The sequence below is a fragment of the Chloracidobacterium sp. D genome, from assembly GCF_018304685.1.
Classification (GTDB): domain Bacteria; phylum Acidobacteriota; class Blastocatellia; order Chloracidobacteriales; family Chloracidobacteriaceae; genus Chloracidobacterium; species Chloracidobacterium thermophilum.
Window position 1 is genome coordinate 393,358 of sequence record NZ_CP072634.1, and the last position, 922,746, is coordinate 1,316,103.

A 922,746-nucleotide genomic window follows, 5' to 3' on the forward strand; every position below is an offset into this window, starting at 1 on the left:
AAGGAAATGGACATTCTGGATGTGTGGCTCGATTCGGGCGTGAGCTGGCAGACGATGGAGCGCGCCGGACTGGCAACGCCGGATGAACCGGCCTCGGATGTCTATATCGAAGGTTCTGACCAGTATCGCGGGTGGTTCAACTCATCGCTTGTCGTCAGTCTGGGACTGCGCGGCCATGCGCCCTACCGGACGGTCATCACCCACGGGTATGTCCTCGACAAAGACCGCGAGAAAATGTCGAAAAGCCTGGGGAATGTCATCGAGCCACAGGCATTGATTGAAACCGGCGGGGCTGACCTGCTGCGCCTCTGGACAGCGAGCGTGGACTACACCGACGACGTGCCCATTTCCGAAGAAATCCTGGCGCGCATCGGGGATGCCTACCGCAAGCTGCGCAATACGCTGTGCTATCTCGTCAACAACCTTTCGGACTTTGACCCGGCACAGGATGCCGTGCCGTTTGACGAACTGTTCGAGATTGACCGGTGGGCGCTCGTAGAAACGAATGAACTCGTCCGCCGCGTACGGACAGCCTACGAGCAGTATTCCTTTCAGTCGGCCTACACGGCGCTACTCAACTTCAGTACGACACAGCTTTCGAGCATCTACTTCGATGTCCTCAAGGACCGGCTCTACACCTACGCGCCGAAGTCCTACGAGCGGCGGGCTGCCCAGACGGCGCTCTATGACATTGCCAGCGCCATGATTCGCCTGTTGGCACCCATTCTGGCATTTACGGCCGACGAAGCCTGGGAGAAGCTGACGCGCCAGCCGGCTGGTTCGGTGCATCTGGCTGAGTTTCCGGCCTACGAGCCAGCGCGGGCTGATGCGGCGTTACAGGCGCGTTGGGAGACGTTGCTGGAAGTGCGTTCGGCCGTGCTCAAGGAACTCGAAAAGCAGCGGGCGGCCGGATACATCGGCTCGTCGCTCGAAGCCCAGGTGTGGCTGCGGGCCGGAGGGCCGCTTGCAGCAACGCTGGCTGACTACGGCGCGGAGGCGCTGTCTTACCTGTTCATTGTCTCGCAGGTGACGCTCGAATCTGCCGGAAACAAAGACCTGGTGGTACAGGTGGAGCGGGCGCGGGGCCGCAAATGCGAACGGTGCTGGCACTATGAAACGACTGTCGGCGAAGACCCGGACTTTCCTACCATTTGTCACCGGTGCGTCCGCAACGTGCGGGCCGGTTGGTATCCGGCGGCATAAACGCTGGATGTTTTTGGCCGGCCCGGCAGCCGGGCCGGCCGGGTATTGCCGAACGTGTATTCCCGAAAAAGTGGTCACGATTGTCGGATGCCGCCTTCGGTCAGGGCGCGGGGATCGAGCAGGCGGTCGAGTTCTTCGGCCGAAAGACTGGTCATCTCCAGAGCGACTTCCTTGACCGTACGGTCTTCGGCGTAGGCGCGTTTGGCAATCTTGGCACCGAGTTCGTAGCCAATCACCGGGTTGAGGGCTGTGACCAGAATCGGGTTGCGGCCGACCTGGGCGCTGAGGCGCTCTTCGTTGACGGTGAAGTTGGCAATGGCCTTGTCCGCCAGCAGCCGCACCGCATTGGCCATCGTGGTCAGGCTTTGCAGGATGTTGTAGGCAATGACCGGCAGCATGACGTTGAGCTGGAAGTTGCCGGACTGCCCGGCAATGGTGATGGTCGTGTCGTTACCGATGACCTGGGCGCAAACCATAGCCATGGCTTCCGGGATGACCGGGTTGACCTTGCCGGGCATGATGCTGGAGCCGGGTTGAAGGTCCTGAAGCCGGATTTCGGCGAGTCCCGCCTGCGGGCCACTGTTCATCCAGCGCAGATCGTTGGCGATTTTCATCAGGCTTACGGCCACGGTTTTGACCTGCCCGCTGAGTTCGACAATGGCATCCTGGGAGCTGAGCGATTCAAAGAAGCTGTCGTTGGGTTGGAAAGGCAGTCCGGTCCGTTCGGCCAGCCGGGCCGCAAAGCGGGCGGCAAATTCGGGATGGGCATTGATGCCGGTGCCGACCGCTGTACCGCCCTGGGCAAGCTTGGTGAGGCGTGGCAGGGCGCTTTCAATCCGCTCGATGCCGTGGGCGATTTGCCAGGCCCAGCCGGTGAGTTCCTGGGCGAGGGTGATCGGCATGGCATCCATCAGATGGGTACGCCCGGTTTTGACCACATGGGCGACACTGGCGGCCTTGGTCTGGATGGTGCTGTGCAGGTGGCGCAGGGCGGGCAGCAGGTCGTGCGTCGTAGCCAGACAGGCGCTGACGTGGATGGCCGTTGGAATGGCATCGTTGCTGCTTTGCCCCATGTTGACGTGGTCATTGGGATGGACGCGCACGCCGAGACGTTCGCTGGCCAGCGAGGCAATGACCTCATTGGCGTTCATGTTCGTGCTCGTCCCCGAACCGGTTTGAAAGATGTCCAGGGGAAAGTGCGCGTCGTGTTGTCCGGTGGCGACTTCTAGGGCGGCTTGGGCAATGGCTTCCGCCAGATTGGGTGCCAGCAACCCCAGTTCCTGATTGACCGTGGCGGCCGCCCATTTCACAAGGGCGAGGGCTTCAATGAAACGCCGTGGGAAACGAAGGTCGCTGATGGGAAAGTTTTCCACGGCGCGCTGGGTTTGGGCCCCATACCGGGCAGTGGCCGGGACGCGCACCTCCCCCATACTGTCGCGTTCGATACGAAATTGCTCGTCGGTCACAGAAAGACTCCTTGCCATGAAAGTTAGCTAACGCACAGAATGGAGTATGCGCGTTGGTCGTCATCGCTTTCAATGCGGGTTGTACACCAACCGGTGCCTGATGGGCGTGAGGTACAAACCTGCAACCTCTGTCTGGATGGAGGCTATCTGAAAATATGGCCGGAAAATGAGAAAGCCTACCGTGACGGTAGGCTGGCGGGTCAGCAGGGCTGGTGAAGTGGTAGCGGCGTCCGGGATCGAACCGGAGACCTACGGGTTATGAATCCGTCGCTCTAACCAGCTGAGCTACGCCGCCACAAGATTTTTATAACCTGGCTGGTTGACGATAACCAGGCGCAAGGTGAAGGTGAGGCAAAAATTGGCCGAAGCCGCGACGAATTGCAAGTCCGGGCTGCTCCACTGAGGCTGCTGTAGGGTGACTTGACATCGGAGGCAATCGGTTCCTAGCTTGTCCTGAACGGACACAGGTCAAAAGCAGTCATCGTAGGTATCGCCCATTAGCGTGGATCATTCAGGGATGACACTCGCAACCCTTCCATCGGGGGTGGAAGTCCTTGGGCGCCGGGTGAAGCGCCTGCCCTCCAATGCTATGCCCGAACGAATTCTGATTGCATCAGACGACAATCTGCTCGGTGCGATGGCCGGCGCGCTGCTGACCAGTAATGGTTATGAAGTTGACCTGGTGGATACCGGAGAGGCCGCGCAACAGCGGCTGGAGGCCGGGCCTTTCGATGCGCTCATTATGGATGTCGCTTTGCGCCAGCCAGGCTGTCTTGAGCTGGCCCGGTGGGTGCGGGGGCAAGTCGCGCTCCGCAACCTGCCCATCATCCTGCTCAGCCCGGCAGCAACACGCGATGACGACGTGCCCTCGGCGCTGCACGCTGGCGTGGACGAGGTTTTGGCCGTCCCGTTCCGCCACCAGGAACTCATTCTCAAGTTGCGCCGCATGCTGGAACGACAACGCTGGGCGGTCGAACGTCAGCGGCTGGTTGCCAATCTGGCCGCGGTAGCTGATGGCATTGAATACTGCATCCGTCCGACAGGTGAACAACCTCTGCCCAATTTTTCAGATGCGGCCGACCTTGCCGAACAGGCCAAGTGGCAGGAAATGATGACCTCGCTCAATGCGGCCATCGACGCCCTGCAAAACACCTCGAATGGCGAGGAAACCGGGATTTTACGGCGTGCCCTGGAACAGCTCTCAGCCGCACTGAAACGGGCCGGGCGCTACGTTCAGGTGCGCTCCCAGGCGCAGGCCCTGCGGGATGCCAACGAAAAGCTGCGCGAACTGGAGCGCCTGCGGGCAGAGTTTACCAATGCCATCGTGCACGACATCCGGTCGCCGTTGGGGACGATTATCTCCACGATGGAACTCATCGAGCAGCAGTTGGACGAGCCGCGCCCCAAGAAGTCTGACATCCTGCCTCTCGTCACGGGTGCCCGCACCATTGCCACAAAGCTCATCTCCTTGGTGTCGGAACTCCTGGATTTCTCAAAACTCGAAGCCGGCAAGATGATGCTGGTGCTGGAACGGCTCGAAGTGGCGAAGATCATCGAGCAGGTGGGCGAGGAATTCGAGCCCGCCACCCGGCGTAAGTCCATCAAGTTCAGTTACGGTTGTGAGGATCACCTGCCGACGATTATTGGCGATGCCGGCAAACTGCACCGGGCGCTGTCGAACCTGATGTCCAATGCTGTCAAGTTCACTCCCGATGGCGGTCAAATCTGGCTTGAAGCGCGACTGATGGAAGGCACCCAGGTGGATGCCGGTGTTCCTTACGTGGTCTTCAGTGTCGTGGATTCCGGCGAAGGTATCCCGGCTGAGGATTTGCCTTACGTCTTTGACCCTTACTACCAGGCCGCAAGTCGCAACAAGGACCTTGGAACGGGCCTGGGGCTAGCCATTGTCAAACGCATTGCGGCGGCACACGGAGGCAACGTGGCTGTCCGCAGTCAGGTTGGAGTCGGGACGGCTTTCTCCATCACACTTCCTCTCGTACCACCCAGCGCCACACAAGCCGCTCTGCCTCCATCGAACTCGACGGCGACCCCAGAGTCGGTCACCGACCTGTCCGACATACTCGCCACCCCGGCTGAAAACCCGGCACCTACGCCGTCCCCCTCAAACTGACCGACCTGCATTCAGGCGTGACTTGCTCCTGGGATGCCGTCACGTGGCTGATATAAAGAGCAAGACATGGCTTCATTGGAAACCGTCGGCTTGGTGGTCAAGCCGCATCTGAAGGACATTACGGCATACCTGGCAAACCTGGCGGCGTGGCTTGGCGCGCGTGGGTGCCGGGTCCTTGGCGAGCCGTCGGCGGCGCACCTGCTTCCACCGACTGTCACCGTCGTGTCTTCAGAAACCCTGGCGGCGCAGTCCAATCTGGTCATTGTCATCGGCGGGGATGGGACGATGATTTACGCCGCACGCTTGCTGGGATCGCGGGATGTTCCGGTACTGGGCGTCAACTACGGCTACCTGGGCTACCTGACCGAATACACCCCGGAGACGGTCTATACGGCCCTGGAACGTGTTTTTGCGGGCACCTTCCGCACGGATGTCCGCATGAAGCTGGAAGCTACAGTTGAACGTCTGGGTGTGCCGCGCCTGACGGCGCAGGCCGTCAATGACTGTGTCATCACAAAGAGCATGCTGGCCCGGCTCGTGCCGATTGAGTGCCGGATCGGGGGGCAGTTCGTCTCCATTTTCCACGCTGATGGTCTCATCATCGCCACCCCAACCGGCTCGACGGCCTATTCCCTGTCGGCCGGGGGGCCGATTGTTCACCCGGCGATGCAGGCTATTGTCCTGACGCCGATCTGTCCGCACACACTGACCAACCGGCCGCTGGTGGTGCCGGATACGAGTGAAATCGAGTTGCGTCTGACGACCGAACGCGGCCTCTTCAACGTCGAGGATGTCTTCCTGACCTTTGATGGGCAGACCGGATGCGCCGTCGAACCGGAAGACCGCGTGGTGATTCGCAAGAGCGCCTCGGTGCTGACGCTCATCGAGCCGGAAGGCAAGGACTACTTCCAGCTCCTGCGCGATAAACTCAAGTGGGGCAACGGGTAACGGTTCATCGTTGAAACCCGGCTTGATTTTTCCCGGCGCCCGTGAAAACTAACCGGGAGCAAACAAGCCTGGTTCACCCTTGATTTTGCGTCCCATTGATTCACTGCCCGTTGATTCGGTGGGGCGCTGCCTGCTGCGACGATGTCGCTTCCTGATTGGTTTCCCCGCTCATCGTCAGCAATTGACCCAGCGGCAGACCTCTGTCCGGTCTGCCAGGGGACCGGGTTTGAGTATGACCCGATAAAGCGCCGCTCGCGCCGGTGTTTCCGCTGTCGCGGCGGGTCTGAAAGCCTTCTGGAGCGGGCGCGGATTCCGGCGCGCTACCGCGAAAGCAGCTTTGACAACTTCCGGGTCAATCCCGATGACGAGCGCCAGAAGTCACTCGTGACGGCTGTGCTTGCCTGCCGGCGCTATGTCAAGGATTACCCGGTCGAACGTGGGCTGGGTCTGCTCTTTCTCGGTCCCTGTGGTGTTGGCAAAACGCATCTGGCCGTGGCCACGGCCAATGCCCTGATGCGCCTCAAGCGCGTGCCGTGCCTGTTTTACGACTTCCGCGACCTGCTCAAAGCTGTCCAGGAAACCTACAACCCGCTGACCCAGACGACGGAATTATCGGTGCTGCGTCCGGTCTATGACGTGGACGTGCTCATTCTGGATGAACTGGGGGCCGGCAAGGCCACGGAGTGGGTGCGCGACACCATCACGCACATTCTCAATACGCGCTACAACGAGCAGAAAACGACGATCATCACCTCCAACTACCTGGACCAGCCAAGCGACCGCTACGACGAAACGCTTGAAGAGCGCATCGGCGTCCGGCTGCGCTCCCGTCTGTACGAGATGTGCAAAACCATCCAGATGTTTGGGGAAGACTACCGCCAGACCTACCTCAACAAACGTCTGTTGATGCAGTCGTAGCCTGCTGGACAAAAGCCGCCACACTGCTGCTAGCCGTTGCAGAACCACTCCCGAAGCGCATCCCGATCCTCGGTTTGCGGAAGATCGGGAGGCAGGCTGCGCAACACCGCTGGTCCATAGCGTTTGGTGCGTATCCGTGGGTCGAGCAGGCAGAGAATGCCCCGGTCGGTACGGCTGCGGATCAGGCGTCCAAACCCCTGTTTCAGCGCCAGGATGGCCTGGGGGAGGCTGTAGGACTGAAAGGCATTCCCGCCGCTTTCCCCGCTCTGGTTCTCGATGCGCTGACACCGGGCGGCCACCAGCGGGTCGGACGGAACGGGGAAGGGCAGGCGATCCACAATCACACAGGAGAGCGCTGGCCCCACCACATCCACGCCCTGCCAAAAACTGGCAGCGCCAAAGAGCACCGCGCCGGGTTCGGCCTGAAACGTTTTGATGAGGCTTGATCGGGGTTGATCGCCCTGTATCAGGCAGGGAAATGGCACCTTTTCTCTGACCCGCTCGTAAAGCTGCCGCATGTGCCGCAGGCTCGTGCACAGGACAAACGCGCGTCCCTGGGTGATGTCAAGCAGGGCGATGATTTCGTTCACAGCGGCTTCGGTGAAGTCAGGGTGATTCGGGTCAGGCATGTCAGGTGGCAGATAAAGCCGGGCCTGCTGCTCGTAGTCAAACGGCGAGTCAATGAGCAGTTCGTCGCTTTCGTCGAGTCCAAGCCGTGAGCGGATGAATGCAAAAGAGCCGTCGGCCGTCAGTGTGGCCGACGTCAGCACGACGCTTTCCACCTGGTGAAACAGTTGCTCGCGCAGCAGCGCCGCAATGTCAATCGGTGTGGCTTGCAGGGAAAACCGGCGGGGTGAAGGGCGTTCCCACCAGTACACGTAGTTGGCGTCCTGGGCTTGAACGATACGGAGCAGCCGCTCGCACAACTGACGCGCGCGCGGCTCCAGGCGCAGCAGGGCCGGGTCCGTATTGATCCCGAAGTTATCCACCTTCTGGTAGGCAGCCTGCCCGAGGGCTTCGGCGAGCTGATCGAGCGCCGCGGCCAGCGCCGTGTAGCCGGAAGCTTCTGTGGCCAAATCCGAAGCTTGCAGCATTCCGCGTGCATCACTTCCGCTGCCGGCCCTGTTTCTGTTGCCTGCCCGGGATGCCGGGCGGCAGACCTCCTGGGCAAACTTCCAGAAATGGGCGGCGCGCTCCACAACTGCCTGGTAGGCCTGACGCACCGCACGGGCCCGCTCGGCATCGGGGATGAAGGTTTGCGCAATGTCGCGCAGCAGTTCGGCAAACTGCTCGTTGCTGATCTGAAGGCTGAAGTAGCTGGCGGCGGTATCCTCGATTTCGTGGGCTTCGTCAAAGATGACCCGGGTGTAGTCCGGCAGAAAGGCCCCGTAATCGCTGCGCCGCGCGGCCAGGTCGGCAAAAAACAGATGGTGGTTGACGATGACAATGTCGGCTTCGCGGGCCTGTTGGCGGGCGCGGGTGATGAAACATTCGGCGTAGTGGGGACACCCCTGCCCCAGGCAACGTTCCGTCCGTGCATCAAGTTCGGCCCAGATGGGCAGGTGTTCCGGCAGGCTGGACAACTCGGCGCGGTCGCCAGTGGTCGTCGTGTGAGACCACTGGCGGATGACCTCCAGATGGCGCACATCATCAAGTCCGGGCAGGCGTCCTTGTTCCTCGAAACGCGCGAGCCGATACAGGCACAGGTAGTTGTTTCTTCCCTTGAGCAGTACGACCCGCAGTTGACGCCCCAGCGCCCGTTCCAGGCGCGGGATGTCGTGATGCAGGATTTGCTCCTGAAGGTTTTTCGTCGCCGTCGAGACGATGACGACCTCATCGCACAGGATGGCCGGGACGAGATAGCCCAGCGTCTTGCCGGTGCCCGTGCCGGCCTCAACACACAGGTGTCCGCCACGCTGCAGGGCATCCAGAACGGCACGCGCCATCTCCAACTGGCCGGGGCGAAACTCAAAGCCGGGCTGCGTGGTGGCCAACAGTCCGCCGGGACCGAGCACGGCTTCCAGCGGCAGCCTGTCCATTGACTGGGCGCAAACCAGGGCGTCACAGGAACTTTTGTCGAGCAGCATGGCAGTCTATGCTCCGTAAAAATGTGTCGGGTGGAAAGAACGTGGGCAGCCGGCTTGAGCTACTACATCTTGTGACATACTATCAAACCAGTCAAAAAATCCACAACCGGTTGTGGAGGTTTGTATGTCGGCTCACCTGTCGTTGACCACGGCACTGCTGGAACTTCCAGCCTATCTGCGTGGCATTGGCGTCACGACGGCCGGAAAACTGGCGGCCGAGTTGGGAAGCGCCATTGGCAAGGTGTCGCCGGCCGAAGTCACAGTGGAAGACCTGCTGCTGTACCTGCCGTTTCGCTACGAAGACCGCTCGCACCTGCCACAAATCTGCGATCTGCGGCCGGGCCAATCCGCTTCGGTTCTCGTCGAAGTCAGCCTGGCGTCAAGTTACCCGATTCGGACCAGACAGGGTAAGCAACTCACCCTGTTCGAGGTCATCGGGTGGGACAGCACCGGGCGCATTCGCGCCTGCTGGTGGAATCAACCCTATCTGCGGCAGGTTTTCCAGCCGGGCCGGCGGGTGGTGCTTTACGGCGAATGGGAATTCTCAAGCCGGGCGCGGTGCTACCAGGTGGAAAACCCTGACTACGAAGTGCTCAACGACGAAACCGACGACGACGTGCCGGAGACAATTCACGTCGGCCGGTGCGTGCCTGTTTACCGAAAACTGGGAACCTTTCGCACCCGTGCGCTCCGATCGCTCATCTTTCGCCTGCTCCAGGCTTTGCACGACATACCGGATGAGGGCTTACCGGATGAATTGCGTCATGGCAGCAGGGAGTTGCCGCCCCTGCCGACCAAACTGGCAGCCCTGTGGGAAGTGCATTTCCCGAAAGCGACAGAGCATCTGGAGTCGATCCAAGCGCGTCGTTCGCTGGCGCATGCCCGCCTGGCCCTTGAAGAATTTTTCCTGCTGACCCTGGCGCTGGCCAATCGTCGCCGCCAACGCGAGCAGGCCGGAGAAAAGGCCGGGATGCGTGTGACCGATGCTATCCGGGAACGCGCACGCCAAACCCTGCCCTTTCGTCTGACCAACGCCCAGAAGCGCGTCATTCGGGAAATTGTCAGTGACCTGACCGGAACACGTCCGATGTCGCGGCTGTTGCAGGGGGATGTCGGGTCGGGCAAAACCGTCGTGGCCCTGCAGGCGATGATTGTGGCCGTGGAAAACGGCTGGCAGGTGGCGCTCATGGCGCCGACTGAAATTCTGGTTGAGCAACACTGGCGTTCCATGACGCGCTGGCTTTCAGGCACACCCTACCGCCTTGCCGCCCTTACCGGACGCCTCAAGCCAAGCGAAAAGAAAGCCATCCGACAGGCGTTGGCCAACCATGAAGTGGACATTGTCATTGGCACACAGGCGCTGATCCAGAATGACACTGCATTTGCACGCCTGGGACTGGTCATCATTGACGAACAGCACCGCTTTGGCGTGCTTCAGCGCGAACAGTTGCTGGCCCGGGGCGTCTCCCCGGATGTACTGGTGATGACCGCCACGCCCATTCCGCGCAGCCTGGCCATGGCGCTCTATGGCGACCTCGATGTGTCTGTCATTGATGAACTTCCGCCCGGACGAAAACCGGTGGTCACGGCCGTGCGCACCAACGAGCGGCGCGACCGCGTGTATGACTTCATCCGCCAGGAATGCGCTGCCGGACGACAGGCGTATATTGTCTATCCGCTGGTCGAAGAATCGGAAAAACTCGATGTCGCGGCAGCCACTGCCGCCGCTGCCCAGCTCCAACAGGAGGTCTTTCCGACGTTGGTTGTCGGACTGCTTCACGGGCGGATGAAGTCCGAAGAAAAAGATGCCGTGATGCAGAAGTTTGTCGCAGGTGAAATTCACGTTCTCGTCACGACGACGGTCGTCGAAGTCGGCATTGATGTACCGAACGCCTCAGTCATGGTCATCGAACACCCGGAACGGTTTGGACTGGCGCAGCTTCATCAACTGCGGGGGCGGGTCGGGCGTGGTGCGGCCAAATCGTACTGCGTTCTGATGGCGCCGGATGGCATCTCGCCGGAAGCTCTGGAACGGCTGAACTTTTTTGCCCAGACGCCGGATGGTTTCGCCATTGCCGAAAAAGACCTCGCCTGGCGCGGGCCCGGCGAAATGCTGGGTTTGCGTCAATCGGGTTTGCCGGTGTTTCGGGTGGGTGATCTCATCCGCGATGCCGACTGGTTGACACTTGCCCGTGAGGCTGCCTGGCGGGTCTGGCGCGAGCAGCCCAACGCACCCCAGACCCAACACTGGCTGGCCCGGGCGCAACGCATGTTTCCCATGGCGATGGGCGGTGTCCACTGATGCTACCCATTTATTTCTGATGCGCCATAACGCACCCAAATCAAAGGAAGGAAAACCGACTTGCTCATCCTGCACAAACTCCACGGACTGGGAAACGACTTTCTCGTTTTCCCGCTTGGCCAGCCGGCCGCGGATACTTTTTTGAAGCATCTGGAAGTTTTTGTGCCAAAGCTGTGTCACCGACACCAGGGAATCGGCGCGGATGGTGTCATCGGTATTGAAGCCCTGACTTCGGATGATGCCGATTATCGCATGGTGCTCTGGAATGCCGACGGATCGCGGGCGGAAATGTCCGGTAACGGACTGCGTTGCGTTGCAGCTTGCATCCGGCGCGTCACGAACTGGGAGAAGCGCGAGTTGCGCGTCATGACCGATATTGGCGTGCGCGTTGTCCGCTTTCTCGCTGCCGAAGGACTTGAAACCCGCTGTGCCATTCAGATGGGAATGCCGGTGTTTGACCCCGGGCGAATTCCTTTCCGGGCAGAGCCGGGACTTCATCCGCCGTTGGTGGATGTCGCTTTGGATGTGGGGGAAGAGACGGTGCGGGCCACGGTTCTGTCCATGGGCAATCCGCACTGCACGTTGTTGGTTTCCAGCCTCGATACCGCGCCGGTTGAGTTGCTGGGTCCACAGCTTGAACGGCATCCGGCCTTTCCAAACCGGACGAACGTCGAGTTCGTGCAGGTGCTTGACCGGCACACGTTGGAAGCCCGTTTCTGGGAACGGGGCGTCGGGCGCACGGCTGCCTCGGGAACCGGAGCTTGTGCAGCGGCGGTTGCGGCGATGCTGAAACACCTGGTCGAGCGGCAGGTGACGGTGGCGACAGAACAGGGCAGCCTCGAAGTCGCCTGGGATGCGTCCAGTGGAGAAGTCACGCTGACCGGAAGCGCACATTACATCGGACAGGTCGCCTGGGCGCTGCCTGATCTCGATGCGTCAGCCGATGCGTAAACGAACCTGGCAGGTCCGGCAGGCTGTTCGGTACACTGGAAGAAAAGTGAGAAAGTGTACGTTTGAAGCCATGACGTTCAACGTTGCCATTGTTGGTGCGGGGCCGGCCGGCTCGATGCTGGCTCACAACCTGGCGCAGGCTGGTGCGCGGGTGCGGTTGTACGATGCCCACGGCGGCCCGTGGGAAAAACCCTGCGGCGGCGGCCTGACGGCCAAGGCACTGCGCCAGTTTGGTTTTCTGACCGGGCAGGCAGACCGTTTTCCGCGTCAGGACATTCAGGAAATTGAGATTATTTCGGCTGGCGGACGGAGTGTGACCTTTCCATTGGGCGATGCCCCTTTTCAGATTTTTTCGCGCCGGAACCTGAATGGACTTCTATTGGCGCGGGCCACGGAAGCTGGGGCGGATTTCATTCCGCTGCGGGTGACAAACCTGCGCCGGGAAGTGCATACGTGGCAGGTTGAATCCGGCCGCGACCGCTGGAAGGCGGATTTTGTCGTGGGAGCGGATGGTTGTACGAGCTTTGTACGGCGCGTACTCGGACGGCGGCTGCCCGACGCCGACCAGGCCATGTGTTGTGGGTATTACGTCCCGGCAGCCGGTGTCCCGCGCGCGGTGGTGGCCTTTCCACGCCATTTTACCGGTTACGTCTGGGCTTTTCCGCGCCCTGACCACATTTCCTACGGCATCATCAATCAGTGTGGCGAGTATCCACTGCCGAAGCTCTGGGAGGAACTCGATGCCTTTGTCCGCTGGCATCGGCAGGGCGAGTTGCCGCGCGAACGGGTCCGGTATGCGGCGCGGGTGCCGATGTTGCGGCGCGCGTCATGGAAGACGAATCGGGTGGTTGGCGATGGCTGGGCACTCGTGGGGGATGCGGCCGGCTTTGTGGACCCGATTACGGGCGAGGGTATTTTCTATGCGCTGCATTCGGCGGAGTTGCTTGGGCAATCCCTCATTGCCGGGGAGGCTATGAGTTATGAGCAGCGGTGGCGGAAGGCGTTTGAAGCTGACCTGACGGAGGCTTCACGTCGGCTGCCGAAGTTTTACCGTGGCTCGATGCTGGGCGCGTCCGTCATTGACCGGGTGCTTCAGCTTTCGACGCTGCACGGCGGCGTTGTCAGCATCATGCAGCAGGCGCTGGCGGGTGACGTGGATTATGTCACCTTGAAGGGGCGTGTGCTGCGCAGTTTCGTGGCGCCTTCGGCCTGGCGCGCCCCGAAGCTGACCCTGCACACGGTGGATTATCCACGGGCGGCCTGAAGCACCTTTCCGGCACAAAGTGGTCAACGCCCGTCACGGTATCCCGGCGTTGGGGCTTGCACCGTCCAGTCTCTTTCCGTTGGCGGTGAGTCGCTGTTTCCAGAAGCCGGCACCGTTGGATTCAGAAAAACCGACAACAAGGGGCTATCTCAAAGGCCAAAATGGAAAAAGCAAACCGGATTGAGTAGAGAGCGGAGCAAGGATTCAAACCCGCTTTTCGAGACAAAGAATGTCGGGGATTATGGAGATGTGGTGCACTTGTCTGCACTGGAGGCATAGCCCCTTGCTCAAGTCAAGTATTGCCAAATGTGGAGATGAAAAATATGCAGAGGCAGTGGGTTGTACAAATCCAAAGGTCATGATGGGCAAGCCTGTCATTACAGGAACACGCATCACCGTCGAACTCATCCTGGAGAAACTGGCAGCGGGTGAAACCATAGGGCAGATTCTTGAGGCGCATCCGCAATTGACTCGCGAAGCCGTTTTGGCAGCGTTGGTATTTGCCAGAGATGCACTGCGCGCCGATGTGGTATATCCCCTTGGCTGAACGCCCGCATGAACTTTTTGGCTGACGAAAGTGTTGACCGCCTCGTTGTCGAACACCTGCGGCAGGAGGGGCGTCGGGTTTTGTACATTGCCGAGTTGGGCCAGGGATGCCCGATGAGGCTGTCCTGAACCTGGCGAATCAGGAAAACAGCATTGTTATTGACCGCAGACAAGGATTTCGGTGAGATGGTATTTCGTCAGGGACTTAACATCCACGGGGTGGTGCTGATTCGTCTGGCCGGCTGACACCTGTTCGCAAAGCGGAGGTAGTCGCTTGGCAGTCAGGGAGCATCTGCCGGAACTTTCACATTCGTTTACGGTCATCACGCCAGGGACATTGCGCATTCGTCGTGTCGGCAAATAGCTCCATGGTCAAGTTCAATAGCTGCGAACCTTGGGATACTTGACCAATTCCACAGTTTTCCGTTCTGACGTCGGGAAAAGCAGGAAAAGCGAAAAACGGCAGCCGAAAGCGCAGGGCAAGGGGCGGGTGGGTATAGGCGGCGTGGACTCACCCAAAACAGCAAGACCCCGTTGGGCGCTCCCAAGGGGGTCTTGCACAGTGTACGGCCCGCCAGAATTCTGCGGCTTGAAAAAGGTGGCTCCTCAGGTAGGACTCGAACCTACAACCCTTCGGTTAACAGCCGAATGCTCTGCCATTGAGCTACTGAGGAACGGAAGTCAGTCTTGTAGCGACCTCATCGCGGCTTGTCAATGCTTTTGTTCATTCCTCGCCAAAGAGCGGGGTCTGGGCGGTTGCGCTGCGGAAACGGTGTGCTACGCCAAGGTGGGCATAGGCCGCGCCCGTAACGACCCGGCCGCGGGGCGTCCGGTTGAGAAAGCCAATCTGGAGCAGATACGGCTCGTAGATTTCCTCGATGGCATCCTTTTCTTCGTTGATGGCGGCTGAAATCGTCCCCAGTCCGACGGGGCCGCCATCAAACTTCTCGATGATGGTCAACAGCAGCTTGCGGTCAACTTCGTCCAGCCCAAACCGGTCCACTTCCAGGCGGTCCAGCGCCTCGGCCGCCACATCCGCCGTGATGCACCCATCGTAAATAACTTCGGCAATGTCCCGAACCCGCCGCAGCAGGCGGTTGGCAATCCGGGGTGTGCCACGCGCCCGGCGGGCGATTTCCGCTGCGCCGGCTTCGTCAATCGGCGTCTCCAGAATCCGGGCCGAACGCAGCACAATCTGCTGTAACTGCTCCGGCGTGTAAAAATCGAGGTGGAAGTTGATGCCGAAACGCCCCCGCAGCGGAGCTGTAATGAGACCGGCGCGGGTGGTCGCGCCGATGAGCGTAAAGCGTGGCAAATCCAGCTTGATGGAGCGCGCGGACGGTCCCTGTCCAATGACGATGTCGAGCTGAAAATCCTCCATGGCCGGGTAGAGAATTTCCTCGATGGCCGGCGACAGGCGGTGGATTTCGTCAATAAACAGCACATCGCCTTCCTGAAGGTTGGTCAGCAGCGCCGCCAGGTCGCCCGATTTTTCAATGACGGGGCCGGCCGTGGATTTGATTTCGACCCCCATCTCATGGGCCACGATCATCGCCAGAGTCGTTTTGCCCAGCCCCGGTGGGCCGCACAGCAGCAGGTGATCAAGCGGCTCGCCCCGCTGGCGGGCCGCCTGCAGAAAGACCGCCAGGTTGTCCGTGGCGCGGTTCTGTCCAATGTAGTCGCGCAGCCGGCGCGGACGCAGTGAAGACTCGAGGTTTCGTTCTTCACCGTCCGTTTCACCCGCAACAAGGCGCCGCATGGAAGTTCGGTCAGCAGACGACATGACTTGGCGTGTCCATCACTGTCCTCTCATCATCCCTGGCGGCTGGCCTGGCGGCTAGTTCTTGAAGCTGTTTGTGGGGCGCAATGGCGATGGCATCAGCCGGCGCGCATTCTCCGCCAAGCTCCGTGACTGTGGGACTTCGGCAATGGCGCGTTTGACAACCGCTTCCTCCCGGATAATGACTTCCTGCGCCGTGTCGAAGCCGTAGGCTGCGGTCAGAATTTCGCGCCGGAGTTGCTGCCGCAAAAAGGCGTCATTGCCTACAAGGGCCGTTGGCGCGATGCCAAATTCCTGGAGACGCGGCTGGGCAAAGGCTTTGAAGGCCGCCAGAAGCTGGTCGGTGATGGGGTAGTCGCTGTCCTGGAGCGTGTGGTTGTAGTCCACGTCACGCGGCACACGGTACTGGGCAAAACCTTCAACCTGCCCGTTCGCCAGCAGGCGGCCGAACAAAAAGGTCAGGCTCGTGAGCTGTCCCTGGGCAAGCGTGTAGGTTTCGCCTTTGACCTCGACATCCGGCGTGATGCCCAAACCGCCGTAAACAGTACGCTTGCCGTCAGTGAGGTATTTCGTCAGCCCATCCTTGCCCGTGGCTTCCGTGCGTGAGCGGCGGCGCTGATAGTCGTAGAGCGAAACATTGTCGTAGCGCCGCTGGATGAGGCGGCCCGTTGGGGTGTAATACTTGGCCGAAGTCAGGGTAAGGCCGTACCCGTCCGGCAGGCGGTAGGGCGTCTGGACCAGGCCCTTGCCAAAGGTGGTCTCGCCAACAAGCAGTGCGCGGTCGTGATCCTGAAGCGCACCAGCCAGGATTTCTGCGGCGCTGGCACTGCCACCGTTGATGAGTACCACCAGGGGAATGTCCTCTGGAGTGGGGTTGTTGGAAGTCAGGGCATTTTCGTAGGTCAGGCCGCGCGGCGTTCTTCCCCGAATGCTGACGATTTTCTGACCACGGGCGAGAAACAGCTCCGCAATGGCACGGGCGGCGTCCACAAGTCCGCCAGGGTTGTCGCGCTGGTCAAAGACAATAGCCTTGGCACCCCGTGCCTTGAGTTGGCGGACGGCAGCCGCGACTTCCTCCCCACTGGCCTGCGCGAAGCCACGGCGGAAGGCCAGATAGCCGACTTCCGGGGTCAGCATGAAGACGTTCGATACCGAAGGTTGCCCTACGGAGTCGCGGACGATGCGCACCGTGATCGGTGATGGCTCGCCGGGGCGGTTGACCGTAACCGTAACGGCCGTGCTGCGCAGCCCCCGGAGCCGTGAGCGTACCTTGGAGACATCCCAACCTTCAGTGGATTCGCCATCCACGGCAATGATTTCATCTCCATAGCGCAGCCCCGCCCGGTAGGCTGGCGTGTCGGCAATCGGCGACCAGATATAGACCTTGTTGCCGTGCTGCGTGATGAGCGAGCCGATGCCAGAGTAGTTGGCCTGCTGCTGGCTGCGGAACTCATTGAATTCTTCGCGGGTGAAGAAGTTGGAGTGTGGGTCGAGCGTCCGCAGCATGCCGGTGGCGGCTGCATCGCAGAGCCGCTCGTGGTCAATCGGCCCGGCATAGTGTTCCTCGGCCAGCGTCAGGGCTTCGACGTAGGCCGTAGTCACGGCCTTGCCTTTCCACACATCGCCGGGTTCCGGGCCAAGTCCAAACTCGACTTCCTGGGCCTGGACGAGGCCGCGTCCGCTTCCCCCGACAAGCACCGGGAATCCGGTGAGACACGTGACACAAACCAAACTCATGACACCGGCAGCCAACCGCGATGGGGTGCGAGGAACAGACTTCATAGGCATATCTGGGGTGGGTGAAGTTGAGAAGACACGACCCGCGCGCCAGCGGCAAGTCGTCAGGCAAACCGCCGCTCATTGTTGGACGTTACTCGCCACGGGTCAAGCCCTGGCTGGAAGTTGCTGACCCGAACGGTCATTGAAAAGCCTGCCCTACGCGCTATAGTCAAACCTTATCCGTGCTGCCAAGGGTAGGTCGTTCGTCTTATGCAAGCTTGCGTCATCACGCTTGGGTGTCAGATGAATGAGTATGACACCCATGCCATTCAGTCCCAGTTGGCCGGGGTGGGCTACTCGTTCGTGGACAACATTCACGAGGCTGACCTGGTGCTGCTCAACACCTGCGCCGTACGCGGCAAGCCGGTCGAGAAAGCCCGCTCCCTGCTCGGTGCACTGCGCAAGGAGAAAAAGCGCCGACCGGTGACGGTGGCACTGATGGGATGTCTGGCTCAGTTGCCCGAAGGACAGGCAATGGGGGCCAAATTCGGCGTGGACATTATGCTCGGACCCGGCGCCCTGACCGATCTCATCCCTGCACTTCGCCAGGGCAGGTTTCAAAGCTTTGCCTTCCGGGATGAACTGCGTGATTACGCGCCGCCGCCGCCAAAAGGCGCCCTTTCCGCCCACGTGGCCATCACACGCGGCTGCAACCACAAGTGCACCTACTGTATCGTCCCGACCACCCGCGGCCCGGAAGTGTCGCGGCCGGCAGCGGATATTCTGCGGGAAGTCGAAGCCCTGCGGGATGCCGGCGTGGTGGAAGTCAGCCTGCTGGGGCAGAATGTCAACAGCTACGGGCTGGAGCCGGGGCTGGGGCCGCACCGCAAGCTGCTGCCGGGCTTTCCTTCCTTTGCCGAGTTGCTGCGGATGGTCGGGCAGATTGGCATCCCACGGGTGCGTTTCATCACGAGCCATCCCATCAACTTTACGGACGACATCATTGCCGCCATTGCGGAGACGCCCGCGGTGTGCCAGTACATTCACCTGCCGGTACAGGCTGGCTCAAACCGGACCCTGCGCCGGATGGCGCGGGAGTACACGCGCGAGTATTACCTCGAACGCATTGCGGCAATCCGGTCGCAGTTGCCGGAAGCCACGCTTTCGACCGACATCATCTGCGGTTTTCCAGGCGAAACGGAAGCCGATTTTGAAGAAACCCTGACCCTCTATGATGCGGTGCAGTTCGACATGGCGTTTATGTTCGTTTACTCCGAACGGGAGGGAACGCCGGCCGCCAGGCACTTCGATGACATTCCGCACGCGGTCAAGGTGGCGCGGCTGATGCGACTCATCGAGCGCCAGAAGCACTGGAGCCTCATCAACTACCGGCGATGGGTGGGGCATCAGGTCGAGGTGCTCGTCAAAGGCCCGGCCCACGATGGGGATTTGATGCAGGGCCACACCCGTGGGAACCATACCGTTCTCGTGCCCCGGACAGTTGCCCCCAGGCCCGGTCTCTACACCGTCAACATCGCACACGCCACACCGCACCTGCTCTATGCCGAAGGCGCCGCGTTGCCGGAAAATCGCCCGGTCGCCACGGCGGCATGACACCCACGGGGCGACGAACAGGGAAGGCGTGTCTTGGCAGGCCGTAGGACAGGACGATGACCGAGGACGCACGCCGGCAGTGGCAGGCCGACATCATCCGGGCGCTTGGCGACGGCACGTTGCCAAAGCTCTATGAACAGATGGTGCTCAGCCAACGCACGCGACGCTTCGACTTGTTTCGCACGCCGTGTCGCCAGCCACCGGTCGTGCAGATTCAGCACACACTGCTGGGTATTGAGCTGAAGGTCGGACGGCGACGGTTGGGCTGCCCGGATTTGGCCACCGCCCGCTACCTGGCCGTGTTTGCCAGGCTGGGCGTGACTTCTGTTGCCGTGCCGTACGACATTTCACAGCTTCCACGGGTGGCCGACGCCTTTGAGACGGCCTGGCAGCGGATGTGTCTGGTTATCGAACAGCATCTGCAAGCCGTACCGGTACGGGCGCGGCGGCGCGCCCGGCAACAGTTTTTGGAGGAGGTCCGGCAAGCCGTTGAGGCATTAGGGGCCGGGGCGGTGCGCCCGACGTTCGTTCAGACCACACGCCAGCGCCCGCCGGCCGGCCGGTTGGAGTCATGACCGCCGTACCTTTCCAGACTTCCGCCTGGTGGAGTCGTTGGCACCAGTCAGTTGTCTTCCCATCACCACGGCGCACTGTTGTCCTGCTCATCAGTCTGGCGGTGGCGGTCTATCTCAACACCCTGGGCAATGCTTTTGCCTACGACGATGTTCCCACCATCGTCAACAATCCAAGTGTTCACCGAATGGATTGGTCGGCATTGTGGCGGCGCGGTTACTGGAGCCATGTCACTGGCGGCGGCGGCAACTATCGCCCTCTCACCGTCAGCACGTTTGCTGTGGAGTACCAGTTGTGGGGGGAACGTCCGGCCGGGTATCACCTGGTCAACATCCTGCTGCATGCTGCCAATGTCGCCTGGTTGTTTTACCTGTTGAGGCGCTACCGGGTTGCCGCTGGCTTGGCCAGCCTGGCGGCCGCGCTGTTTGCCGTGCACCCCGTCCACACCGAAGCCGTGGCGAATATCGTCGGGCGGGCTGAGTTGCTGGGCATGTTTTTTGGCGGATTGATGTGGTGGGCCTGGTTGCAGGGGCGTAAGGGGGGCCTCAAAGGATGGGGTTGGCGGGTGGTGTCTGCCGTGGCCTATCTGGCCGCAGTGTTTTCCAAGGAAAACATGATCGTGCTGCCGGCGGCACTATTCGCCGGTGAGTGGCTTGCCGGAAGGTTCCGTCGCGTGGGTGTTCGGCAAGCAGCCTGGCCGTTTATCGTCTTTCTGGTTGTACTGATACCGTATTTCTGGCTGCGGACGCTGGCCGGTGAAGGGGTTGAGCAGCAGGTTGAAATAGGCCATGTGCCGCTGACCGGGCGAAGCCTGTGGGAGCGGTGCATCATCATGGCCGGGGTCGGTGTGACCTGGTATCGCCTTGTGTTGATTGGTTATCCCTTACAGGCATTTTACAGCATTCGGGAGTTTGACCTGACCCCAAACCTTCAGTGGCGCGTCATTGTGGGATTTGCTATCACGGCCAGCCTGCTTGGTCTGGCGCTGGCATATCGCCGCCGCGCCCCCCTTGTGACGTTTGCCGTTGTGTTCTGGTTTATCACTTTGTCTGTCACGAGCAATGTCGTGTTGCCAATTGGAGCACTGCTTGCCGAGCGGTGGCTGTATCTTCCTTCCGTTGCCGCCGTACTGTTGGTGTCCATAGCGGCGTTGTGGGGTGTTCGCGCTGGCGGTGCCCTGCGGCTGGGGACGCTGGTTGGTATGACCAGCCTGCTCGTGTTCTACAGTGTTGTCACCGTGTGGCGAAACCCTGACTGGCGAAACAGCGTCACGATTTTTGAAAGCCTGGTGGCTACGGCGCCGAACAACCCTTCGGGCTACATGATACTTGGCCACGAACTTATGACGATCGATCCGGTGCGCGCACGCCAGCTTCTGGAAGCGGCCCTTGAACTGGACCCGGTCTTTCTGTCGCCGCAGGGCAGTCTGGCTGAGCTTGATTTGCGGGAAGGCAAGGCTACCGTAGCCCGTGACCGTCTGGCGGCGCTGCTGGCGCAGGAGCCGCCCAACCTGCCGACGCCAGCCGGGGAATGGGCGGAGTGGCACGCCCTGTATGCCAAAGCCCTTGCTTTGACCGGAGACCTTCCCCTGGCGCTCGAGCATGCCCGGATTGCTTCGCGCCAGTCACCAACCTCGTTGAAGGTGCTGTTTGAAACCAGTCAGGTCTTTTTGCAGGCCGGGCAGATTGAGGCGGCGCTGGCGGGTTTTCGTCAGCTCACCCTTCACGACCGCGATCACGGGCGGGCTTACAGTAACTTCGCCACGGTGCTGATCGAGCTGGAACGCTACGCCGAAGCCGAAGCTGTGTTGCTGGAGGGGTTGCAGCTAGTACCTGATAGTGAAGCTCTGCGGGCAAGGCTGGAATTTGTCCGTCAACGACGCGCTCAGGAAAAGCTCCCTTCGACGACCCGATCATCACCAAAGCATTCGGTCTTGAACACATCACCGTGAAGACATCGCTTTCACCACGCCAGATGGGTATCGCTGTGGTTGCGCTGGCCCTGCTGGTGTACGCCAACACGCTGGCCAACGGCTTTGCCTATGATGACATCAGCATCGTCCAGACCAATCCCTACATTACCGACTGGCGGCAGATACCGTGGCTGTTCACCAAGGGGTACTGGAGCCATAAATCCGGTGGCGTTGGTAACTATCGTCCCCTCACCATCGTCACCTTCACGGTGGAGTATGCCCTCTGGGGGCTGGCACCCCTGGGGTATCACCTGACCAACGTGCTGCTGCATGCAGCCAATGTTGCACTGCTGTTTGGCCTGCTCCGCTGTTACCGCGTCGCACCGGGCATTGCCGGCGTGGCGGCGCTGGTGTTTGCCGTACACCCGGTTCACACCGAGGCCGTGGCCAATGTCGTCGGGCGCAGCGAACTGTTAGGGATGTTGTTTGGCGGGCTGATGTGGTGGGCGTGGGTGGCAGCGCGGCGGGCAAAACGTCACCGGATCAAGGTTTGGGTCTGGCGCGGCGCAGCAGCCGTGGCTTATCTCGCGGCGTTGCTCTCCAAGGAAAACATGGTGACGTTGCCGGCGGCCCTGTGGTTGGCTGAAGTCCTGGCCGCGCGGCGGCGCTGTTTTCTCCGCGGTGCGCTGACCGCACGCCTGCGCTCTTTGTGGAAGGTGACAGCCTCTTTCTGGGTGCTGGCTGCGGCCCTCATCCCGTACTTCTGGTTGCGTTCCCTGGCTGGTGAAGGCACTGCCCAGATGCCAGGAGTTGGAGTGGTAACACTGGCTGGTTACACGCTTTGGCAGCGAGCCATCATCATGCTGGAGGTTGGGTTGATCTGGTACCGCCTGCTGCTGGTCGGCTACCCGCTGCGTCCGCAGTACGACGGCACGAATATCCCGGTCATTCCCGACTGGAACGAATGGAAGTTGCTGGGACTGCTGCTCCACGCCGGATTGGTGGCCGCCCTGTGGCTCACCTGGCGACGGGTCCCTCTCGTGGCCTTTGCCATTGGGTTCTGGTTCATCACCTTGTCTGTTGTGAGCAATGTGCCAATTCCGCTGGGCATGCTGGTTGGGGAACGCTGGCTGTATGTCCCGTCAGTTGGCTATGCCATTGCCCTTGGTTATGCTGTGTGGCTGGTTTGGAGCCATGCCCTCTGGCTGGAAGCCCGGCTCAAAGCCCGGATGGGGGCATCCCGGCACTGGCATCTGCGGGCTGAAGTCACGCGGCTGTGTCTCCTTCTGGTTGTGGCCAGCCTGGTGGGAAGTTACGTGTATCGCACGGCGCAGCGCAATCTTGACTGGCGCGACAACTACACATTGTTCAGCCGCTTCATCGAAACCGATCCACAGCACCCGATTGGTTACGTCAACGTTGGAGATGCCCTCGTTCGCTACCAGCCACAGCAGGCACGGGCCTTCTACGAGCAGGCATTGCGGGTGGAACCGCGTTCCATTTCGGCCAACATCATGCTGACGACCCTCGACATCGAGGACAACGCTTTCGAGCCCGCGCGGGCGCGTCTGGAGCGCATGCTTGTCAGGGAGCCACCGTATCTGGTGCTTCCCTCTGGTGAATGGGGGCTGATCCACGCCCTGTATGCGCACGTTCTGGCGGCACTCGGAGAACGGGAGGCGGCTTTGTCAGAAGCCCAAACCGCATTGCGCTATGCACCGGAAGGGCCTCAGCCGCTCTTCGTCGTTGGGGAAACCCTGCTGACAATTGGTGAGCGGGATGCCGCCATAGAGGTCTATCGTCGTCTGGTACGGTTGTTGCCGTTGGCACCCGTCCCCCATGCACAGCTCGGTATCCTGCTGCTCGAAACTGGCGATGCCAAGGCTGCCGAACGCGAACTGCGCCTTGCTGCCGAGCTTGCACCTGACAAACCTTTTATCAGGGCGTGGCTGGAGAAAGCCAGGCAGCAGGCCGCCTCACAGCCCTGACCTCCATTGCCCACCCGGTCGGCAGCCGTCTTGAAAAGACGAAAGCCCTGCACGGCGGCAGGGCTTGGAATGGATGCGGGGACGGGATTTGAACCCGTGACCTTTGGGTTATGAGCCCAACGAGCTACCGGACTGCTCCACCCCGCGGCAAGTCGTTGCCTGGTTGTGTCAGAAGGCCAACCAAGGCAGTCGCTATTCGTAGCTGTTTCCCGGTTGCGTTGTCAAGCTTTTTGAGGTGCTTGCACTCTGGAAAGCAGACAGCGCCTGAAGGACATCCTCTGCGACCTGTTCCGGCGGCGCGGTTCCTACCGGTACGCGGATGTCAGCCTGGGCATAGTCCGCCCGGCGCTGTTCATAGCGCAACCGGGCTTCATCCACAGAGGTCCACAGAGGGCGGCGGCCGTCCGGCACCACGCGCGTGGCCAGGATGTCAAACGGAACATCGAGCCAGACACTGCATCCGGTCTGGCGAATGTAGTTCCGGTTTTCAGGCCGCGTGAACGTTCCGCCCCCAAGGGCAACGATATTCCAGAGCAGGTCATCCTGACGCAGTGCAGCGCACACCTGAACAAGCGCCGCGTGCTCCCGCTGACGAAAACCGGTTTCTCCCTCCGTCTGGAACAGTTCCGGGATGGAGCGGCCGGCTGCCTGGGCAATCCGCTCGTCCAGGTCAATGAAGCGTCCACCGAGGCGGGCGGCCAGGTGCTGCCCAACGGTCGTCTTCCCAGACCCCATGAAACCAACCAGAAAGATGATGCCGGTTATGTCTGACGCCTGCTGTGTACGCTCCATGTGGCTGCGATCTCCACCCAATGCCGTTGCGGAAAACCTTGTCGTCCAGGCCGGTCAAAAGTAACATGGGCGCTTGTCGGACTGGCAGCCGGTGCGGCTGCCAGCTTGGGCGAGTTGGCGCAATTGTCTCGGGTTGATGAGAAAATCCATCCCACCGTTTGAGGCTCCCTGATCTCTGGTTTCTGGCGGTTCCTGTCTGTCGCACAGCCATGAAAATCGGTAACACGGTGTCGAATCTGCTGGTGGTTTCCCTGACTGGGGCAGGGAAGGGGCGTTCCCTTGTGCTGGATAAGGAAGCCGTCACGATTGGCGTCGGGGATGGATGTGATGTCGTCCTGGATGTTCCGGGTGCGGAGACCGCCGGGGCCGTGGCTGCCATCCGGCGCCAGGCACAGCGGTTGGAGCTGTTCGTGCATGACGCCGACCATTATTCATTTCGCATCAATGACGAACTGCACACCCCGGTGGATGGAACGCCCATTGCGCTGACCGATGGGGATGTCGTTGCTGTTGAGCCACGCCAGGTCGCTGCCGGCTGTGAGCCGGAGAAAGTCCTGCTCAAAGTCGTAGCCAAACCTCAGTCGGACGTGCCACCAGCCGCAGGGGTTCTTCAGTTTCCTGAAGTTGATGCTGGCGGGCAGCTCCATCCGCGAACCGCGACGCGCTTTCTCAAGGAACTGGTTTTTGCCCTCTACGCGGAGATGCCAGCCTGGGTACGGGCCGTGGCACTGTTGCTGACCGTGTTGATTCCGCTGTCGGTGATGTCGGCAACGGTGATCGTTTTCGTTTTCCTGTGGAACTACGCCAAGCTGACGGAAGACCTGCGGAGCAAAAACCGCGATTCAGGCATCCAGATTGACGTGCTGATGGAGGAGAACGAAAAGCTCAAAAACCGCCTCAAGGACTACGAGGAAGCCATCAACTTTGCACCCAAGATCGCGGCCAGCTACCGAGGTGGGGTCTGCCTCATCGTCGGAACCTATACCTACCGGGATGCCCAGCAGCGTCCCCTGCGCTACATTGACCACAGCTTTGATGACAGCCGGGCGCTCTCTGCCGATGGCAAACTCAACGTAAGCTTTGAAGGCACCGGCAACGAATTTTTCGAGGAGTTCAGTGGCACGGGATTTGTCGTCGCGGAAGGCGTTATCCTCACCAACCGGCATATTGCCCAGCCGTGGTGGACTGATCCTACCGACAAACTCATCACCCAACTCGGTGGAAAGCCTTACATCAAGGAAATTCAAGCCTACTTTCCCGAGCACAAGACACCCTTTGCCCTCAAACCAGTTGGCTTTTCACAGGAAAGCGATGTCGCCCTGTGCACCTTCAATCCGGGTGATGCCAGGATACCCATCCTGCCCATCGAGGGCTTTGAGAAAGATGAAACGAAGCCCCTGCCCGACATCACCGGCCAGGCCATCCTGCTGATGGGGTTTCCCAATGGCGTTGATGTGCTCGTGGCCCAACTCACGGATGGGCAGCTCAAACGCGATCTCGAACGGCGCTTCAGGGTATCTGAAAAGGCCATCCTGCTGGCCCAACGCGGTGAACTCGTCCCTCTCGTCACCCAGGGACACGTGACCCGGCTGGTTGCAGGACGCATCGTGCACGATGCCGCCACGCAGGAAGGTGGCTCCGGCAGCCCGATTTTCAACAGCACCGGCAAGGTCATTGGCATCAATGCCCAAGTCACGGTGGATGAAGGCGGCGGGCAGGTTCCCGGCAACAATCTGGCCGTACCGATTCGAGCCGCTTTCAAACTTCTGCGCGAAACGGGGAAGCCACTTGGTTGAAGCATCACGAGTCCAGCCGACACCCCGCTACCGGGTGCGCGCCCTGCTTTTCGATCTCGATGGCACCCTGGTGGACTCCCGCCGTGACTTGGCTACGGCACTCGATCTCACGCTGTGCGACCTGGGATTGCCGCCCCTTGGCGTCGAAGTGACGACGCACCTGGTTGGCGATGGAGCGCGCCGGCTCATCGAGCGCGGGCTAGCTGCCGCCGGTGCCGGGCCGGTGCTTTCGGACGCCTTTGTCAGCGCGGCCCTGGAACGCTTCAAAACACACTACGCCCGGCACCTGCTGGCGACGACCCGCGCCTACCCACAGGTCGGCCCGGTTCTCGAATACTTTGCGGCGTTGCCCAAGGCCGTGGTCACGAACAAGCCGGCCGGCTTCTCAGAAACGATCCTGCAGGGACTGGGGCTGCGGACGCATTTCGTAGCGGTCATCGGTGGCGATACGCTGCCGGAACGCAAGCCATATCCAGCACCGGTTCAGGCCGGACTCGCGGCCTGTGGGTGTATCAACCCGGCGGAAGCTGTCATGATTGGTGACAGCCCAAACGATATTCGTGCCGGACGCGCCGCCGGGACGCTTACCTGTGGTGTCACTTATGGCTTTCGTGCCTCGTCCGAACTGACTGAAGCCGATATACTCATTGACGACCTGACCCGCCTCACCGGGTTGTTGCAGCCGATTGCCGTCGGGAGGAGGACGTTACCATGACCCGTTACCGTCTGCTGGCCGTGGACCTGGACGGCACGCTGCTTGGCCCGGACAGCAAGCTGACCCCACGGACGCGCCGGGCCATGGAACGCGCCATTCAGGAATACGCAGTGGCTGTGGTCATTGCAACCGGGCGCCGCTTTCACTCGGCCCGCCCCATCGCCCGCGATGCCGGTCTCACCACGCCACTCGTGACACACAATGGCGCGCTCGTCAAAGACATCGAGACGGCAGCCGTTCACCACTACCAGCCGCTTGATGTGACCGTCGCGCGCGAACTCCTGGCGATCGGCAAAGCCTTTGGTGCTGACACCATTGCCCTGGATGACCCGGAAGGCGACGGGCGTATCCTGACCGATGGTGTTTCGGAGCGAAACACTGCGCTGCGCTACTACCTGGAAATCAACCGCCAGTATGTCCATCAGGTGGACGACCTGCGGGTGTTTGTGCAGGAACCCGTCACCCAGGTGATGTTTTGCGGTCCCTGTGCCGCAATGCAGTCCCTCGCGCAAGTGCTGGAACGCGACATGGCGACGGAAGCCCGGCTGTTGGTGACGACCTATCCGCACAACGACATGACAATTCTCGACCTTATGCATCCGTCCTGCTCAAAAGCCACCGGCATTGCCTATGTCGCTTCCCAGCTCGGCATTGCACGCGAAGAGATTCTTGCTGTCGGAGACAACTACAACGACCTCGACATGCTGCGCTATGCCGGGCGGGGGATTCTCATGGGCAATGCCGAACCGGAACTCAAAGCCATGGGATTTGAGCTGACGGCACCCAACACCGAAGACGGTGTGGCACAGGTCATCGAAACCTACATCTTCGGACAGCCCACGTCGCTGCCCAGTGAATGAATGGGCAGAGGTTTCCCAGAGTAGCCACGGGGCCATTGTCCCGACACGGTTTGTACCGTATGCGCATTCACATCCCACCACGGACACTCATCGCGCTGGCCGGCGCGTCGGGTTCAGGAAAGACGACCTTTGCCCGGCGGTGGTTTGCGCCAACCGAGGTGCTTTCCTCGGATGTGTTCAGGTCGCTGGTGGCGGACGACGAACGGGATCAGTCGGCGACGGGAGATGCCTTCGACGCCTTGTACTTTATTGCTGCCCGCCGATTGGCGCGGGGGAAACTGACTGTCGTGGACGCCACCCATGCGTATCCGTTCACACGAATGCGGCTGCGGGAATTTGCCCTGGCCCAGGGCGTCGAAGTGGTGTTGATCGTCTTTGACCTGCCGCTTGAAATCTGCCTGGCCGGCAACGCGGCGCGTCCGCACCGCCAGGTGCCACCGGAAGTCGTGGCGCAACAGCACGCGGCGTTGCGCCAGGCGCGTCCAGCCCTGGACGCGGAGGGTTTTTCCTCCGTCATCACCCTGGAAACCCCGGAGGCCGTGTCGTCTGTGGTGGTTGTCCGTCAACCACTCACTGTCGGGGAAGCCGCAGAGAGAAACGTTACACTGGGGGATGCCAAGGGCTGGTAGGCGCTGGTGCCGGTCTGTGATAGCGTGAGCTGGTCTGATTCAACGAGCGGAGAAACCAAGGTATGAAAACCGTGAAGTGTGTGCCAATGCTGTTGCTTGCGGCTGGGCTGCTGACTGCGGCCTGTGGCGATGCACCGCGCCCGGTATCCTCGAATGCACCGGCGCCAGCGGCAGGTGGTTATGGAGCTGGCACCCCGGCGCCGACGCCACCGGCCGGGCAGCCCCCAGCTTCGGTGCCGAATGCTGCGCCCAAGTATGGCGATCCGGTGACGGACGAAAACTTCATCAAGTTACTCAAACCGGAAACCCTGGCTCTGGTTGAAAAGGTTCGCAAGTGCCAGAAGGACTATGATGCAGCGCCACAGAACGCCGCCCTCAAGCGCCAGCTTGTCGCGGCCAAGGTCGAATATGGAAATGCCCTGCGCGATCTTGGACAAGCCGGGCCGCGCATTTACTATCCGGCGGCGCTGCGGATGTACCGGCAGGTGCTGGCTCTGGACCCCGACAACAAAGAGGCGCTGGAAAAGAAAAAAGAGATCGAACTCATCTACCAGAGTATGGGGCGGCCTATCCCGGACTAGGGCCTGAGACCGGGGCACCGGAGATTTGGGCGGCGCGTTGCCGCTTGTCCAGCACTTGGATATAGTTTTCGGGCGTGGTTCATAGTTGGTGTGATTTTCCCGCCCGCAAGACACCAGCGACGAGCCGTGAGCCTGTACCAGAAAGCCCGTGAAAGGCAAAAAGAGGTTGGGGGAATGAGCGCTGCTTCGACAACAACATCGCCTGTCCACACTGAGCCGGACACCCTGCAGGCTGCCCAGCAGCGTTGGGAAGCCACGACGTTGGCCAGGACGCTGGCCAGGATGCCGGAGAGCCGTTCGGACTTCACAACGGTTTCACTGCGTCCGATTCAGCGGCTTTACACGCCCAATGACCTCCCGGATTTTGACTACGTCCGCGACCTTGGCTTTCCCGGAGAGTTTCCCTACACGCGGGGGATTCATGCCACCGGCTACCGGGGCAAGTTGTGGACGATGCGCCAGTTTGCCGGATTTGGCTCGCCGGAGGATACGAATCAACGGTTCCGGTATCTGCTGGAGCAGGGGCAAACCGGATTGTCAGTGGCGTTCGACCTGCCGACGTTGATGGGGTACGACGCCGACAGCCCCTTTTCGCTGGGCGAAGTCGGCAAGTGTGGGGTCTCGGTGTCCAGCCTGGCCGATATGGAAACCCTGTTTGCCGGGATTCCACTCGAAAAGGTGACGACCTCGATGACCATCAATGCCCCCGCCTCGGTCATCTTTGCCATGTTCATCGTCACGGCCGAGAAGCAGGGGGCGGATTTACGCAAGGTTTCCGGTACGCTCCAAAACGACATTCTCAAGGAATACATTGCCCAGAAAGAATGGATTTATCCACCCCGTCCGGCGATGCGGCTGGTGACGGACAGTATTGCCTTCTGCGTCGAGCACATGCCGAAGTTCAATCCCGTGTCCGTTTCGGGCTATCACATTCGGGAAGCCGGCGCGACGGCCGCGCAGGAACTGGCCTTTACCCTGCGGGACGGCATTGAGTACGTCCAGGCTTGCATCGAAGCTGGTCTCAACGTGGATGACTTTGCCCCCCGGCTTTCGTTTTTCTTCAACGCCCACAACGATTTCTTTGAGGAAATTGCCAAGTACCGCGCAGCGCGGCGGCTCTGGGCGCGCATCATGCGTGAACGTTTCGGGGCGCAGCAGGAACGTTCCTGGATGCTCCGCTTCCACGCGCAGACGGCCGGCTGCACGCTGACGGCCCAGCAGCCGTACAACAACGTCGTGCGGGTGGCCATTCAGGCCCTGGCGGCCGTTCTGGGCGGCACGCAGTCGCTGCACACCAACTCGCTCGATGAAACCCTGGCGCTTCCCTCGGAGCAGGCGGCGACCATTGCCCTCCGTACGCAGCAGATCATTGCGCATGAAACCGGTGTCACCAATACCATTGACCCCCTCGGAGGGAGCTACTTCGTCGAAAAGCTGACCAACGACCTGGAAGCTGAAGCCCTCGATTACATCCGCCGGATTGACGCCATGGGCGGCATGGTGGCGGCCATCGAGGCCGGTTTTCCCCAGAAGGAAATTCAGGAAGCGTCGTACCAGTATCAGAAAGTCGTGGACAGCCGTGAAAAAATCATTGTCGGGGTCAATGGCTTTACCCAGTCGGAGACCCAGGAAGTGCCGCTGCTGCTGATTGATGAGCGTGCCGAGCAGGCCCAGCGTGAACGGCTGGCGGCGCTCCGGGCGCAACGTGACAACGCCGCGGTCAAACACGCTCTGCAGGCGTTGGCCGCGGGGGCGCGCACCAGCGCCAACACGATGCCGCTCATCATCGAAGCCGTGCGCGCCTATGCCACTTTGGGCGAAATCTGTGACTGTTTGCGCCCGGTCTTTGGTGAGTATCAGGAACCTGCATTTTAGTCCCATCCTTTGACACCTTGAGAAGACTCTGGCTATGGCACACATTCTTGTAATTGACGATGAGCCGGACGTGCGTTTGGCAACCGTGATGGCACTCAAGCACGGCGGACACACCACGGTTGAAGCTGATGGGGGGCTTCCTGCCATGCGCTTGTTGCAGCAGCAGGGGCCCTTTGACCTCATCGTGTGTGATGTGATGATGCCCGGAATGACCGGCCACGAAGTGTGCCAGCTCGTGCGTCTCAATCAGGCGACGAAAAACATTCCCTTCATTTTCCTGAGCGCCAAGCGGGACACCGAAGAGCGTCTGGAAGGCATTGGTCTCGGCGCCGATGATTATCTGGGCAAACCATTTGCGCTGGAAGAACTCCTGATTCGCGTCAACAGTGTCCTGGCCCGGCATCAGGCACTGGCTACCGGACGGGCAACGCCAGACCCGCTCCAGCAAGTTACCCTCGCCCAGTGTATCGATCTGGTGGTACGGCACAAACTGAGCGGCAAGTTGAACGTTCTGCTCAAAAGCGACCTGGGTGATAAGTCTCCCGTTTCGGGCGCCATTTTCTTCGAGGGAGGGCATGCCGTGCATGCCAGGCTCGAAGACCGTTTGGGCGAAGCTGCGGTACGGGAAATTCTGGCCTCGCCGCTTCTGATGTACTCATTTGAAGCGTATGAAGTGGCCGATCAGATTACGATGGCCATGGACATTACGCGGCTGATCAAGCGACACGGGTAAGCTCAAAGCAGCCGGGGAACGCTGCCGGCGCAGGTTGCAGGCACCTGACGGATGTAGTTGTGTGGCTTTCTTTGTCGGCACATCTTTCCCCGCCATTATGTCACCTGACGGGTTGGTTTCTCTATGGAGCGGACTTCTCCAACCACGGTTCCGCCAGCGGTTGTGCCTCGGCAGGCGTCGTCAGGGGAGCTGCCGTCCACGCCACCAACCCTCGATGAAATCGAGCGTGAACTCAATGAGCGTCTGAGCAAGCTTGGGTTGCCAGCCTTGGTGGCAAGCCACGTGGCGGCCCGTGAAACGGCTCCGCTGCGCGGGGAAGCCGGCCGCACCACGCAGGTTCTCAACCTGAGCGAGTTGCGGACGGCGCTGCGCCAGCAGGTGCGGATTGCGGAAATCAAGGACCAGATTGCTGTCGTCATTGCCGATTGGCACCGGGAGCAGTTCCGCACCGGTGAGATTCGCATTGCCGAGTTCGAGGTTCGGGCGGCTGACATCCTGCTTCCGTATTGCCGTGAGTTCATTCCCAACTTTCCGCCTGCCATGCGGCCGGTCGAACTGGCCGTGGACCTCAATCTGGAAACCATTCTTCGCACGACACTGCCGCGCGGACAAAACCAGGAGTTAACCCACGAGGTCATCGAACGCTGTGCGGTGCAGGTGCTCCAGTCCCTGCTCCGGCATCCGCTCATTCCACAGACGGCGGCCGACCGGGCTGAAGTCAGCCTTCAGACGACGGTTCTCAAGGACAAAAACGGCACGGCTGTGTACTCGCCGTCGGATGCGGCCTACCTCAAGCGCCTGATCGAGGAGCAGAACCTGCTGGATCGGGAAGGTGAGATTGGTTTGCTGGCCATGCTCATCAGCGCCCGCAAGTGGCAGAAAATCACGGATGACACGCTGTTTGCCGCTGCTGTGGAATACACCCTCGAAGCTCTGGCCAAACGCCGTGGTATCCCTACCATCCAGGTACGCAATCAGGGACCCGATCATCCCGTGGCCTACATCCTGGGTGAGTACATCCAGCATCACCTGTCTGAGTCCCTCGAAGGCCAGATTCACTTCGTCGAAAACTTTCTGACGGTGACGGCCAGGGCCCTTGCTGAGGACGGCCCCCGGTTCGTGGATGCCGTTTACCAGACTTACCTGCCCTTACTCCAGGAGGTTTTCTTCAACCTGCTTCCAGAAGTGCTCCATCGCTTTCTCCACAGTTTCGAGCGGGAGTTTCTGGGATCGTCCCTGACGTTGCGCAGCAAGCTTTTTTTGCTCAAGCGCGTCGGGGATTTCTGCGAACTGACCTTTTACTGTCACGATGCGGTACGCAAGTTTGCCACTCCGACCGGCGACATCTACGCCGTCGAGCGGCTGAACGAAGGCACAGCCCACTTTGCCCGGCGCAACGGGCTGCCGCTGGCCGAGGGCATGGATGTCTTCAATCAGCGCAACACCTTGGCTGAGTTACTCATCAGCGCCATCAAGCACCGGCGCTCCCTGTTTCCGGCCGCAGATGATACGGCAGAACGCCGGCTTCATTCTGAAAACCTGCTGACCGGGGACCTGCTCAACTGCCTCAACTACCTGCGGCGGGCTTTTGACTGTGACTATGCCCGGGCGCGGGAGAACAACTATGAGCACTACCTTCAGTGGCGAGGCTTGGTGCTTGAATGGAGCCGCACCTATGTCCGGCTTCTCACCGGACGGACGCCCAACGATGTCGAGCAGTATCACCTGGACGGGCTGGCCGCCTGGCACATCGAACAGGAGCTTTCCTTTACCAAGGTCAGTTTTCCCCTGCTGCTCTACACCGACCGGGAAGCCGGACTGTCCACTATGCGTCAGCCCCAGGACATTCTGAAAGAAGCGTTCCTGCGGTTCTGGCGGGCCTTTCACATCAGCGTCCTGACCCGTGCCCAGGAGCGTGCTGACCTCGAAGAACAAATCTTTTCAGGCGAGCCTTCGTCCCGGCATACCGCACGGGTGTCGGTGGATGATCTTGGCAAACGGGCCTTCCTGGCGCGCAGCGACCTGCCCATGGCGACCTACACTTTTGAGCGTCTGGCGCAGCACGTCACGCCCCAGACCCACGATGTGGCGGTGCTCACCCAATCCATTGAAATGGCGCTCGAACTCGGAAGCCAGGCGTACACCTACGAGGAGATGGTAGCTGCACGAACCTGCCTGCGGCGCATCCAGCGCCGACTCGATGACCTGCTTGTGTTGGGCGAGACCGAACGCGCCGAGTATCGCTCCCGGCTGCCAGCCCTGATTCGTGATCTCGAACGCCGGGAACCCATCCGTCTGGCCTCGTATCTGGTGGCGCTGAACGATCTGGAAAGTCTCGACCTGACGGACGAGCGGATTCTGACCGAGTGGAAAGCCCTGGAGACGACCATTCAGCGTCTCAAGCAGATTTCAGTGGCATTGCTCATGCTGCGTTCCCGTGCGGAACTCCGGGCATTAGCCCAGACGTTCGGTGAGTGGTATGCCGCCCTGCCGGAAGACACTGAACCGCCCGAACGCCGTACTTATGCCCAGCGGTGGCAGGACATCCAGGAGTTGGCCCGGCTGAGTTGGCCGGCGTGGCTCCTCCGCCGCTGGTTTCTGCATCTGGTCTGGACGCTCCAGTGTGTGAGCTCCGTAGCGGACTGGCATCCGCCGGAGACCTACCTGCTCGAAGACTTTCTGGGACTCGATACTCCACCCATACGTCTGCGCGACCAGGAACTGGTGCTTGCAACCTACCCGCTGCCAAAACTGACGCAGTTGGTCACGCAGCTCCAGGAAACCCTGACCGAACGCCTTGCCTCCGCTGGCGGCACCTACTACACCGACGAAGAGCGGGTCCTGCTCGAACGGCGGCTGCAACGCCTTGAGCGCCTGACCCACCGTCCCCCCTGGAAGGCTGCCCTGACCCGTTGGACTTACATCGTTCTGCGGGCGCTGGTGGCGCCTTTACGCCGCGCGCCATCCCCTGCGAAGGAAAGCCATCCGCAACGCTCATGAAGACGCTCCTGAAACGGCTGGGCTTTTCTGAAGCAACGCCTTCCGAAACGAGCCGTCAAAGCCTCGGTCAGCAGGGTGAACGCCTGGCGGCACACTTTTTGACCCGGTGCGGTATGCAGATCGTGGCTTACAACGTGCGAGTGCCGGTTGGACGAACCCGGACCGGTGCGCGCGTCTATGGCGAACTGGACATCGTGGCCTTCGATGGGCCAACGCTGGTGTTTGTCGAGGTCAAGACCCGGACAACAACCGACTTCACCACGCCGGAAAGCGCCATCACGCCCCGCAAGCAAGCCCGGCTGGCGCGTGCTGCCCGACGTTACCGCACCCTCATTGGCCCGTTTGACGCGCCATACCGCTTCGACGTGGTGAGCATTGTTGCTGCGCCGGGTGCACAACCGACCATCCGACTTTTCAGGGACTTTTTCCGGCCATGAGCGAACGTCCAGGTCTTGTCGTCCTGATTTCCGGGCGTGGGTCGAATTTGCGGGCCCTGGCCGAAGCTATCCGGCAGGGGCGTCTCCGGGCTACGTTGGCGGCCGTCATCAGCAACCGCGCAGATGCCCCAGGGCTGAATTTTGCCACGGAGCAGGGAATCCCAACGCATGTGGTCTCGCACGTCGGGTTGTCGCGCGCTGAGCACTCAGCCGCTTTGCTTGAGGTCATCCGTCCCTATAACCCCCGGTTCATCTGTCTGGCCGGCTTTATGCGGTTGTTAGCTCCGTCGTTTATCCAGGCTTTCCTACACCGCGTTGTCAACATTCACCCGTCGTTGCTCCCGGCTTTTCCCGGTTTGGACGCCCAACGTCAGGCGCTTGACTATGGTGTGAAAGTCTCCGGCTGTACCGTCCACCTCGTGGACGAGGAACTCGACCACGGCCCCATCGTCATGCAGTCGGCCGTGCCGGTCCTCGATGACGATACGCCGGAAACCCTGGCCACGCGCATCCTGGCCGCCGAGCACAAAACCTATCCGGCGGCTATTGAGCGATTGCTGTACGAACCCTGGACACTGGAAGGACGCCGTGTTGTCTTTCAGTCGGCACAGGGTCAGTCGTCCCAGGGAATATAGGCTTCGTAGTACGGGATTTGACGCGGCGGAATCCGGCGGGCAAACAGCCAGACCAGTGTCAAACCGGTCACAAAGCCGCCGATATGCGCCCACCAGGCTGTGCCGCCGCTCTGCGCCGTTTCAACGCTCAGCGTGGCAATGCCGGAAGCCAGGTTTTGCAGAATCCAGATACCGAGAAACACCCAGGCCGGGACTTCAAAGGTGTAGAGCAGGATGAAAATCGGCACCAGAACCAACACACGCGCATGTGGGTAGAGGCAGATGTAAGCACCCAGTACGCCGGCAATGGCGCCGCTTGCGCCGAGGCTTGGAATGTGACTGGTCGGGTCGGAGACAATGTGCGCCCCGGAGGCCGTAAGACCACACAGCAGGTAAAACACCAGGTACTTGACGTGTCCCATGCGGTCTTCGACGTTGTCGCCGAAAATCCACAGGTAGAGCATATTCCCCAAAAAATGAAGCCAGCCCCCGTGCAAAAACATCGAGGTGAACAGGGGAACGATGAGATCAGAAAGCTCGATGCGTCCCTGATTGTAGGGGCTGAAGTAGAGAAAGTATTCGTAGGGCTGGACGGCAAACTGGTAAAAGAACCGCTGAAGTTGCCGTTCGGTCAGCAGCAGCTCAAAGGCAAACGCCCCGGCATTCGCCACAATGATGCCAAGGGTGACAAATGGGAAGCGGCTCGATGGCACGTCATCGTGAATCGGAATCATCGGGCGTGCTTCTCCCTGCGTTCTGTCAGTGTGACACCGTTTGGGAAAACCTTATGGAAAGCCATAACATTCTGCTTCACGGACTGGCCCGTCCGCGGGCGAACTATCCCCATGCGCGGCGGGTCGGGAATTTCATTTTTGTCTCCGGGCTGTCGTCGCGGCAGCCGGACGACTCAATTGCCGGCATAACCCGTACGCCTGACGGGCGCATCATACGTGACATCGCCCGGCAAACCGAAGCTGTCATTGAAAACCTGCGGCTTGTCCTGCAGGCGGCCGGAGCTGACTTGGCGCAGGTGGTGGATGTGACCGTGTTTCTGGTGGACATGGCCGACTACGCGGCGTTCAACGCCGTGTATGACCGCTACTTTACGGCTGAAACCGGCCCGACCAGAACGACCGTGGCCGTACGCGAGCTGCCGCATCCGGATTTGCTCATCGAAATAAAAGCCGTGGCCTCTGTGCCTGCGCCCTAGTGCCGGTGCGGTTGGGCTATGAAGTCAGGTCGGAGACGAGGCGTGCCAGCCAGGGTTGCCGGTGATGCTCCCGGACGGCTGCTCCAATCCGCTTCATCCACTGGAGTTCTTCTTCTGACATCGGGCCGCGGTCAAGGGCGGTAAAGGCGGCTTCGAGTTCCTGGGCGTCTTTCGGCCCGGCCAGACAGACATCGACATTTGGGTTGGTTAGTACAAAACGGTAACAGTCAGCCGCAGTCGGCGTCGGTTCGCCCTTTGGTGTCAGGCGCGCATCGAGCAGCGAGCCCCAGCGCGTGGCGGTGTAAGCCACCACACCTACCCGGCGCTGGCTGAGGTAGGGAAAGACTTCGGTTTCAGCGCCGGGATGCGCGGCGTTGTACCGCACCATGATGGCATCGAACACCGGCTCACCGATGAAGGCTTTGAACATCTGCCGCTCGTGGCAGGAGATCATAATCGAACGTACCCGGCCGGACTCTTTGAGCCGCAGGGCGGCGTCGCGGATGCGGGGCGGCGGCATGTCATTCCACCAGCCCAGAAGCAGAACGTCGGCATAGTCGGTGTCGAGTTCCCGCAGGGCGGATTCGAGCGCAGGCTTCATCAGAAAACCGACGCGGGTGTACGTCTGCACGACGATGACGAGCCGTTCCCGGTCGCGCGCTGCCAGACGGCGGATGGCCTTGCCAAAGTCAGGACGCTGGATGGAACCCCAGTAGAGGTAGTTGATGCCGCGTTCGTAGGCGGCTTCGACTTCACGCGCGCCAATGCCGTAGCTCGAACCAAGCCCAATCCGGCTGACCTGCAAGCCGGTGTTGCCAAGCGGGACTCTTTCCAAAGCGGACACCATCGTTTTGGTCGGATGTCGGTAATCCGTAAAGCCGAGGACAAGAGAGGGTTGGAAAAATAGTGGGACTTGCAGGACTCGAACCTGCAACCAACGGATTATGAGTCCGCCCACGGGGGCGTTGAACAGTATTCATGCCGCCCCCGGAAAGTCAACAAAAATCAACATTACCCCTTGCTTTCCAGCGGTTTGCGGGTGATACTGGTGTTGAACCGGATTGAACGGTTTTGAGCAAAAGTGGCTACATAGTGGCTACATAGTGGCTACACGGCCGACACTCGGACTGGGGGCAAAAATGATCCGATGGGGGTATCTGCAATGACACGCGCACGACTGACGGCGGGCAGGGTGCAGTCCTTTACCTGCCCCGAAGGAAAAGAACAGGCTTTCCTGCGCGACAGCGAAGTACCCGGACTGGCGCTGCGCGTGACCGCGGCCGGAAACCGCGCTTACGTCTTCGAGGGAAAGCTGAACCGGCGCACCCTCCGGCTAACCATCGGCAGCCCGGCGCACTGGACTATCGAAGCCGCCCGCGCGCGGGCAAGGGAACTGGCATCGCTGGTTGACCGGGGCGTTGACCCAAGAACGGAGCTGGAAAAGCAGCGTCAGGAAGCCGAAGCCGCCCGTGTCCGGCAACAAGTGTCCGAAACCCGCGCGCTGGAAGTCTGGCACGCCTATTGCCACAGCCGGCGCGCCGTGTGGGGCGAACGCCACTACCTTGACCATCTTCGTATGGCTGCTCCGGGGGGCGAACCCCGGAAAAAGGGCGAAGGCGTCACCCAACCGGGGCCGCTTTACGCGCTGCTCAATCAACCGCTGGCACGTCTCACCCCCGAAGCCGTCGAAGCGTGGGCCACCCGGAACGCCCATCGCCCAACGCAAGCCCGTCTCGGATTGCGCCTGCTCAAGGCTTTCCTGAACTGGTGCCGCACCCACCCCGACTTCGCCCAGGTGCTACCCGCCGAAAACCCGGCCCACAGCCGCAAGGCGCGCGAAACCCTGGGGACGCCCAAAGCCAAAGACGACTGCCTGCAACGGGAGCAGCTTCAGCCGTGGTTCGAGAAGGTACGCCAGCAACATCCGACGGTAGCCGCGTACCTGCAAGCCCTGCTGCTGACAGGCGCCCGCTCCGGTGAACTGCTCGAACTGACGTGGGACGACGTGGATTTCCAATGGCGGACGCTTACCATCCGGGACAAGGTGGAAGGGGAGCGGACGATTCCGTTGACCCCGTACGTTGCCCGTCTGCTGGCGGCACTCCCACGACGGAACCAATGGGTGTTCGCATCGGACAGAACCGATGCGCCCATCAACCGTCCAAGTCACGCCATGGAGCGCGTCTGCCGGCTGGCAGGCATCCCACACGTCACCCTGCACGGACTGCGCCGTTCGTTCGGGACGCTTTCCGAATGGGTGGAAGCCCCCGTGGGTGTCGTAGCTCAACTTATGGGCCACCGTCCAAGCGCCACAGCCGAACGCCACTATCGCGCCCGCCCGATTGACCTGCTGCGAAAGTGGCACACCGGAATCGAAGGCTGGATTCTCGAACAGGCCGGCATCGAACAGCCGCCGGCGGAAGCGAACCCGGCAAAACTCCGGGCGGTGAAGTAAACTCCGACCGTCGCACCTAGCCGGCGGCTGATCACCCCGGCGAACAGCGGGAACCCTTCGCCCGCCGGTGCGACACCCCATCGAAGGGCTGCACTGGAAGGGAGTGCGTATGAAATACCCAAAATGGGTTCCGGCTGGAGTCGTGCAGGTGTCCAGCGCTGTTATTCAGGAGCTGGACAGGGAGTTGGCTGACCTTGATGCGAAGCTCAAGACAGGCAGAGCAGCGAGCAGACGCAGGCAATTGATTGAGGAACGGGAGCGCGTCGAGCGCCTGGCGACCGACATCCAAATGAAGGAGGCCTACACGCTACTGGGCCCTCTCGATGACGAGACGTGGCGACAGCTTTTTTACGGGGTACTGGGTGCGCGCGCCGGGCTTTCCGAGTTTCGCCAGGCAGAAGATGGTGAGCTGGAAGTCGCTAAAGGTGAGCTTCGCAAGCGAATGGATGATGCCCGGCGTCTGGGCCGGAGAATCGCCGGAACCGCCAGAAAACTGTCCAGGCAAATCGAGGAGCTTAGATCGCTCGGATTTCTTGGCGTGCCCTGGGAGCTGGTTGAAGCCAGAACCTTGTTCGAGCGGGCGGACGTTTCCTGCCCCTACAGCGCCCCGGAATGGGAGCGCCTGCGCCCACGTCTGCTGGGAAATGCGTCTGACCTGAATGACGAACTGCGCCCTGCCTGGGAAAACGCACCCTGCGTAACTGACCTGCTCCACACCATCGCCAAAGCCGCCGAAGCGTTTGAGCCGCGCCCCCGCAAAGCCGCAGCCGCCCTGCGCGCGCGGAAAGCAAATCCGGTGACAGAACTCATCCGGTCTATCGCAGAGATGCTGACGATATATATCGGGATAGAGCTGACGCCCCGCGTCAAGAGGGCAATCGCCATCATTGTGACTGTGGACATCAACGACCCCGATACCATCGTCACCTACGATGACGTGCGTAAGGCCTGCACGAAACGCAAGTCTGGCAGGGTAGTAGAGCTATTCAGACCGCTTCACTGGACAACCAGCCCCATACCGCCTTCGCCCGAAGGTTCGTAGCCCCGAAGTGGAAGATTCAAAGGCTTTTTTTAGTGCCTGAATCTTCCACGACAGATTCGGGCTGATACGGCATCCTGCCCCCGTTCAATCCGCTGCTACGGGGTGAGATATGCCGCAACCAAACGCAAACGCACTCGAAAGCGAAACACGCCCGGCTGTTACGACCAACGAAGCCGCGCGGCTGCTTTGCAGACGCCCGCAAACGCTGCGGCGATGGGCGTGCTACGAAGACGGGCCAATTCGTCCGATTCGGGTTCACACCCGTCTGCTGTGGCCCGTGGATGAAATCCGACGACTACTCGAAGGCAAACCAGACAGCCAGACGCCCGGCGCGGCGTAGGGCAGGGCATCAACCCTTCGGGCGCGTATTGGCGTGCCCGGAAAGTTTCAGCCCGGACGGGAGCGCAACCGTGCCGGGCCGATGGAGAAAAACCACTATGACGGAAAATAGCATCATCCGCTTCGGCTGCGAAGCGACGGCGTACAGCCGGAAACTCGAAACCCTGTTCGCTTCTGACCTGATGCGCAAGCCGCGCCCGCACGACTGGCTGGTTCGCGGCTTCCTGGAACACGACACGCTGGTTCTTCTGTTTGGCGATCCGGCAGTCGGAAAGTCACTGCTGGCGCTGGACTGGGCCGCTTCGGTTGCCACGGGCAGGGACTGGTGCGGAAACCGGGTGGAGCGGGGGCTGGTTTTCTACCTGGCGGGCGAAGGGCACCACGGTCTGTCGCGCCGGTTGAAAGCCTGGGGGATAGCGACGGGGATGGAGTGTCTCTGGGGCGAAGAACTCTGGGGCATGCCGCTGGTTGTCTCCCGGCACAGCGTTGGGTTGCCCAGCGAAACGCGGATGGCCATCGAAGCCATTGACAAAGCCGCCGACCGGGGCGGAAAGCCACGGCTGATCATCATTGACACCCTGGCGCGCTGCATTGACGGCAACGAGAATTCCGCCAGCGATATGGGCGGTTTCATCGCGGCCTGTGACGAGATGCGCCTTCGCTACGGGTGCGCGGTGCTGATTCTGCATCACTCCGGCCACGAAAACAAAAACCGCGCCCGCGCGCATTCGTCGCTGACCTGTGCCGTGGATGCCGCCTACCACATGCACGGGCTGAACAGCGGAATAAGGCGGCTTGACTGCACCAAGTCCAAAGACTTCGAGCCGCCAGCCGCGCGCCACTTCATCATTCACAAAACCCTGCTCCCACCGGAGTGGTGGGACGGTAACGCTCCCACCACAGTGCCGGTACTGGTGGAGTGCGACGAGTCCGGCAAGGCGATAAACGAACCGCCACCCTTCTGAACGGGATTGCGCGAAATCAGTGACCAAAAGTTACAGCCCGGTACGGATACGCGCCGTATCGGGCCGCTAATGGAGGAAAAAATGTTTGAGTTGAATACTACACAGGATTCTCTGCACGGACAACCCCAACCCGTTCAGGCAGGGCCTTTGCCGGATGACGGGCCGCGGAAAAAGACGCGCGGACGGCGTGTGGCGCGGGCGGGAGCGTCCAGTCTCAACGGGGCGCCCACGACGGAACTGCTGCGCCACGACGGGCCGCGCAAGACAGAAACCGGCAGGGCGCGGAAAAGCGGGCGCGCCCCGAAAGCCCCGGTAACCGCACCGGCAGGACTGCCGCCGGAAAACCCTGCGCCGGAAAAGCCTGGCAAGCCGGCTAAAAAAGCCGCGCCAAAACACACCGGCAAGCGCGCCGGCAAATCACCCCGGAAAGCCACGCCAGAACACACCAGCAAGCGCACCGGCAAGGCGCCCCGGAAAGCCGCGCCAGACGACTCCGGCAAGGCGGCGGACACAGCCGCGCCGGACAGCAAGCCGGATAAAAAATCTGTGCCGTGGAGTCACGAAGACCCGCTGGGCTTCGCGCTGCACCTTATCCGTGAAACGCTGGGCGGCGCCCCGGAGAAGCTGTACGAGACAGGGAAAACCCCGATTCGCTTCAAGACGACCGGAAGTAGTCTATCCGGGTGGGCCCGTGTCACGCGGGTGAAGTACGGGAGGGGGAAGGAATCGTACTTCATCGAGTTTGGCGACTGGCGTACCGGTGAGCGCCACGAATGGCACTCCCGGGAACCGTCCACGTCCGGGGAGAAGGAAGCTTTCGACCGGGAACTACGCCAGATCAGGGAGGCGCAGCAACGGGAAGAACAGGCAAGGCACCTGGTAGCAAAGGGCAAGGCGGAGCGTCTGTGGCGGCGGTCAAGGGCTGCTACCACCGACAACCCCTACCTGCAACGCAAAAACGTTCAGCCATACAGTGCGCGCACCGGATGGGGCGGACTCTCCGACGTGCTGTTCGTTCCGCTACGCGATGCCGAGTGGCAAATATGGAACCTTCAGCTTATCCAGCCGGACGGCGGAAAGCGGTTTCTCAAGGGCGGGCGCGTCTCCGGGCTGTTTCATCCGTTCGGCACGCGCGAGGATTTTGAGCGCGGCAAGGCTATCCTTGTCTGCGAGGGATGGGCAACGGGCGCAACGCTGCACGAGGCTACCGGGTTACCGGTTGCGGCGGCGATGAATTGCGGCAACCTGCTGCCGGCGGCGCGCGCCCTGCGGGAGAAGTTCCCAGGGCAAAAACTGGTTTTCTGCGCTGACGATGATTGGAAGACCGCCGGCAACCCCGGGGTCACCAAAGCCGAAAAGGCAGCCTGCTCTGTCGGGGCGGTGGTTGTCGTTCCGCTTTGGTCAGTGGAGCGCGGCGAAAAGGACACCGACTTCAATGACCTGGCGCTGGTGGAAGGTCTGGACGCTGTGCGCCGGCAGGTTGATGTCGAGAGCATCCTGTCGCAACCCGTCCGGCCAGGACTGGACGAACGCCCGTGCTACTGGCTGCTCGAAGAGCCGGCGGTCATTGGCGAACAGGAATACAAGGCAGGCGTCTATCACTGTGGCATCGAAACGGAAACCTGGCTGTGCAGCCCGATACGACCGGTGGCACGCACCATCAAGTGGCCCGACGGTGACCAAGGCGTAAGGCTGAACGTTTACGACGGGAACGCTTGGCACGAAGTGGTGCTACCACGCGAAACGCTGGCTTCCACGCGGGACTATCGCAAAATCCTGCTAGCCAAGGGCGCCATATTGGAAACCCACAGTAAGGACGCTAGGGCGTGGCTGGAGGAATACCTGCAACAGCCCTCAGCCCGGCGGGAATACACCACAGAGCGTACCGGCTGGCACGACAAACAGTACGTGCTGCCGGACACAACGATGGGGGAGGGCACAACCATATCGTTCACCGGACTGCGCCCCACGGACGAGCCGTTGACCGCCGGGGGGCTTGCGGACTGGCAGAAGTCGGTTGCAGCGCTGGCAGTGGGCAACCCCCTGCTGGCGTTTTCAATCTCGCTAGCCTTTGCCGGGCCGCTGCTTCGGTGGGTTGGGCACAACGCCGTGCTGGTGCAGCTTGTGGGGCGTAGCACAACCGGCAAGACAACCTGCCTGCTGGCGGCAAACTCGGTTGTCGGGCCGCAAGCGCTGGTGACGACCTGGCGCGCCACAGCCAACGGGCTGGAACAGCGGGCGCTGGTGCACTGTGACGGCTTTCTGGCGCTGGACGAAATCGGACAGGTGGACGCGAAGGTACTCGACCACGCGGTGTACACACTGGCTAATGGCGCAGCCAAGCAACGCGCCACGGTGTACGAGCACGGCGTGGGGGCGGCGCCAACGCAACGCTGGCGGGTGGCGGCGCTTTCGACCGGCGAAAAGACGATGGAAACCCTGCTGGCGATGGACAAGGACAAACGCAGCGTCAACGCCGGGCAGGTTGTGCGGTTTATTGAAATCCCGGCAGAAGAACGGTACGGCGCGTTTACGGAGCTGCACGGCTACAAGTCGGGCGAAACCCTTGCTGATACCCTGCGCCAGGCTGTCCGTCGGTACTACGGCACGCCTATCCGGGCATTCCTGGAACGGCTTGTTTGCGATGATATAAGCAAGCTGGACTCGGAACTAAGCGAGTGCGTTGCCCGTCTGCGCAGGGCGGTTGAAAGCGACGGCGTGCCGGTGGGGGCACAAGCCAGCCGCGTGCTGGCTTCAGTGGCGTTGGTTGGTCTGGCCGGCGAAATGGCAACCCGGTATGGCATCACTGGCTGGCAGCGGGGGACGGCATTTGACGCGGCGCGTTACTGTTTCCGGCTGTGGGCACAGAGCCGTCCGACACAGACCGACTTCGAGCAGGTGGACATACTGCGCCGGCTGCGCGACTTCATTGACAAGCATGGCGATTCGAGGTTCAGCGAATGCAGCGGGGATGCAGTCGTGTATGACCGGGCAGGTTACTACCGCGATACAGATCGCGATACAGATGGCGAGGATACAGATGGCGAGGATACAGATGGCGGGCGGGAATACCTGTTCACTCGCCAAGGCCTCAAGGACGCGGTGCGTGGATTTGGCCTCGAACTCGCCAGAAAGACGCTGACAGACTTGAATGTGCTGAAAACAAGCGGCGGGCGGGATACCGTGACCGTACGCCTGGGCAAGAGATACAAGCGTCTTTTCTGCATACCAGACAAGGCGCTGGATGAAGCGCTGGAAAAGCTAGGGGGTGACGAATGAAAGTCATTGGCACAGGCATTCTGTTTGATTTCTTTCGGGATGACGCAAACCATACAGCCGCAACGCAGAATGCGTCTGGCGGCATTACAGGGCAAAGTACACAGCCCGGCGAAGCGGATGCGCGGCAATCCAGCGCGCCAGAACCAACGCAAACGCGCCATGACGCGCCGGACGGCCCAACCTGCACAGCCATGACGCAAGACGCGCCTTGCGGCATTACAGCGCAAAGTACACTGCCTGGCAAAGCGGACGCCGGCGCATTCCCGGCGGGTGAATCGTCACCGGCGGCGAAGTCACGCTTCGAGCCGTTCGAGCCGGACGTGGAAGGAAGCATCGCCAACCTGCTACGCCAGGCGTCCGGCAAGGCGTCCAGCAGGGCGTCCGGCACGTCACCGTCAACCCCGGCGCACGCCTGCCAGCCCGCCAGCCCAACCCGGACGGACACTTCGGGCGCATCCAGACGGGCGCAGACGCACGCTGAACCGGCGGTTGACACTTTACCTTCAGACGCGCCACAGAATGCGCCCAAAGGCACTACAATGCAAAGTACACAGCCTGACAAAGCAGCCAGCCAGCCGGATGACGCGGCGCGGTTGCAGGCGCGGATTGACGGCTGCCTGGCGATGGAAACCGACCCGGCGCTACGGATGTTTCTCGAACAGCTACGCCGGGACAGCCACAAGTACCCGGTGGAGTCTGTGCGTCAGGAACTCGAAGCCTACCTGCAACCCGGCACTCCCGGAGACTTCCTGAACCGGCTGGCGGCGCTGCACATGAGTTGGGCGCTGGACGACGTTGCCAGTGACCCGGACGGCAAGCGGCTGGTACGGGGGGACACCGGGGGGCGGAAGGCGATACTCGAACGCATCGAAGCCGCTTTCAGGGCAGAGACGGAACCTGTCGCACGCTGCTACTTGGCGAAGCTGGCGCGCAAAGCCGTCAGCAACCCGCCGGGAGCAGGCGAAGGGCTGGAAGGCTATATTGACGCACGTACCAGCCCGACGTGGCTGTGGCTGGCAGCCGTGTTCGTTGCCGGCAACCCCGAAGCCGCCTTCCAATGGCGGTTGCAGGAAGCGCGCCGAAGCACAGCCAGTGCGTGGCTGCTTGGCTACCTGGACAAGCTCGAACAGGAAGCGCGTGAAAGCCTGCCTATGGCCGTCTCGAAGCTGGAAGCCTTTATCGAGATTCTGGCGCTGCTGGACAACCCAACCCACACCACCCCGGCGCAGAACGCGCCAGAGACGATTACAGACGGCGCACAGCCGTGCGCTGTGGCATAACCGACTGACGAGGTAACAAGCTATGCCAAGACTATCGCGTGACACATGGGCGCAGATTCGTGCGGAACGGGAAGCCGGATTGAGCTTCGGGCTGCTGGCATCCCGGTACGGCATTGACAAGGCAGCCATTGTCCGGCGCGCCAAAGCCGAAGGTTGGGGCGATGGGACGGACGCGGCGGAACTGGTGCGGCGCAAAGCCATGGAGCAAGTCACCGGCACAGCCATCACCGACCCGGAAAAAAGGGCGGCGGCGATTGACACGGCGGCGGAACTGGCGGCGGACGTTATCCGGCGTCATCAGGCGGAAGCCGAACAGGTGCGGGAACTGCTCTGGCGCGGGCTGGAAGCTCACCGGGCGGCGGAGACGCTGGACGAAAAGCGGCTGGCCTTCGAGACGCTCAAGGCGGCAAAGATTTCCAGCGAGACGTTGACCAACCTGCAACGGATGGAGCGCGTCAGTTACGGGCTGGATGACGCCACGGGCAAGACGGAAATCGTCATCGAACGGAGCTACGGGGTGATGGAGCCGGGCGCAAACGGCGCGGGCGAAGTGCCCTGATAACCCCGGCAGGCAGGCAGTCCGGCCCGGACTTTTCCACCCGGCCCATCCCGGAGCACCCAAAACCTACAGCCGGCAGCAATGCCGGTTTTTGTTTTGCCCTCTGTGTCCAGTGTGTCCACTTGTGTCCAAACCGCTGGACACACCCAAACCATTGACTGCCAACGGCTTACCTGTGGTGTGTCCAAAAATCCAGAAAATTAGAAATATAGCCTTATAAGCGAAGCGTGCAGTGTAAGCGGGAGGTGCAATGGGGCATGTCTGGCGTAATGCTGAAAAGGAATTGTGTCAGTGATGTGCATGCATCATGCGTATATATACCCCCCCTATGCGCGAAATTCGTGGACACATGGACACAGCCCGCATAAGCCCTTGCCCGTGTGCAGTTTAGCCGTGTCCAGGAGACTGGACACACGCGGTCACGCGGTGGACACAGCCTGTTATCCGCACGCCGGATTGACGCCGGGCACGGGCGTTTGCCAGTCTGTAAGGCAACATAAGGGCGCGGGCGGCCCGAAAACGCCGGGAGGACGACGATGGCTACTGTGGTTTACCGACCTGTTTACGAATGCACGACTGACCTGCCCGAAGCCTTCGCCTGGGAAGAGGAAGTGACCGTGCCCCACGAGTCATGGGGCGGGCGCACCATCCAGGTGCCGGTTAGCTGGCGCGAAGTGGAACTGGACGGCTTCGAGGCGGTAGTCGGTTTGCGCTACCTGGACGAGCTGGACTGGGACGGCACGGCGCCGTTCGTGCAGGTGATTGAAGTGGACGGCTACGAGGATTTCTTCGGCGCCAATGACCCACGGGTGCGCGTGCTGAATGAAGATGTGCGGAGCGTCCGGTGTCTGACTCGTGCCGAAGCCCTGGCACTCGAAGCCGAAACCGCGTGACCCCGGCACTCCGACCCTGACCCCACAGCCGGCAGCGATGCCGGCTTTTCTTTTGCGCCGTTTTTCTTTTGCGCCGTGCCGAAGCCCTGGTGCGCCGGCTACAGGGCGGAAATCACCCCTGACGGACGGACGGAAACCCGCCCGATTTCCCAAAACCGGCTACATAGTGGCTACATCGTTTGGCTGCGACTGCGTTTGCTGCCTTTGAGTGCCCCGTAAGCTATTGATTTTATTGGTGGGACTTGCAGGACTCGAACCTGCAACCAACGGATTATGAGTCCGCTGCTCTGACCGTTGAGCTAAAGTCCCACACCAGGGCAAAATCGTAACCCGTGCCGCCAACCCCGGCAAGTCATTCACTTCCCGCCGGTCACCAGTGCAAACATCACCGAACCGAGCAGCCCCAGCAGCCACAAACTGCCGGGAATGATGGCCATCTGCAGCGGTGTTTTCTTGTAGGCAACTGCCGCCAGCCCGATGGCCATCAGCCCGATGAACCACAGGGAAAAGACATCCACCCAACGCACTGCCGCGAGCATCCAGCCCGGCAAGGATTCAGGAAGCAGCGGTGCCGGATTGCTGATGACGAAACTACCCCGCGCCTTGAGAATCTGTTCAACATCCGGCGGACGCAGGAGGATGATGAGGATGTTGAGCACGTACTGGACGCTCTCCGTGGCATAGGTGGCGTAAGCGGTGACGGAGAGCACCTGCCGGAACGTGGCCTGCCCGCGCACAAGCAGCATGCCCAAGTAGTACACTCCCGCCAGCGCCAAGGTCGCCAGGACGCTAACACCTATCCCGATGACCGGAGCAAAACGCTGAAGCCCGGCGCTGAATTCAATGTCCTGCTCAAACTGGCGCTGTTCAGCATCGGAAAGATCAGGCCACCGCTTGCCCTGACTTTCGAGCTGGCGCTCAATGGCCCGGCGGGCAACTTCTTTGGGATCAACCTTGACCCAAACACTGAAAAACACCGAAAACCCGGCTGTCAGCAGCGCCATGACCAGCATCGGGGCCAGAAACTCAGGCTGGCGGCGCAGCGCTGCAAACACAGCGCCAGGCGTGAAAAACATGCCCTTCAGCCGTTGCCAGACCGTGGTGGAAACCGGTTGTGCCTCTGCGCCGGGAGAAAGTTCATTGGCATCCTGCATGCTCGGACGTGCTCCTTTGGACGTGCGTTTTGTTTCGCAAGCCACGGCGTGCGACAAGTGGCTTCTGCCAGAGTGTTGTTCCCCCATCCACCGACGACACCATGACCAAACGCATTCTCTGTTGGTTTCGGCGCGACCTGCGCCTGGACGATAACACGGCTTTGCTGGCGGCTTACGCTGCGGCGGAAGAAGTTGTTCCGGTGTTCATTTTTGATGACGCCATCCTGTCCCGTCCTGACACTGGCGCCGTGCGCGTGGCGTTTTTGCTGGAAAGCCTCCGCAACCTGGATGAAAACCTGCGCGCGCGCGGCAGCCGATTGCTTCTCCGCCGTGGCCGGCCGGAGCATGTGCTGGCGCAGCTCGTCACGGAAACGGCCGCCAGCGCCGTTTATTTCAACCGTGATGTGGAACCATTCGCCCTGGCGCGGGATGCCCGTGTGCGGGCGCATCTGGAAGGACGGTGCGCCGTCGAAGGCTTCGACGATGGCGGACTCACCGCACCGGAGGCCGTCAGAACCAAGGCCGGAACACCCTACACGGTCTTTACACCCTACAGGCAGGCGGTTCTGGCGCAGCCTATCCCACGTCCCCGCCTGGCGCCGGCGATGCTCAGGACGCCGGCCGATGTGCCAAGCGACCCCTGGCCATCGCTGAAAGACCTTGGTTTTGCTACCTCAGTCAGTCCACCGCCGGGCGGAGAAACCTCAGCTCAAGCACGGTTACAGGGCTTCATACAAAACGGGCTGGCCCGCTATGCCACCGAACGCGATGTTCTTTCCGCTGATGGCACATCCCGACTATCGCCCTATCTGCGGTTTGGCTGTCTGTCACCACGCCGCGCCTACTGGGCGGCGCGGGAAGCTGTCCCGGAAGGCTCGCCCGGCATGGAAAGCTGGATTGCCGAACTCATCTGGCGCGACTTTTACCGCCAGATTCTGTTTCATTTTCCTTACGTGGAAACTGGTGCGTTCCGGCGCGCCTACGATGACCTGGCTTGGGAAAACAATGCGTCCTGGTTTGACCTCTGGTGTCAGGGCAAGACCGGTTTTCCAATCGTGGATGCCGCCATGCGCCAACTGCTTACAACCGGCTGGATGCACAATCGGGCGCGCATGATTGTGGCGTCCTTTCTGACCAAAGACCTGCTCATTGACTGGCGATGGGGCGAGCGGCACTTTATGAAACATCTCGTGGATGGCGATCTGGCGGCCAACAACGGCGGCTGGCAGTGGGCGGCTTCAACTGGCACCGATGCCCAGCCGTACTTCCGCATTTTCAATCCGACCGCCCAAGGGAAAAAATTTGACCCCACTGGGGCCTATGTTCGGCAGTATGTGCCGGAACTGCGCGCCGTGCCAGACCGCTGGATTCACGAGCCTTCCCGGATGCCACCAGACGTACAGCGGGCTTTTCGCTGCGTTATCGGCGTGGACTACCCGGCGCCACTGGTTGACCACGGCCGCCAGCGCGCCAAGGCACTGACCATGTTCGGACGCTTCACCAGCCCGGAAAAAAGGCCGGGCAGGTGAGGACGTGGGCGGCGACACCTGCCCGGCCGTTCTGCCCGGATTCGGAAAAACCTAGAAGTTCAACCGGAAGCCGGCCTGCACCAGCCGTGGTGGCCCGGGCAGGATGCCCCGCACCCGGTCGGCAATGTAGAGCCGGTCGGTAAGGTTTTTCGCCGTGATGAAGAAGGTTGTCCGCCACTGCTCGACCCGGTAGTTGGCCGTGGCATTCCAGATGGTGTAAGCCGGAAGCAAGCCAAGCTGTCCGTTGGCAAACACGGCCGGGTTCACCGGTGAGGTCGGGCGCAGGTTGAGGTCATCGCCAAACTGTTCCCCGACGTGGACGGCTTCCATCTGCACGTCAAAGCCTTTGGGATGGGCATACCCGAAAGCGCCGGTGAACATGTGGCGGGGTGTGTAGGGAATCCGGTTTCCCGTCACCAGCACATTGCCAAAGCCCGAAACACTGCTGAAGCGGCGCCCCTCGAAACGGGCATCGCCGACAAACGTGTAGTTGATCCGTGCAAAGACGTTGTGTGCCGACTTGAACAGCAGTCCGCTATCAATCCGGCCAAAAAGTTCCAACCCCTGGTGAAGCGTCCTGCCGCCGTTGGTCAGTGTCGCGCCAACGCCGCCGGCCAGACTGGCCGGCACAATCTGGTTCGAGAAGTCCATGCGGAAGTAGGAAGCGTCGAGGCGGATACCCTGCACCGGAACGCTGCGGATGCCAACTTCCGTGTTCCAGCTCAGCTCCGGGTCGAGATCAACGACGCCGCCCGTGTTGGAGATGATGTCTTCCGTGCGCGGCGGGGCAAATCCCCGGTGAATGCCGGCAAAAATGGTCGCCCGCTGCTGGATGTTGTACGAGGCGCCAATGCCCGGCACCACCTGCGTCAGGACGACTTCACCCCGTGCGCCCAGCCCGTTGTTGGCCAGACGGTTGGCCCGCACAAAGGAAACCCGCTCCACCCGCACACCGGGCGTCACGGTCAGGTTGCCGAAGATGAAGCGATTCTGGATGTAGCCGGAAAAGGCATCGTTGCCGCGAAAGTTGTTTTCGACCGTGACGCCGGTACGCGCCGTTGGCGTCGAGCCGTTGATTTGCCGCCGCTCCTGGTTCTCGCGGTGATAGCGAAAGCCGGTGTCCAGCTCATTGCGCAGCCGCCCGAATCCAAAGCTGGCGCGCACCTGTGGCGTGACGCCGAAGGTGTAGTAGCTACGTACCCGCCCTTCGTTGCCGCACGTCGTAAAGAGATCGATCATGCCACGGCAGCCGCCAACGCCAATGCGATTGGGGCGCTGGGCCGAGTTGCTTGACTGCCGCCACCAGGCCCGGTCGAACGTCGAGCCGTAGAGGCTCGTCGTCAGCAGGATGTTCTGGTTGACGACAAAGCTGTGCACGGCAGCGGCCCCGAACCGTCTGAAATCCGTGGCATCGTTGCGAAACGGATTCTGGCGTGGATTGGCCTGGTATTCGTCAAGGCGCAGTCCCGAATAGGTCACACGCGAGTCTTCATCGTAGTAGTTGGCCTTGAACGTCAAGACCTGCCGCGCGCCGAAGGTGGAAACCGACTTGAAGTTGAAGTCATAGATGCCGCTGCGCGTGTTGTCCCGCGCCCCTTCACCCTGCTTGCGCATGAAATCAAGAAGAAAGCCCGTGTTTCCGAGTTTCCACCCGTAGGTGATGAGTCCGTTGAAGTAGTCACGGTTGCCGCCCACGAGCAGGAGCGACCCACTCGGCGTATCTGGCGGATTAGGTGTGATGTAGTTGATGACGCCGCCAACCGTAACCGGGCCGTAGAGAATCTGTCCCGATCCTTTGACCACTTCAATGGTTTCAAAGCGTTCGATAGGCGGATGGTAGTAGGAGGCATTGTCGCCGTAGGGCGCAAAGGCCAGCGGCAGCCCGTCTTCAAGCAGCAGTACCTTCGTCGAGCGCGTCGGATTGAGGCCACGGATGCCGATGTTGGGGCGGAGGCCGAAGCCTTCCTCGTCCCGGACGTGGATGCCGGGCAGCTTGCGCAGCGCCTCGTTGGCGTTGAAGACCCGGCTGAGCTGCAAGGTACGCTCGTCGAGAATGTCCACCGTGCCGGGGATACGGTTGAGGGATTCGCTCGTCCCGACGATGCTGTTGATGCTGACGATGATGTTTTCCGCCAGCGGCGAAATATCAAGCGAAACGGTGACGGAAGTGACTTCACTGCCGCTGACTTTGACGATTTTCGTACCTGCCTGGTACTGCTCGCCTGTGACGGTGATTTCGTAGTCACCGGGCGTCAACTGGTCAAACCGGAATTCGCCGTTGGCATCGGTTTGAGCCGTCTGGACGATGCCGGCGGTCAGCCCCCGCAGCCGCACGGTAGCGCCTGCCACAGGCGCATCGGCTACTGTCACGGCGCGCCCGGCAATGGCCGGCTGCGTCGTTGTCGAGGTTGTCGGGGGCGTTTGAGCCGCCGTGAAGCCGATGGAAGTCAGGATGATTGAACTGATCAGGGAAAGCTGGAGCAGGAAGTACCGGCGGACGCCCGACTGCCAGGGGCGTGCCGGCCGGATACATAGGGCGAAGTGGTTCATTGTGCCATTCCTCAAACATTGGTTGTGCTGCTACGCCAAGGGCCGGAGCAGCGTCTGGTCCTTATGGTGTGCTCCAATGTAGATAAAATGATAATCATTTTCAATAAAAAAGAAGCCAACACCGGGACGTGCCTGTTCCCGGTGCATCGCAGGCCTGCGCGGGGACAGGTTAGACGCGCATGAGTTCTTCTTCCTTGGCTTTGGCCAGGTCGTTGAGCTTCTGGGTGAAGGCGTCGGTCTGTTTCTGGATTTGTTCCAGGGCGACTTTGTGCTCGTCTTCCGAGATGAGTTTTTCCTTGAGCAGCTTTTTGACCTCTTCGTTGGCATCCCGGCGGATGTTGCGTAGTCCCGCCCGGTGTTCTTCCGCCGTATCGCGGACGGTGCGTGCCAACTGTTTCCGGCGTTCTTCCGTCAGCGGTGGAATCGGGAGGCGGATGATCTTGCCATCGTTGGATGGGGTGATACCAAGGTCAGAGGACTGAATGGCGCGCTCAATGGCGCCCAGCAGGGAGGTGTCCCAGGGTTGAATAGTGATGAGAGCGGCTTCCGGGGCGCTGATGTTGGCAAGCTGGTTGAGCGGCATCACCGTGCCGTATGACTCGACTTGGATGCCATCGAGCAGATTCACCGAGGCGCGTCCAGTTCGAATCGAGCTGAACCGCCGGCGGGCATCTTCGAGTGTGGTTTCCATGCGCGCTGTCGCTTCTTTCAAGATGTCTTGAATGGTCATGCCGATTCCTCGTTCCAAATCACGAATGTTACCTGACAGAAGCCCGTGTGCATTGCCTGCGTGGGAAACCTGCTGTTGAGGGCTGGACCGTCAGGGCTTTTACGGGCAGTGTCCCACAGTCTGTGGCTACCTATGAAGCACAGGCCGCTGCCGTCGGCGGTGTGGCACTGACCAGGGTACCGATAGACTCGCCGGTGACGACGCGGTAGATGTTGCCCTTGGTCAGCAGGTCGAAAACGATGATGGGCAGGTGGTTGTCCTTACACAGCGCAATGGCGGAAGCGTCCATGACGTTGAGGCTCTGTTCCAGCACCTGCTGGTACGTCACATGGCTGTACCGGCGTGCCGTGGCGTCCTTCGTCGGGTCGGCCGTATAGACGCCATCCACCTTGGTGGCTTTCAGCAGGACATCCGCCTTGATTTCACAGGCGCGGAGCGCCGCTGTGCTGTCCGTGGTGAAGAAGGGACTGCCAGTGCCGGCAGCAAAAATGACAACCCGTCCCTTTTCGAGGTGGCGCACGGCACGCCGTGGGATAAAGGGTTCCGCCACCTGCCGCATCTCGATGGCTGAAACAACCCGTGTGGCAACGCCGAGCTGTTCGATGGCGTTTTGCAGCGCCAGACTGTTGATGACCGTGGCGAGCATCCCCATGTAATCGGCTGAAGCGCGGTCCATCCCGGCAGCGCTGGCCTCAGCCCCACGAACAATGTTCCCACCCCCAACGACCAATGCGAGTTGGACTCCGAGTTGGTGGACATCGCGCACCTGCTCGGCAACTTCCTGAACAGTGAGCGGATCAATACCAAACCCGCGTCGCCCTTCAAGAAACTCTCCACTCAGTTTGAGCAGGACACGTTTGTAAACCGGCGTCGGTGTTCCTGGCGCGGGAGAGGATACGGCTGGCGTAGGGTTCATACTGGCTCCAAAAGGCGGTTCTATTGAGATTGTCGGGAAAAGCACCTGGCCGCAAACATCCAGCGGCACGGATCATGGGTGGGCAGGGGAATACCGGGCATACAAGCAAAACGCCCCATCCGGGATGGGGCGTCGGGGGTCATTGTTTGGCCATCATTGCGGCCACTTCACTGGCGAAGTCGTCGGATTTCTTTTCGATACCTTCGCCCAGCTTGAAGCGTACAAAGCGGCGAATGCGGATGTTTTCACCTGTTTTGGCGATGAGTTGTTTGAGCAGTTCCCCGATGGTAATGCTCTGATCCTTGACGAAGGGCTGTTCGAGCAGGCAGGTCTCCGCGCGAAACTTTCCAAGCCGGCTTTCAATGATGTTTTCGATAATGTGGGCTGGCTTATTTGCCGTCTTGGGGTCAGCGGCGACCTGTGCCCGTGCTATTTCACGCTCTTTTTCAAGCACTTCCGCCGGAATTTCCTCGGCTGAAACATACTCGGCGTTGAGCGCGCAGATTTGCAGGGCAATGTCGCGCACGAACTCCTTGAAGTCTTCGCTGCGGGCAACGAAATCCGTTTCACAGTTGACTTCGACCAAAACACCAATGCGGCCGCCGGTGTGGATGTAAGCTTCAACCAAGCCTTCGGCCGCTACCCGTGATTCCTTCTTGCCTGCAATGTGCTTGTTGCGTTCACGCAAAATGGTGATGGCTTTTTCTTCATTACCCTGGGCTTCTTCCAGGGCTTTTTTGCATTCCATCATGCCGGCTCCGGTTTTTTCCCGGAGAGCTTTGACTGCTGCTGCGCTCACATCTGCCATGAATGCTTCCCCTCAACAGAAATGTCGGTGGCAACCATCCGCTAGACCGTCAGTCGCCCACCGGATGACTTCAGGCTGGCACCGCTTCAGCCGCCGATACGACAGAAGTCGGCGTGGTGGTTGTTGTCCCGCCAGGAGCCGGGGCATCGGCACCGCCCATCTCGACCTTGCCGCCGTCTCCCTTTTCGATTCCCATGGTGCGACCTTCGATGACCGCATCGGCGATTTTGGCACTGATGAGGCGCACCGAGCGCAATGCATCGTCGTTGCCTGGGATGACATAGTCAACCCCAAGCGGGGAACAGTTTGTATCCACCAGGGCGACGACTGGAATTCCCAGGCGGTTGGCTTCAGCGATGGCGATTTCTTCTTTCTTGGTGTCAATGACGAAAAGTGCCTTGGGCAGGCGGTTCATTGTGCGGATACCCGAAAAGTTTCGTTCGAGCCTGGCATACTCTTTCTCGATGCGCAGGATTTCCTTTTTGGTCAGGGACTGGTAGTGCCCATCTGTACGCATCACTTCCAGCTCACGCATGCGCTTCATCGAACGCTGGATGGTCTGGAAGTTGGTCAGCAGACCGCCCAGCCACCGCTGGTTGACATACGGCATGCCGCACCGGGTGGCTTCCTCCGCGATGGCGTCCTGCGCCTGGCGTTTCGTCCCAACGAAAAGTACTGTCCCGCCCTCAGCCGCCGTTTGCGCGATAAACCGGACAGCCTCGCGCAGCAAACGCTGGGTCTTCTGGAGATCGATGATGTAAATGCCATTGCGTTCACCGAAGATGTACTCCTTCATCTTCGGATTCCACCGCCGTACCTGATGCCCGAAGTGAACTCCAGCTTCGAGCAATTCCTTCATAGTGACTGCAACTGCCACTCACGACCGCCTTTCTTACAAGCCTCTGGCTTGTTGTGGATGGTTTGTGTACTCGCCACACACGCCTCCGGCTGACCTTGAGGCAGCCATCGGAACACACCCGCTGCGTGGCAATGAAATATCCCTATCAGTTGTCGGGGCCGACGCAACCGGCCACAGACTGGCTGTAGCTTACCGCTTCAGCTTACCGCTTCGAGAACTGGAAGCGCTTGCGCGCACCTTTTTGCCCGTACTTCTTGCGTTCTTTCATGCGAGGGTCGCGCGTCAGAAAGCCGGCTTTCTTCAGGCGGCGGCGCAACTCGACATTGAAATGGAGCAGCGCCCGCGCAATCCCGTGCCGAATGGCGCCGGCCTGGCCAGACAGACCGCCGCCGGAAACGCTGACCAGGACATCGAACTTGCCCAGCGTCTCCGTAACCTGAAGCGGTTGGCGGATAAGCATCCGCAGGGTTTCACTTGGAAAGTAACCTTCAAAGGTGCGTTTGTTAACTGTGATATTCCCGTCACCGGGACGCAGATAGACCCGCGCCGTAGCGGTTTTGCGGCGACCTGTCCCGTAGTATTGAATGAGCATCCCCACGCTTGACTTACCTCATCAATTTCAAATCACAATCGTCGTTGACCTTCCATCCTTCTGCTTTCTGCCTGCTTTCTGCACGACCGCCTTCGGTCACACCGGAAAGTTGCCCAACAGGGCTCACCTCTTGGCGCGCAGGGTATCGAGCACCAGCGGTTCCGGGCGCTGTGCCTGGTGTGGATGGTTCGGACCGGCGTAGATGCGGAGCTTTTTGGCCATCTGGCGGCCGAGCTTCGTCTTCGGCAGCATCCCGACAATGGCGTGCTGCAAAATCCGGGTCGGAAACCTGGCCAGCAGGTCTTTGGCTCTGATTTCCCGCAAGCCGCCGGGGTAGCCAGTGTGCCGCCGGTAAAGTTTCTGATTCCACTTATCACCCCGGAAAACAACCTTCTCGGCGTTGATGACAATCACACCATCGCCCATGTCCATAAAGGTCGTGTACCGCGGATGGTGCTTGCCCATCAGAATTGGAGCAATCTGCGATGCCAACCGTCCGACGGTCAGCCCTGTGGCATCCACGAGAAACCACTTGCGCGCCGGTTCGGGCAACGGGCCCTTGGGCACGAAGGTCTGCCCGGTGTACGCCTTGTGTGGGCGGCGACGGACAGCCGTTTTCGGCGAATTGCCCGCCGTGGGGGTGGACTCAGCGGATGCTGCCGCCTGCGTTGTCTCGGATGTCGGTTCACTCATGACAGCTTGAATGTGCTCCTCACAGCAACCTCATACCCTTTGTCATCCAGTTTGGCATCTGCGCAGGTGACTGACTGGGCAGCACGCACAGCCGTCCCTTGGGACGCTCCACTACCGGAAGCAAAGCGAACGACTAGACTACGCAACTCCCGGCTGAGCTGTCAAGGGCGGACGTTCCTGAACAGACGAACCCGGAGCAAACGGACAATGTGCCGGGAACGGTGTGGCAGACTGCCAAGCCCCCCTGCCTAGGAAGTCTCCCCGCTGACCCGCTTGTGCCTGTCCAGCAGGGAAGCCCCGACACCCAGCGCCAGCAGACCCAGAACAACGCTCAGGCTGACCAGCGGCGGCAGGTGAAACCAGTCAAAGGCCAGCGCCAGCATCTTGATGCCGATGAAAAGAAGAATGACAAACACAGCTTTGTCGAGGTGAACAAGCATGCGCTTGGCTGCCGCCACCAAAAAATACATCGAGCGCAAACCAAGCACGGCAAAGATATTGCTTGTATAGACCAGAAACGGGTCCTGCGTGACCGCAAAAATCGCCGGTACGCTGTCGAAGGCAAACATGATGTCCGAGGCCTCAATCACCAGCAGGCACAGAAAGGCCGGAGTCAGCGCATGGTAGTGCCGCCCCTGCCCATCTGTGACCCTGGTCAGCAAGCGACCACGGTCGAGTTGTGTCGCAATCCGGTTGGGAAAAAACTGGCGCAGAAAGCGGACAGCCCAGTGGTTGGTGTAGTCCGTTTCCTCTTCGGTCGTGTCCTTCTGCCCGGCGCGAAAGAGGGCATACACCGACCACAGAATGACCAGGCCGAAACCAAAAAAGACCACGCGCTGGAGTTCGATATGCCAGCCGAAGATGGTCAGCGCCCCCAGCGCCCGCGCACCAAACAGCAGGCCAACGCCCAGTCCGATGAAAATGGCACGGAAAATCAGCGCACCAATGATGCCCCAGTACAGAATCCGGTGGTGCAGATACTCTGGAATGGCAAAGGCGGAAAAAATCGCCAGAAAGACGAAGAGGTTATCTACGGCCAGGGATTTTTCGAGGGCATAAGCCGTCAGAAACAGGATGGCGTCGTCCGTGCCACGAATCGAGGCTACATAGCCGGCAAAAGCCAGCGAGACCGCCACCCAGATGCCCGACCAGGTGGCTGCTTTGAGCATTGAAACCGGCCGGTCCGTTTTGCCGGAAGCCAGATCAACCCAGAGAAAGCCGATAACAAGCGTAATGAAAACAACAAAATGAACCGGATGGGTGGTGGCCGCCGACGCCAGGTGGGGCTGCATTGAAGGTCAGCTTTCATTACTTGTTGGGCTGGTCACGCAGGCCGATGATGGCATTTCTGGAAAACTCAATTTTGACCGACGGCGCGACGAGCAGGTGCAGAGTGTTTTCTTTCTCGTTGATGCCGGCCACGGTTCCGTAAATCCCGCCTTCGGTAACAACCCGGTCGCCGTTCTTGAGGTTGTTGCGCATGGTTTCGAGTTCTTTCTGGCGTTTCTGCTGGGGACGGATCACCAGAAAGTAAAAAATGGCGACCATCGCCAGAATCGGAACAAGCTGGATGAGAAAACTTCCTCCACCACCCTGTGCCAGGACGATGTTCATGTTGAAAGAGACTCCTCGGATGAAAGCTGCCGACGGTGGAAGTCAGCCCGGAAGCGGCTGAACTCGGCCCGTTCCAGAGCGTGCCGAATCTGCCGCATCAGGTCAAGATAGTGATGCACGTTGTGATAGGTTGCCAAGATGGAGGCGAGAATTTCTCCCGTCCGCAGCAGGTGCGCCAGATAGGCCCGCGAGTACCGCCGGCAGACCGCACAGGTGCAGTCCGGGTCAAGCGGTTGCTCATCACGGACGTAGCGCGCATTGCGCAGGTTGAGCCGGCCGGTCGTGGTGAACACCGTGCCGTTGCGCGCGTGGCGTGTGGGCATGACGCAGTCGAACATGTCCACCCCGCGCGCCACGGATTCAACCAGGTCGGCTGGCGTCCCTACGCCCATCAGGTAGCGGGGCTTGTCCGCCGGCAGGCGCGGCGCGATGAACTCCGTCGTGTCGTACATCAGGTGTTTTTCCTCGCCAACGCTGAGGCCGCCGATGGCGTAGCCCTCAAAGCCAATCTCCAGCAGTCCCTCCAGGGAACGGGCGCGCAGTTCCGGGTACACGCTGCCCTGCACAATGCCAAACAGCGACTGGCGCTCCCGGTCGGCGTGGGTGTCGAAGTACGTCCGGCACCGCCGCGCCCAGCGTTCGGTCAGTTCAAGCGAGTGCCGCACCTGTTCAGGCGAAGCCGGATAGGGCGGGCACTCATCGAAGGCCATGACGATGTCGGAGCCAAGCGCGATCTGAACCTCCATGGAGACTTCCGGCGACAACAGCAACCGTGTGCCGTCAAGGTGGGACCGAAAGGTGACGCCTTCCTCGCTGATGGTACGCAACTCACCCAGCGAGAACACCTGATAGCCGCCGCTGTCGGTGAGGATCGAGCGCGGCCAGCTCATAAAGCGGTGCAGACCGCCCAGTTCCCGGATGACCTCGTGCCCGGGGCGCAAAAACAGGTGATAGGTGTTGGCCAGAATGATGCGCGCATCCAGGGCTTCGAGCATGTCTTGGGTGAGCGCCTTGACGGTGGCTGCCGTCCCGACGGGCATAAACACCGGCGTTTCAATGACGCTGCGGGTCGTCGTAATCCGCCCCCGCCGCGCTGCCGTCCCGGCATCACTGGCCAGTAGCTCAAAGCGCAGACTCATCGCGCTTTCATGATGTTGCCGGCAATGCGGGCGGCAATGTCGCGTGGCACAAACCGCGTCGCCTGCGACAGCAGGCTGTTGGCCAGGCCCGAAACGACGGAACTGCTTCGCCGGCGGATGCCGGCAAAGGCGGCTTCAACGACTTCTTCCGGCGTTTGGGCGCGGCGGAGCATGTCGCGGGCCGTGCCTTCGGCGACCTGCGCCGTGTCGAAAAACTCCGTTGCCGTGGCCCCCGGACACAGCGCCATGACGAGCACGCCCTGGTCCCGGCATTCCTCGTGCAACGCCTCGGAAAAGCTCAGCACATAGGCCTTCGTGGCCGCATAAGCGCCCAGATAGGGCACTGCCTGGAAGGCGGCCGTCGAGGCCACGTTGACAACAACGCCCTGCCGGCGCGCCAGCATTCCCGGCAGGTAGCGATGGGTCAGCTCGGTCAGGGTGACAATGTTGAGCTGAAGCATCTCCAGGTTGCGCTTGAGGTCGGTTTCCACAAACCGCCCTCCAATGCCAAAGCCGGCGTTGTTGATGAGACCATCCACCTGGAGGTTCAGCCGTTCGGTTTCCTCAAAGACTTCCCCGGCTGCTTCCGGCAGGCTGAGGTCTTTGGCCAGCACATCCACGGTGATGCTGTGCTGCTTGGCCAACTCGGCGGCCAGGCGCTGGAGCTTGTCTTCCCGCCGCGCCACCAGCATCAGGTTGGCTTTTTCCCGCGCAAAGCGCCGGGCAAAGGCTTCTCCTATCCCAACTGAGGCGCCGGTAATGAGTACCGTTTTGCCCGCCCACGTTTCCATGTTGAATATCCTTCCAGCAAGTCAGAGTCTCCCGGTTTGAGCCTGTGCGATATGCCTGCTCGCGGGTCGCTTGTCAAAGAGGAATGCCTGCTTTCGGGACCGTCGCTGCTGCCCCGTCAGTGGGCCGCAGGACCGGCCGGCTCGGCAAGCACCTGACGGAAGTAGGCAATCGTCCGGTCAAGGCCGACATCAAGCGGGATGTGCGGCGCCCAGTTCAGGCGTTCACCGGCCAGGGTGATGTCGGGACACCGGCGCTGCGGATCGTTTTCCGGCAGCGGGCGATGCACGATGGGCGACGCCGAACCCGTCTTGGCCAGCACCTTCTGTGCCAGTTCAGCAACTGTGAACTCATCCGGGTTGCCGAGGTTGACCGGTCCCGTAAATGCTTCGGCCTGCATCATACGGACAATGCCTTCCACGAGATCATCCACGTAGCAGAAGGAACGGGTCTGCGAGCCGTCGCCATAGACGGTCAGAGGTTCCTCCCGCAGCGCCTGGCAGATGAAGTTGCTGACCACGCGCCCGTCGTTTTCGAGCATGTTCGGGCCGTAGGTGTTGAAAATCCGCACGATCCGCACATCCACGTGGTGCTGGCGGTGGTAGTCCATCGTCAGCGTTTCGGCGACGCGCTTGCCTTCGTCGTAGCAGCTTCGCGGCCCAATGGGATTGACGTTGCCCCAGTAGTCCTCACGCTGCGGATGCACGAGCGGATCGCCATAGACTTCCGAAGTTGAGGCGAGCAGAAAACGCGCGCCAACCCGTTTGGCCAGCCCCAGCATGTTGAGCGTCCCCAGAACACTGGTTTTGACGGTCTGAATGGCATTCGCCTGATAGTGGACGGGCGAAGCCGGGCAGGCGAGATGGTAGATTTGCGTGACTTCAAGCCGGATTGGCTCGATGACATCGTGGCGTATCAGCTCAAAGCGCGGGTGGGAAAGATGCGGCCGGATATTGGCGCGTTGGCCCGTGTAGAAGTTGTCAAGACAGATGACTTCGTGACCTTCATCCAAAAGTCGTTTGCAGAGATGTGTGCCGATGAAGCCGGCCCCGCCAGTGACAAGAATTCGCTCGGTCATAAGTGGTGTAGTCTAAAGTATTCATTGGTAAAGGATTTGGTGCGGGGTCTCAGGGAGTGTCCAGTCCGGGAAGGGGGTGTTGGCTGATGTCGGAGATGTTGGTCAACGCCCTGGAATCCGGCTGGTGGGCGCTGATCTGCATCGTTTCCAGAAGGTGATTCAGAATGGAAAGTACTGTGTAGTGGGACGCCGGTATGCTGTCGAGCAGCTCGCGTACCGTCGGCTCTCCGGCATGCAGGCGATACCAGATGTCATAGGCGATGGGCAGCAGGTTCTCGTCGCCTTCCCAGCGCAGGTCGTCGTCCAGAGGGCGATACCGCTGGTTGGCCGGAAACTGGCGCCGCAGCGCCCCGATCTCATCCTGCATGCGGACGGCTTCCATCAGCATCGTCATGCCGGGCAGAAGAATGTCACATGTGGCGCCTTCCGCCACTTCCCGCTCACCGCCTTTGAACTCGAATGTGCCTTCCGTCGGTGGCGGCTGAAAGAGCTGGAAAAAGGCTTCGCTGCCGGTCAGATGGCCCATGACGGAACGGCACAGGTGTCCATTGTCAAAGTAGATTTCGGCCAGGGTGATGCCCAGCGGGTCGTCCACGCGCAGCGTGCCGGTCATGCCGGAGCTGATGATGGTCTGGATGACCGTCGGCAGGTCGAAAAACTTGAGGTTTCCGCCCAACTGGCGCTGGCGTTCCTTGCGCATGTTGCGCACAGTGGATTCGAGCCGCTGGGCAAAGGTAAAGCACAGCCGCAGTGCGAGTTCCGGGAAGCCGGCCACAACCGAGTGAAAGTTGTCACGCGAGATGCGGAAAATTTCACCGCCGCCGGGCATGCGCGCTGCCGAAGCACGATTGGAGCGGGTGAACATGGCGACTTCGCCGATCACGTCCCCGGCTGCCACGTAGGCCACCGGCGTCAGCTCTGCCGAGCCTTCCATTGCCGGACGGCGAATCTCCACGACCCCTGATTTGATGACATACAGGTAATCGGCCGGGTCGCCAATGTGGAAAACATCCTCGCCGGGTTCAAAAACAACGACCTGCCCGCGCAGGAACAGCGCCTGCAACGTCAGGTCGGAAAGCGTCGAAAACAATTCGCATTCCCGCAAGAACGAAAATTCCGGCGGTGACGAACGTGGTTCTGGAGAAGACATAGGCGCGTCGCAACCCGGAATCAGACGGAATGGCTCGGTACGGCCTATTGTGCACGATGCCGCCCGTGGCGAACAGTGCCACAGCGGCCTGCCCGTTCCAGGTGGCGCATTTTGAGGTCAATACCCCACCTGGAGGGCAGAACCCAAAGCGTGAAATCAGGACGACCGGCGCAGTTCCTGCTTGACCGCATCGGTGATGCCGGCCGCCGACAGGCGCGGCAGGTAGATGTATCGCCCGCCAAACAGCTCTGCGAGCTGTCTGGCTTCGCCACGTGAGACAAAGCGGTTTTGAGTGTCGAAGACCACGAGGCGGATGTTACTGGCGGCATATACCCGCGCCAGGTCTTCCAGTTCACGCCGGATAGCATCGGCGCGGGAAAGGTTCCCGTCCGGTTCGGGCGTCCGGGCCGGGACGTTGCCGCGTCCGTCGCCGATGACAATGACAAGCGCCTCGGTGTAGGCCCCGGTGCGCCGGACTTCCTCGATGAGCGCCTGTGCCCGCCGGAGTGCATCGTTGAGCGGCGTGGCTCCGCCGGTCGGCAGGGTTTCGAGCTGGCGCTTGGCCGCTTCGACGCTTTGTGTCGGAGCCAGCAGCACCCGGCTTTCGTTGCCATAGCAGCCAATGAGGGCAACTTTGTCCCGGTTGACGTAGGACTGGCGCAGCAGTTCGACGACAGCCCCTTTGGCCTGTCCCATACGGTTGGCAGCCATGCTCCCGGAAGCATCCACGATGAAGACGATGAGTGCGCCGGTGCGCTGGCGGAGTTTCTTGAGCCGGACGTCGTCTTTTTTGAGCAGTATCCGGTCGGGTGTCTGTCCGTTGGCGAGCAGCTTCTGGCGGCGGGCCGGCTGGTGCGGTGCGGCCTGACGCAGCGTGGCTTCAATGGCGACGCGCCCCCGCGAGGGTTCGCCCGGCACGGAGCGGACGTGCCGCCCGGATTGAAAGTTGTCGCGCTCGGAGCGTTTCCCGTAGCGCCCCAGCCGCGCCTTTTTGGCAAAAAAGTCGAAGTCGGCGTCGAGGGCCGCTTCTTCGGCGTCGAAAACCAGCGCCAGGTCTTCGAGTTCCTCCGGCGGTGAGGGCGGTTCCGGCTCGTCTTCCGAGCTTTCCGAAGGCGGTGGCGGCGGCGGTGGTGGTTCGGGTTCGCTTTCGGGACGCTGTGTGGCGCGCGGCAGCAGGACGAAAAACTCGGCTGTCCGGCAGTCGTCTTCATTGACCGCGGTCCGTCCTTCGAGTGCGGCATTGGCCCGGGCCGCCAGCGTGGCAAAGTATTCTGCCCGCTGCCCGACGGTGCCCAGCGCCGCCGCACGCGCGCAGAGCCAGTGCAGGGTTTCATCGCCCAGCGTGACCTGCGGCAACCGCTGCCGTGCATCAGTCAGGAGATTCCGAAGCAGCGTGGTTTCTTCGGCGTAAAGCATCTGCAGGGCTTCCGGGTCACGCTCGAAGGCCGCCACGGTTTCGATGACTTTCTGCCGGGTTTCGAGGTCAGACTGGCGCGAGGCGGCCACGATGAGGCCCAGCCGGTCGAGGATGTGCCAGCGTACGGGGCCGTCACCCGGATTGAAGGCCGCAATCAGCCCGAAGTCCGCGGGCAAGGTCAGCGAGACGCCTTCCCGTTCGACGCGCAGGCAGCCTTCGTCGAGGCAGGTCAGCAGGGCGTTTTCCACCTGGGTCGGCAGCAGATTGAGGTTGTCGGCAAAGACGTAGCCGCCGTGGGCTTGCGCCAGAATACCCGGCGCGAAGCGTCGCCGGCCGCCGGCGAGCGTGGCTTCGAGGTCGAGGCCGCCAAAAAGGCGGTCTTCACTGATGTTGCCGGGCAGGATGACGAACGGCGGGCGCCGGCCGTCCACGTCGGGGACAATCTGGGCAAAACCGCGCGCCAGAACCGACTTGGCACTGCCGGCCGGAGCGGCAAAGGCGACGCCGCGCAGCCGGGGTTCAATGGCCAGCAGCAGCAGCGCGCGCTTGACCGGAGCATGGCCGACGACAGCGACAAAGGGCAGCGTGACGAGCTGAAGGGAAGGGCTGGTTTGGGCGTAAGACATCATGGTGCAGTGTCAGGGGCCGGAACGGATGTGACTGCGTAAGAGGATGGCAGGCGGCCGGGCGGATGGTGCAGCTACGGATTCAACTTACACCAAAAGGCTGCCCGGCCAAGGCTTCGGCGGCTGGGCCGTGACGGGTTTGGTGACTTGAGTCTGCGGCCGGCGGTTTCTAAGATGGCATCACTATGGCTGACCGTACTTTTACCCGCCGTGATCTCCGCCCGGAACGCAAACCGGCGTGGCTGAAAATCCGCCTGGATGCCCGTGACAGGTTTCAGGAAGTCGCCCACATGGTGGACGATCTTTCCCTCAATACCGTGTGTCAGGAAGCGCGCTGCCCGAACATCTGGGAGTGTTTCTCCAACCGGACGGCGACCTTCATGCTCATGGGCGACATCTGCACGCGGCACTGTGGCTTCTGCGCCGTGACAAAGGGTGCGCCCCGGCTGCTCGATCCCGCTGAGCCGCGCCACGTCGCCGAAGCCGTCCGCAAGCTGGGCCTGCGCCACGCGGTCATCACTTCGGTGAACCGCGATGACCTGCCCGATGGCGGCGCGCACCATTTTGCGGCGACGATCCGGGAAGTCCGGCGTCACAACCCCGGCTGCCGTGTGGAAGTGCTCATCCCGGACTTCTGCGGCAACTGGGAAGCCCTCGATGTGGTGATGGAAGCGCGTCCCGATGTGCTCAACCACAACACGGAAACGGTCAAGGCGTTGTACCGGCGGGTGCGTCCCGATGCCATTTATGCCCGCTCGATGGAGTTGCTGCGCCGGGCGGCCGCCTGGCGTTCAGCAGACTATCCCGTGCTGACGAAGTCCGGCGTCATGCTGGGTCTGGGCGAGACACGGGATGAACTGCTGGAAACGATGCGCGATCTGCGTGAGAACGACTGCGATATTCTGACGTTGGGGCAGTATCTGCGGCCAAGTCTCCGTCACCTGCCGGTCGAGAAGTTTTACCACCCGGATGAATTTGCCGAACTCAGGCAGATTGGGCTGGCGATGGGGTTCCGGCATGTCGAAGCCGGCCCGCTGGTGCGCAGTTCTTACCACGCGCACGAACAGGTTGCGGAAGTGAATGCCCCTGTGCTGGCAGCCCCGCCGACACTCGTGCCGTTGACGCGCCGCCGGTCAACGGCATCAGCACCGGACCTGCCGGGAAACACCCTTCCCGGTGCCCTTCCTCGTGAAAGAACGACCTAGCCACAGGGCCTAGCCAAAGAGCCGGGGCACGATGTCGCCGGCCCGGCCGCGCAGCGAGAGCGTCATGTGGGGCGTCAGGTCGGTGCTCTCCGGGTTGACCTCGATAACGGCTGCGCCGGCATCGCGCGCGGCAAAGGGAATGAGTGCCGCCGGATAAACCACGCCGGACGTGCCGATGACGAGGCAGACATCACACCGGGAAGCTGCAATTTCAGCTTCCTCAAACGCGCCGGCCGGAAGCATCTCACCAAAGAGAACAACGTCGGGGCGCAGCGGCTCGTCGTGGTCGCCACGGGGCGGCAGCGTCGGCAGCGGCGTTTCGGGCAGCGGATAGCGTTTGCCCGTACGCAACCCGCGTCCCCGCCAGATGTTGCCGTGCAGCTCGATGATGCGTTGGCTGCCGGCCTTCTGATGCAGGCCGTCCACGTTTTGCGTGACCACCAGAAAATCCTCAAACCGCGTTTCCGCCTGGGCAACGGCGATGTGCGCGGGGTTGGGAACGACGGTTTTGAGCAGCGTCCGCCGGTAGTCAAACCACTCCCAGGCCGTGGTGAGGTCCTGTTCGAGCAGTCCGATGGAAGACGCAACGGCGGCCGGCATCCCCTTCCAGGTCGCATCTTTGCCACGAAAGGTCGGCACGCCGGATTCGGCCGAAATGCCGGCTCCCGTGAACACTACAACGCGCCTGGCGGCGGCAAGGTACTGACGGGCTTGCTGGAGCTGGTCGTCGGTCATACGGGCAAGTGGTTGGTTAGAGGGTTTCGGCCGAAGTGGGCGTCGGAACGGAAGCCGTCTTGCGGCGGAAAAGGCTGGCCAGTTTCCCAGCCGGTCCCTGCCCGGCGTAGATGATGGCCAGGATGAGTAACGTCCATTGCGAGTAGTTATAGACGAGAAAAATGAGCAGTCCCAGGGAAAGCAGTACGATCTGCGGATGCCGGGCGTATGGCCCCAGGTCCTTGAAGCTGTTGAACCGCAACGTGCTGACCATAAGCAGCGCCAGCGTAATCGCCAGCACGAACAGCCCCAGGGCCCATTCCGTCGGGGTGATGAGGAATTCCTGCCCGAAGAGGCGGTAGTAGGTTTCCTGATACACAACCGGCAGCGGCGTGAAGTGCACAATGGCGGCGAGCAGCCCAGCCGCCGCCGGGGTGGGAAGACCGACAAAGAAGCGTTTGGCGGTTTTGGGGTCGCCGGGGATGGGTTTGGTCGCCTGGACGTTGAAGCGCGCCAGACGCAGCGCACAGCAGATGAGGTGAATAAAGGCCGCCCCCCACGCCAGCTTCTGAAACGCCGGAATGCCGGAAAAGCCCCAGGTGTAGAGCAGAACCGCCGGAGCAATACCAAAACTGAGCACGTCGGCCAGGCTGTCGAGCTGGACGCCAAACTCACTCGTGGCATGCATCAGGCGCGCAATGCGTCCGTCGAGAAAGTCGCACAGCACCGACCAGCCAATGCACAGCGCCGCAATGTCGAAGTGCCGCGTGGCCATTTCCGGGTCGTTGAGCGCCACGTACTTGTAGCCCTTCAGGCTTTCGACCACGGCATAAAAGCCCATGTAGATGTTGATGCAGGTGATGAAGCTCGGCAGGACATACACGCCTTTGCGCAGGCGGCGGCGGGTGAGACGATGTTTGGCTTCAGCTTCACGGTTCATGGCGACAAGGCGTTGGCGCCGGCAAAGGCGTTGGCGCCAGCAAAGGCGTTGGCGCTAGTCCAGTGGGCGAATCCGTCCGATGATGGTGGTGCCGCCCTTGACCCGCTGCCCCTGGCGCACCTGGAGTTCAACTTCGGCCGGGACGATGAGATCAGTCCGTGAACTGAACTTGATGAGACCAATCCGCTCGCCACAGGCAACCTGATCGCCGACGCCTTTCCACAAAACGCACCGGCGGGCAATGAGTCCGGCGATTTGTTTGAGGGTGACGGTGATGTGCGTTCCTTCCAGCACGACGATGAACTGCTCGTTGATGAGTGCCGCATCTTCCCGCAGGGCGCTTTTGAACTGTCCGGGCCGGTGCAGGACATCCCGGATGATGCCGGCGATGGGCGCCCGGTTGATGTGCACGTCCAGCGGCGAGAGAAAAATGCTCACCAGCCACGGTGAAGCCGGGTCGCCGGGCGTCACCGGAGCCAGGCGGGTGATGCGCCCGTCGGCCGGCGAGACGACAATATCGCTGCCGGGCGGAATCTGGCGCTCCGGGTCACGAAAAAAGTAGGCCACGAAGGCGGCCACAAGGCCAACCACGGCTACGAGTCCCCACGCCGGAGGCCACCAGAGCGCCGCCGGGGCAAGCAGCGCCGCGGCCAGACCGCACCAGAGCAGGTAGGGATAGGCTTCCTTGGCCATTGCTCAACGTTCGTTGCGGGTGGCGCGGGAAGTCGTGGCTTTGGCCGGCTCGACCTTCACGTTGTAGAACGCCTGGAGGCCGGGATAACTGGCACTGGCCCCAAGCTGTTCTTCGATCCGCAGCAGACGGTTGTACTTCGCCAGGCGGTCGCTCCGGCTGGCCGAACCGGTTTTGATCTGTCCTGTGTTGAGCGCCACGGCGAGGTCGGCAATGAAGGCGTCTTCGGTTTCTCCCGACCGGTGCGAAATGATGGCCGTGTAGCCATGGTTTCGCGCCAGTTCGACGGTATCCATGGTTTCGGTCAGCGTGCCAATCTGGTTGACCTTGATGAGAATCGAGTTGCCAACGTGCTGCTCAATGCCTTTGCGCAGATACGTCACGTTTGTCACGAAAAGGTCATCACCTACCAGTTGTACCCGGTCGCCCAGGGCTTTCGTCAGCAACGCCCAGCCGGTCCAGTCGTTTTCGGCCAGTCCGTCTTCGATGGAGATAATGGGATATTTTCGTACCCAGTCAGCCCAGTATTCCACCATGGCTTCGGGGGTGTGCTTGGACTTGTCGGATTTTTTGAAGATGTAGTGGCCGCCCTCGAAAAATTCGCTGGCCGCGGGGTCAAGCGCCACGGCCACCTGTACGCCGGGTTTGTAGCCGGCCTGGGTGATGGCTTCGAGCACGAGTTCAATGGCTTCCTCGTTGGAACGGAGGTTGGGCGCAAAGCCGCCTTCGTCACCGACGGCCGTGTTGTAGTTGCGTTTGCGGAGCACGCCCTTGAGGGTGTGGAAAATCTCGGCGCCCCAGCGGAGGGCTTCGGCAAAGGTGGCCGCACCGCAGGGGGCAATCATGAACTCCTGGAAGTCCACGTTGTTGTCGGCGTGCGCGCCGCCGTTGAGGATGTTCATCAGCGGGACGGGGAGCGTCCGGGCGTGGGTGCCGCCAAGGTAGCGGTACAGTGGCAATCCGACGGCCTGGGCGGCAGCGCGGGCCGTGGCCAGCGACACAGCCAGCATGGCATTGGCGCCGAGCTTGCGTTTGTTGGGGGTGCCGTCGAGCGCGAGCAGGTCCCGGTCGAGTCCCTGCTGGTCGAGGGGGTCGCGGCCCACGAGACGTTTGGCAATCGTGGTATTGACGTTGGTCACGGCCTTTTGGACGCCCTTGCCGAGGTAGCGGCGCTTATCGCCGTCGCGGAGTTCAAGGGCTTCGTTCTCGCCGGTTGAAGCCCCGGAGGGAACGGCGGCCGTTCCCACGAGTCCGTTGGAAAGCACGACATCGGCTTCGACGGTCGGATTGCCGCGTGAGTCAAGGATTTCGCGGGCGTGGATGCGTTCGATGGTGAGTCCCATGGGGGTGATGCCTCGTCAGTGCAAGGGAATGCGGAACGTCGTGGCTTGAAAAAGGCGTAAAAATGAAGCCAGGCTTTCGAGTTTCCCCGCACACTCCGCAAACTCACTACCGTTGCTGTATCTCTACCCTGGCGGGGTTCGTGAGCCCTTGGACGCGCGGGACCCGAAAGCCTGATATGCGCCTGCCGTGTGACAAGCCCAACGACTATAGGCCGCAAAAGCCGGGGTGTCAATTCACTGGCCGGGAAACAGGAAATGGCACGCGCGTCTGGAGTGGGCGTTATTGACGGGCAGGGTTCTGGTCATTTGACTCAAGCAGGGCTTTCCAAGCAGCCGGTTTGAGTTACAATGCCCGGCTTATGCTCAGGCTCTGATTCCGTCGGCTCTATTGCTCAATCCGCATGCGTTTTTTGTTCTGTCTCATTGCATTTGTGTGTTTTTCTCTGCTGCCTGTCTCCGTGGATGCCCAGTGCAACATGCGCGTGATGGAGACGCGCGAACTCGTCCTGAGCGCCGATCTCATTGCGCGGGTGCGGGTGCGCTCCACCAAAAACATTCGCAATCCGATGTATGGACAGTTGGCGACGCTTGAAATCGTCGAGGTCATTTATGGCGATCCGCGCCGTCAGGAAGTGCGGGTATGGGCGATGAGCACCACCTACTGCGCCCGCGATGTGTATGCGCCCCAGCAGGAAATGCTGGTCTTTCTGGCCCGTGATCAAACCCTGTTTCATACGGTCAACTGGCAGTATGGGCAGTTTCTGATAAACGGGGATACAGTCGAGAACTGGCGCGGACGCTCCGGTGAGGTAGCGGACGGGGGGGCAGCGACCGTGGCAACCGGGGCATCCGAGGCACGGCGAGGGGAGGTCCCGCGTGGGCAGCCGCGGCCCTTTGCGGAAGTCAAACAGGAAATTCTGACCCTGCTGGAGGAAGCCCGGCAGAACGGCAAGGCCCGCCGCCCGTGAGGGTGCTCGGCTGGTTGCCTGGGGAGTGCGGGCGTCCCGCCCGCACCTTTCCGGGAGCATGGGACTCTTGCCCGCGCGAATCTCCGACGGAGGGCATTGAACCGTCGCTGACGCGACGGGGTGTGTAGGGATGCCGCGATCCGTGGGTTGAAACCCACGGCTAAAATCAACTGTCGCTACGCGACGGGGCTGGGAGCGCGGGCGTCCCGCCCGCACCTTCCCGGAAACATGGGCATCCTGCCCGCACGAAATCTCCGACGGAGGGCATTGAACCGTCGCTGACGCGACGGTGAATGGGTGGATGCTGCGATCCGTGGGTTGAAACCCACGGCTAAAATCAACTGTCGCTACGCGACGGGGCTGGGAGCGCAGGCGTCCCGCCCGCACCTTCCAAAAACACAGGCATCTTGCACGTACGAATCCCCGATGGATGGCATTCAGCCGTCGCTGACGCGACGGTGAATGGGTGGATGCTGCGATCCGTGGGTGAAACCCACGGCTAAGTTCAGGCGTCGCTACGCGACAGACAAATTTCATCTACTGGGGATGCGGACGGGCAAAATCTCCTGTTCGATGGAAACCCCAACCCATTGGCATCCTCCCCAATTGCCCGCCAAAAACAAAGTGCGGGCGGGACGCCCGCGCTCCCAGGGGCCGTCGAGTCAGCGACGCCTGATTTTAGCCGTGGGTTTCAACCCACGGGTCACAGGTGTCCCACACCCCCCCGTCGCGTGGCGACGGTTGAATGTCACCCCAACAACACAGGTGACCCGCCTGCACATTTTGGCTTGTTGTACGCCGCACAGGCGAAACATGCCCGGGCCGAACCGAAAGCATGCGGGCGGGACGCCCGCGCTCCCAGCCCCGTCGCGTCAGCGACGCCTGATTTTAGCCGTGGGTTTCAACCCACGGGTCACAGGCGTCCCACACCCCCCGTCGCGTGGCGACGGTTGAATGTCACCCCAACAACACAGGTGACCCGCCTGCACATTTTGGCTTGTTGTACGCCGCACAGGCGAAACATGCCCAGGCCGAACCGAAAGCATGCGGGCGGGACGCCCGCGCTCCCAGGCTTTCAGGTCTTCCCGCTAATCCGGTCGTACAGCCGCCTGGCGTGGTTGCGCGCAATGAGCGACAACCGCAGGTCATTGGCCAGACCCGCCAGCAGGTCAGCCAGGGCTGCCGGCTCGGCGATGCGCCTGGCATTGAGGTCGGCTTCCAGGTCACGCAGCAGTTTGGGCATGTCAAGCGGTTGATAGCGCCGTGCCACTTCAATCTGACTGACCCGCTGGTGCTGCGTGACGATTCCCCGAAAGAACTGCCCCAACTCAAGCAAAGCCGGATGAGGCGTGTAGGTAAAAGCCACCGTAACCGGTTGGCCGTTGACCACCAGCGACAGCTTGCTCAACCCCAGGTTGGAATGTTTTTCCGAAGGCGGAGCGGACGGCAGGGACGCCACCTGTTCCGCCAGCCGTCGAAGACGCGCCAGCGATTCAGGGCGCAGCGTCACCGGAGCGCGGGTCGGCGCCGGTATGTCCTTTTCGACATATTCGAGCGTGCCGCGTCCCTCCGCATCGAGAACGATGACAATCCGCGTCACAAGGAAGTTGGGCTGCTCAAACTCGTAGCGGTAGGTTTCACCCTGTGCCCCTGCGGCGGGCGGACACCACCCAGGTGCCCACCCCAGCAGCAGCCCAACCGACAGCGCCAGATTAAGTGCCAACCTGAGCCAACGTCGTCCCGGGTTCACAGCTTGCCTTCGGCGTACATCTGACGGAGTACCTTCTTGTCAAACTTACCCACCGACGTTTTGGGGATGCTCTCCACAAAGCGAAACTCATCGGGAACCCAGAACTTGGCACAGTGCGCCAACACCAGTTCGTGGAGTTCCTCCGGTGTTGGACGGTCATCAGGGTTGCGCGGGACGACCAATGCCAGCGGCCGTTCGCTCCACTTTTCATTCGGGATGGCAATGACCGCTGCTTCCAGTACCTTCGGATGCGACATGATGACGTTTTCCAGCGCCACGCTCGAAATCCATTCGCCGCCGCTTTTGATGAGGTCCTTCGTCCGGTCGGTGATGGTCAGCAGCCCTTTGGGATCAATGGTGGCCACGTCGCCGGTACGAAACCAGCCGTCGGGTGTGAACTGCGCCGCGACCGAGTCGTCGTTGTAGTACGCACCCACGACCCAGGGGCCGCGCACCTGGATTTCGCCCACCGACTTGCCATCCCAAGGCATTTCACGGCCATCATCGCCCACGATGCGCATTTCGACGCCGGGCGGGGCGTAGCCCTGGTGGGTTTTGATGGCGATTTTCTCGTCAATGGAAAGGTCTGTGCGATGACTGAGCGTGCCGGTGGAGGTGCCCATCGGCGACATCTCGGTCATACCCCAAGCGTGAACGACCGGTATGCCCAGTTCTTTCTCGTAGGCTTCGATCCAAGTCTTGGGAAACGCCGCGCCGCCCACGATGAGCGCCCGCAGACTGGAAACATCGAAGCCATGCGCCTTGATAGCCTGATACATCCCAATCCAGAGCGTCGGGACGCCGGCTGCCACGGTGACTTTTTCATCCTGGATGAGTTGCGCCAGGGTTTCCGGCTTGAGGTGCGGGCCCGGCAACACGAACTTGAAGCCAAGCGAAGCACTCAGATAAGGCAGCGCCCAGGCGTTGGCGTGAAACATCGGGACAACCGCAATGACGGTGTCCGTCCCTCTGAGTGAGAGGGCGTCTCCGCCCCCAGCCGCAATCGTGTGGATGAACTGCGACCGGTGGCTGTAGAGAACGCCCTTTGGTTTCCCCGTCGTGCCGCTGGTGTAGCACAGCCCGGCCGCCGCCCGTTCGTCCAGCCGGGGAAAGTCGAATGTGTCCGGCTCGCCCTCAAGCAGCTCTTCGTAGTGCCGGACGTTGGGCAGCTTGGTCGTAAAGTCCGGCGGGGCATTGATGATGACAAAGTGCTGGACGCTCGTCAGGTGCGGTTGAATGGCTTCCAGCAGCGGGACGAGGCTGGCATCCACGAAAATGATGCGGTCGGCCGCGTGATTGATGACGTAGGTCAGTTGGTCGGGTGCCAGGCGCAGGTTGAGCGTGTGCATCACCGCCCCGTAGCAGGGAACGGCAAAGTACAGCTCAAGGTGCTGGTAGTGATTCCAGGCCAGGGAGCCAATCCGGTCGCCCTGTTCGACGCCCAGCCTGGCCAGCGCATGCGCCAGACGGCAAACCCGCCGGTAGGCGTCGCCGTACGTGTAGCGGTGCAGTGAGCCGTCGGGGCGTTTGGTGACTATTTCGACATCGTGGTGATACCGCCGGGCACGTTCGAGAAAATGTGTCATGGTCAGGGGATAGTCCATCATCAAACCCTGTAACATAGGCAACCTTGCGCTCCTTGCGTGGAATGATTCGTTTTGTACAATCTTTGCCGCCGAAACCCTTCTGCACGAAGCCACGGTGGGATGAAATGCAGCGCCCTCCGTTTGTCATTCATCGAAAGGCTGGTCTGGCAACCTACAGCCGTCTTGTTAGTGATTCATGTATGTGGTGGTGTCTGGATGCTTGATGCCGCAGACCATCGGAAAGGGATGATACTCATGTCAAGCCGGGATTTGAAGTCACAGCCGGAAGGTGTGGCCGCCGTGGGACAGCGCAGGAAACAGCCTCGACGCAGCCGGATGACGCGCAGCATGGCCATGCTCATGGTCGGTCTGGTGCTGATGAGCGCCTTGGGCGTGCCGGTCTGGGCCGACAACCGCAACCGTTCTGCCGGACCCAACCCGTACGACAAGTTCCGGCGGCTCGACGACCGGGCGCGCGCCCGTGGGGCCATGTCTCTCCGGGATGAGTTGGCGTTTGCGGAAATGGCCCATCAGGAAATCTCGAAACAGTACCGTTTTGTGACTGACCCGGTTATCGTCAACTATGTCAACCAGGTCGGACGACGGGTGGCGGAAGTTTCCGGGCGACCAGACCTGCCCTACCAGTTCTATGTCGTGGAAAACGACCAGATTAACGCTTTCACACCCGGCGGCGGGCGCATTTACATCCACACAGGACTCATCAAACAGGCGACGACCGAAGGGCAACTGGCCGCCGTTCTGGCCCACGAAGTCGGCCACAACGTTGGCTATCACCTGAGCGCCACACTCCGCCGGACGCAAACGACAGGTCTTATTATCGGCATTGCTGGAATTTTGTTGGGTAACGGCGCGATCGGTCAGCTTGGGCAACTGGCCGTGACCCTCATCGCCGGTGGCAAGCTGTTTCAGCGGTCACGCGATCAGGAGCGCGAAGCCGATTTCCTTGGGCTGTACGACATGTACCACGCCGGCTACAACACCGAGGAAATGAACAACATGTTCCGCCTGCTCGGTTCGCTGATGCAGAGCAGTCCCGGCCTGTTTGACAAAATCTTTGCCTCCCACCCGCCGCCAGCGGAACGCCTCCAGAATACCCGGCGTGAAATTGCGCAGTACCTGGCAGGATCGGATCAGCGCGGGGTACGGACGACCCAGGCCTTCGTTGACGTTCAGCGTCGCCTGGGCGTAACCGGAAGGGCAGTTCCGCCGACACCGGAGGATGAAGTGTGGTCGGCATCACGGGATACAGGTTCAGACCCGACAGCCTCTGAGCCGCCCCGCAGCCGGGAAGTCTCCTACGAAGACGCGGAAGAAATTTTCCACCGCGCCGATCTTCAGGGTGCCCATCCGCTGCGCGCCGTACGTGGAGACATGCTCGGCAGCGATGCCATCGGCAACGATACCGTGATTGCTTACGAGCAGGACGGGCGCGTCGGCGCGCTGGTGGACGTCAGCGGGCGGGTCTATCCGCTGTTCATCGAAGACCGTGGGCAACGAACCAACGTGCTGCCGCTTGCGCCAAGAGAGGTCGCAGCCGTCGGCATCATCCCGGTCAGTAGCCGGCAGCGGGCGCAGGTTGTCATCGTCAGCCAGCGGGGACTTCGCTATGTTTGGGAGTGGACCGGCCGTGGCTTCCGCTACCTTGGCAGTCAGTGAGTCCAGGTGGCTGTACCGTCAGCCCGGCGGTCAGGGTGAATTGTGTCAGAGGATGTAAGCCATGCCGCAACATCTTGAGCAGCCGGAGAAAACACCATCGCCCCAGAGCCAGCCGGCCGACGATGCTTTTCACGAGGAGTTTGAGCTGTTTCACCGCCACCTGGTCAAGCATCGGCTCAAGCGGACGGCCCAGCGGGACCTCATCCTGCGGACGTTTCTGGAAACCGAGGCGCACCTGAGCGTCGAGGAACTCTACGACCTCGTCAAACAGCGCGACAAAACCGTTGGCTTCACGACGGTCTATCGAACCCTGCGCCTGCTTGTCGAAGCCAAACTGGCCCGTGAAGTCAACTTCAACGATGGGCGCGCACGCTACGAACACGAGTACAAGCACGATCACCACGACCATCTGATCTGTACGGAGTGTGACGCGCTCATCGAGTTTTTCAGCCCGGAGATTGAACGCCTGCAAGAGGAAATCGCCAAGCAGTACGGCTTTGTCATTGCCGACCACAGTCATCGGGTGTTTGGGATGTGTGAGGCGTACTACACCAACCGCGACGACTACCCCCCCTATTGCCGCAAGCGTCCGGGTGCAGTTCAGGAAGGGAAGATGCGTCAGGCCGGGTCTGCCACACCGTCTGGCCACAACTGACACCGCATGTTTGTATCTTATGCGCCGGGTTACTTCGTGGACATCGGTGATGCCCACGTGTTTCCGATGGTCAAGTTTCCACTGGTGCACGCCCGGCTGACCGCAGAAGGCACGCTGTCACCAGAGGATGTGGTCGCTCCGGCCCCCGCCCGCGAGGAAGACATCCTGCTGGCCCACACCCGTGATTACTGGACGCGCCTAGCCGCCGGTCAGTTGACACCACGCGAACTGCGCCGTCTGGGGCTGCCGTGGTCGGAAGGACTGGTGATGCGCGCGCGGCTGGCGGCCCAGGGGACACTCAATGCCGCCCGCCACGCCCTGGCAGAGGGCGTCGCCGGCAACCTTGCCGGGGGCACGCACCATGCCTTCCCCGATCATGGCGAGGGCTTCTGTGTCCTCAACGACATTGCGATTGCTGTCCGGGTGCTCCAGCGCGAGGGTGATGTCGGCCGGGTGGCGCTCATTGACTGCGATGTTCACCAGGGAAATGCCAACGCCGTCATTTTCGCCGGCGAGTCGGATGTCTTCACCTTTTCGATGCACGGACGGAACAACTATCCGCTGCGGAAACCGCCGGGTTCGCTTGACCTGGAGCTGCCGGATGGCATGACGGATGCGGCCTATCTGGAGATTCTGCGCGAGTATGTGCCGCGCATTCTGGCGGCGTTTCGCCCTGACCTGGTGTTTTACCTGGCCGGGGTGGACCCCTATGTCCACGACCGTTTCGGTCGGCTGGCGCTGACACTGGAGGGTCTCAGGCGCCGGGACGAGTTTGTACTGCGCACCTGCCGGCAGGCCGGCATTCCAGTCACCATCACGCTTTCAGGCGGCTATGCCCGTGACCGCCAGGATACGGTCGAAGCCCACTGCAACACCTACCGCGCAGCCCGCGAGGTCTTCGGGTGAAGAAAACTGTTCAGTGAAGCCGGGCTTCAATCGGCGCGTAGGGCCTGAATGGGATCGAGCCGGGCCGCCTTGCTGGCTGGATAAATCCCAAAAAACAGTCCGACACTCCCCGACACAACCAGCGCCAGCGCCACGGCCCAAAGCGGTAGCGCGACCGGCAACCCGGAGAAGTGCGACACGATCAGCATCACCAGGTAGGCCAGCACCAGCCCGATGATGCCGCCAATCAGCGACAGCAGGGCCGATTCCGCCAGAAACTGGCGCAGGATGTCGCGCCGGCGCGCCCCCAGGCTTTTGCGGATGCCGATTTCACGGGTTCGCTCGGTGACGGAAACCAGCATGATGTTCATGATGACGATGCCGCCGACGACAAGGGAAATACCCGTGATGGGCAGCACCACGGCGCTGACCGTGGCAAGCAGGGTCGTGAAGATGCCCTGCGTGGCCGGATCGCTTGTGATGCTGAAGTCGTCTTCTTCACGGGGTGAAAGATGGTGTCGCGTCCGCAGAATGGCGCGAATTTCATCTTCGACGAGTTCCGTCGGCACCCCCCGGCGCGGACGGACGTACAGGGTCAGCGAGCGCCGTTCACCATAGACTTTGTGAAACGTGGTGAGCGGAATCTGCACGTAGTTGTCCTGCGACTGACCAAGAAACGTGCCGAGCGGCTTGGCAACGCCGATGACCTCATAGGGATCACGCCCCAGCTTGACGGTCTTGCCAATGGCGTCGCCCCGGGGAAAAAGCTCTTTGGCCACGTCGGCGCCAAGCACGCACACAGCGCGGCGGTTTTCTTCATCGAAAGGACTGATGACGCGCCCCTGGGCAAGTTCAACGGTGGACAGGTCATTGAAGTTGGCCGTGACACCCTGGATGCCCACCAGTGTAACCACCGTGTTGCCATAGCGGACATCCGCTGCCGAGCCGTCCTGCGCCGCGACTTCATCGGCCAGGGTCAGTTGCTCGCGCAGCGCCCGCAGGTCTTCCGTCGTCAGATCAGGATTGCGCTGAAGGGCGCGCAGGAATTTCTCGAAGTCTGCAAAGCCCTGAAAGGCAGCCTTTTCGACGGTGAGCGCCCCGGTGCCATAGACGGCCACTTTTTCGTTGACGTACTCGCTGAAGCCCTCGATGACGGTTGCCACGGCCGTGACGCTGGCCACCCCGATGATGATGCCCAGCAGGGTGAGAAAGGAACGCAGCTTGTGCGCCCAGATGGCATCCAGGGCCAGACGAAAGACCTCATACCAGCTCATAGTCCACCGACTCTAACAGAGCCGGGCCGCTGTCCGGTAGGGAAACAGCCCCACGACAGCCATCTCGCGCCGAGCGGGACGGCTGTCAGGGGGCTGGCAAAAGGAAACGGTGGCTCACCGCCACCGGTCACTGCACAAAGGCCGGCGCCCGCAGCGACGGCTTGAGGTTGCACACGATGCCTTTGGGCCTGGTTGAAGCGCCGGTGTCCGACGGACGCGGCCGCCGGGGCGGCGGGTTCGTCGCCCGGGCTTTCCGGGGTTGCCCGTTTGGGGGGACAATCTCCACTTCGAGCGTGTTTTCGCCGTAGCTGACGACGGGTGCCTTGAATTTCATCCCTCCGGCTTCAAAGGTCTGGTTGTTGAAGAAGTTGTAGAGATCGAGCAGCTCCAGCGTCGTTTCAACCGTCATGCGGTCGCCCACGCCGCCGACGCCGAGTGTCACGTAGGCATTCTGCGCCTGCAGGGCCTTGATGATGGCCTGCGTCTGCTGGGGCGAGGTTTTGCCATAGACGGTCAGGGCGATGTTGTTCCTGAGCTGCTTCTGATCGTAGATGACATCGCTATCTGCGAAAATGGACTGGTACAGTTGCCCGACAGCGCGCGTCATCAGGATGGGGGCTGCTTCGTCCAGGGCTTTGCCGAAGGCCACCATCGCGGAATTGGCGCTGCCACGGCTCGTAATCACGCCTTCGCCCAGAATGCGGTTGTCGTTGGGGCGCATGACCGTGTAGATGAAGTTTGCGTCGCAGATATAACCGCCGATGCTGGCCGGGCGGTTGTCCGTTTCTGGGTCCACATAGATGAGGTAGTCCGCCCCATACTGAAGTGCCTGCTTGGCGAGCACCCGCAGCCCGTTGGGCGATTGCTTGATTTGCACCGAGGTAATCTCCGTCACCCCCTCGAACGCCACCGATTGCAGCCCCGCCTGGCGCATCTGCTCATAGACGAGGGCGCGCAGCGTCTTGGCCGCTTTCGGGTCATCAAAGCGGCTGGAGGGCAGGAACATCACGCGCGGCGGGCGCTCGCCAAAGCTGAGCACCTTGTTTTGAACCAGAGCCGACACCATGGCCGGCAGGTTGACATCACCTTCAACGGTCAGAATGATCTTGGTCTCATCGTCGTTGAAGCGCGTGTTGGTAATTTTGAAATCGGTCAGGAACGCATCCGGTGGATCGAGGGCAATGTCAATTTCCTCGGCCAGGCTTTCGATAATGGCGCGGGAGAACTTGGCTTCAAGGAAGTCCGCCAGGAATTGTTTCCGGGCTTTTGACTTGGCGCGCGCTTCCGAAGCCGCACGAGTGGCCGGGTTGTAGTCAAAAGTGTAACGTTTTTTGAGCGTTTCGGCCTGAGCCGGGAGCGTTGCGGCAAGCAGCGCCACGCAGGCAGCCGTGAAGAGATGCAAACCGAATCGTCGTATGGGTTTCACTGGGACCTCCTTGAAGCCCGATATGTCCAGCACAACATCCCCGGTGGGTAGTCCCGGGCCGGGGGGATGACCAGACTATTGACTACGGCTTGTTGCGGCGGGGTGGCGGGGCTGTCACCCGTGCGACCTGCCGTACGGTCATGTCGGTTTGGATGCGTCCGAGGTTGGGTGTCGGATCGGCCACCTTTGAATTCGGATCGAAGGTCTGAACCACATCGCAGTAGGTGACTTTCTCACTGACCTTCGCGGCGCGCAGCGTGGCCACGCGGTTCGTGATGCGTTCCAGAATGGTTCCGTCCGCGTCCCGGATGGGTTCCCCTTCGAGGATGACATCAAACTGAATCCCTTCCTGAACGCCATCGGCTGCTCCACTGCGGATGATGACCTGCCCATCCCGCACCATGGCCACTGTGGTTTCAAACGGCACTTCCAGGCTGACGACTTCGGCGAAGCGCTGCGCAAAGGTCTTAATCATCTTGGTGAAGGATTCCTGTCCGGGTGCATCGGCCGTATTGCCGCCAAAACTGCCCACCCGCGTCGAGGTGGTGGCATCGCTGGCGTCGTAGTTTTCTGACTTGATGACCGAGCCGGTCTCGGCACTGATAAGCTGTATGTTGACCTTGGTGGTCATCTTCTTTTCGCGGCGTCCAAAACCGCCGATACTGACGCCACCTTCCTTCACATCAATCGAAACGCACTTGGCGACGATGATGTACTGCGCCGAGCCAAGTCGCCCAACTTTGATGGCGTTGTTGGGATCGGCCAGATCGGAGTTGGCGAGCTTTTGTTCTGCAATGATGGAGTTGAGGGAGTCGCGGGACAGGATGTCGAACCGGCCGCCAGCGAGCGCCGTCTCCAGTTCGGCCACCATGATGTCCTTGGTCCAGCCGCGCTGGTTGTCCTGCGGAATAATGGCCACCCTGATTTTGCCTTTCTTCGGCTGGTTGCTCCGCATGTCACTTGCCGGGGAGTCGCTGGTCTGGCGTTGCGCAAAGACCTGCGTCCCCCCAACGACGGCGAGCAGGCAGCCGCCGACGACGAATGCCAGGAAAAACTTGTGATACTTCATAGTGGGTCGTGTCGTCTCCAGTAAAAATGGCTGTGGCGTGTGTCTTCCAGATGAAGCTGGAAAGTAGCACAAAGCGTTGTGTAATGTGAGAAAACCTACATCCGATGTTCTGGTTGCCAGGCGGGGGCCGCGCTGGTGGGTTCAGTCCTGTCTGGTCGGGTGCTTTCATGACGTTGCATGAATACCGGCGATTGATTGATGAAACCGATGCCCAGTTGCTGGCGTTGCTGAATCGGCGCGCCGAACTGGTCATTGCCATTGCGCACCTCAAACACGCGCAGGGGCTGCCGGTACACATCCCAGCGCGCGAAATGGAAGTGTTGACGCAGGTCATCGCCAGCAATACCGGGCCGCTTGATGACCAGGCGGTACGGCGGCTTTTTGAGTCCATCATTGCCGAGTCACGCCGGCTTGAACATCGGGTTCTGGGAACACCGGAAGACACGCCGGCGGCTTCTCACGAGGGCCGGTAGGCTTGAAAGCCAACAGGCTGAAAGCCAGCAGGCTGCCTGCGTCACCGCGTTGCGTACGCTCGGCAAGATGTCAGCCACTTTTCAGTCGTTGCCCGGCCGGTGCTGTGCTAAAAAGGAATGCTGCCTGCCGGTCAGCCGAAACAATGACCTGCCAACCGCACGGCAGCCTGGAAAGGCATGCGGGAAATGGCTGACAATGGCGCGGAACCCTAGTTGAGAGTGGACAACCTCGATGACCGAAACCCCTCGGCGGTTGGCCAAACCTCCAAAGGCCTATCGCAATCACGAATTTCTCGAAAGCCGCGCGGCGCGCATCATTCGTATCCAGAGTGAATACCTCGAACCGGCCGTCCGGTTGCAGCAGCACCAGGTACGCGACACCATCGTGTTTTTCGGCTCGGCCCGCATTCACCCCCATCCTGAAGGCAAGTACCCACCGGAGTACGAACCGGAGGAAACCAACGGAGAGCACACGGACCCGGCGCTGTCCCATTTCTATGATGACGCGGTGGACCTGTCCCGGATGCTCACGACCTGGGCCATGAGTCTGCCAACGACGCAGCGCCGGTTTCTGGTCTGCTCCGGCGGCGGTCCGGGGATTATGGAAGCCGCCAATCGTGGCGCTGCCATTGCCGGCGGCAAGTCGGTCGGGTTCAACATCAGCCTTCCCTTCGAGCAGTATCCGAATCCCTACATTTCGCCTGAACTGTGCTTTGAGTTTCACTACTTCTTCATGAGGAAGTTCTGGCTGGTCTATCCGGCCAAGGCACTGGTCATCTTTCCGGGTGGGTTCGGAACGCTCGATGAGTTGCTCGAAGTCCTGACGCTCCTTCAGACGCGCAAGCTCAACCGCCGGATGCCGATTGTCATTTATGGCGAAGCTTACTGGCGTGAGGTGCTCAACTTTGAAGCGCTGGTCAGATGGGGCATGATTTCGTCTGCCGACCTGAATTTCTTTCGCTACGCCAACAGCCCGGAAGAGGCTTTTGTCTATCTGCGGGACTGTCTGCTGGAGATTTACGGCCAGCCGGAAGAAGGTCCGGCCTTTAGTGACTGACACTTCTGGGGGTAAGCGAGGCAGAAACAGGCTTCCATGTCGTCTGCGCCAGCACTTTTGGCCACCAAGTCCACGACCGTCCGTTTTGGTGGACTGGTTGCTGTCAAAGACCTTGACCTGACGGTTGCACCCGGCCAGGTCTTTGGCCTCATCGGCCCGAACGGGGCCGGTAAAACGACGATTTTCAACGTCCTGACCGGCGTCTATCGGCCGACTTCAGGCGATGTACAGTTTGAAGGCCAGAGCATCGTCGGGTTGCCGCCCCACGCCATTGCGCGGCGCGGGCTGGCCCGGACGTTTCAGAACATCCGCCTTTTTGGTGAACTGTCGGTTCTGGAAAACGTCATGACCGCCTGCCACAGCCAGAGTCGGTCGGGTGTGCTGGCCACCATCCTGCGTACGCGCCGCCAGCAGGCCGAAGAACGCGAACAACGCGAGTTCGCTCTGGAACTTCTGGAGCGTTTTGGGCTGGCCGCCCAGCAGCATGCCCCGGCGAAAAGTCTTTCCTATGGCAACCAGCGGCGGCTCGAAATTGCCCGCGCCCTGGCCACCCGCCCCAAGGCCCTGCTGCTGGATGAGCCGGCAGCCGGTATGAACCCCCAGGAATCCCTCGCCCTGATGCGTCAGATTCGTCAACTCCGCGAGGATTTCAAGCTGACGGTCGTTCTGGTTGAGCACAACATGCGGGTGGTGATGGGGGCTTGTGAGCGGATTCACGTCGTCGAGCAGGGGCAGACCATTGCGGTGGGCACGCCGGATGAGATCAAACAGGACGCCCGGGTGATTGCTGCTTACCTTGGCCGGGCCTGAGGCAATGATGTTTGTTACAGGTGATACCTACGGGCAGGAGCCGGGCGGGCAGGAGCTGGGAGCATCCGTTGGGGAACAAGGAGGGGCTGAAGCTTTACAACTGCCACGGAACCAGATTCTGTGTGGGGACAGTCTGGTTTTGCTGTCATCGCTGCCGTCCGGCACAGTGGATTTGGTGTTGACCTCGCCGCCTTACTTTCGCCAGCGGGATTACGGCGGCGGCATTGGCAACGAAACCAGCCTGAAGGACTATCTGGAAGTCCTGCTGAACATTTTTGGGCACTGTGTGCGTCTGCTCAAGCCAACAGGCAGCCTTGTCATCAACATCGGTGACAAGTACGCCCACCGTGGGCTGATGCTGATTCCATATCGCTTCGCCGTGGCTGCGATGGAGCGTTTTCCGGTACGCCTCGTGAATGCCATCACCTGGGTCAAGCGTAATCCCACACCACGTCATTTTCGGCGGCGGCTTGTCTCCAGCACCGAACCGTTTTTTCACTTTGTCATTTCGGATGCCTACCAGTATTTCCCGGAGAGTTTTCTGTGCCAGACAAAGCCACCCGACGCCACCCGCCGGGGAAAGCGGATCGGACAGCGGTATTTTCGCCTCATCGAGTCCTCGACGCTGACTCCTGACCAGAAAGCACAGGCGCGCCTGGCGCTGGAAAATGCGATTGCCGAGGTGCGGCGCGGTGAGATTCAGGACTTCCGCATGAAAATCCGTGGCATCCATTCCGTGCCTTTTGGGGGGCGGGAAGGCGGGCGAAACATTCATCTGGAACGCGATGGCTTCACCGTCATTCGCATGCATGGTGCGCGACTCAAACGCGATGTCATTGAAACGCCGGTCGAATCGCTCAAGGGTTGTCCCCACCGGGCTGTCTTTCCAGAGGCGGTCGTAACGGAGTTCATCCGGCTGTTGACGCGCCCCGGGGATGTCGTCCTCGATCCCTTTCTTGGTTCGGGAACGACAGCGGTTGCCGCCAAGAGGCTGAACCGCCACTACCTGGGAGTGGACATCAATCCTGACTACTGCGACTATGCACGTCGGCGGTTAGCCGGCGTGGCCTTGCAGACCTCGCTGCTCGATGTGACCTTGCCGTAGCGCCCATCAAAGCGCCACACAGAAGCCCTGTTTTGGAAAGAGGCAACGATGTCGGTTGCGCCCAATCACCACCCGCCGGCTGATGGAACGTCGCTGCTGACCGTGGAAAACCTCGGTGTGGCTTATGGGTCCATCGAGGCGCTGCACGATGTGTCGCTGACGGTGGGCAGGGGGGAAATCGTGACCCTCATCGGCGCCAACGGGGCCGGCAAAACGACGACGCTGAAAACCATCGTCGGACTGCTCAAGCCGAAGCGGGGCCGGGTTGTGTTCAATGGCGAAAGCATCACGGCACGTCCCACGCACGAGATTGTTGCACGCGGCATTGCCCTCGCCCCCGAAGGGCGGGGCATTTTCCCCGACCTGACGGTGCTCGAAAATCTCGAACTCGGCGCTTACCGCCAGCCGGACCGGAAGCAGTTTCGCCGCGACCTCGACCACGTGTGTACGCTGTTTCCGCGCGTCAGAGAGCGGCTCCGGCAGCGGGCCGGAACGCTTTCCGGGGGCGAGCAGCAGATGGTGGCCATTGGAAGGGCGCTGATGAGCCGTCCGACGCTGCTGCTTCTGGATGAGCCGTCGCTGGGGCTGGCGCCACTCGTCACACAGGCGATTTTTGACGCGCTTGGGGAACTCAACCGCGAGGGGTTGACGATCCTGCTCGTCGAACAGAACGCACACCTGGCGCTGAGCTGTTCCAGTCGCGGGTATGTGCTGGAAACCGGGCGTGTCCTGCTGACCGGCAGCGCCGCTGAACTTCTGCAGGACGCCCGTGTACGGGAAGCCTATCTGGGGCAATGAAAAAGTTCATCCGACGGCTTATCGAGAAGGCTGGATACACGGTTTTCAAGACCGCGTACGCGCCCAAACAAATGGATGTCATCCTCGACATCCGGCGGCTTGTCCCGCTGTCATCGGTACAGGTCATTTTTGATGTCGGGGCCAATGTCGGCGAAACCGTTTGCTGGCTTCGGGGGGCATTTCCACACGCTCACATCGTGGCCTTTGAGCCGGTCAAGGCTACCTTCAATGAGCTTGAGCGTCGGGTTGGCCACCTTCCGAACGTGACACTTTTGAATGTTGCTTTGGGGGAGCAGCCCAAAGTTGAAGTCATGCACCTGCAAAGGTATTCAGGGCATAACTCACTCAATCCAGCACTCAACCAGCCTTCACCAACTGGTCAATCTGAGGAAGTTCAGGTTGAGACAGCACAAAACATCGCCAAGAAGCTAGCTCTTCCGCGAATTGATTTCTTCAAGATTGATACCCAAAACTATGAGATTCCGGTTCTGGCCGGAGCGGTGGATTATCTGCCGACGACGACGTTTATTTATGCTGAAATGGGCTTTGAGAAAGCTGGAGAAGCTACTAACTTTTTTGCCTTGCATGAGTTTCTAAGCCGTCATGGTTTCGCCTTCTTTGGCCTTTACGAACTGTCTCATCATGAAGATGGACGGCTGTATTATGCCAACGCCCTGTTCATCAACCCTGCCCGACTTCGCGCGCCGGTGGGTGGCGCGGCGACGGCCTGAGTCCGATGTTTGTCGCTTGCGGGGGGGCACGTATGGCATCCTCTGCAACAGTCCATTTGCGTCAACTGATGTGGTGCATTCTGTTTCCGTGCACGCTTGCGTGCATCCTGAACCCTGGAGGTAACGATGCGAAACAACGTCCGACTGGCGTCCGTTTGGGGGCTGGCGCTGCTTGCCAGTCTGATCCTCTGGCTTCCATCCACCGGTTTGGCGCAGGCAGGTACGCCAAATGAGCCGACACTGGTGGTCTATGGTGGTCTCAACCCACCAGCGCATATTGCGCAAATCACCTACACCCATCCGCAAACCAAAGTTTCCAGCACATTCGACATCCCGCTGCTGACGACACGTGAGCACCACCGCCACGAGATCAGGCTTTCAGCCGACAGGGATTGGCTGCGTCACCTCACCGTGCACCTTCAATGGATTGAACGCCCCCAGATGGTCGAGCGTCTGGATGTGGCGTTGCTGCTGGACATACAGGGCCGGCAGGTCAAGATTCCGCTCAAGTCTGACGATGGATTTCAGACGTTCCATGTGGATGAACGGCACTACAATGGTATGAGCAGCCCCGGACTGGGGGGCGGCCGCCTGTCTTCGCCAGCAACGGCCCGGGTCGCCATTATGTCCGTCGCTTTCCAGGATGGACGGCAATGGGCGCCTACGTTGGGCTACTACCAAGTGCGGCAACTGCCGGATGGCAAACGCGCCATCGAGGCTGATGATAAACAAGGGGGGGCAGAATCCCCTGAGCGATGAATTTTGCGGCTGTGCCAGGCTGTTGGAAAGCTGGCGTGAGGGCTGTCTGGGCGTAAACGATTGAAGTGGAACTGGCGGTTGCTCAACCGCCCGGCTTGTTTTCTGGCTGGTTTTGGAGCAGGCGTCGCAGCCGCTCAATCTCGGCAGCCAGAGCTGCTGCCTGTGCTTCGGCCGCTTCAGCACGTTTTCGTTCAGATTCCGCCTGAGCCTGAGCAGCTTCGGCACGGGTTCTTGCAGTCTCAGCTTCCGCCTGGGCGGCTTCAGCGCGTTTTCGTTCGGCTTCGGCCTCAGCTTGGGCGGCTTCAGCACGTTTTCGTTCGGCCTCCGCTTCTGCTTGGGCACGTTCCGCCTCAGCTTGAGCGCGTTCGGCTTCCGCTTGAGCGCGTTCGGCTTCCGCCTGGGCGCGTTCGGCTTCCGCCTGGGCGCGTGCCGCTTCCGCCTGCGCCGCTTCCGCTGCCGTCGGAATCAACCGTCCCTCGGCATCGTACAGCCGCAACCACCGACTCCGCGCCCCGTGATACTCGCCTTCCCACTCCCCCACCCACGCCCCAAACACCCGACTCCACAGCCACCCACGCTCATCCGCCACCAGCGCCTCGTACCCATCACGCCCCAGCACCCACCCCAGCAACTCCGGCTCTCCACCCTGCGTCGGGTCTGGCCCGTAACAAAAATACTCCCGCGTCCGAAACACCCGCTCGTACAACGCCTTCTTCGCCCCCAAGTCCACACTCCGCGTCGAGGGCGACAGCAACTCCACAATCACGTCCGGCAACCGCCCGCCCTCCCGCCACGCCACCCAGCACGGTCGCACGTACGACCCGTCCACGTCCTTCACCACGAAAAAGTCCGGCCCCTTGTAGTCCTGCCGCTGTACCTGCTGAAGGCTGTAATAGACAAACATATTGCCACCGGCATAAAAGTCCGTCCGCCCACGCCAAAGCTGGTGAACACAGTCATCGAGCAGGTTGATTTGCAGCCGATGCCAGAGATTCTCCAAGGGTATCCCGTCCTCACAGGGCAGTTCCCGGGTGAAGTCTTCCGTGAAGTCCAACGCCTGCCCCACGGCTTCCACAGGTCCAGCTGCTACAGATACGGCTTCCACGGGTGATGTCATTGGTTGTCCCTCCCGCCTGATGTCAGCGATGCAGCCACCGGGTGATTGTTCCAGCCTGAAATCCACGCTAGGGCTGCGATGGTTTTTCGGGTTGGTTCGACAACAGCGCCTGCACCCGTGCCAGTTCCGCCTCCAGCGCCGCCGCCCGCGCTTCAGCCGCTTCCGCGCGTCTCCGTTCAGCTTCGGCCTCGGCCCGGGCACGTTCTGCCTCCGCCTGGGCGCGTGCCGCTTCCGCCTGCGCCGCTTCCGCTGCCGTCGGAATCAACCGTCCCTCGGCATCGTACAGCCGCAACCACCGACTCCGCGCCCCGTGATACTCGCCTTCCCACTCCCCCACCCACGCCCCAAACACCCGACTCCACAACCACCCACGCTCATCCGCCACCAGCGCCTCGTACCCATCACGCCCCAGCACCCACCCCAGCAACTCCGGCTCTCCACCCTGCGTCGGGTCTGGCCCGTAACAAAAATACTCCCGCGTCCGAAACACCCGCTCGTACAACGCCTTCTTCGCCCCCAAGTCCACACTCCGCGTCGAGGGCGACAGCAACTCCACAATCACGTCCGGCAACCGCCCGCCCTCCCGCCACGCCACCCAGCACGGTCGCACGTACGACCCGTCCACGTCCTTCACCACGAAAAAGTCCGGCCCCTTGTAGTCCTGCCGCTGCACCTGCTGAAGGCTGTAATAGACAAACATATTGCCACCAGCATAAAAGTCCGTCCGCCCACGCCAAAGCTGGTGAACACAGTCGTCAAGCAGGTTGATTTGCAGCCGATGCCAGAGATTCTCCAAGGGTATCCCGTCCTCACAGGGCAACTCCTGCGTGAAGTCTTCCGTGAAGTCCAACGCCTGCCCCACGGCTTCCACAGGTCCAGCTGCTACAGATACGGCTTCCACGGGTGATGTCATTGGTTGTCCCTCCCGCCTGATGTCAGCGATGCAGCCACCGGGTGATTGTTCCAGCCTGAAATCCACGCTAGGGCTGCGATGGTTTTTCGGGTTGGTTCGACAACAGCGCCTGCACCCGTGCCAGTTCCGCCTCCAGCGCCGCTGCCCGCGCTTCAGCCGCTTCCGCACGTCTCCGTTCGGCTTCGGCTTCCGTCGGAATCAACCGTCCCTCGGCATCATACAGCCGCAGCCACCGACTCCGCGCCCCGTGATACTCGCCTTCCCACTCCCCCACCCACGCCCCAAACACCCGACTCCACAGCCACCCACGCTCATCCGCCACCAGCGCCTCGTACCCATCACGCCCCAGCACCCACCCCAGCAACTCCGGCTCTCCACCCTGTGTCGGGTCCGGCCCGTAACAAAAATACTCCCGCGTCCGAAACACCCGCTCGTACAACGCCTTCTTCGCCCCCAAGTCCACACTCCGCGTCGAGGGCGACAGCAACTCCACAATCACGTCCGGCAACCGCCCGCCCTCCCGCCACGCCACCCAGCACGGTCGCACGTACGACCCGTCCACGTCCTTCACCACGAAAAAGTCCGGCCCCTTGTAGTCCTGCCGCTGCACCTGCTGAAGGCTGTAATAGACAAACATATTGCCACCAGCATAAAAGTCCGTCCGCCCACGCCAAAGCTGGTGAACACAGTCGTCAAGCAGGTTGATTTGCAGCCGATGCCAGAGATTCTCCAAGGGTATCCCGTCCTCACAGGGCAACTCCTGCGTGAAGTCTTCCGTGAAGTCCAACGCCTGCCCCACGGCTTCCACAGGTCCAGCTGCTACAGATACGGCTTCCACGGGTGATGTCATTGGTTGTCCCTCCCGCCTGATGTCAGCGATGCAGCCACCGGGTGATTGTTCCAGCCTGAAATCCACGCTAGGGCTGCGATGGTTTTTCGGGTTGGTTCGACAACAGCGCCTGCACCCGTGCCAGTTCCGCCTCCAGCGCCGCCGCCCGCGCCTCGGCCGCTTCCGCGCGTCTCCGTTCAGCTTCCGTCTCAGCTTGGGCGGCTTCGGCGCGTTTTCGTTCGGCTTCAGCTTCCGTTGGAATCAACCGCCCCTCGGCATCATACAGCCGCAACCACCGACTCCGCGCCCCGTGATACTCGCCTTCCCACTCCCCCACCCACGCCCCAAACACCCGACTCCACAGCCACCCACGCTCATCCGCCACCAGCGCCTCGTACCCATCACGCCCCAGCACCCACCCCAGCAACTCCGGCTCTCCACCCTGCGTCGGGTCTGGCCCGTAACAAAAATACTCCCGCGTCCGAAACACCCGCTCGTACAGCGCCTTCTTCGCCCCCAAATCCACTCCCCGCGTCGAGGGCGACAGCAACTCCACAATCACGTCCGGCAACCGCCCGCCTTCCCGCCACGCCACCCAGCACGGTCGCACGTACGACCCGTCCACGTCCTTCACCACGAAAAAGTCCGGCCCCTTGTAGTCCTGCCGCTGCACCTGCTGAAGGCTGTAATAGACAAACATATTGCCACCAGCATAAAAGTCCGTCCGCCCACGCCAAAGCTGGTGAACACAGTCGTCAAGCAGGTTGATTTGCAGCCGATGCCAGAGATTCTCCAAGGGTATCCCGTCCTCACAGGGCAACTCCTGCGTGAAGTCTTCCGTGAAGTCCAACGCCCGCCCCACGGCTTCCACAGGTCCAGCTTCCACAGGTGATGTCATAACCTACCCTCCGCCACGGCAACCCGGTCCGGCCGGGCAGAACCAAGTTGCCATGTGATCCGTCAGAAACCGCCGGTGGCTGTGAGTGCGCGGCTGCGGCAATTACAAGCGGGGCTTACAATCGTCCCTGAGCTGCGGCAATAAACGTCTGGGCGTTTTCCACCGGCGTTGGCGGCAGGATACCATGCCCCAGGTTCATGATATGACCCGGCGCATCCTTGGCTTTGGCACGGATGTCTTCGACGCCACGCAGGATACCCTCGCGCGGCCCAAGCAGGCGGCAGGGATCGAGATTCCCCTGCAGCGCGACCCGTCCCTGAGTACGCCGTACCGCCTCGGCCAGGTCAGTTCGCCAGTCAATGCTGAGCACCTCGGCACCTGAAGCGGCCATGCCTTCGAGCAGGTGGGCGCTGCCGTTGACGTAGAGTATGCGCGGCACAGCCGACCCGACCTGCTCAAAGACCCGCTGAATGTAGGGCAGGGCAAAGGTGGCAAAATCTTCCGGCGACAGTTCGCCCGCCCACGAGTCAAAGAGTTGCAGGGCGTCAATTCCAGCTTCAATCTGGGCTTTCAGATAGAGTGCCTGCGTGTCGGCCAGCTTTTCCATAAGCCGGTGAAAGACCGCCGGCTCGCTGTACATCAGGCTCTTGATAATGTGGTAGTTCTTCGAGCTGCCCCCCTCGATCATGTAGGCCGCCAGCGTCCAGGGCGCGCCAGCAAACCCAAGCAGCGGAACGGCATCGGCAATCTCGCGCTTGAGCGTCCGAATGATGTCATAGACAAACGGCATTGTTTCGACCGGGTCAGGGACGCGCAGGGCTTCCACGTCAGCGGCCGAGCGCACCGGGTGCGGCATTTTGGGCCCAGTTTTTTCCGTCAAATGCACTTCCAGCCCCATTGCCTCAACCGGAATGAGGATGTCGGAAAACATGATGACGGCATCCACTCCCAGAATGCGGAGCGGTTGCAGGGAAACTTCGACGGCCAGATCAACGGTCTTGCACAGGGTCAGAAACGGCAGGTCCTTGCGTACGGCGCGGTACTCCGGCAGGTAGCGTCCGGCCTGGCGCATCATCCAGACAGGCGTACGTTCAACGGGCTGGCAGCGCGCAGCGCGAACCAACAGGTCATTTTTGAGAGGCATGGGCGTGAGACTCGCAGGTGGCAAAAGAGTTGTCGCCGCGCAGGGACGACCTTGAAGGCAATCTACATTGCCCGTCCGATGAAAGTCATTGTCGAATTGGCCTGCCCAGGCATGCTACGAATGGCTCACTGCGCCCGAAACCGGCCGTGCTGCCGACGGAAGCCACCCCAAAGGATACCCAACACCATGCCTGCGGTTGACACCAACCACACCAAAACCATTGAGCTGGTCTATCAACTCCTGTGCGACGACGTGCGGCTCGAAGTCGGCAACAAACTGAGCTTCATGGGAGTGTTCCAGGAAATTCACGTGCCGGAAGTGCCCTTTGGTCTCCCACGCATGGCCGTCTGCAATCACTGGCGTGGCACCGGGGATTATCTGGCCGAAGTGCGCATCATCTATCCGGGACGCCGCCAGGCGCTGGCCGCTTCGACGCCCTCCCGGTTGTCTCTTCCGGTAACTGGTGGGTTCAACACCAACATCACCTTTTTCTTCAATCTGCACTTTACGCAACCCGGCGATTACATCGTGCAGACCCTGCTTGACTCCAACCTCTTCTGTGAAACCATCCTGCCGGTGAGTTGCGCGAAGTCGCCAGACGATGGTTACGCCAATCCACTGCTCAACTAAGCCACCCGCGCCTGTCTTTGACGCCACGCTCCGGCGCGAGGTCCGTGTCGCCAGCGTCCCGTTTGCACAGAGGAGTGGGCTGTGCTACAGACCGGGACGTACCTTGTAACGCCTTATTTGTCAGGGAACACCTGTGATCCGATCAGTCAGCGCCTACTTCCCGACACGCCCCCGGATTCGCAGTACAACCGTGCTGGCCGTCCGACGCGATGGAAAGGTCGTCATGGCGGCCGATGGCCAGGTGACCATGGGAGCCAACGTGGTCAAAGGCAACGCCCGCAAGATTCGTCGGCTGTACAATGACAAGATTCTGGCCGGATTTGCCGGCGCCACGGCCGATGCGTTTTCACTCTTTACGCGCTTCGAGGCCAAACTTGACCAGTACCACGGCCAGCTCCAGCGGGCGGCCGTCGAGCTGGCCAAGGACTGGCGCACCGACCGCATGCTGCGCCACCTGGAAGCCCTGCTCCTGGTGGCCGATGAGAAAGCCACCCTGCTGCTTTCCGGCACCGGCGACATCATCGAGCCGGATACCGACTGCATGGCCATTGGTTCGGGGGGGCCGTACGCGGAAGCGGCAGCGCGCGCCCTGCTGCGGCACACGGACTTTCCGGCCCGGCGGGTGGCCGAAGAAGCCATGCAGATTGCCGCCCGGATATGTATCTACACCAACGACACGATTGTGTATGAAGAACTGTGACCTGACCGCTTCGGCCGGGTAACGGGGCAAGCCATGGCCCGCGAGCACGACTTCATCGAGCGCCGGCGCGCAAGCTGGCAACGGCTGGAAAGTCTCCTCTCCACAGTGCAGAAGGGCGGTCTGCATCGCCTGCAGCGGGAGGAAGTCCGGGAGTTCGGGCGGCTTTACCAGCGGGCGGCGGCCGATCTGGCCATTGCCCGGCAGGAAGTTCGTGATGCCCAGCTCGTCAACTATCTCAATCACCTGGCCGTGCGGGCGCACGGGGCGATCTACCGCACCGAAAGCGGAAGCTGGCGCAAGCTCTGGCACTTTTACCGCTACGACGCACCGGCGCTCTTCCGCGCCTACCGGGGCTACGTGCTGGCGGCCTTTCTGGTCTTTGCCGGCTTTGCCCTCGGCGGCGGTCTGTTTGTGTGCTACGACGAAGCCTTTGCGTCCGTGATCGGGCTGTCCGGTGCGCTGGAGCAAATCAAACGCGGGCAGGACTGGACGGCGAATATCAACGGTGAAAACCAGCTTGTGGCTTCGCTCATTATGACCAACAACCTGCAGGTGGCCCTGGGTGCGTTTGCCTTCGGCATCTTTGCCGGACTGGGCACGTTCTACATTCTGGCGTTCAACGGTCTCCACATCGGCGGCATTCTGGCGCTGTCCGTGAAATACAGCTTTACGCCACTGCTGGTCTTCGTCTGCGCCCATGGCGTTTTCGAGCTGATGGCCATTTTCATTGCCGGGGGGGCCGGCTTTCTGATGGGAGGGGCGCTGATTGCACCCGGCGACCGAACACGCGGCGAGGCGCTGCTGGAGCGCGGCATCGCCGCGATCAAGCTCCTTTCCCTGTGCTTTCCGCTGCTCGTTGTGGCCGGTCTCATCGAGGGCTTTCTCTCGCCGGCCAATGTGCCCGGCGTCTTCAAATTTTCGGTAGCCCTGCTTTGCGCGGCTTTCCTGGTCATCTATCTTGCTGTACCGGCATCGCGCCCGCTGCCCCCGGACGTGGCGTAAGTGGCTCCCCCAAGTCGCGTGGGCTGGATTGAATTATCCTGTGCAGGTTGAAAGCTATGAAACCCATTCTCGAAGACATTGATGTTGAGCAGACGACGGCGCTGCTTTCTGAAATCATGGAGTGCGAACTGGCCGGCGTCGTGTGCTACACCCACTTTGCCCTCATGGTGACCGGGCCCAACCGGATTCCCATCGTAAACTTCTTCAAGCAGCAGGCGACAGAATCGCTGGCTCACGCCCAGCAGGTGGGTGAAATCCTGACCGGCCTGGACGGGCATCCCAGCCTGCGGATTGCCGCCATCGAGGAAACCCACCGCCACAGCGTCCGCGACATTCTCGAAGAAAGCCTGGCGCACGAACGCCGCGCGCTCGACCTGTACAAAAAGCTCCTGGCGCTGGTGGCTGACCGGAGTGTGTACATTGAGGAATTTGCCCGGACAATGATTGGGCAGGAAGAACTGCACTGCATCGAACTCAAGAAGATGCTGCGCGATTATGGTCAGTGACGGTGATGGTGGCCAACCCTTCCGTTGTCTGACGGCGGCCGTGGAAAGCCTGCACCACAAGTGCTACGACCTGTCTGACCTCGTGGCCCGGCGGGCTGAGTGGCGGCGGCGCGGGCAACGTGTCGTCTTCACGAATGGCTGCTTTGATCTGCTGCACCCCGGCCATGTGACCTACCTGCATCAGGCGCGCGCGCTGGGCGACGTTCTCATCGTTGCCCTCAACAGCGACCGCTCCGTCCGGGAACTCAAAGGTCCCGCGCGTCCCATTCTGACGGCTGCCGAACGCTGTCAGGTCATGGCGGCGCTCGCCGCCGTGGACGCGGTGACGGTGTTTGACGCCCCAACCCCGCTCCCGGTCATCGAACAACTCATACCGGATGTGCTTGTCAAGGGCGGCGACTGGCCCATCGAGCAGATCGTCGGCCGGGAAATCGTCGAAGCCCACGGAGGCGCTGTGTACTCCCTGCCGTTCGTCCCCGGCGTTTCCACGACGGACATCATTGACCGTATTCTTTCGCGTCAGGGCGTTCTCGTCAGGCCCCGACCGTAGTCAACCGCTGCTGTGTTCACCGCGACGCCCCAACTCGCTTTACCTGCACCGTTCAGCGACCTGGCACTTACCCCCGAAGGCAGCGAACTCCTGCGTCAGCTTCGCCAGACGCAACCGGTCAGTGTCGTCTCCGGTGTGACGGGAAGCGCCCGCGCGCTCATCCCGGCGCTGCTCCATGCCGTGACCGGACAGCCGGTGGTGTTTGTCGTCCCGACGCCCCAGGATGTTGAGCTGCTCGAAGCCGATGTGCGCTACTTCGTCCGCCTCACGCAACGGCTGACCGCCGGGTCCCCAGACGGAGTGCAGGTGTTTCCGGTGGTGGAAGGCGGACCCTACTGCGCCACGTCGCCGCATCCCGATGTCCTTGAAGCCCGCGCCCTGTGTCTGAACCGGCTGCTGCAGGGCGAAAGCCGGGTCACGCTCGTTCCGGCGCGGGCGCTGGCGGAACGACTCGCGCCGCCACGGGCGTTGACGGTGGGGCGGGTGACGCTCGAAGTCGGTGAAGAATATCCCCTCGATGACCTGCTCAAGCTGTTGAGCGGAACCGGGTATGTACGCCGTGAGCCGGTAATGGCGCTGGGTGAGTTCAGCCTGCGGGGCGGCATTCTGGACATTTACTCGCCGGCCCAGGACAACCCCGTACGGCTGGAGTTCTGGGGCGACACGCTGGAGTCCATCCGCGAGTTTGACATCGAAAGCCAGCGTTCCATTGCCCGCCGGACGAGTTGCCAGGTGCTTCCCCTGCGCGAGTTTGCGACCCTGCCGGAGGGGTTGCGCGCCTGGGCCGCCCGCGCCCGTGAACACTGGGCCGAGGCACGCTTTGCCGACGAACTGCGCCCACGGCTGGCACTGGCCGAGCGTGGGGAACTGTTCGATGGCTGGGAGTCGCTCCTGCCGCTGGCGCATCCGCTGACCGGCAGCCTGTTTGACTACCTTGGCGCGGCGCGGTTCGTCATCGAAGAACCGGCGGCCGTTGAGCAATCCCTGGAAAAGTATGCCCGGCAACTCCACGACCAGTTCACGGCGGCCAACGACGCCGGTGAACTGGTGCTGGCGCCCGATTATTTCCTGCTCAGTGCAGAGGCGCTGCGGACGGCACTGGCCAGGTATCCCCGGTGCGAACTGCGCGCGCTGGGCATCACGGCCGACCGCGTGGACGCCGGTTTCATAGGTGAGCTGACACCCCGTGGATCTTCGGACAACAGCGCGGCGGCCGGTGCGCCGTGGTTTCTGTTCCCGCCGCCGGAAGACGCTGCTGAACTGACGCTCGCCACGCCGCCGATGCGCCGTTTCCACGGCCGGATGTCACAACTCGTCACCGAACTGCGCGAACTGCGCCAGCGCGGAGTCACGACCCTGTTTGTCATGCCTTCGTCCGGGGTGGCCGAGCGGGTCCGCGACATGCTGCGCGAATACGACATTGCCGTTGGCTGTTATCCCGACCTGCCGACGCTGTGCCAGGCATTGACGGAAACCCAGCGCGCAAGCTGCTTTGTCACGGTGGGAAGCCTGCTCAACGGCTTCCGTTTTCCGGCCGCGCAACTGGCCTTTGTCGTCGAGCGGGAGCTGTTTGATGAAGCGCCGTCAGTTGAGGAAGTCCGGCTGACGCCGGCCGGCAGCTCCAAGCGCAAGGTTTCGGTGAGCAGTTTCCTCTCCGATTTCCGCGACCTCAAGGTGGGGGATTTCGTCGTTCACGTCAACCACGGCATCGGACGTTTTCTGGGCTTGCAGCAGGTGCAGGTGGACCATCGGACGCCGCCCTGCGAAGTCATGGTGCTCGAATACGCCGACCAGCAGCGGCTTTCCGTTCCGGTTGAGCGGCTCGATCTGGTGCAGAAGTTTTCCAGCGCGGAAACCAGTACGCCCCGGCTCGACAAGCTGGGCGGCAGTGCGTGGGCCAAGACCAAGGCGCGGGCCAAACGCGCCATGCGCGATATGACCGAGGAGTTGCTCCGGCTCTACGCCGAGCGGCAACTCGTGCAGGGCGTGCCCTGTGCTCCCGATACACCGTGGCAGCAGGAGTTCGAGGATGCCTTTCCCTACGAACTCACCCGTGACCAAGCTACTGCCCTGGCCGACATCAAGCGCGACCTCGAATCGCCCGTGCCCATGGACCGTCTGCTCTGTGGCGATGTGGGCTTCGGCAAAACCGAAGTCGCCATGCGGGCGGCTTTCAAGGTCGTGATGGAAAACCGGCAGGTGGCCGTCCTGTCGCCAACGACTGTCCTGGCCTTTCAGCACACCAAAACCTTCCGTGAGCGGTTTGCGTCTTTTCCGGTCACGATTGAAATGGTGTCGCGTTTTCGGACGGCCAAAGAGATTGCCGATGTGCTGGCGCGCACGGCGCGCGGTGAGGTGGACATCCTCATCGGCACGCACCGGCTGCTCTCAAAGGATGTGACGTTCAAACACCTGGGGCTGGTCATCATTGACGAAGAACAGCGGTTTGGCGTGGCGCACAAGGAAAAGCTCAAGCAGTTGCGGCGGAAGGTGGACGTGTTGACGCTTTCGGCCACGCCCATCCCGCGCACGCTCAATCTGGCCCTTGCCGGGCTGCGCGATATGTCCGTCATCGAAACACCTCCCCGCGACCGCCTGCCGATTCATACCGTCGTGGCGCAGTTTTCCGAAAATGTCATCCGCAGCGCCATCGAGACCGAACTGGCGCGCGGCGGACAGGTGTTTTTTGTCCACAACCGGGTCGAGAGCATTTTCACCATCGCCGAGCTGATTCAGCGTCTGGCGCCAGCGGCGCGGATTGGCGTCGGACACGGGCAGATGGGTGAAAAGGAACTCGAAGCCGTCATGATGCGCTTCGTCAATCACGAACTGGATGTGCTGGTTTCGACGACCATCATCGAAAACGGTATTGACATCCCGCTGGCCAACACGATTGTCATCAACCACGCCGACCAGTATGGCCTGGCGCAACTCTATCAGTTGCGCGGCCGGGTCGGACGCTCCAACCGCCGGGCCTTTGCCTACCTGCTCATTCCGCCGGAGACAGAACTTTCCAGTGTCGCCCGCCAGCGGCTGGCGGCCATCCGGGAGTTTTCCGACCTTGGCTCAGGCTTCCGCATTGCCGCCCTCGATTTGGAGCTGCGCGGCGCAGGGAATCTGCTCGGTGGGCAGCAGTCGGGCCACCTCGACAGCATTGGGTTCGATCTCTATTGCCGGTTGCTGGACGAAACCGTGCGCGAACTCCGTGGGATGCCCATCGAGGAAGACATCCAGACCGCTATCAACCTGCGGATGGACATTCGGATACCGGAGACCTACATCGCCGATGTCGGACAGCGGTTGCGCACCTACAAACGGATTTCCTCGGCGGCGGATGATGCGGCGCTGGAGGCGCTGGGGCAGGAACTCGATGACCGCTACGGCCCGCGCCCGCCGCAGGTTATCGCCCTGTTCGAGTACGCACGGCTGCGGCATCGCGCTTCGGCGCTGGGTATCTTGTCGCTGGACTGGGATGGCAGTACGCTCAGTGTCAGGTTCGCCGACAAGCCACACATTGACGTTGCCGCTCTGACCCGGCTGGTGGCGGAAGTTCCCGGAGCACGGCTGACGGGCGGGCAGATGCTCCGGTTGCCGTTGGCCGCCGCTGAACCTGCGGACGTGTTTGCGGTCATCCACAGGTGGCTGGAACGTCTCACACCGGAAGCGGCACAAGGTTAGCCGGATGGACGAGGGGACAGGGAAGACAGCCAAGGCCGGCAGATGGAATTTCGACGCCAGCCCGACCGCTTATGGTGAAAGGCATCGCTTCGTGACGAGACGTGTATGAAAGTTCTGGTGCTTGGCGGCGGCGGACGCGAATCCGCCATGGTGTGGAAAATCCTCCAGGCGGCGCGGGTGGAGAAAGTCTATTGCGTGCCGGGCAATGCCGGCATCGCCCGCATGGCTGAATGTCTTGACCTCGACCTGAAGAAGCCCGACAAGCTGGCCGCGGTGGCCAAAGACCTGGGTATTCATCTGACCGTCTGCGGGCCGGAACAGCCGTTGGTGATGGGCGTCGCCGATGCCTTCACGCGCCTGGGACTGCGGTTTGTCGGCCCGTCGCGCGCCGCCGCCTGCCTGGAAGGGAGCAAGGTTTTTGCCAAGGAGTTCATGTCCCGCCACCACATCCCGACGGCCACCTTTGCCGTCTGTGAGACGGTGGAAGAGGCCGAGGACATTTTCGATTCCAACCTGCTCGATGGTTTTCCGGTCGTGGTCAAGGCGGATGGGCTGGCGGCTGGCAAAGGCGTTTTCATCGCACCTGACCGGGAGCAGGCACTGGAGGTTATCCGGGGGCTGCTGGTTGAGCGCAGGCTGGGCGAGGCTGGACGGCGCATCGTTCTCGAAGAATGCCTGTCCGGGGTGGAAACGTCTTTCCTCGTGTTTACAGATGGCAAAGCCATGGTGCCGCTTGTGCCAGCGCGCGATTACAAGCGCCTTGGCGACGGCGACACCGGCCCCAACACCGGCGGGATGGGCGCTTATTCCAGCCCGGATATGCTGGAGCCGGGCCTGCAACGGAAAATCCTGCGCCACATCGTGCAGCCCACCCTGACGGGGCTACAGTCGGAGGGAACGACCTTCAAGGGGGTTCTCTACGTCGGGTTGATGCTGACCGAACAGGGACCCAAGGTGCTCGAATACAACGTGCGGTTGGGCGACCCGGAAGCCCAGGTCATCCTGCCGCGTCTGAAGACCCCGTTCATTGACGTGCTGACCGCCATTGCCGATGGCACCCTCGAAGGTCTCGAACTCAACTGGTCCGATGAATCGGCAGTCTGTGTCGTGTTGGCTGCGGACGGCTACCCGGAAGCGCCGGTTTCCGGGCATCCGATCACAGGTCTCGAAAAAGCTGAACTCCACCCCGGCGTGCTGCTCTTTCATGCCGGAACCAAACGCGATGAAGCGGGGCAGCTTGTCACCAGCGGTGGACGGGTGATTGGCGTCACGGCCCTTGGCGACACGCTGGCGCAGGCCCGGCAGCGCGCCTACGCTGCCGCCGCCGAGATTGAGTTTGCCGGCAAGCAGTACCGAAAGGACATTGCCAGCCCCCTGCCAACACCCTGAAACGCCTGCCTGGGGGTGAAACTAGCGCCCCAGGTGGCGGCGGAAGAAGTCCGGCAGCCGCACCTGGTGTTCCTCCACGGCGGCGCGGTAACAGCGTCCGTGCGTGGCCCCTTCCACAAGCCAGAGGTCTTTTTCCTTGGCATTGACCAGCGCCTCGAAAATGGCCTGCGAGTGATGGGGACGCACGAAGTCGTCGGCCAGTCCGTGCACAAGCTGCACCGGACAGGTGATCTTGCCGGCGATGGCCAGCGGATTGACATCCGAGACCGAAAAGTTGCCCCGGTAGTTGGCGATGAGTTCAGCCACCCAGGTGGTGGGCACTACTGCCGTGGAGGGCATGCGCAGCACGTCGGCGACATACTCGCGTGAAATTTTTTGCAGCGATGAAAACGGGCTTTCGGCCCAGACAGCGGCAATGCGCGGGTCCCGCGCCGCCGTCTGAAGGGCAATGGCAGCGCCCATGGAAATCCCGACCAGTCCGAAGTGCTGGTCTCGCAGGCGGAACTTTTTGGAAATGTGGTCGAGCGCCGCGCTGACATCGCGCACCTCGTGGTAGCCATAGGTGACAAAGCGCCCGCCGCTGTGTCCGTGGGCGCGGCCGTCGAATAGGAACACGTTGAAACCGGCGTCGTAGAGGATGACACCAAACCGGATGAGGCTCGTCCGGTTGCCGGTCACGCCGTGCAGACCGACCACGGTGGGCCGCCACCAACCACGGTCGAGAAACCAGCCGGTGAGTTTCGTGCCATCGTAGGACGTAAACTGCGTTTCGCGGTAGGGAATCCGCCGTGCCCAGAGATAATCGCGCAGCCGCATGCTTTCCAGGTGGCGGCGGCGTTTGGGGCGCGGGGAAACCAGCAGGATGGAAAGCGGAATGGCAATGACCACGGAAGCGGCAAGATAGCCAGCCGTGACCCCGGCCGCAACCAGTCCAAGCCGCTTCAGCCAGTGTCCCCAGGAAGAGGTGGCCGCGCGCGACGTTGCCAGTGATGTTGGTGAGGAAGAAGCAACGGGATGCGTTGACGCCATCTGCGACAGTCGTCAGGGCCCGTGGAACTTGCCGTCGGGGCCCGGGAAGAAATGGGAGCCGGGCCGCGCACGGCCTGTCTTTGTATTGTGGAGGCCGGATGGGATAGAAAACAAGCCGTCGGCTGCGGAAGCCCGGCAGAGGCGTCCAGACCGGACAGGCCTTTGTGCCTCCTTCACGAAAACTTCGGAACTTTCCTTCCGGGGGGCGTGCTATAGTGGTGAACCTGACTCGGTTGGATTGTCGTTGCTGACGATTGGAAAGTGCATGCCTGAGTTTACCTGCCGCCTGGGGACGCCCAGCGGCGACATTGTGACCCGGATCGTTGAAGCCAACGGGATTGAAGAACTGCGAACCCGCCTGCAAAACGAGGGTTTTCGCATCTTCGCCATCGAGCGTCCGGTCCGGCGGGCGCTGTCCCGGTCCCTCTTTGGGGGTGTCAAGGTCAAGTCCCAGGAATTTCTCCTCTACAACCAGCAGTTGGCCACGCTGCTCCGCGCCGGACTGCCGCTGCTTCAGGTACTGAACATTCTGATTCGCCGTCAACCGCCGGGCGCATTTCGTACGGTGCTGGAGGATGTCGAGCGGCGCATTACCCGTGGTGCCCTGCTTTCGGAGGCGTACGGTGAGCATCCCGACGTGTTTCCCCGTCTGCTGACGGCTTCGGTGCTTGCCGGGGAACGTTCCGGGGAGCTGGACGCGGTGCTGGAGCGGTACGTGACGTATGCCAAGGCGACCGCCGAAGTACGGCGCAAGCTCATCAAGACGCTGACCTACCCGGCCGTGCTCACCGTGGCTTCCGTGGCTCTGGTGGCCCTGCTGACCACCTATGTCATTCCCAAGTTTGCTACGTTGTATGAGTCGTCCCAGAGCCAGTTGCCGCTGGTGACGGTCTATGTTGTGGCGGTGTCGAAGGCGGTTGAAAACAACCTGTCGTGGGTCGGGCCGTTGCTTCTGACGGTGGCGCTGGGTTTTTTCTTCTGGCGACGTACAGACCACGGACGTGAGGTGCTGGATGGTCTGCTGCTCAGGTTGCCCATCATCGGTGACATCATCCGACAGTCCACGACCGTCCGGTTCTGCCGCAGCGCCGCCACGCTGCTCAACGGCGGATTGCCGCTGCTCGAATCGCTTGACATTGCTTCTGAGGTGATTGGCAACCGGCGCATTGCCAGGACGATGCCGGATGTCGTACGTGGGATTCAGGAAGGGAAGACCCTCGTCGAGGTGCTGGAGCAGGCGGGATGGCTCCCCCCGCTGGCCACGGACATGATTGGCGTAGGCGAACAATCCGGCGCACTTGTGACGATGCTCGATGAAGTGGCCCAGTTTTATGAAGCCGAACTCGATGTGAAAATCGCTTCGCTCACGGCGCTCGTCGAGCCGGTAGTGCTGACCTTTATGGGTGCCATTGTGCTCATCGTCGTCATGGCGCTTTACCTGCCTATCCTGAATTTTGCAACGGGAGGTGCGGTGGCACGCTGACGGCAGTTGCCGACACCTGAACGGACATGTCTTTGGATTCCACCCCCGATCTGCCCTCGATGCTTCCCTCGGCGGAAGAAGCCGACCGTGAACTGGCGGCGGCGCGCGAACTGGCGCGGCGCTACCGGCTCGAATTCGTGGATTTGACCACGGCCGAACTGGATTACGACCTCATCCACAGCCATCCGGTGGAGTTGATGACCCGGTACAAGTTCGTCCCCCTGCGCCGGGAAAACGGACGGCTGCTGGCGGCCATGGCTGATCCGACCAACCTCGATGCGTTGGATGAGCTGTCGGCCCAGTTGAAGGTGCGTATCAAACCGGCCGTCGCCACCCGGTCGGCCATTGAAACCGCCCTGCGCCGTGGGGATTCCGCCCAGCGCGTCCTGCAGGACGCCACGGAGTCGTTCCGCATCAAGTTGGTCAAGGAAACCGACCAGGGCGAGCAGGACCTCGATCTCGACCGCCTGGCGGATGAAACCGCCCCTGTCATCAAGCTCGTGGACACCATCGTGCTGACGGCGCTCGAACGGCGGGTTTCTGACATCCACATCGAGGCCTACGAGTCGGAAGTGCACGTCAAGTACCGCATTGACGGGGCACTCTATCCGGCGATGAATCCCATAGATGCGAGTTATCACCAGATGCTCATTTCGCGCATCAAGGTCATGTCGGACCTTGACATTGCCGAGCGCCGGACACCCCAGGACGGACGCTTCCGGGTGCGCGTCAAGGGGCGGACGATTGACTTTCGCGTCTCCATCATTCCGGCCGCCTTTGGTGAAAACTGCGTCATCCGTATTCTGGACAAACAGCAGATCAACGAAGCCTTCCGCGAACTGACACTCAACGTGGTGGGATTTGACCCCCACGACCTGGCGCGCTTCCGGCGGTTCATCAAGGAACCCTACGGTATGGTGCTTGTCACCGGGCCGACGGGTTCCGGGAAAACGACGACGCTTTACGCCGCGCTCAACGAAATTGCCAATCCCGAAGACAAGATCATCACCATCGAGGATCCGATTGAGTACCAACTGCGCGGCATCATGCAGATTCCGGTCAACGAGAAGAAAGGACTTACCTTTGCCCGTGGTTTGCGCGCCATCCTGCGGCATGACCCGGACAAGGTCATGGTCGGTGAAATCCGTGATACCGAAACCGCCCAGATTGCCATCAATGCCGCGTTGACCGGCCACCTGGTTTTCACCACGGTGCACGCCAACAATGTTATTGACGTTATCGGCCGATTCGTCAACATGGGGGTTGAAGTCTATAACTTCGTCAGTTCCCTCAACTGCGTTCTGGCGCAGCGTCTGATCCGGCAGCTTTGCCCCTATTGCAAGCGGCAATATCAGCCAACAGACTGGGAACTCGAAGAAGCAGGCCTCAATCCAAGCAAGTTTCGGGATCAGGTTTTTTACGAGGCCGTGGGCTGCCCGGAATGCAACGGAACCGGCTACCGGGGACGCACGGCCATTCACGAAATGCTGGACTTGACCGATCGCATCCGCGAACTCATCCTCGACCGGCGCCCCGGCTCGGAGATTCGCCGCGCCGCGCGGGAAGAAGGGCTGGGTTCGCTGCGTGAATCGGCGCTGAAAAAGGTGTTTGCCGGAATTTCGACGTTGCGCGAAATCAACCGCGTGACGTTCGTCGAATAAAGCTGGTCTTCGCTTGATGTTTCCGCCTCGTACCGATTAGGGGGTGCTTATGTTTCAACTACGGCTGACATTTCGTTTCGCATCCGGCTGGCGTCGGGTGATGGCACTGGGACTGTCAACGGCGTTGGTCATCGTCACGCTGTCACCGGTTGCCTGGGCCGGCAACGGCCGGAAGTACTTCAAGGAAGGTCTCAAGTACGAGGCGGTCAAGCAGTGGGACAAAGCCGCTGAACTCTTTGCCCAGGCGCTCCAGGAAGACCCACGCAACATTGAATACCAGCTTCACCTGCAACGGGCCCTGTTCAACGCCTCAATGTTGTGCGCCATCCGCGCCCGGCAAATGGAAGAGCAGGGGGATTACGAAGGTGCGTATCACGCCTACCGTGAGGCCTACCGCTACGACCAGACCAACGAAGTCGCCCTCGCCAAGATGAAGGAAATGCTCAAGAAACAGGGCATCGAGGCGACCTTGCAGGGCGAGCCATCACCTTACCAGCGCACGGCGGCCGAAGCCAATGAAGCCGAGGCGCGCAAGGCTGCCGAAGCAGCGGCGCGCCAACGCTATGTGGGGCGTTGGCAGGGCTTCATCAACCAGCCGATTGAAACCATCATCCGCACGCTGTGCGACAAAATGCGCCTCAACGTCGTGTTTGAAAGCACGACCCTTCAACAACTGGCCAACACGCGCTACACGCTCGACATCAAGCAGGACATGACGGCCGGCAAGGCGCTGGAGCTGGTTCTCGATGCCAACGGCTTTCAGTACTTTCGGGTGGACACCCGGACGATCCTCATCGTCAAGCGGGGGCTGGGGCAGTTCCAGAACGGCGGCTCGCTGGCGCAGAAGTACGAGGATTCGCTCATCAAGCCGTTCTACATCAAAAACGCCAAGCTCGAAGACGTCAAGCAGATGCTGACGCTGCTCGGCCCGGCCATGGCGCAGCAGGTGGTAAGCGTTCCGCAATCGAACATGCTGCTGGTCCGCTCATCGAGCGAGAACCTGAAAATCATCGAGCGGATGATCAACACCGTGGACCGCCCCCAAGCGGAAGTCGTCATGGATGTCAACATCTATGAAGTGACTCACCAGGAAGCGCTCCAGTTGGGGAACCAGTTCGCCACAACGCCGCCAGCGATCACGACGTCCGACGGTGGCACAACCCTGGCCCTGACGCCACCCAGCGCCACCAACCTGGGCGGCATCGGGCAGGGGCCGCTGCTGCGTCCTGCCTCGCCGGCCGGAATCTTCTCCAATACGCTGGGTTTCGGGCTGGGGCTGCCGCCTTCGACCATCACCGCGCTGCAAAGTCGTGGGCTGGGGCGGCTCATCTCACAGGTTCAGGTGCGGGCTTTCGAGGACAAGGAAGGCAAGGTCAACATCGGCCAGTCCATCCCGATTCAAATCGGCAATCCCTTCCCCACCGTTCCGGGCAACGGACAGCCGCCGGGACAAATCTTCTTCCCCGGCTTCAACCAGGTGCAGTACCGCGATGTCGGTTTGAACATTGCGGTCAAACCGCACATTACCGACGACATCGTGCAGATGGACATCTCCATCGAGACCTCCACGGCTCCGCCCAACACCGGGCCGCAGAATCTCACCCCGACGATTTCCCAGCGGAAGGTCAGTGGTGTGGCGCGTGTCCGGGACGGCTACACGGCTTTGGCCGCGAGTGTGATGCGCGAGGATGACACTGACAGCCGGACGGGGCTGCCCATCGTCAGCTTTATTCCGGTCATCGGGCGTCTGTTTTCCACACCCTCACGAAACAAGCAGGCCACTCACATTGTCATCACGATCACGCCACACATCGTACGCGGAGGCGCGGTTACGGAAGAAGAACTCAAAACCGCCTTCGGTCCGCTCGATGTCTCCGTTGGCGTTGGCGGGCTGAGCTATGGCCGGTATCTCACCATTGACGAGATCGTGGCTGAGGCCGACCGCGAGGAGATGCGTGAAGCCAACCAGCTTCGGGAAACGCCGGTTACGGTGCAACCAACGGACAAGCCCGTGGGTACCCCGGCCGCTGCGCCGCCGGTAAGCAGCAGTGGTGAAAACGGACGCTTTACCATCACCACGGCGAGTACGACGGCACCACCTCCGACTATGCCAGCCGCACCGGTGGTGATCGATCCCATTCCGATGACGGCCACGAAGGGCGGAGGCCTTGGGGCGACCATCCAGCCCTTGCCCGTAACTGAGCCGTCGGCAGCCGGGGGCATGGCACCCAACGGCATGGCAACCAATGCGGCCTTCAATCCAAGCGATCCGAACACTCAGACGCCAACCCGGCCGACTCCAGGACCTGCCACGCCGGTGCGCGCCATGCTGATGGTGTCGCCCAGTCTGCGCCCGGTGGTGGGACAGGTGGTTTCCGTGGCGGTCATTCTCAACAGCGACGGCACGAACATTTCGGCCGCATCGGTCTTTTTGCACTACAACCAAGCGGTTCTCAAACTCGTTGGTATTCGGGACGGCGGATTGCTGTCACCCGGCAGCTTCCAGACTGGGGACAACGGCGGGCAGGCTTTTGCCACGGCGCTGGTTTCAGCGGGCGTCAACACAGGCCGCCCAGCCATGGGGGCAGTAGCCATTTTCGACTTCCAGGTGATTGCGCCGGGCAACGCCGATGTCCGCCTTGATGTGCTTGACCTGCGCGGCCTGACCAACGAACTTATCCCGGCCATTCCCAGCCCGGCACCGCCGGTCATTGCCGGTGGTATGCCGAACGGCAAGCAGTGAGATGTCGCCAGGAAGGTGAAACCGGTGAAGAACGGATGGATTTCTCTCCACGTGAAGGATGGGCAGCCGCCGGGATGGCCCTGCACCAACCAGGCTGCTGCTTTCCGGCCGGCTCCGTCCGGGATAAGGCGCTGGATGGGGAGCGGCCGTGCGGCACAGCGTGGCTCGTCCCTGCTGGAGATGATCATCACTCTGGCGATTCTGGCCATCCTGACCAGCGCCGCCCTGCCTCTGGCGCGCACGGCTGCCCGAAGCCGACAGGAGACCGAACTGCGGCGAGCGCTCCGTGAAATCCGCTTCGCCATTGACCGCTACAAGGAGTTCAATGACCAGACCGGTGGGCAACGTATTCCGGTCGAGCTGCGTACACCGAGCGGCTACCCCAAAAACCTGGAAGTGCTCTATGAAGGGTTCGTCCCGGTCGGCAACGTGGATGGCAGGAAAATCTTTTTCCTGCGGCGGCTTCCGATTGATCCGATGACAGGCAAAGCCGACTGGCAAACCCGCAGTTCACAGGATGACCCGGATTTTGCACTTTCCCTGGGGGATGATGTGTTTGATGTCCGGTCGCGTTCGACGGCTACGGCCCTGGATGGAACACGCTATGACGAGTGGTAAGGAGGAAGCTGGTTTGAAAGGAACCTGTACAGAGGGTGCTTCGGGACACCTGTGGGCAAGGCGTGACCGGGGTTTCACCATACTGGAACTGGTCATCGTCATGACCATCATGTCCATCCTGCTGACGGTGAGCATTCCCATCTACCGCACTCTTCTGGTACGGGCGCGGGAGACGGTTCTGCGCGAAAATCTTTTCAAGCTGCGCGATGCCATCAACCGCTACACCTACGACAAAAACCGCGCGCCGCAAACCCTGAGCGATCTCGCAAGTGCCAAGTATCTGCGCGAAATCCCGGTTGACCCCATCACCCAGAGCCGTGATACCTGGGTGGTGCGTCTGGAAGATGAGCCGGTCGTCCCTTCAGCGCCACGGGGCATTGTGGATGTCTTCAGCGGCGCAGAGGGCATTGGCACGGATGGCGTCCCTTACAACGAATGGTGAAGCCGCGCGTCGTCGGGCGCGTGTGTTCCGGCTACTTTCCCAACCTCCCTGGAATAACTCCATGAGTATCTTTGAACGCTTCTGGCGGCGGCTTGTGTTTCCGTCTCCCTCACGCGCCCTGTGTGCACTGACCGCCGAAGGCGTCGTCATGTTTGACCGGCGCACCCGGCAGTCACACTTTCAGCCCTGGGTGGACCAGGCTTTCCAACCGGCCTTTGATACGGAAAACGTCCGCCAGGCCAGGGCGTTTGCCTCCACGTTGATTCAGGGGACGCACGCGCTGGGGTTGGCTGGGGAGCGCCGGTGGTCGGTGCTGCTGCCGGGAGCCACCGCCCGTGCCTATGTCGTAACTATCGAGACGACCATTCCTCCGCAGGATGTGCCGGATGTCCTCGTGTGGAAAGCTGAGCGGTTGACCGGGCTGCCACAGGAAGACATCTGGATGGCCACGGCCGAATTGGGACCGGGTGTGACCGCAAGTGGCGCTGCCGGGAGGCGGTTTTTGCTGGCGGCCATGAGCCGGCGCGTGGCGCTTGGCCTACAGTCCGCTCTGGAACAGTTGAACTGGCAGCCCGGTCTGCTACTGCCCCGGCTCGTCGGGGAAGCGCTGTGGGTGCAGCATGTTGCGGTGCAGCCTGATCAGATGCTCATCAGCGTGGAGGATGATACTTTGGCCGTTATGCTGCTTCAGCGGGGCGTCCCGCTGTCCATCCGCACGTTGCCGCTGGCCGGCGAGTTGCCCGCCGAGCAGTTGCTCCGGGTGCTGCTCTTCTTCCGTGAACACGCCGTTGAGTCCGGGCTTGGCTCGGCCGAACAGGAAATCCGGTTTGAGGTTTTGCCGGTCAACGTCCCGCTCGAAAGCGCTGAAATCAGTCAGTGCATCCGTGAGACCTTTGGTGAGCCACTACGAGTCATTGCACCACAGCAGCTTGGGTTTGATTCTTCGGCAGAGTTTTCCCGGCTGGCCGGCGTCACCGGTCTGGCTTTGGCCACGGCTTGAGGTTGTTGTCTGTGGAGGTGCGCCATGGCTGTGACCCTTGCCGGGACCACACCGGAAACCGTTGTTGAGGCGCTGGCCGGGACGCCGCTGCTGCGGCGTTTGACGGCGTATCTGACAACGACGGCTGATGCCATCACCCGCGAGCACCTGGCCATCACAGAAATTCCTGCCCCACCTTTTCACGAAGCGGCCCGGGCAGCTTTTGTCGCCGACCGCCTGCGCGACAGCGGACTGTCTTCCGTCTGGCAGGATACCGAAGGCAATGTCTATGGCTGGCTGCCGGGGGCAGAAAAGACGCTGACCCGCGCGCCCATCGTGCTTGCCGCCCATCTTGACACGGTGTTTCCGCCCGGAACGAATGTGAACGTCCGGGTGCAGGGAACGCGCCTCTGTGCGCCGGGCATTGCCGACAATGCCTGTGGTGTGGCCGGACTGCTTGCGCTGGCGCGTGCCTTTGTCACCCAGTCCATCCCGTTCTCCGGCCCGGTGTGTTTCATAGGCACCGTCGGGGAGGAAGGCAATGGCAATCTGCGTGGCGCGCGCGCCGTCGTGGAGCAGTTTCCCCACATGCGAAGTTTCATCGCCCTGGACGGGCCCGGACTGGAGCACATCACCTGCCGCGCCATTGGCTCGCGGCGGTTCTGTGTGACCTTTCATGGCCCGGGTGGTCACTCATGGGCCGATTTTGGCACGGTGAACCCGGTTCACGCGCTGGGCGAGTTCATCAGCCGGGTGCGGCGGTTGCCCCTTCGCCGGGGCGTAGCCTGTACGGTGGCCATTGCCGGCGGCGGCAGCGCCATCAATGCCATTCCGACCATGGCCCAGGGGGAAGTGGACTGCCGGGCGCACCGGATGGCTGACCTGGATGCGCTCGAACATGCGCTCCGGTTGGCGGCTGTTGAAGCTCAGCAGTCCGAAATACAGCAGGCAACCCGGCAGCGTCGCCTGTCAGTGGCGGTGCAGCGTCTGGGCGAGCGTCCGGCGGGAGAAACCCCTTCCACCTCGCCACTGGTGCGGTGCGCCATCGCTGCCACCCGTGCCTGTGGCCGGCGTCCGGTTCTGGAGAGTGGCTCGACGGATGCCAATGTGCCCATGGCTCTGGGAATTCCTGCGATTGCCATTGGAGCCGGTGGTGAGTATGGCGGCTGTCATACCTTGGAGGAATGGTATGACCCGGTTGGGCGTCCGCAGGCGTTGGTACGGGCCGCTCTGCTGGTGTTGGCCCTGGATCAGTTGATGGTGGAGTTGCCGGAGCCGGAGGCCCGGCCGCTGGCGGCATCACACGCTGTTTCGTCCCTGCCCGAGCCCGAATGATATGTCACGCTACTGGCTGCTCAAATCCGAGCCTGGCGTCTTTTCGATTGACGACCTGCAGGCGGCACCGAATCAGACGACAAGCTGGGAAGGGGTACGCAACTACCAGGCCCGGAACTTCCTGCGCGATGGGATGCAGGTTGGCGACCGGGCTTTTTTCTATCACAGCAATGCCACCCCGCCGGGCATTGTCGGTGTTGTCGAAATCGTACGGGCCGGGTATCCCGACCACACAGCTTTTGACCCGGCGAGCCGTTACTACGACCCGAAAAGTGACCTGGCACACCCTACGTGGTTTATGGTGGATGTCCGGCTGGTGCAAAAATTTCCCCGCATCATCTCCCTTGATGAACTCAAACGCACACCCGGTCTGGAGAACATGCTTGTCATTCGGCGCGGGATGCGGCTTTCCGTGCAGCCGGTGACAGAAGCCGAATGGCAGATTGTGCTTGGCTTGGTTGGAAGCGCTGACCGTCCGGTGTGAAGTTGGCTGTGTTCAGCAAGCCCGACCAATCCGGTCTTGTCGCCTGAGCGTCGGCTTTCCATAATCCGCCCTGGCTGGAAACACTCTCACTGAAGGAGCCTGACCTGCCGTGCCTGTCGTTGAATCTGCTGCTGCCTGTCGTTTTGGCGGTGAACATGCCCAAACCCTTGAGCAGCTCTACAAACTCATTGAACGCCTGTGGAAGGAACACCGGACTTCGCCCACCCGCGCCGGAGATGAACTGGTCTATGCGTTTGGAAATCTCGACTGTGTGGTGGTGATCAACCAGGATGTACTCGGCGCCCTGGTTGAAGTGAAGACAAAGCTGGGCAATGTGGACTGCCAAGCCAACGACCAGGGGGAAATTGTCGCCACGCTCAACACCGATCCCAAGGAAGGCGGCCGGGAAGATGGCGACGTTGCCAAAATTCTGAGCTTTGCCGTGCGGGCGCTGGATGACTACTACTACAAGCGCCGCGTGGCGTGACGCCCGTCGCCGTGGGCGCTTCGGACGCGGGTCATCGGGAGCCGCCCTACCGCCACTTTCTTGTTGCTGGCGGACTGGTAGTGCTGGACCAGTTCAGCAAGCTGTGGGTGTACTGGGCGCTGCGTCCAACGGATGCCGTCATCCGCGTTGTACCTGGGTTTTTCCACCTGCGTTATGCCGAAAACCCCGGCATTGCGTTCAGCCTGCTGGACAGTGGTACGCCGGCCATGCGGCTGACGCTGCTTGTGATTGCTGCCTGTGCAGGCGTGGGCGTCGGGCTGTACCTCTGGTGGACGCCAGCCGACCGCCAGCTGCTGCGCTGGACGCTGACCTGCCTGCTGGGCGGCATTCTGGGCAATGCCCTGGACCGCATCGTGCATGGTGCGGTCATTGATTTTCTCGATTTCCACTGGGGAGCGTGGCACTTTCCCACCTTCAACCTGGCGGATAGCTGCATCACCGTCGGGGCCGTCATGCTGGCGCTGGACACCTTCAGTGAACTGTGGCGTCCGGCGCGGACCGAGACCTGACGAATCCATGCCAACCTGCGAGGCGGACATCGTTATTGTTGGCGCGGGTGCTGCCGGATTGATGGCCGGCATCTGGGCAGGCCGGACGGCTGGGCCGCGGGCGCGCATCGTGGCGCTGGATGGTGCGCCACGCCTGGGGGCAAAAATACTCGTTTCCGGTGGCGGGCGCTGCAACGTGACCCACGAACAGGTGACGGCTGACGATTTTGCCGGCTCCGGGCCGACCTTCATTCACCCTGTGCTGCGGCAGTTTGATGTACCTGCCACAGTTGCGTTCTTCAATGAACTGGGCGTCGTGCTCAAGCGGGAAGCCACCGGCAAGCTCTTTCCCGTCACTGACCGCGCACGGACGGTCCTCGATGCCCTGCTCGCGGCAGCCGCAGCGGCCGGGGTTGAGTGTCGCCATCCCTGCCGGGTTGAAGTCGTGCAACCGACCGCACAGGGGTTTCTGGTTGGCGGCCCTTGGGGGACAGTGGCGGCCCGGCAGGTCATTCTCGCCACGGGCGGCAGGAGTCTGCCCAAGTCGGGTTCGGATGGCTCCGGCTATCACCTGGCAACGGCACTGGGGCACACCATCACGCCGACGTTTCCGGCGCTCGTCCCACTGTTGCTTCCGCCGAACCATCCCCTGTGTGACCGGCGTGGCATCAGTACGCCGGCCACCCTGTCCGTCAAAGTGGGCCGCAAGACGCTGGCAGCCGTCACGGGGTCGCTGCTGTGTACGCATTTTGGGCTGTCCGGCCCGGCGACGCTTGACATCAGTCGGCATTGGCTGGCGGCGCGGCAGAAAGGGCTGGCGGCGCAGCTTGTCATCAACTGGTTGCCGGAACTGCCGCCGGGCAGGTTTGAACAGCAGTTGCTGTCGCTGGGGCGGACGACCCTCCTGCGGTTTTTGAGTGAGTATCTGCCGGAGCGTCTGGCGCAGCTTCTGCTCGAACTGGCTGCCGTTCCCCTCACCCGTACCGGAGCACAACTGACCCGTACCGAACGGCAGGCGCTGATCACCACCGTTCTGCAGTGGGCGGCACCGGTCACTGGCGACCGGGGATTTACTTATGCGGAAACGACGGCTGGCGGCGTGCCACTTCGGGAACTCGATGTCAGCCGCATGGCCTCGCGGCGCTGTCCGGGGCTGTACTGTTGCGGGGAAATCTGCGACGTGGACGGCCGCATCGGGGGCTTCAACTTTCAGTGGGCGTGGTCAAGCGGCTACGTGGCCGGCGTTGCGGCAGCCCGCGCCCTTCGCACTGCGTCGGACAGCTTGCGCCAGGCTTAGGAAGGTCAGGAAAAAAGCCGGCGTGCCACCTGCTGAATGAGCGGCGGGATGCCTTCGCCGGTCACGGCTGAGACCGGAAAGCAGGGAATGCCAAGCTGTTGGCAGTGCTGTTGGAGCGCGGCTGTCCGGGCTGGATCGGCAATGTCCTGTTTGGTGGCGACGACCAGGCGCGGCCGGGCGGCGAGTTCCGGGTCATAGCGCACCAGCTCGTTTTCGATGGCGTTGTAGGCCGTCACCGGGTCCTGGGCCGCCATTGGCGACACATCCACAAGGTGCAGCAGCAGCCGCGTCCGCTCGATGTGCCGGAGAAATTGCAGGCCGAGTCCACGCCCTGCGTGGGCCCCTTCGATGATGCCGGGAATGTCGGCAATGACAAAGCTCCGGTAATCTTCCAGTCCGACGACACCCAGGTTGGGCACGAGGGTGGTGAACGGGTAGTCGGCAATTTTTGGCCGCGCCGCCGAAACCGCTGCAATGAAGGTGGACTTGCCGGCGTTGGGGTAGCCCACCAGTCCCACGTCGGCCAGCAGCTTGAGTTCGAGCCGCAGGGTGCGGCGTTCACCCGGTTGGCCCGGTTCGTGCTGCCGTGGGGCGCGGTTGACCGAACTGGCAAAGCGGGCATTGCCGCGTCCGCCGCGTCCGCCCCGGGCCACGGCCACCATCTGACCGTCCGTGGTCAAATCGGCCAGGCATTCTCCGGTGTCGGCGTCATAGACCAGTGTGCCTACCGGGACATCCACGATGCAGTCGGCGCCGTTCCGCCCGTGACGGTTGCTGCCCTCACCGTGGCCGCCGCGTTCGGCGGCATAGCGCGGGTTGTAGCGAAAGGCGAGCAGCGTGTTGGTGTGGTGGCTGGCCCGCAGATAGACCGTGCCACCGTCGCCGCCATCACCGCCGGAAGGCCCACCACGTGGCACGAACTTCTCACGGCGAAAGGCCATACAGCCATTACCGCCGTTGCCGCCAGCGACATAGATGATGGCTTCGTCAACAAACATGGAACAAAGCACAAAGCCCAAGGCTGGTCAGAAACCTTGGGCTTGCCGTTGGGTGCTGTTGCCGGGAGCATCACCGACGCCAACACTTCTGGGCGCCGGCGTTGGGAGTCAGTCCTTCTCAGGCCGTGGTGGGTGTTTCGGTCGTGGCCGGTGGTGTTTCCAGCGGAATGACCTCGATGTAGCGCCCAAGCTGTCCGCGGTCGCGGAAACGCAGGTGTCCGGCCGTCAGCGCAAAGAGCGTGTGGTCACGCCCCAGACCGACATTGCGCCCCGGCTTGAAGCGGGTGCCGCGCTGCCGAACCAGAATTTCACCGGCCTTGACGAACTGATTGCCAAAACGCTTGACGCCGAGGCGCTTCGCGTGCGAGTCGCGCCCGTTGCGGGAACTTCCAACGCCTTTTTTATGAGCCATGGCTGGTATGACCTCGTAGATGAAATGGGATCGGACAGGAGGCAGAAACGAACTACGCGGCGGCTTCGATTTTCTGTACCAGCAGCGCCGTAAAGTTCTGGCGATGCCCACGCTTGCGCCGGTACTGCTTCCGACGTTTGAACTTGAAGACAATGATTTTCCGGGCGCGCCCATGCCCGATGACCGAAGCCGTGACACGGGCACCGGGCAGGTGTGGCGTCCCGACCTTGAATTCCGAACCGGTGTGCAGTGCAAGCACATCGAGTTGCACCGTCTGCCCCGGCTCGGCTTTCAGGCTCGGCACCTGAATGACATCCCCTTCGGCAACCCGAAACTGTTTTCCACCTGTGGCAATGATGGCATAAGACATGGCGTATCTCCTGCTTCCCCGTGACAATCGCCGGCTGACGCCGATAGGCGGCACTTAAGGGCAAAGCCGGAAGTCTAGTGACCGGCGGCTGAACCTGTCAAGTTTCTGGTTTGCCAGGTCAATGCTGCGGCCGTCTGCGGGGCAAAAGGTCATTGTGGAAGGTCTTGTTAGGTTGGGACGGGACTGCTTATGCTGCGGCCCACCCTGTTGCCCATACATTGCCATTCAAAGTCCAACCTTCAGAGAGACTTATGTACTGGAAGCCACACCGCTTGTCCTTTGTCCTGCGGGTCGGCATCTTTTCCCTTCTGGGACTGGTTGCTGTCTCCGGTCTGCCTTCGGCGTTCCTGTCTGACACGAAATGGGGAAGTCCGGTTGCCGCCAAAGCGAACCAGGACCCGCTCCGGGAGACCCTTGATTTCGTTGCCCAGGCTACGCGCCGGGAGACACAGGGACTTCCCTGCCGCCAGCTCAAAAACGGTGCCCTGATGATGGAACTTGGCGACGGCTTCCAGCACGTCGCCCTGGCGCGTACCGAAGCCGACGGTCGGATTTCCGTGCGCTGTGTGGGCAGCGTCACCGAAGCGGAAGCCTTCCTGCGTGGCGGCGATGAAGCTGCTGGCGGGCAGGATGATCAGCACACTGGCCAGAACGACCACCCTGCCGGGCGTGACCTCGTGCTGCCGCCGCTCCGTAAGCCGGCTGGCGTGGTGACGAGTCTGGCAACCCGGTCTGAAGTCCGCATCGAGAACCCACAGGGTTCGACCATCATCATTCGGAACGTGAATGAACCTGGCGTCGGCTTCAACGATCCGACGCCCGCCACTCCGGTCGGCGGCAACCCGGGGACGACCCTTGGCCAGCAGCGCCTGAACGTCTTTCAGCGCGCGGCTGAAATCTGGGGCGCGACGCTGCGCAGCAACGTGCCGATTGTTGTTGAAGGCCGGTTCACGTCGTTGGGCAGCGGGGTGCTTGGCTCGGCTGGAACGACATCCATCTTCCGTGGCTTCCCGAATGCGCCGTTTGGGGATACGTGGTATCACTACGCCCTGGCCAACGCGCTGGCCGGGGAGGACCTGTCGGTGCAGAACCCGCCGCGCGCGCAGATCAACACCAACTTCAGCACGAACTTCAACTTTTACCTTGGACTGGACAACAACGCGCCGCCCGACCAGGTTGACCTGCTCACGGTCGTCCTGCACGAATTCGCCCACGGTTTGGGCTTCAGCACCTTTGTCAATACTGCCAACGGACGCAATGCCGGCGCGGATGATACCAACCCGGATGGCGGCTTCACCGATTGCTATGCCCGCCTTCTCCGGGATGAAAATCTCAACCTCAACTGGAACCAGATGACGGCCGCACAGCGGCAGGCATCGGCCACCAACACCGGAAACCTGACCTGGACTGGCCCCACGACCCAGAGCGTGCTGCCAGTTGCGCTAGAGCCATCGCCGGTGCTGCGGATCGAGCGTGAGCCGCCAGTGTTCATTGCCGTCAACCAGGCCACGTTTGGCGGCCCTATCACTCTGGGCGGATTGACGCGCCCACTCGTGGCGGCCCAGCCGCCGCTGGCCTGTGGGCCGCTGTCGAATCCGGGCACGGTCAACACCAACTTTGCTCTGGTGGACCGGGGCGAGTGTCCCTTTGTGGACAAGGCCGCCAACGCTCAGCAGGCCGGGGCGCAGGGGCTGATCATTGCCAACAACACGACGGGGGGCTTCATCCCCGGCGGAACCGCCCCAGACATCACTATCCCGGTTGTCGGAATTTCGCAGGCAGACGGCACAACCCTGCGCAACTTCCTGTCCAGCGGGAGTGTCACGGCCACACTGCGCCTTGACCCCACCCGCCCTGTCGGAACGACCAACGGACGGATTCGCATGTTTGCTCCCAATCCACGGCAGGCGGGTTCGTCGGTGTCGCACTGGGACAACACTGTACGCCCACGGCTGCTGATGGAGCCAGCGATTAACCCGCGCCTGCCGCGTACCCAAGACCTGACGCTCAACCTCTTCCGCGACTTGGGTTGGACGGTCAACCCCATCTTTTCCACATCGGGACTCCAGGTGCCGTCTGACGGTGCAACGCCACAAGTTGCCATCAATGCCGTCGGGCCGTGGAGCGTAGCGGGTTTGCCCAGTTGGATCACAGGCTTTCCCACGGCTGGCAACCTGTTGACCAACATCAGTTTCCAGGTCGCACCAAATCCCGGCTCACAACGCACGGCGACGCTGACCCTCGATCCCGGTGGGAATGCCTTGACGATTGTGCAGAACGGCGCTGCCGATACCGCACCGGGTTTTACCAGTCCCAACACCGTGACGTTCACCTTGGGGCAGGCGTCAAGTTTCCTCATCACCGCGAGCGGCAGCCCGGCTCCCACCATTACCCTTGTGAGCGGAAACCTGCCGGCCGGAGTGCGGTTCATTGGCGGCGTTGGTGTCGCCACACTGGTGGGTACGCCGGGAGCTGGCACTGCAGGCACCTACAATCTCGTGGTTCGGGCTGCCAACAGTCTGGGTGCTGTCACCCAAGGTCTGCTCCTGACCGTTGGCCAGGGACTGTGTACCTTTACAGTCTCACCAACCGTACTCAGCGTCGGTGGGGAAGCTGTTGACAATGTGACGCTGACGGTAACGACGGGCCCAAGCTGTGCCTGGGAAGCGCGGGTGCGCAGCACGGATGCACCGTGGATCAAGCTTATTTCAGCGCAGCTCGCCAACGGGACTGTTGTGACACCCCGTATGGTGGATGAACTGGGACAGGTGGATCGGCGGCTGGTGATTTCCGGTATCGGCAACGCTACGTTGACCATTGGTGTCGGGCGCAATCCACGCTCCACGCCCCGTACGGGAACGTTTTTCGTGGCCGGGCAGGTGGTGACGGTGACGCAGGCTGGCGGCACTGGTGGCGCACCGTTGGGCGCAGCGATGGCGATGTTCCGTCCGTCGAACGGATACGTGTACCTGAAGAACCGGCTGATTTCGGACTTTGCTGACCAGGACTTTTTCTACGGGACGGCCGGGGATGTACCGATTGCCGGGGATTGGGACGGCGATGGCATTGACACGCCGGGTATTTACCGGAATGTCAACGGGGTGATGACATTTTTCCTCATCAACAACAACACGGGCGGATTTGCGGACGTGTCGTTTGCGTTCGGGCAGCCGGGGGATATTCCGATTGCCGGCGATTGGGATGGCAATGGGACGGTGACGTGTGGGGTGTACCGTCCGGTCAATCAGACGTTCTTCCTGCGGAATACGAATACGGCCGGGAATGCGGACTTGGCGGTGGTGATCACGGGGGCGCAGGCGACAGACCGGCCGGTGGTTGGGCGGTGGGTGGCTGGCAGCCCGGTGACGGGAGTGGGGCTGTACCGACCAAGCAACGGGCAGTTTTTGCTGAAGAATGCAAACGTAAGCGGCCCGGCGGATGCGACGTTTGTGATGGCAACGACGGGGACGGTGGTGGCGCCGGTGGCTGGGGATTGGACGCGGCAGGGATTTGCGACGGTGGGTGTAGTGGTCAGCCTTGGGGGGACGATTCAGTTCCAGTTGCGGACCTCGAACACGGCTGGGCCGCCAGAGCTACGGGTGAACTATGGTGTGCCGGGGGATGTGCCGCTCATCGGTAACTGGGACGGGCAGCCCAAGCTGCCGCCGGTCTCTGTCCCGTAGTCGGGAAACCGAAGCCTAAAAATGGAGGCGGGGTACACCGTGTGTACCCCGCCTTTTTGTCTGCTGGAGAATGTCAGGTCAGGTTACGGCTTACGACCAAAGGGAAGGCTTCTCGGTCCTGGCCCGGGCATCGAAATGGGCTGACGGGAGGGTGGACTGGCAACCGGCAAAGACGGGGAAGACAGATCAATGCCGAAGTCCCCGCTGTGGTGGAGAGTATTGTAGAGGGCTTCGATTTGTTCACGAAGGTTGTTCAGATCCTGCTCTGACGGTTGTGGTGTTGTCGGCTGCGGTCTTGCCTGGCCGAATGTCATGTCCGGTCTGATCGGCGGCTGCATGGGGGACTGGAGATACTGCGTCGCCTGTGGCCTGTTGGCAGGCACAGGCACCATCGCCGGTGTCACCACAGGCTGATATGGACTGGTCACCGTGTACATACCGCCTGAAACCTCTGACCGGCTCGGCGCGGTGGGTACACCTGATGGCAGGGTATAGGCTGCTCCTGCCGGTGGCACGGCCGCCGGTCTGGGGGTTGGGGCTGCATAAGGCAGTGGCGGGGCGGGTTGTCCTTCGCGCGCGGCCCGCCGGACGAGTTCCTGATAACGCTTGGCATCTTCCATACCCTGCAGGACGCCAATCGGCAGGTCAGCGGGGTTGTTGTCGGTGGTCTGGGGGGCAGGGGAAGCACTGCGGGTGGAAGCTTTCTGACGTACCTGTGGCTTTGGGTTCTGGGCCAGCGCGGTGTCAGGTGCAAGGGCAACGAGGAGACCAAACGCCAAGCCGGCGGTCGTGTACTTCGGGTTCATGGCGGTCCTTCCTTTCATCTCAGCCTTTGTCTCGGGGATTTATCCAATCAGGTGTGGGAGCGACTACTCAACTCAGGTGTGGGAGCGACTACTCAACGGTACGCGCCGGGCGTTTCGGCGATGTTTCAAGGTTTGTTTCAGGTCCTGAAAATGGAGTCCGCCCCGCCCGCCGGGTGGCTTTGGTTGTGTTGGTTTGGATGGTGCCGGCTATTGCGGTGGGCTGGGCTTGGTTGTCTTTCTGACTTGCGGCCAGGTGCGGATGATGGTTTTTCCTCCAGCCGGTAGCGCCGGTGGTGCCGGCTTGGCGTCTTGCGCGCCGTTCCCACTTTGGCTTTCAGGCTGTGGTGTTGTCATCTGCTGTTCCACCGGTGGGGTGGTGGGTGGCGGTGGGGTTTCTTCTTCAGGTGGTGGCGCCGGCTGGGAAACCGTTTGGGGCGGTGTGGGTGGTGGTGTGGCGGGCGTTTCCGGGCTGGTTTCTTCCGGCGGCGGCCACGGGAGTCCCTTCTTGCGGGCCTCAGCTTCTGCGCGTCGGCGCGCGGCTTCCTCACGCCGGTATTGTTCCTGAAGCCGTCTGGCTTCGGCCAGATTGTCCTGCACGCCCAGCGGAAGGTCAGCCGGGTTGGTTACAGGAGATGTGTTTTCCTCAGTCGTTGGTTTGGCTTTGACGCGCTTTTTGGCGGCTTTGGGCGTCGCCGGTTTGGGAGAAGTGGCCCCTTCCTGTGCCGGCACAAGCAGGGGTGAACAAACAAGGCAGGCAATGAACAAACTGCCTGTCCAGAAGCGTTGGCGGTATGGTGCAGACATGAAAAGCCGGAACTCCTTCCATCAGGCCGTCAGGCAGGGTGGATACTCTTGTGGGTCAGCAGGGCATCCGCCCGGCCGGGTTGGTATCGTGCGGAAGGTCGTTCGGCTTCGTCAAGTGATGCACGGTTAAGTCGTGCCCCTTGTCCTACCTGTCCGGGAACTTTGAAAAGCGCCGCGTCCCGCTGTTTTTTGGCCTCAGGTCAGGTATGGAGTTCGGCCAGCAATTCGGCGGCACCTTGCGCCAGTACCCGTTCGGCCAGTTCCCGGCCGATGTCTTCCGCAAAGCGGGCGTCGCCGGTGAGTTCATCCTGAACCAGGCGCGTCCCATCCACGCGGGCCACAAGACCACGCAGGCGGAGCCGGCCTTCGTCGTCCACGACGGCGTGGGCGGCGATGGGCACCTGGCAGCCACCCCCCAGCCCATGCAGAAAAGCCCGTTCAGCTTCACAGGCGTGCCAGGTGCGATGATGGGCCAGAACCTCAATGGCTGCCTGGGTCGTGCTATCACCTTCCCGAATCTCAATGCCCAGTGCCCCCTGGCCGACGGCCGGCAGCATGATGTCGGTTGGAATCCGCTGGGCAATGCGCGCCTCGAAGCCCAGTCGGCTCAAGCCGGCTGCGGCCAGGATGATGGCGTCGTAGCGCCCCTCGTCAACTCGCTGCAAGCGGGTGCCGACGTTGCCACGGAGGTCAGCCAGTTGCAGATCGGGACGCCGGGCCAGAAGCTGCGCCTGGCGGCGGAGACTGCTCGTACCGATGATCGCCCGGGGCGGCAGGTCATCGAGTGACTGGATACCTTCCCGCGCCACAAGCGCATCCCGTACATCCTCCCGCTGGGTCACACAGCCCAGCTTGAGCCCTTCCGGCAGGCGCGTCGGCAGGTCCTTCAGGCTGTGAACGGCCAGGTCCACAACCCCGGCCAGCAGGGCTTCCTCGATCTCTTTCGTAAAGACACCTTTGCCGCCAATCTTCGAGAGCGGGGCATCAAGGATGGCATCCCCCGTCGTTTTGATGATTTGAATGGCTACGCGACGGGTCGGAACCGCCTGTTCGAGCTGTTTTTTGACCCACTCGGCTTGCCAGAGCGCCAAGGCGCTGCCGCGTGAACCAATGACAAGGTCGGCATCGGGGCGGGCGGTAGGAACAGAGAGCGTCATAGTCAGGTCTGGACAGTAAGGTGACAAATCTACCGCCAGCCTATATCGTCCGACGGCGTTTCACGACAAAAAATGGCGTTGTGGCCGGCGGTCCTTCAGCTTTTGCGAAAGGCGAAGAAGTTGTTGAGACCCAACTGGAAGCGCCGGTGTGTGATGAGTTCAAAGCCGGCCTGCCGAAAAATGTCCGGCGTTTGCGATACATCGAAGCCGTGGTGCGCCTCGGTTTCCATGCCATCCAGAAGGCGCAGGGCGATCATGGCGTCCAGGATGCGGTCAACGAGCGGGTGGGGCACGGTGATGAGCAGCTTGCCGTTTGGACGCAGGGCGTTGGCGCAGGCGGTGGCAAAGTCCACGAGCTTATCGTTGGGGATGTGTTCGAGTACCGCCAGCAGGGTGATGGCATCGAAGGGTTCGCCCGGCGGCAGGTCGTCCGGGAAATAGCCGCGCACCAGTTGGATGCGGTCTGTGGCCAGACGTGGATCGGCTTCCGGGTCAATGCCGACGTACTGCCGGAAACCTGTGACTTGGCGGGCAAGGGCACCATCAAAGGCCCCAATGTCCAGAATGCGATCCGTAGGCGCAAGATAGGGGCGCACAACGGCAATACGCCACCGTTGGAGGTAACGGTCAAGCGGCTTCATGCTCTGGAAGTTCCGTCAGGGGCGTCGCCGGAGCCATCCGCCGGATGCGCAGCCCCAGAATGCTCAGGAACAGGCTGGCCAGGATGGTTTCGCAGCCGAGCATCAGGCAGAGCACCGAAGGAATGACCATCCGCAGCGTCCGGCTGGCATCGAGTGGGCCGTAGGCCGCTTCGTTCCAGGAAACAACCGCGGCGATGGAGCCGGCCAGTCCGCCAACGACGAGCAGGCTGCCGATGATGAGGCCGGTTTCGAGGGTGATGTACTGGAACAGTCTGGTCAGCCGTGGGTCTTCGGGGAGAAGTCCCTCGTTGATGGCAAAGACCTTGGCCAGCAGGGCAAAGGTGATGCACTGAAAACCAATCAGCACCGCCAGCGCAGCATAGAGCAGCGTGTGCACGTCCAGAACGACACCGGCCAGGCGCTGCGGCCCCGGCAGAAGCCAGGTTCCCACACCCAGCCCGACCAGCATCAGGAACAGTCCCGGATAGAGAAAAAGCCAGCGTGGGCTGTACAGCAGCATGAAGCGCAGATGCCGCCAGCCGTCCCGCCACGGACGCAGATGCGGCGGACGCGACCGCCCATCGGGCGAAAGCGTGGTGGGCACTTCGGCAATCCGCAGCCCCAGAAGGGTGGCCTTGATGACCATTTCCGAAGCAAACTCCATGCCCGTGGTGCGCAAGTCCATGCGCTTGAAAGCTTCAAGTGAGTAACCGCGCAGGCCGCAGTGGAAATCACCCGCCGGGCATCGGAACAGCAGCCGGCCGATGCCGGTCAGGACAGGGTTGCCGATGTAGCGGTTTTTCCACGGCATGGCTCCGGGCTGAATGCCGCCGCGAAAGCGATTGCCCATCACCAGGTCGTAGCCCTCGCGGAGTTTTTCGAGAAAGGGCATCAGGTTCGAGAAGTCGTAACTGTCGTCGGAGTCGCCCATGATGACGTAGCGCCCACGGGCGGCCAGCGTGGCGCCGTACAGCGCTGCACCGTAGCCCCGCGTAGGGACCTGAACCACCCGCGCGCCAAGGCGGTGGGCAATGGCTTGCGAACCATCGGTCGAACCGTTGTCGCCAATGACGACCTCACCGGTAACGCCATGGCGGTTGAGAAAGTCAAAGGCTTTGCGAATGCAGGTTTCCAGGGTTTCAGCCTCATTGAGGCAGGGCATGACGATGGTCAGCTCAATGGAAGCTTCAGAAGAAGCAGCAGACATGCGACATCAGCCAGAGGAAGTGCGGAATCACTGGGAAGGTGGTGCTGTGACGTGGGTCTGTTCGCGCGGCGGGTCAGTGCCGTCCGGGCGCACACCGACCTTGCCACGATTGATGAACGTCCAGATGAGCGCCACCAACGAGAGCACCACGAGCACCCCTGTAGCCACAAAGCGATACATCTGGAGTCCATCTTCGGAAGCCGGGTTATTGGCCGCCTTGGTCTCCAGGTGTGAGCTGTCCGGCAGGTGCGCCACACCATTGGGACTGGAAGCTGCCGCCGGGGCTTCGGCCGGGGTTGGTGTGACAGCCGTGAGTTGGCGTGTCAGTCCCAGTCCACTCGTAATAGACAGTTCAGCCGGCGTCGGTTCCTGCACGGAACCACCTTCCGAGGTCAGCTCCATGGTCGGCGCAGTGTCCAGCTCATCCTCGGTCGGTTCGTCACCCAACCCCAAGCTTTCTTCGGTTGGGTAAGGCAGGTTGTGATCACGGTCAATCGGGGTGATGATGTCATCCCCGGCAACCTCGCCGCGCCGTGGAAAACCTTCACCTGTGAAACGCAGAAGCATGACGGTGATGTTGTCTTCGCCGCCGCGTTCGTTGGCCAGATTCACCATGTGCTGGCAGGCCAGACGCAGGTCGCCGTTGGTGGCACTCAGGATGTGCTGCATGTCTTCGCCGTTGATCTTGCCGGAGAGACCGTCGCTGCACAGCAGCAGCACATCGTCGCGGCAGACCCGGATGCTATCTACCGTCACTGCGACGCTGGGCGTGGCCCCCAGCGCCTGGAGAATGACGTTTTTGTAGGGGTGGGTTTCCGCTTCTTCAGGGGTGATATGCCCGGACTGGATGAGTTGTTCGACGAGGGATTGATCCGTCGTCACCTGCTTGACGAGTCCGTGCCGAAACAGGTAGGCGCGTGAGTCGCCGACTTGCGCCAGGTAGAGCACGGTACCATCCAGTCCCGCCCCGGTGAAGGTCGCTCCCATCCCGGCATATTCCGGGCTGCGCTGGCTCTGGTGGTTGATGAACAGATTGGCGCGCTCAATGGCAAACCGGAGACGCTCGTGAAACTTGAAGTGACTGAATTCGGGGGCTTTCTGAAGCCGCATCATGCTGTCGCAGACCTGCGTCACAGCCAGGTGACTGGCCACTTCGCCTGCCAGCGCCCCGCCCATACCATCGGAAACGGCAAGCAGCACGCCCTGGTCAGCAGGGTGCAGCTCGATGAGCAATGGATGGTCCGGGAGTTGGTTTTCAGCCGTCCAGCTCTGCCCGTTGCTGAGGTTGACAATCAGGAAGTTGTCTTCATTGTGCGGGCGGACCACGCCAACGTCAGTCAGCGCATACACTTCAATTTTTCTCACACCGTTGACGGTTGTCGCAGTGGTCATAGCATCGTGATGTGGTGAGGATTGGTCGTTCCCATGGTGGGCCATTGCTGTCAGGAATTCATATCAGGCCATAACGCCGTGGTGATGATCGTTTCTGATGATAACCCCTTGTGCGTATGGTGCTGCGAGAATACGGTGCCGCCAACACGAGGGCAACGCTGCAAACAACGTATGACCGCGTGGGATACGGACCATTCAAGGAGTCCATCACCCGCGCGCGTCGCCGACAACCGCAATCTGTCAGTCCTTGGCTGTGTTCATCACAAGAATAGATGCGTCAGTATAAGTCAACCCAGGCAGGGCGACTAGGGGGTAAATCTACCTTGTGACAGAGACCGGCGCTACCTCACAGCGAGGCCAGCGCCTGATCCAGATCGGCGAGCAAATCCGCGATGTCTTCGATGCCAACCGAAAGCCGGACAAGTCCTTCCGTGATGCCCAACCGCTGCCGCTCCACCAGTGGTACGCTGGCATGGGTCATCGTCGCCGGATGACAGGCCAGGCTTTCGACGCCGCCAAGCGATTCCGCCAGCGCAAACACCTTCAGGCTTTCCAGCACCCGCCGGGCAGCCTCCAGGTCTCCGACATCAAAGGCCAGCATCCCACCGAAACCTGTCATCTGCCGCGCGGCCAGCGCATGCTGGGGGTGTTCCGGCAGTCCGGGGTAATACACCCGCGCCACACGCGGATGTTCGCGCAGAAACCGGGCAACGGCGCGTCCATTGGCGTCATGGGCCTGCATGCGTACGACCAGCGTTTTGATGCCGCGCATCGTCAGCCACGCATCCATCGGGGAAAGAATCGCTCCGGCGGCATTCTGGACGAACGCCAGACGTTCGGCCACTGCTGGTTCTGTGACGACGACGACTCCGCCCACGCTGTCGCTGTGGCCGTTGAGGTACTTCGTCGTTGAGTGCACGACGATATTGGCCCCCAGCGTCAGCGGCCGCTGGAAGTAGGGCGACATAAACGTGTTGTCCACGACGACGTGAATCCCCTGCGGCCGTACCGCCTGCGCAATGGCAGCAATGTCACACAGGCGCATGACGGGATTGGTCGGCGTTTCCAGAAACACCATCCGCGTCGTCGGGCGCAGCGCCGCCAGCACCTGCGCCGTATCGCTGGCATCCACGTAATCAAACGCCAGCCCGAAGTCCGTCAGCACCCGCTCAAACAGGCGGTACGTCCCGCCGTAGGTGTTGTCGGACACCACGACGTGATCGCCGGCCTTGAGGCAGGCCGTCATGACGGCGTGAATGGCCGCCATCCCCGAAGCAAAGGCAAAGCCCGCCACGCCGCCTTCCAGCACAGCCACATTGGCTTCCAGCGCCGCACGGGTCGGATTGTGTGTGCGGGCGTACTCATATCCTTTGTGCCGCCCCAGCCCTTCCTGGACGTAGGTCGAAGTCTGATAGATCGGCACGGCAACAGCGCCGGTTGCCGGTTCCGGCGGTTGACCGGCATGGATGACGTCAGTCGCAAATCCCATGGGGTGCGTTCTCCCGCCGCCGCGCCCGGCCGGCCGGCGGCTGCTGTGAGTGCAGAAAGTTCTACCGCAGTTTACGCCGGTTCGCTACCGGCTGGTCATACCGCCTCTCCCCGGCAGTGGCGTCACGTTCCGCGTTCTTCCGCCGGGCCGCCGGTTCATGACCCTTCCAGAGAGGATTCCGAAGGTTGTCGGGCCTTTTCAAGCAGCATCTGGGGAATACCGTCTTCAATGGGGTACACCCGGTGACAGCGTGGACACTGGACGCCCGTCCGGTCAGCCAGCAGCACCACCTGAACCCGGCACACCACGCAGCAAATCAACTCAATGGCGGGCAGGGCGGCGTCGGTGTGACCGGTAGCAGTTTCCATGACAGGACTTTCAGCGGCGGCGCGTCCGGCTCAGGGTTTCGGCCAACCGGCAAAGCCAGGCCGAAGCCTCATCATACCCGGCAAACCGGCGCTCATCTTCCTGAAATGCCGGTGTGTGAACGCACCGGCGGCCATTGACGTGCGTGACGCCATGCCTGATGTGCAGCATTTCGTGGTAGAGCACATACTCGACGACAAACTGCGGCACGCGCGCGTCATCCAGCGTCCGGCTGATGACGATGGTGTGGTGGGCCGCGTCGTAGTGGCCAAAGGTCCGGCGCGTCCGCCGCTGGCTCCACGTCAGCGCCGGACGCCGAAGCTGGCCGTCGAAATACTGCTGGTTGAGCCGGTGAAACAGCTTTTCGAGATCGTAGTGCTTCCCGCGCGCGCCGGAAATCAGCTTGAACCCGCGCTCGCGCCGCCGCTGCTCGGCCAGCCGCGTCACCGGCTTCGAGCGCACATACTCCCGGAACACCTCCGTGCAGCGGCCGGGAACGGGCTTCCGGTACAGGCGCGCCAGCAGAATGCCGGCCACGGCTTCGATAACCGTCTTTGGCGCGTGGATGAGAATGTCTGACAGCCGGACGTACATCACACCCTCCCGCAGGCGAATGGTGTTGTTGATGCCTACATAAGGGTAAAACGTCACCTGAATGGCGCGCGGCTGTCTGGCCCGGGGCGCGATAAATTGCTGCCAGCGGGCAAATATCTGGATGAGTTCGGCTTCTGAAAGTGTGCGGAGTGGTTGTGCCGGATGAGCCATAGGACCAGGTGTAAACCCCGACGATAGTCTGCCCGGGTTGTCAGCGTCAACGTACCCACTTTGATCTGCAAACCAACCCGGGCCGGTGCGCGGGGGCCGGCATCAGACACGCGAAAGGCAGAAAAAAAAACAGAAAACACCGTTTTGACTCCAGCCACCCCTTCCGGCAAAATGCCCGAAGGCCGTAACATCGCCTGTTGCCTTGGATTGACATGATGACCTACTCCGAGCCTGACCTGCCGCTGCCTTCCGGCGAGAGCCTTCCCGCTCCCGTTCCTTCAGGGCCTTCCGCGCCGCCGGACACCGGCTTTCCGCTCAAGTCGCTGCTGCTGGCCGTGGGTGGTGTCCTGATGCTGGTGGTGGTCGTTTTCGGGGGCTTGCTCTACTATGCCTTCCAACCCCAGAGAACCACGATGACTGTCGTCGGGCTGGAATGGGAGCGGACGATCCAACTCGAACAGCGGCAGCCGCCAGCCCCCGGAGAAACAGACGAGCGGTGGGTGGCAGTCCGTGAGCTGACCGAAGCCGACGCCACGCCCAACCCACGCTGGCCGGCGTTGCCGCCGGGTCCCGATTACCGCGCCGGCAAGCGCACGGAACGGTATCTTGTGCGTGTCCGGTCATCCAAAAGCCCGAAGGTGTATGAACATCCCGTGCCGGCGGAACTCTTTACCCGGTTTCGCGTGGGCGCTCCATGTGAAGTCATCATCCGGCGCGGCATCGTCGAAGCCGTCACACCGCCGCCGGCGTCCCCCTGAGTGACAGGATGCCCTCTGTTGCTACGTCAACCCCGACGCCCAGAATGCGCCGGTTGTTTTTCAGACTTGTGGAAGTTTGGGGCCATCCAAACCGCATGGCGGCGCTGGGATCGCTTCACGTCGCTGTCTGGGAAGACCCCGGCGGACTGGCCACGGCTTTCAACACGCTGGGCCTGTCTGACCAGGCGCAGACTCCAGATGGCACACCCTTTGAGCTGCACTGGATGATCAAGCGTCCACTCCCGCCTGCCGGACAAACTGAGGCCGCGGCCTTTCTGGCGCAGTTGGCAACTGCGGCCAGCCAGCCACAGACGGCCTTCGACTGGCAGACGCGCGTGGAAGTCCCGACCGGCGTTCCCGGTTTTACGCACTGCCGGGAAGTCTGGCTGCACCCGGCCCTGACTGATGACGACCCGGACACCCTCGATGACCCCCAGGGGCCCGTCAAGGTGCTCTACGTCATTCCACTTACCGAATACGAAAGTTTCATTTTGCGGCGGGAAGGCGCTTCAGCCCTGCGCGAATACGCCAGCGCCAACGGTATTGACCTGCTTGAGCCACGCTGAAGACGCCGATGCGTCCTGACTGTCCAGTCTCACCTACCACCCACTGAGGTTTCCCTATGTCGAACCTACCCCCCACCTCATCGGAATTCGCTTATGAAACAGCTTATGCTGAGGCTCTGGAAGCCGCACTCGCCGGTCAGCCGGCGCTGCCGTCCTTTTTTGAGTCCTGGGAAGCCGATGCCTGGCCGCCGGCGGCTGACCTCATCCGGCTTCACACCCGGCTTCTTCAGGGGCGGGATGATGTGGCCCAGGAGCGCGCCGCATCGTTTCTGGCCGAGGTTCTGGCGCAGTACGACGCGCGGTATGCCGCCCTCCGGGAAGACTTTGCCTCCCTGGAGCGGCTGACCAGCGTCGGAACATGGAAGTACGATGTCCAGCGTCAATACCTGTCATGGTCAGACCGGGCGCTGGCCGAACTGGAGATGTCGCGGGAAGAGACTGTGACAGACATAAACCTGGGTATCGCACACTTCGTTCACCCGGATGACCGGGAACGGGTTGCTGCTGCTTATGCCCGTACCGTGGCGGAAGGGGCGGAACTCTTCCAGGAGTTCCGCTTGCTGCATCCCACGCAGGGGGTGCGCCATCGGCAGTGCCGTGGCGAAGCGCGTCGCGATGCCGCCGGGCAGGTGACGCAGGTGTTCATGGTTTCACGGGATGTGACCGAGGATGTGGCCTACCGGGAACACATCCGGTTGCTTGAAGCCGTTCTGGACAACATCCACGATGCCGTGCTTGTGACCGAAGCCGAGCCGATTGATCCGCCCGGGCCGCGGATTCTCTACGTCAACCGGGCGTTTGAGCAGATGACGGGCTACACGGCGCTCGAAGCCATTGGGCAGACGCCACGCATGCTCCAGGGGCCGGAAACCTCGGCGGAAGCCCGCGCCCGGATTCGGCAGGCGCTGCAAAACTGGCAGCCCATCACGATTGAACTCATCAACTACCGCAAGGATGGGCACCCGTTCTGGTCCGAGCTGGCGATTGTGCCGATTGCCGATGAGACCGGCTACTACACCCACTGGGTGGCCGTCCAGCGCGATGTGACCGAGCGCCGCCGCATCGAAGCCCAGCAGCGCCAACGCTCCCGGCTCGAATCCGTGGGGCAGTTGTCGGCCGGGATTGCCCATAACTTCAACAATCTGCTCGCCATCATCCAGGGGTACGGCGAAATGATCCGCCGGGATGTCGCTCATTCCCCGCAACTTCTGCGCCGCCTGGAAAGCATCCTGCGCGCCGTCAGGCGCGGAAGCGAACTCGTTCAGGAACTCATGGTGTTTTCACGCCAGCGCGACGGGCAGCCCCAGATACTCGACGTATGCCGCGCCGCCCAGGAAGTGCTCGATATGGCCCGTCGCCTGCTTCCCGCCGAAATCGAGGTGGATGATCTGTCTCTGGCGTCGCTGACCGGCGAAAGTCTCCTGGCCCATCTCGACGCCAGCCGCTTCTCGCAGGCGCTGCTCAATCTCATCCTCAATGCGCGCGACGCCATGCCGACCGGTGGGCACCTGACCGTCACCGTCGGGCAGCAGACCGTCACCAACGCACTCACGCAGTTGACGGCGCGTGTCGTCTATGCCCACCCGCCGGAGCCGGGCGACTATGTGTTCGTGAAGGTGAGCGATACAGGTGTGGGGATGGATGCCGAGACCCAGCAGCGCATCTTCGAGCCGTTTTTCACGACGAAAGAGGTGGGTCGGGGCACCGGCCTGGGGCTGGCAACCGTCTATGGCTTTGTGGGTGAAAGCCGCGGCTTCATCACGGTGGATTCAGCTCCCCGGGAGGGCACGACCATCGGGCTGTTCTTTCCACTCGTGCAAGGCACGCCGGCGGCTGAAGAAGCTTCGGGTGAGGTGAAGCTGCTCTCGGCGGTGCTCCCTGCAGATGCCACGGCGCTGATCGTTGAGGATGAAGCCGAACTGGGTGCGTTCCTGTCCGAAACGCTCTCGGACATGGGCTTCAAAACGGTTCACCACGTGCAGGACGGCGCGGAAGCCATTCCACTGACCAAACGCCTGGGTTCACCGCTGGCGCTGGTTGTCACTGACCGGTCGCTGCCGCACGTGACAGGGCCACAGATCATAGCGGAGTTGGCAAACCGTGGCCTGTGTGAACGGTTCCTGCTCATCAGCGGGCTGCCGGGGCAGGAAGACCTGCCGGAACTGCCGCCCGGCGTACGGCTTGGGCGGCTTCAGAAGCCCTTTTCTGTGAAGCAGCTCTATCGGGCGGTGCAGGGGTTGTTCCGGCCGACAGGTGCGCCTTCCTAAACCACAAGCCGCAGACCGTCATAGGCCAGCCGGACACCCGGCGGCAGACGGGCGTCCAGTTCGGCGTGGCGGATGTCGTGCGCCATGTGCGTGAGGTAGGCGCGTTTGGGTTGCAGCCGGGCAATGTAGGCCAGCGCCGCATCGAGGTGCAGATGGGTGGGGTGCGGCTTGTAGCGTACGCAGTCGAGCACCAGCACTTCCAGCCCCAGCAGTTGTTCACAGGCGGCATCGGGAAGGGCATTGCAGTCAGTAATGTAGGCGAAGTTTTCGAGGCGGAAGCCGAGCGTCGTCATGTCGCCGTGAGGCAGTGCCACTGGTGTGACATGTAGGCCGCAGAGGGTGAAATCGCCGCCGATGATGTGAGGCACCAGCCGCGGACGGCTCGAAGGCCCAGCCGGGCCAAAGGCGTAGCTGAACATGCGGTACAGGTTGTGCCACGTTTCGGCGCTGGCAAAGCATGGGATAGCGCCCTGGCGGTAGTTGAGGGCGCGCAGGTCGTCCATCCCGAACACGTGGTCGGCATGGGCGTGGGTGATGAGGACGGCATCGAGCGACTTCAACCCGGCGCGCAGCGCCTGCTGGCGGAAATCAATCGAAGGGTCAATGAGTATTTGCGCTCCCTGATGGCGGACAAGTAGTGAGACGCGCAACCGGCGGTCGCGTGGATCGTCCGAGGTGCAGGTGGGGCAGTCGCAGCCAATCATCGGGATGCCGACGGACGTGCCAGTGCCAAGAAATTCGATTTCCATCGTTTTGCGGATACTTCAGTGTGTGCATCGGATGGGGGCGCGCCGGTCAACAATACTCTCCGGAAGGGACGGAAAAAACTGGTTGAAAAGAAACTGGCGGCCGGAAAACCGGCCGCCAGCGGGTTTTCGTGTGTCAGGCGTCGTCACTCGACGACAGGGCTTTGGGTGCGGGTTTGGCCGTCGCCGCCGGAGCGTACCGGGGCGGCCGGGCGCAGTCCGCCGCCGGGCGCGGGACTGATCCCCGGTCCGGCATCGCCGCCGTAGCCCCCACGCAGGATTGAGCCGCCGTAGTCAGGCGTCATGCCACCGCGCATCATCCCACCGCGCATGGGGAGGTCATAGCCGGGCTTGCCGAAGCCGCCGTCATCGAAGGTGGGACGCGCCACCGGCGAGGGCAGTTCCCGGCGCGGCAGGGCCGGCAGGTAGTCATCATCCCCCAAGTTGGCTGCCGGTTGCAGTGACGGTGTAAGCGGTGGACGCGGTGTTGGCGTAAGCGGTGGACGCGGTGTTGGCGTAAGTGGGGGGCGCGGTGTTGGCGTAAGTGGTGGGCGCGGTGTTGGTGAGGATGTCTCCCCCAGAGAACCATCACCGGGTGCCGTTGGCTCGATAGGTGTCTCGCCCGGTGCGGCCGGCTTTCCAGCCGGCTGTCCGGCAACCGTACCGGGACCATTCATCGGCGCAGTGGGCGGCGCTGGATTGAAGAGTGTGGGGCGGTACATATCCCACGGCAGCCCCCAGTTCGTGCCGTAGGCAAAGCCGTAGGGTGAGTTCCAGTAACCGTAAAACGGAAAGAACGTGTAGCCACCCAGCCGGGCATCAAAGAGCCAGAGACCGAAGAAGGGCGCAAAACCGAAGCCATACGCGCCATTCTGCCGCCAGCCGTTGAACGCCGCCAGTACGTCCCGGTCGCGCAGGCGGGCGTTGGCATCCCGCAGGGTCTTGGCGCGGTTGCGGCTCCATTCATCGAAGGCATCACGGTCTTTTTTGTCGAGCTTGGCCGTTGTCACCGCCGTGGCATCGAGGGTGACAAGCTGCTTGTCCTTGACCGGCAGCGAGCGTCCGGCCTGCTCGACGGTAATCCGGCCCTTGGTCACGGCCACCGTCGGTGCGCCTTCCCGTGGGACGGTCACGCGGTACAGACCGTTCCGCACGACATTCACCGTGCCGTTCGGCGTGAGGATACGCAGCAGAAGTTCCGTGCCATCGGTCCCGGTGACTTCAAACAGGGCGCTCCCGGAGATGACTTCCACCGCCAGTGCGTCGAGGTTGGGGTTGGTCATGACGATTTCCCCGTCGCCGTCGAGGCGCAGGTAGGAGCCGGGATTGAGCAGGATTTCAGCCCGCCCTTCCGAACTCGTGCGCAGGCGATCACCGGTTTTGAGACGGTCGCCAAGGCTGACGCCGCGCCAGGTGTCCGGGGTTTTGGCCCGGCTGCTTGTGACCGTGCCTTCGATGAAGTTGATCGTGCCGGCCTTGGCCGAAACGATGAACTGTTCCGGCAGGCTCACCGTGTTGGCGCCGCGGATGGGGACTTCCGTCGTTGGCACCGGGGGGGTCGTTTGGGCGCTGACGGCGGTTGCGCTGAACGTCCAGGCACCAGCCAATAACGTCAGTGTGAGAATAGATCGCTGCATACCCAGAAACCTCCGTGGGGGGGGATGGTTGCGTCTTCCGGAAACGATGGCGTTTTCCAGCGTAGGCGTTGTAAGCGATATTCCGACGCGGTTGCGGAACATTGGATGCGGTGTTACACACTGTGGCACAAGAAGCCGGACACATTCAAGCCGCGCCGGCTGGAATGGCTTCCGCCCGGCGCGCTGCTCTCTCTTCCCAGCTATCGGGCAAGCAGTCCGCCGTCCACGACGAGATTGATGCCTGTCACCCAGCCGGCCTCTCCGGAGGCCAGATACAGAGCGGCGTAGGCGACATCTTCCGGGCGGCCCAGGCGGCCCAGGGGATAGCCGGCCTCAAACTCGCGCCGGCGGGCAGCCGGGTCGGGCGCGTCATCAATAAGCTGCCGGTTGCCTTCGGTCGGGACGAAGCCGGGTGAGATGCAGTTGACGCGGATGCCGTCGCGCCCGTAGCGCACGGCGAGGGATTTCGTCAGCGTCACCAGCGCGCCTTTCGAGGCGGCAAAGGCCGGCGAGGCGCCCGCCCCGCCCTTGACGCCCAACAGGCCGGCAATGTTGATGATGCAGCCCTGCCGCTGTGCCTGGAAGTGCGGTATGGCGTGGCGGGCATAGAGAAAAGCGCCCCGGACGTTGACATCGAAGGTCATCTGCCAGTCATCATCCGTGGTGGCTTCGAGGCTGACCCGGCGGTTGACGCCGGCGTTGTTGACGACCACATCCAGCCGCCCGTAGCGGTCGAGCGTTGCTTCCAGACTGCGCCTGACATCGGCTTCCTGCGTGACATCCGCCTGGATGTGAATCGCCTGCCCGCCCATCAGCGTCAGGTGGGCAACGGCTTCCTGCCCGGCCGACAGTCGCCGCGACACAATCGCCACGCGCGCGCCGACTTCGGCAAACAGTTCGGCGATGGCACGTCCGATGCCACTGGAACCGCCGGTGATGAGGGCTACCTTGCCGTCGAGCCGGAACATGGGCTACGGACGCGAACCGATCAGCCCGTCGAGGGGACTGCTGGCGCTGGCGTAGAGGCGGCGCGGCATCCGTCCGGCCAGATAGGCCATGCGCCCGGCTTCAATGGCGTGTTTCATGGCAGCAGCCATCAGCGGCGGATTCTGGGCCGTGGCAACGGCGGTATTCAGCAGTACGCCGTCCATGCCCATTTCCATGGCAATGGCAACATCGGACGCTGTGCCAACGCCGGCATCCACGATAATCGGTACATCGGTGATCATTTCCCGCAGGATGCGCAGCGTCGTGAAGTTCTGAATGCCAAGGCCCGAACCAATCGGGGCCGCCAACGGCATGATGGCGGCGGCGCCGGCGTCTATGAGTCGCCGTGCTGCCACGAGGTCATCGTTGAAGTAGGGCAGTACGATGAAGCCTTCCTTCGCCAGGACGCGGGTGGCTTCGATCAGTCCGGCATTGTCGGGAAAGAGGGTTTTTTCGTCCCCGATGACTTCCAGCTTGATCCACGGGGTGTCCAGGATTTCACGGGCAAGCCGGGCCGTGCGGATGGCTTCCTCGGCGGTGTAGCATGCGGCCGTGTTCGGCAGGATGAGCATGCGGTCGAGGTCGAGGTAGTCCATCAGCGAGCCGGCCGAACGGTCGGCCAGGTTGACGCGCCGGACAGCCACCGTGACAACTTCCGCCCCCGACGCGCGGTGTGCGGCGCGCATGGTCTCCAAATCAGGATACTTGCCGGTGCCGATCATGAGCCGTGAACGAAAGGTACGGCCGGCAATCACCAGGTTGTCTGTCATAGGTTTGTCCCTAGTGTGGGCAGGGTGGGGTACCAAAAGCTCCCGCGGGCGGGACGCCCGCGCTCCCAGGTAACGCGCTCCCAAGTAAGCGGGCAGGATGCCCGCACTCCCAAGTAAGAATGCCCGCGCTCCCGGGGTTATCCGCCTCCGACGAAGTGGACAATCTCAATCCGGTCGCCCTCTTCCACCGGAATGTCCGCCCACCTGGGCCGCGGTGCCAGTTCACCGTTGCGTTCAATGGCAATCCGCCGGGCATCCGTGAAACCAAGCCGGGCGACCAATTCGGCCAGGGTCGCCGGTTCCGAAAGCGTTTGATGTTCTCCGTTGATGGTGACGGTCATGGGTGCAAAGAGCAGCAAAGAAAAACGGTTTCGGCGACACCAAACATTACGCCGAAACCGCTGTGGTTTTCAAACCGGTCACATCACCCAACCACCCAGGTGACGATGGCTTGGGCTATGACTGTGGCCCCGTCGGGCTGCCTTCCTCTTTCTTTTTGACTGGCGGCTTGCGCTTGGGAAGTCCCATTTTCTCGCGGGTTTCATTGTTGAGCGTGCCGGTCACTTTGAGACCGTTCTGCTCCTGATACTTGCGCAGCGCCTCGGTGGTTTCGGGGTTCTTGTAGCCGGTGATCTCGCCTTGGTACAGGCCAGCGTCCTTGAGCATCTGCTGGGCCTTGCCGTAATCAGTGTTGGGATTGTTGGCGCGGGGTTTTTTCTTCTTTGGCTTGGCGCTTTCTTCAGCCGCCGGGGCTTCCTGGGCCGCGGTGAAGGTCGGGCTGCCAAAGCCGGTCAGGATGAAAGCGGTCAACAGAGCCAGAAGCAGGGATTTGCGTAACATCGAAGAATCCTCCTTGGGGTGTAGAAATCCAGATGAAGTGTCCTGACAGTTGAAACCGTCAGGGGTTGAAAGGTTGATAGGCTGGTTCGGGTGGCGGGTCCACACTCGGCAACGCCACGAGAATCATCCCGGTCTGGCGGCGCGTCACCGTCGCGCGCAGGCGGTAGCGAAAGCGCCGACAGCGACGTGCATGGGCTGGAAGCGGGTCGGCGTCGAGCGTGAAGCCCGCCGCATTGGCTTCAAAACGCAGGCTGTAGCCGTACCAGCCATCGCCAATGACCTCACTGGCGGCAACCCCGTCCAACCGACGCTCAAAACCATCCAGCAGACCCAGGTGGTCAATAAGCTGTTCCCATGTGCCGAACCGCCCGTGCATGGCATGGTGCGCCGTTTGGGCCGTGACCATCGTCTGGATGTTTTTGACCGCCCGCTGTTCAGCCACGACCACCACTACCCACCGGTAGGCCAGAACGGACAGCGCCAGCAGGATGCCAAGGATGGCCACAGCCACGAGCAGTTCAACGGCACTGGCCCCACGCGCCCGAACCCGGCCGCGGGCACCACCAAGTCCCGTGCAAAAAATACGGCGCTGCCCACGCTGCACCGGCACCCACCTGAAACCCTGGATGGAAATGTTTGTTGGGGCGCAATGGTAACGAAGGGGAAATACCGGAAACAAGCCTGAATCCTGCTGGTGAGAGGTACTTTCGGGCTGTGGCGCAGCCGCCGGTCTTTTCAGTCCCGCCCAACCAATGGGGGCAGCGGCGGAAGGAAGAAGATGAGGCGGCGCTGGCGCAGGTCGAAGGCAATACGGAAGGGGCGCAGGGCGTCACGCCCAAGGAGAAGGGGCGTTGCAGGGTCTGTGCCGTGCAGCAGGTCGGTTGGGATGCGTTCCAGGTACAATGGCTCCAGCCGGACACTCACCGGTGACACCCGCGTGACTTGGAGTGTGCGACCTGTGATGTCCCGCAGGCGGCGCGCGGCGACCGGAACCTCCGGCTGGATGCCAAAGGCCGCCGCTTTGGAAGCCGGAATAGCCAGCCCAAAACCCGAACCCGTGTCAATCAGGGCCGGTTCCCGGCCGTTGAGCGCCACGAAAGGACGCTTTCCGCCCGCTTCGGGCAACCAGCGCACGACCGTTCCTCCCAGGGTCTGCTGGGGTATTAGTGGGGCCAGTGTCCGGTTGGGAAAGTCGAGTTCGTAGCCAGTGTCTCCAAAAACTTCGGTTGGATCGAGAATGCCATCCACATCGGGCGGCAGCGTCTCCACAACGACCAGGCGCCCGACGCGGGGCAGCCGGTTGTTGCGCTGTCCAAGCGCCAGCGTTTGGGCTGTCACCAGACGGTGGATGTGCCCTGCGCCCGCACCCGTGCCTTGGAGCCGCAACGTGCGGCCGGTTTCGCGTACGCCAGCGCGTGCCGCCGTACGGGGCGACAGCAGGGTAAGTCCGGCGCCGGTGTCCAGCACAAACGTAAACGGCCCGGCGTCGTTGACCCAGGCCGTCACACACAGGCCGCGCCGGTCTTCCTGCCAGATGACCGGCGCGGGCCGATACGTGGTATTTCGTTTTGGTATGGCTGCCAGGGGCAGACTTGCCTGGGTCAGGATGACTAACCAGGCGCACCACAGAGGCTGTAAACGGATGAAGAACGTCAGCCGTGACATTCTTTACCTCCTTGGTTTTCATCCACGTCGTATCCTGCCCGTCCCCGGCCATGTATCAGTTGCGGGGACGAAGACCGTAGATGTACAGCGCTGTGCCGCCGCCCCCGGCCAGAGCCCCGGCGGCAGCGCCGCGCTTGCCCCCGGCTATCGCGCCCACTCCGGCACCGAGACCGGTACCGCCGGCAATCGTCACGACGTCCCGCCCGTTGCGCTGCCACCAGGACGGCTGCCGCCGGGCCGCCGGGGCGTTGTCATAGTTGTAATAGGCGCGCTGGCTGTTGACCGGCGCACGCCCCGTCCGTCGGTTGCCATTCTGGCGTACCTGTCTGACCGGTGGGTTGTCCTCCACGGCCGTCGGGGCCGGTTGCGCTGGTGTCGCGGCTGGCGCTTCCTCTGGAACGAGGCGATAGGTCTGCCCCTGAATCTGCACCCTACCTTCGGCTGGCAGTAACGGCTGGGCAACCGGCGTCTGCACCGGGAGGACCAGCGGCGCGGATGCCGGCGCTGGTCCAGAAACGGGCGGAAAGCCGGAACGGGTCAACAGCGCACCCGCGCCGCCGCCTGCCAGAAACATAGCCAAAGCCCCGGCCGTGAGCTTGAGTGTATGGGGATGTTTCAGCCAATTGAAGTCCATGGAGAGTCCTCCGTCGTCGGTCAAAAGATGCTTGGGGCGTCAACCTCGACAACTGGAAGGACAAACACCGTGCCACGCCAGCACGTCAGACCGGAAGCAAGGCACCGGGAAGCTGTGAAAACCGGGCTGGAAAATACTTTGTTCCGTCGTTTTTCCGGTTTTTTCAGTCTTGCCCGTTTGTTGCCTACATTCAGCCTGTCCACAGCAGGGATTGCAGGGCCCGTGTCTGGCCGTGGTGAGGTACACGATTTCGTGTATGACACCGAGGCACGTACTCCAGTTGGTGCAGATGAACAAGGGCAGGGAAAGACTCCGGTCGGGGGACTTCACTTGGCAATGTCGCGGTGCCGGACGCGCACGGGAAAACGCAGCTTGCGGACTTCTTTCGCCAGTGCCTCGGCCATCATCACCGACCGGTGTTTGCCACCCGTGCAGCCGATGGCAATCGTGAGGTAACTGCGTCCGTCGCGCGCATAGCGCGGGACGACAAAGGCCAGCAGTTCCGCAAAGCGGTTGCGGGTTTCAACCACTTCTTCGTCAGCGAGCAGGAAATCGGTAACGGGCGCGTCCCTGCCGGTCAGGGGGCGCAGTTCGGGAACGTAGTGGGGGTTTTTGAGAAAGCGTACATCGAGCACCAGATCGGCTTCCGTCGGGATGCCGTGTTTGAAACCAAAGCTCAGCAGCAGGACGCGCATGCGGGCCGTCTGCCCGGCACCGAGGGCTTCTCCGAGCTGGCGGCGGAGGTCGTAAATGGTCAGCCCGGAGGTGTCAATGATGCGGTCGGCGAGTTCGCGGACCGGTGCCAGCAGCGTCCGTTCGGCCTGGATGGCGGCGCGGAGTCCGCGCGTGTGGCGGTTCGCCGTATCCAGCGGATGCGGGCGGCGGGTTTCGCTGTAGCGGCGCATGAGCACGTCGTCAGTGGCTTCAAAAAACAGCAGCCGGACGTGGCTGACGAGTTCACGCAGCCGCGTGTAGGCCGCCGGAAAGGCGGCGACAAAAGCCGGTTCCCGCGCATCCACCACGACGGCCGCGCGGGACAGTCCGCCTTCCGAACGGCGGCACAGTTCGGCAAAGGTCGGCAGCAGCGCCACCGGCAGGTTGTCCACACCAAAGTAGCCCAGGTCTTCCAAGGCATTGAGCGCCGACTGTTTGCCGGAACCGCTTAGTCCGGTGATGACCACAAAGTTTGGCGGCGCAGGCGGGGGAGACTTGGGGCGACGCGGCATCACGAATCCAAAATGGCCGGCCGGGCGGGGAATCAGCGTGCTGGCCACATCCTGTGTCGTGCCAGCCACATTGGGCAAGGTGCCGCCAACAAAAACGTTCGGGATGCCTCTGAAAGGCATCCCGAACGGCGTGACTGGCAGTGTTACGTTGGGTTTCAGTTCAGTTGGCGTCCATAGCGGACGATTTCCCGTCCTTTTTCAAGCTGTTCGCGGTCCCAGACCATGCCGGCCCGGTTGTAGCTGGCCAGCTCAAACTCCTGAGTCAGCTCGATGCAGTCGGTCGGGCAGGCTTCCACGCACAGGTCGCAGAACATGCAGCGCGACGTGTCATAGACATAGGTGGCGAGAACTTTCTTCTTCTTCGGCTTGCCGTCTTCCATGACCACGCGGTTGACAGCGCCGACATTGATGCAGTTTTCCGGGCAGGCCAGGGCGCACAGGTTACACGCAATGCACAGCGTGTCGCCGGTGGCCGGGTCGAGGTTCAGACGTGGCGCGCCACGAAACCGCTCGCTGACCTTGGGACGCTCTTCTGGGTAAAACTCCGTGTAAGCGCCGCGCAGCGGGTCACCGCCGGTGCCACGGGGTTCGGTCAGTACCTTTTTGGTGTACTTGAAGGTAAGCGCAAAGCCCTTGAGCAAATCCAGCATGAAGAAACGCTCCAGGGTCTGCTTCCAGTTGCGTCTGGTGGGCGCGGTTGTCGTCATAAGTGTTTTTCCTCTTGGGAATTGCAAGTGCCGGGCCGGCGTGGAGGTTGAACCGCGTGAAAGCGTGGTATAGCCTTCCGGGACTGCTGGTGGGGGTATCGCCGGCATTTTTGCCAACGATTTGACTTGTGCCAGCATCATTGAAAGCGTTTGAAAGCTTTCAAACTGTTTGCAGGCACACATTTCAAGGGAGGTACCCGGTAATGCATGGATGGCTAAGAACGGTTGTGGCCGGGTTGCTTGTGGGAACGCCGCTGCTGGTCGGCAGCGTTTCAACCCCGGCAGCCGTGGCCAAAATTGACCGCAAGGTACGCGAACGGCTCGACCGTTCAGCAGAGATACTGACCGAAATCATGCGCGCGCCTGACCAGGGCCTGTCGCCGGATTTTCTGCGCCAGTGTGAAGGGTTGGTGTTCATTCCGGGCGTCAAGAAAGGTGCCCTGATCGTGGGTGGACAGTTTGGCCGGGGCGTCATGGTCGTGCGCCAACCCAACCGGCAGTGGGGTCCGCCCGGCTTTGTCACGCTGGGCGGCGGCAGCTTCGGCCTGCAAATCGGCGGTCAGAGCACGGATGTCATCCTGCTGGTGATGAACCGTCGCGGGATTGAAAAACTGGCTTCCAACAAGTTCAAACTCGGCGCGGATGCCTCGGTGGCGGCTGGCCCTGTGGGGCGTGACCTCAAAGCGGGGACGGACATCCAGATGCAGGCCGAGATTCTCAGCTACTCGCGTTCACAGGGCGTCTTTGCGGGGTTGTCACTGGAAGGCGCGACCCTGCAGGTGGATGATGAGGCCAACAAAGCCATTTACGGGCGCACCGTGGCCAGCCGGGAAGTCGTCGAAGGCACGCTGCCGCGCCCGAAAGAGGCCACCCGGCTGTATGCCGCCCTCCGGCGGTACGCCGGTTGACCGGGATGTTTCGCTTTCGGAAACAAGCTCAATCATGCCTTTGTCGTTGTCACCCGTTTACCTTGACAATGCCGCCACGACCCGCGTGCTGCCGGAAGTTGTGGCGGCCTTTTTGCCGTATCTGACCGAACAGTACGGCAATGCCTCATCGGTGCACGCCTTTGGGCAGCGGGCCCGGTCGGCCGTTGAACGCGCCCGCCGGCAGGTGGCCGCACTCATTGGCAGCGAACCCGCTGAAATCACCTTTCTCAGCGGCGGAACGGAAGCCAACAACCTGGCCATCCGGGGTGTGGTTGAGTCCTATGGTGATGCCGTTCGCCGCAACCACATCGTCACCACGTCCTTTGAGCATCCGTCCGTGCTGGCTCCCTGTCAGGCGCTCGAAGCGGCCGGCTTTCGGGTAACATACCTGCCGGTTGGCACGGCCGGGCGCGTGACGGTGGACGACGTAGCCCAGGCGCTGACTGACGACACCTGCCTGGTGACGGTCATGCTGGCCAACAACGAGGTCGGCACACTACAGCCCCTAGCCGACATCGGGGCGCTGGTCGCGGAACGTCGCCAGCGTGGACAAGCCATTTTTCTGCATACGGATGCTGTGCAGGCCGTCGGCAAAATTCCCGTCAACGTACGTGACCTGAAAGTGGACCTGCTCTCGCTCTCCGGCCACAAACTGCATGCGCCCAAAGGCATCGGCGCGCTGTACGTTGCCAGGCACGTACGGTTGGCGGCGCAGCAGCTTGGAGGCCAACAGGAACGCGGCCGCCGGGCCGGAACGGAAGCCGTTGCCCACATCGTGGCGCTGGGCTGTGCGGCGGAGCTGGCCGCCAAACGGCTTGACCAGATGGAAGCCGTCCGTGCGCTGCGCGATGAACTCGAACATGGGCTGCACGCGCGCCTGCCCCGGCTGGTCATCAATGGTGCTGCGTCACCACGTTTGCCCAACCTGACCAACCTTGCATTTGACGGCCTTGATGCCAATCGGCTCGTCATCGCCCTTGACCTTGCCGGCATTGCCGTTTCAACGGGTTCGGCCTGCTCCTCCGGCACGACCGAGCCGAGCCATGTCCTGCGCGCCATGGGGTTGCCGCCGGAGCGGGTGCGTGGCTCCATCCGCGTTAGCCTGAGCCAGGAAACGACGGCGGCTGACATCGCCCGGGTGCTGGAAGTGCTGCCCCAGACGGTGGAGCGTCTGTCCCGTCAGTCCGTCGCTGCCTGAAAACATGTCAAGTGAAGGCTTCCCACGCGCCACAGCCTATCTTCAGTGCATGGAGACAAACTGCCAGGCCACCTACGACGCCGGCGAGCGAATCTACACCTGCGAGCAGTGCGGTGGTTTGCTCGATGTGCAGTACGAATGGCAACGCGCCCGGTTGTTCGATGTACTGGAGACCTTCGATGCCCGGCGTGCGTCTTTTCATCCACACGACACCAGCGGCGTCTGGCGTTTTCGTGAACTGCTGCCCTTTGTGACTTCGCCGGCGCAGATCGTCACTCTGGGCGAAGGCAACACCCCAGTGTGGGATGCGCCACGCAGCGCCGGCTATGCCGGTCTCAAACGGCTGGCGGTGAAGCACCAGGGTATCAACCCGACCGGTTCCTTCAAGGACAACGGCATGACGACCGGCATGGCGCAGGCCCGCCGGCTGGGCGCGCGGGCCGTGGCCTGTGCCAGTACCGGCAACACTTCGGCTTCGCTGGCCGCCTATGCTGCGCGCGCCGGTGTTCACGGAATTGTCTTCATCCCCGGCGGGCGCATTGCCTACGGTAAACTGGCGCAAAGTCTCGATTACGGTGCGGTGACGCTCCAGATTGAAGGCAACTTCGACGATGCCATGCGGCTGGTTCGGGAACTGGCCCGTACCACGCCGCTGTATCTGCTCAACTCGGTCAATCCATTCCGGCTTGAAGGGCAAAAGACCATTGCCTTCGAGCTGTTGCAGCAGCGCCGGTGGCGCGTACCCGACTGGGTTGTGGTGCCCGGCGGCAATCTCGGCAATGTCTCGGCGCTGGGCAAGGGCTTCAAAGAACTGCATAACTTGGGGCTGATCGCACGGCTTCCCCGGTTGGCCGTCGTTCAGGCGGAAGGGGCAGCGCCGCTGGCGCAGTGGTACGCCGCCGGCCAGACCGGCAATCTTGCGCCTGTGGCGCGGCCCAAGACCCTGGCCACGGCGATTCAGATTGGTAATCCCGTGTCGTGGCTGAAAGCCGTTCGCGCCCTGGAGTGGACAAACGGTGTGTGTGCCGTGGTTTCCGAACAGGAAATTGCCGACGCCAAAGCTATGCTGGGGCGCGACGGCATCGGCTGTGAACCGGCCAGCGCCGCCACCGTGGCTGGACTCCGGCGACTGGTCAGCGAAAGGGTTGTTGACCCGGATGCCGACGTGGTGGCGATTCTGACCGGCAACGCCCTCAAGGACCCGGACTTCACGGTGCAGTACCACACCGGGCAGCTCTACACCGACGCCGAACGTGAAACGCACCTTACCCACGCCGAAGGGAAGCTTGTCCCGACCTTTGCCAACACGCCACGGCAGGTTCCGGCGGATGCCACCGTTCTGCGGCAGGTCATCCTCGACCTTCTGGAAACACCGCCGGCCTGATTGGGGCGTATGCGGCAGGGGGTGCTTTTCCAAAGGCATGGCAGACGACACTGGCTGATCTGGCTGCTTATGGCCGGTTGGCTGCTTGCCGGTGTCGTTCCTGTCCTTTCCCAGGAAGACGATCCTGAGACCCTGCCGGAAAAAAGCCCCAACTGGACAGAACGCACCGGCGCACGCGCGGCCTTTGTCGCCGATGCCGGTCTGGCGGCGCTGCGGGTGACGCCCGGCCCCAGCGGCGATCTCAAACAGCGCCTGCGCGTCGGGCGGCGCGTCTATGTGCTTGGCGGACGCCGGGTGGTTGAAGACCGTGTATATGTGTTCGTCGCCGTGACCCGGCGCACACGAGGCTGGATGGACCGGCGGGCGCTGGTACGTCCGGCCCAGCCGGGAGATGATGCCAGGCTGCTGGCGCTCATCCGGGCTGAAACCGGCGGCTACGAACGCCTGCGGCTGTGCCGGCTGTTTGAAAACCTGTTCCGCCGGTCGCCCCAGTTGCCAACGGTGCTGTTGCTGCTTGGAGAAACGGCCGAGGCCGAGGCCCCGCTGATATACCGGCGCGCCGAACGCCGGGTGTCACAGCGGGCCGCCGCTGGGAATGCCGATGTCAGGGCGTACTTTGATGACGAGCCAGCGCTGGATCGGTACAACCGGCTGGGGGTGAAGTTCCGCTATGATGCGGTGCGGAAGGCGTATCGCTACGACGGCGCGGCCTACCGGCGGCTGGTACAACAGTACCCACGCGCGCCGGAAGCCGAAATAGCGCGCCAGCGGTTGGCCGGCTTCTGAGGTGGTTGTGTCAGCCTACGGACAGGTGCACGGTGCGCCGCTTCCGCCCCGGCGGTCGGCCGCGGCTTCTGCCTGGGCGCGGGTGTCGAATTCGCCGAGCAGGCAGACCTGTCCACGGGCGCGCTGCATCTGCTCCGGGGTGCGCGTGTCCACTTCGAGTTTCCCATTGGCGCAGTAGAGACGGTACTTTACATCCGCGTTGACAACGCCAAGAGCCAGGCAGCCTGCCAGTCCCAACGCCAAACCTGCGAGCAGAGCTGAACGTACGGTCAGCATGGCAAGTTTTTCTCCCTATCCAAAGCAACGTATCCTGTCCAAGGCAGCATATTGGAGCGCTTCCGGTACGGAACTTTTGGTGTGCGTTGCACATCAAAGGTTGCTTGCGCCATAGTGCCGGATGGTTGCTGGTGGTCGCAACATCTGACTGAGGTTTGATTTCACGCGATGCTCAAACTGACGGAAGGTCAACTGCGCCGTCTGGCCGAAACCTTGGACACGCTGCACTTGCGTGGCGTTCTGGGGGGAAACGTGCCGGCCTCCCGCAGCCGGACAGCGCTCATTGGTCAGGTCGTCGAACAGGCCCGGCAGCATGCGGCAACGGCGCACCGGCTCTACGAAGCCACCCGGCTGACACCGGAGCAGGTGCGGGAGTGGTTGGCCGAAGCCGCCCCGGACCTGCCGCCGGAAGCCTACACGCGCCTGATGCAGCTTCTGACGGCTTCGCTGGAGCCGGGTGAGCTGATTCCGGCCCAGCAGGTCGTGAGCCTGCTGACGATTGGGTTGCCAACGGTTCTGGAAGAACTGCGTGAGATTGAGTACCGCCGGCCGCGCCCGGGCCTGACCTATCACGAATTTCAGGTTGCCCGTCACCGCCGGGCGGCCCTTCAGAAGCTGCTCGAAGGTATCGGAACGCCGGAGCCGCAGCCGTTCGTGCCCGATCCCTTTCAGTTGGCGGCGGTTGCTTTTGTGACCGAGGAAGACAAGGATGTGCTCGTGGCTGCGCCGACCGGTTCGGGCAAAACCTGGATTGCCGAGCAGGCTATCCGGTGCTTCCTCGAACGGGGTGGCACAGCGTGGTACACCTCTCCGCTCAAGGCGCTTTCCAACGACAAGTTCCGTGAGTTTGGGCGGAAGTTTGGCCCCGACGCCGTGGGTCTCATTACGGGCGACCGCCGGGTGAACCCCGATGCGCCACTCAAAATTGCCACGACCGAGATTTACCGCAACGGCCTCTATGACGCGATGACGCGGGACGGCGTTTTTGGCGCGCCGGATTTGGTCGTTTTTGACGAAGTTCACTACCTTGGCGACCGCCACCGGGGCGTTGTGTGGGAAGAGTCCATTATCTACACGCCCGCTTCGACGCGCCTGCTGATGTTGTCGGCCACGGTTGGCAATGCCAGGGAACTGGCGGAATGGGTGACATGGACGCGCGGTGTTGAATGCCGGCTGGTGGCGCATCCGCAGCGGCCCGTGCCGCTGCGGACGGCCTTCATTCACCCGGATGGACGCCTTCAGCCGCTTTTCGAGGAAGGCAGTCCCGGACGCTTGCAGGCTGATGTCGAAGCCCTGTACATCAAAGCCAAGCAGCAGGAAGCGGCTGAGCAGGCGCGCCGGCGCCGTCCGCCTTTTCACCGCCGCCGGCGCTAACCTGGGAGCGCGGGCGTCCCGCCCGCTTCTTTCACTGGCGCACACCCGGGGTAGCGGGCATCCCGCCCGCTACCCCGCCCGCTTGGGAATGGGAACAAGCGGCGCCTACCGCTTCCGGTCGTCTCCGGCATACTTGACGCCGAGTTTGGTGAGAAACTCCTTGGGCGCGATGCTGCCGATGAGGGCGAACACGTAGTCGTTGGGAATCCGCGCGATTTCGGACTTGTCCCGGATACTTTCGATAATGACTTCCCGATCGGTAATCTCACGGATGCCGGCGCCAAAGTAGGCTTTGATACGGCCGGCATCCATGCCGTAGTACACCCACATTTTGTTTTCGAGCGTCAGGTCTTTCGGGAAATCTGACCGGATGACGAGCGTGACGTGATTCGCTTCGGCCTCCGGCGGGAACTTGATCGTGCCATCGGGTTGGCGTTGGCCGGTCAGGTCCACGGCGGCTTCGACGGCCGAGTTGCCCGCGCCGACGACGACAATGTGTTTCCCTTTGAAGGCGCTGGGGTCCTGCAGGCGGTACAGCACCCGGCCTTCGACCTCGCCGGGGCAGCCCAGTTTGCGCGGCTCGCCGGCATTGCCAATCGCCAGCACGACCTTGCGCGCGCGATACCCCTGCGCATGTTTGGTGGTTCTGACGACAAAGACTTCGCCCTCGCGCACAATTTCCTTGCAGCCTTCATATTCCCGGATGACCAGACCAAGCTTCTCGACGGTTTCATCCCACCACGCGAGCATGTTTTCCTTGATGTCACCCGGCCCTTCGAGGCGGATTGCGCCGAGCGGCGGGTCGGAAGGGTTGAAGGGGTTGAAGGCGACGTACTTGCCGGCCGGATACTTGTCGGCGATGGTTGCGTATCGCCGGCCCTGTTCGATGGCGACGTAGCGCAGGCCCAGTTCGGCGGCCCGCGCCACAGCGGAAATCCCGCCCGGCCCGATCCCGATGATGGCCACGTCGTACTCGGCCCCGGCGACCGGCCCCTCAGCCTTGAGTTTCTCGGCAATGCGCTCGATGGCGAGCCGTCCTTCCTTGATGGCATTCCGAATGAGCGGTACGCCGGATACGTCCCCGACGAGATAGATGCCCGGCACGGTTTCGGTTTCAAAGCCTTCGTTGGCACCTTTGCGCAGGGGCTTGGGTGCTTCCCGGATGTTTTGCCGCGTGTTGATGAGAACACAGGACTGCGGCACGGTCGGACAGGCCTGCTGGCAGCCGGTGTCTTCCATGCACTGTTCAAGGTTGACGACGATGGCGTGGTGCTCCTGATCGTCAAAGCCCAACACATCCTGGGGGCAGGCCAGAATGCAGGCGTGGCAGCCGATGCAGGTTTCATAGTTGATAACCGGATGGGGAATCGGGTGTTCCCGTGCCGAGGCGCGCGCGCGCTCGACTTGGGCTGGCGATTCCCACCGTTCGGCGTAGCGTGTGTCGGTAAACTTGCGGTGCCGGTTGGCCAGATCGAGGGCGTTGCCTTTGAGCGTTGCCTGTTCCCGCCGTTTGCGCAGCGTGTCGAAGGTCAGGAACCCGATGCCGGTCAGTGGGATGAGGCTGAAAAACAGCAGCCAGTTGCCAAGGGTGAAGCCGCCGAACCTGGCCGCCAGACTCGTCCACTGCCAGTCCTTTCCGCCACGATATACCCGGTCTTTGGTGAACACGACCGGTTCGGGACCGCTTCCGGCCGGACGGCGGGCCGCCGTCAGCGTTTGCGACTGGGGGTGCTGGGCGTGGCAGGAGTTGCAGTCAATGCCGAGGCGCAGGGCGTCGGTGTCGAGTTCCCTGAGCGATGCGGTTTGGACGTATGCCTGCCCGTGGCATACGGCACATTTGTCGCGGTTGATGACCTTGACCTCGGCCGCGCCTTTGGCAAACGAACCGTCATGGCACTCGCTGCACTTCCAGGCGCTCGTGGCCGGCGCAACAGCAGCGTGAATGAGATGAAACTTAGTCGAAGGATCGAGCGGCGTCCGACTGTCGGCAAAGAGTTTGTCCCACTTCGGATTCATCGGATGCTGCCACGACCACACGCCGTTTTCGACCGGATAGCCGAATGAGCCACGGTGCGGTTCGCGCAGGGGCGTGCCGTCCTTCAGGCTGACGGCCTTGGGATGGGTTGGCCCGTCGCGGTGGCAATCAATGCACATGCTGCGCGAAACGATGCCGGGGCGAAAATCCGCGCCTTTGTGTTCGGTGTGGCAGTCCACGCACTGCATCCCGGCTTCTTCGTGTTTGGCAATGACGGTCGTGTTGAAATGGTTGGTTTCGTGGCAGTCCACGCACTTGTTCTGCATGGAAGAGGTGACGGCATGGCAGGAATTGCACTTGTTTTCCACCGGTGCGTTGGCCACGAGCTTCAGCTCCAGCCGCTGCTGGATGGGGGCCGGCAACCGGTCAGCCGGAAGGGCATGCGGATTTGACGTGTCGCCCGGCAGGTAGGCCGCTTCCCAGACGAAAAAGGCCGCCAGGCAGAGCACGGTTGCCACCGCGCCAAAGACATACAGGTAGCCCCGCGGCCACGGACGGATCAGATCGTTGGTGGGAATCCAGTTGAACCGTTTTTTCCCCAAGTGCAGGTTGTGCTTTTTGAGTTCTTCGGGGAGTTCGCGGGGTTCGAGCGGAGACCGCTCATCCAGCTTCTGCTCGCCCTTGATGGCCGCCTTGCGCCGCTCCCAGAAGACGTTCATCGCCTGCTGGAAACGCTTCTGTTCCTGTTCCGGCAGCGCGAGGATGGAGGTCAGCAGACCGGTCATGCCGCGCTGGAGGCGGGCTGCCTGAAGCAGGCCGGTCGCCGTTTGTGGTGGGGGCGTCTGTTCCGGTGCTTCTGGCGTTGTGGCGGCTGGCGGCGTTTCCAGACGTTGCGTTTTACCGGTCAGGTTTTGCGTCACACCGCGTTGCTGAAGGTAGCCGGTCAGCTTTGGCAGCAGCGCCGTCTTACCTTGGGCAGTGGCCTGGAGGGGATCGCCGAGCAGGCGTGTGCTGCGTTCAGACGCGGCATAGGTGTCCACCTGGCGGTCCACGTCGAGCGTCAGGGTGCCCTCTGCAAGTGTCAGCCGGAGAACAAAAATGCCAATGCGGATGACATCGTCGGGCTGGAGTTCGACGGTTTCGACCAGAGCGCCGTTGACCTGGGTGCCGTTCGTGCTGGAAAGGTTCGTCAGCCACCAGCGCCCTTCGACTTCCCGGATGCCGGCATGAATCCGCGACACCGTGGGATGGTTGAGCACCAGGTCGCAGTCGGTCTGGGAGCCGATGACCAGTCCTTCCAGTTCGAGGACGAGATCGCCTTTATCGAGAAGGTCTTTCCGCTGAATGAGGAAGCGACTGAGTTTCGCCATGGTGGTTTCCAGGTTCAGTGAAGAAAGGTTGCTGGTCGCGCCGGGTGGGGGAAGCCGTCATACGACGTTTCAGGTCGCGCGCCTTAGCGCCACAGGTAGTACACCACCTGAAAAATATGGACGACCATCAGGGCAAGCATGACGGAAGTCGAAATGACGTGGGGTGGCAGCCACAACTTCAGCGCCCGGTGAATGTAAAGCAGCGCATCAATCCGCCGGATGGTGGCCAGGGCGTCGAGGATTTGTCCCAGAACCGCCTGCTCCGTCGGCGTCGTCTGGCTGGCGATGGCCTTGGCAAAGCGTTGCCGCACGTGTTTTAGCAGATCGTCGAGGGATTCCCGGTGCAGGTACTGCCGAAAGAGAAAGCCCAGTGAAAGCAGCGCCGCCACAGCCTGGTCGCGCGCGACCAGGAACGTCTGGGCAAATTGCGCCCTGCGCCCTTCCTTTTCGGCCTGTTCCTGGACCGTTACGGTCAGGTCGGCAATTTCCTGGTACAGCTCCTCCCGCCGCCGCAGCAGGTCTTCGGCCAGAAGCGGCTCACCTTCGATTTTGGTCAGCAGCCGGGGGCCAAGCTGATACAGCAGGATGCCGATAAGTCCAGTCAGGATGACCAGATCAAAGGAGATCATCAGCGCCGCTGTGACGGCCCCACCCAGATTCGTTCCGCCGTGAAGCAGCAGGACAATGCCGGCGATGACACCGGCATAGGTGTGCGACAGCATCCAGACCTTGAGCGCTCCGCCCCGTCGCCGCCACATCTGCCGGCGGACGGGATAGAGCATGACGATGATGATGCCGGCCAGTCCGACCAGTCCGGTGATCCAGCGGAAGTTGAACCAGTCCGACCTGAAGAGCGGTGTTCCCAGCCCATACTGGACGATGCCGGCCATGGTCGCCCCGCACAGCAGCACCGTCACCACAATACCCACCAGGTGCGCCAGCCACTTGGCCCGGTCGGCATGTCCAAACGCATTGCCAACGATCATCGCACCCGAATGACGCAGGGCCGGGCCGTGAATCCGGGCGATTTCGTTGAAGTAGGCGGTGGGCTTTACCCGTTTGAGCGCCCCGGTCGGACAGTTTTCCTCGCAGTTGTACTTGTGGGTGGCATAGACCGGCTTGCCGCCGGCGTCCTTCGGATTCAGGGGCGTGTTGTTGCACAGGTTGCACTTGATGGCGACCAGCTCTTCGCCCTGAGTTACCGGCTGGGGTTTGGGATCAAAGCGCAGTCCGAAGGCCGCCAACGGATCAAAGGATGCTTCTGGCGTCGTCTCTCCCCTGGCTGCTCCTCCTTTGCCGTTGCGGGACGCCCCGTTTTTGGACGGCGCCGCCTTGGCCGGCAGCTTGGCCGCGGAAGCTTTGAGTTCGCTCCGGGGGATGAGGGAAATGGCATTGTAGGGGCACTGGGTCGCGCAATCGCTGCAACCAATGCACAGACTGGGGATGATGTCCACCTGTCCCCCCTCGAAGCGTGCAATGGCCCCAGTTGGGCAACCGGTCAGGCACTCCGGGTCCTTGCAGTGCAGGCACACGGCCGGCATGAGCAGGGATTGGTCAAGGGTGGTGTGCGTCGGCGTCCGGGGGCGCAGGATGTGAATGCCGGTTCGCTTGAGCCGGGCATGTCCGTGAATCTGATGGCAGGCCAGCGAGCAGTTGCCACAGCGGATGCACAGGTCCATGTCCATCAGCAGCAGGTTGTTGGCATCCGCCAGCCCACGGTCAAGGAGGCGTTCCTGAGCTGTCTTGACGGCCGGGTTGAAGACCAAGGCTTGCGTCGGCTGGAGGGGTGTGCCGATGTCTCCGGCAGCCCCCAGCGCTGCCCGCAGCGCCTCCAGCAGGGCCGGGTCGCGGTGGAGAGCTTCGACCGGGATTTCCAGCAGTTCGGTCCGGCTCATCGCCACGGCCCGGTAGGGAAACCGCGCCTCACGGACGGTCAGAGCATTGAAACCAAGGATGTAGCCCGGTCCCAGGTAATCTGTGACTTCTCCGTTCTGCGCCTGCCCGATGCGTTTGACCCAGCCATCCCGGATGAGCAGCAGCTTGCGGATGACTTCGCCTGCACTGGCCAGGACATGGCCCCGGGCAACCAACTGAAAATCCGCAATTTCGGCGACTTTTTTCCGCAGTTCGTCGGGAATCTGAAGCTGATTGGCAACGGCTGCGCGTCCGTTGTTGCGATAGGTGATGTCCAGCGCCGCTCCAAACTTCCTGAGCTTGCGCAGGACGCGCAGCGCCGGCCGTTGGACTTCCAGCACCCGCGCGCCGCGCTGCCGGTGGGCAATGACCGTGGCGCTGCGTGGCATCCCGGCCAGTACACCCATTTCACCGAAGGGTTTGCCCGGCTCAAAAACAGCCACCGGCTCGGCCACCCCGGCCACGAAGACTTCGACGGCCCCGGCCACGACGATGAAGAATGTGTTGGTGTCCCAGTCGCCCTGGCGTACGATCTCCAGTCCCGGTGGATAGTCATACATCCGTATGTAGGGCCCCACCTTCTTGCCGGGGCCGTAGTTGCGCCCGTAGATGGCAACTTCCAAATCCACGCCAAACTTGTAGCCATGGCCGGGTTCGTATTCGACCAGTTCTTCAATGGCTGAAATCCCCCGGATGGCTTCGAGGATGGCATGCCGGTTGGCGATCTCCTGACGTTTCATCGCGGTGGCTGTCACGGTGGCCGTCGCCGCAGCGCTCATGGGGTGCTGTTCTCCGGATAAGGCGCCTGCTCACGACCGGCTGGGTGGTGATGATGGGCGCGGCAAGGTGTTTGGTGCCAGGTTGGGAGGTGGCCTGGGCTGTGGGATGAAGATAGCCGATTTGTGAACAAAACAACACTTCAGGGCCGACCTCCCAAAAGGGGTGAGCTGCCCGGCCGCCTGACGCTTGGCAGATGACCGCGTGGGCGTGACATATTGGCGTCACAACCCTTGTGCAATCTGGCTGACGCACCACGCGCTGGAAGTGGCGCGCCAGACTCAAACGCCAGGGAACAGACGATTTTTTTGCGAGGCATCTTCAATCCATGAGTTTTTCCCGAATGTTGGTGGCGGCTCTGGTGCTGGCGGGCACGGTGCTGCCATGGGTCGGGGGGCTGGGCACGGCTTCCTGTGCGGCTGCCCAGAACCGCGCGAATGCCCCCGGCTACCGGCTCGTCGTGGGGATTGTCGTCGATCAGTTGCGGGCGGATTACCTGGAGCGTTTCGACGATCTGTTTGGTGAAAAGGGTTTCAGACGGCTCAAGACCAAAGGCGCGTACTTTGCCAATGCGCACTACGGGCATGCCTGTACCTACACCGGGCCGGGTCATGCCGTGATCCTGACCGGTTCCACGGCCGCCATAACCGGCATCATTGGCAACAAGTGGTATGACCGCCAAAGCGGCAAGGTCATCGAGAGCATCACGGACGAAACGACCACTGGCGTCCCTGAAGGCAAAGGGGCTTCACCGCGTCGGTTGCTGGTTTCCACTCTGGCGGACGAACTCAAAGCGGCAACGGGCGGGCAGGCCAAGTCTATCGGTATATCGCTCAAAAACCGGGGTGCGATTCTCCCGGTCGGACGTACCGCCGACGCTGCCTACTGGTTTGACGACAAGCGTGGACAGATGCAGACCAGCACTTACTACATGAAGGAACTCCCGGCGTGGGTGGCGGCCTTCAATGCCCGGCGGATTCCCGATCAGTGGTTTGGCAAAACCTGGGAGAAGTTGCTGCCGGAAGCGGTCTATGCCCGCTGTACGGCGGATGATGTGCCTTACGAAGGGCGCTTTGCCGGTGGCGGGCCGGCTTTCCCGCACCAGGTCGGCCGCGGCGACAAACCCAATGCCCGGTTCTATGACGACTTCACCATGACGCCTTGGGCCAATGACTTTCTGGTGGAGTTTGCCACTGCGGCCATTGAAAACGAACGGCTCGGCGCTGACGACATCCCCGATGTCCTGACCATCAGCTTTTCGGCCAATGACCTTGTTGGGCATGCCTTTGGGCCGAACAGCCACGAGGTGCTCGACATCACGGTCCGCACTGATCAGACCCTTGCCCGGCTGCTCGATGTGATTGACGCCAAGGTGGGCCTCGACCGGACGCTGGTGTTCCTGACGGCTGACCACGGCGTGTCGCCGGTGCCGGAATATGCCCAACAGCAACGTCTGAACAGCCGCCGGATTCCCTTCGAGCAGGTGGCAGTGGCGATGAAACGCGCTTTGGACGCAAAATTCGGCGCCGGGCAGTGGTTTGCCGGTTTTTCTGCCGAGTCGGTGTACTTCGATCTGGCGACCATCGCGGAGAAAAAGCTCGAACGTGCCGAGGTGGAGCGGGTGGCGGCCGAAGCGGCCCTGACCGTCGAGGGCATTGCCGCCGCCTTTACCCGCACTCAACTTCTATCCGGCGGCCTGCCGCGCACGACTCTGGCCGAGCGCGTCCAGATGGCCTTTCACCCACAGCGCAGCGGGGATGTCTTTCTCGTGCCCGAGCCGTTTTGCTTCTTTGGCAGCGAGGAGTACACCACGGCGACAACCCACGGCACACCTTATGCTTACGACACGCACGTACCGGTCATGCTCATGGGGCGCGGTATTCGCCCCGGCACGTATTGGGCAGAGACCAGTCCTTCGGACATTGCCCCCACCCTGGCGGCCCTGCTGGGGATTACGCCGCCAAATGGCACGGTGGGGCGGCCGCTCCAGGAGGCGCTATCCCGTTAGGTTGCTCAGGCAGCCGTGGCGTTTCTCCAGCCCAAAGGCTGTGGCGTGCTGTACAGGCGTCATTGGCCGGGTTGCGACCTGTGCTATGCTTTCCTTTGGCCACGGTTGCACCACTCACCTCTCTGCGTTGCCAGGGAAACACCTGATGACGTGTGGTTTTCCGGTCATCATTGTCACCGAGGGCATGAACCGTGAAACGTTCGCTCAGGCTATGTTACTCGCTCATTCTCAGCGCCCTGCTTATTCTGCTGGCTCCACTGCGTGAACATCAGGCCCATCCCCAGGGGATGCCGACCATTTCGGCTGCAGATGAACTGATGCACCGGGCGGCGCTGCTGGCCCAGTCGTTGTATGGACGCCCTCCGGCAGCGCGTGAGGAAAGTGAATACCTGGCCCTGGTGAATGTGTACACCCGCGCCATCGCGCTGGATACCAATGCGGCGGCCGGGGATGCAGCGCTCGTGGCCCGGGCGGAGCTGTTCCGCGAAATGGCGCAGTTGTTCAACAAACCGCGCTATCTCTATGCCGCACTGGACAGCTATGACGCTGTGCTGCGCCGCTATCCCGATGGGCCGTTCATTGTCCGCGCCCTGGTCGGGGTGGCGCGGATTCACGAGCGCGATCTGAAAACGCCCGAAGCGGCGATGCAGGCCTACGGCGAAATCATCCGCCGCTTTCCACAGTCGGTCAGCGCCCGCGAGGCTCTGGCCTGTGTGGCGCGGCTTCAGTCCACGGCCGGACAGCGGACGCCCCGCGATGTCGCCGAAGCCTATTCCGAAGATGATGCCGCTGGAGTGACGACCATCAGCCAAGTGCGTCATTTTTCGGGGCCGGACTACGCGCGGGTCATCCTCGACCTGAGCATTGGCACAGCTTACGAGCGGCGGGTTGAAGGGACATCGCTGGTGATTCGACTGCCGTCGGCCCGGCTGTCACCGCTGGTGACGCCGGTGCAGAGCTTGGCTCCGGCCAGCGGAATGCTGCGGCAGGTCCGGCTCACCAGCCGGGAGGGTGGTGTTGAAGTGCGCATCGAGTGCACGCGCCTGCGCGACTTTGCCATCTTTGCCCTCGACAACCCGGCCCGGCTCGTGGCCGATGTGCGCGGCGCGCAACCGATTGCCGAGGAACCAACGCTGCTGGCGGAGTCGCCCATCCCTTCGTCGGGGGCCGTGCCGGGGTCACTCGTCCGTGCCCTGGGCCTCAAGGTCAAGCGCATCATCATCGATCCGGGGCACGGCGGCTCGGACACCGGCGCCATTGGCCGGGACGGTATCTACGAAAAGGATGTCGCCCTCGACATTGCCCTGCGCCTGCGTGCGGCCATTCAGCGGGAACTCAAGGATGTCGAAGTCCTGTTGACGCGCGATACCGACCGGTATGTGCCGCTGGAAGAACGGACGGCGATGGCCAATGCCCGGCAGGCGGACCTGTTTATTTCGATTCATCTCAACTCCAGCCCGACGCCGTTGGCCAGCGGTGTGGAAACCTACTTCCTGAGTCTGGATGCCACGAAGGAGGAACTTGAGGTTGCCACCCGCGAAAATGCGACGACCTCGCGCAGCGCCGGTGAGTTGCAGGGGCTGCTTCAACGCATCATCACAGACACGCGGGTGGCGGAGTCGCGTACCTTTGCCCAGAGCATTCAGAGCAGTCTGGTGGCGGGTCTGGGTCGTATCAGCCCGACAGCCGGCTTCAATCGCGGCGTCAAAAAGGCGCCGTTCGTCGTGCTGCTGGGGGCTAACATGCCGAGTGTGTTGACGGAAGTTTCCTTCCTGAGCCATCCCAAGGACGGCGAGGCACTGCGCACAATTGAGTTTCGGCAGAGCATTGCCGAGTCGCTGTGTGATGGCATCAAGCGGTACATTGAAACTCTGAAGCGTCCGGGCATGGTCGCGGCCGAGTAGCGCCGGGCGGGATTCCACATGCCCGTGCGAAGCGTTTTGTCACGCCACTGAAGCCGTGCCGGTTGGCTGGAGTGTGCACCCTAAGTCCGCTTGAAGCCACGTTCAATCAGCGACATATCGAACCGCAGGATGACCGGCCGGCCATGCGGGCAGTTGGTCGGCTGCGCGCATTGGAACAGTTCATCCACGAGCCAGGTCATCTTTTCCGGCGTCAGGTTCATGTTGACCTTGATGGCCGCCCGGCAGGCCAGGCTGGCTGCCAGCTCGCGCAGGAAATGCTCGCGGGAGACAGTCTGCTGCTCGGACACCAAGGCATCCAGCAACTCGGTCAGCAGGGTTTTGGCGTCCTCTGCACTCAGGTCGGCCGGTACGCCCTGCACCGCCACCGTGCGCCCGGCCAGGCGGGTGGTCCGAAATCCGGCAGCTTCCAGCTCACTTTCCAGCGCGTCAAACACCGTCGCCTGGGCCGGTGACAAATCCACAACCAGTGGCGTCAGCAGCATTTGCACCAGTACGTCGCGTGCCAGCAGGGCGCGTACCCGCTGCTCGAACAAAATCCGCTCGTGGGCTACGTGCTGGTCAATAAGCAGCAGTCCATCGGCGTCGGCCGCCACAATGTAACTGTCGTGAATCTGTCCCAGGATGCGCACATCCGTCCGCCGTCCGTCCGGTGGATGCAGTTCAGCCGTGGGCCGGGTCGGGTGCGCCTGCCGGACTGTGCCAGCGCAGCGCGTCCGGGGACGGCCGCCCAGAATGCTGTGCAGGCGGGCGGTGGCTTCATCCAGTGGCTCCGGCGTCGGCAGTGTGGGCGCGGATGGCGTCGCAGAAGCGAAACCTGCGCCGGGATGGGGTGTCGCCGTGAAAAAGGGCGGCGGTTGGCGCTCATTCCGGCCCGCAGTTGCCGGAACGGTCACGGGTGGCGGTGGCGCCAAGGCCTGAAGCGCCGCCTGAACCGCCGGTGCTGACGGCTTGCGTGTCTCCGTGGGGGGGGAGGTGGCAGCAGGGGAGATGGGCGGGTGCGCCGGAGGCGTCGCCGCCGTCGTGGGGAAAGGCGCGAACTGGGGCGACCGTCCAAGCGCCTGCTGTACGGCCGTGACGATGCTCTCCAGCACATGTTGCGGTGTGCGGAAGCGCACTTCGGTCTTTTGGGGATGGACGTTGACATCCACCATGTCGGGCGGCACTTCCACAAACAGCATCGCAGCCGGAAACACGCCCGGCGGCAGGATGTTCCGGTAGGCCTCTGACAGCGCCCGACCGATGAGCTTGTCCCGTACGAAACGGCGGTTGACGAAAAGGTACTGTCCGTCCCGGCTTGTCCGCTGGACGTGGGGACGCGAGACAAAGCCTCCGACGGTAATCCCACCCTGGGCAAATTCGACGGGCACCAGACTGTCAAGCAGGTTCGCGCCGAAAAGCTGGTAGGCGCGGGCGCGCAGATCGGTTGTGGCCGTCACGGCCAGCACCTGCCGTCCGTTGTGTTGCAGGGTGAAGCCGCACTGCGGATGCGCCAGCGCATAGTGGGTGACGAGATTCGTGATGTGGAAGGCTTCCGTCGCTTCGGTTTTGAGAAACTTGCGCCGGGCCGGGAGGTTGAAAAACAGGTCGCGCACAAGGATTTCCGTGCCGCCGGGGGCAGCGACTTCGCGGACGTGCCGCAGCTTCCCGCCTTCGAGACAGACTTCCGTGCCGGAGGTAGCGCCGTGCAGTTTGGTCGTGAGCGTGACGCGCGCCACCGAGGCGATGGCTGCCAAGGCTTCACCCCGGAAACCGAAGGTTTGAATCGCCATGAGTTCTTCAGCCGTACGGATTTTGCTCGTGGCGTGACGTTCAAAGGCCAGGATGGCATCGTCCTGCGTCATCCCTTCGCCATCGTCCCGAATCCGAAGGCTTTCCTTGCCACCACGTTCAACAGCAAGGTCAATCTGGCGGGCCTGGGCATCAAGGGCATTTTCGAGGCACTCCTTGACAATTGAAGCCGGACGCTCGACGACTTCCCCGGCGGCAATCCGGTTGGCGACGACATCCGGCAGAATGCGAATCTTGGACATAGGTTCTGGCTATCCGTGGGTAAGGTGAGTGCCGCCGTCGGCTTCACATCAGGTCAATGGGGTCAATTTCGATGAAGACGTGGCGGCGCTCCGTGTCGGTCAGCGCCGGCAGCATGTGCCCCAGCGCGTGACGTATCTGCATGCGCTGGCGGCCCTTGAGCAGGATTTGAAACCGGTACTCGCCGCGCAGCCGGGCAAGCGGCGCCGGGGTCGGACCCAGAACGCGCAGCGGTGTATCCGCCGGTGCGGCTTGGGGGATAGCCGCACGCAACAACTCTGCCGCTTTTTCCCCCAGCGCCTGACCTTCAAGTTCCCGTTCGTGACGGATGATGACCGTGGCCAGGACACAGAAGGGCGGGTAGTACGCCGCCTGGCGCTGGATGAGTTCCTGTTCAAAAAACGCCTGATAGTCCTGCCGGCAGCCGGCCACCAGGGCATAGTGTTCGGGGCGGTAGGTCTGCACGATGACCCGTCCGGGGCGGTCGCCGCGGCCGGCGCGGCCGGCAACCTGGGCGATGAGTTGAAAGGTGCGTTCCGGGGCGCGGAAGTCCGGCATCATCAGCCCGGCATCCACCGAGACGACGCCGACCAGCGTGACATTGGGAAAATCATGCCCTTTGGCAATCATCTGCGTCCCGACGAGAATGTTGAGGCTGCCGGAGGCGAAGTCGTTGAAGATACGCTCAAAAGCGCCGCGTCGCCGCGTCGTATCGCGGTCAAGGCGCGCAATGGCAAGCGTGGGAAACAGCTCGCGCAGGCGGGCTTCGAGCTGCTCCGTTCCTTCGCCGACGTAAGCAATGCCTTCGCCCTGGCACTCCGGGCAGCGGCCGGGCGGTGGCGTCGTATAGCCACAGTAGTGGCAGGCCAGGTAATGGTCGGTGCGGTGGTAGGTCAGTGTGACCGAGCAGTGGGGGCAGGTGATGACGAAGCCGCACGCCCGGCACAGCCAGCAACTGGCGAAACCGCGCCGGTTCAGCAGCACCATGACCTGTTCGCCCTGGCTACAGGTTTCGGCAATGGCCGTCTGGAGTTCATCCGAGATGAAGCGCGGCTCCCGGTGGCGCTTGAAGACTTCCCGCATGTCCACCAGGGTCACTTCCGGCAGGCTCCGGTTGCCGATGCGCTGCGGCAGTTCCAGCCGGGTGTACTTCCCGACCACGGTATGCTGGAACGTCTCGATGGCCGGCGTGGCGCTGCCCAGAATGACCGGACAGTTGAGCCGGCTGGCGCGCACAATGGCGATGTCGCGTCCGTGGTAGTGCGGCATGCTCTCGGACTGCTTGTAGGACGTGTCGTGTTCTTCGTCCACGACGATGAGGCGCAGGTTGACCAGTGGCGCAAAGACGGCCGAGCGGGTGCCGATGACCACCCGGGCGTCGCCTGACCGGATGCGCTCCCACTCGTCCACCCGTTCACCCGGCGACAGCGAGGAATGGAGCAGCGCCACCAGCGAGCCGAAACGCTGGATGAGCCGGCGCGCCAGCAGTGGGGTCAGCCCAATTTCCGGTACGAGCATCAGCGCCGAGCCGCCACGTTGCAGGACGGCGCTGATGGCGGCCAGATAGACTTCCGTTTTGCCGGAACCCGTGACGCCGTGGAGCAGAAAGGTGCGGAAGTGTCCGCTGTCGTGGGCGGCCAGAACCGCATCACAGGCCTGGCGTTGTTCCGGCGTGAGTTCGGGGGCCGGTTCCGCCGGCAGGGGCGCCAGATGGGCCAGCGGGTTGCGCCGAATGGTCTCCGGGGCGATTTCGACCAGCCCTTTTTTGGCCATCTGACGGAGTACCGCCGGGCTGACCTCGGCCTCAGCGACCAGCTCGGACACCAGCGCCGTCGGCGTTTCGTCCAGGTACGCCAGAACGCGCGCCTGTGCCGGCGACAGTGGGCGTTCCGGTTGGTCGGCAGGGCGTTCTATCCGTCGCACGACCAGCCGCCGTTTGAGTCGGACCGTCGCTTCGCCGGTGCGGGTCGTGATGCTGACCAGTCCCAGGTGTTCCAGTTCACGCGCAACCTGCCGTGGGTTTTTCCCGAAGCGGTCAGGAGGCAGATCATCGAGCCGAACCGCCCCACCGACTTCCACCAGCCACGCCAGCAGGCGTCCGTTCCGGGTGCGGGGCGAAACGGAACCGGCCTGCACGGCCCGGCGTCCGTCTTCGGTGAGTTCAATCCAGTCTTCGAGGCGAACATCGAGACCGGGCGGCAGGGCCACCTTGAGGGTCTCGCCCCACGGTGCGTAGTAGTAGTCAGCGACCCACTGGGTGAGCTTCAGAATCTCATCGTTGATGACCGGTGTTTCGTCAATCCAGTCGGCAATGTCCTTGACGGCGGAGGGCTGCCCCGCCGGTTTGGCCGCCAGCGCCGCCGGGAGTTGCTCGTGGATGGCGACGACATACCCGATCAGGGTCTGGCGTCCAAAGGGAACGACAACCCGGCAGCCCGGCCCGGCCATGGCGTGGTACGCCGCCGGGATGCGGTAGGTGTAGGTTTGGGTCACGGCCGCCGGTACTGCCACTTCGGCGTAGAGTTCAGGGGGAGCAGGGAACGTTTCCGGCATGACACACAGGCACTCCCCGGCAGCTCAGGGCGCGGCGGGGAACAGTCTGGGGGACAGGGGCGCCTACACGACGACAACCAGTGGGACAATGGTCGGTTTCTGTCCCGTGACGCGAATGATATGGCGTTTGAGCGCCAGGCGCAGGTGTTCCTGGAAGTGTTCCTTGCCGCCGTTGATGCGCTCGGCTGGAGGCAGGGCTTCGACGGCAGCCAGCACCACATCGCGCAGTTCGGCAATTTCTTCCTCGTCGCCATCTACGCCCAGATAACCGCGCGTGGTGATTTCCGGCGGCCCGAGCAGCATTCCGGTGGATTCCTCCACGGCGACGCCGGCAATGACGACGCCTTCGTAGGCCATGCGTTTCCGGTCGCGGAGCAGGGTTTCATCGAGTTCAAGCGAGCAGGTGTCGTCAATATACACCCGGTTGATTGTAATCTTGTCGCCCAGCCGGGCCGTTTCGCCGTCGAGCACCACGACATCGCCGCTTTCGACGAGCAGGACGCGGTCGGGGCTGTAGCCCAGCGTCTGACAGGCAAAGAGCTTGTGCCGGTACAGTTGCCGGTATTCGCCGTGAATGGGAATGAAATACTTTGGGCGCACGGCTTCGAGCATCAGGCGCAGGTCTTCCTGGGCCCCGTGTCCCGACACGTGGATGCGCGCCTGGGTGGCATCAATAACCTGGACTTCATTGCGGTAGCAGCGGTTGATGAGCCGTGAGATGGCCTTTTCATTGCCCGGAATCTGGCGGGCCGAAAGCACGACTGTGTCGCCGGCTTCCATCCAGGCCTGCCGGTGGCTGCGGTCGGCAATCCGCCACATTGCCCCCATCGGTTCACCCTGGCAGCCCGAAGCCAGCACCACGGTTTCGCCTGGCTCATAGTGCTTGAAGTCCTTGGCGCTGACCAGAAGATCGGCCGTGTCGAGAAAGCCGGTGCGTTCGGCAATCTCGATGTTGCGCTCCATGGCCCGGCCGACCGCGACCACCTGCCGTCCGAACTGCCGGGCGAGGTCGAAGACGATCTGAATGCGGTGAATGCTTGAAGCAAAGCAACTGACGAAGATGCGTCCGGTGGCGCGGTCGAAAATTTCCTCCAGCGCCGGGATAACAACCCTTTCGGAGGGCATCTGCCCTGGACGCTCGATGTTGGTTGAGTCGGACAGCAGCGCGAGCACACCACGGCGTCCGACGGCGCGCAGGCGTTCGACATCAATGGCGTCGCCGCAGACAGGCGTGGCGTCAAACTTGAAGTCCCCGGAGTGCACCACCGTGCCAATCGGCGTGGTGATGGCCAGCGCGCAGCAATCCACCGTGGAGTGGGAAACCCGGATGTATTCGACGGAAAACGCACCGACCTCGACGGTCTCACCGGCGCGTACCGGGTGCAGTTGGGTCGTGGCCAGCAGGTGATGTTCTTCAAGGCGCGGCTCGACGATGCTGAGGGTGTAGGGCGTGCCGTACACCGGCACATTGACCTTTTTGAGCAGGAACGGCAGTGAGCCGATATGGTCTTCGTGGCTGTGGGTGAGCAGAACGGCCCGCACCTGTTCCCGGTGACGTTCGAGAAAGGTGAAGTCCGGGGTCATCGAGTCCACACCAAAGTGCCCGACTTCGGAAAACATCAAACCGGCGTCAATCACGATGATGTCTGCGCCGTAGCGCAGCACCATGCAGTTCATGCCGAACTCGCCGAGTCCGCCCAAGGGGATGATTTCCAGTGTGGTATCGTGTGCATTCATGCCGCCTGCCTTGCGCCGGCCGGAGGGTGGCCGGCAATGAGTGGTTGGTGAACCGGGAGAAGTTCCCAGTCATAGTAGCGAAGTTTGCCGTCGGCGGCGATGTGTGACAGCTTTGTTTCTGCCATCCCGCCTGCTCCCGCTTTGGCGTTGCCCATGAACCTGACGGGAAAAATCGGTTTGGTCATTGTCGTGGGGTTGCTGCTGGTGGCGTTGGTTGGACCGTTCTTCATTCCGCTGGAGCGGGTGACGTTTCAGGACCTGGAACGCAGTTTTGACCCGCCCTCGTGGCAACATCCGATGGGGCTGGACGAAAACGGCCGCGACATCCTGGCGCGGGTTGTCTATGGGGCGCGAATTTCGCTGTCCGTTGGGGTGACGGTGGTGGTCATTTCAGCCACGGTTGGTCTGCTTCTGGGGTTGCTGTCCGGCTACGCCGGGGGCTGGGTGGACCGCTTCATTTCCGGTTTCTGGTTCAACGTGTTTCTGGCCTTTCCGGGCATTCTGCTGGCCATTGCCACCGTGGCCTTTCTCGGCGCCAGCCTGGCGAACCTCATTTTTGCGCTGTGTGTGATTGGCTGGGTAGGGTATGCCCGGCTTATCCGGGCGCAGGTGCTCAAAGTCCGGGAGTACGACTTCGTGACCGCGGCCCGGGCGCTGGGCGCCAGCGACCTGCGGATTCTGTTCCGGCACATTCTGCCGAATGCTGTGCAGCCGTTGATTGTGCAGGCGAGCCTGGGGATGGCCGGGGCCATTTTGGCTGAGGCCAGTCTGAGTTTTCTGGGGTTGGGGATTCCGCCGCCGATGCCAAGCTGGGGGGCGATGCTGAGTGATGCCCGGACACACTTCGCTTCAGGGTGGCACCTGACTGTTTTTCCAGCCGCCATGATCACCCTGACGGTACTCGGCTTCAACCTGCTGGGAGATGGATTGCGGGAGTGGCTCGATCCCAGGCAGCGCCCCCGGTGAGCATGGGCGCGCGGCTGGTTGCTTCCATTCCCGGTATTGCCTAGCATCAGGGCCACAAACCGCTTGCCTTCTGAGTTTGTTGCCAACCCGCATTTGTTTTCCGGCAGACCGCCTGTTGCAGAGGTCGCACCGTTGGGTTCAGGGAGGAACTTGTCCGTATGTCTGCGCCAAACCAACTGGGACACATTCAGCAAAGTTTCAATCAGGTCTTGCAGATGATGTTGTCGGTCTCCGACAAGGTGAGCGACCTCATCTTTTCACCGGGGCGTCCGCCGCAGGTCGAACTTGTCGGACAACTGCGTGCGGTCAAGATTCAGGGGTTGGAGCAACTCACGCCGCAGCATACCCACGCCTTTGCACAGGTGTTGCTCGCCAACAATCCGGCCAACCTCGAAAAGCTTGAAAAGTTCGGTTCGGTGGATTTGTCCTACAGTGTGCCGGGGCACTCGCGTTTCCGCGTCAATGTCTTCAGGCAGCGGGGCACGGAAGCCATTGTCATGCGGGTGATTCCGAATCGGATTCCGACGCTTGAAGAATTGGGGTTGCCGCCCCAGCTCCGCCAGATTGCCGACCTCAAAAACGGCATCGTGCTGGTGACGGGGCCGACCGGAAGCGGCAAGTCCTCCACACTGGCGGCCATCATCAACCTGATCAACGAGACGAAGTACTACCACATCGTCACCATTGAAGACCCTATTGAGTTCATTCACCCGCACAAAAACTCCACAATTCACCAGCGCGAGCTGCACAGCGACACGCCGGATTTTGCCTTGGCGCTGCGGGCTGCCCTGCGGCAGGCGCCCAAGGTCATTCTTGTCGGTGAAATGCGTGACCGCGAAACCATCGAAATTGCGATGGAAGCCTCTGAGACAGGGCACCTGGTGCTCTCGACGCTGCACACGATTGACGCGGCCAAAACCGTGGATCGCATCATCGGCGTTTTCCCGAAAAGTGAAGAGCACATTGTGCGGACGCGCCTGGCGCAGTCGTTTCGCTACATCATTTCCCAGCGGCTCATCCCACGCGCCGACCAGCGGGGGCGGGTGGCGGCCATCGAAATCCTGCGTTCGACAATGCGGACCCGCGAATACATCGAAAAAGGCGAAACCGCCGGGAAAACCCTCGTGGATGCCATGCGCGACGGGGAAATCGAAGGCATGCAGCATTTTGACGGGGTGATCGAAAAGCTCATCCGCCAGAATGTCATCACCAAAGAGGACGGTCTGGCCTACGCCACCAATCCGGGCAACCTCATGTTGCAGTTGAGCGACATGGGGCGTCCGTCGCCGCAGGATGTCATGCCGCCGACCACTGGCGGCCACCGTATACCCAGTGAGTCTGCCAAGCCCTCACCTGCACCGGGGGTACGTCCCGGCTCAATGCTGGATATGCTTGAACGCTGATGGCGTGTGCCACGTCCCCCTGTCCTTGTCCCCAGCCGGACAGAAAGGCTTTTTTCTGGCAGGGCCCTCTGCCGCGCGGCGGCCCGTTGCGTCATGGGTTATCAGTCGGTTAGTGTTTCTGCCTGAACCATTTCCGGGCTGGAGGAAATTTCGCCATGGACGCGGCTTCCAAGGCATCTGCTGAGGCATCGCCTCGCACCTTCGAGGCGTTCTTCCCACACTATCTCGCCATGCACAGCCATCCCATGACGCGCATGTTCCACTTCATTGGGACGATTTTGCAGGTACCTATCCTGCTGGCCTGTGCCCTGACCGGCTGGTGGTGGGGGCTGCTCGCCATTCCGGTCGTATCTTATGGTCTCGCCTGGTTTTCCCATTTTGTCTTTGAGCGAAACCGGCCCGCGACGTGGACCAACCCGTGGTACTCCCTGCTCGGCGATTACAAAATGGTGGGCATGATGCTGCGGGGGCAGTTGTGGCGCTGACGCGCGTCACACGCCAGTCTATTGCCGGCCGGTAGTCGCTGGGGCGCTGGCCGGACGCTGTTGATGCTTCCTTTCCTTCGGCTGAAGCGACGGGTGCGCCATGCTGACTTCCGTCTGGGGAACGGCGCTGCTGCATCTGCTGATTGCCACCGGCCATGGCTTTCTTGGGGCGTGGCTGGCGGTGCGGATGGTGTTTCGTCCCCGCCGGGCGTGGCGACTGTTCGGCTGGCGGATTCCCTTCACGCCGGGCATGATCCCGGCAGAACGTGAGGCCTTTCTCAAACGCTTCGCCAATGTCATTGCTGAGCGGGTGCTGACGGTCGAAACCATTGCCGATGAAATCATGGCGTTGGGAATCGAGGGGGAAGTGGGCGCGGCATCCCTCCGGCACTATGCGGAGCAAACTTCCAGCGAGGAATTCCTGCGCCATCTGGCGCAGCGCATTGTCGCGTTGCTGGCCGATGAACGTAACGCTGCCGGTATCGGACGCCGGCTGACCGAAGGGTTTGCCAATGTCGTCATTGAGGAAGTCGGGCACACATACGGTCTGGTCGGGCGTCTGATTGCCCACCGGCTTGTGGAACTGGGGATGCTCAAGCGCATCCTCACCCTGGCGCTCGAAGACATCGCCGTGCTTCTGAGTCAGAACGAGCCGGCACGGACCGCCATGGTGGAAACCATCACCACTGTGGGCAGCCACCTGTTTGCCTCGGAGGCGGTCAACCTGCACGTGATGGCTTCGGATGTCACGCCGATTACCGAGTTTGTGCAGTCGCTTGGCCGCCGGCTTGACATTGAGACCCTGTTGCGGACCCAGCTCGAACGTCTGACCGACCAGATGATTGAGGAACTCATCTACCGCGCAGCCGGCCGGGAGTTACGCATGATTGTCCGCTTCGGGGCGCTGGTCGGTCTGGGTGTGGGAATTCTTCAGGCCGGGCTTTTTCTGTTGACGGAATCCTGAGAACGATGCGGGAACGGCCGGGTGGTTTACTCCGGGGGGGTGGAGGCGTCTGCGCTTTGGGAAGTCGCCGTCGGCCGGGTGCTCAGCCGTTCCTGAATGAACGCCAGCATCTTCTGGAGCACTTCTTCCGGTGAAAGTGACGACGTATCGAGCCAGATGGCATCGTCGGCGCGGCGTAGCGGGGCAATGGCCCGGTTGTAATCCCGGCGGTCACGTTCGAGCACGTCCAGGCGGGTCTGTTCGCGGGTGCAGTCCACACCGCGTGCGCGCTGCTCGGCATAGCGGCGTTCGGTGCGTGTTTCCACGCTGGCATCGAGAAAAAACTTCACGTCGGCATCGGGAAACACGTGGGTGCCGATGTCGCGTCCGTCCATGACGACCGTCCCTTCAGCGCCCATGCGCCGCTGCTGAGCCACGAGCGCCGACCGGACGCCGGCGATAGCCGACACAATTGAGGCATAGCGGCTGACGACGGGCAGCCGGATGTCCTCGGAGACATCCTCGTTGTCAGCAAAAACCTGCAGGTGAAACGGATCGCCGGCCAGTGTAATCGCTGTGGTGCGGGCAATTTCGGACAACCGGGCTTCCTGTTCGGGGTTCAGGGGTTCGGGTGGGTCGCTGGGATGAATCACTCCCAGCCGGAAGCCCTTGAGAGCGACAGTGCGGTACATGGCACCCGTGTCGATGTAGAGCGCGCCAAGCTGCGCCGCCAGAAGCTTCCCGATGGTGCTTTTGCCGGCGCCGGCCGGACCATCAATGGCAATGACGATGTGTTGAGCGGGCGGTGTGACTTCCTTCATAGGTGTCAGGGCCGCTGTGGGCTGCCGCGCAGATGCTGCGGGCGGTCTGGAGTATGTGACCTTCAGAACACGGCTTCTCCGGCCAGATCGGCGATGACCAAGGGATAGACGACATCCAGAAACTGCTGGACGATATAGCCGGAGGCGCCCCAGATTGGGTCACGGTCGGCATGATGGAAAAAATACACATTGCGGAGACGGTGATTGACGATGAACTGCCGCACTTCACGGGCTTCAGTCCGCGCAATGACAGGTAGTGGAACTTCGATGAGGGCTTCGGTTTCACGGTCATCAAGGCGGAACTCCATAGGGTAGGGAATGACGCCCACCACTGGAGTAATCCGAAAACCGGTATGCGTGGCAAAGGTTTCGAGCAAACCAAGCACCAGCACCTGCTCTGCCGGCAGACCGATTTCTTCCTGGGCTTCGCGCAGCGCCGTCATCACGGGGGAGATGTCCTGGGGGTCGCGCCGTCCGCCCGGAAAGGCTACTTCCCCACGGTGGCGACGCAGGTGGGAGGCCCGCTTGGTCAACAGCAGGTGGGGGATACCCTGCTTGAAAAACAATGGAACCAGTACCGCCGCCTGCACGTCATCACCGCCGGTCGGCTGATAGCCGGCATCCCACGGTTGCAGCACTTGCGCCGCCTGCCGCGTAAACTCGATGCTGACCGTGTAACGTTGTAAGTCAGCCCCACCCTGGCTGCTGACGGACCAACCTGATTGGAGATGGATACCCATGCGGATGTTATACGTACTCGTGCTGCTTGGCGTTTGGTTCACCACGGCGGAGGGACAAACCCCGCGTCGCCGTGCCCTGCCGCCGTCCCCGGTTCCAGTGACGACCACGCTCCCTGACCGGATGCCAGCCGAGCCGTCGGCCGGGGTGTCGGGTGCCCCGGACGCCGAGCCGCCCGATCCCATCGTGCGAGAACTCCAGGCCCTGGTCAAGGCAGTCGTGGCGCTCAAGGCGCAAACCAGGGTGCAGGCCGCCAATGTCCTGCTGGATACCCTGCTCAAACGCCAGACCACGCTCGAAGGCCAGATCGAAACCATTCAGTCTGAGTATGACCGGGTACGCGCTGAGCGGGCGGCCAACCTGGCACGGTTGCAAGACCTGGCGGCGGAAGTGTCGCGTATGGCTTATGTGTCCCAGGCAGAGGCCGAGGCGCGCGTGCGGGCCGATGTGGCCAGTCGGGATGCCGCCTTTCAGACCCGCCTGACGAGTCTGGAGGCCCGTTTCAACGAAAAGCGCGCTGAACTGGTGCAGGTCAATGCCGAAATCGAGTTGCTCAAGGGCCGCCTCCGGGGCTTCATTGACGAGCCGGCTGAGACTGGCCAGCCCTGATACCGCAACCAGTTTTCCGGCAGGAACCTGCTGAAAGGGATAGCCACCTTCCGAGTGGCTTCGATAAAGTCTGCGGCACCAAGGAAAGCTCTCTGCGCTTGCATTCGTTGACGCTTTCAGCGAATGGGCCACACTACCTTTACTCAGGAGTCCTGCAATCTATGCCTTTCGACCTGCCAGAACTACCTTACGCCAAGGATGCCCTTGCACCGCATATTTCGGCGACGACATTCGAGTTCCACCACGGCAAACACCACAAGGCCTATGTGGACAACACGAACAAACTCATCGAAGGCACGCCCCATGCCGACAAATCACTGGAAGAAATCATCCAGGCCGCCCATACCGATGGCAATGCAGCCCTGTTCAACAACGCTGCCCAAGTCTGGAACCACACCTTTTTCTGGAATTCGATGAAGCCGAACGGCGGCGGCGCACCGACGGGTGAGCTGGCCGACCGCATCAATCATGCCTTCGGCGGACTTGAGCAATTCAAGGAGGCTTTCAAGCAGGCCGGCGTGACGCAGTTTGGCAGCGGTTGGGCCTGGCTCGTCCTTGACCAGGGCGACCTGAAAATCATCAAAACCGCCAACGCCGACCTGCCACTCGTCCACGGACAGACGGCGCTGCTGACCTGTGATGTCTGGGAACATGCCTACTACCTTGACTATCAGAACCGCCGCCCGGACTTTCTCCAGGCGTATCTGGACCACCTGATCAACTGGGATTTTGCGGCGGCCAATCTGGCTCAGGCGGCCTGACGCCAGCCTGACTTCAGCCGCGTCAGTGTCAAAGGGCAGCCGGGAGAACCTCTCCTGGCTGCCCTCGACTGTTTCCAACGCGGCTTGGGATGGGCCGGTTAGTCGAGCACTTTCACATCGGTCTGGAAGCGCCGGTAGTTGGTGTAGCGAATCTCCAGCCGGATACGGATGGACTGGTTCGGAAACTCCAGCGTGTCATCGGCATAGACGTAGGTTGGAAACCAGAACCTGCCATCAATGTTTTCGCGGTAGCTCTCGAAGCGCGGGAACTTGTTGTTTCGGTCTTCGGGCAGCGTCCGCCCGGCCGTTTTGACCACCATGAGGTCCTGGGTGTCCACCCAGACGCGGCCGGCGAAAAACCGCTTCCCGCCCTGCTCGAATTTGGGGACGCGCTTGGGGCGAACGTCAAAAACATAGGTGTCGAGTTCGTCGAGCCGCTCGCGCGTCACGTACTCGATGTTGTAAAGCGGGGCGTTTTCCCTGGTGATTGCAAAAGGCTTCGTTGTTCCGAAGTCTTCCAGATCGGCCGGAGTGATCTGTAGTCCCTGCAGGGTCGAAGGCGGAAAGCGTTTGACTTCTTCGCGGCGCTGTCCGCTTTCGGTGAAGGAAACCTCAGAAAGCCGGTAAAACTCACCTGTCGGCCGGTCATCGAACCCAATGGTTTGCATGCGCACTTCCTGGCGATAAATGTAGTTGGCGAACTCCCGCAGCAGCAGGGATTCGTTCTCGGTGAAACGTTCGATGACCTGGGCGATGTCAAGGGGGCTGCCCCGACGCACGTTAGGGGGCGTGCTGCGACCAGCATTGGGGGACGGGAACTCCTGCTCCGCTGAACCGGTCGGCGGCTGGGTCACGGTGCGTGGGCGGCCGCCGCTTTGTGCCGGGGCTGTAACAATTCCCAAACTGCCCCACCCAAACAGGGCAATGACCAGAAACACCATACACTGTTTGGAAAGTGTCCGACGAACATGGTGGAGTGTCATGTCGGTATCCTTTCAGTATCCTTGTCATCAAAAACTCAATGCTACGCCATAGCGACGACGCGCTGGAATCCGTTGGAAGCATAGCAGGCAGAGACCGTTTCCTGGACTTTGGCTGGGTCGTGTATGCTTAACCGCCGCTTGACACGCAGAGCAAGACACCACAGCCTTCATCCAGGCCGCACAAAGCGGATGCCACTGAGTTGCTATGAAAAACCTTATTCTTTCGGCTATCCCGTTTTTTCTGCTCACCATCATCCTGGAAGCTGTCTGGGACAAAATCAAGGGAACGGGCTTCGTCACCTGGAAAGACAGCCTGACCAACATCGCAATTGGCACTGGAAGCCTGCTGGGCAAATTCATTCCCACCGCGGCAATTTACTGGTTCTGCTGGTACATTTCACCGTTCAGAATCGAACCCGCCTGGTGGTCATGGGCCGTGGTGCTGCTGCTCGATGACTTCTTCTACTACTGGTTTCACCGGATCAGCCACGAGAGCCGGTTCTTCTGGAACATGCACGTTGTCCACCATTCGAGCGATCACTACAACCTGAGTGTGGCCGTCCGCCAGAGCTGGTTTGGGGGATTGGTGGCGTGGGTTTTCTACGTGCCTATTGCATTGCTCGGTTTCCCGCCGGAGATGATGCTGACGGCGCATGCCATCAATCTGCTGTATCAGTATTGGATTCACACGCAATTCATCGGGCGTCTGGGTTGGCTCGAATGGATTTTCAACTGTCCGACACACCATCGCGTTCACCACGGCGTCAACGAACCTTACCTGGACAAGAACTACGGCGGGATTCTCATCATCTGGGACCGGCTCTTTGGCACCTTTGCTGAAGAAACCGAGCCGGTACGCTATGGCATCATCAAGCCCCTGCGCAGTTACAACCCGCTGTGGGCCAATCTTCATGCCTGGAAGGAAATGTTTGACGCGATGCGTACCCGCCCGACATGGCGCGAAAAATGGCAGTGTGTCTGGGGCGCACCGGCAATGCATCCATCCCAAACCCCGGTCTGGCAGCCGGAGACAAGGGCGGCTGCGCAGGTCTGAACTTGCATCGCCAGGGCAGGTTGGGGCAAGGTGTCGGGGCGCTGCCTGTCACGCTGTGCCGGTGTGTTTTCGTCCCCTCTGATGGTGCGGCGCAACCTGGAGGGTATCCCGCGTGGGATGCCACCCTTGGGAGGTGGCAAGACGATGGCCTGCTTTCAAGACCCACAGAAACGCTTTTCGCCGGTAGAAGTGGTTGAACGGTTGCTCATTCTGTACCACTGCGGCGACACACCGCCGTCCCTCTATCTGGCCTCGGACTTCGATCTGGCGCTGTATCTCGACGGTCTGGGCTTTGATGCCTACAGCCGCGAGCGTCTCGTCGGGCAGCACCGGGCAATAGACTTCAATCGCTTTTCGATGAACGTCCTGCCGAGTGGTGATCGGGGACACAGCCACCTGACGGCGCACTGAATGGCTTGTAAGCGGCAGTCCTGCCGGTAGCACCTTACAAACTCTACCTGGTTGCCGCTGGCAAGGTGTCCATGTTTGCTCTCCGCCTTGAGCTAACGCCTTGTGGACCTATGGTTTGAGCTTCGATAGGGATTACTTTATTACAATTGTTACTTCATCGTCGAGAATTGTTACTTCGAATTCAGTTCCATTTTTTGTAGCTTTTATTACTGTAAAAGGAGATGACTCTTCGACCTGATAGGAGAAACCTTTTTCTTCAAACTTCTCTTTGTAGTAAGAGACCACATCTTCTTTTGGGCAGGTCGTTTTGATGGTTATTTCTCCCTCCGAACCAAATTCTGCTTCTACTTCAGTATCTGAGTCACGACAAACAAGCCAAGCACGTTTTGAAGGAATTTCCACTGTTTTGGATTGCGCTCCTGAATCTGAAATTCTCATTTTTGTTCTTCCAGGAAGTGATATTTCTACCTCTGTACTAGGAAATAACTCTACTTCTGCACCAGAAGGCAATTTTATTTTCCTCGGAAACCCATATTTCGATATCATAGGTATCGAAGGAATGATCCCTATCACCAGAAAGCAGGCAAGGGTTACAATGTACATCTTCCAAAATTTCTGCTGATCCTGGTTTTCGGGTTTTCTGAAGTACATAATTAGTCCCTCCAAAGTCTCCAAAGTTTCCTGGCTGTCTTTATGCGCCCTGCCAATGTCCCTTCTGCTTGATATGATACATCAGCTTGATCCGAAATGTCATAAACATTCGCTCCAAGAAGCAAGTCATACAACTGTCTGCGTTCAGAATCAAAAACCAACCAGCCGCAGAATATTGCCTGAAGAATGTGGCAGAGACAGCCTCCGCCGGCGAAAAGTGACCCACAAATCAACATCCTCATCAATTCGCGGATTACAGCTCTCCCATAACCAAGGAAAGATTTACTCTCTCTATCAAGAACGACTGTTCCCATCAAAAACTTACCCGGTGTTCTACCATAAGTACACGTTGAGTAAACATTCAGTCCGAAGTTAATAAGCAAACCAATAGCCATAAGAATGTAAGGAGACCGTGTTATAGCTTCTTCTAAAGGAAGACCTTCTAATCTGGCTGCACTTGCTTGTACGTAAAACAGCAGGAAACCCGGAAAAGCGAATAATCCATAAGAAAATTGGTCTAACCAGAAGCCGAAAGCTCTTTGAGCAAGAGTAGGTAGCGTGTATTGCTCCGCTTGAGGATTTTGATAAGTAACTGGTTGATAGAGAGATGGAGGAGATGAAGATGGAGGAAATGATGTTTCCTTTTGTGATGGAGGCCTTTTTCTTTGTTCCTCGAAAGCTTCCCGAAGAGCTGGTACTTCTTTTGCTATTCTCCAGCCCAAGCCCTGCCGGAAAATCATGTCTTCTGGCAGGACCCTGCCTTCGATAATCCACTGCTTCAGCTCATCAATGTTTGTTTCGTATTCATATCCCTGAATTTTGACCAGCCACTTGTTCATATCTTCCCCTCTCTGCAACTCACACGCACAGGCGCAGCAACTTGACTTCTTGACAGGCGATACGGAGGGCGCGTTACTGCGATGTGAAATCCGCTTGTAGCGATTGTGAAAGCGGAGCGGCAGTGCCAACTAACCGTGGGCAGGGGAATCCCAAGGGCCACAGGCTGAACCACGGAGTGCGCCGCAAGTCTTATGCAGAGAAGGCAGATTGGCTTGTAATAGCAGACAGTGAAAGAAGGACGGGCCTACGTCCGCTGACGCGCAAGCATGGCGGCAGGCGCGGTGGTGTCGCCATCAGACAGCTCGCGGTCAAGGGCTTCGAGGCACTGGCGGGCAGCCGCCCGGTGCTGAGGTTTGCCTTGGGTGGCGCGGCGCGTAAGCCCATCGTACAGCTCATCAATTTGGTCATCCGAAACCTGGTCTTCCGAAGCCACCGACAGGCTCGCTGCCATCAGGTCGGCAATGCGCCGCTGGTCTTCGGAAGGGAAATGGCTGAGACACTCCAGAAAGCCATCGAGGTCGGAGGTGATGAGGTCGGCGTAGAACGTTCCCAGCAGCTCTGCCGATTCGCCAACGCACCGCCGCACGGCTGCCAGCAGGGGCTGCCGCAGGGTTGTGTCGCCGCGACGGCAGAGCGAAATGACATACTCGATCGCGTCGTCATCTTCGGTCGGATCGGCCAGCCGCGCCTCAAACGCCTGCAACACAATTCCGCGATTGTGAGCGTAGTTTTCCTCCAGCGCTGCCAGCAGATAGGCAACGGCTACCGCCCGCTTGCCGGTGGCGCGCTGCTGTTCCGCCAGAAGCGCCTGCCGAACCGCCGCCCGGTCGTAGTATTCCAGCTCTTCCGCATCCGCGTAGTCGTCCGCCAAGAGTTCACTGAGCAGCGGGTCAGTGACGGCTTCCTTGGCGGCAACGGTGTCAGGTGTCAGGTGTGGTGCCTGTGGAAACCTTGTGTGCGACCGCGACACGAGCCAGACCGATACTCCGGCAGCAAGCGCGAGGCTGCCAAGCAAAGCACCAACGGCCAGACGTTTAGGCAAGTCACGCATAACCGATTTGAGACGGAAAAACGCAGACGCCGGAATCAAACTCCAGATGTGGACGGCGACACAAGCATCGCTTGGGAAAGCCGCTGCGCCGTGGCTTCATCCACCAGGTGCGCCACCAGTTCAAGGGCAAACTCAAAGGCCGTGCCGGGACTGCGACTCGTCACCGTCCGGCCGTCCACTACGACCCGCTGCTCAACATACTCGCCGCCGGCTGCCTGCAACGGTTCGCGTACGCTGGGATGCGACGTGAAGCGCTTGCCGCGCAGAACGCCGAAGAAAGCCAACGCCAGCGGCGCGGCACAAATGGCCGCCACCCAGCCATCCTGCTCCGCCGTACGCTGGACGAGCCGCGCCACCCGCGCATCATCCCGCAGGTTGGTCGCGCCCGGCAGCCCGCCGGGGAGAACGACAGCGTCGAAGTGGTCTTCTGCTATGGCGTCCAGGGTCGTCTCGGCCACCAGGGGGATGTCATGCGAGCCGGTGACGGTCGGATGGTCAGTCAGGGAAGCCGTCACCACGGTGATCCCGGCCCGGCGCAGGACATCCACGACGATGACCGCTTCCATTTCCTCAAAGCCTACCGCGAGGGGAACCAGAACTTTCGGCATACGCTGCGAGCTTGGGCGTGAGTTTAGGTCGTGAATGATTTCTCAAGCGTTGTTGGAGAGCGTTATGCTGGCTGCAAAGCCAGCCCATCGTCAAGCCGTTTTCAGTGAAGTGCTGCACCGTATGCAACCATCAAAGCCAAAACCCATATCCGCCAACTCGGTCAATGACGACCTGGCAGCCCAGCGCCGCCGGATGCAGACGGTCATCCGGCGTTTGCGCCGCGCTTATCCCGATGCCCGTTGCTCGCTCAACTACCGCACGCCGCTGGAACTGCTTGTCGCCACGATTCTCTCCGCCCAGTGTACGGATGAGCGGGTCAACCTCGTCACCAGGGAACTGTTCCAGAAATACCGTACGGCGGCGGATTATGCCCAGGCTGACCTGGAAACCCTGCAGGAAGACATTCGCTCAACCGGCTTTTACCGCAACAAAGCCAAGGCGTTGCAGGGCATGGGGCAGCGGCTTGTCGAGCGCTTCGGCGGGGAAGTGCCGCGTACCATGGAAGACCTGCTGACGCTGCCCGGTGTGGCCCGCAAAACGGCCAACGTCGTTTTGGGCAATGCCTTCGGGCAAGCGCCGGGCGTGGTGGTGGATACGCATGTCACCCGGCTGGCAAGGCGCCTGGGGTTTTCCGCCGCGCCGACGCCCGAAAAAATTGAGCGCGATCTGATGGCCATCGTGCCGCGACAGCACTACGTCATGCTGCCGCACTGGTTCATTTTTCACGGGCGCGCCGTCTGCCGCGCGCGGAATCCGCAGTGTCAGTCCTGTATCTTGGCCGATCTTTGTCCCTCAGCCGGACAGGTCTGAACTGTTTGGCCCTTATCGCTGCTCCCGTTGCCGCTGCCGCCAGTACACGAGTCCTCCGCCAAGGATGAGCAGCAGCGCCTCGCCAGGGATGATGACCGGCTGTTCCTGCACGACGATGTTGGCCGGCGGACGAATCGTGGTCTGCGTCGTGGCCGGAACGATGACCGGGTTGGTCTGAAACACCCGCTGGTCACGCTCGGTGTGAAAATACGTCGTCAGAAAAGTGTCTTCAGCCGGCTGAAATTCCGGTTGGGTGGGTGCAAGAACCCGCTTGGTCCAGTCGGCTGCCGGGATGCGGTCGGCAAAGGGGACGGCCGCTGGCTCAAACAAAAGCGTTCCATCGGCGCGAACCTCGGTGCGTTCCCTAGTCACAATGAACGCCTTGAAGTTGCGGTGCTTTGGTACATCTTCCAAGGCAGGAAATGGGGCCGGGCAGGTAAGCGGAACGACCGGTTGCTCGGTTGTGAAGGACACCACGAAGGGTTGAATCGAGGCTTGCTCATCATACCCAAGAGCAGTGTCTGCTGGGTCTGTTCGGGCTGTAACAATCACCCAGGTGGCCTTTTGGTCAAGGTGAGGTTTAGCCCACGCTAAAAATGACTCCGACAACTGAAGCGGTTTTTCCGGCGTGGGCGGCTTGGTTGGGTCAAAGGGAGTTTCTTCAGGGCGGCGCGCCACAGCCTTCTGGAGCGCTTTGGTCAATTCTTCTTTCGTGGCGCGGGGTAGGGTCTCTATGCTGGCTTCGGCGACGCGCCGGGCTACCACGATCTGCCCTAGTTGCGGTCTGGGAAGTGCGCTGGGTTTGACGACCGGCTTGGGTTTGAACCACTCCCACAACCAAAAGGCCAGCTTCCAGCGCCGGCGCGTCTCGATGAGCGTTGGAGCAAGATATTCGCTCAGGCGAAGGAAAATCTGTGGCCCGGCCGCTGCCAACTGAACTTCACCCGGAAAGGGCATCGCCCAAGCAAAGGCTTCTCCGCGAAAGCGGATGGCCGGCTCAAATACGACGGTTTCGCGCTTGGCAGCCGCATCGTAGTAGATGAGCAGCCGGTCCTCCGCATAGTTGAAAGGTACGTTATCACGGGTCACGATGCCGGCTGCTCTCACCGGCCCCGAAGCAATGCCAGCGCCGAGCCAGAGGCATCCGATCCCAATGGCAACACCGGCCACGATCCGCCAGACAGACAAGTATGTGTTCATGATTTCGTTCCAACCGGAGACGAACGTGCAATTCGATAAAGGCCAATACCCAGCAGCAGAAACACCGCGACGGCCCAGGCGTCGGCAAAGACACCTTGTTTGAGCGCCGGGAAGTGTTCGGCCGCGTTGAGCTTGGTCAGAAATCCGCCAGCGACAACCGTCAGGGCGGCCAGCAGCAGGCCTCCAATCGAGCCGCCGGCGATGAGTCCCGAACTGAACAGAACGCCACTCCCGGCTTCCGCTTCCGCTTCAGAAACCGCGCCGCCTGTCTGACGGTCAACCAGCCAGCGGATGAAGCCGCCGACGAAAATTGCCGCCGAAGTCGAAAACTGCAGGTACAGTCCGACCGCAAACGGCAACGCCGCCACGCCGCACAACTCCATGGTGATGGAAATAAACATGCCTAGCAGCACCAGTCCCCACGGGAGTTTCTGGGTCAGAATGCCGTCAATGATGAGCTTCATGAGGCTGGCTTTGGGGGCGGAGTAGGGCAGGTCGCGCCGGTCAAGCCGGTAGTGGGCCTGTCCCTGCTCGTCCACGAGATATTCCACGACCACTTCCGACGACTTGGCCACCTGCACGACACGGTAGGTCTGGTCATCGAGGCCGCGCAGGGTCCGGCCGGTGTCTGTGCCCTGTATGGGCCCGGTCGTTTCAACGAGCTGTCTGGTTTCAATCCCGCCCACGCCCGGATCAATGACGAACCGAATCTGTCCGGCGTCGTTGATGAGGTAGCGTCCGGGAAGCAGTCCCGCCGCCGGTTCGGTCACGTTGTGAATGCGGTAGGTTTTTCCGGCGAGCGTCACCGTGCGGTTCTCGGTCGCTGCCGCCGTGTAGCCCGGCGCTTCCTTGGGGAAGTAAATCGTGTTCGAGTCGTTCAGAAACGAAAGCACCCAGCCGATGGCCAGCGCTGAGGTGGTCACACCGATGACCAGTCCGATTTGCTGCTGCCGTGGCGTAGCCCCAACCAGAAAGCCCGTTTTCAAATCCTGCGACGTTGCCCCGCCAATGGCCGCTGCAATACACACCACCGCGCCGACCGAGAGCGCCACGACCCGCGCTTCGATCCCGACTTTCCCAATCGCCAGAAAGATAAGGCAGGTCAGCAGGATTGTGGCGACCGTCATGCCGGAAATCGGATTCGAGGAAGAGCCGATTTCGCCCGTAATCCGGGACGACACAGTGACGAAGAAAAAGCCAAAGGCGATGATCATCGCCGCTGCCAGCAGGCTGAACCCAAGCTCGCCCGCCGTGAAGTAAATGACGGTGCTGAGAATGATCCACAGCAGCCCGGCGCCGCCCAGAACGAAGTTCATCGGCAGGTCGTTTTCGGTCCGCACTACGGCCGTCGCGGCGGCGGCCTTGAAGCCCCCCACGCCGGCGCGGAAGGCGGACAGGATCATCGGCAGGGAGCGTACCAGGCTGATGATGCCGCCGGTGGCGACTGCGCCGGCCCCGATGTAAAGCACGAAGTTGGTCCGCACATCGCTGGGCGACATGTCCCGGATGAGCTTTGCTGCCGGGAACAGTGGTTCACTAAGGCCGCTGCCGAAAAAGACAATCGTCGGGATGAGCACCAGATACGACAACGCACCGCCGGCCAGCATAATCCCGGCCACCCGCGGCCCGATGATGTAGCCGACGCCCATCAGTTCCGGCGACACTTCGGCGCTGAGCGTCGCGCCGGGCAGCGCCTTGCCCAGCGCCTTTTCGGGATATTCTTTCCACAGGTGCAGCCCGGACATCAGGAACTTGTACAGCAGCGCCAGCCCGAAGCCTCCAAAGACGAGCCTGGCCTGGCTACCGCCCTTTTCGCCGACGATGAGCACTTCGGCGCAGGCCGTGCCTTCGGGATAGGTCAGCTTGCCGTGTTCCTTGACGATAAGCGCCCGCCGGAGGGGAATCATCAGCAGGACGCCCAACCAACCGCCGGTCAGGGCCGTCAGGGTCGTGCGCGACAGATCGAGCGCATAGCCCATCAGCAACAGCGCCGGCACGGTAAAGACGACGCCCGCCGCGACCGATTCGCCGGCCGAGCCAATCGTCTGCGTCATGTTGTTTTCGAGAATGGAACTTTTGCCCAGCGCCCGGAAAATCGTGATGGAAAGGACGGCAATCGGAATCGAGGCCGATACCGTCAGACCGACCTTGAGCGCCAGATAAACGGAAGACGCCCCGAAGACGATCCCCAGAATGACGCCGACGAGGACGCTGCGCAGGGTAAATTCCGGCAGGACGGCTTCGCTGGCCACGAAGGGCTGGAAGTGCGTCGCCGCCGGTGACTCAACTTGGGTGGACATGGGTGAGTTTGGCTCCAGTTCGGGCAGGGGGTTCAGGTCTTCTTGCGTTGGAAGGCCTCGCCGGGAAGCCAGTCGGGCATCGCCGGGTCATCGGCAACGGTGGCCACGATGAGCAGGGCAAACTGCGCATGCTGGGCCGCCCCCCGAAAGTCCCAGTCTTCCTGAATGGTGTCCGTGGGTTGGTGGTAGTCGCGGCGCACGTAGGTGTCAAACCGCTGTTTGCCCCAGCCTTCCGGTTTGCCTTCGACTTCGACGCCAAAGTTGAGCGACAGACACGGTACACCGGCCTTGGCAAAGCAGAAGTGGTCAGAGCGGAAAAATGAGCCGTTCTGGGGGAACGGGTCCGGCTTCATCACCAGCCCCTCCAGTTTGGCCAGCGCGTCAATGGTTTTGCCAAGCGTCGAACGCTCCGCCCCCAGCGGAACGAAATCGCGGGTGCGCCCAAAGACATTGACTTCGTCGAGGTTGATGTTGGCTGCCGTTTTTTCGAGGGGAATGAGGGGGTGTTCGCAGTAATACTGCGCCCCCAGCAGGCCCTGTTCTTCGGCCGTGACCGACAAAAACAGCACTGATCGGCGCGGACGCCAGTCTGATTTCCCCAACGCCTCGGCCATCGCCAGCAGAGCTGCCACGCCCGAAGCATTGTCCAGCGCGCCACGGTAAATCAGCCGTTGCCCGGAAGCCGGGTCTTCCTTGACGCCAAAGTGGTCGTAGTGCGCCGTGACGACAACACATTCATCGCGCAACTTCTCGTCACGCCCTGGCAGCCACCCGACGACATTCGGTGACTCAAGTGTGGACACTTCACTTTTCAGGTGCAGCGAAAGGGTCGTGTCGAGCGGCACCGGGCGGAAGTCCCGCCGTTCGGCCTGCTCGATGAGCGTGGCCAGCCGCTTGCCGCCGAGCTGGGCAATCCGCACGGCCGCATCATCGGTAATCCACGATTTCAAGGCCACGACCGGCGGGGAGTTGGCATCCCGGACGAGTTCCGACCGCGTGCCGGTGTTGGAGCTTTGGACCACCTGCCACGGATAGGTGGCGCTCTCGGTCGTGTGAATGAGCAGCACCCCGCGCGCGCCCTGGCGGGCGGCTTCCTCGTACTTGTACGTCCAACGCCCGTAGTAGGTCAGCGTCCGCCCCTGAAAAATGGACGGGTTGTGCAGTCCCGGATCGTTGACCAGCAGCATGACGATCTTGCCGCGCACGTCCACGTCCTTGTAGTCGTTCCAGTCATATTCCGGTGCGACGATGCCGTAGCCGGCAAAGACAACCGGAACATCATCGAACCGGACTTCAGGCAGGCACTCACCGGATTGCGCCGTGAACTCCGTCCCATACGCCAGTTCGACGGTTGCCCCGGACGCTGCGCGAAAGGTCATCGTGGTTGGGATGGCGCGCAGATTGACAATAGGCACGTTCTGGAAATACGAGCCGCCAAGCGGCTCCAGCCCGTAGGTCTGGAACTGGGCGGCGATGTACTTCGCCGTAAGGAGTCCGCCGCGCGTGCCAGGGGCGCGGCCTTCAAACAGATCATCGGAAAGCAGTTCAGTGTGGGCGCGCAAGGTGGCCGGTTGAATCCGGGCCAAAATGGCGCGGACTTCGGCCGGGACGGAGACGGTTTCCGTTGCCCTGACCGGCATGCCAATCTGGATGACCAGCCACAGCAGCCACCAGCCCGCAACGCCCAGGCGCAGCGTTTTCATTACGGTCTGTCCTCGTGGAAACCAAAAGGTTGCCGATATTTGACGAACATCAAACGGTAGCGGCATTCTCATGCCAACGCCGGTGGAATTTCAACGGCAAAAACACGTTCTGCCAGACTCATCCCGCTGAAAAAACACCTGATGCCCGGGCGGTTGCTTTCACGGACGGTTGGCTCGCAAGATTTTGGGGGGCAGCATGCAGCCTGGTGACACGCTGGGGCCATACACTCTTGTCCGCCTGCTCGGACGGGGCGCTTTTGGGCAGGTCTGGCTGGCGGAACGGCGTACGGCGCTGGCCGTGACGCGCGTGGCCCTCAAAATCCCACTGGCGGACGATGTGGACCTCGATGCCATCCGCAAGGAGGCGTCCATCTGGGCCCAGGCCAGCGGCCATCCCAACGTGCTGCCCATCATTGAGGCCGACATTTACGACGGCCAGGTGGTCATCGTCAGCGAGTACGCCCCGGACGGTTCGCTGGTGGACTGGCTGGTGCGGAAGGGCGGTGTCGTCAGCCTGCCGGAAGCCGCCAAAATGGTGGATGGGATTCTCGCCGGGCTGGAGCACCTGCATGCGCGCCAGATCGTTCACCGCGACCTGAAACCGGCCAACGTGCTGCTGCAAGGGGAAACGCCCCGGCTGGTGGACTTTGGCATTGCGCGGGTCGTGCGTGCCACCTCCCACACGGGACACATTGCCGGCACACCGGCTTACATGCCGCCGGAGGCCTTCGACGGCGTACGTACCGAGCAGGGCGATCTGTGGGCTGCCGGCGTGGTTTTCCAGCAGCTCATCACCGGCAGGTTGCCGTTTCCACAGGCCGACCTGCCCTCTCTGATGGCGGCTATTCTCACCCGCGAGCCGGCACCGCTTCCGGCTGATTTTCCGCCTGCTGTGCGGTCATTTCTGGCGACGGCGCTGTGCAAGGACCCGGCGCACCGTTTTGCCACAGCCACGGCGATGCGGCGGGCGTTGGCGCAGGCCGTTGCGGCGTCAGCCCCGGTCGGGGCCTGGGGGGCGTCCCCGGCGACAGCGCCGGCGCGTCCGGCCACCGACAGCCGGGCAGCCGCTGTCACCGTACCGGCGGCATCCGTTCCGGCGCCGGTTTCGACGCCGGCCGGGGCTGCTCCGTCTGCAATCCCGGCCACCCCGACCGCCGATACGCTGCCGCTGCCGCCGGACCGCGCTGCCGGCCTCGGCCCGGCAGCTTCCGCTGCCTTGGGAAGCCACAACAAAAACCGTCTGGACAGCGAGACCCCCGGCACAGAGAGCCGGGGCAACCAGGGCCGGGAAAGCCAGGGCCGGGAAAGCCAGGGTTGGTGGTGGATTGCGGCTGGTGTTGCCGTAACCCTGCTGCTGGGGGCGACATTGTTTCTGGCCCTGCTGGTCTATTTTCAGGGCCAGGCTTTCCGCTCCCAGGCACAGCCGGCTCCTGTGCCGCCGGTTGTGGAACCGGCACCATCCCCGGCGCTCCCCACAAGGTCAGATACTCCGGCATTGGATACCCCGGCTGAACCTGCTGCCGAGCCACCCGCGCCGCCAACCTCCCTCGAACCGGGTTCGGAAGGGTTTTACGTCATTGCGTTCTCAGCCAAAACGGCCCAGGCTGCTGAAGCCAGGAAACAGGCCTATCTCAAGGCCGGTTTGCAGCCTTTTGTCGTCAAAACGGACGAGTGGACAAACTTCGAGCCGGGCTTTTACATCGTGGCGCTGGGGATTTACGCCACGGAAGCTGAGGCGAAGGCTGTCGCGTCACTGGCAAAGGAAAAGGGAATCAGTGCCTATACCAAAGCCTCCGGTCCGCCCCGCCAGCCCGAGGCTGCCGGCCCGGACGCCCCGAACCCGGATGACATACCGGGGGATTTCCCGGAGGCTTCGCTGCGCGATCTCACCGATGATGACCTGCGCGACCTGACTGCAGAAGAGCTGCGTCTGATGCGCAACGAGATACTGGCGCGGCATGGCTATCGTTTTTCCGACCCGGAGTTGGCTGCGCACTTTGGCGCGCAGCCGTGGTACCATCCGACCGACGGCAATGCCGAAGACAAGCTGACCGCCGTTGAGCGCCGCAATATCGAGCGGATTCGGCAGGCTGAAAAACAGGCCAGAGCGGCTGAACGAACCCCCAGGGATTGAAATCCTGAGAAGTTGGAGCCAGCGTGTACGCCCAGGGGCGTCGCATCCACCCCGACCGCCTATTGAGACGACCCGGGCAAAGGGCTATCGTCAATCATCTCACCTGCGATGTGGCCGTTGCTCCGACCGGCCACGAACTGTCGCGCTGCTGCCCGGCGCCGACTGCTACCGAGCGAGGTATCTGGCCGTGGACAAGGAATTCGCTGCTCTCGAAGAAGCTCTCGAACGTATCTGGGAAATCGCCCGTGGGTTTGGTCTCGACCCGTTTCCGGTGAACTTTGAGATCGTACCGGCAACGGTGATGTACGAGATTGGCTCGTATGCACTGCCGGGCCGTTTCTCCCACTGGACGTTCGGCAAGGCTTACCATCGGATGAAAACGATGTACGACTTCGGGCTGTCGCGCATTTATGAAGTCGTCATCAACACGAACCCGGCCTATGGCTTCCTGCTTGAAACCAACTCACCGCTCCAGAACAAGCTCGTGATGGCGCATGTGCTGGGGCATGTCGATTTCTTCAAGCACAACGCCTACTTTGCCCACACCAACCGGCGGATGGTGGATGAAGTCAACCTGCATGCGGCGCGTATTGAGGAGTATGAGTTCAAGTACGGCCGCAAGACCGTCGAGGCTTTTCTGGATGCCGTGCTCTCCATCGAGGAGCACATAGACCCCAACTTTTTCATTCGCAAGGAACGTGACCTGCCCCCGCCGCCGGAGAAAAAAAGCACCAGCGGCCGGGAAAATCCCTTTGAGGACATCCTGCGGTTGGGCGAGAAGCCGGCCGGCGAGACGGCACCGCCGCCGAAACGCAAGCCGGGCGAGCTGGTCTATCCCGAAAAAGACCTCGTCTGGTTCATTGCCAACTATTCCCCTGTGCTCGAAGAATGGCAGCGCGACGTGATGATGATGATTCACGACGAAATGCTCTATTTCGTGCCGCAGATGCAGACGAAAATCATGAACGAAGGCTGGGCCAGTTATTGGCATGCCCGCATCATGCGCGAACTGTGCGAGGGCACAGATGAATTCGTTGAGTTTGCCGAACTGCACGCTTCGGTCGTCTCACCCCACAAGGGGCAGCTCAATCCCTACTATCTGGGCTACAAAATCTTTGAAGACATCGAGCGCCGCTGGGACAACCCGACGGCCGAGGAACGGGAAGCCTACGGCCGTCCCGGTGGGCAGGGGCGCGAAAAAATCTTCGAGGTGCGGGAAGTGGAAAGTGACGTGTCCTTCCTGCGTAACTACCTGACGGAAGAGCTGGTCGAAGAACTCGATCTTTATGTCTATGAACTCGTGGATGACGAGGAGTGGACGATCACGGAAAAACGCTGGGAGCGCGTCCGTGACCAGTTGGTGGCCAATATGACCAACTTCGGCTTCCCGTACATCGAAGTTACGGATGGGGATTACAACCGAAACCGCGAGTTGTACCTGACCCATCGGTTTGAGGGGGTGGAACTGGACCTCAAATACGCGCGCAAGGTGCTGGAATACATCTACACCCTGTGGGGGCGGCCGGTGCACCTGGAAACCCGCGCGGACAATGAGCCACTCGTCCTGCACTATGACGGAAGCAGCCACGACGAAGACTAGTGCGCTGCCCTGGCTTGTATTGGACGTGCCTTGTCCACCACACTTCAGGCCCTGATTGAAACCAAGGGAGGGATACCACTGTGCGTGGTGAATACCAGACACTTCGTATGCTGGCCTGTGCTGGCAAGATCACTGAGGAGATGATCGCCGTCGCCGAGGACGAGCGGCTCGACCCGGAATTCATCCGGCAGGGGCTGGCCGACGGCACCATCGTCATCCCTAAAAACATTCGTCACCACTTTCGTCCAATCGGCATTGGCAAGGGACTCCGCACGAAGGTCAATGCCAACATTGGCGCGTCGGGCTACCACCAACTGCTCGAAGAGGAAATCGCCAAGCTGCACGCCGCCGTGCAGTACGGGGCCGACAGCGTCATGGACCTCTCGACCGGGACGGATTTGGACCTGATCCGTGAAACGCTCATCCGGGAAAGCCCGCTCATGCTGGGCACGGTGCCCATTTACCAGGTCGCTGCAGAGGGTTCGATTCTGAAAATGGACCCGGAAGAGTTGTTTGCCGTCATCGAGAAGCAGGCGCAGCAGGGCGTGGATTACATGACCGTCCACTGCGGGGTGACGAAGGAAACAGTCCGAAAACTGCGCCAGCACCAGCGCATCGAGGGAATTGTCAGCCGGGGCGGGGCACTGCTGGCGGCCTACATTGAAGCCACCGGCAATGAAAATCCGCTCTATGAACAGTTTGACCGCCTGTGCGACATCTTTGCCCGCTACGACGTGACCTTTTCGCTGGGCGACGGTCTGCGTCCGGGTGCGACAAGTGATGCCAGCGACCGGGGACAGTTGGCCGAGTTGCTGGTTTTGGGCGAACTTGTGGCGCGCGCGCGGGAGAAGGGTTGCCAAGTGATGGTGGAAGGCCCGGGCCACGTGCCGCTCGACCAGATCGTGGCCAACGTACAGCTTCAGAAGCGCGTCTGTGACGGAGCGCCGTTTTATGTGCTGGGGCCGCTGACCTGCGATGTTGCGCCCGGTTACGACCACATCACGGGCGCTATCGGCGGTGCGATTGCTGCCGCTGCCGGCACGGACATGCTGTGCTACGTCACTCCGGCCGAGCACCTGCGGCTGCCCGACCGGCAGGATGTCATTGAAGGCGTGATCGCAACGCGCATTGCCGCTCACTCCGGGGATTTGGTGAAGGGCGTCAAGGGGGCCAAGGCCTGGAACGATCAGATGTCCCGCTACCGCAAGCAGCTCGACTGGGACGGCATGTTCCGGTTGGCGATGGATCCCGAAAAGGCGCGGCGCTACAAGGAAGAATCCGAAGCCGCCAATGCCAAGGTCTGCTCGATGTGTGGCAGCCTCTGCTCCATCAACATGGACAACGCGGCCATCGGGAAGTTTTCCGGGCAGAAGCCGGATACCTCAGAGAAGTTTCTGACCCCGCGCCCGGCAGCCGCCGTGGCCGGTAGGGACTGAAGGATGTCGGGCTGGGCCAAACACAGAGAGACTTGACAGCCAGTGGCATCCCGCCTACTCTGGACGTTCTCCGACGCGGGGAGCGGTGATGGGCGGTTAGCTCAGTGGTAGAGCATCGGTCTTACAAACCGGGGGTCACTGGTTCGAGCCCAGTACCGCCCACCACGTCGCAGCGCGGACAGGCGCGGTGGGACGTGAGCGGGGGAGAACAATTTGCGGAGTTGTAGCTCAGTTGGTTAGAGCGCCGGCCTGTCACGTCGGAGGTCGCGGGTTCGAGCCCCGTCAGCTCCGCCACACATTTCAAGGGAACAAAGCCGTGCTTCGTCGTTGCTGAAGGACGGCTTTTCCTTTTGGCCAGAACCCTTTGAACCGCCCCTGTAAAGCGGCCTCGTCGCCGGTCAGCCTGTCAAGCCCATGCCGTTCAGCCACATTGACGAAACCGGACGCCTCACGATGGTGGATGTCGGAGAAAAGCCAATCACCGACCGGACGGCGACGGCTTCGGGTGTGGTGTTGATGCGGCCGGAAACCGTGGCGGCCATTCGCGCCCGGACGACACCCAAGGGCGATCCGCTCGAAGCTGCCCGCCTGGCGGGCATCCTGGCGGCCAAACAAACCGACCGGCTGATTCCCCTGTGCCATACGCTGCCGCTGGCCTATGTCAACGTCGAACTGACGCTGGCTGCGGACCACATCCTCATCACCGCGACGGCCCGGGCGCGAGCCAGCACGGGCGTCGAGATGGAGGCCCTGACCGCCGTCAGTGTGGCGGCACTTACCCTGTTTGACATGTGCAAGGCCATTGACCGTACGATGCGGATTACGGACATTCAGGTGCGGTCAAAAACGGGCGGCGCGTCGGACTGGCCGGCGTCGGAGACGCCGACCTCGGACGTGCCACCATCACCGGGCCTGACTTCCTCCGGGGCGGAAACGTAAGCGATGCCGGTCAAGAAGCGGAATCTGACCAATCCCCACCTGCCGCAGCTCGAAAAGGCCCTGGCCCAGGTTTACGGCTGGGCTCCGAACGAGACCCTGCGGGCGGCACTGCAAGCCGTGGTGACGGACAAGGCGCGCCGGCTGCTCTTTGACGAGATGACCTACTGCCGCGTGGCCGCGCAGTCGCCCGGTGAACTCCATTCGGTTGCGGAGGAAATTGCACTGGGTGAAACCAGTTTCTTCCGCGAGCCGGAGCAGTTTCGGGCTTTGTGGCGCATGGTGCTGCCTGAACTCATCGAGAAGCGCGCCGACACGAAACGCCTGCGATTGTGGAGCGCCGGCTGCTCGACGGGTGAAGAGCCGTTTTCGCTGGCGATGATTCTGGAAGACCTGCTTGGGGAAGCATCCGACTGGCGCATCGAAATCCTGGCCGTAGACCTGCGCAGCAAAGCCCTGCTGCATGCCAGCCAGGGGCGTTACCATCCACTCCAGTTGCGGAATCTTGACCCGGCACTACGTGACCGGTTTTTCCACGGCAGCCAGTCCCCGGATGCACCGCCGGGCGAGCTTGACCGCCGGTTGCGCCGCAACATCCGCCTGCGCCATGCCAACCTGTACGACCCGCACCTGTGGCAACACCTGCCGGGGCCGTTCGATGTCATTGTGTGCAGCAATGTGTTGACGCACATGCACTACACGGCCGTACAGCAGACGACGGCCCGCATCCAGCAGGCGCTGGCTCCGGGCGGCTATCTGCTGGTTGGGAGTGTCGAGGTCGGACTGGTCAACCAGGCGCGGCTGCGTCCCTCACAGGCGTTGCCACGTGGCTTTTTCCACCGTCCTGAGTAACAGAATGAGTAACAGAAAATGGGCGGCCATGGTCGGCCGGGTCGTGCAGGACGCAACCCAGTTGCGCTACAACGTCCGGCTATGATGAACCGTCGCCATTTTTTGTCTCTGTGTTGTCTGACGGCCGGCTGGTGTTCCACGGTGTGGGGGCAGCGGCGTCCAGGTCCGCCGCCGGTTCTGGGGCGCGCCAACTCGGCCCAGCGGGTCTTTGCACGGCTGCTTCAGCTTGAAGATGAGCGGTACTACCACGCCGAGGAGTTCGTGGATTTCCTTGGCTCGTCCAACGCCCGCGTGCGGCGGCGCGCCTGCCTGGCGCTTGGTCGCATCGGCGATCCCCGGTCATACACCCTGCTGCTGGAACGGCTCTACGATGACGGCAACCCACGGGTGCGCGCCATGGCTGCCTTCGCCCTGGGCGAACTGGAAACGACTGAACCGCTGGAAGACCTGCGCCGGATGCTGGTGCGGGAAACGGAAATGCTGCCGGTGCGGGCGCGCTGTGCAGAAGCTCTGGGCAAAATCGCCGCCGCCAATGCCAAAACCCTTGACGCAGACACCCTTCAGGGGCTGTTGGCCGCCGTGTTGAAGTCCCTGCCGCAGCCAACGGAAGACATCCCGCCCGGCAGCGAACGTGAGCTGTTCACCACACTGTGCCTGACGGCCGTGATGCGGATGCGCCAGGCGGCAGGCCTGCCGCCACTGCTCAGGTGGCTGGCGTCGCCAAATGCGAACGTTCGTTTCCACGCGGCCAACGCTTTGGCGCGGTTGAGCGATCTGCCGGAAGCGGAAAAGACCCTGACCCGCGAACGTGAGAAGCTCGTGGCAGCCTTCCGGGATGAAGGGGAGACCGTGGTGCAAGTGGCTCTGGCGCGGGTGTTGGGGGCTATTGGCGACGCAGAAGCAATGGCGGCGCTGCTCCCCCGTCTGGCTGCGGCAGAAGCCGCCGTGCGGATTGCCGTCATCCGGGCTTTGTCAAACGCACGCCAACCGGAAGAAGTCGTCCCGCCGTTGCTGGACCGGCTGCGTGCCGGGCTGTCCCGCTACGCCGCAGTGGAAGCGGATGAGCGCCCAACATGGGATGGTCTGCCGGAGCTTTTGACGCTGGCTGAAGCCCTGGGCCGCCTGAAAGCCACCGAAGCGCAACCGTGGCTGGAACGGCTGCGGATGCTGCCGACGGGCAGGCTGGGGGCCAACCCGGAAGTCGAAATTGCCCTGGCGCGGCTGGGCACGGCGGCCTTTCTGGGGGCTGACCCTGAAAAGCCGCTGCTTCCGCCGGACGACGACTGGCGGGCGCAGGCGCATTACTTTGCCGGTCTGGCCGCGCTGCCGCCGGAAGAGCCGCGCCGCCGCCGCGTGGTCGAAGATTTTCTGGCGCGAACCGGCCTTGATGCCCGTGCGCGCACGGCGCTGCTGGCGGCCGTGCCGAAAACGCCGGCGTGGGCCACCGTCTGGGAGCAGGAACTGCGTCACCCGGATGTCATGGTGCGGGCGGCGGCCGCCGCCGCATTGGAAGTGTTGCCACCGACCGACCAGGGGCGAAAGGCGCTCATTGCCGCCCTGACTACGGCGCGGGAGGACACGCAAAACGATGCCCGGCTGGCCATCCTCAAGGCCTTGGCAGCCGACCCGCATCCCGACACAGAAGCTGCCTTTGATCTGGCCCTGCGTGACCCGGACTGGCTGGTACGCAGGCAGGCCGGTGAAATACTCCGGCGGCGGCTTCCGTCCACCCTGAGCGAGGAAGCGCGCGCGCAGGCAGGCGAGATGCTCGACAGCCGGATTGGGATTTGCCGCACGAACCGTCCGGCAGCCTTTTATGGCCGGCTGGTGCGGCAGTATGCGCGGCATCCGCGCGCCGTCATCACCACGACCAAAGGCGAACTGACCCTGGAATTGTTTTCCGAGGATGCGCCTCTGACGGTTGAGAACTTCATCGCCCTGGCCGAACGTGGTTTCTTCGACGACCTGACCTTTCACCGGGTCGTTCCCAACTTTGTCGTCCAGGGCGGCGATCCACGCGGCGATGGCGATGGCGGCCCCGGCTACCAGATTCGCTGTGAAATCAACGAACGGCCCTACCTGCGGGGCAGTGTCGGCATGGCACTTTCGGGCAAGGATACGGGCGGAAGCCAGTGGTTCATCTGTCACCTGCCGCAGCCGCACCTGGACGGCGGCTACACCTGTTTCGGGCAGGTCGTCGAAGGCTTGGAGACCTTGGACCGGCTGGTGCGCCAGGACCGCATTCTGGGCATTCGTCTGGTGAAGGATTAGCAGGCAGGGAAGCAGTGGAGCCGACTGCCGGACTTGAACCGGCGACCTACTGATTACGAATCAGTTGCTCTACCAACTGAGCTAAGTCGGCCCATTTCCTGTGGCAGGGCGGAATAGTACCACGTCTGTCAAGATGCCGGGGAAAGTGAGGTTGGCGCGTCCGCGTTGTCCTCATCCCGCCCGGTGGTTAGACTGGACAAACCAACTGGAAAGGCAGGGTGCGCCGTATGGAAACAAAGCCTACCATCGAAACCGTCCTGGGAACGATGAACGAGCAGACGGCTTTGCTTCAGGAACTGGTGACGGAAGTCACGAGGAACCTGCTGCCGGAAGTTGCGGCTGTGAAAGCAGCGCAGCAGAGGTTGATGACAGAAGTCCTCACGCAGAAGTCTGAACAATCAGCGATGAAAGCCATGCTTCAGGAAATAGACACGCGCACCCGCCGCATCGATCACCGCATCACGGTCCTTGCCCAAGACATGCTCGACCTGCGCGCCACCATGCAGCGGATTGATGCCGATCTGCTTTCCCTGAAAGCCGTTGGATAGCACGTGTGCTGTTGCCAGCAGAAGACAAGTACCGTTCAGAAGCTGGAAATCCGGTGGGCCTACGGACGTTTGGCGCGGGCGCGACGTACCTCATCGGGGCTGGGCGGCGTGCCATTCCAGACGGCCAGCACTTTTCCCTGCCGCAGCAGAACGATGCGCGGGGTGTCGCCATCCGCCAGCAGACGCTTGAAGTCCTCTTTGGAAATCTCACCCAGCTCGAACTTGGCCCCGAACCGCTGAATGAAAAACTTGCGACGCCATTCCTCATTGGAGCAGAGCGCCACGAACAGCGGAAAATCCTTCACGCCCACATAGGCATTGAGCTGCGGGACGCTTTCCTGGCAGTGGCTGCACTCCGTGTCAATGAGCGCCACGAGACGTTCGCCCGTCGCCACATTGACCGTGGTCCCGGAGACCTTGACCCGCGACCAGTCGCTGCCGCCAAGCGGGAAGCCAAAAGCCAGCGGCGTGAGCAGACCAAACAACGCACAGAGCAGGACGCCCAGACCGCGCCAGCGGCGTGGCTGCAAGGCCGTCACTGTGGCCTGCGGTTTCCACACCAGCCATCCCGAAACCACGGTCACCAGCAGCATCAGACTATCCTCCAGCAGGGCTTCCTTTGGGCTGCGTTTGACCTGTGAGCCAAAACAGCCACAGTCCTCGACCGGAATGCCGGCGAGGATGACCCACCCCAGCGCGCCCATGAAGATGAGCGTCAGGCATCCGGCCCCCACCAGCGCCCAGCGCAGGCGGTAGCCGAGAATCAGCGCCGCGCCCAGCGCGCACTCGGCCACAAGCAAGCCCCAGGCAATGGCCGTTTGCATGGCTTTTCCCGGCACAAGTTGGAAACCAGCCACCTGCCGCACGAAATCAAAGGGTTCGAGCGCCTTGATGACGCCGGCGGCCAGCCACACCAGCCCCAGCAGGGCGGCCAGCCCCCAGCCAAGATAAAACCGCCACGGCAGGGAAGCGGCTTCTGAGCGTTGGGAAGCCGCCTCGGCGACGTTGCTCATGAGCGAATCTGAAAGCGTCCGCCCGGACGGACGTCAGTCGGTCGGGGCGGCGTAATCCGTTTGACCACGAAGGTATGCGTCGGCTTTTCGCCAGGGACGGGCAGCTTCGCCTGATCACAGGGAAACAGCGTCGGGTTGGCATAGAACCAATCCGCCGCCTTATAGTTGGCAATGCTGTGCGGGTCAATGAGCTGTGGGTCGAACTGAAACAAACGCGCCAGCTTGATGACAAACGACGCCAGCCCCTCGCGGAAGTCCCAGTGACCAATGCAGATTTTGCCGTCCGGCCACACGTGCGGATGAAAAATGGGGGTCATGCCGTGCATCATCACGGTCGGCTTCTCGAAAGGATGGTTGGGCGACAGCAGAATCCGAATCTGGTGCTCGTCGCGGGTTGTGTTGGGGCCGATGTAGCTGCGAATCCGAAGCGTTACGATGTAGTCCGTGGCCGGGACGTTGAGGTTTTGCCAGTGGATGTATTCGCCCCGGATGGTACGCATTTCCTCATAGTCCGCCGCCAGGCGAGCGCGCCGGACATCATCAGGCGTGGCCATGAAAACCGTCATCCCCCATTTCCCTGGAATCGTTTCACCGGTAGAGTAGGCCCATTGTAGCCCGGCTTGGGGCAATCGAAAAACAAACGGTGCATTCCCCCGGGCCCGTCGCCATTCTTCACCATGGAAAATCCCATTGCCTTTCAGGGTTCGGAAAAAGCCAGGCGCATCCAGGCGATGTTTGCCGGCATTGCGCCGACCTACGACCAGCTCAACCACTGGCTTTCACTCAACATTGACAAACGCTGGCGACGCGCGGCCGTCCGGGAAGTGCAGGACGTGCTGACGCGGCCCGGCGCCCGCGCCCTTGATGTCTGCTGTGGGACAGCCGATCTGGCGCTGGAACTGGGCCGGCTGGCCCCCACGGTCGGCGTGGATTTCTGTCAGCCGATGCTGCTCCGGGGCATGGAGAAAGTCCGGCAGAGTGGCCGTCCGGTGCATCTGCTCGCTGGCGACGCCCTGGCGCTTCCCTTTGCCGATGCCAGTTTCGATGTCGCCACGGTCGCCTTTGGAATTCGCAACGTCGTGGACCTGGACGGGGCGCTGGCCGAGCTGTACCGCGTCCTGAAGCCGGGCGGCAAGGTGGCCATTCTGGAGTTTTCCCACCCGGTCGTGCCCGGCCTCAAACCGCTGTTCGGCTTCTACTTCACGCAGATTCTGCCACGCATTGGCAATGCCGTCTCACGGTCAGGCTATGCCTACTCGTATCTGCCGGCGTCGGTACAGCACTTTCCCGACCAGCCCACCCTTGCGGCCCGGATGGAGCAGGCCGGGTTTCAGCAGGTGAAGTGGCGCAACCTGTCGGGCGGCATTGCCGCCCTGCACACCGGCGTCAGGCCGGCCGTGACCAATCCGGTGAGCGCTGATCCCGTCAGCACCGGCGTTGACGCTGACCGTTGATACCAACGGTCAGCGCGTATGACCGGCGCTGGAAGTCTAGTGCCGGAAATGGCGCATGCCGGTAAAGACCATAGCCAGTCCATGCTCATCGGCGGCGGCGATGACTTCTTCATCCCGAATCGAGCCACCGGGCTGAATGACCGCCCGCGCACCGTGGCGCGCCGCTTCATCGAGACCGTCCCGGAAGGGGAAAAAGGCATCCGACGCGACGACCGCACCGGACAGCGGCAGACGGGCCTTCATCGCGCCCAGCCTGACGGCGTCAATGCGGCTCATCTGTCCGGCCCCGACGCCAAGCAACTGGCCCTGCCGGGCATAGACAATGGCGTTCGACTTGACGTGCTTGCAGACCGTCCACGCAAAGAGCAGGTCGCGCCATTCGTCCTCGGAGGGCGACCGGCGGGTGACGACGCGCATCTCGTCCGGCGTCGCCAGCCGATCATCCAGCGATTGCACAAGCAGGCCGCCGGAGATCGTACGGAAGTCCGCTGCCGGGCGGGCTTCGTCGGCAACCACCAGCAGGCGCAGGTTTTTCTTGGCCGCCAGCACCTTTTGCGCCGCGTCATCGAAGCCGGGCGCAATGATGACCTCCAGGAAGATTTCGGACAGTTCGGTAGCCGTGCCCGCGTCAACCGTCCGGTTGAACGCCACGATGCCGCCAAAGGCCGCGACCGGATCGGTTTCCCGCGCCAGACGGAAGGCTTCGAGCGGAACGGCCCCCAGCCCGACGCCACATGGGTTGGTGTGCTTGACGATGACGCAGGCCGCCGCATCCCGGAATTCGCCGACCAGTCCCCAGGCGGCATCGGCATCGAGCAGGTTGTTGAACGACAATTCCTTGCCCTGTAGCTGGCGGGCCGCAGCCAAACCGCCGGCAGGATGCTCCGCCGGCACGTAGAGTGCTGCTGACTGGTGCGGGTTTTCACCATACCGCAGCGCCTGTTGCCGGTGCAGGACGAGCGACAGGCGGGGGGGAAAGGCGTCAGGAGGCTGAAGCTGAACCTGCCCCGTCGCTTCCTCGAACTGTGTCCGGTTGGCCAGAAAGTCGGCAATCATCCGGTCATAGCGTGCCGTGTGGGCAAAGGCCTTGCAGGCCAGACGGTAGCGTGTCGCGGCGGAGATGCTTCCGGTGTGGGTCAGTTCCGCCGCCAGTGCGGCATAGTCGGCCGGGTCGGTGACGACAACGACATGCTGGAAATTTTTGGCTGCGGCCCGGATGAGGGTCGGCCCGCCGATGTCAATGTTTTCCAGGGCTTCAGCAAAGGTGACTTCCGGGCGCGCAATGGTGTCGGCAAAGGGATAGAGGTTGACGACGACGAAATCAAAGCGGCTGATGTCGTGCAGGGCGAGTTGTTCAAGATGTTCCGGCAGGTCGCGCCGTGCCAGAATTCCGGCGTGAATGCGTGGATGCAGGGTTTTGACGCGCCCATCGAGCATTTCTGGAAAACCCGTGACCGAGGCCACATCCAGGACGGAAATACCGGCCTCGAGAAGGGTTTGCGCTGTCCCGCCGGTTGAGACGAGTTCGAGGCCGTGGGCGTGCAGGGTGCGTGCAAAGTCAACCAGTCCCTGCTTGTCAGACACACTCAGCAGGGCGCGTGGGGGAAGGGGTAAGGTCATAGGCGTTTACAGAGTCTGGCGGATTGCCGAAGATGATGTCCCAAACGGGATCATGTCTGCGCACGATAACAAAACCCGTTTCTCTTGTCTTTCGCCCGGAATTCGGCCTAAAAGCCTGGCATCCACTGCTTTTGGTCTGGTTCTGGCAATGTTTGTTTCGATGGTCGAACTCCACGACAGCCTGCCGCTCTGGTTTTGGGCCATCTGGGCTTTTGTCGTCGGAAGCTGCATCGGCAGCTTTCTCAACGTGGTGATCTACCGCCTGCCACGCGGCGGCTCGGTCAACTCACCGCCCCGGTCCTACTGCCCAAGCTGCAACGCAACCATTGCCTGGTACGACAACCTGCCCATTCTCAGTTTTCTGCTGCTCCGGGGGAAGTGCCGTGCCTGTGGGGTGCGTATTTCCTGGCAGTACCCGCTGGTGGAACTGGCAACCGGACTGCTCTTCCTCACCGCACTGCTGGTTTTTGGTCCGACGTTGCAATGTGTCTTCAACTGCGCCTTCGCAGCGGCGCTGGTGGCGCTCATCGTGACGGATTTCAACGAACAAATCCTGCCCGATGCCATTACCCTGCCCGGTACGGCCCTGGCGCTGGCGGCGCGGCTGCTGGACCACAATCTGGTCGGGCTGCCCTGGATGAACCTGTTTTTTGAAGGACTGACCGGATGGCCGCTCCCGATGACCGGGCTGGCCGGCTCACTGGTCAACGCGCTGCTGGGAATGGCCATTGGTGCCGGTGCGCTCTGGATGCTGGGCGTCGGTTACTTTCGCCTGCGCGCCTTTCCCATTCGGACACCCGACGATCTGGCAGACTTTCTCAAGCGCCGCTGCGTGGTCGGCACCCTGGCCCGCCTCAAGCTGCGCCACGCAAACGGCAAACGCGGCGTTGTTTATGTGCTCGGCGGGGATTTCAGCGAACTGTCGCCGGAGGAACTGGCCGCGGCTGAGTTTGCCTCGTCCAATACCGGTACGCCGGAACTCAGCATGACGGCACTTGACGGAGCCTGCGTCGAGCCGGGAGAACGGGGCGTCCGCATCACAAGTATCCCGGATGCCCTCGAAAACACCGTGGATGGCCGGCTCGAACCCGGTGATACCATTGTCTCCGGCAACCTGGAAGGCATGGGGCTGGGCGACGTGAAGATGATGCTGTTTGTCGGGGCGTTTCTGGGCGGAGGGCTGACCTTTTTCGTACTGCTCATGGCCTCGCTGCTGGGGGTTTTGGTATCCCTGCCACGTCTGCTGCTGCGCGGGTCATCCGCCCTTCAGCATGCGCTGCCGTTTGGCGTCATGCTGGGGTTGGCGGCGCTGGTGGCGCTCTTTTTCGGAGAAAAGGGGCTGACAACCTATCTTGACTTCCTTTCCAGCTTCATATCCTGAATGCTTTATGCCTGACGCATCCACCCTCAATGCTTCCACCCTTCAGTCCGTCATGGCCGATGCCCACCGGCGACTGGCTGCCACCTTTGGCGAACGCTTCCCGGAATGGACGCTGCCGGACTTTGAACTTCCGACATCCATACCACCCCGCCGGCAGTGGCAGGCGGTCAATGATTACTGGCTGGCCCGCAGGCAGGGTGTGCTGGCGCTCAAACTCAAGGAACTGGGCGCGTTGCCGGCTGACCAGCGGCCGGTGCAGGGAGCCGCACTCAACCGCTTCAAGGCCGAAGTCGAAGCCGTCCTGTCCGACCTTGAAGCTCAAGTACGGGCTTTCGAGGAAGCTGAAACCATCCGGCGCGAAGCCGTGGATGTCACCCTGCCGGGGCTGGTACGCCGGCGCGGGCGCGCCCATCCGCTGACGCAAATCCGGGAACGCATTGAGGACATCTTTGTGGCCATGGGCTACGCCGTCGAAGACGGCCCGGAAGTGGACACGGTGTTTTACAACTTCGACGCCCTCAACATTCCACCAGACCACCCGGCGCGCGATCTGACCGATACGTTTTACCTTGACGACGAACTGGCGCTGCGGTCACAGACCTCAAACGTACAAATCCACGCCATGCAGCGGCGCAAGCCCCCTTTACGGATCATCGCACCGGGGCGCGTCTTTCGTCGCGATGAGCCGGACGCCACCCACAACCCGATGTTTTTTCAGGTGGAAGGTCTCAACGTCGCGCCCGGCATCACCATGGGCGACCTCAAGGGCACGCTTCAGGTGTTTCTCACCCGGCTGTTTGAACGTCCGGTGACACTGCGTTTCCGGCCGAGCTACTTCCCCTTCGTCGAACCGGGCGCGGAGACCGACTTTCAGTGTCCGTTCTGCGGCGGCTCCGGCTGCCGCATCTGCAAGCATACCGGCTGGATTGAACTCGGCGGCTCCGGGATGGTGCATCCCAACGTCCTGCGCGCCTGTGGGATTGACCCGACGGAATTCTCCGGCTTTGCCTTCGGCTTCGGCATTGACCGCATGGCTGCGCTGCTCTACGGCATTGATGACATCCGGCTGTACTTTGAAAACGACCTGCGGTTTTTGAGCCAGTTCTGACCGCACCCCTTCCCGCGCCGTACCGTGAACCCATGAAATGCCTGCTGTTCCTGCTGCTCACTGGAAGTCTGGGCCTCTTCGGCGGCCCGGCGCAAACATCGGCACAAACATCGGCACAGGCCCCGGCGTCGGCACCAACGCCTGACCGCCAGCAGCTTCGGGTCTGGCAGGGGCGCTATCCGCACCACGATGTCAGGGGGCCGCGCGGCCGGATGCAGAAAATCAGCTTTTTCAAGCTGCCGGCGTTACGCAAGCCGCTCGCCGAGATGCTGGGGGAGGACTTTCTCGATGGCGTCGAACAGGGGAATTACCTTGAAGAACCCATTGAGCTGTTCGGGGATTATCTCCTCGTCCGGCTGTATCCCAACCTGCGCCGGATAGAGGACGAACACCGGCTCATCATCGTCGTGCCACTGGAAGGAACGGCGCTCCATGCCGTGTATTACCAGGAAGTCGTCGGTGCGGATGGCCAGCGGGACATCCAGACCGATTGGCGGCATAGCTTCGGTACATCACTGGACGACCTGCCGGAATCGCTCAAGACAAGGTTGGCGACGATAATGGGCCTTCCGTGAACGATGCGTATGAAGGCAACCCGGACGCCTGTGCTGACAGAACGTATCCTGTGCCATCCAGAGTCCCCGGAACCGGAGGCCATTGCCCGCGCCGCCGCCCTCCTGCGTCAGGGCGAACTGGTGGCCTTTCCGACGGAGACCGTCTATGGCCTTGGTGCACTGGCTTTTGATGCCGATGCCGTGGCCAAAGTCTTTGCGGCCAAGGGACGGCCGTCAAACAACCCCCTCATCGTCCACATCGCCGGGCGCGACTGGCTGGAGTGGGTCGCCGTTGCCATTCCACCGGTGGCCCACCGGCTGGTGGAGACGTTCTTCCCCGGACCGCTGACGCTCATCCTGCACAAACACGAACGCATCCCACCAGTGGTCACGGCCGGCGGGGCGACAGTCGGCGTCCGCTGGCCGGCACATCCTGTGGCCCAGGCGCTCATTCGCGCCGTCGGCGCACCGCTGGCCGCGCCGAGCGCCAACCGTTTCACGGAAGTTTCTCCGACCACAGCCGACCACGTGCTCAAAAGCCTGGACGGCCGCATTGCCGCCGTGCTCGATGGCGGCCCCTGCCCGGTCGGCATTGAGTCGGCCGTACTCGATGTCACCACCACACCTCCCACGCTCTGGCGGGCAGGCATTCTGTCCCAGGCAGAGCTGGAAGCTGTTGCCGGACAGCCCTTCCAGCGGCCCCAACCGGGGGCCGTCGTGGCGAGTCCGGGCCAGTTTCCGCGTCACTACGCCCCACGGGCGCACGTTGAGCTTGTCCTGCCAGGTGACGTGCCGAACATCGAACACCGCCTTGCCCGGTGGTTGGCGCATGGGCAGCGTCCAGCGGCACTGGTCATCTCAGAGGTCACACCACCGGCGGGCGCCCGACTGCTCCGCCTGCCGGCGCAGCCGGAAGCCTATGCCCACCGGCTCTACGCGGCGCTGCACGAACTGGATGCCCAGGGGGTGGAGGTCATCGTCATCGAGCAGGTTCCGGCTGACCCGGCCTGGGATGGGCTGCGTGACCGCCTGCACCGGGCTGCCGGCAAGCCGTAGCCCCCTTGTGCCTGTGGGCCTCCCGTAACTTCACCACACAGAACGGTTCGGACGGTGGTATCATCCGCCCTGAACACATCCTTTGGCGCCGGCTGCACTGCCTGCATGGACATCTTTCACGATTGGCAATCGCCTGCCCTGCGTACGCCGACGGTACTCACCATGGGCGTTTTCGACGGGCTTCACTTGGGCCATCAGACCATCATCCGCCGGGTGGTCGAGCGCGCGGCGGCCCTTGACTGCATTCCGACCGTCGTCACCTTCGATCCTCATCCGCGCGCCGTTCTGCATCCTGACGCTGCGCCGCCGCTGCTTCAGACGCTTGGCCAACGACTCGAAGCCCTTCGCATTCTGGGTATCCGGCAAACCCTTGTCCTGCGCTTCGACCCGGCGCTGGCAGCCCTGACCGCCGCCGAGTTTGCGCAGCGCATTCTGTTTGGGGCGCTGGGCGCACGGGAAATCTATCTTGGCGAAGATTTTGCCTTCGGGCGCGGCCGGCAGGGCAACATCGCCACGCTCCGTTGCCTGGGTGCGGACTACGGCTGCGCTGCGTATGAAGTCGAAGCCGTGCTGCTGCGGGGCAAGCGGGTCAGCTCCACGCGCCTGCGCGAAGCCATCCAGTCGGGGCGCATCAACCTGGCGCGGCGGATGCTGCTGCGGCCCTACGGCGTCGAAGGAGAAGTTGTGACCGGCCGACGGCTGGGGCGGACGCTGGATTTCCCCACCGCCAACATCGCGGTCATCAACCGCGTGCTCCCGGCCGATGGCGTCTATGTGACGGCCACTCTCATTGGCGGCGTCTGGCGGCGCAGCGTGACCAACATCGGCTACCGCCCGACAGTCAGCGATGACCGTCTGCGCGTCGTCGAAACGCACATCCTGGATTTTGGCGGTGATCTCTATGGCACATCCCTCCGCACCCGGTTTCTGCATCGGCTGCGTGCGGAACGGAAGTTCGCCAGTCTGGAAGAGCTGCGCGCTCAGATTGCGTACGACGTGGCCCGCACCCGGCGCTACTTCCGGCATCCGGGCGTCCGCCGCTCGCTGGCCGTCGAATGACCGGCCTCACCGGCCGGTCTGGCGTTTGGCTAGCGCTTGGCCAGCACGAACTGATCGAGCCGTTCAACCATCCAGCTCTGTCCCACCCGCCGCAGAAAGATCAGTCCCGTCCCGGTTTGTTCTTCCTTCGTGGCGGAGACGACCACCACCCGTACGTCGAGCAGGACGCGGCGGGCGTCGAGACGTTCCATGCGCAGGCCCTGGGTCGTCCAGGCGTCAGGCTTGGAAACCACGATGCCCAGCACGAACCTGGACGTGTCGGGGCGGATGAAACAGGCTTCGAGCGCCTTGGACGTACCCGTACGGATGGCTTTGTCCATCGTGGCCAGGAAGGCCCGGAGTTCCTCGTCGGGCGGGGAGGCCTGTCCGGCGGCCGTTTCACTGGCCAGCAGTCCCCGCCGGGCCTGCTCATCCAGCGCCGGGCCGGATTCCATCTCAAACGCGGCTTTGTAGGCGGCGCGCGCCTGCTCGTAGGCCTGGCGGGCCATGGCCAGATCGGCTTCGGTCAGCAGCGCCAGCGCCAGCGGATACCGGGAAGGAAGCGCCGCGCGGCGAATGGCGGCCACCTGCTCCGCTGCCGCATCGGGCTTACCCTGGGTGATGAGTGTCCGGGCCAGGTAGGCGCGGGCCAGGGCCAAGTCCGGCTCGCGGGCCAGAGCCTCGCGCAGCAGTCCTTCCGCTTCGGCCTGACGCTGCGCTTCGGTTTCACCGGCTTTCAGACGACGGGTGAGCGTGGCTTCGGCATCGAGCAGTAGCCCGAAGGCGTAGCGTCGTTCCGGGCGGGCATCGTTGTCGAACTGCCTGGAGTTGCGGTCGTAGCCAAAGCGCACCTGGGGATAGAGCTTTTCGGGGTCGAGTTCGACGCTGGTGATGGTGGCCGGGGTCTCAAACACGGCCGTGGCATAGCCTTTGGAAGGCAGTTCCACCGTTGTGGTCAGCCGTTCTCCCTTGTCAGTGATGGCCACGACAGGCAGGCTGGCATCGCCCGTGCCCAGATTGCGCAGGGCGCAAGTCCAGCCCGGGCCGTCCTCGCGCCTGACCGGAACACCGATGATGAAATCCGGCTCGCTGAGTTCCTCGAACCACTGCCGGAAGAAGTTGGCGCGGCGCTCATCGGGCGGCGTTCCGACAAGGCGGTTGCGGAACGCTTCGTAGGTGGCAGTGCCCCCCGGATCGGCGACGGTCTCCCGGATGGCCGTCAACAGCGTGTCACGCCCGACGAGGCGTTCCAGCAGGCGGAAAACGAGCGCACCCCTGTTTGGCATGCTGGCGTAGTAATCCGGGAAAGCCGGATGCTGGAGCACCGGAATCAGATCAATGCCCCGCTCGAAACCCTGCTGGGAGACCCGGATGGCAGCCAGGCGGCCGTAGGCAAAGCTCCGACGCAACCAGAAATCCCGCCCGGCGGCCGGCCCGTAGTGCTGTTCGATGTAGCGTCCTGTCAGATATGCCGGCAGCGCGTCCGCCAGGATGCCCCACCCACGCCCCCGCAGCCGGACTTTGCCGCCGAGCCAGGTCTGGGCCAGGCTCGCCGTCAGCCATTCCACCATTTCGGCATCCAGTGTCGGACGGCGCAGGGCCGCCGCTTCGATGAGCACCGCACCCGGTGCGGCATACCGGATGGCGCGGTCGGTGTCGAAATCCCGTCCACGCAGTTCCGGGCTGCGCCGGTCAGCAACCACGCGGCGGGGCGTTGTCAGCAGGTGGAACTCACGCACCGGGGCCGCACCCCACAACTTCTGGTAAAAGGCCAGAATCCGCTCGACTTCCTCGGCCAGCCGCTGCGCCTGACGCTGGGTTTCGGCCGGTAGTCCCTGGGCGCTGCGGACGTGAATCGTCACAGATTCACCGTTATCTGCAGCAACGCGGCGGCTGACCGGCGGGCCGAAGGGCTGCACCACCAGCCAGGGTTCACCCGCCAAATCTGAAGTGAAGACGATGGCATCATCAGTTTCCCGGCGCGTCCCACTGGACCAGACTTCGCCATCGGGCGACCGGGCGACGGTCAGGACGTAGGGGGCAGTGTCCAGGCCGTGGCTGCTCTGGGGCAGGTGAATGAAGGGCGTCCAGCCGGACTCCGGCAGAAGCAGCGTATCGCCGGGAGTGATGGCAGCATAGCTGGTGCTTTCGCGGTAGGTCAGCGTGTAGGCCAGCCGGGCGGTGACTTTCCCTCCCGGCGCCAGGGGCGGGGAGAGTTCCGCCACGTACGTGGCAATGGCCGCATCGCCGCCGGGCTGTTTCTTTTCGTCCGTGGAAAAAGCCCGTTCATTGACCGTGAACGCCGTCACTTTGGCCGCTTTCGTCAGCCGCAGGGTGAGCGTCCGCGCTTCGGCCTGCCGGGCAATGTTGGTCAGTTCAAGCGTGGCCGTGACATCGGCGCTGTATTCGGCCGGGCGAAGCGTTACGCTAATGGTTGAGCGAACGAGGCCGAAGTCAGCAAACTCCTGGGCCGGTACGGCCACGGGTGTCAGCCACAGGCACATGGTCCACAGAAGCCAGTGCCGGAAAAAACGGTGAACTTGGTGCATGGTCGGGATGGATTCTGTCAGGAACAACGGGAAGTTTCAGTCGCTACGCGACTTGCAGGCTGGACGCCCAAGGCTGAACCGACTATGGTTGCCGGGCCAGGGAAGCCTTTTCTAACACTGAATGCTGAACGCTGCACAGCCTTGTTCGGCTCAAAATGATTTCACTGTCCAGGATGTACTGCGTATGGCCTGGTTTCGACGCAAGCGCAATATCACCGAAGAAACACTGCCTTCCGACCGCAAGGTGCGAACCGAAGGTTTGTTTGTCAAATGTCCGGCCTGTGGGACGACGCTGTTCAAGAAGGACCTTGAAGCCAGCCTGTACGTCTGCACCAACTGTCGGCATCACATGAAATGGCCGACCCGGTTGCGCCTGGCGCATCTGTTTGATGAAGGCCGGTACGAAACCTTCGACGACAACATCGTTTCCACCGACATCCTGGGGTTCTTCGATACCAAGTCCTATGCCGAGCGAATTGAACAGGCCCGCAGGAGTACCGGCTTCAACGATGCCATCGTCTGCGCCGAGGGTACGCTTGGTGGGCGTCCCATCATCGGCTGCGTCATGGTGATGGAGTTCATCGGCGGCAGCATGGGGTCAGTTGTCGGTGAAAAGGTGACACGCGCCATCGAGCGGGCGATTGCCCGGAAAAAGCCGCTCATCATCGTTTCGGCTTCCGGCGGGGCGCGCATGATGGAAGGCACCTACAGCCTGATGCAGCTTGCCAAGATTTGCGGCGCGCTGGCCCGTCTGGATGCGGCGCGTGTGCCGTATATTTCCGTCCTGACCGACCCGACAACCGGCGGCGTCACGGCCAGTTTTGCCATGCTGGGCGACATCAACGTGGCCGAACCGGGGGCGCTCATCGGGTTTGCCGGGCCACGGGTCATTGAGCAAACCATTCGTCAAAAGCTGCCGGCCGGATTCCAGCGGTCGGAATTTCTGCTGGCTCACGGTATGCTCGATGCCGTTGTGGACCGGCGTGAGATGCGGAAGTTTCTGATGGATGCCCTGGCTTTTATGGCCGGCTGAGTCTTTTCCGTTCTGAAAACGGCTGCCGTTTTGCTGGAAGTCGAGACCCCTTGTCCATGGACTTTGAGGCTGCTACCCGATACCTGCAGGCGTTGGGCAATGAAGTCGCCACAATGAAGCTTGGCCTGGAAGCCATGCAGGCACTTCTGGCCAAACTGGGACAGCCGGAGCAGAAGTTCTGCGCCATTCACGTCGCCGGCACAAACGGCAAAGGCTCCACCTGTGCGTTTCTGGCCAGCATCTTCCAGCAGGCGGGCTTGCGTACCGGGTTGTACACGTCGCCTCACCTGATGAGTCCCGTCGAGCGCATCCGGCTCAATGGGCAGGCTATCCCGGAAGCCGCTTTTGCAGAGGTCATGACGCAGGTTCATGACGCGGTTGAGTCATTGTTGGAACAGGGGCGTCTGGCTGCGCGTCCGACGTTTTTTGAGCATCTCACAGCCGCGGCCTTTACCTACCTGGCCGCCCGGCAGGCCGAGGTCGTCGTGGCCGAAGTCGGCCTGGGCGGCCGGCTGGATGCCACCAACGTCCTGCACCCAGCGGCGGCAGTCATCACCAACATCGGTGAAGACCACCGGGAATGGCTGGGGCCCACGCTGTCCCACATCGCCCGTGAAAAGGCCGGGATCATCAAGCCCGGCGTGCCGGTGTACCTGGCGGACACCCAGCCAGAGGAAGCGCGCCGGGTGTTGGCGCACTCGGCCCTGGCGCAGCAGGTTGAACCGCAGTGGGTGGCTCCCTTCGAGACCGTACATCTGGATGCCACGGGCTGCCCTTCTGTCCGCTTTGACCAGCGCTTTCCCAGCCTGGAAGGCGGAGTGTGCCGGTTGTCGCTGCGCGGCAGGCATCAGACGCAAAACGCGGCTCTGGCGGCCGTGGTTGCCCAGGCTGAACTGCGCCGCCGGGGTGTAGCCGAAAGCGACATCGGCCGGGCGATTGTGGCCGGACTGGAAACCACCCACTGGCCCGGACGTTTACAGTGGCTGGAGACAACTCCGCCGGTACTGCTTGACGGCGCGCACAACCCACAGGGAGCGCAGGCGCTGGCGCACTTTCTGGAAAGCATTGGCGGGCGGCGTCCCCGAACCGCCATCTTTGCCACCATGCGCGACAAACCGGCCGCCGATCTGCTGTCGGCACTGGCGTCGGGTGTGGATCGTCTGATTCTGACGGAGGTCAAAAACCAGCCCCGGACGATGCCGCGTGAGAGTCTCGAAGTCATTGCCCTGGGCTACTGGCTGCCGTCGGGTATCATCCAGGCGCCGGATGTCGCCATGGCGCTGGCCCGGGCCCGCGAACTGACGCCACCTGAAGGGCTGATTCTCGTCTGCGGCTCCATTTACCTCATCGGCGAGGCACTCCAGGCGCTGCAAGTGCCGGTTTTGTGACGCAGCCACTGTGACGCACCCATGACGCCAATCTTTTTCGTAACCGGAACTGACACGGGTGTGGGCAAAACCGCTGTCACCTGTGCCCTGGTGCGGACATTGATCCAGTCCGGCTGTCGCGCGCGCGCCGTCAAGCCGATTGAGTCCGGCTGCGCCATGGACGCTGCTGGTGAACTCCAGCCGGCGGATGCGCTGGCCCATCGCCGGGCGGCCGGACTGGAGCACCTGCCTCTGGAACGCTTCATCCGCTATCGGTTGGCGGAACCGCTTGCCCCGGCCGTGGCGGCAGAACGGGCCGGCGTCACCATTGAACTGGAAGCCTGTCTTGAACTTGTGCAGGCCGCTGCCGCTGAAACGGATGTGTTGCTCGTGGAAGGGGCGGGCGGACTGCTCGTGCCGCTGGCGGGAACAGCCAGCACAGGCTACCAGACCGTCGCCGATTTCATCGCCCGGCTGGGTTGTCCGACGCTGGTGGTGGCGCGGGCGCGGCTGGGCACGCTCAACCACGTCCTGCTCACCTGGAACGAACTGCACCGCCGTGGACTCCCTGGTGTGGGCGTCATTCTCAACGACACGGACGCCGAAGCCGGTCTGGAGCGGGAAGACAACGCGCGCGTGCTGCGAGCATTTGGCGTCCCGGTACTGGCCGAACTACCATACGGCATGACGCACCTCGAACCGTACCAGCTTGAACCCTACCTGTCGGACGCCCGGCGTTACCTCACCGGCAACCCACCGCCCTGATTGGAGTCTTGCCATGACCGACGCGCGCACGCTCTATCCGCCCATCGAACCCTATGAAACCGGGATGCTGCCGGTTTCCGAACGGCACACGTTGTACTACGAAGTCAGCGGCAATCCCCAGGGGAAGCCGGTGGTCTTTCTCCACGGCGGGCCCGGCGGCGGCACCTCCCCTGACCACCGGCGGTACTTCGACCCGGAGCGTTACCGCATCGTCCTGTTTGACCAGCGCGGTGCCGGGAAAAGCACGCCCTACGCCTGTCTGGAAGAGAACACGACGTGGGATTTGGTTGCCGACATCGAGCGTTTGCGCCAACACCTGGACATCCGAAAGTGGGTCGTGTTTGGCGGCTCCTGGGGCAGTACCCTGGCGCTGGCTTACGCAGAAACCCATCCCGACCGCGTCCGGGCGCTGGTGCTGCGGGGAATTTTTCTGTGCCGCAAAAAGGAGATTGACTGGTTTTACCAGGAAGGGGCGAATGCCATTTTCCCGGACGCCTGGGAGCCGTACCGCGATCTCATTCCCCCGGATGAACGCCACGACATGGTGGCCGCTTACTACCGCCGGTTGACGAGCGATGATGAGCAAGTGCGGCTGGCGGCTGCCCGCGCCTGGAGTGTCTGGGAAGGCAGTACCTCAAAACTGCTCCCGGACCCGGAACTCATCAAGGATTTCGACGAGCGTGCGCTGGCCATTGCCCGCATTGAGTGCCACTACTTCATCAACCGGATTTTCATGGAGTCCGAGCATTACCTGCTCGAACACGTCCATCGCATTCGCCACATTCCGACGGTCATCGTGCAGGGGCGTTACGATGTGGTGTGTCCGGTGATGACCGCCTGGGAGCTGCACAAGGCGTTTCCTGAAGCCGATTTTCAAATCATTCCGAACGCCGGGCATTCCGCCTCGGAGCCGGGGACGACGGCGGCGCTGGTTGCGGCGATGGACCGTTTCGCCCTGCTGCCCGACTAGGAAACCCATAGCCCTGAAGGCGTATGACCGCCCATATTCTGAAGTGCGGTCCGGCAGTCTTGTGTCTGTTGGTGTTTCCGTTCTGGATAACCGGCGGCGGCAGGTCGTCGGCTGCTCACACCAGACCGTCGTCCAGAGTGCGACTGCCGGAAACCCTGCGCATCGGCATCCTGACGCTGTTTCAGCCGCAGGAAGTCACTCTGGCGGCAGGTTCCCGGCCTGCCACTCTGCATCTCGATGAACGTCCCGTGGCACTCCCGCCCGGCCGCCTCTGCCGGGTGGCGAAGGATGCCGGCGGCCTCGCTCTCTGGCAGGGTGAGCGACGGTTGGCCATCGGGACACATCTGGCCGTGGCCGCGGAGGATGTGACCGTGGAAGTGACAGGACGCAGAACCCGCCTGCGCCGGCATTTTTGTGGAACGCTCACGGTGACGCCCGGCGAAAAACATCTCCAACTCGTCGTGACCCAGCCGCCGGAAGCCGTTGTTGCGGCAGTGGTGAGCGCCGAGCTTTCGCCGGAAGCGCCGTCGGAAGCGGCCAGGGCGCTGGCGGTCGTCGTCCGCAGCTATCTGGTCAACCACGTTGGACGGCATGCCGGTCAGGGGTTCGATTTCTGTGACTCGACGCACTGCCAGTTGTTTTTCGGCGAGCAATGGGCGCGACGGGAAGCCGGACGCGAAACCGGCGGCGCCCTTTCGGGACTGGGAAAGCAGGCGGCTGCCGACACCCAGGGAGAAGTCCTGTGGGAAGCCGACGGCGGGCTGAGCGACGCCTACTATACGGCCTGCTGTGGCGGGCGTACGACGACGCCGGCCGTGGCTTTTGGTATGGGCCAGGACTCCACAACCGCCACGGGCGTCCGTTGCCGGTGGTGCCGGGAGGCACGTTTTTTCGCCTGGATGCGCCGGGTTGACCGACGGACGCTGGCCCGCGCCCTCCTGCCGGAGCTGGCAGCAACGGAAAGCTGGAACATCGCCGTTGCCGGGCGCACGCCGGATGGCTTTGTGACCAGCCTTGTCGTCCAGGCCGGTTCACGGCAAATCACCCTGCCCAACTATCGGTTCCGGCACCTGGTGGGGCAACGGCTGGGGTGGAACCTTGTCCTTTCCAACCGGTACGCCATTGAGCCGCATGGGGAATGGCTGGTGCTGCGCGGTCAGGGATTCGGCCATCAGGTCGGGTTGTGTCTGGCCGGGGCCATTGCCCAGGCCCAGGCCGGACGGCACTACCGGGACATTCTCCGCCACTACTTCCCGAAATCCGCCTGCCACAACGCACTGCAAACTGACTTCTGACGGCATCGGTTCCAATGAGGATTGCCCGCGCCGGCCCGGCAGGCTGTTTTCAGGCGGCTATCTGGCGTAGGGCTGCGAGCAGTTCGGTGCGGCTGCGCTTGAAAATGGGCAGCGTTTCGACGTGGCGGTAGCGGATGATGCCCTGCTTGTCAATGATGAACACAGCCCGGTTGGCGATGGGAAGCAGACCGCCCAGCATCAGGACACCATACGCCTTGCACAGTTGATTTCCGGGGTCTTCGAGCAGCGGGAAGGGGAAGGAATACTTTTCGGCGAACTTTTTGTGCGCCGTCAGGTCGTTGGTGCTGACGCCAAGAATCACCGCATCGAGTTGCCGGAAGGCTTCCCAGCCGTCGCGGTAGTCGCACAGTTGCGCCGTGCAGGTCGGGGTGTCGTCGCCGGGATAGAACACGAGCACGACGTGGTTTTTGCCCCGGAACTGGGACAGGGAATAGGTTTGGCCGTCACTGGCAGCCAGGGAAAAATCCGGCGCCGGGTCTCCTACGTTGGGCATGGTCGTTTCCTGAACTACCTGTTCTCAGACTGGTGAAACATCAGAAAGCTGAAACGGGGGCAAGCGGTCAGTCCGCTGCCACAGGCCACCCGGTTTCGACATTCATGGCTTCCCATTCGCCACGGTGCGCTTCCCAGAAGGGCTGGGCGTCGTCGAAGACTTTGACGTGGCGAAGCAGCGTCCCACGCGCAAACAGCCCCTCGCCCATTTCGACGATCCGCTGGTCATGGGGGGCTGTGGCGTCAATCAGCGCCGTCTGCTCCCGCAGCGAAGCCTGAAGGCGCTCCCGGTCGGCCGGTTCGGCCAGCGGCCGCGCCAACCGGAAAGCGCCTTTGGGCGCCTGCTTGAGGCTGGCGAAACTCACCCCGGCGTAGCCTGGCACTTCCAGGGCGATGTCATTGAGCAGGGCGCTGGCGGAACCTTTGGAAGGCATCGGGCAGCCCATGGCTTTGGCCAGCGCCTGGACAATCAGCCAGTCCGGGCGGCGGTTGCCGTCGCCTTCAAGCAGACGTGCCACCCGCTGCACCTGTCCGGCATGATTCGTAAACGTGCCATCCTGTTCGGCATAGCTCATGGCCGGGAACACAACGTGCGCCAGTTTGGCCGTTTCCGTCAGGAACAGTTCACTCACGATGAGGCATTCCAGCCGGGCAAGCGCGGCGCGCCAGTGGTCGCCAAGGTTCGAGATGGGATCGGCTCCGGCGAGATAGGCCGCGCGAATGCTCTGTCCAAAGTCGGCTTCCAGATGCGCCGCGTTGACCGACAGCCCCATGTCGAACGTGCCTGCCGAGTTGTTGTCCTCCGCCAGCGCCAGCAGATGAACCGTCGCGTCAGGTTTCGTGAGAAGACGAACCTGCGCCAGGGCGCGAAGCGCCGCACCACGCACTTCCGGCCCGACGATGACCACGAGCCGGTCGGCCGTTGTGATGGCCTCGCGGAGCGTGCGCAGGTCATCCACCGCAACGCCCGCCAGCAGAGCCATCGCTTCCAGGCTGGCTTCCTCGAAGAGCGCGCGCACGATGGCGCTTTCACCGTCGGGACGCACATGCAGGAAGACCTCGGCCTGCCGCCGCGCGATGCGTGTTGCCCGCTGGTTGATCACCAGAAGGCGCGCGCCGTGCTTCCGCCGGGCATAGCGCATGGCAAAGCCGGTCAGTGGGCTGTATTCCGTCGGGTCGCCACCGATTTGGACAATGGTCGTGGCCTGCTTGATGTCCTCGTGCGTGGCCAGCGGGGCCGAGAGATGGGCATAAAAATCGCCGAGTTCGACGTTGCGGAAGTGGGCCAGGTGCGGCGTGTCGAGCGTCCGGCCGAAGCGGGCCAGGGCAAAGTTGGCTTCATTCGTCAGCCGGGAGGAACCCACTATGGCTACAGCATTTCCGCCGTGCTGTTTGTGGATGCCAGAAAGAAGCCGGGCCGCCGTCGCCAGAGCCTCGTCCCAGGTGGCCGGCTTGAGGTCGTTGCCCTGCCGAATCAGGGGCGTCGTCAGCCGTGCCGGATTGGAGATGTAGGCGCTGCCGTACCGGCCCCGGATGCACAGAAACTCGCCGTTGATGCCGGTCAGGTCTTTGGAAGCCGCGCGGACGTACTGTTTGCCCCGGACGCCCAGTTCAAGCTGGCAGCCATCGGCACAAAACGAGCAGGTTGTCTGTTGTTCGCGCATATCCCACGGACGGGCTTTGAAGCGCGAGTCCACGGAAAGCAGCGCGCCAACCGGGCAGACTTCAACGCAGTTGCCGCACTGTTCGCAGTGCAGGTCCTGCCCGTAAAAACCGATGACTTCATTGGTGCCGCGAAAGATTTTGGTCAGGGCGTGCACGTCCATCCAGTCTTCGCACACGCGCACGCAGCGGTAGCACTTCACGCACCGCTGTTCGTCATAGGCAATGAAGGGCGAGAGCCGGCGTTCTTCCTTGTTGTTTTTGGGAACTTCATAGTGGGCATAAACGGCCCCGTACTGAAAGGCCATATCCTGCAACTCGCACTGTCCGCCTTTGTCACACACCGGGCAGTCGAGCGGGTGGTTGCCCAAGATGAAGTCCAGCATGCCTTTGCGGGCTTCAACGATTTCATCGGAACTCGCCGTGACCACCATGCCGTCGGTAATCGTGACGGTACAGGCGGTAGCCAGCTTGGGCACCTTTTCGATGCGCACCAGACACATCCGGCAGGCCGCCTGGGAGGTCAGATCGGGGTAGTAGCAGAAGTTGGGAATGGCAATGCCCTGTGCCGTGCAGAACTCCAGAAGGAGCATGCCCTTCGGGGCCTGGTAGGTCTTGCCGTCTATCGTAAGCGTGACGAGTTCCATGGGTGGCGTGGCTTGGGAAGGCTGGTCAGGTTGGGTTTCACGGGCGCAAAGTGTTGGTTATAGTACCGTCGTGTTTTCAACACTGACAAGCCAGCCTGCCCATTCCGCGGTGAACCGACTGGCGTTACATCCACTACTGAACGGCTCTTCTGTTCAAAGGTCATCCACAGACCAACGTGGGGCCGGGCTGGCGCATCTTGGGTGATGCTGTGATGCCCGCTGCGGCATCGTTGACACGAATCGGCTTACACGAAAGGAAATCCTGCCATGAAACGTCACTTGACCCGAAGCCTGGTCACACCTCTTGGCCTCGTCGCCCTCTGTGGTGCGATGTGGCCCGCGCTCCCTTCCCAGCAACCCTCCGTTGCCGGGATCGTTTTTGCCCAGCGTTTTCAGGACATCACCCTGCCCCCTGGAACCATCATCCGGGTGCAGATGGACCGGACGATTTCCTCCCGTACGGCGCGGGTGGGAGACACCTTCACGGCCACCGTGTTTGAACCTGTAATTGTCGGGGGGCAGTTGGCCATTCCGCAGGGCACACAGGTGCAGGGACGGGTCACGGCGGTCCAGCCGGCTGAGCGGCGGAGCCGTTCTGGAACGATTGCCGTCGAGTTTGACCGCATTATTTTTGCCAACGGCGTATCGCGTGACATGCGCGCTTCGCTGACCAGTCTGGATGCCAGAGAGCGTGAGCAGATTGACAGCGAAGGAAGGGCCCGGGGCGGCAGCTCCACCAAGCGCAATGTCATTTTCGTGGGTGGTGGCGCGGGGGCCGGCGCGGCTATCGGCGCAATTGCCGGCGGTGGCAAGGGAGCTGCCATTGGCGCTGGTATCGGGGCCGCGGCCGGTGTCCTTGGCGCGTTGCTTTCCAAGGGGCAGGAAGCCCAGGTGCAGAGTGGATACCGTTTCGGCGTCGAACTTGAACAACCGCTGCGGGTGCCCAGCGACATGAGCACCGGCGGCAACACGGGCAGCGGCGGCAACTGGGATGACTACGGTTACGATGCGGCCCGAGGTGAGTACACTGCTCCCGACATCGTGCGCCGGGCACAGACCGAACTGCGCCGGCAGGGCTTCTACGATGGCGACATTACCGGCAACCTGGGACAGCTCACCCGGCAGGCCATCGGCAATTTTCAACGCCAGCAGGGCCTGACGGTGAACCGTCGCCTGGACCGCGAGACGGCGCGCGCACTGGGTGTCGTTTCCGGTGGCGGCTTCTCCACCGGGAGCGACCCGTCTGGCGGGAGTGACCCGAACGAAGACTTCGGCTATGGCTATGACCCGAATGCCGGAGAGTACACCGCCAGCGATATTGTGCGCCGGGCGCAGACCGAACTGCGCCGGGAACGGCTCTACAACGGACGCATTACCGGCCGCCTCGATGCCGAGACGCGCGATGCCATCCAGCGTTTTCAGGAAGAGCGCGGACTGCCGACAACCGGCCGTCTGGACCGGGAAACCGCTCTGGAGATGGGGATTGTCTATTAGTCCGGTACTGGATTGGATGCGTTCGTCCGCCGGGCGGGCGATGAACCGGTGAGAGTGACAGCGGCGCAGCCGGGAAGCCAACCGTGCTTTCCGGCTGTGCTTTTTTATGTGAACCGGCGGACCGTACGGTGACCCAGAAAGCGCCGAATCTCATCCACAGCCGTGTTGAGCAGACCCTCCCGGCTGAGCAACGACTTGACGTACTGCGGCGCCAGCGCTTCCTGCATCGGCTCAAAGCCATGTTCGATGAGGCTCCAACCGGGACGCAGTTTCGCCGCCATGCCTTCGAGCAGGGAAAGGCTCCGAAAGACATAGACCAGTTCGGCCGGGAGGTTGAGTCCCAGTTCACGGGCTGTCCGCTCGATGGCCAGACCCACGCCCAGCATGCGGTTTTGGGCATCGAGTCCGCGGCGGTGAAGCTGGATGATTTCCTCGATGAAGGCATGAATGCGCCGGCGGTTGGTGCCCGGCGCAACGATGCCGGTTTCATACAGGCCATCCACAAGGCGTTCCCGGTCGCCGTGCAAGCCGGCCGCCACGGCATCCAGAATGGCCGCACGCATCTCGCGCGAGAGGCGGCACACCATGCCGTAGTCGAGAAGAATCAACTGCCCGCCATCGCCGACAAGAATGTTTCCGGGATGGGGGTCGGCGTGATAGACGCCGGCCACGAAGATCATTTCGGCGTAGAGCCTGACCAGCCGGGCAATGAGATCGTCAAAGTCGAAACCAGCCGCCTGAAGCCGCTCCACGTCGGTGAACTTCACGCCGGGGCAGTATTCCATGACGATGACCTGCGGACCCGACACTTCCGGGTACACGAGCGGAACGGTGACATCTTCCCGGCGGGCAAGAATGCGCGCCATGGTTTCGATGTTCTCCATCTCGGTCGTCAGGTCGAGTTCCTGCGCCATGCCCTTTGAGCCTTCAGCAATGGCTGTGGAGAGCATGCGGGTCAGTGAGTTGGAAAAATGCCGGTCGAGCTGCCGGATGACATAGCCGGCGATTTTGAGGTCAACGGCCATCTGCGCCGGGATGTCCGGGCGAACAAACTTGACGGCTACATCCTGTCCCTGCCAGACCGCGTAGTGAACCTGCGCCAGCGACGCAGCGGCCAGGGCTTCGTCGTCAAAGCGGTCAAACACGGCTTCCAACCGGGTGCCGTAAATGGCTTCGAGCGTCCGCCGGGCGGCTTTGCCCGACAGGGGGGTAATGCCGTCCTGGAGCTTGGAAATTTCTTCGATATACACTGCCGGAACGAGGTCCGGGCGGGTACTGACAAGCTGCCCCAGTTTGATGAAGGCCGTGCCCAGCGTTTCAATGTGTTGCTTGATGGTCTGCGCCCGCTGGCGATGGGTTTCCTCCGAGACCTGCCGGGGCGGCCCAAAAGCAATGTACCGCCGCCGGTCACGTACAAAGGCCAGGGTGGTCGGCAGGGTAAGCCGCAGCATGGTGGTCGCCCGCCGGGCAAGCCGCGCCTGCTGCGCAAGCGAGGAAAAACGCGATGAAGGACGATGTGACATAGACGACAAACCAAGGCGACGAAACCGGCGTCAACGGTGAAGCCAACTATTCCTATCGTCCATTACCCGTCGGCAAAGTGAAAGTCATATCTTCAAGCGGGCACCCGGCCGCCCGGCAGCGTTCCGCCTGAAGCCGGGGATAGGCGTCCGTGAGATAATCGCCGGGACCCAGACCAAGCTGCGCCACCAGCCGCTCCAGTGTGGTTTCGTCGCCTTCGAGTTCCAGAAACCACCCGATGGGGGTTTCGTCGAACATCGCCCACAGGGTCAGTCCAGTGGGGTGCGTAAGGCGGTAGGTCGTGCGGAACTTCTGGTAGCGAAAGACTTTTTCAAAACCGAGGCGTTCGAGCAGCCGCATGAGCGCGCGGCCATCGGATACCGTGAGTTCGATTTCCTCCCGTACCTTTGCCTGCCGGCCCTGTTCCTGCTGGCCCTTTGCCTCGTTGCCAGCAGTCCCGGCCGGCGGCCCCTTGTGCGTCAGGGTCGCCTGGGGCAGGTCATCCCGCAGCCGTACCCGAAGTGCCTGGCGGCTGGCCAGCAGCGACCGCGTCGGGGTGTCGAACAGCCAGTTGTCTTCAAAATGGCGTGGTGTGACAAGTTCAAGCGTACATCCGGCGGCGATCAGACGTTGGTACAGCTCATCGAACGTTTCTCCGGCCAACTTGATCTCAGCTTCGACGTGGGACATGGCAGCCGTGAGCGCACAAAGCTTGGGGAAAGGTTCAGGGAAACTCTTGAAGGCGTGTCGCGGAGCGCCAGAGGGGAACAGAGTTGCTGCGACCGGCGACTATTGGTTGTCGGTGGCTCATTTTGGGCAATTATGTTGCTGAAACCCGTCCTGACGTTAGAAAGTATGGGTTGCAGCCAAAAAACTCAATCCATCCGGTCGCTTTTGCGTCTTTGCCGGTCATTGTCTGCCCTATCGGGTTTCCAGAGTCATTCGTCGAGGTGAAAACCAGTGATGTCGGAATCCAGCTATAACCAGCTTGAAGCCACGCCCAACAGCCCTCCGATGGGGGGCGTTGTCAAATTTGAAAGTGAAGGTTTTTCCTTCGTTCATCCGGCATCCTGGCAGGCAACGCAGGTTCGAGGGTTTCAGTACAGTGTTGGCGATCCCAACGGCACCACTGGCCTGTTCCGGCTCACAACTGTGCACTTCCCCGATGTGCCTGAGGAGGGGACTTTAGCCGCGGCCCTCAATGATCTGCTGGAGGAACTGCCGGACGTTGTTCAGGGGGACAAATTCACGACCGGCTTTTACACCGGGCTGACCGCCCAACTGGAAGTCGTCTGGCGCGGGACGCCTTATCTGTTCTGGGCCGTGGTCATCAGCCAGACGGACGCTGCCCGGCAGGCTGTGAAGCGGGGCGTGCTCATCATGGCTGTTCCAGTCGCCGAGGTCGAGGCCGGGGAACGCGATGCGCGTCTCATTCTGGACAGCTTTGCCGTGGGTGGGCAGGCGGTCACCGACATGCGGATTTCCATGAGCCGGGTCGAGTCGGTGACATTTGAACCGAGCGCCCTGATTGAAACCCGGCGTTTGCCCGCTGAGCCGGATGCTACGCCGGATGCGACGACCCCAGACGTGGTGACCCTGGAAGACCTGCCTTCCCACCCGGTTGAGCCGGCCGGGCGGCCGGATTGGCACGTCAGTGTCAGTACCCTGACGGCCAGTGAAGGTGGTTATGCCGATGGGCCGCTGACCGTGGCCAAGTTTCTGCGTCCCAATGGAATTGCCTGTGATCCCCAAGGAAACCTGTATGTGGCTGACTTCGGTGGGCACCGCATCCGCCAGATTTCTGTTGATGGCCTGGTGCGGACGCTGGCCGGGAGTGGCCAGCCCGGCAACCGGGACGATCTGGGGCTGCTGGCCGAATTCAACGGCCCACGCGGCATTGCCTACGCGGCCGGGTATCTCTATGTCGCCGACCTCAACAATGCTTCGGTGCGCCGTCTGACCCTGGACGGAGCCGTGACCACGTTGGCCGGGGACGGTGTGGAAGGCACCCGGGATGGCGTCGGCAAACAGGCCCGTTTCAAGGCTCCCCGCGCTGTTGCCGTGGACGCTTCGGGAACGGTGTATGTGGCTGACGACACACGGGTGCGTCGCATCAGCCCAGGCGGCATGGTGGTCACGATTGCCGGTGGCGAGCCGGGGTGCGTGGACGGTCCGGCGGAAGCGGCCCGTTTCGATACCCTCAGCGGTCTGGCGCTTGACCGGGTGGGCAACCTGTATCTGGCCGATGCCGGTAATCGCCGGTTGCGCAAACTGAGTCGGGATGGGCAGGTCAGCACCCTGCCGGTAGGGCCGGATGACAAGGTCGAGGTGCCGATTCTGCATCCGGTGGCCGTGACGGTCGGGCCCGACGGCACGCTGTACGTTCTCGACGTGGCTGATTTTTCGCTCAAGGCCGTGCTGCCGGGCGGGCAGGTCATCCGCCTTGCCGGTGGGCAGCAGGGGATTGCCGATGGCGACGGCACCACGGCCCGCTTCTGGATGCCCACGGCGCTGACGTTTCTTGACTACCGGCTGTACGTCACCGACCGCGAGCAGCATGCCATCTGTCTTGTCCGTCTCCAGAACCGGGAAGAAACCAGCGTCATCGAGCCATCGGCTTCTGCAGGCAGTCCACCGCCATCCGTCCTGCCGCCAGCGCTGGAAGACCAGAAGCTCACCAAACCTTCCCCAGCAGTGAGCGCTACCCCGCCCCAGCCGGCTCCCCCGGCATCTGGTGTGGTGTCTGGTTCTCGCGGCGTGGCTCCCTTCGGCAGGCAAACCGGGTTGGGAACGACGGACATGACTGAGTTGGTCGTGACGGTGACAGCCGGTGACAGCACACCCGGTTTCCTTGACGGAGTTGGAACCTCCGCCCGACTCAACCATCCGGTAGGTCTTGCTCTGGATGCCCAAGGGGTTCTCTACATTGCTGACCATTTCAACCATGCCATCCGCAAGCTGCTGCCGGATGGCCGTCTGGTGACGCTGGCCGGTGGCGGCCAACGTGGTTTTCAGGATGGATATGGACCGGAGGCCCAGTTCAACGGGCCGCTTGGCCTGGCCGTCGGGCGGGACGGAGAACTCTATGTGGCCGACCACCTGAACATGCGCATTCGGAAAGTGACCCCCGATGGCTATGTTTCCACCCTGGCCGGAACGGGAATCTCCAAGATCGAAGACGGTTCCGTAGCAACCGCCAGCTTTGAGGGGCCCAAAGGTGTCGCCGTGGACATGCACGGTGTCGTCTATGTCACTGATGGCGTGACCGTCCGCACAATTACGCCCGACGGAGAGGTGCGGACCCTGGCCGGGCAGGTGCGCGGCTTCCGGGATGGTATCGGGACCCGGGCCATGTTCGGCTGGGCCTATGCCATTGCCGTGGATGTCTCCGGTCTCTGTTTCGTGACGGATGCTGCCAATCATGCCGTCCGCTGTATCTTCCCGGATGGCACGGTCAAGACGGTATTTGGCGGCGGGGAAGCCCGGCAGTTGAACTTTCCCAACGGTCTTGCCGTGGACGTGTTTGGCCATCTCTACGTGGCGGATACCAACAACCACCGCATTCTGCGGCTGACGCCCAACGGCAACGGCTACACGGCTTCCCTGGTCTGTGGGGTGCGGCGCGGCCGCCAGACCGGTCCCGCGCTGGAAGCCGAACTTGACTCGCCACGCGGGATTGTCGTCGGTTTTCACAACAATCTCTACGTTGCAGATTCCAACGCCAATCGCATCCTGTGGGTGGGCCCGGCGCATTCGCTGGCTTCTGCGACGCCAACGACAAACAGCCCATTCGCGCCCGTCGTCCTGCCGGCTGCGGAAGGCGGACTGGAAGACATCGAGACGGTCAGCGACAACCTTCCACCCCTTGAGGCCCTGCATGCTTCCAGTTCGCTTCCGTCCGAGGTCACAGACCTGGCGGAACAGATGGAGCGCCACGAACAGGACACCCCGGCCCATCGGGAGAACCTGTCCGGCCAGGTCGCGGTGACACCAGTACCGGCCCCAGCACCGGCCCTGGTTCAGCCAGAGGCGGTGCCCGCCGTCCCGCCGCCTGGACGCCCACGGCACGTCGCCGCCACAGTTCTGGGATGGGGCATCGAGCTTTCCGGCAACAACCTGATCCGAACCGAACCAGACGGTTCACTGCTGCTGGATACAACCTACAGTGCGGAAAACAGCGCCTTCTTTTACCTGCCCTGGGAAGTCACGTCCGAACAGAAGGTCGTCATCGAAGTACGCATGCAGCTTGTGGCTTACATCGGCGAGCGCGATGCAACCGGATGTGCCGTCTGGTTCGAGAATGACCGCTACGCCGATGCCCTCCTCATCCAACCGGATGGCATCCGGCTGCTGCGGGTGCCTGAACTGGCCTATGCTTGCAACCCCAGTGCAGGCATCAACACCTACACCATTGTTCTGCACGGTTCGGATGTGCGGATTGGCGTCAACGGTGTCGCCCGCATTCACGGGGAAGGCCGGTTCTGGAGGCGTCCGGCGGCGCAGTCCGGTCGTGCCCCGCGCCGCTGGTTAGCCTTTGGGGATGGCTCCTCGACCGCCGGCAGCATCTCCCGGTGGCAGTGTGTGACCTATCAGGTCCTGCCGCCCGACACAGACACCCTGCCGCTCTAGTGCAAGGGATTTGAAAACCATTTTCGATTTGGGATAGACTGGTGACAGCTTTCACCCAAGGAGCTGTGGCCGTGGTCATCTGCCGCCGTAAACGCAAGGACAAGTGCTGTAAAAAGTTCAAAAAGTGTGGCAAGCACTGCAAGGGCTGCCCGCGTCTGTAGGCGGCTTTGTCTGGCTGCCAGCTTTGTCTGCTGCCAGCGCAGCTTCCCGCTAACGCCCTACGTCGCGCCCCGCGCCGGAAAATCGGGATAAAAAAACCGGGTACAGGAAAGCCTGTACCCGGTTGGCATGCGAGACGTGCTTGGGTCGGCTGACTAGAACCGCACCTTCAGGCTGAACTGCATGATGCGGGGTCCGCCCACCGTATTGGTGATCTTGCCAAAATCGCCCGAATCCTGGAGGTCGTTACCCGGCAAGGCGAAGTTCACGTTGTTGAAGACATTGAAAATGTCCCAGCGGAACTCGATCCCGACGCGCTCCGTGACCAAGGTGTTCTTCGCCAGACTGAAGTCCACCCGTTTCTGAAACGCTCCCCGCAGGACGTTGCGCCCCAGGTTTCCGTAACCGCCAAGGGGTGAGGCCAGAGCAGCCAGGTTGAAGAACTGCTCGGTTGGCTCAGGCCCACGCCGCCGCAGGTCGCTGATGGTTGCACCGGGCGCGAGGTTGGGACGCCCAAAGCCCGGACGGAACAAGCCCCCGGAACCAAGCCGCAGGCTGGTGAAGTTGGCCCCGTTGGTGCCAACGGAGGAGATTTCCGGTTCGGAGGAAAAGATGCTGAAGGGTGCGCCGGACTGCACCTGGATGAACGTCGAAAAGGCCCAGCCCTTGACGAACCGGTTGTTTGAGCCAAAGGTCGGGAAGTCATAGACGACGGTCGTGCTGAAGCGGTGCGTCCGGTCGAAGTCTGACGGCCCGCGATTGGCGCGCAGATTGCGCGGGTCGCCCTGTGCGACGAAACCGACGTTGGGGGCATCCGGCCGCGCGTTCCCGGCCGTGCTGCCAGGGTCAGCCGACATGTTGTCAATGGATTTCGACCACGTGTAGGCTGCAAAGTAGTTCAGTCCGCCGTACGACTCGTTGAAGCCCAGCCGCTGCTGCGTGGTCAACTGCAACGAGTGGTAGATCGAGCTGGCCGATGAGGTCAGCAAAATGGCTTCGGGGATGTTCAGCCCCAAGTAAAAACCGCGGGCCTCGAACGGCAGCACCGAGCCGGCGGCATTGGCCACGTTGAGGTCCATGGTGCGCCGTGGATCGCCCACGGGGAACGCCACGTTGGGAAAACCAAAGGCGCGTCCCATACCACGCTCCCGCGCCGTCGCCCCCGGATTGAGGGGGCCATTGGGGCTGCCAGCGGCAACGTAAGCCCGGTTGAAACGCTCATAAATCAGGTCCGGCGTGCTCGGGTCATTCATATCGAACACCGTGTTGAGAATGAGCGCCTGCAACAGCTTCGTACCTTTGGTGCCGATGTAGCGGGCTTCCACGATCCAGTTCTTGCGCAGTTCATACTGCACACCGAGATTCCACTGCTGGATGTAGGGCGTGCGCAGCCGGCGGTCAACAGCGCGGAATTCAAAGGTCTCGGCGACGTTGCCGAAGAAGGGCTGGCCCGTCGCCGGGTCAATCGGGTTGAGTGAGCCGTCCGCCTGGCGCGTGACACCCGTGCCATCCCGAATCTGGTACGTGCCGTTGACTCCGGCTGTGCGCACCACGCGCAGACCGGGAATGCCCTGTGCCGGGATACCGGTCAGGAACTGGAAGAAGGGACGATTGGGGTCCTGCTGTGAAAAGGCCGTGGTGAACGGCACGTTGCCGGGCGGCGCCGTGACCTCGATTTCCCGCAGGTAGGGATAGTTACTGAACACCGTGTTGATGAAGGCCGCAGACGGACGGTCATAGAAGAACCCGTAGCCGCCGCGCACCACGAACCGTCCGCTGTCAAAGGGCGTCCAGGCAAAACCGATGCGTGGGGCGAAGTTGTTGCGGTCATCGTTGATGGTGCTGCGGTTGTTGGCGCGCACCGAGCGGTCAATGGACGTGTCAATGGCCGCAAACCCGGTTGGCTTGGCGTTCGAGGGAACGACAAAGCCGGTGATGATGTTGTTCGGGTCGGTCACCAGGTCGGGGTAGAAGTTGCCAAAGCGCCCCCGCTTTTCACTCGGTGTTCCGAAGTATTCGTACCGCACGCCGTAGTTGAGGGTGAAGTTGTTGGTAAGGCGCCAGTCGGCAGCGGCAAACAGGCTCACGTCGAAGAAGCGGAAGTTCTTCTGGGTAAACCCGTACTGCGTGTCGGCTTCCGTGACGCGCCCGGCCAGAAACTGGGTGAAGTTTTCGAGTTTCTCGAATTCGACTCCCTGTTCTTCGGGCAGGTCGGTGTCAAAGAAGTGGCGCTTGAACTCAGCGCCGAAGCGGAAGGTCTGGTCGCCTTTGACCCAGGTCAGGGTATTGAAAAGCGAATAGGTGTTCTGGAGCCGCTTGTTGAAGGCATCGTTCGGCCCGTTGATGGAGAAGTTGGAAGCGCGTGTCACGATGCGGGGCAGCCGGAAGCTGTTCGTCCCGGAGTCGAAGATGGAAGCCGGGTTGAAGACCTGAAGGCTTGGTGCATTGAAGGTGCGCGCAATTTCATCGGGCTGCACCAGCAGGGGGGTGTCCAGGGCGCGGGAGTTGCGCAGCCGGAAGTAGCCAAAACGGAACTCGTTGATGAGCGTGGGCGAAAACGTGTGGACATCCGAAATGGCCACGGAGTAGTTCTGGTCGGCCCGGCGGATGGTTGCCGGCGAAGCAAGGTTCGTGGGGGCCGTAAACGGATCGAAGCCGGGGAAGTCCGCAAAGAAAAACACCCCGCTCAACCGGTTGTTGTTGGCAATCTGCCAGTCTATGCGGGAGTTGACCTGATCCTGGGTAAAGTTTGCCGGCTGGACGATCCGTTCCTGAAGCATGGGGTTGCCACGGGTGCCGCCAGCAGGCCCGGTATTGACGTTGCGCGTCGTGCCCGTGGCGCTGTTCGTGAACGTTACCGTGACATTGTTGCCCGTGACGTTGGTCGGCAATCCGGGCAGTCCACTGCCGCTGTCCGTTCCTATGAGACGGGCATTGGGGCCGGGGGTTGGGATGAGAAAGCCGCCCGTGACCGGATTGCGCCGGTTGAGCAGGTTGAGCGCCACCGGACTGATTTCCGACGGCAACAGATTCAAGCCCGGATTGAGCTGGTTGACAGCGGCGGCAATCCGGGCAGCCGACCGGTCACTTCCCACCAGCGCCAGAAACTGCGGCAGGACGGTAATGCTGCTGGCCGTCGGGACGAAAGCCGTGCTGGCCTGCGTCCGCTGGTAACCTCCAAAAAAGAAAAGCCGATCCTTGCGAATCGGTCCGCCAATGGCAAAACCACCTTCATTGCGCCGCGCGCGGGGGCGCTCAATGCCATCCCGGTTGAAGAAGAAGTCGTTGGCGTTGAAGATTTCGTTCTGGATGTAATGATAGCCGACACCGTGAAACTCATTCGTGCCACTCTTGGTGACGAGCTGGAAGTTACCGCCCCCGGAACGCCCGGTTGAGGCGTCATAGAGGCTCGTCTGGAGCTTGACTTCCGAGAGGGTTTCCGGCGCCGGTGAGATGTTGCCATCCAGCGAGCCTTCATTGCTGGTGATGTTCGTGGCATCAATGCCATTGAACTGCAAGCTGGTGCTTGTCGTGCGCGTGCCGTTGACGGCCGGTGAGACGTTGCCGTTGCCGTTGATGGAAACGGGCGGAAGATCGGCCGCGACGCCTGCTTCCGTCGAGAGCAGGTGGGTGAAGCTGCGCGTCGAGGTGGGCACTTTCGTCAGTTGCTCGGCGTTGATCTGGCGAAAGGTCGCGGCGGTGGTCGTCACCACCTGCAACGGGACATCCTCAGTGATGGTAATGGTTTCGCTGATGGCGCCGGTTTCGAGTTTGACATCAATCGTCCGCGGCACAGCCGCTTCGACTTCCACGCCCCGGCGGTCAAGTTCCCGGAATCCATCCCGGCGGTAACTGATCTGATAGATGCCGGTCGGAAGCACGGGGATAAGCCACCGGCCGTTGTTGTCGGTCTGTACGGTGCGCTCCACACCGGCGTCTGATTTGACCGTGACAGTGACACCCGGTAGCGCCGCGCCACTGGCATCCTGGACGACACCACCCAGACTGCCGGTGGCGCCCACCTGGGCCAGTGCCATATCCCATGCGCCCAGCGCCATGACCACCATGCCAATGGTGAGACACAGCACGCGCGATAGCCTGCGAGGCAGGTACTGCCTGAACATAGTCCATCCTCCTCAAGAGCCTTGTTGAGGCCGTTAGAAAAAAGCCACGCCAGCGTGGCCCATCATTGTGCGTGGGATGGACGCTAGAGAGCCGAAGTAACATTCCTTTGAACAACAGTGTTACGTGCTGTTTCAAACCGGTTACATTTCTGTAAACTCACAGGAAGTCCTCCGCGAGGGCAGGACCTCCGTGGTCGCTGCCTTGTGCCAGCGCAGCTACCAGACGGCAAGGAAGGTTTCAGACGCGAGGATTTGGCGCTGCCGAAGTCCGTAGAGGTTTAGCGGGGCGGGGCCAGCAGCAGGCGCTGCGCGGCCTGGGCGTCGGGATCGTCCGGGTTGAGGTCGAGCGCCTGGCGAATATGCACGGCGGCCCGGGTGCGATCGCCCTGGGTGAGCAGAATCCGGCCGAGCAACACGTGGGCGGCCGTGAGTTTGGGATTCCAAAACACGGCGGCCTTGAGCGCCTGGACCGCGGCCGGCAGATCGCCGCGCCGCTCATGGACGCGCCCCAGCAGCAGATGGGCTTCGCTGTGGTCGGGCGCGAGCTGAATGACCTGCGCCAGTTTTTCAAGCGCGGTGTCAGACCGGTTTTCAAGGAAGGCCGCCTGGGCATCACGCATGAGTTCTGAGGTTCGCTGCAGGACGGAAGTGCCCAGAAAAGCCTGCTGACGGCTCTGCTCCTCGCCCCGCGCGTAACGGTGGAAGGCTTCGCGGTTGAACCGGGTTTTGACAAAGGGCAGCCACGGCGGCTTGCCGGCGGTTTCCCACCTGGCGAAATCCGGCGCATGGCGCTTGGCGGCGTCAAGGGCGGCCGTGGCCTCCGCCGTACGTCCCAGTTTGGCATAGACCTTGGAGAGCACATACCAGGCCCGGCCGTCGGTTGCCGTACGCCTGGTGAGCGTCTCCAGCGGCGTCACCGCTTCGGCCGGACGCCCATCCCGCCACAGGGCATAGCCGTAGTTGAACAGGGCTTCGTCATCGAGCGGCACGGTGTCGGCCGCCAGCTTCGTCAGACGGGCCGCTTCGGCAAAATCGCCCTTCTGCATGTAGGCCACGCCGGCGTTGACGTAGGTTTCAAACAGCGGCATCGGGGTCAGCAGCGCCGTATGTGTTTTGATGGCGGCATCGGTCTGGTTGGTCAGCAGTTGACAGACGCCCAAGTAAAACCCGGCTTCCAGCCCACGTGGGTCAGTCGCCCGGACGCGCTCGAACCATGTTGCGGCTTCACCGTAGCGCCCGGCCCGATAGTGCAGCAGTCCCAGCTCGAAGTATGCCTGGGGAAAGGTGAGTTGGGCGTTGCGGGTCGCATCCTCGATGGCCCGAGTGAGCAGGCGGGCCCGGTCCGCCGGGTCTTCGGTGACGAGCGCCTTGATGTAGATTTCATACGCGGTCGGAGCGATGCGCGTTGCCCTGGCAATGAGCCGGTCACGTGAAAACGGCAGCGCCGGATTGCGCTGATAAAGCAGTTCCCAGGCGAGTTTGCCCTGAACCACCTGCAAATCCGCCACCGGCGCACTCAACACATGTTCGCTGCCGACAAGCTTGCCTTCGCGCAGGGAAATCATCTGCGCCCGTACCGTCAGGGTGCTGTCTTTGCCCTCGCCCGTCACGGTGTAGGTGCCGCGCACAAGCAAATCGGCACCCACCGCTTCACCGAGCTTGATTTCCGTGGCGCGGGTCAGCAGCGCCGTCCGCGACAGTCCCAGCTTTTCGTAAGCCAGGTGACATTCATCGAGCGGAACGGCAATCAACCCCGGCGAATCCAGCAGCTCAGCCATGGCGACCGTAAAGCTTTCCCGAATCCAGTTGTACTCCGGGCGCGCCGTTGTATGCTCGAAGGGAAGCGTGAGAACGACCTCTGTCGCCGTGACCATCTGACCGGGAAGGCTCAAACCAGACCAGAGCCAAAACCAGATCAGCCCTGCCCACGACCATTGGAACAGCCGGCGTCGCTTTGTCGGCGTCCTTGGCCCTGTATCCCGTTTCCGTTGTCCAACTCCCATAGCTCCATCAAGGTTGAATGGCTTGTTTCCACTGCCGCATTCTGTCCCCTGACACTTTCCCTGCCGGCCTGTGGCGTGTCCGGTGGGTGTGGCTGGCCGCCATCGTCAAGCGTAACACGTTCACGCCGGTCTCCCCGAAGTTGATGCGAAAATTTTTCTTGACAACAAGTGACTAAGATTTTTATATTACCGACAGGCTAAGAAATCAGCCGGTTCGCCGTCAGGCGACACCCAAAGAGTTGAGGTTCAGTTATGCGTCACGACCAGTTCACCCTCCGCGCCCAGGAAGCCATTGCGGCTGCCGTCAATCTCACCCAGGAACGACAGCACCCACAGGTCGAACCGGAACACCTGCTCGTGGCCCTCCTTGAGCAGTCCGACGGCATCACCAAGCCGATTCTTGAGAAGATTGGGGCTTCGGTGCCGCGCGTGCTCAGGGATGCCGAGGAAGCCTTGGGCAAAATGGCGAAAGTGACGGGTGGGGAGCGGTATCTCTCCGGGCGACTCTCCACGCTGTTTGTCAATGCCCGCAAGGAAGCTGACAAGTTGCAGGATGCCTATGTCAGTACGGAGCACCTGCTGCTCGCCATGGCCGAAGACAAGGAAAGCCAGGCCGGGCGCATTCTCCGGCAGCACGGCGTCACCCGTGATCACATTCTGAAAGTGGTTACGGAGTTACGCGGCAATGAGCGCATCGTGGATCAGGACCCGGAATCAAAGTACCAGTCGCTGCAAAAGTACGGGCGCGATCTGACGGAACTGGCGCGCGCCGGCAAGCTCGACCCGGTCATCGGGCGGGACGATGAAATCCGCCGGGTCATCCAGGTGCTTTCCCGGCGTACCAAGAACAACCCGGTGCTCATCGGCGAGCCGGGGGTTGGTAAAACGGCCATCGTCGAAGGGCTGGCCATGCGGATTGTCTCCGGGGATGTACCGGAGTCGCTCAAGAACAAGCGGCTGATGACGCTTGACCTGGGGGCGATGCTGGCCGGGGCCAAGTACCGTGGGGAGTTTGAGGACCGCCTCAAGGCTGTACTCAAGGAAGTGGTACGCTCCAACGGTGAAATCATCCTGTTCATTGACGAACTCCACACGCTGGTGGGCGCCGGGGCTGCCGGTGACGGTGCGCTCGATGCCTCGAACATGCTCAAACCGGCGCTGGCGCGTGGCGAGTTGCACTGCGTAGGGGCGACGACGCTCAACGAGTACAAGAAGCACATTGAAAAGGATGCAGCGCTGGAGCGGCGCTTCCAGCCGGTGTATGTGGCCGAGCCAAGCGTGGAGGACACGATTGCCATTCTCCGGGGCCTGAAGGAGCGCTATGAGGTTCACCATGGCGTCCGCATCAAGGATGCGGCCATCGTGGCGGCGGCGACGCTCTCGAACCGGTACATTGCCGACCGGTTTCTGCCGGACAAGGCCATTGACCTGATTGACGAAGCCGCGTCGCGGCTGCGGATCGAGATTGACAGCCTGCCGACAGAGATTGACGAAATCGAGCGCGACATCATGCAGCGCGAAATTGAGCGCCAGGCATTGCAGCGCGAAGACGATCCGGCTTCCCGCGAGCGGCGGGCCAAAATCGAACAGGAAATCGCCGAGTTGCGCGAGCGGAGTGCGGCGCTCAAGGCGCGCTGGACAAACGAAAAGGCCATCATCGAGGCCATTCGCGCCGACAAGGAGAAACTGGAGGAACTCAAGCTCGAAGCCGAACGCTACGAGCGGCTGGGGGACTACGCCAAGGTGGCCGAAATCCGCTACGGACAGATGAATGAAGTCCGGCAGCGTATTGAAGCCAACCGGGCCAAGCTCGTCGAACTGCAATCGTCCGGGGCCATGCTCAAGGAAGAGGTGGATGAAGCCGACATTGCCCTGGTGATTGCGAAGTGGACAGGCATCCCGGTGGCCAAGATGCTCGAAAGCGAGGTCCAGAAGCTCATCCACATGGAGGAGCGGATGGGGCAGCGGGTGATTGGTCAGACCCAGGCCCTGCAGGCGGTGGCCAATGCCGTCCGCCGGGCGCGGGCTGGATTGCAGGACCCGAATCGCCCGATTGGTTCATTCATCTTCCTTGGCCCAACCGGGGTCGGTAAAACCGAAACGGCCCGGGCGCTGGCGGAGTTTCTCTTTGACGATGAGCAGGCCATGGTGCGCCTCGATATGTCGGAGTACATGGAGAAGCACACCGTGGCCCGGCTCATCGGCGCGCCGCCGGGCTACGTGGGCTATGACGAAGGTGGGCAGTTGACCGAGGCCATCCGGCGGCGTCCATACGCGGTCATCCTGCTGGATGAAATCGAAAAGGCGCACCCGGATGTGTTCAACGTCCTGCTTCAGGTGCTCGATGATGGCCGCCTGACGGACGGCAAAGGCCGGACGGTGGATTTCAAAAACACGGTCATCATCATGACTTCAAACATCGGGAGTGGCGAAATTCTCGACTGGGGCGGCGACCCGGAACAGGATGCCGAGGTGCGGCAGCAGGTGATGGGTCTGCTGCGCCGGGTGTTCAAACCGGAGTTTCTCAACCGGGTGGATGAGATTGTCATCTTCCATCCGCTGGGTCGCCGGCACTTGTACCGCATCATCGAGGTTCAGCTCGGCCGGTTGCAGGCGATGCTCGCCGAACGGCAGATCACACTGGAACTCACCGATGCGGCGAAGGAATTGCTGGCCAGCGAAGGTTTTGACCCAACCTATGGCGCGCGTCCGCTCAAGCGCGCGCTTCAGAATCTGATCCAAAACCCGCTGGCCCTGAAGTTACTCGACGGGACTATCCGCGATGGACAGACCGTCCGGGTAGATGTCAACGAAATGGGCGATGCGTTCACCTTCACCCCGGTCGCCAGCGCGGCAGCGGCCGAGACCACGGCCGGGGCAGTAAACGCCTAGCCCAACTCAGGTCAACGCAATGATGCTTTGGAGGTTATAAAGCCATGACACTGCAACGTTTTGATCCTTTCCGTGACATCATGAACCTGCGCAATCAGATGGATGCCCTCTTCAACGAAATCGGGATGGGGCTGTTGCCACGGACGGCCGGACAGACGGAAGCTGCCGCCACCTGGTCTCCAGCGGTGGACATCTATGAGACGGACAAGGAAATCGTCCTCAAGGCTGAACTGCCCGACATCAAGCAGGAAGACATCCGCGTCAGTGTGGACAACAACCGGTTGTCCATCACAGGCGAGCGGAAGTTTGAGTCGGAGGTCAAGCGTGAAAACTACCACCGCATTGAGCGGTCGTATGGCACGTTTGCCCGTACCTTCACCTTGCCGCCGACGGTGGATCAGGACAACATCCGGGCGGAGTACAAACAGGGTGTGCTGACCGTTTCCCTGCCGAAACGGGAAGTGGCCCAGGGCAAGAACATCGCCATTCAGGTCAACTGACGGCTGGCTTGCCGCCGTTGGATTGAAACCGGTGGCGTGGTAGCGTCTTGTGCTACGGTGAGCCGCTGCTGCGGCTCACCGTTTGTAGGATAGGAGAAGGGGAAGAAGATTCCACACCAAGGAGCGAAGAGTCAGGCATGAGTGACGAACCACGCGAAACCGCTGGTGCAGAGACGCCGGTTGTGAACGTGACGGACAAGCGCCGTCTGTACAAGGACACAATGGAGACTGCCGCCGACGTGGCTTCATCCGTGGAATCCTCGCTGGACGCTGCATCCAAGGAAACCGCCAGGGAGGTGCCGGGCGAGCCGTCCGGGGCCGAAGTGCCGACCGTGGAGCAGCTTCAGACGCAGCTCCAGGAACGTGAGATGCAACTCCGGGAACGTGATGCCCAACTGGCGCGTTTGCGGGAGCAAGTCATTGAATTTGAAGCGAAGACTCAGGAAGAATTGCGTGAGACCCGCCGCCGTCTGGAACGGACCGTCGAGCAGCGGGTGCTGCGCGCGCGACAAGCCCTGCTGGAAGACTGGCTGGTGGTTTTTGACAACCTTGACCTGATGGTGGCTGGGGCAGAGAAAGCCACCAAAGAGGATTTGCTGACCGGGATTGTGGCCATGCAGCGGCTGCTTAGCCAGGCCTTGCAGCGGCACGACATCGAGCGGATTGACGCCGTGGGGCAGCCATTCGACCCCCAGCTTCACGAGGCGGTTGAAACCCTGACTGTCGCGCCCGAACAGGACGGGCGGGTTGTCGCCCAAACCCGTCCGGGCTACCGTTTGGGAACGCATCTGATTCGTCCGGCGCTGGTTTCGGTTGGGCGCGCTGAAGTCTCCGCGGCTGTCCTTTCGGAAACGGACATTCCGGCGAACATTTAGGAAAAGAACCGTTCGCTACAGCGGCTGCCTATGGTATTCTTGGCGAGGTAGTTCACCTGCTCCCCGGATGGCATCTTCCAGTGTCTCCAACCGGGTGTTCTCGACTGGAGACGCACCTCACAATCACGACTCACATCATCCTCACCGAGGCACGCTATGATTGACTTTGGCGATTTTGCAGACCGGTTTTCAGAAAGCGGACAGCGCGTCATGCGCCGCGCCTATGAGGAATCGAAGAACCGCGAGCACAATTTTCTGGCGCCAGAACACATTTTTCTGGCCCTGACGGAGGTTGAGCGTCCCCTGATTAACGAAATCATGCAGAGCCTCAACCTCGACCCGCAGGCCATTCGCAATGCCTTGGATGGGCGGCTCTCCATTCAGCGGCAGTTTGTGGGCAAGCGGATGAAGCTCCACGATGCCACGCGCGACATCCTCAACAAGGCCATGCGTCGGGCGCGGCAGAATGGGCGGCAAACAATTGACTCAACCGACCTGCTCATTTCGCTGTTCCAGGATGAAGATGGTGTGACGGCATCTGTGCTCCGGCAGTTTGGGGCCGACCCACAGGAGGTTGTCGAACGAGTTGGCATGCGGCTCAAGTTCCGTGAGGAGCGTGAAGCCCGCATCAACCGCAAGTTTGAACTGCCACCCTACATCAAGCACTTTGGGACGAGCCTCAACAAGCTGGCCCGCGAAGGCAAGTTGCCGCCGGTCATCGGCCGGGAGCGGGAAATCCAGCAGATGATCGAAATTCTCTGCCATCGGGAGCGTGCCAACTCACCCATTCTGATCGGTGAGCCGGGGGTCGGGAAAACGGCGGTCGTCGAAGGCTTGGCCCAGATGATCGAGCTTGAACCGGAACGTGTGCCGCGCCGTCTGCGCAACGCCCATATCGTCTCGATGCAAATTTCAAACGTTGTCGCCGGCACCATGCTGCGCGGCATGTTTGAAGAGCGCATCCAGGGCGTCATCAATGAAGTCAAGGAGCGGGAAAACCTCATCCTGTTCATTGATGAAGTCCACACCATCATCGGAGCTGGCTCGGCGATGGGGGCGGCTGCTGATGCGGCCAACATGTTCAAGTCGGCGCTGGGGCGCGGTGAACTGCGCATCATCGGCGCAACAACGACAACCGAATACAAGGAGTACATCGCCGAGGATGAAGCTCTAGCGCGCCGTTTCCGAACGGTGTTCATTGCCGAACCGAGCATCGAGGACACGCGCAAGATTCTGCAGGGCATACGTCCGCGGCTGGAGCAGAACTACTCAGTACAGATTTCGGACGAAGCGCTTGAAACCGCCCTTGAAATGGCTCCGCGCTACATCCGCAGCCTCCACATGCCGGACAAGGTCATTGGCTGGCTGGATACCGCCTCAGTCAAGGTGGAAATCAACCAGCCGGAAGACCCGGTGGTGCTCAAGCAGCACGTCATTGATGTCATTGCGCAGGAATCGCGCATTCCGCACGACATGATCTTCCGCGAAACGACCGAACGCTTTGCCAACATGGAAGCTGAGTTGGCCAAGCGCGTCATCGGTCAACGCGAAGCCGTGGAGAGCGTCGCGCGCCGGCTCCGCCTCAACAAGGGGCCGCTCAAGGAAAACTTCTACAAGCCGGATGGCGTGCTGTTGTTCCTCGGCCCGACGGGTGTCGGTAAGACGGAACTGGCCAAAGCTGTTGCCGAGTTTATGTTCGGCGACGAGCACAAGATGATTCGGATTGACATGTCGGAGTACCAGGATGGCGTTGTGGCCGTCGAGAAACTCATCGGCATGCCGCGCGGGATCGTCGGCTCGGAGCGGGGCGGTATCCTGACCGAACGCCTGCGCGACAACCCTTACACCGTCCTGCTGCTTGACGAAATCGAAAAGGCCTCGCCTTACCTGCTCAACCTGTTCCTCCAGGCTTTTGATGAAGGCTGGCTGACGGATGGCCGCGGCAAGAAGGTCTATCTGTCCGATGCCATCATCATCATGACGTCGAACCTGGGCAGCGAAAACTTCAAGAAGTATATGAAGCCGCTCGGGTTTGGCACAAAGTCGCTCGGCGACCTGAAGGAAATCAAAAACGAAGTGCTCAAAGCCGCCGAAACCCGTTTCTCGCCGGAGTTTCGGAACCGCATTGACGAAATCGTGGTCTTCTCGCCGCTGACGCAGGACGAGGTGCGGCAGATTGCCGTCCTCTACCTCAACAAGATTGAGCGGCAGATGGCGAAGTTTGGCAAGTCGCTGCGTGTCACCGACGCCGCCATTGACCAACTCGTGCAGCAGGGCTTCAGCCCAGCATACGGGGCGCGTTTCCTCAAGCGGACCATTGACGAGAAGGTCAAGCTGCCCATCACCCTCCAGTGGAACGCTGTCAATGCTTTCACCGTGGATGCACGCGATGGGCAGGTCGTCGTGACGGAAGAGCGTACGGAAACCAGCCCGGCGCCTTTTTCAGTCAACTAGCCATTCTGGAACGACCGGGGGATATGAACCAAACCCGGAAGAACCAAAAGGGGATGCCATCCGGCATCCCCTCTCCTGTGCCCGGGAGCCGTCTTCGCTGCCGGTTCCTGGTCGGGCCGGCGCAGCGGCTAACGAAGGATTTCCTTCAGTATCATCGTGGCCAGGGTAATGTCCTCTTCGGTCAGGACAAGGGGCGGCAGCAGGCGGATGACATTGACGCCCGCATTGAGAACAAGCAGCCCCCGCTCCTGGGCGGCTGCGATGTAGGGAGCGGCTGGCTCTGTCAACTCGATGCCAATCATATAGCCGCGTCCACGCACTTCCCGGATGCGGTGGCTGGGAATGGCGCGCAGCCGCTCAAAGAACAGCCCACTGAGCCGTTCAACCTGAGCTGGCAGGTTCGTTTCCTTCAGAACGCGCACTGTGGCACGGGCAGCGGCACAGGCCAGCGGCCCGCCGCCAAAGGTCGTGCCGTGCTGTCCCGGAGACAGTTTGGCGACGCGCTCGCCAAGAGCAACAGCACCCATCGGAAAGCCGCTGGCGATGCCCTTGGCCATGGTGAGGATGTCCGGCTCGATTCCGACGGCCTCGCAGGCAAAAAACGTCCCGGTGCGTCCAAAGCCGGATTGGACTTCATCCAGAATGAGCAGCGCGCCACGTTCGCGGCAAAGCTGCTGCGCCCGGTGCAGAAACGCGGTCGTTCCCGGACGGACGCCGCCTTCACCCTGAACGACTTCCAGGATGACCGCGCCGATCTCATCCGTGATGGCGGCATCGAGGGCGGCTTCATCGTTGTAGGGGATATAGGTGAAACCGGGGAGCAGCGGCTCGAACGGCTCACGGTACTTTGGCTCCCACGTGGCCGTCAGGGCCCCGGCCGTCCGTCCGTGAAAGCCCCGCTGGGCGGCAACCACGCCGTGGCGGCCCGTGGTCAGCCGGGCAAACTTGAGGGCGGCTTCATTGGCTTCCGCCCCAGAGTTGCAGAAAAACACGCGCGTCAGGCCATACGGCAGGATGGTCATCAGGTCGGCATAGAGTTGGGCGCGCTGGTCATTGCCGAATGAGCCGGAACAGGCAATGAGGGTTGCCGCCTGCTGGCTGATGGCTTCCACTACCGCCGGATGACAGTGTCCAAGGCTGGCGACGCCATACGCAGCCGTGCAGTCCAGGTAGCGCCGTCCGTCGCTATCCCAGACGTAAGCCCCTGCCCCACGGACGAGCGTGATGCCGCGCGAGACATACAACCCCAACCCATACCGGGCTTCGAGCACCGCCGGTGTGATTGGAGTCGTCTCGGCTGTATCTGTGGAGAGTCGAAGTGCCGTGGGGTTAGCCATCAGTGTTCCGGCGCCCATTGTTGTTGGCAAGGTGTTTTTTGATGAGCAGTTCTGCCAGGTCGGGCACCACTTCCCAGGCAATTTCGCGCACAACGTGGTCGGAAATTTCAGCCACCACACGCCGAACGATCTCATCCACAACCGCCGGGGGCAGGGTGAATGTTGACCAGTCCACAGTTTGTGCCGCCGTCGGTGTGGCAGGTGTTGGTTCAGCAACCAAGGCAGCCGCCGGGGCCGTGGCAGGTGCGGTCTCAACCGGAGGTTCAGGCTGCACTTCGCCGGAGTAGGCCGCGGCTGGTGGCGCTTCTGCTGATGGCGCTTCTTCGGATACTTCAATGGGAGCTGCTACCACAGCCGGCGATGGGGCCATCGTGTCCGTCAGGGTACCAGGCGGGAGGGTTGGCAGGGCGGCTGCCTCGGCCACGGCCGGTTCGTCCACTGGCGTTGCGATGCCGGGTCCGACGGCTTCTGTCTCGACAGGTGGTGTGACAGAAAAGGCGGACTCTTGGAGTGAGGCGGCCTCCGGTGGTGTTGGCACAAAGGCCGGTAGGTCAGAAGCCTCCGGGGTTACTTCGTCTGTTGCCGGAGGAGCCGTTGCTTCCAGGGCTGGAGCCTCCGTCCGGCTGGTGGCCACCACTTCTGTTGTCACTCCGGCTGCCGGCATGTCCGCTTCCGTTGGAGCGGATGTTATTTCCTCTGCGACGGGAAGTGCCTCGCTGACTGCCGGCGATGGCTGGCGCATGGCCACCAGTTCATCAGGGAGCAAGTCCGTCCCGTGAACAGGAGGTTCTTCTTCCACAGCGACTTCAAACACCGGGGACTGTGGCGGCGCGGTTGTCGGCAGCGTGGAGAATGAGACCAAGTTGCTCTCCGGCGGAACATCCAGCCGTTCTGCTGAAGGCGGTGGCGGCACTGGAGCACCAAGCAGCGTCGGAGAAGGCTCTCCCTCACCCACGACTGGGGCTGATTCCACTGCTGTCGGAGACGAAACCAGTCCGGTCAGAAAGTCTGGTGGTGGCACCGGCTCATTCAACAGGTTGCTCGTGGGCTGGGTCGTCAGTGAGTCCGTCAGCGAAGGCAGGGACGAGGTTTCCGTCTGTGGCTGGAAGGCTGTGGTGATAGGCGGCTCTGCCGGTGTCGGTTGCTCCCACGGTTGGGCGACTTGTGTCGGTGGCGTGATGACCGGTTCAAAGGATGGCAGCGGTGGCTCATCCGGCAAAGCTGCGGCCGCCGGTGTCTCCGCAGGAACGGTAACGGACGGTGTAGGCTCTGGAGCAACAACTGCTGCTGGCTCTGCAGGTGGAGCCGCAGCCGTCAGTACGTCCGCAGGGGGCACCGGCGATGGAGTGAATGGGGCAACAGCAAATGGGGTTGCGGCTTCATCCGGCGCTGAAGGCGCAGCGGATGTTGTCACCTGCGGTTCCGGCACAGCCGCCGGAGCGACAACAGGCGGCACGGCGTCGTCCAGCTCCAGAGGGGAATCCAACTCTGCCGCTGGGGGAGCTGGGGTCACGACCGGCGGAGACGGGACCGCTGGCGTGAACAGCTCAGGCAGTTCGGTTGGATCAAGTTTGGCCGTTGTCGTGCCGATGTTTGGCGGCGGCAGTGAAGAAAAGGTCGGACGGGGAATCGGCGTCGAAAGCGTCTTGGGCGGTTCCGGGTAGGTCAGTACAGGTGGCGCCTGTTCGGGCGGCGGCAGGTCAAGGATGAAATCCGTCGCGTCCGTGGGTGACGGAGCCGAAGGTGGCGGCGCATCGAGCGGCAGGAGCGGCTCAAGATCAGGCAGCCGCCCGTCGTCCATCTTTGGAGGTGGGGTGATTGAAGCCAGCATCGAAGGCGTGACTTTGATGGTCGGCGGTACTTCGGCAGACGGATCCAGACTGCCCGGATGAAACTTGGGGGGCGCAGCAGCACCCACCCCAGAAGGTTCTTTTGCCGTGGCCGGCGGAGGCACAGAGCCGAGCACCTGGGTCTGTCCGACCGGCTGGGTGGCGGTTGGCGGCGGCGTGGCCGCCGGTTTCGGCGGGAATCGCTCCAGTGTCGTCCGAATCAGCGAAACAAACTCCTGCTCTGCAATCGGCTTGACGATATGCCCATCGGCTCTGACGCGCTTGGCTTCTTTCTCGTCATAGGGTTCAAACTTGCCAGTCAGGAGCAGTACCGGGATGTGCTTGAAATCTGGATGCTGCTTGACGTATTCGCAGACTTCATAGCCGGTGCGGCCGGGCATGAACACATCCGCCAGAATGAGATCGGGACGTATCGTGGAAAGTCTTGAAACGGCTAACTCGCCGTTACTCATCGCAACGACGTCAATGTTGCATTTTTCAAGGTACAGCCCGAACATCTTCTGAATGCTCAGGCTGTCATCCGCAAGCAAGACCTTACGACGCATTGGCCGTTTTCTCCCCTCTGACGGCGAGACTGGTATCCGCTTTGAATACGAAGCAGAAAGCAAAGGAAAGCTAACACCCTTGTCGAAGCCTGTCAAAACCTTCACCACGCTGCCACAGCCGTCCAGACAGTTACCGAAAAGGTCATCCAGCCGCCTTCCGCTGCGGGCCAGAACCGTTCGGGCCAAAACCATTCGGGACGCCATCCACGGCGACATGACCTTTTCGGCCGATGAAGTACGTCTGCTCGATACCCAAGCCATGCAGCGCCTGCGGGGTATCAAACAGCTTGGACTAAGCCATCTGGTCTATCCGTCGGCGGTGCATACCCGCTTCGAGCACTCCCTGGGTGCCTGTCACCTGGCTGGAAAAATCATTGAAAATCTCGAACAAAAGGGCGTTTACCGTTTCACCGAAGATGAGCGGCGGCGCATTCGGACAGTGGCTTTGCTGCACGACATCACACATGTGCCCTTTGGCCATACCTTTGAGGATGAGCGACGGATTGCGCCCCGCCATGACGCTGACATCCAGCGCCTCAACACCATGCTGTCCGGCGATCTGGGCGAGGAGCTGGAGCGGCAGGGACTGCTGACCGCAGTCCGGTCCCAGCTTCTGGGCGAAATGCCCCCGGTGCGGGACGACTACTTCATCCGCGACATCTTTGCCGGCACCATCTGCGCCGACCTGCTGGATTATCTCCGCCGGGATGCACGCTTCTGTGGGCTGACCGTGGACTACGACGACCGCCTGCTGGCGCTGTTCACCCGGTTGGGCGGGCGCCTGGCCCTTGACCTGCAACGCCACGGCCTGTTTCGGCACGACGCCCTTTCAGAAGTCGTCCACGTGCTGCGCATGCGCTACCTGCTGACCGAACGGGTGTACTTTCACCACGCAAAAATTGCGGCCGGCGCCATGCTTTCCAAGGCTCTGGAAATGGCCATCGCCGCCGGGCAGTTTGCGTACACCGAACTGTTCGGGTTACGTGATGACGCTTTCCTGTATGTGCTGCGGGAACGCACCGTCGGCCTGCCGGAAGTCCAGCGGCTGCTGTCAGGCCTGGCAACGCGCCAGCTTTACAAACCTGTTTTCTGGACAAACCGGGACGGACTGACGGAAAGCGAACTCGACCGGCTCAAGCGCCAGTTCTATGACAACGCCGAGGGCGCCCGGGAGCAGATGGAAGCCGCCCTGTGCGACGACCTGGGCCTGCCCGCCGGCAGCGTGATTGTCTATTGCCCCTCGCCCGACATGGCGCTCAAGGAGGCCCACGTCACGGTGCAGTTGTCGGAACACGAATCCGCCCAGCTTTCATCGCTGGCGCATCCTGAGATTGAAACCCTGCTGCTGCGCCATCGGCAGCTCTGGCGACTGGTGGTGCTGGCGCCCCCGGATTTGGGACGCCATGCCGCCAAACGGCGCCGCGCCCTGACACGCCACTGCGAAGCCCGCCTTGGCTTGCCAGACCGAAGCGGCGACACCCTCTGGAGCCGGCTGTTTTTTCAGCCAATGCCGGGAAATAGCTGCCTGCCGTAACCTTGTTCAGGGCCGATGGCTGCGTTGACAATCCGCCGGGCTGTCCTATAATCCTGCGCTTTTGCGTTTCCCTGCGAAAGCTTCTGAACGTGCTTCCGAAAGGCGGTTTGAACCTATGCCGAATCCGAAACGACGCCACTCCTCGTCGCGGCGTGGTAAGCGCCGTGCGCATGATGCCCTGCCGCAACTGACCATTGTACGCTGCCCGAACTGTGGCGCACCCCGCCTGCCGCACCGGGTGTGCGGCGAGTGCGGCTACTACCGCGGCCGTCAGGTCATCACGATTCGTCAAAAAGGTACTGAAGAATAACTGAACCGGCGGTTGCCTGCTGCAACCGGCCTTAGTTGCGACGGGACAGCGATGCTGCAAATTGCTCTCGATGCCATGGGGGGCGACCATGCCCCGGCACCGGAAATCGAAGGGGCGCTGCTGGCAGCCCGCCAGCTCGGCGTCAAGGTGCTGCTGGTTGGCCAGCCGGACCGGCTGTATCCGGCCCTTCGGGGAGCTGGCTGGACAACCGAACCCATTGAAATTCTGCCGGCCCGTGAGGTCGTCGCCATGGATGAAACCGCCCGGCAGTCCATCCGTACCAAGCGTGACTCGTCCCTGCGCGTCGGGATTGAGGCGCTCCGGCAGGGATTGGCGGTCGGTTTCGTCAGTGCCGGAAACACCGGCGCCATCGTGGCGGCGGCCACCCTGTGGCTGGGCACCATACCCGGTATTGCGCGTCCGGCGCTGGCCACGGTTCTGCCGACCTTATCCGGGCGCGGCACGCTGTTGCTCGACATCGGCGCCAACGCGGATTGCAAACCCGCCATGCTCGACCAGTTTGCTGTCATGGGCGCGGCCTACGTCGAGCAGATTCTCGGTGTTGAACGACCACGGGTGGGACTGCTTTCCATTGGAGAGGAAAGCGTCAAGGGCAATGCGCTGACGCGCGAAGCCCACGCCCTGCTGTGCCAGCATGCGCCCCAGCGTAACTTCACCTTCGTGGGGAATGTTGAAGGGAGGGACATTTACACGGGGGCAGTGGATGTCATTGTCTGTGACGGTTTTACGGGGAATATCGTCCTCAAGACGAGCGAAGGGCTGGCAACGGCCCTGCTGACCATGCTTCAGGAAGCGTGGCGTCAATCAACGCCCCCTTCGCGGGATACCGTGGCCGGCCTGCAGCAGGTGCGCACCCGGTTCGACTATGCAGAGTACGGCGGAGCACTTCTGCTGGGCGTGCCGCAGCCGGTCATCGTGGCCCACGGCCGCTCCACCGGGCGCGCCATCTACAATGCCATCCGGGTGGCACAGGAAGCGCACCTGCGTCGCCTGAGCCACCAGATTGCTGCTGACCCGGCAGTGGTGGCGATGTTGCACCATCCACACCGCAACGGTGTGGTCCAAGACCTCTCTGGACTGGCATGACTTCTTCCACAGCACGCTTGACAGTTGGTGATCCGGCACCCCCGTTTGCCTTGCCCGACGCCACGGGGCAGACGGTCAGACTCGCGGATTTCGCCGGGCAGCGGGTAGTGCTGTACTTCTACCCGCGTGACAACACCCCCGGCTGCACCAAGGAAGCCTGCGCCTTCAACGCCGTCCGCGACGAGCTTTCCACGCACAAAGCCCAGGTCATTGGCATCAGCCCGGACAGCGTCACTTCGCACGAAAAGTTTGCGGCGAAGTTTGGTCTGACGTTTCCCTTGCTGTCTGATCCCGAACACGTCGTGGCTGAACAGTATGGCGTCTGGCAGGAAAAGAAAAACTACGGCAGGACGTACTTTGGCATTGTCCGCACCACGTTCATCATTGACGAGCAGGGACGGATTGCCCGTATCTTCCCCAACGTCAAGGTTGAAGGCCACGCGGCACAGGTGTTACAGGCGCTGGCCGAAATGGATCAGAAGGCAAAGCCGGAGTGAACAGGATGCGGCACCGGAGCGACATCGGGCTGGCCTGCCTGGTTTGGGTTCTGGTTTGCGGCTGCGTTTGGGACTGGCCGACGATACCCGTCAGAGCGCAGGGCATTCCGCTTCCCACGACTGCGCCGGCTGGTGAACCGACGGCCGCCACGCGCCGGTTTGCCGACCCGGAGGCCGGTTTTGAACTCGAACTCCTGCCCGGCTGGCGTTCCGAACATACCGTTGAGAACGACGGGCGACGGGTTCTGGAAATCATTTACCGCGACCGCAGCCAGTCGCTGCTCCGGGTCCGACGCGAAGCCGTACCGCCGGACTGCGCCGATGAGCCGCATCGCTGTCTGGCCGAGCGCGAGGCAACGGATTCACTTCAGTTCCGGCCCGACTTCCAGTTGAAAAAGCGCGAGCGATTCTCCACAGCCATTGCCCGTGGGACGCTCCTGACCTTCACGTTTCGTCGGGTGGGAAAGCCCATGACCGGCCGCTACTACTACCTTCAGACGGACGACCAGACGGTATGGGTGCTGCGTTTTGAGGGGGAGACCCGCTTTCATGACACGCTGCGTTACCAGACCGACCGTCTGGCCTACTCGTTTCGTCCCCTGCCGTGAGGCGGCGGCCGGCTGAAAGGTTCTGGTTTTTTGCCGAAGCTGATGCCTGACGTTCCGCCCGGCCCTTCGTTTCTGCTGAGAACCCTGCGCGCCCGGTTGTCGGCAGCCCGTGGGGTGGTGTCGCTGACCGATCTGGGGCGCGAGTTGCTCCGGGCGCCACGGGCCGCACCGGAACTCGTGCGGCGGGTGCTGTTGCCGGTGCTGGCCCAGTTGCCGGAGGCTGTGCTGGAAGGGGACGACGGTCTGCGCTGGCAACCGCTGCCGACCGCGGCCCCGGAAGCGACGGCGTCCCTGCTGGAATGCCGGTTTGCCGTCGTGGATGTGGAGACGACCGGACGCCGCGCCGAGCAGGAGCGCGTTACCGAAGTGGCCTGTGTCACGATTGAGCGCGGCCGGATCACCGGGAGCTTTACAAGTCTGGTCAATCCCGGTATGCCCATCCCGCCGCCGATTACAGCCCTGACCGGTATCAGCGACGAACTGGTGGCCACGGCACCACCCTTTGCAGCCATTGCCACGGAACTGCGGCAACACCTGAGCCAGGCAGTTTTCGTTGCACACCATGCCAGTTTCGACCGCAAATTTCTGACGGCCGAACTCAGGCGCGCCGATGAAACCTTTGTGTGGACGGCGCCCACGTTGTGTACGGTACAACTGGCGCGCTATCTCGTTCCCGGTCTGGACAACTACCGGCTCGATACCGTCACCGCTCATTTTCGGATTTCCAATCCGGCCCGGCACCGCGCATCGGGAGACGCCCTTGCGACGGCCCAGCTTTTCCTGCGATTGTTGGAACGGCTGATTGAACAGGACATCGTAGCGGTTGACGCTGTGACTGCCCTTCTGGCAAAGCAAAAGCGAACAACCAGACGGCGGCCATTGCCCGGCGAGGACAGACACCATGAATGACACGCGCGACAACTGTGAGCATCTGGAAATGACCGATGACCTGGCCGTACGTGAGGCGGCCCGCTACTTTCAGGCGGCTTATCAGCGCCAGATGGAAGGCAACCTCGACGAGGCCATCCGGCTCTACGAACGTTCGATTGCGCTGCATCCGACGGCCGAAGCCCATACGTTTCTGGGCTGGACGTACAGTTTTCTGGGCGATCTGGATCGCGCCATCGCCGAGTGTTTGCGGGCCATTGAACTCGACCCGGATTTTGGTAATCCCTACAACGACATCGGGGCCTATCTCATTGAGCGCGGCGATCCGCTGTCATCTGCGCTGTGGCTCAAACGGGCTATGAAGGCCAAGCGGTATGAGTGCTACTTCTATCCGCACTTCAACTACGGGCGGGTGCTCGAATGGCAGGGGCGCTGGCTTGACGCCATGCGGGAATACACAACGGCGCTGTCCTACAACCCGGATTACACGCCGGCCAGGAAAGCCATTCGCCAGCTTCAGAGTCGGCTCAACTGACCACCGCACGGGATAGCCGTTGCACGTGGGTTGTACACTTTTTTGACGCGCCACCCTGCCGCGTTTTCTGCTTTGTCGCACGCCGCGCGTCAATCTGGCGGGCAAGGTTTGCAGAGGTAAGCTCCGGGTCGCTTGCCTGATGACCATGCTGGTTTCGTTTTTCCTCTCGTTTCTCAAGCGCATGGCGGTTGTCCTGCCGGTAATGTGGGCCGTGGTGACGCTGGTGTTTCTGCTCATCCACCTCGTGCCGGGCGATCCCGTGGTGATGTACCTTGGGGACAGCGCCCGGCCTGAAGACATCCAGGCGCTGCGTCACAAGCACGGCCTCGACCTGCCGCTGTGGCAACAGTACGTCCGGCTCTGGCTCGGCGCGCCGACCAAGGATGGACTGGACAAGCACCGGGGCCTGCTGCGTGGCGACCTGGGGGAGACCTTCGGCGGCAAAAACGTCGTGAAGGAACTGCTGAACCGCTATCCGACAACGCTCAAACTGGCAGGAGCCGCCATGCTGGTGGCCGTTGTTGTTGCCATTCCGCTGGGGATTGCGGCCGCTGTCGCGCGAGGGCGTTGGCTGGATACGGTCATCTCCGTGGTGTCGCTGGCGGGGATTGCGCTGCCCAACTTCGTGATCGGGCCGCTGGCCATTCTCATTTTCGCAGTGTATCTGGACTGGCTGCCGGTTTCCGGGAGCGAACGGTTGGAACATTTCATCCTGCCGGCGACGACGTTGGGCCTCGCCATGGCAGCGATTCTGACGCGCCTGGTGCGTTCCAGCGTCCTTGAGGAACTGGGCGAAGATTATGTCCGCACGGCGCGCGCCAAGGGGCTGCCCGAACGGGTCGTGTTGTTCAAACACGTCCTCAAAAACAGTCTTATTCCGGTTGTCACCATCATCGGATTGCAGTTCGGTATCATTCTGACAGGGGCAATTGTCACCGAAACCATCTTTGCGATGCCGGGTGTCGGTGATCTTACGGTACGGGCCATCAACGAACGCGAATACAACCAGGTGCAGGCCAATCTGCTGGCCATTGCGCTGACGTATGTGGCGGTCAATACGCTGACGGACCTGCTGTACCGGCTCCTTGACCCGCGCATTGCTCTGGATCGCTGATGTTTTTGAAAGGAGCCAGTCCACCGTGGAAGATGAAACCCCATCCCGTCTGCGTAGCGGCCAGGCACGGCGTCCGGCTTCGGGCGACACCCGCCCGGCGAATCGTCCCAGTCCGATGCCAACTCCTCCGCGTCCTGACCCAGGTGAGGAAATGTCTGCCCCGCCGCCCGAGTTGGAGACGCCCATGGCGAGCCGTCTGCGCAGCCTGCGGGAGTCCCGTCCCCCGGAGTCATTCCAGGAACCAGCGCCGATCCCGGAGTTCAACCAACCTTTCGATGTTCCCAAGCCGACGCTGTGGGAACGCATCAAACGTTTTTTTGGTGGTCAGTAGTCAGCATTTCAAGTCCGATGGGAGTCACAGCATGGGTAAACTCGATGGAAAAGTGGCGGTTGTCACCGGCGCCGCCAGTGGAATTGGCGAGGCCACAGCGCGTCTGTTTTACGCCGAAGGGGCTTCGGTCGTCCTGAGCGACATCCAGGATGAACGTGGTGCCGCCATTGCGGCCGAACTCGGTGAACGGGCCGCCTACTGCCGGGCGGATGTCACCCAGGAATCGGACATCGCGGCACTGGTGGATTTTGCCGTTGCCCGGTTTGGCGCGCTCGACGTGATGTACAACAACGCCGGGGCGCAGGGCGTTTCAGCGCCTATTGCCGAAACGCCGGCTGAGGGGTTTGACGCGACGGTTGCCCTGCTGCTGCGCAGCGTCTTTCTGGGAATGAAGCATGCGGCGCGGGTGATGCTTCCCCGGCACACCGGAAACATCATCAGCACGGCCAGCATTGCCGGGCTGCGCACCGGAAATGCACCGCATATTTACAGCGCCTGCAAAGCGGCGGTTATTCACCTGACACGCTCCGTAGCCATGGAACTGGGCGAGCAGGGGATTCGGGTCAACTGTGTCTGTCCGGGTTTTATTGCAACTGGCATTTTTGGCAGCGCCTTTGGTCTTCCGCCGGATGCAGCGCGCGCGCTGGCGCCGCTGATGGCACCGATGCAGGTTCAGGCGCAGCCACTGCGCCATGCGGGACAGCCGGTGGATGTGGCGCAGGCGGTCCTGTGGCTGGCCAGCGACGATGCCCGCTTTGTCAACGGGCATGCGCTCGTTGTGGATGGCGGTCTCATCGCCGGCCGGTCGTGGACGGAATACCAGCACATGCGTGAATCGCTGACGAAGGGCATTCAGGCCGCCCTGGGGCAGGGCGGTTCGTGAACCGCCCCTACCGGCGAACCGCCCCTACACAATCAACAGCCACCCATTTGTTCCGCGTAATCGTATTGCCGGGATTCAGTCCTCAGTAGAGCGGCACCGTCGGGTCAACCTCGTGCGACCAGGCATCAATGCCGCCGATGAGGTTGACCAGACGGGTGAAGCCCTTGCTGCGCAGGTAGGCGCAGGCGTGCAGGCTGCGGATGCCGTGATGACAATAGATGACGTATTCCTGGGCGGGATCAAGCTCCGCAGCCCACACCGGCAGTTGGCTCATCGGGCACAGGCGGCTGCCCGGAATGCGGTTGAACGCATATTCCCAGTCCTCGCGCACGTCAAGAAGCTGTATGGGGTCGCCTGCCGCAAGACGCCGGGCCAGTTCAGGCGCCGTGATCTGCTGGATGTCTGTCATTCCCTATCCGTCCGTGCGTGGGTCAGGGCATCAGCCAGCCCAGAAGGCCATGAATCGTCGTTTGCCGTCCCAAATCAGCAATGGACTCCGTGAGCGGAATGTTTTTGGGGCAGGCTTTGACACAGTTCTGCGCGTTGCCGCAGTCGGTAATGCCGCCATCGCCCATGATGGCTTCCAGCCGCTCATCCCGGTTGAGCTTTCCAGTGGGATGCAGGTTCATCAGTCGAACCTGATTGAGCACCGAAGGCCCGACGAAAGAAGACCGTTCGTTGTACTGCGGACACACTTCCATGCACACCGCACACGACATGCACGTGGAGAGCTTGTAGCGAATCTCCGTGGTTTTCTGGTCGAGCCGGGGGCCGGGACCCATCGGGTACGTGCCGTCAATGGGAATCCATGCCTTGACCTTCTTGAGGTCCTCGAAAAGCCGTGAGCGGTCAACCTGAAGGTCCCGAATAACCGGAAACTTGGTCAGCGGTTCGAGCGTGATGGGGCCGTCTTCGAGCTTGTCCACCAACGTGCTGCACGACTGACGTGCCTTGCCGTTGATGACCATCGAGCACGAACCACAAACGTGTTCAAGACAGGAACACTCCCACACCACCGGCGTGGTCGCCTGGCCGGAAGCCGTGACGGGATTTTTCTGGATTTCCATCAGGCAACTGATGATGTTCATGTTCGGGCGGTAGGGAAGCGCAAACTCCTCCCACCGGGCGGGCTTGCCGGGTGCATCCTGGCGTTTGATTTTGAGAACAATCTTTTCACGGGTCATCGAGCCATCTCCATTCCGGGGGGCGGCATCAGGTTATCTCTTTGGACGTGCCAGCGGCACAGCCTTGAATGTCACGGCCCTTCGGCTCTCTTCAGGCTCCGGGCCGTGACTCGTTACTGAAAGATTTCCACGTAAAACTGCTTCCATTTGCGTTCGGCATGCCGCAGAAACGCGCGGTTGGCACGCAGCCTGGCATCCGGTGTCTTTTCTCCGCCGACTGAACCCTCCGGCAGCGCGATGCGGGTCGTGCCGCGCATGGCATATTTCTGGTTGACCTCGTACATGATGAGCTTGAGCGTCGCCGGACTGACATCACTGCGGCAGGCGGTTTTGTACATCACCCAGGCTTCCGCAAAGCCATCGTTGTCGAGGTCCGTCACTTCGGTTGCCGCCGTGAGGAATTCCGCCGTGATGTCGAGCGGACAGTTACGGACGAAATCCCTCACCTGCCAGACCAGTGAGAACTGACCGTTGACGTTGACGAAGCGGTGGGCATACAGCTCGGCGTCCTGACCGGCATCGAAGTCCTGACGCCGTCTTTGGCCCGGGGTCTCAAACGGGCCGGTCTCCGTCAGAATCAGATAGTTTTCGCCATCGAGGTCATTCCAGCGGAAGCCCTGTTTGAAGCGGCCTTTGACCAGTCCACGGGCGGCCGCCGGCAGGCTGTCCAGCGGAAACGCCTGAAGCGGCTCACGTGGGACCATTCCCGACGCAGCCTTGAACGGGGAAGTCACGCCCACCGGAAGCAGCAGAAGCCAACTGCCCATCGTGCCCGTGACCAGCAGCCGGCCAAGCCACGGGCGCGGACGGGCGCTAAGCCGCTTTCTTCTTTGAGTAGTCACGCTTGCGCGGCTTGATGAGACTGATGTCAACATCTTCATAGGTCAGTTGCGGTCCTTCCGGGGTCCAGGTGGCAATCGTCGTTTTCAGAAACCGCTCGTCATCCCGTTCGGGGAAGTCGGGTTTGTAGTGTGCGCCACGGGATTCATCCCGGTTGAGCGCGCCCAGTGTGATAACACGCGCCAGGTGAAGCATGTTTTCCAACTGGCGGGCGTGTGGAATAGCCTGCGTTGCCCAGTAGTTTTGCTCGTTGAGGTTGATGCGCTCGTAGCGTTCGAGCAGTTCCTGGATTTTTTCGTCCGTGTACCGCAGGCGGTCGTTGTACCGGATGACGGTGACGTTCTCGGTCATCAGGCGTCCCAGTTCTTCGTGCAGCACCCGTGGGTTTTCCGTGCCCCGCTTCGTTTTGAGCGCTTCATTGATTGCCGCCTGCCGGGCGCGCTCACGCTCGAAAATGGGGTCTTGCAGGTCTTTGGTGGAGTTGTTCTTGGCAAAGTTGACGGCGGCCGGCCCGGCGATGATGCCGGCATAGACGCAGGACAGCAGGCTGTTGGCCCCAAGCCGGTTGGCCCCGTGAATGGAGTAGTCGCACTCCCCGACGGCAAAGAGACCGGCAATGTTGGTTTGCTGCTCATAGTCCACCCACAAACCGCCCATGGTGTAGTGCATGCCGGGGAAGACGCGCATGGGGGTTTCACGCGGGTCCTCGCCGACAAACATCTCGTAGATTTCCAGAATGCCACCCAGCCTGCGGTCGAGCTGTTCGCGTGGAATGTGCGTCAGATCGAGATAGACCTGAAACTTGCCGCCGACACCATAGCCGTCGAGACAGACCTGGAAAATTTCACGGGTGGCAATGTCGCGCGGAACAAGGTTGCCGTATTCGGGGTATTTTTCTTCGAGGAAGTACCACCGCTCCGAAGGCGGAATGTCTTTCGGCGCACGCTGGTCCTTCGGCGTACGTGGCACCCAGACCCGCCCGCCTTCACCGCGCGCGCTTTCTGACATCAGGCGGAGTTTGTCTTCGCCCGGAATGGCCGTGGGGTGAACCTGGATGAACTCGCCGTTGGCATATTTGACGCCCTGCCGGTAGAGTGCCCCCTGCGCGCTCCCGGTGCAGATGACAGAGTTGGTGGACTTGCCAAAAATGGCTCCAATCCCGCCCGTCGCCATGACGACAGCCGCGCCGGCAAAGGCCTTCACTTCCAGCGATTGCAGGTTCATGGCCGTAATGCCATAGCAGCGCCCGTTTTCGATGACACCTGAGAGAAACTCCCAGCCTTCGTATTTGCGGACCTTGCCGGCGGCTTCGTAGCGCCGTACCTGTTCGTCGAGCGCATAGAGAAGCTGCTGACCTGTGGTTGCGCCAGCGAACGCCGTACGGTGGTATTTCGTGCCGCCGAAGCGCCGGAAGTCAATCAGCCCTTCGGGCGTCCGGGAGAAGGGAACGCCCATGCGGTCAAACATGTAGATGATGTCCGGCGCCATGTCGCACATCGCCTTGACCGGCGGTTGGTCGGCAAGGAAATCGCCACCGTAAATCGTGTCGTCGAAGTGCTCGTAGGTTGAATCCCCCTCCCCTTTCGTGTTGACCGCGCCGTTGATGCCACCCTGGGCGCACACCGAATGGGACCGTTTGACGGGGACGAGAGAAAAAAGATCAACGGTGTAACCGAGTTCGCAGGCTTTGATGGTTGTCATCAGCCCGGCCAGTCCACCGCCCACGACAATGATGCTTGGTTTGTTGCTCATGAGTGCTCTGATTTCGTGAAAAGTCGGGTCTTATGGAACAAAGGCAAACGCCGCCCGAACGCCAATGGCGAACACAGCTACGCCGAAAACGGCACAGGCATAGGAAAACGCCTGCTGTGACCGCGTGCTGACGGTGATGCCCCACACGATGGCAAACGTCCACAAACCATTGGCCAGATGAAACGCCGCCGAGAAGATGCCCAGCACGTAAAAGGCCATGATCAGCGGCTGCGCCAACCAGTACTGCACAATGGTGAATGCCTGGTCGGGATGGTGCGCTACGGCCAGCCCCAGACCGCCGACGCCAAAGCGCATCGTCAGAACGTGCGCCGTGATGAACAGCAGCAGAATGATGCCAGTGACGCGCTGCAGGAGATAGTTCCAGTTGCGCGCATAGCCGTAGCTCAGCACGTTGCTCTTCGCCGTGTAGGCAATATAGACGCCGTAAATCGCATGAAAGGCAATCGGCAGCCCAATCAGAAACAGTTCGGCGAGGGGCAACAACGGTCCGGGCAGCATGTCCTGAATCCCTTTAACCGCTTCATTGAAAGCTGCCGGACCGGCAACAGCGTGAAAGTTGGTGTAGAGATGTTCCAGCAGGAAAGCCCCAATCGGAATCACACCACTCAGCGAGTGCAGCCGACGGGCAAGAAAGTGATGACTCAGGGTGACGCTCATGAGACCTCAGAAAACCGGGTGACGTACGTGTTTCCCAAACGCTCCCACCTGACGGACACACAACGGGAATCAGGACGACTTGGGGCATCGGGCGACGACGAATCTCGGCCGCGCATGATGCTGAGGGGAATCCGTTTCTGAATCCGACATGCGCCGGCCGGCGGAGGAAGACTACCAAGGATTATAGGCCGGGCCCCGCCGATTGCAATGTGCTTTTGTGTGTGAGCGTACGTTTTGCCGGGCAGCTTTTCCGCCTTCCTGCCGGATGCAGCGCCGGAAACAGGCTGCCCGTGTGACCTGCCCGCCGAGTCTGCAACCGGACCTGCGCCGGATTGTTTGCCACAGCAGCCGGCGGTATTTCAGACACCTGCTGTCTGGGCCGCGTCGGGCTGGGAAGGCGTCTCAGTGCGTGGCTGTGCCAGCTTTTGTCGAATCAACTGGTGCAGCCGGTCAAAGTCTATCGGCTTGATCAGGTAATCCGACTCACCCAGCGGGAGTCCTTCTTCCCGGACATACTCGATGTTGGACTGGGCCGAGATGATAATCATCGGTACGTCGCGCAGCTCGCGGTAGTGTTCCTTCTCGCCGATGAGCGTCATCACAGCCGGGCCGCTGATGTGCGGCATCATGATGTCAATAATGACCAGATCGGGTTTGGAGCGTTTGAGGGCGCGCAGGCCGGCCAGACCGTCGGCGGCCGTTTCGACTTCGTACCCTTCAGCCGTAAGCTCGTCGCGTAGCAGGTCGAGAACATCCTGATTGTCATCTATGACAAGGATGCGCGGTGGGGTGTTCGGCAATCGTCCCATGTGCAACCGGCGGGGACGGGAAAGTAGGCCGGCCTGAAACCGGCAGATGCAGACTTGCAACTCCACTTTCCACGATCTGACAGCAATTGTCCACCTTGAGCTGTCAGCCGGCTCGCGGCGGCTGACAGGCAGTGGGCGTCTGTCGGCGGCAGGGCACAGGTGCGGTGGACGGAGGGCGTTACGGCGTCGGGGAGGAACGGTCGGGGTGCGCCAGGAGCTGCTGTACGATGCGCTGCACAGCCTCCGGGCTGGCCGGTTTGGCCAGGTAGGCGTCGCAGCCTGCCGCCCGGAAACGGGCTTCATCTTCTGTCATGGCATGTGCGGTCAAGGCAATAACCGGGACGCGCGCCAACGCCGGTTGCGCCTTGATGCGGCGCGTGGCTTCCAGCCCGTCCAGGTTGGGCAGGGAAATGTCCATGACAATGACATCGGGTTGAAACTGCGCCGCCGCTTCCACCGCACTGAGACCATCGCCTACAGCACAGACCTCGTAACCTTCAGCTTCCAGCTCCAGGGTGAGGATTTCCCGGCTGTCGGCGTTGTCTTCCACTACGAGAATGCGCGTCATGACAGCACGTTTTCCACGGAGTTGGCGACACCCTGACCCGTCTGGCGGCGAAGCTGTGTCTCCTGTTCGATTTTCTGAAGGTTGTTGAGCAGCCACGTCCGGTCGAGCGGCTTGGGATGGTAGCCGATGACCATCGGAAACTCGAAGGCGGTCTGGGCCATTCGCCGGTCGGCCTGGCTGACAACAATGACCGGGATGTGCTTGAGCAGAGGGTCCTCAGCCAGCCGTTCGAGGTAGGTCAGCCCGCTGATTCCGGGCAAAATCAGGTCAAGGACAACGACACGTGGACGTAGCACGGCTGTGAGTTCGAGACCTTCGGTGACGTTGCGTGCGCTGATGACCGTGTAACTGGTCAGGTCAAGCATGGTTTTCAACTGTTGCGCCAGGTCTGGCTCGTCATCAATGCATAGAATGATGCGGTTGTCCGGGGCAGGACAGGGCAGGGCAATCGGTTTTTCGCTGGCCTCCATCTTCTCGTGCTCACGCAGACGAAGGGGAAGCCGCACGCGAAACACCGAACCCTTGCCCACTTCGCTTTCGACTTCAATCGTGCCGTCCAGCAGCAGCACATTTTTCCTGGCAATGGAGAGGCCGAGTCCGGTGCCGCCGTACTTGCGCGTGGCCGAGCCATCCACCTGGCGGAATTCCTCAAAGATGTGCGGCAGGTCCTTCTCGGCAATGCCAATTCCCGTGTCCCGCACCTCAATGGTGAAGGTTTCCGCTGCCGGGTCCACGTCGAGAACCACAGTGACGCTGCCCTGTTCGGTGAATTTGAGCGCATTGGAGACCAGATTCGTGACGATCTGGCGCAGCCGGGCTGGGTCCGTCAGGGCTGAGGGCACCTGGGGCGGCGACATGAAGCTCAGGGTCAGGCTTTTGGCCCGGGCCAACGCTTCGAGCGGCGTAATGGTTTCGGACAAAAACTTCACGAGGTCCACTTCACTGACCTGGATTTCCATCTTGCCGGCGGCAATTTTCGAGAAATCCAGGAAGGTGTTGATGAGTTCGAGCAGGTTCGTCGAATTCTCGGCAATGCGGGTCAACGCCCGCATCTGGGCCTCGGAAAGCGGGCCGTAGCGACCGCGCTGGAGCAGCGAGGTGTAGCCAATGATGGCGTTGAGTGGCGTCCGCAGTTCGTGCGACATGTTTGCCACAAACTCGGACTTGAGCCGGTTGCTCTCCATTACGGCCAGATTGGCGCGGCGCAGGTCTTCGTTGATTTTGCGCAACTGGCGCTGGTTTTCATACAGCTCGGAGTTGGCCAGCAGGAGTTCCTGGTTGGCGCTCATCAGGTCAATGGAGCGTTCCTCGACCTTTTCTTCGAGCGTTTGGGCGAAGGATTCCAGCTCAGCGACGTAGTGCTGGAGGGTCTCGCGCGTCCGTACGAAAGCGCGCGCCAGGGCGCCGAGTTCGTCGTTGGCCGTGGTCGGGATGGGATAGGTGTAGTCGCGCCGCGCCATGGCGCGTACGCCCTCCAGAAGCTGACCGAGCGGCTGCGTGACGAAGTACCGGAGAATGAGCGAGAAAAAGGCAATGATGAACAGACCCGTCAGCGTCACTTCCAGAAACAGCAGCTTGAAGTGGTCAATGATGAGCATGTTCATCCGGTCGGCGCGGGTGTGGACGGCCACCAACCCCACCACTGGGCTTTCCGGCCCGGCGCGCAGCGGGGCATAGGCGGAAATCCATGCGCCCTGCTGGTCGGTGTAAACATCCGTTGCCAGTGGTTCCTGGCGCCGGATGACCTGCCAGGCTTCCGGGCGCAGTTCGTGGGCCGGCGGGCGGTCTGTAAAAACCGGCATCCACGTCTCGTTCCAGCGATAAAACAGGTCAATCGGCTGTTCCAGTTCGTTGGCGCGCTGAAGATCGCGCAGCCGTGACCGTAAGGCTTCCAGGACCGGAGGAGCGGCGTCCTGCTCCCACGGGATGAGGGACACATCAAGCACCACCGCAACTGTGGCAGCGATGTGTTGTAGTTGGCGGCTTTGCTCCGCAATCTTGTCGCGCCGCAGGTTGCGGTAAAACAGATAGTCCACGCCAAAGATGAGCGGCGCGGCGCACAGCAGCGTGGTGAGCAGGATTTTGTAGTGCAGGCGTCCGTGCAGGGGCGGCTCTTCGCCTGCCTGCCCGGCCGTTGATTCCGTCGTCACTGGAACTTCGCTCATGTGCGCTCCCCGGAGCGGTTTTGTGCCAAGGCTCAAGTCAGTCGTTCACGTCCATCGAGATATGGACGCAGCGCCGGCGGAATGATCACCGAGCCGTCAGCCTGCTGGTGGTTTTCGAGCAGCGCCAGCCACGTCCGCCCAACGGCCAGCCCGGAGCCATTGAGCGTGTGGACAAACTCCGGCTTCACGCCGGGTTCGCGCCGGAAGCGGATGTCGGCGCGGCGTGCCTGAAACGCTTCAAAGTTGCTACACGAAGAAATTTCCCGGTAGGTCTGCTGGCTGGGCAGCCAGACTTCCAGATCGTAGGTTTTGGCCGCCGCAAAGCCCAGATCGCCGGTGGCCAGCACGACCTTGCGGTAGGGCAGTTCCAAACGCTGCAACACCGCTTCTGCGTTGGCCGTCAGGCGTTCGAGTTCCGCGTAGCTGTCCTCGGGTTTGACAAAGGCCACGAGTTCGACCTTGTCAAACTGGTGCTGGCGGATAAGCCCACGGGTGTCGCGGCCATAACTGCCGGCTTCGCTGCGAAAGCAGGGCGTGTAAGCAACATACCGGATGGGCAGTTGCGCGCCGTCGAGCACTTCACCCCGGTGCAGATTGGTGACCGGGACTTCAGCCGTGGGAATCAGGTACAGACCACGCTCATCGGTCAGCTTGAACAGGTCCGGCTCGAATTTGGGAAGCTGTCCCGTGCCAAACAGGGCCTCGCCATTGACGATGAACGGTGGGAGCACTTCCGTGTAGCCGTGCTCGGTCAGGTGCAGGTCGAGCATGAAGCTGATGAGCGCCCGTTCCAGTTTGGCTCCCAGCCCCTTGAGGACGGCAAAGCGCGCGCCTGACACCTTGGCAGCGCGTTCCAGGTCCAGAATACCGAGCGCCGTGCCAAGTTCGACGTGGTCTTTGGGCGGGAAATCGAAGTGGCGCGGTTCACCCCAGCGCGCGACTTCCTGGTTGGCCGATTCATCGCCGACCGGGACGGACTCGTGGGGCACGTTCGGAATGATGCGCACGAGTTCCTGCAGGCGCTGTTCAACACTTTCCCGTTCGGCTTCGAGGGCTTCAATGCTGGCCTTGAGTTCCCGCATTTCAGCACGTTTGGCTTCCGCTTCGTCCTGCTGCCCGGCCTTGAGCAGCGCGCCAATCTGGGGACTGACCCGGTTGAGCGCAGCTCTGCGCTGTTCGACTTCCGCAATCAGCCGCCGGCGCGTGGCGTCAAGTTCGGTGAAGCTGTCAAGCGTGAGATCGGTGCGGCGGTTGAGCAGGGCGCGACGAACGAGGTCGAGGTGCTGGCGGATGAAATCAAGGGCAAGCATGGCTGTGAAATGGGCTGCGGAAAGAAAACCGGGTTCACCGGCCGGAAATACGGTTTCAGACCGTCGGGACACCGCCCGGAACAGAGGGCCCTGCCTAGAAGACAACCGTTTCCTGGTATTCGCCGAAGACGCGGCGCAGGCGGTCGGAAATTTCGCCTACGGTGGCGTACCGTTCAACAGCATCGAGAATGTAGGGCATCAGGTTGTCTGTCCCACGGGCGGCGGCTTCAAGGGCGTCGAGGGCAGCCGTGCAGGCAGCTGTGTCGCGCCGTGCCCGCAGACTGCGTACCCGTTCAACCTGCGCGCGTTCGATTTCGGGATCAATGCGCTGAATGGGAATGGGGTGCTCTTCAGCGACCTGAAAGCGGTTGACGCCGACGACAATGGCTTCGTTCCGCTCCACGGCGCGCTGGTACTCGAAGGCCACCTGCTGGATTTCGCGTTGCGGGAAGCCCTGCTCAATGGCTGCGAGCATGCCGCCCAGCGTGTCAATCTTTTCGATGTAGGCCGTCGCCTGTCGTTCGAGTTCATCGGTCAGGGCTTCGATGAAGTAGGACCCGCCGAGTGGGTCAGCTACGTCGGCGACGCCGGACTCGTAGGCGAGCACCTGCTGGGTACGCAGAGCAATCCGGGCGGATTCTTCCGTCGGCAGTCCCAAGGCCTCGTCTTTGCCGTTCGTGTGCAGCGACTGCGTGCCGCCCATCACTGCCGCCAGCGCCTGCACCGTCGTGCGAATGACGTTGACTTCAGGCTGCTGGGCCGTGAGCGTGCTGCCGGCCGTTTGCGTGTGGAAGCGCAACTGCCACGCCTTGGGCTGGGTGGCTTTGAACCGCTCACGCATGATCCGGGCCCACATGCGCCGGGCGGCGCGGAACTTGGCGACTTCTTCAAACAGGTTGTTGTGCGCGTTGAAGAAAAACGACAGGCGCGGGCCAAAGGTATCCACGTCGAGACCAGCGGCAATGGCGGCTTCGACGTAGGCAATGCCGTCGGCCAGCGTGAAGGCAATTTCCTGGGCGGCCGTCGCCCCGGCTTCCCGGATGTGGTAGCCCGAAATCGAAATGGTGTTCCAGTTGGGCACCTCGCGGGCGCAGTAGGCAAACAGGTCGGTGATGAGCCGCAGGGAGGGGCGGGGCGGATAGATGTACGTCCCGCGCGCAATGTATTCCTTGAGAATGTCGTTCTGGACCGTGCCGTTGAGTTTGTCGGGTGTGACGCCCTGGCGCTTGGCGACAGCAATGTAGAGGGCAAGCAGGATGGGGGCCGTGGCGTTGATCGTCATCGAGGTCGAGACCTGATCGAGCGGAATGCCGTCAAACAGCACGGCCATGTCTTCGAGAGAATCAATGGCGACGCCGACCTTGCCCACTTCTCCCAGGGCGAGGGGGGAGTCGGAGTCCAGCCCAATCTGGGTCGGCAGGTCAAAGGCCACGCTGAGACCAGTCGTGCCCTGCGACAGCAGGTAGCGGTAGCGGGCGTTGGATTCCGCTGCGGTGGCAAAGCCGGCGTACTGCCGCATCGTCCACAGCTTGGCGCGGTACATCGTCGCGTGAATGCCGCGCGTAAAGGGATACTCGCCGGGCTTTTCGTCGGTGGGGGGCGGAGCGTCGGCAGGCAGGTAGTAGGGCTTCAGCTCGATACCCGATGAGGTCCGCCGTCTGGTCTCAGCTTTTTTGGATGACATAGGGCTATGTATTTACAGGGCGTATGCAGGGAAACGTCCGTCGGGGGTTGCACCGGCCACACACGACGGCGCGTGACAAGATGATAGTGTGTTGTCGGCGTGTTTGCTACATTGTCATCCCACACTGCCACCCTTGATTTCCCTGATCAGGTCGTACTTCCGGGGCTGACACTGTGAGCTTTGCGTATGCCGTCGCGCTTTGCCCGAACGCCCTTTGGGCTGCCCTACAAACTGCTGATATGGGGACTCGGCCTGGCTTTCTGGTCGCTGGTCATCGTCGTCGAACTGAAAGTGCTGGGGGCCTTATGGGTTGATCTGTTCGGACTCTTTCGCCAGCGCGAGGGGCTGGCCGCAGCCGTATTTCTGCTGCTTCTGATGGTGTGTACCTTTCTGCGCCGCCGGTCGGACGCCTACGCCCACCTGCTGGCTGAAGACGGATTGGTCGTGTTGTTCGTGCTGGTTTTTCCAACGGAACTGACCATCACGCTGCTTGGCCTTGCCGGTGTACTGGAATCCATCAGTCAGCACGCCGAACGCTTGCAGCGACGACTCCCGATGGGCGACTGGTCGATCGTTTTGGGCGAGATCATCTTTCAGGGAGGTGTCGCCGCCTTCGTCGGGCTGACCGGAAGCACCGTTGAGCAGGCCGGCCATTTCACCGAATGGCACCTGGCGCCCCGGTTTGGCCTCCGGGAACTGGTGATGATACCGCTCATCTACCTTTCCATCTTTGCCATGCGGGTGAGCGTGTCATTTCTGACCATGTGGACGCGGGGCATCTCGCTGGCACTGTTTCTCCAGGACGTGCGCGCGACCCAGTCGGTCATCACGTTTCTCGCTGAATTCGCCACCGTGGTGCTGTCCATCATGATTGCCGTGGTCTATGCCCGGCTGGACTTTCTGCCCGTGGTGGCGCTGGGCACGGTGCTGGTGGCACTGGTGGCGCTGCTGAGCAAACAGGCCGAGGCTATGGCCCGCCAGCAGCGGACAATTGCCGAGATGAAGATTCTTGTCGGGGTCGGGCGCGCCCTGAGCAACCCGGCGCAAACCCGCCGGGAACTGCTCAAAGCGTTGTATCAGGAAGGGCGCGACCTGTTCCGCGCCGACTCGCTGGCGGTGTATCTGTTTCCCGAAGATGGCCACCAGCCACAGATACTCGAATGGCAGGCAGTGACAAAGGCCCGCCCAAAGTCGGAGCGCCGGGGAACCATGCTGGATTTTCAGCAGAGCGGCAACTGGACGGCGAACAGTTCCACCGGGGAACAGGTGGCGCTCGTGCCCGAAAGGGACGCCTTGGGGTTGGCCGAATGGTGCGTGCAGCACAAGCAGGCGCTACGGCTTCAGGACATCGAGCGCGAGGCAGCGCTGTACAACTACCGGTGGCTGACCGAACGCCTGCCCTATCGCTCCTGGATGGGCGTGCCACTGGAGGCCGAAAAAAAAGTGCTGGGTGTCATCAGCGTGGCCAGTCAACAGCCGCAGGCTTTTTCCGAACAGGACGAAGAAATGCTCCGCGCCCTGGGACAGCAACTGGTCGGGGCGCTCGAAAAGGCCCGGCTCTATGAACTGGCCACCATAGACGGGCTGACCGGGTTGCTCAATGCCCGTGCTGTCCGGGCCAGACTGGCTGAGGTCTTTGCCAAAACCCTGGCTGATAATGGTCAGATGGGTGTCCTGATGTTTGACATTGACTTTTTCAAAAAGGTCAACGACACCTACGGCCACGAAGTCGGCAACGAGGTGTTGCAATACCTGTCCAAGCTGGTCAGAAGCAAACTGCGGGATACCGACATTGCCGGACGCTACGGCGGTGAGGAATTCATCGTGATTTTGCCACAGACGCCGGTCAAAGGAGCGCTCGATGTCGCCGAACGCCTCCGCCGGCATATTGCCGCCCGTCCCGTTCCGACGACCGCCGGAGAACTGCCCATCACGGCCAGCTTTGGGGTGGCCTACCTTCCCATGCCGGGAGTGACAACGCCCGACAAACTCGTGGAGGTGGCCGACCAGGCACTCTATGCCTCGAAGCGCAATGGGCGCAACCAGGTCACGCTGGCATCAGCGCCGGGGGTGTCGGAGTCTGAAACTTCTGCCCCGGCGTAGCTCCGGCGTCACCCGGGCCGTTGCTGTAAGCCCAACTTTTTATTCGGGAGAAATCTATGTCGGAGTTCAGCCAGCCGCAGTTGACCGTGCTGTTTGATACCGGGCAGATACAGGCGCGGATTCGGGAACTGGGCGCGGCCATCACCCGCGACTACGCCGGGCAGGCGCCGCTGCTTGTCGTGGTGCTCAAGGGGGCCGTGCCGTTTGGGGCCGATTTGGTACGCGCCATTGACCTGCCCGTCACGCTCGATTTCATTGCTGTGTCCAGCTACGGCATGGCGACCAAGTCATCGGGCGAAGTGCGCCTGCTCAAGGACCTCGACACCAGTCTGCGGGGGCAGCCGGTCATCATCGTGGAAGACATCGTGGATACGGGGCTGACCCTGTCCTACCTGCTCGACATGTTCCGCCGCCGCGAAGCGGCCTCGGTGCGGGTGGCGGCCCTGCTCGACAAACCCGAACGTCGCCAGCGGGAAGTGGAAGTATCCTATGTTGGGTTCACCATCCCCAACGAGTTTGTCGTTGGCTTTGGACTGGATTACGCCGAACGGTACCGCAACCTGCCGTACGTGGCCATTCTCGATCCAGCGGCTGTAACCGAAGGCTGAAAGGGCGGGCGGTGTTGCCGGTGATCAGGTGGCCAGGCGGATGTCGGTGGCGATGAACTGGACGCTGGCTCGGCCCTGCCACACGTTAATGTCCGGCCGGCCGAGCACTTCGACTTTTGCCTGCCGGGGGAGCTGTTCGGCATATTCCCGCCGCTGCCACCACAGCACTTCGGCCCGGTGCGGCCCGTCGCCAAGGATGAGCTTGAGGTGCTGATCCTTGAGGATGCGCTGTTCCAGGATTTGACCGCGCAGGATAAGCCGTGGGTGTGGGTTGCCGATGCCGTGGGGTTCGAGTTTGGCAAGGCTTTCGACCAGCGGAAGGGTCAGTTCGCCCAGCGGCAGTTCGCCATCGGCGACGTACACGCGGGTCAGGGCGTCCGGCGGCAGCACCTGTCGGGCATAGGCATTGATGCGCTGCTGCAACTCCGGCAGCCGTTCTACCGGAAGGCAGAAACCGGCGGCGGCGGGGTGTCCTCCGTAGCGGAGAAAAAGCCCATCCTGGCCAATGGCCTGAAGCGCCTCGATGAGATTGAACTGGGGGATGCTGCGCCCGGAGCCGTGGGCGATACCGTCCCGGATGCTACAGACCAGCGCTGGATGGTGATGGGTTTCCACGACCTTCGAGGCTGCAATCCCGACCACGCCCTGATGCCAGCCGTCGGTATGGTTGCCGGCCAGGACATAAACCGGATCATCCTGCGGTTGACTGGCAATCCGGGCTTCGAGCTGTTCCACCAATTGCCGTTGAATGGTCTGGCGTTCGGTATTCCAGGCGTCAATCTGTTGCGCCCGCTGCCGGGCCTCATCCACTGTGAGACTGTCAAACAACTGGATGACACCCACGGTCGTGCCTTCGATGCGCCCGGCGGCATTGATGCGCGGCCCCAAGCGGAAGCCAAGGTCGCCAGCCCCGATGGGACGTTCCTTGAGACCTGCCACTTCGATGAGCGCCGACAGTCCAGGATTTTTCGAGCCGCTGTTGAGACCGCGCAGCCCTTCCGCCACGATGGCCCGGTTGGCCGGGCTGGAGAGAGGAACGAGATCGGCATAGGTACCGATGGCGACGAGCTTGGTCAGGGAGCGGAGAAAAGCTTTTCCATTAGGGCGCTCACCGAGCAGGGCACGGGCCATCTGCCAGGCCAGCCCGCAGGCGGCAAGGTCTTTTTCCGGGTAGGCGTCGCCGACCTGTTTCGGACACACGACGACGGCATCTGCCGGAACCTGGCTGCCCAGCGCCGTATGGTGGTCAATGCACACGCCGACGATGCCGTGTGCGCGTGCCATTGCCCATTCGCGGTGGGCAGTAATGCCAATATCCACGGACACAAGCACCTGAATGCCATCAGCCGCCGCCTGCTCAATAATGCCGGGGTTGAGTCCGTAGCCTTCCTGTTCCCGGTCGGGAACGTAATAGGAAACGAAATCATCGGTCTGGACGCCGAGTTGCTGCAGCACGCTGCGGAGGGTGACCAGCCCGGTCGTGCCGTCGCAGTCATAGTCTCCCACAATGCGGATGCGCTCCCGGCGTTCCACGGCCCGCCCGATGATGTGCAGGGCTTCTGTGAGGTTGCGCATCGGGCGCGGGTCGGGCACGTGGGTCAAATCCGGCGCGAGAAAGGCCGCTGCCTGTTCGGGAGTCGTCAGTCCGCGGTTGATGAGACAGGTGGCGACGAGCGGATGAACGTCCAGCGCCTGCGTCAGGCACTTCACGGCGTCAACCGGTGGGGTGGCTTGTTTCCAGAGGGCGCCGCTAAGGGAGCGGCGAGGCGCATGAACGGACATGGGGGACCAGTACCGGGATGGAATGGGGCACCGTTACGCGGAGACGCGGCGGCGCAAAGATGACAGGCGTAGCTTACCACGTGACGCGCGCCCGATATCAATATCGCCAGGACCAGTCGGCAGGTCAAAGGTGGACATTCGTTGGCACCTGGCTGGCTGCGTGTCTGCGCACGCGATTGCCGAACGGGCAAATACCGGCGGGAGGCATGGCTGGGGGGCTTCTCCAGCCCGGTTTCCATTCAGTGGAGGTGTCGTCAGGCGGGCGGCGGGTTGGCCGTTTTTGTTTCACATGTTACGCTTGCCGACTTTGAACAACACTCAGCCCGATTTTCAACGATGGTTTTTGGCTGCATGCATCTGGACGGTTGGCGATTGGCTTCGGGCATCGGCCTGGCGCTGGATGGTGTGGCGCGTATCCAAAACCGCGCATTTGTGGAGGGGTAGGCTTTGAACAACGGCAACTTTCTTTTTTCCTCTGAATCCGTGACGGAAGGGCATCCCGACAAAATGGCCGACCAGATTTCGGATGCCATTCTCGATGAGGTGCTCCGCCGCGATCCCCAGGGGCGGGTGGCTTGTGAAACCTTGCTGGCGACGGGACTGGTGGTGATCGCTGGTGAAATCACCACGACCGCGCACGTGGACTTCCCGAAGGTAGCGCGGGAGGTCGTCCGGCGGATTGGTTACGACAATGCCGAGTATGGCTTCGATGCCAAGACCTGTTCGGTCATTTCCACCATCAATGCGCAGTCACCGGACATTGCCATGGGCGTGGATACCGGCGGGGCCGGCGACCAGGGGTTGATGTTCGGCTTTGCCTGCACAGAAACGCCCGAACTCATGCCGCTGCCGATTCAACTGGCGCACCGGCTGACAAAGCGCCTGGCGCAGGTGCGCCGTGACGGTACACTGGAGTACCTGCGGCCGGATGGCAAAGCCCAGGTGTCGGTCGAGTACCGGGACGGCAAACCACACCGTGTCGCGGCTGTGGTCGTTTCAACTCAGCACGCCGAATCGGTCAAGTCCGATGAACTCCGGCGGGACATTGAGCGCCATGTCATCCGCCACGTCATCACCAACGGCATGCTCGACGCCGATACCAGGCTGCACATCAATCCCACCGGGCGGTTTGTCATTGGCGGTCCTATGGGCGATACAGGGCTGACCGGGCGCAAAATCATCGTGGATACCTATGGCGGCTATGCCCCGCACGGCGGCGGCGCGTTTTCGGGCAAGGACCCGACGAAGGTGGACCGGTCGGCGGCCTACATGGCGCGCTACATCGCCAAGAACGTCGTGGCGGCCGGACTGGCTGACCGCTGCCAGGTGCAGTTGGCCTATGCCATCGGCGTTGCCGAGCCGGTCTCGATTTATGTCGAAACCTTCGGCACCGGAAAGATTCGCCCGGAAACCATTGTTGAACTCATCCGCGCGCACTTTTCCCTGACGCCCCGTGGCATCATTGAAACCCTCGATCTGCGCCGTCCCATTTACTCTCCAACGGCGGCTTACGGTCACTTCGGCCGCAATGAAGAGAGTTTCACCTGGGAGCGGACCGACAAAGCCGAGGTGCTGCGCAAGGAAGCCGGACTGTGAGTTGCCTGCCCGTGAGTGGTCTGCAAGTCGTTGGCGGCCGGGCCCGGCTCCGTGGGGGGCCGGCTGTGAAGGGGCTGCCAGGGTTTTTTCCTTATTCCAATCCGAGGACATCATCGAATGAGTACCAGTGTCGCACAAGTCAAACACTATGACGTGGCCGATTTGGCGCTGGCGCCTCTGGGGCGCAAGCGTATTGAATGGGCCGACCGTGAAATGCCCGTCTTGCGGCTGATTCGGGAGCGGTTTGCCAAGGAGCGCCCACTTGAAGGGTTGCGGCTGGTTGCCTGCTGCCACGTGACGACGGAAACCGCCAATCTGGCCCGGACCCTTCAGGCGGGCGGGGCTGAAGCCGTTTTGATTGCCTCCAATCCGCTTTCAACGCAGGACGATGTGGCGGCCTCGCTGGTGGCCGACTTCGGCATCCCGGTATTTGCCCGCAAGGGGGAATCCACCGACGACTACCGCAAGCACGTGCTGCTGGCGCTTGACACCAACCCCCATCTCATCATTGATGATGGCGGGGATGTCGTCTCGACACTGGTCAAAGAGCGAAGCGATCTGGTGCCCAACGTTCTGGGCAGTACCGAAGAAACGACCACCGGGATTCAGCGTCTCAAGGCCATGCAGGCCAGCGGCGTTCTGCCGTTTCCGGTCATTGCCGTCAACGACGCCCAGACCAAGCACATGTTCGACAACCGCTACGGCACGGGGCAATCCACGCTCGATGGCGTAATCCGTGCCACGAACCTGCTTATGGCCGGGCGGACTCTGGTTGTCGTCGGTTATGGCTGGTGCGGCAAGGGCGTGGCCATGCGCGGGCGCGGGTTGGGCGCCAACGTCATTGTGTGTGAAGTCAATCCTATCCGGGCGATTGAAGCCGTCATGGATGGCTTTCGGGTCATGCCCATTGCCGAAGCCGCTACGCAGGGGGATGTGTTCATCACTGTCACCGGCAACCGCCATGTCATTGACCGCCAGCACTTTGCCGTCATGAAAGACGGGGCAATCGTCTGCAACTCCGGCCACTTCGACCTGGAACTGAACCTGGTTGCCCTCAGGGAAATGGCGCGTGAGGTACGTGATGTGCGCCCGTTCGTACAGGAATACGAGCTGGCCGAGACCGGCCGCCGCGTCATCGTTCTGGGCGAGGGACGGCTCATCAACCTTGCCGCCGCCGAAGGCCATCCGGCAAGCGTGATGGATATGAGCTTTGCCAATCAGGCGCTGTCCGCCGAATATCTCAAAAAGCACGCGGGAAGCCTCGAAAAAACCATTCACCGCCTGCCCGAAGAGGTGGACCTGGAGATTGCCTCCCTCAAGCTTGAAGCCATGGGCGTCCGCATTGATACGCTTACGGCCGAGATGGTCGAATACATCAACAGTTGGGAACACGGCACGTAAGCCGGCGTAAGCCGACGCCTGCCGGGGCCGCCGTCCCTTCTTCCGGTTCAGGAGGGGACGGCGGCCGTTTCTGTTGGTGGTGATGTGACTCGCGGTGGCACCGGGCGGTGGGTGGTGGGACGTGGCGCTACGCCGGTAGTGCTTTCGAGCCGCGCGCCGAGCAGTTCGAGGTCATAGCCTTCCCGGCGTACCCGCATGTCGAAATACAGCAGGCAGTAGGCAATGGTCGCCATGGGCAGGGTCAGCAGCTTGCCAAGCTGGTCGGCCACATTGAAGGCCAGGATGAACCACGTCGGCGTACGGGTCAGGTCCTCGAAATCGCCATTGAGAATGACATAGATGAGAAACGGAATGCCGATAGCCGAGATGGCGGATGAGGCAATGGCTAAGTCAAAGAGCGTAATCTGGACAACCCGCCAGATGGTCCCCCGGGCCAGTTGCAGGGCGCGAACGATGCTGTCCCACGTCGAACGGCCCTCAATCATGACCACGCTGGGGATGAGCGCAACCTGCGCCACAGCGGCACAATACGCGACAAAGCCCAAGGCAATCAGGACAAACAGCAAGAGGGTGAAAAGTCCGCCGGCGAGAACGGACGGGAGATACCTAAACAGCAGGAGTACCACGGCCAGGGCTATCCAGACGACGAATATCCCAACGAAGAACAGGCCCGAGATCACCATTCCAAACAGGATATACCCGATAAGTTGCGTCAGAATGAGCGGCCACAGGCGGCCGCCTACCATGCGCCAGGTGCGCCAGAAGCCAATTGGCACGTCGAGCATGACGAAATCGGCCACTGTCCGGGTCAGCCCGCCGGTAATGAGCATCAGCAGCAGTGGGCTGATCAGGTAGGTCAGGGAGTAACCAAGGGTCATTCCCAGGATCATGACAGGCAGTGTGGCGGCCGATTCCCGCAGCCCGGTGAAGGTGTAGGCGAGCAGGAGCGTTCCGGTGCAACTGGTCACGACCGGGATGGCCGCAAGCGCCAGCAGGGGTGCAAAGTTGTGCCGGTAGATGTGAACCGCACGGTCAATGAGATCGCCGGTGGAGAGAGGCTCAAGATCGGCGAGTTGGTGCAGGCTCGGCAGTTCGGACGACCGACCGGGAGACGGCGTACCCATTATCGTTCCGCCTTTTTCTTCATCCGCACCTGATTCCCACGGGCGTTGTACTCGACCTCATCCATGATGTGGTAGATGAGCATGACGCCGCGCCCGCAGGTACGCATCAGGCAACTCGGATCGGTGGGGTCAGGCAGGGCATTGAGGTCGAAGCCGTCACCTTCGTCGGTAATGGTGAAGGTAACTTCGTCGTTCGCAAACTCGACGACCACGTGAACCTGCTTGGTCGGGTCCTCGTGGTTGCCATGCTTGATGGCGTTGGCAATGGCTTCGTCCAGCGCGAGGATGATGTTGGAGTTCGGTTCGGCAATGCCGCGGGCTTCGAGCAGGCTCATCAACTCATGCAACAGCTCGTGCATGCGCGGGATGACACTGGGAATGACGAACTCCAGGCGGTCAAGCTGCGGGGCCGGGGTGGCGGTCCGGTCGGCAGAGTGTCCTCCCATGGGGCCAGGCAAGTCCTTCGGTCTGGAATCGAGGTGGCATGCTTGGACAGGCTAGCACAGCTTGCCGCACCGCGCCTATGCCAAGCATCACACAGGCTGGGCCTGTTCGGCCAGGGCCGGCACCCGGCGCTCATTCCGGGTGTCTGTGGCGATGCGTCCGTCGCGGATGGTCAGAACCCGGTGGGCATGGGCGGCAATGTCGGGTTCGTGTGTCACCACGATAATGGTGTTGCCGCGTTCGTGCAGGACATCGAGCAGCGCCATGATTTCCCGGCTCGTGGCCGAGTCGAGGTTGCCGGTTGGCTCATCCGCCAGAATGATGGAGGGATTGTTGACCAGGGCCCGCGCAATGGCGACCCGTTGCCGTTGTCCGCCGGAGAGTTCATTGGGACGGTGGTGCATACGGTGCGCCAAGTCAACCTGTTCAAGCGCCCGCTTGGCGCGTTGCAGCCGTTCCGCCGCCGGCACGCCGCTGTAGATGAGTGGCAGTTCGACATTGTGCAGAGCCGTGGCGCGTGGCAGCAGGTTGAAGGTCTGGAAGACGAACCCGATTTCCTGATTGCGCACCCGGGCCAGTTCATCATCGTTCATGGCCGAAACGAGTTTGCCGTTGAGCCAGTACTCGCCCTTGGTCGGCGTGTCGAGGCAGCCGATGATGTTCATCAGGGTGGTTTTGCCTGACCCGGACGGCCCGATAATGGCAATGTACTCGTTACGCTGAATGGTAAAACTCACTCCGTGCAGCGCGTGGATGATCTCATCGCCCATCCGGTAGGTTTTCCACACGTCTTTGGTCTCGATGAGCGCGGCCGACGGTGTTACGGATTGCGGGCGCAGGGCCGTGGCCGGTGCGGCTTCAAGCGACACAGTGGTACTTTCCATGAGGTTTCCGCTTTATCCTTTGCCTTGGTTGGTCGTTTCCGCCTTGGCGTCGCGGGTGATGGACGTTCCCGGCCGGAGCGTGCGAAGCAGGCGGTAGGGGCCGGTCACGACCAACTGCCCTTCCGACAGGCCCTCGACAACTTCGATGTCCGTTTCACCCAGAATACCCGTCGTGACGGGCACAAACCTCGCCTTGCCGCCTTCCTCGACGAAAACACCGGAAACCTCGTTGCGCTTGGCCGGCTTTTTGTCACCTTCACCGCTGGCGGGAGGCGGCGTTGGAGCGGGGGGCGTCGTCTGAGACATCTCGGATGGGTCGCGGCTGACCAGGGCTTGCAGCGGAACGACGAGAACGTTGTGTCGGGTGTCCGTGGTGATGACGGCCGTGGCCGACATGCCGGGACGGAGCCGCGCCCGGTCTTTTTCAGACGGTTCAAGGCGGATTTTGACCTTGAAGTTCTTGGCCTCTTGGGAAGTCGTGTTGGCCGCAATCGTCTGCCCAGAGCGGGTCACGGCGCTTTGCCCGACTTCGGCCACCCGGCCGGGAATCTCGGTGTCGCCCAAAGAGTCCACCTTGACCTTGGCCGGCTGTCCAATCCGAACGTTGGCAATGTCGGTTTCGTCCACCTGGACTTCGACGTTGATTTCCGACATGTCGGCAATCGTCATCAGGGGCGTGGTATTGAAGTTGGCAACGGCAAATTCGCCAACCCGCACAGGCAGGCTCGACACCACGCCATCAATGGGCGATTTGCGAACGGTCTGGTCGAGGAAATACTGCGCGTTTGTCAACTGCGCCTGGGCAGCTTTGACGCGCTGCCAGGCCGACTTGCTGGATTCTTCAGCCCGCTGAACGGCAATTTCGGCGTCCTTGACAACCTGCCGGAGGCGTTCGATCTGAACGAGCTGGGCGTCGTAGGCGGCCTTGGCGACCTCGTAGTTGGCCTGCGCCGTGTCAAACTCGGCGCGTGACACCACGCCTGCCTCAAGCAACTCGGTGGTGCGCTGCAACTGAACCTTCTGCAAGTCGAGCTGGGCTTTGAGCCGGTTGAGATCAGTTTCGGCCGCAATGAGCTGTGCCTTGTTCTGGGTGACGAGATTGCGGGCGCTCAGAACCTGGGTCTCAGTGGCGCGGGCATCCTGCTCGGCTGCGCGATAGTTGGCCTCGGCGCTCTGCTGCGAGGTCAACTGCTGGGTGGGGTCCACCTTGACCAGGGGTTGCCCTTTGCGAACCAGATCGCCCTCTTTGACAAAAATATCCGTCACGCGCCCCGGAACTTCGGCCGTGAGGTTGTACAGCGCCACCGGACGCACCTCGCCGGAAGCCGAGACTTTGGCCTCAAGCAGCTCGCGCCGTTTGACCGGCTCGATTTGGACGCTCAGTGCGTCAGTCCGCCGCGTCAGGAGGCTGGCCGCGACGATGCCGGCGATGAGCAGAGTCACGCCGCCAACGATGAAAAGTTTTTTGGTTCGACTCAGCGCCATAAATGTGGGAGCCTCAGACCCCTGCCAGATTGAAGAAGATGTTGGCTGTGCGCCAGGCTGGAAAGTAACGCGGATGTTTACGCCACAGGGGTACGGAGGGTTTCATAAATGTGCCATCGGGCAGATATGGGGCAGAAGTCAGGTCGAAATGCTGCGCCGGGGCAGTTTTTTTAAACCGCCTTGGGCATGATAATCCGTCGGACAGACAGGCTGTGTGTGGCGGCATACTTTGATGCCGGTGACTTCATTCCGGGCAGGCGCACATGACAGTTCTTTACACAGCCCAGTGGGTGCTTCCGGTGGCCACACCACCAGTTCAGGATGGGGCCGTTGCCGTCGCCGATGGGCGCATCGTGGCCGTGGGGCCCGAAGCCGAAGTGCGTGCCCGCCTGGCGCGCCTGGGGACGCTCGAAACCGTGGCCCTGGGGCGCGCGGCCCTGTGCCCCGGTTTTGTCAATGTCCACAGCCACCTGGAGTTGACGGCGCTCCGCGGCCGCCTGGAAGACCTGTCGTTTTTCGACTGGATTCGGACCCTGACCCGTCTGCGCGGTGAGCAGATGGCGGTTGCAGATTTGGAAGTCTCGGCGCAGTGGGGCGTTGTCGAAGCGGCCCGGGCCGGCATCACGACCCTGGCCGATACGGAAACTTCCGGCGCGGGTTTTCGCGCCCTGTGCCAGGGCGGACTGCGCGGCATTGCCTATCAGGAAGTCTTCGGCCCTGATCCGATGCAGGCCAAAAAAAGTCTCACCGGCCTCAAGCGGCGGCTGGAAGCCCTGCGCCCGGCGGAAACCGACCTGGTGCGGCTTGGCATCTCTCCCCACGCCGTCTATTCCGTGTCGTCCCTGCTGTTCCGGCTCGTCATCGAATACGCCGAACGGCAGGCGCTTCCGGTGGCGATTCACTGTGCCGAATCCCAGGCCGAAGATGATTTTCTGCGGAGCGGACAGGGGCCCTTCGCGCAGTTGCTGCGGGAGCGCGGCATTGCCTGGACGCCGCCCCGGGTGTCAACCATCCGGTATCTCAGCGACCTGAACGTGCTGCGGGTCAAGCCACTGCTCATTCACGCCGTACGTGCCACGGAAGAGGACATCGGCCTGCTGACCTTCCACGGTGCCAGCGTGGCTCACTGCCCAAAATCCAATGCCAAGTTCGGGCACGGCATTGCTCCGGTCAGCCGGATGCGCCAGCGGGGGGTGCGCGTCGGGTTGGGCACGGACAGCGTGGCCTCGAACAATGTCTGCGACCTGCTCGACGAAGGGCGTTTTGCCCAGCTCCTCGGCCGCGCTACCCATGGCGACGGTCAACTGCTGCCGGCAGCCGCCCTGCTCCAGTGGATGACGCTGGACGGTGCGTGCGCCCTTGGGCTGGATGACCGCATCGGCACGCTCGAAGTCGGCAAAGAGGCCGACCTTGTGGGGATTTCCCTCGCCAGCCCCCATCTCGAACCGGTGTATGACCCGGTGGCGGCGCTTGTGACGGCGGCCACCGGACGGGATGTGGTGCTGACGGTCGTCCGGGGGCGGGTGATTTACGACGGTCAGCGGGTGCTGACCCTGGACGAAGAACCGCTCCGCGAGCGCCTGCGGGAGCTTGCCCGGCGGCTGGGTACGGTTCACGGGACGTGAGGGGCATTACCGGAAGATGTCAGGCCGGTGATGTTGGGCCGGTGATGTCCGGGAACACCGGGTTTTGGTATAGTGCGCCCTTTTACAACACCACAGTTCGGCTGCCAGCCTGCGGAGACACGAAAGGATACCGGCCGATGAACAGCATGACCGGCTTTGGCCGCGCCAGCCTTACCACCGATGAGTTCTCCCTGACGGTCGAGCTGCGGACGGTCAACAACCGGTTTCTCGATATTCAGGTGCGGTTGCCCTCCGAGTTGGCGGCGGCTGAAGTGCCGTTGCGCAAGCTTATCCAGGCGCGGTTGCAACGGGGGCGGGTTGAAGTCACAGTGAGTCTGGTTCAGCAGCGCCCGGTGACGTTTCAAGTCAACCTGCCGCTCGTGCAGGGCTATGTGGCGGCGCTCCGGCAGGCGCAGGCGGCAACCGGCGTGTCCGGGGACTTTGACCTCAGTCTGATTGCACGGCTGCCCGGTGCGATCCAGCCGGTCACGGAGACCGATGCCGCCTTTGCCGCGCGCCTTGCGGAAGGGTTGCTGACCGCAGCCGGACAGGCCCTCGACGCCCTGACAGCGATGCGCCGGACGGAAGGCGCGGCCCTGGCGCAGGAGATTGCCGCCCGACTGGAACAGATTGCCGCGCGCATTCCCGAAATCGAAGCGGCGGCGGCGCTGGTGTTCGAGAACCAGCGCGCCCGGCTGGAGCGCCGGATGCAGGCCCTGCTCCGTGACCTCGGCAGCCTGGATGAGGCGCGCCTGGCGCAGGAAGCCGCCTATGCCGCAGAACGCTGTGACATTACAGAAGAAGTCGCCCGTTTGCAGAGCCACGTGGCGCAGATGCGTGACCTGCTCATCAGTGAAGCGCCCGGAGTTGGCAAGGCAATGGATTTTCTCTTACAGGAAATGAACCGCGAAGTGAATACGATGCTGTCCAAAACCAGTGACACCACGGTTCACGACGTGGCGCTTTTTATCAAGACCGAAGTCGAGAAAATCAAGGAGCAAGCCCAGAATGTCGAGTGACCAGCCGCATCCTCTTCGCCGCGGCATGCTGGTGGTGGTTTCCTCGCCGTCAGGGGGAGGGAAATCCACGCTCCTGAGTCGTCTGCTGAAGTCAGTGGACAATCTCTACTATTCGGTTTCCTACACCACACGCCCGCCACGTCCCGGCGAACGGCACGGCGAGCACTACTACTTTGTCTCGCCGGACGACTTCGAGCGCATGCGCGAGCACGGGGAGTTCCTGGAATCAGCACTGGTGCACGGTCACTTTTACGGTACGCACCGGAAGTTCGTCGAAACGCGCCTGGAACAGGGCCACGATCTCATTCTCGACATTGATGTGCAGGGCGCGGAAAGCGTGGCCAACATCATGCCGGAAGCGACCCGGATTTTCATCATGCCACCCAGTTATGAGGTGCTGCGCCAGCGGCTCTGCGCCCGTGGGAGTGACCACCCACAGACGATTGCCCGGCGGCTGCGCAATGCCACGCAGGAAGTACGGCGTTTTCGGGAGTTTCACTATGTTATCGTCAATGATGACCTGGAACGCGCGCTCCACTCGCTCATCTGCATCATTACGGCGGAGCGTGAGCGCTGGCGCCTGTCAGAAAAATGGCTCGAAGCCATTGTGGACACGTTTGATGCTGAATCTTTGCCACTGGAAGGAGAGACACCCAAGTTATGACGACGCCGACAACGACCAGTGAAAAGGAAACCAAGGAAGGCCGCATCTACCGCTTTCCCGACAGCAAGTACCGCCTGATTCTGGTGGCGGCGGCACGCAGCAAGCAGCTTCAAAAGGGACATGAGCCACGGCTGCGCTCCACCAGCCACAAGCCAACTCGCATTGCGCTGGAAGAAGTCAGCCGGGGTTTGGTGCCCTTTGAGGTCCTTCCGCCGCGCGAGTCCAAAATTCCTCACCATGAGGATGGCATTATCAGCGTCTGAAGCCGATGACCTGTCTTACGCCGTGGCCGCAACTGGTGACAGAAGACCGGGTGGCGGTTCCGGCGTACTCCCCCCAAGCCGATGTCGGTACATCTACCCCCGGATGACGACCGGAACTTTTCCGTGGTGGAGCGTCCTTACTTCGCCGAACTTCTGTGAATGAACGTCCACCGGTTGGTCAACTCCGAAGCGTGACCACGGCGCCGATGGAGAGTTTGCCCGGACCAACCGGCGGTACTGCCAAATCTATGCGAATGATAGCAAGCCGCACCGAAGACGCCTGGCATGGGCTGCGTCAGCCGGGCGCTTACGAGTGGTGGTATTTCGATGCCCTGTCTGAGGACCGCGAGTATGGGCTGGTGGCGATCTGGTTCTGTGGCATTCCTTTTTCGCCCGACTACAACGCCCACTTCGAGGCTTACGAACGTGGGCGCGCCCTGCCGCCCGACCCGTGTGATTACGCGGCCTTTTCCTTTGCACTCTATCACCGTGGGCGGCCGATTGCCTACGCGCTCGTCGAGTACGACACGTTTACGGCCTCGACAACCCGGCCGATGGTCTGCACCGGGCGCAACCTGTTGACCTACGACCCGGCAACGGCGACCTATCACCTGAATGTGGATGTGGATTTGACCGAAGTCACCACGCCCATTCCGGTCGCCATCGGCCGCCGGCTGACCGGGACGTTCCGCTTTCGCAATCTGAATGAACACTGGCTTTCCCCGGAGGTGGTGGCTTCCAGCCGGGGACTGATGGAGCAGGCGCTGGGGACGCACACCTGGAATCTGGTCGCTCCGGTCTGTGCAACGCAGGGTGCGCTGGAAATCACCGGAGCGGACGGGCGGTGTGAGCGGCGCGTGGCTTTTGTTGGGCGTGGCTACCACGACCACAACTATGATCCCGTTCCGATGTCGCGCGCCATCAACCGCTGGCACTGGGGACGCTGCTGGCGCGGCGACCGCATGCTGATTTACTACCGCAACGAACCGCTGCCCGGACAGCCCGGCGCATTTTCCTTCGGAGCCGTTTTTGACGGCGAGCGCCCGGAACTCGTCACCGACGCCATCGAGGTGACGTTCGAGGCCCAGCGGCGCAACTGGCTGGGGCTGAAGTATCCGCATCGCCTGCACGTGACGCTCCCAGCGACCGGCGAAACCTGGACCATTCGCCAGCAGCACATGGTGGATTCCGGGCCCTTTTACATCCGCTTTCTCAGCGGAGCGGGCCCGGATGACGATGCCCATGGCGTTTCAGAAACGCTCGATGGCCGGCGGCTGCGGTGGCGACTGTTTCGCCCGATGATCAACACCCGCATCCAGCGGCCGCCCAGCCGCGCCAACCTGCTTCCGGCGCCAGTTGTGCGGTTGGGGCGCACGGCGCTTACCTGGCTGGTTTCCTGAGCCTGTCCCGGCCGGGGCGCTGTTGCCGGTTGTGGGTTCCTGAGCGCGGAACACGACCTCGCCGCCGATGATGGTCATCAGGCAGCGTGCCCGGAGGATGTCCGTTTCCGGGATGGTGAGCAGGTCAGCGGAAAGAACGGTGAAGTCCGCGCGCTTGCCGACGGCTATCGTGCCGGCAAGGTCTTCTTCAAAGGCCGCATAAGCTGGCCAGAGGGTCAGCATTTTCAACGCTTCCAGGCGGCTGACCGCCTGCTCTGGATGCCATCCCGCACCGGAAAACCCGGTCAGGTCTTTCCGTGTCACAGCCGCATAAAACTCGATGAGGGGTTCACCGCGTTCAACAGGTGCATCCGAGCCACCGGCAATGATGGCTTTGCCATCGAGCAGCGCCCGCCAGGCATAGGCTCCGGCGAGGCGTTCCAGTCCCAGCCGGCGCGGGGCAAAGTGCAGGTCACTGATGGCGTGCGAGGGCTGCATGGACGCAATGACGCCGAGTTGGGCAAAGCGTGGGATGTCGGAAGGATGCAGAATCTGGGCATGCTCGATGCGCCAGCGCGGATCGCGCACCCGGCGCTGGGCTGGCGGCACTTCGGCGAACACCTGTTCGTAAATGTCCAGCACCTGACGGTTGGCCCGATCACCAATGGCATGCGTCTGGATTTGAATGCCGGCGCGCAGCGCCTGCCGGCACAGGGCGCGCAGTTCGTCCGGTGGAGTGAGAAACAGACCTGTGGTGTCGGCGTCGGCGTAGGGGGCCAGCAGGGCCGCGCCACGTGACCCCAGCGCGCCGTCCATGTACGCCTTGATTGTCCGCATGGTGAAGCGTCCGTTGGCTTCGCCGATGATCGGGCCGCGCCGGAGCAGAGCGGCAACTTCCGCCGGACGGTTGGCCGCCGCGTTGTACACCCGCAGCTTGATAGCACCCGTGCGGCAGAGGCGGCGCAGCAGGTTCGTTTCCAGAAGGGAGCTGCCGGCGTTGTGAATGGTGCACCAGCCGAGCGACAGCTCGCGCTGCGCGCCGGCCATGGCCGCGCGCGCGTAGTCTTCGGGCGACAGGCGGGGCAGCAGCCGCCGGACGAGGTCCTGGGCGCGATCAATAAGCATCCCGGTTGGTTGGCCGGTTGTCGCGTCCCGCAGGATGTCGCCGCCGGGTGGGTTGGGCGTCTGTGCGTCAATCCCGGCCTGCCTGAGCGCCAGGGTGTTGACCACGCTGGCATGCCCGTCCGCCCGTACCAGAAACACCGGATGCTCCGGCGCGATGGCATCGAGTTCCGCAGCGGTCGGGAAGGTGGGCGGCGTCCAGAAGGTCTCAATCCAGCCGCGCCCGACGATCCATTCACCCTTGGGCGTCTGGGCAACGCGGGCGGCAACGGCGGCCAGAAAGGCGGCGCGGGTGTTGGTTCCTTCCAGATTCAGGGTCAGTTCGCGTTCGCCGATGCCAAACAGGTGGCAGTGGGCATCGGTGAAGCCGGGGTACATCACGGCTCCGGCCAGGTCCACAAGGCGCGTTCTGGGGCCACGGTAGGTAATGGCTTCGGCCGTGGACCCGACGAAAACGATACGCCCGCGCCGGACGGCAACGGCCTCGGCCCGGGGTTGCCGATCATCGAGGGTGTGCACGGTGCCGTTGATGAACAGGACATCGGCCGGCGGCGTCCGCCCCGGCGCGGCGGCGGACAATCCCAGCAGTATCCCCAGCAGCATCCCTGGCAGCCACCATCCGGTCGTCCGGTCGGTCGTCCAGCCGTACGTCATCCAGTGCGTCATCCAGTGCGTCATACGCAGCATTTCACTCCGGTGTGTTTTTATCCGTCATCCGGTCTGGCGGAGGGGAACGTCATCACCCGCCAGTTGAGAAAGGCCCAGGCGCTTGCCAGCGCCAGTCCCAGCCCGGCCAGACCGAACGCGGCAGTGACCCGCCACCAGTGCGCCAGGCTGCCGGCCAGCAGTCCCCCAATGGCCATTCCGCCCCGGAAACAGACCATGTAGAGGCTCACGGCCCGCCCCCGCATGTCATCCGCGACAACCTGCTGAAAACAGGTCGTCACCAGCGCGTAGGTGGCCACCAGAAGCGCCCCGCCAATGAACAGCCACAGACAGGCCAGCCAGAACCAGCCCGTGGCCGCCAGCAGCAGCATGCAGAGACCGAGCGCCGCCTGCGTCGCCAGAATCAACGGCAGGGACTGCGCTTTTTTGGCGACGGTGGCGACCACGATGGCGCCCGTCACTGCGCCCAGCCCTGAACAGGCTGCCAGCCGTGAAAACAGCACTTCATCCCCGTGCCAGATGATCCGGGTGTATTGCGGAAGCAGGGTTGGAACGGCAACGCCCAGGCTGGTCGTCAGGGTGGCCAGAAAGCACAGCCGTCGCCGCACTCTGTCGCCGAAGACATAGCGCATGCCGGTCGCAATTTCCTGCCGCCACGAGGGGCCGGGTGTCGCCGGTATCTGTTGTGGCGGGCAAATGGTGGCAAGGGCAGCCATCACGGCCAGAAACGACAGGGCGTTCAGGGCGAAACAGGTCGCCGCGCCAAAGCGCGCCAGGACCAATCCGGCAACCATCGGCCCGACAACCCGCGCCAGATTGAACTGGATGGCATTGCCGGCAATGGCCTGCGCGACAAACGGTTGCGGCACCAGGTTGGGAAGCAGCGCCAGATAGGCCGGCCCGCTCAGCGCCTGCGCCGTTCCGGTCAAAAAGGACAGCGCCAGGATCGCATATACGAGGGGCAGCCCCGTGGCAACGTGCAGCCCAACGAGCAGCGCCAGCGTCAGCGCGCTGGACATTTGCACCGCCTGGGAAAACAGGAGTAGCTTGCGGCGGTCGAATCGGTCAGCCACGGCGCCGCCCACCAGCGACAATCCCAGCATTGGTGCCATGCCCAGAAAGGCGTCGAGACCGAGATAAAATGGGCTGCCGGTAAGATCGAGGATGAGCCAGGCCTGGGCAACCTGCTGCACCCAGCTTCCGATGCTGGAAGTAAAAGCGCCGGCCCACTGAAGGCGGTAATCGCGGAAGGCAAAGGCGTGCAGCGCCTGGGGCAGCCAGGCTGGTATTCCGCTGGACGCGGGTGGACGGGTAGTTTGGTGCGGGTCTGAAAGTGAAGGTGTCGGGACGAGCGGCGGCGCTGCCGGTGGAAAACTTGGCATACTTCTATCGTGTGTCGGAGAGTCCCTTTCAGGCAAGAGCCGCGACAGGTGCCGTCCCGGCAGGGATGAAGACGACCGGACAACGCCGGATGGGTTTGCCTGGAGGGGACAGCGTGCGGCATGAACGACGCACAGCCTTTCGGAAAGGTCGTTGAATAAAGGGTTATGGAGTATCCGCTTGCGACACACCACGCGACACTTGGTGCCGTGCTGCGCCCTGAAGGTGACGGGTCCGTGCCGGCGCACTATGGCCGGTTGGCGGCCGAATATACGGCGCTGGTCAAGCACGCCGGGATCGTTGACCTCAGCGCGCGCGGCTGCTTTGCCGTTGGAGGCCGTGACCGGACAACGTTCATCAACGGCTGGGTCAGCCAGCATGTCAAGCCGCTCGTGCCGGGCACCGGGGTCACTGCTCTTTTTCTGACGCCCCAGGGACGGGTCATCGCGGATGTCACGCTGGACTGCCTGCCCGATGAGTTCTGGCTGACGACCGAGCCGGCTGCATCTGCCATCGTTCACAAAAAGTTGTCCCCGCTGGTGCGCGCCGGTGATTTCCGCTTGACTGACCTGCGCGCCACCCATGCTCTGCTTGGTCTCGTCGGGCCGGCTGCTCCGGCGCTGATCGAGTCGTTGACCGGCGCGCCGCTTGCCACTTGGCGCACCAGCCTGACGGTTGAAAAAGTCGGCGGTGGCACAGAATCCCTCCCGGTTTTTGCGCACGAGCGGCTGTGTATTGGCAATGCCGGCGTGCTGGTTGTGCAGCGTCCCCGCTACGGACAGCCGGCCTTTGATCTGTTCGTTCTCCACGAGGCAGCCGTGGAGGTCTGGACGCACCTGACCGGGGCCGGGGCTACGCCGGTCGGCTGGGATGCTCTGGAAGTGTGCCGCATCGAGCACGGCACCGGCCGTTTTGGGCAGGACTTTGACGAAACCACTCTCGCGCCCGAAGCCGGGCTGGGGCATGCCATCAGCTACACCAAGGGCTGCTATGTCGGGCAGGAAACCGTGGCCAAAATCCACTGGCGCGGCCATGACCAGACCGCGCGGCGGCTGACACCGCTGCGCATCGCCAGCGACACCGGTACGGACACCGCGCTGCCGGGGAAAGGCACGCCCATCCTTGCCGATGGAAAGGAAGTTGGACAGTTGACCAGCGTCGTCCGCCATCCCGTGACTCAGGAAGTGCTGGCGCTGGGGTATCTCCGTTCGGCGGTACTGGCACAACCCACGGCGCTTGTGGTGGATGGCCGTCCGGTTCACATCCGGGAAGGAGCGGCGGCGTGACCCAGCCTTCAGACGTGCCACCGATGGCGAGCAACCCGTCCGAAAGCGCATCTGCCCCGGCGCTCGACTGGGCGACGGCGGAAGATGCCTATCATCTGGTCAATGCGTTGCTGTTGCAGGTAACAGCGGCCAACGATCTCATCGTGTTGCTGGCCACCCTGCTTGGGGAAGCATCTCTCAAGCGCGTCGTGGAAACCCACCAGTGGGTGCAGTACCAGGCCAGCCGTCGGCACATGGAGTCCCTGCAAGCTGACCTGGAACGTTTTGCCGCCACGATGCGACGGCTGGCGGCAGCACAGCCCGACCGCCCTGCCGACTGCCCGGAAGAAGAAACCGGCGCGCCGCCCCACGATGCCACGTGAGGTGTCCGCGCCGGAAAATCCGCACCGGAAAAGCTGTGGGGTCAGACCAGAGCCGCTGTGGTTTCCCGAATGACGGGCTGGTAGAGCGTGTCGCGTTCGACCGGTTCAAAACCGGCGTCCCGAATAAGGGAAACGACTTCTTCACGGGTCGTCATGCAGCGGTCGCGTCCATCGGCTGAGTAGGTTGCCACCAGCGGGCCGCCGCCGGACACCGTGCCGTCGAGGTCATCCGCTCCGAAATGGAGCGCCATCTGCGCCGTCTGGCGTCCGAGCATGACCCAGTACGCTTTGATATGGTCAAAGTTGTCGAGCATCAGCCGGGAGACGGCAATGGTTTTGAGACTGTCCACGACGGTCGGCCCCGGCAGGTGAGCCAGTTCCGTATGTTCAGGATAAAACGCCAACGGGATGAAGCACTGAAAACCGCCGGTTTCATCCTGCAAATCGCGCAGCCGCAGCATGTGGTCCACGCGGTCGGCGTAGCTTTCAATGTGGCCGTAGAGCATGGTGGCGTTGGAGCGGATGCCTTTGCGGTGTACGGTCCGTGCCATGTCGAGCCACCGCTGGCTGTCGCACTTGTGACGGCAGATTTTTTCCCGTACGTGCTCGGCAAATATCTCCGCCCCACCGCCTGGGCAGGAATCCAGCCCGGCTTCGCGCAACCGCTCGATGACTTCTTCATCCGACAGCCGCGTGATGCGCTTGAAATGGTCAAGTTCGACCATGGTGAAGGCTTTGAGGTGAACGTTGGGGAAGGCGCTTTTCAGCCCGCGCAGCAAGTCAAGGTAGTAGTCGAACTTAAGCGTCGGATGCAGTCCACCGACAATGTGGACTTCCGTGATTCCGGCCTCATAGTAGGGACGGACTTCAGCAATGGCCTGCTCGATGGTGTAGGTGTAGGCCCCTTCCTGTCCGGGCTTGCGGTAAAACGAACAAAACGTGCAGTCCCAGTAGCAGACGTTCGTTGGGTTGAGGTGATGGTTGACGTTGTAGTAGGCCACATTGCCATGTCGTGCGCGGCGAACGGTGTGGGCCAGGTGGCCGAGCAGCGCAACCGACCGGGTTTCAAACAAGGCCACCCCGTCGTCGAAGGAAAGCCGCTCACCGGCTTGTACTTTCTCGGCAATGCGGAGAATGGGGTCACTGGTCATAAGTACAGGTCGAACGTGTGAAATGCACCAGACGGGGGTATGGCGATAGGGCATCTTAGCGACCGCCACCGGGTGCGGCAACGCGCCGTGGCGGGTACATTGACGCATCGAAAAACCCTGTGTTAACTTGCCTGCATATTCTTCCAGTCGCTACAGCCTCATCCACGACAGTTTTCTGTCACCTGTTTTGCTGAACCACCGTTGCTTATGCTGACCGGCTTCAATACCGACATCACCTACAACGGTGTTGTGTATCACGTACAGACCGAGGACAAAGGGCCGGCCAACCCGCTGATTCTGTCCCTTGTGTATGTTGGAGGGCAGATTCTGGCGTCGAAGCGCACCTACTACGTGAAGGAACTGGAAGAGGGGGTCACGCCGGCCGAGTTGCAGAAAAAGCTGGAGAAGCAGCACAAGGCCATCTTGGCGCTCATTGCGCGTGGGCGTGTGGAAGAGCTGATCAACAAGCGGGAGACCGCGGCCAACCGGTCTCCGGTAGAACCGCCGCCGCTGCCGCCGGCACCGCCGGCCCTTCCACCCCATCCTTCGGCTACGGAATCCCTTTCGCCTGCGTTGACCAAATCATTTTCTGAACGACCTCCGGCGCCAGTCACCGGCAGCCTTCCCCCGCCGCCGCCCCCGCCACCACCGATTCCGGGATTGACGCGGGTTACTTCGGCGCTCGATAGCGTGCTGGCCGGCATAAGTGACCCGCTGCACCGTGCGCCTTCCACACCGCCGCCCCCACCACACCCGGCCCCTTCATCCTCCGGTCCGGCGGTAACGACGATGCTCGGCAATCTCCTGCCGCCGCTTGGTCAACCGGGAGCTTCTTCTGATTGGTCGCCTTCGACGACCGGCGGAACGCCAAAGGCTTCGATTGACCTCAACAGCATGGTCAATCAGTACGTGGCCAGCAACCTGCAATCCGAAAAGCCAGTCATCACCCTGCTTGGCAACCCGGCGTTTTATGCTGGAGAGACGGTTGTTATCCAGGTGCATGTCACCCGTGGCGTCAACGGTCCTCCCATCCCCAATGCACCGGTCATCGTCAAGGTCTTCGGTACGCATGACCGTCCGCACCGCAGCTCAGCGTCAACGGGGCAGGATGGGACAGCGGTTTTGACCCTGACCCTGCCCAACATCCACGCTGGAACGGCGGCAGTGGTCATCAGCGTGATGACCGAGTCCGGCGAAGCCGAAGTCAAACACCTGATCCGGCGTCGCAAAATCGGCTGAACCCCTGCGTTCTTCTCTGTTTTCCTGCCCCCCCCCCGGCATTTTGACCGTCCCTTACAGGTTTTGTTGCCATGGCTTTGCCTGCTACTTTCGGTGAACTCAAAAACAGCCCGTGGGGTGATCCCGCCCGGTGGCGTCGCTCGGTCAAGGACGAAATGCGCGCCAACCTCATCGCCAAGCTTGAACGTGGCGAAAAAGTCTTCCCCGGCATTGTAGGGTATGAAGATACTGTTGAGCCTCATCTGATCAACGCCATCCTGTCACGCCACAATCTGATCCTGCTGGGACGGCGAGGGCAGGCGAAAAGTCGCATTTTGCGTTCCCTGACCAGCCTGCTCGATGAGGTCATGCCCATCGTGGCCGGCTCGGAGATCAACGACAACCCCTTTGCGCCCATCAGCGCCTACGCGCAGCGCGTCCTGGACGAACAGGGGGATGCGACGCCCATTGCCTGGCGGACACGCGCGGAACGGTACATCGAGAAACTGGCCACGCCGGACGTGACCATCGCCGACATCATCGGGGACATTGACCCCATCAAGGCGGCAAAGAGCGGCAACCTGCTCAGCGACGAGACCACCATGCACTTTGGTCTTCTGCCCCGGGCCAACCGCGCCATCTTTGCCATCAACGAGCTGCCTGACCTGGCCGGTAAAATCCAGGTCGGGCTGTTCAACATCATGCAGGAAGGGGACGTGCAGATTAAGGGCTTTCCCGTCCGGCTCAAGCTGGATGTTGCCCTGGTGTTTTCGGCCAACCCTGAAGACTACACGGCGCGCGGCAAAATCATCACGCCGCTCAAAGACCGGATTGGTTCGGAAATCCTGACCCACTACCCACAGACCGTTGAGGAAGGCGTGCGGATCACGGCGCAGGAAGCCTGGACCGACCGCCCCTCCCGCGCACCGATCCACATCCCGAAGTTCATCCGGGAAATTGTTGAAACCATTGCGTTTGTTGCCCGTGAGGACCAGCGGATTGACCGGCGGTCGGGCGTCAGCCAGCGATTGCCCATCTCGTTGCTCGAAAATGTCGTCAGCAGCGCCGAGCGGCGGACGTTGCGCCACCACGAAACCATCATCGTGCCGCGCATTTCGGACATCTACGCTTCACTGCCGGCGATCACCGGCAAAATCGAACTGGAGTACGAAGGCGAACAGGTCGGCGCGGAACGCATTGCCCGTGAACTCATCCGAACTGCCTGCGGACGGGTTTATGACAACTACCTGGCGCTGGCCGAAACCGGGCGCATCGTCGAGTGGTTCAATCAGGGCCATAGCCTGAAGGTGTCTGAGGCAGATTCTTCAGCGGCGATACTGGAAAAGATGCGCGCTATTCGGACACTTATCGAAGTTGCCGAAATGGGCGGCTACGCCGAAGGCCGCACGCCGGCGCACCTGGTTTCGGCTGCCGAGCTGATTCTGGAAGGGCTGCACGCCCAGCGCAAAGTCAGCCGTTCGGAAGAACGTGGCTACGGCAAGGCGGCTCCGGCGGACCGGCGGCGCGGTCGGCGTGGCGACGACGAGGATGACTTCAGCAACTGGGGTGGTTTTGGAAGCCTCAACTAGCAAGTCCCTTGTGTGGAAGCCGCCGAATGCCTTTGCAGAAGGCGTCAGCGCCATTCGCCCTTGGCTTCCGATGCCAATGCCGCCAGCCACTCCTCGTAAGGTATCGGGTAGAAACAAACTTCATCGCCGGGTTGCAAGCGCGCTGGCTGCGGCGCAAAAGGGTCAAACATCCGTACCGGCGTCCGTCCGATGAGTTGCCAGCCGCCGGGTGATGTCGTCGGGTAAATGCCGGTTTGACGCCCGGCGATGCCGACGCTGCCGGCTGGCACATGTGGGCGCGGCGTCGGACGGCGCGGTGTGGCAATCCGCTCATCCACAAGTCCCAGGTAGGCAAAACCTGGCAGGAAGCCCAGCATAAAAACACGATAGACCGGGGCGGTGTGGCGGGCGATGACTTCTTCAACGCACAGACCGTGCTGCTGTGCCACGAAAGGCAAATCGGGTCCACAACGAAGGTCATAGCACACGGGCAATGTGATTCGCCGCCGGGAAAAGCCGTCCGCCGGGGGCAGATCACGGAGTAATCCCTCGATGTGGCTGATGACGGCCGCCTGGGCGCTGGGAAACGTCGGGTAGGCGCGGGCTACCCGGTCGGGCGCGTAAAACACGCCGAGCGAAGCATAGGCCGGGACGGTTTCCCGAAGTCCGGCAAAGGGTTGGGCCGCCAGCGCCTGATCGAGCCGGCATACCTGTTCGTGCAGTGCCGGTGAAATGGACTGTCCGAACTCAACCGTCAGCGCATCGTCGGCAATGGGAAACAGGCGCATCCTGGTCAGCAGTGGGCTGGGCAACGATGTTTACCCATTGGCCGGATACCCGTTGGTCGGAGCTGCGATGCGTACGCCGTCGGCTTCAAGGGCGCGCCGGATGGCCCGCGCAAAATCGAGCGCGTGCGGGCCGTCACCGTGCAGACAGAGCGTGCCTGCCCGCAGTGCCACGACGTGATTCTGCGCGGCAATGACGGACTGCTGATGAACGATGCGCCGGGCCTGGGCCACGGCTTCGTCCACGTCCGCGATGAGCGCGTCCGTCCGGGAGCGCGGCACAAGCGTTCCTTCCAGGGTGTAGCGCCGGTCGGCAAAGGCTTCCCCAACCGCCCGCAGTCCGATCTTTTCGGCTTCCGCCACCAGGCAGCTCCCGGCCAGTCCGTACAGGATGAGTCCGGGATTGATGCACCGTACGGCCCGGGCAATGGCCGCGGCACAGTCAGCATCGCGCGCGGCGCGGTTGTACAGTGCGCCGTGGGGCTTGACGTGGTGCAGGCAGCCGCCCAGTGCGGTACACATCCCCTGAACGGCCGCGACCTGATAGAGCACGCAGTCGAAGACTTCTTCGGGAGTGAGCGCCATGTCACGGCGTCCAAAGCCGAGCAGGTCAGGATAGCTTGGATGCGCCCCGATAGCGACGCCCTGCGCCAGCGCCCGCTGAATACTTGCCCGCAGCGTGTGTGGATCGCCAGCGTGGAAGCCGCAAGCCAGATTGACGGATGAGATATAGGGCAGAATGGCTTCATCCGCGCCCATAGACCAGGCACCGAAGCTTTCGCCCAGGTCGGCATTCAGATCAATCGTTACCATGTCTGGCTTGGTGACAGGTTCAGTGCCGGGCCCTTACCGGTCGTTGGGCCTGCGATCTTCCTTTTTCCGGTCGTCTTTGTCGTCCTTGCGGTCGTCGTCCTTCGGCTTTTTGTCAATGTAGCGCGGCTCTTTTTTCTTGTCGTCTTTCCTGTCGTCGGCTTTGTCCTTCTTGTCCCTGTCGTCCCGGTTCTGAATGCCGGCCGCAAGACGCAGCGCCGCCGTGCTGTCCGCCAGAACGACGTGGGAAACGGGTATGGGGGAAGGGCCCTCGTGAGAAAGTGCAGCGAGGCCCAAAAAACAACTCACCACAACGAACAGCCTGACAATGCTACGCCTGCGGAATGTCATGATGTCCTCAACGGGCGACACTTTACCGGAGTGGGATGCCAGGCAACGTTCGGCCGGTTGCATAAGCGCCCTGGCTTTTGGTGAACTGTCACCGTATGCATACCGCCGATAAAGTGTGTTCTCTAACAGAACTCGCGGCGCGCGTCACGGCCTGGCGGCGCGAGGGCAAGCGGATTGTGCTGGCGAACGGGTGTTTTGACCTGCTGCACGTCGGTCACGTGCGGTATCTGCAGGCGGCGCGGGAACAGGGCGATGTGCTGGTTGTCGGCGTCAACGGCGATGCCGCTGTGCGTGAACTCAAAGGACCCGGACGGCCGGTGATGCCTGATGTCGAGCGGGCTGAAATCCTGGCCGCGCTGGCCTGCGTGGATGCCGTGGTGATCTTTCACGAGCGCACGGTGGAAACCCTGCTGTGGACGCTGCGCCCGGAAGTTCACGCCAAAGGGACGGACTACCGCCCGGAGACCGTCCCCGAACGCGACATTGTCCGGGCGTATGGCGGGCAGGTGGTGATTGTTGGTGATCCCAAAGATCACTCGACAAGCAACCTGCTCCAGCAGCTCCGTGCCAGACCGCTGCCTGATCGGTCGTAAGCACGTCGTGTCCCGGCTGCAACGTCCGGTGCAGGTTTTCAGGCTGTCCCGCCGGCCGGCGCGGCGTCCACATCGTCCGGCGTCGGCCCCTGGGCTGCGACAAAGTACGCCACGAGCCGCCCCACCGTCAGCCCCTGCACGAGAATCGAGAAGACCACCACCACGTAGGTGGCGGCCACGATGATGTCCCGCGCCGGAGAAGGGGGCAGCGCCAGCGCCAGGGCAATCGAAATTCCGCCGCGCAAACCGCTCCAGGTGAGAATGCGAATCGTGCCCGGCGGAAGCCACTGCCGCAACCGCAGCGTCGTAATTGTCAGTCCGACCCCGGCCGCCCGTCCGACCAGAGAGGCCACTGTTGCCAGCAGTCCGATGACGAAGTAGGAGGGCTGAAGGGCAATGACGATGAGTTCGAGGCCAATCAGGAAAAACAGCACGGCGTTGAGAATTTCGTCAATCAGTTCCCAGAAGACATCGAGACGCAAGCGCGTTTCTTCGGACATGGCCTGGATGCGCGCCCGATTGCCGATGAACAGACCGGCCACGACCACGGCAATCGGCGCCGACAGGTGAAGCGTCTCGGCCAAGGCATAAGTGCCCGTCACCAGCGCCAGGGTGATCAGCACCTCGACCTGGTAGGCATCCACGGTCTTGAGCATCAGGTAAGCGGCCCAGGCCAGGACAAAGCCCAGCACCGCGCCCCCAATGGCTTCCTGGACAAAGAGTTTGGCGACGCCAGCGGCACTCAGGGATTCCGGCCGCCGGTACACTTCCAGCAGGGTGAGAAACACCACAACGCCAACACCGTCGTTGAAAAGCGATTCTCCCGCAATCTTGGTTTCAAGCTGTTTCGGGGCGCCCACCCGTTTGACAATGCCCAGCACGGCAATGGGGTCGGTAGGCGCAATCAATGCTCCAAACAGCAACGCTTCCAGGTAGGTGAGCGGCAACCCCAGAAACCCGGTGGCATAGTAAAACAGTGTCCCGGTGACGAACGTCGAGAGCACAACGCCCACGGTTGAGAGAATTCCAACCGGATACTTGGCCAGCCGGAGGTCTTCGACGTGAACGTGCAGCGCGCCGGCAAAAAGCAGAAACCCCAGCATGCCGTGCAACAGCACGTCGCCGAAGTCAATCGAACTGACAAACTGGGCAAAGCTCCGCAACGGGATGAGACCCATTTCACCCAGGATGACCAGCACGACCGAAATGAGCAGGGAAATAGCCATCAGCCCAATCGTTGCCGGCAGGCGAATCCAGCGGATGTTGACATAGGCTGCCAGGGCTGCCAGCGTGAGCAGGATGGCTATCGTGTGGTAGGCAGACATCGGTATTGTTCCTGTGGTGAGATGTTCAGCACTCTGGCTTTGGGCGGAACATATTGGTTCAGGTCGGCAAAGGCTGTGCCGAAAGCCACACGGTTTACAGGTGCGTATGGCATCAAGCCATGCCAAAATCGAGGCGAGGTTGGCTATGGCTCCAGTTTTGACTATTGGGTTGGCATCAGAGGTAAGCATCACATGACTGACCGTGTATTGCATCCGCCGGTTTCGCTCGAAGCCACGAATGGCAGGCATCAGGGGGAACTCCATCAGGCTGAGCGTCTGTCCGCCAAATCTTCGGGCCGGCTGCGCCGTCTGGCGCGTGAAGCCCTGCGTTTTCTGCCCAACCTGCTCAAGCTGGCCTACCGTCTGGCACGTGACCCGCGCGTTCCACAGGCGGACAAGATCATTCTGGCGGCCACGATTGCCTACGTGCTCACCCCGCTCGATGTGTTTCCCGATTTCATCCCGTTCTTCGGGCAGATTGACGACAGCTACCTGCTCGCGGTCGCCCTGCTGCGCCTGCTCAGCCGGACGCCTGGCGAGGTTTTGGCGGAACACTGGGAAGGCCCCGGCGACATTCGCCCCCTGCTCAACCGGATCATCGTGCTGACGACTTTTTTCCTGCCCAAGCGGGTGCGGCGGGTGGTCGTGGCGCAGGTCGAGCCGTTGACGCAACCCTGAGTTGGCTGATTTCCGCAGTCTATGCTGCGGCCGTACTGACTGAAGTCAGAGCAGCCGCTCATGCCAGAACTGCCACCCAGCCGTGGATGGGGCTGGGGGCGGGAAATCAGCCGTGACAGGCTGAACATTCAAATCACAACCCAATCGAAAGAAAACAAGGACGGTTCGGAGTGGAGACTGCCGGGCCTTGACGGCAAACGTGTTATTTTGTACCTTTGTTTTGAAAATCGTTTTCATTTTCTTGAAAGGCTGTTTCACTCCATGGCGTTCTCCCCGGCACTGGACATCCGCATCTATGTCACGGAGTGGGGTGATGTCCGCATCGAGACCCCGCACTGGCGACATACCCTGCCCCCGGCTGATTTTGTGCGTTGGCTCCGGTCTGCCCGGTCAGACCGTCCGCGCGCTGTGAACCCGGCCCGGCTGCCGAACGGTCTGCGGCGTGAATCCGGGCGTTGACCGGATGCTGCTGTTTCCGGTCATCGTGTTTTGGGGTTGGTGACGACGGCGCTGCCCCTCTCCTCTCACCAGCCGTTTTTCCGGCGGCTGCTTGCGTACGGTTGGTACGCGGAAAGGTTTTCTGCCATGACACCATTTGAGCATCTGACCAGCGCCGCTTTGGCGTGTTCGCATCAGCGGGCATTTGTCGGGGGCGTCGTCCAGCACCCACAAACCGGGAAGTTCCAGCTCTGGTTTTTGCCGACCGGACGGGACATCGAGCCACTGCGGGCTTACGAGTCACAGGCGCAGGCGGCCGCCAGCTATCACGCTTTGCGGCGCGCGTTTTCGAGCGGAAATCCAACCCGTCTGGCTGAAGCCTTTGCGGCTGTGTCGGCCACCGGTGAAGCCCCGGCGTCATTTCCGCCTGATTTTCTGGAACGCCTGCGCCTTGGCGTGCAGAAAGCGCTTGCGGCGCGTGGGATCACCGTCTGTTTTGCGCCGTAGCCGGTGGGCGTGGATTGCGGGCGGTGACATGGATGACGACGGCCATCACCGCGACGCCGGCCGGCAGAAGCAGTGTCACCGCCGCACAAGTGGCTGATTGCGCTGGAAAAACGGATTCCAGACCTGCCCGGATATGCGTCGGGATTGGCTATTCAACAATTTCGCTGTTTTGTTTAATAGCCGGCCGTTGTATTCAACGATCCTTGAATACATCTCACATCCATGAAGACGGCAGGCCTGTGCAACGCGGACTGACAGGGTACTACAAGACACTTTCCGTGGCTGGGGAGACGGTTCGTGCTTTCGTCCCCCATCCCCTGCCACCGCGCCCTTCCCTGGAATTTGACAGCCGGCGGCAACGTCTCCTGGAAGAGGCCACCTTGTCTTTGGGCCGGCTGGACAGTGTAACCCTGCTCCTGCCGGAGCCTGATCTCTTTCTCTATGCCTATGTTCGTCGTGAAGCCGTGCTTTCTTCCCAGATTGAAGGCACCCAGTCATCTTTGGCGCAGTTACTTCTCTTTGAGCTGGAAGAAGCGCCGGGTGTTCCGCTGGATGATGTGACAGAGGTTTCCAACTATGTTGCGGCGTTGGATCACGGACTCAACCGTCTCAAGGGGGGATTCCCGCTCTGTAACCGCCTGCTTCGGGAGATGCACCGCATCCTGCTTTCGCGTGGGCGGGGAAGTGGGCAGTCTCCGGGGGAGTTTCGGCGCACGCAAAACTGGATCGGGGGGACTCGTCCCGGCAATGCGCACTTTGTGCCGCCGCCGCCCGATGTCCTGGAAGATTGCCTGTCTGATTTTGAGCGATTTCTCCATGACGAGACGTTGCCGTATCCAACGCTGGTGAGGGCTGCCCTGGCACACGTCCAATTTGAAACAATTCATCCGTTCCTTGACGGCAACGGACGTATCGGCCGGTTGCTGATTGCCTTTGTTCTGCATCACGAAGGGGTTTTACAGCGCCCTTTGCTCTACCTGAGCCTGTATTTCAAACAGCATCGCCGCGAGTATTACCGGCTGCTCGATGTCGTACGTTTCGAGGGAGACTGGGAAGCGTGGTTGGATTTCTTTCTGGAAGGGGTCATCCAGACGGCACGAAATGCCGTTACCACGGCCCAGCGCCTGGTGATGCTGTTCAAGGAAGACACCCAAAAAATCCAGATGTCCAAACTCGGCGTCAACAGTGCGCTGCGGGTGTTCAATGCCTTGTGCGCCCGGCCGGTGCTGTCCTTGCCGGAGTTGGTGCGCCGGACCGGGCTGACATTTCCCACCGCCGCCAAGGGCGTGGATGTCCTCATCCGCCTGAACATCGTGCGGGAACTCACCGGACGTAAGCGAAACCGCATCTTTGCCTATGACTCTTACGTGGCCCTTCTCAATGAAGGCACTGAGCCGGTATGAAGCGGGGTGGGGGTTGTGGTGAGAAGGTGATACGTCTCCCGATGACAGCCGCATAGTCTCACTCTGGCCGGAGGCCGGGAAAACACCCGTGCCAATCCAGGCCGTGGACTGTCGCCTTTGGAAGCTGCGCGGGATCAGCGTGGGTTTGGCGCCGGAGCCGGTGGGTGCTGGTTGCGGGCGGTGATCTGGTTGATGACGACAGCCATCACCGCGACACCGGCCAGCAGCAGCAGCGTCACCGCCGCGCCAAACGGCTGGTTGCGCTGGAAAAACTGATTCCAGATCACATTGCCAAGCAGAATGCTTTTGGCGCCGCCAAGCAGATCGGCGACGACAAAGTTGCCCAGGCTCGGAATGAACACGAGGGCGCTGCCGGCAATCAGCCCCGGCCGGGACAGGGGAACGATGACCTTCCAGAACGTCACCCACGGCGTTGCACCCAGGTCGGCCGCCGCATCGAGAAGCTGCCGGTCGAGTTTGTCGAGGCTGGCGACCAGCGGAATGATCATAAAGGGCAGTTCACCGGCGACGAGTCCGATGAACACCGCCAGGTCGTTGTAAAGCAGCGGAAGCGGCTCGCGGATGAGACCCAACCCAAGCAGCGCCGTGTTGATAATGCCCTCGGTACGCAACAGATGTGTCCAAGCGAAGGTGCGTACCACAAGGCTCGTCCACAGCGGAATGACCGTCATGGTCAGGAGCAGCGGTTTCCAGCGCGGCCTGACCTGGAAGGCCAGGAAAAGCGCCACGGGATAACTGAGGACGATACAGACCAGCGTGACAACGACAGCCATCCAGAGCGAGCGCCAGTAAATGGCCAGGTACATCGGCTCCAGGGCCTGCCGGAAGTTGGACAGCGTCCACGTCCAGGCAATGTTGCCGTAGGTTGTGCGGCTGGCGAAGGACTGCCTGGCGACGATGACAAGTGGCAGGAAACCCAGGAAAAACAGCCAGATCGTGGCCGGCGCCAACAGTCCGGCCCGCCATGCGAAACGTTGCACCGTTGGCCTCGCTGACCTCCCGCAAACCCATGCAAAATCAGGTGACAACGCAACCTAATCCTTTTGCCGGCGTTTGAAAAGCACAGCCGGGTAAGCCCGTCAAGGGTGTACCGTTGGCTGGCTATCTGCTGTTTTGGTGTTTGGGTGGGCACTGGATGGTGTCGTGGCCGGCCTTTCTTACCAGAGCGTGGCTTGGTGCAGAGAGTCTTGCTGTTCTATAGTGATTTACCTGACATTACTATTTCTTTATGGCAAGCTGCCTTCAGAACAAGCTGCCTTCAGAACAAGCTGCCTTCCCTTGTAGGTTAGGTAGCCTTCAATCCAGGAGATCAGCTTGTTCGTTGACCAATACTTGTTTCAAAGGAGAACCTTGCCGATGCAATCTGCAATGCGATTTGGATTGCTGCTTGTTATGAGCGTGTGGCTTTGTTCGGTCTCAGGGTTGGCAAGCACAGGCCCATCAGAATTGCCCAACCCATCAGAGCCATCAAAATCAGAGCCATCAAAAAAGACACCTGGCAAGTCGTTGGAGGCCAGGGTTGGAGGCTAGGGGAGGATACAACGCCGACCCTTTGAGCATAAATTGCCACATCGAATACTGGAGTGCTGAACAATCTGGCAACTGCATAAGTTTCTTTGCCATCGTGAACTGTGGCACCTTTTTTGCGCCAGAAATTAGTATCTGTTCAGCCTCAGTCTGTTTTGGCAACCCGGGGTCTGTCACATTGATTTGTTCTTGATAGGGAGGTGTTCTGAAGATGAGACACATCAAAACTGGACTGTTTTTGTTGGCGGCAGGCTTTTTTCTCATTGGCACCGGCGGTACGGCACTGGGGCAGCGCCGGGCTGTTGAACACCGTATGGAGATTCAGGTGACGAACCAGACGATTAATGTTGGGGAGCGGCTCACCATCCGAATTGACGGTGTCCAGCCGAATGACATCATTAACCTTGCCCCCAAGGAACAGACTACAGCCCAGGTTGCAGCCGGCATCATGGTGCCAGCGCCAGGACGTGTCACGACGCTGGGCATTGGCTCTACCTCACCGTTGCCCGATGGCGCTCTGTCCGTAACGCCATCTGAAGTACGCATCACGCGGGCCACGAACTGGACGGGCAACCTGTTCTTCCATGTTGATGTGCCGATGCAGACCCAGGTGACTTTGGTTATCAATGACCAGCCATTGCTCAACGCCAGGCTGTCCGCACCGGTTGCCTTCTGGCGGGAAGCCTTTCACCCAGGCTTCTCCATCGCCCCGGAGACCTTTGTGCGTGCTACCTTGCCAAACATTGACCGGGAAGAGCGGATTCGCCCGGAGGAGGAAGCCTATCGCGTGCCGCCCTCCAAGGTGCAGGTGCTCAAGCGGGTACTGCCGTCTTCCGACACGGCACGGGAGTTGCTGGTAGCTTTCCGCGTGAATGAGCAGGGGCAGGTGTTTGCCGCACACGTACTGACCCACGATCCCCAGGCTGCGGCGTATGCCGAAAACTTCAAGCAGTGGGTGTTTGCGCCGTACGTCGTGGATGGCAAGCCCGTGCCTTTCCTGACGGTGATGAAAGTTTCGTTCTGATTCCCGGCGGAGAGGCAAGCCGGGTTGCATGAAATCAGGCCGAGGCTGCCCTGTGGAAGGGTAGCTTCGGTCTGGCTGTTTTTGGCAGGGCTTGCCGTAAAGCCAGCGGCTTGAACCGGTAACGCATCCGGCGCGTCCCTGAACGTTTGGTGGATGAGATACGGACGGGTGTTATACTCGTTTCCCATAAACCCAGCTTGATGCCAGTCTGTGGTTGCCAGAAGCTTCACGTCCGTACAATTGCCGCAGGCGGGTCTCTGGGTGACTTCCATACCGCCGGGCTTGCTCCGCCGGTGAGCAGGCTGCCAGGGTCCGGGCTGTGAACTACATTGGCAGCAAATTTTCCCTTCTTCCTTTTCTGGAAAGGCATATAACGGAATTCTCCAAGCCGGATTCGGGTTGGACATTTTTCGATATATTTTCGGGAACAGGCGTTGTCGGAAGGCACTTCAAAAAGCTTGGATTCCATATCGTCGCCAATGACATTCAGTATTACAGCTACTGTCTCAACCGGGCATACATAGGCATCAACTGCCAGCCAGGGTTCATTGGCATTGTGGAGCATCTGCCACAGCCGGCTGGTCTTTCGCAGTATGACGCCGTTGATGTCGTTCTGGATTATCTGAACCGGCTGACGGGAGTTGAAGGCTTCATGTACCGGAATTACTGTCCGGGCGGTACGGCCGGAAAAGATTTTCCCCGTCAATACTTCACAGACGAAAATGGAAAACTCTGTGACGCCATTCGCCTTCAAACAGAAGACTGGCATCGGGATGCTTTCATTTCAGACGATGAGTATTTCTATCTGCTGGCCAGCCTGATTGAAGCCATGGACAAGGTTGCCAACACGGCTTCGGTCTATGGCGCGTTTCTCAAGCACGTGAAGCCAAGCGCACGCAAGCCGCTCCGGCTGGAAAGGCTTGAAATCATACCCGATAACAGGTTGCATCGAGTGTACAATTGCGACGGAGGACAACTGGCAGGCAAGGTGCAATGTGACATTCTCTACATTGATCCTCCCTACAACCAGCGCCAATACTGCACGAACTACCATGTTCTGGAAACCATCGCAAAATATGACCATCCACAGCTTTATGGCATTACGGGACTGAGGGACTACCGTCACCAGAAATCAGATTTCTGCAATTCTGCAAAGGCTCTTCAATCGCTTGAAAGGCTGATTCGGGAAACAAGTGCAAAATATGTCTTTCTGAGCTACAACAGCGAAGGTCTCATGCGTGAAGATGAGATTATCAGGATGATGAGCCAATACGGGGTAGTGGACTTGAGAAAAGAGGATTACCGCCGGTTCAGAGCCGATATAGACCGGGAAAACCGCAAATACCGGGCAGACAGTGTTACCGAGTACCTGTTTTGCCTGAAAAAGGCCAGGTAACGAAATCAACCGGGCCGGCTTTTTTGAAAGAGGACGGCACTGCACAGGGAACGTCTGAATGATCAAGTACATCGGCTCCAAACGAACCCTCATCCCGCTCATTCTGGAAACCGTCCGCCGGGCAACAAGGGCCCGAACGGTTCTTGACCCGTTTTCCGGTACGGCCCGCGTCGGGCATGCGCTCAAGGCGGCCGGCTATCGTGTGCTCTCCAACGACCACAATGCCTACGCCGCCGTCCTGGCACGCTGCTACGTTCAGGCCGATGCCGAGGATGTCCTCGAAGACGCCCGCAAACTCGTCCGCGAGTTCAATGCCCTCAAGGGCACGCCGGGCTATTTCACCGAGACGTTCTGCATCCGGTCCCGCTTTTTCCAGCCCAAAAACGGCGAACGGATTGACGCCATCCGCGAAGCCATTGCCGCCAAGAGTCTCGACCCGGAACTGGAAGCCGTCATGCTCGTCTCCCTGATGGAAGCGGCCGACCGCGTGGATTCCACAACCGGCGTGCAGATGGCCTATCTCAAAAGCTGGGCGCCGCGCGCGTACAACGACCTCGAACTGCGCGTCCCCAACGTGCTTCCGCGCGCCCGGTACGGCAAGGGGCAGGCCACCTGTCTTGATGCCCTCGATGCCGTCCGTCGCTTTGCGGCTGATGTGGCCTACCTTGACCCGCCCTACAACCAGCATTCCTATCTGGGGAACTACCACATCTGGGAGTCGCTCGTGCGGTGGGACAAACCCGAAGTCTATGGCGTCGCATGCAAGCGCGTGGACGTACGCCAGCGCCGCAGTGTCTTCAACGCCCGTTCCCGGTTTACGGCTGCCCTGCACACCCTGCTGACCGCCGTGCAGGCACCGATCATCATCGTGTCGTTCAACGATGAAGGTTACGTGACGCGCCAGGACATGGAAGCCATGCTGCGGTCGCTGTGGAACGGCGCCGGGCAGGTCACGACCATCGAGAAGGATTTCAAGCGGTATGTCGGGGCGCAGATTGGCATTTATAACCCACGTGGGGAAAAGGTGGGTGTGGTCAGCCATCTGCGGAACCGGGAATTTCTCTACGTGGCATCCCGCGAAGACCTTGCGCCGGCGCTGATGTCTGTCACGGCTGCACAGCATCGGCAGGGCTGGCTGTTCGGTGAACCCTAGATAAAGTTTCGCCCTGAAAAGCCAGACCTTTCCTGTTGCGGCAAGCGGCTTATCCGGTATGCGAACCACGGCCGGCCGACGTGCACCTTCCGATCTGACCGCTGACCTCCATGCCCTGACGGCGCACCTCGCGGCACTTGCGCCAACGGGTGGCCCCCTGCGCGTGCAGGTCATCACTCCACATGGTTCCAGTCGTAGCGACTACCACGTGGAATGTGCGGTCAACTATGGAAAGCTGACGGTGACCTACTGGGGGCCAAACGGCTCGGCCTGCTGGCGGGTCGAACGCTACGCACGGCACGGCACGGCGCTCCGGCTCGATGTCTCCCGGCGGGTCGGAGCCGAGCACGGACAGCTCATCATCACCTCTCCAGACGAAGCCCCGCCGGATACCTTTCCCACGCCTGATCCGTCCCGGTGGAAAGTCTGTGTCCGAACGTGGCTCAGCCACAACCTTCCAGCCGGTGCGCGCATCACCAGCCTGCGCCAGTGGCGGCATCCGTCGCCGGTGGCAGGCTGGCAGGCGCAGTCTGGTAATGCTACCTGGCTGGTGTTCACGACGACCGATCCAACGGCCCTGCGCCAGCTTCTGGGAAATGCCATGCAGGCGCTCGACACGCTGCCGGCCACAACGTATCTCTGGCTGTTGCTGCCGCCAGACAGCCGGGTGGAGTTGTTGCCGTTTCTGTCCCTGCTGCACGTGCCGCAGGTGAGGCTCTACGAAGCCGCGCCCGACTGGTCAGCCGTGCATCCGGTTGCCCCCGATCATCAGTTGCCGCTTATCACCGAACCCATCCGGCTGTGGCGGTACAAGCCTCCCACGCCATCCGAACTTGATGACCTGCGCCAGTGGTTTGGGGATGCCCTGGATGTCCACTGCGAAGTCGTCCCGGCCGGAGCCAACGCCCTGTCCGTCCGGTGGTACGGGCTGGAATGCGCCCGGTTGCAACGCCGTGTCGTGGCCGAAGAAAAGGCAGCCGGGCGTACAACGCCGGCCCTGCGTTTTGGGTTGATGACGCTGGGCCAGCCAAGCCGTCCGTTGACCGCCCGGAACCGGGCTGATTTCCACGCACTGCTGGATAGTCTTGGCCGCTACCGGACGCCCGCCACGCGGGAGGTCGGGCATCCGCTCTACCGCGCCCATCCGGAACGCTGGCTGGACGTGGCTGTGCGCCGTCAACTGCACCTCATTGACGAGGCTCTGGACCCGGCGCACGTCCGGGTGCAGGCACCGCACTTCAGCCGCGATACGCTGGGGCTGGCTGATTTCGTCACGCTGACCCACACCGGCCGGCTGGCCGTGGTGGAACTCAAAGCCGACGCCGATGCCGACTTCATCTGGCAGGGGCTGACCTACTGGCTGCGGGCTGTCCATCACTGGCGGCAGGGGGATTTCTTGCGCCGGGGCTACTTTGCCGGCGCACAGCCGGACCGCTGCGCCCTGCCTCACCTGTACCTGCTGGCGCCGACGCTGCGGTTTCATCCCACCGTCCGCACGGTTGCCCGGCGGCTGCGCGCCGACCTGCCGGTGACGCTGGTGGGCGTCACCGAGCGGTGGCGGCAGTCTCTGCGGGTCGTTTTTCGGGAGTGCTTCGGTGACTTCTGACAGCCCCGAAAGTGAAAAAGCCGCCGGAAGCGGCGGCGGGTGGTGTCTCGTACGGGAGTCGAACCCGTGTTACCGCCGTGAAAGGGCGGTGTCCTAGGCCACTAGACGAACGAGACGCAAATGCTTTGAAAAGAACATCCAAAAGGGCCGTCTCAAAAAACGAATGCGCAATTGGCCATGACCGGGGATGGGCTGTCAAGCCCGCCAACTTCTTCTGAAGCCGGCTTTCCGGCGCTGTGTCCGCCCATCCATACCGGAACGGGCAGGTGTGGCGTCCAGCCGGAACCGGACGGACAGCCGGGGTGCAGCCGGGAGCCTTGCCCCTGGCGCTGTAGTTTCAGCGCAAGCTGTTGCATAGCATGGCGGAGATCAACGTCAATGTTCCGGCGTACGTCTTCAAGGGTCAGCTTGACGGTGACATCGGGCGTGACGCCCTGCCCTTCGAGCCGTACGCCGCGCACCGTGCGGTAGTCGCGGATGCTGATCTGCACTTTGCCGCCATCCGGGAGTGGTTCCTGGATGCTGGCCAGTACGGCCCCGGCCGTCCGCCGTCCGATGACCGTGCCGCGCCCAGTTTCCTGAACGGCCGCGGCGAAAATTTCGGCGGCGCTGGCCGAGTGTTCATCAATCAACACGAGTACCGGCCCGGTATAGGCCTGCCGGTTGCCGCTGACGCGCATCCGCAGCGGCTTCTGGTTACGCTGGATGAAATCGCCAAAAACCACATCCTGGCGGTAAATGAGCCGCAGACAGTCGGCGAGCACATCGAGCAGTCCGCCGGTATTTTCGCGCAGGTCAAAGATCAGACCGGCAGCCTGTGGATTGGACGTGATGTGCTCTTCCAGCCAGTCGGCCGTCTTCGGTGCAAACTCGGTGAACCGCAGGTAGAGGACGCCATCAGGAAGGTACTGCACCCGTTGTTCCGGCGTCGTGGCGAAGGGACGGCAGATGACTTCAACCCGCTTGGGATGGTCATTTGAGTCAATGAGCTTGAGCTTGACGGACTGACCGATCTGGAAGCGTTGTCCCGGCTTGAAGCCGGTGAAGGGCTGCCCGTCCATTTCGGCTATGATCCAGCCCGGACGAATGCCGGCTTCGTGAGCGGCCGAACCGCCGAGCGTGTGCGTGATCACCCATTGCCCTTCGAGCTTGCGCAACTGGATGCCAAGACCAACCCGTGCGCCCTGCTTTTCTTCCCGTACGCGGCTGGGCGGCAGGGCGAAGGTATGTTGGTCGTCGAGTGTGGCCAGAAGCTGATTGATCGCACGGTAGAGGGTGGATTCATCCTTGGCCGCCAGTGCCTGTCGCCGGAATTGCTGGGTCAAATCCCGCCAGTTCGCACCGTGCAGCCGGGGGTCGTAGTACCGGCGCTCAATCAGCCGGCACACGGTGTCGAAAACCCGTGCATTCTGCTGGGCGCTGACCGTCGTTTCCCGGCTCGTTGCCCGGCTTGTCGCCAGAACCGGCGGATAGACCGGCCACGGGAAACTGCCGGCCAGCAGCAGCCCCAGCGCCACACCAAGGAATGTTCGCCAGAGGCGTTGGCTGCACCTGCCTTGGCTTGATGGAAAACGATGCTGCATAGTCAAGCCCCGGATAACAGACCGTTGAGGGAGACAGATGAAACTAAGGCCGATCATCTGGTTTTGGCAACGGAAAGCTGGAAAAGCATCGCCGGGCTGTGGTTGCATAAAGGGTTGTGCAGGTTGACCCGGAAAAATCATGAAGGCCAAACCCCGGCATGCGACGCTTGACCAACAAAGGGGAAGTTCAGACGCGATATGATGGAAACCGACGAGTCAAAGTTTGAAAGCATGCGGCGTGAAAACCGGTTGTCGTGCCACCTGCCCGCCGTCGTCGAAGGGCGTGACAAGAATGGTCTCAAACGGGATACCACTGCCCGGTGTGTTTCGATCAGTCGGCGTGGCGCCTGTGTCATCACTCCGCTGGAAGTCACGGTTGGCGAGAAACTCACCCTGGCGCTGCCGAGCGTCAATGCCGAGCGCAAGGAAATGATGGTCGTCGCGTGGATTCGGGAATTTGAGGGCCAGCGGCACGTCGGTCTGGGACCGATTGACGAGGATACCTTCGTCATTTTCAGCGATGCCGCCGTAACGGGCGGGGCCGCCGGTGAAGCTTCGGCAGCCGGTTAGGAGCAGCCGGCTGCCATGCTGAAGCGCCTCATTCAGTCCTGGGAACTCCGGCTGTCAAAGGTGGACCGCCACCGGCGTGCTTCACCTTTTGCCTGGGGACTCGACCACCTCACCAGCCACAGCGAGCACCTGCCGGCGCCCCTGCCGGTGGCCGATTTTCCCCATCCGCCGGACTTTCTGCGCGAGTACGTCCGGCAGACCCTCGCTGCCGCAGAACGTTTTTTCACGCCGCCGCCCCTTGCACAGTGGCATCTCCATGACGGGTGGCTGACCTTTCCCAGCTCAATCCAGACCCCGGACGAACCCAACAACCTGGCGTGGGCGCGTTACTTTCCGGTTCGGGAACGGCCGGGCGCAACAACCCGCCCGCCGGTTGTGCTGGTGCTTCCCCAGTGGAATGCCGACTATGCCAGCCATGTTTCGGTCTGCCAGGGGCTGAATGCCTTTGGCATTGCGTCCGTCCGGTTGAGTCTGCCCTACCACGGTAGCCGGCGGCCCGTGCATCAGGTACGCGCTGATTACATGGTCAGTCCCAACCTGGGGCGTACCCTCCAGGCCGTCCGGCAGGCCGTTCACGAAGTGCGGCTCGTGCTCGACTGGCTCGAAGGGCAGGGCTACCACCGCTTCGGCATCATCGGGACGAGTATCGGTTCCTGTGTGGCGTTTCTGGCCTATGCCTTTGACCCGCGTTTGCAGGTTGCGGCGTTCAACCACGTGTCGAGCTACTTTGCCGATGTGGTCTGGACCGGCATTTCCACCAGCCACGTCCGGGCCGGGCTGGAACAGCACGTCACCCGCCACGACTTGCGCGAGTACTGGCTGCCGATCAGCCCTTTTCCCTACATCGAGCGGCTGGGCCGCCCGGAAAACCGGAGCAAAAAGACCCTGCTCATCGCGGCGCGCTACGACCTGACGTTCCTGCCACACCTGACCCGCCATGCCCTGAGCGAGTTTGAGCGCCACCGCGCGCCGTACACTTCGGCCTGGATGTACTGCGGCCACTACACCACCGGCGAAACGCCGTTCAAGTTCCACGACGGCTACCTGATGATCAACCACATGCGCAAGCATCTGAATCCGGGCGGCCATGTCGTGCGGCAGGCCCTGAAAAGCCAGCTTCCGGCAGTGCTGCGGCCACGCTCGCGGGTGCTTCGTCCGCCCGCGTAAGCCCCTGGTTGGTCTGCGCCTGTTACATCCCTGAAAAAACGCCGTAACACCCATCATGCTTGCTTGGCGCATCTTCCCGGCCGAGGTGCGCCTATGTGGTTTCAGTCCCTGTTGGTCGTCGGGCTGGCGCTGATGACGGTGACGGCCCCCTATTGCGCTCCGGCAGGGCGCGGTTTCCCGGTCATCCGCGTGGACGGCTCCAGCACCGTCTATCCACTGGCCGAAGCCGTCGCCGAGGAGTTCCAGCGGAACTACCCGGGCGTGCGCGTGACCATCGGCGTCTCCGGCACAGGCGGCGGCATGAAAAAGTTTTGCCGTGGAGAAACTGACCTGGCCACGGCTTCGCGCCCCATCGCCGCGTCTGAACGTGAAGCATGTCGCCAGGCCGGGCTGGCCTATTACGAACTGCCTATCGCCATGGATGCCATCGTTGTCGTCACGCATCCCGGCAACGTCCAAGTGTCGGCCATGACGCTCGATGAGTTACGGCGCATCTGGACCCCTGAAGCCCAGGGACGCATCCGCCGCTGGTCGCAGGTCAACCCGGCGTGGGGCGACCGCCCGCTCAACCTGTACGGCGCCGGAACCGACTCCGGGACGTTCGATTACTTCACCGAAGTCGTCAACGGCAAGGCGCGGGCCAGTCGCGGCGACTACATGGCGTCGGAAGACGACAACGTGCTCGTGCAGGGCATTGCCGGCGATCCCAACGCGCTGGGGTACTTTGGCTTTGACATCTACTACGAAAACCGCGACCGGCTGCGTCCCGTCCCGATAGCGCGGGCTGCCGGTCAACCGCCCGTGACGCCGACCGTCGAGACAATCCTCTCCGGGGCGTATGCGCCGCTGGCGCGGCCGCTGTTCATCTACGTCAACGCGCGCGCCATGGAGCGCCCGGAAGTTGCCGACTTTGTTCACTTCTGGCTCGAACACGGTGCGGCGCTGGCGGACGAGGTGCACTGTGTGCCGCTGCCGCCGGAAGCCTACGCTGCCGTCCGTCAGCATCTGGCCAACGGGCGCGTCGGCAGCGTCTTCACCAATCGCCCGGCGGTGGCGGTTTCCATTCAGGATTTGCTGACCTGGCCGGCCGCGTTGTAGGCGGCAGCAGTGCTGAAACCGATATGCAAAAGCGACAGGGAAGCTGGCGACACTGGTGGGAAAGCGGCATCGAGTGGCTGCTGGCTGGCGCGGCCCTCGTGGCCGTGCTGACGACACTGGGCATCGCCGCTGTGCTGATTGGCGAGTCGCTGCCGTTTTTCAGGGTGGTTTCCTGGCGCAGCTTTCTCACCGACACGCAATGGACGCCGCTCTTTGCCGAGCCGCGCTTTGGCATTGGCGTTCTGCTGTCGGGCACCATCACCAGTTCCGCCGTGGCGCTGGCTGTTGCCATTCCCTGTGGCACGTGGCTGGCCCTGTATCTGTCGGAATTTGCCACGGGACGCTTCCGGGAAAGCGTCAAGCCCATCCTTGAACTGCTGGCTGGCGTGCCGACGGTGGTGTTCGGGTACTTTGCGCTCTACACCGTCACTCCGCTGCTGCAAAAGCTGTGGCCGGCGCTGCCTGGCTTCAATCTGCTCTCGGCCGGGCTGGTCATGGGCGTGATGATCGTGCCCTATGTGGCCTCGCTCAGCGAAGACGCCCTGCGGGCCGTCCCGATGAGCCTGCGCGAAGGCGCTTACGCTCTGGGGGCGACACGCCTGCAAGCCGCCTGGCAGGTGGTGCTGCCGGCGGCGTTTTCGGGCGTGGCGGCGTCGTACGTTCTGGGTGTCTCCCGCGCCATCGGCGAAACGATGATCGTGGCGATTGCGGCCGGACAGCAGCCGCGCCTGACGTTCAACCCACTCGAACCGGCGGCAACGGTCACAACCTATATCGTCCAGGTCTCCAAGGGCGATGTGCCCTACGGCAGCCTGGGATACCGGACAATTTTTGCAGCGGCGCTGGTGTTGTTCATCCTGACGCTGGTGTTCAACCTGGCGGCGGACTGGGTCCGCCGCCGGCAGCGTGTTCAGGGGTGTGTCCTATGACGAACCCGGCAACGATTGGCCGCCTGGGGGACCGCGCCGCGGCGCGCATCCGGTGGGCCAGGCAGCTCGAACGGGGCTTTGTGCTGGCGGCCTGGGCGTTGCTGGGCCTGCTGGCGGTGGTGTTTCTGTCCCTGTTTGCCGGTGTGCTCCAGACGGGGTGGGAGCGTTTGCAGCCGGATTTCTTTCTGACCTTTGCTTCCCGCCGGGCGGCACAGGCCGGGATTCTGGCCGCCTGGGTCGGGACGCTGGTGGTCATGGCGGTGACGGCAGCCGTGGCCCTTCCGCTTGGCGTGGCGGCCGGGGTCTATCTCGAAGAGTACGCCCGCCCGGGCCGCCTCACCACGCTGATTGAAGTCAACATTGTCAATCTGGCCGGTGTGCCTTCGATTGTCTATGGCTTGCTGGCGCTGGGGCTTTTCGTCCGCCTGCTGGGTCTGGGCGCGAGCATCCTGACGGCTGGCCTGACCTTGGGGCTGCTCATCCTGCCCATTGTTGTCGTGGCCACGCGCGAGGCCATCCGCACGGTGCCCCAGTCCATCCGGGAAGCGTCCTACGCCGTCGGCGCAACCCGCTGGCAGACGGTGTGGCAGCACGTCCTGCCGGCGGCGCTTCCCGGCATTCTGACCGGCATCATCATTGGCCTGGCGCGGGCCATCGGCGAAACCGCCCCGCTGGTGACGATTGGGGCCGTGACCTTCATTGCCTTTCTGCCACCCGCGCCCTTCTCGCCTGAAGCGCCGTTTCTGTCGTTTGACTGGCTGTGGGCGCCGTTTACGGCGCTGCCGATTGTGACCTTTGACTGGACTTCCCGCCCCAATCCGGCTTTTCGCCCCAATGCGGCGGCGGCGGCGCTGGTGCTGACCTTTCTGACAGCGGTGATGAATGCCACGGCGGTCTGGCTGCGCTATCGGCTGCGCCAGCGGCAACTCTGGTAGCGTGGGAGGTTTTCCGACCTATGAACAACAGCGTCCAGAGACAGCCGGCCAACAGCCATGAACCATCCCACGTTCTCAAGGCCGAAACCCGCAACCTGAGCTTCTTCTACGGAGACAAGGCCGCCCTGCGGGAAGTCAACCTGCCGGTGCACGCCCGGCGCGCAACGGCCATCATCGGGCCTTCAGGGTGTGGCAAAAGTACCCTGCTGCGCTGCTTCAACCGGATGCACGATCTCTATCCGGGACATCGCTATCAGGGCGAAATCCGCCTCTATCCTGACGACATCAACCTGCTCGCCCCGGAAACCGATCCCATTCTGGTGCGGTCGCGCATCGGCATGGTCTTCCAGAAGCCGAATCCCTTTCCGAAGTCGGTCTTTGAAAATGTCGCCTACGGGCTGCGCCTGCGCGGCATCCGCCAGACCGCCGAACTGGAAGCACGGGTTGAACGGGCCCTGCGGGATGCCGCCCTGTGGGATGAAGTCAAGGATCGGTTGAAGGACTCCGCCTACGCGCTTTCCGGCGGGCAGCAGCAACGCCTGTGTATCGCCCGCGCCCTGGCCGTTGAGCCGGAACTGTTGCTGTTCGATGAACCGACTTCCGCCCTGGACCCGCTGGCCACGGCCAGCATCGAGGAACTGCTGCGCAACCTCAAGGTGCACGTCACCACGCTTATCGTCACCCACAACCTGCAGCAGGCGGCGCGGGTGGCCGAGTTCACCGCCTTTATGTATCTGGGTGAACTGGTCGAGTTCGGACCCACCGAAGTGCTTTTCAACGCACCATCCCAAAAACAAACCGAGGATTACCTCGCCGGACGGTTCGGCTAGGCAACGGCTTTTTTCACTGTGCCGTCAGATGCCATTATCTCTGCTCCGATGTATCAGGCCGGCAGCAACTTGCCGCCCGGACGCGGAACGGACTACGGTCACAGACCCGACACCAGTCCGGGGACACGCCGGACGGGTTTGGAAGGTTGCCTATGTCGTACGTACGTTGTGTCTGGCTGTTGTTGCTCCTCGTCGGTTGGGCAATGGGTGAGCCGGTGGCCGGTCAAACCCGCCGCCGAACGTCTCCGCCGGTGACATCGCCGGCCCCTGCGCCAGCCAAGCCGTCCCCCATTCGCGGACTCGTGGAGCAGACCCAGCGCGGTGTGCTGACGCTGATTCGTTTCAGCAACGGGTTGCGTCTGGTCTGTGGTGAACGGTACAGCACGGAACTGGTGGCCGTTGCGGCGCGGCTTGGTTTTGGTGACGCTGACGAACCGGAGACTGCATCCGGTGTGGCGTGGGTTGTCGCGCATGGGCTGCTGGCAGAAGCCGATGCAGCCGAACTGGCCGCCATTGGCGCTACGGTTGAAACCGTCGTCGAGGCACACGGGGCCACCCTGACCATCACCGCGCCAGCAAAGCATCTGGCAACTGCGGCCGGCGTGCTGCTGCGCGCTCTGGCACGTCTGGAGTTTTCCGAAGGGCAGCTTCAGAAAGGGCAGGTACAGGCCGCGCGCCATCATCTGGAAAGTCGCCTGCATAGCGGCCATCTGTCCCGGTCGGCCTGGCTGGTGCTGGCTGCCGGACGCCAATCGGGTGTCCCCGACACGGAAGCCCACTTCAAAGCCATCAGCCTGGAAACGGCCCGCGCATTTCATACGGCGCACATGTCGCCCCGCCGGACGGTGCTGGCTGTGACCGGCAACCTCAATCTGGCTGAGATGTTGCGCGTCGTCGCCGAGGTCAATGCCGGCTGGAAGCCGGACGCAGCCGCCGCCACACCCCGGACGCTGACCGGCCGGCAGTACCGCGCCGACCGCGGCCCGCAAAACCTCACCTGGGTTCACCTGGGCTACGTCCTGCCGGCTCTGCGGGATGAGGAGCGCGCAGCGTTGGACATTATCCGCGCGGCTCTGGCGCTTGGCGTGCGGTCCCGGCTTCAGGATGCCTTGATTGCAAACCGCCAGATTGCTTCTGAAATCCAGACGCACCTCGAAGCCACGCCGCAGGGCGCAACCTTCTGCGTAGGTCTCAACGTGCAGCCGGAGCGTCTTGACCGGGCCGAGGCGCTGACGCTTGAAGCCATCGAGCGTTTGCGCCGGGAACGCCTCTCAGACGGCGAGCTTCAGCGGGCGCGGGCGCAGCTTGAACTCGAACGCGCCTTGGACGGCGACCGCCTTGGCGACTGGGCGCAGCAGCTCGCCCGGGTTGAATCCACTTCCGGGTTGGTGGCCTGGCTGGATGACCTCGACCGCATCGGTGAACTTGACGCCGAGCAGGTGCGTGCCGTCGCCGCCAGGCATCTTGTCGCCTCCCGGCTGGTCGTCCACGAGTACGAAGCCGTCACCGCACCGCTGCGTACGTTTACGCCGGAAAAGTTTTTCGAGACCGTCGGGCTGCTCGTGCCGGGAACGCTGGCGGCGGACATCCTGGCCGGTGAGACAACCGATGCCTTGGAAACAGTGGTCGTGCCCAGCAAGGCTCCGCCAAAGGCGAAGGAAAGCGGGTTGCCTGTCATCCTGCCCGCCGAACCGGTACGTGAATATGCGACCCTGCGCGGCCCGCGCGTGCTCGTGCGTCCTGATCCAGCCAATCCGCTGGTGTCCATCGGGCTGTATTTTCAGGGTGGGCGCTTCATTGAAGATGAGCGGACTGCCGGGATAACTGAACTCATGCTGCGCGTCATGCGGCGCTACACGGCAAAACAGATGCCGGACGGCATCCTGGATGAACTGGAGCGCCTTGGCGGCCGCTTGCACGTTGTCAACGAGCGCGATTTCTTTGGCTTTGAGCTGTGTGTGCTGGCGCGTCATGCCGAAGCCGCCCTGCGCCGGCTGGTGTCCATCGTCGAGCGGCCGGCTTTTGAGGCGGCTGGCGTCAAGACCGAGCGGGAACGGCTGCTGGCCGAGCAGAAAGCGGCCCGTCCTCTGGAGTTGGCCGTCTGGCTGGCCAGAAAGAGTCTGCTGCCGTCGCACCCCTATGGTTTCCCGGCACTGGGCGTCAACGGCACGGTACGCAGCTTTGATGAGAGCGCCGTGCAGCGGTGGTATGCCACAACTATACAGCGCCAGTTGCCGATTCTGGTCATCGTCGGCGGCACACAAGGCTCGGCGCTGGTGACGCGCGATATCACCGAGGGCTTTACGCGCCGCGAAACCGACACGTCCCTCAAGGCGCGCGTCGCGCAACCGGCGGCGTCTCCCATCGTCCAGGAAGTCACCACCGGAACGCGCGACATCGTGGCCTGCGCACTGGCGACACCGGGCGGACGGGAGGCCGACCACCGGTGGAACGTGTTGGCGGCCTGGCTGAACGACCACCTGAAGGCCAACGGTTCGGACCGGGAAGTGTTCTGGGTGCAGTTCAGCCCGGCGTTGCAGCTTGGTGAACTGCTGGTCATCGGGGAAGGTGAGCCGGAGGATGCGCCCGGAGTGACGGAGCGCATGGCACGCGCCCTGCGCGATCTTGCCAAACAGCCGCCGTCGGCCGATGCCTGGCGGCGTACGGTGCAGGAAGTGGCAACCCGTACAGCGGAGACGACGGATACCGTCCGGGGAAGAACCCGGGCCTATGCAACGGCAGTCTATCTGGGAAGTGCCGCTTCCGAGGTGGACACGGCTGCCGCTGGCATTCGCCAACTGCCCCTGCCGGAGGCTGAAACCTGGCAGGGCCTCACCATTGAGGCTGCCGGGCGCGGCCTTGTGCGCGGAACGCGGCTGGCGCGCCCAAAGTAAGCCCTAGTTCCACCGGGCTAATTCCCGCTTGGCTTCATTGATATGGGCTTCGAGGATGCGGTGCTGGGCCTCGGACATAGTGTTTTGTTTTTGTTCTTCAAGCCAAATCACAGCCTCGCTCCAGCGTTCGAGCTGGAAGCACAGCAGCCCGATGTCGCGCCGGATGTAGGGGTCCTCCGGGCAGACGATAAACTGCATGCGGCGCGCACGTAAGGCCGTTGTCCAGTCTTTGGCTTCAAGGCTGATGCGGTAGATGTTGTTGAGCATCCGCAGGAAAATATCGGCCGGTTGGGCCACTTGCAGGTGTTCGGCGCACAGTTGTTCCTGCGGCCCGCACATCTGCTGAAGCAACTGCTGCAAGCCGTCGCTGTCCAGCCACTGGCACTGGTGGAAGGGATCGAGATACCCGACGCCATCGGGCCCGCTGTAGCGCACGAGAAAGTGCCCCGGAAAGTTGATGCCTTCGCACCGCAGACCAAACCGGGCAGCCAGTTCGATGAAAACGACGGAAAGGGTAATGGGAATCCCCACCCGGCGGGTCAGCACGTCTTCAAGAAAGCTGTTGCGCCGGTCATCGTAGTTTTCCGTATTGCCACGAAAACCAAGCGCCACGAAGCCTTCGGCCACGGCTTCGATGGTAAGCGGTTCGGGCTGTCCGGTTTCGTCTGCCCACTTCCACAGGGCATCGGCCAGGGCATCGAGTTGCTTCGGAATGGTCATGATGTCCCGCTCCGGGGCCGCCACCCACGTCACGGCGGCAGCGGCCCAGGCAAGCGCTGGCTGGTGGTTATTCACGTGCCACACGATGGAAAGTTCTTCCAGCCGCTGCCTGAAGCGGCGTTCAGTAACCAGAGACATCATAGCTTGGAAGTATCTGGGGCAGATTCAGCAGGGGCAAACGAATCGCAGCCCGGACTTTCGGCATTGGCATCCCCGGCAGATGCTGGCAGGCAGCGTAGCACGCCCGTTTCATCAAGGTAAAACGTCTGGTCGCCGGTGCGGTCTGGTCCCGTTCGGACGGCTGGAAAGGCTGTCAGCGAGAAACCGGCTGGCTTGCCGTCTCCGGCCGGGCGCAGCACAATCGGGCCCAGCACATACCCACGGTAGGGCAGGCGGGTCATCAGTTCGACCTCTTCGCTGAAAGGACGGCTGCCGTCGGCGCGTTTGGCCAGCGTCGGAAGGCTGTCGGAGTAGTTGCCCTGGCCAGCACCACGCGCATATTCCATCTGGGCTTCGTAGATGGCCCGCAGCACCTCACGCACGCCCTGTTCGTTGGCCCGGCGCTCATCGGCGGCCGAACTGGCTCCCCAGCCAGCACCGGCAATGCCGACGAGATAGGGCAGGGACACGTTCACCACATTGGTTATCATCCGCCCTTCACGTCCGATGTGGGTAAAGACGGGAAATGGCGTCAGTCCTTCAAGAAATACCTGGTAGCGTTTGGGGGTTTCGTTGCGCAGTTCGGTCAGGGCCTGGGCCAACAGCCCTTGGGAAACATACGCACTGCCCATGGCGTCAGCCGGACGCGCCCCGAAGCCGACATTGAAATCTTCGCGGCGGCCCAGGGTTTGCCCGCGCCGGTAGGTGTCAATCACCCATTTCACGTCACTGGTACGGCCGGCGACGAGCACGTTGGCAACCACCGACACGGCAAAGGCGTTTTCTTCATCCTCATTGCTGCCCTCGAACAGCCAGATGGTTTCGCCTTCGTAAGTCTTCACACGGGGGTCGAAAACGGGTCGCCACGTCGTTCCTTCTGGCGGCTTGGCAATGGCCTGCCAGGCCTTTCGGTCGGCAGCCTTGCGCGCTGCCGCCGAGAAAATTTTGGCAAACGCATCCCGCAGCGCCTGGGGATTATTGCTGACAGCAAAGGTGGCCACCCGGAAGTTGTCTGTGAACGGTAGGGCAGTGCCGGTATTGACAACCTCTCTGACTTGCAGACCGCCTACAGCCAAGGTGATTTCGCCAGTCAGGGCGGCAGCGATTTCCTGGCGGAAGTTGACACCAAACTTGCGTTCCGCCACCTGAATGTCAGTTTCGTACCGGGCGTTGAACGTCCCGGCCATCTGGCGCAGGGTGTCATAGACGCGCGTCGGGTTGACGCTCAGGGTGGCAAAAATCTGGGTGTCATCCGGCAGGAAATCAGCCGCGCGTCCGCTCACGCGAGGGCCATCGGCAAAGGCCGGAAAAAGACCCTCGCTGGCGCGGTCGAGTCCAACGACGATGCGCTGCGTGACCCGTCCATCTTTCACACTGTAGGCAAAGCCGGTGCCATCCACCGCACCGATGCCGGACTTTGTGACGAGCTGGTTGATTTTAGCCACAAATTCCGCTTCGGCACGGGCCTGCTCACGGGAAGCCCGGTTGCCCGACGGAGAGGGCTTCAACAGTTCAGCAAACAGGTCGCGGACATACGTGCCAATGGTGGACGTGTTGATATAGACCATCCCGTTCCGGTTGTCCGTCAGTTGTTTCTGAACGTCCTCGAAGCCTCTGGCTTTACCGAGTGGGCTGAAGGTGGGCTGGGCCATCTGGGTCAGCCAGCGCGTCATCGCCGGGCGGAAACCGACGGCAATGACCTGTCCGCTGTGCGCCATAACCAGCGACTCGGTGGCTTTGGTGGCGGGAAAGGTGGTCGTGCGGAAGCGTCCGGCACGTCCCGGAAGGGGCTTGACCCGTCTGGTATTCGTCACAAACGTTGGCAACCACTGCTCCCCAAGCTGCACAAAGCGCGCGGCGGCAGCATTGTCGGGCGCAATGAGCACCACGACGAATTCGACTTCAGGTATGGGAAACAGGCCGCCAAGGGTCTTTTTCTGGTTCGGTGCCAGCATGAGTCCGACGCCGACACGGGTGGCCGCGAGGGTGGCTTTGTCAGGAAAGCCGACGGCGGTCAGGGCTTCGTCATAGCGTGTCAGGTCAATGGGCAAGGGGGAGTCGGACGCCGCCAGAAATTGCTTGAGGCTCTCCACGGCGAGGACTTCGTCTATGGCATTTGGCAGGCGCTCAAACTCGGCGTAAAGCAGCACGTCGGCGGGAAAATACTCCGCCAGCGGGCGTGGCGTCGTGGTTTCAGTTGTGGCAGTCGGGCCGGCGGGAGGCGTTGTTGTTGCCGGCGCTTTCCGTGCCGGCTGCCGCCGGGTGCGTTGGGCTTCCGCCAGATTCCAGTTTGAAAGGATGAGTGTCAGAAGAAGCCCGCCGGCAAGCAGAGAACTCCAGTGAGTGCAGGCTTGCCGGAAGCGATGCGTCCACGGAAAAACGTGGCACGGTGAAAAGTTCATAAAGGAAGCTCCTCAAAAAGGGCAACACCGGGATGGATGTGATGAATGACACATTGCCTTGATACTGTGTGGCGTGGCACGTCGCAAGGCCGGGTGCGAAGACAGGCTCAGGGGCGGGAAGATGTGGGCAGCGCTGCAAGCTGCCGGGCGCGCTGGGTGAGGGTTTCGAGGTCGGGTTGGTTGCCGGTGGAAGGTGAAAACAGGCCACTCCCGACCGTGACCACCGACGCTCCAGCCTGGAGGTATTCCGCCACACCGGTCAGGTCAATGCCTCCGGCTGCCAGCAGGTGCAGGTTGGGAACGGCGCGACGCAGTTGCCCCACATAGACGGCCCCGCCGAAGGAAGCCACGGGAAACACGCGCACGAGTTGCAGCCCCCGCTCAGCCAACCGGGCCACTTCGCGCGGAGTGGCACCGCCGGGAATGACCAGCACGTGATGTTTCCGGCAAAAATCCATCACCGGCGGGTTGTCGTAGGGCAGGGTCGCAAACTGGACATTCGCCTTGATGGCGCGGTCGGCAACCTCGACGGTTGGGACATCCCCGATACCTATTATGACTTCATCGGCGAACTGATGCCGGATGTCGCCAATGACCCGCATCGCGCCGGGGGTGTTGTAGGGAACCTCGATGATACGGATGCCGCCGGCAATGACGGCGCGGGCTGACTGCACCGCCATTTCGGCCGTCGCCGCCCGCAGGCTCGCTACGATGCGATGGGTGAAAAACTGCTGAAGCAGGTCATGGGCGGTCATAATCAGCCCCGCAGGATGACACGCGCCGGTGCGCCGTCGCTGTCCATGAGCTTCAAGGGAAGACAGATAAGCTCATAATCCCCGGCATCCACAGCGCGTAAGTCCAGTCCTTCCAGAATGACCACCCCGTTGGAAAGCAGCTCGATGTGGGTGGCAAAGGTAGTGCTGCCGTATTCCTCGACGGAAAGGTAGTCAATGCCGACCAGCTTGATGCCATCGGCCACCAGCTTGGCGGCGGCCTCCGGCGTGATGAACACGTAGTCGGGGTTGAAAGTTTCCTGCTGCCAGAGCTGGGAGTTGCGGGTTTTGAACAGCACCCGGATGTGTTCGCCCAAATCCAGGCGCGAGAGGGTGTCAACGTCTATTTTCCGCGCGGTGACTTCCACCACCCGCGCCCGCCCGACCATGATGTTGAGCGGAATTTCATGCAGCTTGCGTCCGGTTTCGATGAAGTGAAAGGGGGCATCCACATGGGTTCCTGTGTGCGTGCCCATCCCGCAGTAGCAGACATTGGCCGGATCACCCTTGGAAAGTTGCGCCCGGGGTTCAAGCACCACGGGTGGGTCGCCAGGATAGACTGGCATCCGTGGGTGAACCGGAACGGTCACATCGTAAATCTGCATAGTCCTGGTTCCTTCCTTGACAGCAGCCGATGCTAATGGCGTTGACCAAGGGCTGTCAAACGGCGCGGTTCCGCGACAAATCCGGGAAAAAGCGGCTTCACTGCGTGAAATACCACTGCAACAGCCGGTTTGCACGCCTGGGGCAGACTGCCCGCAAGCCGGCCCGGTCGGGTTGGTGCGGGGCCCGCATTTCCGAACGTCGGCCGGTTGGTGCCCATTGCGTCGCATCGGGTCTCTCGTCACAATCGTGCAACGCAAGGATGTTTCGAGTCAGGGCAGCGGCTGAGGGCGTACTCGTTGGGAAACCAGGTGGGTGTTTCAGCCCGCCCCACGCTTGTGGCCAGCTACAGGGTCCGGGTTCGGCTTCCCCGGCTGGCCCCGTAGCCTGTGGCGTGAGATGGCACTGCTGTCCTGTCCGGCTCGTCGTTCCGCTTAGGGAGGTGACTATGCGTTTGTTCCGACTGGGCTGCCTGATGTTCGGGGTTGCCCTTGGTGTGGCCTGTGGCGGCAATGCGTCTGAGCCGCCGAAAACCGAAGACAAAGCAGCCAAACCCGCCAAGCCGGCTCCAAAGCCCTGTGATCCCAAAGACCTTATCCCCGTCAAGCCAGAGACTGTCCCAGAAACTCTCGAAGTGCAGCATATTCTCATTGCCTACAAAGGGAGTGGTGCGGCGAAAAACCCACAGATCAAAGTGACCCGCTCAAAGGAGGAAGCCCGCAAGCTCTGGGAAAAGGTTTTCGAGGAAGCCCGCAACTGTGCCGACTTCAACAAGCTGGTCATCCAGTACAGCGATGACCCCTACAAGATGAACGACAGCAAATACAACGCCTTTCCCGGCTTCTACGAAATCACGCCGAAGGGCGTTTTCGATGAGAACTTCAAGAAGTGCGCCCAGGGGTTGAGTCCGGGCAACATTGACAAGGTCGAAAGCTACTACGGGTTTCACATCATCCGGCGGAAGGCGTAAGCGGCGCTATGGCCCATGAAACGACGGCCTCGGCCGCGACCTCGACAATTCGCTTCGCCTGCATCTGTGACCGGGGACTGCAACGCACATCCAATCAGGACCGGGCCCTGGCCGAAGTCAGCGCCCGGCTTTTTGTCGTGTGCGATGGCGTCGGCGGGAATACCGGCGGCGAAATTGCGAGCCAGACCGCCATCGAGACCGTCCGTGACACCTTCATTGCGCCCGATGAGCGTCCGCCCCTCGTGCGCCTGGAACGCGCCATTCACTACGCCAACCGGGACATCTTCGAGATGGCACGCCATGACCTCGACCTGGCCGGAATGGCGACGACGCTGGTGGCGCTGCACCTCGATGGCGAAACCGCATGTGTGGCGCATGCCGGCGACAGTCGGCTGTATTACTTTGCCGACGGCAAGCTGACCCAGGTGACCATAGACCACACGCCGCTCCACGATGCCGTCCGCCGGGGTGAACTTTCACCGGCCGAGGCCGAGCAGCTTCCCAAGGCCAACGAAGTGAGTCGGGCGCTGGGCGTTCTGCCCGAAGTCGAGGTCGAGACCCAGACCTTCCCGCTAGCTGTCGGGTCACGTTTCCTGCTCTGTACGGACGGTGTAACCCGCCACATCACCAACGATGAACTGGAGCGGCTCATGACTGTCTTCGTGGACAATCCCGACGGGCTGTGTGACGAAATTCACCGGTATTGCTACGAGCGTGGAGCCGAAGACAACTTTACGGCGCTGGTGGTGTGCGTCGATCCGCCGCCGCCAGCTTCAGACCAAGGGCTTGCTTCCCCTCCATCGCTTCAGGAGCGCCTTGTGCGCACCAGGGAAATGAGCCTTGCCCCAAGTTTTCCAGCCGACCGGACAACCGGCGAGCACCACCCTCTGCGCGAACTCGTCGAGGCCCGCCGCGCCCGTTCCCGGCGTGAGTGGATACTGCACACGCTCGTGGTGCTCGTGCTCATGGCGCTGTCCTTTGTCGCCGGCTGGTGGTTGGGGACACAACGGATCACGCCCGAAGTCGCCCCAGCACCGGCTCCGGCGCGCCTACCCCGCTGACCGGCTGCGGACGGGTGCCCACTGCCGGGCGGCCGGAAGCCATGGCTGTCCGGCGTCGCTGCTGCGGATGATGCCGGAGGCGTCAACGTAAAAGGCCCGCCGTCCCGTCAGCCCCGCAAGACGCGGCGTTGCCAGAACAAAGAAATCGGCCGGCCCGAACGCGGTTGCTTCGGTCACATACAGGGCAAAAACGTAATCCTGGTCAACGAAAGGGGCTTCCAGTTCACGTTCCTGCTGCTGAAGCTCGGCCAGGGAGGCAAAACGCCCGCCGGAAGCCATCCGAAAGGCCAGTTGCGCCGCGACGAGACGTTCCAGATAGTCCATCACCTGGGCTTCATTGCGGGTCACACGGTCATCCGCGCTGAGGCTTCCAGCCGGAAGGGTGCGTCCCGGCGACACCCAGACGGGAGCCGTTCGCGCTTCCGGCAGCCGGCGCAGAGGCAACCGCCGGGCCGCAACGGCCGTTGACGATACCTTGCCCGCGGCCGTTGCGCGTGGGGCCGGGCGAGGCGTGGGGCCGGTCGGAGAAGCTGGACGCACCGCAGCGGTTGGCGATGCGGCTGGTGTTGCCGGCAGTGTCGCCGTTTCCGGTGGGCCGGAAGGCGGAACCAGTCCCGGAGCCGGGCCGGGCGCGGTACTTTCCCTGACCGTGGCGGAAGCCGTCGGGCTGGGGAGCACTGGCGTTGGTTGGGCCAACGTTGGGCGGGAAGGTGGAGCTGAAGCCGTTGTCGTCGGCAGGAGGGCTGGTGCCGTGGAAGGTGCTTCATTGGCGGCTACCGTCGGCGCTGGTGTTGCTGATGCCGGCGGCAGAGGGGCCGGTGGCAGCGGGACGGTCAGAGACGGGGGCAGTTCGGGCCCCGGCAGTGGCGCAACGTCGGCAATTGCCGGAAGCGTTCGGGACGGACCGGGCAGAATCACCCGTGGCAGCCGCAGCCGGTCGAGCGCCGCAACGGCCGCCTGCCGGACTTCCGGGGCAACGTCCTCCCGGGCCAGTCCGCGCAGGGTCTCGGCCAACGCCGGAGGTGTTCCCCGTGGCTCCGTGAGCCGCGAAAGCCACTCCACGCGCACGGCCGGGTCGGGTTCGGCGGCCAGCCGTTGGGCAGTTGCCTCAGCAAAACGCGCCGGATCGGTACGCGCCAGCGCTGCCAGCGCCGCACGCCGTACTTCCGGGTCACTGTCAGCCAGAGCTTCCAGGAACGTACCGGTAGCGGCCGGTGGAACGGTCACAACCATCAGCCCCAGCAGGGCCCCGCGCCGCCGCAGGGCGTCGGGCGACGCAACCAGTCCTTGAAGCCGGAGTGGGCTTTCCGGCAGGGCGTTGAAAAATCCGACAATGGCTATGCGCCGGTTCAGTACGTCGTCAAAGGCCATCCTTCCGACGGCTTCGACGACACCTACAAAGGCTTCTTCCGAGCCAAGCCGGGCGAGGGCAAAGGCGGCAGTGCTTCGCAGGGCAGCGTCATCGGACTGAAACGCCGTCAGCAGCGCTGGCAGCGCCTGACTGCCGCCAATGCGGGGCAGAGCCACAACGGCGCTGGCCCGGACGGCCGGGTTGGCATCCCCCAGTGCTGTCTGGATGGCCGGGAGCGTACGGGCGTCACCGATTTTGGCCAGCGATTCAACGGCGCGGCGGCGCAGAAGGGCATCGTCTGCCGCCAGCGTTTGCACCAGAGCCTCGGTGGCGCGGTCGTCCTTGAAGTTGCCGAGTGCCTGCACCGCCAGCGTGCGCACAAGGGCATCGCCGTCCCGCAGGCTGTCCACGATGGCGTCAAGCGTACGCGGGACAGCCAGTGCACCAAGGGCATCCACGGCCCGGGCGCGCACCCGTGCGTCTTCATCCCGCAGGGCGTCCACGAGAGCATCGGCCGCCGTCTCATCGCCAATTTTTCCCAGGGCAAACGCTGCGTTCTGGCGCACGGCCGCTTCCCGGTCGCGCAGGGCTTCGAGCAGGGGCGGAACAGCCTGCCGGTCGCGGAGGCGCCCCAGCGCCTCGGCAGCGCTGGCGCGGACGGTGCGCTCCTTGTCCAGCAGCAGTTCGCTGACGGCCGGAATAGCGCGCGGATCACCCAGCATGCCGAGTGCCATGGCGGCGCGGCTGCGGACATACAGGTTGCTATCGCCAAGCATACGCAGCAGCGGTTCGACGGCCTCACGGCGGCCCAGCGCCCCCAGCGCTTCGGTGGCACTCGTCCGCACTTCCGGCTCTGCGTCGGACAGACAGTTGACCAACTCCGGCAGGGATTGAGCATCGCCCAGTTTGCCCAGCGCCTGTGCGGCGGCACTGCGTACAAGGGGTTCGGCGTCCTGCAGCCGCTGGCGCAGCCGTGGAATGGCCGCGGGACGCCCCAGCCGGGCCAGAGCTAAGGCGGCTGCCGCCCGCACATCCGGGCTGATGTCATCAAGCGCTGCTGTCAGCGCTGGCAGTCCCAGTTCGCTTTTGAGATTGCCGAGAGCTTCCGCTGCCGCGCTGCGCACGAGAAAGTCACGGTCCCCGCGCAGGGCTTCCACCAGCGGCGTCACCTGACGCTCATCGCCGGAGCGTCCGAGTTCTTCAACGGCCCGGCGGCGGGCTTCGCGGTCCTGGAGATCGGTAAACGTCCGGCGGCCATCCTGAGCTGTCACCGGGCAAGGGGATGCCCAACGTTCACCCATCACCATCCCTGCCAGGAGCAGAACGGCGGCTACCCACCACCGCCGACCAGACCCGATATGCGACATGGCTTTGGTCTCCTTGTCTGTGCAGTACGTCCGTCAGAGATTTCCATCCAGTGTCAGTTTGCCGTAGCGCCGCGCAATGGCGCGCGCCCGCCGGGCCTGACGCCACCGTTCAACCGGCGTCGGGAGCAGCAGGCGCGCCAGCATTTTCCCACGCGCCTGCCAGTCGGGAGCGCCTGACCAACTCGCCCACGCCAGCGCCGCGGCCCGCCAGCGCGCGCCGGCCCGGGCAAAAGCTTCGGCGTACGTCCAGGTGAGTTCGGCTGTAGCACGGCGGCGTTCAGTTTCGGACAGCTCCAGCCAGTCGGCCGTGCGGGCCTGAGCGGCACGGGTTTCAGCCAGCATAAACTCCACGTTCCGGCTCGTGTTGTAACCGTGGTGACGCCAGGCGGCACGGATGTCCTTATCCAGGGCAAAGGCTCCGACCCGGCACAGCCGGAGGTAGAGTTCATAATCTTCCAGGCGGGCCCGTTCGTTCCAGCCAAACCGGGTCAGGGCGCTGGTCCGGTACAGCACCGTGGCACTGACCGGAGCGCCGCCACGCAGAAGCATGGCGCGGGCGTCGCCATCCGTATAGCGCGCCCACCAGCGGGTGTCATCCACGATGTCGTTATCGGCGTTGACAATCAGGGCATGGCCGTAGGCCAGAACGGCCGTCGGGCGCGCTTCCAGCATCGTCACGCGCGTGGCGAGAAAATCGGGCAGCCAGAGATCATCCGAGCCAAGGTAGGCAAAATACGGCGCATCGCAGCAGGCAAGGGCTTCGTTGAGGGTGGCGCACAGCCCCCGGTTGGTTTCGTGGATGATGAGTTCACACGGGAACGGGCAATCGTCCAGCGTTCGGGCAATGACGTGGGGTGAGTCATCCGGTGAGCCGTCGTCAATGACCAGCAGTTTTGTCGGGGGGTGGGTCTGCCGGAAAATTGAGCGCAGGGTTTGGGCCACGAAACGGGCGTGGCGATAGGAAGGAACAGCCACGAAGACCGGAGCAGCGGCCACCGCACACCTCACGCAGCCAGCACTGCGTCGTAAAAATCGCGCAACCGGGCAAGATACGCTTCAAAACTATAGTGCCGACAGGCATGGGCTTGTCCACGTGCGGCCAGTGTCCGGCGGTAGTCGGCATCATCCAGTACGTGGTTCAGCACCCGCGCACAATCGGCAGCATCCCCGGCACGAAAAAGGGCGGCGGCCGTGCCATCGGCGGTAACTTCCCGCAGCGCCGGAATGTCCGAGGCGACACACGGCAGCCCGGCGAGCATGGCTTCAACCAGCGCCAGCCCGAAGGTATCGCTGCACGATGACAGAATGAACACATCGAGTTGAGGCAGGGCCTCGGCGGCCGGACGACTGCCGCAAAAGTCCACCCGGTCAAGGATGCCGGCGCGCGCGCACAATGCCCGTGCCGCCGCCTCGCGGCGCGCATCCTGCGCCGCGCCCACCAGAAGACACCGGGCCGTCGGATGACGGGCGAACACCTCCGGCAGCGCCCGGCACAGCGTGGCGTGGTCTTTGACCGGCGTGAAGTTGGCAATCATCCCCAGAGTGGGGCCCAGAGTGGGGCCGTCAGGTTGGAAAACCGTGGGCTGTCTCCGGCCTGCGCCCGGGTCAGGGACGCCATTGGGCACTACGGCGACGTGTCGGGCCTGCGTCAGGCGCAGCCGTCCCTGTGCCAGATGCCACCGCTGGGCCGCATGCGACACAACTGATACGGCATCGAGACGGGGCAGCAGGAAGTTCAGCGCCTGGAGGTTCCTGGTGTCATATTCGAGGTTGTGCAGCGTCAGGACGAGCTTGACCGGCAGGCCGCGCCGCGCCCACCACGCATGGAGGGCCTCGACGGCCTGGTTGGCATGAATCAGGGTGATGCCCTCGACCCGGATGAGTTCGCGCAACCAGCCAGCCAGAAACGGGTCGAACGGTGCACGCCGTTTGCGGAAAAAGGCGTGCGGCAGTGCGTGAAAGTCGGCGGCCGCCGTGCCGTCGCCAAATCCGGCCAGGCAGGCGCTGATCCCAACGTCCGCAGCCCGCCGGCAGGTGGACAGCACCAGCGTTTCGACACCGCCACGGTTGAGGGAGTCGAGCAGATAAAGAACCCGCAAGTGTTTCAAGGAAAGCGGAAAGGACTGGCGCCGGATGCGCCTAGGCCACCACATTGTTGCCAGCCGATGGTGGCGGCGACGGCGGCGGACTGATGAACGGCTGCATCAGTTGCTCCCAACTCTGCCGGACGGGTTCCATAATCGCCCGAAACGCAGGGTTTTCGCGCAGCCGTGCCCAGTCGGGATTGGAAATGAACCACGGGTAGTTTTCGTTGCCCAGGGCGATGGCCCGGCGCAGCCAGTACAGCGCATCTTCGTCATCACCCAGCGCCGCGTAGAGTGTCGCCAGCCAGTAGGCGGCATCGCCATCGGCATTGGCAATTTCACGGACGGCATCGTTGATGAGCGCCCGCGCCCGGTCGGGTTGCCCCTCGATGACAAAGCCCAGCCCGTAGATGGGACGGAAGCCATGGAGGTCGGGATTGCGCTCGAACAACTCCCGGAACGTGCGCGCCGATTCCTCATGCCGCCCCTGGTAGTAGAGCACCTGTCCCAGCACCATTGTGGCAAAGGGATGGTTGGGTTCGATAAACAGCGCCGCTTCGAGATGTTCCAGCGCCTCTTCGTAGTGCCCCTGGTAGAGGGCAATGCGGGCGCGGTTGTACGACACTCGTACGACATCCGTTGGGTCAAGCCGCAGACAGGCTTCGTATTCGGCCAGAGCCGGCCCGTACAGCCCATCCCAGCGGTGCAGGTAGGCCGCCGTGTTGTGTGCCGCCGGGTCGTTGGGCGCAATGGCCAGCATGCGCCGCACCTGCTCGCGGGCGCGTACCTTCTCGCCCTTGAGCAGGTAGTAATAGACCATGTTGATCTGTGGTTCGATGAGCGAGTCATCGAGCGCCAACGCCTGCCGGAAGCGTTCTGCCGCACGCTCGAAATACAGCGCCCCGCCAATGCCTTTCAGCACATATTCGACATAACACAGGCCCATGCCGGAGTGGGCCAGGGCGAAGTTGGGGTCGCAGGCCAGCGCGTTTTCAAACATTTCGGTCGCGGCGCTGAAGTCATCCTTGAGCATCGTCTGGCGGAAACGCTGCAACTGATTGCGTCCACGCAGGTAGTACTCAAAGGCTTCGGCATTGCGGGTCGTCGGCTTGGCAATGCGCTCCTGCTCGGTCTGGCTGATGCGGACACGCAGTTCTTCACAGATTTTCTGCGCCAGGGTGTCCTGCAGCGTGATGATGTCCTGGGCGTCGAGGTCAATTTTGTCGCTCCAGAGGATTTCTCCCGTGTGAACGTCAATCAACTGCGGCGTGACGCGCATGCGCTGTCCCGACTTGACGTAGGCGCTGGTCATCACGGCGTCCACCTGGAGTTCGTTGCCGACGTAGATCGGGTCGAGGTCACGCCCCTGGTACTTCGCCATGTAGCTTGACGGACGCACGACGATGGATTTGAGTCCGGCCAACTCGGTGATGACGCTGTCGGCAAGGGAAAAGCTGTAAAAATCCGTCTGGGGGTCGCCGCTCAGGTTGCGGAAGGGAAGAATGGCAATCGAACGTTTGTCGGATGTACGCCACGAACTGGGCATCGAGTCCCGGAGCGCCTGCCCTTTGTCGGCAATGTCGTCGGGTTTTTTCTCGGCGGGCGGTGGCTCGGCGGGTTGGGGCGCGCCGGTGGGGCGGCTGGGCAAGGCGGAGGGTGGAGTATTCGTCTGACTGATGGGTGTCCGGTCAGGCGTGCCGCGCAGCCGGCTGATGAGCCGTCCCACGACGCCACCGGTGAGCCAGTTGCTGCGCTCGTGGCGCGGGGTAACCATAGGCAGCAGGGAATCGTCGGTCAGTGGTTGCCCGGTCTGCATCTGGACGGCGCGCAGGAGCTGTTTGAGGTCCGCCTGGAACTCGCGCATCGTCTGGTAGCGGGCCGCCACATCCTTGGCCGTCGCCTTTTCGAGAATGCTTTGCAGCCGCTCAGGCACAGCCGGATTGATGGACGACAGCGGCGGAAGCGGCTCATGCATGATGGCATGCATGACATCCACCGTGCTTTTGCCCTGAAACGGGAGGCGGCCGGCTGCCATTTCGTAGATGACGATGCCCAGTGAAAAGATATCCGAACGGGCATCAATCGTGCCGCCACGGGCCTGCTCCGGCGACATGTAACCGGCCGTGCCAAAGGGAACACCGGCCTGGGTCAACTCCATGACGGACTCGTCGCCAATGTTCTTGGCCGTGGCTTTCGCCAGGCCAAAATCGAGAATCTTGGCCTGCCCGCGCTCATTGACGATGACATTGGTGGCTTTGACATCCCGGTGAATGACACCCCGCTCATGCGCTGCGGCCAGCGCATCGGCCAGTTGGACAGCAATGGAGAGGGTGCTTTCCATATCCAGCGGTCGCCCCCGTACCATCTGCTTGAGGCGTTTGCCTTCGAGGTACTGCATGACGATGAAATGCAGCCCACGGTCCTCGTTGATTTCATAGACCGTGCAGATGTTCGGGTGGTCGAGCGCCGAGGCGAGTTGGGCTTCGCGGAGAAACCGCTTGCGGGTTTTTTCATCCGCCACCAGCTCAGCCGGCAGAATCTTGATGGCCACGATGCGCCGCAACCGGGTGTCTTCTGCCTGGTAAACTTCACCCTGCCCGCCTTCACCGATTTTTTTGAGCAGCTTGTAGTGGAGTAGGTACGTACCAATCATACGTCCACCGTCATGTAGCAACGCGGATACTGGAGATTCAGATTGGCGCACAGCATCTGCGCACCATCAGATGTAAGGAGATATGTCACTTCCGGTTGGCTTTTGCCCGTTGGCAGACCCGATACTAGATAATTCACCAGGGCTTTTCCACCAGAAAACGATGTGGCCGGACGCCGTGATGGTGCGGCCGGGGCGTTGCCGCCACGGTCAGGCGTGATCAAAAGCCGAACCATGCCCAGCCACTACGCCCGGTGGCTGCGCCCGACCGCCCGCTGCGGGACGGGCAGCGGATACTTGCCGGTATAGCAGGCGGTGCAGAACCGGAGTCCTTCATCTGCGCCACAGGCCGCCAGCAACCCCTCGTGGCTCAGGTAGCCCAGGCTGTCGGCATTGATGTATTGCCGGATGGCTTCCGTGGACTGGTTGGCGGCAATCAGTTCGGCGGCCGAGGGCGTATCCACACCGTAGTAGCAGGGGGAAATGGTCGGCGGACAGCTTATCCGCAGGTGGACTTCCCGCGCCCCGGCCTGGCGGAGCATCTCGACGATCTTCCGGCTGGTCGTGCCGCGTACCAGCGAGTCATCCACCAGAACAACGCGCCGCCCTTCAATCAGATCGCGCACGGGATTGAGTTTGACCTTGACGCCAAAGTTGCGGATGGACTGCGTTGGCTCGATAAAGGTGCGGCCAATGTAGTGGTTGCGCACCAGCCCGAACCGGAAGTTGATGCCCGACTGCGCCGCATAGCCAATCGCGGCGGCTACACCGGAGTCCGGGACCGGAACGACGATGTCGGCTTCAACGGGCTGTTCCCGGGCCAGTTGCTTGCCCATCTTGTGGCGGCTTTTGTTGACGCTGCGCCCGTAGATGCGGCTATCCGGGCGCGCAAAATACACGTGCTCGAAAATGCAGAAGGCCGGCGTCTGGGGCGGCAGCGGGTACTCGGTCCGCAGGCCCTCCCGGTTGACGGTCAGAATTTCACCCGGTGCAATGTCGCGGACGTAAGTCGCACCGATGAGGTCAAAGGCACAGGTTTCCGAGGCCACCACCGTCGCCCCATCCAGTTCACCCAGACAGAGCGGGCGGAAACCACGTGGGTCGCGCACAACAAACAGACTGTCCGGTGTGAGAATAAGAATCGAGTATGCGCCTTCAAGCTCCCGGAAAACGTCGGCAATGGCCTGCTGAAGGTGTGGCTGGCGCGACCGGGCCAGTTTGTGCAGGACGACTTCGGTATCGCTGGTTGAGGAAAAAATCGCACCTTCCCGCTCCAGTTCGGCACGCATGGTTTCCGCAAAGGGGAAGTTGCCGTTGTGACAGATCGCCAGTTCACCCCGGTGGCATTTGATGGAGAACGGCTGGGCTTCGTTGAGGCTGACTTCTCCGGCGGTTGAGTACCGTACGTGGCCGATGGCGCAGTGGCCGGGCAGTTTGTCCAGGACGGACTCGGTGAAGATTTCGTTGACTTCACCCATGCCGCGCACGGCATGCAGGCGCTGGCCATCACTGGTCACAATGCCGACGGATTCCTGCCCACGGTGTTGCAGGGAATACAGTCCCAGATAGGTGAGCCGGGCCGCTTCGGGATGCCCCCAGATGCCAAACACCCCACATTCTTCACGCAGCTTGTCCTGATACCAATCGTGCACCGCCAGACTCCATCGGTTTCATTCGCGCCTGAACCAGCGTCACCGGCGACCGTTGCTCCGTCCACAGGGTCAGACGCCGCTCAGGGAATGAAGTAAAAAAGCCAACTGATGACCAGCCCGACGCCGACAAAAGCGCCGAATGTTTTGAGGCCATACAGACATCGCTCACGGGTGGTTTCGGCTTCGTTGGTGATGGCGGCCAGGACAGTGGAGGTGAGCGCCGCGAAGGTTGTCATGATGAGAAAGTGCATGGTTTCAAGTCCCGCGCTGGTCAGCACGCATCAGGCCTTGCGCCCTTTGGCAATGTCAAACACATCGAACATCACCAGGTAGTTGAGCAGTCCGGCGACGACAAGAAAATACGTGCCGTATTCGTAGGTTGCGGCTTTAAACTCAAAGCTGACGCCAAAGCCAAGCCCCCGCAGGATTGGCTGAAGGACACCGATACCCATCTGGCCGATGAGGCAAACCTTCGACAGGACATCCCGCAGTCCAAGCAGTTCGTCCGGGTCGAAGGGGGAGTAGAGGTGTCCGCGCATCCACAGTCCCAGCACGACCATCGTGTAGATGCTGCCGCCGATGAGCACTGCGCGCCCGTAGCGGCCCAGCAGGCCGTGCCCCAGTCCGGGCACGAGCCAGGCTGCCAGGCAGACCACGACCTGTCGCGGCAGGGAAACCGGGGCCAGGGCGGCGACCGGCGGCTGCTTCGGATCAAGGGGCGGAGCGTCAGAAGTTGGCGTCATGGTATGGGGCGAGGCTCTCAGTCGGCGGCTCTGGAGGTCGTTCCAAGCTCCGACTGCAACGAAGATAACACGCGGTTCGCAACGCTGTCCTGAGTGCCGATGACAGTGCACCCGGAGGCGTATTTGTGTCCGCCGCCACCGAAACGTTCCGCAATTTTCGACACATCCACGTTGCCTTTGGAGCGCAGGCTGATGCGGAACTGCCCCGGATGAATTTCCTTGAAGAACACGGCGGCTTCGACATCCCGGATGGAAAGCGGGTGATTGACAATACCTTCGAGGTCATCTTCGGTGGCCTCGGCGGCTTCCATCATCTCACGGGTCATCGTCACCCAAGCCACCCGCCCGCTTTCATCCCGTTGCAGCGTGGACAGGACACTGCCCAGCAGTTTGATTTTGCCGAAGGAGTGGGACTCGTACAGGGCCCGGGCCACATGTGCCGGACGCGCCCCGCGCCGTACCAACTCGGAGGCAATTTTGAAGGTGCGTTCGGTGGTGTTGGCGTAGTGGAATGAGCCGGTGTCCGACAGCAACGCTGCATAGACACACTCCGCAATCGGTTGGTTGATGTTGATCCCCAGGGCCTTGCAGAGGTTGTAGATCATTTCGCCCACAGCGGCGGCTGTGGCGTCAATCCAGTTGATGTGCCCGAACAGGGCAGTCGTGGTGTGGTGGTCAATGTTGACAATGAACTGCTTTTCGAGTCCCGGCAGACCCGGACGGTCCAGATCGCTGCATTCGATGACAAATGCCGCGTCGTATTGTTCGTCAATTGCCGGGCGAACCTGCACTTCCCCTGCGCCGGGTAACTCCTGATAGGCCGGTGGAATCGGGTCGCGCATCACCACGACGACATCTTTGTGCAATGCACGTAGCCCCCAGTAAAGTGCCAGTGAGGAACCGGTGCTGTCACCGTCGGGACGGGCATGGCCGGTGATCAGAAAGCGGTGCTTCGACTCGATGAGTTCGACCACCTGACTGAGCATAGGGCTTCAACTCCGTACATAGGGAATCCAACCAAGACAACCTGCGTCAGAGCGCACCCGCATCGGTCAGGGGCTGGGGGCATCAGCCGCCTCCAGACGGGGACGCTCTTCGTCCAGAATGGCCTCAATCCGGGACGCGGAAAGCAGGGTTTTGTCGAGTACGAAATGCAGGGTCGGCACCCGGTGCAGTCCCAAGTGCTGCCCCAGGGCCTGCCGGATGAAGTCCGTGGCCTCGTTCAGGACACGGACCGTCAGCGCCAGGTTGCTTTCCCGTCCGCCGTCGCCACTGACATAGACCCGCGCGGCCGTCCCAGCGGCATTGAGGGCCACGTGGTGCACCACGACCGGGTCCACGCGCTCATCGTCCAGCTCAAAGCGCACAATCTCGTTGATTTCCAGACGGAAAGCTTCGCACAGGCGTTCGCGGCGGTGGTTTCCCGGTCTCGAACGGTGGCTCGCACGGCGTCGCATCGTTGGGGGCCTGACTCCTTGGGCTTAGAGTTCCGCAGCGTATTTTTCGAGCGTGTAGCACTCGATAATGTCGCCTTCCTTGATGTCCGAAAAATGGTCAAGTCCGATCCCGCATTCAAATCCGGCCTTGACTTCGGAGACATCGTCCTTGAACCGGCGCAGCGAGGCAATCTCGCCTTCATAAACCACGACCGAATCCCGGACCAGACGCACTTTGGCAGCGCGTTTGACCACCCCCTCCAGCACCGCGCAGCCGGCGATGTTGCCCACTTTGGGAACCTTCACCACTTTGCGCACTTCCGCCCGCCCAAGCTCGATTTCCTTGGTGAGCGGATCGAGCATGCCGATCATGGCCTTGCGCACTTCTTCTTCGACCTTGTAGATGACGCTGTGCAGGCGGATGTCCACCCGCTCCTGTTTGGCCAGTTCAGCCACGCGCGGGGCCGGGCGGACGTTGAAGCCGATAATGATGCAGACGTGCGACATGTCGTTCGAGGCTGCGGCCAGCATCACATCCGATTCTGTGATCGCACCCACATCGGCCCGAATGACACGGATGCTGACTTTCTCGTTGGAGAGCTTGTGGAGAATTTCACGCAGGGCTTCCACCGATCCCTGCACATCGGCCTTGAGAATGACGAGCAGTTCCTTGAGCTGTCCGCTCTTCATTTGCTGGTACATGTCTTCCAGCCCGCGCGCCGCACTGCTCATCAACTGCGCCATGCGGGCTTTGGACTGCCGGTAGTTGGCCAGTTCCTGAGCGCGGGCGGCATCATCCACCACCTGAAACAGATCGCCGGCTTTGGGGACGCCCTCCAGGCCGAGCACTTCAACCGGAACTGAAGGCCCGGCTTCCGTCAGTGACCGCCCGCGATCATCAATCAGGGCACGGACGCGCCCGAAGTGCAGGCCGACAATGAACGGATCGCCCACTTTGAGCGTCCCCTGTTGAACCAGCACCGAGGCGACGGGGCCACGCCCTTTGTCAAGGCGCGCTTCGAGAACGACGCCCGAGGCCAGCCGTTTGGTGGGGGCCTTGAGGTCGAGAAGGTCGCTTGTGAGCAGGATCATTTCGAGCAGGGTATCGAGGTTGCGCCGGTGCTTGGCGGAAATCTCGACCATGACGGTGTCGCCGCCCCACTCTTCACAGATGAGACCGATGTCGGACAGTTCCTTTTTGACGCGCTCGACGTTGGCCTGGGGTTTGTCAATCTTGTTGATGGCCACAACAATGGGCACTTTGGCAGCCCGGGCGTGATCAATGGCTTCGATGGTCTGCGGCATCACGCCATCATCGGCGGCCACGACAATGACGGCAACATCCGCGCCTTTGGCTCCGCGTGCCCGCATCATCGTGAAGGCTTCGTGACCGGGCGTGTCCAGAAAGACGATGCGGCGCAGTTTTTCCCGATTGTCCGGGTCGGGAACCTCGACGCTGTACGCCCCAATGTGCTGGGTAATCCCACCGGCTTCACCGGCCGCCACTCGTGTGTTGCGGATGGCATCGAGAAGGCTGGTCTTGCCGTGGTCAACGTGACCCATCACCGCCACGACCGGCGCGCGCGGCTCGATGTCATCCAAAGCATCGGTCTCAATGGCCAGGGTATCCTGCTGGTCATTGATGATTTCTTCGAGGCTGCGTACCGTGACCTCATAACCAAACTCACGGGCGACTTCGCGCATAGCCTCTTCGGAAAGAGGCTGGTTGATAGTCGCCAGGATACCTTTGGCAAGCAGCGCGGCCATGATGTCCTTGGGCTTGACCTCTATCTTCTCGGCCAACTCCTTGACGGTGGTTCCCTCAACGACGGTAATCGGTTTGAATTCCGTAAAGACAGGCTTGGGTTTGGCCACAACGGCGGGCGCGCGTTCGGGACGCACAAGTTTCTTTTCAAACTCACGTTTGCGGAGTGTCTCCGTGTGCTCTTTGAAGTTGCGCCGTCCACGTCCGTCCCGGGAGCGGTCCGGTGATGCGGGTGGAACATACGTACGTGTCACCGTTGATGGCGTTTCCACGGAGGAGACCCCGCGATTTAGAGAGGAGTGCAGCGGGCGCTCTTCGCGGGAGTCCGAGCGCGTCTCCGGCGGGCGAGCCTGTCCCCCGCTTTTCTGTGGGTAGGCAGACGGCTCTACAACCGGTGGACGGGCTGGCGAAGGTGTCCGCGTCGTTGGAACCGTAAATTGCCGAATCACGGGCTGGGTTGGGGCTGCGGGCGTGACTGGCGTGGCTGCCTTCGCGGCTGTGCCACCGCCATTGACCGGCTGCGCCGTGGGTGGCGATGAAGGCACAGGAATAGGTCTGATGCTCGTGGTGGGTTGCGCCTCTATGGCTTTCAGTTCTGCAGTCTGGGATGTCGCTGGTGGTGTTGCATCGGTGGTCGTTTCCGCCGCTGGAACTGGTTTCACGGATGGAGTGGAAAGGGTGACGACGCGCAACGTGGATTCTGAAGCCTTTGCCGGCGAGACCGCCGATGAGGTTCCTGCTGAGACCGTCGGTGCTGTTTCGTGCGCCTGTTTCTCCGCCAGCAAGTCGGTTTCGGGCGTTTTCTTGACGAGCCGAACACTGGTAGCACTTGTGACCGGTTGGGAGAGAGCTGGAGCAGCCGGCTCGGTGGTTGGCACTGAAGAGGATAAAACATTGGGCAGAATGGTTCCTGGCGGTAACTTGCGGAGCTTTGGGGCCGGCGGAGGCGTGTTGGCCGTGGAGGCACGGTTGGGGTTGTAGCGTTCACGTATCCGGTTGGCAACCGCCTGATCAATGCTGCTGGACGGGACATAGCCGCCACTGACGCCAATCCGCTGAAGGTCTTCGATGATCCGCTTGCTGTCCACCTTGAGTTCCTTGGCGAGCTCGTAAATCCTGATTTTCGTCGTCATGCGCGTTCCCTACCCTCCCTTTCCAACACTGGTTCCAGTCCGCCGGCCGCGGAGACTCAGGCGCCCGGCTGAGGCTCCGGCTCACCCTCTGGCGCGATGGCGTCTGTCGCCGGATGGCCCGGCGCCGCTGCGGCCGGAGCTGCTTCCGTGTCCGTTGCGGTTGGTGCGTCAGCCGTGCCCCCGGACTGGAGCGACACCTCGGCCGTGTCCTCCGGTGTCGCTTCCGCCCCGGCTGCAAGCTCCGGTGCGGCTTCTTCTGCCGCCGTTTCCGATGCGGCTTCTTCGTTTGTCCCTGTGGCTGGCAGGAGTTGTCGGGCCTGCTCAATCAGTGCCACGGCTTCATCGAAGCTGATGTCCAGGATGCTGGCCACATCGTTGACATTGGCATCGGCCAGCTCTTCAAGGGTGGCAATGCCAGCTTTCTTCAGATACTGGGCATAGGCCGGATTGAGAGCCGCCAAATCGGTCAGCGGAACATCCGGCCGCGAAAGCAGGGACTGGAACTGGCTGGCCACTTCGCGTTTCATTTCGGCATCGCTGCGGATGTCAATGTTCCACCCCACGAGTTTGGAGGCCAGCCGGACGTTCTGCCCCCGTTTGCCGATGGCCAGACTGAGCTGCGATTCCTCAACAATGACTTCAAGGCGCTGGTTGGTGAAATCGGTAATCTGGACACGGCTCACCTTGGCCGGAGAGAGGGCGTTGGCGGCAAACACCACCGGGTCCTCCGACCACGGAATGATGTCAATTTTTTCACCGCGCAGCTCCCGGATGACGGCCTGTACGCGCGAACCCTTCATCCCGACACAGGCGCCCACCGGGTCCACATCCGGGTCATTCGAGGCCACGCCCACCTTTGCCCGCTCGCCCGGTTCCCGTGCCGCCGCCTTGATGGTCACAGTTCCGTCGTAGATTTCAGGGACTTCCATCTCAAACAGCCGCTTGAGCAGTTCGGGACTGGTGCGCGAAACGTGAACCTGCGGACCCTTGGCATCTTTCGTCACCTGGGTGATGACGACCCGTACCCGGTCGTTCTGGCTGAAGTTTTCCGCCGGCGACTGTTCGGAGCGGGGCAGCAGGGCCTCCGTGCGCCCGATGTCAAGGATGATGTTGCCCCGCTCAAAGCGTTTGACGACGCCGTGGACAATCTCCCCCACACGCCCGATGTATTCGTTGTAGATGTTTTCGCGTTCGGCTTCCCGCACCTTCTGGATGATGATTTGTTTGGCGGTTTGCGCGGCGATGCGGCCGAGTTCCTCGAAGCGGTCCTGCCGTGGCTCGTAAAGCACATCGCCAATTTCTGCCGAGGCGTCAGCCTGAAGGGCTTCTTCAAGGGAGACTTCCGTTTCCGGGCAGACGACGACATCAGTCACACGCTTGGCGGCGTAGAGTTCCATGCGGTGGCTTTCCTCGCTGTAAATAGCCACGAGGTTTTCATTCGACTTGAAGTGCCGCCGCGCCGCGGCCGTCACTGCATCCTGCAGGGCCTCGATGATGATGCGTGGGTCAATGTTTTTGTCCCGGCTGATAGCCTGAATCTGCTCTGACAGTATGGACATAGCTTGCTTGCCTCCGTCTGGACACCACTACGGTCTGGTATCCGCCGCATCTTTTTCGCGCTCCCGTTCACGTGCGGCACGTTTTGCTTCCGCCACGCGAAAGAGGTCTTCTGCCGTGACTTCGAGTTGGGCCTGGGCAATATCGGAAAACGCAATGGGGGTTTCCACACCAGCCTCGTTGCGCAGGATGATGACCGGCCCTTCCTCAGTGCGGACGGCAGCAATCCGTCCGCGAAACTGCCGCCTGCCGTTGAGCGCCACCGTTGTCCGCAGTCGCACGCGATGGCCGGTGAACCGTTGGTAGTCGGCCAGCCGGTACAGCCCACGTTCGACGCCTGGCGAGGAAACTTCCAGGGTGTAAGCGGTTGGCACGGCATCCACCGCGTCGAGATGGTCGCCGATACGCCGACTCAATGCCGCACAGTGGTCAAGGGTAATGCCGTTGGGATGGTCCACCACGACGCGCAAAAGATGCCGGCGTCCGAGCTTTTTCATCTCACAAACGACCAACTCGAACCCACCCTGCGTCACAAGGCGTTCGATGGTTTCGGCAATGTCCAAGCCCTGGTCCCTCGGTGCTGAAGTCGTGAGGACGACCGAATCCAGCCGCCGTCTCACCGTCCTGTGCCGTCGGGCGTGTAGAAGGCGTCCCTTGTCATGCTTCGCCTGTCTGTGCGCCCAAAATAAGTCGTTCAGTATAAACAACTGCAATAAAAGGGCAAGGGCTGGCGCCCCGAATGCGGAAGGAAACGCTGTCCGGTTTCAGTCGCCCGGCCCCGGAACGGTGAGTCTATCACGCAGCCGGCGCGTCCGGGCTTCGTCCCCGATGATGACAAACCGCAGGTTGCCCATGTACTTCCGGGCCGCCGCCCGCACCTGCTCCGGCGTGACGGCCTGCAGCCGGTCCAGTGAGGTGAAGTTCTGTCGCCACCCGCCGCCCACCAGTTCGTACAGCGCCAGGGCCGCCACCTGTCCGCTGTTGGTTTCTTCAGCCAGATAGGTCGTGGTGAGAAATTGCGCCACGGTAGCGCGCAACTCGGCCGGCTCGACAAGTTCCGTTTTGAGCCGTTCGATTTCCTTCAGCATCACTTCCACCGCCTGCGGGGCGGACACCGAAGAGACATAGATGCCGCCCAGGTTGGCCCCCTGGGCCGTCAGAAAGGCCGTCGGCGCATAGGAGAGGTTCCGCTTGACGCGCACTTCTTCAAAAATCCGGTCCCGCAGAACGGCCGCTGCCAGGCGCAGCGCCGGAAAGTCCGGCGCGGTGAGGGGCGGGGCCGCATAGACGCCCTGCACGTAGTCGGTCGGCATGGAACGGTTGACGATGGTCACATCCGCTTCTGCCCAGGACAGGGGCGGCAGCGGTTTCGGAGGCGTTCCGGCCGGCAGCCCGACAAACAGCCGGGTGGCCTCGGTGGCAATGCGCTCAGGCGCAACATCGCCCACGACGACGAGCAGCATCCGTTTCGTCGTCAGAAGCCGGGCATAATGGGCGCGCACATCCGCCACGCTGAGACGTGCCAGGGCTTCCGGCGTCCCGGTTGGCGTCGCCGCGTAGGGATGCTGGCGGTACACGGCTTTGGCCTGGGTTTTCTGCAACAGGGCATCGGGATCGTCTTCATCATCGAGCAGGGAAGCCAGCAGCCGCTCGCGCGTCAGCGCGACATCCTCTGCCTCGAAACGCGGATGGCGGACGACATCGGCAAAGAGTTTCCAGCTCTGCTCAAAGGTCTGGCGGGTGCTGGCCAGGGTGAGCGCCGAGTAATCGTACGTCACAAGGTAGCTCAGACTACAGCCCAGGCGCGCCGTTTCCCGGCGCAGAAGGGCGCGGGGGAAACGGCGGCTCGCCTCGGTGGCCGTTGCCAGCGTCAGTGCCTCAATACCGGCTTGCACTGGCGTGATGTTGCTGGCACCACCGGCAAAGAACAGTCCGACCGCCACGGTCTGACTGCCCGGACGCCGCTTGATGAGGGTTTTGACGCCAGCAATAGTCTGCTCCGTGACGAAATCCTGCGGCCGGAGGCGGGGCGCGGTGTCCTGCGGCTGGGCCGGCACTGTCCAGTTGCCGGCCAATCCGCCGGCAACGACAAACGCCAGCGCCAGCACCAGTTGCCACCTGACCCGAGGCTTGTCATAAAGCCCGGTGTCGGGATGTGTCCCGGATGTCATGTGGCGTGGCTGTGGCGTGGCGTTGTGCCACGGCTTTATCCAGCCCGATAGGATGTTCATGCCTACCTCTCGAAATCGGCTTCCCGTCAACACGGGACGGTACGGACAAAGCTACAACCCAACCGCCAGTGCCGCCAACCGTGATGCCTGTACCTTTTGACCGCCCGGTTCTGTTCCGTCTGCGCTCAATCGGCGACACGGTGCTGATGACGCCGGTATTGAGTGCCCTGAAGGCGTGGCGGCCGGACCTGCCCATTGCCGTGGTGACGGAACCGCTTTCGGCGCCGCTGCTCGAACCGCATCCACTGGTGGATGAACTGCTTGTGATACCGCGCGCCCGGCGCGGCATCGCCGGCCTGGAGATGCGCCTTGGGGTCATTCGGCGGCTGCGGGCTGGGAACTTCGACATGGGTTTCAACCTGCACGGCGGCACAACCGCCGCCTGGCTGATGCGGCTGGCCGGTATCCCCCGGCGGGTTGGCTACGCACTGCCCAACACGCGCTGGCTGCTGACGCACGTGGCCCCTGCCCCAACCGAAATCTGGCAGAAGGCCACGATTCACTGCGTCGAGCAGCAGCTCGGCCTGCTGAAGCTCGTCGGTGTGCCCGTGCCGTCGCCGCTTCCGCGGACGAAGCTCTACTGCGCGCCCCAGGCCCGCGCGGCCGTTACGGCCAGGCTGCGCCGGGCCGGTGTTTCCGGCCCCTACGCCGTCATTCACCCGGCGGCGGCTTTTCAGAGCAAGCAGTGGGCGGCAACGCATTTCGCCGACATTGTGAACTATCTGGCACAGCGTGGGTTGCAGCCGGTCATTGTGGTTGGGCCGGGAGAGGAGCCGGTGGCCGAAGCCGTCCGCCGTGCCCTGCCGGCGGCCCACCGGGCGCTGTTTTTCACGGACCTGCCGCTTTCCGAAACCATGGCGCTCATTGCCGGTTGTGCCTTTTTCGTGGGCAACGACAGCGGCCCGGCCCACATTGCGGCTGCTTTTGAGCGCCCGCTCGTGGTCATTTTCGGTTCGTCGAATGAAACCGTCTGGTCGCCGTGGACGAACGTCCCGCACCGGGTGGTGCGTCACCGGTTGCCATGTGTCCCGTGCGCCGGGCCGGTCTGTCATGCCTTCCCGGAACCGGAATGTATCCGCCGGGTGACGGTGGCCGAGGTCACCTCCGCCATTGACGCTGTCTTTCCGGCTTAGTCTGCGCTTTGGCCGTTCTGCCGGACTGCCCTTGTCCTGCTCAGACGGGAATCAGGCTGACGACTGACCTCACGCAGAGCCGCGGAGAGGAACCCTTCATTCCCCATTCCCCATTTTCCATTCCCCATTCCTGTGGCGCACGTGCACGTGCAGTCCCGCATCAGACCGTGCTACAACAGTCTGTCTCACCGTTTTCCAGGGTTGTTGGTTTCCATTGCTGCTGTTTTGGAAATGCTGCGTGTGTTTTGTCGCCAGGTGGCATGGTTGGCGCTGGTGGCGCTTCTCGGCGCGTATCTGTCAGGACCGCTGTCCGCGCCGGGGCAGGTGACGCGCCCCCGGCGGGTCGGTATCCCCGCCGGGTCCGCTGCCGGCATCGCCGAGCCGGAAATCCGCATTGCGCTGACCACGAACGCCGACTTCGCCACCGTAACCTGTGAAGGGCCCATGACCTGTTCCACCGGGGAGCCGTCTGATGACGTGCTGCCCATCACGGCCGGAAAGGCCACGGTGCAGCTCGAAGTCGGGACCCGCCCTGCGCCGGGCAGCGGGTCGGAGCGTTACCGCGTTGAAGTCGCGTCGTTCCGGTCCCGGGAAGCGGCCACCGCGGCGGTTGTCCGGTTACGTGAGCAGGTCGCCGGGCCGGTAACGACGCGCTACGACGCGCGTGAGCAGGCGTATGTCGTCGTTGTCGGGGACTGTGCCGCGCCGGAAGACGCCGAGGCGCTCATGGTGAGTGTGGTCAACGCCGGGTTTCGCCGTCCGGTCATCACCCGCGACGCGGCTTCGGGCGCTTCTCTTCCGCGCCTGGGTGTGACGGCCGAAGGCGGAAGCTCCCTGCTGCGCGGCGCACAACGCTGCACCTTCACGGCTCTGGAGGAAGAACGCGCGCCGCTCAGATTTTCGGGCCAGTCCTACCGGGGACGCATCGAGGTCTTTCTCAACCGGCGCGGACGCCTGACCGTCGTCAACGTCGTGCCGCTGGAAGCCTACCTGCGCGGCGTCGTTCCCAATGAACTGTCGCCGACGGTGTTTTCCAACCTCGAAGCCCTCAAGGCCCAGGCGATTGCTGCCCGCACCTATGCCCTGAAAAATCGCGGCAAGTATGCCGCCGAAGGCTATGACCTGCTGCCGACGGCGGCTTCGCAGGTCTATCGTGGGCAGGGTTCGGAGCATCCGCTGTCAGACCGCGCGGTGCTGGAAACACGCGGCATCGTGGCCACCTACCACGGCGAACTGATAGATGCCCTCTACACTTCCACTTCCGGCGGGCGTACGGAAAGCTCCGAGTACGTCTTTGGCGCGCCGCAGCCGTACCTGAAAAGCGTACTGGTTGCTCCTCTTCCCCAGGTGCGGGCCGGGCGGTGGATCGTTTCCAGCCAGAGTGTCGAGCACTGGCAGGACCCGGAGGTGCGGCTGCTGGCACGGGACTGGGCCCTGCTGCGCGTGCTCGGTTTCACCCTGCCGGAACGGCCCGGCGCGGCATACTTCACCTCTCCGGCAACGGCGCGCGAAGTGACGCTCTGGCTCAACCGGGCGGCGCGACTGGCGACGGCCGGGCAGAGTGAGCGTCCCACGGGGACGGTGCTACGGCTGGAGGGCTTTGTGCCGGCGTTGCTGGCGGCGCTCTATGGCGCGGAGTCGCCCGCCCGTCTGGTCACGCCGGAAGATGCCCGCTACTGGCTGGGCACGGAAGCCGAACGTTTCCCGCCAGAGGTACGGCCGGCGCTGGCCTACCTGGTACGTGAAGACATCCTGCGCCCGACGGCGCTGCTGAATGCCGGGCGGCCGCTGACCCGTGGCATCGCCCTCGGTCTGCTGGCCCGGTCACTGCTGGCGCGGGGCATCCCGGCGCTCCAGAGCGGCACGGCGCGACCCTACGACGGCACGGCGCTGACGGTACGCCTGGGCAAGGGAAAGGATGAGCAGCGCTGGACGGTCGCGCCGGACGCCTACCTGTTCCGTACCTTTGGCGGGGAATGCCTGCCAGTCGAGCGGGTCGAAATCATCGGCGGCGAGACCGTGTGCCTGTATGCCGATCAGGATGGTCGGGTGCGCTATCTCGAAGTTTCGCCGGTGCGCAACGGTGCCACCGGCGACCGGACTTCGCCGTTTTCGTGGTGGGAAGTACGGCTTTCCCCGGCTGAACTTCAGGTGCAGCTTTCCAAAGCTGGCGTCAATGTGGGCGACATCCGGGAGCTGAAGCCGCTGGCGCGTGGCGATTCGGGGCGGGTGGCGCGTCTCCAGGTCGTCGGCGCAGCCGGGACCAGCACCCTGACCGGTCTCAGGATACGTTCGGCGCTTGGCGTCCGGGAAAATCTCTTCGTCATCCTGCACGAACGGGATGCTGACGGGCGGCTGACAGGCGTCCGGTTCATCGGACGCGGCTGGGGGCATGGCGTCGGGATGTGTCAGGTCGGAGCTTACGGGCTGGCGGTGGAAGGCTACACCCACGAGCAGATTCTGAAGCATTTTTACACGGGGATTGCCCTGACGCGTCTCTATCCCTGAATGGGCCCTGAACGGGTGGAGAAGTGACCCAATGGAAACCTGGCTTGGCTGGCCGGTTTGGAAACTGCTCGGTGTGGGCGTGCTGGTCATCGGTCTGGCGCGGCGGTGGCCGACGGGGCCCGTCGTGCTGGGCGCGGGATGTCTGACGGCCTGGCTGGCCGGGATGCCGCTGGTGGGCCATCAGACGCAGCCGGGCATGCTGGATACCCTGGGCAAGGCTTTTGTTGAAAACCGCGTCATCACGCTCTACCTGTTGACGCTGCCGGCGGTCGGTCTGGCCGAACGCCTGGGGCTGCACACGACCATGGGGCGTCTGATGGGACGGCTGACGGGCGTTTCCCTGGCGCGGCTGCTCATCGGTTTTCAGATGGCGCGGGTGGCGATGGGTGCGTTGGGGCTGCGCCTGCAGGGGCACGTCACCTTCGGGCGGCCGATTGTCGCGCCGATGGCCACGGCCGTACTGCCGTCGCCGGCCGGTGAAGGGACGGCCAAGGCGGCGGTCGCGGCAGCCGAAAACTACGGCAACTTTTTCGGCCAGAACCTGTTTCCGGCCTCGGCTGGCTGTCTGCTCGTGGCCGGGGTGATGAAGGGCGCCGGGTATCCGGTGGATGTCGTCCGTCTGGCACTGTACGCGATTCCCATTGTGGCGGTGTCGCTTGGCGTGGCGGCCGTGCAGTTCGTATGGCTGGAGCGGCAGCTTGGGCAACGACCTGACGAGACGGCTGACCACGCCACTGCGCCGCAGGATACCCGCCATGGCTGAGGGGACATCCATTCTGGCCCGGCTGGTGGGTCATCCGGCCACCCTGGAAACGGCCTTTGCGCTTATCGGTGCGCTGCTGTGGGGCTACGCCGTACAGATTGCCTGTGACTGTCGCCGCGCCCGGCGGATGCTGGCGGCAGCCTACTGGTTCACGCTGGGGTTGCTGTTTGGGTTTGGCGCGTGGCTTCCGCACTGGGTGGCCGGGCTGCTCGTCGTCGGGCTGGTGGTGGTTGAGGCGGTGGGCGGCGTGCGTACGCAGGCGACGCCCGCACCGTCCGGTGAACCTTCTGCACCGGGCTGGCGTGCCCTGTGGCCGGTACTGACGATTCCCACGGTCACGTTCGTGCTGGCCGGCCTGACGGCGCTGGCCGGCGGCGAAGTCGGGCGGGGCGCGGTGGTCGGGCTGGCGCTGGGGGGCCTCGTTGCCGTCGGCGTGGCGCTTGTCGTTGGACGTTTTTCGTGGCCGACGGCGCTGGCCGCCGGACGGCAGTTGACCGAGGACATCGGTCCGCTGCATCTGTTGCCCCAACTGCTGGCATCCCTTGGATTGCTCTTTACGGCGGCCGGCGTGGGAACGCTGCTGGCCGACGGGGTGCAGCGGATCGTGCCGCCGGGCAGCCTGCCAGGGGCAGCCGTCGCCTATTTTCTCGGCATGACGCTCTTTACGGCGCTGGTTGGCAATTCCTTTGCGGCGTTTTCTGTCATCACAACCGGCATCGGTGTCCCGCTGGTCGTCGCACCGTTTGGGCTGGACCCGGCACTGGTGGCCATACTGGGGCTGACGGCCGGCAGTTGCGGCACGCTCTGCACGCCCATGGCGGCCAACTTCAACCTGCTGCCGGTCGGACTCTACGGTCTGCCGGACAACTACGCCGTCATTCGCTGGCAGTGGCGCGTGGCGGCTGTGCTGTGGCCGTCCCATCTCATCGTTCTGGGACTGTTCTGGCTGTGTCGGTAAGGGCGACGGCGGTTGCCAGTTGTCTGAGCCGTTGACGTTGCGTAGCTGCGGCGCGCTCGGCTTCCACAATTGTCGTTGGCTGGAAGCGGACGGGTTGACCGGGCCGGCGCTGAACGAAGTCCGGCAGGTCAGCCGTGATGATGTGCGCCACACGCGGATAGCCGCCGATGGTCTGGGCGTCGGCCAGCAACACCACCGGGCGGCCATCGGGTGGGAGCTGGATGCTCCCGCAGGCAACGGCCGAAGATACCAGTTCCACAGGGTACGCCAGACGCAGGCAGACGCCTTCCAGCCGCGTCGCCATGCGGTTGGAGTCCGCGCCAATCGTCATGGCTTCATCAAACAGCGCCGCCTGACTGTCCGGGTCAAGGGCGTGGAATTCCGCGCCGGGCAGGACGCGAAGCGGCCGGGTGTCGTCGGTGACGTACTCCGGCCGGACCCGATGCGCCAGCGCCAGTCCCGCCGCCGGTGTTGGAAGACCGGGAGACAGCGGAATTTCATCTCCGGCCCGCAGCGGTCGTCCAAGGAGGCCGTCCAGTCCGGCAAAGGGGTTCATGCTGGCGCTGCCCAGCCAGCGGGGAGTAGCCAAGCCACCGGCAACGGCCAGGTAGGCCCAGCGTCCACGGCGGGGTTGGCGAAAGGCAAGTTCCTGTCCGGGCTGGACGACATGACGCTGCCAGTTGGCGAGTGGTCGTCCGTCAAGTGTCGGGGCAAAGTCCGCGCCGCCAATGGCCATGACCGTCGCCTGCTCAAAACGCAGGCGCGGCCCCGGAAAGTGCATTTCCAGCAGGGCCGCTTCCAATGGGTTTCCCAGCAGGATGTTGAGCAGGGAAGCTGCCAGTCCGTCGAGTGCGCCGCTGCGCCCGATGCCCCAGCGTCGTTGCCCACTCCGCCCGGCATCCTGAACCGTGGTGTACAGCCCGGCTTCCAGAACGCGGATACCCATGGCGAAGTTGGAAGTTGGCGGAAATGCCGCGCCCAACGTGCGTCGTCAACCTGTGCCGCCGGCCCGTCTCAGGTGGCGGCTTCCGGGTGAACGGCCTGCAAAGCGGCCAGCAGCGCGTCGTTTTCTTCCGGCGTGCCGATGTTGAACCGGACGTATTCGCCAAGCAGCGGATACCGGCTGACATCCCGGATGAGCACGCCCCGGGCCAGCAGGGCTTCAAACAGGTGCTTGGGTGGAACGTGGGGCGTATGCAGCAGGTGGAAATTCGCCTGACTCGGCAGCAGCCGGAAACGGTCAAAGGACGCCATCGCCGCGCTGACACGCGCCCGTTCGTGGATGATGCGCTCGACGAGCGGCCGCAGCTCGTCAGCATACATTTCGACGGCCACCTGCGCTGCCGCCAGCGAAAAGAAGTTGACGTTGTAGGGCAGTTTGGCTTTGCCCAGTTCAGTCGCCAGTTCGGGCGCCATCAGCCCGTAGCCAATCCGCAGCCCGGCCATGGCCATGGCCTTGGAAAACGTCCGCAGCACAACCAGCCGGGGAAAATCAGACAGCAGCGGGACGAAGTTCTGCTGACAGAACTCATGGTAGGCCTCGTCCACGACGACGAAGCCATCAAAGTCCGTCAGGAAGGCGCGCAGCGCCGGCTCGTCAACGGTGACGCCGGTCGGATTGTTGGGCGAGCAGAGGATCACGGCCACGGCGCGCGTCCGGTGGGCAGCTTCCAGCATGGCCGGGATGTCGTAGCTGAAGTCGGCGCGTGGCGGGACATTGACCACCGTGCCGCCCAGAACTTCAACCATCAGACGGTAAACGGTGAACGTCGGCTCACTGAGGACGACCGGCGTTCCGGGGGCAACGAGAATCGTCAGCAGCGCCTGGATGATTTCATTGGAGCCATTGCCGACCACGACGCCATCTGCCTGCCAGCCAGCGAACCGGGCCAGTGCTGTTTGCAGTTCGGTGGGAACAAAGTCGGGATACCGCGCCCAGTCCCGCCCGGCAACCCGGCGGAGGGTTTCCGCCACGATGGCCGGGGGGATGCCAAACGGGTTTTCGTTCTGGTTGAGCTTGATGGGCACGCGGTGCGGCGTCAGGGTGTAGGCCTGAAGTCGCCGCACCGAGGGTTTGATGAGGTCGTCGAACGTCCGCATAGGCGTTTCAGCCACCGCAGACCTGCGCCAGCCGGGCGGCAAACGCATCCATAGCCGCGCGCGAGGTGTTTTCCGTGGCGCAAACGAGCAACTCGTGCGTACGCTCCGGGAAATAGCGCGACAACGGCAACCCGGCCAGGATGTCGTCTTCCAGCAGCGTTTCCACGAGTTGCGCGGCTGGCAGGGGCGTTCGGATGACGAATTCGTTGAAGACCGGCGCACAGTAGGTCAGGGTGACGCCGGGCACGGCCGTGAGAACACCTTTCAGATAGGCGGCCTTCTGAAGGTTGCGCTGGGCCAGTTCCTGCAGACCGCGCCGGCCGACCGTTGCCAGAAAGATGCTGGCGACGAGCGCGCACAGACCTTCGTTGCTGCAAATGTTCGAGGTGGCTTTTTCGCGCCGGATGTGCTGCTCGCGGGTGGCGAGAGTGATGACGAAACCCCGGCGGCCTTCGGCATCATAGGCCTGACCGATCAGGCGGCCCGGCATCTGGCGGGCGAAGCGTTCGTGGGTGGCGAAAAAGCCCAGGTGCGGCCCCCCAAAGGCCGGTGGCACGCCGAAAGACTGTCCTTCGCCCACGACGATGTCCGCGCCGACCGTGCCGGGCGCGACGAGCAGCCCCAACGACATGGCTTCCGCCACCGTGACAACCGTCAGCGCCTTGTGTTTCTGGGCCGCTGCTGCCAGTGGCGCGGGGTCTTCAATACAGCCGAAAAAGTTGGGCGACTGCACGGCAACACAGGCCGTAGCATCATTGACGAGCGCCTCGACGGGCAGCGTCGTTCCGGCTTCGGAGAGCGGCGCCAGGACGAGTTCGATCCCCGCCCGCCGGGCGTAGGTCTCACACACCGCCCGGTATTCCGGGTGGATACCTTCCGACAGCACGACCCGGTAGCGGTTCGTCAGGCGCGCCGCCATCAGCAACGCTTCAGCCAGCGCCGTGGCCCCGTCGTACATCGAGGCGTTGGAGACTTCCATCCCGGTCAGTTGGCAGATGAACGTCTGGTACTCGAAGATGGCCTGGAGCGTGCCCTGGTTGATTTCCGGCTGATACGGCGTGTAGCTCGTGTAGAACTCCGACCGCGACACCAGGGTGTCAATGATGAGAGGGCGTACGTGGTCATAGACCCCGGCGCCCAGAAAGGAATGCTGTGGCAGGCGATTCTGCCCGGCCAGGGATTCCATCAGTTGCATCAGCTCCGCTTCACTGGCCATCGGCGGCAGGTTCAGCGGGCGCTGAAGGCGGAGGTCTTCGGGAATGCCCCGGAACAGTTCGGCAATGCTGGAGACGCCTATCGAGGCCAGCATGTCCGCCTGCTCCTCGGGCGTCGCATTCGGGATGTAGCGCATGGTTTTGAACCGCTTTTGGGGCAGCCTGGGGATCAGCCCCGACTTGCGCCAACCGACCGGAGTGGGTTCGTCCGGTCTGATCGGCGAAGGTCATTTTTCGTTGATAAAGTCTTCGTATTCGGCGGCGCTCAGCAGGGCATCCACTTCGCTGGGGTTGGAGAGCCTGATGACAATCATCCAGCCTTCGTCGTAGGGTGAGGTGTTGACCAGTTCGGGCGCATCGGCCAGTTTGGTGTTGACTTCGATGACTTCACCGGAAACCGGGGAAAACAGCTCGCTGACGGCCTTGACCGACTCAACCGAGCCAAAGGGTTCATTGGCTTTGACCGTCGTGCCGACCTTTGGCAAATCCACATACACGACATCACCCAGCGAGTCCTGGGCGTAGAAGGTGATGCCCACGCGCCCGGTGTCGCCCGTGATCCGAATCCACTCGTGGTCTTTGGTGTACTGCAAATCGTCAGGATAGTTCGCCATGAAAATCCTCGCCAAAGTATGTGGTGCGCCTCGCTATCCGGGACGCTTGTAGAAAGGGGTTGGGACAATGCGGCAGGGAACTTCGCGCCCGCGCACAATGGCAAACACTTGCGTCCCCACTGCCGTCTTGTCAATTGGAAGATACGCCAGTCCGATGTTTTTCCTGAGAAAGGGCGACGGGCTGCCCGAAGTGACGCGCCCGACTTCCTGCCCGTCGGCCACCAGCGGGTAGCCGTCGCGTACCGGCACGCGGTCTTCCACCTCGAAGCCGACCAGCTTGCGGGTCAGTCCGGCTGCCTGTTGCCGCAGCAGGGCGTCACGGCCGAGAAAGTCGCCCTTGGAGAGTTTGCATATCCATCCCAGGTCGGCTTCCAGCGGCGTGGTCGTGTCGTCAATTTCGTGACCGTAGAGGGCCATTCTGGCTTCGAGCCGCAGAGTGTTGCGGGCGCCAAGTCCGCAAGGTGCCGTACCGGCTTCGATCAGCGCCTTCCACAGCCGCTCCGCATCGGCCGGCGCACAGTAGATTTCGACGCCATCTTCGCCCGTGTAGCCGGTGCGCGCCACGAGTGCCGTGATGCCGGCGATGACGACATCGCGCCGGAACCGGTAGTAGCCCAGACCGGTGATGTCCTCCACCGTGAGGCTTTGCACCAGCGCCACGGCGCGGGGGCCCTGGACGGCCAGTTGGGCGTATTCGTGGCTGACATCGCGAATGTCAACCTCGAAGCCTGCTGCGTGCCCGCGCAGCCATTTCGCGTCTTTGGCCGTGTTGGCCGCATTGACGCAGAGAAAGTAGCTGTCTTCCGCCAGGCGGTGCACCAGAATGTCATCCACAAAACCGCCACGTTCGTTGAGCAGGCCGGAGTACTGAACCTGTCCGTCCACAAGGCGCGCCGCGTCATTGCAGGTCACATGCTGCACGAAGCGCAGGGCATCGCGTCCCTGGATGAGAATCTCCCCCATGTGACTGACATCGAAGAGTCCCACCGCTGTACGTACGGCCAGGTGCTCGGCCACCAGCCCGCCATATTCGACCGGCATCGTCCAGCCGGCAAACGGCACCATTTTGGCCCCCAGCGCGCGATGTACGGCATCAAGTGGTGACTGGCGGAGTTCGGCGGACATGCGTGAAAAAGCCTTGAAAACCGGAAGGAGGCTGACGCTGCAAGGGCGGGGACGCTACCACCGCCATGGTGGAGGGTCAAGACGGCCCGGCCGCTGCTGATAACGCCCTGGCTGCCGGCCGGGCCCTTGCCAGTCTGCCCGGTGCGGCCTACGATACCTGACGGCTGATTGAGCCAGTCGCCATCTTTTGCAGTTTATGGAGGATGACTGCCATTCGCACGCGACCTGTCCTATCGCCTCATTCCACGTCCTGACGCCCGGTAGTTTCCTCACGACCACCGTGGCGTCGGCCAACGATGTTCGCCAGGAGGAAACTCACCATGACTGACAAGCCCATTCTTGATCCGTCTGTCGCCGATTCATCACAAGCGCCCCTTTCACCTGCCACCAGGTCGGCGCAACATCCGGTCCGGCGTGACCGATCCTCTCCCCCAACCTTCCAACCCAACATGTTCGAGGACGACCTGGTATCGGCGCTGGCCGTGGCGAGGGAAAACGTCCGCGCCCGCCAGGTCTTCGATTGGGAGCGCGTCCGCCGGCAATGCGCCGTCCAGTTCTAGCCTGGCCTTCAGCCGGGCCGGCCATCGCCCGGTGTGGTTCATTGCACCGGGTTCGGCCCTCATCGGTGGGCTGACCCTGGCGTGGGTTTATGCCCACGGTTGGACAAATCTGTATGGCGACGGCCAGGCCCACCTGGCCATTGCCCGCAAGCTGGTGGATGTCCCACCGGGAACGACCTGGTGGGAACGCTACATGCAACTGGGCAGCCCGTGGCTTCCGCTGCCGCATGTGCTGGCTGCACCGCTGGCACTTTCCGATACCCTCTGGCGCACCGGGCTGGCCGGCAGCCTCATTTCCTGTCTCGCCTTTGTGGCTGCGGCGACCGTGGTGTTTCAGCTTACGGCAGCGCTCACCCGGTCGCTGCCGGCCGCGCTGGTGGCGTGGCTGGCTTTTGCGCTCAACCCTTCGCTGCTCTACATCCAGACCACACCGCTGACCGAGCCGCTGTTTCTCGCCACCTGGCTGGGCAGCGCATGGTGGATGCACGACTGGACGCCACGTGGTCGGCGTGATCGTCTTGTCCTGGCGGCGCTCTGTACCCTGGGGGCGCTTCTGACCCGCTATGAGGGCTGGATTCTGCTGCCAGCCGGTACGCTCTGGGTGCTCTGGTCTTCCCCCCGCCGTGGATGGGCGCGCCTGGCTGATGTGGGGCTATGGACGGGCATCGTGGGCGCGGGCGTGGGGTACTGGCTCTGGCACAACTGGGCCATCTACGGGCGGCCGCTGGAGTTTCTCGAAGGGACCTACTCGGCGCGGGGCTACTTTGCGCGCCACCGGGATGAGCTGAGTTACCTGAGCTTCGTGGTCGGACAGCCGCTTTATGCGGGCCTTGTGTTGGCGGTAACTGTCGTCATCTGCGCCACGCCGGCCACGACGCTGCTCGGGCTGCTGGGGCTGGCCGGACAGGCTGTGACGGCCTTTCGCACCCGTCGGCTTGATATGCCAACGCTGGCGGTTCTGGGGTGGCTCTGGCTGCCGCCGCTCTTTACCGGCTACAGCCTGTATTCAGGCAACATCCAGATTTATCCGCTGTTTTTGAACAACCGCTATGGCCTGGTGGCACTGCCGGCGCTGGCCGTTGGTATCGGGTTGGGTGTGGCCTGCCTGCAGGCCCGCTTCCCAAAGCAGCCGGTCTGGGTGGCCGTTGGTGTAGGGCTGGTGTGTGTCGGGCAATCCCTGTGGTGGCTGCGGGATGGCGTCTATCAGCTCGCCGTCTTTCAGGAAGCCTACCGGGTGCAGTTTACGTCGCTGGGGCGTGAACGCCGGGCGCTGGCGCAGTTTCTCCGGTCGCAGCCGGCCTTTCGGTCCCTTCTAGTGCAACCGTCCGGCGGCTGCGTTGCGCTGTTTGCCGGTGAACTGTCGTCTGTCATTGCCCAGGGCGGATTGTCTTACGCCCACATCCTGCACGAGGGGCGTGCGGAGTGGCACAGCCTGGAAAAATCCATTCCCTCCACGGTGACATGGCTGGTGGTTGGGCGCGGGGATGAGCTGGAGCGAAAGCTTCAGCAGCAGCCAGCCGGGTACGAAGACTTCACCCCGGTATGGGTTTCGGAGCAGGGCACCTTCCGCGTCCTGTGCCGAAACCGGCCCGCGCCGTAGGTATCAACGGCGATGGCCGGTTTCCAGAAGGCTATTCGGATTTCCGGCGCAAAAAGGTTGGTGCGTCAAGGTCCGCTTCGGCAGCGGGTGCGGTTGGTTTGGAGCCGGGCGCCACACGCCCAAACGAAGGCACCGAAACCACGTTACTGGCCACCACGGTTGACGCCGTTGGCTCGTTGGCTGCCTGGGCGGTCTGGTCGAAGCCGGTCGCAATGACCGTAATCTTCATTGCATCCTGCATTCGTTCGTCAATGACCGCGCCAAAGATGATGTTGGCTTCCGGGTGCGCCGCTTTCTGGATGATGGAGGTGGCTTCATTGACTTCGTGAAGAGTGAGGTTGCTGCCGCCGGTGATATTGACGAGTACGCCATGGGCGCCTTCGATGGAGGCTTCTTCGAGCAACGGGCTGGCAATAGCAGCGTTGGTAGCCTGGATGGCACGATTTTCGCCGGAGGCCTGTCCCGTGCCCATCAGGGCAATGCCGGAGCCGCGCATGATGGTGCGTACATCGGCAAAGTCGAGGTTAATCATGCCCGGCACCGTGATGAGGTCAGAAATACCCTGCACGGCCTGCCGCAGCACGTCATCCGCCATGCGGAAGGAATCCGCCAGGGAAGTATTGCGATCAACGGTCGTCAACAGGCGGTCATTAGGAATGGTGATGATGGTGTCCACACACTCGTGGAGTTCGCGGATGCCTTTTTCGGCGTTCTGCATCCGGCGGCGGCCTTCAAACCCGAAGGGCTTGGTGACGACGGCCACGGTCAGAATCTCCAGTTCGCTGGCCAGTCCGGCCACAATGGGCGCGGCGCCGGTGCCCGTGCCGCCACCCATGCCGGCCGTGATGAACACCATATCCGCACCTTCGAGTGCATCAATGATTTTTTCCGTATCTTCAAGCGCGGCATCCCGTCCCACCTGTGGGTCAGCTCCGGCACCCAGTCCACGTGTCCGCTTGCTGCCAATCTGAATCTTGACCGGGGCTTTCGACATGCTGAGGGCTTGCAGATCGGTATTGACCACCAAAAAGGAAATCCCTTCAATACCGGACTCAATCATCCGGTTGACGGCATTCCCGCCGCCCCCTCCAACACCAATGACCTTGATGTTTGCGCCTTTTGAGATGGTATTTTCCACGAATTCAAACCTCACTGGGGGTGGACTCGATGACCGCTTGTTCTCTGCTCCCATGGGATAATTGCCTCCTGCCCGTAACCTGGATCGGGAACCGTCTTCCTGGTAAAGAAAATACTATATTCAGCGCGCCGAATTCGGCGAAGAAAAGAAACTTTTTATCCCTGCCAGCCAGTGGCGCCAACTTGTTTCCCGCTGCCGCAAATAGTGATTGGCACGTGGTCGAATGCTTGAAAGAATAAGCCCGATGGCTGTTGACCACTCAGCACGGCGCAGTTCCTCGTTGAGACCGTCCAAACCCATTGGCACGCCGATCCGAACCGGAAGGTCAAGCATCCGTTCGGCCAGTTCAGGAATACCGGACAAGAGACTGCCGCCGCCTGTCAAGACCAATCCGCTGGACAACTTTTTCTCAAAACCTGCCTTCTGAAGATTCTCCTGAATTTCCTTGAAAATCTCCTCTGCCCGTGGCTGAAGCATTTCGCAGAGCACCTGCCGCGAAAGCATCCGCGACCGCCCGCCAGAAGCAGTAACTTCAAGCTGTTCCTGTCGCTCGTTGGGGTGCAGAAGCGAAGAGAAAACGCATCCAAAAGTCTGTTTGATGCGTTCAGCTTCGGGAACCGGTGAACGAAGCCCAACCGCAATGTCGTTGGTGAAATGCGTGCCCCCGATACCGAACATCGCCGTGTGGCGCACCGCCCCGCGTTGGAAGACCGCAAGGCTGGTGATTTCACCACCAATATCAACGATGGCCGTACCATATTCACGTTCTTCTTCGGTGAGGGTGGCTGTCGCAGCCGCAAGGGAACCAAGGGTGAGGTCTTCGACAATGATACCCAGCCGGTTGGCGCTTGTCACGATGTTTTGCGATGCCGTGACCGGCGAAGTCACGATATGTACGGAAACTTCGAGCCGCATCCCCAACATACCGAGGGGATCGCCAATTCCATCCTGTTCGTCCACCACAAACTCCTGGGGCAGGACCTCGACGATACCCCGGTCTGAGGGCAGGTTGACGGCACTGGCCTGTTCGATAACCCGCTGGATGTCCGTGCCTGTAATCTGCCGGTTGCGGCTGGACACCGCCACCACGCCATGCCCGTTGAGACCGCGCACATGTAGTCCTGACAGGCTGGCATGAACCGAAGCAATTTCAAAGCCGGCCATTTTTTCGGCTTCCGTCAGGCACTGGCGAATGGTCTCTTCAGCCTGCTCGATGCTGACCACAACCCCCTTGCGGATGCCCTTCGAGGGAACATCGCCATAGCCGGCCACCGTCCAGCGCGCCCGATCCGGCACTGGTGTGGCAATAACCAGGCGGGTACGGGTCGAGCCAAGGTCAAGGCTGGCAAGGTAGGGGGTGGCGCGCGCCATGTGGGTGCTACCTCCGCGATGCCGAACCCGTTGGGCGGGGTGTGGATTTGGGGGCGGCTTTCGGGGGGGTTGATGCCTTGCTGCCAGCCGTCGCGCGCGGGGGGGGCGCGGGCAGGCGTTCGTCAAACTCCAGATTGACCTGTCGGGCGCTCACCATGTTCACTGTCTTGAGATAGGGCGCTTTCTCGAAGATACGCGGATCAGAAAAGCGCATGCGTTCAAGAATCGAGGTGTCACGGCGCTGAAGCGCGTCCACGATTTCGCAGGCATGGAGCAGCCGTTCCCGAAAGTCCTCCCGACCCAGTCCGACAACAATGCGGCTGTTGCGAAGCTGAACGCGCACGTCCTGAAGATGGGACAGATCAATGGATTCAATGCGTTCGGAAAGTCGTGGTTCGGCCGCGTCGAGCGCCCAGGTGAGGTTACGGTACAGTTGCAGCCGCTCGCGGTTTTCACGGCGTCCGGCCGCATCGCGGTCTGACGCAAAGCCAACGGCCAGGGTCGGTGGCTCGCCATCCGTTTCAGGGTCATAAACCGTGATGACCACGCCTTCTTCATCGAGCCAGACGAGACCACTCCGCTCCGCCATCTGCGCAAGGACGAACGGTTTGCGTTCCTCGACCACGACTCGCAGGGTGTCCGGCAGAATGCGTACGATCCGGGCCTGCCGCACCCGGGGCAGGCTTTCCAGGTTCTGGCGCAGCGTCGGGAGCGAGACCGTCAGCAGGGAGCCGGTGGACTGCTGGCGGACGAGGCGTTCGACGTCCTCCGCAACCGGCGGCTGACAGCCGACGACTTCCACCTGACGCAGCAGAAACAGGGATGACCGCGTCATGGCCAGCCCAAGACTGCTCAGTCCGACCAGCAGTACAACCCAGAGGATGCCGGTCCGCCAGGCATAAAGTTGCTCCCATACCGCTCCCTGCCGCGTGCGCGGGATACGGATGGCCGCTGCCTCGCGTGTTTGTTCACGGCGGGAGGGTAGCGCCTGGCGGGTTGTGCGTTTGTGAGCAACCGACACGTTAGAACTCCCGAAAAACTCCCGACGGACTTCAATCCGGGAACGGCCCTACTCCCAGACTTCGACTTCCATATCAAGTTCAATGCCACGTGCTTCGCGTACACGTGACCGAATCCGCTCAATGAGGGCGAAGACATCGGCTGCCCGTGCTGACCCATTCGTGACAATGAAGTTGGCGTGAAGGGGGGAAATGGTTGCCCCGCCGATGGTTTCGCCTTTCATGCCAAGTTCATCAATGATGCGCCCGGTAGCCAGCCCCGGCCCCGGATTTTTGAAAATGCAACCGGCGCTGTTGTCCCTGACCGGTTGCGTCGCTGCCCGGTGGCGACGGTACTCCGCAATTTCGGCCCGGCTGGCCTCCGGGTTGCCGGGCCGGAGTTGAAGTGTCGTCCCCAGAATCAGGTCCCGTTCGGTAAATGGAGAGTGACGGTAGGCAAAATCCAGCGTCTCGCGTGGCAGCGTCACGATGCGCCCGTCGCGGGCGACATCCACCGAGACGATGACATCGGCAATTTCATAGCCATGCGAACCGGCGTTCATCTTCACGGCACCGCCAACGCTGCCGGGAATCGGCGCCAGCCCTTCAATCCCGGACAATCCCCGGTCGGCGCACTGGTTGACGAGCCGAGGCAGGCTGTAACCGGCCGGCACTTTGACCTGACAGCCCTCAAACCTCACGGGCGTTTTGAGTTGCCGCAGACTGATGGCAACGCGGTCGAGTGGCCCATCCGCCACCAGGAGATTTGTGCCGTAGCCCAGCGGACTCCAGCGCAAACCGTGTTCTTCCAGCCTGGCCACCAGGGCGGCCGCTTTTTCCGGCGTGTCGGGAAAGGCCACACAGGCGATTTCCCCACCCGTGCGCAGTGAAGTCAGGTGGCGCATCGGCTGGTGAAAGCGGGCTGCGACATCGAGTTCGGCACAGATTTCCTCAACAGACTTGGGCATCCTGCAAAAACCTTTCACCAAGCTGCCAGACATTGCCTGCCCCCACGGTCAACAGCACATCGCCGGGACGAAGTTGCGCCGCAACGGCTGGCAGGGCCGCATCGAGCGCGCCAACAGCCTGCACGGCCGGATGTCCCGCCGCCTGTACGGCTGCTGCCAGCGCCGCCGCTGTCACCCCGGGCAGGGGTGTTTCGCCCGCCGGGTAAATATCCACGATACAAACCACATCCGCCTCCCGCAGCACCGTTACGAACTCAGCAAACAGATGCTGTGTCCGCGTGTAGCGGTGCGGCTGAAACACCAGAACGATCCGGCGTCCGGCGCTGCGCGCTGCATCAAGTACGGCGGCAATCTCAACCGGGTGGTGGCCGTAATCGTCAATGACGAGAACATTATTCCTTTCCCCACGAATTTGGAACCGTCTGGAAACATTTTCAAACATTTCCAGACCCGTTTGTACATCTTTGAAGTCTAAACCAAGTTCCAGTCCAGCGGCGATAGCCGCCAGTGCGTTGTGGATGGCGTGCCGGCCCGGTACGCGCAGCCGGACCGGGCCCAGACAAGCCGGCCCGCGCCAGACCGTAAAGCGCCAGCCGAAGGGCTTTTGGGGAACAATGTCTGCCGCCCGAATCTGGGCTTCCGCCGCCTGGATGCCGTACAGCGTACAGCGCCGGGTCAGCCGGGGCAGCAGCGCCTGCACGCCGGCATCGTCAGCGCAGGCAATGACCACGCCTGTTTCAGGTACGCCCTCGGCAAACCATACGAAATGGTCGAGGATAGCGTCGAAATCACGGTAAAAATCGAGATGGTCGCGGTCCACATTGGTGATGATCGCCAGGGTGCGCGGCAGCTTGAGAAACGAGCCATCGCTTTCGTCGGCTTCGGCGACAAAGTGCGGCCCCGTCCCGACCATCGCCCCACTGCCGAGATCGGCAAAGGCCGCGCCAATGACGGCGGTTGGGTCCTGTCCGGCCGCGCGCAGTATCGTGGCAACCATGGCACTGGTCGTCGTCTTACCGTGCGCACCAGCGACAGCCACGGCCACCTTGCCTGCCACGAGTTCGGCCAGCATCTCCGCCCGGTGTACGATGGGGATGCCCCGGGCCTGGGCTGCCAGCCGCTCCGGGTTGTCGGCTTTGACGGCGGTGGAGACGACCACCCGCTGGGCATTGCCAAGTTGCTCCGGAGCGTGCCCGATGAAAACCTGCGCGCCCAGCGCCTGCAGGCGGGCGGTTGTCGCCGAAGCCGCCAAATCCGACCCGGAAATCTGCCAGCCGCGCCGGAGGGCAACTTCGGCAATGCTGCTCATACCGCTGCCCCCAATGCCGATGAAGTGCAAGTGCTCAGCCATGACTACCTCATCCTGGGCGATGCAGAATCTGGAACGCAACATCTACGGCGCGTTCGGCTGCCTGCGGTCGCGCCAGCGCCCGGCTGGCGGCTTCCATCCGGGCCAGCCGCGCCGGGTCAGCCAGCAGCTCCAGAATCGTCCGGGCCAGTTTTTCGCCTGTCAGTTCGGCCTGTACGATCATCTCTCCGGCGCCGGCGCGGACAAACGCCTCGGCATTCCGGCGCTGGTGATCGTCGGCGGCCTGGGGGAAGGGAATAAAGATGGCCGCGCGCCCGGCAGCGGCCACCTCGGCGATGGTGGCGGCTCCGGCGCGGCAGACAAGCACATCGGCGGCGGCCATGGCTTCGGCCATGGCGTGGATAAAAGGCTGTACTTCGGCCTGCACACCGGCTGCCGCATAGGCGGCACGTACCATTTCGACATCGCGCTCGCCCGTCTGGTGGACAATCCGCAAACCGGGATGCGTTGCCAGCCGGGGCGCGGCTTCCGCCATGGCGCGGTTGATGGCCTGCGCCCCCTGGCTGCCGCCAAACACCAGCACGTGCTGGCGCGGAGCCTCGGCCGGGCGGGGCGGAATCTGCTCAAACTCGGCGCGTACCGGCGTCCCGGTCAGGACGGCCCTGGCCCCGAAGTACGCGGCGGTTTCCTGGTAAGACACGGCGGCGGCGGTGACGAAGCGGGCGAGTATCCGGTTGGTGAGACCGGGCAGGACATTGACTTCAACGGCCAGGGTCGGGACACCCCGCATGATCGCCGCCAGCATCGCCAGCCCGGAGGCATAGCCGCCGACTCCGACGGCAATATCCGGCTTGAAACGCCCGATGAGTTGCCAGGCTTTCCAGAAGCCGACAGGCAATACGGCCAGACTCTGGAAACGGCGCTGCCAGGAAACGTTGTTGAGTGCACCGGAGGGAATGAACGTCAGCTCGAAACCAGCCGCCGGGACAAGTTTCTTTTCCAGCCCGCGTTCTGTCCCCACAAAATGGACTTCCGTGGTGGCATCACGTTGCCGGAACGCCTGGGCAATGGCAATGCCGGGGAAAATGTGTCCGCCGGTGCCGCCGGCCGCCATCAGGACACGCACGCTGCACGCCTCTTGTCTCTCAAAAATTCGCCCTGGCTGTGGCCGGGTACGGCTTTCGATCCGTTTGCCAACCGTGGCCGTTTGCCAACCGTGGACGCGGTTTCACGTGCGCCGCGACACACTCAGCAGCCAGCCGACCGCCAGCAGACTCATCATCATCGAACTGCCGCCGTAGCTGATGAAGGGTAACGGAATCCCCTTGGCCGGTACCAGACTCAACACGACGCTCAGATTGAACAGCGCCTGCCCCACGAGCAGAACGGTGACCCCGGTTGCCAGGAGCTTGCCAAAGTCGTCCGGGGCCAGAAAGGCCGCACGCAGACCGCGAAAGGCCAGAATGCCGAACAGTCCGACGACCATGAGGCTGCCAATGAGACCGACTTCTTCGGCAATAACTGAAAAGATGAAGTCCGTATGCGCTTCCGGCAGGTAAAACAGCTTTTGGCGGCTCTGGGCAAAGCCGACGCCCGACACGCCGCCACTGCCGACGGCCATCAACGACTGCACAATCTGGAAACCTTCTTCCCTGGGAGCTTTCCAGGGGTCAAGAAAGGCCAGCAGCCGGGCGCGCCGGTATGGCTCTCTGAGCAGGGCATAGAGCAGCAGCGGCGAGCAGAGCAGTCCCGCGAGCGCCGGATAGCGGAGCGGCACGCCGGCCACGACGAGCATCGCTGTCGCCGTCCCGCCCATCATCAGAATCGTTCCCAGGTCCCGCCCCAGAAAAACGAGTCCCATCAGCAGTCCCACGACGAGGCCGACCGGGAGCAGTCCCTGTCGCGGATCACGGCGCGCCGGCGCGTCTTTCCGGCTGAGGAAATAGGCCAGAAAGAGCACCATTGCGAGCTTGGCCAGTTCAGAAGGCTGAAACATCAGCCCCGGCAGACGAATGAAGCGATGCGTGCCCCGGACCGGGGGCAGCAGCAGGACGAGCACCAGCAGGGAAACCGTGACGCCCAGCAGCCCATACACCACCCACGGCCGTTCCAAGCGTGCGTAGCCAAGCCACAGGCTGCCGAGCAGCAGCCCGGTTCCCAGCAGGGCGGCCAGCCCCTGGCGCAGGACGAAGTGAAATTGCGTCCGGTAGGTTTCATGCGCCAGGGCCGCCGAGGCGCTATAGACCATGACCAGGCCAAACATCACCAGCGCAATCGTCGTGACGAGCAGCCATGGGTCCACAAACGTCACCAGGTTGCGCGAAACAGGCACCACGGTGGGAATGGTCAATCTGGGCTGCATGACGCCTCACGCTGCACATTCGAAATCAACCCCTTGACTGTTGCCTTGAAAACCCGTCCCCGGTGCTCGAAGTTATCAAACATATCGAAACTGGCACAGGCCGGCGCAAGCAGAACCACATCGCCGGGCCGGGCACGCCGGGCCAGACTGTGAACCGCATCTTCCAGACTGGCATGGCGCGTGATGGGCTGCGGCAGCCGTCCGGCAAAGGTGGCGGCAATTTTTTCGGCGGCCGCGCCGATGAGCGCCACCGAAACCGCCCGTGGTGCCAGGGCGTCCACGAGCGGAGCAAAGTCGCTGTTTTTGTCCAGGCCGCCAAGAATGACGTGCAGCCCGGACGGAAAAGCCTCGATGGACACCTGGGCCGCTGCCACATTCGTGGCCTTGGAGTCGTTGAAGTACCGGACGCCGCCAACTTCCGCCACAAACTCCAGCCGGTGTTCCAGCCCGCGAAAGTCCCGGATGGTTGTCCGGGCGGTTTCCGGCGCGACGCCAGCGGCAAGGGCGACAGCCAGGCTGGCCAGGATGTTTTCCATATTGTGCCGGCCCGGCAGAGGCAGGTCGGCGCGGTGAAGCAGCACCCGTTCGGCCTGCCGGGTACGGCACACCAGATCGTTTCCACGCAGAAAAAGCCCTTCTTCCAGTTCCCGCTGGGCTGAAAAGAGCGTCACCGGCGCACCCTGGGTCGCAAGCTGCGCCTGGGCACGGGGGGTCGTCGGGTCGTCGGCATTGAGTACGGCCAAGGTTTCACCGTCAAACCGGCGAAACATGTTGAGTTTGGCGGCCACGTAGTTTTCAAACGTGCCGTGGCGGTCAAGATGATCGGGGGTGATGTTGAGCAGGACGCCAATGTGCGGGCGAAAGGTGACGACGGTTTCAAGCTGGAAACTGCTGCATTCGAGTACCGTCCAGCCGTCGTCGCGTGAGGTCTCCACCAGCGAGACGGCCGCCACACCGATGTTGCCGCCAACCTGGGTCGGCAGCCTGCCGTCCGCGAGCAGGTGCCCGATGAGCGTCGTCGTCGTGCTTTTGCCGTTGCTGCCCGTAATGGCGACGATGCGCCCGCGCAGGTGGCGGAAGGCCAGTTCGATTTCGCCAATGATGGGCACACCGGCTTCCCGCGCCGGCTGAAGCGCCGCCAGCGTCGGAGGGACACCAGGGCTGAGCACAATTTCATCGGCGGCACGCAGGGTTTCCGGGCGATGTGCTCCGGCTTCAATGGCAATGCCTTCCGATGGGAGTTGGATGACTTCCGGCGGCAGCTTTTCAGCCGGGCGCTGGTCGGTGAGGGTCACTTGCGCGCCGCGCGCCGCCAGAAACCGCGCCGCGCCGATGCCACTGATGCCAGCGCCGACCACGACGAGGTGACGGCCGGCATAGCTCTGGTTGTTCGTGTTGTCGAAGGCAGGCATCGTTACCGTAGCTTGAGCGTCGCCAGGGCGACGAGGGCAAAGAAAATCTGCACGATGAGAAAGCGGAAGACGATTTTGGATTCCTTCCAGCCGGTAAGTTCAAAGTGGTGGTGCAGCGGCGACATCTTGAAAATCCGCTTGCCGATGCCGGTCTGCGGGTCCTTCGTCAGCTTGTAGTAACTCACCTGCAGGATGACGGAAAGCGTTTCGATGACAAACACGCCGCCCAGAATGACCAGCAGCAGTTCCTGTTTGATGACGATGGCCACGCAGCCCATGCAGCCGCCAATGGCCAGGCTGCCGACATCACCCATAAACACTTCCGCCGGCGGCGCGTTGAACCAGAGAAACCCCAGGCTTGCGCCGGCCAGTGCCGCGCAAAACACAGTGACTTCAAGCGCCGGCGGACTGGGCGGCAGGTTGAGGTAGAGTGCCAGTTCGGTCAGACCTGTGACATAGCACAGCAGGGTGAGCGTCAGCGCGACGACGAACGTCGTGCTGATGGCGAGGCCGTCGAGGCCATCCGTCAGGTTGACGGCGTTCGAGCTGCCCGTCATCACCAGCAGCATAAACGGCAGATAGAGCCAGGCTGTCAGGTCGGGCTGGAAATCCTTGAAAAACGGCACACTGAGGTAGGTGGCATAGTTGCCGAAACCGATGAGAACGCCCCCGATGACCAGAGCCGTTGTCACCTGTCCGAGGAGTTTCCAGCGTCCCTGCAGGCCGAGGTTCTGCCGCCTGGCGATTTTCAGGTAGTCGTCCAGAAAGCCAATCGCCCCGTGCGCCAGCAGGGCAAACAGGACCACCCAGACGTACAGGTTGCTCAGATCGGCCCACAGGAGCGTTCCGGCAACAATGCCCGTGATGATGAGCACACCGCCCATGGTCGGCGTTCCTTTCTTGGCCTGGTGCGCCTTGACGCCTTCTTCCCGGATTTCCTGCCCGTACTTGAGGCGGCGCAGCCAGGCAATCATCGGCGCGCCGAGCAGAAGGCAGATGAGTGTGGCCGTCATTGCCGCCAGCAGGGCGCGAAAGGACGGATAGCCGAAAACGCGGAACGGGCCAAAAACCTGGTACTTCAGGTGCAGGACTTCATAGAGCAGGTAGTAGAGCATCGCGCGTGCCTAAGCCGGCAGGGCCTCCAGACAGGTTTCCAACCGTACCCCCCGTGAACCCTTGATGAGAATGACATCCCCGGCTTGGACGTGGCTGGCCAGCCAGCGGCCGGCTTCGGCTGCGGTTTCGACGAAATCCGTGAGCATCCCGTGGTTCTGTTCGGCCTGGGCGGCCGCCACCAGATCGCGGGCATGGCCGGCGACGCCCAGCAGGATGTCCACCCTGGCATGAGCGAGCGCGCGCCCGCAGGCGATGTGCATCTCCCTGGATTGCTCGCCGAGTTCGAGCATTTCGCCGGCGACAACAATCCGCCGCCGGGCGTCGGGCACCTGTTCCAGCAGCCGCACGGCTTCCTGCAGGGCGACGGGGTTGGAGTTGTAGCTGTCATCCACGACGGTAAATCCGCCGGCGTAGCGCCGGACGACGCCGCGATGGGGTCCCGGCTGCGCCAGCCGGAGCTGGGCGGCGATGGCGTCCGGGCTGACACCGAAGTGGGTCGCCACGGCCGCCGCTGCCAGCGCATTGCTGATGTGGTGTTCGCCGACCAGCGGAAGTTCAACGGCTGCCTGTCCTTTCAGCGTGGAAAGCGTAAACGTCGTACCCAGCAGCCCACGGGAGGTGACATCGAGTGCTGTGACGTGGGAGGCTTCATTCCGCCCGAAGTACATCACCTGCGCCCCGCTGTGTTCCTGCCGCCGCGCCAGAACGATGGCCGCCATGCGGGCTACGCGCGGATCGTCGGCATTCAGAATGGCCGTGCCCGTCGGCTTCAGCCCGTGGACGATTTCCGCCTTGGCTGCGGCAATGCCTTCCAGCCCGTCGGGAAAGTTCTCGATGTGAACCGGGGCGACATTGAGGACAACACTGACATCCGGGGGCGCAATCTCGCACAGCCGCGCGATTTCGCCTTTTTCGTTCATGCCCATTTCGAGCACGGCCACGTCGTAGTCCGCCATGCGCCGCCCGTCCGAAAGCATCTGGAAGACGGCCAGAGGCAGGCCGTATTCGTTGTTGAGGTTGCCCACCGAGGCGTAGATGCGTCCGTAAGGCGCAAGTGTCAGCGCCGTGAGGTCTTTGGCGGTCGTTTTGCCCATGCTGCCGGTGATGCCGACGATGGGGCGTCCCCACCGGTGCAGCAGCGCCCGGGCCAGTTCCTGCATGGCGCGGAGCGTGTCCGGCACGAGCAGACAGCGGGCGGCGGCGGCTGGTTCCAGTTCCGGCAGTGGGCGATGAATAACGGCCGCACACGCGCCACGCGCCAGGACTTCCGGCACAAACGCATGGGCGTCGAAACGTTTTCCGTGAATGGCAAAAAACAGGTCGCCGGGGCGAATGGTGCGTGAGTCAATCGAAAAGCCAACCGGCGTGATGGCGCGCAGCCCTTCAGGGCAGGCAATTCCCAGCAGGTCGGCAAGGTCGGCAAGCGTCACAGCAGGTACTCCGCAGGGATGAGGGTTTGGTTGTGGCCGCGCACTTTACTCCATTGGCGTTCCTTTGTCCGACCGAAGCCGACGGAGTGCCTGGCGGGCTTCTTCGCGGTCATCGAAGTGAATGGTCAGGTGATTGAGAATCTGGTACGTCTCGTGTCCCTTGCCAGCAATGACGACGACATCGCCGGGTTGCGCCGTTTGAATGGCAAAGGCAATGGCCTGGCGTCGGTCAAGTATCCGGTGATAGGGCTTGCCGACGGCGCGCAAGCCGACTTCGGCGTCGTCCAGGATGCGCTCCGGGGCTTCCCGCCGTGGATTGTCCGACGTCAGGATGGTGAGGTCGCTGCCCTGGGCCGCCGCTTCGGCCATCAGCGGACGTTTGGTGCGGTCACGGTCGCCGCCGCAGCCAAACACGGTGATGACCCGTCCCCGGCGGAGGCGGGCCAGTTCGCGGGCGGTGGCTGTAACGTTGGCCAGGGCATCAGGGGTGTGGGCATAGTCCACGGCTACCAGCAGATGGTCGTCACTGCCTTCGACCACTTCAAACCGCCCGGGCACGACCGTGTTGGCCACCCCGGCCAGGATGGCGTCGGTCGGAACATCGAGCGCCAGCGCCGTGGCCGTGGCGGCCAGAATGTTGTAGGCGTGAGGCGTGCCCACGAGGTGCGTGGCCAGATCGAGCATTCCGCGGGGCGTGTGGAGCGACAGCGCCATGCCGCGCGTGTGAACATCAAGCCGGGCGAGGCGGACTTCAGCACCGGGGTCGTGGACGGCGTAGGTCACAATCCGGGCGCGGCCGTTGATGGCCGTGATGATGTCGGGCGTACGGGCGTCGTCGGTGTTGAGAACGGCAATTCCGGGAACTTCTCCGTTACGCCCGTCAAAGAGCCGCAACTTGGCGTCGAAGTACCGCTCCATTGTGCCGTGGTAGTCCAGGTGATCCTGGGTCAGGTTGGTGAAAATGGCAGCAGCAAACCGCATGTCGGCGACGCGCCACCGGTCAAGCCCGATTGAGGACACCTCGATAGCGGCATGGCGGCAACCGCTGTCCCAGGCGCGTCGCAGGAAGGCCTGCACTTCCGGGGCTTCCGGCGTGGTCAGACGCGAGGGGCGGCGATCATCATCCATGCGCTGTTCAATGGTGCCGAGCAGCGCGGCGTGTCCGTAGGCGGCGCGGAAGATTTCGTAGAGCAGGTAGGTGGTGGTCGTCTTGCCGTTGGTGCCGGTGACGCCGATAACGTGCATGTGATGGCTGGGATGCCCGTGGAGCAGCGCCGCCACTTGGCCAAGGGCACGCCGGGCATCGGCCACCTGAATCCACGCGGCCGGAAAATCTGGTGGAGCCGGGCGTTCCGAGAGAATGGCCTGGGCGCCACGCGAGAGGGCTTCCGGGATGAAGTCGTGGCCGTCGGCCCGGATGCCGGGGAGGGCAGCAAAAATACTGCCCGGCTGACAGGCTCCAGCCAGGCAGGTGATGTCACGTACCTCAAAGCTTTCGCCGCTGACGCAACCGGCAACGGCGGCTGCCACGGCGTGCAAGGCAGGCATGGGCGATAAACTCCAGCGGCGGCAGAATGTCTGCCGTCAGGTCAATCTTGCATGGGGGCGTGATGTCCGGCGCGGTCACTGCGGAAGCCCCAGCCACTCGGCAAGCTGTTTGGCATGGTGCTCGATGTTGCGGAACATCTCGAACTGCTGGGGGTTCATGGGCCCGTACTCACCGCGATGCAGCAGTTCGGCAAAGCCGAGAACCATCTGAAGTGAAGTGCGCATGGCGGTCAACTGTTCGGGTGTAACCTGCAGGGCCGAGGCCGGGGCTGGCGGGGGCGTGAGGTCTTCCATCATCTGGGCAAATTCGGCGCGCAGGCGTGTTTCGTCCCGGATGGCAATGACACGCCCGCCCGGCCATGGGTCTTGGGCAGGCAACTCCAGGACCACGAACGAAGCCATCATGGACTGCCCATCGGGAAGCATCACGTTTGTTGAAAACTGCTGGGCTTCAGTTGTGACGCTCAGGTGTTCCCAGAGGGGGGCGTTGTCGCTGCCAAGCTGCTGGCTGATGTCAAGCAGTGACCGCCCCAGCAGGTTCTGCCGTGGTGCGCCGAGCAGGTATTCGGCCATCGGGTTCACCTGCTGAAGGATGCCTTGGGCGTCGAGCACCATCAGGGCTTCATCGAGGTTTTCAATCAGCCAGTCCGACCAGCTTGCCGGTCGGGCGTCTGGCACGCTGGCTGCAACTGGTTCTACTGTCCCGGCAGCGGAAACCGGCGCTGCTACGCTCGTCGAGGGCATCACCGGCGTGTCAGCGGGAGGAAATCCCCAGTTGTTGACCGGGGCCAGCGGCGCTTCCATGGGCACTCCCTGGGAAAAACCTCCGGCTGCTGAAGGAAACTCCATTGGCGGCGGTGGCACGTAGGTGCTTTCTGTCAGGAAAGCTTCCACCGGCTGGGTGATAGCCGGCGGCACGGTCATTGACGCTACCGAGGCCGGCGGCGGGCCTGTATCCATCCCGTCGCCTTGGGATGGAAAATCTGTGGATGAAAAATCCGCCACAGAAGGCGCAGCGGGTGCTTCCGCAGGTGTCCAGCTCAGGTCAACCCTGCCGGAGACCTCGAAGGGAGCGACGGCCGGGGCAACTGGCGGAGCAGTGAGAAGTGCATCGGTCGGAACACTTGCCGGGGCAACGTTGGGTGCTGGCACATCCGGTGGCAGGTCCAAAACGGGAACATCCACTGCAGGAGGGACAGCAGGGGCCTTTTCGTCCAGCGATACGTCGAACCAGTCACCATCAATGGGCGTGGTTGTATCCAGGGGCGGCGTTTTCTGTCCTGTGTCTGCCGTTGCCGGGGATGAAGCCGCCGCGGATGAAGCCGCCGCTCCGGGAGGGAGCGTTGACGTCAGACCATCACCGTAGCTGTTGGCCGTTCCGGGTGGCGGTGTTTTGGGTGGAGTTGGTGGTGAAGGCTCGCGGTGTCCGCCAGTGAATTGACCGAGCAGGGACTGGACAACACTCCCGGAGGTCCGCACTGGAGGAGGCGGATGGTCGGCCGCGACAACCGTGGGCGAGACCTCAACCGGAATGACAGGTTCCGTTTCCGGCCGGTCTTTGGGCGCTGCCGATGCGTCGGCAGCCTTGTTGCCGCGAATCGCATTGAGGAGCTTGCTGAAGTCCATCGAGTCCTCCGTCGCTGGTGCGCCGGCGGGGTTTGGAAACTTTCAAGGGGGGTGACACCCGCCCTGGTGTGCGAAGACTAACTTGGTAGCAATGCTGCGTGTGTTATCGTCTGGAACGGTTATTTCATTTGTTTTACAACAGCATACCCGTCACCCAGGCCCACCGCCGGGCGACGATATTGGACATCCGTCGGTAAGGACAGAAAAACAATAGCCAAGTCTGAAGCCGTCACGAGTATAAATAACCGGTATTCACCCTACAAGTCTTGGCCTGTGATTTGTCCAGTCACCACGTGATGCATCAAGACAAAGCTGCAATATCCATGGATTTTTCGGAGTGATGGCGATGAATGTCAGGGAAAAACTCGAAGCGGAGCTACGGCAACTCGAACAGGAACTGAAGATTGACCTTCCACGCGAACTCCAACGGGCAGCCGCTTATGGTGATCTGCGCGAAAACGGGGAGTACCAGGCGGCGCGCGAGCGGGTCCGGCTGGTTGGGGCGCGGGTCGCGGAATTGCACCAGCGGCTGGCGGCGCTGGCTGCCATCAATCTCGATTCGTTGCCCCGGGACCGGGCGGCGTATGGTTCCACGCTGCGGGTGCTTGACCTCGATAAGGATATCGAAGTGACCTATCGCCTGGTTATGCCCGAGGAAGCTGATGTTTCAAAGGGACTGATTTCGACTTCCTCCCCCCTTGGACGTGGGTTTATGGGCAAGCAGCCCGGTGATGAAGTCGAAGTGCAAACGCCGCAGGGCCTGCGCCACTTTGAAATTCTGAGTCTGCGCACCATCCACGATGATGACTCCGCCACTTGAGGCGACCTGCGGCCAGGACGGTTTCCCACGTGGCGAGTAGCGAGTGGCGAGTGGCGAGTGGCGAGTAGGTTAAGTCTGCTGTGGCTGGGACGGTTGCCCATCCTGCCGGCGGTTGACAGTCCCGGAACTGACGCCTAGACTGCCCGGCATCGAAGACTTGGCTTATGACGAACCGAACGATGCAATGGGCCGTGGGGCCCGGGCGGTCGCGGTGCAATCGGCCTGCGTTGTGGCTGATGTCTCCTTTGTTCCTGCTGGCAGCTCTCTGCCTGGCGGATGCTCCAGCGCCGGCCCAGGGAACAGCCCCATACCCGCGAACGCACACGAATGATGACTTTCGCGTGCCACGCACGCCTCCCGTGTCGCTAGCCCCGCCGAAGCCGGCTGTAACCAATGTACCGGCCTCTCCGTCGCCTGCTCCGTCTGGCAATGTACTGGCTGGTGAAACGGCGACACAGCCGGGTAAAACAGCCAAGGAAGCTGAGTCCACAACAAGCGATGCGGTTCAGGAAACGCCCCTGTCTCAACTTGTGGCGCGGCGGGATGCCAATGGCACGTGGATTTTGGTGAGCCGCGCTCTACCCCCGACAGAGCCAGAAAAACTTGCTCCGGCCGCCCCGATTTCGACCGGTAAGCCGCAACTCGATGCCGTCATTATGGAAATGGCTACCAAGTACGGCGTCGATCCGCGCCTGATTGTCGAGGTCATCCGCCAGGAGTCGGGTTTCAACCCCTACGCCGTTTCGCCGGCCGGGGCCAAAGGGCTGATGCAGTTGATTGACGGGACGGCCGCCCGGATGGGAACGCGCAATGTCTTTGACGTGCGCCAGAACATTGAGGGCGGGGTCAAGTATCTCCGCCTGCTGCTGGACATGTTCAACGGCGATGTCGCGCTGGCGCTGGCCGGGTACAATGCCGGCGAACACCGTGTGATTCGCAGTGGCTACCAAGTGCCCAACATTGCTGAAACGCGCCACTATGTCAAAACCATCCTGGCGCGTTATGGCAAGTCTTCCCATCGGGTTGCCAAGCCCAACGCCGCGCCAGTTCCTGATGAACCACCACCGCCGCCCTTGCGCGTTTTTGTTCAGGACGGTGTTATTCTGCTGACCAACCGCTAGCCGTCTGCCAGCGACCAACTGTTGGCCAAATCCTGGCTGGTGATGGTGAGTCCGCAAGTCCCTGTCACAGGGGCACGGCCACCGTTTTGAGAATCTCTTCGAGCGCCGACCGGGCATCATCGGTTTCGCGCCCCCCACCGGCATACCGTGGGCTGACGATGACGCGGTGGGAAAGCACCGGAATGGCGAGCCGTTTGATGTCATCCGGCAGGCAGTAGTCGCGTCCGTCAAAGAGTGCCTGCGCCTGCGCGGCACGAAACAGCGCCAGGCTGCCCCGTGGGCTGACCCCCATTTCCAGCAGTTCCGATGTGCGGGTGGCATTGACGATGCGCAGCAGGTAGTCCACCAGGGCATCGTCCATCCGTACCGTACGGGCACGTTCCTGCAACGCCAGCATATCCGCCGCCGACAGCACTGGTTTCATCTCCAGCAGGGGATCGCGACGGGCCTTGCCGAGCAGGATTTGCCGTTCGTCTTCGGCTGAGGGATACCCCATGCTGAGACGCATGGTGAACCGGTCGAGCTGGGACTCCGGCAGGGGATAGGTTCCGTGGTGTTCGACGGGATTCTGTGTCGCCAGAACGATAAATGGCTTGGGCAGTTCAAATGTCTGGTTTTCAATCGTCACCCGCCCTTCGGCCATGGCTTCGAGCAGGCAGCTCTGGGTTTTGGGCGTGGTGCGATTGATTTCGTCGGCCAGAACGACGTTGGCAAAGATAGGCCCCGGACGGAACTCGAACCGGCCGGAAACCTGGTCATAGACGCTCAACCCAAGAACGTCACTGGGAAGCAGATCGCTGGTGAACTGGATGCGTTGAAAGGAACAGTCCAGGGCGCGGGAAAGGGTACGTGCCAACGTGGTTTTGCCGACGCCGGGCACATCCTCAATGAGCAGGTGTCCATCGGCGACGAGCGTGACCAGCGCCAAGCGGACGACCTCGTGCTTGCCCCGTACGACGGTCTCAATGGCCGATTCCAGCGCCTGCAACTGTCCGGCTACATCCGACAGGCTCGACACCACGGGAGAAGAAGATGGCGTCACCGTTCAGTACTCACTTTCTTGCTGACGAGATATTCCTGCTGGTGTGTGACCTGAATGTACGTCATACCATGCCGCTGGCCAGTCTCGCAGCACACAGTTACCGTCTGGCGTTGTCGTAAGGGGCATCCGGCGTGCGGCCGCGGGAAGGTTCTGGACCGGAAGGTTGTGGGGGACGAGCTGGCGGAGACATCCGGGAAAGTCTTCACCTGGAGGTCTTCACCTGGAGGGAAGAGAACTATGGCGACGTTTAAAATCCGTGATGGACAACTGGCGTTGGAGTTTTCCCCGCTGGAGAAGCTGGGCGGTTTGCGTTCCGGCGCTACCGTCGGACTCAAGGACATCCAAGCGGTTGAGAAAGTGGATGATCCGTGGGACATCCTCGATGGCCTGCGCTTTGGCACCGGCATCCCGTGGGTCATTGTGCTGGGGACGATGCTCCGGCAGGGCGGCAACGATGTGGTGGCTGTGTACCGCCGGGACCCGGCGGTTGTCGTCACCTTGCGGCCTGGCGCGCCCTACCAGCGCCTCATTGCCACCGTGCCACAGCCGGAGCAGGTTGTGGCTACCCTCCAGGCCGCTCTGGAAAACGAATGCAGGAAAACCTGACAAGAAAGCCTGAACTGGTGCGCTACTTTATGCTGCGCGACTGGTTGGGGTAACGACTTGGGTTGTGAGGCGTTGGTTTGCTGAACTTCCACTTCCGCCTGCCCACACTGAAAGTGATTGGTGAAAGCACCGCTTGGGCACTCACCGTCTGTCTGCAAACATCTCTGTCAGCACCCCTGGCACCTCCCGTCCTGTCTCACGGGGCATCACTCCAAGTTGCCTGACCAAGCGTGCCTTGTCCACCGTCCGCAACTGATCCAAAACCACCTGTCCTTCTTTCCCCCCAAACCGGCACTTCACTCGCGTGGGGTACTCCCGCCCCTTCGTCCACGAAGCATACTGGTTGTGGATGCCAGTGGTGGCAACCCGAAGCTTGCTACACCGGGCAACATACTGGGCCGGCTGTGGTGAGCAGCCCGGCTGTCTGTCTGTGTGATCCGGTGATGCCGTCAAGCCAATATGGCTGGGGGCAATGGTGGCTCTGTTGCTCAGCCGCCTTGAGACCGCTTCGGGCACTTTTGGCGCTGATTCCGTGGCGCTAAGCTTGAGCACGTCGGGCAACGTCCGCAGTTCGTTGCGCAGCACGGCCCCCAAGGCTGGCGTCACGCCATGGAACTTCTGCTTCAAAGTCTGGCTATCGTGACCACTGTGGTTCTGGTGGCTTCGCTGGCCGTCCTTGGGCGCGGCAACCGGGCCATCCGCTTTCTGGCCGATGCCGTTGGGCCGGAGGTCCGTCCCCTGGCCACTGTCAGCATCATTGTCGCGGCCCGCAATGAAGCCGACACCATCGAGCCGGCGCTGCGGTCGTTGCTGGCCCAGGATCATCCAGAGCTGGAGATCATTGTGGTCAACGACCGTTCCACCGATGCCACTGGTGAGGTTCTGGCCCGCCTTCAGCGTGAGTTTCCGGTGCTCAAAACCGTGACTGTCACCACGCTGCCCCCCGGCTGGCTGGGAAAAAATCACGCCCACTGGGTCGGAGCGCAGGCAGCCACCGGCGATTTCCTGCTCTTTACCGATGCCGACATCATCATGCACCCCAGCGCCGTGCGCCGTGCTGTGGCCTTTGCCCTTGCCGAAGGCCTTGACCACGTCGCCGTCGGGCCCGAGGTCCCCCTGCCTGGCTTCTGGCTGACGGCCTTTCTCGGCACCTTCACCATGTGTTTCTCGATGTTCGTGCGTCCGTGGCGGGCGCGTGACCCGCGCAGTACGGTCTTTGTCGGCATTGGCGCGTTCAATCTCGTCCGCCGCACGGCCTACGAGCGCGCTGGGAAGCACGCTGCCATTCGGATGCGGCCCGATGACGACATGAAACTTGGCAAAATCATCAAGCTGGCCGGCGGACGACAGGAACTGGTGGCCGGAAAGGGACTGCTGTCCGTCACCTGGTATCACTCCCTGGGAGAACTCATCCGGGGGCTTGAAAAGAACACTTTTGCCGGGATGGATTACAACCTGGCGCTGGCTGTCGCCGGGCCGCTCACGCTGTTTCTGCTGTTTGTCTGGCCCTGCCTGGCGCTGCTGGTGACAAGTGGCTGGGTGTGGCAGGTCAATCTGCTCAACGTCGGACTGGGGCTGGCGCTCTATGCCGACAACTCGCTGCGGTACGGCGTCCGGTGGCGGCACGTCCCGCTCTTCCCGCTGACCGTCCTGCTGATGATGTTCATCGTGTGGAATGCCACACTGCGAACCCTGCTGGGACGCGGTATCACCTGGCGCGGCACGTACTATTCCCTCGCTGAACTCAAGGCAAATCGCGTCTAGGCGGCCTGTCTGAGTGAGGCGTTGCCGGGTGAAGGTGTCAGTAGAATGTTCTCAAGTCCATCCCGGCATAAAGATGCGCCACCTGCTCGGCGTAGCCGTTGAACAGCAGGGTCGGTCGTCGGGTGAACTCACCAATGCGCCGTTCGGTCGCCTGGCTCCACCGGGGATGACTCACCGCCGGATTGACATTGGCATAAAAGCCGTACTCATGGGGTGCGGCTTCTCGCCAGGTCGTGCGTGGCATGCGGGTCGTCAGCACAATGCGCACCACCGACTTGATGCTCTTGAAGCCATACTTCCACGGCACAACCAACCGCAGTGGCGCACCGTTCTGGTTGGGCAGGGTTTTGCCGTACAAGCCCACAGCAAGCAGCGTCAGCGGATGCAGGGCTTCATCCAGCCGCAGCCCTTCGCGGTAGGGCCAATCAAGCAGTTGCCCGCGTTGCATGGGAAACTGTTTGGGATCGTGCAGGGTCTCGAACGCCACAAACTGCGCCTTGCCCAGTGGCTCGACCAGCTTGAGCAGGGAAGCCAGCGGAAAGCCCACCCAGGGAATAACCATGGACCAGCCTTCGACACAGCGAAGCCGGTACACCCGGTCTTCAAGCGGAAAGCGGCGCAGAAGATCGTCTATGTCGAAGGTCTGGGGACGCTGGACATCGCCTTCAACCGTCACTGTCCACGGGCGTGTCACCAGCGCACGGGCTTCATAGGCCACGTCATGCTTGGCGGTCGAAAACTCATAGAAGTTGTTGTAGTGCGTGATGTCGTCGTAGTCCGTTGGCGGTTCATCAGTCGTCAGGGAAGCGTCGCTGGCAGAGACCGTGGCTAGTGGCCGCGGGCCAGGGCCGGGCGGCGGACGGCGCGCAGCCCTGGCAAAGAGATGGTAAATCCCGGCCGTGGCTACAAGCGAACCGCCGGCTATCAGACCGCGCAACACTTCCCGCCGTCGGAGATACAGCCACTCGGGTGTGATTTCTGAGCTTTTGATGTCAGCCGGTCGCTTGATGAGCATAACTTGGGCAGGAAACCCCTTTATTTCTCAATGCCAAGCTGCGTGAGCAGAAACGTGTAGTAAAACGCTGTTTCGCGCAAGGCATCGTAGCGACCGGACGCACCACCGTGGCCGGCGCCCATGTTGGTTTTGAGCAGGAGGAGATTGTTGTCCTTTTTGAGCGTCCGCAGCTTGGCGACGTATTTGGCCGGCTCCCAGTAGGCCACCTGACTGTCGTTGAGCGCCGTGATGACGAGCATAGCCGGATAGTTTCCGGGCCGGAGGTTGTCGTAGGGCGAATACGAGCGCATGTAGTCGTAAGCCGCCTTTTCGTTCGGGTTGCCCCACTCGATGTATTCCCCGGTCGTCAGCGGCAGGGTCGGATCAAGCATGGTGTTCATCACGTCCACAAAGGGCACCTGTGAAATGACCACGCGGAACAGGTCGGGACGCATGTTGACAACCGCTCCCATAAGCAGTCCTCCGGCGCTGCCGCCCTGAATCGCCAGGTGCGCTGGCGAGGTGTATTTCTCCCGGATGAGAAACTCAGCGCAGGCAATGAAATCGGTGAAGGTGTTTTTCTTCTGCATCATCTTGCCCTGCTCATGCCACTCTTCACCCATTTCGCCGCCGCCGCGAATGTGAGCAACAGCAAAGATCATTCCCCGGTTGAGCAGGGACAGCCGGTTGGAGGAAAAGCCATCGGGAATCGAGATGCCATAGCTCCCGTAGCCATACAGTAGCGTAGGATTTTTGCCGGTTCGCCGCAGGCCTTTCCGGTAGGTGACGGTGAGCGGAATCTTTGTTCCGTCCGACGCCGTCGCAAACAGGCGCTTGGTGACGTACTGCGTCTTGTCGTAGCCGCCAACGACTTCATTCTGCTTGAGCAGGGTTTGCTGGCGTGTGGCGAGGTCATACTCATAGACCGAGCGCGGTGTGATGGGCGACTCATAGGCATAGCGGAATTTGGTCGTTTCAAACTCAGCGTTGGTTGCGCCACCAACGGCGTAAGCCGGTTCAGGAAAGGCAATGAGGTGTGATTTGCCCTGCTCCAGATCAAACACGGTGAATTTCTGAAGACCGTCTTCCCGTGTGGTGACAACGGCATGGCGGACAAACAGGTCAATGGATTCGATCTTGACCTTGGGATTGTGCGGGACGAATTCACGCCAGTTGGATTTGGACGGATCGCTGACGGGCGCGCGTACGATGCGGAAGTTTTTGCCGCCATCCTGTGTCAGAATGAACCACTCACCGTTGCGGTGCTCAGCAAAGTAGCGTATGCCTTCGGTACGGGGAAAAAGCACCTGAAAGGTTCCCTGTGGCTGGTCACTGGGCAGGTAACGGACTTCGCTTGTCGTCGAACTGATGGAAAGCAGCGTGAGATATTTCCGGTCACGGGTACGGTCAAGTCCCAGGTTGTACAGTTCATCAGTTTCTTCAAGGATTTCTTCGGTTTTACCGCCCAGTGTGTGCCGGAAAAGCTTGTTGGAACGCTTGGTCACCGGGTCTTCAACAACCAGAAACAGAGTTTGGTTGTCGGCCGCCCATTCAACGCTTGTGACCCGCTCGGCAGTGTCCGGCAGGTGCTCGCCGGTGGTCAAATCCTTGATGTGGAGCTTGTACTGGCGATAGCCTGTGTCGTCTGTGGTGTAGGCCAGCCGTCGGCCGTCGTCGCTGACGGCAAATGCCCCCAACGCCATGAAGGATTTACCTTCGGCAAGCTGATTGAGATCAATCAGTATTTCTTCCGGGGCATCGAGTGAGCCTTTTTTGCGGCAATAAATGGGATACTGTTTGCCCTGTTCGGTGCGGTAGTAGTAGAAAAAGTTGCGGTATAAATAGGGAACGCTGAGATCGGTTTCTTTGATACGCGCCAGCATTTCCCGGTACAGCTTGTCCTCAAATGCCTTGTGTGGCGCCATGGCGCTTTCCGTGTAGGCATTTTCGGCTTCGAGGTAAGCAATCACTTCCGGGTTCTGGCGTTTGTCGTCGCGCAGCCAGAAGTAGTCATCCACGCGCCGGTCGCCATGCAACTCGAAAACGCGCGGTTCTTTTTTGGCAATGGGTGGTGTCGGACGGGTTGTTTGTGCCATGACTGCAAGTGAGGCCGTGACCACCACGGCAATAAGCTGAGAGGTGAAGAACTTGTGGGCAAGGTAACGCACGGCGTCGAACCTTTCTGGAAAGAACGGTCTGGGCAGTGAAAAGCGGCCGACCGGGGCCGCCACATGCGGTCATGGAAAATCACACCCGGATGTCCCGTGCAAGTCAGACCGGCTGCCGTTGACACCCGCCGGTGGCTTTACGATAGTAGCCAGCAGGTCAAACCAATTGCACTCCGGTGGTCACGACTCAGTATCAAGGTGGTGGTTTGAAGAAACTGACGCTTCCTGACGAGGGTCTCGAAGTTCTGTTCGGGCCCTATGACGAAAACATCCGGTATCTTGAATCGCTGTTGAACGTCCGCATTGGGGCGCGCGGGAGCGAAGTGACCATTGAAGGTGAGGTTTCCGACATAGCCGTGGTCGAGTCCATTCTGACCGACTTTGCCGAACTGGTCATTGAAGGTGCTGCCCCGTCAAGCCAGGAACTGCGTCAGGCTTTCAAGCAGATTGCCGACGACCGGACTTCCTCCCTCAAGAGCTTCTTTTCCAAGACCTATCGTTTCAACCCGACCGGGCGAAAAATGGTTTCGGCGCGGACGCCGACGCAGCGCCGCTACCTGGAGGCCCTGCAAGCCCACGAACTCGTGTTTGGCATCGGCCCGGCCGGGACGGGAAAAACCTTTCTCGCCGTCGCCATGGGGCTGCATTACCTGTGGCAGAAGAAGGTTTCACGGATCATCCTGACGCGCCCCGCGGTCGAAGCCGGCGAAAAGCTGGGCTTCCTGCCGGGTGATTTACAGGACAAGGTTGACCCCTACCTGCGCCCGCTCTACGACGCGCTCTTTGATCTGGCCGATGCCGATAAAGTCACCCGCATGCTGGAAAAGCGTATCATCGAAGTTGCGCCGCTGGCCTTTATGCGTGGGCGAACCTTGTCTGAAGCCTTCATCATTCTCGACGAGGCGCAAAACACGACCTCCGAGCAGATGAAGATGTTTTTGACGCGCATCGGTTTTGGCTCGCGGGTGGTGGTGACGGGCGATGCCACGCAGATTGACCTGCCGCCCGGCAAGTTGTCGGGCCTTGTCGAAGCAATGACCGTGTTGCGCGACATCCGCGAGATTGCCATTGTCGAGTTCACGAACCGGGATGTCGTGCGGCACCGGCTGGTGCAGCTCATTGTGCAGGCTTACGACCGCGCCCGCCAGAGCGCCTGATGTGCTTCCCGGCAAAGCCCTGCCGGTGAAACACGTTCAGGGGGCGTGGGCATCGGGTTGCGGCTGCGCCTGAAATGGCAGCGCCGCCCGATGCGGGAGCGCCGTCAGACGCTGCCATACGGCCTGCGCCGCGCGCGCCGAAGCGCCAACTTCACCCAGTCGCGCCCGAATGGCGGCATAGACGGCCTGCAAACGTTCCCGTTCCGCCGTCTGGTGCAGCAGGTCGTGCAGCCGCCGGGCAATGTTTTCGCCAGTAACCTGTTCCTGAAGCAACTCCGGCACAGCAGCTTCGCCCACCACATAGTTGACAAGGCCGACGTAAGGCAGCGGGGCAAAGCGTCGCAGATACATTGCCGTCAAGGGCGCGACCTTGCCGACGATGACCATCGGAACGCCAGCCAGTGCCGTCTCCAGCGTGGCGGTGCCCGAAGCGACAACGGCCGCATCCGCCACGGCGAGTGTTTCATAGAAGGCATCCGGGATGAGCCGGACCGGAAGCCCGACTTTCCGCAGCCAGGGCGTAAAATCAGCATCCGCAAGCGACGGCGCACGTGGAATCACAAAGCGCAGCGATGCGTCATGACGCGCCAGCTTTTCGGCGGCGTCGAGCATCGGAGACAGATAGTGCCGCAGTTCCGACCGGCGACTGCCCGGCAGCAGGGCAATGACGCAGCTATCGTTTCCAAGTCCGAAACGTTCCCGGAGAGACCGTTTTTCGTCCGGTGAGAAACGCGGCACACGGTCGAGCAGCGGATGTCCAACAAAGGTCACATTCATGCCATGGCGGGCATAGAAGGCAACCTCGAATGGAAACAGCACGAGCATGTCCGTCACGAGCTGTTTGAGCTGTGAGACCCGTCCGCTGCGCCAGGCCCAGACCTGCGGGCTGATGTACCAGATGACCGGAATCTGCCGTCGCCTGAGTTGACGCGCCAGACGCAGGTTGAAATCGGGAAAGTCAACCAGAATGGCTGCATCGGGGCGGTCGCGGTCAAGGCCGGCCACGAGTTCCCGGAAGGTGCGCCAGATGGTCGGCAGATGACGTACCACTTCGACAATGCCAATGACGCTGACGGCTTCCATGCGGATGAGCGGCGCAACGCCGGCCGCTGCCAGACGTTCGCCCCCCATCCCATGAAACCGTGGCGCGGCCACACCGTTCTGCTCCGCCAGAAGGCGTATCTCGTGAACGAGTTCCGCCGCGTGAGCATCGCCGGAAGCTTCTCCAGCAACAACCAGAATGCTGTGCGTCATTGTTGCGTCAGCCAACAACGGGCTGCGTCATGGTTCATCCGAGACCTTGACGACGAGTTTGCCGATGTTGGAGCCGTCAAAGAGTTTCTGCACGGCCCTGGGTGCCTGTTCGAGACCGTCAACAACATCGAGCCGGTACTTGAGGCGTCCCTGGGCAATCCATTCGAGAAGCTGCGGGATGGCTTCCTGTGCGCGCGGCAGGTAATCGAGCACGATGAAGCCTTCAATCCGCAGCCGCTTGCTGATGACAAGCAGGAAGTTCGCCGGCCCGGCAGGTGGTTTCTCACTGGTGTACTGCGAAATCGCGCCGCAGGCGACGACGCGCCCGAAGTTGTTCATCCGCACCAGCGCTGCGTCGAGAATTGCGCCGCCTACGTTGTCAAAGTACACGTCAATACCCTTGGGACAGTACCGCGTCAGCGCCGCTGCGACATCTTCATGCTTGTAGTCAATGGCTGCGTCAAAACCCAGGTCTTCGACAATCCAGCGGCATTTTTCCGGCCCGCCGGCAATGCCCACGACGTGGCAGCCTTTGATGTTTCCAATCTGGCCGACCAGCGAGCCGACAGCTCCGGCCGCCGCCGACACCACAAGGGTTTCGCCCTCTCTGGGGCGGCCGATGTCGAGCAGTCCGAAGTAGGCCGTCAGTCCAATGGCGCCCAGAACGCCGTGATAGAGCAGCAGGGAGTGGCCGGGGATTTTGGCAATCGGCGTCAAACCCTGTCCGTTGCCGACGTAATAGAGCTGCCAGCCAAGCAGTCCCTGAACAAAGGTGCCCACCGGAAAGCCCGCGTGCCGTGAGGCTTCAACCACACCGACGGCCACGCCGCGCATGACATCTCCCAGCGGCACGGCCGGAAGGTAGGAATCCTGCGCCGCCCAGATGCGGTTCGTCGGGTCGAGCGAGAGATAGATGTTGCGGACAAGTACCTGCCCATCCGCAAGGTCGGGAACGGGTTCTTCATGCCAGGTGAAATCGCTATCCTTGAAGTTGCCCACCGGACGGGCAGCCAGTCGCCACTGGCGGTTGATGTATTCGGCCATGTGCCGGAAGATTCCTTTCATTGCAGGGTGTCGCTGATGGTGCGCCCAGGCGCGCACGGCGCAAGCATGCTGGATTTTGAAGCCACTGCAAACCTCGTATGTCGGCGGCAACGACGTTACACACCAGCGACGCTTTCGTCCTCCGTACCTACCCGTATGGCGAAGCGCACAAAGTGGTCGTGCTGTTTACCCGCAGCGGCGGGCTGGTGCGCGCCGTGGCCTACGGGGCCCAGGGCAAGCGCCAGAAGTACGGCGCGGCGCTGGAGCTGTTTTCCGAGGTGAGTGTGGTGTACCGCGAGCGCCAGGGACAGGAACTTGTGTCGCTTGTGGCCTGCGATGTCAAGCGCCTGCACTTCGCGGCAACGTCCGATCCGGTTCTGATGGCGATGCTGGCCTACTGGGCCGAACTCACCAGTGAGCTGTTTCCGGCACATCAGGCCAACGACCCTGTATATCGCCTGCTCGCCGCAGCGTGCGATCTGGCCGACCGCCACGCGCAGACGCCACGGCCGGAAACGCCTGATGCCCTGATGGTCTATGTTGAAACCTGGCTCCTGCGGCTGGCCGGTTTTCTGCCGGACTGGAAACACTGCGCCCGGTGTGGTGTGGATTTGCTGTCCACGCCGGCCGCGCGCTTGTCCGCTGACGGCACGCCGGGCTGCACAACCTGTCTCGCGTATGGGCGGGACATCAGCCTGCCGGCGCGCCGGGCTTATGCCGCGATGCAGCGTCAGTCGCCGGGTGATTTCTGGCATCATGCGCCAGCCGCCGATACACTGGCCGAACTGGCCGCGCTCAACGGACAACTGGTATGTCTGGCGTTGGAGCGCCCTCCAAAGAGCCGGGCCGTCTGGCAGCAGCTTCGGGACGGGATGGCGTCTGTCACCTGAACCGCCTGGAGCAAAGACGGCCGGCGGTCAAGGAAATCACAACGATGCGTCTCCCTTTGACGGTGATATGGCTTCTCTGGTTGGTGGCAGGCGGGGTGTGTCCTCTGTTTCCGGCGGCACACGCCCAGGTGCGCGGCTATGATGCGCCAGGTCTGGTTGGGCTTCAGCTTCAGCTCCGGCGGCTTCCGACAACCGCCAGCGTCCTGCACATTGGCGCGCATCCCGATGACGAGGATTCAGCGCTCATCGCCCGTCTCGCGCGGGGGGATGGCGCGCGGGTGGGCTACCTTTCGCTGACCCGTGGCGAAGGCGGGCAGAACATCCTGGGACCGGAGCAGGGCGAGGCGCTCGGTGTGATACGTACCGAAGAACTGCTCCAGGCGCGCGCCCTCGATGGCGGCGAACAGTTTTTTACCCGCGCCTTTGACTTCGGCTTCAGCAAGACCCGCGAGGAAACCGAGGCGAAGTGGAATGCCATGCACGGCCCCGATGCCATTTTGCAGGACGTGGTCAAAGTCATCCGCCGGTTCAAGCCGCTGGTCATTGTCTCGCGCTGGGGCGGGACGCCCCGTGACGGCCACGGCCATCACCAGTACTGCGGCTATCTCACGCGGCTGGCCTTTGCCAAAGCCGGCGATCCCGACTGGCATCCCGAACTCGGCCCGGCCTGGCAGGTGCAAAAACTCTATGTCAGTGCCGACGTTGCGCCGCCGGACAATCCCCATCCGCCGCTCAAAATTCCCACCGGTATCTATGACCCGGTACTCGGACGAACCTACTTTCAGGTGGCCATGCATGGGCGCAGCCAGCACAAGTCACAGGAAATGGGGGCGCTGGAGCCGGAAGGCGAGCAGTTTTCCCAGGTGAAGCTCGTCGAAAGCCGCGTGCCAACGGACCCAGCCAACGAAAAGAGCCTGTTTGATGGTCTGGACACCAGCCTGTGCAGCCTGGTGGAGGCGTCGGCCCCGGAGGAAGCCCGGCAGTTGCTCGCTGACATCCAGACGATGGTGGATCGTCTGGCGGCAGGCTGTGTCACGCCGACGGAAGCCTATCAGGTTCTGACCGAAGCCTACGCAAAGCTGATGCGGTGTCGGCGGTTGCTTGACGGCGCGCCACCGGAAAGTATGGAGCCGGTCGGCGTTGGCGAAAGATATGGGCCGGGTAAAGCGCCCCCGCCGCCGTCATCGGCGCTTGATGTCAAGTGGGAGCAGTTGGGGCGGGCCTTTCTACTGGCCGCCGGGTTTCAACCGGCGGCCTGGGCTGATGTTGAAACTGTGACCGAAGGCGACACACTCAATATCGTGTTCACCCCCTGGCAGATGGACGCGCCCCGTTTCGAGATGGGCAACTTCATCATGTCTCTCCATGTGGAGACGAAGACCTTGGGGGAGAAACGTTTTCCAGAGGGCTACCCGGCGTCAGTCCGCTTGAAGATAACGCCCCACCCTGACTGGCCGGTACGCCCGGGCCGGTCGGTGTTGGACATTTTCGGGTATGGGCGCATCTTTGGGCGGCCCTGTCAGTTTGGTGTCCCGCTCAGGTATCGCTACGCTGATCCGGTGCGCGGTGAAGTGCAACGGGAGGTGGAACTTGTACCGCCGCTTTCGGTCAGCCTGAGCGATACCCTGCTGGTTGTTCCGAAGACTGACGAACGGGAGGACGAACAAGAAGCAGCGCCGCAGCGTATCGTGGCAACCGTCACCAACCATGCCCAGACGGAACGCAGCGGCAGCGTCAAACTCGATGTTCCCCGTGGCTGGCGCGTCACACCTTCCGAAGTTGCCTTCACGCTGCCGCCAAAGGGAAAGCAACCGTTCGTCTTCGAGGTGGCTGTTCCGCCGATGACACGGGCCGGGCGTTACACCATACCGGCCGCTGCAATGAGCAACGGCCGGCGGTATGACCGCACCATGCAGGTCATCGCCTATCCGCACATTCCAACCCGCCGTCTCTATCCGCCCGCCCAGTTGACCGTTCTGGTCAGCGACATCCGGGTTGCCCCAGTCAAGGTGGGGTACGTCATGGGCAGCGGGGACCTGGTGCCGCAGGCCATCCGGCGGATGGGATTGCCGGTGACGCTTCTGGATGAGGACACGCTGGCCACGGGCGACTTGCAGGCTTTTGATGTCATCGTGGTGGGAATTCGCGCGTCACAAACCCGCCCGGACTTTGCCGCCGAGCACGCCCGTTTGCTGGAGTACGTCCGGCAGGGCGGGACGCTCATCGTGCAGTACCAGCGCCCGGACTACGTGGCGCGGGGGCTTCCGCCCTTTCCGGCAACCATGGGGCGGCGCACCACGGACGAAACCGCTCCGGTCACGGTGTTGCAGCCGGACCATCCAGTATTCAACGTTCCCAACCGGATCACGGCGCAGGACTGGGAGGGCTGGGTGCAGGAGCGGTCACTGTACGACTGGGCCACCTGGGATGACCGCTACACGGCGCTGCTGGAAAGCCACGATGCCGGAGAAGCGCCCAACGCCGGCGGGCTGGTCATCACGCGGCTGGGGCGCGGACACTACATCTACACCGGCTATGCATGGTTCCGGCAGTTACCGGCCGGAGTGGCAGGGGCCTATCGCATCTTTGCCAACATGTTGAGTTTGCCCGCCAGCCGCACGGCAGAGCTTCCCCATCAGCGCCAGCGTCCGGCCAGAGGCAGGTCGCCGGGAAGGCCGAGCTGAACCGTGAAATCGGCGAAACCGGGCGTGTTTGAGTTGCGCAGGAAAAACGTTCCCTAGCGATAGACGCCGAAGGTGTCAAAGCCCTGCCCCGTCCAGTCGCCGGCAACGGGCAGGTCGCCGGCCAGACCGTAGAAGAAGGCCACGTCGGCAAAGCCGCTGGTGTTGGTGTTGCGCAGGTAGGCAAAGCCGTCCGACGGCCGGAAGCAGCCAACGGTTGTGAACAGATCGCCGTTCCAGTCACCAACCACAGGCAGGTCGTTCGGGTTGCCGTAGTTGATGATGTAGTCGGCAGGGCCGGCGTCGTTGGTGTCGCGCAGCAGGAAGACGCCGTTCCGGTACACCCCAATCGTGTCGCGTCCATCGCCGTTCCAGTCGCCGGCCACGGGTCGGTCTCCCGGTGCGCCAAAGTCGAACACCACGTCGGCGACACCGGGGCCGTTGGTGTTTTTGAGAAAGAACCGTCCCTGCCGGAAAATCCCGATGGATTGCACGCCGTCGCCATCCCAGTCGCCAACTACAGGGATGTCGCCGGTCTGTCCGTAAAAGAAGTTCATGTCCGCAAAGCCCGAAGTATTGTCGAACTTGAGGTACACGTTGCCGTTGCCAGGGCGGTACACCCCAATCGTTCGGGGATTGGGGCGGGGCGGCGTGGCCTGTTGCACGGCGTTGTTGACGCTGGCCCGGACCTGTTCTGTGAGCTGAAAGACCTGACTGAGCGGTGTTTGGGCAAAGAAGACGCCCAACGCCCCGGTGCGGTAGTCAATCCACGGCAGCGTGCCAAGCGCGCCGCCGTCGCTGACGTTGATGCCAACGCCATTGCTGTCGAGCGTATTGAGCCACCATCCGAAGCCATAGCGGGTGTCTGGCTGTCCGTAGCCCTGGTAGGGCGAGGAAACAATGCGCGCGCCCTGCGTCTGATCGCGGCGCATTTCCAGACAGGCTGCGGCCGACAGGACGCGCTGCCCCTCGAAGATGCCGTTGGCATAGAGCATGGTGAGAAAGTTCATGTAGTCATCAAGAGTTGACCACATGCCGCCGGCCACGCGCGGATTGGCCGTGAAGTCTCCCGATTCCGTAAAGGCTGTGCGCGTCATGCGGCACGGTGTAAGGATGTTCTGCCGCACGAAGGTGTCAAACGGTGTGCCGGTCACCACCTCGACCACGCGCCCGACCACATGCATCGAGACGCCGCCGTAGAAAAACTCTGTACCCGGTTGGGCGCGCAGCGGTGTGTTTTCCTGCGCAATGATGGCTACGGCCTGTTCCAGCGTGATGGTTGGGTTGTCGAGGGCAGCGGAAGCGCCGCGCATCCCCGAAGTGTGCGCCATACACTGCCGAATGGTGGGATTTGCCCGCTGGGTTGAGCCGGCAACGGGCATGTCGCGGAAAGCGGGCAGGTATGCGCCAACCGGGTCATCGAGCCGGATCAAGCCCCGACCCACGCAGACCATCACGGCCGCCATGGAAATCAGTTTGGTTGAGGAAGCCAGAAAGACCCGTGATTCGGTGGTGAAGGGGACGCCGAAGGCGAGGCGTCCGTAGGCTTCCCGGAAGATCAGGCGATTACGGTGGCGAAGGCTCAGGGACAGCCCCGGCGGCTGATTGGCCGCGACGGCCGCCTGGAGTTGGCTGCGGACACCGCTCAGGTCATAGCCACTGGCGGAGGTGACCACGGAAGCTGTGGCTGTCGTCCGTGGAAACATGAATCCACCCGGACACAGGCTGACCAGGAGGCAACCCAGCACCAACCAGTACGTCGCCGTCCGCGTTCGCACCCGTGCGCCTCGCCGGACGCTGGCTGATATTTCACACCTTTGACCCACGTGATGTTTCTCCTTTGATTTTGGTCGTGTGATTTGGTCGTGTTGGATGCCGGTCATGGGATGTTTGACACAAGATGGTCATAAAAGTCTGAAAATTTCCCACGTCCCGCCGCTGTGCTGCCTGTGAAGGTAGGGAGCAACGTGCTTGGAACTTGTACCCAAGGCTGCTAGACTGCGGCACAGCTTGAGCAGGTCTGCCAAATCAAAGGCAAATGGCGTGGAGTTGTTCAGGCTTGGCTCAGGACATTTTACTGGCGGAGGCACCCGGCACATGTGGGAAAGGTTGAAGCGCCTGTTCCGTTCGATTTTTGGGGGGATAATTGACGCTGCTGAAGACCCCGAACTCATTCTCCAGCAGGTCATCCGTGACATGCGCGACCAGGTTCCGAAGCTGAACGAAAGTGTCGCGCAGGTGATGTCCAATGAAAAGCTGCTCGAACGGGAGGTCGCCACGCTGGAGCGCGAAATCACCGAACTCGACAGCAAGATTAAGGCTGCGATCAAGATGGGGCGCGACGACATTGCCACCACTTACATTGCCTCCATGCAGGAAAAGCAAAACTCGCTGGCCCGCGCCAAGGAACAGCTCGTGGTGGCCAAGAAAGCTTCGCAGCAGGCCATCCGCTTCCGCGATGACTACCTGCTCAAGATGAAGCGCAAGCAGGATGAGGCGATGCAACTCATCAGCGAGAGCAAGCGCGCACGGATGCAGGAGCAGCTTGCTGCCACGATGGCGTCCTTCCAGGTGGGGGACGCGGCTGGTTCGTTTGATGAAATGCGCGAGAAAATCAACCGCCGCGCCGCAGCCGCCGAAGCCAGGATGGAGCTGTCCATGTCGGGTGTGGACAGCCAGATGGCACAGCTCGAACGTGAAGTCTATAACGTTCAGGCCCAGGATGCCCTCATCGCCTACAAGCGCCAGATAGGCCTCATCCCCGATGAACCCACGGCGCTGTCGGAATCCTTTGGTACGGAACGGACACTCGGCCCGGCCCAAAAGAAAGCCCTTGAGTAACCTCACCTGAACCGCACGATGTCTGACCGCCCACCACAGTGCCTGTGGTGAGCGGTTTTGATGTTCGGGTGGTCGGTTCAGCCGCTGGTTTTTGACGGAAGGCGAAAGGTGGCCACGACCGGTGCGTGGTCAGAGGGACGTTCCCGGCCGCGCTCGGCGCGGTCAATGCTGGCTGACAGACAGGCATCCGCCAGAACCGGCGTTGCCCAGATGTGGTCAATGCGCCAGCCCCGGTTGCGCGCAAACCCACCCGTACGGTAGTCCCACCAGCTATACAGCCCCGGCTCGTCGGGATGCTGCTCGCGGACGCTGTCGCGCAGTCCCCACTGCCGCCAGCGCGCCAGAAAGGCATGCTCCCGCGAATGGAACATCACTGTCTCGCGGTTGCTTTCCGGGTCGTAGAGATCAATGTCGGCCGGCGCGATGTTGTAATCACCACAGAGCAGAAACGGTATCTCCGGCGTCAGATGGCTTGTCAGAAAGTGCGTGAGCCGCTCCAGAAAGGACAGCTTGTAGGCAAACTTCGGCGAGGTGACCGCTTCGCCGTTGGGTACGTACACCGAGGCCACAGTGACACCGCAGATCGTGGCGAGCAGAAACCGCCGCTGGTCATCGGGCGCATCGTCGGGTAAGCCATAGCGAACCTGCTGCTGTGGCTCAAAGGAGAGAATAGCCACGCCGTTGTAACCTTTCTGTCCGTACACGCTGGCTACGTAGCCAAGTTGCTCAAAAGCCTCAAATGGAAAATCAGCGTCAGGGACTTTGGTTTCCTGCAGACACAGTATGTCCGGTTCGTGGCGTTCGAGCCAGTCCAGCACGTGGGGCAGGCGGACGCGAATGGAGTTGACGTTCCACGTGGCAACGGTCAGTGTTTTGGGCATGGCATGATTTCGGCAGTTCGGGACTCATGCCAACCGGCATCACGCACGCCAGCCTGGGGGATGTAGCTTGGGTCCTGGGGGAGCGTGGCTTTGCCGGTCAGGCTTTTTGCTTATGGCTTATCAGGTCATCGCCCGCAAGTGGCGACCTCAGCAGTTTGAAGATGTCGTGGGGCAGGCGGCCATTACGCGCGCCCTCAGCAATGCCCTGCGGACGGGACGGCTCCACCACGCCTATCTGTTTGCCGGGCCGCGCGGCGTCGGCAAAACCACCTGCGCCCGACTCTTTGCCCGGGCGCTCAACTGCGCCGAAGGCCCGACGCCCACCCCCTGCGGCGTGTGTCCGTCCTGCCAGGAAACCCTGACCGGCAACTCGCTCGATGTTCTCGAAATTGACGCCGCTTCCCATACCGGCGTGGACAACATCCGCGAGGTCATCATTGCCACGGTCGGAAACCGTCCGGCGCGCGACCGCTACAAGGTCTTCATCATTGATGAAGTCCACATGCTTTCGACGAGTTCCTTCAACGCCCTGCTGAAGACTCTGGAAGAGCCGCCGCCGCACGTGGTCTTCATCATGGCGACGACAGAACTGCACAAGCTGCCGGAGACCATTCTCTCCCGCTGTCAGGTCTATGAGTTTCGGACGGTTGGCGTTGACGTCATTGCCGACCGGCTCCGGCAGATTGCCGAGGCGGAGCAGGTGCCGATTTCACGCGCGGCGCTGGTACAGATTGCCCAGGCCGGGCGTGGCAGCCTGCGCGATGCGCAGTCGGCCCTTGAGCAGGTATTGGCCTTTGCCGGCACGTCCACCGAGATTGATGAAGCCGCCGTGCGCGACGCCCTTGGTCTCATCGGCATCGGTTGGCTGTCAGAAGTCGTGGAAGCCCTGCACAGGTCGGATGCCGCTGCTGTTTTGATGGAAGTGGAGCGGCTGGTTCGGACGGGCCATGACCTGCGGCAGTTCCTGCGGGAGTTGATGACCTATCTGCGCCACCTGCTGGTGGCACAGTTGGTCGGCGCTGACCGGGAGTTGCTGCCGGTCGCCGACAGTGAAGTGGCTATTATCAAAAAGCAGAGCCGGTACTTCACGGTTGCCGAACTGATCCGGCTGTTTTCGCTGGTGGCTGACCTGGAAATGCAGGTTCGGGCGGCAGAAGACCCGCGCCCACTCGTGGAAGTCGGTCTCGTCAAACTGACCCAGCTTGGACACCTCAAGCCGCTGGAGGACATTCTGGCGCGGCTCGATGCGCTTCTGGCCGAAGGCCCACGTCCACTTCCCGTATCTTCACCGGGTGGCCCCACTGCCGGAAAGCGGCCGGCCACACCGGTCAAACCAACGCCGCCGCCATCGGCAACACGCCCGGAACGCCCCACGCGCGCGGAATCCGGGTCGCCTGACCGTCCGCCGCTGCGCCTTGCGCCACCGCCAGAGCCACCCCCGGAACCGCCACCGGATGTCACCCTGCTGGCGGCAGCCCCACCGGCGGATGACAGCTTCGACCCGACCAACGCGACCGAAGTTCTGGCCAGAATCAGGCAGCGGGCTGAACAGGAAAAACCCTTTTTAGCCACACAACTTGAAAAAGTTCAGTCCGCGCGGTGGGACGGCAAGCGATTCGAATTGACCTTCGGCCCTGAAGCCAGATCGCAGGAGGCATCTGTCCGGGAAGCACGGGCTTTCCTGCAGGAAGTCCTGCAGGCGCTGACCGGCAGACAGGTGAGCCTTGTCACCCGCCTGGAAGGCCGTCAGCCGCCTGCTGCCTCAGAGCCAGAACCGGACCGCCGGGAAAAGCTGTTGCGGGCTGAGGTTGAACGTCACCCGGCGGTCAAAAACCTGCAACGGTTGTTTGGCGCAGAACTGTTTGACATCGACCCGCCGGAGTAGCGCCTGCGTCAGGGAGTAGTATCTGGCGTACGGTTGTGAAGATGGCATCCAGCATAGGTTCGGTGAGCCGACCCGTCAGCGTGTTCTGTTGGCTTGGGTGGTAAGAACCAAGCAGTGTGAGTCCAGGTGCGAGGTCATAACGCGCGCCATGTGCAAAACGCGGTTTTGGCCTGGGAAGCACTTTTCCCTGCTGACGCAGCGCCTTCAGGGTCTGTTCAAAGGCAAACTGCCCAAGGGCGACAATGACGCGCACTTCAGGGAGCAATTCCATTTCGCGGACGAGAAACGGCAGACAGGTCTCAGCTTCTTCGGGAAGCGGCCGGTTGCCCGGAGGCGCGCAGCGGACAGCCGCGCAGATGTAAGCGTTGATGAGTTGCAGCCCATCTTCGCGGTGGGTTGACGTCGGCTGATTGGCAAAACCGGCGCGGTGGAGGGCCCGAAACAGCCAGTCGCCACTCCGGTCGCCGGTGAAGAGGCGCCCAGTACGGTTGCCGCCGTGCGCCGCCGGCGCCAGCCCGACAATGAGCAACCGGGCCTGTGGATCGCCAAAGCCAGGGATGGGCCTGCCCCAGTAGGTTTCCGTCTCAAAGCGGCGGACTTTGTGTCGTGCCACCTGTTCCCGCCAGGCCACCAAACGGGAACAGCTCCGGCAGGTAGTGATGTCCTGGCGGAGCTGTTCGAGGGCAGGGACAGAGGCCTTGCAGGAAAGCGCAGCCGGTTCAGACAGCGGTGAGCCACTCATGGCGGTCTTCACGCTCCCCGTGGATGATGCCGAAGTAGGCATCCTGGAGTTGTTTGGTGATGGGGCCGCGCTTGCCTTCGCCGATTTTGATCTTGTCGAGCGTGCGCACCGGAGTGATTTCACAGGCTGTGCCGGTGAGAAACACCTCGTCGGCAATGTAGAGTTCTTCGCGGAGAATGCTGCGCTCCACGACTGGAATGCCCAGGTCTTCACAAAGACGCATTATGGCATCGCGGGTGATGCCAGGCAGCACAGCGCGTCCAATCGGAGGGGTAATGACGGTCCCATCCCGCACCATGAAGACGTTTTCCCCGCTCCCTTCACTGACATAGCCGGCAGCGTCAAGGGCAATCCCTTCGGCATAGCCGTTGACAATGGCTTCCATCTTGATGAGTTGGGAGTTCATGTAGTTGGCACCGGCTTTGGCCGTGGTGGGAAGTGTATTGGGGGACATGCGCGCCCAGGAAGAAGTACATACATCCACCCCGGCTTCAAGTGCGTCGCTGCCGAGGTAGCGTCCCCAGGGAAAACAGATGATGTAGGTTTCCACCGGCGCCGGGAACGGGTTGACGCCAAATGCCCCATAGCCGCGAAACACGATGGGGCGTACGTAGCAGTGCTGGAGCTTGTTGACCCGTACGGTTTCGATACAGGCCGTGAAGATTTGCTCCATCGTAAAGGGAATCGTCATGCGATAGATGTGGCAGGAGTCGAACAGACGGCGCACATGCTCACGCAGGCGGACGAGCCGTGGACCACGTGGGGTTTGATAGCAGCGGATGCCCTCGAATACCGAGGAGCCGTAATGAATGACGTGCGACATGACATGAATGCGCGCGTCCTCCCACGGGAGCAGTTTGCCGTTGTGCCAGATTTTTTCAGACGTTTCGAGTGCCATGGCCGGTTCCTCCAAGCGACGCAAGGCCGAGCCGGCCGTACCCTGGTTGGCTACGTCCTGAAACCGACTCGCCCAGCGCCCTGAGCAGACTTACAGGATTTTTTTGCCGAGCGCAGAGAGCAGGAGTTCCGCGCCCAGTTCGCCGGTCCGATTATGCGCATCGAGAACGGCATTGATTTCGACCATTTCGACCGAGAGCATTTTGCCTGAATCGTGAATTTTCTCCATTGCCAGGTGACTTTCACGATAGGTGCCCCCGCCGGGAACGGGCGTGCCGACGCCAGGCGCATAATAAGGGTCAACGAAGTCCATGTCGAATGTCGCGTGAAAACCAACCGTGTGGCGTGTAACCCAGGCGATGGCTTCATCCATGATGGCGCTCATGCCACGTTCATCGAGATCGCGCATTGTGTAGATGCGCAGGCCCAATTGACGCGCGAGTTGACGCTCACCTTCATCAATCTGACGCACACCGATAATGACGCAGTCTTCAGGGTGTATTTTCGGAGCAAAACCGCCAATGTGCGTCAAAACTTCGGGGCCGTAGCCCAGCAGAACGGCCAGCGGCATGCCGTGGATGTTGCCGGAAGGGGATGACTCCGGCGTGTTGATGTCGGCATGGGCGTCAATCCAGATGATGCCGATGCGTTGGCCCCGGCGGCGGTAGTAACCGGCCACCCCGGCCACACTTCCAATGGCAATCGAATGGTCGCCGCCAAGGACAATGGGCACCGCGCCGCGTTCCAGAATCCCTTCGACACAATCGGCAAGAAGGGCATTCGATTTGGCCACTTCGGCAAGATACTTGTGTTTGGCGTCGGCAGGTGTGGCACGGCGCATTTCGGCCAGTGCGACCGGGATGTTGCCAACGTCTTCCACGTCGTAGCCCAGTTCGGCGAGTTTGGCGCTGAGGCCGGCAATGCGTACGACGGACGGCCCCATATCCACGCCGCGCCGGTCGGCGCCCAAGTCCATGGGCACGCCGACAATGGTCACTTTGCGGGGAGCAGGAGAAAGGGGTTTTTCCATGGGGAATCTCCAGCAAGCCTTGGTCAGGGGCGAACAGAAGGTTGCCTGACGAAGAGCAAAGAAGTGCTTCAGGCCGATTTGACCTTGCGGAAGCGCCAGCGGTGGAGCCACCCGGCGAGGCGTGTCCGCAGACGACGCCAGAACGTGGTCAGATCATGCCGGACGCCATTACTTTCGATGCGCAGGACGCGCCCAACGACGTTGGAAACCGGAACGGAGACATCGAGACCCTCAGCCGCATCTCCACGGGTTACAACATAGGTCGTGGCATGGCGTTGCTCGAAACGCAGAATGCGATGCACGACGGCTGTTTGGCTGCTTGTGCAAAGCAGAACAATGTCTCCGACACCGAGCTGAGTGGTTGGCACCTGCTCAACGGTCAGCCAGTCACCATCAGAGATGGTGGGGCGCATGGTGCTGCCATTGACACGAAAGCGATAGACGCCATCGCGCATCAGTTCCGCCCGCGCCGTCCGTAAAATGTCGGGCGATTCCAGGGTGTGTTCCCGAATGGAAGACGTTTTGGTTTTACCGGTCGTCCGCATGTGCTACGCCCCGCCGGGAGATGAGTTGAAGAGGCTTTTCAGGGTTGCAGCGCCTCCATATTAGTGTGAGCCAGACTGGCATTTCAATCGTGTCCGTTGGATTTTGGGTGTCCGGCTTGTCGCCCCGTACCACACTGGCCGTCTCCTATGGACGACGGTACGCCGCCGGAACCACCGTGACGAGATTCCCACCACGGGTGGTCACCTGGGCCAGGGCGTCACGCAGAACGGACACGAATTTATCAAACGGCATGCCCTCAAAGAGCGGCAGGTCGCTTGTGACCGCCACACTCAGCGTTAGAACCCGGTGGGGCGAGGAAGCGTGCGGAATCCCTTTTTGCTGGATGGCTGCACACAGATGTTCGGCCCGCTCCCGTCCCTGCTCAGCATCCGCATCGGGGATAAGTACCAAAAAGCCTTCACCAGGGTCATAGGCCGCCATGCCGCCTACTGGTGCGAGTTGGGCATCGAAAAGCCCGGCGACGACTTCCAGACATGGCTGGCGAAAAGCGGCCGGATAGGACGCAAAGAAGTCGAGCTGTGCCAGACACAGCGTGAGCGGATAACCCTGGCGTGCCGCGCGGTTCCACTCGCGTCCGTGCAGTTTCTGAAATTGCGCCAGTGTCAGGAGATCGCTCAGCCGTCCGGCACCCGACGGCTCGGCGGCCCGGCTGCCTGTCAGGAGATTCGCCAGCCCGCCTGGCACTTCAAACGACAGCGGTATCGCCGGTGGCAGAGGGGCTGCCACCGGAAGCGGCTGTGGTGTGGCCGGCAGAAGGGCGGCATTGGGATCGAGCGAGATTGCTTCCGCCTGCAGTTCGGCAGCTTTGTCCGCATCACCCCGCGCCTGATACATCTGCGCCAGCACCATGGCTTCGCGTGCGGCATCAGTTTTTCGTCTGGCCTCGGCATACAGGTCCTTGAGCTGGAGGCGCGTTTCCAGAACATCCGGCTGGGCGGCCACCATCCGTTCAACCAGTGTCAGCCGCGCCTGCATCAGTTCCGGGTTCTGCACCAGGAGACTGTCGAGCAGGGCGATGCTGTATTCGCCCGATGTCGTCTCGGTGCGTTCCACCGACGGCGTTGTTCCGGCCGGTGAGGTTGCCCCGGCCGTCATGCGGTCGTAGTAGCCGGCAGCCGAGGGAGACTCAAAACCTTCCGGGAAACTCATCGCCGCTGCGGGGGCCGGATCATCCGCCTTGTGACCGGCCAGGGCTTTGAGCCGCTGCCGCGCCTTGCGGCTGGGTTGATGCCGGATGGCCTGTTCAAGGGCGCGGATGGCATCGGCCTCACGTCCGGCATCGAGATAGGCCTGGGAAAGCAGGTCAAGGGTGCTGGCCAGCTTCCGCTTCCCGCCGGACTGCTCATACACCTGGGCCAGGCACTCAATAGTCGGAATGTGGTTGGGATGGTGTTCAAGAATACTGCGCAGAATGGCCGTTGCACGTTTTTTCTGTCCGCGGTCGAGAATCAGGTTGAGGAGGCTGCGGACGATGTGAACGGCACGGTCAAACGCCTCGCGTTGGACGCAGGCTTCAGCCACTTCCAGGCAGTGCTCGAAGCGACTCTGGTCAATGGCAAACAGGCGGTCGAAGGTGGCTTCGGCCGCGTCGAGTTCTCCCCCTTGCAGGTAAGCCCGCCCCAGCACCACAGCAAGTTCGAGGTTATTTGGCGTCTGGCTGATCTGCTGGCGAATGCGCTCGCAGCCGAGCAGCGCCTGTCCGGCGGCAATGCACGTTTCAGCATAGCCCCCCAGCGCGCTGGTGCTGTCGGGGCGGATGGAGAGGGCGCGGTCATACGCGCCGAGCGAGCCTTCCCAGTCCTGCTGCCGCCGCAGGGCAGCTCCGGCCGCCAGGAATTGCTCGAAAGCATCCGTGCGTTGGCCGCTGCGCAGGTGGACTTCCGCCAGTTCGCGCTTGACCTGCCCATCGCCCGGATCGAGCTTGGCCAACTCCCGTAGCGCCGAGATGAGCGTTTCCCGGGTGCCATTCCGGCGGGCAGCCTCGGCCGCGTTCCGGTAGTCCTGTTTGGCGTCCGCCACCATGCCCTGTTTCCGGTGCAGGTTGCCCAGCGCCAGGCTGTATTCCGGCTGGTCCGGCTGCAACCGGATGATCTTCTTGTACAGTGCAATGGCCTGGGGCAGTTGCTGCTGCCGGACGTAGTGTTCGGCCACCATGGCAAAGCGCCCGGCAGCTTCCTGTGTCCGGTTGACCCGCTGGTAGATGTCGCCCAGGATGTTGGCAATGGTGACATCCCTGGGGTCTGTCCGCGCCACCAGCTCATAGTCCTTGATGGCGGCTTCGAGCTTGCCCTGCTGGGCATGTTTTTCTGCCTGCCGGAGGGTTTTTTCACGGTCAAAACTGCGGGAAAAAAGTGCCATGGCGGTTTCCGAAGTGGGTAGTCAGTGGTGGCTGAGGGGCCTGAGAAGCCGCACGACTTCCTGTGCGGTTGGGCGTGACGAAGGGACTTTGTGCAGCATGCGCATGGTGACAGCTTCGAGGATGGGCGGCACATCGGGTGCCAGACTGGCCAGCGGTGGCGGTCCACTCTGCAGGTGCGCCGTCATCAATGCCGCCACATTGCCATTTTGTGCCGTAAAGGGCGGTCGCCCGGCCAGGATTTCGTAGGTGACAATGCCCAGACTGTAGATGTCGGCCCGTCCATCGTAGGGGAGAAAACTCAGGCGCTCCGGCGGCATGTACTTGGGTGTCCCGACGATGAGGCCACGGGTCGCTTCCGGGTGCGCGCCATCTTCGGGGGACATGAGCTTGGCCAGGCCGAAGTCGAGCAGTTTGACGACCTCGCCCGTCGGCGGGCGGTGCAGGAAGATGTTGTCCGGTTTGATGTCGCGGTGAACGATGTGCATGGCGTGGGCTTCGGCCAGAACCGATGCCACCGGGAGGATGATGTCCAGACACCGCTGGGGGGAGAGCCGCCCCAGCCGTTTGAGTTCCTGCCCCAGCGTTATGCCCTGCAGGAGTTCCATCACCAGGTAGGCAAGGCCGTTTGAGGAAATGCCGAAGTCAATGACGTTGACGGCATTGGGGTGCTGGACACGACAGGCTGAAATGCCCTCGCGCTTGAACCGTTCGAGTTCTTCGGGCGTGACACTGATGCCCTGGGGCTGGAGGATTTTGACGGCGACGGTCGTGTTCAGCGCGAGGTGTGTGGCCTCATACACGGCACCATAACCACCGGCGCCGATTTTGCGTTCGAGGCGGTAGCGCCCGTCGAGCACCGTGCCTGGCAGGGCTTCCGTGTAGGCAGAAAAAATCGTCTGGGCGCGCACCTGCGAATGCAGGAGAGCTTCCTGCGCGCGGATAAGGGCCTGGTTTTTTTCAAGCAGTTCCCGGTTTTTGGCTTCCAGTTCGTGCTGAATGCGCAGCAGGCGGCTCTGGGTGGTGTCCCCGATGCCGGTCATTTTGACCGCCTGTTTGAGCAAAGCACGGTACTTTCTGACCAGTTCTGAAAACTCCCGTTGCCACTCTGCCACGTTGGGCAGACCTTCCGTAGCAATTCGCTCGGCCGTGGACAGAACGGCGAATTCCGCAGCAAAGACTTCTTCAGCAGCCGTTTTGGGTTTTGGTTCAGCCATGCGGCCATCAGGACGGGATCGCTACGAATTTGAAGGGAATCGAGAAGTCTTCGGCGAATTCTTCTCCGTGTTCTCTCATGTCGTCGTCGTCTTCATAGTAGTGCCAGTTCAGGGTGACGGTCCGCCCGGCTTTGACGGCATGTTCAACCATTTCCAGAATGGTGATGATGCACTTCGAGGAGCTGGTGTTGAAATAGTCCAGACGAAAGTTGAGTGTAATGGGCGTGAAAGACTCGATCAGGTAGAGCGACAGCCAGTCCAGAACCGGTTGGTAGAAGTGCATCGCGTTTTCTGGATACGAATCGCCCTCCATATTGAGAATGCCTGTGGCGGCGTCAAAGGCGATGCGGGGTGTTGCTTTGGTTTTCTCGATGTACAGGGTTTGCATAGTTGCCAACCTCGCAGGCGGTTGAGGGGTAAAGCCGCTACAGGCCAACCGACGCTGGTGTGAAACAGACCAAAGGGCACGTCAACGGTTGTTGACTGTGGTTCACACAATAAACGAAGTCACTGTTGACTGCAAAAGAGGAGCAGGACTGAAGCTGGCTACGTCTTGGGAGTGCCATTTCCGGGGAGGTTGGACCGAACCTGTTACCGGGATGGTGCCGAACAGACCGGCCAGCGGGCATAGAAATCAGGCAGTTCCGGCAGATGGAGTTGCTGTCCCAATTCGGCAATGCGTTCCTGGCAGGTGATCTGTGAGCCTTCGGAAGGCAGGTGCAACCGGGAGTCAGATTGCACGGTGGTGTGGGCTGTGTCGCGGGCACGGCGTCCCCCACGGCGGGCCTGCCAGTGGACGTACAGCCGGATGGCGTTCCAGGCAATGAAGATGTTGGGACCGGGCAGCAGACCGAGCAGCAGTGTGAGAGGCAAAAGTGCAGTATTGACCCAGATGCCCCGCTGGTGGACGGCGAGGCGTGCCTCCAGCCAGCTCGTCCAGTGGGCGCGCACGGTGTCATCATCCAGTTCTCCGTCGTGGATGATTTCGACGGTATCCGCATGGGCTAACGCCCGCAGCAGACCTTCGGCCGGGTGCGTCCACTGTTCAAGCCAGAGCCAGATACGCCGGATGCCGCGCCAGAAGCGGTTGGGTGGTGTGTGCAGCAGGTGCGCAGCTTCTTCCCGAAGACGATACGCGCGGCGCACAAGCCGCTGCGTCAAGCCTTCCGGCGGAGAGCTGTCTTCGGCCGGGAAGGCTTCGGGCGGTGCGTAGAACACCCAGCCGCGTACCGGGCAGCGGAGGGCATAGACTCGGACGGTGTGCAGGGTCTTCACAGCAAGCAGGACTTCTGTGGCAGGACGGGTCAGGTTGTGGCAAGGCGGTTGCGCCAGACCTGGGCAAGCTGCCACACGTCATGAAAGCTGGTGTACAGTGGCGCAACGGCCATCCGCAGGATGTCCGGTTCGCGGACGTCCACAATCAGGCCTTGTTCCTGAAACCACGCTGCCAGCGGGCGTGCTTCCGGTACACGCCAGGAAAGCTGTCCGCCACGGGCAGCCGGATCGCGTGGGGTGATGAGCTGAAGGGGAAGCCCATCCAGCAGCGCCAGCGCGTAGGCCGTCAGCCGGACCGCTTTCGCCCGCAATCGCGCCATCCGGGCGCGGTGAAACAGGTCGAGGGAAGCGCGCAGGGCCGCCAGCGACAGAATCGGCAGGTTGCTGAGTTGCCAGCCGGCTGCACCGGCGGCCAGTTCGTAGGTGTCAGGCATCAGGAAGCGGGTGTCGGCGCGGTGTCCCCACCAGCCGACAAAACGCGGCAGGTCAAAACGTTGGGCATGGCGCGCATGAACGAAATAGCCCCCGACGGCGCCGGGGCTGGCGTTGACGTATTTGTAGTGGCACCACACGGCACAATCCACGTCCCAGTCGTGCAGCGCCAGGGGAACGTTGCCAATGGCATGCGCGGCATCTATGCACACGACACAGCCCTTGGCCCGGGCCTGGGCAACAAGTGGCGCCAGCTCGAAAAACTGTCCTGTGGCATAGTTGACTGCCCCCAGCAGCAGGAGCGCCACCTGGTCGCCTTCGCGCTCCAACTGCTCCAGCATGTCTTCAGTGCGCAACAGGTCTTCGCCCGGACGGGGACGCATTTCCACTACGGCTTCACGCGGGTCAAAACCGTGAAAAGCCGCCTGGCTGAGCGCGGCATACCGGTCGGACGGAAAGGCGCGCGCTTCCATCAGGATTTTGAAGCGTTCCCGCGTCGGGCGGTAAAACGAGGCCAGCAGCAGATGCAGGTTGACCGTCAGACCATTGGCCAGCGCGACTTCATCAGGCTGTGCACCGACCAGTTCCGCCACCAGCGGACGGAGATCGGCGTCATAGTCGGCCCACGGGTGCGGCGGGGTGAAATGCCCGGCGACGCCCAGCGACGCCCACCGGTCAAGTTCCGTCAGGACGGCCTGCCGCGCAGCCACCGGTTGCAGCCCCAGCGAGTGACCGCAGAAGTAAAGCTGCAGCTTGCCCGTTGCTGGATTGACCGGAAAGTGAAAGTGCGTGCGAAAGTCGGCGAGTTCATCGGCGCGGTCGAGTTCCCGCGCAAAGGTTTCATCGGGACGAAAATTGAGAAACATAGAGTGTTCCGTCGGTTGACCCACGGGGCGGCAGGGTGTGGCCGCTGCCGGCGGGTGTCACATTTCGCACCGGTGACGTACCGGGCAGGTGCAGGGCCTATGTCAACGACATTTGGTGAACTCGTCAAGGAAGGCGCTCGCCTCCTGGCGGCCGGTGGGGTGGATGAGCCTTACCGCACAGCCGGCCGCCTGGTGCGGGAGTTGCTGAACGTGGATGCCGTCACACTTGCGGCCCACCCAGAGCATACGGTTTCCGACACAGACGCCGAGCTGGTACGCCGGGCCTTCCACCGTCGGGCCGACGGCGAGCCGCTTCAGTACATCACGGGCTGGCAGAACTTCTACGGACGCGACTTTCAGGTAACGCGCGATGTGCTGATCCCACGCCCGGAAACCGAACTGCTGGTGGAGGTGAGCCTGGAGCACATCCGCACCCGTCCGCAGCCGGTGTGGCGGCTGCTGGATTTGGGGACCGGTTCGGGCTGTCTGGCCGTGACCCTGGCGGCGGAAATCCCGACGGCGCAGGTTGTGGCCGTGGATATTTCGCCGGCGGCACTGGCTGTGGCTGCCGCCAATGCCCGGCGCCATGGCGTTGCGGAGCGCGTCCGGTTGGTCGAGAGCCACTGGCTGGACGCCGTGCCCACTACGCCGCCGTTTGATCTCGTGGTGTCGAATCCACCCTACGTGGCGCAAACGGACTGGCCAGCGCTCCAGCGGGAAGTTCGTGACCACGAGCCGTACGTGGCCCTGGTTGGCGGAGAGCAGGGAACCGAAGTCTATGCCCACCTTCTGGCCGCCCTGCCGCCCTATCTGGTGGCCGGCGGGAAGTTTGCCTGTGAGGTTGGGTTTGAGCAGGCGGCACGGGTTTGTGCCATGGGCGAAGCTGCCGGCTGGCGGGTGGAGCGCGTCATCCACGACCTGCAAGGTATCGCGCGCACCGTGGTCTTTACGTTTCCGCAGGTTTTCAGCGACAATCACCGGACTTGGCTCGGCCAGGGAAATGAAGGCTGAACCCGGAGGTGCGCTGTCATGGAAACCAAGCCGACGATTGAAACCGTTCTTGAACGTCTCTCCGCCATGGAGTCCCGAAGCGCTGCCAGGGAGTCCCAAATCATAGGCCGTCTCGAAGCACTCGAAACGCAGGTGTCGGGGTTTGGGGTGCGTCTCGAAGCCCTTGAAGCCCGGGTGTCGGGAGTTGAATCGCGTCTTGATGCCTTGGAAACACAGTTGAAGGAAGGCTTTCAGAAGGTCAACGACGGACTGGAGATAATGAAGTACAAGCTGGAAATCATGACGCAGGACATTATGGATGTGCGCGCTGCCATGCGAAAACTTGATCGCCGCATACCAGGAGGGCTTGAACCCTCAGTTGCCTGAACCGCCCCACTGTCAGCCGCCACCGTTACATGGGTGGGAACGGTGAACAGGGAAATCAAATCTGAACCTGGAGGTGTGCTGCCATGGAAACCAAGCCGACGATTGAAACCATTCTTGAACGTCTCTCCGCCATGGAGTCCCGAAGCGCTGCCAGGGAGTCCCAAATCATAAGCCGTCTCGAAGCACTCGAAACCCAGGTGTCGTCGTTTGGTACGCGTCTCGAAGCACTCGAAACCCAGGTGTCGTCGTTTGGTACGCGTCTCGAAACACTCGAAACCCAGGTATCGTCTTTGGGGGGGCGTCTCGAAGCACTTGAAACCCAGGTATCGTCTTTTGGGGGGCGTCTCGAAACACTCGAAACCCAGGTGTCGTCGTTTGGTGCGCGTCTTGATGCCCTGGAAACACAGGTGACGGAAGGCTTTCAGAAGGTCAACAAAACACTGGAGCACATGAAGCACAAGGTGGAAATCATGACGCAGGACATTATGGACATGCGCGCCAGCCTGCGTGCACTTGATCAACGCATACCCAGAGCGATTGAACCCTCGGTCGCCTGAAATACCCCACCGTCAGCCGCCACCGTTACGTGGGTGGGGACGGTGAACAAGGAAATGAAGTCTGAACCCGGAGGTGCGCTGCCATGGAAACCAAGCCGACAATTGAAACTGTCCTTGAACGTCTCTCCGCCATGGAGTCCCGAATCACAAGCCGTCTCGATGCTTTGGAAGCACAGGTGACGGAAGGTTTCCAGAAGGTCAATGCCGAACTGAAGCTCATCAACCGCAAGCTGGAAATCATGACGCAGGACATCATGGACATGCGCGCCCGGGTACGGGATGTCGAACACCGCATGGATGATGTCGAAAACGAAGTCCGGGCGAAGGCAAGCTAGGCTTTTGGCCGGCCTGTATGCACTCCAGAAACCAGTCCTTGGCAACAGGGAATCCAGCAGTGACGTGCAGCGCGTCAGCGCGTCACTTCAATGACACGCACCTTCGGATAGGCGTCCGGGAAATCCACCTGGCGCACAACGTGAAAGCCCGGCACGGCCAGCGCGTCAAACTTCTCTGAACGATAATCGAGAATGACCCACGCACGCCGTACCCCTTCTTCCCGCATCAGGCGTTCAAGCTGATTGTGCCCCACAGGTTCACCGGTCGGTGTCATCTGCGCCGGGTAGGTCATCCCTTCCAGTCCATAACGCGGCGCGTAGTAAGCCAGGCAGACATCCATGGCGTCGGGATCAATGACCACCCGCTCTCCGGGCCGGGACTCGCGGCGGATGAACTCCAGCGCCGGACGCAGATCGCTGTCCCGCGCTGTCGTGCCGTAGTGAATCCGCGTACCCTGCCAGAACAGCGTCCCGACACACAGGCCAATCAATGCCAGACGCCACCCGGCAGCACGTATCTGATACAGCCCGACGGCCGTGAAAAACCAGAAAGCGGGCGTCGTGAAAATCAGGTAGCGGGCCAGCTCCATGCTGCCCTTCCGCAGCGACAACCCACTGGCAAGCAGCAGGGGCAGAACCAGAAACAGCACCGGCAGGGCCGCCCGTATGTCCGCGCGCGCCAGCTTCAGGTTGTGCCACAACCCGATGCCCATCAGAGCTGTCAGAAACAGGATGAAGACAATGTTGAACGTCAGCGGTTGCCAGAAAAAGCTTCCCGGCAGGTTCACGTGTTCCACGATGAGCCGCGTGAACCAGTCCCGGATGTGATCGAGATAGATGGCATAGCCCAACGTGGTTTCCTGGAAGTAGCCCACAACCTGCCAGCCGGCGTCAGCCAGCGTGAGCGGTTTGCGCCAGGTTTGACCGCGCTGCATCTGCGCTACGATGACTTCAACCCACGGGGCATACAGCAGCGCCATGACGCCTTGGGCGATAAACCAGCGCCGCGTCTGACGGCGGGTGGCCGCGCGCGTCGGGCCAAAGGCCGTCAGCACGAAGTGTGCGTTGACCGCAAGGACAGCCAGCACGGCAAAGTAGTGGCAGTACATCGCCGCCAGCGCCGCCCACAGGTACACCGCCAGCCCGCGCTCCACACCGCTTTCACGCCACATGGCGTAGCCGCGCAGTGCCACCAGCACCAGCGTCATGACCAGCGGGTACATCCGGGCTTCCTGGGCAAAGAATATCTGGTGCGCGGAAACGGCCATCAGCAGCGTGGTGGCCAGCGCCACCGAACCGCTGTAGCGGGGCGCGATCAGGCGGAAAACAGACACCAGCGCGGCCAGGCTGGCGACAACGGAAAGCGACCGGACGGCCGCTGCACTGTCGCCAAAGAGGTTCATCCAGATTTTCAGCAGGATGTAAAACAGCGGCGGATGCACGTCCGCGGCGGCACACCGGGCAATCCCGGTCAGCGACCGCCGGGCGACATCAAGGGAATACAGCTCATCGAGCCAGAGGTTCTGCTGCCCGATGTGCCAGCCGCGCAGCACGAGCGCCAGCGGCAGCACTCCACACCAGAACAACCAGCCAGACCAGTCCCGCACCGTTGTGGAAGGGTTTGCGTCGGCAGATGAACCGGCGGGGGAAGTGACCAGCGCCGTCACAGCGACTCAGACGAAATTCGGGTTGTTGTTCGGATGGCGCAGCGTCCAGAGCACCTTGTTGATGGGATGACACCGGCAAATCGGCTGGCATTCATCCACGTTGATGGACGCCATGACCTGCTTGCGCCGTTCGCCTTCCCAGATTTCCCTGAAGCTCTGGGTGCTGAGATCGCCCAGACAGAATTCCTCCTGCCCACGGGTCTGGGAGCAGTAATACACCTTCTTGTTGGCCTCGATGACCGGAAAAAACGTGGCATAGCACTTCCGGTAGGCGCTGCGTTCGAGGTCGGGCGCAAGGACGCCTGCAAACTGATCTTCCTTGACGAAGACGCGGAACGTCTCCGTCTCGTACATCTGCCGGGCGGCGCGCGCGCGATACAGGGCGTCGAGATAAAAATCGCGGTCGTAAAACTCGCTCGAGGACTTGGGATGCAAAATGACCGGCTTGATCTGGAAGTAGTCAATGCCGGTTTCCCTGACGCGCCGCGTGGCTTCCTCAACTTCGGCAAGGTTGGTCGGTTCGACGGAAATTTGCGCGCCAATCTGAACTTTTGACCCCTGGCGGCGCTTCTCTTCAGCCAGGTTTGCCAGATTGCCCAGCACCTTCTCGAAATCGTTGACCTTGTGAATCTTCTCACGGGTTTCGGGTGTGCCGGCGTTGAGCGAAATGCGAATCCAGGTGCAGTGCCGGGCCACAACCTTCGCCTTTTCAGGCGTCAGCAGACCACCATGCGTGATGATGGCCGAGTCCACGCCCTTGTGCGCCGTGTATTCGACAAACTCCATGAGGTTCGGATTGACGAACGGCTCGCCGCTGCCCGAAAAAATCATGCTTTTCGTGCCCAGCGTGACCAGCTCGTCGAGCAGCGTCCGGTAGAAGGACAGCGGCATGATGCTCGCATCCGGGTTCGCCTTTTTGGACTTGTCATCGCCCTTGTGCGAGCCAAAGTACCCCCCGTGCATGCACCACGTGCAGAAGTGGTTGCAGATGGTTGAAGGGCTGAGTTCCATCGTAATCGGATAGACGTTCTTGCCCTGCCACCAGTCGTACATCACATCCATGTGCGTGAAGAGCTTGAGCGGGGAAAACACATCTGTCTTGAGATCGGGCTGGTGCATGGTCAGTTGCGTTCCTTGCCGTGAGGAAAAACTTTCAGAAACAAACAAAAGATGCGTACGAATCCGTACGCATCTTTCGGAGAAGTCGGTGTGGCGTCAAGCCGTTGGCGTGTGAGGCTGCCGTAGTGGTTGCCGCCGTCAGCCCCGGCGGGCGAGAACGCCGATGAACTTGGCCGGCTGAAGGGTGTAGCCGGGGAAGACCGGCTGCGCCTGTGCAAGCCCCAGATGCCGCACAACCACTTCGGCCAGCACGGTGCGAAAGTCCGTGGTCACGGGAAGATCGCGCCCGTCGGCAAGATTGGCCGGCGCCAGTTTCGGTACGTCTCCGTAAACCCGCCCGCCGTGCACGGTGCCGCCGACCACAAACATGCACGAAGCCCGTCCGTGGTCGGTGCCACCGGCGCCGTTCTGGCGCACGGTACGCCCGAACTCGGTCATCGTCAGCACGAGGGTGTTGTGCATCTGCTCTGCGCCCAAGTCCTGTACGAAAGCAGCAATGGCGCTGCCAAAATCGCGCAGCAGACGGTTGAGTTGCCCGGCGGGTTGTCCGGGAGCGCCCTGGTTGGCATGCGTGTCCCAGCCCCCGCAGTCTGTAAAGGCGACTTCGAGGCCGACATTGGCCTTGATGAGTTGCGCAATCTGGCGCAGCGACCGGCCGAGCGGTGAGTTCGGGTAGGTTGCGCCATGTTCGGGCTGGAAACGCGACGGGTTGGCACGCTTGAGAAACCGGATGGCTTCAAGGGTGTCCTGCCCGGTATGGCGCAGCGCATCGGCCGCAGCCTGGGCGTACATCTCCTCGAAACCGGATGTCACTTTGCCGGTAGCGCCTCCGGCGCGCAGCTCGAAGGCTTGCAGGTCATCGAGGGCAATGACGTCGGCTTTCCCCTGCAGGGTGCGTGGCGTCAGTTGGGTGAAGGATACTGCCCGGAATGGCGATGCCTTCTGGAGCGGTACGGCTTGCAGGTAGCGGTTGAGCCAGCCATCGGGCGTGCCTTTGCGGCCCGGCGTGGCCGATTCCATGTAGTCCTGCGCGTCGAAGTGCGAGCGGGTGCTGTCGGGCGAGCCGACGCCGTGGACAACGGCCAGTGTCCCGGACTGAAACAGGGGCAGCAGCGGGGCCAGATGGGGACTGAGACCAAACCGCCCATCCAGGTCGAGGGCCGCGGCCGGATCGCCTGGTTTGGGTGGGGCTACGGCCAGAAGCGGGCGCGACTGGCGGTAATGCTCGTCGCCATACGGCATGACCGCGCTCAAACCGTCCATTGCGCCGCGCTGGAAGATGACTACCAGCCGTTGGCGCGGTTGGGCAACCTGGGCTTCGGCTGCACGGGCATACCGCTGAAACAGATACCCGAAAGCGGATGGCGTCAGCGCCAAAGCCCCCAATCCGCTTGCGCCAAAGCGGACGAACTGCCGACGGGAAATGTGGTGCGACATAGGCTTACCCTCCTTTGGAAACTAGCGGCGCTGGAACTCCGGTGAACCCAGAATGAGGCCGGTCAGTTGTGCGGTGAGGGGAAGTGGCGTGTCCGCCTGGGCAAAGGCTTCAAGCGCCAGATCATAGCGGCGCATCGCCGGGTTCACGCCCGGCGCGAAGGCCTTTCCGGGCGTGCGCCGCGGCCGTGGCATGGCCGGCATCATGGACGCATCATCGTTCTCCGCATCTCCATCTTCTTCTAACACCGGTTCGTTGTCCGGTGTGGTCGGCGTGCGGACTTTGAGACGGGTGCGGTCGCCGATGATGTCTTCAAGCGCCCGGTACGTCGTTTCGGAGACACTGCCGCCAACATAGCGGGCCAGAAGGGTCTCGATGAGCGCCCGGCCGTCATCACCGGAAGCTGTAGGCGGAAGCTTGACGCCGGGCAGGTTGCCGCTGGCGAGCACCAGGGCAAAGTTGAGGCGGTTGAGCAGGGCCCCGGTGTTGACCCAGGCTTCGGCAACATCCTTGTAGCCCGTCGGCGGCTGGCAGCCGTAAAGCGGCATGCCCATCCGTGCCAGCGCCCCGGTCAACACCTGGGCATCTGTGATTTCGGCTCCGGCGGCGCGCAGCGTGCTGGCGACGAATTCCAGCGGCGTCTTGACCTTCGCCTGGTAAACCGCCGGATCGAAGAACTCCGGCGACTCAAAAATGGTTTGCAGGCAGGCGCGGATGTCTCCCTGCGTCCGCTCAAACGTAGCGGCCACCCTGGCGACAAGGCCGGCCGGCGGCTCATCGGCGACAAACCGGCGGCACAGTTTCGTGGCGATGAACCTGGCGGTTGAAGGATGCCGCGCCAGCAGCGTCAGTACCATGTCGCCGTCCCGTTTGCCGCCGCCGGCTGGAATTTTGACGCCCAGCACAACCTTTTCACCCTGATCGTGCGCCCAGTCGCGGTAAATGAACGAGCCGGGCGGCACATCGGCTGCGCCGGGCATGCCAGGGCGGGCAAAACGGTCACGGCGCTGCCCGCCGAAGGGCTGGTGGATACTCCAGCCTGTGAAGCACCGGGCCACTTCCTGAACATCCTTCTGGGTGTAGCCGCCGTCCACGCCGAGCGTGTGCAGTTCCAGCAGTTCGCGGGCGTAGTTTTCGTTGATGTCGGGCTGTCGCCGTTGTGCCGCACCCGGGTTGGGGGGAGTTGCCGGTTTGGAGCCAGCTTGCGCTGGCGGCGGGAAAGGTCTCTGCATGCCACCACGGTTGAAGATGCCGCCCGGCCCAAGTCTTCCCCGGCCGAAGCCTCCCCGGCCTAATGGCCACTGTCCCGGTTGCCCGTTGCCGGGACGCACGCCGCCAAGGGGACGCCGTTCCCGGCCGGGCAGCTTCAAATCCGGCGTGACCGACTGCCAGTTGTCCAGGTAGAACAGCATTGCCGGGCTGTGGGCCGTGGCGCGCAGCAGGTCTTCAAACCGCCCCAGGGCATGGGGGCGGATGGCATCGCGTTCGTATTCGCTGAGGAAGACGCGCACAAGGTTCTTGCCGGCAAAAACGTTGAAGTGATTGAACCAGAAATCCGTCATGACCTCCTGCAACTGCCGTTCGCTATAGACAGCACGCAGCAGTTTGGCCTGCTGGAGGTCGCTGACCATCCGGCGCGGGTTGCGTTTTTCGTCCCCGAAGACTTCGCGGTAGCGTTCCATCATCTGGCGACGTTCCTCCGGCGGCAGCTTGGCGAGGGCTTCTCCGGGGTTTTCAGGGAGGTTGCCGCCCTGACGGCGGAGAATCTCCTGTCGCATCTGACGCGCCTCGGCTTCCAGCCGGACCAGCTCGGCCGTCGGTGTTTCCAGCATCGGCAGACGCTTCAGCCGGGCTTCCACGGCGCTGTCGTCAATCGTTTCGGGATGAAGCTGCTGGGCAATGTACTGCCGCAGCCCCAGACGGCGGACGCGCTCAACATCGCCGGGCCGTGGGCCGTAGCCCAGACGGTTGAGAACGTGGAGAATCCGTTGGTCTTCGGTCAGCGCCGGGGGGTGAGTGGTTTCGGTCAAGCGGGGCGCGGCCGACAGGGGCATCAGCGGTGACAGGAGCAGCATACCGGCCAGAGGCAGACTCAAAGCACGGGAGAAGCAGGGCATAATCGTCATTCGTCCTTGCCTGGAAAATTCGTCTGGAAAATTCTGGAAGCCAGTGGCGTCCACCACGGGCAGCCTCGCTGTGCTATGAGTCCGGTCTGCCGGGAAAAGTTTGGCAAACAGGCCCTGCCGGAGCGCGTCCGGCGCGTGCCGATTGTTCATGCCTATCCGGTCTGTGGTAGTTACGCATCTTTGCGCGCAAGGCGCAGGTATTCCTTTCTGCGAGGCTTTCCATGACTGAAAAGAACAAGACTTCCATACCCAGCCCGGCCCCGATTGCCGAACCGGCGGGCAAGCTGGGGGTGCTGCTGGTTGGGTTGGGTGCGGTCAGCACAACGTTCATTGCCGGCGTCGAAGCCGTCCGTCGGGGCAAGGCGCTGCCGATTGGCTCACTGACCCAGATGGCCTGCATCCGGCTGGGCAAGCGCACCGAAAATCGCAACCCACGCATCAGGGATTTTGTCCCGCTGGCGACCCTCGATGATCTTGTCTTTGGCGCCTGGGACATCTTTCCCGACTCGGCCTACGAGGCGGCACTGCATGCCGGGGTTCTGGAACATTCGCTCATCGAAGACCTCAAGCCGTTTCTTTCCAAAATCAAGCCCATGCCAGCCGCTTTTGACCGCAGCTACGTCAAGCGGCTGGACGGGCGGAATGTCAAGCCAGCAGCCAACAAGTACGAACTGGCCGAACAGCTCATCGCCGACATCGAGAACTTCAGAAAAAAGCACCACTGCACGCGCCTGGTCATGATCTGGTGCGCTTCGACCGAGGTCTATCTGGAGCCGGCGCCGAAGCACCACGGCACGCTCAAAGCCTTCGAGGCGGCAATGAAAGCCAACCACAAGAGCATTGCGCCTTCGATGCTCTATGCCTACGCCGCACTCAAATGTGGCGTCCCCTTTGCCAACGGCGCTCCAAATCTGACCGTGGACATCCCGGCGCTCATTGAACTGGCGCAGATGAACCACGTGCCCATCTGTGGCAAGGATTTCAAAACCGGGCAGACGTTTATGAAAACGCTCATTGCGCCGGGGCTGAAATCCCGCATGCTGGGGCTGCAAGGCTGGTATTCCACCAACATCCTGGGCAACCGGGATGGGGAAGTGCTCGACGATCCGGAGTCTTTCAAAACCAAGGAAGAGTCAAAGCTGTCCGTGCTGGAATACATCCTGCAACCGGAGCTGTACCCGGAGCTGTACCGGGATTTTTCGCACGTCGTACGCATCAACTACTACCCGCCACGTGGCGACAACAAGGAAGGCTGGGACAACATTGACATCGTGGGCTGGCTTGGCTACCCGATGCAGATCAAGATCAACTTCCTGTGCCGGGATTCGATTCTGGCCGCGCCCCTGGTGCTGGATTTGGCGCTGTTCCTGGATTTGGCCCAGCGCGCCGGCATGCGCGGGATTCAGGAATGGCTGAGCTTCTACTTCAAAAGCCCGATGGTCGCGCCGCAGCTTTATCCCGAACACGACATCTTCATTCAACTGATGAAGCTGAAAAACACGCTGCGCCACCTGCGCGGCGAAGACCTCATCACCCACCTGGGGCTTGAGTATTACGACTGACGGGAGCCGCCGCGTGGAGATGGCTTCTGCCGCAAAGCCCAAGACCGGCCGGCCGGCGGCGTGGTGGGCGGGCGTCAGTCCGTGGCTGGCCGCCGTGGGGAGCGCCGGCCTCCTGACGCTGGCCTTTCCGCCGTTCGGCTTCTGGCCGCTGGCTTTCGTGGCGCTGGTGCTGCTGCTCTGGGCCGTGACTTCGGCGGAGCGGCTGGTGACGGCCGGACTGCTCGGCTGGCTGTTCGGGGCGTTGTTTTACTACGGGTCAAGCTGGTGGGCGACGCACTCGCTCATCGTCTATGGGGGAATGTCCACGCCTGTTGCCTACGTGCTGATCGGCGTGGCGGCCGTTCTCGTCGCCATACCGACGGCACTGTTCGCGTTGGGGGTTCACCTGACGACGCTGCGGGAGCCGTCGCCGGGATGGTGGTGCATCCCGGCGTGGTGGTGTGTGTGCGAGTGGCTGCGCGGTGAGGTACTTGCGTTCGGGTGGAATTCGCTGGCCAATGCCGTGGCGCTGGAGCCGTGGCTGGCGCGCGCGGCCCGGCTGGGCGGACATTACCTGGTCGGGGCCATGGTGACGGCCTTTGCCGCCGGCGTTGTCTATGCCCTGCGGCAGTGGCCGCACCGCCCGGTACGCGCGCTCCGGGGGCTGGCGGCCGGAACGCTGGCGCTGCTGCTGCCGTCGCTGGCGGCATTGACCGGCGCGTTGCGGCCGCCCGAATCTGACAGGGAAGCTGCGGTGGCGGTCATTGCCGTCCAGCCCTGCGCACCCATGCTCACGAAGGTGATGTCAGCCTACGAGCAGGCCGAAGCCCGGCAAATGCAGCTTGCTTTGGAAGGGCTGCGCGCCGCGTCAGACAGCGCGCGCCGAATGGTCATCTTTCCAGAGTCGCAGATTGCCCTCGATGCCGACCGGCCCGGCGCTGAGCAGTCCCTGCGGCCGCTTCTGGCACAGGGGGCCTGGGTGTTGACCAATGCCACCCGGCGGGTTGGAGATGGTTTTGCGAATACTGCGCTGCTCTACGCGCCGGATGGCAGCACGGCGGAATACCAGAAGGTGCATCTCATGCCGTTCGGCGAGTATGTCCCGCTGGGCCGGTACCTTCCGGTGGAGTTGCCGACGTTGGCCGTGGAAGCGCGTCCCGGAAAGCGCATTGTGACCCTGCCCGTTACCGATGACCTGCGGCTTGGCGTGGGCATCTGTTTTGAGTCGGCTTTTCCGTCCTTGCACCGTGCCTTCCGGCAACAGGGAGCGACGGTACTCGTCAACCTGGCCAACGATGGCTGGTTCGGCCGGACGCCGGGCAGCGAACAACACCTGCGGCATCTCGTCTATCGCGCCATTGAAACCGGCTGCCCTGTTGTTCGCGTCACCAACGATGGCATCAGCGCCCTGATTGACGCCGGAGGGCAGGTGCGCGATGTCATCCCACAGGGACAACCCGACGTGCGCGTGTGGCTGGTGTTCCCGGCCGCCAGCGGGATGACACCATACGTTGTCGTGGGCGACCTCTTTGCCTGGAGTTGTCTGGCAGCCGTCGTCGGCAGGCTGCTGTGGCGGCTCTGGACGCGGATTCGGTTCTACACGGAAGCCATTACGGATTTGGTCGCGGGAGAATAAACTGCCGGCCTGCCGCCGAACGGTGTAGCATCCGGTGTCGTGTTGGGGGACGACCCAAGCCATGAGCATGCACTTTTTCAACTCACTGACGCGCCAACGGGAGCCATTTGTCCCGCTCGAAGGGCGGCGGGTACGGATGTACGCCTGTGGGCCGACCGTCTATAACTTCGCCCACATCGGCAACTTCCGCACGTTTGTCTTCGTGGACATCCTGCGGCGGCATCTGAAGTGGCGCGGTTATGAACTGCTCCACGTCATGAACCTGACCGACGTGGACGACAAAATCATCCGCGACGCCCGCGCGGCCGGACTGCCGCTGCGTGAGTTCACTGAGCGGTACGTGACGCATTTCTGGGAAGATGCCGACGCGCTGGACATCGAGCGGCCGGAAGTCACACCCCGCGCCACCGATCACATCCCCGAAATGGTGGCCCTCATCGGGCGTCTCATCCACTGCGGCTGCGCCTATCACAGCGACGGCTCGACCTACTTCCGCATTGCCTCGTTCCCCCGGTACGGCGTGCTGTCCGGGAACAAACTGGCCGGAAACATCGCCGGCGGAAGCGCCCGGGTTGAAGCTGATGAGTACGAGAAAGACGACGTACGGGATTTCGTGCTGTGGAAGCGTACTCAGCCGGATGAACCCACGTGGGATTCACCGCTGGGTCCCGGCCGTCCCGGCTGGCATATCGAGTGCTCGGCCATGGCGATGAAGTATCTGGGGGAGTCGTTTGACATTCACTGCGGCGGCGTGGACCTCATCTTTCCCCACCACGAGAACGAAATTGCCCAGTCGGAGGCGGCGACTGGGAAGCCTTTTGCCCGGTATTGGCTGCATGCCGAACACCTGCTGGTGGATGGGCGCAAGATGTCCAAGCGGGAAGGCAACTACTACACGCTGCGCGATCTGCTTGACCGGGGCTACCGTGCGCGTGCGGTGCGGTATGTCCTGGCGGCCGTGCCGTATCGCAAGCCCCTGAACTTCACGCTGGAAGGGGTGGAAGCCGCCGAGCGGCGGCTCAAACGGCTGAACGAGACCGTACGGCGGTTGCGCGAGGCTGTTCCAACGACGACCAACCAGGTGGATGAAACGGCAAAAGTCGTAGCTGACATCCGCCAGAGCTTCGGTGCAGCCATGGATGACGATCTCAACACGGCGGAAGCGCTGGCAGCCGTGGCGCAGCTTGAAACGACCGTCAACATTGCCCTGAGTCGTGGGGAACTGACCGAAGCGGCAAAGGCGGCGGCATTGGCCGGCTTTGAAGATGTGCAGGCCGTGTTGGGAATTCTCGACCCGGCACAGCCGGAGTTGCTGCCGGCTGACATTGAAGCCCTGATTGCCGAACGTCTCGCGGCACGCAAGGCCAAAAACTTTGCCCGTGCGGATGAAATCCGGGCGCAACTCGCCGCCCAGGGCATCATTCTGGAGGATGGAAAAGACGGAACGCGCTGGCGCCGGGCGTGAGAATTTGGGAGTATAAAGCAAAATAAGCATCTTGTAGTTGTGCAAAGCCACTTGGCTGAACCAGTGAAAATGCAAGTCAGGTATTACCGCTACATATCGGATCAATTAGGTGAAGGGCGAATTTTAGTAAAAAACGTTGAGGCCTTTCTTGCCGTCAATCCACAAGCACAGATTAGCACAAACGTGACGGCTCCCTTATTCAGGGTATCACTCAATCAACGCCAAGTAGGACTCAAACCACGTGGTGTTGAACTCGTTGAGTTCGATCCATCCAGTGGCAGTATTATAAGTCGGCTATTTGTTCCAGTCACGACTCCATCTGACTTTGAAAATATCCAGGTCAGTCAGAGTTATCTTATCAATGGCAAAGGCTATGGGGTTCATCGAAAGCGTTACGAAGTCATTGGACGCTAGCATATTTTCTACCCCGTGCTTGGTTGGTAAATGGAAGAATAAGCGAATAGGTACACTTGTCGAAATATCAATCAGGCTGTGCTCCACTAACTGACACAGTATTGCTTGTGAAGCCCGATCTTACCACCTGTCTTGAGGGGAAACGAAGTAGAGTCCCTCCGGGGCCGTGCGCACCTCGCGGTCGGCTTCGAGTTCCCGGATGATCTTCCAGAACGTTTTGGGAGCGATGCCAAAGCGTTGCTGGATGTATTCATCACCGGCCTGGCTGCGCGTGATGGGAAGAAAACCTGCCTGCCGCAGGGCTTCAAACACAGCGCCGCGACGGCGCGCGGCCTCCACCGACAGTTGGGACATGGAAACCACCTGTCTGTTCGTCAAAACGACTTGCCCTGTCGGGCGCAGAGCGTAGGTTAACAACCAAACGGCATTGCCGATTCAACCACAGGGGAGCCGCCATGACCACCAACCATGCCAACTCGTTGCTGACGGCCGGTGTGCAGCGTTATGTGTTGTCCAACGGACTGACGGTGCTGCTCAAGGCCGTGCCGGCCAATCCCATCGTTTCCACGATGATTTGGTACCGCGTCGGTTCACGCAACGAGCCGGCCGGAAAAACCGGGATGTCGCACTTTCTGGAACACATGATGTTCAAGGGGACGCAGCGGCTCGGCAAAGGCGAGATTGACCATCTGACGCTGGTCAACGGCGGACGTAACAATGCGTTCACCTGGATGGATTTCACGGCTTACTACTTCACCTTTGCGGCTGACCGCTGGGAAGTCGCGCTCGACATCGAAGCCGACCGCGCATGCAACACAACCTTCGATCCGGCGGAGTTCGAGGCTGAAAAGCAGGTGGTGCTTGAAGAGCTTCAGATGTATTTGGACAGCCCGTTTGACGCGCTGGAGATGGAGGTCTGGGCGACGGCTTTTCGGCAGCATCCCTACCACGTGCCGACCATTGGCTGGCGCGAGGATGTCGAACATCTCACGGTGGATGACCTGCGGCACTACTACGAAAGCTATTACTGCCCGAACAACGCCACGCTGGTCATTGTCGGGGACATCCGCCCGGAAGCGGCTCTGCGCCGGATTGAGGATACCTTCGGGGCGCTTCCGGCGCGTCCGTTGCCGCCGCCGCCCCATGCCACAGAGCCACCCCAGCGGGGTGAAAAACGGGTCATCGTCAAAAAGCCGACGCCGCTGCCCCGGCTGACCATAGGCTACCACGTCCCGGAAGTTGCCCATCCCGACTCGTATGCCCTGCACGTCGCGTCCATGCTGTTGTCTTACGGGCGCACCTCGCGGCTCTATCAGCGCCTGCAGGAGAAAGATGAGTCCGTGACATTTGCCACGGCGCACTATGCCGAGCACATGGACCCGTCACTGTTGACGATAGCGGCGGAAGTCAAACCCAACCACACGCCGGAAGAAGTCGAGGCGGCGATTACCGAGGAAGTCGAGCGGCTTATCCATGAACCCCCGACCGATCTGGAGCTGGCCAAGGCCAAGCGGCAGACCGAGGCGCAGTTCATTCTTGGCAACGAGGAAATCCTCAACCAGGCCATGCTCCTCGGCGAATATGAAACCATCGCCTGTGGGGCAAAGATTCCCGAAGAAGCCCGTGGGTATCACTACCTTGACGCTTACCTGAACCACGTCCGGCAGGTTTCACCGGCTGACATTCAACGCACGGCGGCGCTGTATCTGCACCGCGACAATCGCACGGTAGGATGGCTGATCAATCCCTGATGAGCAGTGAGCGGTACTTTGATTGGCAGGGCTGGCACTGTTTCTATCAGGCGGCCGGTGAGCCGGGAGCGCCGCCGGTGGTGCTGATTCACGGGCACGCCACGTCGCACTTCACCTGGCGGCATCAGGTGGCGGCGCTTCAGAAGGATTTTCAGGTCTTTGCTCCCGATTTGCTCGGATTTGGGCGCTCGGCCAAGCCGCGCGACGTGGCGTACAACGTGGAAGTCTGGACGGCGCAGATCACGGATTTCATCCGGTCAGTGATTCAGCGTCCGGTTCTGCTGGTGGGGAACTCTCTGGGCGGACTCATTGCTGCGCATATTGCCGACCGCCACCCGGCGCTGGTTTCAAAGCTGGTGCTCATTGCTTCAGCCGGGGCGTCAAGCTACTGGCAAAGCTCGCTGGTCAACTTTCCGTTCCTGCTGATGCGGACGCCCGTCATCGGACGGACGCTGTTTGACACTTTGGTGCAACAGCGGTTTGTCGAGTGGAACATTCGCCATCGGCTCTACGCCAACCCGGCGGCTGTGACCCCGGAGGTCATCGCCCACTACCGGGAATGTTTCTTTGCACCGGACAACCGCGAAATCGTGTTTGAAGTCACCAAGCAGTTCTATGACTTTGTGATGGACGACGCCATGGCCCGGCGGATTGCCCACCCGACCCTGTTGCTGTGGGGTGAACGGGATACCTTCGTGCCGCCCATTCGTGGGCGACAACTTGTACGGGTGATGCCCCGCGCCCGGCTGGAGGTGCTGCCCCAGGCATCGCACTGCCCGCACGAAGACCAGCCGGAGCAGGTCAATGCCCTTCTGCAGGCATTTCACCGGGAAGCCGACCCGGTGGCATCCGGCGGCGGAAATGGGGTGCGCCAAACTCAGCCGGATTGATTTCAGTGCCAATCCCAAGGCACCCCGGAACGAAATGCCGGAACAGAGACCATGAAAAAAACGGGCGACCGAAACAGGTCACCCGTCAGAAAGTGGTAGCTGGAAAGTCGTGGTCGGGAGTTGCTACTAGATGCCGCGAATCTGGGACGGCGGCTGGGTCAGCAATGTCATGATTTGAACTGTGCGAAGGGCGCTTCCGGCAACCCGGGTGTAGGGATACCGAACCTGCACAATGACCCGCTTGACCAGGTCGGTATTGCTTTCCGGCGGACAGTTACTGTCGTTGCGAAGATCGTAGCTGTTGTCGTATTCCTTGTCGAAACAGGCCGAGGTTGTAAAAGCCGTGCGTACCAGCACCCGCATCGTGAAGGATTCATAGCGTGGATCAATGCCGCTGCTGATTTCATCCGGGTCAGGTGCTGTACCCCGGATCATGTCCCGGCCGGGACTGCGGTAAACAGGCCGAAACTCTGGGGGAAAAATACCGTTAACGTCCGGGCGGTTGCTGAGCCGGATGAAGGTGTTTTGATTGCGGTTGCCCGGCTCTGGAATCCCCCCAATGGCATTCATCTCACGCATCATGATGATCTGGTTGAGTGTTTCTTCCGCGAGATTGCGTGCCAGGAGCAATTTGTTGGCATTGAGGGAGTTGGTCAGTGCGATGGACATAAACGCCAGCGCCCCAAACATCCCGACAAACAGAACCATCAGCGCTATGATGAGTTCGACGAGTGTCACTCCCGACTGCGCCCGCTGAAGTTGAATCCGTCGAACGGTGCGTGTGACGTGTCCCATGTGCATCCTCATGGACGGCCTCCGCTGAAACGTCAAGTTCGTCTGCTGCAACCAAGAGGCAAGTCTGATGCCACGCGGGTGGATAGTGCTAACTGTACTGACTGTGGAAATTTAGCCTTCGGAAAAGGTTTTGGGAGGCATAGCTGCTCTTCAAAACTGTTACAGAAGGTGACATTTCCTGAAGCCAATGGCCCGGCTTAGCCCTTCTCCGTGGCCGCCGGCAGGGCTTTGATGACCACTACGGTCAGGTCATCCCCCAGTGGGGCCGGACTGGCAAAGGTCCGGGCAGCATCGTAGATGGCGCGGGCCAATTCCTGGGCCGGCGCTTCCCGCTGGCGCTGGACGGTCTCAATCAATCTGGCCAGTCCGAATTCCTCCCCGTCCTGTCCGGCTTCGGTCAGCCCATCCGTGTAGAGAACAATGATGTCACCCGGCTGCAGGGTGCAGTAGCACTCGATGTACTTCCGGTCCTCGAACAGTCCCAGCACCGTGTTGCCGCAGGAAAGTTCCTCGTAGCTGCCATCGGCATGGAGGAGCAGCGCTGGATTGTGGCCGGCGTCTCCATAGCTGAACCGCCGGCTTGCCGGATCGAGCACTCCGTAAATCGCCGTGACGTACTGGGAGCTGTCGAGGCTTTCCCAGAGCAGGTAGTTGACCTTGCGCAGAATGACCCGGATGGAGAAGTCGTTGCGCACCTGGGCGCGCAGACAGGCCCGAAACGTGGCCATGATGAGCGCTGCCGGGATGCCCTTGCCGGAGACATCGGCAATGGCAATGCCGAGTTGGTGATTCGGAAATGGGATGAAGTCGTAATAGTCCCCACCTACGGCTTCGTTGGGAACGGTCAGCCCGGCAATGTCAAAGCCTTCCACGGTCGGCGCGCGGTCCGGCAGCAGGCTTCGTTGCACCTGGCGTGCAATGGCCAGTTCGCTTTCCAGACGGCGTTTTTCCAACCGTTCCTGGTGCAGAATGGCTTTCTCGATGGAAATAGCCGCGGCCGAGGCAAACAGGGTCAGTACTTCCAGGTCGGCTGCCTTGTAGGCATCCAGGGTGCGGCTTTCGAGATTGAGCGCCCCGATGATACGGTTGTTGGCAATGATGGGGACAACAATTTCCGACATTGTCAGCGGGTCGGAACTGATGTAGCGCTGGTCGTTGCGGACATCAGGAATCACAATCGCCCCACCCGACTGTACCACCCAGCCGACGAAGCCTTCCCCAAGGCGCAGCAGGCGTTCCATGGAAGCCTCATCGTAGCCACGATAGACCGTGGCCCGGATGCGGCGGTCGCGGCCGTTGGTTTCCAGCACGTAAATGGCGGCGGAATCGTAGGGTACGAACGACTTGACCGAATCAATGATGAGCGACAGGGTCTCATCCAGATCGAGTGACCGGCTGATGGTACGGGTGATGTCCAGCAGCAGCCGGAATTTGGTCTCGAAAGACAGGGCTTCCGGCGAAGTTGCCGAGGCCGTCGCCGAAGGCGCTGGGTCTGAGTCCGTGGAGAGTGCAGGCATAAACGAGTCCTTCCGCTGCCATGACCTTATCGCTTTCGGCGTCGCTGCGCCATGTTTTCACGGTGCCAGCACCTTGCTGATGCCCACGCCGGGCATCCCGGCGCTGCCGTCCACCCACCTTGGGAGAGTTTCCGGCAGGAAAACAGGTTGCCGACTTGAAAGACTGGTTTTGTAGCTTGAGAATCATTCTGAAACTGTTTTGCAACAGTTCTGTCTTATACCCGGCTTCAAGGGTAACTGTACGATGCGCATCCTGCTCGTCGAAGATGATATGGATTATGCCGTTGTGGTGCAGGGCTATCTCCGGCGCATCACGGCGGAAGTCACGGTTCAGCACGTCACCTCACTGGCAGCCGCCACTGCCCTGGCCGTGGCGGAGCACTTCGATGTCGGCGTGCTTGACCTCAACCTGCCGGACTCCCAGGGAACAGCCACAGTCACGGCGCTGGCGACCGCCGCCCCGCATCTGCCACTCGTCGTCCTGACCGGCGAAATAGCCAGCGACACCGACCTGCAGGCCCTTGAAGCCGGGGCACAGGAATACCTTGCCAAAAACGAGCTGGGCGTGGTTCCGCTCCGGCGTGCCATTCGCTATGCGCGGGAACGGCATCGGCTGACCCGAGCACTGGCGCAGGCCAACCAGCTCAACCGTCTTGTACTTGACCACATGCCGACCAACATCAAGCTTCTTGATGCGGAAGGCCGCGTGCAGTTCATCAATCCGGCCGGGCTGGCCGCCTTGGGCCTGAGCGACCCCAGTGCCGTCCTGGGACACCCATGGTTGCAGCTTTGGGCCCCGTCAGCCGAACCAGCCATCCGTGCGCTGCTGGAGCAGGCCCGTGCCGGGCAGCCTTCCACCACGGAAGCCTTTTTGGCGCGTGCCGGCGCTGCGCAGCATTGTGCGCCGCGCTGGTGGCATATCACGGTGCTACCACTGCCGCCGAACAATGCGTCATCTGCCCGTTATCTGGTTGTGACCCAGGATTTCACTGCGCGCCACTTCCACGAAAAACACCTCTATCAGGCGCAGCAGACGGCGCTGCTCAAGCACATTGCGGCCGGGGTTGCCCATAACTTCAACAACCTGCTCACCGTCGTTCAGGGCTACAGTGAAATGATGCTGCGTACCCTGCCGGAAGAAGACGCGCGGCAGCGCCGCCGGGCCACGGACATTCGCCAGGCTGCCATTCGGGGCAGGCAACTTGTCGAGCACTTGCTGGCCTACAGTCATTTTGCCGAGCTGTCACCCAGGATCATTGACCTCAATGCGTTTCTGGAGCAGGAAGTAAAACTTTTGGAAAGTACGCTCAACCCCCTTGCGAGCCTTGGTTTTGAGCCATCGCCGGAGCCGCTTCAGGTGTATGCCGATCCGTGGTTGCTGTCCTCGACCCTGCTGACCTTTGTGCTCAATGCCAATGAGGCCATGCCGGAGGGTGGAACCGTGACGCTATCCGTCAGCCGGGTGACTTTGGATGCCACGTTTCTGAACCAACCGGCCGCTGACCGGCTGGTGGGTGATGTCGAAGCCGTGTTGTCCACCGGTTCGCCAGTGCCGTTGGTCAGAATCTCGGTCCGGGATACCGGCCCCGGCATGGATGCCGCAACCCTGGCCAACATTTTCACGCCGTTTTTCACGACGAAACCGGCGGACAAAGGAACCGGCCTGGGGCTGGCCACCGCTGCCGCTCAGGTGGAGCGGATGGGTGGATTCATCGGCGTGACTTCGCAACCCGGCACTGGGGCGCAGTTTGATGTGTACCTGCCTCTCGCTCCAGCCCAACCGGTGCCTTGAATGCCCATCTTGTGGGCAACCATAGCTGACGGTTGCCCACAAGGGCCCAAGGGAGAAGAAAAATCTCAGGGACGTGGCGCGGCAGCGCGGATAGCCGGTTCGACCATACTTTCAAACTTGGCAAAGTTTTTGACGAACATCTCGGCCAGCCGTTTTTCCTGGGCATCGAACGCCGCTTTGTCTTCCCATGTGTTGCGGGGATTGAGGATGCTGTCGGGAACACCGGGACAGGTCACCGGAACCTCGAAGCCAAAGACCGGGTTTTTGATGTATTCGACCTGATCGAGATGGCCATCCAGCGCCGCGTGCAGGATGGCGCGGGTGTAGGGCAGGCTCATCCGCTGTCCGACGCCGTAGGGGCCACCCGTCCAGCCGGTATTCATCAGCCAGATGTTGACTTTGTGCTGGGTAATTTTTTCACCCAGCATCCGGGCATAGGCGCTTGGATGCAGCGGCAGAAACGGCGCGCCAAAGCAGGCGCTGAACGTGGCAACCGGTTCAGTGATACCCATTTCCGTGCCGGCCACCTTGGCGGTGTAGCCCGAAATGTAGTGATACATTGCCTGTTCCCGTGTCAGGCGGGCAATCGGCGGCAGGATGCCAAAGGCGTCACAGGTCAGCATGACAATATGACGCGGAATGCCGCCCAGACCATCGCGCGTCATGTTGGCAATCTGCGTGACCGGATAAGCACCGCGCGTATTTTCGGTGATGCTGGCATCATCGAGGTCGAGAATGCGCGAATGCTCGTCGAGAACGACATTTTCCAGAACCGTCCCGAAGTGGCGCGTCGCCGCAAAAATTTCCGGTTCGGTCACGGGGGAGAGGCGAATCATCTTGGCGTAGCAGCCACCTTCGATGTTGAACACCCCGTTGTCACTCCAGCCGTGTTCGTCGTCCCCGATGAGCGTGCGGGTCGAATCGGCCGAGAGCGTGGTTTTGCCGGTGCCGGAAAGTCCAAAGAAGATGGCAGTATCGTCTTTGCTCTTGCCGTAGTTGGCCGAGCAGTGCATCGAAAGCACACCCCGCTGCGGCAGGACATAGTTCATCAGGGTGAAGATGGACTTTTTGATTTCTCCGGCGTAGTGCGTCCCGCCGATAAGCACAAGCTTGCGGGCAAAATCCAGAACGACAAACGTTGGAGATTTTGTCCCGTCAATCTCAGGGATGGCGAGAAAGCTGGGGACGTGAATGACCGTAAATTCCGGGACATGCTGCGCCAGCTTCTGCGCGTCATATTCACGCAGAAACAGTGTCCGCGCAAAAAGGGCGTGCCAGGCCGTTTCGGTCACAACCCGGATCGGCACGCGGTAACGTGGGTCAGCACCGGCATAACAATCCTGCACAAACACATCCCGGTTTTGCAGGTAGGCCGATACCCGCAGGTAGAGTGCGTCAAACACGGACTGCGGAATCGCCGCGTTGTTTTCCCACCAGACACGGGCTTCTGACTCCTCGTTGCGGACAATGTACTTGTCCTTGGCTGAGCGTCCCGTGTGCCGTCCGGTGCGCACGACGAGCGCCCCATCGTGGGCGAGCAACCCTTCGCCGCGCTTGATGGCCTCTTCGTAAAGCACCTCCGTCGCCGAATTCCAGTAGATGGCCTTCTGGTTGGTCAGCCCATGATGCTCCAACCCATAGTGACTCTTACCACGCCCAATGATTTCGACCGTACTCATAGCTGACTCCAAGGCCGGGACAAAACCGGCCAGGAAAAAGAAAAAACCAGCCTGGGGACCGTGCTGGATGCTTGCGTGCTAACGCTAACACACTCACTTTTTGGGGTGAAAGTACCCCATCTGCAGGTGCTGTGAGGGATGGCTCCACCGGCTTTCACATGGTTTTTCCCCAGCGTGCTATCGTTACGGAAAACCGTCCGAAACTGCCGCCGCGTTCTGCTGTCTTCGTCTGGGGGCGCTTTGAGGTCTGGAAACTATGCCTGGTGGAAGTCTGCTGCTTTTGCTCGACGACATTGCATCCACTCTTGACGACATTTCGGTGATGACCAAGGTCGCAGCCAAGAAAACGGCGGGTGTTGTGGGTGACGACCTGGCGCTCAATGCCCAGCAACTGACGGGGGTGCGTACCGACCGTGAGTTGTCCGTAGTGTGGGCGGTGGCCAAAGGCTCTGCCATCAACAAGGTGATCCTTGTTCCCAGCGCCCTGGCCATCAGTGCCTTTCTGCCATGGCTGGTCATTCCGCTGCTGGTGATTGGTGGCGCTTTCCTGTGTTTTGAAGGCGTCGAAAAACTGGTTCACAAATTGCTGCACCCGGAAGAAAACCAGGACGCAGCCGAAACTACGCCTCACGATGGTGCATCTGCTGATGCCACATCGGGCAACGAACGGGAAAAGATCAGAGGTGCGGTCCGAACGGATTTCATCCTGTCGGCCGAGATCATCGTGATTGCGCTTGGGGCAGTGGCAGCAAAGCCGTTCCCTACCCAGCTTGGTGTGTTGACGGCCGTGGCCGTGCTCATGACGGTTGGCGTCTATGGGTTGGTGGCCGGGATTGTCAAGCTGGATGATGTGGGGCTTTATCTCAGCCAGCGCCCGACTGTGCTGCTGCGGTGGCTGGGGCGCGGGCTGGTGGGATTGGCCCCCTATCTGATGAGGTTTCTTTCGATTGCCGGGACGGCCGCGATGTTTCTGGTCGGCGGCGGCATTCTGGTTCACGGTGTGCCGGTAGTTCACCACTGGGTCGAGGAACTGGAACACCTGATGGCAGCCATCCCGACGGTGGGGCGCGCCCTGTCCTGGTTTGTCGGCCCGGTGGGCGATGGCGTGTTTGGCGTCCTCGTCGGTGCTGGCGTTCTGCTGCTGGTTTTGGTGTTCAAACAACTTGCCGGACGGTTCCGAATGCGTCCTGCGTCCTGAAGGCTATCCTGGATAGGGGAAACACCAGCATGAAACCTGGATGGGTGACGGTCGTGCTGCTGACCGGCATGATGTTGCCGGTGCAGGCGGCCGTGAATGCCAAGCTCCGTACTTTCGTCGTCAATCCCATTTACAGCGCGCTCATCAGCTTTGGGGTCGGAACGAGTCTGCTCGTTGTACTGGCCTCCGCTATGGCCTGGGCAGGCTGGGCCGGGCATCTGCGGGGTGCGGTCTCCGCTCCGTGGTGGGCCTGGGTGGGGGGGGCGCTGGGGGCGGTCTTTGTCACCATGGCCATTCTGGCTGTGCCGCGTATCGGCGCGGCCGGCTACTCGGTAGCCATTATCACGGGACAACTCATCGGGGCGCTGATCCTTGACCACTACGGTTGGTTGGGGCTGGCACAGCAGCCCCTGACCTGGTCACGCCTGCTTGGTGCCGTCTTGTTGCTGGTGGCCGTGTGGCTTATCCAGCGTTAGCCGTCGCACAAGGCTAGTCGCGGGGTGGCACATCCGGCGGACGCCGGTCGCGGGGACGGGTAGCGTCGGGCAGCGGCGGCGGCCCGGTCACTGGCGGCAGTTCCGGTGGGGGAAGCTGGATGTCAGGTTCGACCACCACGCCCGGAGTGCCCATCGCGGCGGCGTTAGTCTGCGTGCAATCCTTCTTTGGGGCTGTCCCGGCCAGAAACCATTCCTCGATGGTTTCACCCTGGCAGGCTGGAGAAGGAAGCAGCCCGGTTTGCAAATCCACGGTCACTTTTTCCACGCCTTCGGCATCAGGGAAGGCATCACCGGTCAGGTCAGGGCGGAACTTGAGGACGGCGCGCAGAAAACTGACGAAAATCGGCAGCGCTGAATTCCCTCCGGTGATGCCGAGTTGGCGGTTGTCGTCATATCCGACATAGACCACGCAGACCATGTGTGGTGTAAAGCCGGCAAACCAGCCATCGCGGCTCGTACCGGTTTTGCCGGCCAGAGCCTTGGTCAGTCCGTTGGCTTTGGTGGCCGTGCCACGTTCGATGGGGCCGCGCAGCAGGTGCGTCATGACGGCGGCGACGGCCGGAGAGATGACCGGCGTTGTCTGCGGCTCCACCTTTTCCACGAGGTTGCCTTTGCCATCGGCGATGAAGGTCAGGGCGCGGGGTTCGACCCGTGCGCCACGGTTGGGGAAAGCGGTGTAGGCGCGGGCCACTTCAAGCGGTGTTGCCTCTTTTGTGCCCAGCGCCAGACTCGGATACGCCTCCGGGCGCGGCAGCCCGAACCGTTCGGCCGTACGCGCCACCCGGTCATAGCCCACGGCCTCGGCGACGCTGACCGTAACGACGTTGAGCGATTTGGACAGCGCCGTGCGCACGGTGACGTATTGGTTGCTGTAGGCCTGCCCGAAATTGTCAGGGCTGTAGGTCTGCCCCTTGCCGTAGGTGAAGGTGCGCTTCTCATCCTTGAACAGGGATGATGGAGTGACGACTTCTTCCGCAATGGCCGTCGTATAGACGAAGGGTTTGAACACCGATCCCGGCTGACGGCGGGCGTCCGTGACGCGGTTGAGCTGGGATTGCGAATAGTCCCGGCCGCCCACCATGGCCAGAATGTCTCCGGTGTGGGCGTCGAGGGCGATGAGTGCGGCGTCCAGCCCTGGCGCCGGCTTTTTGACGAGATTTGCCAGCCCCTTCTGGACGGCTTCGACCGCGGCCTGCTGCAGGTTGATGTCCAGCGTGGTGTAAATGCGGGCGGCCGGGTCAGAGAGCACCCGGTCGAGTTTTCGCTCGGCAAGCACGCTTTGCAGGTAATCCAGATAGTAGGGGGCATCGGCGTTGCTGCTGGCGCGCCGGGGCGCAACGCCAAGCGGGACAGCCTTGGCTTTTTCATACTCGGCCGGGGTGATGAAGCCGACTTCGAGCATGTCGCCCAGCACCTTGTTGCGGCGTTCGAGGGCGCGTTCCGGGTGTTTGAAGGGCGAGTAATAGCCCGGACCGCGGATGATGCCGGCCAGAAAAGCAGCCTCCGGCAGGCTGAGCTGAATGATGTCCTTGCCAAAGTAAAACCGCGCTGCTTCACCAAAGCCGTTAATGGAATAGCTGCCATCCTGCCCCAGGTAAATCTCGTTGCAGTACATCTGGAAAATCTGTGGCTTGGTCAGGCGCGTTTCAAGGATGATGGCAATGTAGGCTTCCTTGAGTTTGCGGCTCAGCGTGCGCTCCGGCGTCAGGAAAAAGTTTTTGACAAGCTGCTGGGTGATGGTTGAGCCGCCCTGCAAGCCGCCGTCCCGATCTGTGAAGTTCCGGTAGATGGCGCGGGCCAGTCCGCGCAGGTCAATGCCCCGGTGGTCGAAAAACCGCCGGTCCTCGACGGCGACTACGGCCTGGACGAGTACCTTGGGCAGGTCATTGAACTCGACGATCTTGCGCTTTTCCCGTTCCCTGTTGAGCGCCGTCAGCAGCGGCGGTTCCAGCAGGCATTCGGTGAGCGGTTGCTGGTTGGGGAGTTCGACGATGTTGACCGGCGTGTTACCGTTGAACCGGATGCGGACGGAAGGGAATTTCTGTCCGGCCAGCGGCGCATCGGTGCTGGGGAGAATGTCGAGCCGGTTGCCATCGAGCAGGTAGCGTCCGCGCGTGGTGTCACCTGCCTGGGACTGGGCAACGTAACCGGCCCGGTTCAGGTATTCCAAGATTTGCGCCTTGCCGAACGGGCCACCTTTGATGATACGCGCCGGAGCCGCATAGATACCACTGGACCGGACAAAGGACTCCCCCCGCAGCTTCTGGTCAATCATCGTCGAGAACACGACGTAGTAATAGGTCAGGATGATGACGACCGGGAGCAGGGCCAGCGCCAGAAAAAAAACACGCCGTGGCGTAATGAGCCGTTGCCACCAGTGTTTGGTGCGAAAAACCCGCGGGTCGTTCTTGAAAGCTGGGTGATTTCCGGTCATGAGGCCATCGTACGGTGTTTTCTGAACTCACCACCCCCTTGCCAGAACTTTACGCTTGTTGTCAGGAGTTTTTTTCATGGATTTCACTGGGAAAGTCATCCTCATCACGGGTGGCAGCCGCGGCATCGGACGGGCTGCGGCGTTGAAGTTTGCCCGGCACGGTGCCGATGTGGCGCTGGCCGCGCGGACGGCGGCTGAGCTTGAAGCGGTAGCCGGAGAGATTCGCGCCCTGGGGCGGCGCGTTGTCGCCGTGCCAACCGATACCACCAACCGCGAGCAGGTGACCGCTTTTGTGGCAGCCACCATAAGCCAGCTTGGCCGCATTGATGTGGTTGTCAATGCCGCCGGGATAGGGATTCTCAAGCCGTTTCTGGAGTTGACCGAAGCCGATCTGGACCGGATGCTGGCTGTCAACGTCCGGGGCGTTTTCAACGTAACACAGGTGGCGGCACTGGAGATGACGAAAACCGGTGGCGGGATCGTCATCAACATTCCAGGGATCCTGGGGCGGGCAGCGATGATGCAGGCTGCCGGATACTGCGCCTCAAAGTTTGCCGTCACCGGTATGACCCGCGCCATGGCGCTCGACTTGAAGCGCAACGGCATCCGCTTTACGCTGCTACACTTTGGCGGTGTGGATTCACCTTTTTGGGATACCATCGCCATGCGCGTCCAGCGGGACAGGATGTTGTCGGTCGAAGAAGCCGCCAACGCCATTCTCTTTGCCGCCTCGCACACCGGCAACGGCGTGCTGAACGAACTGGTGCTCCAACCGGAAAGCCATCAGATGTGAGTTGCCATCAACCCCCGGCAGGGAAGCCATGGCTTCTCTGCCGTCTTTGGGTGTAGGGTATGGAAATCGTCACGCGCATTGCCCGAATGCGCCATTTGGCGCCGCGCCTCAAGCAGGACCGGAAAAAACTGGCGCTGGTGCCAACGATGAGCGCCCTCCACGAAGGCCATCTCAGTCTTATCCGCCGGGCGCAGATTCTGGCTGATGCGGTGGTCGTTTCGATTTTTTTCAATCCGATTCACTTTCAGACCGGAGAGGAGTTTGATGTTCCGGCCCGTGACCTGGCGCGTGATGCCGAGCTGATGGCCAAGCGCGGGGTGGATGTTTTGTTTGCGCCGAGTGTGGACGAAATTTACCCGGAGGACATGCTGACCTATGTCACGACAGACACCCTGGATTGCCGGCTGTGTGGGGCCCAACAGCCTAACTACTTTCGCGGTGTGACGACCATTGTCAACAAGCTCATCAACATCGTACGGCCGGACTACACGCTGGTGGGGCAGAAGGATGCCCAGCAGTCCATCATCATCCGCCGGATGGTACGTGACCTGTCCATGGACACTGAAGTGGTCATCTGCCCGACCCACCGTGAGCCGGATGGACTGGTGACCTCTTCCCGGAATGCACTGCTCAGTGTACCGGAACGGCAGGCGGCCACGGCGCTCTACCGTGGATTGCAGCAGGCGCAGAAATTGGTTGAGCGAAATGGCGTCCGGGATGCGGAAACCCTGATCGGTGCGGTCCGGCAGGTGCTTGACTCAGAACCGCTAGTGCGCCCGGAATACATTGCCCTCGTGGATATGGAAAATCTGGCCCCGCTGACAGCGATTGCAGAAGGTGAGGAGTGCCTGCTTGCCCTGGCGGCATACGTCGGGCAGGTGCGCCTTACGGATAACATCATTCTCGTGGGGAGTACGGAATAACCTGGGTGCAATGGCTTTCTTGCCGTGAACTTTTTGAGAATGTTACTATGCTGCCGGTTGGCTGGCTTCGTGGCAGACCGGTAGCTATGGGCAGCTTGCCCTGAACGGCGACTTGGAGGCACAAAGCACCCGGAGCATGCTTGGGGTATGGTTTGGGGTGGTACGGGTAACTCGTCATGTTCTGCCCAAAGTGCGGTACTGAAAACCGTCCAAATGCGCGTTTCTGTAAAAGCTGCGGGCACGCTTTCGCCGGGGGCGGAGCCGGTGACTCAGCGCCGCTGACTGGCCCCTCGTCCATCGAGCACACCTTTGTCCTGCGCTCGGTCGGTCCTGATGATCCGGGACGGACGAATGTTTCTCTGCCGTCTCTGGAAATGCCGCTGGAGTCAGCGCCGCCACCCAGTCAGGCGCCGGACAATGGCCATCACGAGGATGGGTTCATTCTGGGAGACATTTCTTCGCCCAACCTGCGGCTGGATACCCCGCCGCCGGGAGCGACCGCCGGACTGGAATCCCTCCCGGACCTGTTTGCGACCGGGACTTCCACTTCACAGTTTCCACCCACCCTTATCCCTCCACCCCCGCCGCTCCCTCCACCCCCGCCGCCGACTTCATCCCCACTACCGCCACCGGCAGGTGGTTTTTCGGTGCCTGATCCGTTGGCGACCAAAACCGGCACGCCGGCGGCTTCACCAGCACCCCCAACACTCGTCCCCCCGCCGCTGGCAAGCAGTTTTCCCGCGTCTGGTTCGTTGACAAATCGAACCGGGACACCGGCTGGTGGGACACCAGTGGTCACGCCGCCAACCCCGCCGTTAAACCCGTCGCCACCTGGCGGCGTGCCGCTCCCGCCGGATGTGGCGGCGACCCCCTTCCGTCCGGTGGAACCGCCTCTTGGTGCCCCGCGCCCAATGGGGCGGCAAGCAACAGAGTTGCCGTCAATGCCACTCAAGCCACCGGCCGACCTCTTTGCCCAGGCCGCTCCGGCTGCGGCGCCCCCGCGTCGGGCTGGCTTCCCGCTCTGGCTGGCCATTGGGTTGTCGGTCGTAGTCCTTGTGGCTTTGGTTGGGGTTGTGGCGGCTATCGCTTACTTTCGATGGGTTGCGCCATCTGCGCCTGTGACCTCGGAAACGCCGGCAGATACCCTGCCGACCAGATCGAAACCATCCACCCCATCTGAGTCACCGGTGGCACCCCCCAAGCCAGTCATTCCCGAAAACATGGTTGCCATTCCGGGCGGGGAGTATCTGATTGGACGCAACAGTGGCGATTTTCTCGATCCCTATGAAAAACCGCAGCATACGGTGACATTGCGGCCGTTCTATATTGACCGGACCGAAGTCACCAACGCTGACTACCAGAAATTCATCGAGGCAACGGGGCATCCGGCACCAGCTTCCTGGGTTGGGGGGCGGTTTGAAGACGGCAAGGAGTTGTTCCCGGTCACTGGTGTCACCCTGTCTGATGCCGAAGCCTATGCCCGCTGGGCCGGTAAGCGCCTGCCCACCGAAGAGGAATGGGAGGCGGCTGCCCATGGGCGTACGCCAACGGTTTTCCCCTGGGGTGACACCTTTGATCCCAGCCGCGCCAACGTCAAAGCGAGTGGTCTTGGTGTGCCAGTACGGGTCGGAACGTATCCGGCCGGTGCCAGTCCCTTTGGGGTGCTTGACATGACGGGCAATGTCTGGGAGTGGACGGCTTCAGAAGCCCAACTCTATCCCGGAAGCACCGAGAAACCACCGAGCTGGGACAAGCCGCTCAATCCCGGCGCACGGTTGCAAATCATTCGGGGTGGAGCGTTTACAGAAGATACCAAGCGGTGCACCGTGACCTACCGCAACTGGGTTCCCTCGGACTTCAAGTCCCGTGAACTTGGTTTCCGGTGTGTTCAGGATCAGCCATCACCGTGACCAGCTGTGAAATGCCGTAAAGACGTTCGATTTTCATCCCGCACCACGCTTTGACTTGCCACTATGTTCACTGCCAGGGGCTGTGTTCCCGGTTCCTTCGCCAGGTGGTTTGTGTGTTCACAAGCGTCTCTGCCAGCGGCCGGTTTGGTCTGGGCCTTTGTCATGCTGGGCAATGTCGTTTTCCTGGACATCCGCAGTGTCGCCCAGATTGGGCGCGCGGATGACCCACCCGCTGCTGCGACCAACCCGCCGGCATCTGGAACAGCACCGGGCAAGCGCCCGTCTCCACCACGTCGCCCAGCCATCATCAAAACCCCGACGGGTGTTGTCATGCCGCTCGGCCGACCGGCGGAGTTTTACTTCGAGGAAGGCAACGAGCTGTTCAACAAGGGAGACTTCGTCTCGGCCCGGATGTTCTTCGAGCAGGGTGGGAAAGTGGCGCGTCCCAAAAGCGACCTGGTGGAAGTCCTGCAGCGCCGCCGGGATGTATCCGCCCACATGGCCGTCGGCAGGCAGTTCGAGCGGGAGTCACAACTTGTCGAGGCCCTGGCCGAGTACGACAAAGCCCTGGCTCTTGAGCCGGTCAACCCGGTGGCCAAAAGACATGCCGGGCAAGTGCTTCAGATGCTGGGCAAGGCGGCGATGCTGACCAAAAACTGGCAGGCGGCGATTGGTTATCTCCGCCGCGCCCAGGAGCTTGACCCTGATGCGTCCACACAGGCCGCACTGGTTACGGCTCTGCTGCGGTTGGCTATGGAGCAGTCCGATCCAACTGAAGCACTGCGCACCTACCGGCAGGTGCTGGAGATAGCGCCCGGCAATGAAGATGCCCGTCTGGGACTGCGCCGCATGGAGGCACGGCTCCGTACCCGGCAGGCCGAAGCCGCCTTCCAGGCCGGACGCTATAACGAAGCCCGGAGTGAATACGAAGCCGCGCTTGAACTCGACCCTGAACATGCGCCGGCAGCGGCTGGCAAAACCAGGGTGGAAGCCTATCTGGCCCGCCAGTCGGCAGATGAAGCCTATCGCCGCCGGGACTTCCGCACGGCGTATGCCGACTACCAGAAATTTCAAGCCGTCGTCCCGGATGACCCGCAGGTGACAGAGCGGTTACGGGAACTCTCCCTGCGGCTGGAGCCGCCCCTGCCGCTGCGTGGCTCACTGATTTACAAGCTCAACACGGCCAGCCCCTTTCGGATTCGCCTGCATCGCGATCAGGTGGAAAGCGCCCTGCTCGACAGTGAGAACCCCATCAAGCCGGACATCAAGCTCGAAGGCCGCCTCCCGGCGCGGGATGCCGTCTTCCGGCTGGGCAAGTCTTCCGCCAATGTCACGGTCCGTATCGCCGTGATGCCGGTTGCCGGCAATGATTACACCGCCGAGCTGATTGCCACGCCCAAAAATCCGCGTTCGGAAGATGTCATCGTCGTGGCCGAATGGCAGCTTCCCCTGAAAGGTGGGGTTCAGTGGAAAAGGCAGCTCGAACCCGGCGCCTACCGGGTCTATTGGCAGGGACCCTTCTTTGAGGTTTTTGACCCAACCGGCGTCTGTATTGAATCCAGCCGGCAGTCACCCCTGCCGCGCCAGCCTGTCACAGTCAAGGTCAAGCCAATCAAGGGGGTCACGGTGCAGGTTGTCGAGCAACCCAATCCCGGAAACGACTTTACCTTCGCCCTCAACCTGGCTGTCACCAGCCCGACCCTGCTGCTGCTTGACCTGAGCTGGGATGTGGGCAAAAAGTAAAAAAAAACGCGCTCTTGCGGTTGAAAAAAATGACAGCCATACCCGAAGTTGAAGGCAGACCCCGCACGGACACTCCCTAGAAGCTTGGGTATGGCTGTTTTCCTGACAAAGAAACGAGGCAACTTTCATACCAGAGCTGCAACGCCCAAAACGGACGGCGTCGCCCTTGGTTTCTGGTGCTGGATTGACAATTCTTTTTAGTCGTTGGTTGCCAATTTTTGTCATCCTGCCTCTGTTTTGACAGGAAATGGTGACGTTTTTCGTGTCTGACACCCTGCTGTTGCTGGTCTCACTCTTTGGTTCGACGCTCCGCCTTTCGACGCCGCTCATTCTGGCTGCCCTGGGGGGGCTGTATGCCGAACGAAGTGGGGTCATCAACATGGCGCTGGAAGGCATTATGCTGGCCGGTGCATTTACTGCCGCCACCGTGACGGCGCTGACTGGCAGCCCGTGGCTGGGGCTGTTGTCCGGCCTGGCGGCCGGGCTGCTCGTGGCGGCACTCCATGCGTTCTGCTGCATTACCTGTCGCGCTGATCAGGTCGTCACCGGCACGGCCATCAACATTCTCATGCTGGGCGTCCCGCCGTTGATTTCGGGAGCCTTGTTCGAGTCCACAGGTTCGACGCCCAACCTGGCCCAGAACCAAACGCTCCCCACCCTGCCCATTGTGGCCGCCCTGATCGCAGTACCGGTGACGATGTTTATCCTGTTCAAGACGCCCTTTGGCTTGCGGTTGCGCGCCGTTGGTGAAGTGCCGGAAGCTGCGGCTACGGCCGGCGTCAGCGTCACGTGGCTGCGCTGGCAGGGCGTCCTGCTTTCAGGGCTGCTGGCCGGGTTGGGCGGAGTCTATCTCTCGATTGGGCAGAACTCGCTCTACACGCGCAACATGACCGCCGGGCGTGGCTACATTGCGCTGGCGGCGTTGATTTTCGGCAACTGGCTGCCATGGCGTGTCCTGCTGGCCTGTCTGCTGTTTGGCTTTATGGACGCCGTGCAGATTCGCCTGCAGGGAACATCGTCCATTCCCACGCAGTTCATTCAGATCATCCCGTACATTTTCACCATGGTGGTGCTGGCCGGCTTCATCGGGAAAGCAACGCCACCCCGGGCGTTAGGCACGCCCTACATCAAAGGACGCCGGTGAACCCGCCAGGTGGGCGATGCGCTCCCGGAGCCGTTCGAGCGGGAATTGCCCAACACCCTTGCCCGTCTCAATGGATTCCCGGACAGCCGCCAGCAGGGCGCGGTTGATGGGCGTCGGAACACCATACCGTTCCCCAAGCCGCACAATCTCGCCATTGAGGTATTCGACTTCGGTTTCGGGACGGCGAAAGTGCAAATCCTGCCACATGGACGGATAGCCGCGCTGTTCCGGCGGTACGTCGGCAAACTCGGCCTGACGCGCGGCAAAGGCTTCGACCTGCGCGCGAATATCGAAACGACCGGTCACATCAGCCGGGGAAATGCCGGCCGCAGCCAGCACACGCAGCCCTTCTTCCATAACGGCGCGCATCATGGACAGCATCTCCGGCGTCGCAAAGGCTTTCTGCCAGTAGCAGTCCGTGACGGCCAGCAGCGCGTTGTTGAGGTTCCCGATGAGCTTGCCCCACTTGACGGCCATGGCGTCGGGATGCTCGCGGGTGGGCAGCCCGGCGGCCGTAAAGTCTGCCGCCACCTGGGCCGTCAGGGCATCTGTCCCTTTTGGAAAACGTCCGACGGCGAGAAAGTCCATGATGGTCAGCACGACGCGGCCGGGTTCCGGCAGGACGGCGTTGAACAGCACCAGGACGGGATACACCTGCGTGACGTATTCGGCGACAATGGCTTCGTTGGCAATGCCGTTTTGCAGGCACAACACCGGTGTTGTGGGCGGAACCTGCCGGGCGATGTCGGCCATGGCAGCGGCGGTCTGGGTTGCCTTGACGCCAAGGAGAATGGCATCGCCTTCTCCCGGTGCAGCTTCAGCGAGATGGGAAACGGCCGGGATGTCGAGCGTCAGGGTTTCCGTTGGCGTTTCCAGGCGCAGCCCCCGCGCCCGGATGGCTTCCACGTGGGCTGGACGGCCGACCAGACAGGCGGCATATCCGGCGCGGTGGAGCAGCCCGCCGACAACGCTGCCGACGGCTCCGGCCCCATAGACAATGTACCGTCGAATCGTCATGCACGTAGTTCTTCGGGCAGAAACAGCACGAGGCTCTGCGACACGAGCAGGCTGGTCAGAAAAAAGAAAATAACTTCTTCCAGCGGCACGACGCCCACGTGGATGCCCAGAATCTGATTGGCGTCAAACAGCCAGATGCCTTCGGCAATGGCCAGCGCATCGGCTACGACGAAGTACAGCCCAATGGCCACGACCGGCAAAAACACCGCCCGCGCATTGCGCACCAGGATGCGCCAGCCAATCGCCCACTGGAGGATGACCACCGGCAGCATCCAGCCGAGCAGATGGAACAGGTAGTTGGTTTTCATGCGGCTTTCCCCGTGGCGGTTGAGCTGGAGCGCGGACGCAGCAGCGCCACCGTCAACAGCCCGACGCTGATGGTTTGCAGCAGGAAAAAGCCATATTCCTCGATGGGCAGCCGCCAGATGCGAAACAGAATCTTGTCTTCCGGGAAGTCCCATATCCCCAGTTTGACGGCATGGTTGTCCCACGGGGTGGTGAAGACAAAGACAATGACACAGACAAGACCAAGCCAGCGGGCATGGACACGGGAAAACCTGCCCCGCGCCAGCCAGGCCGTCACCAGCAGCAGGGGAAGGCTGAAGTAAAGGTGAAACTGCAAGTACGTCATGAAAGCCAGCGTTGTGTTGTGAATCGGGGGCGATGACAGCTTATCGAAGTGACAGGCTAGGCAAAAGTCTATGTGTTTGTTTACGTCGGACATGCGGACCTTCCCAACCAAGGTGCAGGCGGGCGGGTGAGCGTCCAGTGGCGGTCGCTGGTCTGGGCAAGGGTGACGCCGGTCAGTCCAGCCGTCCGGGCCGCGGCTGCAATTTCATCGAGCGTCAGCGCCGCCCCCAGCGAATCGCGGAAAAGCTTTTGCTGCCGGGGTGATTCGTTCCCGGCGTACTGCCTCACCAGAGCGTCGGCAGCTTCCGGGGTGTCCGGCCGCAGGAGGTCCCGGATGAGCAGCGCTGCCCCCGGTTTGGCCACCCGCGCCATTTCACGCAGGACCGTGACTGGCTCCGGGATGTGGTGCACGATGCTGTTGGAAATCACGGCGTCGAAGGTCGCCGCCGGAAAGGGCAGGTTTTTGGCGTCAGCCAGATGCAGGCTGATGCGGGCTTCGAGCCGGGCTGCCCGGAGATGGGCCGCCGCCAGTTTGAGCATTTCCGCCGACAGGTCCACGGCGGCAATCCCCACATCCGGCAGGCGTTCGGCAATGAGAATGGGAATGCGCGCCGTACCCGTGCCCACGTCCAGCACGTAGCCAGCCCGAATGCCAAGCGCCACGACGGCATCCGCAAACGCCGTGTTGACTTCGGTGAAGTCCATGGCGTCGTAGTCTTGGGCTTCTTCCGCTGTGTCCATGACTTCGGGTTCAAGAATCCGCTCCATCATCACCTGTTTCGTGGTTGGTTTGCTGCCACAAGGTTGGTCAATGGCGATGTTGTTTCGTCAGGCCAACTGCGCGCGCAGGGCATCGGGCGTTGTAACCGGGGCCTGGCAGGTAAAGTTCTGGCAGACGTAAGCCGTGGGTTGGCCGTTGTGCATCGTCCGCTGCGCCACCAGCGGAACATACCGCGCATGATCGCTCTCCTCCGGGTTGACCAGAGCCACAACGCGGTGCGGACGGAAGGCTTCCTCGACAACCCGGCGAAGCTCGCGCGTCTCCGCTGCGTCCGGCGGCCCGACGATGACGATTTCCCGGACACTGGCCAGATAGAAGTCGAGCGCCCCCAGCAGTTGCCCGAATCCAGAGGGCATCTTGGCCATGGAACTGGACAGTGTTTGCAGGATGTGTTCGGCCCGCTCGCGGTAGCGTTGCTCGCCGGTCAACAGCGCCAGGCGCAGCAGAACATCCACCGCCACCGAATTGCCCGACGGCGTAGCATTGTCGAAGACATCCTTGACGCGCGTGATGAGCTGTTCGTGCCGGTCGCCGGTAAAGAAAAAGCCCCCGCCCTGCGGATCGTCGAATTGCGCCAGCATGGCCTCAGTCAGTTCGCGCGCCGCACAGAAGTATTTGACGTTTCCGGTGGCTTCATACAGCGCCAGAAGCCCCTCGGCATAGCAGGCGTAGTCTTCCTGGTAGCCCGGAAACTTGTTTTGTCCGTCCTTGTGTGACCGGTACAGGATGCCGTCCACATACATCGTGCCCAGAACGAACATCGCATTGCGTTCCGCCACGGCACGGTAGTCATCCCGTTCCAGGACGGCTGCCGCCCGCGCAAAGCTGTAGAGCATCAGTCCATTCCACGCGGCCAGACATTTTTCATCGCGCGCCGGTTTGACCCGCTGTTCACGGGCTTCAAACAGGATGCGTTTGGCACGCGCCAGGACGGTTTCCAGGTGTTCCGGCGTCACTTCTTTGAGGCGGGCAACGGTTTCAGGTGGCAGGGGCGTGCTGAGTACGGTTTTGCCTGTCCCCTCGAAATTCCCTTCCTCGGTGACATCAAAATAACGGCGCACCAGGTCAGCATCGGCTTCATCGAGCAGGGCATTGATTTCCTCCGGCGTCCAGACGAAAAACCTGCCTTCTTCACCTTCGCTGTCGGCATCCTGAGTGGCGTAAAAGCCGCCCGTTGGCGCGGTCATTTCACGCACCACGTAGTCGAGTGTTTCTTCGACGATCTGGCGGTAGCGTGGTTTTCCGGTTGCCTGCCAGGCTTCGAGGTACGTCCGTGCCAGCAGGGCGTTGTCGTACAGCATTTTCTCAAAGTGCGGGACAAGCCACTGGTCGTCCGTCGAGTAGCGATGAAAGCCGCCGCCCAGGTGGTCATACATCCCGCCGCTGGCCATCTTGTCGAGGGAGAGTTCGACCATTTCGAGCGCGTGGAGTTCGCCCGTCAGTCGCCAGTAACGGAGCAGGAAGGAGAGCAGCATCGAGTTGGGAAACTTGGGCGCGCCACCGAAGCCGCCGTGAACGTGGTCAAAGCGCGTGGACAGGCGGCGGTAAGCGTCTGTGAGAATTTCCGGTGACAGTGTCCGTGCGCCGTCCAGCGGTTCGTGCATCCGTCGGAGTTCGGCTGTGATTTCAGCGATGCTCTGCCGCACGTCCTGGCGGCGCTGGCGGTAGGCGTCAGCCACTGAGCGGAGAATACGCGGAAAGCCCGGCATCCGCCCGCGGTCTTCGGGCGGGAAGTAGGTTCCGCCGTAGAACGGTTCGCCGTCCGGCGTCAGAAATACCGTCAGCGGCCAGCCACCCCGCCCGGTCATGAGCTGGACGGCGTTCATATAGACCGTATCCAGGTCGGGGCGTTCTTCGCGGTCCACTTTGATATTGATGAACAGCTCGTTCATCAGGGCCGCAATGGACGGATTTTCAAAGCACTCGTGCTCCATGACGTGGCACCAGTGGCAGGCCGAATAGCCGATGCTCAACAGGATGGGCTTGTCTTCAGCTTTGGCCCGGGCCAGGGCTTCCGGCCCCCACGGATACCAATCCACCGGGTTGTGGGCATGCTGCAAAAGATACGGACTCGTTTCGCTGATGAGCCGATTGACAAACTGCGGACTGGGTTGTGCCGACATGATGACGGGATGATTCCTTTGCTGATAATCGTGGCCAATACACCAAGCTAAGCTTTCTTCTGTCGGGCGTTCAATGGCTGTACCAGAACGGACGCTTGGGAAGCCGCGCCGGCAGACGCTGACCGACGGGCAGCCGGCCGGAGTTCGTCCATCCAGAAGACCAACTGACCGGCGAAGGCGGTGCCGACCGGCCGTGGCACTGAGGCCGGGAGATCAGGCCGGGGACGGCGGAGAGGTTTCGCCCCCGGAAGCCAGGGGGGGACCTGAAGGCAGGGCCGGTGGCGGCGGTTTGAAATACGTCCGGTAGGCCAGACGGGCAACGTTCCAGATTTTTTCCCATCCGATGCGGACTTCCTCGCCGCGCAGCAGCTTGCCGAGCACCTGGTCGCGGACGTGGGCCGTGGCGCGCTTGAGCAGAAATTCCTTGGCGTGAGGGCGTGCGACCTCGAAAAGGCGAAAGTTGGGGTCGAGACTCTGTCCCATGCCTTCGAGCGTCATCAACGCCCGTACCACGAAGGTGAAGTTGCCGGGAATGCGGAAGGGATAGGCGTAGAGCGTACTCGAAACGGTCGCATTGAGTTCGGAAAAGGTCAGTTGGGACAGTTTTTTGCCTTTGTACTGCGCCAGAATGCCCCGGGTTGCTTCCTGGAAGGCAACCGGGTCGTAGCCGGGTTGCAGAAAGCCCAGTGCAATGGCATCGCCGACCAGGCCCATCAAATCGCGGTCAGTGATGTGAAAGAAGGCGTCGAGCAGGCCCATCCGCATCTCATCCGTGATGCGTCCGACCATGCCAAAGTCGAAGAATGCCAGCCGCCCGTCGGCCATGATGCGCAGGTTGCCCGGATGCGGATCAGCGTGAAAGAAGCCATCTTCGAGCAACTGCTTGAGATACGTGCGCACGAGCAGGGTCATCTTCTGCATCGGGTCAAAGCCGGCCGCCCGCAGCCGTTCGGCGTCGGTCGGTTTGACACCGGCAATGTATTCCATCGTGATGACGTGGCGGCTCGACAACTCCGGGTAGATGCGGGGGAGATAGACTTCCTGCTGCCAGTTGGCAAAGTTGCGCCGGAACTGGGCGGCGTTTTCCATTTCGCGCTCGTAGTCCATTTCTTCGCCGAGCATGGTCTCAAACTCGGCAACGATGCCGCTCCAGTCGGCGCCTTTGACGCCGGCCAGCCAGGTTGGTCGGCGTTCCAGGTAGGCAGCCACAACGCGCAGAATCTGGAAATCGAGCCGGACGATGTCCGCCAGGTTGGGGCGCTGAATCTTGACCACAACCTCCGTGCCATCCGGCAGTTGGGCGCGGTGTACCTGCCCCAGGCTGGCGGCCGCCAGTGGACGCGGCTCGATGCGCCGAAACAGGGCCTGGGGCGGCTGTCCAAGCTCTTCCGTAATCCGCTGCCAGGCGATCTCGGTTGGAAAAGGCGGTACTTCGTCCTGAAGAACGGTCAGCGCCTGGGCGTAGGTCAACGGGAGCAGGTCGGTGCGCGTGGAAAGCATCTGGCCGATCTTGATAAAGGTCGGCCCCAACGCGATGAAGGCCGCGCACAGGCGTTCGGCCTGACCGGCGTGAAAGGCAGCTTCCGTGGCCTGGGCGGGCGTGGAACGGTGCAGCAGACGCCGGAGTCCACGTTTCCACCAGACAGCAGGCGTTTCTCCGGTTGCGGTGAGGGAGCGGATAACGTAGGGCAGCAGGAGCCACAGACCCAACCGCAGGATGCGCAGCAACCGCCGCCGGGCACGCCAGTCGAGCTGGCGCAGGGCCGCCCAGAAAAAGCGGACAGTGCTCCAGAGCGATTCCCGTTCAGGCGAGGTGTCGGTTGGCTGGGACATCAGTCGTCGGCATCCATCAGAGCAAGCCGGTTCATCTGGGCAGCAGGGACGGCAGCCCCGTGCATCCGTGCAACCTATGCGGCTTGACTGTGGCGAGCGAAGGCAGATGCGTCAAGTTTTCTCCACGCCAGACCGGGAGCCGGGCGCTGCTGCATAGGTCAGTCAGGTTGAACGACACGCAGCAAATCCGCCCGCATCTGCTCTGCCAGGTTTGTGGTGAGGTCAAGTCCCTCACGCTTGACGGCCACCGTGCCATCTTTGCGGAGCAGGACAAAGCTGGGAATCACGGAGAGATTGAGGCGCTGGAACAGCAGAGTACCGCGTGGGTCCCGCGCGACAGGGTAGGTCAGGTGCAACTGGTCGCGCCAGGTTTTCAGGTCGGCGTCGCTGATGAAATCCCGGTCGCGAGGCTGGGTGCTGTTGGTAAGGACGAGGCAGAGCGTCACCTGGGGATGGTTGTCGGCAATGGTGTTCATCTGGCGCAGGAGCAGTCGCATCAGGGGCGACCCATGGGCAGTGAAGCACAGAAGAACAGCCTTGCCCCGCAACTGTTCCGCGTCGAGGGGCGAACCATCGGGAGTCGGCAGGAGAAACTCAACCGGATCGCCCTGTTTCTGAACCTTCTGCACCACCGTCGGATTCTTTTCCTGCGGAAGGGCCCCCGGGTCCGTGCCAGAGTGGCCGGCGAGGTTATGAGCCGGAACCGGCTGAACCACGGGACCGGCCCACAGGAGCAGCGTCAAGACCCACGACCGGCCGGCAGGGAAGGATTTGGTAGGCAACATGATCTTTCTGCGGCTTCGATAAGGATACACCCGAATACCACCGATGAAGGCCCATCCGGGAAGGTTGCGTCAGGCACTCGGCCGGCGTTGAAGACCTCGACAGCAGGAGGCGTTTGGGTACGTACCGAATAACTATGTTACATTCCAAACGGCCCGGTAAGCGATAGGGAGGTTCACAAACATTTTATGGTCACGGTGCTCGCGGCGCTTTGGTGGGGCGCCAGTCTGCTGGCGAGTGAGACGCTCGTCATGCTGGCGGCATTTCTGGTCGTACTGGGGACGACGGTCGTCATTCACGAGTTTGGTCACTTTGCTGCCGCCAAGTGGCTTGGCATGAAGGTCGAGATTTTTTCCGTCGGTTTTGGAAAGCGCCTGTTCGGCTTTCGGTGGAAAGAAACCGACTACCGGCTTTCGCTGCTGCCGCTCGGTGGTTACGTCAAGATTACCGGCATGGACCCGGAGGAAGAAGCCGCCCGGCAACAGCATCCTGACGCCTACCTGATGCGCCCGAAATGGCATCAGTTTTTGGTTCTGGTGGCCGGGCCGGCCATGAACATCCTCCTGGCACTGGCCATTCCCTTTGTCATCGGGCTGTTTTTCTTCAAGGCACCGGCCTATCTCAGCCAGCCGGCAGTGGTTGGCGCCGTGCCGATTGGCTCTTCGGCAGAAGAAGCCGGCATCCAGCCCGGTGATCGCATCGTCAGGTTTGCCGGTATCGAGTCTCCGACCTGGAGCAAGGTGCGCGATTACACGGCCATCAATGACGGCAAGCCCGTTCCGGTGACTATTGAGCGTAACGGACAACGGCTGGAGTTGACCATTATCCCGAAAGCCCGGCAGCAGGCCGGGAACATCGTTGGTGACGCTGGACTCCTGCCACAGGACATCCCGGCAGCACTGCCGGTCGTGGCCGCCGTGCAGCCCGGCTCGCCGGCGGCGCAGGCCGGGTTGCAACCGCAGGACAAGCTGCTGGCACTCGACGGACGCCCCATTCCGAACTTTGACTGGTTCAAGCAGTCGCTCCAGGCGTATGAAAACCGCCAGGTGGTGCTGACGGTCGAACGCAAAGGCGAAACCCTCACCCTCACGCTGACACCCAAGCGCATTGACGGGGAAATCCGCATCGGATTCGTACCTGTCCCGCCGCCGCCGCTGCCACTGACACGCGAGCGGAAGTCCCTTCTGGGGGCAGCCCAGCATGCCGTCAACGAAAATATCCGCTTCATTGTGCTGACCGGTGAAGCTTTCCGGCAGATTTTCCGTGGGGAACGGAAAGTCTCCGACACGCTTTCGGGTCCCATCGGGATTGCCAAGGCTTCCGGCGATGCCGTGAAGTTCGGCGGACTGGAAGGACTCTTCTTCATCATGGGACTGCTCAGCCTCAACCTGGGGATTTTCAATCTGCTACCCATTCCCGTCCTGGATGGGGGGCACATTTTCCTGCTGGTGCTCGATGTCATGGCGGGCTGGGTTGGCTGGCGGCTCACCGATGACCTCAAGCAGCGTTTCAATCAGGCCGGTTTTGCCGTGCTGATGCTGCTGATGGTGTTTGTGATGTTCAACGATGTCACCCGTTTCTGGTGGAAGCCCGGCGCTGCCGAGCCGCCGCCACCGCCTCCACCGGCGGTTGAAAAGCCATCCCCGGAGAAGGCTCCTCCACGCTGAGTCCGGGGGGCATCTGCCAGCCAGGCTTGGCGAGGAGGAATGTCAACCAGCCTTCAAGTCCGCAGCTTGACGCCTGGCAGTCAAGGCCGTTACGCTTGCTGACTTTCATTGTGGTTCGGGGTGGCAACCGCTGACGGCCGTATTTTCAGAGAAAGGAAGTGATTGGGATGAAGCGCACATATCAGCCGAATAACCGGAAACGGGCCAAGACGCATGGCTTTCGGGAACGCATGAAAACCAAGGGTGGGCGCAACGTCCTCAAGCGGCGTCGGGCAAAAGGGCGCAAGCGTTTGACGGTGAAGCACTACGGTTTCTGACGCAGCGGCGGCCCCGGATGTGACCGATGTTGAACGGCCTGTCGCCCCCGTTTCCTGTCGGTTTACAAAACAGGCGCGCTTACGGACACCCCGCGAGTTTCAGCGGGTGTATCGCCAGGGCAGGCAGTTGCACTCATCACTGTTCACCATTTTCGTGGCTCCCAACCGGCTCGGCCGAACGCGCTTGGGCATCACGGCCAGTCGGAAGGTGTCGAAGTCGGCCGTAGTGCGCAATCGGTGCCGGCGCCGGCTGCGGGAAGTGTTCCGCCGCCAGCAGGCGACGTTGCCGGTGGGCTGGGATATTGTGGTGAATGTCAAGTTTCAACTGACGACGGCAAGCTATGCGCTCATCGAACAGGAGTTTACCCGCTTGATGGAAAAGCTCTCCAAACTGGCAGCCGGTAGCCCGGCAGAGCCGACGGGTGAGGTGAGTGACTGACCCCGTGGCGCCGGCCAGGCTTCGGGAAGTGGGTGACTGTCGCCGGCAGCAGGTTGAAACGCCTATGTTGAAGCAAGCGGTCTTGGCGCTGATTCGTCTGTATCAGCTTTTGATAGCTCCTCTCATGCCCCCGGTGTGTCGGTTTCAGCCCACCTGCTCGCACTACACCGCCGAAGCCATTACGCGGTACGGTCTGTGGCATGGGGGCTGGTTGGGCGTTTGTCGGCTGGCGCGGTGTCAGCCTTTCTGTCGTGGTGGGTACGATCCGGTCCCTGAGTTGACCACGCGGGCCATCGCGCAGGTGTCGCCGCGCACGAAAGGTAGTTCAGGCTGATGGAAAAGTCTCGCGTTGCACTCGCCTTTGCGCTGTCATTGGCGGTGATGTTGGTCTGGCAGTATTTTTTTGCGCCGCCACTTCCGCCTCCCGGCGACGCGGCGGCTCCTCCGGCGGCCGGGCGTCCGGCGGCGTCCGAAGTGCCGGTGACCACCAGCCAAGCCTCCCCGGCCGCACCTTCCGACCTGACCCCCGCCGATGCCCCGGCCCGGGACATCACCGTTGAGACGCCCCTGTGGCGCGCCACCTTTTCCAACCGGGGTGGGGTCCTGACCCGGTTCGTGCTCAAGGCGTTGCCCAACGGGCGTGCGCTCCGCGCAAGCGATGGCAAATCGGAACTGGAAGTGCTGACCACGACTTCCCGCCGGGGCGACCCCGGTGCGCCGACGACCGAACTCGGTGCCGCCTTTGAGCTGATTGCTGCCGGGCAGGACGAGTTGACGGCATTCCTGAACCAGAGTCGCTACCAGGTCGAAGGCGCTGTTGCTGAAGAACTGTCCGTGGGTGAAGGCGAGACGGCCACTCTGACCTTCGGCCTCAGCACGGCCCAGGGCTATCAGATCGTCAAGCAGTACGTCATTCGGGGCGGACGTTATGACTTCGACTTTCTGGCCGATGTGAAAAAGGATGGCGCACCGGTGCCGGTCATGTTTCGTCTGGGGCCGAATTTTGGCGACCAGGTGTTTGCCGAGTATGACGGCTACACGCACACGCCACCCCACGCCGTGACGGTCATCGGCGGAAATGCCACCTTCACGCCCTTTACTTCAGTGGATGTAACTCCGCCTGGCGCGGCCAAACCCGCCTACCTGGCCAAGCCCGGTACGGCTTGGTGCGCACTGACCGATCACTACTTTGCCTTCACGGCCATTCCGCCGCAGCCCGGCACGGTACAGCTCAGCCGACGGGATGCCGTGACGCGCTTTCAGGGGCGCGATGTCAAGCGGGAATACGTCTTTCTGGATGTGCCGACGGTCAATGCGGCGGCCAACATCATTTACATTGGCCCGAAGGATCGGACGTACTTGGCTTCGGTGAGCCGGCTGCTCAAAACGGAGCGCAACCTCGATGTGGACTTACGCGAACTCAACGACTACGGCTGGCTGGCCTTTTTCGTACGGCCACTCATTCCGGCGCTCGACTGGCTGCTCCGGTTTTTCTATGCGCAAACCCAGAACTATGGCTGGGCTATTGTGCTGCTGACCTTTGTCGTCAACATGCTGCTGTTTCCGCTGCGCTGGAAAACGGCCGTATCCTTTCGCAAGGCGGCCGTCCATGCCCCGCGTCACAGGGAGTTGGCCGAACGGCTCAAGCAGTTGCAGGCGCAGAAAGTCAAAATGGATGACCCGCGCATGCTGGAGTTACAGCGCGAGCAGATTCAGCTTATGAAGGAAAGCCTGCCTATCATGGGCTGCCTGCCGATTCTGTTGCAGTTGCCGATTTTTGTCGCCATTTACGTCTATCTTCAGCTTTCGATTGACCTGCGCCAGGCACCGTTCATCGGCTGGCTCACGGATTTGTCTATGCCTGACCCGTGGCATGTGCTGCCGGTGGTGCTGTGTGTGACCCAGATTGGGCAGAGTTACCTGATGCCGCAGCCGCCGGGGCCTGAAGACCCGGCGCTGGCGATGCAGCGCAAGATCATTGTCTGGGTGATGCCGATTCTGTTTGCGGCGCTGTTTTTCTGGAGTGCGCCCAGCGGGTTGGTGGTGTACTGGATGGCCGGGAATATCATCGGCATTACGCAACAGCTCATCATCAACCGCATGCTGCCGCCGCTGCCTGTTGCCGGCACGTCCCCAGGGAGTGCGGCCGATACGTCCGCTGCTGATGGAAAGGATAAAAAGAAGAAATTCAACCCCCGTCCAGCCTAGCCCCCTCTGATGGCTGCACCTTACCGGCGGTGTCACTGGGGGGCGTAAGGTTGGATAGATGTCCTGCCCATGTCCGATGCACTTTTGTCTGAACTGACTCCCGTTCGGGATGACGACAGCCTGACGCCGCTCCTGCACGATTTTCTGGCCAAGGTCATCCGCTACAGCGCCTGGCGAATGACGTTCACGATCAGCGAGCAGGGCGGGGTCTGGCAGGTGAATTTTGTCGGTGAAGATGCCGGCCTGTTGCTGGCCCGTGGGGGGGAAGTTCTCCAGGCGCTGGAGCACCTGCTGGAGCGCGTTGTGAATCATCACGCGCCGGGGCGGTGGGCGGTGCGTCTTGATGCCAACGGCTACCGCGCCAACCGTGAGCGGGAACTGGCGCTGATGGCACGGACGGCGGCTGCGCAGGTCAAAAAGTATCGTCAGCCTTTCACCTTCAGTGCCTTGAATGCCGCCGAGCGCCGGATTATTCACCTGACGCTGGCGACAGAACCCGGAGTGCGAACAGAAAGCATCGGTCATGGAGACGACCGCAAAGTGGTTGTCCATCCGGTATAACCACGGCTGACCCGAGGACAACCTTTCGTGAAAACGGGTGCCGTGCATTGGAAATTTCTCATCCTGCTGTGGTTGGGCGTGCTGCTAAACGGCGGCTGTCTGACTTCGCGTGTGTCCCTGCCACGGCTGCTGCCGCTCCATCCGCCGGTTGCTGCTGAAGAGCTGGTGGGGCGCATTGCCTGTCTTCAACAGGTACAGGCGGTGCGGACAGCCGTCCAGTTGCAGTTTGTGGACTATCGGGATTCGACACGCGGCGTCGGCAAAGCCTATCCTTCGGCCAGCGGGGCGCTGGTGCTGCGGCGTCCACAGTTCATTCGCTTACAGGTGCAGGCGTCGTTGCTTGGCTCGCTGGCGGATATGGCCTCGGATGGGCAGCAGTTTACCGTAGCCGTGTTTTATCCTGCCGACCGGCAGGCTTTCATTCGCGGGTCCAATGCCAAGACCTACAAGCTACCGGCTGCGGAGCAGAAGCCGGCGCCGGATGTGAGCGCGTTTGCCAGCCTGCGACCGCAGCACCTCTCTGTGCCCTTGCTGCCGCCACCCATCCCGCCGGCCTCCCCGGACATCAGTTGGTCGGTGTTTGAGACGCGCCGGGATGAAAGCCTGATGACGGATGCGCGACCGGAGTGGGTGACACGCACGTACTATCTCCTTTATGTTGCCCAGCGCGATCTGTCGGGGCAGTGGCATCCGCGCTTTGCCTATTGGTTTGACCGGACGCAACCGGGGACGCCCCTGACACGGCTCGAAGTCTTTGAAGAAAACGGAGACCTCAGCACCATTTCGGATTTTGGCGGATATACTACGAATGGCGGAACGCCCAAGCTGCTCCCGGAGTGGGTACGGATTTTGCGCCCGGCGGAAGGCTATGCCCTGCGGGTGATGTTTCAGTCGCCGGAAATCAACCCGCCGTCTCTGCCGGAGGACGTTTTCACCCTGACCAATGACCGCAACCTGAAAGTCGTGGACCTCGATGCCCAGCCCTAGCCCCCTGCCCGGTATAACTCCTGCTCCGACTGACACGGCGGCCGCTCCGGTTCTCGTTGCGGTGCAGTCAGTGACCATGGTCTATAAAGTGGGACGGATTGCCGTGCGGGCCTTGGACAATGTGAGTTTTACCGTCCGGCCCGGGGAATTTGTGTCCATCATTGGGCAATCGGGTTCGGGAAAGTCCACCCTGCTGCACATTCTGGGCGGGCTGCTCAAGCCGACGAGTGGTTCGGTCATCCTGGACGGACAGGACCTGGCGGCCGTCAGCGATCAGGAACGAACGGCCATCCGCCGGCAGAAGATTGGCATCGTGTTTCAGCGTTTCAACCTGTTTCCGACCCTTTCCGCCGAGGGCAACCTGCGCCTGGCCGAGCAGATTCGCGGGGTCAACGGGCAGGACCCGACTCATCGCCGCGAGTTGCTCCGGCTGCTCAACCTCGAACAGCGCCTGCACCACAAACCGCTGGAGCTGTCCGGGGGCGAACAGCAGCGGGTGGCCGTGGCGCGGGCCCTCATCAATCGTCCCAAGTTGCTGTTGGCGGATGAGCCGACCGGCAACCTCGACAGCGAAAACTCCCGCATCGTGCTTGACATGCTGCGGCAGCTCAACCAGGAACTGCACCAGACGGTCATCATGATTACCCACAACCCGGAAGCGGCGGCCATCGGCACGCGCATCATTTCGATGCGGGATGGGAAAATCATCGCCGACCAGCCCAATAACCCCCGATGAACCGGCTCTTTCGCGGCATCAAAGCGGCGGTCCTGTGGAACTATGAGCGCGGCTCGTGGCAGTACGACGTGCTGTGCTGCCTCATTCTGGCCTTCATTTTCCTGATTCCATCGAGCTGGTTTGATGAGCGTCCCGTGACGCGCCGCCAGGCGGCCGCCCGGCTGGGCAACATTGGAAACCCGGAGTTCATCAGCATGGCGGAACTCGGTCAGTTCCCGCCCACGACGACCTTGCAGTTCGCGCTCGAACAGGTGGGCACGGCCCGCTACGGGCGTCCCGTACGGGTACAACACTTCGAGTATGTCAACGATGTGTCCGGGCGCCAGATTGCCGGGTATCACGTCTGGTTTGAGTGAGCACCGGACACAGCCGCATCAATTTCGGCAACATCTCCCGGTTTAGGCGTGAGTCCGGCGACGGATATGCGATAGCATGGGCGTTTGTCATCCTTCAGCCAAGGTGGAGCAGGGCATCATTATGAGAGAGCGACGGCGACAATGGATCGTGAGCGGGCTGCTGTCCCTGATGGGTCTCATGTGTGCAGGGCTTCCGGGCAGCGCGCGGCCCGGTGGTGTGGACCTTCAGACGGTCATCAGGAATTTACAGGCGGCGAGTCAGCGACTCAGTGGCTTGCGCGCCACGGTGGTGCACCAGCGGGTCAACTCACAACTTGGCGTCCGCGAGCCACAGCAGGTGGGCACGCTGCGCTTCAGCACGAAAGGCAATGTCCGGCGGCTGCGGATTGATTACACCGAGCCGCAGTCGAAGACGGTCGTCGTCAACGGCAATGAGGCCATTCTGATTGAACCGGCGCTCAATCAGGCTTTCGTCAGCACGACCAACGAGATTGCCAAGAAAACGGCCTCGACCAGCCTGCTGACCGTCCTGACCGATGCACAGCAGCTTTCCAACAACTTCGAGGTATCACTTGAAGGCGACGAAAACCTTGATGGGCAGCCCACGACGAAGCTGCTCCTGCGTCCAAAGGGCATAAGCCAGTACACGCGCCTCGAAGTCTGGGTGTCGCACCAGCACTGGCTGCCTGTCAAACAGGTGCTGCATACCCGGAGCGACTACACCACGATCCTGCTGAGCAACATCCGCTTGCAGTCCATCCCGGAATCCAGCTTCAAGGTGGACTACAGCAAATACAAAGTCATCCGGGGCTAGGGGGACGCTTGGTGGTCAGAGCCGTCCACGCATTTTGACCTCAAGGTAGCGGTTGACCAGGGCGACCGAGAGTTGTCCGGTCGGTACGTCCAGCGCCAGTCCGCCGAGTTCGACAATGCGATTCAGAGCCTGTTCGCGTTGGGTGAGGAGTTCTTCGGCCACCGACTGGGCATAGACCTCATCGAGGGACGCCGGTGGCGGTTTGACGAAGGCGCGCAGGTCGCGGTCGCCGATGGTGACAATGAGCGGCAGGTGGCGCGGAATGAGCGCCGCCGTATGCGCCAGCAGGTCGGCCGACGCATCGGCATCCACAACATCGGTCAGCAGGACAACCAGCGACCGCTTCCGGCAGTGACGCCCCAGATAGGCAAAGGCCCGCGCATAGGACGGTTCAATCATCTGCGGCTGTACGTCGTGCAGGTGCTCCAGAATGACCCCCAGTTGGCTGGCGCCAGGCCGCGGCGGCAGGAAATCTTCCACCCGGCGGGTGAAGGTCAGCAGCCCGACCTGGTCGCCGCCGGCCACGGCGACGTAAGCCAGCGCCAGCGCTGCATTGACGGCATAATCGAGTTTGGTCAGATCGCCGAGGCGGGCGGTCATCAGGCGGCCGCAGTCCAGCATCAGCAGGATGCTCTGGCTGCGCTCAATCTGATACTGCCGCGTGACCAGCTTGCCCCGCCGGGCCGAAGCCGCCCACGCCACATGGCGCAGTTCGTCGCCGGTGACAAACTCGCGCAACGACTCAAATTCCCGTCCCTGCCCACGCAACCGCTGCCGGCGCTCGCCCTGGCGACCCAGGCGATAGGCTTCGATGACCTGCCGCTGTGCGGCGCGAAAGTCGGGGTACACTTTGACCGATTCCACAGCCGGAACGGATGTCTGCCGCCAGACAAGGCCCCACGGACTGCGCAGCCGCACCGCGATGTTGCCAAATTCGAAGCACCCGCGTGCCGGTGCGAGCAGTTCATAGTGCAGCGTCGCCGTTCCGCGTGGGGGAACTGTAAACTGTCCCTCCCGTCTCGGCGTCTGCATCTGGGGAGGAGGCTCATCCTTGACCCACAGCGTCAGTGGAACCGGGCGGTGGTTCTGGACTTCAATGGTGACGCCATTGCCACTGCCAATGGCAAAGCGTTCCGCACACCGGCGGCGCAGGGTGAAGCTGCCTCGAAGAGGGGTCCGGGCTGCGTCGAGCAGGGCCGCAGCGAGCAGGACGACGTCGAACGCCATCCCGGCCCACAGGAAAGACGGGTTGCTCCAACCCAGTGAAAAGAGACCCAATCCCCCGGCAAAGGCCATGAGAAACCGGGCCGTGAAGACGATGTTCATGGTGCTGTGCAACACCGGAGTAGGTGTTTTTTCCACGCGCAAAACCATAGTATCCCGCCGGTACAGACACAACCGCCAGGTGGTCAGTCAGTCGTTACCTCGGCCGGTGGTGACTTTGAGGACAGGTGTGAAAAAGCTGGCGTGGCCCGGTCATCCATAGCGTACGAAGCTCTCCGGCGGAGGCTCCTGCTGCTTTCCAGGTGGTTTTTGCTGTTGTATGCCGTGCTGGCACCCCACTCGATTGCCGGCGCGCAGGGCAGCGCCCTGGTGTTGGCCCTGCTGTGGGGGCTGGAACGGTGGTTGGCGGCTGGTGACACCTCGCTTCTGGCGCCGGCGTCCCGGCGACAGGAGGCCGCGCAGCGATGGTGGCCGCTGGCGTTTTTTTGGGCCCTATGTACCGTGTCGGCGCTGATGTCCTACGAGCCACGGTGGAGTCTGGATGGGCTGCGCAGCGTGGCCTTTATGGCCACCTGTGGCATTGTGGCGTTCTGGGTGCAATCCCGCGCCCAGGCATGGTGTCTGGCGTGGACGCTGCTGCTTTCAGCCCAGGTCGGGTGGCTTTACACCGGGTATCAACTGCTGGTGGGGAATGGTGTGCGTCTGGTCGAACTCAGCCCTGACTCACCTCTGCATCCGTACTTTCAGCCTGGCGATGTCGTGCTGCGTGTGGATGGTGAAGTCGTCCGTACCCCGGAGGACATCACCCGCCTTGTTCTCCAGAAACCATTGCCTTCCAGCCAACCCGTGAGCGTGACCGGACGGCGCGTTGAGATACCACTTACGGCGCAGCTTGACCGGGCGGCACTTCAGACCCGTCTGGTGTTGTTGGGGTCGGCCGGGCTGGGCATTCGCGCCAGTGCGCCGGCGCGGGACTTTCGCGCCAGCGGTTTCTTTTCGCACTACGTCACCTATGCCGAGGTGCTTCAGATTCTTGTTTCCTTGGCGCTTGGCATGGCCTGGTGCACTGTCGGACGCCAGCGCCGGTGGCTCTGGGGGTTGGCGCTGGGACTTATGCTGGCCCTGGGGCTGACGCTGTCCCGCGGCCCGACGGGCGGCCTCATTGTCAGCGTCGGCGTGATGCTGTATCTGCTGTGGCGGGAGGGCACAGTCAGTACGCCACGGGTGGTGATAGGGCTGGTAATTGCCGGCATCCTGCTGTCCAGTGCGTTGGCCTATGCCTACGCCATGCGCCACATGTCCGTAGTGGATGCCCGTGAAGGCAGTCTGTTCTGGCGGTTGGTGGTCTGGCAGGAAGGCATCGGGCTGGTGGCAAAACACCCCTGGTTTGGTATTGGGCGCTACAGCGACAAGCTGCACGCGGCAGAATGGGGACTGTACGCCCATGGCGATTTGCCGCCCGGCCACTTTCACAACACCTACCTGCAGGTGGCGGTGTGGTACGGGCTGCCGGCGCTGGCGGCCTATCTCTGGTTGCTGCTGACTTATGTCGGGCAACTGCTGCGGCGGCGGCGCGATGGCATTGCCTTGGGCGCGCTGGGCGCACTCACCGGCTTTGCGGCGAGCGGCATCGCCCACTTCAACCTGGGGGATGGTGAAGTGGCCATGGTGCTGTGGTTTGTGATAGGGATAGCGTTGGGGATGCCGGTCACAGCGGAGCCGGACTCTAGCTTGCCGTATAGTACGCGATAGTGTGTAATAATGCTCATTGAAAGCACTATAAGCACAGGCAAGGCGGCAAAACTCCCTGGTGTCTCGGTCAAGACGTTGCAGCGTTGGGAACGCGAAGGAAGGCTAATTCCGGTGGCCCGAACGGACAGCAACCGCCGCCTCTACACTGAGACGCAGGTCCGTGAGTTCATCGGTTTGCGGCAGGCCAACCATGCGCCAACAAAGCTTGTCGCCTCCTGTCGGGTATCGAGTGCGGCGCAGAAGCCGGACCTGGCGAATCAGCGCAAAGTGCTGGAAGCGTTCGTGGTGGCGAAGGGATTGGCGGGGGTCGAGTTTATCGGGGAAGTGGGCAGCGGGCTGGACTTCAGGCGCAAGCGGTTTCTGGCCCTTATGGACGAGAGCGGGCGACGGGAAGTCAAGATGCTGATCCTCGCTCACCGGGACCGCCTCACCCGTTTCGGCTTTGAGTGGTTCGAACATTACGCCCAAACCCATGGCTGCGAAGTGCTGGTACTCAACCAGGAACGGCTGTCTCCCGAACAGGAAATGGTGCAAGACTTAATGACCATCGTGCACTGTTTTTCGTCTCGGCTATACGGTTTGAGGAACTATCGAAAGAAGTTGGATGAAGCGCTGAAACAGGATGCGAATGACGTCAAAAAGGCCCAACAATGCAACTGACCCACAAGATCGCTCTTTGTCCGACTCCTGAGCAGGTGGACTACTTCAAGCGCGCCTGCGGCACGGCGCGGCGTGTTTGGAACTGGGCGCTCAATGAGTGGAACAGGCAATACGCAGCAGGCGGCAGGCCAAACGCTATGGCGCTCAAAAAACAGTTCAACGCCATCAAGTACACCGACCCGCAGTGGCTCGATGAGAACGGTCGGCCTTGGTTGCAAGACATTCACCGGGATGCCCACGCCCAGCCGTTCAGGAATCTCGCCAAAGCCTGGGAACGGTTCTTCGCCGACCTCAAGGGGGGCAAAGAAGCGCACGAGCCACGGCTCAAGAAAAAGGGCCGTTGCCGCGACAGCTTTTATGTTGCCAACGACAAGTTCACCCTGGAAGGCAGGACGATCCGTCTGCCCAAGATCGGCGAAGTCGCCATGACCGAGGAACTGCGATTCAAAGGAAAGATACTGGGCGCGACGGTCTCGCGCACGGCGGATCGTTGGTTTGTGGCCATACAGGTCGAGGTGCCTGATGCGCAATTCTATCGGCGTCGCACGTCGCACGAGGTCAACGGCAGCGACCTGGGCATCAAGGCTGCCGCAACGGTCTCCAGCGGTGAAGTCATCGAGGCGCCAAAGCCGCTCAAAGCAGCGCTGCGCCGTCTGGAAAACCGTAGCCGACGTCTCAGCCGCAAGCTGGAAGCCGCCAGGAAGGCAGCAGGATTTGAACGCCATGCCCGCCTGCCTAAAGGAACGCGCCTGCCGGTCTCGAACAACCGGCAGAAGTCCGCTGCGATATTGGCAAGGCTCTATGCCCGCATGGCCAATATCCGAGCGGATTTCACCCACAAGCTCACGACTCGACTCTGCCGCGAAAACCAAGCGTTAGTGATCGAGGATTTAAACGTCAAGGGGATGCTGGAGAACGAGAAACTCGCCCGCGCCATCTCTGACGTGGGTTTTGGGATGTTGCGCTCGCAGTTGGAATACAAGGCCCGGCGCTACGGTACTCAGCTTACCATCGCTGATCGCTGGTATCCAAGTAGCCGACTGTGCTCCATCTGTGGCTGGAAGAACGAGGCGCTGACATTGAGAGATCGAACATGGGTGTGTGCTCAATGTGGTGCGCACCATGACCGTGACCTCAATGCGGCGCTGAACCTGAAACGGCTGGCAACCGAAACTGCCCTACCCGTGGCGAGTCCGTCCAGCAATGGCGGCGCTGCGGCGGGGACCGTCCCCGCCGTAGTCGGGAAAGTCACGCCTGTCAGATACGACGGTGGTCAACAGGACACGTCGGGGCAGGAAGAGAACCGTGCGCACTTTTGCGCACATTCTTGATAGCAGATGGCAACCGATCATCCGCTGTCCGGGCACAGGGGAGTTTCATCCGGGGAGCATTTTTCGTAGCATGCCGTGCCTATGGCCCCAGGGGCCGCATAACACAAAAACGCTTTTTGAACGGTAGGAGCCAGGCGTGAAAATTCATTCGTGGTGGTTGTTGGCCGGCTGTGGTTTGGGCGTCGGCGCGGCGCTGCTTCCGCTGCCGGGAATGGTCGCTGACTGGCAGGTCGCGGCCCAGGAAGCGGTGGTGATTGATGAAACCCTGGCCAGCGTCAACAAGGAACTCATCACCCGCTCAATGCTGCGCCGGGCCGAGAATGCCCTGCGGCGTGATCTTCAGGAACAGTTCCCCAACGATCCGGCCAAGCAGGAAGAAATCTTCGCCCGTTTGCAGCCACGGCTGCTTGTCAGCCTGATTGATGAACGCCTGATTGCGCAGCGCGCCGAGGAAATGGGACTGCTGCCCGAAATCGAGGCCCAAGTCAACGCGACGATCCTTGAACTGTGCAAGCAGAACAACTTGGAAAACCTCGATGCCTGCCGCGCGGCTATGGAACGGCAGGGCCTGACGATGGAGGACATTCGGATGAGCTATCGCGGGCAGTTCCTGCGCCAGGCTGTCTATGGGCAGGATGTCTACAGCGTCCTCATCGAGCAGGTGACGAACCGCGAAGCCGAGGAATACTACCGCACCCATCCGGCTGATTTCACCGAGCCGGGAGAAATCGAGATCAGCGAAATCTACATTGGCTTCACGCCGGAGACTCAGGCGGCTGCCGAGGCGCGGGCGCGGCAGGCCCAGGCCGAACTCAGAGCCGGCCAGCCCTTTGCCGAAGTCGCACGGAAGTTTTCCGACGAAAAACGGGCGTCGCGCGCCAATGGCGGCAAGCTGCCGCCCTACAAGGATGACCAGTTGGCCGAGGCCTTCCGGGCCGAACTCGACAAACTCAAGCCCGGTGAGGTGACGCCCATTCTGAAGCTGGAAAAGGCCTACCAGATTCTCCGGCTCGATGCCCGCCGTCCGCCTTCGGTCAAGCCCTTTGCCGAAGTGCGCGATCTGGTCAAACGTCTGATGGCACAGCAGCGCGCCGACGCCAAAATCAGGGAATACATGCGCGGCTTGCGGGCCAAGGCACTCATTCGCCTGGCCGAGCCGTACCGGAACGTTCTCATCGAAGCCGAAAAGGCCGAAGAAGCCGAGGCGGACGAGGGCGGGAAGAAAAACGGCTAGTTTGTCTTTCTGCCAAAACAGACATCTCCCGTTTACTCTGTTGAGAGCAGTGGGGAGACCGTCTCCTTCGCGCATAAGCATTGGCTGTCAAAGTACGTTTGAGTACATTGTTGAGTACCTGTGGCAGGCGGCATAGATTGGAAACATGTCCTCCCTACCTTTGTCATCAAGTGAGCCGCCTATGCCGACCGCGCTCGATCCGCCACCGTCCACGCTGGATAACGCCGCCATGAACAAAAGACTTGGGGATTACCTCAAAGCCTACGGCGCGCCATTGCCATCCCAGGAAGCCCTTGACCTCTTTCTGGGGATGGCGCGCATTGTCCATGGCATGCACGAACAGTTTGCCTTCTATGGTCAGGAGTTGCGGTTTGACAACGTGATCCTGAGCGCGGAGCAGCCGCCACGTGTCCTTGATTGCGGTGTTCCTCAATCCCGGCTGTCCGCCAAGTCACCTACGCCGGAGGATGTCGCCCAAGGTATCCGCCGGGATATTCACCAATTGGGCATGATGCTGTACCAGATGGTGACGGGCCAGCCGGTGCCGGAGCGGCACGCCACGCACAACTTTCGTACGGATTTCGACGAGACCTCTGACCTGCTGCCAGTGCCGGACCCGCGGACGGTCAACCCGGCGGTCTCCGTGGAAATTGCCCGTCTGGTCGCCAAAGCCACGGCCCGCGACGCGCAAAGCCGGGCAAAAAGTATCGGGGAGTTGTTGGCTCTGCTGGAGCCGTCACCGGATGCGACACCGGAGGAGACAGCAAAGGTGCAATCGGCCTCACTCGTGCCGGCCGCATCCGCGCCGGCTGAGCCTGGACAGGCGTCTGAGGCAAGCCCGCCGGTGCGCCGGGAGGCCAGAGTGACCCTCGCCAAGCGGTCTCTGCCGGTAGTTTCCGAACGCACGGGCTTTGTCGTCAATGAAGCCGCCGTCAAGCGGGATACTCCGGCTGTGACGCCAGCGCCGCCGGCCACGCTGGTGGAAGGGCTTGCCCAGGCCTTTGCGGATTTGAGCGGGACAGGAGAGCGTCCAACCGGCAGGGGCTTCAAGTTCTTCGTGGCTGGCATGAGTTGCCTGTTGCTGCTGGTCGTGAGCCTGATCACGTACCGGATCGTCGAGAAGTTCTTTCTGGGTGGCGGGACTGGCGTGGCAACGCGCCCCACGGTGGAAGCCCTGCGGAGTAAGAGCGAAACGTCCAACCGTCCGATCTTTACTCCAACGCCTGCGCCGGATGATACCCGCGCCCTGCTGCCGGCACTTGTGGCCGTCAAAGGGGGATCGTTTGAGATGGGCAGCCGTGATGGGCAGCCGGATGAGCAGCCGGTGCACCGGGTGACACTCTCCGACTTTGAGATTGGCAAGTATGAAGTCACGAACGCCCAGTACAAGGCGTTCTGTGACGCCACCGGCCGTCCCTATCCCGAAGAACCGAACTTTGCCCGGCTGCGCAACTACTTTCTGGACTATCCCCATCATCCGGTGGTGCGGGTGAGTTGGGATGATGCCAACGCCTACTGCGTCTGGCTGAGTGAACGGACGGGAGACCTCTACCGCTTACCGACGGAAGCTGAATGGGAATATGTTGCCCGCAACAGCCCGATTGGCTGGGACAGCTACCATAGTGGCGGCGCACCGCATGAGGTCGGAACCAGCCCCCCCAACGAACTGGGGATTTATGACCTGATGGGCAATGTGTGGGAATGGTGCGCCGACTGGTACGGCCCCTATCCAGCCGAACCGCAGACGAATCCGAAAGGTTCACCGCGTGGCACGCATAAGGTGCTGCGGGGGTGTTCGTGGTATTTTAGCACCGTGCCGTGCCGTCCGACTTCGCGGTTTCGGTTCGACCCGACGTTGAATTACTGGTTCAACGGGGGCTTTCGTGTTGTCCGGGCCAAGCACTGAGCCTTCAGACATCGAACAGAAGGCACTGGAAGCGGCTGCGAACGTCGGGCTGGGGCAGTATCAATCAATCTTCGCTGAAGGGTTTTATGGGACTCTTTGACCACGTCCGAAGTGCACGGGAGCAGGTGTCGAATATCCAGGATACTTCGGCACTGGTGGCTTCGATTGAGCAGTGCGAACGCATCCTGCAGGCTGATCCCAAGCACCTTCCGACCTTGCTGGAGCTGGGACGGCTCTACCAGGAACACGGCCAGACCCAAAAAGCCTGCGATGTGTTTTGTCGGGCCGGTGAAATTGCTGTTGAGCGCAACGATACGGAGCAGGCGCTGGTCAGCTACCGCAAGGCCGAACGGCTGGCAGCAGGCGATCTGCGGGTTGAGCTGTGGCACAAGCTGTTTTATCTCAGCTACAAGCTGCGTCGCATGGAGGAGGCTTTCGAGCGGGCCAAGCAGATCGTCGAAACCCTTGTGGAACGTGGCAACACGAAGCGGGCTGCCAACTTTGTCTCCGCCATGCCGGACTTGGGAGCCAAGGATGCCGAATACCGGCAAATCCTCGAAGCCATGGCCGGGGTTGTGCCGCGCCAGACGGGTGCAACTGGAACGGCTGTTGGCACCTGGCGGCGGGCAACCTCCGGCCAACGGAGCGCTGATGAGTACTTTCCGGGACAGACCATCCTGATTGTGGATGACGAGCCGGAGTTGCTGGAAATCCTCGAATCATCCCTGCGGACGCTTGGCGCACGCATCATCACGGCCGCAAACGGTCACATAGCCTGCGAAAAGGTCAAGAAGTACGCGCCTTCGCTCATCATCAGTGACCTCGCCATGCCGGGCATGGATGGCAGCCAGTTCTTTGAGTGGGTGAAGTCACAACCCGAACACGCGCGGGTGCCCTTTATCTGCCTGTCTTCGATTGGCTCAGAGGCAGAACGTGTCGCCGCCTTTGAGATGGGCGTCGAGGACTACTGGACCAAACCCTTTCATCCGACGGAAATCCGCTACCGCGTCAAGCATCTGCTGCGGCGTCTGCGGCGGCCCGTGGATTTTCAGGGCAAGCTGTCCCAGGTCAACCTCGCTGAAATCATCCAGATTCTGGAGTCCGGCCGCCGTACGGGATTGCTGACCATCGAATCCGGTGCAGAGCAGGCGTACCTGTACTTCCGGGATGGCTTCATCCTCAATGCCGAGTGTGGAAACCTCGCCGGGGAGCGGGCGGTGTTTCATCTGGTGGGCTGGACCAGCGGTGATTTTGCCTTCTGCACCATGCCGATGATGCGTGAAAAGGTCATTCAACTGAGTCCACAGCAGTTGTTGATGGAAGCCTTCCGGCGCTTTGATGAAGCCGAGCGCGTGTTGTCGTCCCTGCCAAACCAGCATGAAGTGTTCGTCTGTCGGCCGGGATTTGAAAAGGCCCCGGAAGTGGCCGAACAGTTGGCGCAGGGGGGCGAATTCGTTGCCAACCTGGAGACCATTCGGCAGCTTTTCGACGGCACCCGCACGTTGGAAGCCTGTTGTCAAGTGTTGCGTGATGACCTGGAAACGCTGCTTCTCGTGCGTGAACTCATTGACCGCAAGTTACTCGTGCCACGCTCAGGGTAAGGGTAGCTCGTGGCTGCCAGATTGTGGCACGATGGGGCCCGATTGTTCCAAAGCCATATCTTTGCGCATCGTCTATTCTGTTTTTCAGTCTGTTGATGACCGTGGCGACGCTTTCCCCGGCGTTGTACCAAGGTGACATTCGAGGTTGCCATGGGACTGTTTGATCGGATTCTGAATGCCCGCGCACAAGTGACCAACCTGCTTGACAATGCCAAGCTCAACAGCGCCATCGAGCGTCACGAGCGTGAACTCGAACGCGACCCCGACAACCTGGGTGCTTTGCAGGAGCTGGGGTTGCTGTATCAGGAGCGCGGTGAGCCGCAAAAAGCCTGTGAGGTGATGCTGCGGGCGGCGACAATTTATTTTGATCGTCTGGATTTCGAGCAGGGAATGCTTCTGTGCCGCAAGGCGGAGCGGCTGGCTTCCGGGGAAACCCGGCTCGATGTCTGGCGCAAGCTGTTCGAGATCAACCATCGCCTGCGTCGGTATGACGACGCCTTCGGACGCGCCAAACAGATTGTCGAACACCTGATGGAGCTGGGCGAAACAGCGCGCGCGGCGGACTTTGTCAACCTGATGCCAGACCTGGGGCCGAAAGACATTCTCTACCGCCGGGAACTCAAGCTGCTGGCCGGTCTCGAAGCCGACAACGTCGCCACGGTCGGACAGGTGTCGAGTACGTGGCAGCGCAAGCAGGCGACGGTACGCGACCCGGATGAATACTTCCCCGAACTGTCGGTGCTCATCGTGGATGACGAGCCGGGGATTTTGAACGTCCTGGAAACCAGTCTGCGCTCCCTCGGCCCGCAAATCCTCATGGCATCAAACGGGCGGGTGGCCTGTGAGATGGTCAAGGCCCACCAGCCAGCGCTCATCATCAGCGACCTCAACATGCCGGAAATGGACGGCAGCCAGTTTTTTGAGTGGCTTCGCTCGCAGCCGGACTGCGCGCATATTCCTTTCGTCTGCCTGTCTTCAGCCGACAGCGAAGCCGAGCGCCTGGCCGCTTTTGACATGGGGGTGGAGGATTACTGGTCCAAACCCTTCCGTCCCATGGAAATTCGCCACCGCGTCAAACGTCTGCTCAAGCGGGTACGACCGCCCGTGGATTTGCAGGGCAAGCTGGCCCAGGTCAGTCTGGCCGAAGTCATCCAGATGCTTGAAGCCGGCCGCCGGACGGGGCTTCTGCTCCTGACGCGCCAGCAGGAAGAAGCCAGGGTCTATTTTCGGGATGGGTTCATTCTGGACATCGAATACGGCGCAGCCCGCGCTGAACGGGCCTTTTTCCGGCTGGTGGGCTGGACGACCGGAAGCTTCACCTTCCGCTCGCTGCCTATCAACCGTGAACCGGTCATCAAGCTCAACCCACAGCAGTTGCTGATGGAAGCCTTCCGGCGCTTTGATGAAGTCGAGCACCTCATTGCCGAGCTTCCCAACCGCGACCAGACCTTCATCTGCGGCGATGGTTTTGAGCGCGCGCCGGAAGTTGCCGAGCAGATTGCCCAGGAAGGCGAATTTGCCGCCAACATTGAGCGCGTGCGGCAGTTGTTTGACGGTTCACGGACGCTTGATCAGTGCTGCGACGAGCTGCGGGATGACCTCGAAACGCTGCTTCTCGTGCAGGAACTCATCAACCAGAAGCTGCTTGTTCCGGGACAGGTCATCGAGCTGTGAGTATCCAAAGACAACTGCGGCGGGCTTACGCAAACGTTCACCGGTTGCTTTGGATGTAGCCGGCGTCAGCCCAATTTTTTGAGCAGTTCCCGGGCCTCACGTTTGTACCCTTCATCCTCGCGCTCGTGGTGGCGGGAAAGTGGCGCGTCCAGAATCCACTGCAGGTGATGTTTGGCCTTCGCCTTGTTGCCGAGTGACAGGTAGCATTCGGCAATGTAGAGGTGATTGAGATAGAACTTGGGGCCAAATTCGAGCGCGGCTTCAAAACACTCGATGGCTTTGCGTTTGTCGCCAATCGAGACGGGCCAGCCGGGCACCTTGTCGTAGATGCGCCCCAGCACCCGCCACGGGCCGCCGTAAAAGTAGGATTCGTCAATTTCGATGACCCGTTCCGCGCATCGCTGAATCGGCTTGATGAGTGAGAGACTTTTCAGAATGCCTTTTTCGTTGCCGTACAAGCCGTAGTTGACGGCCAGCCAGAAGTTGCCCTCCAGGGAGTTTTCATTGATTCGGACGGCTTCCTCGCCGTATTCCACGCCTCGTTCAAACAAGGCCAGCTTGTCTTTGGGGGCCGCCATTTCACCGCGCCAGTACTGGATTTCAGCCAGCAGCCCATAAGCCCAGTCGCACTGCCGGTCTTTTTCCAGCAGAGACACCAGCGCGTCTTCCGCCTGGTCGAGGTTGTCAGCGGCCAGTTCCCGCTCATTGATGAGTTTGCGAACTTTGGTGAAAACGGCTTTGTGCTTCATGGGCAACTCCGCACTGGACGCGAGGCAGGTTTTCAAAAAGTATAGGCCAACTATAGCGAAGTTGTGTCGCTTCAGACACGCCTTCGTTGTGACCAATCGCTGCCAACCAGGAAAAGGCCAACGTATGGTTGCTCTGAATGTCGTTCATGCTGCGTGTCCGCATGATTGCCCGGACACCTGCGCCATTGCCGTCACCACAGAAGGCACAGGTGCGGCGCGCCGCGCCATCAAGGTCGAAGGCGATGCCCGCCACGCCGATACGGCCGGTTTTCTGTGCGCCAAGGTGTCAAAGTACTTGGAGCGCGTCTATGACCCGCGACGGGTGCTGCACCCGTTTCGCCGCTGTGGGAAAAAGGGCGAGGGCCGGTTTACCCGCATCACCTGGGACGAGGCCATTGCCGAAATCACCGGACGGTGGAAAGACCTGATGGCAACCTGTGGGCCGCAGTGCATTCTGCCCTACAGCTACGCCGGAACAATGGGACTGGTACAGGGACAGGGCATGGACCGGCGCTTTTTCCACCGCATGGGGGCCTCCCTGCTGGCGCGTACCATCTGCGCCACGGCCGGCGCGGCCGGCTACAAGGCGACGATTGGTGCGAGTATCGGGATGGAAGCCCGGCACTTCGCCGAGTCGAAGTTCATTCTCATCTGGGGAAGCAATCCGGTCACATCGAACGTCCATCTGTGGCGCTATGTGCTCGAAGCCAAAAAGCGCGGAGCGCGGGTCGTCACCATTGATCCCTACCGGACACGCACGGCGGCGGCTTCGGATGAACATCTGGCCATCATCCCCGGTACGGATGCGGCACTGGCGCTGGCGATGATGCGCGTCATCGTGGATGAGCAGTTGTATGACGCCGACTACGTGGCCCGCTACACATTGGGCTTCGAGGCGCTGTGCGAGCGGTTGCAGGCATACACGCCCGCTGCCGTCGCACCGATGGTTGGTCTTGATGAAGCCACCATCGTCAGACTGGCGCGGGCCTATGCCCGGACGCAGCCCAGCGCCATTCGGATCAACTATGGCTTGCAGCGGCATGCCGGCGGGGGCATGGCCGTCCGCACCATTGCCTGTCTTCCGGCGCTGGTCGGGGCGTGGCGACATCCGGCCGGTGGCATTCTGCTTTCAACTTCGGGGACGTTTCCGCTCAACTACACGGCGCTGGAGCGCCCGGACTGGATTCCGCCCGGGACGCGCACCATCAACATGACGCGCCTTGGCGAAGCCCTGACGAATCGGGATGAAGCCGGCCGCCCGGCCGGGTTTGATCCGCCGGTGATGGCGCTTTACGTCTATAACTCAAATCCGGCAGCCATTGCGCCCGATCAGAATCAGGTCCTTGCCGGACTGCGCCGGGAAGACCTGTTTACCGTCGTGCACGAACAGTTTTTCACCGACACGACTGACTATGCCGACATTGTGCTGCCGGCGACGACCCAGCTCGAACACATGGATGTGGTCAAACCGTATGGGCATCTGTCGCTGATGTTCAACGAGCCGGCCATTCCGCCACTGGGTGAGGCGAAATCAAACTCCGATGTCTTTCGTCTGTTGGCGCAAGCCATGGGCTACACCGAGCCGGAGTTACAGGAAAGCGACGAGCAACTCATCCGGGCCGTGCTGGATGTTCGTCACCCGTGGATGGAAGGCATCACCTTTGAGCGGCTGCGTACGGAAGGCTACGTGCGACTCAATCTGCCCAGCCCGTTTGCGCCCTTTGCCGAAGGTGGTTTTCCAACGCCTTCGGGAAAATGCGAGTTCTACTCTGAAAGCCTCGCACGCCAGGGGATGGACCCGCTGCCGGCCTATGTGCCGCCACGGGAAAACGTGCACAGCAATCCGCCGCTGGCAGCGCGCTATCCGCTGGCGCTCATTTCACCGCCGGCGCATAACTTTCTCAATTCGACCTTCGTCAATCAGGATTCGCTCCGCCGCGTCGAAAAGGAACCCATCGTCGAGCTGCATCCGTCCGACGCCGAGCCACGGGGTATCAGCGACGGGCAGATGGTCCGGGTGTTCAACGACCGGGGGGCCTTTTGTGTCCGTGCGCGGGTTTCCGGGCGAATCCGGCCGGGTGTGGCCTATGCTCCCGGCATCTGGTGGGCCAAGTTCAGTCCCGACGGCCGCAACGTGAATGCCACCACCGGGCAGGCGCTGACCGACCTTGGCGGCGGCGCTACGTTTTATGATGTTCTCGTGGAAGTTGAACCGCTTGACGCTCAGGGGCGAACCTTGAGCTGAACGTTGCGGGGCGGAAATACGCTTCCCTATCCCGGCTTTTGAAACCGGTCTGAGGAAACTAGTCCGCGATTACCGTAAGTTGCCAGAGGTGGATGAGGGCATCCGCTCCGCCGGAGGCCAGATGCTGTCCGTCCGGCGCAAACGCCAGGGACTGTGCTGCGCCATCGTGGGCCTCGACGGTGACAAGATTGGTGAAGTCCTGGGTGGCCCAAAGCTTGATGACACCATTCCAGTCACTGGAGGCGAGCCACCGGCCATCGGGCGAAAGCGCCAGCGCCCGGATGGCTTCGAGATGGGCTTCGACCGTCTGGAGCGGGCCGGTTTCAGTGGTGTGCCAGAGACACAACTGCCCGTCCCGGCCGCCGGAAATCAAGCGGCCGTCGGGCAAATAGACCAGTGACGTTGGCGCATGGCCGGACAGCCGCAGCATGGCTTGTTCGGTTTTGGAAATCAGGTCCCAGAAGTGAATGGCGTCATCGGCACCGCCGGAAGCCAACGTATGTCCGTCCGGGGAGAGCGCCAGAGCGTCAATGGTTTTGATGTGGCCAAGAAAAGAGGCAATCTGGCGTTGCCGCAGGGCGTCCCAGATTTTCACTTCCGTGTCAAACGCCGTGATGAGCCAACGGCCGTCAGAGGCAAACAGCAGGGCGCGCACGGCTGTCCGGTGCCCGAAGGAAGCAATCTCAGTGGCATCGCGCAGCGTCCAGAGCCGGGCTGTGCCGTCGGCCCCGCCGCTGGCCAGGCGGAGTCCATCCGGGGCAATGGCTACGGCATTGACCGAGTATTCGTGACCGCTGAAGAGTCCGATTTCACGGTTGGTCCGCAGGTCCCACAGGCGAACGCTCCCATCGCCGCTGGCCGAGGCCAGCCAGTCGCCGCTGCCGTGGTAGGACAGACTCTTGACGATGTGCTCATGCCCGGTCAGGGTGGCGACCAGTTTTAGCTCGACTGGCTTCATCTGCGACAGATCGAGGGTCGGAAACGTAGCCGAAATCTTGGCAATGTTGAGTGCCGCGGCCGTTTCCTCAGCTTCGCGCAGCGCCTGTTCAAATTCCTGGTAGAGCCGGAGCGCTGTTGGCTGCCGCTGTTCGCGTACCTTGGACAGGGCCCGGAGTACAACGCGCTCGATTTCTTCGGGAATGTCCGGGCGCAGACGCCGCATCAGCGGCGGCGGGTCAACCGCATGCTGGATGATGACGGCCGATGGCGTCGGCGCATCGAAGGGGACGTGGCCGACCAGCAGTTCGTACAGCGTGACGCCGAGTGAGTAAATGTCCGATGTCCGGTCGAGTTCTTCGCCCCGGCACTGTTCCGGCGACATGTAGTGTGGTGTACCCATCACCAGTCCCGGCTCGGTGAGGTTGGAAACCGTAGTCCCGGGCCGTTCCTTGAGCTTGGCAATGCCGAAGTCCACGACCTTGACGATTTCTTCGCCGGTTTCGGGCTTGCTGAGCAGGATGATGTTGTCCGGCTTGATGTCCCGGTGGACGACGCCGGCTTCGTGCGCTGCATGGATAGCCTGGCAGACGGGCCGCAGGATGGACACAATCCGCTGGGGCGACAGCCGTTCGTGGCGTTCCAGTTCTTCGCGCAGGGAATGCCCGGTCAGCAACTCCATGGCGAGGTAGGCCTGGCCGGTCGGCAGGATGCCAAAGTCATACACACTGATGACGTTGGGGTGGTTGAGCCGCGCCGCCGCCCGCGCTTCCTGGCGGAAACGCTCCAGAGTTTCGTGGTTGGAAACGAAATCAGGCAGCACGATTTTCAGGGCAATCGTGCGGTCGAGTTCCAGGTGCGTCGCCCGATAGACCGATCCCATCCCGCCCTGACCGATGAGGGCGTCGAGACGATACTTGCCGCTGATGATGCGTGCTCCGGGGAAGGCTTCGGCCAGAAACGCTCCATCTTTTGTGCAGCGCAACTCGGTGTCGTCGTAACACTGCTTGCAAAGCGGACAGTATCGCATGGTGCTATCCGAAGAAGGGATCAGACCGTGAACGCAACATAGGCAGGCTGCCGGGCCGGTGTCCAGCATTGTCTTTGGGCAATGATATTGATGCACAGCCGGGTTGGATTCAACACCGGTCGCAGTCGGAGCCTGCCCGGATGGTCGTTCAGTCCGGGTGCAGGGTGTCGTCTTCGGCCGTGATGGCGGTTTCGGGGTTCACAGCCTCTTCTTCCTGCGCGGCCAGCTCAAGCTGAATGAAGCGCAGCTTGACGGCCGCCACATTGAGCGCCTCACAGGCTGCCTCAAACAGTTCAGCACCGGCCCGCCCGGTGAGCATGTCCTGCACAAGCTGCGTGGCTTCCTGCAACTGCGCATGGGCTTCGACCATGAGTTGTCGGTGTGCGGGGCTAAGGGACATCTTCCACCGGCATCAGGGGGTCTTCGGCCAAAAGCTCCTCGGAAAGCCGCTCGTAGAGTGTTGCCGGCGCTGTGACGCTTTTCGTTTCCGGGACGGCCAGCACGCGCACGACAAGCCGCCGGCGGCGCAGGTGCAGCGTCAACGTGTCGCCGGGCCTGACCAGCCGTGAGCTTTTTGCCGAAAGGCCATTGACGAGCACGGCCCCTGCTTCACACAAATGCTGCGCCACAGTACGCCGTGGCACGAGCCGGCTGACTTTGAGGAACGAGTCAAGGCGCATGGGCGGTGGCTTCCCGTCAGTGGTGTTTCCAGTTGGGTTTCCGTTTTTCCCGGAACGCCAGCAGCCCTTCCTGCACGTCGCTATAGCTCATCAACTGGTTGAGATACTGGTCTTCGACGGCCTGCATGGCCGCTTCGATGTCGTGAAAATACGCCGTGTGCAGCGCACGCCGGGCGGATTCCAGCACCGGCGCACTCCAGCCGCGCAGAACGGCCAGCAGTTCTTCGGTTTTGACAGCGAGTTGCTCCGGCGGCACGACGTAATCCACCAGTCCCACGCGCTGGGCCTCCGCGGCGTCAAGCACTTCCGACAGCAATACCATCCGCAGGGTGCGGTGCCAGCCAATGATGCGCGGCAGGAGCACGCTGGACGTGGCGGGATATAGCCCAAACCGGATTTCCGGTTGCCCAAAGGTTGCCGTCGCCACCGCGATAACCAGGTCACAGTACGCCACAAGTTCACAGCCCATGCCGAAAGCCTGCCCCCGTACGACGCCGACCACTGGCTTGGACAGCGTCCGCAGGTTGCGGTAGATGGTGTGAAATTCCTGAAGCGTCTGGTAAGCCGTGGAAGGCTTGTGGTCTTCGACCGAAATGCCGGTCGAAAAGGCGGTGCACTCCGGTTCGGTGGTGATGACGATGGCGTGAAAGCTGTTGGCTGGCTTTCGCGCCAGCGCATCGAGAAGCTGGTTGATTTCGCGCATCATCGCCAGGGTCAGGATGTTGAGCGGCGGGGAAGTGAGCGTCAGGAAGGCAATGTGGTTTTCGATAGCAAGGCGTGCAAGAGGCATGGCAGTCACCGTGACATCAAGCGTTTTTGTGCGCCGGCCAGCAGGCGTTCGACCGTGACGATGGCGCGGGTGTGTTCGCCTTCGCCGATTTTACCGGCCGGGTCAAAGGCTTCGACGCGAAACCGATGAAATTTTCCGTCGTTTCCAAGATAGGTTGCCGTGGCCGTGACGGTCGCGCCAACCGGTGTCGGAGCCAGATGGCGTACGTTGACTTCCACGCCGACGGAAAGTTCACCCGCCGCCTGGATACGCTCCAGCATCCGCCCACGGGCAAGTTCCATCAGGGCAATCATCCGAATGGTGGCGAACACGTCAATGTAAGCATCCTGGTAGCGTTCATCCTTCCACTCGGCTGACAGGCCGTGCGCGGTATCGTGTTTGGTGACGACATAGGTGACGGTTTCGGTCTGTCCGACGGCAAGCATTGGCAACTCCCTGCACCGGGCGGTTTTGGGCTACTTCCAGTAACTCCGGTCAAGACTGCGGTACTGAATGGCTTCGGCCACGTGGTGCGCGGCGATGTTGGTTGCGCCTTCAAGGTCGGCGATGGTCCGGCTGACTTTCAGAATGCGGTCATACGCCCGCGCCGAAAGCCCCAAGCGTGCCATAGCCGTCTCCAGCATCTGCCGGCCGGCACTGTCGAGCCGACAGTAGCGCCGGATAGCCTGCGGCGTCATGTGCGCATTGCAAAACATGGCTGGCTTTGTCTTGTCGCGTGTTCTGAAGCGTTCGAGCTGGCGTTCGCGCGCCCGCACCACCCGCGCCCGGATGGCGGCTGAGTCTTCGCCGGGCGCATCCGTGGCCAGTTCCCGGAAATGAACGGCTGGAACGTCCACGTGAATGTCAATCCGGTCCAGCAGCGGGCCGGAGATTTTGGCGACATACCGCTGAATCTGGGCCGGCGTGCACTGGCATTCGCGGGTGGGGTCGTTGAAAAAACCACATGGGCAGGGATTCATCGCCGCCGCCAGCATGAAGCGCGCCGGAAAGGTCAGCGACATTGCCGCCCGTGAAATCGTCACCTTGCCGTCTTCAAGCGGCTGGCGCAGCACTTCGAGCGCATTGCGGTCGAATTCGGGGAGTTCATCGAGAAACAGGACACCGTGGTGCGCCAGACTGACTTCCCCTGGACGCGGAGCCGCTCCGCCGCCGATGAGTCCGGCATCCGAAACGGTGACGTGGGGATTCCGAAAAGGACGCTCGCACACCAGACCCTGCCGCTGGGTCAACCCGGCGACGCTGTGAATGCGTGTCACGTCAAGGGCTTCCTCGAAGGTCAACGGCGGCAGGATGGTTGGAATCCGGCGGGCGAGCATCGTCTTGCCCGAACCCGGCGGCCCGATCATCAGGATGTTGTGCCCGCCAGCGCAGGCTACCTCGATGGCGCGGCGCACGTGCAGTTGCCCACGAATGTCCCGGAAGTCCGCGTGGCCGTCGGTGGTTGCCGCCAGCATGGCCGAGACATCCACGGTGAACGGCGGCGGCAGCGGATCGCTTTCCAGCAGGGTCAGCACATCCGCCAGGGAATCCACCGGATAGGTGGCCAGACCGCTGACCACGGCCGTTTCGGGAGCGTTGTCGCGGGGGACTACCATGTACCGCAGACCGCTTTCCCGTGCCTTGAGCGCCATGGAGAGCGCACCTTTGACAGGGCGCACCTGGCCGTCCAGGGACAGTTCGCCGACAAACAGCGTCTCTGCCACATACCGGCCGCGCCACCCGCCGGCTGCCCCAAGAACGCCAACCGCAATCGGCAGGTCAAACCCGGAGCCTTCCTTGCGCAGGTCGGCCGGGGCGAGATTGACGGTCATCCGCTGGTTGGGAAACAGATACCCGCAGTTGGCAATGGCGGCGCGAATCCGCTCGCGGCTTTCCCGGACAGCCGCATCCGGCAGACCAACCATGGTCACAGTGGGCTGGCTGTCGCCCATGTGCGGCGTGAGGTGGACTTCGACTTGTACGAGGTGTGCGTCAATGCCAAAGACGGCCGCACCGAACGTTTTGAACAGCGCCATGGGTGCAACGGATATGACCAGACTGCGAGACCTTGAAACTAGGTTTTCCACGGCCGACACGCAAGCCAAAAACTGCTGTTGTCAGCCGGTTGCACTTGGCAGCCCGACTTGATTGAATCGCGGCTGTCTGGTGTATCCCACCCGGGTGCTGCTCACCCTGCACCGTGTGTCCGTCAAGTGTTTCCTGATGCTGCCTGCACTTCTTTCCGACAGCCTGCGCCGGGCAACGTCCGGGGCAAAGTGGGCCTTGCTGCTGACGCTGGTCAACCTGGGGCTATCCGTACTGGCGCTGCTCCCGGTCATTCTCTGGCTCAATGCGGTCAACAGCGCCTCGTTGTTTGCCGAACGTCTGCTGAAGGATACCCTCGACATTGAGTGGCTGCTCGTGGCGCTCCGCATCGGGAAAAGCGCCTTTCCCATCCGTCTGGCGATTACTTCAGGACTTGCCCTGCTCATCGGCTATCTCGTCGCCACGTTTCTGTCCGGTGGAATCATCGCCACGTTCGCGCCACGCGAAGCACCGCGCGCGTTCTGGGCGGACTGCCGCCGGTATGTGCTGCCGTTGTTGGCGGCCGGGCTGCTCACGGGGCTGCTGCTCGCCATAGCCGGCGGTGTGCTGGTGCTGTCCTGGGGGCCGCTGTACAGCCTCGTGACCGAAAACCAGACGACGCCGTGGCGCGCTGACCTCATGCAGTGGCTTGGCCTTGGCACCGGGCTGGCGATGTTCTGGAGCATTCATCTGGTGATGGACTACCTCAAGCTGGCGCTGGTGGTGCATGCGCCGCAGCGGTCGTGGAAGGGCCGCCTACGGGCATGGTGGGGGCTGTTTGTCCACTGTCCGGGTACGACCATTGGGTTGTATCTTGCGACGACGCTCTTGTGGCTGCTCGTCATCGGCAGCCTGCTGTGGCTGATGGGGCAGGTGACGCCGGTGACCTGGTTTTCCGCGGCCCTGCTGGTGCTGCTCAGCCAGATGCTGGTGTTTGCCCGGCACTGGGTGCGGCTGGTGTTCATCGCGGGCGGGTGCCGTTTGCTGGAAACCGTGCCGTAAGGTGTGGAATGAAACGGGCCGGATGCCGGTTCCTGTGGCGGTGGAGTTGGGCTTGTCTGACCGTTGCCGTTGGCTGCTTTTCCAGACCACTGCCCGCACCGCAGCCAGCGTCAGACGTGGGAAAGGGTGTCGTCATGAAGCGTTACCTGGCTCTGGGGGATTCCTACACGATTGGGGAGGGGGTGGCTGAACCGGAACGTTTTCCCGAACAGCTTTGCGCCGCCCTGCGCCAGCGCGGGCAGAACTGGGACGCGCCACACATCATTGCGCGTACCGGTTGGACGACGGATGAACTGGCAGAAGCCATCGCTGCCCATCCGCCGGCGGGACGCTTCGATCTGGTGACGCTGCTCATCGGCGTCAATGACCAGTACCGGCGGCAGACACCGGAAGCATACCGTCCCCGGTTTCGTGCGTTGCTTCAGCAGGCCATCGCCTTTGCCGGCGGACAGCCCCGGCAGGTCATCGTCCTTTCCATTCCTGACTGGTGTGTGACGCCGTTTGCCGCCGAACAACACCGGCAGGGTGAAGGCCCCGTCATTGACCGGTTCAACGCCGTCAACCGCGAGGAGACGCTTGCCGCCGGGGCACACTACGTGGATGTCACAGATATTTCGCGCCAGGCGGCGCAGGAAACCTCCCTGCTGGCGGCTGACGGACTACATCCTTCGGGCAAAATGTATGCTCTGTGGGTGGCGGCCATCCTGTCATCCGTTGTGCTGGAGTAGCTTCCGTCCTGCCGGAGTAGCCTCGGCGGCGTGATTCCCGATACACTTTCCGCACCACAACGACTTTGATCTTCTTCCCGGAGCCAGCCCATGCGTACCATTCGAGACCTTGACCTGCACCAGCGGCGTGTCTTCATTCGTGTAGATTTTAACGTTCCCGTCAAAGACGGTCAGGTAACGGACGACACGCGCATCCGCGCTGCCGTGCCCACGATTCAACTGGCGCGTGAAAAAGGCGCCAAAGTCATTCTGGCTTCGCATCTGGGACGCCCCAAAGGCGCGCCGGAAGCGAAATACAGCCTTCAGCCGGTTGTCAGCGTGCTGAGCGAACACCTGGGTGTGCCAGTACGGTTTGCCCCGGACTGCGTCGGCCCGGAAGTCGAAAAGCTGGTGGCCGAACTCCAGCCGGGAGAGGTGCTGCTGCTTGAAAATCTCCGTTTTCACGCTGGCGAAGAAAAAAACGACGAAGCCTTTGCCCGTCAGTTGGCAGTGCTCGCCGAAGTCTATGTCAACGACGCCTTCGGTACGGCGCACCGGGCGCATGCCTCAACGGCTGGAATGGCGGCTTTCATCCCGGAGCGGGGCGTCGGGCTGCTGATGGAGCGGGAGCTGGAATACCTTGGCAAGGCGCTGCATGCGCCGGAGCATCCTTACGTGGCCATTCTCGGCGGCGCGAAGGTGTCGGACAAAATCGAGGTCATTGACAAAATGCTGGATGTGGCCGACGCCGTGCTGATTGGCGGCGCAATGGCTTACACGTTTCTGAAGGCCCGGGGCGTCGAGGTCGGCCGCTCGCTCGTTGAGGAAGACAAACTCGATGTGGCGCGCGCGCTGGAGTCCAAAGCCCAGGCGCGCAACGTCCGGCTGCACCTGCCGACCGACCACGTGGTGGGCGATCTGGCGCGTCCTGAGCTGGAACCCCAGACGGTTCCGGTGACGGCGACGCCGCCCGACCTGGCCGGGTATGACATCGGGCCGGAAACGATTGCCGCCTACCAGTCCGAAATTGCCACGGCGCGCATGATTGTCTGGAACGGCCCGATGGGCATTTTTGAGCAGCCGCGCTATGCCGCCGGAACCAACGCCATTGCGGCTGCCGTGGCGGCCGCTGAGGCCATCAGTATCGTCGGCGGCGGTGACAGTGTGGCCGCCATCAACGCCGCCGGTCTGGGCGACCGGATTACCCACGTCTCCACGGGCGGCGGCGCCAGTCTGGAGTTTCTCTCCGGCATCGAACTGCCCGGCGTGGCCGCGCTCCGGTAAGCCGTTGTCGGGTTGCGTACAGGGAAGGGCATGGAAATCACATCCGTCACGGTAGATGGCTTCCGCAATCTGACCGGAACGTTGTCCGCCGCGCCGGGGCTGAACGTTCTGTGGGGCGGCAACGGGCAGGGCAAAACCAACTGGCTGGAAGCCATCTACCTGCTGGCGACGACAAAATCCTTTCGGACGCACCAGCCGCAGGAACTCATGGCCTTTGGCGCGGCCGCCGCTCATCTGCGCCTGGAATTGCAACGGCGCACGGGCAGTTCCGTCACGCTGGATATGCATCTCGAAGCCGGGCGCAAGGTCATGTTGGTCAACGGCAAGCGGGCGGCTCTGCGCGATTACCTGGGACAACTCGTGGTGTTTGCCTACGGGCGCGAGGCGCTGGATGTCGTCTGCGGCGAGCCGGAGCAGCGCCGGCGGTTTCTCGACCGGGGCATCCTGAGCCTGAAACCGGCTTATGTGCAGACGCTGCTGGATTACGCCCGGGTGCTCAAACAGAAAAATGCCCTGCTGCGCGTTGTTGCCGAGCGGCCTGAGCACCGCGACTGGCTGGATTCCCTGGACGCATGGAATGCGCAACTCGTCGAACTGGGGACGGAACTGCACGTGGAGCGGGCGCGCTACGCCGAACAGCTCGATGCCCATCTGGAACGGCAGCTTTTCGGGGCTGAACGGGTGGCCATCCGCTATGTGTCGTCGCTGGAGCCGGACCTGCCGCCGACGGCGGAAGCCTTCCGGGCCGCCATGACCGAACGGCTGGCGCGCCGCCGCGCGGCTGAACTGGCCGTCGGGCATGCGCTCGTCGGCCCGCACCGGGACGATCTGGCCATTCTGATGGATGGACGGGAAGTGGCGCGCTTTGGCAGCGCCGGTCAGCAACGCAGTACGCTGCTCGTCCTCACGCTGGGGCAACTGGTGCTGTACCGGGCGCACTGCGCCGAGCCGCCGGTGTTTCTGCTCGATGACCTTGATGCCGAACTTGACCTGCAACGTATCACAACCCTGCTGGCGTATCTGGAGGACAAAGCCCAGACCTTTGTCACCACGACCAAACCGGGGCTGGTATGCACTGCGGCCCGCTGGCTGGAGCTGCGCGCCGGGCGGTTTGTCTCCGCCCACGATGGGGACTACCAGCCGCCAGCAGATGTTTTCCCGGAAGCTTGTCTCGAAACACAAACTTCCGCCGCAGGACTGATACCGGCCGATGGTTTTGGCTAGGGTCAAACCGGTATGGATGTGGGTACATTGGCCTGGGTTACGGGCGGGGTTCTGGTTGTGGCAATGCTGTATGCCGCCGTCGGGCATGCCGGAGCTTCGGGTTACATCGCCGTCATGACGCTGGCCGGGTGGGCGCCGAACGTCGTCAAGCCAACGGCCCTGATGCTCAACCTGCTGGTGGCGGCGCTGGCCACCTGGCAGTTTGCGCCGTACTTCGAGTGGCGGCGCTTCTGGCCGTTTGCGCTGCTGGCGCTGCCGCTGGCGTTTATCGGCGGCTACCTCACCGTACCGCCGGAGGTCTTCCGGCGGTTGGTTGGCGGGGTGCTCTGGGCATCGGCGGTCAGGATATGGCTGCCGCGACCGACTGCGGCTCCCGTGGCACTGCCGCCGTTAGGGCTGGCGCTTCCGGGTGGCGCGGGCATCGGTCTGCTGTCGGGACTGACCGGCACGGGTGGGGGCATCTTTCTGACGCCGCTGTTGCTGTTGGCCCGGTGGGCCGAGACGAAAACGGCTTCGGCCGTTTCGGCGGCGTTCATTCTGGGGAATTCGCTGTCCGGGCTGCTGGGGTACGTTGCCAGTGCTGCGCCTCTTCCGCCTTTCGTCTGGCCGCTGTTTGTGGCGGCGCTGGTTGGCGGCTGGCTGGGGGCGCACGTCGGGAGCCGGTATCTGTCGGCGCGCGGTGTCGAGTACGCGCTGTCGGTGGTACTGCTCATTGCCGGTGGAAAACTGCTGTTTGGGTGAGGCTGGATATTTCTTCGCCGGTTGGTCTGTGCTACACAGGGCGACGCAATGTGGCAGTCCTTGACCGGTTGCCGATACTGACGTTGCAAGGAGACGGACTCTAGCTTGCCGTATAGTACGCGATAGTGTATAATAATGCTCATGGAAAGCACGATCAGCACAGGCAAGGCGGCAAAACTTCCCGGTGTCCCGGTCAGGACGTTGCAGCGTTGGGAACGCGAAGGAAGGCTGATTCCGGTGGCCCGAACGGACAGCAACCGCTGCCTCGCGGCGCTGAACCTGAAGCTGAACCTGAAACGGCTGGCAACCGAAACTGCCCTACCCGTGGCGAGTCCGTCCAGCAATGGCGGCGCTGCGGCGGGGACCGTCCCCGCCGTAGTCGGGAAAGTCACGCCTGTCAGATACGACGGTGGTCAACAGGACGCGTCGGGGCAGGAAGAGAACCGTGCGCACTTTTGCGCACATTCTTGATAGCAGGTGATCCATGAATGCAGGAACACTTCCGGGGCCAGCGTCAGCCGACACCTCACGTGTGCGCTGACATCTTCCGCTCCGGTTTTCAGAAACCTTGTGCTTCTGAAACGCCAACCGCCGCCACGACACTGGCTTTATGCCACATACCGGGCGGCGGTTGATGTCTGCCGGCGCGGAAGGCTCATCGTAGACGGTTCTGCATCTACAAGTTTATCCGACCATGGAAAAAGCCCCCAGTGGGGGCTTTAGAGCAAGACCTACATCTGCCACTATAGACGGGTTTGGACCCGCACAACTACTGTGGTAGATAACTGATACAAAGTCAATCTGGTGAGAAAAACCTTATGCCCAGTTCCTTCCCAACCGTTCAGGGCGCGTTGAAAGCACTGGGCAAAATGCCTAATGTTAGGACAAAAAACAAAGCTACCTGACAATAACCACACTTCTCCTGATGAACTGACGAACATCCTTGAGCACTTGTCTAATGCCGATCCGTGTGTTTAGCCTTTTTGTCTCATGGGTGCTTTGAAGATAGGTTCTGACATCGCGTGTTTTGCATCGGTACTTGAAATTAGGTGCAATCTACGTTTCTGTCCGGGTAACATGTGCTATGTTGGGCAAGTGTCAAGGTAGATGAGATTCTCGCCGAAGTCGGACAAAAAGCAGGATATTTGCTTTGTCTCAGCTTGACTGGCGACATCTCCATGGCAACAGTGCCTGACAGATGGTGTGCTTTGAGCACGAATCAGCAAGAGAGTCTCGTGTTTCTGCAAGAGGCACTTTGTGGATTGGATTGATTGTCAAGGGAATTCTCCCGAAACTGATCTGAGGGAAGCGGAATTGGCATAAAGCTCAACTCTTACCTACTGCGGGTAACTCTTCCCAGATGTAACGGACCAGATGTACTGAAACCCTGAAGTGGTGCAGAAATGAATAGTTTCGAGAAGTACCAGGAAATTAGCCAACTTGCCCCAGAGTTTGCGAGCTTTACCAAGCAGGCTGCCCAGAAGGCGCGTAACGAGGCGGAATTTGGACGACAAATGAATAACGAAATTGAGCGCTTGGCAGGGCAGTTGGATACACAATTAGACTCTCGTGAGCAGTACACCCTGGCCACCGGTCGCCCCGATGCGGTCTATAACCGTTTCATTATCGAATACAAATCGCCTGGCTCGCTACAGAACAATCTGCACCACAAGCCTACAGTACGTGCTGTTGAGCAAGTGCAAAAGTACATTAAGGGTTTGGCTGAAGCCGAGCGCCATGACCGCGATCGCTTGCTGGGCGTGGCCTTCGATGGCATCTACTTCATCTTTGTGCGCTACCATCAAGGGCATTGGATTGTCGAGCCGCCACTGGAGGTCAACGAGTCTTCCTGCGAGCGTTTTCTGCGCTCGCTATTTTCCCTCTCTTCCGGCCGCGCCCTTATCCCCGAAAACCTGGTCGAGGATTTCGGCAATCAGAATGTCCTTAGCCAGCAGGTGACCAGCGCCCTCTACTGCGCCTTGGAGCAGCATCCCGACGGGCTGACAGCGCGTCTGTTCAAACAATGGAAATTATTTTTTGGCGAGACCGCCGGTGCCGATGCTGCCGCCGGCAAAATAGCCCATCGCTCCGAGCTACGTGCATTTCTCAAAGGCATGGGGCTTGAGCCCGAAAACGCTGACCTGCCACGCTTCTTCTTTGCCCTGCAAACCTATTTTGCCTTTATCGTCAAAAACATCGCCCGCCTGGTGCTCCAGGCATACGCTGCTGGCGGCCTGGACACCATGCCCCTGACCACTGTTGCTGGGCTGCAGGGCAAAGGGCTGCAGCAGGAACTGCAAAAATTGGAAGAGGGAGATTTTTACCGGGCTTTGGGTTTGAAGAATCTCCTGGAAGGCGATTTCTTTGCCTGGTATCTGCATGCTTGGGATGCCAACGTGGAGGTCGCGCTGCGCCAGGTGTTGCAGCGCTTGGCCGAGTACAACCCCGTCACCGTTCAGGATGACCCGCTTTCGGCGCGCGACCTGCTCAAAAAACTTTACCACTACCTCCTGCCGCGCGAGATCCGCCACGATCTGGGCGAGTTCTACACGCCCGATTGGCTGGCCGAACGCCTGCTCAATCAACTGGGCGAGCCGCTCTTTCAGATGCCCAAACCCGGCGCGTACATTCCTACACCCAACAAGCGCCTGCTGGATCCGGCCTGTGGCTCCGGCACGTTTCTCATTCTGGTTGCCCGCGCCCTCAAAGCCAACTGCTTCCAAGCTGGACTGTCCAAAGCCGACACGCTGGAGGTCATCCTAAGCGGCCTGGCCGGCTTGGACCTGAATCCCCTGGCGGTGATGGCCGCCCGCGTCAATTTCCTGCTTGCCATCGCCGATCTGCTCCCTTACCGCCGCCGCGAGGTGGAAATCCCCATCTACTTGGCCGATAGCATTCTCACCCCTGTTGAGGGCAAAAAATTCTTCGACCAGGGCCGCCGCATCCTGGAGACTGCCGTCGGCACCCTGCCCATCCCTGTCGCTATTGACACCCACGCCGAGATGGAATGCCTGACCAATCTGCTCGAAGAGTACGTACGCGGCGGCTTCGCAACCGAGGCCTTCTTGAAACGCTGCCGCGCCGAATTACCTGACCTGAGCGACCAGGATGAGGCAACATTGCGCGAACTGTTTGAGACCCTGTGCAACCTGCACCAGCAAGGACTGGACGGCATCTGGGCGCGCGTGGTCAAGAACGCCTTCATGCCACTCTTTTTGAAACCTTTTGACTACGTGGTTGGCAACCCGCCCTGGATCAACTGGGAGAGTTTGCCGCAGGGGTATCGCCAGCGTGTGGCTCCGCTGTGGCAACAGTACGACCTGTTTCAGCACAAAGGCTTTGACGCCATCCTGGGAAAGTCGAAAGACGACATTTCAGCACTGATGACGTATGTGGCTGCTGACCGCTACCTGAAACCCGGCGGCAAGTTGGCTTTTGTCATCACCCAGAGCGTGTGGAAGACCAGCGGTGGCGGACAGGGTTTCCGCCGCTTCCGGCTCCCCCCTCCCAACGGGAGAGGGGCTGGGGGGAAGGATGTCCATTTGCGTGTGGTACACGTAGATGATCTCAGCCGCCTACAAGTCTTTGAGGGAGCAAGCACGCGCACCAGCGTCTTCGTGCTGCGCAAAGGCGAGACCACCCGCTATCCCGTTCCCTACACCTACTGGCAGAAAACCAGCCGAGGTCAGAGCCTGGATTACGACAGCACGCTCGACGAAGTGCTGAAGCAAACCCGCCGCCTGCAATTCCAGGCTGCACCGGTGGACAAGCATGACTCCACCAGCGCTTGGTTGACCGCCCACTGCAAAGCCCTCACAACCATTCAAAAGGTACTGGGGCCCTCGGCGTATCAGGCTCGTGCCGGGGTCTGCACTTGGGCCAACGGCATCTACTGGCTGAAGAAAGAAAATGCCCTCCCCTATGGACTATGGGTGGTGCGCAACCTGACCAAGGGAGCGAAACGGAAAGTTGAGCCGGTACCGGTGGAACTTGAACCCAACCTGCTCTACCCCTTGCTGCGCGGGCGGGATGTGCGGCGCTGGCATGCCCAACCATCGGCTTATATCCTGGTAACTCATCTGCCAGACGCTGGACTGAATGCGATTCCTGTCAAGGACTTGCAGAACTGCTATCCCAAAACCTGGTCTTACCTGAAAAGCTTTGAAAAAGAACTCCGCGAGCGTTCCGGCTTCAAGCGCTACTTCACCCGTAAGCAGGGCAAACAGGTAATTGAAACTGGGCCGTTCTACTCCCTCTTCAACATCGGCAAGTACACCTTCGCCCCGTGGAAGGTGGTGTGGCGAGAGCAATCAGCTTGGTTTACTGTTGCTGTGGTTAACGAACAGGAGCAAAAGTGTATCGTTCCTGACCACAAACTCATGCTGATAGGCTGCCAAAGCAAGAAAGAAGCCTTTTACCTAGCAGGTGTTCTGAACAGTGCACCAATAACGTTAGCGGTATGGGCATTCTCAATCTCCATTCAACAGACAACGCATATCACTGATCAAATCGCTGTTCCCCACTTTGACGCCCAAAACCCTACCCACACCCGCCTGGCGGCGCTCTCTCAGAAAGCGCATCAGATTGCTCCGGAGGTCTATGCTGGCGATGCCAATGCCCAACGCCGCTTGGCAGCCATCGAGGCCAAGATTGACGGCCTGGCCGCTCAACTGTGGGGACTCACTCAGGCCGAACTGGAGGACATCCGTCGCAACCTGGTCGAACTCAAAGGCGAGAACTTAGAGGCCACACCTGCTGATGGAGAGGAATGAATATGCCCAATCCCTTCGCGCCTTTACAGCCCGCTTTGCGTATCCTGGCTACCGAGGGGCGCGTTTTGCCTGCTACCGGCCAGGCTATCGTGGATATGGTCTCTCCTGACTTGGAAGAAGCCTATGACCGCGCCACCGGCGGCCCGGGCGAAAAGGTGACCAGCGTGTGGGAAACACGCCAGGAACTTTATCACCAGGTGGTGCCTATCCACCGCAGTCAAGAACATCGCCTGCGTTATTTTCTCGACGGTTCAGCCAAAATCTACTTTATCGGCACGTTGCTCGAACATGAACGCTCCAGCCCAGTGCAACTCGGTCAAATCGGTGCGGCGGCAGTCTATCGTGAGGACGATGGCCGCGTGAGGCGGGCTGCTTTCGAGCACAAAATCTTGCTCTTAATGGACAAGCAGGCCCTTTCCGAGACTTTGTGGAGTGCGGTAGAGCAGGCTATTGCTGGCCATTCTCACCTGCTTCTGCGTTCTACCAACGACAGCCAAGACCGTTTCAGCGAAGCGCTGGGTGTTGTCGAACCCCGGTCCCGCGGCGCCCATCGCGCCAACTGGGCTATGCGTGAAATGGAGATCGCTTTGGCGCGGGATGGCTTACAGCGCAGTGCAGATACGTGGTTGGTGTTGGACGGCGCGCTGGGCACGGAATATATGAATTGGGACGGACTGCCGGTGATTGGTGTGGCCAAGTCTTTCCGCCGCGACACTCAGTTCTACATAGGCAGTGGCCCGCGTGCCAAGCAAATGAACTTGTATTCCCTGCTTGCTGGATTAGAACTCAATCACCGCACTGCTGTGTTCCCCCGTTGGCCTGGACAGGATCGGGAAGGCGCCATCCTGTTCTGGTATGTGCGCATCCGCCCCCAGCGCGGGCTGGACTATCCGCTGATGGGCGTGGTGAAAGTCGAGTGGCCCAATCCGAGCCGCGAATCCATAAACAGCGACTTGGCTGACCGGATCAGCGGCTGGCTGATCGCCGAACGCTGTGTCACCCCACACGGGCGAGATAACCGCTGGCACGCCCATCTGTACGCGATCAGCCTGGCTGAACGAGTTATCAAGGATCGTTTCTACTCGGAAGAAGTTCTCAAAGCTGCTATCCGCTGGCCGCAGGCGGGTGCACAAATCTAATGTTTGGAAGGAATACGATGGCCTCAGAGAACCCGCAAATTACTCACTCGGATTCACCAGCCGACGCTATTGGCCGTGCTTCGGCCACCGAACGCGAACCGAACACAGCCGATCGCTTTTCGTTCTGGATTCGCCCAAGTGCGCGCTTGAATCCTTTTGACATCGTCGCTGCTGAGCATCTGGAGGGCAGTCACACCTATGGGTTGGTCACCAACATTCGCCACGTCACCGACGCCGCTGGTCATCTTTCCAACTTTATTTCCAACGACTTCGGCGAACTGGTGGAGGAACCCAATACCCCGCGCCAAGGTGCTAATGTGGCTGATGTCTCAGTTCTCTCGAACGACAAAGAGATTTACATGCCCGTCCAGAGTGAAGCGCGCGTCCGCTTTGCCGGTGAAGCCGGCATCCACAATGCCTTGGGCATAGACAGTATGGCCGAGAAAGAACAGCGCGAGGGGCGTACTGTGCGCATCCCGGCCGGCCTGATTCAAATGAGCAATGGTTCCGAGGCCGTTGCGTATCTGGATGTGGATTACGTCCTGGGGCCGGAAGCCGGGCACGTGAATATCAGCGGCATTTCTGGCTTGGCCACCAAAACCTCATACATCACTTTTCTCATACAATCCATTTTGCAGACTGTTTCAGCAGAAAACATCGCCGTTATTTTGCTCAACGTTAAGTATGATGACTTGCTCCACATTCACGAGGCACGCCCTCTGACGGAAGATGAAAAGTCTTTATGGGAGAAGATGGGCCTGCGGTCAGGGCCATGGCAGGATGATCGTGTCCACTACCTGTTGCCTTGGGGCAAACAAACCCAAACCACAGGCCGCCCGAACAGTTTTGGGGAGAGTATTCCGCCGCATAGAACCTATGCCTACGATTTGAAGACCACTGCCCCCAAATTGGATTTGCTGCTCTCCCATGTACCCGATCCATGGGATACGCTGGGTGCACTTATCGGTGAGGTCAGTCAGGGATTGCAGAGCAACGAGCCTACGTGGCGGGAGATCAAAACCTGGCAGGACTTGCTTTCCAAACCGCCGCTTTCGGAGAATGGAACGCCAAAATCATTCAAGAACATAGCCGTCTCTTCTGTTGGCCGCTTTCTACGCCTGTTGCGTCGCGCCGTGCAGACCCGCCAGAGTGGCGTGTTTGTGTCTCAACTTAGTACGCGCATGACCACTATTGAGGCTGGAATTGGCGAAATCAAGGGCGGTCATACTTACGTTGTGGACATTGCCCGTCTGACCGATGTCGAGCAAACCCTGGTCTTTGGGGATGTGCTACGCACTGTGTACGCCCTTTATTCCGGCGAAACGGGATTGGCAACGGAAGATGATTTGCCGGAAAAGGTTATCATCTTTGTGGATGAATTGAACAAATACGCTCCTAGCCGGGGCGAAGCTGCCAATTCACCGATTGTGGAGCAGGTTTTGGACATCGCCGAGCGCGGACGTTCCTTTGGCATCATCCTGTTCTCAGCGCAGCAATTCCTGAGTGCTGTCCATCCGCGTGTGACCGGCAACGCCGCAACCAAAGTCTTGGGCCGCACTGACAGCGCCGAGGTCAACGAAGGCAACTATCGTTTTCTGGATAAGGACATCAAGATGCACCTGACTCGGCTGGATAAAGGAGAACTGATCCTGTCGCATCCGATCTACCGTCAGCCAGTCAAAATCCGCTTCCCGCGCCCGCCCTTCCAACAGGGTCGTGTGAAGAAATGAGAGCAAGCGACCTGCCGCCTCTGCCAGAAGGCTTTGAGTACCGCTTGAACCTCAAGCACCATGTCACGCCACGCTTGCTGCGCAATCAGCCTATCCATCGCTGGTTCTGGTTTCCGCACAGTTTCTCTCCCCAACTGATCGATGAAATTCTGTGCGCCTTCCCAGTAGCCGCTGGCGGACGCATCTTCGATCCCTTCCTCGGAGCCGGCACAACCGTCCTGCGTGCCTTGGAATTAGGCTATGCTGCCACAGGCAGCGATCTATCGCCACTCAGCCTGTTTGTCAGCCAAGTCAAACTGGCGAACTACGACGGAGTAATGCTCCGGGAATGTCTGGAAACCATTCTGAACCACTACCACCCATCCTATGGAAATAGCAAAGTGCCTGAGCGTATCCGCAAAGCCTTCACCCCTAGTGAACTGGCTCATCTCAACGGCCTCCGTCAACAGATAGATACTGCTCCCCAACCGGCGCTGGACTTCTTCCGATTGGCACTTTTGCGCGTTCAGCAAGGCATCAGCCGTGCTTGTCCCGATGGCGGCTGGTTTCGATGGGTGCCAAGGGAAGATCAGAGCCAGCTCATCAAGCATCTTTTTGCTCAACAAGCCAATATGCAAATTGCAGATGCGAAGTCAGTCCGATTTCCCCCTTTTCAAATTCTACTTAGTGATGTGCGCCAGCTAGAAAATCTTCAAGGAATCTGTGATTTGGTGATCACATCTCCTCCGTATCCCAATCGACACGATTACTCGCGCATCTTTCACATTGAACTTTTATCGTTGGGCATCTCTGAACGTGAGGTGACTGAACTTCGTCGCACATCTATTCGATCACATGTAGAAGCAGAAGCACCGCCGTTGAACGCCGATGGCTATGTTATCCCATCGAGGTTGGCCAAAATCTTGGATTTACCGGCCAATGCCGATCAGCGGGTGGTTCCACTGATAAAGGGATATTTTGAGGACCTGTATTTGACCCTAAGATCAATCAGCCGTTATTTGAAGCCTGGGGGAATATGTGCCTTCGTTGTTGGGAATGTACGCCATGCTGGGGTGATGGTACCAGTAGATGAAATTCTTGCCGATGTGGGGCAGCAGGCTGGATATAGGTTTATCACTGCCTGGGTTGCCAGGCTTCGCGGAAATAGTGCCCAACAGATGGGACGCTTTGGACGTGAGCTGTCAAGAGAGACCGTAGTGTTTTTACAGAAAGTGAAAACTACAACTTCCCGTCTCAAACAGCGCCTTCCGCTGTCTTCTCATCTAGCACTTGAAAAAAACAACCTTTCTACATCAGGGGACCAGACCAATGCTTTGTGATATTTGTCCAATCCACTTTTGTAATGCGTTGGATTTTCTGCCGTAACCAGTTTTGCGGCGGTTGATGTTTGCCGGCGCGGAAGGCTGAATCTACAGACCGTTACGCATTCACCCACGTCACCCACGCCGGGCCGGGGGGCAGTGATGAAGCGACTCGTGCGGTTCCTGACTGTAGTGGGCCACCAGATCGGCCGGGGCCGGTTCGCCCAGAAAGATTTCCCGCAGCTTGTGCCAGAGCGCCAGCCGGTTCCAGTCCGGCGTTTGGCGGACCTTCATCTCATCCGTCAGATAGGGATTGGGCAGAAAGACCGTCGTCATCTGCTCGCCCGCGCCGTTCCACAGGCGCAGGCCCCAGCTCCGCCCGCCGCCACAACGCTGCCCACGCTGTAAAAAGAAGGCTACTTTGGAAACCTGCCGCTGCCGGGCCACTTCGGGTGTCGGCGCCTGCCGGTGAATGCCGGTGCACAGGTGAAAGTGCCAGTAACCCAAATCCACCGTGAGGTAGCCGTCGAGAAATGTCACTTTGGGCGCTTTCTCAAAGCGGATTTCAAAAACCGCGCCCTCGATGCACGGCCCGACCACGATGTCCCGCCAGTGTTCTTTGAAAAGCACGTCGGTCAGGCGTTCCATGGTCGCCGGGCTGGCGTCGAAGTAGTCGTATTCAAGGGTTCTACCGCCGGGCAGGGCGATGACTTCCCGTGCCAGACAGCGGGGCGAAGGAGTAGCGGCAGTTTCGGATACAACATCGGGCAGGGTGGCAACGGTCATGGGGTCTTTTCTCCGTGGGGTGTTTTCTGGTGGGCAGGTGATGCCCGCAGCATCTGGGTCGTCAGCCGGGCCGGGCTGAGGTAGTGTAGGCAGCCGGTAGGCTGTCACCAAAGGGCTTTTCGTGCACAAGCAGGAATTTTGCGAACACTGTGGCTGTCGGCCACAGTGGCACTCCCGTCAGCATGGCTTTCCATGAACTCATCGGACAATCGGCTGCCAGAGCCTTTCTCCAGCGCGCGCTTGCCACCGGACGCCTGCCGGCCAGCCTGTTGTTTACGGGGCCCTCCGGGGTGGGCAAGCGCCAGTTTGCCTTGGCGTTGGCACAGGCGCTGAACTGCCCGGAAGCACCGGACACCGGCTGCGGCATCTGCGCAACCTGCCGGCGCATCGCGCAGGGGGAGCATCCCGATGTGAAGCTGATCGTCCCGGATGGCGCACACATCAGGATCGGGCAGGTACGCGAAGCCATCCGCTTCGCTACCGACCTGCCTTACGAAGGCCGGCGGCGCGTTGTCATCTTCGAGCGTGCCGATACCTTCAACACGGCGGCCGCCAACGCCTTTCTCAAAACGCTTGAAGAACCGCCCGCCCATGCACAGCTCATCCTCATCAGCGCCCGCCCGGATGCCCTGCCGGCCACCATCCGTTCGCGCTGCCCGGTCGTGCGGTTTGCGCTGCTGTCACCCGAAGAGGTTGAGCGTTGTCTGGAGCGATATGCCCGGCGTCCACCGGCCGATCAGCGGCTGCTGGCGCGGCTGGCACAGGGACGCCCCGGTACGGTTACGGGGTTGGACCTGGAAGTGTACCGCCAGCAGCGCCGCGCCCTGCTTGAACTGTTGACGTTGCTGGGGCAGGGCAATGCCATCCCACGCCTGCTGAAAGCCGCCCAATACTTCGGAAAACTCGAACGCCCGGATTTTGAATTCGCACTGGACATCCTGGCCAGCCTGGTACGCGACCTGGTATGCCTGAAGGTTGCACCGGCGGCCGCGGAAACGTCCCGTTCGCTGGAAGACCGGCTCGTTCACAGCGATGTTCAGCCCAAACTGGCGGAACTGGCCGACCTGTTCCCGCTGGAGCGTTTGCACCAGACGCTCAACCGGTTCGAGGCCATCCGGCGCGATCTTGACCGCAACATCAACCGCGTCCTGGCGCTGGAGGCAGCGCTGCTGGAACTGAGCGCCAGACCGTGAAGCCGTTGGCGCGGGGGCTGGCGCGGCAGCATCGGTTACCTGGAGGATGGCGATGTGTGGGTTGAGGGTGTCTGCCCGTTGCTGCGTAAACATCAGCCGCCCCACTCTCCATTCGCCACTCGCCACTCGCCATTCGCTACTCACTATTCGCTACTCACCACTCGCTACTCGCCATTCCTAACCCCGGACAGCCATGAATCCTTCGACGACGGGACACAACTTCGGTTATCGTGAGGCGCACCAGCCACACAGGAATCATCCCACAACGAGCTGAACAGTCATGGCACTGACGACTTACCTTGAAGCCATCCGGCAAGCCCTGTTCGAGGAAATGCGCCGCGACCCCAACGTGTTTTGCCTTGGGGAAGACATCGGAGTGTATGGCGGCGCGTTCAAGGTCACGGCCGGTTTGCTGGAGGAATTCGGGCCGGAGCGCGTCATTGACACGCCCATTTCAGAGGCGGCCATTGTCGGCGCCGCCTGCGGTGCGGCGCATCTGGGGCTGCGTCCGGTGGCCGAAATGCAGTTCATTGATTTCATCTCCTGCGCTTTTGACATGCTGACGAACTATGCGGCGACGAGCCGCTACCGGCAGGGACTGGCCGTGCCCATCGTCGTACGCGGCCCGTCCGGCGCTGGCGTGCGCGGCGGACCGTTTCACTCGCGCAACCCGGAAGCCTTCTTCATGAACACGCCGGGGCTGAAGATGGTTGAACCGGCAACGGCATACGATGCCAAGGGGCTGCTCAAGGCGGCCATCCGCGATGATGATCCGGTACTCTATTTCGAGCACAAGTACCTCTACCGCCGCATCAAGGAAGACCTGCCGGAAACGGACTACATTGTGCCGATTGGCAAAGCCGCTGTACGCCGGGCCGGGACGGATGTTTCCATCATCACCTTCGGGGCCATGGTGCACGTCGCCCTGGAAGCCGCCGAAACCCTTGCGCGCGAAGATGACATCCAGGTGGAAGTGCTCGATATGCGGTCGCTGCTGCCTTACGACAAGGAAGCCATGGCGCAAACGGTACGGAAAACCAACAAGGTCATCATTCTGCACGAGGCGACGTTGACCGGCGGAATTGGCGGCGAATTTGCTGCGTTTATTGCCGAAGAATTGTTCGAGCACCTGGATGGCCCCATCGTGCGCGTGGCTTCCATTGACACGCCAACCCCCTACAGTCCGCCGCTCGAAGATTTTTTCCTTCCCAACGCCGGGAAAGTCATGGCAGCCGTGCGGCGGCTGGTAGAGTATTGAAACGAACCAACCGGGCTATGCACTCTGCACGTGTGGCCCACAAGTCATCTTGGTAAAGGATTTCAGTTATGCGTTACGAAGTTGTCATGCCTCAGATGGGCGAGTCCATCACGGAAGGCACCATCATCAAGTGGTTGAAACAGATTGGCGACCGCGTCGAGCGGGATGAGCCAATCTTCGAGATTTCAACCGACAAGGTGGATGCAGAAATACCGGCCCCGCAGGCCGGTTTTTTGGTGGAAATCCTCGTCGGTGAGAACCAGACCGTGCCGGTCAATACGGTGGTGGCCTACATCAGCGATGAAGTCCCGGCTTCCGCGCCGGATACCCAACCGGCACCGGCCGAAGCTCCGGCGGCGGTCAGCGCCGCCGTTTCCGCGGCCACGCCTTCGGCAACCGCAGCCCCCTCCAACGGTGTGACGGCCGCCACCCGGATTGATGAAGCCGATGTCGAGGACGCTTCGGAAACCACCGACGCTTTTGGCGTGCGGTCTTCACCGCTCGTGCGCCGGATGGCGCGCGAACATGGCATTGATTTGCGCCAGATTCGCGGCACGGGCATCGGCGGACGCATCACCAAGCACGATGTTCTGGCCTTTCTGGAGCGGCGCCAGGCCGCGGCTTCGACGGTAGTTGCGCCACCCGCCACACCGGCCGTGACGCCGCCCGCGCCACCGGCTCCGGCAACGCCGTCCGTGATGCCGCCGGCCACACCGGCAATGACTGCGCCGGCTGTGGCCGCGCCGCCCCCGGCCGCCCTGCCGGGCGATGAGGTTGAAGTCGTCCCGATGACGGCGATGCGCAAAAAAATTGCCGAGCGCATGGTGCTCAGCAAGCATACGTCCCCGCATGTCACTTCCGTCTTTGAAGTGGACATGACGCACATTCACCGGCTGCGGGAGCGGAACAAACGTGAGTTTGAAGCGCAGCATGGCGCCAAGCTGACGTTTTTGCCCTTCATCGTCAAAAGCGTCGTGGATACGCTCCGCGCCTGGCCGGCGCTCAATGCCTCTATCGAAGGTGACAACATCATCTACAAAAAGCACTACCACATCGGGATTGCCGTTGCGCTTGACTGGGGCCTGATTGTGCCAGTCATTCGCCATGCCGAGGAGAAAAACCTCATCGGCCTGGCGCGCAGTATCAGCGATCTGGCGAATCGGGCGCGCGCCAAACAGCTCAAGCCCGATGAAGTCGTGGGCGGAACCTTCACCATCACGAACTACGGGAGTTTCGGCAGCCTCATCGGAACGCCCATCATCAACCAGCCGCAGGTGGCCATTCTGGGCGTGGGCGCGGTGGTCAAACGGCCGGTCGTCACGGAAGACGATGCCATTGCCATCCGCCACATGTCCTACCTGTCGCTGACGTTTGACCATCGCCTGATTGACGGCGCGGTGGCGGACCAGTTCATGTCCCAGCTCAAGCGAACGTTGGAGACGTTCCAGGCGACGGAACTGAGTTAGACACCACCGTGACTAACCCCGGTTGTGCGGGCGTGGAGGAGGCTGTCCACCCTCCACGCCCACCCAGCCGATGAAGTGCGCCTGATGATGGAAGGTTCGGCAAAAGCCGCTGCCAAAAGCGAGCCGCTGCATCTGTCGGCCAATGCCATTCCTGCCTGGACGGATGAAGCCCGGCGGGCGGACCGGCTGGCGGGGTTGCTGCTGGCCGGACTGGCGGCGCTGTTTGCCTTCTTCGTCACCCGGCGCATTGGTGCCATCCCAGCGCCGACGGCGGCCGAAGGTTTCCTGGCCCATGAGGCTCTGACGGGCGGACTGATGCTCTCCCGTCCGGCGCTGGACTGGACGCTATGGGCGGCGCTCGTGGCCTTTGGCGATGGCGTGGCGCAGGTGCGCGTGTATGGCGTCCTGCTGGCGCTGGCGACACTGGTCATCATCTATTCCATCGGGCGCAAACTCCACAGTCGCGCGGCCGGGCTGCTGGCAGTGGCATGCCTGATTGGTGATCCCAACTTCTTCAACAGTCTGCGCACGTTCCGTCCCGAAACCGGTGCTGTTACCTTTGCCCTGCTCGGCTTTTATCTGTTTTTGCGCGCCCAGGCCACCGACCGCCTGGGACGCAAGTGGCTTTGGGGACTGCTGGGCGGTGCGGCCTCGCTGCTGGCCGGGTGGTTTGATCCGATTGGATGGAGCGGTTTTCTGTGGGTGCTCGCCTGGGGACTCATCCAGCGCGGCGACCTGCTGGGGAGCACCTCGTGGCGCATCTTTCTGCTTGGCGCTGGAGCGTTGCTGCTTCCCTACCTGCTCTGGATTGGAACGCACTGGGCTGAATACCAACGGCAGGCCGCACAGGTTGCCGCCGTCCTGTATGGGCAGCCCGGTCTGTCCCTGTGGGAGAACCTGCTGGCCGAAGGACGGCGCTATGCCGGTTGGTCTAACGGTATCCTGCTGATTCCGACCCCGGACAGCCTTAGCGTGCGGCTTTTCCAGGGGATGACCTTGGGTGCGCTGGCCTATCTGGGCGTCCGCACCGCCCGGACGATTTCCCACATGGTGTCCCACTGGCAGTTTGTCCGCGAACTGCGCCGGCGGTTTGGCGGGATGCCCGCTCCAGCCGAGCTGAAAGAGCTGTATGAGAGTGGGGAAGTCCGGCTCCCCAAGGTCGGCACGCTGGAAAGCTGGATGTTTGAGCGTGGGGGGCTGCTGCGTCGGCTTTCGCTCATTGTGCAGGAAATTGAAAAAGACACGCGCCCCATCACCCACTGGCTTCAGGTGTTGGGCGCACCGTCGCACCCGGACTGGCGGATTCCGCGCACAGGTCTGTTGGTCGTCACCTTGACCGGCATCGTGAGTCTGGCGCTGTTTGACAGCTATAAACTCCCGGCCTCGTTGCCCATACTGACGGCCTGGTTTGCCTTGTGCGTCGGGGTGTTTGTGGTGGATGCGCTGCGCTGGGCTGTGGAGCAGCGGCGGCGTACCGTGCCGCGCGTCCTGCGTGGTCTGGCGGTGGGGGTGACGATGCTGGCGCTGGTCACGGCCACGCTGGGTTCAGGCGGGCGGGCTGTCTGGCGTTTTCACCGCTGGACACGAACCTTCACCCCGGCGCCCTATGCCGATCTCGCCCTGGTGTTGCGGCAGGTCGTTCCGCCGGGCGCAACGATTGTGGCCAGCAACACCCACCGCTTTGCTTTTCCACTGGGCACCCGCTACGTCGCCCCACTTGATGAGGAGCCGTTTCCAGCTCAGATTGCCGACGAGAATCAGCCGGTGGTGATGATCACTGATGAAACACCGGCGTCCGCGCCTCTGCGGAAGCTGGCCGCTCAGTCCCAATGGCCGCTCATTGCCGAGTTGTCAGGGACGCTCTACGGTACGGTGCGCGTGTACCGACTGACCGGAACGGAAAGCGCCCCGTCACTGCCCGCGCGGTACTACTTCATGGGAAGCACCAATGGTTATGCCCGGCGTGGCTATTACACGGAGCAGCAGCGCCAGGAAGCCACGCTCGTCTGGCTGGCCGAGCCGACTGATCTTGAACGCCTGACAAAAAACCTGCCGCATGCCGGGATGCGTCCGCCGGAAGTGCAGCGCGACGGCAGCCAGCTTGCCCTGCGGATTGTGACCGATGTCTCCAACTACACCACCCGCCTGCGGCTGCCCTTGCCCCCGCTCAAGCCAAACGTGATGTATCGCCTTCAGACCGCCGTGCGCGTCACGCAGGGCGGGGCGGTGATTGGCGTCCGGGATCAAACCGGGTTGTGGCTCAACGAACCCGTGGCGCTGAGCGAGAGCCAGACCTACGTGCCCATTGACATTCTGTTCGTCACCAACGGACGCGGCGATGCCGAGCTGGCCATTGGCAACCGGCGAAACCAGCCGGCCGCTTCCGCCCTGTATCTTGGGCGGGTGGAAGTCCGGGAGATTGGCGCCAATCCATAGGGGCCCGTCTGCTAAGCTCGACGCGCCATGGCGTCCCGTCAGTCATCACCTGTCTGGATTCTGTTGATGATTGGGCTTTCGTTGTTGGGTCTGTTGGTATCGGTCGCCTGGGGCGTGGCTATTCGCTTGGGCTACCTGCCGCGCTGACGGTGAACGGCACTGCTTTCCGGCTTCAAGCCGGCTTACAGAAAACGATGGACTGATTCACCAGGGTGCCGCACTCACCGGCCGCCTTGGTTGCCACCTCGGTGATGGGCCGAAAGGCGCTGATTTCTTCCAGCAGGTCGCGCGGCGGTTCGGCTTCATGGGCAAAGCCGATCAGCCACCGGGGGAAATGTGGAAGCCGCCGGAGCAGGGAACGAAGCGCGGCGCGGTATTCACGGCGCGAGGTGAGACAGCCGCCAAAGCGTCCGGCGTGGGCCCGCGTCAGCGACCCAAGTGCATCCGGGTGATGGCTGACCCAGACTTCGCGCCAGCCATCCCGGTGTCCGGTCACGTGGTCGTAAGGGGCAAGCGGCGGCAGGCGCAGATACACCACATCGGCGGCCGTCTGCACGGCAAACACGTGCGCCGGAAGGCAGGTGGCCTGGTTGGCCAGCCGGTTGTCCACGGCACGGTTGAGCCGTGGCAGGGCTTCGATGGCCGCTTCCTCCAGGCTTTGGCACAGGTGGCGGACGGACACATCAAAGCCCAGCCAGTAATCCCCAAGGTATAGCCCCAGACTCATCCCCAGCGCCTGCGTGATACGGTCCGGCGTCTGGAGGACGGCCTGCCGCAATCCCGCCAGCCACCGGACGTGGGGCAGCGGCAGCCAGCGCGTCAAGGCGGGATTGATGGGCGTTGCGTCCTCCTGGGCGGCATCGCGCGCCGCCCCCAGCCAGGCATCCACCTGGCTGGCCGTAAGCACATAGCCGTTGTTTTCAACGGTGGCAATGGCCCGGCAGGTCTCTGCCTGACGCGGATCATTGGTCAACACCTGTTTGCCAAGCAGCTTGAGCCGCCAGCCCAGGCTGCCATCGCCGCCAAAGGGCAGGGCAATGGAGTGGAACGGTTCTTTCTGCAGGGCCGCCACCTCAAAACCGAGCAAAGGCGCCTGGTGCAGGGGGCTTTGGGAGACTGTCCAGGGCATCAGCCCAGAGATACCCACAACACCACTGCCGGACGGGTTATGGTCCGTTGTTGGGTCGGCCAGCCAGCAGGCCGTCACCGTTGGGTCAAGCGCCGTCCCGGCCATAGCGCGCAGGTGCGCCAGAGCTTCCGTTTCCTGATAGGCACTGCGGAACGGGCGGTCCTGCGTCAGCGCGCACCACACGTCAGCCAGGCGTAACAGGCGCGCCGCCAGCGGAATCTGCTCGCCCCGGAGGCCGTCCGGGTACCCGGACCCGTCCCAGTTTTCGTGGTGCCAGCGAACCAGCAGGCCAATGGCTTCAGGAAGGTTGCGGTCATACATCACCCGCTCGCCAACGACGGGATGCCGCCACAGCATCTGCCGTTCCCCAAAGGTCAGGGGCCGGGAAGCCGTCAGAAAAGGCAGGTCAAGCTGGCTTTCGCCGATGTCGTGCAACAGCGCCGCGATGCGCAGGTCACGGCGGCCACGCTCGGAAAACCCAAAGGCAACCGCGAGTTTGTCCGCAACGGCCGCCAGACGAAGGGCGTGGGGCGCCGTGTAGCCTTCGACAAGATCAAGTCGGGTACTTTCAGCTTCGTACTCGGCAAGACGGGCAGCCCAGGTGTCCGGCGCGGAAGCCTGTTTGGACATTGCGCTCAAAACGGCGTAGGCCGCCGACGCAATGGATGATCAACCGGGATGAGTACGCTGAGAACCGCGCCGATAAAGCCGCCGCCCAAGGCAAAGACCAGCCCCCCAAAGGTGCAGAACGCCAGAAACCGCAGAAAGTCCATCCCGTCGAGATCGGGCGCGGCAAAGCGGAGCAGATAGAGCAGACCTGTCAGGATACCTCCGAAAATGAAGCCCAGTGCGGCATTGTGGGCGGCAATCCGGGGCGTCTCCGCGTGGCCGCCGTGGCGGAGCACACCGGCAAAGGTTCCGATGAGAAACCCGATTTCGGCAAACATCGCCCCGTTGCGGATCGGATGGGCATCGGGAAAGCCAAGCTGTCGCCAGACCAGATACAGGGCAACCATCACCAGACTGCTTACCGCACCGACGCGGCTGCCGGCCAGCAGCATCGTCCAGAAATGTTCGAGGGAATCAAACGTCGGCTGCCGGAGCGGCTTTGGCGGCGCAACCAGATGCAGCACGTCCTGACAGCGGCTACAGGTGTTTGTGACCGGATCATAGCAATCGCTCTGGTGACAAATCTCGCACCGTACAGCAAGGGAAACCGACTTAACTCGCAACGGCTGGACTTCCGCCATGACGTTCAACCTCAGCAGAACAAGTCTGGAATTTCGGGGACGCCGTGGTGCCGCGTCCCGCGCTGACCTCCACGGTCTCGGCTGTAATGGATGGGGCAAATGCCGTCAAATGATTCCGCGATGATGATGGCAACGGGACGGTGCTGACTGTGCGCCCGGCAACGCTGGGTGCTGTTTTCCACCACGGATTAGCAAACGTCTGACCAAAAGACGTTGGTAAATGGAAAAAAGTTGTGTTTCTTTATTGTCACCTTCAACGTCCAAGCGGTAACCTGCCGGTATCATTTTTGAACCAATTTTACATTGGCGGTTTGGGCAACCCCCCCCTTTGCCTGGATAAGCCTGCCTGCAAGAGAAGGCCTATGAAAATGCCCGTTTTGCTGCTCGTGGATGATGATGAACTCGTTTTGGAGTTGCTCAATGACATCCTACAGGACGAGTTTACGGTTGTCACGGCGACGGATGGCCCATCGGCCCTGGAGAAGCTGCGCTCGCTGAGCGCCCTGGATGGCGTCATCACGGACTTCGACATGCCCCGCATGAGCGGCCTCGAACTGATGTGGCGGATTCGCCAACGTTACCCAACCCTGCCCATGGTTGGGCTTTCGGGGACGCTCCGCTCCCACCATCAGATTGCGGGCCGCTGCCCGGAAGGCGCTGTCTTCCTTCAGAAACCCTTTGAGGTGTCAGAATTGCTGACTTTAGCCCGCCGGCTCTTCCAACCGCCCGGCAATCAGGACTATGCTGGGCGCACACAACTCTGAACCTGATGACGGGTAAACACATCTCGCATGTCACAGAAGGTACTCGATCTGTGCCGCCTTCTGCCCGGCCCGCTGGCCGGGCGGATGCTTGCGGACCTTGGCTTTGAAGTCGTACGTCTGCTGCCGCCGGCTGGCGACCTGACGCAGGCGCTGTCACCACAGCTTTACAACTGGCTGGCAGCCGGAAAGCAGACAATCACCCTTGATCTGAAAACCCCCGATGGCGTCGGGCAACTCAAGGCACTCGCCGCCGAAGCGGCCATCCTGCTGGAAATGAACCGTCCGGGTGTCATGGAGCGTCTGGGCGTCGGGCCGGAAACACTGCGCGCCATCAACCCAAAGCTGACCTACGTACGGATTGCCAGCTACCGCGAAGCGGCCCTGTACGAAGCGCCGGGCCATGATCTGACCTATCTCGCGGGCGGCGGTTTCATCCCCCGCTTTGGCGACGGCTGGAAGTACCTGCAAATTGCGGACGGGGCCGGGGCCTACTGGGCGGTCATCGCAGCGCTGGACGGGCTGCGCAAGGGCGGCGGCTTCTATGAGGTGTATTTGTCCGAAGCGGCAGCCGGGCTGGCCTATCCGCCGCCCGTCAAGCTTGATGGAAGCATCGTCTGCTACGGTATCTATCCGACCCGCGAGGGGCAGTTGGCGCTGGGGCTGCTGGAGCCGCATTTCTGGCAACGCTTCTGCGCTGCCGTCGGACGCGAAGACTGGAAGGCTTCGGCGTTCTCGCCGGCTATTGAAAGCAATCCGGTGTACGTCGAAATCAGAACCCTGCTTGCCGAACGGACGGCGGACGAATGGGAAGCCCTGGCGCTGACCCACGGTTTTCCCGCCCGCAAGGTGCAACCCTACGTTCCGCCACCGAGCACCATTCCCTGGCGCGAAGTGCGCTGACGCCCATACCCCGGAGCTGAACCCATGGCGACTGAACGGCAGCATTACCGGACGTGCAACCTGTGCGAGGCCATGTGCGGTCTCGAAATCACCGTCCGCGGCAACAACATCGTGCGCATCGAAGGCGACCGGCAGGACCCTTTCAGCCAGGGGTATATCTGCCCGAAAGGGGTTGCCCTGCAGGACCTGCACACCGATCCCAACCGGCTGCGGCATCCCGTTCGCCGTACCCGTGGCGGCAACTGGGAGCGGATCACTTGGGAAGCAGCCTTCGATGAAGTGGCGGGGCGTCTGCGCGACATCCAGGAACGCTACGGCAACAACGCCGTGGCGACCTACCAGGGCAATCCGGCCGTGCACAACTTCGGCACGGTGATTTCGTTCCCGTCCTTTGTGCGGACGCTGAAGACCAGGAACATCTACTCCGCCAGTTCAGTTGACCAGTTGCCGCACATGGTCGCGGCCCACGCCATGTTCGGCCACGGACTGCTTTTGCCCGTGCCGGACGTGGAGCGGACGCAGTTTTTTCTCATCATGGGGGCGAATCCGGTGGTCTCGAACGGCAGCCTCATGACCGCGCCCGGCATGTCGCGGCGGTTACAGGCGTTGCGCGCCCGTGGCGGCAGGGTGGTCGTTGTGGACCCGCGCCGGACGGAAACGGCCGAACTTGCCGACCAGCATCTTTTCATCCGGCCGGGAACGGATGCCTACCTGCTGCTTGCCATGCTGCACGTCCTGTTTGCCGAAGGGCGCGTTCGGCTGGGGCGGCTGGCGGCATTTACCGATGGCGTCGAAACGCTGGCGGCCATCGTGCGTGATTTCCCGCCGGCGCGCGTGGCGCCGCTCACCGGCATTGCTGCTGAAACCATTGAGACGCTGGCCCGCGAGTTTGCCACCGCGTCGGCGGCCGTGTGCTACGGCCGCGTCGGGCTTTCCATCCAGACCTTCGGGACAAGCGCCCAGTGGCTTGTCAACGCGCTGAACATCGTCACCGGCAACCTTGACCGGGAAGGCGGAGCCATGTTTCCCAAAGCGGCGCTTGACCCGCTGGAGCGGTTCACGGCCGGGCATCTGGGAGCGTGGAAAAGTCGTGTCCGCGGCCTGCCGGAGTTTGCCGGTGAACTGCCCGTGGCGGCGCTGGCCGAAGAAATCCTGACGCCGGGCAAGGGGCAAATCCGCGCTCTGGTGACGATTGCCGGCAATCCCGTCCTTTCGACGCCCAACGGTCGGCAACTCGATGCGGCGCTGGCCACGCTGGAGTTCATGGCGGCGGTGGACATCTACATCAACGAGACGACCCGCCACGCGCACATCATCCTGCCGCCGACGGGTTCGCTGGAGCACGAAAACTACGCGGCGATTTTTCATCATCTGGCCGTTCGCAATACGGTCAAATACTCGCCGGCCGTGTTTGCTCCGGCGGACGATACGCGCCACGACTGGCAGATTTTTCTCGAACTCGAAACGCGCCTCGCCAGCCGGACACCACTGGAAGCCATCCGGGCGCAACTGCGGCGGGGTGTCCGGTTGGGGCTGGGTCTCGATGGCATGCTGGATTTGGCGTTTCGTTTCGGCCCCTATGGAACGGGGCTGTTCGGCGACGGCCTGACACTGGCGAAAGTCAAGGCGGCTCCGCACGGCATTGATCTGGGGCCGCTCCGGCCGGCGCTGCCCGGACGGCTCTGGACAAAAAACAGGCGCATCGCCCTGGTGCCGGAGATGTTGACGCAGGATGTGCCGCGTCTTCAGGCGCAGCTTCAGTCCCAGCCGATGCCCCCCGCTGCCAATGGCACCCTGCTGCTGATCGGCCGGCGTCAGCTTCGCAGCAACAACTCGTGGATGCACAACAGTGAACGGCTGGTACGCGGCAAAGCCCGCTGCACACTGCTGGTGCATCCTGATGACGCCCGGCAGTATGGCATTACATCGGGGCAGATGGTGAGGGTTATCAGCCGTGTTGGGGAAATCATTGCCCCAGCAGAAGTTTCCGATGAGGTTATGCCCGGTGTGGTCAGCCTGCCGCACGGTTGGGGGCATGACCGTCCCGGCGTCCAGCTCGACGTTGCCCGGCGCTATCCCGGCGTCAGCATCAACGACATCACCGATGAGCAACTGGTGGATGAAGTCAGCGGAAACGCCGCCCTCAGCGGCGTGCCGGTACGCCTTGCCCCTGTCGCCGGGAAAGCTGTGTCGCGCCCGGCCTGAACCACAGGTTTGAACCAGTCCCTGCCTTCCGGTGGCCGGTCAGGCTGCTTTTCTCCAGGCGGTCACGTGAGAACCCGTACGCACGGTTGACGCGAAAAAAAAGTCCTGTAGGCTTGCAGTATCCTGAGTGCTTTTCCAAGGCAAGGTTGTGATGATGTCTTTTGCCTGCCGTCGCTGGTGGTGTCTGGGGTTGGTGTGGCTGCTGGTGGTTGCCACGCCGGTGGGGGTGATGCGTGTGCCGGCGCAGTCGCCGGTGCTTGGCGGGAGTGCCGGGCAGGAAGCTGGGGCTTCCGCGAAGTCGGCAGCTTCCCCTGAGCCGTTGGAGATCGTTGTTTTGCGGCGGGTTGACGACATTGACCGGCCGCCGACGGCAGAAGAGGTGAAAGACTTTCTGAAAAAATCGCCGGAGTACGGCATGGTGCTGGCGTGGCGGGTGTTGACGCGGCAGGCGCTGGCGTTCCGGGCTGGGGCGGCTTTGCTGCGGCGGAGCGGCATTGGCTTTAATCCATACCTGCTGCTGGGTGGGGAGTGGTATCCACGGCTGCGGGCGCAGTTGGAGCGGGAGGCTTTGTTCCGGGCGGTGCAGCGGCTGGGCGGGCAGGCGCAGGGGGTGTGGATGGGAGACACGGTGGTGGTGCCGGAGCGGGTCGAGGCAACGGGGAATTTGGTGATTGTTGCGCGGCAGATGGTGGTTGAAGGACGGGAGGTGGTGTTCGAGGGGTCACATCACATTTACCTGTTTCAGGCAGAGCCGCCCCGGTTCATGGGTGCGCAGGCAGGGCGTGTGATGATAGTTGTGAAGGGTTTTGGGCGGGATGAATGGCGGGAAATGGTGCGGAAAGGGAAGTGTCCGCCGAACTGTGATGAACTGCCGGGGGCCGATGGGGCGGATGGGAAGCACGGTGCGAATGGAGCGGATGGGGCAAATGGGGCCGATGGAGCGGATGGAACCTGTGACAGTGCCGATACGATAGATGGGCGGCCCGGAGAGGCCGGTCAGCGCGGGGGCGATGGAGAGCATGGGAGTGACGGACAACCGGGCAGGGATGGAGAGACTGCGCCTTCTATCACATGTGATATTCCTGCCAATGATACGACTGACTACATTTTTACTGCACGGGGTGGTGATGGCGGTAGCGGTGGCAGAGGTGGTGATGGCGGGCGTGGTGGGCGCGGTGGCAACGGTGGACGGGGCGGAGATGGCGCCAGTTGTAACTATCAGTATGGACGCGGCGGCTGTGGTGGGAATGTCGGGGCGGCTGGGAGGGGTGGTAATGGTGGTAACGCTGGGAAAGGTGGTAAGGGGGGCAATGGTGGCAACGGCGGTGATATTACCGTGACCTACTGCGGCCTCGCCAAGATCAGAATGTACAGTGTTCCCGGCAGAGGAGGCTATGGTGGAAATTTAGGTCATGCTGGACATCTGGGTTCGGCAGGGCACCCAGGTGCCAGACCGGGACACGACAGCGCTCTTTGTTCTGTCAGGAAAGATAAGAAATACCCGGAGTTTCCGGGCCACGGGAATTACGGTCAGCACGGAAAGTATGGTGAACCTGGTGAACATGGGGCTCCCGGCAGTACCCTTGGTGTTGCACGAGCAGAGTATAGTGGCAGTAACAGCGTATCCGACGATAAGGATTTCAAGTTTTGCTACTACGTTTCCACTGATGGCGGTCGGACGTGGCAGCTTCTCGGCGTAACCATGTTGGCTGACGGACAGCCATCGGGCAGCAGTGCTACGCCCGCCACCGAAAGGTAAGCCAAACCAAGTACCTGTGATGCGCGATGCGGTTGCCAGCCGCGCCGGTCAACGCATCTCTGTGGGGCGCAGAAAACGCCGTGGTTCGCGGCCCAGCGGAACCTGCCACTCGCCATACACGGGATTTGGCAGAATGAACCAGTCCGTTCCGAACCGGTAAGCATGTTGCTCAACCGCCATCCGGCGCTTTGCCAGCGCCTGCCGCCGGGCGTCGTCCGTCGCGTCGGGCGCGAGTTCGGGCGTGACGAAGATTTCCGAAAAGTCACGCAGGTTGTCACCGATGTAGAGCAGGACGCGGTATCGTTCCTCAACGGCCTTGCGGCGGGCGGTTTTGTCGGCCGTATCCGTACGCAACAGAAGGCGGTCGGCGATACCTTCTACCGACAACCCGTTGTGGCGCAGGGCTGCTACGGTTGCTTCGTAGTTGGTGCGGTTGGAGATGTACACCACCGTCACGCCGGCGCGTTCGGCTTCTTCAATGAAGCCTTTGGCGCCGGGAACAAGGCGTGTTTCTGTAGGAAAATCCCGCTCCCAGCGGTCCCAGAGGGCTTTTTCGTAGGACTTGCTTTCGCGGTCAAGAAACGACTGGAATCCGGCGTTGTCCAGAACGGTTTCATCGAGATCGAGGATGACGGCCGGCGGCCGTTCCGAGGGCGCGAGTGCCGCGAGGCGCTGGCGCAGCCGTTCGCTGGCCCAAGCGTAGGTTTGCAAACAACAGGCGACATACTCCGCTGAGGTTTGCATAAACAGGTTGGCGTCGAGTGTCCGTTCCTGTGGGTTGACGCGCGGTGCCACTTCCCGCTGTCCCCACACGGCGGTGCCGGTTGAACCCAGACCCAGACCCAACAGCAATCCCACTGTGAGGGTGATGCCGGTGTGGGCCGTCGGCTTCAGACGTGCCATAAATCCTTGCTCCCTACTGCGATTCTTTTTCGAGTTTTTCGAGCGCCCACCGGATTTTCTCGCCACCATCCGTGCGGTCCAGCGGGTCCTTGCGCAGCCGGTGACGGAGGGAGAGCGTCGCCACCGCCCGGATGTCATCGCGCGTGACGTGGGCGCGGCCTTCAAATGCCGCATTTGCCAGAGCGGCATTCAGCAGGGTGATTTCGCCCCGGTGGCCGTCCACATCGAGCGCCACGCAGAGCCGGGCAATGAAGCGCAGGATGTCATCGGGTACGTCCAGCGTATCCAGCCGGTCGCGCGCCTGAACCAGGCGCGTACGGAGGGCCTGCTGGGCTGGTTCATACTCGGCGCGAAACCCGATGGGATCGCGCTCAAAAGCCAGTCGCCGTTTGACGATGGCAATGCGCGTGTCAATGTCGGTAATCGTGCGGATTTCGGCCATAAGGCCAAAACGGTCAAGAAGCTGCGGGCGCAACTCACCTTCTTCCGGGTTGCCGGAGCCGATGAGCGTGAACCTGGCCGGATGGGCAATCGAAATGCCTTCCCGCTCAACGATGTTGATGCCGCCGGCGGCGGAGTCGAGCAGGACATCCACGAGGTGGTCTTCGAGCAGATTGACTTCGTCAATGTAGAGAAAGCCGCGATTGGCCTTGGCCAGCAGCCCTGGCTCAAAGGCTTTCTGCCCCTGGCTGAGGGCCCGTTCGATGTCGAGTGTGCCGCACAGACGGTCTTCAGTTGCGCCCAGCGGCAGGTCCACCACCGGAACCCGCCCAACCATCGTCGGCAGCTTGGCACGTGGTTTGGCATTGCGGCAGGTGTCACACAACCCGGCCGGTTTGTCGGGAGGGCAGCGGTAGGGACATTCGGCGACGAATTCGATTGGCGGCAGGACATCGGCCAGTGCGCGGATGGACGTGGATTTGGCCGTGCCCCGGTGGCCCAGCACCAGAATGCCCCGAATGTTGGGGTTGACGGCATTCAGCAGCAACGCCCGCTTCATTTCTTCCTGCCCCAGAATGGCCGTGAAGGGAAACACCGGCTGGGCATCCGCCAGCGACTGGGGCGCGGTGGCATCGGATGAAGTCCCTTTTCTGGTTTTGCGCGTGGTTTTGACGTTGGTGGCCCTAGCGGTTTGCGAGGTGCCGGCGCGCGTCGCAGACGCCGCAGATGTGGATGATGAAGCCATTGAGTGCGTATCAGTTGCAGATGGAATCGAGGGTTGCTGTCTCGAACATACCTTGAAAGCAAGGCGAAAAGCGAGATATTGAGCAGCCTGAGTTGGTACAGCCTTCCCCGGACGAAAATGAACGCTGTGTTGTCCTGGACGTTGCCGCCGGTCTATCCCATTACTTCGCCGCAGGTTGGGCTTTCCCTTCGGACGGTGGTCGAAGCGCTCATCGCCGGCGGTGCAACCATGGTGCAGATTCGGGACAAGCAGGCCGCTGCCCGAACGCTCTACGAGGCGGTCTGTGCCGTTATGGAGCTGGCCCGTCCGCATGGCGTCCGGGTGATTGTCAATGACCGGGTGGATGTGGCCCGGGCTGCGGCGGCCGATGGTATTCATCTCGGACAGGACGATCTCGATCCGGTGGCAGCCCGCGCCATTCTGGGGCCGACGGCCATCATCGGCTACTCGACGCACAACGTCGCCCAAGCAAGAGCCGCTGACCGCCTGCCCGTGGATTACCTGGCAATCGGGCCGGTTTTCGAGACCCGAACCAAGGAGCGGCCCGATCCGGTGGTTGGGCTGGAAGGTGTCCGGGCGGTACGCGCCGTCACCACAAAGCCCCTTGTGGCGATTGGTGGTATCACTGCTGACCAGGTGGCCTCTGTCCGGGCGGCCGGGGCCGATGCCGTCGCCCTGATTTCGGCGCTCTACACCCAGCCGGATGACATTGCCGGACGGATGGCCGCACTGCTTGCCCTGGCGCGCTGATGGCGTCGGCTATCAGGCGGTTTCTTTGGGATAGCCGTCCGGGTGGCGGCTGTGCCACTGCCAGGCCGAGCGGATGATGTCTTCCAAATCCGATTGTGCCGACCGCCAGCACAGGTAGTCCTGGGCGGCGTGTGGATCGGCCACGAGCTGCGGCGGGTCGCCGGGCCGCCGGGTGCGGATGCGGGTCGGAATGGCGTGGCCGGTGACGCGCCGGGCCGTTTCAATCACTTCCAGCACGGAGTGTCCCCGTCCAGTACCAAGGTTGAGAAAGGCTGAAGGTTGACCATCCGCTAAAGCGTCAAGGGCGGCAATGTGGGCAGCGGCCAGATCGCTGACGTGGATGTAGTCGCGGATGGCCGTGCCATCGGGTGTCGGATAGTCGTTGCCATACACTTCAACGGCTTCGGCCCGCCCGCCGGCAACCCGCAACACATTGGGAATGAGATGGGTTTCCGGTTCGTGGTCTTCGCCGTGGATGACTGTTGCGCCGGCGGCGTTGAAGTACCGCAGGGCCACAAACCGCAGGCCATAAGCCCGGTCATAATCGGCCAGAATGCGTTCCACAAACAGCTTCGACCAGCCGTAGGGCGTGATGGGCTGCTGCGGATGGCTTTCGGTCATCGGGATGGATTGCGGCAGGCCGTACGTGGCACAGGTCGAGGAAAAAACAAAGCGCCGGATGCCAGCTTCCAGGAGCGTGTCCAGCAGTATCTGGCACTGGCCAACGTTGTTGTCGTAGTAGCGCGCCGGGTTGGCAACTGACTCCGGGACCAGCGCCAGCGCCGCAAAGTGGATGCACGCCGTGATGTTCTGTTCCCGGATGACCCGGCGAACCAGGTCGCGGTCACCGATGTTGCCGACGTAGAGCGGCACGGCTGCCGGAACGGCCGCCCGGTGGCCGCGCGAAAGGTTGTCCAGGATGGCCACCGGACGTTTGGCCCGCTGCAAGTGTTCCACGGTGACGCTGCCGATATACCCGGCACCGCCGGTTACGAGAATCGTCATAGGGAAGCTAAAGGGTCAGGCAGTGTGATGCTTTCCTGCAGAGGTTGTCACCCGACAGACTGCTGGCTATCTTGCCGGGCCGTGTCAGGAACGACAAGTTACCGTGCGCATGAAGGTTATGACAACGCTACCGGAAGTACGCATCGTGTGTGATGGTTCGAGTCTCGGCAACGGACGTGACACGGCCTCGGCCGCCGCTGCCGCGCTGCTCGAACATCGGGGGCAGAAGGGGCTGACGCGCAAGTTTGTCGTCGAGTATCTCGGCCCGGCCACGAATCAACAGGCGGAAATCGTCGCAGCCTGCATCGGGCTGGAGGCGCTGCGGCGGCCCTGCCGGGCGGCCGTTGTGACGGATTCGCGCTATGTCGTTGAGACGATGAACGGCCGCTTCCGGCGGCGGGCCAACCACGCGCTGTGGGAGCGGCTCGACCGCGCTGCGGCCGCGCATGAAGTCACCTGGCAGTGGACGCAGGGCCACGCCGGCCACCCGGAGCAGGAAGCCTGTGACCAGGCGGCTCGCCATACAGCCGAACATCGCGGCCGGGATGACGCCTTCCTGAATCGCCTGCTGGCGTCCCTGCCGTCAGCGTCTTCGGCCTGAGCTGGCAACCGAGATGGCGACCCGTCTGTTGCTTTTGCGCCATGGCAAAACCGACAACCCCGAACAACGGTGTTATGGCTGGCGGGATGTTCCGCTGCATCCCGAAGGACACCGGCAAATGGCCCGATGTGCCGCCAGACTGCGCCGGGTGACGCTGGCCGCTGTTGCTGCGAGCGACTTTACACGGGCAATCACCAGTGCCGACTACTTTGCCCGGCCGCGCGGTCTGCCGGTGCAAACCGACCCGGCCCTGCGGGAAATCCATTTCGGGGCCATTGAAGGATTGACGTTCGCCGAGGTCGAAGCCCGCTACCCGGCGACGGCACGGGAGTGGGTCGCCACGCCAGCCACGGTACGCTTTCCCGAAGGCGAGTGCTTTGCCGATGTACAGGCGCGGGTCATCCCGTGGGTCACGTCCTGGCTGCACGACTGGCAGGACAGAACCACGCTTCTCGTCATCCACAGCGGCACAATTCGCGCACTGCTTCAGTGGATGACCGGTTGTGACCCACAGGCGACACTCAGCATCAGGATTGCCTACGGGGATGTCTTTCGGTGTACCCGGACAACCCCGACGGGGAACTGGCAGCTTGAACAGTTGCCGTATGGCGGGACGGACTGGACACCCGTCCCGCTTTGAGCATTTGGTCAGGCTGGCATCAGGCCCTGGGCGGTTGCCCAGGCTTCAAAGGATTGTTCGAGTTCATCGAAGGAAGCAATCTCGAAGAGTTCTTCCTGCATGTGGTGGATTTCGACCGGCGTTTCCGTTATGCGCTCGATGTCGAAGGGAATTTTCCTGACCCGGTCGGAGAGGGCGTGTTCGATTTCCCCCACGGAGGAGCTGATACCGGCCCCGTAGATTTTCGTCAGCCGTGGATCGCGGTCAGCGCCGGCATGCGCCGTGGGGTTGATGAGACCGAATTCGACTGTGTACCAGTAAATCCGTCCCAGCCTGACCGTATCGGCTTCGTCCCGCGCGTTAATTCCGGCCTCGCCAAATTTGCGGAAAAACGAAGCAAAACGCGGGTTGGTAATCATCGGCAGGTGCCCCATCAGATCGTGGAACATGTCGGGCGCCGGCGTGTATTCGAGTTCGGTTGGATGGCGCAGGAAGTCCGTGCAGGGAAAGAGCTTCTGGGCCAGCAGCAGGAAAAACGTCGCTTCTGGAACGTAGCCTTCCACCCGAATGCACTGCCATCCGGTGCAGGCGCGGAGGCGTTCGCTCAAATCCGCCAGCCGTGGCACCCGTTCCCGTTCATACTGGAGCTTTTCACGCCCGATGAGATACTCCTCGCACACCCGTCCCTGAATGGCGGCCAACTGGCGGTCGTAGAGCATGCGCCACGTCTCGTGCTGAATCGGCGCATAGATTGGCGGTTGGATGTCGCGGCCAATGGTGCCTTCAGGCGATGGGCTGGGCGCAATGGGTGGCGATGGCTTGGCTTTGAAGACGACTTCCGTGGAGAGCTTTTGGGGAAGGGGTCGAAGGGCTACCGCGGCAGACATAACAGCTCTCCTCCTGACAGGATGTGCGACTTGGGGACGCTGACCCGAAGTTAGTGGATCGGCCGGGCCAGACCAACGGCCATCTCGGACAAGTTGCCCCAACCAATCTTTATCGCTGCACGCCGGCTGAAGTGCCGGATTTTTGGCTGAGCCATAGCCTGTTGCTGTGCGCCAGGGATTTGCCGGCTTTCTGAAAAGCATCAAAAAAACGTGCCTGCCGCTTCGGCAGGCACGTCCATTGAGAACCATACAGTCAGGAAGGTTACTTGAGCGTGTGAATCCAGTCGGCAATGGCAACCCGGTCGGCAGCCGAAACCTGGGGCATAGGCGGCATCTTGGAGGCACCATAGGCCGATGGATTTTCAATCAGCCCGGCAATCTCTTCCTTGCTGCGTCCGGGTTTTTTCGCCACACCGACGAGTTTGGGTCCGGCCGGCCCACCTTCGCCCTGTTCACCGTGGCAGACGGCGCAGTTTTTCACAAAGGCTTCCGGTGCTGGAGCGACCGCAACCGCCGCTTTCCGGCTGATGTCCTTCGGCTCAAAGGGTTCCTTGAGGAAACGGGCGCCTTCTTCTTCCTGCGCCTTGAGCTGGGCAGCGAAATTCTGCTCATCATCCCGCTTGGCCAGCAGGTGCAGGGTGCCCATGGCGACGAGCAGCCCAATCGTGCCCAGCATGACGAAGGGACGCTTGAGCGGATGCCGTTCCGGGTTGCGGTCAAGGAACGGCAGGAAGGTAATGATGGCCATCACAATGCCGGGAATGACCAGTGAGCCGATGATCGCCGTCGAACCGGGGAAGTATTTCAGAAGCTGGAACAGAAACAGGAAGTACCACTCCGGTCGGGCAACATACTGGGTCTGGGACGGGTCGGCTTTGGGTTCAAGTGGGGCCAGGGTCGTCAGGGACAGATAAGCCAGGATGGCGAACACCACCAGCGAAAAGACGGCATCCTTGAAGACCTGTCCGGGCCAGAAGGGTTCAACCTTGAACATGGCTTCCTGCTCGGTCATGTTGAAGGGCCCGGCCGGCTGTGCTTTGCGGAACAGGTAGAGATGCGCCGCGATACCACCAGCCATCAGCGCCGGCAGCAGAAAGACGTGAACCATGAAAAAGCGCGAAATGGTGATGGTGCCCATCTCGGTGCCACCAATGATGATGCGCTTGATGGTATCCCCGATAATGGGAACTTCACTGGCGATGCCAACCGTGACTACCGTCCCGTAGTACGCTTTCATATCCCACGGGAGCAGGTAGCCGGAAAGTGAAAACGCCAGGACGAGTTGCAGCAACCCGGCCCCGACCAGCCAGAGCAGTTCACGTTTCTGTTTGTAAGCACCCCAGATGACAATCTGGAGAATGTGCAGCACCACCATGATGACCATGGCGCTGGAGCCATAGTGGTGCATACCGCGCATGAAAGCCCCAAAGGGAACTTCCTTCATGATGTACTCGACCGATTTGTGCGCATCTTCAGCACTCGGTACGTAGTACATCGCCAGAAAAACACCGGTAATGGATTGCAGGGCAAAAATGAACAGGAGCGCACTGCCAAAGGCGTAGGCGTATTTCGTCCCACCTGGAATCGGCTCATCAAGCAACTCATGCATGATTTCGCTGATTCCGGCGCGCTCATCAATCCAATCGTAGATTTTTCCCAACGTACCGTTTGACTGTGGAATTGCCGGAGAAGCCATAGTTGGAAAACCTTTCTTGTCTCCTGTAGTGAGCAACAGATGCCGATGCGTGGGGGCTATCGCCGGCTGAAGTCTTCAGGAATACTGTGTGTCTTCACGAAAAGACCTCTTTGGTCGGAAGCAGGTTTTTGAACTTCTGGAAAACGATCTGAAGTTTGCCATCCGTAACGCGGTATTCGAGCGTGTCCAACCCACGCGCCGAAGCCGAACCAGGTTTTCTCTCACCGTTGATATCAAAGGCGCTGTTGTGACAGGGGCAAAAATACTCGTTCCGTTCGGGAATCCAGTTGACTTTGCAGCCCAGATGCGGGCAGGTCGCCGTAAAGGTCAGAAATTCATTGCCCCGCTTCACAACCCAGATGGTTTCGTCCGAAGAGGACTTCACCCATCCATCACGAATTTCAATGGTAATCTTTTTGGCAGTTGGCTTACCTTCTTCAAAATCGGCAACTGAACCGAGGTCAATCCAGTTTTTGTCTTCACCGCCTTCGCCGGTTTTGAGTGCGTTTCCGACAGCAAATTGAAAAATCGGATAGGCCAGTGCGCCACCAATGCCGGCGCCGATCACAATGGAGCCAAGCCCCATAAACAGACGTTTGGTTTTGTCCACTTCGGACAGTTCAGACATAGAGACTCCTTGCTCGTGAAGCCGGAATTCAAGAGATCATTGTTCCAGAAAGCATGTGCCGGGGAAGAAGCTGCCACGCCTGTGGAGGGGTTACCGGTGCCAGTATAGTGAGGGGTAAAATCAGCGTGTGTAAGTAAGCTTACAGTGTGTAAGGCTTTTACCCAAGTTTTCCCCGCCCGGAGACAAACCGGAGATCAGCCTGCTTCCGCAAAGACACAGACCGTTTCGCCGTCGGGTTCAAGGGTGACATAAAGCACGTTTGGCTGACAGCAAACTGTACAATCCTCGATGTATTGCTGCCGGCGGCCACCGCTCCAGTCGGGAAAGGTGACGTTGGGTTCACCACAGTAAGCACAAGTGTAGGTGGCAGTATCCTGCATGCGCGCCGGATTCCCTGTGAAGTGATGTGAAGTTGTGGGGGGCTGTTCTCCGGGTTTGCTGCGCGCCGCCGTTCACTCCGCCGGTGGGAGTTCCATCCGGTCTTCCATCCGTTGCAGACGGCGGAGCGGTTCGAGGAGGGTTGGCTCATCCTCGATGAAGCCCATCTCGCTTACCGGCCAGTAACGATAGACGGCCTTGCCATAGATGTACATTTCCGGGACAAGTCCCCAGTTGCGACTGTCGTTGCTGGCATCGCGGTTATCGCCCATCACGAAGTAGTGGTGGGGTTCAACGACCCACGTCCGGGGCGGGCTGACAATCGTCGTGTAGTCACTCGACAGATAACCTTCCGGCACGAGCTTGCCGTTGATGTAGAGCTTGCCGTTGGCCAGGGTGACTTCATCGCCGGGCAGGCCGATCACGCGCTTGATAAAGCTTTCCTGGGGATTTTTGGGGTAGTAGAACACGACAATGTCGCCACGCTCGATTTTGGAAAAGTTGTAGATAAAGCGGTTGACAAACAGCCGTTCCCCCTCACGCAGGCGTGGCAACATACTTGTGCCTTTGACATAGACCGGCTGAATGACAAAAAGCCCGATGAGCAGCGCGATAACAAGCGCCAGAAGCACGTCCCGTCCAATGCTCAACCCTTCCCGAACCCAGTGTTTCCAAGCTGGCGGTGGCCCGGTGAACGTCGAAATGACCACGCCAGCTTCGTCGCCGAGTCCGGAACCGGATGACGACCCTTGGCTGTCCACCGTCCACAGTGGTCGAAAGACAGGTTGTGACCAAGTATCCGCCTGAGAGGCCGCTATGGCCTCACTGGTCAGGCACGGTGTGGCAGTTTCCTGTTCAGTCCCTTCCCCTCCGTCTTGAGCGAGGGGCGTTTCTGGGGCCTGCGCCAAAGGTTCAGAGCAGGTTTCTGTAGCGACAGCATCCGGTAGAGCAGTTTCCGGTTGCGGGAGCTGGCCTGTGTCCAGAGCAGCCGCTGACGTCGTCGCTTCACTGTTCACGGCTGCTTCGACTTCAGACCCGAATGAGCTGATTGGTGCCGTTTCATTCCAAGGGCTATCCGCAGCCCGCATCCCCGAAGATGCTTCTGCTGCCCTGTAGTCAGAAAACGGGTATTCGGGGAGCCGATGGTTGGAGAACTGATCATTGTGGAAATCGTCGTGCATCATCATCCGCTCTGCCTCATCCTGAGGTACGCAGGTCAAGCCGAGGGGGCAAGACGTAACATTCTTGAGCCTACTCTAGCACGCATTGGTCACGGCTGGATGGTTTCGACGGTTCCAAATTTGGCCAGGGTGGCCTGTAACGAAGCCGCCCCGCCATAAACGACAATCAATCGCCCCCGCCCCAGCATCTCACGCGCCAGTGCGTGGCAGTCTGCCGGCGTTACGGCTGCCACGCGGTTGAGCACCTCGGCTTCGACCGTCGGGCTGCGGCCGTAGGTTTCCAGTTGCACGAGGCGCCGTGCCAGATCGCGGTTGTTGGGTACGCGGTCACGGTATGCTGCTGCCACAGCGGCCTGTGCCGCACGAACATCGGTCTCACCCGGTGGCGCATCCCGTAACTCACCAAGAAGCTGGAGTACCTGTTCGAGCTGTGCCGGGGCCGTTTCCGGGGTGCAGACCCCGCTGAGCATCCACGGGCTGTCCGGGAGCCGGCGGTGGGAGAGCATCAGTTGCCAGGGCTGACAGCGGCGCTTGAGCAACTCTGTCAGCACCAGCCACGTGGCGCGGGTCTCAGCCGTGGCTTCAGGTAGAATTCCGCCCAGCCGAAGGTGAATCGGCCCGCTGGCAGGTCCGGTCTGAGGTTGGTGTACCAGGCGAAGCTGCTCTGGAGGGTTAGGCGGCAGGAAGGTGGCCGGTGCCGGCTTGCCCTTTGCCCAACCGCCAAAGGCACGGCGCGTGACACTGCGTACCTGGGAGGCGGTGATGTCGCCGACAATGATGACGGCCGCATTGTTGGGGAGCCAGTGCCGACGGTAAAAGTCAGCCACATCGGCCGGCGTAATTGCGGCGAGGCTCTCTGGCGTCCCCAGCAGGTTGTGATGGTAGGGGTGGGCCTCATAGAGGGTCTGGAAAAACAGCGCATCCGCCGCAGCTTCCTCGGTTTGTGCCGCACGGGCGGCTGTGATGGCCGCTTCCTGAAAGGGCTTGAAGCGGGCTTCGGCAAAATCGCGCCGGGCCAGGTCAGGCATTGTCACCAGCCGTCCCAGCAGATCAATCAGGGTCGCTGCCTGGCGTGCGGGGCCAGTCACCAGGAGGCAGGTTTGGTCCCAGTCCACATCAACTTCAAGCTGGGCTTCGGCTTCTTCCAGTTCAAGCCGAACCCGTTCGGCGTCGTAGCCGCCGCCTCCGCTACGGATGCACTCGGCCGTCAGGCGGGCCAGTCCTGCTTTACCCACCCGGTCAAACGTCGCGCCTACCTTGATGACGACCGCGACGGCGACGGAGGTCGAGCCGGGACGTTCCACCACCAGGATGGGCAGCCCGGTCAGCAGGGTGTCCCGTTGAACCGGGGGAAGGTCACTGTCCGGCGGGGCTTCCGGCTTCAGGACGGTTGGCTGTGCTTGTGCGTTGGCCACAGGGTTCCCGGGCATTCCAACCAACAGCAGCCAGCCGGTGAGAAACCATAGTATCCAGCGGCGGGAACGCATTGGCGCAAAAGACATGGCTGGTAAATGACGACGGAAACCAATAAGAAAATGTCGGCGGCACTGCCGCAACGGACTATCGTAGCCGAACGTCGCCTTTCAATCTACCGTCCTGATTCTTCCGATGGACGTGGAAAGCGCAACTCGCTGATGGGAATTTCCCGCTTCCACTGCTCATCGCCGTTCTCGTCAAAGCAGCGCATGGTGAGCAGCCGGTTGGCGCGTGGGCCGGAAAACTCCAGAATGCCGAAGTTGTGCTTCTCAACGAGTGTCCCCGGCACCCGGCAGGGGTTGTCCTGCTCGGCTTTGGAGAGCTTGGCCACACCGGCGGTCAGGGAACTCGATGTGAAGTCGTAGAGCGGATAGAGATTCGGTTCCAGGCGCCGGTTGAGTTCGGCCAGGTGGCGATCTCCCGAAATGAAGACGACACCGGGGATTTTTTCCGAACGGATGAAATCGAATATCCGGGACTGTTCAACCTTGAACCGGCCGAAGCACTCCCAAGGAGAAACAGGGTTGAGCACCTGTCCGCCGCTGGCGACTACCTTGAACGTGGCCTCGCTGGAACGCAATGACTCCAGCAGCCAGCCGAGTTGCTCCGGCCCCAACATGGTTTTGTCTGGTGCGTCGTCGGGCAGGTGATTGGGCATCCGGTGGTAACGCCCGTCGAGCATGAAGAACTCAACATCAGCCCAGTCAAACCGGAAAAAGCAGCCCGGCGTTTCTGGTGTGCCGTGGGTCGGGTTACACCAGTAGTCCCGGAAAATGCGCAGGGCCGTATCCCGACGGCGGAACGTGCGATCCGAATCATTCGGCCCGTAGTCGTGGTCATCCCAGATGGCGTAGTGGTGAACAGCCGCCCACAGCGGTTGGAGTTCCGCCTGGGCGCGGGTGTGGGCATAGCGATACCGCATCCCGGCTTCTGTCTGGTAGTCCGCTTCGCGGTAGTAGCAGTTGTCGCCGAGCCACAGCATCAGGTCCGGCTTCTGAGCCAAGATGGCGGAAAATACCTTGGGCGAATCGCCATAGGGTCGCCCCGGACGGTCAAAGGGCGGGTCATTGACGTAGTGGCACGAACCAAAAGCCACTTTGAAGGGCGGTGGCTCCGTCCGCCATTTCCACATCGGCTGGGTTTGAAAGGTCATCGGATAGGGCCGCTCAATGCGCGCTCCATCCACATAAACTTCGTAGTCATAGCGTGTGCCAAAGGTCAGCCCGGAAAGGGTGAATTTGGCGATGCCGTCTCCGGCGTGGGTTGTGCGGTATTCCTCACTGAGCCGGGTCGTCTCCGGCTTGCCCTGCACCCAATAGCGTACCTGGACGCGGGCCGGCCGCCGGGTTTGCAGCCAGATCATCGTTTCGGTCATTTCGCTGTAACCAACCAGCGGACCGGAAAGCAGGGCATCCGTCTCTGCCCCTTCCGTCTGTAGCCGCAGGAGGGACCAGGCCACCGGGGAAAAGGCCAGGTGGCTGAGAAAGGAACGTCGCTTCACAGGGAGAAGTCCTCACACGTGGAATCACACGACACGCCTGGCTGCGGTGAAATACGACAGGGAAGGCACGCGGCATGTCGTCAAAAGACCGTTGGCTAACCTCGCAGGGACCACCAAATGATGCTGCCCAGAAGCACACACGCTATGACGACAGCCACAATGATGACTGTGCGCCAGGTTGCGCTCCGCCGGGGAACTTCACGGGCCACGACTGTCTGGGAGGCCATGACGGTATCAACCGGAAGGCTTGGCGGCGGCGGTGGTGGTTCAACCACTTCCGGCGCACTGGGAAGTGCCGGTACGGTGATGACCGGTGTGCGCTCTGTCTCCCGCTTGGTCATGGTGGCTGCCAGGCGCACTGCCAGTTCCAGTTCACGGGCAAATTCACTGCCTGACTGCTGCCGCCGCAGGGGGCTTTTCTCAAGCGCCCGCATGATGACGCGCTCGACATGCGCCGACAGGTCGGGCCGCAGCCGGCGGGGCGAAGGGGGAATCTCGTTGGCATGCTTGCTCAGGATGACTTTGGATGGGCCGCCGTGAAATGGGGTTTTGCCGGTCAGCATTTCGTAGGTGATGATCCCCAGACTGTAGATGTCTGACCGGGCATCGAGTTCGAGTCCCTTGGCCTGTTCGGGAGACATGTACTGCGGCGTGCCCATAACCATGTTCTGCGCCGTGAGTGGAGCGCTGTCCGTGGTGTCTTCCTGTACCTTGGCGATCCCGAAATCAAGCACCTTGACCCGTTCCCGCTCGGCTTCTTCCGTGGGCAGGAGCATGATGTTTTCCGGTTTGAGGTCGCGGTGAATGACATTCTGGGCATGCGCGGCATCCAGGGCGTCCCCAATCTGCCGTACGATGTGCACCGTCCGTTCGAGCGTAAACGGCCCGTCGGTCTGGATGGCCCGCTTGAGTGTCGAGCCTTCCAGATACTCCATAACCAGATAGACGTAGCCTTCCTCGCTCGTCCCGAAGTCCGTGACCTGAATGACATTGGCGTGGTCAATGCGGCTGGCTGCCTGGGCTTCTTTCTGAAACCGCTTGACCGCACGGCGCTGGGCCGCCAGTTCGGCGTGGAGAATCTTGACCGCCCAGAGTTTGCGCGTCAGGACGTGAGTGCCACGGTACACGGTACACATCCCACCTTCACCAATGCGCGCCGTGAGGTGGTAGCGGTCTATGAAGACCCGCCCTACGAGCGGGTCTTCGCCCAGTTCTTCTTCATCGGACACCTGGGACAGTGGCCTTCCGTCGTAGGGACAAAAGGCGATGTCTGCCGTGTACGTGCGCCGACATTGCGGACAGGCTTTCATGACTTACACACACTGCGAAAACCCATAGTACAGCAGACGACGCTTGACAGACGAGATGGTTACTTGAGGTAAAGCTCCTCGAGATTCCACGTGGCAGCGGGGTCGAATTTCGCCAGGCGGATGTTCAGCACATTGGAGCGGGCCCCGGCAATGGTGTGTTCCGAGACAAGGTGCAGAACCGGCGTGACCTCATTCCAGCTTCGCTGAAAATCGTTATAGAGTTTGCGCCGCTCTTCAATGGTTTTCTGGCGCAGTGCCAGGTCGAAGTTTTTGGCTATTTTCTTGAACCAGTCGTAGCCCCGCAGGTCCGTTTGCGCGTTGGTAATAACCGGTTCGGCAAAGTAGGGGCGGCTGCCGGTCACAAAGGGCTGAAGGAAGATGGGGTCGGGAAGTTCCGGCTGAATTTCGACCAGAATCATGTCGAAAACCCCGGAGGTCAACGCTTTCCACCACTTTTCCAGGGGTTGTTCGTCCAGCACGATGTCCAGTCCGGCGGCCGTCAGGTCCTGTACGATGGACTGCCCGATGGCAACAGCGGTTGGCTCTTTGGGAACAGTGAACTTGAAGCGTACCGGCGTCTTGATCCCGTCAATGAGTTTGCCGTCCCGGTAACTGTAGCCGGCGGCCTGCAGGGCGGCTTTGGCCGTTTCCACATTGGGTTCATAGCGGGGTGCATTCGGGTCATACCAGGTGGTATTGCCGGGGGTGATGAGACCAAAGCAGGGGTCGGCGTTGCCCCCCAGCACGGACGCGGCCAGGCGTTTGCGGTCAATGAGCCGTGAGACGGCTTCCCGGAAGTCATCATTGAGAAAATGCTTGGCGCGGTTCCGGTCCACCTTGGTCTGGTCAATCCGCGTGTTGCCGACCAGCGTCCACACGCGCAGCGAGCCACCGGCATTACGCACCTTGGCCTGCCCTTCCACGGCCTTGGCCTGCTCTGGCAGCAGGTAGTCAATGACATCGTACTTGCCTTCGACGAACCGCTCCGACTGGGTCTTGCGATCCACCCCCAGGTCATAGACGACTTCGTTGAGGTAGGGCAGCACCGTACCGGCATTGTCCACTTTCCAGTAGTTCGGATTGGCTGCCAGCCGAAGCTCCTTGTTGGGTGAAAATGATTTGACGACAAAAGGCCCGGAGCAGGCGATTTTGGTCGGGTCATCCGCAACCGTCGGGAAGTTGGTTTTGGAGACAATGGGAATCCGGGCAAAGACAAACTTCGCAGCATCAGCCGAGATGGCATCGTTGAATTGAATCTCTACGGTTTGGGCGTCAACGATGCTGAACCTGGCTTCCCCGCGTTCATTGCCCACGCCGGTTTTGAGCAGGTCGCTCAGGGCAGAGCCAGCCTTGAGAGCTTGTTCGTACGAGAAGACCACATCATCCGGCACCAGGGGAGAGCCATCCGAAAAAAAGCACTTGCGGAGCGTCACCCGGTAGGTTTTCCCGTCACCGGCCAGGGAGACCGCCGTGGCCAGACCGCTGTCCTCGACAACCTGTTTTTCAAAGTCGTAATCCAGCAGCGTGCCGTAGAGCTTACGCAGGACAGCCAGCGTATCGGGGGTGGAATCCACGAAGGGGTTGAAGGTCAAAGGTCCAAAGGACAGCGCCAGCCGGAGTGTCCCGCCTTGTTTGCCCGGCTCACATTTGGCCGGCTTGGCATCTGTGCCGGCCATGAGTTTGCGGGAGGCCGTTCCACATCCCGTCGCCAACGTCAGACAGAGGGAAAGCGCCAGCGAAAGCGCTGTCGCCGCTCGAGTTGTTGTCTGCATGTGTCATGGTCGCCGACCGCCCAGCCACCTGAGAACAATCGCGCCAGCTTGGGGCAGGCGGTGGTGTGTCGAAATGAAATACGGGTACTGCCCGTACCTTTATCAGAGTAGCCGGGAAAATGCCACGCTTTGCTTTACAAACCACTTATGCGCCGTGGCAGTTTTTGTACTTCTTGCCAGAGCCGCAGGGGCAGGGTTCGTTGCGTCCGATCTTGGGTGTGCGGCGGACGACCGTTCCGCCTTCACCGGCCCGGGCGGCACCGGCGTTGGCGGCCGTGTACACCTGCCCGGTCGCCGGGCGGGAGGTTGGCAGGGAAGCCGTTGGGGCACGTTGTGCAACCCGGCGCGGAAGCGTGGGAGGCGCAGGCACTTCGCCGGCAAGTTCACCAGCAACTTCAAACTCGTCACTGGCAGCTTCATCGCCGGCGACCAGTTCATTCTCGAAGTCAAGCGCTGAGGCTTCAGCGACCTCAATGCGCATGTTGAACAGGATGCGCACGCATTCCTCATCCATCCGGTCAATCATCTCTTCAAAGAGCCGGCTGGATTCTTTCTTGTATTCAATGAGAGGGTCTTTCTGCCCGTACCCGCGCAGGCCGACGCCTTCCTTGAGATGGTCGAGCGTGGCGAGATGCTTTTTCCAGTGAGCATCAACGATATTGAGCATCACGTGGCGTTCGAGTTGGCGCAGATTTTCAGCTCCAATCTTGGCTTCCCGTGCCCGGTATCGCTCAAGGACGGTCTGCCACACCTTGGCGCGGATTTCTTCCCGGTTCAGGTGCTCGAAGTCGAGCTTTTCGGCTTCGCAATCATAGGCATAGAGATCGAGTAAAGCCACGCGCAGGCCGTCCACGTCCCATTCTTCCGGGCGCCCGTGGAGGTAGCGCCGGATGACATCCGCGAGCAGGTCCTCGGCCAGGTGAATGAATTGCCGCCCACCTTCTGCGCCTTCCATCAACTCGCGCCGCAGGTTGTAAATGGTTTCGCGCTGAAGGTTCATCACATCGTCATATTCGAGCAGATGCTTGCGGATGGAAAAGTTATGGGCTTCGACCGACTTCTGGGCGGCTTCCACCCGCCGCGACACCATGCGGCTTTCGATGGCGACGCCTTCTTCCATGCCCAGCGTCAGCATGATGTTCTTGAGCCGTTCGCCGCCGAAGATGCGCATCAGGTCGTCTTCGAGTGACAGGTAGAACCGTGAGGAACCGGGGTCGCCCTGCCGGCCGGCGCGGCCGCGCAACTGGTTGTCAATGCGGCGGGATTCGTGGCGTTCACTCCCGATGATGTGCAGCCCGCCGAGCGCTACGACTTCGGCATGCTCCCGGTCGGTCTGGGCTTTGATCTGCTCAAACAGGGCCTGGCGCTCTTCCGGCGGCACTTCCGCCGGATTGCGTCCCTGCCGGCGCAGTTCGGCGTCAGTCAGAAATTCGGGATTGCCGCCAAGCAGAATGTCCGTACCGCGGCCAGCCATGTTGGTGGCAATCGTGACCATCCCCTTGCGCCCCGCCTGGGCAACGATTTCCGCTTCCCGTTCGTGGTACTTGGCATTCAGCACGTTGTGAGGAATGCCAATAGCGGAAAGCTTCCGCGAAACGAGTTCCGAGTTGGCAACCGAAGCCGTCCCGACCAGGATCGGCTGACCGGTCTGGTGCCGTTCCTTGATTTCTTCAACAATGGCGTTCCATTTCTCTTCGGCCGTCCGGTAAATGAGGTCAGGATAATCCTGCCGAATCATCGGCCGGTGCGTCGGGATCACGGTGACTTCCAGGTTGTAAATCTTGGCAAATTCCGCCGCTTCGGTTTCAGCCGTGCCAGTCATCCCGGCCAGCTTTTCGTACATGCGGAAGTAGTTCTGGAGGGTGATGGTCGCCAGCGTCTGGGTTTCGGCCTCAATTTTGACGCCTTCCTTGGCTTCCACTGCCTGGTGCAGACCATCTGACCAGCGCCGTCCGTCCATCGGACGCCCGGTGTGTTCATCCACGATGATGACCTGCCCATCCCGCACCATGTATTCCTTGTCGCGGTGATAGAGGGTATGGGCCTTGAGCGCCTGATTGACGCAGTGCAACAGCTCGAAGTTGGCCGGATCGTAGAGGTTTTCAACCCCAAGCAGCTTTTCAACCCGTTCGATGCCGCTTTCGGTCAGCGCCGCCGTGTGCGTTTTTTCATCCACCAGGTAGTCGGTGGCCGGGTTGAGCTTGGGAATGACATCGTTGGCGAGGTAATACTTTTCACTCGATTCGTCCGAGGGGCCGGCGATGATGAGCGGTGTGCGGGCTTCGTCAATGAGGATCGAATCCACTTCGTCCACGATGGCGAAATAGTGACCACGCTGGACGCAGGATTTGACCGAATACTTCATGTTGTCGCGCAGGTAATCGAAGCCGAACTCGTTGTTGGTGCCGTAGGTGATGTCGCAGGCATAGGCCGCGCGGCGTTCGTCATCGTAGAGATGGTTCTGGATGACGCCGACAGAAAGGCCCAGAAACCGGTAAATCTTGCCCATCCACTCGGCGTCGCGCTTGGCCAGGTAGTCATTGACGGTGACGACGTGCACGCCGCGTCCTGTCAGCGCGTTGAGATACACCGGCAGGGTGGCCACAAGGGTTTTGCCTTCGCCGGTACGCATTTCGGCAATGCGTCCGTGGTGGAGGGCGATGCCGCCGATGAGCTGGACATCAAAGTGGCGCATCCCGGTCACACGCCGCGAGGCTTCGCGGACCGTGGCAAAAGCATCCGGCAACAGGTCATCCAGAGACTCACCCTGGTCCAGCCGTTCCTTGAAACGTGCCGTCTGCGCCTGCAGCTCGGCGTCGGACAGTGCCTGGAGCCTGGCTTCCCGGTCGTTGATGGCCGACACAAGGGGGCGAATCCGCTTGAGGTAGCGTTCATTGGCGCTACCAAAGATTTTGGCAAGAACCTTGTCGAGAAGCATGAATGTGCCTTGGGCTGGAAGGAAATCGGGAGAGGTGAAGTAAAATCAGCGTTGCCAAGACCGCTTGCCTGACGTGCCGGACGCTTCAGCGGAGAAGTCAGGCCCGGTGGGGGATACTAAGGAATCACCTGGGTGGCGTCAAGAAAGCCTTGGTTTTGTGATTCCCTTGGGAAGCTGCGGTCGCACCTGCCCGGTTGGTGGTTTGGCTTCCGAGAAATGCCCTTGAAAGCGTTTTTTCGCCTATGCTATGAAACTGGTCACTTCAGGCACATTGCTGCGCTGGTGCGGGACTTGGATGGCGGATGGCAATAAAATGGAGTTTCAGCCTGGTATCCAAGCCGCGCCTTGTAAGCCGCCAACGTATGAATGACGGAGCTGATGCTTCGACCGCGTCCACTGGACGAGAGATTATGGCTGCTGATGTAATATGGGAATAGCCAAACCAGGCAGCACGCGCTACCTTTCTCGACGAGGATGGTAAAACATGTCAAGTGCCGCGCTGGTGCTCTACGGTGAAGAGTATCAGCAAATCAAGAACATCATTGCCCGCCTGTGTGAAGACGCCAACGCCCGGATGGTGTTTCTGATCGACAAGAACGGTCAGAAGATCGCCGACCACGGAGATGTTGGCGCCATTGACACCACGAGTCTGGCTTCACTGACCGCCGGCAACGTCGCGGCCACGGATGCACTGGCGCATCTGGTTGGCGAGAAAGAGTTTCCGGTTCTGTCACACGAGGGTGAACGGGATAACATCCACATCTCGATTGTGGCACAGCGGGTGATCCTGGTCGTCATCTTTGATGAGCGGTCGAGTTTGGGGCTGGTGCGCCTCCGGGTCAAGCGGGCCGCAACCGATATGGCGGAAGTGCTGGAAGCCATCGCCCGCAAGGTCGAGGAAGAAAAGGCCCGTGGCGTCAATCTTGAATCACCCTTTGCCGAAATCACCGAGGACGATATTGACAACTTGTTTTCTGATTGAGAAGGTGTAGAGGAACAACATTTCTACGCCCAAGCGCTTTTTCAGGTTCTGTCTGTAGTGCGAGGAGTGGCTTGCCTTGACGTTCATCAATTACGCTGCCCGTGAAATCAACTGTAAGCTCGTCTATTACGGCCCCGGTCTTGGCGGGAAGACGACGAACCTGCAATATATTTACGACACGACTTCTCCGCAGGCGAAGGGCAAGCTGATCAGCCTGGCCACGGAAACCGACCGGACGCTGTTTTTTGACTTTCTCCCGCTGGAACTCGGCACCGTACGGGGCTTCAAGACCCGTTTCCACCTCTACACCGTGCCGGGACAGGTCTTTTACGACGCCAGCCGCAAGCTGATTCTCAAAGGTGTGGACGGTGTGGTCTTTGTGGCCGACTCGCAGGAAGAACGTATGGATGCCAACATCGAGTCGCTCTGGAACCTGGAGCAGAACCTCAAGGCGCAGGGCTATGACCTGATGAAAATTCCGTACGTCCTGCAGCTCAACAAGCGTGACCTGCCCAGCGCCCTGCCGGTCGAAGAACTCAAAAAAGAACTCATGCGCAAAGGCGAGCCGGTGTTTGAAGCTGTCGCCTACAAGGGCACGGGTGTTTTCGATACGCTCAAGGCGGTGGCCAAACAGGTACTGGTCGAACTCAAGAAAGGCGGCGGTTAGTCCCGATTGGTGGTGCGGCCGTCCCGGCCACAGGAAGCAGCGACAAACGCAACGGCAATACCCGTTTGAGGCTTCGGTAGTCAACCGAAGCCTTTTTCCATTATGGTTGGCAGTGGTTTGGCCCGGCCATCCATATCCTCACTGTGTGGTAGGACCCCTCATCATGCTTACCGGTAAAAAAGGTGTGATTCTCGGCGTGGCAAATAAGCGCAGCATCGCCTGGGGGATTGCCCAGGCGACGGCACAGGCCGGTGCAACGCTGGCGCTCAACTACCAGAACGAACGTCTTGAAGCCAACGTCCGTGAACTGGCGGCCATGCTGGACAATCCGTTCGTCGCCCCCTGTGATGTCACCAGTGACGCCGACATTGCGGCGTTCTTCGAGGCTGTCAAAACCAACTTTGGTACGCTGGATTTTCTCGTGCATGCCGTGGCCTACGCGCCCAAGGAAGACCTGGAAGGAGCGTTTGTGGACACCTCCCGCGAAGGCTTCCGCATCGCCCATGACATCAGCGCCTACTCGCTGACGGCTGTGGCGCGGGCAGCACTGCCCCTGATGAAAGACCACGGCGGCAGCATCGTGACGCTGACGTATCTCGGCAGTGAGCGGGCTGTCGTCGGATATAACGTCATGGGCGTGGCCAAGGCGGCGCTCGAAGCCAGCGTCCGGTATCTGGCGGCCGACCTGGGCCCTTATGGCATTCGTGTCAATGCCATTTCTGCCGGCCCCATCAACACGCTTGCGGCACGGGGCATTCAGGGATTTACCAAAATGCTCAAACACCATGCCGCCGTGGCCCCGCTGCGCCGGCCCACGGAAGTGGCCGAAGTCGCCGACACGGCCCTGTTTCTGGTGTCGCACATGGGGCGTGGCATCACCGGTGAGGTCATTTACGTGGACGGCGGCTATCACTGCATCGGCCTTGTGCCCAAGGATGAGCCGGCCTAGGTCGCGTGGATGTGTTGAGAACGTGGCTGGCCCGGACGCGCACACCGATTGATGAGCCGTCCCTGCCCACCTGGGATGCCCTGCACCCATCCGTGCAGGCCGAGTTGGGCGTGGCGGGGGTGACGGCCACTGACTTTGCCTGGTTTGGTCGGCGGCGGGGCGACCTGCTCAACTTCTACTGGGCGCTCAAACGCAAGCATCTGTGGCAACACGTCGGGTTCGAGCAGCCGAACCAGGAAGTGGGCTTCAACGGTCTGCGCTTCCATCCGCGCTACGGAACGGCATCCCTGCTTTCTGATCTGCGCGCTGACGCCACTTTTACCGATCTGCGCCAAACCTGGCGTGGCCGGTTCAACAGCCGTCTGCATCCAGAGCGATACAACTTCTCGGAAAACGACACGCCCGTGGCGTCGCTGCACTTCAACTTCGACGACGCCGACACAGCCGACGTGCATTTTGATTACTTCAATGCGCATGCACCGGGCGGCTGGCCGCTCATCGCCCACGCTTTCTGGGAGTACCCACTCAAATTTCTTGTGGACTACTCGAATGCCGAAGACATCCGGCGCTGCCTGCACGCGCGGGACGGATATGATCCCTGGCAGGTCGTCCGCCGGAACTGCGCCCGAAATTTGCTTGCCTGAGCTATTTGAGGGTGGACGCCGCTCACAAAGTCCCTGGCGGGGGCCGATTGAAACAGTTTAATCACGCTTTTTTGGTTTTTGTGTCACAAAGTCCATCAAGGTCAGACTTGGGTCATGGCCGTTCGTGTTCCCTGGATTATCAGCTTGTTGGTTCTGGCGCTGTGGTTGTTGTCACCGGTGGGCTACGCCCAGAGCGGTTCAACAACCGGCACGATCACCGGGCGGGTCTGCGACGCTTCCGGGGCGGTCATCGGCGGCACGGAAATTGTCTGCCTTCAGGTGGGAACCGGGATACAGCGTACGGTTCAATCCCGTGAGGACGGCACGTACGAATTTCTCAACCTGCCGCCGGGGGACTACGAACTGCGCGCCCGGGCGGCCGGCTTTGAGGACAGGCGGCAGACCATCCGCCTTTCGCTTGGCACAACGGCGCTGGTGGTTATCACACTGGCCACGGCTGGGACGACCGACGTTATCGAAGTCGTGGCCGATGCCCGCAATGCGGCTGAATCGGCCACGAACATCCGGCAGAATGAAATCCCGGCACTCCCCATCAACCGGCGTGACTTCCTGCAATTTGCCATTACAGCGGCGCGAACTGTCCCGGACAACCTGCCCGACCAGGGCGCTACGGCAACGTCGGGCATTTCCTTCAATGCCCAGTCACCACGGCTGAACAACCTCACCATTGACGGGCTGGACAACAACGATGCCACGTCCGGGAGCATCCGCTCGACATTTTCGCAGGAGGCGGTGCGTGAGTTTCAGGTTGTTTCGGATGGCTATTCCGCCGAGTTCGGACGCGCGCTGGGCGGCATCATCAACATCATCACAAAGTCCGGCGACAACCAGTTTCGCGGGTCACTCTTTGGCTTCTTTCGCAACGCCGCCCTGAGTGCGCGGGAATCCCTCACGCCCGGCAAGCCGCCTTTCGAGCAGTACCAGTATGGCCTCACGGCCGGGGGCCCGCTGTGGCGCAACCGGGCGTTTTTCTTTGTGACCGGAGAGCGGCTCAACATCAGGCAGAACACCGTCGTGACCATTTCCGACACCGTGCGCGCTGCAGCGCTGCGCAATGGATTTCGGTTCGAGACCGGAAGCATTCCCTTCAGCACCGGTGGCTCGACGGCCCTTGTCCGGGGGGATTGGCAGATCACACCGGAAGACAACCTCACGGTGCGCTACAACTACGGGGGGCAGGTGAATACGGCTTTTGAACCCTTCGGAGGGTTGACCGCCAGCACCTTCACCGGAGAGCAGCGGCTGACCGATCACAACCTGGCCGTCAACAACACATTTGTCAGCCAACAGGCCTTTGTGGTGGAAAGCCGCTTTCTCTACAGCACCCGCCTGCAGGACATCGGTGCCACCGATCCGGGGCCGCGCATTGCCATCAATGCCCCGGAAGGACAGGTCATTTTTGGGAAATCCCTCGTTCTGCCCCAGTTCCGCGACACCCAGACCTACCAGTTTTTCACCTCGGTAGGGTTGGTGCGTGGCCGCCACCAGATGAAATTCGGCGGGGATGTCCTGCGGGTGGATTCACGGCAGCGCCAGCCGGCCAGTGAAGGTGGTCAGGCTATCTTCTCAGCCGTCAGCCTTGCCGCCTTGGGCGGTCCGCCCGGCTCGCCGTCCATGTCGGCGCTCCAGGCTTTTGACCCGACATTGCGCACACCCCAGCAGCAGGCGGTGCTGGCACTCATCGGGGCTGGTCTGCCCAACCGTTTCCCCGGCTTTCCGGTGCTGCCCCTGGATGTCCTGCCCATCACGAATGACTACCGGCAGGGCTTTCTTGACCCACAGCCGACGCGGATACCGCAAACCGCCTGGAGCCTGTTTGCCCTGGATGATGTTTCGCTGCATCCGGCCGTAAGGCTCAATCTTGGTGTGCGCTATGACCTGATACGCGCGCGCAGTACACCGGAAAACAAAGGCTTTGTATCACCCCGCATCGCCTTGGTCTGGCAGCCTCTCCAGAAACTGACCGTACGGAGCGGCTACGGCCTGTTCACGGCCAGCAATCTGACGTTTCCGATTTTTACCATCGTCCCGTTGACGCGCCGGACACTCGTTTTGCCGTTTCCCTTCAGCATCCTGCCCTTTACCCAACCCAACCGGCAGCTTCCTCCGTCGGGCGATTTCCCCTTTGGTATTCAGCCTGTCCCCCAGTTTGGACTGGAGTTTCAGTTTGCCCGGCGCCTGCCGGTCAGTTACACCCAGCAGGCCAGCCTCAGCCTGGAGTCCCAGCTTGGCTCAACGTTGTTTTCGGTCGTTTATAACTACGTGCGGGGCAACCGCATTCTGTCGCTGCGCAACATCAACCCGGTCGTCCGTCCGGGTGTCGATCCGCTCGACAGTGCCATTAACGGCCGTCTCGATCCCCGCCGGGGAACGGTGAATGAATATGCCGCCGCCTATGACAGTTACTATCACGGCGTCACCTTTGGCGTAGAACGGCGGGTCGGACGCTTCACCGGTCGCGCCAGCTACACGTTGTCGAAAGCCATTGACAACTATGTGGATTTCCGTACGTCTTTGCAGGAATTTGCCGAGCCACTCGACGTGCGTCAGGAGCGTGCGCTGTCCATTCAGGATGCCCGCCACCGGCTGGTGATGTCCGGGGTGTGGAAGCTGGAGTATTCCAAACACCTTCTGCTGCGGGATTACACCCTGTCCTACATCTTCACGGCGGTTTCGGGGCGTCCGTGGAATCTGCTGGCCGGGGTGGATTTGAATCGGAACGGCGATGCCAATGACCGGCCGGCCGGGCTGGGGCGCAACGTCGGGGTGACGCCAGCGTTCTACAATCTCGACGTGCGCCTGGCGCGGCGTTGCATCAACCGGGACCGCTTCAAGCTCGAAGGCATTGTCGAAGCCTTCAACCTTTTCAACCGAACCAATGTGCGCGAGTTCGGACGTACCTTCCCACCGGTGAATCCTCCGCTCAACACCGAGTTCAATCTTCCGCCGCGCCGTGGCGGGCGGTTCATCGTCACCCCTGATCGCTACCGGCGCGCTTTTCCGCCGCGTCAGATACAGGTCGGGTTTCGGATGACGTTTTAGCGGCGCTGCCCGGACGGGCAGCCGGGAAAAAGCGTCGTTCAGAGATGCCATTCAGAGATGGCGGGCAAGGATGTCGAGGCCGGCCCGGAGCTGGTCGGGTTCTGTCAGGCAGGACAGCATGAGGTGAACGCCCTGCTCGCAGCCGTAGAAGTAGCCGGGATGCACGAGGACGCCATGTTCGAGGAGTTCCAGTACAAGGGCTTCTTCGTCCTCCCACCCGGCAATCCGTGGAAACAGGTAGTAGCCGCCATCCGGCGGGTGGACGGTCACCTGTGGGCAGCCGCGCAGCCGGGCAAGCGCCAGATCGAGCGCCGCCCGCAGGCGGTCGCGCATGTGCTGTACGAAAGCCTGCCCCTGCTCAAACAGCGTCGGCAGCATGAACTGGGTCAGGGCATTGGCGCTCAGAAAGGCATCGTTGAGGATTTCCAGCCGCGTCCCGAATCTGGCCGCGGCTGGTTCGTTCAGCGCGATCCAGCCCAACTTCAGATCGGGCAGGGCCAGGCGTTTGGAAATACCGTCAAGATGAAAGACCGGAAGTTCCGGGTGCAAGGTTCCCAGCGGCGGGCTGGTTGAGGCCCGGTAGGTAAAAGTGGCAAACACCTCGTCACAGATGACGGGCAACCCAAGCTGGCAGAGCGCCGGCAGTGGTTGTTGGACGATCATCCCGGTGGGATTGTGGGGCGACACCACCAGAACGGCACGGGTCTGCGCATCCGTTGCCGCGAGCAGTGAATCCTCATCAATCCGCCAGCCGTGGGCTTCATCCAGCCGGTAGGTACGCAATTCCACGTGGTGCATGGCCGCCAGATGCTCAAACAGCGGATAAGTGACATCGGGACCCAGCACGTTGTCGCCCGGTTCGGTGAGCAGCGCAAAGAGCAGGCTGTAGGCTTCACTCGTGCTGGCGGTGATGAAAATGTTATCCGGTGCTACCTCAAGCGGCGGTGTACGGCGGGCGTAGTCCGCCGCAATGACCTCCCGCGCTGGCGGCCAGCCGTGCGGATCGGGACAGTAACACCGGCTGTTCCAGTAGCCGGCCGCCGCCGCCCGCAGCACATCCGGCGGAAACAGCAACCCCTGGTGGGTTGGGTTGCTGCTCGTCAGGTCAATGTAGTGCCCCTTGCGCTGGCGTGCCTGTTCGATGCGATTGGGTGTCAGGTCGGCGTCAGCGAGAAAACCGGGCATGGGTCAATGTTCAGGATGTGGCCGCCGCGTCACGGCTGGCCGGCGCTTCGGCCATGAGCCGTTGCCCGGTGGCGCGGAGGCGGGCACAGGAACGCTCGCGGCCAATGAGGACAAAGACCTCAAACATGCTTGGCCCTACACTTTGTCCCGTGAGCGCCACCCGCGCCGCGTTGATGAACAACCCGGCCTTGACTTCCCGGGCCGCAGCAAAGTCCCGGAGCGCCGCTTCGACCGCTTCTGCCGTCCAGTCCGGGAGCGGTTCGAGCGTGTCGGCCAGTTCCGGCAGCCACGTTGCCAGGCGGGGGTCACGCAGGTTTTTCCGGGCAGCTTCCGGGTCAATGTCGAAGGTGTCGTCAAAGTACGCCCGCCCGTAGGTGGTGAAGTCCACCAGCGTGCGGAAACGCTCACGAATGACATCCACCGTACGGGCAAACCACGCCTGCCCGTCACCGGTAGCAAAGGCAGGCTTCCAGAGTCCGGCCGTCTCAAGCTGCGCCTGCACCATGGGGAGCAACCGGTCGAGCGGCAGAGTACGGAGATATTCTGCGTTGAGCCACAGGGCTTTCGGGTCGGTGAACTGCCGTGGGTCGGCCAGCGGCTGGTCCGCTGGCGGAAGGTTGAAAATCCCGTTGGTGCGGCTCACCTGGGCAAAATCAAAGGCGGCGATCATGTCCTCCCGCGAGAGGATTTCCCGGTTGTCACCGGGGGACCATCCGATCAGGGCAATGGCATTGAGAAAGGCGTCCGGGATGAAGCCCTGCGCCTGATAGAACTGCACCGTCGCCCGTTCGCCATGCTTGCGTTTGGAGAGTTTGGCGCGTTTGCCATCCAGAATGAGCGGCAGGTGCGCAAAGGTGGGTTCCGGGACGCCCAGCGCCCGGTAGATGAGCAGTTGTTTGGGGGTGTTGGCAAGGCCGTCCTGCCCACGTATAACGTGCGTCACCCGTTCGGCAATGTCATCGGCCGCGTTGCTGAGAATGTAGAGCGGTGAGCCGTCCGAACGGAGCAGGGCAAAGTCCTCGATGTCGGCATAGCGCTTGGTCTGCTCCCCGTGAACCAGATCGTGGAACGTCACGGCGCCGTCCGTCCGGGGGACACGGAACCGCACGACATAGGGTATTCCCTGGGCCGTGAGCTGCGCCTCTTCTGCGGGGGACAGGATGCGGCCGCGAAACACAAAGGGCTGTTTGGCTGCCTCGGCCGCCTGCCGCATCGCTTCCAGTTCCTCTTTGGTTTCGTAGGACTTGTAGGCATGGCCGGCCGCGAGCAGGTGTTCGGCAAGCTGGCGGTGTGCCGTCAGCCGTTCAGACTGGTAAAAGGGGCCTTCGTCCCAGTCAAGTCCCAGCCAGCGCAAGCCATCCAGAATGGTTGCCACGGCTTCCGGTGTGGAACGCTCGCGGTCCGTGTCTTCAATCCGCAAAATGAATGTACCGTGGTGTTTACGGGCAAACAGCCAGTTAAAGAGCGCCGTGCGCGCCCCGCCGATATGCAGGTAGCCAGTCGGAGAAGGCGCGAAGCGGACGCGGATGCCTGAGTTCATCAGAGGTTGGTGTCCTGTGGGCGTGAAGTTCCGGCGTCGGGCGACCGGTCGGCCAAGTCTTAGCAAAACATCCGGCCGTTCGTCACGTCCGACGGTCTATGAACGACCGGGCTGGCAACTGGGACCCCACGGCCCGCCCGGTGTATCGCATCGTTGCGTTGGAACTGCGGCAACAATAGCATCGCCATTGTCAACCATCACCCTAAAGATACATCCCATGGCACTTGGTATTACGGAAGACATCACGGAACTCATTGGCAAAACCCCCCTGCTTCACCTGCGCTCCGTCGTTCCGGCGGGAGCCGCCAATGTGTACGCCAAGCTTGAATACCTCAACCCCGGCGGAAGCATCAAAGACCGCGCCGCGCTGGGCCTCATCACCGATGCTGAGCAGCGTGGGCTGCTCAAGCCCGGCGCTACCATCATTGAGCCAACTGCTGGTAACACCGGAATTGGGCTGGCGCTCATCGGACGGACGCGCGGCTACCGGGTGATCCTGTGCGTCCCGGAAGGCTACAGCCGTGAAAAAATGCAGGTTGCTGAGGCGTTGGGCGGGACGCTGGTCTATACGCCTCATGAAGAAGGCATCCCCGGCGCAATTCGCAAGGCGCTGGAGTTGGCAGAATCCATCCCGAATGCTTTTGTGCCACAGCAGTTCAGCAATCCGGCCAATCCACGCATTCACTACCTGACGACCGGGGCCGAAATCTATGAACAGCTTGGCGGCAAAGTGGATGGGATTGCCATTGGCTGCGGCACGGCCGGGACCTTTTCCGGTGTGGCCCGCTACATCCGGGAACGCAACCCAAACGCGGTTTGTATTGCCGTCGAAACGGAAGGCTCGGTGCTTGGCGGCGGGCAGCCCGGCCCACACAAGGTCGAAGGTATTGGCACAAGCTTCATCCCGGAGAACTTTCACCGCGAGTTGTGCGATGAAGTGGTTGCCGTCACCGATCGCGACGCCTTCGCCATGGTGCGCCGCCTGGCCTGTGAGGAAGGTGTCCTGTGCGGTGGGTCGGCCGGTGCGAACGCTTTTGCCGCCATCCAGCTTGCCCGCCGGCTTGGAGAAGGGAAGAACGTCGTCACGATTTTCCCGGACAGCGCCGAACGCTACATGAGCAAGGGAATTTTCGACGAACTGCCCTGACAGGCGGTTCCGGCTTGTTCCCCGTTACCTGCTCTTACCCCCATCCCCTTCAGAAGTCCTGCTCTGGATACCGCTGACAGCAATCTGCCACAGCGTAGGGCAAGACTTTTTTCGCATGGGACGGCACGCGCATGCGATAGTGGAAGTGGAACCACCACGGAGGCTCTACCCCCACGCCGGCCAGCAGGCTGTGGTTCATCTTGCCTTTGTGACACCCGAAGCCATGGATATTGCGGAAGCGCGCGCTGCCAATGTACGCGGCAACGAACATCTGCAACGTGGGGACTATGCGGCTGCCATCGCTGCCTACCGGGAAGCCATTGCCTGTGACCCGCATGCGCGGGCTTATCCACGTGAGCGGGGTATCATCCACGCCAATCTCGCCTACGCCTTGTTTTTGGCCGGAGACCTTGACGCGGCCTGCGAGGCGTACCACACGGCAATCCGGCTGGAGCCACGGCGGGGCACCTATCACAATGAACTGGGCGATGTTCTGTTTCGCCTTCAGGATTGGTCAGCCGCGCTGGCGGCCTATCACCGGGCGGCGCAGTCGGAAACGTTTTTGCGGGCTTACCCGGACGCGCCGGGACTGATTCAGTACAACTTGGGTCTCACCTACTGTCAGCTTGGCAACCTTGAAGCCGCACGGCGGCATTTTACAGAAGCCCTGCGCCGCGAACCCAAAAATGAAACCTACCGTGCGGCTCTGGAGCAGCTTGGCCCGTTGCCTTCACCTGCGCCTTCATCGGCATCAGTAATCCAATCCAGAACACAACCCGGCGGGCGTCCGACCTTTGCCCACGTTGGGGGATACCAGGAAGCCAAGCAGACCATTGCCCAGGCCGTACGCATTGTGCTCGAAGCCGAGCGGGCTGCGCAGTATCGCATTCACCTGAACGGCATTCTGCTCATTGGCGGGCCGGGCAGCGGCAAGACCTTTCTGGCGGAAGCGACAGCAGGTGAGTTTCAACTGCCGCTCGTGCGCGTCACCCTCAGCGAAGTGACCTCGAAATGGTCGGGAGAAGGCGTCGAACGTCTGCGTCAGGTCTTCGAGCAGGCGGCGCAGCGCGCTCCGTGCCTGTTGTTTTTTGACGACTTCGAGGGCCTGGCGGCCAACCTGCGCGATACGGAGTCCAACATCGAGCATCGCCGCTTTCTGGAAGCCTTTCTTCAGCACATCGAGCAGATTCGGCAGAAACCGGGCGTGGTGCTGATGGCGGCAACCTCCCAGCCGGATGTACTGGATGCAGCAATGGTCCGTCCCGGACGGTTCGACTGGCGCGTGACGCTGCATCCACCGGAAGTTAACGAACGCCGCGCCATGCTCGAAAACCTGCTGCATGCGCGCCCCATTGGAGACATCAACTATGAGCACTGGGCGCAGCGCACGGCCGGATGTACGGCGGCTGACCTGGCACGGCTCGTCAACACCGCCGCCCTGGAAGCCTTTGCTGCCAATCAGCCGATTGCCGACCACCACCTGGCAGCGGCGCTGTCGAAGTTTGAAGCCAGTGAGCGTTTCGTAGGCACACGCCGCTCCTGGTCAGACATTGTATTGACAGAAGAAGTACGGGCGGCGTTTCGCCTCATCCAGCATCTGCTGGAAAACCCCGAGGCCGGGCAGTCCTTTGGGCTGACCCCGCCCCGTGGGGCCATCCTGTACGGCCCGCCGGGAACCGGTAAAACTACGCTGGCGCGTGTTCTGGCACACGAGGCGCGGTGTAGCTTCTATGCCGTGACGCCAAGTGACATCTATGCCAAGTGGGCTGGTGAGTCGGAACGGCGTGTCACGGAGCTGTTCCAGCGCGCCCGGGCGCATCGTCCGAGCATTATCTTTTTTGACGAAGCCGATGCCCTGTTTGGTGCACGGTCAGCCGCTGCGGCTGAGGCTGCCCCCCACGTCAACCGTGTCCTGAATCAGTTTTTGGCCGAGATGGACGGGCTGCGGGCCAACGACCGCCTTTTTATCCTGGCGGCAACCAACCGGCTTGACCTCATTGACCCCGCCATGCTGCGTGCCGGGCGCCTGTCAGAAAAAATCCACGTTCCGCTGCCGGTGCAGGAACAACGCCTGGCGCTCTTCAGGCTGTTTACCCGGACCATGCAGCTTGATCCGTCCGTGCGGCTGGAGGAACTGGCTGCTGCAACAGCCGGGAAATCCGGCGCGGACATCGAGGAACTCTGTCATGCGGCGGCACGGGTGGCGTTTCTCCGGTATGTGGACCGGTCCGTGCCGTCACCTCAGCCGCTTGTGACCGGAGAAGACTTCCAGGCAGCGATGTCACTGCTGGGAATTGCGGCTTCTCCTGCGCCATCTCCGCCGCCCCCGGGAAAACAGCCGGACCTGACATCGCCTCTGCTGACCGAAGAAGCGGCCCTGACACCTTAAACCTCACAAGTCACCATGTTGACTGGCACTGGTGAAACTCTCCAGATGGATTGGGCATACTCCTGGATTGTCCGGTCACTCGAAAACTTGCCCATTTTGGCTGTATTGAGAATGGATTTCCGTGTCCATTGGTCCTGGTCAAGGTAGGCCTGTGCCACGCGCTCCTGACATTCAACGTATGCACGATAGTCAGCCAGAACGAAATACTGATCGCCCCCTTCGAGCAGGGAGAACAGAATTGGGTGAAAAAGCTCTTTGTCCAAGGGGCTGAAGTATCCGGCGCCGATCATGTTGAGTATTTCGTTCAGCTCTGGATCGGAGTGGAAGTAGTCCCAAGGTGAATAGTGTGGCTTGAGCTTAGCGATCTCCTCAACGGTGAGTCCAAAAATGAAGATGTTATCACGTCCAACTTCTTCAGCAATCTCAATATTGGCTCCGTCGAGTGTTCCAATAGTCAAGGCACCGTTGAGAGCAAACTTCATGTTGCCAGTGCCGCTGGCTTCCATACCGGCCGTTGAAATCTGTTCCGAAAGCTCAGCTCCCGGCATGATTTTTTCTGCCAGGGAAACACGATAGTTTGGAAGGAAAACAACCCGCAGGCGGTCTCTTGTGACCACATCGTGGTTGATGATGTCAGCAACAGCATTGATAAGGCGGATGATGAGCTTTGCCAGACGGTAACCTGGAGCTGCTTTTCCTGAGAAGAAAATAGTTCTTGGCACTATGTCGAGATTCGGCTGGTGGCGGAGGCGGTTATACAGCGTGATGGCGTGAAACAGGTTAAGCAGTTGCCGCTTGTACTCGTGGATTCTCTTGACCTGGCAATCGAACAGAGATTGTTTGTCTATACGTAGCTTGTGTTTCCACGTCTGGTTGACGACTTCAATAAGAATATCCTTACCGTCCTGCTTGACTTTTTGCCAGGCCTGCCGGAAACCCGGATCATCGGCAAAGGGAATGAGTTTTTCCATCTCATACAGGTCGGTCATCCATTTGTCGCCAATGGCTTCTGTGATGAGAGAGGCAAGTTGAGGGTTACAGCATGCCAGCCATCTCCTTTGCGTGATGCCGTTTGTCTTGTTTTCAAACTTTTCAGGAAACATCAGCGCAAAATCCCTGAACAGGTCGCGCTTGAGAATTTCAGTATGCAGTGCTGCCACACCGTTGACCCGGTGTGAGCCAACAATAGCCAGATTGGCCATGCGTATGGACTTGGGACGAATGCCGGGCACCGGCTCTTCAACAAGAGAGACTCTTTGGACAAGCTCTTCATTATTGGGGTACCTGACTCTGACGTCCCGGAGGAAGTGATAGTTGATGTCGTAGATAATCTCCAGGTGACGTGGCAGAACTTTGCCCAAAAGTTCAACGGTCCATTTTTCCAGTGCTTCGGGAAGCACTGTGTGGTTAGTGTAAGCGATTGTCGCCTGGGTCAGCTCCCAGGCTTTTTCCCAGGGGATATTCTCTTCATCAAGAAAAATGCGCATCAGCTCGGCGATAGCAATGGCTGGGTGTGTGTCATTGAGCTGTATGGCTACTTTGTCAGGGAATTCGTCGAAAGTTTTTCTTGTCTTCTTGTAGCGTCGGATAATGTCCTGAAGTGTGGCGGCAACGAAAAAGTATTCCTGTTTTAGCCGAAGTTCTTTGCCTGAGTGCCGGTTGTCATTTGGGTAGAGAACCTTTGAGATGGTTTCTGATTCTGTTTTGCTCCTGACGGCGCTTATGTAATCACCCTCATTGAAGTGGTGGAAGTCAAACTCGCGTGATGCTTTCGACGACCAAAGCCTTAGTGTGTTGACATTTTGGACACCATATCCGGGAATAGGCGTATCATAAGCCATAGCCAGAACCGTTTCGGTTTTGATCCATTTGTGAGCAATTTTGCCGTTCCCGTTTGGAAATTGGACTACCTCCCCGTAGTAGTGGACGGGATAGAGCACTTCCGGTCGTGCAATTTCCCACGGGTTTCCGTACCGAAGCCAGTTGTCTGGCTGTTCGACTTGCTCACCGTCCTTGATCTCCTGGTTGAAGATACCGTACTCATAGCGAATACCATAGCCGTAGCCGGGCAGTGCGAGTGTCGCCATGGAGTCCAGGAAACAGGCCGCCAACCGCCCAAGCCCCCCATTGCCAAGTCCCGCATCTGGTTCAGTTTCCTGAATGTCTTCGAGCCGGTAGCCAAGGTCGAGCAGCGCTCTCCGGCATTCTTCCTTGAGGTTGAGATTGACAATGGCATTGCCCAACGTGCGTCCCATAAGAAATTCCATGGAGAGGTAATAGACCCGTTTGGCATCAGCCCGGTAGTAAGTATCCTGAGTGCGCAACCAGCGTTCAATGAGCCGATCACGAACGGCATAGGCCAAGGCGAGATACTGATCCAGATGGGTCACGGTAAAGCGGTCTTTGGCGAGCGTAAATTCGAGGTGGTCAAGAAAGCTCCGCTGTATGGCTTCGGCGGTCAGTCCGTGATAACTCTCATACGCTGAAAGATTGGCAGCCGATTCTGAAAGTGATGTTTTTACTTCGGACATAACAGTTTCTCCCTTCCTGGATTGAAAAATGACTAACGTCCGCCTGAAGCCTGTGCTGGCAGAGGAATCAATCTTGAGAAGACGAACCTTCCCAGACAGGCCAGAAAGATACAGGGAATGGGTGCTGTAAACAAGGCAACCGTGCGTGGAATCAAAGCCCTATAGCCAATTTCCGTTCCTTCCTTGATATTCAGTGAGTCCCAGTGCAGGAAATATGAGTTCTGCAAATTTCCTATCAGACTTACAAAAGTCATTATCCAGATGAGAATTTCTGCAAATTCAGCGATGATGAGACCAATGAGTACGGTTTCTGTCCAGCTAAATCTGCCAACCGGTGACGACAATGCCCCGAAGTAGAGTGAACTGAGTAGCATGGTGTTGACGATGGAAAACATGGCATTTCCACGCGGTGCGTATGGAATGCCTGAAATCCCGGTGATAAACCGTCCCATGGCAACCAGAAAAATCACCACGAGCGGCATCTTTACAAAGCTGAAGACTTTTAGAAACATGATGTTTTTGCCTTGACCGACTTACACTGTCTTACACTGTTCCGTCACTCTTCTGTGTTTGCGTTGGATTCTGTGTGTCTCATAACGGCAAACCGGCTTGAAATCACAAAACCGGCATTCTTCCGGTCCACGTAACGGGAGCACCTGAAAATGCCCTTTTTCGATTTTCTCTTTGTACTTCCACACATAACCCAGGATTGACTCATAGGTTTCCCTGAATTCTTCTTTTGAAAGGAAGTAGTGCTTCTGCTCCTTTGGCAACAGTTTTTCGCCATCGGATCGGTAGAGTCCATTACGGCAGCGCGGTGTTTTCGTGATGGAGTAGTATCCGCCTCCAATGACAGGTTGAAGCGAGGGAAAACATTTCTCTATTGATGCCAGGTAAATTGCAATCTGCACATCACGTCCTTTCCTCATTTCATCAATGGAAGTTCCTTTTGAAAGCTTGTAGTCATAGACAATGAAAAATTCCTGCTCTTTTTCTGCCTGAGGCAATTTTGCTTTCAGCACATCAATTCTGTCAATCTGGCCCCGGAGGAGAATTTTTTGCCCCTGTTTGTTCGTGAGTTCCAGAGGTTGCGAGACAGAGGATTCATCAGCTCCGGTTATCTTCATGCCGAAAGCCAGCTCTGTGATATGTCGTGTCGCTTTTTTGTCGTAGGATAGTTCCTCGGCAATCAACTGTTCCAGAAAGGTGATCAGGATACGTTTTTCAATTGCCCATATTTTCATGTTGAGGGGCGGAATGTGTTGCTCATACTGTACAAATACTTTTTCAGCGATTTCTCTGAGACGGGTGAGTGCTGTTTCAGAGCTTGTGCTCTGGTGTGGCAGGGGCCCGGCCCGGTAAAAGTCGCGCAGAATATCGTGGAGAATCCGCCCGCGTTCTGAAGCTTGCAGATCGAGGGCGGTGCTGACCCTGGGGTACAACTGGAGGACGCGGTGGGCAAAGAAACGGAAGGGACAGGCAGCGTACTCATTGAAGGCTGTGGCACTGAAGACATGCTGTTCTCCGAACCGTTTGCCGAGTTCGGCCTGCAAATTACAGTCTTCAATTTGGCCGTCAAAAGGTGTCCAGAGACGACTGTACCGGTTTTCCTCCACCTGCTGGCGCTGCCGGAGATTGTCCGAAAGCCATTGTTGCTGCTGGATGTAGTCCTGCACTGCGGCCAGTTGTTCGGCCGGAGACAATACTTGGGTGTCATTCCCTCCTGTTTGACCGACCTGTACCAGTTCTGAAGTGAGTTGCGCCGTTACCCGTCCGCGTCGCAGCCGAGCGTCTGCGGCGGCTGTCTGGCGGAGCAGTTCGTGGCGGGTGGTGGCTTCGAGAAACGTTGCGCCGTCATAGCCCTTGGCAACCAGAACGTGATGCTTTCCACCGGGGGCTGTGGCCGGCACAAGGCGCTGGATTTCAGCCAGAAACGAGGACGGGACAAGTTCCTGGTCTTCCGCGCCGACGGTCGGATAGGAAAGGTGGACGGCCTCAGTTGCCCGGCACACAACCTGGTAGAAATAGTGTTCTTCCTTGACCATGGTGGCCGGGGAGATGTCTTCCAGAACAAGACCGTCTTCCTTGAGGCGTTCGCGCTCGGCGGGCGGATACAACCAGTCGCCCGGCAGCCGGGGCGGAAAGCCGCCTTCAACCATGCCGGGAACGAAGATGATGGGAAAATGCAGGCCGCGAATGGTGGTGACTTCGAGAATGTGTACTGCGCCGAACGTTTCCGGCTCGACGCGCAAGGTCAGGTCATCGAGTGCCTGCAGGATGTCCGACAGAAAAACCGCCAGTGTCATCCGGGCCGGCTGGCTACCGTCAGCCGTGGCTGGCTCACCCAGCGTGGCGGCAAGGCTTCGGGTCGCCAGCCGTTCGGCATCGGCCACCGCGATGGCTGCACGGCGGACTGCCTGAAGCCCCCGCAGGTCAAGGGTGGCCTGGAGACGTTGCTGTGGTTGACCGATGGCTTTCTGGATGTTGGCTTCAAGCGCCTTTTCGTAGAAAAGCTGGCTCAGGGCCTGCTCAATGGCTGCGTTTAGCTCGCCAGCCGGGCCTTCGATGGGAATTTCCGCCAGGATTTGCCCCAACTCCCGCAGGCTGCGCCCGGCTTCCTGCAACTGCGTGGCCGTGACGGCATCCGGGCGAACCATTGGCTCGCCTGACTCCACATCGCTGCCTTCGCCGGTTTCTTCTTCGTCTGCTGTGGGAGAACTGCTGTTCGCTTCCGTCGGCGGGAGAGCTTTTGCCAGGCATTCGGCACGCTTCAGCCAGTCGGCAAGGTGGAGTTGTTCACCAACAAAAGCCACGACGTTTTCAATGTCGTCGGCAGACATCTGGTGTCCGGGAAGCGTGAAATAGTCACTTTTGAGAATGTCGATCAGCCGGCTGACCGGTATCCGGTCGGGCGTTGTGTCCCCAAGGGGACGGTCGGCGGCTGCGGCGACGAGCTTGAGCCAGGCACGTACGGCCGGGATGTCGGTCACGGGCAGGCGTTCGTCAAGGGCATAGGCAATTCCTTCATCACTGAGCACCCGCCGCAGGTGCGCCCCGTAGGTGTCCCGGTCGCGGAGTACGATGGCGATGTCGGCCGGCGACCGACGCTCTTTACGGACATACCGCTTGATGGTTTTGGCAATGTGGCGAAGTTCGCGTTCGATGTCCGGCGCCACGGCCAGAAAAACCGGCACTGGTGTGTCCGGTGGGGGCGTAAACGCCGGGTTGAACAGTCCCAGGCGCAGAACATCAAGACCCGGAGCCGTGGGCAGGCGCGTCACCGGCTGGCTGCCAGTGCGTTCGTGAAAGACGACTTCCTGGCAACCCTCGCCCATCATTTCCCGAATCTTGGCGATGGTTTCGTGGACGGCGGCAAAAACTTTGGGATTGTCGGCGTCGTCGTCGAAGTTAAACGTCACGCGCGGTATCCGTTTGATGAGGCGGCGCAGAATTTCGCCCTGTACCGGCGTGAGGTCGAAGAACCCATCCACGATGAGCCACTCCACTCCATCCAACAGTGGAGTCTGGCAGGGAAGTCCATCGAGGCTGCCGTTGAGGGCGGCCATGGCGCGCAGGTAATCGGCATCACTCTCGGTGAACTTTTCTGTGGCGGCCGGGGATTGACCCGTATGGGATTGATGCGGGCTGTTTTCGGGTATGCCGCCATTCAGCGCCGTGGCATAGCACTGCATGATCTGCGCCACATCCCGTTCATAGCCATAGATTTGTTCGGCTGACTGCGGAGAGGGAGGGGTCGGCAAGCTCTCCTGGAGGCGTGCAATCCGGTTTTCGACGATGTCCGTAAACTCGGCAGCGGTTTTTCCGGCGCGGGTGATTTCACCGATAAGCCGCGTGACAGAAGCCACACAGCCGCGCGCCGTAGCCAGTTGGCCGAATGCCGGAAGCTGTCCACGCCGGGCAAGCTGCCGCATCAGTTGGGCGATGAGCGGACGGCGCAGCGGATAATCCTCTGCGCTGATGTCACGGCGGTAAGCCACCTTCTGCCAGCCGATCCCCTCGTGTTTGACGCGCGCCGTCCGCAGCAGCCGCCGGAGGAGACCGTTGAAAAGATACACCGGTAGCCCATCGAAGACGCCCTTTTGTCCAGCGAGGATTTCCAGGGAAATGGCCTTGAGCATGGGACGCGAGGCCACGAGATAGATCACGCTGTGGCCGCCGACCGGTGCGCCCGACCGTGACCCCTGCTGAAGGTACTCCCTGACTTCTTTCAGCAATTCCTGACGTTGGTTGCCCAGAAGCGGGCCACGCCAGATGGTATGCCCAACCTTCGTCGTGCTCATCGTTGTCACTCCTGTGCCCGGTACGGCTGGAAACTGACAGCCAGGAGGATGGCTGTCAACTCACGACCGGGCAGAGGCTGTTGTTTTGACCGCCACAAAGGCCAGGAATACGGCGGCAGCCAGCGCCGCAACGGATGCCCCGGTGACGAAGGGGGACGCCACAGAGACGTGTTTCATCGCATAGCCGCACCAGGCCGGGGCCAGAATGCGCCCCAGGCTGGCAACGGAAGCGGCCACCCCCAGCACTTCCCCGCGTTCGTCCTCGGCAGCGCGGTTGGTGAGCAGGGCCAGCAGGGTCGGGTTGGCGAGCGCCGTCCCAACGCCCATGCCGCCACACAGCCAGACGAGTCCCGTAACGGTATCGGCAAATGGGGCAACAGCCAGCGTCACTGTCAGCAGTCCGATACCAACCGCAAAGATGGTGCGCTCTCCGAAACGGTGAACCAGCGGACGGATACAGCCACCCTGCACCACCGTCATGGTGAGACCGAGAAAGGCAAACAGGTAGCTGTTGTCGCGTTCCCCAAGGCCGAAGCGGAGGTTGGTGTAGAGCGGAAGCATCATCTGGTAGCAGGATGCCGCCACGATGAACAGAAAATTGATGATGAGCAGGGGCCCAAGCTGTGGGTGCCGGAACCAGTTCCCCAGCGAGGTGATATGCCCTTCCTGGTGCTGGAGGGTGGCTTCGGCGCGCTGTTCGGGAGACAGACTTTCCGGCAGCAGCCACCACATCACCAGCGCATTGCTGAGTGCCAGTCCGGCGGCGACATAAAACGGCGTGGCCGCATCGGTGTAGTGGGCAATGATGCCGCCCAGTGCCGGGCCAATCGTGTAGCCCAACCCAATGGCCGCGCCGATGAGGCCCAAGCTCTGGGCGCGTCGCTCCGGGGGGCTGACATCGCTGGCGTAACTCATCGCCAGCGCCGTGTTGCCGCCCGTCACCCCATCCAGGGCCCGCGCCAGAAACAGGACGCCCAAGGCAAACGCGCTATCCGTCAGCAGCGAAGCTGCTCCGGTGGCGGCGGCTGCCACCGCCGAGCCGCCCATACAGGCCAGCAGTAGCGGCTTGCGCCCTTTGCGGTCTGAAAGCCGCCCGATGGCTGGCGCAAAGAGCAACTGGGCAATGGAATACGAGGCCAGCAGCCATCCGACGACCACTGCCGAGCCGCCAAAGGTGCGGGCATAGGTGGGAAGAATGGGGATGACCATCCCCCAGCCAATCTGGTCAACCAGTGTAACGATAAAAATCAGCAGCGATGCCCGCCGCGCCTGGTCTGGACTCGACATCATAAGCATCCACTCTTACGCATTGTCTGGTGCCTCACCGTAGTAGTGGCAGGCCGAAGTGCAGGTTTCGGCAATGCTCACCCGATACAGACAAGGTAAGGCCGGCGCGAGCCGTTCCCAAATCCAGCGGGCGAGGATTTCACTGGTGGGATTTTCGAGTCCGGGAATGTCATTGAGGTAGTAATGGTCCAGTTGCTGGCGGATCGGCTCAAAAGCCTGCCGGATGGCGTCGAAGTCCATCAGCCAGCCCAGTTCGGGATCGACTTCACCGCGCACGACAATCTCCACACGATAGCTGTGGCCGTGCAACCGCCGACACTTGTGGTGGGGCGGGACGTGAGGCAGATGATGGGCGGCTTCAAACGTAAAGGTTTTCGCCAACTCGACACGCATAGTCCGCTGTAAACAACTGGAAAACTGAAGGTGATCTTACGCACAATGCCTGTGGCGTCAACGTACGGCCGAATGTCGGCAACAGCTTGACGTGGCCCGACTGCGGCCCATACCGTTTAGGGCGCGCACACTCAACGAAACCCTCGACTCGTCATCTTTCACCGTGATGAGCTGCATCTGAAGCCACTCCAGGATGTAGGTGATCACGCCCTTGGCCTGCACATGACCGAACGCGAGTCGCCGCCGATGGAAATGACCGATGACCAGCCGGACCCGCTGCTGGGGATGACGGTGGACGGCAAGTACCGCATCGAACGGGTGCTTGGCGTGGGCGGGATGGCCACGGTGTATGCGGCCGTGCGGTTGCAAATTGGCGACACGGCTGCCATCAAGGTGCTTTCACCGGAGTCAAAATCCGTTCCGCTGGCGGTCGCCCGTTTCCAACGTGAAGTGCGCGCTGCGGCCCGGATCAAACATCCCAACGTCGTGTCCATCTATGACTTCGGGACGCTGCCCGATGGCCGCGCCTACATGGTCATGGAGTACATCACCGGGGAGTCCCTGCGGGAAGAACTCAAACGGGTGGGGCGTCTGTCTCCCGAACGCGCCGTGGCCATTATGACCAGCGTGTGCGCCGCCATTCATGCTGCCCATCAGGAAGGGATTCTGCACCGCGATCTCAAGCCGGAAAACATCATGCTGGCGCGCATGCGGGATGGGAGCGAAGTCGTCAAAGTGGTGGATTTCGGCGTCGCCGAGTTGCATGAGCAGGCGGCCACGTCAGCCATGACAAAGCTGACCGAATACGGGCTGATGGTGGGGACACCCCACTACATGTCGCCGGAGCAATGCCGGAGCGAGCCGCTCGATGTGCGGTCGGATGTGTACAGCCTGGGCATCATTCTCTACGAACTGCTGACCGGGAGCGTGCCGTTCAATGCCCGGACGGTTTCAGCCGTCATCATCCAGCAGGCGACGGAAGCGCCGCGCCGTCCGCGCGATTTGAACCCGGAGCTGAGTTGGGCGCTGGAGCATGTCGTGCTGCGGGCGCTGGAGAAAGACCCGGCGCGTCGGCCGCAGACGGCGGCCGAACTGGCTCAGGACCTGCAGTTGTCGCTGACCAACGTGAGGGCCACGGGGTCGTTCGGTTTTTCCGCCCCACCGGCCCGTGATACGACCGGTTCACTGCCGCCGGTGACGTTCGGGAGCACTTCCGAGCACCTCACGCCGCGCTCCCTGGTGGTACGCCGGTCGGGAACACTCCGCTACGACAGCCTGACCGGGATTCGGAACCTGACCTTTCTCAAGCAGGAGGTGGAAAGTCTCGTTGCCGCCCGCCGGACGGCTTCGCTGCTGCTGGTGGGGGTGGATGGCATGAAGGCCGTCAACGACCGCTTCGGCTACACCGTGGGGGACAGCCTGTTGCGGGAACTGGCCCACTGGCTGCGTGAGCACGTGGGTGAACTGGGCATTGTGGCGCGGCTGGGCGGGGATGAGTTTGCCATCCTTCTGCCTGGCAACACGGCGGCCGACGCCATCGTGTTTGCCGACCGGATGAAGCAACGCCTGGCTGAGCAACGGTTCCTGCGGGCTGAAGTGACCGGGGGACTGCCGGTGCAGGTGACGATTGCTGTGGTGGTGTCCCCGGATGATGCGGTCACTGGTGTTGGCCTGCTCGATGTGGGTGGGCAGGCACTGGCAGCGGCGAAGCGGCAGGTGCCGGGGGGCATTTACCGGCAGGGGCTGGATGAATCCACCCTGCGCGCCCACCCGAACTTCAACGCCTTTGTCGGTCGGGAACGGGAACTGCAACGGCTGCGGGAAATGTTTGACCGGACGGTGGCCGGGCGCGGACAGCCGGTGCTGGTGCTTGGCCCAACGGGAATCGGCAAAACCCGTCTGCTCCAGGAATTTCGCCGCCAACTCGCCGGTCAGGAAGTCACCTTTCTGACCATGCCCTTCTACGAGGCTGGTCAGGGGACGCCGTACAAGTCCTTCTACGACAGCCTGCGGGGAAGCTTGCAGTTGCTGCTTGAAGCCAATGAGCCGCCGGTCGTCCAGCAGATTCTCGGTCCGCTGGCCGAGCGGGTGTCGCTGGAGTTTGCCACCGAGGACGGCTTTCTGCACTTCTGTGATTCCGTACAGTCGGAAAACCAGCACGAGCGCTATCTGGCCTTTGACTATCTGGTGGCGCTGTACGCGGCGCTGGCTCACCAGCAGGTCACGGTGCTGTTTGTGGATGACGCGCATTTTGCTGATGAGCTGAGCCTGGATTTGCTGGCGTATCTGGCGCGCTCAACCGTTGGGCAACGACTGATGCTGGTGCTCACGGCGCGGACGGAAGTGCTGACCGAGCAGCATCCCCTGCGCAACTGGATGCGGGCTGTCAATCAGTCGGTTGGGTATCAGTCCCTGACGCTCGAACCGTTGTCTCTGGAGGAGTCCACGGCGCTGCTCCACACAACGTTTCCCAATCTGAAGGTTGCCAGCAGCACTGTGGCCCGTCTGCATGCGGAGACCCGTGGCAATCCGTTCTTTCTGGCCGAGATTCTGCGCCACCTCGTGCAGACCCAGCATATTGTGCGTCAGGAAGACAGTTGGGTGTTTCCGCCACTGACGGATGTCTCCCTGCCGCCGTCGGTCGTAGAGGTCGTTGAGGCTTCCTTTTCGCGTCTTTCTCCGACGGCTCTGGAGTTGTTGTCCCAGGCAGCGGTCATTGGCATGGACTTTACCTTTGACCTGCTCGTGGAAGTGACCGAGCGCCCGGAACGGGAAGTTCTGGCGGCGGTCGAGGAGGGCCTGGCGCAGGGCATCATCACCGAGTTGACCGAAGCCGAGGAAGACAGTTACCGCTTTCGCCACGGAACGGTGCAGAAGGTGCTTTACAACCGGCTCAACCGGCGGCGGCGGCGCACAACGCATGCCGCGGTGGGATATGCGCTTGAAAAGGCGACGACCGTGACCGGGCGCAGCAGCCGCCTGGCGGGTGAACTGGCCTTTCACTTCTACCACGCGGCGGAGTATCTCCCCACCCTGCGCTATGCCGCCCTGGCCGGAACTCATGCCTGGCGGAGCTGGGCCATTGATGAGGCCCTTAAGTTTTACGGCTGGGCCGAAGAAGCCGAGCGCCGGTTGAACATCCTGGTGGATGTCATCTTTGATGAGAAGCAGGCATCATTCGACAACGTGCCCGTAGAGCAACTGCGGCTCATTGCCGACTTCAACCTCAACTACGGGCAGATGCTCATTCACATCGGCCGGCTGGATGAGGCTGAAAAAAAGCTCCAGCTTGCCCAGACCCTGGCGCGTCCTTCCCAGGACGAGCACCTGCGGGGCAAGACGCTGGCGGCGCTTGGTGAACTGTGCGAGGCCCGGAGCGAGTACTCCTCGGCGCTGCTCTACTGCCACCAGTCCCTTGAAATCCTGCGGCGCAAGGGCGACAAACGCGCCGAAGCCCGAACGATGGCAATGATTGGTACACTGTACGACCGGCTGGGGCAGTTGGCGCGTGCGGCTGATGCGCAGGAAAAAGCTCTGGCGCTGGCGCGCGCCATCCGGGACCGCCAGATTGAAGCCATTGCCCTGCGGGAAGGAAGCTATGTCCGCGCCCGGCAGGGATTGTTTGCCACGGCGGTGGCGCTGGCCAAAGAAGGCATTGCCGCTGTGGAGCGGCTGTCTGACCCGCTGGCCCTCTCGATTGCCACCAGCATTCTCGGTTTTGCCCTGCGCTCCCAGGGCGACTACGAAACCGCCATAGGGCATTTTCAACGGGCGCGCCAGCTTACCCAGGACCTCAATCGTCCGCGCAGTGAGTGCATTGAACTCATTAACATCGCGGAATGCCACATCGGGTTGGGAGAATCCTCCCTGGCGCTCGAAAAGGCCCAGACGGCGCTGGATATTGCCCTCAGGATTGGCAACCGTCAGCTTGAAGGGCTGGCGACGCTGACCATTGGCCGCGCCTATCGCCAGCGGGAGGAACTCGGTGCAGCCGTGGTGTGCTTCCAATCAGCCCTGAAGCTGCTTTCATCCATCAGTGACCGGGCGGCCGAGTGTGATGCGCTGCTGGCGCTGGCCGATTGGCACTGTCTGGACCGGCATCCGATTGAAGCTCTCGAACTGATGCACCAGGCACTGGCGGTACTGCCGGATGAAACCGCCCGGCCGTGGCAGTGGCGGATTGCGGTGATGTTGGCCCGTTGCCACCGGCTGTTGCGGCAGGTGGATGTTGCCCGGACTGATCTTGAGAAAGCGCGCGCCATCATCGAGGCCCTGCGGAGCAATCTTGATCCAAGTGTGCCTCCCGACCGCTTTGCGCGGGTAACACGGGCCTTTGACGAGGAATGGGCGGAAGTGTACGGCCAGTGAGGCCCGCCCTGCCTTCACCAGCACGCCGTGAGACAACAGGGGCACCCTGCAAGTAGGGTCGGCTTTCCGGCGGCTGTACCTTGTCTGGTTTTACGCCGTCCTGCCTTTGGCTGGCTCAATACCGCTCCGTAACCAGCAACAGTTTGCCCATGACAGTACGGCTTTCCAGTTGTTTGTGGGCGGCAGCGGCGGCAGCAAGTGGAAAGGTAGCCGCAATTGGCACTTGAAACGTGCCGTTGGCAACCTGCGCCAGAATAGCTTCAAGGTCAGTTCGTGCCTCCGGGTAGCGCCCGGCCGCCATGAGGTTGCCTAACTGGAAGCCGTAGATGTGGGCATTCTTGGGGTAGAAATCCCGTACGTTGATAAGCGACGGTTCAAGCGTCACATTCGCCAGTGCGGCCACTCGTCCAAAGGGAGCCAACGCCTTGAGCCCATCGGCAAAAGTCTGCCCGCCGACCGTATCGAGAAAGGCCGTCACGCCCTTGTTTTCAGTGATGTCCCGGAGGGCTTCAAGGAGGTTGATTTCGGCGTAGTTGACCAGAATGTTCGCGCCGAGACGGGCGGCAAAGGCCAGTTTTTCCGCGCTGCTTGCGGCCGCAATGACCGTCGCCCCGACGTGGCGCGCGATCTGGATAGCGGCTGTCCCGACGCCACTGGCGGCAGCCGGAATGAGCAGCGTGTCATCCGGGCGCAGCCGGATGAGGCGGTGCAGGCAATACCACGCCGTGAGCCAGTTGACGGGCAGCGCCGCGGCCGTCGTCGTGGTGACCACTTCGGGAAGCAAAGCGACTTCATCCTCGTGCACGACGGCTTCCGTCACATAGAGACCCTTCCGGTGGCCAAAAATGACAACCCGACTGCCAACCGGTAGCCGGGCGGCACGTGACTCCACCACCACGCCAGCCGCTTCGAGTCCCGGCCGCGCCGGAGGCTGCGCACCATGGTAAGCTCCGGTGCGGAGCAGGATGTCAGCCCGATTGACGCCAATGGCCTCAATCGCCACACGGATCAAACCGGGTTCAAGGGCTGGGGTTTCTTCCGTAATCAGGTGGAGGACATCAGGGCCGCCAAAAGCTTCAACGATGATGGCTTGCCGTGTGGGCATACGGGTTGGAGATGTACCTTTCGTCAGGTGATGCTGTGCTGTGGCTGCAAAGTGTATGTTCCCGCACAACCATGCCACGGCTGCACCGGATTTGGCTACTCGGTCTGTGGTGCGTGCTGGCCGGGTTTGCCGAGGGGGTAAGGGCTGAATCCCATCCCGTGACGGCTGTTTCGGACAGCCCGCCGGTACGTCCGTTGACGCGCCTCTTCACCGGGAAAGACGGACTACCCCAGGTTTCCGCCATGAGCCTGGCGACTGACCGGGAAGGGTATCTCTGGGTGGCGACCCAGGATGGTGCCGCCCGGTTCGACGGACGCACCTGGAAAACCTTTGCCATGCCCAACCGCCAGCGGTCGAATTTCCTGCGGGTGTGTCTGTCCACCAGTGACGGGCGCGTGTGGTTCGGACGCCAGGATGGCGGACTCGCCTGCCGCCTGCCCGATGCCACCTGGGAAAACACGGATGAAACCACCGGGCTTCCGGCCGGTCGGGTCAATTGTCTGCTGGAGCGGACGGAAGGTGAACTCTGGATTGGCACGGAACGCGGGCTGGCCGTCTGGCGGGCAGCGACACGGCGCATCGAAGTCCTGCCGGGTCCGCTTTCCGGCGAGAGGGTGCTCTGCCTGGCCAAAACTCCCGACGGCAGCGTGTGGGTTGGCACACCGAAGGGACTGGTTCGGCATGACGGGCGCACCTGGGAAACCATAACCGCCGGCCCAACCGGAAGTGTCTCGGCAGGTTACGTGGACGGGACAGGGGCGCTCTGGGTGGGGGGCAGCGAGGGGCAGCTCTGGCGTTGGGAAAACCGTACCTGGCGGCGCTGGCCGCTGCCGATCCGCAGCCGCATCACGACACTGACCGAAACGACGCCGCCCCAGGGGGCACGCCGCCTGTGGGTTGGAACGGATGGTGACGGCTTGCTGTACCTTCTCCCGGACAATCCGCCTGACCTTCAGGCCGTACAGGCGTTCGATGCGGCGTATGGCCTGCCCAACGTCAGTGTCTGGAGCCTGCTCGCCCTGCCGTCCGCCACTCCGGGGCAGCACGTCGGGCTGTGGGTCGGCACGGATGGCGGCCTGCTCCAGGTTTCATTCACCGGCTGGGCCACACTCGACAACATCCCCACCCTCGCCGGTGCGAGTGTCTATGGGATGTGTGCCGTGCGGCGTCCCGATGGTGGAACAAACTACTGGTTCGGGACACGCGGCAACGGACTGGTTGGTTATGTGGATGGGCGCTGGCAGCAGCTCACCGTGGCCGACGGCCTTTCGACCAATACGGTGTTCAGTGTGCATGAAACCTTTGCGGCGCAGACCGGGCGTTCCCTGTGGATTGGAACGCAGGCCGGACTGTTCCGCCGGCCGGCCGGGGGGCGTGTCGCGCCGGTGCGTGCCGTGCCCAAACTCGAACGGGCAAGTGTGCGCGGCTTTCTCGAATCGGATGACGGTCTATGGATTGTCACGGCCGGCGCCGGTCTGCTGCGCTTCGAGGCGGAGCGGTGGACGGTTTTCGACACCGCCAGCGGTCTGCCGACCGACAACCTGCACGCCGTTTGTGAAAGTGTGTCGCCCGCCGGCGAAAAAAGTCTCTGGGTGGGAATGGAAAACGGCGGACTGGCGCGGCTGGTCAACGGGCAATGGCAGGTGTGGCAGGTGCCGGTGCTGCCCAACAACACAGTCATGACCGTCCAGGTCATGGACTTTCCCGACGGACGGCAGTTTCTGTTTGCCGGGACGGAGGGCGGCGGCCTCGTTACGGCAGAACTCGATGGTACGCCACTTCACTTTCAGGTGTGGTCAGAGACGACGACGCCCGGCTTTCCCAACGACACGGTCTATCAGGTGCGCTTCGATGCGCAACGGCGTGCCTATGCGCTGACCAACAAGGGCGTGGCGCGACTGACCTACCGGGGAAATGGCAACTTCACCATCGAAACCTTTGACACCGAAGACGGTTTGCCCAGCGGAGAGTTCAACGGCGGCGCTTCGATGGTGGATCCGCTGGGGCGCATCTGGGGTGGAACACCCAACGGCGTGACGGTGTTCAATCCGGCAGCCGAGGCGCTGGCATTACCACCCCAACCGCCGATGCTTCAGGCAGCAACTGCCGACGCCAATCCCCAAACCTTTGCCGACGGGCTGACGCTGCCCGCTCGTGTGCGCAGTCTGGTTTTTGAAATCTCAGCCCCGACGTTTATCGCCGTCTCGCGCCTGCGCTACCGAACCCATCTTGAAGGCTTCGATGAACAGCCAACTGACTGGGGTTCCGAGTCCCAGCGCACCTTCACCAATCTCCGGCCCGGCGAGTACGTCTTCACCGCCTGGGTACGTGACGGATACGGACGCGAGAGCCAGCCCACCCGGATACGTTTTCGGATTGCCACGCCGTGGTGGCTGACGTGGTGGGCGTGGGTGGGGTACGTGGGCTGCGGGTTCGGAGTGGTCTATGCCGGGGTGCGGTGGCGGCTGCGGGCGCTGGAGCGGCGGAACGCGGAACTGGAAGCGAAGGTGGCCGAGCGGACGGCGGCGCTGGCCGCCGCCAAGGCGGAGGTGGAGGCGCAGAATCAGGCGCTGGCGGCGGCCAAGACCGAAGTGGAGCGGAAGAACGCGGCGCTGGACGAGAAGGTGGCGGCGCTGGAGGCGAGCCAGCGGCGTGCCGACCGGATATTTTCGGCATTGGCGGAGGCGTTGCCGGGGACGGTGCTGGACGGGAAGTACCGGTTGGGGCGGAAGCTTGGGGCAGGCGGGTACGGGGTGGTGTTTGTGGGGGAGCATCTTGGGTTGCAGCGCGGGGTGGCGGTGAAGGTGTTCAAGCCGGTGGCTGGGAATGACAGTGCGGAGGCTTTGGAGCGGTTTCGGCGGGAGGGGTTGCTGGCGGCGCAGATACGGGATCGGCACGTGGTGGAGGTGGTGGATGCCGGGGTGTCTGGGGAGGGGATGGCGTATCTGGTGATGGAGTTGCTGGAGGGGTATGCGGTGCGGGAGGAAATGCGTGGTGGTGGGATGGGGGTGGAGCGGGCGTTGCGGGTGTGCGGGGCGGTGTGTCGTGGGTTGGCGGCGGCACACGCGGTGGGAGTGGTGCATCGGGATGTGAAGCCGGAGAACGTGTATGTGGACTGGTCGAGCGGGGAGGAGGTGGTGAAGGTGGTGGATTTTGGGATAGCGACGGTGCTGGAGCGTGGAGGCGTGGGAGGATTGGAGACATTGACGGGGACGGGGGCGGTGGTGGGGACGCCAGCGTATGTTGCGCCGGAGCGGGTGGTAGGGGGTGAGTATGACGGGCGGGCGGATGTGTATGCGGTTGGGGTGATGCTGTACGAGATGGTGTGTGGGGTGTTGCCGTTTGGGGGGCGTGGGGAGAGTGGGATACGGGTGTTGCTGGCGCACGTGCATGAAGTGCCGGAGCGTCCTGGGGTGTTGGTGGCGGGGCTGGACGAGGAGGTGAGCGGGTATATGCTGCGGCTGCTGGCGAAGGATGCTGGGGAGCGTCCGACGGCGGCGGAGGCGGCGGTGGAGTTGGAACGTCTGGCCGACAAGGTGGCGGGCGGGGCAGATACAGTCCAGTCCGCGCCCTTGGGACGGTCAGCCGCGTTGTCGGACACGATGCGGGAGATGGTAGGTGGGAGGGTGGTGTCCGATGAGGCACCGACGTTGGCGGCTGCCACGTCGCCGGTGTTGCAGCCGGAGGCGACGCCGACCGAGGCGCCGGGGTCGGTGACTGCCCCGGCAGAGGGTGAGGACACCGCCGACACGACAGGTCAGCCACAATGACGGAATGGACACCGGAGACGGTCATAGCAGCGTCAGTAGCCGGGGAAGCTCCACAGACAACACCGGAGGCTTTCTCGGCGCTGGAGCCGGAAGTCATTGCTCTGTGGCGGCTCAATGGGGGTATCGAGTGGGCCATCCTGCTGTCCGTGACGTTCGTCATCATCACGGTGGGCAGCATCGTGCTGTCTTTGGGACTGTGGTTCTGGGCGTTGCTGGCGGCCTGGGTGCTGGCACTGGTTGTGGCGGTGGTTCAGACCATCTGGTATCCGCCGCTGGCCTATCGCTACTCCGCCTACCGCATCACTGACCGCGTCATTGAAGTCCGGCATGGGGTGTGGTTTCGGGAGAGCCGTCTGATACCGCTGTCGCGCATCCAGCATATTGACCTGCGGCAGGGACTTTTTGAGCGGTCGTACGGACTGGCAACCCTTGTCTTCCACACCGCCGGCATGCACGAGTCGAGTACGCCCCTGCCGGGCCTGGCTGCCGGCAAAGCCGCTGCCCTGCGCGACCAGCTCATCGGACAGCTTCACCACCGGCCGCTGCCTGCTTCCGTGACGCCACCTGATGCCCCGGAAACGACCAACGGAGACGCCACACTGTGAACGCCGAAGCCGCCTACCGGCTGCCTTTGGCCGGGCGACTTCATCCCTGGACGCTCGTGTTCGGCCTGTTTGCCGTGGCGCGCCAGATGTTGATTCCGCTGCTCTACTGGGTCTTTTCCGGCTTCAGTGTCTTTGGCACGTTGCTGGTGCTGACGTTTGGCATTCCCAACCTGTTGCTGGTTGTTGCCCGTTACTGGACCTTCCGCTACCGGGTGGAGCAGGGCGAGCTGGTCGTCGAGCAAGGCATCCTGCGCCGTCAGGAGCGGCACATTCCCCTTGCCAACATTCAGGAAATCCGCCTCGAACAGAACCTCATCCAGCGCCAGTTGGGGGTTGCCCGGGCCGACATCGAAACTTCAACCGGCGGCGGCGTTGAAGCCTCACTGGCCCTGCTCTCCGTTGATGACATTGCCCGTTTGCGCCGGTGTGTGTTCGAGCACCGGAGCGAGGGCGTACCGCAAGCCGGAGCCCTGCCAGCCGAAGCGCCGGCCATTGCGGAAGTGCCGCTGGTGAGGCTGGGGTGGCCGGAACTGCTCATTGCCGGGCTGACCTCAAACGGCATTTTCACGCTGTTTGTCATTCTCGGCGCGCTGCTCCGGTTTGCCGAAGAATGGCTGCCGGACGCCGGACGGCAGGCTTTGCTCCGGGGGATCGAAGCGGCGGTTCGCGCACTTGGCGGCCAGAGTACGACCATGATGCTGACAACGGTCTTCCTGTCAGTGGCATTGCTCATGCTGTTGAGCGTGGCAGCTTCGGGCGTCATGACCGTAGTGCGTTTTTACGACTTTCGGCTAACCGAACAGGGGACGGCCCTGCGGCGTACATACGGGCTGCTGACCCGTCACATCAGCAGTCTGTCACCGGCGCGGATTCAGTTGCTGGCCATTGAGCAAACCCCGCTGCGGCGGCTGTTTGGCTGGGCATCGCTGCGGGTGGATGTCGCCGGTGTGGCTTATGAGCGCCAGGAAGAGCAACAGGGGCGGGGGGTGCTGGTGCCGCTGATCCGCCCGGCGGCAGCCGAAGCCCTGCTGTCCCGGTTTATGCCCGGTTGCGTCATGGCGCCGGGTGCGTGGCGCAAGGTGTCGCCGCTGGCGGTTCGGCGCGGCATCCTGCGGCGTTCGGTGTGGCTGGTGGCGCTGACGGCCGCGGCGCTGTGGTGGTGGTCATGGCCGTATGGACTGTGGCCGCTGCTGGTGGGCTTGCCGGTCATCGGGCTGGTGAGCTGGCTGGACTATCGCGCCCGCGCCTATCTTCCCGGTGCACGCTACTGGTTTGTGCGGCAGGGGTGGGCCGGCCACGCCGTGTATGCCGTTCCGGTCAACAACATCCAGGCGGTGGTCGTGGCGCAGACCCCTTTCGATCTGCGGTTGGGGCTGGCAACGCTCATTCTCGACACAGCAGGGCAGACGCCGGTCATCATCCGGGACCTCCCGGTTGCCGAAGCCTGCGCGCTGGGGCGGCAGGTGGCGCGGCAGGTTGAAGACACATCAGGTCGCAAGGCAGTAGGTTTCTGACCTTCCCCTTTTGTTGTGATTGTTGCCGTGTGGACGCTTTGTGCTTGACAAGGTGTTTTTTTTGCTCTCATGCAATAAACCCTTATGAAGTACAGGAGGCAACCCCCAATGCCATCCAAACGTGCGCTGCTGTCTGCCCTGCTGCTTGCCCTTACCTGGGCAATGCTCCTGCCATCGCCGTCCCTGGCACAAAGGGCATGCATCAAAGGCGAGACGGGATCGCCTGAATTCTGGTACTTTGAGGTCCTCCAGCTTTGCCACAACTGTCAATGCTACGTACGAATCTGCCTGCCCGGTTGCTTCAGGTGGAATTGCTACTGTGATGCCACATCATTGCGTGTGATTGATTGTGGTGACTGCGATGCGTATCCACCGCTTCATCCTTGAGGTCCCAAAACATGTAAGGAGAAGATAGCCATGTTCCGTTTCACCCTGAAGTCTGTCTGTCTTTCCTTTGTTGTTCCCGGTGTGGTTTTGGGTGTCTTCGCGCTGACCCGGCCTGACCTTTGGAGTTCTCATCCGGCCGAGGCATCGGCCTCCACCTTGACCTATGAAGAGTTACACCGGGAGCGGGAAGCTTTTCTGAAGGTAGCCTGTCTGGAAGACATCAGGAAGATTGGTGTGCTGGGCAATACAGCCTCCCTGGATTTCGATACCATCAGGAAAATAAAGCTCGATGGTCGGAACAATCTGTATGTTTTGGGAGCAGTTCTGAACGGGAGTGTTGGTACCAGTGGTCTGAAAAAGATTTCACAGGGAAGTGGCCACGTTAAAGACCTCATGGGGGGCCAGCTTTCTGAATACATGGTGGTTGATGCAGATGTCACGAGTCAGGGAGATGTCTATCTGCTTCTTGGCAAGTTCAAGGTTTTTGAGAACTGGATTGCGCATTACACAGCGGATGGGGTGCTGGAATCCATTGTCCCTCTTCATGACTTTCTCGGAGGGTACATTATGGCTGACCAGGATGGAAGTCTGTGGGTCTTTGGGGTAGAGAAGTCACTGGCCAGCAGGTTCGGCATGGCACAGACTGCCGAGATCAGAAACATCGGGCGGGATGGAAAAACCATTGCCACGGTTGTCAAAGACATCCCGACTCACGAGACTCTCGAAGGCCTGTTTGTACGAAACCGGGGCAGAGTCAACTTTGTTTCCAATACCTCTGGAAAGCTTTATGACTTCGACAAGCAAAGGCTTCTGGAAATTTCACCCCTGCCTTTTGAAAAGTATCCGGCGGTTGTCAAACTTATCATAACTGATACCGTAAATCTGGAAGACGGCACAACCCGCTGGATTGGTCTTCTTGAAGGCCGAAAGGGAAAAATCTTCAGAGGCTTCGTTGCTGTGACTGATGCCAATGGAAAGGTTATCTTTCAGAAGCCCATGCCAGCCGCCCAACCCTACGTCGTCGCCCTTGATGCAGAGGGAAATCTGGTTTTGCGGAACAAGGACCGCCTTGAGCAGTTGGAGAAGTTTGCCTTCAGTGTGAGCCAGTGAGCACCGGGACGAAATTGTGCAGCCGCAGCCGCGGATGCAGCGGCCCAAAGGTAATGACGTTGAGACAGCCGTGGTCCTGTTCGAGTCGGACGAGATACTCATCCGGCAGACCAAGCGCCCAACCCAGAATGATGCGGTTGACGCCGGAGTGCAGTGCCATCGCAATGGTCGCTCCGGCATGCACACTCACTAGCCGCTCGACGGTTGGCAAAACCCGCTGTTTGACTTCCTGAAAACTCTCCCCGTTGGGAAACCGGCAGGTTGCCGGGTTGCTCCGCCACGCGGCAACCGTTGCCGGGAAACGTTCCGGCAGCTCATCCACCAGGCAACCTTCGAGGTCGCCAAAGTTGATTTCGCGCAGGGCGTGCACGGCCGTTGGGCGCAGGTTCTGCCCTTCGGTCAGAATGTCCGCTGTCTGGCGCGAACGCTGAAGGTCGCTGCTGTATATCGCCGCCGGTTGCCCATCGCGCAGGTAGGCGCGCAGGTACTCGCGCAGCCGCTCAATCTGCGTCCGGCCCGTATCCGAGAGCGGCAGGTCCGTCCAGCCATGGCAGCGGGGGGCCGGGCCGTCCAGCGTTTCCCCGTGCCGAATCAGAAGCAGGGTCGTCACCGGTGTTTCAAGTGACATCGGTCAGGTTGCTTGCGGGCTGCCCTCACGGAGCATCTCAACGTGCGGCAAGCCGTCCTCATCGTAGGGTGCGGAAACCGTCCGGTAGCCAAAAGCCCGGTAAAAACGTTCCAGATACTGCTGGGCCGAAATCCGGTTGCCCCGACCAGGATATAGCGCCTCGTGCAGGGCCAGCGCCTGCTGCATGAGCGCCTTGCCAAACCCCTGTCCACGTCCGGCCGCTGTTGTGATCACCCGCCCGATGGATGGCTCGGCATACTTGACGCCCGGCGCGACAAGCCGACAGTAGGCTACCAGCTCGCGTTCCGTCGCCGTCTGTCGCCAGCCCAGGATGTGGTGCGCCTGGCGGTCAATGCCGTCAATGTCCTGATAGATGCACTGCTGTTCAACGACAAATACCGCTGCCCGCGCCTGAAGCAGGGCGTACAGCTCATCCACCGTCAGTTCCGTAAAGTGCGCCGCCCGCCAGATCAGTGCGGGCGCAGAAGAAGAGGTTTCCGCCGTCATAGGTGGAAAACTAGCTTGTCGGCGGATGGGACGCCAGTATAGTCTCTGGTGAGTAAGTGAATACTAACTTTGTGAGCAAACATACCTTGGCCGCCATGACCAGCGCCCCACCAACAACTGCCCGCCCGGCAACCACGTCCCGTCGCATGTCGGGTGAAGACCGCCGGCGGCAGATTGTCCGCATCGCCATGCAGCAGTTTTCCGAAAAGGGCTTCAATGGCGTCACAACCAAAGAAATTGCCGCGCGTGCCGGTGTGAGTGAGGCCATCATTTTTCGGCACTTTGCGACCAAGCAGGACCTCTATGCTGCCATTCTCGACCAGAAGATGAAGGACGCCGACGCCCGGAGTTTCTGGGAGCGCATGCGTGAGCTGGCCGCCCGGCGCGATGACCAGAACTTCTTTGAAACCATCATGCGGCACGTCATCGAGCGGCACCGCGCCGATTATTCCTTCCAGCGGTTGCTGTTTTTCAGCGCCCTCGAAGGCCACGAACTTTCCGATATGTTCTTCCGGCTCTATGTGCGCGACATTTTTGACTTCCTCGCCGATTACATTGAAACCCGCATCCGTGAAGGCGCGTTCAGGGAAGTCAATCCCCACGTGGCGGCGCGTTCCCTCTTTGCCATGCCCTTTCTGCAAACCATGTTCGAGCAGCTTCACGGCGATCAGACCGTGACCGGATCGCCCGAAGCGCTCGCACGCGCCTACAGCAGCATTTTCTTTGAGGGCATCCGGCGGCCGGCAGCCGGGGCCCGGGTTCATCCTGCCGGCGAAACCGTTGTACCGTCATGAAGAAGCTGCTTTGTTGGAGTCATGTCTGGCGGGCGGGACGCCCGCCTTCTCAGGAGGTGGAAGCCCGGCATGTTTGGCGGGCGGGACGCCCGCGCTCCCAGGAGGGTGGACGCCCGCCTTCCCAGGGAGGCGGAAGCCCGCACTTCCAAGGGGTGCTGGTGCTGCTGCTGGTCAGCCTGCTGAGCGGCTGCTCACATAAGAAAGAAACAGTCAGCGCCGCCGCTGACAATGCTGCACCGCCGCCAGTGCTCGAAGTCCGAACGACTCCGGCCGTCGAACGGCTCATCAGAAAGTCCATCGAAACCGTCGGTTCGCTCGTGCCTGATGAGCAGGTGGTCGTCGCCGGTCAGGTCGGCGGCGAAATCGCCGAACTCACCGTGGATGTCGGCAGCCCGGTCAAGGCCGGACAGGTCATTGCTCGCATTTCCCCCAGGGAATACGAACTCAAGCTCCAGCAGGCTGAAGCTGCCCTGGCGCAGGCCCGCGCCATGCTCGGCGAAGCCGGACGGCGTGACCCCATAGACATCGAAGCCGTCCCCACGGTGCGCCAGGCCAAAGCCGCGCTCGATGACGCCCGCGCCCAGATGGAACGAACCCAGCGCCTCGTCGAATCGGGGGATGTCCCCCGGCAGCGGTGGGATACTGTCGAAGCCAACTACCGCGCGGCCGAAGCCCGTTACCAGGCGGCCCGCGATGAAGCCGTCATGCGCATCGGCATGGTCGAACAGCGCCAGGCCGAAGTGCGGCTGGCCAGAAAAAAACTTGAAGACTCCGCCGTTCGCGCCCCCATCAGCGGGTTCGTCAGCGTCCGCCACAAGTCACGTGGCGACTTCATCAACGAACAGGGCGGCAACCGGGACATCGTGACCATTGTCCGGCTCGATCCCATCCGGTTGCAGGCCAATGTCGCCGAAGTCGGTGTGTCCTACGTCAAGCCCAATATGCCAGTGCGCTTTACGACCGATGCCTATCCGGGACGCGATTTTCCGGCGCGCGTGGCACGTATCAGCCCCGTCCTCAACCAGCAGGCGCGGCTGCTGATGGTCGAAGCCGTGGCTCCCAATCCGCAGGGGCTGCTCAAACCGGGCATGTTTGCGCGGGTGTATGTGGACATCGCCAGTGATGTCCCGGCGGTGTTCATCCCGTCCCTGGCCGTGGTCAGTGTGGCCGGCGTCGAAAAAGTCTTCGTGGCTGTGGACGGCAAGGCCGTGGAACGCAAGGTACGCCTGGGCAAACGCGATGGCGAATCGGTCGAAATCACCGAAGGTCTCAAGCCGGGCGAACAGGTCATCACCACGGCCCTTGACCGCCTCACTGACGGCACGCCGGTCAGAGTTTCCTGACGCTTCCAGCAGCGTGGAGCCACTTCCTATGAACATCAAGGATCGGGTCATCGTCATTACCGGCGCATCGAGCGGCATTGGCGCAGCCACGGCCCGGCATCTTGCCGCACAGGGCGCCAAAGTTGTCCTCTTTGCCCGGCGTGAAGCCCGACTCCAGGAGCTGGCCGCGGCCATCCGGGAACAGGGCGGGCAGGCGCTCGTGGTCGTTGGCGACGTGACCCAAAGCCACGACGTACGCCGCCTTATGCAGGAAACCATTGCCACGTTCGGAAAGCTGGAAGTGCTTGTCAACAACGCCGGCACCGGCGGCGGTCTCAACCTGTGTGACACCCGCGATGAACTGCTCCGGCAGGTGCTTGAAGTCAACGTTCTGGGCTGTGCGCTGTGTGCCAAGTACGCGCTGCCACACCTGCCGCCCGGTGGCGTCATCGTCAACATCGGCTCGGTGGCCGGGGAAGTCGCCACGGTGGGGATGTACACCGCATCGAAATTCGCCGTGCGTGGCTTCAACGATGCCCTGCGGCGGGAAGTCAAAGGCCGCGGGCTGCACGTCGTACTCGTCGCGCCGGGATTCATTCGCACCGAGATGACCGCCGGACTGCGCTATGCCATGCCGGGGCCGGACATCGTCGCCCGCGCCATTGAAAAAGCCATCCGGTCGCCCCGGCGCAAAATCGTCGTGCCGTGGTGGTACCGCCCGTTGATGTATCTCGGCAAGATTCCCCCGATTGCCGATGCCATTTTTGGCAACCCGAAGACACAAGCCCGTTACCGCGACCGCGACAGCGTGAAAAAGTTGACGACCTAGCGCCGCTGCGGGCGGCTGGTCCCGCACTCTGCCGTTATGCAAAAACTCGCCGAACTGTGTATCAAGCGTCCCGTCTTCGCCACGATGCTCGTCATGGCGCTTATCGTCGTGGGGGCGTTTTCCTACTTCAAGCTGGGTGTTGATCTCTTTCCCAAGATTGACCTCCCGACGGTGACGATCACGACACGCCTCGACGGGGCCTCGCCGGAGGAAGTCGAAACCCAGGTCACGAAGCGCATCGAGGAAGCCGTCAACACCATTGCCGGGGTGGATGAACTGCGTTCGGTTTCAGCCGAGGGCGTGTCGCAGGTGTTCGTCGTCTTTGTGCTGGAGCGCGACATAGACGAAGCTGCCCAGGATGTCCGCGACAAGGTCAACCGCATCCTTGGCGAGCTGCCTTCCGATGTCAAAGCGCCGGTCATCGAAAAGCTCGACCCCGACACCCAACCCGTGCTGTCACTGGCCATTTCCGGCAATCGTTCGGCGCGCGAAATCACCGAAATTGCCGACAAGCTGGTGAAGCAAAACCTGGAATCGCTCAACGGCGTGGGGCGCGTGTCCTTCATCGGCGACCGCAAACGGGAGATTCAGATTGTTCTCGATGCGTCGAAGATTGCGTCCTACAACCTCAGCGTCGAAGCCATCAAGCAGGCGCTGCGCGCACAGAACGTCGAAATTCCCGGCGGGCGGCTAGAAGATGGTCGCCGGGAGCTGTCGCTGCGTACCCTTGGGCGCGTCACCAGCGTCGAAGACTTCAACCGCGTCATCGTTGGAACCGCCAACGGACTGCCGATCTACGTCAAAGACATCGGCTATGTTGAAGACGGCGTGGAAGAACCCCGTTCGCTGGCCCGCCTCGACGGAAAGCCGGCGGTCATTCTGGAAATCCGCAAGCAGTCCGGGACAAACACCCTGGAAGTCGTGCGGCTCGTCAAGGAACGCATGGCGGAAATCCTGCCCCAGCTTCCGGCGGACTTCCGGGTGCAGTACCTCAAGGACCAGTCCATTTTCATTCAGGATTCCTTTGACGCCGTACAGGAGCACCTGCTGCTCGGCTCCATCATGGCGGCGCTCGTCATCCTGCTGTTTCTGCGCAACTGGCGCTCGACGGTCATTTCCGCCATCGCAATTCCCGCCTCGGTCGTGGCGACGTACGGATTGATGTACGCCATGGGCTTCACGCTCAACCGCATGACGATGCTGGCGCTGGTGCTCAGCGTCGGGATTGTCATTGATGATGCCGTCGTGGTGCTCGAAAACATCTACCGCTTCATGGAAGAGAAGGGGATGTCAGCCTTCGAGGCCGCCAGGGAAGCCACGGCCGACATCGGTTTTGCCGTTCTGGCGACGACCCTTTCGCTGGTCGTCATCTTCGTCCCGGTGGCGTTTATGGGTGGCATTGTCGGGCGCTTTATGTCGTCCTTCGGCTTCACCTGCGCCTTTGCCATTCTGGTCTCGATGTTTGTCAGCTTCACGCTGACGCCGATGCTGTGTTCGCGCTTTCTGCGTCCGCCCAAGGCCGACGGCGTACGGCACAGGTCATCGCGCGCCACAGGCTTTTATGGCTGGCTGGAGCGGGGCTACACGTGGTTGCTGGAGTGGTCGCTGCGGCGTCCGGTGGTCATCATCGGCATTTCGGTGCTCACGGTGCTGTCAGTTGTCCCCATTTTTTCCGTGATTGGCAAAAACTTCATTCCCTTTGACGATGTGGGGATGTTTGAGGTCGCCGTCAAGCTGCCCGAAGGCACGTCGCTGGAAGAAGCTGAAAAACAGATGGCCAACCTCGAAGCCATCGTCCAGACGACGCCGCACGTCACCCACTGCCTGACCACGCTTGGCGGTGATGAACAACGGCGGGTCAACCGGGGCAACATCTTCGTCCAGTTGACGCCGCTGACGGAGCGCGCGCTGACCCAGGCTGACCTGATGCAGATCGTCCGTGACAAGCTGGCCGACCAGCAGGGGAAACACATCTCGGTGCAGTATGTGCAGGCCATTACCGGCGGTGGAAACTCGGCTGCGCCGGTGCAGTATGTCGTCCGGGGGCCGGACATTGCCAAGCTCACGGACGCTTCCCAACGGCTGATGGACTTTTTGAAAGGCATGCCGGGGGTGGTGGACGTGGACACAACGCTCGAAGTCGGAAAGCCTGAACTGCGGGCGGTCATTGACCGCGAAAAGGCTGCCAACCTGGGCGTGAACGTGGCCACAGTGGCTTCCGCGTTGCGGACGCTCGTGGCTGGGGAAATCGTCGGCACGTACCGCGAAGGCGACGACCGTTACGACGTACGTTTCCGACTGCGCCAGGAAGACCGTACGGGACCGGAAACGCTGTTGCGCTCGTATGTGCCCTCGACCAAGCTCGGCAATGTGCCCATTGCCAACTTCGTTTCGTTTTTCAGTGGCGTTGGGCCGGCGCAGATTGACCGGTACAACCGGCAGCGCCAGGTGACGATCTCCGCCAACCTGCAGCCGGGCTATTCGCTGGACCGCGTCCTGCAGGCGCTGGATGAGAAGTCCAAACAGCTTGGACTAGGTCCGGAGTACCAGGCCAGCAAGCTCGGCCAGAGCAAGGAACTGGGGAAGGCGGCCGCCAACTTCCTGATGGCTTTCGTCCTGTCGTTCGTCTTTATGTACATGATTTTGGCGGCGCAGTTTGAAAGCTTCCTGCATCCGGTGACGATTCTGCTGAGCCTGCCCATGGCGGTGCCCTTTGCCCTGCTGTCGCTGATTCCCTTCGGCGAGACGCTCAACATCTTTTCGGCGCTGGGGATTCTGATGCTGTTCGGTGTGGTGAAGAAAAACTCCATTCTGCAGATTGACCACATCAACGTGCTGCGGGCGGCCGGGCAGGAACGATACGCTGCGATTGTGGCTGGCTGCCGCGACCGGCTGCGGCCGATTCTGATGACGACCCTGGCACTGGTGGCCGGGCTGATTCCCATGGCCGTGGCGCAGACACCCGGCTCGGCGGCGCTGCGTTCCGTGGCGATTATCGTCATCGGCGGGCAGTCGCTGTGTCTGCTTCTGACACTGGTCGCCATACCGGTGCTGTATGAGCTTTTCGATGATCTGACGGATGGTTCGTGGTGGCGGGCGCGGTTTGGCACCCTGCGCAACCTGTGGCGTCCGGTGCCTGCCGAAGATGCCCCGGCGGATGTCTCAGCCGCAGCGCGCAAGCAGGTCCCGTGATGTTGTTCCGAACCTGGTCACGTCTGCTGCGCCCACGCCAGACGGTGCCACCGGCGCCGGCGGGACAACCGCCGGACTCCGCGCCGTCTGACAGCATGCTTTCCGCCGTTTCGTCGGCCGGGCTTGGAGCCACTCTTGGTGCGGCAGCCATGGCTGCACTGGAGCGCACACGTTCCGCTCTGGAACGGTCGTCGCCGCAGTTGGCGGCTGAGTTCAGCACCCGGTTTCCATCTTTGGCGGCCCAGCTCGGAGAACCCGTGGTGGTGGGTCTCTGTCACCTGCTGGAACGGGCGGCAGCATCCCGGCACACGGCGCGCCTGGCGGACATCGTCCGGGAAACCTGTCAGTCGGCGTTGGCGCTCAGTGAGGATGAGCCACGCTGCCAGGGATTGTTTCAGAGCGCCGCGCCGCTCTATGCCAGTGTGCCGCTGCTGGGGGCGGCAGCGCTGCGCGTTGCGGCCCAGCACCCGGAACTGACGCCGGAGCGGTTTCACGCCTGGTTATCCTGTGGTCTGGAGCGCCATGGAGCGGATGCTTCGCGGCTGGCGGCGTTCATCCGCCTGGAAACAACCCAGGCGCGGGAAACTCTGGAGTCCTGTTTGCCGGGGTTGCCCCTTGGAGAGGCCGCCCCGACGCTGCGGCACTACCTGCGGGCGCTGACCGGACATCATTTTCAGTTGGTGGCGGCCACGCCTGTCGCCGATACGGTGGAAGTCGGAGGCCGGGTCACAGTGGACGGGCCGGCCCGTCATCTGGCCTTGCCCCGGCGGGTGGCCGTCTTCGATGAGCGCGAGCGGAACTTTGTGCTTTACAAGCTTCTGGCGGCGCAGGGAGCGGGCCGGTTGCTCTTTGGCGGAGATGTAGCGGACAGCCCGGCGCTGCGGGCGGCCTACGAAACGACACGCGCCTTTTTTGCCGATCTGGGCGCGGGTGCGGGCGGACTGTCGCACGTGGATTTTGCCCTGATCCGCGAACGCGCCGTGGAGTATGTCCTGCCGCCGCGCCCGGAAACCATCACCGTCGGGGCCACACTGGCGCTGTTTCCTGATGCCGAAATGGCCACGGTGCTGTTTGATGTCATCGAAATGGCCCGTGTGCTGCGTGGTATGCGCCGGGCTTACCGGGGTGTGGCGCGTGATACCGAGACACTGGCCGAACCGTTGCTGGCCAGTCGGCGTTCTCTGGCCGGTGCACCGCTTGGGGCCGCGGCCGTCGAACTGCTGTTCCGCCTGGCGCTGGTGGGACAGGTTGGCCCGGCCGTGCAGGCCGAATACGCTGCCCTGACCCACACGCTGACCGAGGCCCTGTCGCCCTGTCTGGCAGAAGGCGCAACGGTGGCCGACAGCCTCCGGGTGACGCTCGACATCTACCGCCTGCTTCCGCCGCCGACGCAACGCCGCTGGCAGCCGGATACCCGCCCGGACGAAGAAACCCTGTCTGGTCGCCACACTCCGTCTGACACTTCAGCTACAGCGGCGGCGCGGTCGTCGTCGGCCCTGGTCAGCATCCCGATGCAAGGGGAACAACCGCCGGCGGAAGGCACCGCTTCGGATGCCGGAGAACGACCGGTTGTGACGCCCATGCCGGACGAAACCGACCACAACGGCCCGACCCCGGTGGTCTGGCAGGCAGCGGAGGTACAGCCTTACCCAGAGTGGGATGTCCGTCTGGGGGACTACCGTCCGAACTGGTGTCGGGTAGCGACGCTCCGCCTCGCCCAGGCGCCGGCACTTGGGTCGCCGCCGCGCGACGAAGCGGCTGTGCGCCGTCTGCGGCGAGCCTTTGAACGCTGGCAGCCAAGTGACCTCGCCTGGGTGCGCCCGACAACGGACGGGCAGGAACTTGTCGTCGAAGCCCTTATCGAGCGTCATGTCGAGCGGCGAACCCAACCGTGGGCTTCGGATGCGGTCTATGCCGTCCGCCAGCGAACGACGCGCTCGGTGGCCGCCCTGCTGTTGCTGGATGTCTCCCGCTCGACCGGTGAACACCTGGCCGGTGGAAGCCGGGATGCGTCGCCACGGCGGGTGCTGGACGGGGAAATCGAGAGTGTCCGGTGTCTGGCCGCGGCGCTTGACCAGATTGGGGATCGCTTTGCCGTCTATGCGTTCAACAGTCAGGGACGCCAGGCCGTGCGGTGTTTTCAGCTCAAGGCGTTTGTGGAACCAGCGCACTGTCTGCCCTCCCGCCTGGCGGCACTGGTGCCGGCAGCCAATACGCGCCTGGGAGCCGCCGTACGCCATGCCACACAGTTGTTGCTGCGTGAAGCTGCGCGGTCGCGCCTGCTGCTGGTGGTGACGGACGGGCTGCCGCAGGACAGCGACTACGGCGATGTGACCTATGCCGTCGCGGATACGGCGCAGGCCTTAGCCGAAGCGCAGGCCGTTGGGGTCAAGCCCCTGGGGGTGGCGCTGGAAGCCGGGCAGGACGAAGCCCTGCTGGATATTCTCTTCGGGCGGGGACGCTACGCCCGCATCCGCGAGGCCGCGCACCTGCCCGAAGCCCTGCCTCGTCTGTACCGGCGGTGGGCCAGGTAAGTGTTGCCGGGTGAAGCGGGTTGGTTTTTTGAGCAGCGGGCAGGAGTCCAAAACGGTGCTTGACACTTCTGTGAACCCGGCACATCATCGGCGGCTTGACGCCCTGGGAGGTGCCCGTTGACGGTTGCCATTCACGTCGAACATCTCAGCAAGACCTTCAAACGCTACCAGCCCCGCCGGTATCGGACGCTCAAAGAGTCCATTATCAATGGCGAAATGTTCGAGCGGCGGCTGTCAGAACGGATAGAAGCCGTCAGGGACGTTTCATTTTCGGTTGCCGCCGGTGAAACCTTCGGCATCATCGGGCGCAACGGGGCCGGAAAAAGCACGCTGCTGAAGCTGCTGTGCGGCATCCTCAAGCCGACCACAGGGCACATTGCCGTCCGGGGCCGGGTGGCGGCCCTGCTGAGCCTGGGCGTCGGCTTTCACGAACAGATGTCGGGCCGCGAGAACGTCTTTCTCAACGGGCTGGTGCTGGGGCTGTCGCCACGTGAAATCCGGGCCCGCTTCGATGACATCGTCACCTTTGCCGAACTGGAAGATTTCATTGACGCGCCGGTGTGGACGTACTCAACCGGCATGCGCATGCGGCTGGCCTTTTCAGTGGCCGTCAACGTCGATCCCGACATTCTCATCATTGATGAAGTCTTGGCCGTGGGCGACATTGCCTTTACGGAAAAGTGTCTGGAGCGGATGCGGATGTTTCAGGAAAAGGGCAAGACCCTGCTGCTGGTCACTCACGACACAGCCACGCTGGCGGCCTGGTGCCAGCGCGCGCTGTGGCTTGACCAGGGGCAGGTGCGGGCGCTGGGGGACCCGGCCGAAGTGGCACAAGCTTACCTCAGTGCCTTTTCTGAATCCGTGGCCGTTCCGGCCATGAACGCCGTTGCATGAAACCCGTTGTCTTCTGCACCATCGCAGCCAAAAACTACTTTGCCTGCATCCGAACGCTGGCTGATTCCCTCCGGGCGCAGCATCCCCAGGCGGATGTTGCCGCCTTGGTGGTGGACCGCGACGAACTGCCGCCCCTGGCGGCAGATGAGGTGACGCTTCAGCTTCACGGGCCGGCGGACTTTCTGCCGGAAACCCGCTTTCGCCCGATGGCTTTCAAATACGATGTCACTGAGCTGTGCACAGCGGTCAAACCGTTTTACCTCAGCCATCTTTTCAGGCAGGGCTACCGGAAGGTGGTCTATCTTGACCCGGACATTCTCGTGCTGCGGCCGCTGGACATCGTTCTTGACGCGCTTGACCAGTCCAACATCGTCCTGACGCCCCATCTGGTCGAGCCGCTGCCGCTCGACGACAAAATCCCAACCGAAGTCAACATCCTCCAGGCCGGTGCATACAACCTGGGCTTCATCGGACTGGCAGCCGGAGCCGAAACCGAACGGATGCTGGCGTGGTGGAGCCGGCGGCTGGAAGACTTTTGCTTCAACGAAGTCAGCAAAGGGCTGTTTGTCGATCAGAAGTGGATTGATCTTGTGCCGGGGCTGTTTGACGGCGTGCAGGTGCTGCGTCATCCGGGTCTCAACGTGGCGTACTGGAACCTGCGCGAGCGGGACATCACGCAGCAGGACGGTGAGTTTTTTGCCAAAGGTGAGCCGATCCTGTTCTTTCACTTCAGCGGCTACGATACGTCCCACCCGACCGTCATCTCCCGGCATCTGTCGCGCTACACGCTGAAAGAGTACCCGGTGGTTGCGCCGCTGTTTGAGCGTTACACGAAGCTGCTGGCAGCCAACGGCCACGCGCGCTACCGCCGGATTCCCTATGGTTTTGCGACGTTTGACAACGGCTTTCCCATCGAGCCGGCCATGCGCCGCCAGTACGCCGAAGCTCTCCGGCAGGGCCGGCAGTTTGGTGATCCTTTTGCAGCGGGTGGGCGGCGTTCCTTCTTTCAGGAAATCACCGGCATTGAGCCGGTTGAGCTGCCGATGGGTGTCAACATTGCCGGTTACTTTCGGGCCGAACTGGGCATCGGCGAGGCGGCGCGGGGGTATGTCCGCGTCATTCAGAAGCTGGGCTATGCCACAAGCCTGTATGACTTTTCCGATACGGCTCCAAGTCGAAAGCTCGATACCACATTTGGTGAGTTTTCACGTGACAACCCCTTTGGCATCAATCTTATATGTGTCAACGCCGACCAGGTCGAGGTGTTTGCCAGCCGGACAACAGAGGATTTCTTCCAGGATCGGTACAACATCGGTCTGTGGGCGTGGGAACTGCCGGACTTTCCTTCCGAGTGGGTGCTATGTGCGCGCCGCTTTGATGAAATCTGGACGGCCAGCCACTTCATCCGCGCCAGCCTGGAAAAAAGCCTTGAAACGCCGGTGTACACCATTCCCCACGTGGTCGAGCCGGGGGCAGTGACGCCGCGCAGCAAGTCGTATTTCGGGCTGCGTGAGGATGAGTTTTGTTTCCTCTACTCTTTTGACTTCAACAGCACGTTCGAGCGGAAAAACCCACTGGCGGCAGTGGCAGCCTTCAAGCGCGCCTTTCGCCCCGACGAGCCAGTGTGCCTCGTGCTCAAGTGCATCAACGAGCACCTGGCGCCGGAGTCTTTTGCCCGGCTCACGGCGGCCGTCCAGGGAAGCAACATCCGTATTCTGAATGGCTATCTCTCGCGGGAAGACAAGCATGCGCTGACGCAGGCCTGTGATGCCTACATTTCGCTGCACCGCTCGGAAGGCTTCGGGCTGACGATTGCCGAAGCGATGTATTTTGGGAAGCCGGTCATTGCTACAGGCTGGTCGGGCAACATGGACTTCATGACACCGGACAACAGCTTTCCGGTCGAAGTCGCGCCGGTGGTCATTCGTGAAACCACGCACGTCTATCGCGCTGGGAACATCTGGGCGGAGCCGAACATCGAGCATGCGGCGCGGCTGATGCGGGAAGTCTATGAGCACCCGGAAGCGGCCCGCGCGCGCGGTGAGCAGGCGGCACATGACATGCGGGAATACCATTCGATAGCCGCCATCGGCCGTGTGGTGGAAGCCCGGCTGCGTGAGATTGAGCAGTGCCGCCGGGCGAAAGTCATCCAGCGCACCCTGGCCGTACGCCAGGAGACAGCGCCAGCCGCACCTGCTACCCCGCCGGTTGCCAGCCCATCGGCGGCCATGCTCAATAGCCATCGATCAGGTCAGGGGTGGCAACTGGCGCTGCGCTCGCAGCCCGAACTGGCGCGGCAGATGTTGCCGCTGCCCGGTGAGGCATACGTGGAAGATTCCAAAGTGGGCACGCTGGGGCGTCTCTCAAAGCGCCTGCTGGCGCGACTGTTCCGGTTCTACATCTTCCACCAGAACAAGCTCAATGTGCACCTTCAGGGACGGGTGATGGAGTTGACGGAGGATGTTCACCGTCTGAACGAAGCTCTGGCGGAGCTGCGCGCCCAACTCTTTCACCTGGAAAAGCACTGAAGGGAAACGTCCTGAACTGCGCCGGACGGGAAGGCTGTGAAGTCACTGCTCGATTACTACCGTCGCCATCCTCATCGGATTCGGCAGGCTGTGCAGACGGCACGCCGCCTCTGGCAGACCGAAGGCGCAGGGGGCGTGTGGCGGCACATCCAGATGCGCCTTGCCGAAGAAGCACACACTGCGCCGCCGCGTTGCCCGTACCACAGGTGGGTGGCGCGCTACGACCGCCTGACCGACATTGACCGACGGCGCATCCGGGAACGTCTTGCCCGGCTGACCCATCGCCCGCTGTTTTCAATCCTCATGCCGGTGTGTGATCCTGAACCGCGATGGTTGCAGGCCGCGCTGGATTCCGTCACCCGTCAACTGTATCCGCACTGGCAGCTTTGCATTGCCGATGACGCCTCGACCCGCCCTGAAGTACACCGGTGTCTGGCCGAAGCGGCCCGGGCGGATGACCGCGTACGTGTCGTCTATCGTCCGACACGCGGCCACATTGCTGCCGCTTCCAACAGCGCCTTGGAACTTGCCACCGGCGATTTCATCACCTTTCTCGACCACGACGACGTGCTGGCCGAGCACGCGCTGGCCTGCCTGGCCGTGGCCCTCGATGAACAGCCCGAAACCGACGTGATCTACACGGATGAGGACCAGCTCGATGCGCGGGGGCAGCGCTTTGCCCCGCACTTCAAGCCCGGCTGGAGTCCAGAGTTGTTACGCGGCTGCCATTACCTTTCCCATCTGACCGTCTATCGGGCAACGAAGGTGCGCGCCGTCGGCGGTTTTCGTCCGGGGCTGGACGGCGCGCAGGATTATGACCTGTGTCTGCGCATCACGGCGCAGACCGATCCGGCACGAATTCGGCATCTGCCGCACGTGCTCTACCACTGGCGGGTGACGGCCGGTTCCACGGCCGGGCGGCACGAAGCCAAACCTTACGCCATGGCGGCCGGAGAGCGGGCGCTGGCCGAACATCTCGCCCAAGTCGCGCCGGGGGCGGAAGTGACCCGGACGCCGACCGGACGCTATCGGGTACGTTATCCGTTACCAGCACCACTGCCGCGCGTCAGCATTCTGATGGGAACGCGCGACCAGGCGGAACTGACCCGTACGGCACTTGACGGAGTGCTGAACGCCACGGATTACGCGAATCTTGAAGTCGTCCTCGTGGACAACGGCAGCCGCGAAGCTGAAACGCTGGCGCTGTTTGAAACCCTGCGGCAGGATGCACGGGTGCGCGTCATGCGCTATGACGCACCATTCAACTTTTCGGCCATCAACAACCTGGCCGCGCATCATGCGACCGGAGACGTACTTGTGCTGCTCAACAACGATGTGCAGATCATCCACGCGGACTGGCTGCGGGAGATGGTTTCGCACGTCATGCGCCCAGAGGTTGGCATCGTTGGCGCGAGGCTGCTGTACCCGGACGACACGATTCAGCACGTGGGCGTCGTGCTGGGGATTCGGGGCTTGCCCGGACACGTGCACCGGGGCGAACCACGGACGGCGCGCAGCATTCCTTCCAACGTCCAACTTCTGTGGAATGAAGTTGCCCGTGACGTTTCGGCGGTGACGGCCGCCTGTCTGGCCATCCGCCGGACGGTGTTTGAAGCCGTTGGCGGCCTCGATGCCGAACACCTGCCGGTAGCCTTCAACGACGTGGATTTGTGCCTGCGGGTGCAGGAACAGGGCTACCGCGTGCTGGTGACGCCGCATGCCGAGCTGTACCATCTGGAGTCGGCCTCGCGTGGTTCCGACCAGCGCCCGGAGCGGCGCGCCGCCTTTCAACGGGAGTGCGAGTACATGCTGGCGCGGTGGGGGGCGCGGCTGGCCGATGACCCGTACTACAATCCAAACCTGACCCTGGAACGTCTGGACGCCTCACCCGCCCGTCCACGCCGGCCCTATTTCTTTCGGGAGTCATCCTAGCCATGCCGCTCCGGGCAGTGGTGTTCGATTACGGCAAGGTGCTTTGTCAGCCGCAGCCGCCGGCTGTCCGGGAAGCTCTGGCAACACGTTTGGGTGCGCCACGGGAAGCCTTTGAAGCGGCCTATGGGCGGTTTCGGCCCGAATATGATCGCGGCACGCTTGATGATGTGGCCTACTGGCAGGCCGTAGCACAGGTTTGCGGACGGACGCTCGATGCCAAGACGGCGCAGTGGCTGGCCGATGTTGACGCGCGTGGCTGGTCATATCCCAACCTGCCGCTTGTGAACTGGGCCGGGCAGGTGCGGCAGGCTGGCTTCCAGACAGCGATTCTCTCCAACATGCAGCGCAGTTTGCGGCAACGGCTGGCCGAGTTGTGTCCCTGGCTGCCGGAAGTGGATGCGGCGGTTTTTTCAAGCGACATTGGCTTCGTCAAGCCGGAGCCGGAAATCTACTGCCAGGTGGTGGAACTGTTGGCCGTTGCGCCGCAGGAGGCGCTGTTCATTGACGACGTGGAAGCGAATGTTACCGGGGCGCGCCAGGTGGGCCTGTCTGCGTTGTGGTTTACCGATGTGTCGGCGCTGCGCCAGGCGTTGTCAGTTTTTCCTGAACTACCCCCACTCCCGTGACGGTTCGCCCCGGATATGAACGCCAACCTGAGTCCGCTGGATGAACCAGACCTGACTTCCCGCCGCCGTTGGCAGCAGCGCGTCCTGCTGGTTGCCCTGCTTGCCGTATTGGCCGGGCTGACCTGGCGCAAGTGGGGCGACCCGGTGGTGGACTTTGGCTGCGAGTTGTATGTGCCGTGGCAAATCACGCAGGGAAAGCACCTCTACCGGGATATGGTCTGGTTGGGTGGGCCGCTGGCGCAGTACGGCAACGCGCTGGCCTTTGCCGTGTTCGGCGTTTCCCTGACAACGCTCATCTGGGTCAATCTGGTGCTGCTGGCCCTGTTGACGGAACTCATCCGGGGCTATTTCGCCCGCTGTGTCTCGCCGTTGGCCGGGCTGGTGGCCGGGCTGCTGTTTCTGAGCCTGTTTGCCTTCGGGCAGTATGGCCCGCTGGCCAACTACAACTACCTGACACCATACCGCCACGAGCCGGTTCGCGGCGTGTTGTTGGCGGTTGGTGCACTGTGCGCCGCGACCCATGCCTGGCAACTCCGGGCAGAAAATGGTACGCCTGCTGCCCGGCGCATGGGTTGGTGGCTGGGTCTGAGCGGGCTGCTTTTTGGCGGCGTCTGCCTGACGAAGCTTGAAATTACCCTGGCCGCAGGGCTGGCGTTGCTGGCCGGCTTTGTTGTCGGGATGGCGCGGCTTGGCATTCGTGGTCAATTCCTGTGGAAGCTGTCGGGCTGGTTTTTGGGTGGCACGCTGGTGCTGCCGGTGGGGTTTGTGGCCTACCTTGCGCTGCACATGCCGCTCACGCTGGCCCTGCGCGGTGCACTGGGCAACCTGGCGACGGTTGTGGTGGCCAACCCGGCGCAACAGGCATTTTACCGGCAGGGACTTGGCCTCGACGCTTGGGCGCAGCACGTCACCGACATCACGACCGGCTGTGGCATCGTCAGCCTGGCCGGGCTGGTGGTGCTGGGCGGGGAAAGGTGGCTGGCGCACCGGTGGCATCGGGCGGGTGCGTTGGTCGGCGCATTATCAAGCGGCTGGCTGGCTTATCGTTTCGTGCCATGGGAGCGGTTCGCCAAACCCTTTCCGGTGCTTCTGGCGCTGACGGCCGTCGGACTCGTCTGTGCCGTGAAGTGGGAAACTGACCGCGACCGTCTCGGCCGGCGCTGGTTGCCGCTGCTGATGTGGAATCTGCTGGCGCTGGTGCTCATCGGGCGGCTTGGTCTGGCGGCACGCCTCCATCACTACGGATTTGTTCTTGCCTTTCCGGCCTTTCTGTTTCTGGCGACGATGGCGCTGTTTGTCCTGCCGGCCCTGTTGCGTGGGCAGCAGGCTGGCACGGGCTGGCTCACAAGCGGTGTGGCGGCTGGTGTTCTGCTCGCATGTGTGACAGCACACCTTCAGCTTGCCTTCGATCACTACGGGAAAAAAACGCAGCCGGTAGGTTCGGGTGGTGATCGGCTGCTGACCTACGGCCCGCGTTGGACGCCGGTGGGGCAGGTGCTGGCCGAAACCACGGCCAGTCTGAGCCAATCACTGCCGCCGGAAGCGACGCTGCTCGTGCTGCCGGAAGGCATTGCCCTCAACTACTGGTTGCGGCGCACCTGTCCGACATCCCTTCTGGCTTTTGACCCGTATTATCTGGCCGCCGGAGGGGGCGAAGCCGCCGTCGTGGCGGAACTCGAACGTCACCCGCCGGATGTTATTGCGTTGACCCGGCGCGACATGCAGGGGTATGGTGTCGGCTGGTTTGGTGAAGACCCAAACTACGGACGCCAGGTCATGGTTTGGGTGCTCCAGCGCTACGAAGTTGCGCAAGTGTTTGGTAAATGGGAAGATTTTGGCGTCGTGCTGTTCCGGCGGCGGGCGGCTGATCCCCCACCCGTGCCAATGATGGGTTCTCCGGCGGTGTCACCAGGGCAAGTCAATCACCATGAGTCATCCCACAAACGATTCTGTCGCGCCAGAGCTGTTTGCCGCGGTCTTTCAAAGTCTTGACATCCCCATCATTGTTGTGGACTACGCCACCCGCCGCGTTGTCGCCGTCAACCAGGCCTTTACCAACGAATCCGGCTACACTGCTGAACAACTCATCGGGCGGGAAACCAAGGAGCTTTCCCTGTTTCCTTCGGAAGCGGCCCGCGACCAACTCTACGCAAAACTGGCCGAGCAGAAGCAACTGACCACGACCGTGGCAGGGCAGGCCCCGGATGGCAATGTGGCTGAACTGACCCTGTGCCTGTCGCTGGCCGAGGTAGGCGGCCGGCGCTACATGGTCATTTACACCAAGTTCATGAACACCCTGCTGGACGAGACGCATCAGGTGGAGCAGCGCCTGCGGGATGTCCTGGCGGTGGTGCCGGGCGTGATTTACCAGTACCGCTACGATGCTGCCGGGAAAGGACGCTTTACCTACCTGAGCAACAAGACGGAAGCCCTGTGGGGGATCACAGCCAAGGACATCGTGATGCATGAAGGCTGTTTCTGGGAGCACGTGCCGTACGAACATCGGCGCGAGGCCCGGGACAGCTTCGCAGCGGCAGCCGCCAACCGCAGCCCGTGGGAGTGGAAGTTTCCGCTCCGCCACGTGCGCACGGGCGAAGAACACTGGTTTTACTGCATCGCCTTTCCAAAAGCGCTGTCTGGCGGTAGTACGCTGTGGACGGGTTTTGTTTCTGACATCACCCAACTGCACCGCCTGCAGGAAGCGCAGCAGGCTGCCCAGACGCTGCTTCAGGAAGAGCGCCTCCAGAAAAACAAACTGGAGTCACTGGGGACGCTGGCCGGCGGCATTGCCCACGATGTCAACAACCTGCTGGCCGTGCTCACCGGCAATCTGGGCCTTATCAAACGCGATACGTCCCTGGGAGAGGAGAGCCAGCGCCGGCTGGAATCCATCGAGCGCGCTACGGAACGCGCCAAATTGCTTGCCAAACAGCTTCTGACCTTTGCCAAGGGCGGCGACCCGGTTCTGGAAAATGTCTCGCCGGAAGTGTTCGTCGTCGAACCCATGCAGTGTATCTTGGAAGGCCGCGGCGTGGAGGTTGCCTTCCATTGCTCCACACCTCTGTGGCGCGTGCGGGCGGATGTCGGTCAACTGAGTCAGGTGTTTCAAAATCTGGCCACCAATGCGGCGGATGCCATGCCAGAGGGCGGGCAGGTGCGGGTTCATCTTCAGAACCGCACTCTGGCGGGACAGGATGTGCCGGGCCTGGCGGCGGGTGATTATGTACACATCAGCGTCACCGACACCGGCTCTGGCATTGCGCCGGAACATCTGTCACGGATTTTTGATCCTTACTTCACAACCAAAGCCGACGGCCATGGCCTGGGGCTGGCGATTGTCTACAGCGTGATTTCCAAACACGGCGGCCACATCGCCGTGACTTCAACCCTGGGCGTCGGGACACGTTTCGATGTCTATCTGCCGGCCAGAAAAACCATGGAAGTCACGCTGGAATCGGCGGTGCTGACCGGGGATGAAGCTGACCGGATTGCCAACCGCCGCCTGCTGGTGATGGATGACGATGAGTTGGTTCGGGAAATGCTCGGCACGGCGCTGGAAACCTTTGGCTATGGGGTCGTGGCCTGTCGGGCGGGAGAAGAAGCCATTGAACGCTACCAGGCAGCCATGGCGAATGGTTCTCCCTTTCTGGCGGTGATTCTCGACCTGCACATCAACCGTGGAATGGGGGGACGGGAAACGCTGGAGCGGTTGCGGCAGCTTGATCCGCAGGTGACGGCCATTGTCTGTAGTGGCTATCACGACGACAGCATCATGGCGAACTACCGGGCCTATGGCTTCGCGGCCAAGTTGCCCAAGCCATTCGACATAGATGCCCTGGGCGCCATTCTCAGCCGGCTGTTTCCTGATTCACCCAAACCATGAGCCTTGCCCAGCGTACCGTGCGCCTGACCAGTTGGGGACGTTTTCCGGTGGCCACGGCAAAGGTGGTGCGTCCGGCCCGGCAGGGCAACCTGGTGGAACTGCTCGGTGACGACACTCATCCTTCACTCATTGGGCGCGGTTATGGCCGCAGCTACGGCGACGCTGCCCTCAACACGTCGGGCGTCGTTGTCGAACAGGTGCATTTTGACCGCATGCTGGCTTTCGACGAGACCGCCGGGGTGCTTGTCGCCGAAGCCGGGCTGCGGCTTAAGGACATTCTGGAAGTTTTCGTTCCACGGGGTTGGTTCCTGCCGGTCACGCCGGGAACAAAGTACGTCAGCCTGGGTGGGGCGCTGGCCTGTGACATTCACGGAAAAAATCACCACGGCGACGGTTCGTTTTCCAGTCACGTGGAATGGTTTGACCTGCTGACCGCTGACGGCCAGGTACGCCGTTGTTCCAAAACCGAACAGTCCGACCTGTTCTGGGCCACGGCCGGGGGCATGGGCCTGACGGGCATCATCCTGACGGTGGCGCTGAAGCTGCGCCGCATTGAGACGGCTTACGTCAGCGTGGATTACCGCCGTACCCGCGATTTGGACGAAACGCTGGAACGCTGTGAAGCCGAAGACCATCACTACCGCTATGCCGTATGCTGGATTGACTGTCTGGCCCGGGGAAAACATCTGGGGCGCAGCGTCCTGATGCGCGGCGATCACCTGCCGCTGGCCGACCTGCCGGCCCGCTACCGGACACAGCCACTCCGGCTGCCGCGCAAGCCCGAAGTGACTGTGCCCTTTTCCTTTCCCAACGGCGTCATCAATGCCTGGACGGTCAGAGCCTTCAACACCGTCTTTTACCACAAGCACCCGAAGGCAACGTCGGGCGTGGTCGTGGACTTCGATTCGTACTTTTATCCACTGGACGCCGTGCTCGAATGGAACCGGGTCTATGGCCGGCGTGGTTTCATCCAGTACCAGCCGGTAATTCCTCTGGAAACAAGCCGTGCAACGCTCATCAGGTTGTTGGAAGAACTCAGCCGGGCCGGAATCGCTTCGTTTCTGGCGGTGCTCAAGCGGTTCGGGCCCCAGGAAGGGCTGCTGTCCTTTCCCATGCCGGGCTACACGCTGGCGCTCGACATTCCGGTAAGCGGAGACGCCATGTTTGCCCTGCTCGACCGGCTGGATGAACTCGTCGTGCAGTCCGGTGGACGGATTTATCTGGGCAAGGATGCCCGTCTGAAACCGCAGCATCTGGAGGCAATGTATCCGCAGCTTCCAACCTGGCGACGGATCAAGCAGACGGTTGATCCCGAAGGCCGGTTTTCGTCCGATCTGGCGCGGCGCGTGGGCCTTGTGCCGCCGGACTAGGCGGCGTCAGGGCTGTTTGTCCGGGCGGAACGGACGTTCCTTTCCGGCCACAGCTTCGGCGTAAGCACCGCCCCGTACGTCGCCAAGGGCAATGGCCCGCTCGTAGGCAGCCAGGGCTTCCGGCCGCCGGTCGGCGAGGTCGTAAATCTTGCCGATGGCGACGTAGGCCCGCGATGCCAGCCAGCGTTCTTCGGGCTTGGCCAGCCGGGCCGCGCGTTCGTACAGCTCGACGGCCTGTTCGAGCCGTTCCTGGAGGGCGGCCAACTGTTCGCTTTCATCGGCGGCAGGGTCCGTTTCCACAGTGGTGGGTTGTTTGGCCGTGAGTTCCGCGAGGCCGAAGGCGGCGCGGGCATCCTGGGGGTCTTCACGCAGCAGGGCTTCGAGTACCTGCCGCGCCTCGGCGTATTTTTTGGCGCGCAGGAGGGCGTCGGCCTGCTCGATGCGCGAAAGGTTTCTAGCCGCCGGGGCAGCGCGGACAAGCTGCCGGCGCTCTTCGACCCGGGCGCGCAGGGCGGCCAGTTCCGTCGGGCGGCGGCGTTCGCGTTCAGCGTCAAAACCCGACACCATGCGCGGAAGCCAGTCGAGAATGTCCACGCCGGTTTCATCAAGTGCGGCAAGCTGCTCGAAGAAGTGCAGGGCCAGAACGCCGCCACGCTCCCAGACGCCCAGCAGTTCGACGCGCGCTTCTTCATCGGCAAGCTGAAGCTGGGCCCGTTCGGCGGCATCGTCCGCCTGGCGCACGGCCTGCCGCACTGCCTGAATGGACAGGCGGGCCTCGATGGCCCGGCTCAGAGATTCCCGGACGATTTCAAAGACGTTGCTTTTCAAGGCCGGATCAGCATTGGGGAGGCTGCCGGCCAGTTTCACAATGGCAGTACGCCGGTCGGCGATGAGTTTGCCCGAACGGGCAATGACCGGCTCCAGAAGAAAGCGCAGCAATGCCCGCCGGATAGCCCGGTTGGGGGCTTCCCAAGGGGCGCTGACGACGAGAAAGAACTCGTCTCCGGGCCGGCGGTAGGTACGCCGGTCTGCACCGTTCAGAATGTCATTGCGCGTGACAACCCGCCCCACCGGGCCCAGCAGGTCAGGCAGGATGAACATCCGCCGGGTACGTTCGCGGAGTTCACCGGCCGGCAGGTTGGCACTGGTCAGGGTGTCGAGATCGGCAATGGGCGGCGCGTCCCGGGCCGTGACGATGGGCTGCGTGTGCAGAAACGTCAGCAGGCGGAGGGTTTCTTCATCAGCGATGGACTGGAGCCGTTCGGTAAAGGCCGTGTAGTTGGCGGCGTATTTGGGAAATGCCGTCCGCACCGGGGAGCGGGCGGCAAACTCGGCCACCAGTGGCGCCAGACCGGCCAGAGGACGCACATCTGGCGGCAGGGTCTCGGTGGGCGGCAGGGTGAAATCCGGCAGCGGGCGCGCCAGCAGGGCCAGTGCCACGGCGCTGCCCAGAAGGGTTGGGCGGTTGCGCTCGGCTTCCGGCAACTGTTTCCAGAAAGCGCGCAGCTTTTCCGTGATTTCAGGTGGGGTGGCCTGCTGGAGATCACGGAGCAGTTGTGCCCGGACTTCATTGGGCGGCGCGTCCGGCGTTTCGGCGTCGAAGCCGGCCAGATTGAGCGCGGCGAGCGTCACAAAGAGCCGCTCATCCGTTCCCACGACGATGTTGGCCTGAGCGGATAGTGACTGGGTTTGTGCCGCGCCGGCTCCAGCCGTCCAGCCCAGCACCCACCAGGCAAGAAGCATGGCGGGCCAAAGGGTATGTCGCGTCCGTAAGAAGGGCATAGGGGAAGGTTGGACCAGTGAAAGGACAGGCTGCCGGGAGTGCCCGGAAGCTTACCTGTCGAGTTTATATACCTGCCGCATCCAGTCGGCCGTCAGGCGCAAGCCTTCTTCGAGGCTGTAGGTGTTGCGGTGGTCAAGATCGCGTACGGCTTTGCTGGTGTCCACCAGCTTGATTTTGGTCGTCAACGGTTCGGCGTCGGCATAGCGTACCAGGGTGGGTGAAGCACCTGTCACCTTCAGCACCAGGTCGGAGAGTTCCTCAATGGTGTGAAGCTGGTCGCCGCCAATGTTGTAGGTTTCGCCCGGCTTGAAGTTTTCGACCAGATTGGCCAGCGTGCGGATGGTGTCGGCCAGAAACGTGGAAGTCCGGGCATGGCCGCGATAGACTGTCCACGGCAGGCCGTGCAGAGCGCAGTAGAGAAAGCGGCAGTTCACCGAGCGGTAAGGGCTGTAGTACTCACCCGGACCGTAAGTGTTGAACAGGCGCACGACAACTGTTTCGACGCCATGCTGGGCAATGGCGTTGCGGATTTGTATCTCGTTGACCCACTTTGACAGGGCGTAATCGTTGAGTTGCTTGATTTCGACTTCGTCCGTGATGTGTTCGGCCATCAGGTGGGGATAGTCGCCATAGACTTCCGATGAAGAGAAGTGCACCATCCGGAACCGCTGGCTTTCCTGGAGGCGCAGCAGGTGCTTGGTGCCAATGACGTTCGTGCGCCAGAGCGTTTCGTAGAAATCTTCTCCGTTCCAGCGTCCAAACTCGGCGGCGCAGTGGAAGACGTAGTCGAAACGGCCGAAGTGCTCAAACAGGCGGACGAGTTGGCGAAACTCGCTGATGTCGCAGCGGGCATAGCGCGGTTCGCGGATGTCTCCGTGCAGCCCAAACGCGACTTCGTCGGGCTGGTGCGCGAGGTCACAGGAGATGACATCGTGATGTCGTTCACGAAGCTCACGGACGAGCCAGGTGCCAACGACACCCAACCCGCCCGTGACCAGAATCCGTGCCATCGTTACGTGTGGCGTGAAGGGACCGTTTCAGCCAGCAGCCCTGGAGATTGGGATACCGGCACCCACTCCAGCGAGGTCGAGGAGACTGAAAGGCCGGAAATGCAAACAGGAAAGCCGCTTCAGGAAAAGCTGGCAATAGCGTCGGCTTCGTTGTCGAACGTATCGAACACCGTCAGCAGCTTGGTAATCATCAGCAGGTCCTGAATCTTCTTCGTGAGGTTCAGCAGCTTGAGTTGCCCCTGCTGATTTTTGACCGTCGTGTAGCTATGGACGAGTTCACCAATCCCGGAGCTGTCCACGTAGCTCACATCGCCCAGGTTGAGCAGGATGTTTTTGTTGCCATTTTCGAGCAGGGACTTGACAGCTTCCCGGAGTTGGACGCTGCCTTCACCAATCGTGATTTTGCCGCTGAGGTCCAGGATGGCGACATCGCCAACAGTACGATGGGAAATGGTCAGTGACATACGGACGCGGGACTCCTTCGCTGAAAAATATCGGCCGGTGCGCCGGTGTGATTCAAGTCTGTTTGTCGGTGGCAGCCTATCATTGCTGTCTTGAGGTTGGTTTTCAAACTTTGTTCCGCCGCCGGTTCGGGGGCAGGTTGCAGGGGGGAATGGACCCCACAGATGGCTCCCCGACCTGCCATCAGACATCTGTCCCGGCTGCTTTCAGTCTCGGCTGCGGCTGTGGCTGGCGCTACTGCCGTTGCTGCGGGCCTGGCTGGTCGGGCGGTACTTCACCATGCGCACTTCGAGTCCGCCCTGCTGATGGGGCAGGAATTCGACGGTATCCATGAAGGTTCGCATGTAAAAAATGCCCCGGCCATTGGGGTTCAGCAGGTTCTCCGGGTCACGCGGGTCAGCCAGGTGATCGGCATCAAAGCCTTGGCCACGATCACGTACGACGACGATGAGTTTTTCATCCGTCAACTGAAAGCGAACCTGAACCGGTTTGGAAATATCGAGTTGGTTACCGTGCTTGATGGCGTTGACGATGGATTCCCGAACGGCCAATCCAACCCAGTCTGCATTTTCAGCCTCGAATCCCGCCAGTTGTGTCAACTGGTCGGCAACGGCCCCAACCATTTCCACGAACCGGTAGTGACTTGCAATCGTGACTTCAATGACCGTATCGGCCGCACCCTGAATGTCATCTGGCATTGCTTTCACGATTGTTGCCCGCCTGCACGCCGACTGAAGTTGAATCCCGGTACATCCCCAACAACTTGAGCGCCACTGGCCTTGAGCGCCACTGGCTCGGCTAGATAACACGCGGTGAAAACGAGCGTCAAGGCAGGGGGCGTCATGGCCGTGGGCAATTCGTGCTATGATTTCCGACTGAGGGCGACCGTCCTGTAAGATGGTCTGCCGGTCCCGGTGTGGTGGGCCGGCGCCGTATGCCGCTTTGAGCATCTGCCTGAAGACTTGGTGGAAAGGTGGACAACGACCCGTCACGACCCGTGAACGTCTGGTGCTGGGACGGTTCACAGGCGGGCTTCAGGTATGGGGCTTCTGAGCTTGTCGTTTTTGGGGGAAGTGATTTCGTGAAAGCAAAACAATGGTTGGCAGCGCTGGGGGGAGCCACCTTGGCCGGTGGTTTGGCCTGGCAGTATCTCAAGCGTCCGCGCGATGTGCGCTGGATTGATTACGTGGGTGAACTACCGCACCCGGATGCCAGTCGCTTTACGGTGGTGGATGGTGTGCGGTTGCACTACCAGGAATTTGGCGCCCCGGACGCGCCGGTGCTGCTTCTGCTCCACGGCTACTGTTCATCCAACTACACGTGGAAAGATGTGGTCGAGCCACTGGCGGCGGCTGGCTACCGGGTGATTGCACCCGATCTGAAGGGGTTCGGTTTTTCGGAAAAACCGGCCGACCGCCGCTACCACGTGCAGGACCATGCTCAACTCGTGATTGGGCTGCTTGACCGGCTGGGTATCGAGACCGCCACCTTTGTGGGCAACTCCTTTGGCGGTGCAGTGGCACTGGCCTGCGCCCTGATGTGGGCCTCGCGGGTGACGGGACTGGTGCTCATTGACGCGGCCTACAACGATGCACCCTTGCGGCAGTATCCATTCAGTCTCTATGCCCGGATTGCCCGGACCTGGCTGGTTGGGGAAGCGGCCGTGCCCTTGCTGATGGCAACCCGGCAGACTTCGGAGACCCTGCTGCGTGGGTTCTTCCACGATCAGCAGGTGGTGACGCCGGAGCGGATCACGGCATACTTTCGTGCGTTGCGAACCGTGGAAGGACAACGCGCCGCTCTGACAACGGCCCGCCAGTGGGACCTGAACTGGATCGAGCAGGAGTTGTCCGGCATCACCGTCCCGGTGCTGATCATCTGGGGAGAGTATGACCGGTCCATTCCGGTTACGCTGGGTGTTCGTCTGCGCGCCCGTCTTCCACAGGCCGAATTTGTGGTCATTCCCGATTGTGGACACATCCCGGAGGAGGAACGCCCGGAAGAAACCACGGCTCTGATCCTTGACTTTTGCCGGCGGCAGGCGGTGCGTCCGGTGCCGTCTCTGGCGGCTTCAGCCACGGCGGCTCTGGCGGCAGGTGCATCCTCCACTGGAGCCCCGGTCAACCTGGCCGTGGCTGTTCAGCCCGACACGTCCGCTTCGGCTGACACCACGCCACCCCATACCACTTCACCCCAAGCGGCAGAGAAATCGCCGGCGGAGTAGCCCGTGGGTGGTGTCGGGCAAGGCACAACTTTGGCAGCACGCCCTGGCCCTTCAGGCAAGGGGCGCTTTGGGAGTACACCAATGGCGATTCAGCAGCATGACTGGAGCCTTCAGCGCAAGGGCGTCATTGACCAGGAGCGCCACAAGGAGCGCGTCAAAGAGGCCATCCGTAAGAACCTCAGCTCGATTGTTTCCAACGAGGCCATCATCCTTTCGGATGGACGCAAGACGGTCAAGGTGCCCATTCGGTCGCTGGATGAGTACAAATTCCGCTTCGACCGCAACAAGCAGAAGCATGTCGCCCAAGGGGACGGCAACTCAAAAGTGGGCGATGTGGTGGCGCGGGAAGGCCAGTCCGGCAGTGGGCCGGGCAAAGGCGGCACGGGGCCGGCCGGCAGCGATGCCGGGCAGGAATACTACGAAGCGGAGGTCAACATTGACGACATCGCGGCGCTCATTTTTGAGGACTTGGAACTGCCGTTTCTCGAAGAGCGTGCCAACAAGGCGATGCCGGCCCGCACCACCCGCTTCACGGAAATTCGCCGCACCGGAGCCTTTTCCAACCTCGACAAGCGCCGCTCGATTATCGAGAACATCAAACGCAATGCCATCGAGAGGGGACGCGCCCAGGTGGGCGGATTCAAAAAAGAAGACCTGCGCTTCAAGAGCTGGGAGGAAGATGTCCGTTTCGAGTCCAATGCCGTCGTACTGGCGCTGATGGATGTCTCCGGCTCGATGGGTGAGTTCAAGAAATACATCGCTCGCAGCTTTTACTTCTGGATGGTGCGTTTTCTGCGTACCAAGTACGACAACGTCGAAATTGTCTTCATCAGCCACCACACCGAGGCCAAGGAAGTCACCGAGGAGCAGTTCTTCACCCAAGGGGAATCCGGCGGCACGGTGGTGTCCAGCGCCTACAAACTGGCGCTCGACATCATTGACAAACGCTACCCTCCGAAGGACTGGAACATCTATCCGTTTCACTTCTCGGATGGTGACAACTACTATAGTGACAACGAGGAAGCCGTCCGGCTTGCCGACAAGCTCATCACCACGTGCAATCTCTTTGGGTATGGCGAAATTGGAGATGAAGGGGCGTCCAGCTACCGACGTTCGTCGGGGGCGTTGCTTTCGATTTTCAAGGAACATCTCAAGCACCAGAAACGCTTTATCGGAGTGCGCATTGACAGCAAGGAAGACGTGTATCCGGCGCTCAAGGAGTTTTTTGGTGCGCGCAACATCAAGGTTTGACCTGAACCGCTGAAGCCCACTGGGTGGCGGCCGTCGGCCGCCGCGGGTGGTGACGCCGAAACTCCGCTCACGGCCCACAAGTTTCAGGCCAGACGAGCTGGAGCGGGTCTTAACGTAACCGACGGGAAGAGCAGCAACGTGAAGTGTCCGTACTGTGGCAACCTTGAAGATAAGGTTGTGGACTCGCGCGAAAGCCGTGAAGGCGATGTCATCCGCCGTCGTCGTGAATGTCTGAAATGTGAACGACGGTTCACATCTTATGAACGGATTGATGAAATCCCCTACATGGTCATCAAGAAAGACGGCCGGCGGGAACCTTTTGACCGGCAGAAGGTGCTGGCGGGCTTGGCCCGGGCCTGCGAAAAACGTCCTGTGCCGGCCGCCAAGCTCGAAGCCATTGTGAATGCGGTCGAGAAATACGTTCAGGAATCGCGTGACCGGGAGCGGTCAACACAGAAGATTGGCGAACTCATTATGCGCCGGCTCAAGGATTTGGACAAAGTGGCCTACGTCCGCTTCGCTTCGGTGTATCTGGAGTTCAAGGATGTGACCGAGTTTATGTCCGAGTTGAAATCGCTCGTGAAGTCAACCCCGACCACGTCCCGCCGGAGACGTGGCACGAATGGGATTTCCGCCTGAGTTTAGGACTGGAAGCGTGCGGCCGCACGGCTGCGTCGCCACCGTTGTTTCAACCAGGTTGCCGCTTGCACCCGCTGCGGTACTGGTATAGCGTGCCGGAATCACAAGGACCGGTTTTCGGACGGGGCTACAACGACCTGCCTGACGGCAGGCCATGGTTGCTGCAACCACAGACCACAGCCGCGAGAAAGGGCGGGGAACAGGGAGTACAGGCGTATGAGTTACTTTGACCTGCCACCGATCATCGAACGCATGCTGGCGGTAGATGACAAAATCAGTGACCTGAACTTTTCCGTCGGGCGTCCGCCGCAAGTCGAACTCAACGGCAAGCTCGTTCCGGTGGACATCAAGGGGCTGCGCAACCTGACCCCCTACCAGACCGAAATCATCGCCATGGCGCTCATGGCCGGAAACCACGAAGCAGCGGAGAAGCTGGTGCAGACGGGTTCCGTGGACCTCTCCTACAGTCTGCCTTCCCGGACGCGCTTCCGTGTCAACATCTTCTCGCAGCGTGGGACGTATTCCATCGTCATGCGCGTCATTCCGACGGAAGTCCCCACGCTTGAGTCGCTGGGGCTGCCGCCGCAGTTGGGCGAGATTGCCAATCTCAAAAATGGGATCGTGCTGGTGACGGGGCCGACCGGCAGCGGCAAGTCTTCGACGCTGGCGGCGATTCTGCGCAAGATCAACGAGGAAAAGTTCTACCACATCGTCACCATTGAAGACCCCATCGAGTTTCTGCACACCCACAAAAACTGCACCATCAATCAGCGTGAACTCGGCAGCGACACGCCAAGTTTTGCGCTGGCCTTGCGGGCAGCCCTGCGGCAGGCACCGAAAGTCATCCTTGTGGGTGAAATGCGCGATCTGGAGACCACCGAAATCGCGCTGGAAGCTGCCGAAACGGGTCACCTGGTGTTTTCAACCCTGCACACCACAGACGCTTCCAAGACGGTGGACCGCATCATCGGTATCTTCCCGAAGAATGAGGAACACGTCATCCGTGTACGGCTGGCGCAGGCTTTCCGCTACATCATCAGCCAGCGTCTGATCCCACGGGCGGATGGCAAAGGGCGGGTCGCGGCGGTGGAAATCCTGAAGTCCACGCCCCGTACCCGCGAGTACATCGAAAAGGGTGAAAGTGAAGGGAAGTCACTGCTGGATGCCATGGAAGATGGTTCGCTCGACGGCATGCAGCACTTCGATCAGGTGATTGAGCGGATGATCCGGGAGGGCATCATTACGCAGGAAGATGGTGTGGCCTTCGCCACCAATCAGAACAACCTCCTGCTGCGCCTTTCCGGTCTTGGCTCTTCCAGCGATTTTGCCGGTGCCGGGGGCAGCGAGATCAACCGCATGCAGAAGGAGCAACAGGGGTTGCGTCCAACCTTGGGGGGCATGCGTCCGATTGCGCCGCCGGTGCGCAACACGACCGAGACGCCGCGCCCGTCCATGCTCGACATCATCGAACGGTGACGGCGGGAAACTGCTGCCACCTCCCTTCGGCCTGTGGATGACGACTCATGAAAGTTGTCTGCACGCAGTGTCGCGCGAAGTTCGACATTCAGGAAAAGAACCTGCCGGACAAGCCGTTTCAGGTCAACTGCCCGAAGTGTCGCTTCGGGATGACGGTCAAGCCACCGCCAAAAGCTACTCCCACGTTGCGCGGAGCACCAAAGCGTATGCAAGCTAATCAGGATGCCATCATGCAACTTGTGGCCCTGCTGACCGGGCAAACCGCCCGCAATGCTGATGGTTCGACGGGACCACTGGCCAGTTGGCAGCGCCGCCAGACACTGCTCTGTCTGGCAGACCCGGCGCAGGCTCAACACGTGCTCGAAAAACTCGACCACCAAGCGTATGCCCCGACAGTTTGTACCGAAGTATCCAAAGCCATTGAGCTGATGCGGGACTCAAGGGTGGACATGGTACTGCTTGACCCGCAATTTGACAGCGCCAACCAGGGCGGCATCACTATCCTTCGGCATATCAACTCACTGCCTCCGAAGTACCGGCGTCGGACGTACCTCGTTCTGGTCTCACCGCAGGTCAAGACGCTTGACACGTACATGGCGTTTCTGAACGGCGTCAACCTCACCATCAACACCTCTGACATTGACACCATCAACCAGATACTGGAGCGCAGTATCCGTGACTTCAACGAACTGTATCGCGGTTACAACGCAGCAGCGGGGCTAAGCCCATTTTAGCCCCGCCTCCCGTTGGAAGCCGCAGGGTGCGCGATGCCTGAAGGGTGGGCAGGCTTGGAGCGTGTCCAAATCGCTGGCGTCATGGCATGCTAGGGCGTGCCGAAGCGTGCCCGGCGCACTTGGATTTTCTATGGCATTGTTGTTGAGGTTGAAGCCAACGTGATGCAGGTCAAATCACGTGTGAATAAGTTGCTTGTAGCCCTGTGGTTGCTTGTCGGGTCCGTTAGTCACGGCGGGGCCAGGACACCGGCACCAACGGTTTTGCGGTTTCGCGATCTGGATGGTGTGCAGGTCAACGGTCGGGAAGTCGTCTTTCCGCCACGCGCCCAGCAGCTCAACGGCAAGCAGGTGGAAATCAACGGCTTCATGGTGCCGCTTGGCATCAGCGATGGGAAAATCCGCCGGTTCATTCTCATTGAAGTTCCACTGGCCTGCTGCTTTGGTGATGGGCCGGGCATCGAGCAGATGATTTTCGTGACCCTCGCACCGGGACAGGAACTCAGCGCCGCCAGTGACTACCCCGTGGCGGTCATCGGCACACTTCAGGTTGGGGTGCAGCGCCGGGAGAGCGGAGCCGTCGAAAGCCTTTACCGGATTGTCAATGCGCGGGCGCGGAAGCTGGTGTGAAAGCCCCCACGCTCCCGGTCTGTCGGTGCAACCGGAAACGGCCTGAAACCATAGGCTTGTCACGTCACGCCGGTTTTGTCCGGCTGATGCTCACCGGGGTGCCGCGCTGGGCAAGTGAGGTCTGAATGGCTTCGAGCGTACGCACGACAGCCAAACCGCTTTTGCCGTCGGAAACCGTCAGACTTCCCCGCCGCAGCCCGTCGAGGAAGTAGCGCGCCTGTGCCTTGAGCGGTTCTTCAAGCTGAATGCGTGGAATGGAAATGTCGCCTTCACGGGCAAGTAGTTGGAATTGCCCGTAATCCTCGTAGTACGGCTCACGGATCACACCCTTGTCATAGACACAGATGGGCCCAATGGTGGCCAGGTCATCCCAGATGAGCATTTTCCGGTCGCCCACAATGGTAATCTCGCGCACCTTGCGCGGGTTGAGCCACGACACATGGACGTGCGCCAGCAGGTCGTTGGGATAGCGCAGGGTGATGAACGCCAGGTCTTCAATGCCGGGCTGGAGATAGGCCGCGCCCGAAGCCGAAACTTCGAGTGGTGTAGCGCCGGTCAGAAAGTCAAAAATGGCGATGTCGTGGGAAGCCAGGTCATAAACGGCATTGACATCCTTGCGAATCGGCCCCAGGTTCGTGCGGGTCGAAACCATGGTGTAAATCCGCCCCAGATCGCCAAATTGCAGGTATTCCTTGAGCTTGAGAATCCCACGGTTGAACAGGAAGACTTGCCCGACCATCAGCAATCGGTTCCGTTCAGCCGCCAGGGTGACGAGTTCCTCGCCCTCTTCCGCTGTGCGGCAGAGCGGTTTTTCGACCAGAACGTGCTTGTCGGCCAGCAGGACATCCCGGACGATGGCATGGTGTGTACTTGTCGGCGTGGAGATAACGACGGCATGGATGTCGGTTTCAGCCAGCATCCGGCGGTAGTCCTCAAACAGGGTGAGTCCCGGATAAGCCCGGCCGACCCGTTCCAGGTTCTGGCGGCTGACATCGGCTGCCGCGACGACCTTGGCTTCGGGAAAGGACGAAAATGTGCGGATGTGGTTTGGTCCCCAGTGACCACACCCGATGACGGCGATATGAAAGGTGGTTTGGCTCATAAAGGTCTCGTCAGGTTTTTGGATACAGGTTGGCCGGCCGGTGGCGTCCGAACATGCGCCGGGGTTGGCCAAAAGCGCAGCCGTCCAAGTGCAATCGGGCTTGCTTCCGAATATACATCGTTCAGTGGTGGAGCGGGTCGGTTTTGGTCATTGGGTCCGTCAAGCGGGATGCCGGGAAGGGAGCCAGTCACCGGCGGCACTGGCATCCTTTGTCTGTGGAACCGGCCTCGCAGGTGTTTTGCCGGACTGACCCGGTGCCACTGAAGCCTGCGACATGCTGCTTACCCTTGCCATCTGGACACTCATGATTGTGCTGGCGGGCCTGATCGGGCGGGTCTGCCTCTCCAAGGTTGTCTTTTCCAGCACGTCTGAGCAGTTCACGATCAGCCTGTGGTTTGGGGTCGGGGTGTTGTCCAACCTGTGGTTAAGCACGGCCTTCCTGCTCCCACTCGCGCCCTGGGTCGCCGCCCTGACGGCTGTCATTCTGCTCCTGTGGCTACAGCGGGTGAAGCCAGCCCATCGCCGTCTGTCCGAGTGGGGGAAGCGGCGTCTGTCGGCGGCAGCCGGACTGTCTGCACTGGCCCTGCTGGCAGCGGCGGCGGTTGCCGTTTCTCCCGTCACACTGGTGGACACCGGGATTTACCACTACCCCGCGATGCGCTGGTTGGCCGAGTATGGCGTGGTGAAAGGCACGGCCCTGCTCGATGTGCAACTGGGCTATGCCTCGTCGTGGTTTGCCCTCTTTGCGCCCTGTGTGCACGACGGCCTGAAAACACGCGCGGCGGGGCTGTCCGGTGGTTTTGCTCTGGCGCTGTGGTTGATCGGGGCTGGACTGGCCGGCTGGCGGCTGTATCGCGGAACCGGCCGCCCTGGCGACTGGTTTTTCGTCTGGGCCACGACGCTGGGGGTTGGGGCGCTCAGCACGGTGGAAGGACTGCTGGCATCTTCATCGCCGGATGTGCCGACGGCGGCCCTCATCATCGTTGTGCTGTGGATGATGCTCGACTGCGAAGCCCTGCCGCTGCCCGCCCGCCGGGGCCGGGACTGGGCAGTGGCCGCCCTGGCTGGAATGGCGGCTGCCATCAAGCTGACGGCCGTCCCGTTGCTGCTGCTGTCCGGCTGGCTGGTGTGGAGGTCGGCCGCCCGCCGCCGGTGGACGGCGCTCATTGCCTTCGTTGCCCTTGAAAGTGTGGCGCTTCTGCCGGTGACGCTGGCGCGGGTGCTGACTTCCGGCTGTCCCTTCTTTCCCTCGAAGCTGCTGGCGCTGCCGGTGGCGTGGCGCTATGAGATGAATCCGTGGCAGTACTCGACCGGCATCCCCCGGTCACTGACCACGGTGATTCGTGATCAGGCGCGCTGGGACTGGGGAGCTTTGGCCGTGGCCCGCTACAGTACAGGTCCGCTCAACGGCTGGTTGGACTGGCACTGGCTTCCAGGTTGGCCGACGCACGAACCCGTCGCCGCCGGGTTGCTGGCCGGGAGCGGTCTGGCGACACTGGTCTGTCTGGTGCGGTGGCAGACCGTGCCTGCGAGTTGGCGGTGGGCGCTGGGAACCGGGTGGCTCGGAAGTCTCTATGTACTGCTTCAGGCTCCGTCGCTGCGGTTTGGTGTCGGCTACTTCGTCGTCCCGCTGGCATTGGGGCTGGCGCAGCTTTCGAGGACGTTCCCCCGGTGGTCTCCGCTCCTGGTCTGGAGTGTGGAGCTATGCCTGCTCCCCTTTCCTTCGCAGTTGCCGCTGGTGCGTCCGCCGCGTCTGACGCCGGTTCCGGTTGTCCTCACTGATGTCAACGGCATGAAGCTCTACCAGCCGGTGCCCCGGCCAGGCATCTTTCCGCGCTGTGGTGACAGTCCGCTCCCGTGTGGCTCGAACATTGATCCCACCGTCCGCCTGAGCGATCCCCGGCGCGGCGTTGCGGCCGGTTTCATCCGGGGGCCGGTGCCGGAAAGGGAAGCCTTCTGATGGCAGCCATGACGCTGCACCGCTGGGCGCTGCTGGGGCTGATCGTGGCGAATGCGATCTGGGGCAGCACATTCGTTGTGGCGCAGGATGTTACCAATCCGGCACATCCCGGCAGTCTCGCGCCCATGCGCTACATCATGGTGCGGTTCGGGCTGGCCGTGGGGCTGATGTTGCTGGTGTGGGGCGGGCGATTGCGGCGGCTGCCGTCGCGGACACTGCTTCATGGGCTGTGGCTCGGCGTCTTTCTGGGGCTGGGCTACGTCCTGCAGGCGCAGGGGCTGGCCTGGAGCGGTAGTCCCTCCAAAGCGGCATTTATCACCGGGTCCAGTGTGTTGCTCGTTCCGCTGTTCGGAGTGTGGTTTGGAAAGCAGCGTCCGACGGCTGCGAATCTACTCGGCCTGATGGTGGCGTTCATCGGTTTTACCCTGCTGTGCTTTCCCGATGATGCGTCCCGTGGCTGGCGTTGGAGTGATGCTGTGTCGTTCGGATGCACCGTCCCGTTTGCTGTTCACATCGTCCTGATGGAGCGTTATGCCGGGCAGTCGGATGTGGACAGCCTCAACCTCGTGCAGCTCGGTGTCTCCGTGCTCGTGGCCGTAGCCGGATGGCTGGCGGTGGCCGGCTGGGTGCAACTTGCCCTGCCGCTGCCGGATGTACTGACCCCGGAACTGCGGCCGTTGTCCCTGACGGCCAACCAGGTGTGGGAACTGCTCTACCTGGTCATGTTTGGAACGATTCTCTGCTATCGCCTGCAAACCTGGGCGCAGCGGCATGTTTCCGCGACGCAGACGGCCCTGACATTGACGCTCGAACCGGTTTTTGCCGCGCTTATCGCCTTTTTGGCCGGCGTTGAACGACTTGGCCCCCGTGAACTGGTCGGCGGCCTGCTGACCATTGCTGGAGTCGTGATTTCCGAAGTCCTGGCCGGAACCAAAAAGACTTGACCCACTTCACCAAAATGACGACACTCACTGGCTTCAGTTTTGCTCCCGGTTTCTTGAGTCAGGCACCGAAAGGAGGTCCCGCCCTATGGCAAAGGCAAGCAAGCGCATCAACATCAAGTTGCAGAGTTCAGCCAGTTCACATTGCTACTACACGGAAAAGAACAAGCAGAACACCAGTGAGCGTCTCGTGCTGAAAAAGTATGACCCCATTGTGCGGCGGCACGTGGAGTACAAAGAGTCCAAGTAGCGACCTCAACGGTACGGTGGAATGTGGGCAGGGCGCGAGTCGGCAGGCTGGCGCCCTCGCTGTTTTCTCTGTCCAGGGCGCTGCGGCGGGTTCACCGACGCCTTTTTCCTGCTGAAAAGGTTGACCCAGCGCATTACGCTCGCTAGTGTAGCAGTACACAAGCGAGCAACCAGCCAAGCTTTTCAAGAGCCGAACAGGGGCGTTCCCAGTTCTCCCCAACGGCACGCAAGTCATGAAATCTTCTGAAAGCGACAGCGGAGCAGGACGCCCGATTGCCCGGCGTCCGACACGTTACCGTCTGGAAAAAAAGGTCAACGGTGTGTGTGTCCTGGAAGTCGTGGGACGCCTTGCCCCCAGTACGGCGCAGGAAGAACTGACCACGCGCGTGGATGACCTCATTGCCTCCGGCCACACCAACTTTCTCATTGACCTGCGTGGCGTGAGCTACATCAGCAGCACCGGCGTTGGGGCACTCATCGAGTGCTATCACCATGCGGAACGCGCCGGTGGCAAGCTCAAACTGCTCAATCCATCGCAGGCTGTGCGGCAAATTCTCACCGTTTCCAAGCTGGACAGCGTGTTTGACATCTGGACGGACGAGGAAGCCGCCATCCGCAGCTTTGGAACAACTGGCACTGAGACTGCGCACCCGGAGGAAGACGACCCGCCGACGCTTGTCCCTGAAGCTGTCAAACGTCCTTCTGCTGCCGCTTCCGCGCCGGCGACGTCAGCCGCTTCTACCCCCAAGGCGTCTCCGGCAGCACCGGAGACGCCAGATGTCAAACCGGCACCGGCGGCTCCCCAACCACGGATTGTCAAGGCCGCTGATGCCCCGCCACTGAAGAAAAGCCGTTCACGGCGCGCCAAGCCTTCCTCTTCCTAGAAACACGGCCTAACCTGCCGCCGACAGGCCGATGACCGTGCCAAAGGCCAGGGAGTCGCGGCTGCGCAGCGCCGTTCGGACGGCCTGCTGCAGGCGGATGACTGGGAAGGTGGGGGCCCGCCCCTCGGCCAAGTCCCGGAGAAAACCCTCGAAACAAGCCCGCTGGCTGGCAGGTGACGGCGTAAGGTCTTCGCGCTCAAGGTAGCCAGCCGGTGTTTGGACGGCCAGCCGTTCACGCGGGCTTTCTGCCCCGAACGTGGCGCTGATGTGAACGCTGCTCCCGTCGGCGAGTGCCAGCGTCAGGGCAAGCGTCGTCAGGCGTTCATAACTGACTTCCTGAGCATAGAGCCGCTCCGGGACGCTGTCGGTGAAGCTCATCGCCAGCAGAATGGCTTCAGCCAGCCGGAATGTCGCCTCGGCAGAAGGTGCCGGGCAGGTGGCGTGGAAGTCATACCGCAGCCAGGACGGAGCATTTGTGTACAGCCGTTTCAATTCGGCAAAAGCCGGCGTCGTCAGCCGGGCAAAGCCAATCATCAGCGGTACGTCCTGCGCCATGGCCAGCCGGAACACTTCCTCCAGTTCGCTTTCCTCATCCGCAGGCAACTGGGTCAGAAAAAGCGGCAGCCGACCCTGCAAAACCTCACAGGCAAGACGAAAGGCGTCTCCGGTGCGTCCCAACAGCACCACGTCGGTTTTGCCGTCAGAACCCAGGGGCGACACGTCATTCGTGCCGTATTCGGCATCGAAGGCTTTCACAAGCTGCCGTGCCTTTTCCGGGGTGGGTGCCACAACGCCCGTCACGCGAACCTGTCTGGAAGGGATGAGTTCCCGCAGCGCCTCCTGTCCGGTGTCGGCAATCACGGCCAGCCCGACCATGCCGCTGAGTTTGGGGCGCGCAACGCCGACATCGAACCGGACGGTTGGACTTCCCTCAACCGTGGCCGGATAGGTGACGGCCACGGCCCGGCCCGGCGCGGCGTCGGTGCGGAGCATCTCCCGTACGGCGGCATCAATGGCATCGAAGTCATGGCGCTCGATGTCCGGGCGTCCCGGCGGAGGCAGTGCCGTCACAAAACGCAGAAAGGACTCCATGGCTGGAAGAGGTGAGGCTGCCGTCGCCAGCGGGTCCTGCTCACCGCGTCCGCCAAACCAGGTAAACTGTATCTGCATTTCCTGGGCGCGACAGGCGGCCCAGGCCGCTTCGGGCAGCATCGGCAGGCTGGCAATCAGGCGCGCCTGTGGCTGGGCCAGACTGGAAAGCCACGGCGTCAGGCGTTCGGCGGCGGCTGTGTCGGTGACAATCAACACCGGGAGGCGTTGCGCACGGGGCGGCGCGGCGTTCAGGTCACAGAGGTCGGCTCCGGCAAGCTGGCACAGCCCACGCGCCAGTCGTCCGGCCAGGTTTTGCCCGCCGACGCCTACCGGCAGTCCCAGACGCACTTCAGCCGCCTCAACGGCCCGCCAGGCAATGCCGCCCGGAAGCGCCAGCAGTGCCAGATCGTCGGGCACGTCTTCCGGGATGGCCACCAGGCGGTTCGTGGCGACAAAAACCAGCGGGCCCGGAAGGTCCTGCCCGTAGCCAACCCAGGCCACCCGCTGTCCAATCTGGAAGCCACTGCGGGGTGCAACGGCCGTGATGACGCCGACGCCGCCGTGCTCGATGCTGAAGAGCGTCACCTTGCGCGTGACGAAGGTTTCGTAAGCCTTTTTGAAGCCTGCCTGCCGAAAGGAAGACCACACCCGACGGACGAGTCCAGGCTTGGCTGCCGGCGCCAGCGCCGTCGTTTCCGTGCCGGTGCGCGCTTCAGACGCGGCCGGCCTTTCATTTGCCGCCAGCGTCGCGGCGGCGTGCAGCAGGCACTGGCTGACGCGAATCACCGCGCCGCCCGGCGCCAGACGTGGGACAGGGGTTTCAGCATAGGTGAAGCGCCCCGTGCGGGGGTCCTGAACTGGTCGTTTCATGGCAATCCAGCGCGTCAGACCTCCATCGCCGGCAGGATACGTGCCCCTCTGCCGTCAGGCATCGTCTTCGCCATTTGTGGGGTTCTGGTCGGCAAGGTAGGCTGCAATCTGCCGGGCAACTTCACTGTCCTGGAGTGCATAGCGGAGCGGTGCGTCGAGCGTCGTCAGACAGTCCGGGCAGAAACGCACGGCCAGCACGTCCAGCCGTTTTCCGCAACCGGCGCAGTGTTCCGCCAGAAAGCGCATCGTCTCGTTGGCGACGGCCTCCCACTGGGGATGGGCGTCGAAACGGTCACTGGCCAGCGCGCTCAACTGCCACACCAGCAGGGCCAGCTCACCGACTTCATGCCAACTGTCGGTGTAGCTCATGGCTGGCTCAAAGATGGATGGAAGTGTGATGTCCCGGGCGGTCACTTCGCGCAGCGTCCGCAAAAGCGCCTGCCGGTATTTGTACAGATGCTGCTTGGCCACATAGACCTGGGGATTCACGACGGCTCGGTTCCTTCTGCGAAAGGAACGGTCTCACCCGCCCTGGCCGGCCTGACGCTGTACAGGATGTCGTAGGCAAGTGGATGTTCAAGCAGTTCCCGGGCCGATTCCTGGAGGGCAGCGATGAAGGGAGAGGCAAGGTGGGTACGGAAGTTTTCCAAGCTGGTCCACACTTCATAGGACACAAAACTGGCTGGGTCATCAGCCCGCACGTGGAAGTCATAGTAGAGGCAGTGAGGATGCTGGCGGATGGGTTCGATGAGCGCGCTGACCGCACCCCCGACCTTATCCTCACAGCCTGGGCGAGCCGTAAGCCGCACCATGATGGCAACCGGGCCGTCGGGTGTCATGTCGTCTCCTTTGTGGCCTTGGGGGAGTTGTAAAGGCCCTGCCTGACCAAAGCCGACCGCCATGATGCCGTGAGGCATGAAGCCAAGCAAGTCATCAGCCATCGGCCAGGCACAACCAGTACGTCCTGGGATGAACTTTCACACTCTGATTCGGTTTTCCGACCGGCCGTGTTATACAGGAAAAACGTTGCTTACCTCACATTTGTCAAATCAAGGAGTTCTGCGATGTCTGCTGCTGCACCTGTTCCGGTGGCGTCACCTGTCCCCGCGCTGACCACCCTTTCCGAAGATGAGCGCATGTTTCGTGACAGTGTTGCCGATTTTGCCCGTGAACGCATCCGTCCGCATGTGGCCCGCATGGATGAAGAAGGCGTCTTTGAACCTGCGCTTCTCAAGCAGTGTTTTGAACTGGGTCTGATGGGCATTGAGATTCCGGTCGAGTACGAAGGGTCGGGCGGAACGTTTTTCATGGCCACGCTCGCTGTTGAGGAACTGGGCAAGGTGGACGCCTCGGCGGCGGTCATCGTGGATGTCCAGAACACGCTCGTCAACAATGCGCTGCTACGCTGGGGAACGCCGGAGCAGAAAAGGCAATACCTGCCCAAACTGGCTACAAACATGCTGGCCTCGTATGCCCTTTCTGAAGCCGGTTCCGGCAGCGATGCCTTTGCCCTGAGCTGCCGCGCCGTGGACAAGGGCGACTTCTGGGAACTCACCGGACGCAAGCTCTGGATTACGAATGCCGCCGAAGCCGGGCTGTTCATTGTCTTTGCGACGGTCAACCCGGAAGCTGGCTACAAAGGCATCACGGCCTTTCTGGTCGAACGCGACATGCTGGGCTTTTCCGTCGGCAAGAAGGAAAACAAGCTGGGCATCCGGGCGTCCTCGACCTGTGAGCTGATTCTGGAAAACTGCCGCGTGCCAAAGTCAAATGTTCTGGGAGAGGTTGGCAAGGGCTACAAGGTCGCCATCGAAACGTTGAACGAAGGGCGAATTGGCATCGGTGCGCAAATGGTTGGTGTAGCTGCCGGCGCGCTGGAGCACGGCATCCGCTATGCCAAGGAGCGGGTGCAGTTTGGCAAACGCATTGCCGATTTTCAGGCCATTCAGCACCAGATTGCCGAACTGGCCACGCACATCGAGGCTGCGCGCCTGATGGTGTACAATGCTGCCCGCCTGCGGGATGCCGGACAGCCCTTCGTCAAGGAAGCCGCCATGACGAAATGGTTTGCGTCACAGGTGGCGGAGAGTGTCACTTCCCAGGTCGTCGAAATTTTCGGCGGCTACGGCTTCACCAAAGAGTATTCGGTCGAAAAATACTTCCGCGACTCCAAGATCGGAAAGATTTACGAGGGCACATCGTTTATGCAGCTCAACACGATTGCCAAGCTGCTGCTCGCCGACTGAGCTGCGTCAGGGAATCTCACAATGGATAGCGGTGCACGGTCTGACCTGCTGATTGTGGGCGGTGGCCCGGCCGGCATTGCCGCCGCCCTGTGGGGCAAGCGGCTGGGGCTGGACCCGCTGCTGCTGGAAGCCGGTTCCCAACTGGGCGGGCAGTTGCTGCGCAGCTACAACCAGTCGGTGGACTGTCCGGGATTTTACGGACTCGTTGGCACGGACATTGCCGAGCGGCTGACAATTCACCTCATACGCGAAGGCATACGTTTTCGGACAAATGCCTTGGTGACGCAGGTGGATTGTGCCGCCCGGAAGGTCGTCGTCAATGAGACGGAAACCCTCACCGGACGCGCTCTGGTGCTGGCGCTTGGCGTCCGCAAGCGCCGGTTGGGCATCCCCGGCGAGCGCGAGTTTGCCGGCCGCGGGGTGAGTACCTCAGCCACCCGCGACAAGGGGCGCTACGCCGGCCGGGAAGTCATCATTGTCGGCGGCGGGGACGGTGCATTTGAAGAGTCCCTCATCCTCGATGAAGCCGGTTGTCGGGTGACACTCGTGCATCGCTCCGGGACGTTTCGGGCGCGTCCTCTCTACCGCGATCGCGTGTTGACGCATCCACGGATTCGCGTCATGACGCACACGCGGCTGCTTGCCATTGAGGGAAGCCAACAGGTTGAGCGCGTCATCGTGGAGCGCAGCGCACCGGTTGAAGCCCCACGTCAGCAGGTCATCCCGGTGTCTGGCGTCTTTCTGGCGCTGGGAGTTGTGCCGGCGACCGAACTCGTTGCCGGCCAGGTAGAGCGTGACGCCGAAGGCTATCTCATCACGGACCGCCACGGGGCAACCTCCTGTCCCGGCGTCTGGGCCTGTGGCGATACAACGCGACCGCTGCTGTCGAGCCTTTCGACGGCTTTCGGTGACGGTGCTACTGTGGCCAAAGCCGCTTTTGACTGGCTGTTGGCACAAAAGCAGTAGCGGCCAGGGCTGACTTTGTTTATCGTCGGCCGCATCCCCCCGCCCGCGTCCCGATTCTGCTTCTTCATCGTGGTGAGCGATGCTTTTGTATGAAATCAATGCCCGCCTCAACGGGCAACGCTTTGCCGACATCAGCGAGAGCCAGTTGGAGGAGTATGCTGCGCTTGGCTTCGATACCCTGTGGCTGATGGGCGTGTGGGCCATCGGCCCCGAAGGGGTGATGATGTCAAAGCGCCATGCCCCGGACTTTGTCGGCTCGCCCTACGCCATCAGTGACTACCATTTCAACCCGGAGCTTGGCGACGAAGCGGATTTTGCGGCGCTCCGCCGGCGCGCTCACCGCCATGGGCTGCGGCTGGTGCTCGATTTCATCCCCAATCACTTTGCCCGTGATACGCCGCTCATTCTGACGCACCCGGAATACTTCATGCACAGCAACCCGGAGTGGCGCGATGAATACCGGGATGATTACTACTGGCATCCATCAGGGCGCTGTCTGGCGCATGGCAAAGACCCCCACTTTGCCGGTTGGGAAGATACCGTGCAGCTTGATTACACCGTGGCTGGCACACGCGCCCACATGCGCGACACGCTTGTTCGGCTGGCGACCATGTGCGATGGCGTCCGATGTGACATGGCTATGCTGCTGCTGCGTGACCAAATCCGTCGGCAGTGGTATCCGCGACTGCCCCAGGAAGTCTTTGACCGCGCCATGCCGGGTGAGTTCTGGGATGAAGCCATTGCAGCGGCCAAGCGCGCCAATCCCGATTTCGTCCTGATTGCCGAGGCCTACTGGGACACTGAGCTGAAACTGCTCTCGCTGGGTTTCGATTACGCCTACGACAAGCGGCTGCTCGATTGTCTCGTGGCGCATGATGCGCCTCGTGCTGTGGCTGAACGGCTGCGCTCGGTCTCCGAACTTTTTCTCAAAAACACGCTCCGCTTTACCGAAAATCACGATGAGGAACGGGCGGCGGCGCGTCTGTCGCCGCTGGCCAATCGGCGCGCGGCAGCGCTGGTGTGCCTGCTGCCGGGTGGCGTTCTGATTCATCAGGGACAGATGGAGGGCGTCACGGAAAAAATCCCCGTTCAGCGTATCTGGCCGCTGCACCACCACAAGCCGGATGTGGCCCTTCAGACGTACTTCAAGGCGCTGCTGGACCTGGCACGACGGCCCCTTTTCCGCCACGGCCACTATGCCCGCGCCGAGTCCAATCTGCCTCACGTGGTGAGTTTCTGGCGGGCCCACGGCACTGCGGCCGAGCTGGTACTTGTCCCCATCGGGGACGCCCCTGTGCACCTGCCCGTCACACCGTGCGTCACGCTGCCGCCACCGGCTTACCAGGTCAATCCCTATGCAGCGCGGATACGCCAACGCCCGGAACAACGGCTGCCGGTTGTAACCCGGAACGACTGCTGGGAACTGAACGCTGCGGTGCTGGCCACGGCGTTTGAAGCATCCCCGTTCGTAAGCGTCACCTTTGACGCCGAGGTTTGAATGTGAACGCCCGGCTCACGACGCTCCTCCATGCCCTGCGCTGCCCGGTGTGCGCTGGCGAAGCCCTCGTCTTTGAAGGCGAGTTTGAGGGGGTGCGCCGCACCGGGACGTTTTCCTGCCGTCAGTGCAGCGCCCGGTATCCGTTGCAGGATGGAATTGCCGATTTTCTGCCGACGGGCCACCCGGCGCTGACGCTGGCCCAGTTGACGGGACAATGGAAGCTGACGGCAACCGTGTATGAGCGCCTGTGGCGAACCCGCGCCCTGTCGCTGCTTTCCGGGGAGGCATTTCCGCCAGCGCGCGAAATTGGCTTGCTGCTCGATGCCCTTGAACCCACCTTTGCTGAAGATGGGCTATGGCTCGATGCCGCCTGTTCGACGGGCTACTACGGACGCCCGATAGCCAAACGACTCCTGGAGCAGGGCCGGACAGCTTCACTTGTGATTGGGATCGATCTTTCGCTGGCGATGCTGGAAGAAGCCCGTGCCTACGCCAACCGTGAGGGCGTCGCCGAAGCCATGCTCTGGCTGCGGGCGGATATGTCCGCGCTGCCGCTGGCTGAGGCCACGGTGCGGGGCATCGCCTGCGGCGGCTCGCTCAATGAGTACCGCGATGCACTGGCTGTGTTGAAGGAAGGGCGGCGCGTCCTGCAACCCGAAGTCGGACGGTACTTCGTCATGAACCAGCTCGACCCACCGCTCATCGTACGGGCGGCGCTGTCTTCCATGGGCGGGCTGACGTTTTTCACGCGCCCCAGGCTGGATGCGCTTTTCGAGGCCGCCGGGCTGCACAAGGTAACGGCCGCCGATTACGGCAAACTGGCCATCACCGTGCTGACCGTCTGAAGCCGGGGCAACGTCAGGCTTCAGGAAACGCTGGACGCCACCGCGGACTGAGCCGCCACGGCATCGGGCGGAACAGAAGCAAAAAAGGCACGCCAGTCGCTGACCGGAGGCGTGTCGTCAGAAACGATTTCCAGTGTCCTGCCGTAGGCCGTGTCCGTCCACAGTGCCTGAACGCAGACTTCAGCCACATCAGCACGTGGAATGGAGCCACTCGAAAGGGCATCGGCCGGAGCCACCCTGATGCCTTTCTGGAGCGGAGGCTGGTTGGTCAATCCGCCCGGCCGCACGATGGTGTAGCGCAGTCCCGACGTACGAACGGCCTTTTCGGCCTTGTCCTTCATCGTGAGGATGTCGCCAAAGGGCTTCATCATGAGGCTGAACGGGTTGAGCGGTTGGTTGATGAGCATCGAGGTGACGATGACGATATGTTCGGCTCCGACCCGCTTCATCGCTTCCAGCACATTGACGGTGCCACGGTTGTCCACGGCGTCAGCGCCATCCTCACCAAAACCGAAGAAGTCGGCGAGACCCTTGCCCGTATTGGCAAAGCCAACGCGCGTGCCAACACAGTTGATGACCGCCCGGACACCGCGCAGCGCGTTTTCCAGTCCGGCCGGGTCCCGGACATCCGCCACGGCCGTTTCAACACCCGGCCCGGCGACTTCTTTTAGTTTGGCTTCCGACCGGGCAATGGCGCGCACCTTGATGCCGTAGTGCTGCAACCGCGCCACAGCTTCCCGTCCAGTGCCGCCGTTGGCGCCCAGAACTGCCACGATACCTTCGTAAGTGGGCATGAACCCTGTTCCTCACACACAAAGTACGGGGGGAGGAGAGGATTGATTTCACGGGGCTGTGACCGGCGCAACCTGTGCTGCCGGAGATGGCGCAGGTGTCACGGCACGCACGACCGCTTCAGCCACGACTTCCGCCGCAAGCGTTCCCAGGCAGCCGACATCCGTTACCGTCGCCAGCAGGTCAGGCGCGGCGACGGAGACAGCAAAGAGGGTGTCACCGTCGAAGGGGGTGTGGACGGGCGAAATCGTCCGGGCCAGCCCGTCGTGGGCCATCTGGGCGACTTTTGTGAGTTCAACCTTGGAAAGGGGAACGTTGGTGGCCACGACCCCGATGGTCGTGTGGCTGGCCGGCGGCAGCGGCGAAAAACGGGTGATGCGTCCGTCGCGGATGCATGCGGCAAGGTCGGCAAAGCGGCCATCCTCCAGCCGTGCGCCGGCGATGATCTGCTGTGTTTGAGGATGCCGGACGTCGCCGACAGCATTGACAGCCAGTAGGGCAGCGACGCACACGCCGTTGGGCAGCGTGCGCTGAAAACTGCCAATACCGCCCCGTGAGGCGCGGGCAAAACCGAGCAGCTTGCCGACCGTTGCCCCTGCGCCGGCCCCAACGTTCCCTTCGGCAACCGGAGCTGTCGTGGCGGCCAGGCAAGCCTGGTAGCCCGCTTCAGCATCGGGATATATCGCCGGATCGCCGGTGTGCAGGTCAAACAGGATGGCCGCCGGGACAATCGGCACCCGCGCCACACCAACGTCAAAGCCAACGCCCTGCTCCCGCAGGTAGCGGACGACGCCGGTCGCTGCTTCCAGACCGAAGGCGCTGCCTCCGGCCAGAACGATGGCGTGCACCTGGGCAACGAGGTTGAGCGGCGCCAGAACATCCGTTTCACGGGTGCCGGGCGCGCCGCCACGCACGTCCACGCCGGCTACAGCCGGGCGGTCGAAACACACGACGGTACAGCCGGTCGGCCGGCGCGTGTCGGTGAAGTGTCCGACGCGCAGCCCGGTAATGGCGGTCAGGGTCAGGTTTTCCATACTGCCAGACTTTCAGCCAAAGCGTCGCGCCAGTCGCGCAGTACCGGCAGCCCACGGGAAGCGTCCGCCGAGTGCGCCAGGACGCACGACATCGGGCGCTTTGCCGGGCGACGCAACTCGGCTTCCGTCACCCCAACCAGTGTGGCCTGGACGCGGGAGCCGAGCCATGCACGTGCCAGAGCGGCAAAATCGTACCAGCTACAGGGTTCTCCGGCGCTGACGGCATGAAACAGCCCCCCGGCGCGGGCTTCCGCCAGACAGCGCAGGTACAGAGCAACATCGGCCGCATAGCTGGGAAGAATGCGGTTGTCGGTGATGCCTTTGACGACGCCGGGACGGGTGAGCAGGTCGCCGATCACGCTGGCAAAGTTCTTGCCGCCGCGTCCAAAAAGCCCGGCTACCCGTACGACGGCGAAATCCGGTGAAACGCTGTGCACGGCCTGCTCTCCCGCCAGCTTGGACGCGCCATAGACCGAAATGGGGTTGGGGGGACTCGTTGGCTGGTAGGGAAGTGGGCTGGTGCCGTCAAAGACATAGTCGGTGCTGATATGGATGAAGTAAGCCCCGATGGCCCTGGCGTTTTCGGCCAGATGACGGGGGCCATCCGCGTTGTAGAGAAAGGCGGCGGCGCGGTCGGTTTCACACGCATCCACGTTCGTCATGGCGGCGCAGTTGATGATGACAGCCGGACGGTACTGCCCAAGGCAGGCTTTCACGGCTGCTGCGTCGCTGATGTCCAGCTCAGAGCGGCGCAGAGCGATGACCTCGTAGTGCTGGTGGCAGGCTTCAGCAACGTGGCGGCCAAGCAATCCGGCTGCGCCGGTGACAAGCAGGCTGGGCATGGTGTGTGTCAGTCACGCGGACGACGTTTGTCTTTGTCCTTGTCGTCTTTGTCGCGTCCGATTTTCCAGATTTCCCAGAAACGGCGTTTTTCGCGTCTTTCCTCACGTCTTTCGGCCTGACGCTGCTCAGCGCGTGGGGCGCGCGCAGTCCCAGGGCCGGGTTGTGGGCGAGGCGTGGACGGCGGCTCCGTGCGCGTGGTTTCCACAGGTGGTCGGGAGGGTGGAGGAGCGGGTGTTTCGGCGGATGGTTGGGGCGGGCGTGCCGCTTCCGCTTCGTTCCGGGCTTTATTGGTTGTTGGGGAACGGCGGGCGGCAGGAGTTGTGGCTGGTGGAGCAGCAGGCACTGTTTCCCCTGGCGGGTTGGCTGGTGTGGTCGCTGATGGTGATGAAGCGGCTGAATGGTTTTCTCCCGACGGATTGGCAGCAGGGCTGGTGTCCGGGGATGGCCCGTCCGTAACTGGCGGTGCTGTAACAGCCGGTCTTTCGACAGGGGATGTCACCGGAGCCGTAGGGCGCATCCAGCTTGTTGCCACCAGCCCCCCAACCAGCAGTACTGCCGAAATACCGCCCACGATACCCAGCCGCTGAACTGCCCTGGAGCGCGATTCGGGGGCCTTGGCCATGGTCACGGTCTGAACCGTGACCATCTCCGGCGCCGGTGTGGACGCCGCGCCGATAGCCAGTGTGCCCGTTCCGGCTCTCGGCGTGGGAGTCGCCGGGGCCTGGCTCAGAGGGGATGACGACACCGACGATGAAGCCGGCCCGCCGGTGCCCACGGGGTTTCCGATGGCAAAGGTCCCTCCCACCGTGTCTTGTGTGGCCGGAGTGGGTTGAAGACTGCTGCCCTGAAGGGTGGCTTTCTGGGCCGGGCCTGCTTCCGCCGCCAGTGTGCTGTCATCCGTCGGCGCCTTGAACGGTGTTGGTGTTGGCAGGGAAAGGGGAATGACCGGACTGGGCTTCGCGCCATAGGCCGCGGCGTACGCGGCTTCAAGCCGGTTCCACCATTCAGCCACTGAGGCCGGGCGGTCGGAAGGCTTTTTGGCCAGCGCCACCAGGACAGCTTCTTCCAAAGCTGGGGGCAGATCGGGATTGACTTCACGCAGTGGCGTTGGCGGTTTCTGAATCTGGGCCGTAAGAATGGCAGCGACCCGACCCCGAAATGGCGGCTGTCCAACCAGCATTTCGTAGGCAATGACGGCCAGACTGTAGAGATCAGACCGCGCATCCAGGTCCTCACCGCTGCAATGTTCGGGCGACATGTAGGCTGGTGTTCCCACCAATTCGCCCGTGCGCGTGATGCTCGACGAGGTTTCAGCCTCTTCGAGCGTTTTGGCCAGCCCGAAGTCGAGAACCTTGACCGTGGTGCTGCCGTCATCCCGCCGCTTGAGCATGATGTTGTCCGGCTTGAGATCGCGGTGGATGATGTTGCGGCGGTGGGCAAATTCAACGGCGGCACAGACTTCGCGCAGAATCGGGAGCGCCAGCGGGGGTGGCAGTACCCCCTGTTCCAGCAGGATATGGCGTAGTCCCTTGCCCTCGACAAACTCCAGAATCAGGTAAGCGCCGCCGTCAGGAAGCTTGCCGAAATCATAAACCGTGACGATGTTGGGGTGTTCGGTGGCAGCCGCCGTGCGTGCTTCCCGGAAGAAACGTTCGAGTGAGCCTTCAACCGTCAGAATTTCCGGGCGCAGGACTTTGACGGCTACGGTCCGCTCCAGGAGCAGATGGCGGCCGCGGTACACTGCACCCATGCCACCCTGTCCCAGGATGGCTTCCAGCCGAACCTTGTTGTCAATGATGCTCCCTACCAGGGATGACTCGGACGCCGTATCGGGCTGGGGCATAGGTCTGGCTCACATGTTTGGTTGGGGTTGCGTGACTTTAGCCCATCTGGGCCTCAGCAAATGTCACCATGCCTACGTGCAGGCTACATGCTGCATCGAGAATTGAAAATGCCAAAGCCGCACCGCTGGCTTCACCCAGACACAGGTCAAGCTGCAGGAGCGGTGTCACTCCGAGCGAATCAAGCAACACCTGATGCCCCGGCTCGGCCGAACGATGCCCAAACACCATAAACTCCCGCGCCGCCGGTGCCAGAGCGACGGCCACGGCGGCGGCTGCCGTCGAAACGTAGCCGTCGGCAACGGCTATGAGTCCTTCAGCCGCACACCCCAGAAACGCCCCACACATGGCGGCCAGATCAAGCCCCCCAACGTTCACCAGGATGTCGTACGGAGCATCGGGGCGCAGGCGATGGCGTTCGAGGGCATGCCGGATGACATCCGCCTTGTGCGCGACGCCTTCCGGTGAAAGTCCGCTGCCACGGCCTGTCACCAGTTCGGGTGGCTTGCCGGTCAGGGCCGCCGTGACCGCGGCTGCCGCCGTCGTGTTGCCAATGCCCATTTCACCAATCGCCACGGCCCGGATGCCCCGCTGATGGAGTTCACACACCGTTGTGTAGCCGGCGTGCATGGCGGCGTCGCATTCCTCCGGCGTCATGGCCGGTTCGTGGGCAAAGTTGCGCGTCCCACGGCGTACCTTGCTGTGCCGGATACCAGGCAGGTGCAAAACATCGGCGTCAATGCCGACATCACAGATGACGAGTTCACTGCCGGTGAGTCTGGCGAGAACAGCAATCGCTGCCCCGCCGCCGATGAAGTTGTGCAGGTGCTGGTGGGTGATCCGTGTTGGAAACGCATTGACGCCTTCGGCACAGATGCCATGGTCGGCGCAAAAAACCACAATTGCCCGTGGCCGGGACTGTGGGGTTTCCGTCGCCTGAATGGCAGCTATCCGGGCTGCCAGGGTTTCCAAGCGGCCGAGACTGCCCGGCGGTTTGACAAGGCTGGCCTGCCGCACCGCTGCCTTTTCTGCCCAGACCGGCTGCGGTGGATGGATGTTTTCCAGAAGACTTTGCCACCAGTGCGTCATGACAGCGTACCGAAGGCCCGGCGCAGCGCGGCTGCCGATTCATCGAGGGCGCGGGAAGCGTCGTCAAACAAGCCCGTCAGCGCGAAAAAGCCGTGCAGCATGCCGGCATAGCAGGAAACCGAGGTGGTCACACCGGCGGCTTCAAGGCGCCGGGCATACGCTGTGCCTTCGTCCCGCAGGGGGTCGTACTCAGCCACGATGATGTGCGCCGGAGGCAGCCCGGACAGGTCTTTTTCAAAGAGCGGTGAGAGATAGGGATGCCGCCGGTCCTGGTCGGCCGGGACGTAGTGGCGCAAAAACCACTGCATGGTTTCTTTCGTCAGCAGGTAGCCTGTGCCGTAAGCCTCATAGGACGGTTGGCTGTGGGTGACATCGGTCACAGGATAGACGAGCAACTGGAACACCGGCAGCTTTCCCTTGCGATTGCGCGCCATCAGGGCGGCCACGGTGGCCAGGTTGCCGCCAGCGCTGTCACCCGCAACGGCAATCCGCGCCGGATCGCCGCCCAGTTCGGCCGCGTGGGCGGCCGTCCATTGCAGGGCGTCGTAAGCGTCAATGGGCGCTGCCGGGAAGGGATGTTCCGGGGCCAGCCGGTAGTCCACCGAGACCACCAGCGTCGGAGTCCGGTTGGCCAGAATGCGGCAGACGTTGTCGTGACTGTCGAGATTGCCAATGACGAACCCGCCGCCGTGGAAGTAGAGCGTGATAGGCAACGGCTGGTCGCTCGGCGGCGCGTACAGGCGAACGGGAATTTCAGCCTGGCTGCCCGGAATGCGCCGTTCCTCGATGCGGGCCACAGGTTCCGGCGGCCCGGCCAGGGCCCGGAGCGCGAGGAAGGACGCCCGCGCCTGCTCCGGCGTCAGCGTCCACATGGGCGGATTGCCCAGCGCTGCCATCTGGTTGAGAAAAGCTTCTGCCTGTGGATGCAGGGGCATCGGATACACCTCCGCTGCCAGGCGTGCGCGTTGTTCCCGCCCGGCTCAAGTCAGCTCTCACGTCAGCCGCACCGTCTGATCGCCGGCGATGATCTGTCCAATCGTGAAGACTTCACAGCCGCGCGCGCGCAGGTTTTGGGAAACGGCCTCGGCGTCGCCTGCGGCCACGACCAGCGCCATGCCGATTCCCATGTTGAACACCCGGTAGCTTTCTTCTTCAGGAAGCTGCCCCAGGGCGACGAGGTGGGAAAAGACCGGCAGGATGGGCCAACTCCCGCGCCGAAGTTCAACCGCACATCCTTCAGGCAGGATACGGGGCAGGTTGTCAAGCAGACCGCCGCCGGTAATGTGCGCCAGCCCTTTCACCTGTCCGCTGCCGAGCAGAGGTTCGAGCGCCGGCAAATAGCACTGGTGCGGTTTGAGGAGTTCTTCGGCCACCGTACAGCCCAGGGCTTCAACCTGCGTGTCGGTTTCGTAGCGCGCCGTCTCGAAAAACAGTTTCCGCGCCAGGCTGTAGCCATTCGTGTGTAAGCCTACCGAGGGCAGGCCCAGAACGACATCGCCGGGGCGGATGGTTTTCCCGTCAATGATGTGGGGACGGTCCACCCAGCCGACGATGAAGCCGGCGATGTCATACTCGCCATCGCCGTAGAAACCGGGCATTTCGGCCGTTTCGCCGCCGATGAGGGGGCAGCCGAAGTTGCGGCACGCCCGGGCCAGTCCGTCCACAATCGCGGCCACAATGCCGGGGGCCAGCCGCCCGGTGGCAATGTAGTCGAGAAAAAACAGCGGACGCGCGCCCTGAACGAGAATATCGTTGATGCAGTGGGCAACCAGATCGTAACCTACGGTGTGGTGAATGCCGGTCAGAAAGGCGATTTTGAGCTTCGTGCCAACGCCGTCGGCGCTCGCCACAAGCACCGGGTCAGTGGCGCCGGCAAAGGTCGGGCGAAACAGTGCGCCGAAGCTGCCGATGTCACTGAGCACCTGGGCGTTGAACGTCGTCTGTGCCAGGTGGCGGATGCGGCGCTTGGCTTCCTGAGCGGCCGCCAGATTCACGCCGGCGTCACGGTATGTCACCACGGTGGTTTCCCCATTCAGAGATAGAAATCTTTCTGGTCCGGGTCCTGGCCCTGGGTCAGTTCGCGGAGCAGCGTTTTGACTTCGGCCTGGGCGCGCAGACGGGCGTCCTCGTCGAGTGTGAAGGTCACACGCAGGTGATCGCCTTCGCGCAACCCGGCCGGAAGCAGGCTCACCGGACAGTCGAAATACACCCGGTCGTTGTCGTGGAGCACAAGCCGGGCAAGGCCCTCGGTCAAACTGTCCACGACGAGGTGGCAGGCGCTGGAAGTTGCCGGATCGTCCATGGGTATCGGCCTTTCAGATAATGGCTTAGGCGGAGAGTTTGGCGCGCACGAGGTCATTGACGGCTTTCCCGTCGGCGCGGCGTCCGGCCAGCCTGGCCATGACGGCTTTCATCACCCGGCCGATGTCCTTGGGTGAACTGGCTCCGGTTTCGGCAATGACAGCCGTGACGATGGTCTCCAGTTCGTCGGCGCTGACGGCCGCCGGCAGGTAGCTTTCCAGAAGTTCCAGTTCGGCCTGTTCCCTGGCGGCCAAATCTGCGCGCCCGCCCTTGGCAAAGGACTCGGCGGCTTCCCGGCGCTGTTTGATCAGGGTCGAAAGCAGCGCCATGACTTCGGCATCGTCAAGCTGGTGCTGCACCTCGATTTCCTGTTTCTGAAGCGCCGCCTTCACCATGCGCAGGGCTTCGAGGCGGGCGGTGTCCCTGGTTTTCAGCGCCGTGGTGAGGTCGGCAAGCAGGCGTTCACGAAGCGTCATACAGGCTCAATCAGACTTAATCCGCCAGCAGGGTAAGGTCATGCAGTTCGATGGCGCGAACTGTCGTGATGCCTTCCTGGTTGGTTTCGATGATGCGGATGAAAGTGGGCAGGTGGATGCCGCCAACGAGCGCGTAGTGTTCCGTGTACTGGGCCACGCCCGAAAGCCGGCCGGTTTCGGGATCGAAGTAGGTCACAACGTAGTGCCTGGGCAGGTTACGCCCGTCTTCAGTGATGACCACGTCAAGCGTGGTGATGGTGAAGCGCGAGCCGTGCATCTGCCGGCAAACTTCGGTGATGACGCCATCCTGAATCCGGTAGCTGGAGCCGAGCGGGTCGCCCTCGAACACGATTTTGACCCCCAGGGCATTGTCCTCGCCTTCGGCAATGAACACGGGATAGTTGGTCGGCACGGGCATCCCGCCGCTGCGCTCCAGCCGGTGCGCCAGGTTCATCGCCAACACCCCGCGCAGCCACTCCAGGCTCTCCTGGCTCGCGCCGGGAAGGTCAAGGGTGATGTCGCGGATGGTTTTCAGCGTGACGTGGCCGGTGAAGGTGTGGCTGCCTTCACGGAAGGTCACGGCCGCCATAAAACCGTGAAACTGGTCGTCCGGGAAGGTGGCCCGGCGGGCACGCGCGTCTTGCAGCAGTGTTTCGGCCATTGTGGAAGGGGCGTCGGGTAAGGTGACAGAAACAGCCATGGTACATTATCTTGAAACGGGTTCAGGTTTTTGAGCCGGCGAAGGGAGATGCGCCCAACAGCATACCCAGCACGGCCGTGGTCGTGCAATCCCGCGTGCGGTCAGGATGATGGATGCAAGGTGTGTATTTTGACAAACCTTCGGCGGATTGGCTACGGTAAGCGAATACGGTTTGATGTTGGTTGTCCATGGTTCCCCAACGGCGTCCCCGTGACGAGGAAAGGACTGTGTTTTTATGGCGCGACAGTGGAAAAACTACTGTGAGTTCGAGCCTATCGTGCAACGCATCGAGTACATGCGGGTGCTGGTGCTGGACAATCTGATTGCCTGTTTGTCCGACCTCAACGAGAAGGCGAAGGACGAACCCAACTTCGATGCCGAGGCGTGGGTTGCCGAAGAACGCAAGATCGCTGGATTCGCCATCGGAAATATCACCCAGAACATCAACAACTTGGTTGTCAAGCCACACTGGCTGGTGGTCCGCCTCAATGAGCTGACGGATGCCCGGGTCGCCGATTTTGACCCCGATGCCATCATCATCAGCGGCACGCTGCGCGACTTCGATCTCTACAATCCGAAACTCATTGCCAACCTGGAGTCCTTTCTGCAGCGCACGACGGTTCCCGTGCTGGGCATCTGTGGCGGACATCAGATTATGGGGCAGGCGTTTGGCGTCCGGGTGGTGACGTTGGACGGTTTGAACCCGTGGGAAAAACGTACCGAGCGCATGCGGGAGTACCAGTATTACCTTATCCACGTCCTGCGCCCACAGGACCCGCTGTTTGCCGGTATTTTGACCGAACGTGGGCGGCGGCTGCCGAAAAATACGCTTCGGGTGTGGCAAAACCACGGGCTGATGCTGGAGCGCGTGCCGCCCGGATTTTCGTTGCTGGCCAAAAGTGAGCTGACCCGCAACCAGATTATGGTCAAGCGCGGCGACGGGCAGTTGCTCTATGGCGTGCAGTTTCACCTCGAAAAATCCTTCGAGGACTGGCGCAAGCTGCCCAGCCCGTGGGAACACCGGAACGAAAGCCGGGACGGACGGCGGATGTTTGAGAATTTTCTCATCGAGGCGCTCAAACACCGTGGTAAGGCGGATTTGGTACACGAGAAAGCCATTCTGCCGGCGCCGGTTGTCCAAACCCAGCCGGCCCAGCCGGCCTATGCGGTTGCGGCGAGCGGGCAACGGCTCAACGGGCATGGCAGTTCCGGGAAAGCGCTTCCGCCAGCGCGTCCGGCGGCGGAAGTCCCCACGCCGGAAGCAGAAGGCGAATACATTGCCGACCGCCTGACCGGCCTCTGATGCCGGCCATTTTCCTGACCAGGTTCCTGATTCCGGGCCATCGCTGCCCAAGGCATTTCCACGCCGGGGCCGAAAGCGGTATCTGCGCCGTTCCTTCCCGTGTGCGTACCGGCCACACGTTCAAGCTGGTCTTGCGTCCGTCTGTTTCTCTTGCGTCCGTCTGTTTCAGGATATAGCTTGTCCGCAGAGTAAGGTTCTTTTGGTTTTGGGTGCCCGTTGCTTCAAGCAAGCGAACGGGATAATAGGGAAGCGGGTGCAAATCCCGCACGGTCCCGCCACTGTGACGCCAACATCAGGTTTCGCGCCATTTCCTCAGTGAGCCACTGCGCACCAGCGTGGGAAGGCGCGGCGCGAAACGGCGAAGTCAGGAGACCTGCCCAGAGCCACGCGCACGGAAAGCTTCTCGCGGAAGGAGCTGCGCGGCCAACAGTCTGCCGACCGGCGTCCGTTTCGGGCGCAGGTTCCTCGTCTGTTTGCTTTCCAGTGCGTGCGACTGAAGTTGCCGGGGCTTTGACGCCCTGACTGGCTTGGCCCGTCTTGTCAACGTGGGCCACGGAAGCGTTGATGTCGCCGCTGTTCCTGATTGCCGCTTACACCCTTGACCGCCTCATTGGCGATCCGCCGTGGCTGCCTCATCCCGTACGCTGGATGGGACGCTTCATTGCCATCGGCGAGCAGGGACTGCGCCCGTTGGCCACAGGGCCGGCAAGCCTGTTTCTGGCCGGAACCGGCTTGTCACTGGCGCTGGTGGGTCTCAGTTATGGCGGCAGTTGGCTGGCTTTGCGCAGCCTGTGTGCCTGGTCGCCGACCTTTGGCGCCATGGTCATGGTCTATCTGGCCGCCACGACGCTGGCGACCAAAGACCTGCTGGATGAAACCGCCACGGTCGTTGACCGTCTGCTTTGCCATGACCTGCCCGGCGCGCGGGCGCGGGTGGCACGGATTGTCGGACGCGATACTGCCGAACTCAGTGAAAGCGAAGTCTGCCGGGCAACGGTGGAAACACTGGCCGAAAGCGCCTCGGACGGCATCATTGCGCCCTTGTTCTATCTGGCTGTGGGCGGCGTTCCGGCAGCGCTGGCCTACAAGGCCATCAACACCCTCGATTCCTGCATCGGTCACAAAGACGAACACTACTTCTGGTTTGGCAAGTTTGCAGCGCGGCTGGATGACCTTGCCAACTGGCTTCCGGCGCGGCTGACGGCGCTGCTGCTGGTGGTGGCCGCTGCACTTGGCGGCGCGGACTGGCGCGGCGCGCTGTCCACGTGGCGGCGGGATGCGCACCGCCACGCCAGCCCGAATGCCGGACATCCCGAAGCCGCCATGGCCGGCGCGCTCGGCGTCCGCCTGGGCGGCCGCAACACCTACGCCGGCGTTCCCCACGTCACACCTTTTCTCGGTCAGGCTCTCCGTCCGCTGGATATAGTCGCTGTTGAAACGGCGCGGCGGCTCGTGGCCCGGGTCTCCTGGCTCGGCTTCGCAGCGGCGCTCATCTTCAGCTTGGGAGGGCCCCGATGAATCCTTCTCCGTGGTTACTCGCACATGGTGGACGTGTTTTCGAGGCGGCGCAGCGGTGGGGCATTGCGCCGGCGGAAGTGCTGGACTTCAGTGCCAGTCTCAATCCCTGGGGGCCGCCGGCTTCCGTCAGGTCGGCGGTGGCGCAGGCGGACTGGACACATTACCCCGACGACACGGCGCTGCGCGCCAGTTTTGCACAGCGCTATCGGCTCGATCCGGCAGCCGTGGTGGTCGGCAACGGCGTATCGGGACTGCTTTTTGATGCCTTGCGCATCTGGCGTCCCCGGCGCGTCCTGCTGCTGGAACCTTCCTTTACCGAGTACCGCCGGGCGCTCGTGGCCGTCAACGCCTGTCTCGTCACCTGGCCGCTGCGTGCTGAAGACGGTTTTCAGCCCAACTTCGGGCAGCTTGGGCCGTTCATCCGCGAAACGCGCGTGGATACGGTCCTGCTCAACACACCGCACAACCCAACCGGCGTCGCCTATCCGCCGGAGCACCTGCTGGAGTTCGTCCGTACCGTGGCCCAGCACAGCGTACGGGTCGTGCTGGACGAATCCTTTGTGGATTACCAGCCCGAAAACTCCCTGATTCAGAAAGCCGCCAACCTGCCCAATGTCGTCGTCCTGCGTTCGATGACAAAGTTCTACACGATGCCGGGGTTGCGCGTCGGGGTCGCTGTTGCCTACCCGCCGCTGGCACAGGAGTTGCGCCGTCAGACGGCCGCCTGGCCCGTCGGCGTACCGGCGCTCGAAGCAGCCCGGGCCGCCCTGGCCGATGAGGATTTTGCTTCCCGGACGCGCCTGCGTACCGAGTGCGCCCGGCGCACCTTTGCCCACGCCCTCGATGAACTCGGCTGCACGGTGTTTCCCAGTGCGGCCAACTTTTTGCTTCTCCGCCTGCCACGCGGCACAGGGACGGATTTGGCCCGCTGGCTGGAGCCGCACCACGTGCTGATCCGCCGCTGCACGGATTTTGTCGGTCTGGACGACCGCTATGTGCGGGTTGCCGTCCGCGACGATGCCGCCAACGCGCATCTGGTCGCCCTGCTGGTACGCTGGCTTGAGGAACGACGGCAGGCGGAGTTGACCAGTTCACAAGATTCCCGGTGAGTACCGGAAATGAAATGAAAGGAAAAACCTGCCATGAGTTCCATCTTTCGTGGTCTGATCCTTGGCGCTGCCTGGTGGCTGCTGCTGGTCAGTAGCGCCGCAGCCCAGTCCAATGCCATTCGGGGACGCATCCTGGATGAACAGGGAAGCCCCGTTCCCAATGCCAGAGTGGCCCTGCAGGGGCGTGATGTCAGTGTGCGGCTCACGACGGTCAGCAGTGCCAACGGCGAATATGCCTTTGAAAACGTGGCCGGACGCGAATACCTCATCGAGGCCGAAGCGCCCGGCTTTGCCCGGACAACGCGCCGCGTCACACCCGGCGAGGCTGCCGACGTTACTCTCAAGGTGGAAGGAATTGCCGATGTCGTGGTGGTCACGGCCGCTGGTGCGCCCCAGACCGTGGATGAGGTCTCCAAGGCCATCACTGTCATTGACCGCCAGGAAATCCTCGACCGCAATGAGTTTGCCCTCTACGAGGTGCTGCGCACCGCGCCGGGTATCCAGATTCTCAACAACGGCGGTCCGGGCGCCTTTACCCAGCTTCGGACGCGGGGGCTGCGCCCGGATGCCACAGCCATCCTCTACGACGGGTTGCGCTTCCGCGATGCCTCAACCACACAGGGTGATGCCACATCGTTTATGTCCAACCTCAACTTTGTGGATTTCGGACGGGTGGAGTTTCTGCGCGGGTCGGGTTCGTCGCTCTACGGGACGAATGCCGTGGGCGGCGTCGTCAACATCGTCTCGAATCCCGGCGGCGGACCGACAACCGGTTCCCTGCAACTGGAAGGCGGCGGCTTGGGGCTGTTTCGCGGACGGTTTCAGCTCCAAGGCGGGCTGGCTGGCGACCGTTTCACGTACAGTTTTGCCACGATGCACCTGAACGTCACACGCGGCGTCAACGGCTGGACACCCACGCGCAGCACCGGCGTCCAGGGAATGTTGCGCTATGACTTTACGCCCAACATCTCTTTGACCGGGCGTGTCACCGCCTCAGACGACTTTGTGGCTCTTCAGATTAGCCCAACGACGGCAGGCATTCCGGCGGCCAACTTTCCCACGGTCGGCGTCATTCCGGCGCGGTTTCTGCCGGCTGACCAGGTACGGCGGCTGATTGCCGGTGTGCCGCCATCCCAAATCATCTGGGGAGATACGACCATCATTCCCAACCGGCAGGACCCGGACAACCGCCGGTCGTCTGACTTTGCCATGGGAGCGGTCATCTTCAACCACACCATCAACCCGACGGTAGGCTACCGGGTGGCGTGGCAGCGGGTGCATACGGCGCGCGTCTTTCAGAACGGCCCCGGCGGCTTTGGCTTCCAGCCGGTTACTTCCAACTTCCTCAACTATGTCGGCGACATTGACACCGTGGATGCACGGGTCAACTGGCAGCCGGCGCGCTGGTTCACCTTTACGGCCGGCTACGAGTTTGAACACGAAGCCTACTTTGACCGGCAGGACAACCGCCTGCCCGATCCCCAGCGGCGGGTGAACGTACAGACCAACATCAGCCAGAACGCCCATGCCGGCTACTTTCAGGCGCAGTTCCGGTTGCTCGAAGACCGGCTTCAGCTTTCCCTGTCGGGACGGACGCAGGGCTTCCGTTTGAACCGTCCCACGTTTGTGGCGACCGGGACGACCAGTGCCTACGCCAACGTGCAGCTCAAGGCGCCGCCAACGGCCTACACCGGAGACATTTCGGCTTCGTATTTCGTCCCGACAACCAGGACCAAGCTGCGCGCCCACGTGGGCAATGCCTATCGCGCGCCGGCGCTCTATGAACGCTTCGGGGGCGGCTTTTTCAACAATCCCCGCACCGGTCTGGTCAACTTCACGCCCTATGGCGATCCGTTCCTCGCCCCGGACCGGTACAACTCGTTTGACGCCGGAGTGGACCAGTATTTTTTCCGCGACCGGCTGCAAATCAGCATCACCGGCTTTTACACCCGCGTTGTGCAGATTACGGCCTTTGATTCGAGCGGCGTACTGAATCCGGCTACCGACCCTTACGGGCGATCTTCGGGTTACATCAACGGTTCGGGCGGCATTTCACGCGGCGTTGAAGTCAGCTTCAATGCGCGTCCCACAACAACGCTGACGCTGAATGGTTCCTACACCCACACTAGCGCCGGCACGGACCGCGATGTGTCTGTACGCGGCTTTTTCCGCATCTTTGGTGTTGCCGAACACACCTTCACCTTTGTGGCCAATCAGGCACTCGGCAAGCGCGTCAATATCAACTTTGACCTGGCGGCCTACAGCAGCACCTATGCATCGCTGTTTGCCGTCAATCGGTCGCGGGCGTTTGAAGTGCCGGGCTATGTCAAAGCTGATGTGATGGGCAGCTACACCCTTCCGGTTGGCAATGACCGGACGCTGCGCTTCTACGGCCAGGTTGAAAACATGTTCAACCGGCGCTTCTTCACCGGAAACGGCTGGCTGGCGCCGGGCGTCGTGGGGCGTGGTGGCGTAGCCTTCCAGTTCTAGGTGGTAGCCGAAATGGAAGCCAGGCCGCCAGACCGTTTCCTCGATGTGGTGCGCGCTGATGGCGTTGTCAAAGAGCTGCGCGTCATCGAGGGGCAGCTCTTTGTCTGCCAGGGCTGCTGCTGCGGGCAGACGGAGCGTGGTGTTCCAGCCGTACCGCTCGACGCCTACAAGCGCGAGTGGAAAGCGCGGGAGCTTCGGTTGCGCATTCACCTGACGGTTACAGGCTGTCTAGGGCCGTGTCCGTTAGCCAATGTCGCTCTCATTCTGTTTGGCGGAGAAACGGTCTGGCTGCACTCCATCAACGATGAAGTGACCGTGATGGCGGTGTTTGACTACCTCGAAGCCATGCTGGCTGCCGGGCAGTATCTCCCGCCGCCCGGCGCGCTAGCGGCACGGCATTTCAACCGCCACATCTTTGATTCCGCTTCACCCGGCGTCTGGCGCAGTGAGAAGCGGAGTGACCTGACGCAACCGCCTTCAGCAGACCCGGCGGCAGGACAGGTGACAGCTGTCGGAAAGGTGTCCGGGTAAGCCTTCATGACACGACTTCTGGCCAATCTGGGACTGGTGGTATTGGCGCTGGGGCTGTCGGCGCTGGCCGGGAAGTACGGCTTTGCCTGGCAAAAAGCTGCGCTTTCGATGCCGCACCACAGCGACAACACCGCAGCGCAGCGCCCATCACGCATCATTTCAACCGAATACAATGTCAATGAAATCGTCATGGACATGGTTGCGCCGGAGCGGATTCTGGCGCTCAGCCAGGATGCCGACAATCCGGGCCTATGCAACATCTTGGAACGCACCGCGCAGATTCCGGGACGGGTGGCGTCCAATCCGATCCGGGTCGAGCAAATTCTGGCGCTCGAACCGGATGTGGTCTTCGTTGGGGCTGCGTGCCCGGCAGAAACCGTGTCGTTGCTTGAGCTGGGCGGTGTGCGTGTCGTACGCATCAACCGTGGTTATACGATTAGCGAAATTCAGGAAAACATCCGGCTTATTGGCAACGCCGTTGGCGAACCGGCGCGGGCGGAAGACCTGATTGCCGGGATGAATCGTGAACTGGTGACTATCCGCCGCATTGTGGCTGATGCGCCAGCGCCACGGGCGCTCTACATCGGGAGCGGTTATGGGTACACCGCCGGGATTGGCACCTACACCGACGAGTTACTTCATGCGGCCGGCGCGCGCAATGCCGCACGGGAAGCCGGCATCAAGGCGTGGGGCAAAATCGCCCTCGAAACGGTCATTGAGATGGACCCGGATGTGATTTTTGTACCCGACACCGGCGGTCGCGCGCACGGTGCCGTCGGTATGCGGCTGGTCATTCCGCCAAAACCACTCGAACAGGACCCGGTGTGGCAGGACGTGCGGGCCGTCAAATCCGGCCGGGTGGTGACGTTGCCTTCAAGCCTGCTGCTCTGTAACTCGCACTACAACACGCGGGCGGCGTGGGCTATGGCACGGGCGCTGCATCCTGACCGGTTTCAGCAGAATTCGCCATGACGCGCCGTGACGCATGGATGTTGACCGGATTGGCGCTGCTGCTGGCCGGGGTGGTCATTCTGGCAACCGCTCTGGGGACGGCAAATGTGCCGCCGCTGCGCGCCATGCGCATCCTGTGGGATGTCCTGACCGGCAACGAAGGTGACTATCCGGCGTGGCAGCGAACTGTCCTGTTGTGGGTACGTCTGCCGCGCGTCCTGACAGCGGCGCTGGTCGGAGGCGGGCTGGCGCTGACCGGGGCCGTGATGCAGGCGATTTTTCGCAATCCGATGGCCGAGCCGGGCATCATCGGCGTCTCAGCCGGAGCAGCTTTTGGCGCGGTGACGGCGCTGTATCTTGGCGCGACGACCTTCTCGATGCTGCTGGCTCCGACAGGCGCTTTCATCGGCGCGCTCGGCTGCACGTTTGTCGTCTATGCTCTGGCGTCAAGCGGGCGCGGACGGCTGTCGGTCACGACTTTGCTGCTGTCCGGGGTGGCCGTGGGCAGTATCGTGTCGGCCCTGACCTCGTTTGTGCTCGCTTTGTCGCTGCGCCAGTGGGAGGTCGGGCGGCAGATGCTGTCTTGGCTGATGGGGGATTTTGAAGGGCGCTCGTGGGGCCACGTGGCGCTGGTATTTCCGCTGACCCTAGTGGGGAGTGTCTGGCTGGCACTGCACGGCCGGGAACTCAACCTGCTGCTGACCGGTGAAGAATCCGCGCTGTCGCTGGGGATTGACGTGCCGGCGCTGCGCCGCAACCTGATTGTCTGGGCTTCGCTGGTGACGGCGGCGGCGGTCTCGGCCGTGGGGGCCATTGGGTTTGTTGGCTTGATTGTGCCGCACCTGTTGCGTCTGGTGATGGGGCCGGACAACCGCCGTCTGTTGCCAGCGGCGTTTCTGGGCGGAGCGGCCTTTCTGGTGGTGGCTGACATGGTGTGCCGTCTGGCGTCTCTGTCGGACTTGCGTCCGGGTGTCGTCACCTCGCTGGTCGGTGGGCCGTTCTTTCTCTACCTGCTCATCCGGTCGCGGCGCACGTGGGCGGCCACGGTGTGAAGCTTTATGGCAGTTCTCGAACTCAACGACGTATGGTTTGAGGTGAATGGCAAGGCGATTGTACGCGAAGTCTCCCTGTCGCCGCCGCCAGGCAGCTTTCTGGCCCTGATCGGACCGAACGGCTCCGGGAAGACAACGGTGATTCGGTTGCTTGCCGGGCTGCTGTTACCAACCCGTGGTGTGGCTTATCTGGAAGGCCGTGACCTGCGCCAGTGGTCACGCCGGGAAGTCGCACGCAAGATCGCCGTCGTGCCACAGGACACGCATCTGGATTTTGCGTTTACCGTACGCGACATCGTCGCCATGGGACGGCACGCACATCTGGGACGTTTCCAGCCGGAAGGGGCGCACGACCGCGCCGTGATTGAACAGGCCATGGCGCGGGCCGACATCCTGGATTTGCGCGCGCGGCTGGTCACAGAGCTTTCCGGCGGAGAGCGCCAGCGCGTCCTCATTGCGCGCAGCCTGGCAACCGAAGCGCCGACGATTCTGCTCGATGAACCCACGGCCAGTCTGGATGTGGCGCACGCGCTTGAAACCTACGAGCTGTGCCGAAGGCTGGCCCGCGAAGGCAAAACCATCGTGATGGCCGTCCACGATCTCAATGCCGCTGCCCGTTACACTGACCGGGTGGCGGTGATGCAGGGGGGGCGGTGTGTGGCGCAGGGCCGGCCCGAAGAGGTGATGAACGAACGCCTGCTGGCCGACGTGTTTGGCGTACAGGTGGAAATGTACCGGTCACGCGGCGGGTGGATGAGTTTTGTCTTTCACCTGGGGCCGGTTGCCGCTGAAGTGGCGGAGTATCCGCGCTAGTCCTCTGAACAGACCCGTGCATCGGGCAGGCATGTTTTTGCCGTAAGTGTCTGGGGGAGCGTCGCCCGGAATGGCCGGGCTGCTCGCCACAGAGGGCTGGCTTTGCCGTGGACATCATGGCTAAAAGCACGGTGGTTCTCTTTGGCAGCCCACTTTTCGGGACATACCCGGACAGACGCAGACAGAGGAGGTGTTCACCATGCCGGCGCGGGCGCTGATGGTGCTGGGGACGGCATCCCATGTGGGCAAGTCGCTGCTGACGGCCGGGCTGTGCCGCATCTTCAGACAGAACGGCTGGCGCGTTGCTCCGTTCAAGGCGCAGAACATGGCACTCAACTCGGCGGCCACACCCGACGGCGGAGAAATCGGCCGGGCCCAGGCGCTTCAGGCCGAAGCCTGCGAACTGGCCCCGACGACCGACATGAACCCGATTCTCATCAAGCCGTCATCCGATCACATGGCGCAGTATGTCGTTCAGGGCAAGGTGTGGCGCAACCTGACGGCGCGCGATTACTTTTCCTTTCGGGTACGGGAACTGTTCCCGCGCGTTCTGGAAAGCTACACCCGCCTGGCTGAACAGTTTGATCTCATCGTTCTCGAAGGGGCCGGCTCGCCGGCGGAAATCAATCTCCGCGACTACGACATCGTGAACATGCGCATGGCACACGCGGCCAATGCCGCCTGCCTGCTGGTGGGGGATATTGACCGGGGCGGAGTGTTTGCCTCCCTGGTTGGAACCCTCGTCCTGCTGGACGAAGCCGACCGCGCGCGGATTCGTGGAACGGTCATCAACAAGTTCCGGGGCGACCGCAAGCTGCTCGAACCGGGGCTGGCCATGCTCGAAGCTCATACGCAGCGGCCATGTGTGGGCGTCGTCCCGTATCTGCCCAACCTCAGGCTCGATGAGGAAGACAGCGTGGCGCTCGAAGACCGCCGGACACCGGCCCGTGTCTGGAGCGGCCTGCCGGATACGCCGGAACGTCCGCTGCGCATTGGTGTCATCGCGCTGCCGTGGATGTCGAACTTCACGGACTTTGATGCCCTGGCTGCAGAGCCTTCCGTGGCCCTGGCCTTTCTGGAACGTCCTGAAGACGTGGCGGCGGCAGATGTCATCATCCTGCCCGGAACGAAGCAAACCCTGCACGACCTGCGCTACCTCCGCGAACGTGGCTTTGTGCCGCCGCTGCTGGCGCATGCCCGAACCAGGCCGCTGGTGGGCATCTGCGGTGGGATGCAAATCCTTGGGCAGCGGATTGAAGACCCGACCGGCGCGGAAGGCGGTGGCTGGGATGAGGGGCTGGGATGCCTGCCCATTGTGACCGTGCTGCGGTCTAAGAAGTGGACGACGCCGGCCACCGGGCGTTGGCGGCCGCCGACCCTGTTTGGGCAGCCGACGCCGAACCTGCGCGCCGAAGGCTATGAAATTCATCTGGGCGAGACCGTCTATGCCCCCGGCGCTGAAGGGCTGTTCGACGTAGTGCGCGCCACCGGGGAACAGGTCGTGGATGGCGCCGTTTCACCGGATGGACGAATCATCGGAACGTACTTGCACGGACTGTTTGATGACGACAATTTCCGGCATCACTTCATCGCGGCTGTCCGCCGCATGTGTCATCTGTCGCCGGCCGAAAGCCTGCACAGCTACCGGTCAGAGCGACGGCAACGCCTGGACGATCTGGCGGCGGCTTTGCGTACGGCGCTTGACCTGAACCAGATAGAGCGTTGGCTCGTAGTCTGATCGCCCCCAAGCTTTCCTTCCCCTCGTACGTATGAGATTCCGCCTCACCCGCCATCCATTTACCGTTGTTACCTGTGGCCTGGCGGCCGTGGCGTTGTTTTACATCGTCTTTGCGATAGTTGTTCTGGGGCGCTACGGTGGGTATGAAAAGGATTTCGGGTGGCAGTACAAGGTTGAAGCTGACCACTATGCCTTGGCGGCCAGGGATGAGTCCTTGCGCGAGGTGGACGGCTGGCGGCTGGTGGCCATCAATGGCGACACGCGGCTGTTTCCCATCGCCCGCGACCGGATGATATGGCTGCACCTGCGTGACATCGCACCGGGGCAGACCTACACCCTGCAGGTTTCCCGGGGGGCGGAGATGCGGGAACTGACCCTGACCGCGTCTCTGCGCTGGCAGTGGCAACTCGTGTGGCACGCGCTGGCATACGGCCTCGTCACGCTGTCGTTTGCCGGTTTTGCGCTCTTTCTGGGGTTTCTGCGCCCGGAAGACGGACTGGCGCGGCTGGCGGCGCTGGCCGCTTTTGCCACATCCGCCATTCCCTGTTTTCGCATGCTGGAACCGGTCGCGCCGTTGTTCTCAACGGTGGAGTTGACCCTGTTCTATGCCATGGTCACGTCGTACCCGATCTTCCTGGCGCTGGGGGTGCACTTCTACGCCCGTTTCCCGTCGCGCGCACGGCTGGCTGCGGTATGGCGTCCGGTCATTGTGCTTGGCTACGTACTTGGGGCGCTCATCGGGGGTGGGTATCGCTGGCTGGACTGGGTGACGGTACAGGGGCGGCCGCAGGCCATCGAGTTGATGATTCGCTTCGGGACGGTTTTTTATGCCCTTGACCCACTGGCGCTGGTGTACCTGCTGGCCGGGTTTGTCGTGCTGGTTGTGGTTGTCACCGGGAACTACCGGCGTTTGAAGGAACCAGACGACCGCCGCCGAATTCAGTGGGCCGTGTATGGGACGCTGGTCGGTATTGCTCCCTTTGCCGTGTTGACCGCCGTCGAGGTGGTTTTTGGAGCGTATCGCGGGGCGCTGGCCGCCAATCCAACCTACCAGCTTCTGACCTTTTTTTCCGAGATAACCTACATCGCCATCCCGGTGACACTGGGTTACACCATCGTGCGCCACCGGCTGTTCGATGTGAAGGTCATCGTCCGGCGGGGGGTACAGTACGCCCTGGCCAAACGCGCCCTGACCGCACTGGTTGTCGTCCCGCTGGCCTGGCTGGTGTTGATGGCCCTGCTCAACACGCATCTGACCGTCCGTGAGCTGTTTCTGACGAATCCGCTTTCAGTGGCGCTGGGCATCTTTGCGGCACTGGCCCTGCGTTTCCAGGCGCCATTGCAGCAGTGGATCGATCGCCGTTTCTTTCGTGACCAGTATGACCGTGAGCGGTTGCTCATCGAGCTGCCCGAACAGCTCAAGCAACAGACCTCGCTGGACGAGCTGACTGACCTGGTGACGCGGGAAATCACGGCGGCGCTGCATCCGAAAACCTTTCGGCTGGTGTTTCTCTCTACAGCGGCGGGGCAGGAAACCCTGGCGGAGACCCAGAGGCCAAGCCGGTATCTGTCGCTGCCGGAGCGTTCTCCGCTGGCGGACTACATGCAGTTGGCGACCGGTGCCCAGGATGTGCCGCTGCCACCGGAAGCGCAGCTCAGTGTGTTTGAACTGTCCATTCTCGAACAGGTGCAGGCCGCTTTGCTCGTGCCGATGAAGAATGCCGATGGGCGGCTCGTCGGTTTGATGATGTTGGGGGAAAAACAATCGGAAGAACCCTATTCGGCGCTTGATCGCCAGACCCTGCAGGCCATTGGCGCACAGGTTGGTATCATCCACGACAACGCCCGGCTTCGGGCGCATGTGGAGCGGGTCGAACGGATGCGCCGCGAAGTGCTGGCGCGCCTCGATGAGCAGGAAATCAACCTGGTCAAGGAATGTCCGGTGTGCGGCCTGTGCTACGATGCCAGCGTCAACCTCTGCGCCGATGACCGGGCGGAACTCACCCTGTCTCTGCCGGTCGAGCGGGTCATCGAAGGGAAGTACCGCCTGGACAGCCTGCTGGGAAAGGGCGGGATGGGCGCGGTCTATCTGGCCCACGATCTGCGCCTCAACCGGTCGGTGGCCATCAAGGTCATTCTGGCGCACCTGTTTGGCGATCCGGCGGCACTGCGCCGCTTTGAACGCGAGGCGCGCACGGCGGCGGCGCTGCGCCATCCCAATCTGGTGGCCGTGTATGACTTCGGGCGCACGGGTGCTGGCGGCGCATACCTCGTCATGGAAGTGGTGCGGGGACGCTCCCTGCGGGCCGAGCTGCGCCAGCGCAGACGACTGGACGGCCCAACAGCGGCGCTCTGGTTCGACCAAATCTTTGAGGGGATCAAAGCGGCGCATGCGGCCGGGATTGTCCACCGCGACCTGAAGCCCGAAAATGTGGTCATCTGCGATGACTGCTCCGCTGAAAGCCGCCAGCCGGTAATCAAGGTGCTCGACTTTGGGCTGGCCAAATCCAGCCTCGAAGACGAGCAGACCATCACGCGCCCGGGCACAGTGATGGGAACGGTGGGGTACATGGCGCCAGAGCAGGCCATGGGGCGTGAAGCTGTCGCCGGCAGCGACATCTTTTCGCTGGGCGTCATGCTGGCTGAGGTGCTGACAGGTGATGTGCCATTCCCGCGCCGCAACTTCAGCGAGTATGTCGTCGCTGTCAGAAATCAGGCCCTGCGTCTGTCTCTGGGGGCGACACCGGAGGCGAAGCGGCTGGAGCCGATCATACGCCGTGCCCTGTCGCGTGAGCCGGAAGAACGGTATGCGTCGGTTGCCGAGTTTCAGGCGGCAGTCATCCCGGCCCTACAGTTCTATGCGGTGCATCCAGCCGCTGCGCCAAACCCTGCGTCAGCCGACGATATGCCAACTTTGCCCGCTCCCCGCCACCTGGAAGGCTCCGCCCACGCCCCCACTCTGGCCGAACCGGCCGCGCCGGACATCAAGCCATAAGGCGGATGTTGCCATAGCGCCGGGTGACGCCGATCCGGTCGAGCCATTCAAGCAGGGGAATGGCGTACTTGCGCGGCAGGTTGAACAGCACCTTGAAAGCGCCCACATCAAGGGTTTCACCTTTTGTTGTTGCCTGCCGCAGGCGCGCCAGCAGTTCGGCCGCGGCTTCAGCGTGCAGAAAAAAATCCCCGACCCGCACGAGCCGCCCTTCGGTCAGGAGCAGTTGAACGTCGGCCAGTACGTGCCCTTCCGGGCGGCTGGTCAGACGGCACAGGTCAGGCAGCGTCGGCATGTGCCATCCGGCCTGGCGGCAGAGTTGTTCCACGGTCTGTTTCTGCGCCGTATCGGAAGCAGAAAGTTGTACCTGGTGGCTGGCCAGGCGCATGGCATGCGCATCAGCCACAATCCGTTGCTCGTGGACAAGCCGGGTGACGGCATGCTGGAAGACTTCCGTTGGCAGGTTGTGGGCCGTCCGCTGGCGGATTTCCTCCCGTGGCAGGTCAGGTTGGCGGGGGCGTTCCCGGTGGAGCGTTTCGAGCGTGGTGGTGATGTTCTGACAGAGCTGGTCAAGGGCCGTCTGTGCGACCAGACGCCGGGCCGGGCCAAGGAAGACACACTCCGGGGTGCGGCGGGCAAAGGCTTCCAGTTCGGCATCGCTGTCGCCGGTCAGGCTGGCCAGTTCGGCAAGCGTCAACCCGGTCGCGCCAGTGCGCCGGACAAATGCCATCCGCCGCTGGTCGCCGCCAGCCGCCAGTTGTTTTAGAACGTCATCCGTCTGCCGCGAGCGGCCGCGCCGGCGCGGTGGATGGACATCGAGAATCTTGCCGCCGCCAATGGTTGTCGCCGGTGAGTAGCGCCGGAGAATGAACCGGTCATCGGGCAGGGCCAGCAGAGGCGCTTCCAGCCGGAGTTGGGCAAAACAGACGTTGCCGGGGGGCAGCTCGTGCCGACCGTCGAGCAACGTCACCCGCGCCATGACTTCGCTGGTGCCGTGGTGCAGGCGTACGCGGGTGTTATCCGTCAGTGGACCGGGTGCGTCGGCCAGCAGTTCAAGCTGTACGTCAAGGCGCGACGTTGGATGGAAGCGGTGCAGCGGTGTGACGACATCGCCCCGGCGCAGGTCGCCAACCTCCAGAGACGTGAGATTGAGGGCCACCCGTTCCCCGGCGTGGACTTCCTTGCGCGCGACGCCGTGGACTTCAAGCCCGCGAATCCGTGTGACAATTCCGCCCGGCTCAATGCTGACTTCTTCCCCAACGGCGAAAGTTCCTGAAATCAATGTTCCTGTGACAACCGTTCCAAAGCCCGGCCGGGTGAAGATACGGTCAATGGGCAACCGTGGTGGACGGGCGACCGCGTGGGGGCGGACAGCGGCTGCTTCGCCGGCAAGCGCCTGAAGCAACGCCTCACATCCCGCGCCAGTGTGGGCGCTGACGGCAACGACCGGTTTGCCGGCCAGAAAGGTGCCCTGGGTGAAGCGGGCGACATCATCGCGGATGAGTGCCAGCCAGTCGGGTTCGACCAGGTCGCACTTGGTCAGGGCAATGACACCGTGGGAAAGTCCCAGCAACTGGCAGATGGACAGATGCTCAACGGTCTGGGGCATGACGCCTTCATCAGCTGCGATGACCAGCAGCACCAGGTCAATGCCGTGGGCCCCAGCGAGCATGTTTTTGATGAACCGCTCGTGGCCGGGCACATCCACAAAGGCAAACCGCCAGTCCCGGTAATTCAGGTGGGCAAACCCCAGATCAATCGTCATGCCGCGCCGCTGCTCTTCGGGCAGCCGGTCCGGGTTGGTGCCGGTCAATGCCTGGACAAGCGAAGTTTTGCCGTGGTCAATGTGGCCGGCCGTGCCGATGATGACGCTGCGTTCCATGCCGACTGTCCACGCCTGCCAAAGAGGCAGGGGGGCTTATTTGAATCCGGCCTGGCGGGACGGAAGGCGCAGGGAGTTGGCAATGACCCCAACCTCCCGGTCGTAGCGGGCGCGGTTGTTCACCGGATAGACAAACTCAAAGCCAACCTGAAGCGATGGGCGGACAATTTTTCTGAGGTAGAAAATCCGCGTGCCATCCGATTCGTAGCCCGACACGACGAAAAAGCCCCTGCCGACCGTACGGTATGTGATCTGCCGCCGGTTTTCCGCGCAGCGGCGGAGTTCTTCCCGCAGGGCGCTGGCAGGTGTTTCCCCAAGAACGTTGTACCCGCCCCAGACGCGCAGTTCGGCATCGTCTCCGCCGGTGAAGACCTGCCCATCGCCGTTGTCGGATTCACCTTGGGGGGTGAAGTCGGCCGGGTAGGCAATACGATAACCAAAGCGGGCATTGGTGTAGGTCTGAAAACCCGCTTGTGCCGGGGTAAGTGCGGTTGTTGTGGTGAGGGCCAGCGTCAGGACCCAGCCGAACCACACCAGCCCGATGAGCCAACGCGCTGACTTGATAGCTGATTTCATCATGGTGACTCCGGTGAGTTCAAAGAGGACGGCGGTCCCGATGCCACGGCCCCTTGAACCGCATGGCATTGGCGATGCTCCGTCCGGGGTTGAGAAAACTGCGCACGATTCCACGCCAGAACTGATTTCGGACGCGCTTCTCAAAGCGTTGGATGAGATGCTTGTCCAACGCATCTTCGCCCATCAGCCACAGCGTGCCCACTGTGGGCGTAATGATCAAATCCACATAGGACATCGGACTTTTCCCATCCGGCCGGGGTGTGCGTCCGACATTGCCCAGCGAGGCTTCGCTGATGGGGCCCAACTCAAACTGCGTGCTGTAGGCGGCTGACCAGGCCATGGCTTTCAGGCGGCTTTTCCAGTAGCCCTTGCGGGTTGGCTCAAACTCCAGATAGCGGCCGCGGGGATCATTCTGAATCTGGATGTATCCCGACGCCGCACCCATGATGGGATGTCCGATGTAGTTGACCAGAAACGGGTCCCCGTCCCGCCAGCCGCGCAGGTTGCGAACGGACTGGAACCAGTCCCGGAAAAAGGGGCCTTTGATTTCCTTGCGCGTCCCGTCTTCGGTGGCAAAGCGCAGAATGTGTTGCAGGCTGTTGAACAGCGCCGCCTGCCGCAGGGCCTCACCCCACTGAAAGCGGTCTTCCGGGGCCCGCCCATCACCTTTTGCCGGGACCTCATCCGGGTCCGTTGCCGGGGATTCATCTGTCGCTCCCTCACTGGGGCCTTTGGGGTTGGAAGCCGGTGGCTTCAGGTATCCCCTGGTCTCCGGGGATGGCTCCAAAGACTTCTGAGGGAAGCTGGCGACAGGAAAGACCAGCCTTGTGGGCGGATTGGAATGGGCGGCGTACGAAGAAGCAACCGGTTCAGGCGTGGAAGGGATGTCTTTGGGCGACCAGCCGATGTGCAGCGGCTTGATGTCGTCTGATGTCTCCGAATGGGGCGGACTGTCCTGGGCCAGCACCGAAGGCGCCAACACCAGACAGCATGCCATGACGAACCCCCGAGCACACCTCCGGGCTCGTCGTTTGGATGCTCTATGTAAGACAGAAGTTACATAAGGGTAAGACTTCAGTTTCACGCCAATGTTTCCCTCCACGGCTTGTTCTCGAACTTTTCGTTTTGGCATCAAAGGAGAAAAAGACGCCTATGCCGTCTTGCAAGCGTTCTCCCCGGAGACATCTTTTCTTCGCGCGCCTTCATCACACTTCGCTTTGCTTCTGGCTGGTTGGGATGCTACTGGGATGCTTTTCAGTTGTCAGCGCCCAGTCGGAATCCGGTAGTGCCGGCATCGAAGGTATCGTTTCGGAGGCATCTGGTACGCCTGTCGCTGGGGTCAGGGTAGTCATCAAAAATAAAGAAACCGGTTATACCCGAACTGTGACGACAGACGCCAATGGGCGCTATGCCGCGGGCGTACTTCCCGTAGGATTGTATGAGATTGAAGCTGCCGCGCTGGGTGGTGGTCAACCCGGTCGGCAACTTGTCAAGCTGACGGTGGGCAATACCGAGCGGGTGGACATCACGCTCGAAACGGAAAACGTCCGGGAGTTCATCGAAGTCACGGCTGACCAGGGCGTTGTGGACGTACAGGAATCCGCCTCCGGTCTCAACATCAGCGAGCGGGCGATTCGTGACCTCCCGGTGCGCGGACGCAACTTTGCCGAGTTTTTTCAACTCCAGCCAGGCGTGATGCAGGAGCAGGACCGGGGTGGTCTGGTTGTCGCCGGGCAGCGTTCAATCAACTCCAATGTCGCCGTGGATGGCGCTGACTTCAACGACCCGCTTCAGGGGAATCAGCGTGGCGGCAATGAAGCCGTGTTCTTTTTCCCACAGTCAGCCGTCCGTGAGTTTCAGGTGGTGCGCGCCGGCGCCAGCGCCGAAATCGGACGCACCAATGCCGGCTTTCTGAATGTCGTGACCAAAAGCGGCACGAACGAGTTTCACGGCGAAGCCTTTTACTTCAACCGCAACCGGTTTCTGACCTCACCGGACGCCTTTGGGCGTGACCTGGACAACCTCCAGAATCAGTTTGGCGGCAGCTTTGGCGGCCCGATCAAGCGCGACCGTGTCTTTTTCTTCACGGCCATCGAGCAGAACTTTCTGCGCGTACCGTTTGTGGTGAGTTTCAATGTCCCGACCGGGCAGACGCTCCCACAGGTGCTGCGCGACCTCGAAGGCGAAAAACGCGGCAGCAACAACCCGACGGCGCTGTTTGTCCGGGGCGATTACATTCTCAACAGCCGCAACACGCTCAACACCCAGTACAACTACACGCGGCTGCAAGGTGACAACTTCAATTTTGAAAACGCCCGCCAGACCAGGGCCGAATCGGTCAACTACTCGCGCCAGAACCGGAGCCACGGCTTCAAGACAAGCCTGGTGACGGTGGTGACGGATCGGTTCGTCAATGAAATCCGGGGGCAGATCGCCGGTGATGACCGCGACGAAGTACCCAACTCGTCTGATTCACAAATTGACATCGCTGGCGTCGGAACGGTGGGGGGAGACAACGGCCGGCCGCGGACGTTCCGCACGCGCCGTTTCCAGCTTTCCGACAACGTCAGCTTCAACGGCGGACGGCATCAGTTGCGCTTTGGTTTCGATCTGAACATCAACCGCGTGCAGCAGCAGCGCGCCGCCGCTATTCAGGGGCGGTATGGTTTCACCGGGGGGAACGCCCTGCTCAACTACACCCGCGCCCTGGCCGGTGTGAACACCATCAACCGCTACCGGGGCTTTCTGCCGGGAACGCCGCAGGAACCGGCGACCTTCCGGGGCGTCCAGCAGGAGATTGCCGCTTTTATCACCGACAAGATTCGGGTCCTGCCAACCCTGACCATCACCTTGGGGCTGCGTTGGGAAGGGCAGTTCAATCCGCAACCGGCCTCACCCAATCCCGACATTCCTGAAACCCAGCGCATTCCCAATGACCTCGAACAGTGGCAGCCGCGTCTTGGGTTGGCCTGGAACATCAACGGCGACAAAAAGACCGTCGTCCGCGCCTCGGCCGGGTTGTTTACGGCGCGCACGCCGGCGACGCTGTTCCAGCGCGTCAACACCGAAAACGGCATTGCCAACCTGGCCATAGACACCAACAACATCCCTTCCGGCTCACGCCGCAACGCGCTGCTGGCGGCCATCTTCCCGTCCTTCCCGCGTGCGATCACGACACTGCCGGCCGGTTTTGCGCCGATTGACTTTCCGCAGCGGGTCTATGGCTTTGCCCCGGACTTCCAGAATCCACGGTCCTTTCAGGCATCGCTCACCATTGAGCGGCAACTGTTTCAGCACTGGAATGTGACGCTTGGGTTCATCCGCAACTCAACCTGGGATTTGCAGCGGCGCGTCAACCGCAACCTGCCGCCGCCGGGCAGCCCCGGCTACGTTGTTGTTGGAAACTCCGGCTATGTGTTCTTCAACACGGCGTTCCGTCCGATTCAGATTCTGAACGGACGCAACTACGGCCCGATTCTCATCAACGAGTCGTCGGCGCATTCGAGTTACAACGGTGGCATGCTCACTGTCACCCGACGCTATGCCAACCGCTTCCAACTGACAGCCAACTACACGTTCTCACGGACGATGGACGATGACTCCAACGAGCGGAACTTCAATCAGGAGTTCGCCATCAACCCCTTCAACCTCAAGCTGGAGCGCGGGCCGTCGAAGCAGGACATCCGGCACAACTTCAACCTGAGCGGATTGGTGGACCTGCCCTATGGTTTCATCGTAAGTGCCATCATTGTCGCCCGGTCAGGGCTGCCCTACACAGCCATCATCGGGGATGATGTGAACAATGATGGCAATGACAACGACCGCGCCATCATCAATGGCGTCGTTGTCGGACGAAACAGCTTCCGCCAGCCCAACTTCTTCAACCTCGACCTGCGGGTGGCCAAGAGTTTCCGGCTCGGCGAAACCAGGCGGCTTGACTTTCTGGCTGAATTCTTCAACGTGACGCGCAACACCAACAAAAACTACGACGTGGATGCGATTGCCATCGTCGAAGGCCCGCGGCCGTTATCCAACGGCACGCTTTCGACAGCGGCGCTCAACCCGGCTGGTTTTCTGCCCTACAGTGCGCCCTCGACCGCGCGTTTTGGCGGCCCACGGCAGGTACAGCTTGGCGTTCGCTTTACGTTTTGATTCCCGTCTGGCAGGAAGGGGCGGCTTTCCGTTCAGTTTGACGGTGGCTGCCTCTCCTGCTCCAAGGCGTGCATGACGCGCAGCACAAGGTCTTCCCGCCAGTGGCGCGCCACGACCTGCACGCCAACCGGCAGGCCGGCGCTGTCACGCTCAACCTCGCGGGCTGTGCGCTGGGTCAGATCAACCGTGTCCGGCCGGTCGCTTTCTTCGTTGGGTCCGACGGCTGTCCACGGCACAACGCCGGCCGGCATACCAAGCAGGTTGTAAAGCGCCGTGTAACTGACGGCTTCTGTTGTGTAGGCGCTTGCCCCGTGCGTCAGGGCCGGCAATCCGTCGGCCGGGCAGAGCAGCACGTCGCAGCGTTGCTCATCGAGTTTGGCCAGAAATCGCTCGCGGTATCGCTTTTGGGCTTCGACGAGCTGCCAGTATCCGGTGGCCGTTCGGGAACGCGCCGCCCGCAGCAGCCGGGCCGTGGCGCGCTGTCCAGCAACGTCAGCGATGCGGGCCAACATGTCACGGGCCACGTTTGGCAGCCGCACCAGAAGCAGGTAGGGCCAGAGAGGCGTCCAGATTGGTTCGTCCGCGAGCAGGTCGCGCGCGTAGCGCAGGTCATCGGCCAGCAGAATGCCAATAAACAGGCCAAAGGCTTCGGCAACATCCGGCGGCTGCCAGGGGATGACCTCTGCGCCGCGCCGCTCAAGGGCATCGGCGGCTTCCCGGATGGCGCGCCGGATGGCCGGCGCGGGACGGAACAGCCCGTTGTCAAGGTAGTAGCCGACGCGCAGCCCCTGAAGTGTGGAGGTGGTTTCCGGCTCTGTCCAGGGAACGGGTGGAACGGCCGGGTCGCGGCTGGTGTCTTGTCCGTTTGCGGTCAGGACGCGCATGGCCAGTATCAGGTCTTCCACGTGGCGCGCCATGGGTCCCGGCTGGCAGACAATGGCTTCCATGCCGGGGAACACCTCGGCGTGCCCCTGCATCGTCAACCGGTGAGCGGTTGGCTTGAGTGAAGCGATGCCGCAGGCGTGGGCCGGAAGGCGCAGGCTGCCGCCAATGTCACTGCCCAACCCAAGCGGCGAGCCGTAAGCGGCGATGATGGCAGCCTCGCCGCCGCTGCTCCCGCCGGGCGCCCGGCGTGCGTCAAGGGGGTGTACCGTCCGTCCGTACAGTGGATTCTCACACTCATTCGCCATGGCGATCTGCGGCAGGTTGGTCTTGCCCAGGACAATCGCCCCGGCCTGGCGCAACCGGGCCACAAGTGGCGCATCCTGATTGGCCCGGCTGTAGGCGCGTTGTGTCAGTCCAAGTGTGGTTGGCGTCCCGGCCAGATCGAAGGATTCCTTGATGGTGATGGGCAGCCCGTGCAACGGTCCGAGTGGCGCGCCTTGGGCGCGGCGGGCGTCGGCTTCGTCAGCCGCGCGGCGGGCCTCCTCAAAGCACGTCACCACGACCGCCCTGAGCTGTGGGTTGACTGCCTGGATGCGTTCGATGTGGGCATCCACGACGGCGCGTGCCGAAACCTCGCCCGACGCCAGGCGGCGGACAAGGTCGGTCGCACGCATCTGAACAAGTGGATTTTCCGGCTGGGGAAGTCGTTCGGTCATTACGTCACTGAGCTGGAGATGAAAGGCGTACCTCACTCTTCATCCGCCGGTTCTCATTTTAGCGCGGAACGTACTGTGGCGGTGGTGTTGCCGGTGCTGTCGGCACCACCGTTCGCGCTGGCACTGGGGGCTGGGGTGAGGGCATCGCAGGTGAGGGAGCCGCGTTGTTGCTGTCACTGCTGAAAATCTCCTTGAACATCCCGACGGATGACAGCAGGCCCGAGGCTTCGACCGGCATAAAGATCACTTTGCTGTTGGGGCTTTGGGCCATTTCGCGCAGGGACTCAATGTAGCGTCCCATGATGAGGTAGTGGGCTGGATTGCCGGCGCCTCCCAGCGCCTGGGCCACCATCTGAATGGACCGGGCCTCGGCTTCTGCCGAACGCAGGCGTGCTTGGGCGGCACCGTCGGCGCGGAGAATCTGCATCTGGCGTTCCCCTTCGGCGCGGGCAATGGCAGCTTCGCGTTCCCCTTCGGCGCGGGTGATGGCGGCCTGCTTTTCACCTTCAGCTTGCAGCACGAGGGCCCGGCGGTTCCGTTCGGCCGTCATCTGCTTTTCCATTGTCACGCGCACATCTTCCGGCGGGTTGATGTTGCGCACTTCGACGCGCGTCACCTTGACGCCCCACTTGTTCGTCGCCCCATCCATCACCGTCCGCAGTTTAGTGTTGATGATGTCCCGTGAGGACAGGGTTTCATCGAGGTCCATTTCGCCCATCACGCTGCGCATGGCCGTGAGGGTCAACTGGATGATACCGCCAGAGAGATCGGAAACTTCATAGACTGCTTTGTAGGGGTCGGTAATCTGCCAGTAGATGACTGAATCCACGCCGACCGTCACGTTGTCTTTGGTGATGACGGGCTGCATCGGCAAGTCCGTGTACTGCTCACGCAGGTCAATGTAACTCATGCCAATCGGAAATCCCGTCCAGTTGACGGTACGGGGGGAGTCAATAAAAGGCGCGATGATGTGGGGTCCGCTGCTGAGGATGCCGGCATATCTTCCCAGCCGTTCGATAATGACAACCTGCATCTGCGGCACAATGCGAATGGACTTGGCCAGAATGATCAGAATGGTAATTGCCACGAAGAGGCCGATAAACACGAGAAACCCTTCCATATTCTGCTCCTTCCTCAAAAAGCTCTGCTGACGGTTTCAACGACTGAACTTTTCACGAACGAAACTTCGCGTAACGCCCCAGCAGCTTTTTATTGTCGCTGGGTTTGTCTGGCAGCTCTCCAGTCTGGCAGGGGGTGTAGCGGGCGCACATAGAGATGGTTGCCTTCAATGCGTACCACTTCGCATTCTTCACCAGGTTTCAGGTGATCTCCGCCCAGGGGCAGCGCCGTCCAGACGGTGCCATCGAGTTCCAGTTCCGCTTCGCTGCGCGGCCCCCGGCTTTCCGTGACGACGACGCCCCGTTTTCCAATCAGGCTGATGTCGCCCAGTGCCGGCAGCGCCGGTGTGGAGCGTTCCAGCCACCGCTGGAAGATGCGCCGTGTGCTCACCGTCAGCAGGGTTGAAACCACAACGAAGGTGAGCAGTTGGAAGGGGAAGCTGAAACCAAATGCAGCCACCAGGGCAGCCCCAGCAGCTCCGATGCCGAACCACAGGGCTATGAACGTCACCGTGAAGACCTCTACCACGGCAAACAAAGCTGCGATCACCAGCCACACCGCCCAAAGGTAGTCTGTTATGCCCTGCATCATCGCCTGACCTCTCTCTTTGCCTGCCCTATACGCCGGCACTCAGCAAAATGTTTTTGTTTTCACGCCATCCAGGGAAGTCAAAAGAATGTAACACGCTTTTGTGAGTGACATCACCAAAACGCAGCGTTGGTGTGCAAATCCCGAATCCGACAACTCCAAATTTCCGGGAAACGCCGGATGCCCGGCGTCCGTGGGAAATCACACTTGACGTTTCAGTTGGCAGGGCATAAGACTCGCATTCAAACGAATGTTTCAATCAAATGATTGAAATGGTGAACTTATGAACATTCCTCGTTACAGCACATGGGTCGGGCTGGCATTCATTCTGGCAGCTCTGATGACATCCCTGGTACGCGCCCAGGACGAGTTTCCGGTTTCCAGTCCCGCTTCCGACGAACCGGGCCGCCCGGCCATCGCCGGGATTGTGCGGACGGCAGCCCAGGCGCCGACAGCCTCCACAACGACTTCCGATCAGGACCTCATCGAGCAGGCACGTCGCCAGATCGCCATCGAACCACGGGTGGGCGTCGTGCCGGGGCTGAGCCGTCCACTGGCGTTGCGCGAAGCGATTCTCATGGCGTTGCGGGCCAATCCAGACGTGGAAATTCAGCGGATTGCCGTACAGCAGGCGGCATTTGATGTCAACCGCACCAAGGGGTTTTACGACGTGGTGCTGACAAACCAGTTTGCCTACTCGGCGCTCCGCAATCCGGCCGTCAATCCCTTTGCCGGAGCCGATGAAAACGGAGCCGTCGAGATTCGCGCGGCACAAAACACCTTTGCCTTCACCAAGCCGCTGATGACCGGCGGGCGCGTCGGGGCCGAGTTCGCCGTGGCGCGGCAGGACACCACCAACATCTTTGCCGGGGTCAATCCGCTGTTCAGTTCCCAGTTGACCTTCACCTTCACGCAGCCGCTGTTTCGCAACTTTCGGACGGATGAATCCCGCCGCCAGATTGAACTGGCCAAAAAGCGTCTGACGCTGTCGGATTCGCAGTTCCGGCAGCGCGTCATAGACATCGTGGCGCAGGTGCAGTCGGCGTACTGGGATTTGGTCTTTGCCCGCCGCGAAGTCGAAATCCGCGCCGAAGCTGTGGCGCTGGCACGCATCCAGCTTGAACAGAACCGGCGCTTCGTCGAGGCCGGTACGGCGGCTCCAGTGGAGATCGTATCGGTCGAAGCCCAGCTCGAACAGCGCCAGGAAGAGTTCCTGCTGGCGCTGGAAAATCTGACGCGCGTGGAAAATGCCCTCAAGTCCCTCATCCTGGACCAGCGCCAGGCGCCCCTGTGGCAGGAAGCCATCGTGCCCACTGAACAGGTCAACCTCGAACCGGTCAACATTTCGCTTGATGAAGCCGTGCGAGCCGCGCTCGCCAAGCGGCCGGAAATGGAGCAGTTCGACATTCAGAAGACGGCCAACGAGATTGACATCCGGTTTTTCCGCGACCAGCTCCGTCCGCAGTTGGATTTCGTCGGTTCCTACAGCTTGCAGGGGCTGGCCGGGACGCCGCTCCCCATCACGACCAATCCTTTTGCCGGTGGTTTCAATACGGCCGTGCTGGAAAGGTTGAACCTCCTTTCGGCACAGGCTGGACTGGGGCCGGTCGTGATTCCGCCGCCGACCAACCAGACACCGGGCGTGTTCATCGGCGGGTTTGGGCGCAATCTCAGCAATCTGTTCACCAAGAACTTTTATGGCGTGCGGGTTGGCGTCAACCTGAGCTTCACGCTCAACAACCGTACGACCCAGGGCGCACTCGGCCGGGCGTTGGCTCAGGACCGGCTCATTGCCGCCCAGCGCCAGCGTTTTGAAACCCAGGTGGAAACGGAAGTGCGTAACGCGCTTCAGTCCGTGCAGACGGCGTTGCGGCGGGTGCAGGCGGCGCGGGCCTCACGGGTGGCAGCCGAGGCGCAGTACGCCAGCGAAATGCGCCGCTATCAGGTGGGTGAGTCCACGAACTTCCTCGTGCTTGACCGGCAAAATGCCCTGTCTGCGGCGCGGGGACGGGAAGTGCGCGCCCTGACGGACTACAACAAGGCGGTCGTAGCCCTTCAGCGGGCGATGTCCACCACGCTGGATGCCAACAGTCTGACGGTCAAGCCGGCGGATGGGTCACGTCCGGCGGATGTACATCCCGATGTCGAGCCAACACCCTGAGTCGCACCCAATGCACGCCAAGAGCCGTTGGCTTCAAAGCCTGTCGCTGCGCCAGTGGGCGGCCGACTGGTCGCCGCTGCGGAGACGTGCCTTCCGTCTCTACTTTGGTGGACAGGCGGTGTCGTTGCTCGGCACCTGGATGCAGATCACGGCACAGTCGTGGGTGGTATGGGAACTAAGTCACTCGATGCAGTCCCAGGGCGTTGTGGCGCTGCTCGGTTCCTTGCCGCTGATACTGTTGGCACCGTGGGCTGGCGCAGCGGCTGACCGTTTCGACCGCCGGAAACTGCTCATTCTGGCGCAGGTGGCCGCGATGCTGCTGGCCTTTGCGCTCGCCCTGCTGGTGCAAACGGGGTGGATTCGGCTCTGGCACGTCTATGGACTGTCGTTTCTGCTTGGCGTCGTCGCGGCGGTTGAAATGCCGGCCCAACAGGCTTTCATCGGCGATCTGGTCGGGATGTCCGAAGTTCGCAAGGCGTTGGCGCTCAACGGCATTATCGTCCAGCTTGGGCGGACGGTGGGACCAACGCTTGCCGGCTGGGCGATTGCCCACATCGGCGTGGCCGAAGCCTTCTGGGTCAATGGGGTGAGTTTTCTCGCGGTTATTGCCAGCCTGCTGGCCATCCGCAGCGTCACCACGGAGCGGGCTTCCCAGACCGGCATCAGTCGGGGTGGCTTTGGTGAGGCCGTCCGGTATCTGCGCTCCCAACCGCGCCTGCTCGACCTGCTGGCCTTCACCATGCTGGCAGCCTTTTTCGTCCTGTCGAACCTGACGATTTACCCGGCGCTGGCCACAGTTGTTCTCCGTGGGGATTCCCGCACCTTGGGCTGGCTGCTGGGGGCTTCGGGGGTAGGGGCGCTCATCGGTTCAGTACTGGTGACGCACCTGAGCCGGGCCATTCCACGGGTGGGGGCGGCGCTGGTTGGGTGTACGGTGTGGGCCGGCGTCATGGTGGTGTGCAATTCCTGGAGTCGTACGCTCCCGACGGCGGTTTCGTGTATTGTGGCGACAGGGCTGGCCGTTCCCTTCATTTTCACGACGGCCAACGGATTGACGCAGATGCTCGCTCCAGTGCAGATGCGCGGGCGGCTGTTGAGCATCCTGCTGATGGCCGGCTTCGGTCTGCAACCGGTTGTAGCCATTGGCATTGGTTGGATTGGCGACCGGTTTGGCCCGTCACAGGCTCTGCTCATCAACGGTCTGTGCCTGATTGGCGGCGGACTGCTGATGATGGGGCGTCCCGGACTTCTGGGTTGGCAGGTTGGCGTGGCGACGACGGGGGAATCTGCACCGCCGGGCGTGGCACCGGCTCAACCGGCATAAATACCCTGACTGGTGTCAGCCTTGGGTCAGGTGCCTGAGACAGGCTGACCCGGAAACCCGATTTTGAAGCGCAAGCACAACGCAGGAATGAAACCTATGGCTCAAGCCAATGCTGGTCATCAGGCGGCGGCTACGGCAGGTGAATCCAAGCTGCCAAAACGCAAGGCAAAACGCGCGGCTGAGGGCGAAACAGCCGATGCCAAGACCCGCCTGCTGGTGGTGGCGGAGCGGATGTTCGCTGAGCGGGGCTTTGCCTGTACGAGCGTCCGCGATCTGGCCGCCGAAGCCGGCGTCAACATTGCGGCTGTCAACTATCACTTCCGCAGCAAGGAAGAGCTGTACCTGGAAACCCTGCGTTATGCGATGCGGCGCTCAAAGGACATCACTCCGCGTTTTGCGCGCATTCTGCGGCAGGCCCAGCAGGTGGGCACGCCAGAGGCCGCACAGCAGGGCATTGTGCACTTCATCGAGACCTTCATCAGCCATCTCTATGGTCAACCGGCCGGAACAGACTACTCGGCAGCGTTGATGTCGCACGAGATGCTCCATCCGACCGGCGCCCTTGACATCGTGGTGCAGGAATTCATCCAGCCCCGCTTCGAGATTCTCATGGCGCTGATCCGGCTGGCGCGCCCCGATCTCAAGCCGGACCTCGATGTAGCTTTCCATGCCTTCAGCATCGTTGGGCAGTGCCTGCACATGCACTTCTGCCGTCCCATCGTTCTGCAACTGACGGGAGAAGGGAAGCTGACGGCGCGTTTCCTGCGTCGCATGGCGCGGCACATTGCCGGGTTTTCCATCAGGGGGCTGGTGGGGACTCCGGGCGCAGGTGGGGAAACAGAATCACATCCCGAATCGAACGCTGATTCGTCAGCAGCATAACCAGCCGGTCAATGCCGATGCCTTCGCCGGCCGTGGGCGGCATGCCGTAGGCCAGCGCCCGAACAAAATCTTCATCGAGCGGCATGGCTTCGTCATCTCCCGTGGCGCGCGCGGCCAGTTGCTGCTCAAAGCGCCGCCGTTGTTCGTCGGGATCGTTGAGTTCGGTAAAGGCATTGGCGCATTCCATGCCGCCGATGAACAGCTCGAAGCGATCCACAAAGTTCGGGTCGTCGTCAGCGTGGCGGGCCAGGGGACTCAACTCGGTCGGAAAGCGCGTGATGAAGGTCGGCTGGATAAGGTGCGGCTCGGCGACGTGTTCAAAGAGTTCGCCCAACCGTTTGCCATAGCCAGCCGTCGGGGCCACGGGCAGATGGAGACGTTCCATGGCGCGCGTTACGCCATCAAGGTCGGCTAAGTCGGCCAGTTGCGGCCGGTCAGGCGTTGGCCAGTAGGCGATGATGGCTTCCTGCATCGTCAGGCGACGCCAGGGACGGGCAAAGGAGATCGTGGCGTCGTTGTAGGTGAGGGTCTCTGTCCCGCAGGTCTGGGCGACGACTTCGGTGATGAGTTCTTCCGTCAGCGTCATGAGGTCTTCGTACGTGGCATAGGCTTCGTAGAACTCCAGCATGGTGAACTCCGGGTTATGCCGCGTCGAAAGCCCTTCATTGCGGAAGTTGCGGTTGATTTCATAGACCTTTTCAAAGCCGCCGACGATGAGCCGCTTCAGGTACAGTTCCGGTGCAATGCGCGCATAGAGCGGCATGTCCAGCGCGTTGTGGTGGGTGATAAAGGGCCGCGCCGTCGCCCCAGAAGCGATGGGCTGGAGCATGGGCGTTTCCACTTCGAGATACCCACGGGCATCAAAAAAGCGCCGGATGGATTGAATAATCCGGGCGCGCTTGACAAACACCGCCCGCACGTCCCGGTTGGCCATCAGATCGGCGTAGCGCCGCCGGTAGCGCAGCTCGATGTCGTGCAATCCGTAGTGCTTGTCCGGTGGCGGGAGCAGCGCCTTGGTAAGAAAGGTAAGCTGTTCGGTATGAACGGACAACTCGCCGGTTTTCGTCCGAAACAGTTTGCCGGCAACGCCGATGAAGTCGCCGAGGTCAAGCCGTTTGAAGAGCAGCCATTCGTTTTCCGGGAGTTCGTTCCGGCGCAGGTAGGCTTGGAGCGTGGCCGCGCCGTCGGTAAAGCGGATGAACGCCGCCTTGCCCATAAGGTTGATGGCCTGAATCCGGCCCGGAACCCGGACGGCAATCGCTTCCTGCTCCAAGGCTTCAGCCGGGTAGGTTCCGTAGGTGGCAACAATCTCACTGACGCTGTGCGTCCGGGAGTAACCTGCCGGATGGGTGGCAAAACCCAGCGCGGCAATGTCGGCCAGATGTTGGCGGCGTTGTCGGGTGTATTCGTTGTCTTCCATGGTGTGTCGTCAACCGGCGGGTGGGCGGGGCTAAGTGCCAATCACTTTCATCCGCCGCAGGATACGGGCCAGCTCGATGCGCCCCCGGTTGATGCGGGATTTGACCGTGCCTTCCGGGATTTGGAGCTTTTCGACGATTTCCTGGTAGGTCATTTCTTCAATGTCGCGCATGATGACGCACTGCCGCAGGTCGGGGGAGAGCTTTTCAATGGCCTGCATAATCTGAAGCGACTGTTCCTGGCGCTCGATGCGCTGCTGGGGATGATCCGTCCGGCTTTGCAGGCGGTGAACATGGGCTTCCAGGTCCTCGCCGCCTTCGACAGGTTGCCGCTGCCGGCGGCGGTAGTCGTCAATAATGAGATTGCGCGCCAGGCGTAACAGCCAGTTTGGGAAATCGCCGACCTCCGGGTTGTACTGATCGAGCGAGCGGTAAATCTTCAGAAACACTTCCTGAGTCAGGTCTTCCGCCTGCTCGTGGCGTCCGACGAACTTGTAGGCCAGTTGATAGACCCGCCGGGAGTACTGGCGGACAAGATACTCCCACGCGGCGGGTTCGCCAGCGCGGCAGCGTGCGGCCAGCTCAACGTCCGCCGCCCGGTTGCGGGCCGCCTGAGCCGGTGCTGGCAGTACCGCTTCCAGTGCTTCCAGCGCCTCACGCTGCTCCGCCGGAAGATCATTCACGTCATCGGAAGCATCTGCGGCCGGGCCAGACGGCAGGGCCGGATGGGTCGTCTCTGGCGAGGACATCAGACAAAACCGTACGGCGCTAGGTCAGGAGTTCAAAGGTCATGGCGAAGTTACGCTTTTTGGGGGTGCAAGTCAAAACCCCGGCGCTTGGACGGAGGGCTTCCGGCAGGTATTGCTGGCTGAAAAGCACACGAAAAAAGGCGATGGGGAATACCCATCGCCTGATCGGAAAGCTGACGTTGTTTGGCCTTCAGAAGGTATAGCGCAGGGCAAACTGCATGATGCGTGGTGGACCCTGAGTTGCGGTGAAACGCCCGAAGTTTGGACCCGGCGCGCTGGTCGTCGAATCCTGTGGAATCTGATAGTTGACCGTTTGCGCCCCGGTCAGGCAGGCCGTGTTCGTTGCGTTGAAGACTTCCCACCGGAACAGCAGTGTCTGTTTTTCGCTCCAGGGCATGCGGAAGTACTTGCCCAGCCCGAAGTCAAGCGACACAAAGCCGGGATCGCGCAGGATGTTGCGTCCACCCGTTTCGCCGGCGCGCGGGTTGCGGAAGGACTGCGATGCCGCTACCGGATCGCGGAACAGATTGGGTCGCCCACCGGCTCCGTTGCGGGTCGGCGAGGAGGAAATGGGACGAATGGGGACGCCGTTGCTCTGGACGTTCCAGTTCGTCGCCCACCGCCGCCCGTCAAAGGGGGCATCCACGGGCAGCCCGGAGTTCCACCGGAAGATCGTCGTCAACTGCCAGCCGCCGATGAAGGCATCGGCCCACCGGGGGATGTCGGAAGCGAAGGCGCGGCCGCGGCCCACGGGGATGTCCCAGATGGAGTTGAAGTTGATGATGTGGCGGGTATCGAAGTCCGAAAACGACCGGTTGTCGCGGGGCCGAATCGGGTTGAGGATGAAGGCGCTGCCAAACTGCCCAAAACGCTGGAGACCGGAGGCCGTATCGAGTGATTTGGACAGCGTGTAGTTGAAGTCCCAGGTAAGCTGGTCCTTGTACCGCTGGCGGACGGAAACCGTGAAGCCGTGGTAATCCGAAGTGGCGACACTGCTCCAGGCGGAAAGCGTCCCATACTGGGGCTGGAAGAAGATGGGCGAGGCCGGGCGGCCGTCGGTGCGGAAGAAGAAGTTGGCATAGTCAAAGGCCAACTGGAGTGTTGTCCAGTCACTTCCGGCGATTCCGTCAATGACGCCAATGCCGGGGATGGGAATGCGCGCAATCGAGGCATAAACGGCCTGGGTTGGCGTCAAGCCCCGAAACGCATCTTCATCGCCGACGAAGAAATCGCCCAGCGCACCGATGAGGTCCACCCCCCGGAACAGATTGGTGAAGTAAGGCAGGTTGGGGACGGCCGACAGTGGTGCGTTGCGGTCACGCAGATCGGCCAGGATGCCGGCCACGGTGTACCAGTCCTGCCCGGATTGTGGGTCGCGCAGGTTGTTGAGCGCCGCAATATCCCGTGTCGCCAGAAGGTTGCGGCCAATGCGCCCGATGTAGGAGGCTTCAACATACAGCCCGGCCGGCAGCTTGCGCCCGATGGTCGCGTTGAAAACGTGGTTGTAAGGGGCACGCACTGTGGCATCCAGGGATTGCTCGATAGCCTGAAGGCGGCCGAACGTGGATGGCTGCTGGCGCGGGAAGGTGAGCTGGCCCGGAATCGTGATGAGTGGCAGCCCGCGTACCTGCTGACCGATGCCGGTAATGAGCGGTCCGGGGCGCGTGGTGACGTTGAACGAGTTGGCCGGAGTCAGCGATTGTGAGGCAAAACCCAAGGTATTGTTGCTGTCAAACTGGAAGGCAATCTGCGTTCCGTAGTAGTCGTTGACCAGTCCGTAGCCACCCCGCAGGATGGTATCGCCTTCATTGCCCAGCAGGCGCTTCCAGAAGCCGCCTTCGGCGCGTGGCGACCAGGCAACGGCGAAACGGGGTTGCCAGTTGTTCCAGTCCGTGTCGTAGTTGCCCGGCTTGCCGTTGGCCGGCCCGGCCAAATCCACCACGATCCGTTCGTTGAAGGGCACGCCGGTTTGCATCCCCTGCAACCGCCCGCGGAAGTAATCCCCCAGCGGAACGGTGGTGCGGGCCTGGAGGCCGTTCTGTTCATAGACCGGACGGCTGACGCTGTAGCGGATACCGTACGTGAAGGTCAGGTTGGGGCGGACTCGCCAGGTATCCTGCAGGTAGCCTTCATATTCTTCAGTCGCAATGTCGCGTCGAACCGGGACGCCACTGTTGAGAAGTGAGCCATCGCGTGTGAAGTTGAAGTTGGCCGAGTACTGCGAGGCCCGTCCGATGAGCGCCGACATCGCCACCTGTACCGGGCTGCGGAAGCCCGTGCTGATAGGAAAACCGGCCGCAATGATGGGGTTCGACAGGACGGCGCCGCTCTGTTGATAGAACGAGAAGTTCGCAATGATCGAATCGAAAGAGCGGGTCGCGTTGTCAACCTTGTTCCGAATGATGCGGACATTGCCGCCAAACTGGAACGAGTGGCTGCCCTTGATCAGGGTGAAGTCGTTGACCAGGTTGTACACCGGCGACACCCGTGAAAGTGACCGCAGGAAGGCGAATGGCTGGAACACATCGCGCAGGTTGAGCAGGTTCTGGTTTGAGTCGCCGCCCAAGGTAAACGAGTTGCGCGTGATACCAAAGCGGAACACATTGATTTTGTTGCCGGAAATCGTCCAGGTATGGCTGGCGGCGAGTCCGGTGGGGTGTTGCCACGCGGTTGGCGTTGGCGTGTCGGGGAACTGCTGCGTGGCACGGGCGCTGTTGTCGTACTGGTAGTTGAGGCGCACCGACACCACGTGTTTGTTCTGCCGGTCAACGTTCCAGTCGAGCCGCGCAATGCTTGTGTTTTGCCGGACCGGCTGTGGGGCGTTGAAGGTAAACCCGCCCGTGTTGAGACCATCGCCGACCTGATCATTGTTGACCGGATAACGCTGCGCTGCCTGTGCCATCAACTGGAGTGTGATTGGGTTGAGTCCGACCGCCGGGAAGATGGCTTCCAACTGCGGGCGGGTCAGGGTGGTGATCCCACCGCTGGGATTGATGAAGCGCAGGATGCCCTGTCCCATCGTGGGCCGGGGCACCAGCCGGGTCACAGGCGTCCCTTTGGCTTCGCGCAGTCCCTCGTAGGTGAAGAAGAAAAAGAAGCGATCCTTGACGACCGGGCCGCCAATGGCGCCGCCAAACTGGTTCCGAATGAGCTGCGGACGGGGCGTTCCAGCCAGGTTGTTGAAGAAGTCGTTGGCAGTTGTGACCGTGTTGCGATGGAAATGAAAGAGCGTGCCGTGGAACTCGTTGGTTCCGCTTTTTGTCACCAGGGAGATTTGGGCGCCGGAGGAGCGCCCCTGGTTGGCATCGGCATTGACCGTCGTGACCCGGAACTCGCTGACTGAATCGGGTGTGGCGCGCAGCACCGGGGTAAAGGCAAAGCCGTTGACCTGATCGTTGACATCCACGCCATCGAGCGTGATGTTGGCCTAATCGCTGCGTCCGCCAGCCACATAGCCATCAGCCGTGACCCCTGGCTGCAAACTCAGGAGCGCGGCCACGTTCCGCCCCTCCAGGGGGAGTTGTTTGATCTGCTGTTCGACGAAGTTATTGCCCAGGCTGGCATTCTGGCTGTTGATGACGGCATCCAGTGAACTGGCGGAAACTGTGACGATTTCATCCGCTCCGCCAACTTCAAGGGCAACGGAGACATCCGTGGTCTTGTCCACGAGGCCCTGGATGTTCTCGACGATTTTCTTTTTGAAGCCACTGGCTTCGATGGTCAGGTTGTAACGCCCGGTAATGAGGTTGCTGAAGCTGTACGAGCCGTTGTTGTCGGTGGATTGGGTGCGGGACGTTCCACGGTCAGCGTCAGTCAGTGTGACCGTTGCGCCGGCAATGACGCGCCCCTGTTCATCCCGGACGGTGCCGGAAATGCCCGTGGTGCCGGATTGCGCCAAAGCCGGAACCAGGCTCCACACCAGAAACGCGCAGAGCAAAGCCACTCGTTGCATCCAGGCATCGGCGTAGTGAGGTTGTTGTGACGTGCCCAGACCACTCCTCTTTCAATGTAAAGTCATCCAAGCCAGCCAGCCGCCCAGGACTGGCGCAGCACCTGTCCCCATGCGAGCTGACGTGGTTTTCCAACTGTGCTGATTGGTTTGTCTTGCAACACACGTTTCACGCGATGGAAACCGAAAATATGGCGGTGTCATCGCGCCGGGTGGCCGTCCGAAGCCTGCTCAACCACCCCTGCCATGGGGGCTGACCGTCGCCGCCGGCAAGGCGTGGCGGCCCGTACCATGTCCCGGCGTCTTCCAAAGTGCATTGGATTGAAGCCGAAATGTTCTGGATTCAAGGGGTTTGCCTGGGCGTACGGTTGACACTGGCAGCCCATTGTGAATAGGGTTGGCCACATCATCGGTTGCCCACCGGATTTCCATTGTTTGTCTGTCACATCCCATAGCCCTACCAATCCACAGCCCCATCAATGGATTACTTCCTGCATTGCACTCACCGGATTTTCAAAACCAGCCGGAGCTGTGCCCCTGGTGTTTCGATGGAGGCCTCCAGCCAAAGGCGCAGAAAATCGCTTTACCAGGGTAGTGTCGGGAAGATTCGGGAAGTCAGCTCTTTAGCCACATACCAGCAGATACGGCCGTGAGGGCTGGATAGAACAGCCTTCAGGGGGGCTTTTTTCCAGACTTTGTTGACTGGAAGGGACTCTCTTGTTCCGAAAGAGTAAAACGCCAGTCCGTCAGTACCATGAGTTTTGGGTTCGTCATTCTTTCCCATCGGGCGAAGATTGGGAATTGCTGGCACGGCTGTTGCCGCGCCTGCGGGAACTTGGCGATGTGGAGATTGTCCTCCACCACGATACCTATCAGTCTCCGGCCGACCTGTCGCTGGTGAAACGGTACGGGGTCCGGCTTCTGCCGCCAGTCCGGCAAACCCGCTGGTCACACATCAGCAAAGTCTTTGCCATCATCCGCGGGCTGGAGTGCCTGTTTCGTTTGCCGAAACCGCCCCGGTGGTATGCCACGCTGTCCCCCACCTGCTATCCCATCAAACCGGCGTCAGTGATCGCCAACCGGCTCAATCAGCTCACCGCCGATTTCTACGTGGATATGCGCCGGGTGGATTTTCAGTCCAGTGGTATCGAGCTTGACAAACATGTTGAGGATGCCGTGGCCCGGCGCACCATTGGCGTAATACCCTTCATCTCCCGGCGCGGGCAGTTCTACTGGCGGCGGGCAGTTCTACTGGCGCCCACTCCGGGTTCGTCGTCCGCGTGCGGTCATTCCCTTTGGGGAGAATTTCCGGCTTTATCACGGTTCAGACTGGTTTGTGCTGGGGCAGCGGGCCGTTGCCTATCTGCTCGATCTGAACATCTGGGAACACCCGGTCGTGCAGTTTTACCTGACGGCCTACCCACAAAACCGCTCCCAAGCCCCTTCACCCGTGGAAACCGTCATCCAGAGCCTTCTGGGAAATGCCAGCCAGCTTCGTGGTCAGTACCGTAACTGGCACTACATTGACTGGCGGGGAACGACCGATTGGCATCCCCGGCTTCTGACCGAGCAGCACTGGCCTGAACTTCTGGAATCAGACGCGCTTTGGGCGCGGAAGCTGGACCTTGAGTGCAGCGCCGGGCTACGGCGGCGTCTGGATGCTGACCTTCTGGACGCAGGGAAAGCACATCTCTCCGCACGCTGACAGATGCCGTGTGAACACCGCTTCCGGTCTGGAACAGCCGATGCATCTTCCCTCACCTGGCAGGCAGACATAGATTACGGCCAGCAAGCTCTCCGGGTTGGGGAAGACAGGTGTCAGGCGACGTGCTCCAACTTGAAAATGTGGTTCTGGCCGGGCGATACCGCATCCGCTCGCGCCTGGTGACAGGGAGCCGCTCCGGGATTTTCCTGGCGCTCGATGACGTCAGCCAGCAGTTGGTCGTGATCAAGGCTTTTCCGAGGCCAGGTTCCGCACCGGGTCCTCCAGCGCCCACGGTCAACGGACCGGACTGGCGACAGACGCGGTTTCGGCTGGAAGGTGTTTGGCTTGATCGCGTCAGTCACCCGTACATCGTGCTGCGGCTGGACAGCGGGAGTGCCCACGACCCGGCGGGCTGCCCCTTTGATTACCACGTCCTTGAGTACCTTGCAGGCGGCACGCTGGCTGCGCTGAGCCACGCCTGGCAGGGGCTATCGTTGCTCAAGACCGTGAACCTGCTGCGGCAGGCTGCGGCCGCCCTGACCCACTGCCATGCCTTGGGCGTCATCCACGGCGATGTCGTGCCGGAAAATCTGCTGCTGACCGGTGATCACCGGACGCTGAAACTCGCCGACTTCGGTTCCGCCACTGGCGATGATGAGTTGGCGGCCATGAACGAAGGGAAGTTCACCGGGTGGCTGTCCCGCTATGCGCCACCGGAAGCCCGGCTGGGGGCTGGCCTCCCGCTTTCGGCTGCCGCCGATGTGTATGCGCTGGCCAGAACCTTCCATGCCACGCTGACAGGCGATCCTTTCCTCGAAAGCCGGACGCCAATCCAAACACTGCCTCCCAAGCTGGCGACGCAACCCGGCGCTGAGGCGCTGTTGCAGGTTCTTCAGCGGGCCACGGCGACGAACGTCACGGATCGCTACCCCACGGTGGCGGCATTCTGGGCGGAAGTGGAGCACGCCGTAGCCGCAATGCCAACGACCGAGATTCCGCTGACCACATCCACTGCGGCGGTGGCTTCCGTTCAGGCGGTTCCTGACAATCCGCCGGCTGCTGCTGACGAGACGGACGATGCCTCCATCGCGACCGGTGCTGCCGGGGAAACGTTATGTGATGTCGCCTCTCCGGTGGAGCTACCGTCGCCGCTGACGACCCGCCTGATTGGCGTCGGGGTTGTCGTAGCCGTTGTGGTCTTGTTCATCAGCGGTCTGGTGGCACTGTACCGGCTGGCGCGTGCTTCCGCCCGCGCGCACTGGTATGGACAGTCTCCGCCAGCCGCTTCTGCGCGCCCGCTGTTTCAGGTCAAGGTGTTGCGGCCGACCAAGGCCTACGCGACGCCCACCGAAAACCCAACCCCGCGTGACTGGCTGGGCGAACTGCCAGCCGGGGTCGAAGCCGATGTTCTGGAAATCAGCGGCCGGTTTTACCGGGTGCGTCCGCAGCGGTGGGGACGACGCAAGTCCCCGGCGGTGAACGAAGGCTGGGTGTTGCGGGAGTACGTAGATGGTGGACTGTGACGGCAGGCTGAGACAGGGTGGAAACCGCTCCCGGCCTGCCGTGGATGTCCAGGTGCGCTGCGACCGGCCGGGAAGTCAGCTTGTGACGAGGAACTGGCGCAGTTTTTCGACGTGCGGACTGACTTCACTTCGCCGGTAGTCAATCAGCCCCTCCTCACGAAACTGGTTCATGATAGTGGTGATGATTTCACGGGAGGTCCCAACCATCTGTGCCAGTTCTTCGTGGGTGAGGCGAAGCCGCTCCAGACCGGAATCGCTGCTCGATTTGAGCAGCACCCGCGCCAGGCGGCGCGTCGTGTTGTCAAAGGCCAGCGTTTCGATCTGCTGCTGGGCTTCTGACAGCCGTTTGCAGAACAGGGACAGCATATCCAGCAGCGCTTTTGGATTTTCACGCAGCATGGCCAGGAAGTCGTGGACCCGAATGGCCAGCACGCGCGTTGGTTCCATGGCTACAGCCTGATCGCTGCGGCGGTCATCCACCTCACAGAAACACAACTCGCCAAAAATCTCACCGGCGCGGTGAATGCTGATGATCTTTTCCTTGCCGTCATCCGAGACGCGCGTGATCTTCACGCTGCCTGAGAGGATGTAGAAGATGTGGTCGGCTGGATCGTCAAGGTGATAAATCGTTTCATTCCGGTGATATTCCCGCTCGCCGCTAACGACGCGGATTTCGTTGAGCTGGCCCTGAATAAACTCCGCAATCGGGTCAATCGTGCTCATAGCTGAACCACCTCGGCGCTGGTAGGCAGGGACGTACCCGCCGGGGAGCTTCAGCTACCCGGCAGGACTGACAACTCGGTAAACGACTGTGAATGTGCGGGGACGGCTAAACTATTGTCACTGAAGGAAACCTGGAGTCACAGCGACTCTTTTTCCTTGGGGGGCAGAGCGGCAAGCTCCTTACGCTTGGCTTCGTCCGGGTCCTCGTTGAGAGCTTTCTTGAAGTTGCGGATGCCTGTGCCCAGCCCGCTGAAGAGTTCAGGAATCTTCCTCGTCCCGAACAGCAGCACCACAACCAGGCAAATCAGGAGGATTTCGGACGTACCAAGATTCATAGCGTGGCCAACTCCTCGCGCTGCCGGAAACCGGCTAGAGTAAGTGCATACTAAGAGTGTGTTGGAATACTGTCAATTCAACCCTGACAGTTGTGTAACAGGTGCGCCACCGCCTGCACCGGCGGTCATAGGGGTGCCGGAAGGTAGCCGGGGACGCCGTGACCACACCACACAATGCCTGTGGCGGATTTTCACTCGCACGGTCCGGGCGGATTGGCGTATCGTCAGTGAACACCAAAGCTGTTTCAGGGCTTGTGTCCCACATCGTTGCCGACCGGATTCGGAAACTGGCGGCCACTGACTCGCTGAGAACCATCACCATGAGGAAAATCCGTAAAGCCATCTTTCCTGCCGCCGGGTTGGGGACCCGTTTTTTGCCGGCGACGAAAGCCCAACCCAAGGAAATGCTGCCGCTCGTGGACAAACCGCTCATCCAGTACGGCATCGAGGAAGCCATTCTGAGCGGCATCGAGCAGGTCATCATCGTCACCGGGCGCGGGAAGAACGCCATTGAGGACCACTTTGACATTTCCTTCGAGCTGGAACATCTGCTGCGCGAGAAAGGCAAACTCGATCTGCTCGAACAGGTTCAGGAAATTTCCAAGATCAACGTCTCGTACGTGCGGCAAAAACAGGCCCTGGGATTGGGCCACGCCGTGCTCGTCGCCCGCGAACTGGTGGGCGACGAACCCTTCGCCGTGATTCTTGGGGACGACATCGTGGACTCCAAAGTGCCCTGCCTGCGCCAGATGATCGAGGTGTATGAACGTTACGGGCGCTCCGTCATCGGAACCGCCCGCGTGGAAGGCGAGGCCATTTCCCGCTTCGGCGTGCTGGCCGTGGACCCTATCGAAGACCGGGTCTATAAAATCCGCGACATGGTTGAAAAGCCACCCTTTGCCGAAGCGCCATCCAACCTGGCCATCATCGGTCGTTACATTCTCATGCCGGAAATCTTCGACGTGCTGGAAAAGACACCCAAAGGTGCCGGCGGAGAGATTCAGCTCACCGACGCCATGCGCCTGTTGCTCAAAGAGCAGGCCATGTATGCGCACGAGTTCCACGGCGTCCGCCACGATGCCGGCGACAAGCTCGGTTTTCTCATCGCCACGGTCGAGTTTGCGCTTCAGCGTCCAGACCTCGGCCCGGAGTTCCGCGCCTATCTCAAGTCACTCACCCTGTAACCCCGAAATCCTGAAACTGGTGTGCCCGGCGGGTTGCCTGACGTAAACCGCTGCGGGCAACGCCGCGCTCTGTCGCCATGCCACTGTACCGAACCGTGAACTGGAAACGAATCGTCAGAACCGCCCGTCCCACACTCCGACGGAGACTTGCCCTGTGCGGCATGGCTTTCGTCGCAGCGCTCATTGCCCCGGCCCGGCTCTCCGCACAGACACCGCCGGCAGCGGCCAAGCGCCCCATCACCCACGAAGACGTGTGGCTGATGAAGCGCGTCGGCGCGCCGGTTCCCAGCCCCGACGGGTTGTTCGTCGTGTTTTCCGTCGTTGACCCGGCCTACGATCCCAAAGACCAGTCCAGTGACCTGTGGCTGGTACGCGGCGATGGCAGCGCTCCGCCCCGGCAGTTGACGTTCACCAAAGCCGCCGAGTCGGATGTCACCTGGAGTCCTGACAGTCGCCGCATTGCCTTCGTCACCAAACGGGAAGGCGATGAGGTCAACCAGGTCTATCTTCTGGATGTGGTCGAGGGCGGAGAAGCCCGGCGGGTGACATCCCTTTCGACGGGCGCGAGCGCCCCACGCTTCAGCCCGGACGGCAAGACCCTGCTGTTTTCGAGCGTGGTCTTCCCCGGCGCGCTCACCGACGCCGACAACCAGCGCATCGCCACTGAACGGAAAAACCGGAAGTACAAGGCACGGGTTTATGACGGCTACCCGATCCGGCGCTGGGACCACTGGTTGGACGATACGCAGACCCACCTGTTCGTACAGCCACTGGAGAAAGGCGCGCCAGCCCGGGATGTGCTGGCCGGGACAAAGCTTGTCGCGGAACCCGGCTTTGGTGGGCGTGCGACAAATGCCGCCGACACGCTCGATGCCATCTGGACGCCGGACGGTGCGGCCATCGTCTTTACGGCCACCATCGAGCGCAACCAGGCTGCCTATGCTCCCGTTGAAACACACCTGTATGTGGTGAGCGCCCAGGGCGGTGAACCGCGCCGCCTAACCAGCCCCGGTCACACCTACAGCCGCCCGCTGTTCGCCCCGGACGGGAAGAGACTCTATGCCTTGTGTTCGCCGACCACTGACGGCAAGGTGTATCACCTTGAACGTCTGGCACGCTTTGACTGGCAGAATGGCCAACTGGTGAACGAGTCGCGCCCGGCAGAAGGCTTTGACCGTTCCGTGGAGTCTTTTGGTCTGACACCGGACAGCCAGACCGTGTACGTGACGGCGGAAGAGGCCGGACACGAAAAGCTCTTTCGCATTCCGGCACGTGGCGGCCCGGCACAGCTTGCCTTTGAGGTGAAACTCGGCTGCTACACGAACCTGTCCATTCCCCTGCAGGCCGCAAGTCCACTGCTGTTTGCCAACTGGGAAAGCGCCGTCAATCCGGCCGAAATCGTACGGATTGACCCCGACGCCGGGCGGCACGTGGCGTTGACCAGCTTCAATGTGGCGGCTGCGGCGCAAATTGACTGGCAACCGCTGGAGCACTTCTGGTTCACGAGCCGGGCCGGCAAGCGCATCCACAACATGCTCGTACTGCCGCCGGACTTTGATCCCAAACGCCGTTATCCCATCTTTACTTTCATCCACGGCGGCCCCCACACCATGTTCCGCGATCAGTTCTTTCTGCGCTGGAACTATCACCTGCTGGCGCAGCCAGGCTATCTCGTTCTGCTGACGAACTACACCGGCTCGACCGGTTTTGGGGAAGCCTTTGCCCAGGCGATCCAGGGCGATCCCTTCGGAACCTGCGGGAGTGAAATCACGGAGGCCGTGGACGCGGTGGCCAAAGCGTTCCCCTATGCCGATGGCGAACGGGTGGCGGCCGGCGGCGCCAGCTATGGCGGCCATCTGGCCAACTGGTTGCAGGCCACGACAACCCGCTACAAGTGCCTCATCTCCCACGCCGGGCTCATCAATTCCGAGTCGCAGTACGGAACGAGCGACACCAGTTACTTTCGCGAATTGGCCAACGGCGGGCCCGTCTGGGAACAGAATGAAACCTGGCGCAAACAGAATCCCATCCGGTACGCGGCTAATTTTCAGACGCCAATCCTGCTGACGATTGGCGAGAACGATTTTCGCGTCCCGCTCAACCAGACCCTTGAAAACTGGACGATTCTCCAGCGCCGCCGTATTCCCAGCCGGCTCATCGTGTTTCCCGAAGCCAACCACTGGATTCTGCGCGGTGAGGACAACCGGTATCTCTTCCAGGAGGTGCATGCCTGGCTGGCAAAGTATCTGCGCTGAAATGCTTTACACGGTGTTCACGCGCCAGTGATTATCTGGGGGCTATGAAGTTGCTGGTGTCACGTATCCTATCGGATGTCTTCAACCCGCTCGTCAATGCGGTGGTGGCGTTTCTCGTCATCATTGCGACCGACCCGAATGCTCAGGGGGCGAGTAAAGTCCTGGCAGCGGTTGTGTCTGTGGTCTTTGCGGCGGCTCTGCCCCTGTCTGCCCTGCTGGTGATGAAGCAACGGGGACTCATCACCAACGTCAACATTGACCGCCGGGAACAGCGGACGCGCCCCTTCATCCTTGGCATCCTGTGCTATGCGGTGGGTTTCTTCTTCCTCAAACTCTTTCACGCGCCACGGCTGGCCCAAGGGTTGATGTTTTGCTACGCGGTCAATACGGCGGTGATTCTGGCCATCACGCGCTACTGGAAAATCAGCGTCCACGCGACAGGCATCAGTGGCCCGCTAATGGCGCTCTACTACCAGCTTGGGGCGGTTGTGCTGCCGTATTTCAGCCTCATTCCCCTTGTTTGCGCCTCGCGGGTGGTGATGAGAAAGCATACGGTCGGGCAGGTCGTGGCTGGCACGGCCCTTGGCTTGACGGCAACCGCCGCACAAATCAATCTGCTGTTCCGCTGATGGGCGCTCTTCCGCTGTCTTTTTTGGCGCTGACCGGGACCGTTCCGGGACTGAGCCGGGCGCGAAATCATGAGTTTTTTTCGGAAAGCCTGAACAACGATGAAACGCTGTCACAATTTCAATGCCGGGCCGGCCGTATTGCCCGTGCCCGTACTCGAACGCATCCGGGAAGAAATGCTCTGCCTGCCGGGCGTCGGGATGTCGGTTCTGGAAATCAGTCACCGTTCCAAGACCTTTGAAACCATCCTGTCCGAGACCGAAAATCGCCTGCGCCGTCTGCTGAATGTGCCGGAGACGCACCACATTCTGTTTCTGCAGGGTGGGGCCAGCTTGCAGTTCAGCATGGTGCCGCTCAATTTTCTGACCAGGGACGGTGTTGCCGACTACATTGTGACCGGAAGCTGGTCGGAAAAGGCCGTTGAGGAAGCCCGGAAAATCGGGCGGGTCAATATCGCGGCCACAACAAAGGAAGAGAACTACGCCCGGATTCCGAACCAGAGTGAACTACGGCTCGACCCCCAGGCGGCTTACGTTCACTTTACGTCCAACAACACGATTTTTGGCACGCAGTGGCCGACGGAGCCGGAAGTCGGGACGACGCCGCTCGTGTGTGATGCCTCGTCGGATTTTCTGAGTCGTCCGCTGGATGTCAGCAAATACGCCCTTTTGTACGCCGGGGCCCAGAAAAACGCCGGCCCCGCCGGAGTCACGATTGTCATCGTACGCGAGGACTGGCTGGAGCGTATTCCCGGTGGGTTGCCGACGATGCTCGACTACCGCACGCATGTGAAGCATCGGTCGCTGTACAACACGCCGCCCGTCTTTGCCATTTACGTGGTGGGACTGGTGCTGGAGTATCTTGAAGCCCAAGGGGGGCTGGCCGCCGTTGCGGCAGCCAGTGCCGAAAAAGCCGGAAAGCTCTATGCCGCCATAGATAGCGGAAGCTTTTACCGGGGCACGGCTGAGCGCAACTCCCGTTCGCTGATGAACGTCTGTTTTCGGCTGCCCAATCCCGATCTGGAAGCGGTTTTTCTCAGGGAAGCTGCGGCCAACGGGTTTGAAGGGCTGCCGGGCCACCGTTCGGTGGGTGGCATCCGCGCTTCGCTCTACAACGCCCTGCCGATGGAAAGCGTCCTCGCACTCATAGACTTCATGCGTGACTTCGCCCGTCGCCACGCATAGGCTGGCAGCGGAGTCAGTCAGGAATCCGGCGTGGGGGAGGGTAATCTATTGTATCTTGACGGCTTGCGGTTGCCCGTTTACGCTTCGCAACTGGGAATCTTCTGAATTGACCGCACCTGTGACGGCACTGCTGCCGACCGGCCGGACCGCCCGATTTCAAGCGAGGTACAAGCGATGACGTTTGATGAGGCTCTGAGCATACTCAAGAAACGTGGGCAGAAGATGACGCCACAGCGGTCAACGGTGTTGCGCATCCTTATGGAATCGGCCCGTCCGCTGACGGCCCAGGAAGTTCACCGCGAAGTGACCAAGATTCACCCGCACGTCAGTCTGGACACGGTGTATCGCAACCTGACCCTGCTGACCGACGTGGGGCTGGTTCACCAGTCCAATCTGCAGAACCGAGACGTGGCGCGTTTTGAGTTCCAAGGCAATGAGCACCGGCACTATGCCATCTGCCTCAACTGCCACAAGACCATCCGCCTCGACTGGTGCCCGGTCGAAACCAAGCTCATGACGCAGGCGCTGCGCAAGCAGTTTGCCATTGTCAAGCATGCGTTCGAGGTCTATGGCTACTGCGCCGAGTGCCACTTTGCGCTTTCGGCTTCCGCCTGAGTTGCCGCCGCCGGGGTTGCTGCGTCACTGGTTCGGACATTTCCAGCTACTCGATGTCGCGGTCGTCGGCCAGGTCGCGGATAGCTGTGGCCTGAAGCCGTAACAGGCTGGTGACGTAACCATCTTCCCATTCCGGCCCAACCGACAGGGTGCCCCGGACAAGCACCGGCTCTCCATAGTTGTTCAGTTTCATCTTCCCGGCGCGAACCAGAATCATGTGCTGGAGCATGGGTGGCGCGCCAAAGCAGCAGCCATTGGCCGACTGGGTCAGGAGAAACTCGGTCTCTCCGGTAGGGCTGTACAGCGGCAGGGCAAAGCCGGCAATTTCGACCTGCTTGCCGTCAAGCGCCTGAAGTGCCGCCGGAGGCGGCGTTGGTGTCGTGGCGCGTGGGTCAAAGTCGTAGTTGAGGTTTTTGATGTAGTCGAAGCGGAGACGGATGACATCCCCCTGAACGTCCAGCGGCCGGCTTGCGCTGGATGACGGCCGAACTGCCGGTTGTGGGGCCAGCAGGCTACCGACAACCATCAGCAACAGCAGCCCGCCCAGCCCAAAGTAAGGCGCATGTGCGCGCAGGTATGCGGAAAAGCGAGACATCCGTAATCCGTAAGGCACAGAGGATAAAGCCACATCCAGGGAAGCTGGCAGGTTCCGGCACGACCGGCATCAATGGTACGCCAGTTTATCCAGCGCCCGCTCTGCCGCGGCCAGCGTCGCTTCAACAACTTCATCCGTGTGGGCCAGGCCCATAAAGGCGGCTTCGTATTGTGACGGCGGCAGGTAAACCCCTTCGTGCAGCATGGCGTGGAAGAAGCGCCCGAAAAGCGCCGTGTCGCTTTTGGAGGCCGAGTCCCAGTCGGTCACTTCGCCGTCGGTGAAAAAGATCGTAAACATCGAGCCCACCCGGTTGAGTGTCGCCGGAAGGCCCGCCTTGCGGATAAGCTGGAGCAGCCCTTCAGAAACCTTTTTGGTCTGCCGGTCAAGCTGTTCGTACACGCCAGGCTGCTGGAGCAGGCGCAGCGTGGTCAGTCCGGCCGTCATAGCGACCGGGTTCCCGGACAGCGTGCCGGCCTGATAGACCGGGCCGGCCGGAGCAACGCAGTCCATGATGTCGGCCCTTCCGCCATACGCCGCCGCCGGCAAGCCTCCGCCCATGACTTTCCCCAGGCAGGTCATATCCGGCAGGACACCGTAAAGCTCCTGCGCGCCGCCGCGCGCCAGCCGGAAGCCGGTCATCACCTCATCAAAGATGAGAACCGCACCATGCTTTTGCGTCAGGTCACGCAGCCCCTGCAAGTAGCCTGGCCTGGGTGGGACGCAGCCCATATTGCCCACAACCGGCTCGACGATGACAGCCGCAATGTCATCGGGGTACGCCGCAAATGCCGCCTCGACGGCTGCCAGGTCGTTATATGGAACCGTGATGGTCTGCTGGGAAACTTCAGCCGGCACGCCTGGACTGTCTGGCAGCCCCAGCGTCGCTACGCCGGAGCCGGCCTTGACCAGAAAAGCGTCTCCGTGACCGTGGTAGCAGCCAATAAACTTGACGATTTTGCGGCGTCCCGTAAAGCCGCGCGCCACGCGGATGGCCGCCATCGTGGCTTCCGTTCCGCTGCTCACCATGCGGACTTTTTCGATGGAAGGCACGAGGGAAACGATGAGTTCGGCGATTTCGACTTCGAGTTCCGTCGGCGCGCCAAATGAAGTGCCGCGTTCGATAACCGAGCGGATGGCTGCCAGAACTTCCGGGTGTGCGTGTCCCAGAATCATGGGCCCCCACGAGCCGATGTAGTCCACGTAACGTTTGCCATCCACATCGGTCATGTAGGGGCCGTGGGCCGAGCGGATGAACAGAGGCGTCCCACCCACGCCCCGAAAGGCCCGAACAGGACTGTTGACACCGCCGGGAATCACGGCGCGGGCTTGCTCAAAAAGGGTTTCGGAACGGCTGGGACTCACTTTTTCAGTTTCCATCGTGATTGGCATGGTCGCTTTGCATTGAGGAACAGGAAAAAGGTCTTGGGGTTCAGCGTGGTTGTGGCGAATCCGAAAGGGAGAGCACCGAATGGCCACGGCTACCTTATGACCGTGGCGCACATCAACCTTCACCGTTGCTGACAGCTTTTAGCGCCAACCCGTGTGCGAGTCAAAGGGCGGACGAAGAGTGGCTCCGGCTCACGGAGGGGGCGCCATGGTCGCCTCAAGAGCGTGCAGCAGCTCTCTGGCGCTGGCGTCCCGCCCCTCGGCCAGTTCCAGACCGCGCCGCAGTTCGTTGCGCGCCGCTTCGGCCTCTCCAACGGTAATGTACGCACGCCCGGCGCAGTAGCGCACGTCGGGCTGCTCCTTGAGCGCCTCTGGCAGCCCGGCGTACCGTTCGAGCAGTTCGAGCAGGCGGTCCGTGCCCGGCTTGGTGGCTGTCTGGTTCACCGGGCGCAGGTTGCCGGGGTTGTCACTCCGGGTGAGTTCGTTTCCGATCAGAAACTGAGTTTCATCGGCCAGGGTGGTCAGCAGGTTCTCGAACGTGTCCGCCGAGGCACCTTCATACTGGTCAAAAGCCGTCCGGTAGGCGGCCAGAGCCGCCGGTTTGTCTCCTTTGAAACTGAGTGCAATGGCCAGGTTTTCATACGCCAGTGGGTAGAGTCCCTGACGGAGAGCAATGGCTTTCCGAAACGCCTCGATGGCGGCATCGAGTTCCAGGGTGCCCTTGAGCTGACTGCGCAGCAACCGGACGTTGCCCAGGTTCAGGTAGGCCTCCGGGAAGTTTGGCTGCTGCCGGACGGCCGTCTGGAACTCCCGGATGGCCGCATCGTACGCCGCCCGCTTCTCGTACAGCCGCCCCAGGTTGTAGTGCGCCAGAGCGTAGCCGCCTTCCGGTTCCCGCTCGCCCGGCACGGGTTTGCCCAGGGCGGCCCGAAAGGCCTGTTCGGCGCGCTCCAGATCGCCCAGCGCCTCATACAGCAGCCCCAGGTTGTTCCAGGCTTCACGAAACTGGGGGCGGAGCTTGATGGCCGTCTGATAGCTGGCAATAGCGGCTTCCAGCTCGCCACGGTGCGACTGCGCCATACCCAGATTGAAGTGGGCGTTGGCCAGCCGTGGGGAGATGGCAAGCGCCGCCTGGTAGGCCTGGATGGCACGGTCAATGTCGCCGGTGCGATAGTAGGCTACCCCAAGGTTGACCTGCGCGGCCGCATCCCTGGGGTTGAGAGCCAGAACGGCCAGGAACTTGTCCCGTGCGTCCGCTTCCCGGCCCAGCTCCAGAAGCGCACGTCCCCAGCCGGCAAGGGCTTCAGTAGCTTTCGGGTTGGCTTGCAGGGCCTGCTGGTAGAGCGGAATGGCCTCCTGATACCTGCCTTTGGCAGCTAGGACAGCGGCCCGCTCCGTGAGCGTCGGCTGGCGTTTCGGCAGGGTGATGACCTGCTGTTCGGTACGGGCCAGTGCCTCACCGACCTGCTGGATGCCGCGTTTCTGGGCAATTTCGATGGGAACCACCCGCAGCGCCGAAGTGCGGGCGCTGATGGTGGGATCAATCCGCAGCGAGGTTGTCCGTGACCGTTCTGCTGTCGGATCAATCCGCAGCGAGGATGGGTTTTGGTCGGGCCCCCGGACCCACCAGAACCCAAAGGTTTCGTAACCTCCGGTGACGGCAAGAAAGCACAGCGAGGCGACGATTGGTGTGGTCCGTGGTGCGTAAGGCATACCGCATCTTTGCCCGAACGTTGTCTTGCAACGCCAAGGTGCAATATAGTTTGGCAGGACGTAGAGCAACAAGTTGCATACTGGCCTGGCTCAGCGTTTCTGTCCGTTTCCGTCTGCATGGCTGCGATGGGTGTGTTGTTTTCGTATGAATGTCGAAACTGCGAGTCTGCTCGAACTCGGCGCTGTGATTGACGGAAAGTACCGGATTGATGCGCTGCTTGGGCAGGGCGGGATGGGGAAGGTGTTCCGTGTCACCCACCTTCAACTGAAAAAGACCTTTGCGCTGAAGGTGATGCTGTTCGACGTTGTCCGCAACGCCGAAGAGCGGCAGCACCGGCTGGCGCGCTTCCGGCGCGAGGCAGAAGCGCTGGCCCGGATCAGCCACCCCAACATCGTCATGGTGACGGATTTCGGGACGCTGGGCGAGGAACAGGTGCCCTACATCGTCATGGAGTTCATCGAGGGGACGACCTTGCGCGAACACTGCCGGGAACTTGGACCGGCACCCATCGAATTTGCCCTCGAAGTGACGTGCCAAATCTGCGCCGGTCTCCACACGGCGCACACCCAGGGCATCATTCACCGCGACCTGAAACCGGAAAATGTCATCCTGCAAACGTTGCCCGATGGGACAACCATGGCGCGGGTTCTGGATTTCGGCATTGCCAAACTTGCTCGTGAAGGCGGGGAAAAAAACGAAACCCTCACGCGCGAAAGTCCGGGAATCGGCTCGCCCGGCACGCCGAAATACATGGCGCCGGAACAAATCCTGGGGCAGCCGAGTGATCCGCGCACGGACGTGTTTGCCATCAACCTCATGCTCTACGAGATGCTGGCTGGTGCGCCGCCCAGTGTACCGGTCATCCTCGCCGAGCCAAAGCCGCTCTCCGAGCTTCGGCCGGACGTACCGGTTGAACTCGACGCCATCATCCGGCGGGGCCTGTCAAAGCTCCCGGAGGAGCGCCAACCCTCAGCGCTGGAGTTGAAACGCGAGCTGGAGGCGCTCGAAAAAACCTTGACCTTGGAAGCCGCACTGCGCGACCGCACGACGCCGCCGGATGTGCTTACAACAACGCCTGGCTTTTCTCCGGTCACCGGGCAGAACCGTCCGGTACTCCCGACGCTTCAGTTGGGGACGCTGTCGCCACCAGCGCGCACGGTGAGCGTGTGGCCCATCGCCCTTGGGTTGCTGCTGCTCGTGGCTGGGGGCGGCTGGTTTTTCTACCCGCAGATCAGCGCCGCGCTGAGTGGTAAGCCATACCTCTCACCAACGGCACTGCCCGCCGACCTGCAACCCAAGATGGTCGTTGTTCCAGGTGGCGAGACGCTGATCGGGACCAACCGGGGCGATAAGCTCTCCATCCCGGAGTTCAAAACGACCATTTTGCCCTTTCGGGTGTCGCAGACGCTTGTCAACAACGCTCAGTATGCGGAGTTCGTCAGGCGGACGAAGCATCGTGCGCCCACGACTTGGAACGGACCGTCACCACCGGTAAGCGATCTGGACAAGCCCGTGACTGGGGTGAGCTGGAATGACGCCGATGCCTACTGCCGGTGGCTTTCCCAGGAGACCGGTACGCGCTACCGGCTCATCAAGGAGTTTGAATGGGAATACCTGGCGCGCCAGCGTGACCGCAAGGGCGTCCGGGATTTGCTCGATACTGGTTTTCTGGAGTGGACGGCCGATAGCCTGACGGTCTATCCCGGCGGAAAAGGATTTGCGCCAAACCCCGACCTGCGTATCTTTCGTGGCCGGGATGACCGTGAAAATCCAAACGAAGGTGTCACCTACCGCTTTCCTCAGAAACCGGACTTTACCAACAATCGGCTGGGCTTCCGGGTTGCATCCGATCCCAAGGGGGGAGGGGAATGATGTCTACGTCGGGCACGGTGGAGTTCTACAAATCCCTCATCGGACAAACCCTCAACGACAACTACCGCGTCGAAAAGATGATCGGAAGCGGAGGGATGGGGGCTGTGTTCCTGGCCACCCACCTGACGCTGGGCAGCCCGGTGGCGATCAAGGTGCTTTCCCCGGCGCTGACCTCCGATCCTTCGCTGGTCAAACGTTTTCAGCGCGAGGCCAGGATTGGCGGCCAGCTTACACACCCCAACATCGTCCGGGTGCAGGACTTTGGCAAGACGCCCGACGGGCTGTTCTTCATGGTCATGGAGTACGTTGCCGGGGAAACCCTGGCAGCCCGGTTGTCCCGTGTCGGGAAGCTCTCGCTCGAAGAGTGCCTTGCCATTCTGGAGCCGCTGTGTGACGCGCTCGAACTGGCCCACGGCAAAAACCTCCTGCATCGTGACCTCAAACCAGCCAATGTCCTTGTTGGGGAACTCAACGGCCGCCTCACTGTCAAGCTCCTTGATTTTGGCATCGTCAAGCTGCTCCAGCCTGACGAACAGGTTTCCCAGTTGACGGCCGTCGGACAGGTTTTTGGGACACCCCTTTACATGGCACCGGAACATCTCATGGGGATGACCCTGACGCCCCAGGCCGACCTCTACAGCCTGGCCGTCATGACGTATGAACTGCTGACCGGGCAGCCCCCAGTGCAGCACGACGATCTGCGAAAGATGCTGGAGCTGAAAATGAAGCCTCCGCCTTCGGTGACGACCTACGTTGCGTCCCTTCCTGCCGGGTTGGATGGCGTCTTTGCCAAAGCACTCCACGCCAATCCCGAACAGCGGTATGCCACGGCTATGGACTTTTTCCGGGGCTTGCAGTCTGTTTACAAGCAAAAGACCCAGGAAATGCTTTCAGCCGCTTTTGCCAAACAATCCAGTTCGGTGACAGATGAGACCTCGGACACCACACGCCCCTCCAAAAGTTGGTTGGGAGGCTGGTGGAACAAGGTCTTTGGCAAGAAATCCTGAGCTTTGACGAAATCTGCCACTGGCAGTCAGGGGCACTGCCTGCCGATAAGGGGGAAGTATGTTTGAGAAAATACTCTTGGCAACCGATGGCTCTGAGACGGCGTTGAAAGCGGCCCGGGCCGCAGGTGAATTGGCCAGCAAAACCAACGGCTCCATCACACTGCTGTTTGTGATGGAGCCATTCAATGAAATGGCCTACATCAGCCTGCCCGGTTATGAGTTGGGTATTGACCCGGAAAAGGTCGCTCGTTTCCAGCGGGAATCCGCCAATGCGGTTCTGGAGCGCACGGCGGAAGTCCTGAAACCGTTTGGCGTGCCCTTTGTCACCCGCTATGAAATCGGCACTCCTTCCGCGACCATCGTTTCTGTGGCGGAAAACGAAGGGTTCGAGGTCATTGTCATCGGGAGTCGTGGGCGTGGGCCGATTGCTTCGTTTTTGCTCGGCAGCGTGTGTGATCGCGTCATGCATCGGGCACACTGCCCGGTGTTGGTCATCAAATAGACGGCCGTAACCCGGTTGGTTTCACCGTGCTGGATGTGCGTCGGCTGTGTGTGTGGCTGGAAGTCATCTCATGGTGATTGAGTCTCCGCCGCAATCGAAGTCGTCACCGGTACGGCCGCACGCGCGGACTTACCACCGGGCCTATCTGAACAACCTGCTGGCCAATCATTTCCATACGCCCCTCGTGGTCATCGAGGCGCCGGCCGGGTACGGCAAGACGACCCTGCTGAGTGCCGTGACGCATCGCTCCGGGGCACAAGTCGGCTGGTTGGCACTGGATGCTGCCGATGCTGCCCTGAATACCTTCATAGCCAACGTTTGCGCGGCGCTCTACCGCCTGCCAATCGTGCCCGACTACCAGGTTCTGGATACTCAGGACATTCGTTCGGCTGTCAAGCTTGTGGTGAGCAGCATGCGCGAGTTGGGTATCGAAACCCTGGTGCTGGACAACTTCGAGCACGTTGCCGATGTCCCGGCCATCAATCAGTTGATTGAGCAGGTGGCGGCTGAGTTGCCGCCGCCTGTGCAGCTCATCATTGCAACACAACGTACGCCGATCTTCAAACGTGCCGGTCGCAGCCGGGTGACACGTCTCGATATCACCGAGTCGGATTTGCGTTTTGACCCGGAAGATGTCGTTGGTTATTTCGCCCAGGTGGCACGCTATGAGGTTAGCGCCGATGAAGGCGGGCTGATTGTCGAGCGGACGCAGGGACAGGCTGCCGCTGTCAACCTTGTCTTGCAGGTGGCTTATGGTCTGCCGTCGTATCTGCGCATCAACTTTGAGATGTTGTTGCCTGCTGCCAGCCAGGCGGTGATGGTGTCACTGTTGCGAGAATGTCTGCGGCGCGCGCCCGTGGCCTTTGATGAAGCCATTCACCTTCTCAGGAGCGGCGCGGACACGCCAGCGAGCCAGGCACTCTATCAGTTCCTGGCGGCTGCCAACTGTCTGGTACACACCCTCGATGATGAAGCGCGCACACTGGTCATTCATCCACTGCTGCGGGAGCTTTCCACCCGCCTGTAAAAGCTGACCGGGGGGCCGGTAAGCCGGCTGGCAGTTCACTTCCCTTGCTTTGGACAAGCACCTTGAACCGGTCGCCAAAGCCCCCCGGTACGAGAAAGTGCTTGAGTGCCAGACGTTCCTGGAGCGCTTCCCGTCCAAGTTCCGGCCGGGTTGCGGCAGCGAGCCGGTCAAGCAGCCCAAGCTGGATGAGGTAGTCGGCCTGCCGCGTCAACTGTACGCATCGCAAACCGTGGCGGATACCGTGGTTGACCAGCGCCGAAAAGTTAACGTCGGCGGTGAGGTCCTGTTGGCCGGGAGTGGCCAGGAGGTCTTCAGCGAGGCGATGGCGCGTGAAGCCCCGGATGGTGCCGGTCAGCCGCCCTGACAGATGGGGGCCTGTGTCACCGTAGTCAATGGTGATGAGATAGCCCCGCCCCAAGGCTGCGGCGGCCCTGGTGAGCCAGTCCAAAGCGTCCAGCGCGACTTCGCACTGCTCATCTTCAGCAAGCTCGATTTCACCCAAGGCCAAGTAAGCCATGAAGTCTTGGGGGCGGGTAGGCGTTCCCCAGACGAGACAGAGCTGATCCTGGCTGACTGACACCAGCCCTTCGAGATGTTGTCCCCGGCGGCAGGTGAGCAGGTGAACCGGCAGGGCATCCACAAGTTCATTCGAGAAGATCAGTCCGGTGACAGGAGTGCCTGACAGCTCATCCAGCGTCTGCCACCTGACCTGTTCCCGGAAAGCCGCCAGCCGTGCCGCCTGGGCGGCCCGCATGGCGGGGCTGTGTTCGTCAATGACATAACGCAGGTAGTGCAGGATGTGGGGCGCGTCCGTCGCCAGCGCCGTCAGAATGTCGGCTGCCAGGTCGCCCGTACCAGCGCCGCATTCGACGACCGTGAAATCCCCCGGCTGCCCCAGGGCCTGCCAGATGGCCTGTATCTGGCACGCCAGCAGTTTGCCGAAATGGCCCGCAATGCTGCTGGAGGTGTAGAAGTCGCCAGCGCGTCCGATGCGGTGGCTGGCGGTGGTGTAGTAACCGTCTGCCGGATCGTAGAGCGCCAGCGCCATGAAGTCACGAAAGGGCAGGGGGCCGTGATGGATAATACGGTCACGAATGAGGGCTTCCAGGCGGTTCATCGTCGTGTCCGGTTAGGGTGTACCCACCACCCGCAGCAGGTGATACGTACGCGCCCCTTTGCGCAGAACGCCATACTGCCCGCCAATCAGCCGTTCGCGGGTAATACGGGCGTGGACGGACTCGACCCGCTGGTTGTTGAAGTACAGTCCGCCCCCTTCGATAAGACGGCGCGCTTCGCTCTTTGAGCTGACCAGCCTGGCGGCTACAGCCAGATCGGATGGCAGTGCACCGTCGTCGGCAAACAGCGCCGCCGGGACCTCAGTTGAAGGTGCATCGTGAAAGACGGCAAGCAGGGTGTCCGCATCAATGTCCGTGATGGGGTCCCCGCCGAACAGGATGTTGGTGGCCGCCAGCGCCGTCCGCAGGCCGGCTGCGCCGTGGACAAATTCCGTGACGGCTGCTGCCAGCGAACGTTGGGCCTCCCGTTTTTCCGGCGCTGTCGCCACGGCCGCTTCCAGGTCGGCTATCTCTGCAGCCGACAGAAACGTGAAAGCTTTCAGGTAGTTGATGACACTGGCATCTTCGGTGTTGAACCAGAACTGGTAAAACTCATACGGGGATGTGCGGTCATCGGTCAGCCACACGGCACCCTGTTCGGTTTTGCCGAACTTTGTGCCATCGGCCTTGGTGATGAGGGGCATGGTCAGCCCGTGGACGCTGCTTCCGCGCAGGCGACGGATGAGTTCAATGCCGGCCGTGATATTGCCCCACTGGTCGCTGCCGCCGATTTGCAGGGTGCAGTCATAGCGGTCGTACAGTTCGAGATAGTCGCGTGCCTGAAGCAGCATGTAGCTGAACTCGGTGTAGGAGATTCCTGTCTCCAGGCGACGCCGGACAGATTCCTTGCCCAGCATCATGTTGATGGAGAAATGCTTGCCGGTTTCGCGGAGAAACGTCAGCAGCGGCAGGTGGCCGAGCCATTCCAGGTTGTTGACGAGGCAGGCTGCATTGGCGCCGGAGAAGTCAAGGAACCGGGATAGAAGGCGTTCAATAGCCTGCACGTTGGCCGCAATGGTGTCTGCATCCAGAAGCGGGCGTTCGGCCGTCTTGCCGCTGGGGTCGCCGATGAGACCTGTGCCACCGCCGGCCAGCGCTATGGGGCGGTGGCCGGCGCGCTGAAAGCGCACCAGGGTCAGAAGCGGCAGAAGATTGCCGACGTGCAGGCTGGGTGCCGTCGGGTCAAAGCCGGCATAGACAGTGAGGGGGTGGTGCTCCGTCAGGTGCCGGGGGAGATCGGGCGTGTACTCTTGAACCAGTTGCCGCCAGGTCAGTTCATCGAAAAGTGTCATCATTGGGTTCAGAAAAACTTCTTGTGGCCAGGTTCACTGGCGAGTGAGCATAATCAGGGATCGGCTCCAGTCAGCCGGTAGGTCTGTTGCCCAGAGGCATACTTTTCGGCTTGTTTTGTCGATTTGAGCGTATGTATAGTCCATCCCACGGGGAGATTCAGGGAAACACACGCTTGGGGAAAGCAAGAGCTTGCCGAGGTGGTGTATCATATCGCTGGCCATCCGTCAGGTTTTTACTCCGAACCAACTGACCGAGATATTTTGAGACTGTGTGAGACGAGCATGACACTCAACACTACGGGCGAAATAGCCTGCTCTGTATGTGGCGCATCAAATGCTGCGGACTGGTTGTATTGCCAGCAATGTGGCTCTCCATTGAAATCTGAGCCGGCTTCCGTAGCGCGCTCGGCTTCTCCAAGCAGCGGAAAGCCGGGGGAACCTCCGGTTGATATTCCGCCGACGCTTGTGGCGCCACCGGTTGTTCCGCCGACTGTGGTTGCCCAGCCAGCGGTACCGCCGCCCGTGCCGCCGACAGTCGTGGCCCAGCCGGTTGTTCCGCCGACTGTGGTTGCCCAACCAGCGGTACCGCCACCCGTGCCGCCAACCGTAGTGGCTCAACCATCTGTATCCACGCCCGTGCCGCCGACAGTCGTGCCGCCGACAGTCGTAGCCCAGCCGGTTGTTCCGCCGACTGTGGTTGCCCAACCAGCGGTACCGCCGCCTGTGCCGCCAACCGTAGTGGCTCAACCGTCGGTGCCCCCGCCTGTGCCACCCACGGTCATCGCGCGTTCCCCGGCAGCCGGTGGCGCGGCTGATACGGTTGTCTGTGACCAGTGCGGCAAAATCAATCCGGCGACCAACAGTTTCTGTGCTGGCTGTGGAGCACCTTTGCCCTCTCCGCTGATGAAGACCATCGTCCGTACGTCGGAACGCCCCCCAACGCGGGTAGCGCGTCTGTGTCTCATCCAGGAAGGCGGCGGAGACGGGGAAGTTTATGAAATCAAGGGGGATGAGCTGACGATTGGACGCAACTCAGGCGATATCCGATTTCCGCATGATGGCTACATGTCCGGCCGGCATGCCCGCATCATTCGCCGTGGCGATGAATTTATTCTTCAGGATGACAACTCGCGCAACGGCACGTTCAAGAAAATTGACGGCCCCGTGACACTTAAGTCCGGTGACATCCTGCTAATCGGAAAACAGTTGTTTCGCTTTGAGGTGTAGGGTGCCAAAATGCGGGACTATCCTGGTGTGGCAGTGGCAACCTAAAGGCCCGCGGGATTTTTCAGCCTTGTGAGGGATGAGTGGCGGCTTCTGTATCCAGTCGGACAGAAACGTGGGTCTCGATTTCAGTGCGCACGGATATTGGCCTGCGGCGGACTGGAAACGAAGACAATCTTCAGGTGGTTGATTTGACCAATCAACGGCTTGGTTTGGCGGGCCGTGATTCATCCCTGTCTCCTGAAGTGGCGCAGCACCGGCTGGGTAAGCTGGGCACTCTGCTGATTGTCAGTGACGGAATGGGCGGCGCGGCCGCCGGGGAAGTCGCCAGTGAAATGGCGGTGGACATTGTCGCCCGTGAAATGCTGCGCCAGGTACACGCGGGTGTGCCCTCACGCGAAGCCATGCGCAGGGCGGCCGATAGAGCCAATGCGGCCATCTGGGAGCGATCGCAGAATGAAAGCTCCATCCGCGGGCTGGGGGCAACGCTCACGGCTGTTCACTTGTGTGGGCAGGAGGCGACGGTCTCACAGGTCGGAGACTCACGGGCATATCTCATTCGTGAGGGGACGATTCGGCAGCTTACAGAAGACCAATCCTGGGCCAATGCTGTCAAAAAGTCCGGTGTCAGTCAGGTAGTCAATGTCCCAAACAACATCATCCTGCAGGCACTTGGCACCCAACAGGTGGTCAACACGGAAATCACCACAGAAGTCATTCACCCGAACGACATCTTGCTGCTGTGCAGTGATGGCCTTTCCAACAAGGTCGAGGAGCATGAACTGTTGAGTTATGTCGTTACCTCCAGTTCACTCGACGCTGCGGCTGAAGCCTTGGTCAAGCTGGCTAATGACCGGGGCGGTGAAGACAACATCACCGTGGTGATTGCACGACTTTCCACTGTGGATGATCCCGATACCATCTCGGCATCCCGTGCGACCCAACTTCTGGTTTCTGAACCATCAGGGGAGAATGTGATGCCGGTTGGTGTTGGCCGTGCCACTTCTGACCTGCCTAGCGGGCACCCAACGCTTGCCAATTTCACAGTCACAACCGAGAGTAACCGCACGACAACGACGACGGCGCATCCAACCACCGACCTCGCCGCCAGCACCTCAGCGGACCGATGGCCGTCCCTGCCGGTATCGGAGTTGCCATCGTCGCCCACCGCGTCGGCTGCGGAAACGCCAGCGCCACCGACGATGCCTTCGCCCCAAAGTTTGTCAAGGAACGGCAAGCTCTTTGTCCTGTTGGCGCTGGCGGCCGTGGGAGTGATTATCTTGGCTGGTGTTGCAGCCATGATTTGGGTCTTGCAGTCGCGGGCCGAGAAAGAGCGGACTGGCAGGACAGAACCACGGCCACATCCGGTGCTGGCACCCATCGGTTTGCCATCGGCTGCGCCGGAGACGCCACCACTGACTCCGCCGCCAGTGGAATCGGGCGGTGCCGATGGGATTGGACGGGCTGATGGCCTATCGTTGGATGACGTCGAGAAAGAACTGGACCAGATCGAGCAGCAGGTGCGGAGTGTCGAACGTCGGCTTGACCAAATCCCAGGCCAGGATGCTGAGCGTCAAAACTGCAAGAAGAGAGGCGAGCAACTGGCTGCGCTCAAAGAAGCGCTGAAGCGTCACCGCCAGAAGCAGGCCAGAGCGGATGATCCTTCTGTGAATGACATTCAAAAAGAGATGCAAACTATCGCACAGTGGCTTGATACGTTGCCTGCGTCGCTCCGTGAAATGAAAACACCCGATAACAAGTTGCCGTCGCCTCCCGGCACCCGTCCGGTTGACGAACTCCGGCGCACGGTCGAACGAACGGTTGAAGGGCTGACAAACAACGCCTCGCAGTTCATCCGGCATCCCTGAAGCCCCGAACCCGGTTGACACTGGCAGAAGCTATTGATTGCGCTGGTGGTCCTTGGGTTGGCATCGGAAGCGCAACTCCAATGGCCGGACGGCTCCAATGGCCGGACGGCTTCGGGCGCGGTGTGAAAACCGGGAAGGGTTTGTGACTTTTCTCTGAGGTTGATGATTATGCGAAACCGTAGGTTATTGGTAGTGGTTGGTTTGGCCTGGCTGCTGAGCAGCAGTACGCTGTGGTGGTCAGCCGTGGCACAGACGCCCTCCGTGCCGGCGCATGTGCTGGGAACAGACGACAAGGCCGCCTTCGCCATTCACTTTTCCGGCGAAATGCACGCCAATCTCGATACCTGTGGCTGCCCGGCCAATCCCAGCGGCGGACTTCACCGCCGCGTGACCATGGCGCAGGCGTTCCGCGCAAACTTTGCCGAGACACCGCTGCTGGAACTCTCTGTCGGGGCTATCTTCAACGACCAGGGGGTATTGCTCAATCCCCCCTTCAAGGATGTCCTCGTTCAGAACGACTATGCCCTGCGCGGGTATAGTGCCTATCCCTTCGACGCCGTCAACCTGACCTATCAGGATTTGCGGGTACTGCACCAGTATTTCACCACCCAGGCTGCCAAGCAGGCGGCGGCGAATTTTCCCGTGCTGAAAGCTTACGTTTCGGCCAATGCCACGCCGGCCGTGAACGAGAAGACGCACATTGCCCTGCCGCGCTTTGTCATCAAGGAAGTGAAATCACCGCACATTCCAAAGAACCACAAGCTGCGGATCGGGATTACCGGGGTGTGCGAGCAGGCACCCAGCGAAGGTACCGGCTATGTCTGGCGTGACCCCGCCACGGCGCTCAAGGAAGTGCTCCCGGAGCTGAAAAAGCAGGCGGATGTGGTGGTTGTGCTGGCCTACCTGCCCCTCGACCAGGCCAAGACACTGGCGGCGGAACTCGAAGGGATAGATGTCCTGATTGTCGGGCACACGCAACCTTCACTGCTCACGCTGGAGACCGTGGGAAATACGGCCGTGGTCGTCAACAACTATGAAACCAAGGCGCTTGGGGAGCTGCGGGCCTATATAGCCGACGACGGCAAGCGGACGTACAGCAGCCGCTTCATCCTGCTCGATGCGACGATTCCCAGTGAGCCAAACGCCCTGAAAATCGTCAGAGAAGCCAAGGCGGCCATTGAGGAAGCGCGGCGCAGCATGGTGCAGGCTACGCCCTGACGCTCTGCGGAGCGCAAACGTGTCAACCGGCGTTTCCCGGTCAATCCTTCCAGGGAACGCCGGTTTTATTGTCCCGGTTCGGTCCCGGAGTGGCTCACTGGCTCGGAAGTTCATCGGGTCGCAATTCAACCAGAGTGGTCTGGTAAAAGCTGGAGCTGATATGGACGGCGCGGTGCACCCGCAGCGAGGTTTCCTGCGCCAGGCGCGCATAGAGCCGCCTGGCTTTGATCTGGGCAATGGCCGGGGATGTGTTGCCTTTGGGAAAGAGCTTTCCGACAGCATGCATCACCTTGAAGAAAGCCGTGCTGGGCGTGAAGGTGAAGTAGAGTGCTTCGCGGGTGTGCGTCCCCAGATGCCGCAGAAGTTGCACCAGGTCATCTTCCTCGTAGTAAATCAGGCTGTCCACGCACACGATGGTGTCGAAGACCTCGGTGACGCCGTAGAAATCCGCTTCGTGAAACGTGGCTTCCGGGACCCGTTCACGGGCGGCCTGGACTTCACGGGCTGAAATATCCACACCCGTGACGCACGCGCCGGCGTCCACAAGGCGACGGGCGAAGGCGCCGGTGCCGCAACCTGCGTCAAGAACAGTCCGCCCCTGCCAGTTGCCGCCCCACGCCAGAATCGTGGCCATGGTCTTCTCACGACCGGCGACAATGCTCGCCTGAATCCGATTTTGCGCTTCACCGCGCGCAAAACGCTGCCATTTTTCAAAGCCAACGGTATCAAAGTAGTGGCGAATGCGATCCTGCGCCGTCGCGTATGAAGATGGCATCGGGGTTGCACTCCACAGCTCAAACGGTTTGAAATACACACCTCCCTTCCAGCGTCCAATCCGGGCCCCGGAAAGTCAAGCCTGTATTCAGGCAGGTCAGCTATGGAAACCATCTGGATTCTGGGCGATCAGTTGGTGCGCTGCCATCCGGCTTTTGAACGGGTGGAACGCTCCACAGCCAGGGTGCTGATGATTGAGTCAGCCGCCCATGCACGACGGGTGCGCTACCACAAGCAGAAGCTCGTCTTTCTCTTTTCAGCCATGCGGCACTATGCGGAAGAACTGCGCGCCCAAGGGTGGACGGTGGACTACTACCGTGAACAGCCCGATTTTGAAGCCGGTCTCGTGGCCTATCTCCGCCAGCACCGTCCAAGCCGCATCTGGCTCATGGAACCCAACGAATACGGGGTTGCCGAACTCCTGAAACGCCTTGTTGCCGCGCATGGACTGTCACTTGACATCCTGCCGACGACCATGTTCATCAGCGACCGGGCATCGTTTGCCGCCCGGGCGCAGGGAAAGAAAACGCTCGTTCTGGAAAACTTCTACCGGCGCATGCGGCAGATGACGGGGCTGCTGATGGAGCCGGACGGCGAACCGACGGGCGGCACGTGGAACTATGACCGGGAAAATCGCCAGGTGCCACCGCCGGACCATCGGTTTCCGCCTCTGCCCCGCTATGCCCCGGATGCCATCACCCGTGAGGTGATGGACTGGGTACAACGGGATTTCACTGATGGTTACGGCGTCATCGAACCCTTCCACTGGGCCACGACCCGCGCCGAGGCCGAAGATGCCTACCAGGATTTCATCGAACACCGGCTTGATCTTTTTGGCCCCTATGAAGACGCCATGGTGCGCGGGCAGGCTGCGCTGTACCACACTCTGGTATCACCTTATGTCAATGTCGGCCTGCTGGATCCGCTGGTAGCGGCCAGGCAGGCCGAGCAGGCGTACCGTGCCGGAAAAGCCCGGCTCAACTCCGTGGAAGGCGTCATCCGGCAGTTCATCGGCTGGCGGGAGTTCATCTATCAAATCTACTGGCTACGCATGCCGGAAATGGCCCAGGCCAACTTCTTTGGCGACACCCGTCCACTGCCGCACTACTACTGGGATGGCGAGACGCGGATGCAGTGTCTCCGGGAAACCATCACCCAACTTCAGCAGACCGGACACACGCACCACATTCAGCGCCTTATGGTGCTGGGCAACTTTGCGCTGCTGGCCGGAGTGCTGCCACAGGCAGTCAACGAGTGGTTCTGGTTGGCGTACATAGACGCCTATGAGTGGGTCACGCTGCCCAACGTGTTGGGCATGTCACTGTACGCCGACGGCGGCTTTCTGGCCACAAAGCCTTACGTGGCCAGTGCTGCCTACATCAACCGCATGAGCGATTACTGCCAGGGCTGTGCCTACAACCCGAAGCAGCGCCATGGAGAAGGTGCTTGCCCGTTCAACAGCCTGTACTGGGACTTTCTCGACCGACACCGTGCCAAGCTGTTTCCAAACCAGCGCATGCGCATGATGTACGCTGCCTGGGACAACATGGACCCACAGGAACGCACCGCCACACTGGCCTGGGCCGCCACGCTGCTCACCCGTCTGGAAGAGCTTTAGTTTGAAATGAACAGTCCGTGTGACCTGCGCCACATCGCTACAGGTGAATACACCGTGCCTTGAGAACCGCCGGAATCTCGTGCAGCTTGGCCATGACTTCATCGGGCACGGGTGAATCCACCTGGATGAGGGAAATGGCCGTCCCGCCGACTTCCTTGCGTCCAAGGTAGAGCCGGGCAATGTTGACGCCGCCATCGCCGAGTGTGGAACAAATCCGCCCCAGCACGCCGGGCTGGTCCCGGTTGGCACACAGCAGCATGTGCCCTTTCGGGATGGCTTCGATGGGAAAGCCGTTGACCCGGACGATCCGCAGATCGGACTCACGGAAAATGGCGCCGGCCACATCGCTTTCCCCTTGGTCAGTCTCCGCCCAGAGGGCGATAAGGCTGGCAAAGTCCTTGGCGACGCGATTTTTGGTTTCCGAGACGACCATGCCGCGTTCTTCGGCAATGAGCGCCGCATTGACGAAGTTGACCCGATTGCTCGTCCCTGAAAGCAGCCCGACCAGAATCGCCTGGGTGATGGGACGCACGTCCAAGTCGGCGACCTTGCCACTGTATTCAATGACCAGACGGCGTACGTGACTGCCGAAGGCCTGCCCCTGAAACATGCCGAGCTTAATGCCAAGGTCCACATAGGGCCGTAGTTCAGACATCAGCTCAGCACTCACCGAAGGCGCGTTGACGGCACCAAAGATGACGCCAGTTTCGAGAAAATCCACAATTTGTCTGGCAATCGAGACGGCCACGCTCACCTGTGCTTCCATCGTTGAAGCGCCAAGGTGCGGAGTGCAGGTGAGGTTGGGCAGTGCCAGAAGCGGATGATCGGGCGGCGGCGGTTCTTCCTCGAAGACATCGAGCGCGGCAGCCGCCACCGTGCCGTCCTGCAGGGCGGCGGCAAGGGCGGTCTCATCCACCAGTCCGCCACGGGCGCAGTTGATGAGCCGGACGCCACGTTTCATCTTGCGGAAGGCGTCGGCATTGATGATATGCCGGGTTTCATCCGTCAGCGGGACGTGCAGGGTGATGAAATCGGCGCGCGCAAACAGGGTATCGAGCGCGACGAGTTCGATACCCAACTTGGCTGCGGCTTCCCGCGTCAGGTAAGGATCATAGCCAACCGTGTGCATGCCGAAGGCCGCCGCGCGCTGGGCCACGAGGCTGCCGATGCGTCCGATCCCAACGATCCCCAGGGTTTTGCCAGACAGTTCGACGCCGACGAGCTTCTTCCGTTCCCAGCGGCCCTGCTTGAGGCTCATCGTGCCCTGGGCAATGTGCCGGGCTGTAGCCATCAGCAGGGCAAAGGTGTGTTCGGCGGTGGTGACGCTGTTACCGCCGGGGGTGTTCATCACCACGATGCCGCGCTTGGTCGCGGCCTCGACATCAATGTTGTCCACACCGGTGCCGGCCCGCCCGATGACCTTGAGGTTGTCCGCCGCCGCGATGACTTTGGCCGTCGGACGGGTGTCGCTGCGCACAATAAGCGCATGGTAGGGGGCAATGAGTTCGGCCAGTTCATCTTCTTTGAGTTCCGGCTTGACATCGAGGGCAATGTTGGGTGTCTGGCGCAAAATGCTGAGACCGTCTTCGGCCAGGTTGCCACAGACGAGAACACGGTGGATGGTCATAGCAGGCTTGAATCGAAGGAAGTGAAGTCCGGGGGCGTACTGTGTGGGGGCTTAACGGCGTGACTTGAGTGCCGCGCGCGTTTCACGCTCAAGGTCGCGGCGGCGTTCGGTTTCGCGCTTGTCATAGGTTTTCTTGCCTTTGGCAATGGCAACTTCGACTTTGGCGCGTCCGCGCTTGAAATACAGCCTGGTTGGGACGACCGTCAATCCACGTTCCTGAGTGGCTGCCGCCAGTTTGGCAATTTCGCGTTTGTGGAGCAGCAGCCGCCGGGTGCGCCGGGGATCGTGGTTGTACCGGTTGCCGTGTGAATATGGACTGATGTGTGCTTCCATCAGCCAGGCTTCACCGTTCCGAATGACGACGTAGGCATCCTTGAGATTGACCCGGCCTTCGCGCAGGGCCTTGACCTCCGTGCCGACGAGTTCAAGCCCCGCTTCATACGTCTCGCGGATGAAATAGTCAAAGTAGGCTTCCCGATTGGAAGCGATGAGTTTGATGCCGTCAGTGGCAGACGCGGTCATGAGTCCGGGTATCCTTCACTGCCTTGCAAAATCTGGTCGTCCAGCATACCACCAGTGATGAGGCCCTGTGCCAGATAGTAGGTCAGCATGACCCAGAGATGGGCCAGCGGCAGGGGTATCAGGAAGCGGTCCCAGGCGAGGAGACTGTCCGAGACCATAAAGGCCAGCGCTCCCAGAAACACAAGCCGGCTTCCCTGGCGCAGCGCCGCCGTGACACCCATACTGGTCAAAACAACAGCGTAGAGCAGAATGGGAGGCTGCCAGTTGGTGGCCTGCCCCAGAACCGCGCCCAGCGCCATCCCGTAGGCCGCCACGCCGCCTGCCCGGAACAACCGGGCACGCTGAAGCTGCGCCTCCGGCCCAAAGGCGGCTATGTAGCACATGTGCGCGATGAGAAACGCTGTCAGCCCGACCAGAAAGAACCGGTCATCGAGGGCCAGCGCCACATCGCCGAGCGCTGACCAGAGCAGTCCGTAGCCAACGCGCCGCCCGCCGGTGGACCGGGCGGTACGCAGCAACCACCCGGCGGCGACCAGCACCGGCAGGGCCTTCAGAAGAAAGCTGCCCGGATACGGCAGCCAGGGGAGTGTTCCCAGATAGGCCAGTGCCAACAGGCTGAAAACCGCCGGGAAGCCACGTTGACCGGGATGCGAGCTGGGGATGGCCGGATACCTCCGCTTTATCCAGCCTTGTGCCCATTGTTGGACGAATTACTGGCTGGTGACGCATCAGGAGCCGGTGGCACATGGTCGTCTGCTGCCGCCTGTTCATTCAAGGCTACCTTGAGCTGCTCAAAGACCTCGGATGCCGACGGAGGCGGTTTGCGGCCGCCCGCCTTGCCATCCCCATTGACACCTGCTGCCTGACTGTAGCGGTAGTAGGAACTGTAGCCGTAATAGTCATAGCCGTAGTAGCTGGATTGTTCCTGGGTCATCCCGTTGAGAACCACGCCCAGGACGCGGGTGTTCGTTTCATCCAGCTTCCGGCAGGTGCGTTTCACAATCTCCCGTTTCGAGCGTTGGCAGTTGACCACCAGAATGACGCTGTCGGCCATCGCCGCGAGAATTGTGGCGTCGGCAAAGGAGAGCATGGGCGGCGTGTCCAGAATGACGTAGTCGAACTTTTCGACGGCATACGCCAGCAGCGACCGCATGCGTTGGGAGCCAAGCAGTTCGGCCGGGTTGGGCGGCATCTGCCCGCAGGTAATGAGCGTCAGGTAGGGAATCGGGGAAGGCGTGAAAATTTCGCCAATTTTGCACTGCCCGGAGAGATACCGGGACAGCCCCGGCTGGAAAGTGCGTTCCTGTCCGTAGCTGTCAAACAGCTTCTGGAGTTGCGGACGCCGCAGATCGCAGTCAATGAGCAGGACCGAGGCCCCGGTTTGGGCCAGCGAGATGGCGGTGTTGAACGAAGTTGTCGTTTTGCCTTCACTTGGCTGGCTGCTGGTGATGAGAATGATGCGGTTGCGGACATCCTCGGATGAAGAAAGCAGGATGGAAGTCCGAAGCTGGCGGTAGGCTTCCCCAATCGGCGAAGCCGAGAGGGCAAAGGCGCTGAGACCGATGTTGAAATCGGCCGGCAGCGGGCGTCCATCGGCCAGTTTGGCCAGCGCCCTGGTTTCGCCGCCATAGCTGTAATACCCGCTGCTTTTGCTGAGTTCTTTGGGCGAAACTTGGGGAATCATCCCTAACGTCGGGAGGTTCAGCAACCGATCCACGTCTTCGACGGACTTGATGCGGGTGTTGAGATGTTCCCGTGCAAAGGCGAGACCGACACCGCCAAAAAGGGAGAGGAAAAAGGCAACGCTGAGGGTGTAGCTCACCCGTGGGCTGATGGGTGCGCCAGGGGTGCTGGCGCGGTCCACGACTGTGATGTTGTTGAGGTCCATGCGCAGGTTGATTTCGGTATCCTTGGTGGTTGCCTGCAACGCCTGGAGCATCTTCTTTTTGTTGTCAATGTTGTCCTGCATCATGCGCTGCATGACGCCGTCGCCATTTTGGGTGACGACCTCGTTGCGCTGTTTTTCAACCCGCGCGCGCAGCTCTTCTTCACGTCGCTTGGCGTTTTCGTAGGCCGTTTTGATGCGAACCAGCGTGTTCGCTTTGGCTTCCTTGAGTTCGTTTTCGGCCTGGGCCAATATCTGATCAATCTGCACCACATCGGGGTGCAGTTCCGTGTAGGTTCCGAGCAGTTCGAGACGGCGCTGTTTCAGTTCCGAGATTTTGCCCCGCAGCTTCTGCAGCTCCGGGTCCGATTGCATTTCGTCAAGGGAGTCAACGGGTTGGCTCAGGCTGGCCTGGTAACGTTCTTCGGCGCGCAGGCGCTCTTTTTCAGCTTCAAGCAGGGCCTGGTTGAGTCCGGTCAGCCGGGCTACTTCCGGGTTGTCTTCCGGTTTGAGGGAGACAATTTTCCGTGTGCGCAGGTACTCGGTCAGTTTTCGCTCCTCTTCGAGAATTTCCTGCTGAAGGCGCGCGGCCGTCGAGGACAGAAACTCCTTCTGGCTGCTGCCCTGCTGGAGGCGGTCGGAAACATTGCGGCGGGCGAAGACCTCGGCCACGGTGTTAGCCACCACCTTGGTCGTTTCCGGGTCGTGGTGCTGGAAAACAATGCGTACCAAGCGCGTCCGGGGAATGCCATAAGCTTGCAGTCCACTGGCCAGCCGCCCAATCTGCGGCGCATAGCGCTGAAGCTCGTCGTCAGCGTTGCCAGCTTCAGCCTTACCGGCATCGGGTGTCGGGCTGGCCTCCGGCAGTTCCCCGGATTTTGTTTCACTCGGCAGTGGTGTGCGCGCCCCACGGGGAGAGCGGATGATGTCCATCAGCGCCGCGCTGAGCGTGGTGGGTCCCGTGGCCAGGAACTTTGGGTCGCGGTCGAGTTTGAGAATCTTGACGACTTCAACAAGCAGTGACGGACTCGAAATCTTCCGAATCTGCGTGTTGAGGTAATCCGGGTCCACCGAGTAGGGCATAAAGGCAATGCGCCCGCTTGAAGAAAACTCTTTTTCCGGGGCAATCTCGATGTGGCTGGACGCCTCGTAAACGGGCTGCATGCGCGAAAGCGCCAGCCCGGTGACAGTCATCGTCAGCACGATACAGAGAATGACCGTGAACTTGTACCGCAGAATCGTCAGGAATGCCTGCCGGATCGGCTGTCCAGCATCGTCCTGTGGCAGGCTGTACTGATAACTCCCACGCCGGCGCATACGATCCTGAACGGTTGGCGTGGTGAGGTCCAGTTCAGTCGCCGTCGGCGCAAGCATGACGTTGTTGTTCGGATGATCTTGTGGCATGGCAGTCTATCTGGAGTGACGTTGCGTGTGCGGACCAACGTCTGAAAACACAAGTGGAATGCTTGTGGCGAACCGGTCGCAAATCCAATCTTCAAACCAAAGTCAATACGAGCCAACGTTGATATGGGCTGGCCAGTGATGTCCGCAGACACACCGCAAACCGTTGCCGCTGGCCAACCTGCTCCCCACTATATCGTGTTTACCCTTGGCTGAACAGCAAGATACCAACGCTCTGGCGAGCCGCTGAGGAAGAACGTTGTTTGGCCGGTGAAAATTGGTCTAGTCTGCCTGTGTTTCCTCATCCCTGCCAACACTGAGAGGTGAGTATGCCTGAAACAGGTTCTCCGGCGCCGACCTTCACCGCACCGGATATGCACGGCAACCCCGTGAGTCTCGAACAGTTCCGTGGTCAAAAGGTCGTCTTGTACTTCTATCCGAAGGACGACACGCCAGGCTGCACCAAGGAAGCCTGTAGCTTCCGCGACGCCTATGCCGACTACCGGGAGAAGGGGATCGTCGTGCTGGGCGTATCGCTCGATGATGAAGCCTCCCACCGGGCCTTTGCCGAAAAGTACCAGCTTCCCTTTACCCTGCTGGCCGATACCAACCATGCGGTTTCAGAAGCCTACGGCGTGTATGGCGAGCAGGAGTGGCAGGGCAAAAAGTTCATGGGCCTTGCCCGCAAGACCTTTCTCATTGATGAGCAGGGCATTCTGATCAAGGTATTCGACAAGGTTGACGTCGAAAATCACAGCCGGGAAGTGCTGGCTGCCTTTGGGTTGGCTTGATGCCCCTGTGCCTTCGGCTGGGTCTGAGAGGAGAGTATGCGACTCTGTCTGTCTGTTCTGAATGGTTCCCTGAACGGTCAGGTCTATCGGCTGCATGAGGGTGCGCTGCTTCTGGGGCGTGGCACGGATGCTGGAATCCGGTTCAACCCAGCCGTGGACAATATGGTGTCGTCCCGCCACTGTCTGATTCAGGCCGAGCCGGACGGATTCTACGTGGTGGACAACCGGAGCACGAACGGAACATACGTCAACGGCCAGCGGATTCAACGCGCCCGCCTCAATCATGGAGACATCATCGAGCTGGGCAACCCCGGTGTTCGTTTGCAGGTTGCTTTGGAAGCGCCAGCAGCCAGCCCGGCGGCCTTTGCGCCGGGGGCGTCCACCTTCGGTCATCCGGCGGCTGCTGACGGAGGCACGGCGCGCCTGCGGGAAACGATTGCCGGTTTGGGGATGTACAACCCGGAGCGCAAGCCCATGGCTCCTGAAGCCGAGGCTTCCCCAATGGGGAGGTACATTGGCGCGGCGGTGGGCATCCTCGTCTGCCTGGTGCTCACCCTTGTTGTGGCCCTCATCGTGCTGTCCGAGTTGGGGATTGTCGTCGCCGTCATCGCCACAGTAGTGGCGTTTGTCCCAGCATTTTTCTACATGCTGCCCTTTCTGTGGCTGGACCGGTATGACCCGGAACCGGTTTGGGCGCTGGCGGCGTCTTTTGCCTGGGGCGGTTTAGTGGCCGTTGTGGTGTCCTACATCCTGAACTCACTCTTTGGAGCCATCGCTTTCAGTGTGGGGGGCGAAGTCGCCGGGAACATCGTGGGTGGCGTGATTTCGGCGCCCATTGTGGAAGAGGGGTCGAAGGGACTGGGGCTGCTGCTCATATTGCTGTTCCTCCGCCGGGAGTTCGACGACATCGTGGATGGGGTGGTCTATGGCAGCTTCATTGCCCTTGGCTTTGCCACGGTGGAGAATATCCTCTACTACGGGCGGAGCCTGCTCGGTGGTGGGTTTGAGGGACTGCTGATCGTCTTTATCATGCGGGGCATCATGTCTCCCTTTGCCCACGTGACCTTCACGGCGATGACCGGCATCGGGTGTGGTCTGGCGCGGGAGTCCCATAATCTTGCCGTGCGCATTCTGGCGCCGCTCGGTGGCTACATCCTGGCGGTCATCCTGCACATGGTCTGGAATGGCATGGCTACCTTTTTAGGCGCTGGCTTTCTCATTGGCTACGCCCTGTTTGAAGTGCCGTTCTTTCTGGCTTTCATTGGCTTTCTCATCTATGTTGCGCGGCGCGAGGGGAAGATTCTCCGGGAGATGCTGTCTGTCGAGGTTGCCCGCGGCCTCATCACGCCGGAACAGTTGGCTATTGCCACCTCCACCATCCGCCGTACTCTGTGGCCGCTTCAGGGGAAGTTTGCGGCGCGCCGCGCTTTCCTCCGCAATGTCTCGAAGCTGGGACTTTCCTACTGGCACGTCCAGCGGGCCGTGGCCGCCCAAAGTGAAACCCGTAGCCTGCCGCAGATTCCACGGCTGCAAGCTGAAATCCTCCGTTTACGGGAGCAGGTCTGAAGCGTCCGAATGGTGGGCGCATGTGGCTTCTGCTCCGAAAGACTGAGCCATGAACACACTGGAGTCTGCCCCCCGGCGCCTCGATTCCGGCATCCGTGCCAACCTGCGCTACGACTTCCCGGCCGGCGTCGTGGTCTTTCTCGTGGCCCTGCCTCTGTGTCTGGGGATTGCCCTGGCGTCCAATGCGCCTCTGTTTTCCGGCATCATTGCCGGCATCGTCGGGGGGATCATCATCGCTCCGCTTTCGGGTTCAGCCCTGTCGGTGAGCGGCCCGGCGGCCGGGCTGGCCGTGATTGTGGCCCAGGGGATTGCCACTGCTGGCGACTTTCGCGCGTTTCTTGCGGCGGTCGTGCTGGCCGGACTGTTTCAGATTGTCTTTGCCCTGATACGCGGCGGTGGGTTGGCGGATTACATTCCGAACTGCGTCATCAAAGGCATGCTGGCCGGCATTGGGATCGTCATCATCCTCAAGCAGATTCCCCATGCTTTGGGACGCGACCAGGACTTTACCTTCACCGATACCCTCAGCTTTCTCAATTTCGAGGAAAGCTCAACTATCGGCGCCATCATTGCCGGCATCTTCAGCGCCCAGCCGACGGCCGTCGGGATTACCCTGCTGTCTCTGGTGGTTCTCCTGGTCTGGGAGCATCCCCGGCTCAAGCAGATTCCATGGCTGATTTTGCTTCCCGGCCCGCTGATGGTGGTCGTGTTGGGTCTGCTCATCAATGAGGCGCTGCGCTGGAGCGGAAGCCAGCTCTACCTCCGCGCAGAAGAATCCCACCTGGTGGCACTGCCGGTGGCGACCGATCTCCAGAGCTTCATCGCCCAGTTCACCTTCCCGGATGTACAGGCACTGCAACGTGCCGAGATCATCAAGTTGGCCCTGACCTTGGCCGTTGTTGCCAGTCTCGAAACGCTGTTGTGCATTGAGGCAAGCGACAAAATGGACCCCTTCAAGCGGATTTCCCAGCCCAACCGGGAACTGTTTGCGCAGGGCGTGGGCAACATGGTGAGCGGGCTGATTGGCGGTCTGCCGCTCACGTCGGTCATCGTCCGCACCACGGCCAACATTTACGCCGGTGGACGAACCCGCATGTCAGCTTTCATCCACGGCCTCCTGCTGTTGTTTGCCGTGTTTTCGATTCCGGGGCTGCTCAACCGGATTCCCATTGCTTCGCTGGCGGCCATTCTCCTGCTCGTGGGCTACAAGCTGGCCAAACCGGAACTGTTCAAAGCGATGTATGCCCAAGGCTATGCGCAATTTGCTCCTTTTGTCGTTACGGTGGTGGCCATCGTGGCGACAGACCTTCTGGTGGGTATTGGTATCGGTCTTGTCTTTGGACTGTTCTTCGTCATCCGCGCCAACTACCGCTCAGCCGTCACGCTGGTCAGTCACGAAGACGCCTACCTGCTGCGCTTCAACAAGGACGCCACGTTCATCAACAAGATTGAACTCAAGCGCAAGCTCCAGAGCATTCCCGATGGCGCAACCCTGTTCATTGACGGCACACGTGCGCTCTACGTGGATCAGGACATCCTCGACGTGGTGAATGAATTTCGAGCTGCCGCCAGGTATCGGAATATCACGGTGAGCACAAGTAACTTCGACGAAAAGGCGCCGCGTTTGCCGCAACCTCAACCAGCCCACTAGCCAGACCAAAGCGAGCCCCCCATGACCGAGCGTTTGCCAGAGTCGTCCGTCAACGGCATGAACGAGTACCGCAAGCTGTTGCTTGCCAACAAAGCCTGGGCGCAGGAGAAGCTTGACTTGCGTCCCGATTACTTCATCCGCATGAAGGATGTCCAGTCGCCGGCCTACCTGTGGATCGGGTGTTCTGACAGTCGTGTGCCGGCCGAGGACATTACGGGAACGGAGCCGGGCGAACTGTTTGTCCATCGCAACGTGGCGAATCTCGTCATCCACACGGACATCAATCTGATGAGCGTCGTCGAGTACGCCATTGATGTGCTGGGCGTGCGCCACGTCATCATTTGCGGGCATTACAACTGCGGTGGTGTCAAAGCTGCCATGTCGCGCAAGAGCTTTGGCCTCATCAACAAGTGGCTGCGCCACATCAAGGACGTGTACCGTAACTATGCCCGCGAACTGGAATCATTCACCGACCCGGAGGCCCGCTTCCGCCGACTCGTCGAACTCAACACAATTGAACAGGTGCGGAATCTCGCTGAGACTTCCATCGTCCAGAAATCCTGGCTCAAGCATGGACGCCCATGGCTGCACGGATGGGTGTATGACATCCGCACCGGTTTGCTTCAGGAACTGACCTTGATTCGGCCGGGCGATTTGCCCGACGATATTTACCGTTACGAATTTCCGCCGGAGTCGCTGTAGGTCTCTGTCATGTCATCCGTCATGCTGGTGACCGGTAGCGCCAGTGGCATCGGTCGTTACGTCGCCGAGGCGTACTACCGCGCCGGTCATCGGGTTGTTTTTGCCGACCGGGCTGCAGCGCAGGTCCGTGACATCTGTGCTGCCCTCGCTGCGGAAGCCGGCGGGGAAGCCGTCCCTTGGGCGCTGGATGTTCGGGATGAGCAGGCCTGGGAAGCCGCCATTACCGACACCGTCAGCCGCTGGGGACAACTCGACCTGGTGTTGAACATTGCCGGGTATCTCCACGTGGATGCGCTGCTGTCCGCGCCGCTGGCGGCTGTCCATGACCATCTGGACATCAACGCCAAGGGCGTCATTTTCGGGACCCTGCTGGCGGCCCGCCAGATGGTCCGGCAGCCCCACGGCGGACACATCATCAACGTGGCGTCGCTGGCAGGGATTGCCGCCGTGCCGGGATTGACGCTATACACGGCATCCAAGTTCGCCGTGCGCGGTTTTTCGCTGGCTGCTGCCCAGGAACTTGCCCCCCACAAGGTGGCCGTAACGGTTGTCTGCCCGGATGCCGTTCAGACCCCGATGCTCGATTTGCAGGTGCATCGGGCGGAAGCGGCTTTGACCTTCTCCGGGGGGCGCATCCTGAGCGTGGCCGAAGTGGCGGCGGCTATCGAGGAAGCGCGGCAGCACCGACCGCTGGAAGTGACCCTGCCGCGACATCGGGGCTGGCTGGCGAAACTGACCAGCCTGTATCCTCCGCTGACCACTTGGGTAGCCCCCTACCTCCGCCAGCGTGGACAGCGCCGGCAGGCTGCCTGGCAACAGAAACCGGGATGATACCACCAGGATGATGAGTCGCTCGTTTGCCCGTCCAACCCTTGCCGACATCGTATCCGCCCGCCGCCGGTCTGTGGCCGCTCACCGCCCGGTTTCGCTGTCTGAACTGGCACCGGCACAGGGGACGTTCCTCCCGGCTTTGTGCCGCAATGCACCTGCCATCATTGCCGAAATCAAGCCTGTGTCACCGGCCGAAGGTGTCCTGCAGTCCACGCCCGATCTGGCGCGTGTGCTGGCCGCTTATGACGCCCACGCCGTCGCGCTTTCGGTTCTGACTGAGCCGGACTACTTCGGAGGAAGTTTTGACCTGCTGGCGGCCGTGGCGCACCGTTCCAGCCGCCCAACCCTGTGCAAGGACTTCGTGCTCGATGTGCGTCAGATACACGCCGCACGTGCCGCTGGCGCGGAAGCTGTACTGCTCATCGTCAAAATTCTCGACGACGAGCAGCTCTGCCGGCTCTCCGCTGAAATCCAACGCTGGAACATGACGCCAGTCGTGGAAGTGCAGACCGAAGCCGAACTGGAACGCGCCCTGGCGCTGGACCCGTCCGTTATCCTCATCAACAACCGCAACCTGGAGACCTTTGACATCTCTTTGGAGACCACGCAACGTCTTGCGCCGCGCGTACCTTCCCAGGTTGTGACCATTGCAGCCAGCGGTATCCGGTGCCGCGCCGACATCGAGGCGCTGCTTCCGTACTGCCCGCGCTTTCTCATCGGGACGCACCTGATGCGCGCGCCGGACCTGGAAGCTGCTTTTGTCAACCTTCTTGGAAAAGCGTATGCCTAAGCATCGTCCATCCAACCATTTTGGTGAAGTTTTCCCTCCTGTGCCTTTTGACGCCGAGCGTTACGCCAAACGCCGCCGCCAGGTCTTCCGGCAACTCGGCGAGGATGTGCTGCTGCTGTACAATCCGCCGGAAGCGCACCGCACCCATGACCTGTTCTACCGCTACCGGCCGGATAGCGACGTGTATTACCTGACCGGCTTTGAAGAGCCGGAGGCGGTCGTGTTGCTGGTGGGGGGACCCTGTCCCAGGTTCATCATGTTCGTCCGTCCGCGTGACCCGGAACGCGAAATGTGGGATGGCCTCCGGGCCGGCGTTGAAGGGGCCGTCACCTGCTACGGCGCGGACGAAGCCTTTCCCATTGAAAGCTTTGACGCTGAGATTGGGCGCTACCTTGAGCACGCCCGGACGCTCTACTTCAAGTTCGGTCGGGACGAGCAGTTCAACCAGCGGGTTCTGACGGCCTTCCGCGCCGCTGCACGGCGACGGCATCGCCAGGGGCCGGCGCCGGGCATCATCCGGGACACCCTGCCGCTGCTGGGCAGAATGCGGCTGGTCAAAGATGCCGATGAACTGCTGCGGATGCGCCGGGCGGCAGACATTGCTGCCGAAGCCCATCTGCGGGCCATGGAGCGCGCGCGTCCGGGGCAGTACGAGTTTGAAGTCGAGGCGGAACTGGAGTACGTCTTCCGCAAACGTGGCGCGCTGGGCAGTTCCTACACCTCGATTGTCGGCAGCGGCCCCAATGCCACGATCCTCCACTACAACACGAACAACAGCCGGCTCCGCGACGGCGATCTGCTGCTCATTGATGCCGGGGCGGAGTATGGCTACTACGCCAGCGACATCACCCGGACGTTTCCCGTCGGCCGCCGTTTTACCCCTGCCCAGCGCGACATTTACGACCTGGTGCTTCAGGCGCAAAAAGCCGCTATTGCTGCCGTCCAGCCGGGGGCGCGCTTCAATGCCTACCACGAGGTTGCCCTCGACACCCTGATTGACGGCCTGCGTCATCTCCGGCTGCTGAGCGGTTCGCACGACGAAATCAGGGAACTGCGAACCTATCTGAAGTACTACATGCATCGCGCCGGTCACTGGCTCGGCAGCGATGTCCACGACGCCTGCACGTACTTCACCGCTGAAACCCACGACGGCCAGTACCTGTATGAAAAGCTGCGCCCCGGTTGTGTCGTCACCGTTGAGCCGGGACTTTACTTTGCGCCGGGCGTCAATGACACGCCGGAGCACTACATCGGTATCGGCGTCCGCATCGAAGACGATGTGCTGGTGACACGGACCGGGAACGAAGTGCTGACGGCCGCTGTCCCCAAGGAAGTGGCCGACATCGAGGCCATTCGCTGTGCCGCGCTGACCGAGGAGGGAAACCACGCATGAGTGAGCCTTTGTTTGACCGGGTGAAGTTTTGCAGCAGTTGCAGCCGTCGCGCGACGGACGGCGACGTGGCCGCCCTTGGGACGCGGATTCGTCCACTGTTCCAAAAACAGCTCGAAAAGGATGGCTTTGGCACCTGTGTGGGCATCAGCAGCCGTCCCTGTTTTGCCAAATGCCCGGACAATGGCATCACCGTTGCCCTGAGTACCAGTGACGACAGCCTGCCGCGGGAAGTGTATATCGTAACCTCGTTGCGCGACCTGGATTACGTGTATGCCCGCCTGCTGGGTGAAGTGTAGTCTTTGTGTGAAACTCCTTTTTCCCAAAACCCCACGTGATGCGACAAACCATTTTCTGCCTGCTGCTTTCCCTGTGTCTGGGCTGGACACTGTGGGAAACCCCGGCTGTGGCGGTTGCCCAGTCAAAGTCCAAGCCCAGCGACAAGTTCCGCCAGCTCGATGAAGTGTTGCCCACGCCCAACGAATACCGTACGGCCTCCGGCGCGCCGGGACACAGGTACTGGCAAAATCGCGCCGACCACGTCATCAGTGTTGAACTCGATGACGAGCGCCAGCGCATCCAGGCCAGCGAGACCATCACCTACACAAACAACTCGCCCGATGAGCTGCGCTACCTCTGGTTGCAGCTCGACCAGAACATCTTTGCCAAGGACAGTGACGCCTTCCGCGCCCAGACTTCGGGCGGACTGGACCGCGTGCCCTTCTCTGTTCTCGACAGCCTGCTGCGCCGGCCCGAATTCGACGGCGGTTACAAGATCACAGCCGTAAAAGACGCCAAGGGGCAGCCGCTCCGGTACACCGTCGTCAAAACCATGATGCGTGTGGATTTGCCCACGCCGCTCAAGCCCGGCCAACAGGTGAGCTTTGCGGTGGACTGGAACTACAACATCAACGATGCCGTGAAGCTCGGCGGGCGCTCCGGGTACGAGTACTTCCCGAAGGACAAAAACTACATTTACGAAATCGCCCAGTGGTTTCCGCGCATGTGCGCCTACACGGACTACCGTGGCTGGCAGCACACGCAGTTTCTTGGAGCCGGTGAGTTTACGCTGGAGTTTGGCAACTACCGCGTGTCCATCACCGTGCCGGATGACCACATCGTGGCGGCGACGGGCGTCCTTCAGAACCCCAGGCAGGTGCTGACGCCGGAGCAGATCGCACGGCTGGAGCGCGCCAAAACGGCGGCGGCGCCGGTGCTCATCGTGACGCCGGAAGAGGCCCGGCGGGCGGAGCAGGGGCGTCCCACGGGCAGGAAAACCTGGATTTTTCAGGCCGAAAACGTCCGCGATTTTGCCTTTGCCTCTTCGCGGAAGTTCATCTGGGATGCCATGGGGCACAACGTCGAGGGTAACCAGGTCATGGCGATGTCGTACTATCCCAACGAGGGCAATCCCTTGTGGGAAAAGTATTCCACACACGCCATCATCCACACGCTCAACGTTTATTCGCGCTACACGTTTACCTATCCCTACCCGGTGGCCATTTCGGTCAACGGCCCCGTAGGCGGCATGGAATACCCGATGATCTGTTTCAATGGTCCGCGTCCGCTTGAAGATGGCACGTATTCGGCGCGTACGAAGTACGGTCTCATCAGCGTCATCATTCACGAAGTCGGCCATAACTTTTTCCCGATGATTGTCAACTCCGATGAGCGGCAGTGGACGTGGATGGATGAAGGTCTCAACACCTTTTTGCAGTATCTGGCCGAACAGGAATGGGAAGAAAAATATCCGTCGTTCCGGGGTGAACCACAGTACATCGTGGATTACATGAAGAGCGAAAACCAGGTGCCCATCATGACGCAGTCGGATTCGCTCCTGCAGTTTGGCAACAACGCCTATGCCAAGCCGGCGACGGCCCTCAACATTCTGCGTGAGACAATTCTGGGGCGGGAACTCTTTGACTATGCCTTCAAAGAGTACGCCCGGCGGTGGAAGTTTAAACGCCCGGAACCGGCTGACTTCTTCCGTACCATGGAAGACGCTTCCGGCGTGGATTTGGATTGGTTCTGGCGCGGTTGGTTTTACTCCACTGATCACGTGGACATTTCGATTGAGAACGTCCGCTGGTATCGCCTCGATACCCAGAATCCTGATGTTGAGAAAGGGCTTCGCCGCCAGGAACGTGAGTCGCGTCCGGTAACACTTTCTGAGGAACGCAACAAGCCGCTGCCGAAGCGGGTGGACCAGTATCCCGACCTGAAGGATTTTTACAACCGGTATGACGAACTGGATGTGACTGAGATGGATCGGGAAATGTACCGGCAGTTTCTGGCGACGTTGACCGACCGCGAGAAAGAAATCCTCAACGCCGGTTTGAATTTCTACTTTGTGGATTTCAAAAACATCGGCGGTTTGGTCATGCCCATCATTCTGGAAGTGACCTACACGGACGGCACGAAGGAAGAAATGCGCTTTCCGGCTGAAATCTGGCGGCTCAACAACTTTGAAGTGTCCAAGCTCATTGTGACGCCAAAGGAAATTGCGAGCATCACGCTGGACCCGCGATTGGAAACGGCGGATGCTGATTTGGCGAACAACTTTTTCCCGCGCCGTCCAGTCAAGTCACGTTTCCAGGTTTTCAAGGAGCAGCGTCAGGGGCCGCCCAACCCGATGCAGTTGGAGCGCAAGGGGCAGAGTAAACCCCAGGGCGATAACCCACGGCCGTAAGCTTCCTGATAACAGCTTCTGGCCTTCACAGGAAGGTGAGGCTGAAAAACAACCCAGGTGTCACCGCTACCCTTTGTCGAGGCGGATGGATATACTCAGCCCATCATCTGTGAGCGTACCGGCGGTTTATGGCTTCCAGGGTTGGGTTTGTCATTCTTTCCCACCGCGGCACTGATTGGCCGCTTCTGGCCCGCTTGTTTCCCCGTTTGCGCGAACTGCCGGAAGCGAGCATTGCACTTCACCACGACACTTACCAGTCACCGCTCAACAGGGAACTGATTGAGCGGTACGATGTGCAGGTTGTCCCGGCAGTAGGTCGCACCAGTTGGTCAAATATCATCAATGTGTTTGCAACCGTCGCCGGGCTTGAAGTGCTTTTCCGGCAGCCAAGGCGTCCCCGCTGGTATGTGACACTTTCTCAAAGCTGCTACCCCATCAAGTCAGCATCGCACATTGCCAAAATTCTCGATGGACTGACAGACGACTTTTATATTGACATGCGTCTGGTCAATTTCCAGGCAAGTCATTTATTGCTTGATAAGTATGTTGAGGATGCCATCAGGAAGTATACGTTGTGTCATATACCGTTCATTTCCAGATATGGTCGTTTCTACTGGCGCCCACTCAAGATTTATCGTCCGAGAAGTGTTATCCCGTTCAGAGATAGCTTTTACGTTTTTCACGGATCAAACTGGCTGGTTCTTTCCGAATGCGCAGTAGAGTATTTGCTGAGACAGGACATTGCCTGTCATCCGGTAACAGAATTTTACCTGACACAGTATGACCAGCAAGATGATCGTCAGTCACCTTGTCCCCAGGAGATTGTGATACAAAGCATTCTTGGTAATGCCAGGGAGCTGAAGGGAGCTTATCGCAACTGGCACTATATTGACTGGGAAGGCGCCAAAGATTGGCATCCCAATGTCTTAACCGAGCGCCACTGGTCAGCCATCATTGCTTCAGACGCTCTTTGGGCACGAAAATTTGATCTTGAGAAAAGCGCCACTTTGCTTAAGCGCATTGATACTGAAATTCTTGACACCTGAACTTTACCTGCCTGGTTTTTTCTTACACTATCCTGCAATCTTTTCCAGTTCACTTTTGAATTTCCTCTGTATCACGACAGGATTCAATTCACCCTGGTGCAAGTGCATCGCAGCTTCACTTAATCTTTTTTGCTCGTCCCGATTAGTAGTTAATTTCTCCACAGCATCGCAGACGGATTGAGGGGAAGGATCAGTGACAACCAAGGCGCTGCGACGTTGCTGAGCAAATTTTACGACCGTGCAGTATTCCGGGCCCCAAACGATAATGGGCTTCCCAAAGGCGCAGTAGTCGCAGAACTTCGTCGTGAACGCTGTCTCAACAAAAAAGCGCACACTGGGGTCAAAGCTCATGACAACAAGCAGGAAGTCAGCTTTGGCGAGATGCTTTACGAGTTCATGGTTCGGCGTAAAGCCGTGGTAGGAACCATCTGCCCGTGCTGTTGCTTGCTCTTCGGCTGGCCAGTCACAAAGCCCGTAGAGGACAATTTTCGCCTTTCCACGCTGTAACATGGCTGTTCGTAACTGAGCCAGCATGGCTCCGTATGTGCCTTCAATGTTTCCCGCGTAAACCAGCCTTGGCAGGTGCTCCGCTGGTTGGTCATCAAGTGTAGTGGGTGAAATCGCTTCCAGGTTGCCTGGAGGATAAAGCACATGGGCATTGGGGTGCGGCCCAAGTGCTTCACGCATACCGTCACTCACACAAAAGACAATGTCGCTTTGTTGATAGAGCTCCTGCCACCGGCGCTCAAGCAGGGGGCGTGTTGAAGCCAGGGCTGGAAAGTAGCGTGGCTTCCAATCGGCAAAGTATGTTGCCAGTGGAACTTTCAACCGGCGTGCCAGTTTTCGCGCCAGATGGCTCAGGCTGTTGTCAGCCAAAGCAACGATGACTTCCGGATTGAAAGCGCGAACCTTCTGCCACAACCACGGCGATATAAAGCCGGTTGCCACGAATTGCTCGTATGCCCAGGCCCATTCGTAAAAGCGGCTTCTTTTCAGGCGGCGAACAGGTTGTGGCGACCGGAAGGGCAGAAAAGCAACTGATGGCGGCAGTGAGGGGAGGGTGATGGTGGGGAAGGCATCATCCAGCGGTGGCGAAATCACAAAGACTTTCAGGTCGCCGGGCTGAACGACCAATCGGTACATCAGGATTGACGCACCACGCCACTCAACTGGCGGCTCATCGCCCATATAAAGGACGCGCATTGACCTTGCTCCGGGAAAGGAGTTCACCTTTTCGGAATACAATCACACCCCTTGCCCGGTTTCACAAGGTTCGGTTTACGCCAGAACTCTGAAGCCGAGTCAGGCAGGTGTTTTGGGGCACGCAAAAACACCTGCCAGGCTTTCTTGCTCAGTAACTACGGGACTTGCACCACAGACACTCAGAAAAACCGCATCGTGTAGGTAAACCGCACCCCACGTCCAATCTCCGGCGCGAACGCTTTGATAAATGACAGGTGATTGCGGTAGAGCCGGTCGCCCAGATTGAACCCGGTGACGGAAAACACATGCGCGGTGTGGGACGTGGTGACGGTGTACGACCCGACAAGGTTGACCACCGTGTAGCCGGCCGTTGGCTCTTCCAGCGTGAAAACCCGGTCCTGCCGGTTGGCCATCAGCAACTCCGGCATCAACCGCAGCCCCTTGAACGTTCCTTCCAGTGCCACCCGCGCGCGCAATGGCGGAATGCGGGGCAGGGGAAGTCCGGTTTTCAGCTCAGCGTTCGTATAATCGAGCTGGCTGTAAAACCAGAGATTGGGATGCAGGTTGATGTCGAGCTGGGCTTCCGTTCCCAAAAAGCGTGCGTCACCCTGGGTAAACACACCCACTGGCAGCCCGTCTTCAAACTCACCCGTCAACACAGGAAAAACAAACGAGCGGATGTCGTAGTAGTAAAACCCGGCACTGGCCCGGACGCGCCGCGACTGATGCCGGACACTGACCTCGATGCCATTGGTGAGTTCCCGGCTCAGGTTGGCATCGCCAATTTCAAACAGCAACGTCCCAGGATGCGGCCCGAAGTTGTACAGCTCTTCCAGCGCCGGAGCGCGGTACGAGTGCGTGTAGTTGGCCGTCAACGCCCCGTTTTCCCACAGCCCCACCCGCAGCCCGACGCCGCCTGAAAAGCCGGTGAAACTGCGCGCCCGGTTGCCGCCGGTCGGTGCGTAGGCATTGCGCTCGATGCGTCCGCCGAACTGGAGGGCCGCCCGTTCAAACGTCACCTTTTCCAGCCCAAAGAAAGCAAAGTTGGTCTGGGTCGTCGCCGGCGTCAGCAGTTCCTCGCCCCGGGTTGAATAGTCCCGATATAGGCCCGAAGCACCCCACGTTCCCTGAAAGCGTCCAAGCGGACGGTGGTCAGCCAGGATACGGTAGGCGAAGGTGTCGTTGCGGAAGGCCGTTTCGACTTCGTTGGTTTCAACCTTGATTTCGTCGTGGCGGTAGCGGTTGTACTGAAGCTGTACCTGCACGTCAGTGAAAAAGGTGTCGAGATTCCGGGCGCCTGTCAGGAACCGAACCCCGTGCCGCCGGGGATTGAGACGAACCAGTTCACCCGGTTCGCCACCCTTGGGGCGCAAGGCGCGTTCCCGAACCCGCTCGTCGTCATCGTCGTCCGGCAGTGGCGGCACACCGTAATTTTGCCCGGCGTAGGTGTAGGCAACGTTGAAAAAGCCGCGTTGGCCATAGTAGCCCCCACCGCCACTGGCGTTGCCGCTCCGGGCAAAGGAGTTTTCAATGACCCCCAGCGGTGTGCGGTAATCACCTGCCCGCTGCCCGCCACCGTTGGCAAAGACCATCCACGGGCCGCGGCCGTATTTGATGCCTCCATTGCCGCCGCCAAGCGCATTGCCGGTACCGCCAAAGGCCGTAACGTAGCCTTGCAGCCCAGGATGGGACTCTTCATTGCCGGTCACGGCATTGACAACACCCCCTACAGCCGTGCTGCCGTAAAGCAGCGTGGCCGGCCCCTTGACCACTTCCAGCCGTTCGACGCCCTGCAAGTCCACGATTTCGGCATGGTCTCCCGACTGGAAGCCAATCGAGCCGGTTGTCAGTCCATCCTGCGTGACAAGGACGCGGTCGCCATCGAAGCCCCGGATGACCGGACGCCCTGTGCCGGGACCGAAGGAGCGTTTGGCGACGCCGACTTCCCGTTCAAGGGCATCGCCCAGCGACACCGGCGCCCGCTCGGCCAGATCAAAGCTGTTGACGGTCGTGACCGCCTGAATGGCATCGCGGGTGGTTTCCTCCCGAAGCGTCGCCGTCACTGTCACCTGTTCGGTTTCGGCGCGGAGTTTCAGCGTGAAATCCAACGTCGTCGGTCCCTGAACGGTCACTGGCTGGACGACATCCGGGATGCGATCCAGGTGGGCAAACACCCGGTAGTTGCCCGGTGGAACGTTTTCAAAACGGTAATTTCCGTTTTCGTCCGTCACGGCAGAACGCCGCAGCTCGATGATGGTCACAACGGCTTCCGAAACGGGGCGGTCATCCCGTTCGAGTACGACCCGTCCCTGAAGCGTTGATCCCGACTGGGCCGCGGCACTGGCAACCCAGAGCAGACACCAGCCCAGGAAGCCGAGGGCCCAGCGCCATCTGAGCGGGGCAGAAGAGAAACACACTGGCATACAAATCCTCCGAAGATACGTGTTTCACGGCTTTTTATTTCACGAATTTTCCTAACTACCCAAGATGGTCGGAAGAACGCAACCGCTCGCCGCTGGTCGGGCGTGAGAAAGGACACTTGACTTTATGCTTTTATAGTTATAAAAGTGCGATAACTTGCAGAACGAGGTGCTCTTGCCGTGATGTCCAACTGGTGGAAGCGAATCGCCGTCGTGGTTGGAGTTGTTTTTGGGCTGGCTGGACTCCTGTGGCTGGGCAGTCGGCTGGCCTCCCATAAGCCATCGGCGGCGGCTGAAAATCGTCCCGTGCTGACGGCGAATGTCAGCCGGGAAGTCGTGCGCCGGCAGCCCTATCCGCGAGTGTGGCGGATTGCGGGGACACTCCGGCCGCGGGAGGTCGCCAGCCTGTCCGCTGAAGTGACGGCGCGTGTGACATCCGTTGCCGTCAGGCTTGGCGACAGCGTCCGCGCCGGGCAGCGTCTGGTGACGCTCGATGCCGCCCTCCCGACAGCCGGACTGGCAACCAGCCAGGCGGAAGTCGAAGCCCTGAAAAACGCAACCGAGGCCATCCGCCGCCGGATTGAAGCGGCTGAAGCCAACGTACGCGGGGCCCGCGCTGAACGCGATCTCGCCCAAACCATCTACGAACGGCAGGAAAAGCTTTTTGCCACTGGCGATGTGCCCCGGCAGAGCCGCGACATTGCTGAAGGCCGGCTCAAGGCGGCTGAGGCTGCCCTTGAAGCTGCCGAGCGGCAGTTGGCGGCCGAGCAGGCGGAACTGGCCCGCGCCCAAGCGCAGGTTGCCGTCGGACAGCAACGCCGCCGCGAAGCCGAAACCCAGGTGGCGCAGACCCAGATTGTCGCGCCTTTTGCCGGACGTATTGCCGCGCGCCTGGTTGATCCTGGTGCGCTGGCTGCACCCGGCGTGCCACTGCTCGTCCTGGAATCGGTTGGCCCGTTGCGCGCCGTCGCTGAAGTCGAAGCCGAACCGGCAGCGGCCCTGCGCCTTGGACAAACCCTGCGGATTGAGCTGCCCGGTGGGGAAGTGGTGGACGGAACGTTGGTTGAACAAAGCCCGGCGGCTGATCCGGTGACGCGCACCGTCACCATCAAGGTTGAACTGCCGCCGTCGGCCAAGGCCTCCAGCGGCATGTTTGTCCGCGTCCTGATACCGCGTGACATCCGCGATGTTCTGACCGTTCCGGCAGCGGCCGTCGCTGAGCAGGGTGGATTGCAGAGCGTCTTTGTCGTGGACGCAGCCGGCATTGTCCGGCGGCGCATCATCACCGTCGGCGAGCGGCTTGACGGCCGGGTGGAAGTGCTGACGGGACTGCGTGAAGGCGAAACTGTGGTGTTTGGCCACGCTGAGTTGCGCGATGGCGTCAAGCTGTCAGCGCCATAAGTTTGCTTGTCATCCAAGGAGGAACATTGGTTATGCCTATGGAACGTATCCTGTTTGTGATTGCCGGTGTTGTGGTCCTGGCGAGTCTGGCGGCCGGCGTATGGTGGACGCCCTATGCCCTGCTGCTGACGGCTTTTGTCGGGCTGAATCTCATTCTGGGCGGGGTGGCGGATTGGTGTCCGATGATGGCCATTCTGCGTCGCCTGGGGGGCAAACGCGCGGCTGAAATAGCCTGCGAGCGGTAATGGGTGCGCGTCGCATCCTGTGAAGCAACTCCTGTGACGCAGTTCCTGCGACGGAAGTGGAGTTTGTTATGTCGGCTGAAACGGACAATCTCATGTCGCGCATCGTGCGCTTTTTCATTCTGTCCAGGCTGACGCCACTGGTCATTCTGGCCTCGGTGCTGGTCGGATTGGCGGCCGTGTGGGCGTTGCCACGCGAGGAAGAGCCACAGATTGTCGTTCCGATGATTGATGTTATGAGCCGTCTGCCCGGAGCCTCGGCGAAGGAGACCGAGCAGCGGCTGACAACGCCGCTGGAGCGGCTGGCGTGGTCCATTCCCGGTGTGGAGTATGTCTATTCGACAACAACGCCCGGCGAGACCCTGGTAGTCGTCCGGTTTTTCGTGGGTGTGCCGGAAGAGGATGCTCTCGTCCGGCTGCGCCGGCAGCTCGATGCCAATGCTGCTGCCCTGCCACCAGAAGCGACGCCGCCACAGGTGGTGGCCCGTTCAATAGATGACGTGCCCATCCTGGCACTGACCTTCTGGAGCGCCACCCAGGACGATCTCGCCCTGCGGCGCGTTGCGACCGAAGTGGAAAACATCGTCAAGCAGACGCCGGACGTTTCTGAAACCCAGGTCATTGGCGGAGCGCGGCGGCAGTTTCGGATCATCGTTGATCCGGCGCGCATGGAGGCCTACGGCCTGACGGCTGATGCACTGGCAGCGCGCCTTGCGGCTGCCAACCGGGGGCTTTCGCCTTCCGAAGTGGCCCGTGACGACAAAGCGCGCGTTGTCATCGCCACAGCTACCGTGGACAGTGCGGCGGCCCTGGGAGAGATTGTCGTCGGCGGAAGCCCGGAGCGGTGGATTCGCCTGCGCGATGTTGCCGACATTCAGGATGGCGCTGAGGAAATGACGCACTTTGTGCGTCATGCAGCACGTGACGAGACGACCGGGCAGCCCATCGGTGAATATCCGGCTGTGACACTTTCCATCTCCAAGCGGAAGGGGGTCAATGCGACACAACTGGCCGATGAAATCCTCAAGCGGGTTGAGGCACGCCAAGGGGATGTTATCCCTTCCGATGTACACATGACGGTGACGCGCAACTATGGTGTGACCGCAGCCGAGAAATCCAATGAGCTGCTGTTCCACATGTTCATTGCTGTCGTTTCCGTTATGGTGCTCATTGGCTTCATGCTTGGCTGGCGTGAATCGTGGATTGTCGGCGTTGCCATTCCGGTCACGCTGGCGCTGACGCTGGCTACCTTTTACTGGCTGGGCTTTACACTCAACCGCATCACACTGTTTGCCCTGATTTTCTCAATTGGGATTCTGGTGGATGACCCCATCGTGGATGTCGAAAACATCGTGCGTCATGCGCGCATGGCCAAAAATCGCCGGCGGTCGGCGCTGGACATCACGGTGGAAGCCGTCAACGAAGTGCGTTCACCGCTCATTCTGGCGACGCTGGCCGTGATGGCTGCCATTTTGCCCATGGCATTTGTCGGCGGACTGATGGGGCCCTACATGCGCCCGATTCCGATTGGGGCTTCGGCAGCAATGGCCTTTTCAATGCTGGTGGCTTTTGTGGTTACGCCCTGGGCCGCTTACCGGATTCTTTCCCGCAAGGCCTCTTCCGGGGACAGCCACACAGGAGATGGCGAACATGGAGACGAACCAGAAGGCTTCATGACGCGGCTTTACCGGCGCGTTATGAAGCGCATCATTTACGAGCCGAAATGGCAGTGGTCGTTTCTGGGCGGTATCGTCGGATTGCTTCTCATCGCTCTCCTGCTGGTGCCGCTCAAGGCCGTCATCGTCAAGATGCTGCCCTTTGATGACAAGTCGGAGTTTCAAGTCATCGTGGACATGCCGGAAGGCACACCGCTGGAGCGTACCGGTGCGCTGGCGCGTGAGTTGACCGATTACCTGCTGACCCAGTCCGATGTGCGTGATGTCCAGTCCTACGTCGGGACGGCCGCGCCCTACAACTTCAATGGGTTGGTGCGGCATTACTTTTTACGGCGCGGGCCGCTGGTGGCTGATTTGCAGGTCAACCTGACAGACCGGCACAACCGTGCGGCCAAATCGCATGACATTGCCAAGCAGGTGCGTCCGGGGCTGACGGCACTGGCGGAAAAGTACGGTGCGCGCATCAAGGTCGCCGAGGTGCCGCCAGGCCCGCCGGTGCTTTCCACACTGGTTGCCGAAATCTATGGCCCGAATGACGCTGAACGGGAGCGCATTGCCCGTGAAGTGCGGACGGTTTTTGAGCGAACCGAGGGCGTTGTGGATGTGGACTGGTACGGTGTCGAGCCGCAGCCCCAAACCGTTTTTCGGCTTGACCGTGAGCGTCTCGCCTGGCATGGCGTTTTGGAGCAGGACGTGTTGGGTACGCTGGAGTGGGCGCTGAGCAAGCGGGTCATCGGTCTGGCTCATCTCCCGACCGAGCGCGAACCAACCCCGATTGTGTTGGAGACCCCCCGTGCCTTCCGGTCGGATGCTGATGCCTTGGCGCGCCTGCGCCTGTCCGGCCGGCAGGGAAGTGGTGTGGCGATTGGGGAACTCGTGCGGCGTGAGGATGGACTGGCCGAGCCTCCGCTGTATCACAAGAATCTGATGCCGGTGGTGTATGTCACTGGCGACACCGGTGGGCGGACGGAAAGCCCGGTGTATGCCATTCTCAAACTCAACGCGGCGCTGGACGAACTCAAGCTGCCGGACGGAACCGTGATGGAGCGCTACGTTGCCCGCCAGCCGGAAAGCGACGCCCGGTATGCCATGAAATGGGATGGCGAGTGGCACATCACTTATGAAGTCTTCCGTGACCTGGGGCTGGCGTTTGCCGTCGTACTGGTGCTCATCTATGTACTGACAGTGGGTTGGTTCGATTCCTTCATCACGCCGCTGGTCATCATGGCTGCGATTCCCTTTTCGCTGGTCGGGATTTTGCCGGCCCATGCCGCCTTTGGAGTGTTTTTCACGGCAACCTCGATGATTGGCTTCATTGCCGGAGCCGGCATCGTGGTGCGCAACTCGATTATTCTGGTGGACTTTATCGAGTTGCGGCTGGCGGAGGGGATGCCGCTGGAAGAAGCGGTGATTGATGCCGGCGCTGTCCGTTTCCGTCCGATGGTGTTGACGGCTGCGGCCGTGATTGTCGGGGCCGGGATCATCCTTCTCGATCCGATTTTTCAGGGCTTGGCGCTGGCGCTGATTTCAGGCGAAATTGCCAGCCTGTTCCTGTCACGTTTGGCTGTTCCAACGCTATATTATCTTGCGCACCGCCCGCGGCCGGCAGCGGCGCCACCGTCACCGGATGGCACATCACCGGAGGGCCGTACGGAAGCGCCCGTAGCCGACGTGGTTGAAGTTGAAACTGCCTTGAAATCCTAGTGGTGACGTTTATGCCAATCTCCTCCCACCGTTTGAGTGACGAAGCCCTGGAACTGGTAGCGGCCCGCTTTCGTGTGTTGTCCGAACCGACACGCCTGAAGTTGCTCAACCTCCTGCGGGAGCATGGGGAACTGAACGTGACGGAAATCGTCGCCGAGACAGGCTACGGCCAGGCCAATGTTTCCAAGCACCTGATGCAGTTGCTTGAAGCTGGCATGGTCGCCCGCCGCCGGGACGGGACGAGCGTGCGGTACCGCATCGCCGACGAGAGCATCTTTGCCCTGTGCGAACTGGTGTGTGCCGGTATCGAAGCCCAGTTGCAGGCGCGGCAGGCGGCGCTGGCTGCGAGTGCCAACGTCCCCGCGGCGTGATCAACCTGGTTTGCTTCCCTGTAGCGGTAGGTCAGGGTGATTTCTTCACCGGCTTTCAACAGAAATTCCCAGGTTAATTTCGAGGTCGGGTTGACGGTCGAACGGCCTTGGCTGTCCGCTCGACCTTTGCGTTCGGGGTGGTCGTCAGCACTTCACTTGTAACCCTCTCGGTGGACAGCGATTTGCACGCCGTGCAGTTTCCTTGGATGAAAGGAAAACTCTGGCTACGTAGCTGAAAGCTGCCTACCTTGTGAGCTACAGATGTTCAGGAAAAGCTGGGTTGCTTCGGTTCACAGTAAAAAGCTGGTGGGCCAAGGCGGCCCACCGGTGGCTGAAGTCACAGGGCAACGGCTTCGGTATTGCGTCAGAAGTTGGTTTTGCCGGCCTGGGCAATGTGGCCGGAGCGGGTTTTGACGTTGTGGTTGAGGATGGCATCGAGGTAGTCCGCCAAGGCCTCAATCTCATCCGGCGTCCCGACCAGCGGCGGCATGTAGCTCCGGTAGGGTGAATCCGGCTTGTTTTCGTGAAGCGTTTTCAGAAAGGCCATAATAGCCTGCCGGTCGCGGCCCTGAAGCAGACGCGCCATCGGGCGGTAGCCCTCGACCGTATGGCACGCCAGACACTGCCCGCGAAACATGAGTTCACCCCGCGCCAGGTTGGCCGTCGTCTCCGGCCCAATCTCACGTCCAAAGGACACCCGCCGCAGGGAGACCGGTGGCACATCGGTTTTCAGCCACATCGAATTCGCCAGATAGCCTTCGCGGTTGAAGCGCTCGACTTCCTGCTTGCGGATGCCGTTTGAGTACATGTGCTCGCCAATGACAAACGGCTTGCGCAGCATTTCCCGCGAGTGCTCGGCCGAGGCCGTGGCGGCAAAGGCCAGAAACAGGACACACAGCGCGCGTCCCAGGTTGAAGTGCCGTGAGTTGCGCCAGGCCGAAAAGTACACAAAGGCCAGAATCGTCGCCGAGGTCATGACAACGACCGTGGCGGCGCGCGTTACCTGCGTGAACGTGCCCTGTCCGATGGTGGAAATCCCCAAGTTCAGCAGGGCGCGCTGGGATTCCGGCACACTGGCCAAGTACCAGAAGAAGCAGACCGGCACGAGGATGAACGATGGCAGGAGCCACTTGGCAGACCAACGGATGAGTTCATCCTTGAGCTGCGGTTCGGCAATTGGATCAATCCGGCTGGCGGTGATGAGGGCATACACCCCAGCCATGGAGATGCACACCAGCGTCCGCAGCACGAGGCTGGGGAAGTAGGTCGGGTTGAAAAACGCCTGCCAGAAATAGGCCGCTTCCTGTCCCGTGCCGGCAGCACCAAGCCAGCTCGCGCCGGGCGTGAGCATGAAGGTCAGAATGCCGTTGATGATGACCAGACTCATCCACGCGCAGAAGGCATAAATCCAGCCTACGATGAGGTGGGTGCGGCGGGGAAGCTTGTCCCAGCCGTAGTAGTACACGGCGGCCGCGGTCAGCTCGACGATGAAGAACACCCACTCAATCGCCCAACCGAAAACAAAGTTGTGGATGAGCGTGCTGGTGGACTCCGGGTGTGCCAGCCCGATGGCAAACCAGATGCCCACGCCCGACATTGCACCAAATACACCGGTCAGAATGATGAAGAACCGGGCATGGTCGCGCAGCGCGCGCAGCCAGTCTTCGCGGCCTTCCCGCAGCGCCTTGGCTTCGGCCATCGGCAGGTAGAAGCCCCCGCCCACGGCGAAGTGCGAAATCATGACGTGGAAGATGGCAATGAGTCCGATGACCCAACCGCTACCGATGAGGGGAACATCCCAGAACGGATAGTTCATAACGCAAGGCTCCAAGGGGTTACTTGAGGTCGAGATAGCCCCAGATGCTGAAGACAATCATGCCCAGCAGGGCAAAGTAGCCAAAATACGTCGCAATCTGCGCCCGCCGTCCGCCGGCGGTGCGGGTGTCAAACAGTGGAATCGCGGCCCAGATGACAATGGCGAGGGTAAAGAGGGAAATGCCCAGCGCCTCACCGGCTGCACCGGGAAACCAGCGCCCAAAGACCTTGAGCACCTGAAACTGGCTCATGAAGTACCATTCCGGGTGAATGCCCACCGGCGCTGGGGCCAGCGGGTCGGCCTGCGGCCCCAACTGCCACGGGTACAGCGACGCCAGAATCGAAAGCACATTGAGGGCAATGAGCCACATGCCCAAATCGAGCGAGAAGAAATCGGGGAAGAAAGGAATCGTCCGCCGTTCGCTTTCCGGTTTGGCTTCTTCACTGGGCGGCAGGGCATTCCCGTGCTTCTGCACGAGCCACAGGTGAAAGGCCAGGATGGGCAGGTAGATGAGCGGCAGGATGACGACGTGCAGGGCAAAGAACCGCTGGATGGTCGTTTCGCTCACTTCGGGGCCGCCGCGTACGATGTCCGTCAGGAAGGTGCCCACCAGCGGCAGGGCGGCCGGGATTTCCAGCCCGACTTTGGTGGCAAAGTAGGCCAGGTCATCCATCGGGAGCAGGTAGCCGCTGAAGCCAAACAGCAGCGTCAGGGCCAGCAGGGCCATGCCGCTCCACCAGCCAAACTCACGGGGCTTGCGGTAGGCCTTCATGAAATAGACTGAAAACATGTGCACGAAGACGGCAAACACCATGAGGTTCGCCGACCATGAGTGCGCCGAGCGGATGAGCCACCCGAACTGGATGTCGTAGGTAATCTGGCGGACGGATTCATACGCCTCCGCGCCGGGCCGGTAATAGACCAGCAGCAGGACGCCGCTGAAAACCTGTACGAAGAAGAAAAACAGGGAAATGCCGCCCCAGTAGTACCAAAACGAATGCTTGTGGTCGGGGACGGTTTTCTTGCGCGCCAGTGCCAGGATTTCTTCCAGTCCCAGCCGTTCGTCCACCCACTCGTAAACGGCGGTGGCGAGCGAGCGGGAGCGCGCCACATCAGGCTTTGGTGACCACGATGCGTCCATCTTGAACCTCCACACTGTAGCGGGTCAGGGGTTTGGGGGGCGGGCCGGCGACGTTCTGGCCCGTCTTCGGGTCATACACTCCGCCGTGGCAGGCGCAGTAAATCCGGGATTGTTCCGGTTCATAACTCACCGTACAGGCCAAATGCGTACAGACCGCGCCCAGCGCGACCCAACTGCCGTCCGTGTGGTGAATGAGCATGGCGGGCGTCGTTCCGAACTTGAACATCAGGGAAGAACCCGGCGGAAGTTTGTCTGCCCCATCTAGGACGGCCTGCGTCACCGCCCCTTGAGCGGCGGCCTTGCGGGCCGGTGTGGCGAGATACTGGTACACCGGATAGCCGATAAGTCCGGCATAACAGGCGCCCAGCGCCCCGATGCCAAGGGCGACAAAGGTACGGCGGGTGGCATCCGTGGTGACTTCAGTCTGTTCCAGGGTGTGTTCCGTGGCAGGCACATCAGGCATGGCGGGCAACTCCTTTGGCTTTGGCCAGTACGTGGATCATCCATCCAATCGCGCCAAGTCCGGCGACGAACAGCACAAGAAAGAGCACGACGACTTGCCAGTTGGCGGCGACCGGCTGCTGCCAGACATCAAAACCCTTGGCGAGCAGGGTCAGGTCACGAATTCCATCCCGGGCGATGACCGCCATGACCGTGGCCAGGAAGCCGGTGGCGGCCGCGCCAATGGCAGGTATCCAACCCGTTACTTTCAAGGACAGGAACCCAAACAGGGCCAACAGTCCGGCACAGGCCAGAAAGCCCGGCAGGCTCCAGGCGTAAAAGGCATGGTCAGCCAGGGCGGCTTTGACAACCGCCGGTTGGGTCGCATGAACCCAAACGCCTGTACCTATCGCCAGCAGTCCACCCAGCCCGGCAAGCCAGCTTCCCCAACGGTGGAGCAGTGCCCGGACATCCGTTTCAGCCTGGCCAAACTGCGCCAGCACCAGCAGCGCCGCGCCAGTGACGGCAAAGGACGTCAGCATCATGAAGAGGAAACGGGGCAGCGTCGTCGGGTCGCCGGTCGGGAGCTGCGCACCAAGCGGGTCAGCGCGGTACAGCTCCAGCCAGACCTCGGGCCGGAGCATCAGGGTGAGGTTGGTGGCGTAGATGCGTCCGATGTAGGTCACACCAACCAGTGACAGCAGGCTCAACCACCAGAAGGTGCGCCGCTGGTCCGCCCGGCGGGCCGCTACATAGAGCAGGTAGTAAGCTGCCGTAAGAATAAAAATGACGGCCAGCCAGTAAACACCAATGAGAATGCTGCTTGTGTAAAGGGCGCGCCCATACAAAACCTGCGCAAACAGCAACGGCGGGATACCCAGGTTGACCAGGTAGGTCATCACCACGGGCAGCCGGCGGGCCAGATCGGCCGAAGCGCCATACAGCGGGGTGTCAGCGTCGTTTCGGCTGCGGAAGTTCCACAGCGCAGCCAGCGTCAGGCCGCCGACCATGAGGTAAATCGTCACAAAATGCAGTGACAGGGTGACGATGTGCAGTACCTTGAACAGCCATACCGGGGCCGGCAGGGGGATGGGATCAAGCGTTGGAAACGGCATGCAGTGTCTCCTCGACAGACAGAGGAAGAACGCTTGGGGACGTTCACCTGCGAATACATAGAGGGTGAAGGCTGCCGCGACAGCAAGGGGGGATGACCTTCCGTGAACCAACGTACAATTCAGGCTGTGCTGGGTCAAAAAAATCAAAGCCGCTTCTTCTGGCTGTTGCCTGGAAAAATGTGCGGCAAAACGGTAATCTGCTCTGGCTGTGGATCGAGCGGAGGAATGGCCGCCGGAAGTGTAGGCTGATTCAGGTGTGTCGTTTCAGCAGTGCAACGCCGCCAGCAGCCGGTTGACCGTGCTGACCGGCAGCCCGACGACATTCTGGTAGTTGCCTTCGATGTGGGTAATGCGGGTGCCAGCCCGTCCCTGGATGGCGTAAGCGCCAGCCTTGCCGAAGGGTTCACCGGAGGCGATGTAATCCGCAATCCAGTCTTCGGAGAGGTCGTCAAAGGTTACAATGGTGCGTTCGTAGGTGACGAGGCACCGTTCATCCGGCGTCCGGCGCAGAGCCACGCCGGTCAGGACTTCGTGTTGCCGTCCGCTCAGGCGGCGGAGCATCTGCGCTGCCTCGGCCGCATCGGCTGGCTTTCCCAGAAGCTGCCCATCAAGAACAACCGTGGTATCCGCGCCCAGGATGAGCGCCGGTTCGGAGATATTCACGGCTTTGGCCTTGGCCAAGGCTACCCGCTGGACGTACTCCGCCGGGGTCTCCCGTGGGTCCGGCGTCTCATCAGCGTCGGTGGGACAGACTTCAAACGTATAGCCCGCCAGCGTGAGTAACTCGATGCGCCGGGGAGAAGCCGAAGCCAGAATAAGCTTCATGGGATGCATCGGGAAAACGTTGTTAGGGAGAGGTTTTGTAGTAGTTGGTCTGACGAATGGCACGCCGCAGTTCTTCCCAAGTCAGGATCCGTCCGCCGTGGGCCTTCCGGGCCGCTTCGGCGTCATCCCGAACCGCAAAGGACGCTGTGACGGGGGGCATGGCTGCCCGAACTTCAAGCTTGGATTCGTAGAGGTGAAATGCCGTCTGGGCCGGGACGAGGGTGTGGCGCTGGTAGTCGAACACGTCTAGGCGCGTCACTTCGGGATGGCGGTCGGTGTAAACAACCGCGCACACGGCCGAACAAAGCAGGACAGGGGGTTGATTGGGGATGGTCGCTTCAAAGAAGTTTTCGCTTTCCTCCCGGATGACCGGCATACCACAGATGGGGCAGGCAGGTGGTGACGGTTTGTTATCCGGGCGCGCCGTTGGCTGAGCCGCTGCTGGCTGGCTGGGGGGGGGAGCCCGGTTGGCAACCGGTCAGCAACAGGCCCAGCAGGACGGGAAGGGTTTGCAACAGGTGGCGGCGTGTCTTGTCCGTTGTTCCGTCAGGCTTCATGACGTAGCTCCTTGGTTCAAAGTGACTGCAACGCATCGGCTGCCTGGGTGACGGCTGATTTGACAGTCGCCGCGCCGCATGACTACCATCACTGAGAATAGGCGTAATCAGGGGCATGATTCGCTTAAATGACACAAATGCTTGCGCCAAAAAAGCCCGGCACTTAGCTTTCCAAGCCCAGAGCAGGACTCCGCCATGGCAACGCTAGGGCAGGAACTCAGGCAGCAACGCGAAGCGCGTGGCAAGTCACTCGAAGAAATCTCACAGGTGACAAACATTGCCATCCGTTTTTTGCATGCCATTGAGCGCGATGACTACCGGGAGTTACCGGGCGAACTGTACAACCGGTCTTTCATCCGTCAGTTCGCACGGGCAATTGGTTATGACGAGGCCCGTGCCCTGCAGCTTTATGAACGGCAGTCGGGCAGTCCACGAATTCCGACGGATGAGGAAGTCAGCCGCACGCCGGAGTTTCTTCCGTCACCCAAAACCGGCAATGCCCTGTTGCTGACGTTGACCCTCTCCATAGTGGTCATTGTCGTTGCCGGGACTTCGTATGCTTTTCCCGGCTGGTGGAAGTTCCTCAGCCATCCGCTACTTTCGTCGCAGAAGACTTCTTCGCCCCAGGCACCGCCCACCCCAAGCGCCGAGCCGCCTCCAGTCGCTACGACCACACCGGCTTCACCTCCCGACCCGGCGTTGCCGCCGCCAACGGACGAATTGGTTTTGGAACTGCGTGCCACGGGAAAGTGCTGGACCAGAATCCAGGTGGACGGCGGCAAGCAGGAGGAATTCATCCTGCTGCCGGATGACGTACGGCTTTATCGCGCCAAGGAAAAAATCGTGCTGTCGCTCGGTGCCCGGCAGTTCGTGTCGGTGACGGTCAATGGTCGCTCCCTCGAACTCCCCTCACGGGATGGCATTACGGTCAAGCGCGCCGTCATCACACCGAGTACTGTCGAAACCGGATTGATGGGACAGCTCAACCCGGCTGCTGACCTGCGATGATCCGTTCACACGCGGGACGCGACACGTTGCGAAGGGGCCTGTGCTGGTTCATCCATCTGTGCTGGTGGAGTCTGGTGTGGGGAACCGGTGATGCACGGGCAGCGGTGGTCTGTTGCGCTGTCCATCAGGACCTCACCTGGCTCGCCAGATACCCGGTCGTCTCCGAGGCGACGACGTTCCCCACCCGGTCAGGTCCCGTGCGGGCACGCCTGTACCGGCCTGAAGGGCTGTCCAATGCCCCAGCGCTCGTGCTGGTGCATGGCATTCACAAAGACGGCATGGATGAAGCCCGTTTGAAAGCCTTTGCGCAGTCGCTGGCGGCGACGGGCTTGCTGGTGCTGACGCCCCATGTGCCTTCGCTGGCCGATTACCGCATTGAAAAAAGCGCCGTGGAGCTGATTGGGTGGTCGGCGGAGGCGCTCCACCGGCAGACCCGCCGGCGGGTAGGCGTTATGGGACTGTCCTTTGCCGGCGGACTCTGCCTGGTGACAGCCGCTGACCCGCGCTTTGCTCCCAGCATTGGCTATGTTCTGGCCGTCGGCGCCCACGACGATCTGGAGCGGGTGGCTAACTTCCTGCTGACGAATGAAATCCCGACGCCCGGCGGCGAGCTGCTCCGGCTGCCGGCCGATCCCTATGGCGTCCTGCTGTTTGCCTATGAATATGCTGCTGCGCTGTTTGCGCCGGCGGAGGTCGAACCCGGACGGGTGGCCCTGCGGTACTGGCTGTGGGGGGAGACGGACAAAGCCCGTGAGCAGGCAGAACGCATGTCGTCGGAGGGAAAAGCCACCCTGCAGGCACTATGGAATGGCAACAATACAGCCGTCCTGCCGGTGCTGCGGCGGCAGCTCGCACAGCGGCGCGCGGCGCTGCGCAGCGTTTCTCCGCATGATGTGCTGGCCCGGGTGCGGTGTCCGGTGTTTCTCGTGCATGGGGCGCACGATGCCGTCGTGCCCTGTTCCGAAACCCAGTGGCTGGCGCGGGGACTGCAGGGGCGTTGCCGCGTTCTGATCAGCCCGGCCGTTGGGCATGTGGAAGTGGCCGCCACGGCCACGCCGGCCGAAAAGCTCGAAGTGGCACAGTTTCTGCGCGAATTTCTGGAGTTGGCGCATCGCCTCCGCTGAGGTTGCGCCGCCGCCCCGGCCGTTCAGAACCGCGTTCAGAACCGTTCCAGCATGGTGGTGACGACACTGCGCGCAAAATCGCGGGCCAGACGTTCCACCGCCGGGTCTTCTTCGTTGAAGAACGAGCGTGGATCGGAAGAAAACTCGTATTCGCCGCGAAATTCGAGGTTGGGTTGGTCAAACAGCACCCGGTTGCGGGTCTGGTCGCGGAGGGTGACACGCGACCGGATGGCCACCTGAAACAGCCGCACCGTGCCGCGATTGTCCACCAGCGCCTGGCCGGTCGTCACCGCGAGGATGTCGCCGGACAGCACCGCGTCGGACTGCTCCGGCTTGTTGGTCAGAACAACAGGCAGGCGGCGACGCAGGATTTCCTCAATGACGGCCTGGGTGAACCGTTGCTCGATGCGGTAACGCAGGGTTTGGTTGGTAAAAGGCAGAACCGCAAGGGTTTTGACTTCCGGCGGAAAAGCGCCCCCGGCGTCCAGCCGGCGGTAGCCGCAGGGGCCCGCCCCGACACAGCCCAACAGCAAAAGCCAGACCACCAGCGGCCGGCCCCACCAGCGGACTGGCTGAAGACGGACGGTGGCATATTCGGTGGATGTTGGGCGGTTTGGGACGGTGAAGCGTGTCATCCTCATGCGCGGGAGACCCCGGCCTTCAGGCCGGGGAGGGATAGCGCGGCGGCGCAAGCCGCCCTGTTCCCGCATCTTCTTTCTTCAGATGGCTATCCTTGTCCACGAATATCCATACCCGTCTGCACGCTGGAGCAGTGTGCAAAATCGGTGATGGATGCCTTGTACCAGCCCGGTTGCGGACTGGATGTTGAAACTGCCGCTGGCTCGAATGGCGACACGACCCAGGTAGTTGCCTGCCTTTTTGCCGGTCGTCACGACCACACGCACCAGGTCCCCGGTCTGAAACCCGAATGCACTCTTGCTGCGGGTCAGGTCTCCGCGTGGAAACCCATGCTTCGTCAGGCGCGTGCGTTGATAGCTCCCGCGTCCTGTGCACTGGATGTTCAGCGTCGGAACCCGCCAGTTGGTAACAGCGTGGACTTCGCCCACACAGGCTGCATCCAGCGCATGCGCCTTTGGAAGGTTGAGCCGATGTCGGTTCCACTTCGTCCGCCCGCCCGTTCCAGCCTCGACCGGCAGGGCTGTGGCCGTCAGGCGGCGCCACAGTTCCCATCGCGTGCTGTTGACGGCAGCCGCATCGCGCAACGGCGCTTTTCGCTGGGCCTCGATGCGGGCCAGTCGCTTCGGGTCTTTCGCCAGAAAATCCTCAATGCCTTGCGCGCCCTTGCGCCGGTTGCAACGATGACAGGCCAGCGTCAGATTGCTCACGCGGTCACTTCCGCCCTTTGAGCGCGGATGAATGTGATCGATCTCCAGCGGCACGTTTTCTGCATCGCAGTAGGCGCACTTGCGACCCCACTTCTCCAACAGATACTCCCGCACTTCGCAGCCAGCCAATGTTCCTTGCTGGTACTCGATGCCGGAGATTTCCGGGTTTTGCAGCGCCTGGGTGTCGAACCGCACCAGTTCCTGCGACAGTGACGAAACCGGCGCCCAGCGGCACAGCCGCCGCACCCAGATCGTGTCCACGCGGTGTTGCAGGCTGGGCGGCAGCCAACCATTCCGCCGGGTTCGGTTATCGAAGCGGGACTGGCGGTGGCGCAGGTTCGCGCAGCGCCGACGCCGACGAAACGCCGCGCGCCGTCTGAGTGCAGCGCGGATCGCGTGCCCGCGGTGAACGAGCTCAGCCAGGAACAGCACGTGGGCGCTGCGCTGCACTTCGCCCGTGTTGGCACCGACCTCTTGCGACTCTCGAACCAGGGCCACACCCGTTGCCCTGCTGCCGGGATCGAGCTTGAGCCGCACGGGTTGCAGGGCGCAATCTTCCTGCTCACGATCGAGCAGCCGGATGGTGAATGGCACCAGCCGATGCACCCGCGCCCGCCCACGTTCCAACAGCAGCCGCGCCCGCTTCTCCGAGCACGGCATCAGCGGTTTTTTCCTGCGATCCAACACGAAAACTGCCAAGTTCAACTCCTTTCAAACCGCCCTTACGGGCCTTGTAACGCGGGCATTTCTGCCCATCTCCCCTCGGAAATGTCTGCAACCGGCTCCTTCCTTGCGGAAGCGATGAGAACCTTCGGCGCTTTACCTTTCACCAGCATGATCCCCACCTTCCAGTGTCCGGGACTGAGGAAGCATCCCGGAGTGGGTCTTGACGACCTGTTGCAAACGTAGCGGGTTGGATACCGCTTTTCCTGGTCAACCCGGCTTGCTCCCAAAACTCCGGCCTTTGGGCCGGAGTAGTGAACAAGCTCCGCCCTTCAGGGCGGGGTAGTTGACAAGGTGGATTCCTGACCATCAAAGGTAATGACGGTGTCGTCCGGCAGTCCGGCCAGCCACTCGGCAAACCGGGCCGCCAGATCGGCCTTGGTGGCGGATTCTCCCGGTGTAAAGGGAAGCGGCACCGGAACCGGAACTACCGGACTGCCGGCCACCAGCGCCGCATTGATGGCGTCAATGGTTTCCGGCGCTATGACCAGTTCCTTTGCCGGAGTTGAAGACGACAGTGCTGCCAGCGTCGCCGTGACGAGCCGCTCTTCCGATTCTGTAAGGCCCAGCGTCCGCAACCCTTGCTGGATGAGGCTCCGGTTTTGCAGCACACACTGGCGAAAGTGCTGAATGCCCTGGTTGACCGTCGTGGTGAGTTGTTCAAGCTGCCTGGAGAGAGGAGGCATGAACCGGCGCTGGATGAGTCCGCTGACCAGCGGTTGGTGGTCGAGAAACTCGCGCAGGTGCAGGTTACGCCGCCGGGCGTTGATGTCCGAAAGAATGCGGTTGGCACGGGCAGCATACTGCCGGTCGGCAATGGTCAGACGGGACAGGGTCTCGAAAAGCCGCCAGGTCGGGCTGCCCAGAAACTCCGTCAGCGGTGTGAGGTCAAGATGTTTCGTGGCCTGTTCGTCGCGGGCCACACAGTCTTCGATGTAATGCTTCTTGAAGCGTTCAAAAACCTGCTCGAAGCGCAACCGTTTGTCCTCGTCAAGCAGCCGGTGTGGATGCTCGAAAAAGTTACCCAACTCACGCCGCGCATTGCGCGCGTCGGCATCGGCTGCAGGCAGGGCGCTGAGCGTGTATGCCTTGGCCATGACGTAGAACGGCAGCCAGTCAAGAAACTCGACCAGAACGCGCAGGTCAATGACGGCCCGCTGATAGATCGTCGGGTTGGCGGCAAAAATGTCCACAATGCGCGCCAGCCCCATCTCCAAGGAAATGCGCTCGAACAATACGGCTTCGACAGCCGCCGCCGTGGTTTCAAAGTAGCGTTTGCAGGTGATGATGAGTTGCCAGGTGCGCGTCGTCAGCATTTCTGGCGGCAGGGACGCAAACCGTTCCGTCAACCGGTAGTTGAGCCATTTCTGGTACCACTGCGCCAGACTTTCCCGTACCTGCTTCCGGTCGGTAGCCAAATCCGGCAGGTCAAAGCGTTCGGTCAGCAGCCGACACCATTCGGAGAGGGTTTCTGACGAGTAGGTAATCGCCGCCGTACGGCGGACGGACCCATACTGCCGGAAACTCACATCCTGGGTGAGTTCGGCAGCCGTGAAAATCCGCAGCCCGGAAACATCCACCAGCTCGATGCGCCAGCCGGCGATGAGCGCCATCATGACGATTTGCTGGGCCGGTTCGAGCAATCCATAAGGCTCACGGCGCAGCGTCTGGTACACCACCTGAACCGGGACGGCATCTGAGCCGGCCGCTTCAACCAGCCGCAAGACCTCGCTGATGCACGGTTCGCCCAGCGCCTCGTCGCGGTCCATGGCGAGCTGGTAGAGTCCTTCCCGCTCGATGACAATGTGAAAGGGCAGCGCAAAGTGCCGCGCCATTTCCTGTACGGTGGGGTCCGTCGGATTCAGTCCGCCCAGCAGACCCAGCACCAGCCGTTTCGTCTCGCGTTCCGTCAGCGGGGCCGGAAAGACCGGATGGGCCGGAAACCGGAGGTCAAGAGGCTTGCGGATGACCGTGCTGAGAAACTCGCTGAACGTACGGGGAAGCCCGCCGGGGAACAGTTGCGCCAGACGGTAACTGTCGCCATTGGCGGACAGCAGTTCGCCCTCTTCGACGTAGTGGCGCAGAAACAGCGTGCGGGTTTGGGCTTCAAGTGCGGCAACCCGCTCCGCAATTTCATCGCCAAACACGTCTTCGCCCCGCGTGTAGGCAATCCACAACGACTTGAGGACTTCGGCCTCGCCTTCGGTAAGAGGCGCCGGCCGCCAGTAGAGCAGGCTCGGCGTGGTCGTACTGCCATCGGGTCCGCCCGGCGACTGGCTGCGTTCAATGCACAGTTGCCAGTCGTATTCGCAGAGTTCGTCCGCCCAGTGGTAAATGATGGACGGCTTGGCGTCAGCTTCATCCTCGGTCGGAATGACAATGGCCGAGGGTGTGAACAGATCGCCGCTGCGTTCGATACCGACGGGCGGATTGGTGAAGATTTCCGATGGCATCCCAAAGCTGACGATGCCCCGCCGTCCGGTGTTGCGCCATGGCACGGTTAACTCGTCGCGGTAGGATTTTGCGCCGCTGAGCAGCAGGGCATCGAGAGTGAAGGGAAAGTCGTGAAACAGCGCACTGCCGCCCAGCGTGACGAGCAGGGCATCAAGGGTGTCGTCGTTGGGGGTTTCGGCCAGGGCGACTTTCAGACGCGCTTCGGGATCAAACTGCTCGACGACGGTCAGGCTGTAGCGACAGGTTGCCCCGATGCCTTCCTTGACGATTTGCCCTTCGCTGTGGGTGTAGAGGTCATCCAGCAGGAACGCTGCCTGGTTGTAGCCAATATCACCCAGCATCATCGCGTTGGTGAGTTCATCGGCGCTGACCGAACGCCCGACGAGCGAGTAGAGAAACAGGCCCTTGAGCAGGAGTTTGGCCGGGATGCGCTGCTCGAAACTCAGCGCCGGAAGCCGCATTGTCGAAAGGTAGTCATAGACGGCGACGGCGCGGGCCAGGGTCGGATGGCGTTTCAGCTCGAAGTCGTACTTGTCAAACAGGTCATCGAGTGAAATGAGCTGCGTCGGCCGTCGCCGCAGGGCACCGCCGATAATCCCGTTGATGAAACTGAACAGGGAAAAACTTTCGCAGTAAGTGGAAAGTCCGGGGGCGACTTCCAGCACGGCCGGGTGAACCGGGTAGAGGCTGCAAAATTCTTCTTCGCTCCAGTGAAAGCGCGGAAGTGCCTTGAGGGTTTCCTGGTAGAGTGCCGCCAGTTCGGCCCGTTGCTGGGGGGTTTTGCGAAACACCGCCTGGTCGGTGATCCGGCGCAGGTTATCCAGCGTGAGGGTATCCGTCTGGTAATCCGCTGTCAGACGGGCCGCTGTGCCGGTATGCGCAGCCGTGACATCGCTATCGAGCGCCAGCAGCAGCGCAAAGGGCAGGCTGCGGGATTTCTCGGCCAGTTTCGTCAGCCAGTCGAGAGTTTCCTGCACCAGGGCCCGCCGGGGCGCGCGGAAGACATCGGAAATGTCATCCACGACAAACAGGAGCGCCATGCCGGGAAACAGCTTGCTGGCCAGAAGTTCACAAACCTGCTGGCTTTCGAGGACGGAAAACCACTGCATGTCGTCAAACGCAATGGGGCTGTCCGGGATGTTGGCCAGCGCCGTACGCAGCAGCGTGGGAAAATCCATCCCTTCACTGAGCAGTCGGGCACCGGAGAGGTACACCGGCAGAAACGTTGTGCCTTCGAGGCGCTTGACCGCATTGGCCAATGGGGGGTTGCCGGACACGAGATGACGGGTCTTGGGCGTACAGGCCAGGGCCCGCACCACGGCCAGCGTGTGGCTTTTTCCGGCGCCCCGGGGGCCCGTAATCAGTCGGGCGGCTTCGGAGGTTTTGGGTGCGGCAATACCCTCGATGAGCCGCGCCGTGAGCCGGGACAGTTCCGAGGTGAAGTGGTAGGACCGGATGATGCGCTCCGGGTTGACCTCCAGGAAATTCACCAGTGGATCAATTGGCTGATAATCGAGATAGGCGCGGATGTTCTGTAACATGGTTATTCACAGGACACAGAGAATGCTTCATATCATCAAACCATTTTCTGAAGCGCGCCACTGTCCGGCGGTGTGGCACGGGTTGTGCGGAGCGCCGCTGCCACAAAATCTTCACCCGTCATCCCGGCCAGATGGACTTCCATGCCGAGTCGCTGGCCGACATCCGCCAGCGTCAGGTTATCGAGGAACAGATGCCGTTCGCCCATCACCATTTCATTGGGGATAAGCAGATGCTCGCCTTTGAAGTGGTCCCGCATGGCGATGAGATCGCTGCCCGTCACCAGTCCGGCCACGTTGACTTCCGGGCCAAAGTATTCGTTCCGAATGGCAACCACGTGCAGGCGGGTGCCGAACTCCGCATTGAGCTGCTCCGCCAGGCGTAAGAGATGTGAAGCAAACAGGGCGCCGGTCGCCACTGTGACCGGCAGAAACGGCCCCTGCAGCGGACGTTTCCGCAGCCGCCGCACGGCCTTCTGGAAGCTGTCCAGGAAGCGCCGGACCATCCCCACCCCGTCTTCAATCTGGGGGTAGTCGCCATAGTGCCGTGCCGGGGGAATGGGCACTCCGGCACGGATGTAAAACTCATCGCCCAGAAAGGCAAAACTCGTCCCATAGCGACGTTTGAGTTCGTGCTGAATGGGCGTGACCAGCTCGATGATGCTGGCTTCCCATTCATCGGTGGGTGCTACGAGCAGGTGGCGTTTCCGGTGGTGTTTGGTCAGCCCGACCGGCACGATGGCTACTGAACTCACCCCTTCGGGATGGAGTGCTGCCAGGTCATAGATGGTACGGCGCAACACATCGCCGTCATTGATGGTTGGACACAGCACGACCTGCGCGTGCAGTTCGATACCGTGAGCCAGCAGCCGCCGCATGGTGCCGAGAATGTCATCCGCCTGCTTGCGCCCCAGCAGGTGCCGCCGCACTTCGGGGTCGGTGGCATGGACCGAGACATACTGAGGCGAAAGGCGTTGCTCGACAATCCGGTTGAATTCTTCCTCGGTGAGCGTCGTCATCGTGGTGTAGTTCCCGTGCAGGAACGACAGCCGGATGTCTTCATCCCGGAAAAACAGCGACGGACGCGCATCCGGCGGGTTTTGCTCACAGAAGCAGAACAGGCATTCGTTGCCACACTGCCGGGGCTTGAACGCTTCAAAGTCCAGTCCCCATATCTCGCCTTCGCCGATCTCGACGTGAAGCTGGCGGGTGGTGCCATCCGGGTGGATGACCGTGAGTGTCACCGCATCTTCCGAGCCGGTGTAGAACTGAAAATCCAGATAATCCCGGACTTTGCGCCCGTTGACGGCCAGAATGCGGTCGCCCGGCCGCAGACCCACGGCCGCGCCGAGTCCATCCGGGTCCACTTCCGTCACGGTGACGCCTTTTTTGGCCTTGAGTTCGACAATCGGGTAAATGGTTTCAAATTGCAGGCTGTACATCGGTCATGCATCCCACCGGACAGAAAGCCGGGATACGCAGGTTGTGCCGGCTGGCAGGCACAACGCTGGTCAAGCTTACGAAGCACAAAGCCATGAAAGGCTAACGGCCGGCGGTCACGACGGCAAATCATTCCCGTACCCGGAAGGTGAATATCGGTTGGGTGTAAGCGATATGGGCTCTGGGGTGAGACCTGGGTCAGGGCCAGTCTGGTGCGGGCTTTGCCTGAAAGGCAGCTTGCCCGTGGCGCATGGCATCCACGAGCAGAATGGTCATCATGGTTTTGGCATCCACGATGCCTCCCTGATAGACGAGGTTTCGCGCTTCGGCAAACGGCAGGCGGACCGTGCGGATGTCCTCATCGGTGTCCAGGCTTTGCGAGCCGGGAGTCAGTCCGGTGGCAAGGAAACAGTACAGGATTTCCGTGCTGTAGCCGGGCAGGGCGTAAAACTTTGTCACGAACGTCAGGGTGGAGGCCTGGTAGCCGGTTTCTTCCCGGAGTTCCCGGTGCGCAGCCGCTGCTGGCGCTTCGCCCGGTTCGAGCCGTCCGGCCGGGGCTTCGAGCAACACTTGCCCGGCCGGATGGCGATACTGCCGGATGAGCAGAACGTCGTCGTTTTCAAAGAGGGGCAGGACAGCGGCTCCGCCAAGGTGGTGAATCACATCGAGCTCGAGCCGCGCGCCGGAAGCCAGCTCAATGGCGTCGTGCGAAGTCTCAAACACGCGCCCACGGTGAAAAAAAGTGCGTGACAGCAGCCGAACGGCACCGACATCAGGCTGATTGGGGTTGGTTGGCATGGTTTCCGTGGCCGGGCGCAGTCCTGCTGTACAGCTTGGCCGACGCCGGGAAAGGCGGCAAGTCAGTCTGCCGCCCGCTCCGCCGGAGGTGGCGAAGCCGGTGGCGGACCCTGCTACCAGAGCATTTCAAACTCCATGTCGGTGGCGCCACTTCCCCGGTCAACAATGCGAACGACGGCTGTGAAGTTGTTGTTGGCAGAGGGTTGCTGAAAGACCTCGACCCGTCCGCGGCCGCGCAGGCGGTTGACGCGCACGGTGAGTGGCCGCCGGGGAAGGGGACTCGTAAAGGTGAAGCGTTCGTTGAGCGTTGGTTGCCCGGAGATGAGTTGCGTCCGGGCAGTGTCGCCTTGGACGTAAATGTAGATTTCATCATCCACCCGCCCGAACCATCGCATGCGTCCGCTGACCTGCCCATCCTGCCAGTCGCCATTGTTGCGGCGTCCGCCCTGGCGGCCATCTCCGGGGTCGAAGCCGGGGTTGCCGCCACCAAACCGCAGTTCGCGGCTGATGTCGTCGAGCGTGCTGCGCAGACCGCTCCAGCCCGTTTCAAAGTTGGCCTGGCTGCGGAGAAAATCAACGGCTTCGAGCAGTTCGGCTTCGGAGCGGCCTTCACGGGTCATCTGCGCCAGGAGTTCGGCCCCGGCGACAAACATCCGCGCCTGGTAGAGCCGCTGGAGGTCGCGCCGGTTGTTGTTGAAGCTCCGGCGATAGTCGCGTTCGAGGCGGTCGGCCGCATCCCGCGACTGGCGGACAAGTTGCCCGGCCAGGTTGTCAAGGCGGGCGTTGAAGCGTTGTCCTCCAAACGCTGGGATGACAGTTGGGAGGAGGAACATCAGCGCGAGCAGCAGCCCCCAACCTGAACCGGCAAAGCGGGTGTGAACCTGTGTTTGCATAGGTGCGAAATCCTGTGTGTCGTCAAAGTCTTGAGGTCAGTGCCAGCCGACCTGTGTTGTGGCTCAAGATGTGTCCGGTGTCCTTCGTGTTGGTTGAGGCAGGCCGGAAAAACATTTATTTCGCAGGAACTGCCGGCGATGGGGCTGCGGCTGCACTTTCAAGCCAGTCTGTCGCCATGGCTGCCATCACAGCGACGCCAACCGGAAGGCACTGTTCATCCACATCGAAATCAGGCGTGTGGAGCATCGCCGTGATACCTTTGGCTTTGTTTCCAACGCCGAGGAAGTAGAAAAAGGCCGGCACGCGGTTGGCAAAGTAGGAAAAATCCTCTGCTCCCATCTGGGGACGGGTCGGCACGAGATGTCCTTCGCCCACGATGCGCCGGATGGTGGGAAGCATCTGGGCGACGAGCGGAGCGTGGTTGACGGTCACGGGGACGATGCGTTCGTAGTCGAGTTCATAACTTGCGCCGTGGCTTTCCGTGACGCCCTTGAGAATCTGCCGCATCAGCGGCTCGATGCGGGCGTGTACGTCCGGGTCAAGCGTACGCACCGTGCCTTCCATGCGGACTTCATCGGCCAGAATGTTGAAGCGGTTGCCGCCGTGAATGCTCCCGATGGAGAGCACCAGGGGCGACTGGGTATCAATCCGCCGGCTCCGAATGGTTTGCAACTGCTCGATGACCGCTGCCGCCGTCACGATGGCGTCAATGCCTTCGTGGGGATATGCACCGTGAACTTTTTTGCCGTGTATGGTGATGAGAAACCGGTCGGCGCTGGCCATGGCGGCCGTCTCACAGTACCCGATGGAGCCGACTTCAATGGTGGGCATGCAGTGGAGACCAAAAATGGCATCCGGCGTGGGCGCGTCAAAGGCACCTTCTTCGAGCATCATTTTGGCTCCGCCGCGTTCACCCCGGGGCGGGCCTTCTTCTGCGGGCTGGAAAATGAACTTCACCGTGCCGGGCAGTTCAGCGCGGTACCTGGCAAGCACTTCGGCCACGCCCAGTGCCACGGTTGTGTGAACATCGTGGCCGCAGGCGTGCATCACGCCTGCATGCCGCGATTTGTAGGGGGTGTCGCGGATTTCCTCGATGGGCAGGGCGTCCATGTCCGCGCGGATGGCAATGACCCTGCCCGGCTTGCCGCCGCGCAGTACACCAATGACGCCGTGGTGGGCAATCCCGGTCTGGACTTCCAGCCCCAACGCCCGCAACCGCTCGGCGACGATGCGGGCGGTGCGTTCTTCCCGGTTCGAGAGTTCGGGATGCTGGTGCAGGTCGCGCCGGATTTCGATGAGCTTGGGGGTCAGATCGCGGATGTCAGCCGCGTAGCGCGCATCCCGCGCCAGAACGGCGGCCGATACGGGAGGAGAGGAAGGCATGGCAGAAGATGCAGTGACCGGACGAAAGAAACAACCGCTCCAGAAGCAGCAGGTCGGGGACGGCCGCGCCGGGAGAACACCCAGCGCCACCATCCCCAGCAGAATGAGGCCCAGTCTTGGAAGGTAAACCCGCATGGGAGAACCGAGGCTGGCCAAGTTCAGCCTTGGGGTTGCCGGTTGCGCCGCGCCTGAATGCGGCGCAGCACAACGCCTGTCAGAAATGCGCCGACAAACGCCGCCGGCAGGTTGAGGAGCAGCCCAAGCCCGACAACGGCCCAGCCCAGGGCTGCGCCTGACACCTGCATCACCAATACCGTTGTGCCAAAGAACAGACAGGCCGAGGCGAGGCTGCCCGGCAGCGAAACGAAGGTGGGCACCCGGCCGGCATACTTGGCCTGAATGGCGGCATTGCGCTGGGCGCGCTTTTCACCGGTCGGGTCGAGTTGCCGGTTGAGAAAACCGATGATGAACGCCAAGGCAACGGCCATTCCCACGTGCAGCCCAAAGGCCAGCGCCAGGTGGGTCAGGTTGAGGTGGGTCCGCAGCAGGGCAGCCGCAAGCTGGAGCGCAGCCAGGGCCGTCATGAAGAAAAACGACGACCAGAGCAGGGTGACGCCCAGCCAGGTGCTGTAGCCAATCCGCCGTGGTGCCGGGTCATAGGCGACCGGCTTCGTGGTTGGCTTGGGGTACAACACGGAAGCTGTTGCATTCATAAGCAAGGCCCTCACGGCAGGGACGGAAAAAGCAACCTGCAATCAACCAAGGTCAAAGACATTCATCCGCAGAAACCGTTGCACGGCCAGGTTGAAGGCTGCCGGCGTTTCATCCTGGGGGCAGTGTCCGGTATCCGGGATGACAACGGATTCGGCGTGGGGAATCAGCTCGCGGAAGGGTTTGAGCAAGCGTGGCGGGAGCAGCCGGTCGCGTCCGCCCCAGACAAGGAGTGTCGGGGCGTGGATGCCGTTGGGGGCTTTGACAAAGAAATCATCCGGGTGACGGGCTACCGCCAGGTAGGAATACTTCGCGCCGGGCTGCCGGAGGGGGGCCACGAAGGCTTCAACCAGGTCGGGGGTAATGGCTTCCGGGTTGAAGTAGGCCGAGGTCAAGCCCTGCCGGGCGATGTCCGGTGTGGCAAACAGCCAGTAGGAGACATCGCGGAGCAGCGGGTTTTCGGCGGCAAAGCGCAGGATACGAAAAAGCGCATCAGAGGGCGTCCGTGGCGGGTAGCCACTTGGATCGACGAGAACAAGTCCGGCTGTCCGCTCAGGATAGTCATGGGCGAACTGTGCGGCGACCAGGCCGCCCATCGAGTGACCAAAGATTGTCACCTTCTCCAGCCGGCGGGCATCGAGAAAATCACGTACCTGCTCTCCCCACAGCCGGGCGCTGTAGTGCACGTCAGGCATGTCGCTTTTGCCAAAGCCCAGGAGATCGAGGGCATACACGGTGGCGTCGGCAGCGAGCACCGGGATGTTCTTACGCCAGTGTTCAACCATGGCGCCGTAGCCATGGAGCAGAACAATGGCCTGGCCGGAAGGGTGGGGATCGGTTTCCCAGACCCGGATGCGGCCGTGCCGCCAGTGCCAGAACGTTTCGGTGACGACCACAGTGGCGGTTTCTTCTGTGGCGTCCGCTGATGGCGTACCGGTCGTTGCTTCCGCCGGGAAGTCATCCACAAGCAGGGCAGACATGGGGAAAAACAGGACAAACGGTGAACAGGAAGGTTCGTGGGGCGCTCAAAGTATGCGCCGAAACGCCGTTTCTGAACAACCTTTTTTGGAATCTGCCGGGGCGACACCAGGCTGCACCAATGGCTTTCCCGGCCGATGGCGTGTGCCGCTTCCGGTTCGACGCCAAAAACTTTTGGCCGCAGCCCGGGTCAGATGTAGGTTGATGTCAGGCGTCGCACAAACGCCACGTCTCGCGTCGTAACGTTGCAAAGCGTTCTTCCCCACACGCTCAAGACGCATAGCCTTCCTTGTGGAGGATGCTGCATGTCGGCACGTCGCGTTGTTGCCATCTATGGTAAAGGCGGAAGCGGAAAGTCTTTCATCACCTCGAATCTCAGCTACTACCTGGCGAGCAAGTCACACCGGGTGTTGCAGATTGGCTGCGACCCCAAACACGATTCCACCGCGCTGCTGTTTGGCGGCAAGTCGCTCCCAACCCTGCTCGAAGCCTGGGCGCTGCGGCAGGAAGCCAAAGCTGCCAACCCCGTGCCGCCCATCAGTGAAGTCGTCTTCAAACGCCATGGCGTCTTTGCCATGGAACTCGGCGGCCCCGAAGTCGGGCGCGGCTGCGGGGGACGGGGCATCACCCTCAGCTTCGATCTGCTGTCACAGATGGGCTTTGCCGATTGGGAGTTCGACTACATCATCTATGACTTCCTCGGCGATGTCGTGTGCGGCGGGTTTGGCACTCCCATTGCCAAGTCCATGGTGCGGGACATCATTCTCGTCGGCGGCAATGACCATCAGGCGCTCTATGTCGTCAACAACCTGTGTGGTGCCGTGCGTTACTTTGCCGAACAGGGCGGAACGACGCGCGTTCTGGGTATGATCATCAATCGGGATGACGGCTCTGGCTGGGGCGAGCGGTACGCCCAGGAAGCTGGCATTGACATCATCACCCGGATTCCTCTTTCGGACGAAATCCGTAACCGCAGCATGGCCTTTCAACTGATTGCCGATGACCCCCGGCACCGTGGTTACTTCGAGGACATCGAGTGGGCCATTCTGCACGGTACGCCAAAACTGCCCAAAGCCGTGGACTTCGAGGCTTTTTCCGGCGACATTATGCGTACGCGCAACCTCGGCGGACTGGACCCGGCCCTGGAAGAAGACCTCATGCCCTCCCAGTTGGAATGCATGGTGATCTAGGCGATCCCGCTGCGCTGGCGGCACCCTGCACGGTGGCGCACGGGCTTCCCTGGCATCCAGGAAGCAGGGAAATCAAACGCGGATGACGCCGCCATGCTTTGGGCTATCCTGCTTTTCAGCGCACTCGGCCTGGGCTTTCTCGTCGTTCTTGGTCTCGTCGCCGTCTCATACCTGTACCGGCTGAGGGATTTCAGCGGGATTGTCGCGCAGGGGGTGCCCACGGAGGCGATGGTCGAACGCAAATACAGCCACCATCGCGTCGTCATCACCTACCGGGATGCGGGCGGCTGGATGCACCGGCACTACCGGAAGCTTCTGCCCAGTGATTTCCATCGCCTGCAGGTAGGCCGCCCGGTCCGTATCCTGTACCTGCCACATCGCCCGCACGTCTGGGCCTTTGCCGAAGATGTCGAGCAGGCGCGACGACTTCAGAGCCGCCAATAGGCAACACGGGTGCAGAGCCACAAGGCCACTCACGGCATTCGCCAGCCGGGCTTTGGAGGGCACTGCATTGAAGCCCGTTTGTGTCTTCGGCTAGGCTGCCTCTGCTGCCGTCCTTGGTTGGCAGCGGCACTCCAGAAACACACCCAAAGGTGAGGTATGGCGGCCGAAGACTTTGTTCACCTGCATCTGCACTCCGATTACAGCCTTCTGGACGGCGCCATCCAGCACGAGGCGCTGGCCGAGCAGGCGCAGCGCTTGGGCTTCAAGTCCATTGCCGTCACCGACCACGGCAACATGTTCGGCGCGATGGGCTTCGCCAACGCCATGAAAAAAGTCGGCGTCAAGCCCATCATCGGCATGGAAGCCTACGTTGCCCGTGGTTCGCGCCATGATCGTGGCAAACCCGACACCGACGGCGAACGCGGCACCAATCACCTCATTCTGCTGGCTCTGGACGAAACGGGATACAAAAACCTCGTCCGGCTCGCCTCGCTGGGCTATACCGAGGGCTACTACTACAAGCCCCGGATTGACAAGGAAGTGCTCGCCCGGCACGCCGAAGGGTTGGTGGCCCTTTCGGCCTGTATGTCCGGCGTGCCCGCATCGCTCATCCTGCGCGACCGGGTTGAACAGGCCCGGTGTGAGATTGGGGAATACAACGAAATCTTCGGCCGGGGACGCTACTTTCTCGAACTTCAATCACACCGTGGGCTTGAAGACAGCCAGACCAAGGTCAACCGGGCGCTCACCGAACTGGCAGCCCGGCTTGACATACCGCTCGTTGTCACCAATGACGCCCATTTTCTGACTCAGGATGACTACAAAGCCCACTGCGTGCTGATGTGCCTGCAAACCGGCAAGGCATTGCGTGAGGGCAGCTTTCACTACTCACCTGACCACTACGTGAAAAGTGCTGCCGAGATGTGGGCCCTGTGGGGCAATGAAAACCCGCAGGCGCTGCGCAACACACTCAGGATTGCCGAGATGGCCACTTTCGAGTTTGGCAAAGCACCAAACTACCTGCCCATCTTTCCTGTGCCGGAGGGGTTTACCCTGACGAGCTACTTTGAGCACGTAGTCCGTGCCGGTCTGGAAGAAAGGCTGCAGCGCCTTGCCCCGTCCAACCCGGAACAATACCGCGCCCGCCTCGACTACGAAATCAGCATCATCGAGCGCATGGGCTACGAGGGTTACTTTCTCGTCGTCTGGGACTTCATCCGGTATGCCCGTGAGCGGGGTATCCCGGTCGGACCCGGACGCGGCAGCGCCGCCGGTTCGCTTGTCGCCTACAGCCTGCACATCACGGATGTTGACCCACTGGCGCACGATCTGCTCTTTGAGCGGTTTCTCAATCCAGAGCGCGTCTCCATGCCCGATATTGACGTGGATTTCTGCATGCGGGGGCGCAGCGCGGTCATCGAGTACGTCAGCCGGTTTTACGGACGCGAAAACGTTTCCCAGATTGCCACCTTCGGGACGATGGCTTCACGGGCGGTCATCAAGGATGTCGGGCGCGTGCTGGAAATGCCCTACCCGGAGGTTGAGAAAATCGCCAAGCTCATTCCGCCGCCACAGCGTGGGCGCAATGTCTCCATTGACGACGCCCTCACCATGGTGCCTGAGCTGAAACAGGCTTACGAGAAGCGGCCCGAAGTCAAGCACCTTATTGATCTGGCCCGCCGGCTCGAAGGCGGCGCCCGGCATTCGTCCATCCATGCCGCCGGTGTCGTGATCTCACCGCAACCGGTGGCGGAACTCGTGCCGGTGTTCAAAACCAAAACCCGCGACCGCGAGCGGGGTGAAGTCGAGGTCATTGCCACGCAGTACAACATGAACGACCTCGAAAAGGCCGGCATGCTCAAGATGGACTTCCTGGGGTTGACCGCCCTGACCATCATCGAGGACTGCCTGACGAGCATCGAGCGGGAAACGGGCCAGCGTCCTGACCTGACGCAAATCCCCACAAACGATCCGGCAGCGCTCAAGCTCTTTGGAGAAGGCGAAACCGATGCCGTGTTTCAGTTTGAGGGGGACGGCATCAGCGAAATTGCCCGGCGGCTCAAGCCCAGCGGGCTGGATGACATCGTGGCGCTCAATGCGCTCTACCGTCCAGGGCCGCTCGATTCCGGGATGGTGGACGACTACATCGAGCGACGCCACGGCCGGCGGCGGGTGACGTACGACTTCAAGGAACTCAAGGACGTGCTGGAAAACACCTACGGCGTGCCGGTTTTCCAGGAGCAGATCATGGCGATTTTCCAGCGCCTGGCCGGGTATTCCCTGGGCGAAGCCGATCTGGTACGGCGGGCGATGGGCAAGAAAAAGCGCGAGGAACTTGACGCCCACAAAACCAAGTTCATCGCCCAGGCCATGGCGCGCGGACACGACCGCGCCAAACTCGAAAAGCTCTGGCAACAGCTTGAAGGCTTTGCCGACTATGCCTTCAACAAGTGTGTCACCGGCGAGGCCACTCTGCGGGATGCTGTCACCGGTGCGGCCGTTTCAATTGCCGAACTGGCCAGCCGTGACGTGGAGGCGGCCGGCGCACCCTTCATCACCTGGAGCTGGAACGGCCGGGAAGTCGTGGTCAACGAGTTGGTTGAGGTGTTTCCCACCGGCGAAAAGGAAGTCGTCGAAATTGAACTCGAAGACGGGCGGACGCTGCGCTGTACGCTTGACCACAAGTTTTACACCCGTGACGCGGATGGGCAGGGCTGTTTTCTCCCGTTGCGGGAGATTCTGGCGCGGGGGCTGGCACTTTACACCTGCGATGAACCTGCGGCTGAAGCCAATACGCCGCCGACTGGTATGGAGAAACCGCATCCCGGACAGCCCTGCGTTCAGGACACACAAGCCGGTGCGCAGGGCTTGTGCAGGTAAGACTGGAAGACGATGCCAACGAAACGCAGCATTCTCATTGTGGACGATGAGAAAAATCAGCGCGACATCCTGGACATGATTCTGTCGGCGGAGGGCTATCGGACGGCAACCGCGCCCAGCGCCGAAGCTGCCCTGCGCATGGCCCGCGCCGAACGGTTTGACGTGGTGCTTACCGACCTGAAGATGGGAGGGCAGAGCGGGCTGGACTTGTTGCGCGCCCTGACCCAGGCGGATTCGTCCCAGTTGGTCATTCTCATGACGGCGCACGGCTCGATTGAATCCGTCAAGGACGCCCTGCGGCTTGGCGCAGTGGACTATCTGGAAAAGCCGCTCGACCGCGAGCGGCTGCTGACCGTTCTGGCGCAGGCCCTTTCCCGTCTGGATGCGCTGGATGCCGACCTCATCGGCAACAGCGAGCCGATGCAGAAGCTCAAGAAAATCATCCTGAAGGTGGCGGCTTCGGATGAAACGGTGCTTGTGCGCGGCGAAAGCGGAACGGGCAAGGAACTCGTGGCGCGCGCACTCCACCGGCACAGTCCGCGGGCGGCCGCCGTGTTTCACGTCGTCAACTGTGCCGCCATCAATGAAAACCTGCTCGAATCCGAACTTTTCGGACATGAAAAAGGGGCTTTCACCGGCGCGGTTGCCGAGAAGAAGGGGCTGTTTGAAGTCGCCGACCGGGGCACGCTGTTTCTTGACGAAATCGGCGAACTCAACGTGGCGCTCCAGGCGAAGCTGCTCCGCGCCCTGCAGGAGGGGGAAGTGCAGCGGGTTGGCTCGACCAGGGTCATCCGCGTGGATGTGCGGGTGGTGGCCGCCACGAATCGTCCGCTCGAAGACATGGTGGCCGCCAAAACCTTCCGCGAAGACCTCTATTACCGGCTCAATGTCATTCCCATTCACCTGCCGCCGCTGCGCGACCGGCGGGAGGACATTCCGCTGCTTGTCGAGCGGTTTCTGGCCCGGCAGTCGCGTGGCGCAACGCATTACACCATCGCGCCGGAGGCGCTTCAGGTGTTGCAGGCTTACGACTGGCCCGGCAACGTCCGGCAGCTTGAATCGGCGCTCAAACGCGCGGCCCTGCTGTGTGAAGGGGATACCATCGGGGTGGAAGACCTGCCAGTGGAAATCCGCCAGGCGACAGGCGTTCCGGCATCCGCGCCGGCGCCGCCTTTTCAGTTCCGCCTTCCCCCCGAAGGTATTTCCTTCGAGGAAGTCGAGCGGTCGCTCATCGTCCAGGCGATGGAAAAAACCGACTGGAACATCACCCGTGCCGCCAAACTTCTGGGGCTGACCTTCCGCACGTTACAGTACCGGCTCGAAAAGTTCGGCCTGCGGCGTCCGAGCGATACTCCGTCCGACGACGCTCCGGCGGCGGAGGCTCCGCCGGACAGAACCGGGTAAGGGATTGTCCGTGGCTTCTGCTTCCGAACCGCCTGATGAGCCGTCATACCTCAGCCCGGAGGCAACCGAACGGCGTGTCCGGCACCTGACCCTGATCATCACGTGCGCTATGGCGGTTGGGGCCGGTCTCGTCTGGGAAGCTGGAGTGGGGGCCGGGGTCGCTGTTGGCGGCGGACTGGCCTACCTGAACTTTGTGTGGATGCGGGCGAGCCTGCAATCCATCGTGGCGACGGCCGCCACCGGTGCTGCCGCTCCTTCCCGGCGGCCGTCACGTCTTCAGATGGCCAAGTTTTTTCTGCGCTGGATGGTCATCGGCGTGGTCATCTGGCTGTCCATACAGGTTGCGTCCGGGCTGGTGGTTGCCATAGTATGCGGTCTTTTCGCATTGCCGCTGGCCGTCGTGGTGGAAGCTCTGGTGCAGGTCTGGTACGGGCTGAACGACGAGCCGGTTACGTAACTTCCGGGGTGTGTGCCAGTACGCCCGCTCACTATGGCTTTGACTATGGCATCGTCCATGACCTTTCTCCCGTTTCCGCTGGCGCTGGCCGATGAAGGTGCAGCGCATGCCCATCCCTGGCTCGTGGAGCAGGTGTATCACCTGACCGGCCTTTCAGACCGCGAATTGCCGCCCCACGTCATCATGCTGCTCATTGCAGCGGTGATCTGTGTCGTCGGTTTCAAGCTGCTCGTCGGCAAGCCGTCGGTGGACAAACCGGGCTTTGGGCAGCAGATCGTCGAGATCATCGTGCTTCAGGTCCGCGACATGGTGGAGCAATCCACAGGGAAGTACGGGTTCAAGTACCTGGGCTATCTGCTTCCGTTGGCGGCGCTCATCCTGACCTCAAACCTGATGGGGCTGTTTCCCCTGTTTGAGTCTCCCACGGCCAACTTCAACGTCACCTTTGCGCTGGGGCTGATGACGTTCGTGTACTACATGTTCATGGGCTTTGCGCAGCAGGGGCTTGGCTACCTGAAGCACTTTACGGGCGGACTGACGGCCGGGTTGATGGCCATTATGGGCGGCATCATTTTCATCTTCGAGATGTTCAGCAATGCCATCCGGCCGGCAACGCTGGCGCTGCGCCTTATGATCAACATGTTTGTGGATGAGCAACTTGGCATCGCTTTCGGGAGCATCTACCAGATACTCGTTCCGGTGCTGCCCATGCTGCTTGGCACGTTCGTCGCCGTGGTGCAGACATTTATTTTCGTGCAACTGTCCATCATTTATCTGAGTGAAACCGTGCCCCACGATGACCACGGCCACGAAGACGAACACGCCCATGCCTGAGTGTGTTGACCGGCCAACTCCCGCTGTCGTTGCGTGGGCCGGCCGGTCATTTCTTTCCCTGGCGCCTCACGTTGCCTTTGGTGCTATGCCAATGCCCTTTTTCGTGTGTTGCTGGAACGCTGTACGTCCCAACGTCACAGGCTGCAATCCCGGACACACGGCACTTATGATTAGGCGTAGGCCGCGGGCAGGTTGGGCGTCGCTGCTGATAACCTTTTGATGTTCCCTGACTTTTCTGGAGACACACCCATGACGAAAAAACTGTTCCTGAAAACACTGGCGACGGCATCGTTCCTGATGGCGATGTCCCTTCCTGCTCTGGCTGCTGAAGGTGGCAGCGGTGGCGGTACGTACAAAATTGCCTTGGGGGCGCTTGCCGTGGGCATTGCGGCCGTTGGCTGCGGTCTGGGCGACGGCAACGCCATTGCGGCGGCCTGTGAAGGCACGGCGCGCAATCCGGGCGCGGGGCAGCGCATCTTCACCACCATGCTCATCGGTATGGTGCTCATCGAAACCCTCGTGCTGTTTACCTTCCTGGCGGCCTACCTGGGCTTCTAAGGCGGCCGTCACCACAACCGGAATCCCCGGCAAGCCACCGTTGGTCACCGATAACCGGAGGCCGGCGGTGGCTTGCTTTTGTGTTTTAACAAACCAATTGACGGATGCCGTGACACGGGTTACTTTCGCGCTGCTCACATACAAACCGTTGCTTGCCAATGCTGTCCAAGGCCGTCACTACCTGCAAGGGCAGGGGTATGTCTGGACACAGGGCGCCGGGAATGTACGTCGGGCGCGGCCCGTGTCTGACCGACACGGACGGCAAAACAGTATTTCTTTTCGGGAGGAGTCCCCCATGTCACGCACCACAGGCAAAGTCAAGTGGTTCAATAACAGCAAAGGTTATGGCTTCATCGAGAATCCGGGCGGTCACGATGTTTTCGTGCATTACTCAGCCATCAAGGAAGACGGTTATAAATCCCTCAGCGAGGGGCAGATCGTCGAGTATGAGATTGTGAACGGCCCGAAGGGACCACAGGCGGAAAACGTCATCAAGACAGCCTGAACACTCGCTCTTTATCACCCTTTCCCCTATTGTTGTGCGCCTTGCGGGGCAACCGGCAAGGCGCTTTTTTGGCGCTATTGCCGGGTGATTCTGTGGATTTGCCGGCCCCAGTGGGCGCGGCTGGCGACTGACAGCGCACCGCCCCGGCGGATGCAGTTTGAAATGCGGCGGCTGCGTTGCCTGCCAGATGCGAATTTGCCGTGGTTTCGGGCTTTGGCAGGGCGCACCGTCATGTCAAGATGCAGCCAGTCAACTATTCTCACAGCTCCCCCAGAACAGGCGTGAACATCGTGGATGTGCTGGAAGGTCAGATTACGATTCGGGCCCGGCCGGAAACCATTTTCCCCTACCTGGTCGAGCCGATGCTTCTGCCGTTGTGGTCGCCGACCGAAGCGCGGGTGGCCCGGATCGGGCGTAAGAAACACGGCGTCGGTGCCAGACTGCGCGTGGAGTTTGTGGCCCACGGGCTGGACCCGGTGGAGTATGAAATCATTTGCCAGGAAGCCACCCGTCTGGTCAGCCGCTTTACGGGCACGATGTCCGGCGAGGACATCTGGACGCTGACGCCCGACGACAGACGGACGAAAGTTCACAACCGGATGGTTTTCCACCAACCGGAGGATTTTCTGACCCTGGTGGGGTGGAAAACAGTTGGGCGGATGATTGCCGAACGTGACGTGCGCAACAAAATGCCGCTTCTCAAACGCGCTGTTGAAGAACAATGGCGTCCGGCCGGGGCCTGACTGGGCCGGGCAAGCCTGAGCTTTGCCTTGCCCACGTGCCACGGAGGGCTTTCTGCCCGTTGTTTCCGGGGAGTTGTTTTTCGGGAAAGGGAAAAACAATGGCAAACGCAAGTGGAGCGCCGGATACGCGCGAAGCAGTCTCTGAAACGAATAGCAAGCCCAAACGTGCGTCGGAACTGGTTCGTCCTCCGATTCTGCTGGCTGAAACCCAGGCGATTGTCCGGCGCATCGAAGCCCGGATCGGCGAGACCTTTCTGGTGTACTGGAACTCGCCGGGTGGTTCGGTGTGTCAGAACGACGTGGTGGGCTTTTATGAACTGCTGCGGGGGATCGGCAAGCAGGACCGGGTGACACTGTTCATCAAATCCGACGGCGGGGACGGCACCGCCTCGCTGCGCATCGTCCACCTGCTGCGGCAGTTTGCCTCGCACATCACGGTTGCCGTGCCACTGGCATGCCTTTCTGCAGCGACCATGATTGCGCTCGGCGCGGATGAAATCCGCATGGGGCCGCTGGCGCACCTGTCGGCTGTGGATACGGCGCTGACCCACGACCTCTCGCCCATTGACAAGGACAACCTGCGGGTGCGCGTCAGCCCTGATGAACTCAACCGCATTCTGGCGCTCTGGCGACAGGAAACGCGCGGCGAAACGGTCAACCCGTACGAAAACATCTTCAAATACGTTCACCCGCTCGTCATCGGTGCGGTGGACCGGGCCAGTTCGCTGTCCATGCGGTTGTGCACGGAAATTCTGTCATACCACATGAAAGATGCGGAAAAAGCACGGGCGATCAGCCACACGCTCAACGCGGAATATCCTTCGCACGTCTATCCCATCACCCTGCGCGAGGCACAGCGGATTGGCCTCAACGCCCGTGAACTCGACCCGGAACTCAATGATCTGCTCATTGAACTCAACGAGATGTATTCCGAAATGGGACAGAAGGCGATTACGGACTTTGACGAGCAGAACTACCACGACAACGGCATTCTGAACATTCTGGAATGCCGCACGAGCCAAATCTTCTACCAGAACGATACCGACTGGCACTACATGATGAACGAACGGCGGTGGATTCGGCTCAACGACAACAGTTCCTGGCGCAAGGCGGAGCTGGTCAACGGGGAAGTCGTGCAGAGTGTCTTCCACATCCGTTAGGCACATCGCCAGTCCACATCCTAGCCGCGCTTGAAGTTTTGTTTGAGCAGGGCATTGACCTGGCTGCGGGTCATCTGCACGGTGGCGGTGAGGCGCTTGCCTTCAGCCTTGATTTTGGTGTTGTTGAGAAAGGCGGCCGTATCGCCCCGGCGCGGCACGAGCAGCAGTCCGGCCGTGATGAGGTTCTGCAACCCGCTGGCTTCAAGCGGTGAAGCCGCAAAGCCGGCAATGCGCAGTGTCGTAAACTGCGGGCCGACATCGAGGGTCAACGCCGTCGAGGTCAGAATGTGCAGCGGGCCGAGCGCCTGGGATGCACTGACCGCCTGCGCAATGTTCAGTGCAGCTTCATCCACTTCGTCAATGCCCGACGATTTCACAATCCGAATGCCCGACAGCCGTCCGCTGGGTTCCACCCGGAAGGCCAGCGTGATGCTGAAGTTCTGGTTTTCGATGTCGAGCTGCCCGGTCTCGCTGAGGCTGTAGAGCTTGGTGACGATGGCCTTGATGGGCCCGATGTCCACTTTGCCGAAGCTGGGCGGCCCGCCGGGCTTGGCTGGTTCGTCCGCGGTGTGTTCCCGGTTTTCCCGTTCGGCAGCGCGGCGCGCTTCGGCTTCCCGTTCAGCTTCGCGTCGCTGGCGCTCGGCTTCCGCGCGGCGGCGGGCCTCTTCTTCCTCGCGTTTGCGGCGGGCCAGCGCGGCAGCGCGCGCCTGGGCATCCGGTTTGGCCGGCTGGTCAGCCGGGGGCGCCACCCAGCTCTCCGGGTTGGGCAGAGGCTTGTAGCGTGGGTCGGTGAGCGTGATCCAATCCACGTCGTATTCACGCTCCACCACTTCGACTTCAAACGGAGCGATGAACGTCCGGTATGCCAGATAGCCCAGGAACGAAAAGTGCAGCAGCAGGGCCAGCATCAGTCCCAACCGAAACCCGTGCCGGACCCACCAACTGGGTTCTCCCTCGAAGTCGAGCGTATGCGGTGTGGCATAGATGAAGCCGCGCAGAATATAGGCTTTGGGCGACGGCACGGCCGGCGCTGGCTCATCTGAAGCGGGCGAAGCTGGGCGTTCATCATTCATAGCGCAAGTCAGGACGTTGCATCGTGGAAAAAAGTTTCCCCCGTTGCAAGCGCGTTACCGGCCCGCCAGCCCCCGGTGTCGGCGTTGATATTCGTCCCTTGCTTGTCACACTGCACCTGCTTTCGTACTATCGGCGTGTCCGTGCAACAACAACCCCGTATGCACGACCCCGTATGCACGGCGCGTCCGGCTGTAATTATCGTTTCACGCCATGCCATGTTGTCCGACGTGACGCTTCAGGGTTCTCCGGTCAGTCCCGCACTTCGCCCGTCGTCTTCCGTCCCCACGCCCCGTTCGGTATCCGGGCGCTACCAGGTTGCCCGACGGGCAGCTCAGGTCGTTGGGGCGGCCACGCCGCTCATTCTGGACTACTGGCGCGACGAGCAGCGGTTTTTCTTCTTCGGCGGTGCGCGTGAGGTGAGTGAGGCGACGCACCAATACCGGGCGCGCCGCATCCGGTCGGAAATCGAACGCCTGGGAATTGGTTTCATCAAGGTGGGGCAGGTCATCAGTACGCGCGGGGACCTGCTGCCCAAGCCCTACCTCGACGAACTGCGTACGCTCCAGGACAGTTTATCCCCTCTGACGTTCGGGGAAGTCCATGCGACGCTCGAAGCCACCTACGGCTGCCCCCTGGAAGATGTTTTCGAGCAATTCGAGCCAACACCCATTGCCACGGCGAGCATCGGGCAGGTTCACCGGGCGCAGTATGCCGGGCAGTCGGTTGTGGTCAAGCTCATCCGTCCCGGCATCCAGCATCAGCTCGCCACCGACTTCCGCATCGTAACGGCGCTGTTGCGCTTTCTCGATGAACAGCTCGTGCGCTTCCGGCAGGAAAACTCAGATGTCCACGTGCTGACCCGCCTGTTTTCCCAGATTGTGACTGAAGTCAATGCCGGACTGCGCGAGGAAATGGATTTTGTCTTCGAGCGCGCCAATGCCGAGCGGCTCGGCGCCCTGCTGGCCGATAACCCGCTGGTTGTCGTCCCACGGGTGATTGGGGAACTGTGCCGCCCGAACGTGCTCGTGCTGGAATACCGGCCGGGCATCAAAATCAGCGATGGCGACGCTCTGCGGGCCGCCGGTTTCGAGCCGCTGAAGATGGTCGAGCGGCTGGTTGAGGTCTATCTCGAAATGATATTGGTTCACGGCGTGTATCACGCCGACCCGCATCCGGGAAATGTCGCCGTGGATGAGCGCGGACGCATCATTTTGTATGATTTCGGCATCGTACGCACGCTATCGGCACGCATTCGGGAGAGCCTGCTCAAGATGACGCTGGATGGCCTGCGCGGCGATGTGCCGGCCATCGTGGATGAACTCTACCGCATGGGCGTGGTGGACCCGGCGGCAGACCGGGCGACGGCGCTGCGCGTTGGCGAGAAGTTCCGGGAACTGTACCTGCGGGACATGCCGACGGCTGAACGAATCGAAGCCGTTGGGCGCTACATGCGGGATGCGTTTGGCTATGTTCCCCTGCGCATGCCGAAAGAAATGGTGTATGTCTTTCGTGTCGTTTCCATGCTCGAAGGGCTGGGAACGTGCTTCAAACCTGGTTGGAACATCATGGCGGACGCTTCGCCCGCCGTTCAGCGAGGCATTCGTAAAATGATGATGGCCAGTGAAACCATCCGGTGGCCGGAACTCATTGCCCAGTGGGTCGGGCGGTGGTTCCGGGCACTCTTTGCACGCCCCGCCTAGAGACCGTGGGCAACTTGGCTGCGCCCAGATAAGCGCCAAGCCCAGTCCGTGGTCGGGTAAGTGAGGAGGACTTTGTCATGCGGCATTATGCGAAGCAGTTTAGGTGTGCCGGTCTCCGTCTGTGCGGGCTGGCGCTCTGTGTGGGATTGCTGGGAACGGCGGCGTGGGCCCAGAACGGGGCGATTCGGGGAACGGTGTATTACCAGGAAAATGCCAACGCCAAGCCGGAGCCGCGGCCGGGCGTCGAGATTCTTATCCTGCGCCAGGACATCAAAGGACAGCTCAAGACGAAGACCGATAAAAAGGGGACGTATTTCTACACCGTTCAGGCGTTTGGAACGTACGTCGTGGTGGCTCACGGGCCCGGCTACAAGTACCAGGTGAAGCCTCCCGTGCGCATCACCAGCACGGAACCGGTGCAGATTGACATCACGCTAACACCGGGTGATGGCCGCCTCCCACCAGTGGAGCAGTTGCTGGCCGAAGCCCAGGGCGGCGGGACACCGGCAACGCCACCGCCTGCCGCCGCTCCGCCAGAGCCAACAGCGGAAGAAAAGGAAGCCGCCGCCAAACTCAAGGCCGAACGGGAACGCATCGAAAAAGAAAATGAGCGCGCCCGGAACATCAACGAGCAGCTTCGCACTTTGATGGATTCCGGCAATGCCGCCTTCAACCGGGGCGACTACGAAACGGCAGCCAGCGATTACCGGAAGGCGTTGGCACTCGATGACAATCAACCGGGCTTTCTGGGCAACCTGGCTTCAGCCACCCTGCAAATCGCTGTCAAGCACTTCAATGCCAAGCGGCGCGATGAGGCGCGGAAGGCGTTTCAGGAATCAGGTGACGCCGCCGCGCGCGCCGTGGCGCTCAACGACGCCCAGCCGCCTGAACGCCGCGATCCGTCTTATCGCAGCAAAGCGGCTGAAGCTTACCGCTTCCTGGCCGAACTCTATGGCGATGCCGAAGCCGGCGAAAAGGCCGCCAAGTTTTACATCGAACTCGCCGACATGCAGACCGATGCCAAGAAGCGCAACGAAATGCGGGTTCGCGCCGGTGATTCCTACCGCTTTGCCGGCAAATTCAAGCAGGCGGATGAGCTTTACCGCGCTGTCCTGCAGGAGGATGCCAACAACATCCCGGCTATGAACGGACTTGCCATGTCGCTGCTGTCGTCTGACCCGGAGTTGCTTGACCCGAACAAAGCCGGGGAAGCCATTGCCCTGTTTGAGATGGTCGCGGCCAAGGCCACCGATCCCAACATGAAGCAATCGGCGCAGGCCAGCGCCGAGTACATCCGAACAACCGCCAAGGAAATTGTCCGTCCCAAGCCGGGGCGGAAGAAAAACTAGATGCGATGGTTGCGCAGCCTGCTTGCGCCAGGCCGCGCAGCACACGCGAAGGATCAGCCTTATGCCTGTTGCTCCTCGTCGGCGCTCAGTGCCGGTCAATGTCGGCGGCGTCATCATCGGCGGCGGCGCGCCGGTTGTCGTCCAGTCCATGACGAACACGGACACGGCCGATGTAGCCGCCACCGTCGAGCAGGTGGCGGCCCTGCATGCCGCCGGTTCGGAAATCGTACGCATCACTGTCAATGACCGCGATGCAGCGGCGGCGGTCCCGGACATTGTGCGTGGTCTGCGGGCGCGTGGCGTGGAAGTTCCCCTGGTTGGCGATTTTCACTACAACGGCCACACGCTGCTGCGCGACTTCCCGGAAACGGCCCGCCTGCTGGCCAAGTACCGGATCAACCCCGGCAATGTCGGCTTCGGAAAAAAGCACGATGAAAACTTCAAGGCCATTGTCGAACTGGCGATTCGGTACGAAAAGCCGGTACGGATTGGCGTCAACTGGGGATCGCTCGATCAGGCGATGCTGGCGCGCATGATGGACGAGAATGCCCGGCGTGACCCGCCGCTTTCCGCACGTGAGGTCATGCTGGAAGCGATGTGCGCCAGCGCCCTGGAGTCGGCCGTACTGGCCGAATCGATTGGCCTGCCGCATGACCGCATCATCATCAGCACGAAAATTTCGGAAGTGCAGGACCTGGTTGAAGTCTATCGGGCCATTGCCGCCCGGTGCGACTACCCGTTGCACGTCGGTTTGACCGAAGCCGGCATGGCCATGAAGGGCATTGTGGCCAGTGCCATCGGTATCGGTTTGCTGCTTCAGGAAGGCATCGGGGACACCATCCGTGTGTCCCTGACGCCGACCCCCGGCGGCGACCGGACCGAGGAGGTGCGTGTCGCCCAGACGATTCTGCAAACGATGGGCATCCGCAGCTTCACGCCGCTGGTCACAGCCTGTCCGGGGTGCGGGCGCACGACGAGCACCCTGTTTCAGGAAATGGCGCAGGACATCCAGACCTATTTGCGGGAACAGATGCCCGTCTGGAAAACCCGCTATCCGGGGGTTGAAACGCTCAAGGTGGCTGTCATGGGGTGCATCGTCAACGGCCCCGGCGAATCCAAGCACGCCGACATCGGGATTTCGCTGCCGGGGACCGGAGAAGACCCCAAAGCTCCGGTCTTCGTGGATGGCGTCAAAGTCACCACGCTTGAAGGCGAGCGCATTGTTCCGGCATTCATTGACATTCTCAATGACTATGTTGCGCGGCGCTTTGGGGCGTCTGCGGGTGTGGGCGGCTGAGCCTCATCTCTGGAGCGGAACGGCACGCGGCTCAGGTGTCGGACGGCTCAGGGCCTGAAAACGCAGGAAAAACAGGACAGCCGCCGTGGCCAGCCCGACGACATAGCCCATCCAAATCCCGACTTCCCGCCAGCCCAGCCGGAACGCCAGTCCGTAGCTCGTCGGCAGCGCCACCAGCAGGTAGGCAATGAAAGCCAGAACGGTGGGCAGCAGGGCATCGGTCATGGCACGCAAGGCGGACAGGAGCACCACCTGTAGCCCGTCGAAAAGCTGAAATACCGCCGCGACCAGCAGGAGCGTGGCGGCGATGCTGACTACCGCCGGGTCGGTGGTAAACAGGGTCGGCAGCCAGTGCCGCAGCGCGACGAAGACCAGCGCTGTAAAGCCCATGTACACCAGGACGATATGCATGGCCGCCAGTCCGGCGGCCCGCATGGCGCGCCGCTCGCCCGCGCCAAGGTAGTAACTGACCCGGATCGTTGCGGCCGACGCAATCCCCGAAGCTCCCATAAACGTCAGCGAGGCCAGCCCAAGGGCAACCTGATGTGCGGCCAGTTCGAGCTTGCCGAGCCAGCCCATCATGACGGCTCCGGCCGCGAACGCACCCACTTCAAGCACGAACTGTCCGCCCAGCGGCAGGCCCAGCCGCAGATAGTGCCGGATGGCGGCCCCGTCCCACAGCGTCCGGCGCAGGGTTGCGCGATAGGGGGCAAACAGGCGGAGGCGGATGAAACACAGAGCGAAGGTTCCCGCCAGAACCAGGCGCACGAGCAGGGTAGCCACTCCGGCCCCCACGATACCCAAGCGTGGAAAACCTCCGTGCCCGAAAATCAGCAGGTAGTTCAATCCCAGATTGAGCAGGACTTCCAGAACCGTGATGAGGGCCGCGAGGCGCGTATTCCCCAGCCCTTCCGTAAACTGCCGGAACGTCTGAAAGACCATGACCGGCAGCAGCGAAGCCGTCAGCAGCAGGTAGTAGGGCCGGGCCGTGGCCGTCACCTCCGGCGTCTGTCCGAACGCATCGAGCCATGGGTAGAGCGCCAGCAGTACAAAGGTGATGAGCAGGGCCACCGCCACGTTGACCGCCAGCCCGTGGCTGAACCACTGCGCCGCCGCGCCGACATCATTGGCCCCCCGCGCCGCGCCGACAAGGGGCGTCATGGCCAAAGTGAAGCCCACACCGAAAACCAGCCCGATGACAAACACGCTCTGCCCAAAGGCGGAAGCCGCCAGGGCGGTCGTGTCGTAGTGACCGAGCATCAGGCTGTCTGTAAGCTGCACGATGAGGTGGCCCATCTGGGAAAACATGACGGGCAGCGCCAGTTTGAGATGGGCGGCGTAGTGACTGGCCGGGCGGTGGTGGCGCGTGTCGGCCGGCGCGCAGCCGGAAGCAACCGGGACGGAAGCCATAACCAAAGGCGTCTGAAGACTAACGGCTGATTCAATGGCCAAGGGTGGCAGCAGGCATCATCCCTGACCACGTACCGTGCGTCTAGCTCGCCGTAGTGAGGTAGTGGGCTTCGGCGGGTGAAACAACAGCCGGAGCCGAAGCAGCCGTCGGCGCAATGATTGTCTGACGAACCGCCGCCAGCAGGTTGGAACTGGGTTCGCGTCCGATGACCACCAGCGAGCTTTCCGATGCGGCAGCGCAGGGGTTGAGGCTCATCGCCTGCCCGGCGTATTCCAGCCGCAGCCAGCCGCCGGTGGTTTTGAACACACCTTTGGCGCGGGAGATGTCGCCAAAGTCTCCGGCCGTCATTGCCTCGAACACCTGCTGTAATCCGGCCGCGTCAAAGACGGCCGAGAACGTTTCCGAGATTTGCCGGAAGGCCAGGCGTGGGGCAAGGGTTTCGCCCAGGCAGGCGTCGTCCTGCGTGTCGCTGAGGTCGCGGAGATCAAGCCGCCCAAAGCTTGTGTAGATGACCTTGGCCGCAGGGTTGCAACCGGCAAGGCGCTGCTGGAGCCGGGCCAGTTCCGCCTGTGAGAGACTGTCGCACTTGTTGATGACGACCGTGGCTGCCGCTTCAACGTAGGCGGCAATGGCCATCTGTACGGCACGGTCGGCCAGCAGCCACTGCTTGCCATCCACAACCGCCACGACGCGAATCGGGCCGAGCAGTTCCCGGCAGCCCGGCTGGTGGAGCGTTCCCAGCAGGTCACTCAGGGCGGCCGCGCCGGAGGGTTCGATGAGGATGCGTTCCGGCGCATGCTCCCGGATGATGCGCGAAAGCGTGGCCGCGACATTGCGCGACAGTGTGCAGCACAGGCAGCCACCGGCGAGTTCGACTACAGGGGCATCTTCGGTGCTGCCTTCGCGCAGGCGTGCACCGTCCAGTCCGACATCGGCGAACTCGTTGACGAGCACCACGGTCTTGTCGCCAAGTTGCGGCAGCAGGTGGCGCAAAAGTGTCGTTTTGCCGGAGCCAAGAAAACCGCCGATGACATCCACGGTGGGTTTGACTTCCGGCGCGCGGCGCGACAGCAAGCCCCATGCCCAGACGCCAACCGGCTGCGGCAGGATGAGCCACCAGTGCTCCAGAATCGCCAGTGCCATCAGGACGCTCGCCAGCCCGTAGGCCGTGGCTGTAAACCTGTCGGGCGCCTGCAGGGCGCGGTAAAACAGCCAGTGCGCCCAGGCGGTCGAAATCGTGACCGAGAAGGGGAAAAACCAGTTGATGGGGCGTTTGGAGAAAAACTGCGTCATCCGGCGCAGATGCTCCGGCAGGTACTCCTCATTGAGGTTGCGGACGCCAAAAAACACGTTGAGCTTGGCTGACTGGTGCATCCACCAGTGGATGGTGAACGTCCACAGCGCGACCTGGTTCGGCCCGGGTGTTGCCCACCAGACGAGTGCAAAGCCGACAAAAATCGAAAGCTCGTGGTAGAGATTGGCTTTGACGCCATGGATGAAGTGCCGCCAGCCACGACACTGCGGCGGACACGGCGGCACTTCCATGCCGACGACATAGCCGGTGTAGTAACTCGTCTCAAACCATCCCCAGGCGACAATCCCGGCCAGAAATCCCAGCGCCGCGCCCAGTGGCGTTGTCAGGTGGCTGATGGCAGGCATCCCGGCCAGGGCTGCAACCGCCAGCAGGGAAGAAAGCACGATGACCGCCCGCCGCCAACTGCGACGCCCGCAGGCAAAAATGATGATGACCGTGGCCGCCCACCAGACGGCGACGGCAAACAGGGAGAGTCCGAGCCAGAACAGCCAGGGAGATTGCAGCAGGGTGAAAGCCATGAACACGACCGGGGGCGCATCAGGTTCGTCGGGCGCAAGCGCCAAAACCTGTCACCAACCTACTTTGCCCCTGGCACAAGCCGCAATGAAAACCCTTGTGCAGAACCGGCTGCCCCGCTGCCGGCGCCGTTGACCGGCTAGGCAGACGGCGTTCCGGCGATGAACCGGACAATGACCTGGGCGAGTTCTTCGCCTTTGTCTTCCTGCAGGAAGTGTCCCGCGCCCCGGATGGTCGTGTGCGGCTGGTGGCGCGCGCCGGGCACGAGCTTCTGAAACACGGCGTCACCGCCCTTTGTCACCGGATCGCTGTCGCTGAACGCCGTCAGAAACGGTTTTTCCCACTGCTGAAGGCGTTGCCATGCCTGGCGGTTGGCTGGGGCTTCCGGGTCGTCGGGCGTGGTGGGCACCAGCATAGGGAAAGCACGTGCGCCGGCCAGGTAGCGTTCATCGGGGAATGGCGCATCGTAGGCTGCGATGACTTCCGGGGCGAGTTCCGTCACACAGGCCCCTTTGACGATGCCGCCGGCGTGAAAAACCGGCGTGGTCTGCGAGTAGTCCCGCCAGCGAAAAAAGGCTTCCGGCAGGGGATGATCGCCGGTTGGCAGGCCCGTATTGCCAACGACAATCCGGGCAAAGCGTTCTTCCAGGGCAACGGCCACGCGCAGCCCGATGAGTCCGCCCCAGTCCTGGCCAAAGAGCGTGACTCGGTGCAGATCGAGCGCCTCAACAAAGCGCATCATCATGGCGACGTGAAACCGGTAGCTGTAGTCCTCCCGGTGGAGCAGCTTGTCCGAGCGCCCAAACCCGATGAGATCGGGTGCTACGGCGCGGTGGCCGGCTGCCACAATGACCGGAATCATTTTTCGGTAGAGATAGCACCACGACGGTTCGCCATGGAGCAGCAAAACCGTTTCGGTGGCGTCGCGTGGGCCCTCATCCAGATAATGCATCCGCAGACCGTCAAGTTCGACGTAGTGCGGCGCAAAGGGAAAGTCCGGCAGGTTGGCGAAGCGTTCGTCGGGGGTACGCAATACGGAGGCAGCAGACATGGCGCTGTACCTTACGGTGTGGAGTGTGACCGGCAGGACGGCATCAAACCGCAACCGCGGCCTATGGTGTGAAAACTGTAATGTCAAGCCGGCTGCGGAGCGCCGGGCGAAGGTCGGCGGAACGTTCCGGTTGCCTTGGGGCTTATGGAAGGGGCGGCTGCCTCTGCCGGGTCTGGCTTGACACGCTGCGGGGGACTCCATAACTTGTACAAGCGATTCAAACAGTTGTTTGAATTCTGTGTGCTTTCTCACCAAGTGGAGAACAAACGTCATGTGGCGGATTGGTCTGAAAATGCTGATGGGCGACCGCGCCAAGTATTTCACCCTCGTGGGCGGTGTCTCGGTGGTTGTCTTTCTGTTCGTTCAGCAGGGATCGGTCTTCTGCGGTCTGATTGGGCGGACGGCCAAGCCGGTGGAAGCCATCGGCGCGCCCATCTGGGTGGTGGACCGCAACCTGCAGGTCGTGGATGAGTTCAAGGGGTTGCTCGATACTGACCTGCTGCGGGTGCGGAGTGTGGAAGGCGTCAAATGGGCGGTGCCGCTGTTCATCCGCCAGGCGCAGGTACGGCTGCCGAACGGCAAGTTCCAGGCCGTACGCCTCGTCGGTATTGACAGTGCGACACTCGTCGGGCGGCCGCCACGACTGCTTGAAGGACGCATCGAAGACCTCAACGCGCCGGATGCTGTCATTGTCGGACGCGCCGAAATGGAGCGGCTGGGCAGTCCCAAAATTGGCGACACCTTTGAAATCAATGACCGGCGGGCGCGGGTGGTCGGGATTGCCGACGTGCCACGCGATTTTCTTTCCAACCCGTACCTCTACACGACGTTCGAGCGGGCCGTGCAGTACGTGCCGCGTGAGCGCAAGCTGATGAACTACATTCTGGCGGCGCCGAAAGAGGGGTACACCACGGAGCAGGTGCTGGAAAACATCCAGCGCACGACCGGGCTGGCCGCTTACGACGAAGATGGCATGCGGTGGTTGACGATGAACTACTACATGCGCAACACCGGTATTCCGGTCAACATCGGCATTTCCGTCGTGCTCGTGTTTCTGGTCGGGATGGCCGTCATCGGACAGACTTTCTACGCCTTCGCACTGCAAAACGAAAAGTATTTCGGGGCGCTCAAAGCCATGGGCGCCGGGAGCGGGACGCTGGTCGGGATGATCGTCCTGCAAAGCATCATCGTCGGGTTGATCGGCTACGGCATTGGCGCGGGCGGTGGTTCGCTCGTCGGCTATCTGGGCGGGCGCGGCGCGGGCAAACTGGCCTTTTACACCCCCTATCAGCTTCTCATTATTTCCTTTGCCGCCACGATGCTGATCTGCGTGCTGTCCAGTCTGCTCAGCATCCAGCGGGTGTTGCGGCTTGAACCGGCGGTCGTTTTCCGAGGATAGGTCGAGGATAGGTTATGGCAAAAGCAACGGCGATCGCCGCCGCAGGTGAACAACCGACAACAATCATGGCCCCGGCCGTTTCCCTTCAGCATGTCAACAAGAGCTTCGGGGTCGGCAACACGTACCTGTCGGTGCTCAAGGACATCAGCCTCGACATCCGACGTGGCGAACTGCTGCTGCTGGTCGGGCCGTCGGGCTGCGGGAAAACCACACTTTTGTCGGTGATGGCCGGCATTCTGGATACCGATGACGGTGTGGTGGATGTGTTCGGTACACGGGTGGATCGGCTGTCGCAGTCCCAGAAAACCCGTTTCCGGCAGCAGACCATCGGGTTCATTTTCCAGCAGTTCAACCTCATTCCGACCTTGACCGCGACGGAAAACGTCGCCGTACCGCTCATCATCAACGGGCGTCCCTACCGGGAGGCGCTGGAACGCGCCAGGCACTACCTGGACCTCGTGGGGTTGGGAAATCGTCTGGACCACTTCCCAACCCAGCTTTCCGGCGGACAGCAGCAGCGGGTGGCCATTGCGCGGGCGCTCGTGGCCGAGCCACGGCTGGTTGTCTGCGATGAGCCGACGGCGGCGCTCGACGGCGCAACGGGACAGATGGTGATGGAGATGTTCCGCAAGGTGGCCCTGAGCGCCGACCGGGCCATTGTGGTCGTCACGCACGACAACCGCATTTTTCCCTACGGCGACCGCATTGCCGAAATGCTCGATGGGCGCATTGTGGATGTGCATGACAACCCTGACCACATCAAGTGAGATACAGCCGTGATCAAGAAAGTTTTGTCCGTGGTGTTGCCAATTGTCGGTTTGAGCTTTGCCATCTGGTGGGTCATTGCCACGGCGCGGCAGCCGATAGCGGCTCCGCCCGTGTCTCCACCGGCCGAAAGCCGCTTTGACCGCCGTATTGCCGGAGCCGGGATTGTCGAAGCCGCCACGCGCAACGTCAGCGTTGCGCCGCCGCTTCCGGGACTGGTCACGGCGGTGTTTGTCAAAGAAAACGACGTGGTGCGTGCTGGCGACCGGCTCTACCAGATTGATGACCGGGAGCAGCGCGCCCGGGTGGCGTCTGCGGATGCCAACATTGCCCGCGCCGAGGCCGCTGTCGCCACGGCCAAGGCTGACCTGTCCAATGGACAAGAAGCCGTCCGCGTTGCCCAGTCCAACCTGGACAGCGCCCGTGCCAATCTCGCCGCCGTCGAAGCACAGTTGGTGGATGCCGAGCAGATTGTTGCCCGCAACGAAAAACTTTATGCCGCCGGCGACATTGCCGAACGGGTGCTCATTTCAAGTCGCGCGGCCAGGGATGCCGCCCAAGCGCGGGTGTCCCAGGCCCAGGCCCAAGTCGCCCAGGCGCAAGCCCAGATTGACCAGGCCGAAGCCCAGGTGCGCAGCATCGAAGCCCGGCTGCACGAAGCCGAAGCCCAGGTGGCCGTGCTGCGCGCCCAGCGCACCGAACTGGCAGTGAACCTGTCGCGGTTGACGGTTGTGGCGCCACAGGATGGAAAGGTGCTTCAGGTTAATGTCCGCGTGGGGGAGACGTTGCCTATGACGCCTGCCACCCCGCCCGTGCTGCTCGGCAATACGGACTACCTGCAATTGCGTGTGGATGTGGATGAAATCAATGCTTCAAGGATTAGGCCCAACCTCAAGGCCACGGCCAGCCTCAAGGGGGACGCCACGAAAACCGTGGATTTGGAGTTTGTGCGCATTGATCCCTATATCCTGCCGAAGCGCAGCCTGACCGGCGACAATGCCGAACGGGTGGATGTGCGGGTGCTCCAGGTCATTTACCGTTTCAGGCCGCCAGCCTTTCCGGTCTATGTCGGGCAGCAGATGGATGTCTTCATTGATGCCGAGTAAGCCGGGTCCCGCTGGGGCCGCCGAATGAAGCCGGCACGCCGTCAGAGCGCGCCATACATCCGGGCGTAGTACTGGCGATACTCACCGCTGCGCGCACGCGCCACCCAGGTCGTGTGTTCACGATACCAGGCAATGGTTTGCGCCAGTCCCTCGGCAAAAGGAATCTGCGGCCGCCAGCCCAGCTCACGTTCGATTCGGGAACAGTCCACGGCATAGCGCCGGTCGTGCCCCAGGCGGTCGGCGACTTCGGTCAGCAGGGAAGCCGGCTTTCCAAGCAGGTCAAGCAGGGTCAGCAGCACCGTCCGGTTGGGGAGTGGAGAGCGCCCGCCGATGTGGTAGGTCGCACCGGGTTGTCCCTTTTCGAGAACGACCCGCAGCGCCGCGCAGTTGTCGTCCACGTGAATCCAGTCGCGTACCTGTTGGCCGTCACCATAGACCGGAATCGGACGGTTTTCCAAAGCATTGGTCAGCGCCAGCGGAATAAGCTTTTCGGGAAACTGATAGGGGCCGTAGTTGTTGCTCGTACGGGTGATGATGGCATCAAGTCCGAACGTGTGGGCGGCGGCGCGCACAAGGTGTTCGGCTGCGGCTTTGCTGGCAGCATAGGGGCTGCTGGGTACAAGTGGGTCATCCTCGCAGAAGAACCGTCCTTCGGGAATGCTGCCCCCCACTTCATCCGTGGAAATGTGCAGGAAGCGCCGGACGCCTTTTTCCCGCGCCACATCGAGCAGGACCTGCGTCCCCAGAACGTTGGTCAGAATGAACTCGCGTGCGCTCAGAATGCTGCGGTCCACGTGGGATTCTGCCGCGAAGTGAACAATGGCGTCGCACCGGTCAGGGATAGCGGCACGCAGGGCTTCGGCGTCGCAGATGTCACCGTGGATGAAGCGGTAGGTTGGGTGGCGTGCGGCTTCGGCCACGTTGTCGAGGTTGCCAGCGTAGGTCAGTTTGTCAAAGTTGATAATGGTTTCGGCCGGATAGTGTTTGATCCACGACCGAATGAAAGCCGAACCGATGAAACCGGCGCCGCCGGTGATGAAAAGCGCCATAGCATAAGTGCCTCGTGTAAAGACTTGCGGACGATATAGCACGCACCCGGTCAGGTGCACAGTTTCACGGTCAAAGGCGGGCCACTCCGGGCACACAAACGTCCGGTCTGCTGCCGGGGGTGGTGTCTGTGCCGGGTATAAAGTAAGAAAGGAACAAGGTGGCCGCCACGGGTTGCCCCTCCGGCCGGCGCTCGGTATAGTTTCACACGTTTCGGCCACGACCACTACGTGGCACTGTCCGTCTGGTATCCGTTGGCTACCTGCGCCCGCCCCCCGACGGCAAAGCCTGTGACGGCAAAGCCTGTGTATGTTTCACCCACCGAGGACCTGCAATGTCAACTGATGCGCTCAAACTGGAGTCATCCCTGACTTCTTCGCCCTCATCGCCGGAAGCCAAGGCATCAGCCTGGCCGCGGAGTCTGCTGTTTGTCGTTCCCATTCTGGCGGCTACGGCTTTGGTTCTGGTGCGCGCCTTCGGGACGGCCCCGACCGTGCTCAGGGAAGGGAATCTCACGGTGTTGGCGCTGCTTGCCTACCTGGGGGCGACGGCGGCCTTCGTCATGTGGATGCTGGGACGCGAGTCGCTGCTTCAGCGCATCGGCATCGGCACGATGGCCTTTGGCTACGTCATGAACCTTGCCGCGTGGGGCATCCGGTGGATTGAGTACATCGAGTTTGAGAAGACCAAGCCGGCGATGCAGGCCATCTGGCACACGCTGCCGCTGATGGAAAAGATTACGCATACCTATCCGCTCAACAACCTCTACGACATCGGGCTGGCTTTTACGGGTTTTGCCGTGCTTTCCAGCCTCATCCTGACCACGCAGGACAAATACCGTTTCATCGGCGCTGTGACGATGCCGCTGGCGGCGCTGACGCTCACGCTCGTCGTCTTTCTGGGCAGCGAAGTGACCACGTTGCAACCCATTTTGCGCAGCTACTGGCGTCCGATTCACGTCAGCATTGCGGCCATCAGCTACGGCGTCTGTCTTGTCAGCTTTGGCATCGCGCTGCTGTATCTGCTCAAGGATGGAGTGCGGATCGAAAGCATGGCGTTGTGCGTGGCGATCTTCGGGCTTGTCACCTACGCCACGATTGGCGACTTCAAGGTGCTGACGACCGGCACGTACGGGTTGGGTGTCCGCTGGATGGGCAGCGGCCTCAACCTGTCCGGCGGCGGCGCGCTGCGGGCGACGCTGCCCGGTGTGGGCATGCTCATGCAGCTTGGCTGGCTGGTGTATGCCGCCGCAGGTATCGCGCTGGCGGTCTATTTCTTCCGCAATGACCAACTGGCGCGGCAGTGGGGCAATCGCCTCATGGTGGCGGCGCTCATTGTGCAGGTGCTCATCTTTGGTGCCATTTTCTACCGGATGAAATCACCGATGGACATCAACGCAGCCATTCATCCGGGGCAGCATCAGGCGTTCGGGGCCTGGCTGGCAAAGCGTTCCGACATTGACCCGGCGACACTTGCCCCACAGCAGCTTCAGGCGGAAGGCGCGCGCTGGCTGAACCAGAATGCCAGTGCCCTGGAAATCAGCTTCAACTCAAATCCGGTCGAGCTGGCGACCATTCTCACCCTCATTGCCTGTACGGTCTTTGTCGTCCTGTTTGCCTGGCGCGGTGCGGCGATGCTCGAAAAACTGCCGAGTCTCGACACGCTCGACGATCTGACCTACAAGACGGTTTCGGTTGCTTTTCCGCTGCTGCTGATGATGCTGGTGACGGGGGCGGTCTGGGCGAATGAGTCGTGGGGGACGTACTGGAGCTGGGACCCGAAGGAGACCTGGGCGCTTGTGACCTGGCTGGCCTATGCGGGGTATCTCCACACGCGGATCGTGCACGGGTGGAAGGGGCGCACCTCGGCTTACTTTGCCGTTCTGGGCTTTATCTTCGTGCTGTTCACCTACCTGGGCGTGAGTTTCCTGCTACCGGGGCTGCATTCCTACGCTGGCGTGGACTAAACCCAACCGGTCAGTTCTTCGCACAGCAGCCCAAAGCGGCCGTCCACTCTTCGGGCAAGGCTGCTTTGGGCGCGTTATGCTGGTGTGTCACCAGGGCGGCGCTGGGCCAGAGCGGCCCACCATTCGCCGTCGGTCTGCGTCTGCCGCAGGTCAAGCCCGGCGGTCGTCAGAGCTGCTGCTACGCCGGCCTGTCGTTCGCTGAGAATACCGGCCGCGATGAGGTGTCCCTGCGGACGCAGAACACGCGCCAAATCCGATGCCAGCGCCGTGATGACCTCGGCGGTCAGGTTGGCTAGCACCAGATCGAAGTGGCCGTCCGGGTAGGCGGTGACGCTTCCGACGTGCATCTGAAGGCGCTCACCAATGCCGTTGCCCTGGGCGTTGGCGGCGGCAATGGCAACCGCATCGGGGTCGGTATCGCAGGCGCTGCACACCACAGCGGGGAACAGCTTTGCCGCCGCAATGGCCAGAATGCCCGTTCCGGTGCCCACATCGAGCAACCGCTCCGGTGTTGTGGGGAGCTGTTCAAGCAGCGTCAGACAGGCCCGGGTCGTGGCGTGCGTGCCGGTGCCAAAGGCCATGCCGGGTTCAATGACAAGAGGCAGGCGGCCCTGCCATTCGGGATTGGCTGCGGCTTCAGCGCGTTGCCAGGGTGGAACGATGAGCCACCGTTGTCCAACAGGCTGAACCCTCCAGTCGGCTTTCCACTTCACCAGCCAGTCTTCATGCGGACGGCGCTCGATGGCGAAATCCCGGAGATGCCCTTCGTGGTCGTCAAATGCCGCCAGTGTGTGTTCGAGCGCCGCCAGCAGGTTTTCGGCCGCCGGGGCTTCCGGGAAGTAGGCGCGCAGGGTGGTGCTGGTGTCCGTCTCGGCGACGGTTTCGAGACCCTGGGCGCCAGCCTGCCAGAAGGTCTCGCCAATGGCTTCAGCGGTGTGGGCCGGGACGGTGACGTGAACGATGTAGAAGTCCATCCTCGAATCCGATCATGCGCGTTACGCCCGAAAAAGGAACTGGCTGCAATCGCGGCCGTGCTCCCGCCGACGCAGGCCGCCTAGCGAATGCCCAGTTCGTCAAGGCAGCGTTCGTTGTTACGCCAGTGTGGCTCGACTTTGACGAAGATTTCGAGAAAAACGTGGCGGCCCAGCATCGTCTCGATCTCGGCACGGGCGGCAGCGGCCATATCCCGCAGGCGCAGGCCGCCGCGCCCCAGGACAATGGCGCGTTGTGACTGCCGTTCCACAAGGATGACACAGGCCAGGTGAAGGCTGCCGTCTTCCCGCTCCTCCCACTTTTCGACAGCCACCGCCACGACGAAAGGCAGTTCGTCGGAAAGCTGCCGGAGCAGTTGTTCGCGCAGAAATTCCGCAACGAGGGTACGTTCGGTCTGATCCGTCAGATCGTCTTCGGCAAAGGGCGGCGGCGCGATGGGGAGATGCGTCAGCAGGCAGCGAAGGAAAACATCCGTTCCTTCACCCGTGAGTGCCGAGATGGGAATGTAATCCAGAAAATCGTGTTCGTGGCGATAGAAGTCAATCAGCGTCAGCAGCCTGCTTTTGTCGCCGAGCCGGTCAATCTTGTTGAGCGCCAGCAGCGCCGGGCGTCCCGACTGTTTGACAAGGTTGAGCACAAACCGGTCGCCGTTGCCCGTGGAGACAGAGGCATCGCGCAGAAGCACGACGATGTCCACCGTCGCCAGCGCGTCAAGAACGGCCTGCATCATCCGTTTGTTGAGCCGGTAGCCCGGCTTGTGGACGCCGGGCGTATCCACGAACACGATTTGCCCTTCCGGGCGCGTGACGATGCCCAGGATACGGGTGCGGGTCGTCTGGGGCTTGTCGGAGACCGCCGCGATTTTCTCTCCGACCATGTAGTTGATAAGCGTGGATTTGCCGGCATTGGGGCGCCCGATGAAGGCGACAAAGCCGCTGCGGAGGTCAGGCGAAGCCGAAGACTCCGGCGCAGGCTCCGTGGCGGGTATCAGCGGGGCATAGGAAACTTCGCGCTCCATAGGTTACTATTGCAGCTACCGTGACGCGGACTGGTGAGATGCTACCGTGCGGAGCCGGGTTCCTGGGACGGTTGGACAGCACTGCCCGGTATGAGACTTTCCGCTGCGGCTTTCAGTTCATCGAACATCACCCGTACCCGCTGCCAGCAGGCCGTGGCAAATTGTTCCTTCGTTGGAAAATCGGCGGGCAGCAGCGGTTGGCCGTACCTGATCCAGACCCGCGTCGTGAGCTGTTCAATAATTTTTTCCGAGCCGAAAATGGCAATCGGGACGACAGCGATGTTTTCCTGCCAGGCCGTCCAGATGAGTCCCCAGTACGGTTCGGGCTTGGGTTCGCCGGTTTTGCTGCGGGTGCCTTCGGGAAACAGGTAGATCGAGCTGACTTCGCGGATACGCCGGATGGCGTCGCGCTGGACGCGCTTGCGGTCTTCCGGGTCGGCCCGGTCGAACAGCAGGTTGCCGCCAATGTTGCCGGCAAAGGCAATGATGGGAACGCGCAGCACTTCCTTTTTGCCGATGAAGGGATAGGGACTCAGCGAGAGCAGCAGTGGCGTATCGGCCAGACTCAGGTGGTTGCTGATGAACAGGTGATTGCGCGTCAGCGGCCCACGGGTGTGCTCGTGGCCTTCGGCCGTCAGCCGCACCCCGAAAACCCACCGCAGCAGGTAGGAAAAGAACTTGAACGGGTACGTCATGATGCGCGTCCGCATGGGTTGCCGGAAGGGAAGGGCAATCCAGGCCGGAACGAGCAGAATCAGTGCCGCCAGAAGAAGGGTTGCTGCCAGGCGTAACCCGGTGATGATCTTCATACTTTTCCTTCAGAGGTCTTCGGTTTCCCAGCTTTTGAGGTGTGCCAGGGCGCTGCGGTCGGTGAGGTCATTGCGCAGGGGGGTGATCGCCACCAACCCTTCGGCAATGGCCGTGTAGTCCACGTCCGGCGCTTCGTCGCGTCCGTCGGCTTCCGTACCAATCCAGTAGTAGGGCCGTCCGCGTGGGTCAAACCGTTCCTCGATGTTGGTACAAAGCAGCTTGGTTCCGGTCCGGGTGAACCGGTAGCCGCGAATCGGCCCTGGCGGAATGTTGACATTCAGCAGGGTGTGTTTGGGAAGGCCGGCCTGCAGGACTTTGCGGGTCAGGCGGGCAGCAAAGGGCGCTGCGTGGGTGTAATCGAACTCTGTCCGCGAAACGAGCGAGAAAGCAAGGCTTGGGATGCCATTGACTGCACCTTCGAGCGCCCCAGCCACAGTGCCGGAATAGGTGACGCTATCGCCCAGATTGGCGCCGCGATTGATGCCGGAAACCACGATGTCCGGGCGGGGCTGGCCCTTCAGAAGCCAGTGCAGCGCCAGCACGATGCAGTCTGTTGGCGTCCCTTCCACGGCATACCAGCCGTCCCGCTCGCGCTGTTTGCGAATGCGGAGTGGACGCCCCAGCGTCACCGAGCGGGAGCAACCGCTGTGTTCGCTGGCCGGGGCAACAACCATGACTTCGCCCAGGGTCTGAAGCTGCTCGACGAGTGCGCGCAGCCCGGAGGCATAGATGCTGTCGTCATTCGTGACCAAAATGAGTGGCATGGCGTAGTCAATAGCGCAACTCGGTAACTGTGCCAAGTGTGTTTGGCACTGTGACAAAGCAAAACGGCGAGGCGGGAAGCCCCGTCTCGCCGTGTGAAACGTGGTCGGGATGACTGGATTTGAACCAGCGACCTCACGCACCCCAAGCGTGCGCGCTACCAGGCTGCGCCACATCCCGTCAGGCGTGCCGCCATCAGCGACAAGCCACCATTCAATCACAAGCGACGCCGCTTGTCACGCCTTCACCGGTTTTGTTCGTCTGTTCGGTTCGCGCCGGCGAGGTTGGCCTTGGTTGGTTGCGTGTCGGGGGCGTGGCTTGCATCGGTCTGCGACCGCTCCAGCAGCAATGTGTCCTGCGATTCGGGAAGTACTGTCACTCCGTCATCTTCCTCTGGAGTGGAGGATACGCGGCCAGCCAGCCGCCCGGTCGTGGCGGTTGTGCTGCGATAAGCGTGCAGTCCGGCGGCCGCGGCAAGACGGTTGCCAAATTCGCGCGCCGTTGGGCGTGCGTCGGGGGACTTGGCCAGCGCCTGCAGAACCACGTCGGCCACTTTTGCCGGGATACCTTCCAGCGGCGGCGGGGGCTGCCTGAGGTGTCCAATGATGACGCCCAACGTGCCTTTGCCAGTGGGTGGGAAGGGCACCCGCCCGGTGAGCATCTCGTACAGCACGACTCCGGCGCTATAGACATCCGAGCGCCCATCGTAGGGACGGTCATCGAGCCGCTCTGGCGACATGTAGATGGGCGTTCCCACGACGCCGCCGGTTTCGGTGATCCCGGCCAGCGGGTCGTCGGCGTCCGGCTCCAACAACTTGGCAATGCCGAAATCCACGACCTTGACGACTTCACCCTCCGGTGTCTGGTGCAGAAAGATGTTGTCCGGTTTGATGTCGCGGTGAATGACCCCGGCCTCATGCGCCGTGGCCAGCACGTCACACACCGGCAGCATGATGGCGATGCTCCGTTCAACCGGGAGCGCCCCGCAGAGTTTCAGTTCCGTGGCTAGGGAAACGCCCTGGAGCAGTTCCATGACCAGATAAGCAATGCCATCCTCCGACACGCCGAAGTCAATCACACTGACCGCATTCGGGTGATTGATGCGGCAGGCCGAAATGCCTTCGCGCCGGAAACGCTCGACACTGGCTGTCGTGGCGTTTTTGCCGCTGGGACGAAAAATCTTGATAGCCACCGGGCGTTGCAGGGCAACTTGTTCCGCCTGATAGACGACGCCAAACCCGCCCCCGCCAATCTTTTTCACCAGTCGGTACTTGCCGGCGATGACCGTTCCCGGCAGGACATCCGTCAGGGCGGTGAAAATCGCGTTGGCCTGGCGGTGCAGCTCCAGCAACGCCTCATTTTTGCGGCCCAGTTCCCGGTTTTTGAGGTTGGCTTCCTGCTGGGCCGCCTGAATTTCCTGGAGTGCGCGTTCCAGCGCCGCATTCTTTTCGTTGAGCTGCGCCGTACGGACAGCAACCTGCCGCTCCAAGGCCGCAGCCCGGTGCCGGAGCGTCAGCGTGCGCCAGCGAAATCCACCCAGAACCAGCAGACTGAGCACCAGCAGCCCCAGCCCACGGGCCCAGAGGGTCTGGTAAAAGAACGGCTTGACCACGAGGGTCGCCGTTGTGCCGGACTCGTTCCACACGCCGTCGTTGTTGCAGGCCGTGACATGGAACCGGTACGTCCCCGGCGGGAGGTTGGTGTAGTAGGCCGTACGGCGCGTCGCCGCTTCCACCCAGCTTTCGTCAAAGCCTTCGAGCCGAAAGCGGAAGCGCATCCGTTGGGGCGCCAGAAAGCTGAGCGCCGTGTAGTGAATCTCGAATTTCCCGGTGCCGGGTTCGATGACCACCTGGGTCGGCGCCAAAAAGGTTTGTCGTTCCGTGATGACACTTTCGATGACGACGGCCGGCGGCTGGGCGTTGAACGGCAGCCGTTCGGGAGCCAGCAGGGCAAGTCCGCCGATTGTGGCAAAGGCCAGCCGTCCGTCCCGCAACCGCATGGCGCAGGGTTGGGACGTGCCGTTGCACTGGTTGGCCCCCATACCGTCGCTGAGATCAAACGTTGTGCAGTTGACCTGGGATTGTGCGCCGGACAGGAAAGCTTCGCGTTCCCGCCGGTCGAGCCGGAAGATGCCACGGTTGCAGCTCATCCAGAAGTTGTCGGCGGCATCGGGAAGGATGGCAAACACGGTGTCGTCGAAGAGTCCGTCTTTGTGAGTGATCGTCCCAAAACGTCCCTCGCGGTACCAGGCCAGTCCGCCGCCGGTGCCAATCCACAGTGTGCCATCGGCAGCTTCATGAAGGGCAAAAACCAGATTGCTGGGGAGCCCTTCCTTGACGGTGAAACGGGTGATGTCCTCACCCTGGACGCGAATCAGACCGCGCCCGTTGGTGCCAATCCACATCGCGTTGTCGCGCAGTTGCGCGATGACGCGAATGTTGCCACCGGTGATGTTTTCACTCTGGGCGTCAATGGTGCGGATGACTTGCCCCTCCCGCAGAACATTGATCCCGCCGCCGACCGTTCCGACCCAGAGCGTTCCATCCTGTGCGGCACAGACGGCATAGACGTTGTCGTTGGTGAGGCCGTCGGCCGTTGTGATGGAGCGCCACCGTCCGTTGGCGAAACAGAGAATGCCTCCCTGGTTGAGTCCGAACCAGATACGCCCCTGGGTGTCTTCGGTGATGGACCGGACGCCCAGGGTTTTCATGCCGGTTTCCAGCCCGTAGTGCTTCCACTGTCCTTTTTCGAGGCAGTCAATGCCAGCTTCATCGAGACCGACCCAGAGCCGGCCCTGGCTGTCCTCCAGGACGACGCGCACATTCGCATCGGTCAGCCCATGGTACGTGCTCAGGTTGACGATCCTGGCTTCACGCAGGCGGTTGAGACCGCCATTCGTGCCGACCCAGCAACTCCCTTCGTGGTCGCAGCAGATGGCCCGTACAAACCGGTGCAGAAGCCCATCTTTGGGGGTGCGCCAGTCCCATCGTCCCTGCGAGAAGCGCCCCAGTCCACCATTTTCGATACCGACCCAGAGTGCCCCGTCAGTATCCTCATACAGGGCATGAACGGCATCATCGGGAAAGCCTGTCCGGCGTGCATACTGGGTGAGAATTTGCCCTTGAGCATCGAGATGCAGCAGCCCCTGCTGGTTCGTCCCGGCCCACACCGTTCCATCCCGCGCGACATGCAGGGCAAAAACGATGTCGTTCGGTTTGCCGCCGTTGAGGGAATGATTGTGAAAGACGCCGTTCCGCAGGGCGGACAGCCCGCGCCCGTACGTGGCAATCCAGAGCGTTCCATCGGGGGCCAGGGCAAGCTGCTGGAGGCTGTCGAGGGGGAGTCCATCTTTAATCGTCAGCGTCTGCCACTGGTTTTGATGCCAGTGGGTCAGCCCACGGCTGGTGGCGAACCAGAGCGCACCATCCGGGGTTTGGGCAATGTCCAGCACGAAGTCACTGGCCAGTCCCTGTTCCGTGGTCAGGGCTTCAAAGACGCCATCCCGGTAGCGCACGACGCCGCCGCCAAACGTCCCAATCCACAGCGTGCCGTCGCGGTCCTCAAAGATGCACCGGATGTTATGGTTGCGGAAGGCAGGCGTGGTGCGTTTGTCAAAAGTGGCGAAGCGGACGCCATCGAAGCGCACCAGACCTTCGTAGGTGCCAATCCACAGGTAGCCCTGGCGGTCCTGCGCCAGCGCCAGCACGGCGGCCTGTGGCAGTTCATCCCGCCAGGCATCCAGCGTGTAGTCACGCAGCGAACGGCCCTCGGAGGCCATTCCGAGCGCCCACCACAGGCACACCCAGATACCGATTCCGAACAGATGCGCACTTAATCGGGACATGTCATCGGGAAGCCGTCGGCCGGCTGTTCAGGCTTTGTGGGACAGGCTGTTATATGCCGGGGGACGTGAGAACAGGGACACTGCCCACCAGATGTGAGTGATGGCTTCACCGTTTAGATGTTCATGGCCCAGCGGGGCAGAATTTTTGGGTCATCGTACCATGTCAGCAGCGGAACGGGCAGGTGATACACGCCTTCAAGCCGGATGACTTCCGAACCTTCCAGCGCCATGCAGGGTTCCGGCACGATGCCATCGCCCCAGACATCCCCCGGCGCACCCAGCAGGCTTTCATACAGGGCATAGGCTGTCCGTTCAGCCAGCGTTCCTTCACGGTTGCCCCGGATGTACCGGCTGATCACGCTCACATAGCGGATTTTCGGAGCAAAAAACGCGCCGGGATAGTGCTCATTGGCCCAGCGGGTCGAGACCGAACTGGCCGGGGCCGAGCTGTGGTGCGGCGTGCCAAGGCAGACCAGCGTGGTGACGAAGCGATGGCCGGCGTAACGGCGTCCGCAGTAGTCATCCTCGCCGAGAAACTTCCGTGTCAGCCGCCCGCCGGCGCTGTGGCCGATGACCGTGACCGGCGCACCGGTCTGTTCAGCGACGGTTTCAATGCACTGTGCCATCACGTCTATGACCGGGCGGAAGTTGGCCCCGGAGGACTGCCACCAGTGGTAAGGCTCAATGGGAGCAATCCACACCTGCCGGTTGAAGGGTTCGGCCCGCAGACGGTTGGCAAGGGGAAGATAAGCCCGCCATTCAAGGAAGTGACCGGCAACGATGACAATGGGGGAAGGCATGGTTGTGGTTGGGGACGGGCTGGCGGGTGACGTCCGGGTTGCGTTTCCCAGGACTGTTATTGAATATAGCGCATACACACGCTGTTGCCGCCGCTTTTGCCCATTTATGGGCTGCCTGCCGGGTTTGGCGGTCTTGTTTTCCAGGGCCTGATTTCGAGGGCCTGACTTTCCAGGGACTAAACCAGGGTTTCGAGCCAGGGGTTTCCAGGGGAACTTCCGCTGGAGGTAGTGTGTGTCGTGACCCTCGATACCGTCGTGCACGGCGATTGCTTGGCTGTGCTACGCCAACTGCCGTCGGAAATGGCTGACCTGACCTTTGCCGACCCGCCTTTCAATCTGTCCAAAAAATACCGGAGCTATGATGACCAGCGGAGCAGTGACGAATATCTCGACTGGTGTCGGCGGTGGTTGCAGGAACTGCTCCGCATCACCAAACCAACGGGGAGCATCGTGGTTCATAACATTCCCCGGTGGTTGACTCACTACGCCGCCTTTCTCAACGAAAGGGCTGACTTCCGCCACTGGATTGCCTGGGAGGCGCTGGGGATGCCGCTGGGAAAGACGCTCATGCCGCGTCACTACGGCATTCTGTTTTATGCACGGGACAAACGGCAGCAGAAGTTTTATGAAATCCGCCACCCGCACCGGCGCTGTCGCAAGTGTGGTGTCCTGCACCGGGACTATGGCGGGAAAAAACACGGGTTACATCCTTTCGGGCCGCTCGTTTCCGATGTCTGGAGTGACCTGCACCGTGTCAAGCATGCCTCACGCCGTGACCCGCATCCCTGCCAACTGCCGGAAACCCTGCTCGAACGATTGCTGCTGATGACGACTGACGCCGGAGATGTCGTTGTTGACCCCTTTGCCGGCACGGGCACGACGCTGGTTGCCGCCAAAAAGCTGGGGCGGCACTATCTGGGGATCGAGATTGATGCTGGCTATGTCGCCGTCGCCCGGGAACGGTTGTCCCAGACGCAGGCTACGTCGCGGATTGGGGAAGTCTGGGTCAGTCAGGTGCGTGGCAATCTGGTGACGATTCGGGATTGTGACTGGCCCTATCTGCAAGCGTACTACGCCATTCCTGCGTCAGCCGCAGCGATTGAGGCAGCTCCGATTGCTTTTGACCAGCGGTTGGCGCCGATGATTGCGCGGCCAGGCCCGGCGCTGACCGAAGCTTCAGCCACACCAGCCATGCGCCGGCGAAAAACAGCTTGACCGGCAAACGGGTTGTTGCACAGGCTGCGTTTCCAGTCTGCCGTTGCGTAGAAAGGCAGCATGGAACCCAGCCCATGTCCCTGTCTGTCACCAGTGGTTTGCGTCTGCCCTTTGCCGTTTGGGGGCCGCTGGCTGCCGCCAGCCTGTTTCCGGTCTGGTGTGGCTGGGGGCAGGGGTTCAACCTCAACGACGACGCCTACATCACCCTGACCTACGCCAAAAATCTGGCTGCCGGGCGCGGTTTTGTGTTCAACCACCCGCCGCCCACGTTTGGCACGACAACACCGCTGTTTGCTCTGCTGGTGGCCTTGCTCGCGGCACTCGTGCGTCAGGTGCCAGTGGATGTGGTGGCCGTTTGGGCAACGGTGCTGGCGTGGCTGGCGGCCGGGTGGATGTTCTGGGTGTTTCGCCGGGTCTGGCATCTGGATGACCGGTCAGCCTGCCTTGTGGCGGTGTCCGTGCTGCTTGGTGGCTGGGCCGGGCCGCTGGGGGTTCTCGGCTCGGAGGTCTTTCTGTTTCACGCTTTGCTGATCCTTGCGTTGTCACTGCACCTGGCCGGCAAAGCCTTTCCGGCTGGGATTGTGACCGGGCTGCTGTTTCTGACCCGTGGCGAAGGTGTGCTGGTTCTGGGGGTCATGGGGCTGTCCCTGGGGTATCGCCGGTTCGTCGGTTCCGAAGGTGAGTCAGAACCGGAAGACTGGCGGGACTGGGGCAAGTATTTCCTCGCGCACGTCGGGCGGTTGCTGGCCGGTTTTATGCTGGTGTTGACGGTATGGGCGATCTATGCCTACCGCACCTTTGGGCAGGTACTGCCGGCGACGCTGGCTGCCAAGCGAACTCAGGCGGCGTTGGGATGGCCGAGCTTCACGCATGAGCTGCTGACCAACTGGTGGCGCACCTGGGGCGGGGCAAGTGCAGGGTATCCCCTGCTCAGTGTGTGGTGGGCGCTGGTCGTCGTGGGGTTGGTGACGGCCTTCCGGCGGCGGCTCCGCTGGAGCGTCTTTCCCCTGTGGCTCGTGGGTTATGTGGGGGGATATGCCGCGCTGGGGGTGGCCGGTTACTGGTGGTATCAGGTGCCGGTATTTCTTTCGCTTCAGGTACTGTTTGCGCTGGGGTTGGTCACGTGTTGGGAAATGCTTGAAAGGCGTTTCACGCGGTATGGACACCGGCTGGGGCTGGCTGTCGCCATCTGTGGGTTGGCCTGGATACTGTGGCCGGCAGCCAGAGCCGTGGTCCTGTACGACGGCGACTGGCGGGCGGCTTCCTACCGGACGCTGGTAGCCTGGTTGCGTGTTCATGCCCGGCCCACAGACCGGGTTGCCTTTCACGAAGTCGGCTACCTGGGGTTTTACAGCGAGCAGCGCATCGTGGATTTGTGCGGTCTGACAACGCCGGAAGTTCTGCCACACTTTGCCCGCCGGGACCTGACCTGGCCCCTGCGGACCCTGCTCCCCGAGTGGTATGTTGCCAGTCCCACGTGGGACATCCTGCCGGCGCTGCGTGAAGGCGGGTGGCTGGACCGGTACTACCGCCGGGTAGCCGCCCTGCCGGCCCCCGATGGCGGACAACTCCAGATTTTTCAACGCTTTGATCCCCCTGAAAGTCAGGTGAACACCCATGCCGACGTTGACGCTGGGCTATTCGCCCTGTCCGAATGACACGTACATTTTTGGCGCGCTGGCCCTGGGGATTGTCCGCGTTCCGGGGCTGGCGTTCGACATCCGGCTGGCCGACGTTCAGACCCTCAACGAGTGGGCGTTGGAAGGCCGGCTGGAGGTCACGAAGCTGTCGTTTGCGGCGTGGCTGACGCCGGAGGTCTCGGCGCAGTACGCCCTGCTGGAAGTCGGCGCGGCACTTGGACGCAACTGCGGCCCACTGGTTGTTGCCCGTGAGCCAATGGAACTGGGGACACTACGCAACAAGCAGGTGGTGACTCCGGGAAGGTTGACGACGGCCCACATGCTGCTGCGTCTTTTCACCGGCGACGCGCCGATTGCCGCTGAACTGCCGTTTGAGCGCATCATGCCGGCGGTGGCCGGGGGGCTTTACGATGCCGGCGTCATCATTCACGAAAGCCGCTTTGTCTATCCAGACTTTGGGTTGGTCTGCCTGGTGGACTTGGGCGAATGGTGGGAACATCAGACCGGGCTGCCCCTGCCGTTGGGTTGCATTGCCGCCCGGCAGACGTTGGATGACACCACTCAGGGGGTTGTGACCCAGGCCATTCGGGAAAGCCTGGCCTATGCCGATGCCCATCCCGAGGTCATCTGGCCCTACATTGCTGCTCACGCGCAGGAAATGTCGGCGGAAGTTCAGGCGCAGCACATTGCCCTCTACGTCAACGATTTCACGCGGGAATTGGGCGCCGAGGGCCGGCAGGCCATCGAAACCCTGCACCAGTATGCCCAGCGACTGGCATCACCGCCGGGTGCCAGCCAGGCGGTTTAGCTGGGTGGCAGCCATGAAAGCACCATGGCGGTGACGAGTCCGGTGGGTGGCTCGTTGAAGAAATCGAAGTCGCTGACGCGCCTGAACCCCAGGGCTTCGAGGCCACGGTAGCGCGCCAGTCCCGTAACCCGTGACCAGTAGGCAAGCACGGTTCTGGCCCCGGCCGCGCGGGCGGCTGCCAGCCGGATGTCGTCAAAGCGCTGGCTCAGTCCCTGACGGCGGACGTCAGGGTGCACCACAAGGCGGTTGATGGAAGCGATGGGTGGCGTGATCGCGACGGGAAGTTGGGCAAACAGGTGTCCGCCGGGAGCTTCTTCAAGGCGTTCGTGGATGGAAAGCCGTCCAGCGGCAACCAGTCGCGCGCCGGCAAAAGCCGCCCAGTGCCGGAACGGTGGCTTTTCCTCGCCGGGATCACGCCACTGGCCGTCAGGAAAAACGGTTGCCGGAAGCCGGGTTGTCATCCAGCACTCCGCACGCAGGCGCTGAATGCGCCGGATGGTGTCGGGGTCGGTCACTTCCGCAATGCGAAGCTCGTCATTGATCACGGCGTGTGTTCTCCTGGCAACCAGAGTGGATCGTGTCCCAGCGTGGGCCAGCGGCACCGGATGACCGGAGTACCGCCGGGAATAGGGCATTGCCGGGAGAGGTTGACCAGCACCCGCGTGGTGTGGGGCAGGTTATGCTGACTGGCGTGGCGCAACAGTAAAAGTTGGAATGCTTCCGCCGCCGGCGCTGACATTGATGACGGCGCTCTGGGATGTCCGCACGACCGCTCCGGCAATCTGCCCGCCAAGGTAGAACGGGTTGGCGTTGTATTTCATCGGCTCAAACGTGAATGTCCCGTCCGCGTGATGAATCGGGAAGGTCTCGACGGGTGTTGCCACCCGTTGCTGCACCACCCAGAGGGCATCATCCCGGACGGCCCGGCGCAGCGCCTGCTCCCAGGTGGCGTCATCGGTTTCGCTGCCGACATAGACATTGGTGCCGCCATAGGCATCGGCCGGTTTGAGTACGAATGCTGCGCGGTGACAGGCGACATGCTCGCACAGGTCCACGCGCTGGCCATTGGGCAGGGTGGTGTGCTGCTCCGCCACGATGCGCGTCCAGGGAAGGTGCTTCAGCAGCGTGGTGCGGGCCTCGTCAGAGAGAAAGGAAAGCTGGGATGGGTCGGTGAGAAAAGCGAAGAAAGCCTTGTTTTCGCTGACGCGACAGCGGAACGAGTTGATGAAGCAGGCCGCCCGGATTTCGTAGGCCGTTGTGAAGTCACGGGTTTCATCGAGTTTGGTCAGCAGTTCACTCGTCACGACGCGCCGGTAAACGATGTCCAGGCGGGTATCCCCGGCGTAGAGCCGGCCGTCCCGCAGTTCGACTTCGCGCGGATCGGCAATGACCGCGTGGTAGCCTTCGCGGATGAAGTAGTCCCGCAGGATGATTTGGTCGGAGGAGGTGCGAACGTCCGTCCAGTCCACGATCCCGATATTGGGATGCTCCTGTCCGCCAAAGTCGCGGTAGGTGGCGAGCAGCGCCGCCAGCAGCGCCGGGCGTGGTTCGTCGGATTCGAGGACATACTGTTCGGCAAAACGCCGGACAATGGGCAAATCCAGATAAATTTCCGTCATCGCGGCTGAATAGCCGACGCCGGCCGGCGCATCGTGGTTGAATTCCAGAAAAAATATGCCGTCTGGCGTTGGAAAAGCGTCCAGACGGGTCCAGACCACCGGGTTGTCATAGCCTGGATCGGTTCGCAGCAACTGGCGCTCGGCATCCTGAATGCGGAGCGCCTCGAAAAGGGCTTCCCGGTTGCCCCCGAACAGCCCTTTTTCAGCCGCAAGGGCGGCGTGAAGCACACTGGCGGCAGCCGTTTCAAGCTGGCGGCGTTGCTCACGGGAAAAGAAATGTGGACGCAAATGGGCCGGCATCGCTTTGCCAGCAAACAGGATGCCACGGGCCAGGAAGGCGGCATCGAGTTGCCCGACGGCCGCCCGGGCTGCCGCAGCATCTTCCGTGATGAGCCGGTGAAAGTCATCAATAGCAGGTTGCATGGCAGATAGGCACAGCCGATTTCAGCCGGCTTACGACTGCTTTTCAGCCAAATCGCCCAGAAGCGGCAGCTTGGTCATTGCATTACCGTACGCCTTGACCATCAGGAAAATGGAAGCGCCAAGGGAGGCCAGAAAAATAACCAGGACAAAAAGCGTCGAAAGCAGCGACAGAACACCGCTGATTTGACCGAGCACCATGCCCAGAATTAAGTTCAGAATTCCAATGACGGCTACGATGAGGTGAAAAAACAGTCCCTGCCAGGCGTGAAATTTGACAAAGCGGTTGGATTTTTCCACAGCAATAAAAATGATGGACAGTATCAGCCCGATGCAGCAGGGAGCATAAGCCAGCAGTCCGGCGACATTGGGTTGCAGCCCCAGGGGGCCGGGAGGTTGTCCGCCGCCAGGCATCATGGGGGACGGCTGGTATGGCTGGGAGGGCGGATAAGGCATCTGCCCGTAGGGATTCTGCGGGGTCATAGGGTAGCAAGGGTCTCCTTGTGGAGATTACCACTCGGCTGCGAGTGGATGTGGCGGGCTGAAACGCAGGGATTATTTCTTTTCGATGGGGATGGCGGCAACCGTATATTCTTTTTCTTCGCGGCGGATGCGAATCTGAATGGCCGTTCCCGGACGGCTGCGGGCAATGAGCCGGTTGAAGTGACCACTCGACATCACCGGCGTTCCCTCGACGGTGACGACGATGTCGCCACGTCGCAGACCGGCCTGATCGCCGGGCAGACCCCGCTCAACCTTTGCCACCCGTACTCCACGGACCGCGCCGGTCAAACCCAGCCCGCGCCGGTCCAAAGCGGATATGTCCACAGCCTCGACGCCAATCGAACTGCGGCGCACCCGGCCCATTGCGCGCAGATCGGGAAGAATTTCTTTCAGAATGTTGACCGGGATCGCAAAACCCAGGCCCTGTCCACGGGCAAGAACGAGCGTGTTGATGCCGATGACCTCGCCCGTGAGTGCGACCAGCGGGCCGCCGGAGTTGCCAAAGTTGATGGCTGCATCGGTTTGCAGAAAATCATCATAAGCGCCGTCGAGTCCACTCCGGCCCTTGCCGCTGATGATGCCAACCGTCACCGTGTGGTCGAGTTCAAAGGGGCTGCCAATGGCAATGACCCAGTCGCCGACACGCACGGCATCGCTGTCACCCAGCGGAAGCGTCGGAAGCGGTTGCTGTCCAAGGTCAACTTCAAGTAGCGCCAGATCAGTGGCTTCATCGTAGCCCCGGACACTGGCCGTCAGGATACGACCGTCCTGGGTGACAGCCAGAATGGGACCGCCAATTTTGAGGGCATCCCGGATGACGTGAAAGTTGGTGACGATTTCGCCTTTGGCATCAAGGCAGAAGCCACTGCCAATCGAGGTTCCCCCGTCTTCGGAAACCGACTGGATATTGACCACGCCGCCGTTTGTGCGCGCTACGACATCAGCAATGTTGGGGAGTTGCGGCACTGGGGCCGGAGGCCGTGGTTTGGGGCGTGCGCCGGGTTGTTGCGCAAGGGGAGACGACAAGAGTAAGCCCAACCACACCAGAAGGCAGGCACAGCACTGAAGACGAAACAGGGTCATTGGCTCGACGGCGATTGCACCCAGAGGGGAAGGGAATCGGAGGTCGGCTCATCGGAGGATGGCGTAGCAGGTGTGTCTTCACACCGTAGCCGGGCCGCAAGTTGTTCTGCGTCATAGCCACAGACTTCGGCAAGTTGTTCCCGAATGGCGTGAAGTTTCTCCAAAAAACGTGGCTTGCGATACATCAGCAGTTGGTCTTCCAGCTTCAGTGGGGTGTCGTGGTCAGGCGAAACACATTGACCAGGGTGCGCGGCGTCTGCCGTTCGATGTTGACGTAGGCGCGGGCGGCTGGCACCCAGGCATCGTCGAGTATCATACCGCGTGGCTGGTATTCGGCAATTGGCAATCCGTCTGAAATCAGCGAAACCCGCCCGGAAGCGTGAAAGAAGGTGACAAAGTGGCTGTGGTTTTTCGTGGCATAGACGGCTTCGCCCAAATCCATTTCCGCCAATTCGCGGTCGCCGGTAAAGGTGGCCAAGCGCATCGGCTGCTGGTCGCCGTCACCAAATAACACCAAGTGGAAATCACCCCCCACCGACGAGGGCATCAGCGCCAAGGCCGGTGATCCCAACGGAATCTGGTACTTGATGCGGCCGGAAGCGTCCAGACACATCACTTTGGGGCGAATGGGGCCGGATGTCACCAGGATGTCATCGTCACCCAGCACCAGAAGCTGTGGTGCCTGCAAGTAGTTACACACTTCCAGTTCCCAGCATTGCCGTCCCTCCGGCGAGTAGCCGGACAGGCGCGTGTCGTTGGCCAGAAGAAACAGGTTTTCGGCCGGGGTCACCGCCAGACTGGTTACAGGAAAGGGGAGTGAAAACAGTCGCCGGGGCGACATGTCACCGGCCGCAAGCGCGTACAGGCTGCGGTTTGTGGCGAAATAGCTTGTTGTCGCCTCAGCGTGGGGCACGGCGGTTGCCGTGATGCGCTCCGGCAGGAAGTAGGGCACAAAGCGCCGCCGGTCGAGTTCCAGAAAGCCGGTTGTGCGGGCATCCACGATATAGACAGCCGGGCGTTGGAGTGGGTTGATGACAAAGAGCTGCTGGCTGCCGGCAAGTTCGAGGGTAAACCAGGGTTCGAGTTGCTGGGTTTGTTCGAGTCCCGTGTCAGCACTGGGTGCGTTCCTGGCGGTATCGGGAGCACGCGCTGGCACCAACGCCGCCGGACCGTCGAGCGTGTCAAGGGCTTCCAGAAGAGCTTGGGCCGACTTCATCCGCTCCCCAGGCGTTTTGTGTAAGAGCGCTGCCACAATGGGGCGTACCGGCTCTGGAATCCGGCTCAAGTCAGGTGGTTCCTTGGCGTGTTTGGTGAAAAGTTCCTCCGGCAGGCCATGGAAAGGACGCTCTCCGGTCAGAAGTTCGTAGAAAATCACCCCCAGAGAATACAGATCACTGGCATAGGTCGAAAAATCATAAAACTGCTCCGGCGCCATGTAGGCCGGCGAGCCGTTTGGCTTCTGTTGGTCGAAGACATTGGCCAGATGATTGGCGATGCCCAGGTCCGCAATCTTGTAGCGGTTGGCACCGGTGGTCGGGTCGGGAAAGACCAGGATGTTTTCAGGTTTCAGATCGCGGTGCAGGATTTGCCGGCTGTGGGCATAGGCCAGCCCGGCGGCCACATCCCGGATCACCCGGATGGCTTCCCCCATCGGCAGTGCGGTCTGCTGGTTGAGAAGGTCGCGCAGGCTGCCACCGGCGGCATATTCCAGCACCAGCTTGTTGCGTGTGTTGCCCTGTCCGTAAATGAGGTCAACACAGCGGACGACATTTGGATGTTGCAGGGTCGTCAGGGAAGCCAGTTCGCGGAAAAAGAGTTGGGCGGCCCTGCCGCCGCCCAGAAACTCCTTGATGGCATACAGTTCGCCGGTGGTTGAATCACGTGCCAGATGGACAATGGCATGGGCACCGCTACCGATAACCTTGAGCGTTTCGTACGTCATGGCGGGGGGATGACCGGCCGGCAAAATGAACGCTGAGAGTAAAACTTACGGATAGCAACCGGCAAGTGACGGCCAAACCATACCGGCCCTGTGGAAGGTACGTGCCGGGGGAATACAGAAGCCGGGAGCGCATACCAGGAAAACCGATCCTAGACAGTTTCCACGACCTGCTCGTGCGTCATGCCGGACTTGATTTTTTCACTGATCCCACGGAGGCGTGCCGCGCCAGTCACCACAAAGCGGCTGGCTTCAGCGCCGCGTGAGATACACTCTGTCTGGACACAATCAAGGTCATGTCCGCTCATATAGCCCAGCATGCCAGCGAGAATCCCGGCAATCATGGGGTCCGAAAACTCTTCTTCGTCCCGGATGACCTCGGCGAAGATGGAGTCTTCGAGCGCCGCCGTCACGATACCTGTTTCACGCGCCCGTGAGACATCAATCGTCATCAGTCCCCAGCCGTGATAGACGAAGTATTCGCGGAAAAACCGCAGAAACATGCTCACCGGCAGTTCACGAATCTGGAGGTTGCCCACCACTTGGGCTTCCCGCTCCAGACGGCGCATGATGCGTTCGCCCCAGATGCGTCCACAGGTTTTGAAGATAACGGGCCAGGCCGGACCTGCCTCATCCTTGACCGCCCTGTAAACACCGGTCAGGAAATCATTGGAGAGCAGGCACAGGCGCGTCTTGGCTGGATTCCACAGGACGCCTTCGCGCAGGTCGAAGCCAATCCGGCTCTCGTCAAAAAAGGTCTCCAGACCTTCAAGCAAATCCGCTGTTGTCATGCTCCGTAATCCTCCGACAAAACATTCATGGCAAGGTCAAGATAAGGAGCTATCAGCCGGAAACTTGTGGGCTGCAACTCCTGCTGACACTCGCGCTTGACGACATAATACATGTGATAGATGGACTTGACCTTGCCCTTGAAAGACTTGAGTTTTGCCGCCAGTGTCGGGTCAATCCTGGAAAAGGCTTCCCGCATGGCTTCTGTCTGACCGGTTTCCGGGAACTCAAAGGCCTGGAGAATGGTCTTCATCCAGATAAGCAGCTTGTCTTCAAACCAGCGCGGATCCTCAATAAGCATGGAAAGCGTGGCATAAGACAGAACATAGCGTGCATCACGGACACACTTTGCCGTGGCATGCTCATGGTGCTGCTCGTAGGGGTACATCGTGTAGATTTCTTTCACGCTGCGTCCCACGATGCCGGTTTCTTTGGCACGTACGTCTTTGGCTGCTTCGATATGTGCCTTGAGGTTGGGGTAAAGACTTTCCAGCTTGGCGAACTCGGCGTCCGTGAAGTACTTGCCTTCGGCTTGCCGGAACATGTTCGCCAGCTCAGGGTGACGATGTGGGGGAAGTGCCACGGCAGGCGATGTCATAGATGTGGATAACCTCCAAAAAAGCCTTGGTGCGGAAGACCCCTGCATTGATGAACCACGACCCTCTACAAACATCCGTGGAGTCACTTGCAGGGAAAGGAGTCACTTGCAGGGAAACGGGTCTAGTTTTTGGACTTTGAAGCCTGCACGGCGCTTTCGGTCGCCGCACGTAGGAAGTCGCTTGCCCCGGCGCTTGACCAGGGAGAGCGCCCGGAGCGCGTGCCGCCGCCGCTTGGGTTCCAGGGAATACTCTGGAAGAAGGACAGTGCCGTTTCTTCGTCGGCAGCCGCTGTATCGGCTGTACCTACGACCAGGGAAGCCGCGACAGAGGCCGCTACTGCTGCTGGCGGGGTGACAACCGGAGCCGGCGCAGCAGCTTCACCCGATGCAACCCCGGGTGTAAGGGCTGTTGGAAGCGGTAGCGCGCCAGTGGTGCGGGCAGCGGCCGTCAAACGGGTCGTGGACGGACGAACAACAACGGATCGCACTGCCGCCGCGCCGCGCTGAGTCCAAGGCACCATTTCTTTGAAGAAGGCCTCGGCCGTATCTTCCAGACTCAGGGCTACACGGGCGCGCTGCATCGCCAGGTTGAGTTTTTCACGGCACCGTGCGATGCGCGCCAGCAGGGCTTCCTGCTCGTCGAGTAGGTCTTGGGGGAGTGACAGGCTCAGTGTGGTCATGGAGTTTCAATGCCTGAAGGGATGAAGCCATCGATGCCAATGGCGGTCATTGACAGATGCATTCTGTTCGGTATAGCGGAGTCAGTCAGTCAACGAGTTTTTCCATAATCTCTTTGGCGGACGCACCTTCACGGCGCCAGAATTCAGCCGCATTGACCTTTTTCTGCGAGCCAATGATGAACTTGCAGCAGTCATTTCCCATCGAGTAGCACTGCACTTCGATGCCACCCCGTTCCTCACGGTCAAACACGCTGAAAACACCGGCAAACATGCCGGCATACATGTAGCAGACCGGCTTTCCAACCTGCTCCATGGCCTTGGCAACGGCTGAATTCTTGATGGTGACAAAGACCATGCCCTGCTTTTCAAAGCTGAAATCAATCGCCCAAGCACCCCAGCCTTCAGTGGTCAGCGGCCACCACCAGGACTCCAGTACGAACTTGCGGTTCATCTTCCATATATCGAGCTTTCCACCGCCAAATTCGTGACGCATTTTTTCGGCAAAACGCTTCATGTCGCTGACGCCCCACTCATAGCCGCTTTTGTACATGATAAGGTTGGAAGCATTGCCGACTTCTTCATCGAGTCCGGCATGAAGGCTGGTGATAAAATCTTCGGAAGCATAAACCCCACGCTGCCCATCCCGAAGCCGGATGGTGCGGGTGCGTGGGTCACGGGAAAGAAAGTCTTCAGGGACAAAATAGTTGTGGTAGTTCTTGATACCACCATCGGCCACATTGATTGCCATGGGCGGACTCTCCTCAGTAAGGTTGGGGTGAAAATAGATGCATTGGCGGGGTATTGTGTCTGATGCTACAAATGATACTGCTTGTTTTAGCTGTTGTCAAGTTGTTTTAAGTTGGGCTAAGTACTTGGCTTTTCAGAAAGCTGACGCCGCGAGCTTCGACATGTCAAAATCTTCGCCTTCCAGCTCCAGGATTCTGGACTTCGTGATGATTTTTCCGCGTTCAATGAGCACCCGACCATCGCGGGGGTGCAAAATCGGCACCTCGGCCCGCTTACCAACAAGCACACGGAGGTCTTCGATGTCCTGGAGATACATCCCTTCAGGGAGTTCGACAACCACGCCATCACCAATGATGCGCGCCTGGCAGGAGAGCCGTGAACGCGCCGTAGCGCCAGTGATGGTCGCCAGCGTGCGAATCTCCCGTTCGGTGCGGGGGGTGAGACTTTCCTCGCCCTTGATGACAAACACGTGACAGGTTGCACACAGCCCCATGCCGCCGCACGCCATGGCCACCTCGCACTGTGAGGCCAGCAGGGTGTCGAGAACCTTGGTGTCTGTCTTGACCGAAATGGTCTTGTTAATCGGTTGCAGGGTGAGGGTTTTCATGGGGCTTAACTCCAGCGTTCGACAAAAATACTTGTTTTGGGAATCTCAGCCGACTGGAGAACTTGCTGATAGAACTTTATTTCAGGATATTCACCGGCTGCGTAAAATTTTGTATTGGGATTTTCAAGGTAAAGGCTTCTTACCATTACCGGCGTGACACGTCCCAAACCTCCAAACCATCCTGCTGGACGGGTTGGCTGATTGAGCAGGATGACACGGGTCAGGGGACTGTTCTGCTCAAAATGCTTAAACTCAGCATCGTAGAGTACCTGACTGGGATCAGTGACTTCATGAAAGAGCGTCATGCGTCGTTCCGGCTGACGGACAAGCATGTAGTAAAAAAAGCTGCGTGCGGCCGGAATGCAGTAATCGCAGCCAATGAAACAGACCGGATCGAGGCTGTCTGTCTGAAGCTTGAGTTGTCCCATCGGACGCCCGATGGAGACTGTGTCTCCAACCTGCATCCGGTCGTAAAACTGTGTGCCAAAGTTACCGGTTCTTTTGACCGTTACCTGGAAGTACTTCTGATCGTGAGGAGATGAGCTGATGGTCAGCGGCGCCTGGTGTTTGTCATCAAGATGAACAAGGATGAACTGCCCGGGTGTGAAAGCAAAAGGGTGCTCACCAAAATCAAAGATAAATGAACGCACATCCGGTGTTTCCTGGATGATACGGCGCAGGATGTAAGGGTGCGTTTTCATGAGTTAACTGCCACAAGCTTGGGTTATGCCGGGGTGGCGAGGCGATGGTACCGATGGGAATGCGGTGAAAACTTGGTATTCTGAGTTTCAGTGTTGAACTAGCGGGAGCGCAGGCTGGCCAGTTCCTGTTCCAGCGCCCGGATGTGCTTCGCCGTCATTTCATTGGTCTGGGCCGCTTCTGCAACAAGGGTATCTATTTCTTGCGTGAGCCGTGCATTTTCGGCGAGAGATTCACCATACACCCGGGCAAACAACCTGTGTTGACGATGTACCTGCTGGGATAGAAGGTCAAGTTCACCTTCGGTTTCTTTCGCCACTTCAAGCATGCCAAACAACGCCAAGTCGGCAACCTCAATCCGCCGTCCAAGCTGCTGAAGATGGCGGCGCACCGCCAGTTCGAGATCGTTCAGATCGGCCTGGACCTCCTCCATGTCCACAGCCGCTTCCTGCAAGCGGTATTGAAGCTGGAGAATGTCACCTTCACGCTGATGGAAATAGTGACGCACGGTCTCTTCGATATCGTCCAGATCAGCCTGGGCTTCCTGCATATCCATTGCGGCTTCCTGCAAACGGTATTGAAGCTGGAGAATGTCACCTTCACGCTGATGGAAATAGTGACGCACGGTCTCTTCAATATCGTCCAGATCAGCCTGGGCTTCCTGCATATCCATTGCGGCTTCCTGCAAACGGTACTGAAGCTGAAGGATATTGCTTTCGCGGTGGGACAGATGTTCGGCAACATGCCTGTTGTATGTCAACAACGCCTGCCGGATGTCCTCCATCTCGCGGGTGGCTTCACTGACAACCGAGAACAGGTTACGCACGGCTGTGTCATAGTGCGCCAATTCCTGGTTGCGTTCACGAAGAAATCCCAGCGCCTCATCCCGCTCCTGGCGGAGACGGCGGATGGTCATTTCGGCTGCCTCAAGGCGGCTAATTCCGTGCTGAAGTGCCGGGAACCGCTCCAGGGTGCGATTGATGAGCCCCACACACCACCGGTACACCAGGCGGGTCAGGGTCGGTAAAACCTGAAGGGAGTCTTTTGGTCCACTTTCTGGCGGGAAGGAGACCGGTGAGAGGGAGGTGTCACTGATGGACATGGAAGCTGGCATCGGGTGCGCCACCTGCTCTTGGGGATTGTACGTGAAAGACACTCACCGAAGCTTGCAACGACGCCTGGCCTTGGCAGTTCAGGTATCCAACCAACTCTATGCGTTTGGACAAGACAGAGACACCCAAGGGGAAGAGTTGGTCGCAATGCATCGGAAGTTTCGAGTATATCCAGATTTGCGGAAAAGTCACGGTATTTTTCCTGCCACTTGTCCGGCACCTGTACGCGGGTGCGGCTGTCGGGCGCAATCACTCATCACCTTTTTGTGGGTGCAACCTCTACCTGTGTGAGCCGGTCTGTGGCGTGGTGTCAGGGGCTTCAGACAGCAGGTCGAGGGCTTTCAGTCCGTTGGCAAGAAACGTGAGAACGGCGGCCTGGTCAGGCACTGTGGTTTCCAGCTCGCCTAACGTACGCTGTCCATCAAACAAGCGGAGCAGACGGGCCGTTTGTTGGGGGAAGTTGTCCGACTCAAGGCTATGCCGCAATTCCGGCGCCAAGGTGTAAGCCTTCGATGGTTCAACCGGAGAGAAGGAAAGGTGGTCAGCCAAGGTCAGCAGCCAGCCGGCGGCTCTGAGCGCTGCTTCCATCATCTGGTGTTCTGTGGCCGGGACGGCGGTCAGGGGCTGCCTGCCCCCTTCATCTTCGTCACTTGGCGGCTGTGGCACTGTCTCGCGTCCGGCTTCCACGGCGGGGGAATGGTGGGTCGCGGCGCCGGCCCGGAGGCGGGCTTCCTCGGCTTCATCCCGGCGGCGGAAGGCTTCCATCAGCAGCCCCATGAGACGGTCCTGAAGGGTTTTCGGAGGGGGCATCGCTGGCAGTGCCGCCATCTGAAGCTTGACCGCTTCCCACAGCAGGATGTCGTATGCTGCGGCTTCGCCGGAGCTGTGGCCAGTTTCGGCGTGAAAGAGTTCGCCGTCACGGAAGTAGAGATAGCCCACACGCCCGTTGGCTGTGACCCGCAGGGCGCAGCTTTTGCGCTCGGATTCCAGAAGCTGTAGAAACGAAGCCAGTGTGAATCCCTGGATAACGCCCTGCTGGCGGGCATCGAGTTCGTTACAGATGAGGTTGTGGAGTGCTGTGACACTGAGCGGCTTGCGGATGACCGGAAAGGCGCCAACGCCCTGCAGGCGGTTTTCGACAGTGCTGACCACCATGGCGGTCATGATGATGACAGGTATGTGGACCTGCTCGCTGAGCATGTGGGCAATCAGCTCGAAGCCATCCATCACGGGCATCTGCAGGTCCGTCACCACGACATCCACGGGGTGGCGCATCAGAATGTCGAGCGCTTCCCGTCCGTGTTCGGCCGTGATGATGGTGAAGGTGCCTTGGTAGCGGCCGAGCCACCTGGACACGATCTGAAGCACCGCCTGGTCGTCATCAACCAATAGAACTCGCTTCACCATGCTGAGCCTCTCTGGGAAAGGATGTCGTCAACGCAGGGGCTTACGCAGGGGCCTAGATACCGGTCATCACCAGAAACTCAGGGGTGACGATGATGGGGCAGGGAAAACCGCTGATGAGGTTAAACCGCCGTACCCGTGCCTGTCGGTGGATGCTGGCAATATGCCCGAAATTCCACGTCACAAAGAAGTCTATGTTGTGAACCGAGGCCAGGGCGACATGAAAGGCGTCGGCCAGAAAACGTCGTTGGAAGATACCGCTGCCCACATAGCCGGCAGCCAGCATTGTGGCTTCATCCCGGAGCGGCAGTTGGGGAAGCGGACGGATCAGGTTGAGGTAGGCAGAGCGGTACGGTTCGGCGAGTTGCTCCAGTTCGTGGTACACTAGCGGCGAGACAAATGGCTGGTATTCCCCCAAGTCGTACTCCCACCACCGCAGGGTGAGGTCGCGACGGAAGGGATCATCGTTGTCCAGGTACGCTCCGACAACCGAAGTTTCAAGATAGAGTGTCAGTTTCACCGTTCTCCCCCAAGCCATTCCATCTCGGTGACAATTGACGCTGGCGCCGAATGCGCCCATACTTTTCCTGCACTGTCAGCTTGCGTCCCCGACGCAGCTGCCCCGCGCAGTTTGTTTGCGCCTGATATCTGCATCTCATCGTCCGTGACGGGAGTCGCTACCATGTCTGATACTGAAACCCCAAAGCCCGATATTACCCAACTTCTGGAAGCACACCGGCGTGATCGTGCTTCGCTGCACTGGGAAGGGACGTTCCGCGAGTACTTTGAAATGGCGGTCAAGCGGCCTCAGCTCACGCAACTGGCGCATGCCCGCATCTGCGACATGATTCTGGCTGCTGGCACGACGGTCATCAATCCAGGTACGCGAGATGAGATCACGCGCTACAACTTTTTCAGCGAGGAGCTTTTTGGCATTGATGAGACGATTGAGCAGTTGGTCGAGTACTTCAAGTCGGCGGCCCAACGCCTGGAGGTCCGCAAGCGGATTCTCCTGCTGATGGGGCCGGTCGGCGGAGGAAAGTCCACCATCGTCACCTTGCTCAAGCGGGGCCTGGAGAAGTGGACACGCACCGAAGCCGGTGCCGTGTATGCCATCAAGGGCGACCCGATGCATGGCGATCCCATGCACCTCATTCCCCAGGAGCTGCGCCCCGAAATCCAGAAGCACTACGGCATCTACATTGAGGGCGAACTCAGCCCGCAAGCCCGCTACGACCTGGAGCACACCTACAAGGGACGGCACGAGGATGTCATTGTCGAACGGATTGTCTTTTCGGAAAAAGACCGGGTTGGCATCGGCACGTTCGCGCCAAGCGATCCCAAGTCGCAGGATGTCTCCGAGTTGACCGGCTCCATTGACCTTTCCACGATTGGCGAAGTTGGCGTGGAAAGCGATCCACGCGCCTATCGCTTCGATGGCGAACTCAACGTTGCCAATCGCGGCATGATGGAGTTCATCGAAATCCTCAAGTGCGATGAGAAGTTTCTCTACTCGCTGCTTACGCTGTCGCAGGAACAGGCCATCAAAACCGGTCGGTACGCGATGATCTACGCCGATGAGGTCATTATTTCGCATACCAATGAAAATGAATACCTGGCCTTCGTCGGCAATAAGAAAAATGAAGCCTTGCAGGACCGGATCATCATGATCAAGGTGCCCTATAACCTCAAGGTTTCAGAAGAGGAACGAATCTACAAAAAACTGCTTTCGCAAAGCAGCCTGCAAGGGATGCACATTGCTCCCTACACCCTGCGCGTGGCTGCCATGTTTGCTGTCCTGACCCGGCTGGAGCCGCCCAAGCGTGCCAACATGGACCTCATCAAGAAAATGAAACTCTACGATGGGGAGGATGTGGATGGCTTCAAGAGCAAGGATGTCAAGGAACTCAAGGCCGAAACTGTCCGGGAAGGGATGTTTGGCATCTCACCACGGTACATTATTAACTGCTTGTCCAATGCCTTGGTTCAGGGGGAAAAGAAATATATTACCCCGATTGACGCCCTGCGAGCCATCCGGGACGGCTTTGACCAACATACCGGAATCACGCCTGAAGAACGTGAGAAGTACCTCAATCTTCTGACGCTCGTTCGCAAAGAGTATGACGAAATTGCCAAGACCGAAGTGCAGCGGGCCTTTGTCTACTCCTTTGAGGAAATGGCCAAGAGCATCTGTGATAACTACTTAGACAATGTCGAGGCCTACTGCAACAAGGAAAAAATCAAAGATCCCATCACGGAAGAAGAAATGGAACCCGACGAGCGGCTGATGCGCTCCATCGAAGAGCAGATCGGGATTTCAGAAAACGCCAAAAACATGTTCCGGCAGGAAATCCTCATCCGCATTTCGACGTATGCGCGCAAGGGCAAGCGGTTTGAGTACAATTCTCACGAGCGGCTCAAAGAAGCCATCGAGAAAAAGATATTTGCCGACTTGAAGGACATCGTCAAAATCACAACCTCGACCAAGTCGCCAGATGCTGACCAGTTGCGGCGGATCAATGAAGTCATTGACCGGCTGGTGAAAAAGCACGGCTACACCCCCGAAAGCGCCAACGAGTTGCTCAACTATGTGGGGAGCCTGCTGTCACGGTGACCATGGCCGCAGAGTCTGGCATCGCCCGGCGTCTTGAACCCGTCCGGCGGCTGCGGGGAAAGGTCAGCTTGCCGGGGGACAAATCCATCTCGCACCGCATGGCGATGCTGGCGGCGATTGCCGAAGGCGAGACCTTCATCGAAGGCTATTCGGAGAGTGCTGACTGTGGGGCCACGCTGGACTGTCTGCGCCGCCTTGGCGTCCGCCTTCAGGTGACAGACAGCGGCGTGCACATCCGCGGGGCGGGAAAAACCGGCTTGCAGCCAAGTCCGGTGATGCTGGATGCCGCCAACTCGGGCACTACAATCCGCGTGCTGGCCGGTATCCTCGCCGGCCAGCCCTTCGAGACAAGCATTACAGGGGATGCCTCGCTGCGCCGCCGTCCCATGCGCCGCATTATTGAACCCTTGCGGCAGATGGGAGCAAGCGTCTCCGCCACAGACGACAATCTCGCCCCGCTCACGATCCGGGGTGGGGCTTTGCGCGGTATCACCTACGAACCGCCGGTTGCCAGCGCCCAAGTCAAGTCCTGCCTGCTGCTGGCCGGCTTGTTTGCTGAGGGTGAAACGACAGTGCTGGAGCCGGTTCCGACCCGTGACCATACCGAGCGTCTGCTCCGTGCTTTTGGTGTATCCGTCACCTGCCGGGGCGCAGCGCGTACCGTGAGCGGGCATAGCCGGTTACAGAGTCCCGGACGGCTGCGCGCGCCGGGAGACTTTTCTGCCGCAGCGTTTTGGTTGGCCGCCGGCTTGATGGTTGAATCGGCTGAACTGGTCCTCGAAGATGTCGGACTCAACCCGACCCGGACCGGGCTGCTGACTGTGTTGCGGGAAGCCGGATGCGCCATTGAAGTCGTCAATGAACGTCTGGTCGGTGGCGAACCCATCGGTGACCTGCAGGTGAACGCCAGCACCTTGCGTCCGTCGCGGCCGCTGCGTCTGGCAGGGGCGTTGACAGCGAATGCCATTGATGAAGTGCCGATTCTGGCCGTTCTGGGGGCTGCCTTCCACGGCGCGGAAGTGTCTGACGCCGGGGAACTGCGGGTCAAGGAAAGTGACCGTCTGGCACTGATCGTACGCAACCTGCGCGCCATGGGCGTGGAGGTTGAAGAGCGCGCCGACGGATTGACGGTGCCCGGCGGCCAGCGTTTTCGGGGTGCCAGCATCGAAACGGCCGGCGATCACCGGATTGCCATGGCTTTTGCTGTTGCTGCGCTGGTGGCAGACGGTCCAACCACCCTGGATGATGCTGGCTGTGTGGGCGTATCCTTCCCAAACTTCTTCACTGTTTTGGAACAACTCCGGGGCCAGGGGCCGGGGTAGCTTGCGTCAGGGTTGAAACATGTCAAGGAAAGGCTCGTTGCTGGTTGTTGATGACGAGGAGGTCATGCGTGATGTGCTGGAGACGCTCCTCTCCAGCGCCGGGTACAACGTCAAGCTGGCCCGAACCGGTGAAGAAGGACTGGAACTTTACCGGGATCACGTTTTTGACGTTGTGCTGCTGGACGTTTCGATGCCGGGGATGGGGGGACTGCCTACCCTGGAAGCCCTGCTTGCCCATGACCCGGAAGCTGTTGTCATTATGATTACCGCCTACGCCACGTTTGAAACGGCTGTCAGTGCCTGGCAGCGTGGCGCTTTCAACTGTATCCGCAAGCCCTTTGAAAATGAGGATATTTTGCGGGTTGTTGAGGCGGGCATCCGGCGCCGGCGCAAGGACGAAGAACACGCCCAGCTCAAACGTACCCTTCAGCAAAGCGCCGACAAGCTGGGCATCATCGCCCGAAGCGCCGCCATGCGGGACATCCTGGCGCTGGTTGAGCAGATTGCGCCAGCTCGGACGACGGTTCTGATTCAGGGGGAATCAGGAACCGGTAAGGAACTCATTGCACGCGCCATTCACTTTGCCAGCCCACGGGCCAAGACCGGGCAGTTTGTGCCTGTCAACTGCGGCAACATTCCTACCGAACTTCTGGAAAGTGAACTTTTTGGCCACTCACGCGGCGCTTTTACCGGCGCTTTTACGGCCAAAAAAGGTCTCTTTGACATTGCTGACGGCGGGACACTGTTTCTGGATGAAATCGGCAACATCTCCTTTGAAACCCAGAGCAAACTGTTGCGCGTCATCCAGGAACGGGAGTTCATCCCACTGGGGGAAACCACACCCCATCGGGTGGACACCCGCATCGTGGCTGCCACCAATCTCGACCTGAAACAGGCCGTGATGGACGGCAAATTTCGGGAAGACCTGTTCTATCGCCTGAACGTCATCAACATCAAGCTGCCACCTCTGCGTGAGCGCCCGGAGGATATTCTGCCACTGGCACGGCACTTCATCCGCAAGTACAACGCAGAGAACCAGCGTCAGATGTCAGAAGATATTGACCCTGATGTGCTGGCACTGCTCGAAGCCTATCCCTTTCCGGGAAATGTGCGTGAACTGGAAAATGTCATCGAGCGGGCTGTTGTCATCTCACGGACGAATTCCCTGACCGTGGAGTGTCTGCGGGATGAGATTCTCAACCCTCCGGTACGGGGGGAACTTCAGTCCCTGCCCGGTGGGCTGCTTTCATCCTCGCTCGACATTTCCCAAGGCATACGTTTTTATGATGTCGTGGCACAGTTTGAGATCGAGCTGATTCGTCGCGCTCTGGAGCTGACCCGCAACCACCAGAGCCGTGCGGCCAAGCTGCTGGGTCTCAATCCAACCACTCTTAACAGCAAGATAAAAAATTACAACATCAAGTAACCTGCCTGCCGATTGGAGCTGCTGCCCTGCTTATGAATCCCGTCCTGCCTGATTTGAATACAAACGGTTTTGTTTCCCTGCTGGAGAGCGCTGTCAGGATGCTGCCCGGACTGGAGAAATTTTCACGTACCAACAACATCAGCTATCTGTACACCTCAGACGCACTGGACTGGACAATTTTCATTCTCTATTTTGGACTGCTCTTCATCCTTGCCATCTATGGGGCTTACCGCCTGAGAATTACGTACCTGTTCCTACGCTACCACCAGTTTCGTCCGCAGCCAAAAGCCTATTTTGATGAAGATAATCTGCCGCATGTGACCGTTCAGCTTCCGCTGTTCAACGAAATGTATGTGGTCGAGCGCCTGCTGGCTGCCTGTGCGGCACTGGATTATCCAAAGGATAAGTTGGAAATTCAGGTTCTCGATGATTCGACGGACGAAACCCAGGCCATTGCCAAAGCGGCTGTCGAGCGTTATGCCGCCCAAGGGCTGGATATGGTCTATCTTCACCGGACGAACCGTGCCGGTTTCAAGGCCGGGGCGCTCAGCGAAGGTCTCAAAGTGGCCAAGGGGCAGTTCATTCTGATTTTTGATGCTGATTTTCAGCCAAAGCCGGACTGTATCCGTAAGATGATTCACTACTTTACGGAGCCACGGGTGGGGGTTGTCCAGTTCCGGTGGAGTCACCTCAATGCTGACTACAATCTGCTGACCCGTGTACAAAGTGTCATGCTGGATGGGCACTTTGTCATCGAGCACACGGCACGTCACCGCAGCGGCGGCTTTTTCAATTTCAACGGAACGGCTGGCATGTGGCGGCGGGAAGCCATTGTCTGGTCGGGCGGCTGGCAGGCTGATACCCTGGCTGAAGATACTGACCTCAGCTATCGCGCCCAGCTTCTGGGGTGGAAATTTGTTTACGTCCTCGATGAAGATGTACCGGCTGAACTCCCGGTTGACATCAATGCCTTCAAGGTTCAACAGCGTCGTTGGGCAAAGGGTTACACGCAGGTGGCTATGAAAATCCTGCCCCGCCTGGGTGGATTGAACCCGCCACTTCACGCCAAAATAGAAACCTTCTTTCACCTGTCAGGCAATCTCATCTACCCGCTTATGATTGTCTTTCACCTGCTTCATCTTCCAGTCCTGATCGTGCGCTACAATCAGGGGTTATTCCATCTCATGCTCCTGGATGTCCCCTTTCTGCTGCTCTCAACATTTTCAGTGACATCATACTACTTTATATCTCTCAAAGAGCTTTACGGAAGCAGATGGAAGAACTTGCTGCTTATCTATCTCGCTATGTCCATTGGGGTCGGGATTTCAATCAGCAATGCCAAGGCCGTGTTGGAAGCATTGCTGGGTATCCAGAGTGGTTTTGTCAGAACGCCAAAATATGCCATTGATGGGAAGACAAAGGAAAGAAGCTGGCAGCAGAAAAAATACCGCAGGACGATGGGATGGCTCCCCCTGCTTGAGATCGGCATGACCCTGTACTTTGTGCTGACGGTTGCCTATGCCATTCACAGTGAAATCTGGGGCGTGCTGCCATTTCTTTCCATCTTTGTCCTTGGCTACGGATATGTTGGCGTGGCTTCACTGCTCAATGGCCTGGGTGTGAAGAAGTCCAGCAGCCTGCCGGGTGGTCATCAGCTTTCACCAGTTACAGACTGATAGATGACAAGTTGGCTTCCCTGTCAGCACTTTGTGAGCACGTTGCAGATCACCGGAGCCTGAATGGCTTTCCTTGAGTAGGGAGGGAGTAATGCCGGCATTGTTTTTCTCAAAGTTTTCAAAAGCTCTCGGCATGGATTTTTCGCGTCCTGGATGGGTAGCCATTCAGGTTCTTTGCTGGACCTGGCTGTGGTGTGGGCTGGTTGTGGGTCAGGCAACAGATCAGTCCCCCAGTGAGACAAATCAAGCTCCCAATGAAAATGTCCGCAAAGAAGCCGAGGAGATACTGGAAAAGGTCGTTGAGAATTATAAAAGGCTCCCTTCCTATCGGGCCACTGTTCGCCTTACCTCGTCTAACTTCACGGCCTCAGACTCTGAAGTGATGGTGCGCGTCAAGGACAGAAATCGGATAGAAGTCAGGATGAGAACAAACGATGGCGAGTGGTACGGGTGTTCCACTCCTGAAGGTTATTTCAGCTACACAAGCAAAGACCCCAGCTACTACCTCTCGCACACCCTCCCGGGTGGAGTATCGCAAAGTGATGTAAATGTCGAGGATGTTGCTAGCAAGAGTCAAATACATGGTTGGGGTTGGTATTCCGTTTTTGGTATCTGGGCTGGGTATAACCCGGTCAAGAGTATAGCCGGAAACTGCAAAGACATAACCGTTGAGCACCTGCCGGACAAGCCGTTGACAAAGGTGACACTGATCCTGAAAAAACCGGAAGGCCGTATCCTGTTTACGGTTAACCGGGAACAGAATGAGCTGCTGGCTGTGAGATCGGAAACTCGCCCACAGGGTTCTGCACCAACGGTTTTTACTGAGACCGTCACGGCTTTTGAGCCGTTGCCGCCGGATGAGGAAATTGCCTTTGTTCCGCCACCCGGCGCCAAACGGATTGATGTTGCCCCACTACCCCCAAGGTACAGTAACGCGCTCAGGCCTGACGCCACACCGTTTGACTTCAAAGCCAAGGATTTGAATGGCAAGTTGGTGTCACTCAAAACCTACAAGGGGAAGGTCCTGTTACTGGATTTCTGGGCAACCTGGTGTGGTCCTTGCAGGGCCGAACTTCCAAAGCTGAGGGAGGCTTATGAAAAATACAAAAAACAAGGTTTTGACATCTTGAGCATCTCACTTGATTATGATGATGATCTCACCAAGGAAAGTTTCATAGCCTTTGTCAAAAAGGAAGGGATGAACTGGCGACATATCTACGATGGGCGGGGTTGGAGAGCGCATATTGCCAAACAGTATGGCGTCACGGGGATTCCTTTCACGTTACTTATTGGACGCGATGGCAGGATTGCTGCGGTCAACCCTCGTGGAGAAAAGCTCGAACCAGCCATACGGGCGGCGCTGGCCAAGTAAGTTTCTGTTGGCATCAGCGGCTGCCGGGTGCGCAGCACGTCCCTGTTACGTGGGATGACCGCCGGCTGGCAGCCGCATCCGTCTCTTGCAAGTCTGTCTGGCAGAACCACTCAGGACCGGGGCTGACGCCCGAACTTGGCCTGGAGACGGGCTTCGACAATCGGTGGCACGAACGGCTGGACCGAGCGCCCAAGGAAACAGATTTCCTTGACCAACCGGGAACTGACAAAGCTGTACGTGTCGGCCGACATCAGAAAGACCGTCTCGATGTCGGGCTGCATGTGACGGTTCATCTGGGCCATCTGGAGTTCATATTCGTAGTCGGAAACCGCGCGCAAGCCGCGAACAATGCAGTTGGCCCGTTTTCGCTTGGCGAAGTCCACCAGAAGCCCTTCAAAGCTGTCCACCTCGATGGTTGTCCGGGTGGTTTCAGCCAGGGGGGCGACAACCGCCTGAATCATCTCGATGCGCTCCGCCACGGTGAACAGCGGGCTTTTCTGTTCATTGTTGAGAACACCAATGGTGATGTGGTCAAAGAGCGTACAGCCCCGACGGATGATGTCGAGATGCCCATTGGTGATGGGGTCAAACGATCCGGGATACACAGCACGGCACACAGCGCGCAGTCACCTTTCCAGAAGCGGCAGGATGGTTCAGGGACGGCTGCTGACCAGGTTGTAGCGACGCCGTCGCCGCAAGGGCTTCCTGAAGCCTGAAATGGGAAAGTTTACTGTGTTGTTTCGGGCTTGTCGAATCCATGGCCAGGATTTGTCAACTGACCAGGCTGGCAACGGTCGTATGGGCAATGTCACGCAGGTCTTCCGGGAAGCACAGCCGACGCAGGCGGTAGGGACGCAAGCCCTGTACGGCCGCCGAGACTTCGGAAATCTCGCGCTGGCGGGGGTGCGTCTGATGGTCTTCGACGATGATGTGCCGCTCCGGTGCGTCGGGCAGATAGGGGCCAAAGTACGGTACGTCTCCGGCATCGTCTTCGAGCAGGTAGAACTCCGGCGGCCAGCCGCGCTTCACCAAGGCTGACTCCAAAGCCGCCCGAACTTTGGCAATGGCTTCTGACGAAAGGGCAGAAACGTCGAGCGACTTGAAAAGCCGCCGCTCCAGAAAACGTCCGGCCAGGTCAGACAAAACGGGGTCAGGGTCGCGTTGCCACTGCTTGATGTGAAACAGTACGTCGGCGTCGTCAAGGCTGAGATATTCGGCAGTTGTCAGCGGGACGCCGGTGATGAGTTTATCCATGGCGGTGCCGGAAAGCCGAAAGGCGAGTCGGCCTTCGTGTGTCAGCGTCACAGCCCGCCGGAACATGGCCACCAGCATGTTTTCGGCCGCCCGCAGGGCGTGGTGGAAATACACCCGGCGGAACATGTGGTAGCGCGCAAACAGGTATTCCTCCACGGCCAGCACCCCCCGCGCACGGACGATGAGGCTGTCATTGGTGGTATCCACTGTCAGGGCATGGAGAATCCACGGCAGGTCATAGCAGCCGTAACTGACGCCCGTCATGAGGCTGTCCCGCAGCAGGTAGTCAAAGCGGTCGCAGTCAAGTTGTGAGGAAACCAGTTGTGCCGCGAAGCGCGGGCGAAACTGGCCCTCCAGCAGGGCAATCAGGGTATCCGGCAACTGTGGGTCGTGACTGGTGAGCCGTCCGTGAATGGCGGTTGCCGGATCGCCAATAATGCGTTTGGTCCAGTCTTCATGGCGCTGGTGGAGAACTTTCTCCATGACGTGCGAAAACGGCCCGTGGCCGATGTCGTGCAGAAGCGCCGCCAGACGCGCCAACCCACAGACCTGGGCATCGAGCCGGACGCCGCTGCGCTGTAGCGTATCCAGCGCCAACGTCATCGTGTGCATCACGCCAAGGCTGTGGGCAAACCGGCTGTGTTCGGCCCCCTGAAAAACGACAAAGGCCAGTCCGAGTTGGCGAATCCGGCGCAGCCGCTGAAACTCCGGCGTGTCAATGAGCGCCATCAACAGCGCATCAAAGGGCAGGCTTCGGTCGAGCGTGATGATGCGGTGTACCGGGTCGCTGTAGCGGCGCAGTGCCATAGCTAACACCTTGTCCTTCGGCCTGGCCGGCCTCTTCCGGTTGTCCGTGCTCAGGGCTTCAGCATTTCAGTAGTCAAAACCATTTTTCCGAATGCGAATCATCGGCTCGCCCTCGCTCGTGACGCTTCCGGCTACGACTTCACCCAGAAACAGGATGTGGTCGCCGGCGGTGACTTCCTGCCGCAGGACACAATCCAGATAAGCCAGGGCTTCCGGGATCACCGGCACGCCTGTCACAGCCGGCTCATGGGCAATACCCTCGAATGCCGGCTCATCGAGTGCGAACCCCTTGGCAAAGTGCGCCACGAGTTTGCCGTTCTGCTTATGACAGATGTTGACGGCAAAAGCGCCGCTTTCCCGCAGGCGCGTCAGGATGGGCCGTCCCTGCCGCACGGCCGCCATGACCATCGGCGGGTGAAAGCTCACCTGCTTGATGAAGGAAGCCAGCATCCCGGTCGCCTTGGGTCCGGCACCGGTGGTAAGAATGAAAATGCCACTGGAAATCCGGCCGAGCGCCGCGCCAATGGATGCCTGTTCAGTCGGCTGGGGTGTGTCTGTCATCGGATTGTCTCCTGGTGAAAAGGTTCCGGGAAGGTCTCGCAGAAATTGAACGACCAGGCTGCGGTCGGCAAGATTTTCGTTGTACGTTGGAGCAGGGATTGAGTACGCTAAGGGCACCCTGCGACGGATCATGTTTCACACGGCGTCCCCGACACCATCCACGACGGCATTCCGGCCGGCCCACGCCCCTGGCAACTGGTGCAGGGAAAAGGTTACACGACCCGGACCGGAATGCATGCCAGTTTTACGTGCGAGGTACGCAGTCGTTATGAGCGAAACCACCGCCCTCCCTCCTGTGACTGAACGTGGCTTTACCAACCTGATGATTACCGGTTATGTCTATCCGATGACCATGTTGCCGGTAACGCCCCTCCTTGGTATTTACCGCTCCGGGAAAGAAACCTACCGCTTTCTTGAAGGGACGCCCTTGGGGAGTAATGAATTCATCCGCATCGGGGTCACAGTGCTGGCCACTCCCTTTGTGGCACTGTTTATGCTCTGGCCCTTCGGCATCATTGAAGGAACGGAGATCCTTTCCGACCAAGTGGCCCGGCTGGGTCTTGACAAGGCTGTGGATAATGCCATCCAAGGCATAGCTGACACCGTCTTCGGCACAATTGGCTCGCTGCTTCCCAAAGAGTGATACCGGTTGTATCCATCCACTGACGCGGGGCAGAGGTTAGCTCCGCGTCAGTGACCGCCGGCGAAGGCGTACCGCTTGGGCCAACTCGGCCAGAAGCTTTTCGGTTTCTTCCCAGCCAATACATGCGTCGGTGATGCTTTGTCCATAGACCAGCGGTTGCCCTGGTACGTGCGTTTGTTTGCCTTCGACAAGGTGGCTTTCAAGCATCGTGCCGATGATCGCCCGGTTGCCCTCAGCCACTTGGGTGGCCACATTGCGGCACACGGCTGGCTGCCGCCGGTGGTCTTTGCCGGAGTTGGCATGGCTGCAATCAATCATGATGCGTGCCGGCAGTCCGGCGCTTTCCATCAACTGGACGGCTTCCGCCACATGGTGGGCGTCGTAGTTGGGCACCCGCCCTCCGCGCAAAATGATGTGGCAGTCCGGGTTTCCGGTGGTGCGAAACAACGCCGAGCGGCCGTCCTTGGTGTGTGACAGGAAGGCGTGGGGTTCGCGCGCCGAGCGCACGGCATCCACTGCGATTTGAATCGTACCGCCGGTGCCGTTCTTGAAGCCGACCGGGCAGGACAGCCCGGAAGCCAGTTCACGATGTGACTGACTTTCCGTGGTACGTGCGCCAATGGCCCCCCAACTGACGAGTTCGGCCGTGTACTGCGGGGAAATCAGGTCCACGAACTCACTCCCGGCCGGAACCTGCATTTCAGCCAGTTCCACGAGCAGGTGGCGGGCCAGCCACAGACCGCGCCGGACATTGAACGTCCCGTCCAGATTGGGATCGTTGACAAGTCCCTTCCAGCCAACGGTCGTGCGGGGTTTTTCAAAGTACACCCGCATTGTAATCACCAGATCATCAGCGTATTCCTGGCACAGGGGACGGAGGCGGCTGGCATATTCCATCGCCGCCTGTGGGTCATGAATGGAGCAGGGGCCGACCACCACCAGCAGGCGGTCATCTTCGTGGCGCAGGATGCGCTTGATGGCTTCGCGGGTACGGTACACCGTCTCGGCAGCCCGGTCGCTGACAGGGAGGGCATCTCGCAGTTCATTGGGAGTTGGAATTGGCTCGAAGGATTGAATACGAACGTCGTCAATAAGATGGCGCATGGCAAAAAGCACCGCAGCCGGATGGGGGGGCCGGGAACCAGGGTTGCACACGGGCTGATGAGCGTAAACAAGACATAGCAGTTATGCTCCGCGTGGCGCAACGGCCCGGTGACGTAGCCACTGCTGATAGACCTGGCGGCGGGGGAGTCCATAACGCTGTGCCGTCTGCCGGATGGCTTCCGTGGCACTCAGCCCGTGTTCCGCGATGCCGCGTTCGATTTCTGCCAGAAGTATCGTGTCGTCTGGTGGTGGCAGTGGCACGGTGGGTTTCCCGTCAATGAGAACGACAATTTCTCCACGCGGTGTTTCCGCCCCGAAATGCGCCGTAAGGGTGGCCAGTGTCCCCCGGACGTAGGTTTCGTGGAGTTTGGTCAACTCCCGCGCCACGACGGCCGGGCGGTCGCCCAGTATGGTCAGGGCATCCTGCAGAAAAGCCAGCAACCGGTGGGGCGCTTCATAGAACACCATCGTGACCGGTTCATCAGCCAGGGCTTCGAGCGCCTTGCGCCGGGCCGCCGACTTGGGTGGAAGAAAACCAACAAAGTGAAAGCCCTCTGCCGACAGGCCGGCGGCGCTCAATGCCGTGGTGGCGGCACAGGGGCCGGGCAGGGCGCTGACGGGCAAACCCGCATCAATGGCGGCGCGCAGGAGCTGTCCGCCCGGGTCTGAAATGAGCGGCGTGCCGGCGTCACTGACCAGGGCTATGGTGTCGCCCGCCCGCAGCCGTTCCAGCAGTTCACCTGTCCGCTGCCGTTCGTTGTGTTCGTGATAGCTGATGAGTGGTGTCGAAATGCCGTAGTGGTGCAGCAGTTGGCGCGTCCGCCGCGTATCTTCGCAGGCAATGAGGTCGGCTTCGCGTAGGACCCGAACGGCGCGGTAGGTGATGTCTTCCAGATGGCCAATGGGGGTCGGCACCACGTAAAGCGGCATGGGGGGCGTTAGCTGGCGAGAAACTGTCTGGCCAGTTGGTTGAACCGGTCGGCGTGTTCGTCGTGCGGCAGAAGCGCGCAGTTCTCAAACAGGACGAGTTGGGCCTCCGGTTTGCGTGCGAGGAAATCTTCGGCCTGACGCGCCGGGGTGGTGCGGGCATTTTTGCCCCAAACCAGGAGCACCGGTTGCAGAAGCCGACCGAAAGCATAGCTGATGTTGCAGTTGGCGATGCCGGTCAGAAAAGCGATGGGAGCATACTTGGCATTTTTGACCCGCATGGTGCGGTAGAGATGCTCAGCATGCTCACGAGTGAAACACCGGGGGTCGTAAAAGCCCTGATTCGTCATAAAGTAACGGATGACGGGCCGCGTGCTGAGCGCTTTGAAAAACAGGGTTCCCACAGGTGAAAAGAGGATGTGGCGTGCGGTTTGGCGCAGGCGTGTGGGCCGTTCATCGGCCAGAGCGCGAATGCCGGTGGGCGCAATGAGAACCAGTTTGCGGAACAGTTCCGGTGCCAGGCTCGCCGCACGGATGACATAGGCTGCGCCAAGCGAGCTGGCAATGACATGGCAGGGGATGCCGATGCGCGCGCGGCAAAAATCAAGGATAAAGTCCGTATAGAGATTGGCTGTGTAATCCATCCGCCGGCGCTCGGAAGCGCCAAAACCGGGCAGGTCCGGGGCAATGACATCGAAGGTGTCCTCCAGCCCCAGAAACACCTTGCGCATTTCATAGGCCGAGGCGGCGGCGTTAAGGCTGTGGATAAGCAGCACCGGCTCCCCACTCCCGCGCCGGGCGTAGTGCATGCGCTGCCCACGCCACATCCAGACGGAAGTCAGCGCATGCACGGGAGCTTCGGCGAGAGATGACATACAGGAGTGTTACTTCAACCGGTCAAACTCGGCATCATCAATCTCAAAATTGGTCGAGATTTTCTGCACGTCATCGTGGTCGTCGAGGGCCTCATAGAGCTTGAGCATCTGCTGGGCATCCTTCCCTTCAAGGCGAACATAGGTTTTCGGGACGCGCGTTATGTCAGCCGAAACCGTTGGGACACCAGCCGCCTTGAGAGCCGCCAGGACGGCATCGAAAGCCTCCGGTTGCGTCTGAATCTCCCAGTATTCACCCAAATCACGCAGGTCTTCGGCGCCAGCGCCAACGGCAATCTCAAAAAGTTCTTCTTCTGACTTCACATCCTTTTCGAGCGTGATGACGCCTTTGGGATCGAAGAGCCAACTTACGCTGCCGGTTTCACCCAGGTTGCCGCCGTTCTTGGAAAAAAGATGGCGGAGTTCACTGACCGTACGGTTGCGGTTGTCAGTTGCAGCTTCGAGCAGAATGGCAACGCCGGCTGGGCCGTAGCCTTCATAGATGATCTCCTCGTAGGCTGCACCTTCGATTTCACCCGTGCCCCGCTTGATGGCCCGCTCGATGGTGTCGTTGGGAATGTTCTCCGCCTTGGCATCGGCAATGGCCTTGCGGAGACGCGGGTTGCCTGCCGGATCGCCGCCTCCGACCCGTGCCGCAACGGTCAGTTCCTTGACGAGCCGGGTGGTGATTTTGCCCCGCTTGGCGTCGAGCGCCCCTTTTTTGTGTTTGATGGTATGCCACTTACTATGACCAGACATAGCTTTTCGGTCTTCCTCAAAACGAAACGATGTCGTGAAAAGAGCTTGATGGGCCGCCAGGCCCGTGTGGCTGAATCTAGCACAGAAATCCTGCCGGCTGGCGCAATGCAGGTGAAAGCAGACAGTAAGGAAGGGTTTGTGATGCTGCCTCAAGCCGCGTTGTCAGGAAGGGGCTGGCTATCGGCGCTAACGAAGCCGTCGGAGGTCTCCCAGATGTTGCGAGAACTCAGCCCTGTGGCTGAAAGTAGGGTGGTAGGTGGTGTTTTTCGTCCGGCACGAGCCGCTGGTGACCGCCGGTGTGTCTGGCCACGGCAGCCGTCGTGGCAGCCTTTTCCGTGTAGCGTTCACGAATCTGTAAAATCTTGGGCAGGATGGACTTGAAAGCTTCCACGAGATTGGGATCGAAGTGCCGTCCGCTCTGCCGGTCAATCTCGGCAATGACTTCTTCGACCGACCAGGCCTGTTTATACGGCCGCTCCGTCGTCAGAGCATCAAACACATCGCACAGCGCCACAATCCGCCCCACAATGGGAATCTGCTCGCCCTTGAGACCGTTGGGGTAGCCTGACCCATCCCATTTCTCGTGGTGGGAAAGGGCAATCTCCATCGCCATGTGCATCAGGGGGGACGTTGAGCCACTGAGGAGTTCGGCCCCGATGGTGGCATGGGACTTCATCACTTCCCATTCTTCAGGCGTCAGTTTGCCTTCCTTGAGAAGGATGCGGTCGGGAATGCCGATTTTTCCAATGTCATGCATCGGGCTGGCATGCAGAAGCATTTCACAGGCTTCATCGTCCCAGCCGATGGCGCGGGCCAGTTCGGCGCAGTAGTGGCTCATGCGGATGACGTGCATGCCGGTGACATTGTCGCGGTATTCTGCGGCACGTCCCAACCGCCGCACGATTTCCAACTGCGTTTCACGAAGCTGCTGCGTGCGCTGGCGCACTTTTTCTTCCAGAATCCGGTTCTGTTCCCGGACTTCATTGTGCAGCAGCCGCACCTCGATCATGTTGCGGATGCGGGTCAGGGCTTCGACGTGCTCGAACGGTTTGCTCAGAAAATCGCGCGCGCCAGCTTCAAGAGCGCGCAGGCGGGTGGCGTGATCGGGCAGTCCGGTCAGCACCAGAACGGGAATGTAGGAATCATGCTCGATTTCCCGCAGGTCTTCCATCACCTGAAAGCCATTGCGGTGGGGCATGTGCAGGTCAAGGATGACCAGGTCGGGTGACAGCTCCCGGTAGAGTTGCGCAACCTGCCGTGAGTCCGTCGTGCTGAAAACCCGCCGGTAGCCGGCTTCTGCCAGGAGATTTTCCAGCAGCTTGATGTTTAGTTCAAGGTCATCAACAACAAGAATCCGTGCATCCCGAATGCGAGCGTCATCCATAGCCTTGTACTCACCCAGAGATCAAAAACAGAAAAGCGTGACGATACCGGCCCTTAGTTGAAGCGAAGCAGGAAGGGAAGCCGGGCATAGACGCCGAGCGGATCGTTGAAGGCGGCCAGTGCTGCCGTTTCGGCCCATAACTGCTCCAGTTCACGTTGCACCGGTCCCTGCACCAGACGCTCCGGCTCCTCATCGGTGAGCAGCTTGGCAAGCTGCTCAGCCAGGTTGCGCCGCTTGGGATACTCGGCAATTTTCCAGTCATTCCCCAGCTTGGCCAGTTCGGCAGCCGCCTGAATGGCCGCCTCCAGCCCGCCAAATTCGTCCACGAGTCCGAGTCGTTTGGCTTCCGCTCCCGACCAGATGCGCCCCTGTGCAATTTCCTGTACGGTTTCCTTGGGTAGCTTCCGGGCTTCCGCCACCCGTGTCAAGAACTCATCGTAGATACGATCCACATTGGCCTGAATGAGTTTCAGTTCGTCTTCGGTCTTGGGGCGGGTGATTGTGCCCAGGTCAGCGTAGCGATTGGTTTTGGCCGTGTCCCACTTGACGCCGTAATCACCGGCCAGTTTTTGAATGTTGGGCAGAATGCCAAAAACGCCGATAGAGCCGGTAATCGTGTTGGGCGCGGCGAAAATTTTGTCGCTGGCGGTGGAAATCCAGTACCCGCCGGAAGCGGCTACCGTACCCATCGAAACAACCACCGGCTTGCCGGCCGCACGGGTTTCGGCTAGTTCACGGCGGATGACCTCCGAGGCCAGCGCGCTGCCGCCGGGACTGTTGACGCGCAGCACAACGGCCTTGATCTGGTCGTCCTGCCGAAGCCGGCGCAGTTCCTTTGCCAGGCGGTCGCCGCCGATCTGACCATCGCTTCCGGCTCCATCCACGATCTCCCCTTCGGCATAGACAACGGCAATGATGTTCCGTGAGGTGCGTTCCAGACCGAGTGAACGCCGCGATACGCGGGCGTAGGCCGGAAGTGTCACCTGCCGGAAGGGCGCTTTGTCATCTTTGACCTCGCTCAGCTTGCGCAACGTGCCAAGCACCTGGTCAAGATAGGCTGTTTCGTCGGCCAGTTTGGCGGCCACGGCTTCCGGTCCGACCAGGATGGCTTTTTCGTTGGCCAGGCGCTGGAGGTCATCGGGCGTCAGTTGCCGCGCTGTTGCCACGCCACTGACGAACTCGCCCCACACGTCGTCCAGCAGCTTTTGGGTCTGCTCCCGGTTTTCAGGACTCATTTTGTCGAACAGGAGGGGTTCGACTGCCGATTTGTACTTGCCGACCCGTGTGACCTGAATGCCGACACCATATTTCTTGAAGGCTTCGCCCAGGAACATCATCTCCGAGGCCAGCCCGTTCATTTCAATCGCGCCAAAGGGGTTGAGAAAGATTTTGTCCGCCACGGACGCCAGGTAGTAATCGCGTTCGCTATACACCTGGTTGTAGGCGTAGATGGGCTTTTTGGACGCCTTGAAGCGCAGCAGGGCTTCGCGGATTTCCCGCAGCGCGGCAAAGCCGGAGCCGTAACCTTCCGTGGACAGATTGCCATGCAGGTATAGCCCCACCACCCGTTTGTCCGCCGCCGCCTTGTCCAGGCAATCCAGAATGGTGCTCAGCGGCAGGATTTTCCCCCCGCTGCCGCGCAACAGCCGCTGCACGTCCACTTCGCGGCCGTCATCGCTGGGGGCAATGTCGGAAATCGTGGCCGAAAGATCGAACACCAGTATCGTTTTGTCCTGAACAGCCGGTTCAGGGCTGCGTCCACTGGACAGTGATGCCACCGAAGCCAGCAGCAGCAGGATGCCCCCAAGGACAAGCCCGAAGAAGATGAGGGTGCCGGTCAGGCTGGCAAACACGTACTTCAGAAAATCGCGCATGGCTTGGATTGCTTTTCTATCCCATCCATAAAACCGGCCGGCTACATCCAGACGCCCTTTGTGGCTAAAGGCGCAAGCAATGACTATACACAGTCTCAGCGTTGCTGGACAAAGGATGCCAGCCGGGCATAGACCTCCCGCAGGGTGTCAGGCGGGGGTAGAAAGACGATGCGGAAAAAGCCATCGTGCGGGTTCAGCCCGAAGCCGGAGCCGTGCACAAAGAGCACGCCGGTAGCCCGCAGCAGGGCCAGCACGAATGCCTCATCCGTCTGTCCCTTCAGGTCAGCCACCTGTCCCATGGCATAGAAAGCCGCCTGGGGGGCAATACAACGGATGCCGGGGATGGCATTGAGAGCTTCGACGGTAATGGCCGCCCGCAGTTTCATTTCCTCGATGAGGGACGGCAGATGTGACTGGTTTTCCAGGGCCACAGGAAGCACTTGCTGCGTCGGCAATGGACTGCAAATCCGGGCTTCGGCAATCTTGCGGACGGCAGCAATCACTTCCCCAAAACGCTGTGTGTTGGTGTAGGTCATCCAGCCCACGCGCCAGCCCGGCACCAGATGCGACTTCGAGAGGCTTTCCAGCGTGACGACCGGCACATCCATTCCAGCCGCGAGCTGGGCCATGGGCGGCGGCGGCGGGCCGTAGGTCAGCCGGCAATAGACCTCATCGGCAATGACGACCAACCCGTGGGCTTCGGCAATAGTGAGCAGTTCCAGCAGCAGCCGCGCATCATAGACCGCACCACAGGGGTTGTTCGGGTTGATGATGACGATGGCACGGGTCCGGGGCGTGATCCTGTCCCGGATTTCGTCCGGGTCAGGCAGCCAGCCCTGCTCCGGGTCGAGCCGGTAGTAGTTTTCACGCGCGCCCAGCTTGGCGGTAATGGCCGTGTAGAGCGGATAGGTCGGGCAGGGCGTCAACACGTCATCGCCCGGCTCCAGCAACGCACTCAGCACCATGTCAGCCGCTTCCGACGCACCCGAACTGATGACGACATCTTCAGGCGAAAGATACACGCCGCGCCTTTCGGCTTCCTGAACGATGGCTTCACGCGCAGCCAGCGTCCCCACCGAGGGCGCGTAGCCGTTGTGTCCCTCGCGTACGGCACGGGCCAGGGCTTCCTGCAGGATGGCGGGCGGCTGAAGCCCGTACAGCACCGGGTCGCCAATGTTGAGATAGGTCACCGAACGGCCTTCGGCTTCCACGGCCTTGGCAGCGGCCACGATGTTGCGGATGGCATAGTTGTAGTTTTTCGTGCGCTCGGCAGGCCGAAACAATGCAGGACTGGGGCTGGACATACACCGTCACCTCAAAGGCAGGAGTGGTCCCGACACCGGGACGCAACCCACGAAGATGTTTTGCTTGGCCAAGCACTTGTAGCGAAATCCAGTGCGGGCTGCAATCTTCACGGAGGCAATAGTTCAGGGCGTCGCGCGCTGGGCCCCGGCCGGTGGGGTAAAGCTAAAAAAGCCGTCCGGCAGGGGCGGATTTTCGACAATCTCCGAAAGCAGGAAGTCGTCCTGTTCACCGGCGGCACTGAGGAGTGAAATCCGCGCCAGTTCAAAGGTCGTGGGATGACATTCAACCAGTACCGCCGTCACCAGCTCGATGCGCTCCCGTGGTGTGAGCCGCAGGACGACGTATCCCGGACGCACCGGCGGTACGGCCGCCAGTTCAACCTGGCGGAACAGCCGGGCTGCCCGCCGGTCGCCCAGCAGAAACAGAAACGGTGTACGGGGATCGCGGCTGGCGCGTACCGGCTCCACGGTGTACCGCTGCCGGGCGGCGCTGTAGAAGTAGGTGTGCCGGCCGTCGCACAGAAACTGTTTGACGCTGGGCGCGGTGTAATCCCAGCGCATCCGTCCCTGCCGTTGCAGCGCCAGCGTGCCCTGCTCGCGGAGGGTCTGGCGTCCCCGGTGAATCTGGGTGAATGCGGCCGTGAGCGTGTTCAGGCGGCTGTAGCGCCGCAGAACGCCCTCCAGCAGACGGGCTGCGTCGGGTGTCGGGCGTCGGGCGGCCTGCCCTCCGGCCGGGCCGGCCGTCAGCCACCAGCCAAAACCCACCAGGCTTTTCAACAGAAAATGGCGGCGCTGCATGAACGTCGGCTGAAGCTCACTTCTTGCGTTTGCCGTCATTGCCGCCGGGTTCGATGTAGCTGCGCCGGTACTGGACTTCGAGACGTTTGTTGTCCGGTTTGCCGTCGCCGTCCACATCCACGAGCACTTCGATTTTGCGCCGCTTGCCCTCCCGGCGCGGGTTGGTCGGTTCGTAACCCAGGCTGTACTGGTTGCGCAGCAGGGTATCAATCGAGCGCAGGGTCGTCGGCAGTTCACCGATGAATGTCACCGGAAAATAGCGCCCGCCAGAACTTTCGGCAAAGGTACGCAGGGTGTTGAATGCCTGGAGGAACGTCAGGTTGGCCTCCGGCGACAGCCGTGGGTCATTGAGCTTGTAGAACAGGTTGCCGATGCCGATGCAGTACACCGGTATGCCGGCATTTTCGACGATTTTGCGTGCCTGGTCATAGTTGATGCGGCTGAACGTATCAATGCCAAGGGCAATGAGCAGAATGGCCGTGCGGCCCTGGACTTCTTCCAGCCCGGTGTAGTCTTCGCCGTCAAGCTTTCCGCCCTTGATGACGAACTTCAGCGTGTCGAAGAGGTTGCTTTCCGTAAAGGCAGGGAAGTTGCGGTACAGGAGCGCGATGTTGGAGCGCAGCACGGCCGGGTCGTTTGTGAAGTCCGTGAGCACTTTGGGACGCAGGTCAAACGCGACGATGGAGATGTAATCGTTGGGGCGTACGAACCGCTCGATGAACTGCGCCGCCGGTTCGAGGACTTCAAACACGAGCGGCCCGATCGCACGGCTGTATTCGAGCACCATGACGAGCGTAAGGTCGCTGTCACCGGCCCGAAAATTGGTGATTTCCTGTTTGACGCCGTCTTCCAGAATGGTGAAGTTCGCCGGTTTGAGGTCGGTAAAAAGGCGGCCCGTCTTCTTGTCATAGACGACGACTTCCAGATTGACGACATCCGTCGCCAGCACGATGACATTGCCTTCGTCATCGGTGGTTGGGGCCTTGGTCGGAGGACGCCGGCGCGGCGTGCCCATCGGACGATTGGGGTCCTGCCCTTCCTGGGATGTGCCGCTGGGGTTTGCCGAAGGCTTTTCATCGGGGAGCGTCCGGTTAGGCTTGTCGTTTTCAGGGGGCGGCGGAGTTGTTTTCCGCGTCGCACCGGACTGCGCGAGCACCGGGCGGTAGGGCCGGACGGACGGCACACCAAGCGCCAGAAGGCACAAGCCGACGAGGATGAGACGGCCGGGCATCCGACCAGGGAGCGGGTTCAGGTTCACGTCGTCACCTCCAGGAGGATAGTGGCTTGGGTTTGGCGTTGGCAGAGGACGCAGCGTTGCCTGGCCGTTCCACACCCGGGCCTTTTGTCACACGTCCCTACGGCCCGACAAGTCATCCCCGGCCTGACGGTTCTGCCTGCGTGCCAGGTGAGACCGTACCGAGCCAGAGGGCAGCCAGACCAGCCCCACTCGCCGCCAGCCAGAAGGGAGCCACCGGCGCGACCTGCTCCCAGAGCAGTCCCGCCAGGCTGCTCGCCACAAGGATGCTGAAGCTGGCCAGCATGGTCTGCAAACCAATGGCTGACCCACGCTGTTCGGGCGGAACAAGGTCGGCAATCCACGCCTTGCTGACGCCTTCCGTCGCGGCGGCATAGAGACCATACAGCGCAAAGCACAACCAGACCTGCCAGATTTGCGTCAGGAGTGCAAACCCGGCATACACGACGGCATACAGGCCCAGCCCCAGCACGATGACCTGCCGCTTGCCCAGGCGGTCGGCCAGGTCGCCGGCCGGGTAAGCCGCCAAGGCATAGACCCCGTTGTAAAGCACATAGCCGCCAATGGCCGCCGTATCCGAAAACCCAACCTGTTTCGCCTTGAGAATGAGAAACACATCACTGCTGTTGACCAGACCGAACAGGGTGAGCGCTGCCACCAGTTGACGGTATGCCGCCGGTGCACTGCGCCAGTAGGCAAAGACAGCAAAGGGCGCAAAGCGCCGGCCGGACGCTGGCTGAAAGGGCACATCCTTGACCCACCACACGCAGAGCACGGCCAGGATGCCGGGCAGAAACGCCAGCAGAAACAGCGTGGTGTAGTCGCCGGGCCGCCAGGTGAGAAAGGCAATGGCCAGCAGTGGACCCAGCACCGCACCAGCCGTATCCATTGCCCGGTGAAACCCAAACACGCGCCCCTGCGCCCCGGCCGGGGCATAACCGGCCAGCAGGGCATCCCGTGGGGCGCTGCGCAGTCCCTTGCCCAGGCGGTCAGCCAGCCGGCCCACGACAACCGCCCCGGCGGCCGGCCACAAACCGGGAAGCGGCTTGGAGAATGCCGACAGGGTGTAACCCGCCTGCACGAAGGGCGCGCGTGTGCCAAGCCGGTCGGAAAGCGCGCCAAAGTAACCCTTGAGGAAACCAGCCATGCCTTCGGCGATGCCCTCCAGCAGACCCACCAGAACAAGGGAAGCGCCGAGCGGACCGGTCAGGTAGAGCGGGGCAACCGGGTAGAGCAGTTCGCTGGCCATGTCGGTCAGCAGGCTGACCAGACCAAGCAGCATAATGGGGCGTGAAATGGGCGTGCGGCTGCTCACAGGTCGAGTTGAAAAGGCGTGAAATCAAGGCTGTCGGCGCTGACCAACTGCAAGCGGGTCCGCCCCAGTTGCCCGTTGAAAGCTGTGGCAATGGCCGCGCCGTGCAGGTGACCATATACACACCAGTCCACATCGTACTCAGCCAGCAGCTCCGTGAAACCGCTTGGTTCGTGGCGGGCGTTCATTGGGGGATAGTGGAGGATGACCACGAGTTTGTCGAACTCGCTCCGGCGCTGGCGGGCGGCTTCGAGTCCCAGACGCAGCCTTCCGACTTCACGCAGGTAAATCTTGCGGTCCTGCGCGGTGTATTCCCGGCGCACCTTTTCGCGGCGCAACAGGGCTTCCTGGCGTTCAAGCGTATCAGTGCTTGGTTCATCGCCCGGACACTGCCAGCCGCGTGTCCCGACGAAGGCCACCCGTTCCAGCACAAAGCACGTGGCCTGCAGGGGGATGATGGAGCTGTCTGCCATGGCCCGTACCTTGGCCAGCGAGTGCCACCAGTAGTCGTGGTTGCCGCGAATGATGAGCTTTCGCCCTGGAAGCCGGGCGATCCAGTCGAGGTCGGGGCGTACATCTTCGGCGCGCATGGCCCAGGAAAGATCGCCAGCCAGAATGAGGACATCATCGGGCGTTCCCAGTGCCGACCAGGCCGCCGCAATCCGGTCGGCGTGGTTGCGCCAGTGCTCACCGAAAATGTGCATGGGTTTGGGCTTGGCGAAGGACAGATGGGGATCACCCAAGGCAAAGACACGCATGAGCTACCTTTGGAAACACCATACGGACGGACCACCCTGAAGGAAACCAACTTTTTCGCATCCTCTGGCGTCAAAAATGGCGTATATCCTATGAGAAAGCAGGCTTTTCGAGAAACTTTGGTTGAAATTACCGTGCTGAGGTAATGAAATCAGACGCGATATTTCATAGGCTGACGGCGCACAGCGTGCGCCATCATTTTGTCTTCGTTTCCAAAAAAACAAAGCATGTCACAAACAACGCTTCCGCCGCTTGGGTCGCCTTCATCTTCGACGGCCGTTCCTTTCGTTCGTCTTGTACCTTCGGTCAGCGACAGCACATTTCATTCCCTGGGGCCTTTGGTCATTGCCGGGTTGCTGCTTTTCGATGCCTTGGCCGCCACCGGGTCACTGGCGGCTGGCATCTGGATGGCTTCGACCTTCTGGCAGGTCGAGCCGTCGTTTACACCCTATGTGCCGTTCCTGCCGACGCTGCTGCTCGTCAGGATACTGACGCTCCGGCACTATGGACTTTACCGGCTGCGCGGGGCCTTCCGGTACTCGGACGACCTCCTGGGTGCATTCAAAGGCGTTTCGCTGGGGTGTATCTACGGTTTCGTAACCCTGCTGTTTTTCCACCGTGGCATTCTCAACCAGCCGCTGTTTCTGTCGCGGGTGGTGTTTGTCTGTGACTGGGCCATCATGCTCCTGCTGGTCGTTGCCAGCCGGGTGCTCCTGCGGCAGGCGCAGTCCTGGGTCCGCAGCAAGGGCTACGGTCTCATTCCGGCATTCGTGGTCGGCGTCGGGGAGGAAGCCCGCGTCTGTATTGCGGAAATCAACGAGTCGCCGCGTCTGGGGTACAAGGTGCTGGGGGTGCTCACCACGGACGAGCGGACGGCGGATGTCCCGGATACCATCGAAGATGTGCCGGTTATTGGCACGTTCGATGACCTGCCGGAACTGGCCCGGGCGCTCGGCATCAAGGAAGTTCTCATCACCGACGCACAGCTTCATCCGCGCCGGATTTTCAACGCCATGATGAACGCCGGCCGGAAACATCACCTCAACTTCCGGGTTGTTCCGAGCCTGTTCAACTGCCTGCCCGAAAAAACCCAGATCGAGCAGCTTGGCTCACTGCCGATGATCCAGCTCTTTCGTGATCCGCTGTCGGGGGTCAATCGGTTTCTGAAGCGTGCCCTGGATGTGGTCGGTGCCGGGTTGGGGCTGATCGTCCTGTCGCCTGTGTTTGCGCTGATTGCGATTGCCATTCGCCGCGAGTCGCCGGGACCGATTTTCTACCGGCAGGAACGGGTCGGTATGGACGGGCGCACCTTCCAGATGCTCAAGTTCCGTTCGATGTATGCCGATGCCACGGATGAGATTCACCGACGGCTGATGGTTGAAACGATTAAGTATCCCGCCCGCGCCAATCGCGGGACACGTGGAAAACCGCTCTACGGCAAGGTGTTCAACGACCCGCGTCTGACGAAGGTCGGCAAGTGGATCCGTCGCTACAGCCTCGATGAGCTGCCCAATCTGTGGAACGTGCTCAAGGGCGAGATGAGCCTGGTCGGCCCGCGTCCGCCCATTCCCTACGAGGTTGCCGAATATCAGGACTGGCACCGGGCCCGTTTCAATGTCAAAGGCGGCGTGACGGGCCTGTGGCAGGTTTCGGGGCGCAATCGGCTCACGTTTGAGCAGATGGTGCGGCTGGACATCTACTACATCGAAAACTGGTCGTTGTGGTTGGACATCAAGATTCTGCTCCGCACGATTCCGGTCGTGCTCCGGGGCGATAACACCTACTGACAACCAGCCGGCTCCGGCCGGACGTAACCTTTGGCAACGGCAAGCCCTGGCGGGTGTGTGATGTGGGAAGCACCGGAAGCACCTCCGCGACTGACGGTTTCGGCGCTGACAGCCCAGATTCGGCGACAGCTCGAAGGGGAGTTTCGGGAAGTTATCGTCGAAGGCGAGCTTTCCAACTTCGTGGCCCACACCTCCGGGCACTGGTATTTCACGCTCAAGGATGCACAGTCCCAAATCCGCTGTGCCTGTTGGAAGGGGACGAACTACCGGATTCGCTTCCGCCCGCGCAACGGCCAGCAGGTGGTGTGCCGGGGAAAAGTGACCGTCTATGCACCCAAGGGGGAGTACCAACTGACGGTCGAAGCCATGGCGCCGGTGGGAGTGGGCGAGCAACAGTTGGCCTTCGAGCAGCTCAAGGCCAAACTGGCGGCAGAGGGACTGCTTGCACCGGAGCGCAAGCGTCCCCTGCCCCTTGTCCCGCGTCGCATCGGGATTGTGACCTCGCCGACCGGGGCGGCGATTCAGGACATCCTCAATGTACTCCGCCGCCGGAACGATGGTGTGAGTGTTCTGCTCTATCCCGCGCAGGTCGAGGGGGCTGAAGCGGCTGCGAGTGTGGCGGCCGGCATTCGCTGGTTCAGCGAGAACCCGGACCCGGATTTTCCCGTGGACGTTCTCATTGTGGGACGCGGTGGCGGCAGCGCCGAAGCGCTGTGGGCATTCAACACCGAAGAGGTCGCCCGTGCGATTGCCGACTCCACGATCCCCGTTATTTCTGCCGTCGGACACGAGATAGATTTCACGATCGCGGATTTTGTGGCTGATCTGCGCGCCCCAACGCCGTCGGCGGCAGCAGAGATGGTTACGGCACGCCGCGCTGACCTTCTCGCCGAAGTCGGGTCCATGGCGTCCACATTGACCAAAGTGATGCACATCCGGTTGCTGCGTGAGCGGCAGGCATTGGAGACGCTGGCGCGGCATCCGGTCTTTGATGACACGCAGGCGCGCCTGCGCGATGCGTTGCAGACCTGTGACGAACTGACCCTGGCGGCGCAATCGGCTGTACAGAACCGACTTCGGCTTGCTGGTTGGCGTCTCGAGCGGGCCGGCAACCGTCTCCGGCACTACCCGTGGCGACCATACCTGCAACTCCACGAGCGGCGCGTGTCGGAACTGACGGCGAAGTTGATCGCGGGCGTGCAGGCGCAGGCGGCAGTGGCCCAGAACCGGCTGGCGCAGGCGCTGACCCGTCTCAATACCTTGTCTCCGCTGCGGGTGCTGGCGCGGGGGTACGCCCTGGTACAGCATCCTGACGGGCGGCTTATCCGCACTACGGAGGACGCCGTACCGGGGCAGGACATCGTGATCCGGTTGTCCGACGGCCGGCTGCTGGGGCGGGTCGCGCAGGTGCTTCCAGAGCCGGAAGCGAAGCCGGACCCGCCGCCGCATTCGTAGCCGGCTTGCTTCGGCTGGCTTATTTCGGCTGGCTTACTCGCTGACTTACTCGTAGGAAGTTGGCTGCTCGCTGTTCGTTGCTGGGGCGGCCGGCCAGCTCCCGCTCTGAAAGCGCCATTCGCCGCTCGTGTAAGTGGTGACGCGGTTGCCGCCAGCCCGTTTGGCGGCATACATCATCTTGTCGGCACGGATGGTCAGTTCTTCGGCAGATTCGCCGGCGTACTCGACGATCCCAAAGCTGACAGTCACTTCGCCGTTGAAGCGCTGATAGACGCCTTCACAAATCCGTTCACCGACGCGCCGTGCGGCTTCAGCCGGTGTTTCGGGCAGAATAAGCACGAATTCGTCACCGCCGTAGCGGAAAGGCAGGTCCACCTGCCGGCGGATGACGGAACGGACCAGCTCGCCTACCCATCGGAGCAGTTCATCGCCGGCGACGTGGCCACGGGTGTCGTTGAAGCGTTTGAAGCCGTCCAGGTCGAAGTAACACAGAGCGAAGGTGGAATCCCGGCGCTGCGCGCGCGCAATCTCGCGCGGCAGCAGGTCCTGGTAGTAGCGTTTGTTGTACAGCCCGGTCAGTTCGTCCGTAATGCTCAGTTTGAGGAGTTGTTCCTGTTGGGCGCGGCGCTCGGTGACATCGGTCAAGACGAACAGAAAGCCCTCGCTGCGTTTGGCGCGGAGGGGATGGACCGACAGGCTGGCATAGAACGTGCCGCCGTGACGACGCTTGAGGGCAACGTCTGTCCCGCCGAAGTGCACCTGCTGCCCGGCCAGAAGCTTCTCAATGCTTGTGAAGAGGCTGGAATCCTGGAACAGGGGCAGAATGGGCGTACCGACAACTTCCTTGTCGTCGTAGCCGAACATCATTTCGGCGCCACGGCTGAAGGTCACAATGTTGCCGGCCGGGTCAGTGGAGATGATGGCCGTATCCACAGCAACATCCAGAACGGTTTGCAGGTATTCATGTTCGGCCTGGGCGTTGCGATACAGCCGGGTGTTGCGAATGGCGACGGACACTTGCAGCGCCAGGTCTTCCGCAATGGCGCAGTCATCGTCGTCGAACGCCCCCGGACGGACGCTTTCAAACTCCAGCACGCCCTCAATCGTGCCATCGAGCCAGATCGGCGTTGCGATTTTGGAGCGCGACAGGGTGGAGTGTCCGCGCCATTCGGGCAACTGCCGCAGGTCCCGGCACAGAATCGTCTCGCCACCTTCCATGGTTTCCCGGATGAGACCGGAGTCGCGTTGCAGCGTCGTAGCGATGACGCTGGTGCGGTTGGCAAGTGTCGAGGCGATGTGGAAGTTCTCTCCCTGAGGGCCAGTCATGTGTGGGGTATAAATCGCCACGACCTCGCACTCCATGTAGCGTTGCAGGTGTTCGACGATGTCGGCAATGACCGTTTCCAGGTCGAGGCTGCGCGCCATCTGGCGCGTCACTTCGTTGATAAGAAAGACCTGCTCCCGCTTGCGTTGGACGGCACGGTACTGAAGGGCATTGCGGAAGGCATGGTCGAGGTGACGCGACAGCAGCCCCAGCCCCTCGATTTCGACATCGGTCAGTTTGATGCGCCGTGGATAGCCGAGAATGGCGACGCCGCTGCGCTGTGACCCGTGCCGCAACTGAAGGTGGAGTTGATGTCCGTCCACATGGGTTAGCGTGTCCGGGGCTTCCGGCAGGTTGGCCAGTTCGATGGCGGCGGCCTCGGAGGACATTTTCTGGATAACCGGCTCGCCTTGGGGGGACAGGCTGCTTTCATATCCGAAGCTTCCGCCTTCGCCAGTGATGAGGAGCCGACCGGTGATGCAGGGGGTCAGGTGGAACAGGGTACGGAAGGCAGTCTCCACCAGTTCGTCAAGATCGAGACTGGCATGGAGATTGAGCGCAATTTCGTGCAGGGTTTGCGCGGAAAGCGGAGACGGCACAACTTCGGTCGCCCGTTCGGCGCGGGCAATGGCCCGGCGCAGACGTTCGCCGGTCAGTGGTGGTGCCAGCACCAGCGTGACCCCTTCGGCTTTGGCCTTGGCCGCCAGCGCTGTGTCCTCGTTGGAGAGGCATCCGATGATGGGGAGTTTGGGATTGACCTGATGGATGTAGGCCAGATGCCCCCAGGTGACGGGATCGTCTTCGAGAGCCAGCAGGACGACATCGAACTCATATTCAGCCATCAGCGCAATGAGGGAAGTACCATCGGCGGCTACGGTGAGTTGCAGGGTGCGACTCCGCTGAAGCAGAGCTTCGATTTCCTGTCCGGCCATGGTCGGGGAAGTCACGAACAGGAGCTGCTTCTTGAACTCCACACGCGACATCTGAATGGTGGCAGGCGCGGGCATGAGGACAACCGAGGAAGCAAAGGTGAACCGGGCTGTGGGTGATGACAGAGCGCAGACCTAGTGTAGGCGAAGTCATCGCGCGGGTACAGCCTTTTGCTCGATACTGTCAGGAGCGGTGACGGGTAAGACCGGCACAAACAGCCCGGCACGGTCGGTGACGACCGTGCCGGGCATTGATTGGGAACGGATGTGTAAGCCGAATTCTGTTCCGTCACGGGGACGGCGACGGTCATTCATCTAGGCTGCCGGTTACCCGGCAGCTCAAGCGACCTACCCGGAGATGTGCCTGCCGGAGCAGGACTTGGACGAGCAGCCCTCAGACACCTCCATATTTGGTCTTGCACCGCGAGGAGTTTGCCTAGCCGAACGTGTTACCACGCTCGCTGGTGCGCCTTTACCGCACCGTTTCACCATCGCCACTCGCACACCCCGAAGGGCGTGTAAGTCAGGCTGTCTGTTCTCTGTTGCACTTGTCGTCGCGCCCGACAGGTCGTAGCCGACGCTTCGGACGCGCCCGGCCGTTAGCCGGCTCGCTGCTCTACGGTGTTCGGACTTTCCTCTCCCTGCCGGCCGGTTGTCACGACCAGCAGGCAGCGACCGTCCCATCCGCTCCCAAGGTCACAAAAGGCGGAAACCGGAAGGTATCCTCAGAAGACTGGCGGAGGAGGAGGGATTCGAACCCTCGATACAGTTTCCCGTATACAGCATTTCCAATGCTGCGCCTTCAGCCACTCGGCCACCCCTCCGACAACGAACCCCGCCGCCAAAGCGGAACTCACCCGGATTTCCGCGTATCCACCCACCGGCCATTCCAAAACGCAGTGGCCAAAACGCAGTGGCCAAACCCGCTGGCCGGCTTTCACAGGCCCTGACCGGCCGCCCTACCCAGCCGGCCCGGCCAAACTGGCGGTGAGGGTGGGATTCGAACCCACGGTACAGTTGCCCGTACATCGGTTTTCGAGACCGACCGATTCAGCCACTCTCGCACCTCACCAAAACTTTTCAAAACCACCCTTCACTCTGTGGTCAGGTTGCGGCGCTGCCGAAAAAAATCACGGAGCAGATCGCCACACGCTTCAGCCAGAACCCCACCCGTCACCAGCAGGCGGTGGTTGAGGACGCTCGCCGTACACAGTCCGAAGTGGCTCACAACCGCACCGGCCTTGGGGTCGGCGGCCCCAAAAACGAGACGCTGAATTCGGGCCTGCACGAGCGCCCCGGCGCACATTGCGCACGGTTCGAGCGTCACATAGAGCGTCGCCTCGGTCAAGCGGTAATTGCCCACCTGCCGGGCTGCCGCGCGCAGGGCGATGATTTCAGCGTGAGCCGTCGGGTCACAGTCGGTACGCACGCGGTTGCCCGCCTGGGCGACAAGCTGGCCGTTGATGACGACCACAGCCCCAACCGGGACTTCATCCACTTCGAGGCAAGTGCCGGCAGCCTCCAGGGCCAAACGCATCCAGCTCTCATCGTTCATTGTTTCCACGGCTGTCTGCCTTGCCCGCCGCCTGGCAGCGAGTCATTCTGTAAAAGTCTAATCAGGTCACACTGAAGCGTCAATCTTCCGCCTTCACCCGCGCCAAGGCTTTCTGCTGGTTTGAGGGCGGCCAGTCCGAACTGATTCTGAAACCTCCCAGGGCAGACCGTGGCTGGTAACATTCTGACTCGGCTGCTTGACAAGTCAGCAGTGCAGACTACTTATGACAGTGCAGGGCATCCAACAGACCGCTTGGCGGGCTTTGACCAGATGCGTCTTGCCAAATAGCGGCGTGATGCTCACAATCGCGCTTTTTCCCGCCACGGACGTTTGGATAGTCCCCAGAAGCCACAGCGGAACCCCTTGGTTTAGGTCAAGCGTCATGACAAAAGGATTGGTCATTGTTGAGTCTCCGGCAAAGGCCAAAACGATTACGAAGTATCTTGGCAAGGACTTTACTGTGCTGGCCTCGTATGGTCACATCAAGGACCTGCCCGAAAAGGAACTTGGTGTGGATGTCGAGCATGGTTTCGAGCCGACCTACGAGATCATTCCCGACACGAAAAAGCGCAACAACTCCAAGACCGTACGGGAGCTGAAGTCTGCCGCCCGGAAAGCGGAGTCCATCTACCTGGCGGCCGACCCCGACCGCGAAGGGGAAGCCATCTGTCAGCACCTGCGCGAAGAGTTGGTGGGCGACAAGGAACAAAAGCCGGTCTATCGCCTGTTGTTCAACGAAATCACCAAGGATGCCATTCAGGCTTCATTGCAGTCGCCACGGCAAATCAACCAGGCACTGGTGGAAGCCCAGCAGGCGCGGCGTGTGCTTGACCGCCTTGTGGGCTATGAAGTCAGCCCCATGCTCAACCGTGGGCTTGGCGGCGGCAAGGTTGCGCTCTCGGCCGGACGGGTACAATCCGTGGCTCTGCGTCTTGTCGTTGAGCGCGAGCGCGAGATTCTGGCTTTTCAACCAACCGAATACTGGACCTTTGATGCCCGTTTCGCCGCCGCACTTCCGCCGGAGTTTACGGCCAAGTTGTTTTCCATTCATGGCGAAACGCTCAAAACCGGCGACTTTGACAAACAGCGCAGGAACGAGCGCCACGTCCGTACCGAAGCCGAAGCCCGTGACCTTGAACGCCAGCTCCGTGAAGTTGCGGAATGGCGTGTGGCCGCGGTGACGACCAGGGAGAAGAAACGCCATCCGGTTGCGCCCTTCATCACTTCGACCCTTCAGCAGGAAGCGTCCCGGAAGCTTTCTTTTCCCGTCAAGAAAACCATGTCGCTGGCGCAAAAGCTCTACGAAGGCATCGAGCTGGGGGCTGAAGGCAGCGTCGGGCTGATTACCTACATGCGGACGGATTCAACCCGGATTGCCGATTCCGCCATAGCCGAAGTGCGCGACTTCATTGCAGCGCAGTACGGTGCCAATCGGCTGCCCGCCAAGCCCAACCAGTACAAAAACAAGAAGGGCGCCCAGGATGCCCACGAGGCCATTCGTCCGACATCGGTCTGGCGCACGCCCGAAAAGGTTGCCCCTTACCTTGAGGCTGATGAACTGGCTCTGTACCGGCTGATCTGGCAGCGTTTCGTGGCCTCCCAGATGACGCCGGCCCTCTTTGACGCTACGACGATTGACATCGAAGGCGGGCCGGGCTTTGTCTTCCGGGCGACCGGGGCGGTGCTCCGTTTCGACGGTTTTCTGGCAGTCTATGAGGAAGGGAAGGACGAACTCGATGCTGATGACGAAGCTCTGGCGCGCAAACTGCCACAGGTTGCCGCCGGGGAGCGCGTCGAGTGTCGTGAACTCCAGGTCAATCAAAGTTTTACCCGTCCACCGGCCCGCTACACGGAAGCCACGCTGGTCAAAACCCTTGAGGAGCGGGGCATCGGGCGACCCTCGACCTATGCCCAAACGCTGTCGGTCATTCAGGCCCGCAACTACGTCGAGAAACGTGACGGGCGGTTTCATCCTACGCCCCTTGGGATGGTGATTGCCGATGTCCTCACGGAAAATTTCGCCGACCTTTTTGACCCGGGCTATACAGCGGTGCTGGAGACACAGCTCGACGAAATCGAGGAAGGCAAACTCAACTGGCGGGAAGCACTCGAAGAGTTTTACCGGAAGTTTCGTGCTGACCTGGAAGCTGCCAAGGCCAACCTCAAAAAAGCCAAGGAAGGGGTGGCTACGGACGAACGCTGCCACAAATGCGGGGCGGCCATGGTGCTCAAGCTGGGGCGCTTTGGAAAGTATCTGGCCTGTACCAACTTGGAGTGCAGGGCAACCCGGGACTACGGGACGCTGCCAACGGCTACGTCGGACCCTGGCACGGCCACTGAAGCTGTTGGGGAGATCGCCTGTGACGCCTGCGGGCGTCCGATGGTACGCAAGCGTGGACGCTGGGGCGAGTTTCTCGCCTGCACGGGCTACCCGGAGTGCAAAACGACCCGCAATCTGACCAGGACCGGCGCTCCCAAGCCTGCCCCTGTCCAGCTTGACGAAGCCTGTCCAACCTGTGGCCAGCCACTGGCCGTCCGGCAGGGACGCTACGGCGAGTTCATCGGCTGCTCAAACTATCCGAAATGCACGTATATCAAGCGTGAAGCCATCATGCCCTGTCCGCGGCCGGGCTGCGGCGGCGACATCACCGAACGCCGGTCCGGGCGTGGCCGGGTGTTCTACAAGTGCACCAATACGGCCTGTGATGTGGTCTATTGGGACAAGCCGGTAACTCACCCCTGCCCAAGCTGCGGGGCGCCCTTTACCCTCCAGAAAACGAATGCCCAGGGGGAGACGTACCATTACTGCGCCGACAAGGAACATTGCGGCTGGACGGAACTCCCGGCGGAGAAGCGAAAGAAAAAAGACACGCTGCCGGCATCCAAAAACCCGTCTGCCTCTGAGGCCGCGTAGCAGACGTTGCCGGGTTCTGGGCGGTTGTGTGATTTGGTTGCCTTGGCTTCGGGAGTTGTCCTACAACGTGTTGCCATGCGAGGTCAGGGGCTGCGGCGACGACAATTTCTTCGGTATGCCACATCCGGTGCCTGTGGCGGTGTCTTTGGGCTGCTGGCCGCCGGTCTGCCCAACACAGGTCTGGCTGAAGCCGGCGTCCTTCCCGCGACCGATGAAGGGAAGCTGCCCAAAGGCTTTCGTGAGCCGACCCTGACGCTCGACGAACTCGAAGTCCAGCAGGTGGACTATCCGCTTGCCGATGTGCTGGCCCGCGTCACGATTGACAATCCCAACCAGGCGCTCACCCTGAGCAAACTGACCTACCGGATTGTGCTCAATGGCGTCGAGTGTGGGACAGGCGAGCATCCCGAGAAGCTGACGCTACCCAAAAAGGCTGCCCTGGCCCTGTCATTGCCGATAACCGCCGATCTTTCCTCGGTGCCGCACCTTGGGATCAACACCCTGTTGCAGACCCGCCTGGGCGAGGGCGTTTTCATCAACTACGTCATCCACGTTGCCTTTGAGGTAAGTGTGCTCTGGCTCTTCAAACGCCAGATCAAGGCCAAGCTCACCGGACGATTGCCCCTGCGCGAAATCCTGGAAAAACTGTCACTTCCATAGCGTACTTGTCCGCGCCATCTCAATAACCGGTTTGCCATGCGGCTTGTCATCCAACGTGTGACCCAGGCTTCCGTGACCGTCGGAGGGAAACTCGTTGGGCGCTGCGGTCGCGGTTTGTGCATTCTCGTCGGCATCACACACCGGGATACCACCGCCGATGCCGACTGGCTGGCCGAAAAAACAGCCAATCTGCGCATTTTTGAGGATGAAAACGGGAAGATGAACCGCTCGCTGCTCGACATCGGTGGCGAGGCGCTGGTGGTTTCCCAGTTCACCCTCTACGGCGATGCGCGCAAGGGCCGCCGCCCTTCATTTACCGCCGCGGCTCCCCCGGAGACCGCTGAACCACTCGTGACGCGCTATGCCGACGCCCTCCGGCTGCTGGGCATTCCGGTCGAGACGGGTGTTTTTGGCGCCATGATGCAGGTCGAAATCCACAACGACGGCCCGGTGACACTCATTCTGGAGCGGGGCGGAATATCAGTCGGCGCGGAGGTCGAGTAAGTACGTGTCTGAAACATACCCGTCCGGGTTCATCACCTGGACGCTGACGTAACGCTCGCGCAGGACTTCCGCCGGAAGCCGGAAGTACACCCGCTGGTTGAACAACCCACGGAGAGACTTCTTGACGCTGGCCTGTGTCTCAATGCCGTTGACGATGAGGGTTGGAGTATCACCCAGCCCCTGACCGCGTACAAACAACCCGACCGTCGGTACAGATGACCGGCCGGGCAGGTGAACCCGCGCCACGTTGGTGACTTGGATATTGTGGCAAACCACGGTGTGCGTATCGGTAAGCTGCTGCCCCTGCTCATCGGACAACCAGACGGTGTAGCGTCCCACGCGCGGCGGTAACTCAAACAGCCCCAGCCGCCCCGACCAGGCACGGAAGGGAAGGCTCAGAAAAGTTCCGTCTTCGGCGAGCAGCGAAACCTGTGAGGCCCGTTCCAGATGGTCGCCCAGCACCATGACGCGCCGGTTCTTGAGCGTGACGAAGTTGTTGACGAAGCCGCGCAGACGCGGCTCGGTGGCTGTCGGGCCTGCTGAAACCTCGACGGTGGTCACAAATGGCTTCCAGGCCTGTTCGTCGCCAAGCGCGCCGACCAACAGTGCGCGCCCAACCGCGTTGCCCTGTATTACCAGGGTACTGTTGGAAAAACTGCCTTGGATACAGCCTGAATCCAGACTAAGAACGGCGAAATCAAAGACCGGCAGCCGTCCCGCAAGGGACTGGGCAAAACCACTCCAGGTCATCCGTTCGCCGACGTACAGGGGCAAAAACGCCGGCGGCGGCTCGGCTTTGACGCTGGATGGCGGCAGGCTGCCGGCGGCGGTGGCGTCCAGGACGCGGATGGCCGCAACCTGGGAAACGACTTCGCCTTCCGGTGTGCGGTTGGCGCAGACCGCCAGAACTCCGGCCATCCCGGCGTGGCGCGCTGTCACCCGCCAGACGACTTCATGTGGGGTCGGACTCGGAAGCACATCAATGTCGAGGACGGCCGACAGGCGGCTGCGATCAGCCAAGATGCGCCCGGCCGAGTAGTAAATGGCATCCCGTACCGGATGGGATTCAAAGGCCACCGCGCCGGCCAGTCGTGCCGAGACGCCATCGCCGGCAAAACGAAACGTCACCGTCCGTGTCTCACCGACGCGCATCCACTCCGGCAGCCCGTCAATCACTATCGGCGTGTCGCCTTTCGGCAGAGCTGTCATGAGGCGGAGGTCGGCCAGAGTGCGCATGGAAGTCGTACTGGACAGGGTGTAGCCAGGATAAAGCGCTGCCTGCCGTTCAACGGCAACATCGGCCTGGGCCGTCAGGAGTTCACCAAAGAGGAGGAGAAGTGCCAGTGGAAGCAACAACTGTTTCACAAGGCATGTCCGGTGGGTTGCGGCTGCCCTACCCATGGCAGGTTACCTCGGCGTCAGGGAAAGTTTGTGGACATTGCGTTGCATTCTGTTATGTAACACAGCGTATGCCAGCCAGGGAAAGGTTTTTCATGTCAGCATTCAGGTCAACGGAAAGCCGACCACAAAGCCATATCACACGCAGAAGCCATGGCTAAACCATCTCAAAACGGCACTTCCAGAGGTGCCGAGCGTCCGGTGCATGTCCTTCACGTCACAGACACGCATCTGTTTGCTCAGCGTACGGGTCGCCTGCTCGGCCTGGTGACGTATGATTCCCTGACGGCTGTTCTCGCCGCTGCGGCTGCCGAACCACCTGATATGGTGCTGGCTACGGGCGACCTGGCGCAGGACGGCACGGCGCAGGCCTACGCGCACCTGGCCGAAGCCTTCTCCGGCTTTGCCGCCGCCTGTCCGTTCCCGCCGCCGGTGTACTGGTTGCCCGGCAACCACGACGAACCGGCGGTGATGCGCGCAACGCTGACCCGTGCACCACTGCGCCCGGAGACCGAGGTTATCTTGGGCGGGTGGTACGTAATTCTGCTCGACTCGACAGTTTCCGGCGAAGTTGGCGGCGTTCTGTCCGAAGGCGAGTTGGCGCGTCTCGATGCCGGACTCCACGCCCATGCCGATTGCCCGGCACTGGTCTGCCTGCATCACAACCCTGTGGCGACAAGTGCCCGGTGGATGGATGACATCGGGTTGGCCAATGCCCCTGCCTTTTTTGCCATTCTCGACCGCCATCCGCAGGTGCGTGGCGTACTGTGGGGGCATGTTCACCAGGCAATAGACCTGGAGCGCCAGGGCGTACGGCTGATGGCCTCACCTTCAACCTGCATTCAGTTCAAACCGGAAACGGTCGAATTTGGTCTTGACCCGTCAGCGCCAGGCTACCGGCGGCTGTGGCTCCATCCTGATGGCCGGCTGGAAACCCAGGTGTTTCGGATCAGCAGTTTTGCCGGTTGCGCCGATCCTGACGCAACCGGCTACTAGATGTTCAGATGATTTCAGTCGTTACAGCACGGTGACAGGACCGTGATCGTCACAGTGCCCATCGTGGACGTGATGCAGCCGCCCGTCCACGAGGTAATCCACATGGTCGCCGTGCGGAATGGCCTCATGCCCGCAGCCCGGACCGTGGACATGTGCGCACGCCGTGGGGTATGGCGCACATCCATCGGGATTCGTGCTGCTGACCGCAATACAGTGTTCGTCGTAGTGGTCGCCGTGTGGGAAGTGCAGGTGGCCATCGTGGAGGTAGTCCACGTGGCCATCGTGCTGGATGCGCGTATGCCCGCAGGCGGCGTCATGAGTGTGGGTGTGGTCGGGGTGGGTTGTGCAGCTCGTCATTGGATGACTCCTTTCAGGTGGATAGGGTGGTGAGACCGTTCCGCCGGATGCCTTCATGCGTTACGCATCATCGTGAATGATGTCGTGCCGCGCATGGGCCAGCCCCTGGTGGAACAGATGCCGGACGTGTTCATCTGCCAGGCGGTAGTAGGCGTGCTTGCCTTCGCGGTGAACGGAGACAATCCCCAGCGTACGCAACAAACGGAGTTGGCTTGAAACGGCCGGCTGCGACATCCCCAGCGTCAGGCACATTTCGCCGACACACATTTCGCCGGCATCGAGCAGGGCGATGATTTTCACCCGGGTCGGATCGCCGAGCGCCTTGAACATATCGGCAACGCGCCAGGCCAGCGGGGCGGCGAGCACTTCGCGTTCGGTTGGTTGGTGCTGGTTGCTACAGGGAGAGGCCATACGTTACCGCTAACAGATAAGCATTTGATTATACGTTTTATCTGAAAGTCCCCTTAGCGTCAAGCGGGAAGCCGGCTGCTGCCGGTTGGGAAGCACCGGATTCAGTGCACGGTCTGGGCTTCAGCCTGTTCCAGCAGGGCGGCGGTGTGCTGGGCTGTTTTGGCCCCTTTGACCAAGGCTTCGCTGAGGTTGGTATCGCCGGTCAGGGCGGCAAAGGCATAGAACCGCGCAACCTGGTTGGTCACTTCGAGGACGTGACAGGTTTCGCAGGCCAGCAGCTCCACCTGTGGGACAAGCAGGCAGAACTGGCTTCCGAAGTGATGCCGCCGGACGGGTTCAAGTGCCGTCGTCAGGCGCAGGGCCGGACGTTTGGGGAGTCCGGTCCACTGGGCGCTGGGCAGGCGCGCGGCGAGAACATCCAGATAATCACGCCCCGACGCGAGTTGGGACTGGAGTGTCGAAATGAGCCGCACCTGTTGGGGGGCGGCTTCCGCCTGGGCAAGAATTTCCAGTTCCAGCGAGCCGTAGCCGGCAATCTGTCCGAGGTCGTTGCGAAGCGCATCCACAAAACCGATGTGCTGACCCGTTGCCGACTCGTCGCTGGCCAGCTCAGCCAGCGCCAGGGAGAGTTCGGCCTCGGTACTTCCGGCCGGGCGCTCGTGGGTCGCCAGATAGGCACGGAGGCTTTCTCCACGTCCCTGAACAACATTGTGGGCAATCCCGCCAAGAATGGCCGTGCCGCCGGCAGAGAAGAAAAACGTGCCCAACAGGGAGGGCGTCGCCCGCAGCAGCCGGTAGATCGAAAAGGGATGGGCGGCCGTTGGACGTTCCAGGCGCTGTGCCAGCGTGGCCACGTGAAGCTCACCGGCGGCAATGCACTGTTCCGTGTGTTCAACGGCCTGCCGGAACTGCTCCGGTGTCATGGGGGTGACGATGGAACGCGACGTTGGGCGTGGCAGCGCCGGTAACGCCGGGAATGGGCCGTCGAGTTGTTGCGCCACGGACTGGAGGCGCTGTTGCGCGGCGGCGTAGTCGGCTTCGAGCCGTTCAGTCCGTCCGTCGGTCGGGACATTGACAACGATATGCAGGCGCTGGTGGGCATGGTCAAACACGATGACCGTGCCAAAAGCGGCAAGGACGCCTTCCACGGTCGGCGGCATGCGGGGTGGTACGCCGTGAAGGTGGTGGGATGCTTCGTGCGCCAGATAGCCGAAAGTGGCGCTGGCCAGCGCCGGTATATCCGTCAGGGGGGCGAGGATGTCGGCCCGAAGCCGCCGCCGGACGGCTTGCAGCAGCGTTTCCGTGCGTTCGAGCGTGGCGTGTGGGGTGCGTAGCTCAACCTTTCCGTCCCGGCCGATGATGATCCAGCGCGGATCAAGACCGATGAGCGTGTAGGGTGGCAGATGGCGTTCAAGGCGCTGATTCTCGAACAGACCGACATCACTGGATTGACCGGCCACTTTCAGAAAGACCCCAACCGGTGTGTGAACGTCCGCCGGCAGGGTCACGGCCACGGGAACGACGGTTGCTTCCTGGGCCAGCGCCAGGAAGGCATCGTATGTTGCCGGCTGAAATTGCAGCGTGGACACGGTGGACTCGCTCCGAGGCTTACTCCGTGGGAAGAGGTCGGCGTTTGCCGGCGCGGCTGCGCAGAATTTCGGCCACGTCGTGGGGTGTCACATCCCGCGCCACCATCAGGACGAGCAGGTGATAGAGCAGGTCGGCCATTTCAGCGGCCAACTCCATGCGGGGTTCATTTTTGGCGGCAATGATGGTTTCGGCCGCTTCCTCGCCGACCTTTTTGAGAATCTTGTCCAGCCCGGCCGTAAACAGATAGGTGGTGTAAGCGCCTTCCGGGCGTTTTGCCTGGCGTTCCCGGATCAGGCTGTACAGCTCATCGAGCAGAATACCCAGTTCGAGCGCGCTGTGGGGGACAAGCTTGACTTCCGGCGGGGCAATGGCTGTCGTTCCGTCAGGGGCTTGGGCTGCCGGCGGAACTTCATCCGTTGTGGCGGCGGCACCGCTGCCTGGAAGCATGGATTGGAAAAAACAACTCGTGGCGCCGGTGTGACAGGCCGGCCCACGCGGTTCGACCTTGACGACGAGGGCATCGCCGTCGCAATCCAGCCGTATATCCACGACCCGTTGGGTGTGGCCCGACGTGGCTCCCTTGTGCCACAGGGATTGCCGCGAGCGGCTCCAGAGCCAGACCTCGCCGGTTTCGCAGGTGAGTTGGTAACTGGCAGCATTCATGTAGGCCAGGGTGAGCACCTCGTTGGTCGTGGCATCCTGAATGACGACCGGCACGAGGCCGTTGGCATCGAAACGAATCGCTTCCGTCATGGCTTGGTTACGGCAACACGTTACCGGCGTTGTAGCACAGTTGAATGGTCTCCTGACACCCTGCCGGCAACTCCCGTCGCAAACCGGGGCAACAACCGTCTAACCATGGCGTGCCAGGACGTAATCACAGACTTCGTCCAGTCGGCAGAAACTGTTTGGAAGGGAAAGGCGGCGGATGGGAACGATTGTGGCCAGTTGGGCCAGCGTATCCAGAATGGCAACCCGCGCTTCCGGCAGGGGAAGCCAGTCGGGATAGATGTTGGGCAGGAGCTTTGTCACAGCCTGCATCGGAGGGAGTTGCGTACTGCTGACCGGAGCCTCCGCCGGAACGACCTCCAGGAGGTACACGGCCGTAAGCCGTGCCGGCCGGGGTTGTTCAGGGGTATCGAGAGGCAGGTAGCGTTTTTCCCAGTGTTTGGAGATGCAGGGAAGTGCGTCGGGGCGGCCGTAAAGGGCCGTGACAGAAGGGTCCCACAAGCGGATGGCGCGCGGCCCCAGATGGACCACAAAGCCATCCGTCTGCTGTTCAACAGCAGCGACATCCTCGGCGATAATCTCCGCGCCGCGCCGGAGCAGCGCCGCCGCAAGGGTGGATTTGCCGGTACCGTTCGGTCCCACAAAGGCCACGGCTGAGGCACCTATGGCTACTGTGCTGGCGTGCAGACACACCCGCTGCTGAATCTGGAGAACAAAACCAAGGATGGGGCCGGTCAGGTAGGTACAGGTATCCTCAAACGTCTGCGGCGGTGACCAGAGCGCCGTGATACGGCGTTGAGGGTGGTCGTAGGTGAAAGCCGTGCCGACGTTATAGCAAAAGTGAAACAGACCGGTTTCCGGCTCGTGGTAGGCAACGAGTTCGGGGCCTTGCCTGGCGTCCACAATTTGCCCCTGATACCACGGTGCACACGCCGGGGGGCGTGGTGGCGTGGGATTTTCCTCAAAGGCAAGGAAACCGTCGGCTGTGTCTTCACCAAGGTGCACCGGCTGGAGGAAAGGGACCAGGCGGGTTGTTGCCAGTCGCTGTCCATAAACCACCTGCGCCAGTGCCATCCGGGGAGACACTCACCGTGAGAAACGGTTTGGGCGGGGGCCAACCCGGTCAGCCCGGGTTGAGCCAAAAGCGGCCCAAGTACATTCAACAAGTGACCCGTAATCAGCGAGCATCGGTGGCTGGTATGCCTTTTTGCCGGGTTGCCCGGCTTGTGATGGACTTGTGGTTTGTTCGCGCAGCAGTGAAGGCTGTTTCATAAGCCAGTCTCCAAACGGCAAAAGCACAATAGATTTGGAAAGTTTATACAACCTTGGATTGCAACCATTTGTATAGGCTCAGCGGGCTGAGGTCAACAAAAGATTTGGCTTCGTGCTGTGCATCCCACACGAGAGGAACAACCAAGGCTTCGACGTTCACGAAGCAAGCCAGGTGATGGCGGGCTTGTGGGGGAAGTTGCACCCAGCGTACTTGGCGTGCTTACGCCCTCAGTGCCAGATGGAGAGTAAAGAGTGTCACAGAAAGACACCTCACCCAGGTTTGGCTTTTGCAGGTTGCCCTGAATGTCAAGATGCCTGCCAATGAGGCATGGGGCTTTCCTGGGGGCAAAAAGGCGGTTCGGCTCTGTCTTCAACCAAGGGGCACCGGCTGGAGAAAAGGGACCGGGCGGGATGTCGCCAGTCGCCGTCCATAAACCACCTGCGCCAGTGCCATCCGGGGAGACACTCACCGTGAGCCGATCGCGAGTGCCTGTACCCGTGGTAGCTTGGGTGATCTCAAGGAGTACGCCATAATCTGTAAGCACCGGCGGCTGGTATGCCTTCTTGCCGGGTTGCCTGGCCTGTGATCGACTGGTGACTTGTTTGTGTGAAAGCAATGGCGGTTTCATAAGTCAGTCTCCGAAAAATGAAAACACAACAGGTTTGGAAAGTTTATACAACCTTGGAATGCAACCACTTATATAGACTCAGCGGGCTAAGGTCAACAAAAGATTTGGCTTCGTGCTGTGCATCCCACACAAGCGGGACGGCCAAGGCTTCAATGTTTACAAAGCAAGCCAGATGGTGATGGGCTTCCGGGGGAAGTTGCGCCCAGCCTGTGCCGTGCCGCCTGATGTAGCCGGTGACGGGAAACTGAGAAAGAGGAGCCTTGGCGCGCCGGACAACAGCGCGTGGGAGCCGGTCCTTGAGCAGTTCCCGAAAAAGCCACTTGTCCAGACAAAGGGGCACAGTCGGCACCGCCAGAAGAAATTTGATAATGCGCTGATCAAGCAATGGGTAGCGCATTTCCACCAGAGCGCCGGTAAAAGCCATGTCGCTGTATTCGTGGTCATTGGCGATATGGACCCGACTCAGCATGTGCGGTACGAGCTGGCGGTAGGGGTGCAGTGGTGGACTGGGTTGCGCGCGCTCAAAGTAGCCAGCCTGGCGCAGGCGCGTCACAAAATCCGTCGCCAGCCAGCGGGGTATTCCGGACTGGGTTGGGTGTTTTCGTCCAAGTATCCGTCCAAACTGACGCCGAAGTGAAAAGAAGCTGTTGCGGGCGTCAGCCACAAGGTACGCCACAAGGGCCTTGCCCAGACGGATAAACTGCCGCCGGGCAACGAGGTCGCGCAGGTAGGGCGCTGTTTCCTGAAGCATGACTTCATCGCCCCACTGCCCGGTCAGGATCAGGCGGGCGTGGCTCCCCGCCTGACGGTAACTCTCCATAACACCATTCCAGAAGGGTTCGTGAACCGGCTCAGGTGGTGGGGGAGCACCGGCTGGGTGGGGTGCATACGGCTGCCAGTTATCCTGCTCAACGAAGGTCATGGGGATGCCGTGGCCCTGGGCGGCCAGACCGGCGAAATGCCGTTCACGGTCGGGAATGAGTTTGCTGAAAACATTGGTGAAGGCGTGCAGGTCGGTCGTTGGGCTGGCGCGCCGCGCGGCGGCCGTCACCACGTTGGAATCCAGCCCGCCGCTGAGAAAAACAGCCGCACGTGGTGCGCGCAGCCGGTCAGCCACAGCCTGCTCCAGAAGCGTCCGAAAGTGCTCGACGTAATCCCTTGTGCGGGCATAGCGGAGACACTCATCGGTCGGCCAGTCCCAGTACCGCCACTGCCGCCGTACGTCCCCTTCAAGACACAGCGCCGTAGCCCGTGGCAGGCGGCGGATACTGCGGTAAAACGTACCGTCTTCGTCCAGCTTCATCCCTTCGATCAGAAAATCGGCAACGGCAAAGTCATCCAGGTCGGACGGAAGAGAGGCGGGAATTTCGGAGTGGGCGCAGATGGTCGCAAGGTCACTGGAGGCCACGAACAGCCCCGGCTGGTGGCTGTAGTAGAGCGGCTTGACGGCAAATGGGTCACGCGCGCAGAACAGCCGCCGGCGCGGGGCATCCCACAGGGCAAAGGCAAAGTCGCCCTGAAGGTGGCGCAGGCAGTCCAGTTCCCAGAGGCGGTACGCCTGCCAGAGCAGTCTGGCATCCGGCATATCCTGGTCGGCCTCTCCACCGGCTGCCTGGATGGTGCGGCAGAGCTCTTCGCGCGCATCCAGCCGGATGTCGGCGGCCAGCCACACCTGCCCATCAAAGGTCAGTGGCGGTGGGGTGCGCGTCAGGTCATCCACGTGGAGATGGGCATAGCCCAGCGCCACGTGTGCCTCGTACCAGTGGGATTGACCGTCAGGCCCACGCCAGGCCAACCGCTGGAGCAAACGCGCGACCATCGGTGGCGCAACTGGCCGCCCGTCAGGGTGGAAGATGACAAAAAAGCTGCTCACAAGACGTTGAGAGGCGTATCAAAGACGGCGTAGCGCTGCCGTACGTCGGGAGATTCCATCACCGGCTGGCCGCACCATTCCACCCAAGCGTGGGCCTCAAACGTCCGGGCGTCTTTTTCAACGCCCAGCCGGAGGTCACAGACGATGCCGCGTCGCGCCAGCAGGAACCACAGTACAAGCGCACGAATAAGGCAGGTTGGCGACTGGGGGCAATACCGGGCGGCCCAACTGACCAAAACTCCCTGGTGATCAACCCAATCCGCCAGACAGGGTGCGGATGATGCCGGCAGCGGCTGACGTCCGACCATCCACCGCATCCACCGCAGGCAGGCGCGTACACCGACGAGGCGGCACACTCCAGGCAGGCTCAGCAACAAAAGCCAGGCCGTTACCAGGTTCACCCGGTCTTCCGATGGAAGGCGACAGAAGATATGCAGTCGGTACAGCCAACGTTTCATGAGATTGGGGCTGCTGTTGGCGTCGAATCTGAAGAAACCGTGTCCGGCGGAACAATCTCGATGAGATTGGCTTGCTGAAGCTGCTCCAGCAGGGCATTGAAATCCTGCTGGAGCCGTTCCGGTTCGACTTCATATTCGTCCAGCAGAGCCGCCAAAGCGTCCTGCAACGTCGGGCAGCTCGTGGCCTGCCGCAGCATGCTGTAGGCCACACTGTCCAGACCGTAGTAATGCTCCGTGGTCAGATTGAGCAGGATGGCTTCATCCGCAACAGAGCGCACAATGACATGCTTGGGAATCAGGGCTCGGTTCATAAGAGAAAGCATCGTTGCGTCAGGCAGGTGCGGGATTGGGAATGGTTGATAGGCACTTGTTCATCAGGAACAAGCGCTATCACGGGTTAAATGCGCAAGCCAATATACTTGTTCGCTGCTTAGAGCGCACGTACTATCGGGTAACATTTTCACTCCGGGTTGAAACAACAACCAATGTACTCTGATTATGCAGCCCTAACCTATCACGCTTCACTGATTGCCGATGAGCGTCGGGTGCAACCCTTTCAGTCTGCCATCGAGTCTGTCGTACGCCCCGGCGATGTCGTTGCCGACGTTGGCTGCGGAACAGGGATTCTGACGCTTCTGGCATGCCGGGCCGGCGCCCGGCAGGTCTATGCCATTGATGAAGGCCCCATCATTGAACTTGCCAGGTTGATTACTAAGCAGAATGGTTATGCCGACCGCGTGACATTCATCAATCACCTGTCCACCCGCGCCCGGTTGCCGGAGTTGGTGGATGTTGTCATTTCCGAGACCATAGGCAACTATGGTGCAGAAGAACGCATTCTCCCGACGCTCCGGGATGCCTGTCGCCGCTGGCTGAAACCGGGTGGCAAGCTCATTCCGCAGGCAATTGAACTGTACTGTGCACCCATTGTCTGGCCGGAAGCTGAGCCAACTTTGTCCGCCTGGCGCGAGCCGGTGTGCGGTTTTGACTTTTCGCCCGGGTTGGCTTTTGCCGTCAATCAGCAGTATCCACACCGGTTGAGTCCACAGCATGTGCTGGCTGAAAGTCGCTGCTACTGCCGGGTTGACCTGACCCCGGCAGCGCTGGCGGGTGACACGCTGCCCAAGGTAGCTGGGACGGTTTCCTTTCGGGTGACACAACCGGGGGTGATGCACGGCATCGGTGGGTGGTTCAAGGCGTGGCTTACGGAAGACATCACCCTGACCAACAGTCCCCATGAGCCACCGACCAGTTGGGGGCATCTGTGCTTGCCGATTGCTGAGCCGGTGCCGCTGGCCATCGGGGATGCCGTCGAAGTGACACTCCGGGCGGTTGGTGGCGGCAGTGTGCTGTGCTGGGAGGTGACCTGGCGTGGTGTTGGAGGAGGAGCCAAAACGTTCCGCCATTCGGACTTCGAGGGCTGGCTGGCAACACCGGAACGCCTGCGTCCGCTGTCGCCCACGGCAGCGCCGGGGCTGGGAGTGGAAGGCAAAATGCAGCTTTTTCTGCTGACAAAGCTCGACGCCGGCTGGACAGTTGAGCAGGTCGCCCGTGGGCTACGCGAAAGCTTTTCTTCCGAGTTTCCTACGGATGAGGATGCTCTGGTCTATGTGAAAAGGCAGGCGCTGAAGTTCGCTCGTTGAGGCGTAGGGAGCCGGAAGTACGTCCAGGCTCTTCATTATCCAGTTCGATTGGCTGGCCCTCTCCGTAGCGGTCGCTGAGAACAACGCGAAAGCCAAGCGTCGTCAGCAGTTCTTCACGGTGCAGCCCCTCGCGGATTGAGCAGCGGCAGCCATCAGGCAGTGACGCCCACGAGCCGCCCCGGATGGTGCGGTGTTGCGCCCATTCTTCCTGGCGGATGTTGCGCACCGGCGCGCCCTGCGCCTGAATTCCCGTCAGGCGGGAAGTATAGGTGTCCAGACACCACTCCCGTACGTTGCCGTGCATATCGGCCAGTCCGAAGGGATTGACCCCCAGCGATCCGGCCGGCGTTGGCTTCTTGTGTGGCGGGGCGGCTGGCTCGTCCCGGTAAGGCAGAGACCCGTCGTAGTTTTCAAGCGTCGGCAGCAGGACAGCACCGTAGGCAAACAATCCGATGGCGCCGGCCCGGCAGGCATATTCCCATTCGGCTTCGGTTGGCAGCCGGTAGGGGCGGCCGGTTCTTTTGGTCAGCCGCCGGCAGAACTCGACGGCTTCATCCCAGGTGATGCTGTCCACGGGGAGGTCGTCGCCGGTGTACTTCGATGGGGAAGGCGGTAGGTCACGTTCGACTTTGGGCCAGGACGCGACTTCCCGCCATTGCGCCTGGGTGACTTCGGTCCGCCCCATGTAGAACCCGAAGACCCGCGCGCGCATCGGCGGACGCTCGTTGTCATAGCTTTCGCTTTCATCGGAGACCGTGTTGCCCATGGTAAAACAGCCGCCCGGTACGGCGACCAATTCCAGCGTCACCTGGTTGCCCAGGTTTTCGACAAACCGTTGCGTTTCGCCTTTGACGGTCTCGACGGTGTTGCCTTTGTCGTCCAGTCTGGGAGATTCAAAGGTGACGGTGGAAAGCTGTTCGGCTGGAAGGGCCACGGTTGGCGCCAGCGGCCCGGACGGGCAGGGAACTGCCGGTGGACGTGCCCCCTTGCTGCTGCTGCGTCCACGCCCGCTGCCAGGTGAGGATGTCGTTTCACCGCCACCGGCTTTTCCCCCGCCCACACTCGTGCTGCGTTCCTGGGCAGCAACCTGGGTCACAGGCAGGTTTGGCATGGTCATCGCCCAAAGAAATCCCAGCGCCAGACCAGCCGGCCAGATATGCCAACCTGTTTTCCGTTGCGCCATGCTTTGTCCCTCGGAGCCGCGTTGTCTCGGCCGTCAACGTGCAGTGTAGCAGCTTTGGGATTGCCTGAAGAATGCCCCTGTTGGCTGAACAGACATTTTCATTGGCATTGTGGATGCCGTGTGAAACGGACTCACTTGATGCGCCAGGGAAGTCCGGCCACAACGAAATAGACTTCCGTTGCCGCTGCGGCCACCGACTGGTTGACGTTTCCCAGCAGGTCCCGGTAGCGGCGCGCCAGAGCATTGTCGGGAACAATCCCCAGCCCGACTTCATTGGACACCACGATGACCGTCTGCTCACGGCGCGAAAAGGTCTGCAAAAAGGCCGCCAGCGTGGTTTCCAGCGCATTGAGGCACTGCGCCTCATCGTGCGGCATAGCCAGTAGCCAGTTCGAGACGAGCAGCGTCAGGCAGTCCACCACCACCACACCGGCTTCCGCCGCCTGGGCGTAAGCCGCCGCCAGCGCGCGCGGCTCCTCAATGGTACGCCACTCCGGCGGGCGTTCCGCCCGGTGGCGCAGAATCCGCCCCTGCATGTCTTCGTCGAGGGCTTCCGCCGTGGCAATGAAACACACGGCTGCGCCGGTGGTATCAGCTTTCGTCTGGGCAAGCTGCTGGGCAAACCGGCTTTTGCCGGCCCGTGCGCCGCCCAGTACCAGAATGAGTTCGCGCGTCATCAGGCATCCGTATCCAGCATGGGAAGCCACAGCCCCTGCGCCCTGGCACACTCCACGGCATCGGCATAGCCGGCATCAGCGTGCCGCATCACGCCAGTTGCCGGGTCATTCCACAGCACCCGTTCCAGACGCCGGTCGGCGGCTTCCGTACCATCACACACGATGACCATCCCGGCATGCTGCGAATAGCCCATGCCAACGCCGCCCCCGTGGTGGAGTGAAACCCACGTCGCGCCGCTGGCCGTGTTGAGCAGGGCATTGAGCAGCGGCCAGTCGGAAACCGCATCCGAGCCATCCCGCATCTGCTCGGTTTCCCGGTTGGGGGAAGCCACTGAACCCGCATCCAGGTGGTCGCGGCCGATGACAACGGGCGCTTTGAGTTCGCCCTTGCGGACCATCTCGTTGAATGCCAGTCCCGCCCGGTGGCGTTCACCCAGACCCAGCCAGCAGATGCGCGCTGGCAGCCCCTGAAAAGCAATCCGCTGCTCAGCCATGGTCAACCAGCGATGCAGGTGGTCGTTGTCAGGAAACAGCTCCATCAGACGCCGGTCGGTGCGGTAAATGTCTTCCGGGTCGCCCGACAGCGCCACCCACCGGAACGGCCCCTTGCCACGGCAAAACAGCGGGCGGATGTAGGCCGGGACGAAGCCCGGAATCATGAAGGCATCCGTCACGCCTTCGTCAAAAGCGACCTGGCGCAGGTTGTTGCCGTAATCCACTACCCTGGCGCCCAGGGCCTGAAAGTCGAGCATGGCCCGGACATGCCGCGCGCAGCTTTCCGCCGCTGCCCGGCGCAGCGTCCCGTGCTGTGCCGGATCGCGTTGGGCCGCCTGCCACTGCTCAACCGTCCAGCCCACCGGCAGGTAGCCGTGAATCAGGTCGTGCGCGGCTGTCTGGTCGGTCACGATGTCAGGACATGGCCCCCCCTGCCGGGCGCGTTCCACCAGCGCCGGGAGGATTTCCGCCGCATTGCCGAGCAGTCCGACGGAAACCGCCTTGTTCTCCGCCGTGTAGCGTTCAATGCGCCGGAGGGCATCGTCGAGATTGTCCGTCCACTCATCGAGGTAGCGCGTCCGGCAGCGGGCTTCAATCCGGCTGACCTGGCACTCGATGACCAGCGCCGCCGCCCCGGCAAACACCGCCGCCAACGGCTGTGCCCCGCCCATGCCGCCCAGCCCGGCCGTGAGCACCCAGCGCCCGCGCAGGTCGCCGCCGTAGTGCTGGCGGCCCATTTCGGCAAAGGTCTCGTACGTGCCCTGCACAATGCCCTGCGTACCGATGTAAATCCACGAACCGGCCGTCATCTGCCCGTACATTATCAGGCCGCGCCGGTCGAGTTCGTCGAAGTGTTCCCACGTAGCCCAGCGGGGTACGAGGTTCGAGTTGGCCAGCAAGACCCGTGGGGCGTCCGGGTGCGTACGAAAGACGCCCACCGGCTTGCCCGACTGGATGAGCAGGGTTTCATCTTCTCCCAGCCGGCGCAGGGTGTCGCAGATGGCTTCAAAACACGCCCAGTTGCGGGCGGCTTTGCCGGCCCCGCCATACACGACCAGGTCTTCCGGTCGTTCGGCAACTTCCGGGTCAAGGTTGTTGTGCAGCATGCGGTACGCCGCTTCAATCTGCCAGTTGCGGCAGGAAAGCTCCGTTCCGCGTGGTGCGCGAAGAATTCTGGACATGGCAAGGCTTCGCTATACGGGAATCCGATGCGCCAAGACGCGCTGCCAGCGACGTTAGTGGGGTGGGCCAGTGGCGTCAAGCCACGGCTTTTCACCACACACCACGCACGGTAGGATGTTGGCTTACGCACAACGGCGCTGGGGGCAGGCAGGGGAAATGTTGGCATTGTGGCGCAACGCGCGATTGGCGACGTTGGCAGACGCGGCCGCCTGGGGCTGGATTGAAGACGGCGCCCTGGTCGTTGCCGGTCAATACCTGCACTGGGTTGGCGATGCGCGCCACCTGCCCCGCAGCCTGCCCATTGCCGAAGAACATGACCTGGGCGGCGCACTGGTGACACCGGGACTGGTGGACTGCCACACACATCTGGTCTATGGCGGAACGCGCGCCGATGAGTTTGAAGCCCGGCTGCACGGCGCAACCTATGCCGACATTGCGCGGCAGGGCGGCGGCATTCTCTCCACGGTGCGGGCGACCCGCGCCGCTTCCGACGAAGACCTTCTGGCCGCCGCCATCCGCCGCGCACGCACGCTTCTGGCAGAAGGCGCCACGACAGTCGAAATCAAGTCCGGGTATGGGCTGACCTACGCTGATGAAGCCCGCTGCCTGCGCATTGCCCGCCAACTGGCGCAGCGCCTGCCGCTGACGGTCTGCACGACTTACCTGGCTGCGCATGCCCTGCCACCGGAGTTTGCTGGTCGCCCGGACGATTACATTGCCGAAGTCTGCGCCTGGCTGCCGGAGTTGCACGCTGCCGGTCTGGTGGATGCTGTGGATGCCTTCTGCGAAACCATCGGGTTTTCGGTCGAACAAACGCGGTGCGTCTTTGAAACGGCCCGGCAGTTGGGGCTGCCGGTCAAACTCCACGCTGAACAGTTGAGTGACCAGGGCGGAGCGTTGCTGGCGGCTGAGTTTGGTGCGCTTTCCTGTGACCACCTGGAGTATGTCAACCCGGCTGGCATCCGCGCCATGGCGCAGTCCGGCACAGTGGCCGTCCTGTTGCCAGGCGCGTTTTACTTTCTGCGTGAAACACAACGTCCGCCAGTAGCTACGCTGCGGGCCGCTGGTGTGCCAATGGCGGTAGCGACCGACCACAATCCGGGTTCGTCGCCGACACTCTCCCTGCTGCTGATGCTCAATCTGGCCTGTACGCTCTTTCAGCTTACGCCGGAAGAAGCCCTGCGTGGCATCACCGTGCATGCTGCGCGGGCGCTGGGACTTGCCGACCGGGGCATCCTGGCGGCCGGCAGGCGGGCGGATTTCGTCGTCTGGCCGCTGGCACATCCCCGTGAACTGGCCTACTGGTTCGGTGGCTGTCATCCGCAGCAGGTGATCGTGGGAGGCAAAGAGGTGGTGCGTCATGGCGTCATCGTCGGTTGAACCGGTATTTGAACTCCATCCGGGTGATGTTCCCGTGCTGATCAGCCTGCCGCACGTGGGGACTGTTGTGCCGCCGGAGATTGCCGCCGACTGGACTGACAAGGCGAAAACCCTACCCGATACTGACTGGCATCTGGGTGAACTCTACGCCTTCGCCTGCCAACTGGATGTCGGCATCCTGCAGGCGCGGCTGTCACGGTACGTCGTGGATGTCAACCGTCCGCCCGACGACCTGCCGCTCTATCACGGCAAGCACTACACGGAGCTTTGCCCGACGCGCATGTTCACCGGAGAACCCATCTACCGCGCCGGCAGGACGCCCGATGCCGCCGAGGTGGCGCGACGACGCGCACGCTACTGGCAGCCCTACCATGACGCACTCGAACGCGAACTCGCACGACTTCAGGCGCGTCATGGCTATGTCATTCTGTGGGAAGGGCACAGTATCAAGTCACAGTTGCCCTGGCTTTTCGAGGGCACGCTGCCGGATTTGAACCTTGGCACGGCCGGCGGAGCAAGCTGTGCGCCGCAGTTGCGTCAGTCCCTCTGTGCTGCGCTGGACGCGCAGGAGGAATTCTCCTACGTGGCTGATGACCGCTTCAAAGGTGGCTACATTACGCGCCATTATGGCCGGCCGGAGCAGGGACGCCACGCCGTCCAACTGGAAATGGCTTGGTCCTGTTATATGCGCGACGAAGCGCCGCCCTATCAGATTGACCCGGAACGCGCCGGGCGTCTGCTCCCGATTTTGGAGAAACTCATCATTACGGCGCTCGCCTGGAGTCCGTCATGACGCTTGAGCCGGTCCCGCCCAAAGCTCTGTGGACACCCTTGGCCTGGCTGCCCCACGGCTGGCAACGCCACGTCCTGCTGACCATTGGACAGGATGGCTGTTGGGCCAGTGTGGAAACTGACGTGCCGACGCCGCCGGCCGAAGCCACACCGGTAGCGGGGGCGCTGTTGCCGGGTCTTGTCAATGCCCACAGCCATGCGTTTCAGCGTGCCTTTGCCGGACTGGCCGAAACCACCACGGGCGAACAGGATGATTTCTGGTCCTGGCGAAGCCGCATGTACCACCTTGCGGCGCGCATCACACCCGAACTTCTGCGCGCCATCGCAGCACAACTTTACCTAGAACTGCTCCGGGGCGGATATACCCAGGTTTGTGAGTTTCACTATCTCCACCGCGACGCAGCCGGCGAACCCTACACCGAACCGCTGGCGCTAGTGGAAGCCATCATTCAGGCGGCGGAAGACGTTGGGATTGGGTTGACCCTGCTGCCCACCGTGTATGAGCGCGCCGGATTCGGGCAGCCCGACCTGCTGCCGGAGCAACGCCGTTTTCTGGCGACGCCCGATCTTGTGTGGCATCTGGTCAAAAGTGTCGAGGAATGCCACCGCCCTGGTGTCAACGTCGGGCTGGCACTGCATTCCGTCCGGGCGGTACGCCCAGAAAGTTTCGGTCACATGCGGCGGCTGACCGAGGATTTCACCGGCCCCATTCACCTCCACGTGGCCGAGCAGGTGGCGGAAGTCGAAGCCTGCCTGCGCACTACCGGCGCGCGCCCGGTAGCCTGGCTGGCGCGTGAGGGCTATCTCGATCCCCGCTGGCAGCTCGTGCATGCCACCCATACTGACGCTGCCGAACGCGAGGCCATTGCCCGGAGCGGGGCCGGGGTGGTGGTCTGTCCGACAACCGAAGCCAACCTGGGTGACGGTTTTGTGGACCTGCCGGCCTGGGCGGAACTCGGCGTCCCGCTGGCCATCGGCTCAGACAGCCACGTAAACCGCGACTGGCGCGAGGAACTGCGCTGGTTGGTGTACAGCACGCGCCTGTTGACGCAGCGCCGGGGGATTGCCGGACTGCCGTCGCCGGCGGCCAGCCTTTTTACCGGCGCACAACTCGCTGGCGGTGATGCTGCCGGCCAGCCGACTTGGGGACTGACACCCGGCGCGCGTGCCGATGCGCTGGTATTGGCAACAGACACCCCAACCCTGCTCGGCGCAACACCCGAACACCTGCTGGAAGCGGTGGTGTTTTCAAGTCCGGGGCCGGCCTGGTCTGATGTGCTCGTCGCCGGTCGCTGGTGGCTGCAACGCGGACGCCATCCCCGCCAGGGACGGATTCAGGCACGTTTCAAGGCGGCTATGGAGACGCTGTGGGCGTCTTCCCGTCCGTGTTCCCGGAACGCAGACTGTCCGCCCGACGACAACCCTAACTAACCCGCATCCGGCGCTGTGCCAGAGCTTTGGCATGGTAGTCCAGAAAAGCTGCGGCTTCGGTGCGTCCCATGTAGCGCTCCAGTGTGCGGGGGTCGCTGTCGAGCAGGTCCACCATGATGAGACCGTCCAGCGCATCGCCAAAGTCCGGGTCAATGTTGAAGGCCAGCACCTTCCCGCCCAGCTTGAGGTACTGCCGCAGCAGCACCGGGACGCCTTTGGCATCCGGCTCGATGTCGGCCACAAAGGCCGAGACTTCTTCAATGTCAGCCGCCGGAATCGGGGACGGCTTGAGTCCAAGCAGGGTCTGGGTGATGGCCAGGGTACGCGACTCGAAAGGCATCCGTGGACGGACCAGCCGGGCCAGTTGCGGCTGAAAGCTGTTGGCCTTGAGAAACTCCACGATCAAGCGCCGGGAAGCCGTGCGGTACTCGTTGGTAATGCTCACCGGGCCGAACAGCACCCGGTAGCGTGGATGCTGGGCAATGTAGCGCCCAATACCTTTCCACAACAGCATCAGCGGCGCGTAGCTTTTCTGATACTCCGGGCGGACGAACGAACGTCCCAGTTCGAGCGCCGGCCCGATGCTGCGCAGAAAGGCCGTGCGGTAGGCAAACAAAGTGTGAGTGTAGAGTCCACGTTTGCCAAAGCGCGCCAGAATCTCATCCGTTTGCCCGAAGCGGTAGCCGCCAACGATTTCCTGCCGTTCCTGGTTCCAGACAAAAAGGTGCTGGTAGTAGGCATCAAAGCTATCTATGTCAAGGGCCTTGCCGGTGCCTTCTCCGGCGGCCCGGAAAGTGATTTCGCGCAGGCGTCCAATCTCGTGAAGCACGTGCGGAATGTGCTCGGCGCCCGCACACCAGACCGTCAGTTCGCCCTGTCTGACCAGGCAGGCGGTTTCGGGAAGCGCCTTGATTTCAGCCTCCAGCAGGGCAGCCGCACGTGGCGGCGCAATGGCCGCCGGCACAGGTTGCGGGCGTTGCAATGACGGCATCGGGAGTTTCGGAAAGCTTTTTGGAAAGCGCAGTGGAGCGGCCAGCGCCCGTGGCAGCCGTGAGGCCGGTTCCGTACGCGAAGCCAGCAGGTAGGTGCGCTGCCGCAGGTGCTCGGTCAGGGCTTCATCATCGAGGGACTTGAGCTTCGACCAAGGAATCGGGTGCCCGATGCGCACTTCAATCTCCCGATTCCGCTTGTTGAGAAACTCATAGGGCAGCATGGCCGTGCGCAGGCGTGGATGAACAAAGCCGGCCATCTGGAAGAGCGCGCCATTTCTGCCGTCAAAATACACCGGCACAACGGTTGCTTTGCTGGCGCGTACCAGCCGCGCCAGCGTGGGTTTCCAGGCCGGATCGGTAACGACGCGCTTGCCGGCCTGCCAGTGGGCCACCTCACCGGCCGGGAACAGTCCAATCGCACCACCCTGGGCAAGGAAGCGGAGTGCCGCCCGGAGAGGGCGAAGATTGGCCTGTGGCGAGTTTGGACGCTCAAACGGATCAACGAGAATGAAGTAGTCGTGCGCTTCAGGAATGCATCCGAGCAGGTAGTTCGCCATCACTTTGGCGTCAGGTCGCACTGAGCGGAGCAGGGAAGTCAGGATGATGCCTTCAATGCCCCCGAAGGGATGGTTGGCCACCACAATGACCGGCCCTGCAGCCGGCAGCCGCGCCACATCGCTTTCCAGCACGTGATAGCGGACGTTGAGCGCCGCCAGAACCGCCTCAAAAAAGGCATGCCCATCGCTGCCCGTGGCAGCCAGGGCTTCCTGGTAAAGCTCATCGAGTTGGTGAAACAGAAGCCAGCGTTCGAGCAGACTTTTGATGGGGGCAAACATCCGTTGACGCAGCGGATCACGAAACGGCGTCGGAAGTTGAAAGATGCGACCGGACATAGGCGTGCGCAAAGCTCCTTTGGCAGGGCGGATGGCATCGCTTATCCGCAGTCTGTAACACTGCTATGAACACTGTTCGTCCGGGATGTTGCCGGGCCAGGTCAGGCGAAAAAGTCCTTCACCGCCTGGATGACGTAGTCCTGCTGCTCAGCCGTCAGTTCAGCGTACATCGGAAGCGACAGAATCTCATCCGAAAGCCGTTCGGTGATGGGAAATGCCCCGCGACCGTAACCCAGGTCGGCATACGCCGCCTGCAGGTGCATCGGTACGGGATAGTGGATGACCGTCGCAATGCCGCGCTGGTTGAGGTGTGTCTGGAGGGCGTCGCGCCGTTGCGTACGGATGACGTAGAGGTGAAAGACGTGATCGCCGGTGACAACGCGCGGAAGCTGCAAGTCCCCCACGCCTTCGAGCGCGTGCGTGTAGGCGGCCGCATGCGCCGCCCGGCGGGCATTCCAGGTATCGAGATGCCGGAGTTTCACGCCAAGTACGGCGGCTTGCAGCGTGTCGAGCCGCAGGTTGTATCCTTTGACGACGTGCTTGTACTTGACCTCCTGCCCGTAGTTGCGCAGGAAGCGGACTTTCTCAGCCAGTCCGGTGTCGTTGGTGACGAGTCCGCCGGCATCACCGTACGCGCCCAGATTCTTGCCGGGATAAAAACTGAAGCAGCCGGCATCGCCGAACGTGCCAACCCGCTGCCCCCGGTAGCGTGCGCCATGCGCCTGGGAAGCATCCTCGATGACGCGCAGATTGTGCTGCCGGGCAATGTCGAGAATGGGGGCCATATCGGCTGGTTGCCCGTAGAGGTGAACCGGCATGATGGCTTTCGTGCGGGGGGTGATGGCGGCTTCGATACGTGCCGGGTCAAGGTTGAAACTGGCTTCATCCACTTCGACGAGCACCGGACGCGCCCCAACGGCCGATACGGCCAGCGCCGAAGCAATGAAGGTGTGCGCCGGCACGATGACTTCATCCCCCGGGCCGATACCAAAGGCTTCCAGCGCAAGCTTGAGCGCATCCAGTCCGCTGGCCACCCCGACACAGTGCCGGGCGCCGACGTAATCGGCAAAGGCCTGCTCAAAATCACTCACTTCCTTGCCCAGAATGAAGTTGCACTGCCGCATGACGGTCAGTACGGCCGTGTCGAGTTCGTCTTTGAGCGACTGGTACTGCGCCTGTAGGTCAACGAAGGGAATCTGCATGCCCCGCCCCTTTCTGCTTTGCGGTTACTTTTTCAAACCCAGCCCCAGGTAAATGATGGGGCGAAGAATGCTCCACCAGCCGGTAAACGGCTTCATTTTGGTGTAGCCCAGTTCTTTTGGGGGATAAATCTTGGTGACGGGCACCTCTTTGAACCGGTAGCCCAGCCGGATGGCCTTGAACATGATGTAAGGCTCCAGCTCGTACTTGTCGAGCCAGTCCTGGTCAATGTCTATGCGCGGATCATCAAAAAGCGAAAGGCGGATGGCGCGAAAGCCGTTGGTGCTGTCGGTGACGCGCCGCCGTGCGGCCAGCGAAAACAGCAGCGGGTGGACGAAGCGCGTCGCCAGTTGGCGATACAGCGGCATGTTGCCGAAGTCGCCACCCGGCAGATAGCGTGACCCCTGCACAAAGTCATACCCTTCGTTGACAATCGGCTCGACCAGCCGGGGGATTTCGGCCGGGCGGTCCTTGTCGTTTCCGGCCAGAATGACGATGACATCGTAGCCCTGTTCGCGGGCGTAGCGAATCGCCGTGCGGATGGCGGCTCCGGCCCCTGACTGCCGCTCATGACGCAGATGAATCGCGCCCTTTTCACAGATGACCTGGGGCGTGCCGTCTGTCGAGGCGTCATCCACAACGGCAATGGCATCCACGACATTCGGCGGAAAACGGTCCAGGACGCGCCCGATTTTCTTTTCCTCGTTGAAGGCAATCGGTACGGCCAGCACCTTCAACATCCTCTGTGGTGCGTCAGACGATGCGGATGATGCCGCCTGGTGTTTGGCGGTATTGGTCGCCACATTCACGGCAGGTCGTTTCCTCTCCCTCAAAGGTCAAACGTGCGGCGCAGCGGCAGACCCAGCCGCGGACGGCGGCCGGATTGCCGAAACAGAGTGCGTGGGCCGGGATGTCTTTCGTGACCACGGAGCCGGCCCCGACCATGGCGTATTCGCCAATCCGTACCCGGCAGACAATCGTGGCATTGGCGCCAATCGTTGCCCCGCGCTCGATGTAGGTTGGATGACAGACCCAATCAGGCTTGCGGCTGCGTGGCAGCAAGTCGTTGGTCAGGGCCACGTTGGGACCCAGGAACACGTCGTCGCCGAGATGAACCCCTTCCCACACGGCGACGCCGTTTTTGATCGTGACGCGGTTGCCGACCACGGCGCCCGACTCGATGTAGCAGTGATCGCCAATGTTGCAGTCTTCGCCGATGACAGCGCCGGGAAGCACGTGGACAAACGCCCAGATGCGTGTCCCACGTCCGATGTGTTCGCTTTCGACCAGCGCCGTCGGGTGTTTGCGGTAGGGCAGGGCTTCGGTCATGTCGGTCAGTCCGGCAATACCAAGCTTGGATGGTGTTGGGCAATGCTACGCCAACGGTCTTCCACCTGCCAAGCCGGTCACGGTTTGCCTGAACCGACAGCAGGTGGCAGGCGCTCGAAGCGGTTGCCGGACCAACCGAGCCGGTAGCGTTCCCGTCCCGCGCCATCTTTGACCACAATCGTCGTCCCATAGCGCGGCAGCTCATACACGTGGCAGTCCGCCGCCTCGAAGTCCTCACAGCGGCGATAGTCGGGAATGAGGTTCCGGGTTACATCCACAAAGCCTCCCGGTTGCTCGTCCAGCAGCCAGCACTCTGACCCCATTTCGTAGTCGGCCGTGACGGCAATCAGGTACGTCCCATCGCTCCGGCGGAACTTGGCCACCGTGACCGTCGGCCGTGCGCCATCGCCGGCAATTTGCAAGTAGCCGTTGCGTTCGTCGCGGACGGTGACGTGCTCCGGGCGCAGCAGCGTCCGGCGGCGGGCGCGCGGCACACTGGGCAGGTAACTGTCAGGAATGGCCAGGAAATACTCATCCAGGGTGCGCCTTGTGGTCTGGCGCGGGACGCCGTTTTTCGGAGCGGCTTTCTGTCCGGTAACGTTCTGTCCGGCAGCGTCCGGCAACCAAAACCAGACACACAGCAGCAGCCCCACACCGGCAAGGCGTCGGGCCGGGAACCTTCGCGCCATTGTCCAAAACGTCTTCATCCAAAGCATAACCGGTCTTCCCGCATTGACTTGCCCAACCGGAAACCGTGAGGCGATGATAGATGATTCGGGTTGGAAAACGTTCAATACCTGCAAGGAGATTGACAGCCTTTGATGCACTCTGCCAAGCCCTGGACGGCCCTGTTCCAGCCGGTTCGATGGATGGCCGTCCTGTTCCTGTCGTTTCTGGCGATAACCTGGCCCGGCGCAGCCCAGCAGCCACGACTCGGTGAGCAAGGCTCACCAAAAAACTACCCGCCGCCCAGGCTCGACCCGCGTGAAACACACCTCGCCAACCTGCGCCAACTCACCTTCGGCGGCGAAAACGCCGAAGCCTACTTTTCCTTCGATGGCAAACAGCTTGTCTTTCAGTCCACCCGCGACGGCCGCGCCTGCGACCAGATTTACGTGATGGACGCGACCGGCGCGCGCCAGCGGATGGTCAGCACCGGTCTTGGGCGTACGACCTGCGCCTATTTTCTCCGCGACGGCCGGCATATCATCTATTCCTCCACACATTTGGCCCAGCGCGAGTGTCCGCCCCGGCCCGACTTCTCGCGCGGCTACGTATGGGCGCTCTACCCAGGCTACGACATTTTCAAGGCCAGCCTGGACGGGAAGCGTCTGGTACGTCTGACCGACGCGCCCGGCTACGACGCCGAAGCCACTGTGTCGCCCGACGGTAAGCACATCGTGTTTACTTCTGACCGCTCCGGCGATCTGGAGCTGTACATCATGGACACCGACGGCAAAAACCTCCGGCAGTTGACCCACACGCCCGGTTACGACGGCGGCGCGTTCTTTTCCCATGACGGGAAGCAGATCGTCTGGCGGGCCAGCCGGCCCGAAGGCGCAGAACTGGAGGAATACCGGGCGTTGCTCAGGGAGCATCTCATCCGTCCCTCCCGGCTCGATATTTACGTTATGAACGTGGACGGCTCGAACGTGCGCCGCCTGACCAACAACGGTAAGGCCAACTTTGCCCCGTTTTTCACGCCGGATGACCGGAAGGTGATTTTCTCGTCGAATATGGATGATCCGCAGGGGCGCAACTTCGAGCTGTATCTCGTCAACCTGGATGGCACCGGGCTGGAGCGCGTCACCTACGAGGAGACCTTCGATGGCTTTCCGATGTTTTCACCCGACGGGAAAAAACTGGTCTTCGCCTCGAACCGCAACGGACGGGCGCGCGGCGAGACCAACATCTTCATTGCCGACTGGATTCCATAAGCCGGCTGGCCCGACACCCGGCCCACTATCTCACGGCAGCCGGGCCGCCAGGGCATCGAGGGAAGCCTGGAGGCGTGATACGTCGCGGTCCGATCTGAACGCCGGTGCGCGCGGCGGCGCCGGACGGTGGACGGGAACCGAAAGCGGAATGCGTCGCCCCGGCCGAACCATCTGGATGCCGTGACGGGCAAAGATAGCACCGTATTCGTCGAAGTGTTCCGCCAGATGCGCCATGGCTGTGTCACAACCATGCTTGGCCATAGGGACACGCGCTTCGTAGTCCATGATGTTGTGGAAAAACATCCGGTAATCGTCCGTCCGTGGCTCGATGAGGATGATGTCCACATCCGGGTGCAGGCGTTTGTAGCGTTCCAGCCCCAGCTCGATGCGCGAGTGCAGCAAGACCCGCAGCATCTGCCACGCAATGTAGCCAAAGCCTTTTTCCCGCAAATAGCGCCCCTTACCCTCGAACAACGGGACGGCTTCCCGCTCGATGTCGTTCCGCAGGGGAACAACGGGGTTGATGCAGACGATGAGTTTCGCCCCCTTGGCAATGGCAATGTCGGCGTGCAGTGTTTTGCGCATGGCGCCATCCACGTAGTCGCGCCGTCCGATCCGCACCGGGCGGTAAAACAACGGGATGGCCGTCGAAGCCTGGACGGCTTTCGAGATGGGCACGTGATCGTGGCCTTCATCGCCAAAAACAATGCGGTCGCCGGTGTCCAGTTCCGTGGCGATGACGTAAAGCCGACGCCGCAGTTGGCGAAAGTCATTCGTGCGTCCCAGCCGGTGAAGACTGTGCCGCAGATAGCTTTCCACCCGGTCGTTGACAAAGATTCCCGAAGGCAGCACTTCGTCGAAGACACTCACATAAGGATTACCCCCGGCGACTTTGCGCAGCTTTTTGAAGGCGTTGAGCGCCAGCGTGCGCGGCAGCGCCAGCGCGCGCTCGAAAAACTCACCAAAGTTGGGGCGGAACACGTCCCACTTGGGGAAAGGCGCAAGAGGAGCACGCGGGTCCTGGCGCAGCGCGGCAAACATGGCTTCCGGCGTGATGCCATTGGCCAGAAACGAACCGACAAACGCCCCGGCCGACAGGCCGATGATCATGTCGAAGTCAGCGATGGTGAATCCTTCACCAAGGTACTGGTCGAGCGCGTGCAGGGCGCCAATCTCATAGACAACACCGGTAATACCGCCCCCGGCCAGGATGAGGGCGGTTTTGCTGCGGGCTGTGGGTGGCTTTGACTTGGGCATAGGTGAGAGAAGCGAAGGAAGTATCGTCCACGGCTTTGAGTTGGCAGCCGGTCAGCCGGCAGGGAACAGATTGCCGGCCAATCAATCCACGCCAACCTAACCGTCAGGACAACGCCACACGCTGGCTGTAGAAGTCGTAAATGCGGTTCAGGCGCTTGAGTTCACGCTCGTAAATCGTATCCGTGAACGGCTTGATGTTTTTGACCGGCCGCAGCGCCTGGTAGCCCCGTTCGAGCATGTCCACGATGCTGTCCTTCGATGAGCTGAACAGATGGGAGGTCATCCGGGCCGTTTTGAGAATCATCCCGATGAAGCGGTACTGGCAGAGATTGTGGGTAAAGTGAAAGCACTCCACGATGAGGTCAAGCTGCTCGATGCGCTCGTCGTAGTTGTTGCACCGGTAGTAGGCTTCATCGTACTGCTCCTGCGTAATGTTTTTCCTGACCCCCATCTTTTCCAGCGTCACCACCATGAGGTCGTCCATGGCATCGGACATTTCGTAGAGGTCAAGCAGGCGGATCAGACCGTGGAAGAGCCGCTCACCGAGCGCATTGCGGAAGTAACTCGAAATTTGCTCGAAACTGCGGTTGCGCTCCTCGAAGTCACGGGGGGCGTAGATGTCCTGAGCAAAGAACTCACACAGTTGCCCGTACTCCTGCGAGGTGTAGAGGTCGCTGAAGTTTCTTTTGAGTTGTTTGACTTGAAAATCCTGGAGTTCGCGCTTCAGAGCCAGGTTGATCTTGGGTTTCGCCGACGCTTTCTGGGGCATGGTTGTGGGGTGACAGAGGCAGAGTGATGAAAAGTGGGCGTGATAGTTCCATCACACAGTACGCAATTATACTTCGCCAGGGCAAAGCTGAAAGAGGGGGAATCGCTGGCTTTTCAGGCTGGATTGGTTGGCTCTGGCTCGGCCTGATTCTCGCCCTGCCGGGCGGACAGTTTGCAGCGCAGTCGCCACCGCCGGGCCCCGCCATTAGTGGCGTGGTGGTTGGTGAGTCCGGCACACCGCTGGCCGATGTCAAAGTGGTCTGTACCGGACCCACCGCGCCGTCAACCTCACTTCTGACGGCCGGAGATGGCAGGTTCACCTTTCCGCTCCCGCGTGTTGGCAAATACACCATTGTGGCAACGGCCAGCGGCTACCGTCCACAGACCCAGACCATCACCCTGAATCGTCTGGATGAAACTCCGGCCGACATCAAACTCCAGCTCTCACCCAGTTCCCTGCGCGTTCTGGTGCGGGATGAGCGGGCCGGTACGCCCATGGCCGGCGCCGTGGTGACAGCGCGGCTGCGGGAATCTTCCCGCCGGGAAGCCAGCGCCCTGCGTGCTCTGGAGAGCCGGCGGGGCGAATACTTCTTTGGGCGGATGGAAGCCGGCGTCTATGAGGTCACGGCGGTGGTGACAGGCTACGAAGCCAAAACGTCCGAGGTTGTTGTCACCGGTGAGCGGACGACGCTTGAAGTGACCCTCCTGCTTAGCCGGGTTTCGACCATTCCGCTTGGCATCCGCAGTCTGGACCGTTCCTTCGTCGCACCACGGTTGCCCTCCAACGACGTGCAGACGGTTTTCCCCGACCGTGACGGGAGTGTGTGGTTTGGCACGGCGGCCGGCGTGTGCCGTTTCGACGGGCAGCAGTTCTGGTCATCCGAAGCACCGGAGTCGCCTCTGTCTCCGCTGGCTGGAAAATCGGTAACGGCGCTGGCGCGGACGGCGGACGGCACTCTGTGGTTTGGGCTGCCAACCGGGCTGGCTGCCCTGAGGCCAACGTCAACGACTGCGATGGCCCTCAGTGAACCGGCCGTGGCCGTCACCTGTCTGCTGCCCGGTCCGTCCGAAGACCTGTGGGTGGGCACCGGGCAGGGCCTGTACCGCTACTGGCCGTCGCCGCCGCGCTGGGACTTCATCCGGGAAATCGGCAACACACGCATCCGCGCCTTACTGGCCGTTTCCGGCCGACTTGTGGCAGCTACCGACCGGGGATTGTTCCGGTGGCCGTCGGGACCGGGCTGGGAACCGGTGCTGCCCGCTGCCCAAGTCGGGGAACTTGCTGCGTATGGCCTGGCGGCTGATCCACAGTCGCTGACCGTGTGGTGCACTACGGCTGCCGGGCTTTATACTCTGACACCCGATGGCCAGCTTCTGCCGGTTTCCGGCTCTATGTTGCAGCGTCCACTGGGGGCCTGCCACGTGGATAGTGAGGGACATGTGTGGTGCGCCCGCGCCGATGGGCCCGGTGTGGTGGTCTATGACCCACGTCGCCAGGAAACTGCCGAAGTGCTGACCGACACCGAAGTGACCGCCGTGGCCGGCGATCCCGACCAGAATGTGTGGCTGGCCACCCGCAAGGGGGCGCTGCGGTACGATGCCTACAGTTTTGTCGTCTTTGATACCAGTCGCGGGCTGCCCGACAGTGACGTGCACGCCATGGCTCCGCGAGCCGAAGGTGGGCTGTGGGTTGGTACAGCGCGGGGGGTCTATGCCTTTGACGGGATTCGCTTCCAGCGCGTCCACCCTGAGTTGGACAAAATATCCGTGCGCGCGCTGCTGGCGGCAGAGAACCGTCTGTGGGTTGGGGCGGAAAACGGTCTCTGGCTGTGGGATGGAAGTACCGTCCGGGCTGTGATGGCCGGCGACAGCGCCTTTTCGCAGGTGCGCTCCCTGCTTCTGGATGCCGCGCGCCAGACACTCTGGGTGGCCACGGCCAAGGCCCTGTTCAAGGTGGACAGCCAGACCCTGAAACTCGACAGCGAGGCCATTCCACTGGATGGCGAAGTGCGGATGGCGCTGCTGTCACGTTCCGGCACGGTCTGGCTGGCGACGAACGATGGCGTGTATCGCTACGAGCCGGGGACAGCGGAACTCGTCGTCATTGGGACGACGCTGGGGCTGGAAAGCCTCGATGTGCGCGCCATCGTTGAGCAGCCCCAGTCCGGGCGCTTCTGGCTGGCGACCGGACGCGGTATCGAAACCTTCGATGGCGTCAGCTTCATTTCCGATGAATTCCGCGCGGCTGTGCAGGGCGGCGATGTCCAGACACTCTACGTCGAGCAGCATCCCTCCGGGGCCTTTCTATGGGTTGGGCTGGGCGACGGCAGCCTGCGCAAGTTCCTGCTCGATGGCGACGGTGTGGCCCAGACCTATCGGCGCGACCGCTATGACCTGGGCGGGCTGCGCTTCCGGGCCATGGTCGCAACCCCGGACGGCCACCTCTGGCTGGCAACTGATGCCGGTTTGGTCCGCCACCGTCCCAACGTGCGGGCGCCGGTCATTGACATCCGTCTGGAGGCCGATGGCGCCGAACTGCCGGGGACGGCCGAGGCTTCACTGCGCGCCGGTTTCCATCGGTTGAAGTTCCGTTTTACGGCCCTCAGCCAGGCCGGGCCCGTGACGTACTTTTACCGTCTGTCGGGCCGGGATGCGAAGTGGCGTATCCTTTCACCCGAACGGACTCCCCTGACAACGGCCGAGTATGCGGTCGCTGGACTTCCAGCCGGTGAACACATCTTTGAAGTCCGGGCGCTCAACCGGGACCTCTACGGGCAGCAGTCTCCGGTGCAGCGGTATGTCGTGCGGATTGACGCTCCGTTTTACCTCCGGGGATGGTTCTGGGCGCTCTGCGTTCTGGTGATGACCGGCGGCGGAACCGGCGTCTGGTTCGTCCAGCGCACGCGCAGCCGGGAGTACGTCCTGCCGCCGGCTCTGCGCCAGTTCACGCCCATCCAGCCCAATCCCTATGTCGTGGGCAACCCGATTCGCTCCCAGGCGATGTTTTTCGGGCGGGAAGATGACTTCCACTACGTTGCCCGCAAGCTCGAAGGCACCCCCCAGGGGCTGGTCATCGTGTTCTGCGGCGAGCGCCGGACGGGGAAAAGCTCCATCCTGTACCAGATGGCCAACGGCCGGTTAGGCGCGGCTTTTGTCCCGGTGTTCATTGACATGCAGGAAATGCTCGTTCAGGGCGACCGGGAGTTTTTCAGCCGGGTTGCCCGTCTCGTGGTCGAGGCGGTTGCCAAAGCGACGGCCACACCGGTCAGCCTGGCGGCCGACCCGCTCTTCACCTGGGCCGAAGGGATGGCGGTGGCAGCGACTGCCAGAGACAGCCAGGCGTCCGGCGGCAATATGTATGACCAGGTACGGGAGTTCATCGGGCGGGCCCTGCAGCAGATTGGCAACCGGCAGATGGTCTGGCTGGTGGATGAATACGAGCTGTTTGAGACCAAAATCGAAGAAGACAAGCTTTCACGCGACCTGCTGCCTTTTCTGGCCAGCCTGCTGGACCGTTACGAGCGCCTGTCGTTTGTTTTTACCGGCTCACGCCGTCTCGAAGAACGTGACAAGCGGTTGTGGCGTGATTTGTTGCGGCGCTCACTCTTTCGCAAAGTGTCCTACCTGACGCCGAACGACACCCGCCGGCTCATTACGGAGCCAGTCCGGGATCGTGTCGTGTATGGGCGGGGCGTTGTGGAGGCGATTGTCCGGCTGACCGCCGGGCAGCCTTTCTACACCCAGGTGATTTGTCAGAACATTGTGGACTTTCTCAATGAGCAGGAGCGCCACTATGTTCTGCGGGCCGATGTGCTGACCATCGTGGAGGAAGTCGTCAACAACCCGCTCCCCCAGATGATCTACTTCTGGGAGGCGCTGAGTGACGATGAAAAGCTCGTTCTGGCGCTCGTCGCTGATACGCTGGTGGATGAGCAGGACGTTGTTTCATCCACACGCCTGGCTGCACGGATTACAGAGTGCAGCTATCCCATGACACTTTCCGAGGCTACAATTCGTCTCACGCTCGAAGAACTTTTCCGCCGTGAGTTGTTGGAAAAATATGGCGCCGATGCCTTCGCCTATCGTGTGGATTTGCTGCGCCATTGGATTCGGCGCAGTCACAGCGTCTGGCAGGTGGTGGGTGAAGTCCGTTCGCGCTGACCGCAGTCGCAAACTTGAAACCTGGAAAACGCAGGCAGCCGGCACAGGCTTCCTGCGGGAAAGCGCACCACATCCGTACCAAGGCACCTGACCAAACGGCGCGACCGGCGGGGCGGATGGCCATCCACCTCGCTGGCCGCGTCCGAAGGGCTGTCGAAATGTCCGGCTTTCAGGCCGGGAAGAGGGTCAACGTTGGAGAGGGTTATGCACCGCCCTTTCAGGAAGATTGGCGGATCAGGAAGATTGGCGGAACTTGTCCATTGGAAAGTTGACGCCCAGCACAGAGGGGTCGCCATTGCACAGCGATTTGACGATGTACTCATAAAGGTAGTTTGATTCAGCACGCACCTGTGGGTCAGCCCGTTCCTCGTAGGTCTTGATGCTGCTGTCAAACTCCTTCTTGAGCAGGTCATAGAGATTTTTCTGGGCGATACCCTGCTCAATTTTCTGCGGGTTGTAGATTTTGATGTCACTGACAATGGTACGTGCCACACGCTGGGCGACCTTGTGCAGTTCTTCACTGGCTTTGAATTGTGTTGGTTGGGCCGGCTTGGGAGAACCGAGCGCCACAGTCTCTCCGCCAGGTGGGACAAAGTAGGCCGGGATTTCGGTTTCCTCGGTGGTCGGGGCCGGCGGGGTCGGATCGGGCGCGGCGTTGACATCAAACTCCGGTAGTTGTTGGGCGCGTTGCTGAGCCTCCAGCGCCCGGCGGGCTTCTTCCGCCCGGCGCTGTTCTTCGGCAGCTAGCCGAGCCGCCTCTTCTGCGCGGCGTTGTTCTTCGAGGCGGCGCTGCTCTTCGAGGCGGCGTTGTTCTTCGGCACGGCGGGCTTCTTCGGCAGCCCGGCGGGCTGCTTCTTCCGCCCGACGACGTTCTTCCTCAGCGCGGCGCTGTTCTTCGAGGCGGCGTTGCTCTTCGAGGCGGCGTTGTTCTTCGGCCAGGCGGGCCTCTTCGGCAGCCCGGCGGGCCGCTTCTTCCGCCCGACGACGTTCTTCCTCAGCGCGGCGCTGTTCTTCGAGGCGGCGCTGTTCTTCGAGGCGGCGCTGTTCTTCGAGGCGGCGCTGTTCTTCGAGCCGCCGTTGTTCTTCGGCCCGGCGGGCCTCTTCGGCACGGCGCTGTTCTTCAGCCGCCCGCTGAGCCGCTTCCGCCTGGCGCTGGGCCTCGGCTTCGCGCTGGGCGGCCGCCGCCCGGGCTGCGGCCTGACTGTCATCCGGGGCCGCAAGGGCTGGGGAAGCGATACCCGTCAACCCCAGCCCGGCGTCGTCGGTCTTTTTGCCTTTGAACACAAAGAACCACACGGCTGTGGCGACAACAGCGAGAACCACAATAGCAATCGCATAGTACATTACCGAACAGGCTCCTTAGGGTGTCTTTCGGTCGGTACGCATACAAGGCATTGGTGTCATCTCACTTGCGCGACAGCTCATCCCGCGTGGCATGAATCGTTTGGGGAAGAATTTCACGAAGGCCATGCTCACGCGCGTACTTTTCGGTGTTGTGCATCGCCTTCTTGCGAACGAAGAAGGGGATTTTCTTCAACTCTGCGAGCGCTTCATCCGTCCACCGTGGCTCACCTGACCATTCGCCACCGGGTGTTCCGGTGGCAGGGGTGGTGACAACAGCGGCCGCCGGTGTGGAAACCGCTGCCGGTGTGGAAGCCACAGCCGACGTTGTCCCACGCTGTTCAGTCCGTTGTTCCGCCCGGATGCTCTCATCCCGGCTCACGGGTGAGGGGGAAGGGGGCAGGTCTGGCAACCTTACAGCACCGAGTACCGAGTCATGTTCTACACCCGGCAATTCGCGGAACATATTGATCAAGTGCGATTCCAAACCAAGCGTCAATGTATGCGTTACCGCGTCGAAGATTACATTAGCCCCTTCCCAACCTGCAAATGGAGAATAGCGGGCAGGAAAATCCGTGACGTGGGCTGGACAACTGATGACCGTCGCTGGCAGTTCGTGCCGCCGGGCCGAGTGCCGCTCCATCTGGGTGCCTAGGACAATATCGGGCATCGCGTCGGCAATCCGGCGCTCCACTTCCTTGAAGTCATCCGAGTAAAAGCCGTTCCAGCCGCGCCGGGTGCATTCGTCGAGAAACGCCGGGGCATGTTCGTAAGAGAACGTGCCGACGGCCAGCGGGCGCATGCCGATTTCTTCTTCCATCATCCGCGCCACGGCCAGCGCGTGGGAAGCTACGCCAAAGACAAATGACCGCTTGGGTGTCAGGTAGTGGCTGTCGGCTGAGCGCGAGTACCACGGAACCCGGCTCATCGTTTCCGGGCGTGGATGGAAGTTGGCCGGGCGGCCACCCAGTTCCTCGACCTTGGCCTGCACCAGCTCAATGAATTCCTGCGTGGCCTGAATCCCAATCGGTGCGTGCACCAGGTAGGGTTGCCCAAAGCGGTTTTCGAGAACCCGGGCGGCGCGCAACCCGATTTCAGCGTAGGGCACGACATTGAACCAGGCCTGTCCAAGCCGCTGGAAGTCGGCCGCCGTGCCGCCAAAGGGAAGGGCGGCATTGACCCGTACCCCACACTGATTCAGAAGCTGTGTGATTTCACGCAGGTCATCCCGGTGGCGAAAGCCCAGGCTGGTGAGCCCCAGAATGTTGACTGTGGGTTCGGGCGTCCGCTCGCCCGTGCCGGTCGCCAGGTGTTCGACGAGGCCGGCAAAGGTCATATCCGCGCCCTGGTCTTCTTTTTCGCAGAAGGCATTGAGCTGCAAAAACAGCAGCTTGGCGTTGCACGTCGCCTGCATTCGGTTGAGCGCGCCGCCCACATCCTCCTTGAGCAGGTTGGATGTGCAGGTGGGGATGACTTGGATGACACGCGGTTTGTGTGTCCGCTCGACCTGTTCCACGACCGTCATCATCCGGTCCACGCCCGTCGTGGAGACTTCCTTCCGCCCGTAACTGACGTTCGTCACGCTTGGAAAGCCACACTGCCGGTCAATCATCGTAAACAGCACACTGGTGTAGGAATCACCACCGGGAGCGTGTAACACCGTGTGTACGCCGGGGATGGAGGTGCCGACCCGGCACGCGCCGACGTGGGCCGGGCCTTCGTATGTCCAATAGTGAAGTCGCATGCGTTTTTCTCCTGAGCAAAGTCAACCACGGGGTGATGTCTGGCCTGCCATCCGTCGGCTGTTCCCTGCGGGGGCAACGGCTGACAGGTTCGGGCAAGCCGGGTGAGACCGTCCGGCTGTCAGGCAGTGGCGCTACCAGCCCGGGCGGCATCCGTTGGCTGGCTGACGTACCAGCCGCGCTGGGCCATCAGATTCCCGCGCCGGATGGGCCGGGCGATGATTTCCGCCAGGTCTTTGGCGTGCCTGAAGCCGTGAATGGGCGTGAAGGTAAACTCGATGGACCATTTCGTGGGCAGCCCACGTGATTCAAACGGGTTGGCCAGCCCCAGCCCGCAGATGGTCAGGTCGGGCTTGAGAGCAATGACCCGTTCCGCCTGCGCGATGACATCGGGTTTTTCGTAAAGCGTCAGGCCTTCGGGCAGGCAGGCCACGTCCGCCGCCATGGCCTTGCGGTTGAAATAAGGCGTGGACAGTTCAACGATTTCGGCACCCATCTCACAGAGCAGGTTGGCAATGGGGAGTTCCAGCAGGTTGTCGCCGATGATGGCCACCCGTTTGCCGATGAGCAGTTCGCGTTCGGGGCCAATGCGTTCCCAAGCTTCGGCTTCGAGTGTGGCCAGGCTGGCCGGTGGTTCTTTCCCAAAGGCGCGGCAGATGGCCTCGTAAAACTGGCGGGTGGCAGTTGGCCCAATCGGAGTCCGGCAGGCAAGCACTTCCACGCCACGGCGCTTGAGGGCGTTCATCGTCATCGAGAGGTAGGGCTGCAAGGCCACGGCCACGGTGTTGGGGCCGATGGCAGGCAAGCGGCGGGGATCACGCGCCGGCAGCACGCCTCGCACGGGAATCTCCAGCGCCGCAAGCTGTTCGAGGATTTCATCCTCGACGAGATCGCCCACTGCGCCGACGAGCAGCAGTTCCCGTGGGGTTCCAGGGGCTTCTTCGGGGGAAATCGTCAGGAGTGCCTGCAAAACGCCATCTTCGCCCTGCGTGAAGGTGTGCTCCAGACCGGAAACCGGCGCAAACATCACCGGGCGCGCGTATTTCTGCGTCAGCATTTCCCCGATGTTTTGCAGGTCAACCTTGATGATCTCTGCCGGACACGTCCCCACGAGGAAGATAATTGTCGGGTTGTATTCCCGCACGATGTCGCCCACGATGCGGTCAAGTTCAAGGTGGGCAAAATCGGCCGTTTTGGCGGCAAGGTCACTTTCTTCAATGATGGCCGTGGCAAAGCGCGGCTCGGAAAAAATCATCACACTCAGGGCCGATTGCATGAAGTATTGACAGGTGTGACTGCCGACAATGAGAAAAAACGACCCGCGAATCTTGCGGTAGAGCCAGGCAATACAGCCCAGCGAGCAGAAGCCTTCAGCACAGCTCGCCTCGCGGATGACATTCAACGACGCCATAGGGGGATTCTCCAGAAAAAGGGTTGGTGCAGCTTGCGCCGCCACGATGCGGTACACCGGAAGGGTGCACAAAACACCTTGCACTCAACTTCGTTCATAAAAACACATTGCGCAACCCGGAAAGGAAGCAGGCTTCCGTATGCGCCGCGCGGCGGGAGGGCGTCGCCACCCGGCGCGCCAGGCTGCATCAGCCTTCCGGTGGCATCGGCGGCTTGCGGGAAGTACAGGGCTTGTGATTACGCATCTGACAGGGACATTGCTGGAGAAAAGCTCGGCATCGGTTGTGGTCGGAGTTGGCGGCATCGGTTTCAGCGTAGGGGTTTCGCTCTACACCTATGACCGTCTGCCGGAGGTCGGGAACACCGTGTCCCTGCACACTTACCTGCTCGTCCGCGAGGACGCCTTGTTGCTGTATGGTTTTTGTGACCGGATCGAACGGGAGTTCTTCCTGCGCCTGCTGGCCATTGCCGGCGTGGGCGCGCGGACGGCGCTGGCGGTGCTGTCCGGCTTCAGCCCGGCGGACCTGGCGCAGGTCATTCTTGCCGGTGATGGCCGACGGCTGTCCGGTGTGCCGGGTATCGGAAAGAAGATGGCTGAGCGTATTATCATTGAGTTGCGCGACAAGCTCCCGGATGTCCCGCTCCCCCACGTGGCTGTCCAGTCCCCAGCCAATGCTGACGAACCTCTCAGGCGGGATGTTGTTTCGGCGCTCATCAACTTCGGCTGGTCGCCGGCAGTCGTGGAAAAGGCCGTGGCGCAGACGCTGGCCGAGGAAACGAGCCGGGATTTGAGCTACCTCATCAAGCAGACCATGAAGCGACTCTACCGCTAGCTTTTCTGGAAAAGCCCCCCATATACCCTGGTTGGTCTTTGGCTGAACACGTGTCTGTAACAATACCCTCTCCTGCGCCGGCGTTTTCGCTCGATGATCACCATGGCCGGACTCACACCTACCAGTTTCCACGTCCGCTGGTGACGGTACTGTGCTTTGGTGACATGGTGAGCGCCTATCAGTTGGCAAGCTGGATCGAACCCCTGTACCTGAAGTTTCGGGATCAGATTGACATCATCGGCATTGCCGCGTTCCGGGGAGTGCCGGACATCTTCCGGGAACTGGTGCGCGTGAGTATTGAGAAGCTTTCCCCCAAGGAAGTGCTCATTGACTGGGATGGCGAGGTCTCCCGCGCCTATGGTCTCACCTTCGGGCAGTGCCGCGTTGTGGTTGTCGCGCCGGATGGAACGGTGGTGCAGGCCGTGAATGGGACAGCCACCCCCGCTACCTTCCGCCGGGTTACAGACAGCATTGCCGATGCGATGCAGGAGACGGCCGCCATCCAGTCGGCGTCTGACGAAGACCTTGCCTGACCAGGGCATGTGCCGGAAGGGAAGCGGACTTCACCCCCTGGTGATATATCTTGCGAACATGGCGTGCCGCAGTGTCCCGGAGCAACTGCGGTGTGATTGAACCTATGGCAGATACAGCAGCTTGCTATGATGTTGCCGTTGTCGGTGGCGGGCACAACGGTCTGGTCTGCGCCGCCTATCTGGCCAAGGCCGGACGTTCGGTTTTGGTGCTGGAGCGCCGCCCGGTTGTGGGTGGCGCCGTTTGTACGGAAGAAATCATTCCGGGTTACAAGTTCGACATCGGTTCCTCGGCGCACATCATGATTCATGGCACGCCGGTGATTGCCGAACTGGAACTGAGCAAGTACGGCCTCGAATACATCGAGATGGACCCGTGGGCCTTTTATCCAATCCTGGGGACGCCCCACGGCATTGCCTTTCACCGGGACATTGAGAAAACCTGCGCCAGTATTGCCCAAATTTCGCCGGCCGATGCCGAGCGGTACCGCAAGTTTGTGGCGCACTGGGGCGAACTCAACGATGCGATTTTTGAGGTGTTTCTGAATGCGCCGGACCCGCAGAAAATTCTCTGGACGGCGCTCAAGCGCAGTGTCACCAGTTTCCGGTCACGCAAAGCGTGGGGATCACTCGAAACGGCGCGGCAACTGATGGCACCCTACGGGCAGGTCATCCGGGAGACCTTCCAGAACGAGCATCTGCGGACGGCCATGCTCTGGTTGGCCGCACAGTCAGGGCCGGCACCAAGTGAAGTGGCCAGCGGGGATATGTTCGGCTGGAATGCCATGATTCACCAGACCGGCGCCAAACGCGCCAAGGGCGGCTCCGGAGCGTTGACGCAGGCGCTGGCGAAGTGTTTTCTCGCTCACGGCGGAACGTTACACCTTGAGGCGGAAGTGTCGGCCATTGCGCGTCTGGCCGACGGTACATTCAAAATCAAACTCGTTGGTGGTGAGGCTTTCCATGCGCGGCGGGTGGTAAGCGCCTGTCACGTGCAGACGACGTTCCTCAAGCTGCTGGAGGACTGCCCCACCGAACTCCGGCAGCGCGTCGCCAACATCCGGGTTGGCAACGGCTTTGGGATGATTGTGCGCCACGCTGTTGAGGAACTGCCCCAGTACGAGGGCATCACCAGTGATGAGCGCGGTGTGGCGGCCTGTCACAGCGCGTTGCAACTGTTGTGCCCGTCGGCGGCCTACCTGGAAAGCAGCTTTCGGGACTTCCTGCTGGGGCGTCCGCCGGAGCAGCCGAGCGTTGTGGCCATGACGTTCTCGGCCATTGACCCCACACTGGCCCCACCCGGCAAGCACACCCTGTTTACCTGGGCCCAGTATCACCCCTACGAGCTTTCCAACGGTGAGCAGTGGGATGACATTGCCGAGCGCGAGGCCGACAAAATCTACGAGGTCGTTTGCCGCTATGCGCCCAACATGCGCGGCAAGATCATCGGGCGCTACATTCAGACACCGGTGGAAATCGAGCGGAAGCTGGGGTTGTTGCGCGGCAATGTCATGCACGTCGAAATGTCGCTCGACCAGATGTTTTTCTTCCGCCCATTACCGGAACTGGCTTCCTACAAAACGCCGATTCCGGGGCTGTACCTGACGGGGGCGAGTACCCATCCCGGCGGTGGTGTCTTTGGGGCGAGCGGCTACAACACGGCGCGGGTGGTGTTGTCTGACCGGTGACGGGCCGCCCTGGCCATCCGGGCCAGGGCCACCCGCCACTCTCCCCCGCCACTCGCGACTCCCCACTCGCCACTCGCCACTCGCTACTCCCCCTGCCCGGTTGACTAGCCAACCGCAGGGCCGTCCTTATACCATCGCGCCGCACGTACCCATTTCATTGTGGACAATCCCGGTGACTTATGAGCACTGCTGCCCTGCCGCTGTCGTCAAGGCAAGCGACGACGTACGCCTATTTCGTGCTGGCGATGCTGACGTTGCTCAACCTGCTCAACTACATTGACCGGTATATCTTTTCGGCGCTGGTGCCGTACATCAAGGCGGACACCGGCTACACCGATGCACAACTGGGGCTGATCGGCAGTGCCTTCACCTGGGTCTATACGCTCTGCTCACCGCTTTTCGGCTACTTTGGCGATCGGTATCACCGGGGCCGTCTGATTGCCGTGGGAATTTTTGTGTGGAGTCTGGCTACGGCCGGGGCCGGACTGGCCCGCAGCCTGTGGCAGTTGCTCGTGGCACGGGCAGCAGTGGGGGTAGGGGAGGCCAACTACGCCACCATTGCTCCCAGTCTGCTGGCCGATTACTTCCCCAAAGCCCGGCGTGGGCTGGCGATGAGCATCTTTCAGGCGACAATTCCGATTGGCGCGGCGGCCGGCTTTGTTTTGGGCGGTTATCTCGGCGCACCGGATATGTTTGGCTGGCGCTGCGCCCTGCTGATTGTGGGCGTGCCGGGGTTGCTGGCAGCGCTTACGATGTTTTTCATCCGCGAGCCGCAGCGCGGCGTCATGGATGAGCCGCTGGCGCCGCCCACTCAGGCATTGCCCGGCGAGCCATCCCAACCGAAGGAGGTGGGCTGGCTCAAAGGCTACTGGCAATTGCTGGTGAACCGTGGCTACCTGCTGACCTGTCTGGGGTATGCCGGCGTGACGTTTGCGCTTGGGGCGCTGGTGTTCTGGGCCCCGGAGTGGATGAAAGCTGACAAGGGGCTGAGTGAAAAAGAAGCCAACCTGGTGCTGGGAATTTGTGCGGTCGTGGGTGGCACGCTGGGCAGTCTCATCGGCGGACTGCTCGGCGATGCCCTCAATCGGCGGTTGCGCGGTGTACGCGGCTACTTTCTCGTCTGCGCGGTCAGTGCTGGCTTGGCGAGTGTGCCGATGTTCATAGCACTGGTGGCTACAACGCCGCTTGTCTATCAGGTCTGTACATTTATCACGCTGCTTCTGGTGTATCTGGGAAACGGCCCGGCCAACACGCTGGTCGTCAGTCTCGTCGCGCCCAACCTGCGTACAACGGCAACTGGCCTTCTGGTCGTGGCGATTCACGTCTTCGGGGATGGCATTTCACTGGCACTGGTGGGGTGGATTTCGACCCATCTGCGGGAACTGGCACAGGCGGGGCAGTCACCGCCGGCTTTTGTCGTCACCCTGGCCACGCTCTGCGGGTTGTCACCGGCGGCCCAGACCCTTTCGGTCGCCCTGCTGCTGATGCCGGTGGCGCTGGTGGTTGCCGGCCTGCTGTACGGGCTGGGCACCATCACCCCGGAAGCCACCAGGGACAACCCCGCCTCGCCGGCCTAGCCGCTTGTGTCGGCTGACTGTCGTCAGATGAGTCTCCTGATTACCAGTCGGCTCCGTGACCCATGGTGGGGGTGGGACGGGATTCGTCCACGACCAGAATGGTCTCATTCTGTCGGACGAGTCCCATTTCCCGTGCTGAACGCTCGATAGCACGTGGGTCCGTGTCGAGTTGGCGCAGTTCCTGCTGAAGGCGCTGGTTTTCAGCGGTCTGCCGGGCAATCTGGGCCTGCAGGCGGTTGTGAGCGGATGTGGCGTTCTGGAGTTCACTGTGCGTACGGAGCGTGACCGTGATGCACACCCCGGTCAGTCCGATGACGACCATGGCGACGAGGGCATAGAGGGGAATCCCCAGCGTCAGGACACGCGGTTTGGGAAGGGCCAGAACCTGCTCATGGCGCAGTTGGTACTCATTGATGAATGAAACTCTTGCCTGACTCAAGCAACACCTCCACTTCAGCTTCCGTTCGCGCCTCGGCATAGCACCGGGCCAGCGGCTCCGTCCCTGACAGGCGAATCAACACCCAGGCTTCATCTTCCAGAAAAAACTTCACTCCATCGGTGCGATCCAGGCGCAGCACCCGCTTGCCGCCAAAGGACTCCGGTGGCGTGGCTTCCAGGGTCTGGCGGAGTTGCTGCTGTTTTTCCGGGGTGAGGCGCACGCCGATGCGCCGGTTGACGAGGGTTCCGACGCTCCGGGACAGCTCGGCCAGCAGGTCCCGGAGGGACTGCCCCCGCTGCGCCACCATTTCCGCCACGAGCAGACACGCCAGAATACCGTCTTTTTCCGGGATGTGACCGTGGATGGACAGCCCGGCGCTTTCCTCTCCGGCGAGAAATATCTTTTCCTCCAGAATCAGCTCGCCGAGAAACTTGAAACCGACCGGGGTTTCGTACACCGGAATGCCGTGCTGGTTCGCCACCCGGTCAAGCCAGTGCGAGGTGGCCACGCTGCGCCCGACGCCTTGCTTCCAGCCACGTGACCGGTACAAATAGTCGGTGAGCAGTGCCAGAATGGCATTCGCCGGGATAAAACTGCCGTCCCGGTCTATGATCCCGAAGCGGTCGGCATCGCCATCCGTGGCAAGTCCCAAATCAAGGCCGTCGCGCCGGACGACTTCCCGCAGTTCGGCCAGATTGGCTTCCGAAGGTTCCGGGCTGCGTCCCCCAAAGTACGGGTCGCGCCAGTCGTGGAGGGTCGTCACCTCCCAGCCGTAAGACCTCAGAAACACGTCAAGGTAGCCGCGTCCGGTGCCCCAGAGGGCATCGTAGGCCACACGCAGCGGCCGGTGGTGCAGGGCATCGCCGTTGACCTTCCCGGCCAGCACGGTCAGGTACATCTCGCGCAGGTCCACGGTCTCGATGCGTCCGGGTGTCGTTATGGGTACAGCCAGCGTGCTGTCATTCATCCGGCGCTGGATGAACGTCTCGATACGTCTGGTGACTTCCGGCAGCGCTGGCGCACCGTTGGCGGTCGAAAACTTCATGCCGCCATACTCCGGTGGATTGTGACTGGCCGTGAAGTTGATACCGCCGCGCGCGCCTGTGGCGCGAATGGCCACCGACAGCGTGGGCGTTGGGGTATCCCGGTCTGTCACCTGCACGTCGAATCCGCGACGGGAGAGTTCTTCGGCACAGGCCGCGGCAAATTTTTCAGCCATGAAGCGTGGGTCGTAGCCGACCAGAACCAATCCGCCGGCACCACTGCTCTGTAGTTCGTCGGCAATGGCCTGGGTGACAAGCCGGACATTGGCAAAAGTAAAGTCGTCGGCCAGAATGGCGCGCCAACCGGATGTGCCGAATGCAATCATGGACAATCTGCCGTCCCCCGAAGCGATCTTCGAGCCTTTTTGGAAAAGATGAAACAAACCGCTTGTTACCGTGGGAATGTTGTGCCGGAAAGATACACGCACGCTACCATGCGTGGTGAAGCGCCGACAATGACTTTTCTGTTGATTGAGACCGTTGGTTGTGCCCGGGACAGTTTTTTACAGCTTGTCCGCGTGCCCTTCGGGTGTCATCCCGACTTGCGAACAACAAAAGCACGGTGAATACTCACATTCCAGCCCCAACGACATTGGCATCAAAGCTACGTCCCACGAAAGCCGCTTTTGCTGTTGCTGGTTAGTCCCCACGCACCCGTCGAGGTGTTCCGATGCAGCTCAAGAAGCCTACGAAAATCCTGTACACGTTTCTGGCGGTCATCCTGCCCCTGTCCATTCTTCCCCTGATGGCCATAAGCTGGAAGTTGATCGGTATTGGGCGTGAGTCCATGCGGTTGAATGAGCGCGCCGAACAGCTCCGCTCGGTGGTGCTGGTGGCCAATGAACTGCAAACCTACATTGGCGGGTATCGCCATCAGATTGCCGGCATCGCACGCACCCTCGAAGCGGTTGGCGGTGCTGATGTGCTGCTCCAGCAGGCCGAAAGCGTACGCAATCGGCAACTGGCCCAGTTTCTTGAAGATGATGCCAATCTCATCCTGTTGGGCATTGCGCCCCGCAGCCGTGAAGCTGACACCCGGCTGGTAGCGCAGTGGGACTCCAAAAAAATTCTGGGTGAGGAGGTCCGGGACACGGTCGGTGAGGCGCTCAAGGCCGTGAGCCGCCGGCTCGACCGCACCTACGTCAGCACGCCGCGCTACATCCCTTCAAGCAATGAGTTTGCCATCGTGCTGGCGCATCCTCTGCAGGTGGCTGCGGCCCCCTCCGATCAGTCCTACCAGCCGGCAGTTGTCCTGGCAGTGGTCAGTCTGGAACCCATCTTCAATCTCGTCAACGTCACCTCTGCCAGCGGGAACCTCAACAACGAAGCATTGCTACGCAATGGCAGCCGCGTGGTGTTTCTGGTTGATCAACATGGGCGCATCCTGGCGCATCCCGACCGGGCGCTGGTCTATACGCCGACGAACGTGAGTGACTGGGGGATTGTCGCCAAGTGGCAGGACACGATTGCCATTGATGTGTCCGCGCCGCTGGCCGAGCCATTCGAGATTCGTCTGGGAAATGATCAGCTTTCGATGTTGGGCAGTTGTGCCACGGCGCTGATTGCGCCCGAGCTGCCACTGGGGGTGATTGCTGTCATCAACGAGGAAGCGGCCTACTCATCCGTGACGACCATGATCTGGCAGGCTTTGGTGTTGACGTTCGTGACCGCCCTCGTGGCGGCTGGGGTGGGCATCCTGCTGGCCTACTGGGTGACATCGCCGATTGCCGCCGTAGCCCACGGAGCACGGGCCATTGCCGGGGGCGACTTCGCGCGGCGGATCGCCGTCCGCAGCCGCTCCGAAATCGGACAACTCGCCGAAGATTTCAACGCCATGGCTGAGCAAATCCAGCGGTACATCAACGACCTGCGGTTTGCGGTCAACGAAAACCGGGAGTTGTTCCTGGGAACGGTCAAGGCGCTGGCCGAAGCCATTGACGGCAAAGACCCCTACACCCGTGGACATTCCGAGCGGGTGAAAATGTACTCCGTGCTCATGGCCGAACATATGGGGCTGAGCCAGGAGGAAATCGAGGATATTCAGGTGGCGGCACTGCTGCACGATGTCGGGAAGATCGGTATCGAGGACCGGATTCTGAAGAAACCGGCGGCGCTGACCGAGGAAGAGTACACCATCATGAAGACACACCCGGAAAAGGGCGCAAAGATCATGGCGGAAATCCCGCAGATGAAAAAGTACGTGCCGGGAATGTACTACCACCATGAATGCATGGATGGGCGGGGCTATCCCCTCGGCCTGAAGGGCGACCAGATACCGCTGATGGCGCGCATCATCAGCGTGGCTGATACCTTCGACGCGATGACGACCAATCGCCCGTACCAGCGGGCCATGACGCCGGAAGTGGCCGTTCAGAAGATTTGGTCCTTTGCCGGAACACGCTATGACCCGAGTGTGGTGGCGGCCCTGGAAAGTGCGCTCAAGGCCGGCAAGCTGGACGAGGTCATTCATGGCTACCAGGTGGCTCTGGCAGCCGGAAAAGCCTGATATACTCTGGGCTACGTTGTTGGGCGTGCTTCAGCACGGCTTCTCAGTGGTGTGTTGCCTATGTTTTTCCACCGTCATTTCGCCCGCCTGGCCCTGCTGTTGATGGTCGTTTCCGCCGTCTCCGGGGGGATATTGATGCGCTGGACAGCCTTCGGCTGGGGAAGCCAGCTTGGCCCGCCGGAACATCAGCAGCGCGCTGAACTTGAGCGTTCTGTCCGGGAAGCCCAGGAAGTCATCCTGACGCACTACGTTGCCGCAACGCCGCCGGATCAGCTCACGAAGTCCGCCATCCAGGGCATGCTCCGGGTTCTGGACCCACACTCGAACTTCTTTGACAGCAAAGAGTTCCAGGAGATGCGCACCGAGCAGCACAGCCGCTTCTACGGCATCGGGGTCTCGATTGCGCGCCGCCACGACCGCGTGTACATCCTGGCGACCATCGAAAACACTCCGGCAGCCCGCGCTGGGCTGCGGGCTGGCGACGCCATCATCAAAGTGGATGATGAACCAGCAACCGACTGGACAACCCGGCAGGTACTTGAAAAAGTCCGGGGCGAGCGGGGTGAGCCGGTCTCGATTACCGTCGAACGGCTGGGTGTTCCCAAACCGCTCACGTTTTCCATCGTTCGTGATGCTGTGCCGCTGCCCTCGATTCGGACAGCCTTCATGGTGCGTCCCGGCATTGGCTACATTGCGCTGTCCGGCGGGTTCAACACCACGACGGAAGATGAGCTGCGGCGGGCCATGAACGAACTCACGGCGCAGGGCATGCAGTCCCTGCTGCTCGATCTGCGGGGCAATCCGGGCGGTCTGCTTCCGCAGGCCGTCAGTGTGGCGGATGTCTTTCTGCGCCGTGACCAGAAGATTGTGTCCGTCCGGGGCCGCCAGGGGTACAGCGGCGAGGAAGCGCGGGAGTACCGGGCGAAGAACACGGCTCCGTTTGAAAAGCCGGTCGTTGTGCTCATTGATCGCAGTTCGGCTTCGGCCTCTGAGATTGTCGCCGGCGCGTTGCAGGACCATGACCGTGCACTTATCGTCGGCGAACCGAGTTTTGGCAAGGGGCTGGTTCAGCGCGTGTTTGAGCTGCCTTTCGGAGCAGGGCTGACGCTGACCACGGCCAAGTACTACACCCCCAGCGGACGCTGCATCCAGCGGTCCTACACCAGCGGCCTGCTCTATGCCTACTATGCGCACCAGTCCCCGGAAGAGACGCCAACGGGCGAGGCCGTAGCCACGGATGCCGGGCGGACGGTCTATGGCGGCGGCGGCATTACCCCGGACATCATCGTCAAGCCACAAACCTTCTCCCGCGTGCAGTCCACACTTTCCGATGCCACCTTTGCCTTTGCCCGACATTTGGCCGCAGGCCTCGTGCCGGGACTGGTAAACTACCGCATCGAGCGGACGGACTACCGGCATCAGTTGCGGGACAGTGACTTCCCCATCACCGACAAGGTGGTGGCGGCCTTTCGGGAATTTCTGAAAAGCGAGGCCCAGTTTGCTACGCTGGAAAGTGCCGTCACGCCCAATCTGGATTTCGTCAGAAACCAGCTTCGCCAGCATCTGGTTACAGCGGCCTACGGCACAGAAGCCGGTTTTCGCGTCCAGCTTATGACCGACCCGCAGTTTCTGCGGGCAATTGAGGTGGTGCCCCAGGCTGTTGAGCTGGCCCAGCGGGCCTGGCTCCTCACTGAGACCGGACAACGCCGCTAGCACCGGTTTCCAACCGGACCTGAAAAAAACCGGAAAGCGACGCCAGCGGCCTCTGTGCGACAGGCACCACGTTTTGAAAGGAGTTATACCCGAACTCATGCCAAAAGAGGATTTTTTGAACATTGACAGTTTGCTCTCTTCCGAAGAGCTGCAAATCCGGGACGTGGCCCGGCAGTTCGTCCGCGAGCGGGTTCTGCCCATCATCGAGGACTGCTATGAACGGGGCGTCTATCCGCAGGAACTTATCAAGCCGATGGGAGAACTGGGCTTTTACGGCTGCACGCTGCCGGAAGAATACGGCTGCGCGGGCCTCAACAACATTGCCTACGGCCTCATCACGCAGGAACTGGAGCGGGGGGACTCCGGTATCCGCAGCTTTGCTTCCGTACAAAGCTCACTGGTGATGTATCCGATTTACACCTACGGCACAGAGGAGCAGAAGCGGAAATGGCTGCCAGCGCTGGCCAAGGGCGAGAAAATCGGCTGCTTCGGTTTGACGGAGCCGGACTACGGTTCCAACCCAAGTGACATGGTGACGCGCGCGGAGCGCACCAAATACGGCTGGAAGCTCAACGGGGCCAAGATGTGGATTACCAACGGCTCCATTGCCGATGTTGCGGTCGTGTGGGCCAAAACCGGCGCGGATGCCCGCAGCATCCGGGGCTTTCTGGTCGAGAAGGGAACGCCGGGGTTCAGTGCGCCGGAAATCAAGAAAAAACACTCCCTGCGGGCCTCCATCACTTCCGAGCTGATTTTCCAGGATTGCGAAATCCCGGAGGAAAACCTGCTGCCCAACGTGGAAGGGCTGCGGGGGCCGCTGTCCTGTCTCAATCAGGCGCGCTATGGCATCGCCTGGGGCGCGGTGGGGTCGGCGCTGGCCACCTACACGACGGCGCTGGATTATTCGCTGTCGCGCATCCAGTTTGGCCGTCCGATTGCGGCTTTCCAGCTTACGCAGCGGAAGCTGGCCGACATGATCACTGAAATTTCCAAGGCCCAGCTTCTGGCCTACCACGTCGGCAAACTCAAGGATGCCGGCAAGGTGACGCCGGCGCAGATTTCCATGGCCAAGCGCAACAACGTCGCCATGGCGCTCAATGTGGCGCGTGAAGCCCGCACCATCCTGGGGGCCAATGGCATCAGCGCCGAATATCCGGTCATGCGCCACATGAACAACCTGGAATCTGTCCTGACCTACGAGGGAACGCACGACATCCACACGCTGATCATCGGTGCGGAAGTGACCGGCATTCAGGCTTTCAAGTAAAGGTTCCTGACCTGTTTTTCCCGTGGAGACACGCCCCGCTGGCGGCGCGTCTCCACGTCGTGGCCCAACGTTTTTCTGTCCCATGCCGTTTGAACTCGTTGCGCCCTACGCCCCCTGTGGCGACCAGCCAGCGGCCATTGAAACGCTGACGAACAACTTTCGCGCTGGCGCCAAATACCAGACGCTGCTGGGCATCACAGGGTCCGGCAAGACCTTCACCGTGGCCAACGTCATTGCCCGACTCCAGCGCCCGGCGCTCGTCATGGCGCACAACAAGACGCTGGCGGCGCAGCTCTACCAGGAATTCAAGAGCTTTTTTCCCCACAATGCCGTCGAGTATTTCGTCAGCTACTACGACTACTACCAGCCGGAAGCCTATGTGCCTTCCACCGACACCTACATCGAGAAGGAAGCGACCATCAACGACGAAATTGACCGCCTGCGGCTGGCGGCCACCCGGGCGGCGTTCGAGCGCCGGGACTTCATCATCGTCACTTCGGTCTCCTGCATTTATGGGATTGGCGACCCGGATGCCTACTTCGGGATGATCTGCTTCGTCGAGCCGGGGCAGCCGCTGCGGCGCAACAAGCTTATCGAGCGCCTGGTCGAGTTGCAGTATGACCGGGATGACGAAGATTTCGCGCGCGGCACGTTTCGCGTCCGGGGCGACACGGTGGAAGTCCATCCCAGTTATGCCGAACAGGCGCTCCGTATCACTTTCTGGGGGGATGAGGTGGATACGCTGGAGCTGTTTGACCCGCTGCTCGGCGAAACCCTGGAGCGGATTGAGCACAAGTATCCCATCTATCCCAAGTCGCACTACGTGACGCCCAAGGCGATTGTGCAGCGCGCTGTCGAGACCATCCGGCAGGAACTCGATGAGTGGGAAGCTGTCCTGCTGGCCCAGGGGAAGACCTTGGAAGCCCAGCGGTTGCGCCAACGGACGATGTACGACCTGGAAATGATGAAGACGCTCGGCTTTTGTCGCGGTATCGAGAACTACTCCCGGCATCTGACCGGGCGGCCGCCGGGAGCGCCACCGCCAACGCTGTTTGATTACCTGCCGGAAGATACGCTGATCGTCGTGGACGAAAGCCACCAGACCATCCCGCAGGTACGCGGGATGTACGCTGGCGACCGCTCACGGAAACAAACCCTCGTGGATTTTGGCTTCCGGCTTCCCAGTGCTTTGGACAACCGTCCGCTGAATTTTGCCGAGTGGGAGCAGCAGGTCGGACAGGTGCTGTTTGTTTCGGCAACGCCCGGCCCCTACGAACTCGCCTGCACGGGCGGGGAAGTCGTCGAGCAGATCATCCGTCCGACCGGGTTGCTCGATCCCCTCATCACCGTGCGTCCGGTGCGGGGGCAGATTGACGATCTGCTGGGTGAAATCCGCCAGCGAACGGCGCGTGGTGAGCGGTCACTGGTGATGACGCTCACCAAGAAAATGGCCGAAGACCTGACGGACTATTACACCGAAGTGGGCCTCAACGTCCGGTATCTCCATTCAGACATCGAGACGCTGGAACGTATCAAAATCATCCGCGATCTGCGCCGGGGGGATTTCGATGTGCTTGTCGGCGTCAATCTGCTCCGCGAGGGGATGGACCTGCCGGAAGTATCCCTTGTGGCCATTCTCGATGCCGACAAGGAAGGTTTCCTGCGCAGCGAAGCGTCCATCATTCAGATCATTGGACGGGCAGCGCGTCACGTCCACGGGCAGGCGATTCTCTACGCCGACCGGATAACCGAATCCATGCGCCGGGCTATAGACATCACTGCCCGCCGCCGCCAACTTCAGGAAGCTTACAACCGGGAGCACGGCATCACGCCACGTACGGTCATCAAGCCGGTCGAAGCCACCCTGGTGACGGCCCACGAGGCGGCATATTTCAAGACGCCGCTTGATCTTTCTGCCTTTGAGGCGTACACGCCGGAACGCTTGGAGTCCACGATTATACAGCTCGAAGCCGAGATGCGCGCTGCGGCCAGGGCACTTGAGTTCGAGAAAGCCGCAGCCCTGCGGGACAAGATCAAGTACCTCAAGTCAAGACAACTGTTCGCTGCCGAAAGCCAGCCGGAAAGCTGCCCGGCCTGAAAGCGCCCCGGCTTGAAAGCGGCTTGGTTTGTCCAGCCGGCAGGCGACGACCTGCGGGCCAGCCCCGGAAACGCCCTTTGCTTCTGCTGTTATCGGAAAAAAAAAGCGGAGCCACCGCGTGGGTGGCTCCGCCGGCTGCGGCTGCCTAGTGAGCAGTCCGGTCAGTTCGGGTTGTTTTCGAGGAAGACCTGCCGGTAACTGCCGTTCTTGTAGAAGAAGAAGAACGGTGTTCCGGCCGGCACCCCGGTCGGCACGAGGAAGGCCGTATCGAAGTTCCAGTTGCGCGGATTGGGCGGGGTGTAGTTACCGTCTCCGCCGATGAGGAACGGCCCATTCCCCTGGTGGCTGAAGAACTGGAAGATGAACGAGCCGTTGTAGTTGAAGTTGCGGCTGTGTCTGGTGCCCCCGAAGTCTTCAGCAAACCGCGGGAAGTTGTGGAGACCGCCGTCGGTGTTGTTGTCAAAATCCATGTCGTTTTCGGGGTCAGGGGCATCGTTGTTGCTCCTCTGCACCTGTCCGGTCTGGTTGTTGTTGCCGGAGCCGGTACGTGGCGCGCCGGTCAACCAAGCCGCCTTGACGGTGGTGCGAACGGCAATGCGGTCGAGAGTGAAATTTTGCGGGCGATACAGGTAGTTGAACCCGGTCAAAAACATTCTTCCGTCCGACCAGCCGTTGGAGTGAATGGAAGTCGCATCAGAGTAAATCCCCATCGAGCCGTGCAGCAACGGATCATTGGGTTCGAGCGGGTTGGTGCACCAGTCATCGGGTGGCCGCGTGGCAACGTTGGCATTGCCGGTCTGGGCATAGTTCTCCGACGGTGTGGGACCACCGCGCGGGATACGGCTGTTGAGACAGGTCCTGTTGTTCTGGAAGTTTTCCGTCACCCCGATGGCATTGATGTTGCCATAAAGGTATGACGGGTTTTCTGTCACCACCGTCAAGCCGGTGAAGCCGCGTCCGTTGCCGGTCGGGCGATTGACGAAGAGACGTGGGATGTCCATGGCATTGACAATCCGTAGTGCCCGCCGGAAAGCCCGGATACGGCCGGTCTTGGCGCTGTCCACGATGCGCCACGTGCGCATGCCGGCGCCTCCGTTGACCGCAGGGGTCAATGAAGTCGGAAAAACAGCGGAGGGATAGGCAATGCCGGAGAGGGTGCTGGCAATGGTGCGGGTCCCATCCGGGTTGGGGGTGTAGGTGTAGCGGGTAAACTGCGCCACGACGCCATGCCCGGTCCCGGCCGTGTCCGCGTTCGGATTGGCGGAGCCGCCGAAGTATTCGTACCCGTCGTTGACCGGCACGGCGCCATGGGGGGCTTCCCCGGAGCGGGCCGGCTGATTCAGCGTGGGTGTAAAGTTGGGCTGGGTTTCACACTCCACATCGCGCCGCAGGCGTCCGTCGCCGGGTTTGGGACCGGGGCCATTGGCAACTCTTTCAAAGGGAACCATGATCCCCCCCTGCTGCGGATCGCTGACCATCCCCGGATCGGTTTCACAACTGTTATCCAGAGCATTGAGGACGTTGTTTTCGCCATAGACATCGTTGAAGTCATAGATGCCGTCGTTGTTGGAGTCGCCCCGCCGGTCCGAGAAATAGACAATGAAGCCATTGTCGGAGACATCAATCTTCCCGGCGCTGGTGAGCTGACGGGGTCTTCCAGTGGTAAAGCCGCCATTGGTATTTCCTGTCAGCGCCGATGTTTCTTTCTCGACAATAGCAAGGAAGTTGTCAAAGTCGCCCCGGAAGAGGCGCTTGAGGTTACCCACGTTGAGTTCGGTGAGGTTCATCAACCCCCGGCGCTCATAGGCAATGGGACTGGGCATCGGCAGCCGATAGACCATGTTGGCCAGGATGCGCTGGTCATCAGGAAGCTGTCTGCCGTCAGGCGAGACGCCAGGCCAGACCGGCCAGACTGTTCCCACAATGCCGTTCGGTCTGCTGGTATTCCCAGTGTTATCGTTATAGTAATCCGATGCCGAGGGAATACCCTGGAACCCATAGCGCCGGTTGACGTGCCGCCCCTCACGCTGATCATAGACGTTGATGGGGAAGGCCCGGTCCATCTCGATGCGTATTCGTGGGATGAGTGTTGCGTTGCTTTTAGGCGGCAACTGCGGATTGTCCGGGTTGGGTGCGAAAGCGATATAAGCATGACCGGGGAAAGCATAGTTGGCATCGCTCAGCCCCAGACGACGACCAATCTGGGTTTCGAGGTTGAGGTTTTGGGTGCCAGCGCCGGGGCTGCCAGGCAGAGAAGTCACCCTATCCAGTTCCGGTGTAGTTGGACCGATATTGGTTGTATCTATCCCCGGCGCATTGGGATAGACCCGTGAAGCGAGAGGATGCTGAAAGATGATCCCGACGGCTTCGCGGACGTTGAAACGGAGATTGTTACCTACCCCTGGTATGTTCACTGGATTAGTCTTACCAAGGAAGGTGTTGAACGGGACCTTGATGCGGAAGCAGTTCTGAAACTCCCCGATTTCCGTGAAGCGGTTAGAGGGTGGAAAGAGGGTGGCGTTGCTGCCGGGATCGGCCTGACCGAGCACTCTCACTTCGTTCAACCCCATTTCAGGATCAGTCAGTGGCGCAAAGTTGGGGTCCGTATCACTCGGATCGGCTTCCCAGAAGATGATCTCAATGGGCATTGAAGTGACCCGCCGGGCAATCCGGTTGAGGTTGTTGTCTTGGGGCGGTGTGTGCAATACCCGCAGGGTTGAAGGCAGCAGCGAGTTGATGTTGCTTTCCGGCGAGTAGCCCATGCGGGCCACTCCCTGGTCCCCCGGGTTGGTGGTGGCGACAAGACGGGGCAGGGCACTCATCTGCTCACCAAGGTCATCGGTATCACCATCGCCAAAAAACCACTCACCGTTCTGATTGTCGGGAATCCGGCGGACGCCGTTCAGGTCCACCCGCTGGTTCTCAAACGGATAGTGGGGCGGCTCGATGATGCCGTCACCGTTCCAGTCAAAGGTGAGGTTTTCGCGCGCAATTTCAGGTGTGCCGGGAATCTGGGCCTTGGCAAAGTCGCCAATGCCTGTGACGTTGCCCAGTGAGGGATCAGTGGAGCGTCCGGGTGTGCCAAGTTCGGCTCCCCGGAGGGTCTGGAGGAAGTTCACCGTGAAGTTTGGCGCCACCCGAAGCAGATGCGGGAAGAGCCGGACCTGCTCGGCGGGTGTCAGCCCCGTCGGGTTGAACAGGCACTTCGCCAGAAGCTGCTGGTCAGCCACATTGGCAAAGGGGGTCATTTCCTGGAGATCAATCGTGCCGGCCGGCCCGGTTCCCGGATAGCCCGTAGGGGGCTCACCCGCAGCGGGTGCATCCGTCGCCGTCGTGTTGAGGTTCCGGTTGAAGGTTGGGGTGTAGGGGCCGGTAATGTAAGCATTGGGAGGGGTGTTTGGATAGGTTGCCGGCCCCTGGTTCAGGTAGTCGAGGTCATTGTCAAGGATCCCGTCGCCCAGACTGTTGGCACCGGCGCCAGGGGCAACCGGATTGCCCAGGATGTCCAGGTTGTCATGCCGCATGGCATAGAAACCAGGAATGCCAGGCCGAAAGACAAAGTTCCGCAACAGACGCACGAGTTGGCGCTCGACGCGCAGGACCCGCGCCGGGCTGGTCGGATCATTTGTCCAGAAGTTGGGCGAGCGCATAATCTGGTTGAAGCTTGTCTCATAGCCAAGGAGATTACCAGCCGGTGATACTGTATAGGTTGGGTTATCCCCTGGAGTATTCAAATTCGGCATCAGCATCGCTATCGGGTGCGTTCCATCAGCGACAGGGAGGCTGCCGACAGGGAGGCCGCCCGATGCCGGTAACGGTAATCGGAGTCGGGCCGCACGAACGCGCACCCGCCGGATGAACCGCTCCTGCCGTTTGTCGCCGCTGCTGTTTTCCCCGTTGAAGATTTCTTCCCGTGGAATGTCGCTCTTCATCGGGTTGGGCATCAGGAACATGTCGTCGGCCGTGTTCCGTTGGCCATCGGGGCCGATGTCGTAGGAGCCCTTGATGTAGCTGCGGTTGTCGAAGTCATCCGTGAAGCGGAAATACGGCTTGGCGAGCAGGCTCTTGAAACGCGCCGGATAACCGGTGAGGGATGGGTTGCCGTCGTTGTCCAGCCGTCCCCGCAGGGAGGCCGTCTCGGTGGTGATGACCGGCCGTCCGCGGTCATCCACCTGCGGTGGGTCGGCATTCGCCATGTTGACGTTGGTCTGCGGTGTGAAGGGCAGCATCGTCCGCTGAAGCGTCAGGATGCTGTTGGGTTCATACCAGTAGGTGACGCGCTGGTTGACAGGACCGACGGGGCTGCTGATCGCCACCGTCGGCGGCTGCTGGCTGAGTGTCTGCACAAAACGCCCAATGAAACTTGGCGTGCCGGGGGCACTTTCCGAGAGAAATGGCAGGAAGTTGCGCGGCAAGTTGGTTTGATTCTGAAGCCGCGAGACACTGCCGCCATCGTTGAGGGCATAGACGGCCGCATACGTCGTTTCCGGTTCGGGCTGTCCGGCCGCGAGGTTGGCCGCGGGCAGATCGCGCAGCACCGGGATGGGTCCCGCTGTAATCCCCAAGTTGAGGATATGCGGCGTGATGTCGTACCGGTCAGGGAAGATGTTGGGGTCTCCGGCAGGGTTGTTGTTGACCAGCAGTTCAATCTTGATGTATGTGCGCTTCCGCCGCGTGGTATCTACAGTGTTGTCGGCTCTGGTCTGAAAATCGGCCTGCTGGTTGACCAGGTTTGTCTGTGGCGGAAGCACGCGCCGCTGGGGGCCGTTGGCCTTTACCAGTGTGTCATTCTGGTTGTACTTGTGCGGATCACCGCCACTTCCGGCCGGAAGTACGCTGGCGGGTTGGTCCGGGTGATCATTGCCCTGAAGGGGATCAAACTGTACAACGTTTGGGTTGTCATCGAGCCAGAACTTCTGGAAGAGTTCCGTGTTGGGATTGGACAGGGCTTCCAAGTCATACGCGCGTACGCCGCCGGGAGCGGCCGGCGGGAAGTGATCCAAGTCATCATCCAGCAGGATGCGGATGGTACAGGCGCGCGCCGAAACCTGTCCCTCGAAGAAACGTGAGTTACGGAGCACTTCCCGGTTTTCGTTGGGATTGGACCGCCGGAGGATTTCGATGGCGTTGAAGCCGTTGGTCTGGGTCGGCAGCAGCAGTGGCACGATCCGCTGCTTGCCTGGCGAATGACCGTTGGTGATGCCCCAGGGGGTACCAACGCCGCCATTGTTCGGCCCGGCGCCAACCGGGGCACCTGATCCGGTACCGACGGCAAGGTTGATGTCGTTAATGAGCCAGTTGACCGGCGCAACGCGATATACTTCAGGGTTATTCGAGTACCCCCCCGGCCCCTTCCCGTGGGGCAGGCTGGGCGTAATGGGGCGGGTGACGCTGTCGGCCAGTTCCCGTGCAAAAGTTTCCTCGTCCGTTGCTGAAGAGTCCCTTGGCTCGCGGTTGGGATCGAGCACCCAAGAGTTGTCCGCACGGGGTCTGTTGCTTGGCGTGATCCGGGAGACAACTTCACCGGCAACCGTCACCGGACCAAAAAACCACGCCCGGTTGCCCGCCCCAAGGTAAAGGTGGCGGTTGACATGTGTGCGTCCACCCAGATAGAACTGCGGACCGGGTGACACCTGAAGACAGTCAAATCCAAAAGCTGCAAACTGAAACGCCGGAATCTGGTAGAAGTTGACCTGCCGGATGAGGCGGGCTTCTTCGTTGGCGTTGGTGGCGCGCGCCGAGGCGCCCAGCACGAACTGGCGGCGCAGGGCCGTCATCCCGTTGAATGGGGCGTCGTTGACCGTCACTGTGGTGTTTGACGATGCGCCCGGTGGGACGAACGGTGTATCCGCCGTGAAGGTGTAGAGCGGCTGTCCGGCCTCGGTGAAAAACGGCGGAAGATTGCTCGTGATGCCCGTCGGCCCAAGGTCATCAGCGGTGATGTTGGGCGACCGCGAGAGAATGCGGTTGACGTTCGCCGTGATGGTTTCCAGATAGGCAATTGCGGCGTACAACGTCCGGGTCTTCTGGTAGTCGGCTGCCGTCTGGCGCGCCTCCGTCGTCATCAGGGTGGCTGAGACCGACGTAAAGACCAGCAGCACACCCAGGAGCACCAGCGCGATAGCCAGGGCGACGCCGCGTTCCTGATAACGATGCTTATGACGCAGGATTCGGGCAAAGTGTGGGGTCATGGCGAATTTCATCCTCATTAAAGGTCTCACGCAAGGGCGTTGGGGTTAGTTGTCGTGTCGCGCAGGGTTTGCAGCCCCTCTGGGGCAGCTTGCTCCAGAGCGGTTGGTTTTATCGCGGCACCAGGTTGCGTAACCCAATGGTGGTGCGCTCACTGACGTGGAAGTAGCCCCGGTTGAAAGCGTCCGGGATGGCTGCATCGGCCCTGATAAGGGCGCGCTCCCGCTCACCGGTTCGTCCGTACACCGTCAATTCCACCAGGCGCACCTGGGTTTTGGTTGTCAGGGGCGTCCGAGCCGGATTCCTGGTGGGGTCTGCCCCGCTGGGGAGGGGAATCGGTCCACCGATGTCGTTGGTATTGAACATAGAACCCTGAATGGGGGTGCCGTCGGCGCGCACCGCGCCCTCTTCCACCAGGGTGAAGTTCAAGCGCAGATTCTCGATGTCAAAGGCCAGTGGCGACAACAGTCCACCCTGCCGGCAGTACAGTACGGGTGCGCTGTCACCCCCATCCCAGCCAACAAAGTAGTGCGACAGGCGCATGCGCGTGATCGTGACCGGGACGCCGCTCTGAATGATGTCGGACCATCTGGGATTGATACCGGCCAGATCATTGTCTGCCAGAACGATGTCGTTGTCCTGGATGCCGGTCACCAGTCCGAGAACGCAGAGCGTCGTGGGAGCCGATAAGTTATTGAGGGTGGACGTGGGAAGCGGTGAGCCACCGCCACCGGGCGGCGTGTACTGATACGTCAGCAGCAGGGTGTCCACGTATGGGCGCAACCGTGGTGCCAGCAGGCGATCATTGGGGTTGACAAAAGGGTTGCTGTTCTTAACGGCGTTGGGGGCGACCCGGTCGGGTTTGAGGTTAACAGGGGTTCCAACCGGAATACTGCCACCATAATCTGGGTCCGAAGACGTGGTCCGCTCCGGCTCTAGAACGAGATTACCTCCGTCCAACCGGGCATAGGCCGAGAAGGTGGCTTCAACCGGGAAGATTTGCTGCTGAACGATGTTGTTGCCGGGGTTGGCGGGGTCGGGAACCGACACACGCAAAGCGACCGGCACTGGATTGACCTGCAGGGTGATGAGCTGGTGGCTACCATTGCCGTAGGCCGTTGCCACTTCCGTCGGGTCACAGGCACCGGGATAAAGCCGCAGGTTGGGATACCGCTCTGCGGCTGGAGTTCCCTCTGTATCAGCGTAACCCTGATTGGCGACGAGGGCCGGGGAGGCAAACGTTCCCTGTGGAAGAGCACCATGGCTGACCGTCGTCCAGGCCTGAATCGGTGACAGGATGTCGCAGCTCGTATCGAGGGTCCCGTCATTCAGCAGGGGAGGCACGTTACCGATCTGGTCAGGTGCTTGGGACCCGGAACCCACCGGAAAACCGCGTGCTGCCAAAAAGCCCCCGCGCACATAAACCGCCGGAGCACCCAAGCGGGGGTTGGGGTCCGGAGTGGCGAAGAACACACTCGTCAACGGCAGTTCACCGACGTTGTCCAGGTCATTTTTGATGAAGTTGATGACGGCCCGGACGTTGTTGTTGGCCTCGACCAGCGCGGAGTTATTGCGGTTGGTCTGAAGCGCCAGCGACAGCGTGCCCATCACGGCGGCCATGGCAATCGTCAGGATGCCGGCCACGACAAGCAGTTCGACGAGTGAAAAACCGGCCTGGATGACAGCCCGCCGCGGTGACCGGCGTTGCAGGCGTGACCACCCTTGCAGGCGGCAGGGAGGTTGCATTGCACCCAAGTGGAGAGAGACTCCCGGACGCGGTTGCGGCTGAAGCTGTCCCACAGGTGACTTTCCGTACATCCACAAGGTTGTCATACACATGGCTTTCAGGTGGCTCTTCAAAGAGTGCGCTTTCGTATGGAGATTCAGCTCGTTGCCTGGCGGTCGCCGCTGACCCAGATGCCCTGCCCCGGGGCGTTGCCGCCGGCGTTCTTCCACATCAGCACCCGCCCCGTCAGTCCAAAAATGGTGATGGCGCGGGCCTGGGTGCTGCGGGTGCTAGGAGAGCCAAGCTCACAGCTCAGAAAGATGGTACCGTTGAATGGGACATTTTTGAGGTTTGAAGTCGGATCAGCCGTGGGTGGCGTGTTGATGATGGAGCCATCACTTTTGAAGGTCAGAATGGCGCTTTCATCACCACTCATGCCGATGTCCACGCCGCAGCGGTCGGTGAGAAAGGTAAAGGTGTTGTTGTCGAACGGCAGCTCAGGCAGATTCAGGACTGTGGCCGGCGGGGTCAGCACACCCGTCCCGCTTTCTGTAAAACGCTTGAAACGGTAGTCCGGCGGCAGGCTGTTGCGGCTTACCACCACTGCTGTCGTGTTGTAGGTGGTGTTGTCGGCGGCAACGTTGCGGGCATCGTTGGTGTAGCGAATGACAACATAGCCATCGGAAACCTCATCCGGCCGGCGGAAAAGAATCATCTGATACGTATTGCGCTGCCCCATCGCCAGAGCGCGGGTTTCCCGAATCGCTGCGGTCAGTTGACTTCCGGCCGAGTCGGCGGCGACGGCTTTGCGGTAGGAAATGATAAAAATGCCGGAAAGCGCTGCCAGAATACCGAGCACCGAGATGACGGTGAGTAGTTCAACAAGCGAAAAACCTCTTTCCTGACGACTTTCCCGGCGACCAAACCAACGACTGTTGTGTGCCATCGTGGACCTCCTGCTGTGGCAGGTTTTGCCTCTAGGGTGAGACAAACACCGTGCCACAGCCTGCGCACTTTCGATGGGGCAGGTAACAACAAGCGGAATAACAAGTTATCGCTTCAGATTGAGGTGCGAAGCCGGCTCCCGGCTACGGTGCAGCCGGGAGGCCTGTTACTGAAAGTAACAGGCTAAACAATAACCGCGCGTCGCCGGGCAGCGATGCGGCTGTAAAGGAAGGCCAAAGCCGCAATGGCCACTGCACGGATGCCAAACCAGTCCAGCGTGGGCATCCCCCAGTGATTGGCCAGCGCGCCGAGGGCTGCCACGACTGTCCCCCCTACCACGACGATCAGGTAGACTGCCCGGAAGATGTTGAAGACCATCACCAGGAAGGGCACCGGTCGGTAGGGATAAACATAGTCGGCCAGCAACAGACAGGTTGGCACGACGATTACGGATGCCATACCCGCACTGCTGGTCCACCAGGAGATTCCGGCCATCAGGGTTCTGTCCCAGCGGAGCGAGAGCGGATCGGAAGGAAAGGCAGCAAAGGCCGTCAGACCGGCCAGGATACCCACGATAGTCAGGAGGGTATCCAGTGCGATGTTGAGTCCAGAGGTCGGAAGTGCGCCAGGTGTGACCGGAGGAGAAGTGGGCGCCAGTGGTGGCGGCAGGGACCCGGTGGAGGGGCGCAGCTTGCTGGTGTGGGTAGGTGGTGAGCCGGTCGGTGGGACAAAGCTGCCCGTAGCCGGACTGGCCGACAGGGACACGCCCACTGCCGGAGCTGTTGCCAAGACCGTCGTTTTGTGGGTCAGACGGATTTCCAGGCTTTGGTCACTGTTGCCCATGACGACCGTCCGCGCCAGATCATTCCAGCCCGGCGCGGTAAACCGGATGCGGTACTCTCCCGGCGGCAGGCGCAGCTCGAACCGCCCTTGGGCATCGGATTTGCCGCGAAAATCGCCGTCCACTTCAATCGTGCAGTTGCCCGGAAGCGTGGTGAGGAGCAGCCGTGGAGAAGTCTGAAGCCGTGCCGAGGCGTCAGCCGGGGCTTTGGGTTCAATGGCGGCCTCAAGTTCAGCCAGAAGTTCGCGGACGCTCGCCTGGCGGTTGGCCGGATTTTTGGCCAGAGCGCGGAGAATCACCGCTTCCAGTTCCGGGGACACGGCCGGATTACGCGCCCGGATACTTGGCGGGGGCTGGGTCAGATGCCCGGAGACGATGGCGGCAAAGGAGTCTCCCCGAAAGGGCACGTCTTTGGTCAGCATCTGGTAGAGAATCACCCCCAGACTGTAGATGTCTGAGCGGGCATCCACCGGCTTGGAAGAGCACTGCTCCGGCGACATGTAAAACGGCGTTCCCATGATGCCGGTCTTCAGATCGGCGTGGTCATCCCCCAGAATTTCATCGTTGAGGATTTTGGCCAGCCCGAAGTCAAGGACCTTGACGGTCATTTGTGAAGCCTTTGAAGTCGGGGCCGGTTCATCAGTCAAAACCAGGCCCAAATCCTCCAGGTTATTCGCTCCGTCCGGCTCGTGAACCATGATGTTGGCGGGCTTGAGATCACGGTGAACCAGCTTCAGATCGTGAGCCGCCGCGATGCCCGCAATGGCCTGCCTGAAAATTTCGAGGATGCGCTTTGGCGGCATCGGCGCTTCGCGGGCGATGATTTCGTTGAGCGGCCGCCCCTCGACGTACTCCATCACAATGTAGCGCGTTCCGTCGGGAGTGATACCAAAGTCCAGGGCGCGCACGACGTTAGGGTGTTCAATGGCGTTGGCGGCCCGGGCTTCACGTTGAAACCGGTTGACGGCGGTGGCATCCGTGGAGGCGTACTCCTGAAGCAACGTTTTGACTGCCACTGTGCGCCCCAGGTGGATGTGTTTGGCGCGATAGACCGCCCCCATCCCACCGCGCCCAAGGCACTTCTCAAGCTGGTACTTGTTGTCGAGAAGCCGGCTCCCCCGCAGGGACTGGGTGAGAGTGGCCCCATCGTGCGGGCAAACCGCAAGGTCATCCTCAAAGCAGTGTTTGCACTTGGGACACTCTTTCATGGGTCAATCCAGTAGCGGTCATAAACGATTTTATCGAGGTTAAGACCACGTCCTCAAAGGAGGTCGCAGAAGACGGCTGAAGTGTTAGTTCAAGCTATACATGTAGCACACTTGGGGCAGCAAGCGTCCAGTCAAATACCGTGAGTTTACGGGATGGGCAGCACCCGGCGCTCGCAGGGGGTGCCCACGACCACACTACCATCGGGGCGAGCAGCAGGGGGGCCGTACATAAATAGCCAAGTGTCGTAGGTGACATCCTCGCCAAATACGGTTGTGAAGGCCGGCTTGGGAATGCTCCCGACGACGCCCACAATCGGTCTCTGTGAGGCAAATCCATCGTCGTCGTCCCCGTCATCATCCTCACCCGGTGGTTGGGGGAGCATCCCGCCAGAGGGATCAAAAGTGCCGCCAAAGCCGCCCTGATTGACGACACTGGCCGTCAGCGCCACGTAGCTGGCGGGCACCGGTTGGCCTGTAAAGGACGACCAGCGTTCAAGATACCGTCTGATGAGCGGGTCGCCGATGCGTACCGTACGCCACTCCTTGCCAGTAAACGGGTCACGGAGGGCAGACGGGCGTAGCAGGCGCAGGCGTTGTCCGTTGATGTTGACTTCCTTCGTCAGGTCACTGAGCTTCAGGGGAAAGGGGGCACCGGGGTTGAGCGGCGCAATCCGTCCGGCATTGTTGTAGCGTGCAATGGCCTTGGCGACAGCGCAGCCCCGAACAATGAACTCCGCCTCCCGCTCCCGTTGGCGCTCGATCTGGCTGGTATCGGCCTGCATGGTCAGCAGGATGATCATGGCGGCCAGAGCGAAAATGAGAAACAACAGTATGTAGCCGCGTTCCCGATGACGCCGCTGGGTGCGACGCAGCCGACCGAAAGCACGACAACGCATCATGGTTCCGAAACCGCCAATGGGCGTGAACGCTGTGGTTACTGGTTGGGTGGCCGCTGGCGACTGAACGGGCGCAGGGGACGCCCATTACCATCCATTGGCTTGTTCGGGTCGCCCACGATGACCGGTATTCCTCCCTGTCCATGCTGGGGCTTGGTGATGGGCCTGATGGGCGTCTGGGGTTGTCCCTGAACGGGCTGCCCCGCGCTGTCATACTGAACCGGTGGTTGCCCCCCATAAGGTGCCTGATAGTTCTGCGGAGGCTGGTAGCCTGGAGGGGAGTACCCCTGTGGGGAACCACCGACCGGTAGCGTGGGGGGGCCGCCTGTCGGAGCCGGCCCGCTCGAAAGGGGCATGGTGTGGCTGACACCGGGCAGTTGGGTGTCCTCGACGATGATCTGTTCGCTGGTGATGCTCTTGACCCGGAATCGTCCAATGGGTTCGTTGGGGCGAACCGTCTGGTACTCATTGGTGGTGGCCAGGACGGCGCGTGGGTTTTGCCCTCCCGCATCGGTCACCATGCCAATGTAGCGGTACTCGTCATTTGGGTTAGGTGGGGGGTCAATTTTCAGGGTGACATCGTTCGAGTACCACTTCGATTCCTGTCCCGGAACAACGACGCGGACGGTGGCCGTCCGGGGTTGGGCGGTCAGGTCGGGCGTCAGGCGCACCCGCAACTGCCGGTCTCCCTTGCGCTCCGCCGCCAGGGTTTCCCCGTCTATGACGACACGCACGCCTTCCGGCAGAGGCTGGGCATCCACCGTGAGTTCATAAGTCATGGTCGAGCGTGCATAGACGCTCGGAGGATAAACCGACTGAAGGGTAATTGGTGGCGGCGGTGGCGGTGGGACCGGTTTGGGTGGTGGTGGCGGCAGGTAGTCAAAGATGTTGCGGGGAGACTCCGGTACGGCAGGTGGTATCACCGGCGTCAGTGTGGTCCGGGCCATGCGCACGAGAGTACCTTCCACAACGACCGGTGGAGATGCCGCCGGCTTGTTGTCCGTCCTACCCTGTTCTAGGTCGGTTGCCCGAATCAGTCCTGGGCGAAGGGGCGCCACTCCGGCTGCCTCTGTCCCGCCGGTGTCAAACCAGACATAGAGCAAGGCGGCCAGTGAGCTGACAAACAGAACGCTGACGAGAACGGTCTTCTGAGTCTGATTCATGGCTGTGGTCTTGTGGACGGCCCGGCCGTCGGCTGGGGCTGGCGTGCCGCAGACACCGGACCGCCCAGGGGAGCGCCAGGTTCGCTTCGGAAATAAGCGGTCAGGGAGAGTGCGATGGTCAGTTCGTTTGGGTTGGCAGGATTCTCACCCATCACGGCACCCGACGGCATGCCGCCGGATGGCGATGGACGTTCTCCAGGGGTGAAACTCAAAAGCTGGAGCAGAAGAAACTGGCGGCTTTGTTCGAGGGCATGGATGAAGCGCCGGATGTTGCGATAGTTGCCGGTGATCCCAAGTTTGACCTCAAAGGTCGGGTAACTCTGGATGAACTGGTTCTGTGGTTCACGGGAGGAGGCACCCGCCGCCGGGCCTTTGTTCTGGTCCGTCAGCAGAAAGGCCACCGTGTCGGTCAGCTTGACGTCATGTTTACGTGCCAGGGCGTTGATTTCGTCAATCAGAGCCAGTTGCCCGACACGGGCATCGCGTAGCAACTCACGTTCAAAGCGCCGCCAGTTTTCCATCGCACCGTTGAATGCTGCGGCTTCCTGCTCCAGTCGCTGCCGCTCCATCCGCAGGTTTTCCGTCTGGCGGCGGAGGTTGCTGGTTTCACGGGAAATACGGCTCAAGCGCTGGTTGAGCGGTTCCAACAGCATCTGGTAGCCCGTCACCACACCGGCCAGGCACAGGACCCAGACGGCCATTCCAAGCCATTCGGGCCACTGAAGATAACGCTGCCGTACGACTGTCCCGCGCCAGCCGCGCCAGCCAACCCAGCGTCGCCAAAGCCAGTTCATCGCTTCACCTCCTTGGGCGCGGGACTTCCCGTGGCCAGCATCGTCCCACCTGGGCGATAGCGACCGTGGAGGGTGAATTCAACTTCCTGCCGGCCATCAGCCCCCCGTTGGTCTGAAGGGACGGCCTGGGTATTGGGGTCGAAGTAAAAGATGCCCCGCTCATCACAGGCACGGATAAAAGCCGTGACGGCTTCGGGCTTGGGGGCCCGGACGGTGACGGTGAACGGCACTTCCTGGGAGACAGGCAAAGGGGAGTCCGTGTTCCCCCTGCCGGTTTCTTTTCCAGGCGAACGCTGGCTCAGAGCCGGATTGGCCTCACTGTCCTGTCGGAAGGCGATTTGCAGAATGCGGATGTCCGCCGGAAGCTGCTGTTCCATCTGCAGCAGCAGACGGGACCAGGAAAGTTGCCGCCGCTCCAGAAGATAGAGCGCCTCGCGCATGGCGCGCGCCTGCTCTGGGGTTGGCTGAAGCCCGGCACTGGCGGACTGTTCCCGGACCTTCGTAAGGCGCGCCTGCTCCAGGTCGTGGGTGGCCTGAGAGGCTTTTTGCAGCTCCACGTAGCGCTGTTCATCGGCCAGCAACTGGGTGTAGTGCCGGGTCAGGAAAACCGTGGCGAGGAGCAGAAGTCCAAAAGCCGCTGACAATCCCATCCAGAAAAGACGCCGATTGTAAAACGGCGTTGCGGAGAGATTGAGGCGATACACATCGTGCGTGGTCATGACATCACCTGATGGCTGGGTGCACCCCGCGCGGCACACCGGTTGTTCCGAACACTTCTGGTGCTCGAACGGAAGCTGGTTTTATCAGTTCCGTTCTCTTTTGTCCCTACCCCGTGCGTTTGTTGGCACTGGCTGCCGGATGTCTTTCATCATCACCGGTTGCGCGCGTCAAGATACTGTGGAGCTTGGTAACAGGTAAGCGGATTGGACATCCAGATGGGAAATTGACTACGATGGCCTCGTCTGACATTACCTTGATTCTGCGGGAAAGCCTTTGAAAGTCTATTCAACCAAGTGGTGTACGGACTGCATGCTCGCCAAGCAGTTCCTCAAGCAGCGGGGGATTGCCTTCGAGGACATTCTGCTGGAGACCAATCCAAGCGCCAAATCCTACATCATCGAGCGCTTGGGACGCGCCGCCAAAGTGCCGGTCATTGAAATTGGCGACCGGATATTTTCACTCAACCCTTTTGACCCGAACCGACTTGCCTCCGAGCTGTCCCTGATCCTCTCCCACGAGCCGTCTGACGCCGCCGGTGGGTAAGCATTGCCTGCCGTCTGGCTTGTCAGGCCGCCACTATAGATGGACAGGAGGGAAATGCCGCGCTAAGGCTTGACCGGCTGCGGTTGTTCTATAGTGAGGTGCTCCGTGGGGCTGTCGTCACCTGACGGCGGCGGTAACGGCAGGGAAGGCGGTGTGGCGCGGTTGGCCGCAGACTGCCCGGTTGTCTGAACCAGATTTCGCCCACGGCGCTTGGCTTCATACATCGCTTCATCCGCCCGCTGGATCAGGTCGTTGATCTGTGCGGCATCACCGGGATAGCTGGCAACCCCGATGCTGATGGTGAGGCTGAGTTTGTGGTGCGAAGCCGTGATCGAGGCTGTAAACGAAGTTCGTTCAATGGCCTGCCGAATCCGCTCGGCTGCTTCGTGCGCCCGCAGCCGGTCGGTTTCAGGCAGCAGGGCAATGTATTCTTCTCCGCCATAGCGCCCGGCGATGTCAGAGTCCCGCAGGGTTTCCCGAATGACCGTGGCGACTTCGCGGAGCACCTGACTGCCGACGAGGTGCCCGTAGGTGTCGTTGACCCGCTTGAAGTGGTCAATGTCCATCATCAGCAGCCCAAAGGGATGCCCGTAGCGGTTGGAGCGGGCCATTTCACGCTGCATCTCCAGGATGAAACTTTTACGGTTCAGCAGACCCGTCAGGTCATCGTGCGTGATGAGTTCCGTGATGCGGCGGTGGAATTCCTCATCAATGTCGTCGAGAAAGGTGAACTTGAGAATGTGGCGACCGATGGAGAATTTGTCTCCATCATGCAGCAGGACGGCCTCACCGGGGACAAGCGGAATGCCGTTGAGCTGCGTGCCGTTGGTGCTGCGCAGGTCTGTCAGCCAGTACTGGAAGTGTCCGGTTGGGGTTTCCAGACGCTCAATCCGGGCGTGCAGCCGTGAGGCCTCATCGTCATTTTCGAGGCGCAGCTCGGCATCCGAGCCGCGTCCAATACGGGTGATGGCGTGCTCGATGCGGAACGAACTCCCAAGGTAGTCGCCACGCATGTGAACAAGCGCCGGCCGTGCCTGCCGTGGACGCGCAAGCGGGTTGGCTTGCAATTTTTGCGTTTGATTGAGACTGTTCACGGGTCTCAGGATAGCCCCAAGCTTCAGGTTCATCAAGATGTGACCCAAATCAGGTCCGCTTCAAAAAGATAACCTACGAGTACAACCCTCTGTCATGCCCTTTGAACAAGCCGTCCACCGTGTCGTTTTGCCCAATGGATGTGTCGCCCTGCTGGCGGAACAGCCTGCGCTGCCGGTCGTGGCGCTGTATGCCATCGTGGCGTATGGCTCCCGCTATGAGCCGGAGTCCCAGGCCGGGTTGGCTTCTCTGCTGGGTGACATGCTCGATGAAGGGACAGCACAACACACGGCGCAGGACATTGCGCTGGCCATTGAAGCTACGGGAGCGCGGCTCAACACGTTTGGCGGATATGCCCGCAGCGGGTTGAGTCTGACGGCGCTGCGCGATGACTTTCCACGACTGCTCACCATCGCCGCCGATCTGTTACGCCACAGCCGGTTTCCTGAAGACCGCTTCGCCCTGTGCCAGGCGCGGCGGCTGGCGCAACTTCGGTCACGGGCCGACGACGCCCGGACCGTGGCTTCCGATGCTTTCGATGCGCTGGTCTATCCTGGACACCCGGCCGGCCGGCCGATTGTCGGTTATGAAACCACGGTTTCCCAACTGACGGTGGATGATCTGCGTGCGGCTTATGCCCGGTTCTTTGTCCCGAACAACCTGCTCATTGCCATCGTGGGCGATCTGCCGGTGGCGGAAATGGAGCGCCGGCTGATGGAGGTGTTGGCCGACTGGGAACCGGCGCCGGATTTTCTGCTCCCGACTGTGCCACCGGTTGCGCGCCAGACCGTGCCCCAGGAGCAGGTGCTGCCACGCCCGGACAAGGAGCAGATTCACATCCTGCTGGGCCACCTGGGAATTAACCGGACGCACCCGGATTACCACGCCCTGCGGGTGATGGATGTCATTCTGGGGGACAGCCCCGGCATGACGGCGCGGATTCCGCGCATCCTGCGGGATGACCTGGGATTGGCTTACACAACCTATGCCAACATCACGTCCACAGCCGGGGTTGATCCCGGTCGCTTCGTGGCCTACATCGGCACTTCGCCGGAGCACCAGACGAAAGCCATCGCGGCCATTCGGGATGAAATCGAACGGATGCGGCAGGAGGTCGTGACACCTGAAGAACTGGCCGCGGCCAAGGCGTATCTGACCGGCAGCTTCGTCTTCAATTTTGAAACCAATGCCCAGCGGGCGCTGTTTTTGATTGAGACCGAAATTCACGGGTTGGGGGACGATTACGCACAGCGTTATCCTGAACGGATTGATGCGGTCACGGCGGAGGAGGTGCTGCGGGTCAGCCAGCTTCATCTCAATCCGTCGGCGCTCACCACGGTCATCGCCGGCCCGGTCAGTTCAGATGCCGGATCGTGATCCGACCGGAGTGCAGGTTATCTGGAGGCATTACCATCGCATGCCCTTTCGTTTTCCCCCCGGTGGATGGCTGCCGGGAAGCACCCTGGCCATCATCACACTACTGACGGCCTGCAAGGCACCATCGAGCACCACCATTGTGCCGGCAGCCGCACCAAACCGGCCGGCCGAGCAGGTTGCTGCGCGTGAGAACCCGACGCCCTTCGATGCCGAACGCGCTTTCAAACACATTGAAAAGCAGGTCTCCTATGGCCCACGCCCGGCCGGTTCGGCGGCGCTGGGACGGTTGCGCGCCTGGCTCGTCGAAGAACTGAAAAGCTACGGCCTGACCGTGACCACGCAGCCCTTTGTCGCCAAAACCCCCTCGAAGAAGTTTCCCACCCTGCGCATGGAGAACGTCATCGCGGAGCTGCCTGGCAAAAGCCCGGAGGTCATCATCATCGCCAGCCACTACGACACCAAGTACATGGAAGACCAGGTGTTCGTCGGAGCGAATGACGCCGGCTCAAGCACGGCCGTCGTCCTCGAACTGGCGCGGGTGCTGGCGGCCATGTCGCCGGAAGAACGCGGCTTTCCCCACACGCTACAGTTTGTTTTCTTCGACGGCGAAGAGGCCGTTGTCGAGTGGCAGGACGATGACAACACCTACGGCTCCCGGCACTTTGTGGAGCGCCTTCAGTCCACGGGCCAGACAAAGCGGATCAAGGCCATGATCCTGCTGGACATGGTGGGCGATGCCGATCTGTCCATCCCCAGGGAGTATCAATCTTCGGCGTGGCTGGCGAACATTCTTCACGACACCGCGCACGAACTCGGCTACGGCATCTATTTTCCCAAAACGACCCATGCCATTGCCGATGACCATATCCCGTTTCTCAAGGCCGGGATTCCGGCCGTGGACCTGATTGACTTCACCTACGGTACGGATGAGGTCAACTTTGGGCCCGGCGGCCCTGAAAACGCCTACTGGCACACGGCGCGGGATACCGTGGACAAGCTGAGTCCGCGCAGCCTGAAAATCGTGGGCGACACGGTGCTGCGGGCGCTGCCCAAAATTGCCCGGGCGGCGCGCTAAGGGCCGTCAGTCGTTGGTTTCTTCTTCAGACACATCAGGTGTTTCAGCCGGTTCTTCGGTTGAAGGTGCAACCCGCCGCCGGAAAGCCGTGCGGCTGGCAACCTCCGCCCCACGGTAAATGGAGCCGGCAATCACCGAGGCGCTGGAGCCACGGGCCATCGAACCCTTGGTGATGACGGTCACGAGCAGCCCTGGCTTGCCGGGTGCATCCACAAATGACACGAACAAGCCGACGCGGGTGCGCGGGCTGAAATCACAGTTGCAGCTTCCGGTCTTTCCGGCGACGCCCAGCGCCGCCACACCAGACCGCCGTGCTGTGCCCTGCTCGACGGCACTGACCAACCCGACCAGCAGATCGCGGCGGATGTCTTCGGTCAGGGGCAGCGTCTGAACAGGGATGGGTTTGAAGCTGGCCACTTCGCGTGGCGTACGCAGAATCCGGGGACGGTACAGGATGCCGCCGTTGGCGATGGCACTGATGAAGGCGGCAAGCTGCACGGCGGTGACACCAAAGCCGTCTCCGTGGCTGCCCATGCGTCCCAGATCGGCTGGCGGGTGACGCGGAATGACGCCGCTGGTTTCGCCGGGCAGGTTGATGCCGGTTTTCCGTCCAAAACCGGCCTGCCCGGCATAAAACAGGAAGCGCTCAAAGCCAAGCCGGTGTGCCAGCACCTGAAAGTATTCGTTGTTGGATTGCGCCATCGCCGTCCGCAATGTCCAGCTCTGGCTGCCAGCCGGGATAATTTCATCGGCGGTGGTGAGCTTTTCCTGAAGGGCTGCGTATCCGGTCAGCACCTTGATGGTGGAGCACGGTTTGAAGGGGGTCCGCACGGCCCACTGCTGGTTGACGATGCTGAGCACCCGGCCCGTCCACGGTTCCATGACAACGACTGTCCCGGCCCGGTCGCCGAGTGCGTCGAGCGCCAACTGGCGAATGGCCAGGTCTTCCCCGCGCAGGTCATCCCGTTTGATGTTGTACCGGGTTGCTTGTTGGAGTTGTTCATCCAGGGCGCGGATGCGGGCCAGTTCTGCCAGACGCGCCTGCTCGGCCCGGCGGCGCAGGGCGCGGTTTGCGGCCCGTGCTTCGGCCCGGGTGGGCGTCCGGCGGATGGCGGTGGCACGGGTGGTGTAATCCCGGCGTGCTCTGGTGTTGCGGGAGACTGTGCGCGCCACGGAAACCGATGCCCGCCGGCCACGGGGCACCGGAGCGGCCCTGGCCGTTTTCGCCACCACGTTTCTGCCGGACGGCTGGTGTCTGGCTGATGCTTTGCGGGCTGGTTCCCGGCCGGAAGTCATACGGTAGTCAGCCTTTGGGTTAGTGGCTGCGCTGTACTTGGAACGGCGTAGCCGGTGAGGCGGCCCTGGCTGCGCCTGGCGTGCATCTTTTCGGGCGCTTGCGGGAGACGCCTTTGGCGTTGGGCGCGAGGGCGGTGGAGTTTTAACCGGCCTTGCCGCGTGCCGGGTGGTTTGGGCAAGGGCCGGCAGTGCACTCAGCAACAACAATCCGGTGACCATTCCCCTGGCGACGATTCGGCAAACAAGCCAATGATGCTGACCGGCCATGGTGATACTCCAAAAAAGCGATGGTCAGGAAACATCGGAACGAAACTCCGCATGTCCCCTGACCACCGCTGGTTGCTGTATGATGATATGGTGTGTGTCCGCCGCTGAACCCGGATGGTTTCACCCAAATGGCATCCGGGGCCGACGAACGTCAATCCATCCGACGCTTGCGCATGCTGGAACGTTGCCGCTTGCGGGCCAGCTCAGACTTGAGCCGCCGTTTCTCCCCTGGTGGGATGAAGAAACGATGCCGCTTGACATCGGCAATGATGCCCTCGCGCTGCACCATCCGCTTGAAGCGCCGCAGCGCGCTGTCAATGGATTCATTCGGCGCGACTTCGACGATGGCCATGCGTGTTATTCACCACCTTGCTGCTTCATAGTGTTTTTGGCGAAGCAGGGCATGGTGGTTTAGTCGGGAAACGCTTGTCAAGGTATTCTGTGGCCCACGGCGTAACCTTTGCCGGAAGGTGCGTCAGCGACGGGCAAAAAGGCGGCAGCGGAGTCCGGTTCGGTGGCGCGCCGCGCTGTGTCGTCCATAGGACGAATGTCCTCAGTGATGTGCGCGAAGTCGGCTCCGGTTCACCCTCAAGTCACCACGGGGCTGGTCGTACCCTGAGCTTTTACTCTCTCTCTGAACTGCCACCCGCGAGTGTCTTTTCAGTTTCAGCACAGGGAAGCACGGGGAGGACCGTGCACTGAGGTGTTTGGACAGAGAAAAAGGCCAGGCAGGTATCCGACACCACCTGGCCTTGCAATGTTCTGACAGGAAATGATTTAGCACCCTAGAAGGCAACTTCAATCCCCATTTTGGACAGAGCCTGAATTATATCCTGGAGGGTAGCTTCTTTGAGAGCTATCCTCACATGCTCTTGAGCGTTACCTGAGTTTATGCGAAGCGGAAAACCGCTTACGAAGGACAGCCAGCTTACCATCTCGTCAGCAGGCATACTGAATTGCAAACTGATCTTTTCACCTGCCAGGAGTGCACTGCGCAAGTCCTGAAGTGCGCGGAAGTCCACGCCGTCAATTTCCACGGTTCCTCTTTTGGACAACTCTTCAAAGACCTCCCACACAGGAGCCCGTTTGAAATCAAAGCTGAAGAGGTCATCGGGTTCGGATGCCGTAAATACGATTTCTCTGCCGCTGATACGCGTGAGTTCAGAGGAGAGTTGTTCACTGTTGGAGTTGGTTACCTGAAATGTAACTTCTTTCGCTGCTCCTTTTCTTCCTTTTCCACAACCTGAGCCGCATCCTCCGCTTGTAGAACAGTAAGCGTAACAGCTACCCGGACATGTTGTAACCGTCGAGCAATTGTTAGTCCCGCAACTGCAAGTATCTGCGAGAGCGACCTGCATCGGGCTGACGAAAAACAGCAAGGACAGTGATGTGGCAGCAAGCGTTTTCTTCATGGTTTCACCCCCTTTGAGGATATTGTGGCAAGGCTCTACTTTTGTGTAGGCAACAGCCAATGTAGCAAGGTCAAAAAAAAAACGTCAACCGGAATCTGTCCTTTGGGCATCAGTAAGTGGAGCGCGCAATACTTGGCCCGGCTGTGGTGGGGGCTGCCACGAGCGGGAAATCCTTGAAACCAGCGATGCCCCACTCAGCCGGCTGGTCACCGCCAGCCGTCCACGTCGGTGATGTCGCCGCTGTGTTGCCCGCCAGGAAGCTGACTGACGCAGCTGCCCGCGTCGTTCGTCAAAGGAAATCCCATGAGGTTTTAATTACTTGGAGGAGCGATTGGTTGGGCTACTTTGGAACAATTATTGATACCTGCGCCCTCGATTAGGTAACAATTGATGATTTCCCCAGGGGGCACGTTTCTTACGCAGCTTTCACGTAGATTCCGGCAGGCCTTCAGGCAATCCTGATAGTCGCCCAGATTGGCTTTCTCTTGTACTTTGATTGCTGCTTCAGGAATTGAATGCTCCAGGTTGGGTATATCTTTTGTGGCAAGCACATAGAAACACTCAGCATAGAGCGAACGGGGATCAATCTCGGCAATCATGCGAAGCCACGGCATGTCATCTGAGAAATAAGCTTTGGCTGCTTCGGGGTTGCCAAGCGTGAGACCAGGCAAAGGCATTTTGGGAAGTTTTCCATCAGACATCTTGAAGTTTCTTAATGTTTCTGAGCAGACATAAGCAAAAACAAAGTCATTACCTGCTTCACCAACCAGCAACCCTGGGTATCGGAGATAACGAAATCGGTGCTGTGGAGCCGTTGTACGGTCAACTGTAATGACAATTTCCTGATGGGTTTCATAGATGGCGATTGTTGCAACCCCTTTGTTATTCTCCACAATCTGATAGTGGCCTTCCCTGAGATGCGATTTATCTCCTGGAGAACTGACGGCGAAACCGCCACCCGGAAATGATATGTTCGCCAGGCAGCCAGCGTCAGTGGCTGTGCAGGCGTAACCTTCTGCGGGAGCAACCTGTATAAGGCTGACGAAGAACAGTAAGGACAATGATGTAGCAGCCAGTGCCTTCTTCATGCTTTCACTCCCTTCAAAGATATTGTAATAAAACCCTGCTCTTGAGCAGGTGGCAGCCAATGTAGCAAGGTTGAAAAAAAATGTCAGCCGGAATTTTGAGCCTTTAGGCATTAAATAAGTAGAGCACGCAATGTCTGGCCCGGCTGTGGTGGTGGGGGCTGCCACGAGCGGGGTGATCCCTGTAACTTCAACAGTGATTCACATGCCGGTTCTTTTCGGGTCAGGACACGTGATACATTCAAAACGAGGTTGGCATAGTTGCTGCGGCAGTTTCCACCGCCCCAAGCTTCGATTGTTTCCGGATGGTGTTCTGCTTCTGAAGCCGGTTCTGACGCCAGCGCGACTTCCGCTTCACCCACCAGATGACCACGCCGCTGAGGCTCAGCATGGCAATGAACACGCTGCCTACGCTGACCAGAATCCGGTACGGCAGTTCGCCGATGCCGCCTGACATCAGCAATGATGCCCTCGCGCTGCACCATCTGCTTGAAGCGCCGTCGTGCGCTATCAATGGATTCGTTTGGTGCGGCTTCGACAGTGGCCATGCGTGTTGTTCACCACCTTGCTGCCGCATAGTGTTTTTGGCGAAGCAGGGCGCGGTGGTTTGCCCAAAAAACATTTGTCCAAGGTATCCCCGTTCCGCAGCCTGGTTTTTCGCCGGGGAGCGCCAGGTCCAAGGGAGCGTCAGAAGTATACCGTCCAGGCAGCGGACGAAACCTTTTCACGTTTCAGGCGTCTATCAACCCCAACGAACGTCTACCGTGACATCAGTGTGGGGGCTTGGCCGTGGAAAACGCAGAGGGTGCCGTCAACGGTTTGCCTCCCAATCCGTCTTTACCCATGGGCCACTTTTACGTAAGGTGTAAGGCTGGTAATGCTTCGTAGGACAAGAAGTGATCTTTTCGCCATCCCCATCAAACGGAATCTCTCGACGCGGCATCGGCAAAGATGACGGGAGCAGAGTCATGCGGGATGATTATCTGTGGGATAAGTCCGGCGAGCCGTCGCCAGCAAGCACTGGATTTGAAACTCAGCTTGGCCGGTATGGCCTTTGACATGTCGGGAGGGTGATGACCGTGAACGACTTCAATCGTGTCTCTGAAACGACGACTGCCACCGGAACGGTTGAACCGGGCGTATCCCCAAACACATCACAGTCGGCGTGGGTTCCCACGTTTGCCGGACTGCACAGTGAACCGCTGCTGGTTCGCCTGTGGAGCAACCTGAAGGATACCGTGCGGGACTTCATCCGCCACCCGGGGCAGTTTTTCTGGCACCAGCCTGCCCCGGACGAGCAGGGGATGTTTTCGTCAGGGCTGTATTTCGAGCCGACTTCGCGGAGTCTGTTCTCCAAGCTGGGTGAGTTTGTGCGTCAGCCGCGTGCTTTTCTGAGTCGTACACCCTCCACCCCGGTTCCCGATGCCCCCAACCTCACCCAGATTGACACGCCGCCGATATGGGTGCGAATCATGCGCGAAGTTTCCGATCTGGGGCGGCAGGTAAGGACGAATCCCGCTGGCTACGCGCGCGCCCAGTTTACCCTGACCCGTATGGAGCGGCAGCGCGCCCTGTTGTTTGGGTTGTGCTTCCTGTTTGCTTTCTTCGTCATGTCCGGGCTGATTGGGGCGCTGCTGATCTGGTCGCCACCGCTGGTCGTCGAACAGCAACCGGAAGAAGAAAAAGAAGAAATGCAGCTCATTTCGATGGTGGAGTTGCCGCCCCTGCCGCCACCGCCTCCGCCGGATGACCGTCCCAGCGGCGGCGGCGCCGGCTTTGGTCTCAAAACGCCGGGCAAAGGTGGCGGCGGCGGCGGCAAAACCGACCCGGAACCGGCCATGAAGGGACGGTTGCCCGAACCAACCCTTCAGCCTGATCAACAGATTGTTGACCCGACAACCAAGCCGCGCATCGAAGAACCCTCCCTGCCGGTGGCTCCAAAAATCATTGCTGATCCGAAATCTGTCCCGCCGCCGGAACTGAAGGTTCCGATTGGCGATCCCAACAGCAGCAATACGACCAAGCCTTCCGATGGTACAGGCAAACAGAACGCTGGTATCGGTAACGGCGGCGACGGGCGGAGCGTCGGCAGCGGGACCGGTCCTGGTGGCGGGCCCGGAAGCGGTGGTGGTGTCGGCGGTGGCGTCGCGGGCGGCCCGTCCGGGCGCGGCCTCGGCGAGGGCGAGGGGACAGGCGTGATTACCCAGCGTCCGAAACTTATTTATTCCGTCAGGCCAAAATACACCGAGGAAGCGCGGGCCAACAAAATCCAGGGAACGGTCGTGCTGTCAGCAACGGTCGGCCCCGATGGCTCACTCAGCAACATTCGGGTTATCAAGTCGCTTGGTTACGGTCTCGATGAAAAAGCCATTGAAGCTGCCCGGCAGTGTCGCTTTCAGCCGGCGATGGCCGATGGCCGTCCGGTGTCGGCAACCGTGAAGTTTTCGATGGAATTCCGCCTGCTCTAGCGCCCGGCATGCCGACAACCGTTGAACGGATCCGCCACAAACGCGATGGCGGCGAGTTATCTGCCGACGACATTGCCGCCTTGGTTGCCGGCTACACCCAGGGCAACATTCCCGACTATCAGATGGCAGCCTTTCTCATGGCTGCCTTTTTACGTGGGATGACCATCGCTGAAACCCGTGCCCTCACCGAAGCCATGCTCTATTCGGGCGAGGTCGTGGATTTCTCACATCTCCCACAAGCCAAGGTGGACAAGCACAGTACCGGTGGCGTTGGTGACAAAACTTCGCTGGCACTGGCCCCCATCGTGGCGGCAGCCGGAGTCGCCGTGCCGATGATTTCCGGGCGCGGGCTGGGGCACACCGGCGGCACCCTTGACAAACTCGAAGCCATTCCCGGTTTCCGTACCGATCTGCCGCTTGACACCTTCCGCCGGCTGGTGGAGCAGCTCGGCGTAGCGCTCATCGGACAAACCCGCGAAATTGCTCCAGCCGACAAAAAGCTCTATGCCCTGCGCGATGTCACCGGAACCGTCGAGTCTATTCCACTTATCACGGCCAGCATCATGTCGAAAAAGCTCGCCGAGGGAATTGACGCGCTTGTGCTGGATGTCAAGTTCGGCAGCGGGGCTTTCATGAAAACCCCGGCCGAAGCCCAGGCGTTGGCCGATGCCCTGACGGCCACCGGAGAATCCATGGGCAAGCGCATCCAGGCGCTGCTTACCGACATGAACCAACCGTTGGGTTGGGCCGTGGGCAATGCCCTGGAAGTCTGCGAGGCCCAGCAACTGCTGCGCGGCGAGCAGCTCACCGGACGCTTTGCCGATCTCACCTTCGAGCTGGCAGCCCACATGCTCCGGCTTGGGCAGGTGGCCGCCTTCGTTACCGAAGGCCAGACGCTCGCCCGCGCCATGGTGACGTCAGGAAAGGCACTGGAGAAGTGGCAAGCCATCATCAGGGCGCAGGGGGGCGACCCACAGGTGGCGGAAGATGACCAGCGGTTGCCACAGGCTGCCTACGAAACCGTTGTGCGTGCGTCACAGTCGGGCATAGTGACCGCCATGGATACCGAAGCCATTGGCCAGGCGGCCGTTCTGCTCGGCGCCGGACGACTTACCCTCGATGCCGTCATTGATCCGGCCGTCGGCTTCCGCATGGAAGTCGAACTTGGTGCGCCGGTGTCTGCCGGGGATGCGCTCGTCCGGGTGTACTACAACGCAGCCCAGGCGGTGCCCGAAGTTGAGCAGCGCCTTCTGGCGGCCATCACTATCACTCCAAACTAAGCATCCCAAACTAAGGGCGGTGCACTGCACTTGCCGGCGGCTGCAGGGTGAACTTTTGCCGGGCGGCTTTCCCGATGGCCGTTGGGCTGAAGGGAAACACGGCAGGGGTGCAACTCTTCCAGCTTTCAAGCTGATCAGCCCAGTGCGGACTGCCCGGATCGCCGGACTGGCCGAGTGGCAGCCCCATCCGGGAGGCATCCCACTGGCTCACATCGGCGACAAACCGCATGGAAACGGCTTCGCCGACGTTGGGAGTCGCCACGATGAAATACCCACCGCCGCGCTGCGGCAAAGGTGGAAGCTGAAACGGGCGTCCAATGAGCGGCGCAGCGGCCAGAGGGTGCGGAAAGGTCATCGGTTTCCACCGTCCCCAGGTCCAGTTTGCCGGGTCAGCGCCGAGTTCGGTTGCCAGTTGTTGCCGCGCCATCTGGTGGCTGCGGCGCAGCAGTTGGCCGTAGGTGGCGGTTTCTTTGGGCAGCCAGTCAGCCGGTTGCGTTGCCAGGATGTGGGTCAGTTCCGGCCCGCCGAAGATGGCACGCCGCCAGTCCGCACGTGTGGCCTGTCGAGAGCGGAGCGTCAGATTGGTCGGCGGCGTACCAAATTGGGCTGTCAGCAGTTGCCGGCGGAGGGCGTTGGCCAGCTCTATCGCCAGTGCGGCTGCCCGTGATTCCGGGGTCATGGCTCCGTCCCACTCCCGAAAGAGCCGGAGTGTGGTCTGCCATTCGGCATCCTGTTCTGCTTCCGGGTCCTTGGCGGCAATCTCCAGAACGAGTTTGACGAAATCAAGTGCGCCCAAGGCAACGATGTCGTCCTGAATGCGCAGGCAGTCGGCGACCGAAACTTTGGGCTGTGCAGTCAGAAGGTCATAAATCCGCCGCGCGCGGTACGGCGGAGACCAGTGTGTGGTCAGAAAGTAGGGGTAGCTGTGGCCGACCACCCGGTTGTTGGCCGTGACGATGAGACCTGCCGGGGGATTGAACACGTGGGGCAGTTCATCAAACGGGATGAGTCCCGTCCACTCGTGTGCGTCCGTATGGCCCGGAACGGGAAAGCGTCCGGTGCCGCTTTTGCGGCGTGGAATGCGACCGGTGCCATAGTAGCCAATGTTGCCTTCCACATCGGCATAGATGAAGTTCTGCGTGGCGCCGCCGTAATCGGCAATCGCCCGGCAAAACTCCGTCCAGTTTCTGGCGCGTACCAGCCGCCGGTAGCAGCGGGTTTCATTGGGCGTGACATCGAGCGCCGTCCAGCGCAGCGCCAACCGTTGGCCCTTGTCTTCGAGCAGAACCGGGCCGTGGCGGGTCACCAGCACTTCGTGGGAGACCGTCTCCACATCGGGCGCACCCGGCAGGCGCCGCACCGGGATGGTTTCCACCCGGACTTCGGCTTCCCGCCAGCCCTGTGGTGTCTGGTAGAGGCGCGGACGGGTCTGGTGAAAGGTCTCACGGAAAAGGTCCTGCACATCGGGGTCGAGATTGGTACAACCCCAGGCAATGTGCTCATTGTGTCCGATCAGGACGCCCGGAATGCCTGGCGCTGTCACACCGGCCACACGATATTCCGGCACGGCCAGGTTGATCATGTACCAGATGCCGGGCGCGGACGGTTCAAGGTGCGGGTCATTCGCCAGAATGGGTTTGCCGGTGGTGGTCCGTCTGCCGGAGACCACCCAGTTGTTGCTGGCAGCCAGCTCCTCAGCATACAGTCCGACGCGCGCCAGCGCCCGGTACTGCGCCCTCAACCAGCGGTCGGCCCCGGCCAGCAAATCCGGTGACAGGGGAACAGATGACACTTTGCCGGCAGGTTTTTTTGAAGGATTTCCCGAGGGTGATGCCGGTGACGGCTGATCGCTCCCGACGACGATAACCTCCGGGATGCGTGACGATACCTGCATCAGTTGCGCGTACGCTTTGGGATTGGACTGCGCCATGGCCGCCGCGGCCAGATCGACGGGCCACGTCGTCGAGAGTGACTCGGCAAACACCTTGCCAATCAGAAGTGTATCGGTCGGTTGCCATGGACGCGGGCGGTAGCGCAGCAGCCGGCATTCGCGGGGGAGCCGTTGTTCGTCGCACTGCGCCAGGTAGGCGTTGACGCCGGCCGCGTAGGCTTCGAGGTATTGCCGTTCTGTGGCGTCCATCTGGGCGAGGGTGGCTTCGCATACCTGCCGAAAACTGTAGGTGCGGTGCAGCCGGTCTTCATCGAGGGCTTGCGCTCCGAAGATTTCTGCCAGTTCACCGGCCCCGGTGCGCCGGAGCAGGTCCATCTGCCACAGCCGGTCGCTGGCGGTAATGAAGCCTTGGGCAAAAACGAGGTCGAGTTCGTTGGACGCCGTGATGTAGGGGATGCCGCGCGCATCCCGTACCACCGTCACCGGTGCCGTCAGACCGGGCAGGGTGGTGGTATCCGCTGAGTCCGGCATCCGCTGGAGATGGGCCGATGTGTGAACGTCCAAACCAGCCATCAGGTGTAGCAGCAGCACCAGGCACAAACCGGCCCGGCCTGGCAGGGTGAAGGCAAAAGGGAACATTTGAGGTGACAACGTGCCTTGGGATTGGATGGGGATAAGGCAGAACAGGGAAATGATGCATGTTTTCAGAAATCGCGCTAGAGTTGGCGGCTTTTGAAAGCTGTTGTCGTCAATACCCAAGGAGTCATCCTATGGCTACGGTAAACGAACCCGATGAACCCACCCCATCACAACCCTCCAGTGTGTCTGACCCAACTCCGGCTGCGGCCGATGCGCCGCCGGCTGCCGGAGACTTGCCGGTAGCCGAAGCCGCCCCGTCTGAGTTGGTCATCGGTGAGGCCGATATTGAAGCCACCGCTGAAGTGCCCGTTAGTGATGTGCCGACGGCGGCGCCAGTCGCCAGCTCTGCAGTGAGTCCTGAAGACCTGCTGCTGGCCGGGCAGGGTGGGGCCTCCGAACAGTTTTTGACCGCCACGGCAACGGTTGCCGACGTTCTGGCTGCCGCGCCGGAAATTCGGGAAACGCCGACCTTTCTTTCCGCCCTGCCCGAAGTGCCGGACGTGGATGCACCGCCCCAGCTCGCCCCGCTTCCCGACGAGTACGAAACCGATGCCATTGCGGCACTGATACAGGACCCTTTCCGTATGTTCGTCTATTGGGAAGCCCGGCCGGAGACGGTGCTTGCCGTTGAGCAGTTGTTTTCACCGGAAGAAGCGGCGACCTTCCGCCCCGTGTTACGGGTTACAGAACGCGAGACGGAGAAAGAAACCTACTACCCGGTGCTGTACCGGGGGAGCGAGTGGTTCAGCGTGTTTCCCGACCGGACCTATCTGGTGGAATTCGGCGTCCATTCGCCGCAGTTTGGTTTTATTCGGCTGATGGCCGCGCCGGAGAAAAAGACCCCACGGGGCACGGTTGCGCCGGAGTTGCCGCCCCAGCCGGAGTACCGGATGTCGGAGACCCGTTTTCGGCGTACGCTGGAGGTGTCGGGTTTCCAGACCAACGGTGCCGCGCTGCCACGGGAGGCGTTGGAGGCGTGGTTTGCGCCGGCTGTGTCTGACGCTGTGTTTACTGCTGGCGATGGTCTGCCACTCAAACCGGAGCAGATTCGGCAGCTTCCCGATTCGGTGCGGGATGTGGTGTCCGAACTGTTCGAGCGGGACGGCGGAGACCTGGCGGCGCTGGCGCTGCTGCACTATCTGCCTGCCCTGCTGCGGGACACCTACCTGGCGCGACTGGCGGCACGGGGCATTCCGGTTGCCTTTGCCAATGTGGAGCAGCTTTTGGCAGCCGGATACATTGCCGAAGCCCTCCCGGCAGAGGAAGAAATCATCGAGGAGCTGGAGTGGAGTGACTGGATTGAGGATGAGGAAACCTTTGACGTGCCGGGTCTCCAGCGGTTTGGCGTAGGAAGTTCGGCGGGCAGCGAGTTGGGGAGTCTGCGGCAGCGGCGCCGGCGGCGTCTGCCACGGCGGCGGGTGCGCCGGCCGGAGGTGGTACAGCCGGTGCCACAGCCGGTGACGCAGCCGCTCTGGTTGCCGAGCATGGAGCGTCCGGGGAGTCTGCGCCTGTCGGGTGGCGGGCAGGGGTGGCTTTATTTTGACCTGGATGCCATTGCCCGTGAACTGGCGGCGGAGCTGGGGCTGCCGCCCTCGGTGTGGGGCTAAGCTGCTGGGAGCGCGGGCGTCCAGCCCGCATTGACCCACATGGGAATGGGGGCATCACCACGGTCCGTGGGTTGAAACCCCCTCAACTCAACCGTCGCTGACGCGACGGGGGTGTGGGGGGGCCGCGATCCGTGGGTTGAAACCCACGGCTAAATTCAGCCGTCGCTACGCGACGATGGGGATTCCAATCCGGCGGGTGTGGCGGTTGCCCGTACGTGACGCGGCCGATACGGGGATGCCCGGGATTCGTGGGTTGAAACCCCCTCAACTCAACCGTCGCTGACGCGACGGGGGTGTGGGGGGGCCGCGATCCGTGGGTTGAAACCCACGGCTAAATTCAGCCGTCGCTACGCGACGATGGGGATTCCAATCCGGCGGGTGTGGCGGTTGCCCGTACGTGACGCGGCCGATACGGGGATGCCCGGGATTCGTGGGTTGAAACCCCCTCAACTCAACCGTCGCTAACGCGACGGGGGTGTGGGGGGGCCGCGATCCGTGGGTTGAAACCCACGGCTAAATTCAGCCGTCGCTACGCGACGATGGGGATTCCAATCCGGCGGGTGTGGCGGTTGCCCGTACGTGACGCGGCCGATACGGGGATGCCCGGGATTCGTGGGTTGAAACCCACGCCTCAATTCAACCGTCGCTACGCGACGGGGGACGATTGCGGGGATGCCGCGATCCGTGGATTGAAACCCACGCTAAATTCAACCGTCGCTACGCGACAGGTTTGAGGCGCGGGCATCCCACATCGTCCTACGTCGCGTAGCGACGCCTGAATTTAGCCCGGCATTTCAATGCCGGGTAAGGTGTCACCAAGTCGTTCCGTCGCGTCAGCGACGGTTGAATAACATCCGGCGGACATGCGGGCGGGATGCCCAGTTCTCCAGCAAAGATGCGGGCGGGACGCTCACGCTCCCAGCGGCAATGAACAGCGCTGTCATTCAGTCCCTATTTCTGGTGGCAACAAGGAAACCACAAACCTGTACAATCCTTCTGCCGCAGACAGCGCCCATGCGACTTGCTCGCTGTCTGGTTCTCCCGCATATCCGGGGTAACGGTAGATGCGGGCGTAGGGCGTCAACTTTATTCCGACGTCAATCCAATTCAAAAAGCCCTGCGCATACCGTGCAGCCGTTTGCACCAGCAACTCGATGTCGTGAGTACGCTCAAATTCCTGATCGCAGAAAACCAGATAGCCTTTGACGGCTTTCTCCGCTGCTTGCTGACAGTGATAAATCGCTGTGTCGAGCAATGGCGGTTCACTTGCTGCCAGGACACGTGCTGAAGCCAGGTCATGTTGTGCTTTGATGAGCCAACTCCGCACGAGTTGCGCTTTGGCGTTGGTCATACAGCACCCTTCCTTGACGAGCGATTTTGTATTCGAGCGAGGCCCGAACTTCCCGCAGGGCATCGAACTCAGCCCGGGTCCTCACGATAACGTCTTTGGGAATGCCAAGCCCGCTCAGGGAGCGGTGTCCCAGCACGGCGCGTTGGTAGTCGGACAAGTCACTCTCCGGGACAATCACCATCACATCCACGTCACTGTCTGCCGTTGGCGTCCCCCAGGCATACGACCCAAAGAGAATGACCTGCTCCGGGTGAAACACTTCAACCAGTCGGTGGGTTATTTCCTGAAGGGAGTCTTCGTTCACTGTTTTCATAGAGTCACACGATCCTGGAGAAAATTATCCTGCCGTGGTCACGCCGGCGATCCTCTTCTTCCGTGGGATGAAACCCATTGTAGGCTGAAACCCACATCTCTCAATTCAACCGTCGCTGATGCGACGGGGGACGATTGTGGGATGCCTGCGGGCCGTGGGTTGAAACCCACGGCTAAATTCAGCCGTCGCTACGCGACGATGGGGATTCCAATCCGGCGGGTGTGGCGGTTGCCCGTACGTGACGCGGCCGATACGGGGATGCCCGGGATTCGTGGGTTGAAACCCACGGCTAAATTCAACCGTCGCTACGCGACGATGGGGATTCCAATCCGGCGGGTGTGGCGGTTGCCCGTACGTGACGCGGCCGATACGGGGATGCCCGGGATTCGTGGGTTGAAACCCACGCCTCAATTCAACCGTCGCTACGCGACGGGGGACGATTGCGGGGATGCCGCGATCCGTGGATTGAAACCCACGCTAAATTCAACCGTCGCTACGCGACAGGTTCGAGGCGCGGGCATCCCACATCGTCCTACGTCGCGTAGCGACGCCTGAATTTAGCCCGGCATTTCAATGCCGGGTAAGGTGTCACCAAGTCGTTCCGTCGCGTCAGCGACGGTTGAATAACATCCGGCGGACATGCGGGCGGATGCCCGGTTCTCCAGCAAAAGATGCGGGCGGGACGCCCGCGCTCCCAGGAATTTATCCGGGCGGGACACCTGCGCTCCCAAGGGCAGCGTACTCAATCTCAAAAACATAGACCGTGCTGGGGCGATAATTCGACACCCACACATATTTGCCATCGGGCATGGTCGTCACGCCAATCGGGTGCACGTCGGTTTTGACCGTAAAGAGCTGTTTCATCTGTTCGAGATCAACGACGCCGAGGTTGTTGTCTTCGTAGTTGCACACAAAGGCATAGCGATCATCAATGGAAAGTGAGGTCGAACGTGCCTGCGTTCCGGTTTTGGCACGCCCGATAATGGTTTCCGTCGCACGGTCAATTTTGATGAGTGTCCCGGAAGCGTTGAGGGCGACATAGAGCAGCCTGCCATCGCGTGAAACGCAGACGTGGCGCGGGTTGTAACCGGTTTCAATGTCACGGACCTTCTGATGGCCCTGTTCGACATCAATGACCGCCAGGCTGTGCCCACCCATGATGCAGACGTAAGCCAGCTTGCCGTCGGGTGCAAAGCAGATGCCACGCGGAACCCTTCCAACGGGAACATCCTTGACCTTGGTCAATTTTTCGGCGTCCATGACCGTAATGGACTCGGAGAGCCAGTTGGCGGCATAAACCCACTTGCCATCGGGGCTTTCGGCAACAACCTTCGGTACGCGCCCGGCAGGAATCCGGGCGACAATCTGGTAGGTTTCGGTATCAATAACCACCACGACGCTCGTGGCCCCAACCCGCTCGCTGCCGTAAAGTGACACCCAGGCATATTTGCCGCCCTTGGTGAAGGTGCATTCGACCGGCTCACCACCGACGGGGACTTTGCGCAGAATTTCATAGGTTTGGGCGTCAATAAACGCCACCTGATGGCCGTAGAGGTTGCACGTCATGACCCGTTTGCCGTCCGGGAGGACGCGCAGCGACTTGGGCCCGGCCGGGACGTTCAGCTTTTTGACCAGCTTGAGTCCGGTAATGGTTCCACCAGTCGGTCGGATGTCCGCCCAGGGATCAGGTGTGGAAGTCGGGTTGGAGGCTGATGGCGAAGGTGTGGGAGCCGCCAGTGAGGTGGATTTGGGCGTGGAGCAGGCCGCCAGGATGATGAGCAGGACAGCCAGGGACAGTGGGCTGAAACCGGGGCGCATGGAGATGATTCCTTCAGGGGCAGTTGAATATCTGTCTTGGAATGTCTATTTCTGTGTTGACCGTGACAGGTTGGATGGGCGCTTCTGCGAGAGCCTAACGCAAAGCTGGCCGCGAGGCGAAGGTAATTGAAGAAGCTCTGATGGAACAATCATCTGGTAACGTAAAGCGGGGCGCGGAACTGCCGAGAAAGACAATATGGCTGTGATTTACGGTATCGCACCGGTTCTGGAAGCCCTGCGCAGCGGCAAGCGGCGGGTGAAGGAAGTGTGGCTGGCGCACGGCACAAAGCCACACCGGTGGCAGGAACTGCGCGCGCTGGCCGGGCAGGCGCGTATCCCCTTGTCCGAAGTCGAACGCAGCCGGCTCGATGCCATCACCCGCCGGGCCAATCATCAGGGCGTTGTGGCGTTGGTGTCGGCGGTCGGCTATGCCGATCTGGAAGAAGTGCTGTCCGGCATCACAGGCAGTCCCCTGCTGGTGGTGCTCGATCAGGTCGAAGACCCGCACAACCTGGGGGCTGTCATCCGTACGGCGGAGTGTGCCGGCGCGCACGCCGTCATCATCCCGGAACACCATGCCGTCGGGTTGACTGAGGCGGCTGTCAAAGCCTCCGCTGGCGCGACGGAATACCTGCCGGTCGTGCGGGTCGTCAATCTGGCGACGACTCTCGACAGCCTGCGGCAACGGGACATCTGGATTGTCGGGGTCGAACGGGATGGGGAGCGTCCATATGTCGGCTGGGATTTTACTCTGCCAACGGCGGTGGTTCTGGGAAGCGAAGGAAAGGGTATCCGGCGGCTGGTGCGCGAGCGGTGTGACCTGGTGGTGTCGTTGCCGCTCTTGGGCAATATCACCTCGCTCAACGTATCAGTGGCCGCTGGCGTTGTACTGTATGAAGCCGTCCGGCAGCGCCATCTCCTTTCACTGGCTGGCGGCCAGGCCTGACCGGCGCGATTACGGCTCCCGTGAGTCGCCACGTCGCAGCCGCCGCCTGCGGCGCAGTTCGTTGACTTCGCCGATGAGTTCACGGGCTTCCGTCAGGGCTTCGTTCAGTTGTTGGGTGAAAAGCGATGCCTTTTTGGCTGCTGCCGTGAGCGCATCAAGGGTTTGCTGGGTGGCAGCCAGAAGGTGTTTGTGGGTGTCTTCCGGCTCCGAGGTGGCCGCTGGCCCGTCAAACAGGGACCGGAGTTCTTCGCGGTGAAACTCCAGTTCACCCCGGAGGCGATTGTGTTCGGCGCGCAACTGCAACAGGGCGCGGTGGGCGCGGTGCAGTTCGATACTCAGCCGGGCCCCGGCCTGACTGTACCGGTTGCCTTCCTGTTGGATGAGTTCCCGCAGGTGCGCCAGACGGCGCAGTTCCGTGATGGGTTGATCGCCGGCGAAAGCCGCAAACTCGCCGCTGATGTCGAGCGGTGGCGGCGCGGTGTCAAGGGTTCTGGCCTCTGCCGTTTCGGAAACCGGTGGGGGAAGCGTCGCTGGGGTTGAAGGACTGCCTGGTGGTGGGTTCGGAGGACTGGTTGGAGGTGCGCTGCCACCCGCCCCCCTGCCGGCTTCGAGAATCGCCCGAAAGGCACAAGCTTTGACCTGCTCGGCCACGGGAACAGGGATGCCGGCAGCCGTGGCGAGTTCGTAGGCCGAAGCCGTGCCAATGTCCCCCAGGCGGGTAATTCCTGCCGCGTGCAGCCGCTGAAGATTGACCGGATCAATGGTTTTGAAGTACGCCGCAACATCCGAAATGTGAGGTGTGGCGGCTATGGGGTCTGTCGTGCCTTGGCTTGGTGGTGCTGGTTCATCCGCCAGACTCTGCCGGATGAGACGGCGGAGTTCATTGAAATCACGGGTGAGGTTTTTGGTGTCGCGCTCGGTGAGGGTCCGTTTGCCCATCCGCACATCGAGCAGGGGGCGCTCAATGCCCTTCAGCACATCGAGAATGTCGTGGTACTGAATTGTCTCCGAAGCCTTGATGAGCGGGCGCAGCGCTCCAATACAGGCATCTACCGTCCCCTTGACGACCCGGCTCTGGTCCGAGCCATTGCCGGCGCGGGCGACATAGTCCGCCAAGGTGTAGAGCGACAGTCCGACGGGTTCCAGGAATTCCCACACGATGGAGCCGAACATGCCCTTGAGTTCGGCTTCCGTCCGGCGTTCGGTAGCAAGCTGGTCTTCGATGGAGGGCGGCGCAAAGGCGCCGGTCGGGTGGATGAGTTCGTCAATGGCCGCCGCAATGTCGTCGTCACTTTCTTCGGGCCGGTGGGGCTTTTCCCCGACAGGGCTGCCCAAGCTGGGGGTGCGTGTCGTATCCGTGTCAGGTGGGTTGGCATCGCGGTTGGGCATAGACGGTGACGGTACTCAGACAGTACTCAAAACTGAGGGGGCGTTGGTGGGTAGTTGCTCCGTGGTTCAAGCGTCACCGAAAGCATCGTGATCTTCTGCTTCGGGCGAGACGTTCCTTCGACCGTGGGTGCATTGGAAATAATATCCACGACGTTCATTCCCGCAATCACCCGGCCAAAGATACTGTACTGGTTATCCCATTCAGGATGTGCCCGGCAGCAGATAAAGAACTGGGTCGTCGCGCTGTTTTTGTCATTGGCGACACGTGCGGCCGACACTGTACCCCGCACGTGCTTGAGCGCGCTGAATTCCGCCGGAATCTTGGGCAGGTCGGGGCGGCCCATACCCCACGTCTCTTCGCTCCCGGTTTTGGAGTTGGGATCACCACCCTGAATCAGGCTGCCCGGCTCGACCCGGTGGAAGGCCGTCCCATCGTAAAAACCACTGCGGATGAGGCCCTGAATCTGGGCTGTATGCTTCGGGGCAATATCGGGAAAGAACTCAAAGACGATATTGCCAAACTCAGTTTTGATGACCGCCACCGACTGAGCTGCCGATGACCGACAAGCCGTGAGGGGAAAGCTGCCAACCAGCAGCATTCCCATCACCGGGAGGAAAAAGGTTATGGATCGGGTTACGGAGACAGGAAGGAAAAATTTACGCGGCTTGAGCTGACGATTTCTCATCGGAGGCTGAGGCTGCCGTCCCGGTGTCTGAAGCGGCTTCTGCCTGGCTTCCTTCGCGCCGGGAGGACGTGGAGGTGTTTTCCTGGCGACCCTTGGCGCTGTAGTCCGTAATGTACCAGCCGGAACCTTTGAACGTAATGGCCGGTGCTGACACGACACGGCTCAGAGCGTCAGCGCCGCAGGTGGAACAGGTAACGAGTGGCGCATCCGAGAACTTCTGGATGACTTCCACCCGTGCGCCACAGCTTTCACACGCATATTCATACAGAGGCATGGCTTGAACGCTTCCTTGACTTGGAATCTAAAGCTTTTGCCTTCAAAGGTTACGGAGCCATCCCCAGAGCAGAAAGTATGTTTGGAAACATTTGGGCCAGCGTCAGGGTGTTCTTTGAATTTCAACCTGCGCCTCATAGCTCCCACTGTTGTCCGACAGGTCGCCTTCATTGACGCCCAAGTACAGCTTGCCGCTGCGTTGCGCCACAAATTCCCGGGCACTGCCGATAAAAATGTAGTCGTCATTGTCATCGCCGATGACGGCAATGAGTGCCCCAGTGGGGCGTCCCGGCATCAGTTTCTCCGGGTCATCCTCGGCGATGCCAGCCGGAGTGGACTGGCGGCGGTTATCAAGCCGGATCGAGCCACGGGCTGAGATGCGCACCCGGTCGCCACGGCGCACGTCGAGCTGGGTATAGGTCCAGTCATCGCGGGCGATGACCTGAACTGTCCGGGTCAGTGTTGGGCTGCCAGTTCCGCTGCCGGTGCTGCCGCCCGTTGCTGGGGGACGGGTTGCCGGGGGGGTTGTCGGGCTGGAAGGTCCCGAAGCCGAGCCGGATGAGGGGGGCGTCGTGCGAGGTGGGGGCGTACTGCTGGCGGGTGGGCGCGTGTCTGGTGGGTTTGTGCTACCGGTGCTGCCGCCGTAGCCGGGGGGCAGCGGGCGTCCGTCAAACTCGACGCTTTCAATATCCTCAAGGGCAATGGTGGCCTGGGTTTCGGGCGAAGACCGTTCGTACACGATGATGAACCGCCGGTTTTCATAGCGGACGATCTTGCCGACAACCGTCTGTCCGTTTTTGAGGCGGATGGTGTCGGCCTGTGCCGAAGCTACCGGCCAGATGACAAGGCCGCCCAGGAGCGCAAGTGCAAGCAGAGGTTGGTGGTTCATGAGGGTTCACCCAACTGGCATGGAGTCGCGCCCTTGATGCACCAGACAGATGCCATCAGGCGGTTCTGGTGCTGTCCCGGCGGTTATTTCACTTCCGTTGCCAGAGCGCCCGGAAAATAGCCCCGCCGGGTGAGAACGCGCGCATCCCGGTGCTTGGGAATGCGCACTTCAATTTCCCGGAAGTGTTTGGTGTTTCTGTTTTCGTTTGGTTCATAGACGAGGAAATACTGGTTGCGCAAGTAATCTTTGGCCAGGTCAAAAGCCCGTTTGGTCTGTTTGGTATCGCTGGGGAAAAAGACATCCCCTCCGGTTTCCTTGCACAGTCGCTTGAGGTTGCGGTCGTCCATGTTGAAGTAGGGATTGCCTTCGATGCGAAACACGCCGCCGCCCTTGGTGCTGATGGCATAAATGGTGACTTCCGCCCGTTGGGCAATGGCAATGGCTTCGTCCAGGGTTGTGCTGCTGGCCGTATCGCCGCCATCGGTGACGAGCAGGATGGCGCGCCGCCGTGTGCTGGCCAAAGGCATGTGCTCCAGGCAAACCTTTTTGATGGTGTCGTAAAGTGCTGTCCGACCGTTGGCGGTCGTAACGCTGTTGACGACCCGGGCCAGTTGCTGGAAGTCGTTGGTAAAGCCGGACCGAATCCGTGGCTCATCATCAAAGGTGACAAACGAAGCCTGGTCGCGGCGGTTGTCCAGCAGCTTGCTCAGGAATTCCGTGATGGCTTCGCGCTCAAAGGCCAGGCGGTAACGCACGCTTGTGCTGGTGTCCATGAGAATGGCCACGTTGAGTGGGAGTCCGTCCCGGCGCTGGAAGGCAATAATGGGTTGCCGACGCTTGTTTTCAAACACTTCAAAGTCAGACTGCCCCAGGTTGGGAATGAAGCGCCCCTGCCGGTCAATGACCGTCACTGGCAGGGAGACGTTGACCACGTCGAGGGTAAACTCTTCCCCATCGGTGGCCGCCGTCGGCTGAGGAAGGCTCTGGGCCGTCACGCCAGCCTGGTGTGACGCGCAGAGCAGTCCGCCCAGAAAGCCAAAGCAGCAGAGTATGAACAAAAACTGGCGCATCAGTACCTCGTAACAGAACCGCTGCGATGGAGGGATGCAGCGGGGAGTTGCCCGGAGGGCCGGCGGGCTAACCATAACACGCGGCAAAGTCGTTCTGAGAAGCCTCGCACCCAGGAAATCCATCGGCGGACAGGCGAAACAGCCCGGACAGAAGCCGGAAACGGTGTGTCCTTGGTTGGCAAAACCAACTGGCAGGTTGCTTGCTGCGGGCGGCGTTCCTGAAGAACCGGGCCGTTGCCTCCGTCCGCCTTCCTGGACTGGCGCTCGCTGTTTCCCGGCTTGAGCCGGGATTTTCCAGGCGTGGAGAATTTTCGCCTTAACCGGCTTGTGCAGCGCTCAAAACCAAAGCACAATCACGACCGTCGAGTCACCAGTTTCCTCGATACACCTGGTCGTTTGACGGTCAATCCCGGCTCAAGTCACAGACATTCGACTTTGGTCTTGCGCCCTCGGCATTTTTCGTACGCTGCTTTTGGGTACTTCCATGAAGGGCACGCTTTCACTTATCAACTTCGCCGACATTATCCGTGACTTACATCTGACACGGCGGACGGGCCTGCTGCGCCTGACCCGCGACCGTGAGCTGCGCGCCGTCTTTGTGGAGCAGGGTGATCTGGTGTTTGCCCTCTCCAATCTGCCGCACGAACGGCTTGGCGACTTTCTGCTGGCGCGTGACCTCATCACCCGCGAGCAGTATGAAGCGGCCGTCCAGAAGCCCAATGCCAAACAGCGCTTTGGGCAGGTGCTGGTCGAAATGGGCGTCATGTCCCGTGAGGCCGTGGAGACCCATGCGCGCCAGCACCTCACCGAAATCATCCTGGCCGCCTTCGAGTGGGAGCGTGGCGAGTTTGTCTTCGAGGAGGGCACGCGCGCAGCCCACGATGTCAAGCTCAATTTGCTGACTCCCAATCTCATCCTGATGGGTGTCCGCCGTATGACCAATGACGAGGTCGTACGGCGCGCGCTCGGGCCGACCACGCAGTTCATCGAGTTGTCGCCCGATGCCATGACCCAACTTCAGCGCGCAACGCTCGATGGCACGGAAGGCTTTGTCCTGTCACGGATAACTGGACGGATGACAATTGACGAGCTGGTGCTGATCAGTGGCGTCCCGGAGGCAACCATCCTGCGGGTCGTGTATGGCCTGCTGTGTGCCGGTATTCTCGTGGGAAGTCATCCCCGCCCAACCATGGCCAATCCCCAACCGGCAGCTCCGGCTGCGCCGCCACCAGCAACACCCCAGCCCGTGGCGACACCACCCACCCCGCACAGCATCCCGGAGCCGGAAGCCGTCAAGCCTGATGAAGCCCGCTTCGAGCTTCAGATGCTTCGTGAGTTTCTGTCCCTCAAAACCACGACCTACTACGACATGCTCAACGTGGGGCCGACGGCGAGTGATTCCGAAATCAAGCGTTCGTACTACCAGATGGCGAAAAAGTACCATCCCGACCGCTACCGGCCGTTGGGGATGCCGGATGTCCTGGAAAGCGCCGAATGGATTTTTGCCCGCATCAGTGAAGCCTACGAAAAGCTGCGCGACCCGGATGTCCGGCGACGGTATGATGAGTTCATTGGGTTGATTCCAGAAAATACGGTGCAGACCGAAGCCAAAGTCGCTTCGGTCACAGCGCCCAGTCCGCCCTCCGCGCCACCGGTCAGTAAACCCGCGGTCGGCACCCAGACAGGGCAGATACCCACGCCGCCAATCCCACCGGTCGGCGCTGGCACAACTGGCTCACTCGCCTCTTCCACACAACCTGTTGGCAGCCGAACCGGGTCTTCCAGCCAGGGGTTGGGACGGCAGACCGGGGCGGCAACCACCGGCTCTGTGTCGGCGCCAGCCGAGACGGCGGCTGAAACGGCCGCGCGAAGCTATGAGATGGCCTGTGCCGCCATTGAGCGCAAGGATTTCATTACAGCCATAACCTACCTGCGCGAAGCCGTGCGCCTGGCACCGGAGGTCATCCGCTATCGCTCGCGCCTGGCTTCGTTGTGCATGCAGAACCCGAAGCTGCGCAAGGAAGCCGAAGATCAGCTTCTGGCCATCCTCAAAATTGATGGAACTTACGTGGACGCGCACCTGGCACTGGGGCACATGTACCATCAGGCCGGCATGGAAAAGTCGGCGCGCAAGCAGTTTGAGGCGGCGTTGGCCATCCAGCCGGACAATGCGGTGGCCAAACAGATGTTGTCTCTGCTGAAGTCAGAAACCGAAGCCAAAGCCGCGCCGGTGCCTCCCAAACTGCCCACCAAGCCGCAGACACCAGCGGCGAAGTCCCCGGCAAAGACGGAAAAACCCGAAGAACCCAAGAAAAGTCTGCTACAGCAGGATGTCGGTGAGCTGTTTGGCAAGCTCTTCAAGCGTTGAGCAGGTGGTGCCATGAAAGCCATGCTCCTGGCCGCCGGGTTCGGGACACGGCTTTTCCCACTCACGCTGGACCGTCCCAAACCGGCCCTCCCCGTACTGGGCCGCCCGCTCATTGCCTATGGCGTGGACTACCTCACCCGCTTTGGCTGCCGTGACCTCGTGGTAAATCTGCACTACCGGGGGGAAGCCATTGTGGCCGTCCTGGGGGATGGTGCGTCCTTTGGATGCCGCATTGCCTACAGCCACGAGTCGGATGAGATTCTGGGGACGGGCGGTGCGCTCGACCACGCCAGGCCGCTCCTCAATCCAACGGAAACCTTTGTGGTCATGAACGGCAAGCTCATCACCACGATTGATCTTCAGGCGGCGCTGGCGACGCACCGCCGCCAGCAGGCACTGGCAACATTGATTCTCAAGCCAAACCGGCGGCGGGAGCGGTTCAGTGTGGTCGAAGTGGATAACACAGGAGCCATCCGGGGCTTTGCGCCGCCGCCAGATGCCGCTGTGCCTGATCCGCCGCCGTTGTTTTTCACGGGCATTCAGATTCTGGAACCGGAGATTTTTGACTACATCCCACGCGCCCGGTTCTCACACACAACAACCGACGTTTATCCCCGCGCCATTGCTGATGGGCAGCGCGTTGTTGCCCACGTGGCAGGGCCGGATGAAGACTGGTACGAGTTCAGCACTCTGGAGCGATACCTTGACCTGTCCTGTCAACTGGCAGGCCATCCGCAGGCGGTCATTCGCGGACAGGACTGCCAGGTGGCGGCTGATGCCCGTCTGGTGCGCACAATTCTCTGGAACCACGTCACCATCGGCGCTAAGGTGGAGTTGCACGAAGTCATCGTCGGAGACGGTGTGACCATCCCGGAAGCAACGACACTGTCGCGGGCCGCTGTCGTGCGGGCCGATCGGCTGGAGGTGTCGGAACGGGCGCGCGCCATTGCCGAGGGCAGGGGAAGGCAGGTTGGGGAAAACTTCATTGTCCATTTTTGATGTTCGTCCAGGTTCTGAGGTATTCCAGATTCTGATGGTCAACGTGAGCCGGGTTTTCACCGGCGTCTGTGGCCAGGTTCGATGTGTGCGGTGAATGCGTCATGAGACGCCGTGAGTTTCTCCAGCATCTTGCGCTCAGTTGTGGTGGGGTCTTGTGTCCGGCGGGAACTGGCGTAGGGGAACCTGTACTGCGCTGTTTGGATGGGTGGGCTGACGCGCCGGAAACACTGGACCGGGACATTCCGCGCGTTCCCCGTGAGTTCCGGGGCGTCTGGGTGGCCACGGTCGAAAACATAGACTTTCCTTCGTCGCGCCGCCTCACCTCGGAAGAGCAGCAGGCCGAACTGCGCGCCATATTCGACCTGGCTCAGGCGCTTGGCTTCAATGCCGTGATTTTTCAGGTGCGGCCCATGTGCGATGCGCTCTATGCGAGTCCCTATGAGCCGTGGTCGGAATATCTCTGCGGGGTGATGGGGCGACCGCCAGTGCCGTTTTACGATCCGCTGGCCTACGCCATCGAGATGGCTCACGCGCACGGAATGGAACTGCATGCCTGGTTCAATCCGTTTCGGGCGCTGCACCGGGCGCGACAGGGGGGCGTGGACCCGCAGCACATTGCCCGGCGGCGTCCCGACCTGGCCAAGCCCTACGGGCGCTATCACTGGCTTGATCCCGGCGAGCCGGAAGCCCGCGCCCATTCCTGCCGGGTGATTCTGGATGTCGTTGAACGTTACGACATTGATGCCGTTCACTTCGACGACTACTTCTACCCGTACAAGGAACGGCTGGTATCCGGCTACCTCATTCCTTTTCCCGATGATGACAGTTGGGCGCGCTATGGTCAGGGCAAGACCTGGCGCGCACGGGACGACTGGCGGCGGCATAACATCAACCAATTCCTCGGCGAGGTTGCGGCCGGGATTCGTCGCCTCAAGCCCCACGTCAAGTTTGGCATCAGTCCCTTTGGCATCTGGCAGCCTGATCATCCGCCCGGCATTCAGGGACTGAACTCCTACGTGGAGTTGTGTTCCGACTCCCGCCGGTGGTTGACCGAGGGACTGGTGGATTATCTCGCGCCCCAGCTTTACTGGCCCATTGAGCGTGAGCGGCAGAGTTATCTCCGGTTGCTTGAATGGTGGCTGGCGCAAAATCGCCAGCGCCGGCACGTGTGGCCTGGCAGCGCCGCGTTCAAGGTGGCTGATGGCACGCCGCGCGCTGTTCCGGCGCAGGAAATTACGGCCCAAGTCCGGCTTTCCCGGCGGCTCAATCGGCAGGGCGGCAACATTCACTTCAGCTTTCGGGTGTTCCGGCACAATCGCGGCGGACTGTCAGATTTGCTCCAGCAGGAAGTGTATTCCGTCCCGGCGCTCGTTCCGGCTTCGCCGTGGCTCGATGCGACCGTTCTCCCGGCGCCGCATCTGGAAGTCGGAACAACAGCAACACTCCGTCGTCTGGTGGCGGTGTGGCAGACCGACGACAGCCGGCCGGTGGCCCGCTGGTGTATTGCCATCCAGACCGGTGAAACCTGGGAGTTGCAGATTCAACCCGCCGCACAGCGCCAGGTGGCCTTGCCGGAGTCTGCGCGCGCCGTTGCCGTCTGGCCGGTGAGCCGCAGTGGAGTCGAAGGTCGCCGGGCAATTCTGTGGCGCGCATAGCCGGGTGGTGGATTGCTACACTGAATTTTTGAAATCCCTGCCCGGAATCATCCAAAAAAATGAAGGTGTCTGGAACCTGTGCGGCTGATGTGTTGCATTCCTGCACGGGGTTCTGGTTCTTTGTCGGTTTTCTGCCCGGTCAGGTGGGAATCTGACCTGACAGACCGGCGCTGTAAACAATCTGTAAATTCCGGTACGTTATTTGCCTTACTATGGCAGTGCCCTTCTGGGCAACCTTGCAAGTGAGGAGTCAACGAAGTCTATGGATAGGCCTCGTTACATGAAGAACATCCGGCAACTTCTGGTTGCCGCGCTTTTCGTCCTGACCGGCTGGCTGGCAACACCCAGCCTGGGGCAGGTGACGAATGGGAACATCCGTGGGATTGTCCAGGATGCAACCGGCGCGGTGGTCGCTGGTGCCAAAGTCACCCTGACGGACAAACAAACCAACAAGGTGACCACGGGACAATCAAATGACAGCGGCGAGTTTTTGTTCGTCAACCTGCCGCCCGGACTCTACGAAGTTAAAATCGAAGCGACAAACTTCACAACTTTGCTCCTGACAGGCGTGCGCGTTGAACTCAACCGTACGACTGACGTGCTCGCCAAGCTGGAAGCTGGCGGCACCACGGATGTCGTTGAAATCACCGCGACGAGCGTGGGGCTGGTGCAGACGAGTTCCAACGATCTGGCACGTTCCTATGAATCCCGCCAGGTTGTCGAGCTTGGCCAAACCACTGTCCCCGGGGGCATCTATAACCTGGCGCTGACCTCGGCCGGGGTATCCAGCAGCGGCGGTTTGGGGGTTGGCACGGGCGGTTCCGTCGGCGGGCAGCGCCCCCGGAACAACAACTTCACGGTGGACGGCATTGACAACAACGACAAGTCGGTGACGGGTCCGCAGATTTACATTTCCCCCGAAGCCGTTGCCGAATTCACGCTGCTGACCAATCAGTTTGGCGCTGAGTTTGGCCGGTCGAACGGCGGGCAGTTCATCACCGTCACGAAATCCGGCACGAATGCCTTTCACGGGACGGCCTATTTCTTCCTCCAGAACCGCAACCTCAATGCGCTGGGCGTCCGGGAGAAGGAACAGGGCATCACCCGTGACACCCAGCCGCGCTTTGACTACTCCCGCTATGGCGGGAATGTCGGCGGCCCGATTGTCAAGGACCGGCTGTTTTTCTTCACCCAGTATGAAGGCCAGCAAACGGGTTCATCGGCGACGGCCGGTGGCATCATTGCACCGACCCAGGCCGGCTACGCCCTGCTTGGCAGCATTCCCGGTCTCTCGGCGACCAATCTCAACATCCTGCGCACCTATCTGCCCCCCGCACCCACAGCCGATCCCAGCCTCATCGGGACGCTGGTTGTGGACGAGCAGAACATTCCCGTTGGATTTGTGGCCATTGAGCGTCCGGCCTTCAGCAACCAGCGCAACTTCGTGTTCAATCTGGATTTTGTTCAGAGCGAGCGGATGACGCACCGGACGCGCTTCATCTTTGACCGCATCCGCAGCATTGACACCGGAGCGGGCCTGCCGGCCTTTTTCACGTCCATTCCGGTAGATGGGCGGTTGTTTTCGTACACCAACGTCTTTGCCATCCAGCCCAACCTGACCAACGAGTTTCGTTTCTCGTTCCGGCGGTCACGGAATGATATTCCCGTGCCGGATATTCCTTATCCGGGGTTGGATAGTTTTCCCAACATCGAACTCAACGATCTGGGGGTCAACATCGGCCCCAACGGCGTTGCTCCGCAGTTCGGGATTGAAAACAACTACCAGCTTATCGAGAACCTGACCTGGACGGTGGGCAACCACACGCTCAAGTTTGGCATTGACACCCGGCGGCTGATTGCGCCGCAGTCGTTTGTCCAGCGGCAGCGTGGTGACTACTTCTATTTGAGGACTGAGTCGTTTTTACGTGACCTAAGCCCTGAGTTTGGGGAACGTACGGTTGGGGTTTCGCCCTACTACGGCAACCAGTGGCTGTTTTTCGGATTTGCGCAGGACAGTTGGCGGATTCGGCCGGAGCTGACCTTCAACTACGGCTTCCGGTATTCCTACCAGCAGGTGCCGTTTACGGCCCGTTTGCAGCGGCTCAACAGCGCCGCTTCCGTGCCGGGCCTGATTTCGTTCAACTCGCCCGCCGAGCAGACGACCAACTTTGCGCCGGTCATCGGACTGGCTTACGCGCCTAACTTTTCGTCGGGACTGATGAACCGCATCTTCGGGAATCCCGGAGCCAGCTCCATCCGCGCCGGATTTTCGATGGGCTACGACATCATCTTCGACAACCTCTACATCTTGTCGCTGCCGCCCCAGTTCAACCAGACCCGTAACGTGGAAGACCCCGGTGTGCCTGGCTTTCTGGCCGGTGGTGGCCTGCCGCCGACACCGGCGCCCGTCACAGGAACTCCGGAGGAGTTGCGCGCCATTACCTCGTCGTGGATTCCCGACCAGAAAGTGCCCTACTCCATTACCTGGACGCTGGGCATTCAGCGCCAGTTCCTCAAGGACTGGGCGGCCGAAGTTCGCTATGTCGGAACCCGTGGCGTCCACCTGCTGACGCAGAACCGCATCAACCGGCAGCCGCGGGTGACACCGCAGAACTCGCTGCCGACGTTCCTGAGCAACCCGACGCCAGCGCAGTTGGCCGGATTGCCGACATTATCCCAAGTGATTGCGGCTCGGTCGAACTTCGTCCCGGCGTTTGCCGCGGCCGGTTTCAATGCTGGCAACCTGGTGGCGTTTCTCTCCAACGGCAACTCGACCTACCATGGCTTGCAGTTGCAGGTGCAGAAGCGGCTGACGCAAAACTACAGCGTGAACCTGGCCTACACCTTCAGCAAGCTCATTGACGACACGACGGCGGAACTGTTCAGCACCGTGTTGTCCTCGCGCCGGGTGCAGGACTTCCAGAACCTGCGGGCGGAGCGGTCGCTGTCCCTGCTCGACAGCACACATCGGTTGGCGATTACGGCTAACTACGATCTGCCGTTTTTCCTCAACAGCCCGAACCCGTGGCTGCGGTCGCTGCTGGGCGGCTTCAGCATCTCCGGCACGTACAGCTATGAGACCGGCAAGCCCTTCACGGCCCGCAGCGGTGTGGATTCCAACCTCAATGGCGACAACGCCGGCGACCGCACCGTGCTCAACCCGAACGGGCAACGGGGCACTGGAAGCGGTGTGCGCGCTGTCGATGCGGATGGAAACACCGTGCCAGTGGGCAGTGCGACGGCGGTGGCTTACGTGGCGCTCAATCCCAACGCCCAGTACATCGTCGCTGGACCCGGTGCTCTGGCCACAGCCGGACGCAATACCCTGCGCGTGCCAGCCATCAACAACTTTGACATCTTCGTGCGCAAGAACTTTCGGATTACTGAAGGCATCCGGGCGCAGTTCCGGGCCGATTTCTTCAATGCCTTCAACCATCCGCAATTCGTGCCGGGGTCAGTCAACGGCGTCAATCCGGTGAGCACGACGGGGACGGCCATCAATCGGTTCACGATTGCTTCGGACAGCTTCTTCAACCGTCCACGGGCGACGTTTGGAAGCAACCCGCGTTTCATCCAGCTTGCGGTGCGGATTGACTTCTGATCGGCGGCCAGCGTTTGGCGGTCAGACGGCGATGGTCGTTTGGCCGCCACAACGCTTGGTGCTGGTCTCCATTTTTCCTGAAGGAATGATGCGTATGAAAAAGCAACTGTGGTTTGTTCTGCTGTTTGGCCTGTTTGTATGTGGCCACACGGCCTTTGCCCAGGATGTTCCCCAGGGCGAATTTTTTGCCGGTTTTACCTACACGCGCCTCAATGACCTCACTCCCCGTGGCCCCAGCCAGGATGCCTTTGGCTTCAATCTGCAGGGGGTGTACAACGTCAATCGCGTGCTGGGCATTGTCGGGGACTTTGGAGCGCACTATGACAACGCGACCAACCTGTACACCTTCATGGCCGGCCCACGGGTGAGCCTGCGGGGCGAACGGGTGACGCCCTTTGCCCACGTGCTGCTGGGCGGCGCGCGGGCTAGCCGGGTGCCGGTGCCCAACACGGCTCCCCTGCGTTTTGATGGCGATGGCGGCTTTGCCATGGCGATGGGCGGGGGGCTGGACGTGAAGGTGTCGGACTTTGTTTCCCTGCGCGCCATTCAGGGGGAATACATGTTTACGAAAATCGGCGGCTCCGGCAGCGTTCTGCGCGACACCCAGAGTCACCTGCGCCTGAGCTTTGGCGTCAACTTCACGTTCGGCAAAAAGTAAGCTTTGGCAAAAGTAAGCTTCGGCAGAAAGTAAGCGCCATCGTCGGGTGACGCGCACTTTGTTACACCGGGAGCTTTCGGCTCCCGGTTTTTTGTTCCCGGAAAGAAGTCCAGTGGCCGTTTGAAGGCAGAGCGTGGATCACTAGGCAGCACTGGCCGGCCATGTCATGGTTTACACCATTGCCTGCGGCTTGCAGCCGGAAAGGCAGGATTCCCAATCTCACGAGGACAAGACACGATGTTCAAGCGACAGGCGTTGCGACGCTCCCTGGTGGCCGGCACGGCAATGTTGCTCTGGACGGCCCCGCTGCCGCTTTTTGCCCAGAACTTCTCCAAAGATATGAAGGCTTCCGCATCGTCACCCATCGTCTATCCGCCCTCGAAGAAGGTCGAGCAGGTGGATGACTACCACGGCATCAAAGTCGCTGACCCCTACCGCTGGCTGGAAGATGCCGACTCACCGGAGACCAAAGCCTGGGTCGAGGCCCAGAACAAAGTCACCTTTGGTTTTCTGGAGTCCATTCCCGAACGGGCGCGGCTGCGCGAGCGCCTGACCCAGCTCTGGAACTACGAAAAGTTCGGAGTGCCGTTCCGCGAGGGCGATCGCTATTTCTTCACGCGCAACGATGGGCTGCAAAACCAGAGTGTGTTGTACGTCGGCAGGACGCCGGACGATCCACAGGCGCGCGTGCTGCTTGACCCGAACACCCTGTCTGCCGACGGCACGGTGGCGCTGACCAACTATGCCGTCAGCGATGACGGCAAGCTGCTCGCCTACGGTCTGGCCACAGCCGGCTCCGACTGGAACGAATGGCGGGTACGGAATGTCGAAACCGGTGAAGACCTGCCCGACCGTCTCCAGTGGGTCAAGTTCTCCGGCGCATCGTGGACAAAAGACGGCCGGGGCTTTTTCTACAGCCGCTATGACGAGCCGAAGGAAGGGAATCTGCTCCAATCCACGAACTACTACCAGAAACTCTACTACCACCGCGTGGGTACGCCGCAGTCGGCCGATGAACTCGTTTACGAGCGCCGGGACCACAAAGAGTGGGGTTTTGGCGGCTATGTCACCGATGACGGGCGGTATCTGGGCATTGTCGTCACCATGGGGACAAGTCCCAAAAACCTGTTTTTCTACAAGGATTTGACCAACCCGGAAGCGAAGGTGGTCGAGTTGATTCCCGACTTCATCGCCGACTTCACGCCCGTCGGCAACGATGGAACGACCTTTTACTTCCGCACTGACTGGGAAGCCCCACGTGGCCGTCTCATCGCCATTGACGCGACCCGTCCCGAACGGGCGAACTGGCGGGAGATCATTCCCCAGAGCCGGGATACGCTGGAAGCCGTCCGGTGGGTTGGCGGACGCTTCATTGCCCTATATCTGTCGGACGCCAAAACGCAGGTCAGGATGTTTGACCGCGAGGGGAAATTTGTGCAGGAGATTGCGCTGCCAGGCATCGGCACGGCCGTCGGTTTTGGCGGGAAGCCGGAAGCTACCGAGACGTTCTATGCCTTTACGAGCTTCACCCAGCCGACAAGCATCTATCGCTACGATTTCGCCACCGGGAAAAGCACGCTGCTGCGGCAGCCCAAAGTGGCTTTCGATCCGGGCACTTATGTCACCCAGCAGGTGTTCTACAAGAGCAAGGACGGCACGCGCATCCCGATGTTCATCGTCCACCGCAAGGGCCTCAGGCGGGACGGAAAGAATCCCACCCTGCTGTATGGCTATGGTGGGTTCAACATTTCGCTCACACCGTCATTCTCACCGGCCCGGATTGCCTGGCTGGAAATGGGTGGCGTGCTGGCGATTCCCAACCTGCGCGGGGGTGGCGAGTATGGCGAGGAATGGCATCAGGCCGGCACCAAGCTCAAAAAACAGAACGTGTTTGATGATTTCATCGCGGCCGCCGAGTGGCTGATTCGGGAGAAGTACACCCAGCCGGCGCGGCTGGCGATTCAGGGCGGCAGCAACGGGGGGCTGCTCGTCGGGGCCTGCATGACGCAGCGCCCGGAACTGTTTGGCGCGGCGCTGCCGGCGGTCGGCGTTCTGGACATGCTGCGCTTCAACAAGTTCACGATTGGCTGGGCGTGGGAGTCGGACTACGGCTCACCCCAGAACCCCGAAGAGTTCAAGGCGCTGTATGCCTACTCTCCGCTCCATAATCTGAAGCCCGGAACGCGCTACCCGGCCACGCTCATCACCACAGCGGATCACGATGACCGCGTCGTGCCGGCGCACAGCTTCAAGTTTGCGGCGGCGCTTCAGGCCGCGCACAAAGGCGACGCGCCGGTGCTCATTCGGATTGAGACCAGGGCCGGACACGGTGCTGGCAAGCCCACGTCCAAGCTCATCGAGGAAACGGCCGATGTGTGGGCGTTTCTCGTCAGGACGTTTCAGATGACAGTGAAGTAGGCAGGTCAGCTACCGGGCTACCGGGCGGGCCCCGTATGGCGTTGGCTGGTTCTGGCTTCCAGCTTCATACGGGGCCGGCTTCATCTTCGCTGGCTGCCTCGGCGGGAAGTTTTGGCGCTTCCGGCTGGGCGTCCATCGGCAGCGGGCGTCCGTCGCCCAAGGCGCGGATGGCTTCAATGACGCGGTTGGAAATTGCACGGTAGAAGTCAATCCGCGCCCGTTCGTCTTCCGGCAGCGGTTGATCAAGCAGGTCGCTCAAGTCGAGCGGCTTGCCAATGATGATACGCACTGTACGAAAGAAGCTGGGGATGAGCTTGCCGACGCCAAGCACTTCATCGGTGCCCATCAGACGTACCGGAATAACCGTGGGGCGCGCGTCGTAGATGAGTTTGCCGACGCCAGCGCGGCCGCGGCCGATTTCGCCGGTCCGTGACCGCGTGCCTTCCGGGAACACGATGACGATGTTCTGCCGGAGCATCTCCACCCACTGATCGACCTGTTCGAGTCCGCCGGCGCTGCGCCGGTCAACCGGGAAAGTGCGCAGGTTCTTGAAGAAGTATTCGCCCAGCACCCGCAGAACACGGTCCTTGAAGCGCCGTGAGGAAGGGTCGCCAAAAAAGTTCTTGCGGTCGGCGAGATTGATCGGGATGTATTCCGGGCGAAACAGCATGCGCGGGATGTACAGCCCGACGCCCAGGGCGAAATTGTCCAGGATGGAGGAATGGTTGGGGCAGTAGAGGACGTTTTCGTGTGATTCCGGGATGTTTTCAAGACCCTCCACCTTCATCCGGTTGAGCAGGCGAAACAGCAGAAAGCTGCCAATCGTGGCAATGCCCAGCGCGATGCCGACGCCAGCGCTCGCCTTCAGCAGGGACGTGTATTTTTCCGGCGAAGGTGGATTGTCGCCGGCTGCCGCCTTTGGTTTCGGCGTATCGGCCGGTTGCCCATTCAGGCTGCCGGAGGTCACTTGCGGGACGACGCGCATAGGCGAATCGGGGAGGCGACGTTTTGACATGGCTTCAGGTGGTCAGATGGGTTGGGGATGTCGCCCCAGCGTACATCAGGGCAGGAACCGTTATCCTGGGGCGGCGCTGGCGCTACTTTATACGTGCCAATCGGCTGGAAACAACTGGCCGGGTGCCAGGCCGGGACGACTTCCCAACCGGCAGTGTTTCCGCCAAGATAGACGGCATCCGGCACTTTGTGGAAAAGGACTTTTCCGATGAGTATCTACGAAAAGCATGTGTTCGTGTGTGTGGCGGGCAAAACCTGCCCGACCCAGGGAAGCGAGGCGGTCTGGCAGGCGCTGCGGGATGAAGTCAAAGCCTGCGGCAAGCTGGAGAGCATTCGGGTCAACAAGGCGGGCTGCCTTGCCCAGTGCGGCAACGGCCCGATGGTCGTCGTGTATCCGGAACAGGTCTGGTACGGTCACGTCACCGTGGAGGACACCGCGGCCATTGTCCATGAACACCTGCTGGGCGGGCAGCCCGTTGAACGGCTACGCTACGTCAAAACCAAGCCGGCGGCCTCATGATGCGCAGGGTCATTGCCACGGCTCCGACGCGCATTGATCTTGCCGGCGGCACGCTGGACCTGCCGCCGCTCTATCTGTTTCATCCGGGGGCGCTCACCGTCAATGCCGCCATTGACCAGCTTGCCACATGTGAGGTGACGACCCGCGCGGATACAAGCATTGTGCTGGTCTCACGTGATGTCGGACAGCGTGAAGTGTATCCGTCACGGGACGCCCTGCGCTTTGATACTCCGCTTCAGTTGTTGGCGCGGTTGGTGGCTTTCTTTGGGCCGTCGGGCGGCATCGAGGTCACGACGGCGTGCGCTGCGCCACAGGGTTCGGGCCTGGGCGGTTCATCGGCGCTGGTCATCGCCATGGCCGGGGCACTGAACCATCTGACCGGCGCGGGCTATACCCCGGAGCAACTGTTGATCCTGGCCCCGAACATCGAAACCCAGGTGATTCGCGTTCCGGCCGGAGTGCAGGATTACTATCCGGCGGTGTATGGGGGCATCAGTGCCATTCACCTGGGGGTGGGGGGCGTCTGTCATGAGTCGCTGGCGGCCGATTGGCTTCCGTGGCTGGATGCCCACGTCGTGGTCTGCCACACCGGGCAGGCGCACTTTTCCGGCACGAACAACTGGGAAATTTTCAAGCGGCACATCGAGGGCGACTTGGCGACGCAGGCGGCTCTGGCGCGGATCCGGGACTTGGCCCGGGACATGTATGCAGCGGTGTGCGCCCGTGACCTTGGCGCGGTGGCCGCAGCACTGGAGCAGGAATGGCACCACCGGCGGCAACTGGCGGCCGAAGTCTCCACACCGACTATCGAACGGCTCATGACCGTGGCGCGGGAGTCCGGCGCGCTGGCCGGGAAGGTATGTGGCGCTGGCGGCGGCGGCTGCGTGGTCTTTGTGGTTGCCGAAGGGCGCAAGCCAGATGTGCAGGCGGCTTTGACGGCTGCCGGAGGGCAGGTGCTCGATGCCCATCTCACCGCCCAAGGGCTGACCGTAACGGAAATGTGATGGCTACAACAGGGGTGGTGTCAGCCGCGCTGCCACCACCTGCCAGATGGCTGTGTGTACTTCGTCGGGGGAGCGGTTTGCATCAATGACCCGAATGCGCGTTGGGTACTGTTCGGCCAGCGCCAGAAAGCCGGCCCGTACCCGGTGGTAGAACTCCAGTCCTGCCGCCTCGAAACGGTGGGCCGGTGCGCCACGTTGCCTCAGCCGCTGGACGGCCATTTCAACCGGCAGGTCAAGCAGGAACGTCAAATCCGGTTCCAGCCCCTGTGTGGCAAGCTGAAGGCTCTGTTCGATGACCTCGGCGCTCATCCGGCGTCCAGAACCCTGATAGGCCCGGGTGGAATCGGCAAAACGGTCACAGACGACGATCTGGCCGGCAGTCAGCGCCGGACGGATGACGGTCTCGACGTGCTCGGCGCGGTCGGCAGCAAACAGGAGAATTTCAGCGCGGATGGTGGGTGCTGTCTCTCTGGTATCGAGCAAGACTTGGCGCAGGTAACGTCCAAGAGGCGTGCCGCCCGGTTCGTGGGTGTGGATGACCGGCACGGCTGCCCGCTGGAGTGCCGCCACCAGCCGTTTCACCTGGGTCGTTTTTCCAGAACCATCAATCCCCTCGAAGCTGATGAACTTACCGCGAGGCGGCGCTTGACAGGTAGGCATTGGGTTTGGGTGCCGTGCGATTACAGCTCAGGGTGTGGTCTCCCCGCCGTCACCGTCCTCTTTTTCACCTGATGAGCTTTCTGTTGTCGTGCTGGGTGCGGAGGGTGTCGGATGGCGGCCCGGGCCGCTGCGCATGACGGAAATGGTGGAAATGGCATGTTTGAAGATGAGTTGCTCCTGCTGTCCGGCTTCCAGAACAACCGAATACTTGTCGAAGCCACGGATGCGGCCCGTCAGTTTGACGCCGCTGACGAGATAAATTGCGACCAGTGAACGCTCGCGGCGCACATGATTGAGAAAGGTGTCCTGGAGGTTTTGTGAAGACGCCCCCGATGGCGACGCAGGTGATTTGGCATCCATAGTTTTGTGTCCAAAGCCCCCTGCCAAGACAGACGCGGCAGGTTGACGGTTCAACAGGTTGGGACAAAAAAGAACGTCCAAAAAAAGATGAGTGGCCAAAGTACCATTGCCGCTCCGAAAATTCCAACCGGGCCAGCCCCCTGGCTTGACCTGCCCGGTGACGAACATCCATGTTCGACCTGCACGCTGGTGCGTAGAAAACCTACAGGAGCAGTCATTGGCATGGCATCATCGCGGACCTTCCCGGACAACCCTGGCCCGGAGCAACGGTTTCAAGCTCTGGTCGAGGTCATGGCGCGGTTGCGCGGCCCACAGGGCTGTCCCTGGGACCGGGAGCAGACACACCAGACGCTCAAGCCCTATCTTCTGGAAGAAGCCTACGAGGTACTTCACGCCCTCGACGAAGGGGATGACCGGGAGCTGTGCCGGGAGCTGGGGGATGTTCTGCTCCAGGTGATCTTCCACGCCCAGATTGCGGCCGAGGAAGGCCGCTTTGACATCTACGCGGTGATTGACGCGCTGCGTGAGAAGCTCATCCGCCGCCACCCCCACGTCTTTGGCAGCCTCACAGTACAGGACGCTCAGGAAGTCACCCGCAACTGGGAAGCCATCAAGGCTCAGGAAAAAGCCCAGGAGAAGTCTGTGGCCAGCCAGGACGGCCGGCTGGCGTCAGTGCTGGATGGGGTTTCGTCCCGCATGCCGGCGCTCATCGAGGCCCGGCAACTGACGGAACGGGCCGCGTATTACGATTTCGACTGGCCGGATGCCCAGGCGGTACTCGCCAAGCTGGAGGAGGAAACCGGGGAACTCCAGGCGGTGCTGGCGCAGCCGGCACCCAACCCACAGGAAATTGCCGAAGAAGTCGGCGATCTGCTCTTTGTCGTGGTCAATCTGGCGCGCAAGCTCGGCCTCGATCCCGAAGCCACGCTCAAGGCGACGAATCAGAAGTTTCGGCGGCGTTTTGCCGCCGTGGAGCAGGCGCTGGCAGCGCGGGGCAAGACCCTTGCCGAAAGTGACCCGGCCGAGATGAACGCCATCTGGGATGCCATCAAACACGCGCCGGCATCGTCCTCTGAAAGCCATGGCGGATGACCTGCGGGACTGGTTCAGGTTGTGGTTGACGCCGGGCGTCGGGCCCGTCGTGGGCGGTAAGCTGATCCACCACTTTGGCACGCCGGCAGCCGCTCTGGCAGCCCCCTATTCAGAGTTGCGCGCTGTGGGCGTGCCGGAAGAAACGGCCCGGGCCATTGTGGGGCAGGCATCTGAAGCGGCGGTGGAACGGCAGTTGGCGGCTCTGGAGCGTTCCGGCGGTTGCGTACTGACCCTGGCCGATACGGCCTATCCGGCGCTATTGCGTGCTATTCCTGACCCGCCGTTACTGTTGTTCGTTCGGGGAAATCTGGCCGATGCCGTGGCGCAGCCCTGCCTGGCCATTGTCGGTTCGCGATCCTGCTCAACCTACGGACGGAATGCCGCCAACCGTCTGGCGCGCGACCTGGCCAGCCGGGGTGTGACCATCGTCTCCGGCCTGGCGCGGGGCATTGACACGGCCGCCCACGAAGCGGCGCTTGATGCTGGGGGGCGAACCATCGCCGTACTGGGGACGGGATTGGACGACACCTACCCACGGGAAAATGCCAAACTTGCTGACCGGATAGCAGAAACCGGGGCGCTGGTGACGGAATTCCCCTTTGAAAAGCCGCCAGCGCCCCAGAACTTTCCCTACCGGAACCGGGTCATTGCCGGATTGTGCTTGGGCGTTCTGGTCGTGGAAGCGGCTGACCAGTCCGGCTCACTCATCACGGCGCGGCTGGCTCTCGAACAGGGGCGCGAAGTGTTCGCCGTGCCGGGCAACATCACTTCGGGGAAGTCCATCGGCACGAACCGGCTCATTCAGGATGGCGCCAAACTCGTGATGGACTGGCAGGATGTCGTTGCCGAGTTTTCCTACGATCTGCGGCAACGGCTCCGCACCGGACAGCCTGCGGCAACGCCACAGGAAAGCCACTTGCCTTTTGATTTGGGCGAGGATGAGCAGTGTATTCTGGCGCTGGTGGGCTTTGATCAGCCGGTGTATGTGGATGGGTTGATTGTGCAGAGTGGGCTGGGGCAGCCACGAACCATGGCTGCCCTGCTCAACCTGACACTGCGCGGCCTGCTGCGTGAGTTGCCCGGCAAGTGCTACGTCCGGGCGTGGAATGGATAACCTTTCTGCCCAGGGGCAGAACCCGGTTACTTGCCCGCCGGGGCGGCGCTGGACGGCGGGCCGGCTGGCTCGGCCGGCGGCGAGTTGACGACGGCCTTCATCGCCTCGTCAATGGCTTTCTGGGCATCAGCGACCATCTGCTCCCAGCGTTGATCCTTGGGAATATCCTGGTCAAGGCTGGGCATCGAAAGCCGCATCTGGCTGATCTGCCCCTCCGGGGTGTAGTAAAGCCGCAGATCGCCGAGGAGCTTTGTCTGGGAAAAGGCATAGACGACCGAAACATCGTTGACCTTCTGCACCTGAAGGTACATCGCCCCAGAGTTGTTGGCCACAACGACGAGATCAATGCCCGGCACTTTCGTGATCTTGTCAGTTTGGGCTTCAGGACCATAGGACATCACAATGACGAAGTCGGCCTTGGTGCGCAGTTCGGGCAGAACCCGCTTGAGGGCTTCCGCCGGGTCCTCGATGGCAAAGTTGAGCGTTTCAGCGCCGGGATTGGGATTGGCCATGGTGACGCCCGTGATCCCCAGCCGGACGGGTTTGGGCAGCCGCTTGCTCTGCACGGTTTCAATAATGTAGGCGGGAAGCGGCGTCAGTTCCGGCTTGGTGGGACGGATGTTGGCGGAGACGATGCGGTTCAGAAAGGGAAACGTCTGGCGTTTGGTATCAAACTCAGGTTTGTGCAGCAGCTCGGCCAGCATCTGGACATCGAAGTAGCTTGCGTTGGCGGCGGCAAACCCGGCTTCGCCGTAGGCGCGCAGCATCCACTCGTTGCGCACGCGGTCGTAGGGCTGGATGTAGCCTACCGAGTTGGCAAACATCCGTCCGGCGTCGAGCTGCACAATGGCGGCGTCGGGAGCGAGCTTTTTGAGACCTTCAGCATAGCCCATCCGCCAGGCAATCCCGCCCTGGGGATGTTTGGGGCAGCCGCAGTCCTTGAGATTGCCCTGCACATCGGCACCGAACAGGAGCGAGATGGCGAAACCATCGTCCTGGCCAAGCCGGGCGGCAAACTCCGGCGACATCGCCGCTGTTCCCGGGTTGGCATCACCGGCTGCCGAGCCATTCTGACAACTGAGCGAGGGAAGGAGTCCGGCCAGCAGCGCCAGAGCTGCGGCGAGTATGATTCCATACTTGGGTTTCATCGGGTCATCTGTCTCCCGCGAAGATGTGAAGTGAAAACCTGATTATGGACGAAATGGGAAGCGCCGCAAGCCGTCCCTTGCTTCTGTTTCGAGGCGCGGCCTATGCTGCCAGACCCGTATTGTATTTCCCCTCGGCGCTTCCCACAGCGTAGCTGCCTGCCCACTGCCACTGCTGACATGTCGAAACGCCCTGCGCCGAGTCCTGCCGCTTTCACCCCGTCGCTCCCACGCGATGCCGACAGTTATGCGGGCAGTTTTCAACTCCATATCAATGTGGCCTCACGACATCTCACCCAAAAGCGGCATGTCATTGTCTATCTGCCACCCGGTCACGGCGCAGACCCGGCAGTACGCTATCCGGTGCTGTATATGCACGATGGGCAAAACCTTTTCGATGGCGATACGGCCTATATCCGGGGCCATGACTGGAAGATGGCCCGGACGGCCGAACGTCTCATGCTCGAAAAGAAAATCGAACCCCTCATCATCGTGGGCATCTGGAACACAGGCATCCACCGCATAGACGAATACACACCCACCCGCGATCCCGGCGTCAAGCAGGGGGGGCTGCTTCCCCTGTACGGACGTTTCATCGTTGAGGAACTCAAGCCTTTCATGGATGCCACCTACTGCACCGATCCCGCCCGTGACCGCACCGGTATCGGCGGCTCATCGCTCGGAGGGCTGGCTGCCCTGCTGCTGGGGCTGCACTACTCGGAGTATTTCGGGCGCATTGCCGCCCTTTCACCCTCGCTGTGGTGGGACCACGGCGTCGCCTTCCGGCTTGTGCGGCACCTGAAGCGCAAGCCGGATGTCCGCATCTGGCTCGATATGGGCACGCGCGAGATGGGGGGCGGCATTGCGCAGGTGCGGCGCATGCGCGATCTGCTCATCGAGTACGGCTGGTTGCCCGACAAAGACCTGTTCTACCGGGAAGTGCGTGGTGGCAAGCACACCGAGGACGACTGGGGAAAGCGCGTCGGCACAGTTCTGCGCCGGCTCTACCCGGTCAAAACAGCCCGCACCCGCAAGCCCCGGCCGACCGCGCTGGCTGGAAGCTGAAGGAAGCGGCCGCCGGCCGGTCAGCGTTTGAGCAGGTCCCGAATCTCGGTCAGCAGTTTTTCTTCATTGGTCGGCTCTGGCGGGGATGCCGCCGGGGCCGGCGCTGGTTGCCGCAGGCGGTTGACAGCCTTGATGACCAGAAAGACGGAAACGGCAATGATGAAAAACTGAAGGACGACCTGAAAAAAGTTGCCATACCGGATCGCAATGACCGGGTCGCCGGCTTTGGCCGCTTCCTTGAGGACGATTCTGGCTTCGGTGAGGTTGACCCCGCTGGTGAGCAGGCTGATGGGCGGCAGGATGATGTCCTCGACGAAGGACGACACAATTTTGCCAAAGGCGCCACCGATGACGACACCGATGGCCAGATCAATGACGCTGCCGCGTGAGATGAAGGTCTTAAACTCCTGAACGACACTCATGACCAGATGTCGGGAAGGGCAGGCTGTGCCTGCCGCAAGCTTGGCTATGGTGTTTCCTGGAGAAGTTCATCCGTTCGGGGGGTGGTGATGATGCGCGCCCCCTGCCGGTAGGTGATATAGCGGAAAATCCATTCGGTGAGAACACTGACCTTGTTGTTGAAGCCGACGAGCATGGCCAGGTGGACAATGAGCCAGCCAATCCAGGCCAGGAAGCCGGTCATGCGCAGTTTGCCGACTTCCAGGACGGCGGCCGCCCGTCCGATGGTCGCCATGCTGCCCTTGTCGAAATAGACGAACGGCGGCGGCTTGGGCCTGCCGCGCAACTCGGCAGCCAGGACCCTGGCGGCATAGCGCCCCATCTGAAGCGCCGCTGGCGCCACGCCCGGCACGACGACGCCCCTGGCGTCGGTCAGCGCCGCGATGTCGCCGATGGCGAAGATTTCGGGATGACCGGGAACCCGCAGGTCGGGTTCAACCTGAATCCGCCCGGTCCGGTCGGTGGGCAACCCCAGTTTGCGCGCCAGAGGATGCCCTTCGACACCGGCGCACCAGATGATGTTGGCCGCCTCGATGATTTTTCCGTTGTCCAGTTCAATCTGGTGTGGTCCGACGCGGACGACACGCGAGGAGACACGCACATCCACGCCGAGCTGAACAAGCTTCTGGCGGGCGTACTCCGAAAGGGCCGGATGATAGGGCGGAAGCAGGCGTGGAGCGCTCTGGATAAGAAAGACCCGCGCCTGAGAGGTGTCAATGTTTTTGAAATCGCGCCGCAGAACGCGCCGCGTCAGCTCGCCGAGCGCCCCGGCCAGTTCGACGCCGGTCGGGCCACCTCCCACAACGACAAAGGTGGTCAGACACTTGACCAGGGACGGGTCGGGGCAGTTTTCGGCTTCCTCAAACGCCGAGAGCACCCGGTTGCGGATGTTGAGGGCATCTTCAATGCCTTTGAGTCCGCCGGCGTAGCGCGCCCAGTCGTCATTGCCGAAGTAGCCTGTGCGGGCGCCAATCGCCAGTACGAGATAATCGTACTGAAGTGTCCGCCGCCGCATGGTGATGATACGGCTCTGGAAGTCAATCCCGGTAACTTCATCCATCAGCACGGTGATGTCACGCCGCCGGTCGAAAATCGTGCGGATGGGTTCGGCAATGTCGGACGGGGAGAGGTCAGCCGTCGCTACCTGATACAGAAGCGGTTGAAACAGGTGGTAGTTGTTGCGGTCCACCAGCGTAATGTCGGCCAATCCTTCCGGGAAGGCCTGGCAAAAAGCGACGCCGCCAAACCCGGCACCGACAACAACGATGTGTTTGCGTCGGGAAGCAGATTGGGTCATCCGAGTTGATACGTTCTCTGAGTGGATAACTTCAGGAGCTTTCGTCTCACAATGGGGAGCGGCTTGACGACGCCCCCTTACTTCGCCACATTCCACGTGGCAATTCAAGCCAGCCATTCAGGTCGGCAGGACAGGGGGCACCACTATGACGGCGTTGATGAAAGTCGCCCGCGTGTATGACTTTGATGACATTCGGATCGAGCACATGCCACGTCCGTCAGTTGGCCCCCGCGAGCTGTTGGTTCAGGTCAAGGCCAGCGGGATTTGCTCCGGGGACGTGACGCCCTGGTACATCAAGCGCAAGGCGGGCAAGGTTCTGGGGCACGAGCCGGCCGGCATCGTGGCCGAAGTTGGCGCTGAAGTGACCGGTTTTCGCGTCGGCGATCCCGTGTTTGCCCACCACCACGCGCCCTGCTTCAACTGCAAGTTCTGTGAAAAGGGCGAGTACGTCCAGTGCGCGACGTGGAAAGCCTCGCACATCGTGCCGGGTGCCATTGCCGAGTATTTCCTCGTCCCGGAAGTCAACCTGCGCGACACCCTGCGCCTGCCCGAAGGGATGTCCTTCGAGGATGGGGCACTCGTCGAACCGGCTGCCTGTTCGGTCAAAGCCATCCGCAAGGCCCGGCTTCACCCACGCGATACGGTGCTCATCATCGGGTTGGGGATCATGGGGCAGATGAACGTCCTGCTTGCCCGGCAGGCCGGCGTCGAGCGGATCATCGGGGCTGATCTGGTGGACTGGCGCTGCGCCAAGGCGCTGGAGTTTGGCGCGGATGCTGTCATCAACCCGGCACGGGAAGACCTGGTGGAACGGCTGGGGGAACTGACCGCCGGCGCGATGGCCGATGTCGTCATTGTGGGGCCGGGCAGCGTCCCGGTGATGGAATTGGGCATCCGCTGTGCCGGAAAAGGTGGGACGGTCGTGTTTTTCATGGGGTCATCGCCGGGTGAACGCCTTACCGTCGAGCCGTTCCATCTGTACTTCAACGAGATTGATCTGGTGATGAGCTACTCCTGTGGGCCTGACGACACGCGGGCGGCGCTACAGTACATTGCCGAGGGCGTTCTGACCGCGGAAAAGCTGGTTACACATCGCTATACCTTGGAGGACACAGGACTGGGCTTCCGAAAAATGGCCGAGGCACAGGATGTTCTCAAGGCGCAGATCATTTTCCCCTGACGGACAGTTTCTCAGACCTGGTTCTCTGTCCGATGTGTCGTGGGGAGCAAAACCGTGGTTGGCCGCCGGTGGCTCGCAGAGTAGAGTGGTACCATCAGCTCTTGTTACCGTTGGTTGTGAGTGCTAAGAACAATCAGGCCGAAACCCTTGGGTTTGGGAGGGCGACGGTGGGCTGGACGGTACGTTTCCGGTAAAGTCCCGGCAAAACACTCGGCCGTCCCGATGGATTCCCGGATGTGCCGTCGGTAAACACACATGCAACTTCATATCTGGTTCGTTGGAAGCGCCGAACCAATCGAGGTTCGCATGGATACAGAAGTTGAAAATGTGGACGCGCTTGGTATCCTGCTGTCGCAGGCGCGGTGGTTGGCTGTGGATGGAGGACGGCTCATTAATCTGGCCAATGTCCGTATGATTCGCCTTCTGCAAAGCGGTGAGAGTGTGACATCTTCGGTTGCCCGGATGGAGATATGACATGCTGTTTGGCAAGAAACCCAAAAAATCCGCGACGTTGCTTGAGTACGGCACGGTGACAGGCGAGGTGACAGGTGCCAACGAGCTACGCACACCAGAGGGCAAGGTGTATCGGTTGTTCGAGAATCCCATCCATCTCAAGGATACCGAACCCCGCCCGCTGGATGTTTCAGCGCGTTTGGGAACCACCATCAAGGTCGCCGGCAGTGTCGGTTCCGACACGATTTACGAAGCCAAACTCGTTACGTCCTGAAACTGAAGCGCCGGCGGCGCGATCGCCGGCCGTGGGCGCATTTCTACAAGCCTGACGTCCCCTGAAAATCTGTCTGAAGCGGGTCTGGCTGCGCGCCGGCTGACGCCGGGCAGGGTATGAACGGTGAGTTGTGATGCCGGTGATTGAGTTTGTCATCTACGTCATCGCCTATGTTGCGGTTGGCTTTCTGTTCGTGCGCTTCGGGTTGCGCACGTCCGAGGGGCCGCTCACCACAGCCCAGGCGTTGAAAATTGCCCTGCCGGTCGGAGTGGCCATGGCTATCGCGACGATGTATTTCAGCGGCTGAGTCCGTGATTGATTCGGCATGCCCGATGGCATGCCATTGTCGGGAGGAACTTATGGGGCAGTATGTACGTGAGCCATACGAAGGCTATCTGGGAGGCGCTTTCCACAACTACGCAGAGAGTTTTGCCGACCTGATTTCCAGTCTGGTCGAGGCGCTGGGGGCCCTGCTCAAGACGCTGGCAGAAGGCGCGATTGCTTTGATTTCGACGCTGATGCAGCCCCAGCCGGCAGCGGGTCCAAGCGCCTAGATGAGGACCCAGTGCGGTTACGGCCCACACCACTGCTGCCGGTGGGGTGTTCCGTAACGCAGACTGGCCGCCGGTGGCTTGATGACCTTTCTGCTTGATGGCCCGGCGGGTCCACTGGAGGCGCTGTACACACGCGCCCCCAACCCGCGGGGGTGGGCGGCTTTGGTTTGCCATCCGCATCCGGTTTTTGGCGGGACGATGCACAACCGTGTGGTGTATCGCACCGCCAAAGCTTTTTTGGCCGGCGGCGCTCACGTCCTGCGGTTCAACTTCCGGGGCGTGGGTGCCAGTCGCGGTGGCTATGATGGCGGCATCGGTGAACAGGCCGATGCTGCTGCCGCGCTGGCCTTCCTGCAAGCACAGCATCCGCAGGAGGTACTCGTCGTGGCTGGCTTTTCTTTTGGCTCGTGGGTCGGATTTCAGGCGGCGCTCCGCTGTCCCCAGGTCAGGGGACTGCTGGGCGTCGGCGTGCCGACCTTTCGGTTTGACTTTTCATTCCTGCACAGGGTCACGCTCCCGAAGTGGATTATTCAGGGAGATGCCGACGAATTTGGCCCGGCGGCGGACGTTGAAGCCCTGCTTGCGCGCTGTCAGGAACCGAAAGGGCGAACCTTCATCCCACGCGCCAATCATTTCTTCGATGAGCATCAGACAGAACTTGCCGACGCGCTTGCCGCCGCCGTAGCCTGGTTACAGCGGCAGTCCCTTCCGGCCTAGCCAAAGCCCCCCTGCGAGAATGCCCTGCGAGGTTCACGCCATGCCGATGCCAGATGCCCCAGAGGTTCTGACGCCAGCCGCCGATGCAACCGGTGCCGTTACGGAGGACGCTGCTTCCGCCGCCGCCCCGGCGCAGGAGGCAGCGGATGCAACCCGGGAAGAGGAAAGCTTCAAGCAGCTCATCCGTGACTTTGTTCTGGGCAACAACCAGAACCCCGACGACATGCCCGGACTGCGGTTTTATGTCGTCTTTGCCGGGATGCTGGCCCTGGCGCTCGGCGGCGTGGCCGTGGTAGCGCTTCTGCTGGGGCTGGTCCAGTGGGTGCGCTCATTTTTTCATTAAACTTTCAGGCTTCTGAGCCTGGCATAGGCTGACCGAAGGGCCGAGGCGCGCGCGTTGTTGTCTGTTCCCAACCCGGGAGGAACCTGCGAAAGGCCTGGCCGGGAAAAACTTTGACACGAAAAACCTAGCGTTTCCCCTTACGGGATGGCGGTGTCGGTGCCGGAAGTTTGCCTTTTCTGACCGTCCAGACGTTGTTGACCAAGGCAGCCGTATATTCAGCCTGGGTCGGATTGCCGTTCTTGTCGAGCAGCGTCACCATGAATCTGGCTTCGGTGTCGCTGTCGTTCTGATAGGCCACGGGATACATCCCGCGCACCGGAAGCTCGTAGTAAGCACAGGTGTAGTTGCCGGACTTGGCATCCAGGCGCACAACGTAGATGCGGTCGAAATCGGCCACCGGGTCGTTGCTGAAAATCTGCTTGTCGAGAATGAAGTAGTTTCGGAGCGCCGCGCCATTTTTATCGAGCGTGACTCCGAAGGGGATCGCCCCCACCATGCGTCGTCCGCCCCCGATGATACCGGCAACGGCCGGTGGTTCGATGAGTTCGACCGAGCCGCCGTAAAGCCAGCCAATCCGGTAAATGGACGCTTCCGGGAAGCGGACGAGGTACCAGGAGTCATACTTGACATCCGCTTCATCCGCGCCGGGTTTTTCTGTCTCGTCCGTGACGGCTATCCGCCGCTCGACCCGTTGCCGCTTGAGGATGTCAAACTCCGTGCCGCTTTTGAGTACCGTAATCACGTCGGCATCCCGGCGGGGCTGGACGCGCAGGCGGGTTTCACGCTTGAGGCGGCCACCAATCTGTGGCTGGACATGGGCATATTCCTGATCGAGCGCCAGACAGGCATCAAGCAGTCTGCGGTAAACCACATGACGCGCCTCGACCCAACCAACTTTGGATTCCCCTTCTTTCTGCACCTTCAGCCATTCAATGCCGTTGACCTCGGCCTGGTGGTAAATCGCCAGCCTGTCGCCTTTCTGGAGTTGCCCGACTTTCGAGTTGACCAGCGCCGTTGAGTTGAACATCTCAGCACGCTCGGAAATCACCACGCCGTCGTCGAGCTTGCTTCTGCCGGTCGCGGTTTTAAAGCAGGCAGGCTGTCCGGCAAAAACCAGCAGGGACACCAGAGCCAGGAACGTGTGACCAGGATGCCAAGACAGGGAGCGAAGGGGCATGTGAAGTTCGGTGAGTGCCGAAGAATCAGGTGCAATCGCGCTTTCAGTTCAAATCCCAAGTGAAATGCCGGGAGCAAAACGCTATCCTAGCCGCCTTGCTGACGCAACTCCCGGCCGGCCGCGTGCGTCTTCACTGCTGGACTGGGGTTTGAACGATGTTCAGCGCGGAAACCCTGTCGAAGGAGTCATTTGTGAACAAGCAGCTTGCGGTGGGAGTCGTCTTTGGCGGCCGGTCGGGCGAGCACGAGATATCGCTGCGGTCGGCCGCCACCATCCTGTCAGCGCTCGACCCGGAGAAGTACCACGTCATACCGATTGGGATTACCCGGTCCGGGGTGTGGGTGGCCGGTCCGGCAGCAACCGAAATGCTGTCCCCGGGCGGTGCGTCGCCCGGCCAGGTGGGCGGCCAAGTGGGCGGCATCGAATCACCGTCACCGGCCAGAATACTGGCTTCGCTGTCCAGTGTGCTTGGGGAACTCGATGTGGTGATTCCCGTTTTGCATGGAACCTATGGCGAGGATGGCACGATTCAGGGGTTGTTCGAAATGCTGGACATCCCGTACGTCGGATGCGGGGTGCTGGCCTCGGCTGCGGGCATGGATAAAATCGTGATGAAGCAGTTGTTCCGCCAGGCCGGGCTGCCCGTCGTCGAATTCCGCTGGTTTACAAGCCATGCCTGGACCACAGAGGGCGATGCCTTGCAGTCGGACATCCTTCGGCAGCTCGGTCTGCCGGTGTTCGTCAAACCGGCCAACCTGGGTTCTTCGGTGGGCATTACGCGCGTGGACGACCCGGCCGATTTTGCCGCCGCTGTTGCCCTGGCGGCGCAGTATGACCGGCGTATCATTGTCGAAAAAGGCTATGACGTACGCGAAATCGAAGTCAGCGTGCTGGGTAACGACCAGCCGGAAGCCAGTGTGCCGGGAGAGATTATCAGTGGCGCGGCATTTTATGATTATGCCGACAAATACTCGCCCGACAGTCAATCGCAGTTGGTCATCCCGGCGCCGCTTGCGCCGGAGCAGATTGAAGATGTGCGCCGTCTGGCCGTCCGCGCCTTCCAGGCCATTGATGGCGCCGGGCTGGCGCGGGTGGATTTTTTCCTGCTCCGCCAGACGAATACGCTGATGGTCAACGAAATCAACACGATGCCGGGCTTTACCCGCATCAGCATGTATCCCAAGCTGTGGGAAGCCAGCGGGTGGTCCCTGCCGGCCGTACTGGATCGGTTGATCGAGCTGGCCTTTGCCCGCCATGCTGAAAAATCCCGGCTGGCGCGTGGGCTACCCTTGGGAACCGGCGCTGGCCAGTCCTGACCCGACGGGAGGCAACCAATGGTGTTCGGGTGAACGGATTGGTGCTGAGGGAGATGGGGAATCAGTTATGAGGTACTTCAGAAAGTTTTGGCAGCAGGTTCGTTCGGGATGGCTGGTTGGTGTGCTGTGTGGCGTGGTTGTGCTGGGACAGCCCCTTCCGGCGCGGTATGCCCAGCAGGCGCCGCGAACCCCGAATCGTCCCGGTGCGACGCCCCAAGAGAGGGACCCCGGAGAGGATGTCATTCGCATCACCAACGTGACCGTCCCGGTGATTGTGACCGACCAGGACGACCGCTTCATCAGCAAGCTGACCAAGGATGACTTTGAAATCTACGAAAACAAGAAAAAGCAGAAGATTGAGTCCTTCGAGGACAAAACCGACCTGCCCCTGTTCGTTGCCGTGCTGATGGACACCAGCGCCAGCATCAAGCCCAAGCTGAAGTTTCAGAAGGAAGCCACCATTTCCTTCCTTCAGACCATCATCCGGCGGCGCAAGGACCAGGCGCTCTTTGTGACCTTTGATTCGACCGTTCAGTTGCGGCAGGACTTCACCGATGACACCAACCTTTTGGCCAAAGCCATCATGGAGGTCAAAGCCAGTGGCGACACGGCGCTGTATGACGCGGTGTACCGGGTGTGCGAGGAAAAAATGTACAACGTGCCCACACCCCGGAAGATCATCATCGTCATTACGGACGGCGCCGATACCGCCAGCGAACACACGCTGGAGGAAGCCATCGAAATTGCCCAGCGTTATGAGGTGCTCATCTTTGGCATCAGCACGCGCAACGCTGGCTTTTTCGGCACCGGCGCCGGCATGGTGGCCGGTGAGGATGACGAGGCGCTGCGTAAACTGTGCACGCGAACCGGTGGCGACGTAGCCTTCCCTCAGAAGGTCATTGACCTCGAACGCGCCTTCCAGCGCATTGATCAGGCGGCCCGACGGTACTATCTGCTGTCATACGAACCACAGGACCCGGACACGCCCGGCTACCGGAAAATTGAAGTGCGGGTGGTGACGCGCAAGAACGTCAAGGTCAAGGCACGCGACGGCTACATGGTGCGGCGGCGGGCAGGCAGCGCTGGCTCATCGCTCTGAAACCGGCTCTGGAACCGTCTCCATCCGGCTGTGGCAGGCAGCCCAAGGCTGCGGACACGCTTTTCATTTGATGACGCCACGCTGTGAACTGGCGATGAAATCCAGCAGCAGGCGAATGCGCGGATGGTCGCCAAGTTTTTCCGTGATGGCGGCAACGGCCTGCGAGGTGTTGAGCTTTGAGTTGAGCAGCAGGCGGAAAGCCTGCTCGATGGCGCGCAGATCGGCATCTGGAAAACCGGCGCGCCGCAGCCCGATGCTGTTCGGTCCATAGCACCGGGCATGGTTGCCGACGCTCCGGGCATAGGGCAGGGCATCCTTGACCACGACGGAATAGGCTCCGATGAAGGCGTAGGCTCCGACGCGGCAGAACTGGTGGACCCCGACATACGCACCAAGGATGGCATGGTCGTGAACTTCGACGTGTCCGGCCAGAGAGGCTCCGTTGGCCATGATGATGTGGTTGCCCACGATGCAGTCGTGCGCCACATGGCACTGCGCCATGAGCAGGTTGTCGTTGCCAATGCGCGTCACGCCGCCGCCAGCGCCGGTCCCCCGGTGCAGTGTGGCAAACTCGCGGATGATGTTGCGTTCGCCGATGATGAGTTCTGTCCGCTCGCCGGCGTATTTCAGGTCTTGTGGGTCCTGACCGACTGAAACGAAAGGGAACAGGCGGGTGCCGCGTCCGATGCGGGTGGGGCCTTCAATGACACAGTGCGCGCCGACGCTGACTTCGTCTTCGAGGACGACATCCGCGCCGATGATGGCATAGGGGCCGATGGAAACCTGTTCGCCGAGGCGGGTCTGGGGGTTGATGATGGCTGTGGGATGAATGGGCATAGCCTATGGAATCAACGTGTATTCATTCTGGGGCGGCGAAGCCGCGCTCAAAAACCGCTCAGCTTCGCGCAAAAAGGCTTCCGGGCGCTCAATGGGGGGCATGTGGCCGCAACGGTCAATGACCACGAAACTGGCCGTCGGCAGTCCGCCTTTGAGCTTTTCGCCCGAATGCAGCGGCAGAAGGGCGTCCTGCCTGCCCCAGATGATGAGCGTTGGGGACGTAATCCGGTTCAGGCGCGGTTCGAGCGCATCGTCGCCAGTCAGCATCGCGGCCAGCGCCCGGTCAATCACCCAGGTCTGGCGACGCGCCTGCGCCTGGAAGTCCCGAACCACAGGCGCGGGAAGCTGTGGCGGCTGGAAAAACAGCACCTTGAGGAAGTTTGTGAAATCTTCCGGGGTGGTGCCCGGGTCAAGCAGGGCGCGGTCCGGGGGCGGCTCAAAGCGAACTCCGGCACTGTCCACCAGGATGAGCCGCGCCACCCGTTCCGGTGTCGTGCTGGCTGTGTAGGCTGCAATCCAGCCGCCCATGGACAGCCCGCACAGGTGCGCCTGCCGGACGCCAACCCGGTCAAGGAATTTCACCACCGTTGCGGACTGCTCCCGAATGGCGTAGCTGGCGTTGGCGGGCTTGTCCGAGCGTCCGAATCCCGGCAGATCAATGGCATAGACGTGAAAGCGGCGTGACAGCGGCACGATGACCTGTCCCCAGTCGGCATCCGAACTGCCACCCAGACCGTGAATGAGCACGAGCGGCTCACCGGCACCGCCTTCCTTGTAGTGCAGGCGAACGCCATCAATGACGACCTCCCGCGCGGCAATGCCCGCCCACCACAGTCGCCACTGGTCATACCAGTTGATGACCGTGAGCGGACGCTGATAGGCCAGCGTCCCGGCGCAACCCAGGGCAACTGTCGCCAGAAGCAGAATGGCCAGAATACGAATGAACCAGCGCGATGACCGCCAGGGGAGGGAAGGCCGGGCGTGTGCAGAACGGGAAGACTGATGCGGCATAGGCCGATGCCGGAGGTTCAGCGTACTTTCCTCTGCTTGCGCCGCAGGAAGTCCATCATGACGTACTCACCCAACGTCATGACGGTCGTAAAGTATGCCTTGCCCTGCGCAATGCTCGTCACGCGCTTGATGAAATTCACCAGGTAGGGGTCATCGGCCAGCATGAAGGTGTTGATGGCAATGTTGCTGCGCCGGCATTGGGCGACCTCCCGGTAGGTGGCTTCCATAATCATCGGGTCAAGCCCCATGGAGTTTTTGTAAATCCGTCCGTCCTCCAAGGTCAGCGCCGAGGGTTTGCCATCGGTAATCATGATGATCTGCCGCATATCCACGCGCTGGGCCAGCAGCAGGCGGCGCGCGAGCCTGAGTCCCTCGGCCGTGTTCGTGTGGTAGGGCCCGACGGTAAGCTGCGACAGCCTGCCGAGCGGCACTTCCTCGGCTGAGTCGTGGAAGAGCACCAGCTTGAGGGTGTCGCCGGGATACTGCGTGCGGATGAGATGCGTCAGCGCCAAAGCCACGCGCTTGGCCGGGGTGAAGCGGTCTTCGCCGTACAGGATCATGCTGTGACTGCAATCCAGCATGAGCACCGTGGCGCACGAGCTGGTGTACTCCGACTGGTGAATCATCAGGTCGCTGTATTCCACTTCAAGCGGAACCCCCAACCCATGGCGCTGAATGGCCGACAGCAGCGTGGCGTTGACATCCAGATTGAGCGTGTCGCCGAACTCGTACGGCTTGCTGGATTGAAACGCCTCAATGCCGGTGGAAAGGTGCTGTGTGTCGTGCCGCCCGGCGTAGCTTCGGCCAAGCGAGCCGAGCAGTTGGCTGAGCGCCTTGTAGCCGAGAAAGTCCATACCCTTCTCGGTCAGCGCAAACTTGATGCGCGCGCCCTCGTCCTTTTCGATGCGTCCCTGTCCGGGGCGCGGCGTCGGCGTCCCGCGCTCATCCGGGGTGGCGCGCAGGTAGCCCTCTTTGAGCAACCGCTGGATGAGCGCATCCACCAGCTCATCGAGCTTGTTTTCATCCAGCGCGCCGGAGGCATCCTGAAGGGCCTTCATGTCCGTCTCGTCAAGCAGTTCCCCGGAGCGAATGAGCTGCCGGATGGCTTCCCGCAGGGCCTCCAGTGATTGGTCCGGGTCCTGAATGCGGCGCGACCAGCCGCCTTGGGAAAAGCCGCTCTGCAGGAAGAAGTCGGACAGCTTTTCGAGCAGTTGTTCAAGGTTGAACTGGTCCAGGTCGAGACCATCCCATTTTCCGTAGCGCGTAATCATGGCGGCGCATCCTCAAAAGTCTGGTAGGCTTGGCAGGTGACCACGCGGCGGTGGCCACAGGTTGCGGGAGGGCGGCAGACGTGTGCCGAAACGCTAACCGACGCACGCCAAAGACGCAACCACGCCTGCCTTGCTTGACCTGGTGAAACCGGCTTTCTACCATCGTTTTCGTGCGTGGCGTTACATAACTGATGCAGGCGGTACGCCCCGATGCAGGTCTCTCACCCCCCGGCTGCCTGTGCTCCCGCCCGCTGGAGAACCACACGATGTCGAATGAACTCCAGAACTACATTCCGCTGCTGATGGTGTTTGGACTGGCGTCTTTCGTGGCGACGATGATTCTGAACACCTCGCGGCTGCTGGGTCCCAAAATCAGAACCCGTGAAAAACTCATGCCCTACGAGTGTGGCAACGACCCGGTGGGCAGCGCGCGGGAACGCTTCTCGGTCAAGTTTTATCTGGTGTGCCTGCTGTTCATCCTGTTCGACATCGAAGCCATTGTGCTGATTCCCTGGGCGGTGGTGTACAAGGCGCTGGCTGATGAACTCGGCAACAAGCTGTTCGTCTATGGCGAAATGATGCAAATGATGCTGTTTGTGGCGACGCTGTTCATCGGCTACATCTACGTGTGGAAGAAGGGTGTTTTCGACTGGAGCAAGTAGCCTTCAGTCGTCTGAAGGAGAAGGGCCATGGGACTCGAAACGACGATTGGCGCCGCCCTGCCGGAAATCCTGACGGCGCGCCTCGAAGACCTCATCAACTGGTCGCGCAAGTCATCGCTGTGGCCGGCTACGTTTGGCCTGGCCTGCTGCGCCATCGAGATGATGAATGCCACTTCGGCCCGTAACGACATGGCGCGGTTTGGTTCGGAGGTGTTCCGCGCCAGTCCGCGTCAGGCCGATGTCATGATTGTGGCCGGGCGGGTCTCCCGCAAAATGGCCCCGGTGCTGCGCCGCATCTACGACCAGATGCCGGACCCGAAGTGGGTCATTTCGATGGGGGCCTGCGCCACGGCCGGCGGGATTTTCAACAACTACGCCATCGTGCAGGGCGTGCATCAGGTCGTGCCGGTGGATGTCTATGTGCCGGGCTGTCCGCCGCGCCCGGAGACCCTGATCTATGCCCTGATGAAGCTCCAGGAAAAGATCATGGCCGAGCGGTTGACCGACCGCCGCGACCGCAACCTGCTGCCGGAAGAACTCCCCAAAGGAGCTGCGGCATGAGCGAACCAAAGGCTGCGACCGTGGATGCAACGGGCGATGACCTGGCGCTGATCAAGGGTGCAACGGATACGCTGGCCCAGTTGCGTCAGCGTTTTCAGACAGCCATCGAGCAGGTCATCGTCCAGCACGGCGAAGTGACGGTGTATGTCTCCCGCGCCGCTATCGTGGAGGTGGCGCGTTACCTGCGTGACGAGCCGAAGCTGTTGTTCAACCTGCTTTCTGACCTGTGTGGTGTGGACCGGGGGCTTGAAGCCGACCCGCGCTTTGAGGTGGTCTATCACCTGTTTTCCATCCCACACGGCTATCGCCTGCGCCTGAAAGTGCGTGTCCCGGAACATGACTGTGAAGTACCCACGCTGGTCGGCATCTATCCGACGGCCGAGTGGCACGAACGGGAAACCTTTGACCTGATGGGCATCCGCTTCACCAACCATCCTGATCTGCGCAAGATTCTGACCCCCGACGATCTGGAAGGCCACCCACTACGAAAGGACTTTCCGCTCCAGGGTTACTGATCCGGTGTGCTGCCGCATTGCCGGGCCCGGACGGAGCCAGCCTGTGCCATGTCATCCCTTCGCCATTCCAACGTCATTGAACTCGACTACGCCCCGCAGCAGAAGATTCGGGAACTGCTGCGCGAGCAGTCGGCGCTCGACAACGCCATTACGGTGAGCATGGGGCCGCAGCACCCTTCAACCCACGGTGTGCTGCGGCTGGAACTCATCCTGGACGGCGAAACCGTCATCAGCGCCAAACCGGACATCGGCTATCTCCACACCGGCATGGAGAAGCAGATGGAAACGAAGAAGTACCAGCAGAACATCGTCATCACCGACCGGATGGATTACCTCAATCCGATGGGCAACAACCTGGGCTACGTGATGACGGTCGAAAAGCTGCTGGGGCTGACCCACGACATTCCGCCGCGCGCACAAACCCTGCGGGTACTGCTGACCGAACTGCAACGGATTGCTTCCCATCTGGTCTGGCTTGGGACGCACGCGCTCGACCTGGGCGCGATGTCGCTGTTTTTCTACTGTTTCCGCGAGCGTGAAAAGATTCTCAACATCTACGAAGCCGTCTGCGGCGGGCGCATGACGGTCAGCTACTTCCGCGTCGGCGGCCTGCCCTACGATGTGCCGCCGAATTTCAACCGCCTGGTCCGGGACTTTCTGGACGAGTTCCCGGCGGCGCTGGCGGAGTACCACAAGCTGCTGACGAACAATCCGATTTTCCAGAAGCGAACCCGTGGCGTCGGCGTGCTGTCGGGTGAGGATGCCATTGCGCTGGGGGTGACGGGGCCGACGCTGCGCGGCTCCGGCGTGGCGCATGACGTGCGCCGGGCAGAACCCTACTGTGGCTATGAAACCTACGACTTTGACATTCCGGTGGAGCGGGAGGGCGACGTGTATGCCCGCTACCTCGTGCGCATGCGCGAAATGGAGGAAAGCTGGAAGATTTGTCGCCAGGCCCTCGACCGCCTCAAGCCGGGGCCGATCAAGGCGGACTCCCCGAAGATCGTCCTGCCTGACCGCGAGGAAATGAAGCACCAGATGGATGCCCTCATCCATCACTTTCTGCTGGCCGCTTATGGCTTCAGTGTGCCACCTGGCGAAGCCTACCACGCCATCGAAGGCTCCAAGGGCGAGCTTGGCTTCTACATCATCAGCGACGGGACGGAACGCCCCTTCCGGTGCCACGTGCGCGGCCCCTCTTTCGTGAACCTGCAAGCCATTCCGAAGATTTGCCAGGGTGCGTTACTGGCCGATGTCGTGGCCATCATCGGCAGTCTGGACATCGTGCTGGGCGAAATTGACCGGTAAAACGAGCATGCCAACAACCTTTGCTGACGTATTCACACCCGAACTTGAACGCCAGGCGGACGCCATCATTGCCCGCTACCCGCAGAAACGCTCGGCCATCCTGCCCCTGCTGCACCTGGTGCAGAATGCCTGCAACTACGTCCCGGAAGACGGCATGCGCTTCATTGCCAAAAAGCTTGGGCTGAACATGAACGACGTGTATGAAACGCTGACGTTCTATTCCATGCTGTTCACCGAGCCGATTGGCACGTACCACATCCAGCTCTGCCGGACGATCAGTTGCTACCTGTGCGGCGCGCCGCAGATTCGGGAACACCTTGAGAAGCGATTGGGCATCCGGCCGGGACAGAAAACCCCGGACGGGCGCTTCCGGTTGAGTGAAGTCGAATGTATCGGCGCGTGTTCGGCCGCGCCGGCCATGCAGATCAACTTCGACTTTCACGAGCATCTCACCCCTGAAAAGGTGGATGCCATTCTCGATGCCCTGCCATGACGGCTTCCACAACAACGGTCACACTTTCCATTGCCGGACTTGACCCGGCGGGCGGTGCCGGTCTGCTGGCCGATCTGAAAACGATGGCGGCCCATGGCGTGCACGGGGTGGGCGTCCTGACCGCCACAACGGCCCAGAACACCGTCGGCGTCAAAAGCTTTCATCCGCTGCCGCCGGAGGTCGTTCTGGCGCAACTGGATGCCCTGCATGAAGACCTGACCATAGCCGCCGCCAAAACCGGCATGCTGGCCACGGGTGACATCATTGATGCCCTGGCCGACTGGCTGGCCACAAACTGGCGTGCGCCGCTGGTCGTGGACCCGGTACTGGTGGCGAGCAGCGGGCATCTTCTGCTTGAACCCGACGCCATTGCCCGGCTGAAAGCCAAACTGCTGCCGCTGGCCACCGTGGTGACGCCCAACCTGCCGGAAGCGACGGAACTGGTCGGCTTTCCGGTCGAGACGGTCGAAGCCATGGGCGAAGCCGCGCGCGCCCTCCACGCGCTTGGCCCCCGGTGGGTTCTGGTCAAGGGCGGACATCTGCCCGGAGACGCCACGGACGTGCTGTTTGATGGCCGGGAATTCCACACCTTCTCCGGCAGCCGGATTGCAATGGAAACCCACGGTACAGGGTGCACCCTGTCGGCGGCGCTGGCGGCCCTGCTGGGCCGGGGGCTGTCCGTGGTCGAAGCCGTGACGCGGGCCAAAGCCTATGTCCGCGAGACCATGACGCGCGCCATGCGCGTTGGCCGGGGAAAGCCGCTGCTGGGCCACCTGCCCCTGAACCATGCCTGACCAAGCCTTTGTCTTTCGACGTTCTGGAGACGTGGCCGTTCTGGTCTGCCTGCCGCTCGAAGCCGCCGGTTTCCGGCATGGCTTCAGCACCCGGCCGGGCGGCGTGAGTCCGCTGCCGGCACAGGCGCTCAACCTGGGCTACTTTGCCGGTGACAGCCCGGAAAACGTCACGGAAAACCGACGCCGGTTTCTGGCGGTGCTCGGTGAAACCAAAGACCGTCTGCACACGCTCCGGCAGGTACACGGTGACACGGTGCAGCTTCTGGACACGGTTTCCGAAGCTACGGCGGAACCGATGGAAGGGGATGCCTGGATCGGACAGGAGCCGGGCCGGTGGGCGGCGGTGTACACGGCCGACTGCCAGGCCGTACTGCTGGGTTGTCCCCGGACAGGGGCCTTTGCCGCCGTTCATGCCGGGTGGCGTGGGACGTTGGCGCGGATTGTCGCAAAGACCGTTGTCCGGCTCAGGGAGACCTACGGCGTACGCCCGGAAGACCTGCACGTTGCACTGGGGCCGGCGGCAAGTGTTGCCCACTATGAAGTGGGCGAAGAAGTTGTCGAAGCCTTCCAGCAGGCCTTTCCTTCGGAAGCGGCGGCGTGGTTTCAGCGGCCGTCGCCCGGCGGAAAGCTGCATCTGGACATCCCGCAGGCCAACCGCTGGCAGTTGATGGAAGCCGGTGTCCGTCCTGACCGCATTCATGCTTCCGGCTGGTGCACGATGACGCGCCCGGATTTGTTTTTTTCCTACCGCCGCGAACGCCAGCGGGGGCCGGTGGGACGCCTCATTGCCACGATTGGGCGCGCCGGTTCGCCCGGATAATCCCGCGTGGTTTCCGGCAGAGACACCATGACGCACACCGGGCGGCAACTGCTCTACTTTCTTGAGGAAAGTCACGGCGGGGTGGCCGACTATGCCCACGAACAATGCCAGGCGCTGACCGCGCTGGGCGTCGAGGTGACGCTGCTGACGACGCCATGCTATCCGGTACGCTCCGGGGCGCAGTACATCCGCTGCCCGCGCCTGCTGGAGCCGCGCCCGGAACGTCCGATTGCCAACCGCTGGTGGCGCGGCGGGCGCTACGTCTGGATCAAGCTGGAAAACTATCGCCGTCTCGTGCAGACCATCCGCACCAGCGGCATCCGGCGCGTCATTATCGGGTCGTTTGGGGAATATCTGGCTCCCCTGTGGTCGCCTTCGCTGCGGCGGTTGCAGCGGGAAGGGGTTGTTTTCGGGGCTGTTGTTCACGATCCGGTGCGCGATTATGTCATCGGGCCGCGCTGGTGGCACCGGTGGTCGGTCGGGGATGCCTACGCCCATCTGCGGGAGGCGTTCGTCCACGAAGACATTACCCTTGACACCATGCGGCCAAACCCCGGCCTGCGGGTGACGGTCGTGCCGCATGGTATCTATCCGTATCCGCCGCCGACGGCCTCCCGTGAGTCTGTGCGCCGGGAGCTTGCGCTGCCGGACGACGCACCGGTGCTGCTGGCCTTTGGCAACATACGCGATGCCAAAAACCTGCACCTGGTCATCGAAAGTTTGCAGCATTGCCGCCGGGCGTACCTCGTTGTGGCCGGGCGGGTGCAGTCGGCGGGGCAGCGTCCCGTGGCGTTTTACCGCGAACTGGCCGAGCGGCTGGGCGTTGCTGACCGCTGCCGGTGGATGGAGCGGTACGTACCGGATGAAGAAGCTGCCAATCTCTTTGCGGCTGCGGATGTCGTCGTGCTGACCTACAGCCGGGCTTTTCGTTCTGCCAGCGGCGTGCTGGCGCTGGCGGCCAACTATCATGTGCCATGTCTGGCATCGGGCGGCGCGGGGCCACTCAGGACGCTGGTTCAGAAGTATGCGTTGGGGCGGTGGGTCGAACCGGATGATCTTCAGGCGCTTGTGACGGGTCTGGAAGACCTGTTACAACGCCCTCCACAACCGCACTGGTTGCGTTTTCGTGAGGAAAATTCCTGGCAGGTCAACGCGCAGCGCATCATTGGGCGCATGTTTGGCGACGGGGGAGATGGTTAGAGGAGGGCTTTCGCATGCGTTGGTGGCGCACAGCCCGCACGCTGTATTCGCTGTGGTCCTATGCCTGGTCCGGTGTGACCTGGCGGGACAAATGGTTGGTTTTTCTGCTGGTTGGGTTGATTTCGATGGGCGAGCACCGGGTGTGGGCGCGAAGCTGGTTTTTCAACCGAATCAATGCCTGCGCCCGTGAGGGACAGGTTCACCTGCGGCTGCGGATTGGCCGGCGCATCTGTACAGTAGCTATGCGCCAAGACAACCGCGAAGATTTTATTGTTGGTGGGGAAATCATCAAAGGGGCCTATGCGCCGCCGCCCTTCACGCCACGCCAGATCGTGGATGGCGGAGCCAACATCGGCCTGTTTGCCATCTATGCCAGCGCCCTTTTTCCCGAGGCCAAACTGGTCTGCTACGAGCCGGATGAAAAGAATCTGGCGCAGTTGCGCTACAACCTGACGATCAATGACATTGCCGCGGAGGTGCAGCCGGTGGGTCTATGGTCACGCGAAACCACGCTGTACTACCATCCCGTTGTTTCCTGCGGGGGGTACATTGACGAGACACCGCCGGGGATTCCGGTTCCCTGTGTCGTCCCCAGAATCGAGCCGGATTGCTGGCTGAAGCTCGACATCGAAAGCAGTGAATACGAGGTGCTGCCGCGCCTGCTGGCCGATGGGGCGTATCCGCGCTGGATTTCGATGGAACTGCACGCTTTTGCGCAGCGCGGGCAGGAGTTGCTCCGGCTTCTGGAAGCCCATGGCTACCACGTGCGCGGGGATGTGTCGCCGGAGCTGTGGTTGACCACGATTGAAGCGTGGCGGGAGCCATCCGACGGGCCGTGATGGGCCGTGAACTCAGCCGGTCGTCAGGCTGTCCCGATCCACGAGAACAGAGGTGATGATGGCCTCGGAAACGGCCTGCCCCTCGACGGTGATTTCGCCGCGCAAACGGGCAACCCGGCCCTTGAAGCGGAGCAGCGTCATGGTGATGTGCAGGGTGTCGCCAGGGACGACCGGGCGGCGGAACTTCACTTCGTCAATCCCGGCAAAGAGCAGCAGCTTTTTTTCCGGTTCGGCAATCTGGTTCAGCAGCAGCAGTCCGCCGGTCTGCGCCATGGCTTCGATTTGCAGCACGCCGGGCATGACGGGCATGCCGGGGAAGTGTCCCTGAAAAAACGGCTCGTTGATGGTGACGTTTTTGAGACCGACGATGCGCTGTCCGGGCGTCAGATCGATGATGCGGTCCACCAGCAGAAACGGGTAGCGGTGGGGGAGAAAAGCCTGGATTTGCGTTGTGCTCAGCAGGGTTTCCATAGGGTCTCAGTCTTCGCTTTCCGCTGGCTGGTGACTCAGCGCCGGCAAGAGGGTGTTCAGGCGCGTTTCGACGGCCGTCAGCCGGGCCTCGATGTCCGGCAGGCGGTAGGGCAGGCGGGCGGCGTAAATCCGCTCACGCTTCCACTCGCGGAGGGTCGTAATCGGCATGCCAGCGTAGGTTTCTCCAGGCGGAACGGACTTGGTGATGCCGGTTTTACCGGCAATTGTTGCGCCCTCTCCGATTTCGACCTGCGGATTGGCGCCAACCTGCCCGGCCATGGTCACGCGCCGTCCGACTTTGACGCCGCCGGAAAGACCGACCAGGGCCGCCAACAAACTGTCCTCTCCAATCGTGCAGTTGTGCGCGATATGCACGAGGTTGTCAATCTTGACGCCGCGCCCGATGCGCGTCTCACCCAGCGTGGCGCGGTCAATGGTTGAGTTCGCCCCGATTTCAACATCGTCTTCAATGACAACCGTGCCAACCTGGGGGATCTTGACGTGCGTGCCGTCGGCGTCGCGCGCGTAACCGTAGCCGTCAGCGCCAATAACAACCCCGGCGTGGAGGATGCAGCGGGCGCCAATCCGTACGCCGTCATAAATGGTCACATTGGGATAGATGGTCGTGTCGTCGCCGATGGTCACGTGGCGCCCGATGACGACACCGGGATGAATCGTGACCCGCGCCCCAAGCCGGGAGCCTTCCCCAATGACGACGTGCGGCCCAATCGTCGGGCTGTCACCGATGACGACATCCGCCGCCAGTGTGGCTTCAGGGGCAATTCCCAAGGCTTGGCGGGGCGGAACATGCAGCAGGGCAATGGCCCGCGCAAAGGCGACCTTGGGGTAGTCCGCCGGCAGAAGGTTGTACCGGGCAGCATCGGCTTCCGTCACCGTCTCGGCCGCAACAATGAAGGCGGCGGCCCGGGAGGTGGCCAGTCGGTCGCGGCGGGAACCGAGCGCCAGCGCCAGATGGGTGGGTGGGGCGGTTTCAAACTCGCCAACTCCCAGAATCAGAACCTGTGGATTGCCGAGACAGGAAAGCCCAAGGGCTGCGGCCAGTTCACCAAGCGTCATGGCCACAGGCTACCCACTCACGGTTTCGCGCTGGTGGCGGGCGCGGCTACCGGGTTGGCGCGGTTGTATTCCCGGATGAAGTCTTCGGTGATGTCGGCCGCATTGTCCACGTACGGGATCATGCCCAGGTTGTTGTTGGCCGCCAGCGCGCCAACATCAATGATCATGATGATGCCCCGCGCTGCTGCGTAACTCTCCATGAACTTGAAGACTTTTTCGCGGAGCGGATTGAGGACAGTTTGTTGTTCGCGCTCGATGTCGGCGCGCAGGTCTTCGTCCTTGCGCTTGTATTCCTTTTCAAGGGCCAGTCCCTGTTCCTGGGCCTGGCGACGGACTTCGACCGAAAGCTTTTCATCCTGCACCTTCTGGGTCAGTTCCTGAAGGCGCTTGGCCAGGTTTTCGAGTTCCGTTGTGCGGGGCTTGAACTTTTCTTCCAGCTTTTGGGCTTGCCGCCGAAACTCGTCAATTTTGTCACCGAACACCAGGGTGTTGACGATGACGACACGGCCCGTCGGAATGGAGGTCGCCTTGGCGGGAGCCGCCGGTTGGGAACTCCCTGTCGGGAGTGCCTGCGCCGCCGCGGTTGTAAAGCCGGCCGCAACCGTGGCAAGCACCCAGAGCGGAAGAGAAAACTTCATGGTGGTATAACGTCCTTATCGAAGTGGCTGTTGGTTGGCAGGCACGGGCAAAGCAGTGTACCGTGCTGTGCATTGACCGATGCACCTTCCACAAAGGAAGTCTGCCATTATACAAACGCCCGGTCAGAACGCAATTGTCCGCCCGTAACATCAAGTCTGATCAACCCCTTTCATTGACACCGGCAGCCGGTGGGATACGATGGCGCGGATGTTCTCCCCGCGAACGCTGTGCGCCCCGGTTTCCCTCTGGAAAACCCAGTCCGGCATAAGATTGGTTGGATGGTACGTTTCGTGCAGGGACAGGAATAAAGACGCAGGAAAGGTGGCTTCCGGCAATGACATGGCGCGTTGTCGTACAGGGACAAACCTACGAGACGAATCCCGAAGAACTCAAGCAGTGGGTTCGTGAAGGCCGGGTGCTTCCCACCGACCAGGTGTTTCAGCCGGGATTGGGGTGGAGTGCCGCCGCCCAAATCCCGGAGTTACAGGGCTGGTTTCCGCCGGGAGCCACGACTTTGCTCGCACCCGGAATGGAAGGCGGGATGTCCGCGTCGCCATACGCGGCCCCGTCCTACCCGCCGCCGGCGGCTGCGCCTTATGCGCCCCAGGCTGACCCTTACACCCCGGCCTACGGGCAGGTTGGTGGCTACAGCTACAATCCGATGCTGGCCGCGCTGCCAGCCACCCCGGCCGGACTTGGACAACGTTTCATCGGCAGTTTCGTGGACGGGGTTCTTTCCGTGCTGTGCGCGTTGCCGGGGATTTTTTTCTACATGAGCGCCATTATGGCTGGCGTGGGGGAGGGGGCAGAGGTCCCCGCCGGGCGGGCCGCCGGCGGTTACATCCTGATCTACCTTGGGGTCATTGGGTATGGTCTGCTCTGCGCCTACATGACGAGCACCAGTGGGGCATCACCGGGCAAGAAGGTCGCCGGGACGGTCGTCCTGCGCGAAGATGGGCAATATCTCAGTTTCGGGATGGCCATCCTGCGCGAGGTCCTCAAAAATGTCTTCAGCAACATCTGCTTCCTGCTGAACCTGTGGCTGCTGTTCGATCCGGCGCGCCAGCAGCTCTATGACAAGGTCGTGCGGGCCAATGTGTATGCAAGATAGTCAATGGCCACACGCCGGTTTCGGAAGTGAGGGGCGCCACGGCACGCGGCAGAGGTCACTTGCCCGGTTCCGATGCCGTGCGCGAGGCTAGGGAGTTGGTTCGTCTTCCGGGCGGGAAGGACAGGCGGTTTCCGGGTGGGCTGCATCGAACTGCAGGGCGGCAATCTGCCGGGTTCGATACCATGTGCCAGCCGCGTCAGTTTCCGGCGGTTGGGGTTGCCGGTAGAGCTGGTCTTCGGTCGTGGCGGCAATGGCGGCGTCAAGCGCCAGCCGCAAATCCAGGACAGAGGCAAAGCGTTCGGCCGGGGCTTTGGCCAGTGCCTGTTGCACCACAGCCACAACCGCTTCGGACAGATGCGGGCGGTAGAGGTGAAGCGGTGGCGGCGGTGCGGCAATGTGGCGGGCCATGACGTACTGCGACGGGCCGACGAAGGGCGGCCGCCCGGCCAGCATGCGGTAGAGCACCACCCCCAGGCTGTAAATGTCGCTGGCCGCCGTGAGTTCCTGCTCCCCACACTGCTCCGGGCTCATATACTCCGGCGTCCCAATCGCCACACTTTCACCTGAAATGTCGAAGTCCGCCCCCTGCCACGCGAGAAGAGGCTTGGCAATGCCGAAGTCAAGCAGGGTCGTGTGCTCGCTTCCGTCGGACTGGCGGCTGAGGAAGATGTTACCCGGTTTCAGATCGCGGTGCAGGATACCGGCTGCGTGCATGGCTGCCACGGCTTCGCAGACCGGGTCGAAAATCGCCTGAATCCGCGTCAACAGCATCTGCCCGATGTCATCGAGTTCATCCAGCAGCGTGCGCCCGTCGAGCCACTGCATGACGAAGTAGGCAATGCCGTAGGAGGTTTCACCCTGACTGTAGATTTCGATGATGTTGGGGTGCCGAATCCGGGACAGCAGGGCCATCTCCCGGCGAAAACGCAGCACGGCGTCGTGGTACTTTCCGAACTCATGCTGGGAAATGGCCTTGATGGCCACCGGACGGTCATTTTGCAGGTCATAGCCCTTGTACACCGTCGCGCCGTTGCCCGTGTGAATGCGCGTCAGCACCTGGTATTGGTCATCCAGGGTCATGCCCACGAGCGCGCTGCCTGAAATCATGCTGGACGGCCTTTCAAAAGCTGGAGGCTGCCATCTCAGGTGACGGCTGCTTCCAGAATGTCCAGGGCCCCGGCTTCGAGCCGGGCGCGGACGCCAAAGGGCAACGTCAGGTTGCCCACTTCACTATGCCCACTGCGCCAGCCATAGAGCGCCGGGACGCCCACCGGGCGGATGATGTCATGGATGACTTCCGCCAGTTGATACCCTTGGTCGGGATGCTGCACGCAGTCACTCATTTCACCAAAGACAAACCCGGCCACCCGGTCAAGTTGTCCGGCCAGCCGCAACTGCTGGAGCAGGCGGTCAATCTGGTAGGGCTTGGTGGCCGTGTCTTCCAGAAACAGGATAGCCCCCTCGGTGGCGAGTTGCCACGGCGTACCGACCAGCGCCGCCACGAGGGAAAGGCAGCCCCCCACCAGCCGGCCGGTGGCTGTCCCGCCGATGAGGGTTTCGACGTGAGGGGAAGTGAGTTTTCCCGCCGGTTGGGCGTTCATCACCAGCCGTTGAAAACTGTCCCAGTCGTAGTGCGTTGGCCCGGCAGAAAAATCCTTGGCCACCATCGGGCCGTGAAATGTCACCAGATCGCAGGCGCGGTGCAGAAACAGATGCAGGGCGGTGAGATCGCTGTAGCCAACAAAGATTTTGGGCTGAGCGCGCAGCCGGGCGGCTTCGATGTGTGGCAGAAGGTGCATCGTGCCGTAGCCGCCACGCGCTGCCACGATGGCTTTGACTTCCGGGTTCGTCCACAGCGTGTGCAGTTCGTCCAGCCGCCGGCGCAGTGTGCCCGCCGTGTAACGTTCCTTTGCGCCAATGTCCGGGCGATGGATGACGCGGAAGCCAAGGCGCTCCAGTTCGCGGACACCGGCCATCAGCCAGTCCGGGCGGACGTTGCTGGCCGGCGCAATGACGCCAATGAGGTCGCCGGATTTCAGGGCCGGAGGCTTGACCATATATCGCTCCCGGTGGTGTCGCGCAGGACTTCAAGGAGCCGCGTCACAGCGCGCAGTTGTTGGGTGAGCGGCAGCCCGCCGGCTTCCAGATCGGGCGTCGGCGGGAGGTGGACAAAGCCAAACCGGCACGAAAGACGCCGTTGGCGCAGGGCGTACAGCCCGGCGTAAAACAGGTGGTTGCAGAGATAGGTTCCGGCGGAATACGAAATTTCAACCGGAAGTTCATCCGCGCGGAGCGCAGCTTCCATTGCACGGATGGGGAGTGTCGTCCACAGCGTTGGCGGCCCGTCCGGCACGACCGGCGTATCCTGCCGCCGGTTTCCGGCATTGTCAGCTACGGTGAAGTCATCGAGGTTGACGGCCAGCCGTTCAAGGGCAATGGCGCGGCGTCCGGCTGCCAGCCCCAGCGCCAGTACGGCCGCCGGACGGGTTTCCTCCACAGCCTGCATCAGCCGCGCCACGCTTTCGTTGGCAACCACCGGCAGCACCAGACGCGACAGGTTCACACCGGCGGGAGGCGGTACAGTCAGAGCCACCGTCCGGGACGGATTGCCGGAAAAATGGGCAAACGGCTCGAAGCCAGTGACCAGAATGTGCATCACGACGGCATCCGCTCCTGTGCTACCACATTCTGCCGGCGGCCTGGACAGCCGGCTGGCGGTGCCGCTCCTGGGCATCCACGACGGCAATGGCCGCGAGGTTGACAATGTCTTTGACCTCGGCGTTGTTCGGCAGGACGTGTGCCGGATAGGCCAGTCCCATCAGAATTGGCCCGACAACCTCAGCCCCGCCCAGCGTGGCCAGCAGTTTGTAGGCAATGTTGGCCGATTGCAGGTCAGGGAAGACCAGCACCGTCGTGCGTTTTTCACCCAGCGCCGAAAATGGATAGTCCCGCGCCAGTTGTTCCGGCGAGAGGGCGACATCGGCCATGACTTCTCCATCAATGACCAGCGTCGGTTGTTTCTGCCGCGCCAGTTCAACCGCCCGCCGTACCTTTTCGGTGAATGGATGACGCACACTGCCAAAGGTCGAAAACGACAGCATGGCCACCCGCGCTTCGATGCCGAACTGCTCGGCCGTGCGCGCGGCATGAATGGCAATGTCGGCCAGGTCTTCGGCCGTCGGCTCGATGTTGACCGTCGTATCGGCCAGAAAGTACGCCCGGTTTTTGGCCAGCACCAGATGCAGTCCCATGACGCGCCGGACGTTGGTTCCGGTTCCGAGTACGCGGAGCAACGGCTTGAGTCCTTCCGAGTAGGCGCTCGTCACGCCGGTCACCAGGGCATCGGCATCACCCATCCGCACCATCATGGCCCCGAAGTAGTTTGACCGCTTGAGCATTTGACGCGCGCCAATGAGCGTCAAACCCTTGCGTTGACGCAGCCGGTGCAGGGCTTGTGCATAGTCCTCGAAACGTTCCGAACCCTTGGGCGTGACAATCTCGACGGTATCCAGAGCCAGCCGGAGGGTTTCGGCGCGGGCGCGGATGACCGCCGGATCACCGAGCAGGATAGGCTGGGCCATCCGGTCTTCAGCCAGCGCCGCCGCCGCGCGGATGATGCGGTCATCATCGCCTTCGGGAAAGACCACCCGCCGTGGTGCGCGCCGGGCCTTGGTAAACATGATGCGCAGGGTTTCCCGCGACTTGCCGAGCCGGCTGGCCAGCGTTTCGCGGTACTCATCCAGATCGAGGTGAATCCGCGCCACACCATCCCGCATGGCCGCTTCAGCCACCGCCGACGCGACCCAGATGAGCACCCGGTAGTCAAACGGTTTGGGAATGATGTAGTCGGGGCCGAAGACAAGGTGAGAAAGCCCGTAGGCTTTGGCCACCGTTTCCGGGACATCCTGCTTGGCCAGAGCGGCCAGAGCGTGCGCCGCCGCCAGCATCATGCCGTCGGTAATGGTCCGCGCCCGCACGTCGAGCGCGCCCCGGAAAATGAAGGGAAAACCAAGCACGTTGTTGACCTGATTGGGATAGTCGCTGCGCCCGGTGCCCATGATGCAGTCGGGGCGGGCCGCCTTGGCTTCCTCGTAGCTGATTTCGGGGTCCGGGTTGGCCATTGCCAGCACAATTGGACGTTCCGCCATGGTCTTGAGCATTTCCGGTGTCACCATGCCCTTGGCCGACAGCCCGATGAACACGTCGGCCCCGCGCAGGGCGTCGGCCAGCGTCCGGGCTTCGGTGTCCACGGCAAACTCGGCTTTGTGCTCGTTCATGCCTTCCGTGCGCCCACGGTAGATGACGCCCTTGGTGTCGCACATGAGGATGTTTTCCGGGCAGACGCCGAGTTTTTTGTACATCCGCGCGCATCCCATGGCGCTGGCGCCCGCGCCGGAGAAGACGATTCTGACGCTGTTGAGGGACTTGCCGACGAGTTCCAGCGCGTTGAGGATGGCGGCGCCGGAAATGATGGCCGTGCCGTGCTGGTCATCGTGAAAGACCGGAATATCGAGGATTTCACGCAGCCGTTGCTCGATGTAGAAGCACTCCGGGGCTTTGATGTCTTCGAGGTTGATGCCGCCGAAGGTGGGTTCAAGGATTTTGAGCGTCTGGATGAGTTCTTCGGGGTCTTCCGTCGCCAGTTCCAGGTCGAATACGTCTATGTCGGCAAAGCGTTTGAACAGCACACCTTTGCCTTCCATGACCGGCTTGCCGGCCAGGGGGCCGATGTTGCCCAGGCCAAGTACGGCCGTGCCGTTGGAAACAACGGCGACCAGATTGCCTTTGGCTGTGTAGGTGTACGCTGCGGCCGGGTCACGGGCGATTTCAAGGCACGGTTCCGCCACACCGGGCGAATAGGCCAGCGACAGATCGCGCTGCGTCAGACAGGGTTTGGTTGGGATGACCTCGATTTTGCCGCGCCGTCCCTGGGCATGGTAATCGAGTGCTGCTTGGCGCCGATTCATAAAACTACCTCAATCATACGAGAGACATTCACCTGACTCTAACGCAGGCGCGTCACTTCCGTACATTACCTTGTTGTTTTGCTTCAGCCGGGTTCAGTTCCCGGGCGGAGATTTTCAGGGGGCTGGGTCACGTCGCCAGCCAGCAGGCTACCTGGTGTCCTTCGCCAACATCGCGTAGGGGTGGCTCCCGGTGGCGGCACTCATCCACGGCAACGGGGCAACGCGGATGAAAGCGGCAGCCGGGCGGGGGCGCGAGCGGACTGGGTACATCTCCGGCCAGTGGTGCACGGACTTTGCGCCGGGACGGGTCAGGAATGGGGATGCTTTCCAGCAGTGCCTGGGTGTAGGGATGACGCGGTTGGGTAAACAGGCGGCGCGTCGGGGCCACTTCGACCAGTTTTCCAAGGTACATCGTACCCACCCGCGTGCAGAAATGCTCCACCACGGCCAGCCCGTGGGAAATGAACAGGTAGGTCAGCCCAAACTGTTCCCGCAGGTCGGCCAGCAGGTTGATGATCTGGGCCTGAACGGAGACATCCAGGGCGGAAACCGGTTCGTCGGCGACGATGAACTTGGGCCGAAGCGCCAGCGCCCGCGCAATGCTGATGCGTTGACGCTGGCCGCCGGAAAACTCATGCGGATACCGGCTGGCGTAGTCGGGATCGAGACCGACGACCCGTAGCAGTTCAGCCACTTGTTCCTGGCGCGACTGGCGGTTGCCGATACCGTGAATGACGAGCGGTTCGGCAATGGCTTCGCCAATCCGCATCCGGGGATTGAGTGAGGCATAAGGGTCCTGAAAGACGATTTGCATGTCGCGCCGTACCCGGCGCAGTCCGGAGCGGGAGAGCTGCCGCAGGTCGCGGCCGTCGAACACAATCCTCCCACTGGATGGTTCGACAAGCCGCAGGATGGTGCGGCCGATGGTGGTTTTGCCGCAGCCGGATTCCCCAACGAGTCCGAAGGTTTCACCGGGCAGAAGGCTGAAGCTCACCCCGTCCACGGCTTTGACAAGGCCACCGGCGACCGGAAAGTGCTTGACGAGGTGCTCCACCTGGAGCAGGTGGTGATCCATGGAATGCCTGGAAATGCAGTGGGAAGAAAAGGTTACATCCGCAGGACTTTCACCGAAGTCAGGACATGCGTCAAGAGCCGGTGGCTGCGGGCATAGATGCCCGGACATTCACTTTCGCGCGGGCCGGCGATGTTGAGCCGAACGGGTTGCCATTGCGCAATCCAGGCAAGAATGATGTCTGCGGCTTCGGACAGTTGAAGCATCACCAGGGCGCAGGGCTTGCGCCAGCGCACCGTACAGTCAAGGGTCAACCGTGTGCCGCCCAACAACTCATCTTCGAGCAGGATCAGGGTGGCATCGCTGTCGCGTACGTTCCATTCCGTTCGCTGGGCCGGGTCTGTGTCCGGGGTTTCAAGCAGTGGGTAGTCCGGCGCAAGTGGGCCGTCTTCGGCCCAGCGCCCGTGGGGGCACCACCCGGCACATTCGAGTCCGACCTGTCGGGCCGCGTCAAGGGCCGCCCGATCCACACCGGTTTGCCCACCTGAAACAATCACCATTGATGTCATGGCTGTACCAAATCTCCGGGCCGGCCCTGGTCAGCTTGTCAGGCGGCGGTAGATGCCGGGCAGCTTCTCCGGCAGGCTGAGCACGTCATCAATGACCGTATAACCCACGTCACCATAGAGTTCCCTGAGTTCCTGGTCGGCATCCCGCTCGATGGTGATACAGAACGGCGTGATGCCGGACTGCCGGGCGCTGCGCAGGGCCTGCTTGCTGTCTTCGCGGGCATAGCGGGCGTCGCCGTAGTCATGGTCGTAGGGCCGGCCGTCCGAAAGCAGGATGAGCAGCTTGGTGCGGGCCTGGTGTCCGGTCAGTTTGCAGACGGCATGCCGGACGGCAGCGCCCAGACGGGTGTTGTTCTGGTAGTTGATGCCGCCGATCCGTTCCTCGATCTGGGCGCTGTAGCGTTCTTCAAATTCCTTGATGACATAGAAGCGGACGTTGCGGCGGCCCTCGCTCGTAAAGCCATAGATGGCATAGCTGTCGCCGACGGCTTCGAGGGCTTCGTTCATGATGACCAGCCCTTCTTTCTCGATGTCAATGATGCGTTGTCCCGGCCGCGTGTAGGGCATCCTGGGATAGCGCGTCAGGGTACGTGCTGTCGAACTTGACATGTCGAGCAGAAAGGCCACGGCGACGTTGCGATGGCGGCGCAGGTGCTTGATGTAGATGCGTTCATTACCGGAGAGCGCCGCCCGCCGGTCGAGCTGGCGGTCAATCACAGCATCCAGGTCAAACATTTCCCCGTCCAGTTCACCCGTGACCCGACGGAGCGCTTCCGGTTTCATGAGCTGAAACTGGTGGCGGATTGAGGAAATGAGTCCCTGGTGGCGCGCGCGCGTCAGTTCGACAAAGGTTCGTGTGCCGGCCGTGGGCCGGTGCTCAATCACCCGGCACCAATTGACGCGGTAATCCCCCAGTTCGCGGTCCCACTCATCGTAGAAAAACGCCTGTCCGTCAGCTTCCAGCATCCGGTCATCGGTCAGCCCTTCCCGTAAAAACTGGGCGGTGAGGTCGTGCTGGGAGGGGGTGTGTTCCTGGCTCCACGTCTCGAAACTTTGACCGGGTTGAGGTGGGGAAGGTGACGCCGGTGAGGTGGACGGAGTGGAAACTTCAGTTGCCCCGGCTTCACCCGGCGCATCATCCGGTTGCTGGACGACCTCGTTGACGGCCGCTTCGGTCGCATCGGAGGGCTGTACCTGTTCGATGATGTCGTAAATGCGCTGGGTCGCCAGCAGGGTATCGGTCAGCGCCGCCGTCGGATGGTCGAGATAGGTTGTAACAATCTGTTCGAGGGCCGTGACAATATGCGGAAGCTGTTGCCGGGTGACGGCATCCACACCGCCGCAGAGGGCGATCCGAAACAGGATTTCCGTCCACTGGTGCTCCGGCGGGAGTTGTAGGACATCCGGGCGGGTCTCCCGCAACCGGGCCGCAATGAAATCCAGGTCACGGCGGATGCCCCGGTAGGCGCGCCGCAGGCGGCGGTCAATCCGTGCGTTCTCAAGGATTGTAAACAGGCGCGTGGCGGTTGCTGGATCGGGAAAGTGCCGCAGCAATGTGCGATAGGTCACCGGCTCCCGTCCCGTTGGCGGTGGAGCCGTGGGAAAAGCCGCCTGGAAATCCTGCCGCAACGCGATGAGTTCCGGGGTGTCGGCGGCATGAGTGCCGTACTCAATCTGTCCGGCTCCGTGAGCGGCCAGTACCTTGTAGAGCCGGAAATTCGATTCTTCATCCGCGAAGTCGTTGATTCGACCAGGCAGCGGAATGGTGCGTCCATCGCCAATGACGGACTGCTCGGCGGCGCTTGAAAGTGGGACAATCGTCACGCTGCGTCCGGTGAGACCTTCGACATACAGCCGGAGGATGGCAGAGACCGTATCGAGCGCCACACCGTCCTGTCCGCCTTGGAGCGCTGCCCGGCTCGCACGGGACTGCAAGCCGTAGTAAGCCTGAACAGCGCGTCCATCCGGGTGGTGCGCCAGTCCGGCCAGGGCCCAGTTGCGGAAATGTTCAATGTTGGTCTGGCGCAGCGCCAGCGGAGCTGACTTGAAGCATTCCAAGGCCGCTGTACGGTCCACCCGGTCCAGATCGGCTACGGTCTCACACAACAACCGGAGCGCAGCCGTAAGGTCAGGGCCCGACCGCGAGGCGGCCAGCGTCTGCATCACTTCCGGCGTCAGCTTCAGGAACTGATAGCTGTTCGTATTTCCCTGGGCGCACATCGTGAGCGCCAGCCGCCGCCAGGGTTCATAGCCCTGGTGGCCCGTCTGCTGGACAACCGCCGTGGCGGCGCGCAGGTAGTACAGCGCCAGGCTGCCCCCGCGTTCCAGAAAGGCCTGTGTGTGTTCAAGCAGCGCGTTCAGATGGCCATGCGTGCGTTGGGTGAGGAAGTTCGGGATGGCCAGAAAAAACTCGGCCGCCGTGCCGCCGGCGCGGTAGGCAAAGGCGGCGGTCATTTCGACGAGGCGGTTGAGCAGCGCCTGGTCAGGGCTGTCGAAGGTGCGGACGTGCGTCACCACAACCGGCGACTGGCGCAGCAGGTCCTGGCTGTGTCGCACCGAGTGACGCGCCACTTCGTTCACGATGGAGAGCAGGCGCGGCAGCACCGGAGTGCTGTCAATCCGGGAAACAACCGAGGGAAACATCTGGAACGTTTCCACGGCTGTGCGGGTGGACATCGTTGCTTGGCGCGTCGTCAGGACAATGGCGCTCAGGCGGTGAGCCGAAGGCAGCGCCTCGAAGACCTGGGGACTGGCCCGGAAGAACTGGTAGGCGGCTTCGACATTGGTGGACGCAAGGCGTTTTCCACACTCACCCCACGCCTGAAGCTCAAACGACGTGAGCTGTGTGGCAACTTCGGGCGTGACCCGGAAAAACTCCAGCGCCGTCCGGGGCGACAGGCTGGCCAGTCCCGCCCCGATGCTGGTGAGAAACAGCAGGCGTTCGGTTGGAATCCCGGCCAGGCGCGGAACCATCTGCTCGGCTTCAGCAGCGTCACTCCCTTTGAACAACTGGCGGAGTTTGGCTCTAAGCTGGGATTCGGCCATAACCTTGGTCTCCGGGAATCAGTTGGTGGCAGACATCTGCCTGTCAGGTGGTAGCGCACTGCCAGCGGCAGAGGGGAGGGCGGCGACAATGGACTGAAACCGCTTCTCAAAGGCCGGCCGGTTGCGATTGGTATGCCCGGCAAGACTGAGGCGCAGGGTGCCATCCGGCAGTGGCTCCAGGTACAGCCACAGCCGCTGATGCGCAAAGAAAAACACAAGCCAGAGCGCCACGATGAGCATTGCCGAGCCGAGATAGACCGTCGTCACGCCGGGGTCATACTGCACCTGAAGAATATGGCCGCTGGAAACTTTCTCGAAGTCGGTCAGGA

At 61.5% G+C, this 922,746-nt stretch carries 766 protein-coding genes, 12 tRNA genes, 2 other RNA genes, 1 pseudogene and 1 riboswitch (2 of these 782 cut by a window edge); of the genes and pseudogenes, 389 read left to right on the top strand and 392 right to left on the bottom strand.

The window, feature by feature from the left end:
• Nucleotides 1-1,203, top strand: the 3' portion of a protein-coding gene (gene ileS / locus J8C01_RS01650) for an isoleucine--tRNA ligase (RefSeq protein ID WP_014098840.1). 1,620 nt of this gene lie to the left of the window's left edge; 1,203 of the gene's 2,823 nt are visible here — the last part of the coding sequence; the start codon falls outside the window, past its left edge; it ends in the stop codon at nucleotides 1,201-1,203.
• Between the two features lie 74 nt (nucleotides 1,204-1,277).
• Here ileS and J8C01_RS01655 read toward each other — a convergent pair whose 3' ends face one another.
• Together J8C01_RS01655 and J8C01_RS01660 are read right to left on the bottom strand one after the other, a co-directional pair.
• Nucleotides 1,278-2,669, bottom strand: coding sequence for a class II fumarate hydratase (locus J8C01_RS01655; protein WP_211432168.1), 1,392 nt, complete (start codon nucleotides 2,667-2,669; stop codon nucleotides 1,278-1,280).
• A gap of 218 nt (nucleotides 2,670-2,887) precedes the next feature.
• Nucleotides 2,888-2,964, bottom strand: a tRNA-Met gene (locus tag J8C01_RS01660).
• A gap of 222 nt (nucleotides 2,965-3,186) precedes the next feature.
• On the opposite strand from J8C01_RS01660, the gene J8C01_RS01665 reads away from it, so the two are divergent.
• From J8C01_RS01665 to J8C01_RS01675, 3 genes are all read left to right on the top strand, one after another.
• Entirely contained in the window at nucleotides 3,187-4,800 is a 1,614-nt protein-coding gene (locus J8C01_RS01665; protein ID WP_211432169.1) for an ATP-binding response regulator, read from the top strand.
• A 66-nt stretch (nucleotides 4,801-4,866) separates the two neighbouring features.
• A complete protein-coding gene (locus J8C01_RS01670) occupies nucleotides 4,867-5,748 on the top strand; it encodes an NAD(+)/NADH kinase (protein WP_211432170.1) in 882 nt (293 codons plus the stop codon).
• A 141-nt stretch (nucleotides 5,749-5,889) separates the two neighbouring features.
• The gene (locus tag J8C01_RS01675; protein WP_211432171.1) at nucleotides 5,890-6,666 is read left to right on the top strand and encodes an ATP-binding protein; all 777 of its coding nucleotides are present in this window, start codon (nucleotides 5,890-5,892) and stop codon (nucleotides 6,664-6,666) included.
• 29 nt (nucleotides 6,667-6,695) lie between these two features.
• On the opposite strand, the gene J8C01_RS01680 is transcribed toward J8C01_RS01675, so the two are convergent.
• Entirely contained in the window at nucleotides 6,696-8,753 is a 2,058-nt protein-coding gene (locus tag J8C01_RS01680; RefSeq protein WP_211432172.1) for an ATP-dependent DNA helicase, read from the bottom strand.
• 124 nt (nucleotides 8,754-8,877) lie between these two features.
• On the opposite strand from J8C01_RS01680, the gene recG reads away from it, so the two are divergent.
• The 5 genes from recG (at nucleotide 8,878) to J8C01_RS15280 (ending at nucleotide 14,062) form a co-directional block, all read left to right on the top strand.
• On the top strand, nucleotides 8,878-11,055 hold the full coding sequence (gene recG / locus J8C01_RS01685; protein ID WP_211432173.1) for an ATP-dependent DNA helicase RecG: 2,178 nt from the start codon (nucleotides 8,878-8,880) through the stop codon (nucleotides 11,053-11,055).
• Nucleotides 11,056-11,115: 60 nt separating this feature from the next.
• Nucleotides 11,116-12,006 (top strand): diaminopimelate epimerase, encoded by an 891-nt coding sequence (gene dapF / locus J8C01_RS01690; RefSeq protein ID WP_211432174.1) that lies wholly within the window; start codon nucleotides 11,116-11,118, stop codon nucleotides 12,004-12,006.
• Nucleotides 12,007-12,076: 70 nt separating this feature from the next.
• Nucleotides 12,077-13,270 carry an NAD(P)/FAD-dependent oxidoreductase gene (locus J8C01_RS01695; RefSeq protein WP_211432175.1) on the top strand — a complete coding sequence of 398 codons (1,194 nt, stop codon included), beginning with the start codon at nucleotides 12,077-12,079 and terminating at the stop codon, nucleotides 13,268-13,270.
• 358 nt (nucleotides 13,271-13,628) lie between these two features.
• Nucleotides 13,629-13,817, top strand: a complete 189-nt coding sequence (locus J8C01_RS01700; protein ID WP_014098849.1) for a DUF433 domain-containing protein — start codon at nucleotides 13,629-13,631, stop codon at nucleotides 13,815-13,817.
• A gap of 185 nt (nucleotides 13,818-14,002) precedes the next feature.
• Entirely contained in the window at nucleotides 14,003-14,062 is a 60-nt protein-coding gene (locus J8C01_RS15280) for a hypothetical protein (RefSeq protein ID WP_371821099.1), read from the top strand.
• A 353-nt stretch (nucleotides 14,063-14,415) separates the two neighbouring features.
• Here the strand turns inward: J8C01_RS15280 and J8C01_RS01710 are convergent.
• From J8C01_RS01710 to J8C01_RS01720, 3 genes are all read right to left on the bottom strand, one after another.
• A tRNA-Asn gene (locus J8C01_RS01710) sits at nucleotides 14,416-14,490 on the bottom strand.
• 50 nt (nucleotides 14,491-14,540) lie between these two features.
• Nucleotides 14,541-15,575 (bottom strand): Holliday junction branch migration DNA helicase RuvB, encoded by a 1,035-nt coding sequence (gene ruvB / locus J8C01_RS01715; protein WP_014098851.1) that lies wholly within the window; start codon nucleotides 15,573-15,575, stop codon nucleotides 14,541-14,543.
• 78 nt (nucleotides 15,576-15,653) lie between these two features.
• Complete coding sequence (locus J8C01_RS01720; RefSeq protein ID WP_211432176.1) at nucleotides 15,654-17,378, bottom strand: S41 family peptidase; 1,725 nt, start codon at nucleotides 17,376-17,378, stop codon at nucleotides 15,654-15,656.
• Nucleotides 17,379-17,395: 17 nt separating this feature from the next.
• Between J8C01_RS01720 and J8C01_RS15485 the strand changes: the two genes are divergently transcribed.
• From J8C01_RS15485 to J8C01_RS01740, 5 genes are all read left to right on the top strand, one after another.
• Nucleotides 17,396-17,521 (top strand): hypothetical protein, encoded by a 126-nt coding sequence (locus tag J8C01_RS15485; protein WP_256444027.1) that lies wholly within the window; start codon nucleotides 17,396-17,398, stop codon nucleotides 17,519-17,521.
• A 64-nt stretch (nucleotides 17,522-17,585) separates the two neighbouring features.
• The gene (gene miaB / locus J8C01_RS01725) at nucleotides 17,586-18,929 is read left to right on the top strand and encodes a tRNA (N6-isopentenyl adenosine(37)-C2)-methylthiotransferase MiaB (protein ID WP_049787444.1); all 1,344 of its coding nucleotides are present in this window, start codon (nucleotides 17,586-17,588) and stop codon (nucleotides 18,927-18,929) included.
• Between the two features lie 56 nt (nucleotides 18,930-18,985).
• Entirely contained in the window at nucleotides 18,986-19,504 is a 519-nt protein-coding gene (locus J8C01_RS01730; protein WP_211432177.1) for a hypothetical protein, read from the top strand.
• Nucleotides 19,501-21,453, top strand: coding sequence for a tetratricopeptide repeat protein (locus tag J8C01_RS01735; protein ID WP_211432178.1), 1,953 nt, complete (start codon nucleotides 19,501-19,503; stop codon nucleotides 21,451-21,453). The genes J8C01_RS01730 and J8C01_RS01735 overlap by 4 nt, the downstream gene beginning before the upstream one ends.
• Nucleotides 21,450-23,402, top strand: a complete 1,953-nt coding sequence (locus J8C01_RS01740; protein WP_211432179.1) for a tetratricopeptide repeat protein — start codon at nucleotides 21,450-21,452, stop codon at nucleotides 23,400-23,402. Before J8C01_RS01735 ends, J8C01_RS01740 begins: the two co-directional genes overlap by 4 nt.
• A 70-nt stretch (nucleotides 23,403-23,472) precedes the next feature.
• Here the strand turns inward: J8C01_RS01740 and J8C01_RS01745 are convergent.
• Together J8C01_RS01745 and J8C01_RS01750 are read right to left on the bottom strand one after the other, a co-directional pair.
• A tRNA-Met gene (locus J8C01_RS01745) sits at nucleotides 23,473-23,549 on the bottom strand.
• A gap of 45 nt (nucleotides 23,550-23,594) precedes the next feature.
• Nucleotides 23,595-24,194, bottom strand: a complete 600-nt coding sequence (locus J8C01_RS01750; RefSeq protein WP_211432180.1) for a shikimate kinase — start codon at nucleotides 24,192-24,194, stop codon at nucleotides 23,595-23,597.
• A gap of 209 nt (nucleotides 24,195-24,403) precedes the next feature.
• Between J8C01_RS01750 and J8C01_RS01755 the strand changes: the two genes are divergently transcribed.
• The 10 genes from J8C01_RS01755 to purN all read left to right on the top strand — a co-directional run bounded on the left by J8C01_RS01755 (nucleotide 24,404) and on the right by purN (nucleotide 35,455).
• On the top strand, nucleotides 24,404-25,990 hold the full coding sequence (locus tag J8C01_RS01755; protein WP_211432181.1) for a trypsin-like peptidase domain-containing protein: 1,587 nt from the start codon (nucleotides 24,404-24,406) through the stop codon (nucleotides 25,988-25,990).
• On the top strand, nucleotides 25,983-26,705 hold the full coding sequence (locus J8C01_RS01760) for an HAD-IA family hydrolase (RefSeq protein ID WP_211432182.1): 723 nt from the start codon (nucleotides 25,983-25,985) through the stop codon (nucleotides 26,703-26,705). Before J8C01_RS01755 ends, J8C01_RS01760 begins: the two co-directional genes overlap by 8 nt.
• Nucleotides 26,702-27,565, top strand: coding sequence for a Cof-type HAD-IIB family hydrolase (locus J8C01_RS01765; RefSeq protein ID WP_014098860.1), 864 nt, complete (start codon nucleotides 26,702-26,704; stop codon nucleotides 27,563-27,565). Before J8C01_RS01760 ends, J8C01_RS01765 begins: the two co-directional genes overlap by 4 nt.
• Before the next feature lie 59 nt (nucleotides 27,566-27,624).
• Nucleotides 27,625-28,194, top strand: coding sequence for an AAA family ATPase (locus tag J8C01_RS01770; protein ID WP_211432183.1), 570 nt, complete (start codon nucleotides 27,625-27,627; stop codon nucleotides 28,192-28,194).
• Between the two features lie 62 nt (nucleotides 28,195-28,256).
• Complete coding sequence (locus tag J8C01_RS01775) at nucleotides 28,257-28,775, top strand: tetratricopeptide repeat protein (RefSeq protein WP_014098862.1); 519 nt, start codon at nucleotides 28,257-28,259, stop codon at nucleotides 28,773-28,775.
• A gap of 174 nt (nucleotides 28,776-28,949) precedes the next feature.
• Entirely contained in the window at nucleotides 28,950-30,650 is a 1,701-nt protein-coding gene (locus J8C01_RS01780) for an acyl-CoA mutase large subunit family protein (protein WP_211432184.1), read from the top strand.
• Between the two features lie 34 nt (nucleotides 30,651-30,684).
• A complete protein-coding gene (locus J8C01_RS01785; RefSeq protein WP_211432185.1) occupies nucleotides 30,685-31,383 on the top strand; it encodes a response regulator transcription factor in 699 nt (232 codons plus the stop codon).
• A 123-nt stretch (nucleotides 31,384-31,506) separates the two neighbouring features.
• The gene (locus J8C01_RS01790) at nucleotides 31,507-34,383 is read left to right on the top strand and encodes a hypothetical protein (RefSeq protein ID WP_014098865.1); all 2,877 of its coding nucleotides are present in this window, start codon (nucleotides 31,507-31,509) and stop codon (nucleotides 34,381-34,383) included.
• Complete coding sequence (locus tag J8C01_RS01795; protein WP_014098866.1) at nucleotides 34,380-34,820, top strand: YraN family protein; 441 nt, start codon at nucleotides 34,380-34,382, stop codon at nucleotides 34,818-34,820. Before J8C01_RS01790 ends, J8C01_RS01795 begins: the two co-directional genes overlap by 4 nt.
• Nucleotides 34,817-35,455, top strand: a complete 639-nt coding sequence (gene purN, locus J8C01_RS01800) for a phosphoribosylglycinamide formyltransferase (RefSeq protein ID WP_014098867.1) — start codon at nucleotides 34,817-34,819, stop codon at nucleotides 35,453-35,455. The genes J8C01_RS01795 and purN overlap by 4 nt, the downstream gene beginning before the upstream one ends.
• Here purN and J8C01_RS01805 read toward each other — a convergent pair.
• Nucleotides 35,434-36,168 carry a rhomboid family intramembrane serine protease gene (locus J8C01_RS01805; protein ID WP_014098868.1) on the bottom strand — a complete coding sequence of 245 codons (735 nt, stop codon included), beginning with the start codon at nucleotides 36,166-36,168 and terminating at the stop codon, nucleotides 35,434-35,436. The genes purN and J8C01_RS01805 overlap by 22 nt on opposite strands.
• Before the next feature lie 53 nt (nucleotides 36,169-36,221).
• Between J8C01_RS01805 and J8C01_RS01810 the strand changes: the two genes are divergently transcribed.
• Entirely contained in the window at nucleotides 36,222-36,644 is a 423-nt protein-coding gene (locus tag J8C01_RS01810) for a RidA family protein (RefSeq protein WP_014098869.1), read from the top strand.
• A gap of 16 nt (nucleotides 36,645-36,660) precedes the next feature.
• On the opposite strand, the gene J8C01_RS01815 is transcribed toward J8C01_RS01810, so the two are convergent.
• Nucleotides 36,661-37,491, bottom strand: coding sequence for an aldo/keto reductase (locus J8C01_RS01815; RefSeq protein ID WP_014098870.1), 831 nt, complete (start codon nucleotides 37,489-37,491; stop codon nucleotides 36,661-36,663).
• Nucleotides 37,492-37,551: 60 nt separating this feature from the next.
• A tRNA-Ile gene (locus J8C01_RS01820) sits at nucleotides 37,552-37,644 on the bottom strand.
• Between the two features lie 162 nt (nucleotides 37,645-37,806).
• Here J8C01_RS01820 and J8C01_RS01825 point away from each other — a divergent pair.
• The 8 genes from J8C01_RS01825 to J8C01_RS01860 all read left to right on the top strand — a co-directional run bounded on the left by J8C01_RS01825 (nucleotide 37,807) and on the right by J8C01_RS01860 (nucleotide 47,456).
• On the top strand, nucleotides 37,807-39,099 hold the full coding sequence (locus J8C01_RS01825) for a tyrosine-type recombinase/integrase (RefSeq protein WP_211432186.1): 1,293 nt from the start codon (nucleotides 37,807-37,809) through the stop codon (nucleotides 39,097-39,099).
• Between the two features lie 109 nt (nucleotides 39,100-39,208).
• Complete coding sequence (locus J8C01_RS01830; RefSeq protein WP_211432187.1) at nucleotides 39,209-40,141, top strand: hypothetical protein; 933 nt, start codon at nucleotides 39,209-39,211, stop codon at nucleotides 40,139-40,141.
• A 109-nt stretch (nucleotides 40,142-40,250) separates the two neighbouring features.
• On the top strand, nucleotides 40,251-40,481 hold the full coding sequence (locus tag J8C01_RS01835; protein WP_211432188.1) for a helix-turn-helix domain-containing protein: 231 nt from the start codon (nucleotides 40,251-40,253) through the stop codon (nucleotides 40,479-40,481).
• A gap of 97 nt (nucleotides 40,482-40,578) precedes the next feature.
• On the top strand, nucleotides 40,579-41,445 hold the full coding sequence (locus tag J8C01_RS01840) for an AAA family ATPase (protein WP_211432189.1): 867 nt from the start codon (nucleotides 40,579-40,581) through the stop codon (nucleotides 41,443-41,445).
• A gap of 81 nt (nucleotides 41,446-41,526) precedes the next feature.
• Nucleotides 41,527-44,724, top strand: a complete 3,198-nt coding sequence (locus J8C01_RS01845; protein ID WP_211432190.1) for a DUF927 domain-containing protein — start codon at nucleotides 41,527-41,529, stop codon at nucleotides 44,722-44,724.
• Nucleotides 44,721-46,004 carry a hypothetical protein gene (locus J8C01_RS01850; protein ID WP_211432191.1) on the top strand — a complete coding sequence of 428 codons (1,284 nt, stop codon included), beginning with the start codon at nucleotides 44,721-44,723 and terminating at the stop codon, nucleotides 46,002-46,004. The genes J8C01_RS01845 and J8C01_RS01850 overlap by 4 nt, the downstream gene beginning before the upstream one ends.
• A 22-nt stretch (nucleotides 46,005-46,026) precedes the next feature.
• Nucleotides 46,027-46,563 (top strand): hypothetical protein, encoded by a 537-nt coding sequence (locus J8C01_RS01855; RefSeq protein ID WP_211432192.1) that lies wholly within the window; start codon nucleotides 46,027-46,029, stop codon nucleotides 46,561-46,563.
• Between the two features lie 536 nt (nucleotides 46,564-47,099).
• Nucleotides 47,100-47,456, top strand: a complete 357-nt coding sequence (locus J8C01_RS01860; protein WP_211432193.1) for a hypothetical protein — start codon at nucleotides 47,100-47,102, stop codon at nucleotides 47,454-47,456.
• Between the two features lie 233 nt (nucleotides 47,457-47,689).
• Here the strand turns inward: J8C01_RS01860 and J8C01_RS01865 are convergent.
• Both J8C01_RS01865 and J8C01_RS01870 read right to left on the bottom strand, forming a co-directional pair.
• A tRNA-Ile gene (locus J8C01_RS01865) sits at nucleotides 47,690-47,765 on the bottom strand.
• A 47-nt stretch (nucleotides 47,766-47,812) separates the two neighbouring features.
• Complete coding sequence (locus tag J8C01_RS01870; protein WP_014098880.1) at nucleotides 47,813-48,610, bottom strand: YIP1 family protein; 798 nt, start codon at nucleotides 48,608-48,610, stop codon at nucleotides 47,813-47,815.
• A gap of 101 nt (nucleotides 48,611-48,711) precedes the next feature.
• Between J8C01_RS01870 and J8C01_RS01875 the strand changes: the two genes are divergently transcribed.
• Nucleotides 48,712-50,139: a cryptochrome/photolyase family protein gene (locus J8C01_RS01875; RefSeq protein ID WP_211432194.1), complete on the top strand. Its 1,428-nt coding sequence runs from the start codon at nucleotides 48,712-48,714 to the stop codon at nucleotides 50,137-50,139.
• A gap of 51 nt (nucleotides 50,140-50,190) precedes the next feature.
• Here the strand turns inward: J8C01_RS01875 and J8C01_RS01880 are convergent, their stop codons facing one another.
• From J8C01_RS01880 to bchD, 14 genes are all read right to left on the bottom strand, one after another.
• On the bottom strand, nucleotides 50,191-52,689 hold the full coding sequence (locus J8C01_RS01880; RefSeq protein ID WP_211432195.1) for a TonB-dependent receptor domain-containing protein: 2,499 nt from the start codon (nucleotides 52,687-52,689) through the stop codon (nucleotides 50,191-50,193).
• 169 nt (nucleotides 52,690-52,858) lie between these two features.
• Nucleotides 52,859-53,419 (bottom strand): ribosome recycling factor, encoded by a 561-nt coding sequence (frr, locus tag J8C01_RS01885; protein WP_014098884.1) that lies wholly within the window; start codon nucleotides 53,417-53,419, stop codon nucleotides 52,859-52,861.
• Between the two features lie 130 nt (nucleotides 53,420-53,549).
• Entirely contained in the window at nucleotides 53,550-54,335 is a 786-nt protein-coding gene (gene pyrH, locus J8C01_RS01890) for a UMP kinase (RefSeq protein ID WP_014098885.1), read from the bottom strand.
• Nucleotides 54,336-54,474: 139 nt separating this feature from the next.
• On the bottom strand, nucleotides 54,475-55,143 hold the full coding sequence (gene tsf / locus J8C01_RS01895; RefSeq protein ID WP_014098886.1) for a translation elongation factor Ts: 669 nt from the start codon (nucleotides 55,141-55,143) through the stop codon (nucleotides 54,475-54,477).
• A gap of 70 nt (nucleotides 55,144-55,213) precedes the next feature.
• Entirely contained in the window at nucleotides 55,214-56,002 is a 789-nt protein-coding gene (gene rpsB / locus J8C01_RS01900; protein WP_014098887.1) for a 30S ribosomal protein S2, read from the bottom strand.
• A gap of 202 nt (nucleotides 56,003-56,204) precedes the next feature.
• Nucleotides 56,205-56,594, bottom strand: a complete 390-nt coding sequence (gene rpsI / locus J8C01_RS01905; RefSeq protein ID WP_014098888.1) for a 30S ribosomal protein S9 — start codon at nucleotides 56,592-56,594, stop codon at nucleotides 56,205-56,207.
• Between the two features lie 123 nt (nucleotides 56,595-56,717).
• A complete protein-coding gene (gene rplM / locus J8C01_RS01910) occupies nucleotides 56,718-57,287 on the bottom strand; it encodes a 50S ribosomal protein L13 (RefSeq protein WP_014098889.1) in 570 nt (189 codons plus the stop codon).
• Between the two features lie 248 nt (nucleotides 57,288-57,535).
• Entirely contained in the window at nucleotides 57,536-58,579 is a 1,044-nt protein-coding gene (locus J8C01_RS01915; RefSeq protein ID WP_211432196.1) for a TerC/Alx family metal homeostasis membrane protein, read from the bottom strand.
• A 16-nt stretch (nucleotides 58,580-58,595) separates the two neighbouring features.
• Nucleotides 58,596-58,901 (bottom strand): preprotein translocase subunit YajC, encoded by a 306-nt coding sequence (yajC, locus tag J8C01_RS01920; protein ID WP_014098891.1) that lies wholly within the window; start codon nucleotides 58,899-58,901, stop codon nucleotides 58,596-58,598.
• Nucleotides 58,898-60,040, bottom strand: coding sequence for a tRNA guanosine(34) transglycosylase Tgt (gene tgt, locus J8C01_RS01925; RefSeq protein WP_014098892.1), 1,143 nt, complete (start codon nucleotides 60,038-60,040; stop codon nucleotides 58,898-58,900). Before tgt ends, yajC begins: the two co-directional genes overlap by 4 nt.
• On the bottom strand, nucleotides 60,037-60,831 hold the full coding sequence (locus tag J8C01_RS01930; protein WP_211432197.1) for an SDR family NAD(P)-dependent oxidoreductase: 795 nt from the start codon (nucleotides 60,829-60,831) through the stop codon (nucleotides 60,037-60,039). Before J8C01_RS01930 ends, tgt begins: the two co-directional genes overlap by 4 nt.
• Nucleotides 60,832-60,947: 116 nt before the next feature.
• Nucleotides 60,948-61,907, bottom strand: a complete 960-nt coding sequence (locus J8C01_RS01935; RefSeq protein WP_211432198.1) for a UDP-glucuronic acid decarboxylase family protein — start codon at nucleotides 61,905-61,907, stop codon at nucleotides 60,948-60,950.
• Nucleotides 61,908-61,956: 49 nt separating this feature from the next.
• Entirely contained in the window at nucleotides 61,957-63,057 is a 1,101-nt protein-coding gene (locus J8C01_RS01940) for a cyclic nucleotide-binding domain-containing protein (protein ID WP_211432199.1), read from the bottom strand.
• A gap of 156 nt (nucleotides 63,058-63,213) precedes the next feature.
• Nucleotides 63,214-65,103: a magnesium chelatase ATPase subunit D gene (gene bchD, locus J8C01_RS01945; protein WP_014098896.1), complete on the bottom strand. Its 1,890-nt coding sequence runs from the start codon at nucleotides 65,101-65,103 to the stop codon at nucleotides 63,214-63,216.
• 182 nt (nucleotides 65,104-65,285) lie between these two features.
• On the opposite strand from bchD, the gene lipA reads away from it, so the two are divergent.
• Nucleotides 65,286-66,305, top strand: a complete 1,020-nt coding sequence (lipA, locus tag J8C01_RS01950) for a lipoyl synthase (protein WP_211432200.1) — start codon at nucleotides 65,286-65,288, stop codon at nucleotides 66,303-66,305.
• A gap of 9 nt (nucleotides 66,306-66,314) precedes the next feature.
• Here lipA and J8C01_RS01955 read toward each other — a convergent pair whose 3' ends face one another.
• The 5 genes from J8C01_RS01955 to ffs all read right to left on the bottom strand — a co-directional run bounded on the left by J8C01_RS01955 (nucleotide 66,315) and on the right by ffs (nucleotide 70,162).
• Entirely contained in the window at nucleotides 66,315-67,040 is a 726-nt protein-coding gene (locus J8C01_RS01955; protein ID WP_014098898.1) for an SIR2 family NAD-dependent protein deacylase, read from the bottom strand.
• A gap of 16 nt (nucleotides 67,041-67,056) precedes the next feature.
• Complete coding sequence (locus tag J8C01_RS01960) at nucleotides 67,057-67,959, bottom strand: CDP-alcohol phosphatidyltransferase family protein (RefSeq protein WP_211432201.1); 903 nt, start codon at nucleotides 67,957-67,959, stop codon at nucleotides 67,057-67,059.
• A gap of 54 nt (nucleotides 67,960-68,013) precedes the next feature.
• On the bottom strand, nucleotides 68,014-68,652 hold the full coding sequence (locus J8C01_RS01965) for a phosphatidylserine decarboxylase (RefSeq protein WP_014098900.1): 639 nt from the start codon (nucleotides 68,650-68,652) through the stop codon (nucleotides 68,014-68,016).
• Between the two features lie 3 nt (nucleotides 68,653-68,655).
• Entirely contained in the window at nucleotides 68,656-69,993 is a 1,338-nt protein-coding gene (gene eno / locus J8C01_RS01970) for a phosphopyruvate hydratase (protein WP_014098901.1), read from the bottom strand.
• A 71-nt stretch (nucleotides 69,994-70,064) separates the two neighbouring features.
• Nucleotides 70,065-70,162, bottom strand: an RNA gene (ffs, locus tag J8C01_RS01975) — signal recognition particle sRNA small type.
• 232 nt (nucleotides 70,163-70,394) lie between these two features.
• On the opposite strand from ffs, the gene J8C01_RS01980 reads away from it, so the two are divergent.
• Nucleotides 70,395-70,961, top strand: coding sequence for a hypothetical protein (locus tag J8C01_RS01980; protein WP_014098902.1), 567 nt, complete (start codon nucleotides 70,395-70,397; stop codon nucleotides 70,959-70,961).
• A gap of 1,075 nt (nucleotides 70,962-72,036) precedes the next feature.
• On the opposite strand, the gene J8C01_RS01985 is transcribed toward J8C01_RS01980, so the two are convergent.
• Both J8C01_RS01985 and J8C01_RS01990 read right to left on the bottom strand, forming a co-directional pair.
• Nucleotides 72,037-72,711 carry a hypothetical protein gene (locus tag J8C01_RS01985; protein WP_211432202.1) on the bottom strand — a complete coding sequence of 225 codons (675 nt, stop codon included), beginning with the start codon at nucleotides 72,709-72,711 and terminating at the stop codon, nucleotides 72,037-72,039.
• Nucleotides 72,708-74,333 (bottom strand): long-chain fatty acid--CoA ligase, encoded by a 1,626-nt coding sequence (locus J8C01_RS01990; RefSeq protein WP_211432203.1) that lies wholly within the window; start codon nucleotides 74,331-74,333, stop codon nucleotides 72,708-72,710. The genes J8C01_RS01985 and J8C01_RS01990 overlap by 4 nt, the downstream gene beginning before the upstream one ends.
• A 219-nt stretch (nucleotides 74,334-74,552) precedes the next feature.
• Here J8C01_RS01990 and J8C01_RS01995 point away from each other — a divergent pair, with 219 nt between their 5' ends.
• The 3 genes from J8C01_RS01995 (at nucleotide 74,553) to J8C01_RS02005 (ending at nucleotide 77,535) form a co-directional block, all read left to right on the top strand.
• Nucleotides 74,553-75,974, top strand: coding sequence for a M48 family metallopeptidase (locus J8C01_RS01995; protein WP_211432204.1), 1,422 nt, complete (start codon nucleotides 74,553-74,555; stop codon nucleotides 75,972-75,974).
• Between the two features lie 61 nt (nucleotides 75,975-76,035).
• The gene (locus J8C01_RS02000; RefSeq protein ID WP_211432205.1) at nucleotides 76,036-76,629 is read left to right on the top strand and encodes a Fur family transcriptional regulator; all 594 of its coding nucleotides are present in this window, start codon (nucleotides 76,036-76,038) and stop codon (nucleotides 76,627-76,629) included.
• A gap of 6 nt (nucleotides 76,630-76,635) precedes the next feature.
• The gene (locus J8C01_RS02005; RefSeq protein WP_211432206.1) at nucleotides 76,636-77,535 is read left to right on the top strand and encodes a histone deacetylase family protein; all 900 of its coding nucleotides are present in this window, start codon (nucleotides 76,636-76,638) and stop codon (nucleotides 77,533-77,535) included.
• Nucleotides 77,536-77,561: 26 nt separating this feature from the next.
• Here J8C01_RS02005 and J8C01_RS02010 read toward each other — a convergent pair whose 3' ends face one another.
• From J8C01_RS02010 to J8C01_RS02020, 3 genes are all read right to left on the bottom strand, one after another.
• Nucleotides 77,562-78,788 (bottom strand): ABC transporter permease, encoded by a 1,227-nt coding sequence (locus J8C01_RS02010; RefSeq protein ID WP_211432207.1) that lies wholly within the window; start codon nucleotides 78,786-78,788, stop codon nucleotides 77,562-77,564.
• A 127-nt stretch (nucleotides 78,789-78,915) separates the two neighbouring features.
• Nucleotides 78,916-80,214, bottom strand: a complete 1,299-nt coding sequence (locus J8C01_RS02015; protein ID WP_148263900.1) for a hypothetical protein — start codon at nucleotides 80,212-80,214, stop codon at nucleotides 78,916-78,918.
• Between the two features lie 82 nt (nucleotides 80,215-80,296).
• A complete protein-coding gene (locus J8C01_RS02020) occupies nucleotides 80,297-81,283 on the bottom strand; it encodes a CsgG/HfaB family protein (RefSeq protein WP_211432208.1) in 987 nt (328 codons plus the stop codon).
• 167 nt (nucleotides 81,284-81,450) lie between these two features.
• On the opposite strand from J8C01_RS02020, the gene J8C01_RS02025 reads away from it, so the two are divergent.
• The 7 genes from J8C01_RS02025 (at nucleotide 81,451) to J8C01_RS02055 (ending at nucleotide 87,016) form a co-directional block, all read left to right on the top strand.
• Complete coding sequence (locus tag J8C01_RS02025) at nucleotides 81,451-81,756, top strand: chorismate mutase (protein ID WP_014098911.1); 306 nt, start codon at nucleotides 81,451-81,453, stop codon at nucleotides 81,754-81,756.
• A 232-nt stretch (nucleotides 81,757-81,988) separates the two neighbouring features.
• Nucleotides 81,989-82,813, top strand: a complete 825-nt coding sequence (locus J8C01_RS02030; RefSeq protein ID WP_211432209.1) for an LOG family protein — start codon at nucleotides 81,989-81,991, stop codon at nucleotides 82,811-82,813.
• A gap of 36 nt (nucleotides 82,814-82,849) precedes the next feature.
• On the top strand, nucleotides 82,850-83,623 hold the full coding sequence (locus J8C01_RS02035) for an ABC transporter ATP-binding protein (protein WP_211432210.1): 774 nt from the start codon (nucleotides 82,850-82,852) through the stop codon (nucleotides 83,621-83,623).
• A gap of 4 nt (nucleotides 83,624-83,627) precedes the next feature.
• Entirely contained in the window at nucleotides 83,628-84,728 is a 1,101-nt protein-coding gene (locus J8C01_RS02040; protein WP_211432211.1) for a DNA-methyltransferase, read from the top strand.
• A gap of 48 nt (nucleotides 84,729-84,776) precedes the next feature.
• Complete coding sequence (locus tag J8C01_RS02045) at nucleotides 84,777-85,526, top strand: ABC transporter ATP-binding protein (RefSeq protein ID WP_014098915.1); 750 nt, start codon at nucleotides 84,777-84,779, stop codon at nucleotides 85,524-85,526.
• On the top strand, nucleotides 85,523-86,257 hold the full coding sequence (locus J8C01_RS02050) for an FkbM family methyltransferase (RefSeq protein WP_211432212.1): 735 nt from the start codon (nucleotides 85,523-85,525) through the stop codon (nucleotides 86,255-86,257). The genes J8C01_RS02045 and J8C01_RS02050 overlap by 4 nt, the downstream gene beginning before the upstream one ends.
• 126 nt (nucleotides 86,258-86,383) lie before the next feature.
• Entirely contained in the window at nucleotides 86,384-87,016 is a 633-nt protein-coding gene (locus J8C01_RS02055) for a hypothetical protein (protein ID WP_211432213.1), read from the top strand.
• Nucleotides 87,017-87,098: 82 nt separating this feature from the next.
• Here the strand turns inward: J8C01_RS02055 and J8C01_RS02060 are convergent, their stop codons facing one another.
• The 5 genes from J8C01_RS02060 to hemE form a co-directional block, all read right to left on the bottom strand.
• Complete coding sequence (locus tag J8C01_RS02060; protein ID WP_211432214.1) at nucleotides 87,099-88,133, bottom strand: Uma2 family endonuclease; 1,035 nt, start codon at nucleotides 88,131-88,133, stop codon at nucleotides 87,099-87,101.
• A gap of 67 nt (nucleotides 88,134-88,200) precedes the next feature.
• Nucleotides 88,201-89,046, bottom strand: a complete 846-nt coding sequence (locus tag J8C01_RS02065; protein WP_211432215.1) for a Uma2 family endonuclease — start codon at nucleotides 89,044-89,046, stop codon at nucleotides 88,201-88,203.
• Between the two features lie 67 nt (nucleotides 89,047-89,113).
• Nucleotides 89,114-89,896: a Uma2 family endonuclease gene (locus J8C01_RS02070; RefSeq protein WP_211432216.1), complete on the bottom strand. Its 783-nt coding sequence runs from the start codon at nucleotides 89,894-89,896 to the stop codon at nucleotides 89,114-89,116.
• Between the two features lie 67 nt (nucleotides 89,897-89,963).
• A complete protein-coding gene (locus tag J8C01_RS02075) occupies nucleotides 89,964-90,773 on the bottom strand; it encodes a Uma2 family endonuclease (RefSeq protein WP_211432217.1) in 810 nt (269 codons plus the stop codon).
• A gap of 115 nt (nucleotides 90,774-90,888) precedes the next feature.
• A complete protein-coding gene (hemE, locus tag J8C01_RS02080; protein ID WP_211432218.1) occupies nucleotides 90,889-91,917 on the bottom strand; it encodes a uroporphyrinogen decarboxylase in 1,029 nt (342 codons plus the stop codon).
• A 186-nt stretch (nucleotides 91,918-92,103) separates the two neighbouring features.
• Here hemE and J8C01_RS02085 point away from each other — a divergent pair, with 186 nt between their 5' ends.
• The 7 genes from J8C01_RS02085 (at nucleotide 92,104) to purD (ending at nucleotide 100,372) form a co-directional block, all read left to right on the top strand.
• On the top strand, nucleotides 92,104-92,547 hold the full coding sequence (locus J8C01_RS02085; protein ID WP_014098920.1) for a DUF6941 family protein: 444 nt from the start codon (nucleotides 92,104-92,106) through the stop codon (nucleotides 92,545-92,547).
• Nucleotides 92,548-92,680: 133 nt separating this feature from the next.
• Entirely contained in the window at nucleotides 92,681-93,247 is a 567-nt protein-coding gene (gene hslV / locus J8C01_RS02090; RefSeq protein WP_305879280.1) for an ATP-dependent protease subunit HslV, read from the top strand.
• Between the two features lie 33 nt (nucleotides 93,248-93,280).
• Nucleotides 93,281-94,249, top strand: a complete 969-nt coding sequence (locus J8C01_RS02095; protein ID WP_211432219.1) for a stage II sporulation protein M — start codon at nucleotides 93,281-93,283, stop codon at nucleotides 94,247-94,249.
• A 56-nt stretch (nucleotides 94,250-94,305) separates the two neighbouring features.
• Nucleotides 94,306-94,755: a ferritin-like domain-containing protein gene (locus J8C01_RS02100; protein ID WP_014098923.1), complete on the top strand. Its 450-nt coding sequence runs from the start codon at nucleotides 94,306-94,308 to the stop codon at nucleotides 94,753-94,755.
• On the top strand, nucleotides 94,745-95,305 hold the full coding sequence (gene rfaE2, locus J8C01_RS02105) for a D-glycero-beta-D-manno-heptose 1-phosphate adenylyltransferase (RefSeq protein WP_014098924.1): 561 nt from the start codon (nucleotides 94,745-94,747) through the stop codon (nucleotides 95,303-95,305). The genes J8C01_RS02100 and rfaE2 (J8C01_RS02105) overlap by 11 nt, the downstream gene beginning before the upstream one ends.
• 12 nt (nucleotides 95,306-95,317) lie before the next feature.
• Nucleotides 95,318-98,983 (top strand): transcription-repair coupling factor, encoded by a 3,666-nt coding sequence (gene mfd / locus J8C01_RS02110; protein ID WP_211432220.1) that lies wholly within the window; start codon nucleotides 95,318-95,320, stop codon nucleotides 98,981-98,983.
• 105 nt (nucleotides 98,984-99,088) lie between these two features.
• Complete coding sequence (gene purD, locus J8C01_RS02115) at nucleotides 99,089-100,372, top strand: phosphoribosylamine--glycine ligase (RefSeq protein WP_014098926.1); 1,284 nt, start codon at nucleotides 99,089-99,091, stop codon at nucleotides 100,370-100,372.
• Between the two features lie 21 nt (nucleotides 100,373-100,393).
• Here purD and J8C01_RS02120 read toward each other — a convergent pair whose 3' ends face one another.
• Nucleotides 100,394-101,401 carry an alpha/beta hydrolase gene (locus J8C01_RS02120; RefSeq protein WP_014098927.1) on the bottom strand — a complete coding sequence of 336 codons (1,008 nt, stop codon included), beginning with the start codon at nucleotides 101,399-101,401 and terminating at the stop codon, nucleotides 100,394-100,396.
• Nucleotides 101,402-101,666: 265 nt separating this feature from the next.
• Here J8C01_RS02120 and J8C01_RS02125 point away from each other — a divergent pair, with 265 nt between their 5' ends.
• The 11 genes from J8C01_RS02125 to J8C01_RS02175 all read left to right on the top strand — a co-directional run bounded on the left by J8C01_RS02125 (nucleotide 101,667) and on the right by J8C01_RS02175 (nucleotide 113,439).
• Nucleotides 101,667-102,884: a type II secretion system F family protein gene (locus J8C01_RS02125; RefSeq protein ID WP_014098928.1), complete on the top strand. Its 1,218-nt coding sequence runs from the start codon at nucleotides 101,667-101,669 to the stop codon at nucleotides 102,882-102,884.
• Between the two features lie 26 nt (nucleotides 102,885-102,910).
• Nucleotides 102,911-104,545: a GspE/PulE family protein gene (locus J8C01_RS02130; protein WP_407063058.1), complete on the top strand. Its 1,635-nt coding sequence runs from the start codon at nucleotides 102,911-102,913 to the stop codon at nucleotides 104,543-104,545.
• 49 nt (nucleotides 104,546-104,594) lie between these two features.
• Nucleotides 104,595-107,288 carry a secretin N-terminal domain-containing protein gene (locus tag J8C01_RS02135; protein WP_211432221.1) on the top strand — a complete coding sequence of 898 codons (2,694 nt, stop codon included), beginning with the start codon at nucleotides 104,595-104,597 and terminating at the stop codon, nucleotides 107,286-107,288.
• 135 nt (nucleotides 107,289-107,423) lie between these two features.
• Nucleotides 107,424-107,906: a type II secretion system protein gene (locus J8C01_RS02140; protein ID WP_211432222.1), complete on the top strand. Its 483-nt coding sequence runs from the start codon at nucleotides 107,424-107,426 to the stop codon at nucleotides 107,904-107,906.
• Nucleotides 107,893-108,348 carry a type II secretion system protein gene (locus J8C01_RS02145; protein WP_211432223.1) on the top strand — a complete coding sequence of 152 codons (456 nt, stop codon included), beginning with the start codon at nucleotides 107,893-107,895 and terminating at the stop codon, nucleotides 108,346-108,348. Before J8C01_RS02140 ends, J8C01_RS02145 begins: the two co-directional genes overlap by 14 nt.
• Nucleotides 108,349-108,409: 61 nt before the next feature.
• Nucleotides 108,410-109,348 (top strand): type IV pilus biogenesis protein PilM, encoded by a 939-nt coding sequence (locus J8C01_RS02150; protein WP_014098933.1) that lies wholly within the window; start codon nucleotides 108,410-108,412, stop codon nucleotides 109,346-109,348.
• A 24-nt stretch (nucleotides 109,349-109,372) separates the two neighbouring features.
• Entirely contained in the window at nucleotides 109,373-110,662 is a 1,290-nt protein-coding gene (locus J8C01_RS02155) for a M20/M25/M40 family metallo-hydrolase (protein WP_211432224.1), read from the top strand.
• Between the two features lies 1 nt (nucleotide 110,663).
• Nucleotides 110,664-111,146, top strand: a complete 483-nt coding sequence (locus J8C01_RS02160) for an EVE domain-containing protein (protein WP_211432225.1) — start codon at nucleotides 110,664-110,666, stop codon at nucleotides 111,144-111,146.
• Nucleotides 111,147-111,255: 109 nt separating this feature from the next.
• Nucleotides 111,256-111,633 carry a hypothetical protein gene (locus tag J8C01_RS02165; protein ID WP_014098936.1) on the top strand — a complete coding sequence of 126 codons (378 nt, stop codon included), beginning with the start codon at nucleotides 111,256-111,258 and terminating at the stop codon, nucleotides 111,631-111,633.
• Entirely contained in the window at nucleotides 111,630-112,163 is a 534-nt protein-coding gene (gene lspA / locus J8C01_RS02170) for a signal peptidase II (protein ID WP_211432226.1), read from the top strand. The genes J8C01_RS02165 and lspA overlap by 4 nt, the downstream gene beginning before the upstream one ends.
• Before the next feature lie 7 nt (nucleotides 112,164-112,170).
• Nucleotides 112,171-113,439: a BaiN/RdsA family NAD(P)/FAD-dependent oxidoreductase gene (locus J8C01_RS02175; protein ID WP_014098938.1), complete on the top strand. Its 1,269-nt coding sequence runs from the start codon at nucleotides 112,171-112,173 to the stop codon at nucleotides 113,437-113,439.
• Nucleotides 113,440-113,444: 5 nt separating this feature from the next.
• Here the strand turns inward: J8C01_RS02175 and obgE are convergent, their stop codons facing one another.
• From obgE to rplU, 3 genes are all read right to left on the bottom strand, one after another.
• Complete coding sequence (gene obgE / locus J8C01_RS02180; protein WP_014098939.1) at nucleotides 113,445-114,437, bottom strand: GTPase ObgE; 993 nt, start codon at nucleotides 114,435-114,437, stop codon at nucleotides 113,445-113,447.
• A 118-nt stretch (nucleotides 114,438-114,555) separates the two neighbouring features.
• On the bottom strand, nucleotides 114,556-114,849 hold the full coding sequence (gene rpmA, locus J8C01_RS02185; protein ID WP_014098940.1) for a 50S ribosomal protein L27: 294 nt from the start codon (nucleotides 114,847-114,849) through the stop codon (nucleotides 114,556-114,558).
• A gap of 52 nt (nucleotides 114,850-114,901) precedes the next feature.
• Nucleotides 114,902-115,219 carry a 50S ribosomal protein L21 gene (rplU, locus tag J8C01_RS02190; RefSeq protein WP_014098941.1) on the bottom strand — a complete coding sequence of 106 codons (318 nt, stop codon included), beginning with the start codon at nucleotides 115,217-115,219 and terminating at the stop codon, nucleotides 114,902-114,904.
• A gap of 251 nt (nucleotides 115,220-115,470) precedes the next feature.
• On the opposite strand from rplU, the gene J8C01_RS02195 reads away from it, so the two are divergent.
• On the top strand, nucleotides 115,471-118,902 hold the full coding sequence (locus J8C01_RS02195) for a PA domain-containing protein (protein ID WP_211432227.1): 3,432 nt from the start codon (nucleotides 115,471-115,473) through the stop codon (nucleotides 118,900-118,902).
• An 83-nt stretch (nucleotides 118,903-118,985) separates the two neighbouring features.
• On the opposite strand, the gene J8C01_RS02200 is transcribed toward J8C01_RS02195, so the two are convergent.
• The 9 genes from J8C01_RS02200 to J8C01_RS02240 all read right to left on the bottom strand — a co-directional run bounded on the left by J8C01_RS02200 (nucleotide 118,986) and on the right by J8C01_RS02240 (nucleotide 127,529).
• Nucleotides 118,986-119,708 (bottom strand): hypothetical protein, encoded by a 723-nt coding sequence (locus tag J8C01_RS02200; protein WP_211432228.1) that lies wholly within the window; start codon nucleotides 119,706-119,708, stop codon nucleotides 118,986-118,988.
• A 207-nt stretch (nucleotides 119,709-119,915) separates the two neighbouring features.
• Nucleotides 119,916-120,512: a hypothetical protein gene (locus J8C01_RS02205; protein WP_211432229.1), complete on the bottom strand. Its 597-nt coding sequence runs from the start codon at nucleotides 120,510-120,512 to the stop codon at nucleotides 119,916-119,918.
• 200 nt (nucleotides 120,513-120,712) lie between these two features.
• Entirely contained in the window at nucleotides 120,713-121,669 is a 957-nt protein-coding gene (gene hemC / locus J8C01_RS02210; RefSeq protein ID WP_211432230.1) for a hydroxymethylbilane synthase, read from the bottom strand.
• A 95-nt stretch (nucleotides 121,670-121,764) separates the two neighbouring features.
• Nucleotides 121,765-122,310 carry a class I SAM-dependent methyltransferase gene (locus tag J8C01_RS02215; RefSeq protein WP_211432231.1) on the bottom strand — a complete coding sequence of 182 codons (546 nt, stop codon included), beginning with the start codon at nucleotides 122,308-122,310 and terminating at the stop codon, nucleotides 121,765-121,767.
• Nucleotides 122,297-123,517, bottom strand: coding sequence for a glycosyltransferase family 2 protein (locus J8C01_RS02220; RefSeq protein WP_211432232.1), 1,221 nt, complete (start codon nucleotides 123,515-123,517; stop codon nucleotides 122,297-122,299). The genes J8C01_RS02215 and J8C01_RS02220 overlap by 14 nt, the downstream gene beginning before the upstream one ends.
• Nucleotides 123,518-123,544: 27 nt before the next feature.
• Nucleotides 123,545-124,909 carry a PP2C family protein-serine/threonine phosphatase gene (locus J8C01_RS02225; protein WP_014098948.1) on the bottom strand — a complete coding sequence of 455 codons (1,365 nt, stop codon included), beginning with the start codon at nucleotides 124,907-124,909 and terminating at the stop codon, nucleotides 123,545-123,547.
• A gap of 346 nt (nucleotides 124,910-125,255) precedes the next feature.
• Complete coding sequence (locus tag J8C01_RS02230; protein ID WP_211432233.1) at nucleotides 125,256-126,398, bottom strand: cystathionine gamma-synthase; 1,143 nt, start codon at nucleotides 126,396-126,398, stop codon at nucleotides 125,256-125,258.
• A 155-nt stretch (nucleotides 126,399-126,553) separates the two neighbouring features.
• Nucleotides 126,554-126,766: a Trm112 family protein gene (locus tag J8C01_RS02235; RefSeq protein WP_014098950.1), complete on the bottom strand. Its 213-nt coding sequence runs from the start codon at nucleotides 126,764-126,766 to the stop codon at nucleotides 126,554-126,556.
• A 10-nt stretch (nucleotides 126,767-126,776) separates the two neighbouring features.
• Complete coding sequence (locus tag J8C01_RS02240; RefSeq protein ID WP_211432234.1) at nucleotides 126,777-127,529, bottom strand: SprT-like domain-containing protein; 753 nt, start codon at nucleotides 127,527-127,529, stop codon at nucleotides 126,777-126,779.
• A gap of 212 nt (nucleotides 127,530-127,741) precedes the next feature.
• Here J8C01_RS02240 and J8C01_RS02245 point away from each other — a divergent pair, with 212 nt between their 5' ends.
• From J8C01_RS02245 to J8C01_RS02255, 3 genes are all read left to right on the top strand, one after another.
• A complete protein-coding gene (locus J8C01_RS02245; protein ID WP_211432235.1) occupies nucleotides 127,742-128,287 on the top strand; it encodes a hypothetical protein in 546 nt (181 codons plus the stop codon).
• Between the two features lie 68 nt (nucleotides 128,288-128,355).
• A complete protein-coding gene (locus tag J8C01_RS02250) occupies nucleotides 128,356-128,853 on the top strand; it encodes a suppressor of fused domain protein (protein WP_211432236.1) in 498 nt (165 codons plus the stop codon).
• Between the two features lie 56 nt (nucleotides 128,854-128,909).
• Nucleotides 128,910-131,120, top strand: coding sequence for a PAS domain S-box protein (locus J8C01_RS02255; protein WP_211432237.1), 2,211 nt, complete (start codon nucleotides 128,910-128,912; stop codon nucleotides 131,118-131,120).
• On the opposite strand, the gene J8C01_RS02260 is transcribed toward J8C01_RS02255, so the two are convergent.
• The 11 genes from J8C01_RS02260 to J8C01_RS02310 form a co-directional block, all read right to left on the bottom strand.
• Nucleotides 131,117-131,869, bottom strand: coding sequence for an MBL fold metallo-hydrolase (locus tag J8C01_RS02260; protein ID WP_211432238.1), 753 nt, complete (start codon nucleotides 131,867-131,869; stop codon nucleotides 131,117-131,119). The two genes, J8C01_RS02255 and J8C01_RS02260, sit on opposite strands and share 4 nt — an antisense overlap.
• Nucleotides 131,870-132,012: 143 nt before the next feature.
• The gene (locus J8C01_RS02265; RefSeq protein WP_211432239.1) at nucleotides 132,013-133,503 is read right to left on the bottom strand and encodes a FecR domain-containing protein; all 1,491 of its coding nucleotides are present in this window, start codon (nucleotides 133,501-133,503) and stop codon (nucleotides 132,013-132,015) included.
• A 200-nt stretch (nucleotides 133,504-133,703) separates the two neighbouring features.
• The gene (locus J8C01_RS02270; RefSeq protein WP_014098957.1) at nucleotides 133,704-134,471 is read right to left on the bottom strand and encodes an SDR family NAD(P)-dependent oxidoreductase; all 768 of its coding nucleotides are present in this window, start codon (nucleotides 134,469-134,471) and stop codon (nucleotides 133,704-133,706) included.
• 3 nt (nucleotides 134,472-134,474) lie between these two features.
• On the bottom strand, nucleotides 134,475-135,260 hold the full coding sequence (locus J8C01_RS02275) for a thiazole synthase (protein ID WP_014098958.1): 786 nt from the start codon (nucleotides 135,258-135,260) through the stop codon (nucleotides 134,475-134,477).
• Between the two features lie 137 nt (nucleotides 135,261-135,397).
• Nucleotides 135,398-135,601: a sulfur carrier protein ThiS gene (gene thiS / locus J8C01_RS02280; RefSeq protein ID WP_249355467.1), complete on the bottom strand. Its 204-nt coding sequence runs from the start codon at nucleotides 135,599-135,601 to the stop codon at nucleotides 135,398-135,400.
• Nucleotides 135,602-135,716: 115 nt separating this feature from the next.
• A complete protein-coding gene (locus J8C01_RS02285; RefSeq protein WP_211432241.1) occupies nucleotides 135,717-136,100 on the bottom strand; it encodes a peptidoglycan-binding domain-containing protein in 384 nt (127 codons plus the stop codon).
• 58 nt (nucleotides 136,101-136,158) lie between these two features.
• Nucleotides 136,159-136,710 (bottom strand): type IV pilin protein, encoded by a 552-nt coding sequence (locus J8C01_RS02290; RefSeq protein WP_211432242.1) that lies wholly within the window; start codon nucleotides 136,708-136,710, stop codon nucleotides 136,159-136,161.
• Between the two features lie 125 nt (nucleotides 136,711-136,835).
• On the bottom strand, nucleotides 136,836-137,765 hold the full coding sequence (locus J8C01_RS02295) for a retropepsin-like aspartic protease (RefSeq protein WP_211432243.1): 930 nt from the start codon (nucleotides 137,763-137,765) through the stop codon (nucleotides 136,836-136,838).
• 55 nt (nucleotides 137,766-137,820) lie between these two features.
• A complete protein-coding gene (locus J8C01_RS02300) occupies nucleotides 137,821-138,399 on the bottom strand; it encodes a hypothetical protein (RefSeq protein ID WP_014098963.1) in 579 nt (192 codons plus the stop codon).
• A gap of 326 nt (nucleotides 138,400-138,725) precedes the next feature.
• A complete protein-coding gene (gene rapZ / locus J8C01_RS02305; protein ID WP_014098965.1) occupies nucleotides 138,726-139,745 on the bottom strand; it encodes an RNase adapter RapZ in 1,020 nt (339 codons plus the stop codon).
• 35 nt (nucleotides 139,746-139,780) lie between these two features.
• Nucleotides 139,781-140,332 carry a NuoI/complex I 23 kDa subunit family protein gene (locus J8C01_RS02310; RefSeq protein WP_211422591.1) on the bottom strand — a complete coding sequence of 184 codons (552 nt, stop codon included), beginning with the start codon at nucleotides 140,330-140,332 and terminating at the stop codon, nucleotides 139,781-139,783.
• Between the two features lie 203 nt (nucleotides 140,333-140,535).
• Here J8C01_RS02310 and J8C01_RS02315 point away from each other — a divergent pair, with 203 nt between their 5' ends.
• From J8C01_RS02315 to J8C01_RS02330, 4 genes are all read left to right on the top strand, one after another.
• Nucleotides 140,536-141,240, top strand: a complete 705-nt coding sequence (locus J8C01_RS02315; protein WP_249355468.1) for a lipid-binding SYLF domain-containing protein — start codon at nucleotides 140,536-140,538, stop codon at nucleotides 141,238-141,240.
• 34 nt (nucleotides 141,241-141,274) lie between these two features.
• Nucleotides 141,275-142,459 (top strand): cysteine desulfurase family protein, encoded by a 1,185-nt coding sequence (locus tag J8C01_RS02320; protein ID WP_371821094.1) that lies wholly within the window; start codon nucleotides 141,275-141,277, stop codon nucleotides 142,457-142,459.
• A gap of 4 nt (nucleotides 142,460-142,463) precedes the next feature.
• On the top strand, nucleotides 142,464-143,843 hold the full coding sequence (gene thrC / locus J8C01_RS02325; protein ID WP_211432244.1) for a threonine synthase: 1,380 nt from the start codon (nucleotides 142,464-142,466) through the stop codon (nucleotides 143,841-143,843).
• 69 nt (nucleotides 143,844-143,912) lie between these two features.
• Nucleotides 143,913-144,629, top strand: a complete 717-nt coding sequence (locus J8C01_RS02330; RefSeq protein ID WP_211432245.1) for a hypothetical protein — start codon at nucleotides 143,913-143,915, stop codon at nucleotides 144,627-144,629.
• Between the two features lie 15 nt (nucleotides 144,630-144,644).
• Here J8C01_RS02330 and J8C01_RS02335 read toward each other — a convergent pair whose 3' ends face one another.
• Nucleotides 144,645-144,905 (bottom strand): hypothetical protein, encoded by a 261-nt coding sequence (locus J8C01_RS02335; RefSeq protein ID WP_014098971.1) that lies wholly within the window; start codon nucleotides 144,903-144,905, stop codon nucleotides 144,645-144,647.
• A gap of 168 nt (nucleotides 144,906-145,073) precedes the next feature.
• Here J8C01_RS02335 and J8C01_RS02340 point away from each other — a divergent pair, with 168 nt between their 5' ends.
• Nucleotides 145,074-146,279, top strand: a complete 1,206-nt coding sequence (locus J8C01_RS02340) for a DEAD/DEAH box helicase (protein WP_014098972.1) — start codon at nucleotides 145,074-145,076, stop codon at nucleotides 146,277-146,279.
• 105 nt (nucleotides 146,280-146,384) lie between these two features.
• Here J8C01_RS02340 and J8C01_RS02345 read toward each other — a convergent pair whose 3' ends face one another.
• Together J8C01_RS02345 and J8C01_RS02350 are read right to left on the bottom strand one after the other, a co-directional pair.
• Nucleotides 146,385-149,624, bottom strand: a complete 3,240-nt coding sequence (locus J8C01_RS02345; protein ID WP_211432246.1) for an NAD(P)-binding domain-containing protein — start codon at nucleotides 149,622-149,624, stop codon at nucleotides 146,385-146,387.
• An 83-nt stretch (nucleotides 149,625-149,707) separates the two neighbouring features.
• Nucleotides 149,708-152,317, bottom strand: a complete 2,610-nt coding sequence (locus tag J8C01_RS02350) for a cyclic nucleotide-binding domain-containing protein (protein WP_211432247.1) — start codon at nucleotides 152,315-152,317, stop codon at nucleotides 149,708-149,710.
• A gap of 326 nt (nucleotides 152,318-152,643) precedes the next feature.
• Here J8C01_RS02350 and J8C01_RS02355 point away from each other — a divergent pair, with 326 nt between their 5' ends.
• Both J8C01_RS02355 and J8C01_RS02360 read left to right on the top strand, forming a co-directional pair.
• Nucleotides 152,644-154,323, top strand: coding sequence for an alkaline phosphatase family protein (locus tag J8C01_RS02355; protein ID WP_211432248.1), 1,680 nt, complete (start codon nucleotides 152,644-152,646; stop codon nucleotides 154,321-154,323).
• Nucleotides 154,324-154,514: 191 nt separating this feature from the next.
• A complete protein-coding gene (locus tag J8C01_RS02360) occupies nucleotides 154,515-156,227 on the top strand; it encodes an N-acetylmuramoyl-L-alanine amidase (protein ID WP_211432249.1) in 1,713 nt (570 codons plus the stop codon).
• 80 nt (nucleotides 156,228-156,307) lie between these two features.
• Here J8C01_RS02360 and mutL read toward each other — a convergent pair whose 3' ends face one another.
• The 4 genes from mutL to J8C01_RS15490 form a co-directional block, all read right to left on the bottom strand.
• Nucleotides 156,308-158,278, bottom strand: coding sequence for a DNA mismatch repair endonuclease MutL (gene mutL / locus J8C01_RS02365; protein WP_211432250.1), 1,971 nt, complete (start codon nucleotides 158,276-158,278; stop codon nucleotides 156,308-156,310).
• Nucleotides 158,279-158,321: 43 nt separating this feature from the next.
• Complete coding sequence (gene priA, locus J8C01_RS02370; protein ID WP_211432251.1) at nucleotides 158,322-160,829, bottom strand: primosomal protein N'; 2,508 nt, start codon at nucleotides 160,827-160,829, stop codon at nucleotides 158,322-158,324.
• 63 nt (nucleotides 160,830-160,892) lie between these two features.
• Nucleotides 160,893-162,566, bottom strand: coding sequence for a ribonuclease J (locus J8C01_RS02375; RefSeq protein ID WP_211432252.1), 1,674 nt, complete (start codon nucleotides 162,564-162,566; stop codon nucleotides 160,893-160,895).
• On the bottom strand, nucleotides 162,563-162,691 hold the full coding sequence (locus J8C01_RS15490; RefSeq protein ID WP_256444029.1) for a hypothetical protein: 129 nt from the start codon (nucleotides 162,689-162,691) through the stop codon (nucleotides 162,563-162,565). The genes J8C01_RS02375 and J8C01_RS15490 overlap by 4 nt, the downstream gene beginning before the upstream one ends.
• Before the next feature lie 28 nt (nucleotides 162,692-162,719).
• Between J8C01_RS15490 and J8C01_RS02380 the strand changes: the two genes are divergently transcribed.
• The 4 genes from J8C01_RS02380 (at nucleotide 162,720) to J8C01_RS02395 (ending at nucleotide 166,384) form a co-directional block, all read left to right on the top strand.
• Entirely contained in the window at nucleotides 162,720-163,532 is an 813-nt protein-coding gene (locus J8C01_RS02380) for an ABC transporter permease (protein WP_014098983.1), read from the top strand.
• 158 nt (nucleotides 163,533-163,690) lie between these two features.
• Entirely contained in the window at nucleotides 163,691-164,935 is a 1,245-nt protein-coding gene (locus tag J8C01_RS02385) for a type IV pilus twitching motility protein PilT (RefSeq protein ID WP_211432253.1), read from the top strand.
• A 155-nt stretch (nucleotides 164,936-165,090) separates the two neighbouring features.
• Nucleotides 165,091-165,420, top strand: a complete 330-nt coding sequence (locus tag J8C01_RS02390; protein WP_041569042.1) for an Mpo1-like protein — start codon at nucleotides 165,091-165,093, stop codon at nucleotides 165,418-165,420.
• A gap of 100 nt (nucleotides 165,421-165,520) precedes the next feature.
• Nucleotides 165,521-166,384: a DUF445 domain-containing protein gene (locus J8C01_RS02395; RefSeq protein ID WP_014098986.1), complete on the top strand. Its 864-nt coding sequence runs from the start codon at nucleotides 165,521-165,523 to the stop codon at nucleotides 166,382-166,384.
• A 26-nt stretch (nucleotides 166,385-166,410) separates the two neighbouring features.
• Here J8C01_RS02395 and cmk read toward each other — a convergent pair whose 3' ends face one another.
• Together cmk and J8C01_RS02405 are read right to left on the bottom strand one after the other, a co-directional pair.
• On the bottom strand, nucleotides 166,411-167,184 hold the full coding sequence (gene cmk, locus J8C01_RS02400) for a (d)CMP kinase (protein ID WP_014098987.1): 774 nt from the start codon (nucleotides 167,182-167,184) through the stop codon (nucleotides 166,411-166,413).
• 62 nt (nucleotides 167,185-167,246) lie between these two features.
• Nucleotides 167,247-167,924: a CoA pyrophosphatase gene (locus J8C01_RS02405; protein ID WP_014098988.1), complete on the bottom strand. Its 678-nt coding sequence runs from the start codon at nucleotides 167,922-167,924 to the stop codon at nucleotides 167,247-167,249.
• On the opposite strand from J8C01_RS02405, the gene J8C01_RS02410 reads away from it, so the two are divergent.
• Nucleotides 167,923-168,531: a hypothetical protein gene (locus tag J8C01_RS02410; protein WP_014098989.1), complete on the top strand. Its 609-nt coding sequence runs from the start codon at nucleotides 167,923-167,925 to the stop codon at nucleotides 168,529-168,531. The two genes, J8C01_RS02405 and J8C01_RS02410, sit on opposite strands and share 2 nt — an antisense overlap.
• Before the next feature lie 161 nt (nucleotides 168,532-168,692).
• A complete protein-coding gene (locus J8C01_RS02415; RefSeq protein WP_211432254.1) occupies nucleotides 168,693-169,292 on the top strand; it encodes a superoxide dismutase in 600 nt (199 codons plus the stop codon).
• 98 nt (nucleotides 169,293-169,390) lie between these two features.
• Here J8C01_RS02415 and J8C01_RS02420 read toward each other — a convergent pair whose 3' ends face one another.
• Nucleotides 169,391-170,275, bottom strand: coding sequence for a LolA-like protein (locus J8C01_RS02420; RefSeq protein ID WP_211432255.1), 885 nt, complete (start codon nucleotides 170,273-170,275; stop codon nucleotides 169,391-169,393).
• A gap of 205 nt (nucleotides 170,276-170,480) precedes the next feature.
• Between J8C01_RS02420 and J8C01_RS02425 the strand changes: the two genes are divergently transcribed.
• The gene (locus tag J8C01_RS02425) at nucleotides 170,481-171,329 is read left to right on the top strand and encodes a sterol desaturase family protein (RefSeq protein ID WP_211432256.1); all 849 of its coding nucleotides are present in this window, start codon (nucleotides 170,481-170,483) and stop codon (nucleotides 171,327-171,329) included.
• 63 nt (nucleotides 171,330-171,392) lie between these two features.
• Nucleotides 171,393-171,740 (top strand): hypothetical protein, encoded by a 348-nt coding sequence (locus J8C01_RS02430; protein WP_211432257.1) that lies wholly within the window; start codon nucleotides 171,393-171,395, stop codon nucleotides 171,738-171,740.
• A gap of 132 nt (nucleotides 171,741-171,872) precedes the next feature.
• Here the strand turns inward: J8C01_RS02430 and J8C01_RS02435 are convergent, their stop codons facing one another.
• From J8C01_RS02435 to J8C01_RS02450, 4 genes are all read right to left on the bottom strand, one after another.
• A complete protein-coding gene (locus J8C01_RS02435) occupies nucleotides 171,873-172,391 on the bottom strand; it encodes a hypothetical protein (protein ID WP_211432258.1) in 519 nt (172 codons plus the stop codon).
• A 2-nt stretch (nucleotides 172,392-172,393) separates the two neighbouring features.
• A complete protein-coding gene (locus J8C01_RS02440) occupies nucleotides 172,394-173,230 on the bottom strand; it encodes an RDD family protein (protein WP_211432259.1) in 837 nt (278 codons plus the stop codon).
• Nucleotides 173,231-173,475: 245 nt separating this feature from the next.
• On the bottom strand, nucleotides 173,476-174,282 hold the full coding sequence (locus tag J8C01_RS02445; RefSeq protein WP_211432260.1) for a hypothetical protein: 807 nt from the start codon (nucleotides 174,280-174,282) through the stop codon (nucleotides 173,476-173,478).
• Nucleotides 174,283-174,317: 35 nt separating this feature from the next.
• On the bottom strand, nucleotides 174,318-174,890 hold the full coding sequence (locus tag J8C01_RS02450) for a DJ-1 family glyoxalase III (RefSeq protein ID WP_211432261.1): 573 nt from the start codon (nucleotides 174,888-174,890) through the stop codon (nucleotides 174,318-174,320).
• A 121-nt stretch (nucleotides 174,891-175,011) separates the two neighbouring features.
• Here J8C01_RS02450 and nth point away from each other — a divergent pair, with 121 nt between their 5' ends.
• Nucleotides 175,012-175,701, top strand: a complete 690-nt coding sequence (nth, locus tag J8C01_RS02455; RefSeq protein ID WP_211432262.1) for an endonuclease III — start codon at nucleotides 175,012-175,014, stop codon at nucleotides 175,699-175,701.
• Nucleotides 175,702-175,713: 12 nt separating this feature from the next.
• Here the strand turns inward: nth and J8C01_RS02460 are convergent, their stop codons facing one another.
• Genes J8C01_RS02460 through J8C01_RS02470 form a run of 3 tightly spaced genes read right to left on the bottom strand, consistent with a single transcriptional unit; the run spans nucleotide 175,714 to nucleotide 180,904 of the window.
• The gene (locus J8C01_RS02460) at nucleotides 175,714-176,901 is read right to left on the bottom strand and encodes a hypothetical protein (RefSeq protein ID WP_211432263.1); all 1,188 of its coding nucleotides are present in this window, start codon (nucleotides 176,899-176,901) and stop codon (nucleotides 175,714-175,716) included.
• Entirely contained in the window at nucleotides 176,898-179,201 is a 2,304-nt protein-coding gene (locus tag J8C01_RS02465; protein WP_211432264.1) for an OPT family oligopeptide transporter, read from the bottom strand. The genes J8C01_RS02460 and J8C01_RS02465 overlap by 4 nt, the downstream gene beginning before the upstream one ends.
• A 32-nt stretch (nucleotides 179,202-179,233) precedes the next feature.
• Nucleotides 179,234-180,904 (bottom strand): M20/M25/M40 family metallo-hydrolase, encoded by a 1,671-nt coding sequence (locus J8C01_RS02470; protein WP_014099000.1) that lies wholly within the window; start codon nucleotides 180,902-180,904, stop codon nucleotides 179,234-179,236.
• Between the two features lie 196 nt (nucleotides 180,905-181,100).
• Between J8C01_RS02470 and J8C01_RS02475 the strand changes: the two genes are divergently transcribed.
• The 8 genes from J8C01_RS02475 (at nucleotide 181,101) to J8C01_RS02510 (ending at nucleotide 190,133) form a co-directional block, all read left to right on the top strand.
• Complete coding sequence (locus J8C01_RS02475; RefSeq protein ID WP_211432265.1) at nucleotides 181,101-183,038, top strand: protein kinase domain-containing protein; 1,938 nt, start codon at nucleotides 181,101-181,103, stop codon at nucleotides 183,036-183,038.
• A gap of 187 nt (nucleotides 183,039-183,225) precedes the next feature.
• Nucleotides 183,226-184,638 (top strand): SpoVR family protein, encoded by a 1,413-nt coding sequence (locus J8C01_RS02480; RefSeq protein WP_014099003.1) that lies wholly within the window; start codon nucleotides 183,226-183,228, stop codon nucleotides 184,636-184,638.
• A 107-nt stretch (nucleotides 184,639-184,745) separates the two neighbouring features.
• On the top strand, nucleotides 184,746-186,074 hold the full coding sequence (gene thiC / locus J8C01_RS02485; RefSeq protein WP_211432676.1) for a phosphomethylpyrimidine synthase ThiC: 1,329 nt from the start codon (nucleotides 184,746-184,748) through the stop codon (nucleotides 186,072-186,074).
• A 90-nt stretch (nucleotides 186,075-186,164) separates the two neighbouring features.
• Nucleotides 186,165-186,239, top strand: a tRNA-Val gene (locus J8C01_RS02490).
• Between the two features lie 52 nt (nucleotides 186,240-186,291).
• Nucleotides 186,292-186,368: transfer RNA gene (locus tag J8C01_RS02495), tRNA-Asp, on the top strand.
• A gap of 120 nt (nucleotides 186,369-186,488) precedes the next feature.
• Nucleotides 186,489-187,013, top strand: coding sequence for a cyclic pyranopterin monophosphate synthase MoaC (gene moaC, locus J8C01_RS02500; protein WP_014099005.1), 525 nt, complete (start codon nucleotides 186,489-186,491; stop codon nucleotides 187,011-187,013).
• A gap of 3 nt (nucleotides 187,014-187,016) precedes the next feature.
• Complete coding sequence (locus tag J8C01_RS02505; RefSeq protein WP_014099006.1) at nucleotides 187,017-187,862, top strand: CheR family methyltransferase; 846 nt, start codon at nucleotides 187,017-187,019, stop codon at nucleotides 187,860-187,862.
• 81 nt (nucleotides 187,863-187,943) lie between these two features.
• A complete protein-coding gene (locus J8C01_RS02510; protein WP_211432266.1) occupies nucleotides 187,944-190,133 on the top strand; it encodes a peptidylprolyl isomerase in 2,190 nt (729 codons plus the stop codon).
• Nucleotides 190,134-190,148: 15 nt separating this feature from the next.
• Here J8C01_RS02510 and J8C01_RS02515 read toward each other — a convergent pair.
• Nucleotides 190,149-190,224: transfer RNA gene (locus J8C01_RS02515), tRNA-Thr, on the bottom strand.
• 136 nt (nucleotides 190,225-190,360) lie between these two features.
• Here J8C01_RS02515 and J8C01_RS02520 point away from each other — a divergent pair.
• Nucleotides 190,361-190,681, top strand: coding sequence for a hypothetical protein (locus tag J8C01_RS02520; protein WP_211432267.1), 321 nt, complete (start codon nucleotides 190,361-190,363; stop codon nucleotides 190,679-190,681).
• 59 nt (nucleotides 190,682-190,740) lie between these two features.
• On the opposite strand, the gene J8C01_RS02525 is transcribed toward J8C01_RS02520, so the two are convergent.
• Both J8C01_RS02525 and J8C01_RS02530 read right to left on the bottom strand, forming a co-directional pair.
• On the bottom strand, nucleotides 190,741-191,694 hold the full coding sequence (locus J8C01_RS02525) for a MauE/DoxX family redox-associated membrane protein (protein WP_014099009.1): 954 nt from the start codon (nucleotides 191,692-191,694) through the stop codon (nucleotides 190,741-190,743).
• Nucleotides 191,691-192,248 (bottom strand): ubiquitin-conjugating enzyme E2, encoded by a 558-nt coding sequence (locus J8C01_RS02530; protein ID WP_211432268.1) that lies wholly within the window; start codon nucleotides 192,246-192,248, stop codon nucleotides 191,691-191,693. The genes J8C01_RS02525 and J8C01_RS02530 overlap by 4 nt, the downstream gene beginning before the upstream one ends.
• A 123-nt stretch (nucleotides 192,249-192,371) precedes the next feature.
• Here J8C01_RS02530 and ubiE point away from each other — a divergent pair, with 123 nt between their 5' ends.
• Complete coding sequence (gene ubiE, locus J8C01_RS02535; protein WP_014099011.1) at nucleotides 192,372-193,148, top strand: bifunctional demethylmenaquinone methyltransferase/2-methoxy-6-polyprenyl-1,4-benzoquinol methylase UbiE; 777 nt, start codon at nucleotides 192,372-192,374, stop codon at nucleotides 193,146-193,148.
• A 36-nt stretch (nucleotides 193,149-193,184) separates the two neighbouring features.
• Here ubiE and purH read toward each other — a convergent pair whose 3' ends face one another.
• Nucleotides 193,185-194,768 (bottom strand): bifunctional phosphoribosylaminoimidazolecarboxamide formyltransferase/IMP cyclohydrolase, encoded by a 1,584-nt coding sequence (gene purH, locus J8C01_RS02540; RefSeq protein WP_211432269.1) that lies wholly within the window; start codon nucleotides 194,766-194,768, stop codon nucleotides 193,185-193,187.
• 148 nt (nucleotides 194,769-194,916) lie between these two features.
• Here purH and J8C01_RS02545 point away from each other — a divergent pair, with 148 nt between their 5' ends.
• The 5 genes from J8C01_RS02545 (at nucleotide 194,917) to J8C01_RS02565 (ending at nucleotide 199,926) form a co-directional block, all read left to right on the top strand.
• Nucleotides 194,917-196,149, top strand: coding sequence for a prepilin peptidase (locus J8C01_RS02545; RefSeq protein ID WP_211432270.1), 1,233 nt, complete (start codon nucleotides 194,917-194,919; stop codon nucleotides 196,147-196,149).
• A 7-nt stretch (nucleotides 196,150-196,156) separates the two neighbouring features.
• Entirely contained in the window at nucleotides 196,157-197,257 is a 1,101-nt protein-coding gene (gene pheS, locus J8C01_RS02550; protein ID WP_014099014.1) for a phenylalanine--tRNA ligase subunit alpha, read from the top strand.
• Between the two features lie 32 nt (nucleotides 197,258-197,289).
• A complete protein-coding gene (locus tag J8C01_RS02555) occupies nucleotides 197,290-197,832 on the top strand; it encodes a hypothetical protein (RefSeq protein ID WP_211432271.1) in 543 nt (180 codons plus the stop codon).
• Nucleotides 197,833-197,841: 9 nt separating this feature from the next.
• On the top strand, nucleotides 197,842-198,867 hold the full coding sequence (locus J8C01_RS02560) for an L-threonylcarbamoyladenylate synthase (protein WP_211432272.1): 1,026 nt from the start codon (nucleotides 197,842-197,844) through the stop codon (nucleotides 198,865-198,867).
• Between the two features lie 105 nt (nucleotides 198,868-198,972).
• Nucleotides 198,973-199,926: a bifunctional riboflavin kinase/FAD synthetase gene (locus J8C01_RS02565; protein WP_211432273.1), complete on the top strand. Its 954-nt coding sequence runs from the start codon at nucleotides 198,973-198,975 to the stop codon at nucleotides 199,924-199,926.
• 29 nt (nucleotides 199,927-199,955) lie between these two features.
• Here the strand turns inward: J8C01_RS02565 and J8C01_RS02570 are convergent, their stop codons facing one another.
• On the bottom strand, nucleotides 199,956-202,454 hold the full coding sequence (locus tag J8C01_RS02570; protein ID WP_211432274.1) for a M1 aminopeptidase family protein: 2,499 nt from the start codon (nucleotides 202,452-202,454) through the stop codon (nucleotides 199,956-199,958).
• A 184-nt stretch (nucleotides 202,455-202,638) separates the two neighbouring features.
• Between J8C01_RS02570 and accD the strand changes: the two genes are divergently transcribed.
• The 5 genes from accD to J8C01_RS02595 all read left to right on the top strand — a co-directional run bounded on the left by accD (nucleotide 202,639) and on the right by J8C01_RS02595 (nucleotide 207,884).
• Entirely contained in the window at nucleotides 202,639-203,487 is an 849-nt protein-coding gene (gene accD / locus J8C01_RS02575) for an acetyl-CoA carboxylase, carboxyltransferase subunit beta (RefSeq protein ID WP_211432275.1), read from the top strand.
• Nucleotides 203,488-203,543: 56 nt separating this feature from the next.
• The gene (locus J8C01_RS02580) at nucleotides 203,544-204,875 is read left to right on the top strand and encodes a bifunctional folylpolyglutamate synthase/dihydrofolate synthase (RefSeq protein WP_211432276.1); all 1,332 of its coding nucleotides are present in this window, start codon (nucleotides 203,544-203,546) and stop codon (nucleotides 204,873-204,875) included.
• A 21-nt stretch (nucleotides 204,876-204,896) separates the two neighbouring features.
• Nucleotides 204,897-205,619, top strand: a complete 723-nt coding sequence (bioD, locus tag J8C01_RS02585) for a dethiobiotin synthase (protein WP_211432277.1) — start codon at nucleotides 204,897-204,899, stop codon at nucleotides 205,617-205,619.
• A 13-nt stretch (nucleotides 205,620-205,632) separates the two neighbouring features.
• Nucleotides 205,633-206,589, top strand: a complete 957-nt coding sequence (pip, locus tag J8C01_RS02590; protein WP_211432278.1) for a prolyl aminopeptidase — start codon at nucleotides 205,633-205,635, stop codon at nucleotides 206,587-206,589.
• A 137-nt stretch (nucleotides 206,590-206,726) separates the two neighbouring features.
• On the top strand, nucleotides 206,727-207,884 hold the full coding sequence (locus J8C01_RS02595; protein WP_211432279.1) for a SpoIID/LytB domain-containing protein: 1,158 nt from the start codon (nucleotides 206,727-206,729) through the stop codon (nucleotides 207,882-207,884).
• A gap of 49 nt (nucleotides 207,885-207,933) precedes the next feature.
• On the opposite strand, the gene J8C01_RS02600 is transcribed toward J8C01_RS02595, so the two are convergent.
• On the bottom strand, nucleotides 207,934-208,398 hold the full coding sequence (locus J8C01_RS02600) for a peroxiredoxin (RefSeq protein ID WP_211432280.1): 465 nt from the start codon (nucleotides 208,396-208,398) through the stop codon (nucleotides 207,934-207,936).
• Between the two features lie 67 nt (nucleotides 208,399-208,465).
• The gene (locus tag J8C01_RS02605) at nucleotides 208,466-210,706 is read right to left on the bottom strand and encodes a molybdopterin-dependent oxidoreductase (RefSeq protein WP_211432281.1); all 2,241 of its coding nucleotides are present in this window, start codon (nucleotides 210,704-210,706) and stop codon (nucleotides 208,466-208,468) included.
• A 267-nt stretch (nucleotides 210,707-210,973) separates the two neighbouring features.
• Here J8C01_RS02605 and J8C01_RS02610 point away from each other — a divergent pair, with 267 nt between their 5' ends.
• Nucleotides 210,974-212,200 carry a peptidoglycan-binding protein gene (locus tag J8C01_RS02610; protein ID WP_211432282.1) on the top strand — a complete coding sequence of 409 codons (1,227 nt, stop codon included), beginning with the start codon at nucleotides 210,974-210,976 and terminating at the stop codon, nucleotides 212,198-212,200.
• Between the two features lie 104 nt (nucleotides 212,201-212,304).
• On the opposite strand, the gene J8C01_RS02615 is transcribed toward J8C01_RS02610, so the two are convergent.
• Together J8C01_RS02615 and J8C01_RS02620 are read right to left on the bottom strand one after the other, a co-directional pair.
• Nucleotides 212,305-213,723, bottom strand: a complete 1,419-nt coding sequence (locus J8C01_RS02615; protein ID WP_014099027.1) for an ABC1 kinase family protein — start codon at nucleotides 213,721-213,723, stop codon at nucleotides 212,305-212,307.
• A gap of 52 nt (nucleotides 213,724-213,775) precedes the next feature.
• Nucleotides 213,776-214,411: a class IV adenylate cyclase gene (locus J8C01_RS02620; protein WP_211432283.1), complete on the bottom strand. Its 636-nt coding sequence runs from the start codon at nucleotides 214,409-214,411 to the stop codon at nucleotides 213,776-213,778.
• A 273-nt stretch (nucleotides 214,412-214,684) separates the two neighbouring features.
• On the opposite strand from J8C01_RS02620, the gene J8C01_RS02625 reads away from it, so the two are divergent.
• Complete coding sequence (locus J8C01_RS02625) at nucleotides 214,685-218,350, top strand: NHL domain-containing protein (protein WP_249355482.1); 3,666 nt, start codon at nucleotides 214,685-214,687, stop codon at nucleotides 218,348-218,350.
• 314 nt (nucleotides 218,351-218,664) lie between these two features.
• On the opposite strand, the gene J8C01_RS02630 is transcribed toward J8C01_RS02625, so the two are convergent.
• Both J8C01_RS02630 and J8C01_RS02635 read right to left on the bottom strand, forming a co-directional pair.
• The gene (locus tag J8C01_RS02630) at nucleotides 218,665-222,633 is read right to left on the bottom strand and encodes a carboxypeptidase-like regulatory domain-containing protein (RefSeq protein ID WP_211432285.1); all 3,969 of its coding nucleotides are present in this window, start codon (nucleotides 222,631-222,633) and stop codon (nucleotides 218,665-218,667) included.
• A 278-nt stretch (nucleotides 222,634-222,911) separates the two neighbouring features.
• Nucleotides 222,912-224,507, bottom strand: a complete 1,596-nt coding sequence (locus tag J8C01_RS02635; RefSeq protein WP_211432286.1) for a tetratricopeptide repeat protein — start codon at nucleotides 224,505-224,507, stop codon at nucleotides 222,912-222,914.
• A gap of 381 nt (nucleotides 224,508-224,888) precedes the next feature.
• Between J8C01_RS02635 and clpB the strand changes: the two genes are divergently transcribed.
• From clpB to J8C01_RS02655, 4 genes are all read left to right on the top strand, one after another.
• Nucleotides 224,889-227,528 (top strand): ATP-dependent chaperone ClpB, encoded by a 2,640-nt coding sequence (clpB, locus tag J8C01_RS02640; protein WP_211432287.1) that lies wholly within the window; start codon nucleotides 224,889-224,891, stop codon nucleotides 227,526-227,528.
• 44 nt (nucleotides 227,529-227,572) lie between these two features.
• On the top strand, nucleotides 227,573-228,028 hold the full coding sequence (locus tag J8C01_RS02645; RefSeq protein ID WP_211432288.1) for an Hsp20/alpha crystallin family protein: 456 nt from the start codon (nucleotides 227,573-227,575) through the stop codon (nucleotides 228,026-228,028).
• A 137-nt stretch (nucleotides 228,029-228,165) separates the two neighbouring features.
• Nucleotides 228,166-228,903 carry a nucleotide exchange factor GrpE gene (locus J8C01_RS02650; protein ID WP_211432289.1) on the top strand — a complete coding sequence of 246 codons (738 nt, stop codon included), beginning with the start codon at nucleotides 228,166-228,168 and terminating at the stop codon, nucleotides 228,901-228,903.
• 156 nt (nucleotides 228,904-229,059) lie between these two features.
• Nucleotides 229,060-231,357, top strand: a complete 2,298-nt coding sequence (locus J8C01_RS02655; protein ID WP_211432290.1) for an AAA family ATPase — start codon at nucleotides 229,060-229,062, stop codon at nucleotides 231,355-231,357.
• Nucleotides 231,358-231,485: 128 nt separating this feature from the next.
• Here J8C01_RS02655 and J8C01_RS02660 read toward each other — a convergent pair whose 3' ends face one another.
• Together J8C01_RS02660 and J8C01_RS02665 are read right to left on the bottom strand one after the other, a co-directional pair.
• Complete coding sequence (locus tag J8C01_RS02660) at nucleotides 231,486-232,694, bottom strand: aspartate aminotransferase family protein (protein WP_371821095.1); 1,209 nt, start codon at nucleotides 232,692-232,694, stop codon at nucleotides 231,486-231,488.
• Nucleotides 232,687-235,089 carry a response regulator gene (locus J8C01_RS02665; protein ID WP_211432291.1) on the bottom strand — a complete coding sequence of 801 codons (2,403 nt, stop codon included), beginning with the start codon at nucleotides 235,087-235,089 and terminating at the stop codon, nucleotides 232,687-232,689. Before J8C01_RS02665 ends, J8C01_RS02660 begins: the two co-directional genes overlap by 8 nt.
• 79 nt (nucleotides 235,090-235,168) lie before the next feature.
• Here J8C01_RS02665 and J8C01_RS02670 point away from each other — a divergent pair, with 79 nt between their 5' ends.
• The 10 genes from J8C01_RS02670 to J8C01_RS02715 all read left to right on the top strand — a co-directional run bounded on the left by J8C01_RS02670 (nucleotide 235,169) and on the right by J8C01_RS02715 (nucleotide 242,896).
• Complete coding sequence (locus J8C01_RS02670; protein ID WP_014099038.1) at nucleotides 235,169-236,623, top strand: HD domain-containing protein; 1,455 nt, start codon at nucleotides 235,169-235,171, stop codon at nucleotides 236,621-236,623.
• A 115-nt stretch (nucleotides 236,624-236,738) separates the two neighbouring features.
• The gene (gene rpmF / locus J8C01_RS02675) at nucleotides 236,739-236,933 is read left to right on the top strand and encodes a 50S ribosomal protein L32 (RefSeq protein ID WP_081464656.1); all 195 of its coding nucleotides are present in this window, start codon (nucleotides 236,739-236,741) and stop codon (nucleotides 236,931-236,933) included.
• Between the two features lie 51 nt (nucleotides 236,934-236,984).
• Entirely contained in the window at nucleotides 236,985-238,040 is a 1,056-nt protein-coding gene (gene plsX, locus J8C01_RS02680; RefSeq protein ID WP_014099039.1) for a phosphate acyltransferase PlsX, read from the top strand.
• Complete coding sequence (gene bcp / locus J8C01_RS02685) at nucleotides 238,037-238,537, top strand: thioredoxin-dependent thiol peroxidase (protein WP_211432292.1); 501 nt, start codon at nucleotides 238,037-238,039, stop codon at nucleotides 238,535-238,537. Before plsX ends, bcp (J8C01_RS02685) begins: the two co-directional genes overlap by 4 nt.
• 5 nt (nucleotides 238,538-238,542) lie before the next feature.
• A complete protein-coding gene (locus J8C01_RS02690) occupies nucleotides 238,543-239,145 on the top strand; it encodes a hypothetical protein (protein WP_014099041.1) in 603 nt (200 codons plus the stop codon).
• A 42-nt stretch (nucleotides 239,146-239,187) separates the two neighbouring features.
• Nucleotides 239,188-240,054 (top strand): 3'-5' exonuclease, encoded by an 867-nt coding sequence (locus tag J8C01_RS02695; protein WP_211432293.1) that lies wholly within the window; start codon nucleotides 239,188-239,190, stop codon nucleotides 240,052-240,054.
• A complete protein-coding gene (locus J8C01_RS02700; RefSeq protein ID WP_014099043.1) occupies nucleotides 240,047-240,568 on the top strand; it encodes a tetratricopeptide repeat protein in 522 nt (173 codons plus the stop codon). Before J8C01_RS02695 ends, J8C01_RS02700 begins: the two co-directional genes overlap by 8 nt.
• Nucleotides 240,569-240,707: 139 nt before the next feature.
• Nucleotides 240,708-241,682 (top strand): ABC transporter permease, encoded by a 975-nt coding sequence (locus J8C01_RS02705; protein ID WP_014099044.1) that lies wholly within the window; start codon nucleotides 240,708-240,710, stop codon nucleotides 241,680-241,682.
• A 25-nt stretch (nucleotides 241,683-241,707) separates the two neighbouring features.
• On the top strand, nucleotides 241,708-242,013 hold the full coding sequence (locus J8C01_RS02710) for a hypothetical protein (protein WP_148263909.1): 306 nt from the start codon (nucleotides 241,708-241,710) through the stop codon (nucleotides 242,011-242,013).
• A 31-nt stretch (nucleotides 242,014-242,044) separates the two neighbouring features.
• On the top strand, nucleotides 242,045-242,896 hold the full coding sequence (locus tag J8C01_RS02715; protein ID WP_211432294.1) for a glucose 1-dehydrogenase: 852 nt from the start codon (nucleotides 242,045-242,047) through the stop codon (nucleotides 242,894-242,896).
• A gap of 82 nt (nucleotides 242,897-242,978) precedes the next feature.
• Here the strand turns inward: J8C01_RS02715 and J8C01_RS02720 are convergent, their stop codons facing one another.
• The 10 genes from J8C01_RS02720 to J8C01_RS02765 all read right to left on the bottom strand — a co-directional run bounded on the left by J8C01_RS02720 (nucleotide 242,979) and on the right by J8C01_RS02765 (nucleotide 253,886).
• Nucleotides 242,979-243,305, bottom strand: coding sequence for a rhodanese-like domain-containing protein (locus tag J8C01_RS02720; protein ID WP_014099047.1), 327 nt, complete (start codon nucleotides 243,303-243,305; stop codon nucleotides 242,979-242,981).
• A gap of 22 nt (nucleotides 243,306-243,327) precedes the next feature.
• The gene (sdhB, locus tag J8C01_RS02725; protein WP_014099048.1) at nucleotides 243,328-244,080 is read right to left on the bottom strand and encodes a succinate dehydrogenase iron-sulfur subunit; all 753 of its coding nucleotides are present in this window, start codon (nucleotides 244,078-244,080) and stop codon (nucleotides 243,328-243,330) included.
• 113 nt (nucleotides 244,081-244,193) lie between these two features.
• Nucleotides 244,194-244,847 (bottom strand): M949_RS01915 family surface polysaccharide biosynthesis protein, encoded by a 654-nt coding sequence (locus tag J8C01_RS02730; protein ID WP_014099049.1) that lies wholly within the window; start codon nucleotides 244,845-244,847, stop codon nucleotides 244,194-244,196.
• 46 nt (nucleotides 244,848-244,893) lie between these two features.
• Entirely contained in the window at nucleotides 244,894-246,672 is a 1,779-nt protein-coding gene (sdhA, locus tag J8C01_RS02735) for a succinate dehydrogenase flavoprotein subunit (protein ID WP_014099050.1), read from the bottom strand.
• A gap of 30 nt (nucleotides 246,673-246,702) precedes the next feature.
• The gene (locus J8C01_RS02740; RefSeq protein WP_014099051.1) at nucleotides 246,703-247,350 is read right to left on the bottom strand and encodes a succinate dehydrogenase cytochrome b558 subunit; all 648 of its coding nucleotides are present in this window, start codon (nucleotides 247,348-247,350) and stop codon (nucleotides 246,703-246,705) included.
• A gap of 359 nt (nucleotides 247,351-247,709) precedes the next feature.
• Complete coding sequence (locus tag J8C01_RS02745; RefSeq protein WP_014099052.1) at nucleotides 247,710-248,159, bottom strand: response regulator; 450 nt, start codon at nucleotides 248,157-248,159, stop codon at nucleotides 247,710-247,712.
• 178 nt (nucleotides 248,160-248,337) lie between these two features.
• Nucleotides 248,338-248,727, bottom strand: coding sequence for a response regulator (locus tag J8C01_RS02750; RefSeq protein ID WP_014099053.1), 390 nt, complete (start codon nucleotides 248,725-248,727; stop codon nucleotides 248,338-248,340).
• Nucleotides 248,724-250,892: a hybrid sensor histidine kinase/response regulator gene (locus J8C01_RS02755; RefSeq protein ID WP_211432295.1), complete on the bottom strand. Its 2,169-nt coding sequence runs from the start codon at nucleotides 250,890-250,892 to the stop codon at nucleotides 248,724-248,726. Before J8C01_RS02755 ends, J8C01_RS02750 begins: the two co-directional genes overlap by 4 nt.
• A gap of 32 nt (nucleotides 250,893-250,924) precedes the next feature.
• On the bottom strand, nucleotides 250,925-252,202 hold the full coding sequence (gene serS / locus J8C01_RS02760; RefSeq protein ID WP_041569046.1) for a serine--tRNA ligase: 1,278 nt from the start codon (nucleotides 252,200-252,202) through the stop codon (nucleotides 250,925-250,927).
• A 94-nt stretch (nucleotides 252,203-252,296) separates the two neighbouring features.
• Nucleotides 252,297-253,886 carry an acyl-CoA mutase large subunit family protein gene (locus J8C01_RS02765; RefSeq protein ID WP_211432296.1) on the bottom strand — a complete coding sequence of 530 codons (1,590 nt, stop codon included), beginning with the start codon at nucleotides 253,884-253,886 and terminating at the stop codon, nucleotides 252,297-252,299.
• A gap of 186 nt (nucleotides 253,887-254,072) precedes the next feature.
• On the opposite strand from J8C01_RS02765, the gene J8C01_RS02770 reads away from it, so the two are divergent.
• Together J8C01_RS02770 and hpt are read left to right on the top strand one after the other, a co-directional pair.
• Nucleotides 254,073-255,989, top strand: a complete 1,917-nt coding sequence (locus tag J8C01_RS02770) for a sensor domain-containing diguanylate cyclase (protein ID WP_211432297.1) — start codon at nucleotides 254,073-254,075, stop codon at nucleotides 255,987-255,989.
• A 56-nt stretch (nucleotides 255,990-256,045) separates the two neighbouring features.
• Nucleotides 256,046-256,597, top strand: coding sequence for a hypoxanthine phosphoribosyltransferase (gene hpt, locus J8C01_RS02775; RefSeq protein WP_211432298.1), 552 nt, complete (start codon nucleotides 256,046-256,048; stop codon nucleotides 256,595-256,597).
• A 24-nt stretch (nucleotides 256,598-256,621) separates the two neighbouring features.
• Here hpt and recJ read toward each other — a convergent pair whose 3' ends face one another.
• A complete protein-coding gene (gene recJ / locus J8C01_RS02780) occupies nucleotides 256,622-258,307 on the bottom strand; it encodes a single-stranded-DNA-specific exonuclease RecJ (protein ID WP_211432299.1) in 1,686 nt (561 codons plus the stop codon).
• A 579-nt stretch (nucleotides 258,308-258,886) separates the two neighbouring features.
• Between recJ and metK the strand changes: the two genes are divergently transcribed.
• Entirely contained in the window at nucleotides 258,887-259,975 is a 1,089-nt protein-coding gene (gene metK, locus J8C01_RS02785; RefSeq protein WP_249355483.1) for a methionine adenosyltransferase, read from the top strand.
• A 117-nt stretch (nucleotides 259,976-260,092) separates the two neighbouring features.
• Nucleotides 260,093-261,376: an adenosylhomocysteinase gene (ahcY, locus tag J8C01_RS02790; protein WP_014099062.1), complete on the top strand. Its 1,284-nt coding sequence runs from the start codon at nucleotides 260,093-260,095 to the stop codon at nucleotides 261,374-261,376.
• A 47-nt stretch (nucleotides 261,377-261,423) separates the two neighbouring features.
• Here the strand turns inward: ahcY and J8C01_RS02795 are convergent, their stop codons facing one another.
• The 4 genes from J8C01_RS02795 to J8C01_RS02810 form a co-directional block, all read right to left on the bottom strand.
• Nucleotides 261,424-262,500: a hypothetical protein gene (locus J8C01_RS02795; RefSeq protein WP_211432301.1), complete on the bottom strand. Its 1,077-nt coding sequence runs from the start codon at nucleotides 262,498-262,500 to the stop codon at nucleotides 261,424-261,426.
• Nucleotides 262,500-262,946, bottom strand: a complete 447-nt coding sequence (locus tag J8C01_RS02800) for an ATP-binding protein (RefSeq protein ID WP_014099064.1) — start codon at nucleotides 262,944-262,946, stop codon at nucleotides 262,500-262,502. Before J8C01_RS02800 ends, J8C01_RS02795 begins: the two co-directional genes overlap by 1 nt.
• A gap of 87 nt (nucleotides 262,947-263,033) precedes the next feature.
• Nucleotides 263,034-263,828, bottom strand: coding sequence for an ABC transporter ATP-binding protein (locus J8C01_RS02805; RefSeq protein WP_305879281.1), 795 nt, complete (start codon nucleotides 263,826-263,828; stop codon nucleotides 263,034-263,036).
• Nucleotides 263,829-263,840: 12 nt separating this feature from the next.
• A complete protein-coding gene (locus J8C01_RS02810; protein WP_211432302.1) occupies nucleotides 263,841-265,313 on the bottom strand; it encodes an HlyD family secretion protein in 1,473 nt (490 codons plus the stop codon).
• Nucleotides 265,314-265,576: 263 nt separating this feature from the next.
• On the opposite strand from J8C01_RS02810, the gene J8C01_RS02815 reads away from it, so the two are divergent.
• From J8C01_RS02815 to rpoZ, 4 genes are all read left to right on the top strand, one after another.
• Complete coding sequence (locus J8C01_RS02815; protein WP_211432303.1) at nucleotides 265,577-266,938, top strand: amidohydrolase family protein; 1,362 nt, start codon at nucleotides 265,577-265,579, stop codon at nucleotides 266,936-266,938.
• 137 nt (nucleotides 266,939-267,075) lie between these two features.
• The gene (locus J8C01_RS02820) at nucleotides 267,076-267,957 is read left to right on the top strand and encodes a YicC/YloC family endoribonuclease (RefSeq protein ID WP_014099068.1); all 882 of its coding nucleotides are present in this window, start codon (nucleotides 267,076-267,078) and stop codon (nucleotides 267,955-267,957) included.
• Entirely contained in the window at nucleotides 267,947-268,621 is a 675-nt protein-coding gene (gmk, locus tag J8C01_RS02825; protein WP_148263911.1) for a guanylate kinase, read from the top strand. Before J8C01_RS02820 ends, gmk begins: the two co-directional genes overlap by 11 nt.
• Complete coding sequence (gene rpoZ / locus J8C01_RS02830) at nucleotides 268,618-268,884, top strand: DNA-directed RNA polymerase subunit omega (protein WP_014099070.1); 267 nt, start codon at nucleotides 268,618-268,620, stop codon at nucleotides 268,882-268,884. The genes gmk and rpoZ overlap by 4 nt, the downstream gene beginning before the upstream one ends.
• A gap of 1,250 nt (nucleotides 268,885-270,134) precedes the next feature.
• On the opposite strand, the gene J8C01_RS02835 is transcribed toward rpoZ, so the two are convergent.
• Together J8C01_RS02835 and J8C01_RS02840 are read right to left on the bottom strand one after the other, a co-directional pair.
• Nucleotides 270,135-272,063 carry an amidohydrolase gene (locus J8C01_RS02835; protein ID WP_249355469.1) on the bottom strand — a complete coding sequence of 643 codons (1,929 nt, stop codon included), beginning with the start codon at nucleotides 272,061-272,063 and terminating at the stop codon, nucleotides 270,135-270,137.
• 26 nt (nucleotides 272,064-272,089) lie between these two features.
• Nucleotides 272,090-273,433 (bottom strand): MFS transporter, encoded by a 1,344-nt coding sequence (locus tag J8C01_RS02840; RefSeq protein WP_014099073.1) that lies wholly within the window; start codon nucleotides 273,431-273,433, stop codon nucleotides 272,090-272,092.
• Between the two features lie 165 nt (nucleotides 273,434-273,598).
• Between J8C01_RS02840 and J8C01_RS02845 the strand changes: the two genes are divergently transcribed.
• Together J8C01_RS02845 and J8C01_RS02850 are read left to right on the top strand one after the other, a co-directional pair.
• On the top strand, nucleotides 273,599-274,717 hold the full coding sequence (locus J8C01_RS02845) for a CAF17-like 4Fe-4S cluster assembly/insertion protein YgfZ (protein WP_211432305.1): 1,119 nt from the start codon (nucleotides 273,599-273,601) through the stop codon (nucleotides 274,715-274,717).
• Nucleotides 274,718-274,740: 23 nt separating this feature from the next.
• On the top strand, nucleotides 274,741-275,079 hold the full coding sequence (locus J8C01_RS02850; protein WP_211432306.1) for a hypothetical protein: 339 nt from the start codon (nucleotides 274,741-274,743) through the stop codon (nucleotides 275,077-275,079).
• Nucleotides 275,080-275,120: 41 nt separating this feature from the next.
• On the opposite strand, the gene mqnE is transcribed toward J8C01_RS02850, so the two are convergent.
• The gene (gene mqnE, locus J8C01_RS02855) at nucleotides 275,121-276,230 is read right to left on the bottom strand and encodes an aminofutalosine synthase MqnE (RefSeq protein WP_014099076.1); all 1,110 of its coding nucleotides are present in this window, start codon (nucleotides 276,228-276,230) and stop codon (nucleotides 275,121-275,123) included.
• Nucleotides 276,231-276,437: 207 nt separating this feature from the next.
• Here mqnE and J8C01_RS02860 point away from each other — a divergent pair, with 207 nt between their 5' ends.
• Both J8C01_RS02860 and J8C01_RS02865 read left to right on the top strand, forming a co-directional pair.
• A complete protein-coding gene (locus tag J8C01_RS02860) occupies nucleotides 276,438-277,469 on the top strand; it encodes a hypothetical protein (protein WP_014099077.1) in 1,032 nt (343 codons plus the stop codon).
• A gap of 71 nt (nucleotides 277,470-277,540) precedes the next feature.
• Nucleotides 277,541-279,037: a magnesium chelatase gene (locus tag J8C01_RS02865; protein WP_211432307.1), complete on the top strand. Its 1,497-nt coding sequence runs from the start codon at nucleotides 277,541-277,543 to the stop codon at nucleotides 279,035-279,037.
• Nucleotides 279,038-279,081: 44 nt separating this feature from the next.
• Here the strand turns inward: J8C01_RS02865 and pxpB are convergent, their stop codons facing one another.
• Genes pxpB through J8C01_RS02880 form a run of 3 tightly spaced genes read right to left on the bottom strand, consistent with a single transcriptional unit; the run spans nucleotide 279,082 to nucleotide 280,962 of the window.
• Complete coding sequence (gene pxpB, locus J8C01_RS02870; RefSeq protein ID WP_249355470.1) at nucleotides 279,082-279,828, bottom strand: 5-oxoprolinase subunit PxpB; 747 nt, start codon at nucleotides 279,826-279,828, stop codon at nucleotides 279,082-279,084.
• Nucleotides 279,829-279,834: 6 nt separating this feature from the next.
• On the bottom strand, nucleotides 279,835-280,614 hold the full coding sequence (locus tag J8C01_RS02875) for a LamB/YcsF family protein (protein ID WP_211432308.1): 780 nt from the start codon (nucleotides 280,612-280,614) through the stop codon (nucleotides 279,835-279,837).
• A 33-nt stretch (nucleotides 280,615-280,647) separates the two neighbouring features.
• Nucleotides 280,648-280,962 (bottom strand): hypothetical protein, encoded by a 315-nt coding sequence (locus J8C01_RS02880; protein WP_211432309.1) that lies wholly within the window; start codon nucleotides 280,960-280,962, stop codon nucleotides 280,648-280,650.
• Between the two features lie 95 nt (nucleotides 280,963-281,057).
• Between J8C01_RS02880 and rfaE2 (J8C01_RS02885) the strand changes: the two genes are divergently transcribed.
• On the top strand, nucleotides 281,058-281,555 hold the full coding sequence (gene rfaE2 / locus J8C01_RS02885) for a D-glycero-beta-D-manno-heptose 1-phosphate adenylyltransferase (protein WP_211432310.1): 498 nt from the start codon (nucleotides 281,058-281,060) through the stop codon (nucleotides 281,553-281,555).
• A gap of 38 nt (nucleotides 281,556-281,593) precedes the next feature.
• On the opposite strand, the gene J8C01_RS02890 is transcribed toward rfaE2 (J8C01_RS02885), so the two are convergent.
• Nucleotides 281,594-282,880, bottom strand: a complete 1,287-nt coding sequence (locus J8C01_RS02890; RefSeq protein WP_211422694.1) for a cation:proton antiporter — start codon at nucleotides 282,878-282,880, stop codon at nucleotides 281,594-281,596.
• A gap of 192 nt (nucleotides 282,881-283,072) precedes the next feature.
• Between J8C01_RS02890 and J8C01_RS02895 the strand changes: the two genes are divergently transcribed.
• From J8C01_RS02895 to J8C01_RS02910, 4 genes are all read left to right on the top strand, one after another.
• A complete protein-coding gene (locus J8C01_RS02895; RefSeq protein WP_014099084.1) occupies nucleotides 283,073-283,558 on the top strand; it encodes a YkvA family protein in 486 nt (161 codons plus the stop codon).
• Between the two features lie 261 nt (nucleotides 283,559-283,819).
• On the top strand, nucleotides 283,820-284,017 hold the full coding sequence (locus J8C01_RS02900; protein ID WP_211424354.1) for a hypothetical protein: 198 nt from the start codon (nucleotides 283,820-283,822) through the stop codon (nucleotides 284,015-284,017).
• Nucleotides 284,018-284,143: 126 nt separating this feature from the next.
• On the top strand, nucleotides 284,144-284,503 hold the full coding sequence (locus J8C01_RS02905) for a hypothetical protein (RefSeq protein ID WP_041569047.1): 360 nt from the start codon (nucleotides 284,144-284,146) through the stop codon (nucleotides 284,501-284,503).
• Between the two features lie 239 nt (nucleotides 284,504-284,742).
• A complete protein-coding gene (locus J8C01_RS02910; protein ID WP_211432311.1) occupies nucleotides 284,743-285,906 on the top strand; it encodes a Fic family protein in 1,164 nt (387 codons plus the stop codon).
• A gap of 134 nt (nucleotides 285,907-286,040) precedes the next feature.
• Here the strand turns inward: J8C01_RS02910 and J8C01_RS02915 are convergent, their stop codons facing one another.
• On the bottom strand, nucleotides 286,041-286,907 hold the full coding sequence (locus J8C01_RS02915; RefSeq protein ID WP_211432312.1) for an ABC transporter permease: 867 nt from the start codon (nucleotides 286,905-286,907) through the stop codon (nucleotides 286,041-286,043).
• A gap of 758 nt (nucleotides 286,908-287,665) precedes the next feature.
• On the opposite strand from J8C01_RS02915, the gene J8C01_RS02920 reads away from it, so the two are divergent.
• The 4 genes from J8C01_RS02920 to J8C01_RS02935 all read left to right on the top strand — a co-directional run bounded on the left by J8C01_RS02920 (nucleotide 287,666) and on the right by J8C01_RS02935 (nucleotide 292,633).
• Nucleotides 287,666-288,478: a hypothetical protein gene (locus tag J8C01_RS02920; RefSeq protein ID WP_211432313.1), complete on the top strand. Its 813-nt coding sequence runs from the start codon at nucleotides 287,666-287,668 to the stop codon at nucleotides 288,476-288,478.
• A gap of 319 nt (nucleotides 288,479-288,797) precedes the next feature.
• The gene (locus J8C01_RS02925) at nucleotides 288,798-289,874 is read left to right on the top strand and encodes a DNA adenine methylase (RefSeq protein WP_211432314.1); all 1,077 of its coding nucleotides are present in this window, start codon (nucleotides 288,798-288,800) and stop codon (nucleotides 289,872-289,874) included.
• Between the two features lie 58 nt (nucleotides 289,875-289,932).
• A complete protein-coding gene (locus J8C01_RS02930) occupies nucleotides 289,933-291,027 on the top strand; it encodes a DNA adenine methylase (RefSeq protein ID WP_211432315.1) in 1,095 nt (364 codons plus the stop codon).
• A 58-nt stretch (nucleotides 291,028-291,085) separates the two neighbouring features.
• Entirely contained in the window at nucleotides 291,086-292,633 is a 1,548-nt protein-coding gene (locus J8C01_RS02935) for a hypothetical protein (RefSeq protein ID WP_211432316.1), read from the top strand.
• A gap of 40 nt (nucleotides 292,634-292,673) precedes the next feature.
• Here J8C01_RS02935 and J8C01_RS02940 read toward each other — a convergent pair.
• Nucleotides 292,674-292,749: transfer RNA gene (locus tag J8C01_RS02940), tRNA-Glu, on the bottom strand.
• A gap of 36 nt (nucleotides 292,750-292,785) precedes the next feature.
• A complete protein-coding gene (locus J8C01_RS02945; protein ID WP_211432317.1) occupies nucleotides 292,786-294,216 on the bottom strand; it encodes a S41 family peptidase in 1,431 nt (476 codons plus the stop codon).
• 198 nt (nucleotides 294,217-294,414) lie between these two features.
• Between J8C01_RS02945 and J8C01_RS02950 the strand changes: the two genes are divergently transcribed.
• From J8C01_RS02950 to J8C01_RS02980, 7 genes are all read left to right on the top strand, one after another.
• On the top strand, nucleotides 294,415-294,786 hold the full coding sequence (locus tag J8C01_RS02950) for a PilZ domain-containing protein (RefSeq protein ID WP_014099095.1): 372 nt from the start codon (nucleotides 294,415-294,417) through the stop codon (nucleotides 294,784-294,786).
• A gap of 15 nt (nucleotides 294,787-294,801) precedes the next feature.
• Nucleotides 294,802-295,953, top strand: a complete 1,152-nt coding sequence (locus J8C01_RS02955) for an RcgR family putative quorum lactone hydrolase (protein ID WP_211432318.1) — start codon at nucleotides 294,802-294,804, stop codon at nucleotides 295,951-295,953.
• A gap of 93 nt (nucleotides 295,954-296,046) precedes the next feature.
• Nucleotides 296,047-297,051: a PstS family phosphate ABC transporter substrate-binding protein gene (locus J8C01_RS02960; RefSeq protein WP_211432319.1), complete on the top strand. Its 1,005-nt coding sequence runs from the start codon at nucleotides 296,047-296,049 to the stop codon at nucleotides 297,049-297,051.
• A gap of 23 nt (nucleotides 297,052-297,074) precedes the next feature.
• Nucleotides 297,075-297,980: a phosphate ABC transporter permease subunit PstC gene (gene pstC / locus J8C01_RS02965; protein WP_211432320.1), complete on the top strand. Its 906-nt coding sequence runs from the start codon at nucleotides 297,075-297,077 to the stop codon at nucleotides 297,978-297,980.
• The gene (gene pstA, locus J8C01_RS02970) at nucleotides 297,977-298,915 is read left to right on the top strand and encodes a phosphate ABC transporter permease PstA (protein ID WP_211432321.1); all 939 of its coding nucleotides are present in this window, start codon (nucleotides 297,977-297,979) and stop codon (nucleotides 298,913-298,915) included. The genes pstC and pstA overlap by 4 nt, the downstream gene beginning before the upstream one ends.
• Before the next feature lie 20 nt (nucleotides 298,916-298,935).
• Entirely contained in the window at nucleotides 298,936-299,745 is an 810-nt protein-coding gene (gene pstB, locus J8C01_RS02975; protein WP_211432322.1) for a phosphate ABC transporter ATP-binding protein PstB, read from the top strand.
• A gap of 152 nt (nucleotides 299,746-299,897) precedes the next feature.
• Entirely contained in the window at nucleotides 299,898-302,639 is a 2,742-nt protein-coding gene (locus J8C01_RS02980) for a M16 family metallopeptidase (protein WP_211432323.1), read from the top strand.
• Nucleotides 302,640-302,642: 3 nt separating this feature from the next.
• On the opposite strand, the gene J8C01_RS02985 is transcribed toward J8C01_RS02980, so the two are convergent.
• From J8C01_RS02985 to J8C01_RS03000, 4 genes are all read right to left on the bottom strand, one after another.
• The gene (locus tag J8C01_RS02985) at nucleotides 302,643-303,500 is read right to left on the bottom strand and encodes a SirB1 family protein (protein WP_211432324.1); all 858 of its coding nucleotides are present in this window, start codon (nucleotides 303,498-303,500) and stop codon (nucleotides 302,643-302,645) included.
• A complete protein-coding gene (locus J8C01_RS02990) occupies nucleotides 303,497-305,920 on the bottom strand; it encodes a hypothetical protein (protein ID WP_211432325.1) in 2,424 nt (807 codons plus the stop codon). The genes J8C01_RS02985 and J8C01_RS02990 overlap by 4 nt, the downstream gene beginning before the upstream one ends.
• Before the next feature lie 107 nt (nucleotides 305,921-306,027).
• Nucleotides 306,028-306,675, bottom strand: a complete 648-nt coding sequence (locus tag J8C01_RS02995; RefSeq protein WP_211432326.1) for a bifunctional 4-hydroxy-2-oxoglutarate aldolase/2-dehydro-3-deoxy-phosphogluconate aldolase — start codon at nucleotides 306,673-306,675, stop codon at nucleotides 306,028-306,030.
• Nucleotides 306,676-306,677: 2 nt separating this feature from the next.
• Entirely contained in the window at nucleotides 306,678-307,298 is a 621-nt protein-coding gene (locus tag J8C01_RS03000; RefSeq protein ID WP_014099105.1) for a cyclase family protein, read from the bottom strand.
• Between the two features lie 446 nt (nucleotides 307,299-307,744).
• On the opposite strand from J8C01_RS03000, the gene J8C01_RS03005 reads away from it, so the two are divergent.
• Both J8C01_RS03005 and J8C01_RS03010 read left to right on the top strand, forming a co-directional pair.
• Complete coding sequence (locus tag J8C01_RS03005; protein WP_041569049.1) at nucleotides 307,745-308,266, top strand: peptidylprolyl isomerase; 522 nt, start codon at nucleotides 307,745-307,747, stop codon at nucleotides 308,264-308,266.
• Between the two features lie 8 nt (nucleotides 308,267-308,274).
• On the top strand, nucleotides 308,275-309,327 hold the full coding sequence (locus tag J8C01_RS03010) for a PP2C family protein-serine/threonine phosphatase (RefSeq protein WP_014099107.1): 1,053 nt from the start codon (nucleotides 308,275-308,277) through the stop codon (nucleotides 309,325-309,327).
• On the opposite strand, the gene J8C01_RS03015 is transcribed toward J8C01_RS03010, so the two are convergent.
• The 13 genes from J8C01_RS03015 to J8C01_RS03075 form a co-directional block, all read right to left on the bottom strand.
• Entirely contained in the window at nucleotides 309,316-312,045 is a 2,730-nt protein-coding gene (locus tag J8C01_RS03015; RefSeq protein ID WP_211432327.1) for a HEAT repeat domain-containing protein, read from the bottom strand. The genes J8C01_RS03010 and J8C01_RS03015 overlap by 12 nt on opposite strands.
• Before the next feature lie 33 nt (nucleotides 312,046-312,078).
• Entirely contained in the window at nucleotides 312,079-313,041 is a 963-nt protein-coding gene (locus J8C01_RS03020) for a glycosyltransferase family 2 protein (RefSeq protein WP_014099109.1), read from the bottom strand.
• Between the two features lie 8 nt (nucleotides 313,042-313,049).
• Complete coding sequence (locus tag J8C01_RS03025; protein ID WP_211432328.1) at nucleotides 313,050-314,144, bottom strand: glycosyltransferase family 4 protein; 1,095 nt, start codon at nucleotides 314,142-314,144, stop codon at nucleotides 313,050-313,052.
• Nucleotides 314,145-314,184: 40 nt separating this feature from the next.
• Nucleotides 314,185-316,782, bottom strand: a complete 2,598-nt coding sequence (locus J8C01_RS03030; protein WP_211432329.1) for a serine/threonine-protein kinase — start codon at nucleotides 316,780-316,782, stop codon at nucleotides 314,185-314,187.
• Nucleotides 316,783-317,024: 242 nt separating this feature from the next.
• Complete coding sequence (purF, locus tag J8C01_RS03035) at nucleotides 317,025-318,431, bottom strand: amidophosphoribosyltransferase (protein WP_211432330.1); 1,407 nt, start codon at nucleotides 318,429-318,431, stop codon at nucleotides 317,025-317,027.
• An 80-nt stretch (nucleotides 318,432-318,511) separates the two neighbouring features.
• Entirely contained in the window at nucleotides 318,512-318,682 is a 171-nt protein-coding gene (locus J8C01_RS03040; protein WP_187288404.1) for a hypothetical protein, read from the bottom strand.
• Nucleotides 318,683-318,712: 30 nt separating this feature from the next.
• The gene (locus J8C01_RS03045) at nucleotides 318,713-319,174 is read right to left on the bottom strand and encodes a DUF6677 family protein (protein WP_014099114.1); all 462 of its coding nucleotides are present in this window, start codon (nucleotides 319,172-319,174) and stop codon (nucleotides 318,713-318,715) included.
• Between the two features lie 17 nt (nucleotides 319,175-319,191).
• Nucleotides 319,192-320,160, bottom strand: coding sequence for a DHH family phosphoesterase (locus J8C01_RS03050; RefSeq protein ID WP_211432331.1), 969 nt, complete (start codon nucleotides 320,158-320,160; stop codon nucleotides 319,192-319,194).
• A 66-nt stretch (nucleotides 320,161-320,226) separates the two neighbouring features.
• Nucleotides 320,227-320,631 carry a 30S ribosome-binding factor RbfA gene (rbfA, locus tag J8C01_RS03055; RefSeq protein ID WP_211432332.1) on the bottom strand — a complete coding sequence of 135 codons (405 nt, stop codon included), beginning with the start codon at nucleotides 320,629-320,631 and terminating at the stop codon, nucleotides 320,227-320,229.
• Nucleotides 320,632-320,655: 24 nt separating this feature from the next.
• A complete protein-coding gene (gene infB / locus J8C01_RS03060) occupies nucleotides 320,656-323,508 on the bottom strand; it encodes a translation initiation factor IF-2 (RefSeq protein ID WP_211432333.1) in 2,853 nt (950 codons plus the stop codon).
• A 56-nt stretch (nucleotides 323,509-323,564) separates the two neighbouring features.
• On the bottom strand, nucleotides 323,565-325,067 hold the full coding sequence (gene nusA / locus J8C01_RS03065; protein ID WP_211432334.1) for a transcription termination factor NusA: 1,503 nt from the start codon (nucleotides 325,065-325,067) through the stop codon (nucleotides 323,565-323,567).
• 27 nt (nucleotides 325,068-325,094) lie between these two features.
• Nucleotides 325,095-325,628, bottom strand: a complete 534-nt coding sequence (rimP, locus tag J8C01_RS03070; protein ID WP_211432335.1) for a ribosome maturation factor RimP — start codon at nucleotides 325,626-325,628, stop codon at nucleotides 325,095-325,097.
• A gap of 201 nt (nucleotides 325,629-325,829) precedes the next feature.
• Nucleotides 325,830-327,296 carry a M16 family metallopeptidase gene (locus J8C01_RS03075; protein WP_211432336.1) on the bottom strand — a complete coding sequence of 489 codons (1,467 nt, stop codon included), beginning with the start codon at nucleotides 327,294-327,296 and terminating at the stop codon, nucleotides 325,830-325,832.
• Between the two features lie 83 nt (nucleotides 327,297-327,379).
• Between J8C01_RS03075 and J8C01_RS03080 the strand changes: the two genes are divergently transcribed.
• From J8C01_RS03080 to J8C01_RS03095, 4 genes are all read left to right on the top strand, one after another.
• Nucleotides 327,380-328,429, top strand: coding sequence for a glycosyltransferase family 9 protein (locus J8C01_RS03080; protein WP_249355484.1), 1,050 nt, complete (start codon nucleotides 327,380-327,382; stop codon nucleotides 328,427-328,429).
• A gap of 231 nt (nucleotides 328,430-328,660) precedes the next feature.
• On the top strand, nucleotides 328,661-330,937 hold the full coding sequence (locus J8C01_RS03085; RefSeq protein WP_211432338.1) for a SpoIID/LytB domain-containing protein: 2,277 nt from the start codon (nucleotides 328,661-328,663) through the stop codon (nucleotides 330,935-330,937).
• A gap of 31 nt (nucleotides 330,938-330,968) precedes the next feature.
• Nucleotides 330,969-331,700 (top strand): 5-oxoproline transporter, DUF969 family subunit, encoded by a 732-nt coding sequence (locus tag J8C01_RS03090; protein WP_211432339.1) that lies wholly within the window; start codon nucleotides 330,969-330,971, stop codon nucleotides 331,698-331,700.
• Nucleotides 331,693-332,658: a 5-oxoproline transporter, DUF979 family subunit gene (locus tag J8C01_RS03095; RefSeq protein ID WP_211432340.1), complete on the top strand. Its 966-nt coding sequence runs from the start codon at nucleotides 331,693-331,695 to the stop codon at nucleotides 332,656-332,658. Before J8C01_RS03090 ends, J8C01_RS03095 begins: the two co-directional genes overlap by 8 nt.
• Here the strand turns inward: J8C01_RS03095 and J8C01_RS03100 are convergent.
• The 5 genes from J8C01_RS03100 to gcvT all read right to left on the bottom strand — a co-directional run bounded on the left by J8C01_RS03100 (nucleotide 332,624) and on the right by gcvT (nucleotide 337,711).
• Nucleotides 332,624-333,604: a 5-oxoprolinase subunit C family protein gene (locus tag J8C01_RS03100; protein WP_211432341.1), complete on the bottom strand. Its 981-nt coding sequence runs from the start codon at nucleotides 333,602-333,604 to the stop codon at nucleotides 332,624-332,626. The genes J8C01_RS03095 and J8C01_RS03100 overlap by 35 nt on opposite strands.
• A gap of 68 nt (nucleotides 333,605-333,672) precedes the next feature.
• Complete coding sequence (gene hisC, locus J8C01_RS03105; RefSeq protein WP_211432342.1) at nucleotides 333,673-334,758, bottom strand: histidinol-phosphate transaminase; 1,086 nt, start codon at nucleotides 334,756-334,758, stop codon at nucleotides 333,673-333,675.
• A gap of 7 nt (nucleotides 334,759-334,765) precedes the next feature.
• Entirely contained in the window at nucleotides 334,766-336,109 is a 1,344-nt protein-coding gene (gcvPA, locus tag J8C01_RS03110) for an aminomethyl-transferring glycine dehydrogenase subunit GcvPA (RefSeq protein WP_211432343.1), read from the bottom strand.
• Nucleotides 336,110-336,199: 90 nt separating this feature from the next.
• Entirely contained in the window at nucleotides 336,200-336,586 is a 387-nt protein-coding gene (gcvH, locus tag J8C01_RS03115; protein ID WP_211432344.1) for a glycine cleavage system protein GcvH, read from the bottom strand.
• Between the two features lie 33 nt (nucleotides 336,587-336,619).
• On the bottom strand, nucleotides 336,620-337,711 hold the full coding sequence (gene gcvT / locus J8C01_RS03120; protein ID WP_014099129.1) for a glycine cleavage system aminomethyltransferase GcvT: 1,092 nt from the start codon (nucleotides 337,709-337,711) through the stop codon (nucleotides 336,620-336,622).
• A 320-nt stretch (nucleotides 337,712-338,031) separates the two neighbouring features.
• Here gcvT and J8C01_RS03125 point away from each other — a divergent pair, with 320 nt between their 5' ends.
• Nucleotides 338,032-338,271, top strand: a complete 240-nt coding sequence (locus J8C01_RS03125; protein ID WP_211432345.1) for a hypothetical protein — start codon at nucleotides 338,032-338,034, stop codon at nucleotides 338,269-338,271.
• 31 nt (nucleotides 338,272-338,302) lie between these two features.
• Nucleotides 338,303-339,871 (top strand): hypothetical protein, encoded by a 1,569-nt coding sequence (locus J8C01_RS03130; RefSeq protein WP_211432346.1) that lies wholly within the window; start codon nucleotides 338,303-338,305, stop codon nucleotides 339,869-339,871.
• A gap of 31 nt (nucleotides 339,872-339,902) precedes the next feature.
• On the opposite strand, the gene ftsZ is transcribed toward J8C01_RS03130, so the two are convergent.
• The 12 genes from ftsZ to J8C01_RS03190 all read right to left on the bottom strand — a co-directional run bounded on the left by ftsZ (nucleotide 339,903) and on the right by J8C01_RS03190 (nucleotide 355,149).
• A complete protein-coding gene (gene ftsZ, locus J8C01_RS03135) occupies nucleotides 339,903-341,063 on the bottom strand; it encodes a cell division protein FtsZ (protein WP_249355471.1) in 1,161 nt (386 codons plus the stop codon).
• Nucleotides 341,064-341,129: 66 nt separating this feature from the next.
• Nucleotides 341,130-342,380 carry a cell division protein FtsA gene (gene ftsA / locus J8C01_RS03140; RefSeq protein WP_211432347.1) on the bottom strand — a complete coding sequence of 417 codons (1,251 nt, stop codon included), beginning with the start codon at nucleotides 342,378-342,380 and terminating at the stop codon, nucleotides 341,130-341,132.
• A gap of 7 nt (nucleotides 342,381-342,387) precedes the next feature.
• Nucleotides 342,388-343,401: a cell division protein FtsQ/DivIB gene (locus J8C01_RS03145; RefSeq protein WP_211432348.1), complete on the bottom strand. Its 1,014-nt coding sequence runs from the start codon at nucleotides 343,399-343,401 to the stop codon at nucleotides 342,388-342,390.
• A gap of 48 nt (nucleotides 343,402-343,449) precedes the next feature.
• Entirely contained in the window at nucleotides 343,450-344,346 is an 897-nt protein-coding gene (murB, locus tag J8C01_RS03150; RefSeq protein ID WP_211432349.1) for a UDP-N-acetylmuramate dehydrogenase, read from the bottom strand.
• A complete protein-coding gene (gene murC / locus J8C01_RS03155; RefSeq protein ID WP_211432350.1) occupies nucleotides 344,330-345,697 on the bottom strand; it encodes a UDP-N-acetylmuramate--L-alanine ligase in 1,368 nt (455 codons plus the stop codon). Before murC ends, murB begins: the two co-directional genes overlap by 17 nt.
• A gap of 7 nt (nucleotides 345,698-345,704) precedes the next feature.
• Nucleotides 345,705-346,781: an undecaprenyldiphospho-muramoylpentapeptide beta-N-acetylglucosaminyltransferase gene (gene murG, locus J8C01_RS03160; protein WP_211432351.1), complete on the bottom strand. Its 1,077-nt coding sequence runs from the start codon at nucleotides 346,779-346,781 to the stop codon at nucleotides 345,705-345,707.
• A gap of 102 nt (nucleotides 346,782-346,883) precedes the next feature.
• Nucleotides 346,884-348,017, bottom strand: coding sequence for a putative lipid II flippase FtsW (ftsW, locus tag J8C01_RS03165; protein WP_081464670.1), 1,134 nt, complete (start codon nucleotides 348,015-348,017; stop codon nucleotides 346,884-346,886).
• Complete coding sequence (gene murD / locus J8C01_RS03170) at nucleotides 348,002-349,429, bottom strand: UDP-N-acetylmuramoyl-L-alanine--D-glutamate ligase (RefSeq protein WP_211432352.1); 1,428 nt, start codon at nucleotides 349,427-349,429, stop codon at nucleotides 348,002-348,004. Before murD ends, ftsW begins: the two co-directional genes overlap by 16 nt.
• A gap of 2 nt (nucleotides 349,430-349,431) precedes the next feature.
• Nucleotides 349,432-350,544, bottom strand: coding sequence for a phospho-N-acetylmuramoyl-pentapeptide-transferase (mraY, locus tag J8C01_RS03175; RefSeq protein WP_058866580.1), 1,113 nt, complete (start codon nucleotides 350,542-350,544; stop codon nucleotides 349,432-349,434).
• Nucleotides 350,545-350,553: 9 nt separating this feature from the next.
• Entirely contained in the window at nucleotides 350,554-351,975 is a 1,422-nt protein-coding gene (gene murF, locus J8C01_RS03180; RefSeq protein WP_211432353.1) for a UDP-N-acetylmuramoyl-tripeptide--D-alanyl-D-alanine ligase, read from the bottom strand.
• Between the two features lie 45 nt (nucleotides 351,976-352,020).
• Nucleotides 352,021-353,523 (bottom strand): UDP-N-acetylmuramoyl-L-alanyl-D-glutamate--2,6-diaminopimelate ligase, encoded by a 1,503-nt coding sequence (locus J8C01_RS03185; RefSeq protein WP_211432354.1) that lies wholly within the window; start codon nucleotides 353,521-353,523, stop codon nucleotides 352,021-352,023.
• A 75-nt stretch (nucleotides 353,524-353,598) separates the two neighbouring features.
• Nucleotides 353,599-355,149, bottom strand: coding sequence for a PAS domain-containing protein (locus J8C01_RS03190; protein ID WP_211432355.1), 1,551 nt, complete (start codon nucleotides 355,147-355,149; stop codon nucleotides 353,599-353,601).
• Between the two features lie 346 nt (nucleotides 355,150-355,495).
• Here J8C01_RS03190 and J8C01_RS03195 point away from each other — a divergent pair, with 346 nt between their 5' ends.
• Entirely contained in the window at nucleotides 355,496-355,969 is a 474-nt protein-coding gene (locus J8C01_RS03195; RefSeq protein ID WP_014099145.1) for a GreA/GreB family elongation factor, read from the top strand.
• Nucleotides 355,970-356,205: 236 nt separating this feature from the next.
• The gene (locus J8C01_RS03200) at nucleotides 356,206-357,090 is read left to right on the top strand and encodes a lytic transglycosylase domain-containing protein (RefSeq protein WP_211432356.1); all 885 of its coding nucleotides are present in this window, start codon (nucleotides 356,206-356,208) and stop codon (nucleotides 357,088-357,090) included.
• A 64-nt stretch (nucleotides 357,091-357,154) separates the two neighbouring features.
• Here the strand turns inward: J8C01_RS03200 and J8C01_RS03205 are convergent, their stop codons facing one another.
• Entirely contained in the window at nucleotides 357,155-358,132 is a 978-nt protein-coding gene (locus J8C01_RS03205) for an AAA family ATPase (protein WP_371821096.1), read from the bottom strand.
• Nucleotides 358,133-358,369: 237 nt separating this feature from the next.
• Between J8C01_RS03205 and J8C01_RS03210 the strand changes: the two genes are divergently transcribed.
• Complete coding sequence (locus J8C01_RS03210; protein WP_014099148.1) at nucleotides 358,370-358,738, top strand: hypothetical protein; 369 nt, start codon at nucleotides 358,370-358,372, stop codon at nucleotides 358,736-358,738.
• 141 nt (nucleotides 358,739-358,879) lie between these two features.
• On the opposite strand, the gene J8C01_RS15570 is transcribed toward J8C01_RS03210, so the two are convergent.
• Nucleotides 358,880-359,344, bottom strand: coding sequence for a type II toxin-antitoxin system PemK/MazF family toxin (locus J8C01_RS15570; RefSeq protein WP_371821097.1), 465 nt, complete (start codon nucleotides 359,342-359,344; stop codon nucleotides 358,880-358,882).
• Nucleotides 359,345-359,347: 3 nt separating this feature from the next.
• On the opposite strand from J8C01_RS15570, the gene J8C01_RS03215 reads away from it, so the two are divergent.
• Nucleotides 359,348-360,502 carry a glycosyltransferase family 2 protein gene (locus J8C01_RS03215; RefSeq protein ID WP_211432357.1) on the top strand — a complete coding sequence of 385 codons (1,155 nt, stop codon included), beginning with the start codon at nucleotides 359,348-359,350 and terminating at the stop codon, nucleotides 360,500-360,502.
• Nucleotides 360,503-360,539: 37 nt separating this feature from the next.
• Here the strand turns inward: J8C01_RS03215 and msrP are convergent, their stop codons facing one another.
• Both msrP and J8C01_RS03225 read right to left on the bottom strand, forming a co-directional pair.
• Nucleotides 360,540-361,517: a protein-methionine-sulfoxide reductase catalytic subunit MsrP gene (gene msrP / locus J8C01_RS03220; RefSeq protein WP_014099150.1), complete on the bottom strand. Its 978-nt coding sequence runs from the start codon at nucleotides 361,515-361,517 to the stop codon at nucleotides 360,540-360,542.
• Nucleotides 361,518-361,537: 20 nt separating this feature from the next.
• A complete protein-coding gene (locus J8C01_RS03225; RefSeq protein WP_249355485.1) occupies nucleotides 361,538-363,592 on the bottom strand; it encodes a S9 family peptidase in 2,055 nt (684 codons plus the stop codon).
• 278 nt (nucleotides 363,593-363,870) lie between these two features.
• Between J8C01_RS03225 and J8C01_RS03230 the strand changes: the two genes are divergently transcribed.
• Nucleotides 363,871-364,821, top strand: coding sequence for a PhoH family protein (locus J8C01_RS03230; protein ID WP_014099152.1), 951 nt, complete (start codon nucleotides 363,871-363,873; stop codon nucleotides 364,819-364,821).
• A gap of 36 nt (nucleotides 364,822-364,857) precedes the next feature.
• Here J8C01_RS03230 and lpxB read toward each other — a convergent pair whose 3' ends face one another.
• Together lpxB and J8C01_RS03240 are read right to left on the bottom strand one after the other, a co-directional pair.
• The gene (lpxB, locus tag J8C01_RS03235) at nucleotides 364,858-366,075 is read right to left on the bottom strand and encodes a lipid-A-disaccharide synthase (RefSeq protein ID WP_211432359.1); all 1,218 of its coding nucleotides are present in this window, start codon (nucleotides 366,073-366,075) and stop codon (nucleotides 364,858-364,860) included.
• A 27-nt stretch (nucleotides 366,076-366,102) separates the two neighbouring features.
• Nucleotides 366,103-367,119, bottom strand: a complete 1,017-nt coding sequence (locus J8C01_RS03240; protein WP_211432360.1) for an NADP-dependent oxidoreductase — start codon at nucleotides 367,117-367,119, stop codon at nucleotides 366,103-366,105.
• Nucleotides 367,120-367,217: 98 nt separating this feature from the next.
• On the opposite strand from J8C01_RS03240, the gene recO reads away from it, so the two are divergent.
• Entirely contained in the window at nucleotides 367,218-368,009 is a 792-nt protein-coding gene (recO, locus tag J8C01_RS03245) for a DNA repair protein RecO (protein WP_211432361.1), read from the top strand.
• 44 nt (nucleotides 368,010-368,053) lie between these two features.
• Nucleotides 368,054-370,693 carry a PIG-L family deacetylase gene (locus tag J8C01_RS03250; protein ID WP_211432362.1) on the top strand — a complete coding sequence of 880 codons (2,640 nt, stop codon included), beginning with the start codon at nucleotides 368,054-368,056 and terminating at the stop codon, nucleotides 370,691-370,693.
• 53 nt (nucleotides 370,694-370,746) lie between these two features.
• On the opposite strand, the gene J8C01_RS03255 is transcribed toward J8C01_RS03250, so the two are convergent.
• Entirely contained in the window at nucleotides 370,747-372,468 is a 1,722-nt protein-coding gene (locus tag J8C01_RS03255) for a serine hydrolase domain-containing protein (protein WP_211432363.1), read from the bottom strand.
• A 319-nt stretch (nucleotides 372,469-372,787) separates the two neighbouring features.
• On the opposite strand from J8C01_RS03255, the gene J8C01_RS03260 reads away from it, so the two are divergent.
• On the top strand, nucleotides 372,788-373,531 hold the full coding sequence (locus J8C01_RS03260) for a PspA/IM30 family protein (protein ID WP_211432364.1): 744 nt from the start codon (nucleotides 372,788-372,790) through the stop codon (nucleotides 373,529-373,531).
• 77 nt (nucleotides 373,532-373,608) lie between these two features.
• Here J8C01_RS03260 and xth read toward each other — a convergent pair whose 3' ends face one another.
• Complete coding sequence (xth, locus tag J8C01_RS03265; RefSeq protein ID WP_014099160.1) at nucleotides 373,609-374,412, bottom strand: exodeoxyribonuclease III; 804 nt, start codon at nucleotides 374,410-374,412, stop codon at nucleotides 373,609-373,611.
• A gap of 112 nt (nucleotides 374,413-374,524) precedes the next feature.
• Here xth and dnaX point away from each other — a divergent pair, with 112 nt between their 5' ends.
• Nucleotides 374,525-376,297 (top strand): DNA polymerase III subunit gamma/tau, encoded by a 1,773-nt coding sequence (gene dnaX, locus J8C01_RS03270; protein ID WP_211432365.1) that lies wholly within the window; start codon nucleotides 374,525-374,527, stop codon nucleotides 376,295-376,297.
• Here the strand turns inward: dnaX and J8C01_RS03275 are convergent.
• The 9 genes from J8C01_RS03275 to kynU all read right to left on the bottom strand — a co-directional run bounded on the left by J8C01_RS03275 (nucleotide 376,239) and on the right by kynU (nucleotide 385,679).
• A complete protein-coding gene (locus J8C01_RS03275) occupies nucleotides 376,239-377,039 on the bottom strand; it encodes a uracil-DNA glycosylase (RefSeq protein ID WP_211432366.1) in 801 nt (266 codons plus the stop codon). The genes dnaX and J8C01_RS03275 overlap by 59 nt on opposite strands.
• A complete protein-coding gene (locus J8C01_RS03280) occupies nucleotides 377,017-377,937 on the bottom strand; it encodes a branched-chain amino acid transaminase (protein WP_041569058.1) in 921 nt (306 codons plus the stop codon). The genes J8C01_RS03275 and J8C01_RS03280 overlap by 23 nt, the downstream gene beginning before the upstream one ends.
• A gap of 90 nt (nucleotides 377,938-378,027) precedes the next feature.
• Entirely contained in the window at nucleotides 378,028-378,966 is a 939-nt protein-coding gene (rocF, locus tag J8C01_RS03285; protein WP_014099164.1) for an arginase, read from the bottom strand.
• A 68-nt stretch (nucleotides 378,967-379,034) separates the two neighbouring features.
• Nucleotides 379,035-379,511, bottom strand: a complete 477-nt coding sequence (locus tag J8C01_RS03290; protein ID WP_014099165.1) for a S24/S26 family peptidase — start codon at nucleotides 379,509-379,511, stop codon at nucleotides 379,035-379,037.
• Between the two features lie 145 nt (nucleotides 379,512-379,656).
• Complete coding sequence (locus J8C01_RS03295; protein ID WP_211432367.1) at nucleotides 379,657-381,891, bottom strand: tetratricopeptide repeat protein; 2,235 nt, start codon at nucleotides 381,889-381,891, stop codon at nucleotides 379,657-379,659.
• Between the two features lie 21 nt (nucleotides 381,892-381,912).
• On the bottom strand, nucleotides 381,913-383,106 hold the full coding sequence (locus tag J8C01_RS03300) for a serine/threonine-protein kinase (protein ID WP_211432368.1): 1,194 nt from the start codon (nucleotides 383,104-383,106) through the stop codon (nucleotides 381,913-381,915).
• Nucleotides 383,107-383,113: 7 nt separating this feature from the next.
• Complete coding sequence (locus J8C01_RS03305; RefSeq protein WP_014099169.1) at nucleotides 383,114-383,494, bottom strand: DUF1987 domain-containing protein; 381 nt, start codon at nucleotides 383,492-383,494, stop codon at nucleotides 383,114-383,116.
• Between the two features lie 203 nt (nucleotides 383,495-383,697).
• Complete coding sequence (locus tag J8C01_RS03310; protein ID WP_211432369.1) at nucleotides 383,698-384,381, bottom strand: hypothetical protein; 684 nt, start codon at nucleotides 384,379-384,381, stop codon at nucleotides 383,698-383,700.
• A 29-nt stretch (nucleotides 384,382-384,410) separates the two neighbouring features.
• Complete coding sequence (kynU, locus tag J8C01_RS03315; protein ID WP_211432370.1) at nucleotides 384,411-385,679, bottom strand: kynureninase; 1,269 nt, start codon at nucleotides 385,677-385,679, stop codon at nucleotides 384,411-384,413.
• Nucleotides 385,680-385,778: 99 nt separating this feature from the next.
• On the opposite strand from kynU, the gene prmC reads away from it, so the two are divergent.
• From prmC to J8C01_RS03335, 4 genes are all read left to right on the top strand, one after another.
• Nucleotides 385,779-386,690 carry a peptide chain release factor N(5)-glutamine methyltransferase gene (prmC, locus tag J8C01_RS03320; RefSeq protein ID WP_211432371.1) on the top strand — a complete coding sequence of 304 codons (912 nt, stop codon included), beginning with the start codon at nucleotides 385,779-385,781 and terminating at the stop codon, nucleotides 386,688-386,690.
• An 18-nt stretch (nucleotides 386,691-386,708) separates the two neighbouring features.
• Nucleotides 386,709-387,056 carry a hypothetical protein gene (locus J8C01_RS03325; RefSeq protein ID WP_211432372.1) on the top strand — a complete coding sequence of 116 codons (348 nt, stop codon included), beginning with the start codon at nucleotides 386,709-386,711 and terminating at the stop codon, nucleotides 387,054-387,056.
• Between the two features lie 83 nt (nucleotides 387,057-387,139).
• Nucleotides 387,140-387,613 (top strand): hypothetical protein, encoded by a 474-nt coding sequence (locus J8C01_RS03330; RefSeq protein WP_211432373.1) that lies wholly within the window; start codon nucleotides 387,140-387,142, stop codon nucleotides 387,611-387,613.
• Nucleotides 387,614-387,696: 83 nt separating this feature from the next.
• Nucleotides 387,697-387,948: a hypothetical protein gene (locus tag J8C01_RS03335; RefSeq protein ID WP_211432374.1), complete on the top strand. Its 252-nt coding sequence runs from the start codon at nucleotides 387,697-387,699 to the stop codon at nucleotides 387,946-387,948.
• 74 nt (nucleotides 387,949-388,022) lie between these two features.
• On the opposite strand, the gene J8C01_RS03340 is transcribed toward J8C01_RS03335, so the two are convergent.
• From J8C01_RS03340 to J8C01_RS03355, 4 genes are all read right to left on the bottom strand, one after another.
• Nucleotides 388,023-389,615, bottom strand: a complete 1,593-nt coding sequence (locus J8C01_RS03340; RefSeq protein WP_211432375.1) for a glycosyltransferase family 39 protein — start codon at nucleotides 389,613-389,615, stop codon at nucleotides 388,023-388,025.
• Nucleotides 389,616-389,621: 6 nt separating this feature from the next.
• The gene (locus J8C01_RS03345; RefSeq protein ID WP_211432376.1) at nucleotides 389,622-390,734 is read right to left on the bottom strand and encodes a radical SAM protein; all 1,113 of its coding nucleotides are present in this window, start codon (nucleotides 390,732-390,734) and stop codon (nucleotides 389,622-389,624) included.
• 138 nt (nucleotides 390,735-390,872) lie between these two features.
• Nucleotides 390,873-392,171 carry a DUF1501 domain-containing protein gene (locus tag J8C01_RS03350; RefSeq protein WP_249355472.1) on the bottom strand — a complete coding sequence of 433 codons (1,299 nt, stop codon included), beginning with the start codon at nucleotides 392,169-392,171 and terminating at the stop codon, nucleotides 390,873-390,875.
• Nucleotides 392,172-392,192: 21 nt separating this feature from the next.
• Complete coding sequence (locus J8C01_RS03355) at nucleotides 392,193-394,286, bottom strand: DUF1800 domain-containing protein (RefSeq protein ID WP_211432377.1); 2,094 nt, start codon at nucleotides 394,284-394,286, stop codon at nucleotides 392,193-392,195.
• 230 nt (nucleotides 394,287-394,516) lie between these two features.
• Here J8C01_RS03355 and J8C01_RS03360 point away from each other — a divergent pair, with 230 nt between their 5' ends.
• The 4 genes from J8C01_RS03360 (at nucleotide 394,517) to J8C01_RS03375 (ending at nucleotide 399,351) form a co-directional block, all read left to right on the top strand.
• Nucleotides 394,517-395,857, top strand: a complete 1,341-nt coding sequence (locus J8C01_RS03360; RefSeq protein WP_211432378.1) for an inositol-3-phosphate synthase — start codon at nucleotides 394,517-394,519, stop codon at nucleotides 395,855-395,857.
• A 19-nt stretch (nucleotides 395,858-395,876) separates the two neighbouring features.
• The gene (gene lnt / locus J8C01_RS03365; protein ID WP_211432379.1) at nucleotides 395,877-397,472 is read left to right on the top strand and encodes an apolipoprotein N-acyltransferase; all 1,596 of its coding nucleotides are present in this window, start codon (nucleotides 395,877-395,879) and stop codon (nucleotides 397,470-397,472) included.
• Between the two features lie 61 nt (nucleotides 397,473-397,533).
• Nucleotides 397,534-398,937, top strand: coding sequence for a cysteine--tRNA ligase (gene cysS / locus J8C01_RS03370; RefSeq protein ID WP_211432380.1), 1,404 nt, complete (start codon nucleotides 397,534-397,536; stop codon nucleotides 398,935-398,937).
• A 39-nt stretch (nucleotides 398,938-398,976) separates the two neighbouring features.
• Nucleotides 398,977-399,351, top strand: a complete 375-nt coding sequence (locus tag J8C01_RS03375; protein ID WP_211432381.1) for a hypothetical protein — start codon at nucleotides 398,977-398,979, stop codon at nucleotides 399,349-399,351.
• A gap of 120 nt (nucleotides 399,352-399,471) precedes the next feature.
• Here J8C01_RS03375 and J8C01_RS03380 read toward each other — a convergent pair whose 3' ends face one another.
• Nucleotides 399,472-399,705 carry a hypothetical protein gene (locus J8C01_RS03380; RefSeq protein ID WP_211432382.1) on the bottom strand — a complete coding sequence of 78 codons (234 nt, stop codon included), beginning with the start codon at nucleotides 399,703-399,705 and terminating at the stop codon, nucleotides 399,472-399,474.
• A gap of 101 nt (nucleotides 399,706-399,806) precedes the next feature.
• Here J8C01_RS03380 and J8C01_RS03385 point away from each other — a divergent pair, with 101 nt between their 5' ends.
• Together J8C01_RS03385 and J8C01_RS03390 are read left to right on the top strand one after the other, a co-directional pair.
• A complete protein-coding gene (locus J8C01_RS03385; RefSeq protein WP_211432383.1) occupies nucleotides 399,807-401,102 on the top strand; it encodes a M16 family metallopeptidase in 1,296 nt (431 codons plus the stop codon).
• The gene (locus J8C01_RS03390) at nucleotides 401,084-401,992 is read left to right on the top strand and encodes an alpha/beta fold hydrolase (RefSeq protein WP_081464674.1); all 909 of its coding nucleotides are present in this window, start codon (nucleotides 401,084-401,086) and stop codon (nucleotides 401,990-401,992) included. The genes J8C01_RS03385 and J8C01_RS03390 overlap by 19 nt, the downstream gene beginning before the upstream one ends.
• A gap of 126 nt (nucleotides 401,993-402,118) precedes the next feature.
• Here J8C01_RS03390 and J8C01_RS03395 read toward each other — a convergent pair whose 3' ends face one another.
• Together J8C01_RS03395 and J8C01_RS03400 are read right to left on the bottom strand one after the other, a co-directional pair.
• Nucleotides 402,119-402,787 carry a prepilin-type N-terminal cleavage/methylation domain-containing protein gene (locus J8C01_RS03395; protein WP_211432384.1) on the bottom strand — a complete coding sequence of 223 codons (669 nt, stop codon included), beginning with the start codon at nucleotides 402,785-402,787 and terminating at the stop codon, nucleotides 402,119-402,121.
• A 197-nt stretch (nucleotides 402,788-402,984) separates the two neighbouring features.
• Nucleotides 402,985-404,304 (bottom strand): PP2C family protein-serine/threonine phosphatase, encoded by a 1,320-nt coding sequence (locus J8C01_RS03400; RefSeq protein ID WP_211432385.1) that lies wholly within the window; start codon nucleotides 404,302-404,304, stop codon nucleotides 402,985-402,987.
• Nucleotides 404,305-404,548: 244 nt separating this feature from the next.
• On the opposite strand from J8C01_RS03400, the gene J8C01_RS03405 reads away from it, so the two are divergent.
• Nucleotides 404,549-406,096, top strand: coding sequence for a hybrid sensor histidine kinase/response regulator (locus tag J8C01_RS03405; RefSeq protein WP_211432386.1), 1,548 nt, complete (start codon nucleotides 404,549-404,551; stop codon nucleotides 406,094-406,096).
• A 65-nt stretch (nucleotides 406,097-406,161) separates the two neighbouring features.
• Here J8C01_RS03405 and J8C01_RS03410 read toward each other — a convergent pair whose 3' ends face one another.
• Nucleotides 406,162-407,775, bottom strand: a complete 1,614-nt coding sequence (locus J8C01_RS03410; protein ID WP_211432387.1) for a phosphoenolpyruvate carboxykinase — start codon at nucleotides 407,773-407,775, stop codon at nucleotides 406,162-406,164.
• A 256-nt stretch (nucleotides 407,776-408,031) separates the two neighbouring features.
• Between J8C01_RS03410 and J8C01_RS03415 the strand changes: the two genes are divergently transcribed.
• Nucleotides 408,032-408,973: a DUF808 domain-containing protein gene (locus J8C01_RS03415; protein ID WP_211432388.1), complete on the top strand. Its 942-nt coding sequence runs from the start codon at nucleotides 408,032-408,034 to the stop codon at nucleotides 408,971-408,973.
• A gap of 29 nt (nucleotides 408,974-409,002) precedes the next feature.
• Nucleotides 409,003-409,449 carry a DMT family transporter gene (locus J8C01_RS03420; protein WP_014099192.1) on the top strand — a complete coding sequence of 149 codons (447 nt, stop codon included), beginning with the start codon at nucleotides 409,003-409,005 and terminating at the stop codon, nucleotides 409,447-409,449.
• Between the two features lie 13 nt (nucleotides 409,450-409,462).
• On the opposite strand, the gene J8C01_RS03425 is transcribed toward J8C01_RS03420, so the two are convergent.
• Nucleotides 409,463-411,904 carry a PBP1A family penicillin-binding protein gene (locus tag J8C01_RS03425; RefSeq protein ID WP_211432389.1) on the bottom strand — a complete coding sequence of 814 codons (2,442 nt, stop codon included), beginning with the start codon at nucleotides 411,902-411,904 and terminating at the stop codon, nucleotides 409,463-409,465.
• A 76-nt stretch (nucleotides 411,905-411,980) separates the two neighbouring features.
• On the opposite strand from J8C01_RS03425, the gene J8C01_RS03430 reads away from it, so the two are divergent.
• The 6 genes and pseudogenes from J8C01_RS03430 to J8C01_RS03450 all read left to right on the top strand — a co-directional run bounded on the left by J8C01_RS03430 (nucleotide 411,981) and on the right by J8C01_RS03450 (nucleotide 418,417).
• On the top strand, nucleotides 411,981-412,697 hold the full coding sequence (locus tag J8C01_RS03430; RefSeq protein ID WP_211432390.1) for an SDR family oxidoreductase: 717 nt from the start codon (nucleotides 411,981-411,983) through the stop codon (nucleotides 412,695-412,697).
• Nucleotides 412,698-412,756: 59 nt separating this feature from the next.
• A complete protein-coding gene (gene panC / locus J8C01_RS03435; protein WP_211432391.1) occupies nucleotides 412,757-413,620 on the top strand; it encodes a pantoate--beta-alanine ligase in 864 nt (287 codons plus the stop codon).
• Nucleotides 413,621-413,796: 176 nt separating this feature from the next.
• Nucleotides 413,797-413,859: pseudogene (locus tag J8C01_RS15575) on the top strand (zinc-ribbon domain-containing protein); the annotation flags it as partial.
• Nucleotides 413,860-414,561: 702 nt separating this feature from the next.
• Complete coding sequence (locus tag J8C01_RS15285; protein WP_249355473.1) at nucleotides 414,562-415,530, top strand: formylglycine-generating enzyme family protein; 969 nt, start codon at nucleotides 414,562-414,564, stop codon at nucleotides 415,528-415,530.
• 162 nt (nucleotides 415,531-415,692) lie between these two features.
• Nucleotides 415,693-417,273: a tetratricopeptide repeat protein gene (locus J8C01_RS03445; protein ID WP_211432393.1), complete on the top strand. Its 1,581-nt coding sequence runs from the start codon at nucleotides 415,693-415,695 to the stop codon at nucleotides 417,271-417,273.
• Between the two features lie 247 nt (nucleotides 417,274-417,520).
• Nucleotides 417,521-418,417 (top strand): ABC transporter permease, encoded by an 897-nt coding sequence (locus tag J8C01_RS03450; RefSeq protein WP_211432394.1) that lies wholly within the window; start codon nucleotides 417,521-417,523, stop codon nucleotides 418,415-418,417.
• Here the strand turns inward: J8C01_RS03450 and J8C01_RS03455 are convergent.
• The 7 genes from J8C01_RS03455 to J8C01_RS03485 form a co-directional block, all read right to left on the bottom strand.
• Nucleotides 418,385-419,434, bottom strand: a complete 1,050-nt coding sequence (locus J8C01_RS03455) for a ketopantoate reductase family protein (protein ID WP_211432395.1) — start codon at nucleotides 419,432-419,434, stop codon at nucleotides 418,385-418,387. The genes J8C01_RS03450 and J8C01_RS03455 overlap by 33 nt on opposite strands.
• A complete protein-coding gene (locus J8C01_RS03460; RefSeq protein WP_014099200.1) occupies nucleotides 419,431-419,742 on the bottom strand; it encodes a lycopene cyclase domain-containing protein in 312 nt (103 codons plus the stop codon). The genes J8C01_RS03455 and J8C01_RS03460 overlap by 4 nt, the downstream gene beginning before the upstream one ends.
• On the bottom strand, nucleotides 419,739-420,158 hold the full coding sequence (locus J8C01_RS03465) for a lycopene cyclase domain-containing protein (protein WP_211432396.1): 420 nt from the start codon (nucleotides 420,156-420,158) through the stop codon (nucleotides 419,739-419,741). Before J8C01_RS03465 ends, J8C01_RS03460 begins: the two co-directional genes overlap by 4 nt.
• Nucleotides 420,146-420,835 (bottom strand): class I SAM-dependent methyltransferase, encoded by a 690-nt coding sequence (locus tag J8C01_RS03470; protein WP_211432397.1) that lies wholly within the window; start codon nucleotides 420,833-420,835, stop codon nucleotides 420,146-420,148. The genes J8C01_RS03465 and J8C01_RS03470 overlap by 13 nt, the downstream gene beginning before the upstream one ends.
• A gap of 57 nt (nucleotides 420,836-420,892) precedes the next feature.
• Entirely contained in the window at nucleotides 420,893-422,968 is a 2,076-nt protein-coding gene (locus J8C01_RS03475; RefSeq protein WP_211432398.1) for a thioredoxin domain-containing protein, read from the bottom strand.
• A 213-nt stretch (nucleotides 422,969-423,181) separates the two neighbouring features.
• A complete protein-coding gene (locus J8C01_RS03480) occupies nucleotides 423,182-424,801 on the bottom strand; it encodes an ABC1 kinase family protein (RefSeq protein WP_211432399.1) in 1,620 nt (539 codons plus the stop codon).
• 158 nt (nucleotides 424,802-424,959) lie between these two features.
• Entirely contained in the window at nucleotides 424,960-425,433 is a 474-nt protein-coding gene (locus J8C01_RS03485; RefSeq protein WP_211432400.1) for a peroxiredoxin family protein, read from the bottom strand.
• 339 nt (nucleotides 425,434-425,772) lie between these two features.
• On the opposite strand from J8C01_RS03485, the gene rseP reads away from it, so the two are divergent.
• The 10 genes from rseP to J8C01_RS03535 all read left to right on the top strand — a co-directional run bounded on the left by rseP (nucleotide 425,773) and on the right by J8C01_RS03535 (nucleotide 433,669).
• The gene (rseP, locus tag J8C01_RS03490) at nucleotides 425,773-427,251 is read left to right on the top strand and encodes an RIP metalloprotease RseP (RefSeq protein ID WP_014099210.1); all 1,479 of its coding nucleotides are present in this window, start codon (nucleotides 425,773-425,775) and stop codon (nucleotides 427,249-427,251) included.
• Nucleotides 427,252-427,418: 167 nt separating this feature from the next.
• Entirely contained in the window at nucleotides 427,419-427,568 is a 150-nt protein-coding gene (gene rpmH / locus J8C01_RS03495; RefSeq protein ID WP_014099211.1) for a 50S ribosomal protein L34, read from the top strand.
• 19 nt (nucleotides 427,569-427,587) lie between these two features.
• Entirely contained in the window at nucleotides 427,588-428,007 is a 420-nt protein-coding gene (rnpA, locus tag J8C01_RS03500) for a ribonuclease P protein component (protein WP_014099212.1), read from the top strand.
• Nucleotides 428,008-428,071: 64 nt separating this feature from the next.
• Complete coding sequence (gene yidD / locus J8C01_RS03505) at nucleotides 428,072-428,341, top strand: membrane protein insertion efficiency factor YidD (RefSeq protein ID WP_228374066.1); 270 nt, start codon at nucleotides 428,072-428,074, stop codon at nucleotides 428,339-428,341.
• A complete protein-coding gene (yidC, locus tag J8C01_RS03510; protein WP_014099213.1) occupies nucleotides 428,341-430,215 on the top strand; it encodes a membrane protein insertase YidC in 1,875 nt (624 codons plus the stop codon). Before yidD ends, yidC begins: the two co-directional genes overlap by 1 nt.
• Nucleotides 430,216-430,284: 69 nt before the next feature.
• Nucleotides 430,285-430,776 (top strand): Jag family protein, encoded by a 492-nt coding sequence (locus J8C01_RS03515; RefSeq protein WP_014099214.1) that lies wholly within the window; start codon nucleotides 430,285-430,287, stop codon nucleotides 430,774-430,776.
• A gap of 27 nt (nucleotides 430,777-430,803) precedes the next feature.
• A complete protein-coding gene (locus J8C01_RS03520) occupies nucleotides 430,804-431,763 on the top strand; it encodes a hypothetical protein (RefSeq protein ID WP_014099215.1) in 960 nt (319 codons plus the stop codon).
• A gap of 76 nt (nucleotides 431,764-431,839) precedes the next feature.
• Entirely contained in the window at nucleotides 431,840-432,499 is a 660-nt protein-coding gene (locus tag J8C01_RS03525) for an ABC transporter ATP-binding protein (RefSeq protein WP_211432401.1), read from the top strand.
• Nucleotides 432,496-432,855, top strand: coding sequence for a hypothetical protein (locus J8C01_RS03530; RefSeq protein WP_211432402.1), 360 nt, complete (start codon nucleotides 432,496-432,498; stop codon nucleotides 432,853-432,855). The genes J8C01_RS03525 and J8C01_RS03530 overlap by 4 nt, the downstream gene beginning before the upstream one ends.
• Before the next feature lie 76 nt (nucleotides 432,856-432,931).
• Complete coding sequence (locus tag J8C01_RS03535) at nucleotides 432,932-433,669, top strand: LolA family protein (protein WP_211432403.1); 738 nt, start codon at nucleotides 432,932-432,934, stop codon at nucleotides 433,667-433,669.
• 15 nt (nucleotides 433,670-433,684) lie between these two features.
• Here J8C01_RS03535 and J8C01_RS03540 read toward each other — a convergent pair whose 3' ends face one another.
• A complete protein-coding gene (locus tag J8C01_RS03540; protein WP_211432404.1) occupies nucleotides 433,685-434,995 on the bottom strand; it encodes a DUF58 domain-containing protein in 1,311 nt (436 codons plus the stop codon).
• Nucleotides 434,996-435,202: 207 nt separating this feature from the next.
• Here J8C01_RS03540 and J8C01_RS03545 point away from each other — a divergent pair, with 207 nt between their 5' ends.
• The 7 genes from J8C01_RS03545 to J8C01_RS03575 all read left to right on the top strand — a co-directional run bounded on the left by J8C01_RS03545 (nucleotide 435,203) and on the right by J8C01_RS03575 (nucleotide 445,051).
• Nucleotides 435,203-436,645, top strand: a complete 1,443-nt coding sequence (locus J8C01_RS03545; protein WP_014099220.1) for an O-antigen ligase family protein — start codon at nucleotides 435,203-435,205, stop codon at nucleotides 436,643-436,645.
• Nucleotides 436,646-436,654: 9 nt separating this feature from the next.
• Nucleotides 436,655-437,305 carry an IS607 family transposase gene (locus tag J8C01_RS03550; protein ID WP_211432405.1) on the top strand — a complete coding sequence of 217 codons (651 nt, stop codon included), beginning with the start codon at nucleotides 436,655-436,657 and terminating at the stop codon, nucleotides 437,303-437,305.
• Nucleotides 437,296-438,636 (top strand): RNA-guided endonuclease InsQ/TnpB family protein, encoded by a 1,341-nt coding sequence (locus J8C01_RS03555; protein WP_211432406.1) that lies wholly within the window; start codon nucleotides 437,296-437,298, stop codon nucleotides 438,634-438,636. The genes J8C01_RS03550 and J8C01_RS03555 overlap by 10 nt, the downstream gene beginning before the upstream one ends.
• Before the next feature lie 136 nt (nucleotides 438,637-438,772).
• Nucleotides 438,773-439,870 carry a peptidyl-prolyl cis-trans isomerase gene (locus tag J8C01_RS03560; protein ID WP_211432407.1) on the top strand — a complete coding sequence of 366 codons (1,098 nt, stop codon included), beginning with the start codon at nucleotides 438,773-438,775 and terminating at the stop codon, nucleotides 439,868-439,870.
• A 229-nt stretch (nucleotides 439,871-440,099) separates the two neighbouring features.
• Nucleotides 440,100-441,776 (top strand): SUMF1/EgtB/PvdO family nonheme iron enzyme, encoded by a 1,677-nt coding sequence (locus J8C01_RS03565; protein ID WP_211432408.1) that lies wholly within the window; start codon nucleotides 440,100-440,102, stop codon nucleotides 441,774-441,776.
• Nucleotides 441,777-441,862: 86 nt separating this feature from the next.
• Nucleotides 441,863-443,377, top strand: coding sequence for a DUF4388 domain-containing protein (locus J8C01_RS03570; protein WP_014099225.1), 1,515 nt, complete (start codon nucleotides 441,863-441,865; stop codon nucleotides 443,375-443,377).
• A 150-nt stretch (nucleotides 443,378-443,527) separates the two neighbouring features.
• Nucleotides 443,528-445,051 (top strand): response regulator, encoded by a 1,524-nt coding sequence (locus J8C01_RS03575; RefSeq protein WP_014099226.1) that lies wholly within the window; start codon nucleotides 443,528-443,530, stop codon nucleotides 445,049-445,051.
• A gap of 65 nt (nucleotides 445,052-445,116) precedes the next feature.
• On the opposite strand, the gene J8C01_RS03580 is transcribed toward J8C01_RS03575, so the two are convergent.
• On the bottom strand, nucleotides 445,117-445,800 hold the full coding sequence (locus J8C01_RS03580; protein WP_211432409.1) for a tetratricopeptide repeat protein: 684 nt from the start codon (nucleotides 445,798-445,800) through the stop codon (nucleotides 445,117-445,119).
• Nucleotides 445,801-445,924: 124 nt separating this feature from the next.
• Here J8C01_RS03580 and J8C01_RS03585 point away from each other — a divergent pair, with 124 nt between their 5' ends.
• Nucleotides 445,925-448,045 (top strand): molybdopterin-containing oxidoreductase family protein, encoded by a 2,121-nt coding sequence (locus J8C01_RS03585; protein ID WP_211432410.1) that lies wholly within the window; start codon nucleotides 445,925-445,927, stop codon nucleotides 448,043-448,045.
• 58 nt (nucleotides 448,046-448,103) lie between these two features.
• Here J8C01_RS03585 and J8C01_RS03590 read toward each other — a convergent pair whose 3' ends face one another.
• From J8C01_RS03590 to J8C01_RS03615, 6 genes are all read right to left on the bottom strand, one after another.
• A complete protein-coding gene (locus J8C01_RS03590) occupies nucleotides 448,104-450,011 on the bottom strand; it encodes a WD40 repeat domain-containing serine/threonine protein kinase (protein WP_014099229.1) in 1,908 nt (635 codons plus the stop codon).
• A 148-nt stretch (nucleotides 450,012-450,159) separates the two neighbouring features.
• On the bottom strand, nucleotides 450,160-450,381 hold the full coding sequence (locus tag J8C01_RS03595) for a hypothetical protein (RefSeq protein ID WP_211432411.1): 222 nt from the start codon (nucleotides 450,379-450,381) through the stop codon (nucleotides 450,160-450,162).
• A gap of 19 nt (nucleotides 450,382-450,400) precedes the next feature.
• Nucleotides 450,401-450,691, bottom strand: coding sequence for a S4 domain-containing protein (locus J8C01_RS03600; protein ID WP_211432412.1), 291 nt, complete (start codon nucleotides 450,689-450,691; stop codon nucleotides 450,401-450,403).
• Nucleotides 450,692-450,707: 16 nt separating this feature from the next.
• Nucleotides 450,708-451,481, bottom strand: coding sequence for an enoyl-CoA hydratase/isomerase family protein (locus tag J8C01_RS03605; protein ID WP_014099232.1), 774 nt, complete (start codon nucleotides 451,479-451,481; stop codon nucleotides 450,708-450,710).
• Nucleotides 451,482-451,486: 5 nt separating this feature from the next.
• Nucleotides 451,487-451,906 (bottom strand): thioesterase family protein, encoded by a 420-nt coding sequence (locus J8C01_RS03610; protein WP_211432413.1) that lies wholly within the window; start codon nucleotides 451,904-451,906, stop codon nucleotides 451,487-451,489.
• A 30-nt stretch (nucleotides 451,907-451,936) separates the two neighbouring features.
• Nucleotides 451,937-453,496: a YifB family Mg chelatase-like AAA ATPase gene (locus J8C01_RS03615; RefSeq protein ID WP_014099234.1), complete on the bottom strand. Its 1,560-nt coding sequence runs from the start codon at nucleotides 453,494-453,496 to the stop codon at nucleotides 451,937-451,939.
• Nucleotides 453,497-453,683: 187 nt separating this feature from the next.
• Between J8C01_RS03615 and J8C01_RS03620 the strand changes: the two genes are divergently transcribed.
• From J8C01_RS03620 to J8C01_RS03670, 10 genes are all read left to right on the top strand, one after another.
• Nucleotides 453,684-454,547: a hypothetical protein gene (locus tag J8C01_RS03620; RefSeq protein WP_211432414.1), complete on the top strand. Its 864-nt coding sequence runs from the start codon at nucleotides 453,684-453,686 to the stop codon at nucleotides 454,545-454,547.
• 134 nt (nucleotides 454,548-454,681) lie between these two features.
• A complete protein-coding gene (locus J8C01_RS03625) occupies nucleotides 454,682-455,275 on the top strand; it encodes an SGNH/GDSL hydrolase family protein (protein ID WP_211432415.1) in 594 nt (197 codons plus the stop codon).
• Between the two features lie 90 nt (nucleotides 455,276-455,365).
• On the top strand, nucleotides 455,366-456,538 hold the full coding sequence (locus J8C01_RS03630; RefSeq protein ID WP_211432416.1) for a phosphoglycerate kinase: 1,173 nt from the start codon (nucleotides 455,366-455,368) through the stop codon (nucleotides 456,536-456,538).
• A gap of 30 nt (nucleotides 456,539-456,568) precedes the next feature.
• Entirely contained in the window at nucleotides 456,569-457,762 is a 1,194-nt protein-coding gene (gene recF, locus J8C01_RS03635) for a DNA replication/repair protein RecF (protein WP_211432417.1), read from the top strand.
• Between the two features lie 12 nt (nucleotides 457,763-457,774).
• Entirely contained in the window at nucleotides 457,775-458,503 is a 729-nt protein-coding gene (locus J8C01_RS03640; protein ID WP_211432418.1) for a sulfite exporter TauE/SafE family protein, read from the top strand.
• A 141-nt stretch (nucleotides 458,504-458,644) separates the two neighbouring features.
• Nucleotides 458,645-458,974, top strand: coding sequence for a MerR family transcriptional regulator (locus J8C01_RS15290; RefSeq protein ID WP_249355474.1), 330 nt, complete (start codon nucleotides 458,645-458,647; stop codon nucleotides 458,972-458,974).
• A 932-nt stretch (nucleotides 458,975-459,906) separates the two neighbouring features.
• The gene (locus J8C01_RS03655) at nucleotides 459,907-463,275 is read left to right on the top strand and encodes an N-6 DNA methylase (protein ID WP_211432419.1); all 3,369 of its coding nucleotides are present in this window, start codon (nucleotides 459,907-459,909) and stop codon (nucleotides 463,273-463,275) included.
• A 2-nt stretch (nucleotides 463,276-463,277) separates the two neighbouring features.
• Nucleotides 463,278-464,414, top strand: coding sequence for a hypothetical protein (locus J8C01_RS03660; RefSeq protein WP_249355475.1), 1,137 nt, complete (start codon nucleotides 463,278-463,280; stop codon nucleotides 464,412-464,414).
• A 17-nt stretch (nucleotides 464,415-464,431) separates the two neighbouring features.
• Nucleotides 464,432-466,144 (top strand): ATP-binding protein, encoded by a 1,713-nt coding sequence (locus tag J8C01_RS03665; protein WP_211432421.1) that lies wholly within the window; start codon nucleotides 464,432-464,434, stop codon nucleotides 466,142-466,144.
• Nucleotides 466,141-467,463 (top strand): TRM11 family methyltransferase, encoded by a 1,323-nt coding sequence (locus tag J8C01_RS03670; RefSeq protein ID WP_211432422.1) that lies wholly within the window; start codon nucleotides 466,141-466,143, stop codon nucleotides 467,461-467,463. The genes J8C01_RS03665 and J8C01_RS03670 overlap by 4 nt, the downstream gene beginning before the upstream one ends.
• 117 nt (nucleotides 467,464-467,580) lie before the next feature.
• Here the strand turns inward: J8C01_RS03670 and J8C01_RS03675 are convergent, their stop codons facing one another.
• Nucleotides 467,581-468,231, bottom strand: coding sequence for a DUF7676 family protein (locus J8C01_RS03675; protein ID WP_211432423.1), 651 nt, complete (start codon nucleotides 468,229-468,231; stop codon nucleotides 467,581-467,583).
• 182 nt (nucleotides 468,232-468,413) lie between these two features.
• Here J8C01_RS03675 and holB point away from each other — a divergent pair, with 182 nt between their 5' ends.
• The 4 genes from holB to J8C01_RS03695 all read left to right on the top strand — a co-directional run bounded on the left by holB (nucleotide 468,414) and on the right by J8C01_RS03695 (nucleotide 474,584).
• Nucleotides 468,414-469,424 (top strand): DNA polymerase III subunit delta', encoded by a 1,011-nt coding sequence (gene holB / locus J8C01_RS03680; protein WP_211432424.1) that lies wholly within the window; start codon nucleotides 468,414-468,416, stop codon nucleotides 469,422-469,424.
• Nucleotides 469,425-469,704: 280 nt separating this feature from the next.
• Nucleotides 469,705-470,682, top strand: a complete 978-nt coding sequence (locus J8C01_RS03685; protein ID WP_014099247.1) for an alpha-ketoacid dehydrogenase subunit beta — start codon at nucleotides 469,705-469,707, stop codon at nucleotides 470,680-470,682.
• 68 nt (nucleotides 470,683-470,750) lie between these two features.
• Nucleotides 470,751-472,148, top strand: coding sequence for a 2-oxoglutarate dehydrogenase, E2 component, dihydrolipoamide succinyltransferase (gene sucB / locus J8C01_RS03690; RefSeq protein ID WP_014099248.1), 1,398 nt, complete (start codon nucleotides 470,751-470,753; stop codon nucleotides 472,146-472,148).
• 84 nt (nucleotides 472,149-472,232) lie between these two features.
• On the top strand, nucleotides 472,233-474,584 hold the full coding sequence (locus J8C01_RS03695; RefSeq protein WP_211432425.1) for an ArnT family glycosyltransferase: 2,352 nt from the start codon (nucleotides 472,233-472,235) through the stop codon (nucleotides 474,582-474,584).
• Nucleotides 474,585-474,756: 172 nt separating this feature from the next.
• On the opposite strand, the gene J8C01_RS03700 is transcribed toward J8C01_RS03695, so the two are convergent.
• The gene (locus J8C01_RS03700; RefSeq protein ID WP_211432426.1) at nucleotides 474,757-476,343 is read right to left on the bottom strand and encodes an HD-GYP domain-containing protein; all 1,587 of its coding nucleotides are present in this window, start codon (nucleotides 476,341-476,343) and stop codon (nucleotides 474,757-474,759) included.
• A 5-nt stretch (nucleotides 476,344-476,348) separates the two neighbouring features.
• Nucleotides 476,349-476,846 (bottom strand): hypothetical protein, encoded by a 498-nt coding sequence (locus J8C01_RS03705; RefSeq protein WP_211422831.1) that lies wholly within the window; start codon nucleotides 476,844-476,846, stop codon nucleotides 476,349-476,351.
• Nucleotides 476,847-477,325: 479 nt separating this feature from the next.
• Between J8C01_RS03705 and J8C01_RS03710 the strand changes: the two genes are divergently transcribed.
• The 4 genes from J8C01_RS03710 to J8C01_RS15550 all read left to right on the top strand — a co-directional run bounded on the left by J8C01_RS03710 (nucleotide 477,326) and on the right by J8C01_RS15550 (nucleotide 482,591).
• Entirely contained in the window at nucleotides 477,326-477,727 is a 402-nt protein-coding gene (locus tag J8C01_RS03710; protein WP_211432427.1) for a response regulator, read from the top strand.
• A gap of 27 nt (nucleotides 477,728-477,754) precedes the next feature.
• Nucleotides 477,755-478,627 (top strand): CoA transferase, encoded by an 873-nt coding sequence (locus tag J8C01_RS03715; RefSeq protein ID WP_211432428.1) that lies wholly within the window; start codon nucleotides 477,755-477,757, stop codon nucleotides 478,625-478,627.
• Nucleotides 478,628-478,651: 24 nt separating this feature from the next.
• Nucleotides 478,652-480,832 (top strand): molybdopterin oxidoreductase family protein, encoded by a 2,181-nt coding sequence (locus J8C01_RS03720; RefSeq protein ID WP_211432429.1) that lies wholly within the window; start codon nucleotides 478,652-478,654, stop codon nucleotides 480,830-480,832.
• A gap of 151 nt (nucleotides 480,833-480,983) precedes the next feature.
• Complete coding sequence (locus J8C01_RS15550) at nucleotides 480,984-482,591, top strand: collagen-like protein (protein ID WP_211432430.1); 1,608 nt, start codon at nucleotides 480,984-480,986, stop codon at nucleotides 482,589-482,591.
• 48 nt (nucleotides 482,592-482,639) lie between these two features.
• Here the strand turns inward: J8C01_RS15550 and J8C01_RS03730 are convergent, their stop codons facing one another.
• Together J8C01_RS03730 and bchI are read right to left on the bottom strand one after the other, a co-directional pair.
• On the bottom strand, nucleotides 482,640-483,494 hold the full coding sequence (locus tag J8C01_RS03730) for a 5'-nucleotidase, lipoprotein e(P4) family (protein WP_211432431.1): 855 nt from the start codon (nucleotides 483,492-483,494) through the stop codon (nucleotides 482,640-482,642).
• Between the two features lie 13 nt (nucleotides 483,495-483,507).
• The gene (bchI, locus tag J8C01_RS03735) at nucleotides 483,508-484,680 is read right to left on the bottom strand and encodes a magnesium chelatase ATPase subunit I (protein ID WP_211432432.1); all 1,173 of its coding nucleotides are present in this window, start codon (nucleotides 484,678-484,680) and stop codon (nucleotides 483,508-483,510) included.
• Nucleotides 484,681-484,797: 117 nt separating this feature from the next.
• On the opposite strand from bchI, the gene thiE reads away from it, so the two are divergent.
• On the top strand, nucleotides 484,798-485,430 hold the full coding sequence (gene thiE, locus J8C01_RS03740; protein WP_211432433.1) for a thiamine phosphate synthase: 633 nt from the start codon (nucleotides 484,798-484,800) through the stop codon (nucleotides 485,428-485,430).
• Nucleotides 485,431-485,442: 12 nt separating this feature from the next.
• On the opposite strand, the gene galE is transcribed toward thiE, so the two are convergent.
• On the bottom strand, nucleotides 485,443-486,435 hold the full coding sequence (gene galE / locus J8C01_RS03745) for a UDP-glucose 4-epimerase GalE (RefSeq protein WP_211432434.1): 993 nt from the start codon (nucleotides 486,433-486,435) through the stop codon (nucleotides 485,443-485,445).
• Nucleotides 486,436-486,553: 118 nt separating this feature from the next.
• Between galE and J8C01_RS03750 the strand changes: the two genes are divergently transcribed.
• Nucleotides 486,554-487,036, top strand: coding sequence for an RNase H family protein (locus J8C01_RS03750; RefSeq protein ID WP_211432435.1), 483 nt, complete (start codon nucleotides 486,554-486,556; stop codon nucleotides 487,034-487,036).
• Nucleotides 487,037-487,049: 13 nt separating this feature from the next.
• Nucleotides 487,050-487,676 (top strand): histidine phosphatase family protein, encoded by a 627-nt coding sequence (locus J8C01_RS03755; protein WP_211432436.1) that lies wholly within the window; start codon nucleotides 487,050-487,052, stop codon nucleotides 487,674-487,676.
• Between the two features lie 8 nt (nucleotides 487,677-487,684).
• Here the strand turns inward: J8C01_RS03755 and J8C01_RS03760 are convergent, their stop codons facing one another.
• The 10 genes from J8C01_RS03760 to secA form a co-directional block, all read right to left on the bottom strand.
• Nucleotides 487,685-488,542 carry a phenylalanine 4-monooxygenase gene (locus tag J8C01_RS03760; protein WP_211432437.1) on the bottom strand — a complete coding sequence of 286 codons (858 nt, stop codon included), beginning with the start codon at nucleotides 488,540-488,542 and terminating at the stop codon, nucleotides 487,685-487,687.
• A gap of 262 nt (nucleotides 488,543-488,804) precedes the next feature.
• A complete protein-coding gene (locus J8C01_RS03765) occupies nucleotides 488,805-490,238 on the bottom strand; it encodes a cytochrome b N-terminal domain-containing protein (RefSeq protein ID WP_014099266.1) in 1,434 nt (477 codons plus the stop codon).
• A gap of 94 nt (nucleotides 490,239-490,332) precedes the next feature.
• A complete protein-coding gene (locus J8C01_RS03770; protein ID WP_014099267.1) occupies nucleotides 490,333-490,866 on the bottom strand; it encodes a QcrA and Rieske domain-containing protein in 534 nt (177 codons plus the stop codon).
• 194 nt (nucleotides 490,867-491,060) lie between these two features.
• Nucleotides 491,061-491,246: a CPXCG motif-containing cysteine-rich protein gene (locus J8C01_RS03775; protein ID WP_014099268.1), complete on the bottom strand. Its 186-nt coding sequence runs from the start codon at nucleotides 491,244-491,246 to the stop codon at nucleotides 491,061-491,063.
• Nucleotides 491,247-491,318: 72 nt separating this feature from the next.
• Nucleotides 491,319-491,954, bottom strand: a complete 636-nt coding sequence (gene lepB / locus J8C01_RS03780) for a signal peptidase I (protein ID WP_187288411.1) — start codon at nucleotides 491,952-491,954, stop codon at nucleotides 491,319-491,321.
• A gap of 560 nt (nucleotides 491,955-492,514) precedes the next feature.
• Complete coding sequence (locus J8C01_RS03785; protein ID WP_211432438.1) at nucleotides 492,515-493,927, bottom strand: M16 family metallopeptidase; 1,413 nt, start codon at nucleotides 493,925-493,927, stop codon at nucleotides 492,515-492,517.
• An 86-nt stretch (nucleotides 493,928-494,013) separates the two neighbouring features.
• Entirely contained in the window at nucleotides 494,014-495,402 is a 1,389-nt protein-coding gene (locus J8C01_RS03790) for an alkaline phosphatase D family protein (protein WP_211432439.1), read from the bottom strand.
• A 95-nt stretch (nucleotides 495,403-495,497) separates the two neighbouring features.
• The gene (locus J8C01_RS03795) at nucleotides 495,498-496,712 is read right to left on the bottom strand and encodes a protein kinase domain-containing protein (RefSeq protein WP_014099272.1); all 1,215 of its coding nucleotides are present in this window, start codon (nucleotides 496,710-496,712) and stop codon (nucleotides 495,498-495,500) included.
• 59 nt (nucleotides 496,713-496,771) lie between these two features.
• Complete coding sequence (locus tag J8C01_RS03800; protein ID WP_014099273.1) at nucleotides 496,772-498,484, bottom strand: ABC transporter substrate-binding protein; 1,713 nt, start codon at nucleotides 498,482-498,484, stop codon at nucleotides 496,772-496,774.
• A 145-nt stretch (nucleotides 498,485-498,629) separates the two neighbouring features.
• A complete protein-coding gene (gene secA, locus J8C01_RS03805) occupies nucleotides 498,630-501,422 on the bottom strand; it encodes a preprotein translocase subunit SecA (protein WP_014099274.1) in 2,793 nt (930 codons plus the stop codon).
• 484 nt (nucleotides 501,423-501,906) lie between these two features.
• Here secA and J8C01_RS03810 point away from each other — a divergent pair, with 484 nt between their 5' ends.
• From J8C01_RS03810 to J8C01_RS03830, 5 genes are all read left to right on the top strand, one after another.
• Nucleotides 501,907-502,404, top strand: coding sequence for a roadblock/LC7 domain-containing protein (locus J8C01_RS03810; RefSeq protein WP_014099275.1), 498 nt, complete (start codon nucleotides 501,907-501,909; stop codon nucleotides 502,402-502,404).
• A gap of 76 nt (nucleotides 502,405-502,480) precedes the next feature.
• Entirely contained in the window at nucleotides 502,481-503,071 is a 591-nt protein-coding gene (locus J8C01_RS03815; protein WP_014099276.1) for a GTP-binding protein, read from the top strand.
• A 163-nt stretch (nucleotides 503,072-503,234) separates the two neighbouring features.
• Entirely contained in the window at nucleotides 503,235-504,020 is a 786-nt protein-coding gene (locus J8C01_RS03820; RefSeq protein ID WP_211432440.1) for an enoyl-ACP reductase FabI, read from the top strand.
• Between the two features lie 11 nt (nucleotides 504,021-504,031).
• A complete protein-coding gene (locus tag J8C01_RS03825) occupies nucleotides 504,032-504,664 on the top strand; it encodes a hypothetical protein (protein ID WP_148263929.1) in 633 nt (210 codons plus the stop codon).
• Between the two features lie 114 nt (nucleotides 504,665-504,778).
• Complete coding sequence (locus tag J8C01_RS03830) at nucleotides 504,779-507,727, top strand: TonB-dependent receptor (RefSeq protein ID WP_211432441.1); 2,949 nt, start codon at nucleotides 504,779-504,781, stop codon at nucleotides 507,725-507,727.
• A 51-nt stretch (nucleotides 507,728-507,778) separates the two neighbouring features.
• Here J8C01_RS03830 and J8C01_RS03835 read toward each other — a convergent pair whose 3' ends face one another.
• Both J8C01_RS03835 and gltX read right to left on the bottom strand, forming a co-directional pair.
• A complete protein-coding gene (locus J8C01_RS03835) occupies nucleotides 507,779-508,912 on the bottom strand; it encodes a pyridoxal phosphate-dependent aminotransferase (RefSeq protein WP_014099280.1) in 1,134 nt (377 codons plus the stop codon).
• A 10-nt stretch (nucleotides 508,913-508,922) separates the two neighbouring features.
• Nucleotides 508,923-510,452 (bottom strand): glutamate--tRNA ligase, encoded by a 1,530-nt coding sequence (gltX, locus tag J8C01_RS03840; RefSeq protein WP_211432442.1) that lies wholly within the window; start codon nucleotides 510,450-510,452, stop codon nucleotides 508,923-508,925.
• Between the two features lie 217 nt (nucleotides 510,453-510,669).
• Here gltX and cysK point away from each other — a divergent pair, with 217 nt between their 5' ends.
• The gene (cysK, locus tag J8C01_RS03845) at nucleotides 510,670-511,599 is read left to right on the top strand and encodes a cysteine synthase A (protein ID WP_014099282.1); all 930 of its coding nucleotides are present in this window, start codon (nucleotides 510,670-510,672) and stop codon (nucleotides 511,597-511,599) included.
• A 115-nt stretch (nucleotides 511,600-511,714) separates the two neighbouring features.
• Complete coding sequence (locus J8C01_RS03850) at nucleotides 511,715-513,988, top strand: AAA family ATPase (RefSeq protein WP_211432443.1); 2,274 nt, start codon at nucleotides 511,715-511,717, stop codon at nucleotides 513,986-513,988.
• Here the strand turns inward: J8C01_RS03850 and J8C01_RS03855 are convergent.
• The 5 genes from J8C01_RS03855 to queD are packed head-to-tail and all read right to left on the bottom strand — an operon-like array spanning nucleotide 513,985 to nucleotide 522,500.
• Nucleotides 513,985-516,519, bottom strand: coding sequence for a glycogen/starch/alpha-glucan phosphorylase (locus tag J8C01_RS03855; protein ID WP_014099284.1), 2,535 nt, complete (start codon nucleotides 516,517-516,519; stop codon nucleotides 513,985-513,987). The two genes, J8C01_RS03850 and J8C01_RS03855, sit on opposite strands and share 4 nt — an antisense overlap.
• Before the next feature lie 32 nt (nucleotides 516,520-516,551).
• Nucleotides 516,552-517,031: a hypothetical protein gene (locus J8C01_RS03860; RefSeq protein WP_211422857.1), complete on the bottom strand. Its 480-nt coding sequence runs from the start codon at nucleotides 517,029-517,031 to the stop codon at nucleotides 516,552-516,554.
• Nucleotides 517,032-517,052: 21 nt separating this feature from the next.
• Nucleotides 517,053-520,820 carry a PD-(D/E)XK nuclease family protein gene (locus tag J8C01_RS03865; protein WP_211432444.1) on the bottom strand — a complete coding sequence of 1,256 codons (3,768 nt, stop codon included), beginning with the start codon at nucleotides 520,818-520,820 and terminating at the stop codon, nucleotides 517,053-517,055.
• Nucleotides 520,821-520,880: 60 nt separating this feature from the next.
• A complete protein-coding gene (locus tag J8C01_RS03870) occupies nucleotides 520,881-522,110 on the bottom strand; it encodes an MFS transporter (protein ID WP_211432445.1) in 1,230 nt (409 codons plus the stop codon).
• Nucleotides 522,111-522,122: 12 nt separating this feature from the next.
• Nucleotides 522,123-522,500: a 6-carboxytetrahydropterin synthase QueD gene (gene queD / locus J8C01_RS03875; RefSeq protein ID WP_014099288.1), complete on the bottom strand. Its 378-nt coding sequence runs from the start codon at nucleotides 522,498-522,500 to the stop codon at nucleotides 522,123-522,125.
• A gap of 222 nt (nucleotides 522,501-522,722) precedes the next feature.
• Here queD and J8C01_RS03880 point away from each other — a divergent pair, with 222 nt between their 5' ends.
• Complete coding sequence (locus tag J8C01_RS03880) at nucleotides 522,723-526,868, top strand: protein kinase domain-containing protein (protein ID WP_211432446.1); 4,146 nt, start codon at nucleotides 522,723-522,725, stop codon at nucleotides 526,866-526,868.
• Nucleotides 526,869-526,983: 115 nt separating this feature from the next.
• Here the strand turns inward: J8C01_RS03880 and J8C01_RS03885 are convergent, their stop codons facing one another.
• Nucleotides 526,984-527,973 (bottom strand): quinone oxidoreductase family protein, encoded by a 990-nt coding sequence (locus J8C01_RS03885; protein ID WP_014099290.1) that lies wholly within the window; start codon nucleotides 527,971-527,973, stop codon nucleotides 526,984-526,986.
• 71 nt (nucleotides 527,974-528,044) lie between these two features.
• Between J8C01_RS03885 and J8C01_RS03890 the strand changes: the two genes are divergently transcribed.
• The 4 genes from J8C01_RS03890 to J8C01_RS03905 all read left to right on the top strand — a co-directional run bounded on the left by J8C01_RS03890 (nucleotide 528,045) and on the right by J8C01_RS03905 (nucleotide 535,359).
• The gene (locus J8C01_RS03890) at nucleotides 528,045-531,743 is read left to right on the top strand and encodes a protein kinase domain-containing protein (RefSeq protein WP_211432447.1); all 3,699 of its coding nucleotides are present in this window, start codon (nucleotides 528,045-528,047) and stop codon (nucleotides 531,741-531,743) included.
• Nucleotides 531,740-532,348 carry a PH domain-containing protein gene (locus tag J8C01_RS03895; protein WP_211432448.1) on the top strand — a complete coding sequence of 203 codons (609 nt, stop codon included), beginning with the start codon at nucleotides 531,740-531,742 and terminating at the stop codon, nucleotides 532,346-532,348. Before J8C01_RS03890 ends, J8C01_RS03895 begins: the two co-directional genes overlap by 4 nt.
• The gene (locus tag J8C01_RS03900) at nucleotides 532,345-533,862 is read left to right on the top strand and encodes a PH domain-containing protein (protein WP_211432449.1); all 1,518 of its coding nucleotides are present in this window, start codon (nucleotides 532,345-532,347) and stop codon (nucleotides 533,860-533,862) included. The genes J8C01_RS03895 and J8C01_RS03900 overlap by 4 nt, the downstream gene beginning before the upstream one ends.
• 417 nt (nucleotides 533,863-534,279) lie before the next feature.
• Nucleotides 534,280-535,359, top strand: a complete 1,080-nt coding sequence (locus J8C01_RS03905) for a hypothetical protein (protein WP_211432450.1) — start codon at nucleotides 534,280-534,282, stop codon at nucleotides 535,357-535,359.
• Here J8C01_RS03905 and J8C01_RS03910 read toward each other — a convergent pair.
• Nucleotides 535,343-535,987, bottom strand: coding sequence for a histidine phosphatase family protein (locus J8C01_RS03910; RefSeq protein WP_211432451.1), 645 nt, complete (start codon nucleotides 535,985-535,987; stop codon nucleotides 535,343-535,345). The genes J8C01_RS03905 and J8C01_RS03910 overlap by 17 nt on opposite strands.
• A 3-nt stretch (nucleotides 535,988-535,990) precedes the next feature.
• The gene (locus tag J8C01_RS03915) at nucleotides 535,991-536,494 is read right to left on the bottom strand and encodes a GNAT family N-acetyltransferase (RefSeq protein ID WP_014099296.1); all 504 of its coding nucleotides are present in this window, start codon (nucleotides 536,492-536,494) and stop codon (nucleotides 535,991-535,993) included.
• 71 nt (nucleotides 536,495-536,565) lie between these two features.
• On the opposite strand from J8C01_RS03915, the gene J8C01_RS03920 reads away from it, so the two are divergent.
• The 12 genes from J8C01_RS03920 to J8C01_RS03975 all read left to right on the top strand — a co-directional run bounded on the left by J8C01_RS03920 (nucleotide 536,566) and on the right by J8C01_RS03975 (nucleotide 556,398).
• Complete coding sequence (locus J8C01_RS03920; RefSeq protein WP_211432452.1) at nucleotides 536,566-537,288, top strand: TetR/AcrR family transcriptional regulator; 723 nt, start codon at nucleotides 536,566-536,568, stop codon at nucleotides 537,286-537,288.
• The gene (locus J8C01_RS03925) at nucleotides 537,285-538,631 is read left to right on the top strand and encodes an efflux RND transporter periplasmic adaptor subunit (protein ID WP_211432453.1); all 1,347 of its coding nucleotides are present in this window, start codon (nucleotides 537,285-537,287) and stop codon (nucleotides 538,629-538,631) included. Before J8C01_RS03920 ends, J8C01_RS03925 begins: the two co-directional genes overlap by 4 nt.
• A gap of 28 nt (nucleotides 538,632-538,659) precedes the next feature.
• Nucleotides 538,660-539,439 (top strand): SDR family NAD(P)-dependent oxidoreductase, encoded by a 780-nt coding sequence (locus J8C01_RS03930; RefSeq protein ID WP_014099299.1) that lies wholly within the window; start codon nucleotides 538,660-538,662, stop codon nucleotides 539,437-539,439.
• Nucleotides 539,440-539,475: 36 nt separating this feature from the next.
• Nucleotides 539,476-542,631, top strand: coding sequence for an efflux RND transporter permease subunit (locus tag J8C01_RS03935; protein WP_211432454.1), 3,156 nt, complete (start codon nucleotides 539,476-539,478; stop codon nucleotides 542,629-542,631).
• Entirely contained in the window at nucleotides 542,631-545,165 is a 2,535-nt protein-coding gene (locus tag J8C01_RS03940) for a nitric oxide reductase activation protein NorD (RefSeq protein ID WP_211432455.1), read from the top strand. The genes J8C01_RS03935 and J8C01_RS03940 overlap by 1 nt, the downstream gene beginning before the upstream one ends.
• Before the next feature lie 117 nt (nucleotides 545,166-545,282).
• Nucleotides 545,283-546,059, top strand: a complete 777-nt coding sequence (locus J8C01_RS03945; protein WP_211432456.1) for an ABC transporter ATP-binding protein — start codon at nucleotides 545,283-545,285, stop codon at nucleotides 546,057-546,059.
• A complete protein-coding gene (locus tag J8C01_RS03950) occupies nucleotides 546,056-548,587 on the top strand; it encodes a glycosyltransferase (RefSeq protein WP_211432457.1) in 2,532 nt (843 codons plus the stop codon). The genes J8C01_RS03945 and J8C01_RS03950 overlap by 4 nt, the downstream gene beginning before the upstream one ends.
• 36 nt (nucleotides 548,588-548,623) lie before the next feature.
• Nucleotides 548,624-550,519, top strand: a complete 1,896-nt coding sequence (locus J8C01_RS03955) for a glycosyltransferase family 2 protein (protein ID WP_211432458.1) — start codon at nucleotides 548,624-548,626, stop codon at nucleotides 550,517-550,519.
• 2 nt (nucleotides 550,520-550,521) lie between these two features.
• The gene (locus tag J8C01_RS03960; RefSeq protein ID WP_211432459.1) at nucleotides 550,522-551,145 is read left to right on the top strand and encodes an HAD family hydrolase; all 624 of its coding nucleotides are present in this window, start codon (nucleotides 550,522-550,524) and stop codon (nucleotides 551,143-551,145) included.
• Nucleotides 551,146-551,160: 15 nt separating this feature from the next.
• Nucleotides 551,161-553,137, top strand: a complete 1,977-nt coding sequence (locus J8C01_RS03965) for a hypothetical protein (protein WP_211432460.1) — start codon at nucleotides 551,161-551,163, stop codon at nucleotides 553,135-553,137.
• Complete coding sequence (locus J8C01_RS03970) at nucleotides 553,073-555,028, top strand: hybrid sensor histidine kinase/response regulator (protein WP_211432461.1); 1,956 nt, start codon at nucleotides 553,073-553,075, stop codon at nucleotides 555,026-555,028. The genes J8C01_RS03965 and J8C01_RS03970 overlap by 65 nt, the downstream gene beginning before the upstream one ends.
• Nucleotides 555,025-556,398 carry an FAD-binding oxidoreductase gene (locus J8C01_RS03975; RefSeq protein ID WP_211432462.1) on the top strand — a complete coding sequence of 458 codons (1,374 nt, stop codon included), beginning with the start codon at nucleotides 555,025-555,027 and terminating at the stop codon, nucleotides 556,396-556,398. The genes J8C01_RS03970 and J8C01_RS03975 overlap by 4 nt, the downstream gene beginning before the upstream one ends.
• Before the next feature lie 6 nt (nucleotides 556,399-556,404).
• On the opposite strand, the gene J8C01_RS03980 is transcribed toward J8C01_RS03975, so the two are convergent.
• The 4 genes from J8C01_RS03980 to J8C01_RS03995 form a co-directional block, all read right to left on the bottom strand.
• Nucleotides 556,405-558,141 carry a tetratricopeptide repeat protein gene (locus J8C01_RS03980; protein ID WP_211432463.1) on the bottom strand — a complete coding sequence of 579 codons (1,737 nt, stop codon included), beginning with the start codon at nucleotides 558,139-558,141 and terminating at the stop codon, nucleotides 556,405-556,407.
• 90 nt (nucleotides 558,142-558,231) lie between these two features.
• On the bottom strand, nucleotides 558,232-559,191 hold the full coding sequence (locus J8C01_RS03985) for an NAD-dependent epimerase/dehydratase family protein (RefSeq protein WP_211432464.1): 960 nt from the start codon (nucleotides 559,189-559,191) through the stop codon (nucleotides 558,232-558,234).
• Nucleotides 559,192-559,310: 119 nt separating this feature from the next.
• Nucleotides 559,311-559,655 (bottom strand): STAS domain-containing protein, encoded by a 345-nt coding sequence (locus J8C01_RS03990; protein ID WP_014099311.1) that lies wholly within the window; start codon nucleotides 559,653-559,655, stop codon nucleotides 559,311-559,313.
• A gap of 204 nt (nucleotides 559,656-559,859) precedes the next feature.
• Nucleotides 559,860-560,351 carry an ATP-binding protein gene (locus J8C01_RS03995; protein ID WP_014099312.1) on the bottom strand — a complete coding sequence of 164 codons (492 nt, stop codon included), beginning with the start codon at nucleotides 560,349-560,351 and terminating at the stop codon, nucleotides 559,860-559,862.
• A 383-nt stretch (nucleotides 560,352-560,734) separates the two neighbouring features.
• Here J8C01_RS03995 and J8C01_RS04000 point away from each other — a divergent pair, with 383 nt between their 5' ends.
• From J8C01_RS04000 to J8C01_RS04025, 6 genes are all read left to right on the top strand, one after another.
• Nucleotides 560,735-561,877 carry an alpha/beta fold hydrolase gene (locus tag J8C01_RS04000; RefSeq protein ID WP_211432465.1) on the top strand — a complete coding sequence of 381 codons (1,143 nt, stop codon included), beginning with the start codon at nucleotides 560,735-560,737 and terminating at the stop codon, nucleotides 561,875-561,877.
• 81 nt (nucleotides 561,878-561,958) lie between these two features.
• Nucleotides 561,959-563,128, top strand: coding sequence for a sporulation protein YhbH (gene yhbH, locus J8C01_RS04005; protein ID WP_014099314.1), 1,170 nt, complete (start codon nucleotides 561,959-561,961; stop codon nucleotides 563,126-563,128).
• 138 nt (nucleotides 563,129-563,266) lie between these two features.
• Complete coding sequence (nrdR, locus tag J8C01_RS04010) at nucleotides 563,267-563,767, top strand: transcriptional regulator NrdR (RefSeq protein ID WP_014099315.1); 501 nt, start codon at nucleotides 563,267-563,269, stop codon at nucleotides 563,765-563,767.
• 216 nt (nucleotides 563,768-563,983) lie between these two features.
• Nucleotides 563,984-565,243 carry a type IV pilus twitching motility protein PilT gene (locus J8C01_RS04015; protein WP_014099316.1) on the top strand — a complete coding sequence of 420 codons (1,260 nt, stop codon included), beginning with the start codon at nucleotides 563,984-563,986 and terminating at the stop codon, nucleotides 565,241-565,243.
• Nucleotides 565,244-565,290: 47 nt separating this feature from the next.
• Complete coding sequence (locus J8C01_RS04020) at nucleotides 565,291-565,977, top strand: zinc-ribbon domain-containing protein (RefSeq protein ID WP_211432466.1); 687 nt, start codon at nucleotides 565,291-565,293, stop codon at nucleotides 565,975-565,977.
• Between the two features lie 96 nt (nucleotides 565,978-566,073).
• Nucleotides 566,074-566,604, top strand: coding sequence for a DUF3299 domain-containing protein (locus J8C01_RS04025; RefSeq protein ID WP_211432467.1), 531 nt, complete (start codon nucleotides 566,074-566,076; stop codon nucleotides 566,602-566,604).
• 64 nt (nucleotides 566,605-566,668) lie between these two features.
• On the opposite strand, the gene J8C01_RS04030 is transcribed toward J8C01_RS04025, so the two are convergent.
• Nucleotides 566,669-567,706, bottom strand: coding sequence for a Gfo/Idh/MocA family protein (locus J8C01_RS04030; protein ID WP_014099319.1), 1,038 nt, complete (start codon nucleotides 567,704-567,706; stop codon nucleotides 566,669-566,671).
• Nucleotides 567,707-567,980: 274 nt separating this feature from the next.
• Between J8C01_RS04030 and J8C01_RS04035 the strand changes: the two genes are divergently transcribed.
• The 4 genes from J8C01_RS04035 to J8C01_RS04050 all read left to right on the top strand — a co-directional run bounded on the left by J8C01_RS04035 (nucleotide 567,981) and on the right by J8C01_RS04050 (nucleotide 571,740).
• Nucleotides 567,981-569,666, top strand: a complete 1,686-nt coding sequence (locus J8C01_RS04035) for an LIC_10190 family membrane protein (protein ID WP_014099320.1) — start codon at nucleotides 567,981-567,983, stop codon at nucleotides 569,664-569,666.
• Nucleotides 569,666-570,610, top strand: a complete 945-nt coding sequence (locus J8C01_RS04040; RefSeq protein ID WP_014099321.1) for a DMT family transporter — start codon at nucleotides 569,666-569,668, stop codon at nucleotides 570,608-570,610. Before J8C01_RS04035 ends, J8C01_RS04040 begins: the two co-directional genes overlap by 1 nt.
• An 85-nt stretch (nucleotides 570,611-570,695) precedes the next feature.
• Complete coding sequence (gene rpmG / locus J8C01_RS04045) at nucleotides 570,696-570,857, top strand: 50S ribosomal protein L33 (protein ID WP_014099322.1); 162 nt, start codon at nucleotides 570,696-570,698, stop codon at nucleotides 570,855-570,857.
• 232 nt (nucleotides 570,858-571,089) lie between these two features.
• Nucleotides 571,090-571,740 (top strand): STAS domain-containing protein, encoded by a 651-nt coding sequence (locus J8C01_RS04050; RefSeq protein ID WP_014099323.1) that lies wholly within the window; start codon nucleotides 571,090-571,092, stop codon nucleotides 571,738-571,740.
• A gap of 9 nt (nucleotides 571,741-571,749) precedes the next feature.
• On the opposite strand, the gene J8C01_RS04055 is transcribed toward J8C01_RS04050, so the two are convergent.
• From J8C01_RS04055 to J8C01_RS04065, 3 genes are read right to left on the bottom strand one after another with little or no spacing between them, the layout of a single operon-like run.
• Nucleotides 571,750-573,702, bottom strand: a complete 1,953-nt coding sequence (locus tag J8C01_RS04055) for a dehydrogenase-like protein (protein WP_014099324.1) — start codon at nucleotides 573,700-573,702, stop codon at nucleotides 571,750-571,752.
• 54 nt (nucleotides 573,703-573,756) lie between these two features.
• On the bottom strand, nucleotides 573,757-574,191 hold the full coding sequence (locus tag J8C01_RS04060; protein WP_014099325.1) for a hypothetical protein: 435 nt from the start codon (nucleotides 574,189-574,191) through the stop codon (nucleotides 573,757-573,759).
• Nucleotides 574,188-574,541 (bottom strand): putative quinol monooxygenase, encoded by a 354-nt coding sequence (locus J8C01_RS04065; protein ID WP_211432468.1) that lies wholly within the window; start codon nucleotides 574,539-574,541, stop codon nucleotides 574,188-574,190. The genes J8C01_RS04060 and J8C01_RS04065 overlap by 4 nt, the downstream gene beginning before the upstream one ends.
• A 225-nt stretch (nucleotides 574,542-574,766) precedes the next feature.
• On the opposite strand from J8C01_RS04065, the gene J8C01_RS04070 reads away from it, so the two are divergent.
• From J8C01_RS04070 to J8C01_RS04085, 4 genes are all read left to right on the top strand, one after another.
• Nucleotides 574,767-575,948 carry an acyl-CoA dehydrogenase gene (locus J8C01_RS04070; RefSeq protein ID WP_211432469.1) on the top strand — a complete coding sequence of 394 codons (1,182 nt, stop codon included), beginning with the start codon at nucleotides 574,767-574,769 and terminating at the stop codon, nucleotides 575,946-575,948.
• A 21-nt stretch (nucleotides 575,949-575,969) separates the two neighbouring features.
• A complete protein-coding gene (locus tag J8C01_RS04075) occupies nucleotides 575,970-576,914 on the top strand; it encodes an NAD(P)/FAD-dependent oxidoreductase (RefSeq protein ID WP_211432470.1) in 945 nt (314 codons plus the stop codon).
• Nucleotides 576,915-576,993: 79 nt separating this feature from the next.
• Nucleotides 576,994-578,412: an alpha-amylase family glycosyl hydrolase gene (locus J8C01_RS04080; RefSeq protein WP_211432471.1), complete on the top strand. Its 1,419-nt coding sequence runs from the start codon at nucleotides 576,994-576,996 to the stop codon at nucleotides 578,410-578,412.
• A gap of 2 nt (nucleotides 578,413-578,414) precedes the next feature.
• A complete protein-coding gene (locus J8C01_RS04085; protein ID WP_211432472.1) occupies nucleotides 578,415-579,257 on the top strand; it encodes a methyltransferase domain-containing protein in 843 nt (280 codons plus the stop codon).
• A 20-nt stretch (nucleotides 579,258-579,277) separates the two neighbouring features.
• On the opposite strand, the gene J8C01_RS04090 is transcribed toward J8C01_RS04085, so the two are convergent.
• From J8C01_RS04090 to J8C01_RS04135, 10 genes are read right to left on the bottom strand one after another with little or no spacing between them, the layout of a single operon-like run.
• Entirely contained in the window at nucleotides 579,278-580,051 is a 774-nt protein-coding gene (locus J8C01_RS04090; RefSeq protein ID WP_211432473.1) for an SDR family oxidoreductase, read from the bottom strand.
• A 48-nt stretch (nucleotides 580,052-580,099) separates the two neighbouring features.
• Nucleotides 580,100-581,083 carry a P1 family peptidase gene (locus J8C01_RS04095; RefSeq protein WP_211432474.1) on the bottom strand — a complete coding sequence of 328 codons (984 nt, stop codon included), beginning with the start codon at nucleotides 581,081-581,083 and terminating at the stop codon, nucleotides 580,100-580,102.
• Nucleotides 581,071-581,925: a dTDP-4-dehydrorhamnose reductase gene (gene rfbD / locus J8C01_RS04100; protein ID WP_211432475.1), complete on the bottom strand. Its 855-nt coding sequence runs from the start codon at nucleotides 581,923-581,925 to the stop codon at nucleotides 581,071-581,073. Before rfbD ends, J8C01_RS04095 begins: the two co-directional genes overlap by 13 nt.
• Before the next feature lie 8 nt (nucleotides 581,926-581,933).
• A complete protein-coding gene (locus J8C01_RS04105; protein WP_211432476.1) occupies nucleotides 581,934-583,769 on the bottom strand; it encodes a serine/threonine-protein kinase in 1,836 nt (611 codons plus the stop codon).
• 37 nt (nucleotides 583,770-583,806) lie between these two features.
• On the bottom strand, nucleotides 583,807-584,856 hold the full coding sequence (gene cobT, locus J8C01_RS04110) for a nicotinate-nucleotide--dimethylbenzimidazole phosphoribosyltransferase (RefSeq protein WP_211432477.1): 1,050 nt from the start codon (nucleotides 584,854-584,856) through the stop codon (nucleotides 583,807-583,809).
• Nucleotides 584,853-585,791, bottom strand: coding sequence for an alpha/beta hydrolase (locus J8C01_RS04115; RefSeq protein WP_211422904.1), 939 nt, complete (start codon nucleotides 585,789-585,791; stop codon nucleotides 584,853-584,855). The genes cobT and J8C01_RS04115 overlap by 4 nt, the downstream gene beginning before the upstream one ends.
• A gap of 57 nt (nucleotides 585,792-585,848) precedes the next feature.
• On the bottom strand, nucleotides 585,849-586,874 hold the full coding sequence (purM, locus tag J8C01_RS04120; protein ID WP_211432478.1) for a phosphoribosylformylglycinamidine cyclo-ligase: 1,026 nt from the start codon (nucleotides 586,872-586,874) through the stop codon (nucleotides 585,849-585,851).
• A 14-nt stretch (nucleotides 586,875-586,888) separates the two neighbouring features.
• On the bottom strand, nucleotides 586,889-587,158 hold the full coding sequence (locus J8C01_RS04125; RefSeq protein WP_211422906.1) for a DUF3006 domain-containing protein: 270 nt from the start codon (nucleotides 587,156-587,158) through the stop codon (nucleotides 586,889-586,891).
• 25 nt (nucleotides 587,159-587,183) lie between these two features.
• A complete protein-coding gene (locus J8C01_RS04130) occupies nucleotides 587,184-587,633 on the bottom strand; it encodes a GatB/YqeY domain-containing protein (RefSeq protein WP_211422907.1) in 450 nt (149 codons plus the stop codon).
• 16 nt (nucleotides 587,634-587,649) lie between these two features.
• Nucleotides 587,650-588,333, bottom strand: coding sequence for a DUF3386 family protein (locus J8C01_RS04135; RefSeq protein ID WP_211432479.1), 684 nt, complete (start codon nucleotides 588,331-588,333; stop codon nucleotides 587,650-587,652).
• Between the two features lie 235 nt (nucleotides 588,334-588,568).
• Here J8C01_RS04135 and J8C01_RS04140 point away from each other — a divergent pair, with 235 nt between their 5' ends.
• The 10 genes from J8C01_RS04140 to J8C01_RS04185 all read left to right on the top strand — a co-directional run bounded on the left by J8C01_RS04140 (nucleotide 588,569) and on the right by J8C01_RS04185 (nucleotide 602,833).
• Nucleotides 588,569-589,636, top strand: coding sequence for a type 1 glutamine amidotransferase (locus J8C01_RS04140; RefSeq protein ID WP_211432480.1), 1,068 nt, complete (start codon nucleotides 588,569-588,571; stop codon nucleotides 589,634-589,636).
• A gap of 190 nt (nucleotides 589,637-589,826) precedes the next feature.
• Nucleotides 589,827-590,032: riboswitch (cobalamin riboswitch) on the top strand.
• Between the two features lie 168 nt (nucleotides 590,033-590,200).
• On the top strand, nucleotides 590,201-591,154 hold the full coding sequence (gene cbiB / locus J8C01_RS04145) for an adenosylcobinamide-phosphate synthase CbiB (RefSeq protein ID WP_014099342.1): 954 nt from the start codon (nucleotides 590,201-590,203) through the stop codon (nucleotides 591,152-591,154).
• Nucleotides 591,151-592,263: a threonine-phosphate decarboxylase CobD gene (cobD, locus tag J8C01_RS04150; RefSeq protein ID WP_211432481.1), complete on the top strand. Its 1,113-nt coding sequence runs from the start codon at nucleotides 591,151-591,153 to the stop codon at nucleotides 592,261-592,263. Before cbiB ends, cobD begins: the two co-directional genes overlap by 4 nt.
• A 33-nt stretch (nucleotides 592,264-592,296) precedes the next feature.
• Nucleotides 592,297-594,753 carry a TonB-dependent receptor gene (locus J8C01_RS04155; RefSeq protein ID WP_211432482.1) on the top strand — a complete coding sequence of 819 codons (2,457 nt, stop codon included), beginning with the start codon at nucleotides 592,297-592,299 and terminating at the stop codon, nucleotides 594,751-594,753.
• Between the two features lie 12 nt (nucleotides 594,754-594,765).
• Complete coding sequence (locus J8C01_RS04160; RefSeq protein WP_211432483.1) at nucleotides 594,766-595,284, top strand: (2Fe-2S) ferredoxin domain-containing protein; 519 nt, start codon at nucleotides 594,766-594,768, stop codon at nucleotides 595,282-595,284.
• 6 nt (nucleotides 595,285-595,290) lie between these two features.
• On the top strand, nucleotides 595,291-596,256 hold the full coding sequence (locus tag J8C01_RS04165) for an ABC transporter substrate-binding protein (RefSeq protein ID WP_211432484.1): 966 nt from the start codon (nucleotides 595,291-595,293) through the stop codon (nucleotides 596,254-596,256).
• Nucleotides 596,253-597,287, top strand: a complete 1,035-nt coding sequence (locus J8C01_RS04170) for a FecCD family ABC transporter permease (RefSeq protein ID WP_211432485.1) — start codon at nucleotides 596,253-596,255, stop codon at nucleotides 597,285-597,287. The genes J8C01_RS04165 and J8C01_RS04170 overlap by 4 nt, the downstream gene beginning before the upstream one ends.
• Before the next feature lie 6 nt (nucleotides 597,288-597,293).
• Nucleotides 597,294-598,100: an ABC transporter ATP-binding protein gene (locus tag J8C01_RS04175; protein WP_211432486.1), complete on the top strand. Its 807-nt coding sequence runs from the start codon at nucleotides 597,294-597,296 to the stop codon at nucleotides 598,098-598,100.
• Between the two features lie 199 nt (nucleotides 598,101-598,299).
• Nucleotides 598,300-599,838 (top strand): cobyric acid synthase, encoded by a 1,539-nt coding sequence (locus J8C01_RS04180; RefSeq protein WP_211432487.1) that lies wholly within the window; start codon nucleotides 598,300-598,302, stop codon nucleotides 599,836-599,838.
• A gap of 31 nt (nucleotides 599,839-599,869) precedes the next feature.
• Nucleotides 599,870-602,833 (top strand): serine/threonine-protein kinase, encoded by a 2,964-nt coding sequence (locus J8C01_RS04185; RefSeq protein ID WP_211432488.1) that lies wholly within the window; start codon nucleotides 599,870-599,872, stop codon nucleotides 602,831-602,833.
• Here J8C01_RS04185 and selB read toward each other — a convergent pair.
• The 3 genes from selB to J8C01_RS04200 are packed head-to-tail and all read right to left on the bottom strand — an operon-like array spanning nucleotide 602,823 to nucleotide 606,285.
• Entirely contained in the window at nucleotides 602,823-604,712 is a 1,890-nt protein-coding gene (selB, locus tag J8C01_RS04190) for a selenocysteine-specific translation elongation factor (RefSeq protein WP_211432489.1), read from the bottom strand. The two genes, J8C01_RS04185 and selB, sit on opposite strands and share 11 nt — an antisense overlap.
• 36 nt (nucleotides 604,713-604,748) lie before the next feature.
• A complete protein-coding gene (locus J8C01_RS04195; protein WP_249355476.1) occupies nucleotides 604,749-605,291 on the bottom strand; it encodes a hypothetical protein in 543 nt (180 codons plus the stop codon).
• A 16-nt stretch (nucleotides 605,292-605,307) separates the two neighbouring features.
• A complete protein-coding gene (locus tag J8C01_RS04200; RefSeq protein ID WP_211432490.1) occupies nucleotides 605,308-606,285 on the bottom strand; it encodes a hypothetical protein in 978 nt (325 codons plus the stop codon).
• A gap of 239 nt (nucleotides 606,286-606,524) precedes the next feature.
• Here J8C01_RS04200 and J8C01_RS04205 point away from each other — a divergent pair, with 239 nt between their 5' ends.
• Nucleotides 606,525-609,440, top strand: coding sequence for a TonB-dependent receptor (locus J8C01_RS04205; protein WP_211432491.1), 2,916 nt, complete (start codon nucleotides 606,525-606,527; stop codon nucleotides 609,438-609,440).
• A 32-nt stretch (nucleotides 609,441-609,472) separates the two neighbouring features.
• On the opposite strand, the gene J8C01_RS04210 is transcribed toward J8C01_RS04205, so the two are convergent.
• The 3 genes from J8C01_RS04210 to J8C01_RS04220 all read right to left on the bottom strand — a co-directional run bounded on the left by J8C01_RS04210 (nucleotide 609,473) and on the right by J8C01_RS04220 (nucleotide 612,751).
• On the bottom strand, nucleotides 609,473-611,041 hold the full coding sequence (locus J8C01_RS04210) for an amidase (protein WP_211432492.1): 1,569 nt from the start codon (nucleotides 611,039-611,041) through the stop codon (nucleotides 609,473-609,475).
• 58 nt (nucleotides 611,042-611,099) lie between these two features.
• On the bottom strand, nucleotides 611,100-612,161 hold the full coding sequence (locus tag J8C01_RS04215; protein ID WP_014099356.1) for an SPFH domain-containing protein: 1,062 nt from the start codon (nucleotides 612,159-612,161) through the stop codon (nucleotides 611,100-611,102).
• 89 nt (nucleotides 612,162-612,250) lie between these two features.
• Nucleotides 612,251-612,751 carry an NfeD family protein gene (locus J8C01_RS04220; protein ID WP_211432493.1) on the bottom strand — a complete coding sequence of 167 codons (501 nt, stop codon included), beginning with the start codon at nucleotides 612,749-612,751 and terminating at the stop codon, nucleotides 612,251-612,253.
• A 280-nt stretch (nucleotides 612,752-613,031) separates the two neighbouring features.
• Between J8C01_RS04220 and J8C01_RS04225 the strand changes: the two genes are divergently transcribed.
• The 3 genes from J8C01_RS04225 (at nucleotide 613,032) to J8C01_RS04235 (ending at nucleotide 617,115) form a co-directional block, all read left to right on the top strand.
• Nucleotides 613,032-614,909: a TolC family protein gene (locus tag J8C01_RS04225; protein ID WP_211432494.1), complete on the top strand. Its 1,878-nt coding sequence runs from the start codon at nucleotides 613,032-613,034 to the stop codon at nucleotides 614,907-614,909.
• 10 nt (nucleotides 614,910-614,919) lie between these two features.
• Entirely contained in the window at nucleotides 614,920-616,233 is a 1,314-nt protein-coding gene (locus J8C01_RS04230) for an MFS transporter (protein ID WP_211432495.1), read from the top strand.
• A 96-nt stretch (nucleotides 616,234-616,329) separates the two neighbouring features.
• Nucleotides 616,330-617,115, top strand: a complete 786-nt coding sequence (locus J8C01_RS04235; RefSeq protein WP_211432496.1) for a CerR family C-terminal domain-containing protein — start codon at nucleotides 616,330-616,332, stop codon at nucleotides 617,113-617,115.
• Here the strand turns inward: J8C01_RS04235 and lysS are convergent.
• The 4 genes from lysS to J8C01_RS04255 form a co-directional block, all read right to left on the bottom strand.
• On the bottom strand, nucleotides 617,033-618,535 hold the full coding sequence (gene lysS, locus J8C01_RS04240; protein WP_211432497.1) for a lysine--tRNA ligase: 1,503 nt from the start codon (nucleotides 618,533-618,535) through the stop codon (nucleotides 617,033-617,035). The genes J8C01_RS04235 and lysS overlap by 83 nt on opposite strands.
• Before the next feature lie 30 nt (nucleotides 618,536-618,565).
• Nucleotides 618,566-619,282 carry an RNA polymerase sigma factor gene (locus J8C01_RS04245; RefSeq protein WP_014099362.1) on the bottom strand — a complete coding sequence of 239 codons (717 nt, stop codon included), beginning with the start codon at nucleotides 619,280-619,282 and terminating at the stop codon, nucleotides 618,566-618,568.
• A 190-nt stretch (nucleotides 619,283-619,472) separates the two neighbouring features.
• A complete protein-coding gene (locus J8C01_RS04250; protein ID WP_211432498.1) occupies nucleotides 619,473-622,688 on the bottom strand; it encodes a TonB-dependent receptor in 3,216 nt (1,071 codons plus the stop codon).
• A gap of 21 nt (nucleotides 622,689-622,709) precedes the next feature.
• Nucleotides 622,710-623,225 carry a carboxypeptidase-like regulatory domain-containing protein gene (locus J8C01_RS04255; RefSeq protein WP_211432499.1) on the bottom strand — a complete coding sequence of 172 codons (516 nt, stop codon included), beginning with the start codon at nucleotides 623,223-623,225 and terminating at the stop codon, nucleotides 622,710-622,712.
• Between the two features lie 1,342 nt (nucleotides 623,226-624,567).
• Between J8C01_RS04255 and J8C01_RS15295 the strand changes: the two genes are divergently transcribed.
• Both J8C01_RS15295 and J8C01_RS04265 read left to right on the top strand, forming a co-directional pair.
• Entirely contained in the window at nucleotides 624,568-624,936 is a 369-nt protein-coding gene (locus J8C01_RS15295; RefSeq protein ID WP_249355477.1) for a hypothetical protein, read from the top strand.
• A gap of 122 nt (nucleotides 624,937-625,058) precedes the next feature.
• The gene (locus J8C01_RS04265) at nucleotides 625,059-626,459 is read left to right on the top strand and encodes a serine/threonine protein kinase (protein WP_211432500.1); all 1,401 of its coding nucleotides are present in this window, start codon (nucleotides 625,059-625,061) and stop codon (nucleotides 626,457-626,459) included.
• A gap of 75 nt (nucleotides 626,460-626,534) precedes the next feature.
• On the opposite strand, the gene J8C01_RS04270 is transcribed toward J8C01_RS04265, so the two are convergent.
• Entirely contained in the window at nucleotides 626,535-627,182 is a 648-nt protein-coding gene (locus J8C01_RS04270) for a Crp/Fnr family transcriptional regulator (protein ID WP_014099366.1), read from the bottom strand.
• A 137-nt stretch (nucleotides 627,183-627,319) separates the two neighbouring features.
• Nucleotides 627,320-627,517: a twin-arginine translocase TatA/TatE family subunit gene (locus J8C01_RS04275; RefSeq protein ID WP_014099367.1), complete on the bottom strand. Its 198-nt coding sequence runs from the start codon at nucleotides 627,515-627,517 to the stop codon at nucleotides 627,320-627,322.
• 320 nt (nucleotides 627,518-627,837) lie between these two features.
• Between J8C01_RS04275 and galU the strand changes: the two genes are divergently transcribed.
• The 5 genes from galU (at nucleotide 627,838) to J8C01_RS04300 (ending at nucleotide 633,382) form a co-directional block, all read left to right on the top strand.
• Nucleotides 627,838-628,701: a UTP--glucose-1-phosphate uridylyltransferase GalU gene (gene galU, locus J8C01_RS04280; protein WP_041569505.1), complete on the top strand. Its 864-nt coding sequence runs from the start codon at nucleotides 627,838-627,840 to the stop codon at nucleotides 628,699-628,701.
• 161 nt (nucleotides 628,702-628,862) lie between these two features.
• Nucleotides 628,863-630,956 carry an alpha/beta hydrolase family protein gene (locus J8C01_RS04285; protein WP_211432501.1) on the top strand — a complete coding sequence of 698 codons (2,094 nt, stop codon included), beginning with the start codon at nucleotides 628,863-628,865 and terminating at the stop codon, nucleotides 630,954-630,956.
• Nucleotides 630,957-631,012: 56 nt separating this feature from the next.
• Nucleotides 631,013-631,585, top strand: coding sequence for a phosphatase PAP2 family protein (locus tag J8C01_RS04290; RefSeq protein WP_211432502.1), 573 nt, complete (start codon nucleotides 631,013-631,015; stop codon nucleotides 631,583-631,585).
• 99 nt (nucleotides 631,586-631,684) lie between these two features.
• On the top strand, nucleotides 631,685-632,767 hold the full coding sequence (serC, locus tag J8C01_RS04295; protein ID WP_014099371.1) for a 3-phosphoserine/phosphohydroxythreonine transaminase: 1,083 nt from the start codon (nucleotides 631,685-631,687) through the stop codon (nucleotides 632,765-632,767).
• 174 nt (nucleotides 632,768-632,941) lie between these two features.
• Nucleotides 632,942-633,382, top strand: a complete 441-nt coding sequence (locus J8C01_RS04300; RefSeq protein ID WP_014099372.1) for a Fur family transcriptional regulator — start codon at nucleotides 632,942-632,944, stop codon at nucleotides 633,380-633,382.
• A 46-nt stretch (nucleotides 633,383-633,428) separates the two neighbouring features.
• Here J8C01_RS04300 and J8C01_RS04305 read toward each other — a convergent pair whose 3' ends face one another.
• The 3 genes from J8C01_RS04305 to J8C01_RS04315 all read right to left on the bottom strand — a co-directional run bounded on the left by J8C01_RS04305 (nucleotide 633,429) and on the right by J8C01_RS04315 (nucleotide 637,076).
• Complete coding sequence (locus J8C01_RS04305) at nucleotides 633,429-633,977, bottom strand: DUF3299 domain-containing protein (protein WP_014099373.1); 549 nt, start codon at nucleotides 633,975-633,977, stop codon at nucleotides 633,429-633,431.
• Nucleotides 633,978-634,046: 69 nt separating this feature from the next.
• Nucleotides 634,047-635,354 carry a glutamate-1-semialdehyde 2,1-aminomutase gene (hemL, locus tag J8C01_RS04310; RefSeq protein WP_249355478.1) on the bottom strand — a complete coding sequence of 436 codons (1,308 nt, stop codon included), beginning with the start codon at nucleotides 635,352-635,354 and terminating at the stop codon, nucleotides 634,047-634,049.
• A gap of 201 nt (nucleotides 635,355-635,555) precedes the next feature.
• Nucleotides 635,556-637,076 carry a tetratricopeptide repeat protein gene (locus tag J8C01_RS04315; protein ID WP_211432504.1) on the bottom strand — a complete coding sequence of 507 codons (1,521 nt, stop codon included), beginning with the start codon at nucleotides 637,074-637,076 and terminating at the stop codon, nucleotides 635,556-635,558.
• Between the two features lie 145 nt (nucleotides 637,077-637,221).
• Between J8C01_RS04315 and J8C01_RS04320 the strand changes: the two genes are divergently transcribed.
• From J8C01_RS04320 to J8C01_RS04335, 4 genes are all read left to right on the top strand, one after another.
• The gene (locus J8C01_RS04320) at nucleotides 637,222-638,949 is read left to right on the top strand and encodes a bifunctional serine/threonine-protein kinase/formylglycine-generating enzyme family protein (protein ID WP_211432505.1); all 1,728 of its coding nucleotides are present in this window, start codon (nucleotides 637,222-637,224) and stop codon (nucleotides 638,947-638,949) included.
• A complete protein-coding gene (locus tag J8C01_RS04325; protein WP_211432506.1) occupies nucleotides 638,946-639,956 on the top strand; it encodes a serine/threonine protein kinase in 1,011 nt (336 codons plus the stop codon). Before J8C01_RS04320 ends, J8C01_RS04325 begins: the two co-directional genes overlap by 4 nt.
• A gap of 58 nt (nucleotides 639,957-640,014) precedes the next feature.
• Nucleotides 640,015-640,458 carry a universal stress protein gene (locus tag J8C01_RS04330; protein WP_211432507.1) on the top strand — a complete coding sequence of 148 codons (444 nt, stop codon included), beginning with the start codon at nucleotides 640,015-640,017 and terminating at the stop codon, nucleotides 640,456-640,458.
• Between the two features lie 70 nt (nucleotides 640,459-640,528).
• Nucleotides 640,529-641,485: a MalT transcriptional regulator family protein gene (locus tag J8C01_RS04335; protein ID WP_211432508.1), complete on the top strand. Its 957-nt coding sequence runs from the start codon at nucleotides 640,529-640,531 to the stop codon at nucleotides 641,483-641,485.
• Here the strand turns inward: J8C01_RS04335 and J8C01_RS04340 are convergent.
• Both J8C01_RS04340 and tyrS read right to left on the bottom strand, forming a co-directional pair.
• A complete protein-coding gene (locus J8C01_RS04340) occupies nucleotides 641,445-642,602 on the bottom strand; it encodes a class I SAM-dependent methyltransferase (RefSeq protein ID WP_014099380.1) in 1,158 nt (385 codons plus the stop codon). The two genes, J8C01_RS04335 and J8C01_RS04340, sit on opposite strands and share 41 nt — an antisense overlap.
• A 12-nt stretch (nucleotides 642,603-642,614) precedes the next feature.
• Complete coding sequence (tyrS, locus tag J8C01_RS04345) at nucleotides 642,615-643,892, bottom strand: tyrosine--tRNA ligase (RefSeq protein WP_211432684.1); 1,278 nt, start codon at nucleotides 643,890-643,892, stop codon at nucleotides 642,615-642,617.
• 375 nt (nucleotides 643,893-644,267) lie between these two features.
• On the opposite strand from tyrS, the gene J8C01_RS04350 reads away from it, so the two are divergent.
• The 3 genes from J8C01_RS04350 (at nucleotide 644,268) to J8C01_RS04360 (ending at nucleotide 648,202) form a co-directional block, all read left to right on the top strand.
• The gene (locus J8C01_RS04350; RefSeq protein ID WP_211432509.1) at nucleotides 644,268-645,119 is read left to right on the top strand and encodes an FHA domain-containing protein; all 852 of its coding nucleotides are present in this window, start codon (nucleotides 644,268-644,270) and stop codon (nucleotides 645,117-645,119) included.
• 188 nt (nucleotides 645,120-645,307) lie between these two features.
• On the top strand, nucleotides 645,308-646,984 hold the full coding sequence (locus J8C01_RS04355) for a protein phosphatase 2C domain-containing protein (protein WP_211432510.1): 1,677 nt from the start codon (nucleotides 645,308-645,310) through the stop codon (nucleotides 646,982-646,984).
• Nucleotides 646,985-647,152: 168 nt separating this feature from the next.
• Nucleotides 647,153-648,202 carry a bifunctional UDP-sugar hydrolase/5'-nucleotidase gene (locus J8C01_RS04360; RefSeq protein ID WP_211432511.1) on the top strand — a complete coding sequence of 350 codons (1,050 nt, stop codon included), beginning with the start codon at nucleotides 647,153-647,155 and terminating at the stop codon, nucleotides 648,200-648,202.
• Between the two features lie 94 nt (nucleotides 648,203-648,296).
• Here the strand turns inward: J8C01_RS04360 and bchM are convergent, their stop codons facing one another.
• Nucleotides 648,297-648,977 (bottom strand): magnesium protoporphyrin IX methyltransferase, encoded by a 681-nt coding sequence (gene bchM / locus J8C01_RS04365; protein ID WP_211432512.1) that lies wholly within the window; start codon nucleotides 648,975-648,977, stop codon nucleotides 648,297-648,299.
• Between the two features lie 102 nt (nucleotides 648,978-649,079).
• Between bchM and J8C01_RS04370 the strand changes: the two genes are divergently transcribed.
• Nucleotides 649,080-650,594, top strand: coding sequence for a cryptochrome/photolyase family protein (locus J8C01_RS04370; protein WP_211432513.1), 1,515 nt, complete (start codon nucleotides 649,080-649,082; stop codon nucleotides 650,592-650,594).
• A gap of 37 nt (nucleotides 650,595-650,631) precedes the next feature.
• Here the strand turns inward: J8C01_RS04370 and serA are convergent, their stop codons facing one another.
• The 4 genes from serA to J8C01_RS04390 form a co-directional block, all read right to left on the bottom strand.
• A complete protein-coding gene (gene serA, locus J8C01_RS04375) occupies nucleotides 650,632-652,221 on the bottom strand; it encodes a phosphoglycerate dehydrogenase (protein ID WP_014099387.1) in 1,590 nt (529 codons plus the stop codon).
• A 51-nt stretch (nucleotides 652,222-652,272) separates the two neighbouring features.
• The gene (gene smpB / locus J8C01_RS04380) at nucleotides 652,273-652,743 is read right to left on the bottom strand and encodes an SsrA-binding protein SmpB (protein WP_211432514.1); all 471 of its coding nucleotides are present in this window, start codon (nucleotides 652,741-652,743) and stop codon (nucleotides 652,273-652,275) included.
• On the bottom strand, nucleotides 652,740-653,354 hold the full coding sequence (locus J8C01_RS04385; RefSeq protein WP_211432515.1) for a lysoplasmalogenase: 615 nt from the start codon (nucleotides 653,352-653,354) through the stop codon (nucleotides 652,740-652,742). Before J8C01_RS04385 ends, smpB begins: the two co-directional genes overlap by 4 nt.
• Before the next feature lie 68 nt (nucleotides 653,355-653,422).
• Complete coding sequence (locus J8C01_RS04390) at nucleotides 653,423-656,032, bottom strand: GumC family protein (protein ID WP_211432516.1); 2,610 nt, start codon at nucleotides 656,030-656,032, stop codon at nucleotides 653,423-653,425.
• Nucleotides 656,033-656,358: 326 nt separating this feature from the next.
• Here J8C01_RS04390 and bcp (J8C01_RS04395) point away from each other — a divergent pair, with 326 nt between their 5' ends.
• From bcp (J8C01_RS04395) to J8C01_RS04440, 10 genes are all read left to right on the top strand, one after another.
• A complete protein-coding gene (gene bcp, locus J8C01_RS04395; RefSeq protein WP_211422955.1) occupies nucleotides 656,359-656,820 on the top strand; it encodes a thioredoxin-dependent thiol peroxidase in 462 nt (153 codons plus the stop codon).
• 36 nt (nucleotides 656,821-656,856) lie between these two features.
• Complete coding sequence (locus J8C01_RS04400; RefSeq protein ID WP_211432517.1) at nucleotides 656,857-658,386, top strand: PrsW family glutamic-type intramembrane protease; 1,530 nt, start codon at nucleotides 656,857-656,859, stop codon at nucleotides 658,384-658,386.
• A 49-nt stretch (nucleotides 658,387-658,435) separates the two neighbouring features.
• Nucleotides 658,436-660,037: a SulP family inorganic anion transporter gene (locus J8C01_RS04405; protein WP_211432518.1), complete on the top strand. Its 1,602-nt coding sequence runs from the start codon at nucleotides 658,436-658,438 to the stop codon at nucleotides 660,035-660,037.
• Nucleotides 660,038-660,058: 21 nt separating this feature from the next.
• Nucleotides 660,059-660,739, top strand: coding sequence for a carbonic anhydrase (locus J8C01_RS04410; protein ID WP_014099394.1), 681 nt, complete (start codon nucleotides 660,059-660,061; stop codon nucleotides 660,737-660,739).
• 9 nt (nucleotides 660,740-660,748) lie between these two features.
• A complete protein-coding gene (locus J8C01_RS04415) occupies nucleotides 660,749-661,570 on the top strand; it encodes an SDR family oxidoreductase (RefSeq protein ID WP_211432519.1) in 822 nt (273 codons plus the stop codon).
• Nucleotides 661,571-661,580: 10 nt separating this feature from the next.
• A complete protein-coding gene (locus tag J8C01_RS04420; protein ID WP_211432520.1) occupies nucleotides 661,581-662,360 on the top strand; it encodes an indole-3-glycerol phosphate synthase TrpC in 780 nt (259 codons plus the stop codon).
• A 40-nt stretch (nucleotides 662,361-662,400) separates the two neighbouring features.
• The gene (locus J8C01_RS04425) at nucleotides 662,401-663,753 is read left to right on the top strand and encodes an aminopeptidase P N-terminal domain-containing protein (RefSeq protein ID WP_014099397.1); all 1,353 of its coding nucleotides are present in this window, start codon (nucleotides 662,401-662,403) and stop codon (nucleotides 663,751-663,753) included.
• Nucleotides 663,750-664,049, top strand: coding sequence for a hypothetical protein (locus J8C01_RS04430; RefSeq protein ID WP_014099398.1), 300 nt, complete (start codon nucleotides 663,750-663,752; stop codon nucleotides 664,047-664,049). The genes J8C01_RS04425 and J8C01_RS04430 overlap by 4 nt, the downstream gene beginning before the upstream one ends.
• A 38-nt stretch (nucleotides 664,050-664,087) precedes the next feature.
• On the top strand, nucleotides 664,088-666,439 hold the full coding sequence (locus J8C01_RS04435; RefSeq protein WP_211432521.1) for a M1 family metallopeptidase: 2,352 nt from the start codon (nucleotides 664,088-664,090) through the stop codon (nucleotides 666,437-666,439).
• Nucleotides 666,440-666,567: 128 nt separating this feature from the next.
• Nucleotides 666,568-667,485, top strand: a complete 918-nt coding sequence (locus tag J8C01_RS04440; RefSeq protein WP_249355479.1) for a beta-1,6-N-acetylglucosaminyltransferase — start codon at nucleotides 666,568-666,570, stop codon at nucleotides 667,483-667,485.
• A gap of 27 nt (nucleotides 667,486-667,512) precedes the next feature.
• Here J8C01_RS04440 and J8C01_RS04445 read toward each other — a convergent pair whose 3' ends face one another.
• Together J8C01_RS04445 and J8C01_RS04450 are read right to left on the bottom strand one after the other, a co-directional pair.
• Nucleotides 667,513-668,688 (bottom strand): glycosyltransferase family protein, encoded by a 1,176-nt coding sequence (locus J8C01_RS04445; protein ID WP_211432522.1) that lies wholly within the window; start codon nucleotides 668,686-668,688, stop codon nucleotides 667,513-667,515.
• A gap of 179 nt (nucleotides 668,689-668,867) precedes the next feature.
• Nucleotides 668,868-671,111 carry a TonB-dependent receptor gene (locus J8C01_RS04450; RefSeq protein WP_211432523.1) on the bottom strand — a complete coding sequence of 748 codons (2,244 nt, stop codon included), beginning with the start codon at nucleotides 671,109-671,111 and terminating at the stop codon, nucleotides 668,868-668,870.
• A 180-nt stretch (nucleotides 671,112-671,291) separates the two neighbouring features.
• Between J8C01_RS04450 and J8C01_RS04455 the strand changes: the two genes are divergently transcribed.
• From J8C01_RS04455 to J8C01_RS04470, 4 genes are all read left to right on the top strand, one after another.
• A complete protein-coding gene (locus tag J8C01_RS04455; RefSeq protein WP_211432524.1) occupies nucleotides 671,292-672,509 on the top strand; it encodes an efflux RND transporter periplasmic adaptor subunit in 1,218 nt (405 codons plus the stop codon).
• A gap of 32 nt (nucleotides 672,510-672,541) precedes the next feature.
• Nucleotides 672,542-672,754, top strand: a complete 213-nt coding sequence (locus J8C01_RS04460; protein WP_211432525.1) for a YgaP family membrane protein — start codon at nucleotides 672,542-672,544, stop codon at nucleotides 672,752-672,754.
• Between the two features lie 68 nt (nucleotides 672,755-672,822).
• Nucleotides 672,823-676,131, top strand: coding sequence for an efflux RND transporter permease subunit (locus J8C01_RS04465; protein WP_211432526.1), 3,309 nt, complete (start codon nucleotides 672,823-672,825; stop codon nucleotides 676,129-676,131).
• An 11-nt stretch (nucleotides 676,132-676,142) separates the two neighbouring features.
• Nucleotides 676,143-676,502, top strand: a complete 360-nt coding sequence (locus J8C01_RS04470; RefSeq protein WP_041569519.1) for an ArsR/SmtB family transcription factor — start codon at nucleotides 676,143-676,145, stop codon at nucleotides 676,500-676,502.
• Nucleotides 676,503-676,866: 364 nt separating this feature from the next.
• Here the strand turns inward: J8C01_RS04470 and J8C01_RS04475 are convergent, their stop codons facing one another.
• The 6 genes from J8C01_RS04475 to J8C01_RS04500 all read right to left on the bottom strand — a co-directional run bounded on the left by J8C01_RS04475 (nucleotide 676,867) and on the right by J8C01_RS04500 (nucleotide 682,225).
• Nucleotides 676,867-678,318 carry a cytochrome ubiquinol oxidase subunit I gene (locus J8C01_RS04475; protein ID WP_211432527.1) on the bottom strand — a complete coding sequence of 484 codons (1,452 nt, stop codon included), beginning with the start codon at nucleotides 678,316-678,318 and terminating at the stop codon, nucleotides 676,867-676,869.
• Between the two features lie 19 nt (nucleotides 678,319-678,337).
• Nucleotides 678,338-679,459 (bottom strand): cytochrome b, encoded by a 1,122-nt coding sequence (locus tag J8C01_RS04480; protein WP_211432528.1) that lies wholly within the window; start codon nucleotides 679,457-679,459, stop codon nucleotides 678,338-678,340.
• Nucleotides 679,431-679,922: a QcrA and Rieske domain-containing protein gene (locus J8C01_RS04485; RefSeq protein ID WP_014099409.1), complete on the bottom strand. Its 492-nt coding sequence runs from the start codon at nucleotides 679,920-679,922 to the stop codon at nucleotides 679,431-679,433. Before J8C01_RS04485 ends, J8C01_RS04480 begins: the two co-directional genes overlap by 29 nt.
• Nucleotides 679,915-681,015: a hypothetical protein gene (locus J8C01_RS04490; protein WP_211432529.1), complete on the bottom strand. Its 1,101-nt coding sequence runs from the start codon at nucleotides 681,013-681,015 to the stop codon at nucleotides 679,915-679,917. Before J8C01_RS04490 ends, J8C01_RS04485 begins: the two co-directional genes overlap by 8 nt.
• A 264-nt stretch (nucleotides 681,016-681,279) precedes the next feature.
• Nucleotides 681,280-681,840 (bottom strand): Maf family protein, encoded by a 561-nt coding sequence (locus J8C01_RS04495; RefSeq protein WP_014099411.1) that lies wholly within the window; start codon nucleotides 681,838-681,840, stop codon nucleotides 681,280-681,282.
• A 22-nt stretch (nucleotides 681,841-681,862) separates the two neighbouring features.
• Nucleotides 681,863-682,225 carry a nitrous oxide reductase accessory protein NosL gene (locus tag J8C01_RS04500; RefSeq protein WP_256444034.1) on the bottom strand — a complete coding sequence of 121 codons (363 nt, stop codon included), beginning with the start codon at nucleotides 682,223-682,225 and terminating at the stop codon, nucleotides 681,863-681,865.
• A gap of 367 nt (nucleotides 682,226-682,592) precedes the next feature.
• Between J8C01_RS04500 and J8C01_RS04505 the strand changes: the two genes are divergently transcribed.
• Together J8C01_RS04505 and J8C01_RS04510 are read left to right on the top strand one after the other, a co-directional pair.
• Nucleotides 682,593-683,405, top strand: a complete 813-nt coding sequence (locus J8C01_RS04505) for a helix-turn-helix domain-containing protein (RefSeq protein WP_014099413.1) — start codon at nucleotides 682,593-682,595, stop codon at nucleotides 683,403-683,405.
• Nucleotides 683,402-684,529, top strand: a complete 1,128-nt coding sequence (locus J8C01_RS04510) for an alpha/beta hydrolase family protein (RefSeq protein ID WP_148263938.1) — start codon at nucleotides 683,402-683,404, stop codon at nucleotides 684,527-684,529. The genes J8C01_RS04505 and J8C01_RS04510 overlap by 4 nt, the downstream gene beginning before the upstream one ends.
• A gap of 35 nt (nucleotides 684,530-684,564) precedes the next feature.
• Here J8C01_RS04510 and lptE read toward each other — a convergent pair whose 3' ends face one another.
• The 9 genes from lptE to J8C01_RS04555 all read right to left on the bottom strand — a co-directional run bounded on the left by lptE (nucleotide 684,565) and on the right by J8C01_RS04555 (nucleotide 696,796).
• Nucleotides 684,565-685,170 (bottom strand): LPS assembly lipoprotein LptE, encoded by a 606-nt coding sequence (lptE, locus tag J8C01_RS04515; protein ID WP_187288418.1) that lies wholly within the window; start codon nucleotides 685,168-685,170, stop codon nucleotides 684,565-684,567.
• Nucleotides 685,171-685,248: 78 nt separating this feature from the next.
• On the bottom strand, nucleotides 685,249-686,574 hold the full coding sequence (gene iscB / locus J8C01_RS04520; protein ID WP_211432531.1) for an RNA-guided endonuclease IscB: 1,326 nt from the start codon (nucleotides 686,572-686,574) through the stop codon (nucleotides 685,249-685,251).
• A gap of 296 nt (nucleotides 686,575-686,870) precedes the next feature.
• Nucleotides 686,871-690,593, bottom strand: coding sequence for a DUF6079 family protein (locus J8C01_RS04525; RefSeq protein ID WP_211432532.1), 3,723 nt, complete (start codon nucleotides 690,591-690,593; stop codon nucleotides 686,871-686,873).
• Between the two features lie 35 nt (nucleotides 690,594-690,628).
• Nucleotides 690,629-692,032 (bottom strand): DUF512 domain-containing protein, encoded by a 1,404-nt coding sequence (locus J8C01_RS04530; protein ID WP_014099418.1) that lies wholly within the window; start codon nucleotides 692,030-692,032, stop codon nucleotides 690,629-690,631.
• A 196-nt stretch (nucleotides 692,033-692,228) separates the two neighbouring features.
• Complete coding sequence (locus J8C01_RS04535; RefSeq protein WP_211432533.1) at nucleotides 692,229-692,828, bottom strand: NUDIX hydrolase; 600 nt, start codon at nucleotides 692,826-692,828, stop codon at nucleotides 692,229-692,231.
• 113 nt (nucleotides 692,829-692,941) lie between these two features.
• Nucleotides 692,942-693,721, bottom strand: a complete 780-nt coding sequence (locus J8C01_RS04540; protein ID WP_211432534.1) for a hypothetical protein — start codon at nucleotides 693,719-693,721, stop codon at nucleotides 692,942-692,944.
• Nucleotides 693,722-693,836: 115 nt separating this feature from the next.
• The gene (locus J8C01_RS04545) at nucleotides 693,837-695,240 is read right to left on the bottom strand and encodes a M20 metallopeptidase family protein (protein WP_211432535.1); all 1,404 of its coding nucleotides are present in this window, start codon (nucleotides 695,238-695,240) and stop codon (nucleotides 693,837-693,839) included.
• A 23-nt stretch (nucleotides 695,241-695,263) separates the two neighbouring features.
• Nucleotides 695,264-695,818, bottom strand: coding sequence for a hypothetical protein (locus tag J8C01_RS04550; RefSeq protein WP_211432536.1), 555 nt, complete (start codon nucleotides 695,816-695,818; stop codon nucleotides 695,264-695,266).
• Nucleotides 695,819-695,860: 42 nt separating this feature from the next.
• Nucleotides 695,861-696,796 (bottom strand): alpha/beta fold hydrolase, encoded by a 936-nt coding sequence (locus J8C01_RS04555; RefSeq protein WP_014099423.1) that lies wholly within the window; start codon nucleotides 696,794-696,796, stop codon nucleotides 695,861-695,863.
• A 303-nt stretch (nucleotides 696,797-697,099) separates the two neighbouring features.
• Here J8C01_RS04555 and J8C01_RS04560 point away from each other — a divergent pair, with 303 nt between their 5' ends.
• The 10 genes from J8C01_RS04560 (at nucleotide 697,100) to J8C01_RS04605 (ending at nucleotide 706,969) form a co-directional block, all read left to right on the top strand.
• Nucleotides 697,100-697,984, top strand: coding sequence for a chlorophyllide a reductase iron protein subunit X (locus J8C01_RS04560; protein ID WP_211432537.1), 885 nt, complete (start codon nucleotides 697,100-697,102; stop codon nucleotides 697,982-697,984).
• A gap of 93 nt (nucleotides 697,985-698,077) precedes the next feature.
• A complete protein-coding gene (locus J8C01_RS04565) occupies nucleotides 698,078-698,428 on the top strand; it encodes a DUF3592 domain-containing protein (RefSeq protein ID WP_211432538.1) in 351 nt (116 codons plus the stop codon).
• A gap of 156 nt (nucleotides 698,429-698,584) precedes the next feature.
• The gene (gene dnaE, locus J8C01_RS04570; RefSeq protein ID WP_211432539.1) at nucleotides 698,585-701,308 is read left to right on the top strand and encodes a DNA polymerase III subunit alpha; all 2,724 of its coding nucleotides are present in this window, start codon (nucleotides 698,585-698,587) and stop codon (nucleotides 701,306-701,308) included.
• Between the two features lie 12 nt (nucleotides 701,309-701,320).
• Nucleotides 701,321-702,712: a sigma-54-dependent transcriptional regulator gene (locus J8C01_RS04575; RefSeq protein WP_211422992.1), complete on the top strand. Its 1,392-nt coding sequence runs from the start codon at nucleotides 701,321-701,323 to the stop codon at nucleotides 702,710-702,712.
• Between the two features lie 10 nt (nucleotides 702,713-702,722).
• A complete protein-coding gene (locus tag J8C01_RS04580) occupies nucleotides 702,723-703,169 on the top strand; it encodes an ATP synthase subunit I (RefSeq protein WP_211432540.1) in 447 nt (148 codons plus the stop codon).
• A gap of 57 nt (nucleotides 703,170-703,226) precedes the next feature.
• A complete protein-coding gene (locus tag J8C01_RS04585; protein WP_211432541.1) occupies nucleotides 703,227-704,003 on the top strand; it encodes a F0F1 ATP synthase subunit A in 777 nt (258 codons plus the stop codon).
• Nucleotides 704,004-704,252: 249 nt separating this feature from the next.
• Nucleotides 704,253-704,561 carry an ATP synthase F0 subunit C gene (locus J8C01_RS04590; protein ID WP_014099435.1) on the top strand — a complete coding sequence of 103 codons (309 nt, stop codon included), beginning with the start codon at nucleotides 704,253-704,255 and terminating at the stop codon, nucleotides 704,559-704,561.
• Nucleotides 704,562-704,856: 295 nt separating this feature from the next.
• Nucleotides 704,857-705,066, top strand: coding sequence for a cold-shock protein (locus tag J8C01_RS04595; protein ID WP_058866757.1), 210 nt, complete (start codon nucleotides 704,857-704,859; stop codon nucleotides 705,064-705,066).
• Nucleotides 705,067-705,347: 281 nt separating this feature from the next.
• Complete coding sequence (locus J8C01_RS04600) at nucleotides 705,348-705,809, top strand: SRPBCC family protein (RefSeq protein WP_211432542.1); 462 nt, start codon at nucleotides 705,348-705,350, stop codon at nucleotides 705,807-705,809.
• 98 nt (nucleotides 705,810-705,907) lie between these two features.
• On the top strand, nucleotides 705,908-706,969 hold the full coding sequence (locus J8C01_RS04605; RefSeq protein ID WP_211432543.1) for an SDH family Clp fold serine proteinase: 1,062 nt from the start codon (nucleotides 705,908-705,910) through the stop codon (nucleotides 706,967-706,969).
• 20 nt (nucleotides 706,970-706,989) lie between these two features.
• Here J8C01_RS04605 and J8C01_RS04610 read toward each other — a convergent pair whose 3' ends face one another.
• A complete protein-coding gene (locus tag J8C01_RS04610) occupies nucleotides 706,990-708,042 on the bottom strand; it encodes an energy transducer TonB family protein (protein WP_211432544.1) in 1,053 nt (350 codons plus the stop codon).
• A 159-nt stretch (nucleotides 708,043-708,201) separates the two neighbouring features.
• Between J8C01_RS04610 and J8C01_RS04615 the strand changes: the two genes are divergently transcribed.
• The 3 genes from J8C01_RS04615 (at nucleotide 708,202) to ispG (ending at nucleotide 712,389) form a co-directional block, all read left to right on the top strand.
• Nucleotides 708,202-709,743, top strand: a complete 1,542-nt coding sequence (locus J8C01_RS04615; protein ID WP_081464699.1) for an ABC1 kinase family protein — start codon at nucleotides 708,202-708,204, stop codon at nucleotides 709,741-709,743.
• A 77-nt stretch (nucleotides 709,744-709,820) separates the two neighbouring features.
• Nucleotides 709,821-711,092, top strand: coding sequence for a carboxypeptidase-like regulatory domain-containing protein (locus tag J8C01_RS04620; protein WP_211432545.1), 1,272 nt, complete (start codon nucleotides 709,821-709,823; stop codon nucleotides 711,090-711,092).
• A 61-nt stretch (nucleotides 711,093-711,153) separates the two neighbouring features.
• Nucleotides 711,154-712,389 carry a flavodoxin-dependent (E)-4-hydroxy-3-methylbut-2-enyl-diphosphate synthase gene (gene ispG / locus J8C01_RS04625; RefSeq protein WP_211432546.1) on the top strand — a complete coding sequence of 412 codons (1,236 nt, stop codon included), beginning with the start codon at nucleotides 711,154-711,156 and terminating at the stop codon, nucleotides 712,387-712,389.
• A 3-nt stretch (nucleotides 712,390-712,392) separates the two neighbouring features.
• On the opposite strand, the gene J8C01_RS04630 is transcribed toward ispG, so the two are convergent.
• From J8C01_RS04630 to J8C01_RS04640, 3 genes are all read right to left on the bottom strand, one after another.
• The gene (locus J8C01_RS04630) at nucleotides 712,393-713,799 is read right to left on the bottom strand and encodes an MATE family efflux transporter (RefSeq protein WP_014099443.1); all 1,407 of its coding nucleotides are present in this window, start codon (nucleotides 713,797-713,799) and stop codon (nucleotides 712,393-712,395) included.
• Nucleotides 713,800-713,881: 82 nt separating this feature from the next.
• A complete protein-coding gene (gene puhE, locus J8C01_RS04635; RefSeq protein WP_211432547.1) occupies nucleotides 713,882-715,678 on the bottom strand; it encodes a putative photosynthetic complex assembly protein PuhE in 1,797 nt (598 codons plus the stop codon).
• A gap of 92 nt (nucleotides 715,679-715,770) precedes the next feature.
• Entirely contained in the window at nucleotides 715,771-716,682 is a 912-nt protein-coding gene (locus J8C01_RS04640; protein WP_211432548.1) for a haloalkane dehalogenase, read from the bottom strand.
• Nucleotides 716,683-716,953: 271 nt separating this feature from the next.
• Between J8C01_RS04640 and J8C01_RS04645 the strand changes: the two genes are divergently transcribed.
• The 3 genes from J8C01_RS04645 to J8C01_RS04655 are packed head-to-tail and all read left to right on the top strand — an operon-like array spanning nucleotide 716,954 to nucleotide 719,952.
• Complete coding sequence (locus J8C01_RS04645) at nucleotides 716,954-718,081, top strand: ABC transporter permease (protein ID WP_211424305.1); 1,128 nt, start codon at nucleotides 716,954-716,956, stop codon at nucleotides 718,079-718,081.
• 14 nt (nucleotides 718,082-718,095) lie between these two features.
• Nucleotides 718,096-718,848, top strand: a complete 753-nt coding sequence (locus tag J8C01_RS04650; protein WP_211424304.1) for an ABC transporter ATP-binding protein — start codon at nucleotides 718,096-718,098, stop codon at nucleotides 718,846-718,848.
• 9 nt (nucleotides 718,849-718,857) lie between these two features.
• Nucleotides 718,858-719,952 (top strand): HlyD family secretion protein, encoded by a 1,095-nt coding sequence (locus J8C01_RS04655; protein WP_211432549.1) that lies wholly within the window; start codon nucleotides 718,858-718,860, stop codon nucleotides 719,950-719,952.
• A 41-nt stretch (nucleotides 719,953-719,993) separates the two neighbouring features.
• Here the strand turns inward: J8C01_RS04655 and rfbB are convergent, their stop codons facing one another.
• Complete coding sequence (rfbB, locus tag J8C01_RS04660) at nucleotides 719,994-721,001, bottom strand: dTDP-glucose 4,6-dehydratase (RefSeq protein ID WP_014099451.1); 1,008 nt, start codon at nucleotides 720,999-721,001, stop codon at nucleotides 719,994-719,996.
• A 332-nt stretch (nucleotides 721,002-721,333) separates the two neighbouring features.
• Between rfbB and ccsA the strand changes: the two genes are divergently transcribed.
• Nucleotides 721,334-722,965 carry a cytochrome c biogenesis protein CcsA gene (ccsA, locus tag J8C01_RS15580; RefSeq protein WP_211432550.1) on the top strand — a complete coding sequence of 544 codons (1,632 nt, stop codon included), beginning with the start codon at nucleotides 721,334-721,336 and terminating at the stop codon, nucleotides 722,963-722,965.
• A 74-nt stretch (nucleotides 722,966-723,039) separates the two neighbouring features.
• On the opposite strand, the gene J8C01_RS04670 is transcribed toward ccsA, so the two are convergent.
• The 7 genes from J8C01_RS04670 to J8C01_RS04700 form a co-directional block, all read right to left on the bottom strand.
• Nucleotides 723,040-723,939 (bottom strand): 50S ribosomal protein L11 methyltransferase, encoded by a 900-nt coding sequence (locus tag J8C01_RS04670; RefSeq protein WP_211432551.1) that lies wholly within the window; start codon nucleotides 723,937-723,939, stop codon nucleotides 723,040-723,042.
• An 80-nt stretch (nucleotides 723,940-724,019) separates the two neighbouring features.
• Nucleotides 724,020-724,976, bottom strand: coding sequence for a GTPase Era (era, locus tag J8C01_RS04675; protein WP_014099454.1), 957 nt, complete (start codon nucleotides 724,974-724,976; stop codon nucleotides 724,020-724,022).
• Between the two features lie 41 nt (nucleotides 724,977-725,017).
• Nucleotides 725,018-725,785: a lysophospholipid acyltransferase family protein gene (locus tag J8C01_RS04680; protein WP_211432552.1), complete on the bottom strand. Its 768-nt coding sequence runs from the start codon at nucleotides 725,783-725,785 to the stop codon at nucleotides 725,018-725,020.
• 9 nt (nucleotides 725,786-725,794) lie between these two features.
• Nucleotides 725,795-726,550: a 5'/3'-nucleotidase SurE gene (surE, locus tag J8C01_RS04685; RefSeq protein ID WP_014099456.1), complete on the bottom strand. Its 756-nt coding sequence runs from the start codon at nucleotides 726,548-726,550 to the stop codon at nucleotides 725,795-725,797.
• 101 nt (nucleotides 726,551-726,651) lie between these two features.
• Nucleotides 726,652-726,728 (bottom strand) — tRNA-Pro (locus J8C01_RS04690).
• A gap of 64 nt (nucleotides 726,729-726,792) precedes the next feature.
• Nucleotides 726,793-730,392 (bottom strand): two-component regulator propeller domain-containing protein, encoded by a 3,600-nt coding sequence (locus tag J8C01_RS04695; RefSeq protein WP_211432553.1) that lies wholly within the window; start codon nucleotides 730,390-730,392, stop codon nucleotides 726,793-726,795.
• A gap of 113 nt (nucleotides 730,393-730,505) precedes the next feature.
• Nucleotides 730,506-731,192, bottom strand: a complete 687-nt coding sequence (locus J8C01_RS04700; RefSeq protein WP_014099458.1) for an esterase/lipase family protein — start codon at nucleotides 731,190-731,192, stop codon at nucleotides 730,506-730,508.
• A gap of 237 nt (nucleotides 731,193-731,429) precedes the next feature.
• Here J8C01_RS04700 and J8C01_RS04705 point away from each other — a divergent pair, with 237 nt between their 5' ends.
• The 3 genes from J8C01_RS04705 (at nucleotide 731,430) to J8C01_RS04715 (ending at nucleotide 734,855) form a co-directional block, all read left to right on the top strand.
• Complete coding sequence (locus J8C01_RS04705) at nucleotides 731,430-732,407, top strand: DNA-methyltransferase (RefSeq protein WP_228374073.1); 978 nt, start codon at nucleotides 731,430-731,432, stop codon at nucleotides 732,405-732,407.
• Between the two features lie 74 nt (nucleotides 732,408-732,481).
• Nucleotides 732,482-734,065 carry a hypothetical protein gene (locus tag J8C01_RS04710; RefSeq protein WP_211432554.1) on the top strand — a complete coding sequence of 528 codons (1,584 nt, stop codon included), beginning with the start codon at nucleotides 732,482-732,484 and terminating at the stop codon, nucleotides 734,063-734,065.
• Complete coding sequence (locus tag J8C01_RS04715; RefSeq protein ID WP_211432555.1) at nucleotides 734,025-734,855, top strand: 1,4-dihydroxy-6-naphthoate synthase; 831 nt, start codon at nucleotides 734,025-734,027, stop codon at nucleotides 734,853-734,855. The genes J8C01_RS04710 and J8C01_RS04715 overlap by 41 nt, the downstream gene beginning before the upstream one ends.
• On the opposite strand, the gene J8C01_RS04720 is transcribed toward J8C01_RS04715, so the two are convergent.
• The 14 genes from J8C01_RS04720 to J8C01_RS04785 form a co-directional block, all read right to left on the bottom strand.
• Nucleotides 734,852-735,400 (bottom strand): GNAT family N-acetyltransferase, encoded by a 549-nt coding sequence (locus J8C01_RS04720; protein ID WP_211432556.1) that lies wholly within the window; start codon nucleotides 735,398-735,400, stop codon nucleotides 734,852-734,854. The genes J8C01_RS04715 and J8C01_RS04720 overlap by 4 nt on opposite strands.
• 132 nt (nucleotides 735,401-735,532) lie before the next feature.
• Entirely contained in the window at nucleotides 735,533-736,897 is a 1,365-nt protein-coding gene (locus J8C01_RS04725; RefSeq protein ID WP_211432557.1) for a circularly permuted type 2 ATP-grasp protein, read from the bottom strand.
• A 30-nt stretch (nucleotides 736,898-736,927) separates the two neighbouring features.
• The gene (locus J8C01_RS04730) at nucleotides 736,928-737,377 is read right to left on the bottom strand and encodes a DUF4870 domain-containing protein (RefSeq protein WP_211432558.1); all 450 of its coding nucleotides are present in this window, start codon (nucleotides 737,375-737,377) and stop codon (nucleotides 736,928-736,930) included.
• 72 nt (nucleotides 737,378-737,449) lie between these two features.
• Nucleotides 737,450-738,364, bottom strand: coding sequence for a S1C family serine protease (locus J8C01_RS04735; RefSeq protein WP_014099466.1), 915 nt, complete (start codon nucleotides 738,362-738,364; stop codon nucleotides 737,450-737,452).
• Nucleotides 738,365-738,686: 322 nt separating this feature from the next.
• Entirely contained in the window at nucleotides 738,687-740,423 is a 1,737-nt protein-coding gene (locus J8C01_RS04740) for a serine/threonine protein kinase (RefSeq protein ID WP_014099467.1), read from the bottom strand.
• A gap of 149 nt (nucleotides 740,424-740,572) precedes the next feature.
• A complete protein-coding gene (locus J8C01_RS04745; protein ID WP_014099468.1) occupies nucleotides 740,573-741,211 on the bottom strand; it encodes a hypothetical protein in 639 nt (212 codons plus the stop codon).
• Nucleotides 741,208-741,807 carry a globin family protein gene (locus J8C01_RS04750; protein WP_187288420.1) on the bottom strand — a complete coding sequence of 200 codons (600 nt, stop codon included), beginning with the start codon at nucleotides 741,805-741,807 and terminating at the stop codon, nucleotides 741,208-741,210. Before J8C01_RS04750 ends, J8C01_RS04745 begins: the two co-directional genes overlap by 4 nt.
• A gap of 122 nt (nucleotides 741,808-741,929) precedes the next feature.
• On the bottom strand, nucleotides 741,930-742,487 hold the full coding sequence (locus J8C01_RS04755; RefSeq protein ID WP_014099470.1) for a hypothetical protein: 558 nt from the start codon (nucleotides 742,485-742,487) through the stop codon (nucleotides 741,930-741,932).
• 85 nt (nucleotides 742,488-742,572) lie between these two features.
• Nucleotides 742,573-743,235 carry a V4R domain-containing protein gene (locus J8C01_RS04760; protein WP_014099472.1) on the bottom strand — a complete coding sequence of 221 codons (663 nt, stop codon included), beginning with the start codon at nucleotides 743,233-743,235 and terminating at the stop codon, nucleotides 742,573-742,575.
• Between the two features lie 132 nt (nucleotides 743,236-743,367).
• Nucleotides 743,368-743,841, bottom strand: a complete 474-nt coding sequence (locus J8C01_RS04765) for a 2Fe-2S iron-sulfur cluster-binding protein (RefSeq protein ID WP_014099473.1) — start codon at nucleotides 743,839-743,841, stop codon at nucleotides 743,368-743,370.
• A 5-nt stretch (nucleotides 743,842-743,846) separates the two neighbouring features.
• On the bottom strand, nucleotides 743,847-744,542 hold the full coding sequence (locus tag J8C01_RS04770) for a ferredoxin--NADP reductase (protein WP_014099474.1): 696 nt from the start codon (nucleotides 744,540-744,542) through the stop codon (nucleotides 743,847-743,849).
• 98 nt (nucleotides 744,543-744,640) lie between these two features.
• Nucleotides 744,641-745,654 (bottom strand): coiled-coil domain-containing protein, encoded by a 1,014-nt coding sequence (locus J8C01_RS04775; protein ID WP_211432559.1) that lies wholly within the window; start codon nucleotides 745,652-745,654, stop codon nucleotides 744,641-744,643.
• 277 nt (nucleotides 745,655-745,931) lie between these two features.
• Nucleotides 745,932-747,059 (bottom strand): response regulator, encoded by a 1,128-nt coding sequence (locus tag J8C01_RS04780; RefSeq protein WP_211432560.1) that lies wholly within the window; start codon nucleotides 747,057-747,059, stop codon nucleotides 745,932-745,934.
• A 52-nt stretch (nucleotides 747,060-747,111) separates the two neighbouring features.
• A complete protein-coding gene (locus J8C01_RS04785; protein WP_014099477.1) occupies nucleotides 747,112-747,576 on the bottom strand; it encodes a PIN domain-containing protein in 465 nt (154 codons plus the stop codon).
• Between the two features lie 162 nt (nucleotides 747,577-747,738).
• Here J8C01_RS04785 and J8C01_RS04790 point away from each other — a divergent pair, with 162 nt between their 5' ends.
• From J8C01_RS04790 to J8C01_RS04810, 5 genes are all read left to right on the top strand, one after another.
• Nucleotides 747,739-749,670, top strand: a complete 1,932-nt coding sequence (locus tag J8C01_RS04790) for a PrkA family serine protein kinase (protein WP_014099478.1) — start codon at nucleotides 747,739-747,741, stop codon at nucleotides 749,668-749,670.
• Between the two features lie 2 nt (nucleotides 749,671-749,672).
• Nucleotides 749,673-750,992: a 3-phosphoshikimate 1-carboxyvinyltransferase gene (gene aroA, locus J8C01_RS04795; RefSeq protein WP_211432561.1), complete on the top strand. Its 1,320-nt coding sequence runs from the start codon at nucleotides 749,673-749,675 to the stop codon at nucleotides 750,990-750,992.
• A 37-nt stretch (nucleotides 750,993-751,029) separates the two neighbouring features.
• Entirely contained in the window at nucleotides 751,030-752,418 is a 1,389-nt protein-coding gene (locus J8C01_RS04800) for a sigma-54-dependent transcriptional regulator (protein ID WP_014099480.1), read from the top strand.
• A 32-nt stretch (nucleotides 752,419-752,450) separates the two neighbouring features.
• Nucleotides 752,451-754,094 carry a cellulose synthase family protein gene (locus tag J8C01_RS04805; protein WP_211432562.1) on the top strand — a complete coding sequence of 548 codons (1,644 nt, stop codon included), beginning with the start codon at nucleotides 752,451-752,453 and terminating at the stop codon, nucleotides 754,092-754,094.
• Nucleotides 754,095-754,185: 91 nt separating this feature from the next.
• Nucleotides 754,186-755,466 carry a redoxin family protein gene (locus tag J8C01_RS04810; RefSeq protein ID WP_211432563.1) on the top strand — a complete coding sequence of 427 codons (1,281 nt, stop codon included), beginning with the start codon at nucleotides 754,186-754,188 and terminating at the stop codon, nucleotides 755,464-755,466.
• A 110-nt stretch (nucleotides 755,467-755,576) separates the two neighbouring features.
• Here J8C01_RS04810 and coaD read toward each other — a convergent pair whose 3' ends face one another.
• The 3 genes from coaD to J8C01_RS04825 all read right to left on the bottom strand — a co-directional run bounded on the left by coaD (nucleotide 755,577) and on the right by J8C01_RS04825 (nucleotide 758,088).
• The gene (gene coaD / locus J8C01_RS04815) at nucleotides 755,577-756,071 is read right to left on the bottom strand and encodes a pantetheine-phosphate adenylyltransferase (protein ID WP_211432564.1); all 495 of its coding nucleotides are present in this window, start codon (nucleotides 756,069-756,071) and stop codon (nucleotides 755,577-755,579) included.
• A gap of 166 nt (nucleotides 756,072-756,237) precedes the next feature.
• A complete protein-coding gene (locus J8C01_RS04820) occupies nucleotides 756,238-757,527 on the bottom strand; it encodes an HD domain-containing protein (protein ID WP_211432565.1) in 1,290 nt (429 codons plus the stop codon).
• Nucleotides 757,528-757,593: 66 nt separating this feature from the next.
• Complete coding sequence (locus tag J8C01_RS04825; protein ID WP_211432566.1) at nucleotides 757,594-758,088, bottom strand: flavin reductase family protein; 495 nt, start codon at nucleotides 758,086-758,088, stop codon at nucleotides 757,594-757,596.
• A 268-nt stretch (nucleotides 758,089-758,356) separates the two neighbouring features.
• Here J8C01_RS04825 and J8C01_RS04830 point away from each other — a divergent pair, with 268 nt between their 5' ends.
• Nucleotides 758,357-758,731 (top strand): hypothetical protein, encoded by a 375-nt coding sequence (locus J8C01_RS04830; protein WP_014099486.1) that lies wholly within the window; start codon nucleotides 758,357-758,359, stop codon nucleotides 758,729-758,731.
• A gap of 36 nt (nucleotides 758,732-758,767) precedes the next feature.
• Here J8C01_RS04830 and J8C01_RS04835 read toward each other — a convergent pair whose 3' ends face one another.
• From J8C01_RS04835 to J8C01_RS04885, 11 genes are all read right to left on the bottom strand, one after another.
• The gene (locus J8C01_RS04835) at nucleotides 758,768-759,835 is read right to left on the bottom strand and encodes a 3-deoxy-7-phosphoheptulonate synthase (RefSeq protein ID WP_041569549.1); all 1,068 of its coding nucleotides are present in this window, start codon (nucleotides 759,833-759,835) and stop codon (nucleotides 758,768-758,770) included.
• Between the two features lie 81 nt (nucleotides 759,836-759,916).
• Nucleotides 759,917-760,765 carry a 16S rRNA (cytidine(1402)-2'-O)-methyltransferase gene (gene rsmI / locus J8C01_RS04840; RefSeq protein WP_211432567.1) on the bottom strand — a complete coding sequence of 283 codons (849 nt, stop codon included), beginning with the start codon at nucleotides 760,763-760,765 and terminating at the stop codon, nucleotides 759,917-759,919.
• An 8-nt stretch (nucleotides 760,766-760,773) separates the two neighbouring features.
• Nucleotides 760,774-761,637, bottom strand: coding sequence for an alpha/beta fold hydrolase (locus tag J8C01_RS04845; protein WP_211432568.1), 864 nt, complete (start codon nucleotides 761,635-761,637; stop codon nucleotides 760,774-760,776).
• 9 nt (nucleotides 761,638-761,646) lie between these two features.
• Entirely contained in the window at nucleotides 761,647-762,393 is a 747-nt protein-coding gene (locus J8C01_RS04850; protein ID WP_014099490.1) for a YebC/PmpR family DNA-binding transcriptional regulator, read from the bottom strand.
• A 226-nt stretch (nucleotides 762,394-762,619) separates the two neighbouring features.
• Nucleotides 762,620-763,777 (bottom strand): HD domain-containing phosphohydrolase, encoded by a 1,158-nt coding sequence (locus J8C01_RS04855; protein ID WP_211432569.1) that lies wholly within the window; start codon nucleotides 763,775-763,777, stop codon nucleotides 762,620-762,622.
• Nucleotides 763,778-763,830: 53 nt separating this feature from the next.
• Entirely contained in the window at nucleotides 763,831-765,651 is a 1,821-nt protein-coding gene (sppA, locus tag J8C01_RS04860) for a signal peptide peptidase SppA (protein WP_014099492.1), read from the bottom strand.
• A gap of 95 nt (nucleotides 765,652-765,746) precedes the next feature.
• Nucleotides 765,747-766,955 carry an aminotransferase class I/II-fold pyridoxal phosphate-dependent enzyme gene (locus tag J8C01_RS04865; protein WP_249355480.1) on the bottom strand — a complete coding sequence of 403 codons (1,209 nt, stop codon included), beginning with the start codon at nucleotides 766,953-766,955 and terminating at the stop codon, nucleotides 765,747-765,749.
• 123 nt (nucleotides 766,956-767,078) lie between these two features.
• Nucleotides 767,079-767,753, bottom strand: coding sequence for a LolA family protein (locus J8C01_RS04870; protein ID WP_014099494.1), 675 nt, complete (start codon nucleotides 767,751-767,753; stop codon nucleotides 767,079-767,081).
• Nucleotides 767,754-767,769: 16 nt separating this feature from the next.
• Nucleotides 767,770-769,011, bottom strand: coding sequence for a VWA domain-containing protein (locus J8C01_RS04875; RefSeq protein WP_211432570.1), 1,242 nt, complete (start codon nucleotides 769,009-769,011; stop codon nucleotides 767,770-767,772).
• A gap of 112 nt (nucleotides 769,012-769,123) precedes the next feature.
• Complete coding sequence (locus J8C01_RS04880; RefSeq protein WP_211432571.1) at nucleotides 769,124-770,323, bottom strand: MFS transporter; 1,200 nt, start codon at nucleotides 770,321-770,323, stop codon at nucleotides 769,124-769,126.
• Nucleotides 770,320-771,078: a metallophosphoesterase gene (locus J8C01_RS04885; protein WP_211432572.1), complete on the bottom strand. Its 759-nt coding sequence runs from the start codon at nucleotides 771,076-771,078 to the stop codon at nucleotides 770,320-770,322. Before J8C01_RS04885 ends, J8C01_RS04880 begins: the two co-directional genes overlap by 4 nt.
• A 225-nt stretch (nucleotides 771,079-771,303) precedes the next feature.
• On the opposite strand from J8C01_RS04885, the gene J8C01_RS04890 reads away from it, so the two are divergent.
• Complete coding sequence (locus J8C01_RS04890) at nucleotides 771,304-772,863, top strand: sugar transferase (protein ID WP_211432573.1); 1,560 nt, start codon at nucleotides 771,304-771,306, stop codon at nucleotides 772,861-772,863.
• Between the two features lie 60 nt (nucleotides 772,864-772,923).
• Nucleotides 772,924-774,318 (top strand): exodeoxyribonuclease VII large subunit, encoded by a 1,395-nt coding sequence (gene xseA, locus J8C01_RS04895; protein ID WP_211432574.1) that lies wholly within the window; start codon nucleotides 772,924-772,926, stop codon nucleotides 774,316-774,318.
• 45 nt (nucleotides 774,319-774,363) lie between these two features.
• Here xseA and J8C01_RS04900 read toward each other — a convergent pair whose 3' ends face one another.
• The 5 genes from J8C01_RS04900 to tadA all read right to left on the bottom strand — a co-directional run bounded on the left by J8C01_RS04900 (nucleotide 774,364) and on the right by tadA (nucleotide 778,126).
• Nucleotides 774,364-776,649 (bottom strand): diguanylate cyclase, encoded by a 2,286-nt coding sequence (locus J8C01_RS04900; protein WP_211432575.1) that lies wholly within the window; start codon nucleotides 776,647-776,649, stop codon nucleotides 774,364-774,366.
• Nucleotides 776,650-776,825: 176 nt separating this feature from the next.
• An RNA gene (gene rnpB, locus J8C01_RS04905) (RNase P RNA component class A) lies at nucleotides 776,826-777,262 on the bottom strand.
• 43 nt (nucleotides 777,263-777,305) lie between these two features.
• A tRNA-Ser gene (locus J8C01_RS04910) sits at nucleotides 777,306-777,395 on the bottom strand.
• 158 nt (nucleotides 777,396-777,553) lie between these two features.
• Nucleotides 777,554-777,643, bottom strand: a tRNA-Ser gene (locus tag J8C01_RS04915).
• Between the two features lie 21 nt (nucleotides 777,644-777,664).
• A complete protein-coding gene (gene tadA, locus J8C01_RS04920) occupies nucleotides 777,665-778,126 on the bottom strand; it encodes a tRNA adenosine(34) deaminase TadA (protein WP_014099502.1) in 462 nt (153 codons plus the stop codon).
• Between the two features lie 382 nt (nucleotides 778,127-778,508).
• On the opposite strand from tadA, the gene topA reads away from it, so the two are divergent.
• The 3 genes from topA to dtd all read left to right on the top strand — a co-directional run bounded on the left by topA (nucleotide 778,509) and on the right by dtd (nucleotide 782,204).
• Complete coding sequence (gene topA, locus J8C01_RS04925; protein WP_211432576.1) at nucleotides 778,509-781,040, top strand: type I DNA topoisomerase; 2,532 nt, start codon at nucleotides 778,509-778,511, stop codon at nucleotides 781,038-781,040.
• A 75-nt stretch (nucleotides 781,041-781,115) separates the two neighbouring features.
• Nucleotides 781,116-781,700, top strand: a complete 585-nt coding sequence (locus J8C01_RS04930) for an LEA/WHy family protein (protein ID WP_211432577.1) — start codon at nucleotides 781,116-781,118, stop codon at nucleotides 781,698-781,700.
• A 36-nt stretch (nucleotides 781,701-781,736) separates the two neighbouring features.
• Complete coding sequence (gene dtd / locus J8C01_RS04935) at nucleotides 781,737-782,204, top strand: D-aminoacyl-tRNA deacylase (RefSeq protein ID WP_211432578.1); 468 nt, start codon at nucleotides 781,737-781,739, stop codon at nucleotides 782,202-782,204.
• Here dtd and J8C01_RS04940 read toward each other — a convergent pair.
• Nucleotides 782,181-783,569 (bottom strand): hypothetical protein, encoded by a 1,389-nt coding sequence (locus J8C01_RS04940; RefSeq protein ID WP_211432579.1) that lies wholly within the window; start codon nucleotides 783,567-783,569, stop codon nucleotides 782,181-782,183. The two genes, dtd and J8C01_RS04940, sit on opposite strands and share 24 nt — an antisense overlap.
• A 186-nt stretch (nucleotides 783,570-783,755) precedes the next feature.
• On the opposite strand from J8C01_RS04940, the gene cpdA reads away from it, so the two are divergent.
• Nucleotides 783,756-784,598 carry a 3',5'-cyclic-AMP phosphodiesterase gene (gene cpdA / locus J8C01_RS04945; protein ID WP_211432580.1) on the top strand — a complete coding sequence of 281 codons (843 nt, stop codon included), beginning with the start codon at nucleotides 783,756-783,758 and terminating at the stop codon, nucleotides 784,596-784,598.
• Between the two features lie 21 nt (nucleotides 784,599-784,619).
• On the opposite strand, the gene J8C01_RS04950 is transcribed toward cpdA, so the two are convergent.
• The 8 genes from J8C01_RS04950 to J8C01_RS04985 all read right to left on the bottom strand — a co-directional run bounded on the left by J8C01_RS04950 (nucleotide 784,620) and on the right by J8C01_RS04985 (nucleotide 792,228).
• Entirely contained in the window at nucleotides 784,620-784,955 is a 336-nt protein-coding gene (locus tag J8C01_RS04950; protein ID WP_211432581.1) for a hypothetical protein, read from the bottom strand.
• Between the two features lie 60 nt (nucleotides 784,956-785,015).
• Complete coding sequence (locus tag J8C01_RS04955; RefSeq protein ID WP_211432582.1) at nucleotides 785,016-785,366, bottom strand: ArsR/SmtB family transcription factor; 351 nt, start codon at nucleotides 785,364-785,366, stop codon at nucleotides 785,016-785,018.
• A 101-nt stretch (nucleotides 785,367-785,467) separates the two neighbouring features.
• Nucleotides 785,468-786,955, bottom strand: coding sequence for a chorismate-binding protein (locus J8C01_RS04960; protein WP_211432583.1), 1,488 nt, complete (start codon nucleotides 786,953-786,955; stop codon nucleotides 785,468-785,470).
• Between the two features lie 19 nt (nucleotides 786,956-786,974).
• Nucleotides 786,975-787,709, bottom strand: coding sequence for a bifunctional phosphoribosyl-AMP cyclohydrolase/phosphoribosyl-ATP diphosphatase HisIE (gene hisIE, locus J8C01_RS04965; protein ID WP_211432584.1), 735 nt, complete (start codon nucleotides 787,707-787,709; stop codon nucleotides 786,975-786,977).
• A 99-nt stretch (nucleotides 787,710-787,808) separates the two neighbouring features.
• A complete protein-coding gene (locus J8C01_RS04970; protein ID WP_211432585.1) occupies nucleotides 787,809-788,759 on the bottom strand; it encodes a phosphoenolpyruvate carboxykinase (ATP) in 951 nt (316 codons plus the stop codon).
• 870 nt (nucleotides 788,760-789,629) lie between these two features.
• Nucleotides 789,630-791,405, bottom strand: coding sequence for an asparagine synthetase B family protein (locus J8C01_RS04975; protein ID WP_211432586.1), 1,776 nt, complete (start codon nucleotides 791,403-791,405; stop codon nucleotides 789,630-789,632).
• Nucleotides 791,406-791,455: 50 nt separating this feature from the next.
• Complete coding sequence (locus tag J8C01_RS04980) at nucleotides 791,456-791,917, bottom strand: lasso peptide biosynthesis B2 protein (protein ID WP_211432587.1); 462 nt, start codon at nucleotides 791,915-791,917, stop codon at nucleotides 791,456-791,458.
• Nucleotides 791,914-792,228, bottom strand: a complete 315-nt coding sequence (locus tag J8C01_RS04985) for a PqqD family protein (protein WP_211432588.1) — start codon at nucleotides 792,226-792,228, stop codon at nucleotides 791,914-791,916. Before J8C01_RS04985 ends, J8C01_RS04980 begins: the two co-directional genes overlap by 4 nt.
• A gap of 174 nt (nucleotides 792,229-792,402) precedes the next feature.
• Here J8C01_RS04985 and J8C01_RS04990 point away from each other — a divergent pair, with 174 nt between their 5' ends.
• The gene (locus tag J8C01_RS04990) at nucleotides 792,403-793,560 is read left to right on the top strand and encodes a 50S ribosomal protein L11 methyltransferase (RefSeq protein WP_211432589.1); all 1,158 of its coding nucleotides are present in this window, start codon (nucleotides 792,403-792,405) and stop codon (nucleotides 793,558-793,560) included.
• Here J8C01_RS04990 and J8C01_RS04995 read toward each other — a convergent pair.
• The 3 genes from J8C01_RS04995 to hutU form a co-directional block, all read right to left on the bottom strand.
• Entirely contained in the window at nucleotides 793,502-794,671 is a 1,170-nt protein-coding gene (locus tag J8C01_RS04995; protein ID WP_211432590.1) for a formylglycine-generating enzyme family protein, read from the bottom strand. The two genes, J8C01_RS04990 and J8C01_RS04995, sit on opposite strands and share 59 nt — an antisense overlap.
• Nucleotides 794,672-794,874: 203 nt before the next feature.
• A complete protein-coding gene (gene cobU / locus J8C01_RS05000) occupies nucleotides 794,875-795,420 on the bottom strand; it encodes a bifunctional adenosylcobinamide kinase/adenosylcobinamide-phosphate guanylyltransferase (RefSeq protein WP_211423060.1) in 546 nt (181 codons plus the stop codon).
• Nucleotides 795,420-797,096 carry a urocanate hydratase gene (gene hutU / locus J8C01_RS05005; RefSeq protein WP_211432591.1) on the bottom strand — a complete coding sequence of 559 codons (1,677 nt, stop codon included), beginning with the start codon at nucleotides 797,094-797,096 and terminating at the stop codon, nucleotides 795,420-795,422. The genes cobU and hutU overlap by 1 nt, the downstream gene beginning before the upstream one ends.
• A gap of 157 nt (nucleotides 797,097-797,253) precedes the next feature.
• On the opposite strand from hutU, the gene hutI reads away from it, so the two are divergent.
• The 3 genes from hutI to hutF are packed head-to-tail and all read left to right on the top strand — an operon-like array spanning nucleotide 797,254 to nucleotide 800,700.
• Nucleotides 797,254-798,477: an imidazolonepropionase gene (hutI, locus tag J8C01_RS05010; protein WP_211432592.1), complete on the top strand. Its 1,224-nt coding sequence runs from the start codon at nucleotides 797,254-797,256 to the stop codon at nucleotides 798,475-798,477.
• Entirely contained in the window at nucleotides 798,458-799,270 is an 813-nt protein-coding gene (gene hutG, locus J8C01_RS05015; RefSeq protein ID WP_211432593.1) for an N-formylglutamate deformylase, read from the top strand. The genes hutI and hutG overlap by 20 nt, the downstream gene beginning before the upstream one ends.
• On the top strand, nucleotides 799,267-800,700 hold the full coding sequence (gene hutF, locus J8C01_RS05020; protein ID WP_211432594.1) for a formimidoylglutamate deiminase: 1,434 nt from the start codon (nucleotides 799,267-799,269) through the stop codon (nucleotides 800,698-800,700). The genes hutG and hutF overlap by 4 nt, the downstream gene beginning before the upstream one ends.
• Here hutF and J8C01_RS05025 read toward each other — a convergent pair.
• The 5 genes from J8C01_RS05025 to J8C01_RS05045 form a co-directional block, all read right to left on the bottom strand.
• Nucleotides 800,693-802,585: a lysophospholipid acyltransferase family protein gene (locus tag J8C01_RS05025; RefSeq protein WP_014099525.1), complete on the bottom strand. Its 1,893-nt coding sequence runs from the start codon at nucleotides 802,583-802,585 to the stop codon at nucleotides 800,693-800,695. The genes hutF and J8C01_RS05025 overlap by 8 nt on opposite strands.
• 101 nt (nucleotides 802,586-802,686) lie before the next feature.
• Nucleotides 802,687-803,787, bottom strand: a complete 1,101-nt coding sequence (locus tag J8C01_RS05030; protein ID WP_211423065.1) for a DegT/DnrJ/EryC1/StrS family aminotransferase — start codon at nucleotides 803,785-803,787, stop codon at nucleotides 802,687-802,689.
• A 24-nt stretch (nucleotides 803,788-803,811) separates the two neighbouring features.
• Nucleotides 803,812-804,525, bottom strand: a complete 714-nt coding sequence (locus J8C01_RS05035) for a glycosyltransferase family 2 protein (RefSeq protein WP_211423066.1) — start codon at nucleotides 804,523-804,525, stop codon at nucleotides 803,812-803,814.
• Nucleotides 804,526-804,538: 13 nt separating this feature from the next.
• Nucleotides 804,539-805,114: an acyltransferase gene (locus tag J8C01_RS05040; RefSeq protein ID WP_211432595.1), complete on the bottom strand. Its 576-nt coding sequence runs from the start codon at nucleotides 805,112-805,114 to the stop codon at nucleotides 804,539-804,541.
• Between the two features lie 77 nt (nucleotides 805,115-805,191).
• Nucleotides 805,192-805,803, bottom strand: a complete 612-nt coding sequence (locus J8C01_RS05045; protein WP_211432596.1) for a hypothetical protein — start codon at nucleotides 805,801-805,803, stop codon at nucleotides 805,192-805,194.
• A gap of 132 nt (nucleotides 805,804-805,935) precedes the next feature.
• Here J8C01_RS05045 and J8C01_RS05050 point away from each other — a divergent pair, with 132 nt between their 5' ends.
• A complete protein-coding gene (locus J8C01_RS05050) occupies nucleotides 805,936-807,051 on the top strand; it encodes a TolB family protein (RefSeq protein WP_249355486.1) in 1,116 nt (371 codons plus the stop codon).
• Nucleotides 807,052-807,081: 30 nt separating this feature from the next.
• Here J8C01_RS05050 and J8C01_RS05055 read toward each other — a convergent pair whose 3' ends face one another.
• A complete protein-coding gene (locus J8C01_RS05055; protein ID WP_211432597.1) occupies nucleotides 807,082-808,308 on the bottom strand; it encodes a patatin-like phospholipase family protein in 1,227 nt (408 codons plus the stop codon).
• Between the two features lie 103 nt (nucleotides 808,309-808,411).
• Nucleotides 808,412-809,077 (bottom strand): FFLEELY motif protein, encoded by a 666-nt coding sequence (locus tag J8C01_RS05060; protein ID WP_014099533.1) that lies wholly within the window; start codon nucleotides 809,075-809,077, stop codon nucleotides 808,412-808,414.
• Nucleotides 809,078-809,103: 26 nt separating this feature from the next.
• Between J8C01_RS05060 and J8C01_RS05065 the strand changes: the two genes are divergently transcribed.
• On the top strand, nucleotides 809,104-813,237 hold the full coding sequence (locus tag J8C01_RS05065; RefSeq protein ID WP_211432598.1) for a two-component regulator propeller domain-containing protein: 4,134 nt from the start codon (nucleotides 809,104-809,106) through the stop codon (nucleotides 813,235-813,237).
• A gap of 234 nt (nucleotides 813,238-813,471) precedes the next feature.
• Here the strand turns inward: J8C01_RS05065 and J8C01_RS05070 are convergent, their stop codons facing one another.
• From J8C01_RS05070 to J8C01_RS05080, 3 genes are all read right to left on the bottom strand, one after another.
• Nucleotides 813,472-814,581: a hypothetical protein gene (locus tag J8C01_RS05070; protein WP_211432599.1), complete on the bottom strand. Its 1,110-nt coding sequence runs from the start codon at nucleotides 814,579-814,581 to the stop codon at nucleotides 813,472-813,474.
• 61 nt (nucleotides 814,582-814,642) lie between these two features.
• Nucleotides 814,643-816,322: a ferredoxin:protochlorophyllide reductase (ATP-dependent) subunit B gene (gene bchB, locus J8C01_RS05075; protein ID WP_211432600.1), complete on the bottom strand. Its 1,680-nt coding sequence runs from the start codon at nucleotides 816,320-816,322 to the stop codon at nucleotides 814,643-814,645.
• Nucleotides 816,323-816,441: 119 nt separating this feature from the next.
• Complete coding sequence (locus tag J8C01_RS05080; RefSeq protein WP_014099537.1) at nucleotides 816,442-817,731, bottom strand: ferredoxin:protochlorophyllide reductase (ATP-dependent) subunit N; 1,290 nt, start codon at nucleotides 817,729-817,731, stop codon at nucleotides 816,442-816,444.
• Between the two features lie 232 nt (nucleotides 817,732-817,963).
• On the opposite strand from J8C01_RS05080, the gene ruvA reads away from it, so the two are divergent.
• The 4 genes from ruvA to J8C01_RS05100 all read left to right on the top strand — a co-directional run bounded on the left by ruvA (nucleotide 817,964) and on the right by J8C01_RS05100 (nucleotide 822,358).
• The gene (gene ruvA, locus J8C01_RS05085; RefSeq protein WP_014099538.1) at nucleotides 817,964-818,563 is read left to right on the top strand and encodes a Holliday junction branch migration protein RuvA; all 600 of its coding nucleotides are present in this window, start codon (nucleotides 817,964-817,966) and stop codon (nucleotides 818,561-818,563) included.
• 50 nt (nucleotides 818,564-818,613) lie between these two features.
• Nucleotides 818,614-819,096, top strand: coding sequence for a TlpA family protein disulfide reductase (locus J8C01_RS05090; RefSeq protein ID WP_211432601.1), 483 nt, complete (start codon nucleotides 818,614-818,616; stop codon nucleotides 819,094-819,096).
• A gap of 92 nt (nucleotides 819,097-819,188) precedes the next feature.
• Entirely contained in the window at nucleotides 819,189-820,781 is a 1,593-nt protein-coding gene (locus J8C01_RS05095) for a phytoene desaturase family protein (RefSeq protein ID WP_228374075.1), read from the top strand.
• A 179-nt stretch (nucleotides 820,782-820,960) separates the two neighbouring features.
• Nucleotides 820,961-822,358, top strand: coding sequence for a spinster family MFS transporter (locus J8C01_RS05100; protein WP_211432602.1), 1,398 nt, complete (start codon nucleotides 820,961-820,963; stop codon nucleotides 822,356-822,358).
• Nucleotides 822,359-822,398: 40 nt separating this feature from the next.
• Here J8C01_RS05100 and J8C01_RS05105 read toward each other — a convergent pair whose 3' ends face one another.
• Complete coding sequence (locus J8C01_RS05105; protein WP_014099542.1) at nucleotides 822,399-822,797, bottom strand: FtsB family cell division protein; 399 nt, start codon at nucleotides 822,795-822,797, stop codon at nucleotides 822,399-822,401.
• On the bottom strand, nucleotides 822,766-824,166 hold the full coding sequence (locus J8C01_RS05110; RefSeq protein WP_371821098.1) for a phosphoglucomutase/phosphomannomutase family protein: 1,401 nt from the start codon (nucleotides 824,164-824,166) through the stop codon (nucleotides 822,766-822,768). Before J8C01_RS05110 ends, J8C01_RS05105 begins: the two co-directional genes overlap by 32 nt.
• 344 nt (nucleotides 824,167-824,510) lie before the next feature.
• Between J8C01_RS05110 and J8C01_RS05115 the strand changes: the two genes are divergently transcribed.
• The 4 genes from J8C01_RS05115 to uvrB all read left to right on the top strand — a co-directional run bounded on the left by J8C01_RS05115 (nucleotide 824,511) and on the right by uvrB (nucleotide 831,424).
• Nucleotides 824,511-826,346: an HD domain-containing phosphohydrolase gene (locus J8C01_RS05115; protein ID WP_211432604.1), complete on the top strand. Its 1,836-nt coding sequence runs from the start codon at nucleotides 824,511-824,513 to the stop codon at nucleotides 826,344-826,346.
• 60 nt (nucleotides 826,347-826,406) lie between these two features.
• On the top strand, nucleotides 826,407-828,059 hold the full coding sequence (locus J8C01_RS05120; protein ID WP_211432605.1) for a S41 family peptidase: 1,653 nt from the start codon (nucleotides 826,407-826,409) through the stop codon (nucleotides 828,057-828,059).
• Nucleotides 828,060-828,156: 97 nt separating this feature from the next.
• Nucleotides 828,157-829,326 carry an acyl-CoA dehydrogenase family protein gene (locus tag J8C01_RS05125; RefSeq protein WP_014099546.1) on the top strand — a complete coding sequence of 390 codons (1,170 nt, stop codon included), beginning with the start codon at nucleotides 828,157-828,159 and terminating at the stop codon, nucleotides 829,324-829,326.
• 82 nt (nucleotides 829,327-829,408) lie between these two features.
• Nucleotides 829,409-831,424 carry an excinuclease ABC subunit UvrB gene (uvrB, locus tag J8C01_RS05130; protein ID WP_211432606.1) on the top strand — a complete coding sequence of 672 codons (2,016 nt, stop codon included), beginning with the start codon at nucleotides 829,409-829,411 and terminating at the stop codon, nucleotides 831,422-831,424.
• A 161-nt stretch (nucleotides 831,425-831,585) separates the two neighbouring features.
• On the opposite strand, the gene J8C01_RS05135 is transcribed toward uvrB, so the two are convergent.
• The 8 genes from J8C01_RS05135 to J8C01_RS05170 all read right to left on the bottom strand — a co-directional run bounded on the left by J8C01_RS05135 (nucleotide 831,586) and on the right by J8C01_RS05170 (nucleotide 845,905).
• Nucleotides 831,586-837,615 carry a hypothetical protein gene (locus tag J8C01_RS05135; RefSeq protein ID WP_211432607.1) on the bottom strand — a complete coding sequence of 2,010 codons (6,030 nt, stop codon included), beginning with the start codon at nucleotides 837,613-837,615 and terminating at the stop codon, nucleotides 831,586-831,588.
• A gap of 109 nt (nucleotides 837,616-837,724) precedes the next feature.
• A complete protein-coding gene (locus J8C01_RS05140; RefSeq protein ID WP_211432608.1) occupies nucleotides 837,725-839,359 on the bottom strand; it encodes a PilW family protein in 1,635 nt (544 codons plus the stop codon).
• A 137-nt stretch (nucleotides 839,360-839,496) separates the two neighbouring features.
• Nucleotides 839,497-840,285 carry a pilus assembly FimT family protein gene (locus J8C01_RS05145; RefSeq protein ID WP_211432609.1) on the bottom strand — a complete coding sequence of 263 codons (789 nt, stop codon included), beginning with the start codon at nucleotides 840,283-840,285 and terminating at the stop codon, nucleotides 839,497-839,499.
• Between the two features lie 182 nt (nucleotides 840,286-840,467).
• On the bottom strand, nucleotides 840,468-842,333 hold the full coding sequence (locus J8C01_RS05150; RefSeq protein WP_211432610.1) for a protein kinase domain-containing protein: 1,866 nt from the start codon (nucleotides 842,331-842,333) through the stop codon (nucleotides 840,468-840,470).
• A gap of 146 nt (nucleotides 842,334-842,479) precedes the next feature.
• Entirely contained in the window at nucleotides 842,480-843,232 is a 753-nt protein-coding gene (locus J8C01_RS05155) for a hypothetical protein (RefSeq protein WP_211432611.1), read from the bottom strand.
• A gap of 35 nt (nucleotides 843,233-843,267) precedes the next feature.
• Nucleotides 843,268-844,392, bottom strand: coding sequence for a hypothetical protein (locus J8C01_RS05160; RefSeq protein WP_211432612.1), 1,125 nt, complete (start codon nucleotides 844,390-844,392; stop codon nucleotides 843,268-843,270).
• A complete protein-coding gene (locus tag J8C01_RS05165; RefSeq protein WP_014099554.1) occupies nucleotides 844,389-845,186 on the bottom strand; it encodes a hypothetical protein in 798 nt (265 codons plus the stop codon). The genes J8C01_RS05160 and J8C01_RS05165 overlap by 4 nt, the downstream gene beginning before the upstream one ends.
• On the bottom strand, nucleotides 845,183-845,905 hold the full coding sequence (locus J8C01_RS05170) for a hypothetical protein (RefSeq protein ID WP_014099555.1): 723 nt from the start codon (nucleotides 845,903-845,905) through the stop codon (nucleotides 845,183-845,185). The genes J8C01_RS05165 and J8C01_RS05170 overlap by 4 nt, the downstream gene beginning before the upstream one ends.
• A gap of 274 nt (nucleotides 845,906-846,179) precedes the next feature.
• On the opposite strand from J8C01_RS05170, the gene J8C01_RS05175 reads away from it, so the two are divergent.
• On the top strand, nucleotides 846,180-846,449 hold the full coding sequence (locus J8C01_RS05175) for a glutaredoxin family protein (protein ID WP_228374076.1): 270 nt from the start codon (nucleotides 846,180-846,182) through the stop codon (nucleotides 846,447-846,449).
• A gap of 62 nt (nucleotides 846,450-846,511) precedes the next feature.
• Here the strand turns inward: J8C01_RS05175 and J8C01_RS05180 are convergent, their stop codons facing one another.
• Nucleotides 846,512-847,543 carry a diguanylate cyclase gene (locus J8C01_RS05180; RefSeq protein WP_211432613.1) on the bottom strand — a complete coding sequence of 344 codons (1,032 nt, stop codon included), beginning with the start codon at nucleotides 847,541-847,543 and terminating at the stop codon, nucleotides 846,512-846,514.
• Nucleotides 847,544-847,637: 94 nt separating this feature from the next.
• Here J8C01_RS05180 and J8C01_RS05185 point away from each other — a divergent pair, with 94 nt between their 5' ends.
• Both J8C01_RS05185 and J8C01_RS05190 read left to right on the top strand, forming a co-directional pair.
• Nucleotides 847,638-848,918, top strand: a complete 1,281-nt coding sequence (locus tag J8C01_RS05185; protein WP_211432614.1) for a M16 family metallopeptidase — start codon at nucleotides 847,638-847,640, stop codon at nucleotides 848,916-848,918.
• A gap of 40 nt (nucleotides 848,919-848,958) precedes the next feature.
• A complete protein-coding gene (locus J8C01_RS05190; RefSeq protein ID WP_211432615.1) occupies nucleotides 848,959-849,993 on the top strand; it encodes a M28 family metallopeptidase in 1,035 nt (344 codons plus the stop codon).
• Between the two features lie 6 nt (nucleotides 849,994-849,999).
• On the opposite strand, the gene J8C01_RS05195 is transcribed toward J8C01_RS05190, so the two are convergent.
• The 5 genes from J8C01_RS05195 to rpsU (J8C01_RS05215) all read right to left on the bottom strand — a co-directional run bounded on the left by J8C01_RS05195 (nucleotide 850,000) and on the right by rpsU (J8C01_RS05215) (nucleotide 854,601).
• A complete protein-coding gene (locus J8C01_RS05195) occupies nucleotides 850,000-851,166 on the bottom strand; it encodes a penicillin-binding transpeptidase domain-containing protein (protein WP_211432616.1) in 1,167 nt (388 codons plus the stop codon).
• Between the two features lie 541 nt (nucleotides 851,167-851,707).
• Nucleotides 851,708-851,908, bottom strand: coding sequence for a 30S ribosomal protein S21 (gene rpsU, locus J8C01_RS05200; protein ID WP_014099561.1), 201 nt, complete (start codon nucleotides 851,906-851,908; stop codon nucleotides 851,708-851,710).
• 433 nt (nucleotides 851,909-852,341) lie between these two features.
• The gene (locus J8C01_RS05205) at nucleotides 852,342-852,968 is read right to left on the bottom strand and encodes a hypothetical protein (protein ID WP_211432617.1); all 627 of its coding nucleotides are present in this window, start codon (nucleotides 852,966-852,968) and stop codon (nucleotides 852,342-852,344) included.
• Nucleotides 852,969-853,279: 311 nt separating this feature from the next.
• Complete coding sequence (locus J8C01_RS05210; RefSeq protein ID WP_211432618.1) at nucleotides 853,280-854,221, bottom strand: hypothetical protein; 942 nt, start codon at nucleotides 854,219-854,221, stop codon at nucleotides 853,280-853,282.
• Nucleotides 854,167-854,601, bottom strand: a complete 435-nt coding sequence (gene rpsU, locus J8C01_RS05215; protein WP_211432619.1) for a 30S ribosomal protein S21 — start codon at nucleotides 854,599-854,601, stop codon at nucleotides 854,167-854,169. The genes J8C01_RS05210 and rpsU (J8C01_RS05215) overlap by 55 nt, the downstream gene beginning before the upstream one ends.
• Nucleotides 854,602-855,132: 531 nt before the next feature.
• On the opposite strand from rpsU (J8C01_RS05215), the gene J8C01_RS05220 reads away from it, so the two are divergent.
• Both J8C01_RS05220 and J8C01_RS05225 read left to right on the top strand, forming a co-directional pair.
• Nucleotides 855,133-856,521, top strand: a complete 1,389-nt coding sequence (locus J8C01_RS05220) for an energy transducer TonB (RefSeq protein WP_211432620.1) — start codon at nucleotides 855,133-855,135, stop codon at nucleotides 856,519-856,521.
• Between the two features lie 8 nt (nucleotides 856,522-856,529).
• A complete protein-coding gene (locus J8C01_RS05225; RefSeq protein WP_211432621.1) occupies nucleotides 856,530-857,801 on the top strand; it encodes a thymidine phosphorylase in 1,272 nt (423 codons plus the stop codon).
• A 10-nt stretch (nucleotides 857,802-857,811) separates the two neighbouring features.
• Here J8C01_RS05225 and J8C01_RS05230 read toward each other — a convergent pair whose 3' ends face one another.
• Nucleotides 857,812-860,223, bottom strand: a complete 2,412-nt coding sequence (locus J8C01_RS05230; protein ID WP_211432622.1) for a penicillin acylase family protein — start codon at nucleotides 860,221-860,223, stop codon at nucleotides 857,812-857,814.
• Nucleotides 860,224-860,462: 239 nt separating this feature from the next.
• On the opposite strand from J8C01_RS05230, the gene J8C01_RS05235 reads away from it, so the two are divergent.
• Nucleotides 860,463-861,938: a DUF4912 domain-containing protein gene (locus tag J8C01_RS05235; protein WP_211432623.1), complete on the top strand. Its 1,476-nt coding sequence runs from the start codon at nucleotides 860,463-860,465 to the stop codon at nucleotides 861,936-861,938.
• Nucleotides 861,939-862,878: 940 nt separating this feature from the next.
• On the opposite strand, the gene J8C01_RS05240 is transcribed toward J8C01_RS05235, so the two are convergent.
• The 3 genes from J8C01_RS05240 to J8C01_RS05250 form a co-directional block, all read right to left on the bottom strand.
• Complete coding sequence (locus tag J8C01_RS05240; protein ID WP_041569099.1) at nucleotides 862,879-863,289, bottom strand: HEPN domain-containing protein; 411 nt, start codon at nucleotides 863,287-863,289, stop codon at nucleotides 862,879-862,881.
• Nucleotides 863,234-863,602: a nucleotidyltransferase domain-containing protein gene (locus J8C01_RS05245; RefSeq protein WP_014099570.1), complete on the bottom strand. Its 369-nt coding sequence runs from the start codon at nucleotides 863,600-863,602 to the stop codon at nucleotides 863,234-863,236. Before J8C01_RS05245 ends, J8C01_RS05240 begins: the two co-directional genes overlap by 56 nt.
• A gap of 702 nt (nucleotides 863,603-864,304) precedes the next feature.
• A complete protein-coding gene (locus J8C01_RS05250) occupies nucleotides 864,305-865,420 on the bottom strand; it encodes a cytochrome D1 domain-containing protein (RefSeq protein ID WP_211432624.1) in 1,116 nt (371 codons plus the stop codon).
• 196 nt (nucleotides 865,421-865,616) lie between these two features.
• Between J8C01_RS05250 and rlmB the strand changes: the two genes are divergently transcribed.
• Entirely contained in the window at nucleotides 865,617-866,366 is a 750-nt protein-coding gene (rlmB, locus tag J8C01_RS05255) for a 23S rRNA (guanosine(2251)-2'-O)-methyltransferase RlmB (protein ID WP_211432625.1), read from the top strand.
• Between the two features lie 9 nt (nucleotides 866,367-866,375).
• Here the strand turns inward: rlmB and J8C01_RS05260 are convergent, their stop codons facing one another.
• The 5 genes from J8C01_RS05260 to J8C01_RS05280 all read right to left on the bottom strand — a co-directional run bounded on the left by J8C01_RS05260 (nucleotide 866,376) and on the right by J8C01_RS05280 (nucleotide 870,673).
• Nucleotides 866,376-867,755, bottom strand: coding sequence for a hypothetical protein (locus J8C01_RS05260; protein WP_211432626.1), 1,380 nt, complete (start codon nucleotides 867,753-867,755; stop codon nucleotides 866,376-866,378).
• A gap of 26 nt (nucleotides 867,756-867,781) precedes the next feature.
• On the bottom strand, nucleotides 867,782-868,360 hold the full coding sequence (locus tag J8C01_RS05265; protein ID WP_228374079.1) for a peptidylprolyl isomerase: 579 nt from the start codon (nucleotides 868,358-868,360) through the stop codon (nucleotides 867,782-867,784).
• A gap of 52 nt (nucleotides 868,361-868,412) precedes the next feature.
• Complete coding sequence (locus J8C01_RS05270) at nucleotides 868,413-868,715, bottom strand: FmdB family zinc ribbon protein (RefSeq protein WP_014099575.1); 303 nt, start codon at nucleotides 868,713-868,715, stop codon at nucleotides 868,413-868,415.
• Between the two features lie 102 nt (nucleotides 868,716-868,817).
• Nucleotides 868,818-869,603, bottom strand: coding sequence for a hypothetical protein (locus J8C01_RS05275; RefSeq protein ID WP_014099576.1), 786 nt, complete (start codon nucleotides 869,601-869,603; stop codon nucleotides 868,818-868,820).
• A gap of 83 nt (nucleotides 869,604-869,686) precedes the next feature.
• Nucleotides 869,687-870,673, bottom strand: a complete 987-nt coding sequence (locus J8C01_RS05280; RefSeq protein WP_211432627.1) for a VWA domain-containing protein — start codon at nucleotides 870,671-870,673, stop codon at nucleotides 869,687-869,689.
• Between the two features lie 472 nt (nucleotides 870,674-871,145).
• Between J8C01_RS05280 and J8C01_RS05285 the strand changes: the two genes are divergently transcribed.
• The 6 genes from J8C01_RS05285 to J8C01_RS05310 all read left to right on the top strand — a co-directional run bounded on the left by J8C01_RS05285 (nucleotide 871,146) and on the right by J8C01_RS05310 (nucleotide 882,372).
• Nucleotides 871,146-873,041, top strand: coding sequence for a DUF4388 domain-containing protein (locus J8C01_RS05285; protein ID WP_211432628.1), 1,896 nt, complete (start codon nucleotides 871,146-871,148; stop codon nucleotides 873,039-873,041).
• A gap of 12 nt (nucleotides 873,042-873,053) precedes the next feature.
• Complete coding sequence (locus J8C01_RS05290; RefSeq protein ID WP_211432629.1) at nucleotides 873,054-874,040, top strand: sugar phosphate nucleotidyltransferase; 987 nt, start codon at nucleotides 873,054-873,056, stop codon at nucleotides 874,038-874,040.
• Between the two features lie 101 nt (nucleotides 874,041-874,141).
• Entirely contained in the window at nucleotides 874,142-875,695 is a 1,554-nt protein-coding gene (locus J8C01_RS05295; protein WP_211432630.1) for a glycoside hydrolase family 10 protein, read from the top strand.
• Between the two features lie 262 nt (nucleotides 875,696-875,957).
• On the top strand, nucleotides 875,958-879,296 hold the full coding sequence (locus tag J8C01_RS05300; RefSeq protein WP_211432631.1) for a TonB-dependent receptor: 3,339 nt from the start codon (nucleotides 875,958-875,960) through the stop codon (nucleotides 879,294-879,296).
• 94 nt (nucleotides 879,297-879,390) lie between these two features.
• The gene (locus tag J8C01_RS05305; protein WP_148263955.1) at nucleotides 879,391-879,954 is read left to right on the top strand and encodes a hypothetical protein; all 564 of its coding nucleotides are present in this window, start codon (nucleotides 879,391-879,393) and stop codon (nucleotides 879,952-879,954) included.
• Between the two features lie 339 nt (nucleotides 879,955-880,293).
• On the top strand, nucleotides 880,294-882,372 hold the full coding sequence (locus tag J8C01_RS05310; RefSeq protein ID WP_211432688.1) for a prolyl oligopeptidase family serine peptidase: 2,079 nt from the start codon (nucleotides 880,294-880,296) through the stop codon (nucleotides 882,370-882,372).
• 64 nt (nucleotides 882,373-882,436) lie between these two features.
• Here J8C01_RS05310 and J8C01_RS05315 read toward each other — a convergent pair whose 3' ends face one another.
• A complete protein-coding gene (locus J8C01_RS05315) occupies nucleotides 882,437-883,387 on the bottom strand; it encodes a lysophospholipid acyltransferase family protein (protein WP_081464718.1) in 951 nt (316 codons plus the stop codon).
• 207 nt (nucleotides 883,388-883,594) lie between these two features.
• Here J8C01_RS05315 and J8C01_RS05320 point away from each other — a divergent pair, with 207 nt between their 5' ends.
• Together J8C01_RS05320 and J8C01_RS05325 are read left to right on the top strand one after the other, a co-directional pair.
• Nucleotides 883,595-883,906: a (2Fe-2S) ferredoxin domain-containing protein gene (locus J8C01_RS05320; RefSeq protein WP_014099585.1), complete on the top strand. Its 312-nt coding sequence runs from the start codon at nucleotides 883,595-883,597 to the stop codon at nucleotides 883,904-883,906.
• Nucleotides 883,903-884,910, top strand: coding sequence for a GHMP family kinase ATP-binding protein (locus tag J8C01_RS05325; protein WP_211432632.1), 1,008 nt, complete (start codon nucleotides 883,903-883,905; stop codon nucleotides 884,908-884,910). The genes J8C01_RS05320 and J8C01_RS05325 overlap by 4 nt, the downstream gene beginning before the upstream one ends.
• 3 nt (nucleotides 884,911-884,913) lie before the next feature.
• On the opposite strand, the gene tmk is transcribed toward J8C01_RS05325, so the two are convergent.
• Nucleotides 884,914-885,570, bottom strand: a complete 657-nt coding sequence (gene tmk, locus J8C01_RS05330; protein WP_211432633.1) for a dTMP kinase — start codon at nucleotides 885,568-885,570, stop codon at nucleotides 884,914-884,916.
• Nucleotides 885,571-885,597: 27 nt separating this feature from the next.
• Nucleotides 885,598-885,930: an RNA chaperone Hfq gene (hfq, locus tag J8C01_RS05335; protein ID WP_211432689.1), complete on the bottom strand. Its 333-nt coding sequence runs from the start codon at nucleotides 885,928-885,930 to the stop codon at nucleotides 885,598-885,600.
• A 222-nt stretch (nucleotides 885,931-886,152) separates the two neighbouring features.
• On the opposite strand from hfq, the gene mazG reads away from it, so the two are divergent.
• Nucleotides 886,153-887,022 carry a nucleoside triphosphate pyrophosphohydrolase gene (gene mazG / locus J8C01_RS05340; RefSeq protein WP_211432634.1) on the top strand — a complete coding sequence of 290 codons (870 nt, stop codon included), beginning with the start codon at nucleotides 886,153-886,155 and terminating at the stop codon, nucleotides 887,020-887,022.
• Nucleotides 887,012-888,136, top strand: coding sequence for a DNA-processing protein DprA (gene dprA / locus J8C01_RS05345; protein ID WP_211432635.1), 1,125 nt, complete (start codon nucleotides 887,012-887,014; stop codon nucleotides 888,134-888,136). The genes mazG and dprA overlap by 11 nt, the downstream gene beginning before the upstream one ends.
• 26 nt (nucleotides 888,137-888,162) lie before the next feature.
• Here the strand turns inward: dprA and J8C01_RS05350 are convergent, their stop codons facing one another.
• Nucleotides 888,163-889,284, bottom strand: a complete 1,122-nt coding sequence (locus J8C01_RS05350; protein ID WP_211432636.1) for a bifunctional UDP-sugar hydrolase/5'-nucleotidase — start codon at nucleotides 889,282-889,284, stop codon at nucleotides 888,163-888,165.
• Between the two features lie 177 nt (nucleotides 889,285-889,461).
• On the opposite strand from J8C01_RS05350, the gene J8C01_RS05355 reads away from it, so the two are divergent.
• Nucleotides 889,462-890,346 carry an alpha/beta hydrolase gene (locus J8C01_RS05355; protein ID WP_211432637.1) on the top strand — a complete coding sequence of 295 codons (885 nt, stop codon included), beginning with the start codon at nucleotides 889,462-889,464 and terminating at the stop codon, nucleotides 890,344-890,346.
• Nucleotides 890,347-890,366: 20 nt separating this feature from the next.
• Here the strand turns inward: J8C01_RS05355 and mscL are convergent, their stop codons facing one another.
• Together mscL and J8C01_RS05365 are read right to left on the bottom strand one after the other, a co-directional pair.
• Nucleotides 890,367-890,768 (bottom strand): large-conductance mechanosensitive channel protein MscL, encoded by a 402-nt coding sequence (gene mscL, locus J8C01_RS05360; protein ID WP_211432638.1) that lies wholly within the window; start codon nucleotides 890,766-890,768, stop codon nucleotides 890,367-890,369.
• Between the two features lie 44 nt (nucleotides 890,769-890,812).
• Nucleotides 890,813-892,102, bottom strand: coding sequence for an NAD(P)/FAD-dependent oxidoreductase (locus tag J8C01_RS05365; RefSeq protein WP_211432639.1), 1,290 nt, complete (start codon nucleotides 892,100-892,102; stop codon nucleotides 890,813-890,815).
• Between the two features lie 145 nt (nucleotides 892,103-892,247).
• On the opposite strand from J8C01_RS05365, the gene J8C01_RS05370 reads away from it, so the two are divergent.
• The 7 genes from J8C01_RS05370 (at nucleotide 892,248) to J8C01_RS05400 (ending at nucleotide 895,623) form a co-directional block, all read left to right on the top strand.
• The gene (locus tag J8C01_RS05370; protein WP_014099597.1) at nucleotides 892,248-893,282 is read left to right on the top strand and encodes an alcohol dehydrogenase catalytic domain-containing protein; all 1,035 of its coding nucleotides are present in this window, start codon (nucleotides 892,248-892,250) and stop codon (nucleotides 893,280-893,282) included.
• A 255-nt stretch (nucleotides 893,283-893,537) separates the two neighbouring features.
• Nucleotides 893,538-893,756 (top strand): hypothetical protein, encoded by a 219-nt coding sequence (locus tag J8C01_RS05375; protein ID WP_014099598.1) that lies wholly within the window; start codon nucleotides 893,538-893,540, stop codon nucleotides 893,754-893,756.
• Nucleotide 893,757: 1 nt separating this feature from the next.
• The gene (locus tag J8C01_RS05380; protein WP_014099599.1) at nucleotides 893,758-894,009 is read left to right on the top strand and encodes a hypothetical protein; all 252 of its coding nucleotides are present in this window, start codon (nucleotides 893,758-893,760) and stop codon (nucleotides 894,007-894,009) included.
• Nucleotides 894,010-894,142: 133 nt separating this feature from the next.
• A complete protein-coding gene (locus J8C01_RS05385; RefSeq protein WP_014099600.1) occupies nucleotides 894,143-894,316 on the top strand; it encodes a hypothetical protein in 174 nt (57 codons plus the stop codon).
• A gap of 52 nt (nucleotides 894,317-894,368) precedes the next feature.
• On the top strand, nucleotides 894,369-894,563 hold the full coding sequence (locus J8C01_RS05390) for a hypothetical protein (protein ID WP_014099601.1): 195 nt from the start codon (nucleotides 894,369-894,371) through the stop codon (nucleotides 894,561-894,563).
• A gap of 81 nt (nucleotides 894,564-894,644) precedes the next feature.
• Nucleotides 894,645-895,280, top strand: coding sequence for an alpha/beta hydrolase (locus J8C01_RS05395; RefSeq protein WP_014099602.1), 636 nt, complete (start codon nucleotides 894,645-894,647; stop codon nucleotides 895,278-895,280).
• Nucleotides 895,281-895,320: 40 nt separating this feature from the next.
• The gene (locus J8C01_RS05400) at nucleotides 895,321-895,623 is read left to right on the top strand and encodes a hypothetical protein (RefSeq protein WP_211432640.1); all 303 of its coding nucleotides are present in this window, start codon (nucleotides 895,321-895,323) and stop codon (nucleotides 895,621-895,623) included.
• A 124-nt stretch (nucleotides 895,624-895,747) separates the two neighbouring features.
• Here J8C01_RS05400 and J8C01_RS05405 read toward each other — a convergent pair whose 3' ends face one another.
• Entirely contained in the window at nucleotides 895,748-896,800 is a 1,053-nt protein-coding gene (locus J8C01_RS05405) for an SH3 domain-containing protein (RefSeq protein WP_148263957.1), read from the bottom strand.
• Nucleotides 896,801-896,955: 155 nt separating this feature from the next.
• Here J8C01_RS05405 and J8C01_RS05410 point away from each other — a divergent pair, with 155 nt between their 5' ends.
• Both J8C01_RS05410 and J8C01_RS05415 read left to right on the top strand, forming a co-directional pair.
• Nucleotides 896,956-898,116: a D-alanine--D-alanine ligase family protein gene (locus tag J8C01_RS05410; RefSeq protein WP_211432641.1), complete on the top strand. Its 1,161-nt coding sequence runs from the start codon at nucleotides 896,956-896,958 to the stop codon at nucleotides 898,114-898,116.
• On the top strand, nucleotides 898,055-899,215 hold the full coding sequence (locus J8C01_RS05415; protein ID WP_081464720.1) for a VWA domain-containing protein: 1,161 nt from the start codon (nucleotides 898,055-898,057) through the stop codon (nucleotides 899,213-899,215). The genes J8C01_RS05410 and J8C01_RS05415 overlap by 62 nt, the downstream gene beginning before the upstream one ends.
• A gap of 63 nt (nucleotides 899,216-899,278) precedes the next feature.
• Here J8C01_RS05415 and lpxA read toward each other — a convergent pair whose 3' ends face one another.
• The 3 genes from lpxA to J8C01_RS05430 are packed head-to-tail and all read right to left on the bottom strand — an operon-like array spanning nucleotide 899,279 to nucleotide 902,334.
• Complete coding sequence (gene lpxA / locus J8C01_RS05420; RefSeq protein WP_014099607.1) at nucleotides 899,279-900,052, bottom strand: acyl-ACP--UDP-N-acetylglucosamine O-acyltransferase; 774 nt, start codon at nucleotides 900,050-900,052, stop codon at nucleotides 899,279-899,281.
• Nucleotides 900,053-900,055: 3 nt separating this feature from the next.
• A complete protein-coding gene (locus tag J8C01_RS05425) occupies nucleotides 900,056-901,063 on the bottom strand; it encodes an alpha/beta fold hydrolase (protein ID WP_211432642.1) in 1,008 nt (335 codons plus the stop codon).
• 17 nt (nucleotides 901,064-901,080) lie between these two features.
• Nucleotides 901,081-902,334: a vWA domain-containing protein gene (locus J8C01_RS05430; RefSeq protein WP_211432643.1), complete on the bottom strand. Its 1,254-nt coding sequence runs from the start codon at nucleotides 902,332-902,334 to the stop codon at nucleotides 901,081-901,083.
• 266 nt (nucleotides 902,335-902,600) lie between these two features.
• Between J8C01_RS05430 and J8C01_RS05435 the strand changes: the two genes are divergently transcribed.
• The 9 genes from J8C01_RS05435 to J8C01_RS05475 are packed head-to-tail and all read left to right on the top strand — an operon-like array spanning nucleotide 902,601 to nucleotide 909,526.
• The gene (locus J8C01_RS05435) at nucleotides 902,601-902,996 is read left to right on the top strand and encodes an NADH-quinone oxidoreductase subunit A (protein ID WP_211432644.1); all 396 of its coding nucleotides are present in this window, start codon (nucleotides 902,601-902,603) and stop codon (nucleotides 902,994-902,996) included.
• A 27-nt stretch (nucleotides 902,997-903,023) separates the two neighbouring features.
• Complete coding sequence (locus J8C01_RS05440; RefSeq protein WP_211432645.1) at nucleotides 903,024-903,557, top strand: NADH-quinone oxidoreductase subunit B; 534 nt, start codon at nucleotides 903,024-903,026, stop codon at nucleotides 903,555-903,557.
• Nucleotides 903,554-904,072 carry an NADH-quinone oxidoreductase subunit C gene (locus tag J8C01_RS05445; RefSeq protein WP_211432646.1) on the top strand — a complete coding sequence of 173 codons (519 nt, stop codon included), beginning with the start codon at nucleotides 903,554-903,556 and terminating at the stop codon, nucleotides 904,070-904,072. Before J8C01_RS05440 ends, J8C01_RS05445 begins: the two co-directional genes overlap by 4 nt.
• Nucleotides 904,073-904,120: 48 nt before the next feature.
• Complete coding sequence (gene nuoD / locus J8C01_RS05450) at nucleotides 904,121-905,380, top strand: NADH dehydrogenase (quinone) subunit D (RefSeq protein WP_211432647.1); 1,260 nt, start codon at nucleotides 904,121-904,123, stop codon at nucleotides 905,378-905,380.
• A gap of 7 nt (nucleotides 905,381-905,387) precedes the next feature.
• Nucleotides 905,388-905,873: an NADH-quinone oxidoreductase subunit NuoE gene (gene nuoE / locus J8C01_RS05455; protein ID WP_211432648.1), complete on the top strand. Its 486-nt coding sequence runs from the start codon at nucleotides 905,388-905,390 to the stop codon at nucleotides 905,871-905,873.
• On the top strand, nucleotides 905,870-906,667 hold the full coding sequence (gene thiD, locus J8C01_RS05460; protein ID WP_211432649.1) for a bifunctional hydroxymethylpyrimidine kinase/phosphomethylpyrimidine kinase: 798 nt from the start codon (nucleotides 905,870-905,872) through the stop codon (nucleotides 906,665-906,667). Before nuoE ends, thiD begins: the two co-directional genes overlap by 4 nt.
• Nucleotides 906,660-907,487 carry a peptidoglycan editing factor PgeF gene (gene pgeF, locus J8C01_RS05465; protein ID WP_014099616.1) on the top strand — a complete coding sequence of 276 codons (828 nt, stop codon included), beginning with the start codon at nucleotides 906,660-906,662 and terminating at the stop codon, nucleotides 907,485-907,487. Before thiD ends, pgeF begins: the two co-directional genes overlap by 8 nt.
• A 27-nt stretch (nucleotides 907,488-907,514) precedes the next feature.
• Entirely contained in the window at nucleotides 907,515-908,687 is a 1,173-nt protein-coding gene (locus J8C01_RS05470) for a glycosyltransferase (protein WP_211432650.1), read from the top strand.
• Between the two features lie 14 nt (nucleotides 908,688-908,701).
• Nucleotides 908,702-909,526, top strand: coding sequence for an FkbM family methyltransferase (locus tag J8C01_RS05475; protein WP_211432651.1), 825 nt, complete (start codon nucleotides 908,702-908,704; stop codon nucleotides 909,524-909,526).
• Nucleotides 909,527-909,538: 12 nt separating this feature from the next.
• Here the strand turns inward: J8C01_RS05475 and fabZ are convergent, their stop codons facing one another.
• Genes fabZ through J8C01_RS05490 form a run of 3 tightly spaced genes read right to left on the bottom strand, consistent with a single transcriptional unit; the run spans nucleotide 909,539 to nucleotide 911,712 of the window.
• Nucleotides 909,539-909,997 carry a 3-hydroxyacyl-ACP dehydratase FabZ gene (gene fabZ, locus J8C01_RS05480; protein WP_014099619.1) on the bottom strand — a complete coding sequence of 153 codons (459 nt, stop codon included), beginning with the start codon at nucleotides 909,995-909,997 and terminating at the stop codon, nucleotides 909,539-909,541.
• Nucleotides 909,998-910,003: 6 nt separating this feature from the next.
• Nucleotides 910,004-911,074, bottom strand: coding sequence for a UDP-3-O-(3-hydroxymyristoyl)glucosamine N-acyltransferase (lpxD, locus tag J8C01_RS05485; protein WP_249355489.1), 1,071 nt, complete (start codon nucleotides 911,072-911,074; stop codon nucleotides 910,004-910,006).
• Nucleotides 911,075-911,091: 17 nt separating this feature from the next.
• Complete coding sequence (locus J8C01_RS05490) at nucleotides 911,092-911,712, bottom strand: OmpH/Skp family outer membrane protein (RefSeq protein ID WP_014099621.1); 621 nt, start codon at nucleotides 911,710-911,712, stop codon at nucleotides 911,092-911,094.
• Between the two features lie 335 nt (nucleotides 911,713-912,047).
• Here J8C01_RS05490 and J8C01_RS05495 point away from each other — a divergent pair, with 335 nt between their 5' ends.
• Complete coding sequence (locus J8C01_RS05495) at nucleotides 912,048-912,824, top strand: RDD family protein (RefSeq protein WP_211432653.1); 777 nt, start codon at nucleotides 912,048-912,050, stop codon at nucleotides 912,822-912,824.
• An 87-nt stretch (nucleotides 912,825-912,911) separates the two neighbouring features.
• Here J8C01_RS05495 and J8C01_RS05500 read toward each other — a convergent pair whose 3' ends face one another.
• The 8 genes from J8C01_RS05500 to J8C01_RS05535 all read right to left on the bottom strand — a co-directional run.
• A complete protein-coding gene (locus J8C01_RS05500; protein WP_211432654.1) occupies nucleotides 912,912-913,931 on the bottom strand; it encodes a serine/threonine-protein kinase in 1,020 nt (339 codons plus the stop codon).
• Between the two features lie 35 nt (nucleotides 913,932-913,966).
• On the bottom strand, nucleotides 913,967-914,881 hold the full coding sequence (locus J8C01_RS05505; protein ID WP_211432655.1) for a S66 peptidase family protein: 915 nt from the start codon (nucleotides 914,879-914,881) through the stop codon (nucleotides 913,967-913,969).
• A complete protein-coding gene (locus tag J8C01_RS05510; RefSeq protein WP_014099625.1) occupies nucleotides 914,860-915,480 on the bottom strand; it encodes a pyroglutamyl-peptidase I in 621 nt (206 codons plus the stop codon). Before J8C01_RS05510 ends, J8C01_RS05505 begins: the two co-directional genes overlap by 22 nt.
• Nucleotides 915,481-915,502: 22 nt before the next feature.
• Nucleotides 915,503-917,791, bottom strand: a complete 2,289-nt coding sequence (locus tag J8C01_RS05515; RefSeq protein WP_211432656.1) for an NADP-dependent malic enzyme — start codon at nucleotides 917,789-917,791, stop codon at nucleotides 915,503-915,505.
• Nucleotides 917,792-917,918: 127 nt separating this feature from the next.
• Nucleotides 917,919-918,866 (bottom strand): ABC transporter ATP-binding protein, encoded by a 948-nt coding sequence (locus J8C01_RS05520; RefSeq protein ID WP_211432657.1) that lies wholly within the window; start codon nucleotides 918,864-918,866, stop codon nucleotides 917,919-917,921.
• A gap of 32 nt (nucleotides 918,867-918,898) precedes the next feature.
• A complete protein-coding gene (locus tag J8C01_RS05525) occupies nucleotides 918,899-919,372 on the bottom strand; it encodes a putative molybdenum carrier protein (protein WP_041569101.1) in 474 nt (157 codons plus the stop codon).
• Between the two features lie 30 nt (nucleotides 919,373-919,402).
• Nucleotides 919,403-922,417 (bottom strand): nitric oxide reductase activation protein NorD, encoded by a 3,015-nt coding sequence (locus J8C01_RS05530; protein WP_211432658.1) that lies wholly within the window; start codon nucleotides 922,415-922,417, stop codon nucleotides 919,403-919,405.
• An 18-nt stretch (nucleotides 922,418-922,435) separates the two neighbouring features.
• Nucleotides 922,436-922,746, bottom strand: the end of a protein-coding gene (locus tag J8C01_RS05535; protein ID WP_211432659.1) for a cytochrome c biogenesis protein ResB. The gene runs 1,366 nt beyond the window's last position; 311 of the gene's 1,677 nt are visible here — the last part of the coding sequence; its start codon lies beyond the right edge, outside the window — the gene reads right to left on this strand; its stop codon occupies nucleotides 922,436-922,438.

Bases quoted from the DNA above. Each gene is read 5' to 3' on its own strand.
- J8C01_RS03585 (WP_211432410.1), top strand. From the start codon at position 445,925: ATGGTTGCTCTGAATGTCGTTCATGCTGCGTGTCCGCATGATTGCCCG.
- J8C01_RS02060 (WP_211432214.1), bottom strand. From the start codon at position 88,133: ATGACATCACCCGTGGAAGCCGTATCTGTAGCAGCTGGACCTGTGGAA.
- J8C01_RS01785 (WP_211432185.1), top strand. From the start codon at position 30,685: ATGGCACACATTCTTGTAATTGACGATGAGCCGGACGTGCGTTTGGCA.
- J8C01_RS04485 (WP_014099409.1), bottom strand. From the start codon at position 679,922: ATGCCTGATGTGCCTGCCACGGAACACACCCTGGAACAGACTGAAGTC.
- rfbB (WP_014099451.1), bottom strand. From the start codon at position 721,001: ATGGCGCTTTTCATCACCGGCGGCGCCGGTTTCATCGGTTCGGCTTTC.
- J8C01_RS02740 (WP_014099051.1), bottom strand. From the start codon at position 247,350: ATGAGCGTCACCCTGAGTCATCACTTTCTTGCCCGTCGGCTGCACTCG.
- J8C01_RS03990 (WP_014099311.1), bottom strand. From the start codon at position 559,655: ATGTCACTGACCATTTCCCATCGTACTGTTGGCGATGTCGCCATCCTG.
- J8C01_RS03855 (WP_014099284.1), bottom strand. From the start codon at position 516,519: ATGTCCGAAGTAAAAACATCACTTTCAGAATCGGCTGCCAATCTTTCA.
- lysS (WP_211432497.1), bottom strand. From the start codon at position 618,535: ATGGAAGACAACGAATACACCCGACAACGCCGCCAACATCTGGCCGAC.
- J8C01_RS02605 (WP_211432281.1), bottom strand. From the start codon at position 210,706: ATGGAACTCGTCACGCTTACGATAGACGGCAAGACCTACCAGGCCCCG.
- tadA (WP_014099502.1), bottom strand. From the start codon at position 778,126: ATGAACGATGAGAGCTGGATGCGTTTGGCCCTGGAGGCTGCCGGCACT.
- mutL (WP_211432250.1), bottom strand. From the start codon at position 158,278: ATGTCCAAGATTCGCATTCTGCCGGATGTCGTCGCCAACCGGATTGCC.
- J8C01_RS03455 (WP_211432395.1), bottom strand. From the start codon at position 419,434: ATGACGATTCGACGGTACATTGTCTATGGGGCCGGAGCCGTCGGCAGC.
- rpsI (WP_014098888.1), bottom strand. From the start codon at position 56,594: ATGCTCATTCAATACTACGGGACAGGTCGCCGCAAAACCGCTACGGCG.
- hpt (WP_211432298.1), top strand. From the start codon at position 256,046: ATGTCGGAGTTCAGCCAGCCGCAGTTGACCGTGCTGTTTGATACCGGG.
- J8C01_RS04525 (WP_211432532.1), bottom strand. From the start codon at position 690,593: ATGTTACAGAACATCCGCGCCTATCTCGATTATCAGCCAATTGATCCA.
- J8C01_RS01915 (WP_211432196.1), bottom strand. From the start codon at position 58,579: ATGCAGCCCCACCTGGCGTCGGCGGCCACCACCCATCCGGTTCATTTT.
- J8C01_RS02665 (WP_211432291.1), bottom strand. From the start codon at position 235,089: ATGCGTCGTAAGGTCTTGCTTGCGGATGACAGCCTGAGCATTCAGAAG.
- J8C01_RS04955 (WP_211432582.1), bottom strand. From the start codon at position 785,366: ATGGCCTCTCCCTGTAGCAACCAGCACCAACCAACCGAACGCGAAGTG.
- lipA (WP_211432200.1), top strand. From the start codon at position 65,286: ATGGCTGACCGTACTTTTACCCGCCGTGATCTCCGCCCGGAACGCAAA.
- J8C01_RS04230 (WP_211432495.1), top strand. From the start codon at position 614,920: ATGCACGCCAAGAGCCGTTGGCTTCAAAGCCTGTCGCTGCGCCAGTGG.
- murD (WP_211432352.1), bottom strand. From the start codon at position 349,429: ATGCCTGCCTTCGACAACACGAACAACCAGAGCTATGCCGGCCGTCAC.
- J8C01_RS05150 (WP_211432610.1), bottom strand. From the start codon at position 842,333: ATGAAAGAGTGTCCCAAGTGCAAACACTGCTTTGAGGATGACCTTGCG.
- J8C01_RS02030 (WP_211432209.1), top strand. From the start codon at position 81,989: ATGACCGAAACCCCTCGGCGGTTGGCCAAACCTCCAAAGGCCTATCGC.
- J8C01_RS05080 (WP_014099537.1), bottom strand. From the start codon at position 817,731: ATGGCGTCGTTGAATGTCATCCGCGAGGCGAGCTGTGCTGAAGGCTTC.
- rpmH (WP_014099211.1), top strand. From the start codon at position 427,419: ATGAAGCGCACATATCAGCCGAATAACCGGAAACGGGCCAAGACGCAT.
- yajC (WP_014098891.1), bottom strand. From the start codon at position 58,901: ATGAACATCGTCCTGGCACAGGGTGGTGGAGGAAGTTTTCTCATCCAG.
- J8C01_RS02130 (WP_407063058.1), top strand. From the start codon at position 102,911: ATGTCTTTGGATTCCACCCCCGATCTGCCCTCGATGCTTCCCTCGGCG.
- J8C01_RS05400 (WP_211432640.1), top strand. From the start codon at position 895,321: ATGCCGATGCCAGATGCCCCAGAGGTTCTGACGCCAGCCGCCGATGCA.
- J8C01_RS04670 (WP_211432551.1), bottom strand. From the start codon at position 723,939: ATGGACTTCTACATCGTTCACGTCACCGTCCCGGCCCACACCGCTGAA.
- J8C01_RS03930 (WP_014099299.1), top strand. From the start codon at position 538,660: ATGAACATCAAGGATCGGGTCATCGTCATTACCGGCGCATCGAGCGGC.
- J8C01_RS02010 (WP_211432207.1), bottom strand. From the start codon at position 78,788: ATGAGCTGGTATGAGGTCTTTCGTCTGGCCCTGGATGCCATCTGGGCG.
- J8C01_RS05235 (WP_211432623.1), top strand. From the start codon at position 860,463: ATGGCTACGGTAAACGAACCCGATGAACCCACCCCATCACAACCCTCC.
- panC (WP_211432391.1), top strand. From the start codon at position 412,757: ATGGAAATCGTCACGCGCATTGCCCGAATGCGCCATTTGGCGCCGCGC.
- J8C01_RS02560 (WP_211432272.1), top strand. From the start codon at position 197,842: ATGAAGGCAACCCGGACGCCTGTGCTGACAGAACGTATCCTGTGCCAT.
- J8C01_RS02850 (WP_211432306.1), top strand. From the start codon at position 274,741: ATGGCGAGCAACCCGTCCGAAAGCGCATCTGCCCCGGCGCTCGACTGG.
- J8C01_RS02795 (WP_211432301.1), bottom strand. From the start codon at position 262,500: ATGGGTACGCCGTCTCCCGGTCGGTCGTCCGAACTGCCGAGCCTGCAC.
- J8C01_RS04650 (WP_211424304.1), top strand. From the start codon at position 718,096: ATGGCAAAAGCAACGGCGATCGCCGCCGCAGGTGAACAACCGACAACA.
- J8C01_RS05435 (WP_211432644.1), top strand. From the start codon at position 902,601: ATGTCGAATGAACTCCAGAACTACATTCCGCTGCTGATGGTGTTTGGA.
- J8C01_RS05245 (WP_014099570.1), bottom strand. From the start codon at position 863,602: ATGAAAACAGTGAACGAAGACTCCCTTCAGGAAATAACCCACCGACTG.
- J8C01_RS04275 (WP_014099367.1), bottom strand. From the start codon at position 627,517: ATGAATCTTGGTACGTCCGAAATCCTCCTGATTTGCCTGGTTGTGGTG.
- hisC (WP_211432342.1), bottom strand. From the start codon at position 334,758: ATGCGGACGTTCGACGACCTCATCAAACCCTCGGTGCGGCGACTTCAG.
- gcvT (WP_014099129.1), bottom strand. From the start codon at position 337,711: ATGTCCGCCGAACTCCGCCAGTCACCACTTGATGCCGTACATCGCGCG.
- J8C01_RS03905 (WP_211432450.1), top strand. From the start codon at position 534,280: ATGTTCCGTTTCACCCTGAAGTCTGTCTGTCTTTCCTTTGTTGTTCCC.
- J8C01_RS03565 (WP_211432408.1), top strand. From the start codon at position 440,100: ATGAACAAAAGACTTGGGGATTACCTCAAAGCCTACGGCGCGCCATTG.
- J8C01_RS02720 (WP_014099047.1), bottom strand. From the start codon at position 243,305: ATGACAGACATCCAGCAGATCACGGCGCCTGAACTGGCCCGGCGTCTT.
- rlmB (WP_211432625.1), top strand. From the start codon at position 865,617: ATGGCTGTGATTTACGGTATCGCACCGGTTCTGGAAGCCCTGCGCAGC.
- J8C01_RS05320 (WP_014099585.1), top strand. From the start codon at position 883,595: ATGAGTATCTACGAAAAGCATGTGTTCGTGTGTGTGGCGGGCAAAACC.
- J8C01_RS03710 (WP_211432427.1), top strand. From the start codon at position 477,326: ATGAAAATGCCCGTTTTGCTGCTCGTGGATGATGATGAACTCGTTTTG.
- J8C01_RS02510 (WP_211432266.1), top strand. From the start codon at position 187,944: ATGATGAACCGTCGCCATTTTTTGTCTCTGTGTTGTCTGACGGCCGGC.
- J8C01_RS01810 (WP_014098869.1), top strand. From the start codon at position 36,222: ATGGAAAGCCATAACATTCTGCTTCACGGACTGGCCCGTCCGCGGGCG.
- J8C01_RS02340 (WP_014098972.1), top strand. From the start codon at position 145,074: ATGCTCAAACTGACGGAAGGTCAACTGCGCCGTCTGGCCGAAACCTTG.
- J8C01_RS05100 (WP_211432602.1), top strand. From the start codon at position 820,961: ATGAGCACTGCTGCCCTGCCGCTGTCGTCAAGGCAAGCGACGACGTAC.
- J8C01_RS03610 (WP_211432413.1), bottom strand. From the start codon at position 451,906: ATGCTTGCCGTCGGACAGACCGAAACCGTCACCTATGTCGTCACCAAA.
- J8C01_RS03100 (WP_211432341.1), bottom strand. From the start codon at position 333,604: ATGGGTATCCGCGTTCTGGAAGCCGGGCTGTACACCACGGTTCAGGAT.
- J8C01_RS04615 (WP_081464699.1), top strand. From the start codon at position 708,202: ATGCACGACCCCGTATGCACGGCGCGTCCGGCTGTAATTATCGTTTCA.
- J8C01_RS02890 (WP_211422694.1), bottom strand. From the start codon at position 282,880: ATGTCTGCCTACCACACGATAGCCATCCTGCTCACGCTGGCAGCCCTG.
- J8C01_RS04885 (WP_211432572.1), bottom strand. From the start codon at position 771,078: ATGCGTGTCTTTGCCTTGGGTGATCCCCATCTGTCCTTCGCCAAGCCC.
- J8C01_RS05270 (WP_014099575.1), bottom strand. From the start codon at position 868,715: ATGCCTCTGTATGAATATGCGTGTGAAAGCTGTGGCGCACGGGTGGAA.
- J8C01_RS05370 (WP_014099597.1), top strand. From the start codon at position 892,248: ATGACGGCGTTGATGAAAGTCGCCCGCGTGTATGACTTTGATGACATT.
- J8C01_RS02230 (WP_211432233.1), bottom strand. From the start codon at position 126,398: ATGGGATTTGCGACTGACGTCATCCATGCCGGTCAACCGCCGGAACCG.
- J8C01_RS03595 (WP_211432411.1), bottom strand. From the start codon at position 450,381: ATGGTCGAAGCCCATGCGCAGTTGCAGGAAGCCACGCAGCTTGTGCAG.
- J8C01_RS05430 (WP_211432643.1), bottom strand. From the start codon at position 902,334: ATGATTACGCGCTACGGAAAATGGGATGGTCTCGACCTGGACCAGTTC.
- J8C01_RS03940 (WP_211432455.1), top strand. From the start codon at position 542,631: ATGTTGTTCCGAACCTGGTCACGTCTGCTGCGCCCACGCCAGACGGTG.
- eno (WP_014098901.1), bottom strand. From the start codon at position 69,993: ATGGGACTCACCATCGAACGCATCCACGCCCGCGAAATCCTTGACTCA.
- J8C01_RS05225 (WP_211432621.1), top strand. From the start codon at position 856,530: ATGCCGACAACCGTTGAACGGATCCGCCACAAACGCGATGGCGGCGAG.
- J8C01_RS03605 (WP_014099232.1), bottom strand. From the start codon at position 451,481: ATGCCTCTTGCACGCCTTGCTATCGAAAACCACATTGCCTTCCTGACG.
- murC (WP_211432350.1), bottom strand. From the start codon at position 345,697: ATGGCTGAGCACTTGCACTTCATCGGCATTGGGGGCAGCGGTATGAGC.
- J8C01_RS02155 (WP_211432224.1), top strand. From the start codon at position 109,373: ATGGCTGTGACCCTTGCCGGGACCACACCGGAAACCGTTGTTGAGGCG.
- J8C01_RS04545 (WP_211432535.1), bottom strand. From the start codon at position 695,240: ATGCGGGTTTACCTTCCAAGACTGGGCCTCATTCTGCTGGGGATGGTG.
- smpB (WP_211432514.1), bottom strand. From the start codon at position 652,743: ATGACCGCGTCTGCCACTGACGGCATCAAACTCATCGCTTCCAATCGG.
- J8C01_RS02945 (WP_211432317.1), bottom strand. From the start codon at position 294,216: ATGCAGCATCGTTTTCCATCAAGCCAAGGCAGGTGCAGCCAACGCCTC.
- J8C01_RS01730 (WP_211432177.1), top strand. From the start codon at position 18,986: ATGACCGAGGACGCACGCCGGCAGTGGCAGGCCGACATCATCCGGGCG.
- J8C01_RS02645 (WP_211432288.1), top strand. From the start codon at position 227,573: ATGACACTGCAACGTTTTGATCCTTTCCGTGACATCATGAACCTGCGC.
- J8C01_RS05350 (WP_211432636.1), bottom strand. From the start codon at position 889,284: ATGAAACCCAAGTATGGAATCATACTCGCCGCAGCTCTGGCGCTGCTG.
- galE (WP_211432434.1), bottom strand. From the start codon at position 486,435: ATGACGATTCTCGTAACCGGCGGTGCCGGGTATATCGGCAGCGTCACC.
- J8C01_RS02295 (WP_211432243.1), bottom strand. From the start codon at position 137,765: ATGTCACGGCTGACGTTCTTCATCCGTTTACAGCCTCTGTGGTGCGCC.
- J8C01_RS01805 (WP_014098868.1), bottom strand. From the start codon at position 36,168: ATGATTCCGATTCACGATGACGTGCCATCGAGCCGCTTCCCATTTGTC.
- J8C01_RS03275 (WP_211432366.1), bottom strand. From the start codon at position 377,039: ATGAGTGGCTCACCGCTGTCTGAACCGGCTGCGCTTTCCTGCAAGGCC.
- J8C01_RS04055 (WP_014099324.1), bottom strand. From the start codon at position 573,702: ATGAAACGACCAGTTCAGGACCCCCGCACGGGGCGCTTCACCTATGCT.
- J8C01_RS03250 (WP_211432362.1), top strand. From the start codon at position 368,054: ATGCGTCTCCCTTTGACGGTGATATGGCTTCTCTGGTTGGTGGCAGGC.
- tsf (WP_014098886.1), bottom strand. From the start codon at position 55,143: ATGGCAGATGTGAGCGCAGCAGCAGTCAAAGCTCTCCGGGAAAAAACC.
- J8C01_RS02225 (WP_014098948.1), bottom strand. From the start codon at position 124,909: ATGACCACTGCGACAACCGTCAACGGTGTGAGAAAAATTGAAGTGTAT.
- J8C01_RS05055 (WP_211432597.1), bottom strand. From the start codon at position 808,308: ATGCCCAAGTCAAAGCCACCCACAGCCCGCAGCAAAACCGCCCTCATC.
- J8C01_RS04775 (WP_211432559.1), bottom strand. From the start codon at position 745,654: ATGCCAGCTTCCATGTCCATCAGTGACACCTCCCTCTCACCGGTCTCC.
- J8C01_RS04450 (WP_211432523.1), bottom strand. From the start codon at position 671,111: ATGCCAGTGTGTTTCTCTTCTGCCCCGCTCAGATGGCGCTGGGCCCTC.
- J8C01_RS04465 (WP_211432526.1), top strand. From the start codon at position 672,823: ATGTCGGCTGAAACGGACAATCTCATGTCGCGCATCGTGCGCTTTTTC.
- J8C01_RS04020 (WP_211432466.1), top strand. From the start codon at position 565,291: ATGAAAGTTGTCTGCACGCAGTGTCGCGCGAAGTTCGACATTCAGGAA.
- J8C01_RS03785 (WP_211432438.1), bottom strand. From the start codon at position 493,927: ATGTCTTTTGCGCCAATGCGTTCCCGCCGCTGGATACTATGGTTTCTC.
- J8C01_RS03655 (WP_211432419.1), top strand. From the start codon at position 459,907: ATGAATAGTTTCGAGAAGTACCAGGAAATTAGCCAACTTGCCCCAGAG.
- J8C01_RS04215 (WP_014099356.1), bottom strand. From the start codon at position 612,161: ATGGAAGGGTTTCTCGTGTTTATCGGCCTCTTCGTGGCAATTACCATT.
- J8C01_RS02040 (WP_211432211.1), top strand. From the start codon at position 83,628: ATGATGTTTGTTACAGGTGATACCTACGGGCAGGAGCCGGGCGGGCAG.
- accD (WP_211432275.1), top strand. From the start codon at position 202,639: ATGGCCTGGTTTCGACGCAAGCGCAATATCACCGAAGAAACACTGCCT.
- nusA (WP_211432334.1), bottom strand. From the start codon at position 325,067: ATGTCCATACTGTCAGAGCAGATTCAGGCTATCAGCCGGGACAAAAAC.
- J8C01_RS03935 (WP_211432454.1), top strand. From the start codon at position 539,476: ATGCAAAAACTCGCCGAACTGTGTATCAAGCGTCCCGTCTTCGCCACG.
- J8C01_RS03010 (WP_014099107.1), top strand. From the start codon at position 308,275: ATGGCCCATGAAACGACGGCCTCGGCCGCGACCTCGACAATTCGCTTC.
- J8C01_RS03960 (WP_211432459.1), top strand. From the start codon at position 550,522: ATGCCGCTCCGGGCAGTGGTGTTCGATTACGGCAAGGTGCTTTGTCAG.
- J8C01_RS04970 (WP_211432585.1), bottom strand. From the start codon at position 788,759: ATGGCACTGGCGCAGGTGGTTTATGGACAGCGACTGGCAACAACCCGC.
- J8C01_RS02650 (WP_211432289.1), top strand. From the start codon at position 228,166: ATGAGTGACGAACCACGCGAAACCGCTGGTGCAGAGACGCCGGTTGTG.
- lpxD (WP_249355489.1), bottom strand. From the start codon at position 911,074: ATGACGCTTGGTGAACTGGCCGCAGCCCTTGGGCTTTCCTGTCTCGGC.
- uvrB (WP_211432606.1), top strand. From the start codon at position 829,409: ATGCCGTTTGAACTCGTTGCGCCCTACGCCCCCTGTGGCGACCAGCCA.
- J8C01_RS02145 (WP_211432223.1), top strand. From the start codon at position 107,893: ATGACGAGTGGTAAGGAGGAAGCTGGTTTGAAAGGAACCTGTACAGAG.
- rplU (WP_014098941.1), bottom strand. From the start codon at position 115,219: ATGTCTTATGCCATCATTGCCACAGGTGGAAAACAGTTTCGGGTTGCC.
- J8C01_RS04420 (WP_211432520.1), top strand. From the start codon at position 661,581: ATGATGAGTCGCTCGTTTGCCCGTCCAACCCTTGCCGACATCGTATCC.
- J8C01_RS03125 (WP_211432345.1), top strand. From the start codon at position 338,032: ATGACTGACAAGCCCATTCTTGATCCGTCTGTCGCCGATTCATCACAA.
- J8C01_RS01825 (WP_211432186.1), top strand. From the start codon at position 37,807: ATGACACGCGCACGACTGACGGCGGGCAGGGTGCAGTCCTTTACCTGC.
- J8C01_RS04745 (WP_014099468.1), bottom strand. From the start codon at position 741,211: ATGACAACAGCGGATTTGCTTGAAGGTCTGGAGACCTTTTTTGACGAG.
- J8C01_RS03380 (WP_211432382.1), bottom strand. From the start codon at position 399,705: ATGTCCCAACTGTCGGTGGAGGCCGCGCGCCGTCGCGGCGCTGTGTTT.
- J8C01_RS04950 (WP_211432581.1), bottom strand. From the start codon at position 784,955: ATGACGAGCTGCACAACCCACCCCGACCACACCCACACTCATGACGCC.
- J8C01_RS04405 (WP_211432518.1), top strand. From the start codon at position 658,436: ATGAACACACTGGAGTCTGCCCCCCGGCGCCTCGATTCCGGCATCCGT.
- J8C01_RS02150 (WP_014098933.1), top strand. From the start codon at position 108,410: ATGAGTATCTTTGAACGCTTCTGGCGGCGGCTTGTGTTTCCGTCTCCC.
- dtd (WP_211432578.1), top strand. From the start codon at position 781,737: ATGCGGCTTGTCATCCAACGTGTGACCCAGGCTTCCGTGACCGTCGGA.
- J8C01_RS02445 (WP_211432260.1), bottom strand. From the start codon at position 174,282: ATGCGTGACTTGCCTAAACGTCTGGCCGTTGGTGCTTTGCTTGGCAGC.
- rpmA (WP_014098940.1), bottom strand. From the start codon at position 114,849: ATGGCTCATAAAAAAGGCGTTGGAAGTTCCCGCAACGGGCGCGACTCG.
- J8C01_RS05310 (WP_211432688.1), top strand. From the start codon at position 880,294: ATGAAGGCTTCCGCATCGTCACCCATCGTCTATCCGCCCTCGAAGAAG.
- J8C01_RS03910 (WP_211432451.1), bottom strand. From the start codon at position 535,987: ATGTCACTTGAAACACCGGTGACGACCCTGCTTCTGATTCGGCACGGG.
- J8C01_RS04440 (WP_249355479.1), top strand. From the start codon at position 666,568: ATGGCTTCCAGGGTTGGGTTTGTCATTCTTTCCCACCGCGGCACTGAT.
- J8C01_RS01835 (WP_211432188.1), top strand. From the start codon at position 40,251: ATGCCGCAACCAAACGCAAACGCACTCGAAAGCGAAACACGCCCGGCT.
- J8C01_RS02440 (WP_211432259.1), bottom strand. From the start codon at position 173,230: ATGAACAAGTGGCTGGTCAAAATTCAGGGATATGAATACGAAACAAAC.
- J8C01_RS04050 (WP_014099323.1), top strand. From the start codon at position 571,090: ATGAAATCTTCTGAAAGCGACAGCGGAGCAGGACGCCCGATTGCCCGG.
- J8C01_RS02835 (WP_249355469.1), bottom strand. From the start codon at position 272,063: ATGACGCACTGGATGACGCACTGGATGACGTACGGCTGGACGACCGAC.
- J8C01_RS04185 (WP_211432488.1), top strand. From the start codon at position 599,870: ATGAGATTCCGCCTCACCCGCCATCCATTTACCGTTGTTACCTGTGGC.
- J8C01_RS03965 (WP_211432460.1), top strand. From the start codon at position 551,161: ATGAACGCCAACCTGAGTCCGCTGGATGAACCAGACCTGACTTCCCGC.
- ftsA (WP_211432347.1), bottom strand. From the start codon at position 342,380: ATGGCGCGCGCCACCCCCTACCTTGCCAGCCTTGACCTTGGCTCGACC.
- prmC (WP_211432371.1), top strand. From the start codon at position 385,779: ATGTCAACGACATTTGGTGAACTCGTCAAGGAAGGCGCTCGCCTCCTG.
- J8C01_RS02655 (WP_211432290.1), top strand. From the start codon at position 229,060: ATGATTGACTTTGGCGATTTTGCAGACCGGTTTTCAGAAAGCGGACAG.
- J8C01_RS01980 (WP_014098902.1), top strand. From the start codon at position 70,395: ATGCGTTTTTTGTTCTGTCTCATTGCATTTGTGTGTTTTTCTCTGCTG.
- priA (WP_211432251.1), bottom strand. From the start codon at position 160,829: ATGCCGGAAACGTTCCCTGCTCCCCCTGAACTCTACGCCGAAGTGGCA.
- J8C01_RS03980 (WP_211432463.1), bottom strand. From the start codon at position 558,141: ATGCTTCTTGCCTGGTGGGTGCTGGGCTGGACGGCTGGAGCCGGCGCG.
- J8C01_RS05495 (WP_211432653.1), top strand. From the start codon at position 912,048: ATGACATGGCGCGTTGTCGTACAGGGACAAACCTACGAGACGAATCCC.
- J8C01_RS03445 (WP_211432393.1), top strand. From the start codon at position 415,693: ATGCTGGGCAATGTCGTTTTCCTGGACATCCGCAGTGTCGCCCAGATT.
- J8C01_RS05115 (WP_211432604.1), top strand. From the start codon at position 824,511: ATGCAGCTCAAGAAGCCTACGAAAATCCTGTACACGTTTCTGGCGGTC.
- sdhB (WP_014099048.1), bottom strand. From the start codon at position 244,080: ATGACCCGTGAAAAGATTGTTCTCAAAATCAAACGCCAGGATGCACCC.
- J8C01_RS03090 (WP_211432339.1), top strand. From the start codon at position 330,969: ATGGAAACCTGGCTTGGCTGGCCGGTTTGGAAACTGCTCGGTGTGGGC.
- J8C01_RS04755 (WP_014099470.1), bottom strand. From the start codon at position 742,487: ATGACCACACTGAGCCTGTCACTCCCCCAAGACCTACTCGACGAGCAG.
- J8C01_RS04160 (WP_211432483.1), top strand. From the start codon at position 594,766: ATGGAAGCCAGGCCGCCAGACCGTTTCCTCGATGTGGTGCGCGCTGAT.
- J8C01_RS03330 (WP_211432373.1), top strand. From the start codon at position 387,140: ATGGAAACCAAGCCGACGATTGAAACCATTCTTGAACGTCTCTCCGCC.
- ahcY (WP_014099062.1), top strand. From the start codon at position 260,093: ATGAGTACCAGTGTCGCACAAGTCAAACACTATGACGTGGCCGATTTG.
- J8C01_RS02350 (WP_211432247.1), bottom strand. From the start codon at position 152,317: ATGAGCGCTGCGGCGACGGCCACCGTGACAGCCACCGCGATGAAACGT.
- J8C01_RS05190 (WP_211432615.1), top strand. From the start codon at position 848,959: ATGCCCTTTCGTTTTCCCCCCGGTGGATGGCTGCCGGGAAGCACCCTG.
- J8C01_RS05510 (WP_014099625.1), bottom strand. From the start codon at position 915,480: ATGCACATTCTGGTCACTGGCTTCGAGCCGTTTGCCCATTTTTCCGGC.
- J8C01_RS02465 (WP_211432264.1), bottom strand. From the start codon at position 179,201: ATGTCCACCCAAGTTGAGTCACCGGCGGCGACGCACTTCCAGCCCTTC.
- J8C01_RS01770 (WP_211432183.1), top strand. From the start codon at position 27,625: ATGCGCATTCACATCCCACCACGGACACTCATCGCGCTGGCCGGCGCG.
- J8C01_RS03665 (WP_211432421.1), top strand. From the start codon at position 464,432: ATGGCCTCAGAGAACCCGCAAATTACTCACTCGGATTCACCAGCCGAC.
- J8C01_RS03410 (WP_211432387.1), bottom strand. From the start codon at position 407,775: ATGAGTACGGTCGAAATCATTGGGCGTGGTAAGAGTCACTATGGGTTG.
- J8C01_RS03305 (WP_014099169.1), bottom strand. From the start codon at position 383,494: ATGCAAACCCTGTACATCGAGAAAACCAAAGCAACACCCCGCATCGCC.
- J8C01_RS03570 (WP_014099225.1), top strand. From the start codon at position 441,863: ATGGGACTCTTTGACCACGTCCGAAGTGCACGGGAGCAGGTGTCGAAT.
- J8C01_RS04320 (WP_211432505.1), top strand. From the start codon at position 637,222: ATGAATGTCGAAACTGCGAGTCTGCTCGAACTCGGCGCTGTGATTGAC.
- J8C01_RS05405 (WP_148263957.1), bottom strand. From the start codon at position 896,800: ATGCCCCTTCGCTCCCTGTCTTGGCATCCTGGTCACACGTTCCTGGCT.
- J8C01_RS04680 (WP_211432552.1), bottom strand. From the start codon at position 725,785: ATGAAGATCATCACCGGGTTACGCCTGGCAGCAACCCTTCTTCTGGCG.
- J8C01_RS04750 (WP_187288420.1), bottom strand. From the start codon at position 741,807: ATGACATCGCCTGCCGTGGCACTTCCCCCACATCGTCACCCTGAGCTG.
- J8C01_RS03335 (WP_211432374.1), top strand. From the start codon at position 387,697: ATGGAAACCAAGCCGACAATTGAAACTGTCCTTGAACGTCTCTCCGCC.
- J8C01_RS15550 (WP_211432430.1), top strand. From the start codon at position 480,984: ATGATGTCTTTTGCCTGCCGTCGCTGGTGGTGTCTGGGGTTGGTGTGG.
- J8C01_RS04810 (WP_211432563.1), top strand. From the start codon at position 754,186: ATGCCGGCATTGTTTTTCTCAAAGTTTTCAAAAGCTCTCGGCATGGAT.
- clpB (WP_211432287.1), top strand. From the start codon at position 224,889: ATGCGTCACGACCAGTTCACCCTCCGCGCCCAGGAAGCCATTGCGGCT.
- J8C01_RS01680 (WP_211432172.1), bottom strand. From the start codon at position 8,753: ATGCTGCTCGACAAAAGTTCCTGTGACGCCCTGGTTTGCGCCCAGTCA.
- J8C01_RS02715 (WP_211432294.1), top strand. From the start codon at position 242,045: ATGGGTAAACTCGATGGAAAAGTGGCGGTTGTCACCGGCGCCGCCAGT.
- J8C01_RS03000 (WP_014099105.1), bottom strand. From the start codon at position 307,298: ATGCAGATTTACGATGTGACCGTTCCGGTTCACCCACGGATGCCAGTC.
- J8C01_RS05160 (WP_211432612.1), bottom strand. From the start codon at position 844,392: ATGAATCAGACTCAGAAGACCGTTCTCGTCAGCGTTCTGTTTGTCAGC.
- J8C01_RS01795 (WP_014098866.1), top strand. From the start codon at position 34,380: ATGAAGACGCTCCTGAAACGGCTGGGCTTTTCTGAAGCAACGCCTTCC.
- J8C01_RS04930 (WP_211432577.1), top strand. From the start codon at position 781,116: ATGCGAGGTCAGGGGCTGCGGCGACGACAATTTCTTCGGTATGCCACA.
- J8C01_RS03870 (WP_211432445.1), bottom strand. From the start codon at position 522,110: ATGATGTCGAGTCCAGACCAGGCGCGGCGGGCATCGCTGCTGATTTTT.
- J8C01_RS02695 (WP_211432293.1), top strand. From the start codon at position 239,188: ATGCCTGACGTTCCGCCCGGCCCTTCGTTTCTGCTGAGAACCCTGCGC.
- J8C01_RS03225 (WP_249355485.1), bottom strand. From the start codon at position 363,592: ATGGCACAAACAACCCGTCCGACACCACCCATTGCCAAAAAAGAACCG.
- recG (WP_211432173.1), top strand. From the start codon at position 8,878: ATGTCGGCTCACCTGTCGTTGACCACGGCACTGCTGGAACTTCCAGCC.
- J8C01_RS03405 (WP_211432386.1), top strand. From the start codon at position 404,549: ATGCGCATCCTGCTCGTCGAAGATGATATGGATTATGCCGTTGTGGTG.
- pheS (WP_014099014.1), top strand. From the start codon at position 196,157: ATGCCTGACGCATCCACCCTCAATGCTTCCACCCTTCAGTCCGTCATG.
- J8C01_RS03995 (WP_014099312.1), bottom strand. From the start codon at position 560,351: ATGCCAGATGACATTCAGGGTGCGGCCGATACGGTCATTGAAGTCACG.
- J8C01_RS03420 (WP_014099192.1), top strand. From the start codon at position 409,003: ATGAAACCTGGATGGGTGACGGTCGTGCTGCTGACCGGCATGATGTTG.
- thiS (WP_249355467.1), bottom strand. From the start codon at position 135,601: ATGACCGTCACCATCAACGGAGAACATCAAACGCTTTCGGAACCGGCG.
- queD (WP_014099288.1), bottom strand. From the start codon at position 522,500: ATGCGTGTCGAGTTGGCGAAAACCTTTACGTTTGAAGCCGCCCATCAT.
- J8C01_RS04035 (WP_014099320.1), top strand. From the start codon at position 567,981: ATGCTGCTTACCCTTGCCATCTGGACACTCATGATTGTGCTGGCGGGC.
- J8C01_RS04445 (WP_211432522.1), bottom strand. From the start codon at position 668,688: ATGCGCGTCCTTTATATGGGCGATGAGCCGCCAGTTGAGTGGCGTGGT.
- J8C01_RS04065 (WP_211432468.1), bottom strand. From the start codon at position 574,541: ATGACACCCGACGGCCCGGTTGCCATCATGGTGCGGCTTACGGCTCGC.
- surE (WP_014099456.1), bottom strand. From the start codon at position 726,550: ATGCCACTCATTTTGGTCACGAATGACGACAGCATCTATGCCTCCGGG.
- J8C01_RS02310 (WP_211422591.1), bottom strand. From the start codon at position 140,332: ATGACGACAACCGCGCCCACCAGACGCAACTGGAAGCAGACCCTGGAG.
- J8C01_RS05025 (WP_014099525.1), bottom strand. From the start codon at position 802,585: ATGTCCGGTCGCATCTTTCAACTTCCGACGCCGTTTCGTGATCCGCTG.
- J8C01_RS05260 (WP_211432626.1), bottom strand. From the start codon at position 867,755: ATGCCCAACCGCGATGCCAACCCACCTGACACGGATACGACACGCACC.
- J8C01_RS02000 (WP_211432205.1), top strand. From the start codon at position 76,036: ATGCCGCAACATCTTGAGCAGCCGGAGAAAACACCATCGCCCCAGAGC.
- J8C01_RS04740 (WP_014099467.1), bottom strand. From the start codon at position 740,423: ATGACGTACGAAACGCTCAAGGTTATCGGTAGCGGTGCCCATGCCATT.
- J8C01_RS03465 (WP_211432396.1), bottom strand. From the start codon at position 420,158: ATGTCCGACGTAAACAAACACATAGACTTTTGCCTAGCCTGTCACTTC.
- bchD (WP_014098896.1), bottom strand. From the start codon at position 65,103: ATGATGTCTTACGCCCAAACCAGCCCTTCCCTTCAGCTCGTCACGCTG.
- J8C01_RS04790 (WP_014099478.1), top strand. From the start codon at position 747,739: ATGTCTGATACTGAAACCCCAAAGCCCGATATTACCCAACTTCTGGAA.
- J8C01_RS15285 (WP_249355473.1), top strand. From the start codon at position 414,562: ATGCCACTCAAGCCACCGGCCGACCTCTTTGCCCAGGCCGCTCCGGCT.
- J8C01_RS05395 (WP_014099602.1), top strand. From the start codon at position 894,645: ATGACCTTTCTGCTTGATGGCCCGGCGGGTCCACTGGAGGCGCTGTAC.
- J8C01_RS04850 (WP_014099490.1), bottom strand. From the start codon at position 762,393: ATGTCTGGTCATAGTAAGTGGCATACCATCAAACACAAAAAAGGGGCG.
- galU (WP_041569505.1), top strand. From the start codon at position 627,838: ATGAGGAAAATCCGTAAAGCCATCTTTCCTGCCGCCGGGTTGGGGACC.
- J8C01_RS02245 (WP_211432235.1), top strand. From the start codon at position 127,742: ATGATGACCTACTCCGAGCCTGACCTGCCGCTGCCTTCCGGCGAGAGC.
- J8C01_RS04225 (WP_211432494.1), top strand. From the start codon at position 613,032: ATGAACATTCCTCGTTACAGCACATGGGTCGGGCTGGCATTCATTCTG.
- J8C01_RS04285 (WP_211432501.1), top strand. From the start codon at position 628,863: ATGGCTTTCGTCGCAGCGCTCATTGCCCCGGCCCGGCTCTCCGCACAG.
- J8C01_RS04985 (WP_211432588.1), bottom strand. From the start codon at position 792,228: ATGAACCGAGCCCTGATTCCCAAGCATGTCATTGTGCGCTCTGTTGCG.
- J8C01_RS02435 (WP_211432258.1), bottom strand. From the start codon at position 172,391: ATGTACTTCAGAAAACCCGAAAACCAGGATCAGCAGAAATTTTGGAAG.
- rpmF (WP_081464656.1), top strand. From the start codon at position 236,739: ATGCCGAATCCGAAACGACGCCACTCCTCGTCGCGGCGTGGTAAGCGC.
- J8C01_RS02200 (WP_211432228.1), bottom strand. From the start codon at position 119,708: ATGAACCCGAAGTACACGACCGCCGGCTTGGCGTTTGGTCTCCTCGTT.
- J8C01_RS04990 (WP_211432589.1), top strand. From the start codon at position 792,403: ATGTACTCTGATTATGCAGCCCTAACCTATCACGCTTCACTGATTGCC.
- J8C01_RS05060 (WP_014099533.1), bottom strand. From the start codon at position 809,077: ATGCCCCAGAAAGCGTCGGCGAAACCCAAGATCAACCTGGCTCTGAAG.
- cbiB (WP_014099342.1), top strand. From the start codon at position 590,201: ATGTCGCCGCTGTTCCTGATTGCCGCTTACACCCTTGACCGCCTCATT.
- J8C01_RS05300 (WP_211432631.1), top strand. From the start codon at position 875,958: ATGGATAGGCCTCGTTACATGAAGAACATCCGGCAACTTCTGGTTGCC.
- J8C01_RS02410 (WP_014098989.1), top strand. From the start codon at position 167,923: ATGCGGATGTTATACGTACTCGTGCTGCTTGGCGTTTGGTTCACCACG.
- J8C01_RS05365 (WP_211432639.1), bottom strand. From the start codon at position 892,102: ATGACCCAATCTGCTTCCCGACGCAAACACATCGTTGTTGTCGGTGCC.
- J8C01_RS01990 (WP_211432203.1), bottom strand. From the start codon at position 74,333: ATGTTACAGGGTTTGATGATGGACTATCCCCTGACCATGACACATTTT.
- J8C01_RS04780 (WP_211432560.1), bottom strand. From the start codon at position 747,059: ATGGTGAAGCGAGTTCTATTGGTTGATGACGACCAGGCGGTGCTTCAG.
- J8C01_RS04995 (WP_211432590.1), bottom strand. From the start codon at position 794,671: ATGCCAAACCTGCCTGTGACCCAGGTTGCTGCCCAGGAACGCAGCACG.
- J8C01_RS02920 (WP_211432313.1), top strand. From the start codon at position 287,666: ATGAGACACATCAAAACTGGACTGTTTTTGTTGGCGGCAGGCTTTTTT.
- J8C01_RS04590 (WP_014099435.1), top strand. From the start codon at position 704,253: ATGACGAAAAAACTGTTCCTGAAAACACTGGCGACGGCATCGTTCCTG.
- J8C01_RS04115 (WP_211422904.1), bottom strand. From the start codon at position 585,791: ATGCCCCTGCATCCACAGGCAGAAGCTTTTCTCAACCAGATGGCAGCG.
- J8C01_RS02330 (WP_211432245.1), top strand. From the start codon at position 143,913: ATGGCCGGTTGGCTGCTTGCCGGTGTCGTTCCTGTCCTTTCCCAGGAA.
- J8C01_RS04030 (WP_014099319.1), bottom strand. From the start codon at position 567,706: ATGAGCCAAACCACCTTTCATATCGCCGTCATCGGGTGTGGTCACTGG.
- J8C01_RS05415 (WP_081464720.1), top strand. From the start codon at position 898,055: ATGCTGAAAAATCCCGGCTGGCGCGTGGGCTACCCTTGGGAACCGGCG.
- J8C01_RS01960 (WP_211432201.1), bottom strand. From the start codon at position 67,959: ATGAACCGTGAAGCTGAAGCCAAACATCGTCTCACCCGCCGCCGCCTG.
- infB (WP_211432333.1), bottom strand. From the start codon at position 323,508: ATGACGACGAAAATCAGGATTTACGAGCTCGCCAAGGAACTCAAGGTG.
- J8C01_RS03820 (WP_211432440.1), top strand. From the start codon at position 503,235: ATGCTTACCGGTAAAAAAGGTGTGATTCTCGGCGTGGCAAATAAGCGC.
- secA (WP_014099274.1), bottom strand. From the start codon at position 501,422: ATGCTTCTCGACAAGGTTCTTGCCAAAATCTTTGGTAGCGCCAATGAA.
- sdhA (WP_014099050.1), bottom strand. From the start codon at position 246,672: ATGAGCAACAAACCAAGCATCATTGTCGTGGGCGGTGGACTGGCCGGG.
- J8C01_RS02880 (WP_211432309.1), bottom strand. From the start codon at position 280,962: ATGACATTCCGCAGGCGTAGCATTGTCAGGCTGTTCGTTGTGGTGAGT.
- J8C01_RS04335 (WP_211432508.1), top strand. From the start codon at position 640,529: ATGGTGATTGAGTCTCCGCCGCAATCGAAGTCGTCACCGGTACGGCCG.
- J8C01_RS04410 (WP_014099394.1), top strand. From the start codon at position 660,059: ATGACCGAGCGTTTGCCAGAGTCGTCCGTCAACGGCATGAACGAGTAC.
- J8C01_RS04820 (WP_211432565.1), bottom strand. From the start codon at position 757,527: ATGGCACTGCGCCGCTACAGCGACCCGGTACACCGCATCATCACGCTC.
- J8C01_RS04530 (WP_014099418.1), bottom strand. From the start codon at position 692,032: ATGTACAGCCTGCAATTTGAAACCATTTACCCGATTGTCGAACTCAAG.
- J8C01_RS02600 (WP_211432280.1), bottom strand. From the start codon at position 208,398: ATGCCCAACGTAGGAGACCCGGCGCCGGATTTTTCCCTGGCTGCCAGT.
- J8C01_RS04105 (WP_211432476.1), bottom strand. From the start codon at position 583,769: ATGCCCCAGCCCGATACGGCGTCCGAGTCATCCCTGGTAGGGAGCATC.
- J8C01_RS03400 (WP_211432385.1), bottom strand. From the start codon at position 404,304: ATGCCTGCACTCTCCACGGACTCAGACCCAGCGCCTTCGGCGACGGCC.
- J8C01_RS05230 (WP_211432622.1), bottom strand. From the start codon at position 860,223: ATGCCGGACTCAGCGGATACCACCACCCTGCCCGGTCTGACGGCACCG.
- J8C01_RS02905 (WP_041569047.1), top strand. From the start codon at position 284,144: ATGACACCATTTGAGCATCTGACCAGCGCCGCTTTGGCGTGTTCGCAT.
- J8C01_RS02900 (WP_211424354.1), top strand. From the start codon at position 283,820: ATGGCGTTCTCCCCGGCACTGGACATCCGCATCTATGTCACGGAGTGG.
- J8C01_RS02050 (WP_211432212.1), top strand. From the start codon at position 85,523: ATGAAAAAGTTCATCCGACGGCTTATCGAGAAGGCTGGATACACGGTT.
- recO (WP_211432361.1), top strand. From the start codon at position 367,218: ATGTCGGCGGCAACGACGTTACACACCAGCGACGCTTTCGTCCTCCGT.
- hutI (WP_211432592.1), top strand. From the start codon at position 797,254: ATGTTGGCATTGTGGCGCAACGCGCGATTGGCGACGTTGGCAGACGCG.
- hemL (WP_249355478.1), bottom strand. From the start codon at position 635,354: ATGGAAACTGAAAAAGTGAGTCCCAGCCGTTCCGAAACCCTTTTTGAG.
- J8C01_RS02555 (WP_211432271.1), top strand. From the start codon at position 197,290: ATGAAATGCCTGCTGTTCCTGCTGCTCACTGGAAGTCTGGGCCTCTTC.
- J8C01_RS04415 (WP_211432519.1), top strand. From the start codon at position 660,749: ATGTCATCCGTCATGCTGGTGACCGGTAGCGCCAGTGGCATCGGTCGT.
- J8C01_RS05425 (WP_211432642.1), bottom strand. From the start codon at position 901,063: ATGCCGCATCAGTCTTCCCGTTCTGCACACGCCCGGCCTTCCCTCCCC.
- J8C01_RS03550 (WP_211432405.1), top strand. From the start codon at position 436,655: ATGCTCATTGAAAGCACTATAAGCACAGGCAAGGCGGCAAAACTCCCT.
- J8C01_RS04770 (WP_014099474.1), bottom strand. From the start codon at position 744,542: ATGAAAACGCACCCTTACATCCTGCGCCGTATCATCCAGGAAACACCG.
- J8C01_RS03525 (WP_211432401.1), top strand. From the start codon at position 431,840: ATGGTCTATAAAGTGGGACGGATTGCCGTGCGGGCCTTGGACAATGTG.
- J8C01_RS02270 (WP_014098957.1), bottom strand. From the start codon at position 134,471: ATGTTCCGGCTCGACGGCAAGGTAGCCCTCATCACCGGCGGTTCCAGT.
- J8C01_RS01765 (WP_014098860.1), top strand. From the start codon at position 26,702: ATGACCCGTTACCGTCTGCTGGCCGTGGACCTGGACGGCACGCTGCTT.
- J8C01_RS03695 (WP_211432425.1), top strand. From the start codon at position 472,233: ATGATGGAAGGTTCGGCAAAAGCCGCTGCCAAAAGCGAGCCGCTGCAT.
- J8C01_RS04315 (WP_211432504.1), bottom strand. From the start codon at position 637,076: ATGCCTTACGCACCACGGACCACACCAATCGTCGCCTCGCTGTGCTTT.
- J8C01_RS04015 (WP_014099316.1), top strand. From the start codon at position 563,984: ATGAGTTACTTTGACCTGCCACCGATCATCGAACGCATGCTGGCGGTA.
- J8C01_RS02240 (WP_211432234.1), bottom strand. From the start codon at position 127,529: ATGGCTCATCCGGCACAACCACTCCGCACACTTTCAGAAGCCGAACTC.
- J8C01_RS05280 (WP_211432627.1), bottom strand. From the start codon at position 870,673: ATGCGCCAGTTTTTGTTCATACTCTGCTGCTTTGGCTTTCTGGGCGGA.
- J8C01_RS01815 (WP_014098870.1), bottom strand. From the start codon at position 37,491: ATGGTGTCCGCTTTGGAAAGAGTCCCGCTTGGCAACACCGGCTTGCAG.
- J8C01_RS05170 (WP_014099555.1), bottom strand. From the start codon at position 845,905: ATGACCACGCACGATGTGTATCGCCTCAATCTCTCCGCAACGCCGTTT.
- J8C01_RS02745 (WP_014099052.1), bottom strand. From the start codon at position 248,159: ATGGGACGATTGCCGAACACCCCACCGCGCATCCTTGTCATAGATGAC.
- J8C01_RS02610 (WP_211432282.1), top strand. From the start codon at position 210,974: ATGAAACGTCACTTGACCCGAAGCCTGGTCACACCTCTTGGCCTCGTC.
- J8C01_RS04760 (WP_014099472.1), bottom strand. From the start codon at position 743,235: ATGGCAATCAATGTGGCCGATGGTGGTATCAAGAACTACCACAACTAT.
- pyrH (WP_014098885.1), bottom strand. From the start codon at position 54,335: ATGAACCCTACGCCAGCCGTATCCTCTCCCGCGCCAGGAACACCGACG.
- serC (WP_014099371.1), top strand. From the start codon at position 631,685: ATGAAACGCTGTCACAATTTCAATGCCGGGCCGGCCGTATTGCCCGTG.
- J8C01_RS05315 (WP_081464718.1), bottom strand. From the start codon at position 883,387: ATGTCAAAACGTCGCCTCCCCGATTCGCCTATGCGCGTCGTCCCGCAA.
- thiD (WP_211432649.1), top strand. From the start codon at position 905,870: ATGACGGCTTCCACAACAACGGTCACACTTTCCATTGCCGGACTTGAC.
- cobU (WP_211423060.1), bottom strand. From the start codon at position 795,420: ATGACGCGCGAACTCATTCTGGTACTGGGCGGCGCACGGGCCGGCAAA.
- J8C01_RS02935 (WP_211432316.1), top strand. From the start codon at position 291,086: ATGCGAACCACGGCCGGCCGACGTGCACCTTCCGATCTGACCGCTGAC.
- J8C01_RS02840 (WP_014099073.1), bottom strand. From the start codon at position 273,433: ATGCCAAGTTTTCCACCGGCAGCGCCGCCGCTCGTCCCGACACCTTCA.
- frr (WP_014098884.1), bottom strand. From the start codon at position 53,419: ATGACCATTCAAGACATCTTGAAAGAAGCGACAGCGCGCATGGAAACC.
- J8C01_RS01775 (WP_014098862.1), top strand. From the start codon at position 28,257: ATGAAAACCGTGAAGTGTGTGCCAATGCTGTTGCTTGCGGCTGGGCTG.
- J8C01_RS02570 (WP_211432274.1), bottom strand. From the start codon at position 202,454: ATGCACCAAGTTCACCGTTTTTTCCGGCACTGGCTTCTGTGGACCATG.
- J8C01_RS04325 (WP_211432506.1), top strand. From the start codon at position 638,946: ATGATGTCTACGTCGGGCACGGTGGAGTTCTACAAATCCCTCATCGGA.
- J8C01_RS03015 (WP_211432327.1), bottom strand. From the start codon at position 312,045: ATGTCGCATATCGGGTCTGGTCGGCGGTGGTGGGTAGCCGCCGTTCTG.
- J8C01_RS02120 (WP_014098927.1), bottom strand. From the start codon at position 101,401: ATGGCGTCAACGCATCCCGTTGCTTCTTCCTCACCAACATCACTGGCA.
- J8C01_RS01720 (WP_211432176.1), bottom strand. From the start codon at position 17,378: ATGAAGTCTGTTCCTCGCACCCCATCGCGGTTGGCTGCCGGTGTCATG.
- J8C01_RS03215 (WP_211432357.1), top strand. From the start codon at position 359,348: ATGGAACTTCTGCTTCAAAGTCTGGCTATCGTGACCACTGTGGTTCTG.
- J8C01_RS04140 (WP_211432480.1), top strand. From the start codon at position 588,569: ATGGCGCGACAGTGGAAAAACTACTGTGAGTTCGAGCCTATCGTGCAA.
- J8C01_RS04805 (WP_211432562.1), top strand. From the start codon at position 752,451: ATGAATCCCGTCCTGCCTGATTTGAATACAAACGGTTTTGTTTCCCTG.
- J8C01_RS01845 (WP_211432190.1), top strand. From the start codon at position 41,527: ATGTTTGAGTTGAATACTACACAGGATTCTCTGCACGGACAACCCCAA.
- J8C01_RS02460 (WP_211432263.1), bottom strand. From the start codon at position 176,901: ATGAACACATACTTGTCTGTCTGGCGGATCGTGGCCGGTGTTGCCATT.
- J8C01_RS02820 (WP_014099068.1), top strand. From the start codon at position 267,076: ATGAACAGCATGACCGGCTTTGGCCGCGCCAGCCTTACCACCGATGAG.
- rpoZ (WP_014099070.1), top strand. From the start codon at position 268,618: ATGACGACGCCGACAACGACCAGTGAAAAGGAAACCAAGGAAGGCCGC.
- J8C01_RS04640 (WP_211432548.1), bottom strand. From the start codon at position 716,682: ATGTCTGCTGCCTCCGTATTGCGTACCCCCGACGAACGCTTCGCCAAC.
- J8C01_RS03770 (WP_014099267.1), bottom strand. From the start codon at position 490,866: ATGTCTGAACTGTCCGAAGTGGACAAAACCAAACGTCTGTTTATGGGG.
- J8C01_RS02930 (WP_211432315.1), top strand. From the start codon at position 289,933: ATGATCAAGTACATCGGCTCCAAACGAACCCTCATCCCGCTCATTCTG.
- J8C01_RS05125 (WP_014099546.1), top strand. From the start codon at position 828,157: ATGCCAAAAGAGGATTTTTTGAACATTGACAGTTTGCTCTCTTCCGAA.
- rsmI (WP_211432567.1), bottom strand. From the start codon at position 760,765: ATGCCGCTTTACGTGGTGCCGACCCCCATTGGCCATCTGGAAGACATC.
- J8C01_RS04975 (WP_211432586.1), bottom strand. From the start codon at position 791,405: ATGGTCGCGCGTTTGCTCCAGCGGTTGGCCTGGCGTGGGCCTGACGGT.
- rpsB (WP_014098887.1), bottom strand. From the start codon at position 56,002: ATGAAGGAATTGCTCGAAGCTGGAGTTCACTTCGGGCATCAGGTACGG.
- J8C01_RS03540 (WP_211432404.1), bottom strand. From the start codon at position 434,995: ATGAACATCGTCTTCACGGCCCGGTTTCTCATGGCCTTTGCCGGGGGA.
- J8C01_RS04865 (WP_249355480.1), bottom strand. From the start codon at position 766,955: ATGTCCAGCCCCAGTCCTGCATTGTTTCGGCCTGCCGAGCGCACGAAA.
- J8C01_RS03030 (WP_211432329.1), bottom strand. From the start codon at position 316,782: ATGATTGGTACGTACCTACTCCACTACAAGCTGCTCAAAAAAATCGGT.
- J8C01_RS03200 (WP_211432356.1), top strand. From the start codon at position 356,206: ATGTCTCCTTTGTTCCTGCTGGCAGCTCTCTGCCTGGCGGATGCTCCA.
- J8C01_RS02025 (WP_014098911.1), top strand. From the start codon at position 81,451: ATGACGTTGCATGAATACCGGCGATTGATTGATGAAACCGATGCCCAG.
- J8C01_RS02415 (WP_211432254.1), top strand. From the start codon at position 168,693: ATGCCTTTCGACCTGCCAGAACTACCTTACGCCAAGGATGCCCTTGCA.
- cmk (WP_014098987.1), bottom strand. From the start codon at position 167,184: ATGAAGGAAGTCACACCGCCCGCTCAACACATCGTCATTGCCATTGAT.
- J8C01_RS02805 (WP_305879281.1), bottom strand. From the start codon at position 263,828: ATGGAAAGTACCACTGTGTCGCTTGAAGCCGCACCGGCCACGGCCCTG.
- J8C01_RS01755 (WP_211432181.1), top strand. From the start codon at position 24,404: ATGAAAATCGGTAACACGGTGTCGAATCTGCTGGTGGTTTCCCTGACT.
- J8C01_RS02530 (WP_211432268.1), bottom strand. From the start codon at position 192,248: ATGGCCACGCCTGATGATGTCCGGCGCGCTCGCCTGGCGGCGGACTAT.
- J8C01_RS02765 (WP_211432296.1), bottom strand. From the start codon at position 253,886: ATGTCATCCAAAAAAGCTGAGACCAGACGGCGGACCTCATCGGGTATC.
- J8C01_RS01935 (WP_211432198.1), bottom strand. From the start codon at position 61,907: ATGACCGAGCGAATTCTTGTCACTGGCGGGGCCGGCTTCATCGGCACA.
- J8C01_RS03300 (WP_211432368.1), bottom strand. From the start codon at position 383,106: ATGGCTGAACCAAAACCCAAAACGGCTGCTGAAGAAGTCTTTGCTGCG.
- J8C01_RS05140 (WP_211432608.1), bottom strand. From the start codon at position 839,359: ATGCAACCTCCCTGCCGCCTGCAAGGGTGGTCACGCCTGCAACGCCGG.
- pstC (WP_211432320.1), top strand. From the start codon at position 297,075: ATGCAAAAGCGACAGGGAAGCTGGCGACACTGGTGGGAAAGCGGCATC.
- J8C01_RS03185 (WP_211432354.1), bottom strand. From the start codon at position 353,523: ATGCCTGCCTTGCACGCCGTGGCAGCCGCCGTTGCCGGTTGCGTCAGC.
- J8C01_RS04430 (WP_014099398.1), top strand. From the start codon at position 663,750: ATGAGTGAGCCTTTGTTTGACCGGGTGAAGTTTTGCAGCAGTTGCAGC.
- J8C01_RS02205 (WP_211432229.1), bottom strand. From the start codon at position 120,512: ATGTCTGCACCATACCGCCAACGCTTCTGGACAGGCAGTTTGTTCATT.
- J8C01_RS05530 (WP_211432658.1), bottom strand. From the start codon at position 922,417: ATGGCCGAATCCCAGCTTAGAGCCAAACTCCGCCAGTTGTTCAAAGGG.
- J8C01_RS04845 (WP_211432568.1), bottom strand. From the start codon at position 761,637: ATGTCATCTCTCGCCGAAGCTCCCGTGCATGCGCTGACTTCCGTCTGG.
- obgE (WP_014098939.1), bottom strand. From the start codon at position 114,437: ATGTTTGTTGACGAAGCCATCATCTATGTCGCTGGCGGCAACGGCGGT.
- J8C01_RS02800 (WP_014099064.1), bottom strand. From the start codon at position 262,946: ATGGGAGGACACTCTGCCGACCGGACCGCCACCCCGGCCCCGCAGCTT.
- J8C01_RS03050 (WP_211432331.1), bottom strand. From the start codon at position 320,160: ATGCTCAGTCAGGTGGTCGAACTCATCGAGTCGAAGCACCGCTTTCTG.
- J8C01_RS05040 (WP_211432595.1), bottom strand. From the start codon at position 805,114: ATGACCGAAGCCCTGCCCTACCGCAAACACCCGACGGCGCTGGTCGAA.
- yhbH (WP_014099314.1), top strand. From the start codon at position 561,959: ATGGCGATTCAGCAGCATGACTGGAGCCTTCAGCGCAAGGGCGTCATT.
- ftsZ (WP_249355471.1), bottom strand. From the start codon at position 341,063: ATGGGAGCAGAGAACAAGCGGTCATCGAGTCCACCCCCAGTGAGGTTT.
- ccsA (WP_211432550.1), top strand. From the start codon at position 721,334: ATGTCAACTGATGCGCTCAAACTGGAGTCATCCCTGACTTCTTCGCCC.
- J8C01_RS04535 (WP_211432533.1), bottom strand. From the start codon at position 692,828: ATGCCAACCAACCCCAATCAGCCTGATGTCGGTGCCGTTCGGCTGCTG.
- J8C01_RS04165 (WP_211432484.1), top strand. From the start codon at position 595,291: ATGACACGACTTCTGGCCAATCTGGGACTGGTGGTATTGGCGCTGGGG.
- J8C01_RS03685 (WP_014099247.1), top strand. From the start codon at position 469,705: ATGGCACTGACGACTTACCTTGAAGCCATCCGGCAAGCCCTGTTCGAG.
- J8C01_RS03765 (WP_014099266.1), bottom strand. From the start codon at position 490,238: ATGGCTTCTCCGGCAATTCCACAGTCAAACGGTACGTTGGGAAAAATC.
- J8C01_RS02705 (WP_014099044.1), top strand. From the start codon at position 240,708: ATGACCATGCTGGTTTCGTTTTTCCTCTCGTTTCTCAAGCGCATGGCG.
- mscL (WP_211432638.1), bottom strand. From the start codon at position 890,768: ATGAGTGTCGTTCAGGAGTTTAAGACCTTCATCTCACGCGGCAGCGTC.
- J8C01_RS02620 (WP_211432283.1), bottom strand. From the start codon at position 214,411: ATGTCCCACGTCGAAGCTGAGATCAAGTTGGCCGGAGAAACGTTCGAT.
- J8C01_RS04835 (WP_041569549.1), bottom strand. From the start codon at position 759,835: ATGCGCCATCTTATTGACGACGTTCGTATTCAATCCTTCGAGCCAATT.
- J8C01_RS04245 (WP_014099362.1), bottom strand. From the start codon at position 619,282: ATGTCCTCGCCAGAGACGACCCATCCGGCCCTGCCGTCTGGCCCGGCC.
- J8C01_RS04605 (WP_211432543.1), top strand. From the start codon at position 705,908: ATGGCAAACGCAAGTGGAGCGCCGGATACGCGCGAAGCAGTCTCTGAA.
- sppA (WP_014099492.1), bottom strand. From the start codon at position 765,651: ATGCGCGATTTTCTGAAGTACGTGTTTGCCAGCCTGACCGGCACCCTC.
- hutF (WP_211432594.1), top strand. From the start codon at position 799,267: ATGACGCTTGAGCCGGTCCCGCCCAAAGCTCTGTGGACACCCTTGGCC.
- rbfA (WP_211432332.1), bottom strand. From the start codon at position 320,631: ATGCGACGCCGTGCGAGCCACCGTTCGAGACCGGGAAACCACCGCCGC.
- thiE (WP_211432433.1), top strand. From the start codon at position 484,798: ATGAACGCTGTGTTGTCCTGGACGTTGCCGCCGGTCTATCCCATTACT.
- dprA (WP_211432635.1), top strand. From the start codon at position 887,012: ATGGCGGATGACCTGCGGGACTGGTTCAGGTTGTGGTTGACGCCGGGC.
- J8C01_RS03295 (WP_211432367.1), bottom strand. From the start codon at position 381,891: ATGGCACTTTTTTCCCGCAGTTTTGACCGTGAAAAAACCCTCCGGCAG.
- rfbD (WP_211432475.1), bottom strand. From the start codon at position 581,925: ATGCCCAGCCTGCTTGTCACCGGCGCAGCCGGATTGCTTGGCCGCCAC.
- J8C01_RS05305 (WP_148263955.1), top strand. From the start codon at position 879,391: ATGAAAAAGCAACTGTGGTTTGTTCTGCTGTTTGGCCTGTTTGTATGT.
- J8C01_RS01735 (WP_211432178.1), top strand. From the start codon at position 19,501: ATGACCGCCGTACCTTTCCAGACTTCCGCCTGGTGGAGTCGTTGGCAC.
- J8C01_RS04220 (WP_211432493.1), bottom strand. From the start codon at position 612,751: ATGATGCAGGGCATAACAGACTACCTTTGGGCGGTGTGGCTGGTGATC.
- J8C01_RS04725 (WP_211432557.1), bottom strand. From the start codon at position 736,897: ATGCAACCTGCTATTGATGACTTTCACCGGCTCATCACGGAAGATGCT.
- J8C01_RS02865 (WP_211432307.1), top strand. From the start codon at position 277,541: ATGGCTTTGCCTGCTACTTTCGGTGAACTCAAAAACAGCCCGTGGGGT.
- J8C01_RS01780 (WP_211432184.1), top strand. From the start codon at position 28,950: ATGAGCGCTGCTTCGACAACAACATCGCCTGTCCACACTGAGCCGGAC.
- J8C01_RS02995 (WP_211432326.1), bottom strand. From the start codon at position 306,675: ATGACCGCCCATGACCTGCTTCAGCAGTTTTTCACCCATCGCATCGTA.
- J8C01_RS04490 (WP_211432529.1), bottom strand. From the start codon at position 681,015: ATGCCGTTTCCAACGCTTGATCCCATCCCCCTGCCGGCCCCGGTATGG.
- J8C01_RS05505 (WP_211432655.1), bottom strand. From the start codon at position 914,881: ATGGTCAAGCCTCCGGCCCTGAAATCCGGCGACCTCATTGGCGTCATT.
- J8C01_RS02580 (WP_211432276.1), top strand. From the start codon at position 203,544: ATGGACTTTGAGGCTGCTACCCGATACCTGCAGGCGTTGGGCAATGAA.
- J8C01_RS03810 (WP_014099275.1), top strand. From the start codon at position 501,907: ATGTCAAGTGCCGCGCTGGTGCTCTACGGTGAAGAGTATCAGCAAATC.
- J8C01_RS04435 (WP_211432521.1), top strand. From the start codon at position 664,088: ATGCGACAAACCATTTTCTGCCTGCTGCTTTCCCTGTGTCTGGGCTGG.
- dnaX (WP_211432365.1), top strand. From the start codon at position 374,525: ATGGCTTATCAGGTCATCGCCCGCAAGTGGCGACCTCAGCAGTTTGAA.
- J8C01_RS02075 (WP_211432217.1), bottom strand. From the start codon at position 90,773: ATGACATCACCTGTGGAAGCTGGACCTGTGGAAGCCGTGGGGCGGGCG.
- gcvH (WP_211432344.1), bottom strand. From the start codon at position 336,586: ATGGCGAACTATCCTGACGATTTGCAGTACACCAAAGACCACGAGTGG.
- J8C01_RS04300 (WP_014099372.1), top strand. From the start codon at position 632,942: ATGACGTTTGATGAGGCTCTGAGCATACTCAAGAAACGTGGGCAGAAG.
- J8C01_RS02380 (WP_014098983.1), top strand. From the start codon at position 162,720: ATGAACCTGACGGGAAAAATCGGTTTGGTCATTGTCGTGGGGTTGCTG.
- J8C01_RS03195 (WP_014099145.1), top strand. From the start codon at position 355,496: ATGAATGTCAGGGAAAAACTCGAAGCGGAGCTACGGCAACTCGAACAG.
- recF (WP_211432417.1), top strand. From the start codon at position 456,569: ATGGAAATCACATCCGTCACGGTAGATGGCTTCCGCAATCTGACCGGA.
- J8C01_RS03470 (WP_211432397.1), bottom strand. From the start codon at position 420,835: ATGATGGAGCGGATTCTTGAACCCGAAGTCATGGACACAGCGGAAGAA.
- J8C01_RS03730 (WP_211432431.1), bottom strand. From the start codon at position 483,494: ATGGCACGTCTGAAGCCGACGGCCCACACCGGCATCACCCTCACAGTG.
- J8C01_RS05520 (WP_211432657.1), bottom strand. From the start codon at position 918,866: ATGGATCACCACCTGCTCCAGGTGGAGCACCTCGTCAAGCACTTTCCG.
- J8C01_RS05110 (WP_371821098.1), bottom strand. From the start codon at position 824,166: ATGATTGCATTCGGCACATCCGGTTGGCGCGCCATTCTGGCCGACGAC.
- hisIE (WP_211432584.1), bottom strand. From the start codon at position 787,709: ATGACGGAAGCGATTCGTTTCGATGCCAACGGCCTCGTGCCGGTCGTC.
- J8C01_RS04270 (WP_014099366.1), bottom strand. From the start codon at position 627,182: ATGAGCACGATTGACCCGATTGCGGAGTTTATTCAGGGCCAGCTCAAC.
- cpdA (WP_211432580.1), top strand. From the start codon at position 783,756: ATGGCTAAACCATCTCAAAACGGCACTTCCAGAGGTGCCGAGCGTCCG.
- J8C01_RS02315 (WP_249355468.1), top strand. From the start codon at position 140,536: ATGCATGGATGGCTAAGAACGGTTGTGGCCGGGTTGCTTGTGGGAACG.
- gcvPA (WP_211432343.1), bottom strand. From the start codon at position 336,109: ATGCGCTACATCCCGAATGCGACGCCCGAGGAGCAGGCGGACATGCTG.
- tgt (WP_014098892.1), bottom strand. From the start codon at position 60,040: ATGAGTCTGCGCTTTGAGCTACTGGCCAGTGATGCCGGGACGGCAGCG.
- mazG (WP_211432634.1), top strand. From the start codon at position 886,153: ATGGCATCATCGCGGACCTTCCCGGACAACCCTGGCCCGGAGCAACGG.
- J8C01_RS04370 (WP_211432513.1), top strand. From the start codon at position 649,080: ATGGAAACCATCTGGATTCTGGGCGATCAGTTGGTGCGCTGCCATCCG.
- J8C01_RS03535 (WP_211432403.1), top strand. From the start codon at position 432,932: ATGGGCGTTTGTCATCCTTCAGCCAAGGTGGAGCAGGGCATCATTATG.
- J8C01_RS03095 (WP_211432340.1), top strand. From the start codon at position 331,693: ATGGCTGAGGGGACATCCATTCTGGCCCGGCTGGTGGGTCATCCGGCC.
- J8C01_RS02125 (WP_014098928.1), top strand. From the start codon at position 101,667: ATGCCTGAGTTTACCTGCCGCCTGGGGACGCCCAGCGGCGACATTGTG.
- J8C01_RS03615 (WP_014099234.1), bottom strand. From the start codon at position 453,496: ATGGCGCTGTTCAAAACGTTCGGTGCGGCCGTCTTTGGCATTGACGCA.
- J8C01_RS04330 (WP_211432507.1), top strand. From the start codon at position 640,015: ATGTTTGAGAAAATACTCTTGGCAACCGATGGCTCTGAGACGGCGTTG.
- tyrS (WP_211432684.1), bottom strand. From the start codon at position 643,892: ATGACACTTTTCGATGAACTGACCTGGCGGCAACTGGTTCAAGAGTAC.
- J8C01_RS04980 (WP_211432587.1), bottom strand. From the start codon at position 791,917: ATGAAACGTTGGCTGTACCGACTGCATATCTTCTGTCGCCTTCCATCG.
- J8C01_RS04235 (WP_211432496.1), top strand. From the start codon at position 616,330: ATGGCTCAAGCCAATGCTGGTCATCAGGCGGCGGCTACGGCAGGTGAA.
- rplM (WP_014098889.1), bottom strand. From the start codon at position 57,287: ATGAGTGAACCGACATCCGAGACAACGCAGGCGGCAGCATCCGCTGAG.
- J8C01_RS03360 (WP_211432378.1), top strand. From the start codon at position 394,517: ATGACTGAAAAGAACAAGACTTCCATACCCAGCCCGGCCCCGATTGCC.
- J8C01_RS04305 (WP_014099373.1), bottom strand. From the start codon at position 633,977: ATGTCTCGCTTTTCCGCATACCTGCGCGCACATGCGCCTTACTTTGGG.
- J8C01_RS02730 (WP_014099049.1), bottom strand. From the start codon at position 244,847: ATGGGCAGTTGGCTTCTGCTGCTTCCGGTGGGCGTGACTTCCCCGTTC.
- J8C01_RS04175 (WP_211432486.1), top strand. From the start codon at position 597,294: ATGGCAGTTCTCGAACTCAACGACGTATGGTTTGAGGTGAATGGCAAG.
- J8C01_RS03880 (WP_211432446.1), top strand. From the start codon at position 522,723: ATGACCGAACGCGAGTCGCCGCCGATGGAAATGACCGATGACCAGCCG.
- msrP (WP_014099150.1), bottom strand. From the start codon at position 361,517: ATGCTCATCAAGCGACCGGCTGACATCAAAAGCTCAGAAATCACACCC.
- J8C01_RS01675 (WP_211432171.1), top strand. From the start codon at position 5,890: ATGTCGCTTCCTGATTGGTTTCCCCGCTCATCGTCAGCAATTGACCCA.
- J8C01_RS03325 (WP_211432372.1), top strand. From the start codon at position 386,709: ATGGAAACCAAGCCGACGATTGAAACCGTTCTTGAACGTCTCTCCGCC.
- J8C01_RS04620 (WP_211432545.1), top strand. From the start codon at position 709,821: ATGCGGCATTATGCGAAGCAGTTTAGGTGTGCCGGTCTCCGTCTGTGC.
- rfaE2 (WP_211432310.1), top strand. From the start codon at position 281,058: ATGCATACCGCCGATAAAGTGTGTTCTCTAACAGAACTCGCGGCGCGC.
- topA (WP_211432576.1), top strand. From the start codon at position 778,509: ATGACAAAAGGATTGGTCATTGTTGAGTCTCCGGCAAAGGCCAAAACG.
- J8C01_RS04360 (WP_211432511.1), top strand. From the start codon at position 647,153: ATGCGAAACCGTAGGTTATTGGTAGTGGTTGGTTTGGCCTGGCTGCTG.
- rpsU (WP_211432619.1), bottom strand. From the start codon at position 854,601: ATGGCCACTGTCGAAGCCGCACCAAACGAATCCATTGATAGCGCACGA.
- J8C01_RS05375 (WP_014099598.1), top strand. From the start codon at position 893,538: ATGCAACTTCATATCTGGTTCGTTGGAAGCGCCGAACCAATCGAGGTT.
- thiC (WP_211432676.1), top strand. From the start codon at position 184,746: ATGCTGGCCTGTGCTGGCAAGATCACTGAGGAGATGATCGCCGTCGCC.
- J8C01_RS04480 (WP_211432528.1), bottom strand. From the start codon at position 679,459: ATGGACGCATCGTGGTCACCAAAGCCTGATGTGGCGCGCTCCCGCTCG.
- J8C01_RS02505 (WP_014099006.1), top strand. From the start codon at position 187,017: ATGCCGGTCAAGAAGCGGAATCTGACCAATCCCCACCTGCCGCAGCTC.
- J8C01_RS01870 (WP_014098880.1), bottom strand. From the start codon at position 48,610: ATGCAGGATGCCAATGAACTTTCTCCCGGCGCAGAGGCACAACCGGTT.
- J8C01_RS04070 (WP_211432469.1), top strand. From the start codon at position 574,767: ATGTCTGCTGCTGCACCTGTTCCGGTGGCGTCACCTGTCCCCGCGCTG.
- J8C01_RS03475 (WP_211432398.1), bottom strand. From the start codon at position 422,968: ATGTCGGCACAACCCAGTCCGCAGTTTGTCAATCGGCTCATCAGCGAA.
- J8C01_RS02375 (WP_211432252.1), bottom strand. From the start codon at position 162,566: ATGAATGCACACGATACCACACTGGAAATCATCCCCTTGGGCGGACTC.
- hutG (WP_211432593.1), top strand. From the start codon at position 798,458: ATGGCGTCATCGTCGGTTGAACCGGTATTTGAACTCCATCCGGGTGAT.
- J8C01_RS05120 (WP_211432605.1), top strand. From the start codon at position 826,407: ATGTTTTTCCACCGTCATTTCGCCCGCCTGGCCCTGCTGTTGATGGTC.
- nuoD (WP_211432647.1), top strand. From the start codon at position 904,121: ATGTCATCCCTTCGCCATTCCAACGTCATTGAACTCGACTACGCCCCG.
- fabZ (WP_014099619.1), bottom strand. From the start codon at position 909,997: ATGGAAACCCTGCTGAGCACAACGCAAATCCAGGCTTTTCTCCCCCAC.
- J8C01_RS03415 (WP_211432388.1), top strand. From the start codon at position 408,032: ATGCCTGGTGGAAGTCTGCTGCTTTTGCTCGACGACATTGCATCCACT.
- J8C01_RS05045 (WP_211432596.1), bottom strand. From the start codon at position 805,803: ATGGCGCGAAGGTTCCCGGCCCGACGCCTTGCCGGTGTGGGGCTGCTG.
- J8C01_RS03290 (WP_014099165.1), bottom strand. From the start codon at position 379,511: ATGCGGACGACCGGTAAAACCAAAACGTCTTCCATTCGGGAACACACC.
- J8C01_RS02875 (WP_211432308.1), bottom strand. From the start codon at position 280,614: ATGGTAACGATTGATCTGAATGCCGACCTGGGCGAAAGCTTCGGTGCC.
- J8C01_RS03850 (WP_211432443.1), top strand. From the start codon at position 511,715: ATGGGACGGCACGCGCATGCGATAGTGGAAGTGGAACCACCACGGAGG.
- J8C01_RS04595 (WP_058866757.1), top strand. From the start codon at position 704,857: ATGTCACGCACCACAGGCAAAGTCAAGTGGTTCAATAACAGCAAAGGT.
- J8C01_RS04855 (WP_211432569.1), bottom strand. From the start codon at position 763,777: ATGGATGACGCTCGCATTCGGGATGCACGGATTCTTGTTGTTGATGAC.
- J8C01_RS03835 (WP_014099280.1), bottom strand. From the start codon at position 508,912: ATGCCCGGTTTTCTCGCTGACGCCGACCTGACACCCAATCGCATCGAA.
- J8C01_RS05515 (WP_211432656.1), bottom strand. From the start codon at position 917,791: ATGAATCGGCGCCAAGCAGCACTCGATTACCATGCCCAGGGACGGCGC.
- J8C01_RS01995 (WP_211432204.1), top strand. From the start codon at position 74,553: ATGTCAAGCCGGGATTTGAAGTCACAGCCGGAAGGTGTGGCCGCCGTG.
- J8C01_RS04470 (WP_041569519.1), top strand. From the start codon at position 676,143: ATGCCAATCTCCTCCCACCGTTTGAGTGACGAAGCCCTGGAACTGGTA.
- J8C01_RS02345 (WP_211432246.1), bottom strand. From the start codon at position 149,624: ATGGCGAAACTCAGTCGCTTCCTCATTCAGCGGAAAGACCTTCTCGAT.
- thrC (WP_211432244.1), top strand. From the start codon at position 142,464: ATGTCAAGTGAAGGCTTCCCACGCGCCACAGCCTATCTTCAGTGCATG.
- J8C01_RS04830 (WP_014099486.1), top strand. From the start codon at position 758,357: ATGAGCGAAACCACCGCCCTCCCTCCTGTGACTGAACGTGGCTTTACC.
- bcp (WP_211422955.1), top strand. From the start codon at position 656,359: ATGCCTGAAACAGGTTCTCCGGCGCCGACCTTCACCGCACCGGATATG.
- J8C01_RS04475 (WP_211432527.1), bottom strand. From the start codon at position 678,318: ATGAACTATCCGTTCTGGGATGTTCCCCTCATCGGTAGCGGTTGGGTC.
- J8C01_RS02395 (WP_014098986.1), top strand. From the start codon at position 165,521: ATGCTGACTTCCGTCTGGGGAACGGCGCTGCTGCATCTGCTGATTGCC.
- J8C01_RS04200 (WP_211432490.1), bottom strand. From the start codon at position 606,285: ATGGCATGCTGTCTGGTGTTGGCGCCTTCGGTGCTGGCCCAGGACAGT.
- J8C01_RS02630 (WP_211432285.1), bottom strand. From the start codon at position 222,633: ATGTTCAGGCAGTACCTGCCTCGCAGGCTATCGCGCGTGCTGTGTCTC.
- J8C01_RS04585 (WP_211432541.1), top strand. From the start codon at position 703,227: ATGACCTTTCTCCCGTTTCCGCTGGCGCTGGCCGATGAAGGTGCAGCG.
- J8C01_RS05380 (WP_014099599.1), top strand. From the start codon at position 893,758: ATGCTGTTTGGCAAGAAACCCAAAAAATCCGCGACGTTGCTTGAGTAC.
- J8C01_RS05145 (WP_211432609.1), bottom strand. From the start codon at position 840,285: ATGGCACACAACAGTCGTTGGTTTGGTCGCCGGGAAAGTCGTCAGGAA.
- bchI (WP_211432432.1), bottom strand. From the start codon at position 484,680: ATGGCTTCATCATCCACATCTGCGGCGTCTGCGACGCGCGCCGGCACC.
- J8C01_RS02960 (WP_211432319.1), top strand. From the start codon at position 296,047: ATGTGGTTTCAGTCCCTGTTGGTCGTCGGGCTGGCGCTGATGACGGTG.
- tmk (WP_211432633.1), bottom strand. From the start codon at position 885,570: ATGCCTACCTGTCAAGCGCCGCCTCGCGGTAAGTTCATCAGCTTCGAG.
- J8C01_RS04765 (WP_014099473.1), bottom strand. From the start codon at position 743,841: ATGAAAACCCTCACCCTGCAACCGATTAACAAGACCATTTCGGTCAAG.
- J8C01_RS02135 (WP_211432221.1), top strand. From the start codon at position 104,595: ATGTTTCAACTACGGCTGACATTTCGTTTCGCATCCGGCTGGCGTCGG.
- J8C01_RS04700 (WP_014099458.1), bottom strand. From the start codon at position 731,192: ATGCCTTCCCCCATTGTCATCGTTGCCGGTCACTTCCTTGAATGGCGG.
- J8C01_RS01940 (WP_211432199.1), bottom strand. From the start codon at position 63,057: ATGTCTTCTCCAGAACCACGTTCGTCACCGCCGGAATTTTCGTTCTTG.
- J8C01_RS03720 (WP_211432429.1), top strand. From the start codon at position 478,652: ATGGCGACTGAACGGCAGCATTACCGGACGTGCAACCTGTGCGAGGCC.
- J8C01_RS03750 (WP_211432435.1), top strand. From the start codon at position 486,554: ATGACAACGCTACCGGAAGTACGCATCGTGTGTGATGGTTCGAGTCTC.
- J8C01_RS02095 (WP_211432219.1), top strand. From the start codon at position 93,281: ATGGCCCGCGAGCACGACTTCATCGAGCGCCGGCGCGCAAGCTGGCAA.
- J8C01_RS02220 (WP_211432232.1), bottom strand. From the start codon at position 123,517: ATGTCTGCTGCTTCTTCTGAAGCTTCCATTGAGCTGACCATCGTCATG.
- J8C01_RS02950 (WP_014099095.1), top strand. From the start codon at position 294,415: ATGATGGAAACCGACGAGTCAAAGTTTGAAAGCATGCGGCGTGAAAAC.
- J8C01_RS01670 (WP_211432170.1), top strand. From the start codon at position 4,867: ATGGCTTCATTGGAAACCGTCGGCTTGGTGGTCAAGCCGCATCTGAAG.
- J8C01_RS02235 (WP_014098950.1), bottom strand. From the start codon at position 126,766: ATGGAAACTGCTACCGGTCACACCGACGCCGCCCTGCCCGCCATTGAG.
- J8C01_RS04565 (WP_211432538.1), top strand. From the start codon at position 698,078: ATGCTTTGGGCTATCCTGCTTTTCAGCGCACTCGGCCTGGGCTTTCTC.
- rapZ (WP_014098965.1), bottom strand. From the start codon at position 139,745: ATGCCTTTCAGAGGCATCCCGAACGTTTTTGTTGGCGGCACCTTGCCC.
- J8C01_RS02285 (WP_211432241.1), bottom strand. From the start codon at position 136,100: ATGTTACGCAAATCCCTGCTTCTGGCTCTGTTGACCGCTTTCATCCTG.
- J8C01_RS05410 (WP_211432641.1), top strand. From the start codon at position 896,956: ATGTTCAGCGCGGAAACCCTGTCGAAGGAGTCATTTGTGAACAAGCAG.
- J8C01_RS04170 (WP_211432485.1), top strand. From the start codon at position 596,253: ATGACGCGCCGTGACGCATGGATGTTGACCGGATTGGCGCTGCTGCTG.
- J8C01_RS02860 (WP_014099077.1), top strand. From the start codon at position 276,438: ATGCTGACCGGCTTCAATACCGACATCACCTACAACGGTGTTGTGTAT.
- yidD (WP_228374066.1), top strand. From the start codon at position 428,072: ATGTTGAAGCAAGCGGTCTTGGCGCTGATTCGTCTGTATCAGCTTTTG.
- J8C01_RS03895 (WP_211432448.1), top strand. From the start codon at position 531,740: ATGACGGAATGGACACCGGAGACGGTCATAGCAGCGTCAGTAGCCGGG.
- J8C01_RS01790 (WP_014098865.1), top strand. From the start codon at position 31,507: ATGGAGCGGACTTCTCCAACCACGGTTCCGCCAGCGGTTGTGCCTCGG.
- J8C01_RS05525 (WP_041569101.1), bottom strand. From the start codon at position 919,372: ATGACATCAATGGTGATTGTTTCAGGTGGGCAAACCGGTGTGGATCGG.
- metK (WP_249355483.1), top strand. From the start codon at position 258,887: ATGGCCGACCAGATTTCGGATGCCATTCTCGATGAGGTGCTCCGCCGC.
- J8C01_RS02425 (WP_211432256.1), top strand. From the start codon at position 170,481: ATGAAAAACCTTATTCTTTCGGCTATCCCGTTTTTTCTGCTCACCATC.
- J8C01_RS04550 (WP_211432536.1), bottom strand. From the start codon at position 695,818: ATGAATGCAACAGCTTCCGTGTTGTACCCCAAGCCAACCACGAAGCCG.
- ruvB (WP_014098851.1), bottom strand. From the start codon at position 15,575: ATGCGGCGCCTTGTTGCGGGTGAAACGGACGGTGAAGAACGAAACCTC.
- J8C01_RS02815 (WP_211432303.1), top strand. From the start codon at position 265,577: ATGACAGTTCTTTACACAGCCCAGTGGGTGCTTCCGGTGGCCACACCA.
- J8C01_RS04645 (WP_211424305.1), top strand. From the start codon at position 716,954: ATGTGGCGGATTGGTCTGAAAATGCTGATGGGCGACCGCGCCAAGTAT.
- xseA (WP_211432574.1), top strand. From the start codon at position 772,924: ATGTGGGAAGCACCGGAAGCACCTCCGCGACTGACGGTTTCGGCGCTG.
- J8C01_RS03600 (WP_211432412.1), bottom strand. From the start codon at position 450,691: ATGCGCCTTGACTCGTTCCTCAAAGTCAGCCGGCTCGTGCCACGGCGT.
- J8C01_RS03040 (WP_187288404.1), bottom strand. From the start codon at position 318,682: ATGCACTTTCTCATCATGACAACCTTCGCGGCGCTCACCTCCACTGTC.
- J8C01_RS04695 (WP_211432553.1), bottom strand. From the start codon at position 730,392: ATGTCCCGATTAAGTGCGCATCTGTTCGGAATCGGTATCTGGGTGTGC.
- J8C01_RS04495 (WP_014099411.1), bottom strand. From the start codon at position 681,840: ATGAAGCTTATTCTGGCTTCGGCTTCTCCCCGGCGCATCGAGTTACTC.
- lptE (WP_187288418.1), bottom strand. From the start codon at position 685,170: ATGAGGATGACACGCTTCACCGTCCCAAACCGCCCAACATCCACCGAA.
- J8C01_RS04400 (WP_211432517.1), top strand. From the start codon at position 656,857: ATGCGACTCTGTCTGTCTGTTCTGAATGGTTCCCTGAACGGTCAGGTC.
- J8C01_RS02045 (WP_014098915.1), top strand. From the start codon at position 84,777: ATGTCGGTTGCGCCCAATCACCACCCGCCGGCTGATGGAACGTCGCTG.
- J8C01_RS02420 (WP_211432255.1), bottom strand. From the start codon at position 170,275: ATGACACTCCACCATGTTCGTCGGACACTTTCCAAACAGTGTATGGTG.
- J8C01_RS03715 (WP_211432428.1), top strand. From the start codon at position 477,755: ATGTCACAGAAGGTACTCGATCTGTGCCGCCTTCTGCCCGGCCCGCTG.
- rocF (WP_014099164.1), bottom strand. From the start codon at position 378,966: ATGGAAAAACCCCTTTCTCCTGCTCCCCGCAAAGTGACCATTGTCGGC.
- holB (WP_211432424.1), top strand. From the start codon at position 468,414: ATGGCTTTCCATGAACTCATCGGACAATCGGCTGCCAGAGCCTTTCTC.
- pip (WP_211432278.1), top strand. From the start codon at position 205,633: ATGACCGACGCGCGCACGCTCTATCCGCCCATCGAACCCTATGAAACC.
- J8C01_RS03700 (WP_211432426.1), bottom strand. From the start codon at position 476,343: ATGTCCAAACAGGCTTCCGCGCCGGACACCTGGGCTGCCCGTCTTGCC.
- J8C01_RS05355 (WP_211432637.1), top strand. From the start codon at position 889,462: ATGTCGAAACGCCCTGCGCCGAGTCCTGCCGCTTTCACCCCGTCGCTC.
- J8C01_RS02615 (WP_014099027.1), bottom strand. From the start codon at position 213,723: ATGTCACATCGTCCTTCATCGCGTTTTTCCTCGCTTGCGCAGCAGGCG.
- era (WP_014099454.1), bottom strand. From the start codon at position 724,976: ATGGAGCGCGAAGTTTCCTATGCCCCGCTGATACCCGCCACGGAGCCT.
- bchM (WP_211432512.1), bottom strand. From the start codon at position 648,977: ATGCCATCTTCATACGCGACGGCGCAGGATCGCATTCGCCACTACTTT.
- J8C01_RS04560 (WP_211432537.1), top strand. From the start codon at position 697,100: ATGTCGGCACGTCGCGTTGTTGCCATCTATGGTAAAGGCGGAAGCGGA.
- J8C01_RS03775 (WP_014099268.1), bottom strand. From the start codon at position 491,246: ATGCAGGATACTGCCACCTACACTTGTGCTTACTGTGGTGAACCCAAC.
- J8C01_RS02475 (WP_211432265.1), top strand. From the start codon at position 181,101: ATGCAGCCTGGTGACACGCTGGGGCCATACACTCTTGTCCGCCTGCTC.
- J8C01_RS02260 (WP_211432238.1), bottom strand. From the start codon at position 131,869: ATGGAAATCGAATTTCTTGGCACTGGCACGTCCGTCGGCATCCCGATG.
- J8C01_RS02700 (WP_014099043.1), top strand. From the start codon at position 240,047: ATGAATGACACGCGCGACAACTGTGAGCATCTGGAAATGACCGATGAC.
- J8C01_RS03975 (WP_211432462.1), top strand. From the start codon at position 555,025: ATGAGCCTTGCCCAGCGTACCGTGCGCCTGACCAGTTGGGGACGTTTT.
- J8C01_RS02750 (WP_014099053.1), bottom strand. From the start codon at position 248,727: ATGACGCGCATTCTCGTAGTGGAAGACAACGCCGACAGCCGGGAAATC.
- bcp (WP_211432292.1), top strand. From the start codon at position 238,037: ATGACTTCTTCCACAGCACGCTTGACAGTTGGTGATCCGGCACCCCCG.
- J8C01_RS02035 (WP_211432210.1), top strand. From the start codon at position 82,850: ATGTCGTCTGCGCCAGCACTTTTGGCCACCAAGTCCACGACCGTCCGT.
- J8C01_RS03970 (WP_211432461.1), top strand. From the start codon at position 553,073: ATGAGTCATCCCACAAACGATTCTGTCGCGCCAGAGCTGTTTGCCGCG.
- J8C01_RS02255 (WP_211432237.1), top strand. From the start codon at position 128,910: ATGTCGAACCTACCCCCCACCTCATCGGAATTCGCTTATGAAACAGCT.
- J8C01_RS02990 (WP_211432325.1), bottom strand. From the start codon at position 305,920: ATGAACTTTTCACCGTGCCACGTTTTTCCGTGGACGCATCGCTTCCGG.
- J8C01_RS03460 (WP_014099200.1), bottom strand. From the start codon at position 419,742: ATGAAAACCAACTACCTGTTCCATCTGCTCGGCTGGATGCTGCCGGTG.
- J8C01_RS04390 (WP_211432516.1), bottom strand. From the start codon at position 656,032: ATGCCACAAGATCATCCGAACAACAACGTCATGCTTGCGCCGACGGCG.
- J8C01_RS04340 (WP_014099380.1), bottom strand. From the start codon at position 642,602: ATGAACCGCCTGGAAGCCCTCATTCGTGACCGTATTATCCATCACGGC.
- pgeF (WP_014099616.1), top strand. From the start codon at position 906,660: ATGCCTGACCAAGCCTTTGTCTTTCGACGTTCTGGAGACGTGGCCGTT.
- J8C01_RS05165 (WP_014099554.1), bottom strand. From the start codon at position 845,186: ATGAACTGGCTTTGGCGACGCTGGGTTGGCTGGCGCGGCTGGCGCGGG.
- hutU (WP_211432591.1), bottom strand. From the start codon at position 797,096: ATGTCCAGAATTCTTCGCGCACCACGCGGAACGGAGCTTTCCTGCCGC.
- J8C01_RS04205 (WP_211432491.1), top strand. From the start codon at position 606,525: ATGCTACTGGGATGCTTTTCAGTTGTCAGCGCCCAGTCGGAATCCGGT.
- J8C01_RS05035 (WP_211423066.1), bottom strand. From the start codon at position 804,525: ATGTTGAAGGTGCTGGCCGTACCGATTGCCTTCAACGAGGAAAAGAAA.
- J8C01_RS04715 (WP_211432555.1), top strand. From the start codon at position 734,025: ATGCCGACGTTGACGCTGGGCTATTCGCCCTGTCCGAATGACACGTAC.
- J8C01_RS03575 (WP_014099226.1), top strand. From the start codon at position 443,528: ATGGGACTGTTTGATCGGATTCTGAATGCCCGCGCACAAGTGACCAAC.
- serS (WP_041569046.1), bottom strand. From the start codon at position 252,202: ATGCTTGCCCTTGATTTCATCCGCCAGCACCTCGACCTCGTTCGTCGC.
- ftsW (WP_081464670.1), bottom strand. From the start codon at position 348,017: ATGCAGCCCAGATTGACCATTCCCACCGTGGTGCCTGTTTCGCGCAAC.
- J8C01_RS03675 (WP_211432423.1), bottom strand. From the start codon at position 468,231: ATGACCGTTGCCACCCTGCCCGATGTTGTATCCGAAACTGCCGCTACT.
- rfaE2 (WP_014098924.1), top strand. From the start codon at position 94,745: ATGGTCAGTGACGGTGATGGTGGCCAACCCTTCCGTTGTCTGACGGCG.
- J8C01_RS01855 (WP_211432192.1), top strand. From the start codon at position 46,027: ATGCCAAGACTATCGCGTGACACATGGGCGCAGATTCGTGCGGAACGG.
- J8C01_RS05185 (WP_211432614.1), top strand. From the start codon at position 847,638: ATGCCCTTTGAACAAGCCGTCCACCGTGTCGTTTTGCCCAATGGATGT.
- J8C01_RS03630 (WP_211432416.1), top strand. From the start codon at position 455,366: ATGCGTACCATTCGAGACCTTGACCTGCACCAGCGGCGTGTCTTCATT.
- mraY (WP_058866580.1), bottom strand. From the start codon at position 350,544: ATGCTCTACTACCTGCTCTATGAAGTCCTGCACCTGAAGTACCAGGTT.
- J8C01_RS02755 (WP_211432295.1), bottom strand. From the start codon at position 250,892: ATGAGCGAAGTTCCAGTGACGACGGAATCAACGGCCGGGCAGGCAGGC.
- pstA (WP_211432321.1), top strand. From the start codon at position 297,977: ATGACGAACCCGGCAACGATTGGCCGCCTGGGGGACCGCGCCGCGGCG.
- purN (WP_014098867.1), top strand. From the start codon at position 34,817: ATGAGCGAACGTCCAGGTCTTGTCGTCCTGATTTCCGGGCGTGGGTCG.
- J8C01_RS03860 (WP_211422857.1), bottom strand. From the start codon at position 517,031: ATGTTTCTAAAAGTCTTCAGCTTTGTAAAGATGCCGCTCGTGGTGATT.
- cobD (WP_211432481.1), top strand. From the start codon at position 591,151: ATGAATCCTTCTCCGTGGTTACTCGCACATGGTGGACGTGTTTTCGAG.
- J8C01_RS03985 (WP_211432464.1), bottom strand. From the start codon at position 559,191: ATGGCACGGATTCTGGTCACGGGCGGGTTGGGTGTCGTTGGCACCTGG.
- J8C01_RS05295 (WP_211432630.1), top strand. From the start codon at position 874,142: ATGAGACGCCGTGAGTTTCTCCAGCATCTTGCGCTCAGTTGTGGTGGG.
- J8C01_RS05205 (WP_211432617.1), bottom strand. From the start codon at position 852,968: ATGAAGAAAACGCTTGCTGCCACATCACTGTCCTTGCTGTTTTTCGTC.
- rpmG (WP_014099322.1), top strand. From the start codon at position 570,696: ATGGCAAAGGCAAGCAAGCGCATCAACATCAAGTTGCAGAGTTCAGCC.
- J8C01_RS02100 (WP_014098923.1), top strand. From the start codon at position 94,306: ATGAAACCCATTCTCGAAGACATTGATGTTGAGCAGACGACGGCGCTG.
- J8C01_RS05445 (WP_211432646.1), top strand. From the start codon at position 903,554: ATGAGCGAACCAAAGGCTGCGACCGTGGATGCAACGGGCGATGACCTG.
- J8C01_RS05065 (WP_211432598.1), top strand. From the start codon at position 809,104: ATGAAAAGTGGGCGTGATAGTTCCATCACACAGTACGCAATTATACTT.
- hemE (WP_211432218.1), bottom strand. From the start codon at position 91,917: ATGCCTCTCAAAAATGACCTGTTGGTTCGCGCTGCGCGCTGCCAGCCC.
- J8C01_RS03625 (WP_211432415.1), top strand. From the start codon at position 454,682: ATGAAGCGTTACCTGGCTCTGGGGGATTCCTACACGATTGGGGAGGGG.
- J8C01_RS02955 (WP_211432318.1), top strand. From the start codon at position 294,802: ATGCTGAAGCGCCTCATTCAGTCCTGGGAACTCCGGCTGTCAAAGGTG.
- J8C01_RS03450 (WP_211432394.1), top strand. From the start codon at position 417,521: ATGGTGACGTTTTTCGTGTCTGACACCCTGCTGTTGCTGGTCTCACTC.
- J8C01_RS03830 (WP_211432441.1), top strand. From the start codon at position 504,779: ATGGCCGTTCGTGTTCCCTGGATTATCAGCTTGTTGGTTCTGGCGCTG.
- miaB (WP_049787444.1), top strand. From the start codon at position 17,586: ATGCAAGCTTGCGTCATCACGCTTGGGTGTCAGATGAATGAGTATGAC.
- J8C01_RS03210 (WP_014099148.1), top strand. From the start codon at position 358,370: ATGGCGACGTTTAAAATCCGTGATGGACAACTGGCGTTGGAGTTTTCC.
- J8C01_RS05070 (WP_211432599.1), bottom strand. From the start codon at position 814,581: ATGTACTATGCGATTGCTATTGTGGTTCTCGCTGTTGTCGCCACAGCC.
- J8C01_RS01875 (WP_211432194.1), top strand. From the start codon at position 48,712: ATGACCAAACGCATTCTCTGTTGGTTTCGGCGCGACCTGCGCCTGGAC.
- J8C01_RS01880 (WP_211432195.1), bottom strand. From the start codon at position 52,689: ATGAACCACTTCGCCCTATGTATCCGGCCGGCACGCCCCTGGCAGTCG.
- J8C01_RS05050 (WP_249355486.1), top strand. From the start codon at position 805,936: ATGCACTCTGCCAAGCCCTGGACGGCCCTGTTCCAGCCGGTTCGATGG.
- J8C01_RS04900 (WP_211432575.1), bottom strand. From the start codon at position 776,649: ATGCCCGCGCCTGCCACCATTCAGATGTCGCGTGTGGAGTTCAAGAAG.
- hemC (WP_211432230.1), bottom strand. From the start codon at position 121,669: ATGACGCTCTCTGTTCCTACCGCCCGCCCCGATGCCGACCTTGTCATT.
- J8C01_RS02055 (WP_211432213.1), top strand. From the start codon at position 86,384: ATGCGAAACAACGTCCGACTGGCGTCCGTTTGGGGGCTGGCGCTGCTT.
- J8C01_RS03260 (WP_211432364.1), top strand. From the start codon at position 372,788: ATGTGGGAAAGGTTGAAGCGCCTGTTCCGTTCGATTTTTGGGGGGATA.
- J8C01_RS03005 (WP_041569049.1), top strand. From the start codon at position 307,745: ATGCGTTTGTTCCGACTGGGCTGCCTGATGTTCGGGGTTGCCCTTGGT.
- J8C01_RS04510 (WP_148263938.1), top strand. From the start codon at position 683,402: ATGATCCGTTCACACGCGGGACGCGACACGTTGCGAAGGGGCCTGTGC.
- J8C01_RS02275 (WP_014098958.1), bottom strand. From the start codon at position 135,260: ATGACAGACAACCTGGTGATTGCCGGCCGTACCTTTCGTTCACGGCTC.
- J8C01_RS01695 (WP_211432175.1), top strand. From the start codon at position 12,077: ATGACGTTCAACGTTGCCATTGTTGGTGCGGGGCCGGCCGGCTCGATG.
- J8C01_RS03890 (WP_211432447.1), top strand. From the start codon at position 528,045: ATGCCACGGCTGCACCGGATTTGGCTACTCGGTCTGTGGTGCGTGCTG.
- kynU (WP_211432370.1), bottom strand. From the start codon at position 385,679: ATGTTTCTCAATTTTCGTCCCGATGAAACCTTTGCGCGGGAACTCGAC.
- J8C01_RS05155 (WP_211432611.1), bottom strand. From the start codon at position 843,232: ATGATGCGTTGTCGTGCTTTCGGTCGGCTGCGTCGCACCCAGCGGCGT.
- J8C01_RS05490 (WP_014099621.1), bottom strand. From the start codon at position 911,712: ATGAAGTTTTCTCTTCCGCTCTGGGTGCTTGCCACGGTTGCGGCCGGC.
- gltX (WP_211432442.1), bottom strand. From the start codon at position 510,452: ATGAACTCAGGCATCCGCGTCCGCTTCGCGCCTTCTCCGACTGGCTAC.
- J8C01_RS03280 (WP_041569058.1), bottom strand. From the start codon at position 377,937: ATGGCACTCGAAACGTCTGAAAAAATCTGGCACAACGGCAAACTGCTC.
- J8C01_RS02320 (WP_371821094.1), top strand. From the start codon at position 141,275: ATGCCTTTGTCGTTGTCACCCGTTTACCTTGACAATGCCGCCACGACC.
- J8C01_RS02355 (WP_211432248.1), top strand. From the start codon at position 152,644: ATGAGTTTTTCCCGAATGTTGGTGGCGGCTCTGGTGCTGGCGGGCACG.
- J8C01_RS02020 (WP_211432208.1), bottom strand. From the start codon at position 81,283: ATGAAGTATCACAAGTTTTTCCTGGCATTCGTCGTCGGCGGCTGCCTG.
- J8C01_RS04155 (WP_211432482.1), top strand. From the start codon at position 592,297: ATGAGTTCCATCTTTCGTGGTCTGATCCTTGGCGCTGCCTGGTGGCTG.
- J8C01_RS04040 (WP_014099321.1), top strand. From the start codon at position 569,666: ATGGCAGCCATGACGCTGCACCGCTGGGCGCTGCTGGGGCTGATCGTG.
- J8C01_RS03865 (WP_211432444.1), bottom strand. From the start codon at position 520,820: ATGAGCACGACGAAGGTTGGGCATACCATCTGGCGTGGCCCGCTTCTG.
- J8C01_RS02895 (WP_014099084.1), top strand. From the start codon at position 283,073: ATGACTGACCGTGTATTGCATCCGCCGGTTTCGCTCGAAGCCACGAAT.
- J8C01_RS02335 (WP_014098971.1), bottom strand. From the start codon at position 144,905: ATGCTGACCGTACGTTCAGCTCTGCTCGCAGGTTTGGCGTTGGGACTG.
- J8C01_RS15490 (WP_256444029.1), bottom strand. From the start codon at position 162,691: ATGGCAGAAACAAAGCTGTCACACATCGCCGCCGACGGCAAACTTCGC.
- murB (WP_211432349.1), bottom strand. From the start codon at position 344,346: ATGCCCAAGTCTGTTGAGGAAATCTGTGCCGAACTCGATGTCGCAGCC.
- J8C01_RS04540 (WP_211432534.1), bottom strand. From the start codon at position 693,721: ATGCAAACACAGGTTCACACCCGCTTTGCCGGTTCAGGTTGGGGGCTG.
- aroA (WP_211432561.1), top strand. From the start codon at position 749,673: ATGGCCGCAGAGTCTGGCATCGCCCGGCGTCTTGAACCCGTCCGGCGG.
- J8C01_RS03425 (WP_211432389.1), bottom strand. From the start codon at position 411,904: ATGACCGGAAATCACCCAGCTTTCAAGAACGACCCGCGGGTTTTTCGC.
- J8C01_RS02175 (WP_014098938.1), top strand. From the start codon at position 112,171: ATGCCAACCTGCGAGGCGGACATCGTTATTGTTGGCGCGGGTGCTGCC.
- gmk (WP_148263911.1), top strand. From the start codon at position 267,947: ATGTCGAGTGACCAGCCGCATCCTCTTCGCCGCGGCATGCTGGTGGTG.
- dnaE (WP_211432539.1), top strand. From the start codon at position 698,585: ATGGCGGCCGAAGACTTTGTTCACCTGCATCTGCACTCCGATTACAGC.
- serA (WP_014099387.1), bottom strand. From the start codon at position 652,221: ATGACCATCCACCGTGTTCTCGTCTGTGGCAACCTGGCCGAAGACGGT.
- J8C01_RS03925 (WP_211432453.1), top strand. From the start codon at position 537,285: ATGAAGAAGCTGCTTTGTTGGAGTCATGTCTGGCGGGCGGGACGCCCG.
- J8C01_RS03390 (WP_081464674.1), top strand. From the start codon at position 401,084: ATGGCTGATCAATCCCTGATGAGCAGTGAGCGGTACTTTGATTGGCAG.
- J8C01_RS02810 (WP_211432302.1), bottom strand. From the start codon at position 265,313: ATGGCGCTGAGTCGAACCAAAAAACTTTTCATCGTTGGCGGCGTGACT.
- J8C01_RS02520 (WP_211432267.1), top strand. From the start codon at position 190,361: ATGGAAACAAAGCCTACCATCGAAACCGTCCTGGGAACGATGAACGAG.
- J8C01_RS04095 (WP_211432474.1), bottom strand. From the start codon at position 581,083: ATGGAAAACCTGACCCTGACCGCCATTACCGGGCTGCGCGTCGGACAC.
- ubiE (WP_014099011.1), top strand. From the start codon at position 192,372: ATGGAAAATCCCATTGCCTTTCAGGGTTCGGAAAAAGCCAGGCGCATC.
- rpsU (WP_014099561.1), bottom strand. From the start codon at position 851,908: ATGGCCATCGTCGAAGTCGCGCCGAATGAATCCATTGACAGCGCGCTG.
- nth (WP_211432262.1), top strand. From the start codon at position 175,012: ATGCAACCATCAAAGCCAAAACCCATATCCGCCAACTCGGTCAATGAC.
- J8C01_RS03385 (WP_211432383.1), top strand. From the start codon at position 399,807: ATGACCACCAACCATGCCAACTCGTTGCTGACGGCCGGTGTGCAGCGT.
- J8C01_RS04195 (WP_249355476.1), bottom strand. From the start codon at position 605,291: ATGATGAAATCAGCTATCAAGTCAGCGCGTTGGCTCATCGGGCTGGTG.
- J8C01_RS02160 (WP_211432225.1), top strand. From the start codon at position 110,664: ATGTCACGCTACTGGCTGCTCAAATCCGAGCCTGGCGTCTTTTCGATT.
- J8C01_RS03760 (WP_211432437.1), bottom strand. From the start codon at position 488,542: ATGTCTGCCGCGGTAGCCCTTCGACCCCTTCCCCAAAAGCTCTCCACG.
- J8C01_RS02625 (WP_249355482.1), top strand. From the start codon at position 214,685: ATGTCGGAATCCAGCTATAACCAGCTTGAAGCCACGCCCAACAGCCCT.
- J8C01_RS03080 (WP_249355484.1), top strand. From the start codon at position 327,380: ATGCCTGTACCTTTTGACCGCCCGGTTCTGTTCCGTCTGCGCTCAATC.
- J8C01_RS03885 (WP_014099290.1), bottom strand. From the start codon at position 527,973: ATGCCCACACGGCAAGCCATCATCGTTGAAGCTTTTGGCGGCCCTGAT.
- J8C01_RS03515 (WP_014099214.1), top strand. From the start codon at position 430,285: ATGTCCGATGCACTTTTGTCTGAACTGACTCCCGTTCGGGATGACGAC.
- J8C01_RS05030 (WP_211423065.1), bottom strand. From the start codon at position 803,787: ATGCAGATTCCCTTCGTTGACCTACAGGCGCAGTACCAGTCGCTCAAA.
- J8C01_RS05240 (WP_041569099.1), bottom strand. From the start codon at position 863,289: ATGACCAACGCCAAAGCGCAACTCGTGCGGAGTTGGCTCATCAAAGCA.
- J8C01_RS04610 (WP_211432544.1), bottom strand. From the start codon at position 708,042: ATGAATGATGAACGCCCAGCTTCGCCCGCTTCAGATGAGCCAGCGCCG.
- J8C01_RS15290 (WP_249355474.1), top strand. From the start codon at position 458,645: ATGGAAAGCACGATCAGCACAGGCAAGGCGGCAAAACTTCCCGGTGTC.
- J8C01_RS05250 (WP_211432624.1), bottom strand. From the start codon at position 865,420: ATGCGCCCCGGTTTCAGCCCACTGTCCCTGGCTGTCCTGCTCATCATC.
- J8C01_RS02545 (WP_211432270.1), top strand. From the start codon at position 194,917: ATGTTTGTTTCGATGGTCGAACTCCACGACAGCCTGCCGCTCTGGTTT.
- J8C01_RS03795 (WP_014099272.1), bottom strand. From the start codon at position 496,712: ATGAAAGCCTGTCCGCAATGTCGGCGCACGTACACGGCAGACATCGCC.
- J8C01_RS02070 (WP_211432216.1), bottom strand. From the start codon at position 89,896: ATGACATCACCCGTGGAAGCCGTATCTGTAGCAGCTGGACCTGTGGAA.
- J8C01_RS02690 (WP_014099041.1), top strand. From the start codon at position 238,543: ATGCGGCACCGGAGCGACATCGGGCTGGCCTGCCTGGTTTGGGTTCTG.
- J8C01_RS03085 (WP_211432338.1), top strand. From the start codon at position 328,661: ATGCTGCGTGTGTTTTGTCGCCAGGTGGCATGGTTGGCGCTGGTGGCG.
- J8C01_RS03755 (WP_211432436.1), top strand. From the start codon at position 487,050: ATGGCGACCCGTCTGTTGCTTTTGCGCCATGGCAAAACCGACAACCCC.
- mqnE (WP_014099076.1), bottom strand. From the start codon at position 276,230: ATGACCAGTGACCCCATTCTCCGCATTGCCGAGAAAGTACAAGCCGGT.
- J8C01_RS02770 (WP_211432297.1), top strand. From the start codon at position 254,073: ATGCCGTCGCGCTTTGCCCGAACGCCCTTTGGGCTGCCCTACAAACTG.
- J8C01_RS01930 (WP_211432197.1), bottom strand. From the start codon at position 60,831: ATGGAAACGTGGGCGGGCAAAACGGTACTCATTACCGGCGCCTCAGTT.
- lpxA (WP_014099607.1), bottom strand. From the start codon at position 900,052: ATGCCCATTCATCCCACAGCCATCATCAACCCCCAGACCCGCCTCGGC.
- J8C01_RS03915 (WP_014099296.1), bottom strand. From the start codon at position 536,494: ATGACGGCGGAAACCTCTTCTTCTGCGCCCGCACTGATCTGGCGGGCG.
- J8C01_RS02300 (WP_014098963.1), bottom strand. From the start codon at position 138,399: ATGGACTTCAATTGGCTGAAACATCCCCATACACTCAAGCTCACGGCC.
- hfq (WP_211432689.1), bottom strand. From the start codon at position 885,930: ATGGATGCCAAATCACCTGCGTCGCCATCGGGGGCGTCTTCACAAAAC.
- J8C01_RS05475 (WP_211432651.1), top strand. From the start codon at position 908,702: ATGCGTTGGTGGCGCACAGCCCGCACGCTGTATTCGCTGTGGTCCTAT.
- J8C01_RS03530 (WP_211432402.1), top strand. From the start codon at position 432,496: ATGAACCGGCTCTTTCGCGGCATCAAAGCGGCGGTCCTGTGGAACTAT.
- J8C01_RS02215 (WP_211432231.1), bottom strand. From the start codon at position 122,310: ATGAAGCCGCTTGACCGTTACCTCCAACGGTGGCGTATTGCCGTTGTG.
- J8C01_RS03430 (WP_211432390.1), top strand. From the start codon at position 411,981: ATGGATTTCACTGGGAAAGTCATCCTCATCACGGGTGGCAGCCGCGGC.
- J8C01_RS02085 (WP_014098920.1), top strand. From the start codon at position 92,104: ATGCCTGCGGTTGACACCAACCACACCAAAACCATTGAGCTGGTCTAT.
- J8C01_RS03355 (WP_211432377.1), bottom strand. From the start codon at position 394,286: ATGCCCTGCTTCTCCCGTGCTTTGAGTCTGCCTCTGGCCGGTATGCTG.
- lnt (WP_211432379.1), top strand. From the start codon at position 395,877: ATGGCTTCTGCCGCAAAGCCCAAGACCGGCCGGCCGGCGGCGTGGTGG.
- J8C01_RS02065 (WP_211432215.1), bottom strand. From the start codon at position 89,046: ATGACATCACCCGTGGAAGCCGTATCTGTAGCAGCTGGACCTGTGGAA.
- cobT (WP_211432477.1), bottom strand. From the start codon at position 584,856: ATGACGCACTGGTGGCAAAGTCTTCTGGAAAACATCCATCCACCGCAG.
- J8C01_RS03660 (WP_249355475.1), top strand. From the start codon at position 463,278: ATGCCCAATCCCTTCGCGCCTTTACAGCCCGCTTTGCGTATCCTGGCT.
- J8C01_RS02985 (WP_211432324.1), bottom strand. From the start codon at position 303,500: ATGATGTCTCTGGTTACTGAACGCCGCTTCAGGCAGCGGCTGGAAGAA.
- J8C01_RS03670 (WP_211432422.1), top strand. From the start codon at position 466,141: ATGAGAGCAAGCGACCTGCCGCCTCTGCCAGAAGGCTTTGAGTACCGC.
- J8C01_RS03240 (WP_211432360.1), bottom strand. From the start codon at position 367,119: ATGGCCGAATACATCAACCGCCAGTGGCGACTGGCTGCCCGTCCGGTG.
- J8C01_RS03480 (WP_211432399.1), bottom strand. From the start codon at position 424,801: ATGTCCCAGCCAACCGACACCTCGCCTGAACGGGAATCGCTCTGGAGC.
- J8C01_RS02660 (WP_371821095.1), bottom strand. From the start codon at position 232,694: ATGGCTAACCCCACGGCACTTCGACTCTCCACAGATACAGCCGAGACG.
- J8C01_RS03075 (WP_211432336.1), bottom strand. From the start codon at position 327,296: ATGAACATCCTATCGGGCTGGATAAAGCCGTGGCACAACGCCACGCCA.
- sucB (WP_014099248.1), top strand. From the start codon at position 470,751: ATGCGTTACGAAGTTGTCATGCCTCAGATGGGCGAGTCCATCACGGAA.
- J8C01_RS03800 (WP_014099273.1), bottom strand. From the start codon at position 498,484: ATGCAGACAACAACTCGAGCGGCGACAGCGCTTTCGCTGGCGCTTTCC.
- J8C01_RS04710 (WP_211432554.1), top strand. From the start codon at position 732,482: ATGTCCCTGTCTGTCACCAGTGGTTTGCGTCTGCCCTTTGCCGTTTGG.
- J8C01_RS02980 (WP_211432323.1), top strand. From the start codon at position 299,898: ATGTCGTACGTACGTTGTGTCTGGCTGTTGTTGCTCCTCGTCGGTTGG.
- yidC (WP_014099213.1), top strand. From the start codon at position 428,341: ATGGAAAAGTCTCGCGTTGCACTCGCCTTTGCGCTGTCATTGGCGGTG.
- purH (WP_211432269.1), bottom strand. From the start codon at position 194,768: ATGACCTTACCCCTTCCCCCACGCGCCCTGCTGAGTGTGTCTGACAAG.
- J8C01_RS04130 (WP_211422907.1), bottom strand. From the start codon at position 587,633: ATGACGCTTCGTGAACGCCTGCTTGCCGACCTCACCACGGCGCTGAAA.
- cysK (WP_014099282.1), top strand. From the start codon at position 510,670: ATGGCACTTGGTATTACGGAAGACATCACGGAACTCATTGGCAAAACC.
- bchB (WP_211432600.1), bottom strand. From the start codon at position 816,322: ATGCGACTTCACTATTGGACATACGAAGGCCCGGCCCACGTCGGCGCG.
- J8C01_RS03395 (WP_211432384.1), bottom strand. From the start codon at position 402,787: ATGGGACACGTCACACGCACCGTTCGACGGATTCAACTTCAGCGGGCG.
- J8C01_RS03350 (WP_249355472.1), bottom strand. From the start codon at position 392,171: ATGTCGCACCACATTTCCCGTCGGCAGTTCGTCCGCTTTGGCGCAAGC.
- J8C01_RS05385 (WP_014099600.1), top strand. From the start codon at position 894,143: ATGCCGGTGATTGAGTTTGTCATCTACGTCATCGCCTATGTTGCGGTT.
- selB (WP_211432489.1), bottom strand. From the start codon at position 604,712: ATGGAACGCAGCGTCATCATCGGCACGGCCGGCCACATTGACCACGGC.
- J8C01_RS02635 (WP_211432286.1), bottom strand. From the start codon at position 224,507: ATGGTCACGGCGACAGAGGTCGTTCTCACGCTTCCCTTCGAGCATACA.
- J8C01_RS02265 (WP_211432239.1), bottom strand. From the start codon at position 133,503: ATGCAGCGATCTATTCTCACACTGACGTTATTGGCTGGTGCCTGGACG.
- J8C01_RS02525 (WP_014099009.1), bottom strand. From the start codon at position 191,694: ATGAGCAACGTCGCCGAGGCGGCTTCCCAACGCTCAGAAGCCGCTTCC.
- J8C01_RS01860 (WP_211432193.1), top strand. From the start codon at position 47,100: ATGGCTACTGTGGTTTACCGACCTGTTTACGAATGCACGACTGACCTG.
- ispG (WP_211432546.1), top strand. From the start codon at position 711,154: ATGCCTGTTGCTCCTCGTCGGCGCTCAGTGCCGGTCAATGTCGGCGGC.
- J8C01_RS03555 (WP_211432406.1), top strand. From the start codon at position 437,296: ATGCAACTGACCCACAAGATCGCTCTTTGTCCGACTCCTGAGCAGGTG.
- J8C01_RS04575 (WP_211422992.1), top strand. From the start codon at position 701,321: ATGCCAACGAAACGCAGCATTCTCATTGTGGACGATGAGAAAAATCAG.
- J8C01_RS05275 (WP_014099576.1), bottom strand. From the start codon at position 869,603: ATGAACCACCAACCTCTGCTTGCACTTGCGCTCCTGGGCGGCCTTGTC.
- J8C01_RS03580 (WP_211432409.1), bottom strand. From the start codon at position 445,800: ATGAAGCACAAAGCCGTTTTCACCAAAGTTCGCAAACTCATCAATGAG.
- J8C01_RS04135 (WP_211432479.1), bottom strand. From the start codon at position 588,333: ATGGCTGTTTCTGTCACCTTACCCGACGCCCCTTCCACAATGGCCGAA.
- J8C01_RS01965 (WP_014098900.1), bottom strand. From the start codon at position 68,652: ATGGCCAAGGAAGCCTATCCCTACCTGCTCTGGTGCGGTCTGGCCGCG.
- J8C01_RS02385 (WP_211432253.1), top strand. From the start codon at position 163,691: ATGTCTGCGCCAAACCAACTGGGACACATTCAGCAAAGTTTCAATCAG.
- purD (WP_014098926.1), top strand. From the start codon at position 99,089: ATGAAAGTTCTGGTGCTTGGCGGCGGCGGACGCGAATCCGCCATGGTG.
- J8C01_RS05500 (WP_211432654.1), bottom strand. From the start codon at position 913,931: ATGATTTCAGGCAGCGCGCTCGTGGGCATGACCCTGGATGACCAATAC.
- nuoE (WP_211432648.1), top strand. From the start codon at position 905,388: ATGCCAACAACCTTTGCTGACGTATTCACACCCGAACTTGAACGCCAG.
- J8C01_RS01700 (WP_014098849.1), top strand. From the start codon at position 13,629: ATGATGGGCAAGCCTGTCATTACAGGAACACGCATCACCGTCGAACTC.
- moaC (WP_014099005.1), top strand. From the start codon at position 186,489: ATGCCGTTCAGCCACATTGACGAAACCGGACGCCTCACGATGGTGGAT.
- J8C01_RS04075 (WP_211432470.1), top strand. From the start codon at position 575,970: ATGGATAGCGGTGCACGGTCTGACCTGCTGATTGTGGGCGGTGGCCCG.
- plsX (WP_014099039.1), top strand. From the start codon at position 236,985: ATGCTGCAAATTGCTCTCGATGCCATGGGGGGCGACCATGCCCCGGCA.
- J8C01_RS02565 (WP_211432273.1), top strand. From the start codon at position 198,973: ATGGACATCTTTCACGATTGGCAATCGCCTGCCCTGCGTACGCCGACG.
- J8C01_RS03190 (WP_211432355.1), bottom strand. From the start codon at position 355,149: ATGGACTTCAGCAAGCTCCTCAATGCGATTCGCGGCAACAAGGCTGCC.
- J8C01_RS05290 (WP_211432629.1), top strand. From the start codon at position 873,054: ATGAAAGCCATGCTCCTGGCCGCCGGGTTCGGGACACGGCTTTTCCCA.
- J8C01_RS04080 (WP_211432471.1), top strand. From the start codon at position 576,994: ATGCTTTTGTATGAAATCAATGCCCGCCTCAACGGGCAACGCTTTGCC.
- pstB (WP_211432322.1), top strand. From the start codon at position 298,936: ATGAACAACAGCGTCCAGAGACAGCCGGCCAACAGCCATGAACCATCC.
- J8C01_RS02845 (WP_211432305.1), top strand. From the start codon at position 273,599: ATGGAGTATCCGCTTGCGACACACCACGCGACACTTGGTGCCGTGCTG.
- J8C01_RS05440 (WP_211432645.1), top strand. From the start codon at position 903,024: ATGGGACTCGAAACGACGATTGGCGCCGCCCTGCCGGAAATCCTGACG.
- J8C01_RS03620 (WP_211432414.1), top strand. From the start codon at position 453,684: ATGCTGCCTGCACTTCTTTCCGACAGCCTGCGCCGGGCAACGTCCGGG.
- J8C01_RS05265 (WP_228374079.1), bottom strand. From the start codon at position 868,360: ATGGGAATGCTGCTGGTTGGCAGCTTTCCCCTCACGGCTTGTCGGTCA.
- J8C01_RS05470 (WP_211432650.1), top strand. From the start codon at position 907,515: ATGACGCACACCGGGCGGCAACTGCTCTACTTTCTTGAGGAAAGTCAC.
- J8C01_RS04505 (WP_014099413.1), top strand. From the start codon at position 682,593: ATGGCAACGCTAGGGCAGGAACTCAGGCAGCAACGCGAAGCGCGTGGC.
- J8C01_RS03640 (WP_211432418.1), top strand. From the start codon at position 457,775: ATGGATGTGGGTACATTGGCCTGGGTTACGGGCGGGGTTCTGGTTGTG.
- J8C01_RS04555 (WP_014099423.1), bottom strand. From the start codon at position 696,796: ATGTCTGCCCTGCTTGTGGATGACTTCCCGGCGGAAGCAACGACCGGT.
- J8C01_RS02450 (WP_211432261.1), bottom strand. From the start codon at position 174,890: ATGCCGAAAGTTCTGGTTCCCCTCGCGGTAGGCTTTGAGGAAATGGAA.
- J8C01_RS04730 (WP_211432558.1), bottom strand. From the start codon at position 737,377: ATGACCCCGCAGAATCCCTACGGGCAGATGCCTTATCCGCCCTCCCAG.
- J8C01_RS04630 (WP_014099443.1), bottom strand. From the start codon at position 713,799: ATGGCTTCCGTCCCGGTTGCTTCCGGCTGCGCGCCGGCCGACACGCGC.
- J8C01_RS04090 (WP_211432473.1), bottom strand. From the start codon at position 580,051: ATGCCCACTTACGAAGGTATCGTGGCAGTTCTGGGCGCCAACGGCGGC.
- J8C01_RS01830 (WP_211432187.1), top strand. From the start codon at position 39,209: ATGAAATACCCAAAATGGGTTCCGGCTGGAGTCGTGCAGGTGTCCAGC.
- J8C01_RS05325 (WP_211432632.1), top strand. From the start codon at position 883,903: ATGATGCGCAGGGTCATTGCCACGGCTCCGACGCGCATTGATCTTGCC.
- J8C01_RS04870 (WP_014099494.1), bottom strand. From the start codon at position 767,753: ATGCAGCGCCGCCATTTTCTGTTGAAAAGCCTGGTGGGTTTTGGCTGG.
- J8C01_RS04455 (WP_211432524.1), top strand. From the start codon at position 671,292: ATGTCCAACTGGTGGAAGCGAATCGCCGTCGTGGTTGGAGTTGTTTTT.
- J8C01_RS03045 (WP_014099114.1), bottom strand. From the start codon at position 319,174: ATGACGCCAACTTCTGACGCTCCGCCCCTTGATCCGAAGCAGCCGCCG.
- J8C01_RS04460 (WP_211432525.1), top strand. From the start codon at position 672,542: ATGCCTATGGAACGTATCCTGTTTGTGATTGCCGGTGTTGTGGTCCTG.
- J8C01_RS05135 (WP_211432607.1), bottom strand. From the start codon at position 837,615: ATGACCCCACACTTTGCCCGAATCCTGCGTCATAAGCATCGTTATCAG.
- J8C01_RS03590 (WP_014099229.1), bottom strand. From the start codon at position 450,011: ATGCGATACTGTCCGCTTTGCAAGCAGTGTTACGACGACACCGAGTTG.
- cysS (WP_211432380.1), top strand. From the start codon at position 397,534: ATGAGCATGCACTTTTTCAACTCACTGACGCGCCAACGGGAGCCATTT.
- J8C01_RS01850 (WP_211432191.1), top strand. From the start codon at position 44,721: ATGAAAGTCATTGGCACAGGCATTCTGTTTGATTTCTTTCGGGATGAC.
- lpxB (WP_211432359.1), bottom strand. From the start codon at position 366,075: ATGACGCACAGCATTCTGGTTGTTGCTGGAGAAGCTTCCGGCGATGCT.
- xth (WP_014099160.1), bottom strand. From the start codon at position 374,412: ATGCCCAAAACACTGACCGTTGCCACGTGGAACGTCAACTCCATTCGC.
- J8C01_RS01750 (WP_211432180.1), bottom strand. From the start codon at position 24,194: ATGGAGCGTACACAGCAGGCGTCAGACATAACCGGCATCATCTTTCTG.
- J8C01_RS02390 (WP_041569042.1), top strand. From the start codon at position 165,091: ATGGACGCGGCTTCCAAGGCATCTGCTGAGGCATCGCCTCGCACCTTC.
- J8C01_RS01955 (WP_014098898.1), bottom strand. From the start codon at position 67,040: ATGACCGACGACCAGCTCCAGCAAGCCCGTCAGTACCTTGCCGCCGCC.
- J8C01_RS03950 (WP_211432457.1), top strand. From the start codon at position 546,056: ATGAAACCCGTTGTCTTCTGCACCATCGCAGCCAAAAACTACTTTGCC.
- J8C01_RS02140 (WP_211432222.1), top strand. From the start codon at position 107,424: ATGGGGAGCGGCCGTGCGGCACAGCGTGGCTCGTCCCTGCTGGAGATG.
- J8C01_RS04825 (WP_211432566.1), bottom strand. From the start codon at position 758,088: ATGACAGACACACCCCAGCCGACTGAACAGGCATCCATTGGCGCGGCG.
- J8C01_RS04125 (WP_211422906.1), bottom strand. From the start codon at position 587,158: ATGGACGATCCGGCAACTTCCAGCGCCTGCCACCTCGTCGTGGACAGT.
- J8C01_RS02195 (WP_211432227.1), top strand. From the start codon at position 115,471: ATGTACTGGAAGCCACACCGCTTGTCCTTTGTCCTGCGGGTCGGCATC.
- J8C01_RS02470 (WP_014099000.1), bottom strand. From the start codon at position 180,904: ATGAAAACGCTGCGCCTGGGCGTTGCGGGCTGGTGGCTGCTGTGGCTG.
- bioD (WP_211432277.1), top strand. From the start codon at position 204,897: ATGACGCCAATCTTTTTCGTAACCGGAACTGACACGGGTGTGGGCAAA.
- J8C01_RS01665 (WP_211432169.1), top strand. From the start codon at position 3,187: ATGACACTCGCAACCCTTCCATCGGGGGTGGAAGTCCTTGGGCGCCGG.
- J8C01_RS04890 (WP_211432573.1), top strand. From the start codon at position 771,304: ATGTCACAAACAACGCTTCCGCCGCTTGGGTCGCCTTCATCTTCGACG.
- J8C01_RS02405 (WP_014098988.1), bottom strand. From the start codon at position 167,924: ATGGGTATCCATCTCCAATCAGGTTGGTCCGTCAGCAGCCAGGGTGGG.
- J8C01_RS04180 (WP_211432487.1), top strand. From the start codon at position 598,300: ATGCCGGCGCGGGCGCTGATGGTGCTGGGGACGGCATCCCATGTGGGC.
- J8C01_RS02005 (WP_211432206.1), top strand. From the start codon at position 76,636: ATGTTTGTATCTTATGCGCCGGGTTACTTCGTGGACATCGGTGATGCC.
- rseP (WP_014099210.1), top strand. From the start codon at position 425,773: ATGGTCACGGTGCTCGCGGCGCTTTGGTGGGGCGCCAGTCTGCTGGCG.
- J8C01_RS04210 (WP_211432492.1), bottom strand. From the start codon at position 611,041: ATGACCGAACGACTTCCCCAGCCGGAAAATCCACTTGTTCAGATGCGT.
- J8C01_RS01840 (WP_211432189.1), top strand. From the start codon at position 40,579: ATGACGGAAAATAGCATCATCCGCTTCGGCTGCGAAGCGACGGCGTAC.
- J8C01_RS03345 (WP_211432376.1), bottom strand. From the start codon at position 390,734: ATGCACCAGCCCGATCTCAAGACAGATGTGTTTTCCCCGCTCAAGCTC.
- J8C01_RS05390 (WP_014099601.1), top strand. From the start codon at position 894,369: ATGGGGCAGTATGTACGTGAGCCATACGAAGGCTATCTGGGAGGCGCT.